The sequence below is a fragment of the Pseudoalteromonas rhizosphaerae genome, assembly GCF_028885455.1.
Lineage (GTDB): Bacteria > Pseudomonadota > Gammaproteobacteria > Enterobacterales > Alteromonadaceae > Pseudoalteromonas > Pseudoalteromonas rhizosphaerae.
Genome location: NZ_CP118496.1, coordinates 3,056,178 through 3,978,923, shown reverse-complemented (window position 1 = coordinate 3,978,923; position 922,746 = coordinate 3,056,178). Strand labels below are relative to the sequence as shown.

Sequence of the window (922,746 nt, the reverse complement as noted above, 5' to 3'; positions counted from 1 at the left end):
AGTTTCCCCTTCGTTGCCAACCGATAAAGTGGCAAACATTTTATGGTTTACTTTATATACATCAACTTCTTGGCCGAAAGGTTGGGTAACCATAACCAGAGGTTTTTTTGCTAAATACTCATGTGCAGTGTGCTGATCCATGATCCAGTCCTTGAAGTCATTTTTGGTAGTTTAACCATAGCAGCTTTTTCGTAGTTTAGTCATGAAAAATCGATTAATAGGTAAAATTTATGAGTAAATACAGGCCCTACGAGAAAAATAGCGGTATGTGATATTTTCTTATTGAAGAAAATCCAGTTCGTGGTATGTTTCTGGGGATTTATAAATTATAGGAAATACACTGATGCCAAAGGCAAGTGAAGTTAAAAAAGGTACTGCGATTGAGTTTAATGGCCGCGTTTTAGTGGTTAAAGATATTGTTCGTTCTGTACCACAAGGCCGTGCTGGTGGAAGTTTGTACCGTATGCGCTTATACGATGTAGTAACTGGTAGCAAAGTAGATGAAACATTCAAAGATAGCGACATGTTAAAACTAGCTGATTTAACTCGTCGTGAAGCAATGTTCTCGTATTTAGATGGCGAAGAATACGTATTTATGGATAACGAAGATTACACGCCATATAATCTTAATAAAGAAGCGATCAGCGAAGAAATTTTATTCGTCAACGAAGAAACCCAAGGCGTGCATGTCATTGTAATTGATGGCGCACCAGTGGGATTAGATTTACCATCAAGTGTTGAACTTGTGGTTGAAGAAACAGACCCTTCAATTAAAGGTGCTTCAGCGAGCGCTCGCTCTAAACCTGCACGATTATCAACTGGTTTGATCATTCAAGTGCCGGAGCATATTTCTACAGGTGACCGCATCCGTATTAATACCGCAGAGCATAAATTTATGGGCCGTGCTGAAAAATAAGTACGCTGCCTGTATTGATAAAAACCGACATCTTTGTCGGTTTTTTTATATCATTATAATTTATGCTCATTATTTGCCCGCAGTACTTTAAATCAGTGCATGCTTTGGTTACACTGCGCGCTCATTTTTTAAACTGAAAGAACGAGGCTGCTTTTGTATTTTCTGCTCAGCGTAGTATCTATTGTCGTTATGTATTCACAGGCAATTAAAAAAGGTATGCCAGTTAAACGCTGGTTGGTGCTAGCAGGGTTGTTAGGCCCCGTTGCATGGTGCTTGTTTAACTTACATTATCGTCGTGCACTAGTGCGCTGCGTGGGTATACAAGCGTGCACATGGCGACCATAGGCTGTCATTTATGCCTGTTGTACTAAACTAAGTGCCGCTTGGTTTTGTTGTTTCTTCAAAAATTCTGTAAATTCAGCTCGCGATAAAGGTTTTGAATAATAGTAGCCTTGCATCGTTTCGCAATTAAGCTCTTTTAAGATTGCAATTTGCTCTGCTTGCTCAACCCCTTCAGCCACCACATGTAAGTCTAAGTTATGTGCAATGGTAACTATTGAGTCAACCATATTACGGCCTCGCTCTGTTTGCATATCATCAATAAACGCTTTATCAACTTTTAGCGTATTAAGTGGAAACTGCTTTAAATATGCAAGTGATGAGTAGCCAGTGCCAAAGTCATCCATGGCTAAATGAATACCACGGGCACTGAGAGAGCGCATGATCGAAATAGCATCTTGTGGGTCGTCCATTACCGTACCTTCCGTAATTTCAAGTTCTAAAAAGTACGATGGCAAGGCGTGATTTTGTAAAATCACATCAATACGAGTAGTTAGATCCGGTAAGCTAAATTGTTTAGCAGACAAGTTTACCGCAACTCGGCCATTAAATAAGCCAGCATCCAGCCAGGCTTTAACATCACGGCATGCTTTATGAAGTACCACTTCACCAATTTCGATGATTTGCCCGGTTTCTTCTGCGATGGGAATGAACACGCCAGGACTAATAATGCCTTTTTTCGGAGTAATAAAACGCACTAAGGCTTCCATTCCAGTGAATTTACCGGTGCGGATATTCATTTTTGGTTGGTAGTAAACTTCAAAATGATCTTCTTTTAAACCAAATCGCATTAAGTTTTCAATTTGCAGGCGTTTTACTGCTTGGCGGTTCATGGTGTCGTTAAAGAATAAGTAGCTATTACCTTTCTTTTTCGCATGGTACATCGCAGTATCGGCATTTTTAAGCAGTAGTTCTGGGGTATTGCCATCTTCTGGGAATAACACAATGCCGACACTTGAAGTGATCACTAATTCGTGACCTGCCATTTTAAATGGCGTGGCAATGGCGGCTAAAAACTGTTTTGCCATTCTGGTAATGGTATGAATATCGTTAGTGCCAGACATAACTAAGGCAAATTCATCGCCACCTAAGCGGTAAAACACATCTTTTTCACGGGTGAGTTTACTCAACCGCATTGCTAGTTTTGCCAGTAAACTGTCGCCTAGTTGATGCCCTAATGAGTCATTAATTTTTTTAAAGTTATCTAAATCAAATACTAGTAATGCATGGTGGCTGTCTTGTTTTGCCAGCTTTTTAAGATCGGTAAAAAATAGATTTCGGTTAGGTAAGCCAGTTGTACGATCGCGATTTGATAAGTTATGTAGTTGTGATTCGGCTTTTTTACGCTCGGTTAAATCTGAATATACAATGACATAGTTACAAATTTGATTATGTTCATTCTTAATTTCATCGATTGAGATTTCAATCGGTAGTAGTTTTCGCTCACTGTTGCGCAGTTTAACTTCTTGTTGCCAATGGTCGGTAAGACGAACAGTATTTTTAATATCATCAATATAACTTTGCTCGTAACCTGGCAAGGTAAATGGCTTGTTTAAATAGTTATCTCGGTTCCCACCAAACTGCGATAAAAAGCTGGGATTAAGATCAACCAGGTTAAAGTTTTTATCGTAAATGGCTAATGCATCAGTGAGTGATTCAACACATTTAGCGAATAAGTTAAGGCGTGCCTCGGTTGATTTTAATTGCGTGATATCGCGTACCGTGCCAGTCATTCTTAACGGGTTTAAATTGGTGTCTTTTTCAATGATCTTGCCTCTGTCGAGTACCCAATGCCAGCGATCAAAGCTGTCTTTAATGCGATAGCTGGCTTCAAAAAAAGCGGTTTGCTCCGCAAAGTGTTGCTTTAACAGTAATTCAACTTGCGCTATATCATTAGGGTGAATAAGGGCTTTATTAGGTGGAACATCAATGATGGTATTTCTATCCATCATGTATTTATCGTTAATGCGCAGTACTTCACCAGTTTTGATATTCCAATCCCAAAGTGTGTCACCACTGCCTTCAACCGTGCTTTTTAAACGCCGTTCAGAAATACATAATTGGCGTCGTGAGCGGCGTAATTTGTAGATTGTGAATAATAAGTAAGGCAGCACTAACGTAACAAATGCACTCGGTAAATAAAGCATTAAAGTTTGCTGATCGACTAATTGCTCGCTATAGCCCAATGGGCTAAAGCAGAGTAATAATGAGGCGAATATGAATGTGTTGAATATTATTTTTATTATTATCATAGGGCACTTCTGTATTTTGCACTTGATAATCTAATTGAAGCACGGTGTTGTGTCAAAGAGAATGAGAAGAAATCAGCTTTTTTGTCGTTTTGTTTGTTTTAGGTACGCTTAGTAGCTCATATCTTGGTCTATGTTCTGCAAATGTCTCGCGAATATAAGTAACTATCTGCGCAAGACTAAGGTTTTCCAATGCTTCTAACAATTTTTGTTGCATATGAAAGTGATGATCTTGATTACCAATGGCAAGCCACAAGCGTTGTGAACGCAGCCGGAGGTTTTTATCTTTTTCGGCGATGTGGGTGGTTAAGCCATGTTTTTGTTGCTGCCATTGCTCTTCATTTAATTGCTCTAATGAAGCAAGGAATTGCTCAAGAAACGCATTATGACGCTCAAAAATCGCGGTTGCACTGTAGTTAGGTGACTGCACGTAGAAGGCGATGCCCGCACGAGTATTAAAGGGCGCATAACCTGCGCCCACTAGGTAGCCTAACTGTTGTTTGGTACGAAGTTCATTAAAGTAATCTTGATTAATAAGATGGTTTAGCGCCATCATTTTTACTTTTTCAACAACGTCATCGGTTTGTGCTTGGTAATAAATAACCATCGCATGATCGCTACAATTTAGAGTCAGTTGCGAGCGGGTTATTTTGTCTATTTCAAATAACGGACGGGTTAGATCTTCAATCGTTGCTGATTTAGCTAAGTGGTGAGCAATCTTTTTTTGAAACTCAATTGCATCACTTTCTCGCCAATTACCGTGCAAAAATGACTCTACATGCAAGGCATTAAAAAACTCGCGGCGAAAACAATTAAACTGATGAAAGCTGGTATCTTTAAGTGCCACAGCAAGCTGCTCTGGTTCTGGATTCCACGGCATTATTTTTGCACCCAGCACGCTAAATAATTCACCAACGGGTTTATTTTGATTGCTGTTACGCCAATGACGGACTAACTGTTTTTTATACTCGGCAAAACGTTTAGCGCAAATATCGACGTTAAATAACGCTTGGAGTAATTCATCAACTAATTCTAATTGGCTCGATGAGAGTCCCGCAGTGTGCAGGGTTAAACCACCTTGATGTGAGGTTAAGTGATAACTTAAACCAGCTAACTCTGCCGGGTAAAATTGTTCTGCAACACTATCCATAAATAAGTCTGCAAATAGACGAGTAAGTGCCATGTGTTTGATATCTTTAACAGCAAAGTCAGAATCCATCGCTAAATAAAAGTGCCCCTTGGCAACTCGAAAAGTGTTGTCTTGTTTAAACCAAAAATCAAAGCCAGGTTCTTTTACTAATAGTTGTGGGTGATTTTGTGGCTGCTCAACGTCATACAATGACACTTCTTTGGTTAAATAAGGGTTTGCTGTAGGTAATAGCATTTCTGGTAGTGGAGTATTAATTTCGCACAGCGCTTCCAGCCAACAGCTAGAAATACTTTCGATCCGATAGGGCGTGTGATACCACTGAGTGGTATGCTCAGGTTCAACATCAGGATGGATCAACACTAAGCGCATATTATGCGGCGTTAACCATTGCATTGCAGTTTCATGAGCCGTTTGATTAAAACCATCCATGAGATAGTCACCTTGCACATAATTGGCTTCATCGTAGTGTTGCATGTTGATGCTTAAATTACTGACCCAATCGATTAAGCGGGCTTTTTCTTGGTTATCAAAGGCGATTTGTAATAGATTTTTTTTATCTTGATATAAGCGCGGTAATTTATCGATGTTTTGATTAATTAAACAAATATATTCAAACACCATTTCAACGATGTCTTCATAGTATTCAATTCCTTCATCGGTCAGTGCCATGCTGATATTAAAATCTTTAAAGTTGCTACCGTTGATGCCACCTCCAGCAGAGAGGGCATTGATCCAACCTTGCGCTTTTAAAATAGAGTAAAGCGACCCTTGCCCTTCATACCCTAATAAATGCGCAATAAAACTAACGGTTTTATGGCGATAAAAATCATCAATATTAGGCATCGCAAAACTTACTATGAGTTTTTGCATATGCTTATGCGGTTCTATATGCAGTACTTTGCAAAGATCTTGCGCGCGATAAAGTGATGCCTCAATGACGGGTTTTGGTTGCTGCTGACCTTTAATATCATTAAATAATGTAGTTACCCATTGCACCATAGTGTCAATTTCTGCATCAGCGCAGATCACTAGGCTCATCCACTGGGCTTGATAATGGGTGTTAAAAAAATCTCGCAATTCTTTGCTTACACAGCCATTACGATCCGCTAAGGTTTGCTGATTACCCACTGAAAATTTAGCAAATGGATGAGCAGGATTAACGGTTTCTTTGTGTGCTTGATAGATGCGTCGGCCATCGTCTTTTATTTTTAATTTAAATTCTGCATCAATGGCATTACGTTCTTTTTCAGTTTCGCCAGGGTTGAGAGAAGGTGCAATAAAAAACCGGCTAAATTGGCTCAGTGCTTGTGCAAACTCTTGATTGTTAATATCGAAGAAATAACAAGTGTGCTCGGTGCCGGTCCATGCGTTGGTGTTGCCACCGGATTGGGAAACAAAATTACCAAACCCGCCGGATTCCGGAAATTGGTCTGTGCCTAAAAAAAGCATATGCTCTAAAAAGTGCGCGAGCCCTTGTCTATCAACAGGATCGTCAAAGTGACCAGCATTCACGGCCATCGATGCCGCGGCTTTAGTTGAATCTTTATCTTGCACTAACAGGACTTTTAGACCATTGTCCAGTGTGAGGGCACGGTATGTTCTGTTATCATTGCGGCTGATATTCAAATGATGCTCCTGAAACGTTAAGTTTACTCGTTGACAACAATGATAACTTCAGGGCTGCGATTAAATTGCTTGGCGATTTTTACCTGAATATCATAAGCGAAATGTGTGACGTTGTTTTAATATAGCGGACAAACAGGCAAACTGGCTACTGTTTTATATTCTTTAATCGGTTGATTTTTTATGAAAACAATCTTAATAATGCGCCACGGCGAAGCAACACCGATGCAAGCTGACGATGCAAGTAGAAATTTGACCTCGGTTGGCCAACAACAGGCCGAAAAAATGGGTTTATGGTTGCAAGCAACGCATACCCCAACGGCATTGTTAGTAAGTCCTTACATTCGTGCTCAACAAACAGCTGAAGGAGTAAAAAAGCATAATGCTTTTTTATTCGAAGAAACTTGCAGCGATATAATCCCTGAAGGCAATCCACAAATTGCCGCCGATTATCTAGAAACTCTCATCGCGATGCATCCACAATGCGATACCTGGTTGGTCGTAGCTCACATGCCAATAGTTAGTTATTTAGTTGACCAATTGAGTGCTGGGAATATGCCGATATTTAACACTGGAGCGGTTGCCGTATTGAGTTACGATGAAAGTCGCCATAAAAGCCAATATTTAAGTATTCACGCTCCCAGCAATGTCGAAATTTAACCTCATACCCAAACCACCTCAAGATACAGAATTCAGCGTTTCACAGGGGCTTAATATCAAGGCGTTACTTTGCAACAATGGCAGTCCCTTTCAAGAAGTAACAACGATGAGAGTAAGTGCCAGTGAAATGCCCAACTGAAACTCGCATCTTGAGGTGACTTGGGTATGTAACCTTGTGTTCAGAACCAAATTTGCTAAATTAGCGACACACTAATTTAGCAAAGACAATTTTATGACAATTGAACGTATTCAAACCGCAACTCGCATGAGTCGTATCGTTAAGCACAATGGTACGGTGTACTTATGTGGCCAAGTATGTGCTGACGCAGAGCAGGGCATCACCGAACAAACGCAAACCATGCTTGATAAAGTTGAGTTACTTTTAAATGAGGCGGGAAGTTCAAAAGAGCATATGCTCAGCGCCACTATTTATGTAAAAAGCATGGATTACTTTGCCGATATGAATGCGGTTTGGGATGCGTGGGTACCAGCAGGTCATGCGCCCGCACGTGCCTGCGTAGAAGCTAAAATGGCCCGCGATGCTTTGCTAGTTGAGATTTCAGTTGTTGCTGCAATCAAGTAACCCACAAGCATTTAAGGACTTAATATATCCAAATTAATGCGATGAATTTGCAGCCTTTGTATTAAAAGAGGTAAAGCTACTACCTCTTTTTTATTTTGCTTTGAGCATCATAATGAAGCAATACTAAAAAATGGTGATTTAGCTATCTTCACCAATTGGCAAGGTCCGTCAGTGCATGTATTGTAAAGACATTGCTGATACTTTTCGATTGCATAATGGGGATGAGTAATTTAACTTAAAATTTACGCTTGCTTTGGGGATTAATTCATGGGGTTGTTTCTTTTAAATAGAAAGTGCTTATTACTTATTGTTTTAACGTTTTCTTTAGTCGCTTGTAGTGATAATTATAATGAAGAGTTTATTACATCAGCTTCTACGCTGAATAAGTCCAAAGCTTTAGCTCAACAGTTAGAAAATTTAAACTTGGTAACCTTAAGTTATCTTAAAGAAGAAATTTTCATCGTTAATAATATTATAATAAATGATAAGAAGAAAACGTATGGTATAGCTCCTGAAGGCGGGTTTTATGAAAGTTACTATATACAATCTGAAAAAAATGCATACGAAAATTGGGACACCATTACGAACAATTTCATCCCTTCTACTATAGTGAAAAGAGAAGATGTACTCGAATTATTATCGGCAATGAAAGCAATCGGCATTACGGATATTTATCATAATAGAACTAATGAAATTTTCACTTTGCAATGGGGAAGTTCAGTGATGAACGGTTATCAAGGTTTAATTTTTGGAGATAAAAGTAGATTAGGTGATGAATACAAAGCTAGTCGGTTTGACGATTTTAAAGAAGTAAATAAAGATACATTTTACTTTGCTGTCAGGTGAGTATTTCCACAGTCCATTCGAACCTTTTTGTTGAGTTGAATTACACTGGCAGTGTCTAAATTACTCCTTTGAATACCTCACGCTTGTTGTCAGTAATGTACGCCCGATGTTTACCTCAACTTAATACCATTTTGATTTAATACATGATCTATTTAAGCTAGAAGAGTTTCTTTCATAAATAACTTGAAACGATTCTATCTCGTTCTTGGAGGAAGCTAAGCCTTTGTTTATAATCAGGTACATTTGAACACTAATTAAATAGTATTGGTGTGATGGCTATAAAGAATTTGCTCAATATATTCCCTGAAGCGGGGATCGCAACATAAAATATCTTTAACAGCGAGGCTATTAATGCCGGTTGCGAGTTTGCTACAATTTTATAAAATCCTGGTGCGCCGATGAAAAATTTAAACGATTGTTTTGAAATAAAGATGACGTTAACCCTTAGCGTCTAAATTCATCACTTAGTGGTCAGTTTTTTTAAATAAGCAAAAACAAGGACAGACAATGAAATCTAACCCAGTAGTACTTATAACCGGAGCAAGCCGAGGAATTGGTGCTGCAACCGCAATTTATTTTGCTCGTCACGGTTATGATGTTTGTATTAATTATAAAAGGAATCAACACAGCGCAGAAAAAATAGCAGAGCAAGCACGCGGCTTTGGTGTAAAAGCCGAAATAGTGCAAGCCGATGTGTCTGATGAAACGCAAGTGCTGACCCTGTTTACAAAAGTAGATGAGTTATTTGGCAAATTAGATGTGCTTATAAATAATGCGGGTATTTTGAAACCGCAAATGCCATTACTTGAGATGGGAGCCTCGCGTATAAATGAAGTGCTAACCACCAATGTAACAAGCGCTTTTTTATGTGCCCGAGAAGCGATTAAGCGAATGCCCAGTGGCGGCAGTATCGTTAATGTATCATCGGCAGCGGCTAAAACCGGTTCACCAAATGAATATATTGATTATGCCGCATCTAAAGGAGCAATGGACACGTTAACCATTGGTTTAGCCAAAGAAGTAGCCAAGTTAGGTATTCGTGTTAACTCAGTGCGCCCAGGGTTAATCTACACCGATATGCACCGCGATGGTGGTGAAGTAAATCGGGTGGAGCGTCTTAAAGACAAGCTGCCATTGGGCCGAGGTGGACAACCTGAGGAAGTTGCCGCTGCAATTTACTTTTTAGCCTCTGAGCAGGCATCGTTTACCACAGGTAGCTTTGTTGATGTAGCTGGCGGTTTGTAAAGGTTAAAGCAATACCGATAACCAAAAACTAAAGCTAATCACACTTAAAACCGTTGACAGTACAACTGCACCGGCTAATGTCACCTGATGTTGACCTATTTGACTGGCAATAAGGTAAGCATTTACACCAACAGGAGAAGCGCTTAATAGCACTAACACGTTCAAAATCTCTCTATCTAATTCAAATGCGTATGCACCGATTAAAAATACCCCAGCAGGAAGTAAAAAAATCTTCATTAACGAGGCGATTAATGCGGGTTGCCAGTTAGCTGCAATTTTGTAAAACGCTAAGTTGGCGCCTAATACAAATAACGCGCAGGCAATGGCGGGGGTCGCTAAAAGCTCTAAACTCTTTGCTAGATTATCAAACAAAACAATGCCGCTGACATTTAATATTAGCCCGCAGCCAATGCTCAATACAATCGGATTCAGTACCATGCTCTTAGCAAAACTTGACCATGAAAATGCGTGTTCGCTGCCCTTTGCGCCGATTAAATAGGTAAGTGCAAACAGCAATGTGCTATGAAAGGTAATGATCATAAAAGCGATGGCGATCATTTCTTTGCCAAGGGATGCGATGATGATAGGAATGCCCACCAACACCATGTTTGAGTAACTCGACGCTAAGCCAAATACACTGTGTTGTTGATAATTTTTTTGCTTAGCTAAATAAAAGCGGTCAACCAAAATACCTAAGGCAAATACGCTCAGTACAGGAATATAAAAACTCAGAAAGGCCGATAAACTAATACTTTGCTGTAAATCGATTTGCGACATATTTAAAAATAAAAATGCCGGCAGGCTAATGTAAAAAGTAAACTTACTTAGCCCTGCAATGTGTTGCTGTTCAAAAAACTTTAATTTACAACAACTAAAACCAAGCGCAACAATGAAAATCAGCGGAAAGATGATAGAGAAAATATGCACTGCACTGTTGCCTTGAAATAGGGATAACGTTAACGCTTAGCGTCTAAATTCATCACTTTGTGGTAAGTTTATTAAAATAAGTACCGCACCTTTACCACCGTATTCAAGTGGCGCTTGGTGTATTGCTATGACATCTGGATGCTGTACTAAATATTGCGGCACTTTGTGTCTGAGTATATGTCCACCAATACCATGTACTACACACGCACAGTAGTAATGCTTCTTTTTGCACTCATGGATCAGTCCTGCGAGTTCATCTTTTGCCAACTCCTTATTTAAACCATGTAAATCAAGGGTTAAATCAGGTACAAAGTCACCTCGGCGTAACTGCTTTGCTAAAAAACGATCTTGACCGTCTTGCACATAATTAACCGTTCCGTTGGTATCAATATCTGGCACATATTCATCAGAAAAGAAAAATTCTGCCTGATGTTGCTTTTTTTGCTGGGCAAACAGCTTTGCTTGTGAGATTTTAGGTTTGTTAGCAAAGCGATGCGTGTCTTGTTTAAATACACGGGCACCATTAATACTTTGACGAAACATATCGATGTCGTCAGGGCTAATATCTGCGTTTGAGAGAGGATCTTTTTTCATAGCGGCAGTCTAAACAAAAAAACGCTAGAAATCGAGTGAAAACAGAGTAAAAACTGTGTAAAAAAGCGTTACAATAGGGCAATCATGGGGCCTTAATTGCGCCTCGATTGAATTGATATTTTCTAAAGCAGCAGGTAGATAACGAATATGAGCGAATTATTAATAGAAGAAGCAACCTTAGATGAAGCTGTAGCAGAACTGTCAACGTTACACGATTGGCTACGGTGGACCACGAGTCAATTTGCCAGCAGTGGTATTTTCTTTGGTCATGGAACTGATAACGCATGGGATGAAGCAGTCAACTTGTTACTGCCCGCGTTAAGCTTACCCATTGATGCACCAAAAGAATTAATGCATGCTCGGTTAACTAGCACCGAAAAAAACCGCCTTGCGGGATTAATTGCAGAACGTATAAATGATTTCACGCCAGTACCTTATCTGACTAATATTGCATGGTTTGCTAATATGCCATTTTATGTCGATGAGCGCGTATTGATCCCACGTTCACCTTTTGCAGAGTTAATACATAATCGCTTTTCACCTTGGCTAGCTGAGCCTGAATCGGTAAATCGTATTTTAGATTTATGTACCGGTTCTGGTTGTATCGCGATTGCATTAGCACAAACTTTTGCAGAAGCGCAGGTTGATGCCGTTGATATTTCTTATGAAGCACTCGAAGTTGCTGATATCAATATCACTGATTATCAGTTAAGTGACCGTGTATTACCTATTCAATCCGACGTATTCAGCGGTGTACCAGGGCAGAAATATGACCTGATCGTGGCAAACCCTCCGTATGTAGACGCCGAAGATATGGCTGATTTACCGCGTGAGTTCCACCATGAGCCAGAGCTTGGTTTAGCATCAGGCCATGATGGTCTTGATGTAACCCGTACTATTTTGAGTGAAGCGGCCGATCATCTAACTGATAACGGTTTGTTATTTGTCGAAGTTGGTAATTCTATGGTACACATGGATGCCCTTTATCCAAATGCGCCTTTTGAATGGGTTGAGTTTGAGCAAGGTGGATTTGGCGTATTTGTGATCAGCAAAAAACAACTCGTTGCATATTTCGCAGACTGATCACCACAAAAATCAAAGCCGAGCCTTAGGCTCGGTACTTAGTAGTCATTAGGAATGAGGAAAGTTAATGGCAGGTAATAGCATCGGGCAGTTATTTAAAGTGTCCACCTTTGGCGAAAGCCACGGCGTCGCCTTAGGCGGTGTTGTGGATGGCACGCCAGCAGGCCTTGAAATCACTGAGGCAGATTTACAAATCGATTTAGATCGTCGTAAGCCAGGGCAAAGCCGTTACACTACGCAGCGCCGTGAGAGCGATCAAATTAAAATTTTAGCGGGTGTTTTTGAAGGTAAAACCACCGGCACCAGTATTGGTTTATTAATTGAAAATACCGACCAACGCTCACAAGATTATGGCAAAATTAAAGACGTATTTCGCCCAGGTCATGGTGACTACACGTACTGGCATAAATACGGCCTACGCGATTATCGCGGTGGTGGCCGTTCATCTGCTCGCGAAACCGCTATTCGTGTTGCCGCAGGCGCTATTGCTAAAAAGTATCTAAAGCAATTTCATGGTATTGAAGTACGTGCGTGTTTGAGTCAACTTGGGCCAATTAAAGCTGAAAATTACGATTGGGATGAAGTTGAAAATAATCTTTTCTTTTTCCCAGATGCAAGCAAGTTAGACGCGCTTGACGACTATATGCGCGACCTTAAAAAACAAGGTGACTCAGTCGGCGCGAAGGTAAAAGTAGTGGCTAAGAATGTACCTGTTGGTTTAGGTGAGCCGGTATTTGACCGCCTTGATGCAGAACTTGCCCACTCACTGATGAGTATTAACGCAGTAAAAGGCGTTGAAATTGGCGACGGCTTTGATGTGGTTGAGCAAAAAGGCTCTGAGCATCGTGATGAGTTAACCCCTGATGGCTTTACCTCAAATCATGCCGGTGGGGTGCTTGCAGGTATCTCTACAGGGCAAGATATAATCGCGTCAATTGCACTCAAACCGACATCAAGTATTACGATCCCCGGTAATAGTATTAACACGAGTAATGAATCGGTTGAGATGATCACCAAAGGCCGTCACGACCCATGTGTTGGCATTCGTGCAATCCCGATTGCTGAGGCGATGATGGCCATCACTTTAATGGATCATTTACTACGTCAACGCGGTCAAAACCCGCATGTTCATCATGAGCATGGGCCAATTAATGGCTCTGTTTAGAGTTTAGTTAAAAGCATTTAGAATTATTTAAAAGCGCGATGTTAATCGCGCTTTTTTGTTGTGGTTATTTTAAGATAGACATCAAAGTTTCAGGAGCGGGATCAGGCTGTGCTTTTGATCTGTCCATTGCGCCAAATGTACTGTTGAATAAGGTGTTATCGGTGATAAGTCTGTCATGGCTATCGAATTTAAAAATGCTTGGTTATTCGTCATTACGACCCATTGTGAGCCTAACTGCGTACCGCTATAGTTAAATTTGATCAGAGATTTATCGAAGCGCTTACTGTGAGCTTGGAGCACTGGCATCAAATCAATATGATTATTGGATATATGGATAATTAATAAGCCGCCTTTTGTTAGTCGCTGCCAATATAACTGAAAAGCTTCCTCAGTCAGTAAATGGGTAGGAATAACATCACTTGAAAAAGCATCAATAATTAACGCATTCATTAACGGTGCATTATTTTTTTGCTCTTCAGTTAAGGTGATTCTGCCATCGCCAATAGCCACATCAATGCGTGCAGGACTATCTGTTAAATATGAAAAATAATTCATGGCCATGTTATAAACCGCAGGGTTAAGTTCATAAAAGCGGATTTTATCGAACTTATCGCCAAACTTTGCTAAAACTCCAGCACCTAAACCAATAATACCTATATTTAAATCTTGTTGCTTTTTTAATGCTGACAATGATTTAGCGATACCAGTATGGTGATGGTAATAGCTGTTTGTGAGTTCAGTTTGTTTATTAAGCGGCTGTGAGCCATGAATCGTTGTGCCATCGATTAGGCGTCGTTCAGCAAGATCAGACGTTGTAATGTCTTTGACAGTGACATAACCGTAAAAATTTCTCTCAGACGCTAACTTGTATTGATTAAAATTAACAAAAAGATAGCTATATCCTGTGCCCCAAATAACCAGCGTAGCCAGTAAAGCTATTTTATAGCAAGAGGACGTTTTCGTCGTCTGGGTGAGTAGCGTGTATATAAATAATGAAAGCGCTACAGCTAACGCCACAATGAATTCTGTTATTTGTTCAAACAGTAGCGGTGCGACTAAGGCACTGAGTAAACTGCCGATCACTCCTCCTAAAGCGATATATAAATAAAATACAGTAAGCAGTGAGCCATCTGGCGCGAGTTTTCGAAGTTCACCATGACAGATCATACAAACAATGAATAAAATAAAGCTGTAGATCACCAGTTGAGCTAAAGCATTAAATTGGCTGCCAAGGAAAAACATCATCAGCCCTGCGAATGCGCTAAATATTAATAAGTACGTCCAATGGGCGCGATTATAGCTTTTTGCGGATGCAAACGCATAACTGAAGGTCAGCAAATATATTACCAATGGTAAAGCCCATATCAGAGGCATAGGCGGGATGTTGATGCTGATCATCTGAGTTGTCGCGATCAACATCATTGAACTGGTTGCTGACAACGCAATCCACAGCCAATTAGGTTTGACGAGCAAAGTCGTTTTTGACTTAGTAATAGCTTTATCAGCGATACTGCCATTACTAAATAGTACATAAACTAGGCACGATAACAGTATGCAGTATGCAAATAACCCCGCTGTCCAATAGCTCTTTTGCTCATCGATTGAAAATAAAACTTCAAAAATAAATGGGTAACTCAGCAAAGCAAGTAGTGAACCCAGATTCGAAAGCGAATACCATTGATAAGGTACAGTCATAGCGGTCGATTCAATATACCAGCGCTGCAATAGTACGCTGGTGGCACTTAGTAACATAAAGACTAAGCCAACCTGTAAAAACAATTTAGCAATCACTGACCACGCTGGTGTTAGTGATAAAAATAGACTGACTTCAATTGTGTTAAAAGTAATGATGCTCGATAAAGCCACTAACAATGTGTGTATAAATAATTGTCGTTTGAGCTGATAACGGCTTAACAAATGAGCATATAAATAGCCGAGTAACAGCATGCTTTGATAAAAAAATAGGCTGGTTGACCAAACCGAAGCGCCACCGCCAAACTCGGGTAGTAGCTCTTTAGATAAGATAGGTTGAATTTGAAAGAGTAGAAACGCGCTCACAAAAATAATGAATGTCGATAATATCCGTTGCATCTTTTTTATTACTTAGTAAATGGTGCCTAACCATTAACTGAACTAATTAATGCGACAATGTAATAACCCTTGAGTTTATCTTAAGAAAATCTTAATCTATGATTTGTATGAATTTATTGGAGTTGTAAGTGGGTAGGTTTCGAATCGGGAATTTTGACGTCGATGTTAGCCGTGGTAAAATTTCCTCAGCTGAAGGCGTACAAATTGTCGAACCTAAGGTTATGGATGTGCTCCAATTTTTGTACTCTCATAGGGGCAATGTGGTTAGCCAGGAAGAAATTTTTGCAGCTGTGTGGCCTAATTCAGTGTTTAGCCCAAGTAATGTGCAACGCAATATTGCACTGCTGAGGAAAGCATTAAATGAAGATTCTAAAAATCCACAATTCATCATTACCCACCCGAAACGGGGTTATTGCCTTGAGCTTAACGAACAAACACGTTCTCACTGTGTAAAGTGGCCGTTGTTGGCTTTTATCGCCGTGACAATTGTATGTTTGGTTGGTGGTTGGTTCGCATTTGCAACGCAGGTTGTTAAAACTGATTTCTCTGCGTTGGTGCCTGTAACATCAAATGAAGCCAATGAATCCTCTCAATCGCAATCTAATAACGGCAATTATTTAGCATTTGTTCGCGGTGACAATGATAATCAGCATATCTGGCTAAAAGAATTAACGACAGGTAAAGAGGTACAATTATCCCAGCACCCATCGACCTACTATAGTCTAGGCTGGAGTCCGGATAATCGCGCATTGGCTTTTATAGAAAAACAAAATGATGTTAGCCAATTAGCGTATTTTAATTTAGACATGGTAACTCTAACGAGTTTAAATTACGCCAACGTACTGGAATTTAAAGAATATTTAGTTACCAGCCAGCAATTACAATGGACTAATAACAATCAGGTTTATTTTATTGAGCGACGAAAACATAAAAATGATACGCAGCTTTCGACCGTCAATATAGAAACTAAACAAAAACAGGTAATCAAAGCCTCAATGGGTCAAGACTGGTTAAAGTTACATGCGTTGTCGCCAGATCAAACGCAACTAGCGCTTGGTTATGAAGCAGGACAAAATAACTACCGTATTGAAATACTGAATTTAACGGATAATAGCAGTAAAACAATTGCCGTTATTGAAGATGGTATTCAGGGGCTTAGTTGGCACCCAAGTGGTGAATACTTGCTGATAAGCAGCACAAATAATCTATTACTTATTGATCGTCAGGGCAACTCAACTGATATCGCCTTTAATAATTATCAAGTTATTCGAGATGCTGCATTCACGCCATCTGGTGAGGAGATATTGATGGAGCTTGTAAATATTGATGTTGATATTTTACGGGCAACAAATACCGCTCCTCAGCAGTATGAAAAGCTTGTCGATACCTCGTCGGTTGATTTTTTACCGGTGTTCTCACCTGATTCAACTAAGTTTGTCTTTGAATCCCATCGTTTTGGTTTAAAACAGCTATTTTTATATGAGCAAGGTAAACAAACGCTGATTTTTGCAAACCCTAATAATGAAGAACTGTTTGGGGTTGTTTGGTCAAAAAATGGCGAAGAAGTGATCACCGCAAGCAAAGATAAACTGTTTCGAATTGATTTAAAAAGTGGCGATTATCAAGAAATAGCCCACCATCATCATTCGTTTTATCTCAGAGAGAAGTTTTATAATGAAGATGCGATCTTGGTTTCATATCGCGCTGACGATGGCGTTACATTTCACCCAGCAAAATTAGACATGCAAACATTAAGTTTATCGCCATTCACTGGCCAAGGAGAGCGGCTGGCTTGTTATGCAATGGCTTTAGACAAACACGATCAGATTTATTTTTCAAATAACAAACAGGTATTTCGACTCGATCAAGATGGCAATTTTGCTCAAGTATGGCACGCAGATGATAGTGATATTATTGGTCTGGCGGTCGATGAGCAAACGTTGAGTATTACCTTAGAGCAAGAAGATGGTTATGAGCTTAATATGCTTGATTTACAAAGCGCTCACTCAGAAATACGCCATATCGCGAACGAGAAAGGTAATATGTTAATTAATGCTTCACACGATAATACGCAACTTTTATATCTTACTGAGCCAAAGCGAAAACGCACCTTAGTAAGGCTGCGATAGTCTTTAAAACCCAAGATTCACAAGGTAAGTGCATAATCTGCTGCTATTAGCTTTACTAACTCTCGTTTTATCGGGTTATGAGCGTGGTTTGCGTGTAATAGTACGATATCAATAACGGGCAAGGGCGGCAGAGTTGAGTCAGTAACCGTCACCAGCTCCTGAGTGTTACTTACCTCAGCCATCACACCAACGGCTAGATTGGCTTTTACTAATGCTGTGAGCGCACTGAGCGAGCCGCAGCAAGCAACAATGTTAAATGGGCGTTCAGCCTTTAGTAACCCTTCAATAGCCGCTTGATGAAATTTACAATCTCGTTGAAATATTGCAACCGGCAGGGTCATAGCGGATTGATAGTTAAATTCGGCACTTTTAACCCACACACCTTTGCTTGATTCTAAAAAATAACCTTCTTCAGAGCTGGGCGAGCGCGTCGCAATCACCATGTCTAGCAAGCCTTGATCTAGCAGTGTTTTGAGCTGGTTGGTCGGCGCGCAACTGATTTGTAAATCAAGTTGCGGTATATGTTTATGTAATAAAGCCACAACTTTAGGTAATACTGTGCCTGCATAATCGTCAGGACATGCTAAGCGCACGCGAGTTTGCCCACCACCGGTTTTAAGTTGTTTATAGGCTTCATCATGCAGTGCTAATAATTGTTTTGCGTAGCTGGCTAAGTGAACGCCACTTGACGATAGTACAAGCTGCCTGCCTTGTTTGATAAATAATGGATTACCCAGCTCTTGTTCGAGCTTTTTCATTTGCATGCTCACTGCCGATTGGGTGCGGCATACTTGTTGAGCAGCGCGAGTAAAGCTGCCCGTTTCAACAAAAGCGCAAAAAGTACGTAGGGCGTCTAAATCCATATTTAACTCATCTATCAATTTTATTTATGTATTGTATAAAAACTATTGGTAAGTAATTAATTTACTACTGCTCTATATTAGGGATATTAAACACTACTAAGGAACGCAAATGCAATTATTTATCGGTAATAAAAACTATTCGACATGGTCGCTTAGAGCATGGTATTTAATGAGTAAATTCAATGTTATTTTTACTGAGAAACAACTCGTATTAGACACCCCTGAGTTTTATGAAACGCTTAAAAACAGTTTTGCAGTACAGAAAGTACCCGCCTTAGTCGATGGCGACTTACAGGTATGGGATTCATTGGCAATTTGTGAATACATCAATGATGCTTATTTGTCTAATGCGGCATGGCCTATTGATACTGCGCAGCGAGCGACAGCCCGCAGTTTAAGCGCTGAAATGCATACCGGCTTTATGGCGCTGCGTAATGAAATGCCAATGAATATTCGTGCAACTCGCATAATTGAGTTATCTGCGGCGGCTAAAAAAGACATTAGCCGCATTGATGAAATATTCAGCCAGCAACAACGTAGTTACCCAAATGCGTGGTTGTTTGGTGAGTTTAGTATCGCAGATGCTATGTATGCGCCTGTAGTACTTAGGTTAAAAACCTACCAAATTTCACTTTCAGCTTTGGCGGAGCATTATTGTCAGCATGTTTTAAGTTGCCCTACATTACAACAGTGGATCACCGAAGCGCTAAAAGAAACTGATATTGTTGCTTGCGATGAAGCAGGGGTTGATGTTACTTAAAGTAACTTGCCAAGCGCTAAGGTTATGAGGATGTATGGAACAGATTAAGCTATCACACCAAGATACATTAAAGCGGCTAGAAAGGTTTAGTCGCTTTACCGACAGCAGTATTGGCATTCCTTTTACTCGGTTTAAGTTTGGCGTAGAGGCACTGATCGGTATTCTGCCTGGTATTGGAGATCTAGCTGGGCTAATTTTATCTAGCTATATTCTATTTGAAGCCCAGCGTCTAGGAGTTAGTAAGCGTATAAAATTACGTATCGTAATAAATATGTTGATTGATTTTTTTGGTGGCCTAATTCCGCTTGTCGGTGATATTTTTGACGCTTACTTTAAAGCAAATACCCGCAATACCCGTCTACTGAAACGCTACTTAGTAAAACAATAACGATAAAAATAAGTTAGTTTTTATCGTTATTAAAAAAGTATTCTGCAATCACTTGTTTCTGTTGGCCAAACGGGTCTGAAATGCCAATCCCAATGCCGATTATTTTACCCTGCGCTTCAGGCGGGTGGGCTTGCATTTGTTTATTTAAAATAACGAGCTTAGGGCTTTTCTCGTTAGCTAATAATGTTAAATGCGGCTGAAAGTTCTGAAATACATTGGGGCTACCATAGCGCTCAAATGCCGTTAATTTGTTGGGGTAGTTTTTAACCCAGCTAGGGATTGTGGCATTTGTGTCGCGTAATGGCTCAATCGCCATTGTTACTTCATCTGCTAGCCTTTGTAGCTTAGGCGAATACTGTAAGTTAATAAATGCCCAATTACTTTGCGTAACACTAAAACCTTGCGCTGTTATAGCAAACTCTTGATGTTGCTCGGTGATACTTTTTACAGCACGTTTAATGTCTTCTTCTGAGCCTTCAACAAAGTCAGTTAAATACAAAGTAGCGTGCACTGGCTTACCTTTTTCATAAAAACTCATGATCCCTTCTTTTTTTAATGCATCACTAGTTTGCTCAACTAAGTTAATGATTGACTTGGAAGGGATTGCAAACACATTGATGCTGACACTTTTTGCAAATGAGGGCAGGGGGATACTTATCAGCGTAATTAAAGTAACAACTAAAAGCTTCGGTCGTTTTATAAAAAGTAATTTGAACATGGGTTTATAATTTTATTCTTAAATTCGGATAGTAAGTGTAAAGAGGATAAGGGTTATTACTTGAACAGTAAATAAAAGGAGCTAGATTGCAGCGAATACATATTTTTGGCTTAGCTAAATTTGCAAAGTAAAGGCAAGACAATAACGCATGGCTGCTTAGTCGTTATCAACTTTTACATTCTTGCTAAAAGCCCGTACAATTCGCCTCGATTTTAATGTGCATTTGTTGCATTTTACCGAGGCGAATTAATCAGACTTTTATGCATCAAATAGCCGATTTAACATCTATTTTTGAACGCACTTTTTACCACAGCCATAATACACGCTTGATCAAAGGTGAGCATGAGCCTATTTATATTCCCGCTGATGTTAAAACGCCGTATCATCAAATTGTGTTTGCCCATGGTTTTTATGCCAGTGCACTGCACGAAATAGCTCATTGGCTGGTGGCGGGTGATAAACGTCGTTTACTCGAAGATTACGGTTATTGGTATTGCCCAGATGGCCGTGATAAAGCCCAGCAAGCAGAATTTGAAGCCGTTGAAGTAAAACCGCAAGCAATCGAGTGGGCGTTGAGTGTTGCTACAGGTTTTGAGTTTAATGTTTCGGTTGATAATTTAAATGGTGAGCAAACCTGTCGTTTTGATTTTCAGGCGCGAGTACACAAGCAACTTTTACAGTTACTAAAAATAGGCTTTAATCCTCGGACTACTGCACTTTTAAAAGCATTAAGCGAATTTTACAATACGCCATGGCCATTGAATGCCGGGCAGTTTGTATGGCAACATCCTCAGGAGTTAAGTAATGCAGTTTAAGTTAGGACTAATTGTAAACCCAGTTGCTGGTTTAGGTGGCAGTGTGGCGCTCAAAGGTAGTGATGGTGTTGCGGCTAAAGCTCTGGCGCTTGGCGCTGAGCCAAAAGCTAATTTACGCACTAAAGCAGCGCTTGAGGTGTTATTGCCTTATCAAGATAAAATAACAATTTATACTGTTAATCACTCAATGGGTGAAAGCACCGCTACAGATCTTGGTTTTAATACCGAAGTTGTGTATCAAAGCGAGCACCCCAGTAGTGCAGATGATACTGAGCGTGCAGCCAAGGTATTGCAACAGCTAGGTGTTGATTTAATTTTATTTGCTGGTGGCGATGGCACTGCGCGCAATATTTGTCATGCGGTTGAAGATAGCGTACCGGCACTTGGCATTCCTGCCGGCTGTAAAATTCATTCAGGGGTTTATGCAATCACGCCAAAGGCCGCAGGGCGGGTAGTCGAAATGCTGGTCAAAGGTGAACTAGTTACCTTAGGCGATGCCGATGTGATGGATATTGACGAAGATGCGTTTCGTCAAGGCACAGTTAAAGCAAAACGTTATGGTGAAATGCAAGTACCCAGTGAAGTACGTTATGTACAAGCCGTAAAAAATGGCGGTAAAGAAACCGACGAGCTGGTACTTGCTGATATCGCCGCCTATGTCGTCAGTGAAATGGATGAAGATACGTTATATGTAATGGGCAGTGGCTCAACAGTTGCAGCTATTATGCAAGAAATGGGGCTTGAAAATACCTTATTAGGTGTTGATTTAGTTGCAGACCAAAGCTTAATTGCGCAAGATCTTACAGCTGAACAATTATTAGCGATGACCCATCAGCGCGACACTAAATTAGTGATCACGCTAATTGGTGGCCAAGGCCATATTTTTGGCCGTGGCAATCAACAGTTAAGCCCGGCACTTATTCGCGCGATAGGGCTGGATAATATTATTGTGGTGGCTACCAAAACTAAATTACAGGCTTTAAACGGCCGCCCGCTCATTTGCGATACAGGCGATAGTGAGCTGGATGATGAATTAAGCGGTTATATTCGTGTAACCTGCGGATTTAACGACCATATTATGTATGCAGTAGGCCATCAAGATTGATTGGTAGAAGACCCTGCAAAATCAGGAGAAGTAGAAGTGAGTTTAGTAAATTATATTGACGCAGCCCAACAGTATTTTGATGACTTAGTGATCAAAGCCACTGATGATGAGTTATTTGCCGGTGGTTATTTACGAGGCCATTTTGATTTAGCTGTAGGCTATGCGCAAGTTGAAGAGCTTAATCTTGAAATAGATGAGCTCAATGAAACCGTTGAAAAAAGTTTAGTGAAAGCGTATCGCAATGGTGAGCTTAACGAAGAAGATAAAGCCCTAGTTGTAAGATTATGGGAAGAAGTAAAAGCACTCGCTTAAAAGACTAAATAAAAAGTTATTTAAAAAAACGGCAACAGTGCCGTTTTTTTGTGCATTGAGACTATTTAGTTCCTAAAAATGTATTTTCTGTTCACTTAAAATTTACCTCATTCCCTAGATACGCTAAAGTACCACTGACTAAATTCTAGGGAACAAGTGAAATGAATAATAACAATGATGCAACAATGCCCTCAGGCATAGTTGCGCGATTTTTAAATTTTGTTGAGCGGGTAGGAAATAAACTGCCTGATCCGGCAATCATCTTTTTGTTTGCCATGTTACTAATTTGGCTACTGTCGTGGTGGTTCTCAGGTGTTACTTTTGACGCTATCGACCCTCGTACAGGTGAAGCTATTATTATTAATAATATGCTGGCGAGTGATTCGTTAGCGACCTTTTTATCATCAATGGTAAAAACTTTTACCGGTTTTGCACCGTTAGGTGTGGTGTTAGTGGCCATGCTGGGTGTAGGAGTTGCTGAACATTCTGGCTTTATTAATACTGGCCTTAAGTTAATGTTAAAGGTGACACCTAAAAAACTTTTAACGCCGTCAATTATTTTAGTCGCCATCGTCAGCCATACAGCAACCGATGCAGGTTATGTGTTAGTCATTCCGTTAGCTGGTGTTATATTTTATGCCGCAGGGCGCCATCCACTAGCTGGTATTGCGGCGGCATTTGCGGGAGTCAGTGGTGGCTTTGGTGCTAACTTTATTCCGTCGGGGATTGATCCACTACTGCAAAGCTTTACCCAAAGTGCGGCGCAAATTATTAACCCCGCGATGTCGATTAACCCATTAAATAACTGGGCGTTTACCTCGGCGTCAAGTTTATTCATTATTTTATTAGGCTGGTACATCACCGATAAAATTATTGAACCACGTTTAAAAAATACCGAATTAGATGGTAATAAAGAAGACTTACCTGCATTTGAAGATGCCCGTAGCGACGAAAAACGCGCGTTTTTTATTGCAAGTACAGTGATGATTGCAGGTCTCGCTTTATTAGCCTATGTGTCAGCCCCTGCGGATTCTGCAATGCGAAGCGAAGATGGCTCTTTAACTAATTTTCGCTCGCCTTTAATGCAATCTATCGTACCGCTAATTTTCCTACTGTTTTGGATACCTGGTGCAGTGTATGGTTTTACCGTTGGCACCTTTAAAAGCTCTAAAGATATGATAGATGCCATGAGTAAAGCAATGGGCGGCATGGCGTATTATATTGTAATGGCGTTCTTTTGTGCCTTGTTTATTGCTGCATTTAGTAAATCAAACTTGGGAGCTCTGCTGGCAATTGAAGGCGCGCAGCTGTTAAAAGCCATGGAGTTACCAAGTGCGGTGACTGTTGTCGGTATCATCTTTTTAACTGGTTTTGTAAACTTGTTTGTTGGCTCAAGTTCAGCAAAGTGGGCGCTACTGGGCCCGGTGTTTGTGCCTATGTTAATGCAGTTAGGTATCTCGCCAGATTTAACTCAAGCGGCTTATCGCGTGGGCGATTCTAGTTCAAACATCATCACTCCTTTAATGCCGTATTTCCCATTAGTTGTGGTGTACTGCCAAAAATACGTCAAAGGCACGGGCATTGGCACGCTTATCGCGATGATGCTGCCATATTCAATCGCTTTTATGATTGGCTGGAGCTTATTTTTACTCGGTTACTGGGCACTGGGTATCCCGCTTGGATTAGACGCAAGTTACGTGTACCCAGCAGTCGCGCCTTAATAAAACACGGCTAAATATTTATGTGTAAAAACCTCGTCATTATAATGGCGAGGTTTTTTTGTGGTTAGTTTTATCCAGCCAGTTGTCAATTCGATCGTATACCCAGCTTGGTACGTACAAACCAGTAAATATATTCTTTAACTAGGTTTTTGTATGGCCAATGAACGCGCTGTTCCTACATCTCGATTTTCACGCTTTGCAAAGTTAGGCTCATTAGCAACCAGTGTCGCGAGTAATATGTTATTTGAGGGAGCCAAAAGTACTCTTTCAGGAAAGGGTTGGGATAATAAAAGCTTATTACTGCAGCCTAAAAACATAAAAAACCTAGCGACAGAACTATCACACTTACGCGGTGCGGCAATGAAATTAGGGCAGCTACTGTCAATGGATGCTGGGGATCTACTCAGTCCAGAGCTTGCTCAATTACTTGCATTACTTCGATCAGACGCTAACCCCATGCCACACAAACAACTCATTACTGTATTAAAAGAGCAGTGGGGAGATGACTGGTTATCGCGCTTTTCACATATTGAGCTTAGGCCATTTGCTGCCGCTTCTATTGGTCAAGTGCATTTGGCCTACCATGAAAACGGCGAGCAATTAGCTGTAAAAATTCAATACCCGGGGATCGCAAAAAGTGTGGTCAGTGATGTTGATAATGTTATATCGCTGCTTACACTGTCTCGTTTATTACCTAAAGATCTTGATATCAAGCCACTCGTCGCAGAGGCTAAAATACAATTATTAGCGGAAGCTGATTATCATCGTGAAGCGCAGTATTTATTACGTTATAAAAATGCATTGGCAAATAACCGACACTTTATTGTTCCTAACGCCTATAAAGAGCACAGTACTAAACAAATATTAACGATGCAGTATATTGAGGCTCAGCCTATAGAGGGAATTACCGATTTACCCAAAGCAGAGCAAAGCTTTGTGGCACAGCAACTTATTGCGTTATTTTTCAAAGAAATGTTTGAATTTAGACTGATACAAACAGATCCAAACTTTGCTAATTTTCATTATCAACCAGCCACACAAAAAATCGTTTTATTTGATTTTGGGGCAACCCGCGAGATTTCGCCTCAGTTGAGCCAAGCTTATCTAGCTTTATTTAAAGCAGGCAGTGAGAATAATCGTGATGGGGTATTAAATGCGGCCACTCAGATTGGTTATTTTAAAGATACATTGCGTGACAGTTATAAAGATAATGTCATAGAGCTATTTTTAATGGCGTGTGAGCCACTGCGTCACGATGGTGATTTTGATTTTAAAAATAGCCAACTGGCATCAAATATTAAAGATGCTGGGTTGCAACTTAGTGCACAAGCACAGCAATGGCATACACCACCAGTGGATGCATTATTTATTCACCGTAAACTTGCTGGTTTATATTTGATTGCGGCTCGCTTAGAAGCAAAAATAGATGTTAGAGCGTTATTTATGCCAATTTTATTAAAAACATGATTATTTTAGCGAATTCAAATACTCATTCATTCAATGCAATTGCTATCAACGACTCTTATAACTTCACAAAATCTTCCCCTCACGAAGATTTACTTTATTCCAAACACAAAAAAACCTTGTCACTTTCGTGGCAAGGTTTTTTTATTAAAGAGTCGTTGCTTATTTAGCTGTGAAGCTTACTGGGCGACGTTCTTTACGAGGACCGCTACGCTTATCACCGCGTGCACTGTCATCTTTGTTAAAGCTGCGTTTTTTGTCACCTGATGGACGCTCAGAGCGTTCAGCACGTGGTTCAGCAGGACCTTGATCTTGTGTTAATGTTAAGCCCATTGGACGTTTACAAATAAACACTTTTTGGAAATGATCAAGTACATCTTTAGGCATGTTTTGCGGTAATTGAACCGTACTGTGATTGTCGTGTAAACGAATATCACCAATAAACTTGCTTGAGATGTCAGCTTCGTTAGCGATAGCGCCAACAATGTTCTTAACTTGAACACCATGTTCACGACCTACTTCGATACGGTAAGTATCCATAGGGCCTGCATCACGGCTATTACGTTCACGTGGTTTAGCATCACGGTCACGTGCAGGGCGTTCGCTGCGTTCATTACGACGACCACGGTCACCACGATCATTACGCTCACGTGGGTTACGGTCATTACGTTCGCTACGCTCACGTTGTTGGATCTTAACTTCTTCAACCTTAATTGGTGATTGTTGCTGTGCTAAACACAGTAACGCACCTGCTAGGTCTTCAGGAGCAAGTTCAAGCTTTTGCGCCATATTAGCTGCTACTTCATTAAAGAAAGTAATATCTTTATTTTCAAGCGCAATAGCTAATTTAGCTTGTAACGCTTCGATACGTTTTTCTTCAACAACTTTTGCAGTTGGTAGTTCAACTTGTACAATATCTGAATTCGTATGACGAATGATATTTTTAAGTAAATAACGTTCGTTATGTTTTACGAAAAGAATCGCTTTACCAGTACGACCAGCACGACCTGTACGGCCAATACGGTGAACATAAGCTTCAGAATCTTGTGGGATATCGTAGTTGATAACAAGGCTTAAACGGTCAACATCTAGACCACGTGCTGCAACGTCTGTTGCGATAACAACGTTTAGCATGCCACTTTTTAAGCGTTCTACTGTGCGTTCACGTGCTTGCTGGTTCATGTCACCGTTAAGTGGAGCTGCAGAGAAACCTTCGCGCTCTAATAACTCAGCAAGTTGTACTGTATCGTTACGTGTACGTACGAAAACAATCGCGCCTTCATATTGTTCAGCTTCTAAAAAGCGAACAATCGCTTTATTCTTGTGTACGCTGGCATTCCAAAACACTTGCTCAACAGATGATACCGTTGAGTTACGCGCAGATATATGAACCTGTTCAGGGTTATTCATATATTTGCTGCTGATGTTTTGAATTTGCTTAGGCATGGTCGCAGAGAAAAGACATGTTTGCTTTTCGCGCGGCGTTTTTTCCATGATGTTTTCAACATCATCGATAAAGCCCATACGTAACATTTCATCGGCTTCATCAAGTACAAGAGCTTGTAAGCTGTCAAACTTGATAGTGCCACGGTTAATATGATCGATTAAGCGACCTGGAGTAGCGACAATAACTTGCGCGCCACGACGAAGTGCACTTAATTGGATACTGTAGCTCTGGCCACCATAAAGTGCCAATACTTCAATACCACGAACATGTTTAGCATATTGTTCGAATGCCTCAGCTACTTGGATCGCAAGCTCACGGGTTGGTGTGAGTACAAGGATCTGCGGCTGCTTCACAGACGGGTCAATATTATTAAGTAATGGCAGTGCAAATGCTGCGGTTTTACCTGTACCCGTTTGAGCTAGTCCCAGTACGTCCTTTCTTTCTAGCAATAACGGTATACATTGAGCTTGGATTTCAGATGGTGTCTTGTAACCCAACTCTTCAACTGCCTTCAAAATTGCAGGAGAAAGATTTAGAGATTCAAACGTGACTGGTTCTGACATTAATACGCCTCAACGAATTTAAAGAGGCGCGCATTGTATAGGATTTACGAGGCAAATGCTTGTATAAATTGAAACTAATTTGTATGTAGTTGATGTTGGTCATAATTTAATCAATTTGATTGTGGGTAAATCAAATTGATTAACAAATTTTATACAGAACTTATTGATAAAGTCCAAGATTTTCTTTAGCGTAAGCTTCAAACTCAGTGAAACCACCGATGTGTGCTTGGTCAATAAAGATTTGTGGCACGGTTGGGCAAGGCTTACCTGCTGATTGTTCTAAATCGGCTTTACTCACGCCTTCTTTAATAATATCAACATAACGGTATTTAAAATCATCACGTTCATTTGCTAGTTTTTCAGCAACATCTTTAGCACGTACACAATAAGGGCAGCCTTCACGGCCAAAAATTACAGTTAACATATCGCTCTCCTCGATTTTATTTACATTCATCTTAACTAATTGAGAAAAAATAAACAGCGTAAAAAAACGATTGATGAATTCTATTTTAATGATTGCATACACCTTTAATCAGTATTAAAGGTGTATGTGGGGTGGCTAATTAAAACTTAACACTAAAGCCAATTGAAGGGCGCATTTCAAAATCATCCTCGTTTTCTTTGATAATTAAATCATTAGTCGAGGTTACTTTCTGATAATCTAAATCAATGCTACTGGTGTTTGCTTGGCCGTAGGCGTTCATTAATTCTAAAATTAACACACCGTCTAAGCCCCAAAAGTCGGTTTGACGTTCAAAACGAAGATCAAGCCGATGATAAACATCGAAACGCTCAGAAAATGGATCACCATATTGTGGTAAAAAACGTCCTTCGAATTCGGAATTTTCTGTGACGCCAACAATCGGGGTGTAAGCTTGACCGCTGCGGGCAGTAAAGTTAAAGCCGCCTTGCCATTTTTCACTGATTTGGTAATTAAACACCATGTTGACAACTAAAGGGGTATCAGCGTAATAATCCCGAGTGATATTTTGGCGTTGGTCAGTACGTTCACTTTTGGCATAACTAACTGCAAGCCAGCCATACCATTTATCAGTTTTATTTTTGTTTATTAATAGATCAACACCGTAAGCTCGCCCAGTTACATCATTACTGTAACGAATTGCTGCATCGGAATAATTGTTTAATGCCAACGGTAAATCGTCCATGGTTTTGTAATACCCTTCAATAGACCATGTCCATTCATCGGCAAGTTCTTGTGCAAAACCTAAACTGCTGTGTTTTGAGGTTTGCGAACGTAAATTCGGGTTGCCGTGTTCAGGCAATAGAGTGTCAATATCTTGCATGCGATTATAATGCCCGTATTTAGCATTGATGCTATTGTGATCATTAATAAAATAGCTAAGCGCAAGGCGCGGCATCACAAAATCTTCATCAGTGTAATCATTGCTTTGATATTGCACGCCGACTTCGCTTTGCCATTGTTCGTTAATAACCCAAACATGGCTAACACCAACAAAGTACTTATCAAGGGCTAGCTTGTCTTTGCCCGTTATTCGCTCACCTTTGTTTAGATCGCAATCAGGATCGAGCTCGGTACAAAGATATTGAAAACTATCGTAACTGTAAGTACTGTCGTTATCAAAATAGGCGGCATCAAAAACCAGTTGCTGGGCTTTAGTAACACGCCAATTTAATCGTCCTTTATAAGTGATTTGTTTTTGTTGTTCTTCATCAAAATAGCCATCACTTAGCGTGGCACGTTTAGCGTATTCCAATCGGCCAGAATGTTCGAGCGAACCAACGCCTAAGCGTAAATGAAAGTCTTTATTAAAGTGATCCCATAAAATACTTTGGCTGGTAAATTCACGAATAAAATCAGCATCGCCTTGATACTCAGGATTTTTTAGTGAAAGTTCAGCGCGTTGATTAAAGCCTGCTGCAACCGAGTCTTTTGCGCCTGTAAATGACACTGTTAGGGCGTTTTGATTGTTTATATCCCAGATCCATTTGCCTTGGTAATCATGATCATCTGGGGGATCATTGATGGTGATACCACTGAGTTCACCATCGTCGTTTTCAAGCTCTTCACCTTTAGAGAAGAACAGTGGTAATGTACTTTTACGTGCTGATAAATAAAACGCGGTGTTCTGCGTGAGTTGCCCTTCAACAAAGACACCGGCATTAAACATTGTAAGATCAAGCGTGGTAGTAATCGGTTGATATTTAGGGTTACGCAGTGTTACGTCAAATACGGCACCGGTGGCGTTGCTGTAACTGGTGCCATAGCCGGCTGAGTAAAGTTGAAAATCTTGAATAATGTACTTGTTGAAAATAGAACTGCCGAAATCATGAAAAATATAGCCTGCAGGCATAAAATCCACTTCAAACAAATTATCATCGGGCGATGAGCCACGTACCGCCGGTTCACTCATTGAGCCGCCAGCGGCGACAACGCCTGGCAATGCAAATACTGCCCGCAATGGATCGCCCATAGCACCGGGCATAGTGATCAGTTTTTCAGTATTTTCGGTTATTTCACTGGTAATGCTACTGCGTTTATAAACGGTTTCAAGACGCTCTATTATTTCTTCATTAGCATCAACGTTGGCGTGCGTTAAAAATGGCAAACACAACGCCAGTGGCGTTAAACGGTAAAGTGATGGCAAGCAGGTGGCTAACATGATTCTTCCATGGTTATGAGTAAGTGTGACTGCGACCTATAGTAATGAGAAAATATATAAAAATACGTAGTAAACTGTACGAAAATGTAGGCAAATGTAGGGAGGTGTTACAAGCTGTTACATTTAGTTTTGAGCTCTGATAGTAATACCTAATTGGCTTGAATAGCCCATTGAGCGTGCGGTTATTCGCAGTTGTTGATCAATTACATAGTAAGTAGGAAAGGCGCTGATTTTATAATTACTCTGGGTATTTTTATCGCCTAGTAAAATGGGCATTGTGAGTTTAAGTTCACTAACAAACTGCGCAACTGCTTGTTCATTTTTATAATCAAGTGCAATGCCAATGGCGTTGATATTAGAATCAACCAATGCCGCTTCTAGGTTTGGCATACTGTAACGACAGATTGTGCACCATGGCGCAAAAAAATAAACCACGGTGGTGTTACCTTTGAGCATCGCAATATCAATACGTTGTTCGCTGTCATTGAGCACAGGTAAATTAAAATATGGAGCAGGGCTGCTATCTGAACTGAGTAAATTGCGTTGCTGATATGTAGTCACTACAAAAAACACCACAACTAACATAATTATATTGAGCAGCAAACTCGTTACTTTTTTCATATTGACCTCTAAAGCTAATTCCCCTTATTACTATTTAAAGACTTGAAAAGCAAACTTTGAGTCCTCACTTTATTGAGTAGGCAAAAAGAGATTTTGAAAAAAAATAAAACTTTTTTCAAAAATAATCTTGAAAACAATTTCGCCGTCCATATATAGTTTAATGAGGACGCCTGATGGGTCCTAACTAAACAGAAGTAATTGAAATTTATATTATTAATTAAACTTTGCTTGCGCTTGTTCAACCGAAAAGCACATGCAAAATATCGCTTAAATATGAGGATATTATTATGCGTACAGTAGATTTATCACCACTTTATCGTTCATTCATTGGCTTCGATCATTTAGCATCTTTAATGGATGCGGCCGCTCGCACTGACAAGCAGCCAAGTTTTCCTCCGTATAACATCGAAGCACTCGATAAAGACAAATATCGCATTACTATGGCTGTTGCCGGTTTTAGTGATAATGAGCTGACGATAGAGTCAGAAAATAACACCTTAAAAGTTGCTGGCATTAAAGCCAATAAAGATGACAGCGCAGAGCGCAAATTTATTCATCAAGGCATTGCTGAGCGCAATTTTGAACGCAAATTCCAGCTAGGTGACCACGTTAAAGTACTCGGCGCTGATTTAGCCAATGGGCTACTTAGTATCGACTTGCAACGCGAGATCCCTGAAGCACTTAAACCACGTAAAATTGAAATTGGCAGTGGTAACTTGCTAGAAGGTAAATAACCATCCCTTTGACAGTGTTTTTCCCCTAATTTACTTGTTATTTTTAGTAGCCGCCTCAGTTGAGGCGGCTTTTTTAGCTTTGCTCAAACATCGGTTCCGCTTAGCGCATCATTAATCGCAGATGATTAATGATGCTGTGTTCAGTTAGTATCTTTACTTTTTAATTTGGCTTGCATGTCTTTTAAGGCAGCAATTTTATCAATAGCAACTTGCAGCTGCCGTTGAGGGAGGCCTTTTTGACGGCCTTTTTCGAGCAAGCTTTCAAGGTTAGTTATTTTTTGTTGAGCAGCTATTACAAAGCGTTGCTCAAGCTGAGTTTGCTGCTGTTTATGAAAATCGAGGTAAGCTTGATGATCGGTTAAGTCGCCTTGAAACTGACTCGCACTGATTGGATTTTTTGCGATGACAGGCAAGTAACTCGGTGTAGTAATGGGCGGCAGTTGTTGACTGGCATCAGTATTTTTTAATGAGGTGTGACTATCAATCGCCGCTTCAGCAGTCATATCTGGATTAATAGCTGTCGGTGCCGACGCATTATTTATTTGTGGCGCGGGCGTTACTGGCGTTAAATCATCAGCAGCGCGGATGGGAGCTATTTCGCGTTTTCGCTCTGTTGTTAAATTTATTACTAAAAAACCTAAACAAGCGACGCCTGTAATTATGTAGATAGCTTTTTTATTCATAGTTTTACTGCATTTTGTTGTTGCCAAGCCAGCCAATTTTGCTGATAGCGTTGCTGCGCTTTTTGTATTGCGATGGCTTTTTTAGCTTGATAGCGAACAGTTTCGTCAGTAGCGCTAAAGTAGTTATACTGATGGTTATTACTAATTATGACGACCCATAGACCTTCAGGTGAGCGCATCACCGCAGATAATTCTTCTGCTTTTAGCGTATAAGCCAGTTGCACAGCCCAATTACTTTTATTTTTGCGAGTTAGTTTATTGTGATACTTAGCATAAATGTCGTTTTGCTGTGATATATATAATGCATCTGTAAAAGAGCTTGCTTGTACTGTATTTCTAAAGCGAACCGCTTGGTCTCGCTCAGTAAACGCAGCGCCGTAAGCTGTCACTTCACTAAGGTATTTAAAGCGCGCTTTATTTGCCTGATAATAATATTTTATTTCTTTATCGGATATTTGTTGTTCAAGACTGTCTAGTATTGGGCTTTGAACGTGCATCATGTCTTTAATACCTAGCCAACTTTGAATCGAAGGCCTTAAAATATCGCCTTTTGCTAGTTCTTCTAGGTGCGCGATACTGATCCCTTGCTTTAAAAGTAATGGCGTTGCTTTTAAAAGCAACGCCTCAAATTGTTGCTTTTTTATTACTTCAGTTTTGAATAAGTCACTTTCACCTTGGTGCAGTCGAAAGCGTACTTGCATAGATAAAGGGGCTATAAACTCATAAAGATTGACGGCGGTTGTAAAGAGCCCTCTGAGCTCGGTGCGCTGCATTTTATTGATTTGTTCAGCGTTGTATTGGCCATCAGCAGGGTAGCTAGGCAATACTTTGAGCAGCCACTGGGCATTATATTGTGTGAGATTACCTCCTTTAACATAGGATGTTGATAAATTGAGGTGCGTGTCAAATATGTTCATCAAATAGCGCTCAACATGGTACTGCGTGCTAAAGCCTACCGCAGATTGACGTTCAAGCAGCTCAGGCATATGTTGTTCTGCTTGATATAATAAAAATTGATTTTCAAACATATGTTTACGAACGTCTTTGCGACTAATGTTGGCATTGTGTTGTTGATAAACTTGCTGCATTAAACGCACTTCAGCATCGTTATATTGGTTAAATGATGCCATTGTTAGGCTGCTATAAAGCAGTCCTAATAATAACAAAATACAACTGCTCAGCGTTTTCATTGGCGCACGACCATGGCATGATTAAGTAGGTGCACAACCATGGCAATCGCATGTGGGATCACTTGTTTTGCCGTATTTAAGCGGTCGTAATGGTCTTGTGAATTAAGCACAATACCGCCTTGAGCATAAGAAAAAGCGCCACCTTGTGTCAGTAAAGGGCGTACGTCTTGACTGTTTATATCCAGTGCTGAAAATGTTTGCATGGCTTGTGTAATAAGGGCAGAGTCATTGAGTTGTTCCTGATCATAGTAGTCTTTTACCCAGCTTTCCCAGCTTGAATGATTGAGATCAGATGTGGTCCAAGTATGGTGTGGTTGTAGTAAGTCAGTTGTATGGAAAACAAAACCTAACACTTGTGGGTTGCCACTTTGCAAATAGCTTTGATACCAGTATTGACCTAAATTATCAATTGGCTGAAAAGGCATTTCTTCAAAGTCATCGTACATGTTGTAATTTGATTGGCTGTCAATTCGGTAATTAGCTTCAGTAATACCATAGCTGTTGTACTTTGATGAATCGGCATTAAACCAGCCTGTTTCACCGCCTTGACCGTCATCAAGGTAGTCACCTTTTAACCAGCTTGAAGCCAAGTTATCAACGGTGCCCCATACCGTCAGTTTTTGGTAATTGTAGCCACCAAAGTCGTTACCGTGTTGATCAGCCCCTTGGGTATGGTTTTGGAAATGCCAATAGCTGGTATATTTAACAATACTCTCTGCTGCTCCCCATATTGGTGCTTGAACACATGACCCCGTTACAGCACCACAAAAGAAGGTGTCTTCAAAGTCATCCACATCATAGGCTGCTTGGCCTAGTACTTCGGCTAACTGGGTTACCGTCATATTATTTTGTTGAGCGTATTGGCTTAATGCCGAAAACTGTGTGCTGCTTGGGTGCTGCTGCATGTAGTTCACTGCATCGATGACGATACGTTTATGTGTTTCTTGGCTAAATGCCTGTGCTTGGCTTGTACTGATCAGTAATAATGCCGTTAAAAACTGTTTTTTCATCGTGTTCTCATAGTGTTGTGGAGTAATTTCTAATATTAGAAAGTAGGGTGATTACACTATAATTACAAATTAATTAAACATTTAATTAACAATATTACCTAATATGATACTTCTGTTAGAGTTTTTCTATATTATTTAGGCACCATTGCGCTCGCTCTAAAATAGCGTGCTGTTGTGATGTATCTTGTTTTTGCCAATTTTTATAGACCATGCCAATACGTGGGTTACGAGCTAAGCGGGCTTCATGGGTGTGTATAAATTGCCAATATAAACTATTAAAAGGGCAAGCCGTGTCGTCACTTTTTTGTTTTACGTTATAGTGGCAGCTGGTGCAGTAATCACTCATTTTGTTTATGTAGTTACCGCTTGCGGCATACGGTTTTGTGGCGATTAGGCCGCCATCTGCAAATTGACTCATACCACGGGTGTTAGGCATTTCTACCCATTCAATGGCATCGATGTAAATGCCCAAATACCAGCTATCAACTTCATTTGGATCAATACCGGTTAATAAGCAAAAGTTTCCGGTGATCATTAAGCGTTGAATATGATGCGCGTAGGCGGTCTCTAAGCTCTGCGTGATTGCCTGTTTCATACAGTTCATTTTTGTTTTGCCACTCCAAAAATAATCTGGTAATAGACGAGCAGCCTCAAGTTCATTTTTACTCGCGTAATCAGGCATATTTTGCCAATAAATACCTCTTACATATTCTCGCCAACCTAAAATTTGCCTAATAAACCCCTCAACTTGGGCAAGCGTGATCTGTTCTTGGCGTGCCGCAAACTCAGCCAGTACTTGCTTAATAACTTGCATTGGGTGCAGCATTTTTGTGTTAAGTGCAAACGCGATACGACTATGATACAAGCTCCATTTGTATGAGCTCTGACAGGTCATCGCGTCTTGAAACTGTCCGAAACAGGGGAGTAGATGAGTGCAAAAGTAATCGAGTAATTGTTTTGCTTGAGCACGACTGGTTGGCCATAATAAAGTTGCTGAACAATGGCCAAGGGTATTTACCTGGTGTTTTCTTATGCGCTGTAAAATAGCTTCAATATTATTGGTAAATATTTTTGGTTCAGGGATAGCAGCTAAATCAGTTTTTTTTAATTTGTTACGATTGTCTTGGTCAAAGTTCCATTGCCCGCCTAGTGGAGCATTATCTTGCATCAATATGTCAAAGCGCTTGCGCATCATGCGATAAAAAAATTCCATTTTCACATGCTTATCTTTTTTAAAATGGTCGCTGATATCAGCAAAAGGTAATAAAAAATGTTCGCTGTCTGTGGCACTAACATTAAAGTCACTGCTGTTTGCAAACTCTTGCAGTTGAGTTTTTAGTCTATACTCATCAGGATACTGATATTGAATTTGTTGACACTGATATTGCTTAGCCAAGCGTGTTAGCAATGAGGTAATGCAGGCATCATCGTGGGTATCATCGAGTGTTAAGTGAAGCACATTTAATTGTGCTTGTTTGAGCGCAGTAGCAAAGTTCTCCATTGCTGCAAAAAACGCCGCTACCTTTTGTATATGATGTTTTACATAATCTGTTTCTTGTTTTAATTCAGCAATGACATAAAGGTATTGTGTTTGATTCTCTTCTTTATACCAACTGTGATTGGCATTAAGTTGGTCGCCAAAAATAAATCGCAGCGTTTTATAAATCATGAATTTTGCCTAAATGTTATTTTATACGAACTAAGTTGACGGTTAGATCGCATTTATTATTACTGATAGTCGTGGTATATAAATATAAGGAACCTGTGTAAGTTAACTATATAAACAAAGGAATGTCGGCTTATGAATCAATATCAGTATACTGTTCGCAAATTTAAAATTGTTTTACCTTGTCTCATTGCACTTTGTCATGTTAGTTCTTTGCATGCCACAGTTTATCAGTGTGAAAAAAAAGGCGTCGTGGAATTTAGTCAATTTCCATGTGGTGATGATGCGAAACTAATCTCTATAAAAGAGCAAAACCCGAGCTTATCTAGTCAATTTGTTGCTAATGAGAATATTGATACCTCGGGCGTCGATAGTTATATTCGGACTCGGCAAATTGATGCTGATATTCAACAGCATCAAGATAAAATTGATAGCTTAAGCGAGAAAATGAATCAGCAAATTGCCGCCTTAGGTGAGCAATCAGATGCGCAGTTAAATAATTTATCTGGTGCAAAAAAAGAAACTGCAATAGCAAATCAAATGACCAGTATTTCAGAGCGCTATAACGTTTTAATTGCACGTGAACAGCGGGATATTGATCGACTATTAAAAGAAAAACACGCTTTGCCTGAGTCGAAAAACACTTCTGAAATTGACCAACAATCAACCCAGAGCAAAGGCATTGATTCGTTCATTCGGGCACAAGAAATCAAACGAGATGTTGAACAGCGACAATCAAAAATAGATACTTACCAAACTCAAATGGATCGCCAAATAGCAGCCCTCGAAGCTCAGGCTAAAGAGCAACTAAATAACTTAACTGATGCGACTTTTGATAACTCCTTATCTAGAAAAATGAGTGCGTTAACATCAAGATATGCAACTTTAATCGATGTTGAACAGCACCAAATAGATCGTCTTCTACAAGAGTTAGCTAGTATAGAATAATGCATGTAGGTTATTTGCTATGAATTCACTTGCTGCTGCACGGACTTGTTAATTGCAACAATATTACTGGTATTAAATAAATAGCTTTTCACTATGCTGTTAAACATCCTGAGTGCATAACGCCACGCTTGCTCTATGTTTGGCGTAAATTCTCGGCCCAAATGAATTTTTAGCGCAGCTATAAAAGCATCACATAATAAATCAACATCCTGACAAGTGAGGCCAGATTTACTTAGGTTGTTGGCATGATAATGAATAAAAGGTAATACAGACAATAAGCGATCTAAGTGGGTAATAGTGCGTTCCAATGAGCAATACAACAAATAACTTTTTTCACTTATTTCATCACTGCTAGGCCATTGCATAGTCAGTGCATGACGTTTTAATTGCACATGAAAGGTAACAGTAAAACAGTGAAAGTTGGGTTTTATTATTGCGATACTTCGTAATAACATTTTTTGATGATGAGCAGAAATACTCATAATAAGCCCTCTCTAAATAGCCTTAAATATGCAGATTGCCATTAAAAACTTAGTATAGACGCTGTGTAGCAAAGAGTGAGTAAATCGATGGAAATTGCGCAATAGCGTGCTTTATTAATGCCAATAAGGCTAGGGCCTATATGTTGGTTTTTAAAAATCGCAGTTGGTGTTCAGTTATAGCGAATTGTTCTGACCTATAATTTTGTACTTTATAATCTAGTCATTCTTTACCAGTTTTTGGTTGCTAATTCCGCCAAGCCTCTTTATAATAGCCGCCATTGTCTAGCTCACTTAATTGGCTGCTAGGCAGGTATCAGATATTTTGATACCAGTTGGCGCGGGATGGAGCAGCCTGGTAGCTCGTCGGGCTCATAACCCGAAGGTCGTCGGTTCAAATCCGGCTCCCGCAACCAAGTTTTTGAGATAAGCCATTAATTTTATTAATTTTATTAATTTTTCTCAATTCTTGAAGCCATACTTTTGAGTAGCGATTTTAGTTACTGATTTGAAGTCGCGCATTCTATGTAATGCGCGTTTTGCGTTTAAGCCTTTGGGTTTAATTTAGATGGTGTTAGCTATCCGCAACCAAGCTTGGCCCATGGCCACACAGTTTTATGCTTTAGGTGTGACGCCCCGCTTGGTTCGGGGCGTTGTTGTATCTGCACCTCTTGATTTTAAATCAAGGTATAAGCTAAGTATTTTAGGGCTATAAGCCCTTTTTTTGTTTGTATGGAGAATTTTCGTGACAAAACTTGAGCAAGATTTATTAACCATGCTTTCACCGTCAGTTGAAATGTTAGGCTTTGAATTACATGGTCTAGAGTTTGTGCAAGCGGGTCGCCATTCTACGCTTAGGGTCTATATCGATCACGAAGCGGGGATCTCGGTTGATAATTGTGCTGATGCAAGTCGTCAAATAAGCGCAATTTTAGATGTCGAAGACCCGATTACAAATGAATATGATTTGGAAGTATCGTCTCCTGGTGTTGATCGTCTATTATTCAAACAAGATCACTACGAGAAGGCACAAGGAGAGGAAGTACGCGTGCGTACTAAGCTTCCACAAGATGGTCGCCGTAATTTTAAAGGCGATCTAATAGCAGTTAGCAGTGATATGATCACACTTTCATATGACGGTACTGAGCAGTTAATTATGCTCAGTAACATTGAACGTGCGAACATCATCGCAAAGTTTTAATCCGAGTGCGAAGGAATAGGGCAAGCGAGGCATAACCCATGGCAAAAGAGATATTATTGGTTGCTGAAGCCGTTTCCAATGAGAAAGCGGTTCCAAAAGAAAAGATTTTCGAAGCGTTAGAGTTCGCATTAGCGACTGCGACTAAGAAAAAACACACTGGTGAAATTGAAGTACGCGTTGCAATTGACCGTAAAACAGGTGACTACGACACTTACCGTCGTTGGCAGATTGCTGCAGTACTTGAAGATGGCTCACTGGAAAACCCTTACAGCGAAATCACGTTAGAAGCGGCTCAGGTTGATGACCCAGATCTTAAGATTGGTGATTTCATCGAAGAGCAAATCGAGTCAATTAAATTTGACCGTATTACTACACAAATGGCGAAACAAGTAATCGTACAAAAAGTACGTGAAGCTGAGCGCGCACTTGTTGTAGAAGCTTATAAAGATCAACAAGGCGAGTTAGTAACAGGTGTTGTGAAAAAAGCAACGCGTGACGCAATCGTATTAGATTTAGGTAACAATGCTGAAGCGGTTATTTACCGTGATGACATGTTACCACGTGAAAACTTCCGTCCTGGCGATCGCATCCGTGGTTTACTTTATGAAGTAAAACCTGATGCTCGTGGTGCACAGTTATTTGTAACACGCTCTAAGCCAGAAATGCTGATGGAATTATTCCGCATTGAGGTGCCAGAAATTGGCGAAGAGATGATTGAATTACGTGCAGCGGCACGTGATCCAGGTTCTCGTGCTAAAATCGCCGTTAAATCTAACGATAAACGTATCGATCCGATTGGTGCGTGTGTTGGTATGCGTGGCGCACGTGTACAAGCAGTGTCGACTGAACTTGGTGGCGAGCGTGTTGATATCGTACTTTACGATGACAACCCAGCCCAGTTCGTTATTAATGCAATGTCACCTGCTGAAGTTGCTTCAATTGTAATGGATGAAGACACCCATTCAATGGATATCGCTGTTGAAGCTGATAACCTAGCACAAGCAATTGGTCGTAACGGTCAAAACGTACGTCTTGCTAGCCAGTTAACTGGTTGGGAACTAAACGTAATGACAGTTGAAGAGATGCGCGCTAAGAACGAAGCTGAATCTGATAAGTTAATTAACTTATTCACTGAAAACTTAGACATCGATGAAGACTTTGCAACATTACTTATCAACGAAGGTTTCTCAACCCTTGAAGAAGTTGCCTATGTGCCTGCGTCTGAGTTTTTAGAAATTGATGGTTTAGATGAAGATACTGTTGATTTGTTACGCTCACGTGCAAAAGATGCATTAACGACTAAAGCACTTAAAACAGAAGAAAGCCTTGATGGTGCAGAGCCTGCTGAAGACTTATTAGCACTTGAAGGGTTAGAGCGTCACCTTGCGTTTGTTATGGCAAGCAAAGGGGTTGTTACGCTAGAAGATTTAGCAGAGCAAGGTATTGATGAATTAGTCGATATCACAGAGCTTTCTCCAGAGAAAGCGGGTGAGCTAATTATGGCTGCGCGCAACATTTGTTGGTTCGCAGACGAGTAATTTATTAACGGAGGTATTAGAGACTATGGCAGAAGTAAATGTTGAAAAACTAGCCGGGGATATTGGTACAACTGTTGATAAATTGCTTCAACAATTATCGCAAGCCGGTATCACTAAGCAAGCGGGTGATAATGTAACTGAAGCTGAAAAAGCAACGTTACTTGATCACTTAAGCAAGCAACACGGCGGCACAGGCTCAGATGGCCCAGCGCGTATGACATTGCAACGTAAGAGCAAAAGCACATTAAGTGTGACGGGTTCTACAGGTCAAGCAAAGTCAGTACAAGTTGAAGTACGTAAAACACGTACTTACGTGAAGAAAAGCGCGGTTGAGCAAGAGCAAGAGCAAGCACGTATAGCAGCAGAAGAAGCCGCTCGTCGTGAACTTGAGCAACAAGCTGCAAAAGAAGCAGCTGAGCTTAAAGCAAAACAAGACGCAGAGCGCAAAGCCAAAGAAGAGGCTGACCGTAAAGTGAAAGAAGAAGCTAAACGTAAAGCAGATGCTGAACGTGTAGCAAAACAGAAGCAGATGACCCCAGAACAAACCGCGAAGTCTGAAAAAGATCGCGTTGAAGCTGAGCGTCTGCAAAAAGAAGCAGAAGAGGCCGCATTGAAGAAAGCTGAAGAAGAAGCGAAACGTCAAGCAGAAGAGGCAAGAAAGCTAGCAGAAGAAAATTCAGCTCGCTGGAAGAAAGAAGAAGAAGAACGTAAGAAGCGCGAAGAAACCGCTGATCACCATCTTACGACTTCTACTTACGCACGTGAAGCAGAAGATGTTGCTGATGCGCGTGATGAGCAAGGCACACGCCGTGCGAAGAAAAAGAAAAAAGCCCCAGCGAAGGAGAAATTTGTTCCTTCGAGAGGCAAGAAAAGCAAGCTAAAAGCACCAGCTTCATTACAACATGGCTTCCAAAAGCCAACGGTTGACGTGAAAAACGAAGTGCGTATTAGCGAAACAATTACAGTTGCTGAGCTTGCATCACGCATGGCCGTTAAGGGCGCTGAAGTTGTAAAAACAATGATGAAAATGGGTGACATGGTTACCATTAACCAAGTGATCGACCAAGAAGCTGCACAGTTAGTTGCAGAAGAAATGGGCCACAAAGTTATCATTGTTAAAGAAAACGAATTAGAGCAAACAGTACTAAATGACCGTCATGAAGATGGTAAATCTGAGCCACGTGCGCCAGTAGTAACTGTAATGGGTCACGTTGACCACGGTAAAACGTCAACGCTTGATTATATTCGTTCAGCAAAAGTGGCCTCTGGCGAAGCCGGTGGTATCACACAGCATATCGGTGCTTATCATGTTGACGTAAATGGTAACATGATCACTTTCTTGGATACTCCTGGTCACGCGGCGTTTACGTCAATGCGTGCTCGTGGTGCTAAAGCAACAGATATCGTAATCCTAGTGGTTGCAGCAGATGATGGTGTAATGCCACAAACTAAAGAAGCGGTTCAGCATGCGCGTGCAGCTGGCGTTCCTTTAATTATCGCTGTTAACAAAATGGATAAAGAAGGCGTAGACCCAGATCGCGTTAAGAATGAGCTTGCTCAACTAGACGTTATTCCTGAAGAGTGGGGCGGTGATACACAGTATGTGCATATTTCTGCTAAAACTGGTTTAGGTATTGATGACCTTCTTGAAGCGGTATTAAACCAATCTGAGTTGTTAGAACTTACTGCTCCAACTGTGGGTATGGCTGCTGGTGTTGTTATTGAATCTCGTCTTGATAAAGGCCGTGGTCCAGTTGCTTCTATCCTTGTACAATCTGGTACGCTTAACCAAGGTGACATTGTATTATGTGGTCTTGAGTATGGTCGTGTTCGTGCAATGCGCGATGAAAACGGTAAAGACATCAAGTCTGCAGGTCCTTCAATCCCAGTTGAGATTTTAGGTCTATCTGGTATTCCAGCAGCGGGCGACGAAGCAACAGTAGTTAAAGACGAGCGTAAAGCCCGTGAAGTTGCACTTTACCGTCAAGGTAAATTCCGTGATGTTAAACTAGCACGTCAGCAAAAAGCGAAGCTTGAAAACATGTTTACTAACATGACTGAAGGCAATGTATCTGAAGTTAATGTGGTACTTAAAGCAGACGTTCAAGGTTCAATCGAAGCAATCTCTGATTCATTGACTAAACTGTCAACAGATGAAGTTAAAGTGAAGATTGTAGGCTCAGGCGTAGGTGGTATCACTGAAACTGACGCAACCCTTGCTGCAGCATCTAATGCAATCGTGGTTGGCTTTAACGTTCGTGCTGATGCATCGGCACGTAAAGTAATTGAGTCTGAGAACTTAGACTTACGTTACTACAGCGTTATCTATAGCTTGATTGACGAAGTGAAGCAAGCTATGTCTGGTATGTTAGCACCAGAGTTCAAGCAAGAGATCATTGGTCTAGCTGAAGTTCGTGACGTGTTCAAGTCACCTAAAATTGGCGCTATCGCTGGTTGTATGGTTACTGAAGGTGTTATTAAACGTAGCGCACCAATTCGTGTACTTCGTGATAACGTGGTTATCTACGAAGGTGAACTTGAGTCACTTCGTCGCTTTAAAGACGATGTTGCTGATGTTCGTAACGGCATGGAATGTGGTATCGGCGTTAAGAACTATAACGACGTTCGCGTTGGTGACCAAATCGAAGTATTCGAAACAGTTGAAGTACAACGTACACTTTAATTGTTCGTAAGCTAAGATAATAAATGGGGGCTCAGCCCCCATTTGTGTATCCATTATTTAAATAACTTATTTATATTTCTCAATGAGTTATAATTTTTAGAGTAGAGTCTAATGAGAGAGTTTTCTCGTACTGATCGTGTTGCTCAGCAAATTCAAAAAGAAATTGCTGTTATTTTGCAACGTGAAATTAAAGATCCACGTTTAGGTATGGTTACAGTATCTGCTGTAGAAGTATCACGTGATTTATCTTATGCAAAAATCTTTATTACTGTGTTTAACACCCAAGATGAAGATGCTGCAAAGCAAAGTGCTAAAGTATTAAATGAAGCGACCGGTTATATTCGCTCACTACTTGGCAAACGCATTCGTGCCCGTATTATGCCAGAGCTTAAGTTTGTGGTTGATAATTCACTGATGGAAGGCATGCGTATTTCAAACCTTGTTGATTCTATTATTCGTGAAGATAAAGCAAAGCATGTAGATGACGAAGTTGATAGCGTAGATGATGCAGAGCATATCGACGAAACAGACAGCGAAGAAGGCACTAATACAGATGGCAAAGCGCAGTAAAGGCCGTCCAGTTGACGGTATTTTGTTGTTAAACAAACCAATAGGCATTTCATCAAATAAAGCGCTACAGCAAGCTAAAAGTGTGTATTTTGCACAAAAAGCGGGGCACACCGGTGCCCTTGATCCTCTTGCAACGGGTATGCTGCCTATCTGTTTTGGTGAAGCGACTAAATTTACTCAGTTTTTACTCGATACTGACAAAACCTATGTAGTTCGCGCTAAATTAGGTGAACGTACGACAACATCAGATTCTGATGGTGAAATTGTCAGTACTAAAGATGTCAATGTGACGGCTGAGCAACTTAGCGAAGAAATTGCTAAGTTTTTAGGTGAATCAGATCAATACCCGTCAATGTATTCAGCGTTAAAATATGAAGGCCGACCTTTATATAAATATGCGCGTGAAGGCATTGAAGTACCTCGCAAGTGCAGAAAAATCAACGTATTTAGTTTAACACTAGATGAGTTCGATGAAGCTAATAACGAAGTGCAAATGACCGCCCATGTTTCAAAAGGTACTTATATTCGTACTATCGTCGATGACTTAGGCGAAAACCTGGGTTGTGGCGCGCATGTGATCATGTTGCATCGCAGTGCGGTAGGGCATTACCCTGCTGACAAAATGGTGTCACTTGAGCAGTTAGAAGCGTTATTAGTAAAAGCGAAACAAGAAGAGCTTACGCCTTCTACTTATCTTGATGAACTATTACTGCCAATGGACACCGCATTAGTTGGTCTACCTGTGGTTGAGCTCAGTAAAGAGCAAGGTAGTTCTTTTAGCCATGGTCAGGCGGTTGTACTTGATATTGAACTGCCAGAAGGGGCAATTAAAGTGCTCGCTGATGGTGTGTTTATTGGCACTGGTGAACGTAATCCTGATGGCCATTTAAAGTCAAAACGTGGCTTATCAAATCAGCAAGAAACAACAGCGTAAAGTTTAGCTTGTAGTTATTGCCGTAGCTGGTAGAATACGCCCGCTAATCGTTTTGGCTGAATTAGTGATCGGCTAAGACACCTTTTAAATTTTATTTTTGGAGTTACTATGTCACTAAGCAATCAAGAAAAGATCGATATCATCGCAAAATTCGCACGTGCAGAAGGCGACACTGGTTCACCTGAAGTACAAGTTGCACTTCTTACTTTTGATATCAACAAGCTTCAAGGTCACTTTGCTGATCACAAGCATGACTTCCACTCACGTCGTGGTCTGCTTCGTAAAGTAAGCACTCGCCGTAAACTGCTTGATTACCTTAAAGGTAAAGACATTGCACGTTATACTGCGTTAATCCAAGAACTTGGCCTACGTCGCTAAGAACTAGATTACATAGAAAGGAGCTTTATAGCTCCTTTTTTTGTGCCTGAAATTTCTCACTCTCTCTGTCCACAACAATTAATTCTCTTGAAATATCAAATAAAAGCCACATAGTTAGTGACAGCAAAGCACACTTTTTAGCGCGCCTATTATCACCACTTTTATCTAGGGACTAAGCTCGCAATTTTGCATTACTTTGTTATATACTATGCGCGTAGATAAAAAGGTTTATTTACGCTTATTCACATCATTGCCAATTGTAGTACTTAATTGATTTCCAACTGAATACAATTATGTACTGTAATTGGTACTTTGATGGCAACTTATTAGAACACATTTAAGGAACATTTTAAGTGCAAGCAATTATTAAAGAATTTCAACTAGGTCAACATACAGTTACCCTAGAAACCGGTGCAATCGCTCGTCAAGCAGACGGCGCAGTACTAGCAAGTATTGGCGACACATCAGTATTAGTTACTGTTGTTGGTAAGCGTGAAGCACAACCTGGCCAAGATTTTTTCCCACTAACAGTTAACTACCAAGAGCGTATGTACGCTGCAGGTCGTATCCCTGGTGGTTTCTTAAAGCGTGAAGGTCGTCCAAACGACGGTGAAACACTTATTGCACGTCTTATTGACCGTCCAATTCGTCCACTTTTCCCAAATGGTTTTGTAAACGAAGTACAAGTTATTGCTACTGTTGTTTCTGTTAACCCTGAAATTCAACCTGATATGGTTGCGATGATCGGTACTTCAGCAGCACTTGCTATCTCTGGTATCCCATTCAGTGGTCCAATTGGTGCAGCGCGCGTTGGTTACATCAACGGCGAATACGTACTTAACCCAACGCTAAAAGAGCTTGAAGAAAGCCAACTTGATTTAGTTGTTGCTGGTACTGATAACGCAGTACTTATGGTTGAATCAGAAGCTGACGTACTTGCAGAAGACGTTATGCTAGGTGCGGTTGTATATGGTCATGAGCAATCTCAAGCTATCATCAACGCAATCAACGAATTCAAAGCAGAAGCTGGCAAGCCTACATGGGATTGGGCAGCACCTGAAAAGAACGTTGCTTTAGAAGATAAAGTAGCAGCAATCGCAGCTGATAAAGTAGGCGAAGCTTACCGCATCACTGATAAAGTGGCTCGTAAAGAAGCACTTGGCGTAGCTAAAGACGAAGTTGTTGCTGTATTAACAGCTGAGCTTGCTGAAGGCGAGTCACTAGACAAGCAAGAAGTTGGCAAAGTATTTGGTTCTCTTGAGAAGAAAATCGTACGTGGGCGCATAACTGCTGGCGAAAAACGTATCGATGGTCGTGAACCAGATATGATCCGTGCACTTGACGTAATGACTGGCGTATTGCCACGTACTCACGGTTCTGCAATCTTTACGCGTGGTGAAACACAAGCACTGGTAACAGCTACACTTGGTACAGAACGTGATTCACAGTTAATAGATGATTTAACTGGCACGCACAAAAACCACTTTATGCTTAACTATAACTTCCCTCCGTTCTGCGTAGGTGAAACAGGTTTTGTAGGTTCTCCTAAGCGTCGTGAAATCGGCCACGGTAACCTAGCTAAGCGCGGTATCCAAGCTGTAATGCCTACATTGACTGAGTTCCCTTACTCAATCCGTGTTGTATCTGAGATCACTGAATCAAATGGTTCATCTTCAATGGCATCAGTATGTGGTACTTCACTTGCACTTATGAATGCGGGTGTGCCAATTAAAGCGTCTGTTGCGGGTATCGCGATGGGTCTAGTTAAAGAAGACGAAAAATTCGTAGTTCTTTCTGACATCTTAGGTGATGAAGATCACTTAGGTGACATGGACTTTAAAGTAGCTGGTACTGCTGCAGGTATCACTGCACTACAGATGGATATCAAGATTGAAGGTATCACTCAAGAAATCATGCAAATTGCGCTTAAACAAGCAAAAGCTGCACGTTTACACATCTTAGGTGTGATGGACGAAGCGATTTCTGCACCGTCTGAAGAGCTTTCAATGTTTGCTCCACGTATCTACACTATGAAGATACCACAGAAGAAAATCGCAGAAGTTATCGGTAAAGGCGGCGCAACTATTCGTCAACTTACTGAAGAAACAGGTACTACGATTGAAATCGGTGATGACGGTACAATCAAAATTGCAGCAACAGACGGTGAAAGCGCAGCAAATGCAATTAGCCGCATTGAGCAATTAACAGCTGAACTAGAAGTAGGTACTATCTACGAAGGTAAAGTTGTACGTATCGTTGATTTCGGTGCGTTTGTAAACATTCTTCCTGGTAAAGATGGCCTAGTGCATATCTCTCAGATCAGTACTGAGCGCGTAAATAACGTGACAGATCACCTATCTGAAGGTCAAGAAGTTAAAGTTAAAGTACTAGAAGTAGACCGTCAAGGTCGTGTACGTTTAAGTATCAAAGAAGCAATGGAATCAGCAGCTGCCGCAGCTGATGCACCAACTGACGCTTAATTGTTGATATTTAATCCAGATATTCTCTGGATAATATAAAAAGGGGCTGTATAGCCTCTTTTTTTATGCTTTAATGAAACCTCTTTGGATAGCACTTGTCCTATCAGTTTGCTACTTATCTTGGTATAAAGGATTTTAATGATACTTAAACACATAGCCTTGGCATCGTTTGCTATTCTGTCTTTAAGCGCCTGTCAATCTACTTCGCAAGCACAACCGACTGCGATTGTGAATGTGCCTTTCACTGCGCCTTTAGCGTCTGATTTTCGTAGTGAAATAGCGATAGCTCGTTATTCTGAATTATTAAATCGTGCTGATCTAGCGCCAGATCAACAAGCAAAATTATTTTATGACCGTGGCGTATTATTTGATAGTTTAGGTATGTCTACCTTGGCGCGGATTGATTTTAATCGTGCTGTACAATTGAAGCCCGATTTAGCCGAAGTGTATAACTTTTTAGGTATTCACCATACCTTGATGCAACAATTTGAAAAAGCCTATGAATTTTTTGATTCAGCGTTAGAACTCAATGAGCAACACGAATATGCCTACTTAAATCGTGGTATTGCTCTTTACTATGGCGATAGAGCAAATCTTGCAGCAGCTGATCTTAAAGAGTTTTTATCACGTTCGCCAAGTGATCCTTACCGGGTATTATGGCTTTATCTAGCGCAAGCAAGCGCTGATCCTGTGCAAGCTATAGCAAACTTAAAAAGCAACGCACAAGGGCTGGATGATAGTCAATGGGCGTATAGTTTAATATCACTTTATTTGGGCGATATGAGCGAGCAGAGCTTTTTAACAAGTCTTGCCGATGGTGTTAAAACTGAACAAGAATATGCGCAGCGGCTATGCGAAGCTTACTTTTACTTAGCTAAAATATATCAAGCTAAAGGGCTTGATTATCAAGCCGCAGATTTCTTTCGTTTAGCACTTGCCACCAATGTGCATGAGTTTGTGGAATATAAATATGCCCGTTTAGAGCTTGAGTTAATGGCTGGTGAAAACGACAGTTAAATTATTTATTAGCGTTGTTGTTATGCTGAGTTTGGGATATTTACCAAGCTCAGTTAATCAGCATCGCGATATTGCCTTTTGGCATGTAAAACATACCCCAGATTCTATTCTTATTAGTTATTATCGTTTTATTGACGATTTTAATGCTCAGCTTAATTCATTGACTGATGCTACCTTATACTTATTAGCTATAAATGCTGTTACAGATGCACAATTTGCTTGGGCACTGCGGTTACTAACAAATGATCAAGCACAATCGGCTTTACCTTTTTGGCGTGTTAGCGTGGCTCAGCAAAGTGTTGATAAGCGCCGCAGACTCAGTGCATTGTTACTGCAATCAGAACGTTGGGATGATTTAACATCACTGGCAGAGCAACACCTGTTGCCTGCAAGTCATGCGGCAGAACAATTAAAATTACACCATGGCGCCACACCGGCGAGTATTGACCAAAGCTTTGCCAGTCATGAGGGATTTTTATTATCCTTTTCACAGCTGCAAGCGCAACCGCAGTGTCAGTTTAATGTGTTGATGATGACAGATCATCGCCAAGGTTTAGCAAAACTTAATGCATTTAAAATTCGTTATCAACAACACCCCCAACCGAGCTCAGGCAGTTTTTGTTTTAGTAAGCCGATTTATTTAGGGGACTCCATAAACTGCCAACAACAGCCGCAACATGCCGCTAAATGTGATTGGCAGCCTTTAGCTCACAATAAAGCTTGGCCAACGGGCTTTGATTTTATAGTGATGATGACCGCAACTGGCTCAGGCAATGTGCAAGGTGGCATAATGCACTTAAACTCGGCGAGTTATTACGGTTTATTTTTACATGAGCTGATGCACTTTAACGGCTTTGAAGATGAGTATCCATTACCCGCAGCGAAGCAGGCGTGGTTATGTAATCAAAAAGGCTTGGTGGCGCCGAACCTTTTTATTGCCAATGATCTTACACCACCGGCTGGCTGGCAGCTAAGTGATAGCTGTCAAACACCAATTAAAGCATATAAACCAAGTCATAACTGGTCAATAATGCAATATCAACAAATCCCTTTGTCAGTGCATTATCAACAATTATGGTTGCAACAAATTACTGATCCGAGCTATCAACCACTACGATTTAGCGACTATTTTCAGCAATTTAAAACACCTATGAACTTTATAAACAAAATGACAAAAAAAAATATTGAGGGATAAAGTTGTAAATAATATGCTGTCAGCACTAAAATAGTACAAAATAACAGCAGGTAGAAGGGCTTACTATAGACAAAATCGTCGCTGATCAGTATAACTATATACCTATAAAGCGTTTATTGAAGCTAAAATTAAAACCATCCGAAATGACCAGTACTAAACTAAAACTAACTAGCAGTGTATTGATACTCTTATGACTTCAAAAGGTTTCTCTCTATGACTTTGCTCTGGATACCCCTGTTATCCTTAATTGGCAGTGTTATTTCTTCCTGCACCGGCAAATTGACTCGTAATCAATCTACGAGCTTAACTATGCTAGCGCCTTTATGCGCCTTAGCAATTGCGATTTATCACACGCCAGCGGTTTTAGCGGGTGAGACAATTCGCTTTACCACACAATGGATACCAGCGCTGGGTATGGAGCTGGCTTTTCGCCTAGATGGCTTAAGCTTATTGTTTATCTTTATGATCTTAGGGATCGGGTTGCTGGTTATTTTTTATACCCGTTATTACCTAAGTAATAATGACTCGATGCCAAAATTATACTGTTACTTAATGCTGTTTATGACTGCAATGCTCGGTATTGTGATGTCGAATAACGTGATTCAACTATGGCTGTTTTGGGAATTAACCAGTATTAGCTCATTTTTGTTAATCAGTTTTTGGTGGCATAAATCAGAGGCCCGCAAAGGGGCACGTATGGCATTAGCAGTCACTGGAGCCGGCGGATTAGCTCTACTAGGCGGCTTACTACTGCTTGGTGATATTGTTGGTAGCTATGATCTAGACGTTATTTTAGCTAGCAAAACATTGATCCAGTCACATGACTTATACGAAGTTGCATTAGTGTTGGTATTGCTAGGTGCATTTACTAAATCAGCTCAATTCCCATTTCATTTTTGGTTACCGCACGCAATGGCAGCCCCAACGCCAGTGAGTGCCTATTTGCATTCAGCGACTATGGTAAAAGCCGGTATCTTCCTACTTGCACGTTTTTATCCAGCGTTAGCTGGAACAGATATCTGGTTTATTTTGGTTGCCATGACCGGCTTAACAACGTTATTGGTCGGCGCCTACATCGCTTTATTTAAGCATGATTTAAAAGGGCTGCTGGCGTATTCAACCATTAGCCATTTAGGTTTGATCACTTTATTACTTGGGTTAGATACTGAACTTGCCACAGTAGCGGCAATATTTCATATTATTAACCATGCAACGTTTAAAGCGTCATTATTTATGGCCACCGGTATTATTGACCATGAAACTGGTACGCGAGATATGCGTAAGCTCAATGGTATGTGGCGATTTATGCCTTATACAGCGACACTGGCAATGGTTGCTGCAGCGGCAATGGCTGGGGTGCCGCTATTAAATGGTTTCTTGTCAAAAGAAATGTTTTTTGCAGAAACCTTACATCAACAAATACTAGGTTCTATGTCATGGCTTATTCCTGTATTAGCAACTCTAGCGGCTGCTTTTTCTGTGGCATATTCGGCACGCTTTATTCACGATGTATTCTTTAATGGCGACCCAATCAATTTACCAAAAACACCGCATGAGCCTCCTCGCTATATGCGTGTGCCAATCGAAATACTAGTTGTGTTGTGTTTACTAGTCGGTATGTTTCCAAACTTTGTGGTTGATGGTATTTTGTCAGCGGCGTCGCTAGCAGTTCTTGGGGAAGCGACACCACAGTTTAAACTGTCAATTTGGCATGGTTTTAATTTACCATTGCTTATGAGTGCGATGGCTGTCGTGGGCGGTGTATTTATATATATTCAGCGCAAGCACTTATTTAAGTTTCAAGCATCACTACCTCCATTAAATGCTAAAAAAACCTTTGAGCGGTTTGTCTATACGATCATTAAGTGGAGTCAAGAAAAAATCAGCAGCACCGAAAATGGTTCTCTGCAACGTTACATTGTTGTGATGTTGGGGGTCGTATTGTTGTGTGCTGGTTGGCCATTGTTTGAAATGAACGCTTTGGCGGGTACTGCGCCACGTACGCCGATCGATTTTCATAATGCCATTGGTGCAGGTTTAATGATCATCGGTGCCATTAGCACTGTGATTTGGCATCGCTCACGGATGGTATCGTTATTGATGATATCAATCGTAGGGTTAATGGTTTCAGTGGCATTTACTCGCTTCTCAGCGCCCGATTTAGCGCTTACACAGTTAACCGTAGAGGTAGTGACAGTCATTTTATTAATGCTGGCATTATTCTTCTTACCGCAACGCACCCCTAAAGAGTCGAGTTCATTACGTATTTTACGTGATTTAGGGATTGCCTCAGCAGTGGGGGTGGTTATTGCCAGTATTTGTTATGCATTATTAACGCGTCCGCTTGAGTCAATTTCAGATTTCTTTATCGCCAATGCAAAAACTGGCGGAGGCGGTACCAATGTCGTAAACGTTATTTTGGTTGATTTCAGGGGCTTTGATACCCTAGGGGAAATCACGGTACTGGGGATTGCAGCGTTAGGTATTTATAAAGTATTAACTAATTTACCATTGTTTATGCCAGCCAGCGACAGTGAAGGTCGCCCTTGGGCGCGAGAACGTCATCCACTGTTATTAGCCAGTATTTCACAAAGTTTATTGCCATTGGCGTTATTAGTCTCTGCGTATATCTTTTTGCGCGGTCATAACTTACCTGGTGGGGGCTTTATTGCCGGGTTAGTCACTGCAATTGCCTTTATTTTGCAGTATATGGCTCATGGTTCAATTTGGATCTCTGAGCGCTTTGATGTGAACTATCGAAAGATCATTGCCTCGGGTATCGCCATTGCAATGTTAACAGGGCTAGGAAGTTGGGCATTTGGACGACCGTTTTTAACCACTTGGTTTGAATATTTTGATGTGCCATTTATCGGCAAAGTAGAACTGGCCAGTGCCATCGTATTTGATTTAGGTGTTTACATGACCGTAGTCGGCGCGACCTTAATGATACTCGCAAGCCTAGGTAAGTTAACCGCAGATACACCTAAGAAAGAGGTAAATATTTAATGGAACTGTTATACGCATCATGCGTTGGTGTACTGGTGACTTGTGGGGTGTACTTGATCCTAAGAGCACGGACTTTTCCGGTAGTATTAGGGTTAACGATGCTGTCATACGCAGTGAACTTATTTTTATTCTCTGCGGGGCGCTTAACTATTAATAAAGCCGTCGTGCTTGGTACAGGCACTGACTATGCAGATCCGCTGCCGCAAGCGTTGGTACTGACAGCTATTGTAATTGGTTTTGCAATGACCGCCTTTGTCGTGATTTTGGCAATTCGTGGTCGTGCTGATTTAGGCAATGATCATGTAGATGGTCACTTAGGTAAAATTGAACACAAGGAGCACAAATGATCCAGCATCTAGCTTCTTGGCCAATTTTATTACCTATGCTTGCCGGCATTATTTTACTGTTACCTCCCTGTGGGAAAAGTATTCCTATTCGTCGTGTTGCCTCTGTAGTCATGGCATTATTAAACACTTTCGTCAGTGCGCTATTATTATGGCAAGTTTTCCAGTCAGGCATTATTGTGTATGCCATCGGCGGCTGGCAAGCCCCATTTGGGATCGTGCTGGTTGCTGATTTAGTGTCAGTCCTACTGGTGTTACTAACGTCATTTCTAGGTTTGGCTGTTACTGTGTACAGCTGTATGGGAGATGATGAAAAAGGGGGCTTTTTTCATCCTTTAGTACACTTTTTGGTACTGGGTGTTAACGGTGCGTTTTTAACAGGGGATTTATTCAACCTGTTTGTATTTTTTGAAGTGCTGTTAATTGCTTCCTACTCATTACTAATGCATGACGGTGATAAACACAAAACGCGATCAGCCATTCAATACGTGAGTTTAAACCTGATTGGATCGAGTGTGTTTTTGATTGCACTGGGTATTTTATATGGTGTATTAGGCACCTTGAATATTGCCGATATGGCACAAAAAGTGTCGCAGTTACAGGGCGATGACGTCTACCTTGCAAAAATTGGTGGGTTATTACTGCTGGTTGTTTTTGCGCTAAAAGGCGCATTGTTACCACTTCACTTATGGTTACCCAATACTTACGCTAGTGCAATGCCTGTGGTGGCAGCGTTATTCGCAATTATGACTAAAGTGGGTGTATACGCAATGCTGCGTGTCTATACCGTTATCTTTGGTGATGAAGCAGGGCAACTTGCACACATGGCACAACCATGGTTGTGGGGCTTGGCCGTTGCAACTATTATAGTTGGCTCCATTGGTGTTGTTGCCGCGCAAGATTTACGTAAGCTCACTGCTAATTTAGTGATTGTATCGGTGGGGACGTTAGTCGCCTTAGTCGCATTACAAAACATTAATGCCACAGCGGCGCTGTTGTATTACTTAGTGCATTCAACCTTAGTGTGCGCGGCCTTATTTTTAGTGGCCGACCTGATTGCTCATCAGCGTGGTAAAGTTGCGGATCGTTTTGCGCCAGGACGCGGCGTAGCGCAACCATACTTATTAGGCACGTGCTTTATTATTGCTGCTTTAGCTGTAGTCGGCATGCCACCACTGTCAGGGTTTATTGGTAAAGTGTGGATTTTAAAAACCACCTTAGATAGCGAAAAAGCATTGCTATTTTGGCCTGTTTACTTGCTTGCCAGCTTTGCATTATTGGTCGCATTATCTCGAGCGGGTACTACCTTGTTTTGGGAACGCAAACACCAAGACTGTGAACCGACTGAAGGAGTAAAAGCGCATCCATTGCAGATCACGGCAATAATTGCTTTATTAGTTTGTTCGCCTTTGTTAGTGATCTTTGGCGGCGCAGTAAGTGAATATATGATTGCTGCTGCTACGCAATTGCATGATATTACCGGTGGTATCAATACGGTACTTGGAGGGGGCTTATAATGCGTTTAGAATCACGTTTTCGTTGGTTACCAACACCTTTTCGCAGTGCATTATTGTTTGTCGTATGGCTGCTACTTAATAACAGCGTATCGGCAGGTCATATAGTGTTGGCTGTGATATTCGCTATTTTAATTCCTTTAGTCAGTTTTCCATTTCGCGAACCGCAACCGCTTATAATTAAGCCCGGTTTAGCGCTAAAGCAGTTAATCATCGTGATGTACGACATTATTACCGCCAATATGCAAGTCGCATTGCTTATTCTTGGGCCAGTTAAAAAACTGCGTCCCGCGTTTGTAAAAGTACCAATAGAGCTCAGCCATGCTATGCCTATAACTATTTTGGCAAGCACAGTATCGCTCACACCTGGGACCGTAAGTGCAGAGGTATATCCGATACCTGAATCTCTCGCTGAGGGTGAGCAACCAACGCAGCGTTATTTGCTTATTCATGTATTAGATTTAGATGACGAACAAGCATTGATCGACACCATTAAACAACGTTACGAAGCACCTCTTAAGGAGATATTTCAATGTTAGAAACGGTCTTTTTAATTGTTTTTGCAATGATTGGTTTATCGTTACTGCTTAACTTATGGCGTTTGGTGGTAGGCCCTTCGGTACCTGACCGCATTTTAGCGCTAGATACTATGTATATTAATACCATAGCGTTAATTATTTTATACGGTATGAGTATGGGCACAGGGTTGTATTTTGAAGCTGCACTGTTAATCGCGATGCTTGGCTTTGTAAGTACAGTAGCGGTATGTAAGTACTTGTTACGTGGCGACATCATCGAATAAAGGGTAATAACATGATCAGTGAATGGATAGTTTCTATATTATTATTAATCGGTGGTGCATTTATATTAATAGGCTCGATAGGCCTTATCAAAATGCCGGACTTTTTTATGCGCCTGCATGGTCCTACAAAAGCAACAACCCTTGGCATGGCTGGAATGCTAATCGCCGCGATGGTATTTTTTAGTAACACGCAAGATGGCGTTAGTGTCAAAGAATTATTGATCTCAATTTTCTTATTGATCACCGCACCGATCAGCGGTTACATGCTAATAAAATCAGCAATACACCATAAACTAAAAGCCAAAGACGGCACCAAAGGTTTGGATAACATCGAAGACGATTAATTTTTTGAAGATTGAAGATTGAAGATTGAAGATTGAAGATTGAAGATTAATATCAGCCCGTTAAGTTACTTTAACGGGCTTTTTATTCACGGTTTTTATTTGTACACTCAAACCTATCATCAACTGCCATCACTTATAAATGCTAAAACATAAAAAACTTATTATCGCGTGCTTGCTGATATTATTGCCGTTGCTAGATAGTTTATTTATACCAACGGCTTTTGGGCTGCAATGGCATAATGCAAAAAGCATGTATTTACTCAGTGCTTATATGATGCCGATTAAATTAATATTGGTGACTATCGGTGGCTTTTTGTTAGCAAGCCACGGTCATCCCCACCATGACGAGCCCCGAGTTTGGTATGCTAAATTATTTGATATCAGCTTTTTTATATTGGCAGGGATCCAATTTATTGTCCTAGCAATCATTAGTGCATTGTATCTAGTGGTTGGCACTCAAGCCGACGACTACCAGCAACAGGGGAATATTAGTGTGTATACCTCGGATGTTGGCGCGTTTGGCAAAGCAACGCATTATTTTTCTTATCAATGCACTGATAAAAATGGCTTTTATAGTTTAACACCGATAGCCACCCTCGATTGGTTAGGGTCGTTCACATTTAGTGAAAAAGCGAATACCTTAATCATCAAGCATGACGATCACAGTGGTAAAGGCGAACAAATTAAACCAATAGATATCAGTGGATTTGGCTGTAAATACTGAGTTGTACCCAGCAACTTGGGAAAAGTTGCTGGATGAAACGGCCTACTAGTTAGAGTTCTTATTATTTTATCTGTATCTCGACATCTTGCCCTGTTTGTAAACGTTCAGCACCACGCACAGCCACGTTATCTCCTGCATTTAAACCGTTATCTGCAATTGGCGAGACTTCGACAAGTGGCCCTTTTCCACTGCCAACGGTTACAGGAATTTTTATCGCTTGACTTTTCGCATCAATTTTAACCACATGTATGCCTTGCTTACGGATGATTAACGCATCTCGATTTACCAATAATACCGGATTTTTGCTGGTCAATGGCACGGTTACATCAACAAGTTGGCCAATTGCCCAAGCGTGTTGAGCATCTGCTTGTAAATTGGCGCGTATTTCAACTGTCTGAGAGCGTGGATCTGTAGATGGAATTACCGCAGTTATTATTGCTGCAGCTGTTTCTGGTTGCGATAAGTCACCCGCTTTAATGGGAAGTTCTATGCCTGTTCGTAAATATTTTAAGTATCTAACGGGTACATATATACGTACTTCTAAATGATGAATATCAAGTAGCGTAAGTAACTCATCAGCACGGTTTATTTCACGACCTGCGCGCTTAAAGCGCTCGCTTACAACGCCAGCAAATGGCGCACGAATAGTTGCTCTTGTTAGTTTGTCATCGATTACTTTAAGTTCGATCTTCGCAAGTGCTATGTCAGAGCGAGCCAGATCGTGCTTATTTTGCACTTCGTCTACTTGGCTTAGTGCGGCGCTGCTAGATTTTTCTAACTCTTTTAAGCGTTTTAGGTCTTGTTGATATAAACGTAAATTAATATTAGCGCGATTGAGCATTTCTTCTTGGCGTGCTTTATCTAATTCTAAAGGTAAGGTATCCATACGAACTAAAATATCATTTTTCTTAATCACGCTGCCAGGCTCGGCAACATAGATAAGACGGCCACTAATGCCTGCTGTTAAAGTAACATCGTCTTTGCCAAACAGCGTACCATTAACTTCTATTTCACTGGTTAACGGCGCTTTAGTGACCTGTGCAACAGTCACAGGAATAACGGCAAAAACAGGTGCTATAAATAAACAGTTACATAGGATGAAAGACTGCATGGCTAGTTTAATTCTATTCATGATTAGGTTCTCTATACTCATTGGCTTGTAGCTAAACTTTTTGCTGTATTGTTTACTGATTTATTATTTGACGCAGGCGGTGTGCTTCGGCCTAGCTGTAACAAACTAGGCATTAAAATGAGAGTGAACAACGCACTGATCGCCATACCACCGACTATAACGGTTGCAAGCCCTCTGTAAATTTCAGAGCCTACACCGGGCATTAGCATCAATGGCAGCATGCCAAATAAGCTCGTAAGTGTACTTAAGTAAACAGGCCTTGCCCTTAGTAATATCGCTTGTTTGACCGCCGCCTCACGACTTAAACCTGATGTCATCGCTACCTTAGTTTGATCCACTAATAATATGGCATTGTTAACTACTAACCCTAACAAAATGATAAACCCTATCATGGTGAGCAAATCAAGCGATTGAAAAGTAAATAGGTTTAAAATAAACAGCGCTAATACGCCACCAGCAATGGCTAGAGGCATAACCAGTAAAACCAACGCACTGTCTTTTGCGGATTTAAACAGTGCTGTCATTAATAAAAATAAAATAAACAACGCCAACACAAAATTCAGCGCCATTTCGGTCATCGCCGAATTCATTTTTTGTGCGTTGCCAGCCAATATTGCTCCCGCATTACTTGGCAGGCTAGCTCTGACTTTAGGCATTACCTGTTCGCTTAAAATTGTTTGCGCTTGTTGTAAGCTCATATCAGCAGGTGGAGTTACGACTATGCTCACTGTACGGCGACCATTTACCCGACGTAACTGGGTGGGTCCTACAGTACGTTCAATGTTGGCAAGCTCGCCAAGGGTTTGTATACCTGCTTTTGGGGTAACAATCGGCAGTGCTTTTAGTTCTTCTGGGGTTTGCCAAGGAATGCCGCGTAAAATGACATTCATGCGTTCATTACCATCAAAATATTCATTCACAAATAAACCACCAGTATATGCTTGTACTGCTTGCGATACATCTCGACGAGTCAGGCCTGCTTGGGTAATACGGCGATCATTAGGTGTTAGTCTAAGTTCAGGTTCAGCCATATCAAGACGAGGCTGTGGCTGGGCGGTAGCATCTGGTAGAACTTCATTGACGGCGTTTAGTGCAATTTGTGCTGCATTAACTAAGTCATCCATGTTCGGCCCGGTTAGGTCAATATTGATATCGCGGCCATCACCACCGTTTGCAACTTGGATCATTGAACCACGAAAGAAAAATACTTGCGTGTCGGGTAAATCAATAAAAATCTCTTCTTTGGCTACTTTCATTAACTCTTCGACTCGTTGTGGATCGGCTGAGTAAATAAAGCCACCTGCATTTGAGCCAAAAGCATAAAAATTAAAATCTTTAATGCTAGGTTCTTTTTCGCCATTGAAGTAGGGCATGAGTCGTTTTTTAACTCTGAGTAAGAGCTCTTCTTCCATAAATTGCACATTCCCACCTGGTGGCGTGACCAAATTGAAAAAGAAGCCATCAGTAGGCGCGCGTGGCATAAAATCGGTTTTCGGTAGCATAGTTAATGTTGCTATCACTGAGCCGCCAAGTAATACGATAATCCACATAATTTGCTTAACGCGAGTGTTCGTTAACTTCATAATAAAATTACTGAGCTTTTGCCAATAGTAATGATATGGGTCCGCTTTGATTTGCGCATCGGGCCATAGATGATTCGCTAATGGGATAAGTGTAATTGCGCATATCATTGATGTGATAACCGCTACAGAGAGTGTCAGTGCTAAATCAGAAAACAATTGCCCTTCAATACCAGCCATAAATAAAATAGGTAAAAATATTGCAACACTCGTTGTTGTTGATGCAAATAACGCCCCAGTAACTTGGGCCGCTCCTTTAAGCGCCGCTTTTTTATTATCTAGGCCTTCAGCGCGAAGTCTGGCGATATTTTCTTGTACTATAATAGCCGCATCTAACACTAAGCCAACAGCAAATGCCAGACCCGCGAGTGATATAACATTTAGACTACGGTCAAAAACATTAAGCGCTAAAAATGCCACCATCAATGAGATTGGAATAGTCGCTGCAATCACTAAAGTAGCTTTCAGGCCTCTAAAAAATAACCATAAAATTAAGCAAGACAAAATAACGCCAAGGCCTAAGTTACTTTTAACTAACGACAGTGCATTGCGTATATGCACCGAGGCATCAAAACTAAGCTCAATAGAGAGTCCATTCGCTGCCAGCGGCCCTTCATTTAGCTCTTTTATTGCTAGATTAATATCGTCAAGTAACGCAACCGTATTGGCTTTATTAGCGCGAGAAATACGGATGTAGTAGGCTGGTTTTCCATTACGTCCACTCATACCTAAGCGGTCAGAGTAAGTCCGTTCAACACTGGCTATATCGCCTAAATAAATAGGCCTATCATCTGAGTAACCAACGCGCATTTGTGCCATGCTAGATAAGTCATATTGTCCCGTAAAACGCACTGTATATTGGCGCCTACCTACATTAGCTAAGCCACCTGAAGTATCTCGTGAACTGGCAAGTACGTTACTAATTTTATCTAGGCTTATTCCTAAGGCTGCTGCTTTATGCGGATCAAACGTAATACGCAATTCTTTCGGGCGTTCACTGGCCAGATCCACCCGCGCAACACCTGGAATTTGCGCTAATCGTGGTTCGATAAACTCATCAATTTGTTTTTGAAACTGCGACATATCAAAATCTAAACTATCCGATTGATAATCTTTAGGTGTGATCAGTAAGGTTGCTGCCGCCTCACCATTATTTCCGCCAGCGAATACAACAGGGTCGAATGCGTCTAAAGGTAAAGGGGGAGCTTGATTAAGGCTGGTTAATACATCAAGCATGGCTTGTTGCATATTTTGGCCAACAGCAAAGGTTAGCGTAATAGCGCCATTGCCTCGGTTGATATTGGTATTTACTTCTAATGCGCCAGGTGTATTTTTAACTGCATTTTCAATGGGCTCAATGATAACCGATTCAATCTCTTCGGGTGCAGCTTGTCGCCAACCAGAGAAAATTGTAATTTGCGGTTGTTCAATATCAGGGGTTAATTGAATCGGCAACTTAAAAATGCTTAATATGCCAAACAACATAATTAGCACCAAGATAACAATGACACTCGCAGGGTTTTTTAGCGAACTACGTGTCAGGTTCATTGTGTGTCTTCCAATATTTGTTTTTGTGCATTGTAGTGATATGTAAAAAAAGCGCCACTATCATAAATAGAATGTATGTCAAAAAGTAACCAAGAAACCACTAAATCAGCCAAAAGAGGCAATTTTGTAATAACTTGTAACACTTTAAGTATAAATTCGGTGGCACTTTTTTAAGCGATCATTTTTAAGTTGTTTTGAGTTAGACTTACTAACAATATTTTTAATCGATAAAATGTTGTTTAAAAAGCAAGGAGCTTATCATGAAAAAGCATGAGCTGATTGACCAAGATGGACAAGCCGACTTTGGTATTTTTCCAGATGGAGTAGATGACATCAATTACTTGGATTTTGACCTGCGTAGTACTATGGGTAAATCCAGAAGTACGCTTTTTAAAAAGTTAAGCTTTAATCAATTTCAATTTATTAGTTTGAGTTGTGAGCAGTTAATTATTGGTTTAGCGATCGTTGATTTAAAAATTGCGAGTCACTGTTTTGTATATGTATACGACCCACAAACGACAGAATTCGATGAAGTCAGTTTTATCAGCTTACTGGCTTTAAATACGTGTATTGATAGCACACCAAACACCGGGCAAGCGACTTTTCGAAAAGGGCGTAACAGCGTAACTATTAATACAACCGCTAAGCCGCAAATACGCTCGGTAGAGGTAAATTTAAAGTCCGGGCTGAAAATTAGTGCCTGTATTGATGAATCGATAAATTATAACCCGCTTGCGGTGTGTGTTCGTGCCGGTTTTACAGGCTTTCATTTTACCCAAAAAACTGCCGCATTACCCTGTACTGGAACACTTCAGTGGCGTGGTAAAAAATATGTATTTGAAGAGCTTAAAATACTGGCAAGTGTTGATTGGAGCGCGGGTTTCATGCGTCGCGAAACCTTTTGGAACTGGGGGAGTTTAGCCTGCACATTAGCTGATGGCCGCCGCTTAGGTTTAAATTTAAGTGCGGGGGTTATTGAAACAGGTTTTACCGAAAACGCCTTGTGGCTCGATGGCACGCTTTATAAAATTGATATGGTCGATTTTCAATTTGAGCGCAATGGTAATGCTAAAGCAACGAGTAAATGGCGGCTGCGTTCAAACGACGGTATCATCAATTTATACTTCGAACCAGCAGGTAAACGCCAAGATAAAACTAACTTAATTATTATCGCGACTAACTTCACTCAACACTTCGGCCGTTACTATGGTGAAATAACTCTTGCAGACGAAGTTATCACACTTAACGGCGAATGGGGATTTACCGAAGACCACTATGCGAAGTGGTAAAGAGTACTTAATACCAATCGACTTAAATATTTAACCATTCTAGCGAGCTAAATAAAGCGCTAACTGCGTTATAATTTTTTCAAGTAGAACAACTGCATGTCAAAATTTATGCCTTGTTATCACTCCATTTATCTGTCGCTATAAATGGTCAGTAACTTTACACGATTGGTATAACCTGACTATCGTTTAAAAATGAACTTAACATCTATCCCAAGATCAGCTCGTTGCCGCGTCACTAAATTCAATTGATTTGTTCAACGACTATAGTGCTTAATGCACTGTGTGATAAACCAAATCGAATCTTGTATTAGGTAAACACCGACAGCACCCAACGTGAGTAAAGTCGCGGCAGCTTGCAACAGCAAATGCTGCGACACATGCTTCGCCAGCAAGCCGTTCTCCCCAGCAGTGAGCCAAGTCCCCAAAAAATCTCACTGTAACCAAATTGCTCAGGCGTGAACCCCAGCGCTGCGAAATTAAATCCACCCAGTTGGTAATAAGAAAAAAGGGAAATGTTGTAAAGTGCCACCAACAATTACCACTGACATTTTTTAACTAACTCAAACCAAGAACGAGTAAACTTTTTAGGGGGGATTTTCTTTGGTGGTACGATAGGGACTTCGAGCTTTTTAGCAAAGTAACGGTGTACAAAGGTTTTCATTTGATCGCTTTCTAATTGCTCGTAAGCTATTTGCAATTGTGCTACGTCCTTTCGGCTAACATAATTTCCTTTAAGTTTTTTAAAACGCATTTCCAGCCATAGTAATAAAGCTTGTTTAGCCTCATTGGGAAAGGCATGGGTTAAAGTGGATGTGGGTCCGTATAATCTTTCAAAGTTTATTGTTTGATCTTGGATCAAAAATACCATTAACAGATTTAATCCTGCAGAAATTTGTCCCGCTCGCTTGTCAATAATTTGATAACGGCTTAAGGCACTACGAAAATAATGTTCAGCTTCTGGGATTTTATTCTCATCAAGTGCCAAATAGCCCAAGTTACTTTCTATCATGGCGACAACATTAGGGAGGTTTAAACGCACCGTGAAATTATAGCTTTCGGCATATAGGTTACGCGCTTCGTCATTGTTATTTTGTGCCATAGCGACCAGTGCCATACTGTTGGTAAGCGTCAAGCGTTGACGATCATTTTCAGCGTATTTATAACCACATTGAAAACTTAGTTGGGCATCGTCTAAATACTCTGCATAGCGTAGCCAAATACCTAACGCACTCATAATAGACGTTATTCTCTTTTTGAAATAAGGGGCTTGCTGCTGACTAAATATCGCATCTACAGACTGATGAAGGCGGTCAAATTGGCTGGTCGGAACGGCTGCTCGGGCGTTAATAAGATGCCAACGAATAAATAACTCAGGTGAAACTTTATCGATATCGTCAAGATTTTCAAGAATAATAATAGATTGCGCTGGGTTGACCACAAGGTAGTCTTCAGCTTCGTTTAACTTATTTTCAAAAGTGCTTAGTTCAGTAGCAAAAGCTTGCTGAAAACCAAGTAACAGGAACCAACATATAACGAAAAGCCGTAACAACTTGATCTCAATTACTTAATGATGTGATTGATAATTATAGTTGCCGCAGTCATACAAATCAAAGCTAATAAACCAGAATAAGTTCTCAGCTATCAAGTATGTTGTATTTAAAGGTGATATTTATCATAAAAGAGAAAATAACACAGATAGAAAAAGCCCTAGATCTATATAGATTTAGGGCTTTCATTTATTTACTGTTAATGTCAATCAGCTTATTGTTTAGAACTTTTCAGCTCTCTATTATTCGTCTATCGATCTCAATAATGCATTAATCCCTACTTTTTCGCGGGTTTGCTGATCTACTTTTTTCACGATAATTGCAGCGTACAAGCTGTGAGTACCGTCTTTTGATGGCAGTGCGCCTGGAACAACCACTGCACCTGCTGGTACGCGGCCGTAGTGGATCTCGCCAGTTTCGCGGTCGTAAATGCGAGTACTTTGGCTGATGTAAACACCCATTGAAATAACAGCGCCTTCTTCAACGATCACGCCTTCTACAATTTCAGAGCGTGCACCAATAAAACAGTTATCTTCAATGATAGTAGGATTGGCTTGTAATGGCTCTAAAACGCCACCTATGCCAACACCTCCTGACAAGTGTACGTTCTTACCAATTTGTGCACACGAGCCTACAGTGGCCCATGTATCAACCATAGTACCATCATCAACGTAAGCACCAATGTTTACATATGATGGCATCAATACTACATTTTTACCGACAAAGCTGCCTTTACGGGCAACAGCGTTTGGTACAACGCGCATGCCACCTTGCTGAAATTGCTCCGGTGTATAGTCGCTAAATTTAAGTGGTACTTTGTCATAAAACTGGTTTACGCCGTCGTTCATTGGTTGATTGTCACGAATACGAAACGACAGTAACACGGCTTTTTTTAGCCATTGATGGACAACCCACTCACCACTGATTTTTTCAGCAACACGGGCGGCACCACTATCAAGTAGCTCAAGTACATCGATTATGGCTTGTTTTACATCACTAGGTACTGTGCTCGGGCTGATGCTATCACGGTTATCCCAGGCGTTTTCAATGGTGGTTTTTAAATCTGACATAAGATCCTCTTATTCGGTTTCTGCGTTGAGTTTTTTACGCAATGCTTGATGAATTTTTGCTTGTTCTTCGTCGGTAAGAGCTTGGTATTCGTTATTCGATACCACGAAGAAATCTTCTGCACGTTCACCTACGGTGGTGATCCGCGCGGCGTGTATATGTAATAAATGGGCTTGAAACACTTCGGCAATTTTGGTTAATAAGCCAGGAATATCTACCGCTTGAATTTCGATTAAGCTGCGGTCTTTACGCGGGTGAGGGCGCAGGATAATTTTTGGTTTAATATTAAAATCTTTAAAGCGTTGTGAGCGATTCTTTTTAAAGCGAATTTTCTTTTTCGGATCAGCAAGAGCTTGATCAAGGCCGCGTTTGATTGACTGCGCTTGAGCGCTGGCAATCGGGTCGCCACTGACTTCAAGTACTACAAAGCTAAACAGCACATAGCCGTCGCGAGTGGTGAGCACTTGAGCATGTTGAATTTGCGCTTTTTTAGAGCCGATCACACTTACTAAACGGGCAAATAAACCGCCGGAGTAGGGGCTATAAACAAAAATCTGTGTACCGCCGTGCATGGCTGTATTTGATACCGCAACACTGGGTTGGCTTAAATCAACGCAGTTTAGTAAATGTTCGGTGTGCCATGATAGTTGTTGTTCACTAAAGGCCGTAAAGTAATTTGCTTTAAAACGGCTCCAAATTAAATCAATCTGATTTTCATCATAGCCATTGTTGATTAACCGTTGTTTGGCTTGATGCTTTTTATCGCGAATTTGGTCGCGCTGATCCATAGGATTTTCAAGGCCTAACCGTAACGCCCTTTGAGTATGCAGGTAAAGCTCACGCAACAAGGTGTTTTTCCAATCATTCCACAAGTTGTCGTTAGTGGCGCGAATATCTGCGACGGTTAAGCAGTATAGGTAATCAAGTTGTCGTTCGGTTTTAACTCGAGTAGCAAAGTCTTTGATCACATCTGGGTCATTAATATCTTTACGCTGTGCAGTTACAGACATAAGTAAATGGTTACTAACTAGCCAAGCAATCAATTTGCCATCGGAAGTTGAAAAACGGTGTAATTTGGCAAAAGCAATGGCATCAACAGCACCGAGTTCTGAGTGATCGCCGCCACGGCCTTTGGCAATGTCATGGAAGATGCCCGCTAAATACAGTAGCTCGGGCTTGTCCATGCGGGTGACTATTTCACAACAAATAGGAAACTCACTGACGTTTGCTTTATCAAAATATTGATAAATGTTATTGATCAACTTATGAGTATGTTCATCCACAGTATAAGCGTGAAATAAGTCAAATTGCATCTGTCCAAAAATGTTTCGCCACTGGGGTAAATAAGCGGCAAGCATGCCGTGCTTGTGCATTAAAGTAAATGCACGGCCCATGCCGTTAGGGTGTTTAATTAGCCGTAAAAAGGCTTCACGACAGGCGGCATAATCTTGCAAATCTCCTAACAGGCGACGGCGCACTTGGCGAATGGTACGGATAGTACTTGGGTAAATATGGGTAATTTCAGGGTTATCGGCAATGTGTTCGAACAATACAAATAGTTGATCACGGCGAAAGAACACGGACGGATTTTTTACCCTAATTTGATGGCCAACACGTTCGAAATTACGATCGAGTTCAACTACTGCTTGTTCGTTACTTTCCGGTAAAATGCTTTGTTCAAAATATGATAACAACATTTGATTTAGCTCACGGACCCGGCTCATGATCCTAAATAATCGCTTCATCATCCGCTCAACTGAGGCTTTACCATCGCTACCAAAGCCAAGTAAATCAGCAGCCAGTGGTTGATGATCAAATAATAACCGGTTCTCAGAGCGTCCAGCCGCTAAATGCAGCGCAAAACGGATATTCCAGAGATTTTCTAAACACTCTAGGAGCTCTTGGTATTCTTCATGAGTGAGATAGCCGTGGCTAATAAGCTCTTGTAAGGTTTCGGCTCTAAAATGTTTTTTAGCAACCCAAATGATGGTTTGCAGATCTCGCAGGCCTCCGGGATTTTCTTTGATATTTGGTTCGAGGTTGTATGCTGTACCGTGACATTTTTTATGACGCAGTTGTTGCTCATGTACTTTTGCTAAAAAGAATTCGTCAGAGTGCCATACAGGCGTATCAAGAATATGCTCTTTGAGTTTTTCATATTCAATGTGATTACCGAACAGTAGTCGACTTTCAAGCAAGCTAGTGGCAAAAGTTACGTCGGCACGTTTTTGCTCAATCGCTTGCTCAATGGTACGCACACTGTGGCCAATTTCTAAATTAAGATCCCAGAGCATGGTCACAAATTGGCCGATCTTTTCACACACGGCATCACTAGGTTGCTCAGTAACTAGCAGTAAAAAATCGATATCTGAATAGGGGTGCAGCTCACCGCGACCGTAACCGCCAACGGCGATCAAGGCTAAATCTGGCTCATGGGCTAAATCATAAACATGAAACAGTTTAATCAGTAAGCGGTCGATAAACTCAGCCCGGGCATTAATCAAATTACCGACTGGCTGTTTTGAAAACTCGTTTTGTAACCATTTATAAAAATAATTAGAACAATCGCGATAATCGGTTAATTGCTCAGCATCGCTGAGCAATTTTTTAACTTTATTGGGTAATGCCACGTGGGCTGGCTCCTTAGCATACTAATTTCACCCTAAGTCGGGTGAGTCAGTATTTAATGTTCAATGATCCGGTCAATCGTATCATCTGATCGAAGCGTTAAAATTTCAACACCATTTTCAGTTACTAATAAGGTGTGTTCCCACTGCGCAGACAAGCTACGGTCTTTAGTAACCACAGTCCAGTCATCTTTTAGTAGTTTACACTGGCGTTTACCCGCGTTAACCATTGGCTCAATAGTCAAACACATACCTGCTTTTAGGGCTTCGCCAGTTCCAGCGCGGCCATAATGCATTATTTGTGGTTCTTCATGAAACTCTGCACCAATACCATGGCCGCAATATTCACGAACAATTGAGTAGTTAAAGCTCTCTGCATATTTTTGAATCGCTTCGCCGATATCACCTAAACGCACGCCTGGTTTAACCATTTTTATTGCTAAATAAAGGCTTTCTTGCGTTACTTCAGCAAGACGCTTGCCTTGGATGTTTGGCGTGCCAACATGAAACATTTTTGATGTGTCGCCGTGGTAGCCATCTTTGATAACCGTGATATCGATATTGACACTGTCGCCATCTTTTAATGCTTTGTCGTTAGGAATACCATGGCAAATTACATGGTTTACTGAGGTGCAAATTGATTTAGGAAAACCATGGTAATTTAGTGGGGCAGGAATTGCCTTTTGCACATCGACAATATAATTATGACAAATTGTATTTAGTTCATCAGTGGTTACACCGGGAACTACATGTGACTCTATCATTTCCAGGACATCTGCCGCTAAGCGCCCGGCTACACGCATTTTCTCTATTTCTTCAGGGGTCTTGATCACAGCACTCATGGAGGCTCCATTGTCGAGTTTTACACATTTATCGTCGCACAAATTTTGCACGCGACGTTGAATATTTGTTTTTAATATGGTATAAAGCGCGCCGTCTTTTTACAAATAAATTCTTAAATGATTTTTTGTATTTAAGGCAAACACAATTTTATTTTAACACACACACGTATCGTCACATACACTTGGGTGCATTTCAGTTTCATTTAACTGCGGTGTTGGTGCTATGGGGTATGTGGAGGCCTAACCCTAAACTAAACAGAGGAAATACAAAATGGCAAACGTTTCAATGCGCGACATGCTTCAAGCTGGTGTTCACTTCGGTCACCAAGCACGTTACTGGAATCCTAAGATGAAGCCTTTCATCTTCGGCGCACGTAACCGTGTTCATATCATCAACCTTGAGCAAACTGTTCCAATGTTCAACAACGCACTTAAGTTTTTAACTGGTGCTGCGTCAAACAAAGGTAAAGTTCTTTTCGTTGGTACTAAGCGCGCAGCAAGCGAGTCGGTTAAAGAAGCCGCTATCGCTAGTGATCAGTATTACGTAAATCACCGTTGGTTAGGTGGTATGTTGACTAACTGGAAAACAGTTCGTCAATCAATCAAGCGTCTTAAAGACCTTGAGATCCAAAGCCAAGACGGTACTTTCGAGAAGTTAACTAAGAAAGAAACGTTAATGCTTAACCGCGAAATGGAAAAGCTTGAAAAGAGCCTTGGCGGTATCAAAAACATGGGTGGTCTTCCTGACGCACTTTTCGTTATCGATGCAGACCACGAGCACATCGCTATCCGTGAAGCTAACAACCTAGGTATTCCAGTTGTTGCGATCGTTGATACTAACTCTAACCCAGACGGTGTTGATTTCATCGTACCTGGTAATGATGATGCTATCCGTGCAATCAACCTTTACACAGGCGCAGTTGCAGCAGCAATCACTGAAGGTCGTGAGAGCAATATCGTTGCTCAAGCTGAGAAAGACGACTTCGTAGAAGCTGAGTAATTAGCTGTCATCAAGTCTTCATCTAATTTTAGATGAAGACTTGCTATTCTTGTAGAGCGGGTAACCCGCTTATCTAAACCTGAATTCAGATTTGAGGATTTACTAATGGCTGTAACTACTGCCCTAGTTAAAGAATTACGCGAGCGTACCGGCGCTGGCATGATGGATTGTAAAAAAGCGTTAACTGAAACAGATGGTGACATCGAGTTAGCGATTGAAAATATGCGTAAAAGTGGCGCTGCAAAAGCTGCTAAAAAAGCAGGTAACATTGCTGCTGAAGGTACTATCATCATCAAGCAAAATGCAGGTGTTGCAGTACTAGTTGAAGTTAACTGTCAAACTGACTTCGTAGCAAAAGACGTAAGTTTCTTAGCATTTGCTAACAAAGTTGCTGATGCTGCTATTGCAGAAACGATTTCTATCGAAGACTTACAAGCTAAGTTCGAAGAAGATCGTGTTGAACTAGTTACTAAAATTGGCGAAAACATCAACGTACGTCGTTTACAGTACATTGCTGGTGAGCAACTAGTTGAGTACCGTCACGGTGAGCGTATTGGTGTTGTTGTTGCTGGTGTTGCTGATGAAGAAACACTTAAGCACGTTGCAATGCACGTTGCTGCTTCAAACCCAGAGTACCTAGCACCTGAAGATGTACCTGCTGACGTTGTTGAAAAAGAAAAGCAAGTACAAATCGAAATCGCGATGAACGAAGGCAAGCCTGCTGAAATCGCTGAGAAGATGGTTGTTGGTCGCATGAAAAAATTCACTGGTGAGGTTTCTCTTACTGGTCAAGCTTTCATCATGGAACCTAAAAAATCTGTTGGCGAAATTCTTAAAGAGAAAAACGCAACAGTTACTGGCTTCGTACGTGTAGAAGTTGGTGAAGGTATCGAGAAGAAAACTGAAGATTTTGCTGCTGAAGTTGCTGCACAGATTGCTGCTGCTAAAGGTCAATAAAATCGATTTCCTTTGACGAAAAAGTGAGTTAGATGAAATTATTCTGTTATTTGCTTTTGCGTCATCGCTGAAAATTCTTTAAAATAACCGCGCTCTTTATGTGAAAATCATAAGCGCGGTTATTTTTTATCCTTTTTTTATAAAGTTGGCCCAAATACTATGACAATCAATCGTAAACCTATTTTTAGACGCGTTCTTCTCAAATTAAGCGGTGAAGCACTGATGGGAGACGAAGGCTTCGGCATCGACCCAAAAGTATTAGACCGTATGGCGCAAGAAATCAAAGAGCTTGTAGAACTCGACGTAGAAGTGGGTTTAGTTATCGGTGGCGGTAACTTTTTACGTGGCGGCTCACTTGCTGAAGCAGGCATGAATCGCGTAGTTGGCGATCATATGGGGATGCTAGCAACTGTCATGAATGGCCTTGCAATGCGTGATGCGTTGCACCGTGCATTTGTAAATTGTCGTTTAATGTCAGCTATCCCACTTAACGGTGTGTGTGATGCATACAACTGGGCTGAGGCAATTAGCTTATTAAAAACGGGCCGTGTAGTTATTTTTGCAGCCGGTACTGGTAACCCATTCTTTACAACGGATTCGGCCGCGTGTTTACGTGGTATTGAAATTGAAGCCGATACCGTGATTAAAGCCACCAAGGTTGATGGTGTTTACAGTGATGATCCGGTAAAAAATCCAGAGGCGACACTTTACCGTCACTTGAGCTACAATGAAATCATTGAAAAAGAATTAAAAGTAATGGATCTTGCGGCATTCACTCTTGCGCGTGATCACAAGATGCCGTTGAGCGTATTTAATATGAATAAATCAGGCGCTTTAAAGCGTGTAATTATGGGCGAAGAAGAAGGCACTCTTATTTCTTCACAAGCCTCAGATGAAGTTATTAACTAGATTAGGATTGAACCGTGATAAACGATATTCAAAAAGATGCTGCAGAACGTATGCAGAAAAGTGTAACGGCACTTAGCAGTCAACTATCTAAAATCCGTACTGGCCGTGCTCATCCGGCAATATTAGATGGCATTATGGTGCCATACTACGGCGCACCAACGCCATTGAACCAAGTTGCCAATGTAACGATTGAAGATTCACGTACACTTGCGTTAAGTGTATTTGATAAATCGCTTGCACAAGCGGTAGAGAAAGCAATCATGGCATCTGACTTAGGTTTAAACCCAATGTCAGCGGGTTCTGTGATCCGTGTACCACTTCCTCCGCTAACTGAGGAACGTCGTAAAAACTTAATTAAAATCGTTCGTGGTGAAGTTGAAAGCGGCCGTGTTGCAATCCGTAATATTCGTCGTGATGCTAACGGTGACGTTAAAAACTTATTGAAAGATAAAGATATTTCTGAAGATGAAGCGCGTCAATCTGATGATGCAATTCAAAAGCTAACGGACAAATTCATTAAAGAGATGGACACTCAATTAGCGGCGAAAGAAGCCGAGTTGATGGAAATCTAAGCTAGTAAATTTATTAGTTTTGAAACGCCGTCTGGGGTATACTAGGCGGCGTTTTTTTATGGAATACTCGATATTTATGGTTCTTAACGCTGATAAAATTTCCCAGCAATGTTTACCCAAGCATGTCGCTATAATCATGGATGGCAATGGTCGTTGGGCACAAGCCAAGAATAGACCACGTGTGTACGGTCATAAAAAAGGCGTGGATGCGGTCCGTCAGTCTGTGCAGTTTTGTACTAAATTAGGAGTAGAGTCATTGACTCTATTCGCTTTTAGTAGTGAAAACTGGCATCGCCCCGAAGATGAAGTCAGTACCTTGATGGAGCTGTTTTTGTTTGTGCTGAGTAAGGAAGTTAAAAAGCTACACAAAAATAATGTTAAGTTAACCATTATTGGTGACTTATCTCGTTTTTCAGATACTTTGCGCAGCAAGGTTGATGCAGCACATGAATTAACGGCTAATAATACTGGTTTGCAACTGAATGTAGCGGCAAATTATGGTGGTCGATGGGATATAACAAATGCTGCAAAGCAATTAGGTAAGCTGATTGCTGCAGGGACGTTAAACCCTGATGATATTACAGAGCACGATTTAGCCGCCCATATGAGTATGCAAGATCAGGCTGAACCTGACTTGTTGATCCGTACTGGTGGCGATTTACGCATAAGCAACTTTTTATTGTGGCAAGCTGCTTATGCTGAACTTTACTTTACCGATACGCTTTGGCCTGACTTCAATGAAGCAGCTTTTGCTGATGCTATCGCTTGTTACGTTGCCAGAGAGCGACGGTTTGGTTGTACTGGCGAACAAATAAAACAATTACTCGCTGAAACCTAATTAAAAAGGGTAACACTTTGCTAAAACAACGAATTTTAACCTCTTTAGTGCTAGCGCCTTTGGCACTGGTGTTGGTTTTTTATACACCTCTTACATTGTTTAGTTACATTGCTGGCGCGATTGTTTTATTAGGCGCGTGGGAATGGTCGGCATTTATGGGGTTATGCGATAAAGTTAAACGTTTTTCGTTTGTGACGTTTATTGGCTTGTTACTGGTACTGCTTAATTGGCATTGGCCAATTGATGGACTGTGGGTCGACGGCCAGCTCGTAGGAGACGCAAATTATATATTCACACTGTCATTTTCGTGGTGGATTGTAGCCACCTACCTAGTGTGGCGCTACCCAGCAATGGCTAAAGCATGGAACGAAGGGGTGGTTATGCGCGCTATTGCCGGTATTCTCACCTTAGTACCGCTGTGGCTTGCGCTTAATACACTGCGCAGTGCTAACTATGAGCAATCAACGCACTTTGGTTCGATGCTTATTTTAGTGGTACTGGGGATCGTATGGAGTGCTGACATTGGTGCATACTTTACGGGTAAAAACTTTGGCAAGCATAAGTTAATGCCAAAAGTGAGCCCTAATAAAACCATTGAAGGTTTAGCTGGTGGCTTAGTTGCTGCGGTAATTTTTGTTTTAGCGTTTTGTCATTTTACCAATGTAGATATGTCTGTTTGGCCAATTTACGCGATTATGACTGTATTCATCGCGTTATTCTCAGCTATTGGCGACTTACTCGAAAGTATGTTTAAACGCGAAGCTGGTCTTAAAGATAGTGGCTCATGTTTGCCTGGCCATGGGGGTATTTTAGATCGCCTTGACAGCCTAACTGCTGCAGCCCCCATTTTTGTGTTGTGCTATGCATGGACACTTAGTTTATGAGTTGTAGACAACAACTCGTCATTCTCGGCGCAACAGGTTCCATTGGTTTAAGTACCTTAGATGTTGTTGCGCGTAATCAAGAACAGTTTGCTGTATTTGCACTTGCGGCAGGTAATAATAGTGAATTGATGGCGCAATTGTGTATTGCTCATCAACCACGCTTTGCAGTGATGGCAGATGACAGCGCTGCAGCTAAGTTAAGCCAACACTTATCGGGCAGTGGCTGCAAAACAGTGATCCGCAGTGGCATTGCCGCCATGAGTGAACTGGCCGCTCACCCAGACGTTGACGCGGTAATGTCGGCGATTGTTGGTGCAGCAGGGCTCATACCTACACTCAGTGCGGTAGAAGCAGGTAAAAAAGTATTACTGGCGAATAAAGAATCTTTAGTCATGTCAGGTCAGTTGTTTATTGATAAAGTAAAACAACATAAAGCCACTTTACTACCGATTGACAGTGAACATAATGCCATATTCCAGTGCCTGCCAAGTGCACTGCAAGGCTCTAAAACTAATGCACAGTTACATGAGCATGGGGTAAGTAAAATTTTACTTACCGGTTCTGGTGGGCCTTTTTTAACGTGTGATATTGCCTCTTTAAAAGACGTTACTGTGGCACAAGCCGTGGCGCATCCAAATTGGTCGATGGGACAAAAGATATCTGTTGATTCAGCCACTATGATGAATAAAGGCCTTGAGTTTATTGAGGCTAAATGGCTATTTAACTGCCAGGCAAACGATATTGAAGTGGTCATTCACCCGCAAAGTATTATTCATTCAATGGTGCAATACCAAGATGGCTCGGTGCTAGCGCAAATGGGGAATCCAGATATGCGTACACCGATTGCTCATGCTTTAGCATACCCACAGCGTATTGATGCTGGAGTAACACCACTGGATTTTTCACAGCTTGCTGATTTTACTTTTACGAAACCAGATTTTGCCCGCTATCCCAATTTACAATTAGCTATTGCTGCGTGTAATGCTGGACAAGGTGCTACAACGACAGTTAATGCTGCCAATGAAATTGCTGTGCAGGCATTTTTACAAGGGCAGATAGGCTTTACTGATATATACCGCATTAATGCACAAACATTAGACACAACGGTTGATGTAAACGTACACACGCTCGATGAAATTCTTGAATGTGACCGTTTAGCTCGACTTCAAGCGACGCAACTCATTGCAAAGGTAGTACGCTAATATGTTCGATTTTCTGTGGAATTTAGGTTCTTTTATTCTAGCGCTGGGAATTTTAGTAACAGTGCATGAATATGGCCATTTTTGGGTTGCCCGCAAAGCGGGTGTGAAGGTGTTAAGGTTTTCTATTGGCTTTGGTAAACCGCTAATAAAATGGCACGATAAACACGACACTGAATATGTCATTGCAGCAATTCCTTTAGGTGGCTACGTGAAAATGCTTGATGAACGTGTTGATGAGGTGTCAGCTGAACAACGTCACTTATCATTTAATGCCAAGTCAGTACAAGCGCGTATCGCGATTGTAGCGGCAGGCCCGCTGGCTAACTTTATATTTGCTATCTTTGCTTTAGCTGCGATGTACATGGTTGGGGTTCAATCGGTGAAGCCGGTGGTTGGCTCAGTAAATGAGGGTAGCCGCGCTGAGCAAGCCGGTATTATGCCTAGTCAGCAAATTATAAAAATTGGCGATAATGATATTGCTACCTGGCAAGATGCTACGTTTGCGTTAATGGCCAGCCTAGGTGATAAAAGCGTTGCAGTTACCGTGCGTGACGAGCAATTTCAAGAACAGGTTAAAATGCTTGATATTGATGGTTGGAAACTTGATCAACAAGATGTGCCACCATTAGCTTCATTAGGTATTGTACCGTTTCGTCCGCAGGCGACTTTAACCGTTGCCACAATTTCGCCAAACTCTGCTGCAGCAGACGCTAATTTACAAGCAGGCGATGAAATTATCGCAGTAAATGGTGAAAAAATAACCAGTTGGACGCAGTTAGTTAATGTTATTCAGCAATCCGCTAACAAATCATTACAATTTAGTGTAAAAAGACAAGATAGTATAGAGCTGCTAAATGTTACGCCGAAAGGACAACGTAATAGTGATGGCTTGCTACAAGGCTTTTTAGGTGTAGCGCCGGTGGTTGAAACATGGCCAGATGGTTACATTGAAACTAGACATTATGGTCCACTCGATAGTATGGTGCTGGGCGTAAGTGAAACATGGCGCTTGATCAGCCTAAGTTTTGATATGATTGGTAACTTAATTACTGGTCAAGTATCAGTGAAGAATTTAAGTGGTCCAGTTGGTATTGCTGTTGGAGCGGGAACTAGCGTAAGCTATGGCTTAGTAGCGTTTTTAGGCTTCTTAGCATTGATAAGTGTAAACTTGGGCGTATTTAATTTATTGCCCTTACCAGTGCTTGATGGTGGGCACTTAATGTATTACATAATTGAACTTTTTCGTAAAAAGCCGGTCTCTGAAAAGACACAAGAATTTGGTTTTAAAGTGGGTGCCTTGCTACTCATTTTTCTTACATGTTTCGCTTTGTTCAATGATGTATCGCGATTGTAAGCAATTGCGACAGTCTCGAATTAAAACACGATTGTAAAACACCGCTAAAGTATAATTTTAAGGTGTTGAGCGGTAATACCGTTGTAAAGGATAAAGATAATAAAATGGCTATAAAAAAACATTTGGCAGTAACAAGTTTATTAGGTGCTAGCTTTGCAGCCCTAGGCCAAAACTCCTTTATTGTTGACGATTTAAAAGTTGAAGGCTTACAGCGCGTTGCGTTGGGAGCGGCATTAACACATATTCCTATTAATGTGGGTGATAATGTTGATGACTACACAATTTCAAAAACGATTAAGTCTTTGTATAACTCAGGTCACTTCGACAACATCAAGGCACTACGTGATGGCAATAATGTTATTTTTAAAGTAACAGAGCGCCCAACAATTAGTGTTATTGAGTTTGAAGGTAATAAAGACATTAAAGACGAGCAGCTTACTCAGTCGCTTGATCAGCAAGATATTCGCCAAGGTGAACCACTGGATAAAACTGTGGTGGATAACATCGAGAAAGGCTTAATAGAGTTTTTCCACAGTATTGGTAAATACAACGCTAAAATTGATGTCAGTATCACTAAGTTACCGCGTAACCGCGTTAAGCTAAAACTTGAGTTTGATGAAGGCGATGCCGCATCTATTCGTCAGATCAACTTAGTTGGTAATGAATTATTTAGTGATGAAGACTTGTTAGCACTTGCTGAGTCACAACAAGATTTACCTTGGTGGCAGTTTATGGGCAGCGATCGCTACCAGAAACAAACCATTGAAGGCGATCTCGAGAAAATTCGTAGTTATTATTTAGACCGTGGTTACTTACGTTTTAATATTGACTCAACACAAGTATCAGTTAGTCCTGAGCGTGAATCTGTGTATGTAACAGCTAACATCACCGAAGGCGTTAAATACAAAGTGAAAGGCTTTGACTTCATTGGTGATTTACTTGGCCGTGAAGAACTGATCAAAAGCGTTATTCCACTTCGTGCCGGTGAACTTTATAATGGCTCAGTGGTTACCTCATCTGAAGAATTTATCAAAAGTTATTTAGCGCGTTTCGGTTATGCGAATGCGGAAGTTCGCACCATTCCTGAAATTGACGATGAAAACAAAGAAGTTCAGTTAACACTCTCAGTTAATCCTGGTCAGCGTGTTTATGTTCGTCGTATTATCGTTGGTGGTAACCAAAATACCGCAGATGAAGTATTACGTCGTGAAATGACCCAGCTGGAAGGCGCCTGGTTATCGAATCAGAATCTTGAGCGTTCAAAGCTACAAATTCAACGTCTTCCTTACATGGAAAGTGTTGATTTTAATGTTGTGCCAGTCCCTGGTATAGATGACCAAGTTGATGTCGATTTTACTGTTAAAGAGCAATCAGCAGGTAGCTTTAATGCAGGTCTTGCTTATGGTTCTTACTTAGGTCTGCAATTTAATATCGGTGTTACTGAGTCTAACTTCTTAGGCACGGGTAACCAGATTGGCTTTAACATCAATACCTCGCGTGGTTCAGAACGTGTTAGTTTATCGTATACCGACCCTTACTTCACTCCAGATGGTGTGTCGCAAGGCAGTAGTATTTTCTACAGTAATTACGATGCAAGTAAGTTTAGCCTCATCGATTACAAATCGAAAAGCTACGGTATTGGTACTAATATAGGCTTCCCAATTGATGCGGTAAACCGTATCAACTTTGGTGTACGTTGGATCCAAGAAGAATTATCTGAAATTGCTGAATATGAGCAAACTCGTGTACTACGTGAGACCTTCTTAGACCCGAACAACCCAGATAAAGGATTTGATTTTACTAAGTACGAACTCAGCGTTGGCTGGTCTCGTGTGACAGTAAACCGTGGCTTATTCCCAACGGCAGGTTCGCGTCAAACATTAAACTTAACAGGTACTACGCCAAACTCTGATTTAACTTACTTTAAGTTAAACTATGACTCGCGTTTTTATTGGCCGCTTTCGAATAACCATCGTTGGGTATTCTCAACCCGTGCTGCGCTTGGTTATGGTAACGGTTATGGCACAACCAATGGTTACGACCAAACATTGCCATTCCAAGAGTACTTTCGTATAACAGAAATGGAATTACGCGGTTTTGACCGTAATACTATATTGCCGCGCGCAATATCACGTACGCCACAGTTAATTCCGGGCACTTCGTTGCCAGATGGTGGCCTAACAGGTAATATCGGCGGTTCGCCAGAGTTTGATGTGTTAACACCACAAGGGCGTATTGGTGGTAATGCTAAAGCGGTTGCTGGCATGGAGTTAATTGTGCCAACTCCATTCTTGGATGAAGATAATACCAGTTCTGTACGCACCAGCTTCTTTATTGATGCTGCAAACGTATGGGATACTGAATTTAACGTTGATCGTTATAAAAATTTAGGGCCGGATGAACGCGCTAAGCTTGAGGATTATTCAGATCCGCTGCGCTTTAGGGTATCAACCGGTTTATCACTACAATGGATCTCACCTATGGGTCCTATGTTGATTAGTTTTGCGTATCCATTGCAACAAGAAGAAGATGACGATACGAAGACCATCAGCTTTAACATTAGTAATACATTCTAAAGGAGTTTTTTGTGAAAAAATCATTTAAATCATCGGCAATTGCCATTTTAGCTACACTTATGATGGGTACTTCTGCAAGTGCTTTTGCACATAAAGTAGGTATCGTAGATATGCAAGAAATCTACAAACAAATCCCACAAATGGCAAAAGTTGAGCAAACATTACAAGCTGAATTTGCTGAGCGTCGTCAAGAGCTTGAGAAGTTGCAGGGCGATATCCGCTTTGAAGCAGAAAAATTCAAGCGTGAAAGCACTACGATGAGCCAAGCGCAAAAAGATGCCTTACGTGAAAAAGTGGAAGGTATGCAAAAAAATCTTGCTGAAAAAGGTCGTCCTTTAGAGCAAGAAATTAAAGTTCGTCAAAATCAAGAATTAGCTAAAGTTCAAGGTCTTATCATCAAAGCAATCGAAGATATTGCCAAAGATGGTAAATATGATGAAGTTAAAGTTAAAGATACTACTATCTACTTTAACCCTAAAACGGTAGTTGATTTATCAAGTAAAGTTGTTGATCAAGTAAGTAAGCAATAGAACTTATTATATGCATAATTATACGCTTTCGCAGATTGCGGAACTTCTAGGCGCCGAGCTTGACGGTGACGGCGCTTGGGAAATCTCAAAAATTGCTACACTTGCAAATGCCCAATCTGGGCATATTGCATTTTTAGCGAATAAGAAATATCGCTCACAACTTAGTGATACTCAAGCGGGGGCAGTGATCTTATCTGCCGCAGATGCAGAGTATTATCAAGGTAATAAGCTCATCGTTGCTAACCCCTATGTTTGCTACGCGAAATTAGCTCAGTTACTCGATACCACGCCACGTTCAGCGTCATCAGGTATACACCCAAGTGCGGTGATCCACCCTGATGCCACGGTTGCAAGCACAGCCGCTGTTGCCGCTAATGCGGTGATTGAAGCCGGAGCGGTAATTGGTGATAACGTGCAAATAGGTGCTAATTGCTTTATTGGTGAAAACACAAAAATTGGCAATGGCACAAAACTGTGGGCAAATGTCAGTGTTTATCATGATGTAGAGATTGGCAATGATTGTTTATTTCAATCAAGTAGCGTAATCGGCAGTGATGGCTTTGGCTATGCAAACGATAAAGGACAATGGATAAAAATCCCTCAGCTTGGTCGCGTTATTATTAGTGACAAGGTTGAAATTGGTGCAGGTACTACGGTTGATCGCGGCGCAATAGACGACACGATTATTCACAGCAATGTGATTATCGATAACCAATGTCAAATTGCTCATAATGTTGAAATTGGTTCAGGCACAGCAATTGCTGGCTGTACCGTGATAGCTGGTAGTACAACTATTGGTAAAAATTGCCAGATTGCGGGGCTTGTAGGCATAAATGGTCACATAGATATCTGTGATGGTGTTATACTTACGGGTATGAGCATGGTGACTAAAGCGATTACGGAACCTGGTGTTTATTCCTCAGGGCTTCCACACTCTTCAAATAAAGAGTGGCGCAGAAACATTGCCCATTTACGTAATCTGCCAGAGATGAAAGTTCGCCTTAAAGCGCTAGAGACTCTGACTAAGTCATTAAACGTTGATCATTAATAAGGATGCTATTTTGGCAAACGAATTAAATAGCCTTGATATACAAGAAATTTTAAGCTTACTTCCGCATCGTTACCCGATGCTACTAGTTGACCGTGTGCTTGATTACACCCCTGGTGAATCATTACATGCAATTAAGAACGTAACTTTTAATGAACCGATTTTTACCGGCCATTTCCCTAACCAGCCAATTTTTCCTGGTGTATTAATTTTAGAAGCCATGGCACAGGCAACCGGTTTATTGGGTTTTAAAACTGTCGAAAATCGCAGTGAAAATGAACTATATTTATTTGCAGCGATAGATAATGCGCGCTTTAAACAACCAGTAACGCCTGGTGACACCATGCATTTACACGTTCAATTTTTAAAAGAGCGTCGTAATATTTGGAAGTTTGCAGCAGAAGCAAAAGTTGATGGCAAAATAGTATGTAGTGCCGAAATCATGTGTGCGAGAAGAGAGCTTTAATTGTGATCCATCCTACAGCGATAATCGAACCAGGTGCAAAGTTAGGTAATAATGTATCAGTTGGCCCTTACAGCTACATTGGCAACGATGTGGTTATTGGTGACAACTGCATTATCGAATCTCATGTTGTGGTCAAAGGTCCGTCAACAATAGGTTCAGGCAATCATATATTTCAATTTGCGTCTGTAGGTGAAGCCTGCCAAGACAAAAAATATAATAATGAGCCAACCACACTTATCATTGGCGATAACAATGTTATTCGTGAATGCGCGACTATCCACCGAGGTACAATTCAAGACCAAGGTGTGACTAAGATTGGCAGCAATAATTTATTTATGGCTTACACTCACGTAGCTCATGATGCAGTGATTGGCGATAACGTTATTTTTGCTAATAATGCATCTGTTGCAGGCCATGTACATATTGGTGACTGGGTTATCTTAGCGGGTAATTCAGGTATTCATCAATTCTGTAAAGTGGGGGCACATGCCTTTGTAGGTATGTACTCTGGCGTCAACAAAGATGTGCCGCCGTTTGTAACAACCATAGGTACGCCAGCAGGTCCTGTTGCAATTAATACTGAAGGCATGAAACGCCGTGGTTTTGAAAGCGATGAAGTAATGGCAACACGTCGTGCTTATAAAACATTATACCGCAAGAGCTTAGGTGTTGAAGAGGCACTTGCAGCGCTTGCTGATGATGCCGCTAAGTACCCAGCAGTACAGTTAATGGTTGATTTTGTGAAAAATTCTGAACGCGGTATTATTCGTTAATTCGTTTATGCTGTGTATAAAAGCCACCAGTTATTAAGTTAACTTGGTGGCTTTTTTGTATTCACTGTTTTGTATTTACTTTAATTCAGTTGCAGCTCAGTTGATACCTGCTACCTTTATGCATTCTAAGGGAGCGTTGAATTTTGATTAAAGCACTTTTAATTAGCTTATCACTGGCTATTTTAGCTGGCTGTAGTAGCTCGCCGACAAACTATTCTGCAACAAGCACAGGTATTCGTGAGCAGGGAAATGCTAGCTTTTATGCCGATAAATACCATGGTCGGCTGACCGCTAGTGGTGAAAAGTTTGACCAACAAGCCATGACTGCGGCGCACAAACAGCTCCCTTTTAACAGCAAAGTTAAAGTCACAAACACAGCAAATAACCGTTCAGTGGTCGTTAGAGTGAATGATCGCGGTCCTTTTATTCGCGGCCGTATCATCGATTTAACAAAGCATGCGTTTGAGCAACTCGCAGAGCCAAGCTCGGGCGTTATTAACGTAACCGTTGAAGTAATTGATTAAAAGCGTGTGATCAAGTTCACGTACTCAGGTTGCTCTGCTAATAGTTGCTGATGCGTTGCAATCGCTTTTATTTGCCCTTGATCTAACCAAATTACGTTATCCATATTGGCAAGTAAGGCAGGGTCGTGAGTTATGCTGATCACAGTACAGTGCTGCATGCTGGTTAATATCGCATCCATAACTTGATGCTTCGATTGATTGTCGAGGCCTTCGGTTGGCTCATCAAGCACTAAAATAGCTGGTGCTCTGAGTAAGGCTTGCGCTAACGCTAAACGCCGCGATTGCCCACGCGACAAACTTCTGCCACCTGTGCCTAAGCGGGTGTCTAATCCTAGTTTTAACTCGCTAAGCCAATCATCTAACTGTGCTTGTTGACAGGCTGTGCGCATTTGTTGTTTAGTTGCTGAGGGCGCCGCATAGCGTAAGTTTTCAGCAATGGTGCCATCAAAAATATGATGTTGTTGTGCGACTATGTTAATCAGTTCGCAGCGATTTTGTTGACTGATCGTGTTAATTGCTATGGTTTTGTCTGCTGAAGTTAGATTTATCTCACCATTTTGCTGTGGCCATAAACCACTGAGTAAATTAACCAGCGTACTTTTCCCACTGCCGCTTTGCCCCACAATCGCGACTTTTTGCAGTGGCTCAATAGCAAAACTTAAGTTGTTAAGCGCAAAAGTATCACTGTGGTAACAATAACTAAGATCTTTAAATTCAAGCCCTAAAGGTTGCACTGATAACGACTCCTGAACGCTTGTAGTTTCAGGGCGCAGTTTATCTTCTAAATCAAAAATACGCTTTGCAGCGCTTAGCGCTACGGGCAATTGAATAAACGCATTTGGCAGCGTTAGCACCGTTTCAAAACTAGCAAGCACAAATAAACTAAGCATTGCCAGTTCAACATTGGCCATAGCTCCGCTGTAAACTAGCGGTGCAATTATCATAATGGCACCGAGCATACTCAGTTGTACTATTAATAGTGATACGCCATTACTATGTGCTTCGGCGCTATGGCGAACAAATAGTTGCCGATTATAGCGTTCACTGGCTGCCCGACATTGCTCAATTTGTTGCTCGGTGGCTTGATAGATAGCCAGCTCTCGTAAGCCACTTAGGGTATCTGATAATTCAGCACGTAAAGTCGCCGAATAGTGAGTTTCGAGGTCGGCAGTTTGCTGAAGTTGTTTACTCAGTATGATCGGCAGGGCAACGCCTACTATTAAGAGTGCAGTAAAGCATAGTAACGCTACATTACTGTTGTAGGCTGCCATAATTGCAACCACAATTGGCACGCTGATTAGCGCAACAATCATCGGTAATAATACGTTTAAGTAAAATTTATCGAGCGCTTCAACGTCATTTTGCATGCGGTTAAATAGATCGGCGCTGCGGCTCATGGCTAAATCAACATTGCTTAGCTGGCTTAGCGTGTTAAAAACACTGACACGAATTTCACTTAATAATAAAAAGGTGGCGTTGTGGGTTACCAATCGCTCGCCGTAACGAGAGGCGGTTCTTACGATTGCCAAAAATCTAATTGTGCCGGCTGGTGTGAAGTAATTCATTTGCGTGCCAGCCAAGCCAGCTGCAGCCATGGCGGCTAAAAACCAACCAGAAATAGCCAATAAGCCAACGTTTGCCAGTACTGTTAAGGTTGCTAAAAATGCCCCTAACAGCATTGCACCTAGGTGCGGTCTACACAGTTTTAATAAACGTAAAAAATTAGTCATGCTGTTTACTCCTTGCATGCACTAAATCAAACAGCGCGCCTTGGTTATCGATGAGGGTTTTAAAGCTACCTTGCTCAATAACAGCACCATCTTTCATTACAATAACTTGTTTAGCTTGTGCAATGGTATTTAAGCGATGGGCTATCACCACAACGAGATGTTGCTGTGCATAATGATTGATAGCCGCTTGCACCTGTTGCTCAGTTTGGCTATCGAGGTGTGCGGTTGGCTCATCAAGGATCAAAATTGGCGCTTGTTTTAAAAATGCCCGAGCTAAAGCGATCCGCTGCTTTTGCCCGCCTGAGAGTCCTTCGCCTTGTTCACCAATTTGAGTGTCAAAGCCCTCTGGTAATTGATTGATAAACTCAAGTGCACCAGCTTGCTCTGCTGCAGTTTCTAGCTGCGTGAGTGTGGCATCCGGTTTGGCCAATAGTAAGTTAGCTTTGATACTGTTAAACAATAAAGTAGGTTGTTGTGGGATCCAGGCAATATGTTGCTGCCATTGCTTAATGTGTGATGCGGCTAATTGTTGTTGATTTACCATAACAGCACCGATCACCTGAGGATGAAACCCTAATAAACAATCGAGTAAGGTGCTTTTACCAGCACCACTTTGACCAACGATGGCATACAGGCCTGTGCCTGCAAATGTTAGGTTTATATTGTTAACGCCTTCATTACTTTGTGGGTAATGAAAATTTAAATTATCAATATTTAGTTGTTCGATACTTGGTAAGTTTAAGCTATTTTGAGTATTTGGTTGTATGTTCTCAAGAGCCTTAGCAGGGAGTGGCTCATTCAATATTTTTAGCATATCAGCGGCGGCACTAATCCCTTCTAATCGGGCATGGTAATGGCTGCCGAGTTGGCGCAGCGGTAAATAAAACTCCGGGGCAAGTAACAGTACAACAAAGCCGGTCGAAAAATCTAAGGTACCAAAAAACAACCGAAAACCGATTATCACCGCTACTAACGCGACACTAATGGTCGCTAAAAACTCGAGTGCGAAAGATGATAAAAATGCGATTTTTAATACGTTTAAAGTCGCATGGCGAAAGTCATCGGAAATTTTGGCAATTTGTTTTAGTTCGCGCGTAGTCGCATTAAATAACTTTAGTTGGGTTAAGCCTTGTAAGCGGTCAAAAAAGTAATTACCCAACACAGCTAGTTGTTGCCAACGTTGTTGATTCAGTTGTTCTGCTTTGTGGCCAACCAAAATCATAAAAAACGGAATTAGGGGGGCGGTGAATAAAAAAATCAACCCAGCTTTCCAATCGGTAGGAAAAATCACCATCAGGATAGCCAAAGGAATAAGCGCACTGTAAGCCACGCTCGGTAAATAATTAGCATAATAATCGTGCAGTGCTTCAACACCATTGTGTAGGGTGTTTAAAGTCGCGCCATGACCTTGTTGTTCAATATAACTTGGCCCAAGTAAGGTGAGTTTCTCGAGTAAAGCATGGCGCATTGCAGTTTTAATTTTAAGTGCGGCTTGGGCACTTATGCGCTGCGAAAATCCAAGCAATATTCCGCGCCCTAAAATCAATGCTGCTAATGGCCAAAGTAAAGGGGTAATAGTGGCTAAATTGGCGTGTTCAAACATCACTAAATGAATTGATCGTGCCACTAAATAAGCACTGGCAATCATCAATAATGCGTTAAATGTTCCTAGCGCAATACTGATTTTTAAAAGACTGCCAGCGTGATTGGAATGCGTTTTTAAAAACGCGCGTAGCGTAGTTTGCTGCGCGCGATTTGGTCGGGGGTTAGTCGTCATTTTGGCGATTAAGCCTATCGTGTAATTCTTGTTCGTCGTCAGCGATACTGTCTTTGTTCTGGCCAAATTCGTACCACATAACGTTGATCACACCTAACGTACAGGCTAATAAAACACCGAGTATCCAAGCAAAATACCACATAGATCAAATCTCCTTAGTAACTGCCATGGCTGTTATTTTCAATTTCTTCTACGGTTACTTTGCGCCACATTTTCACATAACACCATGTGGTGTAAAGTAAAATAAGTGGCACAAAAATACTTACTGCAATAAACATTACATTCAATGTTCTATGGCTAGAAACCGCATCCCATATTGTTAAACTAATATCAGGGTGATTACTTGATGGCATAATAAATGGGAATAAGGACATTCCAGCCGTCATGATCACACCGCCAAGCATTAAGCTTGTTGCTATTAATGCCAGGCCCGGTCTATTAATTTTTGAACATATCCACGCTAATGCAGCCATTAAAAAAGCGACCGCAGGGAACAGCATAGTTAAAGGCATTTGTTGATAATTGTTTAACCAAGCACCTGCAGAGGTGGTTACTGTTTTATCTAGTGGGTTTGCAAAGCCTTGCGTATCACCCATCGAGATTATTTGGTAACCATCAAGATTAGCAATCCAAATACCTGCAACAGCAAATAACACGATGAATGCTAACAGTGCATAACGACCATATTGCGCTGAGCGACGAGCAACATCACTGTCTGTACGCAGCTGTAACCACATACCGCCATGGGCAAGTAACATAGTTACGCTGATCAAGCCGGCTAATAAGGCAAATGGATTTAATAATGCAAAGAAAGATCCTTGGTAGCTGGTTCTAAGGTATTCATCAATACTAAATGGCACACCTAAAAACAGATTGCCAAAGGCCACGCCAAATACCAGAGCAGGAATGGCACTGCCAGCAAATAAGCCCCAATCCCAATTGTTACGCCAGCGTGGAGAGTCAATTTTGCTGCGATAGTCAAAACCCAAAGGTCTAAAAAATAAGGCAAACAATACCAACATCATAGCAAAGTAAAAGCCCGAAAATGCAGCCGCATAAACTATCGGCCACGCTGCAAATAAGGCACCACCTGCGGTGATAAACCATACTTGGTTACCATCCCAGTGTGGACCTACCGTATTGATCACCACACGGCGTTCACTGTCGGTTTTACCAACTAACTTGATAAGCATAGCCACGCCCATGTCCATACCATCGGTGATTGCAAAACCAATTAACAATACGCCGATGATAACCCACCAAAGTAACTTTAACGTTTCATAATCGAAAATCATGATTTTGCTCCTTGCTCGTCAGTTATTTGGTCGCCATTAGTATGGTCATCTAAATGTTCAAAGTGATATTTACCAGTGTGCAATGAACTTGGTCCTATTTTTACAAATCGCAGCATCAGCCAGCCTTCGACAATAGCAAGGCCGGTGTAGAATACGATAAAGCCGGTTAAGCTTATTAAAATATCATTGACAGTCAGTGACGAGGTCGCTAAAAAGGTCGGCAGTATTTCTGAAATTGCCCACGGCTGACGGCCATACTCGGCAACTATCCAGCCAAATTCAATTGCTATCCAAGGTAGAGGGATACTCCACACCGCAGCCCACAATAACCAACGTTTTTGTTCAATCACACGATGTGCATTGTAATAAAAAGACAATACAAATACGCCAAGCATAATCACACCACAGCCAACCATGATCCTAAATGACCAAAACATCGGGCCTACTTGAGGGAACGAATCTTTAACGGCTTGCTGAATTTGTGCTTCAGTTGCATCCACTACATTTGGTGTATAACGCTTTAACAATAAGCCGTAGCCTAAATCAGCTTTGAGGGTGTCAAACTTAGCAATATTCTCAGCTGAGTCATCACCACTGCGCAGTTTTTCAAGGTATTTATAAGCGATCATACCGTTACGAATACGCACTTCGTGTTGTTTTTCTAAATCATTCATGCCGGTAACTTGCTCATCTAACGAGCGGGTCGCTATTAAGCCTAGCGCATACGGGATTTTAACGGCAGCATGGGTCACTTGTTTATCGGAATCAGGGATCCCCACTAACGTAAACGCAGCGGGTGCTTCCTCGGTGTGCCATTCAGCTTCAATGGTTGCCAGTTTTACTTTTTGTACTTCACCGACTTCATAGCCTGATTCATCGCCAAGTAAAATAACACACAATACTGAGGCTAAACCAAAGCCGCTAGCGACTGAAAAAGAGCGTTTTGCAAAAGCGAGATCACGGCCCTTAAGGATATACCAACTACTGATCCCCAATACGAACATGGATGCGGCAACATAGCCCGCAGACACAGTATGAATAAACTTAACTTGTGCGACAGGGTTAAACACAAGCTCGGCAAAACTCGTCATTTCCATGCGCATAGTTTGATAGTTAAATTCAGCACCGACAGGGTTTTGCATCCAACCATTAGCGACTAATATCCACAGCGCAGACATATTAGTACCAATAGCCATTAAAAAGGTTGCACCTAAATGCTGGCGTTTACTGAGCCGCTCCCAGCCTAAAAAGAACATACCCACAAAGGTCGATTCTAAAAAGAATGCCATTAACCCTTCTATCGCAAGGGGAGCGCCAAATACATCGCCCACATAATGAGAGTAATAAGACCAGTTAGTACCAAATTCAAACTCCATGGTAAGGCCTGTGGCTACACCAATGGCGAAGTTAATGCCAAATAGTTTACCCCAAAACTTGGTCATATCACGGTAGATTTCTCGGCCGGTCATTACATAAACCGACTCCATGATCACTAAAATCCAGGTCATACCTAGAGTCAGTGGTACAAATAAAAAGTGAAACAGGGCGGTGACAGCAAACTGTAATCGCGATAGATCCACAAAGGTTTCATCTATCATTTTTTATAGCTCCTTGTATGTGCGGGCGAGTCACAAAACAAATAAAGTAAGCAAAAGTTAGTTAATGAAGTTTCAGTAATTATTGAAACTTTATGCATTATTCTCTTTTGGTTAATTATTGTCAATCACAACATGGATAAATATTACCCCATTATGATTAATGCGACGCTTTTTAATCAGCTTTAGTTAGTGGAACACAGAGCTTAACTATTTACCAATATATGTTTGAAAAACAGGCAAATAGTTCTGGTTGTATCAGTAAAGGTACGTTGGTGAAGGTTTCTCTAATTTATTCAGGGTGTGTCATTTAATCGCGCAGTAAAACAAGCTAGACTACTGCCTATGACCGTCTTGTTGACTTGTGAATAAAAAACAGCCATGAATAAAGATAAACAGCCACTACGTATAGCGATTGTAGTTGGAGAGCTCTCTGGTGATATTTTAGGTGAAGGCCTAATTAAAGCATTGAAACAGCGCTACCCTGATGCCATTTTTGAAGGTATTGCAGGGCCGAAAATGCAGGCGCAAGGCTGTAGTAGCTTATTTGATATGGAAGAGTTAGCTGTAATGGGCTTAGTGGAAGTGCTAGGCCGATTACCGCGGTTATTAAAAATTCGCAAGCAACTAGTCCAACACTTTATTGATAACCCGCCAGACGTTTATATAGGTATTGATGCACCTGACTTTAATTTACGGGTTGAAAAGCCGTTAAAAGATGCTGGTATTAAAACGATTCAATATGTAAGTCCATCAGTGTGGGCATGGCGAGAAAAACGTATTCACAAAATCAGCGCTGCAACCAATATGGTGCTAGCTTTATTACCGTTTGAAAAAGCATTTTACGATAAACATAATGTGCCATGTACTTTTGTTGGCCATACACTGGCTGATGATATTGCCCTTGAGCATGACGACAGCGCAGCGCGTCAACAATTGGGTTTAAGCCTTGATGATAAAGTACTGGCATTATTGCCAGGTAGTCGAGGCTCAGAAGTAGGGTTGCTTAGTGAAACTTACCTTAAAACAGCGGCCGGGCTACAAGCTAAAAATCCTGATTTAAAAATAGTGGTGCCATTAGTAAATGAGCAACGCAAAGCACAATTTAGTGCTATTTTGGCAGCTACAGCGCCACAACTAAATATTCAGTTGTTGGATGGACAATCGAACCTTGCTATGCAAGCGGCAGATGTGATTTTAATTGCATCAGGTACCGCGACCCTGGAAGGGATGCTTTATAAAAAACCTATGGTGGTTGGCTATAAAATAAAAGCCCTAAGTTATTGGATTTTTAAAAGTTTATTCACTTTTAATATTAAATACTTTTCGTTACCAAACTTATTAGCTGACGAAGAGCTAGTGCCTGAATTTATGCAGCATGATTGCAGCGTTGAAAACCTAACGAACGCCCTTGAACCAATGCTAAATAGTGATAATCGCGAATTAAAAGCGCGTTTTTTAGCCATTCACCAGCAAATACGCTTAAATGCTAGTGAGCAAGCAGCCACTGCTGTTGCGGAGATTATAGATGCAAATTGAACGACCTAACCTCAGCTTTATCGCTGGCGTTGACGAAGTCGGCCGTGGGCCATTAGTTGGCGATGTAGTGACCGCTGCGGTGATCCTCGATCCAGCTAAACCGATAGCTGGTCTTGCGGATTCAAAAAAGTTAACCGATAAAAAACGCCAAGCACTGGCAATTGAGATCAAAGAAAAAGCGCTGTGTTGGTCCATTGGCCGATGTAGCCCCACAGAAATCGACGAGTTAAATATTCTCCATGCCACTATGCTGGCAATGACTCGTGCGGTTGAAGGCTTAAGTACCACCCCTGAGTTTGTATTTGTCGATGGCAATCGCCTACCTGCGCTCAGTATGCCGGCACAAGCTGTAATAAAAGGCGACAGTCTAGTGGCAGAGATCTCAGCCGCATCCATTATTGCTAAAGTTGCCCGTGATGATGAAATGATTGAGCTTGATAAACGCTATCCAGAATATGGTTTTGCAGGTCATAAAGGCTACCCAACCAAGGCACATTTTGCTGCTCTTGAGCAGTACGGCGCCATTAGTGAACATCGTAAAAGCTTTAAACCAGTACAACGTGTACTGGCGATGCAGGAGAAGTAATGGCAGCTCCAGATTTTGTGCATTTACGGGTACATTCAGACTTTTCAATGGTCGATGGTTTAGCGAAAACTAAACCGATTGTCGCCAAAGCGCAGGAATTACAATTACCGGCATTGGCCATTACCGACCAAATGAACTTATGTGGTTTAGTGCGCTTTTACGACACCGCTCATAATGCGGGTATTAAACCAATTGTTGGTGCTGATTTTTGGTTACACAGCCCAGAGTTTCCAGAAGGGCCTTGTCGGTTAGTTATTTTAGCTAAAGATAATGTCGGTTATAAAAATCTTACCCTTTTAATCTCTAAAGCGTATCAACGTGGGCATTTATTTCATCGCCCTGTTATTGAACGAGATTGGTTAGTTGAGCACAAAGAAGGGCTTATTTTACTCTCTGGTGCCAAAGATGGCGATTTAGGTAAAGCGCTATTAAAAGGCAACCCAGCCACAGTTGAGTCGGTGGTTAGTTTTTATAAACAGCATTTTAGTGATAACTACTATATTGAGTTGATACGTACTAAGCGTACACAAGAAGAAGACTATTTACACTTAGCGGTTGAGCTTGCAACCGTTGAGCAATTGCCAGTAGTGGCTACCAACGAAGTGGTATTTTTGAAGCCTGAAAACTTCGAGGCCCACGAAATACGTGTAGCAATATTTGACGGCTATACGCTTGATGATAAACGCCGACCAAAGCGCTTCTCTGAAGAGCAGTACTTAAAAACCCCAGCACAAATGGCTGAGCTGTTTAGTGATATCCCAGAAGCGCTGCAAAACAGTGTGGAAATCGCCAAACGCTGTAATGTGACGGTGCAGCTTGGTACGTATTTCTTACCAGATTACCCAACCGGCTCATTAAAAATTGAAGACTTCTTGGTGAAAGTATCCCGAGACGGTCTTGAAGAGCGCCTACAGTTTTTATTCCCTGATGAAGCTGACCGAGCAGAAAAACGTGTTGAATACGACGAGCGTTTACAAATCGAGCTCGATGTAATTAACCAAATGGGTTTCCCTGGTTACTTCTTGATCGTAATGGAGTTCATCCAGTGGAGTAAAGATAACAATATTCCAGTTGGGCCAGGGCGTGGTTCAGGTGCGGGTTCGTTAGTGGCGTACGCGCTGAAAATTACCGATCTTGATCCGCTTGAATTTGATTTACTTTTCGAGCGCTTCTTGAACCCTGAACGTGTATCAATGCCGGATTTCGACGTCGATTTTTGTATGGATAGACGCGATGAAGTAATCGATCACGTATCGGCTCTATATGGACGAGACGCGGTATCACAGATCATTACTTTTGGTACTATGGCAGCAAAAGCGGTAATACGCGATGTTGGCCGAGTACTTGGCCACCCGTACGGATTTGTTGACCGTATATCAAAACTGATCCCAGGCGATCCCGGCATGACGTTGGCAAAAGCGTTTGATGTTGAGCCACGCCTGCAAGAAGCTTACGATGGCGATACAGAGGTAAAAGACTTAATCGATATGTGTCGCATCCTTGAAGGCTGTACACGTAACGCTGGTAAACATGCCGGCGGTGTGGTTATTTCGCCGACTACAATTACTGATTTTGCCGCCCTGTATTGTGACGATGAAGGTAAGTTTCCGGTTACTCAGTTTGATAAAAATGACGTAGAGACCGCCGGATTAGTAAAGTTTGACTTCTTAGGTCTACGAACCCTGACCATTTTGCAATGGGCAGTTGATATGACTAATGAGCGCTTAACCCGAGAGGGCAAAGAGTCAATAGATATCAACACCATTCCACTGAATGATAAAAAGAGTATAGAGCTGCTATTAAGAGCAGAAACTACCGCGGTATTCCAACTTGAATCCCGGGGTATGAAAGACTTAGTAAGGCGCTTAAAGCCCGATTGCTTTGAAGATATGATCGCCTTGGTAGCCTTGTTTCGTCCCGGGCCATTGCAGTCAGGCATGGTAGATAACTTTATCGACCGAAAACTTGGTCGCGAAGAAATTTCTTATCCAGATGCACAATATCAACACGAAAGCTTAAAGCCTATTTTGGAGCCGACTTACGGCATTATCTTGTATCAAGAACAAGTAATGCAAATTGCTCAGGTACTGGCAGGTTACACCCTAGGTGGCGCCGATATGTTACGTCGTGCAATGGGTAAGAAAAAGCCAGAAGAGATGGCAAAACAGCGTTCAACATTTGAAGATGGTGCGCGAAATAACGGCATTGACGGCGAACTGGCGATTAAGATCTTCGACTTGGTAGAGAAGTTCGCAGGCTACGGTTTCAATAAATCGCACTCCGCAGCCTATGCGTTAGTATCTTACCAAACGCTGTGGATGAAAACCCATTATCCTGCTGAATTTATGGCGGCGGTGATGTCGGCTGATATGGATAATACTGAAAAAATCGTCACCTTGGTTGATGAATGTGAGAACATGAAACTCACTTTATTACCGCCTGATGTAAATGCCGGTGCCTATAAGTTTACAGTAAACCTCAAGGGTGAAATTGTTTATGGTATTGGTGCTATCAAAGGGGTGGGTGAAGCACCTGTAGATGCAATTTTAGAAGCGCGAAGTAACGGTGGGCCATTTAAAGACCTATTCGATTTTTGTGCGCGGGTAGATTTAAAACGTATCAATAAACGCGTAACCGAAAAACTTATTTACGCCGGTGCGCTTGATCAACTCGGTCCCGAGAAAACGCAACCAGCGCGTGCTACGTTATTGGCAAGCTTAAAAGATGCGATGAAAGCGGCTGATCAGCATCATAAAGCAGAGTCGTTAGGGCAAACTGATTTATTTGGTTTATTAGCGACAGAGCCGGATGAAGTCGAGCAAGCATTTATAAAAGCCACGCCACTGACTGATAACCAATGGCTTGATGGGGAAAAAGAAACCTTAGGCTTATATTTAACCGGGCACCCAATAAATCAGTATCGTAAAGAGCTGAAATATTACACCAGTGGTAAATTAGTGGATTTACAGCCAACTAATCGTGATGTGCAATCAACCGCTGCAGGCCTTGTTATAGCTGCACGTACACTAGTAAATAAAAAGGGAAATCGTTGGGGGCTTGTAACTTTAGATGACAAGAGTGCCCGTATTGATGTACGCTTATTCCCAGAACAGTTTGAAATGTACCAAGATATGCTGCAAATCAACAATATCTTGGTAATATCTGGACAGGTCAGCTTTGATAACTTCTCCGGTGGTATTACAATGACCGCCAGAGACATATGCACCATCGCGCAAGCGCGCGAAAAACGTATTAAAGCGATTAAAATGACGCTAAATATGGTGCAAATCGAAGCCAACTTCTTCGATAAATTACAAAAAGTACTCGAACCTTATAAGTTTGGTACTTGTCCGATTAAGGTTTACTATCAGCGTCCAGATGCGTTGGCACAGTTAACCCTCGGGACAGAATGGTGTGTTACGCCTAGTGATGACTTAATTCATAAGTTATCGTTAATGGCGGCGCAAGATGTAGAACTAGAATTTAACTAATTAGGTAGTTTAGAGCATGAGCCTCAATTATCTTGATTTTGAGCTTCCAATCGCAGAGTTAGAAGCAAAAATTGAAGAGTTACAAAATATAAGCCGCGCTGGCGATTTAGACCTTGAGTTAGAAGAGGAAGTCAGTCGATTAAAAGAGAAAAGCGCTAAAATGAAAGAGGAAATATTCTCTAAATTAGGTGCTTGGCAGGTTTCTCAGTTAGCCCGTCATCCGTTGCGTCCTTATACTCGAGATTATATCGAGCGTATTTTCACGGAATTTGACGAGTTTGCTGGCGATCGTACTTTTGCGAATGATCCGGCAATTTTAGGCGGTGTTGCACGCTTTGAAGGTCAACCAGTGATGGTTATTGGCCAACAAAAAGGCCGTGACACAGCTGAAAAAATTAAACGCAACTTTGGTATGCCAAAGCCTGAAGGTTACCGTAAAGCATTACGCTTAATGGAAATGGCAGAGCGTTTTAAAATGCCAATTATGACCTTTATCGACACCCCAGGTGCATACCCTGGTGTTGGCGCTGAAGAGCGAGGCCAATCTGAAGCAATCGCACGTAACCTTAAAGTGATGGCAGCATTAAAAGTGCCAACAATTTGTACGGTTATTGGTGAAGGTGGCTCAGGTGGTGCTCTAGCCATTGGTGTAGGTGATCGCGTTAACATGTTGCAGTACAGTACTTACTCGGTGATTTCACCAGAAGGTTGTGCATCAATTTTGTGGAAGAGCGCTGATAAAGCCCCTCTTGCTGCAGAAGCGATGGGTGTAACCGCTGAGCGTGTCAAAGAGCTTGATTTGATCAACAGCTTAGTTGAAGAGCCATTAGGTGGCGCACACCGTAACTACGAAGGTATGGCGCGTAACCTGAAAAATCAACTTAAGCGCGATTTAGCTGATTTACAAGCTCTGTCACTGGATGAGATGCTTGATCAACGCTATAAACGTTTAATGTCGTTTGGCTATTGTTAAGATAAACAAAACAACCAAATTGATGAAAAAAAGCCGCTATTGCGGCTTTTTTGTTTTAGAATGCTTTGGAGCTTGGAGCACTACTAAATTTAAGTTGATGGTTACTCATGCAAACAACATCGTTATACCAACAAGTAAAAAATGCCATTACGCCTTATACCGATGAGCACAAAACCGCATTTACGGTAGCGCTCTCTGGTGGTGTGGATTCGGTGGTATTACTGCATATAATGAATGCGCTAAAAGCTGAAATACCGCAACTGCAATTAAGCGCAGTTTATGTTAATCATGGTTTAAGTCAGTATGGCGACGATTGGCAGCATTTTTGCGAAAAACTATGTGCAATAGTAAAAGTTCCTTTTTACTCGGCTCAGGTAAAAATCACCAATAAATCACGCACGAGTCTAGAAGAGCTCGCCCGCGATGCTCGGTATCAGGCACTTGATCAGCATAGCCCAAGCGGCAGTATTATTTTGCTAGGGCAGCACTTAAATGATCAACTAGAAACGTTCTTATTGAGACTAAAACGGGGCTCAGGATTACAAGGCTTAGCATCGATGCGGCAAACTCGCACCTTGAGTTCTGGGCGAGAATGTTTAAGGCCACTGCTGAACACCACACGACACAGTATTGAACAATTTGCTACCGAGTTTAAGCTTGAGCATATTACCGATGATTCAAATACGGATGAGCGCTTTGATCGCAACTTTATTCGTCAGCAAATAGTGCCTCTATTAAGTGAACGATTTACCGGCTTTGAGAAAAGCGCAGCGCGCAGTGTTAACCTTCTTCAACAGCAGCAAGATGTACTTGATGAATACACTCAGTTAGATTTAAGCCAATGCCAAAACACCCAGCAAGGGTTAAGTTGTTTACAGCTAGCAAATTTTAGCGCTGCGCGCCAAGCAAATGTTTTGCGTTGTTGGCTTGGACAATTTACGACGCTTATGCCATCACAACAACAAACTCAGCAAATACTTACACAAGGTTTAACAGCAAAAGCTGATGCGCAGCTACTTATTCAGTTAACGGATGGGCAAGTTCGCCGGCATCAAAAATTTTTATATTTTGTACGTGAAACAACCGTTCCTGACAGCCAATCACTAACTGCTCAAAACCAGTTACTTTCAGATGGTCGTACCCTAATACAATTATCAGGTATAGGAGTTAGAAAACCATTGCTTGATGAACACGTTTCTGTCCAGTTTAATTGTCCACAGGCGCGTATTAAACCGCTTAAAAAACCGGGTCACAACAGCATTAAACATTGGTTTAAAGATGCAAAAGTAGCGCCATGGTTACGTGCTAATGTGCCACTTATTTTTTATAATGAGCAATTAGTTTATGTCGTAGGGCATTTTATAAGTGCAGAACACGCCGATGAAAAAGGTATATTTTGGGAGATAAAAACATGACAACGTCACAGCCACACGTTGGTTTATCACTAGTCAATAAAGCACCGTTAGGGCTAATAGTTACAGCCGTTATAGCGGGCATTGCCACGGTAATGTTTGAGCTTGAGCTATTAACGTTAGCGTATTCGGTTTTAGGTGGTTTGGTGTGTGCAATTATTTTAATTGCGTACTGGTTAGGTAAAGGTGGACTATTTTTTATTGTTGGGGTGAGTATTCCATTATTAATGGTCATTGTTGTACCACTAACCAGCATGGCTGCTTTGTTATACCTAATTAGTGGTTTCTTTTTTGGTTTTTGCTTAGCACTATTAGGTTATAAGTTATTAGCCAAGTCAGATAATTAGTATAATTATAAAAGAAAGCCTAGTGGGGGAACTAGGCTTACCTTTAATTAATACGCTTTAGCGCAGTTACGCCCTGATGCTTTGGCCTTGTATAAACCTTTATCGGCGCGGGCAAAAATCTCATTCTCACAATCTTTGCTGTTTGCCAAAGTAAATCCAATGCTGGTGGTGACTTCATATTGTTTCATTAAACTTGACTGAGTCACTAACTGCATTACTCGCTGAGCAATCACTTTATTTGTGGTAAATTCAGGATCATCGATTAATACTGCAAACTCATCACCACCAAAACGAAATACAGAATCAGTCCCGCGAATACTACTGCATAAAACGTTGGCAAACTCTTGTAATACGTCATCGCCAATTTTATGACCGTAGCTATCATTAACTTGTTTAAAGTTATCTAAATCTAACAACATTAGACTAAATGGACGATGATGGCGGCGAAAACGCTCTAATTTCTGAGCCAAAATAGCATCAAACTGACTACGATTATTAAGTCCTGTTAAAGTGTCTTTAGTAGCTAGCTTTAGCACGCGGCTATACATTAATGCATTACGTAATGGATAAACCAATACGCTGTGTAAGCCAACTAACTTTTGCTTGATACTTCCCGAAAGCGGGTATTGGCAAAAATAGATCAGCTGCCCTAAATGTTCATTATTTATGTCTAAATTAAATGAATATGGCGGTTTACTATTATCACTATTAGGGATTTGTGCCACTCCAAGAGACGACTGAAACTGCAAGCCTGAAAAATTTATGATTTGTTTTGCATGCTCAGCATAAATCGTTAATAGCTCTTCTATATTTAACGTTGTTTGCAGTTTTTCGAGCAAACTATGAATAGCAGCAGGTTCATTATTACGGTAATGCTCTGCCGAAAACGGCAGAAACTCGCCACGTGCCGAGATGCGCTGCGTCAAAATATGGACATTTTCCATGGTTTTCTCCCCCTAGGAGTTTGTTATTACTTTTCTAAGCGATTTTTGTGCCACTATTCCAAACTGGCTGAAAAACAGATAGTTGCTATAGTTAACTCTTAAGTAGCTAAAATTTTGACGGTATGGCAACAGTATAAATAGGAGGTTTATTTGCAAAGTGTATTGGCTCAAATATTTGGCTTATTACTGGCTGCTGTGGTGCTGGTATGGTTATTTAAGCGCATTGGCTTACCGCCGATCCTCGCCTACCTTGCTACTGGCTTATTAGCGGGTAGTCATGGCATTGGCTGGATGGCGCAAAGTCATGAAATACATTTTGTAGCTGAGCTTGGTATTGTATTTTTATTATTTAGTTTAGGGCTGGAGTTTTCTGTTGGCCGCTTAATGGCAATGCGCAATATTGTATTTGGCTTGGGCACGTTGCAAGTAATTGTCACAAGTATTGTGTTTATGCTGATTTTATTGTTGATGGATTTGTCTTTGTTGAGCAGTTTCACTATTGCGACATTAATGGCGCTGTCATCAACAGCGGTGGTGGTTAAATTACTTAAAGAAACCGGCGAACTTAAACAGCGGCGAGGGCAGCTCGCTATCGGAATGTTATTATTTCAAGATATTGCGGTGGTGCCGTTACTGATTACTTTACCTTTACTGGCCCAAAGCAGTGATACTGAAGGCATTGCCTGGGCCCTGACTTTCGCTTTAACTAAAGGCGCATTTGTATGTTTGTTGTTATGGATGATAGGCAAGTGGGTATTGCCAAAAGTCTTTAGCGAAGTTGCATTAATGCGCACCGATGAATTGTTTGTTTTGACCACCTTAGTGGTTGCCTTATTTGCCGCAGGCTTAACGTATTTATTTGGCTTATCGATGGCGCTGGGCGCATTTTTAGCAGGAATGATGCTCGGCGAAAGCCAGTACCGACATCAATTAGAAGCTGATATTCGACCATTTCGCGATATTTTAATGGGCCTATTTTTTGTCACTGTCGGTATGCAGCTCGATATTTTATATGTGTTTGGCGTATGGTATTGGATAGTGGCTGCATTAGCGCTAATGCTAGTATTAAAAATTGGTGTTATTACTTTTTTAGCGCAACTGATGGGCGAGCGAAAACAAGATGCAATTGCAGCAGGCATCATGCTATGGCAAATGGGCGAGTTTGGTTTTGTATTAATTGCGCTTGCTACTAAACACCAATTATTAGCTTTAGATCACGCCTCATTTTTAATTGCTATTGCAGTCATGTCGATGGGCTTAACGCCTTATTTAATAGAATCGACGCCTTGGTTATTAAAACAACTTGGGGTATTAAAAAATCCCAACGGTGAGTGGCAGCAACAGCCTAATAGTAGCACCTTGTATCAAAACCATGTAGTGATCTGTGGGTTCTCTCGGGTTGGGCAAACTATTGCGCGGTTTTTAAAGCCAGAAGCAATAGAGTACGTTGCTGTTGAAAGTAACCCAATACTAGTTCAAGAGGCCAAAGCAGCTGGAGAGCCCGTTATTTTTGGTCATGTAAAACAAAAAGATATTTTAAAATCAGCAGGGGTCGAACGAGCTCGACTAGTGATCATTACTTTCACCGATTTTGAACATGCGCAAATCGTGATCGATGCGATAAAGCAAATAGCTCCTGACGTGAAAATACTGGTACGCATGCGCGATGATAGTCATCTCGAAGCACTCAAAGAGCTTGGCGTGACTGAGGTGGTGCCAGAAACACTGGAAGCGAGCTTAATGTTAGTGTCGCACGTGTTGTCTATGTCGGGCGTGCCGATGTCGCGTATTGTTAGGCGGGTTAGCAAAGAGCGGCGTAACCGTTACCAATTTTTACATGGTTTTTTTGCTGGAGATCAATTTGATAGTGAAGAAAACAACGCCGAGCGGCTTGAGTATTTACACGTTATGGCACTGCCAGAAAACGCCTTTGCGGTTGCTAAAAATATTAATGAATTAAATCTCGAAAAACGTAAAGTATCAGTGCGAGCATTACGACGCAAAGACCGTGAAATTGATAGTCCATCGCTGCACACTGTTTTACTCGCCGGAGATATTCTTGTACTACAAGGTAAACCTCGACGAGTAGAGCGGGTAGAGTGCTATTTACTCGATGGTACGGATTAGTGAATAGTTAACTGTTAATCGAGCTCTAAAAATTCGCGTATCTGTGGCAGTTTCTCTAAACCATCTTTATAACCAATTTCAATCAAATGCTGGGTATAGCGTTTTTCAAACAATAAGTAACTGGTTAAACTCGATTGAGAACGTTTTTTAACCCCGATCATGCGCAGTAATATTTTAATGGCTAAAGGCATATCACTGTAATAGTTTGCAGCAATGGCATTAAAGTTTTCTGATGGATTGATCACAAAACTTTGTATTTGCTTTAATTCTTGGTGTTTATCACGGCCAGGTAACAAACCTAAAGTTCGGTTAATTCGTTCAAGGCGCTCAAGATCTGACTGTAAGGTGTCGGTAAACACACTGTCGAGCAAATGGCCCGCAATCGAGGATAACCCTGGGAAGTGAGGTAGATAACCCGGCGGATGAGCTTCTTTGGGCTGATCAACACCAATAATAAATATTTTTTCAGCGCCTAAATGGACACATGGACTCAGTGGCGATAATTGGTGAATAGAGCCATCACCAAAGTAGTGGTTGTATACATTTACGCTCGGAAACACCATAGGAATTGCACTGGACGCCATTAAATGTTCAACGTTAATACGTGCCGCTTGGCCTTCGCGTTTAGCGCGCCGCCAAGGTGACTGTGTATTAGATTGAAAAAACGCCACAGAATCACCCGTGGTATAGCTTGATGCGGTGATTGACAGCGCATCTAAATAATTACGGTGTAAATTACGCTCAATGCGAGTTAAATCTAAAATTTCATTAAGTAAATTACGTAAAGGCTGATTATTCAACAAGCTCGCTGGTGGATGATTAATATGTTCAGATTGAAAACTAGTCAGCATGTTACGCATTAAATGGCCAAACACGCTGATAAAATCACTTTTATATACCATTGAGGTAGAAAAGTTTTTCCAAACAGATTCCAGTTTACGTACCGCCAAATGGGTGCATGAAGCATAGCTTGCTAGCGCAGCTGAATTGATCGCTCCGGCAGATGTACCATTAATAATAGTAAATGGCAGCGGGGCGGTACGCGGCATACTTTGCGCGAGCGCTTTAAGAACCCCAACTTGGTAAGCGGCACGTGCACCACCACCGGTCAGTAACAGAGCAACTTTAGGTTTGTTTTTATCGATTTGCTTGATTTTCATAGTTGAGTTTCGTCGTTGCAATTAAGCGGTTAAGCGTCTTTACTTTATTTATTAACTGTAAGTCTTTAAGCTAGAAGAATCAAAGGATACCTTAGCTACGTTAATAATTATTAGTGTAGGCTATGAATTAAATCCATTTAGGGTACTCTTACTGTTATCGCATTTTAATATTTATGGAGTTCGTATGTCAGATCAACCATCAGCGTCAGATGTTCAAAAACGTCCACCGAATAATAACCTTTTATTTGCAGGCATCATTTTAATTATTATCATTATTGCTGCAGCGTTTGTGTTATTAAACTCAAGTGATGAGTCACAAACAGCAACCGAAGTTGAGCAACCCGTAGCAGAGCGCCCCATGATGGAGCTAAAACCAGAGAACGATCCGGTTGTTAATGCCCCATCTGTTAATCCTGAAAAGCCTGCTGATTTAGCCGTGCCAACACCACGCCCAGTAGAGCCTGAGCCGCAAGTAGAACCACTACCTACTCTTGATGAAAGCGATCCTGTCGTTGTTGCTAAGTTAGACGAATACTTAGGTGATGCAGCTATGAGTTTGGTTATAAACGACGATGTTATTCGTCGCGGTGTGGTATTTATAGATAATCTTGCCAAAGGTAAAATTGCCCAAAAACACACTCCCGTTATTAAGTTAGAAGAAGGCTTTAGTGTAGTAGAGGGTGATATTCTTACCATTGATCCAAACAGCTATGAGCGTTATACCCCTTATGTAAAAATCTTTACTAGCATGAGTGCAGCACAAATCGTACGTTTATACGATGAGTACAAACCACTTATCAATGATGCGTATACAGAAATTGGCTATCAAGGTGATGCGTTTAATCAAACACTTACTGACGCCATAGAATTGCTGCTAGATACCCCAGAGCCAAAAGGGGATATGCCACTGTTACGTGATTCAGTAACTTATCAATATGCTTACTCAGAATGGGAACGCCTACCGGCGGCACAAAAACAACTGCTACGCATGGGCCCTGAAAACATGAAAAAAATAAAAGCTGTACTACGTAACGTAAAAAAAGAGTTAGATAATCAATAATCTTACTTAAATCGTTTAAAAAACAGTGCGATTGTATGTTTAATATGCAATCGCACTTTCTTTTTGTGTTTCCCCTTGAATAACACAGCAAAAGTAGAGATAATCCCTCCCGCGCCAACCAAGGCCCTCAATGGTAGTCTTATTGGTCCTCTCGCAACACTAGCAGGCGAACCTGGTCAGGCCCGGAAGGGAGCAGCCACAGTTTGTGACGTGTGTGCCGAGATGTGGCTGGTAAGACTGCCACCCAAACTATTTTAATTTATTTATTAACAATAGCTTGGGTCAGTAAATCTTCAAAGTTTTTTATTTACGTGTATCCCTTATACGTATCACTTTGGAGTATATACATGCATCTTTTATTATCTCGCCATGGTATTTGGTACTACAGAAAAACCTATCTATTATCATCTGGTAAACGTAAAGAAATCAGAAAAAGCCTCAGAACTAGAGATAAAAGAGAAGCTAAACAGTTAGCAATTAAAATACTGCTATTAAGCGAATGTCCTGATTCAGCCAGAAAAGTAACATCTCAATTAATAACTCAAGAACAACTCCCTTCATTAAGCGTATGTATTAGTAACTACATTGATGCTAACAAGCATTTATGGCAAGAGCGCCACCAGCATCGTATAGAGGGGGTTCTAAGTGAAATTCCCAGTTTAATATTAACGAAAGCTAATGTGTCTACATTGAAGAAAAAATGGTTAGAGGGTAAATCCATTGCAACTGTAAATAAGTGTATTGGCTATTGTTCTATGTTTTATAAATGGGTTGAAAGTGAATATGATGGCATTGAGAACCCTTTTAATGGGCTAAAGATAAAAGGGCATATTGAAAACTCACGAACAGCGTACACAAAAGATGAGTTGCATACTTTCTATACACAGGCATTAAAATTAAGAGATAGGGGTCAGGAGTCACACTTTTGGTTTCTTATGATTGGGCGATATACAGGCATGCGCGCTAATGAGGTATGCCAATTGCTAACCAAGGATATTGATCAAGGCTCAAATATATTTTTCGTCAGAGGAGATATGTTGAAAACGAAAAACTCTAAGCGTTTAATACCTGTGCATCCCACACTTATCGAGTTAGGCCTTTATGGTTTTATTAATAGCCGTGAAAACCGTTTAATGGAGCACTGGAAAGCTTCTAAGCGATCATATGCAGCAATGCCTACGAAGTGGTACTCTTCTTTTAGGAAACGTCATAACTTACCTGATTACCATTCATTAAGGCATACAGTAGGTAATGAATTGAAAAGCTCTGGAGTGCCTGTACAGTACTGTGCCGCGATATTAGGTCATGCTAATGGTAGTATTACATTTGATAGGTATGGGCATGAGGTTGCCATACAGAGGCTTCAAGAGGTGGTTAAATTCATAGGTGGTACTGAAAAAATAAAGCAGAGTGAATTATAGTTATTGTGCTACATGGTCAAAGAATAAAATCATATAGATATTTAAAGGAACTTACTGAGTGTTGATAAATAATGCTGACGAGGAATACACCAAGCTTGATAAACCTGACTTAGGTGCGGATATTGCTGTATTACGTAAAAGATATATGGAAATGAATCTATTCATTGCTGCCGGATTCAAGAGGGAAATTTTAGAAGAACGTATTAAGATTGAAAATGCAAAATTAGATACCGCAGATTTATCAAAGGATGATTATGACAAGGAGGTAAAGAAAAATGTTGAAAAATTAACTAGGCAGATAAATATAGAGTTACCTAAACGTGATATGGAACATAAATTGTGTTATTTCTCTGAAACAGCCCAAGAGTTCTTATTCCAAAGTGTTATTTCAGGAAAAACAACAACAGAAGCATATGATCTTTTGCGTGTAGATGAATCAGAAAGAAGCTATATAGAGAGCGTCATTACTAAAGAAGAGTACGACATTAATGTTGATATGTTTATTAACATAGCTAAAGGGAGGAGTCATTGGCAGAGTATGGATATCTTAAAAAGCATAGTTACACGAGTTATTAGAGAAAAAGATACTTCACAAAATCCTGCTTTATCAAGGAAAATAATTGCACTAAAAGCCTCTGGGTTTTTTGGTAAGAGTTATATTGAATTTTACTGCCAAGGCAGCATAAAAGACCTATTATCTAAACTTGCTCGAAGTGTCAAATATGTTCTTGCAGAAGATAAGCTATCAGAATTAGAGAGTTCACTAACAGCTAAAGAATCTAAGAAACGAGATAAGAAGTTAAGCATACTTGAAAGCACTAAAACATTAATTGCAGATGAAAGCAGAGATATGCTTTGCTATAAAAAAATTGCTACTGAGTTATTAAGTCATAATCCAGATCTAAAACCAAAAGCTCTCAAAGAGGCTCTACTTGGTATTAAACAATGTAATGGTAACGAAATTAAAGATACTACTATCAGGCAGTTCATCTCAAGTTTTAAGAATAAAAGCAATAGATGATTTGTTACGTTTGTAACGTTTTTTTTATTCGTGCGTATATAATATAATTAAGACTTCTTGTTGTTACTGAGGTGGCTCATCGTACGAAGTAACAACATTCAATAAGGTTCCCTGCAATGCTTTCTAAGAGTCTTATTTATCTTTCCTTGCAAGGATGTAAGGTAGTAGTTTAAGCTGCTTGTAGAGCCTTATAGGATAGTATTTGACGTGTTTCTGAGGTGTTAAGTACTTTGTATAATTAAATACAAACTCTTGGTTAGTTTTATACATTATTGCAAAGAGTTAATTACTAAGAACGCCTATTTGCCAATACTAACACATTAGACTAAATCAAATAGTTTTCTTTCTACTTTGAGCCCTCTACACATACTCATTATATCCTTAACGATATCAATATTAATTTATAAAACTCTAAATAACAGTTAGTTGCCTTTTATCATCATAGTATATTAATTAAAACTACGCTAAGTGACGAAGTCTGCTGGTGGTACCTAATAAAGCTGCCAAACTATTTTATTATGAACATCTAAACTTGTCTGGTATCAAATACGGTCAATTTTGACACCAGTTTTATCATGGCTTTAATTGGTATCTAAATATAGGGTGTTGACATTTGATACTGGTATCTGTAGTTTTGTTGGTTTTAGATACTAGTAATCAGAAGGACTGGATTTTGAGTAGATTGTTTTCATATACAAGGGTTAGTACTACAGATCAAACTACTAATAACCAAGATTTATCTATAAAGAACGCTGGGTTTAAGATTGAATCTAATCGTGCCATATCTGAAATTATTAGTGGAAGTGTTCAAGCTATGAAGCGCCCTAAGTTCGCTAAACTTATTGATCGGCTTGAACTAAATGATACTTTAGTTGTTTCTAAACTCGATCGCCTAGGTAGGGATAATATAGACGTTCAACAAACAATATCTATGCTGCAAAATATGGGGGTTAGGGTTATATCACTCGATCTACCCTCAAGCGACTTAACTACGTCTGAAGGTAAACTCATTTTACAGATGTTTGCTGTCTTCGCTGAATTTGAGCGAAATAGAATTAGAGAGCGCACAAAGGAGGGGTTAGCTAGAGCAAAAGCCAAAGGAGTTACATTAGGGCGCAAAAAGGTATCTCAAGAGCTTATAGTCAAGATTCAAGAATTGAAAGCACAATCCTTCTCGCAATCTAAAGTGGTTGAGGCTTTAAAGGGGACTGAATTTCAAACATCAATAGCAACTGTTAAGCGTAACTGGAAGTAGGAGGAAATTATTTGCTTGGGTTTTGAAAGTAAAATCAAAGCCAGTTTTCTATATTAAAAGTGCATAGGAAGCGAGGGGAAACACCACAATCCTAGCAAGAAGAGAATAGCTCGGATACTAAAGGAATTAATGCCTTTCTTAAAATCAGATGTTACTAGATTCTTCAGTGAGTTATTATGTTCCATAAGTTTTACCTCGCGATACTTTCTAAGTGGGAGTTGAACCCTAAATGATTTAATATATTGTGTTTTTAAGTCAAAAGTAGTCAGTATACTAACTACCAAAGTTACTACATAACCTAAAATATCGAACCATTCCCTCGCGCTACCTATGCACTCTTTATTTCTTATCACAAATAAAAATACCCCTAAAACTGGGTAAAGTCAATTATGTGTTTTTGCTTTAAACAAACGGCTAGTAGCGTAATGAATTTAAATTACCATTTAGAAAGCCATTTCTAAGACAAGGTTAATGCTTATCAAAAGTAAAAAAAACAATGGGGGTAGGGGGTTATTAAAGGGGGCCTGTATTTTACACTTTCAACCTTAATTTTTTGGAACTCTAATAGAGTACATGCCAGTTTTTTTTTTTGAAATAATTTAATAGAGCTTCATGTGCTTCATTTACGAGTTATAAAACAGGAATAACTTTAGGTGTTAAATTTAACAAGTTAATCTTTTGTTCATGTTCTTGTAAGCAATACATTTTGAAGTTAGTCTTATGGCGTGAATGAAGGAGAATTCCAATGTCTGTAAGTTATTCTATCCGTATTGAATTTGACAAGAAACAAGAAAAACCAGAACGAGTATTTCATGCAATGGCCCTATATGTTGAAGGCTTTAATGAATTACAAGAATCTTTTGTAAAAGGGTATGGGAATGATATTGAATTTTCGTCATGCTTAGGAGCTACCAGAGAAGGTTCATGTATAGCTGACGTTTTTCATAGAATAAAGGATATAGCAAGAGGCGTGGGTCTTGAGAGTATTTTTAATGGCATTTACTCTGGGGTTCGCTCTGAAATTGCTGTTGCTCAAAAAATTGATTCTGAAGCCGATGTAAGATCCTTTGCAAATAGCGTTTGTAAATCCATAGCTGCAAATGATCCTGAATACACTAATTTTACCTGCTTGAATGATCCTAATTTATATGATGTTGCTAATGCTCTTCATAAAATCCATAAAGCGAAACAAAATCTTTCTGAAAAAGATCTTGTTCAATATGGCAGAGGGTTAGATTTTGATTCTATTAGTGAGTCATTTTCATGCCCTCGTGATGCAGATCAAATATTTGAAGATAAAGTCGAAAACTTTCCATCTAATGAAATCTTTATTGTTAGGCGACCATCGTATGTAGAGGATTTGAAGTGGGAGTTTGAGTGTAATAGAAGAAAGAACAAAAAGCTTAGTGCAAAAATGCTCGATTCTGGATGGTTAACAAAATGGTTAAATCATGAGGAAGAAATGTGGCCCGGGGATGCATTGTACGTAAAAGTGAGAATGAAGCGAAAAACAAACGCGATGAAAAAGACAAAAGATAGATATGAAAGTGAAATCATAGAAGTAATACGTGTTATTCCTCAAAATGAAGTTGAGCAGTTTACTCTGGATTTTGAAAATGATTAGAAGCTATGATGGTGCCAAGAAAGAGGCTATATTTATAGTACTACCTCTTTTAGTGTTGTTTATTATAAAGTTGCTCAATGATGATCTTTCATCGTATATAAGATTGTCTGATTTTTCTTTAGCAACTTCAATAATGTATGGGCAGCTTTTAGCAAAAACATTAGAAGTACCTGATAAAAATAAAAAAATATCACGATTCAGTACTTATCAAGTATATATATTCGCCTTTTCTATTATCTCGATTGTTATGTATATATGCTTTCAACTTAACACAGCAATTGATACATTTTACTATTGGATTCAAATAGCTGTATTTTTCATCGGAATTATTTTTTATATTCCTTTATCCACTTTGATGGATGATTTAAAAAAAGATTAGAGACTCTATAGAGTTCGTTACTAACAAACTTAGATTTACCAAGTGAGGTTACATGACTAATAATTATGATAGAGGCGCTCATGTCGTCTGGAAATATAGTAAAGAGGGAGAGCAGTTTGCTGAAGATGCTCAAAGAGCTAAAGAGTTAGAGTGGGCTGATGAGACTGAAACCGCCTCTACAGCTTACCAAGGTGTGCCCAAGGGTTATAAACAGAGTCAGGAGCATATAGACAAGGCTACTGAAGTAAGAGCAAAAAACTTTCTCAATAGAGGCGGTGCCAGCTCAAGCGAAGAGATTGATGAAAAGCTTTTAAAAGTTGAAGAATTAACCTTACGAGGTAAAGGCATAAAAGCTGCCTGTAATGAAGTCGGGCTACACTATGACACTTATAAAAGTAGAAAAAGAAAAGAAAAAAATAGCTAAAGTTTTAAATATAATAGACATCATATGCTTTTAGCTGGCTTAGTTCATGAGGCTTTGCAATAATTCGTCAGATAGCTTTAAGCGACAAATTAGCTTTAGTAAACGTTAAATAACACTAGAAATATCTATATTAATGTGAATTGAAAGTTTTTGTATTTTAAATAAGGTTGTTTGGGCTGTGGATATAAAAATTAAGTAATAGGAACTTTTGGCTAGGGTCGTAAGGAAATAAGGATAAATCTGTATATTAAGCTCATGTATGTGTATTTTACTATATATACTCAACCAATTAATTTAAAAGGAAAATAATATGACTCAAGAGTTTGATGACTTCTTTTACGACTATTTAGACGAAATTAAAGTCGAGCCGTTTAGAGAGACGGTTGTTACAGGTACTGACTGGACAACAGAGACAATTATTCGCCAAGTTGAGAAAGGGAATATTAGCCTATCGCCTATTTTTCAAAGACGCGATGCTTGGGACCAGGAAAGAAAAAGCTTATTTATAGAATCTCTTCTGATTGGTATGCCTGTTCCACAGTTGGTCTTAGCCGAAGATCCAAATGAACGAGGCAGATATATTGTTTTGGACGGAAAGCAGCGTTTATTAAGCATATTACAATTTGCAGCTGATAATATGCGTAATGAATATCCAGAACTTAAGTTAAAAAGTTTACCTATATTGTCAGAGCTAAATAATTGTACTTATACGGATTTAATAAACAGAGGCTATAACCTTAGTAATTTTGAAAACCAATCAATTAGAACGGTAATCTTAAAAAACTGTCGTTCTGAAGACGTTTTAGCACAAGTCTTCTATAGATTGAATACTGGTAGTTTACCGCTTAGCCCTCAAGAGCTACGTTTTGCATTATCTCCAGGGGAGTTTACTAAGTATATTGATGAAGTTTCATCAAACTCTGAAGCATTAAAATTCTTCCTAGGAAGTAGTGATTTAGACTTTAGAATGCGTGATGTTGAACTCATGCTTCGTATCTTTGCGAATAATATGTTTATTGAACGATATCACGGTAATCTTAAATCTTTTCTTGATAATAGCTTCAAAGAGCTAACGCGAGAATACCCCAAAATATCCGACCAACTAGATGAAATTATTCATGATATGGAGTTGGCACATCAGCTTGTAATTAAATCTTTTGGCGATAATGCTTATAAGAAACATATTGGCGATAAGTATGAATCAAGAAAGAATCGCTCATTGTTTGAAGTTTTAATTTTTGTTCTGAGTAACAATATAGTAAGGAAAGCGATTGAAGATAAAGGTGTTGGCACACTTGAAGACATAATTATTGAATTATGCAATAGAGATATTGTTTTTTTAGAATCAATAGAAAAAACGACTAAAAGTTTGAAGGCTGTTAGTAATAGATTCAATGCTGTTATTAATAGAGTTAATGATGTCTATAACTTAAATGTACCGAATATCAATTTGAGAGGGGTAGATGGCTAATACAACTCTCTATAATAACCTACAAGCTCGTTTATCTGAGTTGCGTATTAATTTATTGCCCGAAGAGTTTGATGACTTAGGAAACTACGACAATAAAGAATTAGATATGGTAAAGGGCTACATGCTCTTAGTACATTCAGAGATAGAGTACTATTTCGAATCTATTTGTCATAAATTCGTAGATCTTCAAGTAAATGAATTTCGCACAAGTTATGAGCCAAATTTATGTACAATGGCATTACTGGCTTATTCTAAACTTGAATGGGACATTTCCTTAGAGCAAACAACGCTTCCATCAATTCAGAGTAGTAGTTTGAGTCAAACCTTAAAGACAATAATAACTAAAATGGCGAAAGAGTATAACGCTATAATCAATGGTAATCATGGCGTAAAAGAGAAAAACTTACTCAAACTAATAGCCCCTACTGGAACTCTCGATTCATTTCCAGTAGATGAACTAGCAAATTTCGATACTTTAGGCTCCGAGAGAGGGCGTCTAGCCCATATTTCCGGTCGACATATCGGGATTCAAATAGATCCGAAGACACAGTTAAGTAATCTAAATAACAACATACTACCGAGTTTAAAAGAATTTGATAAACGTTTGGTTGATATTGAAGATAAGCTATTAGAAGCTGAATGGAATGCTATAAAGCCTGGATCACTTCCTGCAATTTGATAAATTATTAACCTTGAAATTGTATTTTATCGATTGGTGCTTATGTCGCTTTAGTTCTTTATAGGTGGTACGCATTGGTGGTACAATATCTACTTAAATTGAAGATTTACTTAAACGATTCTAATGAGAGATTAGAGGGATATCTAAAGTAGAGATAATCTCTCCCGCGCCAACCAAGGCCCTCAATGGTAGTCTTATTGGTCCTCTCGCAACACTAGCAGGCGAACCTGGTCAGGCCCGGAAGGGAGCAGCCACAGTTTGTGACGTGTGTGCCGAGATGTGGCTGGTAAGACTGCCACCCAAATTCCTCATTTGGGTGTTGTTTGAAGTATAAGTTGACATATTTGTACTAAAAGATGGCATAAATTGGAAGTATAAGGTGGCATAGTCTAGTATTTAACCAAATGGTTAGGTGGTTGACTCACATGTACAGAAGAAAACTCAAACACCCCGTGTTAAAAACCTCCATAAATTTGCTAGTCAAAAAAATAAATCTACCTGTTTAGTTGAATCCTCTTGAATATCCCAACGTAACTCAAGCCTAAACTTCTCAACATTGTTAATACCTAAACCACGATGAATTAATTCAATTTCATCTAAAGGGCTTGAGCTTAAATTAACTTTTCCATTGCTGAGCATCTCTACAAATTTATGATTAGCACTAGGTTGAATATCGCTAGGCATACATACCTTAAAGCCAAATAAAAGTTATATTTAATAATCGCACTCCTGCTATCCAGCTGATAGTCGGGTTAGAGCGATAACCGGACTGTCGGGTCAACTCGTTTTTGGACATAACTGATGTAGGAGTAGCGACATATCACTTAAGCTCGGATTTATTGATTTTGTCCATATTATAACTTTGTATGTATGCTTCAATCATTGAAATAATTCTTTGATCGTAACTTTCGCGTATTAATCTTTTTAACAAGAGCTTTATGTCACTACACTCAGCCTTCGGTTGACGTTGATATACAGCCATCAACAGTGCGTTTATAACAAGGTGCTTATCCATATTTTTATCCATCGACCAACCCACAATACGCCGAGAGAATAAATCCATTACTGTTGCTACATATGAAAAACCTTCATAGGTTCTTATGTAAGTAATGTCGCTCACCCACGATTGATTCGGCGCAGGCGGGTTAAATTGACGCCCTAATAAGTTATTTGCAATTCGCGATGTCTTACCGCCTTTAATATGGCGACGCTTATACCCTATTTGCGCTTTAAGCTTATGTTGTCGCATGAGCTTAGCAACACTATTTACGCTGCATTGCTCACCGGCTTCACGTAAGTCTGCATGTATCCAAGGACTACCATAAGTGCCGCCACTGGCTACATAAAACGCTTTAATGAGCTTCAACAAGCGATTATCTTCAAGCGTTCTATCGCTTAAAGGCTTTTTAACCACGCATAAAAACCACTACGATGCAGCTTAAAAAGTCGGCACATCGATGTGATGGAAAACTCATCTTGGTGCTCATGAATGAAGCCGTACTTTACTCGGGGTTGCTGGCAAAGTACCTTGCGGCCTTTTTTAAAATATCCCGTTCCTCCGTGACACGTTTCAATTGGGCCTCTAATGTAGCGATCTTCAGTTTTTCATCGGATGATTGAACGGCTTTAGGTTTATCTGATAATTGGCTCCGCCAGTGATATAACGTTTTGGTAGAAATATCTAATCGTTCAGCGACTTCTGCAACTGAATATCCGCGCTCAGTGATTTGTTTAACAGCCGCTTCTTTAAACTCTTGGGTGTAACGTTTGCCTTTGCTCATAAAACACCTCTTATTAGAAGTTACAATGTAACTCAATGGTGTCTAGCAAACTATGGGAAGTCCACCTCGTGTAATGGTGTGTAATAGAAATCGATTTTTATTTGTGGAATAGTTTCTAAAGAACAATGACTGGAGAGCTCAAACATGCAATTTAATACAACCAAAAAAGACAATGCTTGGAAAGAATATGAAGCGTGTAGCTTTAAAGACCATATTCAGCTCTGTTCTGTCGCTTTGAAAAATGAAAACTTTACTGGTTCTGGTGTGCTTTGTATAGACAGCAAGGGTGTCCCTGGTATTTTGACTGCAAAGCATAATTTGGCGATTAACAGTGGTCTTAAAGAGTCGCCAGTAACCTGGGACTCAACCAGAGTAGAGAAGATGTGTCATGATTTTCTAACTAATCTTAATATTCTTTACGGCCCTCTAAACACTATTTCTAAAGCACCGACAGAAAAAGAATGTTTAAAGCCGGAAAGCTCAGCTATAGAGTTTCGTTCAGGTGAAGATAGTTGGGATTATGATTTGATGTTCATTACTATGAAAGACCAATCAAAGCTTAGTGAATATATCTTATGCAACCCAAAACATGCAATTAATTTTAATCCTCAAAATAAAAAGTTAAAAAGCTTTTACCAGCAGAAACACAGAGACGCTGAGGTTTTTGTCATCGGCTTTGGTGAGCAGTATGGCGTAGATGGAAAGCCTAAAGTGAACGCAGGGATATTCCAAGTAAGGACTTCCAAAATCACTTCTAACTCTGAGAGTGTCTTACGAGCGGAAAAAGATTCAGAGAATTATTACAACACTAATGTATTACTTTGCTCTGCTAGTGATCAATCAAGCACGGCTCCAGGTGACTCCGGCGGGCCTGTATTTCAAATTTTTGAAAATCAACTGTTCCTTGTTGGTATCAACTTAGGTGCCAATTTTGACGCGGAAACGCTTTTACCTGATGAGCCAATTAAGAATAACGCAAATACCTACGTTGCATTATACCAAGTCCCTTTTCTTGGTTGATAAACAATAGGTTTATGCCCGCAGTGGCTCTGACGAATATTCAAAAAATAATAACTGGCTTTGATAGAAACGAAGGACTCTTACCAAAGCCCACAACTGACATTAAACCAATATAAAAGAGGAAATTATGACTTTAGAAGCAAATATTAAAGTAGGTCTTAAGATCGACCAAGAAGTATACGACATTGATGTTGCGATCCCAGCAGGGGTTCCTACTCCGGCAGCTCCATACACGTTTTCAATTGCTGAATCAGGTGACGATGGTGCAGACCTTTTAAACGTAGTAGTTGGTGATAGCACTCACTTTTATGTAGCAGTGTCGCCTCCAAAGCAAGTTAAAGACTGGACTGAAGGCGTGGTTCAAGATCTTGAAGTTGTCGTTAATGACGGAGGTTATGACCCTGAAACTGGTAAATTTACTGACAATAAAAATCCAGATCCTAAGCCTGCTGACCAGAAGTAAAGGGTTAACTCTTTTGCCAAGGGTACGTAGCCTAAACTCGTACCCTAATGGCATTAGAGATAATAATATCTATGATTTTTAACATCTCAAGCTCATTAAAATTTGGTTATATTTTTGGGGGAAAAATTGACGCTCCAATGTTCTGTGAGCTAGACCTTAGTAAAGATTATTATCTGATTTATAGTAATTTGCAGGCTGGAAAAGACGGGCTTAACCTCTCAAAGCTTTTTGAAGATGCATTTAAAATCCCAATGCCTTTAGAGATTACGGTTGAAAAGGGGGGCTTTTTTACCTTTTCACCTCGTTCTTCATCTCAGCCGGAAAATGTTAAAATCACCGATGTTTTTCCTAACGCTCCCATCCCCAAGACGGTCAAGGAATATGCAAAACCTGTTCAGCAAACTACTTCGTTTTGGGCAAGTTTTAACTTTCGAACATCTGGGCTTTTTAAAACGCTGATTGATATTGGCTATGAAGAGAAAGGCAGCGAAGTGTCTCTTTGCGGTACATTTGCTTCTGGCGAAGTTGCTTCAGAGACTATTCAAACGACAGAATATAAGGCTTACTTCGAGCGTATTACGCTGATTCAACTATTTGAGTTCACCGACCTTACCCTAGCATATCGCTTCGACCAGTCCAGTGAGTATCGGATCCAAGGTTACATAACGCTCAAGTTATTTGGTAATGACTATAAATTTTTCGGCCATGTAAATTCAACGAATTCAGCGCTGAAAGCATGTGTTCGCTCAGCCGATCCTAATTCGAAAATTGTCCAGCCCTTTGGTGGCTTAATGAGAGGCGTTACTTTTGAAAGTTTGATGTTTGGTCTGTCGTACACCTATGAAACTGAGAAAGCGCCGGCCAAAAGCTTAATCCGTATTCAAGGTAAGATTAATTATCAAACTGATCCTAATACAAACCTTGATGACAACCTTTTTACAGGTCAGATCTTCTTGCAAGGTAGCAAGCCCATAGTTGCGGCAATGCTGATCGAAAGGGATGTGGACATTGGTGCCATTTTTAATAACAGTATAGGCGGAAGCCTATGGCCTACTAGTTTTGTCAATATTGTATTTCACAAAGGTTCGCAGCTTTATTTTTGTGATGTTGAGCACGACCCTAAATTGGTAACAGATAAAACATTTGAATGCAGTTGCGGCAACCTTGACCAAGAACCAAGCCAATCTCAGCCGATAGCAAATCCAGTTCGCTATAACAAAGGGTTTAATCTCTACGCCCACTTCGATATTACTATTTTGTTAACCATAAAACTGACAGGAGCAGTTGCAATTGGCGATGACGGAGTGTCAGCAGAAATTCAGTTGGAGGACTGGATTGATTTATGGGTATTACAATTAACAGCACCTAAGGTAGATGAGAAAACTCCTGCTGAAAAAGGTCCAATTTTCTGTTTTAACAGCAATGAAAACCTGATGGGGTTCAAAACCAGTATTCTATTTTTCCAAGCTGATTTTGGCGTCAATGTCTCAGTTCAAGCCGCTAGGGCTGACAAGTCAAATAACGATATGCGTGTAAGTGGAGAAATCGAATCAGCGCAAGCTCATTTACCTTTTTTACCTAAAGGGGCAAAGCTTAGCTTTAAATATGATAGCCAAAACGGCTTTACCTTGAATGGTTGGGAGCAGTTCAAATTCGTCAAAGATATTTTAGATTTTGCCAAAGAAGTAGAGGAGTTTTCCAACAAGACAGCTCCTAAATCATGTGGAGCTATTGTTGACTTCGTCATGGATAAGGCGACGGACACAGACTATCGAATTTTGCCTAAGTTTGTCACAGAAGGAGAGGGAGCTGATGCGAAACTCTATTTATCATTAGGTGGTACATACACACTTTATCTAGGTACAGGAACAGCGAAAGTAGAACTTTTCACGTTAGATTTCCCTGATGCTGTGAAGTTTCTTGTGCCAAAGGATCTCTCATTTGATAATTTGGGCGGCTATATTGAGACAGCCATTAAAGATGCGGGCGGCTCTTTTGCTGAAGGGATCTTAAAAAATGAAGATGCAATTGCAATTTTATTGTCTGTTTTTGCTGGCAAGCAGGCGGCAAAATACGCAGCGACATTGCTCTGTAAAAAATTGGCTGAACCTTCTCTACCTTCAGCGGCCTCAGCTGGCCAAGCAGCATTTAGTTCAGGTAGTGCAGCGGGAGGAGTTGCCTTTGGTATAGGTGTTGCTTTTGCTGTTATTGGTGGTATTACAGGTGGTAGCGGTAGTGGCGGTAGCAAAAAGCCTGGAGCGCCAGATCAGCCAACAAATCTCAAGTTAAATGCAGTAGGAGAAGAGGTAATAGCGACTTGGCAGAAGGTGAATGGCATTGACCATTATTTGTCACGAGTATTTTTCACCAACACTAAGCCTATTTTGCAAATAACACAGCCTGCTAATGCGACTTGTCAAAGCTTCAACATTGGCATGGAACGGCCTTCAGGTATTTACTACTATGCAATTAAAACAGTCAAAGCTGGTAAATCAAGTGGCGATCGAGTTGTTGGAATTTGGAAGCCTGAGGCACCTAAATTAAAGGCTCATCTAGATATAGATAGTATTCAGCAAGAACAAGTTTTGCTCTTTCTCAGTTGGGAACCACTTGAAGGTACAGCAACTTACGAGTTACGTGAAAATAATCAACCTCGAGTATTTTCTGGTGCCGATCAGTGCCAAGCTACGTCGAGCTTCACTCAGACAACTGAGGCCGGAGATTACAGTTTCAAAATAATGGCGAAAAGTGATGGTCATTATATACAAACTAACTTTTCACCAGAGCTAATCTGGCAACGTTTATCGACGCCAGATGAGGTTAAACTAACAATTACACCGAACAAAGTTAAAGTTGTGTGGCAATGGCCAAGCGCTGCAGCTCGTTTTCTTGTGCGGGCAACCTTTGAAGAGCAAGGAACAGCGCAACAGCAAACTAGCTTTAATACGGTTGAGACTCGGACAAACACTGAGTTTGATATTCCTAATGACGCTACTTTTGAAAGCGTGACTGTGTCTGTAAGAGCGGTTTCAACTCTTGTCGGTAAGCATGAGATCCCGAGCCAATGGAGCAACCCTAGTTCCACACCAATATTACCATCTCTTAGTCCTGAAGAAATTGCCAAACGAGATTTCGATGCAGGCGAAGCTGGTAAGGTTTGTGCGACAGATATCCTTTCTAGTTATCCCGACATAAAACCTGACGATATGGCCATAGCGATGGAGCAAGGTGGTTACCCTGTAGAAGATACTCGAAATGGATTGCTCGTTGCGTATCCAAATATTACGGCTAAAGCGCTTGGACAAGCTTTAGTATCGGCCTACGGGAAAGTCCAGCCAACACTAGAAGAGTTAGTCGAAACCTACTTCGAACAAGGTAAATCAGGTCAAGAGTGCGGAACTGAAGTCGCCAAGTTTTTTCCTGATGTGACGCCTAAAGAGCTTGCAGGTCAAATGAAGCAAGCAGGTTATGCAGCAGACCAGACAAGAGATGGTTTATTCGCCGCCTTCCCTAACTTAACAGCACTGCAAATTGCACAATTGCTGGCCAGTGTTTATGGGAAAAAAACATAACAGGGTACTTAACTCCTAACTAGAGCTACTGCACTGATAGCAATGTAGAGCAAAGAATTTTGAATAATTGGACAATGCGATATCGCTATAAAAAAGAGGAAGTGAAATGACAGATATTAATTTTGATGAATTAACAGGTATTTTGCCTATAAATGATAGCTTGAAAAAGTTAGCTCTGTGTAAAACACCAGCCGAGCAGCTATTAACATTAAGAGAAATATATCCAAGTGAACCATTAGTGAAAGTAGTGCAAGCACTTTACGCGATGGAGAAAATTGATGTTTTCGAAATGGCAATTTTACTTTCCAGTTTTCCTTTGCAAGTAACCGCAGGTACTCTGAAACAGGTTTATCAAAGCACATCAAATAGCACGATTGTAAGTGCACTGAAACAAGAACACGCTTATCCGACAACGTCGAGAAATGATATGTTATCAGCAACTCGTTGGCATGGGGATGACGATAACCCTGGCATGTCGCTTAGCCAGTTTGAATCAATCGCAGCAGTAACGCCAAATTATCCAGTTATTCAAGTTCTTAATTACGGTAGTGGTAATGGTGCCTACTTAACTGCAGTTCCATCTGCAGCTGAAAAAGTGTTTACTTACGAAAATGATAGAAACGCGAGTTGGAATTGGAGTTTCAAGCAGGAAGCTGCAACAGCGATCTATAAAACAGACAATATAAGTGTTGTTGCGAAATCTGACACTCAAGGTAGAGGTTTATTTAATATTGGACCTAAAAAAAACTGGTATTACGATCTGTCTTTATTTCCTGATACTCAAGAACTTCATCAGCAAATTTTAGCACTTCTAGCATATAGCTGTGGTGTTCATGCTGGCTCATTTACCGTTGCAGCGACAAACCCTTGGATGAAAACAGGTGTTGAAACTAGCGATAAAAGTGAGATTGAAATTATATATAAAACGGGTAAATGGACATGTAATCCACAAATAGACGGTGGGTTACTTTATGGCCCAGAAGGCTCAAAGGGATGCATCGCAAAAGATGGTTACGCGGCACCAGGGCAATTAGAAGGCGCACTTGTTGGACGAATAGAGGATGGTGTATTTTTCATCGGTGAGCTATTTTCTGCTAACGCACCAGCAGCTGGAGAAATAGAACTCTGTATCAACGATGATCTTAAGGGAATTTATGGGGCAGGATTAACCGATAATAAGGGAGCAGTTGAAGTAGTGATAATTCGCTCTTTTACCTGACTTAAATCTCTTCGGGTTTATTCCCCGCCGCTTGCGGCGTAGTATTGAGTAATGAGCGAATTTATACATAAAGGCCACAATGTGACAGTTTTACTTTATCACTTAGTTTTCCCTGCAAAATATAGAAGAGCAGTTCTTGATGTGGGAGTTGATAGGGCAATCACAGAAATTTGTGTTGAAATAGAAAAACGTTACGAAATCAAATTTTTAGAAATTGGGACGGATGAAGATCATATTCATTTTTTAGTTCAGTCAGTACCAACCTACAGCATTACAAAGTTGGTAACGATGATTAAAAGTTTAACGGCAAGAGAGGTTTTTAAAAAGTGCCCTCATGTTAAAAAGCAGTTATGGGGTGGAGAGTTTTGGTCAGATGGTTATTTTGCAAGTACGGTAGGAAAACATGGTGACGAATCAATGATAAGAAAGTATGTGAAAAACCAAGGAAATAATTATGACCAACTCCATTCGGATCATCAGTTAGCTATGTTCTAACCAAATACCCCGCTCACGAAGTGAGTTCTGCGTTAGCAGAAGGGCTTGCCCCGGGGATGTTTATTAATAGTTAATATTAGGCGCTTGCTGCTAGCGTACGTTACAATTAAATGGTATTAAATGATCATTAACGTTGCTAACTGCAAGGGAAAATCTATGTCATTGAGAGCTTTTAAAGAAAAACCAAGTGCAATAGTTTTCTTTTTACCGCTTTTGCTACTGCTTTTAATTTGTATATCCCATTTTGGCGCAAACTATGTACAAATGCTTTATCAGAAAAAGTTTATACAATCTCTTATTAGTAAAGCCGAAGAAATCTCCAGTGATATTAGCCAATCCATTTATCAGACAGAAACCATTAACCCTCGACGCTGTGATGAAGAAACTGTAAATAAATTACGTATCCTTTTAACTAACTACCACCACACGCATGATGTTGGTTTAGTTAAACAAAATAAAATTATATGTTCGGCAAATTGGGGCATTTTAAAAGAGCCTGTTGAACTTAATGTTGACTTTTTTAAGGGGCCTACAGGCTTTTATTTTGCGCAAGAAGTGGGGGGGATTTTTCCTATTGATGCCAAATATGATATTGCAAAACGTAATGGTGTTATTGCATTTACAATTCAAGCTCCTTTCAAATATTTTGATCAATCAAATAAGGATTTTTCGTTTAATATAACCTCTAATGATGGCTTGTACGTTTTCCATCAATTTGACTCCGAATTTCAGTTTGATAATGAATTTAACCTATTATTACAAGAAGTTAAAAGCTGTAGTACAAAATTTAACTATTGCGCTAGCGTGCTTAATAATCGCCCTGGGTTACTATTTTTTTCCACTTTGACTTTGACTGCGATACTTTTATTGCTTTGCGTTATTAGTTTTTTAATCATTTATTCTTTTATCTCATACACAGAAAGAACAAATTCGATTGAATTTCGATTACGTAATGCAATCGCAGATGAAAGTATTTATTTAGAATATCAGCCAATTTTAGAGGTCCAGAGTAAGCATATTATTGGTGTAGAATGTTTAATTAGATGGAAAGATGAGGTATATGGGCAAGTCTCACCTGAGTTATTTTTAAGTATTGCTGAGCAGTTAAATTTATATCCGTCGATGGCATTTTCATCTGTACAGCGGGCATTTAAAGAGTTGTCGCCTTTTGTTATAGAAAAAGATGACTTTAGTATTGCGATTAATGTTAACTCCTTTGAAATTCAAAGTTCGGAGTATTTACCGTTTTTAAATGAGCAATGCGAATTATATAAAATAAGCCAAAAACAAATAAAAATTGAGATCACTGAGCGTATAGGACTGCCACTAAATGAGTTGTCACACTTTGCTTTGCAGGCTAAACGTTATGGGTTTACTGTTGCTTTGGACGATTTTGGTACAGGTGTTTCAAATTTAGTTTGGTTAACTGAAATTAACTTCGATATCATAAAAATAGACCGCATTTTTACCCAATCGATTACTGATCCTTTGAAAAAAGATACGCTACTGGCAATAATGGCACTATTCACGAACCTTAATCGTATTGTTATTTTTGAAGGCGTTGAAACGCAAGAGCAGTGTGAATTTATTGAAAAGTATAATAAATACTACCAGGTTCAAGGTTGGTATTTTTATAAAGCGCTGCCTTTAGATGCATTGAAAGAATTAATAGTTTAAATAAAGCGGTATTGCGGAACCGATCATTCACCAGGCTTTACTTGAGTTAGAACACCTATGTCTGACTCAAATAATATGCTTTTTAAGTAGCGCTGGTTTTTAGCTAAAGCTGGTGCTTTAAATTTAAACTGTACCATAATAAAACCAAATATAGTATTTAAGTGTTGTAGCGCACAGAGCTGGGGAGCTTTATAAACTAGGCTTTAAATCTCGGCCTTTTACATTAACGTGAGGGGCGAGAACTCTGAGGCAACTATGCAAAATCCAACTCATGATAAAAAAGTAGATGATAAAAAGTCTGCTGAAACACTAAAAAAAGAAGCGGCAAGCAAGCGCGCAGCTTTAGAACCTGACACGAAAAAATCATACAGAAAACCCCAGCAAAAATAATAGAGTCGTTAATTATCTAACCAGTTTTCGCAAAGCATTATTTGAGCTTAATTAAGGATTGAGTGGCATTATCGACAGGTAGATTCGATAAATATACAAGGAGCTAGATAATAGATGTTCTCTACTATTTGTGGTTCTTCACTCGTTGGTGAGGGATCATATTCTTGTTGTTTAAGGCTACTGAGAGCGCTATGTCATTAATAACAGAAGACAAAAATAATGAAAGTAATGGTCTAATTAAACGGCTAGGTAAATATCAGTTGTGGCTTCCCAATGGCAAGTATAAAACCAGCTTTGTTATTTTAGCAGTGCTGTTTTGCTTTAGTGCTTTATACACCGCTTTGTTTACTGTACCCAGTGATTCGGTGGCGGTAGTATTAAGATTTGGCAAATTTAGCACTATTTTACCATCGGGTTTACACTTTAAACTGCCTCTTGGTATCGATAGAGTTCATATTGTGCCAATCAAACGCCAACTAAAACAAGAGTTTGGCTTTTCTACTCCCGGCGCAACCGATCCTAATCAAAATGTGACTATTAATAATAATATATTCTTTACTGGCAAGCGCCGTGACGTTCAGTTACGTAATCAATTGGGCGAAACGCAAATGGTGACTGGCGATTTAAATACAGCCCTTGTTGAGTGGGTGATCCAATATCGTATTGCAAATCCTAAAAATTATTTGTTTGAAGTGCGTGATCCTGCCGGTACCTTGCGCTATGTATCAGAATCGGTGATGCGAGAAGTAGTCGGCGATCGTACCGTTGATGAAGTTATTACCATTGGTCGTCAAGAGATTGAAGTTGAAGCACTGCGTAAGATGCAAGCATTAGCGAGTAAATATGTGATGGGGATCAGCATTGACCAAGTGCAGCTAAAAAATATTAATCCACCAAAAGCCGTACAAGCATCTTTTAATGAAGTAAACCAAGCGCAACAAGAAAAAGAAAAGCTGATCAACGAAGCGCGACGTGATTACAATCGCATTATTCCATTGGCTGAAGGTGAGCGTGACCAACGTATCCGTGCGGCTGATGGCTACCGACTAAAACGTGTAAATGAAGCGCAGGGTGATGCGCTGCGCTTTAACGCCTTATTTGCTCAGTTTGAAAAAGCGCCTGAGGTGACTCGAAAGCGTATTTATTTAGAAACAATGCAAAAAGTAATGCCCACAGTTAGCGAAAAAATCATCATTGATAGCAGTGCGCTAGATGTACTGCCTTTGCTTAATCTAACACCACTTAAAGGCCAGTGAGCATGAGACATTATCTATTGTTTTTTCTTGGTATTTTATTAGCATTTATTTTAGCGGCATTAAATAACGCTTTGTATACAGTTAACGAAGTAGAGCAAGTTATTATTACTCAGTTTGGCCGTCCTGTTGGCAACCCTATCACTGATGCGGGTATCAAAATTAAAATGCCATTTATTCAACAAGTAAACTCAATTGATAAACGTGTGCTGGAATGGGAAGGCACTCCTTCTGATATGCCAACTAAAGATAAGCTTTATATTTCAGTCAGTTTGTTTGCCCGTTGGCGAGTGACAGATGCATTACAATACTTTTTACGGTTAGGTGATGAACGCAGTGCACAATCAAGGCTCGATGATATTTTTGGCAGTGAAACACGTAATGCAGTTGCTAAACATGAGCTGATTGAAATTATTCGTACCTCTAAAGACCGCCAGCCTCTTCGCGATAAGCTATTGACTGAAGCCGAAAAGGCGCAAGATATCGGAAGTTTAGTACCAATACATATTGGTCGTTTGCTGGTGGAGCAAGATATATTTAATGCAGCGGCAGAAAAAGTCAAAGTGTTTGGTATTGAGTTACTCGATATTCGTTTTAAGCGTATTAATTATAATGAGAGTGTCCGCCCGAAAATTTATGAGCGAATGATCAGCGAGCGTCGGCAAATAGCTGAACGCTTTTTATCAGAAGGTAAAGGTGAAGCGGCTAGAATTTTAGGTAATCGTGAGCGAGATTTAAATAAAATTCAGTCAGAAGCATACCGCGCAGTAGAAGAGATCCGTGGTTTAGCTGATGCAAAAGCTGCGGCGATTTATGCCGACGCTTATAATCAAAATGCACAAGCGGTTGCATTTTATGCGTTTATTCGCTCATTACAAGCATATGAGTTGGTACTCAATGACAATACGACACTGGTATTATCAACCGACAGTGAGCTATTTAAGTATTTAAAAAACACCGATACACAACCAATACCAGGCAATAATTAGTCGCAGGTCACAGTGTAAATAGGAAGGTTAGTGAGATGACAGTAAACGCCAGCAAGCTGGCGTTTTGGGGGATGTTTTGTTTAATTGGTTGCCAGCTTTTTAGCTTTGGCTACTTTTGCCCAGTAACCCGCTAGTTCGTAATGTTGATATATAGCTGTTTCAAACTCGGGAGTTATTTGCAGGTTATAATCATACTCTGGCGCATCTTTTATTACTTGGCGGTTGAGATCAACGCTGATGGTATTGTCGAGCCAGCATACTTCGCTGATCCACTCTGGTGGCACGAGCACTTTATGTCCACCCCACCAATTACTGGTATCGATGATCAGATAACGCACCGCCCACGTTGTTTCTTCTACTAATAATCCAGAGACATGACCAATATCACCATCATTTGCATTAATATGATAGCCAATAACCTCTTTGCAACTGCGTAAATTTGGATCTGCTTTTTTATTATCTTCACTTTTAACATTATGGTGAGTTAGTTGTGCGCTGCGTGCACCTGCTTCTGTATGTGGGAGGTGTTGGTGGTCACGGTACAATAAATAAGGGTAAATACCGCCTCCCCAAAATCCTTCGCCTACCCAATAATAAGGGTAGCCATAATAATCGAGTAAGCTGGCCTCATTTTGCCGTGACACGGGTTTATCGTTATCGATAGTTGGGCTGTTTTTAACTTGTTCTTTACTGATCAACACAGGCAGAATTTTTTCTATCCAGTTTGGTTTTTGAACCGCAATTGGTGAGATCAAAACCTGACGGCTGGATAGCCAAGAACCTGTTTCAACAACAAAATAGCGGATCACCCATGCTAAATCATCGAATAGAAAATCTTTTTCTTTACCGATCACACCATCGGTAGCAGCGATAGCGCAATTTTCAAGATCTTTCATGCTACGTAACATAGTAGTTATCCTTTTTAATGGGGTCGACAGTATAAAGTGTTGGCGTGTTTTAGAGCTGATATTGAGGTTGCCAACTAGGCGATGATTTGAATGAACCGCTTTAGTTTTAGCTTATTTGCCGCGGTTGTCTGTGCGCTGCAGTACACAGTCAAATTAGCGAGTTAATTACATGAATGCAGTAATGACCAGTATGAATCGCTGCTTTTTATTATTGACACACAGTTGTTTTGAGTTCGATAACGAACAGAACGTTAGCCTCTTACATAATAAAGTGATGGTAGGTAGTGAAGAATACACTTTACCGCCGATGGTGATCGCTCCACTTAATACTGAGGATATCCTAATGGATAAATACTTTTCAAAAATACTATGTGTTGTTGCAATACTGATGGTTTCACAATTAACTGGTTGCTATAAATCCCCAGAAATTGCTGCGGAAAAGCCGCCAAAAAGTACGGTGGCTAACAATGTTTTAGATATCGATGTAACTACAAACGTTAAAATGGCTTTAATGAATGATCCTATTCTCAGAGCATTTAATATCGAAGTCATTACGAATAAAGGCGATGTGCGTTTAATTGGTATTGTTGATAGCCAAAGCCAAATTGACTCAGCAATGTTAATTGCCAAAGGTGCTGAAGGTACGCATGCTATTCATGATGAACTGACTGTGAAAAGGAGTTCGTTATGAAAGGATATCTAATAGTGGGGGTTATAACCGCTGTTTTTGCTGTTACAGCAGTTGCCCAAGAAGATGAACGCGAAGGCGAACACCATATGATGATGGGCAAGATGATGCATGATAAAGAAACATCGCATATGGAACCAAAAATGCGGCAAATGTTTTCGCTAATGCAACAGATCGAAAACGAAAATAATCCACAAAAGCGTGAGCAGCTAATGGAACAACATATGAACTCAATGCGTGCAAATATGCGGATGATAAACGACCTAAATGAAAGTGGTGATGATTCAGAGTCAGAAACTGAGGGCGATGAACGTATCAATAAAATGGAAGGTCAGCTGAGAATGATGCAAGTGATGATGGATCAAATGATGGAACACAGCAGCTACAGTGAAATGAAAATGTTACAAAAACATAGAGATAAGTAACTAGGGCGTGTTGACCTTTTGTGATTAATTTTGCAGCAGTGTGTTTGGTATTTAGGCAAGGCAGAGCCTATGTAGTGTGGTTGTTCCCCATAAATAGGCGATAACGCAGCATCAATGCCAAACACGCGCTGCCCTTAGGGTTCTTCCTAGGGGCGATTAACTCTTTGTTGCTCGATTTTTACTTAGCCCACTAGGTTACAAATCTCGCGCCGCCATTAAATCGCCCCTAGAGTGAACAAATTTTAATCCACAAAGGTCAGCACGCCCTAAAGCGCAGTAGAATAAATCGACTTTGAGCCACTACTTTCAGCGCTAACAGTGTTGAAAATAGCGGCCTTGAGAGATGCACTTTCAATTTTTTTAAAGCAGCCATTTATAAATATAATTATTAGGTTCTAGGGCCGGTTAACCTCTCTGGTTGAAGGTTGTTTAATTTATAAGCTATTTAATCACCATGCTAGGTTTGTAATCTGATGGGTTAAGTAAAAAATTAAGTAAAACTTCCGCACTTTATTCTGGCTATCTACTTACATTAATACTGCCTTATCTAAAAACCAAACATACGGATGTAAAAGTAACTGTGAAAGATAAACAGGCTCTAGCCCTTGAAACTAAGGTTAATGGCCTCATACCTTTTACGAGGTCAAAAATTTTAAATGAACAAAGTAACAGGTGTATTTCGAAAAACTTAGGTTAGAAATCTAATGAGTTTGTATTTAAACCGATTATTTTTATAAGGATAAAGTTATGACACAACGTGTAATTGAAATGCCAGACTTAGGCATGGGGACATTCCGCTTAGAAGGAAAAACAGCTTATGAATCTGTAAAAATGGCATTAGAAGTTGGCTTTCGCCATATTGATACCGCACAGATTTATGGCAATGAAGAGCAAGTTGGCCAAGCGATAAAAGACAGCAATATCCCTAGGGACGAGCTATTTATTACCACCAAAGTGTGGAATAACAAACTGAATAAAAGCGATTTTATCGCCAGTGTGAAAGAGTCTCTTAACAAGCTGCAACTCGATTCTGTCGATTTATTGTTGATCCATTGGCCTGCGCCATCAAACGATGAACCAATGAGCGAGTATTTAACTGAGTTATTAACGGCAAAGCAGCTTGGATTAACTAAGCATATTGGTGTATCGAACTTCACTATTGCGAATTTAAAAGAAGCCATGCAAACACTGGACTCACGTGAAATATTCACCAACCAAATAGAAGTACACCCTTATTTAACCAATACCAAGTTACGTGCTTTTTGTCAGCAGCATGACATTCATGTCACCGCCTATATGCCATTTGTGGTAGGTAAAGTGTTAAACGATCATACCATTATTGATATTGCTAAGAAGCATGATGCAAGCCCTGCACAAGTGGTTATTGCATGGGTAAACGCCAAGGGTATGACGACCATTCCGTCATCAACTAAGCGTAAAAATCTTGAAGATAACTTTAATGATAAAGCCGTAAAACTTGATGAAGAAGACATTGCGCGTATTGATGCTCTCGATTGCGGCGACCGTCAAGCAACCCCAAGTTTTGCACCGCAGTGGGATCAAGACACGTTTTAAGCGTGTTCAATATAAAGTGCAGTGAGTCTGCACTTTTTAATGCAAAGGAATAACTATGTTAACCGTTATAGCAATGCTGTCATGTAAAAACGCTGATGCAGCTACGTTACTTAGTGCACTTGATAACTTACAAAAGTTATCGCGCAAAGAAGTAGGGTGTTTACGCTACGAGCTGGCTGTGAAAAATAATGATACGCAAACCGATTACATTGTAACTGAACAATGGGCTACAAATGAGCACTTTGAAGAGCATAAGTTAGCGCCACATTTTAAAACGTTTGGTGAACAGGCTGGTGCTCTACTTACTCACAGTAATATTGATGTGTATAAAACGATTGGTTAATAATATAGGGGCAGTGTTTAAAGCCACGTATTTTATATCGAGCTTAGCATGTTAAGCACGGCTTTAATCACGCCTTAGCAGGTGACAATGAGTGAGCCTTGATAACTTACCTAATGTATTGACCTGCGTTTTTGGGTATATAAAGTTATGCCATGGTATTTTTCATCGCACACTGATTATATCCGCTTTCTTTGTGTTTATGGCATCGGTGGTCAGTTTTACTTTCATGCAATAATTTTTTAAGTTTTTTGACTGTCGATACTAAATCAAGGAGTCAGTTTATTTATTGTCCAAGATTTAATTTCGGCTTGTATTATATCTAACTCGCCTTAGCGTATTTGACTAGTAATCAAAAAAGACCCTATGGATACTGTGAGACTGTTAAATAAAAGTAACAAAGCTTAACGTTTTACACACACATCAAAAGGTCGAATATGCACACAATAAATAAAAAAGCATTATCAATTGCGGTAGCATTAGCTTGCTCATTCCCGTTACATGCCCAACAAGCTGCTACGAATAATCCAACAAATACGAATGAAAGCAACACTGCGCAAGAACAAAGTACCTCCTTAGAGATTATCTCTGTAACAGCAACCAAACGTAAAACAAAGTTAATGGAAACCCCTGTTGCTATTACAGCATTAACGGAGGCTGAGCTCAGGCAAAATGGCGTAAATAGTGTTAAAGATATAGCTAATCTAGTACCAGGGTTAGATATCTCCACAGCGACGGATCAATCAGCACCTGTTATCTCGATGCGTGGCGTACGCTCTACTAATATTACCGAGCTTGGCGACCCTGCTGTTGGCGTTCACCTTGACGGTATTTATTCGCCAAGAATGCAAGGAGCGCTAGCTCTGATGTATGACATTGAACGAGTTGAGGCATTAAGGGGGCCACAAGGCACGCTATTTGGTCGAAACTCTACAGTTGGTAGCATTAATGTTATCTCAGCAAAGCCTGAATTCACTCATTTATACGGTAATGTGAACGTTGAAGCAGGAAAATACAACAGCAAAAATATTGATGGCGTAATTAATATTCCAATTAATGACGAATTTGCAGTACGGTTTTCTGGCAAAGGATTAAAACGAGATTCTTACCTTGAGGGTTACTACGATCCTAACCAATACGACTCAAGACGATTAAGCGACGATATTCTCAATGCTCCTGTTATCTCAGAGGATTCTTATCAAGGTATTGGTCAAACAGTTACGCAGCGAGAAAACTGGTGGATAGATGGTGCAGGCACTGATCCAGAGGCGCAAAAAGTTCGCCAATTAACCCCCGCAGAAAAAGACGACTTTTATAACAACGCTGATGAATACTCTTTTAGAATTAGTACGCTTTGGGAGCCGTTAGATGGTGGCTTTTCAAATCATACCGTTTTTCAAAAGTACGTTAATAACAGCAATAACAATCTCGATTTAGTTAACTGCGATAAAATTCGCGGTAGAAGTGAAGAGCTGGGCGGCGATTGCACAAACTTTTTACCCAGTGATAATACATATCAAGCTGTTGTGAATGTGCCTGGTAAGCTTAATTTAGATATCACCTATCTTAGAAATACCCTTAACTACGATATAAATGATGAATATTCGCTTGTGTGGCTACTTGGCTATGAGGATATGGAACGCTCTTCAGCACAAGATAGCGAAGTCGGCCTCGATCCTTGGGATGGGGCAACGTACTTTTTAGATGGCACTGGTGCTGAATCTTTTTCTACAGAAGTGCAATTACAATCTGACGAATACGGCGATTTTATTTGGATTGTTGGTGCTAACTATTTCCACGAAAAAACCACGACCTTAGGTTATTACGATAACCCAATGGACGATAAAGCCTTTTGGGATCAACCTGATCGCTCTACAGACGCATTCGCTTTGTTTGGCCAAGGTACATACAATTTAACTGAAAAATTACATCTAACACTTGGTTATCGTTTTAGTGATGAAACGAAAGAAGATAAAGGAGGCAAAACATACCGCTGCTCTAATGCCGATGGTTGCGCTGTTGGTTGGTTAAATAGAACAGATCTAAATAACTTACCAGTTGATTACTACGAAGATCCTTCAATTTATGCGTCATACTTTGCAAACGATAATAAAGGAAGTTGGCAGCATCATGACTTTCGTGTTGGTTTAGACTACGACATTTCACCTGAAACGATGGTTTATACCTACCTTGCCAGTGGTTTTAAAGCTGGTGGAATTGGTGATGTATATGAAGTCGTAAATGATAGAACCGGTGACGTAACACGCTTTGAAACTAAGTTCGATCCAGAAGAAGTACTTACATGGGAGCTTGGCGCTAAATCGAGCTTTTTTGATAATTCATTAAACTTAAAAGCCGCGTTTTTCTACACAGATTACACCGACATGCAATACGCATCAGTGGGCTCAATCGGTAATGTAGAACGTTTATCTGTGGTAGAAGATGAAGATGGCTCTCCCGTTTTAGATAGCAATGGCGAGCCGGTACTTGATTTTCAAAACAAGCCTGTGATTGCTTATTACACACAAAATGTTCCTAGTTCAACAATCAAAGGTATTGAGCTTGAGTTTGATTGGAAGCCATACCCAAGCGGGCGTATCACCGGTTATGTAACCTGGACCGATGCCAAAGTGACGGACGATTGGAATACTAAGTGGGATTATGATGCTGAGTATCTTTTTGATATTTCTTATGAGGAATCAAAAAATCCTGAAAATACACTGCTATCAACCAACCTTAAAGGCAATAACCTAGCGATGACGCCTAAGTTCACGGCGAACATCAGCTACACACATACATTTGATTTAGGTGAATATGGTTTTATCCATAGTTGGCTTAATGCGAGCTGGAAAGATGAATCGTACTCAACAGTATGGAATGTTGATAAACACTTAGATGATATGGACTTTAGCGTGTCGGACGAGGCGACAAAATACATTGACGATAGCCGAGATGCATTTGCAGTCTATAACGCGTCAATTAAATATGAGCCGCAAGGACAAAGCTGGTACGCAGAAGTATTCGTTAATAATGCCTCTGATGAAACTATTCAATATTGGAATAATACTAGCAAAGGAATTCCAAAAGGCAGCTTTGGCATGCCAAGGTATTACGGTGTAAGAGCTGGTTTTTCATTCTAGATAACCTAACCACAATTAAACTTCCCACAGTCAATATACCACTGTGGGAGGTGTACAATTTAAATAAGGATCAATAATGAAAACTAAGCTTATTAGCTCGTTAGTTGCAGGTTGTGTGTTTATCTCACCTTTTACATATGCCAATTATTTTAAAGATAATTTTTCATGGGGTTACGATAATGCCATTTGGAATGCGCGAAGTGGCGACAATGGCTCGCCTTTTGGCTGTGAATTTTCCCCTGCAATGATTAACCCAAGCCAACAGGGGATCACGCTTTCATTATCACAAGGCGCATGTGCTGAGCTGCAAAGTAATAATTTCTATGGCTTTGGCAAGGTGCAAGGCAGTGTTAAGTCAGGGAATACGCAAGGCACTGTGTCTTCCATTTTTACTTACACATCGTGGTGGGATTCACCCGGCAGAGCATGGCAAGAGATAGATATTGAGCTTTTACCCTCCCTTGGGAACGTTGTTCATACCAATGTGATTTATCAGCCGCAAGGTGGCACTTATCAAAGCTGGGAAAAGGACATCGACTTAAGTCAGTTTGGGCTTGATTACAGAGAAAACTTATTAACTATTGGCTTTGATTGGTCTAGCAACTCGATTCGTTGGTACCTATACGACGCTCAAGGAAATGAGCAAACATTAAGAGTGCTCTACAAAGACAATGGCGATGGTCATTTAGCTGAAAATGAAATTCCCGCGTATGCATGGCCGATGGATAATACAAAAATAATGATTAACCAATGGAATGGTGATAACTCAACCGAAGGCTATTACTTCCCTGGTCAATACTATGGCAGCCCTTCGTGGGCGTACTATGATTTTATTGAGTACATTCCCCAATAAAATTAAGAAGTTTGTATCTATAAATAGAATTTAATCTCGAAGGTTTTTAATGTCTCAAATCAAATATTCTAAATTATTATTTTGCTTATTGCCCGTAGTTGGGGCGCTTACTTGTCAATATTCATTCAGTGCAGAGCGTGAGCAAGTCAACTGGCCTTATGTAAACACTAAACTTAAACGTGATCCCGCTGTAGAAGCGCAAATTGAACAACTACTGGCAAAGATGACCATAGAGCAAAAAGTGGCGCAAATGATTCAGCCCGAAATTGGTTATTTAAGTGTTGAACAAATGCGCAAATATGGGTTTGGTTCATACCTAAATGGCGGTAATACAGCGCCCTATGGCGACAAACGCGCTGATCAGGCCACATGGTTAAAATATGCCGATGAAATGTACCTAGCATCAATGGACTCAACGAAAGACGGTATTGCAATACCGACTATTTGGGGTACTGATGCCATGCATGGACATAGCAATGTGTATGGCGCTACGTTATTTCCGCACAATATTGGCTTAGGAGCTGCGCATGATGCCGACTTAATTAAGCGCATAGGCCAAGCAACAGCGAAAGAAGTCTCAGCCACTGGGATTGAATGGAGTTTTGCTCCTACTGTCGCTGTAGTCAGAGATGATCGCTGGGGCAGAACCTATGAAAGTTACTCAGAAGACCCTGAATTAGTTAGGCTGTATGCGGGTAGTATGGTGACAGGTATTCAAGGTGATATAGGGGCTGACTTTTTAAAAGGCAGTAACCGTATTGCAACCGCAAAACATTTTGTGGGCGATGGTGGTACAGAGCGAGGCGTTGATCGCGGAAATACGCTTATCGATGAAAAAGGATTAAGAGATATTCACAGCGCAGGTTATTTTTCGGCTATTAATGAAGGTGTGCAATCAGTGATGGCATCCTTTAATAGTTGGAATGGCAAACGTGTGCATGGCGATAAACACTTATTAACGGATGTACTTAAAAACCAACTTGGTTTTGATGGGTTTGTAGTCAGTGATTGGAATGCTCACAAGTTTGTAGAAGGCTGCGATTTAGAGCAATGTGCGCAAGCAATTAACGCCGGCGTTGATGTGATCATGGTACCAGAGCATTTTGAAGCGTTTTATCATAATACTGTTAAGCAAGTGAAAGACGGTGTAATCGCAGAATCAAGAATTAACGATGCCGTTAGGCGCTTTTTAAGAGCTAAAATCCGTTGGGGTGTGTTTACAAAGGGTAAACCATCAGCGCGACCTGAATCACAACACCCGCAGTGGTTAGGTGCTAATGAGCATCGCATTTTGGCAAGAGAAGCGGTTCGTAAGTCACTCGTTCTATTAAAAAACAACGAAAACGTGCTGCCAATCAAAGCGAGTAGCCGCATCTTAGTTGCCGGCAAAGGCGCAAATGCAATCAATATGCAAGCAGGAGGCTGGAGTGTTTCTTGGCAGGGCACAGACAATACCAATAGTGACTTTCCAAATGCAACCTCTATTTATGCGGGTTTACAGTCGCAAGTAACAAAAGCGGGTGGTGAGATCACTTTGAGCGAGTCTGGTGAGTATAAAACCAAGCCAGATGTAGCCATTGTTGTTATTGGTGAAGAACCTTATGCAGAATGGTTTGGTGACATCGAGATGCTTGAGTTTCAGCATGAAACTAAACATGCACTTGCGTTATTAAAGCAGCTTAAAGCTGATAATATTCCTGTAGTAACGGTATTTTTAAGCGGCCGCCCGTTGTGGGTTAATAAAGAGCTCAATGCATCGGATGCCTTTGTTGCTGCTTGGCTACCAGGCTCTGAAGGTGAGGGCGTTGCAGATGTACTATTAACTAATAGCCAAGGTAAAGCCCAGTTTGATTTCAGCGGTAAGTTGAGTTTTTCATGGCCTAAATATGATGACCAATTTACGTTAAACTTAAACGATGCTGACTATGATCCATTATTTGCTTATGGCTATGGCTTAACTTATCAGGACAAAATAAATGTGTCTGTTTTGAGTGAGAAAACCAGCCCTAAAAAAATGGTTAATAGTGACTCACATCCCCTGTTTGTAAGAAACTTAGCCAAAAATATGACTTGGCAACTGGCAGATACAAGCACAGAAAAGGTGTTAGCCAGCGGTGCATCAGCAACCAGTGGCGATAAACAAAGTTTACTTATGCAATCAGTCAATTTATCTTATCAAGAAGATGGCCGTGGCTTTAATTGGCGCGCACAAGCCGCTGTTAGCTTGAGTCACCTAGAGCCTAAACAGCTAGATAGTAAATTTAGTGCAGGTTACCTTGAATTAAAAATGCGCATAGATAAAGCTCCTGAACAAGGAGCAAACTTGCAAGTCATGTGTAGCGAAAATCATTGCTTAAGGAATATTGATTTTTCATCGTTTTCACAATTAATGACAAACAAAAGTTGGCATACTCTAGCAATCCCTTTGCACTGTGGTGATAGCGGACTTGCTGAGCAAAAAATAACAGACGCGCTGCGCATTACCAGTCAAAATTTAAGTTTAGCAATTGCTGATGTGGCGTTGACTATAAAACCGAGTAATGACTCATTATCATTAACGTGTGCAAAGTAATACCCTATGGCTGTTGATTAACGTTTATTAATCAACAGCCTATAACATTGGATTTAATAATGTGAATAGTAATAACCCTAGAAGTCAGTTGTTCTGGTTATTCCAAAGTTGTGGTTGGATTGTCTATGCAATGCTGACCGAATTAATGATAAAAATACCAAGCGAAGAGCCATGGACAATACATATACCGCATTTAATTATTGATGTAGCGTGTGGCTTTTTGATCACTTTAACGTTAAGACGATTTTACAACTGTTTTAGTCAGCAAGAGCTCAAAGTTAAAGTCGCGTTACGTATTATGCTGCTTCTAATTGCAACATTACTCTGGACGCAAATTAAATGGATTTCCTTGCAGTGGTTATATGGTAACTGGTGGCTTTCAATGTCATGGTTTGACTTTGGTACATGGACGTCAGCCTCGTTAACCATGCTTTCAACATGGACTGCCTTTTATTACGGGATCAAAATTTATTTAGATAATCTTGAGCAAACTCAAAAGGCCGCAGAAGCAACCCATTTAGCGAAAGAGTCACAGCTAAAAATGCTTCGATATCAGCTTAACCCGCATTTTATGTTCAATAGTATTAACGCCATTTGCACGTTAATATTGAAAAAAGAAAGCTTGCAGGCAGTAAACATGCTTGAAAAACTATGTGACTTATTGCGCCATAGTTTATATACCGACCCACTTGAAAAAGTAGCTATCAAAGAAGAAATCGCAATGTTAAGAACCTACCTAGATATTGAACAATGCCGATTTGCTGACAAGCTAGAGGTTAATATTAGCGTTGATGAACCATGCAACGATTTATTAATACCTTCTTTATTAATTCAACCATTGGTAGAAAACGCGTTAAAACATGGTATGCGAGCAGATCAAAAAATGGTGATCACAATTAATGTTGAAAAAACAAAATCCGCATTGCTCATTAAAGTTGCTGATACTGGTAAAGGCTTTGATGATAATAAAAAAACCAAAAGAGGCATCGGCTTGGCTAATTGTGAGCAACGCTTAAAATTAATATATGGTAATAGTCACCGAATTGAAAAAGGCAATGCGACTACCGGTGGTGCGTGGTTTTGTATCTCTCTTCCAATTAATGGTTTGCAATCATGATTCAATTAAAAACGTTACTCGTTGATGACGAATACAGTGCTATTGAAGGTTTGCGTATTCGCTTAGAAGCCTTTGCTGAAATTGAAGTGATTGGCAGTGCACAAAGTGTTGATGAAGCAATTAAAGTACTTAACGAATATGATGTAGATTTAGTGTTTCTAGATATAGAAATGCCAACAAAGTCAGGTTTTGAATTAATTAAACATTTTCAACCAGAGAGCTGCCCTGCGGTTATCTTTGTTACGGCATTTCATCAACATGCTGTTAAAGCTTTTGAGGTGAGGGCGCTGGATTATTTACTTAAGCCCGTTAAGTTAGCTCGCCTTGCAGAAGCCATTGAAAGAGTTATTAAAACAGAAAAGCTAAACAGAAAAACCGAACTTATTGAAGTGCACCAATCGCTGGTGATCAATGAATCGCAACCACTTGAAGTGGCGGGTAATTCTGACTATAAGTTTGAAGCTGAGAATTTAGTTATTCAAGATGCTAAAAACCCAATTCAAATTATTCCGTTTAAAGATATTTTATGGATTGATGCGGCGGGGGATTATATGTGTGTACACACACCTGCTGAAACACACGTAATGCGGGCGCGTTTAAAAGAGCTTGAAAAAAACACCTTGCCTGAAGATTTCCTGCGAATACATAAATCAACGATTGTAAATTTAAGCCATATAAAGCAACTTAACCCACTTAGAAACTCTGAATACACGGCTGTATTACAAAGTGGTAAAACACTTAAAGTCAGTCGTACCTATAGTAAAAATTTAAAGAGTTTGTTCAAATAATAAATATATTAATATTGAGAGTATTAAACTATAACTGCAACAGTTTGTATAATAGGCATTTGTTACGCTATCTCAGGTCATAATTTATAAGGATTTTAAATTTCTATGGCAAAACCTCAGCTTTTTTGGATTATTTTAATATTATTGATTACCTGTTTTATGCCTTGCGGTTTTTTCATCTGGTATGAAAGTGTGGATCCCGCATTTATCCCTAATGCTAATTACAATTTTATTTTACAATGGGTTTTACCCTCGCTGACAGTGCTGACGATTGGTTACCTTTTTAGTCAGTATAAGAATTTTGCTCAAGTGAAGGAAAGCTTAGATGAGCATTTTATTGCTGAGGGACGTTTAGTTAAGTATTTTACGCTGCTTTTTAGTCCAGTGTTTATTTACTTTTACTTTTGGACATTCATTAATATCCCAATACAGTTATGGGCAAATTATCAATTGGCTGAGTATTGGTCGCAAGAATATTTATTAGTTGAGGCAACAACATGTAGTAGTGACTATGAGCCGCACTGCGTAGAATTAAAGTTTTCCGATTTAGCAAGTGAAGAAACACATTCAATAAGATGGTATTTAGATAAAGCTGAATTATTAACGCTCAAGAATAAAAGAGTAAATCTGGTCGGTGAAAAAAGTTATTTTGGTTATATTATCAATACAATACAGTGGTGATCAAAGCTTTAAAAGGCATTATTGTGATTTGTGGTGGTTATAAAAAGGCCTAAACTACCCCTGCCATTTTGCAGGGGTAGTATAAATTGGTTAACCGCGATTATGCTCGCGAGCGTAATCAATATTGGGCCCTTTAGGGACGATTTGCGTTGGGTTGATCATGGTATGACTAAAATAATAATGTCGTTTGATATGATAAAAATCAACGGTTTCTTTAACGCCAGCAACTTGATAAAGCTCACGTAAGTATTCACTCAGTGCCGGGTAATTTTCGATAGTACGCAGATTACATTTAAAATGCCCAACATACACACTGTCAAAGCGTATTAGAGTGGTGAATAATCGCCAATCTGCTTCTGTTAGGGTGTTGCCCACCAAATAGCGCTGCTTGAGTAAAATACTTTCGACTTTGTCTAATGCACTGAATAAGTCATTAAATGCCTCTTCATAGGCTTTTTGAGTGGTCGCAAACCCAGTACGATACACGCCATTATTAATGTTGTTGTACACCAGCTCATTAATTGCATCGATTTCAGCGTGCAAGTTATTTGGGTAAAAGTCTAGTTTATTGCCAGTTAAATCATTGAAGGCGCTGTTAAACATGCGAATGATTTCAGCAGATTCATTACTGACTATTTTATTTTGCTGTTTATCCCAAAGCACAGGCACAGTTACTCTTCCGGAATAATCTGCTTTATTTTCGGTGTATATTTGATGCATAAATTGCTTATCAAAAAGTGCATCTCCAGTGCTGTGGTTGTTTTTATCAAACGTCCAACCGTTATCTAACATATCTGGGCTAACCACAGAGACATCAATATAGTCTTCAAGGCCTTTTAATTTTCTAAAAATCAAGGTGCGGTGCGCCCATGGGCAGGCTAATGAAACATATAAATGATAACGGCCTTTCTGTGCCTTAAAGCCCGCCTCACCAGTTGGGCCTGCGCTGCCATCTTTGGTTATCCAGTTACGTAATTGTGCAGACTCGCGTTTAAACTCACCATCGCTTTTATCGGTGTCGTACCATTTATCTTGCCATTTACCGTTGACTAGTAATCCCATAATTGACTCCTATATCGTGTTTTAAAAGCTACCAAATTTACCGCTTTGGTAATCACTAATTGCTTCTCGTAATTGATCTTGCGTATTCATCACAAACGGGCCCATGTGAGCAATAGGCTCATTAAGCGGATCACCGGCTAAAATAAGTACCCCAGCGCCGCTTTGCGAGCTAAATTTAATATCACTATCGGGCTCTAAAATAAGTAGGCTGCCAGCCATTACTGGACCACCTTGTTCGGTGTTGATTGAGCCAGTATGAATATAAATCATCACCTTGCTTTGTGTCAGTGGTGGATGAGCAAACTCAGTGCCTATAGGTAATGTTACATCTGCTAGCATGCCATTGGCTGCTAGTTCTTGTAGGCTTGAAACCTGAGTTTGCTGGTCAAATTGCCAACTGCCAGCCAGTGCTTTTAGTTCAACACCTTGACTATTTTTATGTTCAGGTGCAGGGTGCTCAGTAGTATCTTGATATTTCGGTGCTCTGAGCTTTTCAGTGCTTGGCATATTGAGCCAAATTTGAAAGCCATGCATTCCCTCAATCGCATCGGCAAGTGGCATTTCGCTATGGATAACGCCAAAGCCGGTACTCATCCATTGCACATCACCTGCGCGAATAGCTTTTTTATTGCCCATTTGATCTTGGTGTTCAAAGCCGCCTTTAATAATGTAGGTAAAGGTTTCGATACCACGATGCGGGTGGGCAGGAAACCCACCCATAAAGTCACTGTGATCGTCGGATTTTAATTCGTCGATCATTAAAAAAGGATCTAAATGCTTACCATCAAAGCCTGGTATCCGGCTAATATTTACGCCATCACCATCTTGGGTTGCATGGCTATTGAGTTGCTTTATTACTTTCATTGCTTTGCTCCGAATCTTGTATGCTATTATTTAAACACAATAAAATTAAACAACCATGGGTAAAAATAGCACTATTCATTCGTTTTAACAGAACGTTCTGATTTTTGTTTTTTCGTTAGGTTATCCGCTACAAAAGCCCCGCGATTGCCAGACTGATGTGCAGGTCCTACGGTGCTATCAACCATGGTTTGTTGTTCGGTGCTGGCATTAATCGCAGCGCCAAAAATAATAATATAGGCGCTGATATACAACCACATCAACATGATCACGACCCCGCCTAACGAACCATAGGTCTCATTGTATGAAGCAAACTGTGACACATAATATGAAAACCCTAATGATGCGATGATCCAAAGCCCAGTAGCCATTACTGAACCAGTTGTAACCCAACGCCACTTTGCCGCTTTTCTATGGGGTGCATAACGATATACAAAAGCTAAAGCAAAATGAAAAGTCGCTGCTAGTAATAGCCAAGTGAGTAATTTGATCACCGTATCGATACTGTTTTCTAGACCAACAATATTGAGTGCGATAGGCAATATACCAATGATTAATAATGCGATTACTGCGACCAATATAGCGCCAATAGAGAATAGAAAGCGCACTAAAAGCGCTTTGAAAAACTGCCTTTTGGTTTGCTCATGGTAGGTAATATTGCAGGCTGTGATCAGTGCTTGGCAGCCCTTACTGCTACTCCATGTGGTTAATAACAACGTGCTTATTGCACTAACACTTAACACTTTTTGTGATTGTTGGGTAACTTCAGATACCTGTTGTAGAACGATTTCTCGGCTGCTTGGTGGCAATAAAGTAATAAACTTACTAATCTGTTCACTAACATCCGCCGTAGAGGCGAAATAAGCATACAGCGAAACACAGGCTGCCAGTGCTGGAAAAATAGCGAGTAATGCGTAAAAGGCGACACCAGCGGCAACAAAGGATAAGTTATCTTGCGACATACTTTGATATACCCGCTTGCTGATATCCCACCAGCCCAGCAAGGGGATCTCGGTTGGTTTATCTGCTGTGTAGCCACGTGGTTTATGTGCCATATTTTATTCCTTGCTGATGGTTATTAGTCACTATTTATTAGAAGTTAGGGTGCAAGGTGCTTGCCAGCTTAAGTTGGCGTTTAATTTGCTTCTACAGAATTAATGGTTTCATCAATAAAGAGCGCATGAGTTACATATGGAAATAATGAATAGTATTAATAATCAAATTATTAGCGCATTAAAAATACAAACAACGAGTACCAACGCGGATCCTTTAGCGCCAGTATCTTGGCAAGGTATAAACTCACAAATTGCGCATTTTTTACAAAGTGCTTGGCAAATGTTACCCGCTCTCACTTTAGGTATAGCAGCAATAATCGTGTGCTATTTTTTAGCAAAGCCTGTGTCTTATTTATTAGTGAAACCTATTGGCTATGTAAGTGAAAGGCGGTTATTGCATGTTGTTGCTCGTCGCTTTATTAGTACTGTGATCATTTTGTTTGGAGTTTATTTATTTTTACGCTTAGCAGGCTTAAGTGAATTTGCCGTGGCGATAATGAGCGGTACTGGATTAGTCGGGCTAATCTTAGGTTTTGCATTTCGTGATATTGCAGAGAACTTTATATCGAGCATGCTATTAAGTGTGCAACGTCCTTTTCGTATTGATGATGTTATTGAAGTCGATGGCTGCTTAGGGGTAGTAAAAAAGGTCACTGCGCGGGCGACCACATTAGTTGATTTTGATGGTAATCATATTCAAATACCTAATGCGACTGTTTATAAAAATGTGATTAAAAACCTTACTGCTAATCCGAAAATGCGCGGTCACTATAAAATAGGCATAGGTTACGATAACGATATACGTAACACTCAGCAGTTAGCGCTGAGTTTAATGGATAAACAAGCTGCTGTGCTAAAAGATCCGGCCCCACAGGTGTTACTTGATGAATTAGGCTCAGCCACTATCAATCTCAGTATTTACTTTTGGGTTAATAGTGAGCAAAACAGCCCGGTTAAGGTAGCGTCGCAATTGATGCGTGAAATGGTTAATAGCTTTAACGCGCATGGTATTAGTATGCCTGATGATGCTCGTGAACGGATTATTTTAAATGCACCAAGTGAGCAAGCACAAAAGACTCCGGAACAACCCACTACGCAAGATCAAAAAGTCAAACCGATTGCGCATCTGGATGCTGGTATTGATGATGTGAGCAGTGATGCTGATGAAATTCGTGAACAAGCTGAGCGCTCTCGCGATCCTGAGCAAGGCAACAATATTATTTAACTTGCTCTTTAAATAATATACTTAGTTTAATGGCCGTGGGTTCGGCAATTTTATTTAGCAAAGACTGAGGTATCGCTCGAGGAGAAAGTTTTACTGAAGACAGTTCATGTATGGATTGGTTATGTTTTTACCATCAATCTACTGTTGCTTTGTTATTACTGTAGCTTATCTTCCTCTAGACGATTAATTACCACAAAGTGGTTCACTGTTTTTGTGGGCTGCTCGCCGATAGCGTATACTGTTGTGCTTGTAATTTTGACTTATCTATTTTGTGCTAACGGATCAGTTTAAATTTCGCCGTCTTCTTACTCCTTTCTAAAATGATATTAAATAAATGAATGATATAACAGTAGCAACTCATAACGGTAATTTTCATGCGGATGATGTGTTTAGTATCGCCGCACTTAGGCATATTCTTCCTACTTTTAAACTTATACGTACCCGTGATTTAGAATTAATCGCGCAAGCTGACATAGTGATTGATGTTGGCGGCGAATATGACCCAGCTGCTGGACGTTTTGATCATCACCAACGTGGCGGTGCCGGTGAGCGTGAAAATGGCATCCCATACTCATCATTTGGTTTAATTTGGCAAAAATATGGTTTAGAGCTGTGTCAGGGTGACCAAGATGTTGCGCATGCAGTTGATGCCGGTTTGGTATCGACCATTGATGCGATTGATTGCGGTCATGTTGAAGGTGTATCGAAAGGGATCAGTCTTAGCCAAACAATTTCAATGTTTAACCCAACATGGCAAGAGGAAAGTGACTTTGATCGTTGTTTTGATGAGGCGGTTGAATTTGCATCGCGTGTTTTAACACGTTTTATTGCAGCAGCCAGTGGCGGCATTAATGCTAAAGCAATCGTCGCTAAAGCGATTGATAACGCAGATGATGCAAGAGTGATTGTATTAGAGCAATACACGCCGTGGAAAAAAACCGTGCATGCTTTATCGCAAGAAGCGTTATACATGGTTTATCCATCGCATTCAGGCAAATGGATTTTGCAAACGGTGCCTGTTGAACCGGGTTCATTTGAAGACAGAAAGTCACTACCAAAAGCATGGGCTGGTTTATCAGATGCTGCATTTCAAGCGCAAACGGGCATTGATGACGCAATGTTTTGCCACAATGGCTTGTTTATCGCAGGCGCAGAATCATTTGCAAGTACCATGAAACTTGCTGCAATGGCGTTGCAAGACGAATAAAACGAAGTCACGGTTATTAAAAAGGGGGGAGCGCTGTACTGGCTTCCCCCCTTTTTGTATTAGTGCCTAAAGTTTTCTAGCAACGCTGGAATACCTGGCAGCATGCCCACCATGGCCATAACACTGGTCAATAATACAAACATAAACAGCGGAATGATCCAGCGACTCATATGGGTCAGCTCAGAGCTGCGCTCTTTACAGCCAATTAAGCCTAAGTTATCGAGCAGCATGGTCAGTGACCAGCCAAACGCTGGGTTTACTAACGTTGAAGCAAATACCACAATAGCTGCTGATTGCGTGGTTTTACCTTCGCGAGTCATTTCCATACCCGCCTCAAGCAGTGGGATAAATACACCCACTATTAACGCCACACACAGTACCGGTTGCCAAATGGCGAGATCCATTGGATAACCCCATATACCTGCAATTACACAAAAAAGTGCGGTTAAAATTGCACCCGCTGGAATAGGGCGCTTAGCAATCGCGGCAGGCACAATATACGTGCCCCATGATGAGGTGAAGTTAGACCCACCTAAAATAGAGCCAAAGGTTTGCCTAACTGATGCACTGAGCATAGTATCGTCAATGTTCATTTGCACTTTTTCAGTGCGTTTTGGGTAGCTGATCTTTTGGAATACTTGATGGCCTAAAAAGTCTGGCGACCACATGGCCACTGCCAGTATGGCAAAGGGCAATACGACTACAAAGCTTTCAAGAGTCGGCAAACCTAACATCCAACCGGTGTTTTCACCCCACCAATACATAGGGTTCATATTTGGTAACCCGGGGGCGGTTTTAAATTCAAACGGCGCACCTAAGGCAAAGGCCGTTAAACCACCAATAAGGCAGCTGAGCGGCACAGCTAACCAACGTTTTTTAAAATGTTCGAGTAGCGCGTACAGTAAAATAGTGGCCAAAATAACGATGAAGGCAATGTGGGTCATTTGAATTTGTTCAGCCCATGCAAACAGTTTCTTTACTTGCGATATAGTGCCTATGAATCCTAAGTAAAGTAATAATCCGCCGCACACCCCTTTACTGGTTAGTCGTGCCAACAAACTGCCGCCTTTACTGATGGCAAGCAGTAACCCTAAGGCGCCAATGAGTAGCCCGAATGCCATTGGGTGTCCGCCTGCTGCAACAACAATGGGAATTAATGGAATGAGTGGTCCGTGGGTTCCCGCTAAGTTAGCAGTGGGTAAAATAAAACCTGAAAACAAGATGATAAAAATAGCCACTATGAGTAACTCATAGCGTACGTTTTCTAACACAAAGGCGTCACTTAAACCAAGCGGTGCGGCAAAGGTGGCGGCAATAGCGCCTACCATAACAACTTTACCAATTGTCCCTGCCATCGCGGGAATTGTGTCTTCAAATTCGAAGCGGTAATCCCGAAAAGGCAAGTTAGGACGCCAGCGCTTTGGCTGCATAATTTGCAGTTCATGCTCGAGATAATCGTCTCGACTGGCAAACTCAGAGCTTGGTTTATGAAGATTTTTATAGCTATCGGAAACGGTTTGAGTATCGCTTACCTGCTCAGCTTGAGATGACGTGTCATCTTTTGGCGTGGTTGTCATGAATTCTCCTGCAACATTGTTGCTAACTCAAAATAAAAAAACAGCTTGTATAAAGCAATGAATATTGAATCGATAGAATAAAGTAGAGGTTTATCAATTACGATTAGGCAAAGGTCGAGCATGACGGATTAAAGTAGCTTGGCGCAGGTATAGCCAGCAGAGAAGAAAATATTCAAAAGTTAATTTCTATTGTTAATAATCAATACCTTATTTTCATATTTGTTGTTTATTGCTTTAAAAAAGCCAGTTATACGGCACGCATTAATGAATTACTGGGTGCTAAGTCTTTAGTCTAATGGCTAGGAGCTCACTCAAAGCTAAGCTCTGTTTTATTCTGTATAGCCGCCAGGGCGACTGTCTTGCATTAATAGATCAAGTTTTCTTTGTGCTTTTTTATAGTTATCTAAATCGATTACTTCAATCATTTCGCATTCGTCTCTTACCATTTCGGTGATAAGGCTAGGATAGTGGCGGCAATCTTCAGGGCGGTCTAAATAAATACTGCAGGTATATTTATTTGCGGCGAGGGGATTTATTTTTGGTGCTATTTCAAGAAAAGGGCATTGGCTTAGTTTTACTCCCGATTGTGGGTCGTGCCATATTTGGTTATTTTTAACGAACTCAAAGATTTCGGGGTTAAATATCTCCCATAGATCAATCTCTTCTTGCGTGGCGCTCAGATCGCCACCACCGTATTTAATACAGCATTTACCACATTGATTACATTCTTTCATGGTTCGCTAATTTGTAAGATGGACTAATTCTAGTGTATCACCGATTGTTTTTAGTGCAGCTGTGTTTTTGCAGGGGTAATTTGTCAGATGCTATTTTATTTACAACAAGGTCAATTTTGTTCAATACATGGCTTATTGCAACAACAGATAATAAACGCCACTTTAAATAACCTAAGTATACGTTATGACTTTATCAGTGATCATCTCAATGGCACTATTTGCCTTGGCGGCGTCTATATCACCCGGGCCAGTTAACCTTGTTTCGTTAAGTAGTAGTGCGCGATATGGGGCAAAAAGAGGCTTAATATTTGTGACTGGTGCTACCTTTGGTTTCATTGCATTATTTTTGTTTATTGGTTTTAGTTTGCATTATCTCATTGCGCAATTAGCCTGGATCACTGGTGTATTACAGTGGCTCGGTATCGCTTTTTTACTTTATCTCAGTTATCAATTATTTATCGATGATGGCGGCCTCACAGCTGACGCTAAGCAAAATGCCCCTACCTTTATGACAGGTGTGATCATGCAATGGCTTAACCCTAAAGCGTGGTTGGCTTCTTTATCAGGCATTGCAGCATATAGTCCAGGGGCGCAAGGATTTGAACTGGTTACTTTTGCAAGTTTATATTTACCTATTTGTTGGTTATCACTTGGCTGTTGGGTTTGGCTAGGTATACGGCTCGGGCAGCATTTTCAAAGCCCAGCTAAAATGCGAGTGATGAATAAAATTCTTGCACTATTACTGGCTGGCAGCTGCTTTTTATTATTGATTTAGTGGTTTTAATTTACAGTGATAAAGTACGGCGATATTGCTCGGGAGTTGCCGCTACGCGTTGTTTAAAGACCCGCTGAAAATGCGCTTGATCACTAAAACCTGCACTGTGAGCGATACTTGCTATTGGCTGGCCTTGTTTTAGTGCTTGCTGACCTAATTGAATACGACGATTTAACCGATAAGCGTGCGGAGTCATATTAAAATGACGTTTAAAAGCGCGCACTAAATAACTGCTGCTAAAGCCAAAAAGTTTACTGATTGTGTTAATTGATTGGTCTTCAAAACAGTGCTCATTCAGGTAGTTCGCTACTTGATATAGCTTATTTTCAGGTAATAACGTTTGCTCGTGTAATGGCTCAACGCAATCAAGGTACGTAAATAATTGTACGAAGTAACTACTTAGCAACGTGCGCTTTTGTGCTGCGGTAAACGTATTTGTCATTAGGTTTTGGCACAAGATAACAAAGTCCTGATAAAGCTGTGGTAGTAGCACTGTATCCAAGCGACTTCCTTGCCAGTTTTGTTGCTTTGTGACGCCAGACTCGAACAATAACGCTGCTAACCAATTTTTATCTATATGCATCATGTAATAAGCCCACGCTGAGTTTTGCTTTGGATTACAGGCGTGGACTTCATCAGGGTTCATTAATACTAAATTACCATGTGTTACTTGATGTAGACGATCTTCACAAATGAATTCACTTTGCCCCGCTAAAATTGCGCCAATTGACCATTGCTGGTGGGAGTGGGGAGCATAAGTGACTTTGCGGCCATCTAATACTTGGCGCAGCTCGACAAATGGTAACTCGGGGTCGCGCCAAAAAATAGGGTGTGTTGTTGGGAGCATACTATTTTCCACAATTGAAAACCTATTTCCAGTATACCCCTAGTTGTAGTGTATAAATCTACTCTCAGAGTAAATTATTCACCAAAAAATCAGTGAGTAACTGCGTCACTTAGCTGCATGCAATTGTGTGCTGAGCGGGTGTGTTTTTTTAGGTATCACTATTGGTCTGTTTGCACCCGTTAGAGCATAACGTAGATACTTAATTTTGGTATTTCCAGTACGGCGGGTTGCCATAAACTTCACTAAAGTAATCAATACATACTCGAACATTTAACGGTGGTTGTCGTGTATTAGGGTAAATTGCAGTAATGTTTTGTGGTCCTGTTTTTATTGTTGGCGCAAATTCACTTAAGAGTGAAACAAGAGCGCCTGTTTTTAAGCTTTCACCAATTAACCAATCAGGGAATAATACAATTCCCATGTCGTTCAAAGCCCCGATAAACAGCGTTTCAGCATTGTTAGATACTAAAGTCGGTATTACACTTTGCTGCTGCCATGACGAATTAATTTTGAATAACCAACGATTTTGCCCCGATGAACCGCTATAAATTAAGCCCTGATGCTGACTAAGATCAGCCGGCACTTTTGGTGTGCCATATTTTTTCAGATAAGCAGGGGATGCGGCTAAATGATAAGTTTGCAGTCCTAATGTTTTAGCATGTAACGATGAATCTGCAAGAGATCCGATACGAAAAATCACGTCAGCGGCATCAATATGCGGATCGATAAAATCATCGGTTTGAGTCAACTCTACTTGAATTTTCGGATAGCGATTTAAAAACTCACCAAGCCAAGGCGCTATGTGTTTTTGTCCGAAAAAAACCGGCGCATTAATTCTTATTAACCCTTTGGGTTGAGTTGCTCTATCTTGCAGCTCGTTACGTACTTCGTTGAGTTGCTCGGTCATTGAGCGCGCATAATCATGAAAAATTCGGCCCGCTTCGGTTGGCATTATTGCTCTTGTGTTACGGTAAAAAAGTTGCTGACCAAGGGCATCTTCAAGTTGCAAAATTACTCTAGAGACCATAGAAGGCGATACATTTTCATGTCGAGCAACAACAGAAAAGCTTTTACATTTATACACGGCGATAAAAAATTTTAACGCTCTGATATTGATCGAACTGAAATCATTCATTTGTGCAAATCCTGCAAAAGTGTTTCTTATATAATCCCATTTTTCGCGTTAAAGCTCTAGGTTATTATTTATTCCTTATTAATAGGAGATTTGCATGCAGTTTATTTTGATTTTAATTGTCGTTATGGGAGGAATGGGGCTGTCTGTAGAAGCAGGCTTATTGGGCCCTTTAGGTGGTGAGGTTGGAGAATTATGGGCCACATTTAGTGTGTTTGGTGTTGGTGCTGCTCTTACCTTTATGTTGATGCTATTTTTTAGTCCTCGGAATAGCCCATCTTTTTTCAAACAACCATCATGGACATTGTTAGGTGGCGTGTTGGGGCCTGTTTATGTCGTTATATTGACGTTCACAGCACCTGTGATAGGTATTGCTATGACGATGATCAGTATCTTGATGGGACAAATAGCGAAAAGTTTGCTGATAGATCATTATGGTTTATTTGGTAGTCAACATCGCCAGATTGACCGTAAACGGCTTATGGCACTATTTTTTATTGTCATTGCATTAATTCTGATGGCACAAGGTTAGGGGACGCTAATGACTATAATTATGATAATTCTGGCGGTGATTGGTGGTGCAACCTTGAGTATTCAGGCTGCCATTAATGGCCAATTAGGAAGTAAAGTAGGTGTTTTTCGCTGCGCATTTTTAACCTTTTCGGTGGGTGCGTTGATCACCGGGTTACTTATCTTTTATTTTGAACCTAGGCATGCGCTAACCCTGTTGGATGTGCCAAAGTGGCAATTATTAGGGGCAATGTGTGGAGTACCCTATATCGTGATAATGGTGTTTGCTGTGCAGCGAATTGGCACCGCAGTCGCAACGGTTGCGGTAATATTCGGTCAATTATTTATGAGTATGTTAATTGATAATTTTGGTTGGCTTGGTAACGATGTGATTGCTTTTTCGCCAAGTCGTATTGGCGCTGTAATATGTTTGGGTATTGCGCTGTATTTTATTCATGCAAGTGGTAAAGATACAGCAAAAACTGAGAGTTAGCCTTGAAACAATAAAAATTTGGCTGAGGTGATAACTTGTAACAGGGGGGTATCACCTGATTTGAGCTGAGATTTTTCCCCCGCCTTAGGCTTGATACGCTTTAGAATGAATCATTTTAGTCTCGAGTGTATTAGAATAGTACGCTCTCGGCCTTGTATTTTCTTTCGTTTCGCTTTGAGTTGTTGTTCTTAGCCATGCAAGATAGTTAATTTGGCTGTAATTTCTAACAAAAGGTAATGAAAGAATAATGAATACAAAACTGTATAAATCAGTATTGAACTTAGCCGGTGAGCTAATGAATGCTGCACAGCAGCAAGATCAAGTCACGTTCGATTCACTCTATGGGCAGCTAAAAGCACTGTGTATTGAGCATGAAAATACTGAGAAAGATCATCCTGTACAGTGGGAAACGCTCGCTGATTTTACCGATGAGTTTGCCGATGCGTTGTTGATCTATGAAAAAGCATTAGCTAAAGCTAACGCCATCAATGCGAAAGATTATATGTCGTCAATTGGTTATGCGATGGCAACTATGCATGTTGAACTAGGGCAAACCGAAGCTGCTATTGTAAGTTTACAAGCTGCGCAGGTTAGCGCAAATAAAATTCCTGATAAAGCGCTGAAGGCTGAAATAGCTCAGCTGCTACAACAATTACAGTAAAATTAGCTCGTTGATTATGTTTAAGAGGTCACAATAAATGGATGTTACGCTAGGCACTAGCCCTGAACTGATTGCGCAAGCGCATGCTATTCGCCACCAAGTATTTGTGATCGAACAAAGTATTCCTAAGCAGTTAGATTTAGACGGTTTCGACGAACGAGCTGTGCATGTGGTGGTAACAGATGGTGGTGCTTTAGTCGCTACTGCGCGGTTAGTGGAACGTAATCGACGGTGTGGCGTTATGGCAAGGATTGCAGTGTTAAAGCAATACCGAGGATCCGGCATTGCTAAATTGGTTATTAATGCCTTGTTATCACATGCTGGTAAAATTGGCCTTGAGATCATTGAAATTCATGCACATGCCTATTTGCAAGGCTATTACGAAAGTTATGGTTTTAAATATATTAAAGATGTTGAAATAGTTGGCGAACACCAACTTATTGAAATGCAATGCAGTTTAAAAAGTGAAGTGAGGTAACGCCGTAATGCGCGACGAATTAAGGACTAAGATCATTCAAGTTTGCGACAAAAAAATAGCGGTGAAGGGAGATAATGTTGGGCTGTCGTTTTATGCTTTTTTTGCCAACAAAAATGATGATCCAGAATTACTTATGGAAGCTGCGACATGGTGGATACAAACCCACCAATTAGATCACTTTGTTAAAGCGCGGATCATTAAAACCATGATTGAAAATAATCTGTAATAGCGTGTAGATGTTTGATTGTATATTAACCACAATAGCGGTTGAGATATTTATTTTAGTGAGGTGTAGTGCTGGTGGTTGATAGTTGGATTGCCCAAGGGTTTGGTTTACTCAGCTTTGTTTTAGCATTGGTGTGCTTTTATCAAAAGGATGATCGTCGTTTAAAAATAATGATGGTGGTGATGAATCTAAATCATGCACTGCACTTTTATTTACTCAATGCTATCACTTCATCATTGTGCTGTTTATTTTCAGCGGGGCGTACAGCCGTATCAATGCGGGTAAAATCGGTGTGGATAGCAGCCATTTTTATTATTTTAACCGTGGTTATCGGTTATCTAACAGCCCAGCAATGGACGGATTACCTTGCGATTGTTGCCGCTTGTTTGGGTTGTTTTGCACTATTTTGCTTAACGGGCATCAAAATGCGTGTTTTGCTGTTTGCAGGATCGTGTCTATGGTTGGCAAATAATATAATTGTTGGATCTATTGGCGGCGTGTTATTGGAAGCGACTGTAATTATTATTAATATATCGACTATCTACAGACTACATAAACAACGCTTTACCCGTGAGGCGCTGACTGAACATGGTTAATAATGAAGAGCTTAACAAAGCCCTTCACAGTAAATGTTAGTTATTGTCTGGTTAACTCAAACATTTGATTTTCTGCTCCTGAGGTACATGTCCATTGCAGAATATTAGCATCATCGGCAGTTTTGCTACCTGCGACGTCTAAGCACAACTCACTATTTCGGTTGATGATACGCCACTTACCAGAGCCGGCACTTTGCAAACGAAACTGCTGGTTATAGCTCCCTGTGTATGTCCAGATATTGATATTTTCACCCGCTGTAGTTGAATGCGTATAGACCTCTAACCCTTTAGAAGGAGCATTGACTGGTGAAATACGATGCCACACCCCATCGACTGTTGAAATATTAAATTTTTGGCAATCATTATTAAGCCAAGACCACTGCCTAACATTTGCCCCATCTTCACTTTGACAGTTAGCAATATCTAATGATGCACCACTGTGTTTTGGGGTAATGCGGTAAGTACCATTGACTTGTGTATTGGTTGGGTTGCCATTATTGCCGTCGGTATAACCATTGTAGATTTCAAACTCTGCAATTTGCGGTACGCCATTGGCGGAATGAATCACAAAACTTACTTTGGATAAGTTAGTGTTAGAAAAAGTGATTACATTTGGCACAGCACCACCGTTAGTAAGTGTTACACCTGTATCGTAGTTCACTAAAGACCAAGCTGTAATGCTTCCTTTACTGGCTGGGGTTTCAATTATTTTAATCGCATTTATGGTGGTGTTAAGGCTTTTAATATTGATCGTGCCCGTGGTAGCTGACGGTGACCAGTAAGTTGACATATCGCCGTCGTTCACATTGCCATAACTCGAGCCACTGGCTTTAGAACTGCCATCAACACCGGCACTGATAGCAAGATTTTCCCCTGATGGCGTTGGCTCAGGTATTGGATCTGGATCCGGTGTTGGATCAGTTGGGGTAGTCGAGCCACATTGGCCATTCGATGTTTGCAAGCCTTTGTTCGCGCCAGCCGTTGCTGCAATGATGTTGGGTATACACTGTGCATTATCAAGTTGATAGTTATAAGGAATGTTGATTGTTGTGGTTGAGGTCGGATTAGGGCCTGCTGGGTGAAGCTTGTTTTCTTGTTCAGACCAATCGATATTATCCCAAACATTGCCACTGACTTGCCAGTAACCCATATCATTTGTATAAAAAGTACCGAGTGGATCTTTGGAATTTTTAAAGTAGTTGTTTTCGGCGCGCATTTTACCGCCAATTCGTGGATTCATGCCCGATGACACGAGTCCATAGTAGTAGTTGTTGTAAGCATGCGCTGTCGCGTGTCTTAGTAAAGGCGTGCGAGAATTAATATTTTCATAGTAATTGTGATGAAAAGTAACAGGGCCGTTAGTATTGTCACTATCACTTGAGCCAACGAGACCACCGCGTCCAGAGTTGCGCAAAATACTGTAAGATAATGTCACGTATTTGGTATTACTCTTCATATCGAACAAAGCATCATATCCTGAACTTTCGCCACCACTGGCCTCAAGTGTAACGTGATCGACCCAAATATTTCTGACGTTTGACTCCATGCCAATCGCATCACCGCCGTTGGAGGTGGGGGAGCCTGATTTTTTGACGTTTCTAACGTGAACATTTTGAATAATGATATTTGAAGATGAACGAATATGGATGCCTAATTGGTCAAAAAGAGCACCGCTACCAACACCGATAATAGAAACATTACTAATTTCTTTTAGTTCAATTAGATCTGGCCCAGTATTGCAACTATCTCCAGATACTTTACTGGTGTTGCCATGATTTATGGTGCCTTCAACGTGGATGATAATTGGTGTGTCACTTGATGCTCGGTTACATAAAGCCTGGTGAATTTGGGTTCCAGTTGTTGCATAAACAACATCGCCACCAGCACCACCGGTTGTACCACCATTCGTTGCGGCAAAGCCTGACGCATTAGCAAGTGCACTGTTTCCATATATAGCAGTTGTTATGGCCAAAGCATGCAAAGAATATTTAAATAACGTACGTTTATTCATTGGTTGTTCCTAATTATTGTATGTTCAGATCAAAACAATCAAATAAATTAATTGTTAAAAATGTTAACACAATCAAGTCCTGTTTATGCTTGCACTGCAGTGCTACCGGTGGCATTATTGCGCTAAATATGACTTTCTGCAATGCTAATTACTGATTGATTAGTTTTAATTTCATTATTTAGTTTTGTTTTTATGCGTTTTAAATAAATATATTTAATTAAAATTAATAGGTTAGGCTTTGTTTTAATTATTTTAAAAAAATATAAAAATAATAACGATTTATTTTCTAGTTTTTATTATAGTGTTTTTTTGATACTTGAAATTTATTTAACATTTGTTCCTTTATTGTTTTTTGATATGACTAGATCTTAGCATGCTACGGGGCTGGTTCTAACGCAGTATATATATGTTTTATGGATGAGTTAGTTGTTTATAGGTGTTGTTGTGAAGTACTAGAGCATGTTGACCTTTCAGAATTAAAATTTGTTTAATCTAGGAGTGATTTAATCATGACAAGAGGTTTGTAACCTAGTTGGATCGATAACTGCTACCGCGTTATTCTACTGGCGGAAGTAATCTGAGCTTCGGATAATAAATCCATCTCCAGCGGCTATTTTTCAATGTTAACTGCGTTGAATTTACTTGTAATAGGCATGCTATTGACGCGTAAATTCGCCTTATTTTCCCTGAAAATTTCGGCTGGAGAGTAAAAGTAATATTAGTGCTTTAAATCAATGTGTTAGAAAACACATTAACCAAAATTTAGGTTAAGCAACAAAGAGTTAATCGCACTTAGACAGACCACGTTGGGTCGCGAGTTTTTTGAATTTATGATTATTTATAAATACTTACGGTAAAAACTACACTCTAAGAAAGTGTTACACGCTGTGGCATTTTTTATATTTTTTACCGCTACCACACGGGCATTCATCATTGCGGCTAATTTTTATATCTGCAACAGGGAAGATCTCACCATCGAGATAACGCCACTGCCCATCTTCTTTTATGAAGCTTGATTTTTCATGCAGCTGGCAAAACAAGTTTTGATAAAAATAGCTAACACAAAATTCAACACAACCAGTGTATTCTTGCTGGTCTGCACTGATCACAGCTAATTTTATAAAGCGGCAACTATTAGCAAAATCAGCAATTTCTTTGATTGGGTTTTCTGCTTGTTTTTTTTGGGCATAAGTTTGGTAAATATACTTAGCATTTTTTAAGGCATAAGCAACAAAGCGAGAGCGCATTAGTTGCTCTGGGCTTGTTGCTTGTATATTGCCTGAGTGCAATTTTTCACAGCAATCGCTATAGCTTTGTTCGCTACCACATAAGCAAAGACTGTCAGTGAGTGAAGTCATAATTAAAATACGCTTTATTAAAAAACGGCATTTTAACAGCTTATTGTGCTAATGCTATCTCTGTAGCTTGTTGGGTTTTAGTAAAACAGTATAGTTTTGCACTCGCTTGGTCTAACTTTAATGACAGGTTAGCTATTTGATTGTCTTTCACAATGTCTGTCCAGGTGATCACCGCTGCAAAGTTACCGTTATGTAGTGCTGAATTTAGTACATACTCTAAATTAACCAGATGCTTTTGCCTAATCACTAATAGTTTACTGGTATCAATAGAACATGAATCAAGTAAAGCTTTACTTGGTACGTGATCCGGTGCAATCAGTAACGTCCATGCGTTTTTATTATTGTAATGGTGTAACACCTTTAGAAGTTCAAAAGTTGCAGAGATCTCATCTTCTATCTGAATCAAATTTACTGATGCGCTTAAATTATCTTGTTGATAGCTTTTAACTGTTCTGATGGTAATTGGCTGTAACATAAGTTTCACTCACTGGTTGTTTATACAGTACTCATATACAGTAGTTTATACAGTGTTTGTGTGCAAGTGTTTTTTGCTATCTTTTTGAACGATTTTTAAATTTATTTGATACCATCAGCTTTGAAAATGTGCAGAAAATTAAATAATACTATACAAAACAATGTATTAATTATTTAAATTGAGGTGGCAATTGATTTTAACGAAAAGGGTAGATTAGTCCCTTTTCAAGGTGAGTTGGGGATCAGGTGAGCAAACTGCTGTTGGTGTATTTGTTCATACAGTGTTGCAGCATAACACTGGGCATCTTTAAAGCGGCGGGTGGCTAGATGTTTACGTAAATCAGTTAAGGCGGTTGTTGCAGGCTCATAGCCTTGGCTACTGGCTAAACTTAGCCATACTGCGCCATGAAAAACACTAGTAGGTACGCCTTGGCCTTTGATAAAAAATAATCCTAGATAAAATTGGGCTCGCTGATTACCTGACATTGCAGCTAAGCGCATCCATTTAGCAGCGAGAGGAGGTTGATCATTTTTTAAATAATACAGGGCTTTATTAACAGTGTTATCAGGAGTATCAGCTTTAACCGCACTGTGTGGGGCTTTGCTCGGTTGGGTGATAAACGATAATACGTTTTCTAACTGTTGTTCTAAATCTAAGCCAATTGGCGAGGTATCTGTCATAGTGCCACACATATTATTGTTGTCATTTACCTGCTCAGTTTAGTCTAATATCAGGTTAATTGTCCTGTTATTCTTGAAATATATGATAAAATCACGCAATTATTGTCATCTAAAATGAAACTCACTTATGCTCGACGCGTTATTTAAAATTAGCGACCACAACTCGACTGTGCGCCGCGAATGTATTGCCGGCCTCACTACCTTTATTACTATGGTTTATATTGTGTTTGTCAACCCTGCTATGTTGGCTGAAGCTGGTATGGATCAAGGTGCTGCGTTTGTGGCAACTTGTATTGCTGCGGCTATTGGCTGTTTTATCATGGGCTTTTGGGCAAATTATCCGTTAGCTTTGGCTCCTGGTATGGGGCTTAATGCCTTTTTTACTTATGGTGTTGTGTTAGGCATGGGCTATACCTGGCAAGCAGCATTAGGGGCTGTGTTTATGTCGGGCTGTATTTTCTTGTTCCTGAGTTTGTTCAAAGTCAGGGAGTGGATAATTAATGCTATTCCATTGGTGTTAAAGCAAGCCATTGCAACAGGAATTGGAGCGTTCTTAGCGTTAATTGCGCTTAAAAATGCCGGGATCATTGTGGCCAGCCCTGCAACATTAGTGCAACTGGGTGATATAACGGCTGCCGGTCCATTGTTGGCTATTTTTAGCTTTTTTGTTATTGCAGCGCTACTTTATCGTGATTTTAAAAGTGGTGTTTTGATCAGCATTTTATTAGTAACTGTGATCGCGCTAAGTCTGGGTTTGGTAGAGTATCAAGGCGTGATATCTATGCCTCCTTCAATTGCGCCTACTTTTATGCAACTTGATTTTTCAGCGGCGTTTGAGTTGTCAATGCTTAGCGTCATTTTTGCATTGTTGTTCGTTGATTTATTTGATACATCAGGCACCTTAGTTGCGGTAACTCAAAAAGCAGGTCTTGCTGATGAACAAGGTAATATGCCTCGTTTAGGACGAGCATTAAGTGCTGATAGCGCCGCAACCATTGCCGGTTCAGTATTGGGCACTTCGACCACAACCTCATATATAGAGTCAGTTGCAGGAGTATCTGTGGGTGGCAGAACCGGACTTACAGCTGTGGTTGTAGGAATGTGCTTTTTATTGATGATGTTTTTTGCACCCTTGGCGAAAATGGTGCCAGCTTATGCAACTGCGGGAGCTATTTTATATGTGTCGGTGCTAATGCTACAAAACCTCAAGTTTGTAAATTGGGATGATATGACAGATGCCATTCCAGTGAGTGTGGTATTACTGATGACGCCGCTAACATTCTCCATTGCTCATGGCATTGCACTGGGCTTTATTTCTTATACAGTCGTTAAAGTATTGTGTGGTAAACGAGAACAAGTAAGCATCAGTGTGTGGATATTGACTGCGATGTTTGTGATCAAATTTGCGTTTTTATCTTAATGAGTTACTCGGTTAATACAAAGAAAAAGTGGTTTACCACTTTTTCTTTGGTGCAAAAAGTACGTCTAAATCGTCTTGTTCTTGCTCTGCTTTTTTCTTCAGTGCTGTTGCATTAGATGCTTTAAGCTCTGTGCTTATTGCTTCTAAATAACCTTCGAGCTCTTGGCGTTTAGTGGTTATATAGTCATCGCTATAAGCGACTGCAGATACAGTAGCGTAGGCTTTTTCAAAGTATTGGCGTGCAGAACCGACCATATTCGCAGAGCGTGCGGAGATACCTCGTTTAATCTGGCTTTCAATATTAATTCGTAATTGGAGTTTTTCTAAGCGCTTGTCTTCAGCAATAAAAATTTGGCTGTCTACTTTCCCTTTGCCATGCTCTGAACGAAGTACTGCGCGTACTTTCTTAATACCTTGGATTAGTGCTATTAATTGCTTGTCGTTATCGGGTAACACTAAATTTTCTAAGTTAGTGGTGTCGATTGAGTCTCCTAAACGTTCTTTTGCTTCCTTTAAGCGATTCTTTAACTCTTTCGAATTGGGTGATAGCTGCACCATAGCGACTAAAGCATCATGAATACGCCGTTGTAGAATACGTAAAATATGTTCTGACATAGGGATGTTTGCGCTATTTAATAGAACGTCTTCTGATTCTTCAATGATTTTTTTTTGTTTGGTTAAGTCTTTGCGGCGTTCTGTTTCTTGTTTCTCTTTATGCTGTTGTACCGCACTGACCCAGAGGGCAATGACAATCAGTGCAACAATCAACATAATAATAATAGAAACGATCATGGTTTAGGTCTCAAATTTCACAAACTAATAATTTTAATCTTACATTAAATATATGCTAACAGGATAGTTTTGCGCGGCTTATGTAAAAAAGAATTCACTTTCTCATCATTTATTACTATCTGCGTATGATATTTTTTCATTTTGAGCATCAGCTTAAAAGATGGCTACCTCAAGGCGAGGGATTATGCTAGCCTAAGCAGATAACCTTATAAATACGATTCCAGACAGCCTTTTTCTATTGTTAATCAGAAAAAACTTGGCTTGACGCGATGTAGCATTTATAAATAAGCAGTATAACTACACTAAAAAATGCAGCCATGAAATTACAACAACTCAGATACATCGTCGAAGTCCAAAATCATAAACTTAATGTTTCAGCAACCGCTGAAAGTTTGTTTACCTCACAGCCAGGTATTTCTAAGCAAGTACGTATGTTGGAAGATGAGTTGGGCGTGCAGATTTTTGGGCGAAGTGGAAAACACTTAACCCATGTTACCAGCGCGGGCACTGAAATAATTAATATTTCCCGTGAGATCCTTTCTAAAGTAGAGGGTATTAAAGCGGTTGCAAATGAGCATACACTACCTGATCAAGGTAAGTTGAATATTGCCACCACACATACCCAAGCACGGTATGCACTGCCAAGTGTGATCCAAGGATTTATGAAAAAGTACCCTGCGGTGTCATTGCACATGCACCAAGGTACGCCGCAGCAAATTTCTGATGCTGCTGCTCGTGGCGATGCTGATTTTGCAATTGCCACTGAAGCACTACATTTATATTCTGATTTAGTGATGTTACCTTGCTATCACTGGAATCGCAGTATTGTGGTGGCAAAAGACCATCCACTAGCTAAAAAAGCAGAGTCGCTAACCGTTGCCGATATTGCCCAGTATCCACTTATTACTTATGTATTTGGTTTTACTGGCCGTTCAGAACTTGATAAAGCATTTAATGCGCAGGGACTTGAACCACACATTGTATTTACTGCAACTGACGCCGATGTGATTAAAACCTATGTACGCTTAGGTTTAGGTGTGGGTGTTGTAGCATCAATGGCGATTGATCAAATTGCAGATACCGATTTAGTGTGTATTGATGCCAGCCATTTATTTGAAGCCAGCACCACTAAAATTGGCTTTAGAAAAGGCAGCTTTTTACGTACGTATATGTATGACTTTATAGAGCGTTTTGCACCACATCTGACCAAAGAGCGGGTTGAGCGAGCGAGTTTACTACGTAATCAAGATGACGTAGATAAGCTGTTTGAAGATATAGAATTACCGGTTAAGTGACTTTAATCTGTTAATAAAAGCTGCTTAATAACTAGGGCCGGTATATCTTTTGAGGTTGTTCTTGCGGCACAGTATGTTTGTTTTTAAGCAAGACAGAGCAAGATCCTATGCAGTGTGGTTATTCGCCATAAATAGGCGATAACGCACATTAATGCCTAACATGCGCTGCCCGAAGGGGCCTGCCTAGGGGCAATTAACTCTTTGTTGCTCGTTTTTTACTTAGCCCACTAGGTTACAAACCTTGCGACGCGATTAAATAGGCCCTCGTTTGAACAAATATTAATCTGCAACGGTCAACAGACCCTAATAAAGTTCAGTTTCACATATCGTAAATAATAGCAGAGTTGCATGATTCGGGCGCTATTTTGTGTCGCTCTATTAATGATTTTGTGTGCAAACTCGACTTAGATTAGCTCTTGAAAAGGTTATATTGTTCCACCTAGCGCTGTTATGCAAACTTGTCGAAAATATCAAGAGCTATTCACTTAACGGCTGAACAGATAGCACGATTGGTTGCTGTAGGTGGTAGCATTTTACCCACATAGTTCTGCTGAGCATATTGGTTTTATAAAACATCGTAAAATGTGCCATACAGAATATTCAATGCTTCGTCTATGTGCATTGGTATTACTCCCTAGCCTATTAGTTCATCAAAGTGAATATATCATTATTATACTTGCGCGGCAGTATATTCGAGGTGTATTACAGTGATGTGTGCTAGTGATACTGAGGATAATCCTCCCTAAACAAAAGCAATATTACCCAATATATCTTGCCAAAGAAAAAGCCCCAAATTGGGTAATGCCAGTCAGTTAAGCTGACTGGTATTTTTATTCTTGTTAGATGGATATTTTTATGGCTTTGGTGTTACCCATTTTTTATAGCTTCTCTCTTCGCGCCGTCGTGGCAATTTAAAGTAGCCTAACTGCTCTATTAATAACGTGTTGTGCTTTGGAATATTCCCCGGTGATGTCAGTGGTATAGTTGCAAAAAACTGGGTCACTGCCATTGAACAACTCGCGATGCTTAGTTGATTTGGTAATACACTATCGAGCTTACTCGCAGCCTCTGTCATCGCTTGTCTAATAAGATTATCGGCGAGTAATATCCCCCATAACGCTTGCTCTATCATATCGGCCCGTTTGCTTCTCAAGGTATATTTACTGTTCAATCGTGTTTATTTCATTTCTCTAAAGCCCTGTTCTATTTCCCAGCGATAACAATATAATTCAACTATTTCCTCACTTGGAAAGCGCATAGGGTCAATCATAGACGTCAGAATTCGATAGGTTTTTCCTTTAATCGTTTTTGTAACTAAGCGAGCCTCAACATGAGTAGGTAAGTCAGCAAATTTATTTCTAGATAGCGGGGTAGACGTCAGCCGTATCTGTAAGTCATTAGGGCTTATTTTCTTTATCACTTCAAACCAAAGGTCTTTGCGGGCGGGTATCATCCAGGACCGTTGTTTCCCAGCTTGTTGCCAGCGATTTAGCAGTCCAAGGGAATAATAACCTTTATCAAATATTGTCAACGAGTTATCTGGTGTTGCTCAATGAGCTGTTCTGCCAATACCATTTCATTGGTGTTACCAGCAATGCAAAAATGATCCACTTCAACAATTGAAATCTGATCCAGTTAACTTAACACTGGTGCTTTTGGATAAGCACCATGATTTCAAAAGAAGAGTTCATGAAAATAAAAGTCTTAGCCATGCAAGGCATGTCTCAACGAGCCATCGCTAAACAATTGGGCATATCGCGCAACACCGTTAAAAAATACCTTCAAGGTGACTTTGACGAGCCGCATTATGCTACTCGTAAAACGGGTATTTCAAAATTAGAGGCATTTAAACCGTATTTACATTCTCGATTAGCTAAAGCCGCTCCAATACATTTATCAGCCGTTGTTTTACTCAGAGAAATTAAAGAGCAAGGCTATACCGGAGAAATATCGTTACTACGCCAGTACTTGTATCAATATCGAGGTAGCGTTGAACCCCAACCCATTATTCGCTTTGAAACAGAAGCGGGCAAACAAATGCAAGTTGATTGGGGCCAAATGCGAGGTGGGAAATCACCACTGCACGCCTTTGTCGCTGTTTTAGGCTTCAGCCGTGCATTGTTTGTCGCAATCACTGATAACATGCGCTATGAAACACTCGAAGCGTGTCATCGCCAAGCCTTTGAGTATTTCCAAGGCATTCCACAGCAAGTGTGGTATGACAATATGAAAACAGTGGTAATAGAGCGTGATGCTTACGGTGAAGGCAAACATCGCTTTAATCAATGCTTTTATCAATTTAGTAAAGAAATGGGGTTCATTCCAAAGCTCTGTAAACCCTACCGCCCACAAACAAAAGGGAAAGTAGAGCGAATGGTGCGCTATGTGCGCGATAACTTTTATCAGCCATTAGCCACTAAATTATTTGCCCTTGAACTTACTTTGGACGTTGAAACAGCCAATGTTGAAGTCATTAACTGGTTGAACACAGTGGCTAACCAGCGCATTCACGACACAATAAAAGTAAAGCCCGCAGATAGATTAAAAGAAGAGCAAGCGTACCTACAACCTTTACCCCCGCTCCAACCTGTTGCACCACCACAGCCGGCAGAAGTGGCTATACCTGTATTTGATATGTCCTTCGAGACTCACCCGTTACATCATGACTTAAACATTTACGCGCAATTCTCGGAGGCACTATGAACTTGCAACTCGCACGCTTACATGAACTAACGGAGGAGCTGCAACTCGCCGGTGTTGAAACAAATGCAACAGCGCTAGCGCAGCAAGCAGCAAAAGAGGAATGGGATTATTTACAGTTCTTAGAGCGCGTACTGCAAGGTGAGCAGGCGTACCGGCACCAACGTAAACAGGTTATGTTTACGCGTATGGCTGGATTTGCGTCATTAAAATCGCTTGAGGAGTTTGACTTTACGTTTGCCACCGGTGTGCCAAAAAAACAAGTTAACGAGCTTGCCACACTCTCGTTTATTGAACGAAAAGAAAACGTCGTTCTGCTCGGGCCATCAGGTGTAGGCAAAACACATATTGCCAGTGCGCTAGGTTACAAGGCAGTGCAAGCAGGCTTAAAAACCCGCTTTATTAGCGCGTCTGATTTAATATTGCAATTAACCACAGCGCAACGTCAAGATAAGTATAAACAAGTGATGCAGCGCTCAGTTCTGGCACCCAGGCTACTAATAATTGATGAAATAGGCTATTTACCGTTTAGTGCTCAGGAATCTAAATTATTGTTTGATGTCATTGCAAAGCGTTATGAAAAAGGAGCGGTCATACTCACCAGTAACCTCCCATTTGGACAATGGGGGAGCATTTTTGCGAATGACACAGCGTTAACATCAGCGATGTTAGATAGAATTTTACACCACTCACATATTGTTCAAATTAAGGGGGAAAGTTATAGGATCAAAGAAAAGAAACAAGCCGGATTAATGGAAAACCTTAATAAATAGTGGATCATTATTCAAATGGTGGAGTGGATCACTTTTCGGTTGTTGTTGACACATTTCTCTAAAGCCCTGTTCTATTTCCCAGCGATAACAATATAATTCAACTATTTCCTCACTTGGAAAGCGCATAGGGTCAATCATAGACGTCAGAATTCGATAGGTTTTTCCTTTAATCGTTTTTGTAACTAAGCGAGCCTCAACATGAGTAGGTAAGTCAGCAAATTTATTTCTAGATAGCGGGGTAGACGTCAGCCGTATCTGTAAGTCATTAGGGCTTATTTTCTTTATCACTTCAAACCAAAGGTCTTTGCGGGCGGGTATCATCCAGGGCCGTTGTTTCCCAGCTTGTTGCCAGCGATTTAGCAGTCCAAGGGAATAATAACCTTTATCAAATATTGTCAACGAGTTATCTGGTGTATGCTCAATGAGCTGTTCTGCCAATACCATTTCATTGGCTCGATAATCAGAGAATGCAATGTTGATGAGTTGGTGGCTGGTGACCACCATATGACAGACCATGCGTATTTTTGGAAAGATATTTTCACTGTGCCCATTGCTTTGAGCTTTAAATGTTTCGTGATTTTCAGGTGTATCTGTTGTCCGCCAAACAACGCCATCTACAGCGAGTAAATTGAGTCCTGCCCATGTTTCAAGCTTATCACTTTGGTAACTTTACTTTGCCATTGCTAAGAATAGTTGCTTAAAGGCTTCTGAGCCTAGACGTTGTCTAGCGTGCACGATTGTACTAGGTACCAATAAAGGATTTTTATCAGGTAACATGATGTCCATTTGAGTTGATATATCCCAAACCGAACGTTGCCTGAATAAGCTCATGCCAATGATTTACCATAATACAGCCTCTAAAGGTAGGCGGCGCTTTCTAAAGGTTGCTACACCGGCTTGTTGAAAAGCGTGTTTAATTAATTTCGGGAAGAGTATTTCTGCGAACTTTTCAAGTGTGTGAAACGTATTACACGCATCGATAGTGGTAGCTAATTCATGAGCAAGTTGCATAAAAAATCCTTTGACTTGTGATCATAGGATTTTGATCTCATTTTACCGATCGTCAAGCTTTTTATTGCTTAACTGAGCGGCATTACCAAAATTGGGAGCTATTTTTAGGAGATCTAAAACAAGTTATACCATCTACTCTAAACACCTTTAATCGAATCCGAGTGCTTGCAGAGGCGCTTTTTTTATATGCTACTTGCTATAAGTTGGCGTAATAATACTGGGTCTTGCATTAGTGTATTACTGGAGTGCGTCACTCTAGCCTGACAGATCATACCTTCTTTTAAGGTCATTAATAATTGTGCTAACTGTATGGTTTTTTCTAACTGACCTTTAAGTTGTTCTGTGTGTGATAGTTTATCGAACAATAACTGTAAAACTGATTCTTTGTGTGCTTTGCAAAGCATCGCGATAGGGTGCTCGCTGTGTGGAAACTCCGCTGCGGTATTAATAAAAAAACAGCCATTAAAAGGTCCAAGCTCAGAGACTTTATTGTCTATCCAAGCGGAGAGTGCGCTAAAAAGTGCATCAGCCACTTCGAAGGGGGTATTGCAGTTTTCTAATTGTTCATACAACCACTGATTAAAGCGCTGATCTCTGAGCTCTAAACACGCACAGATCAACTCATCTTTACTGACAAAATGATTATAAAGCGTTTTTTTTGCAACACCTGCTTCTTTAAGTATTTCATTAATGCCTACCGCATGGATCCCTCTTTGATAGAACGCACTGAGTGCGGTATTAATTATCTGGGTACGTTTATCCATGGTTGCTCCTAGTCAAAAAGTAAGCTTGACATAAGTAGACCGACTTGTCTATCATCTAAATGTAGACAAGTCGGTCTACCTCTGAAGGAAGTAATATTAATGAATGATGTATTTTACAAAGCCGTTATCGCGGGTATCTTTTCAGCACTGACACTTTCGGTATTAGCATATTTAGAAAGTTTAGGGAATTATGGTGTATGGCTTATGGCACCATTTGGCGCAACTGCGGTACTGGTGTTTGGTGTACCAAACAGCCCTTTAGCAAAAGCAAAAAATGTTATTGTAGGGCATTTCATCACTGCCGTGATAGGTTTGGCTTTTATTAGTTTTATAGGCGTGGATCCGATCAGTATTGCTATTGCGACTGGATTAGCTGTGACCGTAATGATGTTGACTAACACCATACATCCTGCAGCAGGGGCCAACCCTATTTTGATTATGGTCAGTGGTCAAAGTTGGGACTTTTTGATTATGCCAGTTCTTGTTGGTACCGTGTTTATTGTTATCTGTGGGTATATATCAGGGTGGTTGAATACAAAACTCAACGTTGTTGGCCATAAAAAAACCGCTTAAAAGCGGTTTTTTTATGCTATGAGTCTAAAGTTATTACACAACACCGCGAGGTAAGCGGCAATCGTGATCTTTTTTAGCTAGGTACACAATCCAAAACTCTTCGGCAGTGTAACCTTCTTCATTAGCTGTTGTTATAGTAAATGGTGGTTTTTTAACAGCTGCTTTAGCTGGCACTGCTGATTTAGTTTTAGTTTTCTTAGCAGGTGCTGTTGCTGCAGGTTGTGCAGACGTATCGCCTGAAGTTAGCTGCTCTGTTAATTCAGCAACTTCTGCAAGGCGCAAGTTTTTGCCGCCGTCGATGCTGTACCAACCAGGTTTGCTGGTGATTTCAGGTTTCTTACCATTGGCTGCTTGGTATGCTGCTTCAAAGGCATTTAATACTTCTGTTTTGTCTAGTTTGCTCATCAGAGGCCCTATACGTTGTAAACACAGATTGAGAATATTTATTTATACCTATTTTTGACTTACTTTTCAATTTTTTGCGATTTTCCTTCCATTTTAGCCCTATAAACGCCAAAATTTGCACAAAATTTAACGCTAATCTGGAATAAAAAAATGCAGCGCAGAGAATTTAACCAATTACTAAATACCATTTTAAGACCTGATTCTATTCAAGACTTTTGCCCAAATGGGCTACAAGTCGAAGGACGTGAACAGATTAAAAAAATTGTTACAGGTGTCACTGCTAGTCAAGCATTAATCGATGCTGCAATTGCACATGGCGCAGATACAATATTGGTTCATCATGGTTACTTCTGGAAAGGTGAAGCGCAACCTATTACCGGTATGAAAAAGCGTCGCATAGCTGCGTTACTTAATCATGATATCAATTTATTTGCCTATCATTTACCTCTTGATGTGCATCCAGCAATCGGTAATAACGCGCAATTAGCACAGCTACTTGATTTAGAAATACTCGATGGTTTGGAGCCTGTAGCAAATAGTGTCGCAGTCAAAGGGCGTTTAAAAATCCCAATGAGTGGTGAGCAATTTGCACAAAAAATATCAACAGTGCTCGTTCGTGAACCTTTAGTTAGCCTAGTACGTGATGAGCTAATTGAGACCATCGCTTGGTGTACTGGAGGTGGTCAAGGTTATATTGATTTGGCTGCTAGCCAGGGGATTGATGCCTATTTAACAGGCGAGGCTTCAGAGCAGACCATTCACAGTTCGCGTGAGCAAAAGATCGATTTTTTTGCCGCAGGCCATCACGCCACCGAACGCTATGGCATAAAAGCGCTCGGTGAGTTATTGGCTGAGCAACATGGCTTTGATGTAACCTTTATTGATATAGACAACCCAGTTTGAGTTGCCAGCTAATTCACTTTAAGTGAGTGAGATGTTAAAGCGCTTCTGGATCAATCCAGCGGCGCACACTTATCCACGTACTACCGATTACTTCATGCCAATAACTTGTGACTGCCTTTAATACTTCAACACTCGGAATATATTGTTTGTGATGAGGCCACGCTGAGAAATCGTAAAAATCAGTGGCGGCGGGAATAACATCAACGCCTTGGCTATTAAATAGATCTTTTGCTCGTGCCATGTGACTTGCCGAAGTTACCAGTGCAACTTTAAAATCAACTAGAGCAGGTGCTAAAAGCCGTGCTTCATCGGCGGTATCCATAGCCGTAGGATTTTGTTTAATACGCTGCGCATCAATACCTAAACTTATCGCGGTTTGTTGCATCAAACTACTGTTGGTCACTTTATTGTAACCGCCACCTGAAACAATAAGTTGAGCTTGTGGGTACACATATGCTAAGCGCATACCTTCGATTAGGCGGCTTTTAGCACAATTACCAAGTTGGCTATTGGCGTTAAGTTTTGGGTTAGGATTTATATCACAACCAAGTACCACTATTTTATCGAGTATCGGCTGTTTACTTGTATCAAAAATATACTTTAACTGTGAATTTGGAGCAATTATTTTTTGACCAATAAAAGGGGTACTAATCAGCAATAAACTGGTGATTGCGATTAAACCAATAAATACGCTGACTTTCTTGGTACGCAGTGCGATTAATAAGCAAACAAAGCACAGTAGAGCAAACAGAGGCAATGGCATCAGCATTGCACCGAGGATTTTTTTCAGTTCAAACATCACAGTAGCACACATAAAGGGGTTTTCTGTATGCTACTGGGTTAAACCTATTTTATCGACCGTTATTTAACTTACAGGTATTTAAAAAGTGGCGATACACTGGGTTATCTTTCATATTCTTTTTCATGGCTAAATACATTGGACGGGTTAATCCCAGTGCGCCTAATGGAATCGACTTAATGAGTCCTTGGCTTTCATATGGTGTTACTAACCAATCCGGTAATGCTGCAACCCCCATTCCGGCACTGACAAGCTGAAAAATGAGCAAGCCCTGATCTACGGTTTTCAAGGTGCCATCAAAACGTGCATTTTGAATAAAATGTTTGAAGATATCCTGACGCTCTCGTGGAATAGGGTACGAAATAATCGTCTCGTTTTTCAAATCAAGTGCCGTTACATAGGCTTTTTTCGCTAGTTCATGATCAGGAGCAACAATTAATTTAAGTTTAAAATCAAATAAATGTGCGTATTCAAGTTTATCTGGTTCACGAATGTCTGAAGTGAGTACTAAATCTAATTCATCACTGAGCAGATCAGGAATAGCGTCATAACTAAAGCCGCGCTCATAATCAACTTTGATATCAGGCCAAAAGTTATTGAATTCTTTAATTGTTGGTAATAACCAATGAAAACAAGCATGGCATTCAACACTAAGTCGTAATTGTGAAATTGGTTGATTAAGACTTTCTTTTAAACGGCATTTGGTTGCTTCAACACGCGGGAGTACTTCGCTGGCAAGTTCAAGTAATAGCATACCTTGTGGGGTAAAGCGCACCGGTTGAGTTTTACGTTCAAATAGTTGGCAATCAAGTTTGTTTTCTAAATCTTTGATTTGATGAGACAAAGCGGATTGAGTCAAAAATAATTCGCGCGCAGTATTTACCAAGGAACCGGTTTCTTTCAAGGTTGCGATGGTCTTTAAGTGTTTTACATCAATCATCTTTAATAATTCTCATGGTAAAGGTGAGTTTAACTCAGATTACAGCCATAATACGCCTTAAATTAAGATGCATCAACGTCTAGATGGCTATAAATCCCATTTTTTTACGTGAAATTTACAAATATACTATAGCATCATATTTGACAGCGTTGTCATTATATTTTTTGAGTTTGCAAAAAAATATTTCCATGAATTTACCTCAAGTTGAAACTGAGGAAGCATCAATTGTTTGATGTCAGGTATAGGTTTATGGTTTTAGCTATCTAAACAGCTGGAAGGGAATTTCAACATGGCACAATTACATAACTTAGGTTTTCCTCGCATAGGTAGAAAGCGTGAACTAAAATTTGCAGTAGAATCATACTGGGCTGGTAAAATCAGCCAAGCGCAGTTGCTTGAACAAGGTAAGACGATCCGCGCAGAAAATTGGGCTCTTCAAGCAGATGCTGGGATTGATTTATTACCGGTAGGTGACTTTGCTTGGTATGACCATGTGTTATCTACCTCTTTATTGATTGGCGCAGTGCCCAAGCGTCATCAAAAAGCGGATGGTAGCATTGATCTTGATACATTATTTCGTATTGGGCGTGGTCGCGCACCAAGCGGTTGTTCATGTGCAGCAAGCGAAATGACAAAGTGGTTTAATACTAATTATCATTACATAGTTCCAGAGCTAACTCATGATCAGCAGTTTCAACTAACCTGGACTGAGTTATTCGAGCAAGTTACTCAAGCACAAGCATTGGGGCACAATGCAAAAGTAGTATTGGTCGGCCCAGTCACTTATCTTTACTTAGCAAAATGTGCAGGTGAGGAGTTTGATAAACTTAGCTTACTTGAAAAACTATTAGCTGTTTATCAACACGTGTTCGCTAAATTAGCGCAGCAAGGGATTGAATGGGTACAGGTTGATGAGCCTATATTAGGTTTAGAGCTGACAGAAGATTATCAAGAGGCATTAAAAACAAGCTTTCGTGCACTTGCAGGTCAAGGCGTGAAGTTGTTACTTGCTAGTTATTTTGACTCAGTCACTGCCTACTTTGATGATATTGCAGGTTACCCTGTTGATGGCGTACATTTTGATTGTGTTGCAACAAATGTTGATGTTGCAAAACTAGATATATTATTAAGTACCGATCAAGTTTTATCATTAGGCGTAGTAAATGGCCGTAATATTTGGCGTACTGATTTAGAGGTTGTATTTAATAGCATAAAAGACATTGCGCTAAAGCGCGGTGATAATCTATGGCTTGCTCCATCTTGTTCTTTACTGCATACACCGGTTGATTTAGAGCAAGAAGAAAAGCTCGATGATGAGCTTTGTTCATGGCTTGCATTTGCAAAACAAAAAGGCCAAGAGTTGTCATTATTAAAAGCCGCGCTTGAAAGCAATGATAGCAGTGAGCTCGTTGCTTATTCAGCACCTATTAAAGCACGCTTAACCTCTACTCGCGTAAATAATACAGCTGTACAAAAGCGTGTAACTGCACTCACCGCAAAAGACGGTAAGCGTAATCATGCATTTTCTCAACGTATTGAAAAACAACATGCAGCACTTAATTTACCGCTACTGCCGACCACCACGATAGGATCATTCCCACAAACTCAAGTAATTCGTCAAGCACGCCGTGATTATAAAGCCGGTGAATTATCTGCGGATGATTATCAAAGGCAAATGAAAGCAGAAATTCGTTACGCTGTTGAAGAGCAAGAGGCGCTTGATTTAGATGTGTTAGTGCACGGCGAAGCGGAGCGTAATGACATGGTTGAATACTTTGCTGAACTATTAGAAGGCTTTGCTTTTACCCAGTTTGGTTGGGTGCAAAGCTACGGCTCGCGATGTGTGAAACCACCTGTAATTTGGGGGGATGTATCACGTGAACAAGCGATGACGGTTCAGTGGACAAAATACGCACAGTCGCTGACGAGTAAGAAAATGAAAGGCATGCTAACAGGTCCTGTAACTATTCTGTTTTGGTCATTCATTCGTGATGATTTAGACAAACCCACCATCGCTAATCAAATTGCACTTGCGTTACGTGATGAAGTGGTCGATTTACAAAATACCGGTATTGATATTATTCAAATTGATGAACCTGCATTTCGTGAAGGTATGCCGCTTAAATGTAGCCAATGGCAAGCATATTTAGAATGGGCAGCGTATGCATTTAGGGTCTCAGCAAGCGGTGTGAAAGATGAAACACAAATTCATACTCACATGTGTTACGCCGAATTTAACGGTATTATTGCCGCGATTGCAGATATGGATGCCGATGTGATCACCATTGAAACCTCACGTTCTAACATGGAACTACTTGAAGCATTTGAGAATTTTGATTATCCAAATGATATTGGTCCAGGTGTATATGATATTCACACTCCGAATGTACCGGATATTGCATGGATGAAAACGTTGATCCATAAAGCCGCACGAAAAATACCGGTTGCGCGTTTATGGGTAAACCCGGACTGTGGTTTGAAAACCCGTGGTTGGGAAGAAACGCGACAAGCTCTTGATAATATGGTTAAAGCAACCAAAGAGCTGCGTGAGGAGCTGCAGTAAAGAACATCTCCTACGATGTAAAGCCCTAACAAAACTTAGTTAGGGCTTTTTTTGTTGCTCTGATTTTAGTTCATCTTCATCGGTTGGTTTTTTAAAATCCATTTTTGCTGAGTGTTTGATCAGCAAAATATTACCGATAATGATTGCCAACACTAAGATGATGATGAGTATATGCCAAATTTGCATGGTGATCTCTAATGAGTCATTTATAAGTACTCAGTGTAGCAAAGATTTCTAGGGTTAAAAACGTCTAGAAAACGACAGCGAAATAAAATCAAGACCTGGGTTTGGTCTTTTAAACCCTGCATTTGAATAGTGTAAATAACGCACCGCAGCTTTGGTTTTTCCAAAATCAGCAATAAAGCCTAGTCGGTCTTCAAACTGGTAGTGGGTACTCACATTTTTGCCGGCGAAGTGAGTGTCATTGACTAATGAAATTCCTATGCCGGCTTCGAAATACAGAGGAATACCGCGCACTGAGCTGATCAGATGTTGAAATACCGGGGACATTGCAAGGACAACATTTGTCTGATGGCTATTATCTGCGCCGTATTCCCAAATATTAATACTTGATTCTAAGTAAATATGGGTATTTTCAATTAATGATTGTAGTGCCGGAGCATGGTATTGGTATGCCAATTTTAAGCCTTTAACATCACCTTCCCCCTGAATGTAATCAATGGCATAGCCATGAGGGGAAAGTGTATAGGGCGCACCATAAGATAGTCTGCTGAACATGGAAATAGATAATAAAATCAATACAGTTAATGTTTTAAATAACATGGTAAAGCTCTTTAGATGAAAACGTTATTTACAAAATAAGGGCGTGGGGGAGGCTAATTCAAGTGGCATAAATTCACAGACTCTGTGTGTTATTGCATGAGCTTAGCTAACAATATGAAATAAAAAGATTAAATCAATTGATGCCGTGCTGGCACTAATAAGGTGCTATTTTGAGGCTTTTTAATCTCTTATGAACAGCGTAAATTACGCTACAAGATTTACTTAGGACTTATCAACAATGATTTCACTTGGTCGTTATTTATTATTAATCGCGCTAGTTTTTAGTGCTTCCTTGTTTGCGCAAACACAACAGTCACCTAATCAGTTATTAACTCAGGTAGGCGATCAGCTGTTTAGTGAAATTGGCAAAATAAACAGCCAAGGCACAGCGAGTAAAAGTGACATGGCACACATTGTTGATCAGTATTTAATGCCTAATATAGATGTTAAATTTGTTTCCTATAAATTATTAGGTAAGCACATTAAAGGTATCGATCGCCAACAAGCGACTGCATTTATAAGTGCAGTGGAGCATTACTTAACCACTACCTATGCTAGTGCATTAATGAAATATACCGGGCAAGAAATAAAATTCGAAGAGAGTAACGATGCTGCAGAGGGTGAGTTTGCCACGGTTAAGACGCAAATTATTGCAGATAATGCGCCAACGATTGACTTACACTTTAAGCTTCGCCAAGGTAAAGATGGTAGCTGGAAAGTATATGATATTGTCGCTGAAGGTATTTCGTTACTCAGTGCAAAGCAAAAAGAAGTTATTCAACGAATTTCAGAAGTTGGCCTTGACCAAGTGACAGCTGAGCTTAACAGTAAGTAATCATTTCCAAGTAAGTCTCCAACCTAAAGCACCATGCAGTGTTAACTGCATGGTGCTTTGTTATTTTCTTTTAAAATCACACGGTTTGGCTATAGCGTGTGGTTTTGGGTATGCTAGAATAAGCGCTTACATACCCACTGGTATCACTAATTTACTGGGGTACTTAAAATTATATTAAGCGCAGTGTCAGTTTGTAGTTGTTAAACTCTTTTACTGACCTTTGTACCGAGCAAGATAGACACTGGAGTTGTGTTTTTTTAATGGAAAATGTACTTATTTGGCCTAAAGAATACCCGTTATTAGTCAAAGGACTTATTGAGCAAAACGGTGCATTTATTTTAGACGCTTTAGAAGCATGGCCGGCTTGTCGCTCGACTGAAGAAGACAATGGCGTGTGTACAACTGTGCTACCGCCTATCTATTATTTAACCTGGTTAACTCCCCTTGAGCCATTTGAAGAGTGTTTTTTCCAACATATCTGTGAATATGATGAAGCCGCTCAACAGTATATTTCGGCAGCTAAAGATTACTATTTTGATAACGAGTATAGCCCAGAGAGTTTAGTGCTATTACTTTGCCAACGCCTTGAAAAATATGCAGCTGTAGCGTCACAAACAACGATAGAAACACCCGTTACGTTATTATCTCAGTTATTCTCAAAACGCTATTTTACAATCATCGAGTATGCGCTCAATGCGGGCAGTAAAATGAGTGCTGAAGATGCTTTGGCACTGTGGAAAGAAGTTGATTTTCGTGAACGTTTTAGCACCTTTATACCTGACTCAATCGATGACGTTAATGCGTTAAGTGAATTAGCGGCGAAAAAAGTTGCTGGTGGAAAGGATTATTTCACCTTATTGACCCAAGTATCACCAGATGTTGACTCAGTGGTGCTATTAGAACAAGCACTGTTGGCGCATTTGCGTTTTGACACAGCTAAACAAACGATGGCGATGCGTTTTATAGAGCAAGGTGCAACAGGCACGTTGGCGGATGAAAATGGTAAAACGGCCTTTATGTGGGCAGTTGAAAAAGGGTTTGTTAATTTAGTACAAACCTTATTAGATAAACAAGATAAAAAACAACGTGATGCCCTTGGTAACAGTGCTTTACATTATGCGGTACTAGCAAAAAATGAACCTTTGATGGTGCTATTATTGAAGTCTGGCTATGACTTTCGTGTTCGTAACTGTGATGGCTTAAGTTGTTATCGTTTAGCAGTGAGTGTTAAAGCCAGTCAGTTAGTGAAATGCTTAGAGCGTGATTTTGGTATTAAAGAATTATCGCCGGATGGACAATTTTCGCGGATCAAAAAAGTTCACGCCTTACATGCCATCGTGACTTTATTGTTGCCGCTACAGTTGTTTTTCTTTTTTGATGATACACTTGCGATTAAAAGTGAGTTGACGCTTTGCTTGACTATATTAGCTATAGTTTGCTTCTTTTTTGCAATGAGTTTGAAGCGCTGCGCTTTATACCCGCATATTAAACACCCATGGGGGTTATTTGTACTGCGTTGTTGCTCATTGATCAGTTTAGTTGGGCAGCTAGGCTTAGCAAGTATTGTGGCATTGGCAACGTTAAGTGAAGTTGTTTAAGCTTCTTGCATGCACCGTAGACAAAAACGCGCTAATTAAGCGCGTTTTTTAGTTGTTATACCAATCGTGTTAAGTTACTGACCATTTAGCTCGCTAGAATGGTTAAATATTTAAGTCGTTTGGTATTAACTTTAGTCTTTTTTATTAAATTCATGAGCCGCTTTTTCTGTTGCTAACTCATCTTTTAGTTTTTGAATTTTTAGTCCCAGCTCTTGACCGCGGTGACGTGCATAATAAGTACAACCAATAAACATCATACTGGCGAACAGCAGCTCTAAAACGACCCATATTAGTTGTTCTTGTGCGACCCACAGTAGGGTAAAACCGTGAATAAAATAAAACATAACGATAAAGTTTGCCCACGCATACGTATAAGGTTTATCTTGAATGATGCCTTTTAGCGGCAGTAAAAGCGGCAGAATATACACAACAAAAATAAATCCATTGCTATGACCTTCTCTAGGCTCTAATAAAAACAACCAAAGTGGCATCAGCAGTAACAAGCCAATATAACCAATTATTGCAATACGTTGAAAACGGATAGTGATAGCCTTTTTCGGCGTCAGTTGTGGGTTTAAATCGCTGTGCGATGTCATTGTAATTTTCTCGTAATTTTAACTAAGCGTTGGCCAACGCTTTGGCAAATTTTAATTTCGTCTTTACTTAATTGCGCGCTATTTTGTGCACCAGCAACATGGCTTGCACCATAGGGAGTGCCACCGGTTTGTGTGGCAAGTAACTCAGGTACTTCATACGGCACACCCATTAACAGCATACCGTGGTGTAATAACGGCAGTGACAAATTAAGCAACGTTGCTTCATTGCCACCATGCATGCTACTTGATGATGAGAATACACAGGCTGGTTTATCTATTAATTGCCCTTTTAACCATAAGTCGCTGGTGGTTTCCCAAAAAGCTTTGGCTTGTGAGGCCATCATACCAAAGCGAGTAGGGGTGCCAAATGCTAACCCATCACACTGGATTAAGTCATCTTTGCTGATCACAATATCGTGAGGTTCTCTTGCTACAAAGGTTCTTAGCATTGCAGTACCGCCTTGGCATTCAATCGACTCTGCAATCTCATGTGCCATGGCTGCAACAGAGCCGTGACTTGAATGATACAACACAACAATAGTGACGCTCATTAAAGTACGCTTAGTACGTTTTCTGGTGGGCGACCCAGAGCGGCTTTATTGTCATTTACCACAATAGGGCGCTCAATTAATTTTGGATTGCTAACCATGGCTGCAATGAGTACGTTTTCATCATGCTCATTTTTAAGGTCTAGGTCTTTGTAAATATCTTCTTTAGTGCGCATTAGTTCACGAACTGAAGAAAACCCTAACTGTTTAACTAAAATGCTGATTTGCTCATGATTCAGTGGAGTTTTTAAGTATTCGATTATCTCTGGCTGAATCGATTTTTGTTCAAGTAGAGCTAATGTTTCACGCGATTTTGAACAACGTGGATTATGAAAAATAGTAACAGACATAGTAACAATCCAATTAGATAAAGTAAGGCTATTTTAGGGCAAGCAGCACCAGACTTAAAGCCTTGCGAGCTCTTTTTGCATTTGTCGGTATTGCGTTAACAATGCTTTGAGACGTTGTTGTTTAATTAGCTCTTGCGGTTCTACAAAGTTGAGTGCTTTTTGTACTTCGTCAGCGGCTTTTAAGTAGGCGCCGTATTGTGCAAGAACGTCGGCATTTGCTTCATGATAAGCGGCTAAGTTATCTTGCTTTTTATAGGCATCTGCAAGAAGTTGCATGCCTAAATTATGTTCAGGTTTTTCGAGTAAAAATGATTTTAATATTTGCACTGCAACATCGTATTGCTCAGCTTCAAGTGCTGCATTGGCAAGGTTTAAGGTAATAACTTGATTGTTAGGACGATTTTCATGCAATGCGGCTAAAAATTTTACTGCCTCGGCGGCTTTTTTTTGTGCTATCAGTAGATCAGTATGCGTATCAATGTAGAATAAATTTTTAGGATCAGACTTTAAAAGTTCGTCTAAAATAGGCGCCGCTTCATCGAGCTTTTTTTGATCCAATAAACTAATACCCAAGCCATAATTAAGCGCTGTTTTATTATAAAAACTGTTTTCACGTATGAGCTTTCTAAAGAAATTTTCAGCTGCTTCTGGTGTTTGGTGGTAGCGAGCAATCACGCGGCTTTTGGCAAGATTAAATTCTAAGCTATCCGGAAGTTGGCGTTTTTCAAATTGCTGTGCACGCAAGCGCACATCAGACACGCGGCTCTCAGGTAATGGGTGAGTAAGTAAAAAGGCCGGTGGCTTGTATTTATAACGAATTTGCGCAGCAAGTTTGGTTAAGAATTCACTGGATGCGTATGGGTCAAATCCTGCATTATTGAGTGTTTGCATACCAATTCGGTCGGCTTCTTGCTCAGCTGAACGGCTGTGAGTGAGTTGACTAAATGCGCTTTGTGTTTGACTAGCTGAGATAATCGCGATACCGGCATCTGGTGACACAACTGATGCTAAAATACCGGCAATCATACCGGCAATAGTGAGGGCGCTGTTATCTTGTTGTTGTTGCATGCGACGTGCAAGATGGCGCTGGGTAACGTGGGCAATTTCGTGACCAAGTACTGAGGCAAACTGACTTTCGTTATCGGACTGTGCAATTAAACCGGTGTGTACCCCAACATGGCCACCATAAAAAGCAAATGCGTTTATTTCCGGATTGTTGATCCAAAAAAATGAAAACGGAAAGCGAACATCATTTGCATTAGCAACCAGCTTGTGGCCGATCGTTGTTAAATACTCATCAAGCACAGGATCATTAACAACCGGTGATGATCCACGAATTTGCATCATCATTACTTTCCCGATTGCTTGCTCTTTTTCTAGAGGCAAAGCTTGCAATGCTGAAGTACCAAGATCGGGTAATGTAAAATTAGTTTGTGCCTTTAATGGCTCACTTACCAGCACACTAAAAGTTAAAAGTGTAGTGAGTAATGTAATAAAGGCTGATTTAAGCTGCATTTTATTCCTTGTTATGATCTTCACCTAGCATGAGTTTAGCAATGTCAATTTCATCACTGCATGCTCTGCTATCTCGTTCGCACAATTGATACAATTCTTTGATTGTGACCCCATCTAGCTTTACAACGTTCAATTCTCGTTGTAAAAAACTAATGATTTTATGTACTACTTTGTGCGCATGAAGAATAAGTGCTTTATCTGCTTTGTCACCACGCTCAAAGTAAAAGCCAATAAACTTATGTAATTGATTAATCCGAATCAAACTTTTCATTGACACTGGATCCCACTCGTTAAACTCTATAAAGCGGTTATCTTTTACGTATTTATCTATTGTAACGTCTTTTGCATAAGGCAGTGCCCATAATTCAAAGCCCCGGTCGGTAAATACTTGGTGCAGCGCAATTCTTGGCTTGTTTTCACAATATATCTCTCCAAGAGCGTCTTCATGACCTCCGAGTAAATCGAGGTTCCAATTGCGCCTATCAATTATTTTTTTTACGGCATTATCAAAACCATGTTCTAATATCCCCTCTGACTCGCTCACTGATGAGGCGACAAGGTGATAGAAGGGCGGAAGTTCGCCCCAGTTTATTTGTTTTTTATACCAGTTAATTTCTTTAAGAGTTGGATTACTCGGTAATTGCGCTTTATTATGCGTGCCAGACATTAACTTATCCTTACTACTAACTATGCTATAAGGATAAACTATTGCGATGCGTGTTTTAAGAAAAAGTTACATTTGTTATTAACAACGCTGACAAAGACCGTATTATTATTCATTTTTATAGGGCAGATAATTGGTTATGCTAGAGCAAGACTTGCGCGGATTCAAATGTCCGCAGCAATTTATCCAGTTTAAGTTGACTTTACGCCAAGCTTTAGCAACTGCGCAACCGATAAAGTTTACATTATTAGTGGATCAACCAACTCAAGATATGGAGCGCTTTTTGCTAAAAAATCATTATCCGTACAAATTAGATCAACAACGTGGGTTGTTAATCGTGGAGCTAAATCGTGTTTGAATATGTAAAAATTTGGTACGAAAGGAAGTTTTCAGATCCACATTCAGTAACTCTATTGTTTTTATTACTCGCTTTAATGGCGATGTTTTATTTCTTTGGTGCACTTATTGTACCTGTTTTGATTGCTTTAGTGATTGCTTATCTGCTTGATTGGCCAGTTGCGCATTTAGAGCGTTTTGGCTTACACCGCTTTACTGCCACTATTATTGTGATGTTAATTTTTTCAGGGTTGATGCTGACCTTAGTGATCGGCATGGGTCCAATACTGTGGCAGCAAGCAAGTAATTTAGTGCAAGAAAGCCCGCACATGATAGAACAGGGAAAATCTTTTCTACTGCACTTGCCTGAGCAATACCCCAGTTTGATTAATGCAGAGCAAGTACAATCAGTGGTCAGCAGCGTTGAAGCCAAAGCAATTGAGTTTGGCCAAGTACTATTGTCGGTCTCGTTGACATCATTAAAAGATGTAGTGGCGTGGTTGATCTATCTTATTTTAGTACCATTACTGGTGTTCTTTATGCTCAAAGATAAGCTGGAGTTGATCAGAAGTGCAGAAAAACTCGTTCCAAAACAAAGACGCTTAATCCTGCAGGTATGGCACGAAATGAACCAACAAATCATGAATTATATTCGTGGTAAGGTGTTTGAAATTTTGATTGTAGGCTCAGTATCGTTTATCGCGTTCACTATTTTTGATTTACGTTATGCAGCGCTATTGGGCGTATTAGTGGGTTTATCAGTATTGATCCCTTTTGTGGGTGCGGCACTTGTTACCATACCTGTTGCGGCCGTGGCATTATTTCAATTTGGTTTAGAAACCCAGTTTTGGACCATACTGATCATCTACGGCACTATTCAAGCATTAGATGGTAATGTGCTGGTGCCGTTACTATTTTCTGAAGCGGTTGATCTGAACCCGGTATTTATTATTGTTGCGGTACTGTTTTTTGGTGGCTTATGGGGTTTTTGGGGCGTGTTTTTTGCAATTCCACTAGCGTCATTGGTAAAAGCCTTACTCAATGCTTGGTCAACGAAACAAGAAGAACAACTGATTGAGCATAGCTAACACGAACTTTGGTTAATTAGCTTTATACTTAAATCACCTGAAGATTTAGGTATTTTGGGTATAGTATCAAATGGTATAGAAAACGCACCTGAGAGACTAATTGATTCTTACGCGGCCCATTAATTTTATGTAGAATGGGTTATAAGATATATCTTTTAGTAATATGGTGCGTTTTTTAATGTCTGATTTAATATTACCTACTGACTCATCGTCACAAATTTACCTTGATGCAAACGCAACAACACCAGTGCTACCTTGTATTGCAGAGGTTGTTTCGCATACTATGCAAATCTGCTTTGGTAACCCTTCTTCTTCACACATTACCGGTATTCAAGCTAAGCACTTATTAGAGCAAACACGTCAAAAAGCCCGTGATGTGATAGGTGCACAGCAGGGGGATATTTTATTCACTTCTGGGGCTACCGAAGGAATTCAAACAGCTGTCGTGTCTACGCTCATAGCAGCTAAGGATCATGCTAAACCAAATCCAGTATTACTGTATGGTGCTACTGAACATAAAGCAGTACCTAATACATTAATACATTGGAATGCCGTATTGGGTATAAACGCAACCGTGCTTGCGATCCCGGTATCGAGTGATGGCCTTTTAGATTTAGATTTTATTGCTCAACACGCTGGTGATGCACTGATGATTTGTACCATGGCGGTTAACAATGAAACCGGTGTTTATCAAGATTTAAAAGCGATTGAAAAGGTAATACGAGCACATAACACGGAAGTTGCGTGGATGGTGGATTGCGTACAAGCGCTAGGGAAAACCGCATTGGCCCTTAGTGATACAACGATTGACTACGCGCCATTTTCAGGCCATAAACTTTACGCGCCGAAAGGTATAGGCGTGTTGTATATTCGTCAAGGCAGTGCTTATACGCCATTTATTGCCGGTGGTGGTCAAGAAAGTGGCATGCGCTCCGGTACTGAAAACCTGCCAGGTATCGCAGGTCTTAACAAACTGTTTTGTTTATTGCTGGATAAAACAAACGATACGTTTAAATCAACCGATGTGTTAAACGGCTATCGTGAACAATTACATCAGGCTTTAGTAGATACCTTTGGTAATATAACCTTTAATCATACTTTTGCATTGTCAGTACCAACAACGTTAAATTTTGCTGTTGATGAACTCAGTAGTAAAGAAGTGATGGATTTGTTCGATGCGGCAGGTATTCGTATCAGTGGTGGCTCAGCCTGTAGCTCAGGCGCAAATCGTAGTTTTGTGTTAGATGCCATGGGCGTGAGTGATTGGCGTAGTGAAAATGCAATACGTTTATCATTTGGACCGGCGACAACACAGGCTGAAATAACCACTGCCTGTGCGCGTATTCGTTCACTTAAACCAATATTACAAGCTAATTGTTTGGTGGTTTCAGATTCGTCATCACCACAGCAAGAAGCGTGTGCATTAGGGTTAACACAATTTAGACATCAAGGTGCGTGTTGTTGGTTGTATGTCAGTCAAGATAAACAAGCAGTGATCATTGACCCAATTATTGAGCTTATCCCGCGGCTTGAAAAAATAGTACACACACAAAATTTAACGGTAGCAGCCATTTTAGACACACATGCCCATCAAGAGCGATGCTGTGCGACTACATTGTTGGCTCAGGCCTTAAAATTCAGTTTGCAAGACGAGCATGAATTGGGGTGGCCAGTGCAGCAAACGAGTATTGCATTACCTGAATGCACCATTGAGCGCTTAGCAACACCCGGGCACAGCCAAGATAGTGTTAGTTATTTATTGCGGTGTAACAACTCTCAACAAGTGCTATTTTGCTTTTGCGGTGATTTGCTGCTGCCTGCTGGGCTTGGTAATACTGCAATTGACGGTGGGGATGCGTTAGCTATGGCACACTCATTACGTCAACTATCAACATGCTTAGCAGAGTCGACAGTTATTTGTTCTGGTCATGACTACCAGCAATGTTTTGCTATTAATTGGCAAGTTCAACAGCAGCAAACGCCGTTATTGCATGCATTATTGAACAATGAACTAAGTGATACTGAATTTGCTAACAACAAGCAGCGCAGCGATGAAGATAATTTATGTAAATTTGCAACTTTGTGTGGTTATGCTGACAGTTTAAAATACAGTAGAGCTTACGAACTGAACGCCGTGCAAGCAAAAGATATGTTAACTGCAAGCGATGTATATTTAATTGATACCCGTGAACCATATGAACATGGGGCAAACAATATTCCTCAGTTATTTGCAGTTAGCCCCGCGCGAGTGATGAATATTCCGCTAAGTAGAATGGCAAATGCATTAGTGGACAGGCAATTGAGCCCACAGGGTAAGTATATTTTACTTTGTCGCAGTGGTAATCGTTCAAAACAAGCGGCAACTAACTTATCTCAGCTTGGCTTTACTGACGTGTATAATCTCAGCGGTGGAATGGCACTGTTATAATAACAGGGCAGAAGACTGGCAATTGACTGATAATAAATAAGGCGCTTATAGCGCCTTATTTATTATCAGTGAAGGCTGTAGCTACTGTTTAGGACCTGAACTTTCACGGATCACAATTGACGGTGTAAATGATGTGATGATGTCTTTATCTTGGTTACGAGCACCGCGAGTTTTGGTAAATAATAACCGTGCTGCATGTTGAGAGATAACATCGTTTGCTTGATGAGCGGTAGTTAACTTTGGCCATGTCTGACGGGAGAAAGGAGAATCCTCAAAGCCAGTAATAGATAACTGTTCAGGAATGGCAATACCCATTAAGCGTGACGCAAATAGAGCGCCAGCGGCCATTTCATCATTGCCACCTAATATAGCAGTAATAGCCAAGGTGTTATTCTCTGCTAACAAATGCTTTGCACCTTCAACACCCGACTCAAACGAATATTTACCATCGTAAATAAAGCGTTTATCAAATTCTTTATGATGATCTGCCAGCGCTGCTTTATAACCTTCAAGGCGTTCAGACGTCGATTTATGTTCTTTATCGCCACAGATAAAGCCAATATTTTCATGTCCATGAGTTAAAAGGTGAGTGGTGATCTCATACGCGGCTTTATAATCGTTAACATAGATACAGGTGTCTTGATCATCATCTGATGGTCGCCCAGATAACACCCTAACGTAATGAATATTTAACTCATCGAGTAAATTGGTGATGCTACTTTGCTCTGATAATGGCGGTGTAAGCACAAGCCCAGCTAAGCGAGAGCGCTTTATCATGGTGATAAATTCATCTTTCATGTTTGCATCTGTATAAGTGCATGGATGGATCACCAATTCATAGCCTTCGTCTTTACAGCGAGAAAGCACACCATTTTGCATATCAATCACATAATACGCATTAGGATTGTCATAAACTAAGCCTACCGTAAATGATGACGTACCAGCTAGGTTTCGTGCTGCAAGATTTGGCTGATAGTTCAGCTCTTTTACAGCATCCATGACTGTATCGTAAGTTTTTTTACGAACAGATGGTTCTTTATTTATTACCCGTGAAACCGTTTTCATCGAAACCCCGGCGAGCCTCGCTACATCATTTATAGTTACTTTCATAGAGTTACTTTTAGGTTATTGTTTTAGTGTTGTCATGGTCCTGATAAGAATACACCTAAGTAGACTTAACAAACGTGTTATTCATTATTTCTTCATCAAGACCAGTTAGTGTATCTAATGTTCAGTAAAATTAGCAGTAAAATAATTGAGATAATTTTTATGATACCGGTGTCAAATGAGTAAAAGTGCGTTATTATCTCGATTGTAAAATATAAAAGTAGCTTGTTGACAGCGTTGTCATTCTAACTTATCGTTAATTTTCTTTGTAAGTTAATACGCTATCAGTTCACTTTATTAATATAAAGATAGTTATAAATCAGTTTGTTGCAAGTTTAAGGGGATGTTAAAAATGAGTTGTCGTTCACAGTTAGCTAGTTGGCAAGCATTAAAAATAAGTGCAAATAAGATGAAGGAAGTTCATCTTAAAGATTTATTTGCCAATGACAGCACGCGATTCGAGCAATTTTCGACTCAGATCCCAGGTGTTTTATTTGATTATTCAAAACAATTGATTGATAACAGTGTGATGACACAGTTACTGTCTTTAGCACAAGAGTGCGATATCGCTAACTGGCGAGATAAAATGTTCAGCGGTGAAAAAATTAATATCACCGAAGATAGAGCCGTGCTTCATACTGCACTTCGTAACCGTAGTGCATCATCATTAGTTGTAGATGGCGAGAATGTAAGTTCGGTGGTTAACGCTGAATTACAAAAAATTAAGTTGTTCGTTGAAAAAGTACGTAGCGGGAAATGGTTCGGTTATACCGGTAAAGCCGTGAAAGATGTTGTGAGCATTGGTGTTGGTGGTTCAAACTTAGGCCCACAAATGGCCACGGAAGCACTAAAAAGCTATGCAGATGACTCATTAAAAGTACATTACGTTTCAAATGTTGATGGCGTACAAATTGCGTCAGTATTGAAAGACATCGATCCTGAAACAACTTTGTTTGTGATTTCGTCAAAAACCTTTACTACATCTGAAACCATGACCAATGCAAAAACCGCCGTTGCATGGTTTTTAGAGTCAGCCGATGACAAGCAAGCCATTGCTAAGCACTTTGTAGCAGTGAGCACTAATTTAGAAAAAACGGCAGCGTTTGGTATTGCTGATGAAAACGTATTCACAATGTGGGATTGGGTAGGTGGTCGCTTTTCATTATGGAGTGCGATAGGCTTACCAATTGCATTGTATTTAGGCTTTGATGCATTTGAAGCGATTCTTGAAGGCGCTTTTGAAGTTGATGAACACTTTAAAACGGCCGAATTTGCAGAAAATGTACCATTGTTAATGGCTTTGTTGAGCGTATGGAATACCAGCTTTTTAGGTTTCGACTCACAGGTTATTTTACCTTACGATCAAGCATTACACATGTTGCCAGCTTATTTGCAGCAAGGTGAAATGGAAAGTAATGGTAAGCACGTTAATTTTGCGGGTAATACCGTACCGTATACTACAGTGCCAATTATTTGGGGTATGACCGGCATTAATGGTCAACATGCTTTTTATCAGTGTTTGCACCAAGGCAATGTGATTGTACCGGCTGATTTTATTGCCTCTATTAAACCTCAGGTTAATATTGGTCAGCATCACGACATTTTATTATCGAACTTTTTTGCACAAACAGAAGCGATGATGATGGGGGTTGATGCAGAGCAAGTTCGCGCTGATTTAACCGCAAAAGGTAAATCAGAGGCTGAAATAGCCGCGCTAATTGATCATAAAATCCATCGTGGTAACCGTCCTACAACATCAATGCTGTTAGATACGGTTGATGCAAAAACGGTGGGTCGCTTAATTGCCTTATATGAGCATAAAATTTTCTGCCAAGGCATCATTTTAGAGATCTGTTCTTTCGATCAATGGGGTGTTGAACTTGGTAAAGGCTTAGCCTCAAAAATTGAAGCTGAGTTACTGGATGATAATATAAACCATCCACATGATAGTTCGACAAATGGCTTAATGAGCTATTATAAACAACGTCGAGAGCAGTAAAAAATTCGCACAGCACAATCAATTGTGCTGTGCAACCAAATACCTTTGAACGGGTAGCGCTGGAGTTCTTAGGGCCTGTATATTTGTGAGAGGATATACAGAGCCCCTAAGACTCATTTAATTACCAGTTTGAAATGAATACAGCTGAACCAATATTCAGCGATAAAACAAGCGAATTCAACAGGCTTTTTCTCGAGTACGATGCCAAAAAGCTGACATCAACTAAACAACAAGAATGTATGCCCGCACTATCAATAGTGGATAGTCGACAACGGGGCATAGCAAACGTAGAGAGTAAATTATGCTAAATCCTTTTGATATTGTAATTTTTGGGGGCGGTGGTGATCTTGCATTACGCAAATTATTACCTGCAATGTATCGCGCATATCAAGAAGGCAACCTTCCACAAGGTTCGCGTATTTTACCGACGGTTCGTGAAGAAAGTAAACGTGCGGAATACATAGAAACAGCTCATCAAGCACTAAAAGAATTTTTAGGTAAAGGTGAGTTTAATGCCAAAGATTGGAAAGCTTTTTCAGCGTGCTTGGTGCCAGTAGTCACGAATGTAACCGAAGCAGACGATGATTGGGATAAATTAAAAACAATACTAGATGAGCACGATGCAGACAAATCTCGGGTGTTCTATTTATCACTTCCACCTGCGGTATATGGTAGCTGCTGTGAAATACTGTCTAGCAAAGGTCTGATCACTGCTACATCACGTGTCGTTGTTGAAAAACCAATTGGTTATTGCGGTAATTCAGCAGAAGAGATCAATGCAAAAATTGCTGAATATTTTAGCGAAGAGCAAATCTTCCGTATTGATCATTACTTAGGTAAAGAAACGGTACAAAACTTAATGGCACTGCGTTTTTCAAATTCATTATTTGAAAATATGTGGGATGCTAAATCAATCGATAATATTCAAATCAGTTTATCTGAAACTGTTGGCCTTGAAAGCCGTGCTGGTTTTTATGATAAAGCCGGCGCTTTACGTGACATGGTGCAAAACCATTTATTACAATTGTTATGTTTAGTCGCGATGGAGTCACCAAATAAACTTAATGCAAACAGCATTCGCACCGAAAAGCTGAAAGTATTAGAATCATTGCGCCCACTTGTTGCAACGGATGTAGATGACAACATCATTCGTGGTCAATATGTACCCGGTGATTTGGATGGCAAAATTGTCCCAGGTTACTTAGAAGAGTTAAATGAAGGTTCAAGTAAAACAGAAACATTTGTTGCTATTCGTGCTCATATTGATAACTGGCGTTGGGCGGGCGTGCCATTTTACCTTCGTACAGGTAAACGTATGGCAAAACGTTGTGCCGAAATTGTCGTTGAATACAAAAAAGTATCACACAATGTTTACGGTGATAATGTTGGCAATATTGAACCAAACCGTTTGGTTATCCGCCTTCAGCCTGAAGAGACAATTCAATTAACCTTGATGTCAAAGCGTCTTGATAATTTAGAGATGCAATTAGAGCCGGTAACCATGAACATTGAGCTATCGCAAGCTTATAGCAATGGTTTCCATTCAGATGCTTACAAGCGCTTGATGTTAGATGCGGCTGCAAATAATCCATCCCTGTTTATTCACCGTGATGAAGTACGTCAAGCTTGGAAATGGATTGACCCAATTATCGAGCGCTGGCAAGAAAAAGGTAAGCCTGCTTTATACCGTGCTGGTAGCTGGGGGCCTGATGATGCTGATGAACTATTAGCTGAAAATAACCATGTTTGGTTTAACACTGGCGATAAGGCATAACAATGGCAACCATCGTAGAGAAATTTTTTGATTCAAAAGATGCATTAACCGCTGAGTTATCTACAACACTTGAACAAAGTTTAGTCAGCGGTATTGAAGCTGATGGCCGTGCCGTGCTGATGGTATCAGGTGGCTCATCACCTGCACCCGCTTATAAGCACTTATCTAATCTAGCATTAGATTGGGCAAAGATAGATGTTGCTATGGTTGATGAACGTTGGGTTGATGTAGCACATGAAAAAAGTAATGAAGCGTTTATTAAGAGCACGTTATTACAAAATCATGGCGCGGCAGCTAACTTCATTACTATGAAAAATAATGCCGAGACTGCGCAACAGGGTAGTGCAGAATGTGAAGCTGCGTACCAACAACTGAAACGTCCATTTGATGTTACTATATTAGGCATGGGACCGGATGGTCATACCGCTTCATTATTTCCACATGCGGGCGGTTTACAGCAAGGGCTTGAAACATCACAATTGGTATGTGCAATTAATGCTATTGAAAGTGAAGTAACAGGGAATATTACCGAACGTATGACGTTAACTTTAGCAGCGATTGCGCAGTCTAAAGTAGTTAAGTTACTGATCAGTGGAGAAGAAAAGCTTGCTGTATATAAAGCAGCAAAAGCCGGTGGAGATGAAAACGACATGCCACTACGTGCAGTTTTAAATCACCCAACAATAAATATTGAAGTTTATTGGGCTCCGTAACGACCCCAATCGACCCAAACTTTAAAATGCAGGCTATAAAGCCTGCATTTTTGTTTCTCTTCTAAATTTATCTGTATCGCACTTGCAAGATCTTTATTATTTTCGCTTATTTATTTTTATCGAAAACAACAGTTATACAATCGTGTTAAGTTACTGACCATTTATAGCTTCGCTAGAATGGTTAAATATTTAAGTCGATTGTTATTATATAACGCCCGGCAATTATTAAGTTTGGAGCGTAATGTGATCTATCTGTAAGTGACTTATCTTCACTAAATAACAAGCCTCACAAATAGTGTGAGTTAACTAGTTGTTTGTTGAAATGTGGCTACTTATGCCTACTTTATTAAAAACATGAGCATCTTAGTGGTTTAAAAAACTTCACTAACTACATTAAAAATTATCCATATAGAACAATTATATGAGTAATTTTCACGGTTCCTATAGCTCTCTAAAATTTTCAATGAAAAGGGTAGGCTATGGGGGAAAATAAAGGTAGACATTAATAGCGTAACTCTTTAAAATACAAAATGACAACGCTGTCATTGATATTGATAACTATTAATAAATTCCCCTTGATAAATTATTTGCCCTAATTTTTCTGCAATATTAATGTGAAAAGATGTGTTTTTGTTCATCCAGCTAAAGTTATATCTTTATCAGCAAATAAGCGAAATGTCATTTCTGTATAGTTGAAGTGGAACGTTTTTTTTACACTAAGACTTATCTAAAATCATAAAATTACCTAAAACAGTGCATTTGGTTTTCTCTTTTTGAACTTAACCATGCTATATTCCCGCCGTAAAACTGTAACAATTTATAAACTCTATTTTTTTAATCTATTAATATTCAATTGGTTAGTATTTTTATAGCTATTTTTTTGCACAAAACGGCTAAAAAGATGTAGCACAAATGTAATTTAGAGTGTATGGTTTGTTACTAGATGACAACGCTGTCATCATCACTGGGCAGAAGTGATAAATAAAACCAACAAAATGATTCAAGGGGAATCCTGTGTTAGCTAAAAATTTTAAAAAAAGCTTATTAGCAGTAAATATCGGTCTTGTAATGAGTGCCGGATTCACTGGTGCTGCATTCGCAGCTGATGAAGTAAAAGTTCAAGAAGACGTAGAAGTCATTGAGGTACGTGGTATTCGCGCTTCAGCTAAAGCTGATATTAACAATAAGCGTTTTGCAAATGCTGTTGTCGACTCCATTACTGCAGAAGATATTGGTAAATTCCCAGATAAAAACGTTGCTGAATCACTTTCACGTATTACAGGTGTTGGTGTTAGCCGTGAGTTTGGTGAAGGTGAAAAAATTACTGTTCGTGGTTCAGATCCGACTAAAAACCGTACTTTATTAAATGGTCAAAACGTAGGTACAGCAGATTGGTTTATACTTGATAACCCATCTCGTAGTTTCAACTTCACTATGCTACCTTCTTCACTTGTAAGTAGCCTTGAAGTATACAAATCACCAGAAGCCCGCTTAGATGAAGGTTCAATTGGTGGTACTGTTATTTTAAGAACTCGTAAACCACTCGATTTAGATTCTGGCACTACTCATATCACGTTACAGAGCCAGTACTCAGAATCATCAGAAGAACATGATCCATTAGTTGAAGGCTTTTATTCTTGGAAAAACGAAGACGAAAAGTTTGGTATTTTGATCTCAGGTTCAAAATCTGACCGTACAGTTCGTCGTGAAGGTTTTGAAGTACTAGGTTGGGATGCAAATTCAGCAGACGGTACTTATACTCCACGTACTATGGGCGTTCCTGTTTTCCGTCAAGATCGTGAAAGAACAACTTTCTTCAGTTCAATTCAGTTTGCACCTTCTGATGATTTTAGCGCAACATTAAACATCTTAGATTCGAAAATGGATGTTAATAACACTAACTCTAATTTCTTACTTATGAATCCTGGCGCAGGGGCTGACTTAACATACGTAGGCAGTAATGCAGTAAAAGGCACTGGTGGTACCGATGTTCGCTGGAACCACATCAACCGTATTTCAAAAACAGATACAAACTCAATTCACCTAGATGTTGACTTTGCAACTGATTCTTTCTCTATGAATGTTGAGTTAGGTACTACTGCAGCTGAAGGTGGTACTTTAAATGAAACATCATGGGAATATGGTGGACAAGGTGACTATAACTTCGATCTAACAGGCTCTACACCTACAGTAAATGCTGGGGTTGATGGTACTGATCCTTCTAAATTTAATGGTGGTTGGATTTGGGGTGGAAATAAACCAACAACTGATGATGAGTCATATGGACAAGTAGACTTTGATGTTCCTGTAGAGTTAGGTGCATTCACAGCTGTTAAATTTGGTGTGAAATATCGCGATCAAAAACGTACACAAGACAGAAATGCATATAGCTGGCATTGGGGTGTTGCAACTGATGGTACAAGCCCTAATTACATGGCCCAGATTTTGTCTTCGCAATGTGATACCTTAGCTAAATGTGATCTTGCGGTAGGTACTGATAGCGTTGGTGCCGATGTTGTTAACGGTGATATCACTCAACAATTAACCCATAACAGCGCTCAAATGATAGAACTTGGCTTAGGTCCAAATGCATCTTATGCTGTACATAAAAATTTAGGCGAGATCTTTGAGGTAGTTGAAAAGAAAACATCTTATTATGTACAAGGTGATTTTTCTGGCGATGATTACCGCGGTAATATCGGTATTCGTGTAGCGAGAACAGATCAAGACTCTTCAGGTTACTTATACTCTTCAGACTCTTTTAGTCTATTAACAGTTAAAAATCCAGGTGAAAATGCAAATTTAGCACCTGCGACACTAGAATGGGTTACTGAATCTCGCAGCTATACAGAGATTTTACCTAACTTTAACTTGTCATATGACTTAGCCGAAGACCAAATTGTCCGCCTTTCTGCTGCTAGAACAATGGCTCGTCCTAACTTCTTTGATATATCACCAATTACAGCGCCTGGTGATTTAGGTGAAACCAACCCTACAGCACAAGCCGGTAATCCTAATCTAGCTCCACAAATAGCAAATCAGTTTGATGCCGCTTGGGAGTTCTATTTTGATGATGCGTCATTATTCGCTGTAACGTTATTCTATAAAGATATTGAAAGTTATCAAACTACAGCTACATCTTCACAAGATTTTTATGATCAGCAAACTTCTAGCTGGGTTACAGCAACAGTTTCTCGTCCTGCAAATGGTGAAGGTGGTACTACAACAGGTTTAGAAGCATCACTTCAGTATGATTTAGGTAATGGTTTTGGTGTGTCTGCTAACTATACATACACAGATGCAAATAATGATGGCGAACGTGATGTAGCAAATCCTGGTTCAGGTTTAGTTATGGGCGCATCAGAAAATATGTTAAACGCTTCTGCATTTTATGAAAATGATATGTTTTCTGTTCGTGCAATGTATAACTATCGTACTAAATGGTACAAAGGACTTCATTCATCAGGTACAGAATTGTGGAATGATGACTACGGTCAGTTAGATTTTAGTACTACTTATAATGTAACTGAAAATATTTCGGTTGTATTAGAAGCTATAAACTTAACTGATGAAAAAGTTGTTGAGTTCAACACTAGTGAAGATCGTGTACTATCTATCTACCAAAATGGTCGTAGATTCGTACTAGGTGCAAACTTCCGATTCTAATTGAACAGAGTGTAAAAAAATGCCGCTGTATAGCGGCATTTTTATTTTTACTATTTCATTCTTTCTTTTAATGCACTTGCAACTGACTTTAGACTTTCATGAGAGTTTGAAAGAATACCGTGATATTCATTACTTTTATTTTTAAATTCATCTGTTTTCTCAAATACATAATGAGAAAAAATAGCTTGCCAAGCAAGTCTCTGTGATTCAGGCAAATTACGAAGTGTTAATATACTATGTAATAAACTATCTGTTGCCTCTAATCCTAAATCCGATTTTGTAGATGTCGGATCCCACCAATAATTTACTAGTATATTAACAGGATCAATGGCTTTTACATTATGCCACCAAAGTGGAGGTATATAGAGAGCTTCACCGATCTCTAAACTTGCAGTTAACACTTTCTCCTTTGTGGCTTTAAACTTTGGATACTTTTCAAAATCAGGGTTTTCAAAATCCACTAAGCTGATTGCAGGGCCAGCCACAGTTCTATCAATGGGTGCTACGTAAAGATTTTTTATTTCATTTGCGGGTAACAAATAAAAAGTTCTTTTACCACAGAGGTTTAGGGCTATATTATGTTCAGTGTCATAATGTCCAGGAACCGTAGCAGCATTGCCTAGCCAGATACGAGGAGGAACGTTAGCTAAAAATTTAGGTGCAGAGTTCTTAATACAAAAATCAGGTAAACATTCATTTATTAGTGCACTTTGCACTGCAATAGTATCTGAACCTTGATTATTAAAATTAATTATTAATTTTTTAAGTACAGAAATAAGTGGTGCATTGTGTTTTTCGAAAGTGTAGTTTTTAAATTTATTATCAGTATAACCAATTAGGCCTTTATACTTCTTGTCAATAATTAAAGTATCCACTAGTTCAGTAGATGCTTGAGTAACAAGGCTTCTAAGAAGTGCTAAAGGTGATTGTTTTGCAAGTGTAACACTTGGCCAATTAGAAAATAAATCTGTTATTATAATTGGCTCATTTAAATTGCACAAAAATTCTTGTATATTTTTTATGTTATTAATACTTAATCTATCTATTTGCATACTTTAAATTACCTCTTATACGTGCTATTTTTAAGTAAATAATAATATATTAATAGGTGTTTAATGTCAGATAAATTTGAAGTTTTTAACGTGGAAAAACACAAAGGGCAGTATGTAAAAGTTGATGCTAATTTTTCACATATAAAGGATCAGCATGTTGTTCCTATCACCCCTATTGAAATTGCAAAAGTAGCACTCAATTTTCCTGTATGCTTTATGAAATCAAGCGATGAGAACCCATTTAAAATGGTTGCTATTTTAGGGCTTGAATCGGGTCGAAATGTTTTTTACAACGATGGTCATTTCAATGCAATGTACGTGCCTCAACATGTTAAAAAACACCCATTCACGCTAGCTAAAACCCCAGAAGGTCAAGTTTTTCTTGCTGTTGAAACCGCTGCATTAAATACAGAAAAGAATGGTGAAGCACTATTTGACAATGTAGGAGAACCTTCTGACTATTTGATTTATAAGCAAGTTGAACTAAAAGAACTTGCTCGACAAGAGGAGTTATCAACACAGTTCACTAGTCGACTGGTAGAACTTGGGCTACTCACTGAATGTTCTTTTAAATTTGATTTAGGTGATGGTCAAAAAAAGCAAATTTCAGGCCTTTATTCTGTTGATAGGGATTTATTAAAATCTCTAGATGATGAGTCTTTATTATCTTTGCAAAAACAAGGGATGCTAGAGGCGATATATTCACACCTTGTTTCACTTGGTCAATTTCAACGTGTTATAGATTTATCTGCAAATACTTAATATAACGAAAAATTAAAATTAACAGTAATTTTATTTTTTATGAATAAAATATAATTGATTTAAGAAAAAGCTATACAGAGAGCAGTATTAAGGAATTTAGCTAATAGTACTCAACGTCAACTAATTAATTCATAGTTTTTTTAAAAATGGTTATTATCAGCCATATACTTTTTAGGAAGCTATAAAACAACGATAAACTTTTTATCTGTATGCAACTGTTTGAGAGGCTTATTTTACTTGGTAACATGCAAATTGACACAAAATTTTCACTTCCATTTTTGTAGCAAAACCTTTAGCCTTAGGGTACTAACAGCAAAAATATAAACTTATTAATAACGGAGCAGTAACATGGCGGAGCAACAAGTACAGCCTTTACACAATGAAAAGCATGCCAACACTAAAATTCAAAACGGCATCAATGTAGAATTTTTAAAAACTCAACACTTAGTGCCTGTCGTTGCACATGAGTTCGCGCGTGTAGCAAATGAGTTTCCAATGTCTTTCGTAAAAAATAACGAGACTGGTCAATTTCAAGCTGTAGCTATGTTTGGTTTAGAGCCTGGCGAAAACCTTTTTGTAAAAGACGGTAAGTGGACTGCAGCGTTTGCTCCTATGGCAACAACACGCTACCCACTGGGTCTAGTTAAACACCCACAAGAAGATCAATACGGTATTGTGATTGACGAAGCAAGCCCATTAGTGGGTGAAACTGAAGGAAATGCATTATTTGAAAACGGTGAAGAGACAGATTACTTAAAACGTCGTAAAGAAGCACTTGTATCATTTATTGAGTTTTCTCATGTAACTGAAGCATTCACAAAATATCTTGCTGATAAAGAGCTTTTAGTAGCGCAAACACTAACAGTTGATATTAAAGGCGAGAAAAAAGACATCAATGGTATTTACCTTATTGATGAGAAAAAGCTTAATGAGTTAAGCGACGAAGACTTTTTAGAGCTTCGTAAGCGTGGTTATTTAGCGCCTATTTTCTCTTTCTTAACGTCTACGCATCAAGTAGCACGTTTAGCTCGTTTGAAAGCGCAACAAGCGTAATTTAAACGAAATATTAAAAAGCGCCTTTGGGCGCTTTTTTTATGTCTTTTATCTGGTTAGGGTTGTAATTTAGCGCCAATTTATTCACATTGGTTATACTTATTTCCAACACAAGCTACCTGTATGAACAAGTCACTTTTTAGCGCTTTAGTTAGTGCGTGCTGTATAACGTTTAGCCCATTAGCCATAAGCGCTAGTACACCTTTGGCTATAGCTATTCACGGTGGGGCGGGCACGATTGAAAAAAGCCGTTTTACTCCAGAGCAAGAAAAAGCTTATCGCTCTAAACTCAAAGAGGCGGTAGAAACTGGCTATAAAGTACTTGAGCAAGGTGGCGAAAGCCTAGATGCAGTAACCGCTGCAATCAATGTATTAGAAAACTCGCCATACTTTAATGCCGGTCGAGGTGCGGTATATACCTATGACGGCGGCCATGAATTAGATGCGTCAATTATGGATGGTCGTGATCGTCAAGCGGGCGCTGTTGCGGGTGTTAAACATATTGAAAACCCGATTAATTTAGCGCGCTTGGTGATGGAAGAATCGGTTCATGTGATGCTCAGTGGTCAAGGTGCTGAAGAGTTTGCCAAAGAGCAGGGCGTTCCATTGGTCGAAAATAACTTATTTGATACGGATAACCGTTATAAAGCGTTATTAAAAGCAAAAGAAAAACTAGATAAAGCCAAAGCTACCAGTAAAGATTATCAAGCTGCGCATCAGGCGTTACCCGTCAATTATAAAATGGGCACTGTGGGTGCTGTTGCACTTGATAAAAATGGTAACTTGGCGGCAGGTACTTCAACGGGTGGGATGACTGCAAAGCGTTTTGGTCGCATTGGTGATGCCCCTGTAATTGGTGCAGGTACATTTGCTGAAAATGCGTCATGTGCGGTATCTGCCACTGGCCACGGCGAGTATTTCATTCGTTATAACGTCGCGGCTGATATTTGCGCACGAGTTAAATATCAAAGTAAGACTATTACACAAGCGGGTGATGAAGTGATTAATAGTGTGCTAAAGCCCATTGGTGGTACTGGAGGAGTGATCATCGTTGATGGTAAAGGTAATATCAGTTTACCGTTTAATACTAGTGGTATGTATCGGGCCAGTAAATCGAATACGCAAGCGACCTACGTGGCAATTTTTAAAGACGAATAATACGATTATGCAAATGTACTACAGCCAGAAAATTATGCTGGCTGTATGTTAGTATTGAGGCGCTTTTTTTCATAATCGCTTTTGATTATTTCAAGTGCTTTGAGCACATCATCAGCGGCAACTTCATGTTGTTCAAGCAGCATTATTAAGTCTACGGCTAATTTTACGTGTGTAGGTGCTTGGGTTAACTCTTTACTCATGTCCGCCCTTTTTTTTCGCTATTTGGCTGATTGCTACATCAATGGCAATATTTACTCGTTCCTCCATATGGATCCGTTCGACCTGTGGTAAGTAAAACTCCATATCCACATCATAACGAATGTATCGGGCAGGTAGTTGGTTTAATACAGTACAGCAAAAATCAGCCATTACGTCTTCATTATAGTGCTTTTCAAGTTGTCGTTTAATGATTTCTTCAATCATAATTTTTTCATAGTAATTGTGTATGTCGTCATGTAATCGCACTGTGTTATCTACCTTGGTAGTATTAAGCTGTTTTTAGTTTATACCAAGTGCGGGTATAAATCGACAATCGCTTGAAAAAGCAGCTTATGAACCTCAACTAACTTTTGTGTATCTCGCTGATAACCGCCACCGAGCGCGCACATTAAAGGAATTGAGTGCTGTTTGCAGGTTGCTAAAACCAGCGAATCGCGTTGATATACACCCTCTAAACTAACATCAAAATAGCCTAATTCGTCTTGGCTACAAATATCAGCTCCGGCGTTATATAAAATAATATCAGGCTGATGAAGACGGATACAAAAATCCAAGGCATTAGCGACTGTTTTTAAATATTCATTATCGCTGCAGCCAGTGTTGAGTGAGAAATCATAATCAGAATGCTGCTTTAAACGTGGAAAGTTTTGCTGACAATGAATCGAACAGCTAATCACTCCATCAAGAGAGCCACAAATTTCTGCTGTGCCATCACCTTGGTGTACATCACAATCAAAAATCAGCACCTTTGATGCTTGCTCAGTGTTAATGAGATGAGCGGCGGCAACCGCGAGGTCGTTGAAAATACAAAAACCACTGCCGTAAGCATTATAAGCATGATGATATCCGCCGCTGAGATTTACCGCCAGCTGCGTTTTTAAAGCGTATTCAGAGGCTTGAATACTTGCACCAACAGAAAATAAAGTGCGCTCTACCAGTTGATTTGACCATGGGAAACCCATTTTCTTTATTTCTTTGTCAGTTAACTGCCCGCTAATAAAGCGTTCAACATACTCATGGCTATGGCAAAGCTGGAGCTGTTCATTAGTCGCTTTATTTGGGCTAATAAAGTCAGTAAAATCAAGCTCTGCAATTTCTTGTTTTAGCAATTTATATTTAGCGATTGGAAAACGATGGCGTTCAGGCAGTTCAAGCGCAGAGTATAGTGGATGATAAAAAACAGTCATAGCTAGCGTAATTGTTGTTTTTCAACTATTTGAATTTTTTCTTCGGTGGCAGATATTGCCTTACGGCAGCGACCAAGGCGGCCATGAAGAGCAAGGATCTCTAAATTAATGGCTTTTGCTTTTACAGGACCCACATTTTGCATTCTTAGCTTACATTCTTCAACCATTAGCACTAAGCGACGCTCGAACTCATGATTTTGTTTGAGTTCGTCATATAGCTCATGGGCGGGTTGCATAATTTGTTTTACAGCTTGTTGGTAAGGTGCCGATTTATTATAGGTTTTACTACGGGGTTTGTAAGTGCTTTTGTTTTCTTTTTCCCAAATAGGGGTTGATTTAATGACGTTAAATACGGCTTGCACCTGATTACCTATACGCTCTAAAGCATAATTATGAGCATGGCGACGCTCCAGTGGTGGAAGGCTATTAACTTCATCTTCAATTTCTAACACATAATCAACTAATTTCATGCTTTTAGTAGTAAACACACCTCGGTCAAATAAACTGGGTTGTGCCTGCATATAGCGGTTTTTAGCAAATAACTTGGCTTTATCAAATTGCTCAGCATGCTGCTTTAAGGTTGCAACTTGTTGGCAAAGCTTATCAAAAGAAGCTGTTCGCATTTTATAAATAAGCCTCGTAAATTAGTTTTAACGCTAAAATTATCACCACAGTATTAAAAACAGGACGAATAAACTTACTGCCAAACCGAATTGCTGAATGAGCTCCAAGCCAGGCTCCAAACATCAAAAAGAAGCCCATTGTGATGCCGAGTAAAAAGTTAACATGACCAAGCGCTACAAAAGTGATCAGTGATATAAAATTTGACACAAAATTCATTGAACGGGCTAAACCACAGTTTAGCAGTAAACTCATTTTGTAGAGTAAACTATTTGATGCAGTCCAAAAAGTCCCGGTCCCAGGGCCTGCCAAGCCATCAAAAAAGCCTAAGCTTAAGCCTTGTAGCCATTGTTTTATTTTAGTTGTTTTGTTCAATGGTGGTAATTGATCATGTTCTACCGTACTTAAACTGCCAAATAAGCTGTAGCAGGCTACCATAATGATAACAATAGGCAGTAGTTTGTTTAAAAATTCAATACTCAGGTAGTCAACAATAAGGGTACCAAGTAAAGCACCAATGGCGGTTGCTATAATTGACGCTGCCCAAAATTGAGGATTAAATAATTGCTTACGGAAGTAAGTAACACTTGCGGTGAGTGAGCCAAAGCTAGCGGCTAATTTGTTAGTGCCAAGTGTTAAATGGGGCGGCAATCCTGCTGTTAAAAGTGCTGGCACGGTTAACATGCCACCACCACCGGCTATTGCGTCTATAAAGCCTGCGGCAAGTGCCACTGCGCAAAGAAGTGCCCAGGTTGTTGGGTCTAGTGCAAGTTCAAACATTAATAATCTATTTGTCTTTTAAAGGGTGGTAATGTGTCAAGCATGGCTTTGCCATATCGCTTGGTCACTAAACGGCGATCTAGGATTGTAATGCGCCCTTGATCGTTCTCTTTACGCAGCAGTCTACCACAGCTTTGCACTAATTTCTTAGCCGCATCAGGCACCGTGATAGATAAAAACGGATTACCCCCTTTACTTTGTACAAATTCTGCTTGTGCCTCTTCAATTGGGGAGGTGGGTACCGCGAATGGAATTTTAGTGATCACTAAGTTCTCAAGATATTTACCCGGTAAGTCGAGTCCTTCGGATAAGCTTTGTGTGCCAAATAAAATACTGCCTTTACCCGCATCTATATTCTTTGTATGTTGCTTTAACAGTGCTTCACGCGACATTTCACCTTGTACTAAAATGTCGAGGTTTTTAGCGCGCAAAGCTTTTACTACATGATCCATTTGCCAGTAAGACGCAAACAACACTAAATTAGCATGTTGCGTATTTAAGTGATCCGGCAATACTTTGGCCAGATGATCACTAAATTCTTTATCGGTCGGCTCGATGTGTGATGTTGGTATGTGCAAAGTGGCTTGATTAGGATAATCAAACGGAGAAGGTACTTTTAAGTATTTTACACCTTCTTCTTTAGTAAGACCGCTTTCGTAAGCAAAATGATCGAATGATCCAAGTGCAGTCAGGGTCGCTGAGCATAAAACCGCACCGGCACATTGTCGCCACAGTTTATCTTTTAAATAGTAGCCAACTTCAATAGGGCAATCGCTGAGTAGATGGTCGTGATGGTTTTTGTATTCTAAACGCTTTATCCAACGTGCATGTGGTGTGCCTTCACCCTTGGTGGCGTAGCTATACCAAAGTTTGTTTAGTTGCTCTAAACGATTAATGTAATGACCGCTTTCGCCTAAAATAGGATCGGCAACATAGGGTTTGATATCACCATCACTGACATCTTGTACTAAGGTATCGTGCATTTTATTTAAGCAGCGCAGAGCATCGAGGGTCGCCTCGCTGATATCTTTGGCTTTAGCGTGTAACGATTCAGGTATTTCACCATGTTCAAATCGGTATGTATCGTCTTTTGAATAGTTAAAATCGGCATTATCCAAAATATCGCGAACAACTTTTAAGTCTTTATTGGCATCATTAATACTGTCACAGAGCTTAAAATTTTGCCCAATGGCTTTTTGACCTACTAATACTTTGGCCATTTTGCCACTAAATTTAGTGAGTTTATCAAGCCAATCAATGGTGCCTTTAATCGTCGCTGCGGCAGATGAAAAGTCACGCGTAATATGAGCAAGATGATGAGCTTCATCAATAACGTAAATACTATTATCTGGCTCGGGCAGAATTTTCCCGCCACCTAAATCAAGATCAGCTAATAATAATGAATGGTTAATCACTAATACATCCATTTGCATCAAGCGTTGACGAGCAAGTTGAAAAGGGCAGGTTTGATGTGCTTTCATTTGTCTTTGACAAGCATGTTTATCGCAAGCAATTAATCCCCAAACGCGATCAGGGATAGTATCTGCCCAGCTGTCTCGATCGCCTTGCCACTTTTTATTGGTGTAAGCATCATAGAGTTGCTGCAAACATTTAGTTTCCATCGCACTCAGTGGCGAAGTAAGGGTGGGCATAAAGTCCATTTGCGTTTGATTATCACCGTTGACCGCGTTATGTAGTTTGTGAGCACATAGGTAGCGCTGGCGGCCTTTGACTAAATCAAACTTGAAATCAAGGCCTGAATATTTTTTAAAAAAGGGGAGTTCTTTACTTATTAATTGCTCTTGAAGGGCTACCGTTGCAGTAGAAATAATTAACTTCTTTTTTTGTGCAAGCGCCAGCGGTAATGCACCTAAACAATAAGCCAGCGATTTACCCGTACCAGTACCAGCTTCAATAACGCAGATCCGCTGTTTTTTGTGGTACTCGCCCGCCAGTGTTTTTGCAATTTCGGCTACTAAATAATTTTGGCTACTGCGAGGGCGATAATCACTGAGGTTATCGGCCACATGCTTGTGAATTTTTCTTATCGTTGTTTTTAATGCATCAGAAAGCATGGGTTAATAACCTAAAGTATGTATATAATCACAGTGCTGTATATTAATTGGGATCGAACATTGACACAAGCAATCTATCAAGGCTTTATACTTTCTAGGCAACAATATTCTGCTGATAAGTATAGCCGCCATAGCGGGATCACACTGTGCTATTGGCTAAGCTCTGATCACGGTCCAATAAAAGTGTTAGTGCCAAATCAACAAGCGGTATTTTTTATTTTAATAAAACAACGTGCTTTAGCTGCTCAGTTGTTATCAAAGCACAATATCAATGTCGAATTTAAAGACGTTGCGATTAAACACTTTAGTGGCGAACAATGCATCGCTTGCTATTTTTCAAGCTCACAAGCGTTATATCAAGCAAGGCAGCTTTTAGAAAACCAACCCCTAGAAAACCAGATCACAGTATATGAAGGTGATGTACGCCACAGCGATCGCTTTTTAATGGAGCGTTTTATTCGAGGTGGGGTGTGGGTGACAGGCGACGTTACTCAACAAGCTGGCTTTATCCAAATCGACAATGCCCAGCTAAAAGCAGCTGATTCGTATAAACCACGTTTTAAAACGCTGTCATTGGATATTGAGTGCAGTGGTGAAGGCGTGTTGTTTTCAGTTGGTTTAGTAGGTGAGGGGATTGATTGCGTTATTATGGTTGGCGAGCCACAACAGAGTGAACAGACTATTCATTGGTGCCATGATGAAATTGATTTGCTGACTCAATTACAACAGCTGGTACAACAAGCAGATCCTGACATTATTATTGGTTGGAACGTCATTGAATTTGATTTTAATGTACTTAATCGACGCGCGGATGCCCTTGGCGTTAAATTATTATTGGGTCGAGGTAATGGTCAATTACAGATCAGAGAAGGACATTTTACCCGTTTAACTCTGCCTGGGCGCTGTGTTATCGATGGCATAGATACGCTAAAAAATGCTACTTATCATTTTGATAGTTTCTCACTGGCTAATGTGAGCCATAAAATACTAGGCGAGAAAAAGTTAATCCAAAGCGATAACCGCTTGAGTGAAATTATTCGTCAATATAATGAAGATAAGCTCTCGCTAGCGGCGTATAATCGTCAAGATTGTGTGTTAGTTAATCGTATCTTTGCAAAGTTAAAACTCATTGAATTTGCTATTGTTCGCACGCAGTTAACAGGATTAGAGTTAGAACGAATGGGTGGCTCAGTGGCTGCTTTTACTAACTTATATTTACCGTTATTGCATCGAAGCGGTTATGTTGCACCGAATCTAGGCGATCATGGCTTATCGTTTGAAAGCCCTGGTGGTTTTGTGATGGAGTCAATTCCTGGGCTTTATAAAAATGTTATCGTGTTGGATTTTAAAAGCTTGTATCCATCGATTATGCAAACGTTTTGTATTGATCCGCTTGGGTTAATTCGCGGCTTAGAGGAGCCTGATAACGCGATTGCAGGTTTTAAAGACGCTTTTTTTTCTCGCACTGAGCATCACCTTCCTAATTTAATAAAAAAGTTAGCCTCATCAAGGCAACATGCAAAAAACACTGCTCAGCCCATGCTATCGCAAGCTATAAAAATCATCATGAACAGTTTATATGGGGTGTTAGGTTCAAAGGGGTGTCGTTTTTACGATCCACGCTTATCAAGCTCTATTACTTTGCGTGGTCATGAAATAATGCAAACTAGCAGACTGTGGATCGAAGAGCTTGGTTATACTGTTATTTATGGTGACACCGATTCAACATTTGTGAGCCTACCAGATGAACTTGATTCAGATAACTGCAAAGAAATTGGCAAGCAATTAGCGAATACTATTAATGAAAAATGGCAGCAAACAATAAAACAGCGCTTTGCGACACAAAGTTATTTAGAAATAGAATTCGAAACACTTTATAGCCCATTCTTTATGCCGACTATCCGTGGCAAAACCACCGGCTCAAAAAAACGTTATGTTGGCCAGGTACAATGCGAAGATAAAAAAGAGCTAATTTTCAAAGGCATGGAAACCGTGCGAAGTGACTGGACAGAATTAGCGCATGAATTTCAAACCAAACTGTTTGAAACTTTATTCAGCGACAGTTTTACTGTTGAAATGTTAACACCGATTATTGAAAGTTACATTACGCGTTTGTATGCTGGGGAATTTGACGACAAACTCGTATACAGAAAAAAACTCGGCCAACACTTGGCTGATTATCAAAAAAACATCCCTCCTCAAGTCCAAGCTGTCAAAAAATACCAAGCAACTCACCCTGAGTTTGTCATTAATAAAGGCCAAATTGTTGAATATGTGTACACCCATATTGGTGCAGAGCTCTATGCAAACATGCAGCAAACCCAGACAAGTCAAAAATATGACTATGCAATTTATGTAGAAAAACAACTCAAACCAATCGCACAAATGATTTTTTCGAATTTTGGTCAAAATATGAGTGAACTTAACTCAAAACAGCGAAGTTTATTTATAGAATAAAAAAGTTAAAATCCAACATGTTGTTAACTACTTTTAACTCATTATATTAAATATAAGCAGTAAAGGTACTAATTTAAAGGGTTTGTACCTGTGTTTTTGCTCGTTTTTTTCTTTTTTATTTAAAATAAAGTAAACAAATGTTGGCAACAGTGGTTTTTTTTGTTTAATATCCTGTATCGGTAACAAGATGTGTTGTTACTTGAAAATGAAGTTAAATAAAAATAACCACAAAATAGTGGTCCAGGGAGAATCAAATGTTAAATAATAAGGTTTCAAAAGCAGTTCGCTTAGCGATAGCTTTTGGTGCAGCATCAACAGCTGCTTTTTCTGCAAGCTCAATTGCTGCTGAAGCAGGTGTTGAAAAAGTGGAACGAATTCAAGTAACAGGTTCACGTATCAAACGTGTTGATATGGAAGGTCCTAGCCCTGTACAAGTTTTTGATAAAGTTACGATCGAAGCATCGGGAACAGAGACAATAGCTGATTTCTTGATTAAATCGAATATCGCTGGTCCAGGTATCGATACGGCAGATGACACTCTAGCCCAAGGTGGTGGTGAAGCAAGCTTTGCAACCAAAGGTTTAGGTGCGGACTATACAATCTTCTTAGTGAATGGTAATCGTTTACCTGGTACTCCAACAGGTGGTAGCGCTAGCCCAGATATCAACCAAATCCCTATTGCTGCAGTAGAGCGTATTGAGTATCTATCTGATGGTGCATCAGCTATATATGGTGCAGATGCTGTTGCCGGTGTTATCAACATAATAACAAAGAAAGATTTTGAAGGTTTAAATATTTCTGCGCAATACGGTCAATCTGCAGAAGGCGATGCCGGGACTACATCTTTACAGCTAGTGACAGGTATTTCTTCGGACCGCGGTAATGTAATGTTTTCAGCCGATTTCTATAAACGTGAATCCGTTAAAGCAACAGACCGCCCTCTAATCGGTACTGCTATTGCACCAAACGGTACCGATGGTCGAAGCCCTACAGGTTTTCCTGGTACGTGGATTGAAAAAGACTTTTCAAACTCTTTTCCTGTAGCTGGTTGTCCTGAAGAAAGTATCCGTCCAACAACAATAGTTGATTCTGGAACAGAGTGTTCTTATGATTTTGCGACGCTTTATGAAGCATTTCCTTACATAGAAAAATTTAACTTGTTTACTCGTGGTGAATACAACGTGTCAGATGATTTAAGTGTCTGGGCAGAAGGTCGTACTAGTAGAACTCAAACAGAAGTTAGAAATGGAGCTGCACCAGCGCCATTTACACTTGTTGGAGCTGACAACGAAGAAAACCCTTTCGGGCGTGATATGTATATGATCCGTCGAACTGTTGAAGCTGGTCCTCGTGCTAGAGATCAAGTTAACTCAACAACTGGTTTTGCTTCTGGTCTAGAATATGCGTTGACTGATGATATTTATCTAGATGCTAAGTACCAAAAGAGTTGGGCTCGTCAGTCTAGCGTTGGTGTAGGTGGTCAAATATCTAAAAAAGCGCTAACAGACGCTATTGCTTCTGGGGACATTAAGTTAACCAGTGCTAACTCATTTGAAGATTTTGAGGCTATCTCAGTTGCAACTCATCGCCAAGGTGAATTTGAAGAGCAAATTATAAACCTTGGTGTTTCGGGAATGTTACCTTTTGAACTTGGGGACGAAGCTGTAGGTTTCGCTCTTGGTGCTGAAGTACGTGAAGAACAATATTTTGATGTAACAGATATTGCACAACAATCACAGGATATAGCTGGTGGTGCTGCGTCTAATGGGCGAGGAAGTAAAGATACTGATTCGTTTTATTTAGAACTTAATGCACGTCCAATTGATATGCTTGAAATTTCTGCAGCAGTTCGTAATGACTCTATTGAAACTACTCTTTCTGACTTAGGTTCTGAGACTACTTACAAGTTAGCGATTGCATTAAGACCTACAGACTCATTATTAATTCGTACTTCATATGGTACGGGTTTTAAAGCGCCTACGTTAGGAAATTTATACCTTGACGAAAGTTTTGGTGTTATCAAAGCAATTGACACAAAAGCTTGTAATGCTGATCCAGACCAATGTTCTACACGTGAAATACGTTCACTTAGTGGTGGTAATCCAAATCTTAAACCAGAGACTTCTAAAAGCTATGGCTTGGGTTTTGCTTGGGATGTTGATTTTGTAGAAGGCTTGTCTGTAACAGCTGATTATTGGAATTTTAAAGTTTCAGATAAAATCGGTTCTTTAGGCGTACAGGAAATCTTAAATAACGAAAGTGATTATCCTGAATTAGTAAATCGAATTGGTGGAAGAATTGCTCACCCAGATGCTTATGTTAAATCAAACTTGCAAAATCTAGCGGAGCAAAGTGGTTCAGGTATCGATTATAATGTTAATTATACTTTTGATACATCACTAGGTATTGTTATTGCAGGTGTAAGAGCGTCTCAGCTTTTAAGTTCTGAAGAGCAAACATCAGCAATACAGCCTTTGTGCGAAGAAAAAGGAACTACTTCAGAAGCTGAATGGTCATCTAGCTTTTACAGCAGTATCACTAATGACAATTGGGGTGCAAATCTAAATGTACGTTATGTTGGTGAAACAGTTGACCATGAAGGTGGTCTAGCATCAGGTACTTGTGATTTTGCTAAACCTGAAACTCGTCTAGCTGTTGATAGTTATACTCAGGTTGATTTGTCTGGCCATTATTATATCACTGATTCAGTCAAATTCACTGCTGGTATAAGAAACTTATTTGACGAAGAGCCTCCTTTCTCAACTGTAGCTTCTGGTGGTTGGCCTTGGTACGATCAGTCACTTTATGACAACATGGGTCGTTTCTACTATACTAAATTTGAATTATCTTTCTAAGACTTTAGTATTGCACATCAATCGTACAAAATACGTTGATTATCATTAAACTAATAGGCCAGTAAATTATTTTACTGGCCTATTTTATTTGCTATTAACACTTAAGAGCTCTTCATTGTTTAGTTTTTAATGAACACAGATCGTGAGGCTTCCGATTTTAAACCTGCAAATATTGTTTTTTTCAATGTATTGCCGCTTCAATTTTTCGCGAGTAATGCCAATCTGAAAAATTATGTGATCTAATTAGCATACCGATACTTATCTACTTTTACTAAATTGAGTTTAAAAAAATCCAAGCAACTTTTAGCTTTATCATGTAAAGAGCCTAATGCAAGAAAGCGTATACGTCTGTTTGTTGTATTATTATTTCTAGAAGGTGAAAACAGAACGAATATCGCTAAACGCCTCAATACCGCAGGGCAAGGACATGAAAAATACTATAAGTTTGGGCTGAGCCTTTACGCCTTATCCGGCAACTATCTTTCTTAAACCCTACATCTAAACGCCAATGCAATTCATTGTCTATTTATACCAATCTGCAAAATTATGTGATCTAATTAGCGAAGCGATGCTTATCTACTTTTACTAAATTGAGCTTAGAAGAATCCAAACAACTTTTAGTTTTATCACGTAAAGAGCCTAATGCAAGAAAGCGCATACGCCTGCTTGCTGTTGCATTATTCGTTGAGGGTGATGAAAACAGAACGAATATTGCTAAGCGGCTAAATACAGCGCGCGGCAGTGTCAATAAATAGGTCTCAAACAACCTTAAAAATGGAGTTGGATACGGCAACACTGTCTATCTAATAGTGTTTAGTGGTTATGTAGAAATAGTCGCACAGGTTTCGTAAGCGTGGAATAAATTCATCTAAGTCCCCGATACGGTTAAAAGCATATGCTCTAGAGACTGGTTCAAATTGACTTAATCTTTATGCAGACTGGTATTACCAATGTTGCTATGCTGATCTCGTGAGTTCATCCGCCTTTAAAAGCGCTGAATTGATATAGTATCTATAACATAGCTCATTGCTTACTTTTTCTGTAAGAGATAACCAGCAGCACTGTCTTTGCGCCTTCACAGTGTATCGTTCCTGATAAATCACTTACGTTATAGGTAACTGCATAGCACCTAAATTCTTCTGTGTTTTTTTGATAATCGGCTTATTTACCAACTATTTTTTCTGCAATTAACTTTCTCCCCATCGCGTCAATCGTTACTAAGCAGTCTTTTATCTCGAGTAATTAAGGAATTCAGGTAGCGCTGTTATTTCATTCGACTTTTTATCAACAGAACATTGTGTAAAAACAATACCATTTTCGCATGCAAATGGACTAACCGTATAAAGTGCATCACGCCTATCTAACTGATTAAATGACCTTTTAATCGTTTCCCGTCAATATCAATTATCTTGCTCTGAGTTAATTTGGAGCAGGCTTTCATTCAAGAAGAAAAAGTATTTTGAAATTATGCCATGTCAATATGGCTAATTATATGGGCAATTGTTTCATGGCGAGGATCACCAATTGATTCGAAATATTTAATAGCTGAATATTTAGGTATGGTTCTTACAAAGGAGTAGATGATCATACTTTTAAGTAAAGGTAAAGTTCGTGATCTTGCCCTGAGCTAATGCACAATTATTTAAATAACCTGAATCTCGTTTAAGAAATTGAACTCAATGCCTGTTCCGAGATCCGATCTTTCGACCAAGAACGATTGGATAAACAAGGAACAGGCATGATTAAATTAGTTGAATTGTTTTGCGATGTCGATGATTTTTGCAAAGTATTTATCCCTCAATTGAACAAACAATTACTCGACGATGGCACCCAAAAACGTCGACGAGCAGGACGTATGACGACCAGTGAAATTATGACTATTGTCATTAGTTTCCATATGTCGCATCACCGTGACTTTAAGAATTACTACCTTGGCTATGTTTCACTTATGTACAAAAGTGAATATCCTAATTTACTCAGCTATACCCGATTCTTAGCTGTTATGCCAAGGGTTATTGTGCCGATGTGCGCCTATTTCACTTCGCTTAAAGGTAAGCCCACAGGGGGGAATTCATTGACTATACATGCATCAAGGTGTGCCATAATATTCGTATTCCAAGACACAAAACCTTTGATGGAATAGCCCAACGTGGCAAAGGGTCGATGGGGTGGTTTTATGGCTTCAAGCTGCATTTAATCGTAATCATCATGGTGAAATTGTTGCTGCGAAAGTGACAACAGGTAATGTACATGATACTCAACCAGTGCGTGAGTTAGCGAGCTGTCTGACAGATAAATTGTATGGTGACAAAGGGTATTTAAGTAAAGCTTTAGAAGCCGACTTGCTCGATAAAGGGATAAAGCTTATTACGACGGTTCGCAAAAACATGAAGGCAAAAGCGATGTCATTATGGGATAGAGCAATGCTTTCAAAGCGCTTTATAATCGAAACAATTAATGACCAACTCAAGAACATTTCCTTCATCGAACATTCAAGACATCGGAGTATGAACGGTTTTATGTTGAATTTAGTGGCTGGATTGGTGGCTTATTACTTGAAAGAAAATAAGCCACACCTTAATTTAACTAACGTAGAGCTCAATACATTAGTTATAGCTTAAACAGATCTCAGGTTAAATGACTATAGTTGATAAAGAAGCAAAAAAATCGGCCACAATATAGATTATGACCGATTACTCTTTTTCGAAAAGGAAATTACAATCTTGCAAATCCCTTTTATATTACTAAAAAATATTAACTAATGGCTGCGTAAAAGCAACCAAAACCGGGTAGGGTAAGGGTTTGTTTCTCTAAGCTGCCATTGTGATGATTCAATTCTGTATGTTGCACAATATCAGTGTGTTCAATGTTGAGGCTTGCAGGCTCTTGAGCTAGGTTAAATACGCACAACATAGTCTGGCCTGCAAAACGACGGTAAAAAGCTAACAATGGCTCAGGGGTATTAATAAATTCAATATCGCCTTCGAGTAAGATAGCTTGTTGCTTACGCCATGTCATAAAATGGCGGAACGCATTTAGAATCGAATCGCTATCGCTATCTTGTTTGCTTACAGTCTGGCGTTTGTGGTTTTCGTCAACAGGTAACCAAGGTTTCGTTGCAGAAAATCCGGCCTGTTCACCGTCATCATTGTGCCATGGCATAGGCGTACGACAGCCATCTCGGCCTTTAAAGTTTGGCCAAAAAGTTATCCCATATGGGTCTTGTAAGTCTTCAAACGCCACACTTGCTTCGCCAAGACCTAGCTCTTCACCTTGGTACATACATACACTACCGCGCAATGAAGCGAGTAGGGCGGTAAGCATTTTACACTGCTCTGAGTTTACTTCACCATTGTTACTCCAACGACTAGCAACACGTTCTACATCATGGTTACTAAAGGCCCAGCATGGCCAGCCTTCTGTCATTCGTTCTTCCAATGTTTTAACTGTTGTACGAATATACTCACTGCTATAATCATTGGTTAGTAGCTCAAAACTGTAACCCATATGCAATTTATCGCCACCGGCTGTGTATTCAGCCATAGTAGCAAGTGAATCCTCGGATGATATTTCACCCAAAGACACGGTACCAGGATATTTGTCTAACAGGGTACGAATATCTTGCATAAAGCTGATATTTTCAGGTTGGGTATTATTATAATGGTGATACTGAAAAGCATACGGATTATCTTCGCTAAAACCACGGCCTTGGCGTTTTTCTGGTGGTTTGGCTGGGTTATCACGTAGCTGTGCATCGTGATAACAAAAGTTAATTGCATCTAGGCGAAAACCATCTACCCCTTTTTTAAGCCAAAACTCAACATTATCTAATACTGCTTGACGTACATCTGGATTATGAAAATTAAGATCCGGTTGTTCAGTAAAAAAGTTGTGTAAATAATACTGGCCACGACGCGGCTCCCATTGCCAAGCAGGGCCACCAAAAATAGAAAGCCAGTTGTTTGGCTGTGTGCCATCTGGTTTTGCATCAGCCCATACATACCAATCAGATCTGGCGTTAGTTTTGTCTTCTCGGCTATCTAAAAACCATTGATGTTGGTCTGATGTGTGGCTCAATACTTGATCAATAATAATTTTAATATCACGTTGATGAGCTTGTGCAATGAGCTCGTCAAAGTCATTAAGATCGCCAAAAAGAGGGTCTACGTCACGATAATCGCTGATATCATAGCCAAAGTCTTTCATTGGTGATTTAAAAAATGGTGAGATCCAAATAGCATCAACACCCAGACTTTTAATATAGTCTATCCGGCTGATGATCCCTTTTAAATCACCAATGCCGTCACCGTTGGTATCTTGAAAACTGCGCGGATAAACCTGATAAATCACGGCGCCCTTATACCACTGCTGTTGAGCCATTTTTTTCTCCATCGTGACAACACTTCCCATTTAATTATTACTGTTTAGAAATGGTGTGTTCGTAATCTTGTTAGCAGTTCGATTGAAACGAACTACGTTATTTTTTAAAAAGCATACGTGAAGGGCTTGATACTGTAAAAAGGATGCATACGTATGCATGCTAAATAGATCGCTTTAATAAGGAAAACAGCTTCTGAAAAACCTACGAATAAAGGTATGTGAGCGGCAAATGAATGTTTACCAATTCTCGTTTTCGTATCATTAACAAAGTAGCAAATCCAACTTGGTGCATATTATATGGGTTCTGTAGCGTTATGGTGCATTGCAATTAATGGTCTTACCAATTGGCATTTTGTAAGAGGAGCGAGCAGGACTCGAATGTAAAGTGTGAATGCACTAATAATTAAGGTATTAAACTGTTAATTGCCGCACCAAAGGAGCTCGAAGCAGTGCATATTTCTTTTATAAAATAGAATGATCAATTGCCTCATCTTTATACCTATAAAAACAAGGTGTTGCCATTATTTGTGTGAATTTTTTGTTAAAGTTATTGGTTTTACACTAGTCTGAATACGTATGCATAAAGTTGTTAATAAAATAAAACGGGCGTTAATATTCATCCTGACAACAAAATAGCTAACAAATGGTTTGCTTCTATCACAAGCAACTCGCTAAAAGTTAGTAATATAAAATTGGGTAACGGGAAACACATCATGTCTATGTTCAAACCAAGTATATTAACAATTGCACTTGCAACCGCAGGCTTAACAAGCATGTCAGGTTTTGCAGCTGAGCAACAAACAACTGCGAATGAAGATTTAGAAGTCATTGAAGTGAAAGGTTTTCGTCGTAGTTTAATCCAAGCTATTGACACTAAACGTTTCAGCAGTTCAGTAGTAGAGGCAATCTCAGCAGAAGATATTGGTAAGTTACCAGATTCATCTATTGCAGAATCAATTGCTCGTCTACCAGGTCTTGCAGCGCAACGATTAGATGGCCGTGCAAGTTCAATTACTATTCGTGGTATGGGCGAAGACTTTAGTACCACAACATTTAATGGTCGTGAGCAAGTATCGATTGGTGATAACCGTGGTGTTGAATACGACTTATACCCGTCAGAAGTGATCAGCGAAGTTGTTGTATATAAAACGCCAGACGCATCTTTAACGACTCAAGGGATTGGCGGTACCGTTGATTTACGCTCTACGCGTCCTCTATCAGCCGGTGAACAATCAATTACTGCAAATGTGCGTTTTGAACAAAACGAAATGGATGCAGTTAATCCAGAAATGGATAATAAAGGTTATCGTGGTTCGTTTGGTTATGTAGATCAATTTGCTGATGATACCATTGGTGTTGCATTTGCTTATGCCCACATGGAATCACCAAATCAAGAACAACGCTGGAATGCATGGGGTTATGATCCAAGTGGTGCTGACGGCGATTTACGTTTGACTGGCGCTAAGCCTTATGCACGTTCATCAGAGCTAACAAGAGATAGCTTTTTAGGGGTGCTTGAATTTGCGCCATCAGATAAACTGCATATTACTGCCGATGCAATGTATGTTGATTTTGAAGATAAGCAAATTTTACGAGGCATAGAACTGCCATTAAATGCGGGTCGTGCAGACACAAATTATGAAACGTTAGCTACCAATGGTGGAGTTGTTACTCAAGGCCAAGTTAATAATATTAAAACCTTAGTTCGTAATGACGTAAACTTTAGGACTGCTGATTTACTCGCGCTTGGTTTTAACGTTGAATACGATATAAATGACAGTTGGCAAGTGGCTGCTGATGTGAGTTATTCAAAGGTTGAACGTGATGTCTGGGGTCTTGAGAGCTATGCAGCGACAGGACGTGGTGACAATGAAGGCCTTGGTGATAACCTACAATACAGCCTTGATAGTGGCATGGCTGGAGCAACTTTTACCCCTACTCTTGATTATTCAGATCGTGACTTATTTCAACTGGGTGCAGCACGTACTTGGGGCAATAGTATTGTTGGTGGCGATGGTCAAGATGGCTTTTTAAATAGACCACATATTGAAGATGAATTAGCATCATTAAAGTTAAGTGCAAAAACTTACATTGAAAACAGCCCGATAAGCCAAGTTGAATTTGGTGTTAACTACAGCAGCCGTGAGAAAGATAAACAAGATACTGGTGAGTACCTGCGCCTCAAGCAGTATCCTGAAATGGTGCGTATCCCAGATGAATACTACTTAGGCTCAGTATCACTTGATTTTATTGGTATGGGTGACATGATTGCGTATGATTCGTTAGCCCTATACAACAGCGGCGCGTACGATTCATTTAATCAAGCTGATACTGATACAGGCCGTTGGGCAAATATTTGGACTGTACAAGAGGATATTTTAACTGCCTATGTTAAAGCTGATTTAGATACTGAATTGTTTGGTTTACCTGCACGCGGCAACGTGGGCTTGCAAATTGTAAATACAGATCAAAGCTCTGACGGTTATGCGGTTGATTCAGATCCGGATACAGGGCTTGTCCGTGTACAATCAAATAGAGCAGGCGACAAGTATACTGAATTTTTACCAAGCTTGAACTTGAACTTATCGTTGACTGAAGATCAAATGCTACGCTTTGGTTTAGCTCGTACAATGTCGCGTTCACGTATGGATCGTATGAATGCAAGTAACAGCTACAGCTTTGATGCGGCAAAAAACAACGTTACAACACCACCGACTAATCTAGAGAATTCACCATGGAGTGCAAGTGGCGGTAACCCAAGTTTGCGTCCTGTTATTGCTAATCAAATCGACTTATCGTATGAGTATTACTTTAGTGCGGAAGGTTATTTTGCAGCTGCTTTATTTCATAAAGACATAGAAGATTGGCAGTTCAACACGCAAATAGTGGGTGATTTTGCTGATGTTGATACACCTAATGGTGAAGTGCCGATCACTAACCAAGGTCTAGTGAGCGCATGGGATAACGTAGGCGATGCAAAAGTATCAGGCCTTGAGTTAACAGCGACATTACCAGGTAATATACTCAGCGATAGCCTTGAAGGCTTTGGTACAGTTATTAGCGCTACCTTTTTAGATTCTTCGCTTGATAACCTCAATGGTGAGAAAGAAGAAATTCCAGGTCTATCAGATAAAGTTTATAACTGGACACTTTATTATGAAAACTACGGTTTTCAAGCACGTGTGAGTATGCGTTACCGCTCTGACTTCTTAGGTGAAGTAAATGGTCTATCATTAGCAAGAACAACGGTCGTTGTTGCAGAAGAGACTATCTGGGATGCCCAAATTGGTTACGATTTCTCTGAGTCTAGCATTGAAGCATTACAAGGTCTTACTGTATCGCTACAAGCACAAAACTTAACTGATGAGCCGTTTGTAACTTATCATGACGGCAATAAAGCAACGGTACGTGATTATCAAAGCTATGGGGCTAATTATTTATTAGGCTTTGCTTATAAATTTTAATTAAATATACCCAAGTCAGTATGATTCAGTTGTATTAAACGCGATTGAGACAAGATACTAGGGATCTCAATAGAGATCCCTTTTTTATTTGTGAGGAGTGATAAATGAAAGCGATAGAAAAAATTGTTATCTTAGGCGGCGGCAGTGCAGGTTGGATGACCGCTGCGATGTTAGCAAAAGTGTTTTCTAAGCAGCTATCAATCACTTTAATAGAATCACCCGATATTCCAACTGTTGGTGTAGGGGAGGCAACTATCCCTGCGATACAGACTTTCAACAATGTCTTGGGGCTTGATGAACACGTTTTTTTAAAGCGCACTCAAGGCACTTATAAACTTGGTATTCAATTTGAAAATTGGGGCCAACAAGGCGATAGTTACCAGCATGCATTTGGTGATATTGGCAGAGGGCTTGGGATCACCCCATTTCATCACTTTTGGCTCAAAAGCAACCAAAGCAAAACAACGCAAACCTTATGGGACTTCAGTGTTAATGCCATTGCGGCAAACCATAATAAATTCCACCCAAATCCACAGATTTGTAAAACGCCTTTAGCTGGGCTTACTTATGCTTATCACTTTGATGCGGGCAAATACGCAAAGTTATTACAAGAGTTTGCAATTGCGCAAGGTGTAGAATATCTCAGTGGTACGATGGAGTCTGTAAAATTAGACGATAATGGCTTGATTAAAACACTTGAACTCAGTGATGAACAAACCATAAAAGGTGATTTTTTTATTGATTGCAGCGGCTCCAGTGCACGCTTGATTGAACAGGCGTTGGGGGTTAAATACCAAAGTTATCAGCATTGGCTTTTCTGTGATCGTGCAATTGCAGTGCAAACTAAACCGCTGAAAAATACGCCGCCATTTACTCGTTCGATTGCAAAAGATGCCGGGTGGCAATGGCAAATTCCGCTGCAAAATAGAGTGGGGAATGGGCTGGTATATAGCAGCCAATTTATGAGTGCTGAACAAGCTGAACAACAGTTATTAAATAGTTTAGAAACTGAGACCATAACGGCCCCAAAACATATTAAGTTCACGCCAGGAAGACGCGAACAGCAGTGGTTTAAAAACTGTTTAAGTATTGGTTTATCTAGTGGCTTTTTAGAACCTTTGGAATCTACCAGCTTACATTTAATACAAACCAGTATAGCTCGGTTTATTAAGTTATTTCCGGCGCACCCTGATTGTGAGTTATCGGCGCATGCTTATAATTTACAAGCCAAAAATGAATTTGAAAAAATTCGTGATTTTATTATTTTGCATTACGCTGTTAATCAAAAGCAGTCTCCATTTTGGCAACAGTGTGGCGCTATGACATTACCTGACTCATTACAGCAACGTATTGCACTATTTAAACGAACAGGCACGCTTTCAATACAAGCAGATGAACTTTTTTCAGAGGTTGCTTGGCTACAAGTTTTAATTGGACAAGGGATCCGACCACAAAGTTATCACCCGCTCGCACGTGCAATTTCAGATTCTGAGCTTGATGAGTTCTTATCCAATATAGCGACTATCCAACAGCAATACGTTACTCACTTACCAACACATGAGCAATATTTACAGCGATTTTGTCGTGGTTCAGAGTTAGCAAAAGGCCAGATCTAGTATGAATATTATTATTGTTGGTGGTGGTACTGCAGGGTGGATGGCTGCTAATTTATTAAATCATTCTCTCACTAATACCCATGTCACTTTAATTGAATCACCAACAATTGCGCCTATTGGTGTTGGTGAAGGCTCGACTCCGCAGTTAAAACAATTCTTCGATACATTAAATATTAGCGAAAGTGAGTGGATGCCTCAATGCAATGCAACCTACAAACTGGGGATTGAATTTAAAAATTGGTCTACCCATCCAGGTCATGAGCAGTATTTTCACTCATTTTATGGGCAGACGGATTTACATACACAGCAGCAATTTATAAAAAGTTGTTTGTTAAAACGTCAAGGTATAGCGATTGATGCACATCCCGACAGCTATTTTTTAGCAGCCTACTTAGCTAAGCAACAGCGTGGGCCACATACTCAAGCGGACTTTCCATTTCAGCAAAGTTATGGTTATCATTTTGACTCGGGACTGCTTGGGCTATTTTTAGCTAATAGAGCAACAAGCAAAGGCGTTAAGCACCTAAAAAGCACCATCGCGCAGGTTGAGCTTGATTCCGCAGGCAATATCAAGCAGCTTGTTCTCGATGAAAACAGTGATGGACAGCAGTGTATTGCAGCTGATTTTTTTATCGATTGTAGTGGTTTTAAAGGATTGCTTATTCAGCAAGCATTAGCCGTACCTTGGCTTAGTTTTAAAGAAAATCTATTTAACGACAGTGCTATTGTACTGCCGACAATGAGTAATCAATTACAAGCCCCACAAACTACTTCAACCGCATTAAAATATGGATGGCAATGGGCTATTCCGCTTACCAATCGTATTGGCAATGGTTATGTTTACAGCCAAGACTTTTGCAGTGCTGATGAAGCAGAAACAGAACTTAGAACCAAACTCGGCTTACTCAATTGCGATGTACCTGCACGTAAGCTAACAATGAAAGTAGGACGAGTTAAGCAACATTGGTATAAAAACTGTTTAGCTGTAGGTTTATCGCAAGGCTTTATTGAACCTCTTGAAGCAACTGCTTTACATTTAGTGCAGCAAACAATCGAATCGTTTATCGCATGTTTTGAGCATAACCAACCGAGTGAAGCAAAGCGTGATTCGTTCAATACGCAAATTAATAACCGTATAGAAGGTATTCGCGATTATATTGTATGTCACTATCGCGCATCCAATCGGCGAGATACAGAGTATTGGCAAGCAAATGGTCAAAATGAAATGCTATCAGCTTCGCTAAAAAATATTTTTCAGTGCTGGTTATCGCGTAATGATTTAACCGGCGAAATTGCCCATCAAGGGATTGAAAACTACTATTCAAGTCTGTCGTGGCATACCTTATTGAGCGGTTATGGCGTCTTCCCTCCTAGCGTTGCTAAGCCAAGTTATACGCAACAACAGCAAATTAAAGAGCTTTATAATTTTAACCATCAGTGTGCAAGCCATTTTAGAGCGCTTACGCCCATCATCCCGCAGCAAAAATAATCAGGATATTAATATGAGACTATCAAAAAGCGCATTACTGTTAGTAACAGTAATGCTGAGTTTTCAGCTGCACGCAAAAATGCGCGTTGAGCCACAAAACTGGTGGGTTGGTATGCAAAATAATACCTTGCAAATTATGCTGCATGATCAAGGTATTGCTAAGCAACAATGGCAATTAGCATCTTACTCAGGGGTGAGTTTAAAAAGTGTAACTAAAACAGATAACCCAAATTACGCTTTTTTAAATATTGAAATAAATCCAATAGCAAAGCCAGGTGTTTTAGTGTTTAGCAGCAAATCAGGGGAGCGTTTTGAGTATCAATTGCATGCACGTAAAGCTAATAGCAGTAAACGTAACGGTTTTGATAGCAGTGATACCATTTACTTAATTAATCCGGATCGCTTTGCTAATGGCGATAGCAGCAACGACACAGTAAAAGGAGTGCTTGAGGCTGCAAATCCAATTGAGCGAGGTGGGCGTCACGGTGGCGACATTCAAGGTGTAATTAACGCACTGCCGTATTTGCAAAAACTGGGCGTAACCCAGCTTTGGTTAACACCACCGCTTGAAAATGATATGCCCAGCTACTCTTATCACGGTTATGCAATTACCGATTTTTACACTATCGACCCACGCATGGGCTCAAATGAGTTATATCGCGAGTTATCAGCCAAAGCGAAACAACACGGTATTGGTATAGTGATGGACCTAGTGCTTAATCACTTTGGCTCTGAGCATGAATGGATGACAGATAAACCCACATCAGATTGGATCAATTTTAATGGCGAGTTTGCAAACGGTAAACATGCTACCAGCCATGCTCGTCAAACCATTCAAGACCCACATGCAAGTGAGTTTGATAAACGCCAGTTTAGCGATGGCTGGTTTGTAGCCACAATGCCGGATCTAAACCAGCGGCAACCGTTATTAGCAAACTACCTTATCCAAAATGCTATTTGGTGGATTGAATACGCCGACTTAAGCGGTATTCGCGTTGATACCTATTCATATTCAGACAAAGCCTTTTTAGCTGACTGGACTAAAGCCATAATGACTGAGTATCCCGCTTTTAATATTGTTGGCGAAGAGTGGACCACCAATCCTGCGATTGCTTCATATTGGCAAGCAGGAAAGGTAAATAACGACGGCTATACCTCAAGCTTACCAAGCGTGATGGATTTTTCATTACAAGAGTCACTTATTCAAGCACTTAATGAAGAGGAGAGTTGGAACACTGGCTGGGTAAAAGTGTATCAATCAATCGCCAATGACTTTTTATACCCAAATCCAGACAACTTGCTCGTGTTTGCCGATAACCACGATATGAGCCGAGTTTACACTCAGCTTAAGCAAGATCTTGCTAAAACGAAAATGGCGATGACTATGTTGCTTACCACTCGTGGTATTGCACAAATGTATTATGGCACCGAAGTATTGCTTGATAATACGGGCAGTAATGATCACGGTGATATCCGTATTGATTTCCCCGGTGGTTTTAAAGGTCAGCCAAGTAATGCTTTTACAGGACAAGGGTTATCAGATGAGCAGCGTGATATGCAGCAAACCATCACCACCTTACTTAATTTTAGAAAGCAAAGCCCAGCAATAGCGCAAGGTAAACTGGTTCATTTTAGTCCTAAATCAGGTATATACAGTTACGCGCGGATAAGTGAACAGCAAACTTTGTTGGTGTTTTTAAATAAAAATACCGCAGCAAAAAACTGGTCATTAGCGTATCTGCAAGAGGTTATTGGGCAATACAAACAGGCTGTGAGTCTTTTTACTGAACAGCAAATAAATATAACAGATACAGTGACCTTAGCGCCTATGAGTGCAACGGTATTAATAATTGAATAAAGCCTGTGTGAATACGTATGCAGCCGCTGTCAGTCAGTGGCAGTTCACTTTAGTATTAAATTTATAATAAAAATGACGTTTAAATGACAACCCATTAAAACGTCAGATCTAAGTAAGAACATTATGACAACAAATAAAACCACAATTAGTACATTCAAATATGGCTCATGGGTATTAGCTAGTAGCTTGTTATTGTCGAGCTGCTCAGATGAGCCAACAACCCCCAGTACTGACAAAAAGGTAGCTGAACAAGTTAACGAGCATTCAAAGCCGGTTGTGTATCAGGTATTCACGCGCTTATTTGGTAATACGCAAACAGCCAATATTCCGTGGGGAACCAAAGAGCAAAATGGCGTAGGCACATTTAGTGACTTTAATGATACTGCTTTAAGTGGCATTAAAGAACTTGGTACCACCCATATTTGGTATACCGGCGTGTTACACCATGCTTTGGTCGGCGATTACAGCCAATATGGAATTAGCCAAGATGACCCGGATGTAGTGAAAGGCCGTGCCGGCTCGCCGTATGCAATTAAAGATTATTACGATGTAAACCCAGATTTAGCCATTAATCCAGAGCGCCGCCTCGAAGAGTTTGCTGCATTAATTGAGCGCACCCATCGACACGGTATGAAAGTGGTCATTGATATTGTGCCAAATCATGTGGCGCGTCATTATCAATCAACCGCTAAACCCGCTGGAGTTAAAGATTTTGGTGAGCAAGATGACACCAGCGTAGAGTATGCCCGCGATAATAACTTTTATTACGTTACTGGGCAGTCATTTCAAGTACCAACCATTGAAAACTACCAAGTGCTAGGCGGTAATGCCCACCCACTTGCTGATAGCTTATTTGCTGAAACGCCTGCAAAATGGACTGGTAATGGTGCCCGTGCTGCTAAGCCTGATATAAACGACTGGTACGAAACAGTTAAAGTAAATTATGGCGTAAAACCTGACGGTAGTTATGACTTTCCAACTCTGCCCGATGAGTATGCTACTAAAGATTTACGCGCGCACTTTGAGTTTTGGCAGGATAAAGAGTTGCCAAACAGCTGGTATAAGTTTCGTGATATCGCGCTATATTGGCTCGATAAAGGCGTAGATGGCTTTCGTTATGATATGGCCGAAATGGTACCTGTAGAGTTTTGGAGCTTTCTAAACTCATCAATCAAGATGCACAACCCAGAGGCATTTTTACTAGCCGAAGTATACAATCCCGCACTATATCGCCCGTATATCCAGCAAGGAAAAATGGATTACTTGTACGATAAAGTCGGCTTTTACGACACCTTAAAAGCTGTTATGCAAGGCACGCAACCGGCAGACACTATTTTTAATGCTCAGCAAAAAGTGGCTGACATAGAGCAGCATATGCTGCACTTTTTAGAAAACCATGACGAACAACGTATCGCCAGCCCTGACTTTGCAGGTAGTAGTGAAAAGGGCAAACCCGCATTAGTAGTATCAAACCTTATTAGCCGTGCGCCAACACTATTATATTTTGCTCAAGATGTGGGTGAAGATGGCTCTGAAGATGCAGGCTTTGGCAAACCAACTCGCACCAGTATTTTTGACTACATTGGCGTGCCAGCGCATCAAGCGTGGATGAACAACGGCAAGTTTGATGGTGCTTTATTAACACCGGCACAAGGTCAATTACGTGAATATTACAAAGCCGTTATGGCGTTGAGTAAACATCCAGCAGTTGTAGCTGGTGACATGCAACCACTGATGGTTACTGGCAGCGAAAAAGTTGCTGCGTTTAGCCGCAGTATCGGTAATCAACAAATTTGGGTGGTGAGTAATTTTGCTGAGCAAGTCAGTCAGATCAGTATTGATATTCCACTTAACACACTGACGCAAAATACCAGCGAAAAATTACAATTGCTTGATTTGCTAGAGGCGAATCAAAACGCCGAGCTAACTATTACAGCTGAGCAGGCACACATTAGTTTAACTTTAAATGCGCTTAGCAGTGCAGTATTAACCACTGGAGCTCATAATGAAAAATAACAAACCAGATTTAAGTTTTTGGCAAATATGGAACATGTGCTTTGGCTTTTTAGGCATTCAATTTGGCTTTGCACTGCAAAACGGTAATGTAAGCCGAATATTTCAAACCCTTGGGGCTAATGTAGATGACATTCCTATTTTGTGGGTAGCAGCACCACTCACAGGGTTAATTGTACAGCCAATTATTGGTTACTGGAGCGATAAAACCTGGGGCAAATTAGGCCGCCGTCGTCCGTTTTTTTTATACGGCGCTATTTTAACCACATTATCGTTATTTATTATGCCAAACTCACCAACACTTTGGATTGCAGCGGGCATGTTATGGATAATGGATGCATCGATTAACGTCACTATGGAACCATTTCGCGCCCTTGTAGGCGATAACCTACCAAACAAACAGCGTGCTACTGGCTATGCAATGCAAAGCTTTTTTATAGGCGTAGGCGCCGTGGTTGCTTCTGCACTCCCTTGGATGATGACGAACTGGTTTGATATTGCCAACACCGCCGCTGCAGGGCAAATTCCTGATTCAGTAAAGTACTCGTTTTACTTTGGTGCAGTTGTATTGCTGGTCGCAGTGGGCTGGACAATTATAACCACCAAAGAATATTCACCTGAAGAATTGGCCGCATTTAATCAACAAGAGCAAACTGAGGCTGAACAGGCTGTATCTGCACAAATTAACTTTAGTAAAGGCGGCAGTGTATTTACTGTTTTAGGGCTTGCCGTACTTGGTTTAGTCATGGGATTAAACCTAGAAAAAGAGCTGTACCTATTGGCAGCTGGCTTAGTGAGTTTTGGCGTAATTCAATTTATTGCAGCCGCACTACAGGCAAAAAACCACACCAGCGGTGGCTTTTACCAAGTCGTTAACGATGTATTCACCATGCCAGAGGCGATGAAACAACTTGCTTGGGTACAGTTTTTTAGCTGGTTTGCATTATTTGCCATGTGGATTTACACCACCTCAGCGGTAACCAGTTTTCATTATGGTAGCAGCGACACAAGTTCAGCGGCGTATAACAATGGTGCAGACTGGGTGGGTATATTATTTGCGGCTTACAACGGTTTTGCTGCATTGGCGGCTTTATGTATCCCGATCATCGTTAAGCGTGTTGGTTTAAAACTAGCGCATGCACTTAACCTTATTTTAGGTGCGTTAGGTTTGGCGAGCTTTATGTTTATACAAGATCCGAGCTTACTTATTTGGCCAATGATAGGTATTGGTTTTGCGTGGGCGTCTATTTTGTCTTTGCCTTACGCCATGTTAAGTACCTCAGTACCGAGTCATAAAATGGGTGTGTATATGGGAATATTTAACTTTTTTATTGTGATCCCACAATTATTAGCCGCCAGTGTACTTGGCCTGATACTTCGTCACTTTTTCCAAAATCAACCTATTTACGCATTGATGCTAGGTGCTGTGTCTTTTGTACTTGCAGCGGTTGCCGTACTGCGAGTTAAACAGTCTTAATTTAAGGGTCTAAAATGAAAAAATATAACCTAATTACCGCGACAATATTGGCCGCAGGCCTTGTCGGTTGTGGCGTGCAAAATACGCAAACCAGTACAGAAGCGCAAACATCAGTGAATGCGCCAGGCGCACCAGGCGAAGCCCCATTTTGGGCATACGCAGGTAAAACCGGGATAGGCACGTCTTTTGAGCAATACCAAAATGGCCATTACAGTGACGACGCGCCAACAGCTAAAGTGTCAAAAGTATGGTTTTCGATTGCTAAAGGGATGATCACCGAAACCATGTTTGGGCTTATTCATCAAGCGCAAATTAAAGACATGCAATTTGTTGTAGTAGGAAAAGATTTTACAGTCACCGAAGCTGATGATTTAGACGTTACTATTGACTACTTATACAAAGACGATAAAGGCCGCCCGTTATCATTAGCATACAAAGTAGTAAGCAAAGACAAACAAGGTCGCTTTAGCCTAGAAAAACATATATTTACCGATCCAGACGGGCAAAGCTTATTTGTACGCAGTATTTTTAATACCCAGCTTGACGGTGTAAAAGCTTATGTAACAGTTAACCCTTATATAAACAACAACGGCTTAGATGACTTTGCAAAAACCACCGAGCAAGGGCTGGTAGCGTGGCAGGGCGATAATTACTTGTCATTGCAAGGTGCACAGCCATTTAAACAAACAAGTGTCGGTTTTACGGGCGTGAGTGATGGTTTAAGCCAGCTTAAAACAACTCAGCAGCTTACCCGCGTTTATAAAACTACCGGTGAACAATCGGGGAATGTTAGTTTATTAGCAGAGCTAGGTGAAATTGGTAAAAACAGTCAATTCGATTTAAGCCTAAGCTTTGGCAACAACCAGCAAGCAAGTTTTAAAGAAGGCCAAGCTACGCTAGCCAAAGGTTACCAAGCTGTGCTTGATAGTTACAACGGTAAAGGCGAAGCCCTTGGTTGGCAAGACTACCTGCAAAGCCTTGCACCACTGACTAGCATGAGCGAGCAAACCGCTGATAACGGCAAATTACTTTATACCAGTGCTATGGTGTTAAAAGCCCAAGAAGACAAGACCCATGCAGGGGCGCTTATTGCGTCTTTATCTAACCCATGGGGCGAAACAGTGTCAGCTAAAACGGGCTCTACCGGTTATAAAGCCGTATGGGTGCGTGACTTTTATCAAGTTGCCATGGCATTTATGGCACTAGGCGATACCGCAACAGCCAAAACCGCATTTGAATACCTTGAAAAAGTACAAGTAAACAGCAAAACCCCGGGCAACAACGGCGACACAGGGTGGTTTTTACAAAAAACACACGTAGATGGCGAACTTGAATGGGTAGGCGTACAGCTAGACCAAACCGCTATGCCTATCATGCTAGCGTGGAAGCTTCATCAGGCAGATGTGTTAAGTGATGCTGAGCTAACTGATTGGTATACACGCATGTTAAAACCGGCCGCTGACTTTTTGGTAGGCGGTGGGCGCGCTAAAATCCTATGGAACGACATGCAAATAACCCCACCTGCGACTCAACAAGAGCGTTGGGAAGAGCAAGCAGGGTATTCACCATCAACCACCGCTGCTGTTGTTGCCGGTTTAATTACCGCTGCTGATATTGCAAAAATGGCAGGAGATGAGGTGAATGCTAAACGCTACCTTGCGACAGCAAAAAGTTACAACGCCGATATAGAAAGTATGATGTTTACCACCGCAGGTAATTTAGAATCAAACGCTTCAGACGGCGAGTATTTTATTCGCATTGGCCAAGATAAAAACGCCAACTCAAATACCAAAATTAACGCTAATAATGGCCGTGACGGGTTTAATAAAAAGCAAATACTTGATGGTGGCTTTTTAGAGTTAGTTCGCTATGGCGTACGTGATGCGCTAGCGCCCAGCATAGTTAAAACCTTACCTGAGTACGACGATGAAACGCTCATCGATAACCTACAAGTTAAATACAGCTTTGAGTTTACTGATGGCAGCGGCACATTTGCAGGCTACCGCCGTTATGGTAACGACGGATACGGTGAAGATGAAGTAACCGGCGCTAATTATGCGCAAGGCGGAAAAAATAGCCCAGGGCAACGTGGGCGAGTTTGGCCATTTTTTACTGGTGAACGTGGTCATTACGAAATTGCCGCCGCGAATGCCAATAATACGTTAGATGCAACTAAACAGCAGGCTATTAAAAATAGCTATGTAAAAGGTCTAGAGCAATTTGCTAACGAAGGCATGATGCTACCAGAACAAGTATGGGATGGCGTAGGCAACAATAAAGCAGGATACACGTTAGGCGAGGGCACTAACTCAGCCACACCACTGGCGTGGACGCATGCTGAATACGTGAAGCTAGTTCGCTCATTAAGTGACAAGCAAGTATGGGATCATTACCCAGTTGTTACTAAAGCACTAAAATAACCGCAAACTAATAACATAGCCGTAGTGAAATACGGCTATATTATTTATAACAATAACAACGAGGCTGTAATGAAAACCTTTACTTTAAGCGCGTTGGCACTGGTACTCATGCTAACAGGCTGCCAAAGCGCACCATCATTAAATACCAACACTAACAACACCGAAATATCGCAATTAAACACTGAGCAACACGTAACGCCTTGGTGGCAAAATGCGGTATTTTATCAAATCTGGCCACGTAGTTTTTACGACAGCGATGCTGATGGCCATGGCGATTTTAATGGTATGACCCAAAAACTCCCGTATCTGCAAGAGCTCGGCGTTAACGCATTGTGGTTAACCCCGATGTTTGAAGCACCATCGTATCATGGTTATGATTTTACTGAATTTTACCAAGTAGAAAACGACTACGGCAGCATGGCAGAGTTTGAAGCCTTTATAAAAGCCGCTGATGATAAAGGCATGAAAGTCATACTTGATTTAGTTATAAATCATATATCAAGTAACCATGAATGGTTTCAGCGTTCAGCAAAACAACAAGCCCCTTATGCAGATTACTTTATTTGGCGCGACGATATGCCAAAAGCCGGTAGCGGTTGGGGCCACGCATGGAGTGATAACGACAAGCCCGATGCCGTATGGCATTGGAATGAAACACGCCAGCAATATTACTACGGCGCGTTTGGTGCCAGCCAACCTGACTTAAATATACGCCACCCTGATGTTATTGCTGAAATGGAAAAAATGGCTAAGTTTTGGCTTGATAAAGGCGTTGCAGGTTTTAGGTTAGACGCTGTGCGCTTTGCCATGGAAAGCGGCGGCAATGCACAGGCCGACACAGACGAAACCATAGCTTACTGGCAGCACTTTAATCAGTATGTAAAAAGTGTGAACCCTGAGGCGTATTTAGTAGGTGAAGCCTGGGCCGATATTCCTGTGGCAGCCAAGTATTATGGTGCAGGGAAGGGGCTTGATCAGGGCTTTGATTTTGAAGTGGGCTATAAAATACTGGGTTTGTTAAAACCAGATGCCAGTGGCGAAGCGCAATTTGGCACCATGCAATCTAACCAACAAATCAACGCAGTTGATGCCAATGTGCTCAAACAAAATTTACAGCAACGTATTGACTCAGCCGCACCGCTTGATTTTTTTGCGCCGTTTTTAACCAATCACGACCAAGAACGTATCGCTTATCAACTTGCAGAGCACGACGATAAAGCAAAACTTGCCGCTGCGATGTTATTTAGCTCCCCTGGTACACCGTATATTTATTACGGCGAAGAAATTGGCTTAACACAAGGTGGCACAGGCCATGATGTTTATAAACGTGCGCCTATGCAATGGGACAACAGCAATCAAGCCGGTTTTACCAAAGCTAAAACGAGCTGGGTTGAACAAAGTGAATTATTTGGTAAAGACTTTACCAGCTGGTGGCCTGAATTTTTAGCCGAGCAGCTTAGCGCAGGCGATCGCAATGTTAAAGTACAGCAAGCAGACTCTGATTCACTTTGGCGTTTATATCAGCACTTAATTTCGCAGAAAAAACAGCGCCCAGAGCTGGGTATAAAAGGCAGTTATGCGTTAAATCAATACGATAACGGCCTAGTTGAAATAACCCGCGAGTTAAACGGCAGTAAATCTATGTTTATACTTAATTTAACCGCTAAGTCACAAAGCATCAGCGGTATAAAACGTCAGGGGTTAACGCCTAGCTGGCAACACGACCTCAATGACGAGCAACTCGCAGCTTATGGTTTGTTGTTACTGAATAACACACTGTAAATAGGTTACACATAAATTGGGGTTAACATACGTTAGCCCCAATTCGTGAAAATGGGCTAATAACTCCGTTCCCCCCTGCTGCAAAACATGCGTATATATTTGTGTAGTCCGAACATCACTGTGGCCAAGTTGAGCTTGAACTGTTCTGATATCGGCGTAGGTGCGTTGCAAATGAATGACGTAAGGTATGCGGTGTAACGTGTTTATTAATTTTCGCATCGTTAGCAGCCTGTTTTACAGCGCGTTGTAATTGCTTTTCATCAATATGATGACGTCTTAGCAGTTTACTCTCGGGATCGATACTTAATTTATGTGATGAAAACAAATACTGCCAGCCTAGCTGTTTGTTATGCTGTGGGTATTTTTACGTAATAAGTGCGGCATATAAACGCCACTATATAAAGGGTTATTAAGATCCAGTTGTAGGTAACTATCAACTAATTGTATTTGCGTTTGCAACTGTGGAACAAGCTCTATTGCCAGTGTTACAACTCGGTTTTTGCCTCCTTTTCCATCTCAAATACGAATACAGTTATAGTCAAAATCAATATCTTGCACGCGTAAACGTAGTACCTCCATTAGCCGCATTCCACTTCCATAGAGAAGCCCACAAGGTAAATAATGTTTTGCAGAGCACACTTTAAAAAAATGATTTATTTCTTGCTGTGTTAAAACTACCGGTAGTTTAGTTGCTCGTTTGCTCATAACAAAATCTAATGATAACGAGAGTGGCTTGTTAATCACCTCTTTAAATAAAAAGCTTAACGCATTTAAGGCTTGTGTTTGCGTATTGGGTGCAATATTTAGTTGGTTAACTAGATGATTTAAAAATAGCTCAACTTCATTATTTCCCATTGTTGTTGGGTGTCGCATAGAGTTAAAGCGAATAAATGCAGCTATCCAGTATAAGTAAGCTTTAATGGTACTTTTAGCGTAGCGTTTTAAATACATTTGTTCGGCAATCATAGTTAAAAAAGGCGATTTCATAGTGTGAATCTCTAAAATAAGCTACTGTATATATAGACAGCAGCCTGCTTTTTGTCCAATATTATTGATCTCTCCCCTTTTGGTGTATTTCTCCATTTAGAGAATATGAGCGAAGTTAACTAATTGTTTACAGATGTTTATTTGAGAGATAAGATAAACCCATTGTAATATAAGGACATTTGTCGTTTTGTAAAAAGACAAATGTCGTAGACAAAGTTGTTATACATCGTTCAGTAAGGAGTACTGTTATGGCGTGGATTTTAGAAAATAAAGATTGGTTATTTAGTGGTGCTGCTATTGCACTACCGCTAGCAATTATTGGTTGGATATTTTCTTCTCGTAAAAATAGGCAAGTTCAAAAAGGCGGAGATAATTCTACAAATATACAGGTTGGTGGCAGCTTTAAAATAGGTGATAGCAAGGATGATGAATAGACAAAGCCAGAAAGGTGGAGATGGCTCTACAAATTTTCAGACTGAGCAAATGGTAGTACATGTAGGTATAGATGAAAAGCGCGCCCGCGAAGTGTTCCAAGAAATGAATTTACAGTTAAAAAGAGAATATACTCAAGAGGCATTAGATATTGCAAATGCACGAGTTACTGAGTTTGAAAATAGCCTTTTACCAAAAATGGAAAATGTAGAAGGGGCGCTAGAAGCTTTTTCAGATCCAAGTTTTCAACTTTTACTTGCCGATGCACAAAAAACAGCGGCAGCTACTGAAAGACCTGCGGACTATGATCTTTTATCTGAGTTACTTATTCATAGATTTAAAAAAGGGGAAGACCGTGTTGCTCGTGCAGGGATAAGCCTTGCGGTAGATATTATTGATAAAATTTCCGATGAAGCATTGCTTGGTTTAACTGTAGCTCATTCTGTTAGTAGCTTCTTACCTGCAAGTGGGGACATCCATCTAGGACTTAATACATTAAATGATCTATTTGGAAAAATATTTTATGGAATACTACCTTCTGGGCAAGAGTGGTTGGATCATTTAGACATATTAAATACTATTAGGATTAGTTCATTTGGTAATCTAAAGAAAACCCAAGAGTATTATTCAGATGTATTATCCGGCTACATTGATGGAGGTATTGAGAAAAACTCAGAAAATCAGACTAGAGCTTTCGAAATACTTGACCTTAATCGATTGCCAAGAAACATACTAATTGAACATAGTTTAAACAAAGATTTCCTAAGAATTCCGGTTACTAATCGAGCTCAAATTCAGAACTTAGTTTTGCAGCAAGTAGCGCATCGTGATGGTGCCCAGGTTATTATTCCAGTTCAACTAACAAATGAACAGAAAAACGCTATCGATTCCATCTATGGTATTTACTCTACAGATAGCAATATAAAACAAAATAATATCAGTCTATTTATGGATGAGTGGAACAAAAGAGATAATTTAAGAGTTCTTAAAGAATGGTGGGACAATATTCCAACAGTTATTTCTATAACCTCGGTAGGGAAAGTCTTAGCACAATCAAATGCACAAAGATGTGACAAAAACTTACCTCCACTTGATTAGTGAAGAATTAGAACAATTTATAACAACACGCCCTGAGGTGGACAGCAAGCACTAAAGCTCACTTTCCACCGCAAATTTTAACAGCGGTGACCCTTTACTTTTCAATGCCGTTAAGTAAGTTGATTCATCGTAGGGCGTGTGAGTTTTCCAGCATCTAAATAGGATTCGTATCCACTTAAATGCAAGCGCTCTGATGATGGTGTTATGGGGCTTTCCTTTTGCTTCTTGTTGCCGATAATAGGCTTTGGCCCAGAATGAATAACGCACAGAGAGTCCTGCCCATTCCACAAATGTTTGCCTTAAAAATGTAGTGCACGAGTATCGCCAATGTATCCATTCCTTCTTGCCACTGCGTTCGGTAACAGGGGCAATGCCTGCGTATTTTTGTATCTCAGCAGCGCACGAATAACGGTCACGATTAGACCCCATTGCCGCTAATAATCGAGGGGCTAATTGTGGCCCCGCACCGGGTAAACTATCAATAATAACGCGATCTTTATGTTGCCTGTAAAGTGTTTTAATTTCGTCATCAAATCGTGTGATTGCGAGCATTAGCTGTTTGAGTTGAGGAACAAGGCATTCAATAAGCAATAAATTGGGCGTGATCACAGCCATATCATCAGTGAGTATTTCAGCGTCCTTTATTTCTTTTATCCGTTTTTCATTCACGAGTGGGTAACGCGAGTTGTGTTGATTAAAAAAGTCGAGCAAGGTTTGCTTTCGTGCTTTTTTAGCTTGTGCAAGAGAAGGCCAACGTAGTAAGAAATCACAAAAGATTTGTGTGTATTTTTCTTTAAACCAATCAATCACATGAGGATAATAATTTTTTAGCGTTGTGGATATTTTATTGGTTAAATCAACACGCTCTTGTACTAATTTACGACGATATTCGACAAGTTGCGCAAGACACCTAACGTCCTCTGAGTCAGGCCTAATAACCGTTAATTTATCCATATGAAGTTGTAAAATTTCAACTTGAATAATCGCATCGGTAGGAGCATCTTTCGCTCCACTGTGCGTAAATGCTGCACGGTATTTTGCGACACTGGATGGATTAATCACAAATAATACGATGTGCTTAAATTTACTGAGAGCGTATATGAGTGGGCCTTTTTTAAGCTCACACGCGACAGCAACAGGTCTGCCGTTGTAGCGGTGTTTTAACTCAAGCGCCCATGCATTAATTGACTTAGGTTCAGATGAAATGACACTTAAAAGTTGTGTGTTTGTATCGCGATTTACTTCACAAATATCGTATTTACGGTCAGCCCAACCGATCCCGATAAGGGCAGCAAAATCTGAGACGTTAAAGGCTTCCATTTTGGGCCTCCTAGAGGTAAAGTGAAAGAGTAGATAGAGATAAATAGTGTTTCTCGCAGGTCTTATAGATAGTCGGCTCAACAACAATCCCTGAGTATGCGTATTGAAACAAATAACTCCTGCTGGTCCGAAAGTTGTAATGGTCTAATAAAACTGGACAGGTTTATAGCGTAAAATGAGCTAAACCAAAAGGTATCACTATGACCAGAAAATCAAAAGTAACACTCAGTGCACAACAAAAACTTGAATATGCCAAATTAATGGTAGAAGAAGGTTATACCAATAAGCAAATTGAAGAGATGTCTGGCGCAGGAAAGTCAGCTGTATCACGTTGGAAGCAACAATATTTATCTGAACTTGATGGTAAGAGTTCGGGAAATGTACAAGCACTCACACCTGAGCAGCAACGTATTCAAGTGCTAGAGAAGCAGCTACAGCGCGCTTTAAGGGATAATGATATATTAAAAAAAGCCACCGCTTTCTTCATTCGCGACAATCAAAATTTAAAGTAATTAAAGCGTTGAAGAAAGCGACCCCAAGTTATACGGTATCTGAGTTGTGTCGTGCTTTAGAAGTCAGTACAAGTAGTTATTATTATGCGCCCGTCACGCCAAATAAGTCAGAGCAGGCACTGCTGGCGTTAATTGAATCTATCGCTGACGATTCCGGTTATACGTATGGTAGACGCAGAGTGCACGTTGAATTGAATGCGTTAAATCATACGATTGGAATATATAAAACAGCGGCACTGATGAAAAAGTTGAATATAAAAGCCATCAGGCCGAAGAAAAAACATTACTACCCTAATTCAGGTGATGAACATAAGTACGCACAGAACCTCTTAAAACGAGAGTTTAACCCTGATTCACATAACACGCATTGGGTCGGTGATATTACCTATATTAGGAATCACCAAGGGTGGAGTTACTTGGCCTGTGTGTTAGATTTATCAACGAGGGAAGTTGTAGGGTATGCCTTATCAACAAGCCCAAATGCTGAATTGGCTATAGCAGCATTGAATAATGCTATTAAGCGTCAACAGCCGGTTCTTAATCAACTGATGTTTCATTCCGATCAAGGGTGTCAGTATTCTGCGGCCTCGTTTAGAGCTCGGTTATCACAACTAACTATAACGCAAAGTATGAGTCGTCGAGGTAATTGTTGGGATAATGCAGTAATGGAGCGATTTTTTAGAAGTTTAAAAACAGAGCGACTGAATCGCCTGTCATTTATAAATCATCATTCAGTTATAAGTGAGGTGGACAATTATATTCAGTTTTACAATTACAAACGTAGGCATTCTACGCTTAATTATATGACGCCACATCAGAAATATAATGAATTAAAAAATGCCGCTTAGAATCTCTACAGAATTTGTTGACCATTACACTTCGTTCGCTGGGACGCATACACGCGGGGCGGCTTCGCCATTATGCCTCACGTGCCTGCACCCGTTATTGAAAAGTTATATTTCACGGAGTACTCAAGCATGTGGGAACAACAAATAGTTTATTCTTTCGCATGGTTTCAGCCCGAAGAATGGCAGTGTTTAAAGGAAACAGTGGAAGACCCATCTACACTTGATGACACTTATCAAAAATGGCGGCACAATACTGAAAATGCCATTGGAGAACTCAGAGCCAATGACAAGCAGGTGCAGAAAATATCTATTAAAATTAGTAAATTACTAGTTTGGTGTGAATCTAAAGGTATAAAACCTGATAGTAAAGCTAGATCAGAATATGCAGCTTTTCTGGCGCAACAAAGAAGTAACTGAAATATAACACATATGAGCCTTAACTCTGTCAATAGGCACTAGTATTCTTTTTGACCGTTTTTAAGCAAGTTGCTTACGGCAAACACATATAAGGTGCGTTACGCAGTAATCGCTTATTGCGATCTCATCGCATCCAGGTTTTTCCCATATCCTTTTGGGGTCGGTAGGGCACTACTACTAAATGGATTTAGAAGGTAGAGCGAAGCAGGATGCCAGAGCCGAGACATTCATCGGTTAACCTCATCATGGCAATATTCAAGGCGGCTGGTTTCATTATTGGTAAAAGCATGAGTAGTTGACCTTGCGCGGACAAACGAAAGTGAATGCTTTCACTTCATACTGCGATAACTGTATTGCCTTGTTCATAATCTAGAAAAGCTGCAAAACACGATGCATTAATAAAGGTAAGCTGCTACCTCTCCAAATAAGCCACTCTAACACCTTGCAAAAAACAATTAAAACATAGCTAAGTCCTCTTTATTTTACGTGAAATAGCAGTAACTGATTGAATCAAAATAGGAACTCAGCTATGGTCGGTACATCAATAAAAATAAATTTAAAACGAGTAATTCAACTGGCTCGTTAGTTGTCACTAAATACCATATCTTTGGGGTCGATTTTGGAAAGAAATGTATCACTTGATTTTTTAAAGCTGTTTATGGCTTTTATGATTGTAGGTCTCCATGCTGGTTTTCTAAGTGAGTTTAGTAAATTAGGTGCATATTTATTTAACAATGGAATTTTTAGAATCGCAGTACCAGTATTCTTTGTTATTAATGGATTTTATTTTTATTCAACATTAATTAAAAATGCTCAACGAATATGGTTTAAGAGAGTTATTATACTTTATCTTGTTTGGATGGCTTTCTACTCCTTTTTTTGGTTTTCTATACCTGATATGTCAATAGTAAGTGTTTTAAAATTGGCCCTGAAGTTTTTAATGGGATATCACCATTTATGGTATATATCAGGATTGATAGGTGCAGCATTCACTATGTTATTATTAACTAAGCTCAGTACGAAATTAATAATTATGAGTATTGGAGCCACATTTTTAGTCGGGGTTCTAATTCAATATACTGGAAACTATCATGTTTTCCCAGATACTTACTTCGATAAGGTCTTTAACATAAATTGGAGTCACCGTAACTTTTTATTCTTTGCTTTCCCTTTCTTTGGTATTGGTTTTCTACTAAATAAGTATCAAATTCATAAGGTAGTACCGAATAATGTTATTTTACTAGGAACCTTCCTCGGGCTGTTGATGTTATTTTTTGAATCTTACATAAATTATTATCAACCTCACAGGGATGGAGGTTTTGATAATTTTTTAACGTTAATATTTGTTTGTCCATTAATTTTTATTTATTTTCAACAGCAGTATATAAAGGGCAGTACTAAAAATGTTGCTTTGTATTCTTCAGCCATATACTTCATACATTCTTTTGTGTTAAGTTTGCTGAGAAAAACAACTGAATTTGAGGGCGTATCTTTAACCTTATTAGCTATTATTATTTCAGTAATTACTTCAGTATATATAATTATTTTAAACAAAAGGGTCAAATGTATTCTGTAGCAACTAATCGGGTAGCCGGAGGTCTCTAACCTCCAGCCCCACATCACCCATCATGCGCTTTTTATTAACAGGAAATTCAATGGGCGGTTCATCTCCCTTAATGAATATTGATCCAAATATCTCTCAATGATACGAAATCTTGTGAGGCTAATAGTCATTGCCTAGCGCAATATTAATTCCTTTTGTGTTTGAGCTTTCGCTTTCAAGCGCCTACTTTTGGTAATGTTGATACCACACGCTATGGCGAGTCGCTCTCTAACACCCAATTTCATTAAACTGTGTACTTTATTTCGTGCTATACCTTATAAAGAGCGTCATTGCCGTCAGTAGCACATTCTTATCCTAAGGTGGTTCCAGTGATCTAAATCCATCGTTAGCTAATTCAAATGAAGGTCAAAATAGACAGCCAATGGGGCGACGACAACTTTTTCTTGAAGGAATGGTAAACGACTTGGTTGTATTGAATCTAATTCCTTAAGGTGAAAAGCGTAATATTACAGTTAACAAAGGAATGAATAAATTAAACTTACACGGTCAAACGAAAGTGAATGCCTTCACTTTATTCTGCGGCAACTGTATTGCTAAGTTCATAATATAGAAAAGCTGCAAAACACGATGCATTAATAAAGGTAAGCTGCTACCTCTCCAAATAGCCACTTAAACACCTGTCATACCTTGCAAAACGCCAATTAAAGCAACAACAAATCCTCTTTTTATATTTTACGTAGATCGAAGTAACCGATTGAATCAAAATAGGAACTCGCCTATGGTTAAACTATCAATAAAAATAAATTAAATCTCTTCGGGTTTATTCCCCGCCGCTTGCGGCGTAGTATTGAGTAATGAGCGAATTTATACATAAAAGCCACAATGTGACAGTTTTACTTTATCACTTAGTTTTCCCTGCAAAATATAGAAGAGCAGTTCTTGATGTGGGAGTTGATAGGGCAATCACAGAAATTTGTGTTGAAATAGAAAAACGTTACGAAATCAAATTTTTAGAAATTGGGACGGATGAAGATCATATTCATTTTTTAGTTCAGTCAGTACCAACCTACAGCATTACAAAGTTGGTAACGATGATTAAAAGTTTAACGGCAAGAGAGGTTTTTAAAAAGTGCCCTCATGTTAAAAAGCAGTTATGGGGTGGAGAGTTTTGGTCAGATGGTTATTTTGCAAGTACGGTAGGAAAACATGGTGACGAATCAATGATAAGAAAGTATGTGAAAAACCAAGGAAATAATTATGACCAACTCCATTCGGATCATCAGTTAGCTATGTTCTAACCAAATACCCCGCTCACGAAGTGAGTTCTGCGTTAGCATAAGGGCTTGCCCCGGGGATGTTTATTGTCTTTATCATGATAAAAAATAGCCTTATTTGGTAAATATCATTAAAAAAGATCCATCAGCGCGATAATGGACATTAATAAACTGCTTGACATAATATGTCGAGGTGTTTACTTTTAATACATCAAACTGAAAGGGAAGTGTAAATGGAACTTTGGAATTTTTTTACGAGCTTTATCGTGCAGTCTATCGCCTTTTTTACTCAAGAAGTCGGGCTAAGCCAAGCTTTAGCTATTATTTTATTCACACTAATTGGTCGCTTAGTTTTAATGCCGATTAACTTGTTAGCGATGGCCAAAACCATTAGTAACAAAAAGGCGATAGCTGTATTAAAGCCTGAGCTTGATGAAATAAAAAATAAATATAAAGATCAACCCAGTGCAATAGCTAAATCTACAATGGCGCTCTATAAAAAGCACAACATTAAATTTATTGATAAAAAGAGTGTGTTAAATATGGCAGGTCAGGGTTTATTTGGCTTTGGTACGTTTCAAGCTCTTCAACAAATCGTGTTTAATAGTAAGTTTGCGTGGATTGCGAGCATAGCAAAACCCGATATTGCACTTTCATTGTTGGTAGGTGTGATCACTTATTTTTCTATGGCGATGATGCCAGGAACTGCTGAGCAAACCAGTACTTTATTATTTATTATTCCTGCTGTTATTTGTGTTATTACCTTAATAAACTTCCCCTCTGCTATTGGTTTATATTGGGCAACATCAAGTGGTACAAGTTTATTGCAATCTTTATTACTCAATAATTACTTTCAAAATAAAACAGCCGTTAAAACTATTTAGTTTTAACGTATGAAAATAATATTTTTTGGCTGTTTCAATAGCCTAAAAAGTAATTGGACTATTGAAAAGCTTATGAGCAGGGGTTAATAAACGACTGCCTTTACTGTTCATTTTTCAAATTAGCTGGTTCTAATAAACTAAACGTAGGTAAGCGCCATTTGAAGCGTACCGATGCCATGCGTATTAAATACCCTACAACTAGGCTTGTAATAACGCTGATGTTGTCATCAATGTTGTAGTGGTGTAGTGCTAGATATAAACAAGCTACAATCAGCGCTACGCTGGCGTAAAGCTCATGATGTAATACTAGCGGCGCTTGGCGACAAATTAAATCGCGTAATAATCCACCAAATACGCCGGTAACAATAGCAGCGACTACACAAATACCATAGTGCAAACCCATATTAAGCCCCACTTGGCAGCCAATAATACTAAATGCGGCAAGCCCAAGGGCATCTAAACGCATAAAAATGCCTTTAAATTTAACCACCCATTTTGCAAGCCAAGTTGTAATAATACCGGCAACGCAGGTGATCAATAAATATTCTGGATGTTTTACCCAAGTTAAAGGGTAATTGCCAAGTAAAATATCGCGTACGCTGCCACCACCAATTGCAGTGGCACTAGCTACTAACATAACCCCAAACCAATCCATGTTTCTGCGCCCAGCACTCAGCGCACCGGTCATGGCTTCGGCTGTAATACCAATAATATAAACAATAGTTAATAGCATAAGATATTCACTTGAATTTTTAAGAGCAAAAATAAAAGTGCGATTGTAGAGAGAAAGTAATAAAAAGACGAGTGAGAAATTACACTAAAAATGCTCAGTTTCAGATAAAAAAAACTAATGTGAAATTAACGTGTGAATTGGCTGTTAATAGCACGTTTACCTAGCGTGTAATTATAAAAAAATAAGGACAAAAGACCGTAAATAATGTAATAAAATATATGTAGTTAGCTAGAACCTCGTGCAATTAATCGTGGCGTTAGTAGGGTGCTTTGTACTTGTTCACCACGAATTAGTTTTAGTAAGTTTTCAACTAGCATTTGTCCTGCAATTGTGGTGTTTTGCTCTATGGTTGTGAGTGGCGGGTTTACATAGCTGGCAATCGAAATATTATCAAAACCTATCACGGCTACATCTTTTGGCACGTTAATATTGGCTTCTTTTAAAGCGCGTATTGCACCTATAGCAATCAGATCGCTAGCTGCGAAAAGGGCATTAAAGGTAATATTGTTGGCAATAAGCGAACGTGTGGCATGATAACCAGACTCTTCGGTCGAAATTGCATTCGCTATTTTTCGCTCGCTTAAGGTAATAGCATGTTGTTTTAACTTGTCTTTAAAGCCATTAAAACGGGCAAAAAATTCAGGGCTATGATCAGATGCATCACCAATAAACGCGCAGTCTGTGCGGTTTTGGGTAATTAAATGCGTAGCAGCAAGTTGGCCGCCGCCATAGTTATCACAGCTAATTGTTAAATCGGCACGATTATCTACCGTTGCTCCCCAGCATACAAATTTGGTGTTTTGTTCAAGCAAGGTATTAAACTTAGGCTGAAAATCAATGTAATCGCCATAACCTAATAAAATAATACCATCAGCACGGTGACTGTCTTCGTAGTCCGCTTGCCAATCTGAGCTTGCAGATTGAAACGATACCAATAAGTCATATCCTTCTTTTGCGCAAGCACGCGTTATGCTGCCCAGCATCGCTAAAAAGAACGGATTGATTTGTGATTCATCTGCTGTGGGATCTTCAAACAGTAACAAAGCCAATGTACTACTTTGTTGAGTTCGAAGGTTACTCGCATTTTTATCTACTTTGTAGTTAAGCTGTTTGGCTACCTCAAAAACACGTTTGCGGGTTTCTTCGTTAACCAATGGACTGTTGCGCAAGGCGCGCGAGACAGTGGATTGTGATACCCCTGCGTAGTGTGCAATGTCAAACGATGTAGCTTTACCTTTCATACACAACCTAACTATTTCAATTAACTAAAGTGCAAATAACTCGTGTCATTCTCGTTTATTTGCTGATTTTTACAAGCTATTTATCAGTAATTTATCAGTAATTTAAAATTTTTATTGATTCAACCCTGACACCGGTGTCATAATGCGGGTGTTTTATCATTTTGTTGTCAAAACGTATTGGCTGCCCATTTAGTTGGGCAGCATTTTTTATACTAGAGTAACTACTTTGAGGTGATAGCTCAAAGTTTATCTCATAGCGATAGCAAGACCATTGAAATTAAAATAATAAGCACGGTTATAGCTAAGTATATAAACCGCTTAGACAAAAGAGAAAACACGATGAACTCCAAGCCAAATTCAGAATTCGATCCTATCTTAGTGGCCGACATCGGCGGCACTAATGCCCGTTTTGCTTTAATTACTGCTTTTAACCTACAAGAAAAACAATTCGTTATTGAGCATAATATCATTTTTCCCAGTGCCAATTTTGGTTCATTGGAAGCGGCAATAACGCATTATTTATCTCAAGTTAGTCATATTCAACCTCGACGCGCGTGTTTAGCCGTGGCTGGACCGATAAAAGCAGGCCAAGTACATTTAACTAATTTAGGTTGGCACTTTAGTGTCGAACAAGTAAAAGCTGAGTTTAATTTAGCTCAACTGGAAGTGATCAACGATTTTGCTGCGTTTGCCTATGCAGCACCTTATTTAGATCCACAACAAAACATTGCAGTTAAAGCAGGACAAGCCGATACTGATGCAAATATTGCAGTCATGGGTCCGGGCACTGGTTTTGGTGCGGCGTGTTTAGTGCGTACTAGCCAATCACGTGCTGTTTTGAGTTGTGAAGGTGGGCATATAACGTTGGCGTCAGTGAGTGAGTTAGATACTCAGCTGATCATCGAGTTACGTAAGCTATTGCCACATGTATCGGTCGAAACTGTATTTTCAGGGCCGGGTATTGCTCATTTGTATCAAGCCATGGCAGCTGTAAAAGGTGTCGATGCTAAGAATTTAACCGCTGCACAAATTAGCGAATTAGCAAATAGTGGTGAATGTGCCATTTGCGATGCTACGTTAAATCAATTTTGTGATTGGATTGGCAGTGTCGCAGGCGATTTAGCACTGGCATTTGGTGCGTTAGGTGGTGTGTATATTGGTGGCGGTATTTTACCGCGTATGCAAGCTCGTTTACTTGCTAGTCGTTTTGTTGAGCGTTTTGGTGCTAAAGGGATCATGTCGCAGTATGTGAGCCAAATACCAGTGACGTTAGTCACACAAGATAATATTCCACTTATTGGTGCTGCTGCATGTTTGCACGTCAATGAGCAGTCATAATACATCGCTCATAGGGGTGTTATTGGGAAGGTTGGATGAAGAAAGTTACAATAAATAGTGTTGCAAGTTATGCTGGGGTCTCTAAAAAAACCGTGTCTCGGGTTTTAAATAATGAACCTAATGTTAGTGATGCAACCCGTGAAAAAGTTCTTAAGGTTTTTAAAGAGCTAGATTACACTCCTAACCCGATCGCCCGCGGTTTGGCGCAAAATCGTAGTTTTATTATTGGTTGCATTTACGATAACCCGAGTAAAAGTTATATCACCCGGGTGCAAACCGGTGCGCTTGCTGCGTGTCAAGAAAACAACTATAACTTGTTGATCCACCCATGTGATTTACGTGGTGATGCGTTGATCAGTAATATTGAGCATTTACTACAATCTTCTCGTCTTGATGGCTTGGTATTGACGCCGCCATTTTCAGATTTTAAGGTATTAGTCGATTTTCTCAAAAGTAAAAAAATTCCGTATGCACGAGTTGCATCAGCAGTGCTTGAAGACGATTCAATTTCAGTACGCAGTAATGATGAGCAGGGCGCATTTGAGATCACTGAGCACTTAATTAAGCTTGGTCATAAAGCGATCGCGTTTATTAAAGGCCACCCAGATCACAGTGCCACTGAGCAGCGTTTCAAAGGTTATCGCAGAGCACTTAGTACGCACGGCATTGAATTTAATGAACGTTTGGTTGAAGAGGGTAACTTTAGTTATCATTCTGGGGTCGATAGTGCGCGCAGCATTTTAGACTTAACCCCACGTCCAACCGCGGTATTTGCATCAAATGATTACATGGCTGCGGCGGTATTAAAATTGGCAACACAACGTCAATTTAAAGTACCCGATGATATTTCTATCGCGGGGTTTGATAATGCGCCAATCGCTCGTCATATTTGGCCTGGTCTTACTACCATAGCGCAACCGGTTGAAGAAATGACTAAACAAGCGGTTACTAAATTGATTGAGCATATTGGTGATCCGCAAGAGCAACCGTATCAGGTTACGCTTGAAGCGCGATTAATCACACGCGAGTCTACCGCACAAGTTAGATAAAGGCTTTTCACAGTTGCCCGAGTTTGAGTGACGCTTACTCGGGCATTTTTTTGCTTAACAAAGTAGTCTGCATGTTGTTGCTATATGGGTTTTATTATCCGCTCATAGGTACTTGCGATTGATATTATTTCGATTATAAAAAGATATTATAATCAATACATTAAAGTAAAAACTCCTCACATTTTCCAGCACTCCAGCAACACAATTTAGTGACCAAGCTAGATCCCCTTATGAAAAATTATTTTCGTTCATTATTTGGTCATTTAAAATATTTAAACTAAATTTATAGGATAGGGTTGACACCGGTGTCACAGTCATGCGTTAATACAGTGACACCGGTGTCAGGTTGGTTGTGAGAGACAACCTGCCAACGTATACCTTTGAACGGGTAAATCAAAGATGCTCAGTGCAAGTTCATTCGTGGAGTATGCACTTGCCACTGAGCCTTTATCCTCTAACCTTAGAGATGAGTCGAATTTTATGTTACATCCTCGTATTCAAGAAGTCACCGAACGCGTCATTGAACGCAGTAAAGCTACTCGCCAAGCCTATTTAGAACGCATCAATCATGCAAAAAAACAAACAAGAGTTCGTTCTGGTTTAGGTTGTGGCAATATCGCCCATGTTATGGCTGCGTGTAGCAGTGATGATAAAGCACGTTTAAAAGCTGATGAGCAACCAAACTTAGCGATTATCAATTCATATAACGATATGCTATCTGCGCACGTGCCATACAAAGATTATCCAGATTTAATTAAAGATATTGCTACAAAGTACGATGCCACAGCTCAAGTTGCAGGCGGCGTGCCAGCCATGTGTGATGGCGTAACTCAGGGCCGTGATGGCATGGAGTTATCACTTTTTTCTCGTGATGTAATTGCGATGTCGACAGCTATTTCATTATCACACGATGTGTTTGATGGCGTATTTTGCTTAGGCGTGTGTGACAAAATTGTCCCTGGTCTATTAATTGGTGCTTTATCATTTGGTCATCTACCGGTGTACTTTTTGCCAGCAGGCCCGATGCAGTCAGGCATTCCAAATAAAGAAAAAGCCCGTATTCGTCAAAAGTTTGCTCAAGGCTTAGTAAGCCGTGATGAGCTTTTAGAAGCGGAGAGTGCGTCTTATCACAGCGCGGGTACTTGTACGTTTTACGGTACTGCAAACAGTAACCAAATGTTGATGGAAATTATGGGCTTGCACCTTCCTGGTAGCTCGTTCATCAATCCATATACAGAATTGCGTGATGGTTTAACCGGTAATGCGGTAGAAACCATGCTTAAACAATTGATTCAAAGAAAAGATGCTAATTGCTTAGCGGATGTTGTAACTGAAAAAACCATTATTAATGGTTTAGTTGGTTTGTTAGCAACGGGTGGCTCTACGAATCATGCAATCCACTTAGTGGCAATTGCCAAAGCGGCAGGCGTTGAGCTGACATGGAAAGATATGTCGGATTTATCAGAAGTGGTGCCACTGCTAACACGTATTTATCCAAATGGTTCTGCTGATGTAAATCATTTCCAAGCAGCCGGCGGCATGGGTTTCCTTATGAGAGAACTCGTTGGTGCAGGGTTCTTGCACAATGACGTTAAAACTATTGTTGGCGAAGGTCTCGAGGCGTATACCCAAGAACCACGTTTAGATACTGACAGTAACCTGATCATGACGAGCGCAACAGGCCCAAGCAAAGTTAAATGGGTACCGTGTCCAGAGAATTCATTAGACGAAGATGTACTTCGTCCAATTGACAACCCATTCAGTAAACAAGGTGGCTTACAGTTACTAACTGGTAACTTAGGTAAAGCCGTGATCAAAGTGTCTGCGGTTGCAGTTGAACATCAAGTTGTTACAGCACCAGCAAAAGTTTTTGCTTCACAAAGTGCATTACAAGAAGCCTATACACGCGGTGAGCTAAACCAAGACTTTATTGCTGTACTGAAAGAGCAAGGTCCGAAAGCTAAAGGCATGCCAGAGCTGCATAAGCTCACGCCAGTAATGGCAACCTTGCAAGATGAAGGTTACAAAGTAGCGATCGTAACTGATGGTCGTATGTCAGGCGCATCAGGTAAAGTGCCAGCGGCAATCCACTTAGCACCAGAGGCTGTTGAAGGCGGCATTATTGCTAAGATTCAGGAAGGTGATTTAATTACTCTTGATGCACCAGCAGGTATCTTAAAAGTACATGTAAGTGATGAAGAATTAGCACAACGTGAATTACAACTTAGCGTACCTAGCTTAACGTTTGGTACGGGCCGAGAGTTGTTCACCGGATTTAGAAATATCGTAAGTAGCGCAGACATGGGCGCTAGCGCCTTTGGAATAGAATAATAATTCGCCAAACTGGGTATGAGGAACACACTATGAGCATAGAAAAAATATTATCATCGGCACCGGTAGTGCCAGTGGTGGTAATTGATAATTTAGAAGATGCAGCGCCACTAGCAAGAGCGCTATATAACGGCGGTCTAAAAGCACTTGAAATTACACTGCGTACACCGATTGCTGCAGAAGCTGTAAAGCTAATGAAAGCCGAAGTACCAGAAGCCTATGTTGGCACCGGGACTGTGGTAGATAAAGCAAGCTTTGATGCATCAGTTGCCGCAGGTGCTGATTTTATGGTGAGCCCAGGCGTAAATGATGAACTTTTAGCACTGGCAAAAGGCACTGATATTCCATTTCTACCGGGCGCCGCAACGCCAAGTGAAGTGATGAAATTAGCCAGTCACGGATTTAAGTTTTTAAAGTTTTTTCCAGCAGAAGCTGCAGGTGGAACAGCAATGCTTAAATCGATTGGTGGGCCATTACCACAAGTAACATTTTGTCCAACCGGTGGCATTAGCCTAGCAACAGCGCCAAGTTACTTAGCACTTAGCAATGTTATTTGTGTTGGTGGTACCTGGATGCTAGATAAACAACTAATTGAAAATAAAGACTGGCAAGCCATTGAAGCGCTTGCTCGCCAAGCAAGTGAAGTTAAATAATTTAAGTGGAGTTTTGAAATGATTAATGTAGCAATTAATGGCTATGGCCGTATCGGTCGCAATGTTCTACGCGCGCTTTATGAGTCTGCACAAAATAATGAAATTAAAATTGTCGCAATTAACGACTTAGCACCCGCTAATGTTAATGCACATTTAACACAATATGATTCAGTGCATGGGCAATTTTCTCATAAAGTAACGCTTGCTGATAACACCATGCTGATTGGCGACGACGTTATTACTCTTACCCAAGAACGCGATCCAGCTAACCTACCATGGAAAGCATTAAACGTTGATATCGTTTTAGAATGTACGGGTTTTTTCACTAAGCGTGAAGATGCTGCAAAACATATTACAGCGGGCGCGAAAAAAGTAATCGTTTCAGCCCCTGGTACTGATTTAGATGCAACTGTTGTTCACGGTGTAAACAGTGATGTGATCACTGCAGATAGCAACATTATTTCTAATGCTTCATGTACAACTAACTGTTTAGCACCAATTGCCAAAGCAATTAACGATACAGTCGGTATTGAGCAAGGTAGCATGACGACAATCCATGCTTACACTAATGACCAAAACTTGTCAGACGTTTATCATCCTGATCTGTATCGAGCGCGAAGTGCAACGCAGTCAATGATCCCAACTAAAACTGGTGCTGCTAAAGCGGTTGGTTTAGTGTTACCTGAGCTTGCTGGTAAACTTGATGGTATGTCAGTTCGTGTACCTACAATCAACGTATCATTGGTTGATTTTACGTTTATTACAAAGCGTGAAACAACTGCTACAGAAATCAATGAAATCATGAAAGCAGCATCTGTTGGTTCTATGAAAGATATTTTACAATACAACGAGCTACCGCTTGTTTCTATTGACTTTAACCATAACCCAGCGTCGTCAATCTTTGATTCTACGCAAACGAAAGCTGATGGCAAACTAGTTAAAGTGATGGCTTGGTATGATAACGAATGGGGGTTCTCAAACCGCATGTTAGACCAAGTTAAAGCGTTAGGTCAGTACTTGTAATAAGTACCACGTAAAAATTTAGCTTTATCCAACCAAGCCGCGACTATCGCGGCTTTTTTGTGTCTAGCGCTGGGCTGTAGATATGGTATTCTGCGAGCTGTTTTAATACCAATCGACTTAAATATTTAACCATTCTAGCGAGCTAAATAAAGCGCTAACTGCGTTATGATTTTCATGTAGAACAACTACATGTCAAAATTTACGCCTTGTTATCACTGTATTTATCTGTCGCTATAAATGGTCAGTAACTTAACACGATTGGTATAAAAGGAATTACTAATGAAAAATACTCTAAAAACTCACCTGTTCCGTACTAACCACCTACAAATAGGTGAAGGTAATATTAGCGGTTATATCGGCTGCTTTTTAGCGATGCTGTCTTGTTTAGGCGTGCTCGCCTTTCATTTTCCAGAATATTTAACCACACCGGAACTGAGAAAGAGCTACAGTGTAGAATTTTTACGTCAACTGATGTTTGGTGGGCTTATCGTGGCCGGTAGTTTGGGATTACTTAACTTTGTACGTAACAAAAATAAACGTTTAGGTGCAACTGCGTGGTTTTTTATTGTGCTGGCCATTGCGTTTGGCGGCCCTAATGTTGAGGTGAATGATTTTGCTGATAACACACCCTATATAGGCCTAGACTGGTTTATATTAGATTTATTGGGTTCAACCTTAATATTTATTCTCATTGAAAAGCTGTTACCGCACCGCAAAGAACAAAAGATATTACGCAGTGAATGGCGCGGTGATCTAAACCACTTTTTTGTTAACCATTTGATTATTGGGTTTGTGTTATTAGTGACTAATCACTTTGTGCACTATGGTTTTGGTTGGGCAGTGTCAAGCACTGTGCAGGGCTACATCAGTCAATTACCTTTTATATTGCAAGTGCTGTTAATTATTTTAGTCGCTGATTTGATGCAGTACTTTGTACACCGCGCTTATCATGAAGTGCCTTATTTATGGCGTTTTCATGGTATTCATCACAGTGCAAAAGAAATGGACTGGCTTGCAGGCTCTCGCCAGCACATTTTAGAGATTTTAGTGACGCGCAGTCTAGTACTTACGCCTATTTTCGTGCTGGGTTTTTCGCAACAAGTGATCAGCTTATATGTGATAATCGTGGGTTTTCAGGCGGTATTTAACCATGCCAATGTACGGGTGAAATTTGGTTGGTTGAAATATTTATTGGTTACGCCACAGTTTCATCATTGGCATCACTCTTCAGATAAAGCGGCCATTGACCGTAATTATGCTGCGCACTTTTCATTGTTAGATTATGTTTTTGGCACAGCCGTAAAAGGCCAACAAGAATGGCCAGAAGCTTATGGCGTAGTCGGGGACTATGTACCAACTGGGATGTTAAAACAGCAGCTGTTCCCGTTTAAAAAGCAAAAATAGTCGCGATATGGGAATCCTTTGAATTTAGTGTTTTCGATAGTAGTCATATTTTATCGAGTATTGGTATGGACAGATAATAACAAAAAAATATATTGCTAAAAAAGGTACTGGTAGTAATAATTGATAACTGAAGGAATATGTATTACTAGCGACTTTTTTGAAACTAATTAAACACAAGGATTCTATTTTGCAATTTAAATTATTATTAACGAGCTTATCTATTTTAGCTGCAAGTGGATGCGGTGGCTCTTCTGGAGACAGTCAAGACACAAAGCCACCTGCTATTTCAGAGCAAACGTTTACGCTCAAAATAACAGCCAATGGTGTTGCCGCAGGACTTGAAGTGTCATGGATGGATAACAAAGTGAAGCTTACTGCAGACAAGGCTATTGAACTGAGCGCAACGTCAAAAACATTTGTACAACCAACCTTATTAGCTATACCAGAAAGTATCACGTGCGACACACAGCTGAGCAATACAACAACGTTGAATTATAGTCTTGCTGTTAAATGTGTATCTTCTCAGGTGACTTTTGCACAAACAACCCCTTATTCATACCCTGTAACTATTCGTTATGGCGAGCAAAGTATTCAGTTAAAAGACTCTCCGGTCTCGGTTCCACCACTTACAATGATTGAGCCTGAAATTACAGCGCTTGGTGGGCCACAGATTTGCGAAGTTGATGACATCTCTAATCTTAAGTTTAAAGTAGCTTGTCGTCCTTATACTGTGGTGTATGAAAAACGTAAATTATATTTGGTGTTTAGTGAACAAGAAAAGCAATTATTGTTTGATAACCCCGACAAAGAGCTGTTAATTGAATCTGAATATTTATGGTTTGATGAGCAAGTTTGGTTTATTACTGAAGGCGCCTCTACGCAATACAAATTACACTCAGCCTCTTTTAATAACGGCCAATTAGGTAATTATAAAATCCATGATATTAACGCTTCAGGTCTAGCTATTTCAGGCGGTAAACTATTTGCGTTAACGTCTTTTCCTGATGGTGTTTATAGTTGGCAAAGTGGTAAATGGAAAGCAGTATCTAACCTAATCAACGATGGGGTTTTGCAAAGTGAATTTATTGCAAATAATCAAGACCTTTATCTAGCGCTTGAAGATAATAATGAGGTTTCATCAAAATCGTATATACAGATAATAAATGCTCAGATCCGAGGGAAAACTGTATTGAGTAAGCAGATCACTACATTTAGTCATACACCTTTTTTTGAATATGATGACATCACATTTGGTCTAGGTTTTGGTACTGATGAGCAGTTGCTTATAAATGTAATGGACGTTATACCAAGTGCGCGCGATGACGCTGTGTTTTCATTGAATAATGTACGCAGTGCTACTATTTGGCAAAATGGTAATAACCAGTTTTTATTTACAAACCAAGACAGTGGCATTGAACAGTTTAAATTTACACGAGAACAAGTAGAGACAAGTACTGCATTCGATTTAACCGCGTTAAGACAAACAACTCCTGATTGGATTGGCGGCGACTTAGATACTTTACTAGCGGGTGATTTTGTTGAGACAGCATCGATAAAATATGCCGTGCTTAAATATTTACGTAAGGCTGGTACAGAGCAGTCAGAATTGCAATTGCAATCACGGTTAAATACCACTCAACCGATCAGAGTTTATAATGAAACATGGCGCACAATTGCGAGTTATGCACGAAGTAATACTAAAAAAATAACTCCTATTGTGAGTGAACAAGGCTATTTATTGGTTTATGTAGGTGATGCGTCATCTAATCAATCTACGGGGCAACTGTGGGCCCTATCAGCGGATAAAGAGTATTTGATCAAAGCTGATGTGTCATGGGAAAGTTATTCAATGAAAGACTTTCATTTTGAGACTATTTCTGAAAAACACCTTGTGGTGTATAGCGAATTTGCCAACGAAGTCATTACAATAACGCTTGATTAACGCTATTTTATTAACCAACTGAGCTTTGGGTGAATTAGTTTGACCAAAGCTCAGTAAAATTACTGATATTATAAAAGCATACCAGACACGAAAGCCATATAAGTAGACCAAGGCTTATTTATATTCAGTTTTATTTTATAGCTATGTAGCAAAGCAAGGCGGTAAAGCACGACTCAGAGGTAGAGTCGCGCATAAAAGTTATAGTTTTTCTATTAGTGCTTTAAGAGTTGGTCGTTGGCTCATATCTGCATTCATACATTGTTGAGCAAGTTTTCTTAGCTGTGTTGCATCGCTCGTAACTTCAGAACACACGCTCAGTAAATCATCAATTAAGCAGCCAATCGCTCTGACTTCAATACGCTGCATTTGTTGGCGCTGATAGTCGGTCAGAGAGTCTAAGTTAGTTGCTGCGCCAAAGTCACCAAACAATACTGTGTATTCATCGTTTATCATGGTGTTGTGCGCATATACATCGCCATGACTTACGTTGTTGATATGTAAGTGGGCAAGGGTGCTGACCATTTGCTTAGCTATGTGTTTAATGGCGTGAGCAGTAAACTGTGTATGCTCAAAAAAGGTATCGCGGGTGCAAGTATCAAGTGACGGCGGTAAGCCGAGGTTTTGATAGTCCTTGCTGATAAGCTCCATAACCAGACCAAGTTGCTCTGGGTTATCGATATAGGCGAGAACGTTTATTAGGTTTTTATGTTCGCCCGCTTGCAAGCAACAGTTTACTTCATCAAGTGGATAGCCATCACTGGTGATCGCGCCTTTAAACAGTTTTAACGCCACATTATTGTGCTGCCACTGTGCTAAGTGAATAATCCCAGACGCACCTTCACCAATTTTTTCAACAAGTGAAAACTCGTTTAGTTGTATGGCTGCTAATTGAACTTGTTGTAAACTTTGTGCTTTATTAAAGTCATTGCCTGCAAAAGCCAGCCAACTGAGTTTTGGTAATTCAAACAGCCAGTCATTAACATCAGTTAAGTTATTCGCAGATAAACGCACGAGTTCAAGCGCTTGGCACTGCTGCATGCTGTGTGGCAAAGTCGTTAGTCGATTACCAGCAAGGGCAAGTTTACGCAGTTGCGTAAGTTCACCAAAAGAGTCTGGCAATTGTTCAATATGGTTGTCAGTTAAAATTAACCATTGTGTCGAAAGCGGCAAACTATGCTCGGCAAATTCACTGATTTTATTGCCTTTAAATGCAATCATAATAAGGGAAGGGCATTTTGCCAATACAGCAGGAACATGCTGGAACTGATTGAATGATAAAAACACCCGCTTTAATTTAGTTAAACTAGCAAATTCGTCGGGCAAATCAGATAAGTTATTATTTGATAAATCGAGTACTTCGAGGGTATCTGCAAGGGTAAAAATTTCGTCTGGGAATGTGGTTAGCTCTTCAACTAGCTGTAAACGTTTAGTGCCAGCTAATTTACCACTACGAAGCTGTTCAACGGTATTCAAAATACAAATCCATTTATTTAGGGGTTTAACAATAAGAAAATAAAAAGGCCAATCAAGTTGGCCTTAGTCATAATTTTAGTCAATAAAATTAAAATTGTGCGTTGTGATACACGTTTTGTACGTCGTCACAATCTTCAAGCATCGCTAAAAAGCGTTCCATTACTTCTACGTCTTCGCCTGCAATTGGTGCTTCAACTTGCGGCACAAAAGAGATCAAATCTTCATCAAACTCAGTAACGCCCATTTCTTCAAGTGCGGTACGGGTGTTGTTGTACTCAGTATGCGGAGCAAAAACAGTGACTTTGCCGGCTTCAACTTCTACGTCAGTAACATCAACGTCAGCCATCATTAGTGCTTCAAGCACGGCTTCGTCATCATCGCCATCAAATACAAAAATAGCCAAATGATCAAATAGGTGAGATACCGAGTTTTGTGCACCAATTTTAGCGTTTGCTTTAGTAAAACATACACGTACATCAGCAAAGGTACGTTTGTTGTTGTCAGTTAAGCAATCAACAATGATCATGCAGTTACCAGGGCCATAGCCTTCGTAACGAGTTGCTGAGTAGTCTTCACCGCCGCCGCCTTTGGCTTTATCAATTGCGCGGTCAATTACGTGTGCTGGTACTTGATCTTTTTTAGCGCGTTCAATTAAACGACGTAGCGATAGGTTGCCATCGGGATCAATACCACCATTTTTTGCGCAAATATAAATTTCTTTACCGTACTTTGAGTAAACTTTAGTTTTAGCACCCGCAGTCTTAGCCATTGAATCTTTTTTGTTTTGGTAAGCTCTTCCCATCTGCGTTTCGCCTTAAATATGTTTTTAAAAGTATAAATTTTGTAGTGCCGTATTCTATACCCAACTCGCTTGGAAATACAGAATTCAGTGGGAATTAAAGTTGCTTTGAGTGAGCAAGCAGCACAAAAAATATAACCCGCAGTTGCGGGTTATATTTTCAATCGAAATGTATCGGGTTATTACCAAATACGTACGCGTTGATCTTCTGGTAAATACAAGGCATCACCCGGTTGTACATTGAATGCTTTGTACCATGCATCGTGGTTACGTGGTGCTTGTGCTCTAAAGCGACCGGGTGCATGTGTGCCACCACGAAGCTGGTTTAACATGCTTTGCTCAGTGCGTTTTTCTTTCCATACTTGTGCCCAGGCGAGGAAGAACCGTTGATCGCCCGTAAGGCCGTCAATAATAGGCGCTTCTTTACCGTTTAGGCTGAGTTTGTAAGCGTGATAAGCCATTGCTAACCCACCCACGTCACCGATGTTTTCACCTAAGCTATTACGACCATTAACGAAGTTACCAGGGATTGGCTCGTATTGACTGTATTGTGCAGCAAGTTGGTCGGCTTTGGCATCAAATGCAGCACGATCGGCATCCGTCCACCAGTTACGTTGTACGCCGTTAGCATCTGATTTAGAGCCTTGATCGTCAAAACCATGGCCCATTTCATGACCAATCACGGCACCAATGCCACCATAGTTTACTGCCGGATCGGCATTAGGATCGAAAAATGGTGGTTGTAGAATTGCTGCAGGGAATACAATTTCGTTAAACGAACTGTTGTAGTAAGCGTTAACACGTTGTGGTGTCATGCCCCAGCGGTTACGGTCGGTTTTTTGCAATTCTTTTGCAGCGCTTTCAGCTCGGAAAAACTCGCGGGTATTTTTGATGTTGCCCATCAAATCATTGCTACTTATGCTTAAACCATCAAATGATTGCCATACATCGGGATAGCCAATTTTAGGCACAAACGCAGCGAGTTTAGCGCGGGCATTTACTTTCGTTTCTGCGCCCATCCAGTCTAGGTTGTCAATACGTTCGCCCAGAGCCGTTCGCAGGTTTTCTACCAATGCTGACATTTGTTGTTTTGATGATTCAGGGAAGTAGCGTGCTACATACACTTTACCAATGGCAAAACCTAATGAATCAGTGCTCGACATTTGGCTGATAGCGCGTTTCCAGCGTGGGCGTGGCTCTTGCTGGCCATTTAGCTCTTTTCCGTAAAATGCGAAGTTAGTATTGAATACATCTTCAGACAGTAGTTCTGCATTAGAGCTTAGTGCGTGATAGGTTAAGTAATCTTTCCATACAGTAACATCTTCTTGATTGATCAATGCAATCATTGCTTTGACCGGCTCTGGTTGCGATACATTTAACTGTGGTACTTGGTATCCTGTTTGTTCAAAATACAGATCCCAATTAAAATCAGGGTAGCTAGAGCTCAGCTCGCTGCGTTCGATTTGATTTAGGGTAAGGTCGCGGTTACGACGTTTTTCTCGTGGCCAGTGGCCTTGTGCTATTTTGGTTTCAAGGGCTAAAATTGCCTCAGCACGTTCAGTTGTATTGTCAACACCTGCAAATTTAAGCATGTCGGCGATATGGGCTACATAAGCAGTACGAGTTTTAACAAAACGTTCAGAATCTTCAAGGTAGTAAGAACGATCTGGTAAACCTAAGCCGCCAGCGCCTAATGACATTTCATATTTATTTGGGTCTAAGCGGTTAAACCACATGCCACCACCAATAGGCGAGTTAACGCCCGTTAACCACGATTGGCCAAATAATTTGGTTAGATCATCGGTTGATGAAACGTTACTAATTTCCGTTAGTAGTGGTTTAATTGGTGACACACCAAGCTTATTAAGGGTATCTGTATCCATATATGCGTTATAGAAATCGGCAACTAACTTTTCTTCAGTATTTAAATCTTTACGGGCTGCGATCTCTTCAATAATTGCCTTAACACGCTCTTCGCTACGTTCTGCCAATCCTGCAAATGCACCGTAGCGAGTTTTATCGGCAGGCATAACGTAGTTGTCATACCATGTGCCACTGGCGTACATGAAAAAGTCATCACCTGGTTTTATGGCTTCATTGCGGGCTGTTAAATCTACCCCAAAGCTACCTAATTCAGCTTTTGCTGTCTGGGTTTCGGTACTAGGCTGTTGCGCTTGTGTTGTTTTAGGCTCTGAACAGCCGGTCAGAAATGTGGCAGCAAGTGTTGCTGCAATAAGTGTTTTTTTCATTGGACTTCCCCTGAATGTAATTTAATTATTTTTATTGCACGTTTTCTAACTCAGATTGTTATTGATAACCTAAAAACAGACAAACTTTTGAGGTGAATTACTTCTCAGTTAGGTGAAACAACAAACTACGCGGCATACAGTGTGTATCCCGCGCCGAAGACGAGTCTCCATGTTTATGCTGTTTTTTGTTGAAGTTCCCACATGCGCGCATATTCACCATTGAGGGTAAGTAACTCATCATGTTTGCCTTGCTCGATCAGCTGACCCTCTTTGAGCACAATAATCGTGTCTGCATCTGTTATTGTTGATAAGCGATGGGCAATAACTAAACTGGTATGATTAGAGGCCAGTGCAGACATGGCTTTTAATATTGCTTGCTCGGAATGAGAGTCTAGCGCTGAGGTTGCTTCGTCAAAAATAATAATAGGAGAGCGTTTTAAAATGGCTCGGGCTATGGCAATGCGTTGTTTTTCACCGCCTGAAACTTTTAAACCTCGTTCACCAACGAGGGTTTGATCACCTTTATCTAAACTATCAATAAAGCTGCGTAAATGGGCCATATTAATAGCATTATCAATGTCTTGTGCTGTAGCGTCTGGACGGCCATAAGCAATGTTGTCGCGAATGCTGGTATTAAATAACACAGTATCTTGTGGCACAATGGCAATCGCTTGTCGCAAGCTGTTGAGTGTGACGCTAGTAAGTTGTTGACCATCAATATGTATTTCACCGCTGTCAATATCATAAAAGCGATACAGTAAACGGGCTAGGGTGCTTTTTCCTGCACCGCTGGCGCCCACCACCGCGACTTTACTGCCTGCTTTTATAGAAAAACTAAGCTGCTTAATGATAGGCCTTGATGGGTGGTAGCCAAAGTTAACGTTTTTAAATTCTATATCAGCGTGTTGTATATTGAGCTGTTGCGCATTGGCTTTATCTGAAATGAGTGGTTTACGGGTTAATAGTCCGAGCATATTTTCAAGGTCAGTTAAGGCGCGGCGAATTTCTCGATAGACAAAGCCTAAAAAATTGAGCGGTAAAAATAATTGGATCATATAGGCGTTGATCATTGCCAACTCACCAATAGAGAGTGTGCCTTTAACCACTTCAATACTAGCAAGCCACATTAAAGCGGTGATCGCTGCTGCTATGATCAAGGCTTGACCTGAATTAAGGGCAAGCAACGATAAGCGGTTTTTAAGCCGGGCTTGCTCCCAACTAGCTAAAAAGCCATCATATGTTTGTGCTTCATGCTTTTCATTATTAAAATATTTAACGGTTTCATAATTAAGTAAGCTGTCAATAGCACGGCTGTTACTATTATTATCGGCTTGGTTTGCTTCGCGAATAAAGCGGTTGCGCCACTGTGTTACAACAACCGTGAAGGTAATATATAAAGCCACTGCAAGCAGGGTAACTACGGCAAACCACGGCGAAAATAAAGTTGCAAAAATAATCGCAACTACGGCTATTTCAAATAAAGTTGGCACAATATTGAACATTAAAAAGCGCATTAAGAAGCTTAAGCCACTGGTGCCACGCTCTATATCACGGCTAATGCCGCCAGTTTGCCTATCAAGATGAAACGACAACTCAAGGCTGTGTAGGTGATTAAATACTTTTAGGCCAATATGGCGCATAGCATGTTCAGTTACACGACCAAACAACGCATCACGTACTTCACCAAAAAACACACTCGCAAAACGTAGTCCGCCATACAGTAACAGTAAAGCTATGGGTACGATGACTATATTTTGTAAACTTGGATCAACACTGTCGATTATTTCTTTCAGCGCCCATGGCATCAATAAAGTGGCACCCTTTGCGGCGATCAATGCCAGCGTTGCAAGTGTTACACGGCCTTTAAAAGCAACCAAGTAAGGCCACAAGGTGACAATGCTTTGCTTTAAATTCATCGCATCATGATGTTTTATTGCTTCTTGTTTACCCATTCCGCGCATATTTTCTCTAACTCTATTAAGTCTGCATTAAACTTTTTCTAGTAGCCTAGAGTATAAACTTTAACAGTTTGTATCTAGGGCTATACTACTAACAGCACATAGTACAGTTTAGGCAGCTTAAGACAATGTTTTAGAGTGGTTAATTAAACTCAGTTTTTAACATAGAAGGGAAAGCAGATGAAAACTATCGGATACGCAGCACATCAAGCTAATACGCCATTAGAGCCATTTCATTTTGAAAGACGCGATTTGCGCGATGAAGATGTTGCGATTGAAATCTTATATTGCGGGGTGTGCCATTCAGATCTTCATACCGTAAATAATGATTGGGGTGGCACCAGTTACCCAATTTTACCAGGACATGAGATTGTAGGTCGTGTCACTGAGGTTGGCAGCAAAGTGACTAAATACAAAGTTGGCGATAATGTAGCAGTTGGTTGTATGGTTGATAGCTGCCTTGAGTGTGACCAATGCCACAAAGGCGAAGAGCAATTTTGTCGCGAAGGCATGGTCGGAACTTATTCAGGAAAAGATCGTATCACTGGTGAATCAACCAAAGGTGGCTACGCCAAACACATTGTAGTGCGCGAAGAGTTTGTTTTAAACGTTCCAGAATCACTTGATCTTGCTAAGTGTGCGCCAATTTTATGCGCGGGTATTACCACGTATTCGCCGCTACGTACTTTTAATGTCGGGCCTGGTAGCCGAGTTGGCGTTATTGGCTTAGGTGGGTTAGGTCATATGGCAATTAAAATCGCTGCGGCAATGGGTGCCCATGTGACAGCTATTAGTCGATCAGATGATAAAAAACAGCAAGCGTTGGAATATGGCGCTGAAGGTTTACTGGTATCTAAAGACGAACAAGCCATGAAAGCATACGCTAATCAGTTTGATGTGATCATTAATACTATTCCAGTTAAGCATGACTTTACCCCTTATATGCCCCTATTAGATATTGATGGTACTCAAGTATTAGTCGGACAAGTGGGTGAGATGGCTGAATCAAACTCGGTGCCATTATTATTGGGGCGTCGCCGCGTGGCTGGCTCTTTGATTGGTGGTATTGCACAAACTCAAGAAATTCTTAATTTCTGTGCGCTGCATAATATTTTACCGGAAGTAGAGATGATCAATATGGCAGACATTAATCAGGCTTTTGAACGCTTAAAAGAAGGTGACTTGTCTCATCGTTATGTCATTGACATGTCCTCACTTGAAGTCGCTTAATTATCGACTGTGATTTTTGGCCGTAAGTAGTTTTACTTGCGGTTTTTTTTGTTCAATTGCAAATTAGCTATTGAAATAGGGCAATTACTCCCCATTTATAATACCAGCTTACTATTTAGATAATAAAATGATCCGTTTTCGCTTAGTCCTTACTGTATTACTGCTGTTTACTGCACTTTTTAGTGTGCAGGCTAATGCTGTGAGCAACGCTGAGGCTAATGTGAGCCAGCCTACCGCTTTTTTTCAGTCGGCGATGTTATCTGATTTGAGTGCTTTAGAGGTTAAGGTATTTGATACTGCAGTATCAGATATCACCCCTTTTACCAAGAAGGTACCAATTGCGGCGGCTGATCAACAAACAGAAGGCGCGGGGTTTGAGTCTTTACAGCCACGCTTTTCAGCGAGTAATTCATCGCTATTTCTGTATCAAAGCCAAGTTGAGCCAAGTTATGTGGCAATATTTGAGTTTTTTGTACCTAGCCTTGCGCGCCAACTTTACTTACAACCCCTTGAACCGCCAATAACATTACCTTGGTTTGTAGCCTACGAAGGTAAAAAGTCACGGATTAGTGGTTGGAAAGACGCCAACTTACAATACCGTGCAGTACTTACTTACTACAGTTAACTCTTCCTACTAATTTTTTCGATGTTTTAGTCATTCAACTAAAGCAAATAAATTACTGCGCCTATGAGGCGAGAAACCGATGCTTGCATTGGTTTAAAGGAAGCAATATGTTAAAAAATTCATCAAAAAAACCGCTGCTACAGCGTTTTAAAATAAGCTATATGGCGATGTTTTTGGCGCTGGTATTATTAGCGATCAGTGCCTTACCAAATTTATATCCAGCAAAATCGTGGCTGCATCTGAGTACAACGCAGAGCCAGCAACATTCACAGCAGTTACTAGCGAATACTCCTTCGCAAAAGTCTGTTATTGATTTTTTAAATCAACATGGGTTTCTGGTTGAGCAATCAATTCAAGTGGCGCAAAACAGCCTTTCATTAAATGTGTTACTACAAGAGCCAACCAAAAGTGCCGCAGCGCAACAAGCGTTAAAAAGTGAATTTAAGCAGTTGAATGCAAAAATAGTCACGCATCAAACAAGTCCCGATTGGTTACAAAGCTTAGGATTAGCACCTATAAAATTAGGTCTTGATCTTAATGGTGGTGTGTTATTTGTATTAGATGTTGATTTAGTGAAAGCGCAACAAGAGCAACTTGATAGTGCGTATGAACAAACTAAAACAATTATTCGTGATGAAAAAGCCAGAGGTGTTCGTGTACAAAAAAATGCCCATGGTTTTGAATTACACGCGTTGCCTGCTGCTAAAAGTGACTTAGCCGCAGTACAGGCGAATGTTTTAAAGCGTTTTGAGCGTTTAATGGCAACTGCGCATTCACAGGGTAATCTAACAACGGTTGCATTTAGTTTTAGTGAACAAGGTAGTAATGCGTTTGATAAAGAAGTAATGAGTCAAACCTTAACCACTTTAAGAGGCCGTATTGAAGAATTAGGCATTACTGAAGCAGTTACCCAGCGCCAAGGTAAACAACGTATTCGTATTGAGTTACCCGGTGTACAAGATCCAAGTGAAGCAAAACGTATTATAGGTGCAACAGCATCGCTTGATTTTTATCAGCTTAAAGAAATCGGCGGAAAAACCTTTAACCTGCAAAATGGTGGCTCGATCAATTTAGACCCAATTGCTATTTTTTCAGGACAGCACATCAATAATGCCCATGCAGGGCGCGATGAATGGGGCAAGCCGCTAGTGCAGCTTAGCCTTGACAGCCAAGGTGGCGAGGCGATGTCGGCATTTTCCAAACGTAATATCGGTAAACCAATGGCAACGGTGTATTCTGAATATTATAAAAATGTCAAAGGTGAAGTAGTTAAAAAAAGTGAAGTGATTAATGTTGCCAATATAGCTCAACATTTGAGTAGCCAATTTAGTATTACTAATATGCAAAGCCCACAAGCGGCGCAGGATTTAGCATTGCTATTACGTGCAGGTTCATTAACTGCGCCGGTGACAATCGTACAAGAACAAACCATTGGGCCAAGCTTGGGCGCAGATAACATACATAATGGGCTCGCGGCCTTAATGTTGGGAATGGGTATTACATTAGCCTTTATGGCGCTGTGGTATCGCCGTTTAGGGCTGGTGGCAAATATTGCCTTATTATTGAATTTAACAGCTTTAGTAGGATTAATGTCACTGCTGCCTGGTGTGGTGCTAACTTTACCGGGCATAGCCGGGCTGGTACTGACAATCGGTATGGCTGTTGATACTAATGTTATTATTTTTGAGCGGATCAAAGAAGAGCGCCGTAAAGGCCGAGCACCATATCAAGCGATAGAGCAGGGCTACCAACAAGCATTTGCGACAATTTTTGATGCTAATATTACCACTATGATCACGGCAATTATTTTATATGGTATTGGCTATGGGCCAATCAAAGGCTTTGCAATTACGCTGGCGTTAGGGCTAATAACTAGCGTATTTACCGGGGTGTATGTTTCTAAGGCGTTGAGTCAGACTTTGTATTTAAAATTGGCAAATAAGCGAGGAGCTCGCGCATGAGCAATTCAAATGAAAAAATGAGCACCACAACCCGCTTACGTTTATCGGGGTTGGTTTTATCTATCCTACTAGTGCTGCTCTCTGTAATAGGGGTTGCTACAAAAGGATTGAATTTCGGCCTTGATTTTACTGGTGGCTATTTAACTGAGTTTACCACTGCAGTGCCAATTAGTGAGGCTGAGCTGGCGAAAAAAATTAGTTATTATCACCATGATGACTTTACCTTAAGCGCTCAATCTAGCCAGCACTTTCAGTTAAGAGAGGCAGAGCAAGCCAGTACATCGCCTTGGTTAGCAACGCTTACGCAAGATGAGACATTGGGTGCTGAAGTGTTGTCATCTTCTTACTTAGGCTCTCAAGTTGGCGATGAATTATTTGAACAAGGCTGTTTGGCATTATTTGCGGCAATGGTTGCCGTGATGGTTTATTTAGCGCTACGCTTTGAGTGGCGTTTAGCGTTGGGATCGGTTGTGGCTTTAATGCATGACGTGGTGGTGGTAGTTGGTTTATTTGCATGGTTACAGCTTGATTTTAACTTAACCGTGTTAGCGAGTTTACTGGCAATCATTGGTTATTCATTAAATGATTCAATTATTGTCGGGGACAGGGTACGCGAGCTACTGCGCTTAGATTCCACAACACAACAAGCTAGCGTGAATACGGTGATCAATGAATCAATTAAGAGCACTTTGACCCGTACTTTAATCACCTCAGGCACTACTCTTGCAACAGTGGCGAGTGTGTGGTTATTGGCTGGTGCGCCGTTACAGGGATTTTCTATCGCACTATTTGTAGGAATTGTTGTGGGAACATTATCGTCAATTTGTATTGCTGCAACGTTACCACAGTTACTTGGTTTAAGGCATGAAAACTATCAAGTTAAGGTCGATGAGCAAAGCCAAGCGTTGATGGATATGCCGTAACTGACTTTATCAACGAAAAACAAAAATGCCGCGATATACGCGGCATTGTTATTCTTTAAGTTAATTTGTTAACTTAAATTAATTGTCACAACATCAGCTGTTTCATCATCGTTAAGTACAGGTTGTTTTGGTATGTCTGGTTTATCAAGCGCAATATCGCCGCCATCAATTACTTCACCGGTTTTTAAGTTGGTGAAATCAAATAACTCATTATCTGCTAGGTGCGAAGGCACAACATTTTGCATTGCAGTAAAAATACTCTCAATACGACCAGGGTGCTCAATATCCCACTGTGCAAGCATTGCTTTGGTATGTTTGCGTTGCAGATTTTCTTGTGAGCCACACAGATTACATGGAATAATAGGGTATGCTTGGCTGATAGCATATTGTTCAATATCTGTTTCTTTACAGTAGGCTAATGGACGAATTACCATGTGCTCGCCGTTATCGCTCATTAATTTAGCTGGCATGCTTTTCAGTTTGCCACCATAAAACATATTTAAGAATAGGGTTTCGATCATATCGTCGCGATGATGACCTAAGGCGATTTTAGTGGCCCCCATTTCATTTGCGGTACGATATAAAATACCGCGACGTAAGCGTGAGCATAGCGAACAGGTTGTTTTACCTTCAGGAATAATATCAGTCACTATACTGTAGGTGTCTTCTTCAACAATTTTGTATTCAATATTCTGAGTGTCTAAATATGCTGGCAATACATGTTCAGGAAAGCCTGGTTGCTTTTGATCAAGGTTAACAACAAACAAATCAAATTTAATAGGTGCAACACGCTGTAAATGCTGCAGCATGTCAAGTAGAGTATAACTGTCTTTTCCACCAGAGAGGCACACCATGATACGGTCGCCTTCTTCAATCATATTGAAGTCCATCACCGCTTGACCGGTTTGACGACGTAAGCGTTTTTGTAACTTAGATAAGCTATGTTGAGCTTTGGCTTGAACAGAATGCGACATTACGCCCCCTTTAGAACTATGGGTAAAATAAAGGGGCGTATTATATGCCTAAAGTTTCAATCAACAAAATTTATTTAATCTTTTGCCAGCGGGCTCACATAGCCGTCGGGTTTTAAGGCTAATACGTCACAATCAAGGCTGTCAATGACATGCTCTGCGGTGTTACCTACTAAGGCTGCACTTAATCCAGTGCGGCCAACCGTACCAATCACCACTAATTCACTATTAAGGCGCTTTGCTACATCAGGGATCACGTCCTCTGGTAAACCTTCTTCTATGACACAGTTTTGCTGGGCGATTTGATGACTAGCTGCTAACTCATGGGTCGATTCTATATGGTGTTTTTTTACCGATTCGTTATAAATACTGGGGTTAAACTCAGGGATTTCAATTGCAATGTTTACCGGTGTCGCAGGATAGGCGTTAACGATACTAAGGCTTGCGTTAGCCAGTTCACATAAAAACTGCGCATCTTGAATAATACGATGGTTTAAATCAAGGTGCTGTTGGTTTTCACTTACAGCGTTAACAGCAGCTAAAATATTACCCTGCGAAGGCCAAGCGTGCTCTTTTACCAATAATACCGGGGCTGGGCATTTACGAATTAAATGCCAATCGGTTGGAGTAAAAATTACTGACTTAAGTGTATCGTGCTGGTGAGTTCCTTTTACAACCAAATCAAACTGTTGGTCTATTACCGTATCGATGATCGCTTCATAAGTGCGATTATGCCAAACCACTTGGCTGTTAATATCGACGTCTGGGTAGTGTTGCAAAATTTCATCCAGCCATAACTGACGGTCTTTAACGACGGCATTGCGCATTGCCTCGCGCTCATCGCCAGAGAGCATGGTCGTCATCTCATAGGAAAAATCATAAATGCTCATAAAAGCGGTGATACTGGCACCGGACTTTTTGGCTAATTCGATAGAGCGAGATAAACCATGCTGAGACTCAGCGGTTGGATCAATAATGGCGAGTATTTGTTTGATGGTGTTCATAAGCTGCTCCTTTAACTACTTTATAGCTAGAGTGTAACGTATAACGTGAGTAGTTAAAGTAACAGCTAACAACTAGTTGCGCTAGATCAAGTTTATTTTGGGTGGATTGCTGCAGCTGCGGATAACCCATCACTATCTAGAATAGTGATAAACTTACCTTCCACTTTTATTAAAGCAGCTTTTTGAAAACGACTCAGTAAACGACTAATCGTTTCAACGGTTAAACCAAGGTAATTACCAATTTCACCACGGGTCATGGTAAAGCGAAACTCTTTACGAGAAAACCCGCGTTCGCCAAAGCGATTTGACAAGTTGTAGATAAAACTAGCTAAGCGCTCTTCGGCTGATTTTTTATTCAGTGACAAAAACATTTCTTGGTCGTAGTTAATTTCACTGCTCATCAGGCGCATAATCTGCTGGCGTAGTTTTGGTAATTTACCCGCTAGATCATCAAGTGTTTCAAATGGAATTTCGCATACCATTGAGGTTTCGAGCGCTTGAGAAAAGCTTTGGTGTGCCATTTTATTTATTGCATCAAAGCCGATTAAATCTCCTGCGAGGTGAAAGCCAGTAATTTGCTCGTCACCTTGCTCTGAAAGGGTGTAGGACTTAAATGAACCAGAACGAACAGCAAAAATAGCGTTCAGTGGCGCTCCTGATTCAAAAAGGAAATCCCCTTTGTGTAATGGTTTTTTACGCTCAATGATTTCATCAAGTTTATCCATTTCTTGCCCATTGAGGGTAAAAGGTAAGCACAGTTGACTTATGCTGCAGTCATTGCAGCTGATTGTGCAATTATTTTTGGCTTTGTTTTGATATAAATCCATTAGTTCAGTCCATTAAATGTTGTCACATTAATTTGTTAAGATTAATGCAGCAGCTTGTCAGTTGCAATGATAAGTAAATAAATCCCGTACCAAATAAGTACACTGCCCAGTGCTATTCGTGCCCATGGGTGATTTAATACTTTATGTAATACTTGTGCGCCCATGCCGATACTTAACATCGCGGGAAACGTACCAAGCGCGAAAAATAGCATGACTAGAGCGCCATCAAGGGCTGTGTTGCTGGTCATCGCCCAGGTTAGCGCTGAATAAACTAAACCACAGGGTAACCAACCCCATAATGCGCCATAAGCCATTGCTTTAGGTAATGAGTTGATTGGCATTATAAAACGATTTAGTTTTACCAAGTGCTGCCACACCAAGGTTTTCCCTAGCGATTCCAGCCATTGTAAGCTTGCGCCTAACCGCATGATATACAAGCCAACCAAAATCATAAACAGGCCACTTAAAAACGCTAAAATTAACGCGAACCAATGACTTTGGGTGGCAAAATGGCTGCTGATCCCAGCAACGAGCGCCCCTGCGAGCATATAACTGCCGGCACGACCGATGTTATACGCAATGGAGTACTGCAATGGTCGGGTTTTATCTGTGGCTAATTGTAAGGAGCTGGCAATACCACCACACATTGCTATGCAATGTCCGCTGCCAATAAGGCCCATGATAAAAGCGCTGACAAATAAGGGGTCAATCATTACTTTTTTTGTGCTGCTCTTTATCATCTTCAAACAAAATGCTATGACCTTGTTTGTTTAAATCTGAAAATTGTTCACCGCGAACGGCCCAAAAAAACACTCCAATCGCGATCAGTACAAATAAAATAGCAATTGGAACTAGAATATAAATTATACTCATAATTTTAATAACCTTAGTGAGTTACTGATCACAATGATGGAACTGGCAGACATCCCAATCACAGCCATCCAAGGTGCAACTAGGCCTAATGCCGCAAGCGGTAAGATTGAACCATTATAGAGCAATGAAAGCGCTAAATTTTGCTTTATTATTCGGCGTGTTTTTTTCGATACCGTCAATAAATGCTCTATAGCGGCTAAATCACTATTGAGTAATACCACATCGGCGGTGTTTTTGGAAATATCAGCGCCGGTTTCCATTGCGATAGATAAATGCGCGCTATTAAACACTGGACTGTCGTTGACACCATCTCCTACCATGGCAACAATTTCACCTTGGCTTGACCACAGCTTCACTTCGCTTTGTTTATCCTCTGGTAGACAGCCTACTTTAAAGCTATCAAGTTTGAGCTTCTTAGCAATTTGTTGCCCTGCATTTGAGGCGTCCCCAGTTAGCATGTGGCAGGTTAAGCCTTGCTGTTGTAAAGAGGTAATTAAGTTTGCAGCATTACTTTTTACTTCATCTACAAAGTAAAAATTAGCAACCGGTTGTTGATCAATGTAGAACGTTGCTTGAGCATTACTTTTTTTACTGTTGAACCAACCACTTTTACCAATTGCATAGTTATGATTGTCATCTTCACCGGTGATGCCACAGCCAGGATGAATTTTAATATTCGTTAAGTCGCGCTGTGTGGGTGTGAACTCATTAAATGCAGTCGCAATAGGGTGTTCGGAGTAACTTTCAAGTTGTGCTGCAAGAGCCAAAATCTGTTTTTTAGATAAAGAATTTGCTAATAAGTCCACAGCATCTAGGCTAAAACGCCCCTGTGTTAACGTGCCTGTTTTATCAAAAGCAACGCGCGTTAATTGTGGTAGTGTTTCTAGCACATGAGACTGCTTAATGAGTATTCCTTTGCGGGTTAAGGTAGCCACCGCGCAGGTTAAGGCGGTTGGAATTGCTAAACTTAGCGCACATGGGCAAGTTGCAACAAGGACCGCAATGGTGATCCAAAAGGCATGTTCAGGGTCAACTTGATACCAGCCGATGGCGGTAAGTGAGGCAAATACCAGCAAGCAGGCAACAAACCACTGTGCCACTTTGTCGGTGATTTCCACCAGTTTAGGACGGGTGGCAAGCGCACTGTGCTGCAATTTAATTATTTGGTTTAAAAGAGTATTTTGACCAATTTTATTGATAAGGATTTCAATTACACCATCATGATTTACGGTACCGGCAAAAACTTGATGATCAATGTACTTACTAACTGGTAAATGCTCACCTGTCATCATTGCTTCATCAACGGTGGTGCTACCAGAGCAAATAACACCATCTGCAGGAATTGTTTCTCCGGCTTTAATTAAGACTCGGTCACCGAGTTTTAATTTTTTAGCTGCAATAATATGTTCGTGGCCGTTTTCATCCAAAGTACGGGCTGTAAGTGGTAATAACTTTTGTAAGTTAGCAGTAAAATCACTGGCTTTCAGTCGAGCCCTAAACTCTAAATATTTACCTAGCAATAATAAGAAGGTGAACATACAAATTGATTCAAAATACACTTCGCCCACGGCCATCACTGTGGCGTAACTACTTGCGCCATATGCGCCAAAAATAGCCAGGGATACAGGAAGATCCATGTTTAACTGCTTGGCTTTTAAGCCATTAATTGCATTGGTTAAAAAGGGCATAGCACTGTATAAAATAACCGGTGAAGCGAGTATTAAGCTGATCCATCGAAAATACTGTTCAAAGCTTTCTTCCATGCCAGAAAACATGCCAAAGTACATGGCGAAAGCAAACATCATCACTTGCATTGTCATTAAGCCTGCTACGCCGAGCCTGCGAATGTACGATTTGGCAACTAGCTGCTTTTGACTTGCTTCAATATCGACTTGAAACGGGTAGGCCTTGTAGCCAATTTCTAATAACGATTTGATAATGTCGCTTAGTGGTGTCTGATCTTTATGCCATTGGATCATCGCACGGTTTGTTGATGTATTTACGTCAACGCGTTTGATTGCGGGTATATTTAACAGCTGCCTTTCAATCAACCATGCACAGGCGGCACAAGTGATCCCTTCAACGGTCAATAACACTTCACTGATGTCGTTGGTTTGAGAAATAAACTCGTCTTGAATATCTGGATTATCGTAACTGCTAATAAATGCTAATTGCTCTGGTACTAGCTGTTCGACTTTACCAGCGCGTACGGTTCTGAATTTATAATAATCTGTCATACCTTGAGCAACAATTGTCTCGGCAACGGTTTGACAGCCAATGCAACACATCGGTTGCGCGCTTGCGTCTATAACAACAGTCGCGCTAAAACCAGATGGTACACTTTCAAGGCAATGAAAGCAGTTATTAGACATGATAGCTTTACTACTTATATTCAGGACTTATGGTAATACTTTGCTTACTTGGCAAAGTGATGTTTTCTTTTAACTTCCAACTACCGTCTATTGGCTCAATAAATACAGTATAAGTACCATCACTATATGGATCAATAATTGCTGTAAATTCACCATTTGCATTAGGGGTTAAATGAGTACTAAAATCATGGGCCTGGATTGTACGGTGGTAAAACGATAGCTTTAAAGAATGGATATTACTGGTATCCCCTTTATTGAATTTAAAGCTTACTTTGTCTGTTTCGACGTTTAATTCCCCATGTAAATATAACGCTTTGGCTTTATCAAATTTGCTCAATTCTAAATTAATTGCTTTGCCTTTTTTATAGTAATCATCAACCACCATATCAGGGCCATTGCCGATCGCAGTTATAAAGAGGGAAATACAGCCAATGATGGCAACTAGCGGAAAAAAGATTAAAAACCACGGCCAGAAATTTTTATACCAAGGAGTAGAGGTCATAAATACACTTAATTTGTTTTGCGATAAGGGCATTTTATAGGATTTAAATTGAAAAGACTAAAAAAAAGCCTCCAGATGGAGGCTTTTTTGATCTTAATTAATCTATTGAATTAAAACATTAAAATATAAACAACCCATTAACATTTTAATTATTTATCTTGCGATAAACTATAAACGTATGCAGTTAATAGGTGGATTTTTTCTTCACCTAAAATATCTTTCCATGCAGGCATAACACCGGCACGGCCGTTATTAAGTGTTTCTTCAACAGCACGTTGAGAACCACCATACAGCCAGATGTTATCAGTTAAGTTAGGTGCACCAAACGGTAAGTTATGTGCAACTGAACCTTTACCATCAGCACCATGACACGCGGCACACATTGCAAACTTAGCTGCGCCTGCTGCTGCATCTTTCTGGTTAACGGTACGACCTGATAAGCTTAGTACATGAGCAGTCATTTCTTTAACGCCTTGCTCACCCAATGCAGCACCCCAAGGTGGCATTGCAGCAATACGACCATATAAAAGTGTTTCTTTGATTTTATCTGGCGTGCCGCCATATAACCAATCTTTATCAGTTAGGTTAGGGAAGCCTTGACCACCACGAGCATCAGAACCATGACACTGTGAACAGTTTTGAGCAAATAAACGCTGACCAATTTCCAGTGCTTTTTCATCAGTAACAAGTGTTTCAATATCTTGCTGAGCATAAGCCGCAAAAATAGGACCAAAACGCTCATCTGCAGCGCGATATTCCGCATCAAGCTTTACAAATTCGCCATTCGCTTTAGCTTCTTCAACTGCTTTTTTAGATTCAGCTAAAGAGGTTATACCCTGGTTAGAACTGCTCCACTTAGCAATACCTTCCCAGTTACCTAGGCCAGGATATGCTGCTAAGTAATAAACTGACCATACAAATGTTGCAAAGAACATGTAAGTCCACCACTTAGGTAGTGGATTATTTAGTTCTTCAATACCATCAAATTCGTGCCCGCAGCTTTCACCTTCTTTAACACCAGTGTAGTTTGTTAAATTCCACACTAGTAATCCAAAAATGATAAATAAGCATGCAAGGGTTAATACAATAACCCATATACTCCAAAAGCTAGTCATTTCTCAGACCCCTTTTCCTCGTTAGAGATTGTATCATTATGTTTTTTCTCATCTTCAAAGATGACATTAGCGGCGTCTTTAAAACGTGTTTTACTACGCTTACTATATGCCCACACAACAATGACAATAAATAGTACTAAAATTACCAGAGTTAAAATGCCTCTGTATGTTCCGTAATCCATAATTAATTACTTCAAGTGCGTGCCAAGTTGTTGCAAGTAAGCAATGAGGGCTTGCATTTCTGTTGCACCCTTACCGTCATTCATAGCATCAACTTTAGCAACGTCAGCGATTAGTTCTTCATCACTACCATATCCTAAACCAGGGTGAGCTGGATTTTGTGGATTAATAGCAAATGTATCACGGAAAATTTTAAGCTTTTTCAGAGTAAGGCTAGTATCAACGCGATCCTCTGCTAACCAAGGAAAACCTGGCATGTTTGACTCAGGAACCACAGCACGTGGATTCACTAAGTGAGCATAATGCCAGTCATCCGAGTAACGTTTGCCCACACGTGCTAGGTCTGGACCAGTTCGTTTAGAACCCCATTGAAATGGGTGATCCCAAACCGACTCACCAGCAACCGAGTAGTGACCATAACGTTCAACTTCGTCACGGAAAGGGCGGATCATTTGTGAGTGACAGTTATAACAACCTTCACGTACATAGATATCACGGCCTTCCATTTCAAGCGCGTTTAGTGGGCGTAAACCATCGACTGGCTTTGTTGTATCATCTTGGAACATCAGTGGAGTTATCTCTACTAGTGCGCCGAAGCTGATAGCAAAAACAGTCAAGATAGCCATAAGGCCGATATTTTTTTCGACTATTTCATGTTTGTTTTGTGAATTATTATTGCTCATCATCTCACTCCGTTATGCTAACTGTGCTTGCGCATCTAATTTCAACGAATCATTCTTCGCAGAAATAGTACGGTAAACGTTATAAGCCATAACCAGCATGCCTACCACGATGAACACACCGCCTAGGAAGCGCATAACATAGAATGGATGTGATGCTTGAAGTGACTGCACAAAGCTGTACATTAATGTACCGTCAGCATTTACTGCGCGCCACATTAGACCTTGCATAACCCCTGAAATCCACATTGCTACAATGTATAAAACAACACCTACAGTATGTAACCAAAAGTGTGTGTTAACCAGTTTAATACTATACATACGACCTTGAGAAAATAATGCTGGGATAAGGTGGTAAATAGCACCGATAGAAATCATCGCAACCCAACCAAGTGCACCAGAATGAACATGACCAACAGTCCAATCAGTGTAATGAGAAAGGGCATTTACAGACTTGATCGCCATCATCGGGCCTTCAAAGGTAGACATACCATAGAAAGACAATGAAACAACTAAGAAGCGTAGTACTGGATCAGTACGTAGTTTATGCCATGCGCCAGATAGCGTCATGATACCGTTGATCATACCACCCCAAGAAGGAACGAATAAGATGATTGACATAACCATACCTAAACTCTGTGTCCAATCAGGAAGTGCAGTGTAGTGTAAGTGGTGAGGGCCTGCCCAAATATAAAGTGATACTAAAGCCCAAAAGTGAACAACAGATAAACGGTAAGAATAAACTGGACGACCTGCTTGTTTTGGTACAAAGTAATACATCATACCTAAGAAACCAGCCGTTAATAAGAAACCTACAGCGTTATGACCGTACCACCACTGAACCATCGCATCTACTGCACCTGCGTAGATTGAGTATGATTTAGTTAACGATACAGGCACAGCCATACTATTTACAATGTGAAGCACTGCAACAGTAATGATAAAGCCAGCATAAAACCAGTTAGCGACATAAATGTGCGATACTTTACGCTTAGCTATGGTGCCCATAAACACAACCGCATAGGTAACCCACACTACAGCAATTAAGATATCGATTGGCCACTCAAGCTCAGCATATTCTTTTGAACTTGTTATACCTAGAGGTAGAGTGATAACCGCAAGTACGATAACTAACTGCCAACCCCAGAAGGTAAAGGCGGCTAATTTGTCTGAGAGAAGGCGCGTCTGGCAAGTACGTTGCACGACATAATATGATGTCGCGAATAGTGCACTTGTACCAAATGCGAAAATAACTGCGTTCGTGTGTAACGGACGTAGTCGAGAGTATGTTAACCATGGTGTATCAAAGTTAAGTGCTGGCCAAGCTAATTGGGCAGCAATCAGAACCCCAATACTCATGCCAACGATGCCCCAAATCACTGTCATAATAGCGAATTGGCGTACAACCTTATAGTTGTACTCAGTTTGTGATGCTACTGTTTGGCTCATTTTCTGGCTTCCGCTGCAATAAATGCGTTTAGAAATGAATTACCCACTATATAAAGTGGGGCCTACTATTATTCTTAAGTATGTTATCAAAAACCCTCAAAGCTTTGACTGCTTCAGAAAACAAACTCGAGAAACCCTTATTTTTGCGGGGAAATGATAAAATTTTTGGCCTAAAAAAGATAGGTCAATTGCATAAAATTATGACATCAATCAATTTTTCACATGCAGTTGGTTATTTTTTGATGCACTTTTGTACATTTGTGTAAGAATTTAGTTCTGTGGTTGTATTTTAACACTGCGCTGATTAGTATCAGCCTTTACTTTATCTAGGGAATATTATGCCAATTAAGCTTTTAGTTGTGTTTTTAAGCGTATTGAACCTGTTAATTGCATGTGGCCCACAATCGCTAAGTATAGAAGAGCAACGCCAAGGTGCAAGCTGTCAGCCAAATCAGTTATGCGAGTATGATAATCAGGTGAAAATTTGGTTGAGTGAGCAACAAATAACGCCAGAAACGCCTTTTGAGATAAATTTATCGTTACCAAGCTCATTGTTAGTTCACAGTGCAAAACTTGAAGGCATCACTATGTATATGGGATATATTCCGGTGTTGTTTGAGCCGCTTGACGATATTTTAGTCGCACAAAGCATGGTTGGTATTTGTTCCGAGCGCAATATGACCTGGAAATTGACACTCGAAGTTAAAAATCCACAGGGTCAACTTAAGCATGTATTTTATTACTTTGATGCGACTTATTGATATCAGTTTAATCCATATTAAATCGGAGTGTTGGTTAAGAAAGTTGCTATCCGAAGCTTAGGGCATAGAGTTGCAAATGTCCGTTATCACTTATTCTGCCTATCCAAACACGCTATTTTTGTTACCTTCATTTGCTAAGTATTAGCTGACTTAATGCATTAACAATGCACTGGACCCATTTCTTAATTGATCCTTTAACGGTTCAAAACACTTCAAAGCAATATTTACTGAAATAATACGCTGAATATTAAGTTGAGTATCTATTTGTAAATCAGGGTTTCTAGTTTAAGTCTCGCCTTGAATTTTTATATTTTCAGTTAAATTTATAGAGTGCGCATAAAACCACCTTATTTTGACATTAAGCTGCAATGAACAAAGCTAAACCCCACTATATTGCTATCAAAAAAGTTGCATAGAGCTTAAATACGCAAAATTATTGCATAACTATGGTTAGCAGTTGTTGGTCAGTTTTGCAGTTTTAATAAAATGATGTGATTAACTTGTGAAATTTTCTGATTTAGGTATTTTTATACGTTAATTACATATAATTACAAAGTCCATTAGTTTGATTTCATACATGTTTAAAATGTTTTTCTTCGCACTTAAGTGTTTGAATATAAGGTGTATTAACTAGTTAACAATGAAACATTCATTAACCAATGTACCTATTGCGGGTTTATCAATAATTGCGAAGGTAATTATTAACCGCTCATTCAGATTTCATTCAGTTAAGTCCGCCTAAGTTGCCCTCGCTGACTCGATATTCTCAAATAAAACGAGCGCTACCTGAGCAAGGTATTTCTCCAACAAGTAGGGTTTCACATGAAAAAATCTATTATCGGTTTAGCTGTAGTTACAGCTATCCCTATGTTTTCAACAATGCAAGCAGTGGCTGCGGAAGATGGCGCCCAATCAATTGAAAAAATCCAAGTTACGGGCTCTCGCATTAAGCGTTCAGATATGGAAAACGCTAGCCCAGTTACATTAATTGGCGCAGATGATATTAAAGCAATGGGTGCCACAAGCATCGATAGCGTATTACAAAAAATGACCGCCACAGGCGGTGCAATGACAAACCCTGGCGTTAACAATGGTTCTGGTGGTAATGCACGTATTGATTTACGTGGACTAGGTTCTAGTAGAACATTAGTACTTGTAAACGGCCGTCGTATGATTGCCTCAGGTACTGGCGCTGCATCAACTGTTGACCTAAACACGATCCCTGTTTCAATGATCAAATCTGTAGAAGTACTTAAAGATGGTGCATCTGCTGTATATGGTACGGATGCGGTTGCAGGTGTTGTGAATATCATCCTAAAAGATGATTTCGAAGGCCTTGATATGAACGTCAACTCGGCAATCACAGGCGAAGGCGATGCAACTGAAAGTTCATTCGATTTTACAGTTGGTTCTTCATTCGATAAAGGTAACATTGTTATCGGTATGCAGTACACTGACCGTGGTAAAGCAAAGCAATCAGATCGTGATTTCTCAAGTTGTCCTATTGCAGAAGGTGCTAACGGTCTAAATTGTAACGGTGGTTCTCCATACAGCCCAGGTGGCCATATTTGGCAAGGTGGTGTAATTGGTGATGTAAATGAAGATGGTTCAACAGTTGATGCTGATGGTAACCCTGTTACTTCAGGTCTTGCCCCAACCGATGATGGTTTAGGCGGCCTTGGTGGACTCCATCCGTATACAGATTCAGACCTTTATAACTTTGCGCCAGATAGCTACTTATACACGCCAATGGAGCGTTTGAACTTAACTGGCCTTGCAAGTTATGAAATTTCAAACGATACACGTGTATTTACGGAATTTACCTACACAAAACGTTGGTCGCAACAGCAAATGGCTGCACAGCCAGTATGGTTTGATTTCAAGTACAATGAAAATATGGGCGATTCATTACTTGGTCAAACTTATGTAGGTAAAGTTGACCGCAATGGCGATGGTCTTGCAGATCGTGATGCAGACGGTAAATATATTACTGACACATTAAACTACGCATATGGTGATGATATCTCTTATGGGCGTCGTATGTCAGACACTGGCCCTCGTTATTTCGAACAGTCAGTAGACACTGTTCGTGCGGTAATTGGTGCAGAAGGTTTTGTAGGTGATTACTCATGGGATGTGTCAGCTAACTTCGGTCGTAACGATTCTGTTGATAAGACAGCCAACCTTCACAATATGGGTGCTATCCAAGAACAAATCACTGAAGGTACATTTAACCCGCTTGATCAAGCTGCATGGACATCTGAAGATTTCCGTAAAAATGTTTACACTGAAGTAAACAATGGTGGTAGTCAGTTATTTATAGTTTCAGCATCTGTATCAGGTGAAATGTTTGAATTACCAGCAGGTTATGCTGCTTTTGCTGCGGGCGTTGAGCACCGTCAAGAGAAAGCATGGTACACACCAGATTCACTAACAGCGCAAGGCCTTGCAAATGACCCTATGGTTGAACCAACCGCTGGCGGCTTTGACGTAAATGAAGCGTATGTTGAATTTGCAATCCCATTACTTGCTGATGCACCATTTGCTCAAAACGTAGAGCTTAGCGCTGCAATCCGTGCGTTTGATTACAGCACATTTGGTTCTGACGAAACATGGAAGCTAGGTTTAACATGGAAAGCAAATGACGAACTAATGTTCCGTAGTGTAGTATCTACAGCATTCCGAGCACCAACCGTTTCTGAGCTTTATTCAGGTAATTCACCTTCTTTTGAACGTGTAACTTTCCCTGGTGCACAAGATCAAGCTGAAGTAACAGTAGGTGGTAACTCATTACTTACTCCTGAAGAAGCGGATACTTTCACAGCAGGTATCGTATACGAGCCAGAGTGGTTTGACGGCTTCAGCATGACAATTGATTATTACAAAATTGAGATTGATAATGCGATTGCATCAGTTAACGAGCAATATATTGTCGATCAATGTTTAGCAACAACTGCAAATGCTGATTCTGTATTATGTCAGTCAGCTAATATCGGCATGGATAGCACAGGTCGAATTAGTTTCAACAATCAGCTGCAAAATGTTGGTGCTGAGGAAACGTCTGGCGTAGATTTAAACTTATCATATAGCTTTGAAGCTGCAGGCCTTAACTGGAAAGCAGGTTTAGACACTACTTACCTAGACGAGTATGTTGTAACTGTTCTTGATGATACTGTTGATTACGCTGGTTTGATAACTTCAAACATTGGTGGCTATGCAGATCTTAAGTCTAACTTTACACTAAATGCAGCTGGCGATAACTGGGATGCACAGTATCAAGCTCGTTACATCTCTGGTATGGATAGTTACTCATGTATCGGTAAAGACACGTGTTTTGCGCCGTCTACACCAACTGTTATCTACCATGACATCAGTGGTTCATACATGATCAATGAAACTGTTGCATTATCTGCAGGTGTAAACAACTTATTTGATAAGCAACCTCCTTACTACACAGGTAATAATGATTCAAACACTGACCCGTACACATACGATGTACTGGGTCGTCGTTTCTTCGCTGGTGTGAATGTTAAATTCTAATTAGTAAGAATATTGGATTCTTATGAAGGCCTAGTTTACTAGGCCTTTTTTATTGAACAAATGAAAGTGTGGCAGTAAACTAGATGCATCTTTTTACTTATTAGGAGAGCTGATTGCTAAAACAGGATGAAAACTTATCCTTTATAATTGAACCTGAATTGAGCCCGCGCTCTGAACAGCGCATTGATATGTACTTTTCTATTCCGAATGAAATGGGCATCAATCCGCAAACGTTAACAGAAGAATCGTATTTTAATAACCACTTCAAATCGTATTTAGCGTATAACGCCAATAATATCCATTTACCTTTAGTGCGCAGTCGCTTTGTTAGTAAAAATAAAGGTGAACAACAAGACTATCGGCAAAACCTCAATTTGTATTGTTATCAAGTCCGCCTAGCGATTGATACTGATATCAAAGATACATTAAAGATTGAAGAAGTTGATGAGTTTTATCAGCGCGCTATTGAATTATGTGAACAAAGTCAAAGCTTACTTAAAAAGCTAAGGCGTTACACACCTGATGATGAAAAACTGATCTCGTTTTATACCAATGCAGATAACTATCTGAGTTGGCATATTGAGCAGTCGTTTTTAAAATTACTTGACGAAGGGCCACGTAGCAGTGATTACGCGAAAGAGCGTAATGATCTGATGAATTTTTGTAAAGCCGAGCAAGATTATCGACATGAGCTGCAATATAACTCGGAATCAACCCTTCAGGATGCAAACCGGATCACCAATAAGATGCGTCTTTTACAGCGTTTGATTGAGCATGGTGTGGTGTTAAATCGTAATACTCGTTACCTTAATAGTTATTTAAAACGATTGGTTAAAGGAACCGTTACAGCGATTATAATGGCGCTTGTTATGGTTGTGGTTCTGAATGCGCGGATCTCATTTACCGAAGTGACTGCAACATTAGTGATCATTTTGGGCGCTATTTACGGGATGCGAGAAATTTTTAAAGAAGACATAACACGAGTTATTTGGCGAGCTATTGTGAAAGGGCGCCCAAAATGGCGATTTCAATTTCGAAATAGTGTTACCAAAGATAAAATAGCTACACAATACATCTGGCTTGAATATACACGCTTTAAACATATTCCAGAGGATGTACGAAAAATATTTTCAAAACGACGTCAACAAAATAAACAAGCAGCGCAATGGCTGCACTTTGCCAGTGAAATACGGGTTAATGCAAAAGAGTTCTTACCTGGTTATGATAGCTTGCAACAGACCTTGCAGTTTAGTTTAGCGGCGTTTGCGCGGAACTTAAAAAAAGGCGAAGGTAAACTGTATCATCTTGATAATAATAAAATATCTAAACAAAGTGTGGAGCGGCGCTATCAACTAAATGTAGTGCTTTCATATCAAAATGACGAAGAGATAAAGTACCAGCGTTATAAAATCACTTTAAATAGAAGTAAAATTGTTAGTATTGAGCTTATTTATAGCGAAATGGAATAAATGTTGGCAAGTGCTTTGGCTGTATCATTATCAGTTATTTGTGCTAATAACGTGAAGTCAGTAGGTAGTAAGTTTGTTACTACCTACTGCAATGGTTTATTTTTCTAAACCAGTTTTACTATACAAAGATACTTTGTTTGACACTAAGGTGATTTCAATGTTTTTACTGTCATCGCCCCATGTACAATTTGTGTGCAGAGTTTTTTCAACACAATTATCAGCACTGCCTAAAATAGCTTCTACTGCAGTTTTATCCATGCCAATTTCGATTTTTTCGTAATTCTCTAAGCTTACTTTTGAGCAAGCTGCTAGGCTTAATGCTGCAGCAATAATTAAAAGCTTTTTCATTCGATCATCTTCCTTTATTTAGTGTTTGAATTTTCTAATTTGTACAATCATGCCCATTTTAGGATGGTCAAAATAATGAATGTCGCCACTTATAACGCGTTTGAATTGTGAGAACCGAGCGTGTTGGATTTCACCGTTGGCTTGTCTTTCATTCACATCAAAACTGGCATTAATAAATAAATAATGGCGCAAGTAAATATTAAAGCTACCATCTAGCTCCCATTGATCAGTAGCTTGTTCAACTACTGGGGCTATGCTCTGGTTGGTGTTGACTAAACTAATAAAGTCATTATTTGTATACTGTGGCGTTTGCGCAATCACAGGTGCGCGTAATAATTTACCGCCAAACAGTTTAATACTTTCAGAGCGAGATTGGCTCGCACCTTCAAAACGCCATCCTGTATGAAGTATAGGCTTGAGTCCTTTTCGCGCCAGCTCTTGCTGTTGTGAAATAAATTGTAGCTGTTCGGGAGCAAGTAAGTAGGTTTGCTCCATATCATCTTTAACAGGCGCTATTGGGCTAAGTGGAAGTGCTGAGTAACTGTGTAGGTAGTCAATACTGTCATCACATAAATTAGAGCGACTGGCACCAATCACAGAATCGGTTAATGACTGTGAATTAAAGCGAGTGTCGCCGTTGATACACTCCTGTTTAGCTTGTGCAGTATAAAGTGGTGTCAGTAAATCAACGCTACGCTTAGCCTTAATTGGATCTTTGTCTAAGCTAAAATCTTCTTGCAAATAAGGGGCAGGGCGCTGTTTGAATATCAGTACTTCTACTTCAAACCAACGTTCTGCAAATGCTGTGCTACTAAATACACAACACAGTAGGATAAGAGATTTTTTAAGCAACATTAATGGCTAACCTTTTTTTCGAAATCTGCAATCATTGCAGTGACCATTTTTAAGCGTTCACGGGCATTCGCCTCATTGATCGCAAAGCGCAACTTATTTGCACCATCCATTTTATACACCTTAGGTGCACTTTGTATCAAACCTATAATGAAGCTAGGGTTAACCTTAGTATGTTGACTAAACTCAAAATAGCCACCTTTTGGATTTGCTTCAATTTTTTTGATGCCTAATTCGCTGGCTTTGAGTTTTAGTTGTTGCAAACTAAATAGGTTTTTAGTTGCATCAGGCAGCAGACCGAAGCGATCAATCAGCTCAACTTGTAATTCGTCCATATCATCTAGGTTAGCGCAGCTGGCAACCCGTTTGTAAATACCTAGTCGCGCATTTACATCGTGAATATAATCTTCAGGGAGTAAAGCGGCTAATTTTAAGTCCACTTCACTTTGTTGTTGTAGCAAGTTATCAAGGGTAGGCTCTTTGCCTTCACGAAGAGATTTCACAGCTTGCTCAAGCATTTCCATATATAAGCTAAAGCCGATGGTTTGCATTTGTCCTGATTGATCATCACCAAGCAACTCACCAGCACCACGGATCTCTAAATCGTGGGTTGCGAGTGCAAAACCGGCACCTAAATCTTCCAGTGACTCGATGGCTTCAAGGCGTTTTACAGCATCTTTCGACAGCCCTTTAGGATTACCCGTTAATAAGTAAGCATAAGCTTGATGATGGCTGCGACCAACTCGACCCCGTAACTGATGTAACTGCGCTAAGCCTAGTTTATCGGCTCTATCCATAATAATTGTATTGGCTGTGGGGATATCAATTCCCGTTTCAATGATGGTAGTACATACAAGTACGTTGTATTTCTGGTGGTAAAATTCGCTCATCAGTTGTTCTAAATCACGTTCGCGCATTTGGCCATGGGCAGAAGCGACGCTTGCCTCAGGTACCCACTCACTAATTTCTTCTGCCACGCGGTCAATAGTTTCAACGTTATTATGTAAAAAGTATACTTGGCCACCGCGCTTTATTTCCCGCAATACCGCCTCTCTGATCAAATCTGCATCGCGTTGACGAACAAATGTTTTAACCGCTAAGCGTTTTGCAGGAGGGGTCGCGATGATTGAAAGATCACGCATACCACTCATGGCCATATTTAATGTACGTGGGATTGGTGTTGCAGTGAGTGTTAAAATGTCAACATCGGCACGCAGCGATTTTATCTTCTCTTTTTGACGTACCCCAAACCGGTGTTCTTCATCGACAATTAGCAGGCCAAGATCTTTAAAGATAATATCGGCTTGGATCAATTTATGAGTACCAATGACGATGTCCAAGGTACCTTTAGCCATTTTTTCTAGGGTGTCTTTTTGTTCTTTAGGTGAATTAAAGCGAGACAGCACACCGACTTCAATGGGTAAGTCGGCAAATCGATCTTTAAAGTTTTCAAAGTGTTGTTGTGCAAGCAAGGTAGTTGGTACTAAAACCGCTACTTGTTTATTATCGTTTACAGCAACAAAGGCGGCGCGCATCGCAACTTCAGTTTTGCCAAAACCTACATCACCACAGACTAACCTATCCATTGCTTGTTTACTTTGCATATCACCTAGCACAGCTTCGATAGCGTTACGCTGATCGTCAGTTTCTTCAAATGGAAACCCATCACTAAAGACGCGATAAGCAGCACCATCAAGGGCAAATGCATTACCAGCTTTAGCTTGGCGCTGAGCATAAATATCAAGTAATTCAGCTGCAACATCGCGTACTTTTTCAGCTGCGCGTTTTTTTGCTTTTTCCCACGCATCTGAACCGAGCTTATGCAGAGGTGCGCTGGCTTCTTCGCCACCTGAGTAACGGCTAAGCATATGCAGGGCTGACACTGGCACATACAACTTTGCTTCATTGGCATAGATAATGGTTACAAACTCGGTGATCAGTCCCGCCGCATCAATCGTTTGCAGACCTTGGTAGCGGCCTACACCGTGGTCCAAGTGCACAATCGGTTGGCCAACTTTAAGTTCAGCTAAGTTACGGATGAGCGCATCTTGGCTAGCTTCGTATTTATGTTTACGACGGCGACGCTGCGATACTTTAATGCCAAGTAATTCTTGTTCAGTAACTATGGATAATGCGGGCTTTGTACCAAGTACTACACTTTGTTCTAGTGGGCTGACAATTAAGCCAACATCGCTACTGCTATTTACAAATTCATCGAATGATGAAAACTCTTTAAACTTTAAGCCGCTGGGTTTAAGTATAGCCAGCAGAGATTCACGGCGACCATCGGATTCTACTGACAGTAAGATACGGCCTTTTTGTTTCTTTTGCGCTGCTACATAATTTATAAATGCTTGATAGGGTTCATGTAGTTTATGATCAATGCGTATTGCGGGTAACTCGCTGGTGACTAGATTTTTATTGCCTGCTTTTGTCGCGAGTTTTGCTTGCGATAACCGAATGCGAGCAAAGTTGCCTAAATTTTCAAACAGTTCATTAATGGGTTGATAAAGTGCAACTGGCTCAAGTAACGGGCGCAGTGGATCGACTCGACGGTTTTCATAACGCACATTAATATCATGCCAAAAATGCTCCGCAGCATCTTCTAAATCTCCCAGTTGCATCACTGTTGCAGTATCTGGCAGGTAATCAAAGATAGTGGCTAATTGCTCAAAAAACAGCGGCATATAATATTCGATACCAGCAGGCCAATTGCCTTTGGTCACTTGCATATACACGGAATCTTGCGATGAGCTGGCACCAAATTTTTCACGGTAGTTTATTCTAAATCGTTCAATATCGGCTTCGTTGGTAGGGAACTCATGAGCAGGTAGTAATTCAATTTTATCGACTTTTTCATCCGAGCGTTGGCTTTCAACATCAAATAAACGAATGGTATCAAGTTCGTCATCAAGAAAATCGAGTCTAAATGGATGCGGACTGCCCATTGGATATAAATCAACAATCGAGCCACGAATGGCGTATTCACCATGCTCCATGACTTGTTGCACATGCAAATAGCCTGCTTGCTCTAAGTTACTGCGAAGTTTGTGGGTATCGAGAATATCACCGACTTTAAAATTAATGGTTGAACCATAAATAAACGAAGCAGGGGCGGTACGTAGCATCAAGGTAGACACAGGCACAATTAATACACTTTGTTGTTCTTTTTTTAAAGTATTTAAGGTGGCTAAGCGCGATGAAATTATATCTTGATGGGGTGAGAAATGATCGTAAGGCAACGTTTCCCAATCAGGGAATATCATTACTGGATGCTCGGGTAGCAAGCACTCCAACTCTGTTTCAAGGCGCAGTGCACTGGGTGTATCAGGGGTAACAATAAGCACTAAGCCATCTTGTTGTTTAACCCCTTGTGCAATGGCAATACTTAAACCACTGCCAGTGAGTTGCCCCCATTGAATTTTATCTTTTTGAGATTTTACCCAAGGCAAGGCTGCCCATTGCGCAAACGCCATTTACTACTCCTTTAATGCGCCTCTACTGAGGCGCTAATTTATTCTTAATCGCGATATATTTTGGTTAAATCGTGGTAATGATCTATACGACGGTCGCGTAGGTACGGCCAAATGCGTCTTACATTTTCAGAACGCTTTTGATCAAGTTCAACAAGTAACAGTTGCTCATCAGTGTTGTTGGCTTCTGCTAGCAGTTCACCTTGAGGACCCGCTATAAAAGAGTTACCCCAAAATTGAATACCTTCACTTTGACCACTTGGATCACTTTCATGACCGACACGATTACAACTAATCACGGGTACGCCATTGGCAACCGCATGTGCGCGTTGCGATATTACCCACGCATCTTTTTGACGTGTTTTCTCGCCTTCGTCATCACGTGGATCCCAGCCAATTGCGGTTGGGTAAATTAATAGTTCAGCACCGGCCATTGCCATTAAACGCGCAGCCTCTGGAAACCATTGATCCCAACACACTAAGACACCAAGTTTGCCGACAGAAGTTTGAATTGGTTCAAAACCTAAATCACCCGGAGTGAAATAAAACTTTTCGTAAAAGCCTGGATCGTCAGGGATATGCATTTTACGGTATTTACCCGCAATTGTGCCGTCTTTTTCAAGCACTACCGCAGTATTGTGATAAAGCCCTGTGGCACGTTTTTCAAATAAAGAGGCAACAATAACAATGCTTAATTCTTTTGCAAGCTCAGCTAAAGTGTCGCTACTTGGGCCAGGAATAGTCTCTGCCAAATCAAATACATCAACATCTTCGGTTTGACAAAAGTACAGACTGCGATGTAATTCTTGTAACACCACCAGTTGTGCGCCTTGGCTTGCGGCATCGCGAATACCGGCAATTGATTTTGCCATGTTTTGTGCGGCATTATCACTGTTACTTTGCTGCACTAAGGCAACGGTTAAATTTGCAGGGCTGCTCATAATGATGCTCCAGCTAAAAATCCACGGGGTAATTGCATAGTAATGCAGTGTAAACTACCAAATTGATGAATAATTGGTAAGCAGTTTACGCCTATTATTTGATGCTCAGGGTAGGCCGTTTGAATTTGTGCTAAGGCTAATTCGTCATTGGCATCAGCATAAATAGGCACAAGTATAGCACCATTAATGATTAAATAATTTGCGTAGGTGGCAGGTAACCTGTCGCCATCATCATTAAATACGGCTTTTGGCCATGGTAAATCAATTAAGGTATAAGGTTTACCTGTTGTTGTTTTAAAACCTTGTAACTGCTTTTCCATGGCATCAAGAGCGCTGAAGTGTTGGTCATTTTTATCATCACACTTTACATACACTAAGGTATCATTGGGCGCAAAACGCACTAAAGTGTCGATATGACTGTCGGTATCGTCACCAGCTAAATAGCCATGATCAACCCATAAAAAGTCGGTGGCGCCAAGTTGTTCACGCAAGCACTGTTCAATGTCTTGTTGGGTTAGATCTGGATTACGATTTGGATTAAGCAAACATTCACTGGTGGTCAATAGTACACCGTGTTGATCAATCTCTACACCGCCACCTTCAAGAACCAAATCAAGCGCTTGGTATTGATTGCGCGTATCGGCAAGTTGTTTAACTAGTACCGCATTAATTTTATTATCTAATTCACTGGTAAATTTATTACCCCAGCCATTAAAGATAAAATCAACAATTTTTAGTTGGCTATTATCAGCAACTGCGGCGCAGGTTAATGGGCCATGATCACGTGCCCACGTATCGTTACAGGGAGTAACAACAAAATGCACGCGGCTCAAATCAACAGCGTTGTTGCGCAATAATTGGCTAATGTGTGTTTTTAAGGCTTCATCATGAGCGATGATCACTAATTGCTCTGCATTACAAATATGCTGACATAATTGCACGTATACAGGCTCTACAGCGGTTAAATTGTCGCACCAATCAGTGGCTTGGTGTGGCCAAGTGAGCATAACGGCGTCTTGCTCAGCCCATTCGGGTAAAAGTCTAAAGTTCATGAATTTAATAAACAAACAAAGGTGCTATTAGTTTAGCATTTCAACTATAGCCAAGCCACTTCAAAATGAGGGTTGCTAGTAGCTATATTATTCTGGTTTTGTTGGCTCTGTTGTGTCTTGGGTATCAAAGTTGTCGCTTTCATGTTGCAGCAGCTGACGCTTTTTCAGTTGTCTGGTTTGTGCATGTAAACTAGCACGTACCACAAGTTCTTGATCAGTATCGCGGATGGCTTTAAAAAGTAGGGTGTATTGGTAGTATTCATCGTCAATCTTATTAACTGCAACTACCTCGGTGTAACAATAAATAGCAGAGGCTTCATGCTGTAAAAATAATTTAGTGCGAAATGCTTGGCCAATAGAGTAGACTTTTGTATCGGTTAGTTTGACACCGCCACCGCCGTAGCTATCACAATAAATGGCGTTATCTTCGGGCTGCTCTGAGGCCAATATATGGCTCATGATCAAGTCGATTTTACGCGATTGTGCTTGTAAAAATACGGCAAGCTCTTGTGCCAAATCACCAAGGCTACGCAATGGTCTTAACGAGCTTTGCTCTAATTCACTAACCTCATTGGCCAATTTAAATAACGGTGGGATATCTGCTTCTAGTTGCGCTAAGGTAGTAGGCACTTTGCTATCGTCAACAGCAAATAAATTTACTCGATTACTTTCATCAATCTGAAAGTACTGCTCAAACTCGGTTAATTTTTCACTATTCATCATAAGGCTCCTCGACGCAATAGTTTAATAGTAGCGCCGACAGTATAAAATTGCTAGTTATCAAATTACCATAAAAAAGGGCAAACCACTGTTTGCCCTTATATTTTTGTAGCTGAGCTTAAATCATAAATTACCCTCTTGGGTGTCGACATGTTCACGCTTGTGGTGGCTTGCAATTTCATCGGATAAATCTGCTCGCGAGCGTTTTTCAGTAAGTTTGCGCTCAGTTAACCAATAAAAGAACAGTGGTACAAAGAACACGGCAAGGAAGGTTGCTGCCATCATGCCGCCCATAACGCCAGTACCAACGCTATGACGTGCACCTGCACCGGCGCCTGAGCTCAATACTAATGGCACTACACCTAAAATAAAGGCCATCGAAGTCATGATGATGGGTCTAAATCGAAGGCGGGCAGCTTCAAGTGCTGCAGCGCTTGCGCTCCAACCTTGTTGATGTTTCATCAATGCATATTCAACAATCAAAATGGCATTTTTACTGGCTAAACCAAGTAAGGTCACTAAGCCGATTTGGAAGTACACATCGTTAGTCATGCCTACTAACCAGATTGATACCAATGCGCCAAAGGTTCCAAATGGCAATGCTAGCATCACCGAGAGTGGCAATGACCAACGCTCATACAGTGCTGCAAGGATTAAGAAAACCATGATCACCGCAAGGCCTAAAGCAATTCCTGTGGTACCTGAGCTGCGTTTTTCTTGATACGCAGAGCCGGTCCAGTCGTAGGTCATATCCGGTGGTAATACTGCTTTTGCAATACGTTCAACTTCAGCAATTGCTTGGCCAGAGCTGTAACCGGGTGCAGCATTACCGAGCAGTTTTACCGCAGGCAAGTTATTATAACGATTTAGATTTTCTGGTCCGCGGCTATATTCAATATTAGTAAACGCAGACATAGGGACCATAGTACCTTGACTGTTTTTTACATAAATTCGTCCAATGTCATCAGGCTTCATTCTAAATTCAGCTTCTGCTGACATAAGTACTTGCCAAGCTCGGCCAAACTTATTGAAGTCGTTCACATAATATGTACCCAGTGTGCCGGCAAGGGCTGTAAAGGCATCGTCAATTTCAATGCCCATTGCGCGGGCTTGTTCACGATCTACATCAACTTTAAGTTGCGGTGCATTTGGTCGCCACAACGTTTGTAGGCCACTTAAAATAGGGCTTTTTTGTGCTTCAGCCATCATTAAACCCATGGCTTGTTGCAGTTTTTCTGGGCCACCTGCGCCTTTGTTTTGAATATAAAATTCAAATCCGCCAGTGCTCCCTAAACCAAAAATAGCAGGGGGGTTAAACGCTAAAACAAGTGCTTCGTTGATATGCGCAGTTTTCATAAACAGCTCATTAACCAAACTTTTAGTATCAATCTCTCGTTCATCCCAATGTTTTTGGGTGACGAATAAGGTGGCTGCACTGTTTTTATAACCGCCGCCAATAAAATCAAAGCCTGTAAATGCCACCACATTTTCATTGGCAGGATTAGATTGTACGGCGCTAATAACTTCAGCCACTACTTTTTCTGTACGCTCAAGGGATGAGCCATCAGGTAAGAAAATAGCTGAAATATAGTAGCCTTGGTCCTCATCAGGCACTAATGAACCTGGAGTGCTTTTCCAAAGGCCAATGGTAATTGACACCATACCAATCATCAGCAATAAACCTAATGCGCCACGGCGCACCATAAAACCAACAGCACCCACATACTTACTGGTTATTTTAGTAAATACACGGTTGAACCATAAAAAGAAGCTTGCGGTTTGTTTATGCTCTTGTTTTAAAATAAGCACACATAAAGCAGGGGTCATTGTTAGTGCAACTATGCCAGATAAGCTCACAGCAATTGAAATGGTGATCGCAAACTGACGGAATAGTTCGCCAGTTAAGCCACCTAGAAATGCAATTGGCACAAACACTGAGCAAAGTACTAGAACAATAGCAACAACAGGTCCTGATACTTCTTTCATTGCTTTTATTGCGGCTTCATGGGCGCTCACATGCTCTTCGTGCATGATACGCTCTACGTTTTCAAGTACCACTATGGCGTCATCCACTACGATACCAATAGACAGTACCATACCAAATAAAGTCAATGAGTTAATAGAATAACCAAGTATATACATGCCAGCAAACGTACCAAGTAATGACACCGGTACGGCAAGAGTTGGGATCAGTGTGGCGCGCCAATTTTGTAAAAATAAGAACACCACTAAGAAAACCAGCACCATTGCTTCAAGTAGTGTTTTCACTACTTCGCGGATCGAGACTTCAACAAAACGGGTGGTATCGTACGAATTTAAGTGAGCAAGTCCAGTGGGAAATTGCTGAGTTAACTCTGCTAATACGCCATTAACTTCTGCTGCTACATCAAGTGCATTGGCACCAGGTTGTAGGAAAATACCTAATAGTACTGCTTCTTTGCCGTTGATAGTGCCTCTGAAGTTATAATCTTTTGCACCAAGTTCAACACGGGCAATGTCTTTTAAACGTAAGCTACTGCCATCAAGGTTTGAACGAATAATGATTTCTTCAAATTGTTCAGGCTCTGATAAACGCCCTTGAGCGGTAACACTGTAAACCAGCTCTTGCGCTGATTGTGAAGTGGGGGTTGCACCAATCGAACCTGCTGCATATTGAGAGTTTTGGCTGCGAACTGCCCCTGCGACTTCTTCAACAGTAACACCGAGCTGACTCATTACATCAGGCCGCAGCCAAATACGCATGGCGTAATCTTTCGCGCCAAAAATTTGTACGCTCGTTGTACCAGGAACACGTTTAATACGGTCTAAAATATTCAGGGTGACATAGTTTGAAGTCCATAGACTATCACGAGTGCCGTCCGGTGAATAAAACGCATGAACTTGCAAAAAACTCGATGAACCTTTTTGCACCACTACGCCTTGGCGCCGTGTTTCTTCAGGTAAACGAGCTTCAACTTGCTTTACACGGTTATTGACGTTAACTGCTGCTTGGTCAATATCGGTGCCAATTTCAAACGTTATTTCAATGGTTGTCGCACCAGAGCTTGTCGAGGTTGAAGACATATACATCATGCCTTCAACACCGGTAATCGCATTTTCAATCGGCGCGGCTACGGTTTGTTCGAGTACTTCAGCCGACGCACCCGGATAGGCTGCTGTCACTTGCACAACGGGTGGGGCAATTTCAGGGTATTGTGCGATCGGCAAGCTGCGCATGGCAGCCAGGCCCGCCAGCACAATAACAATTGAGATCACAAACGCAAAAATAGGTCTGTCGATAAAATAACGAGAAAACATAAAACTCCCTGCGCCTATTCTGCGCTTACGTTGTTTGTTGCATTGTTAACGGCCACTGGCATGCCCGGGAAGAAAATCTTTGCCATACCATCGATGATCACTTCATCGCCTTGCTGTATGCCTGATTTAATCAACCAAAAGTTTTTATCACCTTGATTATCTGGCTTTTGGATCCACTCACCTACTTCAACGGGAGCTGGGCGCGCAATCGTGCCGCCTTGTTCATTTTTAGCGACTACATAAATAAATTTACCAGTGCCATTATCAAGTACCGCACGTTGCGGTATTACAAATGCATTTTTGCGTACCGCACCACTTAACATCACTCGCACAAATTGACCTGGGCGAAGTTCAAAATCAGTGTTGGGGATAATTGCTTGTAGTTCGCTGGTGCCGGTATTTGGATTAATACGTACATCAGAGAAGTTAACTTTGCCACTTTTATTGGAGAGTGAACCGTCTTGTAATTTTATGCTCGTGTGCCACTGACCTTTTTCTGGCAGCGTTAAAGAGCCATTTGCAACATCTTGACGCATTTGTAATTGTTCACGCTCAGAAATACCAAATCGTAAACGAATAGGATCAAACTGGGTAATTTGCGTTAATAATAGATCGGGACCTGATACAAAAGTACCTACCGACACAAATTCACGGCCCACCACCCCAGCGACAGGTGCTTTTACTTGCGCATATTCTAAATTCAGTTGGGCTTCTTTTAATGCAACTTTCGCGGCCTCTAACGTCGTGTTAGCAATATCTTGGGTGGAGCTGGCGTTATCGTAATCTCGTTGTGAGACTGATTTCTCAGCACGTAGTTTGGCTAATCGTTTCACTTCACGTTCGGCTTGCACTAAAGATGCTTTTGCACCATTAAGAGCTGCTTGCGCGCTTTCAACCGCCAATTGATAGGGGGCTAAATCCACAGTGAAAAGTGACTGACCTTGCTTAACTGTCTGGCCTTCATCAAAGTTACGAGATTCTAGGATCCCCGTTACTCTGGCACGTACTTGAACTTCTTTAGAACCTGATAAGGTTGCCGGTAGTTCAATAGTGAATGGGGCATCTTCATAGGTTGCTATGGTTGTTGCCACAGCTGCTGGATGCATTGCTGCTTGCTCAGTTTTAGGTGCTTCACTACAACCTTGTAGAAACAACGAAGCCGAAGTAAATAAGAATAAAGATAATTTTGATGGTGCGAAAGACAGACGCATGGTTACTCCACAGTTCCAATTGTTAAGTATGAATAATTTATAATGTTTTATAAGCTAAAAGCATGGCTTACGTGGTGCTTAATCCGTATAGCTTAGTTAAATACGAGTGTATACCCTAAATTTTTACAGGTACAGGCTCGTGTTTATTTTTCAGTATTTTTTAAAGCTCAAAGTAGTTTGATACCTTAGAATTTAGATATTCTGTAAAGCTGTTTATAAAGTAATGAAGTCATTACTTTGTATGACAATAGCTTAATTATGAAGTGCTGTAAGTGCTTTGTTAGCGAAACAGCTTTAATAACCACAAAATTAACAAATTGCCTTGTAATTGGCGCTAAAACTCGTACCCTAGGCGTAATAATAATAGCAAGGGTAAAGTTAATAATGACGCGTAAGCCGACATTATCTACAACATTTATTGATCTGTCTTCACAGTTGCGACGTTTTGTTTCGCGCATTGTACAACCAGATGACGTGGAAGATATAGTACAAGAAACCTTTGTTAAGAGCTATCAAGCTGATTTAAAACAAGATATTAAATATACACGCAGTTATATGCTAAAGACTGCTAAGCATTTGGCGCTTAACCACATTGCTAAATGGGATAATCAGCATTGCGATTCATTAGATACCTCTGATGATTATCAGCAGTCGTTGAGATCTATGCAGCTTGAGGATGAAGTGACCTCAAAAGAGCGCTTTTTATTGTTTTGCCGTGCTACTGAGCAACTAAGCCAGCCAGTGCGAAAATGTTTTATTTTAAAGAAAGTATATGGCATGAGCCAAAAAGAAATCGCAGCGCAAATGAAGTTAAGTGAAAGTACGGTTGAAAAACATATTGCCAAAGGTTTGTTACAATCTATGCGCTACATGCAGCAACATGAGCAGTTAGGTGAGCACAGCAGTGCCACTATTGAACCTGCCAGGAGGGTGGGAAAATGAGTAATATCCATCAATTTTCGTCTAAAGATGCTATTCAAGCAGATGCCAGTCGTTGGATAAGTGCTATGGATAGGGGCTTATCAAAGCAAGAACGTATGCAATTTCAGCACTGGGTGCAACAAAATAAAGCCCATCAAGATGCGGTATTTGAGTTAGCCCAGTTATGGGATGAACTGAGCGTATTAAATGAGTTGAGTAGCTTATTTCCCAATAAAAACAGCATCAATAAGCCTGCCCGCAGAGAAATTAATTTTTCGATTGCGGCAAGTGTATTTGCCGCATTGCTAGTTGCCAGCTTTATATTTGTTGGTATTGAGCAGTGGCCAACTACACCACAAGAACAAGCCAAGTACAGTAAAATTTACCGTACTAAAGTCGGTGAACAAGCAACGTTTGTGCTACCAGATAGTACGATTGTGCAATTAAATACCAATAGCTTATTAGAAGTTGCGTATACAAAAAACCGCCGACAACTGATTTTAAGTCGAGGCGAAGGACGTTTTAATGTTGCTAAGGATGCCGCACGTCCATTTACGGTGATGGCAGGCGATAAGTCATTTACCGCACTGGGGACTGTTTTTAATGTGCAACGTAATGCAGCATCGGATCTTGAGCTGGTTGTTACTGAGGGTAAAGTGATGATCACGGATCCTTCGGTTGCTGTAAATGCTGATGATTTTGTACAATTACAAAGCGCTAGTAATGATACAGACAGTGTGAAAAAAATTAATGCTAGTATTGTTATATCTGGCGAAAAAGCATTAATTAAAGAAAGTATTACCAAGCCAATCAAACGGTTAACACAAGATGATGTACAACGGGATCTGGCATGGCAACAAGGTATGCTAATTTTTAATGGCGAGTCGTTAAGCGAAGCACTGCAAGAAGTGAGTCGCTATACCGCAACGCGTTTTGAACTTGCTGATCCTGCATTAGCTTCTTTAAAAGTGGCTGGGGTGTTTAAAGCCGGTGATATTATCGGTTTACTTGATAGCCTGCGCATCAATTTAGCCATTGAGCATGAACGTTTAGGTGAACATATCGTAAGCCTAAAACACGGTGATCACAGCTAAGCTTTATGCTTGCTCTTTGATTTAAAGTGTCAGAAGTTACAATGGTAAATATAAAAAGTAAAAAAATAATTAATAAAAAAATAGGATTGCATAGCGGATTATTCTTTCTCAACTGTTTGTATAAGTTGCGCAGTAACCAAACGTATCCAATTTGTGGGTTAATTGTATTAGCACCTTTAGTATTTAGCCTAAAAGTTCAGGCTGAGGCTGCAAATCCACAGATGGTACAATTTGATATAAAAGCGCAGCGAGCAGATCAAGCATTGATAGAGTTTGCAAAACAAACAGAACAAACCGTGGTTTTTTCGTTTGATTTAGCAAAACAATACCAAGCTCAATCAGTGTATGGTTATTACACTCAGTTAGAAGCGCTTAGTACAATGCTGAAAAATACTGAACTCGATGCGGTTGTTGATCAAAATGGTTTACTGAGTATAAAACTCAAACAAATCAATAGGAATGATAACAACATGAGAAAGCTTTCAGGGGTCAGTGCTGCTGTAATACCACTTTTAATGGCAACCAATAGCCAAGTTGCTAATGCACAAGAACAAGCCGCTCAAGAAAATATTGAAAAAATCGCCATCGTTGGTAGCCGTGTAGCAGGGCGTTCGGTCGAAGACTTACCCGTACCTGTTGATATTTTAAGTGCTGAAGCGCTAGAAAATACCGGACAAACAGAAGTCGGCCGTATGTTACAAGCTATCGCACCGTCTTTTAACTTTTCAAGTTCATCGATCAGTGACGGTACTGATGCACTACGACCTGCTACTTTACGTGGCTTAGGGCCAGATCAAACATTAGTACTTATCAATGGTAAACGTCGTCACCAGGCCAGCATTATCCATATTAATACATCTGTAGGTCGTGGTACCGCAGGTACAGATATGAATGCGATCCCAGCTGCTGCAATTAAACGTATCGAAGTATTACGTGATGGTGCGGCTGCGCAATATGGTTCAGATGCGATTGCGGGTGTTATCAACATCGTATTAAAAGATGCTGATGAAGGCGGTAAAGCCGCGGTTAATTATGGCCAGTATTCTGAAGGTGATGGCGAAACCGTTACGGTTGATTTTAATAAAGGCTTTGCCTTAGGCGATGATGGTTATTTAAATACCACTATCAACTACCGCGACCGTGCACCTACAAATCGTGCCGGTTTACATGGCTCTTGCCAGTTTTATGGTTGCACAGAGCTTGATGATGGCACGCTGTTAGCGGGCGATCCTCGTGAGCTGACTGCACCACGTGATACGTTTAGAATTGGCGATGCAGACTCGCAACAATTTGCTTTAACTGTGAATTCTGGATATGAACTAGCAGGTGGCGAGTTATATGGTTTTATTACTTACTCAACTCGTGATAATGAATCAGCGGCGTTCTTCCGTCATAATGCCAATGCTGATGGCAACCCAGTTTTACAAGATGGTGATGCGGTGATCCCGATGGGCTTTTTGCCAATGATCAACACCACCATTGATGATATCTCGTATAACTTTGGCTTTAAAAAAGAGTTTGATAATAGCTCTAGTCTTGACCTGTCATACACCTATGGTGAAAACAGCATCGATTATACCACTAGTGACACTATCAATGGTTCATACGCTAATTTGTTACGTTATGATCAAGGTTTAAGTGCTGATGATATTCGTGCCACTATTCCTCGCCAAGCGTATGCGTATGGCATGGAGTTATCACTGCAAACAATCAATCTTGATTTTACACAAGACTATGATAATTTTTCACTGGCAATGGGTGCCGAGCTTCGCACCGATGAATATCGTATTTTAGAAGGCAGTGAATACGCTTACCGTGATTATGATACTAATAATGGTGTTAATATTTACGATGGTATGAGCGGTGGTATTGGCAGCGAAAATGCAGCAGGTGGTACACAAGGTTTTGGTGGTTCATCGCCGGAATCTTCTGTGGATGAATCACGTGATGTGATTTCGTTTTACCTTGATGCTGAAACTTACATTATTGATGATGTAATTATCTCTGGCGCACTGCGTTACGATAACTACAAAGGCTTTGGTGATACGGTTAACTTTAAGTTAGCGGGTAACTGGTCGGTGACTGATGACGTTTCACTGCGCGGTGCGGTGAGTACTGGTTTTAGAGCACCATCAATGCAGCAATTGTATTTCAATAATATCAGTACCCAGTTTGTAGTTGGTCCTAATGGCGATCTAATTGCAGAAGAAGTTGGTACTTTTAGAAACGACAGCACGCTTGCACAGAGTATTGGTATTCCAAAACTTAAAGAAGAAAAGTCACAAAACATGAGCTTAGGTATTGTGTATAACGTGACGGATAATATTAATGTTACCGTTGATTATTATTCAATTGATATTGACGACCGTATTGTGATCAGTAACCGTTTAGGTAAAGGGTTGTCATCAACGCTAGATGCTGCATTGGTTAGTTCTGGCGCAGGTGCAGGGCAGTTTTTCTTAAATGGTGCAGATACCGAAACGCAAGGTGTGGATTTTGTTGCGACATGGAACACGGAAGGCTTAGGCGGTACTCTAGATTTTACATTAGCGGCTAACTTTACTGAAACCGATGTGGTTGATTTATTTACTCCTGCGGGCAGTGGTTTGGAAACTATCCCTGTCGAAGATGTATTTTCTTCGCAAGAAACCTCAATCATCGAAGAATGGCAACCACAAGACAGAGTAAACTTAAGTGCATTATATCGCCTTGAAGATTGGACGGTAAACTTATCGCTAAATCGTTATGGCGAATACACGGTTGAAGATGGCGGTCGCCAGACTTACGGCGCTGAAATTCTTACCGATGTAAAAGTAAACTATTTTGTCACAGATAACTTGTCACTAAATATTGGTGCAAACAATTTATTTGACGTTTACCCTGATAAAAATACCATAGGTAATTCTCGCTCAGGCACAATTGTTGATGCTTCTGGTAATACTATTATCAGTTCAACCGGTGTATTTGAGTACTCACGCCGTTCAGCACCATTTGGTTTTAACGGTGCTTACTACTATGTAGGTGCTGAATACCGATTCTAAAATAACTTCTCCTACGTTATTTAGTTTTGAAGGGCCGTCTGGCCCTTTTTTTGCTTTTAGTGTGATGTGAGTGCGATGGGGTAGTTATCATACTCTTTGATATTATTCATTACTGTCATTAAAGTTTGATGCGTACTGTTCTCGTCAGCGGCTATTTGTACTGTGGCGATATTATACTTCGCAGCAAACATCGCAAGGTTAGTGGCAACTTGGTTTAAGTCAATTAATCGCCCCGCAAAATACACCGCATTGCTTTGGTCAATACTAAAATGAGCACTTTTAGTTTGTTTATCAATACTGGGTTTATCTACAGGCCGTTGCAGCTCTATTGCCACAGGTTTTACAAATGAAGTTGTAACAATAAAAAATATTAAAAGTATAAATACAATATCAAGCATCGGCGTCATATCAACGTCAGCGTTTTGTGGGTTTACATGTTGTTTATTTCTCATAATGGAACCTTGTTATTTTTGATAAAATGCTGCGGCGCCACAGCGGGATAGTAGGTACCTATTAATAAGCCTAGACGATTAAAATCATGCTGTGGTTAAATAAATATGCTGTTTTTATTAATTATTTGCATTATTTTGTTATAAAAATCATTTAACTATAATTATGAGCATAAAAAAGCCCAGCGCGTGGCTGGGCTTTCATTTAAGCATTGTGGTTAATGCTTCTGCATACGGCTCATCTCCGTATGACAGCTTTGCATGGTCAGTAATACTTTAGCGAGGGCGGCTTCACAATCGTGCGGTTGTGGTTTTTTCATGGCAGCTTTAATTTCTTCAAGTGTTTTATCTTCCACTTCTTCAAGCTCTTTGACATAAATTTGGTCGTTGTTGGCACTAAATTTTGTGATCAGTGCGGTATATGCTCGGCGAGCTTCAACAGCAAAAGACGAACCATCTTCTCGTTCACCTTGCTGATTAATAGCGTAAGGCTGTAGGTTTTCAACGCTGACTTTACGTGCGTCTATCATACGCTGAAATAGCGCACCAATGGCTGGATCTTGTACTTTTTCCTGCGCCTTTTCATAAAAGTCGATGCCGCTGTTCATTACTTGGATAATGTCAGTGATATGATTTACTTCGTTTCCTTGCTGGGCATTCATAATATTGACCTCTTTAAGTTAAATGAATATTAAAGTTCAAGTAACTTAAAGCAATTGCCATTCCATTTTTAAATTATTTTAACATCATGATAATTAATACTTTTAAATTTATGTTTGCTTACTTGAAAATACCAGTAAGCAAATTTTACAGGGCTTTTGTAAGAGCGTTACTTTAATTCATCTGCAACTTCGGCTACTTTTTGGCGTAACCAAATATGACTGGCATCCCTGTGAAGTAATGGGCTCCAAATCATATCTAACTCAAATGGTGGTATAGGGAAGGGAGGCTCCAGAATTTGCAAACCGGGATCATCTAAATAAATATTAGCGGCTTTTGAAGGGAGTGTCGCAATCAGGTTCTTCTCTTTCGCTAGATGTATTGCAACGTGGTAATTACGGGTGAATGTGGCAATATTTCGGTGTTTACCAAAGTGGGCGAGCGCTTCATCAACCCAGCCAAGTTTTTGTACGTCTTTAGGATCCATACCAACCCCGACACCAAAACCTGTTTTACTTACCCAAATATGACGAGCTTTTAAATAACTATCGAGGCTAAAATTTTCAATGATCGGGTTGTCAGCTTTTACTAAACAACAAAAGCTATCTTTCCAAATACGTTTGTGATGAAACGACTGCGGTAGGTTTTCGAAACGATTTATTGCCATATCAACTTTACCGTTTTCTACATCATGAAAAGTAACATCACTTGGAGTGAGAATATCGAGTGTGGTATCCGGCGCTTCATCGTGTAATTTACTCAGTAGCTTAGGTGCTAAGGTGCTGGCAGCATAGTCACTGGCCATAATCCTAAATACCCGTTTGCTTTGGCTGGCTTCAAATTCACGGTTTGGTGCAAGCGTTTCTTCTAATGTCATTAAGATGCCACGGATCACCGGCTGCAATTCAATAGCTCGTTCAGTGGGCACCATACCATCACTGGTGCGTACTAAGATCGGATCGTTAAACAGGTTACGTAAACGTTTTAAACCATTACTCATGGCCGGCTGTGTAATGCTAAGCTGGTTTGCGGCGCGAGTAACATTACATTCGCGTAATAAGGTGTCGAGATAAACGAGTAAGTTTAAATCTATTTTACTGATATTCATTGTGTGTCCTTTCGTCTACCATTGATGGATAAAACGCTGCGCTGCTGGATAAGGGTAGATATGGCTAACGACCCCTGCTTTTATATTTCGTTGCGCTTGCTGCCAAAATGCGACGTCTAATAGTTCTGGATGTGTTTGGCTGAAAACTGCTTTGTATTGCGGGTTTGGCATTACAAAAGTGCATAACTGCTCTGGAAATACATCTTGTGGTGCCACAGAGTAACTTTGCTCATTGGTTAAGTAGTCATCATAACTTTTTGCTTTAGGCAATGCCCTAAAGTTCATGTCTGTTAAATATTGCACTTCATCATAATCATAAAAAATAATGCGTTTGTGTTTACTGACACCAAAGTTTTTAAGTAACATATCGCCTGGGAAAATATTAACGGCGATCATTTCCTTGAGTGCTTGGCCATATTCTGCAATGGCAATAGCGGCATCTTCAGTATTAGCTTTTTCTAAATATAAATTCAGTGGCGTCATGCGTCGCTCAATATACATATGTTTGATGATCAGTAAGTCGCCTTCGATGATCATTGATGAACCAATAGTTTGTTTAAGCTGTGCAAGCAATGTAGCGTTAAAACGCGCAACAGGGAATACGACGTTAGAATACTCTATGGTATCTGCCATACGACCAACCCGATCATGGCTCTTAACTAATTGGTAGCGTTTGAGAACGGTATCGCGGCCAAATGGTTTACTTTCACCAAATTTGTCTTTAATTATTTTAAATACATAATCAAATGAAGGTAGGGTAAATACCATCATCACCATGCCCGGTGTGCCAGGGGCAATCACAAAATCATCACTGGAGCGTTGTAAATGGGTTAAAAACTCGCGATAGAACTCGGTTTTACCTTGTTTATGAAAGCCAATGGCATTGTAAAGCTCTGCTAAGGTTTTGTTGGGCATTAGTTGGTTTAAAAACCGAACTAATGCGGAAGGAGCGTGGGTTTCAACCATAAAATAAGCGCGAGCAAAGCCAAAAATAACCCGCATTTGCGATGAGTTAGTCAGTAAAGCATCAAGATACAGACCTTGCTCTTGATGATGTAACACCGCAATAATAAATGGCTGCACACCACTTTGTGATACCACACGGCCGACAATATAGGCTGCTTTGTTGCGATAAAACGGCGTTTGTAATATGTCAAAGCGCATTTGCCATGCACGGTGATGGGTGTCGGGTGCTTGTTTATAAAATGCTTTTACTAAAAGTCGTATATCGCGCTCTAAATTAACAAAATCTGCTTTAAAATCAAATTGATTAATTATTTTACGGATAGTGGGCTTTAAGCCGTCTACAACAGGAAAGTAGCTGCGGTATTCTGCTTCTACAGGAAGCGCAGGAGCATCTGCCAAGGTGGCTTTTACAAAAATAAAATCATTATTAAAATAACGTCGATGAAATAAGCGGCAAAATACAGAGTTATAAAATGTTTCGGCTAATTCTGCTTGTGGATGAAACGTTAAAAAGTGCTGGTAGATTTGTTTTGTTTGCAGCCAGAGTGATTCATCCAGTTGATTAGCTAATTGCTGATTTTGTAGTTGTTGGGTGGTTTCGTTAACCCGATCATCGTAATAAGTGATCCGCAAGCGACTAATGTCGTGCATTTTTGTCCAGTTTTTATTTGCAAATGCCAGAGGTGCTTGTGCGGTGATCTGCTGAAATAATTTATAATGCTTTTTAAAGCCATTTAAAATTAGCTCGGCAATGTTTTGTGGTTGCATGAACGGGTACTCCAAAATGACCTGTAGAGTATATGCTCTACACATGTTAAGAGTATGCTATATATTGGTAAAACCCAATAGTTTATTCATAACGTTTCAGTTTTTTTTCGAGTGCGGAGAGCTGTTTGTTGGTCGTTTTGGTGTTTTTGGCAAACGTTTTATTGATCACTTTTAGCTGCTTTTTTATCTCTTTACTAAGCTTTTTTTTATCATCATCACTCATTAAACGATTTAGCCGTTGCAGTTGCTCGTATTCAGCGCGGTCACGGTCACGACTCAAAATGGCGAGTTTATATTTAACGCTGCGTATCTCAGCGTTGAGATTACGAATAATTTGTTCACGCTCAAGGGAATTAAGCGCTTTGACATGATTTACAGTAGCCGGAGTGACGTTCGGCGACACTGCTATTTTATGTTGCGTTGCCTGCCCGCCACAGGGAAATTGGCTAAATGTAGTGCCTCTGTCGGTTACGCACTTGTAATATTGATCTGCGGAGACAGCTGGATCAGCAACAAATAGTAAACTAATAAAAATAACGAAAAGAGTACACAGTTTCATTACGCTAGCCTTCCCTAGTTAGGGCATAATCATATATGAAAACTATAACCTAACTTGGGTAAATTGCCAGTAGCAGTTATTCGGTAAAGGTTTTTAGCTTTTTAATGCTTTGTGCTAAAAACGGAATATCTAAACCTTGCTCTATTGAAAAGCCTTGTGCAGCAGAGATATTTTTATAATTACCATCAGAATCAATTAATGTAATACGGTCTTTCTTATAGGCAATAAATACGCCTTGCGAATAATTAACGCCCATATCGCCTTTTTTGTTATACAAATTAACGCCTAGCATGCTTTGCTTTGCGATATCAGCACAATTTAAATATTGGCCAACGCTTGTGGCAATTAAATCGCTTGGTTGGATCAAGCCTTCAGTACGGGTTACTTTTCTATCAGTGCTGTATAAAGATGAAGCACTCACAATACCGTGATCAACATCGGCTAAACTAAATGCAAATACTTGATTGACTCCCTCACGAAGCGCAGTGTTTTCATCGGCGTTAATGATACGAATTGCTGCATCACCCGCTGTTGTACTATTGATATAGTTAAAATCATCAAAGCCACTGACACTAATACTACGGCGATTACTTTGCCACACCGGCAATGTTTGCTCTGTCATTAAGGCTGGCTTGTAGTATGCAGGTAAACCGTAAATCAAGCTAAATAGCACATCTTGATGATGAACGGGTTGTAAAAGCTGCTCGGTTTTATTTAAAGTTTTGTGCTGTTTAGCAAAATTAGTTAACGCAGGCGCAGAGCTAAACACTAAAATATCGACTGTCGCAGCAGTAAATTCTTCACAGCGAGCAATTGGTGTTGGAGCCGTGTAATCTACATTTTGTGTATTAACCTTTACGTTATGCGCTTGCTCGTAACTTTCAATATCAAGTAAATCATTTTTTGCCAATAAACTTTTTGCTGTCGTTGGGTAGGACAAGGGTAAGACATTATCTTGCTTAGTAATATCAAACTTCAAATTTGCATCAGCCCAAATATGAATACTGTGACTCATCGCAAAACACACTAATAATAATGAGCTGGCGTAACGAGCAAATTTATATTGTTTTAAGCGGGCTAAATGGTGCCATGTATAGTTACTTGCTAATAATTGAAATGCAAAAATAAGCATCACAATTCCGCCAGCGAGCAGGGTTGTCAGCGCTGGAGAGCTGGTTAAACGATGCCATAATAAGGTAATAATCTCAGGTAACGCAGAGCTACTTAAATGGTAGCCTAAATTAAAATACACATAGGCATCAAGCGTCAGTAGTGATGCACCACAGGTGGCAAGTATTGCTGCCATACCGCGGATATGACGTGGGTAAGGAAATATTAAACTTAGCGGAAATATCGTCAGCACAAAGGCAATAAAGGTAATAAAACTAGTGTGGCTAAGCCATGTCACTAGCATATAAAGCATACCCATAAAGCTGGTGGGAGGAGAGTCAGCAAATAAGTAACTTAAACTTATAAGCAACACTAAGCCGATATTGGCAAAAGTAAATAAATGCCCCCAACTTAATAATTGACTCGCTTTAGACGAAAACTGATTGTGCTGCGATAAATTCATAAAGTCTATTTAACCGATTGCGCAAGTGCTTTGGCAAAATTGTCTGCAACCGCTTGTCTTTTCCCTGTTGGTACATGCTCTTTTAAGATATGCGTGATAGAATTTCCTAAACACATAAGACTTAAATCAACCGGCGCATTGTGCTTAGTTAACACATCAATGAGCTGATCGACGATTTGTTCTACTTCATCATTAGAATATTTTGATAAGATTGGCATCAGTTGGTTCAATAAAAGAGTTATATTCTCACATTTTAACACCAGAGGCGTGAAAAACAAAGATGGCAATAGATGTTAAAAAGTTAGTCGTTCATTATGTAGACAAAAAAGACGACGATACGCAAATTCATTTGCGCAATGACGAAATGGCAGTGAATGATAAAGTCGCTGTATTCATCGAGCAACTTCATCACGCATACAACGGCAAACCAGGTAAAGGGTACTGTGCTTTTAGTGGTGATAAAAACTCTGTAGTTGCATCAGCCATGCAAAGTTACCGTAATAGCGAGCTTGGCTTTTGGCACATGACAGAGCAAGCTTCAGCTGTACTTAAAGAGGAACTTGATAAGTACGCGTTTAACGAAACTGGCTATTTAGTATTTTGTCATTATCAATACGTAGCAACCGATTATATGCTGATTGCAATGATCAACATCAAAGAGCATTACTCTATTACCTCTGAGCTTGATTTAGCCTCGTCACGCCATTTAGATATTTCCCGCATGCAACTAGCTGCACGCATCGATTTAACTGCGTGGGACACCCAAGCAGAAGACAATCGTTATATCTCATTTATTAAAGGCCGAGCAGGGCGCAAAGTCGCCGACTTCTTCTTAGACTTTTTAGGTTGCGAAGAAGGCATCGATCCAAAACAGCAAAGCCAAGTAATGCTCAATGCAGTTGAAGATTATTTATCAGAGCAACAATTTGATAAATCTGAAAAAGACGATCTGCGTAAACAAGTATTTGATTACTGTAATGACTGCGTTACTACTGGTGAAGATGCTAACGTCAGCGAGTTATCAGCAACGCTCACCAAAGGTGACGACAACCCATTTGAAAGCTTTTGCAAAGAGCAAAGCTATGATCTAGAAGAGTCATTCCCGGTCGATAAAAAAACCGTTACCAGTATGGTTAAATTCTCTGGCCTTGGCGGCGGCGTGAGCATCAGCTTTGAACGCAAACATCTAGGCGAACGGGTAATGTACAACGAAGCTACGGATACGTTAGTCATTAAAGGCATACCGCCGAACCTTAAAGATCAATTGCAACGGTTTATGGAAAGTGAAGACTAGAGCTTTAAGCCATAAGCGGTAAGTTTTAAGCAGATTTGAATTAGTTGAAAGCGTGGTGTTTACACCGCGCTTTCTTGTTTTTGCTGTGTGCCGAAGCATAGTTACAGTCGATACTAAATTAATTAAGTTGTCTGAAAAAACCACGGCGAATAAGATTATTACTCTAGCTTTTAATACAAAAAATAATTGAACCAAAATAGTAACTTGGCTATGGTTTATTAATAAAAGTGAATTATAAAATGAGTTTATCTACAGGTTTAGTCGTTAAGGAGGAAAAGTGAAATTTGGATTAATGTTTTGCTGTTTTTTGTCACGGCAAGTGTGTTTGCCAAGCCTAATTTTATTAAGGTTAATGGCTATGATATTGAGTACGAAATCGCGGGGAGTGGCAAGCATACTGTATTTTTAGAGGCTGGTGGCTCTGCGGGGTTATTTGATTGGGAGCCGGTTTTTGAAAAGCTTGCAAAGGAAGCCCGCATCATTCGTTATTTAAAAATTGGTAACGGCGGTTCTACGCAATTGAGAAAAAACTACAGCTCGGAAGAGTATGCAAACGAAGCTCTCATGTTACTTGAAGCGTTACACGTTGAAAAACCAATCGTCTATATTGCTCATTCATATGGTGCTTATATCGCAAGACGATTCGCTGCAACTTACCCTGAGTGGGTTTCAGCCCTCATGCTGATTGAGCCTGCTTCGGAGCATGATGTTGATATCATGCGCCAAATTGATCTTGCAAAAGCTGAGAAAGAAATAGCACAAGTGAAATTAGGCGATATGGCTAATGGTATGTCCAACCAGTATCTGGACTTTTGGGGGAAAAGACCATTGCCAGATTATCCACAGCTCCCAGATATATATTCCAGTAACCGTTATTGCATCCGTGAAAAAGTATAAAAATCCGCCATTACTCTTTTTTACCGATGAAGGCCGAAAAATGTGGGGCGGAATTGCATTCCGCTTAGGCTTAGTCTTTTCCACAAGGCAAAGCTGTATTAACAGATAAGAGCTATCATTACCCTCAAAATGATGAACCAGATAGGGGGGGGCAATAAGTAATCGAACTGTTAGGCAGAATTAAAGACTAATAAGTGCAGGGAATTGATTTACATGATTTGCCGCTGCAGTAAGCGATGAGACGTTATAGTTAGCTATGTGCTTACAAATAATTTAACCAAAATAGTAACTAGGCTGTGTTTGGTTTACAAATGAAAATAAATCAAATCGAGTCATTTTTTAGACTTGTAGATAAGCCGACATAGCTGTGATGATTTAAGGACTGATATGAGTAATAAAAAGGAAGGTAAATCAGCAAATAAAACCTTAGGTGTATATATGGCAATAGGGTGTGGAGTTGGCTCTGCTATCGGTGTGGTTATTGGTGTAATATTTAACATATTACATTTTAGTTTAGCTATTGGCATTGCTGTTGGCGCTGGCATTGGTCTTTCAGTTGGCACCGCAATATAAGAAAAGAAAAAATAACAAACATCCCTAATAATATGAGCCTTCGACTTGCCATCGTTTTAGATAATCAATTAGTTACTGTATAATTTAACGAGTCTAGGTGTTTATGAGCAAAGCTAAATTGTTTTTACACTTTTCATATTTCTTGCTCATGATTTTTGTGCACAAAAGCACTTGGCCAAAATCAAAGTTCAAGTATTTGAATGCTAACGTTGGGTGTTGAATTTAAATATGAAAATTATACTGCTTCCTGGCCTTGACGGGACTGGCCGCCTGTTTGCTAAATTGACAAAAAACTTGCCTGAAAATATAAATACTGAAGTGATCTCATATGAATCACTTGAAGGCGTAACTTATGCTAAACAAGCGGCAGAAATAGCAAAGCGTTTTAAAGATACTGATATTTATATTGTCGCGGAGTCTTATTCTGGGCAGGTGGCTTATGAGCTTTATAAGCTACTTGGCTGTCGTGTGAAAGGCATCGTATTTTTGGCCAGCTTTATCTCAGCGCCTTCTTTGTAATCTAAGTTGGCAGGCTTTTTACCCGTTAGCTTACTGTCAGCAAATTATTTAAGTAACAAGCTACTTTATCTGTTTGGTTTTAGTTTAACGGGTGGCCAAACGTTGGTTTATCCCGTATTTGCTTCGCTGCAAACAGCGAATAAACGTAAACTCAAATTAAGATTAGGCAACATAGCTGGCCTTTCAAAACAACAGTGCGAGTTAGATTGCCCAGTGACTTATATTCGCCCTAGTAGAGATTTACTGGTAAGCGCGAGTGCGGTGAAGTACTTAGCGTCAATGTGTTCCAGCTTCAGCCAAGTTGAGATTGAAGGCGGACATTTTATAGCGCAATCAAACCCTGTAGCATGTGCTAAGGTTATTTGTGATACATTCAACGTAGCATCGGCGTTGATAAAATTGAACTTAAAGGAAGATTATAATGGACAGTACATCTCATAAAACAAAAGGCCATTGTCGTTGTGGACAGGTAAAGTTTGAAGTTAGCGCAAAGCCAATGATCACCATGGCTTGTCATTGCACTGGTTGTCAGAAAATGACGTCTAGCGCATTTAGCTTAAGCTCATTATTCCAACGAGCTGCCTTTTCTATTACATCTGGAACGCCTGTTATTGGCGGGCTGCATGACAGCAGTACGCAGCACTTTTTTTGTGGACACTGTATGAGCTGGTTATTTACCCACCTAGAAGGTTTGGATGATTTTGTAAATGTTCGCTCAACAATGCTAGATGATTCTCGCACCTACAAGCCATTCATTGAAACTTACACGGATGAAAAACTTGAGTGGGCGAGCACGGGGGCAGAGCACAGTTTTTGTAAGTTTCCACCGCAGGAAAAGTTTCCTGAATTGCTTCATGAGTATGCGCAAAAACAAGGATAAATACAGCGTTATCTTTCATGCGCTTTTTATAAATAACAAGTGCAATGTGCTGTTTGTTTTCCATCACTATTTATCTAATATCTCTGCTTTAGCTAGAGCCTAGTAAATCGTTCTTTTTAACCTTATAACTGCTATTAAAAAAGCCGCGTTAATTTTCATTAACGCGGCTTTTTAGTGTGCTTTTAAGCTAAACCAAAAGTGTTAGTCAACACTCATGGTTTTAGTCATTGCAGCATTCGCGCGACCAGCTGGTTTGATAGAACCTGCACGTAAGCCGCTATCTGGAATAGCGTCACGTTTGTCGTGTGCCATCGCTTTTGGCGTATGGGCGACTTCGCTATCTGCAACGGCAGTAGGTTGTGCCATTGGCGCACTTGCTTTACCTGAAGTGATCACTGTTTTAGTGTGCGCTACAGGTTTTGCAGTAGGCTTAGTCTCTGCCATTGGTGCTTCCTCAACAACTACTTCTGAAGCAGGTTCCGCAGCAACTGGCGCTTGTTCAACCACTTCTTCAGTTGGTTCAGCAGCAACATGCGCTTGTTCAACCACTTCTTCAGTTGGTTCAGCAGCAACATGCGCTTGTTCAACCACTTCTTCAGTTGGTTCAGCAGCAACAGGCGCTTGTTCAACCACTTCTTCAGTAGGTTCAGCAGCAGGTGCTTGTTCAACCACTTCTTCAGTAGGTTCAGCAGCAACTGGTGCTTGTTCAGCCACTTCTTCAGTTGCTTCAGCAGCAACAGGTGCTTGTTCAACCACTTCTTCAGTAGGTTCAGCAGCAACTGGCGCTTGTTCAACCACTTCTTCAGTTGCTTCAGCAGCAACTGGCGCTTGTTCAACCACTTCTGGAGTCGGTTCTGCAGCAACTGGCGCTTGTTCAACCACTTCTTCAGTTGCTTCAGCAGCAACAGGTGGTTGTTCAACCACTTCTGGAGTCGGTTCAGCAGCAACAGGTGGTTGTTCAACCACTTCTGGAGTCGGTTCAGCAGCAACTGGCGCTTGTTCAACCACTTCTTCAGTTGCTTCAGCAGCAACAGGCGCTTCTTCAATTACTTCTGGAGTAGGTTCTACAGCAACAGGTGCTTGTTCAACCGCTTCTGGAGTAGGTTCAGCAGCAACAGGTGCTTGTTCAACCGCTTCCGGAGCTGATTCAGCAACGGCAGGTTTTTCTTCAACTTGCTTATTTTGCTTGGCTTTTAACTCAGCTTCATATTCAGCAGCGGCTTGATCTGCAACTGGAATAAATGCTGGTGGTTGTGTACCTTGCGTTGGCGTAGCTTCTTCACCCTCAGGACGACGACGGCGTTGCCCAGCAGCACGTAAATGACGTGGAGAACGGCGTGAACGCGTACGCGTTTGGCCTTGCTCTTCATCAGTCGATGTTACTGTCTCTTGCTCGTTTGGTGCCGTCTGTTCAGCTTTTTTCTCAGGCGCTTCAACAGCCGTTGTTTCAACAGCAGTAGCCTCAACAGGTACTTTAACTTCTTCAGTTTGAGTTACAACTGGCTTAGTTGGCTTGTCATCAACAACAGGCGTAGCTTGTTGCTCTGCGTCATTGTTGGTTGTAGCCGGTTGTGCATTTTCATCTTGTAGGCGAACTTTTTTACGTAAGTTACGGCGCTGACGACGAACCTTAGGTTTTTGCTCCGTTGCTTCAACAACGACATCTTGGTTTGGTGCAACGTCTTTTACGTCAGCTTTTGCTTCGGTTTTTTCTGCTACTACTTTGCTGTCATCGTTACGGTTATCGTTACGCTTACGTGAGTTAGGATTGCGACGACGTTTGTTACGGTTATCGTTTCTTTCCTGTTGCTCGTTGTTTTGCGTGTTTTCAACTGCTGGCGTTTCTTCAGCTACGCTCTCTGTACGCTCGCTTTGCGGTTTAGTGCGTGAATTATTGTTACGACGGCGTTGGTTATTACGACGACGTGTATCACCGTCATTGTTACGACGTGGATTATTACGAGATTCACTCGCTGTTTTTTGCTGCTGTTGCTCTTTACTTTCTGTTTGCTCAGCAGGCGTTGCAAATAAAGCCTTAAACCAATTGCTGATGGTAGTAAATAAACTTACCTGTGGCTGGGCTGCAACACTTTGTGGTGCCGCTGCTGGGGTTGCTTGAGCCTGAGCCTGAGCTTGTGGTGCTGGTGTTGATGGCATAACTACGCCTTTTAACACCGGCTCTTCACGTACCGCAACCGTTGGTGTTTTTGATGTTTCATACACTTCTTGTTCAGGTAATGTGATTTGCTCGTAGCTTGCTGCTTCAATTGTTTCATCTTTACGCAAACGCATTACTTCATAATGTGGTGTATCCATATGTTGATTTGGAATGATCACCACATCACAGTTATGACGTTTTTCGATGCGATGCACGCTACGGCGTTGCTCATTTAACAGATATGAGGCAACCGCTACAGGTACTTGGGCATTAACTTGTGAGGTATTGTCTTTAATCGCTTCTTCTTCGATTAAACGTAGGATTGACAATGCAATCGACTCGTTTGAACGAATAGTACCTTGACCACTACAACGTGGGCATGGGCCTTGGCTCGCTTCACCTAATGAAGGGCGTAGGCGCTGACGCGACATTTCAAGTAAGCCAAAACGCGAAATTTTACCAATTTGTACACGGGCACGATCTGGACGAACAGCATCTTTTAAGCGATTTTCTACTTCACGTTGATGGCGCGGTGGTGTCATATCAATGAAGTCGATAACGATTAAGCCACCTAAGTCGCGTAAACGTAATTGGCGAGCAATTTCGTCTGCAGCTTCTAAGTTGGTATTAAGCGCAGTTTCTTCGATATCGCCGCCTTTAGTGGCTTTAGATGAGTTGATATCGATAGAAGTAAGTGCTTCAGTTGGGTCAATAACAATTGAACCACCAGAAGGTAAGCGTACTTCACGTTGAAACGCAGACTCAATTTGGCTTTCGATTTGATAATGAGTAAAAAGAGGCACTTCACCTTGATAAAGTTTTACACGGCTCATGAAGTCAGGGCGAAAACGCTCAATGTGCGCTTTAGCCTCTTCAAATACACGGGCTTTATCAATTAGGATCTCACCGATGTCACGGCGTAAATAATCGCGAATCGCACGGAAAATCACGTTGCTTTCTTGATGAATTAAGAACGGTGCTTTACCGCCATCAGAGGCTTGCTGAATCGCATCCCAATGAACAAGCAGCGCTTTTAAATCGTAGTTTAGTTCTTCAAACGATTTACCAACACCGGCAGTACGCACGATTAAACCCATGCCTTTAGGCAGTTCTAAACGACTTAAAGCTTCTTTAAGTTCAGTGCGTTCATCACCTTCGATGCGACGAGAAATACCGCCAGCACGAGGATTATTAGGCATTAAGACTAAGTAGCTACCTGCAACACTAATAAAAGTGGTGAGGGCTGCGCCTTTTTGGCCGCGTTCTTCTTTGTCTACTTGGACAATAACTTCTTGACCTTCTTTGATCACGTCACGAATATTCGGACGACCATGGAAAGTATAACCTTGTGGGAAGTAAGTACGGGCTATTTCTTTTAAAGGAAGGAATCCGTGACGATCAGCGCCGTAATCAACAAAGGCGGCTTCTAATGACGGTTCTATACGAGTGATTTTGCCTTTATAAATATTGGCTTTTTTTTGTTCGTGACCCGGGCTTTCGATATCTAAATCATACAGGCGCTGGCCATCAACCAGTGCTACGCGCATTTCTTCTTGCTGCGTCGCATTGATTAGCATACGTTTCATATTGTTACTCTACTGTGTTATGTCTCTGACATGACGAAACTTTTCGCCTGTTCAGTTGCTCCCATCGCTTCTTTTTGTACAATCTCACGACTGGGTCTGTGGGGGAGCTTGGTACTGTATCCGTACTCTAAGTATCTTTATGGTGCTGGCTGACAATAACGTGTTGTCACGTTATTAAATTCTATTATGGTGCCAAAACTATCGGCTGTTTTTTTACAGTGACGTATTCGAGTTCTGTCCAGAGTCGACCATTAATTAAATTAACTTGTACGGTTACAACACATCTGCTGAACGGCGTATTGTACGCCGTCACGATCAGACAAATTATCTGTTCAAATTGCTTTTTTCATCAACATTAAATAACACTTCATGCTCAAACTTAACTGGCGATATATTACACGCATCGGAGTTAATTGAAGGCACGTGTAAACTGGGTATGTATAAAAGCTTTGGAAAACTTATCTCGGATCTGTATGATCAATTACCCAGAATGTGCATCACGAATGTTTTAATGTGTTAAAAAGCACCGTTGTTATTTGCAAATATATATTTGCGCCGGTGATTATCCCATTATTATAACTGTGTTAGCAACTAAAATTATTTTACTTAAATCAGTGATTAGGCAATGTCAGAAAAAACCGGCTTACAAGTATCTTTCGTCACGATTACCGAAGACCATTTAGGTCAACGGATTGATAACTTTCTTATTACTCATTTAAAAGGGGTGCCTAAAAGCGCTGTGTATCGAATTCTTCGCAAAGGGGAAGTGCGGGTTAATAAAAAACGCATCAAACCTGTGTATAAATTACAACTCGATGACATCGTTCGTATTCCACCAATACAAATAGCTGAACGTGAAGAGTTTGTGCCTAAAAATCTTGATGTAGTGACCAAACTTGAAGAGGCTATTTTATTTGAAGATAAATACCTTATCGTCATTAACAAACCATCAGGCATGGCTGTGCATGGCGGCAGTGGGCTCAGTTATGGTTTAATTGAAGCATTGCGCGTATTGCGCCCAGATGAGCGCAGTTTAGAGCTTGTACATCGTTTAGACCGTGATACATCAGGCTGTTTGTTAATCTCGAAACGTCGTTCAGTGTTGACCAGCTTGCATGAACAGTTACGTGAAAAAACCATGGAAAAGAATTACTGGGCATTGGTTGATGGGCAATGGGATTCTAAAACTAAAAATGTCACCGAAGGGCTGCGTAAAAACACCCTACAATCAGGTGAACGAGTAGTACGTGTGGATAACGTTGAAGGTAAACCTTCACATACTCGTTTTAAAGTACTGGAGCGCTTTGCTGAATGTTCGTTAGTGCAGGCATCACCAGTAACAGGTCGTACTCACCAAATTCGTGTGCATACACAATGTAAAGGTCATGCAATTGCTTGTGATGATAAATATGGCAACCAAGCATTTGATGCGGCGATGCGTAAAGTGGGATTAGGGCGATTATTTTTACATGCGCACGATTTGAGTTTTTATCATCCAAAAAATGAAACTACTATGCGAGTAGAAGCGCCGCTTGATAAAGCGCTGGCTAATTGTATTAAAACGTTACGTGCCGCAAAACCGTGAAACCCTATAAATTAGTTATATTTGATTGGGATGGCACGGTGATGGATTCAGTGGCTAAAATAGTTAACTGTATGCATCAATCCGCGAGAGTCTGTGGTGTAGTTTGCCCCAGTGACGAGGCGGTTAAAAATATCATTGGTTTATCACTTGAGCAGGCCGTGACGGTGTTATTTCCTCAGCAGAGCCATTTACACGCTGATTTAATCGCCGGTTATAAGCATCAGTATAAACATCTTGATAATACGCCTACGCCTTTATTTGCTGATGTAGAACAGACTTTAGCGGCATTAAAAAACCGTGGCGTATTGTTAGCTGTTGCTACTGGCAAAAGCCGAGTCGGCCTTGAACGCTTGCTGGATGAAACACAGTTACGGGATTACTTTGTAGCGACCCGCACCAGTGATGATGCATTGTCAAAACCAGCTCCTGATATGTTGTTGCAACTGCTCGATGAACTCAATATTAGCCATGATGATGCGCTGATGATTGGCGACACCAAAATAGATATGGCGATGGCAAAAGCGGCCAATATTGACCGTTTAGGTGTAACTATGGGGGTGCATAACGCCCAGCAGCTAAACGAGTTTACACCGATTGCGACAGTTGATTCGTATCAGCAACTAGCTGCGCGTTTAGTTTAAGTCGTAGTGAATAAATAGTTAGTCTTGATTACTTAACACATCCAGATCAAACTCAGTCAATAATTGGCTGAGTTTGATAAGTGGTAAACCAATCAAGCTATTAGGGTCATCACCGCTAAGCTTTTCAAATAAACAAATACCTAAGCCTTCGCTTTTAAAGCTGCCTGCACAATTGTAGGGTTGCTCTGCGTCACAGTAAGCAGATATTTGTGCTTGTGTCAGTGTTCTAAATGTAACATTAAAGGGTTCAACTAGGGTTTTTGTTTTATTGCTTTGAATATCATAAACACATAAGCCCGTTAGAAATGTGACTGTATTACCGCTAAATAAACTCAGTTGTTTAATGGCATTTTCTTTGTTGTGTGGTTTACCTAAGATTTGTTGCTCAAATACGGCAACTTGATCAGAGCCAATTACTAAGCCTTGTTTAAAAAGGGCAGTGGCTGCGCGTGCTTTGAGTTCACTTAAGCGTTTTACAAGTTCAACAGGGGCTTCATTGGGTAGTGCTGATTCGTCAATATCAGGTGAAAAACTGTCGAACGGCAGATTAAATTTTTGCAATAAAGACTGACGAAAGGGTGAACTTGAGGCTAAAATAAGCGGGTGCTGCATGGATTGTTTTCCTAATGAAAATCAGATTGAGTTAGGATAAATCAGATCCGTTGGCAAAACAAAGAAATGAATCGCGAAAAACCAGCTAAAATTGGTTTTTTACTTTGACTAACCAAGTAACTATCTATATGATGCAGCCCCTATGCAAAAGGTGAAAATTCCCATCACTCTTCATCCAGGCAAGGCAGCGCAACACCGTTTAAAGTATGACGGCATTGTACCGCTTGAAAAACTTACCCGTTTACGGGAAGTTGTGCAGGAAGAAGTAGGTGAAATAGCGGTAAAAATTCATTGCAAAAACGATGATCAAGGTTTCGCTGTGATTAGAGGCAATTTGTCCACACATGTTACTGTCACTTGTCAACGTTGTAATGGTGATTTAGGGTTGGATTTGGTTCAAGACTTTGTTTATTCACCAGTCGGTGAGGATACAGAGTTAGAGATTTTTCCAGAAGACTACGATGAAGTAGCGCTTGATGAAAATGGTGAAGTTAACGTTTTTGATTTAATCGAAGACGAACTAATTTTAGCCGTGCCATTAGTTGCTACCCACAACGAAGCTTCATGCAGTTATTCAGCAAAGCCTGCCAGCTTTGGTGTTTTAAAAGCGGAAGATGATAAACCAAATCCATTTGATATTTTGAAACAACTTAAGAAAGATTCTTAGGAGAAGACTATGGCTGTACAAAAAAGCAAAAAGTCTCGTGCAAGACGCGGCATGCGCCGTTCACACGATGCGATCAGTGGTCCAACTTTAACTGTAGACCAAACATCTGGTGAGACTCATCGTCGTCACCATGTGACTGCAGATGGTTACTACAAAGGCGTTCAAGTAATTTCTAAATAAGAGATTGCTTTTATGCTGACCAATCTAACAATTGCGTTAGATATGATGGGGGGCGATTATGGCCCCCGTTCATCTATCCCCGCAGCCGTTAACGCGGTAAATGCAAATGCCAACCTAAGATTGATCTTATGTGGCAACGAACAAGTAATATCTAAAGAACTCGAGTCTCTCGATTCTCTATCTCATCCTCGTTTAATAATTCGTCATTGTAGTCAAGTAGTCACCAATAGTTGTGAACCGTCTTCTGCTGTGCGATCTAAAAAAGATTCCTCAATGCGCGTTGCTCTTGATTTAGTTAAATCAGGTGAGGCACAAGCGTGCGTTAGTGCCGGAAATACCGGTGCATTATTATTTATGGCTCACTATGTGCTGAAAATGTTGCCAGGCGTAAAACGTCCTGCATTGATCTCTGCTGTGCCAACTGAGCGAAAAAATCCGGTTTACTTACTTGATTTAGGTGCGAACGTGCATTGTGATGCACAAACCTTATATCAATTTGGCATTATGGGTTCGGTTGTCGCAGGGCAAGCACTGGGCTGTGATAGTCCAAAAGTGAGTTTATTAAATATTGGCTCCGAAGACATTAAGGGCCATGAAGATATCAAACAAGCTGCACAACTGATGCAACAATGTAGCTACCTTAATTATACTGGTTACAGCGAAGGTAGTGATATTTTTACTGGTAAATCAGATGTGATCGTCTGTGAAGGTTTTGTGGGCAATGTGGCTTTGAAAACCTGTGAAGGGATTGCCAAGCTGATTATGTTTAAGCTTACCAAAGCACTGCAAAAGCACTTTTTCTATAAATGTTTAGCATTTATGTTACAGCCAGTAATAAAAAAACTCTATAAACGGGTGAACCCCGACCAGTATAACGGCGCTTCTCTGGTAGGATTGCGCGGTATTGTCGTAAAAAGCCATGGAAATGCCTCAGCTAAAGCATTTCATGCTGCTATCGACGAAGCTGCTAGAGAGGTGGAACGTCAACTTCCTGAAAAAATTGCAGCTATCTTCGAGCAAACACATTCAACTAAAAAAGTCGCAACTGACGATTAATTACTATCTCAGGTGCGTACTTAAAAATTTATTTATTTGTTTAATTAAAAGAGCAAAGTATGGCACAAAAAATTGCACTTGTTTTTCCGGGTCAAGGCTCACAATCTGTGGGTATGTTAAGTGAACTATTAGAGCAATCTGATATTGTTAAAGCGACGTTCGCGCAAGCATCAGCGGCACTTGGTTATGATTTGGCTGCATTAGTACTTAATGGTCCAGAACAAGAATTAAATCAAACCCATCGTACGCAACCGGCATTATTAACAGCATCGGTGGCAATTTACCGCCAATGGCTTGCTGCAAATCCAGATGCAGACGTAACGATGGCAGGTCACAGTTTAGGTGAATACTCAGCGCTGGTATGTGCTGATGTGTTGAGCTTAGGCGAAGCTGTAAAATTGGTTGAAAACCGTGGTTTATATATGCAAGAAGCTGTGCCAGCAGGCGTGGGTTCAATGGCTGCGATCATTGGTTTAGGTGATGACGAAATTAAAGCCGCGTGCTTGGCATCAGCACAAGGTGAAGTGGTTGCACCAGTAAACTATAACTCACCGGGTCAAGTTGTGATTGCAGGTCATAAAGCCGCAGTAGACAGAGCATCAGAAGCGTGTAAAGAAGCCGGTGCAAAACGTGCATTGCCTTTATCGGTAAGCGTACCTTCACATTGTGAACTAATGAAACCAGCGGCAGAAAAATTAGCAAAAGATTTAGCTGCTTTAACATTTAATACACCTAAGTGTGATGTAATTAATAATGTTGATGTAACAGCTGCAAGTTCAGCGGACGCTATTAAAGATGCATTAGTGCGTCAACTATACAGTCCAGTACGATGGACAGAAACAGTACAAGCATTGGTAGCGCAGGGCATTACCCAAAGCTACGAGTTTGGCCCTGGGAAGGTGTTAACGGGTCTTGCTAAACGCATTGATAAAGCAATGGTATGTGGTTCGGTGAATAGCCAAACTGCCATTGACGAAGCAAAATAAGAGTAGGAAAAAATGGCAAATTTATTTTCGTTAGAGGGCAAAGTTGTCCTAATCACAGGCGCTAGTCGTGGTATTGGTAAAGCAATCGCCACTACATTAGTAGCACAAGGTGCTAAAGTTGCTGGTACTGCAACCAGCGAGTCCGGTGCTGCAAATATCAGCGAATACTTAGGCGAGAATGGTAAAGGTTATGCGTTAAACGTAACTGATCCTGCGTCGATCGAGGCGACACTTGCTGCGATAAAAGCAGATTTAGGCGATATCGACGTATTAGTAAATAATGCCGGTATTACTCGCGATAACTTACTTATGCGTATGAAAGATGCAGAGTGGGACGATATCATTGATACTAACTTGAGCTCAGTTTTTCGTTTATCTAAAGCAGTGTTACGCCCGATGATGAAAAAGAAAAACGGTCGAATTATCAATATAGGTTCAGTTGTTGGTACAATGGGTAATGCAGGGCAAGCTAACTACGCAGCAGCTAAAGCGGGTGTAATTGGTTTTTCTAAGTCGTTAGCGCGTGAAGTTGCTTCTCGTGGTATTACAGTCAACGTAGTTGCTCCTGGTTTTATTCAAACAGATATGACCGACAGCTTAACTGACGAGCAAAAAGCAGCTACGCTTGCTAATGTTCCTGCTGGGCGTTTAGGCCAACCGGATGAAATTGCCGCCGCAGTATGTTACTTAGCATCTGATGCAGCAGCGTATGTTTCAGGCGAAACTTTGCACGTAAATGGTGCGATGTACATGGTGTAAGGAACTTTGTTCCTATTTTGTTTTGAGGCGGCTTGTCGAAAAATGTTGAATTTTTTGTTAACTTGCTTTAAACATACTTGAATTCGTGCTGAAAATAAGCGATAAAAGACACAAATAACCGTCAAGAGGTTTGACCAGATAAAAAATTATCAGCAAATCCTTGAATCACAGAATTATGCGCCGTAAACTACGCCGCAATCTGAAAATAACGCATTGGCGTTTTTAATAAAGGAAAGAAGAATGAGCGACATCCAAGAACGCGTAAAGAAAATCATCATTGAGCAACTAGGTGTTAAAGAAGAAGAAGTAAAGCATGAAGCTTCTTTCGTTGATGACTTAGGCGCAGATTCACTTGATACTGTTGAATTAGTAATGGCTCTTGAAGAAGAGTTCGATACTGAGATCCCAGATGAAGAAGCTGAAAAGATCACTACAGTACAAGCTGCAATCGATTACGTAACGGCTCACGCTGAGTAATCAATCGCATATTAAGGGCAGCGTTCGCTGCCCTTAATCTATCTATACCCTGTATTTCCACGCATTTGGGTATTAATACCCACCAGAAAAATAATAATTCCCTTATTGGAGGCAAACCGTGGCTAAACGTCGAGTCGTCGTAACTGGCTTAGGAATGTTGACGCCGCTAGGTAATGATGTTGAATCAACCTGGCAAGGCTTGTTAAATGGCAAAAGTGGTATCCAAACTATCACTCATTTTGATACATCTAGTTTTGGCACCAAGTTCGCTGGTTTGCTGAATGATTTTGATGCGTCAGCCTATATGCCGGCAAAAGATGCTAAAAAAATGGATTTGTTCATCCAGTATGGCATTGCAGCAGGTGTACAAGCACTACAAGATTCTGGCCTTGAGATCACAGAGCAAAACGCAGCCCGCGTTGGTGTTGCTGTGGGTTCAGGCATTGGTGGTTTAACACTTATTGAAGAAAACCACATAAAGTTATTAAACAGTGGCCCACGTAAGCTTTCTCCTTTTTACGTGCCGTCGACCATTATCAATATGATCTCTGGTCATTTATCGATTATGCACGGTCTACGTGGTCCAAATATCTCTATCGTGACAGCCTGTACAACAGGTTTACACAACATTGGTCACGCTGCGCGCATGATTGCTTATGGTGATGCTGATGCGATGGTTGCCGGTGGTGCAGAGAAAGCCTCAACGCCAATTGGTATGGGTGGTTTTAACGCTGCACGTGCGTTATCAACCCGAAACGACGATCCGCAAGCTGCATCACGTCCATGGGACAAAGACCGTGATGGCTTTGTACTTGCTGATGGTGCAGGTGTTATCGTACTTGAAGAATACGAGCATGCGAAAGCCCGAGGTGCAAAAATCTACTCTGAGTTGGTTGGTTTTGGTATGAGCGGCGACGCTTATCACATGACGTCGCCACCAGAAGATGGTGCCGGTGCAGCCTTGGCAATGGAAAATGCTTTAAACGATGCGCAAATCAATGCAGATCAAGTGGGTTATATTAATGCTCACGGTACATCGACTAACGCTGGCGATAAAGCAGAAACCTCTGCGGTTAAGTCAATTTTTGGTAATGCAGCCAAAGATGTGATGGTGAGTTCATCAAAATCTATGATGGGTCATTTACTCGGTGCAGCAGGCTCTGTTGAATCAATTATCACTATTTTGTCGTTACAAGATCAAAAAGTAACACCAACAATTAATCTTGATAACCCTGATGAAGGCTGTGATCTGGACTACGTTCCACACACGGCTCGTGATGCGAAACTTGATTACGCATTATGTAACTCATTTGGTTTTGGTGGTACTAATGGCTCGTTGGTATTTAAAAAGGTATAATCTTTTTTAACAACGAGACAAAATAAGAGCCCAGTTGTTACTGGGCTTTTTTATATGCAAAATATGCCAAAACAAAAAACTCACATAGCGCAAACAATAAAATTAGTCACGCCACAGCAAGGCGTTAGCATAAGTAGCAATGATCGCGGCTTTAATTATGGCGATGGCTTTTTTACAACTGCAAAAATAGTTGATGCTCAAGTAGAGCATTGGCCACTTCACAGTGCACGATTAGTTGAATGCGCGCAGCGACTTAGTTTTGGTGAGCTGGATTTATCGGCACTGCAGCAAGCAATCGCTAAGTATATTAAGACGGTTTCGCTGGGCGTTTTAAAAATAGTGGTTACACGTGGTGAAGGAGGGCGTGGTTATGGCCTTCCGGAACAAAGCAATTTATTGATTGTACTGTCGCTATTACCGTTTCCTTCACACTACGCTCAATTAGCACAACAAGGTATTAAACTCGCTATTAGTCCTGTGCAACTTGCATCGCAACCATTGCTTGCTGGTTTGAAAACGTTAAATCGTTTAGAGCAAGTAATGATCAAACGCGCCATGCAAGGGCAAGATTGTGATGATGTACTGGTGTGTGATTATCACAATAATGTGATTGAAACCTCTGCGGCAAATATTTTTGCTATTAAAAATGGTCGAGTTTTTAGTCCAAGTTTGCAAAACTGTGGTATTCAAGGGGTTTATCTGCAATCACTGTGTGATAAGTTAACCATTGAATTTACTGATATTAAGCTAGAACAATTGCTGCAAATGGAGGCAGTATTTAGTTGTAATAGCTTAATGGGAATTGTGCCTGTTACAGCGATTGATGGTATGCAGTTTGAGTTAGCAAATAGTTTAGTATTATTGCATGGTTTATTTACCAAGGAGTCTGCGTGTTAAGAGTGATTATATCGATTGTGTTGCTAGCATTATTGGTAACTGGAGTTGGTTATCAACAGTTGCAAGCAACTATTAACAGTAGTTTAAAAGCGCCAGCGAATACGTTGTTTGAAGTTAAAAAAGGCACGGGGTTTAATCAACTCTGCCAACAGTGGCAAGCAAAAAAATGGTTAGATGGGTGCTTACGTTATCAGATACTCGCGAAACTCGATCCGACACTGACGGATTTAAAAGCTGGTTTATATCAACTTAATAACGCCACGGTGCTTGATAACATTCGGCAAATCAATCAAGGTAAACAAGTAAGCTTTAGTTTTACAATTATTGAAGGTCAGTCACTTCGTGACGTGTTAGCGGCAATAAGTAAAGCCAAGTATCTTCGTCAAGATTTAAGTCTTGGTGAGCTATCTCAGCAAATAGTCGGCTCTGAGCAGCATTTAGAAGGGTGGTTATTTCCTGATACCTATTATTATCATGCTAATGATACGACAAGCTCAGTGCTCAAACGAGCGCATAAAATAATGCAAAATGTACTTGATGAGGCTTGGCAAAACAGGGCTGCTGATTTACCGTTTAAAACGGCCTATGAAGCATTGATTATGGCCTCAATTATTGAAAAAGAAACAGGCCTTGCCAGCGAACGGCCATTAATAGCCTCTGTATTTACTAATCGACTAAATACAAAAATGCGCTTGCAAACTGATCCAACAGTGATTTATGGCATTGGTGCTGACTTTGATGGTGATATAAAACGTAAAGATTTAACTAATCATACTCCGTATAATACATATAAAATTAATGGCTTACCGCCTACGCCGATTGCTATGCCGTCAAAAGCGGCAATACTTGCAGCAGTCAATCCACCTGAGTCTGAGTACCTTTATTTTGTTGCCAAAGGCGATGGTAGCCATCAATTTTCTAAAACCTTAAAAGAACATAACAAAGCAGTACAAGATTACTTACGTTATCAAAAACAGTTAAGCAAATCAGAGTAAAGAATATAAAACGAGAAAGCCGATTAATGCTTTTTCAAACTAAAAAGAGAGATCATGACAGCAGCAAAATTTATTGTGATTGAAGGCTTAGAAGGGGCCGGTAAATCGACAGCTATAGCAATTTGCCAACAGTTTTTAGAGCAGCACAAAGTTGATTTTATTAATGTACGCGAGCCCGGCGGCACACCCATCGCTGAAGCACTGCGCACTATTGTAAAAGATAACCATGTCGAACAGATTGCCAGCGAAACAGAATTACTGCTGATGTATGCAGCCCGTTCGCAACTGCTACATAATGTTATTCGTCCAGCACTTGCTAAAGGACAATGGGTATTAGGCGATCGTCACGATCTATCATCGCAGGCTTACCAAGGCGGCGGACGTGAAATTGCCGCTACTACGTTAGATTCTCTCGCCAATATTGTATTAAAAGGTTTAAAACCAGATCTCACCATTTATTTGGACATTGAACCTGCGGTGGGCCTTGCCCGTGCGAAAGGACGCGGTGAGCTGGATCGCATAGAACAACAAGCATTGAGTTTTTTTGAACGTACCCGCGCACGCTATTTAGAACTCGCAAATAGTGATGACACTATTAAAACAGTTAATGCAGGTCAAAGTATGCAATTAGTACATCAAGATATTATTACCGTGCTTGAACAATTTATGAAAAGTAACAATTAACATGATTTATCCTTGGCTTAGCAATGTTGAGCAGCAATTAGCAGCCAGTTTTAATGCTGGGCGTTTTCACCATGGACAATTATTTAATGGTCAACAAGGTGTTGGTAAGCGCGCCTTAGTGGAGCAGCTGGCTAATGCATTATTGTGCTTGTCTGCAACTAACTTAGTCCCTTGTGGGCATTGTAAGAGCTGCCATTTAAATCAAGCGGTTACTCATCCTGACAAATATGTAGTGCAAGCTGATGGACAAAGCATTGGTGTGGATGATATTCGCAGTGTCAGCGATTTCATGCATCAATCAGCGGCGCAAAATGCCAATAAAGTGGTGGTGATCAATGATTGCCATAAAATGACCACAGCGGCGGCCAATGCCTTACTTAAAACGTTAGAAGAGCCCAGCCCGCAGCGATTTTTGTTACTAACAACGAGTGCGACAACGCAATTACCGGCCACTATTTTAAGTCGCTGCGCGCTTACACAAGTAAAAGTGAATGACGCCAATGTTGCTATGAATTGGATTTCCCAACTGCACGTTCCTGCATATCCATGGTTAAAAATGTTTACCCAGCAGCCATTATTGATTGCCCGTTGGCAACAAGATGAGCAGCTGGAAGTAATCGATGAATTGTATAAGTTTGCAACTGAGCTAAAACAAGGCCATAATTTCAGTGCGTTAGTTGATATTATCAGTAAAGATACAGAGCGTGTTCGCGTCTTTTGTTTATTTTTAAGCGAACAATTAAAACAACAACTCATTGCTGGAATGGATTTTGATTCATATCAGAGTGCGCAAAATGCATTGGCCGAATTTGTGCAAAACAGTACACAGATATTAGGATTGAACTTGCCGTTGGCAGTGTCTCGTTTAGCGTATCGTTTACGTAAAAGCTATAAGTAGGATTATTGTGCAAGAATTATTAGTCGATTTAGATGATCTAGATGAATTATACCGCTGCTATATGCCGTATTTAAAAAATGGTGGACTATTTGTGCGCACTAATATGCGTTATGAGATGGGTCATTCATTGGCATTAAAAGTGACATTACCGGATGCGCTTGAAGATGATGTAATAACCGGAAAAGTTACATGGATCACGCCACAAGGCGCGCAAAGTTCTAATCCACCGGGCATTGGTATTAGTTTTATCGATGATAAAACTAACCTAAATGTGAAGATCGAAAAACTACTAGGGACTATGTTAAACTCTGGTAATCCAACTTATACCATGTAGTAAGCAGTAACATGATTGTAGATTCTCATTGCCATTTAGACCGACTCGATTTTGATAAACTCGATTTAAACTTAGACCAAGTACTTGATAGTGCACGGGCTAAACAAGTTGAACACTTTTTATGTGTGAGTGTCACACTTGATCAATTCCCTAGTATGCTAGAAAAAATTCAAGGCTATAGTGATGTCTCTGCCTCGTGTGGTGTTCACCCGCTTGATCAAAAAGACGCACTTGATAAACAACGCTTAATTGATTTAGCAAGCCACGATAAAGTAGTAGCAATTGGCGAAACAGGGCTTGATTACTATTATTCGAAAGACACCCATGCCGTGCAACAAGCAAGTTTTGTGGGTCATATTGAAGTGGCGAACGAGTTACAAAAACCACTTATAATTCATACTCGCGATGCGCGCGACGACACCATAAACTTAATGCGTGAACATAACGCACAAAAGTGTGGTGGTGTATTGCATTGCTTTACTGAAGATTGGGATATGGCTAAAAAAGCCATCGACTTAGGCTTTTATATTTCTATCTCTGGCATTGTGACCTTTAAAAATGCCGTAGAGCTTAAAGATGTTGTTAAACAAATCCCTCTTGATAGATTATTAATCGAAACAGACTCGCCTTATCTAGCGCCAGTACCGTATCGTGGGAAAACTAATCAGCCCGCTTATGTGCAAGATGTTGCTTATTACATTGCTGATTTAAAAGGTATTAGCTACAAAGAGCTTGCCAACGCGACTACGGAAAACTTCTACTCATTGTTCAACTTAGTGAACAAAGGTTAATTAGCATATGAGCACAGCATCACTTCCTCTATTAATAATGGGGCCGATGGTGCGCCGAGCTGATGCTGCAGAGGTTTGCATACAGTTTGCAACGTCTGTAGCATCACAATTTAGTATTGAATTTGATGATATAGACGTTTTTAGTGAGCAACAGAGCATTGCTTTAGGTACTCATCTTTACTTGCACTTTGTGATCGTAAAACCGATTGCCGCAACATTGCCTGTTAATCAGCTGATCAGCTACCGCCTATTAAACAGCAACTCAGACGTTGATTTAAGTGATTTTTGTTATCAAGGAAAAGCCACCCCTGAATTTGTGATCCCGCAAAAACTTGAGCAGATTTTACATGGCTCATGCCGTAATCCACATCATCCTGCAAAAGATAGCTTAGTGGCTGCGAATGATTTTCAACAGCAAAATCGCAGTGTAAATCAAACCGGGGCGGATGTTTTACTGCTCTCTGGTGATCAAGTGTATGCCGATGATGTTGCTGGTGCGATGTTATTAGCAATTGAACGACTGATCAGCGTATTAGGAATATACCAAGAGCAACCACTGGCAATTGATTTACCTGCACAGTTAAGTGAACAACTGTATCAGCGCCACTTATATTTACCGACGGTCCCTTGGCAAAAACGTAATAAAATAGGGGTTGGCTATTGGCTAAAAAAAGATGAGCCACATTTTTCAAGCTTAAAAGCTGCAAATCACTTGATCTTTTTTGAAGAGTTTATAGCCCTTTATTTACTCAATTTTAGCCCGTTACTGTGGGACTTAATTGACTTTGATAGTATTAGCTATCAAGCAAGCACACCCAAATGCCAGCAAGTTTTTGATAATGAAAAAGCAGCTTTAACGGATTTTAAAAATGGCTTAGTACACGTTCAGGTGCTACTAGCAAATATTTCAACGTTAATGATGTTTGACGATCATGATGTTACCGATGATTGGAACTTGACGGCTGGTTGGGAGCAGGTTATTTACCAACATCCAGTTAGCCGCCGTATTGTTAATAATGGCTTGATCAGTTATTGGCTGATGCAAGGCTTTGGCAATGATGCAGGTCATAAAACAGCCGCTTTACTTGATGCGTTTAAGACGAGTTTTTCTGAGCAAAAACAATGGCAATTTAAAGCGTTTGATAAAACCATTCTCGAGTTTAATCATTGGCATTATGAGCTGAATACTGTGCCTAAAGTGGTCGTGCTGGATACCCGCACTCATCGTTGGCGTAATGAGCAAAACTTTAATGAGCCCTCTGGTCTACTTGATTGGGAGCGTCTCACTGAGCTCGAAGACAGTTTAGTGACTCATGAACAAGTGATCATTGTCTCACCCGCACCGGTGTTTGGCGTTAAATCAATTGAAGCTATTCAGTCATTGTTTAATATTTGCGGACAGCCATTATTAGTTGATGTTGAAAACTGGATGGCCCACGAAGGCTCAGCTAAAAAGTTACTGGATACCTTTCGCCGTGACGATACCCCTAAAGAAACACTTATTTTATCGGGTGATGTACATTACTCATTCTGTTTTTCCGTACAGAAACGCTTTGGTAAGCACCCCAATAGAATTTGGCAACTTACTGCCAGTGGTATTAAAAATGAGTTTCCGCGTAAATTAATTTACGTGCTGGATAAGTTAGACTCGATTTTATACGCGCCGAAAAGCCCGTTAAACTTTTTTACAAAGCGTTGGCAGATGGAAGTCGATAAACATCAAACCATCGGGGAGGGGCAAAAATACTTGGTGAGTGATTCAGCGATTAGTTTGATTGAATTACAACAAGGAAAGCTGGCGCGTTATCAGTTACTCCATCCCGATAATCGCACCACAGAGTTTGATTTAAGCAATGATTAATTTAATGGTTTGCGCTGTTGTCTTACATAGTCGCTAACGTTACTTACTGTATCTAACCAATAACCGTTAGCAGGATCTTTCAGATAAACAAGCAATTGCTCGAGTACTTTTGCGTCAGTGGTATATTGATCTCCGTTACCAATTTCATGGCCCGCTAAAATCAACCAAGCATTATTTTCCCGTAATTGATCCAGCATGGTAATGATTTCATCAAAACTCATTCCGTCGATCCTAAGTCCTGTTAGCTGTGCAAAATCAGTAAAATTAGGATTATTAGCTGACTCATCTAACCAAGTTCGGCCGCTGTCAAAATGTTTAGCGATTAAAGGCACGTAGCTCTTAGTATCAATGCCCCGGCCAACAAATGTATTGCCGCACGGATAAGCAAAGGCGCGAGGGGTCACTCCTAAATGATCTTTTAGGTATTGCTGCGCTGATAAAATATCATTTTCAAGCCACTTGAGTGTAGTGTGTTCAAGTGATAAGTCTTGTGCTCTTAACCATTCAAAATTCCCTGTACATACGTGGCTGCTGGTATGATTTGCAATTTCATGGCCCGATTTTACCGCGTCTTGCCACTGAGTTAGGCGCTGCTTGACGTTAAAAGGGGAAACATAAAAAGTTGCTTTGACTTGGTGCCTGTTCAAAATCGCAGTGCCAACATCGACTTGGCTGTGACGAGCATCATCAAACGTGATACTCACAGCATTTTGCGCTTTATGCGGGTAATTAAAACCAAGGTATTTTTGCGACTCAGGATTGGCAATAGCAGAGAATGACAGTACTGAAATAGTCATGATCAATGAAGATATTTTTAACATGGTAGTCCTTACACTTTCTTTGGGCGTGTTGACCTTTTATGATTAATTTTGCAGCAGTATGTTTGGTATTTAGGCAAGGCAGAGCCTATGTAGTGTGGTTGTTCCCCATAAATAGGCGATAACGCAGTATAAATTCCAAACATGCGCTGCCCAAAGGGTTCTTCCTAGGGGCGATTAACTCTTTGTTACTTACATGGATGTCATAGGTAAGATCTTAAGAAATTGAGTTGAAGCTCAATTCATGATCAAATGGTTGTTACCACACAAACCACAGAATCAAGAAAAGAGCTTCAAATGAATGCTAACATTTTTATTAATAAGTTAAAAAGTATCCTAAGTGAAAAAAAACTGAACCGACTTGGTAAACAAGTAGCATTTACTAAAAGAGAAAGAAATATTACGGCATTTCATATGGTTGTTAGTCTTGTTGCTGCGCTTGGGGATAAAAAAACGATCTATTTATCCGAAATATTAAGAGTTTATAATCAGCTAACAGGGCAGTCTATTAAGTATAAGCCTTTTCATAACCAGTTAGTTAAACCTGAACTAGCTGAACTAATGCGAGAGGTAACAAATAGAGTTTTTAATTGTTGGATAAATGATGCGCTTAAGTACACGAAAAAAGATTTGTTCAAGTTTGAGAATATTTTAATTCAGGACGGTAGCTCTATTATGCTTCATCGTTCTTTAAAAGATGTTTTTCCTGGGCGATTTTCAAATACGTGTCCAGCAGCTATTGAATTGCATGCTACTTTAAATTTAACGCAAGGTTGCTTTGAAAAAGCAGGTATAACACCAGACAGTTACTCTGAACGTGAAGAACTTCCAAAATTTAAAGAGTTGAAAGGACAGTTGTTACTTGCTGATAGAGGATATTATTCAGGTAGCTATATTCATGAATTAGATAAAGCAGGAGGATTTTACGTATTAAGAGCGAAGGGATTAAAAGCAGTCAGAGTACATAATGCTTTTAAGCAAAATGGACAGGAATTAACAGGAAGTCATTCCCCAAAGTTATGTGAGTTGCTCCCCGAATTACCTAAAAATGATCTTATTGATATGAATGTTAGCATAAAAAACAAGCTAACAAGAGTCGTTGGGTATTGGTCAAAAAAAGAAAAACAATATACATTTTTAGTCACTAATTTATCTATTGATGAATTTACAGCGACTGAAATAGGCAAATTATATAGGTTACGCTGGCAGGTTGAATTACTTTTTAAGGAGTGTAAGTCTTATAATAATTTACGCGGCTTTCAAACATCAAACGCAACCTTACAAGAGGCGCTAATTTATGTAAGTTTAATAGTAACCACGCTTAAAAGGTTTTTAACTGGCTGTATTGAAAAGATATTCAAAACTGAAATGTCTACAATGACAGTAGCAAAAACAACGGGGGGTTGGTGGATTGGCATATTAACAGCGATTATTAGGAAGCATAGGAAAGGATTGTTAAATGCAGTTAATGGAGCATTTGACTTTCTGAGGAAAAATGCAGCTAGGGCGCACCCCAAACGCGATCGAAAAACAGGAGTATTTCAGTATGGGGTAGAGCCAAATTTTTAAGGCTGTACTTAATATTTTTCTTAAGTACCTACCTATGACATGGATGTAAGTAAGGGGCGTGAGCAGGACGCGGAAGCTTTGCTCGGTTTTTACTTAGCCCACTAGGTTACAAACCTCGCGCCGCGATTAAATCGCCCCTAGATTGAACAAATTTCCATCCACAAAGGTCAACACGCCTAGTCTATATATAGAAACAAGTTATATGTAATAAAGCAATGATTACCTAAGTGACTGAATAAATTTCAAGACGATAGCTTATTTATAGACAAAAAAACGCCCAGAACGAATCCGCATTGTTCTGGGCTTAGGGGATGGCTCTAATGAGCCTGCGCTAACTTTAAAAACACCTTCTAAGTTCATTAAGGGAGAAGTAGAAAGTAATATTAAGTGTAGTTAACATATGTAAAAAACCCCAATAAATGATGATTTTTTATACTGCTTATAAAACAACTGTTTGTCTTAAAACGAAGCGCAAAGCTTAAATTTTATACATTGGTTGTTGCCAACTTATCCACACCTTATTATTATCACCAGCTGATCAGTTGAGTGTTTTGTACTAAATCTCGAGGTAAGGAGTTTTTAATTTTATTTTTTTGCCACTTTCCAAGCCCTATCGGACAGCCACAAAGGGTTAAAACCACTTCGCCAAGTGCGTTGCTAGGTTCGCTTAAACGAATATCTTTACCTTGAAAGTAGTCATTGGCCTGCTCGTTACTTAGCGCAATTACATTAGCCTTACATTGGCCACCAAATACGGTGGCAAATTCGTGGTTAAGACGCACCCCATTTTTGTGGATCATGCCGAGGTGGATACCAAGTCGCGCGTATTTTATTTTGTTTTCAATGGCGGCAAACTGTTCAGGGAATAGCCACAGTTCTTTATCGCGCTGCATTAGTGAGCCGCTGAGTGATGTCAGGTCAAATTGTTTTTTTAGCTCAGTGTAAAATGCTTGGCTGGATTTTTTGTCAAACGGCTGAAAAGGGAATGCACCTTTTTTTACTTTTTGATTTGGATTATCGCAGCTAGCAAGCTTTTTAAACTTAGCAATAAAAAAGCCTTCGCTGTCGAATGTTTGCGGCCAGACATGCAAATAGCCTTCGCTGGTTGTGGCTCGCTCTGCACCTGCAAACAAATGATCTAATGGTTGTATTTCAAGATGCTCTGCAAACTCAGTGAGAAGATATTCGCACACTTGCTGATTTTCGAGCGGGGTTAAAGTACAGGTTGAATAGACTAATGTACCGCCTGGTTTTAATGCATAGAAAGCGCTTTTTATTAAGTTTTTTTGCACTTTGGCAATATCAATGTTTGACTCAATCGACCAATTCTTTAAGGCATCAGCATCTTTTCGAACCGTACCTTCGCCAGAGCATGGGGCATCGAGTAAAATACTGTCAAAGCATTCATACATATAATCGCCAAAAATAGCCCCATCAAAATGCGACAATGCACAATTGCCAACTCCCATACGCTTTAAGGTTGCGCTGAGTACTTTTAAACGAGATGACGACAATTCATTGGCAACCAATACCCCGTGATTATTCATTAATGCTGCTAATTGTGAAGTTTTAGAGCCAGGAGCGGATGCCATGTCGAGCACATGAGTTGCATCAGTTAATGCGTCTTTGAGTGCTATTGGTGGCAGCATCGAACTGGCTTCTTGTACATACATAGCGCCACTTAAATGTAGATCCGTGTTACCCAGCGCCAGAGCTTGCTCTTCATGTTCACTGCGCTCTAACCAAAAACCTTCGCTACACCATGGGATTGGGCTTAATGTCCAGCCTCTATCAAGGGCATACTGCTGAAAATCCTCAACCGACATTTTAAGCGTATTGACACGTACAGATTTACGAAGCGGTCTGCGACAGGCATTGAGAAAGTCATCCAATGTTAGGTGTGCTGGTAAATAGGTCTTTACGTCATCTATAAAATGCTGGGGAATATAGGTATTGGCGTCCAAGGCAGTGCTCACAGAGAATTTTAAAGTTGTATTCTAGCATTATTAGTGGCTCAGAGCAGTGCCTTAAATAACCTTTTAAAGTATGCAAACCTGTCGACACTTGGTGCATAAATGTGTGTTTTAAGTGTTTTTAAACATTATTTATTATACTTATGTCGACAATAGCCGTTTTTAAACGCAGTTTTTACTGATTTAGGGTTGACACATTTACAGCTAAAGACCATAGTGTATCCGTAAATTGTCGACAATCTTAGAAGGTGAACAATGACGCAAGATGCTTTTAGTGAAACACCTATTACTACCGCCTCAGATCAGGTATTTGTGGATATGCGTCGAGAAATTGTCGAAGGCAGTATTGTTCAAGGTAGCAAGATATCCGAGCCAGAACTGGCAAAGCGTTATGGTGTAAGCCGTGCAACGCTTCGTGAAGCGCTTAACCGCCTTGAAAGTTGTTATTTAGTTGAGCGTAAAGCGAATGTGGGTTGTCGTGTTGTGGCACTTACAGCTGAACGTTTAATAGAAGTATATCAAGTTCGCAGTGCGCTTGAAGGTTTAGCGTGTCGTTTAGCTGCCGACAATATGGCACCCGATGAAGTACAAAGTTTAAAGCAATTACTTAATCAGCATCTGAAAACACAACGTGTAAAAGAGGGTGAGTCTTACTATCAAGAAGCCGGCGATCTGGATTTTCATTATCGCATTATTAAAGGCAGTAAAAACGACCACCTTATTCACTTATTGAGTAACGGACTTTATCAGTTAATTCGTATGTATCGTGTGCAAATGGGCATGGTTGGGCCTCGCGTATCAAAAGCGTTTGATGAGCACTTAGCCATTATTAATGCGATTGAAAACCATGATGGGGAATTAGCTGAGTTATTGATGAAGCGCCATATCAGTGCATCGCAAGCCAATATACAAACGAAGTTTAATTTACATGCCGCGCAAAATGAGCGCGCGGAGCAGTAAAAACGTCATATTAAACCATTAAAAAATATAAGTTGTCATAAAGCAACCCCGTTCAAAGTTAGGAGAATGTAATGTCAGCAGGATTAAAATTTAAACAGGCGATTGCCAATAATCATCCATTACAAGTCGTCGGCACAATCAACGCTTACACGGCGATGATGGCTGAAAAAATGGGTCATCAAGCAATTTACCTTTCAGGTGCAGGTGTCGCGAATGCTTCATTTGGTATGCCTGATTTGGGGATGACCAGTCTTGATAATGTTTTGGAAGATATTCGCCGCATCACAGGTGCCAGCGATTTACCATTACTTGTTGATGCCGATACTGGTTGGGGTGGAGCATTTAATATTGCTCGCACAGTCAAAGAGATGACCAAAGCCGGCGCGGCGGGGTTTCATATTGAAGACCAAGTAGCGCAAAAGCGGTGCGGCCATCGCCCGAATAAAGAAATTGTCTCGCAAAGCGAGATGGTTGACCGTATTAAAGCAGCTGTTGATGCTAAAACTGACAGTGACTTTTACATTATGGCGCGTACTGATGCGTTTCAAAAAGAAGGCTTAAATGCCGCGATTGAACGTGCAGCAGCCTGTGTTGAAGCCGGCGCCGATGCGATTTTTGCAGAAGCCGTACACGATCTTGCCGACTATCAAGCCTTTACCAAAGCGATTAATGTGCCTATTTTGGCTAACATTACTGAGTTTGGCCAAACGCCAATTTATACTAAAGAGCAACTAAGTGATGTAGGCGTAGAAATGGTGCTTTACCCACTCAGCGCGTTCAGAGCAATGAATAAAGCGGCACTTAACGTCTATTCAGCAATTTTAAATGAAGGCTCTCAACAGAGCCAAATTGAAAATATGCAAACACGTGCTGAGCTTTATGACTTTTTAGATTATCACTCGTATGAAAATACACTCGATAACCTTTTTTCAGCAAAATCTGATAAATAATAATAAATTCAACAGGAGACACATCATGGTAGATAAAGCATTAGGCGGCGCAGGACTTCGCGGACAAGTAGCAGGCCAAACAGCACTTTGTACAGTAGGGCAAACCGGTTCAGGCTTAACGTATTGTGGTTACGACATTGCAGAGCTTGCTGAAAAAGCGCAGTTTGAAGAAGTATCTTTCCTACTTTCGCGCGGTGAATTACCGACCTCTGCAGAGCTTAGCGAATACAAAGCTAAACTAAAAAGTTTACGTGGTTTACCACCGGCACTGAAAACTGTACTTGAAAACATTCCAAAAGACGCGCACCCAATGGATGTCATGCGTACAGGTTGCTCTATGCTAGGTAACCTTGAAATGGAGCATGACTTTAGTCAGGCTAATGATGCCATTGACCGTATGGTTGCGGTATTTCCAAGCATTATTTGTTACTGGTATCGTTTTACTCACGACGGTGTGCGTATTGAAACACAAACTGATGATGACTCAGTTGGCGCGCATTTTTTAACGCTACTACATGATAAAGCGCCATCAGAGTTATTTGCTCAAGTGATGAATGTATCGCTGATTTTATATGCAGAGCATGAATTTAATGCCTCAACCTTTACTGGTCGCGTTTGTGCATCGACATTATCTGACATTCACTCTTGTGTAACAGGTGCCATTGGCACGTTACGTGGCCCATTACATGGCGGCGCGAATGAAGCGGCAATGGATATGATTGAAGGCTTTAAAGATGCAGACCATGCAGAGCAAGAAATCATGGGCATGCTGGAGCGTAAAGATAAAATTATGGGCTTTGGTCACGCAATCTATCGCGAATCAGATCCACGTAATGTGATCATTAAAAAGTGGTCTGAAAAACTCGCTGCAGAGCTAGGCGACGAGGTACTTTATCCAGTATCAGTGCGCTGTGAAGAAATTATGTGGCGTGAGAAGAAGTTATTTTGTAACGCAGACTTTTTCCATGCATCGGCGTATCACTTTATGGGCATTCCAACTAAGTTATTCACCCCTATTTTTGTTATGAGCCGTGTAACAGGCTGGACCGCACACGTAAAAGAGCAACGCGCTAATAACCGTATTATTCGCCCAAGTGCAGATTACACTGGGCCAGAAGCGCGTAGTTATACGCCAATCGAATCACGTTAAGACTATTAAAGGTGGGCGAAAATACGCTCACCTTTTATTTTTGCACATTGCCACTAGCGCATAGTTTTTAAGGCCTCTTTTTTCATACATCCCTTAAACACGCTATACGTGTGCGACCACCGTCACCAAATTAGCGAGTCTTGTAATGACTATCATAAACAATACTAAATACAGAAAACCCTTACCTAACTCTAATGTCGATTATTTTGACACCCAAGCTGCAATTGATGAAATTAAGGCTGGTGCGTACGCAGCCTTACCCTATACATCACGTGTTTTAGCAGAGAATTTAGTACGCCGCTGTGAGCCGCAAATGCTAACCGCAGCACTGTCGCAGCTTATCGAACGCAAACAAGATTTAGATTTCCCTTGGTATCCCGCGCGCGTAGTCTGTCACGATATTTTGGGACAAACAGCGCTGGTTGATTTAGCTGGCTTGCGTGATGCCATTGCAGCCAAAGGCGGCGATCCAGCTAAAGTTAACCCAGTAGTACCAACACAGCTGATTGTTGATCACTCATTAGCCGTTGAATACGCAGGGTTTGATCCTGATGCTTTTGAAAAAAACCGCGCTATTGAAGATAGACGTAACGATGACCGTTTCCACTTTATTAATTGGACTAAAACTGCGTTTAAAAATATTGATGTGATCCCACCTGGTAACGGCATTATGCATCAAATCAACCTTGAGAAAATGTCGCCGGTGATCCAAAGCCGCGATGGGATTGCTTTTCCTGATACCTTAGTCGGTACTGATAGCCACACACCGCATGTTGATGCGTTAGGTGTCATTGCAGTAGGTGTTGGCGGCCTTGAAGCCGAAAGCGTGATGCTTGGCCGCGCCTCTTATATGCGTTTGCCTGATATTATTGGTGTTGAACTCAGTGGCAAACGTCAACCGGGTATTACAGCAACGGATATCGTGCTTGCGATCACTGAGTTTTTACGTGGCCAGCGTGTCGTATCAAGCTATTTAGAGTTTTATGGTGAAGGCGCAGATGCATTGACATTAGGCGATCGCGCTACTATCTCAAATATGACACCAGAATTTGGTGCCACCGCAGCGATGTTTTATATCGACCAGATGACCATTGATTACTTACGCCTAACAGGACGTGAAGAAGAGCAAATTGCCTTAGTTGAAAATTACGCAAAAACTACCGGTCTGTGGAGCGACAGCCTAAAAACAGCGCAGTACGATCGGGTATTAAAATTTGATCTATCAAGCGTTGGCCGCAATATTGCTGGACCGTCAAATCCGCATCGCCGTGTTTCAACCAGTGATTTGGCAGCGCAGGGGATCTCTGGGGTTGTTGAAAATGAAGACGGTTTAATGCCGGACGGTGCCTGTATTATTGCTGCTATCACTAGTTGTACGAATACCAGTAATCCACGTAACGTCATAGCAGCTGGTCTTATTGCGCGTAATGCAAATGCGAAGGGCTTAACTCGCAAGCCATGGGTTAAAACCTCATTAGCACCGGGTTCAAAAACAGCGCAATCGTATCTTGAAGATGCAAAATTACTGTCAGAATTAGAGCAACTTGGTTTTGGTATTGTTGGCTTTGCGTGCACTACGTGCAACGGTATGAGTGGTGCGCTTGATCCCGTTATTCAACAAGAAGTGATTGATCGCGACCTATACGCCACGGCTGTGCTCTCTGGTAATCGTAATTTTGATGGCCGTATTCACCCATACGCTAAGCAAGCATTTTTAGCGTCTCCGCCATTAGTAGTTGCCTATGCTATTGCAGGAACTATTCGTTTTGATATTGAAAAAGACGTACTCGGACAAGACCAGCAGGGCAATGACGTAACCTTAAAAGATATTTGGCCATCAGATGAAGAGATTGACGCAGTGATTAAACAAAGCGTAAAACCTGAGCAGTATAAGAAGGTTTACGAGCCGATGTTTAATTTAACCGTTGATTACGGTGAAGATAACGACCCACTTTACGATTGGCGCCCACAAAGTACTTATATTCGCCGCCCGCCATATTGGGAAGGCGCACTCGCTGGTGAGCGTACCATGAAAGGTATGCGCGCATTAGCGGTACTTGGCGATAACATCACAACTGATCATTTATCACCGTCAAATGCAATTATGGCCAGTAGTGCAGCAGGTGAGTACTTAACGCATATGGGTGTGCCAGAAGAAGACTTTAACTCGTACGCAACGCACCGCGGCGACCATTTAACTGCGCAACGTGCAACCTTTGCTAATCCTAAATTACTTAATGAAATGGTGATTGAAAATGGCGAAGTGAAACAAGGCTCATATGCCCGTATTGAGCCTGAGGGCACAGTTACTCGGATGTGGGAAGCAATCGAAACCTATATGCAGCGCAAACAACCATTAATTATTGTTGCAGGAGCTGACTATGGCCAAGGTTCTTCTCGTGATTGGGCAGCCAAAGGCGTGCGTTTAGCAGGCGTTGAAGTTATTGCTGCAGAAGGTTTTGAGCGTATACACCGTACTAACTTAATTGGTATGGGTGTATTACCGCTGGAATTTAAAGCGGGCACCACCCGTAAAACGCTTAAGCTAGATGGTAGTGAAAGTTACGATGTAACTGGTGAATTAACACCAGGTGCGAGCGTTAATTTAACGATTACCCGCACTGATGGTGAAGTATTAAATGTGCCAACAAAGTGCCGTATTGATACTCAAGAAGAACTATCCATTTATGCTGCAGGTGGCGTATTACAACGCTTTGCTCAAGACTTTTTAGAAGCCACGCAAAGTGTATAAGGAAAACAGTCATGACATTTAAACCACAAATTAAAGTACCTGCCACCTACATGCGCGGTGGCACTAGTAAAGGGGTATTCTTTAATCTCAGCGATTTACCAGAGGCTGCACAAGTGGCAGGGTCTGGGCGAGATAATTTATTGCTGCGAGTGATTGGTAGCCCAGATCCATATGGCAAACAAACCGATGGTATGGGGGGGGCTACTTCTAGTACCAGTAAAACCGTTATTTTAAGTAAAAGTGAGCAAGCTGATCACGATGTTGATTACTTATTTGGCCAAGTTGCTATTGATAAAGCGTTTGTTGATTGGAGCGGGAACTGCGGCAATTTAACCTCTGCAGTTGGCGCATTTGCAATTAGTAATGGTCTTGTTGATGCTAGCCGTATTCCAGAAAACGGTATGGCTATAGTGCGAGTTTGGCAAGCTAATATTAAAAAAAGCATTTTAGTGCATGTGCCAATGACCAACGGTGAAGTACAAGAAACGGGTGACTTTGAACTCGACGGGGTGACATTTCCCGCCGCTGAGGTGAAATTAGAGTTCATTGATCCAGCGGATGGCGATGGTGCGCTATTTCCAACAGGCAATGTGGTAGATGAACTAGCAGTCCCTGAGTTTGGTGTACTTAGAGCCACTATGATCAACGCGGGTATCCCTACTATTTTTGTTAATGCAGCAGATATCGGCTATACCGGCACTGAACTTCAAGATGATATAAATAATGACGAACAAGCATTAGCTAAGCTTGAGTCTATTAGAGCGCATGGGGCAGTTAAAATGGGCTTGATCGCTCATATTAGTGAGGCGGCAGCGCGTCAACATACACCAAAAGTGGCATTTATTAATAAACCGATGACATATCTAGCTTCAAGCGGTAAAGAAATTCACAGTGATAATATCAACCTACTGGTACGTGCCATGTCGATGGGGAAACTTCATCATGCCATGATGGGTACTGCCGCTGTTGCAATCGGCACCGCAGCTGCGATAGCAGGATCGCTCGTTAATCTTGCAGCTGGTGGCGGTCAGTTGAGCGAAGTTAACTTTGGTCATCCGTCAGGTACATTAACTGTAGGCGCGCAAGCGATACTTCAAAACGGTAAGTGGCAGGTTACCAAGGCCAGTATGAGTCGCAGTGCTCGTGTGCTAATGGAAGGCGTTGTCCGAGTACCTGAGGTCAATTAATTAGTGAAATAAAACTAAAAGTGGCAGTCAGGCCACTTTTACATCCATATTTATGTGAAAAAATGTAAACAGCATTGCGTCAAATTGTATTCTTTGGTTGATATTTCCCCTAAAGTTAGTCCCTCAATGAGTTTCAAAAAAAAACAGTGTTTTTTTAATTCTTTGTTTTTAAATGTTTTTTATTTTATTTCTTTTAACTTGTGTTAAAAATGGCAGTGCTAGTTAGATGCATATTTACAGGTGTAATTAAAATTACATTTTTTTATAAATTGTCATATATTGGTGGTAAGTTGATAACATGTAATAATAAAGTGGTTAATTACGTTAATTTGATACGGTTTTATACATAATTTTAACTTAAATGACTGTTGATATTAATATAGGCTACGATTTCAGTAATGCTATTTGCTAACAAGCACCCTAGGAGATTTTCATGGCGAAAAGAATAATTAAATTTACCCCAATTGCAGCCTCGGTTGCATTGACTCTCGGCCTGACCGGTTGTGGCTCAGAAAATGATAATAACTATAACAAGCCTGAACCAGTTACAGTATACAAAGGCGAAGTCAGCACTAATTTTAATACCCAAGTATCGGGGAAAGCCGTAAAAGGCGCGTTAAAAAATGCCAAAGTGACAGTATCTACTGTTGATGATGCGGGGGAATCTGTCCCAGTAGCTTATCGTTTAGAGGCTGCATCTGATGCAAGCTATACTGCAGAATCGACAACTTCACAAGCAGACGCTGATGCCAAAGCATTGGCATTGGTTGCGGCAGCTAATCCAACAGAGACAATGACGTCAACCAGTGGTGCCTATAATATTTATCTAGAAGACGGCTTTTCGGGTCCGCTTTATATTACGGTGAGTACGTCGAAAGAAGATGACAGCATGGTCAAGTGTGATTCATTTACCGGTTGTGGCAGCTATGATGAAACCCCAGCAGCATCTGAAGTCGCTGGGATGATCAATAATGGCGATGCCGCGATTGATTTTGGCGAATGGTACAAAGATGATCTTGAATTACAAGTTGTTAAGTTTATTAAAGCTTCACCAGCACCTGCAAGTGCTCGTGGTATTAATTTCGCGGAGGGTGATGGTACTGGTGTGCAGCAGTACTTTGCTAATGTGACTTTATATACGAGTATCGCAGCAAAAATGTTGTTAGACGGTGCTAAAGATGGTTCAGCAGTCTCAGATGAAGCAGTTGCAGCGGCAAGTTTAAAAACATTAATTCAAGTATTAGGGCCTGATACAGCAATTAAAGCCGCTTCTTTACTTGGTGATATTTCTCTTGGTGGTGCGGTTGATTTCAGTGATATTGGCGAAGGTGATTCACTGGATGCAGGTACTTTGGCATTAGTTCAAACTGCCGTTTCATTGCAGTCTGTCGCGGGGGCGGGTGCCAATGGCTCATTAAAAGACCTGATTGCAAGTCTATCTGCAGCTGTTAAAGAAGGCAAAGTAAGCAACAGTGACAATGAAATTGTCCAGAAGATTGCAGCTGAGTTACAAAAAGCAGTTGAGAATACCAGCCTTATTTTTGCCGCAGTAGTTACAGGTGAAGGTATTGATGAAGCATTTGCTAAAGTTGCTGAAAACTTAGGTATTACCGATCCTGATGAAATTGCAAAACTCAAAAATAAAGCCACCAAAGCTGTTGAAGATGTGCAAGCAAAAGCAAAAGATAAAGGGCTTGATAAAGATTTAAAAGAAACCGCAAAAGAAGTTAAAAAAGCATTAGAGAAAATTGGCTGTGAAGATAACTGTGATGCTGGTGATGATCTAACAGCTAAAGTAGCGGCTGAGTTAGAATTACAAGTTACTGCAACAACTGCTGCATTAGCTACGTCTACCGACTCAATCGCTGTTGGTACTGCTGAATTGACAAAAGTGAAAACGTTGGGTGATGCTGGTTTAGAAACAACCGAGCAGGTTTTGGCTTACAGTGCTGATGTGTTTACGTTATCAGGGAGCAAGGCGGAATATAGCCAGTTACAAGTAGAGCTTTCTGCTGCACTTGCTTCAACACAAGGGATTGCAACAACCGCCGCAAGTTTAGGTGAGCAATATCAACAATTAGTTGATAAAGCAAACTCGTTAAGTAGCGCTGTTGCAACCCAACTCGCAGCGGTTTCAACTTTAATTACGGGGATTGATGCTGAGGTGGTTCGCTCTAATGAGGCTGTGACTGCATTAGGCATCGATATCGACGTTGCAAAAAGCAATGTGACTATCGCAAGCAATAACCTAGATGCTGCTGATTCTGCGGCAATGATTGCGCAAAGTGATTTAGCAACAGCTATGATTGCAGTTGCCGCTGCAGCGATTGATAACAAAGCTAATGCAGAACTTGCTTTGTCATCCGCTCAAGCTGCAATTACCGTGGCTACAGCGACTAGTGCAAAAGCAGCCGAACTCGCTAATGCGGCAGTACAAGCTGAGGTTGCTGCTGCTGCATTAATGGATATTGCCGCTGAAGCGAGTGATAAAGAGATTGCTACAAATTTATCTGCAGAAGCTAAACTCAGTGCTACATTAGCCACAAGCGTTAGCAACGAAGCAGATACTGCTTTGAGCAGTGCAACCTCACTTGAATCTGATGCCCAAGCAGCAATTGCAACATTTACAGTATTAGTTGATGTTAAAGCAGGCACTGAGAGTATTCGAAATGCAACTTTGGTAACGAAAACAGGCGGTCGGGCATTATTTGATACTGCCGAAGTTATTTATGATGTGCTAACAGAAGCTTGGGACTTAGGAGATGAAGCCACTGGTGTTGTTTCTACACGATATCCTAATTGGACGTATAGCTTTGATAAAGATGCATTAGAGCTAAATCTTGTTAATAGTGAAAATGGCGATAAGATCAACGTTAATGGTTCTATCAATAATAAAGCAATTGTATTTGCGTTTGGCGGTATGATTGAAACAGTTGATGGTGCAAAAGTTAGTATTGAAACACTTGATGATATGGGTGAGGCTTTACAGAATTGTATCGACGCTAACAATGGGACTATTCCTAAAGATCTATCAGATTCTTGTTTAGTAATTAACTTTGAAGAGGAAGTTTCAAGCGATACGGCTGTTGATGGAAATGTGTTATCAGTAGATGGCTGGAGTCGTGTTGAAATAGTTGACGGTGATTCAGGATTTATTGGTATATTAAGCATATCTGGCGCAGATGTAACAGAGCTTGGCATGATCAGCGCAACAGGTGTTACAGGTGATATTGATTTCACTGCGATGTTATCTGTTGATTGGGCAAATGAAAATGATAATTATGCCGTTGATATCGAGTTACATAATAGTATTGGCTATACACTATCTTTGATGGCAGAAGAGGGTGAGGACTTTATGGGTAGCGTAAATGCTAACTTCGCAGGTGCGATGATGAAGTTTGGTACAGTAACAGAGATCACAAATGGTATTTCTGTAGAGTATATTGATGGTGAAGTTATCGATTACACTGATATTAGTTTTTTAGATTCATCGAAGTAACGTAAAAATAAGAGGGAGAGTCGTTCTCCCTCTTAAATAATAACAAGTGAAATAAGTATGAAAAAAAAAATTCTCACGTTAGGATTTTCCGCTTTTTTAATTACCCCTATTAGTTACGCTGCAGAGCAGTTTCAAGTCTTTACCACATTCGATTCAGAAGTGTATACAGAAGCACAACCTGTCACTGCCTTTATTGACGACTTTGATGCTCCACTTACATCAGGTGATAGCGCATTTACTTATAATGTGTTTGAGTTTGGCGTTGGTTATGGAAATTTTAAAGTCGGTTATCAAAGTCGTTTTGATTATGTTTTAAGTTTTGATCCGGATACTGCTGTTTACTTTCATACCGAAAAAAATGATCTTCCTTTTGAAGATAGAAATTATGTTTATTACCTAGACGGTAAGCAATCAACCACCAATGGATTGTTTGTTTCATATGATTTCAAATTTTTAGATTCTGACGCATTAACAATAACGCCTAAATTAACGGTTTTTGCTAGTACGCATTTTCAAGATATAAATGTAGAAGGTACAGTTTATAGTGATGAGATCCAAGGCGCATTAACAGTTGACTCTTATTTTTCGAAAGATATTTTATTTAAGCGATTTACTCCTGATGAGAACCCATCCGGCTTAGGGTACAGCGTTGATTTAGCAGTTAATTGGAAAATAAATCAAGACTTAACCATAGGCCTTCTCGCACAAGACTTACTGTATGAAACCGAGTATAAAAAAAGTGGTTTTGCAAATGGTTATACAACAGAGCTCCCGTTTACTGAAAACGATGATGGCGATATTGTTACTGAGCCTACAATACGCTTAGCAACGTCAGAGTATGGTAATGAAGTTACACATAAATTTGATATGCCGGTGCGCGTTAAGGTTTATGCGGATTATCGTATTAATGATTTGTTTTCTTCAGAGCTGATGGTTAAACAATTTGATCAAGATACGTTTTCTCAATTAAAAGCACGCATGCACTTTTGGGATCATTGGGCAGTTATTGGTGGTTATGAAATAAAAAGTGAAGCGTTTTTGCTGGGTATTGAGAACGATTATTTTGGTTTTAATATACAGACCGATAATCTCGATATTGATAAAGCGTATTATGCCAATGTAAATTGGTACCTGAAGTTAGCGTTTTAAGGACTTGTGATGTTTAAAAAACTTATATCAGTTAGTTTACTTATGTCATTAGTTGGTTGTGGTGACTCATCAGATAATGGCACAACAAACACTTTGCCTGTCATGCTGACGTCCTCCTCGGTAAGCTTTTATATTGCGCCTTGGCAATCCACTGCGGGTACGTTAACACTCATTAATGATAACACGGGCTCTATAGAAAATATTGACGTTGCAAATATTAATGATGTGACTTTACCAACCACAACTTTAAATTTTCATCATGTTGAATTTACCTCAAATGCAACGACGTTAACATGTCCAAGTTTTGCAGGTTGTGGTCGCACAGTGAGAAACAACCCGAATGATCAGAATTCTAATCGTCGCATTGATTATCAAGAAGTGATGGATATGACATTAAGTTACCGTGCTGATTTTTTTGCAGCCCCGGGCGAAAATAAGGTCTATTTATCGCCGATCAGCTCAGTGATTAGCGACAATAACTTAGACATAAGCATAACCACACAAAGCTTGAGTGCGACACCTTTTTATCACCTCACTCATAGTCAGTTGAATGACAGCCTTGAAGCTGAGTTGCTTACTAATGCACTGACTTTTGGTGTGATCTTAAAAAGAGCTGCGGATATCGAGGCGAGTTTAAATACAGCCAATAATACGGTGGTAGAACAACAGGCCCAGTTAGCAAGTTTGCCACTTTATCGTACTTTTGCAGATCGCTATGTGTCAGAGAATTTACTTAATGAAGATGGTAATCAATTATTGCAATCCGTCGTTGGAGAGGTCAAACAAAAGCTAGTTATGATTGGGAATGCTAGCAATATTTCGCCACTAGAACGAGATGAAGAGCAATTACACTCTCGTGAGTTACTCGAAGATGTGCGTAATATAATAGGTGTGGCACGCTTACAAGAGCAAACGTACAGTGATGAGCTCAAACAAAAGCTAACTGAATTTGAAACAATATTAGGCGAAGACTCGCAACAAACTATTATCGTTTTAGCGAATGTGCTTTATGACGTGCTCTATAACTTTTCGCCATTAAATAATACCGACGCAGGAGTTTATAATTTACAGGGACTGACAATAAACTACCAACAATCCCCTTATTCTTGGGCTATTAGTGGCCAGTATGATGAGCATGACGTACAGCTAGATTTAAATATTCCACAATGGCAAGTAAGTGGACTGCTGGGTAATAAAGTATCCGGTATTATTAGTGCGAAAGTGATAGGCAAAGATGCTCAACTAAACGCCGATGTGAGTGATTTAGTGTTGTCATTTGATGGAACTGACGATCCATTTTCAAATGATCAAAGTGAAACAACCGGGCAGCTGAATATAGAGACAAAGGTTTCATTAGAAAGTGCCAATAGCGGCGTCTTAACCGGTGATATAAAGCTAAACGCTGATCGCTTCGTTACTCCTTTTGAAGAGCTTGTGACAGTGGTATCTGGCTTTGACTTTAAAGGTCAGCTTGTTAGTGAAAATCAAACGACACAGTTTAACCTACAAGCAATAGAAGCAACGCCATTTATAAATGAAGCTACACAGAATCTTGCATTTGCTGTGCAATTGATAACGCCATTAAATGGCGCACCGGATTTTCAGTTTGCTTATGTTGGTCGTTTGAATCGTTTAGCTGATATTAGCAATGCAGAGATTGCCTTACGGCTAAAGGATAGAGCACTTGAAATTAACTTACGTACTGTTGGCAATAATATTAATGCCGTGATCCACGGTGCTCAAGGTCGCTGGTTAGATGTTAAGCAAAAAGGTCGAAACTACAGTGGTGGATTATATTTTGGCGATACACAAATCGCAGATGTAACAGCGGTAAGAGGGGTTCCTGGTATATTATTTCCTGATGGGACATTTGAGTCGTTGTTTTAATAATATATAGGCGCTTATTTGCTAACATTTAAGCGCCTTATTTTTAGCTGCTACATTGTTTTTTTTCTTCAATATAGCTTGAAAGTGCTCCTTGCTCTTTCATTTTTTTTATCTCGTTATTGAGATCGGCTAAAATTTCCTGCCAATATGGGTTTGCTTTACTTACTGTGTAATAGAGGGGTTTGTAACCTAGAGGTGGGGACAATACCATTAGAGCAGTTTTCATTTGTTGTTTTTCTTTTTCGGAGGCAGCAGACTTTTCAATGCTGGCAATCAAAACGTCAAAATCAGCTACAATTAGGTCTACCCGTAGGCTCATAAGTAAATGAATTTGCTGAAACTCATTATTGGCAACAATGGTATTAATTTGTTTTGAGTCAATTAGTTTATCGAGTTCTGGGGTGTTTTTATATGCTCGGACAACAGCAATAATTTGATCTTTTATAGACTCTACACTGCCGTCATAGTTTGAGTGGCTGCCATTTAGTGCTACTAGTGACAAGTTTCGAATAGCCGAGGATAAAGCCATTAAATCATTGCGCGTTTTATTTGGCTTATTCTCTGACATAACATTATTATCAATAAAATACTCAGGAAATAAAATATCTGCATGACCTAATTCGGCCGCTCTTAGTGCTCGGGCCCATGGGAGAAACTCTATATGCACTCCATAACCTTTTTGTAGTAGTAGTTTAACGGTTAGTTGAAATAGCCAACCGTTGTTACAAAGTGATTCATCAATATAAGGGGGCCAATTTAAAGTGACTAGTTTTAAAAGTTTCTTTGCTTCAATATTGTAAGCATAGCCATATTCATATCGTACTGCTGGAGCAACGATTGTTTGATCACCGACTTGGTAAGAAACAGGGGTCATAGTCGCTTTCGCGAATCCACTAAACAACAATAGAAAGACTAAGTACTTTTTCATTTATTTGATAAGTTTTTGTAATTATTCTTAAAGTTTAGTCGCATATATGTATTTAACAACTTAAAAAGACGATAACTAAAATGTATTTACAATGTTTATCGTTGCAGCCGTTTGAGAAGGAACGGGTAAATGATGGCATGTTTTTTTATGTGTTTTTATTGGCAAGGTAAGGAGTGACAGCAGCTGTCAGCGCCTACACAAAAGTTACTTGGCTTGCTTAAAAATACGTTAGATGCAAGAATAAAGACGATAATTTATTCATTCTACATAAGGAACAATGTTTTGCGTTTAACGCCGCCCTAAGTTATTCCTCCTCTAAATCACCGCTGCGTGATACCTATATACCAAACATTGGTAGGCGCTTATGTGCCGTTTTAATAAATAAAAAAACATTAATGAAAATGCGGTTGTCATCGTTTAGTAAAAGCATTGTCGGTGTTTTATTGACTGCTGTATGGGCGTTAATGTTAACTACATGACAAGGTTTTTTATGTTAGAAAAAATAAAACGAGATTGGCTTTTTAACATCCGAGGGGACTTACTAGCAGGTACTGTGGTGGCGCTTGCGCTAATACCAGAAGCGATTGCTTTTTCTATTATAGCGGGCGTGGATCCTAAAGTCGGTTTGTATGCTTCATTTTGTATTGCCGTGGTTATTTCGATAGTGGGTGGACGACCAGGGATGATTTCTGCCGCTACTGGCGCTATGGCTTTACTGATGGTTACCTTAGTTAAAGAGCATGGTTTAGAATACCTTTTGGCGGCGACATTACTCACCGGTGTGATACAAATTATTGCAGGCTATTTAAAACTGGGGAGTTTAATGCGCTTTGTGTCTCGCTCCGTGGTTACAGGCTTTGTAAATGCGTTGGCAATTCTTATTTTTATGGCACAGCTGCCGGAGCTGACGAATGTAACATGGCATGTATATGCGATGACGGCTGCGGGTCTTGGGATCATTTATTTATTCCCTTACTTACCGGTGATAGGCAGAACAATTCCATCACCACTAGTGTGTATCGTGGTTTTAACTTTGGTTGCAATGTTGGTAGGACTTGAGATTCGAACTGTTGGCGATATGGGCCAGTTACCAGATACCTTACCAATATTTTTATGGCCTGATGTGCCTTTTAACCTCGACACACTGCTAATAATTCTTCCTTATTCATTTGGCCTTGCTGTCGTTGGTTTATTGGAGTCGATGATGACAGCGACAATTGTTGACGACTTAACCGATACCGCTAGTGATAAAAATCGTGAATGTAAAGGTCAAGGGATCGCGAACATAGGTTCAGGTTTAATGGGAGGAATGGCCGGCTGCGCGATGATTGGCCAGTCGATCATTAATGTAAAATCAGGGGGACGTGGCCGCTTATCAAGTTTTACCGCGGGTACTTTTCTGCTACTTATGGTGGTGTTTTTAGATGAATGGCTAAAGCAAATTCCAATGGCGGCACTGGTTGCCGTGATGATAATGGTGTCGATTGGCACCTTTTCTTGGAATTCACTGCGAGATTTAAAGAAAAACCCATTATCAAGTAGCATCGTAATGGTTGCTACGGTCGTTGTTGTTGTCGCAACGCATAATTTGGCCATGGGAGTATTGGTCGGTGTGCTATTGGCGACACTATTCTTCGCCAATAAAATTGGTCGTTTTATGGTTGTAAAGCCAGCGCAATCATCGGCTGATGAACGAGTATACCAGGTTGTTGGACAGGTGTTTTTTGCATCCTCAGAGCAGTTTATTGAGTCGTTTGACTTTAAAGAGGTCGTTGCTAAAGTAGTGATTGACTTAACCCATTCGCATTTTTGGGATATTACGGCAGTGTCGTCGCTTGATAAAGTTGTGATTAAATTTAGACGCGAAGGTGCAGAGGTCGAGATTATTGGTATGAGCGACGCGACAGCAACGATTGTTGACAAATTTGGCGTTCACAATGACCCTGAAGAAGTTGAAAAACTCATGGCAGGCCATTAAGGAGAACACAATGAATAAAATTATTACTTGTATAGATGGCTCAGTTTACACAGATGATGTGTGTAAGGCGGGGATTTGGGCGGCCAAGAAACTTAATAAATCGATGCTATTTTTGCATGCCATAGAAAAACAAAACGCAGCTGTGATTGACGACTTAAGTGGCATAATTGGTTTTGGTGCAACTACAGCATTATTATCAGAGATGGCGACACTGGATGAGCAACGCAGTAAATTAGCATTGCAAATAGGCAAAGAAATGTTAGAGCACGCGATTGTATTTGCTAGCCAACAAGGGTGTAAATCAATTGAAAGTAAGCAGCGCCATAGCGGTATTGTTGAGGCAATTTGCGACCTTGAAGATGCAGCGCGACTGATTGTTATTGGCCGAAGCGGTAAAACTCACGAACAGAATTTTAAAGCTATTGGGTCGCATATTGAGCAGGTTATTCGCCATGTTCATACACCTATTTTAATTGCCAATCGTCACTTTAGTGAGCCGAACAACTTTATGCTTGCTTATGATGGACGAGAAACAGCAGATAAAATGGTTAAACAGATTATTGCTGGTGGCTTGTTGCATCATTTAACGTGTCATTTGGTGACTGTAGAAAATGGCAAACATGATTTGTTGGAAAAATTTAAACGCACCGATGCGTTGCTTATTGAAAGTGGTTTTGAAGTCAAATCAAGTATTTTAGAAGGTAATATTTTTAGTTCTTTAATGGCATATAAAGCTAAAAATGAAATAGAAATGCTGGTGATGGGGGCCTTTTCGCATTCAAAAATAGCACATGCTTTTTTGGGCAGTAATACCCTAAAAATGATAGAAAACACCCAACTGCCGCTGGTGATTTTGCGTTAATTTTAGGTGAGTCAAAACGCAGTTTAATTATGCTTACACTGCGGTTTGGCTTTACTGATTAAACGATTGCTTTGTCCCAATATGGCGGCGTACCATAGTATCCGTTAATAAAATCAATAAAACACCTGATTTTATGTGGTAGTAATTTTCGGTGGGCATAAACAACATATAAACCAACAGTTCCCGTTGCAAATTGAGGTAAAACTTCGATCAACTTGCCACTATTAATGGCTTCACTGGCGATAAATGTAGGCTGTAATGCTATCCCTGCACCGGCGATAGCACAATCAACTAATACATCCCCATTATTACTTTGAAACTCGCTACTACGTTGCGTGTTTTTTACCCTTAACCACTGATATATTTCGTCTTTAGTATCCATTTCTGTGTAGCTATAATGCAAGTATCGGTGGTTTTTTAGGTCTTCAGGTTTTTCAGGAGTACCATGTTTTTCAAGGTAGTCAGGTGAGGCACATAAAATTAATCTAATGGGCGCGACCTGCTTGGCAATCAAAGACGAACTTTTGAGTCGACCAATACGCAGTGCTACATCATAACCTTCATCAACAATGTCAACTTTGCGGTCGTTCAGTTGCAAATCAACATTAACAAAAGGGTAATGTGATTGGAACTCAGTCACTAATTTACCCATGTGTTTTAACGCGAATGACACTGGAGCACTTATTCTCAGAGTTCCGGTTGGGTGCTGCTGTAAGCCCCCTAATTGTGAATCCATTTCATCAATACTTAACAATATCTGTTGCGCATGCTGAAAATAATGTGTGCCAGCTTCAGTGGGGCTTACTTTACGGGTAGTGCGATTTAGTAACCGTACAGCAAGGCGTTCTTCTAGTTTAGAAACGTACTTACTAACCAATTGTGGTGAAAGTTGTAAGGTTGTTGCCGCATTGCTAAAACTACCTTCGATCACCACAGATACAAAGGCTCGCATTGCATCAATTCTATCCATAATTTTTCTCATATTTAAATTGATTAACAACATTTTGTTGTTAATCATTCTTTATTTGTCATCTTACTCCGCCATGACATTGATAGTAAAGTGTACTTATCCCAACAGGGTCTAATTAAAACGTAAATAAATACTTTGCTAAAGAGGAACAAATAATGAAACTAATAAACACGATACTAAAATCAGATGCAGGACTTGCCGCTTTAATACTTCGCGCGCCAATTGGTTTGATTTTAGCTGCACATGGATCACAAAAATTGTTTGCTTGGTTTGGTGGTTATGGTCTGGAAGGAACAGGTCAATGGATGGCGAGTATCGGTATTACTCCAGGTTATTTAATGGCATTACTCGCAGGCAGTGCTGAATTTTTTGGCGGTTTAGCATTATTACTTGGGTTATTGACTCGTCCTGCTGCACTTATTTCAGCATTTACCATGCTAGTGGCTATTTTTTCAGTACATATAGACAATGGCTTGTTTATGGCAAATAACGGCTACGAATATGCACTGACACTGTTTGTAGTACTGATTGCGCTAACATTACAAGGTGGTGGTCGTTTTAGTATTGATAACTTTATAGCGAATAAATTAACGTCTAGGCAGTTACAGTCCAAGCATGTTTAATCACTATTATGAAATGACGTGGATTACGGATAAATCCGCGTCTTAGCTTTGCGTTAGTTTAACTATCAAGGTTTACTTGCTCATGTTAAGTGAGCTTGTTTGGAGTAACTATGAATAATGTAGACATTGCATTTATCTCTCATGGTGGCGGCCCAATGCCACTGTTAAATGAACCAAACCATACACAATTGGTTGCTTATTTAAAATCACTTGCAAGCACGCTAAAAAAACCAAGTGCCATTTTATTGATTAGCGCTCATTGGGAGGAGTCAGTAGCTACTATTACTGCCAATGCTGCACCGGGAATGATTTACGATTATTATGGTTTTCCGCCAGCTGCCTATCAAGTGCAATACTCAAGTCAGGGAGAGCCCAAGTTAGCTGAAAAAGTACAACAAGTGTTACAACATGCTGGTATTGAAGCGAAGTTAGATCATCATCGCGGTTACGATCATGGTTTGTATGTGCCTTTAACATTAATGTACCCAGCAGCCGATATACCCGCGATTCAACTATCACTAGTGAATAACTTAGATGCTGCACAGCACTTAGCAATCGGTAAAGCGTTGCAATCTTTGGATTATGAAAACTTATTAGTTATTGGCTCTGGTTTTTCGTTTCATAACATGCAGGCATTTTTCGCGCAGGATAATCAGCAGAGCCAAATCAATAACCACGAATTTGAACAGTGGCTACGATCGACCTTAAGTGATAACACCGTGCCTGAACCAAAGCGTAATTTAATGATGCAAAACTGGCATAAAGCGCCTCATGCACGTTATTGTCATCCGCGAGAAGAGCATCTATTACCACTGCATGTATGCTATGGCTTAGCTGGCAGAGCAAGTGATGAATATGAAAATGTTACTATTTTCAATAAGCAATCAAGCGCATTTGTATGGCGAAGGAAAGAGCTGGGTATTTAATATTTGAATCATTGATCTTCTGTGTAGAGTCAAATCGTGGCGGGCATTTTTTAATTTATTTATTCAGAATTGATACGACTGAGTGGATCCGAACCACTGACCTTTGGACCGGGTGAGCAAGAGTAGGTAGTGCTTTTTCTTGATATAATTTCTATTTATGAATTGGTACGACTGAGTGTATTCGAACCGCTGACCTTTGGACCGGGTGATCAAGAGTGGGTAGTGCTCTAACCAGCTGAGTTTTAGTTTACTTAAGATTTATAAAGCAGGTTAGGATGATTTTTTTACTTGAATTGGTACGACTGAGTGGATTCGAACCACCGACCTGTGGATCGGGTGATCAAGAGTAGGTAGTGCTCTAACCAGCTGAGTTGTAGTTTACTTAAGATTTATAAAGTAGGTTAGGCTGATTTTTGTTTTTACTTGAATTGGTACGACTGAGTGGATTCGAACCGCTGACCTGTGGACCGGGTGATCAAGAGTGGGTAGTGGGCTAATCAACTGAGCTAGGGTTTACGAATTGAGGATGTTAGTGATTAAGATTGGTACGACTGAGTGGATCCGAACCGCTGACCTTTGGACCGGGTGATCAAGAGTAGGTAGTGGGCTAATCAACTGAGCTAGGGTTTACGAATTGAGGATATTAGTGATTAAGATTGGTACGACTGAGTGGATTCGAACCACTGACCTGTGGACCGGGTGATCAAGAGTGGGTAGTGCTCTAACCAGCTGAGTTGTAGTTTACTTAAGATTTATAAAGTAGGTTAGGCTGATTTTTGTTTTTACTTGAATTGGTACGACTGAGTGGATTCGAACCACCGACCCCTACCATGTCAAGGTAGTGCTCTAACCAACTGAGCTACAGTCGTACAATATATTTTATATAGGACTTTTCCTTAAATTTGGTACGACCGAGTGGATTCGAACCACCGACCCCTACCATGTCAAGGTAGTGCTCTAACCAACTGAGCTACGGTCGTATCATAAATTTAAGTTGTGCTAATTGCTTAACAACGGTCGCTAATATATAGCGTGCGCTGAAGTGAATCAAGCGAGAAACGCTTTTTTTAGTTCGTTTGCCGTTTTTTTATTCATATTGGGCTGATTTCACACGTTTTATAAAATTTTTGCCACCAAATAACGTGTGTTTTGGTGGAGTCTTTAAATGCTGTGAGTATATTACTTGGCTGCGCTGGGCTTAGTAATGCCGTTAGTTGCGGTTGTGTTGGGCTGGAGTCTTGCCATAATGCTCGATACAACGGCATTAGGCGCTCTAAAGCACCTGATAGTTGAGCCTGATAGGGTTGTAACTGCTGCAAGTAATATTTCTTGAATACGTTGCTGAGGATCTGTGCTTTGCGTTTATTTTTTAGCGGGTTGCATAGTGTGCTTAGCTCAATATTCGCTAAAAAGTTACTAGTACTATTATTTAGCTGTGTTTGTTGGCGTACTGCGCTTATTAAAGCTTGATTGAAGTTAAACTGGCGCAATTGCGCCAGTAGCGGATAGAGCGCTTGAGAGTCTATTTGTGCATATTGCTGCTGTATTATTTGCTGTTTTAAATTCACTAGGCTTTGCAGCGCAAGTTCGGTTTCTACAAGGCCGGCTAAGTTTGTATCAAGTGTATAGCCGGTTAGCTGCCATGTGCGTTTTAGTTCTGGGTCTTTATAAAGTAGCTGCTTGAACTGATCTAATAACTGTTGTTTTTTATTATGTAATTCGTTACTTATGGCTTGATAACTTTTTGAATCAGGTTCTAGACTATCTAAGCACTGTGGTGCAAATTGAATAAATTGAATCTGGTATATTAACTGGCTAGCAGGAGAGGCGAGTTTTCCTAGTTGACTATTATGTTCAGCAATAAGGGTATTGAGTTTACAGTGTGAAAGTTGTGCCAGTTGCAATATGCTCAACTGTTGTGCATTTTTTGGTTTATTGTTGCTAACAACTGATAGCGCAACATTGGTAAGTTTTGCTGTATCAGGAGTTGGCTTATCTAACGCATTCGCGAGGCGCTGCTGATATTCTAAATACACATCAGCGGGTTTATCTGTGCATGCACAAAGTAGCAGTAAACAGCACAGTAAACTACAAAGGTAACCAAACCGTGACTTTTGGTTACCTTGTTGGTGCGATTTTTTAAGCGCTTTTAAGTGGTTCATGTTTGAATCTATTCGCGACAGTGAGCATTAATAACACTGCGGCTACACTTAAGCCGACGATGATACCTACCCAAAAACCATGCGGGCCCATTGCTGGCACTATTAAATCGGTGCGTGCTAAAACAAAACCCAGTGAAAAACCAATCAACCAGTAAGATATAAAGGTTATATACGAAATCGGTGCTGTGTGTTTTAAACCCCTTAATATACCGTTGGCAGCTACTTGTAAGGAATCAGGTAGCTGATAAATACACGCTAGAATCATGATTGACGTTGCTAAGGCAATAACACGTGCATCATCTGTATAAAGTTGACTGATCACGTTTCGGCCAAAGAAGGTGATGGCAGCAAGTAGAATGGCAATGATCATGGCTAGAATATAGCTTGTTGAAATAGCTTTTTTAAGCTGCTCAAAATGATGTTGGCCGTATAAATTGCCAATCCGAATACTGATCGCAATAGATAAACTCAGTGGCATCATAAACAGCAAGGTTGTGACACTTGCAGCAATCTGATGGCCGGCTACCGCAACCGCACCTAAGTGCGCAATAAATAAAGGAATACAGGCAAATAAAGTGACTTCAAAAAATGTAGCAAGTGAGATTGGTATGCCCACCTTAGTAATTGCCCACATGGTTGGTAATTGCGGTGCTTGAAAGTTTGCTAATAATGTTTTGGCATCTACTTTTTTACTTAATTGGCAATAAATAACTTGTGCGATGGCCATAGCAGTAAATACTAATGCTGTGGCAATCCCACAGCCTGCACCACCGAGTGCGGGCATACCAAACATACCGTGAATAAACACATAGTTGGCTGGGATATTGATGGCTAAACCAATTAAGCTGATATAAAAAGCCGGCTTTGTCATCCCCATGCCTTCGGTAATATTACGATAAACACTGAACACTAAAAATCCAATAATGCCCCATTTTACAAAATGAATATAGTCATAGGCCATATTGGCGATAGCAGGGCTGGTATCGAGTTTGAGAATAATAATATCGGCAAAATAGGCAATAGATAAACCGATAACACTCAATACACCAGCTAGGTACAAGCCTTGTTGAAAGTAATGGCTGATGCCGGTTTTATCGTTAGCGCCGGAAAATTGCGCAATTATGCCAGTCAGGGCTAATAATATGCCTTGCAGAGCCAACATGGCGGGGTTCCATACGCCGGTTGCAATTGACAATGCTGCTAAATCGGTAGGACTCACTTGTCCTGCCATGATGGTGTCGACCACTGACATTAAAACTAAGGTTACTTGTGCTAAAAAAACGGGGATTGCCAGAGAAACTAACCGTTTGGCTTCCCAACTACAAAAAGTCATATCACTTACTACGTAAACTGAAGAGGCAGATAGTGTAATCGATAAAGCACAGAATCAAAAATTATAGCGATGAGTCAATGTTATTGGTTACAGTAATAATAACGTGGATCGGGTAAACTAAAGCGTGAAATAATATGAATAGTATCTACTTTAGGTAATAAAAGGTGAATTGATTTATGTTTACAGGAATTGTGCAAACACAAGCGACGGTGATTTCAACTAACCAGCAGCAAGGTGTGATGCGTTTAGTGCTCGCTGTAGCAAAGCAATATGTTACAAAACTTGAGTTAGGCGCCAGCGTTGCCATTAATGGTTGCTGTTTAACGGTTGTTAAAGTAGATAATATCTCTGATCAACCGCTTGCTCAGGTTCACTATGATGTAATTGACGAAACATTACAGTTAACTAATTTAGGAAAGCTTATTGCTGGCAGTACCGTTAACTATGAGCGCTCTATGACTTTTGGTACTGAGTTAGGTGGGCATATTGTATCTGGTCACATTCACTGCACCGCCCAGATTGAAAATATTATTCACACACAAGATAATTGTAAAATACAGTTATGCTTACCAAGTCAATGGCAAAAGTATGTGATGTATAAAGGTTTTGTATCAGTCAATGGCGCTAGTCTCACGGTAGGTGAAACCGATGAGCAGGGCTTTTGGCTGCATTTGATCCCAGAGACGTTAGCTATTACCAATATTGGTAAGGCTGCAATTGGTGATGCGCTAAATATCGAGGTTGATCAACAAACTTATACCATCATCAATACGGTCGAAAATTACTTACGACAGCAGGCTTCGTAGTCAAATATAAATGCTAGGCTAAAATATTTGTTCGTCATCGCTATCAATATGTAACTCTACCTTACTATTTGCATAGTCAATATGCATATTAAAATGGATAGGGTTACAGCATGCTGCGCAATCTTCGAAGTAATCTTGATCGCCATCACTAGCATCAAGGGTAATATGAATATGATGGCCACAATGTGGGCAGCAGATCCGTTGTGAGAGTTGGTTTTTCATAAATGATTCAACCTTACAAAGCAGAGCAATAAAAGGTAATTATTTATCGCTGCTGATAAATGGTTATGCACCCCACAATTGAACGCTAGCGCCTGTCATTGCTGGGGTTGTTCAACATTAGGCGATATCTAAATATAGTCTGCTTTATTCATTTATGACATCTATTTGACAATAAAAACGACCTTATTTCAGTAGTAGTTCTATTTGTTGTTTAGCTTCAGTAAGATAGTGGCCGGCAAAGATATTTGCATGATTTAAAATAGGGTAAAGCTGGTAAATTAACTTACGTTGCTCATAGCCCTGTGTTAGTGGGTAATGCTTGTTATAGGCGATGTAAAAAGCGTCAGGTAAAGGAGCAAACAGCTCGCTCATGGCAATATCAACTTCCCGATCACCATAATAGCAACTCGGATCAAATACACTCGGTACTGATTGAATAAATCCCATGTTGCCACGCCAAAAATCGCCATGCAACAATGATGGCTTTACGGTATGACCATGTAGCATGTCTTTTATCAGTGCGACAAAGTAATCTTTGTCGACGAGATCAATGCCTTTTTCATGCAGTAATTGGAGCTGCCAGCCAATGCGCTCTTCGGCAAAAAATATATTCCATTTTTTATGCCAGCGATTGGGCTGAGTTGTTGGGCCAATAAAGTTATCCTGATCAAAACCAAACATGGCTTGGCGATGTTTCAGATGCAGGCTTGCAAGGTGGCCACCCATAATATGCCAGTTGGTATGAGGTTGTTGGTCAAGTTCAAGCCATTCTAAAACGATAAATGAAAACTCAATATTAGCACCTGTAGTGATACAATCTGGCACCATAAATAAGCTCTCTTTAGTGAGCAGTTGTAAATTGTGGGCTTCGTTTTCAAATCGCTCTAAGTCACTACGATGAGCTACTTTAACAAAATACTGGTGTGTACCATCACTGAGTTGAAATAGTTTATCGTTATTTGGGCTTTGCAGTTGGCGTTTTATAGTGTGTTTAAAGTCAAAATGCATTGCTTGGCTGATCTGTTCGTTAACCGTATTCCACATAGCATTGTTCACCTTTTATACAGATAGTTAAACTATGGCAAAAAGTAGTTAAATAAACAAACTCTTGAGAGTAAAATTAATGTTTTATAAGCGCGCGCTAAGCTTTATGCAACAAACAAGTGGAGAGAATGATGAATAAAAGCCTTATTACCAATGTAATTGCCGGGATTTTAGTGGTGACGGGTTTTCTATTTGACCAAGCAATTGTACTGTCAATCGGCTTATTTGCACTCTCAGGCGCAGTGACTAATTTACTCGCAGTGCATATGTTATTTGAAAAAGTACCTTTGTTATATGGTTCGGGCGTGATCCAGCTGAAGTTTGCAGGTTTTAAAGTGGCGATTAAAAATCTTATTTTAACCGAGTTCTTTTCAGAGCAAAAAATATCTCAATTGTTAGGCAACAAAAATATCAATGTCGACCTACAGCCAGTGATCAATGAAGTCGATTTAAATCCTGCTTTTGATAACTTACTTGACGTTATTGAGCACTCCCAATTTGGTAGCATGTTAGCGATGTTTGGTGGTAGTGCCGCGGTTGAGCCGATGCGCGAAGCATTTATTGACAAAATGCGTGGTTCATTACTTAATATGAGCGAAACCGATGAGTTTAAAAGCTTGGTGAATGAAAAATTAACGCAATCAGGACTCGCAAGTGATTCGTTGTTTAACACGGTTTCTGGCTTAGTTGATGAGCGTTTAGACGAGCTGACACCAAAAATGGTCAAAGATATTATACAAACCATGATCCGTGAGCATTTAGGCTGGTTAGTTGTATGGGGCGGGGTATTCGGTGGTTTGTTTGGCCTGATTGCTGCAATCATATAAATTAGTTTTTAAGCAGGCCAACGACTCGCCTGCTTAAATTTGATATTGCTTAGCCATACTACTTAGAACCGGCAACAACCATAATTGTTTGTTGGTCTAGTTTTGCTAAATCTTGAATTGAGGTACCCGTTGTCGTTTCAAGGTTTAGATATTTTGCCGTTTTATTAAAACCGTAAGTTCCCGCAAATTTTGCGATACTCATGTCGTTACAACGCAGTTTATCGGTTGTGGTTGTTTTGCTAATACGTAAGTCTCTCATCGTTGCATAAAGTTGCGAAGGCCTATTGGAGCTCACCGCCATGCATATTTGGGTACTTGGACTATTATCAGCTGCAACAAATTGTGCAGCCTCAGTATTTGTTGCAGTAAGTGCTGCAGAGCTTAAAAGTAATGTTGTACAAATCGTTGTTGATAAAGTATTCATCATCATTCTCCAGTGGTTTGGGTATGTCTGCTTGTTGATGAGTTAATTATCAGCTTTATTTTTAAATAAAGCTGTAAATGAAAATCGACAAGATGTAACACTGTGTGTGGATGTGTTTTATAATAATTAACCATCTGATAATAAATGATTTAATGTATGTATTTTGACATATTTCAAACAAATTATTTTTCACTTTTTTTATTGTTTTTGGTTGTTTTTCAATCTGCTTTCATAGGTTTTACATTCTATTTACTTTAGAGTCATTGTACTTTGTTGTGCAGCATTACTGACATATTTTTCAACCCTGTTATGATCGTCTTGATTATCAAAATACCTGTCTATTAGGAGACTCTGTGAGTAAAACATTGGCGAGTTATTATCAGCAAGCATACGCCTGTGAACAACATAATTTTAACCGTTGCTTTTATTGTGGCTGTGAAGCGACTGAGCGCGATCATTGCCCGCCATTGCATATGCTACAAAGCATTATTGATTTAGGTGAAGAAGCTGAGTTTATTAGTATTCCAGCGTGCTATGAATGCTATGCAATATTGCACAACGAGCGCTTAATGACGATTGATGAACGCTTTACTAAGTTAAAAAACAAACTCGGTGCCAAATATGCTAAACCACTGCGGGTTTATAATATGTGGCATGAGAATGAACTTAGCGATATGAGTGATGAGTTTGCACATAGCATTAAAGCGGGTATGGCGTTAGGAAAAGAAGCCGCAGAGCGCTTGGCGTTTAGTGGTTTTAGTTATGCAACCGAAGAAGCCAAGGTCACAGTGCGAGAAAAAACGGCTGAGTTTGATGTTGAAGGCGCCATTTTTACTGATTTTAAAGAAGCTTTAAATTATTGTATTAGCGAATTAAAAGTACAAAAAAGTGATTTTTATAAAATTTTAGTAGAAGACTACCAAGGTGATTTTAATAAAGCCTTGAGTCAGTATCGTCATCGTCACGATAAAGTGACTGCCGCTAAAGATGGCGATTGCCTAATTAAGGATTTTTCAAAATTGCATAAACAAAATTCAGACTTCGTAACTCGAACTGTTAAGCTCTTTATTAGTAAAGATCCAAGTTTGACAACAGAAGCTGCACTTGAGCAACTGTATAACAATTATATTAAGAAATAACATTCATCTTATATAAATGCAGCTCTAGCTGATTTTTTAGCTTTATGTTGTGTGTTTATATAAAGTAACAAAAAAACAACAACAGAGACTAATATGATGCAAAAATTTGCTCCTTCATTGTTGGTTGTTGCACTTGGTGTGGCGATTGCCGGCTGCCAAGACAACGGCCCACAAGACGACAAAGTAACAATCAATAAAAATCCATATCCAAGTACCTATAAGGTACTTAAATCAACCACGACGCTTATCACCAATGCAACAGTACTAACAGGTACAGGTGAGCGTTTAGAAGAAGCCGATGTATTACTTGTTGACGGAAAAGTGCAACAAGTCGGTAAAGATCTAACTGCACAAGCTGATTTGACTATTGATGCACAAGGTAAATGGGTTACACCTGGGCTCATTGATGTACATTCACATTTAGGAGCATACCCAAGCCCTTCTGTTGAATCTCATCAGGACGGCAATGAAATGACCAGCCCAAATACTGCCGAAGTGTGGGTTGAGCATTCAATTTGGCCGCAAGACCCTGGCTTTAACCGCGCGCGTGAAGGCGGTATTACCGCATTACAAATTTTACCCGGCTCAGCTAATTTATTTGGTGGTCGTGGGGTTACTTTAAAAAATGTTCCATCGCACACGATGCAGGGTATGAAGTTCCCTGACGCACCGTATGGTTTAAAAATGGCCTGTGGTGAAAACCCTAAGCGTGTTTACGGGCGTAAAGGGGTTTTACCATCAACACGAATGGGCAATATGGCTGGCTATCGCACTGCTTGGATTGGCGCCGCTGAATATAAACGCGCGTGGGATAAATACGATGCTGATTATGCAGCAGGTAAAAATCCAGAGGTGCCGCATCGTGATATTAAATACGATACATTGCGTGGTGTATTAGAAGGCGAAGTAATGATCCACAATCATTGTTACAAAGCAGAAGAAATGGCAATGATGATTGACCTTTCAAAAGAGTTTGGTTATCACGCGGGTACTTTCCATCACGGTATTGAAGCATACAAAATTGCTGATTTACTTGCAGATAACGGCTCATGTGCTGCGCTTTGGCCTGATTGGTGGGGCTTTAAAATGGAAGCTTACGACATGGTACAAGAGAACGTAGCGATTGTTGATGCGGTTAAAAATTCTTGTGCTGTTGTTCATTCAGATTCTGACACCACAATCCAGCGCTTAAACCAAGAAGCCGGTAAAGTAATGTACCGCGCTAACGATAATGGGTTTAATATTTCAGAACAGCACGCAATTAAATGGATCACTTCGAATGCTGCAAAATCGCTAGGTATAGCTGATAAAACCGGTTCACTCGAAGCTGGCAAACAGGCTGATGTGGTAATTTGGAATCAAAGTCCGTTTAGTGTTTATGCTAAAGCTGAGCAAGTATTTGTTGATGGTGCGAAAGTGTATGATCGCTACGATGATACATTCCAAGCACAAAGCGATTTTATGTTAGGTCAAAAATAAGGAGTAACTAGGATGACAAAATTAACACATTCATTTTCACTCTCGCTAGTTGCTGCTGGTTTGTTAGCAAGTACTGCGGTGAACGCCCAATCAGTCGCGATCATCAACGCCACTGTTCATACCTCAACTGAGCAAGGTATTTTACAAGGCGCTAGCATCATCATGGATGAAGGCAAAATTATTGCTATTAATCCTGCAACAGTCGAAGCTGATACGATTATTGATGCCAAAGGGCAAATTGTTACAGCTGGCTTTATTGGCAGCATGAATCAGTTAGGTCTAGTTGAAGTGGGCGCTGTTGCTGGCTCTCGCGATGCTGGCGATGATAAAGCGGGGATCGATTTTGATCCAAGCCTAGCATTTAATGCTCACTCAAGCTTGATCCCGTATGCACGTAAAGGTGGCATCACCCGTGATGTGATCACCCCACATGGCGGAGAAAGTATTTTTGCAGGCCTTGCCAGCGTAGTTGATTTAAGCGGTGAGTTTGACAGTGTTAAGCAAACGCAAGTCGCGCTGGTAGTTAATTTAGGTGAGAAAAGCAAAGGCTCGCGCGCAATGTCGCTGAAAAACTTGATTGATAAGTTAGCAGCACATCAACAAAAAGCCAGCAAAAAAGATAAAAAAGACGATGCTGTACCAAGCACTGAAGATAAAGTGCTCGATAAAGTATTAGCGGGTGAAATGCCACTATTAGTAACGGCTTCTCGCGCCGCAGATATTATTGAGCTAATCAAAGTAAAACAACAGTTTTCACTTAATTTAGTGATTGCAGGCGCACAAGATGCCGTGGTTGTAAAAGAGCAATTAGCGCAAGCAAATGTTCCAGTCATTGTAAGTTCTATGGAGAGCTTGCCAGGCAGTTTTGATTCGCTACATGCGAGTTTAGATAATGCAGGCAAACTCGAAAAAGCAGGCGTAAAGGTGTTGTTGTCGATCGCAGGCGATGCCAGTCACAATGTTTATCAATTGCGTTTTGACGCGGGTAATGCGGTTTCTTATGGCATGACACAAGCGGGTGCATTAAAAGCGATAACAGCGAATGTTGCTGATGTATTTGGAATTAATGCCGGTAGTGTGGCGGTAGGTAAAGCTGCTGACTTAGTGATGTGGAACGATGACCCATTTGATTTTACTAGTCACGTAACTAAAATGTTTATTAACGGCGAAGAAGTTTCAACTGAAGCACGCCAAGATAAACTCCGTAAGCGTTATACTACTGACTCAGATATGCCTCGCGCATATACTAAGTAACTACGTTCAGCTTAGTAACTTGAACAATTTAAAGGCTGCATTTGCGGCCTTTTTGCTTTTTGTATCAGTGAAAAATAAAACATTATTTAAAAGCCACAAAAAAGGCGCTCACTTTAACAGTGAGCGCCTTTTAAATTTAAATCGATACTTATACTAGTTTAGCTAAGATATCGTTAAATGTTGTGCTAGGGCGCATTGCTTTAAATGCTGCATCATCATTTGGTTGGAAATAACCACCGATGTTTACAGCTGGGCCTTGTGCATCGTTAAGTTCGTTAACGATTTGTTCTTTGTTGGTTTCTAAATCACTGGCGATTTGTGTGAACTGTGCTTTAAGTTCACTGTCATCGTTTTGCTTGGCAAGCTCTTGCGCCCAGAATAAAGATAGGAAGAAGTGAGAACCACGGTTATCAATTTCTTTCACTTTACGAGACGGTGATTTGTTTTCAGCAAGGAAAGTACCTGTTGCTTTATCAAGGGTATCAGCAAGCACTTGTGCTTTGTTGTTACCAGTATTGACAGCTAGGTGCTCAAGTGATGCCGCAAGTGCTAAAAACTCACCTAACGAATCCCAACGTAAGTGGTTTTCTTTTTCGAATTGTTGAACGTGCTTCGGTGCTGAACCACCCGCGCCAGTTTCAAATAAACCGCCGCCATTCATAAGTGGTACGATTGAAAGCATTTTTGCACTCGTACCAAGCTCAAGAATTGGGAATAAATCAGTTAGGTAATCACGTAATACGTTACCTGTTACTGAAATAGTATCTAGGCCATCTTTAATGCGTGCAAGAGAGAATAAGGTTGCTTCAAGTGGTGCAAGTATTTGAATATCAAGGCCAGATGTATCGTGGTCTGGCAAGTATGCGTTAACTTTTTTGATTAACTGTGCATCGTGTGCACGGTTTTCGTCAAGCCAGAAAATAGCAGGGTTACCGGTAGCGCGTGCACGGTTTACAGCTAATTTTACCCAATCTTGAATTGGTGCATCTTTAACTTGGCACATGCGCCATACATCGCCTTGCTCAACAGTGTGTTGTAGCAATACGTTGTCAGCACTATCAACAACACGGATCACACCATTTGCTGGTGCTTCAAAGGTTTTGTCGTGTGAACCATATTCTTCAGCTTTTTGTGCCATTAGGCCAACGTTAGGAACGCTACCCATAGTGGTTGGATCAAATGCACCGTGTTCTTTACAGAAATCAATTGTTGCTTGATAAACACCAGAGTAACAACGATCAGGAATGACAAAGCTAGTATCTTGTAATTTACCTTCACTGTTCCACATTTGACCGCTTGAACGAATTGCAGCAGGCATAGACGCATCGATAATCACATCACTTGGTACGTGTAAGTTAGTGATACCACGATCAGAATCAACCATGGCAATTGCAGGGCGTGTAGCGTATACAGCGTCAATATCAGCTTCGATTTCAGCGCGTTTAGCATCGTCTAATGTTTGGATTTTAGCGTAAACATCACCAAGACCATTATTAACATCAACACCTAGCTCAGCAAATAAAGCGCCGTGCTTAGCAAAAACGTCTTTATAGAATACTTTTACCGCATGACCAAAGATGATTGGATCAGATACTTTCATCATGGTTGCTTTCATATGTAATGAAAACAGAATGCCTTTTTCTTTTGCAGCATCGATTTCAGCCGCTAAGAAAGCTTGTAGTTTCGTAATACTGATTGAAGATGCGTCAATCACTTCACCAGCAAGTAATGGCGTGCTTGCTTTAAGAACAGATACGTCGCCATTTTCAGCAACGTGCTCAATACGTACATCAGTAGCAGTATCAAGCGTTACTGATTGCTCAGAGCCAAAGAAATCGCCTTCGCTCATGCTCGCAACATTTGAAGCAGAATCTTTGCTCCATGCACCCATTGAATGTGGGTTGTTACGTGCATATTCTTTTACAGAGCCAGGAGCACGACGATCAGAGTTACCTTCACGTAATACTGGGTTTACAGCACTACCTTTGATTTTGTCGTAAGTTGCTTGAATTGTTTTTTCTTCATCTGTTTTAGGTTCAGCAGGGTAGTCTGGCAGTGCGTAACCTTTTGCTTGTAATTCTTTGATAACAGCACGTAATTGTGGAACTGATGCACTGATATTTGGTAATTTAATGATGTTTGCTTCAGGTTTTTTAGCCAGCTCGCCTAATTCAGCAAGCGCATCACCAATACGTTGTTCTTCAGTTAAATACTCAGAGAAGTTAGCAATAACACGACCCGCTAAAGAGATGTCACGTGTTTCAACTTCAACGCCTGCGGCATTAGTGTATGCTTGGATGATCGGCAGCAAAGAGTATGTTGCTAGTGCCGGAGCTTCGTCTGTTTTAGTGTAGATAATTTTTGATGTCATCATCATTCCTAGATAGTAGGCGTAAGAGCCATATTCAACAATGCAAAGAAATATCATCGCCATCATGCGTGCACGACGTGACAATGATCAGTCAGTTAGGTGTTAATACTGTTGATTAAATAATCACACCTGACGAACTGTATTTAATTTTATGTTATTTATAAACTAAGTAAATTAGCCATTAGCCTAATTATTAGTGTTTAAAGGGCCTTTTGAGGCTGCTTTTAAGCACCTAAGAGTGTAACAAGCTTGGCAACAAAGGGCTAATAACAAATATAACATGGGGGTATTAAAAAAGAATTTCAAGAGGAAGGACAGTTTTTGTTCATTCTGTACGTTTAATTTCTAATAGATTAAAAATGCCAGCTTTGAATCTGAATGTACAATTTAGTTGGGATTAAATAAATTTAGAGGAATTAAGCGAGGATCTTTACAGGTCGCTCGCTTTAGTCGAACGTCTAAACAACTACACTAACTCTTCGTTAGGCGCTATATTAGTCGCATGCATGCCTTTAGGGCCTTGCTGCAATTCGAATGTTACATCTTGACCAGCTTTAAGTGTTTTATAACCGTCCATTACAATCGTTGAGTAATGGGCGAATATATCATTCTCGCAGCCGTCTTCTACGATGAAACCAAAACCTTTGGCATTATTGAACCATTTGACTTTACCACAAGCCATACTTCTACATCCTTCTATAAGTTGACTAATTTAGTTATTCTAAACCGTATAGTTTGATAGACTGACTAAGGTTTAATCAATCTACAATTGACTGTAGTTTATTTCGCCGATCAGTCAAGTGTTTTAAACTATTTTTTTAACATTTAATTTATTTTTTATTCAAGTTTGCTTGAGTTCCAAAGACAAGACTATATTTAATTATGAGTGGCATGAAAGATTCAGGTGTTTTAGATACGGTTCGCGATAGTGAGAAGCAAAAACTGCAACCACCGCGAAAATACAAAGTCATTTTAAATAATGATGATTACACGCCAATGGACTTTGTGATAGAAGTACTAACGACGTTTTTTAATATGGATAGCGATAGAGCAACAGATGTGATGCTGCAAGTTCATCAAAATGGTCGCGCAATTTGCGGTGTTTATACCGCAGATGTAGCGTATACCAAAGTTGAACAAGTTAACCGTTATGCACGAGATAACGAGCATCCACTGCTATGTAGTTGTGAGCAGGAATAATACCAAGGTAGGGTGATCAAAATACCCATCACAACGGTATAAAAATATTATCTCAGTAAGGGGTTGCTAATGCTAAACAAAGATTTAGAACTAACTTTAAACGCGGCGTTTCGCGAAGCGCGTACACGTCGCCATGAATTTATGACTGTAGAGCACCTATTACTTGCCCTACTTGATAATCCATCGGCTGGAGAAGCGCTACACGCCTGCGGGATTGATATGGCAGCATTAAAAGCTGAGCTATCAGAGTTTATTAATGAGACCACTCCAGTCATTCCTGATTTAGAAGAAGAACGTGAAACTCAACCAACACTTGGTTTTCAGCGGGTATTGCAACGCGCAGTATTTCATGTGCAATCATCGGGTAAAAACGAAGTAACAGGCGTCAATGTGCTGGTTGCCATTTTTTCAGAACAAGAAAGCCAAGCGGTTTACTTGCTGAAAAAAGCTGATATCTCGCGACTAGATATTGTGAACTTTATATCTCATGGTATCTCTAAAGCAGACGATGACATGGGCGGTGAAGATGCTGATGACATCCATGAAGAAGTACAAGCCGTTCAAGGCGAAGAGCCAAGTAAATTAGAAAACTTCACGTCTAATTTGAATGTACTCGCCCGTGAAGGGAATATCGACCCATTGGTGGGCCGTGATAGTGAAGTAGAACGCACGGTGCAAGTACTGTGTCGTCGTAAAAAGAATAATCCGTTATTAGTTGGCGAAGCTGGGGTAGGTAAAACCGCTATTGCTGAAGGTCTAGCGTATCGCATAGTGCATGAGCAAGTACCCGAAGTGATTGCCGATGCTGTGGTGTACTCGTTAGATATGGGGGCATTACTTGCAGGTACTAAATACCGCGGTGATTTTGAAAAGCGCTTTAAAGCATTACTAAAAGAGCTTCAGGCGAAACCTGGCGCTATTTTGTTTATTGATGAGATCCATACCATAATTGGTGCCGGCGCAGCCTCTGGTGGCGTTATGGACGCATCTAACCTGCTTAAACCACTGCTTTCGAGCGGTAAGTTACGTTGTATGGGCTCAACTACCTATAACGAGTATAAAAATATCTTTGAAAAAGACCGTGCGTTAGTGCGCCGTTTTCAGAAAATTGATGTACTTGAACCAAGTGTCGCTGATACCACTAAAATACTTAATGGTTTAAAAGAACGTTACGAAGAGCATCATGGCATTCGCTATACGCAAAAAGCGTTAAAAGCGGCGGCAGAGCTCAGTGCTAAGTACATTAATGAGCGTCACTTACCTGATAAAGCCATTGATGTTATTGATGAAGCGGGTGCTAGCCAACGATTACAACCGATCTCTAAACGCAAAAAAACCATTGGTGTGGCAGATATCGAATTGATCGTGGCAAAAATGGCGCGTATTCCGCAGCAAAGTGTGTCATCAAGCGATAAAGAGACTCTTAAAAATCTTGATCGTAACTTGAAGATGTTGGTATTTGGCCAAGATCAATCAATCGATGCACTAACCTCGGCCATTCGCTTATCACGTTCAGGCTTATCAAATGAAGATAAACCAGTCGGTTCGTTCTTGTTTGCAGGACCAACGGGTGTAGGTAAAACGGAGGTAACTAAACAGCTTGCAAAATGTATGGGTGTTGAGTTTATCCGTTTTGATATGTCTGAGTATGTTGAGCGCCACGCGGTAAGCCGTTTAATTGGTGCGCCTCCAGGCTACGTTGGTTTTGAACAAGGTGGTTTGTTAACTGAGGCTGTGATTAAAAATCCACATTCGGTTGTATTACTGGATGAGATTGAGAAAGCTCACTCAGATATTTACAATATCTTACTGCAAGTGATGGATCATGGCACGCTGACAGATAATAACGGCCGTAAAGCTGACTTTAGAAACGTTGTGGTGGTGATGACTACCAATGCGGGCGTACAAGAAACAGTACGTAAATCAATAGGCTTTACTGATCAAGATCATTCTCATGATGCGATGAGCGAAATCAATAAAGTATTTTCGCCAGAATTTAGAAACCGCCTAGATAACATTATTTGGTTTAACCACCTTGATCGTGATGTAACTTTACTGGTTGTTGATAAATTTATTGTTGAGCTACAAGCGCAGCTGGATAAAAAGTCAGTTAATCTTGAGCTTACTAATAAAGCGCGGGAATGGTTGGCAGATAAAGGCTACGATAAAGCTATGGGCGCACGTCCAATGGGCCGCGTGATCCAAGAGCAACTGAAAAAGCCGCTGGCAAACGAGATCTTATTTGGGCAACTTATCGACGGTGGCACAGTGAAAGTGTCTATCAAAGATAAAAAATTGCGTTTTGATTATGAAACGAATTTAACACCTGCATAATTGCAGCGTTAAATAGAAAACAAAAAGCCCAGCAATTGCTGGGCTTTTTGTTTATTAAATGTAATTGTTAGTTTAGCTATCAATTACATTTAATAAACGCTTCAAGCTAATGTAGAAAGTAACTAAGTTACTCAGACAACTTAGCTAAAAACTTGATATTTCGTTAACGCACTAACTTAGCGAGCACGGAATACGATGCGACCTTTTGATAAATCGTATGGGGTCATTTCTACGGTAACTTTATCGCCGGTTAAAATGCGGATATAGTTTTTACGCATTTTACCTGAAATGTGAGCCACAACTACGTGACCATTTTCAAGCTCAACTCGGAACATTGTATTTGGTAAAGTATCAAGGACCGTCCCTTGCATTTCGATTACGTCTTCTTTCGCCATGTTTAGCGTAACACCTCTTTAATAGTTAAACGATGCAGATTCTGCCGAAAATACACCAATAAGTAAAGCCGCAGTAGGCATTTTTGTAAATTAAATAGCCAGCCACTGGTCTGCAACCCTATTTTGGGCAGGTAAAAATTGGGTTTTGTAACGCATTTTTGCACATTCATCAATTTGATAACCTAAATAGACAAATTCTTTATCGTATTGTTTGGCGAATTTGAGCTGCTCTAAAATCATAATTGTGCCCACACTGAAGTGCTCATAATCAGGATCAAAAAAAGTGTAAATAGCAGAAACAGCGTTGTGCATACAATCAGTTACCGCCACTGCAACCAGTTTCTCTTGGTCCCATAATTCAATAAAAGTAATTGGTAACCAGTGACAAAATATAAAGCTGTTGAACTGACTTTGTTCTGGTGGGTACATAGAACCGTCTTGGTGACGCTCGGTAATGTATTTACTGTATAACGGAAAGTATTCAGGGCGTTGTTGGTCTGAATATTTCACACTAAAGGCATTTTTTGCTTTATTAAGTTTACGTTTTTGTGATTTTGTCGGTAAAAATGCCTTAGCTAATACACGCACAGACTTACATGCGCTGCAAACAGGGCAGTGTGGTCGGTAAATTTGGTCACCACTACGGCGAAAACCGAGGGCCAGTAATTGCTCAAATTTGCCCGGGGTATAACAACTTGGATCCAAAATGACTAATAATTGCTCTTGGCGATCGGCTAGGTAGCTACAATCAAATTGTTGGCTTAAACCTAAACGAGCAGGTAAGTGTTCAGTCATAAATAGCGATAAGCTCCTGAGGTTGCCACATTGTTGTTGGAATAATAAACTCTTCTGCTTGTTTTAGTTTAGTTAAAAATTCTGAGCGCGGTAGCACTTTTTCACCTAAAGTGACTAAATAAGGATTCTCAAGCTGACAGTCAATAAAATGCGCATGGTGACGTTTCAACCAATTGACCAATGCCCACATGGCTAATTTTGAACAATTAGCTTGATGATGAAACATTGATTCGCCGCAAAATACGCCATGCTGCATAATACCGTACAAGCCACCAACAAGTTTGTCGTCTGACCAGATTTCTAAACTATGCGCTAAGCCTGCTTTATGTGCATCTTTATAAGCGTTGAGCATTTTTTTTGTGATCCAGGTGCCATCTGTTTCTAAGCGTTGTTGGCGACAGGCTTCAATCACCTGAGTAAATTCGGTATTAATAGTCACTTTAACCGGATTTTTTTTCAGATGCTTGCGTAAGCTTCGGCTAATATGAAATTCATCGAGCTCAACAATACCCCGCTCACTAGGCGACCACCACATAATTGGCTCGTGCTCACTAAACCACGGAAAAATACCTTGGCTGTAGGCATTTTTTAATCGCGCTACCGATAAGCATCCACCAATGGCAAGTAAACCATCGGGATCATCTAATGCATGGTTGGGATCAGGAAAAGCAAAGTGGCTTTGAGCGAGTTGATAGAGTTGTTTAGTCATAACACCGATTGAATAACTGCATGGTCAAGGTAAAGTGTAACCTGTTGCTTTAAAATCACAAACCACAAATTATTGTGTTGTCCATAGGGTTGAGCAGGGCTTACATTCCTGTTAAGTAAATTTTAGACATAAAAAAAGCGCGTTAAAAAACGCGCTTAATTAAATGGTAAACTAATCGAATTAGCTAACCACTTTTACAGGTACTGCTTGTCCAGCGTTAAACTTAGTTGTCATTGCTTCTTCAACAGGTGTAAACGAGGTAAGGTCAATGCCTTCAACCGCAGACTTATACTCTTCGATAGTCGGGAAACGACCAAGTACAGTAGAAAGTACTACAACCGGCGTAGAACCTAGTAGTGACTCACCTTTTTTCTCCGATGTATCGGCTACTACACGGCCTTGGAACAGACGAGTTGATGTTGCGATAACAGTGTCACCAGGTTCTGCTTTTTCTTGGTTACCCATACATAAGTTACAACCAGGGCGTTCTAGGTATAGGATATTTTCATACTTAGTACGTGCCGCTGTTTTTGGTTTTTCATCGTCAAATTCAAAACCAGCGTATTTAGCAAGAATATCCCAGTCGCCTTCCGCTTTAAGCTCATCAACAATGTTGTATGTTGGTGGCGCAACAACTAATGGTGCTTTGAATGAGATAGAACCGTTTTTCTTCTCAAGGTTACGTAGCATGTGAGCAATAATTTTCATATCGCCTTTGTGAACCATACATGAACCAACGAAACCTAAATCAACAGGTTTGTCGTTGTAAAAAGAAACAGGGCGGATCACATCGTGAGTATAACGCTTAGAAACATCATCGTTGTTCACGTCTGGATCGGCAATCATTGGCTCAACGATTTGGTCCAAATCAACCACAACTTCTGCGTGGTATTTAGCGTTGTCGTCTGGAGAAAGTGCTGGCTCTTCACCAGATTGAATACCTGCAATACGTTTGTCAGCTAAGTCGATTAGACCTTGTAGCGTTTGCGCTTCGTTATCCATACCTTTGTTGATCATGATTTGGATACGTGATTTAGCAAGTTCAATTGACTTAATTAGCGTTTCATCATTTGAAATACAGATTGACGCTTTCGCTTTCATTTCTGCAGTCCAGTCAGTGAAAGTAAACGCTTGGTCAGCCATTAGGGTACCAATATGTACTTCAATGATACGACCTTGGAATACGTTTTCGCCACCAAATTGCTTAAGCATTTGCGCTTGCGTTGCATGTACAACGTCGCGGAAATCCATGTGCTTAGCCATTTTGCCTTTAAACGTCACTTTAACTGAATCAGGAATCGGCATCGCTGATTCACCGGTTGCAAGTGCAACAGCAACAGTACCTGAATCGGCACCAAAGGCAACGCCTTTAGACATACGAGTATGCGAGTCACCACCGATGATGATAGCGCGATCATCAATTGTAATGTCGTTCAATACTTTGTGAATAACGTCAGTCATTGCATGGTAAACGCCTTTCGGGTCACGTGCAGTGATCAAACCAAACTTATTCATAAACGCCATTAGTTTAGGAATGTTAGCTTGTGCTTTGCTATCCCATACTGATGCAGTGTGACAACCAGACTGATAAGCACCATCAACAAGTGGTGAAATCGTTGAAGCCGCCATCGCTTCTAATTCTTGTGCTGTCATTGGACCGGTTGTATCTTGCGAACCAACGATGTTCACTTTAACGCGAACGTTTGAGCCTGCATGAAGTGGTGTATCAGATAGAACACCTACCGCATTACGGTTAAAGATTTTTTCAACCGCTGTTAAGCCTTGGCCTTCATGTGAAATTTCTTTTGAAGGTGCATACACAAGTGGAGTTTCAATGCCGAGTGTTTCAGCAGCAAACGTTTGTAGTTTTTTACCGAATACAACAGCGTAAGAACCACCGGCTCTCATGAATTCAACTTTTTGCGGTGTGAATGCTGACGAAATATCAACAAGTTCTTTATCACCGTTATAAAGCTTTTTCTCTTTAGTATTGATTGTTAACACAGTACCGGTAGCAACAGAGTACGCTTCTTCAAGCACTGCATCACCATTGTCATCAGTCACTGTATTGCCGTTTGCGTCTACTTTTTTAACCCAATTTTTAAGGTCAAGACCAATACCGCCAGTTACATCAACCGTCGTTAAGAAGATTGGCGCAATACCATTAGTACCTGCAACAACAGGGGCAATGTTGATGAAAGGAACGTATGGGCTTGCTTGTTTACCTGCCCAAAGTGCTACGTTATTCACACCAGACATACGTGATGAGCCTACGCCCATCGTGCCTTTTTCAGCAATAAGCATTACTTTAGCGTTAGGGTGTTTCTTTTGAAGCGCAACAATTTCTTGTTGTGCTTCTTCAGTGATCATGCATTTACCGTGTAATTCACGGTCAGCACGTGAATGGGCTTGGTTACCTGGAGACAGTAAATCAGTTGAGATGTCGCCTTCACCGGCAATATAGGTTACTACATCGATTTTTTCTTCGATGTCAGGTAATTTTGTGAAGAATTCAGCTTGTGCGAAACTCTCTAGTAACTCTTTAGCAATAGCATTGCCTGCTTCGTATGCCGCTTTTATGCGCGCCATATCTGCATCGTATAAGAATACTTGAGTCTTAAGTACTTCAGCCGCTTGTGCTGCGATTGTTGCGTCATCAGCAAATACTAAATCAATTAGCATTTCAATTGACGGGCCGCCTTTCATGTGTGAAAGCAGTTCAAATGCGAATTCTGGAGTGATCTCTGCAACTTGCTCTTCACCCAAAATAATTTCTTTTAGAAACTGTGCTTTAACGCCCGCAGCACTGGTTGTTCCTGGTAATGTATTAAAGATAAAGAAATGCAGTGAATCTTTACGGTGCTCGTTATTAGTATCTTTAATTTGATTAATGATTTCTGATACTAGTTCAGCGCTATCGATTGGTTGTGGGTTTAATCCAAGCTCCGTTTTACGGGTTTGGATTTCTTCCATATATTTTGTATACAAACTCATAGAAAACTCTCGGTATTTTACTTGATATGAAGTTAAGCATTTTAACTGATTTTACAGTCTCTAGTAATGCTTAAATGAATAAAGCTTTTCTGCCTAACTATAATTATAGCTAGTTTTACTTACTATACTTTGACGATATTCATTGCTCGGACTTAGATCCTATCGCACCTAAGCCATTAATTGTATAAATACGATTGATTTTCAGTATAATTTTTGTGAATGTTTATGCGGCTGCAATGAGTACTTTTCGGTGTTGGATGAGCCTTTATAATTTTTGGCCAAAAAAAAGGGCTGAAAATTCAGCCCTTACTATATGTTGTGTAAACTTATAGGTTATCTAAGAAACGCTCAGCATCAAGTGCTGCCATACAGCCAGTACCAGCAGAAGTGATTGCTTGACGGTAGATATGATCAGACACATCACCTGCAGCAAAAACACCTGGTACACTTGTTTGTGTTGCATTGCCGTTTAGGCCTGACTCAACCACTAAGTAGCCGTCTTTCATTTCAAGTTGGTCAACAAACATATCAGTATTTGGTTTATGACCAATTGCAATAAATACGCCCGCTAAATCAATTTCTTCAGTGGCTTCTGAGTTTGCATCCTTGATACGAACACCGGTAACACCCATTTGGTCGCCCAGTACTTCATCAAGCGTACGGTTATAATGCATGACTACGTTACCGTTTGCTGCTTTTTCAGCGAGGCGATCGGCTAAGATTTTTTCACTGCGGAAGCTATCACGACGGTGAATTACATGTACTTCATCAGCAATGTTCGATAAATAAAGCGCTTCTTCAACCGCAGTATTACCACCACCAACAACCGCAACTTTTTGACCTTTATAGAAAAAACCATCACAGGTTGCACAGGCAGACACACCACGGCCTTGGAAGTTAGTTTCAGACTCTAGGCCCAAGTACTTAGCAGATGCACCCGTTGCAATGATCAGCGCATCACACGTGTAAGTACCTTGGTCGCCAGTTAGCGTGAAAGGGCGCTTAGTTACATCAACAGTGTGAATGTGATCAAAGACAATTTCAGTTTCAAAACGCTCGGCATGCTCTTTCATACGATCCATTAATGCAGGACCTGTTAAACCGTGAGCATCGCCCGGCCAGTTTTCAACTTCAGTCGTTGTTGTAAGTTGACCGCCTTGTTGCATACCGGTGATCAATACCGGGTTTAAATTTGCGCGTGCTGCGTAAACTGCTGCAGTGTAACCCGCAGGTCCAGATCCTAAAATTAGCAACTTACAATGTTTTACTTCACTCATGTTTTTATATCCTAAACGTTTAATAGCGTATTAATGCGCTCGATTTTAAGAGAAACAAGAGGGAAGTAAATAAAAGCGGCGATTATTTTTTTTTCTAAATCACAAAGCTGTCAAATATTGTGTACTAGAATCATGATAAGTGTACGATTTGTATGATATCTGAGCTATTAATTCAGTATTAACTCCGCATGCGACGTTAATTCATGACCAAGCTGTGTTTTTTTGATATGTTTTAACTAATTTTGATTTGTGACCCTGATTAAGGGTGACCTAAGTGAATAGGCAATTATGTTATTTTGGCAGGAAAAACCCGCGTACGGGTTGACTTCAAAAGACGTTAACGTCTTAACCAATGCACAAGAATATCGCACGCATTTACTAGCACTGATTGCGCAGGCAAAAACACGTATTTATATTACGACACTTTATCTGCAAGATGATGAAGCAGGGCGTGAAGTGTTAGCAGCGTTACATCAGGCTTCATTAGCAAACCCCGCATTAGATGTAAAAGTGTTGGTTGACTTTCATCGTGCCCAACGCGGTTTAATTGGTGCGGCAAAGTCAGATGGTAACGCCAGTTTATATTGTGAATATCAAGAAAAATATCAATCAAATGTACAAATTTTTGGCGTACCAGTAAAAGCAAAAGAACTTTTTGGGGTGCTGCATTTAAAAGGTTTTGTAATTGATGATACGCTGCTTTACAGCGGTGCGAGTTTAAATAATGTGTATTTGCAGTATCAAGAGCGCTACCGGTTAGATCGCTATTTTTTAGTCGAGCAGGCCTCACTATGTGATTCTGTGATTGACTTTATTGAACATGAATTGTTGAGTTCTGAAGCCGTTCCACGTATTGATGTGCGGCCTTTAACAAAGTTTAATGATATTAAAATCGCACAAAAACAATTGATGCGTTCATTAAAGCAAGCTAACTACGCTCACAGTGTGGAGCAAAATGAGCAAGCACTTGGCGTGCGACTATTTTTAGGACTGGGACGACGTAATAACGAGCTTAATCGTGTGATCAAATCCTTATTTGATGCCACCGAGCAAGAGTTAGTGCTGTATACCCCATACTTTAATTTTCCTGCACCGTTAATGCGTTCCTTGCGCCGCTTACTAAAACAGGGCAAGCAAGTAACAATCGTAGTAGGCGATAAAACGGCGAATGATTTTTACCTGCCACCAAGTGAACCATTTAGTAAAATAGGTGCTTTGCCATACTTGTATGAAACGATTTTGCATAAATTTTTAAAATCGCAAAAGCGCCATATTATTAACGGTAATTTAAATGTGTATTTGTGGCAGCATGAAAGTAACTCATTTCATTTGAAAGGTATTTGTGCTGATCGTAAATATCATTTATTGAGTGGTCATAATTTAAATCCTCGTGCCTGGGGATTAGATATCGAAAATGGCATTTTATTAGAAGATCCTGAGCAAAGTCTCATGCCAGCAATCGACAATGAAAGAGCCGAGATATTACAACACTGTCGTCGTTTAAACGGTGCCGAAGATTTAGAAACCATGGACGATTACCCGCCAGCGGTTAAAAAACTGCTGGGGCAAGCTAAGCGTGTCAAAGTTGATTTTATTATTAAGCGTTTTATTTAACGCAAAGTTAGAGACTAAAATGTAAGTACTATAAAAGCAGCGGTTACGCTGCTTTTTGTTGATTTAGCCTCGGAGCTGTTGCCCAACTCCGCTACAATATTTTTGCAAAACTGATGATGGTTATTTTAATATTCAAAGGAACTAACAATGCTTATTAAATCCGCCGAGCAAAAAGATTACGCCTCTTTAATTGAGATCTGGGAAGCTTGCGTTTCTCATACCCATGACTTTTTAACCCAACAACACATAGATGAACTGAAACCATTGATTTTGGCACATTATTTTGATGCTGTTAGTCTTTTTTGTTGTAAAGACAACAGTGGAAAAATAATTGGGTTTATTGGCGTTGCTGGCGGCAATATTGAAATGCTGTTTGTTGAGCCGACTTTCTTTGCGAAGGGGGTTGGCACGTTCTTAATTAATTACGCGATTGATAATTTAGCGGCAACTCATGTTGATGTTAACGAGCAAAACCCTAAAGCCCATGGTTTTTATTTAAGTAGAGGGTTTGAGCAAATAGGGCGCTCTGAATTAGATGGTCAAGGAAAGCCGTTTCCGCTGCTACATATGCGTTTAGCAAAAGTAGTTGAGGCTGACTAAATGGAACTGGTGATTTCAGATTCAATAACTTTAAAGCCATTAGATATTAGTCACGCAGTTGAACTTTACCAAGTTATCGCCGATAGTCGGGAAAATCTGAGTCAATTTTTACCTTGGGTGGATTACGTAATAGATGTTAATTCAACTAAACGTTATATATATGAACGACTACACAGCGGTAAAGCAGGTTCTCAGTGGTTTGCGGTATATATAGAGGATCGCTTAAGCGGTGTATTTGGTATTAAACACATTGATCCTGACAGTAAGGGTGCTGAATGCGGTTATTGGTTAGCTGATTTTGCACGCGGGCAAAGAGCCATGAATCAAGTGCTTACTAAAATAGTGCCTTATATAAAAAATAATAGTCATGCAAAAGTGATTGAGTTTTGTTGTTTAGAGGAAAACTTAGCGAGTATAAAGGTTGTGCAACGCGCAGGCGCACAATTTAAATATTATCAAAAAGAGACATCAATCTTCCTTGCTAATCAGCAACAGCAGCGTTTAGGTGTTTATGAAATAAAGCTAACGTGATCTGTGTTCATGGTAAGTAAAAAAAGCGCAATACAATTAATATCGCGCTTTATTATTATCGCTAACTATTAAAACGTCCACTCAACATGAAATTGCGGTACCGACTCAGTGGTATCGGTCCCTAGCTTGTTGTGCCAATATTGCCACTCAAGGCCAAGTAGTAAGGTGTTTTCTTTCATGCTGATGGCATTACCCAAGTCCCAAGTAATGATAGGCTGCGCTAAGATCCACGCCTTAACATCTTCACCAAATTCATTTTCGCGCTCAGCAATATATTCAACATGGCCAGTTATATTAAATTTTTGTGAACCAATCGAAAACGGGTAACCCCATGCAACATCTAGCATCCAGCTGTTAGTTTCAATAGGCGCGCCGCCACGCGCAACACCCTCGTTATCATCTATATAGCCCGTAACTAGGGTTGATAAAAAACTAAATCCTGGCGCTTGCCAATTTACTTTAACACCGGGTAAATACTTCAATACCTTAGCATCACCTGCGGCGTTAAAGCCCGCTGTTAATCCAACGTCAGCAATAGCGCCAAACGAAAAGTCATTACCGGTTATTTTAGAAAGGCTAAAAGTTGAATACCATTCGCCATAAAAGTCACGGTCTTGATAGCCATCATCAACATTATCATTAATGTAATCTATGAAGAAAAAGTTATCACCATAGTCATAGCCAGAGGCGTGTTGCAGTGAAGCGATTGATGTACCTGCTTCTTGTTCAGTAAATGGGTTTTTAAAATCGCCGTAGTTTAAATGTAGTTGCGTTGTGCTCCAATTTGCAGCAAAGCTAGATGTACTAACTGCACAAAGGGCGAATAAAGATAATGTTGATTTTATATTCATAACTATATGTTTAATGGGGAGTAAAGTGCAAAGTATAGCAGATACGCCCAAACGTGAGCGCATCTGCTTAAGTATTTATGCCTTATTTCGGCGTAGGCAAATTACAGCTATAGCAGTAAATGCCAATATAAAGCAGTAGTAAGATGAGGTTGATACTTGCCACGGGCTAATTTTAAATGTTGCGCCAAGTAGTAACGCTTGTGCACCATAAGGGAGAGATCCTTGCGTAACACAGGCGAAAATATCCAGTAAGCTTGCTGAACGCTTACCGCTGATCTCACCATCATCGGCAAGTTTTTTGGCGATAGGACCGGCAACAATAATCGACACGGTATTATTCGCTATACACACGTTACTGGTCATAACTAACGCGGCAATACCAAGTTGATCTGCCACTTTTCTGTGCCATTTTGCAATGACTTTAGTAATGGCTTGAATCTTTTGCGCGATATAATCAAGGCCACCGTTAATGCGAATAAACTCTGATAAGCCACCAATAAACATCGAGAGCAAGAATATTTCTTGCATATCAGTAAAGCCCTTATAAATGTCTTTTACAAAGCTGGCACCTTCATAACTGCCAGTGAAGCCCATCAGTGCCGCAAATATAATACCGCTGAACAGCACCACAAATACATTAAAGCCCATCACCGCTAGTACTAAAATAAATGCATAAGGTAGTACTAATAGAATATCGTAATCTTTGGTTTCTACTGCTTGAGCCGCAGGAGTTAAAAAGAATAATAAACCAATAGTGAGGATAGCTGCTGGCAATGCGATTTTTAAATTCTCACGGAATTTATCTTTCATCTCACAGCCTTGGGTACGCGTTGCAGCAATGGTGGTATCAGAAATAATTGATAAGTTATCGCCAAACATCGCACCTGACACAATCGTACCGGCCATTAATGCTGGATCAATACCGGTTTTAATAGAGACCGCATACGCAATCGGGCCAATCGCCCCGATAGTGCCCATTGAAGTACCCATGGCCGTAGAAACTACCGCTGCAATTAAAAATAAGCCCGGTAAAAGTAATGCTGGTGGAATAAGTGATAAACCGGCGTTAACAACCGCATCCACGCCGCCTGTTGCACCTGCGACGGCAGAAAATGCCCCAGCAAGTAAATAAATTAAGCACATGGTAATGATGTTGTTGTGACCGGCACCTTTTATAAAGGTTTCTACACTGTGGTTAATGGTGTTTTTATTTAACATAAACGCCAGCATAATCGCCGGTAAAATAGCAACAGGGGCAGGGAGCTGATAAAAAGCGTAATCGACCCCTTGTGATTGCAGGTATAAACCCGCGCCTAAAAATAAGGCCACAAAGGTTAATAGGGGGAGCAAAGATAGTTTTGCTGTTGTTTTATTAAATGATGGCTGCATCATATTCCTCGTTAGATAACTTCTTGCACAACTAACACAGCCAAAACATCCCTCTTTTAGCTGAATTTAGTTGTCATACCTACCACAATGATAAGTACCTCAACAGCGCCCGCAAGCCAAAGACCAAATCGGCGCAAAGAAAGAAGTTTAAATGTATAGATGGCTAAAGTCTATGGGTATCTGTTATTATTATTTTTTAAAAGGCTTACCTGACTATTACACGAGTTTTAGATAAAATCTAGCCAACTCAAAAAATGCATAGGTTATTAATATGAATCGAATAGGCGTATTTGGCGCAAACGGAAGAATGGGCTTGGCATTAATTGAAGCCGCTCACAAAAATAATCATACCGAGCTTAGTGCAGCCTATGTACGCAGCAGTTCTCCCTTATTAAATATTGCCGTTAATCAATTAAATAGCGCAGCACCTGCGACAATTAATTTTAGTGATGAACGCAACGTTGACAATACCGACGTACTGATTGATTTTACGCTCCCAGCGGGTATGCGTGAGCATTTAAAAACAGCTGTTGCACAAAATATCCCGATGGTGATTGGCACCACCGGTTTAAATGACGACGATATGCTGGCGTTACAAACGGCTGCCAAGCAGATTCCAATTGTGTTTGCGCGAAATTACAGCGTAGGCGTAAATTTACTGTTGAATTTAGTGCAAACCGCCGCCACTAAATTTGGTGATGATTTAGATATCGAAATTTTTGAAGCGCATCATCGCCATAAAATAGATGCGCCATCAGGCACTGCACTTGCCATTGGTGAGGCAATTGCCGATGCAAAAGGGTGGGTGCATGATGAGGTTGCGATATTTGATCGCAGCCGAGTAGAAACAGAAAAATCGCAAAATGAAATTGGTTATTCGGTGCTCCGAGGCGGAGATATAGTTGGTGAACATACCGCATATTTCGCAACTTCTGGCGAAAGGCTTGAATTAACTCATAAAGCAAGTTCTCGAATGACCTTTGCATTAGGCGCAGTAAGAGCTGCGGGCTGGTTGAAAAATAAGCCTGCAGGACTTTATGACATGCAAGATGTCCTCGACTTGAAGTAGTTTAGTTACTTTTTTGGGTGTTTGGTGGCTTTTTTGGCTTATAGGGCTTATTTTTACTGATTATTGAAATAGGGTTAGACCTAAAAGGCAAATTACTATAAAATAGCGCTAATTTGCCAAAAATTCATAATTGCGTGTTTCCAATCGCTATAAACGGGTAGTAAAGCAAATGACTTTACTCCCGTTTTTTACTGTTAGGAGGTTAACTTGACTAAATCCGCTCTGTTAGTTCTAGAAGACGGCACAGTGTTTCGCGGTACTGCAATCGGCGCTGACGGCATGTCTGTCGGTGAAGTAGTATTCAATACATCAATGACTGGTTATCAGGAAATTCTGACTGACCCTTCATACGCGGAACAAATCGTAACTTTGACGTACCCACACATAGGTAATACGGGTACTAACAGCGAAGACGAAGAAGCGAGTCACATTTGGGCTAAAGGCCTAGTGATCCGTGATTTGCCACTGCTAGCAAGTAATTTCCGTAACGAGCAATCGTTAGATGATTACTTAAAAGAACGTAATATCTTAGGTATTGCAGACATCGACACCCGTAAGCTTACCCGTATTTTGCGCGATAAAGGCGCTCAAAACGGTTGTATTATTGCAGGTGACGAATTAGATGAAAACCAAGCGCTCGCAGCTGCGCAAGCCTTCCCAGGCTTAAAAGGTATGGATTTAGCGAAAGTAGTATCAACCAAGGAAAATTTCGAGTGGCGTGAATCAAGCTGGACATTAGGCGCAGGGTTCAAAACTCTAAACGCAGCCGATGAAAAGTTTCACGTTGTTGCTTATGATTTCGGTGTGAAGCGTAATATTCTACGTATGCTTGTAGACCGTGGTTGTAAATTAACCGTTGTACCTGCACAAACCTCGGCAGCTGACGTGTTAGCACTTAACCCAGATGGTATCTTCTTATCGAATGGCCCGGGCGATCCAGAACCGTGTACTTACGCCATTGAAGCAATTAAAGCCTTTTTAGAAACTGAAATTCCTATTTTTGGTATCTGTTTAGGTCACCAATTGTTAGCACTTGCCTCGGGTGCAAAAACAGTGAAAATGAAGTTTGGTCATCACGGTGGTAACCACCCAGTGAAAGATTTAGACCGTAACGTAGTAATGATCACTGCGCAAAACCATGGTTTTGCTGCCGATGAAACAACGTTACCAGATAACCTTCGTGCTACGCATAAATCGTTATTTGACGGAACGTTGCAAGGTATTCACCGCACCGACAAACCTGCTTTTAGCTTCCAAGGTCACCCTGAAGCAAGCCCAGGTCCACACGATGCAGCCCCATTATTTGACCACTTCATCGATTTGATGCAAGCGCGTAACAACTAATTAAACCGGAGTAACAATGCCAAAACGTACCGACATAAAAAGCATTCTTATCCTAGGCGCAGGCCCGATTGTAATCGGCCAAGCCTGTGAATTTGACTACTCTGGTGCTCAAGCGTGTAAAGCACTTAGAGAAGAAGGCTATCGAGTTATTTTAGTTAACTCAAACCCTGCAACAATTATGACCGATCCTGATATGGCTGATGCGACCTACATCGAGCCAATTCATTGGGAAGTGGTAGAAAAAATTATTGAAAAAGAAAAGCCAGATGCAGTGCTACCTACAATGGGTGGTCAAACCGCATTAAACTGTGCGCTAGAACTAGACAAGCACGGTGTATTGGCAAAGCATGGTGTTGAGCTAATTGGCGCAACAGCTGATGCAATCGATAAAGCAGAAAACCGCGAACGTTTCGACATCGCAATGAGAAATATCGGTTTAGAATGCCCGCGTGCTGAAATTGCTCATTCAATGGATGAAGCAAAAGACATCATCACACGCATTGGTTTACCGTGTATTATTCGACCTTCTTTCACTATGGGCGGCACCGGCGGCGGTGTGGCGTATAACTTAGAAGAGTTTGAAGAAATTTGTGAACGCGGTTTAGACCTTTCTCCAACCAGCGAGCTATTGATTGATGAATCATTGATCGGTTGGAAAGAGTACGAAATGGAAGTTGTGCGTGACAAAAACGACAACTGCATTATCGTTTGTGCAATTGAAAACTTTGACCCAATGGGTGTTCATACTGGCGATTCAATCACCGTTGCTCCTGCGCAAACATTAACTGACAAAGAATACCAACTAATGCGTAATGCCTCTATGGCAGTACTGCGTGAAATTGGTGTTGAAACAGGTGGCTCAAACGTACAGTTTGGTGTTAATCCTGATGACGGCCGTATGGTTATTATCGAGATGAACCCACGTGTATCACGTTCATCAGCACTTGCTTCAAAAGCAACCGGTTTCCCGATTGCTAAAATCGCTGCTAAGCTAGCGGTAGGCTACACACTTGATGAGCTACAAAATGACATCACCGGTGGTAAAACACCTGCGTCGTTCGAGCCATCAATTGACTATGTAGTCACAAAAATTCCTCGCTTTAACTTTGAAAAATTTGCTGGTGCAAACGACCGTTTAACCACGCAAATGAAATCTGTAGGCGAAGTAATGGCGATTGGTCGTAACCAACAAGAGTCGTTACAAAAAGCATTACGTGGTCTGGAAGTTGGCGCAACGGGTTTCAACCCAATCGTGGCACTTGACGACCCGAAAGCGAAAGAAAAAATCATCCGTGAATTACGTGAGCCAGGCGCTGAGCGTATTTGGTACATTGCTGATGCAATGCGTCACGGCATGAGTGTTGAAGAAGTGTTTCAGTTAACGAAAGTTGACCGTTGGTACTTAGTACAGATTGAAGACATCTTAAAAGACGAAGCTAAAATTGCCGAAGTGGGCATGGCTGGCTTAAGCGCTGATTTCCTTCGTAAGTTAAAACGTAAAGGTTTTGCTGACCCTCGTATCGCTGAAATTGCCGGTGTGTCTGAAGCTGAAATTCGTAAAAAGCGTCATTTATTAAACATCGTGCCAGTATACAAGCGCGTTGATACGTGCGCTGCAGAGTTTAGCTCTGATACTGCATACATGTACTCAACGTACGATGAAGAGTGTGAAGCTACCCCATCTGATCGTGATAAAATCATGGTTATTGGTGGCGGTCCAAACCGTATCGGCCAAGGTATTGAATTTGATTACTGTTGTGTTCACGCAGCCCTTGCACTACGTGAAGACGGCTACGAAACTATCATGGTTAACTGTAACCCTGAAACGGTTTCTACCGACTACGATACGTCAGACCGTTTATACTTTGAACCAATTACCCTTGAAGACGTACTTGAAATCGTACGTGTAGAAAAGCCTGTTGGTGTAATAGTGCAATACGGTGGTCAAACACCACTTAAACTTGCCCGTGAACTTGAAGCTAACGGCGTGCCAGTAATTGGTACTTCACCAGATGCGATTGACCGTGCAGAAGACCGTGAGCGTTTCCAACAACTTGTTGAGCGTTTAAACCTGCTTCAGCCTGAAAATGCAACGGTAACATCAACTGAAGAAGCGATTTTAAAATCAGCTGAAATCGGTTTTCCACTGGTTGTGCGTCCTTCGTATGTACTAGGTGGTCGCGCAATGGAAATCGTGTATGACGAGCAAGACTTACGTCGTTACATGACCGAAGCCGTATCTGCATCAAATGAAGCACCAGTACTACTTGACCGTTTCTTAGATAATGCGATTGAAGTTGACGTTGACGCAATTTGCGACGGCGAGCAAGTGATCATCGGCGGCATCATGGAACACATTGAACAAGCGGGTGTTCACTCAGGTGACTCAGCCTGTTCATTACCAGCCCATTCGTTATCACAAGAAGTGCAAGACGTAATGCGCAAGCAAGTAACTGACATGGCACTGGAGCTTGGCGTGGTTGGTTTGATGAACACACAGTTTGCTGTTAAAGATGGCAAAGTGTACCTAATCGAAGTAAACCCACGTGCAGCGCGTACGGTACCGTTCGTATCAAAAGCGACCGGTGTGGCACTTGCAAAAGTAGCGGCACGTTGTATGGCGGGTCAATCTTTAGCAAGCCAAGGCATTACTAAAGAAGTGATACCACCTTACTACAGCGTAAAAGAAGTGGTATTGCCATTTGCTAAGTTCCAAGGTGTGGATCCTATCCGTGGCCCTGAAATGCGCTCTACTGGTGAAGTAATGGGTGTCGGTGATACATTCGCCGAAGCCTTTGCAAAAGCACAATTAGGTGCAAGCAACACTTTACCACGCGGTGGCCGCGCGTTACTATCTGTGCGTAATAGCGATAAGCCACGTATTGTTGAACTAGCTAAAACCATGACAGACCTAGGTTTTGAACTAGATGCAACAGGTGGCACAGCCGCTGCACTTGAAGATGCTGGTATTGCAGTACGTCGTGTAAACAAAGTATTTGAAGGTCGCCCGCACATTCTTGATAGAATCAAAAATGGCGAGTATAGCTATATCGTTAATACTACCGAAGGTCGCCAAGCGATCGAAGATTCGAAGGTGTTACGTCGTGGTGCATTGCAACACAAAACTAACTATACAACGACCTTGAATGCGGCATTTGCTAACTGTACTGCTAACCAAGCAGACGACCGCAGCAAAGTGACGTCAGTTCAAGAACTACACCTGCGATTGAACTAAGGAAATGTGCCAAGGCCGTTTATCGGCCTTGGGATTAAGTGAGAAAAGTATGCAAACAATTCCGATGACAGTTCGTGGCGCAGATTTAATGCGCAAAGAACTTAACGAATTAAAAACAGTTACCCGTCCAAAAATTGTATCTGATATTGCAGTTGCACGTGAACATGGTGACTTAAAAGAAAACGCTGAATATCACGCAGCGCGTGAGCAACAGGGTTTTTGCGAAGGCCGTATTCAAGAAATTGAAGCTAAGCTTTCAAATGTACAAATCATTGATGTGACTAAACTACCAAATACGGGTAAAGTTATTTTTGGTACCACAGTAACTATCGTTAATGTTGAGACTGATGCTGAAGTTAAATACCAAATTGTTGGTGATGATGAAGCAAGTATTAAAGATAACCGTATTTCGGTTAATTCACCGATTGCCCGTGGTTTAATTGGTAAACAAGCAGATGATGCTGTGATCATTAAAACCCCGAAAGGCGACGTGGAATACGAAATCATTGAGGTTGAGTACATTTAATTACTTTACTCATTTTCACGTTTTTAAAAACCGATGCTTGCATCGGTTTTTTTATGCCATAAACAATCTCGACATTTCTTAATAAATTGGGTACGTTAAGCTAACATATTGATAATTTGCAGATGTTGATGACAGCTATTACTTTTCCTGGCGCATTAAAAAACGGCGATAAAATTGCCATTTGCGCATTTTCATCCGGTGTTGAGAGCATCTTTCACCCACGCCTGGAACGCGTACTTTCTGGCTTAACACGCCGTGGCTACCAAGTAGTCGAAGGTAAATGCTTAAGACAACAAAGTAGCCCAGCAAAACAACGCGCTGATGAGCTAATGGCATTCTTACTTGATGACAGCATTGCCGCAATTATGCCGCCGTGGGGTGGTGAGCTTGCCATGGAAATACTTCAGTATATTGATTTTAATGCGGTTAAGTCTGCCAAGCCAAAGTGGTTAGTAGGTTTTTCAGATGTGAGCACGTTTGCTTGTATGCTTACAGTGCGATGTGGTTGGGTAACACTTCATGCTGCAAATCTAATGCAATTACATCCCAACGAGAAAGACAATTACTGCTTGCAAGTTTTTGATGTTCTGGCGCTTGAGAAAAATGGCTATTTCGAACAGATGCCTGCCAAGTATTATCAGAATAAAGTGATTGATTACGCAAAAGAGCCAGATGCTTTATTTGATTATACTCAGCCGAGTCAATGGCGCTGCCTAAACTATCAAGACTCAAGGCAAGTAGAGCTGACGGGGCGGTTATTTGGTGGCTGTCTAGACTCACTTAACGTGTTACTGGCTTCTCCATATCTTGATCTGCATAACTTTAAGCAAACATATGCGCCAGAAGGTTTACTACTTTATTTAGAAAATGCAGAGCTTTCACCTACAGCAGTGGCCCGTACTTTAATGGCGTTGCGGTTAAATGGTGTGTTTGCTGATATTAACGGTATTATTCTGGGGCGTAGTGCTTTGCTTAGCTCTACAGAGCAAGACATTGATTATTACCAAGCCCTTGAGCTTGCGTTAGGTAATTGTTTATTCCCAGTTATCATCGACGCTGATATCGGACATGTTGCACCCAATTTATGTTTAGTGAATGGCGCGTTTTGCAGTCTTAAAGCCACTATAGATAAAGGCTTAGTCTACAATGCGAGCCTAGTGACCACTTTGCAATAGAACTTCGTACCTAATTGGTGATAAAGATGCATATTAAGGCAATGGCGTTAATATGCATTTTTCGCGATACGTAATTATTTTGAATCAGATAACCTTTCGACTAACTCAACACGTCGATTCAGCTCTCGACCTAATTCGTTTTTGTTAGTGGCTGCGGGAGAATAGGGGCCAACACCTTGAGGTATTAATCTTGTTTTAGCGATACCATAGTCAGCAATTAAAGCTTTAACTACCGCATCAGCCCGACGTTTAGAAAGGTCTAAATTATATTCAGCAGAGCCTTTATCATCTGTGTGACCAACAACATACAAACTCAATGCCTTATTTTTTTCTAAAACTTGCGCAATGACATCCAATGATTGTTTAGATTCAGGCTTTATGACCGCTTTATCGTAGTCAAATAACACCCCATAGATTGAGGCTTTACCTTTTTGCTTAAGTTGCTCTAACACTTTATCGCTATTTGTCTCTATTAACCCAGTTAATAATGGCTCGCTCTGCATCACTACAAGCTGAATACGAGAATCGCCTTCATAGTTACCTATAAAAAAAGCTACATAGGTAGTTTGGCCCTCAACAGTACTTTTCATAACTTGGTATCGAGGTTGGCGCCAGTAATTATAAGCTTGTTTTACAGCGAGCTTATCCCCTAACTTTTGTAAATCCTCACGGATTAACCTATCTCTGGTGTTACCACTGCATGCATCCTTTTGACAAGAGAATACCGTTTCAAACCCTTCTTTTACTAAAGCACTTAGATAATTATGATAAATTTTTAGCGTTGACACCCTGTTTACGACATAAGTAATTTGGGTTAAGTCTCCGGTAACGTCTAGCATTGGGAGTGTCTTTGTTTTTGTATCAACAATACCAACAGGAATGCTGAATTCTTCATAATCAACCTGTTTGTAATCTTCAATATAACTACTAGGGTAGCGACTTATTAATGGATGATCTGCTGAGCCCCCTTTATCTTTACGCGGTGCCTTGGTTATCTGTTTACTATTGTGTTTGGTAAATGCGTCAAAATTGGCAGTGACAAGTCCTGATTCAATGTCTTTTATATCCACTGTGGTTAATAATACTCGCGTCGTATTTTTATACTGACCAACAAATAACGAAATAGCAGCATCGAGGGACTCATCCCCTTTTGTGGCGAAAATATAGTGAGGTTGTTGGAATTGATTACTAGGGTTAAAGTAGCTAGACTTTTCAGCTAATAATTTTCTTTGTTCACGTTTATCTCCTGAATAACAATCACTTAAAGAACATGTATAAACCACTTTAAAACCAGCATCACTTAACGCACTTTCATAATTTTTTGTTACCTTTAACGAAGCAACATTTTTTATCGTATAAGCGTAATGGCCTGTATCACCAATGAATTTTTTATACTCAAATTGTTGAGACTTTTCAGCTGTAGCAACAAACTTTGTAACAAGGCGAGTTTCTTCACCCGCTAAAATAACGGAGTTCTCCAGCTTGGCACTTGGATAGGGGGAAAGCAAAGGCTCTGCGTGTAGGTTAAATACACATATTAGGGGGGCGATACAAAATATAAGTACCTTGGTTATTTTGTTATTCATTGAATTTCCTTTTATTAATGAAGGTAAACATTGTATTTAAAAAATAAGTTGGCCTAATTAAACTTTATAAAAAAGAATAAATCGCAATTTTTTAACGCTTACAAATTTTGCTGGCGTTGATAGTAACTTTACAGGCTTGAGTGTCAATTGATTGCCAATGCTGGATATCGGATGGCGCAGTACAACCGGCATCTTCAATAAGTAAAATGTCATCCTCACAAAGTAATAAAACGGCATTTTTATCTTGAATGAAAACTTTTAACTGATAGCCCTCAAAAGGATCGAGTTTGTTTTGTTCATTGTTGATAGCTGCCATTAGCAAGGCTTGTGGATCAGTATAGGTTTGAGAGCTGAACTTTAATGTGCCATCAACCGCGGCGGAAATATCTTTTAATTGCGATGCAAGATTTGCCATCTTTTCTGGATCATGTGCATTAGCTAGGCTAGAGCAGCCCACAGATAAAACAATTACTAAGATTAGAGTTAAGTATTTCATTTTAAATATTCCACGCGGTTAAGTTGCCATTTTCGTCTTTACCGTTGTCTAAATTCCAATTACAAATTTGCCAGCACTCTCCATCATTAAAAATAGCATTAGCAATAATCGATATAAAATACTGTATATTTTTAACCGCTAAATTAAAAATGTCGTCGTAGTGCATTGGGCCATTTGGAGTATTAAGCTGCTCAATGTAAGTGTAATTAATCTCATCTTGGCGAGGGTAGAGTAGCCCATTGTTTGCCGCAACATGCCTTGCCCATGGAAAAAGCCGATATCCTTCTTCAGCATGATCAACAACCAGTTGAAAGCCTGAATGCCACGCATCAAAGTCAGGAGCTGCTGATTGTGCGTAATCTGGGTGGATATGCGATAAAACATGCTGCCATAGTTGTTTAATATTTTCATCAAGGCAATTATTCTGGTTGGTACACGAGCCGATATTCAGCTGAACGCGATCCGCATGACCAATTTCACCCAGATTTAACCTTGGCCAAATATAAGCGTCTTGATTCATTTCACAAGTGCGGTGATCAGTTTGGTTTTGCTCATACGGGCCCACTTTAAGCTCGACCACCGGATGAATGGTGATATCAGCTGCAACATGCGACATATAACCACACAGCCAAGCAAAGCATTTTTCTTGCGCTGATCCCTCTAGATTTTTGCAATACTTTACTGCTTCTTTAATTACATCACCGGTATTGTGATAATGCATTAAATCAGCCCATTTATTTTGCTCTGAATTACCCACAGCTAAATAAGGGTAGTCAGGCGATACACAGCCTAACTCAAGGTATTTTTGATTTTGACTTAATATCAGCTTTGCTTTGGTAGGAATATTCATTCCAATCAGGGCGTTATTCTCAGTAGCTATGTTAGCCGCAGTGATGTGTGCAAAGGCACCAGGCATGAGTAAATCCTTCTACTTAGTGGTTTTTGTTAATATATTTGCTTTTCATACATAAAAAGTCAGCATAACTTAAAATAGAAAAATATTATTTAAGATACAACTCTACGGCTAATTTAGTTTTTCACCTAGTGATTGAGTAACATACTCTACAAAATGAGTCACTAAGGCTGACTCAGCGCGTCGCTGGGTATAAAGGGCGTAAAAACGTGCGCCCTTTGGGCGAAAGGCTGGTAATACTTCACGAACTGTTCCTTGTTCTAATTTGCTGGCGACTAGATAGCGAGGTAGCTGTGCTATTCCAACTCCCTGTAACATCGCAGCGTGGATTGCTTTTTTGTCACTAAAAGCCAATTCGCCGGCAACATTCACTATCAACTCTTTGCCATCATTTAATAAGATCCATTGCTCATAGCGTGAATATCCGTTACATCGAGTGATTAGACTATGCGCTTGTAAGTCCTCTGGATGACTGAGTGGTGGATTCTGTAACAGGTATGCGTCAGTTGCACACAATACCATTTCATCTTTTGCAATGAAGCGAGCGAGATAGGGTTCGTTGTTTAGCTCAGTGCTGCGAAATACCACATGGATATTGTCTCTATGTAGGTCAGATTTATGGTTGCTGAAGTCAGTTATTAAACGTACCTGAGGGTGTTCGGCGCGAAATTTAAGCAGTATAGGCGTGAGCATTATTTCACCCCACAAGGTAGGGGCTGAGATGCGAAGCTCGCCACTGAGTGCGTTGCGTCGATTGTGTAAACCATCAATTAACTGCTCATGCAATGTGATCATTTGTTCTGCTTGGCTAAAGGTCAGCTCACCTGCATCTGTGAGGTGAAGTTTTCGAGTGGTGCGGTTGAGTAATACGGTTCCTAAAGTGTGTTCTAAATATTTAATGTCTTTAGAGGCTTTACTTGGCGTTATGCCAAGATGCTCGGCCGCCAAGACGAACGAGTCGAATCGAACTATAGCGACCAACAGGCGCATAAGATAAAGAGTATCTGTTTTGTGATTATTCATTGTTATGTCCTGTTGGGCATTAATGTATTTCCTGGTGCTCTGATTATATCCTGTTTGGCATTGGTTACAATGTACTAAATATCATTTCATAACAGGTTAAAGACATGCAAAAAGATATAAATAATGCGTTTGAATTTCTTCAAGCAGGAGTGCAGCTTAAAAATCGTGCAGTACTTGCGCCTCTTACTCATAACATGAGTGCTGACAATGGCGATCCAAGTCAAGCTGAACTTGATTGGCTTGCAAATTGTATTCGTGGCGGGTTTGGTTTAATTATTGCCGCGGCAACTCAAGTGTTGCCTGGTGGTCGTTGCTGGTCAGGACAACCCGCACTTATGACGCTTTCGCAGCAGAATGCCTTTTCGCGTTTAGCTAAAATAGCGGATGAAAATGAAGCGCAGGTATTGGTACAGCTTCATCATGGTGGAGTAAGGGCTTTACCTGATTTGAATGAAGGTGCTCCTTCAGGGCCTAGCGCTGAGCAACCAGGCGACCGTTATGCTCTGGGGGTAACGGAACTGAAAGATAATGATATTCATGAGCTCATCGAGGCATTTGTTCGATCATCGCAACGAGCTTATGACGCAGGCTTACATGGTGTTGAATTGCACGCAGCACATAATTTTTTACTATGTAACTTCCTCAATCCCCAAGTTAATCGACGCACTGATCAGTGGGGAGGCAGTATACAAAATAGAGCTCGGTTTTTGATCGAAATAGTGCGAGGGATTCGTGCACGTATGCCACGTAAGTTCCTGATAGGCGTACGTCTATCGCCAGAAAGTTATGCCAATGTGGTTGGGATCGAACTAGAAAATCAGTTAGCTGTCACCCGTTTACTGGCAGCTGAGGAAATTGATTATGTGCATTATTCAATGGGCAATACTTTTAAATCAGTTAACGGCAAGGTTGGCACTGACTTGTTGACTGAGTTAAGTAAAGCTAATCCAGCCAATATTCCTATGATGGTAGCAGGAAAAATTCAAGATGAAAAAGACGCTAAGTTGGCATTGGCTGGTGGCGCAGATTTAGTGGCTATTGGTACTGCCGCATTAGGTAATCCAGACTGGGTAAAGCGAGTCAATGAGGGCGCTTCACTAATTTATCCGCCATTTAGCGAGTCATGGATAGCCGAGCAGGGGTTCAGTTTTGAGGCACTGAAGTACCTAAGGTCTATGACCGGTGTGCTTGAGCGAGTAAAAGAAGCATGATGTCTGATTGGGCGTTGTTGTTGATATTTATTCCGACCTTTTTCCTGATTTCAGTGTCACCAGGTTTGTCTATGATGCTTGCCCTGAGTTACGGTGCCAGCTTGGGCGTAAAAAGGGCAGTTTGGGTCATTTTTGGTGAGGTTTTTGGGGTATCACTTATTGCTCTAACAGCCCTACTGGGTTATACCAAAGTGCTGGTTGAATTTCCCGCAGCTATGCAATTGTTCAAATATGTTGGTGCTTTTTATCTTATATGGATGGGTATTAATGTTTGGCTGGATGCAAAAGTTAATGCAGCTACAGTGCAAGTTGACAGTGATAACATTGATTTAATGTTGCGCGGCTTCTTAGTTTCGATTTCAAACCCTAAGTCCTGGTTATTTCTAATGACATTGCTGCCACCTTTTATGAACTCAGCTTTGCCATCGGGTCTACAAACGTTACTTTTTACAGGCTTGATCGCACTAATTGAATGCTTAAATTTACTCATCTATGCTTATGGAGGCCAAAAAATTAACAGATTGCTACTAGCTCGAGGGCAAGGTCAATTATTAGGCAGGATTTCGGCGTTGATGATGATTAGTATTGCAATCTTTTGGCTTATTAGTAGTTATTGATAATTTTAAACTATGAGATTTAATCATCGTAAATGAGCAACTCATTTAATCCTACACCTAGAGCCTTGTGTTATCAATTGACGTTATAAGTTTTACGATTAAGAGTTATGCTACACATTAGTGTGTTAGGGAAAAGATAGGGATGTTGTTACATATTAAAGTGATTTATCTAATAACTACACATATGAGCGAGCTGAATTAGCTGTAAGCAGTGAAGCTACTTATAATTTATTTAAATTATAAGTGTTTAATACTTAAATAAATTAAATGGTCGGTATGGAGAGATTCGAACTCTCGACCCCTGCCACCCCATAAAAATTACCTGTGCTTTATCGTGTACAAAAGTGGCTAAAAGTGTTCTACAGTGAAGTGTTTAAAGTAATTGTAACTTATTGCTATTGAAAGGATTAAGCTTTTAAATTATACCTAGTGAACAAACGTGAAGTTTAGTGAGCTCAAATCAGCTCGTGCGATAACTGTGCGACAAAAGTTTTGACTTAACTCTAGGTGTGCGAAAAATGGCGTCAATCAAAGTAAAATTAACTGAATCTATACTCAAAAATATCCCTTTGGAAATTACCAAAATCAATGACACTGAGATTTCCGGTTTTTATTTAAATATTGGTAAGCCAAATAAAGAAGGAAAACGCTCACAGGTATATTATCTGTATTACCGCCTAGGAGGCCGAGGTTCGAAAGAAAGAAGGTTAGCCTTAGGCAACTCATCGGTAATAACAGTGAGTGAAGCCAGGCAGCTTGCTAAGCAGTATATTGGTGATGTGTCGCGCGGTATTGATGTTTTTTTACAAAAAAAGAAAGCAGCGCTGATTGAAAAGCAAGAAAGCACCTCGCCTACAATCGCTGTGCTTGCAAATGAGTTTATTGAAAGAGACATTAAAGCCAACCGAAAAGGTGTAGACCCAGTAATTAGAATGTTCGAAAAAGACATTCTGCCATTTATTGGCAATTATAAACTTAAAGAAATAACCCGGCGTGAAATTTTTAAAAAAGTGCTTGATCCAATAACTGATAGAGACTCTAAAACGCAGGCTAATAAAACGCTATCCATCCTTAAGCAAATGTTTAATTTTGGTGTTGAGCGAGATTTAATACAAGGTAACCCAATAAGCACAGTTAAAAAGAAGAGCGTGGGTGGCCTTGAAAAGTCGCGAACTAGAGCGCTAGAGTTTGACGAAGTCATTCAAGTTTTTGAGCGTCTGCCAAAGCTAGGAATAAGCCAGCAAGTTATTTACGCATTGAAGTGTATTACTTTAACAGGTTGTCGGCCAATAGAGGTCACAGGCGCACAGTGGCAAGAGTTTGATTTTGAAAAAATGATATGGACAATACCCGCCGACCGCGTAAAGCAAAATAAAAATGGCGAAAGAACTCATAAAGTACCTATTACTCAAAATATGGTTATTTTGCTTGATGAGTTACGCGCAGCATTTGGCTATCTCAACTCTAAGTATGTATTCCCGAGTACAACAACTAATAAATCAGGCCCAGGCGAACAGCCAATTGATAGGCATTCACTATCACGCTCTATAAGTCGTAAACTAGAGCAATTGGGAGTGCCAAAGTTTGTACCTCATGATTTAAGAAGAACAGTCGCTACTCGCTTAGGTGATACTGATATTGGAACTGATCCAATAGTGATTGAAAAAATACTAAATCATCAATTGCAAGGAGTGCAGGGTGTTTATAATATGCAGGCGTATATGGACAAGCGCCGCAAAGCTTTGGAAGTGTGGGGGGGGAAATTATTTCGTAGGGATATTAAGGCGTTATAATTTTACTTATCTAATATAAGTAAAACTTAGCTCAAATCTAAGGTGACAAAAAATGTTAGATGTCAGATTATGTTTGAGCTAGTTTAATTTACGGTCTTTATTCTATTTTTTCACAACCATCTATATCTCTAGGTCTCATACTTTTTAGCAAATAAGAGCATGACTCATCTTTAGGAATTGCTATATGATTAGACTTACACTTATTATCGAGTAACTCTGTTTCTTTAATTAATCTAACTTTCCAATTTGGCATAGTAATAGGTGGAATAAATTTATCAGCTATACCTATTAAATCATCATCGAGTAATTTAAGTATAAGGTTTTTAATATAAACTTTATATTCTCCCTTATTTCCATATATATAAAACTCTAATGCTCTAAGACTACTATCAAGCAAACACCTTTTGTCTGCACTCACAACATTCCAAAATGACCACCAATAGTTATAGTAACTAAATGAACCATTATCATCAGAAATAGTTAATAATGCTCTTCTGAGATCATTCGAAATATGGGCATCACTATCGAAGTAAGTCGAAATTGTTTTTGATATTTTTTCAAACTCGGCTCTTTGAAAGTTTTCTGCTGTATCATAGTTAGTACAATACAGAGCAAAACTAATTTTTCCTTGCAATAAGTTTGTATCTTCAGTATCGAATATTACCTTTTTATTCTCGATATCAAAAACAATTAACTCGGATTTTAATTGCTCTTCTTTAACTTGTTCTTTAGCAAAAGATGACTTGATATTGCTAGTAGATAAATACTTATAAATATCATTACAACCAGATGACAACTCATGTATTAAGTTAATTACACCATCTAACGTTTGTGGGCTTCGAATAATTGTCGGTCGAGTTCCAACTTTGACAACATCACCTCTTAATATAATATTTCTTATTACACGCATCCACTCGGTGAACTTTTCTTTATTAAACTCATCTACATTCAATAAATATTCCGTTTGTGCATAAAACAATGTCTTCTGAGTGTATGAAGCGTTTTGCCCCTCATATACGATAGCTGAAAATATAGTATCTTCAGGCCGATGTTGAAAAAGAGGGAAGTCCAATTTAAGTTCAAGTCCAGAGCTATAAACCTCAGAATACTTGTCTAAAGCACTACATAAATAATTAAAATCTTCTTTGTCAAAAAATGAAGGTTTAACTGAATTAGGCTCATCTTGCAAATTTGAGATCAATAACATTCGATTTTCAGATTTCTTAATGGCCTTTCTACACATGACTATGGTTGATATGAACCTTATAAAAGCGTTATCAATATTGTTTTTGGCACTATTACTCCAGAATAAATCTGTCCAAACCGTATCTATTTTCATCGCAAAAGTTTGTAGGAAATCTTTATTCTCATCCCACTTTTCATCATAAATTAACTTTTGAAAAGATGCTTTAAAGTTTTCGAATGGTGATAATAACTTTCCACGTGCATTCATCTTAATATACAAATCATCAGTTAAACCTATGCCTTCAAGGTCAATATGATAGAAAGCAATCAAGCGATTACTCCCTGTCAACTTGTCCCAAAGATGTTCAACTTCATAAAAAAGTTTATGAATATTATCAATAGTTCTTAACATTGCGTCTATAGTTGGATCTTTCTTCCAAGAAAGGAAGAACCAAGATGAGTCTATAGCCTCTTCACTTAAGATGCTATTTTTATCTATTGAAATAGATTTAGACACTAATTGATTGCAAAAATCTCTAGAGCTTATTCTTGTTTCGTAAGTAAATTTCCTAAATATATCAATATTTTTATCTATTAACAGGTTCTCTTTTGCGGCAGCGTACCAGTGTAATAAAAATAAAGTTGTTAGTCTTTGTTGACCATCTAAAGGATGTGAAACATTCTCATCAAGATTTCCATAAATAAAATCAAGTTTTATAGGTTGATTTTCGTCTAAACTTTCAAATAAAGCACCTAAGAAATTCTCTCTAATTTCTTTTTTATCTGCTCGCCCTTGTGCATAGTCTCTTTGAATAATTGGAATTTCGATTTTATGTAAATTCAAAAGCTCCCAAAAGCTTAATACTTCACCTTGATGTTTAATTTCGGTCATCTACAACTCCTTTTTAATATAATTACTAAGAACAACTTCTAAATCTTCATAGTAATTCTCTCTGTCTTCTTGAGTCCAAAATGAAATCTTAGGAGGGTATGCACTGAAGTATTTCAAAAAAACATTTTTAGTACAAATAGGGATAAAAGTACCTTTTTTCTCTCTATCAATAATTGTTTTTCTTTTAAGAGGAAAAACTGCATTTTTATAACCCCGGTTCGTTTCAGAGTCGAGTAGTGTTAAGTTTGATATATCATTAATATCACTATCTTTTAAATAAAAGTTAAAATGTGCAACTATGGTTGTGAACAACTCTTCAAATTCTTCATCATTATTACAATCAAAATTATCAGCTATTTTTTTTAGATCTTTGCCTTCAGTTGTTGTTATGTCAATAAATACCTTAGCGTCATTCAGCCACTCTTCTTTCTTAGAAGGTATTGCATCAGTAATAGATGTTATATGCTCTATATCCCACTTTTCTCCTTTGAAAATATCAAATGGAAAATATGAATTATCATTTTTATTATTTAGCATTGTTAATACGTTATAGAGTAATAATACGGACTTTAGTTTTTTATCACCATATTGAAGCTCTTCTAAATATACTTTATCAAGATCTTGTTTTATTTCGATATCAAGTAGAGAACGAAACTCTCGCTTAGTCAGTAAAGCAGATTTTTCATATAATTCTTTTATTGTAATAACATCGACTGCAATCAAGTACCCTATTTTGTGGTATAGCTCTCTCTCTTCAAACCACTCTTGAAACCTTTGGAAATACCTCTTAATTTCTAGCCAGTTGCCTTCAATTGTTTCTTGGTTTTTATTAAGAAATTTTTTATTAAAAAATCTAAAAGTAGAATAGTTATCAGATGAGTCTTTCTCACTATTCATTAGGTCAAAAATAAATTCAATTCGATTAGTTGCTACATTTGTACCATTTAAAAAATACCAGAATCTATTATTTTGTAATGAATGTTCAATATTGTCCCACTCTGTTGATATCTCTAGCTGCTTAAGCCTTATCTTATCGGATTTATTTTTATCGAAATTTGAGCTATTTAAAAATAGAGCTTTAATTAGTTCAGAGTTTGTTAGAGGTATTTTCCCTATGTTTATTCTTGTAAATACAGAAATGGAATCATCTTCATTTCCTTCATACCATATAACTTTTGAATCAAATTCAAACTTTGATTCGAAGTCATTAATATTGAAATTTGGTTGAGAAAACCACTTACAAATTGTACGGTATGCTTCAGATATATAATAGAAATCAACATTGCTATTATCATTATCATTTTGTTGTAAATTTACTAGAAAGGAAGATGAATTTTCTCTTGTTTCGTAGTTTAAATTAAATAGTTTTTTAGGATCACGAAATCGACTACTTAAAAACTTAAGTATTAAATAGATTGTTGTCAGCCGTTGCTGACCATCAATGACTTCAAATTGCCCATCATTCTTTTTTTTAACAACAATAGGCTGTAAGCAATACCATGTTTTATTATCTGTATCGTCAACAAATCTAGGCTTAAACTCTGAAATATCATCTAACAGATCTTGAACTTCTTTTGGAGTCCATCTATATCCTCTTTGATATGATGGTATATAAAAACTTTCATCCTTGATCTCATTTATTGTCTTAAGCGTCAGTAGGTTGCTCATGTAACATTCCTTGATTAGTGGCTTTTAACTTTATCATTTTTATTATCTCTTGCACAAATCAAAGGATCAAATTTTGACTTTATACATCATTATTAAAAAATGCCCATTTGTGGCACAAAACTCTTAGTCAGCTGAGAGTTGATAGTTGCACAAATTACTTTTCGCTATTTGAAAGATAGCATTAAGTCCAAACATCAACAAACAAGAATGAATTGTGAAAGGGTGTTTTTTCTTAATTTCTTGTATTCATAGGAGCCAATTATTGATAGTAAAACAATGCTTCAAGCAGTATTTGAATACATTGAAGTTGATTACAATAAAGTTAGAAGACATAGTGCTAATGTATATCTCAGCCCAGAAGCACTTGGACTAAATAACCTTGCTTAGTGCTGTGTCCAGTTTTAGTGCTAGGGATCACTTCCGCTAATGGTAATAAACGAGTATTTATTTATCTTAAATAAACCTCAGTGATTTCTGGCCTAAAATGCCCCATTTCTTGTGACACGGTCTCTAATGCTATTTGATATGGGAATTGATTAAGTATCAGCTCTAATAGTCTTTCTTGTGCGTAACTGTGTCTTAGGCCGTGAGCGCCATTGGAAAATGAAAGAGTACGGTTTGATGCTTTATTAAATGAGTCAGACCACTTTTTACCACCTCCAATATCGTAGCGCTGTAAGTAGTTTATTTTTCTATCAACAACAGTGACAGCTTGTTTAAATTTACGAAGTTCTAATTTAGCTGATAAATCGTGGGGTATTAGTACTTCGCGTGTTAAGCCTCCTTTGCCTGTCACGGTATATAGCACACCGTTTCTACCAGACCATTTTGAATCAAAAGCTGGTCGTTTATCTGCTTTACGTTCTTCAACTTTGGCTATGGTCAATAATTCATGTGCACGAAGCCCAGCAAAGAGTGCTATTTGTGTTGATAATGAATATTTAGAAGTTTGGTGTTTACTTATTATTTGAGCTTGCTTTGTAGTGTAGGCGCGTGATTTAAGAATTTGCTGATTAATTGATTTAATAACAGGGAGTGTTTGCTTATCTTTAAGTTTGCCGTTAAGCCTCATCATTGCTTGTATAGCTTGGCGTTCCATATCAAGTGATTTTTGACCCACTATTTCTTTTCGGTAATCTAAATAATTGAGTGCTTGCTCGCTGGTCATTGCCTGAATACCGTTTATGCCAATATCTTTAGCCCAAGAGGCAACGGTGTTAAGTGATTGCTCGTAGTTTCTGGCTGTGCCAAGAGACTTTATAAGCTTACTTTTTGTAAGCCCCTTTATGACATTGTGTGCTTGAGTTTTAGGTTTCGCAAATTTAGCCATGTTTTTTAATCCATCTTTGAATTGTTGACCAATGAGCATTGATACCTTTACGCTTTAGCCAGCGCTGAAGCTCGACAATGTTAGACCCTTGCTTGTAAATTTCTATTAGCTCGAATTTATGTCTATCAAGCTTAGATGTTTTTTTACGGCTTCCTGCGATTAGCTTGCTTTCATATTTAAGTTTTTGGACTTCGGCTTGTGCATCGAATTTCATGGTATGACTCCAGTCGTATTAAGGTTGTAAGATTGACTGGCAATAAAGCTCAGCGGCACTTAAGCCTATTCGCCCCTGTTTTTCGCACATGCGAAAGGCTCGGACTGATCTCGCCTGATTATTAACCTCATTTCTACGTGTTGTCAGCAGCTGGAGTGCGCCGTTTTTGGTTGGTTACTACCTCTAAAAGATAGTTTTTATCTCGTTACTACGTGTTGAAGGCAGCAGAATAGCGCCTGTTTTTTTCTGGCTCGTTAGAGCTTCAGTAGCAATAAGATTATCACTTTAGAAATATTTTTCAATCTGCAAATAAAACCTGCGTATAAGAGTGCGAGTGTGTTGTCCCCCGCTATGTGTAAGCCGATTTTCGGCTTCGACATAGCGGGGGACAGGGGCGAAGCCCCAATGTTTAAAGAGAGGCTATTGCTCATGATGCCTCTATTAAAATTGGTTTTATTAAAGCTCTACATTATATTGTAGGTATAAAGCTAAAGTTATCATTTACATATAGCTATTTTACAATGCCTGAATTAGGTTCTCGTTATTAATGTTTTAAAATTGTTTAGCTGTTAGATAAACGATACTTTAATAATTTTTTATTGGTTTAATAATTTACGGAGCGTTTAGTGTTTAATAAAACTAAGTCAATATTAGAGTGTACGGAATCTAGCTTATTAGGTTTTTCTACTAGAAAAAGCTACTTATCACTATTTAAAAGGTTGTTTCTTTATCCTCTAGTATATTTGCAAGTAGGATTCGTAGACTTTGTTCGTCCGCTAAAAATATGGTCGTTATTTAGTTTTGCCATAGCTCTAGCTTTATCTTTTTTAGTCAATAACTCTATTCTCGACTCTAATAGCTACATTGCTACCTTAAATATATTTGTTTGGTTTTTCTTACTGTTGATTAGCTTTTCTACCCCTAGTTCATATGCTTTTAATGGCGTTACAGAACTCACAGTTAAAAACACGGTTATTATCTTATCGGAACATGAAATTAATAGTGTTGATAGTTTAGAGTTGTTGGAGGACAACGTTGATAAAATTGAAGAGCGAATAGATGAAAGAGTAAAGTTTTACAAATGGCTAATTGGGTCTGCTTGGGCTGGATATATTTTGTTCATAAACTTTCAATTTAGGTTAATTAGCATATCTGATATGAAACCAGATAAAAATTTTCTTAATACCCTTTTTGAAACATCGCTGTATTTATCATTGTTCTCACTTTTTGCTCTGACGTTGATGGTGAGCTACAAGAGGGCATCAAAAATACTAATTTCAAATTTGAGATATGCGTGCGTACAAAAGAAGTCATTACTGCAAAAAGTTGACATTGATTTGACTTAAGAAGATATTTTCCTTTCGAATAATTGCCTATTTCAAGGGCATTTCCTCGTAAGCTAATATAAGACCTGCAAGCTCATTCTCTTCACAGTAAAAAAATGCTGTTGGCACTTCTAATACTTTAGCTAGTGCCCGCACTGTTTGAAAGTCGGGTGAGTGCACGCCTTTTTCGTACTGATTCATTCTAGGCGACGCTGCAAACTGATCCATACCCGCCAATATTCCTAGTTTTTTTTGCGAAAGTCCTTTTGCTAGTCTTGCCTCTTTTAGCCGTTTTGGAAACGGTGAACCATCATTCGTTTTCATTATATTTAATTCTTAACTTGAAAACTAAGAGTTTCTTAGCTTTAATGTGTTCACGATACTAAGGAATACTTAGATAGAGCCGGGTGAAGTAAATGTTGTGGAAAGCAGTTAAGTTTATAGGAGCCGTGACGGTTGATATTTTGCTGGATGTTGATGATAAGTCTGAGCAAGACAAGTTCATTGATGAATACAATGATGGAACTGGAAATGTCGATCATTGCGGTGATAGCTACACAGAGCAAGAAGCGCGAGACGCTCATAGCCGTGGTGAGTTCTACAAATAGCTTTGACAGTTGCTTTGTTAAGTGCAATTGTTAGGTGGGTTTTTACACAAAATACAGGCTACGCAGTTGAAAAGCTGCGTAGTTTTTTATGATTAATTTTAACGTTTATGCATTTTTACCCGCGATTGATTTTTTATATATCAGGTTGCAAGGCCAAGATAATAGCCGTGATAAGTTATTATCAATTAGAGATAACTTAAGTAATCTTAATGAAGCACAAGTACTTAGTGAGTTACTTACCTTAGACTTCATGTTTTACGATTATAGTAACGAGCAATCAGAGGTTTGGGATATACAACTAGAGTCTTTTTCATCGTTTTATAATCGATCAGAAAAAGTGAAAAAGTTTGATAATTACTACCCTGAAAGCCATGTTCAATCAGTGTTTAAGTGGATGCTTATGCTTTGTGATGATTGTAGCGATAGTTTAAAAATCCAGCGCTCGGTAATTCATTAGCTTGAGCCTTAGAGCAATTTTATTCCTCAAGTTCACTTGATTTATCATTATATCTCATTTAAATTCATTTTAAGCATACCTATTATGCTTACTTATAATGCAAAGAGATAAAAGATTTACCACAGAACATAGTAAAGTTAATAAAAAAACAGGCGCCCAATGTTCGGGGCTGCTTTCAATACGTAGAAAAGAGGTTACTAGGGTACGCATATATTAATTATATGTACTAGCAAGTCCACGGCTCACAGAGCAATGTGGCATCTCTTTGCTCTAATTTACGTATTGGAGAGCGAACATGCAGTCATCAGAAATCTTATCAGTAAAAGAGCTATCAGAGCTTTTACATCTATCTATAGGCACAATTAATAATCGTCTGAGCGCCCAGCGAAAGGCTATTGAGTCTGGAAAAGATGCCAACCTTTATCAAGTTCAACGGTTAGCACCACCTTCTATTAAATTGGGTCGAGTTCGCCTATTTAAACGCGAAACAGTTGATCAATGGCTTGCTCGTTTTGAAGGAGTGAAGGTGTAAGGAAGGCGAAAGGGGCTGCTTGACCGGCGACACCCCAAACGCACTTTACATCTTCATATTATATGCTTGCCATTAAAATAAGGCCACAATTCGAGTGGCCAGAATATACTATTGCCTATCCGAGTCAGTTTTATTCTCTAATTGAATTCAAGACACCTAAATATGTTCGAGGGTTACTAAGTAAATGTCATAAGTCTAAAAAATTTATTCATTTACTTGGTAACAGTAAATCAAAAAGCTTAACCGATTTTCGAGCTTTTAGACGGGACACTAGTAAGTTTGTTCGAGGAGTATTGTACAGTACAAGTGAATCAGTAGACTGCTATTACACTCCAAACGAATTTTTTAGTTGGCCTAGGGAGAGCAACCTAGCTCTATTGTCAGCGAATTGGATTGAAATTGATCTTAATCATAAATGTGATCCATTTGATGTTAGAAGGACAGAGGCTAAAATTGTTCCTGAAGTATTCAATAGGTTAAAACTGAGTAAGCTACCGCCGCCAACAGGCTATGTCCTTTCTGGCTCAGGTGGAATACATCTTTATTGGATTTACAACCCTGTAGATGCAGTCGCAATTAACAAGTTGATATGGCAACAAATTGCTAAAAGTCTAATTGAGAGTTTTGGAACGTCAGATAGTTTTTGGCATATAGATCTTATGGCTACAAAAAGAATTAGCGGCTTTTTGCGCGTCCCAGGGTCTGTTCACAGTAGAACAGGATTGCATGCCAGGTATTTTGGCTCTGGTACTAAATATACATTTGATGAACTGTTGATGTGTTTAGATCTATGTCATTTACGGAAGAATATAGAGAAATCACAGCTAGAATTCAAAACAAGTTTAGCTTCAAGCCCCAGAAATAAGATAGCAAAGCAACCAGGTCACCAACGCTACGGTCATAGCATTAAAGAATGGTGGCTAAAATGTATTAACAGTATTCAAAACCATTTTTATAAGCAGGGAGGGGTGCCAAAGGGTAAGCGAGATAAAACAGCGTTTATCCTGTTTGTTGCGTTTCAACACCTAAATAAAAACACCGCATTTGAAAAGCTAACAAAAATAAATGATGAGCTAATTGGTTTATCATTAGAAGAGCTTGTTAGTTTAACTAGAACAGCAAAAACAACACACTACAAATACAGAAAAGAGACTCTAGCTGATTACCTGAAAGACTTGTTCGGCTATTGCCCTGAATATTTAAATATTAGGTCAAAAGTGAAGTTATCAAGCGATGAAATTAAGGAGAGGCAGAAAAAAGCAGCTACAGACACTGCGGTTAAAAAGCGAAGTAATTCGCAGCAGCTTGTTAAAAAAGCAGTTAAAAAAATAACCAAAGAAACGGGCAACAAACCAACTCAACAGGCTGTTGCACTTTTTACTAATCTTAGTTTAAGAACAGTTAAAAGATATTGGATAAAATAATGTGAAAGGCACTTAGATTGAAATTAAACAGCAAAATATGAAACTGAGACATAAAGTTTAGATCTTTCTGCTAGTTTCCTCGACCGCTTTATGCGGTCATTCGAAATGAAAGTGGCCAAATGCAAGACGCGACCCCATTTCTTCGTACGAATAATGATCTATCGCCAGTAGAATATGATCAAAGTTCCTTAAGAAAAGTGTCCTGATTTAGTTGCGCAGAACGTATAAGGGTAGTTTAATAATTAAAGAGCGGAGTGACCAGTCAGAGATTAAAATCAATATTGATGACCTGTAGCTAATTTTTTCACTTCGATAGAAAAAATCTTTATACATTGATTTTATTATGAATTAACAATATACTTCAATTGGTTTATGGGCAGATTTTGGATCGCGTTTCGCGATCAGTGAAAAAAATGTCCGTTAAGATTGCCTTTATGATGACTATACGTATTTTATGGTCATTACTATTGTTAAGTGCGTAAGAGTGCCCATAAACCACTATTTAAAAAGGAGTTCAAAATAGAATTAATGACAAAATTAGAAGCTTTGAAAAATATTTCTACCAAAAAAGAGTTCGCAGCTCTGCTAGGTATTAAGGCTTCATTTCTGACGTATACCTTATATATTATTAAACCCCACACTCAATATACTCAATTTAAGATTCCCAAAAAAAATGGTGGGGAACGTATAATTAATGCGCCAAATGGAAAGTTGAAAACGTTACAGTCAAAGCTTTCACATTTGTTGCTTGATTGCATAGATGAAATTAATAAGGCGAAATTTCCTGATGCGGAAATTAATAAATCTAGTAAAGATCATGTCAAATACTCACCTACACTAAAAGTAAAAATATCAGGTGCAAAAATAAAACAACCATCTTTATCTCACGGTTTTGTTAGGCATCGTTCAATTATCACCAATGCTATGATGCATTTAGGGCAAAAAAATGTATTAAACATTGATCTTGAAAATTTTTTTGATGGTTTTAACTTTGGTCGCGTTAGAGGGTTCTTTATAAAAAACAGAAACTTTAATTTGGATCCTGCTGTAGCAACGGTTATTGCCCAAATTGCTTGTCATGATAATAAATTACCTCAAGGAAGTCCTTGCTCTCCTGTTATTACAAACTTAATTACGCATAGCTTAGATATCCGTTTGGCTTCATTGGCTAAAAAATATAAATGCACTTATACGAGGTATGCTGACGATATTACATTCTCCACTAGAAAGTCAGCTTTTCCTACAGAGTTAATGAAAGAAGAGACCGATGATTATATAGCTGGAAAACAATTAACGTGGGAAGTTGAACATGCTGGATTTTCTATAAACGAAAATAAAACACGTATTCAATATAAAGATTCAAGGCAAGATGTAACAGGTCTTGTTGTTAATAAAAAGCCAAATGTAAAAAAAGAATATTGGCGTACGGTTCGAGCACAATGTAATAGCCTTTTTAAAAGCGGAAAATTTACAAAAACCATTGATGGTAAAGTAGTGGATGGCAATACAAACGAGTTGGAAGGTCAACTTAATTTCATAGATCAAATTGATAGTTATAATCGTCTACGTCAAACATTACCTTTAAACCATGTTTATGGGATAGCCAAACATGGACATAACACCAGTAGATTAATAAATGGTCGAGAAAGAACGTTTAGCCGTTTTTTATATTATCGGTTATTTTACGGCAATGAAAAACCTACCATTATCTGTGAAGGTAAAACAGATAATGTTTATTTAAAGTCAGCAATTAATAGTTTAGTTGAAGGTTATCCTAGATTAGCCAACAACAAATTAGTATCAAAAAACAATAAGATTGAATATCAGTTGCTTATAAGAATTTTGAAATATACTAAACGTACTCGATTTTTATTGGAGTTATTTGGTGGAACATCGTACTTAAATTATTTTATTTCTAAGTTTGATAGCCAGTATAGATATTACGAAGCACCTAAGCCACAACATCCCGTTATTATCCTTTTAGATAATGATTCAGGTTTTGATTGCATTGAAAAGTCGCTAAAAAAAATAGAGACAGCTATTGCTTTACCTTTATCACTAAAAAAACAAGATATTAGAAATGCTGAATTTATTCATGTTTTTCATAATTTATACATCGTCTTAACACCTATTGACGCTCAACCAATATCGATGATTGAAGACTTATTTGATGAAAAAACAAGAAAAATAAAAGTATCTGATAAGATATTTAATCCTGAAAAAGATTTTGATAAAAATAAAGAATATAGCAAAGAGGTTTTTGCTAAAAAAGTAGTGGCAGCACAAAAAGCAACAATAAGCTTTGATGGGTTTAAGCCCTTGCTAGATCGGATTGTAAAAGCAATAGAACATTATGATACCGTTAAGTAATTTTAGTATGAAACTTTATTTCTAGAACCACAACTACAACTAAAGGGGTCAAATCTTGACTCCAGACATCATAATTATTATCCGTCCGCTCCACGCCCTGAGACATTCATCAAGTTATTTATGTTTTTAATAATGGCGAATCACGCTCTTCGAAAGAAATATAGCCAACAGTTTATGTGCGTGCCCTGAGTATTCGTTAGCGAGCCGTGGGCTACTTACTGGCTCGAAAGAAAAGCGGTAATCATTAAATGATTTTCGCTCATTATTGGCAGCCAGTAAGCACATACCCTAAACCACTTTAAAGTATAGTTCTTAGGCGTGAATGACTATATATCGCTCAAAGCTGTCTATCTTCTTTAATTTCTGATTCACAGGTGTTCGGTGTTTTTCAAGTTAGTTGTCGCCTTAAATTTCAAGCCTTTTGTTCGATTAAGCATAAATCAAAATTCTTTAATTCTAGGCGCTGTTTTTGTTGCCAATAGTTTAGCCAGTAGGCAACTAGTAAACTAGCAATAGAAAGCACAAGCATGAATATAGCTTTAGTGATGTTACCGCTTGTTGAATCATAAAATTAATATAGGCACTGCAATAAAGGGGAGAGAACCTGCCATAGCGCGGTATAAGCCTACTAGGTTAAAATCAATTAGGCATGAAAGTGTTATGTAATCTGTATTTTAATGTTCTACTAGAATCTGATAAAGACAAACTGTATTTAGAAATAGCCCAAACAACACTATGCAAAAGAGTTAGTAAACTAAAATAGTATATTAGATGGTCTGGTGGCGTAATCCCTTCGAAAAAGCTAATCAGGCCTTCTACGCCTGAAAAGAGTAATACTAAAAGGCAGGGAATTGAGCCAAATACAATTGCACAAATAATTTCGTTAAAGAGTAGGTTTGTAGTGGTTTTTCTTCTTTGGATGGTTTGCATAATTGTTTTCTATTGTACTTTGAGCTTTAAAATACAATTTGAAAAACATAGAGACAAGTTAAAAGTAAAAAGAAGAGTAAAAACTTGTTCAGTAGGGGGCCATTAGCTGTCTTCCTATATATCCCCCCCTTTTATACCTTAAAAGTATAAAATAATTTAAGGCAAGTATGGTGCGATAAATGTGCGATATATATTTAAAAAAACTAATTTAATTGTGCGATAAAGAAGAGAGTTTAATTTATAACAAGTTGAAATAAAGAGGAATTAATTGGTCGGTATGGAGAGATTCGAACTCTCGACCCCTGCCACCCCATGACAGTGCGCTACCAAGCTGCGCTACATACCGACGTTGCAAGCAATAGTACGTATATTTTTTCAAAAATCAATAAGCTTTTGTTTGTTTGAACATTTATTGCACGTACTGAGTGAAATAAATCATTTTATGAGGATGTTTAGTTATTTATCCAGTCATTGATCGATTTATACATCACATCTCGTAGTATAGGTTGAGCAGTTTTGTTAGGGTGTATGTTGTCGTTTTGCATCAGGCTATTATCAGCAGCGACATTCAAGATAAAAAATGGCATTAAATGGCTGTTTGTGGCACCAGCAACCTCAGCAAAACTAGCGGTAAATAATCCGGTATAACGTGGCCCATAGTTAGGCGGGATGTGTACTTCCATAATCGCTACTTTGGCATCAGCTTGTTTGCTCTTGCTCACTAAACTGGCTAGGTTTTCTTTTAGGCGTTTAATTGGAAAGCCACGCAGGCCGTCGTTACCACCAAGCTCTATAAGTACATGGCTCGGTTGAAACTCATTAAGTAGGGCGTCTAAACGACGCAGTGCGCCACCGGTGGTTTCGCCACTGATACTGGCATTGATAAGTTGGATTGGTGCTTGCTCGTTGTCGTACTTATCTTGTAACAGTTTAACCCAGCCTTGCTCTTGTTTTAAGCCGTAGGCGGCGCTTAAACTATCACCTAAAATTAAAATTGTGTTGTCAGCTGCCGCACTAAGTGGTTTGATTACTAATAGTAAAACGAAAATAAAACGTAGGATTGAATACATCATATGTCAGCGCTATCTCAATTAAATATCATTCAGGTTAAAGGTCTTTCTAAAACGGTTAATACCCTTGAAGGGGATTTGCCCATCCTCAGTGACATCACCTTTAATGTCAAGTCTGGAGACTCAGTTGCTGTAGTTGGTACCTCAGGTTCAGGTAAATCAACTTTATTAAGTTTGCTCGCAGGGCTTGACCAATCGACTCAGGGATCAATTTATTTAGATGGTGAGCCGCTGCATGAACTTGATGAAGAAGCGCGTGCGGCATTAAGAGCTGCAAAAGTCGGTTTTGTATTTCAATCATTTATGTTGGTACAGAGTTTAACAGCACTTGAGAATGTGATGTTACCGGCAGAGCTTGCTGGTGAAAAAAATGCCAAGCAACAAGCACTCGATCTTCTGGAAAAAGTAGGTTTAAGTCATCGTATTGAGCATTATCCGTCGCAATTGTCTGGTGGTGAGCAGCAGCGTGTAGCGATTGCTCGCGCATTTATTGGCACACCAAAGATTTTATTCGCCGATGAGCCATCAGCAAATCTTGATAGCAAAAATGGTAAGTTAATTGAGTCACTGTTATTCGAGCTTAATCAGCTTCATGGCACGACGTTGATTTTAGTCACACATGATGAGGCGTTAGCAGCAAAGTGTCAGCATGTGTTACAAATTGAAGCGGGTCAATTAGTTAAAAATACCAATGAGGCTGTGGCGAATGTGGGTTAAATTAGCATTAAAATTATTTAGCCGTGAATTTCGCCGTGGTGAACTCACGGTGATTTGTGCGGCCATAGCGTTGGCGGTATTGACGGTTTTAACGCTTTCTATGGTGACTGATCGCATAGGGCAAAGCATCGCGCAAAAAAGCAGTGCCTTTATTGCCGCTGATCGCGTGCTGGCAAGCAACCATGAATTACCGGGTGAATATTTAACAACAGCAAGCGAATACAACTTACAAACCGCACAGCTCACTTACTTTGATACTATGTTGTTTGCTAATGACGAAATGCAATTAAGCTCAGTAAAGGCGGTGTCGGAGCATTATCCACTTAAGGGCGAACTAAAAGTTAAAAGCAGTTTAACCGGTGATGTTGAAGTGGCCACGCAAGGGCCAACTGTTGGTAATGTGTGGTTTAGTGAATCGGTATTTTATGCACTAAATGTAAAAGTAGGTGATACGGTTGAGCTAGGCGCTGCGCAATTTAATATTGAAAAAGTATTGGTGGAAGAGCCAGATGCGCCATTTAATATTTTTTCAAGTAGTCGTCGTGTGTTGTTAAATAACCAAGATGTAGACAAAACTGAAGTGATCCAGCCGGGCAGCCGTGTTTTTTACCGCCAGTTGTATGCAGGGGATGAGAGTAACCTTACTGACTTTTATAGCTGGCTAAAACCACAAATGAAAGAAAACCAGCAATGGTATGGTGTTAAAGACAGACAGTCGCCGATTGCAAATAGCTTAAACCGCGCTGAAAGCTTTTTATTATTAGCGGGGTTATTGGGCATTATTTTAGCGGCGGTGGCTATTGCCGTGTCTGCAAAGCGTTATTGCGAACGCCAATATGACCCAGTTGCGATGATGAAAACCTTAGGTGGTAGCCGATCGACAATTCGCAAAATTTACTTACTGCATTTATCACTGGTGTGTGCTTTGTCGGTCATACTTGGCTTAGCCATTGGCTATGGTTTACAAGAGATAGCCACTAGTTATTTAGCTAAATCAATGAACAATACTCTTCCTGCAGCGGGTATAAAACCGTGGTTTGTGGCGATTAGTACTGGCGTTATCTGTGCCGTGATGTTTTCAATCAAGCCGTTATTAGATTTATTTGATATTCCACCGCTTAGGGTATTACGCCGTAACTTAGGCGATAAGCTATTAGTAAGTAAAGTGCATTTAGCTATGTCGGGCTTAACAGTCTTTTTATTAATGTGGTTGTTTAGTAATAACCTTAAAATTACCGCTATTTTGTTTATCTCTACTTTAGTTTTGATTGCGATACTGTTTTTATTATCGCGGTTAATTTTTGGCAGCGGACGTAAACTAGGATTGCGCCCGGGGAATAGTTGGTCATTAGCGATTGCTTCGTTGCAAAAACGTGCCAATGCTAATGCGGTACAGTTGATCAGTTTTTCGTTGGCAATAAAGCTATTGTTATTTTTAGTGGTGCTGAAAAACGATATGATCGCAGATTGGCAATCGCAACTTCCAAGCGACGCGCCGAATGCTTTTTTAGTAAATATAACCGAAACTGAATTGCCAGACGTAACAAGCTTTTTAGAGCAAAAAAATATTCAAGTATCTGAGTTCTATCCGACTATTCGTGGTCGCGTAAACGCTGTTAATGGTGAATTAGTTGCTCGCGAAGTCTCATTGCAAGACAACGAGAAGAAAGACGAAGAAGCACGCGCAGGTATTGGCCGTGAACTAAATCTTACATGGTTAGAGCAAGTCCCTGTGCAAAATGAGATCATAGACGGGCAGTGGTTTGCCGACAATGCCACCGCTGAAGCATCGATCGAAGAATCTATGCTAGAGCGTTTAGATGTGAAACTGGGTGATACGCTAACATTTTTGATTGGCGCCCAGTCATTTGATGCCAAAATCACCAGTGTTCGTAAAGTTAATTGGGCTACTTTAAAGCCTAATTTCTTTATTATATTAAGTCCTGATGTACTGGCTGATTTTCCTGCGACGTATATTTCATCGGTGCGTATCGAAGCCGATCAAAAACGCGACTTTAGTGAGCTACTACGTGCCTACCCGACAATCAACGCCATCGACGTTGACAGCTTTGTCAAACAAATACGCTCTACTATTTCGCAAGTATCGCTGGCAATTGGATTTGTACTGGCGATAGTGGTGATGTGTGGTGGCTTGGTTTTAATTTCGCAAGTGCAAGCAAGCCTTGGTGAACGGATGCAGGAAATTGTCATATTGCGTACCTTAGGCGCCAAAGGGCGGCTAATAAAAAATGCCACTTTATATGAGTTTTTATTGCTGGGCAGCGCTGCTGGTTTTGTCGCTGCGTTGGTCAGTGATGTGGCTTTATTAATAGTGCAACGTGAGATGTTTGACTTAGCAGGTAAGCTGCACCCGCATATTTGGCTTATTGGACCATTAGTGGGTGGTGTGTTTGTGGCATCACTGGGCTACTTTATGATAGCTAGAACCATGCGTAAAAATACTCAAGGGTTACTACGCTCTTTAGCCTAAAAGGTTAGCAATTAAACAAGCCCGTTTTTACGGGCTTTTTTATGCCAATAATGCACTGGTAATTTATACAGTGCTCTGGCATTATTAGCGTACTTAACTATTTACACTGATTGGGCAAGTATTGGCTATTATTTTAGGGATTGATCCTGGCTCACGATTAACCGGTTATGGGGTGATTGCCCATCAAGGTGCTAAATTTACTTATTTAGGCAGCGGTTGTATAAAACTGGCCGATCACGAGTTTCCTATTCGATTAAAAATGATTTATCAGGGGATCAGTCAACTAATCGAACAATTCTCTCCCGATCATTTTGCCATTGAAAAAGTATTTATGGCGCATAATCCTGATTCAGCTCTTAAATTAGGCCAAGCCAGAGGAGCTGCAATTGTTGGTGCGGCAATGGCTGAGTTACCGGTGTTTGAATACTCGGCGCGGCAAATTAAACAAGCGGTGGTAGGGCACGGTGGTGCCGATAAATCGCAAGTGCAGCATATGGTTAAAAATATTTTAAAATTGCCAGGCACACCGCAAGCGGATGCAGCCGATGCATTAGCCATTGCGATATGCCATGCTCATTCCGATCAAAATTTAATAAAACTAGCGGGCAGTGCCAGTAAAACCGTTAGAGGACGATTAAGGAAATAACATGATAGGTCGCTTAAATGGCATCTTAGTAGAAAAACAACCGCCAGAAATTTTGCTTGAAGTAAGCGGTGTTGGTTACGAAGTTAACATGCCGATGACGTGTTTTTATGATTTACCAAACATTGGCGAAAATGCCATTGTGTATACTCATTTTGTAGTAAGAGAAGACGCCCAGTTATTATTTGGCTTTAATAATAAAATTGAGCGAGCATTATTTAGAGAGCTATTAAAAGCCAATGGCGTTGGGCCAAAGCTCGGATTAGCAATACTTTCAGGGATGTCGGCTAAGCAATTTGTTAGCTGTGTGAATAACGAAGATGCCACCAGTTTAGTGAAACTGCCAGGTGTAGGTAAAAAAACCGCAGAGCGCCTGGTACTTGAAATGAAAGACCGATTAAAAGATTGGGGTAATGACTTATTCACGCCATTTAGTGATAATGCAGTTATAGAGCCCGCATCTGACGCACTTATTGCTAATAATGCGGCAGATGATGCAACCTCTGCGTTAGTGTCATTAGGTTATAAATTGGCGCAAGCACAAAAAACAGTAAAATCAGTGGCCAAGCCTGGTATGTCTACAGAGGTTCTGATCAAAGAATCTCTAAAATCAATGTTGTGAGTAAACCATGATTGAAGCGGATCGTTTAATAGATGCGACTGAACAAAGTAATGAAGATGTAGTCGATCGCGCGATTAGACCAAAACTATTAGCCGATTATACTGGTCAGCCCCATGTTAAACAGCAAATGGAAATATTTATAGAAGCTGCACGTAGTCGGGGTGAAGCGCTTGATCATTTATTAATATTTGGTCCGCCGGGTTTGGGGAAAACCACACTAGCAAACATTGTTGCCAATGAGCTAAATGTCAGTATTAAAACAACCTCGGGCCCAGTGCTTGAAAAAGCCGGTGATTTAGCCGCACTACTGACCAATTTAGAAGAAGGCGATGTACTTTTTATTGATGAAATACATAGGCTAAGCCCGCAAGTTGAAGAAATACTCTATCCTGCAATGGAAGATTATCAACTCGATTTAATGATTGGTGAAGGGCCTGCAGCTCGTTCCATTAAGCTCGATTTACCCGCTTTTACCTTAATTGGCGCAACCACTCGCGCAGGCTCGTTAACTTCACCACTTAGAGACCGTTTTGGTATTGTGCAGCGTTTAGAGTTTTATTCGGTGGCAGATTTATCGACTATAGTGGGGCGTTCTGCTCATTATTTAAATTTAGCCATGTGTGATGAAGGTGCCATTGAAATTGCTAAACGCTCTCGTGGTACGCCACGTATCGCTAATCGATTATTACGCCGGGTACGAGATTACACGCAAGTTAAATCAGACGGTACTGTAAATGCCGAAGTGGCAGAGCTGGCACTTAATATGATTGATGTCGATAAAAGCGGCTTTGATTATATGGACCGTAAATATTTACTCGCGATCATTGAAAAGTTTATGGGGGGTCCGGTAGGGTTAGACAACTTAGCCGCCGCTATCGGTGAAGAAAAAGAAACCATTGAAGATGTGATCGAGCCTTACCTCATCCAGCAAGGATTTATCCAACGTACGCCAAGAGGGCGTATTGTGTCTGATAACGCCTATCATCACTTTGGCTTATTACCCAAACAAGAATAAAGTACATTTATTGTAGCTGTATGCGTGCGTATGGCTGCAAACCCACCTCACAAATCTTCTATACTGTTCTTTTAGCCACTATTCAAATGTCTATTTTGCTGTGTTTAAGTTAATCGCGTGATTAGCATATTACTTAAAGTTTAGATTATTTAGTTATTTGGGCTAATACAATTCACATGCTGTTAAGTTTGTAAACGATATTGTATGCGCCATAGCGATGTAGTGCTGTGCGTGATTTGCAGGCAAAAAAAAGCCCGCATAAAATGCGGGCAAACAACAAGTTGAAGGAAGTAATCTAAGTAACATTGCTTAAATTCATCAAGTTTTATCAAGAAGACTTTAAGCATAGCAATACGAAAAATCAGAATCATATTGCAAAGAACTGGGCTGAATGAAATATTCATTGCTGCGCTAGCTCGGTATGGGAGAATAATACGCAATAGTTGGTTTTTGTTCAAACTAGAAAAATTTAATTTTCAGATAAAAAAAACTAATAGCAAGATTTTTATGAATGCTTTATTTTTGTTCATAAAGTTCACGGTAATATATTAATTTGTTGAATTTGTGATGTTTTATTTGTTTGAGTGTTTTTTTTATAGATTAGTTAAACTGTTGCATTGACCATGCTTACAGTCAATTATGCTTGTTTATTCATTAAGAGTGAATAAACGGGGTGTTTTACACAGTTTTTGTTTATAAATAAGCACCGCAGCATGTATTTACCTTAACAGCCCAGTCTTAAATAGTTGCGTTAAGATTGACTAATAAGGTTATAAAAATGATGTCAGCCTGCTCTTCAACGTTTTTTGTTGCTAATTCACAGCAATAGCGTTGTCAGTACTGAGCTGAATCGATACACTAGTTGCAACTTTTGGCCATTTTTTCGGTCATATACCTAGCGTATAATGAAATGTTATTTATACAAGAAATCTTATTAGGAGTTTAATGTGGGTTCAGGGCTTAATTTTTTAGATTTAATTCTAGAAGCAAGTTTTCTTGTGCAATTAGTTATGCTGGCATTAGTAGGTATGTCAGTGATGTCATGGGCAATTATTTTTCAGCGCAAAAAAGCAATTTCAGATGCATTATCCAATACTAAGCGATTTGAGCAAAAATTTTGGTCAGGCATTGATTTAAGTAAACTCTACAATGAGATCTCATCGCGTAGCGGTAGCTCAACCGGCGTTGAAGCATTATTTATAGCAGGCTTTAAAGAGTTTGCTCGCCATAAGAAAAACTCTTTTCAAAGTGCTAGCATTGTAATGGAAGGGACGCATCGTTCAATGCGAGTTGCGTTATCTCGTGAAATCGAAAAATTAGAATCAAGTTTATCGTTTTTAGCAACTGTGGGGTCTATCAGTCCTTACATTGGTTTGTTTGGGACTGTGTGGGGCATTATGAATGCCTTTATCGCGTTAGGCGAAGTTAAGCAAGCAACCTTGCAAATGGTTGCCCCAGGTATAGCTGAAGCGCTTATTGCAACAGCTATGGGGTTATTCGCAGCTATTCCTGCGGTTATTGCATACAACCGTTTTGCTAATAGAGTTGAAAAGCTAGAATCTAACTACATTAACTTTATGGAAGAGTTTGCAAATATTTTACACCGTCAAGCAGCTACCCAAATAGAGGCAAAAGCGAATGTATCAGCGTAAGAAGCGTCGTCCTGTTGCAGAGATAAACGTAGTCCCTTACATTGATGTAATGCTGGTGCTACTGATTATTTTTATGGCTACTGCGCCTTTGATCACTCATGGTGTTAAAGTTGATTTGCCAAAAATGGAAGAATCAGATTTAGTCGATACTAAAGATACGCCACCGATCATTGCTTCAATTGATGCACAAGGTAAGTACTATGTCAGTATTGGTACTGATCCAGAAGAACCGATGGAAGCATTAGATGTTGCCGCTGTTATTAAGTTGCAACTGATGAAAAACCCAGAAACTCCAGTGATGATCAAAGGCTCAGGTAAAGTATCGTATCAAGAAGTATTATTATTGATGGATTTCTTAAAAAATGCCGGTGTACCTTCAGTTGGATTAATGACTGAGTCGTTTGAAGGGAATAAAAACTAATATGGGTGCTTCAGTATTAAAATCAGTGTTATTGCACCTCGCTATAATAGGCGTTCTGGTAGGAACCGCGAGTTTTCATACTTCACCGCCTAAAGTAATGGAAGTCACCTTGAACAAGGCTATGCCTGATGCTGAAAATGCTGTTTCAGCAGTGACTGTTGACCAGAAAATGGTTGAACAAAAAATTGCTGAGTTGAAACGCAAAGAAGATGATAAAAAACGTGCTGAAGATAAACGCATTCGTGATTTAGAGCGCCGAGCATCTGATGCACGTAAACAACGTGAAGCTGAAGATCGTCGAATTAAGAAGCTAGAGCAAGAGCGCCGAGCAAAAGAGAAAGAAACGGCACAAGCGCAAGCACAGGCTAAAAAAGCGCGTGAAATAGAGCAAAAAGAACGTGAAAAAGCGCAGCAGGCTGAAAAGCAAAAAGAAGCGTCTGAGTTAGCTGCAAAAGCGGCAGCTGAGAAACGTAAACAGGCAGAAGAGGCATTAAAAAAAGCCGAAGACGACCGCAAACGTGAAGAGTTAGCCGCTAAAAAACGCGCAGAAGCTGCTGAAGAGGCGCGTCAAAAAGCATTACAAGAGCAAATGCTGCAAGAGCAGTTAGCCACAGAGCAAGCCGCGCGAAATAAATTGCGTCAGCAACAGGTCGGCACTGAGGTTGATAAATACAAAGCATTAATTATGGCGCGTATTCAGCAAAATTTATTAATTGATGAAAAAATGAAAAACCAACAATGCCGTGTGAATATTCGCTTAGGTTTTAATGGTCTGGTCACACAAGTGAAATCTTTAGGTGGTGATAAGTTAGTATGCGAAGCGGCGCTAAGGGCGGTTCGTATGGCTGAAACACTGCCGGTATCTAAAGATCAAGACGTGTTTGAGCAATTAAAAAATATTAACTTAACGATCAAGCCACAATTTTAAAGGAATTATATGTTCAATCAGTTGAAAACAGTTTGTTTAATTTTAGTTCTTGGCTTTACCAGTGTTGCAAATGCTGCGCTTGAAATAGTCATAACAGAAGGAGTTGATAGTGCACGCCCTATAGCCATCATCCCTTTTAAATATAAAGGTGTTGGGCCAATTCCACAAAAGCTCAGTGATGTTATTGCTGCCGATTTGATGCGCAGTGGTAAATTTAAACCAATTAGTGTTGACGAAATGCCACAGCTGCCAAGCAAAAATGCAGATATAGATTATGGTGCGTGGGTAAATAAGGGTGTTGAAGCAATTTTAGTTGGTGAAGTTGAACAGCAAACAGATGGCCGTTATTTGGTACGTTATGAGCTAGTTGATGTTATCCGCGGCCAAATCACCGGCGGTGAAACGCAAATGATGAGCAATGGTAAATTAGTTAAAAATCAAGATCATGTTCAAGAAGCACGCGAAAGTGTGATAAGCGAATCTGGGTTTAGACGCTACGCTCATCGTATTAGTGATGTTATTTATGAAAAACTTACCGGTGAGCGCGGTGCCTTTTTAACAAAAATTGCTTACGTCATTGTGCGTGATGACGAACCAAAACCTTATCAGCTTGTTGTTGCTGATTACGATGGGTTTAATGAACAAGTTTTATTACGCTCTCAAGAGCCGTTAATGTCTCCAGCATGGTCACCTGATGGTACTAAATTAGCTTATGTGACGTTTGAAAATCGTCAAAGCCAAATCTATATGCAAGATTTATACACTGGTAAGCGTGAAATCATTACCAGCCATCAAGGTATCAATGGTGCGCCACAGTTTTCACCTGACGGTAAAAAACTATTATTAGTACTGTCAAAAGACAGAAACGGTGCCACAGAAGTGTATATGTTAGATTTAGCTACACGTAAAGAAACACGCCTTACTCGCCACCGTAGTATAGATACTGAACCGTCTTGGCATCCGAATGGTCAAGATATCGTGTTTACCTCGGAAAGGGGTGGTAATGCTCAGATTTATAAGTTAAATTTACAAACAGGTAGGTCACAACGAATGACCTTTGATGGTGATATGAATCTAGCAGGTTCTATTACCCCTGATGGCAAAGAATTAGTGATGGTTAACCGTACTAACGGGCAGTACCATCTTGCTAAGAAAGAGCTGGCTACTGGAGCGTTTCAAGTATTAACTCGAACGCGTCTAGATGAATCACCGAGTATCGCACCTAATGGCTCGATGATTATTTATAGCACGCTACATAATAATAAGCAGGTACTAGCGCTGGTATCAATGGACGGTCGTTTTAAAGCACGTTTACCTGTGCTAAATGGACAAGTAAAGGCACCCGCGTGGTCGCCTTATTTACAGTAATATTTGCTGGTTTACTCAATATAGGAATCTACTCAATGCAACTTAATAAAATACTTAAAGGCCTGCTAATTGCTGTGCCTGTTATGACTCTAGCAGCTTGTAGCTCATCTTCAGATATCGACGAAGGTGCAGCAAATCAATCAAATCAAGCGACAGTTGAGCAAACAGCTAATAATGACACTGTTGAAGTGGCAACATTAACACCTGATCAAAAAGCACAAGAAGAACTCACTCAAAAATACGAAGCATTACGTGAAAAGCAAGTAATTTACTTTGATTTTGATAAAGCGACGATTCAAGGTCAGTACGGTGAATTACTTCGAGCTCATGCTGAGTTTTTAGTAAAGAATCCATCAGTTAAAGTACTAATTGAAGGTCATGCAGATGAGCGTGGTACACCTGAGTACAATATCGCATTGGGTGAGCATCGTGGTCAAGCAGTTGAAAAATACCTTCAAAGTTTAGGTGTTTCTGCAAGCCAAATGTCAGTAGTGAGCTACGGTGAAGAAAAGCCGATGGTTAAATCACGCACTGAATCTGCTTTCGCTAAAAACCGCCGTGCGGTACTAGTTTACTAAATTAGAGACATTATGAAGCCGAAAATTATTTTGGCAGCCATGATATTGAGCGGGAGCACCCAAGTTTGGGCTGCTCCCGCTCCTGTTTCAGAAGCTGCGAGTTCACAATCGAGTATAGAAAAACGCCTTGCTGCCCTTGAAAGTATGATGCAGTCGAGAAATTTATTACAAGTTGAGTTACAGCAACAGCTAAATATGCTGCAAGATGAAGTGAGTCAAGTTCGCGGGATCACCGAAGAACAGACCTATAAGCTTGAGAAAGTACTGCAACGCCAACGTGAGCTGTATCAAGAAATTGAAAATCGCGTGAGCCAAGCTTACTCGCAACCCAGTACAGAGCAATATGCAGAGCCTGTTGCATCGCAAGCTATTAGTTCGGATCTGTCTGAGAATGAGGCTTACGAGCGTGCAGTGGCATTAATTATGAAGGACAAGCGCTACGATCAGGCAATTCCAGAGTTTCAAACGTTTTTAACAACGTATCCAAATTCTGTTTATGCGTCCAACGCTCATTATTGGTTAGGGCAATTGCTGACAATTAAAAATGATGCAGTAAAAGCATCGGAACATTTTAAAGTTGTTGTAAATGAATTTCCAAATTCAAATAAGCGTCCAGATGCAATGTTAAAGCTTGGAACTTTATTGCAAGAGCAAGGTTTAGCCGATCAAGCATCAAAAACCTTTCAGGATCTGCTTAACCAATACCCAAGTACAACTGCTGCAAAATTGGCCACTGATCGCCTTTCAAAAATGTAGAATCAGCTTGATTAGACTGCTTTTTGTCATAAGCGGTCTAAAATTGGTCAGCTAGACATAAAAACTTAAAAAAAGAGACATTTTCTGTTGCACTCATTTTTTAAATAAGTATTATAAGCGCCCGCAGCAAACGAATGGTTCAACCACTCAAATTGCGGCAAAAAGAGCGGGTCATTAGCTCAGTTGGTAGAGCAGTGGACTTTTAATCCATTGGTCGATGGTTCAAGTCCATCATGACCCACCATTCATTAGTAAGTTATAGAATGGTCTTTTATCGGCGGATTTACGTATTAGTGTTTGGTTGCATTTAGTTGCAACAGCAGAGCGGGTCATTAGCTCAGTTGGTAGAGCAGTGGACTTTTAATCCATTGGTCGATGGTTCAAGTCCATCATGACCCACCATTCTTTATTCTTAGAATAGTAGAGTGGTTATAATCGGCGGATTTACGCAGCGTGCTTAGGCACATCAGAGCGGGTCATTAGCTCAGTTGGTAGAGCAGTGGACTTTTAATCCATTGGTCGATGGTTCAAGTCCATCATGACCCACCATTCTTTATTCTTAGAATAGTAGAGTGGTTATAATCGGCGGATTTACGCAGCGTGATTAGGCACATCAGAGCGGGTCATTAGCTCAGTTGGTAGAGCAGTGGACTTTTAATCCATTGGTCGATGGTTCAAGTCCATCATGACCCACCATTCTTTATTCGTAGAATAGTAGAGTGGTTATAATCGGCGGATGTACGCAACGTGCTTAGGCACATTAGAGCGGGTCATTAGCTCAGTTGGTAGAGCAGTGGACTTTTAATCCATTGGTCGATGGTTCAAGTCCATCATGACCCACCATTCTTTATTCGTAGAATAGTAGAGTGGTTATAATCGGCGGATGTACGCAGCGTGCTTAGGCACATCAGAGCGGGTCATTAGCTCAGTTGGTAGAGCAGTGGACTTTTAATCCATTGGTCGATGGTTCAAGTCCATCATGACCCACCATTCTTTATTCTTAGAATAGTAGAGTGGTTATAATCGGCGGATTTACGCAGCGTGCTTAGGCATATCAGAGCGGGTCATTAGCTCAGTTGGTAGAGCAGTGGACTTTTAATCCATTGGTCGATGGTTCAAGTCCATCATGACCCACCATTCTTTATTCGTAGAATAGTAGAGTGGTTATAATCGGCGGATCTACGCAGCGTGCTTAGGCACATCAGAGCGGGTCATTAGCTCAGTTGGTAGAGCAGTGGACTTTTAATCCATTGGTCGATGGTTCAAGTCCATCATGACCCACCATTCTTTATTCGTAGAATAGTAGAGTGGTTATAATCGGCGGATCTACGCAGCGTGCTTAGGCACATCAGAGCGGGTCATTAGCTCAGTTGGTAGAGCAGTGGACTTTTAATCCATTGGTCGATGGTTCAAGTCCATCATGACCCACCATTCTGGTTTATTCAATTTCAGTTTATCTGACCCCTATTTAGTAAATTCACATCACTTTACATCAAAAGCAAAAACACTTACAAAAATCATTGTCAAGCTAAATACAAATGCGTTAATCAAATTGCTATTATATCAATCGTGTTAAGTTACTGACCATTTATAGCGACAGATAAATACAGTGATAACAAGGCTTAAATTTTGACATGTAGTTGTTCTCGGCAATTGCTCCTGCATTGCTCTACCTCCTGCATCCATGCAGTCGTACATAAAAAATAACTAACGCAGTTAACGCTTTATTTAGCCTGCTAGAATGATTAAATATTTAAGTAGATTGGTATTTATGACCACTACTGTTATTTAGTTTTATATTCTCGTATAATCCGCCCCATAAATGCACTGTAGATTAAGTGGTCGAGAAATGAGTTTAGCTCAAACTATTATGCCTGAAGGTTATATCTTTCCTCCTAAACCAGCTCCATTGAATAATGATGAGCAGGCGCAATACAAAGCACGTATCAAGCAATTATTGATTGATAAAAATGCCGTATTGGTTGCCCATTATTATACTGATCCTGAAATTCAAGCGCTTGCTGAAGAAACTGGCGGTTGTGTTGCTGATTCGCTAGAAATGGCTCGCTTTGGTGCCAAGCACGATGCTGACATGATTATCGTTGCCGGCGTACGTTTTATGGGTGAAACAGCAAAAATACTGACACCGAATAAAACCGTGGTTATGCCAACACTAGAAGCAACTTGTTCGCTTGATATTGGTTGCCCAATTGATGAGTTCTCAGCGTTTTGTGATCAGCACCCTGATCGTAAAGTGGTTGTATACGCAAATACATCAACTGCCGTTAAAGCTCGCGCTGATTGGATTGTTACCTCATCGTGTGCCCTTGAGATTGTTGAGCACCTAGATGAAATGGGTGAAAAAATCATTTGGGGCCCAGACAAACATTTAGGTGCCTATATTCAAAAGAATACTGGCGCTGATATGATCATGTGGAATGGCGCATGTATCGTGCATGACGAATTTAAAACCAAAGCGTTAAAAGACATGAAAGCGCTTTACCCTGACGCTGGCGTTTTGGTTCATCCAGAATCACCAGCAGAAATTGTAGCGTTAGCTGATGCAGTAGGTTCAACCAGTCAATTGATCAAAGCGGCACAAACTATGAGCAATCAAAAGTTTATTGTAGCTACAGATCGCGGCATTTTTTATAAAATGCAGCAGTTATGCCCTGATAAAGAATTTGTTGCCGCACCAACGGCTGGCGAAGGCGCAACCTGTAAGAGTTGTGCGCACTGCCCGTGGATGGCAATGAACGGCCTCAAAGCGATTGAGGAAGCGTTATTAGATGCAACTGGCAAAGAAGTGTTTGTAGATATGGACCTTCGTGAAGGCGCACTCAAGTCGCTTAATCGTATGCTCGATTTCTCAGCGTCACTCCAACGCTAAACTAGGTTATAAAGATAAGGCCGCTGGTATTGCTATCAGCGGCCTTTTTTGTTTGTTTACTAGGCAGTTAACAGGCAAAAGGGAAAAACACCTTGCACCGCCGCGCGCTATTTCATACTATTACGCCGCGTTATACATTAACGCCTGCGGTGAGGTGGCTGAGTGGCTGAAGGCGCACGCCTGGAAAGTGTGTTTAGGTTAATCCCTAACGAGGGTTCGAATCCCTCCCTCACCGCCATTATTCAATATTAGGACGCCTCATGGCGTCCTTTTTTGTGCCTATAAAAAAGTGAAGTAAATAACTCAAATTCTAACTATTTTTTACTTTTTATTAGGTATTGGTGTTTAGTTGCTTGCAATAATAAATATAAAATGAGCAGCGCTAAAGTTGTAGTTAAACTTAAAACGACCGTTATTTAGTTATTTTGTTTGCTAGGTTAGTTAATAAATCAACGGCTTTAAAGCTCGCCGCTTCCATTTGCGATATATGATCAATCATTTTATCCGAATGGCCATCTGCAAAGGCTTGCAATGCTTGTATGCCATGGTTGTGAATCTCGGCGTGCGGGGCTTCTAAGTTTTTAAACTCAATATGGGAGGCGTATTTAGCTGCACCATCACCTTTATAGTACCATTTACCTAAACGACACATTGTGTGATCGGCAAATTCATCTGTGGTTTTATCAGATAAACCAAGTAGTACCTTATAAACTTCCAGTTTCCAAACGATATGATCCATTTTTACCGTCTGAATAAATGCGTTTTCAGTTGAGTCGGTAATAACTGAATACATGTTTTGTGAGAACGTAACAATTTTATTAGCGGTATCTTCGATAGCCGCTGAACTTTCACTGATCTCATTACTTTGTTTCCCGACGTCGGTAATGTTGCCAACAACGTGGTCCATTTGTTGGTTTACTTGTTCAATTAAGCCTGAAATTTCATTCGATGCATCAGCTGAGCGTTGTGCTAATGTGCGAACTTCATCTGCAACTACGGCAAAGCCTCTACCTTGTTCTCCAGCTCTGGCGGCCTCAATAGCCGCATTAAGGGCTAGTAAGTTAGTTTGGTCAGAGATGCCTTTGATAATGTTTACAAAGTCATTAATCCCTGCTGTGACTGTTTGTAATTGCTTTACAGATTCAGAGGCTGTTTTAGTGTCTCTGGATATCACAGAAGTTGATTGCAAAGTGGCGGATAGCATTACAATAATGTTATCAAGCAATTGCTGTGATGATTGAAAGCCATCTCTGTGCATTACAAGTTCACTTGAATTTGCTGCTAGGCTCTCCCTGATTTGCTCTATTAAAATTGAAGACTGTAGCCACAAGCGGTTTAATTCGTCTTGTTGTTTGGCAGTTTTATCAGTTTGATTTATTTGCGCTACTAACTGACTTTTAGCATTCTTAACTTGTTCCAGTTCATCATGCAGTGCTTCATTTTGGTTACGAATATCTACAATTTCATTTTTTAGTTTTGCAATTTCTTTTTTATACTTAGAATTAAATATCACGTATTTGTCCAACTGTTTCTGTAAATGTGCCCAGAGTAAATCTCAGCGTTGTGCTAGCACACTTAATCTAATAGGTTATTAGGTTAGTTTAGCAAACTATGTCGTAATTTTTTTGAGCAAGCGCAATAAAACACTGTGCCATTGCTATTTTTAGGTCAACAGAGCAGCCTTAATGCGAGGAAATAACATCGCTTTATTAGTAAACTATATGCTTAGTGAGCAATTATATTCAATTACATGATAATGAAGATAGTTGCGCGCAAGAACATTTGTTAGTTTAACTGAGACAGACGACTTTATTCCGCCCTGTTTCTTTAGCTTTATAAAGACCAAGGTCGGCTTGTTTAACCATGTCTTTATATTCACCTTGTTGATTATATTCACAGACACCTAAAGAAACAGTGACCTGAAGTAGCTTATCTTGGTAAGTCAATTCAATGTTACTTACGGCCAAGCGTAACTTTTCTGCAAGATGCGATGCTTGCTCTTTATTGGTTTCAGGTAAAAACACCAGAAATTCTTCGCCTCCCCAGCGAGCAACTTTATCCATACTTCTAATTGAATCTTGCAATGCGCTAGCCACTTTTTGCAATACAATGTCACCATAGTCATGTCCATAGGTGTCGTTGAGTACTTTAAAATGATCTATATCCAGCAAAATAATACTAAAAGTTTTTTTATTGCGATTAACCCGGCTCATTTCTAATTCAAAGATATCGTGCAATGCGCGGCGATTAAATAGTCCCGTGAGTTGATCGCGCAACGCAAGCTCTTTAACTTGCAGGTAGGCAGAGTGTTTTAGTCTATAGGCAATATAAATAAATAGGATAATTAAAAGACTGAATGCAACGATCCCATAGAGTCGTAGAATTGCATTTTCATTGCTTGTTTGCGCTAGTTTAGCTTCGATTAATGACTTTTCTTTAGAGGCAATATCATAGGCTGCTTGTGATTGATCAAATTTTTCTTTTGCAGCTAATGAGGTACTTTCATCATCTAATTCTTTGTATTCAATCATAAGTTCTAATGCGCGTTGGTAATTTCCTAATGATTGATAATTTTCGATCATTGGCGGATAGTTTTCTAAACGTTTGATGAGTTGACTCTCGCTTGAAAATATAGCGAGGGCTTGCTCAAAATAGTCGGCAGCAAGTTTATAATTACCTAAACTTTGATTGCTTTGTGCCAGATTACTTAAAACAGTAGGCTTATGTATTAAATCATTGTTTTTATTTACAATATCTAACGCTTTTAAATAATAATCAATGGCTTTTTGGTGCTCATTTAGCTCAGCATAAATAGTGCCTTTATTAATAATTATAGGAACTCGGTCAAATATATTATGGAAGTGGGCTACTTTTTCGGCTTGATTAATGGCAATTAATGCCTCTTGGTATTGGGCTTTATCAACGTACATTGCAGCTAAGTTTGCATACAGCTCAGTGAGCAGTATGTCATTTTCAGGGTATGCTGCTATTGCCTGTTGAGTGTATTCAATCGCTTTGTCGTAGTTTTTCATATAATAATTGGTAAACCCTAAACCAATTAATATCTTCGGTGAAGCATATCCTTGAATGTTTATTTGTAAATCGTGAGCATGTAAGATTTTATCGAGTCCATCTACCATTTTTCCTTGTCTAACAGAGTTAATTCCATACAAATAGTAAGTCATACTCGTAGCAAGCTGTGTGTCATCAGCAAAAGACACTGCTTTTGATAAATAAGAATCGGCTTCGGCAAACTTACCTAAGCGATATTTCATTAATCCGAGGTTGTCATAAAGTGCGTATTTAGTTTCTATATCGACTTCGCTATCGAGTAATTTTGAGACATCGTCTTTGAGCAAGTCGAATTCATGCCAGTTCTTGTCTTCATTCATAAATGCAAGCCAAACAACCATTAACTCAGCTTGTTGTGTGGTTGATTGTGCCGAGGAATATGTTGTCCTTAGTTGTTGATAAGCTTGTGCGGATTCACCATCGCTTTTGAGCTGTTTTATTTCACTAAGTGTGGATTCTAGTGAGTCAATTTGCTCTGTGGCATAGCCACTATTAATAAACGTTAGCAGTAGTAATATTAAAATACCTTGTCGTACCATTATAAAGTCCAAAGAGTAAGGGGCGTGTTGAAGTCAACTAATGCCAAAGTTTTTGCAGTGGGAGCTGTGTTTATTTCACTGATCAGTGTGAATAAGCATAAATTAATTATCGCTAAAAGCGACATTATTGCCGTTATATTTTAATTTTTATAGGTATTAATTTTGTATCTTTGTCTTAAAGCGTTGCGCGTAAAAAATTTAAAGTTTGCGTGGATAAGTCGCAGAACAACACGTCTGCGACTCAATTATAGCGAAGTGTAATTAGTAACGTTTTTTAGGTGCTTTTAGTTGTGAATCAAATTCATCAGGAAATAAAATTGTGCCGTCGTCTTCTTCAGTTGGAAAAACGGCGATAAGTAAGTCATCTTGTTCAAGACCGGGTGTCCATCGGGTTGTCCAATCTTTCAATGGAATTGCTTTAGCTGTGCAATTTTCCCACTCACCGGTAGCCCATGCCTCGGCATAAATACGTTCAGGCCATACCGGTACACAATCATCATCTTCGTTGGCGAGCATAACACAGCCATCGTCGTCATTTAATATCCACACTTGTTTGAACTCTTGGACGGTCTCAAACATAAAAGCCAATCTTTTTTTGGCTCCTAAATTTAAGATTGTCTCGAATTTTTCAGATGCGGTTGCAGTTGCATTACTCATTAATAGACTCTCTCTAGAATGGCTTAGGTATAGTATATTGACTAATATGACAAAATGTCGATTAGTTAAAAATTAATTACACATTGCGTGGTATAAATCGTCGGCGAGTTGGCTTAGATCTTGTTCGCAGCGGTTAGTCAGTGCATAGGTTCGCAAGCCGTAAAGGCCCATTGCTAAAAAACGAGCTAGATGCTCAGCTGTGCGTGTGTTTGGGATTTCACCTTCTTTTATCGCGCGCTCAAATTGTTCGGCGAGGGCGTTTTCGTAGGCATTTAAATTTGTCATCAGTACGTGGCTGATCTGTGAATCTTGTCCTTCAACTTCACTAATACTTTTAGTCAGTAAACATACTTTCATCGCATCACCACTGATACACTCGTTGACTATTGAGTCTAAGTATTGGCGTAGGCTTGGTAAAACGGGTTTATGTTGACAAAAAAGTGCCGTAAATTGCTGATTTCGATCAGCCTGATATTGCTCAATAGCCGCTAAAAAAATACCTTTTTTATTGCCAAACGCAGCATATAAAGATCCCGGATGAAGCGCTGTAACTTGCGTTAATTTTTGCATACTCGTTTTAGCATAACCGTGTTGCATAAAAGCCAGCATCGCTTGGCGAAGTACAAATTCACGGTCAAATTCGGCTATTCTCATAGGGCGCTCTGTTGCATTCTATTTGACTTATAAGGTGTAAATGGGGTTAGTTTACTTAATCTTGAACAAATATTCAAAAATAGACTTGAATGTTTTATTGTTCGCCCTTATCTTGAATGTACACTCAAGATAAGGATTGATAAGAATGACCACTGATCTACTGCAACCGTTTAAGCTTAATGACACGATTGAATTACAAAACCGTATACTTATGGCACCGCTAACGCGTTGTATGGCTGACGATAACTTAGTGCCAACCCAAGCGATGGTTGATTACTACGCACGCCGTGCTGAAGCCGGTTTAATAATTAGTGAAGCCACGATTATTCGCCCTGATGCGCAAGGTTACCCGAATACGCCAGGTTTATTTACCAGCGCACAAATTCAAGGCTGGAAAAAAGTAACCGATGCTGTGCATGAGCAGGGCGGTAAAATGTTTGCACAACTTTGGCATGTTGGTCGGGTTGCACATCCACACTTTTTTGATGGCGACGTTTTAGCCCCATCTGCGATTGGTGTTGAAGGCTCTGTACCACGTATGCGTGAGCTTACTTATATTACCCCAAAAGCAGCAACCACTGCCGATATTAAGTCATTAATTGCAGATTATGCAAAGGCTGCAGAGAATGCGCTTGAAGCTGGGTTTGATGGCGTTGAGATCCATGGTGCGAATGGTTACTTAATCGATCAGTTTTTACATTATGCAGCCAATGAGCGTGATGATGAATACGGGCAAACTCCAGAGAATATGTCGCGTTTTGCACTTGAAGTTGTTGATGCGGTAATTAATGTCATCGGCGCAGATAAAACTGGGCTACGTTTATCTCCTGGTGCTTACTTTAATATGAGCGAAGATAGCCGCGATAAAGCGGTATTTGATTACCTCTTAAATGAGTTGAATAGCCGAGCACTCGCTTACTTACATGGCGGTATTTTTGACGATAGCATGCGCTTTGCAAGCCTTGCAGATAAAACGACGTCAGAATATTTACGTGCGGCTTATTCAGGTACTTTAGTGGGTGTTGGTAGCTATGATTTTGACACGGCTAAAGCTGCGATTAACGCCAATAAGTTTGATTTAATTGCTATTGGTCGCCCGTTTATTGCAAACCCAGATTACATCAGTAAAATCAAAAATGCTGAAGAAGTGGTTCCGTATAGTGATGAAATGCTGGCTGAACTAATTTAAACGTAGTTTGTTTTAGTCACTAAACCACCTACTTCTGTAGGTGGTTGCATTAACGTCGGAAACTACTTGTCTCTGGCGTTTATAACACGTCAATAGATGTTGATTGCAAACTTGTTTTAGGTATTTATTTGCGATTAGCAATATTGCTTTTTAATCGTTACTAATGCTGTGAAAAATACTCTTTCGTATTGATTTAACTCCCTCTCTATTTCCTACAAATATTACCGCGATAGACTGTTATTTAAATTATAATCTTTATTATGTTAATTGGTTAAGCTGCATTGTTGCCATAAATAATCAATATTTTTGTCACTGTTACGTCAATTTTTTCGAGCTTTTTTGTCATATATTCCCTCCATACTTTGCCCGTATACAAAACAATAATTGCAAATGGGACAACAATGCGTACTTTTACTAAAAGATCGACTTTAAGCTTAGCAATCGCTTTAGCGTTTTCAACTAATAGCTTTGCAAATACCAACGAAATAGAAGAAGTCACGGTAGTGGCAAAACCAACGAGCTATGCAAATAGTGTGATTGAGCAATCAATGATTGAACAGCAGAGTTCGGTATCAAGTGTATTATCGGTGATGGATAACCTACCGGGAATTAGTATTAACGAAGGTGATGCATTTGGTGGTGATGATTGGTCTACCACTATTACGATGCGCGGCTTTAGTATCGATGGTAACCAACAGCAGTTAGGTATGACGGTTGATGGTATTCCAAACGGCGGCTCTAATTATGGCGGTGGTGCAAAAGCTAATCGCTACCTAGACAGCGAAAACTTAGCCACGGTTGAAGTGGGCCAAGGTACCTCAGATATCGCCTCAGCATCACTTGAAGCGCTCGGTGGTACGTTTAATTTTGTAAGTAAAGATCCTAGCCTTGAGCGAGGAACTACATTTGCTTACACCAATGGTGACCATGATGCGACTCGTTATTATTTTAAGCATGAAACTGGCACTCTCTTTGATAACACGCAAGCTTATGTGAGTTATTCACAAACCAATACTAGCCGCTGGATAGGTGATGGCAGTAATGGCGGTAAAGATAATCAACATGCTGAGGCTAAATTTGTATCTAACTTTAATGCGCTGACTGTAACAGGGCGTTTATCGTATGATGATGTAAGTGAGACCAACTATAACAGTGTGAGCTTGCAGCAATTTGCGCAAACACCAAATTGGGATCAACTAACTTGGAATTGGACTGGCGTGCCACACTTTGACCAAATGTTTGCAGAAGGTTGGGGTACATTGCGTGAAAATGCGTTAGGTTACGTAAAGTTTGAATACGCAATCTCACCTTCGTCATTATTAACAATCAGCCCTTATTACCATAAAAACTCAGGGCGTGGTGATTGGATCCCACCTTATTTAACATCACCTGTCGATAAAGACGGTAATCCAACAACCGAAGGCGGCACAAATGCTGGCTCATATGGTTTTGCAGATAGCCAAGGTAAGCCATTAGCGCCTAATGCAAATTGTACGGATACACTCAGTTGGCCATGGGATTCAGGCACAGGGTTGAATCCGGCGTGTTACCCTGATTCGGCAATACCGGTAATGTCATATCGCCATACACACTATGACAAGGACCGTTTAGGTTTGACCGCCGATTATAAATTAACCTTAGGGATGCACGATATTGAAGCAGGTATTTGGCTTGAGCAAACTGATCGTGACGAATCTCGTGATTGGCATAAAGTTATTGACGCTCGCGTGTATCATCACTTTGATAGCACCCCATACTGGACGCAATATAAAAATACTTTTGAAACAGATACCTTTAAGTGGTACGTACAAGATTCTATCAGCCTAGGCGATTTTACAGTTAATCTTGGCGCTAAACAGTATTTAGTTGAATTACAAAAATACGATCATTTTGCAGATCTACGCTCTGATAAAATAAACAGTGATTCAGATGTGTTATTTAGTGCAGGTGCTTTGTACCAGCTAACTAGCAGCACTGAGTTATTTGTCAGTTTCAGTGAAAATTTCTCAGCAATTAAAGATGGTGTGCTGGAGCGTGATAGTTCTACACTCACAGAAATTGAACCAGAAACAGCTGAAAATATCGACTTTGGTGTACGTTATAAAGCAGACCGCTTGAGCCTAACTGCGACCGCTTATTCTATTGCCTTTGATAACCGTATCACCTTTATCGCACCTGGCAGTGATACCGGCGGGATTGATTATACGATAGGTACAAATGGCTCTTACATCAATGTAGGTGGTATTGACTCGCAAGGTATTGAACTATCAGCAAGTTATATGCTTACAAATGAATGGAATATTTATACTTCATATACTAATAACAGCTCTGAATACGCATCGCACGATCCAAGTGCCTACGATGCCGATGGTGTTATCCTCAAAGATGAAGACGGAAAAGCGCTACCGCCAAGCTTTAAAAAAGGCGATGACGTAATCGATTCACCAAGCGATATGTTTGTGCTTTCGACCGATTATTACAGTGGCGACTTCCGCTTTGGTATATCCGCTAAATATACCGGTGAACGCTTAGGTGCATTTTTAGATGAGCAAACTCGTACACGTAATAAAGTTGATGGTTATACCGTGCTTGATATCAATGCCGGTTATGCTGCAGACGTCAATGCCGGCCCATTTAAATCAATCGATATTGCTTTTGCTGTCACTAACGTAACAGATAAACAGTATTTAGCGGGTGGTACAGGTAATGGCAGCACTTATTTTATTGGTGCACCACGAACTGCAGCACTTACATTTACTGCTAATTTTTAAGCCCTAATTATAAAAATAATAACCAAAACCCATCCTTGTTGATGGGTTTTTATTGATAGGAATACTATGAAAATAATAGCTAAACTGGCCGTAATAGGCTGTACATTAATGGTAAGTCATATTGTCAAAGCCAGTGATAATGTCGTGCTTGTGACGCTTGATGGAGTGCGCTGGCAAGAGGTATTTAACGGCGCCGATCAAAAATTGTTAGCAAATCCCGATTTTGTTAAACAGCCAGAGCAATTGAAACAACAGTTTTGGCGCGATGACAAACACGCCCGACAAGCTCAGTTAATGCCATTTATTAGCAATACGATTGCTCAACACGGTGTGTTAATTGGCGATAGAGAGAATGGTTCAACAATGTCGGTGAGTAACCCGTGGTATTTTTCATACCCAGGCTACAGTGAGATCTTAACTGGCAGTGTTGATGAGGCAATTAACAGTAATGATAAAACGCCAAATCCAAATAAAACTATTTTAGAGCGATTAGAGCAACGCGCTGACTATAAAAATAAAACCGCCTTATTTGGCAGTTGGGATGTATTTCCGTTTATTGTTAATACCAAACGCAGCGACGTATATGTAAATGCGGGTTTTATGCCAATTGAGGCAGACTTATTTGCCGATGCGCCACTATTAAATGCTTTACAACAGGAGATCCCAAGTCCTTGGCATAATGTGCGTTTAGACAGTTTTACATATCGTTTTGCCAAAGCTTATATGCTGGCAAAAAAGCCTAAGTTATTAGTGATCAGCTTAGGTGAAACCGATGATTTTGCCCATGATGGTCATTACGATCACTATTTGCAGTCGGCTAAACAAAGTGACGCTTTTATCAAAGACTTATGGCAAACCATTCAGACTACACCTGGCTATAAAAATAACACATCGCTTATTATCACCACGGATCATGGCCGTGGCAGTAACGCTAATGATTGGCAGCATCATAGTTCAAAACAAGCAATGGCAAAATCGGAGCAAGGTCGTAAAGCTTTTCCTGAGGGAATTATTGGCTCTGAGCATATTTGGTTAGCTGCAATTGGCCCAGATATTAAACCGCAAGGTTTATTAAAAACAACAACAGAGCTCAAACAAGCACAAGTTGCGGCAACGATTTTAACCGTACTTGGCGAAAACCCTAAGCAGCTTAATCCAGCTATGGCGGATGCAATTGATGAGATTTTAAAATGAAGCATTTAATTAAAGCGGCCGCATTGGTAAGCATTGTTGCGAGTTTTTCAGTATTAAGTACACCGCAAAAACTAACGCCGCAAAAAATACTGTTTGGCTCATGTGGGCATCAAGATAAAGATATTCCGATTTTTGACGCAATCAATAAAGAGCAGGCAGATTTGTTTATCTTTTTGGGTGATAACATCTACGGCGACACCAACGATATGCGCGTACTTGCCGATAAATATCAGCGCTTAGGCGCTAAGCCCGGCTTTAAAACGTTAAAAGCACAGACTCCCCTTATTGCCATGTGGGATGATCATGATTTTGGCCAAAATGATGCAGGTAAAGAGTACCCACATAAAGAACAGTCTCGGAAAATTATGCTCGACTTTTGGCAAGAGCCAACGGGTTCAGTGCGTCGCACACGTGCCGATGGGATTTATACCTCGTATATGTATGGTGAAGATGAGCACACGATACAAGTGATCATGCCTGATCTGCGTTGGAACCGCGATGCACTTAACCACGTTAGTGAAACACAATACAAGACTGAGCGTAAAGCGAATAATCAAGGGCCTTATAGCCCAAGTGAAGTAAAAGGCGCATCGATGTTAGGTGAGGCGCAGTGGCAATGGCTTGAACAAGAGCTTAAAAAGCCTGCTGCAATTAAACTGATTGCTTCGAGCTTACAGTTACTGCCTGACTTTACCGGCTGGGAGTCATGGGCTAATTTTCCGGAGGATAGAAACCGTTTATTTGCGTTAATTAAAAAACACAAAGTAAACGGCGTGGTAATTATCAGTGGTGACACACACTGGGGAGAGATATCAAGGTATGAACAGAACCTTGATTATCCACTGATTGAAATGACTAGCTCAGGCCTTACTGAAAAATGGAAAAACGTCAGTCCTAATAAACACCGCGTGGGGAAGTTCACACATGATGTTAATTACGGTGATTTAAGCATTGATTGGCAACAAACAGATCCAGCTATTTCACTCCAGCTAAAAGGCATTGATGGCGATATGATCATGCAAAGCCAATTTAGCTTATCAAGTATTAGCCCATATAAATAATGACTCCTTCAGAAAATAAAACGCACAGTAGCTATACTGTGCGTATAAAAAGTGAGTTAATTATTGTGCTAACTCGCTGATTTATTAATGCCAATTAGCGACAATGGCTACCCCTATAATTGAAAATATCTTACACTGTTTTTATCTCAAGCAAGAACAGTGTCGCAATGCTCAATATTATTCAATCTAACCGTATGGAAGCCCTGCAAGCGCAGTTTCATCAGCTTTTAAAAGTAAACCCATTAAGCAGCCCGTTTGATAAAGAAGTGGTGTTGGTGCAATCTCCGGGTATGTCGCAGTGGCTGAAAATTGGTTTAAGTGAAAGTTTGGGGGTGGCAGCACAGGTAGATTTTCCACTGCCATCGAGTTTCATTTGGCAGTTATACCAGCAGCTATTACCGAATGTACCCAAAGAGTCGGCGTTTAATAAACCTAATCTTGCTTGGAAATTATTTGCTATTTTACCAAACTGCATTGATGAACCGTTATATTTACCCCTTAAAACCTACTTAGCAGGTGACACAGACGGTCAAAAAACCTTTGCTTTATGTGAAAAAATAGCCGATGTATATGACCAATATTTAATGTACCGTCCGCACTGGATAGCCACATGGGATAGCGGCACTGATAAATTAGATGATGTAGATATTAGTATCGCGCCGTGGCAGCCTGATCTGTGGCGAAAAATAGTAGCGCATAGTCAAGTGCTTGGGCAAAGTCAGTTTCATCGCGCCAATATGCAAGGGCAGTTATTAGCCGCGCTTGATAAAATGGACAGTAGCTTATTACCAAAGCGGATCAGTTTATTTGGTATTTCAGCCATTGCCAGTTCGCAACTTGATGTGTTTGATGCATTGAGTAAAAAAACCGAGGTATTTTTATTCTTTTTTAATCCCAGCGAACATTATTGGGGGGATTTAATTGATGAAAAAACGGCAGCTAAAATAACGGCTAAATACGCCAAAATGCCATTGCTGGAAGCGCAGCAAAAAAAGCAAAGTGAGCCAGAGCAAGACTACTATTTTATTGGTAATCCGTTGTTATCATCGTGGGGTAAATTAGGCCGTGATTACTTTGAACAACTGGTACAGCGTGACGCAAGCTGGATTGATGGCTTTATTGATGTGTTTGACGACAGTTTACTTGGTCAAATTCAAAGCGAAATTTACCAGTTAGCGTTTAAAGGTGAATCCCTTACTGACAATAAAGAATGGTTTATAAACGATGAAGGTAAGCTTGCAATAAGCGCTACCGATACCAGCATTGCTCTAAGTGATTGCCATACTCCACTTAGAGAAGTTGAGCGTTTGCACGATTACTTACTTAATTTATTTAATCAAAACCCCGCACTCACCCCAAAAGATATTATAGTAATGATGCCGGATGTTGGCACTTATAGCCCTTACATCGAAGCGGTATTTGGTGGTGCGCAGGGTAACCGTTTTATTCCCTATGCGTTAGCCGATCTAGCCATTGAGCAAGAAAAACCGGTACTGAGTTCGTTTGCAAGCTTAGCTGATCTGCCGTTTTCGCGCTTTGGTGTGTCAGATATCCTTGATTTACTGCAAGTGACGCAAATAGCTGAAAAGTTTAGTGTTGAAGCGCACGAATATGAGCAAATTCAATATTGGCTTGAGCGTGTTGGCGTCAAGTGGGGAATAAACGCCGAGCATAAGCATAGCTTTGATTTACCTGCGATAGAATTAAATACCTGGCAACATGGCTTAAACCGCTTATTGTTAGGTATCGCCCAACGTGATGAACAATGCCCGTTTAATGGCATATATAGCGCTGATGAAGTGGAAGGGATGGCACTTGATACACTCAATAAATTAGTGCATTTTATTGATGTATTGCAACACTTTAAACACAGGCTCACCCCAGACGACACGCTAACTAATAAAACCCTTATCCTGAGTGAACTATTAACGGCTATTTACGAGAGCGAAAGCGACGATAGCTGGGATTTACTGGTACTGCAAAAGGTGCTCGAAGAGCTGCAAAAGCACCATGATAATGGCGATTACACGCAAGTAGTGTCGCAGCGTATTGTGAGTTATTTAATTAAACAAGGCATTCAAGAAAAAGGTGTAGGGCAACGCTTTTTAGTCGGCCAAGTGAACTTTTGTACGCTAATGCCAATGCGTGCTGTGCCATTTAAAGTGGTGTGTATGTTAGGGCTTAACGATGCTGATTACCCACGAACTGTGCAGCCGATTGGTTTTGATTTAGTGCCTTATTCGAAAAAGCAAAAAGGTGACCGATCGCGCAAATTAGATGACCGTTACTTATTTTTAGAAGCGCTGCTCAGCGCCCGTGATAACTTATACATGAGCTATATTGGCCGTTCATGTTTTGATAATCAACCGCGTATGCCATCAACCTTAGTGAGTGAATTACTAGAATACATTGGCCGCAGTTTCAAATTTGCTGAGCCAAGTGAGCAAACCTTGCCTGAGTGTTTGATCAATAAACAGCATTTACAGCCTTTTAATAGCCTAAATTATCAGGCAGATACCACTAATACGCTGCAATCCAATCACAGTTATAATCCAATTTGGTTACCCGCTCAGGCGATAATCCCAGAGCCACTGACAGCGCTTGAGGTCAGCGCACCTGAACATCTTGAGCTGGATATGTTTATCCGCAGCGTATGCAATGCACAAGAGAGTTTTTATCAGCAAAGTTTAGGGTTGCGTTTAGCACAATTTAACGAAGTAGCTAAAGATGAAGAGCCATTTAGTTTAGACGCACTGCACCGTTATTTTTATCTCGACGAAATACTCGAAGCGGCTATTTTTGAGCAGCCCCTTAGTCGTGAGCAAATACTGCAACGAGGCGAGTTACCGCAGGCGCATGTTGGAGATTTGATCTTTGAGAAAATGCAGCACCGGGTTGATGCACTGGCAGGGCAAGTTAAAGAGCACATCAAGGGCGGCAAAAATGAACCGATTGAAGTTGCGCTAACACTTCACAGTGATAACAACAGTACTGAGCTTGAAGGCTGGTTGAATCATCTTTATCAGCACAAACAAGTGTTTTATCGTAGTGCCAGTATCAAGGCAAAAGATCTCATCAAGGGCTTTATATATCACCTTGTTGCGCAGTGCGTGGATCAACATGTAGAAACTGTATTACTTGGGCTTGATAAACAAATCACTTTTGCAGCTTTGGATAAAGCAGATGCCCAAGCACTGTTGCAAGATTGGTTTACTTTATATAACGCGCTACTTAAAGAACCAGTGGCGTTTTTTCCTGTGAGTGGCTATGAGTACGTAAAAAGTGGTGGCGATATTGGCAAAGCAATGAGCAAATTTAGCCCACAATATATTGGCCGAGGCGAGGGCGAGAACCCCTATATTCGCTTAACAACGCAATCGTTGAATGAGTGCCAAGAGGAATTTATACGCTGGAGCGATATGCTACTTGCGCCGTTATTTGCACATGCAAAGGAGAGTGACCATGCAAGCGCTTAATCCACTTACGATGCCTCTTATTGGGCAAAGTCTCATTGAAGCCAGTGCAGGCACCGGTAAAACTTATACTATTACAGGTTTATATTTACGTTATTTACTCGGCATGCAAATCGCGCAACAACACTCATCGCCCGTAAATACTCCGTTGAGTGTTGAACAAATATTGGTCGTTACGTTTACCGATGCCGCCACCCAAGAAATTAAAGACCGTGTGCGCACTCGTATTATAGCAGCACGTGATGCACTGCTTGGCCAAGCAACAGAGGATGAGCTGATCAATGCTGTGATCGCCACAATCGATGATAAACACCGTGCATTTGATTTGCTCGATGCCGCCGCTAAATCGATGGATGAAGCAGCAATATTCACCATTCATGGTTTTTGCCAACGAATGTTAAAACAGCATGCGTTTGAGTCTGGTGTGGCGTTTAATTTGGAGTTTATTTTAGATCAACGAGAGATCTTGCTTGAAACCATTAAAGATTTTTGGCGAGTGTTTGTATATCCACTCAATAAAGAAAAAACTGATGCAATTTTAGAGGTATTTGCTGCCCCTGAAGCGTTATTTAGTAAAGTGGCGAACATACTTAATAAAGGCAATGCGCTGGTTACTCCGCAAATAAAACTAGATGATGTGTGGCAAGCACGCGAGCTATATCTTGGTAAAGTCGCGAGCTTTAAAAAAGCCTGCCTTGATAGCGAATTTATTGCAGCTGTAAAAAGCTCTGGCTTAAGTGGTGCCAAAACACCTGCACGTAAAGGCAGCCTTGCAGCGCTTGAGGCATTTTGTAAAGGTGATGAGCTATTTTTTGAGTTTGGTACAAACAAGTACTCTTATGAAATATGGAGTACTGAAAACCTCAGTGACGAAGCTAATTATAAAAAAAATCAGCCTTTGTTTAGTCATGTAATGCTTAGCCAGTTTGATGAAATGGCGAAGCTTGTTAACACCGTTAATCAAGGCTTGGCAATCGCTATTGTGCAACATGCGGCAAGTTGGGTTAAACAAGCCATTGTAAAACGCAAGCAAGAGCAAAGCGTTATAACTCCTGATGATTTATTAACTAATTTGCACAGTGCACTCAATACAGAGCAAGGCGCAGCACTGGCAGAAAAAATAGCGCAGTTGTTCCCGGTAGCGATGATTGATGAGTTTCAAGATACTGATCCCATTCAGTACGGTATTTTTAGTAAAATTTATAGCCAAGAAAACACCACGCTTGCCATGATAGGCGACCCTAAACAAGCTATTTACGGTTTTAGGGGCGCGGATATTTTTACGTACATTGGTGCTAAACACGAAGTGGCAAAGGAGCAGCAATTTACCCTTGGTACTAACTTTCGTTCCAGTAGCGATGTGGTTGCAAGCGTTAATGCACTGTTTAGTAAACACGATAACAGCTTTATTTATAACGATGCGATCCCGTTTAATCGCGTGGCGGCACAAGGTAAAAAAGCCGATAAATCGTTTTTAATTGATGGCCAACCTGCCACCGCCTTTGAGTTTTGTGTGTTTGCAGATAGCGCCGCAGATGAAAAAAATAAACCAACTAATAAAGGCATTGGCCAGCAACATTTAGCTAGCTATTTTGCCAATAAAATAGTGATCTTACTTGAGCAAGCACGTGCGTGTATTGCGAATAAGCCAGTCACGGCGGCAGATATTTGTATTTTGGTGCGTGATCGGGTTGAAGCGCAAATTATGAAAAAAGCCCTCAGTGATGCCAAAATTGCGAGCGTGTACTTATCCCGTGAGAGTGTATTTAGCCAAGAGCTGAGCCATCATTTACTTAATTTTTTATCGGCTTTACATGGCCAATACAACGAATCACTGTTGCGAGGCGTGTTAGCTGGGCCACTATTTTGCTTAAGTTATAATGACATTTATGCCTTGGCTGATGATGAAGCACAGTGGCAAGAGCATCTTAACTTTTTTGCTTACTTGAGCTCTATTTGGTACAAACAAGGTGCTATGGCTATGCTTGAGCACTTACTCAGTCACAATCAATTAAGCGCGAAATGGCAAGGGCTGGGTTACAACGTTGAGCGTTGGCTGACCGATTTTCGTCATTTAGGCGAGATCCTACAGCAAAAACAAATCGAGCTAGAGGGTACTTTACGGTTATTGCGTTGGTTTGCGCAGCAAGTAAGTCAACAAGATGGTGAAACCGTGCAAGTACGCCTTGAGAGTGATGCCAATTTGGTAAAAATAGTCACTATGCATGCTTCAAAAGGGCTTGAATACCCGCTGGTATTTATGCCATTTGCCAGCGGGTATCGTGAAACGAAAGATGCGTTGTATCATCAAGATGGCCAGCTGATTTACGATCTTAGTAAAAATGACGATGCGTTACAAAAAGCGGAGCAAGAACGCCTAGCTGAAGATTTACGGTTATTGTATGTTGCACTCACTCGCGCCGTTCATTACTGCGCAATTGGTATGTATAACCTAGGCCAAGGACAAAGTAGTCGGTTGGCAATTCAAAGTAGCTCCTTAGGGCATGTATTATTTGCAGGACTTGATATCACCAGTAGTTTAGTGTGGCGCACGCATTTACAAGAGTTTTGTGCAGACAAACCAGCCATGAGCTATCAACAGTTTACTAGCGAAGAGTTGTTTCAGCAGGGTGCATTATCACTGCAATCAAGCCAAACACAAAGTCACAGTGTGAGTGTTAATAAGGTTAAAGTTAAAATTGAACGTGATTGGCGCACCACCAGTTTTAGTGCGCTGAGTTTTAAAAGTCATAGCGAGCATTTAGAACCTGGGCGCAGCGACGAAGATCATCAAAAAGATGAGTTTGCCACGCAACAAGACGATATTCGCTCACCTTATAGCTTTCCCAAGGGGGCAAAACCGGGTAGTTGTTTACACGAGATTTTTGAACAACTGGATTTCACCAGCCCAGAGCAGCACCCCACAAACCATGAGCAAAACCTAAGCGTGGTAGTTGAGCGTAGCTTGAACAAATACCATATTAGTGACCAATGGCAAGAGACAACTGAGCAATGGGTGCTAGCCGCGTTAAACTGCCCATTGAATGAAAACGGTTTAAGTTTAAGTAAATTAACGCCACGGGATTGTTTGGTTGAAATGGAGTTTAATCTGCCAATTACCAGTTTAACGGCAAAAGGCTTGAATGAAACATTGATTAAGCACTTTGGTTTTAATCAAAGTAGGCTCGATTTTTATGATGTAAAAGGCTTATTAAAAGGGTTTGTCGATTTAATATTTTGTCATAACGAGCAGTATTTTATTTTGGATTATAAGTCTAACTTTTTAGGCAACCAGCCAACTGATTATGAGCAAGAGCATTTAGAGCAAGCTATGAGTAGCCACCAGTACCATTTACAGTATCTAATTTACACCGTGGCATTGCATCGGTTATTAAAACAACGGATCAACAATTACAGCATTGAGCAGCATTTAGGTGGCGTATATTACACCTTTTTACGTGGTATGGCAGATGGAAAAGGTGTGTACTTTAAAAAGTTGACCGCCGAGCAAGTTATTATTTTAGATGGGCTTTTTAGTCAAGGCAGTGTTGCCCAAAGCATAGATGAGGCAACCGAAAATAGCCAAGGAGCAATGCTATGAGCGTGTTAGATACCAATACAGCCATTGCAACAGCAGCGACGAACGACGTACAAATAGTGCCATTATTTGATTACCTACTTAGCGAAAACCGGCTACGAATGGTTGATATAAAACTGGCAGAATTACTGTGTAGCAGCGAGCAAACTCAACAACCAAACGACGTTTATTCACTGCTTTTATTACTCTGTTTATCGCAGCAAAGTCAGCACAGCTGTTTAGATTTAGCGCAGGTAGATTGGCGTAATCCGTTTAATTTACGCCAAAGTGATTTTACCAAACTAGCGGGCATAATTCCTGACACACTCAGCCCGTTTAGCGACACATTTACCACCGCAGAGGCAATTAATTGCTTGCAAAACCATCCTAGTGTCGGGGAGACTAAACCGTTACAGTTACTTGAACAACGACTTTATTTTGCACGTCTAAGCGGTTATGAGCAAACACTGGCATCACGATTGTTGTTAATGAGTGAGCGTAAGCTCGATATTGATAGCGATAAGTTAACTCAGTTACTTTGTGACTATTTCCCCGAACAAGATGCACCAGAGCAAGGGCTCGATTGGCAAAAGGTCGCCTGTGCGATGGCAGCAACCAAAGGCTTTAGCGTTATTACCGGTGGCCCAGGAACAGGTAAAACCACGACCGTGACTAAGCTACTAGCAATTTTACAATCGCTTTATCAAAATGCCCCACTGAGTATTAAGTTGGTGGCACCGACAGGCAAAGCCGCTGCGCGATTAAGTGAATCAATCCTTGGGGCAAAACAACAGTTAAAAGATAAAATAAGCGCTGCTATTACGCCGCTGATCCCAGAAAGCGCGCAAACGATTCACCGGTTACTGGGGGTAAAACCGTTTACTAATAAGTTTAGGCATAACCGCAGTAATCCATTGCATTTAGATGTATTGATCATTGATGAAGCGTCGATGGTTGATTTATCGCTGATGGCTAAACTAATTGAGGCCTTACCAGAGTATGCGCGACTTATATTACTCGGTGACAAAGACCAGCTTGCCTCGGTTGATACCGGCAGTGTAATGAGCGATTTATGCCAAGGTTTAGTGCTTGGTCAAACGCCAAGTTATTCAGAGGCGCGTTGCGCTGAACTAAACAGCTTATGCTTTAATAACCAGCGCAAATTAGTCGCAGGTAATAGTCAATTCAAACTGGCCGACTGTATCGCGTTTTTACAGCACAGTTACCGTTTCACAGCCGACAGCGGCATAGGTCAATTAGCATTAGCGGTTAATACCAATAACAGCTGCAAGCTCAATTATGTAGAGCAAGAGCTGAGCCGCGGCCAATTTAAAGACGTTATTTTAGACTATGACATTGTAAGTAAACCGATTGATAAACTAGTACAAAGCGCCGCCAGTAAATACGCTCAGTATCTTAATTTAATTAAACAACACGCTAGCGTACAAGACATACATAAAGCTTTTGCCAGTTACCAGTTGTTAGCCGCAGTTCGCGAAGGGGATTATGGCGTTCATAGTTTAAATAAACGCATTGAAACGCAATTAAGCCAGCAAGGATTGATTAATGTAAACTCAAATCAGCGGCATTATTTGGGCATGCCGATTATGATTGCGCAAAACGATTATCAGCTAAAACTATTTAATGGAGATATTGGGATTTTAATGTACGACGACAGTGCCCAGCTCAAAGCCATATTTATTGACGAGCAGGGCAATCAACGGGCATTTTCACCAGCCAGACTACCAGCCCATGACACTGTTTATGTAATGACTATTCATAAATCACAAGGCTCCGAGTTTGCCTATACGGCTATGGTACTGCCACCACAAAACCAAGCAACTGCCGGCACCAACCGCCAGTTAGTCTACACCGGCATTACCCGCGCTAAAAACACTTTCGAGCTGGTGGCTGATAAAAAAGTGTTGTTAATGGCAATGAATAAATCAGTCAGCAGGGCATCAGGATTGTATGAGAGGTTGGTGGAGTTGTAAGCTGTAAACGGTAAGTTTTAAGTTTAGCTCGTAGTTAATTTATATTTGTGAACTCGCTTTAGCTGTGATTGGTTTATGGATGTAGGACGTGCTTTAGCGCGTAAAAATGCGATATTAATTCTAGATTTAATTGTAATTACTCAATTAATATACTATCTGTAATTTTAGTAACCACTTTTACTATGAGGGATGATCTTGAGTGTAAAAGACATATTAAATGATCCTCAATAATAATAACGATGTAAAACAGATTATTGAACGCCCTCGCTGACAAACTCTCTTGATCTCATTGCTCAGTGGCTGATGACAATATTAGCAATATATGGAAATTCTTTATTATGTATATATTTGAGACAACAATAGGTGGGATTCATACTATTTTCGCTTTAGCAGCATTGTTTTCAGGTGGTTATGTTATTTTTAAAACCAAAGGTACAAAACTACATAAAAATGTAGGTTATATTTATGTGATATCAATGATACTTATGAATATAACTGCACTATTTACTCATGTTTTGTTCAAATTTGGTCCTTTTCATATGCTTGCAATATTTTCTTTGTTAACAGTTCTTTTTGGTATTTTTGCTCCTTTGTTACTTAGGAAGCATGACAACTGGTTGCAATGGCATTATTCTGGGATGTCATGGTCATATGTTGGTTTATGGGCTGCGTTTATTGCAGAAATTGTCGTTCGTCTTCCATTTGAAGGTATCGCTGAATCATTTTGGCTGCTAGTTATTGGTGGTTCATTATTAGTTACTTGTATTGGGGGGTATTATATTAAAAAGCATAATATAAAATTAGTAAAAAGTATTACCAACACATCAGAGCATTAATTATCTTTTTCGGTAGTGTGTTTTTTGACCGCCCATGCAATGTTGGCCATTTATAAATCAACTCACCAATACTTGCTCTGATGTCTGCCATGATGATAAATAATTTGTTATCTGCGTTTTTAAATGAAGTGAAGCCGTATTTTTCATAGAAATTTTCAGCACCGTCTTTTGCATCAATAATGATGATAGGAAAGCTGCAAATAGCATTTATGATGTCTGAAAATCCCACAATAAAATTGAACCAAAATAGGAGCTAAGCTAATGTTGAGTCATCATCACAAAAAGCTAAAAACGAGTTAACCTACAGACTCGTCAGGTACCACGGATGAAGTTCAATAAAAATTTAACTATATTACATCTCGACGTAAGTGCTGGATTAGCTGTTGGTCTGCTATTGTTTCTGCTGCAGGATTGGGTGGTTAGTCTATATAGATTACCTAATATAATCATTATTTTTCTAGCAACAGCGAATGTTTGTTATGGTATTTATGCTCTCACAATTGCGCTTTCAAACGTTAAAAGCGCTGTGTTTATCTCTATCCTAGCAATTGTAAACACTGTTTGGGTGTTTGTATGTATCGCGGTTGTTTTATATTACACCAAAACAGCAAGTTATATTGGTTTATTGTTCATAGGCTTAGAAGGTATATTTGTAAGCTTTCTTGCATATTATGAATGGAAATATAGGTATGTTTTATCGAAGGCATGAACGGTCTATCAACCCACGAGGATAGAAAAGTTATCGCTGTATGCGATTTATATCATTATTTATGTGATCGGTTTATTAAAAAGTAAAACATGGCTAAAGCAACAATAGTAAGCTGTAAATTAACATAAACTATTTAACAAAGAACTATGCACGCTAAGGAGTATTCATGTCGCATCAAGCTAAGCGGATCTATTTTTGCGGTAAAATGGGCGCAGGCAAATCCACTGAATCTAAAAAGTCTCAGTGGAGCGTAATACGGTGCTTATTTCTGAGAATGAATGGTTATCTACGCTTTATCCGAACCAAATCAATTCTTTTGATGACTATATTAAATTTGCTGCTCAATTAAGGCCCTTAATAAAAAGTCATGTTCAAAATATATTAAAAACTGGTACTAATGTAGTTATGGGTTTCCCCGCTAATACGAAGAAACAACGGGAATGGTTTAATTGTTTATGCGAAGAAGTAAACTCAGAAACAGAGCTCATTTACTTAAAAATAAGCAATGAATTGTGCCTGAAACAGCTGGCGAAAAGAAGAATTGAACAACCTTCAAGGGCAGCTTTTGATAATGAGGAAGTGTTTTACCATGTTACCCAGTATTTTGAAGAACCAGTTGAGAACGAAGTTACCACTCTTAATGTTGCTGTAAAAAATGTAGAGCAAGTAAAAGGTAACACAGGAAATTGAACACCCTATAAGGCAATTAATAAAACCGACTACTCTGACAGTAATTGTCTTAAGGTTCTGTTATTTGGCTCTCGCAACAGTCCTAAAAAATGATTACTCTCAATCAGGAATCAAACCACTAAACCATTGAATCAAAATAGTAACTCGGTTATGGTTGATGTATTAAAAGATAAATAAAACGAGTCACTCTTAAGGCTCGTTATAGAGGGAGTTGGTACATGTGGATATTGAAGTTGCTTTGGTAAACGCGTTTACAGTAAATGGCAAAGGTGGCAATCCTGCTGGCGTTGTTTTTAATGCTGACAGGCTCACAGATGCTCAAAAATTAAAAATTGCTCAAGTTGTCGGGTATTCAGAAACGGCTTTTGTTGCTAGTGATAATGAAGCTGATTTTGAGGTGTCTTTTTTTACGACAACAGCAGAAGTTGATTTTTGTGGCCATGCTACGTTAGCTACTTTTTCTACTATGTTCCAAGAAGGTGTGCTTACTGCGGGCACTTATGTTCAGCGCACCAAGGCTGGCATGTTATCAGTGAGTATTGAACCAAATGGTAAGGTTGTCATGGAGCAGCAATTACCTGAAAAAATAGCTGGTTTTTCATATCTAGAAATTGCCCATATGATAGGTATTGAAAGTAATATACTTGAAAGCACAAACTTACCTATTGAAGCTATCTCAACAGGACTAGCCGATGTCATTATTGCTGTTCCTCATGGCTATTTAGATGCAATAGAGCCAAACGATGAACGCATCGCTGATTTTTGCAAACAGCATAACCTTGTTGGCTTTCATGTTTTTGAGCTTTGTGATGTGCAAAGTAAACATACAGCCAGCTGTCGTAATTTTGCTCCTTTGTTTGGTATTTCTGAAGAGTCAGCAACAGGAAGCTCTTGTGGGGCTTTAGCATGTTACCTTACCGAGCACCTTACTGAGTTAGGAAGTGAATATGTTTTTGAACAAGGTAGGGCTATGAATTGCCATTCAATAATCACAGCATCTGTTGAGTCTAACAATTCAATAATAAACAGCGTAAAGGTGGGTGGTTTTGCAAATAGTATAGGCTCAGTAATAGTCGCCGTATAACAGCTACTCTCTTAAGCCTAGTAATTGACAATAGCGTACAATTGACTGTTTTTATTCTATGTTGAAGAAGCTTGTTTTAGCGAAGGTTAGATTACTCTAAAGGACTCAGTGTGAAATGAATACTATATTTTTGCCCATGTTCGCACACGTGATTTTGTGTGTTGTGCTATATGGTTTGCTCACTATTGCCAGAGCCCCAAGTGTATGGGGGCTTGGTAAAAGAGCGGATGGCTCTAATCCATTTCAATCTATACAGCCAAAACTCAGCGCTAATTTGAGCAACCAATTCGAGTGGCCGGTATTTTTTCATCTGGTTTGTGTGCTTTTAATTTCTACTGATTCAACAATTAGTTCAGCTTATTATTTGCTGGCTTGGGTCTTTATCGCTGGGCGAGTGTTGCACAGTGGTGTTCAAATATTCACTTCAAACATCAGGCTGCGAGGAAGTATTTTTACAATTAACTTCATCGCAGTACTCGCAATGTGGGTGATGTATAGCATTGAAAAAATGAGCAGTTAACAAGGTGGAAAGACTCGCAAACGTATCAAAAAATCAAACTAAAAAGCTTGTAACCACTTAGGCCAAAAATAAGCACTAACACCGGTAAAGTAAGTAAGTTTACCAGCATTGAGTTGGTGTATTTGCCCATTACTGTTTTTTGGTTAACCAGCCACACTAGGTAGGTGGTTACAATAGGCAGTAATAAGCCATTAGCGGCTTGGGCAAAAATTATCACGGCAACAGAGTCTAAACCCAGAGACGCCACCGCCGCACCAAATAATAAAATAATAATCGCGACACTTTTAAAGCGAGTGTTATCCATTTTATTTGACCAACCTAACATGCCACATACTGCATACGCACCGGCAAGGGGGGCTGTAATTGCGCTGGTTAAACCTGCTGCAAATAAGCCAATAGCAAAAAAGTAATGGGCAGCATCGCCAAGTAATGGCTCAAGTTGTACCGCCATGTTGGCAGCGCTAATTTGCCCTGCATCTGTGCCATAAAATGCCACTGACGCGGTTGATAAAATAGCCAGGGTGATCACGCCACCTAAGGCGATAGATACGCCAGTGTCTACATTAGTTTGCTTAATGACTTTTTGCTTATCACTTTTGCTGTCGTGCCTTGCAGCTAAAACACCTGAGTGTAAAAATAAGTTATACGGCACTATGGTGGTGCCCACTAATGCCAATACCGTGGTAATTGAACCCTCAGGCATACTAGGAATAAACCCTGCTAACACATCACTCAACGAGGGAGCAGCCATAACTAACGTAGAGATAAACACTAGGCTCATTAAAATCACTAATAAAATAAGCGCGTTTTCAACGACTTTGTGTTTACCGCTGTAAAGTAACACCGCACTTAAAAATGCAATGAGTGGCGTCCAAAGCTGGGCATTAACATGAGGGAATATTTCAATTAATCCCATACTGGCACCGCTAAGGTTGCCAGCTTCATAGGCGGCACTGCCTACTCCAATGGCGCTGATCACTAAAAATATAGCGAGAGATTTAAATAGGGGCGTTTCAATGTGGGCTCTTAGCGCTTGCGCTAAATCTTGCCCGGTGGCTACGCCAAGGCGCGCCGCCATAGATTGTAATAATATGGTGGCAATTACTGAAAACAGTAATGTCCATATCAGTGCAAAACCAAAGTTTGCACCTGCCACGCTGGCAGTCGTAATAGTCCCTGGTCCAATGAAGGCAGCGGTGACGAGTAGTCCTGGTCCTAATCGCATAATTGACCTTAATAGTACTTTTGCATATTGCTATTTAAAGTTACATCTAACGTTTTATAACGCGATGCCTGTATTATTGCTGCCACTTATATGAAGTGCCTTGCAGCGATAGCCGCCCCTCGGCAAACCCTTTTTTGATGATAATCATATGTTAAAAAAGGTCGCGTAGCATACCAACTTATATATAAATTTAAAGGGGGTCTGGCGCGTTTGCACAAAATTAATACAATCAATAAATAACAGTAATAACCGCTTACCTCAGTTTAGGGCTTATTTAACGACTTAGAGAATGACTGAATAACCTTAAATTGTTCACAGGTTTGTGCCAATAACTATAGGCTCTATAAACGCTTTGCACGCAATGTATTCAAGCAAAGGGTTTGAATGCCCTAAATATCACCCCATTCATGCCATCACGGCTTTAATGGCCTCTAAGCCTTTTCGCAAAGTGCTGGCATCGGTTGCATAATTAATGCGAATGCACTGGTGTTTGTGTGCCCAAGCATCATCAATACCAATAAAAAAATTATGCCCGGGAATAATATAAACATCCTGCTCTTTGAGCTTTTGGTAAAGTTGTTCGCTGGTTATTTTTGCCTCTTTAAACCACAGCCACATAAAAAATGCGCCTTCTACTTTGTGTAAGTAAACGGGGAGGTGGGCAAATATTTCATCAAACAAGTTCATTGCTGTTTGTGCTTTTTCTCGATAAAAAGGCAGCACTGAATTTTTACACAGCGGGAGGAGTTCATCTTCATTAATTAGGCGTGTTACTAAACTTGGGCCAAAACTGTTTGGCGATAAAACCATACTGCCATTTACACGGCCAATGGCTTTAATTATGTCATTGTTAGCCACTACAATACCGGTTCGCAAACCCGGTAGGCCAAGCTTTGAAAGCGACATGCATAAAATAATGTTTGAGTTCCAGGTTAAGTTTGCATCGGTATAAATACACCCAGGGAATGGGTCGCCGTAGGCGTTATCAATGATCAGTGGGATATTATATTGCTTAGCTAATAAATCGAGATGATGTACTTCTTCATCAGTAATGACATTGCCTGTAGGGTTAGTAGGGCGAGACACACACAGTGCGCTAATGCTGCTGTCGCTTGCTAATACTTGCTCAACAGCTTTAAAGTCAATGATATATTTAAATTGGTTTGAGCCACTTTCAGTATTTAAAATTTCGATATCGGGCTTTATTGCTACAAACATATCGTCAGTTAAGCCCTGATCTGCATAGCCTACATATTCAGGAGCCAGCGGAAATAAAACCTTTTTATGGCTACCATCAGGCATACTGCCAGCTAACAGATTAAATAACACAAAAAAATTGGCTTGGCTGCCATTACCAAGCGCTATATTATTTGCGGTTAAATCCCATGAGTATTCACCTTTTAGTTGCTTAGCCAGAGCTGCACGAAATGCATCATTACCCGCAGGGCCATCGTAAAGTCCAAATACGTTGGAAAGTGTATTATTAGCAACAAGCTTTTGTAACTCATTGATAAAAATATCATTAACCTCAGGCACTAAGGCCGGATTACCACCACCGAGCATAACAATATTTGGATTGTTACTGTTTTTAGCATCACCTAAATCTTCCATTAACTGAGTAATACCATTAGGTTGAGTAAATTTAGTGCCGAAGTTTGAGTAATCCATAATGACCGTGTGCCTTAAAAAATGATAAGTTAGTGTAAATTAACGCTATGAATTTGATATTGAAAAATTTTCACCGCTTAGATTAATATAGCGATAACCCGCTATAATCGTTTTTCATATTTTAAGTAGGGCAGCCTTATCAGCAACCTTGAATCACACACTAAAACACCTTTAAACACCACTGCAGACGATTCGGTTATTACTAATACGAGCCTTAAAATTGCCACTTTTAATTTGTTTAATTACCTTGAGCCGCCTAATGCCTATTATGAATTTGAACGCATATACACCGCAGAGCAGTGGGCTAAAAAGCAGCGTTGGCTTATTAATTACTTAACCGAGCATCAGCCTGATGTGATTGGTTTTCAAGAAGTATTTAGTATTGAGTCGCTTAAAGAATTAGTTCAAGAGCAAGGCTATGCGTACTTTGCCGTGGTAGATGAGCCTCAGGTAATCGACGACTTTATTTACAAACGCCCTGTAGTAGCGCTTGCTGCTAAATACCCCATCGTTGAAGTGGTAAGTGTTGAGCATGACCATGAGCTTGCTAAAACCCTTGGTTTAACTGATGATTTTACATTTAGCCGAAAGGTGCTTAGAGCTACAATAACCTTACCGCATATCGGCAACACGGATTGTTATGTGGTGCATTTTAAGTCTAAGCGCTCAATGATAGAGCTCGATGAGCAAAACAAAGAACTCACACCCGAAAAAAATATTATCGAGCTGTTAAAAGCCGATATAGCAGGGAGTTGGGGCTCAACTATTCAGCGCGGCAGTGAGGCTACATTACTGATGATAGACATCATTGCGCGCCGTGAATCTACACAAAACCCAATGGTTTTAATGGGCGATTTTAATAACGACTTAGCTGATGGCGTTCTAAGCCACTTACTAACAAATACACTGCGTTTTGCCCCTGCGTTTGACAGTAAAACTTACCTTGCAAAATATTGCCTTAACGACGCATGGCAGTTATTTGCAAAGTCGCAATTAAATTCGGCTAATCAAAATAATGAAAATACAGTGGATTTAAAGCGAAAGCCTACCCATTATTTTGGCGCGAGCAGCTCAGTGCTTGACTACATTTTGTTATCTTGCGAGTTTGACTCAAGTTACGACGACAGCTTTTTTGAGGTGAGCCAGTACCATACTTACGATCGTCATTTAATTAACCCTGAATTTGAGCGTGATGATTTAAGCACCGATCATGGCGTGGTATTGATTAGCTTAGCATTAAGGTCGTAACGGGTTTTGTTACTATAAATTGTAAGCGGATCTGCCGCTGACATAATTAATATTAAGGCGCTCAGTAGGTGCCTTGATGTTCTCCCTTTCTTTTATCCTGTTGTTTTAAAAAATCACTAATAATTAGTGCATTAACTCTAATTTATATTGATCTACATCATCTTTATTAACGGTGATAGTGGTAGATTAGTGATGCTGGATTTTTAAGTTCGTTTAAATCGCTTATTACAACTACCCTTGTTGTACTTACAAAGCAGGGTTGCTTTCATATAACAATTAGCGTGCTGTATCCTAAAAATTTTTACCTTATTACTACCCCACTTACATTACTTTTTACATACATGGAGTTTTAGCACATGACAATTAAATCAACGTTCAAATCTTTGAGTAAACTCGCTGTTTTGGTCATTGTGGGCGGGGCTGGCTGGTATGCTTGGCAAACCTTGCAACCTACATCATTTGCTGAACAACTCCCTGACAGTGTTGCCTATGGAAATGGGCGAATTGAAGCGACCGAGTACGATATTGCTACAAAATTACCGGGCCGCTTAGTTGACGTTATGGTGCAAGAAGGCGATATGGTCAAAGCGGGTCAAACGTTAGCGGTTATTGACACTGATGATTTAAACGCACAGTTACGTGAAGCTGAGGCGGGGCTTCGTGTTGCCAATGAGTCTCGTAAATACGCATTAGCGATTGTAGAGCAGCATAAAAGTGAGCTTAATTTTGCACAAACTGAATTGCGCCGCTCTGCAAAATTATTAGAAAAAGGCCATATTTCAAAAGAAGTGGTTGATCAACAACGAACCACCTCTGCTATTGCGCAAGCAGCTTTAACCGCGGCAAACGTAAAAGTTGTGCAGTCGGATGCTGAAATAGAAGCAGCGCAGGCACGTATTGAGCGATTACAAAGCAACATAGCCGACAGCACGCTCACAGCACCAATCAATGGACGCATATTGTATCGATTAGCTGAGCCTGGCGAAGTGCTTGGCAGTGGTGGCAAGGTTTTATCGTTATTGGATTTAACCGATGTTTATATGAGTATATATTTACCAACAGCGCAAGCGGGCAAGGTAACAATAGGCTCACAAGCGCGCATTGTTATTGATGCTGTTGCCGAGTATACATTGCCGGCTAAAGTGACGTTTGTGTCTGCACAGGCGCAATTTACCCCTAAATCGGTAGAAACCCGAAACGAGCGCGATAAACTGATGTTTAGAGTTAAGGTAAAGCTCGACTCGCAGTTATTAAAAGATCATATCAAACAAGTAAAAACAGGGGTGCCAGGGCTTGCTTATGTGTTGTTAGCACCTGAAAAAAATTGGCCTACGTCGTTACAGGTACGAGTACCTGAATAATGGATAACGCTAATAATAACACTGATAAAAACGCGCAACAGCCACCTCTTGAAAGTGTAGTTACGCTTACTAAGGTGAGTCATCGCTATGCTAATAATCGCGTGCTGGACAACATTAGCATTTCATTACCTGCCGGGAAAATGGTTGGGTTTATAGGCCCTGATGGCGTAGGAAAATCAAGCTTATTGGCACTTATAGCGGGGGCAAGGGCGATTCAAGAGGGGGAGGTTGAGGTATTAAACGGCAATATGCGTAGTAGTAGTTTTCGTAATTCGGTGTCGCCACGCATTGCTTACATGCCTCAAGGGCTTGGCAAAAATGTGTACCCAACACTTTCTGTGTTTGAAAATATAGATTTTTTTGGTCGCCTTTTTTCTCAAAATAAAGCAGAGCGCAAACAACGAATTAATAACCTTTTAAAAAGTACAGGCTTAGAGGCATTTGCCGATCGCCCCGCAGAAAAGCTCTCTGGCGGGATGAAACAAAAACTCGGTTTGTGCTGCGCACTGATCCATGACCCTCAATTATTGATTTTAGATGAGCCAACAACCGGAGTTGATCCGCTATCGCGTCGTCAATTTTGGCAATTAATAAACAGTATTCGCGCTGAAAATACACAGATGAGCGTACTGGTTGCGACCGCCTACATGGAAGAAGCCGATGATTTTGATTGGCTAGTCGCTATGGACGATGGAAAAGTAATCGGTACGGGCAGCCCACAAAACCTAAAAATGCAAACTAATAAAGAATCGCTTGATGAAGCGTTTATAGCATTACTTCCTGAAGAAAAACGTCATGATCATCAGCGGTTAGTTGTGCCACCTCGTAAACAAGACATAAAAACAACCCAGTTCGCTATAGAAGCAAATGGATTATGTAAAACATTTGGTGATTTTACCGCTGTTAACAACGTGAGTTTAAGTATTGAACAAGGTGAAATTTTTGGCTTTTTAGGTTCAAATGGCTGTGGAAAAACTACCACAATGAAAATGCTTACCGGGTTACAACCGGCAACCAGTGGCGAAGCAAAATTGTTTGGTGAAAAGGTCGATGCCAATAACATCGAAAGCCGCAAACGCGTTGGTTTTATGTCACAAGCATTTTCGCTTTATAACGAGCTTACAGTGAAGCAAAACTTGGTATTGCATGCTCGTTTATTTCACTTACCCGCAGAGAAAATAGAGCCGCGCGTTAAAGATTTAATTACTCGGTTTAACCTTAAAAAATACAGTGACGATTTTCCTACCGATTTGCCCCTAGGTATTCGCCAGCGTTTATCGCTTGCTGTTGCGGTAGTACATAGCCCTGAAATGCTCATACTTGATGAGCCCACATCGGGTGTAGACCCCGTTGCAAGGGATGACTTTTGGCAGTTACTCATTGAGCTTTCGCGCGAACAAGGCGTGACTATTTTTATTTCGACTCACTTTATGGATGAAGCAGCACGTTGCGATAGAATTTCGTTAATGCATGCAGGTAAAATACTTGCCAGCGATACGCCAGCTGCACTGTGCCAAGCGCGTAATACCGACACACTAGAAGCTGCCTTTATTGCATATTTAGAAGAAGCAGTAAATGCAGCCGGAGCAAGCTCGGCGATACAAGCATCGATAACTGATAAACCCAAAGCTTTGGCTACAGCGCCCGCTACTCGTAAGAATAACACTAACCCCGCATTTAGTTTGTTGCGGTTATTTGGTTATGCGCATCGCGAAACGCTAGAGTTATGGCGCGATCCTATTCGCCTAACGTTTGCTTTGCTGGGCTCGATAATTTTGCTGTTTATTTTAGGTTACGGCATTACATTTGATGTTGAAGATTTAAGCTTTGCGGTACTAGATCAAGACCAATCGCCCGAGAGCCGCAACTACATTCAAAATATGGCAGGTTCACGTTACTTTATTCAAAAAGCAGATATTAAAAGCCCGCAAGAACTTAATAAACGAATGCGCAGTGGTGAGTTAAGCGTGGCCGTTGAAATTCCACCTAACTTTGGTCAGCAATTTAAACGCGGCCGTAAACCTGAAATTTTAGTGTGGATTGATGGTTCTATGCCGTTTAGGGCAGAAACGATTAATGGTTATATGAGCGGCGTGTATTACAGCTATTTAACCAACTTATCTTTGCGCACTTATGCACAAGTACCAAACTTAGTGCCAGCTAATATTGAATCTCGCTATCGTTATAACCAAGATTTTAAAAGCATTGAGGCCATGGTGCCGGCGGTTATTCCACTGCTATTGGTATTTATTCCTGCGATATTGATGGCGCTTGGCGTAGTGCGGGAAAAAGAGTTGGGTTCAATCATAAACTTATATGTAACACCGGTTAACCGGCTGGAATTTATTATTGGCAAACAGCTGCCTTACATTTTAGTGAGTATGATCAGTTTTTTTGGCTTAGTCGCACTTGCTATTACCGTGTTTGGTGTGGCGCTAAAAGGCAGCTTTTGGGCGCTTAGTTTGGCTGCATTATTATACGTTACAGCGACTACCGGAGTTGGGCTGTTAATTTCGGCTTTTACAAAAACACAAATTTCAGCATTGGCAGCCACTACGGTGGTGGTGTTGATGATTGCCGTTAACTTTTGTGGGCTAATTGACCCTGTTTCTTCCTTAGAAGGGTTTGGCGCTATTATTGGCAAACTGTTTCCGACCACCTACTTTTTAGAGGCGTGTCGGGGGGTCTTTAATAAAGCGCTTAATTTTTCTGATTTATCAGCCCAGCTACTGCCTTTATTCGCTTTTATACCCGTGCTGACTCTGGCCAGTGTATTTTTACTTCCAAAGCAGGACAAATAGCCATGCAACGTCGCGGAAACATTGTTAATTTAGGTATTAAAGAGTTGCGTAGTTTATGGCGTGATAAGGTTTTGCTGCTATTTGTTTTTTTTGCTTTTACTGGGTTGATTTATGTGGTGGCTTCAGCCACGTCGATAGAGTTAAATAATGCGCCGATTGCTGTTGTTGATCACGACCAATCGCAATTATCCAAGCGTATTATTAATGCCTTTTATGAGCCGTACTTTAAAACGCCAGACAGTATTTCATTAAGCGATGTTGACTCAGCTATGGATAATGGCCGTTATACTTTTGTGCTTAATATCCCGCCTTATTTTGAGCGTGATGTACTTGCAGCTAAGCAACCTACAATTCAAGTAAATATAGATGCTACGCGTATGTCGCAAGCATTTATTGGTGATAACTATATTCAAACCATTATTAACGGCGAAGTAAATGAGTTTGTGCAAGGTTATCGAACCGTTTATTCACTGCCAATAAAGCAATCGGCGCACATTATGTTTAATCCAAACATGACAAGTGTATGGTTTGGTAGCGTGATGGAATTGATGAACGTGATCACAATGATTTCGATTATTTTAACTGGCGCCGCGGTGATCCGTGAACGCGAACACGGCACATTAGAGCATTTATTAGTGATGCCGTTAAGCCCCTTTGAAATAGTGATGGCGAAAATTTGGGCCAATGGGTTAGTGATTTTATTACTGACTACGTTTTCATTATTTATTGTGATCGAAGGTTTGTTACAAGTGCCTATTCATGGCTCGGCAGGCTTATTTTTATTTGGCGTTGCTATTCATTTATTTGCGACCACATCGCTGGGTATATTGTTAGGAACGCAGGCGCGCACCATGCCGCAACTCGGGTTACTGATGATCTTAATTTTATTACCATTACAAATGCTGTCTGGCGGTGTTACGCCGCGTGAAAGTATGCCTGAGGTGGTGCAAAATATTATGTTATTGGCGCCAACAACGCATTTTGTAAAATTTGCTCAAGCTATTTTATACCGAGGAGCAGGGGGGGATGTAGTTTGGCCTTACTTTTTAGCATTAACTGTTATTGGCAGTGTGTTTTTTACTGTTGCATTAATGCGCTTTCGTAAATCAGTGGCGCAAGGTTAGGGTATTAAAATATAACGCGTGTTTTCAAAAAAGTGGCTGTTTAAGATAAAGCCACCCGTTAACGTTAAAGCGCTAATGGGTGGCTATTGAAGTATGGGGGAGTGATACCATCCGCAATAATAATTAAGCGAATGGGGGATGACTTAGTTTAGTCTTGGGTTAATTTCTAAAGGAGACAGTGTAATGGTCGCATTACTGCTTGCTCCTTTATATTCTTGATAGTCTTTGTTTTCAAACAGCGTGTAAAAAACATCAACATAATCGTCATTATTAGTAAACCATTCATCCGGCATTGCTTTTAGTAGTTCATTGGTCAGCTTAGGGATAATGGCATAACCCTGCGCTTGTAAATCAGGAATGCTCGCCATCACTTGCTCTGATATTTCTAATAATTTTATTGCTAAAGTTTTATAGTTGGTGTTGTCATCTTGTTCCATTAAGAGTAAATCAACCGCCTGCCAACGATAACGCTGCCAATGAATGAGCACCTGATTAGGGCTGTAATCGGTTTGATCATGATCTAAATACGGTAAATCAACGACATCTAATATTGGTTCATCTCGGGTCGGGTCGATACCCGTTACAATGGCATAAATTTCAGCACCACCTGAGATCCAAGGTTCTTTGTCATCTTCTAAGCGTATTTTTTTCAATACACTGGTTTGCAGGGGTTGTTCATTACTTAACTGGTTTTGTGGACTAACCATGGTTTTACTGAATTTGTTAGCAGATAAAATTCCTCTCATTACTGCAATACCCGCATCTTGTACTTTTTGTTGATCTAATTCGACAATAAATACAGGTTGGGTCGGCATTTGATCAACACTAAGATAATGAATGTCACCATACTGATCGAAGGCTTCAATCTCGCTCCATTGCGTATCGTCACCAGCAGGTGAAAATGCAAATAAAGGGCGTTCGCCTTGCTGCCAAGCGCTAAGCATTGTGTCACTTGCCAAACGCACTTGTAACAAACTACCGGTGTTTTGTGGTAAACCTTTAAGTTGTTGTAACGCGCTGTTTGCTAAACGAGTATTTTGTTGTGTGTGCATGCCTAAAGACGGTAGCTGATCCGCATTCAAAACCAGTTTATATTGGCTTAGTGTTTGTTTAAGATCAGCGTTTAATACACTGTAATTAAGCGCTATTTGTTTTGCGAAATTGCGTTTAATGGTGGTTACGTCTTTGTATTGCGCCAACTTAGACAAGTTTTCACCTTTTTCGATTTCATATTGAGCTGAAAAAGCGGGCGCTGATACACAGTTCAACAGAGCTAAGGTTGCCAAGCATTTGGTTATTTTATTCATCATATTTATTTTACCGTTCCGTTATCAGTAACGCTATAAAACAATACTTAGAATAAATAATCAAACAAAATTTATAAAGTAAGTAATTAGTATTGTTTTTGTGGTTGCGCTTAGGCTGCAAAAAATACCAAGCCGCTGTTATAGAGTAAGTTTTATATAAAGAATGAATCTATTACAAAAAATCATTTTACTAAAAAGTAATTTATATATATATATCAGTGGCTTATATGTGGCTTGATAGTTGCTATAACTACTACTCTAATACCAACACAAAGGATTAAGCAATGACCGATATAGCACATTCAGCGTTTATAGCATTTTATTTATATTTAATTATGGTGTTAGTACAGTGGGCAGTGGCGACGTTTAGTAAAGCCAAACAGCCTGGCGCTGTGCCAGGAAAAATTGATAAAGACCTATCTCATGAGAGTTTTATATTTAGAGCGCATCGCACCTTTCATAACACATTAGAAAACAGCGCGTTATTTATAGGAACGGTTTTATTTGCCTTTGTGATTAATTACCACAGTTCGGTTTTTGCAATCTGTATTTGGGTTTACGTCATTGCACGTTTAATTCATATGGTACTGTATTACGCAATTGCCACAGAGAAAAACCCCAGCCCGCGTAGCTACTTCTTTTTGATTGGCGTAATTGCGAATCTAGTTATGCTGGTGATGCTAGGGCTAAGATTAGCCAACTAATAAAACCTGATAAAGCGAAAAGCGTTATTTGCTTTTCGCTTTTACATTTAGTTATCTACTACAGGTTTTTTGTGCGGGTAACCCAAAAGCAAATTAACGACCCAATAGTCACGAGTACAACACCTTGTAAAAAATAGTCAGCTAAAGCAACGGATAAGTTAATAGAGGCAAACACAGTGGAGAAAATAGGGGTAAAATAAGACAAGGTGCCTAAAAGTATCATATTTCCACCTATAAATGGCTGACTTCACAAAGCAAATCCTGACCCAATAACAAGAGTATCGAGACTGGAAATACGATGATCTACTTATGGAGCTTGAATTTAAGGCAAACGATATACTCTTGCTTATTTCAGCTTAAATAACTATGAATTTTATGGTGTAACCTGGTACGAAAAATGGACATTGGGATGTAAGATTCAGTTTAATACGTCATCATCGATGAAAAAGGTACGTACAAAAGTTCGGCGTTTTAATCGGAACTTCACATAGCAAACTATTGTTTTCTAACCGACCTTTTTCTAAATATATTTGGTTGCCATCCCCAGTGTAGGGAACCGAGCCGTAAAAATACGGTAATAAAGAGTGCGCCTAAAATACACCAAACATAAGGTACTTCTAATAGAAACAGTGTGGCATAAGTTAAGCCACCAGATAGGCACGCGGTGGAGTAGAGCTCTTCGCGCATGACAAGGGGGACTTCACGGCATATTACATCGCGCATTAGACCACCAAAGATGCCCGTGGTCATGCCCATAGTAATAGCCACAATCATCGTAGTGCCTTCGATTAAGGACTTTTCAATGCCAACAATATTAAAAATTGCCATGCCCAAAGCATCGACCAGCAACATGTAATAGTTTGATACGTGAGGTAAATGACGAATAAATATTACGGCGATAAATATGGCGCTGTATGTTGCGTATAAATAATCCGGTTCGGCTATCCAAAATACTGGGTGGTTTAATAATACGTCGCGCAGTGTGCCGCCGCCGAGCGCTGTCACTGACGCGACAACCACAACACCAAAACCTCCTATGTTTTTTTCATGGCCCATTAGAGTACCTGAGATGGCAAAAAACGCTACCCCGATCAAATTTAACAAATGAAAATAGTCAGATGCCATTGTGGTCTCCATACCATTACCAAAAAAGTAGCCTATTAGAATAGCGTACTGATGATTTATTTAGCCTGAACATAGGTATTGTGCATGATTAAGTTTTAAAACAGTGCTTGCAGCGCTCTTATATTCTCAGTACAAGAATGCAAATAAGCGCTGATACAGCTAAATTCGGCACTATAAATTGACTTAAAGCGCAAATAAATTGAACGCATTAAATGGTTGTTCGTCCATAAATCATTGCTATTAGCTGTTGTTATAGTTATAACAGATGTTGATTGTTTCAGAAATTTCTGAAATTAAAGGGAGGTTGCCGAGTGTTTTGCACTCAAATTACTAGGACAATACCAATCTAATGCGCGTGCTTTGCGCCTCTCTAATTGGAGAAGTAAGTGAATAAACATGTTTTTGCTGCTGCCCTCAGCTCTGTTATGGGCTTTATGCTTCCAGCGTTTGCTGATGTTCCAAATCCGACTGATACCCCATATTCCGGCACTATAAAAATAGCGGTTGATGCCACAGATCTAGCTCATCGTATTTTTAAAATAAACGAAACTATCCCTGTTAATGCTGGTGAAATGACTTTGCTTTATCCGCAATGGATACCTGGACATCACTCACCAGTTGGACCAATAAGTCAGTTGGCTGGATTGAAAATGTCAGCAAAAGGTAAAGTGATCGAATGGCAACGAGATCCTGGCAACGTATATGCTTTTAATCTTAAAGTTCCTAAAGGTGTACGTGAGTTGCATGTTGAATATCAATTCTTGTCACCACAAAGTTCAGAGCAAGGGCGCGTTATGATGACGCCAGAAATGCTCAATTTACAATGGGATACAGTAGCGCTTTACCCTGCTGGGCACTATAGCCGTAAAATTAAATTTCAACCGAGTGTAACGTTACCAAAAGGGTGGCAGTTTGCTACTGCACTTGAAAAGTCTTCGCAAAAAGGCAATACAGTTACCTTTGAGGGAATTGATTTTGAAAACCTTGTAGACTCGCCAATGTTTGCCGGTAGCCACTATAAGCGTGTTGACCTAAACCCAAATGCAGATACTCCGGTGTTCTTAAATGTCTTTGCCGATAAAGAAAAAGATCTTGAGATCAGTGCAGAAGGGTTAACAGCACACCGTGAGCTTATTCAACAAATGTATGCGCTTTATGGTGCACATCACTTTGATCATTATGACTTTTTACTTGCCCTGACAGATAAGTTAGGCGGTATCGGCATGGAACATCATCGCTCAAGTGAAAATAGCGCGAAAGAAAATTATTTTACTGACTGGGATAAGTCATGGGTCGGTCGCGATTTATTAGCACACGAATTTAATCATTCATGGAATGGTAAATATCGTCGCCCTGACGCATTATGGACACCGACCTATAACCAAGTTAAAGAAGCTAATGGTTTATGGGTATATGAAGGGCAAACACAGTTTTGGGGGCAAGTCATTGCGGCTCGTTCAGGACTTTGGAGCCAAGAAAATGCGATGGATATGCTAGCTCGTTTAGGTGCAACCTACGACCAAGGCCGACCTGGCATGGCATGGCGTAATATTTTAGATACAACCAACGATCCAACTATCGCTCAGCGTTCATCTTTGCCTTATCGTAGTTATCAAATGAGCGAAGACTATTACTCTGGTGGAGAATTAATTTGGTTTGCGGTTGATGCAAAATTACGTGAATTGAGTAACAACAGTCATTCATTAGATGATTTTGCCCACAACTTTTTTGGCGTAAACCCGGGTGATTGGAATGTGTTGACCTACAAATTTGATGATGTGATTAACACGCTTAATGGTATTGAAAAGTATCAATGGGATGACTTTATTAATTCGCGTTTAAAAGGCCATGTTAACTTATCTAAATCACTGGAAGACCAAGGTTGGAAATTGACCTATAACGATAAAGCCTCTGAGGGCATTAAAGCAATTGAAAGCCGCTATAAATCAACTGATTTACTTTATTCTCTGGGCTTCTCGGTAAATAAAGAAGGCAAAATGCGTGACGTATTATGGGATAGCCCTGCATTTAATGCGGGTCTTGCGCCAAGTATGCAAATTGTTGCCGTTAATAATACTCAATTTAGTGCTGATGCACTCAAAGATGCAGTGACGGATGCTAAAGGCTCAAAAGCGCCAATTAAGCTCTTGGTGAAAAACTTTGATCAGTACAGTGAAATCCAGATCGATTATCATGATGGCCTTAAATATCCTCACCTTGAACGTATTGAAGGTAAGCCTGACTATTTATCACAGCTACTAACCGCACGATAAAATAAATCCGCGTAGGTTTATCAATACTTTTAAATATACCCACAGAGTGTGGGTATATTTATTTTATGCTAACCGATTATGATTTAGCATGTACGTTGGAGTTCTGGTTATTTTTTCATCGCAAAGTAATCCACAACTAACTGCGTCATCGCATTCACGCCTAATTGCAGTGCTTGCTCGTCAGCGAAAAACTGTGGTGAGTGATTACTTGCTGCCGTTTTTGCATCTTGACCTTGTGGGGTAACACCTAAAAAGAAAAACAATTCAGGAGTTTCTAAAGCGTAATAGCTGAAATCTTCAGCGCCGGTGATCAAATCAGTGGTAATGATATTCTCAGCCCCAGCAACTTTAGTTAGTGTTGGCGTCATTTTTTGCGTGAGTTTTACATCGTTTACGGTGACAGGGTAGCCGTGGTCGATATGTACATCAGCTTTAGCACCACCGGATTCAGCGACCATTTCAGCTGTTTTCACTAAACGCTTTTTGATATCAGCGCGCATTGCTTGGTCAAAGGTGCGAATAGTGCCAATTAACTCGACACTATCCGGAATGATATTGGAACGTACGCCGCCATTAATAGCACCAAACGAAATAACTGACGGCGCTTTAGTAACATCAACTTGGCGAGATGAAATTGTTTGTGTGGCCATAATTATTTGTGATGATGCCACAATCGGATCAACACCATTCCATGGTCGTGAACCATGAGTTTGGCGGCCTTGTACATTAATTGTAAATGAATCTTCACTGGCCATAAGCGGGCCTTCACGGAAGCCAATTTGGCCTGTGTTTAATGAACTGGTTACATGTAAACCAAACACGGCGTCAGGTTTTTCTTTAAATAAGCCTTCTTTTAGCATGAGTTCAGCACCGCCTTCTTCACCTTCTGGGGCACCTTCTTCACCTTCTGGGGCACCTTCTTCAGCTGGTTGAAAGACAAATAATACATCACCCGCTAAGTCATCTTGAATTTTAGCCAACGATTCAGCTACAGCCATTAGAATAGCGACATGGTTATCATGGCCGCAGGCGTGCATAACACCGACTTCATTACCACGGTAGGTTGAGGTCTGAGTTGAAGCAAACGGTAAATCAACTTGCTCAGTGACAGGCAGGGCGTCCATATCGGCACGCAGCGCCACTAAAGGGCCTTTTTTACCACCTTTGAGTTTAGCAACTACACCCGTATGGGCTATCCCAGTTTGTACTTCGAGCCCCAGTGCTTTTAAATGTTTAGTAATGTATTTAGCCGTTTCAAATTCGCGGTTACTAAGCTCTGGGTATTGGTGAAGATGGCGTCGCCAAGTGATCACTTTTTCACTTACACTGTGGTTAGCTTTTTTTAGATTCTTGTTGAGCTGTTGATCAGGAGCTGCTGCAAAACTTGGTGCAGATAACGTACTTAGCAATAAGCCGCTGTAAATAACTTTGTGTAACATAATGATCCCTTTTATTATTTGATTATTAAAACTAATGTAGAGTAAACCGATATGAATGAACAGGACCGTGCGATAGTTAACCAAGGAAATTGGTTTAGTAGCCGCTCTAAAGAATTTCAACACCAGCTATTGTTACATGCAAAAGTAATTAAACTCGATGCGGGTGAAGCATTATTTTTAAGAGGAGATGAAAATGCGGGTTTATACGCTGTTGTTAATGGAGTTATGCGAGTCAGTGGAGTAAATGGAGAAGGTAAAGAAGCGGTACTGAGTTTTATAGATCCCGCTATTTGGTTTGGTGAAGTTGCTTTATTTGATGGTGGTTTGCGTACCCACGATGTTTATGCACAAACACCCGCTCGATTGCTACATGTACCGCATCGGGCACTGATACAATTATTGGCAATCATGCCTGTTTACTGGCATGATTTTGGTGTTTTACTTTCACAAAAAATGCGGCTGCTGTTCACTTCATTAGAAGATCATGCTTTATTAACTGCACAGCAGAAAGTCTGTAAAAGGCTGGTTATGATGGCAACCATGTCGCTGCCCAGTAATACCGCTACTATTATGTTATCGCAGCAACAACTCGCAGATATGACCTATTTAACTCGTCAAACTATTAATCAAATCTTGCAGTTATTAAGTGAAAAAAAGCTTATTTCCCTTCATTACCAGCGTATAGAAATTCTTGATAAACAACAGCTGGCTTTACTTGTACATTAGCTGCGTTATTATTTTTACCTGATATAAGTACATTGGCCTTAAATTTGCTTTATAAAATAAAACTATCAATGGATTTGAAGCAATGAGCTCACTAATATTTAATAATCAGTACCGTACAGAACCTTATAACCCTCCTGTGCAAGCGAAAAGCATAAGCCATTCTAAAGCGGCAACCGAATTGCCAGAAACGGCAATAAATAGCCAAGCTAATACTGTTAGCAGCCCTAAAAACCCTTCATATGGAAAAGACTTTTTAGAAAAAGCAAATGAAGCGCTTATTTATCAACGATTAGGTGTTGATAAAGATAAAATAGCTGAACTTAAGGCCGCGATTGAAAAGCTGACAGAAAAAATACAAGAGCAGGGAGGGGGGAATGACGAATTAGCAAAACAAATGGAATCGTTACAAAAAATGCTTGGACAAGAATATCAAAAAGGCCGTGAGTTACAATCTAAAACTCCAGATCACGATAAAGGTAAAATCATAAGCGCATTTGTATAAGTGGATTTTAAAAATGTCGGGTAGAAGACATTGTTACGTTGTGTTAACTGCTAAAGTAAATAATAAGATAATTATATAAAGTAAAGAAAATGAAAACACTGCAACAACAACTGGGCAATTATGGCTTATATCACCGTTCAAAACGCAATGTACTCACACACTTTTTTGGTATTCCACTCATTGTATACGCTGTATTGTGTTTATTAGCGCGTATTTATTTACCGGTTGCTGATCATGTTATCAATGGCGCTCATGTTTTTGTGTTAGCTACTGTGATTTATTATTTACTGCTTAATGTCTCACTAGGTTTGATAATGGCTGTTATTTTAGTAGTAATGAGTATAGCGGCTGCGCCAATTGCATCACTTAGTTTTACTAGCTGGTTAGCTGTTAGTATAGGTGTTTTTATTTTTGGCTGGGTTTTACAGTTTATTGGGCATTATTTTGAAGGTAAAAAACCAGCTTTTGTTGATGACTTAATCGGGCTTATCATTGGGCCATTATTTGTGCTTGTTGAGGCGCTTTTTTTACTCGGACTATATAAACAACTCGAGCAACAGATCACAGACATTGCGGGTCCTACAAAGCCTTAATAATAATCATAGGTAGAGCATGAACTTTAATAATAAAACGGTGTGGATCACCGGGGCATCATCAGGTATTGGTAAAGAGTTAGCGATACAGTTAGCACACTTAGGCGCTAATATTATTTTATCAGCCAGAAGTGCAGATAAACTAAATCAACTTTGTAGCGAGTTACCGGCTGGACAACACAAAGTAATACCTCTTGATTTATCACAACCTGAGCGGGTACTTGAGTATGTTGCAAATAGTATGGCTACGATTGGTAACGTTGATATTTTAATTAATAATGGTGGCGTGTCGCAGCGTAGTTTGTTTTTAGAAAATGACTTTATTGTGTATCGTCAACTTATGGAAGTTAACTATTTTGGTTTGATTGCGCTAACTAAAGCGGTATTACCGAGTATGGTTAAAAATGGCGGCGGCTGTGTAGTATCAATCAGTAGTGTCGCAGGTAAAGTTGGCTCTAAATTCAGAACCGGTTACTCAGGCTCTAAATATGCAGTCGTTGGTTTTATGGATTGTTTGCGAGCTGAAGTGGCCGATAAAAACATTCATTGTTTGACTATCTGCCCAGGCTCTATAAAAACGGCTATTGCTCATAATTCACTTAATGAACATGGTATTGCGCAAAATAAGGCTGAACACTCTATTGAAAATGGTATGGATGTAACGGCTGCTGTGAAGCAAATGGTCAGTGCAATAGCTAAACGTAAAGATGAAGTGGTGGTTGGCGAGGGGATCAGTGGCTGGGCTCCGACTATAAAACGTTTCTTTCCTAGTTTTTTTAATCGTATGACAGCGAAAAAGAATTATCGTTAAACAAACGATGAATAATACCGTGCTGGTATGCATTAACAGCGGCTTTATAGTTTATAAATTAGCTATAAATTGATTTTTTTGCAGTATTAGTAAACAGTTGTGCGTAGAACGATGGGTTAGAATGTAGAAAAAACAGGCGATCGCTTATGATCTCGCTGGAATTGGTCTTTTATACTTGCACCGATAATTATATGCACTTAAAGTAGCTAAAATGATGTAAACGAGTGATGAATACTGTGGAACAAAAACAACTTAAAGAATTAACACCAGAAGAACAAGAACAAGCAAAGCAGCAAAGTATTGCATGGCAACGTGAGTGTTTTCAAAATGCACAAAAGCATTTAGCAGAGAAGGGCGTAATGCCAAAAACTTTGCTAGAAAAAGAAAGCCGCTTTATCGCTCCGTTATGTGCCCTATGGAAGTTTAAAGGCCAAGACGGTAAAAGTTATTGGGTTATCACCGGTCGCTTACCAACTGATCATGCGTTAGCATCAGTTGCCGAAAATGCGCGTGATGCGCTGCGATATTTTTCTCTGCAATGGCAGTTAAAAGCAGATCAAATTATGCAAACCGGTGGACACGATAAAACTAAAGTTGATTTTGCAAACCTACTAATTAATCGTGCGCATGGTATTTATGAAATGTACGAAAAAGAAGAGCTGTGGGCAAACGAAGTTAATTAACCTGAAAGCTTATTTATAATTTTAACTTAAAGATTTTAATATAAAGAACAGCTTTAAAAATTAAAAAAGCGAACGTGTTATGTGGAGTTACACATTAATATGTTCGCTTTTTTAATGCCCATTGCGTTAAATTGGTGGTTTTTAACTCGCTAGGATGGCCATTTTTAATAAATTTTTATCAATGCACCAGTGTAAATGGTTTCGTATTGAATTTATTAATGGGGCATTGCATACGAAGCCGTGGAATACCTGCTTCCATAAACACACAACCTTGTTGTTCAAAGCCATTACGTTTAAATCGTTCTACCTCATTTAAAATACAATTAATGCTGACGCAATCACAACCCTGCTGTTGTGCAAGCTCAACAATATAATTCAGCAATGAACGATAGACGGAGCGATTACGGTGCTCTGGCAGCACCGCAATACGGCTAATAAGGCCATCGCTACATAATCGGCCTGTTGCAACTGGGCCTTGGCTGTCATCTGTTACCAGTATATGATGAGCATATCTATCAAGATTATCAAACTCGATATGTTTGGGAATATGTAGTTCACATACAAATACCCGCTCTCTGATCTGTTGTAGTAACTCCTTGCCTATATCCCATTCTACCTTGTTGATATGATAGCCCATACAAACACACTCCTAGCAAAACCAAATCCCCTCATTAATTAGTGTAGTAAAGGTTTGTATAAAAACTAAACTATTTTTTGAACTATTTAGTTGCTCTGCTGTCACCATAGTATGGTCAGTGAGTAATTTAACCGCAGTTAAGTCACTAACAGGGAGTGGGTAGTTTTCACCATTTACGCTGAGAAGTATTTCATTTTCAAAAACTTGATACAATGCACGGGTGCCACCGAGGCGCTCAAAAATCACATCATCATCATTCAATAGCTCAGCTATTTGTTCACTATTAAATAAATCTTCTGGCGGCATTAAATCCATTTCATGCTTAGGTTGACTAAGTGTATTACCTAACCAAGATTTAAGTAATGCGTCGTCATTTAGGGCCGCTTGCATTAATAGTTTAATGTTTTCGACTTCGCAAGCTTGGATCTCACCTTTAGAATCGCGCAGTGTTATTGCAGGGTCTTGATAACGGCTATTTCCCGCTTCTTTATCAATAATGTGATCAGCAAAGTTTGATAATAAATCGCGTTGATTTGGTGCACGAAATCCGATCGAGTAGTTTAATGCGTTTTCTACAGCATAACCTTCATGTGGGCAGCCCGGCGGGATGTATAAAATATCGCCAGGTTCTAGGATGCAATCAATCACGGCTGGAAATTGTTCAACTTGTAATAAACTTTTATTTTGTGCAAATTGTTTTAGTTTATTATCTGGCATACCGACACGCCAATGACGCTTGCCTTCACCTTGAATAATAAATACGTCGTATTGATCTAAATGCGGACCGACTCCACCCCCAGGCGTTGAAAAGCTGATCATTAGGTCATCAATACGCCAATTAGGAATAAACCGAAATGGTTCCAGCAGCTGCGCAGCATTAGGATGCCAATGATCGACTGCTTGTACGAGTAGGGTAGAATGTTGCTCGGTTAGTAATTCAAAATCTTCAAATGGGCCATGATGCGCTTGCCAGTCATTATCATGATTAGTGATAATACGCGATTCAATGCTCTCTTCCATGGCAAGACCGGCAAGCTCATTAGCATCAAGCGGGTCGGCAAAGTCTGTAAACCCTTGTTTGATCAAGAGCGGTTTTTTTTGCCAATACTGTGTTAGAAAGTCTTGCTCGGATAAGTCGTTAATCGTTAATTGATACATGCTGCGCCCATTAAAATGAAAAAAGCGAAAGGCAAGAGCCTTTCGCTTTATAGTGTATATAAAATAAGTTGTCGCAGAAAGCTTAAACTAGGTTGTCGATAAACTCTACAGCACGACCAATATAGTTAGCCGGTGTTAGTTTTTTCATTTCTACTTTTGCTTCTTCCGGTAACTCTAAACCATCGATGAAGTCAGCCATGATCTCTTGATTTACACGTTTACCACGGGTTAAATCTTTTAGCTTTTCGTATGGTTTTTCGATGCCGTATTTACGCATTACCGTCTGAATTGGCTCTGCTAGCAGTTCCCAGTTCTGATCCAACTCGTCAAGTAATCGTTGCTCGTTTACTTCTAACTTGCTTACACCTTTTAGGGTTGACTGGTATGCAATTAGCGCATAACCCATACCAACACCTAAGTTACGCAGTACTGTTGAGTCAGTAAGGTCACGTTGCCAGCGAGATACCGGCAGCTTTTGCGCTAGATGAGCGAAAATAGCATTTGCTAGGCCTAAGTTACCTTCTGAGTTTTCAAAATCAATCGGGTTAACTTTATGTGGCATAGTTGATGAACCAATTTCACCCGCAATGGTTTTTTGTTTAAAGTGATTTAGCGCTATATAGCCCCATGCATCACGGTCAAAATCTAATAAGATAGTGTTAAAGCGAGCAATCGCATCAAATAACTCGGCAATGTAGTCATGCGGTTCAATTTGCGTTGTAAATGGGTTGAATGTTAACCCTAGGCTAGTTACAAATTGCTCAGCATGATTGTGCCAATCGTAATCAGGGTAGGCACTGAGGTGAGCATTGTAGTTACCTACAGCACCGTTGATTTTACCTAGCATTTCAACTTGTGCAATTTGGTCACGTTGACGCTTTAAACGCATATATACGTTGGCAAATTCTTTGCCCATAGTTGAAGGTGTTGCAGGTTGACCGTGAGTACGTGTCATCATTGGTACTGCTTTGTACTCAATGGCTTTTTCTTTAATTGCATTAAGTAGTTGATCACAGTAAGGAAGTAATACTTCGTTACGTGCTTCAGTGAGCATTAAACCGTGAGACAGGTTATTGATGTCTTCTGATGTACATGCAAAGTGAATAAATTCATTAATTGCATGTAACTCGGCGTTGTCAGCTACTTTTTCTTTTAATAAGTATTCAACGGCTTTAACATCGTGGTTTGTAGTACGCTCGATATCTTTTACACGTTGCGCATCGGCTTCGCTGAAGTTATCAACAATCGCGTTAAGTAAAGCATTGGCTTCGTCGCTAAATGCCGGTACTTCTTTGATCGCATCAGCTGCTGCAAGGGCTTGTAACCAACGAACTTCGACTGTTACACGGTATTTTATCAAGCCAAATTCGCTGAAAATACTGCGTAGTTCAGTGGTTTTGCTGCCGTAGCGACCATCCACCGGAGAGATAGCTGTTAACGCTGAAAGCTCCATAATAACTCCTAAATTTTAGTTTTGAACGATAATTAAATATGGTTTTTAGCAATGGCGATAATTCTTCTTTTCGCAAAGAAAAAGTGACGGCGTTTACCGCCCATTTGTCGCCATAATACTGCACTGCGAATACCTGCTAATAATAATGCACGTATTTTGTGTTGTACTAATTGCTGTTTTAGTAAGTCAGGCTTGCCATAAACCTGAATTCGGTGCCCTAGGGGGCTAAGCACCTTTGAATAAATATCGGCAAGAGCCGTAATAACAGTGTCATCAGTAATAGCAAAGTGATCAAGACGTCGCTTGATATCATCAATGCTTTTACCAAGCTCTGCTAAGCTACTTGCTTTTGCGCTCAGTGCACGCTCAAGTTGCATTAAACCGCCAACGTATTTGACGATTTCAACATCTTTCTTTTCACCTGCACTGAGTTGATCAAGTAAGATTTTATAACCATCTCTTAGATTCTCAGTGCCTTGATACACATCACTGGGTGAATCAGGGGAGGTTTGTACAATACTGGTTAATAGTTTTTCTAATTCGTAATCGTTGCTACTGCCGTACTGCGCTATTTTTTGAACTTGTTTAGCAACTTGGCACATGGCTGCTAATGCCATGACTTGGTGTTCATTCATTATTTGATCACCGAATCAATAATACCGCCACCTAAACATATTTCGTTGGCATAAAATACCGCAGATTGTCCTGGGGTTACTGCTTTTTGTGGTTCATCAAATAATACTCGGGCAAAACCATCATCGCCAACGAGCAGCGTACAGTTTAGGTCTTCTTGACGATAGCGAGTTTTTACTGTGCAGCGGGTGGTACCTTTTGGCCCAACACGATCAACCCAGTGTAATTGGTTGGCATTTAGTCCATTGCTGTAAAGACGCGGATGGTCTTTACCTTGACCAACAATCAATACGTTGCGTTCTAAGTCTTTATCTACTACATACCATGGTTCGCCAGAGCCTTCTTTCATGCCACCAATTAGCAAACCTTTACGTTGACCGAGAGTGTGATACATCAAGCCTTCGTGTTCACCAACGTTGTTACCGTCTGTGTCTTCAATAACACCCGGTTGTGCAGGTAAGAATTTTTGTAGGAAGTCTTTAAACTTACGCTCACCGATAAAGCAAATACCGGTACTGTCTTTTTTATCGTGGGTAATTAAGTCTTGTTCTTCAGCAATGCGGCGCACTTCAGGTTTGGCAATATCACCAACTGGGAACAGCGTTTGTGCAATATGTTCATGACTTAATGTGTATAAAAAGTAGCTTTGATCTTTGTTATCATCAAGACCACGACACATAACGTATTTATCATCGCGTAATTCACGGCGTACATAATGGCCCGTGGCTATAAAGTCAGCGCCAAGCGCCGTTGCTGCAAATTCTAAAAAAGCTTTGAATTTGATTTCTTTATTACACATGATGTCAGGATTTGGCGTACGGCCTGCTTTATATTCAGCAAGAAAGTACTCAAATACGTTATCCCAATATTCTGCGGCAAAATTAACTGTGTGTAGTTCAATCCCCAGCTTGTCACAGACTGCTTGCGCGTCTTTTAAATCGTCGGCAGCAGCGCAATATTCATCATTATCATCTTCTTCCCAGTTTTTCATAAACAGGCCTTCAACTTGATAGCCTTGTTGTTTTAATAAATAAGCTGATACAGAAGAATCAACACCGCCGGACATGCCAACGATGACTTTAATGTGACTATTTTCGCTCATGGATAATTTCGCTTATACAGGTTGCTGTCATTTAAACTACTAGCGCATACGCGTATTATAGAGCTAAAAGGAGACACTCTGACAAATTACGCAGGCTATGAAAGGCCGCGATTATAGCAGTATACCCAAACCACCTCAAGATGCAGAATTCAGCGTTTCACAGGTGCTTAATATCAAGGCGTTACTTTGCAACAATGGCAGTCCCTTTTAATAAGTAACAACGCTGAGAGTAAGTGCCTGTGAAACGCCCAACGGGTTGGTTTAAAAGCGATTTATACTGCGTTATTGATTTTAACAATAGAACCACTATTACTTGCAATCAATGCCTTTACTAAATCGCTTTTAATTCCAACTGAAACTCGCATCTTGAGGTGGTTTGGGTATATAGACAGCCAAGCCACCCAAGATATGAGTTTTGTAGGGAACAGTTTCGTAGCCAAATTGGCAGGGAAGGTGTGGTTTTTAAGTTGTATTAAAAACGATGAAGTTTTTTGTAATGACACTTAACTAGGGCGTTATGGCTAGGTAAAAATTATTCTACACCAATAAACCCACCGGTTTGGTGTGTCCACAACGCGGCATAAATACCATTTTGTGCCAGCAGTTCTTCATGGCTACCTTGCTCTACAATGCCGCCCTCATCAAGTACGATGAGCCGGTCCATTTGTGCAATAGTGGATAGTCGATGCGCGATGGCAATGACGGTTTTACCGGTCATTAAATCATCAAGACTAGCTTGAATAGCCGCTTCAACTTCAGAATCGAGCGCGCTGGTGGCTTCATCTAAAATTAATATCGGGGCGTTTTTCAGCAGCACCCGAGCAATGGCGATACGTTGGCGTTGACCTCCAGAGAGTTTTACGCCGCGCTCACCCACTTGGGCTGCAAAACCTTTGTTGCCTTTGCTATCTTCAAGGTCATCAATAAACTCTAGCGCTTTGGCTTGTTTAGCCGCTTTCATCATTTCTTCATCGCTGGCATCTGGGCGGCCATAAAGGATATTTTCTTTGACTGTCCGATGCAGTAAAGAAGTATCTTGGGTAACCATCGCAATGTACTTACGCAGGCTTTCTTGACTCACTTTTGAGATATCTTGGCCGTCGATGTTGATACTACCGCTATCAATATCGTAAAAACGTAGCAACAAATTAACGAGTGTTGACTTACCAGCGCCAGAGCGACCAACAAGACCTATTTTCTCTCCGGCTTTGATATTGAGATTTAAGCCATTGATAACAGCGCCGCGATTCGTTTCGTTTGCGGCTTTACCGTAGTTAAAATGCACATTATTAAAGTCAATTGCACCTGTGGTTACACTTAATGTGCTGGCATCAGGCAGATCATCGACTTCAATTGGGTTTGATAACGTTTTCATACCATCAGCGACAGTGCCGATGTTTTCAAACAAGCCACTAATTTCCCACATGATCCACTGTGCCATGCCATTTAAACGCAGTGCTAAGCTTACCGCAATTGCAATTGCGCCGGCACTAATGGCGCTCAGAGTCCATAAATACAAAGATAATGCCGCAACACTAAATACTAAAAAGTAGTTAAGCGTTTGAATGGCAAAATTTAAACTGGTAACTAAGCGCATTTGCTTATACACAGGTTGTAAAAAAACATCCATGCTGTCTTTTGCGTACTGCTCTTCACGTTGGGTATATGAGAACAATTTAATAGTCGAAATATTAGTGTAACTGTCAACTATTCGGCCGGTCATCTCAGAGCGAGCGTCTGCTTGCGAGCTAGCCACTTTTTTGAGCTTAGGTACATAGTACATTTGGATCAAAATATACAGAGCTAACCATACAAGCAAAGGAAGCATTAAGCGCCAATCGGCTTCGGCTACTAAAAACACCATAGCGCCAAAATAAACCACGATATACATTAATACATCAAGTAGTTTCATCACGGTTTCACGCACCGCGAGGGATGTTTGCATTACTTTGGTGGCGATGCGCCCTGCAAATTCATTTTGGTAAAAGCTCACACTTTGGCGAAGCAAATAGCGATGTGCTAACCAACGAATTGACATCGGGTAATTACCTAACAAGGCTTGGTGCAATATCGCAGAATGAAAAAACACCACGATAGGTAGGACAACAAGTAGCACTATCGCCATTTTTATGAGTTCAGATTTTTGCTCAACAAATAATGTTTCAGGGGTGTAGATACTTAGCCAATCAACAAGCTGGCCCATATAGCTAAACAGTGATACTTCTAAAATCGCGAGCAATGCTGCGCTTAGCGACATAAAAAATAGCGAGACTTCCATACCTTTAGTGTAGTGACGACAAAATGCAAATAGCGTCGCAGGAGGCTGGGTTGGCTTTTGTTCGGGAAACGGCTTGATCATCCGCTCAAATAATCGATACATTTTAATATCTTGAATAGCAAAAATGGCGTTAACTATATCACTGAAAAGCGACAAAAACAGGTTTGCATAATGATCTTTTTGCTTGTTTGTCGGTTATTACAAAACAACAGTGACTACCATTTTATTTTGCCAATCAGCATATCTTTAAACATCACCCAGTCTGCCCATAAGCTATAAAACGGGTATTTGAACGTAGCAGGGCGGTTTTTCTCAAAGAAGAAATGACCAACCCAGGCAAAACCATAACCAATAATGGGTAGCAACCACAACAGCATAAATTGTTGGCTATACAGCACATACAAAACGATAATAAGCACCAAAGAGCTACCAAAAAAATGTAACCGTTTGCAGGTAATATTTTTATGTTCTTGTAAGTAGTATGGGTAAAACTTTTTAAAGCTAGTAAATTCTGGTGTACTTTTCATATCACATATCTTGTTAATGCTATTGACTGGTTTTAAATATTTAGTTTTACATTTCTTTACAGATATTAGGCGCTTTGATCTCATACTACTAGACATACTTACGACAAATTTATACCGTTATGAGTCTAACAAATAATTAAAAGATCATAATCATGTTAAAAAAAGCCATTACTTGCGCGGTGTTAGTTGCGCTTTGGGGTTGTTCTGAATCGACATCAATATCAACAAACAATCAAAATAATGCAGCAGCACCGATAACTGCTAACCAATCTATCACTTACCCAGAAACAAAAAAAGGGACTGTGGTTGATCAGTACTTTGACGAGAAAGTGGCTGATCCATACCGTTGGTTAGAAGATGATATGAGCAGTGATACAGCTAAGTGGGTTAAAACACAAAATGAACTGACTTTTTCATATCTTGAAAATATCCCGTACCGGGATAAATTAAAAGCCAGCCTTGAAAAGCTAATGAATTACGAAAAAGTAACGGCTCCATTTACTGAAGGTGAATACACCTACTTTTATAAAAATGATGGCCTACAGAACCAATATGTACTTTATCGTAGTAAAGGCAAGGGCGAAGCAGAGGTTTTCCTCGATCCAAATAAGTTTAGCGAAGATGGTACAACTTCAATGTCTGGTCTGACTTTCTCTGAAGATGGTTCGCTAGCAGCTTATCAGATCTCTGAAGGTGGCAGTGATTGGCGTAAAGTCATTATTATTGATACGCAAAGTAAAGAGCAAATTGAAAGTGCATTAATCGATATAAAGTTCAGTGGTATTGCTTGGGTTGGCAACGATGGTTTTTATTACTCAAGCTACGATAAACCTAAAGGCAGTGAACTCTCGGCAAAAACTGATCAACACAAAGTGTATTACCATAAATTAGGAACTGCACAAACAACCGATGAACTTATATATGGTGGCTCTGAGGAACAAAAACATCGCTATATTGGTGCCTCGGTAACGCGTGATAATCGCTACTTATTGATTTCTGCTAGTGTTTCAACATCTGGTAATAAACTGTTTATTAAAGATTTAACCAAGCCAGACAGCAAACTTGTCACAGTGCTTGATAATACAGATTCAGACACTTACGTTTTAGATAACGACGGCAGTAAGTTATTTTTAGTAACAAACTTAAATGCGCCGAATAAGAAAGTAGTGACGGTAGACGCCGCAAACCCAACTGTTGAGTATTGGCAAGATTTGATCCCAGAAACAGATAATGTATTGAGTATGTCTAAAGGGGGGGATTTCTTTTTTGCAAAATACATGGTTGATGCCATTTCTAAAGTGCAACAATATGACAAAGCTGGCAAGTTAGTTCGTGAAATTAGTTTACCCGGTGTGGGTACCGCTCGTGGTTTCAGTGGTAAAAAAGAAAGTAGTACGCTTTATTATTCATTCGCTAATTACACAACGCCGGGCAATACCTATGCGTTTGATGTAAATACTGGTAACTCAGACGTTTATCGTAAATCTGGGGCGCAGTTTGATTCTGCGGCATATACTTCTGAACAAGTATTTTATAGTTCAAAAGATGGCACTAAAGTACCGATGATCATCTCCTATAGAAAAGATTTAAAACGTGATGGTACTAACCCAACTATTCTATATGGTTATGGCGGTTTTAATGCCAGCATGACGCCAAGCTTTAGTTCAACCATTGCTGCGTGGCTTGAGCAAGGGGGTGTCTACGCCGTGGCTAATATTCGTGGTGGCGGTGAATACGGTAAACAGTGGCATGATGCGGGTACACAACTTAAAAAGCAAAATGTATTTGATGATTTTATAGCTGCTGCTGAGTATTTAAACGCAGAGAAATACACATCAAGTGATTACCTAGCCGTTCGCGGTGGTTCAAATGGCGGTTTATTAGTTGGCGCGGTCATGACTCAGCGCCCTGAGTTATTTAAAGTCGCACTACCTGCAGTAGGCGTACTTGATATGTTACGGTATCACACTTTTACCGCCGGAGCTGGCTGGGCATATGACTATGGTACGAGTGAGCAAAGTAAAGAAATGTTTGATTACTTAAAAGGCTACTCGCCAGTTCATAATGTAAAAGCTGGGGTTAAATACCCAGCGACCTTGATCACCACAGGCGATCACGATGACCGTGTGGTGCCAGCTCACTCTTATAAGTTTGCAGCGGAGCTACAAGCCAAAGGTGCAGGGAACAATCCATACCTTATCCGTATTGAAACTAATGCGGGTCATGGTGCAGGTACACCAACCAGTAAAATTATTGATCAATATGCAGATATTTACGGTTTCACCCTTTATAACATGGGTATCAAATCACTGTAATTGAATAATATAAATAAAACACCGAAGCGATTGTTTCGGTGTTTTTAAGGTTGCGCAGTGGAACTTTGCAACGCAAGAGTATTAATTAGCTATTACTTGAAAAAAGGCGTTGGTGTGTTTTAAACGCATATTCGTCAGTCATACCACTTAAATAATCACAAATTACTCTGTGTGTATTACCATTTTGTTGTTGTGCTAGGCGAAACACATTTGCTGTGGTTTCAGGTAAAAGTCGTAATGGTTCGCAGGCAAATGCTTCAAATAATTCAATAATTAATTTTTGTCCTTTAAACTCAATTTGCTGCATATGTGAAGCACGAATGAGTCGTTGATAAATAAATGACTTTAACGTCTCAAGTAAATGCTGATAACTGTGCGGTAATTCAACGGTGTAATTTAAAATTGGATTTTCAAACTCAAGTTCTGTGTGCACAATGGATGATTGAGTAATAAATAAGTTTACTAATTCCCCAATCACATCTTTACGTTGTGCTTCGCTACCTAAAAATAGCCGCTCGGTTAAGTTACTGTCGCTAAGCCACTCACATTGCACAAGCTCAAGTGCGGGTAAGGCATGATTTTGCCACTCTTTTAGGGTGATTTGCTCTGTTGCAATTGCGTCTTCAAGGTCATGTACGGCATAAGCGATATCGTCGGCAAGTTCCATAATGGCCGCATCAAGGGATTTAAAACTGGTTTTAGATCTAAACTCATCGACGGCCTTAAAATCGCCTAAGCGTTGTTTATCAGCGTCAGATAAAGGCGCTACAATCCAGTCAAAGGTCGCTTTATCATCCTTGTATAAACCTTTTGCTGGGCGCCAGTCGTCAGCTTTTATAAATGCACGTTGCGGATCATGATGTGGGATGGTGTGCCACAAGTCATCAATAAAAGCCGGGTATTTTATAAAGCCAAGCAAAGTACGGCGCGTTAAGTTCATACCATGACCATCACTATATGGTTCAAGTCTTGAAACAATGCGCAGTGTTTGTGCATTGCCTTCAAAACCACCATGTTCACGCATCATGTAGTTAAGGGCAATTTCACCGCCATGACCATAAGGAGGATGGCCTATATCATGGGCCAAACAAAGCGTCTCAAGCAAACTAGGGTCGGGAAAATGTGTGAAGTCAGGGTGTTGTTTCTCTAAATGACGAAGTAAACCACTGCCAATTTGCGATACCTCTAAAGAATGGGTTAATCGTGTACGATGAAAATCATTTAGGCCAATCCCCATTATCTGAGTTTTAGCTTGTAAACGTCTAAATGCAGCTGCATGGATTATCCGGGAGCGGTCTACTTGCCACGCTGAGCGATTGTCATTAGGGCGAAACTTGTTTTGATTTATTATGCGGCTTTGCCAGTCTAATTTCATTAATGGGTATCCGGTAACTTCTTTAGCGTTTTTATGCGCTTAATTGTAGCCGATTTTTATAGATTATAAATCCTTCAAATGGGTATATTCGCCTTTATTGGAGTGCTTAGGTATAATGAATGGTCAGATGCGTGTGGATATACCATGCATAAACATTAGTTTTTTTGAGAGAATACATGCTTAAGTATCTATTTCGTTTAATCGTTAGCCTATTTTTTATTTGGGCATTGAGTTACCCATTTATAGAAAGGACGAATTCAACTATTGAGGGCGAAACAGCCTTAATCAAGCCACCAGTCAAAAAGAAAGAAAAGCCATTACATAACGTTAAGCTTCCTGATTTTAACGGCTTTAGTGATGTAAAAGAAAAAAAACATGCTTTTTTTAACTTTATTCGGCCGCATGTTGAGGCTGAAAATAAAAAAATCCTGCAGCAACGGGCAACGCTGGAGATTGCATTGATGATGGTGCAATACGATGAGCCATTAAGTCGCACGCAAACTAAGCAAGTTAAAACGATTTTAAACAGCTATAAATTACCAGAAACGATTGATAGTTTGTCTTTGCGTCAGGCATTACGTCGAGTTGATATTATTCCTAAAGAGCTAGCGCTGATGCAAGCGGCAAACGAATCAGCATGGGGAACGTCTCGATTTGCTCGAATAGGATTAAACTTTTTTGGTCAGTGGTGTTATAGCAAAGGCTGCGGTATGGTGCCTAATCGTCGTAATACTGGTGCAGACCATGAAGTGGCGGCATTTAAATCTGTGCGAGCAGCCGTGACTTCTTATTTTAAAAATATTAATACCCATGCAGCTTATAAAGAGTTACGTAGTATCCGCGCCGATTTGCGTTTACAAGAAAAGCCAATTTCAGCGACTAAGCTAAGTTACGGATTAATCTCCTATTCCGAGCGTGGTGAAGCGTATATCGAAGAATTAAATCAAATGATCAACCAAAATAGAGCTTACTTTGATGAATAACCCAGTACGTAGTATCAGTCATATTATGGCATTAGCCGTTGTACTAATAGCAACGTTTACTGTGCAAGCAAAAGAGTTTGTGGTTTCCTATGATGGCTTTTATGATCGTTTAAAAGTCGTCAATAAAGGTGATTTTCAATTTGCTCAGGTCAATTTTTACATCACCGACATTGCCAGTAATGACGAATGTTTAATTAAAACTGGGCGCATTATTACTGAGCGAGAGGAATTTTCGCTTAATTATACTGAGCATGCTCAGCTTTTACTTCCTTTTGATAAACAACTTGATACAAATAAAGCTGTGGTGGTTATCGAGCCTCAAAATGAAAACCATGATTGCCAGTTAAAACTGCAAATTGAGGCGCGTGAGTTTAATAATAGTAATTTAAATAAACACCAGTTGTATCAGCTTAATGATGAGTTTGATGAATTATTATCGGATCTGTCGGGATTTTTTGTTAGCAAACTGATGAGCTTTTTATTGCCTGAACAACAAGGTGTGGTGCTGACTTTTGCAGAGCCAGTGACGATTGCCGATCCTGCTTTTGATTGCCAAGGAGCAATTTGTCATGTCAGTGTTACTGAGCAGTGGGAAGATGATAAAACAGCATTTACTGTGCCGGCGCCATTACTAAAAGTAACGCCATGGATTGCTAAGTAGTAAAAAACAGTTGAGTAAGCGCTGTTAACAGCAGCGCTTGATTTATGTTATTACTAATCAAGAGTAATCAAGAGTAATTAAAAAATATCCTTCCATATTTACTAATCAATGCCTATGAATAACCTTGTTTTTAGTCAATTGAGTTACACGCAGCCCAAAGCACGTTAAAATACAGTCATTATAGATTTAAAATAATTCCTTAGATATGAATAAAACCCATGTGATTGAATGCCTGCGTTTTGCTTTAGAGGCGCAACTTAGTACCGCGCAGGCTGCTGCAAAGACAGCCCATGACACCGCCACTCATGAAGAAAATATTGCTGAAAATAAATACGATACATTAGGCCTAGAAGCTGCCTATTTAGCGCAAGGGCAAGCACAGCGTGTGAATGACTGCCATTTGAGTATTATCGAGTTTGAAAAGGCATTTAAAATCGCTGTATCAAGTAAAGTTGCCATTGGTTCGCTGGTCTGTATCTGCGATGAAGACGAAAATCTAAAATGGTATTTTTTAGGGCCACTTTCTGGTGGTTTAAGCATTAAAATAAAAGACACTACAGTGTATGTTCTCACACCACTGTCACCATTAGGTCAATTACTGATGGATAAGCAACAAGGTGATGAGTTTAGTTTTACAATAGCGAATAAATCCACGTTATTAGAAATTATTTCAATAAGTTAGTGATGCTGAAAGGAGCTTTAACCAGCTTTTTTTGATCTTACTGTGGTTGATTAAATTTACTTATCTTAACGCTAAAAATTACTCGTTGGAAAGGTAGCGAAAAACCCTTTATAAATCACCTGTAGATTAAGCAGTAGCTGAATCTAAAGCACCCATCCTGTTAAGTACAAGTGTTGCACAACGATGACTTAGCAGTATGGGTGTTTCTATTTATATTCACTCTTACATTTGTATTTTGACTTATTTTAGGAAAAGTCGTGTTTAAAACCTTGATTGTGGTTGATAACAACGAGCAGGCACTTGCTCACTCATTCGAAAACGTAATTACCTTCAATACCTACTTACGAGATTATCCAAAGCATAATGAGCCAAAAACGCGCATTATTAATCTATGCGACTCAAGCCAATACTTGAGTAAAGGCTATTATTGCTCATTACTTGCTGAGGCACGTAAACATCAAGTATTGCCAAGCGTAAAAACGATTAATGCGCTACGTAATGGCCAAACTTTGATGCTTAATGTTGGCCATCTCGATGATGCCTTATACTTTGGGCATGCAGTAAATGAACTACAAAACAAAGCAGCAAAAGCGGTATTTAAACAATATCCAGCGCCTATTTTATTTGTAGATGAAGCCGGGCTGTTACAGCAAGGTTCATTGGCGTCGCTTAATACTCAGCAGCATCAAGACTTTGTTGCTAAATTAACTGAGTTTACGCAAACACAGTGGCGTATAAGCAGTTCGCAAAAACGTTACCGCTGGGATATGGCTATTTTAGTTGATCACAATGAAAAAGTGCCACCAAGCGATAAAGATGCAATAGCCCGTTTTATTAAAGCGGCAGCTAAACATGGTATCTATGCTCAAGCGCTCAGTTTTGAAGAAATAGACAATATCGCTCAGTTTGATGCGCTATTTATTCGCCAAACAACTGCAATTGACCACCCAACTTACCGTCTGGCAAGTAAGGCGCAGAGCCTAGGATTAGTGGTGATTGATGATGCTGAGTCTATTTTACGCTGTTGTAATAAAGTGTATTTACATGATGCGTTTAATTATCAAAAAGTACCGAGCTTAAAAACCTTGGTAGTAGCTGATCAAAGTGATGAAACCATCAGTCAGCTTGAAGAGGCATTTACTTACCCATTAGTGCTTAAAATGCCTGAAGGGTCGTTTTCAAAAGGTGTCTACAAAGTAACTGATCGCAATGAGCTGGCAGCAAAATTGGCTGAGTTATTTGAATTTAGCGCTTTAGTTCTAGCCCAAGAATATATGTACACAGAATACGATTGGCGAGTAGGAGTTTTAAATGGTCGTGCTATCTATGCATGCCGTTATTTAATGGCGCGTAATCATTGGCAAATTTATAATCATGATGCAAAACGGTTTTTCTCTGGTGGTTTTGAAACACTGCCTACTTTTGAGTTGCCAAAAGCAGTTTTAGATGCGGCATTAAAAGCATGTAAAACTGTGGGCAAAGGGCTCTATGGTGTGGATGTTAAAGAACATCAAGGCCGTGCATATGTGCTTGAAGTAAACGATAACCCAAGTATTGACCATAAAGTAGAAGATGGTTACTTAGGTGATGAACTTTATATGATCATTATGGAAGAATTTAAACAACGCCTCGAAGCACGAGGTCGAAGTTAATGACCGAGCATAGTGTGGCAGTGCGAGCTGCCACAGAGGCTGATTTAAAAGCACTACTTGTAATAGAGCAACAAAGCTTTAGCCAAGACAGACTCAGTGCGCGCAGTTTAAAACGATGGATCACGGCTAAACACGGTATTTTGTTGGTTGCTGAATCAGCTAACCAATTACTTGGTTATGGCTTGGTGTGGTGTCATAAAGGCACTCGTTTAGCTCGCTTATATTCGTTAGCAGTAACACCGCAAGCTCAGGGTAAAGGGCTTGCTCAACAGCTTTTAAAGTCGCTGGAGCGAGCTACCGCGGAACGTGGCCGCTTATTTATGCGCCTTGAAGTGGCGGTAAATAATAAAGCTGCAATCGCACTTTATGAAAAGCTTGGCTATCGGGTATTTGGGCAATACAGTGACTATTATGATGATCATAGTGATGCCTTGCGGATGCAAAAAAACATTCGTAAAACCAATGAGCTTGAGTTTTCGCGTGAAACGCCTTGGTATCAGCAAACAACCGAATTTACTTGCGGGCCAGCGGCATTATTAATGGCAATGTCATCAATAAAAAAAGCGATTATTTCACAAGTGAATGAGCTTGATATTTGGCGTGAAGCAACCACTATTTTTATGACCTCTGGTCATGGTGGTTGTCATCCATTAGGACTTGCTTTAGCTGCCAATAAACGCGGTTTTACAGCCGATGTGATTATTAATACACGTGATACATTGTTTGTTGATGGCGTAAGAAGTGATAAGAAGAAAGCAATTTTACACACGGTTCATAATCAATTTGTGGTTGAGGCAATTAATCACAAACTAGATGTGAAGTATCAAGACTTAACCCTTGAGCACATAGAGCGCTGGTTAGCAGCCAAAATGGCCGTGGTGCTATTGATCAGTACGTATCGCTTTGATGGTAAAAAGTCACCGCATTGGGTGTGTGTAACGCATTTAGATGAGCATTGTCTATATGTCCATGACCCTTTTTGTGAAAGCGATAAACAGCTGGCGATTGATTGTCAACACGTACCCATCGCTAAGAGTGACTTTTTAAAAATGGCCAGTTTCGGTAGTTCTCGTTTGAGTACGGCACTGGCTATACACATGCAGTAATTTTAGGATTTTGAGTGACTTTTTTTGAATTAGTAGATATCGCCCCCTATTCGTGGTCGGCAATAGGCAGTGCCGCATTTTGTGGCGCTTTAATAGGAATGGAGCGCCAACTACGCGGTAAACCTGTAGGGATCCGCACTTCGGTGCTGATCATTCTGGGCACTTATTTGTTTTTAGCCACGGCTTTTATGCTACACGGTGATGTGATTGACCATTCACGGGTGGTAGGCCAAATTATAACCGGTATTGGTTTTTTAGGCGCTGGAGTGATGCTTGCTAAAGATGGTGCCGTGGTGGGAGTTACCTCGGCCGCGACAATCTGGGTGTTGGCATCAATAGGTGTGGTGATCGCCACTAATAATTTATTGGCAGCGATAAAACTGTCTATTTTAGTGGTGGGTATTTTATACGGTGTCGATGTGCTTGAAGCGAAATTTAAAAGCTTGAGCAAAGGCGTGCATCGTCATGTGAAAATTTACTCAAAACGCTATTACAGAGGCAACAAAAAAGAACCAGAACGCCACGATTAAGTGGCGTTTCTTGCATTATTAATACTATCAATTATGATTTCTATGACGGCCTTCGCATCATCAATCATGGGAACATGGCCTAATCCTTTTAGGACTTGAAAGCGGGCATCTGGCAGCAGTTGTTGTGCCAATTTTGCCGTTGAATGAATAGGAAAAAGCCTATCTTTCTCTGGCCAAGCAAGTGTTACAGGGCAGGGTAAAGGATGGGTATAATCTAACCTTTGTGTTGTGTTTAATAGGTGCTCTTTAGCTTCACACCCTAATATATCGCCAACCATGCATAAAAACTCAGTTACACTCAGCCTATCACCGTGTTCTGCAATGTCTCGTAAAGCTAGTTTTCTAACTGAAGCTGAGTGGGCTAGAAATGGAATAATGGCTTGTGTCAGCTTTGCAATCATTGCAATGCGCTTTAATTTACTAAGCGCATAACGTTGCTCATTGCGTTTATTATCCCAACATCCAGCCGGTGAAAGAGCACACACACTTTGCGCTCGGCCTCTTTTTGCAAGCTCGATTGCCACCCAACCGCCCATAGAGTTCCCAACAATATGTGGCTTATCAAGTTGATGTTGATCTAATTGGCGCTCGATATCGTCAATAACATCACGGATCTCTATTTTACCTGTAAGCGGTGCAGTACCACGATGCCCTAATGCGGTAAATGCGTACACAGTGTAACTTTGGCTGAGTGTCGGGATAACATTTTTCCATGCCTTACAACTAGACGTTACACCGTGCAGTAATACTAATGCTTCGCCGCTACCTTGTTGGATCATAGTGGTGTTGCTCCTGAATGCTTTATTTATTTATGTAATTAATTACCAAACAATTTACGCCTGACTACTTTTCTGTACTCACTCGGGGTTTGTGATAAGACTTTTTTAAATACTCGAGTTAAATGCCCTTGATCGTTATAGCCTACCTCTAGTGCCACTTCTTGAATCGATAAGTTTGATGACGCTAATAACTCCTTTGCCGTTTGCACGCGAAGTTGTTGCCAGTATTCAATCGGGCTTTGATTGGTCGCAACTCTAAATCGGCGCGTGAACGAACGATAACTCAAACCAAATAATTGTGCTATCTCGGTTAGGCTTTGCTCGGCAGCTAAATTGTTTTTTAACCAAAATTGAATTTGCGCAATCAGTTCGTCAGGGTGTCTATCTACGGCTCCCTCAAGGTAGCGCTGATCTTCATAAGGCTTTCGTATTTCATGTGAAAAGTTACGCTCAACATGCTGAGCAGCTGCCTGTCCATAATATTGACTAATAATATGCACGATCACATCCGCTAATGCATTCAAACTTGCCACGCTATACAAACGTTCTGATTGGGTGATGAAAAAGTCAGGTTTGAGTAATACCTGTGGATAATCACGTTTAAATTGCTCTGCGTAATGCCAGTGGGTTGTCGCTGGGTGACCATTTAATAACTTAGCTTCAGCGACTAAGCAATTGCCAGTACCCACGCCAATGATTGAGCTACCCGTTTGCCAGCTACTGGCAAGCCACTGAACTAACCCAGAGTTTGCTCTGACAACAGGGCGAGGATTGCGCCAAATACCGGGCACAATAATCAAGTCACTGTAAGGTGCTGTGCTGTAAGTGTGATCCGGTAATATTGCTAAGCCGCTGCGATTTTTGATAGGTTCGCTGTCCTCAGCGATTAAATTAATCGTTAATGGCCGAAAAGTTCCGCTGTTTATATGCCCCTTGGCGTACGCCTCACCGGCTCTGAGCATTTCAATTGGCAAGGTGACACTGGTGATCAATAAGTGCTGGTATACCAAAATACTTATTTGCAAAGGGCTAAGTACCAAGTTGTTGTCCATTTAATTGCTCCGACCAGTTTGATTTGGCCTCATAGGCTCATTATTTGGCTATTTAAGCACAATGTTGATAATTAAATCCATCTAAACTGCAAGCTTCTCCTATAACACGTTTTCTCAAGGTAAATTATGACAGCATTACCCGTTATTATCGGCATGGGTGGAATTAACGCCGCAGGCCGTACTTCTTTTCATCAAGGTTATCGTCGTATCGTGTTAAATAACTTAGATACTCAAGCCCGCCAAGAAACATTTTTAGGCCTCGCCACGTTAATGAATTTAGTGAGTCTTGTGAATGGGCAACTGCAAGATTTACAAGGCAATACTGTTGAGCAAAGCGACATAGAAGCACGCTTTGGTGAGCAAATTATTGCCGGTACGTTAATTCGTAAAATTGAAAAAGAGCATTTTGATGTCGATGCAACACCGTGGCAGCAAAAAATGACGTTAACCGCGTCAGATGAAAGCGCCATTGTGTTTGAGACACGTCGTAAAGATTTACCTTCGCCGGTCCCTACAAGTTGGCAAGTAGAAGAGCTTGAAAATAAAAAAGTAAAAGTAACCATTGCGGCTCAGTTTGATATTAAACATGATTCTACTCGCGATAATCCGATTAAATCGGCTGGGCAACTACCAACAGGGTTTGATCCGTCTATTATGTACAACAGTCGCTACCAGCCACGTGGTTTACAAGCCACTATTTTTGCTGCTACTGACGCGATTAAATCAACCGGACTTGATTGGCAACACATTATGAATAGTGTTGAGCCTGATAAAATTGGCACTTATTCAGCGTCGGTTATTGGTCAAATGGATGACAAGGGCTTAGGTGGTTTAGTAAAAGCGCGCCAGCAAGGTGATCGCGTCAGCACCAAGCAGTTAGCGCTTGGCTTAAATACAATGTCGACCGATTTTATTAATGCCTATGTGACGGGCAATGTAGGCACTACGTTTTCAACTTCAGGCGCGTGTGCAACATTTTTATATAACTTGCGCGCTGCAGTAAACGATATACAAGCAGGGCGTACACGTGTTGCTATTGTGGCAAGTGTTGAATGCGCAATTACTCCTGAAGTTGTTGAAGGCTTTGGTAATATGAGTGCGCTGGCGAATATTGAAGGTTTACGCCGCTTGGATAACTTAAGCAATGATGATGAGCCTGATTATCGTAAAAGTAGCCGCCCATTTGGCGAAAATTGTGGCTTTACTTTAGGTGAAGGCGCACAAGTAGCGATTCTAATGGATGATGCGTTAGCACTGGAGTTGGGTGCAGACATTCTAGGCTGCGTGCCTGATGTATTTGTAAATGCTGATGGTGTTAAAAAATCAATTACATCACCGGGACCGGGTAATTATATAACCATGGCGAAGTCAGCGGCATTAGCCACGAGCTTATTAGGTAAAGAAGCATTACAACAACGTAGCTTTATTTTAGCGCATGGTTCAAGCACACCGCAAAACCGCGTAACAGAGTCATTAATTTATCATAAGGTGGCACAAACGTTTGCCATTGATAATTGGAAAGTAGCAGCACCAAAAGCGTATGTAGGGCACACAATTGCGCCAGCTAGTGGCGACCAATTAGCGATGGCGCTGGGTGTATTTGCACATAATATTATGCCGGGTATTACCACCATAGATAAAGTGGCCGACGATGTGCATAACCAGTATTTAGATATTCGTACTGAGCATTATCAATGCGAAGACATGGATATTGCTTTTATTAATTCAAAAGGCTTTGGCGGAAATAATGCCACAGCCACTGTTTTGTCACCCATGGTGACCATGAAAATGTTAGCAAAACGCCATGGTAGTGCGGTGATGGATGCATATGCATTGAGCAATCAAACCGTTACAGCTGCTCAGACTAATTATCAGCAACAAGCTGACTTAGGACAATATGAGCTAATCTATCGCTTTGGTGATGGCATGATTGATGAAGATGAAATTGTCATTTCTGATACCGACATGCATATTCCCGGTTTTGATAAAGCCATTGCATTTAGTAAAACGAATCCTTATCAAGATATGTTTTAAGCACATTATTCTTGAGTGGCAAGGCGCTTTTATAGCGCCTTTTTTAATGCGTGAAAATTAGCCCTATAAAGTTTTTAAATTGTCATTGGCTGCATTTTTTTGTTGAATCACCGCAGTTTACGCGATCTGTCATTTATCCTTGTTATAATTTCAAGCTATTAAAGAGGCCAACGTTTGAGAGTCCTATGATCGCCAGTTTATTATTGTTAAGTGCCAGTGTTACATTAGATAGCCATTTACCGCCATTGTTGCCATGGCAAGGTCAAAGTTTGGCACTGATACAACAAAAAGGCCCATTAACCACTGATTTCGAACTAAGCGAAGGGCTAAAGTCACCAAATTATCAGCAAACTATGGCCTTTGTAGATCGTCTTGTTGCAGCAAACCCTACCCAATTCCAAGTGCAAACTATTGCACATAGTGCCAGTGGCCGTGCGATCAACATGATGGTAGCAAGCGAAGATGGCGCATTTACACCTTCGCAGTTAATGCAAAACGCCAAGCCGACTATTTTTATTCAAGCGGGAATTCATGCCGGCGAAATTGACGGTAAAGATGCGATGTTTATGTTGCTACGCGATATTGCAACCGGTAAACGTCGAGATATTTTAAGCCAAGTGAACATCTTATTTATTCCTATTTTAAATGTTGATGGCCATGAGCGTAGTAGTCAGTTTAATCGCATAAACCAGCGTGGGCCAGTTGAAATGGGATTTAGAACCAATGCTAATAATTTAAATTTAAATCGTGATTTCACCAAACTAGATACGCCGGAAGTACGTGGTGTATTAAAGGTGATCAAGCAGTTTAACCCAGATTTATATATCGATGTGCATGTGACTGACGGTGCAGATTATCAATACGATGTAACTTACGGGTACAACCCCGTATTTGCCAGTGAATCGCCAAGTGTGTCAGATGCGCTCAATAATTATTTTAAACCTATCATCGACACAAAATTACAAGAGCAAGGCCATATACCTGGGCCGCTGGTATTTGTAATGGATAAGCGCGAGTTTAAAAAAGGCTTAGCGGGCTGGGTTGCCACGCCTCGTTATTCGAATGGTTGGGGGGATTTAAGATCGTTACCCACAATTCTTGTCGAAAATCATTCATTAAAACCGTATAAACAACGTGTACTTGGCACCTATGTATTTTTAGATGGGGCTATTTCAGCATTGGCGCAACATCATCATCAATTAACCGAAGCGGTTGAAAAAGAACGAGCTTTTGTGCCAAGCCAGCTTATTGTTGAACGCGGTTATGCAAAAGAGCCAAACACTATCGCATTTGCAGGGATCAAATATTCGCGCAGTAAAAGCGCCTTGAGTGGCCAGATGGAAGTAAAGTATTTAGGCGAAAAACAGCACTATGATGCGTTGCCTATTTACTGGCAGAAGGACGCAAAAACCGTGATCACCGTACCAAGTACATTTTATATTCCACCTGCGTATCCAGACATTGTCGAAAAACTCAAATTACATGGTATTACAGTAGAAAACGTGAGCAGTGATGAGCTGGTAACTAATTTAAAAGTCGCGGTAGTAACAAAGCATGAATTTGATAAAGCACCGTTTGAAGGGCGCTTTCGAGTAAACGCAGATTTTGATTTTGTCGATATACCAGAAAAGTCTCTGATCGGTTGGTCTAAAGTTGAAACTGCTCAACCTTTCGGTGAGTTAGTTGCCCATCTTTTACACCCCAAAGCACCGGATTCATTTTTTGCGTGGGGTGAGTTTAATACGATTTTTCAACGTACTGAGTACATGGAAAACTATGCATTAGCGCCGTATGCTCGCCATATGCTCAAAGATAAACCGGCACTTGCACTTGAGTTTGATAAAAAAATTCGTGAGGATGCCGCTTTTGCTAAAGATGCACAAGCACGATTAAACTGGCTCTATGAGCATACGCCATTTTATGATCAAGCTTATTTAAAGTATCCTGTGCTGATGACATTTGACACTAAACCGCAAATAAAGAATTAACATATGGAAATAATTACCGTACCGGTGACCGCTTTTGCACAAAATTGCCGAGTGGTTATTTGTAAACAAACACGCCACGCAGCGGTTATCGACCCAGGTGGCGACGCTGATAAAATCATTACTGAGCTTGCCAAGCATCAGTTAAGCTTGCAGTGTATTTTACTCACCCATGGCCATCTTGATCATGTCGGTGCGGCAAAAGTACTTGCTGAGCATTTTTCTGTTGATATTGTCGGGCCACAAAAAGACGAATTGTTTTGGTTTGATGCATTACCTATGCAAGCGCAAATGTTTGGCTTTGCACCAATTGCGCCTTTTCATCCTCAGCATTGGTTAAGTCATGGTGATACGTTTACATTGGGTCAATTGCGATTTGACATTCGTCATTGTCCGGGCCACACGCCTGGGCATATTGTATTTTATGAAGCAACACATCAGTTAGTGATAGTGGGTGATGTTATTTTTAAAGGCTCAGTAGGGCGTACAGACTTCCCTAAAGGGGATGCCCAGCAGTTACTTGACTCGATTAAAAATCAAATTTTGACACTGCCTGATGAAACGCGAATTCTATCTGGGCATGGACCTGACACTAAAGTGCTGACTGAGCGCATATCGAATCCATTTATAAGTGGTAAATTTGGTTAGTTGCGCATAATAAATGCATAAAAGTACAAGACTCAACCTATAAACCAATGTATAATTTAACCAATTTAGTAAAATAAATAAGAAATAAAATGTCTCTAAATCATGTTGACCGCCAAATTTTGGCACTGTTACAGCAAGATGCAAGTCTTTCGACCGCTGATATTGCTGATAAAGTCGGTTTATCTCAATCACCTTGTTGGCGTCGTATTGCTAAGCTTGAGCAAGATGGTTACATCAAAGGCAAAGTTGCCTTATTGGATGAGAAAAAGCTCGGCTTTGATATGCTAGTGTACGCTCATGTTCGTTTATCAAATCATGGCCGTACAAATTTAGCTGAGTTTGAACGACTTATCCTAAGTTATGATGAAGTAACAGAATGTTACAGTATGGCTGGCACTATGGACTTTATGTTGCGGATCATTTCTAAAGGCATTGAAGGCTATGAACAGTTTGTTCGTGATAATTTATTGAATCTTGAATTTGTTCAAGAAGTTCACTCAAATGTCACTATGACTTGTGTCAAACGCAGTACATCGCTGCCACTTTAATCGTATCTAATCATGCTAGCGCTATAAAGGCGTTAGCATGTTCCTCTTACTGCAATTGTTAACCTTAGCTTAATTTGTTAGAATTCAGCGCTTTTTTGATACCACACCCCGAAGAGGAATTCAATGTTTAACTTATTAAGCAAGGCGCCGAGCTCTGCTAAAAACGATATCTTATCAGGTATAACGGTTGCCCTAGCGCTCGTTCCTGAAGCTGTTGCATTTGCGTTTGTTGCAAATGTAGAGCCTTTAGTTGGTTTATATGCAGCATTTATTGTTGGCTTGATCACCGCTATTTTTGGCGGCCGCCCAGGTATGATCTCCGGTGCAACCGGTGCACTTGCCGTTGTTATGGTAAGTTTAGTGCTAGATCATGGGGTTGAGTATCTCTTCGCGACTGTATTGCTGATGGGGATACTGCAAATACTAGCAGGGGTGTTTAAGCTCGGTAAGTTTATTCGTATGGTTCCGCATCCGGTGATGCTTGGGTTTGTAAATGGTTTAGCGATTGTCATCTTCTTAGCGCAACTAGGTCAATTTAAGGTGTCCGATGGTCAAGGTGGCATGCAGTGGATGACAGGCACGCCGATGATGATCATGCTAGGATTAGTCGCTTTAACGATGGCTATTATTCACTTTTTGCCAAAGTTGACTACAGCTGTGCCATCAACATTAGTCGCTATTGTTACTGTAACCGCCATTGTTATCGGATTTGATTTAGAAGCGCGTACAGTACTTGATTTCTTAAAAGATATGACTGGTGACAGTGCGGCAACTATTGCTGGTGGTTTACCACAATTTCACATTCCAATGGTGCCATTTACCTTTGAAACACTGAAAATTATTTTACCTTATGCACTTATTTTAGCGGCAATTGGTTTAATTGAATCACTATTAACCCTTAGCCTGATTGATGAAATCACAGAAACCCGTGGTCACAGCAATAAAGAATGCATTGGTCAAGGCGCTGCAAATGTTACCTGTGGTTTCTTTGGTGCGATGGGGGGCTGCGCGATGATTGGTCAATCAATGATCAACATTAACTCAGGTGGTCGTTCGCGTTTATCTGGTATTACAGCAGCATTAATGCTCCTAGCATTCATTATTTTTGCCGCCAGTTTGATTGAAATGGTGCCGCTGGCAGCATTGGTTGGCGTGATGTTTATGGTGGTATTAGGCACCTTTGAATGGGCGAGTTTCAAAATGATGAAACGCGTCCCAAAATCAGATGCTTTTGTCATTGTATTAGTATCGGGTGTAACGGTGATAACTGACTTAGCAATTGCAGTATGTGTGGGTGTGATTGTGTCAGCCTTAGTATTTGCATGGCAACATGCTAAACATATTTTTACTACAAACTACATTGATGAAGAAGGTTCTAAAGTCTACGAACTACACGGCCCATTATTTTTTGGCTCAGTGAAAAAGTTCGCGGAGTTGTTTGATGTTAAAAATGACCCTAAAGACGTTATCATCGAATTTAAATACAGCCGAGTGGCAGATCACAGTGCCATTGAAGCAATTGATACTTTAGCTGATAAATACACCAAGGCAGGTAAGCAGTTGCATTTACGCCACTTGAGCCCAGACTGTATACAGTTATTACATAAAGCGCGCGACTTAGTAGAAGTTAATGTAATAGAAGATCCAACTTATAAAGTTGCTTCAGACAAGCTTGCTTAAACGAGACGTTTGATAAAAAAGCGAAGGCACTGCCTTCGCTTTTTTATTGCTATCGAACAAATCATTGGCTGAAACCGTAGATGACATTAAAATTTATTTAAGTCACATAAAAACCAGTGCTCGGTGAGTCAATTATTGAGACTAAGCTCGACTAGTGCAGCTAGTGCCTGTATAATTCGCGGCCTCTTTATACCGTCTTATTGCCTGTATTAACTTTTCCTTATTCAGCGAACAGTGTACTTGTCAGTATTTGCTTAGGAAATTCATTTTGATCTCTACCGCTAATATCACCATGCAGTTTGGTGCCGAACCCTTGTTCGAAAATATCTCCGCTAAATTTAGTAACGGTAATCGTTATGGCTTAATTGGCGCCAATGGATGCGGTAAGTCAACCTTCATGAAAATCCTCAATGGCTCATTAGTGCCAACATCAGGTAACGTATCAATTGGCCCAGGACTGAAAGTCGGTAACTTAAGCCAAGATCAGTTTGCATTTGAGCAATACTCAGTGGTTGATACTGTGATCATGGGTGACGTTGCATTATGGAAAATAAAGCAAGAACGTGAACGTATTTATTCACTGCCAGAAATGAGTGAAGAAGATGGTATGAAAGTCGCTGAGCTTGAAAGCGTTTTTGCTGAAATGGATGGTTACAGTGCAGAAAGCCGCGCGGGTGATATTTTATTAAAAGCGGGTATTGAAGAAGAATTTCATTTTGGTCTAATGTCACAAGTAGCCCCAGGCTGGAAGCTGCGCGTCTTACTTGCGCAAGCCTTGTTTGCTAACCCTGATATTTTATTACTGGATGAGCCAACCAATAACTTGGATATTCATACCATTAGCTGGTTAGAGCACGAACTTAACCAGCGTAAATGTACCATGATCATTATTTCTCATGACCGCTATTTTCTTAATGCGGTATGTACTCATATGGCTGATATTGATTACGGTGAGCTGCGTATTTACCCAGGTAACTACGAAAAATACATTGAAGCATCAACACTTATTCGTGATCAATTACTTGCTGGTAATGCTAAAAAGCAATCTGAAATTGAAGAGTTACAAGATTTCGTTAACCGCTTTGGTGCTAATGCGTCAAAAGCAAAACAAGCGAGTTCACGTGCTAAACGCATGGATAAAATCAGCTTAGATGAAGTGAAGTCGTCAAGCCGAATGGCGCCGTCATTGTATTTTGATGAAGGTAAAAAGATGCACCGCCAAGCATTGATCTTAGAAGACTTTGGCCATGGTTTTGACGGTGAAGTATTGTTTGAAGGCGGCGAGCTGATTTTAGAAGCGGGTTCAAAACTTGCGATTATTGGTGAAAACGGTGTTGGTAAATCAACCTTTATTCGCTGTTTAGTGGGTGAACTTGAAGCTAATCACGGTGTTGTAAAATGGTCAGAAAATGCATCGATTGGCTATTGTCCGCAAGATAGTAGTAAAGACTTTGATAACGATTTAACCTTGTTTGATTGGATGTCACAGTGGCGTACAGCCAAGCATAACGATTTAATGGTGCGTGGCATGTTAGGTCGGTTATTGTTTACTGCGGATGATGCGAATAAAAAAGCTAAAAACTGCTCAGGTGGTGAGAAAAATCGCCTATTGTTTGGCAAATTAATGATGCAAGACGTAAATGTTTTGGTGATGGACGAACCGACAAACCACATGGATATGGAAGCCATTGAAGCGCTTAATAATGCATTAAAAGGCTTTGAAGGTACGCTGATTTTTGTCAGCCATGACCGTGAGTTTGTTTCATCATTGGCAACTCGTATTATTGATATTCGTGACAAAGAAGTGGTTAATTTCCACGGCACCTTTAACGAATTTATGGCAAGCCAACAAGAGCAAGCGAAGCTTTTGGCTGCAAAGTAAAGTTTATTGATCTCAGTTTTATTAAATGCATGATCATGCAAGCGAGTTCAAGAGCTCTGTAAATCAATATAATTGGTATTAAGTATCAGAAAACCGGCTGCGGCCGGTTTTTTTGTGTCTAAATTATGTAAAATTAAAAAGTTGCTTTGGTGTAGCTTTAAAGCGTCGTAACGTTAGCGCTGATAAAACCGATTTAATTAGTATAATTTTTAAGGTATCTATGTGGTAATTAAAGCTCGTATTCCTAAATTAGTGTCGAATCTTGAAAAACTAGCGCTCACCTTGTGTGTGCTATTTGTTAGCGGGGCTCTATTATTTCCTGATATGCTCACCGCGCATATTCAACCACTGATCATTAATGCATTATCAGTGTTGGGTGGACCATTTTTTCTGTTAGTTAATTTTTTATTGATAAGCGTTATTGTGCTGGCTATTAGCCCTCTCGGACAACGTAAAATAGGTGGAGAGCATACATCTGTCGAGTTTTCAACTTTTGGTTGGTTGTCAATGTTATTTGCTGCAGGAGTGGGATCGGGTTTAATTTTTTGGGGCGTAGCTGAGCCAGCCATGCACGTATTGCAACCGCCATTAAAGCAAAGTCTTTACCCTGATAGACAAGGTGCTGCATTGGCTATTACGTTAGTAAACTGGGGCGCTCATGCATGGGCACTCTACGCAGTATTTGGCTTAGTCTTAGGTGGTTTGAGCCATAACAGTGGCAAAGCGGGAGATATAAGTGCTCCGGTGTTGAGTGTAACAACTTCATTTTTAAGTCGCGAAGGGCAGCTAAAGTGTAAATACGTGATCCAGTTAGTGGCCATTTTAGCTATTTTTTTTGGTGTAGTTGGCACGATTGCAAATTCAACATTATTACTACGAAAAGGGATTGAGCTTGAGCTTGGCATTAACTCGCCTTGGTTAGTTGGTTTGATTATTATTATGTTATTAGCGCTGTTGTTTAGCTTATCTGCGCGCTTAGGATTAAAAAAGGGTATTCAAACACTCAGTCAATTTAATGTTTTTTTAGCATTTGGAGTACTTATTTGGCTCATCATGATGGTACCACTACAACCGATTATAGATGTGGCGATCAGTGGCGTTAAATTTTATAGCCACTTATTAGTGACAGGGACATGGCAATTATCAAGTCAACTAAATGATCCTGCTTGGGCTAATAGTTGGACGTATAATTATTATTTTTGGTGGTTAGCGTGGGGACCTTTTGTTGGGGTTTTTTTAGCTAAAATAAGTCAAGGTCGGCCAGTTTGGCAATACATTGTTGGCGTAGTAATTGTGCCAACTTTCGTCACTTTAATTTGGTTTAGTGTTTTTTCGGGATCTGCTATTGCTTGGGATAGCGGCCATAGTAGTGGCATTATGGCCGCTATTAAAACTGATTATACACAAGGCTTATTTGTATTTTTTAAGCAGTTAGGTTGGCAAGGAGGTGTGCTTATTTGGTCGAGCTTATTATTATTACTGATTTTTGTTGCTACTTCGGCAGATTCTGCAATTTTAGTGATCCGTAATTTAGCGGGGACAAAAAGCAGTCATCGATTTAGTTTGTATGTGTGGTCTTTTACTTTAGCTCTAAGTAGCTGGGTATTGTTATTACAAAATAATGAATTACTTAACCGTAGTATTGCAATTATTGGTGCAGTGCCTTTTTTGTTTATTTTTATTTTGCAGCTTATAGGATTTGTAAAAGAGTTTATGAAGGAGTTACAAGAGTAGTTAAACCTATTACTGTTGCTATGATCGAGCTAGTTTAAACTTTTAATTACTTTATTGTCATTCACTTACAGTGTTTTATACTTGTTCGTTTATAGTGGGTATTCCAGATACAACCACTAAGCAATACTAATTCTATTAAAAACTGGCTCATTCGAGGTAGTTAAATAATAACTCACGCATTTAAGCAATGGGATATAAAGGATTAAATTTATGTTCAAGCACTTTATTAGCGTTTTACTTGTCAGCCAATTACTAAGCGCGTGCACTGTAGCGGGTGTATTAGTTGATGGAGTTATTTATTCAAAAGCGGATACAAATTATGATGCTGATTTAGCGCAGGCCCCCGCACATGTATCGCCTCAAGATAATACTTACTTTAGTCATGAACAGACTTTGTCATTTGCGGACTTAGGCATCGAAGTAGATCGTTTTTTAGTGGGGTTAGTGCAAGAAAGCTCAGAGCCTACTCTGGTATGCAAAAGAATAACTAAATCAATACAACAATGTGAGGAAGTAACGACTGACAACCTCACAGTAGAGGATACAATTAACGCTGAAGATACACTTGATGAAATGATAAGTGTTCGTCGATAAAGCTGCTGATAAAAAAGTAACTATGATCGTAGCCTGCGTGCATATTCAACGTTAGCGGGTAATTAACTTGCTTTGCTACTGCAGTTAGGTTGTCTGGTTTTAGTTGCTCGACTAAAAAATTATCGGCATCACCTTGGTCAATACGCATTGGTAAAAATTCGTTACTGTGTGCCTTTTTCATTAGTTCACAGCTATCGTAATTGGCCCATTGTGATTGATCATCTCCTAAGTACTGACTAAACGCTTTTTGCCCCCAAGGACAGTCAATAGGGTTAGTGATTGGGCTAAAAGCAGAAACACTGGTGTAACTTTTTGGATTGCGCAATGCAATCATCAACGCACCGTGCCCCCCCATAGAATGCCCGCTAATCGCTTTTTTATCAGTCACGGGAAAGTGCTGTTCAATTAGCGAAGGCAATTCATTTACCACATAATCATACATATTATAGTGCGTGTTATAGGGGGCTTGGGTGGCGTTTAAATAAAACCCTGCGCCTTGGCCAAAATCATAACTGTCTTGGTCTGGCACAGTGTCGCCACGAGGACTGGTATCAGGTGCAACGATAGCAATACCAAGCGCTGCCGCTTTTTTAAATGCACCTGCTTTTTGCATAAAATTTTCATCCGTACAGGTTAAGCCTGATAACCAATACAGCACCGGTACTTTATTAGTTTGGCTGGCACCGGGTGGCAAGAAAATAGCAAACCGCATTGGGCAATGGGTGCTTGTAGATGTATGGCTGTATTGCTTGTGCCAGCCACCGCTAACTTTTGTGGCGCTTAAATTATCTAACATGGATTCCTCGCTAAAATACCACATAGCTTACACCCTATGTGGTATCTGTATTTTTAATATTAGTAGTGGATCACAGTACGAATACTTTTGCCTTCATGCATTAAATCAAACGCGTCGTTTATGTCTTCAAGACCCATGGTATGAGTGATAAAGTCATTTAATGCAAATTCGCCAGCCATGTAACGTTCAACAATCTCAGGTAGTTGTGAACGACCTTTAACCCCACCAAATGCGCTACCACGCCAGACGCGGCCAGTGACTAGCTGGAATGGGCGAGTTGAAATTTCTTGTCCTGCACCAGCAACACCAATGATCACCGATTCCCCCCAACCTTTATGACAACATTCAAGGGCTGAGCGCATGACATCAACATTACCTATACACTCAAATGAGAAATCAACGCCACCATCGGTCATCTCGACAATAACTTCTTGAATAGGCTTATCGAAATCTTTTGGATTGATCAAGTCTGTGGCACCTAATTTAGTGGCTAAATCAAACTTAGATGTGTTGATATCAATACCGATAATACGCGAGGCACCAGCCATTTTCGCGCCGATAATTGCTGATAAACCAATACCACCTAAACCAAAGATAGCAACGGTATCGCCTGCTTGAACTTTTGCAGTGTTTGTGACCGCGCCCATACCAGTTGTAACACCACAGCCCAGTAAGCAAATTTCTTCAAGTGATGCTGCTTTGTTTACTTTAGCCAGTGAGATCTCTGGCAGTACCGTATATTCAGAAAAGGTTGATGTGCCCATGTAGTGATAAATTGGTTGGCCATCTTTGAAAAAGCGAGTCGTGCCGTCTGGCATTAAGCCTTTACCTTGCGTTTCACGTACAGCGGAACACAAGTTTGTTTTGCCTGAAGTACACATTTTACATACACCGCATTCTGCAGTATATAAAGGAATAACATGATCGCCCACAGCAACACTGGTTACGCCTTCGCCGATAGCATAAACAACACCAGCGCCTTCATGCCCTAAAATGGCTGGGAAAATCCCTTCAGGATCGGCACCTGATAATGTAAATGCATCGGTGTGACATACGCCAGTAGCAGTAATTTTTACCATTACTTCGCCTTTTTTAGGCATCATTACATCCACTTCTTCTACAGATAGTGGTTGATTTGGACCCCAAGCAATTGCGGCTTTTGATTTTATAAATTCAGACATAGTAATTCTCTTGCTGGTTAAATACGAAGATGACTTGAAAACAATAACGCTATTTTATTTGTTTCTCAAACAATGTTAATCTTCATTTTAATAAAACACTTTTACAGTATGGTAATAATGAGTCGTTGGTTAGGCATAGACGAATTTATCGCAGTCGGTGAAGAAGGCAGCTTTACCCGCGCTGCAACCACATTAGGGGTATCCGTTGCACACATAAGCCGCCATGTAACGCAATTAGAGCAGCGCTTAAATACCCAATTATTAACGCGTACTACCCGTAAAGTTGTACTGACTAAAGAAGGCGAAGTCTTTTTACATCAAACAAAACATTTACAGCATGCAATGGACGACGCCACCGCGTTATTAGCACAACAGCAAAATGCTCCTAAAGGTAAAATTAAACTTACAGCTCCGGTTATGTATGGCGAAAGCTTCGTGATGCCAGCAGTGCATACTTTTATGCAACTGCACCCTGATGTAGAAGTGGTGATGGCGCTGAGCAATGAACAAGAAAATTTACTTGAGGGCGGCTTTGACTTAGCTATTCGCCTTGGTCATTTAAAAGACTCTAGCTTAAAAGCACGACGCTTAAGTGCACGTCATTTTGTAATTTGCTGCTCAAAAGCCTATTTAGCCCGTTTTGGCGAACCTCACACATTAGCTGAATTACAGCACCATCAATGCTTAGTCGGCAACAGCAGTTATTGGCGGGTGTGTGAGCAAGGGCGTGATAAACATATTAAAATTGCGGGGCGGTTACAGTGTAATAGTGGCTGGGCGTTAGCTGATGCAGCTAAAAAGGGTCTTGGCATCATACAAGTGCCAAACTACTACATTGAGAGTGATTTAGCCACGGGTGATTTAGTGCCTATTTTAACCAATAATCAGCCAAAACCAGAAGGTGTATGGGGAGTGTATCCTCCGCGACAATTTGTTGCGACCAATGTCAGAGCATTACTCGATCACCTTATTAAATCTCTAAACTAAAAGTTTAAATAAAGCGGCTTAATTTTGATACAGCAGTTGATTTGTCATGAATTTTTACACTTTTGCGCATACCCAATGGCGCTTTATTTATGCTAGTATGAGCGCTGAATTGGCATTAAATGTGACCATAAATAATTATGTTTCAACCTGTTAGCCTGTTTATCGGGCTGAGATACAGTCGCTCCTCGAAAGGGAACGCATTTATCTCTTTTATTTCGTTTTTCTCCATTGCCGGTATCGCCATTGGTTTAATGGCATTATTTACTGTCAGCTCAGTGATGAATGGTTTTGAAAATAACCTTAAAACCAATATGTTGGGCCTCATTCCTCATGTTGAAATTGCGTCTGATGGACAAACTCAAGCACAAATGATCCAGCTGCAAGATACCATTGTTGCGTCCAAATTTGTGAAAAGAGCGAGTTTGTATCGCCATGGTGAAGCCATTTTACAAACCAATCGCGATTTACATGGCGTGCTATTGCAAGGTTTGTACGACGATAACGCATCGCTTTATAAAATCAGCGATAAAGTTATTCAAGGTAATTGGCAAACAGTCATGACATCGCGCTATCACATTGCGGTTAGTCGTTATTTAACACGTAAACTGGGAATTGGTTTAGGTGATAAAGTGCGCGTGATCATGCCTAATGCGTCAACCTATACACCTTTAGGTCGCGTACCAAGCCAACGTTTGTTCACCGTTGCTGCCATTTATGAAACAGGTTCTGAAATTGATATGGGACTTGCTTTTACTAGCGGCGAATCGCTACAACGGGTATTAAAGTTGCCACAAACTAGTGCTCCTAATTTGAGTATTTCACTGAACGATCCTTTTCAACTAGATGCCTTTAGCGCTTCAGCTAGTGCAATTTTAAGTCAACATACAGTCACCGATTGGCGCCAGTCACAAGGTACTTTGTTTGCAGCAGTCGCAATGGAAAAACGCATTATGTCGATGCTGCTGGCGCTGATTGTATTAGTTGCGGTATTTAATATTGTCTCTGCGTTGACCATGATGGTGAGCGAAAAACAAAGTGAAGTGGCTATTTTACAAACGCTTGGCTTAACGCCGGCTCAAGTGCAGCAAGTATTTATGATCCAAGGTTTGTACAATGGTTTGATTGGCACCAGTATCGGTGCAGCCCTTGGCTTATTACTCAGTGCTTATATCAACGAAGTGCTGGCAGGCATAGGTTTAAACTTGTTAACAGGGATTGCCTTACCAGTAAAATTTGACGTAATGAGCTTATCGCTGATTGCCGTAGGCAGTATTACCATGAGCTTTTTAGCCACTTTATATCCGGCGCGTAAAGCTGCCAATGTTAGCCCAGCAGAGGTATTGCGCTATGAATGATTTAGTTATCCAATGTGAACAGTTAAGTAAAGTGTATCAAGATGGTGAAAATCACGTTGAGGTTTTAAAAGGGGTTGATTTAACCTTACAACAAGGTGAGATGCTGGCTATCGTTGGCAGCTCTGGTTCTGGTAAAAGTACTTTACTGCACATTTTGGGGACTTTGGATTCACAAAGTGCCGGTGTGGCAAAAATTAAAGGTCAACAAGTTGCTAAGCTATCACGTGCTGAGCAAGCAAAATTTCGTAATGAGCATTTAGGGTTTATTTATCAGTTCCATCATTTATTAATGGAGTTTAACGCGTTAGAAAATGTTGCGATGCCGCTTTTGATCAAAGGTCTCAGCGCTAAAAAAGCCAATGCTAAAGCCCTCGTAATGCTCGATAAAGTAGGGCTATCGCACCGTAGTAGCCATAAACCATCAATGCTCTCTGGTGGAGAGCGTCAACGGGTGGCAATTGCGCGGGCATTGGTGAGCGAACCTGATTTAGTATTGGCCGATGAGCCAACAGGTAACTTAGACAAACAAAATGCGATTAAAATTTACGATTTGATCAAAGAGCTTAATAGCAGTTTGAATACCAGTTTTGTAGTGGTGACGCACGACTTAGAATTAGCCGATAAGCTGGGTAAAATTGCTTACCTTGATGATGGGAAATTGGCAATTAAAGAGGCCAGCCATGTTGCTTAGTGCCTATTTAAGTAAACGTTTTAGAGCAAGCTCCGGCAGCAGCGATGAAAAAAATGGCTTTGTTAGTTTTATTGCCAAAGCGTCAACCATTGGTATTTTACTCGGCGTTGCAGTGTTAATTGTTGCTTTGTCGGTGATCAATGGCTTTGAACAACAACTAGTACATCGCTTATTAAGCGTTGTGCCACAAGTTGAATATGTTGCGCCTAATCGTCCAATTGATAACTGGCCGGATAAAGTTCAAAAGCTCTCAGAGCAACGTGGCGTAACCGGTGCAGCACCTTTTATTAGTGTCAATGGCATGGCGCAATACAAAAGTGAACTAAAAGCGGTTGAAGTGCGAGGGGTTGATCCTGCTCTAGAAAGTGACGTATCGGCGGTTAATCAGTTTACCCATGGCAAGTTGGTCAGCCAAATAAGCGAAGACGAAATTATTTTAGGCCAACAAATTGTTAAACAATTAGGTGTTAAGCAAGGGGAGTTAATTACCCTATTGATCCCGCAAGTTAACGAGATAAGTACTGAGATTTTAGCACCCAAAAGGGTCACTTTAACCCTTGCGGGTATTATTGAAATGGGTGGCCCTATTGATAGTTCTGCTGCCTTCATCCATCTCAGTAAGGCGCAATCAGTACTTGGTTATGAACCACTGCAAGTAACAGGGCTTCGCTTAGCAGTAACCGATGTTTTTCAAGCGCACCAAATTGCGCTACGGGTTGGCCAAACAATTGATGATTATGTTTATATCTCTAGCTGGTTTAGAACCCAAGGTAGCTTATACCAAGATATACAAATGGTCAGAACCATTGTTTATATTGTGGTGTTTTTAATCATTGCGGTGGCAAGTTTTAATATTGTTTCGTCATTAGTGATGGAAGTACGTGAAAAACAGGCCAACATAGCGATATTAAAAACCATGGGCGCTAAAGACATTACGATATTAGCGACCTTTATTTTACAAGGACTTAGCCAAGCATTTATTGGCGTGGTACTGGGCTCATTTATAGGTGTGATACTGGCGCTGAACATCAGTGAGCTTTTTACCCTACTGAGTCAGTTGTTAGGCTCAAACCCGCTGGAAGGGGTGTATTTTATTGAGTTTTTACCCAGTAAGCTGGTATGGCAAGATATTGTGATCACTGTTATTGTAACTTTTGTGTTGGCAGTGTTAGCCACTATTTACCCTGCATGGCAGGCAACAAGAGTGGATCCAGCCAAGGTATTAGGCAACTAAGGGAAATTTATGTTTAGTTATCAAGTAGTAATTGATTATTGGTTTGATGAACTTGGTCCATCTGGTTGGTATAAAAAATCTGATGCTACAGATATTAAGATACGAGATACATTTAGTGATCTGTTGATAGCTATTACAAAAGGCGAGTATGCGTCTTGGCGAGTGACTGCCTTAGGTGCATTAGCTGAAGTGATTGTGCTTGATCAGTTTTCTCGTAATATTTACCGGGATACCCCTCACGCGTTTAGTCAAGATCCGCAAGCGTTAACATTGGCACAGTTGGCAATCGAAAAAGGCTTTGATCAATTATTACCTGTTGAGCAGCGGGGGTTTTTTTATATGCCGTTTATGCACAGCGAATCGAGCTTTATACACCAACAGGCGATGGTATTATTTAAAGGTTTGAGTAATGAAGATTATGAACTTGCCCATAAAAATATTATCGATCAGTTTGGTCGCTACCCACACCGAAATGCTATTTTAGGGCGTCAGTCCAGCGCCGAGGAAGTTGCGTTTTTAGCTCAACCAGGCTCGCATTTTTAATCAAGCTTAGGTATATGAAATAATTGTTTAATTTCAGCAGCTAAATCAGGCGAGCTAAAATTGTTGTGCTGTTTTATCTGTTCAATATTAATAGCATCAAGGCGTTGCTCACTGGCGATCAGCACAATATTTTTATATTGGTTAAATTCAATCACCACAATATGACTGAATAGACTTCGAAGTGTCGTTAGTAGAGCGATTAATTGTTGTTTATTTTTTGCAGTAAAGTTGATGCAGATCTTACCGTATGTGCTAAGTCGAGCATGACAGTCGCACAAAAATGCCTGCTTTTGTAAAAACGCTGGCTGCGATTTACCACTAAAAACATCAATTAAAATCACATCAAATTTGCGGCTACTTTGAGCAATAAATTGTTCAGCACATTGCGCTACAATATGATTGTTGTCATTGAGGAAAAAATACTGCTTAGCTGCTTTAATTACATTCGGATTAATTTCGACAGTCGTTAATTCAAATCCGGCTTTATTAGTCACTGCTCGTTCAAAACAACCGCTGCCTAAACCTAAATTTAATATCTGTGAGTAGGGTTCGCTACAAAGCAAGAATAGCAGCATAGCTTGATTTACCGGATTACATACTTGCTGCGGTTGTGATTTTTCCATTACACCTTGTAAAGTTAGCTTATCCCCGAGTGTAAGCCAACGATAATCAGCATTTTCAAAAATCTTTAGCGTGTCTTGCTTACTTTGGATTGTTGCTACTAGGTATGCATCGGTAGTAAATGGCGTTAAATCAATCATGCCGTTCCTTCATAATGGGGATGTTGAGCAAAACAAAAAATCAATAGGGTGACCTTGTTAACTCTGCTAAACTGTATGGCTACTCATAAGCCAGCAATACCTGCTTGGTTGTCTTATCTTACTCTGGAATTTACTTTGACTAATAATGATATTTTACGCCGCCTTCGCTATACCTTTAATTTAGCTGATACTACCATGATTGAAATTTTTGCTGCAGCAGATCATGACGTGACTCAACAACAAGTGATTGGTTGGCTAACCAGAGAAGGGGAAGAGGGTTACGTAGATCCAAGTGATACTGAGTTTGCCATTTTTTTAAATGGTTTTATTAATACAAAGCGCGGTAAGCGCGACGGTGAGCAACCAGCGCCAGAAAGTAAATTAAATAATAATATTATTTTAATGAAATTACGTATCGCATTAAATATGAAAACGGAAGACGTGATCGATGTCCTTGCCTTAACTGATTTTAGTTTGAGTAAGCATGAGTTAAGTGCATTTTCTCGTAAAGCCGATAACAAGCATTATCGTGTATGTAATGACCAAATATTACGTAACTTTTTAACTGGTTTACAGCTACAACTTCGTCCAGAGGCAAGCGGCGAATAATTTACGTGTTCATATCCGTATTTATATCGTACGGATATGATTTTTAACCCCACTTTAAGCATCGGTGTTTTAAGCTGCTCTCTGCGTTAGTATTTAAATCTTTATTTATTCACATCTCATAAATTTATATTCTTTTTTAATGAGCGTTAATTGTTGCTCTTGCGTATCAACTCAAAAATAATTCACGTTATCGAACGTTAAATATATAGGTTTATCATGTTACAGTGTTAAAAATATTACAATTTTTAAGGCTCTTAACTAGATGACCCATAAACTTGATCACGTCTATTTTAACATCTGAGACAAGCATAACTTTTAACACGGAAGAATAATTATGAATTATATCCATGATACCATTGCACATTTAAAACAAACTAGCCCAGCACAATGCGAATTTTATCAAGCCGTTGAAGAAGTGCTTGAATCACTTGAACCTATTCTTGAAAACTCAGCCGACTATCAAAAAAATGCGATTATTCAACGTCTAGTTGAACCTGAACGTCAAATTATGTTTAGAGTCCCTTGGGTTGATGATGACGGTAATATTCATGTCAATAAAGGCTATCGAATTGAATTTAACTCAAGCTTAGGTCCATACAAAGGTGGTTTACGTTTCCATCCAAGTGTAAATGCCAGCATCATAAAATTTTTAGGGTTTGAGCAAATTTTTAAAAATGCGTTAACTGGCTTACCGATTGGTGGTGGTAAAGGCGGCGCAAACTTTGATCCTAAGGGTCGCTCTGACAGCGAAATAATGCGTTTTTGCCAATCATTTATCAACGAGCTGTATCGTCATATCGGCCCAACCACCGATGTGCCTGCGGGTGATATTGGCGTTGGGGCACGCGAAATAGGCTATATGTTTGGTCAATATAAACGGTTGACCGGACGTTACGACGGTGCGTTTACCGGCAAAAGTTTATTGTGGGGTGGATCATTGGCTCGAAAAGAAGCGACAGGATATGGCGCTGTTTATTTTGCCAATTACATGTTGCAAGACAATGATGACTCACTTAAAGGTAAGCGCTGTTCAGTTTCTGGTGCCGGGAACGTGGCAATTTACGCGATGGAAAAACTTTATCAATTAGAGGCAACACCTATCACTTGCAGTGATTCAAGCGGTACGCTGTATCATGAATCAGGTATTGATGTTGCACTTGTTAAAAAGCTTAAAGAAGGTGCGCGTGAAAGTTTAGCTGTCTATTTAGAAACCCACAGCGATGCGAAGTATATTGCTTGTGCAGATTACCCAAGTGATGGACATGCGGTATGGCGTTTTGTTGCTGATGCTGCTTTTCCCTGTGCGACGCAAAATGAGTTAACTGAAGCTGATGCGCGAACGTTAATAAGCAATGGCTGTATATTAGTTTGTGAAGGCGCAAATATGCCAAGTACTAAAGAAGCGGTCGATGTGTTGCTTGCTGCTAAAATAGCCTATGGCCCTGGCAAAGCAGCTAATGCGGGTGGTGTTGCGACGAGCCAATTAGAAATGGCGCAAAATGCCAGTATGCAAATGTGGACATTCGAAGAGGTCGATACTAAGCTGCAACAAATAATGAAAAATATCTTTGATACTGCAAGTAATACAGCCGCTGAATTTGATCAACCTGGTAATTTAGTGTTAGGTGCTAATATTGCTGCTTTTCGTCGTGTAGCAGATGCTATGATTGAGCAAGGTGTTGTTTAACATACGATAGTTTTACTATGCATAAGCCCACTATATTGGTGGGTTTTTTATTGACGTATATTTGTTCATACCGCGATTATTATCCCGTTTATCTAACCAATCAGTGATTGAACGAGTTAAACAGGTGTTGGTCTCAAAATTATTTGCAGCAGGTAACTGCTCACGTATTGTATATTTATCAAATAATAAAGAGCATCAACACTATGTCTGATCATAAAACCTATCAGCTATCGACCCTCAAGCCCGCTATTTTAATAACTACATTGTTTATTTCAACAAGCACCTTGGCCGCTGAGCTAAATTATCAAGATCAAACCAAGCTTCATGATATTGCCACTGATGTTTCAGCAACACGTATTGGCAGTGATATTCAAACACTTGTTGATTTTGGCACTCGTCATACGTTATCAGAAACGAAATCAAACACCCGAGGAATTGGTGCAGCTCGGCGTTGGATCAAGGCTGAGTTTGAGAAAATTTCTCAGCAATGCGGTGGCTGTTTAGAAGTAATAGAAGTTAAAGATACCATTTCTGGCGAAAAGCGTATTCCAAATCCTGTTGAAGTGGTGAATATTATTGCTATTCAACGCGGTACTGATCAGCCAAACCGGATGGTGATGATGTCGGGCGATATTGATTCACGGGTCAGCGATGTAATGGATTTTACCAGCGACGCACCAGGGGCGAATGATAATGCATCGGGTGTTGCTGGGGTGATTGAATCAGCTCGCGTGTTATCTAAATATAAATTTAATGGCTCAATTGTTTATGCCGCGCTTTCAGGCGAAGAGCAAGGACTTTTTGGTGGTAAAATTTTAGCCGACTATGCACAAAAGCAAGGCTGGCAAGTACACGGTGTACTCAATAATGACATGATTGGTAATATTACTGGTATTAATGGCGTTACTGATAACACGACTGCACGTATTTTCTCTGAAGGTACGCGGGTTATCGAAACCAAAGAGCAAGCGCATAAACGCCGTTTTACCGGTGGCGAGGTCGATTCAGCTAGTCGTAATTTAGCCCGTTATATCGATACCATTGCCGATCGCTATATTCCCAATCTTGACACATTGTTAGTTTATCGACTCGATCGCTTTGGTCGAGGAGGGCATCATCGCCCGTTTAACGACATGGGTTATGCTGCTGTAAGGGTAATGGAAACGAACGAAAATTATAACCATCAACATCAAGACTTACGCACTGAGGATGGTATTGTTTATGGTGATACCATTGATGGCGTTGATTTTGATTATACCGCAAAATTAACAGCGCTTAATGCGGTAAGTTTAGCGTCAATGGCATGGGCACCGGCACCACCTAATAACGTTGAAATATCAGGTGCTGTGCAACCTAGTACGACCTTAAAATGGCAAAAAAATAATGATAAAACGACCACGGGGTACAGACTCTATTGGCGTTATACCAGTGAACCACAATGGCAGTTTAGCCGCTATGTGGGTGATGTAAGTGAAGCGACTCTTAAAAATGTAGTCATTGATAATTATTATTTTGGGGTTGCTGCGGTTAATAAAGACGGTATTGAATCACCGGTGGTTTTCCCTGGCGATGTAGGTGCGTTTGAGCAAACACTAAAGTAATGTGTAGCGTCTGATATTCAAGTGTAATTACAGTTGCGCTTGAATATCAGGCAAGACAATTTAGTCGCGGACTTCGCAATTGAACAGCAATAGTTGTATTTTATGTTGACCTTAGTTTATGAATGTACGCTTTTCATACAATAATTTCAGTGAATACTTGAAGTTAATAGCTTTTTCGTATTATGGTGGAGTTAAATGTGAATTAGTTGACAGTGTATGAACCTATTTTTGCTGATTGCAGGCAGCTTAAGTGCTTTAGCCGCACTCGCTCACCTTGGTTGTATTGTTTTTGGTGCGCCGTGGTATCGCTTTTTCGGTGCTGGTGAGCACATGGCAATGCTCGCAGAGCAGGGTAAGTTGACGCCTTCGCTGATCACTTTCTTCATCGCTTTTGTATTAAGCGTTTGGTCGTTATATGCTTTTTCAGCCGCGGGTTTGTTCAAACAGCTACCTTTCATACGCTTTGTGTTAGTTGTGGTAACTGCGATTTATTTATTTCGCGGTATTGCAGGATTATATTTAATGACTAATCCGCTAGGACGCAGTGAGATGTTTTGGCTTTGGAGCTCGATCATTTGTTTACTGATTGGCGGCTTTCATTTTATAGGATTAAAACAACAATGGCTGGTTTTATCAGTTAAATATTAGCAAGGAAGGAAGCAATGTCTTTATTTGTATCGACGGATTTTAACCCCCCAGAAGCGCTGCAAACAACTGCGTTTTATTTTACTCCATTAAATGAGCAGGTAGTCGAGCTTGATTTTACTGCTGTAATGTCAAGTGTGCCGCAGCTAAAAGGTTTATTCGCCCCCAAGCCTGATTGGCCAAAAGCCGATATGACCCTTGAAGAGAATCGTCAAAGCTTAGCTCAACATGCCGCAGAGTTTAACGAAAAAAAAGCATTTGCTTATGCGATATTAAACCCTAAAAAAACACGCTGCCTAGGCTCAGTGTATATCGATCCTGGGGTAAACAATGAATTCGATAGTGAGATTACTTTTTGGCTACGTAATGATAGTCAGGAATTAAATAATACCTTACGGTTATGCATCTTACATTGGCTCGCTGAGCATTGGCCATTTGAACGAGTACGATTAATTTCAACTAAGTATCAGGCAAGCTTTAGTTTGTAATACCAAAAGTTTATAACGCAATACAGGTCATACTCATTAGCGGATGTGTTGTGTTAGCTGGCTGATAACATACTGCGGTTTGTTATCTGTGTCAGTGCTGTTAATCCGGATAGAGCATTTGCCGAAATTACATTATCAAAGCTGTTGTTATGTGTTCTCAGCTGTTGTATTTAAATCAGGCATAAGGTTAAGTCTGTTATGGATCGCGTGATGAACAAACGAAAGCTTAGTGCGTACCGCCTGTGTTAAAACAAATGGATAAGCATCAGCTAAGCCCATGCTGCGATTTAACGAATTTAAAATAATCGAAAATTCCATCCAGCTATCCAACATTACTGAGATTGATGTTTGGCTATTAAAGTAATACGAGTTTTGCGGTAGCCTTAACTCATCAGTGTCCTCAACTTCAAATTCATTACCGAGTGTAGAACCGGTAATAGAGAAATTTTTTGCTGTCTCTAAAGTATCAATAATATGCATGTAGTGCGCCCAAGTTTCTGCCCAGTCTTCAAAAGGGTGCATGGTGGCGTATTCACTAATATAGTTTTCATGCCAATTAGCAGGAGCGCCATTTTTATAATGGGCATCAATCGCTTGTTGGTAATCTAAAGAATCATCGCCAAAATATTGTTTACATAAAGCATGTTTTTGCGGTGAATTTGCAATTAACTGGTCAAAATAATAATGCCCTAACTCATGACGAAAATGACCAAGCAAAGTGCGATAGCGCTCACCCATAGCATGCTTTGTTTGTGAGCGAGCGACATCATCAGCTTCAGCCAAATTAATTGTAATATGGCCGCAGTTATGGCCAGTAAAAACATTTTCTAGACCTGCTAATTTAGTCACGAAATGGTCATTAACACTGCGGTCGGTTATAAAATCAAAACTAAGGCCACCTTCGGCATCTTGGCTGAGGTTATTTAATGGTAAAGAAAGCGCTTTAAGTGTATACAATGCTCGGCGTTTTGCTGTTTCCATTTTGGTCCAAAGTGGAATGTGTTGATTAATACTTAGATCTGGGATTGTTTCATTAAACCGACATGCGAAACACAGCACTTCTTCTGTGTCTGGCGCTGGTACAAAACTGTCGATATCAACCATGCCATTGCATGCCTTATAGTGTGCATTGTTATCACATTTTTGATAGGGCACATCAGGGGCTGACGCTTTGTAATATAAGCCCGTTGTGTCATTAAATTCGTAGGGTTCTACAAGGTTAAAATTGTCATCAATACCAACAGTTTTGCCACAGGCAAGGCAGTGACTACTTTCAAAAAACAATATTTGATTATCTTTGCAGTTACATTTAAACGTTTTCATATTTTTTACCGTATCCGTTGATAAATACAATGACAAATTATTCAGTGAACAGACTTACATTAGATATATTGCTAACAAATTATAAAGTTAGCAAATTATAAAATTACTAAGCCTGAGATTACTTGCCGTTAAATCCGTTGCAATAAATCTGATTTTTTCTCATTAAACTCAGCATCAGTGAGTGCGCCTAAATCACGTAATTGTGCTAATTTTTCAATAATGTCGAGGGTTTCATTCACTGAGTATTGCGAAGCATTAATAGCTGTCGACTCGCTACTCATCATTTTATCATTTGAGCCTGTCTCAGGGGGGGATTGCTGTTGTTTTGCAAAGTCTGTTGATTGGGCAAAGTTGGTATTGTGACTTGAATGTGTCTGAGTGAAGCTATCATCAGCAATCACTGGCAAACTATTTACGCTAATGTTTCCCCACTGGCTACTAAAGGTAAGCGATATATCGTTGCCTTGTTGCTGGCTTACTCCCCCGATCTGGTGATCGAGCGTATCATAGAGTGTGACCTGACCATTTTTTTCAATGGCTAAGCGATTAGGAAAAACAGCATAACGGGTGTTGTTTTGTGAACCGGTACTCGATGGATTACCTAAATTAACTGGCCACCACTGGTTGCTACCTAAAGTACCGGCAGGAATGACGGGGAAAACTTGGTTGTTTGCTAAAATAGTGGCAAGTTCGTTACATAAGTTATCAACGGTGTTTTTCAAGCCATTATTGAACATGTCTCCTACCATTGTCATTCCACCGCGCATCCATTGACCTGAGCCGCCAAGCTCTGGGCAATTAAACTGCGCCATTGAACCGCCGCCATTATTTACTGCAACTAACATATGTACTACTGCCTCATAACTTAAACCATAGCGGGCAGATATTCCTTTAACCAAGTTGTCACCAATGTTTGTTAATGTTTGCATAAATAGAGTCCTTAATATGAAGATAGGCGGGATATGTATTACGTCATGATCTAACTGTGAACAATCTACCTTAAGCATTGATGCTAATAATAAATTAGCAAAATAAAATGCCAACATTGCTTGTTTAAAGACACTAAGCTTGCTAGTTTGGCTTTCAGGGCGATTAAAAATCAAACTACTATAACACTGTTAAGAAGCTTAATCGTGGTTTTATTGTGAACTATTTTTTAAGTTCGTTTTAGCGAAGCATTTAACTGGTGTTGTGATTAATTGGGACTTTTTTCTATTTAATCGCTAGAAAAAACAGGCATGCTTTATTGGTGAATTACATAAAATAATAAGCGCTGTGTGATTTTTAATACTTAGCTTTGTGCTAATTTGGTGCGAATGTCGCACCAAATAATTCTTCACAGCGCTCGCTCTTTGATTCTAAACAGTCAATAGTGACCAATATATAGGCTAACAGCCTAATTTTATTATGTAATCTATATGGAATGTATATTGCTTAAATAGCAGGCAGGTAGTAGTAAGTTATACTTAAATGGCTATACAAAAAATTAAAGAGGGATTAATCGATGACAATTACTGTTGGTATAGCGCACCATACTCAATACAAGTACGACCGCCCAGTAAATATGGGGCCGCATATTTTCCGCTTACGTCCAGCACCTCATAGCCGAACTAAAATTAAAAGCTATTCATTAAAAATAGTGCCGGAAGATCATTACATCAATTGGCAGCAAGACCCTTTTGGTAATTATCAGGCAAGAGTGGTATTTAATAGCCCCACAACTGAGTTTAGTTTTACTGTTGATTTAGTGGCTGAAATGACGGTAATTAATCCGTTTGATTTCTTTTTAGAAGAATATGCTGAAGAGTTTCCATTTGAATACGATAAAGTCGCAAAGGCTGAGCTTAATCCCTATTTAAAAAAACGTAAGGCGAGTCCTAAGTTTTTAGAATTGATTGATTCGTTACGTCCGGAAAAACCAATCAGAAGTGTTGATTTTTTAGTTGCGGTCAATCAGTCAATTTATAATCTTGTTGGCTACGGCATTCGTTTAGAGCCTGGAGTTCAAACGGCGAACGAAACCATCACAAAAAAAACCGGTTCATGTCGAGATTCTGCGTGGTTGTTAGTACAACTGTTTCGTCATTTAGGTTTGGCTGCTCGTTTTGTATCTGGTTATTTAATCCAACTTACATCAGATCAAAAATCACTTGATGGCCCAAGTGGTCCTGATGAAGATTTTACTGATTTACACGCATGGACTGAAGTATATATTCCAGGCGCAGGTTGGATCGGGCTTGATCCTACCTCCGGCTTATTTGCTGGCGAAGGCCATATTCCGCTTGCGTGCACACCTGAACCTAGCTCAGCAGCACCTGTCTCTGGTGGCATAGATAAGTGCGAATCAGAATTTAGTTTTTATAACAAAGTAACGCGCGTACATGAAGACCCTCGCGTTACAAAGCCATATTCAGAAACACAATGGGCTGCAATAAACCGTTTGGGTCAGCAAGTTGATGATGTATATGTTAAGGAAGGTGTTCATTTAACAATGGGCGGTGAGCCGACGTTTATTTCTATTGATGATATGGAACATCCCCAATGGAACACAGAAGCCGACGGTAAAGAAAAACGAGTGTTAGCACAAAGCTTATTTATTGCGATGAACAAAGCATATACCAAAGGTGGCTTTACACATTATGGGCAAGGTAAATGGTATCCGGGAGAGTCACTGCCTCGCTGGCAATATGCATGTTATTGGCGAAAAGACGGTGAAGCTTTGTGGCAAGATGCCAGTTTATTAGCTGATCCGAATAAAGATTATAAATTAGACCACACAGATACCAAGCGTTTTACAGAACAGCTATGTGCAGAAATAGGCCTTGAAACCAAGGCTATCACTACAGCCTATGAAGATATTTTATATCATTTATGGCAAGAGGCATCGTTACCCAAAGAGGTGGGGCCTAAACAGCCTGAACTTCTTAGTGCAATGAGCCGTAAAGGCTTTTTAGCTAAAATGGAACAAGGTATTGAAAAGCCTGTTGGTTATGCATTGCCGCTGCAGTTTAATCAAGCGAAACATTGCTGGCAGTCATGCAAATGGGAATTTAAACGCGAATACTGTTTTTTATTACCAGGTGAATCACCCCTTGGTTATAGATTACCGCTTGATAGCCTTGAGTGGACAAGCAACATTATTGAGCGAGATCCGTTTGATATTCCAGATAACTTTACAAAAGCTAAAAAACTGCAAAAAGGCTTTATTGGTCAACAGATGATCAAAACCGCAATGGCATTGGAAGTAAGAGAAGGGCGGTTGTACATCTTTATGCCCCCAACGAGCCATTTTGAACATTATATGTCACTATTAAATGCGATTGAAAGCACCGCAAAAGCCCTGCAAATCCCGGTTGTTATTGAAGGCTATAGCCCGCCTAAAGATAGTCGTGTAGAAAAATACGCCGTGACACCTGATCCAGGTGTCATTGAAGTGAACATCCACCCATCTTCGTCATGGCAGCAATTGGTAGATAGAACAACGACACTTTACGATCTAGCCAAACAAGCACGTTTAGGAACAGATAAGTTTATGGCGGACGGTCGTCATACCGGCACCGGGGGTGGTAATCATGTCACTTTAGGTGGTGAAACGCCGCAGCAAAGCCCGTTCTTACGACGCCCAGATATTTTAAGAAGTTTTATTACTTATTGGCAGCACCATCCTGGATTATCTTATTTATTTTCAGGTTTATTTATCGGCCCTACAAGCCAAGCACCTCGTGTGGATGAAGCACGTGATGAGTTGCTCTATGAGCTTGAAATCGCATTTTCACATATGCCTGAAGGGGAAGTGCCTGAGCCATGGCTCGTTGATCGTTTGTTACGCAACTTACTTGTTGATTTAACAGGTAATACACACAGGGCGGAGTTTTGTATTGATAAGCTATATTCACCCGATTCAGCAACAGGACGACTAGGTATTGTCGAGTTTAGGGGGTTTGAAATGCCACCTCACTCACAAATGAGTTTAGTGCAAATGTTGTTATTACGGACTTTATTAGCTTGGTTTTGGAAAAAGCCTTATCACAAACCGTTGATCCGTTGGGGCACCGAATTACATGATAAATTTTTATTACCTCAGTATGTTGAAAATGATTTAGCTGAGGTTGTTAGAGATCTGCAGCAAGCTGGTTTTGCATTCCAAGTAAGTTGGCTAAACCCATTTTTTGAGTTTAGGTTCCCTGTTTGCGGCACCCGAGAACTCGATGATGTGACGTTAGAGCTTAGAACCGCGATTGAACCGTGGCATGTACTGGGTGAAGAAGCCAGTGCATCTGGTACTGCTCGGTATGTTGATTCGTCATTAGAACGCGTGCAAATCAAAGTAATTGGCACAATGAGTGACCGCTATATCGTTACATGTAATGGCCGACGCGTGCCGCTTAAAATTGTTAAAGGCAAAGCGAAAGATGAAATGGTTGCCGGGATCCGTTACCGTGCATGGCAGCCACCAACAGCGCTGCATCCTACAATTGGTGTACATGCACCGTTAGTATTTGATCTGATCGATACCTGGGAAGGCCGCTCAATGGGTGGTTTTGTCTACCATGTTAGTCATGCTGGTGGGCGAAATCCAGAAACATTACCCGTTAATGCATTTGAAGCTGAAGGGCGAAGGGTTGCACGATTTTGGGAGCATGGTCACACACCATCATTATTAGCATCTGATCAGCCTAGTTGGAGCCCATCGGCTGCGACACGAAGCTTTGAATCAGCACAATCGGTGAGTGAATTTGTTGTTCCCGATGAAGAAAATACTAATTCAGATTACCCTAATACGCTCGATTTAAGGAGACAACCTAAGTTCAAATAAATGATATTTTTGGGTTGTTAATTGTATGACTCCACTTTGACATTACGCAAAGTAGAGTCATTATTTAACAGACGCTTTTGTTAATACAATTACCAACAAATTGAACTAGAATGATAGTTTACTTTTTATAGCGGAGCGCTTTTAGCTTGTACATTAATAATAATACGATGCCAGAGCTGCCTAATTGGTTGTCTTTATACCTTGATAAACGCCACGGTCATGATGAATTGGCGGATCACAGTGGCTTAAACCCTGAGCATTGGGATACTTTATTTAATCGTTTAGCAAGTTTAACCGCTGAAGATGTAAGTAGTCGTGCCATTGAAATTACGCAACTTTTGCAAAATGGCAATATTAAAAGTGAGAGTAATCAACAGTGGCACTTCGATCCACTGCCTTTTATGTTTTCTCGAGCAGATTGGAATACGTTAGAGCAAGGCATAAAACAGCGAACTTTATTACTTAATAAGATCCAACAAGATGTTTATTCTGAGCAAAAGCTACTTTTGAGTGGGCAAATATCACCGCAGCAGCTGTACCAAGATAGTCATTACTTACGTGAAGGATTTAGCTTACCAAGTGATGAGCTAAAACTGTTTTTTACAGCGGTTGATGTGTATCGCGCACCATCGGGTGAATTTAAAGTCTTAGCTGATCATTGCCAATGTCCGTTAGGTCTAGGGCTATTGCTTAAAAACCGCATTATAGCTAGGCGCGTTATGGCTGAAGAGTTTGCTGAATGCAACGTGCAACAAATTAAAGAGTTTTTAAATTTGTTTCAAGAAGGCATTAACGAGTTTATTCATTATATGGATGATCCTCGTATTGTTATTTTAACTCAAGGGATCGATGATCCAAATTATAACGAGCATGCGTTTCTATCTACTTACTTTGGCTATACTTTAGTGCAAAGCGCTGATTTAACAGTGCGTAATGGCGAAGTGTGTTTAAAGTCATTACAAGGATTGGGGAAAATCAATGTGATTTTACGTTGGATCCCAGATCAAAGTATCGATTCACTTGAACAAACACAATACTCGTTACATGGTATTCCAGGCTTATTACAAGCTGTACGTGAGGGCTCAGTAAAAGTATTAAATCCTTTTGGTAGCGGGGTCCTCTCATCACCGGCAATACAATGTAATTTAGCCCAGCTATCAGAGCAACTTTTACAACAACCATTATTACTAGATTGCCCTAAGTACCACAGCATTGAAGATGTTAAATCATCGGATTGGTCACAGTTAGTGTTTGGTAGTTATAAAGATCCTAAACTAACACTTGATGGCCATTTAGACGCGGATAAAATTGAACAACTTATAACTAAGCAACCTAGCGATTATTATTTTCAAGATAAACCCGCATTTAGTAGCGCACCATTTTGGGATGACGGTAAGTTAATTGCAAAACCTGTGGTATTTAGGTGTTATGTATTAACCACAGAAAATGGCATCGAAGTGCTGCCATCGGCACTGTGTTTCTCTTATCAAAATAGTGCTAAAGCTAAGGGCGCTGGTTGGCTCAAAGATACTTGGATAAATACCAGTAAAGATATTGATTTAACTGAGCAAAGTGTACCAACACCAATTAAAAAAAGAATGGATGTAAGCTTACTTGAAGGGGTTATATCAAGTCGTACTGCAGAACATTTATTTTGGCTCGGTCGTTATTTAGAGCGCTGTGAAAATACCATAAGAATATTACGTATCTTTATTGATCGTTACACTGAGTTGGCTATTTATCCAGATTTAATACGCCGCAGTACTGTTGCTCGTTTGTTGGCTGCTATCAGCGCTCAGCATATTGTTTACCCTTATGTAGAGCAAGCCATCAAGCTTGAATAATTTGATAGCGCAGTGTCTAAGCAAACAGCGTTTGCTTTACTCGCTGATGAGCTACGCGCGGGTAGCATAATAAATACGTTAAATTATTTAGCGAATGCATCAGTACAGATCCAAGAATTATTGTCTCATGATAGTCGTCGTATTATTGATGAAATCAATGAGCAAGTTAAAGTGCTAAAGCATATCAATATCAACATTTCATCACGTGCGATGCAAAGTATTTTAGATAAAGTGATTGGTTTGATCATGGCCTTTAATGGCTCGTTAGTGGATTGTATGCCAAACAGCAATGGCTGGTTTTTACTTGAGATGGGTCGCAGGATTGAGCGCAGCTTACAAATCACCTCATTAACAGGGGCTTTATTAACGCAAGAACTCGAGCAAGCTGAAGAGCTTGGTTTACTCGAAGCGGTTTTGAGTAGTCAAGTTAGCTTAGTGACCCATAAACGTCGCTATAGAATGTATCAAAGTATAGGTACTGGGCTTGAGCTGTTATTACTGGATGCAGAATACCCTCGCTCATTACTTTTTCAGTTAGAGCAAATAAACCAGTTATGCAAGCATTTACCGACTAAACGCAGACAGGGAGTGATAGCAGCACATGAAAAAGCAATTTTACTTTCTAAAACGAGTTGCTATGTCACAGAAAAAGACTATCTGCAAAGGACGGACGCTGGAGTTCGTAAACAGTTAATCGAGTTTAACCATAATATTCGCCTGAACTTAAATACCTTTTGTGATGTATTATTATTGCAGTATTTTTCTCATACACAAACGGCGAATAAATTGAATTGGACTAATATTGAGCAAGCTCAATCGTGAAATATAAAATAAAGCATTCCACAACTTACAGTTATGCCGATTTTGTTAGCTTGTGTCAAAACCAAGCACGGTTAACACCAAAAACAAATCGTGCTCAGATATGCCACAGTAGTCGCATAGATATTGAGCCGCCGGCAAATTATCTACAAGAATTTACGGATTATTTTGATAATAAAGTGACCGCGTTTGAAATAGCCACTCAGCATAAAAAACTGAAAGTGACTATGACCAGTGAAGTGGAACTTTTATTAAGTGCAAATATTAACCTCGTCGACACTGATATGCCTTGGCAAGAGGCTCGCGATATCGTCGCAAAGGCAAATACATATCAGCTGTTAAAAACATCGGAGTTTATTTTGCCATCTCAATATACTCCTTTTGTACAGGGTATAAAGGAATACGCTTTAACGTCGTTTTTAGCTGATATTAGCTTGATTTGTGGCTGTAAAGATCTCATGGCACGGATTTTTCATGAGTTTCAGTATGATCCCGGTTTTACTACGATTAGTACGCCTTTGAGTGTTGTTTTTGCACAAAAAAGGGGCGTTTGCCAAGATTTTGCACATTTTGCGATAGCGTGCTTACGCAGTATTGGTTTAGCAGCACGTTATGTTAGCGGGTATATAGAAACAATGCCTCCCGAGGGGGAAGAAAAGTTAGCAGGTGCAGATGCGACCCATGCATGGTTTTCTGTGTTTGTGCCAAGGTTTGGTTGGGTAGACTTTGATCCAACAAATAATGTTATGCCTAATGAGCAGCATATAACACTTGCTGTTGGCCGTGATTTTTCTGATGTCACTCCTTTGAAAGGCGTGGTTTTTGGTGGCGGTACACAATTGCTTGATGTAGCGGTTGATATGATTCGATTGGAGTGATTAAAACAACTCAATATTAATAATGGATAAGGCGGAAGGATGTATGAAAATTGACTGGAAAGCATATCAAACAAATGGCTTTTTTGATGAATTAATAGACGCACAAGGAAATATTCGAACGCACGGTAAACAGTTAGCACAGTTTTTTTCTAGCTTATCAAAAGAAGAATTAGTTAAAGCCAGAGCTGTTGCAGATCTTGCCATAAAAGAAATGGGCATTACGTTTACAGTTTATAATGAAGGCAATATGATCGATAGAGCGTGGCCGTTTGACATTATTCCGCGCACTATTGGTAAAAAAGAATGGCAAACTATTGAGGTAGGTTTAAAACAGCGTGTTGAAGCGTTGAATCTGTTTATAAATGATTTATACCATGATCAAAAAATAATAAAAGACGGTATTTTTCCAAAAGGCTTACTCGAAAAATCAGTTAACTTTCGCTCTCAATGTGTTGGAATTACTCCGCCAAATAATATATGGGCGCATATCTGCGGCTCCGATTTAGTGCGCGATGGAAATGGCACTATGTTTGTACTCGAAGATAACTTACGCGTGCCGTCTGGGGTGTCTTATATGCTTGAGAACCGCTCTGTGATGAAACGTGTTTTCCCTGAGTTATTCGAACAAGTGTCGATTTTACCAGTTGATGATTATCCTTCACAACTGTTTGATATGTTGGCAGCAATGTCACCTCGTCCAGACGATAAGCCTGAAGTAGTGGTATTAACACCCGGTGTATTTAACTCCGCCTATTTTGAACATTGTTACCTTGCTCAAGAGATGGGCTGTGAATTAGTAGAGGGGCGTGATTTAGTAGTCGAAAAAGACGACTGTGTCTATATGCGCACAATTACAGGCTTGCAACGCGTTGATGTAATTTATCGACGCATCGACGATTTATTCTTAGATCCCGAAGCTTTTTTACCTGAATCACAATTAGGTGTACCCGGTTTAATGCGAGCATGGTCGAAAGGTAATGTGGCGTTAGTCAATGCACCCGGTGCAGGGGTTGCGGATGATAAGGTGGTTTATGCCTATGTACCTGACATCATAAAATATTACTTGGATGAAGAACCCAAGATAGAAAATGTGCCAACCTATAAGTGTTTAGATCCTAAAGAATGTGATTATGTTATTAAAAATATCGATAAACTAGTTGTCAAACCTGCAAACGAGTCGGGTGGCTATGGTTTATTGATTGGTCCTAAATCGACTAAAAAAGAGCAACAAGCAACCATTGCACAAATAAAAGCCGATCCACGGAATTGGGTAGCGCAACCAACTCTTGATTTGTCTACGGTTCCCACCCTTGACGGGACAGAGCCTGATGGACGTCACGTTGACTTGAGACCGTTTATATTATCGTCAGGTAAAGACACACAGATCACTACTGGTGGCCTTACTCGTGTTGCGATGGTGAAAGGTTCATTAGTGGTAAATTCATCTCAAGGCGGTGGTAGTAAAGATACCTGGATTGTTGACGAAGAGGCTAAATAATATGTTATCAAGAGTAGGTGAAACTTTATATTGGGTAGCTCGTTACGTTGAACGTGCAGAAAATGTTGCACGGTTAATTAATGTCAACAACATGCTGATGTTGGATTTACCTAAAGGCGTATGTACAGGCTGGGAGCCATTAATAGATATTATTGGCGCACGTCAGGCGTATGAAGATAAACACGCTGATTACACAGAGCAAAAAGCGCTGCGTTATTTACTTGTAGGTAGTGATAATGGCTCGTCTATTTTAAATTCTATTATCTATGCTAGAGAGAGCGCTCGAACAATTCGAGACGTAATGCCTCGCGATGTATGGGAAGAAATTAACTCCCTTTATTACTATGTAAAAGATAATCAAAAAGAAGGGCTTGCTAAGCGTGGCCGATTTGCTTATCTAAAGAAAATCATCGAATCAGCCCATCAAATATTTGGTGCTTTAGATGCGACTATTAACCATGATCATGGTTTTACGTTTATCCGCTTTGGGTCGTTGATAGAACGTGCTGATATGACGTCACGGATATTAGACATTCGTTCAGAGACGTTGATCACCAGCGATGAAGCAAAACCTTATGAAAATATTCAGTGGATCAGCCTATTGCGCTCGCTTAGTGCTTATCAAATGTATCGACAAGAGATGAGCGTACGGGTGCAACGTGCTGATGTATTAGAATTCGTGATGCACAGTGAAGTATTTCCACGGTCAATTTTGTTTTGCTTAATAGAGCTGAAAACGCTGATTTCACCTTTGCCAAACTCTACAGAGATTATAAATTTAATAGATGCAGTGGTAAAACAATTGAAAGCTGAAGATGTAAGAGCGCTTAAAAATGGCCACTTACACAATTATATGGATCAAATCCAAATTGAATTAGCGGGCATTCATAATGCATTAGCGCAAACGTATTTTTTAAAACCGCCAGAATAGGCCTGTTAAGCTATTAATCTCATAATACGCCCAATGTTAAAATTACATTGGGCGTTTTAACTAACGTAAGCTTTTGCTAATTATGAAAACGCGTTGTCTTTTAATTGTGCTTGCATTTGTTCGCGCATTTTAAACTTTTGTAGTTTTCCGGTAACCGTCATAGGGTAACTTTCAACAAATTGAATGTGTTTTGGTATTTTAAAATAAGCTAATTTATCTTTTAAGAAGCTGCGAATTTCTTGCTCTGTTAACACGGCATCATCTTTAGGCTGCACCCAAGCACATACTTCTTCGCCGTACTTGTCGTCACTGATGCCAAAAATAGCAGCATCTTGCACGCCAGGGTAAGTGTAAAGTACTTCTTCAATTTCGCGCGGGTAGATATTTTCGCCACCACGAATGATCATATCTTTAATTCTGCCCACTATTGCAACAAAACCTTCCGCATCCATTACACCTAAATCACCAGAGTGTAGCCAGCCTTCTTTATCGATAGTTGCGGCGGTTTTTTCTTCATCATTCCAATAGCAACGCATAATACCCGCACCACGGCTGCATACTTCGCCAGCAAGCCCTATTTTTTGTATATTACCTACTTCGTCAATAATTTTTACTTCTGTATGCGCCAGCGCGCGGCCGACGGTAGTAACTTGTTTTTCAATGGATGAGTCAATCTCCGTGGCATTATTAATGGGACTACATTCCGTTTGGCCGTAACCGATAACAACTTCATTCATATGCATCAGCGATTGTACTTTACGCATTACTTGCTCAGGACACGTCGAGCCTGCCATGATGCCCGTACGTAAACTGGATAAGTCAAAACGAGCAAAATCTTTTAGTTCCAGTTCAGCAATAAACATCGTAGGTACGCCATGCAGTGCAGTACAGCGTTCTTTTTCAACCACCTCAAGCGTGATTGTTGGATCAAAAGAATCTCCTGGAAATACTGCCGTAGCTCCTTTACTTATACATACTAAATTACCTAATACCATTCCAAAACAGTGATATAACGGCACTGGAATACACAGCTTATCATCTGCAGTTAAGCGCATTGCATTAGCCATAAGAGAACCATTATTTAAAATGTTTTTATGGGAGAGCGTAGCGCCTTTAGGATTGCCTGTTGTGCCGGAGGTAAACTGAATGTTGATATCTTGATCTGGTTGCAAAGTTGCACCAATGGCGTTGAGCTCAACGCGGTGGGCGGCCGTTGGCATTGTCATAACTTGACTAAAACTAAACATGCCTGCGGCAGGCTCATCACCAATGCGAATAATATTTTTTAAATAGGGGAGGTTTTTTGCCTGCAGTTGCCCAGCTTTTGCAGCGGCAAGTTCGGGCAGTAATTCATTAAGCATGCCTAGGTAATTACTGGCTTTGAAACTTGAAGCGGTTATAAGAGTTGAACACTCGACTGAATTTAGTGCAAATTGTAGTTCGTTTGGACGATACGCTGGGTTAATACAGACCATGATTGCGCCAATTTTGGCGGTCGCAAATTGGGTTAAGCACCACTCAAGGTTGTTTGGTGACCAGATACCAACACGATCACCTGGTTTTACACCTAAAGCCAGTAACCCCATTGCCAGCTGGTTGATCTGCTGCTGATATTCTTTATAGCTTAAACGAATGTTTTGATGATGCAGCACTATCGCAGGGTGGTCTGGATTATTGTCGACAATGTAGTCGAAGTAATCACCTATGGTTTTATTGATCAATGCTGGGCTTTGTGCTCCTTTATAGTAGCTATGCTCTAAGCCAGCTGTATCTTCGACTGTTTTATTCGCATCGGTTGCAGTTGTATTATTGTTACTTATTTGCATGTACGGTCTCCGTGTCAATGTTGTGAGAGTCTACTCAGTTAGAAAAACACAGATTGTCGACAAATGAAAGCGCTATACGACCAATGTAGTAATAAAAATGATAAATATTAGGCAATAAAAAACGCTAGCTGTAGCTACAAAAAAACATTGCAGTACACACTAGCGTAGTATCTGATTATAAATTTAACTCTAATTGAAAATTAAAGCTCTTCGCTGCGGTAGGTTTTTTTCATTAAATGTACATATGCATTTACAAACGCATTTTCTTGGTACTTTTTAAGCCCCGTTTCAGCGAAATCAATAGGAATAGGATTACGTTTTAATTGTTCTTTGATCTCGGTTGTACTGAATAAATAAACACTCAGCTCAGGGATCAATTGAATTGCAGTTTCCATTTTGAAACCGTTCGCACTACCGGCAAATTTACCTTTAGGCGCACGTTGACGAATAGCAACTGAGTCAATTTGATAGTCCTGCATAAGTTTCGCAAAATCAAATTGGAATTTACGCATTACTTCAGTGTCATTACCATTACCTAAGGTAAAGCGAGTTTGGCGAATATCTCGTATATCAAATACATCGTTATCTTTTGTTAAAATACACAGTAGTACGTCACTACCGGTAATTTCTACACCGCATGTTCTCATTGTCATTCTCTAAATAACTAATTTGGGCAGCATTATATCAATTAAACGCCTTAAAAACAGTGCATTTTAAAAACCGATTTCAATCCCAATGCCACTGTGGTCGCTTACGCAGATATCTTCATCAATTTGGTTTGGATTTAAGTGTTTATCAAAGCTTAGATAGTGCAACGATTTTATCCGCGATAATGCACAATCAGTATTAAAGTGTCCTGAGGTCAAAATATAATCAAGCACATTGCCACGACCTTGATAGTAATGTGTTGCTGGTTTTACTTTACCATTTGCCGATTCACTGCTTAATTCAAACGAATCAGTTAATCCTACAATGGGTTGTTCAAGCTCTAAACAGGGCTCGCAACGAGTAGGGTGAAATCCTTGGGTCATGAATGACAGCGCAGGGCTGTCAATATTGTCGTTAAAATCCCCCATTACTAATGTTGCACAGTTTTTTTCACGCTGGGTTTTTAGCGCATCATAATAAACAATCGAAGCTTCCAGTGAGCGTGATATTTGCGATTGCATCATGCCAACGGTTTGTTGTAATAGATTTAATAAGGGATCGTCTTGATTATGAATGTTTAAAATATGCGCCATTGAATGCACCCGTTGTGATTTAAAGTGCACCACATAGCAGGTTAAATCACCAAATTCAGGTACATCAAAACTGCATTTAATAGGTGTGCGATTAAATTTAAATTCATTTTGATTATTTAAGTACTCAAGTAGTTCTGGGCAAGGGGTGAGTTCGTGGCATGCTTGAAAAGGGATTTTCGCGGCAATCGCCACCACAGGGTTAAATAATACCTGTGGATAGAGATGATCACTGCGTGGACTGGCAACAGTAGCAAAATAGTCATAGCCTTGCTCTTTACACAAAATGGCCAATTCTTTAGGGCTAAACACCTCTTGGAAAGCAACAACCGTTGCTTGACTTTGCTGTAGAAAGTCAGTGATAAATTGCTGTTTTTGCCGCCATTGCGTTGCGTTGTAACGTTCATGTAATTGATAAAAAGAATAAGGTGGCGCCGTAAAATTAAGTAAATTTAAAGTGGCAAAACGGATACGATTAGACGTCGTCATTAGGTTATCCAACAGCTGAAATTAAATTAAGTATGAAATGCGAGGGTTATTTGTCAATTTGTCTGGCTAAATACTTGTATTTAGTGGCTCCAAACGCGACAATAACCGCTTGTGTTTGCTAAGACTCAACAAATACATTAACCAAATACGGTTAAAATTAACAATGCTTATTCGTAAAAGCGTTGTCGAGTTATTCATTTTAATTTAATAAATACATGTGATGCATTGTAGGCGTCACCACTGTAGTAAGGACTTATAATGCCAGTTATTACTCTTCCTGACGGCAGTCAGCGTAGTTTTGAAAACCCTGTAAGTACACTTGATGTAGCCAATGATATCGGCCCAGGCTTAGCAAAAGCCACTATCGCTGGTCGTGTTAATGGCACTCGTGTTGATGCCTGTGATTTAATTTCTGACGATTCTCGTCTTGAAATCATCACCGCAAAAGATGATGACGGCTTAGAAATAATTCGTCACTCATGTGCTCACTTGATAGGTCATGCAGTTAAGCAACTGTTTCCTGATGCAAAAATGGCAATTGGTCCAACGATTGATAATGGTTTTTACTATGATATCGATATGGAACATTCATTAAGTCAAGATGACTTAGAAGCTATTGAAAAGCGCATGTTGCAACTTGCTAAAACAAACTACGACGTGGTTAAGAAAACCGTAAGCTGGCAAGAAGCCCGTGATGCATTTGCAGCGCGCGGCGAAATGTACAAAATTCAAATCCTTGACGAAAACATCGCTAAAGATGACCGTCCAGGATTATATCACCACGAAGAATACATCGATATGTGTCGTGGTCCACACGTACCGAACATGCGTTTTTGCCAACATTTCAAAATAATGAAAGTAGCCGGTGCCTACTGGCGTGGCGATTCAGATAATAAAATGTTGCAGCGTATTTATGGCACTGCATGGGGCGATAAAAAGCAACTTAAAGCCTACTTACAACGTTTAGAAGAAGCCGAAAAACGTGATCACCGTCGTATTGGTAAAGCACTTGATTTATGGCATTGGCAAGAAGAAGCGCCAGGCATGGTGTTTTGGCACAACGATGGGTGGAGCATTTACCGTGAACTTGAAGAGTTTGTGCGTGAAAAGTTACGCGAGTACCAGTACGAAGAAGTAAAAGGTCCAATGATGATGGATCGTTCTTTATGGGAAAAATCAGGTCACTGGGAAAAGTATTCAGAAGCAATGTTTACCACTGAATCTGAAAAGCGTGAATACGCAATCAAACCAATGAACTGCCCAGGTCACGTACAGATCTTTAATCAAGGTTTAAAATCGTACCGTGATCTTCCACTGCGTATGGCTGAATTTGGTTGTTGTCATCGCAACGAGCCGTCAGGCGCACTTCATGGTCTAATGCGCGTACGTGGCTTTACTCAGGATGATGCCCATATCTTCTGTACTGAAGAGCAAATCATGGACGAAGTATCAGCGTGTATCCAAATGGTTTACGATACGTACGAAACATTCGGCTTTGAAAAAATTGTGGTGAAGCTGTCAACACGCCCTGAACAGCGTATTGGCGAAGATCATATGTGGGACAAAGCAGAGCTTGCATTAGCTGATGCACTGAAAGCAAATAACATCGAATTTGATTATTTACCGGGTGAAGGTGCTTTCTATGGTCCAAAAATTGAATTTACTTTGTACGATTGCTTAGACAGAGCGTGGCAGTGTGGTACAGTGCAACTAGATTTTGCATTACCAGGGCGTTTAGGGGCAACTTATGTTGCTGAAAACAACGAACGTCGTACACCTGTTATGATACACCGTGCAATATTGGGCTCTATCGAGCGCTTTATCGGTATTCTTACAGAAGAGTACGCGGGTTTATTCCCGACTTGGCTTGCACCAAAGCAAGTAGTGATTATGAATATCACTGATAAACAAGCTGCTTATGTGCAGGAAATTGTACAAAAATTAAATAAACTTGGAATTAGAGCCGCTGCTGACTTGAGAAATGAGAAGATTGGCTTTAAAATCCGTGAACACACATTAAAACGTATCCCATATTTACTTGTTGTTGGTGATAAAGAAGTTGAACAACAAGAAGTAGCTGTACGTACCCGCACAGGTGAAGACTTGGGCAAATTTAATGTTGATGAATTTGTCGCTAAAATTAGCGAAGAAATTAAAAATCGACTATAAAAACTCTGCGTGTAGGGCATACATTTAATTGCTAACTACACGCTTATTATTTGATATTCTTGGAGGAACGTACTATTAGAGGCGGCAAGAAAGGGCAACAAACAGCCCAAAAAAATCGTATTAACGAAGAAATTACAGCTCAAGAAGTTCGCTTAATTGACATTGAAGGCGAGCAAGCTGGAATTCAGTCATTAAAAGACGCGCAAACTATGGCTGATGCCGCTGGTGTTGATCTAGTAGAGATTAGCCCAAATGCTGAGCCGCCTGTTTGTAGAATCATGGACTACGGTAAGTTCATCTTTGAAAAAAGCAAAGAACTAAAAGAGCAGAAGAAGAAGCAAAAGCAAATCCAGATAAAAGAAATCAAATTCCGTCCTGGCACGGATGAAGGTGATTATCAGGTTAAGCTTCGCAACTTACGTAAGTTCTTAGAAGGTGGCGATAAAGCTAAGATTACCATCCGCTTCCGTGGTCGTGAAATGGCCCACCAAGAAATTGGTATAGAATTATTAAACCGTATCAAAGGCGATTTGGAAGAGCTTGCAGTTGTTGAGTCTTTCCCTAATCGTGTTGAAGGTCGCCAAATGGTTATGATGATGGCGCCTGTTGCTAAAAAGCAATAAACAAGCTAAGATACGCAGCGAATTTAGCTCAGGTCACCAAGTAATATGCAAATATTCACCTGTGCTAACCGGTAATAAAGTAAAACTGCAGCATTTGTGTTGGGTTTTCACCGGAATATGGCAGTAAGTTAGGCCTAAAAGTGGAGCTATAGCAATATATCTCACGCCTGCTTACTAATTTTAAAGCAATACATTTGGAGTTATTGCAATGGCTTATAAGCTAAAAAGTCACAGAGGCGCGGCTAAGCGTTTCAAAAAGACTGCTTCTGGCGGTTTCAAGCGTAAACAAGCGCATCTTCGTCACATTCTGACTAAGAAAACTTCTAAGCGTAAGTTACACCTACGTCCTAAGATGATGGTTCATAAGAACGACCATGGTCTAGTTTCACGTATGTTACCATTCGCTTAATAGGGGTTTTTAGAAATGGCAAGAGTTAAACGCGGCGTTGTCGCACGTGCACGTCACAAAAAAGTTTTAAAACAAGCAAAAGGTTACTACGGAGCACGTTCACGTGTTTACCGCGTAGCTTTCCAGGCTGTTACTAAAGCGGGTCAATACGCTTACCGTGACCGTCGTGCGAAGAAACGTACTTTCCGTCAATTATGGATTGCACGTATCAATGCTGCTTCACGTCAAAATGGTCTGTCTTACAGCCGTTTTATCAATGGTCTTAAAAAGACATCTGTAGAAATCGATCGTAAGATCCTTGCAGATATCGCTGTTTATGACCAAGTTGCATTCGCAGCGCTTGTTGCAAAAGCTAAAGAAGGCCTAGCGGCAGCTTAAGCTTTTAAAATAAGTATTAAAAAGGAGCCTATGGCTCCTTTTTTTGTGGCTAAAATAAAGTTTTCACCAACAGTTATTTGCGGTAAGGCTCGTGAAAAGCGAGATAGTCGGTAGTGATCCCAACTGCGCTAACGCTATATAATAATTACAAATAAATGAGGTAATTAACTATTTTGAATTGGCAATCCTTAGTTGATAACCGCCAACGCTTTTTCTGGGTATTACAGATTGCGGGTTGGATCGGTTATGCACTTGTTAACTACATTGGCTCAAAAGTCTTTGAGATGCGCGATATTTATGTATTTGTGATCGTACTCAATGCTTACGCCGGGTGTTTAATGACTGTGCCATTGCGCTATATGTATCGCAAAGCCTGGAATGCATCTCCTTGGGTTTTAATGTTAGTAGTGTTCGGCGCTTCGTACATTACAGGCACTTTATGGGCGGTAATACAAAAATTTAATTTATGGGAGATTTATCGCCATGGTTATCGTCCTACAGAATGGTTTTACTATCTGCAACAAGGCTTAGATTCGGTTTATATTATTCTTTGTTGGAGTGGTTTGTACTTTGGCATTAAATATTATCAACTACTGCAAAGTGAGCGCCAAAAAGCCCTTAAAGCAACAACGATGGCGCATGAAGCACAACTGAAAATGCTACGTTATCAATTAAATCCTCATTTTTTGTTTAATACTCTTAATGCTATATCTACGTTGATTTTGGTTAAAGAGAATAAAGATGCTAATTTAATGGTGTCAAAGTTGAGCGACTTTTTACGTTATACACTCAATACCGATCCGATAAAAAAAGTCCCACTTGAACAAGAGTTGCATGCACTGATGCTTTATCTTGAAATAGAGCGAGTACGCTTTGATGAACGGTTGCAAGTGAATGTGCAAATCAGTGATGAAGCAAAAAATGCATTAGTGCCGAGTTTAATATTGCAACCGATCATCGAAAATGCGATTAAATATGCAATAGCTCATCTTAGCGAAGGGGGAGTAATTGATATTAAAGCACAAGTTTTTGCTAATGAACTATTATTGGAAGTAGGCGATAATGGCCCCGGTACTGAATTACTTAATGGCCAATTAGTTAATTCACAAGGGGTAGGGGTGGCAAATACGAAAGACCGCCTGAAAACTTTGTATGAAAATAACTATTCGTTTGTGTTATCACATAATACGCCAAGTGGATTGAAAGTGAATCTGCGCGTTCCGTTTGAGAAGGCTGTGAAGAAATGAGCAAGATTAAGACCCTGATTGTCGATGATGAACCATTAGCCCGTAGAGGGTTAGCGGTAAGATTAGAGGAGTTTGATGATATCGAAGTCATTAAGTTATGTAACTCTGGTCAAGAGGCTATCGATGCATGCCAAGCAGGGAAAATAGATTTAGTTTTTTTAGATATTCAAATGCCTGGAATGAATGGGTTTGAGGTTGCCAGAGCACTCAGTGAAAGTGTCAGAGCGTTACCTGCTATTGTATTCGTAACCGCATTTGATCAGTTCGCAGTCAAAGCATTTGAGATCCATGCTTTAGATTACATCCTTAAACCAGTCGACGACAACAGACTAAAACAGGCGGTAGAAAAAGTGCATACCTACTTGAAGACGCAACAAGACAACGCCCATAAAAAGAAATTGGCGAGTTTTGTAGCTGGAATTACTGGTAATAATTGTGAAGAGATTTTGAAAAAACTGGCAACTGGCGATACATTAACAGATCGCCGTTACCCAGAATCTTTAGCGGTGAAAGAGCAGGGTGAAATAATCCGTGTACCTGTAGCGACAATTCAATGGGTTGATGCCGCTGGTGACTATATGTGTTTACATTGCCAAGATGGTCAAACGCATATTTTACGAAAAACTATGAAAGAACTAGAACAGGAACTTGATCCTCAGCTATTTGTACGTGTACACCGCAGTGCGATTGTAAATACTAAACAAATTAGCAAGCTTGTAACTCAGGTAAGTGGTGAGTATTTATTAGTGCTTGAGAACGGCCAAGAATTAAAAGTAAGCCGTAGTTATCGCGATAAAGTAAAAGCTGCGTTAGCAAGTTAACTTAGAAACGGGCTCAATAGCTGTTATATAACGAAGTAAATTAAACCATGTGTTTTAAATAAAAAAACGCGAGCCTTGGCTCGCGTTTTTTTATAACTGCGTTAATTAAGCAACAGTAACAATTTTCATAGTATTGGTTGCACCAATCGTTTCCATAGCATCACCATGAGTGATGATCACAGTATCGCCAGATTGTAATGAACCCGCATTCACAAGTGTGTTAAGGGCATCTTTTACCATGTTATCTTTTTCACATTGTGTTGAGTCAAAGAATACCGGGTAAACACCACGATATAATGCTGTTTGACCAAGCGTACTGGCATGACGAGACAATGAATAAATAGGTAAGCCAGAGCTGATACGTGACATCAATTTTGCTGTGCTACCTGATTCAGTTAAAGTAATAATCGCTTTTACTGAATCTAAATGGTTTGCCGCATACATAGCTGACAATGCAATTGATTCTGCATTAGAAGAGAAACGACTATCTAAGCGATGTTTAGAAACGTGAGTTTCTTTTTGTGATTCTGCCCCTAAACAAACGCGCGCCATGGTTGCCACGGTTTCTTCTGGGTAATCGCCTGCCGCTGTTTCAGCTGAAAGCATTACCGCATCAGTGCCATCTAGGACTGCGTTGGCAACATCCATAACTTCTGCACGGGTAGGCATTGGGTTATCGATCATTGATTCCATCATTTGTGTTGCTGTGATCACGGTACGGTTAAGTGAGCGAGCACGACGGATAATGAGTTTTTGTTTACCCATTAAGGCAGCATCACCAATTTCAACACCTAAGTCACCACGAGCAACCATCACCGCATCTGAAGCAAGGATAATATCATCAACTGCTTCTACCGTTTCAACGGCTTCAGCACGCTCAATTTTAGCTAAAAGCTGTGCTTTAGAGCCTGCAGCTTCAGCTAGTGAACGCACATAACGCATATCGTCGCCACTGCGTGGGAATGATACTGCGATATAATCAACATCAATTTCTGCTGCAGTTAATAAATCTTCTTTATCTTTATCAGTGAAGGCTGGAGCAGTTAAACCACCACCTAAGCGGTTGATGCCTTTATTGTTAGATAACACGCCACCAACAGTTACTGTGGTATGCACTAAATGACCTTCAACATTTACTACTGTTAATTGAATTAAACCATCGTTTAAAAGTAGTAAGTCACCAGGGGCAACATCTTGTGGTAATTCTTTATAATCAATACCTACGGCGTTGATATCGCCTAGGCCTTTTTCCATTTTTGCATCAAGAATAAATTTTGCACCAACAGGTAGCGTTACTTTGCCATCTTTAAATGTCGATACACGAATTTTTGGGCCTTGTAGATCGGCTAAAATAGCAATGTGCTTGCCTAGTTTTTTGGCAATGTCACGCACTGCTTGGGCACGGTCTTTGTGATCTTGTGCAATGCCGTGTGAGAAATTCAAACGCACTACGTTTGCACCAGCACGGATTATTTTTTCTAAGTTGTTATCTCGATCGGTTGCAGGTCCAAGGGTCGCGACTATTTTTGTGCGTCTAAGCATCAAATTCTCCTGTAGGCTTACGATGTTGTAAGCAGGTTGACGGTTTTTCGTTATTTATAGGTGTTAGTTTAACTGACACGCATAATACAGTTTTTACTGACAGCAAATAGCGCGTTGACATCAAGGTAACGTGTAAAGCTGTCATTATTTTATACAAAAAAATTATGACCACATTATGACACCGGTGTCAGGTCTCGTCAATGCTCGACTCAGAAATCCATATCAGGAAAATTTATCGCCCCGAGGCAACGGTTGTTTGATATAATCACTGTATCTTGCGTGTTTGTCTTGCGCAAAGCGTTGTATCTGTTGTCTAGGCTCGCAATTTTAAGTGGCTTGGGTATATAATGCGCGCGGTATTATTTCATTTACTAACCAATAGTTGTTACCGAGGAGGACACTAAATGCAAGTTGCATTAGTAGGGTTAGGCGTTATGGGTAAAAATCTTGCTCTCAACTTGATTGAACAAGGGATGACGCTAGTAGCTTATGATAAAAACCCAGACGCGGGCGAAGAGCTATTAAGCTGTGCTAAATTACAAGGCATGGCAGATCGTCTGCACATTGTGTCTGATTTAGGTGATATGGTAAAACGGTTAACGCCGCCTCGCTCAATTTTGTTATTAGTGCCAGCGGGTGAGTTAGTCGATAAAGTTTGCAGCGATTTAGTTGATGCAGGCGTTGATTGTGACGATATTATCGTCGATTGTGGCAATAGTAATTATAAAGACGGTATTACTCGTAAACTAAAATATCAAAATAAATTTGAATTTGCCACTATGGGGATTTCTGGCGGTGCTGAAGGCGCGCGTCATGGTCCTGCGATGATGGCAAGTGGTTCAGAAGGCGGCTGGGAACGCGTTGAGTCATGGTTTGAAAAAGTAGCAGCAAGCTACAAAGGTGAATCGTGTTTTGCCCGTGTTGGTCAATCAGCCAGTGGTCACTTTGTAAAAATGGTGCACAATGGAATTGAATATGCATTGATGCAACTAATCGCAGAAATGTATCAATTATTACGCTTAGGCACTAACCGCACTCCACATGAAGTTGCAGAGATTTTTAATCAATGGTCTGAAGGCACACTCAATAGCTATTTATTATCTATCTCAAGTCATATTTTATCGTTAGAAACCGATGCGGGTGAAGCGTTAGTTGATTTGATTGATAATAAAGTTGGCGCGAAAGGCACGGGTTTGTGGACGGCACAAAATGCATTAGAACTGGGTATCGCCGTTCCTTCATTGGTTGCTGCTGTGCAAGCGCGTCACTTAACCAATACTGGTGACACACATGCAGCGAAAGAAATGACGTATGCCGCTAAATCAACTTCACAGGTTGAATTAGATTTAGATGAACTTAAAGATGCCTTCTTGTTTGCAAGTTTACTGGCTTATCGTCAAGGCCTTGCGCTGATCAAAGGTGCATCACGTGCACATCAATGGAAAGTCGATTTATCTAAAACACTGCAAACATGGCGTGCTGGTTGTATTATCCGTGCTGATTACTTAGATAACATCGCTGAAGGTGTTGAGTTTATCGACACTTTAGAAAAAGAGTCATTAGCGCTGCGTAAAATAACAGGTCAAGCAATGATGACTGGATTAGCATTTCCGGTACTTAGCTCAACGCAAACGTATTTTGCGACGTTGACGACACCAAGCAATGGTCATCTAGTGCAAGCACAGCGAGATTATTTTGGTGAGCATGGCATTAAAATTCATAGTGGTGAGGTATGTCATTTAACTGATTTAGTAGAGATTGACGCGAAAGTACGTTAATTAGGCCAATAAGTTAAAATGAAAGGCACGCTAATTAGCGTGCCTTTTTAGTTTAAAAAATAGTTTTTATTATAAAGCGCTCAGCTTATCTACTTAACTCACCACGTAAGTTGTCTTGCATTAAATGGCGAATAGTTTCAATTTCAAGCTTTTGGCTAAATAAGTAGTGTAATTTAGTTAAGCATGCCTCTAAGGTCATATCGTAACCGCTGATCACACCAATGTTAAGTAATGCGTTACCAGTTGCATAGCCGCCCATATTTACATGCCCTTTTAAACACTGGGTTAAATTGACGATAACCATACCGCGCTTACTTGCGCTGGAGAGGATCTCTAAAAAGTCTGGATCTTGTGGTGCATTGCCCACACCAAAGCTCAATAATACGAGGGCTTTGATATTGTCGTTTACCAGACTTTTAACTACAGCATGACTGATCCCTGGATACAAGTATAAAACACCAATAGGTTGCGGCGTGATGTTGGTGACTTGTAGCTCATTTTCAACATACGGGCTCAACTGGCCTTTTAATAATTGAATATTAATACCTGAGAGAGCCAGTGGGTCTAAGTTAGGGGATGCAAAGGCATCAAAGCCATCGGCATGTGCTTTAGTTGCACGATTGCCGCGAAATAATTGATTATTGAAAAATAGACTAACCTCAGCAATCGGATAATTAGCCGCTAAATACATCGCATTAAGTAAATTTACTTGGCCATCAGAGCGCAATTGCGACAGTGGAATTTGCGAGCCTGTCACTATCACTGGCTTTGTTAAGTTTTCAAACATAAAGGACAAAGCAGATGCGGTATACGCCATGGTATCTGTACCATGAAGCACGACAAAGCCATCATAATCTTGGTATTTACTTTTAATATCATCAGCAATTAGTTGCCAATGAGCAGGGGACATGTCTGATGAGTCAATCAGCGGGCAATACTCGTGAATATCGAATAAGGGCATTTCATCACGATTAAATTCGGCATTGTTTTCTACGGTTTGTGTTAAAAAACCTTCAGCGGGAATATAGCCTCGACTCGATTTTTTCATCCCAATCGTACCGCCAGTATATGCGATATAAATACGTTTACGTTTCATAAAAAAAGCCCAGTAAAAAAACTGGGCTTAGTATAACGGTTAGTTGCTGCGATTACAGCCTATACACTATTTATTGCGAAATATTACACACTAAGCAGCGGGCATAAATGCCTTGCGGATCGTTGTAATCTTTTAGACCTTCAACCTCAGTTGTTAATTGCTTAACTAAACCATTGATAGATGCTTGGTTTGAGAGTGCGTTTTGTAGCGTACTTTGTGAGCCAATTAGCGATTTAATCGATGCATTTCCAAAAATATCCTGCATTAATTTCTCTTCCGCCGATAGACTCTGCTTAATGGTTTTAACTTCATAAAAATCAAGCCTAGCCAGTTCAGCTGCCGCTTTGATAGCGTCTTGCTTATTGCCTAATTTGTCAACTAAGCCAAGCTCTTGCGCTTGGCTTGCAATCCAAACACGGCCTTGTGCAATAGAGTCAACTTGCTCAGGGGTCATATTTCGTGCTTCACCAACAACCTCTAAGAAGCGTTGATAAGCATCTTCTACACTTAGTTGAATAACCTGTGCCATTTTTTCATTAAGCGGGCGAGCGATTGATAGACCAGCCATTTCAGTTGTGGCAACGCCATCGGAATAAACACCTAACTTAGCCATGGTGTTTTCAAAGGTCATAAAGTTACCAAATACACCAATTGAGCCGGTAATTGTGCTCGGCGCTGCCCAAATTTCGTTGGCAGCAGAGGCAATCCAGTAGCCGCCAGAAGCTGCTACTGAGCTCATTGAAGCAACAACTGGTTTACCAGCTGCTTTAAGAGCAAGCACTTCAGCACGAATAACTTCAGAGGCAAACATACTGCCACCGCCTGAATCAATTCGCAGTACAACCGCTTTTACTTTATCATCTAAGCGTGCTTTACGTAGTAAAGCCGCTGTAGAGTCACCACCAATTTCACCGGCTTTACGTTCGCCGTCAGAGATAGTACCGCGTGCAACCACAACGGCGACTTTTTCTGTCATTGGGTTATCAAACTCAATCGGCGATTTAACTAATGAGAGATATTCTTTAAACGATACTTGGTTAAAGGTTTTGCCTGTTTCTTCAGTGCCTACTAAGGTAATTAATTGTTGACGCACTTGTTGATTGGTTTTTAAAGAATCAACCCATTGATGTTCAAGGGCATATTTACCTGAATCGCCATTAACTGCTTGCATTTTTGCCAGAAAAACGTCCATTGTTTCATCAAAGTTTGCTTCATCAAATGGGCGCACAGCGGCAACGTCTTGTTTGTATTCTTTCCACAATGCACCTAGCCATACATTATTAGCTTCTTTTGCTGCATCTGACATATCGTTACGAATAAACGGTTCAACAGCCGATTTAAATGTACCAACACGGAAAATATGCTGAGTGATACCGAGTTTTTCAAGCGCATCTTTAAAATATAACGGGTACATGCCAAAGCCTTGGATCTCTACACCACCATAAGGGTGCATAGATATTTCATCAGCGTGCGCAGCAATATAATATTGTGCTTGTGAGTAATAATAACCAGAGGCAATTACTTTTTTGCCGCTCGCTTTAAACCGCTCTAACGCTAGAGTGATTTGTTTTAATTTATTTAAATGCGCGCTAGGCATTTTTTGTAAGTCCAGCAAGATCACACTAATGCGTTTATCTTCAGTGGCTTGATCAATTACATTGATAATATCATCAAGTAAAATTTCAGCGGGCTCATCGTTGCTCTGTGTTGCGTCATTGATGGCAGATTCAATTGGATCAACGTAAACTTTTTCCTCTACGATTGGACCATTGAGGTTTAACCTGAGCACAGATGTGTCAGCAACATTAATTTCATTGTCATCACTTGTGATTGAAACAATGAAAAGAATGACAAGTAACACAAATAAAAAATTGAGGACTAAACGACGAGAAAAGTTAATTCCTGCCCACAGTCCTTTAAATAGCTTTGCAATCAAAATAAATCCTTAGTCTGGTACAACTTATATCTGTCACCATCTTAGCTCAGAATAAAAATTAATTTAACTGTTAAATCGTAACTAAGTATTTATGAGCGAGGTTTTAACCGTGAGAATGTGAACATATTAACTAATTTATCGCTTTTGTTGCTTATTGCTTGCCAATCGAGCAAAATTGGCTAATGTATAGAGGTTAGACCAGTTCATTGGGGCAGAGGATGTTAGAACAACAATTACAATTGAAACACACACAGCTACGTAACCGTTTGGTAATGGGCTCAATGCACACGGGGCTTGAAGAGGGATGGCATAACCGAAAACGACTGCGTGCTTTTTATGAAGCGCGCGCAAAAGGTGGTACTGCGATGCTCATTACGGGGGGCTACAGTCCTAATTTGCGTGGCAAATTAACCCCAATCTCATCGTCTTTTAATAGCTATTATGATGTGTTTAAGCACCGTGCATACACTGATGTTGTCCATCAACACGGCGGTAAGATTTGCTTACAATTATTACATGCTGGACGTTATGCGTATCATCCATTTAATCAAGCACCAAGTGCAATTAAAGCACCTATTAACCCATATCAACCCAAAGCAATGTCGCTCAGTGCAATAAAAAAAACCATCAAAGACTTTGCTCATTCCGCCTATTTAGCACAAAAGGCAGGCTACGATGGCGTTGAAGTGATGGGCTCAGAAGGTTATTTGATTAATGAGTTTATGGCACCGCATACCAATAAACGCTCAGATGAATACGGTGGAAGTTTAGAAAACCGTATGCGTTTAGCGTTAGAGATAGTCAAAGCTGTACGTGCCAAAGTAAATAAAGAATTTTTAATTATCTTTCGATTATCGGTGATGGATTTAATTCCGAATGGGTCAACACCTGAAGAGGTTACGATCCAGGCCAAAGCATTAGAGCAGGCTGGAGTTGATATTTTAAATACTGGTATAGGCTGGCATGAAGCACGAGTACCTACCATTGCGAGTATGGTGCCAGCAGGTGCATTTAAAGAAGCTTCAAAACGTTTAAAAGAAGTGGTATCGGTTCCTGTCATTGCTGTAAATCGTATTAATACTCCTGAGATTGCCAATGAAATTTTAACTGCAGGGGATGCCGATCTGATTTCGATGGCACGACCACTATTAGCCGATCCAGAATTTTTTAATAAATACCAAGCACAACAAAGTAAACACATTAATATTTGTATCGGCTGTAATCAGGGCTGTTTAGATCATGTATTTAAAGGTAAACGAGCAACATGCTTAGTGAATCCTCAAGCGGGGTTTGAGCTAGATTATCCTCTTGAGCTGACCAACAAGGCTAAAAATGTGTTGGTTGTAGGTGCTGGGCCTGCGGGCTTATCTGCCAGTTGTTACTTAGCGCAAAAAGGCCATACGGTAACGCTGATTGATAAAAATACAGATATGGGCGGCCAATTTAATTTAGCGATGCGAATTCCTGGTAAAGAAGATTTCAATCATACCCTGCGTTATTTTATTAATGAACTTGAACGTCTAAAGGTCACGGTAACACTCAATACTCCTTTTACCGATAAAATGCTTGAGCAATACGATGACGTGGTGTTTGCAACGGGGGTGCGCCCGCGTGAGGCAAACTTTACCTGCGCGGATAATAAACGTGTTTTTTCATACGATGAAGTTATTCGTGGTGAAGTTGAATTAGGGCAATCGATTGCAATTTTAGGTGCCGGCGGCATTGGCTTTGATATGGTTGCTTTTTTAAGTGAACATAAAGATCAAAGTATTGCTGATTTTAAATCGCAGTGGGGAATTGAGTGTCAGCCAAGTCCAGATAAAGATAATCGTCAATTGTTTATGCTAAAACGCAGCGCCGGGCGTTTTGGCAGTGAGCTTGGTAAAACAACGGGCTGGATACATCGTCAAGTTGCAAAGCAACATGGTGTAAAACAGATCGCTGATTGTCAGTATCATCATTTTGATCAGCAAGGTCTAAAAATTACTGTGGCAGGAGAGGAGCAGGTGCTACCTGTTGATACAGTGATCGCTTGTATCGGGCAAGTCTCTAATAACGAATTAATGTCGGGGTTAATCGATAATCCTAAAGTACATGTAATTGGCGGGGCCAAATTAGCATCAGCAATTGATGCAAAACGAGCTATTTATGAAGCGCTTCAGGTCGCGCGTAAAATTTAACTGAAATAAACTTTTAATCGTAGCGGTCTTTGTTTAATACATTTCAAAAGACTAGACTGCTACGATGAATACATTGATCACACTATATAAAACTTCCCTACAAAAAATAGCCATTTTTGATGGTATCCCTGCTTTACTATTTAGACTGATACTGGCGCCAGTTATGATCATCGCAGGTTATAACAAGCTAAATATCAGTGGTAATGGTAATGGTTTTTTTGAATTCTTTTTAGCTTCTCCAGATGTTGTTGCTTGGTTTGGTAACCCAGATTGGGGTTTAGGCTTACCTTTTCCAGATTTACTGGCTTTTTTAGCTGGCTGGAGTGAATTTCTCGGTGGCTGGCTGCTCTTAGTTGGTTTATTAACCCGTCTGGTTAGCATACCGCTGATGTTTACTATGGTCGTTGCCGCAACCTCTGTACATTGGCACAATGGCTGGTTTGCGATTGCGCCGACAGATCCAGATACCAGTGCTGCACAAGTACTTGATTGGTTGGCGATCCCCGGTGCAAAAGAAAGTTTAGATAATTCCCGTGAAGTAAAAGAACGTATTGAGAAAATTCGAGGGCTTGTACAAGAACATGGTTTCCCAGATTACCTTTATGAAAAGGGTAAACCGTCGATTTTGAATAATGGTATTGAGTTTTCAGCAATTTATTTTGCGATGTTATTGAGTTTATTTTTTACCGGCGGTGGGCGTTTTGTTAGCCTTGATCACTGGTTACGGAAAAGATTCGAATAATCTAAATCTCTACCTGTCAGTTTGCGACGCCCGTCGCAAACTTTCTAACTTTCTAACTTTCTAACTTTCAAACTTTCTCAGCAATCCCTATCAATGCTATGCTAGTTTCTTTTTTAATTAGAGAATCGTTATGGACGCTATTGAGCTTTTATTGACTCGTCAGTCAGATCCTCGACTGATTGCACCTGCCCCAAACAACAGTCAACTTGATATTATTAAACAAGCAGCGCTTCGTGTGCCTGATCATGGTTGCCTTGCGCCTTGGCAATTTATTGTTGTTGCAGAAGATGCGCGAGAACGACTCGGCGAAATTTATTATCAAAGTGCAGTTGCAGAACAACAAGATGAAAAAGTCATTAATCGTGCCAAAGAGTTACCGCTGCGTGCACCGATGATAATCATTGCCATTGCCAAATATCAAGCGCACCCAAAAGTACCGCGTATAGAACAAGTACAAAGTGCTGGTTGTGCTGTGTTAGCTATGCAACAAGCAGCTTTTGCGCAGGGACTGGGTGGTGTCTGGCGTACTGGTTACTTTGCGCAAAGTGAGGCGGTAAAAGCGGCGTTAAAGCTTGATAATGAAGATGAGATTGTCGGTTACCTGTATTTAGGCACTCCAGAAGTGGACTGTAAAAAGGCTGTTCGTCATAGCCCAGAACACTTTTTCACAAACTTATAGTTGCCAAAAAGTAATTAATTGGAACTTTGTCGTGTTATTTCAGTCAGAGTGCATTAAGGCTACCTTTGTTATTATCTTTAGGTAGCTTGGCTGTCTGAAGCGCTTGGATGCAATAACCCTCAATACAATGGTTTGTTATTTTTCTGCAGTTTGTTAATGTATGGAGTGTCTTAATTAGAATAACAACAAGAAGACGAGGATAATGGGAAATTTATTTTTACGTGAAAAAGAAAAATGGTTAACGTGGTCCTTATGGGGTTTTGTTGGTGCGGCTATCACTCTTTACACAGCATTTAGTACACAGACTCCTCATTTAATAGCGATCTCATCAACTGCTATTGTGGTTATCTTAGCGTGGTGGATGCAACGCACAAGACGATTTGATTTTGGTAGAGCGTTTAAAGTGTGTTGTTACGTGTTGTTTGTGAGTATTTTACCCGCTTTTGTATTGGTGCTTGTACCAAGTGATGATCTAAACCGTTTTGATTTAATCTTTCAGAGCTTAAGTTTTGTAACTTTTAGCTTATTAGTCTGCTTACTGTGTTCGTGGGTCGCGAAACGTCCAAAACAGTATTATTGATGTATTTTTAAGCGCTTTGAGTAATTGTAACGATTAATTTGAACTTTTTTACTTTTAGGGCTTTACAACAAGGCGGCTAACCCCTATTATCCGCGCCGTACGGAGAGATGGCAGAGTGGTCGAATGCACCGGTCTTGAAAACCGGCAGGGGTTTATAGCCCCTCTAGGGTTCAAATCCCTATCTCTCCACCATATTTAAAAAGCCGCCTTATGGGCGGCTTTTTGCTATCTGGAGTTTAAGATGTCACAGCAAAATCAATTAAACACCACACAACGGGTGCTAAAACACGTACTGTTATGGTCGGTGTTTGGCTACTGTTATCACAGTGCTATTAACTTACTCGTTAAAATGGCGATGGATGCACAACCAGAGCATGTATTGCTCACAGCTATGCTTTACTGCCTAGGCTTTAATCTATTAGCTGGGCATTTAATTACTAAATATGATAAATACTGGCCAGAAATTGCGGCAATATTTATTGGTTGTATCGGTTTATTAGTCGTGCCGGTGCTATTAGTTGGTACGCAGGCATTACTGAGTCGTCCATTACTTGCTGGTATTTTAATCAGCTTGCCAATCTTGACTTTTGCTGTGCGCTTAATAAAGCGAAAACTCACTAAAAACTAGCTCTAAAGAAGCCCAAAAGGGCTTTTTTTTATGATAGCATAGGCGCGTCTTTTAACTGATACCAGCGTTATTAAGCTTGGTATAAACAAAACGTGAAACATATTATGTCAGATAATTTTACTACAGATGCTGAAAAAGCAAGTTACGGTATTGGCCTACAGATGGGTGAGCAACTTAAAGCTAACCCTTTCGAAGGTTTAAACTTAAATTCAGTATTTGCAGGCATGAAAGATGCGTATGTGGGCGGCGATTTCCAAGTTGAGATCCCTGAGATCCAAGCTGCATTCGAAAAAATCAACACTGAAATCCAAGCACGTCGTGAAGAAGAAGCGAAAGTACTTGCAGCTGAAGGCATTGCATTCTTAGAAGAAAATGCAAAACGTGCTGAAATCACAGTGACTGAGTCTGGTCTTCAATATGAAGTACTAGCAACAGGTGAAGGCAACAAGCCAACTGCTGAGTCAACAGTGCGTGTTGATTATCACGGTACACTTATCAACGGTACTGTATTTGACAGCTCTTATGAGCGTGGTCAACCTGCTGAGTTTCCAGTTGGTGGCGTGATCAAAGGCTGGACTGAAGCATTACAAATGATGCCTGAAGGCACCAAATGGCGTATCTATGTTCCTCATGAGCTTGCTTATGGAGAACGTGGTGCCGGTGCTGCAATTGCACCATTCTCAACACTGGTATTTGACGTTGAGCTACACGAAATTCTTTAATTAGAAATTGAGTAATAAAAAGCCGCGCTAATAACTATTAGCGCGGCTTTTTTATGGTTATTTACTGAGATCAGAAATAACCACGTAGACCAATTCTAAAGTTACGCCCAGGAAGTGGCGCTTCATCTTTAATAAATGAACTATGTACAAAACCCAGTTCATCCGTAATATTATCAACGTTGATATAAAACTGTGTATCTACCGGACCGACACTTAATTGATAATTTGCTTGCGCATCAAACAGTGTATAGCCATCAGTTGCGGTTTCATAAGCCGTAATATCACGTTGTTCAAAGTAGTGTGTGCCAGTTAAGCTGAACTGCCAATCACTGATATTATACTGAAATTCTGAACCTAACTTATTTGCCGGAATACGCGGTAAATACCCTTCATCATCAGCAAGTTTTGCAGTGGTTGAGTCACCAAATACTTTTACCATCGCATTTGAATTTAATTGATAATGTGCATCAAATTCAATGCCGTATAATTTCGCATTTTTACTGACAAATTGATAAACAGCCATACCATCATCGTGGCCAGGCTCTGCAGCTTCAAGGCCGTGCTCTTCATCAAACATTAACCCCGTGTTTTGCTGATAGTAAAAATTGGCAATGTCGTTATAGAAAAAGTTAACCGTATAACCAAAATCGCCACTAAAGCGTCTAAAGCCAAAATCAATATTGGTTGATGTTTCTTGTTTGATATTTTCAGGTTCGAAGTGAATTTCACCGTCTTCTATCGCGTAGCCTAAACCAAGCTCATAGGTGCCAGTTGCAATATGGACACCATTTGATAATAGCTCGGCTGATAACGGTGCGCGTTCAGAGTGTGACACGCTCAGCGCAATACTTTGTCCGGGTGTATATTGCCAAATAGCGCCTGCTGAAGCGCTCAGATTAGTAAAGCTTTTACTGTAAGGCGTTATTTCATTGGCGTGTTCATCAGTATGATCATCTTCATGGTCATGCGCAGCAGCACCGACATTACTATCAATATTATAATCTTCAATACGCGCACCTAATTCTAATGTCACGTTGCCAAACTGTTTTTCTTCGAGGATAAATAATGCATGAGTAGTCGTTTTGCTAGCGGGTGTGAAGGCTTCTTCACCATCGGCATCATAATCAGATTCACTAAAATGATAACCAGCCATACCATGCCAATTACCTAACTTATGCTCGATATTTAAACGTGCTTCAGTGGTTTCATTACTAAAGATAGTACCGATCGCGCCATCTTCAATTTCAGCATGGCGATAATCAGTATAACCTAGACGTAAATTAATAGTTTCAATCCAGTTGTTGTGTAATGCATAGCTCATCAAACCTTGCCAGCGATCTTGTTCTACACGCGCATAAACGGCTTCTTCTTCGCCTTCATCATGGTCGTGTTCGTGTTCGTGATCATGGCTATGTGCTGGAATACCGTAGTCGGTTTCAATACGGCCATAAGAAACACCTAGCGTTAAATGCTCACCTACATAGCTGGTACCAAAGTTAACGGTTTGGCTATCAATAAAGGTATTTTTTACCGAGGTGGCTGTTTCATGCTCTTCTTCGTCATGACCCTCATGATCTTCGTGCTCTTCTTCAGGTAAGTTAAAACGCGGAGTTTGGTAGTCATCACCAGTGCGTTTGGTACCGTCAAAATGGAAGTTAAAGTTGTTATGGCCCGTCTCAAGCTTGGCAGCATAGGTGTTGGCATTTGAAACTGTGTCATGGCTGTATTCAACAGCCCCAGTTAACTGCTCGATATTATCAGTTGGAATGCGGTTATCTACTACGTTAACTACGCCACCAATCGCGCCTGAGCCATAAAGTAGCGTAGCTGGGCCACGCAAAACTTCAATCTGTTCTGCAGCTAGGCTGTCATTCGATGTTGCGTGATCTGGGCCAATACGTGACGCATCGCTGCTGTCTAAGCCATTTTGGGTGATTTTAACGCGAGGGCCATCTAGGCCACGGATTATAGGGCTAGATGAAACAGGGCCAAAATAGCTGGCATTAACACCCGGAAGCCCTTTGAGCGTTTCGCCTAACGTGGGTTTTGCTTTATTGCGCAGTTCATCACCACTGAGTACACTCACTGGTGAAATCATCTCTAAGCTATTTTTATGCAGGGCAGAGGCATACACAACGACAGATTCAACTGACGTAGGTACAAGCGTGATATTTAGAGCAGAACTGGTTTCAGTTACTTGAACTCTAGCATCAACAAAATTATTTTTACTAATATGTAATTGGCTATTAGCATCAATATTAATACTAAATCGGCCATTCTCGTCAGTTTTAATTGACTGTGCTTTACCGTGTACGTGCACATCGGCATAGCTGAGTGGTTGCTTGTTATTGTCAAAAACTTGCCCAGTTACCAGCGCAGCATGAGCAGAAAAAGAGCTTAAAGCAGTGATAATTGCAGTTGATATTAAGGAATGTCGGATCATGGTTACTACGTTGTTGCTATTATGTTGTGATATAATATAACACCATCATTTGTGCTGATCAATAATGTTATACCATAACTTTTAAAATAAACGTGCTTATATCAGATTGGGCTATACTCAATAGGAGTAACGGCGAGACTGGTGAATATTATGTCTGATAAAACACGTATTTTTAAAGCACGATTTAGCATAGCTGATCTGCGTCATCAGCGTAATCACAAAGAAATTTTTACCACAGCGTTGACTAAAAATGAAACACTGGAGCATTTTGTTTTAAAGCTATTAGGCTATTGTATTTTATCTTATGACAGCCATGCAGTGCTTAATAAACTTGCTGATAAACTACAGCCAGATGTAGGAATTCAAGCGTTGGATGAACATTATAAAACCTGGTTAAGTGTTGATAAACCTGACCTTGATGAATTAGTTAAGATCGCTAAGCAAGTGGATGAATTATTAATTTTAACAACGGGCAATAGTGAATGGTTAACGCAATCTCAGTCACGGTTAAAGTTATTTGATAATAGCCATATTATTGAGATTGACCAGCAGTTTATTGATGATATTCAGGTGGATTTAACCCGCAGTTTAAATTGGGATGTAACCATAGATGAAAGTAGTTTAATGATCAGTGATAAAATACATTGCTATGAAACAAAGCAGTTTGACTGGCATTAACAAATTACTTCAAATTGAGAGTGATATTGCCATCGGGTTTACAGCAGCACAGCAGTACTTCTCCATCACGTACAAAGGCGAGTGGTTCTTCGTTATAGGTGACTTGCCCTGCTACTAGGGTTGCTCTACAGGCACCACAATATCCTTCTCTACACTGAAAAGGAATTTCATATTGCTGTTGTTCTAGGCAGTCTAAAAGGGAATGACAGCCAGTGTCAAAATCTACACACTGGCTATTATCTGCAAAGTGGATCTTTGCAGTTTTGTTGCTGGTCATTAGAGATCGAAGTCACCGAAATCAGAGGCATTAACTTGAGAGTCAATTTGGCCTACAAGGTATGAGCTGATCTCCGCTTCTTGTGGAGCAACTTGTACATTGTCTGACACTAACCATGAATTGATCCATGGGATAGGGTTACTGCTGGTTTTAAACTGTGTTGGTAAACCAACTGCAGTCATACGAGCATTAGTAATGTACTCAACGTATTGGCATAAAATATCTTTGTTTAAGCCAATCATTGAACCATCTTTAAACAGGTATTCAGCCCATTCTTTTTCTTGTTCAGCAGCATCAACAAACATCTTGATCGCTTCATCACGACACTGGGCTGCTACGATAGCCATTTCAGGATCGTCTTTACCATCTTGCATAATATTCAAAATATGCTGAGTACCAGAAAGATGAAGCGCTTCATCACGGGCGATCAGCTTAATAATTTTAGCGTTACCTTCCATTAATTCTCGCTCTGCAAACGCAAATGAACAGGCAAAACTGACATAAAAACGGATCGCTTCTAAGATATTCACTGACATCATTGCAAGGTATAAAAGCTTTTTAAGTTCAAATAAACTGATATGAACTGTTTCGCCATTAAGTTCATGTTTACCTTCACCGTATAAGTTATACACAGCCACTTTATTAATTAATTCATCGTAATATTTAGTTACGGCATCAGCACGTTCACTGATCTTTTCGTTACTAACGATATCATCAAAAATAAGCTCAGGGGCTTGGGTAACGTTACGAATAATATGTGTATATGAACGGCTATGGATTGTTTCACTAAATGCCCATGTTTCAATCCAGGTCTCAAGTTCTGGGATCGACACAATTGGCAGTAACGCAACATTAGGCGAGCGACCTTGCACACTATCAAGTAAGGTTTGATATTTTAAGTTACTTAAAAATATATGTTTTTCGTGATCAGGTAAGGCCTGAAAATCTAACCGATCTTTACTTACATCGACTTCTTCAGGACGCCAAAAAAACGATAGTTGTTTTTCAATTAGCTTTTCGAAAATAGGGTACTTCTGTTGATCATAACGCGATACGTTAACGGTTTGGCCGAAAAACATCGGTTCTTGTAGTTGGTTATTATGGTTTCGGCTAAAAGTAGTATAAGACATAAGATCACTCAAAAAACGAACAGGGAAAAGCGGGCGTATAGCCCGCTTCCAATTTATATTTATTACCGATTAGATTTTACACGCACCGCCTGCACAATCATCATCTTCCACTTCTGGTGTATCTTCTTGCATATCAGATGCACCATCACGGGTGTTATGGTAGTAAAGGGTTTTAACGCCAAGTTTGTAAGCACCCAGTAAATCTTGTAATAAGACCTTCATTGGTACTTTACCACCTTCAAACTTATTTGGATCGTAGTTAGTATTGGCAGAAATTGTTTGATCAACAAACTTTTGCATAATACCCACTAATTCTAAATAACCTTTATTTGATGGGATATCCCACAATAATTCATAATTATTTTTAAGGCGTTCATACTCAGGTACAACTTGTTTTAAAATACCATCTTTACTGGCTTTAACACTGATATGACCACGTGGTGGTTCAATACCATTAGTTGCATTTGAAATTTGCGACGATGTCTCAGATGGCATCAACGCAGATAACGTTGAGTTACGCATACCATGCTCTTTGATATTGGCACGTAATGTATCCCAATCTAAATGCAATGGTTCATCACAAATTTTATCCAAATCACGTTTGTACGTATCGGTTGGCATAATACCTTGCGAATACGTTGTTTCGTTAAATTTAGGACATGCACCACGTTCTTTAGCCAGTTCATTTGAGGCTTTCATCAGGTAATACTGAATTGCTTCAAATGTTTTGTGAGTCAGTGCATTGGCACTGCCATCAGAATAACGTTTGCCATTTTTAGCAAGGTAATATGCGTAGTTGATTACGCCTATTCCGAGTGTACGACGGCCCATAGTTGCATTATGTGCTGCTGGCACCGGGTAGTCTTGGAAATCCAGTAAGTTATCAAGTGCACGTACCGCAAGTTCTGCAAGCTCTTCAAGTTCATCCAGTGACTCAATCGCACCTAAGTTAAAGGCCGACAGCGTACACAGTGCAATTTCACCTTCTTCATCATTAACATTGTTAAGTGGTTTAGTTGGCAATGCAATTTCTAAACATAAGTTAGATTGGCGAATTGGTGCCACTTTAGCAATGAACGGGCTGTGTGTATTACAGTGGTCAACGTTTTGTAAATAGATGCGGCCAGTGCTAGCACGCTCTTGTGCAAACATTGAAAACAGCTCAATAGCTTTAATACGTTTTTTACGAATTGACTCGTCTTGTTCATATTGTACGTAAAGACGATCAAATTCATCTTGATCTTCAAAAAATGCATCATATAAACCAGGCACATCAGACGGGCTGAATAATGTGATGTAATCATCTTTGATCAAACGTGAGTACATTAGTTTATTAAACTGTACACCGTAATCTAAGTGACGAACGCGGTTATCATCAACACCACGGTTGTTTTTAAGCACTAATAAGTTTTCAACTTCTAGATGCCAAAGTGGATAGAACAGGGTTGCTGCGCCACCACGGACACCACCTTGCGAACAACTTTTAACAGCCGTTTGAAAGTGCTTATAAAACGGGATACAACCGGTGTGGTATGCTTCACCATTGCGAATAGGGCTACCTAGTGCGCGAATACGACCAGCATTAATACCAATACCTGCACGTTGCGATACGTATTTTACAATCGCTGATGAGGTTGCATTAATTGAATCTAGGCTGTCACCGCATTCAATCAGTACACATGAACTGAATTGACGCGTAGGGGTACGAACTCCCGCCATAATAGGCGTAGGTAATGAAATTTTGAACAATGACACCGCATCGTAAAAACGCTTTATGTAGTCTAAACGCGTTTCTTTTGGGTAATCAGAGAACAAGCTGGCTGCAACTAAAATATATAAAAACTGTGCGCTTTCATAAATTTCACCCGTAACACGGTTTTGTACTAAATATTTACCTTCAAGCTGTTTAACAGCAGCATAGCTGAAGTTTAAATCACGTCCATGATCAAGGTATTCATCCAGTTGATCAATTTCTTGCTCTGTGTAGTCAGCTAGTAAGTGTGCATCGTAACGCTTATCTTCAACTAACTTAACGATATGATCATACAAGCGCGGTGGCTCAAATTGACCATAGGCTTTTTTACGCAAATGGAATACAGCTAAGCGGGCTGATAAATATTGATAATCAGGCGACTCTTTAGAGATCTGATCAGCGGCCGCTTTGATGATGGTTTCATGGATGTCTTCAGTACGAATACCATCATAAAACTGGATGTGCGATTTCAGCTCAACTTGTGAGACAGACACATTATTTAGACCTTCGGCGGCCCAAGCAATAACGCGATGGATCTTATCTAAATCAAGTGACTCTTTACGGCCGTCACGTTTGCTTACAGATAGCTGTTGGTTCATAGTTTTGCCTGTATTCCTTGGGATATAATATTTTTTAGTGACACATTTTTCTTAAAATAAATTTTTTATTGCAATAAAATTGTATTAGCGCGAATTTAATTGAATAACATTTAGCCACAACATCTGGTGTTCATCAAATTCTAGATCACAAGATAGTGTGGTATGCGATCATTTGCAAGGGGCATAAACGCCCCTAATTGTGGATAACGTTGGGATAACACGCTTGTGTTAGTAGCCATTAACCTTTGACCATCTGATTAAAATGAAATTTATAAAAATCAACTGATGATCGATTAAATTTACGCATTTTAAAAATAAATTTTGGCTGCTTTTTTTATCAACAAACAATGTGCAAAAAGTAACACGATCACAATATGTAGTGGTTAAAATTTAACATGGCACTATATATGGTTAAATGCATCAATAGGTGATTGCCAATTAAAATCGGCTTGCCAACTCAATGCTTCAGCTTCACTAGGGATGTAGCCCCACAACGCAGCAGCGCTGTGCATGTTTGCAGCCTTGGCTGCAATTATGTCACGCTGCGCATCACCTATATACAAACAACGACTCGGATCAACATCTAACAGTTGGGCTGTATGCAGTAAAGGTAAAGGAGATGGTTTAGCGATATCGAGGGTGTCACCACTGACAATGGCCTGTGCATCTTTGAGTTCAGCAATTGCAGCAACTAATGGAATAGTCAAAAACTCAGGTTTATTAGTCATGATCCCCCATTTGATCTGTTGTTGATCAAGCGCGATTAATAATTGTGCAATTCCAGTAAAGCATTGACTATGGGTGGCAATATTATCTGCGTAGGCCGTTAATAGCTGCTGGCGTAAGTCAGCTTGATTTGGGTGATCGTGCCATTGCTGACCAAATCCAGCTGCAAGCAGCGCCATTGCACCGTTAGAAGCTGCAGGACGATATATATCAGCGGTTACTAATGGTTGGTTATGATCAGCGAGTACGTAATTAAGCGCAGCCCCTAAATCATCTGCGGTATCGAGTAATGTACCGTCTAAATCAAAAATAAAGGCGTCGTAATCAATTGAGGGGGTTGCTGTGTTAAAACCAGCCATTACGCTAGTTTCTCAAAATGCAGAATATAATTAACGCTTACATCGGTATTTAAGCTGTACTGCTTTGATAAAGGGTTATAACTTAATCCCGCACTAGCACGTACTTTGAGGCCCGCTTGTTCTGCCCATGCAATGAGTTGTGCTGGTTTGATAAACTTTTTGTGATCATGGGTTCCATCAGGCACCATCTTCAATAATTTTTCCGCCCCGATAATTGCGTACAAATATGCTTTTGGGGTTTTGTTTAATGTAGAGAAAAATACATCGGCACCAGGTTTCGCTAATTCTGCTACTGCATGAATGATAGATGCAGGGTCTGGCACATGCTCTAACATTTCCATACAAGTAATAGTATCAAAGCGGGCAGGGTGTTCGCTGGCATACTGTTCGGCAGGTATTTTTATATAGTCAACGTTTACACCGGTTTCTAAACTGTGCAGTTTCGCAACGGTTAACGGCTCTTGACCCATATCAATACCAGTCACATGTGCGCCCATTCGCGCCATACTTTCACTCAATATACCGCCACCACAGCCGACATCGAGTGTTTCTTTGTCGAATAAGCCTTTGGCCTTGTCGGCAATAAAATCTAATCTTAATGGATTAATTTCATGAAGGGGTTTAAATTCGCCTTCACGATCCCACCAACGCTCAGCGATGGCTTCAAACTTTGCAATTTCTGCACTATCTACATTCTGATGTTCGGTCATAAAAAACTTCCTCGTCAATCTCAGGCCATTATATAGGGGTAAATTAATAAATCGCAAAGATTTAGCGCCTGTAAATCTAAATTAATTGTGGTAGCATGACTTGGTAATAATAACTAAATCCCCGCAAGCGCCCATATGTGGCACTTTCGTGGGTCAATACTGAAGGAATGTGATATCAAATGACTGATTTCGCCAATGAAATTCTGCCAGTCAATATTGAAGACGAGTTAAAAAACTCCTATTTAGATTACGCAATGAGCGTAATTGTAGGACGAGCACTACCAGACGTACGTGATGGTTTAAAACCTGTTCACCGCCGCGTTTTGTTTGCTATGAACGAGCTTAATAATGATTGGAATAAGCCTTACAAAAAATCAGCCCGTGTGGTTGGTGATGTAATTGGTAAATACCATCCCCATGGCGACAGTGCGGTGTATGACACAATCGTACGTATGGCCCAGCCATTCTCTTTACGTTATATGTTAGTTGACGGCCAAGGTAACTTTGGTTCAGTTGATGGTGACTCAGCAGCAGCAATGCGTTATACCGAAGTCCGTATGGCGAAAATGTCTCATGAGCTTTTGGCTGATCTTGAAAAAGAGACTGTTGATTTTGTACCTAACTATGATGGTACAGAGCAAATTCCTGACGTATTACCGACCAAAGTTCCTAACTTATTAGTGAACGGTTCATCGGGTATTGCGGTAGGTATGGCGACGAACATTCCTCCTCATAACTTAACTGAAGTTGTGAATGGCTGTTTAGCACTTATTCAAAACCCTGAATTAACCATTCATGAACTAATGGATTATATTCCGGGCCCAGATTTTCCAACTGCGGCAATTATCAACGGTAAAAAAGGCATTGAACAAGCCTATTTAACTGGCCGTGGCAAAGTGTACATGCGTGCACGTGCGGAAATTGAAGTTGACGAAAAAACCCATCGTGAAACGATCATCGTTCACGAGATCCCTTATCAAGTAAATAAAGCCCGCTTAATCGAAAAGATTGCTGAGCTTGTTAAAGATAAGAAGATTGAAGGCATTAGTGCATTACGTGATGAATCAGATAAAGACGGTATGCGTATCGTTATCGAGATCAAACGTGGTGACGTAGGCGAAGTGATCTTAAACAACCTTTATGCACAAACTCAGTTACAAACTGTGTTTGGTATGAACATGGTTGCGTTGATCAATAACCAGCCTAAGTGTTTCAACTTAAAAGAAATGCTTGAAGAATTCATCATTCACCGCCGTGAAGTAGTGACCCGTCGTACGGTATTTGACCTACGTAAAGCCCGCGATCGTGCACACATGCTTGAAGGCTTAGCAATTGCACTTGCTAACATTGACCCAATTATCGAGCTTATTCGTAACTCACCAACGCCAGCTGAAGCTAAAGTAGCACTTGCTAGCCGTCCGTGGGAATTAGGTAATGTGAAAGCCATGCTTGAAAAAGCCGGTGAAGCAAATGTTGCCCGTCCAGATTGGTTAGCGGATGACTTAGGCATTCGTGATGGTCAGTATTATATTTCTGAGCAACAAGCCCAAGCAATTCTAGATTTACGCTTACACAAGCTTACTGGTCTTGAACATGAAAAGATTCTAAGCGAATACCAAACGTTATTAGATTTAATTGCCGAGCTTTTATATATTCTTGCTAATCCTGAGCGTTTAATGGAAGTTATTCGCGATGAGTTAGTTGAAATTAAAGAGCAATACGGCGACGAACGTCGTACTGAAATTAATGCCGCGGCTCATGATATTAGTCTTGAAGACTTGATCACTGAAGAAGACGTGGTCGTAACCCTATCTCACGAAGGGTATGTGAAGTATCAGCCATTGTCTGATTACGAAGCACAGCGCCGTGGTGGTAAAGGTAAATCAGCAACCAAGATGAAAGATGAAGATTTCATTGAACGTCTGCTAGTTGCTAATACTCATGACACGATTCTTTGTTTCTCAACGGCGGGTCGCTTATATTGGCTTAAAGTGTATCAATTACCACTTGCCAGTCGTGCAGCCCGTGGTAAGCCAATTGTAAACTTATTGCCGCTTGAAGCAGACGAACGTATTACGGCTATCTTGCCAGTACGTGAGTATGAAGAAAATAAATACATCTTTATGGCAACTGCATTCGGTACCGTGAAGAAAACACCATTGACTGCGTATAGCCGTCAACGTGCTAGCGGTATTATTGCCGTTAACTTAAACGACGGTGATAGCTTGATTGGTGTCGATATCACTGATGGTAGCAACGAAATCATGTTGTTTACTGATGCTGGTAAAGTTGTTCGCTTTAAAGAAGCAGAAGAATCACCTGTTTTAGATGAAAATGGCAACCCAGTACTTGATGAAAACGGAAATCCGGAAATCAAGTTCAAGGGTGTTCGTCAGATGGGCCGAACTGCAACAGGTGTTCGTGGTATTAAGATGCCTGAAGGGCAACGTGTTGTATCATTAATTGTACCTAAGACGAATGGTGCTATCTTAACCGTGACAGAAAACGGCTACGGTAAGCGTACATTGCTCAGTGACTACCCTGCTAAGAGTCGTGCGACTCAAGGTGTGGTATCAATCAAAGTAAGTGAGCGTAACGGTGCTGTAGTTGGTGCTGTACAAGTTGACGATAACGATGAAATCATGATTATCTCTAATCGAGGTACTCTGGTGCGAACTCGCGTTAATGAAGTTTCTACCGTTGGGCGAAATACCCAAGGTGTTATTTTGATAAGAACTATTGACGAAGAGCAAGTAGTTGGTTTACAACGTATCGAAGAGATCGAAATCGATGAGCTTAACGCTATTATCGAAGGTGAAAGCGTTGAACTAGTCGACACTGTTAATGATGACGCTGGGGATAATCCTCCAGAGGCATAACATTAATCATTAAAGCGGCTTCGGCCGCTTTTTTTTACTATAAAAATCAAAAAATTAATTGTTAAAATTAGCAATTAAAAACAATTGTTAAATTACTGGAATGAGGAAAGGTAATGAGTATATATAATTTTTGTGCTGGGCCTGCAATGTTACCGCCAGCTGTGATGGAAAAAGCACAAAAAGAATTTCTTGATTGGCAAGATTTAGGTGTATCGGTGATGGAGATCAGTCACCGTAGTAAAGAATTTTTAGCATTAACGGCACAATGTGAAGCAAGCTTACGCCGGTTAATGAATATCAGCGATGAATTTGAAGTGCTGTTTATGCATGGCGGTGGTCGAGGCCAATTTGCTGCAGTGCCACTGAACCTGCACCAAGCAGGTAAAGACGCCGTATATTGTGAAAATGGTGTGTGGTCTAAAGGTGCGGTTGACGAAGCGGTTAAATTTACTACCGTCACTGAGCTTGATGTCCGTAATGACACAAATGAGCAATTTTCTATCAAACCAGTTAGTGAGTGGCAATTTCCAGCCGATCCTTCATACATCCACTATTGCCCAAATGAAACCATTGATGGCATTGAAGTGTTTGATGTACCAAGTCACCCAACAGCGCCGATCGTTGCAGACATGTCATCAACTATTTTATCGCGTGAATTTGATGTTGATCAGTTTGATTTAATTTACGCTGGTGCACAAAAGAATATTGGTCCATCAGGCCTTGCCATTGTGATCATTCGTAAAACGTTGCTTGAACGTGAAGGGGTTGCAAAGCCAGGTATATTTGATTACGCACTCGAAGTAAAACAAGGCAGCATGTATAACACGCCACCTACGTTTGCTTGGTATTTAGCGGCAGAAGTATTTGACTGGCTTGAGCAAAACGGTGGTGTTAAAGCCATGGAACAGCAAAATATAGCAAAAGCCGAACTGCTATATGGCTTTATTGATGAATCACCGTTTTATAGTAATAAGGTTGCTAAGCATTGTCGTTCACGTATGAATGTGCCTTTTTGGCTCAATGATGAAAGCTTAAATGCACAGTTTTTAGCCCAAGCAAAAGAAGCTGGCTTACTTGCACTTGAAGGTCACCGTATTGTTGGCGGTATGCGTGCGAGTATTTACAACGCCATGCCACTTGCCGGTGTACAAGCGTTAGTTGACTTTATGGCGAAATTTGCCAAGGAGCACAGTTAATGGAGCAGTTACGGTTAGAGCCAATCAATCTAGTAAATGGCAGTGTTACCTTACCTGGCTCAAAAAGTTTATCAAATCGTATTTTATTGTTAGCGGCACTTGCGCAAGGTACAACGGTTGTAGAAAATTTATTAGACAGTGATGATATTCGTCATATGCTTGGTGCATTAAAATTATTGGGCGTTGATGTCAGTCTTAATGATGATAAAACTGTAGCCACTGTAAAAGGTGTTGGCGGGCAGTTTTTAACTCCAGCTGAGCCATTGTTTTTAGGTAATGCAGGCACCGCGTATCGTCCACTGACTGCGGTATTAGCAGCGGTGAAGGGGAACTATGAACTAATTGGCGAGCCACGTATGGAGGAACGTCCAATTGGTCACCTAGTTGATGCATTACAAGCGCTCGGTGGGGATGTTAGTTATTTAAAAAATAAAGACTATCCGCCACTTAAAATTGTTGGTGGGCAAATTAATGGCGGCAACGTTGCAATTGATGGCAGTATTTCGAGCCAATTTCTTACAGCATTATTAATGGCTGCGCCGTTATTTAATGGCGATACGTGCATTACAATTAAGGGTACGCTGGTATCTAAACCGTATATTGATATTACTTTAGATGTAATGGCTCGCTTTGGCATATCGGTATCTCACGATAACTATAAAACCTTTACTGTAAAAGGTGCGCAGCAATACCAAGCTGTTGAGCGTATTATGGTTGAAGGGGATGCATCAAGTGCATCTTACTTTGTCGCTGCGGCGGCAATTGCCGGTGGTGAAATCGAGATCAAAGGTGTAGGTGCCAAATCTGTGCAAGGCGATATTGGCTTTGCAAAAGTGATGGAGCAGGTCGGTGCTAAAATAGATTGGTATGACGAGCGCTTAGTGGTACGTAAAGGTGAATTAAAAGGTGTTGATATCGATGCCAATGCTATTCCTGATGCGGCGATGACCCTTGCAACAGTGGCGTTATTTGCAGATGGACCAACCGCTATTCGTAATATTTATAACTGGCGCGTAAAAGAAACTGATCGCTTACATGCAATGGCGACGGAGCTGCGTAAAGTCGGCGCTGAGGTAGTTGAAGGTGAAGATTTCATCGAAATAACACCGCCAAAACACTTTAACGATGTGGCGATTGATACCTATGACGACCACCGTATTGCGATGTGTTTTGCCATGGTAGCGGTAGGCGGCAAGCCAATAACTATCAATGATCCTAAGTGTACATACAAGACATTTCCAACATTTTTCAATGTACTAGCATCAGTTAGTCAATAAATGACTAAAGTTGAAATATAAAAAGTTACATACAAAAAGCGGATATATTTAATTAAGTAACGTATAATGTCGCAGTTTTATTTTGGTGTGCATTGCAGGAGGTTTAAATGCAGGCGTTATTAATGCCCGTGATCACCGTTGATGGCCCAAGTGGTTCAGGTAAAGGAACTGTTTGTCGCTTGTTAGCCGATAAATTAGGGTGGGATGTACTGGATAGTGGCGCGATTTATCGCGTATTAGCACTAGCAGCACTTCATCACCAAATTGCACTAGACAACGAAGAGGCATTGGTGCCTTTAGCTGCTAACTTAGATGTGCAGTTTTTAGTTGATAGTCAAACTAACGCTGGAAAGGTTATTCTGGAAGGTGAAGATGTATCAACAACAATTCGAAATGAAGAAGTAGGAGCTGCCGCTTCAAAAGTAGCAGCTTTACCGCGCGTAAGAGAAGCATTATTACGGCGCCAACGTGCATTTCGAACTGAAAATGGGCTAATAGCCGATGGCCGCGATATGGGCACTGTGGTGTTCCAAGATGCTCCATTAAAAATTTATTTAACCGCTAGTGCAGAAGAACGCGCGCGCCGACGTTTTGTTGAGTTGAATGAACGCGGTCTTGATGTTACACTAAGTGGTCTATTAGAAGATATTCAAGCACGTGATGACCGCGATATGAATCGTGCTGTTGCGCCGCTTGTACCAGCTGACGATGCTATTGAACTCGATACTAGCGAGCTTAATGCACAGCAAGTGTTTGATAAAGTTATGACTTTATTAGATGCAGCGATCGTCGAAGGTAAACTTCCAAAGCGACGATAAACTATTTATGCGCCAGCAGGATGCCAGTGCTATTTTAACAACCCCATGCAGCATGGTTGCTTATTGGTAATAATATATGAGACGTATATTCGTATGTCAGAAAATTTTGCGCAGTTATTTGAAGAAAGCTTAAAGGGTTTTGAAGCAGAGCAAGGCTCTATCGTTAAAGGTACAGTTATCTCTATCGAGAACAACATTGTACTTGTAGATGCTGGTCTTAAATCAGAAAGTGCTATCCCTGCAGAGCAGTTCAAAAATGCTGCTGGTGAACTAGAAGTTGCTGTTGGCGACGAAGTAGATGTTGCACTAGATGCAATTGAAGACGGTTTCGGTGAAACTATCCTTTCTCGTGAGAAAGCGAAGCGTCACGAAGCGTGGATCCGTCTTGAGAAAGCATGTGAAGAGCAAGAGACTGTTACTGGTGTTATCAACGGTAAAGTTAAAGGCGGTTTCACTGTTGAAGTTGATTCAATCCGTGCTTTCCTACCTGGTTCACTTGTTGATGTTCGTCCAGTACGTGACACAACTCACCTTGAAGGCAAAGAGCTTGAATTTAAAGTAATCAAGCTTGATCAAAAACGTAACAACGTTGTTGTTTCACGTCGTGCAGTTATCGAATCTGAAAACTCACAAGAACGTGAAGAGCTTCTTGCTAACCTTGTTGAAGGTCAAGAAGTTAAAGGTATCGTTAAGAACCTTACTGACTACGGTGCGTTCGTTGACCTTGGTGGTGTTGATGGTCTACTACACATTACCGATATGGCGTGGAAGCGTGTTAAGCACCCTTCAGAAATCGTTAATGTTGGCGACGAAATCGCAGTTAAAGTTCTTAAATTCGACAAAGATAAAACTCGTGTATCTTTAGGCCTTAAACAGCTTGGTGAAGATCCATGGGCAGCTATCGCTGGTCGTTACCCAGAAGGTTCTAAACTTTCTGGTCGTGTAACTAACCTTACAGATTACGGTTGCTTCGTAGAAATCGAAGAAGGCGTTGAAGGTCTAGTACACGTTTCTGAAATGGATTGGACTAACAAGAACATCCATCCTTCTAAAGTTGTTAGCTTAGGCGACACTGTTGAAGTTATGGTTCTTGAAATCGACGAAGAACGTCGTCGTATTTCACTTGGTCTTAAGCAATGTATTGCTAATCCTTGGCAAGAATTTGCTCGTCTACAAAACAAAGGCGATCAAGTTACTGGTAAGATCAAATCAATCACTGACTTCGGTATCTTTATCGGTCTTGACGGTGGTATTGACGGTCTTGTACACCTTTCAGACATTTCTTGGAATACACCTGGCGAAGACGCTGTACGTGAATTCAAGAAAGGCGACGAAATCACTGCTATCGTATTGCAAGTTGACCCAGAGCGTGAACGTATCTCTCTAGGTGTTAAGCAAATCGAAGCTGACCCATTCAATAACTACCTTGATGCAAACAAAAAAGGTGCTATTGTTAAAGGTAAAGTGACAGAAGTTGATGCGAAAGGCGCAACTGTTGAACTTATCGAAGGCGTTGAAGGTTACATCCGTGTAGCTGATATCGCTCAAGAGCGCGTTGAAGATGCAACTACTGTTGTTTCTGTAGGCGACGAAATTGAAGTGAAATATGTTGGTGTTGATCGTAAGAACCGCACTTTAAGCCTTTCAGTTAAAGCTCTTTTCGAAGCAGAAGAGAAAGAAGTACTAGAAAAGCTTAAGAAAGAAGAGCCAGTGTTCGAAAACGCAATGGCAGCTGCATTCGCAAATGCACAAAAAGACTAATTAATCAGTCTTAATTGGAAGGGCAGTGTTGCCCTTCCTTTATCTCTTTTTAAGGAAACGTTATGACTAAGTCAGAATTGATAGAACAATTAGCCGAGCAACACGCGCATGTACCTGTGAAAGATGTTGAGAATGCTGTTAAAGAAATTCTTGAACAAATGGCCGGCTCATTATCAAGCTCAGATCGTATTGAAATCCGTGGCTTTGGTAGTTTCTCATTACACTTTCGTTCACCTCGTACAGGTCGTAATCCAAAGACTGGCGACACGGTTGAGTTAGAAGGTAAGCACGTACCACATTTTAAACCAGGCAAAGAGTTACGAGATCGCGTAAACGCGAGCATTGCCTAGTTACTTAGTTGGAGTAGTTACTTGTTTAGGGTATTAAAAATTATCCTGGTAGCAATATGCTTAATTTTTGCATTTGTACTTGGTTCGCAAAATCCACAGTTAGTGCAAATAAATTATATTATTGCCAGCAATACTTTACCCCTCGCAATGATAATAAGTATCTGCTTTGCTTTAGGTGTCGCAATTGGTTGTTTTATTAGCTTTAAATTGTTTTCGCAATTAAAGTGGCAAAACTATCGTTTGAAAAAAAAATTAGCGCCTGAAAAAGATAATAATAAGCTTGTTGCTAATAAAGACACCTAACTATGATTGAGCTTTTGTTTTTACTTTTACCTGTTGCGGCTGGTTATGGCTGGATCATGGGTAAAAATAGCGCTAAAAACCAAGCTCATCAACTTAATCGTCAGATCACATCTGAATACAGTAAAGGCTTAAAGTTTTTACTCGACAGAGAGGAAGATCAAGGCCTTGAGCACTTAATCAACTTGCTTGAAGTCGCCGCTGACTCTGTTGAACATTATTCTACATTAGCAACGATGTTTCGCCGCCGAGGTGAATTAGATCGTGCAATAAAAATCCACGAATTACTGCTCAAACACCCAAGCCTTAATGAACAACAAGCTGCTGCTAGTCGCCTTGAACTTGCTGAAGATTATATTATGGCGGGTTTGCTTGATGGCGCCGAAGAACATTTAGTGTGGTTAGTAAAAGCCAACCACAGTGATGCATTAGAGCCGATACTTAATTTATATTCGCAAACACGCGAATGGGAAAAGGGTATCAATATGTTTGAAGCACACAGTGATTTATTTTCAAAGCCGCAACATTTCAAAGCCATTGCTAACTTTTATTGTGAAGCTGCGTTGCTTAGCAATGATCCGCAAATTATGCGCAAAGCCATTAGCCTAAATCATAAAGCGATCCGCCCATTATATGAATTAGGTAAATCAGCATTTGCAAAAGAAGATTACGTAAAAGCAATTTATTATTGGCGTGAGCTGATCTGTAGTTTCACTTTTTTTGCACCCTTGTTTATAGATGATTTAGCTCACAGTTATGAGCAATTAAACTTAACCCACCAATTTCATGAATTATTACAGCAGCTACTTGATAAGGGTGGGGTGCTAATAAAAATAAAACATTGCCAAGCATTACTTGAGCAAGGGCATACCGAACAAGCAATTAAATTTTTAACTGATAGTTTAAAACGTCAGCCGACAATTCGTGGCTTTAGTTTTTTATTACAGCTATTAGCAAAACAAAATAATGATATTAAAGATGTACTAGACCAAATAGATAAACTGGTCACATCTTATATTGCGACCAAGCCAGATTTTCAGTGCCAACACTGTGGCTTTACCAGTCATACAATTTATTGGGTTTGTCCTTCGTGCAAACATTGGGAAACCATAGTACCGAGCCGTGGTTTAGACGGTTTTTAGTTTTCTATAAAAATATTCACTTACTTCTACAATCAGTTTTAGGAAAGTTATGTCTCTCGAACATTCAAAAAAAGTTCTTATCGCCCTCGATTACAATGATCAGCAAACCGCTTTAAACTTTGTAAAGCAATTATCGCCTGATACATGTCGTTTAAAAGTAGGCAAAGAAATGTTTACCTATTTTGGACCTGCTTTTGTAAAAGAATTAATTGACCTAGGCTTTGACGTATTCTTAGATTTAAAGTTTCATGATATTCCAAATACGGTTGCCAAAGCGGTTACCGCAGCTGCCAAAATGGGTGTTTGGATGGTTAATGTTCACGCCAGTGGCGGTGTTGAAATGATGACTAAAGCCAAACAAGCGCTTGAGCAATTTGGTGATAAAGCGCCATTATTAATTGCCGTTACCGTTTTAACCAGTATGGATGAAAACGAACTAAAGCGTTTAGGTGTTGAAAAAACGCCTGCAGAGCAAGTTATCTATTTAGCAAAACTTGCTAAAGAGTCAGGCCTTGACGGGGTAGTGTGCTCAGCGCAAGAAGCGAAAAAATTAAAAGCAGAGCTAGGTGAAAATTTTAAACTAGTGACCCCAGGCATTCGCCCAGCAGGCAGTGATGCAGGAGATCAAAAACGTATCATGACACCAAAGCAAGCAATTGAAGATGGCAGCGATTATTTAGTTGTTGGTCGCCCAATTACGCAAGCCGCAGACCCAGTCGCGGTTCTTAAAGAAATTAATGACTCGATAAAATAAACAAGCGTTATTTTAATTAGTACTATTACTAATACTAGAAAAAAGAGCAAAGTATTTACTTTGCTCTTTTTGTTTCTGGGTATACAAACTTAATAACTTGGCGATGAATAGTCCGCAATGTGACAATTGCGGATTGTTAGGAATTATAATGTTTGACCCCATTGGGGCTTTCTTATGTATAAGGGGGAGGTCAGAGACCTCCTGCTACCAGATAATGCGCGCTTTTTCCTACATCCAAATAGCTTGATTAACGGTACTTCTAACTCGTTTGAAAGTTTGAGGGCCTATTTGTGGGTACCCTAGTAACACATCATCAGGAGTATTAACTAAATCTTCCAGAGTTTTAATACCGTTTTGATCAAGTAAGCCAACCATGTAATCGGTTAACCCATATGGGTAAGCATTTGATTTTTTGAGAATATGTATTTCTTTATTCAAGATATCTAATTCATGTTCCGGCAAAGGCTCTGGTAGCTCTAACTTATACAACTCACTACCACGATGGAATTCTACTGCATCGTCCTTAAAAGATAGCCACTTATCTTGCATTACTGTATTTATCCGGCCATGTTCTAGGTACTCAGTGATATTACATAAATTAAGAACATAGCGGGTTCCACGCCCTCTAGACTTCATTGCTCTCGAAACTTCTTTTCTGGCAATAAAGCCTACATATTCGAGTATTTCCAAGGGTTTATTTAATCTTTGCCCTATCTCCCTTAAGACTAAAACTGAGCGCTCACTTTTTTCACCTGCTTTTTCGAAGAAGATCTCAGCTATTTCTTGGGCTGGTGTAACCATCGGCTCATATACACCCAGCTTAGGTTCAATTTCTTCAAGTAGTGGCCAGAAGTAATTACTTGCAAGTTGTTTAAATGACTCTGATATATGGGTTATCGTAACCGATGAAGATCCGTTTATTGAAGTTATCAATTGATTACAGCTGTATATAAAAGATCTCATATTACCAAGCACTGCAACCCCCATGAGTTTGCATACATCTGATTTAGTTAAGTTTTTAGTGAATTTTGAATCATCTAGAGAGGTTGAAAACCTTCTGTTTAATACTTCTACAAACAGTTCTGCATAATCGGAGGCTGTCTCTGAACGGTTAACATCAATCACTGTTGCATCATTATATACATCAAATCTAGTACCAAATTTGGTTACTCCAGGGTATATTGATGCCTTACAAGAAATAGTGTTATTCGACAGTGTTCTAAAAATATCGAAAAAGTCAGATAAGCTTGTTTCCCGTCCAATATGTGCAGCATCATCAAAAAGAAGGACAATTCTTTTTGACAACTTTGATGAAACCTGGATTAAAATTTGTTGCAACTCCGAAACTGTATAAGCAACCTCATAAATTTCAATTTCTGGTAACTGTTTTTGAATCTCCCCTATGACTAACTTACAAAATAATTCGATATATTTTGAACCTGATGTTCGCAACAAATCTAAATGTCGTAAGCTAACATAGATACCTACAGCGGTACCTTCTGCACTTCTAGGATAAAGGCCAATTGATGCTTCAATCATTAAAGCACTTTTACCACAACCACGAGCACCTTTTAACAATACAGGGCCGTGTGCTCGTAGCTTCGAAATGCATTTTTTGTCTTGCGACGTAAAATAGTGATATTCAGAAAACTCACTAGAGTCAAAATCTTCAGCCGCGAGAACTAGAGAATTATCTTCGTAAACTTCATATTCCATAATTAACTTAACTCCAATTCTTTTGATTTTTTATAGTCATTAAAACTCTGCTCAAGGTTAGCCTTTTTATAAGTATGTGGAACTTGTGAAATTAGTAGGCTGATTGATGAGACTATATATAGTGTTTCGTTTAAAATTGATATGACAGTATCTCGGTCTAAAATTGATTCCGGAGGCACGAGTAACTCGTGGTGAATTCCTTTTGATAGAGATGAGTACGCAGTGTTTATTTTAGACTTAATAGATTCAATGGCACTAGCTGCGGTGGTACTACTGAACCGAGTATACCAATCTCCCATCGAACTTTCAGAGCCTTCATCAATAACCAACTCTGCACTATGGATTAGCACAAGTTGAACTTGATATGCCCCAAAAATGGCACGAGTGGGATTTTTTAGTGATTTATCATCCCATAAATTATTTACGGCATTATCTACAATATCTCCTTGCCACCGTATTGATGAAGAATGAGGCTTGCCTAAATCATAGTCAGCTTGCTCTTGTTTGCCTTTCATTAATAAAATTTTGAAAGGATCGATTCTAGCAATCAATGCAGTCATACTTAGCTCTAGTATAGCTCTACCTAAATATGGCCCATATAAACCTAACTTTTCATCTGAAAGACCTTGAACCTCTATTAATTCGCAAGTTACTTTTTTTAGGGATGCCTCAAGGTGCAATAATATTTTATCAAGTTCTTCATTCGAATCAAAGTTAGTGCCACAAACTAGCCTGACAAAACTATCTATATTTTCCACTTATTTTTAACCTCGCCAAAATTAATTGATATCTGTTATGAATATAAATTAAGCCTCTGTTTACATTCTATTCAAAAAGAAATCAATAAACCAATTTTTTATTAAAATCAGATAGATAATATATCGAGACAGCGTATAACATTTTAGTATTTATGCGACACGTAGTTAGTGTTACATCATCGATTGTTTGACTGAGGTGCTACCTACTCGGTGTATCAGAGATGGTTGCTATTTATGCTATGGACTTTACCTATGTAGAAAGGCTTTTTATGGCCTAAGCGATATCTAGACAATTACATTGGCGTGTCTATCGCATCTAAGCTATTCCTGCGTTACTCAGTTTTCACTATGTGTCTATTAAACCTAATGTTTAGCTGTTAAGCAATGATCTTTTTCTCACGCACAGTCGCAACTAGCCTGAGCAGTTAAGCAGGTTAACTTTTTGATTTAATTCAGCAAGCAAGGTTACTAACTCGTTCGCGCTACTTTATTTGTCACCACACTTAAATAATTCATCACACCAGTAAATGGCAAGACGCCTATTAACAGTTAGAGCTATGGATAAATCAAAGGTAACGTTATGCGTAACCGTTTTTAACTGGCAGGTAATCTCTCATATTTGCCATTGAAGCTTATAAAAATAAAAAAGAGTAAAGTTTCACTTTACTCTTTTCTTTATCATTTTATATTGACCGCTGACCGCTGACCGCTGACCGCTGACCGCTGACCGCTGACCGCTGACCGCTGACCGCTGAGCTGACCGCTGAGCTGACCGCTTACTTAAGCCTAATAGACTTGGCTTCAATATCAATTAGGCCTTGCTTAAACAAACCGCCAATGGCTTTTTTATAATTTGCTTTACTGGTTGAGAAAACTTTTTTAATTGTCTCAGGATCCGATTTATCACCTAAAGCAATAACACCGCCTTCGGATTTTAATCTATCCATTATTTTCTCACCCAAGTCACTTACTTTTGCCATACCTGGTTTTTCAAGAATAACGTCAATTTTTCCGTCTTCACGTACTTTTTGAATAAATCCAGTTAAGCGTTGGCCAACAAACATGTTTTTAAACACCATGTTGTAAAATATAACGCCGTAATGTGCTTCTTCTATTAATACTTTATAGCCAATATCGGTTTTGCCAGCGACAATTAATTGTACTTCTTGCAGCGGCGCGTACTCAGGCTCCGTTTTATTGATAAAACGATTAAAGTTATTTGATGCACAAATACGGCCACTGGCGTTATCTAAATACAAACGTACTAAATAAGAATAGCCTTCTTGCATTCTTGGCTTTTGTTCGTTGAACGGTGCCAGTACATCTTTATCAAGCCCCCAATCTAAAAAAGCGCCAATGCTGTTGATTTCTTTAACACGAAGTAGGGCGTATTCACCTACTTGAGCTAACGGCTTTTTAGTTGTTGCAGTGGCGAGATTAGCATTATCTAAAAAGATAAAGACGCTGACACTGTCGCCAGCTTCTAGCTCATGTTTAATTTCACTGCTTGGTAAAAAAACTTCACCCAGATCATGACCATCAAGGTACGCGCCTTCGTTACTTACTTCGTTAACGAATAGGGTTTGGGTGGTTCCAAGGTAACTCATAATTATTCCTGTTCTGGCTTTTTACGACGGCGCATTGGTGCATCACCATCAATATTAAGAGGGGCTTTGATTGGCGCTTGTGGCTTTTTAGGTTTTGCTTTGCGTTTAGTCACAGCTTTTACTTTAGGCTTTACATTTTCTTGTGCTTTAGCCCATGTTGCATCAGGTTTTGGTTCGCGTAAACCTTTAAACTTACCTTTTAACCCTGCAACGGTATGAAACTCAAGTTCATCATTTAAGAATGATTTAATTGCTTTATAGCTTAACCAATCTTTAGGACCGACCAGTGAAATAGCGGTGCCTTTAAAGCCAGCTCGACCAGTACGACCAATACGATGCACATACTCTTCGGCGTGTTTAGGTAAATCAAAATTGATTACATGAGTTACGCTCAGTAAATCAAGACCACGAGAGGCAACATCGGTGGTTATTAAAATTTTAAAGTTTTCACGGCTAAAGCCGTCCATGATATCTAAACGTTTATTTTGTGCTAAATCACCTGCTAATGCTTGGGCTTTAAAACCTTTAGCATTAAGTGATTCGCTTAAACGGCTGGTATCTGTACGAGTCGCTGTAAATATAATGCATTGCCCGACCTCGTCTTGCTTTAAAAAATGCTCAAGCAGCGCTTCTTTATGATCAAGGTGATCTGCTAAATATAAGCTTTGTTTAATATCTGAATGTTGTTCGTTAGCCGCACTAAGGGTAATTTGTTTTGGCTTTTTCAGTAAATTACGTGATAACGCATCGACTTGTGCATGATCCAGTGTCGCTGAAAACAATAATGTTTGGCGCAGGCGATGATCAGCTTGCTCGTTGATCATCTTTAACTGTGCAGTAAAACCTAAATCTAAAATACGGTCAGCTTCATCAAAAATAAGTAACTCAAGGCCACTTAGTTGTAATGAGCGCTGAGTTAAGTGATCGGCTAAACGACCCGGTGTAGCAATAACAAATTGCGGGTCGTTACGCAGTGCTTTAATTTGATCATTAAAGTTCTCACCGCCTAATATTTTCACCGCTTTAATATTAGTACCTGCAATTAGCAGGCGAAGTTGGGTAAATACTTGGGTCGCCAGTTCACGAGTAGGCGCCACGATAAGCACACGAGGATCACGTTTACTGAGCGCCTTTTGTTTCATAACCCGTTGAACAGCAGGTAATAAAAATGCCAAGGTTTTGCCCGACCCAGTTTTAGACTGGGCGAAAATGTCATGGCCTGCCAGTGCGGTGGGCACTGCATGGGCCTGAATATCAGTGGGCTGGGTGATCCCTTGATGCGCTAATTGTGTTTCAAGGCGAGTATCAATCCCAAGATCAGTAAAATGCAAAGTGTGTTTCTCCAAAATGAGCAATTTGTTTGGGTATAAATAATTTCGCTATTATAGCGCAGTCCCGAGTGCGGCTAACAGTAAAAAGCCAATTATCACTGCTTTTTTTGCATTTAATTAGAAAAAGCGTAAAATACGCGCCCTCAATATGTATTATGCGCCGGATTTACGATTCGGTTACCGCCAATAACGGCTAAAGCAAAATAGGAATCACCATGACTGCTGTCCATAAAGACAATGTAACCAGCGAGCACTTTGTTGTATGTGCACTTTATAAGTTTGTTTCTTTACCTGAATACGAAGCCCTACGCCAACCATTGTTAGATGTGATGGAAGCCAATGAAGTACGTGGTACTTTATTAATTGCCGCAGAAGGTATCAACGGCACAGTTTCTGCCAAGCGTGAAGGCATTGACAACCTTTTAAGCTGGTTAGACAGCCAACCAAACCTTGATAACATTGTTAGCAAAGAATCATTTGATGATGAATGCCCGTTTTACCGTACTAAGGTAAAACTAAAAAAAGAAATCGTCACAATGGGTGTTGAAGGGATTGATCCGCTGAAAGTGGTTGGCAGTTATGTAAAACCACAAGATTGGAATGCATTGATCTCAGATCCTGAGGTTATTTTAGTTGATACCCGTAACGATTATGAAATCGAAATTGGTACTTTTCAAAACGCAGTAGACCCAAATACTAAAACATTCCGCGAGTTTCCGCAGTGGGCGAAAGAAAACCTCGATCCGAGCAAACATAAAAAAGTAGCTATGTTTTGTACTGGTGGTATTCGCTGTGAAAAATCAACTGCTTACATGAAAGAGCAAGGTTTTGAAGATGTGTACCATCTTGAAGGCGGCATTTTAAAATACCTAGAAGAAGTACCAAAAGAAGAAACCATGTGGGAAGGTGAGTGCTTTGTATTTGATAATCGCGTAGCAGTCGATCACGACTTGCAAAAAGGCTCATACGATCAATGTCATGCGTGTCGTATGCCAATTACTGAAGACGAAAAACTCAAACCAGAGTACATGGAAGGTGTCTCGTGTCATCATTGTATTGATGATGTCACCGATGAACAACGTGAACGATTTGCTGAGCGTCAAAAGCAAATTGAATTAGCGCAAGCTCGTGGCGAAGGCCATATTGGCAACGAAGCACAAGCCGTTTTACAAAAGCGTAAAGAAGCTAAAAAAGCGCAAAAAGACGCACAGCGTAAAAAGTAATTTAGTAGAGCTATTACTACCGTTTTATAAAGCCTCAGCATTGTCTGGGGCTTTTTTGATGGTAATCAAGATTGAATAAATTTTAATCATTAGGTTTTTATTGCACAATAACAGCCCCCTAATTCACAAGCTAAGATATTATGTTTCGAATCATCTTGACCTTTGCTGCTCTCATCTAATTTTTGTGCTGCAAGTACAGCACAAGAGCTTTTTCAACAATAAACTGCGCTTGAGTTACATGGAGGATGTTGCGCTTTATAAGAGTAATAATAACCAAGCTATTAAAGATAAAGAGCGCGAGCTATTTATTATTAACAATGCAAGTTTGTCAGCAGAAAAACAAGGCTTAAACAAAGAAAGTGTCATCGCGTTTTTTCGTGCCCAAATATCTGCAGCTAAAGCTATACAATACAGATACCGCGCCGACTTGCTTAGTAAGCCAACAGATAAAGAGCCTAGAAATTTAGATACAGTTATCGGGCCTGCGCTGATAAAATTTCATCACTGTTGCCAAAAGCGGCATTGACCTAGCTTTTAGAGTTTTTCAGCAACAGTGGGGGATATATAAGTAATTGGATACGTTTAAGATCTAAACGATATATGAGCAACACAGAATTTCTGAATAGTTATAAACTTTAGTTCGCTGTTTACTAGGTTTTAAACTTGCTATATTAAGTCCACAACTAATATCGATCATTGCGGACTTACACTGTAAACTAATTTTTAATATGGATTACTATCTAACCCTTTAAATTTAAAAGGTTTTGATTTAATAAAATAAGAACTGGATTCCCCAGCATAAGTCTGGTTTTTATCTAATGCCAACTTCATGACATCTGCATTTTTTTCAAAGTTCACTTTATTAAAGTCTACCCAAACAACATTTGGAGTAAGCGCATTTTCAAAGTAGTAAATTAAATTCCCCTGATCAGCAACAACTCTCCAGCGAGTATTAGATAAGTGAGGTTGCCCCTCGATTGCAATTCCATAAGGAACTGAAACATTACGGACTACGCTAAACACACTTGCGGCTGCGATTTTAGGGTCACTAGTCTGTGGTAATACGCTCAAGTAATAAGATGCTCGAACAAAACGATCGGCGGCTTTACCAGTACCTGGGAGAAAGTCTTGACCAGAGACCGTATCCCAATAGCTCTTTATAGCAAGTTGTTGTTCATATACAGGGTCATTAGTCATCACTTTATATGAACGATCATGATGTATTTTTAATTTGCCAGCTATGTACTCAAAAATAGCACTATCTCCGCTTGCATCAGATAATGATAAGTGAACTGTCGTGAACTTATCGGTGTCAGGAATAAAGTCTGATACAACTGCAAACTTTTCTTGTTCGAAAAACTTTACCGCCTCATCAACAGTTGCGAAATTATCAAGCGCGTACTGTGCCCAAGCTGCAATAGTAAGACCTGGACGCTCACCATCATAATCAAATTTGGGATATTCAGATGCTACCAACCATAATAGGTTTGCAACTAGTCCTTTTTCATTCATTCCGTCAGGTGCTGCAATATCCCATGAGCTAGCGACTACGCTTCCATACTTTGAACGCCATCTAATTGAGTTAGGCCCAACCTCACCATTACGCTCAATCCCCTTGGGGAAAATCCATAAATTTGCAGGGATATTAATAGAAAAATCCATACTTCTACCGGTCAACACCGTGTTATCTGGGCCATGATAAACAAGGCGAGTACACGCATTAACTTTTGCGTTTAGTAGCATAGTAGAAATCAGAAAAATTTTAGTAGTCGTTGCAATAAATTTTTTCATATCTAGGACCCTTTTTTAAATTATGTCTCAGTCTGCACAAAGTACCGCAAATGTTATGCAAATAAACCTTTCTTGCACCTAGGCTGTACCTGGAATAAGACATCAGATCACAAAAGATAAAACCACATCATTTGATGACCAATACAAACTTTAAATTTTAGCTCATTTTTTCTATGTTATTAGTGAGATTAGAATTTATTTATATTTTTAAAAGGAAAAAGTAAACACGCATTCTAAAGTATGTATTTTCCATATTATTAATTTTTAATTAGTCCAAAATACAAAATGGTTGATACATGGCAATTGCAAGGAAACGTCAAATAAATTGTGTGGATACGGTTATTACCATTGCGTATCCCGTGGCGTGCGTCGTGCATTTTTATGTGGTGAGTATCTTTTTTAGGTAAATAATTGTGATAGGTGTCATCTTAAGTTCTAAATAAGCGTGTTAACACGGTGATGTTTTTATTAAATCACCATGTATACATGCTAACTTTAGATTAATGTTTTTAAATGCGCTTCGGCGGCATTGGTGAGCTGTTCAGGTGTCATGTCTTTAGCGTTATCTACAGCAATAGTGCATTGCTCTAGTGTGTACACATCTTTTTTATACATAAAAATCAGCGGCTCACAACCGTCCTCTTTAGCTTTTGCTGATGTCCAATAAACGGCTGAAAATTCAACATTGCCATGTTCGTAAGACTCAACGCTAACTTCTCCGCTGTGATCGAATTGTAGTTGTTTAGAAAGCTGTTCACTGATGTTAATAAGGTTGACCAAAAATACGGCTTCTTGGTGTGTAATACCATGTATATCGGTAAATTTTTGCTTAAACATAATTGTCCTTTTAAATATAAACTAGCAGAGTGGACCCTAATAAAAACTATTGTTGCATACTATACCTGTTTGCCCACTTACTCAAAAGTACTTAGCAATAAACTAGATATTTTTGACCACTTTCAGGGTTTATTAACCCGTAAATTCAACAATTTTTAGTTCTAAAAGCTCAAACTACCATTATGAGTAAATTTAAGACAATACCTTATTCTGACCAATTAGGCTGTTTATGTATAGGGTATTTATAGCTAGTTAGCCTCTTAGCATTAAATACACTGCCCTAGTTACTTTCCCCTATAAAGGTATTTCAACGTATTGTTTTGACAGTTAATCGAACTAGACTTTTTATTGATCAAAACACTGTTACACTGCGTACCATAATGGAAATAATAATTAATTAGGTGATCTTTTTGAAATTACGAGTTCTTTTAGTCAGTGTTTTTATTACTTGTTCAGCGGTAATGCCATCGGCATTTGCTGCTAACGTAATTGTTGAACCTGTTGCGATGGAACGTGCAAAAGAGCAAGTTCAAGCGGTTGGTAATGCCGAAGCGATTCGCTCTGTTATCCTCTATCCTGCAGTGGGGGATAAAGTCACGGCTGTGCATTTTAAACCCGGTGATCAGGTAACCGCAGGAGCTATTTTATTAGAGCTCGATTCGCGCAGACAAAAAGCGGCGCTTAATGAAGCGAAAATAAAACTTGCAGATAGTGAACGAATACAAACACGTTTACAGCAAAGTCATGCTAAAGGCGCGGTGCCAAAAAGCGATCTAGATGATGCAAAAACCGTGTATGAGTTAGCTATGGTTGCGGTGACTAAAGCCGAAACCGAATTAGAAGATCGCCAAGTACGAGCACCTTTTAGTGGCACCATGGGGTTAACGGATGTCGAAGTTGGCGATCGAATTACCACTCAAACAGCCATCGCCAGTATTGATGATACTCGTTCGTTATACATTAATTTTAATGCACCAGAGTCAGCTATTACAATGCTTAGAACTAGCGGTAATGTGACTGTGATGCCGTGGCAAGGAAGCGATGCGATAAATGCGCAAGTCGCTTATCTTGACTCACGCATTGATCCACAAACACGTACGCTGCGTGTCAAAGCAAAACTGGATAATGCACAAGCACAATTTTTACCGGGTATGAGTTTTAGAGTACATATTGAGGTATTAGGGCAGAGTTTAGCTGCAGTGCCTGAAGCTGCGCTTTTATGGGGGGCAACTGGCCCCTATGTATGGAAAAGTGTTGAGCAAAAGGCAACTCGCGTTGATGTTAAAATTCAGCAACGTTTAGCGGGTCGTTTGCTCGTATCTGGGCCTTTAAACGAAGGCGATATTTTGGTAGTTGAAGGCGTACAACGTTTACGCCCAGCGCAAGAGCTTAATTATATCAAGCCGCTTGCAGCAGCGCAGGAGTAGGTATGAAACAACAACCTATGATGCAAGATCTCCCTTCAATGGCCATTCGCCGCCCAGTGCTTATTGTAGTACTTAATTTACTGATCATTATTGCGGGTATTGCGGCCATTGCCGGGGTTGAAGTTCGTGAACTGCCTGATGTTGATACGCCAAGGATCACGGTGTCGGCTTCATTTCCTGGTGGCTCCCCAGAGACTGTTGATACCGAAGTAACCAGTAAACTTGAAGGGGCGGTAGCCCGCGTAAGTGGTGTAAAAACTATTCGCGCACAAAGTGAAGAAGGTAACGCACGGATTGTTGTTGAGTTTCGTGCTGGTGTTGACCTTGATGATGCTGCGAATGAAACCCGTGAGTCGGTAGCACGTGTACAACGTGAGTTGCCTGAAGAAGTTGAGCGCGTTTCTATTATCAAGGCTGATAATGATGCTGAGGCGGTTGTATCGCTAACCGTATCAAGCGATACCATAGCCCTTGAAGCGTTGACTGAACTGGTTGAGGTTGATTTAGCACCGCAGTTTTTAACCATTCCAGGTGTGGCCGATGTACGTTTAAATGGTGACCGAAAACGTGTTTTACGGGTGCGTCTTGATCCACTCAAATTAACCAGTTTTAATTTAACCGTTCCTGATGTAGCCCAAGTACTGCGCCAAGCGCCATTTGATGTACCGGCAGGTAGTTTGAAATCGACGGATCAACAAATTATAGTGCGCGCAGATGCAACCTCAGTTACCGCTGAGCAAGTGGCCGATATTATTATTCGTGATGGTACGCGTATTGGTGATATTGCGGCGGTGTATTTTGGTCCTGCGGATCCTCGCTCTATGGTGCGCTTAAACGGCCAGCCAGTGATTGGCATGGAAGTTATACGTCAAGCACAGTCAAATACCATTGAAATATCTGACGAAGTATTAAGTTTATTAGCAAAAATGCAAACGCGTTTTCCGGAGCTGAAATTTACTTTAACTTCCGATGATGCACAATTTATCAGGAGCTCAGTTGATGAGGTGATTTACTCACTGGTGTTAACTGTGCTGCTGGTGATCATTACATTATGGGTATTTATCGGCTCTTGGCGCGCGACTTTAGTGCCTGCATTTGCAATTCCTGTTGCCTTGATTGGTTCATTAGCGTTGATATGGGCACTGGGTTTTTCAATCAATATACTTACTTTGCTGGCATTAGTGTTAGCAACGGGGTTGATTGTTGATGATGCGATTGTGGTCAGCGAAAACATTCAACGTCAACGCGGTTTAGGCCTTGGCCGCCGTGCTGCTGCGGTAATTGGCACGCGAGAAGTGTTTTTTGCTGTTGTCGCAACGACAGCGGTGTTAGCGGCGGTATTTGTTCCTATCGCTTTTTTACCCTCAACCGCAGGGCGATTATTTAGGGAGTTTGGTGGGGTACTTGCGGGAGCGGTGATCATTTCAAGCTTTGTAGCGCTTTCATTAGTGCCAGCGCTCACCTCAAAGCTAAAACTCAAACAAGGTGGTAAACACCCATTTGCTAAAATAGGTCATTGGCTTGCTAATATTTATACTAAAACCATTCATTGGGTGCTTGATCATGCGTGGCTTACGTTTATAGCTAGTATATTAGTCGCTGCGGGTTCGGGTGCTTTGTATCTCAATTTAGATAATGAATTACTGCCTTCAGAAGATCGCGGAAAAATACGTATCTTTGCTCGGGGCCCTGACGGTGTTGGTTTGAATTTTATGGACCGTCAAGCAATGCAAATGGAAGATATTTTGCTGCCGTATGTGCAAAGCGGCGAAATTGAATCTATTTATACTGTTGTAGGGCAGTGGGATCCAAATATTGTGTTTATTACCGTGCCTTTAAAACACTGGGATGAGCGTCATTTTTCACAGCAAGAGATCATTAATAAAATTCGAGGTCCGCTGGGTAATATTCCTGGGGCGGCAGGTTATCCGTCTGGGTCAAATAGTTTAAATTTACGCGGTCAAGGTGGTGGTATTGAGCTGGCACTATTAGGGCAAGATTACCTGCAGATTTATAAGGCCGCACAAGATTTTGCTGCACAGGTTGAGCAGACTATCCCGTCGATTGACAACGTGCGTATTTCATATCAGCCATCACAGCCGCAATTGCGCGTTAATATTGATAGACGCCGTGCAGAGGAATTAGGGGTGTCACTGAGTGATATATCAATCACCTTACGTGCTGCGATAAATGGCGATGATATTGCAGATTTAAATATTGGTGACCAATCGGTACCGATTATTCTGCAAGCACAAAATCAAACCATTAAAGATCCCAGTGATCTCGCTAATTTATATATCAGTGCAAATAGCGGTCAGTTAGTACCACTGAGTAGCGTTGCAACCATAACAGAAGAAGGTGTTGCCGCCGAGCTTGAACGCCACGCACAGCGTCGTGCTATCGAGCTTGATATGGAACTGCCGGCGGACATGAGTATTGCACAGCTGGTATCGCAATTACGTGATATTTCAGAGCAAACGCTACCAAGTGGCATTAGCTTGGCATTTAAAGGTGAAGCTTTAACCTTTGAAGAAACTTCTAATGAAGTATTTATCACTTACATACTGGCATTTTTAATCGTATTTTTAGTATTAGCTGCACAGTTTGAAAATGTTAATAGCGCCGTGGTGGTGATGGTAACGGTACCGTTTGGTATTACATCAGCAATTTTAGCACTGTATTTAACTGGTACTTCGTTAAATATTTACTCGCAAATAGGTTTGGTGATGTTAATTGGTTTAATCGCGAAAAACGCGATTTTGTTAGTTGAATTTGCTGACCAATTGCGCGACCAAGGTTTAACTGTTCGTAAAGCTGTAGAGCAAGCAGCATTAGTACGTTTAAGACCAATTACTATGACCTTGATATCAACCTTACTAGGTGCACTGCCGCTGATATTATCAACCGGGGCGGGAGCTGAGGCTCGCAATGCCATTGGCTGGGTCGTGTTTGGTGGCTTGTCTTTAGCGGTGCTATTTACGTTGTACTTAACACCGGTAATTTACTTGGGCTTAGCACGCTTTACTACCCCTCGTGGTGATGAAAGTAAGCAACTTGCGCAGGAGCTTGATAAGGTAGAGTAAATCACAATTAAAATAGCCTAATTAACTATTTATCTTTGAAAAATAAGTTAATTAGGCTCACACTTGGGAAAGCTATCCCCAACAGGTTTTTTTATGCAAGCCGAACAAGTAGAAATCGCGCAGTTTTTAGCACAACACCCGCCTTTTGACAGCCTACCGAGTAAAGCAATCAATGAGCTCGCGCAACAGGTTGAAGTCGCCTACTTTAGAGCGCACACCGATATTTTATTATTTGGTCAAGATATAGCCGATCTTTATGTGATCAGAAGCGGCTCTGTTGAAATGTATCGACGTAATGGGGAACTGGATAATCGTTTAACCACTGCCGGTATATTTGGGCAGATGGGTTTACTGATGAATCGCAAGGTTCGCTTTCCAGCTAAAGCACTTGAAGATACGCTAGTGTATTGCATTAATGTTGAACTATTTAACCGCTATTGCGACGAATTTGATTCATTTGCTGACTATTTTGAAACGGATGGTAATGTTCGTTTACATCAGGCAATTGTTGAACAAGCCGATGGTAATGATTTAACCACAGCAAAAGTAAAATCGCTGATCCACCGTGATGTGGTAACAGTTAATACTGATTCAACGGTGCAACAAGTTGCCCAGCTTATGACTGATGAATCGGTGTCATCGGTTTTAGTTACTGATAGTACCAAACCTATTAACGACGACCCAGAGGAAGATGATGGTCAAGTTGTTGGTATTATCACAGACAAAGATTTACGTACCAAAGTCATTGCTCATGGGCTGGCATTTGACACACCCGCGCATACAATAATGTCTACAAACTTGGTTTTATTAGATGCCAATGCCTATGTTTTCGAAGCTGTACTTGCGATGCTACGTGATAACTTACATCACTTACCGGTGGTGCAAAAACGCCGTCCAATTGGGGTTATTTCTCTTTCTGATATTTTACGCTATGAATCACAAAGCAGCTTGCTATTGGTACGTGGAATACTTGCGCAGCAATCGATTGAAGATTTAACCCACTATGCACGCCAGCTGCCGAATGTGTTTGTACGCATGGTAAATGAAGATGCAAACTCGCATATGATTGGCACGGCAATGGCTGTGATTGGCCGCACTTTTAAACAAAGGTTACTGGTATTAGCCGAAGAAAAGTATGGGCCGCCGCCGGTTGCATACTGTTTTATCGCATTAGGTTCAATGGCGCGGGATGAGCAACTCATTGTTACTGATCAAGATAACGCGCTCATTCTAGATGATGATTATGATGATGAACTTCATGATACGTATTTTCAAAATATTGCCGATTTTGTTTGTGATGGTTTAGCTCAATGCGGTTATACCTATTGTGATGGCGAAATAATGGCGTCATTTAAAAAATGGCGAAAAACACGTGCACAATGGTTTGAGCAATTTGCTCAGTGGATAGAGCTGCCTAAACCGCAAGCCTTACTAAATAGCTCCATATTTTTTGATTTAGACGGGGTGTGGGGTAAAACCAAATGGGCCGATGAGCTTAAAATATTTATTGCCAAACAAAGTAAAGTTAATCGCGTATTTTTAGCTAATATGGCTGCAAATGCCCGCAACAGAACCCCACCATTGGGGTTTTTTAAAGGCTTTGTTATGGAGCACAACGGTCAGCATAAACGTTCTATGAATTTAAAGCGCAGAGGCACAGCGCCGCTTTCAGATGTTATTCGGGTTCACGCATTGGCGGTTGGATCACGTAAGCAAAACTCGTTCGAACGCTTAGAAGATATTATTGAAGCCAAGCTTCTACCACAAGGCAAAGCACAAGATTTGCGAGATGCGCTGGAATATATTGCCATGATGCGGATCCGTCACCAAGCGTGGCAAATTGAACAAGGGGAAGAACCCGACAACGATTTAGACCCTCATTTATTATCGCCTTTTGAGCAGCGTAACTTAAAAGAAGCTTTTGCAATTTTAGAAAAAGCACAAAGCTATTTGAAATTTAGTTACTCAGCAAACTCTGGGGTAAAGTAATTTATGGCTTTCAGAAAGCAAGCAATGATTGACTGGGCAACACGCTATAAAAATTTATTAAGCGGCGCTCAAAATGACACTATCAAACGTTTTTATGGAGCTGCTTTTAGCGATAAATTCGCAGCAATTAAAGATGTGCCATTTGTTGCAATGGACTTTGAAACAACCGGTTTAGATAGCACTAGTGATGATATTGTCAGCGTTGGTTTAATTCCTTTTAATTTACAGCGTATATATTGCAAAGATAGTCGCCATTGGGTGGTGCGCCCTAGGCGTAATTTCAACGAGGGATCCATTGTAATACATGGCATAACGCATTCAGAAATTGATGATGCACCGGATTTTAATCATATTATTGAGCCATTATTGCAAGCACTCAGTGGTAAAGTCGTTGTTGTACACTATGGCGCGATTGAGCGGCACTTCTTAAATACTGCACTGTTACTTAGGCTTAACGAGGGGATAAACTTTGCTTTGGTTGATACCATGGAAATTGAACGAAAAGCCTTAAAAGCCAGGCAGGGTTTGCTAGGTTGGTTATTTAATTCTAAGTTAGGATCGCTTAGATTAGGTGATTGTCGCCAGCGCTATTCATTACCTGTGTATAAAAACCATAACGCTTTAACTGACGCTTTAGCAACGGCTGAACTGTTACAAGCACAATTGAGTCACCATTACCGAGAAGATACACCGATCTCGCAGTTATGGAGTTAAAAGTTTCTTAACCTGAACTTTGGCTAATAAGCTTAAATAAAAAAACGCCGCAAATTTGCGGCGTTTGTGGTTTTAAATAGCGTTTATTTAGCCGGTAACGGCTCAGTTCTCAGACCTAAAATAAGGCTTAAACACATAAACAGCAAGACGATTGTAAATGGTAAGCCGGTAGAGACCGCACCTGCTTGCAGTGCTTCGATTGCTTGTGTACCACCAATCCACAGTAGCGCGGCTGCGATAGCACCTTCAATAGATGCCCAAAATATGCGTTGTGGTACTGGCGCATCAATTTTCCCGCCAGCAGTGATAGAGTCTATTACTAATGACCCTGAATCAGATGAAGTGATAAAAAACACTAAAACTAATAGCACAGCAATTACAGACAAAATATTAGACATAGGTAATTCATCTAGCATTTGAAACATAGCCATAGGGACATCGGTTAAACCATTTAGGCCAAGTGCGCCAACACCATTGACTACTTGATCAATTGCGATACCGCCGTAAATTGACATCCATAATACTGTAACCAATGTTGGAATAAGTAATACCGCAATCAAAAATTCACGGATAGTACGACCGCGTGATACGCGAGCGATAAACATGCCTACAAACGGTGACCACGAAATCCACCAAGCCCAGTAAAATACAGTCCAGCCATGCATCCATGTTTCGTCTTCACGGCCATGTGGATTACTTAATGGAATGATATTTTCTACATAACCCATAAAGGTGGTAGGAATATTACCCATCGCAACAGCAAAGCCAACTAAGCAAACAAATACCAAAAGGGCAAAAGCAATTAGCATGTTGATATTACTAAGGAGTTTTACACCGCCATCGATACCACGCACAACAGAAATAATAGCCAGTAGGGTAACGCCAACAATAACGAGTATTTGTGAGCCAATGCCACCTTCGAGACCAAACACGTGGTTTATCCCCGCAGACGCTTGCTGAGCGCCTAACCCCAATGATGTTGCCAAGCCAAATAAAGTTGCCAGTACTGCTAAAATATCAATGATATGACCAGGCCAGCCCCATGCTTTATCGCCCAATATAGGGTAAAAAATTGACCGGATAGACAGTGGTAAACCTTTGTTATATGTAAAGAATGATAGTGATAAGCCAACTACAGCATAAATAGCCCAAGGGTGCAGGCCCCAATGGAACATAGTTGCCCCCATTGCCAGTTTTGCAGCTTCTGGGGTGTTGGCTGTTACATTCAGTGGTGTTTCATACCAACCAGTAAAATATGCAACCGGTTCAGCTACCCCCCAAAACATTAAGCCAATACCCATGCCTGCGGCGAATAACATAGCGAGCCATGAAACACGAGTATATGAAGGCTTAGCATCACTGCCTCCTAAACGGATCTTTCCGTAAGGAGAAACAATCAGTGCTAAACAAAAAATAACGAAGAAGTTTGCAGCCCACATAAACAAGGCATCAAAATTATTAATTATATCGAGTTTCACACCATCAAGTGCTGCTTTTGCAGTTTGTGGATCGGTAGCGAGAATGGCGATTAAAAAGATGACAATCAGGCCCGCGCTGATGCCAAAAACAGGGTTGTGTATATCAAATCCCCATTTTTGCACGTTATCCTGACCTACGGTGTAATCCGTATTGTCGATACTATATTTGTCATGATTTTCGCTCATGCAATACCTCTTTTGTTGTCCTAACAAGCTGCTTGTTACCAGCAACATACCTAATTGAATTAGTCTAAGTAACCTGAGCTTTGGATAATAAATCACTACGTTAGTAAATTTTTAAAGCAAAGTTCAGGTTAGGTAATAATTGATACTTAAATTTATTTGAAGACTAACTAATTTAAAAGATGATCATACAGCTACTAGTGTATGAGTTAAATACCAAATGTAAATGATTTTGTAGTTAAATAGCGGCTTATATGGCCATTGCAACCATTTTTATGTTTTTATATAAAAGTACATAATTCGCAAAAGGTCAAAAATTAGTTTGATTGTTAAAGTAATCGCGGCTGTTTTTTGTGGTTAATTGAACTATTATTTTTGTAGTTGTAAAAGGCAGTTGCACGAGATTGACGTTTTATAGTCGCAGTAATGAAAGCGTAATATGAATATGATTTAACATTAGGTGAGCTATATCATTGATCAGTAGCGATAAGGAATTTAGTCATTACTATGAGTAACCATGGCAAAGAGAACACTAAAAACACGGCTGATGAGCATCAGTTAGTCCATCATTACCAGCGTGTTCGACACCAAAGCGTGACGTTAATAAACTCGTTATCAGCAGAAGACTGCCAATTACAAGCTATGGCAGATGTAAGCCCTAGTAAATGGCACCTTGCGCACACAACGTGGTTCTTTGAAACTTTTTTACTAATTGCACATAGCTCTCACTACACAGTATTTAATCCTAACTTTAAAACTTTATTTAACTCATATTATAACGGTATAGGTGAACAATTTAAGCGTGCCTGCAGAGGGAGTTTATCGCGGCCTAGTTTAGATGACGTGATTACCTATAGAGAAAATGTTGACCGGGCGGTGATTGAATTACTGAGTGCACCGTGTAGCGAGTCAATAAAGCAAGTTATTGAATTAGGACTTAACCATGAACAACAGCACCAAGAACTAATGCTGATGGACATTCAATATAACTTTTCAGTTAATCCGTTGTTTCCTGCTTATTGTGACACTAACAACAACCGTATAGAAAATCCTGTTACGCAAGCCAGTCCTCTTAGCTTTGTGGCATTCTCAAAGCATACTGCACATATTGGTGCAACTGAGCAAACGTTCAGCTACGACAATGAACGGCCAACTCATCAAGTGCTTATTCAGCCATTTAAATTTGCTAACCGGCTAACTACCAATGCTGAGTATTTAGCGTTTATACAAGATGGTGGTTACCAAAACCCAGAGCATTGGCTCAGTGACGGTTGGGCGCAGATAAATAATGCTCGGCAAACTGCGCCACTCTATTGGCATAAAGTAAATAATGAGTGGTTTGAATTTACATTAGCTGGATTACAGCCTTTGGCGCTAAATGAGCCGCTAAGCCATGTTACCTTTTACGAAGCAAACGCTTTTGCACATTACTCACAAGCACGCCTCCCAACCGAATTTGAATGGGAAAGCGTTGCTAACAGTAATGCGGCGCAAACTATCACCCAGCTGACCGACAACTGTTGGCAGTGGACAAACAGTGCCTATTTACCGTACCCAGGCTTTAAGCCAATAGCAGGCGTGGCAGGGGAATACAATGGTAAATTTATGGCGAACCAAATGGTACTGCGCGGTGGCTGTAAACTTACCCCACAAAATCATTTAAGACTAACTTATCGCAATTTCTATTATCCACACCAAGCGTGGATGCGCAGTGGTATTAGACTCGCTAAGGATTGAGCATGAGCCAAGTAACAACATTAATGACAACCGATATTGATAACCGCTTTTTAACCGATGTTATTGCGGGACTGTCACAGCAACAAAAGAATCTACCCTGTAAATATTTTTATGATGATAATGGGGCCGCTTTGTTTGAGCAGATCACTGAGCTTGATGAGTACTACGTGACACGCACAGAGCTGAGCATTTTAACCAAGCACAGCCAAGCAATTGCCAAGTTGCTTCCTGATAACTTATCAATTATAGAGCCGGGCTGTGGCTCGGGTAAAAAAATTGCTTATTTGTTAGCGCACTTAGTGAATGTGAAAAGTTTTGTGCCATTTGAGATCTCTAATGAAATGCTTAATTACTCACTGGCTCATTTATCTCCATTATTTCCTGAGTTAGCTATTTCGCCGTTGTTGGGGGATTTTACTCATAGCCAAATGGTAAAGCAGTTAAGCCGTGAAACACAATTGGATAGCCAAACGAACCTCGTGTATTTTCCAGGCTCAACAATAGGCAATTTTTCACCACTAAAAGCCATTGAGATCATGAAAAATTTCCATCGGTTATGTGGTATTAACGGTTATGTACTGATTGGCATTGATTTGCTCAAAGACCGTCAAGTATTACTTGATGCTTATGACGATAAACAAGGCGTCACCGCGGCATTTAATAAAAATTTGCTCCAGCGTATTAACGCTGAGTTAAATGCTGATTTCGATCTTAGCCAGTTTAATCACCAATCACGGTTTAATGAAAAACTAAGCCGTATTGAAATGCATTTGATCAGTAACTGTGATCAAACAGTCACCGTCAATGGCGAATCATTTAGCTTTTCTCAAGGTGAGAGTATCCATACAGAAAACTCCCATAAATACGCACTACAGGCATTTACTGAACTTAGCGCCCAAGCTGGATTACGTTTAGAGCAAACGTGGCAAGACGAGCAGGGTTATTTTGCATTGTGTTTATTAAGGCCAATTTAAACAATGCACAGTCCATCATTTATTATTTAACTGTACTTAGCTAAAAATGCTGCGCAAATTGATTTTTTAATAGTATAAATACTACATTAAACCTACGGCTGCTGGTGTAGCCATTATAAAACCTTATTACGAAGAGGTTAGTGTGGACAGTTCTACTAAATTAAAAACGATTGCAGCACATTTATTTGCACAACGCACAAGTGCAGCGCCACAATCAGATTTACCGCCACAATTAGCATTAACAAGCACTGAAGATAGTTTAGCTGTTCAACAATTGATGATTGCATTAAACAAGGGCCAAGTATTTGGTTGGAAATGCCTATTACCACTTGATAACGGTGCGATTATTTTGGCTCCAATATTAAAGCCGCCGCAATCATTTGCACAAATCTGCAGATTATATACTGAACAAAACAAGGCACGGATAGAGCCTGAAATTGCTTTTGTGTTTGCGCAAAATATGCCAAAGCAGGCCAGCTATAGCGAAGCTGAAATTGACCACGCGGTGAGTGACACGCATATGGCACTTGAGCTGATCCAAAACCGTTTCTCTACAGCGTATCAAGCAAATCACTTTGCAAAGTTAGCGGATGGTTTAAGTAACCAAGGGGTGTTACTTGGTCCTAAAATTAATAAGCAAGTAGCTTATGATGCGGCACATATTACTATCGCGATAACACAAAATAATCGCTGTCATAGCTATCTTGGCAAGCATCCATGTGGTCTGGCACAAACACCAATCTATTGGGCAGTAAATTATCTGGCTAAGTGTGGGATCACGCTCGCTGCTGGCCAAATTCTCATAACAGGCTCATATTGTGGTGTTATTGAGTTAGACACTGATGTTGATACTGAAATTGACTATGCAGGGCTTGGAAAATACACCGTCAAATTTAGTGGCTTAACTGATAATGACATAACTGTTTTTTAAACGGTAATTAATGGTTGCTCCGGCAACAGAATCTTGGAAAAGCTGGCCATGTGTTTGTTCAGTGTATTGTTTGATTATCGGGGCAATAATGCTGATGGCTGAACCTGTAGCGCTATCTTCATCCACGCCATAATAAGGAGCAAAATATCGAAAATGCCACTGTGTGGTTTGATTAGCTGTTTGGCGTTGTTGCATTACAATCACTGCATTTGGGTAGTATTGTAATTGTGCTGTATTTATCGCGAGTGTTTTTAAAGGCTGATCACTGTTAATCATCACAGTACTGTAGCCGTTAATTTCTGCTGTTTTATAGCTCTGCACTATTGAGGCAGGAATGGCTTGTTGTAGCAGAACCTCTGTTTGTACCTCGGTGCTATCAATGGTTGCTAATTGTAGTTGCAGTGCGCGTTGATGTATTCTGGTTTTAAATACTTCTCCTGTATTTGTATAAAAGGTGTTTGGGCTAAACCCTTGCCATTTTTGTAAAAACAGTGCAGCGGCGAGTGTCCCATGACCACAGCGGCTGATCTCATGGCTGTGATTAAACCAACGAATAGGGCATCGATTTTTTTTGATATTGGCTTGATTTAAAAATACGGTGGCGGGCTGAGCGGTGTTTTTTGCAATGCGCTGCATTAGTCGAGTTGTTAACCCTGTTTTATAAATAACAATTAACGCAGACGAACCTTTACAGCGTCTCGCTGTATCGTTAAAAACTTGCTCAATAGCAAAAGACTGCACAAAGCGTGGGGCTTTGTGCAGTCTGTGAGTTAATGCCAGATTTAATAAGCGACTAGGCTTATTATTTCTTTTGTGCATAGGCGTCGTTATGAATACCTGCGGCACGACCTGATGGATCGGCATTATTTTGAAATGATGCATCCCATAATAACGCTTCAGGCGTTGAACAGGCTACAGACTTACCGTGTGGTACACATTTAGCTGCTGCATCACCTGGGAAGTGAGATTCAAAAATAGTACGGTAGTAATACGCTTCTTTTGAATCAGGTGTATTAATAGGGTATTTAAATTTTGCGTTTTCAAGCACTTGATCGGTTACTTGCTCGTTTACAAATTCTTTTAATGTATCAATCCAGCTATAGCCTACACCATCCGAAAACTGCTCTTTTTGACGCCATAACACTTCATCAGGTAAGTATCCGTCAAAGCCTTCACGTAAAATATGCTTTTCAATTTTGCCATCTTTACACATTTTAGCTTCAGGGTTGATACGCATAGCAACATCAACAAACTCTTTATCAAGGAAGGGAACGCGGGCTTCTACACCCCATGCCGCCATTGATTTATTTGCGCGTAAGCAATCAAACATGTGCAGTTTAGATACTTTACGGTTTAATTCTTCATGAAACTCTTGTGCATTTGGTGCTTTATGAAAGTACAAGTAACCACCAAATAGCTCATCAGCGCCTTCACCAGAGAGCACCATTTTAATACCCATCGCTTTGATTTGGCGAGCCATTAAGTACATCGGAGTAGAAGCACGGATCGTAGTTACATCGTAGGTTTCAATGTGATAAATAACTTCACGCAGGGCATCAATCCCTTCTTGAATCGTAAATATAATCGGGTGATGAACAGTTCCTATCATATCAGCTACTTTTTGTGCAGCCGCTAGATCTGGGGAGCCCTCAAGGCCAACCGAGAAAGAGTGCAGTTTAGGCCACCATGCATCGCTTTCATCATTATCTTCAATACGTTTTGCTGCAAAACGTTGGGTAATAGCTGAAATAACGGATGAATCTAAACCGCCTGACAACAACACGCCATAAGGTACGTCACACATTAGCTGACGTTTAACGGCGGCTTCAAGTGCATCTTTGACGTCTTCGGCTTTTGCGCTGTTATCTTTAACTGCATCGAAGCTTTGCCAATCACGGGCATAATATGGGCGCAATTGACCATCTTTACTCCATAAAAAATGTCCAGGAGGAAATTCTTCAATATGCTTACAGATTGGTGAAAGTGCTTTTAGCTCTGAGGCAACATAAAAGTTACCGTGCTCATCGTGGCCAGTATAAAGTGGAATAATACCAATATGATCACGGCCAATTAAATAAGCGTCTTGTTCTTCGTCATATAAACAAAAAGCAAAAATACCGTTCAGATCATCTAAAAATTCAGGCCCTTTCTGTTTGTATAACGCTAAGATAACTTCACAATCTGATTGAGTTTGAAAAGTGAAATCGGTTTTAAGGTTAGCTGCAAGTTCTTTGTGATTATAAATTTCGCCATTAACCGCTAGAATATGAGTTTTTTCAGGATTGTATAAAGGCTGCGCACCGCTTGATACACCAACAATGGCTAAACGTTCATGCACTAAAATCGCTTTCTCTGATGAATATACACCAGACCAATCAGGCCCGCGGTGACGTAATAATTTTGACATTTCAATTGCTTGCGTACGCAATGGAGCGGGATCAGACTTTATATCTAATACACCAAAAATTGAACACATAGTAACTCCTCATTCCTATCATGTGTGTTAGTTAGGTCATAATACCTAACCATTCACGTTTGTTTTAACAGAAATAATTAACTAAGTCACATAGCTTTTACAATATTTTCAGAATAATTTATGCACCAGCATGGCCGCTGATGCACCAAATTGGTCAGTGGGTGGTGCCAGCCGCGACTTTTACATCTTGTTTTGCAACAATAGCTTCGTTGATCATTACTTTTAACGCGCTTAACACGGTTTCTTCGCTCATACTCGGTGCGCCATTATGGTGCACAGCTTGGCTTGGTAAATAAGGGATATGCACAAAGCCCCCTTTGATGTGTGGTTCATGCTCATTGATATGATGTAATAGACCATACATAACGTGATTACACACATATGTACCCGCTGTATTAGAAATGGCGGCTGGGATCTCACTTTGTTGCAGTGCTAATAACATGCGTTTGATAGGTAATTGTGCAAAATAAGCGGCAGGAGCATTTTTGACGACGGGGTGATCAATGGGTTGCTTTCCTGCGTTGTCTTTAATTCGGGCATCATCAATATTAATCGCGATACGCTCTATGCTTATTTCACTGCGGCCACCGGCTTGGCCGATACATAATACTAGAACCGGATGATGCTGCTCTATGGCTTTATAAAGCACCTCTAATGAGGTATTAAACTCACACGGTAGCTCAAGGGCTATTACTCGGTGCTTAGCGATTAAATGTTCGTCGAGTTTGCTTACCGCTTGCCACGACGGATTGAGCGATTCGCCGCCAAATGGTGCAAACCCAGTTATCAATACGCAGGGCATGCTTGATGTCAGTTTAGTCATTAAAAATCACCATATACATTAAAATAATATTGACCGTTAATAAGGCCAGCGCAGTAGGTATTTGCACCTTTATAACATGGTATTTGTCTTTTAGGTCGAGTAATGCCGCTGGAATGATATTAAAGTTTGCTGCCATTGGCGTCATTAACGTTCCACAGTAACCACTGTACATCCCAATTGCTACCAGTGGTGCGGCGCTGGCGCCATGACCTTCGATTAAAAAAGGCATAGCAATACCCGCAGTCATTACCGGAAATGCAGCAAACGCATTTCCCATCACCATGGTAAATAACGCCATGCCAACACAATACAGCACCACCAGCATAAAACGATTCTCTGGCGCTATAAATAAAGTAACCAACTCTTTAATTGAGTCTCCTGTTTGCGCCACAATAAACACGCCACCAAGCATTGCTAGCATTTGTGGCAGTATTGCTGCCCAACCGATAGAATCTAGCAGCCGACGGGATTCAGTGACAGCTTCAATCGGATTTCCCCCAGTAATTTTCCAGCCAATAAGTAGCGCAGATACACACGCTATAGTGAGCGATGCGAGAGTTAAATGACGTTGATCAAGTAAGTAATAATCACCAATTGCGATACCATCAAAAGAAACAGTCAGTAATACCGTGATCACGGGTATCATTAATGCGGGAACAAATAATTTATTGCCTAGGCGAGAGGCCGATTGTGTTTGTTGCTGCTCAGTGAGTGGTTGATAACTGCCCATGCTTACTAGGTTTAAACCCGCTAACAGGGCAATTAATACTACGCTCACACCAACCCATAAATAAGTGTTGGCTTTGCCGAACAAGGCAATAGATACATCACCAAATAAAAAACTGCTACCAAATAACAACCAAAATAATGCTGTGGTGAGCCTTTTTGGATGGTTTTTGTCTTGCAGCGTTCGAACAACTAAAAACATCACAACGAGACCGATTAATAAATAAATGTTCTCAATGGTGATAATTGTAGCGTTTGAGTTAGTTACATCGGTTGTTAGTACTTTACTCATCACACTTCCTGCTGTTTGTAGTGAGCAACAGCCAGAGCTATTTTTGCTTCTAAACGAGATAATCTAAATAAATGAATAATGAGTGCGGCAATGGCGGTCGGAATAGCCCATAAACCAATATGCAGCGGTTCAATACCGGCAATGCCGTTTTCCTTTAAGAAGGCATCCATCAATAGTACAGCACCAAAAGCAATGAAAATGTCTTCTCCAAAGAACATCGCAATATTATCAACGGCAGCTGCATGGGCGCTGATCATGTCTTTTATGGGTTTTGGCAGCTCACCGTGTTTATTGGTCGCGGCACCTAATGCCATGGGGGCTAATAATGGACGAACAGTTTGTGCTTGACCGCCAAGGCTTAATAACCCAAGGGCTGCTGAGCATTCTCGAACGATAAAATACAGGGCTAATATACGTGCGCTGGTGGCACTTTGAATTTGTGCAATCCAGTTTTTCGCATGCTGTTGTAAACCATAGCGCTCTAGCAGTGCGATAACGGGTAAAATAAGAATAAAGCTGGCCAGTTGACGAGAGTTCATAAACTTCTCGCCAAAGGTTTGCAAAAGGGTGAGGATATCTAAATTTACCGCCCAACCAGTTGCAAGGCCAGCAACGGTTACTACAATCAGTGGGTTAAAGCGCAAGGCAAATCCTAGCACAACCACTGGAATGCCAATTAATGGCCAATAATTAAGATCAAACATCATAGTTCCTACACTGTGCTGTGTTTATTATTATTTATTAAGCTGAGCTTTTATTTAGTGATTGGTTATCTGATGCTCAAGTTTTTTAGTGCAATAGTCAATTGTTGTAGGTGAGCGTCAAGTTTTCGCTGCGCAGTATTTGCAGCTGCTAGGTTGACGAATTCAAATCGCACAAAGTCACCAGGTTTAAGTTGTGCAAATTGGTGTTGATCGGCACTTATTATAGTACCAAGTAGCGGGTATCCTCCGGTTGTTTGGCCATCATTTAGCAATACGATAGGCTCACCACTGGGTGTTAGTTGGATAGAGCCCGGGCTAACAGCTAAAGAAGGCAATGAATGTGTATGCATTAATTGATTATGCTCAGTACTGAGCCTTACTCCCATACGATTACTTTGCGGACTGACTTGCCATTTAGTCTGGGCAAAAAAATCACTAAATTGTTGTGATAGTAATTGTTGATGTGGGCCTGAATGGACGCGGATCACACTGCGCTTAGCGGGGGCAATCGCACCACGTTGCGGCCAATTGCCATCAAATGGCGTGATTGGGACTTGATCATTGGCTTGTAAAGGCGCGCCCGTTAGGCCACCAAAACCTGCTGCAATATCGGTGGCTGTTGAATTCATCACTGCATGACAATCAATGCCGCCTTTAATTGCGAGGTAGCTGCGAAAACCTTGCCGAGCGGTGGCAAATGTCAGTGTTTGTCCTTGCTCTACTGGGTAACTCCAGCCGGGATAAATACTTACTCCATCAAGCTTTGCTTGCATATCAGCGCCATGCAGCGCAATAACAGTGGCACATTGAAACTGTAATTGCGCTAAGCCTAAAGTGATCTCAATAACACTTTGATTGTCATCATTGCCGACTAAACGATTGGCAATGATCATTGCATAAGGGTCAAGCGCACCAGATTGGGCAATTCCTAAATGACGATAGCCATGACGACCGAGATCTTGAATCGTCATTTGCATTCCGGGCTTTATTACGGTGATCATAATACCGACTCCTTAGTAATAAATTGCAGTGTATCGCCCGGTTGTATTGCGCATGGTGGAGTATTTTCACTGTCAAATAATGCAAAATCACTGTGGCCGATAATATGCCAACCACCGGGCGAATCAGCTGGGTAAATCGCGGTTTGATTAGCGCCAATGGCAACCGAACCTTTGGGCACTCGAGTTCGCGGCTGTGCTCTGCGCGGAGTATGTAATTGACTATTCAGACCGTGCAAATATGCAAAGCCTGGCTGAAAGCCTAAAAACAATACTTGATAATGCCCTTGGCTATGTATATCAATTACTTGTTGTGGCGATAAATTGTGATACTCAGCTACATAGTCTAGATCTGGGCCATAGTCACCACCGTATTGGGTAATAATTTTATGATGCTTACCCTGATAGTCGTGCGGATTTATATTTGCCCACCAAAGTGCTAACTGAGCTTGCCAGTGAGCAAGCGAAGTAGGGTCTATTAAATAAACTGTCAGCGAGTTCATTGCGGGTACTACATCTATAAAGGCGTCGCTGGTGTTGCATTGTTGCACTAGTGCCCAGATTTTTTTTTGAATGCTCAGACTGTCATCGTTTAGGGCAGTGGCATCAAGCAATATGCTGTTATTACTGAGGACACTAATAGTTGGAGAGATAGTTTGTTGATCCATAGCCAAATGTATTTATTATTCTTGAATACCTCAAACTAGCATATAACGTATGAAATGTTTATAGCGATGCGACTAGTTAACAACCTTGCAATATTAACATTACCCAGTGTAGCGCAAACACATTAGTTTGGTTATGGAATGTTCTGGACTAATACACGTAAACTAGATATGTGAGTCAGACTATAAAAAACTGTGGCATATCACTCACTGTTGCTTAGAGTAGGTGTTTGATAATGCCACAGTTGTTATAACAACTAATGATGTTAGTAGAATGCATTAAGTTATAATAGCTTACTGCTAATTACTTAACAGCCACTCACTGAGCAAGCGCACACCATAACCTGTGCCGCCTGGTGAAATTTCATCTTTTCCTTTAGTTGCTAGTGCATTACCTGCAATATCTATGTGTACCCAACGAGTTTCACCAGCAAAATGTTGCAAAAAGCTGGCGGCCGTTGTTGCTCCGGGGCCACTTGAGCCTAGGTTTTTAAGATCGGCAATGTCTGAACTTAAGGTTTCTTTATATCCCAGCGGTAAGCGCCATAGGTTTTCATTTACTTGTATTCCAGCTAAAGTGAGTTGCGTAACAAGCGTATCGTCATCAGAAAACACCGCCGCATAATCGTTACCTACGGCTTTGATTTTAGAGCCGGTAAGGGTGGCAACGTCTATCATGATCTCCGGCTTGAAATATTCACGTGCATACCACATTGCATCACTTAATACTAAGCGTCCTTCTGCATCAGTATTAACAATCTCAACGCTTAAACCTTCTGCGGTGCGAACCACATCACCAGGGGCAACAGCGTATTGCGACACCATATTGGCAGCCATACCCATAACGGCAACAATGTTTTTGTCAGCTTTTGCAAGCGCCATTGCTTTGATAGTCCCAAGTACAGCGGCGGCGCCAGCCATATCAGATTTCATTCGCGCAATTGATGCGCCTGTTTTGATACTATAACCACCAGAGTCAAAGGTGATCCCTTTACCAACCAGAGCAATAGGGGTCGCGTTTGAGCCTTTGTAATGTGCAACGACTAAGCGAGCGCCTTGTTCGCTGCCACGCCCGACAGCTTCAAGTGCCCCCATACCTAGTTCTATTAATTGCTTAGGCTCTAAAATAGTGATTTCTACACCTAGAGACTCAAGCTCTTTTGCCGCACTAGCAAAGTCAACAGGAGTCATTTCGCTGGCCACTTCTGAGGTTAAGTCACGTGCTAAAAACACTCCTGCTTGAATGCTTTCAAGTTCAGAATAGTTACGTTTTGTTTGCTTGGAATTACTAACGTCAAAATGATAACTGACAGTGTGAGTGTTCGGATTTTGTTTATATTTTTCAAAACGATGGTCGCGTAAATTTGCACCGTGTGCAAAGTGAGCACTAAGTACACTGTTATTGTTTACGCCTTCAACGTCATCGAATGCAACCGCAGCAGTTGTTGTTTTACTGCTCATTAATCGCGCATGAATATTACCACCTAGTTTGGTCATTAACGCTCTATCAAGCTTATCTTGCTTACCGGTACCAACAATTAGCACGCGTTTATAGTCACTATTATAAGGTGCAATTAATTCAACAGTACTGGCGTATTTGCCACTAAAACTTTCATTTTCAATAGCGTGCTGTAATTGAGCATTGAACTTTTTATTGATTGAGTTAAATGCGGTATTGCTCCCATCCTCACTGTAAAACAACACTAATGCTTGTGCATTACTATCAAGCTTGGAAGAAAAATTAAACTCTGCAGCATGGCTTTGCGTACTAAGTGCAAGGGCAATTGATAATGCAGAAAAAGCAATAAGGTTTTTCATGTTTGTACCTTTATTAAATAAACACGTTTTACCTCATTTATTCGCATAGGTTAAGTCGGATTCGGTAAAGCCGCAATAATGAGCGATAAAATAACCCACATTCCTGAAATAATATGTTCTGCTTCAAGGTCTACTAAAATGAAGCAACAAATAGAAAGAGGTAGAGTATGTTGGCAGCAAAGAATTGGCTTAAATTAACCACTTTAACAATTTTGTTCAGTGCGGCAAGTTATGGTGTTTCCCTTAACAATGAAAAAGATAATGATATTCAAGCAACAATGCATTTAGAAACCATGGTACTTGGTTCTGGTTGCTTTTGGGGGGCAGAAAAACGTTATGAAGCGCTTCCTGGTGTAATTGATGCAAAGTCAGGCTATGCAGATGGTAAGGGTTTTAAAGCAACTTATCGTAATATTACCCAATCATCGCGCAAGTTCGATGAAAATAATTACGCTGAAGTTGTTCAGGTTACTTACAATAGCAATATAATCAGTGCTGCAACGTTATTAAAAAGTTACTTTGAAAGTCATGATCCAACGCAAAAAAATCGCCAAGGAAATGATATTGGCACGCAGTACCGTTCAATTATTTTAACTACTACTGAGCAACAAGTTGCACTGGCTGAAGAATTAAAACAGCAGTATCAAGATAAACTAACCCAAGCTGGTTATGGCTCTATAAAAACCATTATAAAACCATTAACGGTATTTTTTCCGGCTGAGGAATATCACCAAGACTACTTAGTTAAAAATCCTAATGGCTATTGCCCTGATCATTCAACAGGCGTTGTTTTTGAAAAACGCAGTGATGATAAAGTTGATAATACGGCTTTACTCGCAGGAAAGCAGATAGTGATCATTGATTCACGAGATTACTGCCCTTATTGTGAAAAACTCAAAAAAGATGTGTTAAATGATTATCAAGGAACCATTGCCGTCACTTATCGTAAAGCCGATCAACTTGATGGTTTAACGATTAAATCAGCGACGTGGGCCACCCCAACAATCTTATTTTTAGAAGATGGTAAAGAGGTTTATGGTCGCCAAGGTTATGTGTCTAGCGAAGAGTTTTATAAAGCACTTGGCGCATTTAAATTAGGGGATAGTGAAGCATATACAGTGGCATTCAAGGCCCGTACAGATAGTCCGTTTTGTAAACAGTACGATATTTTTAAAAATACCCCGGATGGTATTTTTATAGACAAACTCAGTGGTGTACCACTGTTTGATACTCGGGATCGGTTCAAATCGGGCACCGGGTGGCTGTCATTTACTCACCCTATCAAAGACAGTGTGACCATGCATGAAGACAATAGTTACGGTATGCAACGTATTGAAATTAAATCTAAATCTACGGGTATTCATTTAGGGCATTTGTTCCCAGGTGAAGGCCCAAAAGGTGAAGATCGTTATTGTATCAATGCAACTGTGTTAGATTTTGTCGCTCGCAAAGACACCTAACAGATTAGAATAATGGCTGAGGAAATTGCAGAGTAAGGCTTCAAAATAAACTATTTTTACGATAAACCCATTGAGCTGGGTTTATCGTATTTAATGAGTTGTATATCAAATTATAAGAGTACAATTAATGTCGGATCATCACTGTTATTGGCTTTATTTTAAGTGTTTAAATGTGTCTAGCAGCCATTTTATAAATAGCTCAAGCTGTGCATTTGCCTCGCCAGGGTAGTGCTGTACTAAATAGTATTTATCCTTGGTTACTAATGGTTCATCAGTAAAGTTGCACAACCAGCCTTCGTCAAACCATGTTTGACTAATAGGCAAAGGAATTAGCGCTATACCCATACCTTGTTGCGCTGCACGGGCAACACCAAACATACTATCTACTTGTATAATTTGCTTGGGTGAAAAGTCATCAAGGCCTGCATGTTCAGCCCATTGATGCCAAGCCCAAGGACGCGCTTTGTGCAAAATTAATGGCACTTGTTGTAATGCTTCAAGTGGCTTTTTGTGCCACTGTTGCCAATTTTCTTTATTACAAGCCGGTGTGTATTGTAATGAAAACAGCTCGTGGACAACGCCTTCAATTGGCTTCGAAGACGACAGCACAATAGATAAATCACTTTGTTTAGTTAACTCTTTACGCGTTTTCATGGTGTTTAGTTGTAAATTGGTTTTAGGGTGCTCAACAGTCCACTCGCTCAGTTTCGGCATTAATAACTCACTGGCAAAAAACTCTGGCAAAGTAATGCTGATGGTTATATTTTCTTGCAGCTGACTAAATTCGTTAATGGTTTTTTCGAGTGCTTTTATAAGTGGTGATACCGAGTCATAAAAGTTTTTCCCCGCAGCTGTGAGTCTAATTGAGCGTGTTTGGCGCTCAAACAACTCAATCCCTAACTGTTCTTCTAGTTGCTTTATTTGATGACTAACAGCAGATGGAGTCAAATAAAGCTGATTGGCGGCTTCTTTAAAGCTTAGCGTTCTTGCCGCAAAACAAAATGAACGCAATCCTCTGATAGGTGTTTGCATGATAATACTATTTAATTAACTCATACCGTTAGTTAAGCAATTATTAACCCAATTTGCAAAGTACGCACAAGATTTGTATGGGTTATCGTGAATTAGTGCATTTATGCTTAAAAAGCACACTTTAAAAGTTTATTTAATCTACAAAGCTGAGTTTGACAGCTAAATAGTTAGTTATTTTACTTTTTATGCATTACAGATAGCGGGTGGTTTTCACAATTATGGGGCACAAACAGTTTTTTTGCCATAACATAGTGCAACCTAGCAATAGGGTAAAAAAAATCCCTCTTGCGAGGGATTTTGGGTAACTCAGCGCCATTGGCACTGGGAATGAGGTCGGTACAGGGTGAACCTGAGCGTTAAATTAAAAAACCATCTCAGGGATTTCACCATCAACAAGTAATTTACCTGCTGTTTTACTAATAATTTCATCAACTGACACGCCCGGTGCGCGTTCTAAAAGATGAAATGCGCCGTCTTTGACTTCTAACACGGCTAAATCTGTCACTATTTTCTTTACACAGTTAACACCAGTTAAAGGTAAAGAGCAACTTTCTAGTAGTTTCGAGTCACCATGTTTACTTGCATGGGTCATAGTAACGATAATATTTTTTGCACCAGCGACAAGGTCCATCGCGCCGCCCATGCCTTTGATCAACTTTTTAGGGATCATCCACGATGCGATACTACCGTTTTGGTCAACTTCAAATGCACCTAGAACAGTTAAGTCTACATGACCTCCACGGATCATTGCAAAACTATCTGCACTATTAAATATGGCTGCGCCTTTAGCTGCTGTCACGGTTTCTTTACCCGCGTTTATCATATCTGCATCAAGCTCTGCTTTAGTAGGGTATTGCCCCATGCCTAGTAAGCCATTTTCAGACTGTAACATCACTTCAATGTTATCAGGTACGTAGTTTGCCACTAACGTAGGAATACCGATACCGAGGTTAACGTAATAACCGTCTTGTAGTTCTTGTGCAACGCGCATTGCGACTTGTTCACGTGATAATGCCATAATTATTGCTCCTTAATCGCGAGTGGTTACACGTTCAATGCGTTTTTCAAAGTTACCTTTGATCACGCGATTAACAAAAATACCAGGGGTGTGAATTTGGCTTGGTTCTAATTCACCCGGTTCAACAATTTCTTCTACTTCGGCAACGGTAATTTTACCTGCTGTTGCGGCCATTGGATTAAAGTTCATGGCAGTATGGCGAAACACTAAATTACCATAACGGTCCGCTTTCCATGCTTTTACAATGGCAAACTCACCAGTGATTGATTCTTCTAAGATATAAGGGCGTCCGTTAAATTCTTTTACATCTTTACCTTCTGCCACAGGCGTACCGTAACCTGTCGCTGTATAAAAAGCAGGAATGCCAGCACCACCGGCACGCATTTTTTCAGCCAGCGTACCTTGCGGAGTAAGCTCGACATCAATCTCGCCGCTCAACAATTGCTGTTCGAATAGGGCATTTTCACCCACGTAGGAGGCAATAATTTTTTTAATTTGCTTGTCGTGCAATAAAATACCTAAACCAAAATCATCTACACCGCAGTTATTCGATACCACAGTAAGTTCTTTGGTTTGTTTACGTTTGATTTCGCTGATCAATCCCTCAGGGATACCGCATAAACCAAAACCACCAGCGATAATGGTATCGCCATCTTTTAAGCCTTCCATTGCAGCTTCATAACTTGAAACCACTTTATCGAAACCGGCCATGGGCCCACTCCTTATTTGTAATTATATGACTACTAATTTAAGGCTAAATATAGACTATTGATCAGTAGTTTGATTTTTAAGTGCCAAGGATACCTTGCTCACAGGTTGTTTATTTAATGCCGTGCAAATTGCCCAACCAGCTTTAGCCAGTCTTTCTAAATCAATTCCATGCTCTATGCCAAGTCCTTGTAGTAAGTAAACTACATCTTCAGTGGCAACATTTCCTGACGCACCCTTTGCATAAGGGCAGCCACCAAGGCCTGCAACTGCACTGTCAACCGTTGCTATACCTCGCTTTAAGGCAGTGTAAATATTTGTGAGCGCTTGACCATAAGTGTCGTGAAAATGAACAGCTAACAATGACTTATCAATTTCAGCTAGTAGTACGTCCAACAGCTCATCGACCTTTTTTGCGGTACCTACGCCAATAGTGTCACCTAGGCTTACTTCGTAACAACCAAGGTCTAATAACTTTTGACATACTTGTAGTACGCGCTGCGGATCGATATCGCCTTCGTATGGGCAGCCAAGCACACAACTAACATAACCACGAACACGAATATTATGTGATTTAGCAAAGGCCATTACATCAGTAAAGCGGGCTATGCTTTGGTCAATTGAGCAGTTAATATTCTTCTGACAAAAGGCTTCACTGGCAGCAGTAAAAATAGCAAATTCTTTAATACCCACAGCATGGGCTGCTTCTGCACCTTTTAAGTTAGGCGTAAGTGCCGTTAAATTAGTCGTAGGTAAATCAAGCGCACTGATCACATCGCTGGAATCGGCCATTTGTGGCACCCATTTCGGTGATACAAATGCGCCTGCTTCAATGTCTTTAATACCTGCATCAGCAAGGGCGTTAATTAAGGTTACCTTATCTTGAGTAGTTACTGCACGCTCGTTTTGTAAGCCATCACGGGCACCCACTTCAACAATGCGAACATGACTTGGTAGTGTACTATTCATCTGCTGCGCTCTCATCGCTGACAATTGCTAATAGGGCACCATGACTCACCAGAGCACCTTCTGCAAAACAATAGCTTTGCAATACACCATCATGGGGGGCGGTGAGCGTATATTCCATTTTCATTGCTTCGATGATCACCACAGCATCACCTTTTGTGATGGTGCTGCCAACGTCAATAAGGTGTTTTACAACGGTACCATTAAGTGGTGCTGCAAGCGGTAGGGCATCGCTTTCGTGATCACTGATATAGTGTTTATCAAAAATATCAAAGGTAGTTTGCAATGCTTTGTACATTACTGTGATGGTATTGTCTGCAGTAACCACATGGGCGATATTTTTATTGCCATTGATAAATACACTACACAGGTTATTGTCGATACTGCCAGAGGTTGTATAGTCAACCTCATCGATGCGGACTGTGTACCCCGCTTGATGAGCTGCGGCAGTGATCGCATTATCAACGAATGGCACCTTAATTGTTGCTTCTGCATTGAGTTTAAAACCAGCTAGACTGTCCCATGCGTTCTGAGTTCCTTGACGATTAAGCCCAGTTAAATAGCTAAATGCAGCTATAATGCGGCTGCTAACAGCGTGTTGTTGATCAACTTTAAGCAACGCATCGCCTTGCTCTTCAATAAAGTGAGTATCAGGAGCGCCTTGCTTAAAGGTTGCATGGTTAGCAAGGGTGTGTAAAAAACTCACATTACAACTAAAGCCCGCTAAATGGAATTGTTCAAGGGCTGTGCTTAATCGTGCTAAAGCTTGCTCGCGCGAGTCATCATGAACGATCAATTTAGCGATCATAGGATCGTAAAATGGACTGATCTCATCCCCTTGCATGATCCCAGTATCAATGCGTACATACTCAGATTGAACTGGTATATACAAGCCATTGATGGTACCAGAGCAAGGAATAAAGTCATTGCTTGGATCTTCGGCGTAAATACGCGCTTCAAAGCTGTGGCCCTGTAATTGGATATCACTTTGTTGCATGGGTAATGGGTTACCTGCGGCGACGTTAATTTGCCAATTAACTAAATCGACACCAGTCACCATTTCAGTAACAGGGTGCTCAACTTGCAGCCGGGTGTTCATTTCCATAAAGAAGAATTCATCGCCACACAGTAAAAACTCAACCGTGCCTGCACCTCGGTAATTGATCGCAAGTGCACAGCGTACTGCGGCTTCGCCCATTTCTTTGCGTAGTTCGTCAGATAAACCAGGCGCGGGGGCTTCTTCAATCACCTTTTGATGGCGGCGTTGTAATGAACAATCACGATCACCTAAGTACACACAGTTACCGTGATTATCAGCAAACACTTGCACTTCAACATGGCGTGGTTTATTAACATAGCGCTCAAGTAGTACTAAGTCGTTACCAAAACCGGCGATTGCCTCACGCTGTGCACCTTGTAGAGCACTGATAAAGTCTTTTGCATGTTCAACCACGCGCATGCCTTTACCACCGCCACCAAAGGCTGCTTTGATAAGCACTGGGTAACCAATTTTTTCAGCTTCAGCTTGTAAAAACGCAGGATCTTGTTTGTCACCATAATAACCAGGTACTAATGGTACATTCGCGGCTGCCATTATTTCTTTGGCGCGGGTTTTTGAGCCCATTGCTTCGATACTGCTCGCTGGTGGGCCTATAAACGCAATATTATTGGCTTCACAGGCCTTTGCAAATTCACTGTTCTCAGATAAAAAGCCGTAACCAGGGTGAATGCAATCAGCACCTGCATCCAGTGCTACTTGGATAATTTTATCAGCTACCAAATAGGAGTCTTTACTCGGCGCTGCGCCAATATGGTAGGCTTCATCGGCGAGTTTTACATGTTGTGAATTTTTATCTGCATCAGAGTAAACCGCCACAGTGGTTAAGCCCATTTGCTTTGCGGTACGCATAACCCGACAGGCAATTTCGCCGCGATTAGCAATAAGAATTTTTTGTAATGATTGTGTGCTCATGGTGATCCCTATTTTTGCCAATTTGGTGGGCGTTTTTCAAAAAAGGCAGATAACCCTTCTTGACCTTCTTCAGATACGCGAATTTTGGCGATACGCTCTGCGGTTAAATTTATGATTTGTTCATTAATATCATGGCCAGCTACATCGTTGATCAATTGTTTTGCTGCGCGAACCGCGACAGGGCCGTTGTTGATCAGTGTTTCGAGTAGTTGATCAAGCGCGCATTCAAGTTTACCGGTTACTTGATGAATTAAGCCTAATTGCTTGGCTGTGTGGGCATCAAAAATCTCAGCGGTTAAAAAATAACGACGTGCAGCGCGCTCGCCAATGGCTCTGATCACATACGGGCTGATTACAGCTGGAATGAGGCCAAGTTTTACTTCGCTTAAACAAAACTGTGCATTGTCTTGGCATATGGCTATGTCACAACAGGCAATTAAGCCCAGTGCGCCGCCAAATGCCGCGCCTTGCACAGCACATACCGTTGGCAGTGGGCTGCTGGCTAATACATGCATTAATTTGGCAAGTTGTTTTGAATCCGCAAGATTCTCACTGAAGTCATTGTTTGCCATGGACTTCATCCAATTAAGATCAGCCCCTGCAGAGAAATGCTCTCCCTCAGTTTTTAAAACAAGGGCGCGTACATTTAAGCTATTAGCATGCTCTATACATTGAATAAGTTCTTGGATCACTTGCTCGTTAAAGGCATTGCGCTTTTCAGGGCGACTTAAAACGAGTACAGCCACATTTGATTTAGTTATTTGTAGTGTTACTGACATACTCACGTCCTTACATTCTAAATACGCCGAATTGCGAATCACGTTTTGGTGCATTGGCTGCAGCACTGAGAGCTAAACCTAGCACACTTCGGGTATCTGCTGGATCGATGATACCGTCATCCCACAAACGGGCGCTGGCATAGTATGGATGACCTTGTTGCTCGTATTGCTCGATAATCGGCTGTTTAAACTCGCTTATTTGCTCATCAGTCATGCTTTGGCCTTTACGGGCTAAACCATCTTGTTTAACTTGCGCCATAACGCCTGCTGCTTGTTCGCCGCCCATCACAGAAATACGCGCATTAGGCCACATCCACATCATAGTCGGTTCAAACGCACGACCACACATGCCATAGTTACCTGCGCCATAAGAGCCGCCAATTAATACGGTAAATTTTGGAACATCAGCACACGAAACAGCCATCACCATTTTAGCGCCGTGTTTAGCAATGCCTTCGGCTTCGTATTTTTTACCTACCATAAAGCCGGTAATATTTTGTAAAAACACCAGTGGAATATTTCGTTGTGCGCACAGCTGTATAAAGTGCGCGCCTTTTTGAGCTGACTCACTAAACAAAATGCCATTGTTAGCAACAATCCCAACCGGATGACCATAGATTTTCGCAAACCCAGTCACTAAGGTATCGCCAAAGTAACGTTTAAACTCATCAAACGAAGAGTCATCCACGGTACGTGCAATCACTTCGCGAACATCAAATGGCTTTTTAAGATCGGTGCCAACAATGCCGTATAATTCGTTAATATCATAACGCGGTGCTTTTACTTGCTCTAATATTGGCGAAGTAGGGCGTTGATAATTAATTCGTTCAATACATTGGCGAGCAATTGATAACGCATGAGCGTCATTTTCAGCGTAATGATCGGCAACCCCTGATGTTTTACAGTGGACATCAGCGCCGCCAAGTTCTTCTGCGGTTACCTCTTCACCTGTAGCCGCTTTTACCAGCGGTGGGCCGGCTAAAAATATTGTGCCTTGCTCTTTTACAATGATGCTTTCGTCGGCCATTGCAGGCACGTACGCGCCACCTGCGGTACATAAACCCATAACGACTGCAATTTGTGGAATGCCTTTGCCCGACATACGCGCTTGATTATAAAAAATACGACCAAAGTGCAGTTTGTCAGGAAATACATCATCTTGCTCAGGTAGGTTGGCACCACCTGAATCAACCAAATATATACACGGTAGGTGACACCGCTCGGCAATATCTTGTGCGCGTAAATGTTTTTTAACGGTTAGTGGAAAATAGGTGCCGCCCTTAACTGTCGCATCATTGGCGATGATCATACATTCAACGCCTTTAACACGGCCAATACCAGCAACTACACCGGCACAAGGAATCGCTTGCTCATAAACACCAAAGGCTGCAAATTGTGAAATCTCTAAAAATGGTGAACCTTCGTCAAGTAAGGTACTAATGCGTTCACGCACGAACATTTTACCACGGCTTTCATGGCGTTCTATTAACGCTACGCCACCACCTTGGCTGATCTCGCTTACTTTATCGCGTAAATCATCAACCAGTGCCGCCATATTTTTATGATTTTGCAAAAACTGCGGGTCGTGAGGGTTGACGCTTGATTTTAAAATAGTCATAGCGCTTATCCTTAACGGCTTTCAGTAAATAATTCGCGACCAATTAGCATGCGACGAATTTCCGAGGTACCGGCACCAATTTCATAAAGCTTAGCGTCACGCAATAGGCGGCCAGTGGCGTATTCGTTGATATAACCGTTACCACCGAGAATTTGAATAGCATCAAGTGCCATTTTAGTTGCCAGCTCTGCCGCATATAAAATTGCGCCTGCGGCATCTTTACGGGTCGTTTCACCGCGATCACATGAACGCGCAACAGTGTATACATAAGAGCGAGCTGCATTCATTTGTGTATACATGTCGGCTACTTTGCCTTGTATCAGCTGAAATTGACCAATCGGTGTATCAAACTGCTTACGTTCATGAATATAAGGTACAACAATATCCATACAGGCTTGCATGATACCCAGCGGGCCTGCCGCTAGCACAACACGTTCATAATCAAGGCCACTCATTAGTACCTTAACGCCTTCGTTTAAATTGCCAAGGATGTTCTCTTCTGGTACTTCACAGTTTTCGAACACTAATTCACAGGTATTTGAGCCGCGCATCCCGAGTTTGTCGAGTTTTTGGGCGGTAGAAAAACCAGGGAAATTACTCTCAACAATAAATGCGGTGATGCCTTTAGCGCCAGCGGTTAAATCAGTTTTAGCATAGATCACTAAAGTATGCGCATCTGGACCATTGGTGATCCACATTTTATTACCGTTTAAAATGTACTTATCGCCTTTTTTCTCGGCTTTAAGTTTCATTGATACTACGTCAGAGCCTGCGTTAGGCTCACTCATGGCAAGGGCACCAATGTGCTCACCACTAATTAATTTAGGTAAGTATTTTTCTTTTTGTGCTTGCGTGCCATTGCGATTAATTTGATTAACACACAGGTTAGAATGAGCACCGTAACTTAGGCCGATAGAGGCACTCGCTCGGCTAATTTCTTCCATTGCGATTACGTGCTCTAGATAACCTAAACCCGCACCACCGAGCTCTTCGGGTACGGTCATACCTAATACACCCATTTCGCCAAGTTGTGGCCAAAGCTGATTAGGAAACGCATTATCAAGATCGGTTTTTTCAGCTAAAGGGGCAATTTCTTGGCTAGCAAAACTGTTTACATGATCGCGGATCATATCTGCGGTTTCGCCAAGGCCAAAGTTCATTTCTTTATATAGTGAAATAGTGCTCATGATTCATTCCTGTGTGAGAGACTGTTAATGAATAGTCATTTAATCGTTATTGTTTAAAACTAGTTATTCATCTAATTGATTTAAGGTGTCGCGACAACGACGCTCTGCGGTTACTAATTCCATCAAGACAACTTTAATGTCATCCATTTGTTGGCTTAGATCAGCTTTTTTATCTGAAATTAAGTCAAGCATAGTCACTAACTGTTTAGCGCTGGATTTATCGGCATCATAAAGTTCAAACAAACGGCCTGTTTCAGCTAAGGTAAAACCTAACCGCTTGCCACGTAAAATAAGTTTTAAACGCACTTTATCGCGTTTTGAATAAATACGGGTTTGGCCATTACGCTCAGGTGAAATTAAGCCCTGATCTTCGTAAAAGCGAATTGAGCGGGTGGTTATATCAAACTCTTTAGCCAGTTCACTGATACTAAAGGTTTGTTCATTGCTTGCCGGTTCGGCGGCTGAACTTGCAAAGTTTGCTTGATTATCTTGATTCATAGTGTTTTTACCTCATTCGAATAACTCCAATATAAGTGAAGTTTACGTAAAGGTAAAGTGGATTGTAGAACTTATACTTTAGACTAATAACCTAAAGCCATAAATAGCAGGTGTAACCTGTATTAATGCAGCTTGCAGGGGCGCTGTTTGTATTAGGCTACAGCAAAATAAAGATATGTTTACACTTTTGTTGGGCGCAAAAACCTTGATTTTAGATTTACGTTGGCGTAAACGTAAATATTATGTATGCTCATAAGCAGATTATAAATACAGTGTTTGGCTAATCTCTGCATATGAATATAGCCAATTATAAAATGGAGCCTTTTTTATGACTACCGAAGCCGTTGTTATTGTAGCAGCAAAACGCACCCCAATGGGTGGTTTTATGGGAGCCCTTAGTGATGCAGCCGCCACTGAGTTAGGTGCAACAGCCATTGCCAGTGCGCTTGCTGACACCGGATTAAGCGATACAGCTATTGATGAAGTGATCATGGGCTGTGTATTACCGGCAGGTTTAGGTCAAGCGCCAGCACGTCAAGCAATGTTAAAAGCAGGTCTTGCGCGCAGTACTGGCGCTACGACCATCAACAAAGTATGTGGTTCAGGTTTAAAGGCCGCCATGCTTGCACATGATTTAATTAAAGCCGGTTCAATTAACAGCGCGGTTGCAGGTGGCATGGAAAGCATGACCAACTCGCCATACTTTATTCCTAAAGCGCGTGGCGGTATGCGTATGGGCCATGGCGAAATTAAAGATCACATGATGAGTGATGGCCTAGAAGACGCATACGATAATAAAGCGATGGGCTGTTTTGCTCAAGATACGGCTGATGAATACGGTATTGGCCGCGAGCAAATGGATGAATTTGCACTTAATTCACTGACCAAAGCCAATGCCGCGATTGCAAATGGCGATTTTATAAATGAAATTGCGCCGCACACTATTAGCTCTCGTAAGGGCGATGTAACCATCAGCATTGACGAGCAACCAGGTAATGCACGCCCAGAAAAAATTCCCGGTCTGCGTGCTGCGTTTAAAAAAGACGGCACCATCACTGCGGCTAATTCATCGTCAATTTCAGACGGTGGCGCAGCCCTTATTTTAATGAGTGAATCGCACGCCAAAGCACAAGGGCTTACGCCACTGTGTCGTATTGTTGCGCACAGTACCCATTCTCAAAAACCAAGTGAGTTTACTCTTGCTCCTGTTGGCGCAATGAATACTTTGCTTGCAAAAGCAGGCTGGACAACTGACGACGTTGACTTATGGGAAATTAACGAAGCATTCGCCATGGTAACAATGTTGGCGATTAATGAATTAAAACTTGATGCCAGCAAAGTGAATGTTAATGGTGGTGCTTGTGCACTTGGCCACCCAATTGGTGCTAGCGGCGCACGTATTTTAGTGACACTTATCCATGCTCTTAAAAATCGTGGCCTGAAAAAAGGCGTAGCGTCTTTATGTATTGGCGGTGGCGAGGCGGTCGCACTGGCGGTTGAAGCACTATAAATTAGTTAAATTTAAACTCTTACAGCCGTAGGCTCTTTTAACAATAACTACTGCGGCTTAATTTATTACCCTCTGGGGAGGAGTGCGTTATGCACCAAGTACCATTACTGATCAACGGCGAATTTGTTCAATCAACATCAGATCAACTGATTGACGTTATTAATCCAGCAAACCAAGAAGTGTTAGCACAAGTACCGTGTGCTACCGACGCTGAAATGGATGCGGCTATCGCATCAGCCAAAGACACTTTTAAAAGCTGGAAAGATGTGCCAATTACTGAACGTGCGCGCATTATGATGAAGTATGCAGCACTTTTAAAAGAGCACCACGATGAACTAGCCACCATTATTTGCCATGAATTAGGCAAAACCTTTGAAGATGCCAAAGGCGATGTTTGGCGTGGTATTGAAGTGGTTGAGCAAGCAGCTAATGCGCCATCTTTAATGATGGGCGAAACCATGGAAAACGTGGCCCGTAAAATCGATACTTACTCATACATGCAACCACTGGGTGTGTGCGCGGGTATTACGCCGTTTAACTTCCCAGCGATGATCCCACTATGGATGTTCCCACTGGCGATTGTCTGTGGTAACACCTTTATTTTAAAACCTTCTGAGCAAGATCCGCTGACGCCAATGCGACTCGCTGAACTGTTCATTGAAGCCGGCGCACCAGCAGGTGTATTACAAGTTGTTCATGGCACTAAAGTACAAGTTGACCGCTTATTAGAAGATCCCGCAGTACGTGCAATTTCGTTTGTTGGCTCGTGTGGCGTAGGTGAATACATTTACTCTAAAGGCACTGCTAATTTAAAACGTGTACAAGCCTGTGTCGGTGCTAAAAACCACATGGTGATAATGCCTGATGCAAGTCGCTCACATGTAGTTAATAACCTTGTTGGTGCCTCTGTTGGTGCTGCGGGTCAGCGTTGTATGGGTATTTCAGTGGCGGTGTTTGTTGGCCAAGCGAAAGACTGGGTTGAAGACATCAAAGCCGGTTTTGCCAATGTGCGCCCGGGTGTGTGGGATGACAAAGATGCAGCCTATGGTCCGCAAACATCGACCGCAGCCAAAGCGCGTATTTTGTCACTGATTGCACAAGGTAAAGAGCAAGGTGCAACGTGTTTAATTGATGGCTCTGATTTTACTGTTGAAGGCTATGAAAAAGGTAACTGGGTAGGACCTACCTTATTTACTGACGTCACCACTGAGATGGATTTATACAAAGAAGAAATTTTTGGCCCAGTACTGGCGTGTATGTTTGTTGATTCGCTTGATGAAGCAATCGCGCTTATAAATGATTCTCCATTTGGTAATGGCACGTCGTTATTCACTTCAAGTGGTGCGGTTGCGCGTAAGTTCCAACATGAGATTGAAGTCGGTCAAGTGGGTATTAACGTACCAATTCCTGTGCCACTGCCATTCTTTTCGTTCACCGGTTGGAAAGGTTCATTCTATGGCGATACGCATACGTACGGTAAGCAAGGTATTCGTTTTTATACTGAGACCAAAACAATTACTTCACGTTGGTTTGAAGACGAGATTGCCTCTGGTCCAAACATGAGCATTAATCTTAAATAACTAATTTAACTTACTCCACATAATAAAAAAGAGGGGCACGAAGGCTATTTCACACACAATATTGCCTTCGTTGCTCTTCACGAATATCTAATTTGACAACGCAATTATAAACAAGAGGTCTCCAATGGACTTTAATTTAACAGAAGATCAGCAAGCATTTGCTCAAACAGCTCGTCAATTCGCAGAATCAGCACTGGCTCCTTATGCAGCAAAATGGGACCGCGAACATATTTTTCCAAAAGATACCATTAAAGCTGCAGGTGAACTGGGTTTCTGTGGTTTGTATACGCCAGAGGAAGCAGGCGGTTTAGGCCTGTCGCGCTTAGATTCAAGTATTATTTTTGAACAGTTGGCGATGGGTTGTACAGCTACAACCGCAATGTTGACCATTCACAATATGGCGACCTGGATGATTGCAAGTTTTGGTACTGAGCAAACAAAAGCTCAATATTGTGATCAACTTGTTATGGGTGAGCTACTAGCTTCTTATTGTTTAACAGAGCCTGGTTCAGGCTCCGATGCAGCCTCATTGAAAACAAAAGCGGTTCGTGATGGCGATGATTACGTGATCAATGGCTCAAAAATGTTTATCTCAGGCGCAGGCGAGACCGAAGTGTTAGTAGTTATGGCGCGTACTGGCGGTGAAGGTGCGGCGGGTATTTCTGCGTTTGTAGTACCGGCTGATGCCAAAGGCGTTGAATACGGTAAAGCAGAAGAAAAAATGGGCTGGAATGCGCAGCCAACACGACTAATTAGTTTTGAAGATGTACGCATACCTGCTCATAATTTATTAGGTCAAGAAGGTGAAGGCTTTAAGTTTGCAATGCAAGGCCTTGATGGCGGGCGTATTAATATTGCAACTTGTTCAATTGGCACTGCCCAAGCGGCACTTGAAACAGCCCGTGAATACTTAAAAGAACGCACACAATTTGGTAAACCGTTGGCTGCTTTTCAAGCGCTGCAATTTAAAATTGCCGATATGAATACCGAGCTTGTTGCGGCGCGTCAAATGGTGCGTTTAGCGGCTTTTAAACTTGATAATAATGACAGCGAAAAAACCACTTATTGCGCCATGGCAAAGCGTTTTGCCACTGATGTAGGTTTTACTGTGTGTAATGACGCACTACAAATTCATGGTGGTTATGGTTATATCAAAGAATATCCACTGGAGCGCCACGTTCGTGATGTGCGCGTTCATCAAATTCTTGAAGGTACTAACGAGATCATGCGGGTGATTATTGCACGTCGTATTTTAGCTGAATCAGCAGCCGATATTTTATAAGGAGCGCGAAATGTCAAACCCAAGTATTGAGTTAACCATTGAAGGTCACGTAGCGATTTTAACCATGTCTAATCCGCCAGCGAATACCTGGACTAAAGACACGTTAATTGCCTTAAAAAATATGGTAAATGAGCTCAATGACAATAAAAATGTTTACTCCTTAGTGATCACCGGTGAAGGTGAAAAGTTCTTCAGTGCTGGTGCTGATTTAAATGTATTTGCTGGTGGCGATAAAGGCGTAGCAGCGACTATGTCGCAAGTATTTGGTGACGCATTTGAAGCATTAACTGCATTTCGAGGTGTATCCATTGCCGCGATCAATGGCTATGCCATGGGTGGTGGTCTAGAAGTAGCGTTAGCATGTGATATTCGCATTGCAGAAGAGCAAGCACAAATGGCACTACCAGAAGCCAAAGTAGGTTTACTACCGTGTGCGGGTGGCACGCAAAACCTAGCATGGTTAGTTGGTGAAGGCTGGGCTAAACGTATGATCTTATGTGGTGAGCGTCTAAAAGCAGATAAAGCCCTACAAATCGGCTTAGTTGAAGAAGTGGTACCACAAGGCGAAAGTCTTGCTGTGGCACTTAAATTAGCTACTCAAGTGGCAGATCAAAGTCCTGTTGCTGTTAGTGCCTGTAAAACCCTGATCCAAAAGGGCCGCACTCAGCCAATGGCGCATGTATTACCGCTTGAACGTGAGTTATTTGTTGGTTTGTTTGATACACAAGATCAACAAGAAGGGGTGAATGCCTTCCTAGAAAAACGCAAAGCAAATTGGGTGAATGGCTAATGATTGAGTTAACGCAATTAAATTCACCAGATGCGCCCGTGGTGTTTGAAACTGCGAGCGCTGCAAACGGCTCACTCATTGGTTTTGCCACGCTCAACTCCCCTAAATCGTTAAATGCACTTAATTTTGAGATGATCAAATTATTAGCGCCGCAACTTAACGCATGGGCGGCTGACAGTAATGTTGCGATGGTGATACTTAAAGGGGCAGGGGATAAAGCATTTTGTGCCGGTGGTGATGTAGTCAGCCTGCATAATGCTATGAACAGTGGTGAACCGGCAAATCTAATAGAAGATTACTTTGCTCACGAGTATCGCCTTGACCACCTCATTCATTGTTATGATAAACCGATCCTTGTTTGGGGTAATGGTATTGTGATGGGCGGCGGTTTAGGCTTAATGGCGGGTGCAAGTCATCGTGTGGTAACTGAGAACTCACGTATAGCTATGCCTGAGCTAACAATTGGTTTATATCCAGATGTAGGCGGCAGTTATTTTCTACATAAAATGCCTGAACATGTCGGCTTATTTTTGGGGTTAACTGCAGCGTCTATTAATTGTGACGATGCAATGTATGTGGCATTAGCTGATCACTACCTCAAGGCGGATAAATACGACACTCTGATTGAGCAATTGTGCAGCATTAAGTGGGGTAAAACGGCTTCATTGAATCACGAGAAGCTAACCAGTTTACTTACCGAACTTGATAATGTTTCTGGGCGTATGCCAAAAGGCAATGTAAAGGCGCATTTAGCCACCATTCAAAAATTGGGTGAATTTACTGATCTACGCGATAAAGTAAATTATATCTTAAATCTAGAAACTGACGATACGTGGCTTACCCGAGCGCAAAAAGCATTAAAGCATGGTTGCCCGCTCAGTTGCGCCTTAGTTGAGCGTCAACTTGCTAGTTCAAAAGGTAAAAGTTTAGGCGAATGTTTTCAAATGGAACTGGGTATGTCGGTTCGCTGTGGTGAAGTCGGCGAGTTTCAAGAAGGTATTCGTGCGTTACTGATTGATAAAGACGGCGCGCCTAATTGGCAGTTTAAAACGCTTGAACAGATCCCAGATGAATTAGTCGAGAGTTTTTTTGTTCAACGTTGGGATCACGACTCACATCCACTAAAACAACTTACACAAGGATAATGTTATGTCACTTTCTATTGGTTTTATTGGTTTAGGTAACATGGGTGGCCCAATGGCTGCCAACTTAGTTAAAGCGGGTCATCAGGTTAAGGTGTTTGATTTAAACCGAACGGTCGTAAATCTACTTGCTGAAAATGGCGCGATCGCCGCGGATGATGCTAAACATTGTGCAACGGATGTGGATGTATTGATCAGCATGCTACCGGCCAGTAAGCACGTTAAGTCACTTTATTTAGGTGATACCGGACTTGTAAATATTTTAGCAAAGTCAACGTTAGTAATTGATTGTTCAACGATTGATGCAGCATCAGCACGCGACGTAGGCGCTGAGCTTAGTGAGCATGGTATCGACTTTGTTGACGCGCCGGTATCCGGTGGTGTTGCCGGTGCAACGGCAGGTACACTGACCTTTATCGTCGGTGGTGGCGATGAGCAATTTGCTAAGGCCCAGCCGGTGCTTGCTGATATGGGTAAAAATATCTTTCATGCAGGTGATATTGGCGCAGGACAAGTCGCAAAAATTTGTAATAACATGCTATTGAGTATTCTTATGGCGGGAACCAGTGAAGCAATTCAAATGGGTATAAATAATGGCCTTGACGCAAAAGTGCTGAGCGACATTATGACCGCCAGCTCTGGTCGTAACTGGACCCTTGAGCTTTACAATCCTTGCCCAGGTGTGATGGACACAGCCCCTGCTAGTAATGATTATAAACCAGGCTTTATGGTTGACTTAATGGCTAAAGACCTAGGTCTTGCGATGGAAGCCGCGCAGCAAAGTAATTCAGTAACCCCGATGGGGTCAATGGCTAAAAACCTTTATACCATGTTGCAACACCAAGGTGCGGGCAGCGAAGACTTTAGCGCCATATTTAAATTATTCTCGAAGGAGTAACAGGTGGAAATTAAAAATAATACCGTGGTGATCACCGGTGGCGCGCAAGGCTTAGGATTTGCAATGGCGCATAAACTTGCGTCGCTTGGTGCTAATATTGCGTTAATTGATATGCAACAAGCGCTGTTAGATGATGCAGTTGCTGAGCTTAGCCAACATGGTGTAACTGTAAAAGCCTATGTTGCCAATGTGACTGATGAAGATGCGGTGGTAAATACATTTAATACCATCAATACAGATTTTGGTCATATTGGTGTATTGATAAATAATGCCGGTATTTTACGCGATGGTATGTTTATCAAAGCTAAAGAAGGCAAAGTGGTTGCTAAAATGGCGCTTGATCAATTTAAGTCAGTGATTGATGTAAACTTAACCGGCGTGTTTTTAGCGGGGCGTGAAGCTGCGTGTCATATGATTGAATCGGGTAAAGGTGGCGTGATAGTTAATATGTCGAGTGTTGCTCGTGCAGGTAACATTGGTCAAACTAACTACGCTGCGTCGAAAGCGGGTGTGGTAGCGATGACTACAGGTTGGGCAAAAGAGCTTGGCCGTTTTGGTATTCGTGTAGGTGCCATTGCACCAGGCGTTATTCGTACTAATATGACTGATGCTATGAAACCAGAAGCCAAGCAGCGTATGCTAGCAGTAACACCCGTGGGGCGCTTTGGTGAAGCGGATGAAATTGCGCACACAGCGCAGTATATAATCGAAAACGACTTCTTCACCGGTCGCGTGGTTGAGATTGACGGCGGTATTCGTTTGTAAGTAAACCTTTTTTAAGTGTAATAAAACGGCAAGCCTCGGCTTGCCGTTTTTGTTTTATAACTTAATTGGTTAATAAAGTAGCATTTTAAATGGTGCTGTATGTATATACAGTGCTTTTTGTTTGTCAGTAATAGCTTAACTATTTGAGCTGTAATTCATCTAGCGCTTCCTATTTTAGTTGTCATAGTTGCGATGAACTTCTACTATTAATTATCTATTTGTTCTTATAATGATAAGCACCTTCAGGGATCAAACATACATGATTGAGATAAACGAACAGATACTGAAAGATATAAATAGAAATTTTATTATTCCTCCTAAACCTGAAATATTAACTGAGTTACAAAATTTAATAGCAACTGGCGATGCGCCTATTGCTGATGCCGCTAAGGTAGTGGTAAAAGATTTAGCAATTTCATCAGCAATACTAAAAATAATAAATTCTCCTGCTTATGGCTTATCTCGTACTGTGGCTGATATAAAACAAGCTGTGATGTTTCTTGGTTGGGACGGAGTCAATGCGCTTGTACAGGGCTTGAAATTAAAAGAAATGTTTGCAACCGATAACAGCTGTATTAGTTTAGAAAGATTTTGGGATACTTCAACCGAGATTGCTAATGTAAACATGATGATAGGTCAGCGTATTAAAAAACAAATAGCCATAGAGCCCTTGTATACGCTTGGGCTTTTTCATGATTGCGGTGTGCCTCCTATGGCAATAAAATATGATAATTATTTAACCGCTTTGCACTGCGCTAATCAAACAGACAAAGAAACTATTATTGAGATTGAAGAGCGTTTATATAAAACAAACCATGCAGTTGTTGGCTATTATTTTGCTAATAGTTGGCATTTACCAAAAGAGATATGTCAGTTAATCCTCAACCACCACAATGCAGCTATTCTTGCTGAGGTGACAGATACAGATGAACAAATCTGCTTTGCTATTTTGAAAATGTCTGAAAACTTAGTGACTATGGTCAGACGAGGCTCGCCTATACCACAGTGGGGTATTATAGAATCAAAAGTCTTAGATGTACTGCATTTGAATGATGATGAGTATTGTGACTTACAAGAGGACGTTATTGATTTTTTAAACAGTTGCTCATAAATAATTAATTAAGGTTCTTAGCTTTCGCCTCAGCTATCGTTTAGTGCCAATGTTAGTCCAGTTTTTAGCACTATATTTCTACTTGCTTGGGCACCTTACTGAGCAGCCTAATAACCTTGAGCCGCTGTTACCTTGGAACATTGAGTAAACTAGGTGTTGTTAGCCATATGCTTACCGTTGAAGCTCGAAAACAAAAGGAATTAACATTGCGCTAGGCAATCACTTAGATTCACAAGGTTTAGTGTCATTGAGAGATATTTGCATCAATATTCATCACGGGAGATGACACACCCATCATGCACTTCCTGTTAATAAAAAGTGCATGATGGGTGGTGTGGGGGCTGGAGGTTAGAGACCTCCGGCTACCCGATTAGGTTTCGTTTACGCTTTTCATTGCTTTAAATAATAACACTGTAATGGTCTAATGAAACTGGAGAGGTTTATAGCGTAAAATGAGCTAAACCAAAAAGGTATCACTATGACCAGAAAATCAAAAGTAACACTCAGTGCACAACAAAAACTTGAATATGCCAAATTAATGGTAGAAGAAGGTTATACCAATAAGCAAATTGAAGAGATGTCTGGCGCAGGAAAGTCAGCAGTATCACGTTGGAAGCAACAATATCTATCTGAGCTAGATGGTAAGAGCCCGGGAAATGTACAAGCACTAACACCTGAGCAGCAACGTATTCAATTGCTAGAGAAGCAGCTACAGCGCGCTTTAAGGGATAATGATATATTAAAAAAAGCCACCGCTTTCTTCATTCGCGACAATCAAAATTTAAAGTAATTAAAGCGTTGAAGAAAGCGACCCCAAGCTATACGGTATCTGAGTTGTGTCGTGCTTTAGAAGTCAGTACAAGTAGTTATTACTATGCGCCAGTCACGCCAAATAAGTCAGAGCAGGCACTGCTGGCGTTAATTGAATCTATCGCTGACGATTCCGGTTATACGTATGGTAGACGCAGAGTGCACGTTGAATTGAATGCGTTAAATCATACGATTGGAATATATAAAACAGCGGCACTGATGAAAAAGTTGAATATAAAAGCCATCAGGCCGAAGAAAAAACATTACTACCCTAATTCAGGTGATGAACATAAGTACGCACAGAACCTCTTAAAACGAGAGTTTAACCCTGATTCACATAACACGCATTGGGTCGGTGATATTACCTATATTAGGAATCACCAAGGGTGGAGTTACTTGGCCTGTGTGTTAGATTTATCAACGAGGGAAGTTGTAGGGTATGCCTTATCAACAAGCCCAAATGCTGAATTGGCTATAGCAGCATTGAATAATGCTATTAAGCGTCAACAGCCGGTTTTTAATCAACTGATGTTTCATTCCGATCAAGGGTGTCAGTATTCTGCGGCCTCGTTTAGAGCTCGGTTATCACAACTAACTATAACACAAAGTATGAGTCGTCGAGGTAATTGTTGGGATAATGCAGTAATGGAGCGATTTTTTAGAAGTTTAAAAACAGAGCGACTGAATCGCCTGTCATTTATAAATCATCATTCAGTTATAAGTGAGGTGGACAGTTATATTCAGTTTTACAATTACAAACGTAGGCATTCTACGCTTAATTATATGACGCCACATCAGAAATATAATGAATTAAAAAATGCCGCTTAGAATCTCTACAGAATTTGTTGACCATTACACACTATTCTGGTATATCCATTTTGAATCAATTTTACCAACCTTGGATTAGAAACATAACGCTTACAATAACGGGAAAAACCGAGCGCTTTGCAACGAAGTTGCAGCGAGGCTTTTTCCCAATGAGCGAAGCGAATGATGTTTATTGTTTTGTTAGTGTTCATTGTCAGATTCAACCGTTTCAAACTCAATGCCACCGACACGCTTTGCAATAAAATTGTACCCGAAACACATGAGTCTATTCATTATGTAAAACATAAAACCGTATAGTAATGGTGCTAATGCAAAAATTAAAAACGGAAAATTAGGAATGCTTTCTCCAGTGCTTGTTTTCATTTCTGGAGCGACGAAAAAACCAATGACTCCCATTATGGAAAAAGGAATTGTGAATAGTGCGAACGCTAAAGCAATAACTTTACTAGTTTGGTGCGATGAGAAAGATTTTATCTGGACTTTCATTTTTCCTCCATGAACACTAACGCTTTAAACAGCGGAGAGTCCGAGCGTATAGGCCGTTGTTTGGCCTGCGAGGGATTTTCCGATGGTTTAACTTGTGTACGCCCGACATGGGCATTGACTTATGAGGTGAAAGTCCTCTGTAGGAAGATCACCGTTTAAATAACATACTGTTATTAAACGATAACTACTAGCGAATGGCAAGGGCTAAATCGCGAGAGATAGTCTGGAGGAAGCCGCTAGCAAATCTGCGAGCTGATGAACAAAAACATCATATGAGGCGTAGGCTGAAGACGAGCTAGCACAAGATAGCGAAGTCATGTGATCTAACGGCCACCGTAAATGATGCAGTTGTGCAGAGAAAGTCGATGCACCTTATTCGGGGAGATCTGATAAACACGCATCCGCGCTAACGCTTGGAGATTACCAGTTAGGGACTGGTTGATCAACCCTTGGCGCTTTGGTTGCTGCGACCTACAGCGAGCGAAATAGCAGTAAACAAGCGTTAGTTTAGACGCGCTTTATCGAGTAATCGCTAGAGTGATTTATCAGAAGTCAGCAGACGGCATAGTAGCCAAACGCCCATCGTAATGGAGGGGACACGGTGAAGGCCTGAACATCTTAACCAGAGGAGATACTACAAATGAACTTGAATTCACATAGATCACCGTGTTGCGATAGTGATGAACAGCGTTCTACTGTGAATAATACCTCGAATGAATATAGCCAAACAGATCATGACCTGATGGCAAGGGTACTAAGCAACCACAATATTGGTGCAGCATGGCAACATGTTAAGCGCAATAAAGGGGCTGCGGGTATTGATAATATGAGTATTGAAGAGTTTAATCACTTCGCTAAGTTACATTGGCTGGGTATTAAACAACAATTACTTAACGGCACTTATCAACCCTTGCCAGTCAAACGCGTGATGATACCCAAACCCGATGGCGGTGAGCGAATGCTTGGGATCCCTTCTGTTATCGACAGAGTGATCCAACAAGCCATTGCTCAAGTGATCAGCCCTTACTTTGAGACTCAATTTTCACCACATAGTTATGGTTATCGTCCTCATAAAAGAGCCAGTCAAGCAGTGAACCATGTTCAATTTTGTGTTAAACAAGGTTATAAAACAGCGGTTGATATCGACTTGTCTAAGTTCTTTGATGAAGTAAACCATGACATGCTGATGAATCGTGTTGGTCGTAAAATCAAAGACAAAGCACTCATGCGCCTACTCGGTAAATACCTACGAGCGGGAGTAGCAGAGTGCGAAACAGGTCTGTGGTTTGAGTCAACCAAAGGAGTCCCTCAAGGTGGGCCATTATCCCCTTTACTTTCCAATATTTTACTCGATGAATTAGATAAGAAGCTAGCCTACAAACACCTTAAGTTTGCCCGTTACGCTGATGACATAATCATTTTAGTAAAAACCAAAAGCGAAGGACTAATAATCCAACGGGAAATTACTGCGTTCATCACTAAGCGATTAAAACTCAAAGTGAATGAATCGAAAAGTCGGGTCGGTCCAGTATCAGGCTCGAAATTTCTCGGGTTTACCTTCCGCTACGGTCAAGTGCAGATCCACGAACAGGCGCTAAAGAAATTTAAAGCAAATGTCAGGGAGCTCACTAACCGCAACTGGGGGATCTCAATGACCCTACAAATTCATAAACTCACACAGTATTTGCGCGGCTGGGGACACTACTACCTAATAGCCAACGCTTATCAGCTAACGGTGGATTTAGATCACTGGATCCGCCGTAGGATAAGAATGTGCTACTGGCGGCAATGGCGTAAACCTCGCACCAAAGTACGCAGTTTAATGAAATTGGGTGTTAGCGAACGACTCGCCATTGCATGTGGTATCACCAGTAAAGGTCCTTGTAGAAGCTCAAAAACAAAAGGAATTAACATTGCGATAGGCAATGACTATCTAGCGTCACAAGGTTTAGCGTCATTAAGAGATATTTGGATCAATATTCACTACGGGAGATGAACCGCCCATTGCGGACCCGCATGATGGGTGGTGTGGGGGCTGGAGGTTAGAGACCTCCGGCTACCCGATTATATGTCCCATGCGACATCAGTAACGCCCTCAATGTTTTTTGCGATGTTTTCGATAACTTGTCTTGCTTTCAATTCAGGTGACTTATTGACTTTACCAAAAAACTTCTTAAAAAAGGAGATGCGTTGTTCTGGCCAAATCTGCCATAAAGGAGTTTCCAATTCCTCGTCATTTTTACCGAGGTACACATCAACCATCACTCCGTCGATGTTCATAGCAATACTAAACATATAATCACTGTCGATAGGAGATTCTGGATTAAAATTCAACTTTTTAAGTTCAGAAAACACATACTCAGCAAGAGATTTATTAGATTTAAACATCGCTGATTTGAAATACAGGTTATCACTCACCTCGGTTCCTCCTTGGACATATAACAGCTTATTGAACACCATTTTGGTGGTTTATAAAACCTCAAAACGGTATCTATTACATACTTTGATAATTCCACCAATAATTACTTTTGTAAACAAGTAATTAAAATAGCTGAAATTCAAAGCTTGTTATTTTGCACCAAAACGGCGGTTAATAATGTTATTGGACAAAATTATGAGCCTACTCATCAAAACAAGAATAAGTTTAACTTTTAGCTATGACCGCTTATCGTTCAAACTTGCCTTACAAATTTAAAAACTCTTAGCACTACATTCGCAATATCCCGCATAAATGTAGAGCACTTTCCATGTTGTATTAATGGCAAAAAAATATAGTACTCACTCAGAGTTTTTGGATTTAACAATTTCATGCTTCAGCCTGTTAGTAGCTCAACACAGGGATTCCAAGATCTATCAGAAAAAACCAAATAGGCAACATTAATACCACCTCCGTAGCCCTTGTTAAATATGACTCTCTATTCCAGCCTTGTAAGAGACCATTCCCAATTTGGAACAGAAAGAACATAATCTTGAGATGAAAAACTCAAACATCTATGCAGGTTCTCTTTATCCTCTATAAATCATCAGCCATGCAGTCTGGCTTTACTACCGTTTCACACTGAGCTTTGGGGTATCGAAGAATGACTTGATCTCGAAGTATTATTGTAAGTTACGAAACTATTCGTCAATGGTACAGAAAGTATGACCCAGAAGCGTAAAGATAAAAAAGCGGCAATGCGTTTCTTTAAAAAATTGCTCAAGGGGGCTGAAAGGAGCACCAGTTAAAGTTGTTATGGATAAACTACGCAGTTACACCGCAGCTCAAATAAATTTAATACCAAATGTTAAACACTCTGCCGTGCAATATGAAAATAACCGATGTCAGTTATCACATCAGCCTACTCGACAACATGAACGGCAGATACGTAAGTTTAAATCACAGGGGCAAGCCTAGCATTTTTTAAGTTGTCATGAAGTGGTAAATAATCTCTTTGACTTGGTTGTCATTTACTCAAAGCTAGCCAGTATAGATTTTTTCGTTAACGATCCTTTGCAAAGTAGGATAGGGTTAGTTGCGTCCAAAATTTAAGTTAAGGAGTATTCGGTCGAATTTAATTAGCTCCCGCTGATAAGTTGACAATACTCTGTCGGCCTTTACATGGGGATTCATGGATACAGCTTGTAAGTAAATTAATGATCTGTGCTGAAGAAATGCAAAGCTCCTTTTCTTGGCTCTCGGTCATAAAATAAAAGTCAGCTTCAAATATTTTGCTAAGCAATGTACCTCCAAGGCAAGTGACTTGATTTTATGATCCAATACATGCTTTTAAACGTATGAATATTTTGAATTTTTAAATAGTGGTATGTTATGTGGTTTAGTTCAAATAAGACAGAAATAATGGCAGAGCAAGTAGTTATCACTCATAAAGACGCTGCAGTCATTGTTGATCGAGAGCAGAGGGTTATTGCCAGCAATCAGGCTTACGGTTTTTTAAGCCAAAAATATAACAAACCAGATGATCATCAAGCCCTTACTTTCTTGTTGAAGCATCACGACAAAAGTAGTGATTACATCAAAGGCGATAAAGGGTTGCACTTTAAGTTGCAAACAACACCTCTTACGATTAAGCACCTTGAGTCTTGTGTGCTCTATGTTTTTGAACCAGTCACTGAGCAGATTTTGGCTGAGCTAAATTGGCAAAAATTAATCGGTTTAGGCCAAGATTCGTATGCGGTTTTTGGTATGAATAACAAGCTTGTTACAGCTAACTTTGATTCAATAAATAGTGATTCTCTGTATTTAGACCAGAAAGACCCCCAACTACTAGAAGTTCTTAATAGGGCTTCTAACAGCGAGGATTGCTTACTTTGTCTATCTGAAAAGCAAGACGCTTATGTCCATGTTCATCATCACCTTCTTAATTCAGAAAACGAAAAATTAAGTGCTTTTGTTCTATCTAAACGATCTGATAATACCAATAACGAACAGCTCAAATTGCTTTCTCAGGTGGTCAGTAATACAAGTACAAGTGTATTGATCACGGATAAAAATGGTTTTGTCGAATATGTCAATCCAGGCTTTGAAACTTTATCAGGATATACCTTGGAAGAAGTGAAAGGGAAGAAGCCAAGTGTTTTTTTGCAAAGGGAGCAGACGGACAAAGAAACCATTAAGCGAATTTCAAAAAACTTAAAAGCACGACAGCCTTTTTACGAAGAAATATTGAATTTTGATAAGAGTGGCGTGCCTTACTGGATCGTTTTGTCGGTGAATCCTATTTTTAACAAATATGGTGAACACACTGGCTTTGTTGGTGTTAGCTCTGATGTGCGTGAAATTAAACGACAAGTATTGGAGCAAATTAATCAAAGAGATGCCATCAGTAGTCATTCAGCGGTGTTGGAATTTAACCAAAATGGCCAGTTCATTTCGGCGAATGATTATACGAAAAAGCAGCTGCATATTGAGAATGACGCTCAAATACAATCGGTGATTGGTAATTTAAAAGACTACCTAGATAAACCACGTATTCAGAAATTTGAAAAAGGTGAAGCCACAGAAGTAATGATAAAACTGAATCATAATGGCGCGGAGGTGGTATTAGATTGTGTCATTTCGTCAATAACGGATTTAAATGGTGATATTTCTAAGTACGTTGTTTTTGGCAGCAATGTGTCATCTCGAAATAAACTTGTTAGTGAAACTCATCATTCTATGTCGTCGGTTCTTGGCAAGATCCAGACAACCGTTACAACCATAAATGCCGTAGCTGATCAAACGAATTTATTGGCTTTAAATGCTGCGATCGAAGCTGCGAGGGCTGGTGAAGCGGGAAGGGGTTTTGCAGTGGTGGCTGATGAAGTCCGTAATTTAGCCAAAACTTCAAACGAAGCCGCAGCTCAGATAGGGTTATTAATCAATGAGACACAATCTCATGTTGATCAACTATCGACATTTTTGCAGGAATAAACTGAAATTCTAAGGGGTTACTCGAAGGCTATTAACGTTTTAATAGATAAGCGGTTAATGAGCGCGGTTATTCTCTTGCTGAAGCGAAGGCCCTTGTCAAAGCTAAAAAACAAAAGGAATTAACATTACGCTAGGCAACAACTACTTAGCTTTACAAGGTTTAGTGTCATTGAGAGATATTTGGATCAATATTTATTAAGAGAGATGAAACGCCCATTGCACTTCTTGTTAATAAATAGTGAGTGAAGGGTGGTGTGGGGCTGGAGCTGGAGGTTAGAGACCTCCGGTTACCCGATTATATACAATTGCTTCAAGATCTTAACTAAAAATGAGTTATAGAGGAGGTGGAAACCAAACATTCTTAATTTTTCCATCACGAACTTCGTATATAGCAAAAACAAGCCTATCCTCTTCTTTTTCACCTAACCCTGTTAATCTTTCATAGTCGATTACGATTGGTCCATTGACCATCCTTTGCTCAAGTATTACTTTGTATTCTTCTGGAACACTTTTCAAAAATTGATAAGTTTTTACTAAATCTTCTTTACCAGCTAGATCTAGACCATTCTTTCTGAGATCTTTCACCTGTATATCAGATGAATAGCAACTAGCAAAAAGATCAACATCATGTACGTTATAGGCATCTAACTCTGCCTGCACAACAGTTGCAGGATCCTTGCTTTCGGTACATGATAATACATCACTGGTATACAAAGTCATAATTGCGATAATTGATACGACAATACATTTCATAGTTATCCTTAATTTTAGTGATGAGGTTTAATGCTTGGGCAGATCATAAAAGTTTTCCACAGCCAAGTAGGTAATTTAATTGCGGCATATAACGCTTTGAATATGGGGATTTTAGGAGCGTTTTGGCCGAAGGCCAGCGAGTAAAATTCCCAGTGAGTTTACGAACGACATTATTCACTTGTTAGATTCACTTAACTTGCGTTTCCTCAATCTTCTTATTATCTATTTCTCCAGTTTCCTTGTTTTCTATCCAAACAGCTGAATATTCAGAGTTAAGAACACCTTTGACTATATATTCTTCGTGAGGCTCAGGAGTAAAAGTAATGTCACCACGCACAATTAAATTATCACTAAATAAAGACTGAATCGGAGCCGCATGAGCTGTTGCACCAACAATAGTAAAAGTAGCTTCAATTGCAGGAACGGCAGTTTCTATTAACTGAGAAGTGAAACTGAATCCTTGCCCTTGCGTTGCTCCTCTTGATGCCCCCATAGAATTTACAATTAGTTTTTGATTTACTTTTTCAAGATAAAATATTTGGACGGTGCTTCCATCAACTCTGTTTTCAGAACTAGCTACCAACGCTGATGGCCCTTCATATCCTTCTGGATATGGAGAATGCAATGATACGCAACCATTCAAAAAGATTAAAAATACTAAAACTAATTTCTTCATGAAAATTCCTTGTAGTCCCGCGTGAATCTAACGCTTATTGAACACCATTTTGGTGGTTTATAACACCCCAAAACGGTATCTATTACATACCTTGATAATTCCACCAATAATTACTTTTGTAAACAAGTAATTAAAATAGTGAAATTCAAAGCTTGTTATTTTGCCCCAAAACGGCAGTTAATAATTGGCTGATGGCTGATGGCTGATGGCTGATGGCTGATGGCTGATGGCTGATGGCTTATCGCTGACGGCTTACTGCTTCTTTTTAACTACTTTTAAAACCAATTCTAAAACCGCCCCAGTGTTTGCCATTTACATAAATGGGTACTGATAGGTCATGTAAAATTTCACCGGTATCTCGTTTGTAGGTCTGTAGTAAAAAGCTCTCAGTGTGGCTGCCACAGCGGCTGCCGGTGGCATCGTTGAAAATACGTTTAGTGCGGTTATTCACTAAATCTTGTTGGTAATTGCCAGTTAGTGGCTGGCTGTAGCGCTTATTGTGGGTAGGGAAGTAGCCTTTTTTGTCTACGGCACCAGCAAAAAGAATTTTGTCATTTTCAAGAATCGGCTCTTGAATTGGCGGTAAAATTTTATCGGTTAAAGTATCGTATGGTGTTGTATATTTTGTGGGGTTAGTATTTTTAATTGCTTGATATTCTTGTGAGAACAACTGCTTTTCAGTTAATTGCTTCGTTTCTAGCAACTCAGTAAATTTTACCGCGATTGCATTGCTTGCCGTTGTTGCTACATTGAGTATAGGCTTGAAAAAGGCATTGTGTTCAACTTTACTGAGCTCTCTAAAGATGGTTTCAGATCCTATCGATAACATAGCTGCTTGTGATGAAATTGAGTTACCTTTGGTTGCTATTTCAGCTAGCAAATGGCTGATACTTGATACAGAGGTATTTATTTGTGTGGTTGCTTGTTGAAAAGCAGATACTGCTTGCTGCATGTTTTCTAAGGTTGATGATGAGTCTGTAATATCATGATTTATTGTTACAAATGCTTGGGTAACATTTTCGAGTTCGGTTTTCACTTCATCACTTTGTAAAGAAACCTGTTTCATATCATCATTTGTTTGCACGCTATTAGTATTTATCTCAGTTAGCATCTGTGCAATTTGTTTAGTGGCTTGATTGGTTTTATTGGCAAGATTACGTACTTCATCTGCAACTACAGCAAAGCCTCTGCCTTGTTCACCCGCTCGTGCAGCTTCTATGGCGGCATTTAATGCCAGTAAATTAGTTTGCTCAGCAATGGTTTGAATAACTTGGGTAATGCTTTGAATATCAGTTGCACTTTTTAATAATAAATCTAACTTACTTGCGACGTTAGTAATTGAGTTAGACAACGAATCAATTTGTTGTGTGGCTATTTGCAAGCGTTGCTCTGCTGATGTTGATGCCTGAGATGTTTGCAACATTGCTGCATTTACGATGGTGATACTATTAGTGAGTTCACTACTGTTATGGGATAACGCCTGTGTTGCAGCGCTAACCGATTCGCTTTCACTGTAACAACCATCAATTTCTTTAGTTAGGCTATCTACATAGAATCCGACTTCTGCTGCACCAATTGCATTTTGAGAGGTTGCCACTGTGATGTTTTGAGCAACATTGCTGAGTTGGGGCTGTTTATTAATGTCTGACGCAGGGTTTGGTTTTTTGTCAGTTAACTTGGCTGTAAAAGCGAATAGAGCAGTAAAAATTGCAATGATTAGCGCCGCGACTATCGATAGTTGCTCGAAGTAATATAGAAAACCAATACTGACAGCGAAGAGTGTATAGCATAGCGATTTTAAATTCATTCCATTGACCTTTGTTGAGTTGTAATTTTCAGTCTTAAATATAAAGCACAGAAAATCAATTAATAAAAGGTCTAATAGGGAAGTCGACTGATTGACTTAGCAAACAAAAAAGCCAACCCTAAGGTTGGCTTTTGCAGTAATCTATTGCAGTAATGAGCATCAACTCATTTTAGTAAGTTGCACTGCCTTTTGTACGTGGGAAGGCAATAACGTCACGTACATTGCCCATACCAGTTACATAGGCAACTAAACGTTCGAAACCTAAGCCAAAACCAGAGTGTGGTACTGAACCGTATTTACGTAGGTCGCGATACCAGCTGTAGTCTTCTTTGTTTAAGCCCATTTCTTCTAAACGTGCATCAAGTACATCAAGACGTTCTTCACGCTGTGAACCACCAATGATCTCGCCAATACCTGGTGCTACAACGTCCATTGCAGCAACGGTTTTGCCGTCTTCATTTTGGCGCATGTAGAATGCTTTAATATCACGTGGGTAGTTTTTAATAACCACTGGTGCTTTAAAGTGCTCTTCTGCTAAGTAACGCTCGTGCTCAGATTGTAAGTCAACACCCCATTCAACGGCGTATTCAAATTTCTTACCACAGCTTTTAAGAATTTCTACTGCATCAGTGTAATCAACTTGTGCAAAATCTTTCTCAACAAATTCTTCTAGGCGCGTGATAGCTGTTTTCTCTACACGTTGAGCAAAAAATTCCATATCATCACGACGTTCTTCAAGCACCGCTTTGAACACATACTTAAGCATGTTTTCAGCAAGTTTGGCGATATCTTCTAAATCAGCAAACGCAACTTCTGGCTCGACCATCCAAAACTCTGCCAAGTGGCGAGAAGTATTTGAATTCTCTGCACGGAAAGTCGGGCCAAAAGTATAAATTTTTGACATCGCTGAGGCGTAAGTCTCACCATTTAACTGACCTGATACAGTAAGGAATGCTTCTTTACCGAAGAAGTCTTCGCTGTAATCAACATCGCCTTTATCTGTACGTGGCAAGTTTTGCATATCAAGCGTTGATACGCGGAACATTTCGCCTGCACCTTCACAGTCACTTGCGGTGATGATAGGGGTGCTGATCCAGTAATAACCTTGCTCATGGTAGAAACGGTGAATAGCTTGCGCTAAACAGTTACGTACACGTGTTACCGCACCAATCATATTGGTACGTGGGCGAAGGTGAGCGTGCTCACGTAAATACTCAATGCTGTGGCGTTTTGCCGACATTGGGTATGAGTCTGGGTTTTCTACCCAACCAAGTACCTGTACGCTATTTGCTTGAATTTCGAAAGATTGACCTTGGCCTGCTGATTGTACTAAAACACCAGTAACTGACACAGAGCAACCGGCTGTTAGGCTAGTAACTTCATCATAATTATTTAGTGAATTAGGTACTACCGCTTGAATAGGATCAAAACACGAACCGTCATGAACGGCTAAAAATGAAATTCCTGCTTTTGAATCGCGGCGTGTACGGATCCAGCCTTTAATTGTTACTTGGCTGTCTACCGCAACCTTGCCTTTTAATAGCTCTGAAATCGCTAAGTGGCTCATCTTCACTCCAATGATATAAGTTGCCTACATTAATATGTGCGCTATTGCACTTGAACGGTGTATCTTACCTTTGAATGTAAAATAAAAAAACATTCAAAAGTAACTCTTTGCTTATTCTTTTGCATTTTTGTGGTTTTTTGTCGTTTAAAACCTAGAACTTTAATTTTTTGTGATAAGAAACAACTTAGATCAAAATTTAAAGGCGATTTTCACTGCGATAAAAACGGGTTTTGTGGCATTATATGCAATTACGATATTTAAACTAACTTGCTAAACATATAGGTATTATGAAACAAGTCTTTATTTTACGTGGTTTACCAGGGTGTGGTAAGTCTTATTATGCGCAAAACCTAGCCGATGAAATGGTAGCGGGCGATCAAAGCCAATACTTAATCTGTTCGACCGATGATTATTTTTATAATGAGCAAGGGGAGTATCAGTTTGATAAGTTCAAACTGTCGCAATACCACAATTTAAATTTAGCTCGTTTTATAAATGCGTTAGCGCAAGAAATCCCACTTATTATTGTTGATAATACTAACATCAAGAAATGGGAATTTATTGCTTATAGCCAAGCCGCTGTTGCACTAGGCTACCAAGTTAAAGAAGTGATTGTGGGTGAAGTAAAAGACAAATCAATGCAACACCTGTACGCCAAACGTAATAGCCATAACATTCCACTGAAAATGATCAGCAAAATGGCTTATATGTTTGAGTGGTAATAGTTACCCAAATTACGATTAGATTGGGTAATTATTTAGGGTCTTGATGATATGCTAATAATGTTTTCCGGCAATTGCTGCGTAAATAGCGTCAGCTAATGTGGAGATATCGCCTGAACAACTAATATACGGTGGCATTAAATAGATAAGCTTACCAAAAGGGCGGATCCATACATTTTTACTAACAAAGAAAGCTTGTATCTTTGCTACATCGATAACAGTATCGAGTTCAACCACACCAATTGCTCCTAACGTTCTTACATCAACAACATGCTCAAGATCATTACAACGGTGTAATGCTTGCAGCGCATCGTTTAGGTGGGCTATTTGTGCTTGCCAGTCTTGTTCAAGTAATAAATCAATACTCGCACAAGCCACAGCGCAGGCCAATGGATTGCCCATAAATGTTGGGCCATGCATTAACACCCCAGCTTCACCTTCGCTGATACCAATGGCAATTTTATCTGTGGTTAATGTTGCAGATAACGTCATCATGCCACCTGTGAGTGCTTTACCTATGCATAAAATATCTGGCTCAATATCAGCATGTTCTACGGCAAATAGCTTACCTGTGCGGCCAAACCCTGTGGCTATTTCATCACAAATTAATAATACACCGTAACGATCGCATAGTTCACGCACGGTTCTTAAATACTCTGGATGATAGAAGTTCATTCCCCCTGCATTTTGTACAATTGGCTCGATGATAAAAGCTGCAACATGCTGATGATGTTCTTCGAAATACTGTGCGAGGTGGTGTGCTTCTTGTTTATCGAATTGTTGTCCAAACTGAGTCTTTGGTGCAGGCACAAATACATGCTCTGGTAAAAAGCCTTGGTATAAAGAGTGCATTGAATTAATAGGATCACATACGCTCATCGCAGCGAAGGTATCGCCATGATAGCCTTTATAAGGCGTCATCAGTTTTTGTTTGCTGGTTACTCCTTGACTAAGCCAATATTGCAAAGCCATTTTTATCGCCACTTCAACACTTACCGAGCCGCTGTCGGCTAAAAATACTTTTTGCAACTTACTCGGGGTTATTGCAACCAGCTTTTTACAGAGCTCTACTGCTGGCTGGTGGGTTATGCCACCAAACATTACATGGCTCATTTTATATACTTGCTCAATCACTGCATTTTTCAATACCGGATGACCATAACCATGAATAGCACTCCACCAAGAGGCCATACCATCTATTAGCACTTCGCCGGTGGCAAGGAAAATTCGATTATCGCGAGTGTGGCTAACAGGGTATACAGGCAACGGCTGGATCATTGATGTGTATGGATGCCAAATATGTTGACGATCAAAATCAAGGTCAATCGATTGTTTTTTATTCATTCGTAAACTCAATTCTATTTAGGTTCGTTGACAATGGTACGGCAATACGTATTCTAAGCCAATAACACCAAGAGCAAAAAATAAAAGAGAGTATTATGGAGCTTGCAACTGTTCGACACGATTGGACCCACAGTGAGGTGAAAGCCTTATTTGAAATGCCATTTAACGATTTATTGTTTAAAGCCGCCTCTGTGCATCGCGCTAATTTTAATCCAAACGAAGTACAAATTTCTACGTTGTTATCAATCAAAACCGGTGCCTGCCCAGAAGACTGTAAATATTGCCCGCAATCGGGTCATTACAAAACTGATTTAGAACGCGAACGCCTAATAGAAGTAGAAAAAGTGGTAGAGCAAGCGCGGTTAGCAAAACAAAAAGGCGCCACACGTTTCTGTATGGGGGCTGCATGGTCAGATCCAAAAGACAGAGACATGCCATACATTTCGCAAATGGTAAAAGAAGTAAAAGCCCTTGGCCTTGAAACCTGTATGACTTTAGGCATGTTAAATAACGAAAAAGCCCATGAACTGCGCAGTGCAGGGCTTGATTACTATAACCACAACCTCGACACCTCACCTGAGTACTATGAGCAAATTATATCAACTCGCACCTTTCAAGACCGTCTTGATACTATAGGTAATGTGCGAGACGCTGGTATGAAAGTCTGCTCGGGCGGTATTGTGGGTATGGGGGAGCAAGCAAGCGATCGTTATGGCTTATTAATGCAGTTAGCTAATTTACCCCAGCAGCCCGAAAGCGTGCCAATTAATATGCTAGTAAAGGTAAAAGGGACACCGCTTGAAAATGTTGATGACTTAGATCAGTTTGAGTTTATTCGTACCATTGCCACAGCACGTATTATGATGCCACACAGTTATGTACGTTTATCAGCAGGACGTAATGCGATGAATGAGCAAATGCAATCAATGTGCTTTTTTGCAGGCGCAAACTCTATATTTTATGGCGATAAACTATTAACAACAGAAAATCCAGAAGCCGATGCCGACATGCAATTAATTAAAAAGCTTGGGATGAACCCAGAAACACGCCACGATTATTCAGATGAAGCCGTTGCTGCGTCTTTGTCATCGCAAGTGGCAGATAAAGCAACCTCTGAGATGTTTTACGAAGCGTAAAGCGCTCAGTACTATGATAATAGTTTAAAGTATCACGTTGCAGGTTAAAGCATTTATGTCATTTGAATTTATAAACACCCATTTAGATGAACGCAAAGCGCAGCAGCTCTTGCGTAAACGCTATGTAGTGCAAAGCGCAACGGCGCGCACTATTACGGTTAATGATAAAACCTACCTTAACTTTGCGAGTAACGATTACTTAGGGTTTGGCGATTCGCCGGTTGAGTTAACCAGTGCGCCATTGCTAGGTAGCCACAGTTCAGCATTGGTGACAGGTTATCAACAACCACAGCAAGCGCTTGAGCAAGCTTTATGTAGTGCTTTGGGTTATGAGGCTGGCATGTTGTTTAATTCGGGCTTTAGCGCAAATAGCAGTGTTATTAAAGCCTTGTTTCAAGATAAAGCGACAGCGCAACACAGTGCGATTTTTCAAGATAAACTCAATCATGCCAGTTTAATTGATGGCGCATTACACGCTAACGCCGCGTTAGTACGCTTTAACCATAACGATATAAACCATTTACGCTCACGGCTAGAAAAATCAAAAGCGCGCAATAAGCTCATCGTGTCTGAAGGTGTGTTCTCAATGGATGGTGATACCGCGCCAATTAAAGCGCTATTTACCTTAGCAAAGCAGCATAACGCCTGGTTAATGATAGACGACGCCCATGGTTTTGGTGTTTTAGGAAAATCGGGGCTTGGCAGTTGTGAAGCCTTAATTGCAGCCGACACCTTGCCCGATATTTTAGTGATCACCTTTGGTAAAGCGGTTGCGAGTAGTGGGGCGTGCGTATTAGGTTCGCAGCATTTTATAGATTACATGCTGCAGTTTAATCGTGATTATACCTACTCAACCGCTATGTCACCGTTTATTGCCGCTCATACTTTGGCACGTATTAAAAGCATAAGAGACGCCAACGACAGGCGAGCCAAATTAAATGCTAATATTGCGCTATTTAAACGCCTAGCTAAAGAGCAGCACATTGCGTTAATGGAATCAAACACCGCGATTCAACCGATTGTTTTAGGCTGCGCTGAGCAAACGTTAAAAGCCAGTGAGCAACTAAAGCAGCAGGGCATTTGGCTAACGGCTATTCGCCCGCCAACTGTTTTACACAATACCTCGCGTTTGCGTATTACCTTAAGTGCAGCCCACACCCATGACGATATAAAACAACTCGTTGGTAGTTTACAAAAGGTCATTTCATGATAAGCCCGCAGGCAATTAAAACTAAGCCACTTAGCCCCACTACAGTGTATTTAGCTACTCAGGCTTTAAAAAAAACCACAGCACATAACTTTTCAAAAGCAGCAAACAGTTACAGCCTGCATGCTAATGTGCAAAAACAAGCGGCGAATGATTTATTTAAACTCATTAGTGCAAACCCTAAAAAGCTCTGTGTTGACCTAGGCGCAGGGCCGCTTGTTAATACTCAGGCTTTAAGGGCATTATTTGGCCAAGTTGTTGCCATAGATTTAAGTTTTAACATGCTAAAAAGCAGTGCCTTAAACACCCCTAAACTGTGCGCCGATATGGATAACTTACCGCTGCAAGCTAATAGTATTGATGTGCTATTTAGTAATTTTGCGCTGCAGTGGTCTGCTAATTTTGAAACCTTAATGCACTCGCTTTACCAAGCATTAAAACCAGGCGGGCAAGCTTACATTAGTACGGTTGTTGCAGGGTCATTAAACGAGATAAAAACCGCCTTTGCAGCGCTTGATTCACATAATCATATTAATCAGTTTGCAAGCCATAATAATATAAACCAATCGGTCGAAAAGGCAGGGTTTAAGATCAATACCTCAAAAAAAGTCATTTATACCGATCAACACAGCAGTGCATTAGCGGCTATAAAATCGATTAAAGCCATTGGTGCCACCACACAAAATCATGCAACAAGTCGTCGTGGTTTATTAACTAAATCAGCACTAAAAAAAGTCTGTGATGCCTATCCGCTTGTAAACAATAAAGCCCATGTATCTTACCATGTAGTATTGTTATCATTAGAAAAAGCCCAGTAAAAATAATAAGGCCATGCCATGAACCAGTTTTTTATTACCGGTACCGATACCGACGCCGGTAAAACTCATGTAACCAGTTTGCTGTTAAAGTTACTCGCACAACATAAAAAGCGCGCAATAGGTTTTAAGCCGATTGCCTCTGGGTGTGAAATGGCGTTTGAGCAGCTCGTAAACTCCGATGCGCTAATGCTAATGGAAAGTGCCACAGTCAGCGCTAAATACGACATAATTAACCCATTTGCATTTGCGCCGCCAATAGCTCCCCACATAGCTGCAGAGCAAGCGGGTATAAACATAACAGTAGAAAAGCTGAGCATGGCTTATCAACATGTTAAGCAACAAGGCGCAGATTACCTGTTAACAGAAGGCGCGGGGGGTTGGGCTTTACCTATTAATAATAACGAGTATTTATACGACTGGGTAAAAGCAGAGCAACTGCCAGTAATATTAGTGGTCGGGATGAAACTAGGCTGTATAAATCATGCATTACTCACGGCAGCACATATGCAAAGTATGGGTGTTAATTGCATTGGCTGGATTGCTAACCAAGTTGATGCCACTATGGATGAATACCAAGCAAACCTAGATTCACTGAAAACACGTTTACCATTTCCACTGCTTGCCATTAGCCCATACACAGAGCAAAGCCCTAAATTACAAATTTATAAAACCCTGCTTGAAAAATTATCAATAAATCCATAAATAACCCTTGTGTTGTGACATAGTTTGTCACAGAATAGCGCTGACGTTATGACATAGTGTGTCATAACGCAGTGATTGCTCAAAGCCGATCAAACATAGTAAATCGCTCAGCAATAAATGTTATTTTTGGAGAACTCGTATGAAACGTGTATTTTTGTTTTTATTAACTAACCTCGCGGTTATGTTGGTATTAGGTGTGGTGCTTTCAATCATAATGAGTGCGCTGGGCTTAAGCCATCGTAGCCTTGGCGGAATTTTACTAATTGCGACTGTATTTGGTTTTGGTGGATCGTTTATTTCGTTATTTATGTCGAAATGGATCGCAAAAAAATCAACCGGTGCGCAAGTGATCACCCAACCTCGTACCGAAACCGAACAATGGCTGGTAAACACTGTGGCTGCTCAAGCTAAAAAAGCCGGCATTAACATGCCAGAAGTGGCGATTTACGACAGCCCAGAAATGAACGCCTTTGCAACCGGCCCAAGTAAAAATAATTCGTTGGTGGCGGTAAGTACGGGTTTATTACATAACATGAGCCAAGATCAAGCAGAAGCCGTACTGGCGCACGAAGTATCGCATGTTGCTAATGGCGACATGGTAACGCTAACGCTTATTCAAGGTGTGGTTAATACTTTTGTTATTTTTGCCGCGAAAGTGCTGGCTGGCATTGTAGATAACTTTATCAATAGCGATGAAGAAGAGGGCGGCAGCAGCTGGACTTACTTCTTATTCGATATGTTATTCCAAGTATTATTTGGTGTATTGGCAAGCATAGTGGTTGCCCATTACAGCCGAAAACGTGAATTTGCAGCCGATAACGGCGCAGCTCAGTTGGTAGGCGCAGATAAAATGCGTTCAGCCCTTGAGCGATTAAAGCAAAACCACCCATCGCAATTAGAAGGCTCAATGATGGCCTTTGGTATTGCCAGTGGTAAAGGCATGGCTGAGTTGTTTTCATCTCACCCACCGCTTGACGCACGTATAGACGCACTACGTCGTTAAAAAAATTCAAGTTTTTCACAGTACTTGTAAACAAAAAGCCTGCATTTGCAGGCTTTTTTATATCTAATCTTTTTTATTGCGATTGAATAATCTCAGTAATGCCCTCCGGCGAGAGTATTTCAATCCAGTAACCGTCTGGGTCTTTAATAAAGGCAAGGCCTTTCATTGAGCCGCCATCTGGCTGTTTTACAAACTCCACATCGTACTTAGCAAAGCGCTCGCACGCTGCATATACATCAGGCACACTAATACCAATATGGCCAAACCCTTTTGGTTCTTCATTACCACTATGATAACCGCTAAAGCTGTCGTCGTTTTCAGTGCCCCAGTTATGGGTAAGCTCAATGAGTGCAGGGCGGCGAAACACCCACTGGGTTTTTTCTTTATCATCACCCTTTGGCATGTCTTGTTCGTAGCCTAAAAAGTACAAAGTAAACTCCATACCAGGAAAGTCATACTTTCCTAATAGTTTCATGCCCAATACGTTTTCATAAAATGCCAGCGACGGTTTTGGATCTTTAATACGCAACATAGTTTGCTGCATCACATAGCCTTCAGTGGCCTGTGCAATTTGCTCTGGAGATTCATTATAGCTAGACATGAGATAATCCTTAATAAAATGACTGAAAAAACCTTAATGGATTTAAAAAGGCAGGGTGTGCGCTCATCATAATCAACAGCAGCAAAAAATAAAACCACCTAGCTAAATTACCAACCAGTGAGTTGAGTGTTTTATAAGCGAAAAATGGCATATTTATCGATACTGTTTATTTATACAGTGTTTGGTGTTTTGTCCAATAACATTATTAAAAGTCGTTTTGGTGTATTTTAGCAAGGGGTGTTTTACCACCTACGTAATTACTTGTTTACATTGAAGCTGTTTAGTGGAATTATTAAGCAATGTAATATACGCCGTTTTGGGGTGTTATAAACCCCCAAAGTGGTGTTCAATAAGCTGTTAGTGTTCATGGAGGAAAAATGAAAGTCCAGATAAAATCTTTCTCATCGCACCAAACTAGTAAAGTTATTGCTTTAGCGTTCGCACTATTCACAATTCCTTTTTCCATAATGGGAGTCATTGGTTTTTTCGTCGCTCCAGAAATGAAAACAAGCACTGGAGAAAGCATTCCTAATTTTCCGTTTTTAATTTTTGCATTAGCACCATTACTATACGGTTTTATGTTTTACATAATGAATAGACTCATGTGTTTCGGGTACAATTTTATTGCAAAGCGTGTCGGTGGCATTGAGTTTGAAACGGTTGAATCTGACAATGAACACTAACAAAACAATAAACATCATTCGCTTCGCTCATTGGGAAAAAGCCTCGCTGCAACTTCGTTGCAAAGCGCTCGGTTTTTCCCGTTATTGTAAGCGTTAGAGTTATCCATGAACAAAGGTGAGTAATGGACGATAAGAAAAAACAATTATTAGCAAAGAATGGAAGCCATTGTTCAATGTGTGGTAAGGCATTGGATCCAAAGCACTTGGAGCTTACACATATTAAGCCAATGAGTGGGGGCGGTTCTCATGACTTCAAAAATCTTTCGTTGTTATGTGCCAACTGTCATAAAGAGTTACATACGAGTGAAAACAATAGGCTAGCAGGTGCGGGTATTGGTGGAGCTATTTTAGGCGCATCACTAGCTGGTCCAGCTGGTGCCATCATAGGTGGGCTAGTTGGGTTGTTTATGGGCGACTCGGCAAATAAAAGCAAGAAGGAGAATATCGATGGATAAAGTCATCTTTATACCTTCTGCAATTTTAGGGCTTATATTTGTAGCAATTTATGCATATAACTGCCATTCATCTAAAACCAAATTCAATCACCAAGTTATGGTTAACTCCATCCTCCAAGCTAGCGGTATAGTGTGTGGGGGATTGCTAATTTTGAGTACATTTTTTATCGAGTTAAAACAGTATCTAACAAACATAGATTTATACATATTAATTTCTGGGTTAGCTGTTTTGGTTGTATCAGTTCAGTCGGCATACAACGATTTAACCTTCAGAAAAGCTGAGAATAACTCTAACAAGTCAAGTAAGGCGGACGCTGAAAATCGCGCCGCTTCTTGAGGCGTTAAATGGCAAGTATGAATATCCAATCGATTAAAGCAGTATTGAGATCATGGATTGATGAAGGATTCATCGAAGGAGAGCTATCGGTGGAGCCTGAATGGTATGTTCTGTGGCGGCCTGAAGAAATTGAAGAATTCAATCGTGATTACCAGCTTTCGCAATATGCACCTGGGTTTCTAACGTTTGGTGGTAATGGCGGTGGTGAATTGTTGGTCGTCAACGAAATAGGCGAGGTTTTCTACATGCCAACAATCGGCATGGCCCCAGACGCTGCAATTAAAATTGCTAGCAGCCTTCAAGAATTCAAGGGGTACATGGAAAAATGAAGTTCCATCAGCCATTTAACAAGGGGCGCAAGCCGACCGGTACTACGCTGCGCTCCGCACCGGCGGCTTAGCCCAGGCGTTGAGGCTGTAGAATTACTCTTTTTTAAGAAACCATGGTTTCAAATCCTGTCCTCGCGGAATGGATGTTGCGTCCCTTCTAAAGGGGGCTGAAATTAAAGTTTCAGAGGCTTCTCATAGCTCACACTTCGGTTTAGTGTCTTATACAGATCATTGGTATTTTGTTGGTTCCGCCGACATTGGCGGTAAAATGGTGAGTTTTTATTACTACTTAGGGTTAACTACTGATGGAAAACCTCCTGTGAACTATAAGAATAATTTGTTGTGGCACTAGCAAAAGCTCATAACAAGGCCAGCCAGCATCGCTCCCTACGGTCGCTGGACCTCGTTTCACTCGGCCGCTGCTGGCGGCGTTATATGTATTTTTGAGGTTGTACTATATGTCGTCGATTATAAGTAAAAAACTTCAAGAAGCATTAAAAGCTCAATTCAAAGCTTTTGGATTTAAAAAGAAAGGGGCTTCTTGGGCTTGTGCTGAGGGTGAATTAGCAAAGTGGTTCAACATCCAATGTTCTCGGAACAGCGGTTGTGTTTACTTTAATGTTGGTATCTATTTTCAAGCAACAAAAGAAGTAGACTACCCAAAAGAACTAGATTGCCATTTACGCTTTCGATTTGAGCAGCTGTTAAGTTCTGATGAAGAAATTAGAGATTTTTATAGGCTGTCTGATTTTGAGTCAGGCCTAAATACAGAAGCTAAAATTACAAGATTAACAAATCTTATAGCCTCTAAACTTATTCCATTTTTTAATCAGTATAATAGCGTTACTGATATTTTAAATTCTGACAAAATTAGGCCTCATATGTACTGGAATAACGGTAAAGAGATAGCAATTAAGCTTTGTGCTTAATACATATAACTACAAGGGCTTTAAATTTGACTCCAAAAGCGCTCATATTTTTTGCGGAGCAAAAACCAAAGCCAGCTTTTTACGCAATTTAAGCGGGCGTTGAGGCTGTAGAATTACTCTTTTTAGGAACTGGTTCTACACATTTCACTTGATTGTTTTTTAACCTTGAATCGAGTTGGTTACTGTGATCTAATAGATATTATTCACCCACGGTAAATTGTTATGGCTCTTTCATTAGGTAAGGAGTCAAGCCTGACTTATCTTGCCAAAATCAATTCATTCCGATCAATTTTGCTGAATAAATTGACCTTACGCGGTCAAACGAAAGTGAATGCCCAATGGCAACTGTATTGCTTAGTTCATAATATAGAAAAGCTGCAAAACACTATGCATTAATAAAGGTAAGCTGCTACCTCTCCAAATAAGCCACTTAAACACCTGTCATACCTTCCAAAACGCCCATTAAAGCAACAGTAAATCCTCTTTTTATATTTTACGTAAAATCGAAGTAACCGATTGAATCAAAATAGGAACTCAGCTATGGTTAATGCATCAATAAAAATAAATTAAAAACGAGTAATTCTACAGCCTCGTTAGGTTCCAATCAACTATACGGAGAATTAATGAAGAGAGTATCTGAGGCAGACCTAAGGACTTCTTTCGTTGAGCCTATGCTTAAAAATTCAGGCTGGGAACTTGATGACATTATACGCGAGCCTGTCTTTCATAGTGATGGCCAGATTTATAGGCCAGATTATGTTTTAGCCATTGACTCCATTCCAGTTGCGATTCTAGAAGTTAAGTCAAGCGCTAACGGCTTGGAAAATGTAAAAGATCAAGTAGAAAAATATCGCTCAAAAATTAATACGCAATATAGTTTTGCCGTTATAGAAAATAAGCTATATCAGGTAAATACCAAAAAGGATTCGCTTGAAGAAATTGAGACATTTCCAAATAAGCAGACTTTGAGTTCTAACCTGAACAACCTAATTCCTGAAAGTAAGCTTCCAAAAATTAAAAATCTCCACCAGATGCAAGCAATATCATCAGTGTTTAAGTCTATAAACGAAGGTTCAAAACGAATATCTGTAGCTATGTCTACTGGAAGTGGTAAACACCTCACTCAAATGAAAATTATCTCAAAGATATTGGCAGATAAATCAAATGACATAATTTTAGTCATATTTGATAGAAGTGTTTTGAAAAATCAATTTTCTAAAAGTTGCGAAAAAATTGGACTTTCCACGGAAGATTTAGATGTAATAAAGTCTGCCGCTCCCTCTGGTAGATTATTATTGGCAAGTGCTAATGACTCCAATTTAAATAATAAAAATGTTAATCCTAGATATGTCTTTTTTGAAGAAATGCACAGGGAAAATGGTAGTCGAGAAATTTTTGAACGATTCTCAAATAGTACATTAATATATTTTTCAAGCACTCCTAATACTGAAATAGATAAGTTCTTTGGTAAGCCGGTTTATAGATACTCTTTAACAAACGTGATTCAAGAAGAGGTGCTTACTCCCCCAAATGGTTTCGAAACAGTAAAATTAGGTGAGATTGCAGAGTTAAGAGTAGGTAGGTATACGAAAAACTCGGGAGATACTTCTAAGCAAGATAAAAGTGCTCGAGTATTAAAAATTTCTGATTTATCCAATCCTTTTAATTTGAGTAATATTCATAAGGTTGATGTATCAGAAAGTGAAAAAGGGCTAGTAAAAGTATTTGCTGGAGACATACTTCTTTCTCGCATGTTCCATAGCCAGCCTACATTGGTGATTATCGATGATTGTGACAAAGAGTATATTTTATTGCCACAATCAATAGTGCTTATAAGAGTTACAGATACTTCGATATCACCGCTAGATGTTTACAACTTTTTGAATTCCGACATAGGAAAAAGGGCTCTTGCCCTTTATACAAATTTTGGTTCCACAATACAAAAGAGTTTTTCTGTAAAGCAATTACAAGAAATTGGTATTTTTATACCTACCGGAGAAGCAAGTGACGATGTTGGCCTTCAATTAAGCGCAGCAAGAAAAACAATTCAAGAGATTAAGGAAAATATCCTTCCTTTATTGGAAGATGTTGAGCGTAGCTATTCTTCTCCTGATGGAGTTGAAGAGTCTCAGCTTGAAGTCGCAGGAAGACGTTTAGAAAAGCTGGCTTCAATTTTAGTCCCTAAGTCTTTAGAAGACAGGGTACTGTCATCATTCCCTATGCCAATTGCAATTCCATATCAGCGATTTGTTAATGCAAGGTTTAACATATATGAGCAAGTAATGCGCCTGACTGATATTTATGAGTCAGTATGCTTTTTTACGTACAATATTTTACTAGCAGATGCATGTCGTAGATTAGACGTATCCAAATATTATGTAGAAAACAGGAAGTCTAGAGCTGCTTATAATGACTTCTCTATGGCAGACCGATTATCCTTTATAGAATCAATTCAGGATAGTGCCAAAAAACATGATAAATCTGAACTATTCATACCGGAGCTAATTGAAGGCTTTAGTGTGCCGGATGCTATAAAGTTAAAAAATGACCTGCGAAACCAAGCTGCGCACACAGCAACAGCATCAGAACACCAACAAAAAAGAGTGCTGGAACGCTTTCTTCCTATAGTAGAGGGGATGCTAGAAAAGCTATCTTTTTTAGAAAAATACCAAATGGTTAGAATTTCTTCGTTTTATTATAACAATAGTGATTTAATTAGAAGGATGGAGGTTTATGCTGGTGTTGTTCCACTGATAGATGAACAAGTATTAGCTGAAGGTATTGAATTAACTCCTGCAGATAGAAATCACATTGTGCTGATTGATCAGGAGGATAATATATTGGATCTTCATCCGATATATCAATTGGTATCAAGTGATAGTACTAAGTTCGAGCCTCATATTAGTTACCTAAAACAAAGGATGGGGGGGAATAAAAATAGGTTAGAAGGTGAAAGCATACCTGGTGCATTCAATTTGGACTTAGAAGGCTTTAATGACTTTGAACAAATTCGTACTAACTTGCAAAGTAGAACCTAACAAGATAATTGGACTCCCAACCTCTACACTGAAGTAGAAATTATTTTCGGAGTTCAAGTATGAATAAGTTAAGAATAGGTGTCGATTTAGCTCATAAATTAATACAAGTTTGTAGTTCTACAAATAATAAAGTGCACTCAAATAATGAGATGACACTGCAACAATTTAGTGAGTACTTGGCGTCGCTTAGTCCTTCAACGATTATTTTTGAAGCCTGTGCGAGTGCCAATTATTGGCATCAATTTGCAACTTCACTTGGTCATAATTCCTTATTAATATCTGCACGATTAGTCATGTCTGTTCGTCAAAGTCAAAAAACAGATAAAAATGATGCTTTGGCTGTTTTACAAGCATCGTTGTTACCAGATGTTCACTTTATTACTGCAAAATCAATTAATGAACAGCAAGCGCAATCAATGCTTAAATTGAGAGAGCACAGTGTTAAACAAAAAGTAGCGCTTAAAAATCAACTCTCTGGTTTACTACGTGAATTTAATATAAGCAGTGGTCGCTCAATATGTCAGTTTGTCGGTACTATTCAAGATGCATTAGAAAATGCCGAAAATGGGTTTTGTGATGCATTTGTCAACAACAACCGAAGAACCAAATGGGGTCAAATCTTGACTTCAGACATCAAACTCATGTGGCAACCTTATAAGCTGCTTTTAAAATGCTGGTAGCTTATAAGCTAATTAATCTCTAAGTTAAATTTAAAATAAAAGGATTTTTTATGAAAGGTATTAAACGTATTTGGTTTTGGTTTACGCTAGTTGTGTGCCCATTTTTAATTATTTTAGGTGTAGCTACCTTTGCACAGTTATTAGGGCAGTACATGTATTCTCAGCAATTTAGTTTTTCTTCGCTATCTAGCTTTGAAATAGCGTTAATGTGTGGCGGGATTTGTGCGTTTTCTGTATTTTTAAGCACATTAAAAGAAGCAAAAATACGCTTTTTTGCAAAATGAGTTAGTTAATATGGAAAAGTGAGGTTGTTGGTGGGCTCGCCAAGGTTTGTTTGGTTTTAAGCCTCTTTTAAAACGGGTGTAAAATTAACAGTTATTAAATGGACGATTGAAGGATGAACAAAGGATTATTAAAATCGTGGAATGACGATAAAGGCTTTGGCTTTATTAAATCAACTACACTGCAACATGATACCTTTATACACATATCGTCACTCAAACATATGAGCCGCAAACCTAAAGTGGGTGATATTATCTATTTTGAGGTTGCAACTGAGTCTAACGGTAAAACCAAAGCTGTAAATTGCCGTATTGAGGGCGTATTAGCACAACCACAAATAAAGGCTTCAACAAAGCCGATTAAAATAAGCAAAACGTCACGTAAAAACTCACCGTTAATGAAATTTATAACGCTTGCCATTATTTTTAGTATTGGTTTTAGTGTGTATAAAACCGGTTTTTTAAATACCAAGCAAACACCAGTAGTGACTAATGCTAACTTAGAGTCATTTATGCCCGCTAGTTCAAACTCACCTACTAAAACACCACCAACATTTCGTTGTGATGGCCGCCAACATTGTAGCCAAATGACCTCCTATGCAGAGGCGTTATTTTTTATTCAACATTGCCCCAATACCAAAATGGACGGTGATAGAGATGGCGAGCCCTGTGAACGGCAGTTTGGGAATAGGTAGTTTTTATATTGGGGTTATTGATAAACCAAAAATTTGGTTGAAACCTGTTAGGTGGAATACGATTTTTGATAATACAGCTATAAATAGCTGGTGGAATAAAGGCACGATAAGGAGCTTTAAGTTAAGCTATATTGAATTAACTGTTAAACACCATGGAGGATGTTATGTTTAAAATAATAATTGGTTGTGCTGTTATATTTTCGTTTGTTTGCATGTTACTCGCCGCCGCACCTTTTACGCCTGCGATATCAGGATCATTTATTATGCTGTTGTTTGCAGGAGCTATTGGTTACAAGGGCTACCTGCAATCAAGTTTGATATTGTTGTTAATTAATACGCTGGCGGTTATTGGTAGCCCAGCTACTGACATAGACAACACCGATGCATTACTGTTTTTACCGATATTATTTTCAATATCATTTGGCGGTGTTTTATTAGGCTTAAGAAAGTTAACTTTAAAACACGTTTTGTAGACGAATGGCTTGCTGAGGTTTGAAGTAAAGCGTTTGTTATTAACCTATAAGGTGTAGCAGCGCTTTGCTCCCTTTGTGAAAAAAGCCTTTAAAGAGCTATTTGCACAAAGAAAAATGAAAGAGGAGCAAACGAGAAGAAAAATAGCCTTTCACATTGTTTGTTTCCTCTAACAGCAAAGCGTCCCTTAGTTCTCCTTGTGAATAAAGCTCTTATGTTTAAACCTAATGTGGTATCAAATAGTTGTTACAAACTTAGAATCAAAGCGCTTCAAAAATGGCTGCAATGCCTTGCCCACCGCCAATACACATTGTTACTAGCCCATATTTGCCATTAATTCGTTTAAGTTCATACAAGCATTTAGTTGATAAAATTGCGCCTGTTGCGCCAACAGGGTGGCCTAAGGCAATAGCACCGCCATTCGGGTTTACCTTATGCGCTGGGAAATTTAACTCGTTGGCAACGCACAGAGCTTGTACTGCAAAGGCTTCGTTAGACTCAATTACATCCATATCATCAATGGTTAAGCCTGTTTTTTCAAATACGTGTTTTACCGCAGGAATTGGGCCGGTGCCCATTAACGAGGGATCAACGCCCGCTCTGGCATAACCTATTAATCGACCAAGAGGTTTTAAGCCTTGCTCATTCGCTTTTTGCTCAGACATGAGTACCAACATGGCTGCGCCATCGTTTATACCTGATGAGTTTGCTGCGGTAACGGTTCCATCTTTTTTAAAGTAGGGCTTTAAGGTAGCGAGCTTCTCGGTTGTGGTATCGGCTCGCACGTGTTCGTCAGTATCAAAAATATGGCTGCCACTTTTTGATTTGATTTCAATAGGGAGTATTTGCTGTTTAAAATGGCCTGCAGCAATCGCTTTTGCTGCTTTGTGATGACTTTGAGCTGCGTAAGCGTCTTGCTGGTCGCGGCTAATAGTGTATTTATCTGCAATGTTTTCAGCGGTTATTCCCATTGGGTTATTATCCCATGGGTCTTGTAATGTGGAGGTGAGTTCATCTTGCATGATGCTATTGCCCATTTTTTGCCCCCAGCGATTACTTTCGAGGGTATAAGCTGAGTTACTCATGCTTTCAGCTCCGCCAGCAAGGGCTGCGTCTACATCACCTAATTGTATTTGTTGTACTGCTTGTATAATGGCTTCAAGACCAGAGCCACATAATCGGTTGAGAGTTACTGCGTGACTACTAATAGGTAACCCCGCATCTAGCCCAATGACTCTTGAAAGGTATGCGTCTTTAGGGCCGTTATGAATTACTTTACCGACTACAGTGGAGCCAACTTGGTTGGGTGATAGCTTGGCTCTGGCTAGTGCTTCTTTCGCACATAGAGTGCCTAGCTCGGCGGGCGTGAAATGTTTAAGGCTGCCACCAAAGCTGCCGATAGCGGTACGAACTGCGCTTAATATAACTACGCTATTGTTATTAAGTTTTGTCATTATTTTCTCTTCTTATTTTTAAACTTTATTCGCTTTGTTATAAATGAAGCTACTTAAGAACCAAAGGGATCTAAATTTTAGGTAATTCATCAAAACACAATTAAGCAATAAACAAAAGTAACAGCCGTATCCTGTTTGTTAATAAAGCCTATCAATTTATTTGAACATATAGATAAGTAATATGGCTTTTTCTAGATTTTAAAATAATTTATTTAGTTGGGCTCTCATTTTAACGATAACCCAATGTTTAATTTATAAATAATAAATAAGTAAGACACTCACCTTAATTTTTGCATTTTACAAAGCTAAATACTAAGTTTTAATTAGTGTGAAAAATAATCACGGTGCCGCTACAAAGTATTATCACTGTATTTCACGTTGTGTTCGCCGAGCATTTTTATGTGGTGAAGACTGCTTTACAGGAAAGTCTTATGAACATCGCAGAGGGGGGAAAGGCAAGTTACTTGCTTTAGTCGCAAAGACATTTTGTATTTATATATGTGCTAACGCCGTAATGAATAACCAGCAAAATGTAGCAACGTTAACAACAGCGAAAAACTACTGGCCAGTACTTATACCCAGCTAAAACGTCAAATATTGCCCCAAGGCAAGGGTTTGCATGTCAGTAATTTTGGATTTGTAGAATAAAAGCTTCCCAAGATAATTGTAAATGTAATTTTGAATGAGTTTTAGGCGGTAAATTGATTTGATCTGAACTTATTTGATGCTATTTTTAGGTGATTTTAAAATAGGGGTGTCATTTTTACTTGTTACACCGCTTCGCGGCATCAAAATTGTCGTAAAACTCAGCGTTAGTTCTCAAGGATGAAAATTTTGAAAATAATTGTAGTTTGCATTTTACTCGTATTGTTCGTGTTCTATTGGATTCGTCCACTGGCTAACCCTGACATTACAGAATATTATCCTCCAATCATATATTCTGATGAGACCTATTTTTCAATTACGATCCCTGTGGAAATTGATTTAAAGGATGATAAGCGATCATTCACAGAGTTGTTTAATGCCTACGGTTTTAGCGGCAATGGCCCATCTATAGAGCAAGTTGTGAGAGCAAATACACATTTTGCATCTGTTCAATTTGATAGCGAAGGTGATGCATTTGTTATGTATACGTCAAATGAAGAGCAGTATTTGTCGGTTTTAAATGAACTACGCTGTATGGAAGAAATTGCCTGTTTAAAAAAGTGGGTTAAAACCGCGCGATGGGTGTTGATTAAAGAGTGAGAGTAAATCGGATAGCCGGGGGTCTCTAACATCAAGCCCCAGACCGCTCATCATGCGCTTTTTATTAACAGCAAGTTCAATGGGCGGCTCATCTCCCCTCATGAATATTGATCCAAATATCTCTCAATGACACTAAACCTTGTGACGCTAAATAGTCATTGCCTAGCGCAATGTTAATGCCTATTTTTTTGAGCTTTGACAAGAGCTTTCGCTTTCAAGCGCCTACTTTTGGTATTGGTGATACCACACTGTATGGATATGGCGAGTCGATCACTAACCTTCAACTTGATTAAACTGCGTATCTAATTAGTGCGTACTATTTTTATAAAAACACCACTGTCGCCTGTAACACATTATTACTATACGGGGGATCCTGTGTTCTAAACCCACGGTTAGTCGATAAGCGTTGGAAGACTGCAAGTAAGTTACATCGACAGAATGAAGCTCAAAAAGACAGCTCAATAGGGCGATGACAGCTTTTTATTTAAGGGATGGTAAAAGGTTAGGCTTTATTGAGCCTGTTTGCTTGTAAGTAAACTGTGCAATATTACAGTTAAAAATGCATGAATAAATTGACCTTACACGGAAAAACGAAAGTAATGCTTTCATTGCATTATGCGGCAACTTTATTGTCTTGTTCATAATATAGAAAAGCTACTTGCTTAAAACGTCAACCAAACAAAAAGCTGCGCATTGCAATAATGCACTTTTTAGTGTGTTTGTTATTTAGGTTTTTTATCATGAGTTGTTTATTTGCATGATAAATTGAGAGCATGTTAGGGGACACAGTAAAATTACCAGATAAAAATCATGTTTAGTCTGAGATTATTAAAAGTGGGTGTCTATTTTATTGTTATGGTGGGTATTGCTAGTGGTTAATACTAGTCGTGTTAAGTTACTGACCATTTATAGCGACAGATAAATACAGTGATAACAAGGCAGGAATTTTGACATGTAGTTGTTCTCGGCAATTGCTCCTGCATTGCTCTACCTCCTGCATCCATGCAGTCGTACATAAAAAATCACTAACGCAGTCAGCACTTTATTTAGCCCGCTAGAATGGTTAAATATTTAAGTCGATTGGTATAAGGTATGGCTGAGTTATTGTCTTCACCCCCACCACTTTATGGTCGAATTAACGCGTTACGTTAATTTTCAATTTAGACGTTAAAAAGCCAGCGATGCTGGCTTTTTTTGTGGGGTAAATTTGATAATGATAAACAGGAAAGTTATGAATTACCTGAACCTTGGGTAAGGGATTTATTATCCTAAGTTCAGATTAATTACAGCCTTTTTGAATTGGTTGTGTTGTGACATTTACGACGAAGTCATTGTAGTCTCTGTCGTTTTGATCTTCCCAATATTGCTTAGTACCACTGGCTTTATAGGCTGTTTTAAGATTGTTTGCATTACCGTTCACGGAAAGTACGTAAACGATTGAATCACTGGCTTTAACGTCGTAATAACCTGATGCTCCATGCTCATCTAACAATTTAATATATTGATTATTAACCTTAATACCCCAATCATTATTATAACCAGAATTTTCAGAGATAAAAGAGTAACTGATCCGTGTGTAATTCTCGGCAATACACTGAGCATCATCATTTAAGATAGACGCTGGTAGAGAACTTGAACCAGTTACATTAAGCTGAGCAATGGCATTGACGGTAAAGGTTTTAGTTTCACTATAGTCATCGTTATCAATTGTTGGGATTGTAAATGAAGCAGTTGTTTCACCTGCCGCAATAGTAATGACTTGATCAGAGAAACTGTAGTCGCTACTTGTTGCTGTTCCTGCTGTAGTCGATACATAAATATCACTATCTTGTTCATAACTATTGCTTAGCTCTAGTTTATAAGATAATGCGCTACCTTCGTCTACTGAATCAACAATCGGTACAATAGTAAAGCTTGGAATATCTGACACGGTGCAAACTGGTGCATCGTAGCATACAACTGATTCGTTAAAATTAGTTGCTAAATCATTTAAACGTACTGGAAAATCTGCAACATGGCAGGTATTACCAGTGTTTTTATTTACTTTGTACAACTCAGATTTATTAGAATGGCCTAGATCAGTTAAAATAGTTCGGCTTAATACAATATCACCTTGCTGGTTAAGTGCAGCGCCTGTGACAGTCGTTAAGTTGTGATCAGATAATTTTGTTGCCGTAAGTTCCTGCACATTCACAGTATATAAACTTGTACTGGTGACTAAGATTAATTCACCATTTTTAAATACCATGTCACCACGCCAGATACCTTGGTCATTTTCAAGGCCTGTAATATTTCCAAGTAAAGTTGTTTCGCTAGTTTCAGGATCGATCGCGTATAGCTTATCTTTATATGATCCAAGTAAGCGATTATTTTGTTGGTCATACACTAAACGATACATGTTACTTGTTCTGCCAACTTCAACATGTTCGTTTGTATCTAAATCAACATAGGCCAATTTGATGTACTTAAACTTACTGCCACTAATAGGTAGAGATTTGAGCTCTGTTGAATTAAAACCTAAGTGCTCAACATCTACTTGATATTCAATAGGGCGAGGTGCTGAGATGTAATACAAGCGATTTGTTTCCGGAATATGAGCAAGCGCTGAAGAGCTGTATTTAGCTCTAGAATGTGCTTGAGTTTGTTGTGTATATTCGTCTAGTTTAAATATAATACCGGTGTCACCGCGTCCAGCATTAATACCATAAAGTTGACCGTTACATTGGTTTGCATGCGCAACTTGCAAAGATGAAAGGATAGCAACAGACAGGGTTGTAATTTTTAGTGTTGTTTTCATTTAGAGTAGGCCTTTTAACGAGGATCCATTGTTACAGCTATAGTTAGTCTGAGGTAATTACAATTTGGTTTATAGCTGCCTATCCTTGTTCCCAAAATTGTATTGCTTAATTCCTATAAGCCGAGCGCATCCGTTATTAACCTCAAAGTATTGTACAATTATCCTAATGGTTGATTACAAAAGCAACATATCTTAACGAACGGTTGGCATTTATACACGAAATGCTGGCTAAATTGAGGTGTTTTATAATACTAAAGGCTTTATTTTGTATCTTTAACGGGGAATTTTAAGTTGTGGCTATTTTTGTTCACGAGCAAGCTGGTTAGGTAATAACTGTTCAATGATTTCACGTGCAGGTAACGTATAACGCACACCATCAAACATAACAGATGTAAATTCATTAATGCTAGTAATACCTGTAAGGGTCCAACCTTCACCGCGCTTTGGGCAATACACTGTGGTTGTAGGTTGTATTACTTTAAATTCGTCATTCATAATTAGCTCAGTTATTAACTTGTATGGCGGGTATCTTAAGGGAATAATAGCGGGCTTTAAAGCCGTAATTTAATTTTATTTATGAACAATGAGTTTGCACTAAGTCGAATCACATTAAAGCCAATTAAGCATAGGGACTGTAGTGCGTTGTGGGCTATTTTGTCTGAGCCGTTAGTTGCTCAGTTTAATGACTATGCAGTGCCACTTACGCGTGATGACGTAAAACAACTGATCCAAGATGATATTACTGGCATGTATGAAGGAAATACGCTGCGCTTTGGAATCTACTTACTAAATACGTCGACCTTGATTGGCTGCATTGGTTTATATGATATTGAAGAAGATACTGCTTGGTTAGGTTTTGAGTTGTCACCAAATCATTGGGGGAATGGGTATATGTCTGAAGCATTAGCATTCATGCTAACAAATATAAAAGCCGTTGTTAAGCTGTTAGGCAATGAGTTGAACATTACTAATTTAAAGGCTAAAGTGGCGGTAGAAAACACCCAAAGCCAGCAATTACTTCGCCGTTTTAAATTCACTCATGTAGCGAGTGAACAATGGGCGTATCAACTGTAAATCATACTTTGTTACATAACGGTAGTTTAATTAAAAATACAGAAAGGGTATTGTTTTTAAAACAATCTTTACCTGAAAGCTATGCTGCTATTAAAAAAACTTAATCGCACTGCAATCATAATTCTATTGAGTATAGCCGCCTTCATTGCATGCACTATTTGGTCATTTATAAATACAACGCGCATTACACGTCAAATTTTAAAGACATCACAATTTATTCGCAGGTATTGGATGAAAATAGGAAAGTGTTTATTCGTTTACCTAGCAATTTTGAGCCAAATAAACGCTACTCCTTGATCATTAGAACCGACGGTAACTTTAATCTTACGCAGTGGGATTCAGTGATGGCTGAGCTACCAGCGCAGCAGGATACAATTTTGGTATCGATCCCCAATCAATTTTGGACCTTTACTAGAAATCGTGATTTAGTCCCACCGTATGCACGCCAAGATGTGAATACCCAAGCAAGACCACCAAGTGAAAATTCACCGGAACTGTTCGGTAAAGCAGATCAATTTTTGGCTTTTATTGAAGGTGAGTTATTACCGTATTTAGAATCACATTATAAGCTAGATAATAATCGTGTTTTGTCGGGTTATTCAGCAGGAGGGAGTTTTGTTTTATACACTATGAGCACAAAACCTTGGTTGTTTAACGGTTATTTTGCATTTAGTCCGGCTGCTTGGTACGACGACATGACAGTTGTAAAAGAGTTTACTCGATTCTTATCGCAACGAAGCCTCAATACAGACGATAACATACCGCTGTCGCTCTATATAACAGTAGGAAGCGCCGAGCATCCTTTAATGTTAAGTGCCTTTGCTGGTCTTAATAATAGCCTTAACATATATGCTAATGATATTATTTGGAATAGCAGAATTAATGAAGGTTTAGAGCACTAATAAACTAATATGCTTAACTAAAGAATAAGACAGTAATAAACCACAAAAGAACACATCATACTATATTTGTTAATTAAGATAACTCTGCATAAAAAGTTATTTTCAACTAAAAGCTATCAAGAAGAATCATGAGCTTGATAAATCAAAGTTAGTAATTCGATTAAACGTATCACAAGAGTTATGCTTATTTGGCTATGGAGGGATCTTCATTGATACAACGACAACGTCTTAAATCAAAAAGTATCAGTAAACAGTCGGTAATTGCAGCGAATTAGTAGGGGTTCAGAAGGTGAGTTTTATTTACACACTAACGACGTTTAATTTATCAATAGATAAGTTACAGAGTTTGCACTTAACCATAGAAAATCGCTATTACTTTAAGTTAAAAGCTTAAATTTAATGCCCAAAGTGAAACACACCATGAAATAAGTTGTCGCTAAAGAATAGATATTTTGCTGGTGAGTTGGCGTAGCATTTTTTCAGGTTCTGGCGCAGGTTCATTTAACCCTGAAATAATGGTCATAAAATAACAATCTAACATCACACTTGCTTTTATATCGTCAAACTCTTGCTGTTCATCGAACAGCCGTTTTTTAAACTCACTCATTTGCTGTTCAAAAAAATCGGCTTGCCAAATCATATCGCTTATCAATATTTTACTAAATTCAATGTTATTACAATAAAATTCAAATAACGGTAGGGCATAGTGACGTAACTTAAGCCTTGCTGCATGTTGGCGATCAGTTAAACTAGCCTGATGAATGATCGTATCTATTTGTTGCTGCATTCCTGCTTTTAGTAAGTCGATTTTATTTTCGAAATGACTAAACACAGTACCAACGGCCACATTAGCCGCTTTTGCGATTTCTCGTGTAGATGTATGAGCATAACCTTGCTCTAAGAATAACAGCCAAGCCGAGGTAAGAATTTTATTATAGGTTTGCGTTTTTTTATTCATTGTATATCAATTGATTATATTAAACTTGTGATAGTACAGATGAAGTCACTTGAAAAAAATGACTGCGCTCAATTACATTTGTGAGCACGCTCATTTAAGCAGGGAACTTATATGAACTTTATCAGACAAGTTATTGGTTACGGACTATTTATCCCATTTATTATTTTTTATTCTTACATGCTAGGACCATTACTTAAAGCAATTTTATTACCGGGGGGAATTTTAATGTTATGGATAATTTTAGGACCTAAGGAAGGTTATTTGGCTTTGACAAAAGCGTTTGCAACTAAAGGTAAAGCAAAAAAAGTGTGATCGCAGCGGGTGGTTAATATTAGCAAAACAGGCTGATTAAATAATCAGCCTGTAAGTGTTCTAGTTATAATGTGTAATGAAAACCAAATGCAATGCCATCATCTTCTGATAGACCCATTTGATATTCTTGCTCTTTATCGGCACTTGAAAAATCACTAAAGTCTTTACGTGCTTCAATATAAAAAATCGTATCTTCGTCGAATAGATAGTGAAAGCCAAGTACTGTAAATTGACGTTTAAAGTTGTCATTAGGATCGGCGTTAAAATTTGGCTGGATCACGTAATCTGTTCCAGCATCATAGAGGTTATATGCAATGAAGGTACGAATGTCATTATCAAATTTATAAGATAATAATGACTCTACCCCAATCGCGTCTTTGATCAGACGGCCTAAGTTATCGGTATCATGATTTTCATTTTTGTTGATATTTGCGGCAAAATAAAGGCCATCATTGTTGAAATTACCCCAAGTAACACCTGCGCCATAAATAAAATCATTAACAGACTGAATACGTCCTGCTGCGTAATTTACGGTTAGTTCACCGCGGTTAAACCCGGCAGTAAGTTTTAAGTCGTCGCTTAGAACGCCAGGAAAGCTGGTGATTGAATATGGGGTGAAAGTCCTCTCTGGGTAAGGGCTAACCACTCGCCCAGTCCTTTAGCTATGCGCAGCAGCGGGTAACCTCTGATGTGAAGTGTTAGCGGAGGTACTCGCAGGCTAGCTATTGAGCCACGTAATAAATATTAAAGGCGGTGATGCTGTTAAGCGAAGCAGAAACCAATAATAAATTATGGCGTAATATGGTGAGTCATTTTTTATGCCTTTCGGGGTCGTAGAACCTATGCATGCGAGGAAATTCATCATACGGAACCTGGGAGATCCAAAACTATCGCCCGCTCTGAGCCAGTGGGTCGTTTCAATCAAAGCCGTTGGGTTTAGGTTGATTTGAGTTTTAGGAAGTCGGACGAGACCATAGTATCGAGGAAGTAAATGAACAAAGCAGGTAACAATGTCGCGGAATTTATGGAGAAAAGGGTCTCGACCAAGGGGAACAACCAACAACACGCCCGTATCCAGACTCAGAGCTGGGATAATACGACGTCACGTTTGCTGGTTGTGCGAAATGCAGCAAGAAAAGATAAGAAGCAACAGTTTACTAATCTTTACCATCATATAGACGAAAACCTGCTTCGGGAGAGTTTTCTCAAACTTAAGCGTCGCTCGGCTGCTGGATATGACGGAGTAACGTGGTTTGATTACGCGTCATCTCTAGATAGCAATATTCAAACGTTACACCGAAAACTACATCAAGGAAGTTATAAACCTAAGCCGGCAAGGCAAGTGTTTATTCCAAAAGAAGATGGAAGTGAGCGAGGGCTGAGCATTATATGTTTGGAAGATAAAATCGTTCAGCAAGCAATGGTGCAGGTGCTAAACCAAATATATGAAACTGACTTTCTTGGTTTCTCATATGGTTTTAGACCCGAACGAGGGCAGCATGATGCGCTAGATGCTCTGCATATGGCGATTATGAAAAGAAAGGTAAACTGGGTGTTAGATTTGGACATCAGCAAGTTCTTCGATACCGTAGAGCATGACTGGCTCATCAAGTTCATCGAACACCGAATAGGGGATAAGCGTATTATCCGCCTTATCAGGCAATGGATTAAAGTTGGTACTGTCGATAGTCATGGGCATCGTCAGCAGTCAACAATCGGAACACCACAAGGAGCAGTTATCTCGCCACTTTTGGCAAATATTTACCTGCACTATAGTTTCGATCTCTGGCTTAATAAGCAACGGAAATATGCGCGAGGCAATGTCACGATCATCAGATATGCTGACGATGCAGTGTTGGGTTTTCAAAAGCACCAAGATGCTATTGATTGCCAGCGGGCGCTAACTCAGCGACTTTTGTGTTTTGGTTTGAAAGTCCACCCAAACAAAACTAAGCTGATACGATTTGGCCGTTTTGCACCTGAGCAATATCGCGAAAATCCATCACGAGGTAAACCGGGAACTTTTGATTTTCTGGGTTTTACGCACTATATCGGCAAGAAGTTATCCGGTGAAGTTATCGTAAAACGCAAGACAAAACGCAACAGACAGATCACCCAACTAAAACGGATAAAACAGGCACTTCGAAAACGACTCCATGATAAGCCCTGGGAAACGGGTCGCTGGCTACGGCGAGTGCTCCAAGGGCATATTAACTATTATGGTGTGCCTTACAATGCCCATAAAATCGGTCAATTTGTTGAGGAAGTGAAGAAGTTATGGTTGAAAAGCTTAAGACGACGTAGTCAGCGGCACCGTATGACTTGGGAGCGATTTAAATACTATGTGAGATATTGGCTACCAAAACCTAGGATTGTACATCCTTATCCGGAACAACGCTTTTACGCCAAATACCCGAGGTAGGAGCCGGATGCGTTAGCAGCGCACGTCCGGATCTGTGCGGGGGGTGGTCAGTAATGACCATTCCTACCGCGACCAGAATAGGTAACGGCTGCCCCATAGGTTGAATTAAATTCTACTTGTTGAGCAAGATCACTGCCACTTTCCCACAATGTCTGGCAAGCAGCTTCTGAAATGGCTTCAATATCGCAGGTATAAAAATCATTATTTTTAAATTGCACTTGAGTTGCAATACTAAAATCACCAAACGTATTACGATACTGCAATAACTTATCACCGCGCCCGGTGCCATTAATTGCACCATCGTCTTTGTTGTAGGTGTAAACACCGGCTGCATTACCATCCCAAACTAGGCTATAGTTAGTACTATAAACTACGTCGTACCAAGCCCCCCATTGTTTACCTATTGTCACTTGGCCATATTTTTCATGCGCTATACCTATATAACCAAGTCGGTTATATAAAAATTCATCTTGAATAGATTCAAAGCGGTTGTTATAGATGATATCGCTACTGCCAACAGGGTTTACACCCCATTCTAATAAGGCTAAAGCTGACCACTGATCTTTTAGTTTGCGGCTAAAATCAAAGCTAATCCGTGATGCACCATTAACTATTTCAGTTTGCCCTTGTGTGTGGATTATTCTGGCGTCAATAAAACCACCGATGGTTAAATTGTTTTTTCCGTCATCATAAACTTCAACAGCGTTTACGCTCGGTGCCATCAAAGCGCTTGCGATAATGACCCCAATTAATTTTCTATTCATTTGATATTGCCTTGTGTGCTATCTATCATTGTCCTTTGGTCGCGCAGACTAACAAAGCTAAATTAATGGCTAAAGTGAAAAAATATCATTAAAAAATGATAGAGGAAATTTGAATTGTTAATTTCTGTACCTTTTTTGTCCGGCGACAAAATGCGAGCACAATAAATTGATCCAAATTAGCTTATTTTAATGCGTTGCAGCTATAGCTCACAAAGCTAATAATTCATGGAAAAATAGGCCTATTTGGTTTACACTCCAGCCAATTTTATTTCTTTGATTTTCCCCGTTGGAGGGTAGCGCTATCATCAGTACAGCTAACATCACCATGCAATTTGGTGCTAAACCGTTATTTGAGAATATTTCAGCTAAATTTGGCGAAGGTAACCGTTATGGTTTAATTGGCGCAAATGGCTGTGGTAAATCAACATTTATGAAAATCTTAAGTGGGGAATTGGAACCGTCAGCTGGTAATGTAAGTACTGATCCAAATGAACGTGTTGCTAAACTAAACCAAGACCAGTTCGCTTACGAAGAATATTCAGTTATTGATACTGTGATAATGGGCCACAAAGAGCTGTGGGCGATTAAACAAGAGCGTGATCGTATCTATAGCTTGCCTGAAATGAGTGAAGAGGATGGCATGAAGGTTGCCGATCTTGAAACTGAGTTTGCTGAAATGGATGGCTATTCTGCAGAATCTAAAGCCGGCGAGCTACTAATGGGCGTAGGTATTGCAACTGATCAGCATTACGGTCCGATGTCAGAGATTGCTCCTGGTTTTAAACTGCGAGTGCTTCTTGCGCAAGTGTTATTTTCAGATCCAGATATCATGCTACTCGATGAGCCAACTAATAACTTGGATATTTATACTATCAAGTGGCTCGAAGATGTACTGAATCAACGTGATTGCACAATGATCATCATTTCCCATGACCGTCATTTCTTAAACTCTGTATGTACGCATATGGCTGATATTGACTATGGTGAATTGCGTATTTACCCAGGTAACTATGACGAATATATGTTTGCAGCAACGCAAGCTCGTGAACGCTTATTAAGTGAAAATGCCAAGAAGAAAAATCAAATTGCTGAGCTACAACAGTTTGTTTCACGCTTTTCAGCTAATGCATCTAAAGCAAAACAAGCAACATCTCGTGCCAAGCGAATTGACAAGATTCAATTAGATGAAGTTAAAGCATCGTCACGTCAAACACCGTTCATTCGTTTTGAGCAAGAAAAACAGTTATTCCGTAATGCCCTTGAATTAACAAACTTAGGCCAAGGTTTTGACGATATGCTATTCACTGGCCTTGAAGGCTTAGTTGAAGTAGGCGAGCGTATCGCTATCATTGGTGAAAATGGGGTTGGTAAAACAACACTGTTAAATACTTTAGCAGGTCGTTTGGCACCGAAGCAAGGCGAGTTTAAATGGTCTGAAAACCACAATATCGGTTATTATGCGCAAGATCATGCTGATGAATTTGCCACCGATATGAACTTATTTCAGTGGATGGAGCAATGGCAGCAAGAAGGCGATGATGAACAAGTTGTTCGCAGTTTCTTAGGCCGAATGTTGTTCTCACAAAATGATATTAAAAAGTCTGTAAAAGTAATATCTGGTGGTGAGCAAGGCCGCATGCTATTTGGTAAGATTATGATGCATAAACCAAATATCCTATTAATGGATGAGCCAACGAACCACATGGATATGGAGTCAATAGAAGCATTAAACCTTGCGCTAGAAGCATATGAAGGTACGTTAATGTTTGTATCTCACGACCGTCAATTTGTATCCTCAGTTGCAACCCGTATTTGGGAAATCAAAGACGGCAAAATAATTGATTTCAGAGGTACTTACTCTGAATATTTAGCCAGTAAAGAAGACTAAAGCTCAATTTACATACTGATCAAAAAGCCATGCTAGTCATGGCTTTTTTGTTACTCGATATTCGCAATTTAACAATTAATACGTGTATAATGACCGCCTTTAATGCGGACATAAGTCCGCTATAGGTATTAAAACCATTACTGAGGAGTATTTATGACTGTTGGCATTATTATGGGTTCCAAGTCAGATTGGCCAACTATGGAACATGCGGCGATCATGCTAGATAAATTTGGCATCGCTTACGAAACTAAAGTTGTATCGGCTCATCGTACTCCTCAACTACTCGCTGATTACGCAAGTTCAGCAGCAGAACGTGGTATTAAAGTAATTATTGCCGGTGCCGGTGGTGCAGCGCATTTACCAGGTATGGCCGCTGCTTTCACATCGTTACCAGTATTAGGTGTGCCGGTTAAGTCTAAAACGTTAAATGGCATTGATTCATTGCTGTCGATTTGCCAAATGCCAAAAGGTGTTGCGGTAGGTACATTAGCAATTGGTGAAGCTGGTGCTGCAAATGCAGGATTATTAGCTGCACAGATTTTAGGTTGTCAGCAACCGGAGATATTTGCCAAAGTTGAAGCGTTCCGTAAAGAACAAACCGAAACTATTTTAGCTAACCCAAATCCAGCAGAGTAATATGACTATTTTAATTTTAGGAGCCGGCCAATTAGCACGTATGATGTGTTTAGCTGGTGCGCCATTGAATTTAAATGTGGTTGCGTATGATGTTGGTAGTAAAAAAATTGTTCACCCATTAACTGGGCAAATCTATACTACAACGTTAGAGCAAGCCATTGTAGACGCTCATGCGATCACCGCTGAGTTTGAGCATATTCCTGATGATGTGCTAACGCTATGCTGTGCAAGCAAGAAGTTTTATCCGGGTAAAGCCGCGATTAAAACGGGTGGCGATCGCGCCCTAGAAAAAGCATTACTAAGTAAAACCGCAGTTAAGTGCGCACCATATCAGTTGATCACTGAAAAAGCCCATTTAGAACAAGCCGTTGCTAGCTTGGGTAAGCCATTAGTTATCAAAACCTGTCAAGCCGGTTACGATGGGAAAGGCCAGTGGCGTTTAAAATCAGATGATCAAATTGAGCAGATATGGTCACAAATGGCTGATTTTATTGCCTCCGGTACTGAATCCGCGCCACACACTATTATTGCCGAACAAATGATCCCATTTGATCGTGAAGTATCAATCATTGGTGTTCGCGATAAAAGTGGTAATACCGCTATTTACCCACTTACTGAAAACCAGCATACCAATGGTGTTTTAACCTTATCTATCGCCGGTAAAGAAAAATCTGTGATTCAACAACAAGCTGAAGATGCATTTAATAAATTGGCTAATGAGCTTGATTACGTTGGTGTATTGGCGATTGAGTTTTTCGATGTGGCAGGGCAGTTATTGGTCAATGAAATTGCTCCTCGGGTTCATAATTCTGGTCATTGGACCCAACAAGGCGCGCATTGCAGTCAATTTGAAAATCATATGCGTGCAGTCTCTGGGCTGCCATTAGGTAGCACACAATTGCAGCGTGTTACGGCAATGGTGAATGTGCTCGGACAAGCCGCGATTCCTCAGCAAGTACTAAGCATTGCTGAGGTTACGAGTCATTGGTATGGTAAAACAGCAAAGCCTGGTCGTAAAATGGGCCATATTAATGTATCTGCTGCGAACCTTCATGAGTTAGGTGAACGCTTAGCACAATTGTCGGAGTATCTTCCGGAGGAAGATTATCCCGGCGTATTAGCGGCCAGCACCGCGTTGATTTTAAATTAACTAAAAAAGCCGAGTTTATCTCGGCTTTTTACTTGAGGAATGGTTTTATGATTAGCGCTAAATACAGAACCGTGGTATTCGCTTTTTTCATGGCATTATTTATGTCTGGTTTTATGTCATTGGTAATTTCAATTTTTAATGTTGGTTTAATTGATAACATAGTTTCTATTTGGCTAGCGGCGTGGGCTTTTGCATTTTGTGTCGCATTTCCTACCGTAATTCTTGTAGCGCCAGTTGTGCATAAGCTCACTACAAAGATTGTGCGCTCGTAACGAAGGGATTATTTTGTCTGTGTCTGATCGGATTAAAAAGCCTCTATACTTGCTTTTTTTTGGCCTGTGTATCACCCCTTGGATTGGTGGTGGTAGTGCCCTAATTTGTGGCGCGATGTTTGCTATTTTGCTCGGTAATCCATTTGCAGAGCTATCCCAAAAGGCGAGTAAATGGATGCTCAAAGCCGCGGTGGTTGGCTTAGGTTTTGCTGTTGATTTTAATCAGGTGATTGAAGTTGGTCGCAGTTCGCTGGTACTGACCATAGTCAGTATTACAGCGATCATTGGTCTTGGTGAAATTTTAACGCAAGTCTTTAAATTAAATCGTAACACAGGTGTATTAATATCATTCGGTACGGCCATTTGTGGAGGCAGTGCGATTGCAGCGATGGCGCCTGTAATTAAAGCTAAAGATCACGAAGTAGCGGTTGCACTTGGTGTAGTGTTTTTATTAAACGGTGTCGGTTTGCTACTATTTCCAACCATTGGTCATTACTTTAGTTTAAGCCAACACCAATTTGGTTTATGGGCAGCGTTAGCTATTCATGATACAAGCAGTGTAGTAGGGGCCTCAGCAGCTTATGGAGCTGTGGCACTAAGTATTGCTACAACAGTTAAGCTCACACGTGCGATGTGGATCATTCCCTACACTACGATTGCAGGTGTCTTTTGGCGCTCAGAAGAAAAGGCCAGCATTCCTTTATTTATTGTTGGTTTTTTAGCTGCTGCATTGATCAATACGTATTTGCCTCAATTTACGGATCTCTGGCAGTTGATCAACACCGTAGCAAAACAACTATTGGTAATGACTTTATTCTTAATTGGCAGTGGCTTATCACTGGCTGTATTAAAACAAGCAGGACTAAAGCCCTTTATAATGGCAATTATTTTATGGATAGTCGTAAGTAGTGTCATTTTGTTATTAATTTTAGATGGATATATCGTATGAAGAAGCAGTTTTCTATCGCCACATTAGCGTGCCTATTAATCAGTGGTTTTTCTAACTCAGCATTGGCCGCATCATCTTTACGTGTAGCCACGTTTAATGTGAGCATGGATGCAACAAATTATGCTGAAAATGATAAGGACGTTGATCCTAATGGCCTGGTAAATGCGTTACAAACAAATCATCCACAAATCAAAAATATTGCCGAGATCATTCAACGTATTCGCCCTGACATTTTATTATTAAATGAATTTGATTATGTCAGCAAAGCGCAAGGCATTGATTATTTTAAAACGCACTACCTTGCTAAAAGCCAAAATAAACAGCCCGCTATAGATTATCCGTACAGCTATGTTGGCCCAGTAAACACAGGTTTGAAAACGCCATTTGATCTAGATAATGACGGCCAAGCAACTGGTATTAAAGGGGATGCATTTGGTTTTGGCTTTTTTGAAGGCCATTATGGTATGGCCGTCTTATCTCGCTACCCAATTGATTTTGATAAAATTCGTACCTTACAAACCTTTAAATACAAAGATATGCCAAATGCTAAAATGCCAATTGATCCAACTACAGGTGAAAATTGGTATAACAACGAAGAGTGGCAAGCTTTGAGGCTCAGCTCAAAATCGTTTTGGGATATTCCGGTTACTGTAAAAGGTAAAACGCTGCACGTTATTGCATCGCACCCAACGCCTCCTGTATTTGATGGTGCTGAAGATAGAAACGGCTTACGTAATCATGATGAAGTACGTTTGATTAAAGATTATATCGCCAGCGCAGATTACCTCTATGACGATCATGGTGTCAAAGGCGGGTTAGCTGAAAAATCACGATTTGTTATAGTCGGAGATTTAAATGCGGCTCCTGAAGGAGATAAAAAACGCCCAGATACAACGGATCAACTTTTAAAAAACTCATTAATAAATAGTCAATTTACACCAATTAGTAAGGGCGCTAAAACCACTTACAGTGAAAAATATGCTGCGGCTTACACAGCTTACTGGCAAGCTCGTGCAGATTATGTTTTGCCTTCAACTTATGGCATTGAAGTCCATGACGGTGGGGTATTTTGGCCAACTAAAAGTAGCGAGTTATACCGGTTAATTAAAGATCGTAATGCATCGTCAGATCATCGCATGGTGTGGTTAGATATTTCTATAAAGTAACTTGGTTATTAAACAGCAAAGTTTGGCTGTTTGTCTGAAATAATTGCTATTACATAGGCGCTTCTGCTTAAATTGGGGGAATTACAATAACCTTACAGAAGCCCTATGATTTTTAAATCTTCTACTCAAAAAACCTTAATTGCACTTGCCGTAGCATCCAGCGTTATGTTGTCCGGTTGTCAATCAACCGCATCTACCCCTAAAGAGCAACCACAATCAACTGTTGCCAGCGTTGTTGTAACGCCTGCTGATACAGGCAGCAGCGCGATCACACTTGAGCAAGCAATGGCTCATCCTGATTGGTTAGGCCGCCAAGCAGAGCGTGCGTTTTGGGCTGCTGATTCAAAAACAGTTGTCTATGCGCAAAAACAACAAGGTAATGAGCTTCGAGACTTATTTACACAAGCTGTTGATAGCCAAGCGGCAAGCCAAGTAGCGTTAAATAAGTTGCATACATTAGGGGCTGGTGATGCTGTTTATTCAGTGGATCGTACACAGCAAGCCTATGTATTTGAAGGTAATATATTTGTAAAGAACATCAATACAGGTGCAATTACACAAATTACTCACGACAGTGCTAAACAATCTAAACCACAATTTTTAACTGATGGTAATTTAGCTTATCGTCAAGGAAACACTTTTTATAAAGTAGATTTGGCAACGGGACTGCAAGCTGAGCTTGTAAATCTTCATTTGAGCGATGCACCAAAAGGAGTTACAGAGCCTGAAACTTACATCGCTAAAGAACAGCATAAACTGATTGATTACATTGCGCTGACTCATAAAAATAAAAAAGATAAACAAGCGCGCAAAGAGCAACTCAATCAGCAAAATAGTTCAATTGCCGATGCTCAGTTTTACTTAGGTAAAGGCAATGAGTTAGCCGATGTGCAGTTATCACCAAATGGTAAAGCATTAATTGCTGTTGTCACTGAGGCCAAACCTTGGCGAGATGAAGCCGACATCATGCCAAACTATATTGCTGATGATGCACGGGTAAAAGCTGAAAAAGTACGTCGTCGTGTTGCTGATGAAAAACCACAAACCTCGCAAGTTATCTACATAGATTTAACTGAGCAAACGCAAACAGCACTCGCATTTGATACCTTACCTGGTTTTGATGAAGATGTATTAGCGGCAGTTAAAAAAGAAAACTATGCCCGTGACGGCAAAACATATGAATCTAAAAAAGAACTTCGTGCTATCAACCTAATGATGGATTGGGGATGGGATCAAAGTGCTATCGTCTGGAACAAAGCCGGCACGCAAGTCGCGATTATGCTTGAAGCATGGGATAACAAAGACCGTTGGTTAGCTACTGTTGATGCTGAAAATTCCAAACTTGTTTCACAACACCGTTTACACGATGATGCATGGGTTAACTATGCTTATAACGATTTTGGCTGGTTAAATAATTCAGATACCTTGTATTATTTATCTGAAGAAACTGGCTATAGCCACCTATATAAAAAACCACTCAATGGTAAAGCAACACAACTTACCAAAGGTCAGTTTGTCGTATCGAACCTCACACTAACAGATGACGACAGTGCAATTTATTACAAAGCCAATGTTGAGCATCCTGGTCTATATGAAATCTACCGCGTTGATCCACAAACGGCAAAATCAGAGCAAGTAACCAACTTAGACGGTATGACCGACTATAAATTAAGCCCTGATCAAAGCAAATTTTTGTTAACACATTCCAAAATCATGGCTCCACCAGAGTTATATGTTGCTGATGCAAAAGCGAATACAACTGCAACGCAGCTAACTCATACAGTATCGAGTGAATTTTTAGCAAAACAATTAATTGCGCCTAAAATTGTTACGGTACCGTCAAGTCATACTGAACAACCGGTATACGCTAAAGTATATTACCCAGCAGACTATGTAGAAGGTGAGAGCGGCAAAAACCGCAAAGCGATCATTTTTAACCATGGTGCAGGTTATCTACAAAACTCACACATGGGTTGGTCAGGTTACTTCCGCGAATTTATGTTTCATTCATTACTAGCCTCTGAAGGTTATGTAGTGATGGACATGGATTATCGTGCATCAAAAGGTTATGGACGTGATTGGCGTACGGCGATTTACCGTCAAATGGGTACCCCAGAAATTGAAGATTTAGCCGATGGTGTTAAATGGATGGCTGAAAATGCCAATGTTGATACCGGTGCTGTGGGTACATATGGCGGCTCTTATGGTGGCTTTATGGCCTTTATGGCGTTATTTACTCAGCCTGATTTATTTCAAGCCGGGGCTGCGCTTCGTCCAGTTACCGATTGGGCACACTATAATGGTCCATACACATCAAACATTTTAAATCACCCAGATGTTGATCCAATTGCGTATGAAAAAAGTTCGCCTATATATTATGCGCAGGGACTTAAAAACCGCTTATTGATCAACGCCCCTATGGTTGATAATAATGTGTTTTTCCAAGACTCAGTACGCTTAGTACAGCGTTTAATTGAGCTTGAAAAAGAAAACTTTGAAACGGCTATATTTCCAGTCGAACCACATGGTTTTGTACAGCCTTCTAGTTGGTTAGATGAATACCGTCGTATTCATAAACTATTTAAAGAAAGTTTATAAGCACTAAATTTTTAGACAACGCCAAGCTTATGCTTGGCGTTTTTTTATATAATTTATCAGCAATGGCGTTGCGAGTACTATTCCGCCAATTGCACCTATTAAGTGAGCATCAACAGCAACCCGAGAGGCAATTAATTTACTCACTTCAGCACTGGGGCCATGAAATTGTTCATAAGCAATTTTAAGCCAAATACCGATAAACAATAAACCGCCGCTTTTCATGCCAACTTCAATATCTTTGATTGCCCCCCACACAATTACACCATGCAGTAGTGCACTCAATCCGGTGTAAATGTGAATGTCAGGACAAAAAAAGTAAACACCAATACCGCACCAAGCAGCCAAAAATAAGGTGTGCAATGCATATTGCGTCGGTTTTGTATGCTCAGCATGTAACGCCCATATCAGTACGATACCGGCACAATTTAATGCTAAGTGCGCCCAGTTAGCATGCACATATTGGCTCGTGATCAAACGCCATACTTGGCCTTGGTCAATGAGCTGGCGATTAAACTCTAAAACATCATTTAAATTAAACGCTGCAAATAGGGCGCTTAATGCCATTAAACACAGCGGGGGTAAAATATATCGGGGTTGAAGTGGTAAATTGACCATTTTATTCTTATTTTTACAGCAAAATTTTGCATATTGTGCCCGTTTAACTTTAAGATGCCAAACATCTCAATGCAATTAAGGTCTTTTTATGTTTTTACCTTTTAAAACCAGCGTCGTCTTTAGTTTAACTCTTCTCACTTTACCTGTTTTAGCCACTCAAACACCACGAGAAGTACGCGAGCCAGAAGCCGCTACAGGCCATCAACTTAAGCAACATGTAACTGGTCAGCAGTATATGGTTGCTGCGGCAAACCCCTATGCTGCTAAAGCAGGACAAACCATACTCGCTAAGGGCGGCAGTGCAGTCGATGCTGCCATTGCAACGCAATTAGTCTTGACCTTGGTCGAGCCGCAATCATCAGGAATTGGTGGTGGGACTTTTATGCTGCATTTTGACAAAGGTCATAATAAGCTAACCAGCTTTGATGGCCGCGAAACAGCGCCAAGTAATGCTGACGAAACATTGTTTTTAGATGAAAAAGGTAACGCGGCACCTTGGATTGAAGCAGTGGTTGGCGGCCGTTCAGTGGGTGTACCTGGTTTATTGCATGCCTTTGCTAAAGCGCATCAACAATATGGCAAACTTGCATGGGCGGAACTGTTTAAACCGGCCATAGAACTTGCTGAACAAGGATTTGTAGTATCACCGCGTTTACATGCTTTGTTAGCCAAACAAATAAACCCTGGGGTGACAACACTTCCAGTGATCCGTGATTATTTTTTTCCAGATGGTAAACCGCTTGCTGTTGGCACTGTTAAAACGAACCAACCACTTGCTGAAGTTTACAAAAAAATCGCCAGTAAAGGCATTGATGCTTTTTATAAAGGCGATAACGCTAAGCAAATGGTTGCTGCGGTCACTCATTCTATTGTGGCACCAGGTACTTTAGCATTAACCGATTTAGCTAATTATCAAAGTAAACAACGTGACGCAGTTTGCACCCCGTACCACAGTTATAAAGTATGTTCCATGGCACCACCGAGCAGTGGCGGAGTCGCGGTGTTACAAATTCTCGCTTTGCTTGAAGATAAGAACATGGGTCAATTTAAAGCTAATTCTGCACAAGCCCTGCATTATTTTAGCCAAGCATCGCGACTCGCTTTTGCGGATCGTAATGTGTATATGGGCGACCCCGATTTTGCAGATATTCCTACTAATGAGCTACTCGATAAACGCTATATCGAGCAACGGACAAAATTAATAAGTGAGCGAGACGAAAAAGCCTATGCAGGGCAACCTCGTCCATTACTGAGTTACGCACAAGATGATGCGTATGAATTGCCATCTACTACTCATGTATCTATTGTTGACAGTGAAGGGAACGCGGTATCAATGACCAGCTCAATAGAAATGGCGTTTGGTTCAACGGTTATGGTGAACGGTTATATATTAAACAACCAATTAACCGACTTTGCCTTGTCGCCGCGCAAAAACGGCAAATTATTAGCCAACCGCGTTGAAGCAGGTAAACGCCCGCGCAGCTCAATGTCACCGGTGATGGTGTTTAATAACCATGGCAGTTTACGCTTAGTGGTCGGCTCACCTGGCGGTAGCCGAATTATCGACTATGTCGCGCAAGTAGTTATTGGCGTATTAGATTGGCAACTAACTGCTCAACAAGCCATTGACTTACCAAGAATTACTAATCGTAATAATTATACAAGTGTTGAAAAAGGCACCGCTATAGAGGCGATTATTCCTGATTTACAAAAACGTGGTCATACAGTAAAAGTCGTCGATTTAAACTCTGGCTTGCATGCGGTTGAAGTCGTCAATGGCACTTTATTTGGTGCCGCAGATCCTCGCCGCGAAGGGATCGCTTTAAGTGAGCAAAGTATTGTTCTTAAAGAGCACGAAATGCCAGTGAATAAGCCTTAATTGACATCGTGATTTAATGTACAATCTACTTTTACGTGTGTGTTAAGCGCACACGTCTTATTTTCTCCTAATGGTCTGACAAGATTGAATATCATTGCTTTTTAATATTCAACAGTAATAATGACAGATCGTAACTTAAAGACTTCGTTAAGCTTGGACTTATGACTACAAATACTGACCCAAATTATCTTTATATTCATCACTCAGGCCCAGGTCTGATCGAAACGCCACTCTTAAATAAAGGCAGTGCATTTACTCAAAAAGAGCGTGAAAGTTTCAACCTTGCGGGATTACTGCCTCCTCGCTATGAAACGATTGAAGAGCAGGTTGAACGTTGTTATCAACAATATTCAAGTTTTAAAGACAACCTAAATAAACACATTTATTTACGCGCCATCCAAGATAACAACGAAACACTTTACTACCGTTTAGTGCGTGACCATCTTGAAGAAATGTTGCCTATTATTTACACCCCAACCGTGGGTGATGCCTGTGAAAAATTCTCAGATATTTATCGCAGCGCGCGCGGTTTATTTATCTCTTATGAAGACCGTTATCAAATCGATGATATTTTACGTAATGCGACCAAAGGCAAAGTAAAGGTTATCGTTGTTACTGATGGTGAACGTATTCTTGGTTTAGGCGACCAAGGTATTGGTGGCATGGGCATTCCAATTGGTAAGCTATCACTTTATACCGCCTGTGGTGGCATAAGCCCAGCCTATACGCTACCGGTTATGCTTGATGTAGGAACGAATAACGAAAAGTTATTAAACGATCCTATGTATATGGGCGCTCGCCATAAACGTATTGCACAAGATGAATACGATGAATTTTTAGATCTATTTATTAAAGCCGTTAAGCGTCGTTGGCCAAATGTATTATTACAATTTGAAGACTTTGCACAACCTAATGCAATGCCTTTATTAAAACGCTACCGTGATGAAATTTGTAGTTTTAATGATGATATTCAAGGCACAGCGGCGGTTACAGTTGGTTCGTTACTTGCTGCATGTCGTGTGAAGAATGCACAATTATCAGAACAAAAGGTAGTGTTCGTAGGTGCAGGCTCCGCAGGCTGTGGTATTGCCGAGCAAATCATTACACAAATGGTGTCGGAAGGTATTTCTGACGAGCAAGCCCGCAGCCAAGTTTTCATGGTTGATCGTTTTGGTTTGTTAACACAAGGCATGGAAGGGCTGCGCGACTTCCAGCAAGCACTTGCCCAACCTACAGATAAATTAGCTGATTGGACATACAGCGGTGAATACGCGTCATTGCTAGATGTGATGCACTGCACAGCTCCTGATATTCTCATTGGTGTATCAGGGCAACCAGGTTTATTTACTGAGCAAGTTATTCGCGCCATGCATAATGGATGCGAACAGCCCGTTATTTTCCCGTTAAGTAATCCATCTAAGCAAGTTGAAGCACTGCCGGAAGATGTGATCAATTGGACACAAGGCAAAGCGATTGTTGCAACTGGCAGTCCTTTTGCACCGGTTGTTTATGACGGTGAAACATTTGTAATTCCACAGTGTAATAACAGCTATATTTTCCCTGGTATTGGTTTAGGTGTCATTGCGGCGAAGGCCACCCGTATTACTGATGCAATGCTCATGGTGTCGAGTGAAATATTGGCAGAATCATCACCTCGAGCTAATACCGGTAAAGGGAGTTTATTACCTGCACTAACAGAAATTGAAACACTGAGTAAACGCATTGCTTTTGGTGTGGCTAAAAAAGCCATCGAAGAGGGGGCTGCACTTGAGATCAGCGATGATATGTTATGGGCGGCAATTGACAGAAATTACTGGTTACCAAAATACCGTAATTACAAACGTTGTAGTATCTAAGTGATCACTGCTGATTAACTAGTAAATTATCTAGAAACAGGCTTCGGCCTGTTTTTTTATGCTTGTTCATTTTAAATTAACCGCGTACGGTATCTAATAACGTTATTAAAACTATTAAGGATATGTATGCGTTATTTACCATTGTTAGCCGCGACTCTAAGTTTCAATGTATTTGCAGCCAGTACACCAGATGCCCCACACATTTACATTCAAGGCCAAGCGCAAATCTCCACTATTGCCGATAATGTAAAGTTAGGCGTTGCAATTGTTGAAGTTGATAAGGACTTGATGAGCGCTAAACAAAAAGCTGATCAAACTATGGCTAAAGCGATTAAATTAGCAAAGCAGCAGGGGATTGATGAAAAAAGTATTTATGGTTCACAAATCTCAATTAACCGAGAAAATCAATACAACCGTGAAACAGGTAAACAAGACTTTATTGGTTACCGAGTTAGTCGCACACTTTCACTCACACTGACGGATGTAACAAAATATCCATTACTGTTGCAAAGTTTAGTAAACGCAGGCATTAATGAAATAAATCAAACTGAGTTCACATCGAGTCGTTACGAGTCATTGCAAAAGAAAGTGCAAAAAATGGCAATTGCAGATGCAAAATCAGCGGCAAAAGAATTTGCAGCTGAATACGACGTAGAACTCAAAGGTTTGTATAGTGCTTCAAATGCCCCTATGAACGTATCAGCTCAACCTTATATGCGTGCTGAAAAAACCATGTTGTCAGACAGTAATTCAGGCAATTTCGTGCCTGATGCCTATCATGCTGGCGAAATCACAATTTCAGCAGACAGTTATGCAATTTATCTAATTAAAAATTAACACTCAACTCATTGGTGGCGAAATTTCGCCACCAATTTATCTCCCATTTCAGGGGAGATTCTCGCGATAGCATTAAGCATATTAATTATTTGGTCGCGATCATACTGATTACTAATATTCTCATTTACATCATCGATAATAGCATCTAAATAAGTAAATAGACTCTGCGCTGCTTTACTGTTCTGGTGGGTTCTGAACAAAATGTTTTTGAACGCTTCGAGTACATTATTCATCACATAACCATCACTTTTTGCATAGTTGCGGATTGGCGTGAAGTTATCATGCAATAATTCATCAAATGATGTTTCATGGAAATATAACAGTGGCTGTTTATCATCACTATGTTTTAAAGAGTAATTAACGTTATAAATGCTTAATCGATCAATGAGTAAAATACTGAGCATATCGATCGCCTTTACCGCAGTACCTGGATCGTTAATACCCGGGCTCATCGCTTTCACTGCAATCTCTGAGATCTGTGTCATTCCAAACCGATAATTGTCACTTACATATTCTTCGATATAAAAAATAAAGCAATTAAGTAAATCTTCAAGGAGTTGCTCGTTATCAGATAAATCATGATTACATTTTAAAAACGGATAGCCTTCAACAGTAAAAAAACCCTGCTTAACTACAACATAAATTTTTATATCATGTTGTTGGCAAAGGGCACATAGTTTATCGCTATTCACGCCTTTAAAGTAACCTTCTGTTTTACTTGAAATACTAGACCAATCGTCAAAGTCAGGAAATACATCGATAGGGTTATCTTTTTGCATGCTAATAATCGATTTCAATTCACTTTTAGTATTCTTATATAAGTCGTTTAATACGTTATCGACTTGAATAGCCCTTGAAATTGAATGGATGAAAAATACAAAAAAGCCTAACGATATCAGGCCAAAAACAAGTGAAAAAAGTATGCCCAATGAAGGAATTCCTATTTCACCATTATCCATAGTACGGATGTTGATCAGCATAACGATTGAAAAAATAATACTGCCGAGATAAAACCCCAAAACAAGTTGATGTGATTTACGCGTTATAAGCCCCGGTAATACTCTAGGTGATAGACTTGCGCTGGCACTATTAAGTACCACCATAACCATAGAAAAACTAAAAACAGTTAGCGAAATAATGCTGCCGGTTAATGTACTTAGAATCGTTCGTGCATTTTCTTCGCTATCGACTAATAATACCTCAAGCAGTGACTTAAGCTCCATAACAAAAGAGGTGTACTCTGTTGTGGTAACAAGTACTGCAAACAATAAAAATATCACCGATAATAACGATGGATAGAAACCAATACTACTGACTAATTCTCGGTAATTATCGGCAAATTTTCGCGGAGTAAACATATATGAACCCTAAGATGACTTAGTTGTTGCACCAACAACAGCTAGTTTATGCAGTAAGCTTAACAACAAACTTTGTTGCAGGTCTAATAATTAATAGTAACGGTGCCAATAGGAACGAATTTTTTATCCGCTACAGGTTTAAAATCTATAATATATGCGCTTCTAATCGTGGGCAGCAAGATGTTGAATTTTACGGTTCGCACTGAGTTTTTTGACTACAATATTAGCTTATTACTTGATATGCGACGAAATCGTATAAATAACAGACGTTATTAAGAGGGCGCTGTATAAGGTCTTTCTATTAATCTCAGTAGCAAGACCATACAAAGGTTAAAATAAGTGATGTTGTTTTCTGAGGTTGATTATCATTTGTTATTTAAATAACAATAGTTGTATAGTAATACGAATTATTAGGGGACTTGGCAATACACAAGTTCTTATAAACTCTTAGATAAAAATTAGGTTTATTGTGATCATATCTTTCTACGCAGCCATATTAGCTTTTATGTATATTTATTTAAGTATAAATGTTGTAAAAGTGCGAAAAGCAAATCAAATATCATTAGGTACTAACGATAACCAACAACTACTAAGAGCAACGCGAGCTCATGGTAATTTTATTGAATACGTACCTTTCGCGCTGATCCTTATCTTTTTAGCAGAGTACCAAGGTTTAAGCAGTCATTATTGCCATCTTTTAGGTACTTTATTAGTATTTGGTCGCGTATGCCACTGCATTGCGATTAATGATAATACCTTAAAGCTTAGAGTTATAGGCATGCTATCAACCTTTGCAACCCTCGCGTTAAGTGCAATTGCGTTACTGCTCGGTCGTTTTTTCTAAATGTTTTGTACATGGCTTGCACTTTCTACATCATTGATAGTAAATCCTGTTAGTGCAGCTGTTGATCATAATGATACGCGTCATACACTGAATGTTATTTATCCTAAGCCAGAGCGTGAATACGAACTAGATAATTGGTATCCGCTAGAGTTACTCAAACTTGCACTAAAATATAGTGGTCAAGCGCATACCTTACAATCATCGATAAAAATGGTACAAAGCCGTTCTTTAAAAGAGCTAGAACACGGTGAACTGGTTAATGTAGTATGGTCAATGACAAGTATAGAAAGAGAGCAATTGTTTAAGCCTATTAGAATTCCAATTTATAAAGGTTTATATGGTTGGCGTTTACTACTAACTACTGAAGACAAACTTTCATTATTTACAGCCGTAAAAATGCCATCTGAACTTAAAAAGCTTTATTTTATTCAAGGACATGACTGGCCAGACACGGTAATTCTAAGCGATAACGGTTTTCAAGTTTCAACATCAACAAGTTATGACTCCTTATTTAATATGCTTGTTAAAGGACGTGGGGATGCATTTCCCCGCTCAATTTTAGAAGTTGATTGGGAATTAAGGCAGCTTGATGCAAACGATCACATTACTACTGTACCGAATGTCGTATTTTATTATCCAGCAGCGATCTACTTTTTTGTTAACTCGCAGCGCGATGATTTACATAATGCAATTCAAACTGGTCTAGAAAAAGCACATCAAAATGGTGAGTTTGATAAATTATTTAATCGCCACTTCGCTGAAATTATTGCAAGCGCAAAATTACAAGAAAAAATGATTATAAAATTAGAAAATACACATCTTCCTCACTTAACTCCTATTAACAACAGTGCATTATGGTTTACTCCAGAAAAAGCATTCAGTTCCATAAGTCATTATGAATCCAATAACTAAAATCTTTATAATTGGCCTACCTCGTACGGGCACAACCAGTGTATGCCATGCATTTTTACAACTTGGTTTTAGTTGTGCCCATACAGCCTATAACAAGCAATGTTTTAACCAAGCGCAAGTGATTGCTGACACACCAATTTTTAATGATTACGAATATTTAGATTCACTTTATCCAGGTGCTAAATTTATCTATTTAGAGCGGGAAGCAGAAAAGTGGCTGCCTTCAATTCGCCAATTATTACTGAGAATGCACACCAACTTAATGCGAGAGGATGGGGGTTTTAACCCACATATTAAGCGTTGTTATCTGCATACCTTTGGCAGTTTTTCTATAGATGAATTACACAGTGATGCCTATTTGCAACAATGCTATGAGCAACACAAAAGTGCTGCACATAACTATTTTGCTAAGCGAGCAGCTGACTTTTTATCAATAGATATAGCCCATCCAAACAGTTTTAATCAGCTTTGTGATTTTTTGCAATTACAAACTGAACTGACAAAGTTTGAAAAAATGAATATTGGCGGCAAGGTAACAGCTTGGAATGCAATAAAACATCCACTAAAAGTTGCATCAACAGCAAATGGTAAAATCGATAAATATCTATACCCAACATCTTGATAAGAAGTAACTACTCAAGGTGATTAAAAATTATTGCTGTAACAAGATTTTGTAGTTCAATTGCGTTAAAATCTCGCCATTAGTTTTTAGGTAAAATATTTATGTTCGAATTAAAATACCACACTCCATTTGCATGGACCGAAGCTGTGATGGCAGACTTTGACACCTTTTTACAAGATCATGCCGCTGCAGAAAAAAAAGCGTCCGGTATGGCTATGTCGATGTTGTCGCATTATCCAGATCGCCGCAAGCTTGTAAAAGCAATGACCGATTTAGCACTGGAAGAAATGATCCACTTTAAACAAGTATTAAAGCTATTGCTTGATCGTGATGTTAACTTAGGTAACGACCAAAAAGATCCGTACGTAAAAAAAATTCGCGCGATTTTTAGAAATGGCCGCGACGAGTTTTTAATGGATAGATTATTAGTCGGTGCCGTAATTGAGGCGAGGGGACACGAGCGTTTCTCTTTAGTTGCACAAGCATTACCAATCGGCAAAGAAAAAGATTTTTATGTGGCAATAGCTAAATCGGAAGAAAAACATAAGAACTTATTTGTCGAGCTGGCTTATGAATATTTTGATAAAAATGAGGTCGATGCACGATTAGAAGAAATTCTTATCGCTGAAGCTGAAATATGTAAAAACATTCCATTTACTGCGGCGCTGCATTAATCAGATCAGCGCTTGATAGTGCACGTTGAAGTGTATAACCGCTGAGCAGCAACAGCTGCCATATGTTCAGCCATTAATTTGGCTGATATTTGCTTGTATGTAACTCACTTTTTTGAATTTTTTTTGGTTGTAAGATCACTGGAAATTGGGCTACTACCTTAGTCCCTTTGCTGCTAGAGCTTCGCTTAATAGGCAGTTTATATTCTTTTGCAATACTATTCATCACGTAATAACCTAGGCCAAAATTTATAGAGCGGGTAAACATTGATAGGCCTTTACCGTTATCTAGTACCTGCAATATTAACTTGTTACCGATCTTATTTAAGTGAACTGTTATTTTAGTTGCACTTGCATGTTTAAATATATTCTCAACAGCATGGTATAACACCGCATAAATATCACACTGTAATTGTTTAGTAAGAACTTCATTACCAAGCGTGATATTGAATTCCGACTCAATACCATCCCTTGATAAACATTTAATATGTAGCATATCAATCGCTGTAGCCAAGTCGTTCTGCCCAAGGCTTGCATGGCTATTAGCAATAGGGCTTAAAATTTCATGTGCTTTTTTAAGTTTATCAAGGCCTTTACATACCATTATTTGATCTCCGCCACATAAATCTATGCCGTTTGCTAAGTTTATAGCAGCAACACTTAGCCCTTCACGCTGTAATTGCTTTTGATGTGACTTAAAAACACGGTGAAAACTCTGCAACCAAAAGAATACAAAGCTAGCAACACCTAAAAATAAGCTAATTAGTATTAAAGCATAAAACCACAAAGCACTATTTGAGCTATACCAAGGCCCACTTACAAAAAAATTGAAAGACTGTGGCTTACTCCACATACCTCCATTAACTTTGCTTCTATATTCTAATGTGTAATTATCAGGGTTTAGCTTATTTAATTGTATTAATGGGGTAGGGATATCATGCCATTCACTCATATTTAAGCGGTATTGATAATTAATGTGATCGCTAAGCGTGTAGCTATAATTAGTCAAAGCTATATCAAGCCAGCCAGAGTTATTCACTTTTAACGTTTCTGGATTTAAGTACGTTTTAGTGTTTGTTCTTATATAACTAATACGACTATTTGGTATAGTTTCTTGCTTTTTTCTTTCAACTCTTATTACGCCTTGGTTGCTAACCGCAACAATTTTATCACTAATACTTAATATTCCATTTGGTGTAAAAGAATGATCTCCTGTACCTTCTAAAAGATTAGTGTAAGCATCATCCATACTAAACTTGTGAATACCATGGTTAGTAGATAAATAGAGCTCTTGGCTCAATGAATGTAGCTCATTAATATATAGCGGGCTTACAATAGATTCCCACTGACCGTTAATTTTTCTAAATAAACCGCTGCCGTAAGTTGCAGCATAAAGTGTATTACCTAACAATTGAATATCTGCGATAGGTGCATATTTTTCAAGTTCAATCGAGGCATCACCCCGTTGATTAAAAGATATCAACCCCTTTTCATTAGCAATATAGAGTATACCTCCAAGGTTTTTAGTTGCCCAAGCAGTCTTATGCGATAGAAATTTATTGATATACCCTGAATCGAGTTGCGAAAGGGCTAAATCAAATATTTGAACTCCCTCATCATTTGTGGATAAGTAAATCTGTTTATTAATAACTGCTAAGTTAATTACATAACCTTTAAAGAACTGAGTAACAAGCTGTGTAGTCAAGTTAATAGCATATGCACCTAAATTAGTAGTAACGAACAGCGTGTCACCTTCTTGCTGTAATGCAGTGACAGAAAAACCAAGTTTTGAGATTTGCTGATTCAAATTGTTAAGAGCAGAATAGTGACCGTCAGAGTAAATATAAAGCCCGTTATCAGAGCCTATCCAGGTTTTACCATTTACTGTTGCGATCACATTGTAAATCGAAGCAATTGAAAGACGATCGAGTCTGACCTTAGATGAAACGACCTCAAAGCTATTAACATCTAATGCCCATAAATTTTGTTCATCATCAACAAACAAGTCTTTATATGCTTGAGGATGGGAGTTTATGCCTTTTTGTAACACTGATAGTTGTGTTATTTCAGCTTGGTTTATAGAGCCACGGTCTACATAATACAAAAAATATGGAGGTGAAAAGCGCAGATGTCTTGCACTTGTAATGTCGTCATTAACAATTTTTATGTCATTCAAGTATGAATATGATGTCATATGATCATTTAAAAAATAAATCACTCCGTAAGGTGTAGCAACTAGCTCTCCGTCACTAACATGTGTGTCATCAATTAATCGTACACTCCTATTATTAATCACGTAGACACCGTCATTTGCCATAATGTACCCATGGTTGGCTGAGGCAGATACATCAAACATCTTATCTTTTTTACCAAGCGGCTCAGTAACTTCAAATGTTTCTAGATCAAGTAACGTTAATTGCTCTCTAGCTAACATAAATAAATATGTATTATTTACTGCCAGCTTTCTAGCTGCGATATCACTAAGTTTAACGGCTTCAAGCGTATTTAGATTAAATTGCCACACCTCTTTATCTTTATAGGCTATATACAAATAACCTGGTGATTGAAAGATAACATCACTTGTCCAACGCTTAGGTAAAATAGAGATACTCGAAAGGTTTAGGTAATGACTACCATCGAAACGATAGACACCATCATGTGAAGAAAAATAAATATTCTTGTTATTATCTTGGGTAGCGGCATTCAAATGCTGCATGTTAAATGCAAAACAATAAGTGCTACTCAACATAAAGAAGATTAAAAATAGTAACTTGTTCATAATGGTGTCCATTTTATTATTATTACCAATCAAATTGGCTTACACATTTCCTAGTGACCATTATTGTGCCGATGTTGGCCTGTGATCTCTAGAACCACAATATGGCTTTACAATTGGTAACTCTACGTTTAAATCATCAGAATGTTCAGATGTTAATGATTCCGCTTGATAATTCAACGTTTTTTTAACCCCTTTTGATATAGTACTTTTATACCAATTTTCATGAGCATTTTCAGGAGGAGTTACAACTAGAAATGTAGGCTTTCGAGGGTCAGATTCATTTACTTTAGTGTTCCAACTATGCAAAACCTGATCACCTGCTGCGTTGCCGTACATACTTGCAAATGCAGTAGCAAGTAAATGCGCACCTGCATCACTGGTTATAATCATCGCCGTTTTAGAAAAGTCACTACCACAATCAAAGCTCATATCAACATTAAGCAATGAATTATCTGGTAGTAAAATATCTGCACTCATATATTGAATAACTGCACGATCTGCTTGAGGAGCAAGAGCTGCAACATTACAAATCGTTAATGTTGCACACAGTAAAGTTGCAATTTTAAATGTATTTTTAAGCATATTAATATCCTTTTTTACGCCATAGACAACGATCCATCTGCAACAGTATCAACAAATACCTCACTCATGACAGTCAAAAGCTTTTGAGTCAGTATTGTTGTTAACTTTTGCACATCAGAAGTTCACGTCTTGTAGGCAAATTTTTATAAAGTAATTTCTCTAAAACTTTTTCAACTAAAGTGTTAGCTACTAATCACTAATATTAGTTGGAGAAGTTCTGAGCTAGTTTTATTAACTTCATCTATTTCAACTGCCAAAATGCATAAATAAAGTTCCAGTGAATATTTTTTAAGGTAGATACTAACAATTGTCCACAACACGGAGTGTTCTTATGTATGTGAATACAATAGCTACATGTAGTAAACCTTTATCATTATTTACTGCTAACTTTTCTTTTTACTTTTTCTAAAATACCGAAGTCAACATCATCGATATTATCGATAATGTTATTTAGCAAAAAATTTTGCATAGAATTAATTTAGCATGACTTCTGAAAAAATGATATTTGAAGAAATAAAGACCCTTATTAGTCACTCTATGTAAATAACTATCACGAATATTGAATACGGCATTAGTTTGGAGCTATATCACTCATGATGAGCATAAAGACTTTTAAATGAAATTTTCAGACAAACTCGCATCTGCAGGTTATTCTATTGGTATTTAGTTAATGCAGAAACAATCCAATAGTGGCCGGGAGTAGAGCTATAGTCGTTTCTGGTGTATGAGAAAAAGTCATTGCGATGATTGATCTTGACCGGATCAACAATTAACCAGAGAGACATCGCAATGACTGAAAATGATAATGTTATTTCCATTGAAAAACCAGACAATCCGTTAGAGCAGTTGCTTAAAAGCGGGGCTCAGCAGTTGTTAGCTCAAGCGATTGAGGCTGAGCTGGCTGTTTTATTGGCTCAATACCAGCATGAGACCGTCGAGGGACTTCAGCGGATCGTCAAAAATGGTCACCAGCCTGAGCGTACGATCCAAACAGGCCTCGGTGATATTGAAGTAAAAATACCTAAAGTCAGGGATCGAAAAAAGGAAGGTATTAAATTCAATAGTGCCTTGATCCCGCCTTATCTAAAACGGACAAAAAATATCGAAGAGCTGCTCCCATGGCTCTATTTACGAGGGATTTCGACGGGTGATATGCAGCCCGCTTTAGTGTCTCTTTTAGGCGAGCAAGCCAAAGGGTTGTCCGCCAATAGTGTCTCTCGGTTGAAATCCACCTGGGAAACGGAGTATCAGCAGTGGTCTAAGCGTTCCTTGTAATGGTCTAATGAAACTGGAGAGGTTTATAGCGTAAAATGAGCTAAACCGAAAAGGTATCAATATGACCAGAAAATCAAAAGTCACACTCAGTGCACAGCAGAAACTTGAATATGCCAAATTAATGGTAGAAGAAGGCTATACCAATAAGCAAATTGAAGAAATGTCTGGCGCAGGAAAGTCAGCAGTATCACGTTGGAAGCAACAATATCTATCTGAGCTAGATGGTAAGAGCCCGGGAAATGTACAAGCACTAACACCTGAGCAGCAACGTATTCAATTGCTAGAGAAGCAGCTACAGCGCGCTTTAAGGGATAATGATATATTAAAAAAAGCCACCGCTTTCTTCATTCGCGACAATCAAAATTTAAAGTAATTAAAGCGTTGAAGAAAGCGACCCCAAGCTATACGGTATCTGAGTTGTGTCGTGCTTTAGAAGTCAGTACAAGTAGTTATTACTATGCGCCAGTCACGCCAAATAAGTCAGAGCAGGCACTGCTGGCGTTAATTGAATCTATCGCTGACGATTCCGGTTATACGTATGGTAGACGCAGAGTGCACGTTGAATTGAATGCGTTAAATCATACGATTGGAATATATAAAACAGCGGCACTGATGAAAAAGTTGAATATAAAAGCCATCAGGCCGAAGAAAAAACATTACTACCCTAATTCAGGTGATGAACATAAGTACGCACAGAACCTCTTAAAACGAGAGTTTAACCCTGATTCACATAACACGCATTGGGTCGGTGATATTACCTATATTAGGAATCACCAAGGGTGGAGTTACTTGGCCTGTGTGTTAGATTTATCAACGAGGGAAGTTGTAGGGTATGCCTTATCAACAAGCCCAAATGCTGAATTGGCTATAGCAGCATTGAATAATGCTATTAAGCGTCAACAGCCGGTTTTTAATCAACTGATGTTTCATTCCGATCAAGGGTGTCAGTATTCTGCGGCCTCGTTTAGAGCTCGGTTATCACAACTAACTATAACACAAAGTATGAGTCGTCGAGGTAATTGTTGGGATAATGCAGTAATGGAGCGATTTTTTAGAAGTTTAAAAACAGAGCGACTGAATCGCCTGTCATTTATAAATCATCATTCAGTTATAAGTGAGGTGGACAGTTATATTCAGTTTTACAATTACAAACGTAGGCATTCTACGCTTAATTATATGACGCCACATCAGAAATATAATGAATTAAAAAATGCCGCTTAGAATCTCTACAGAATTTGTTGACCATTACACCTTGGCTAAACGTCGATATGTGTATATCTGGGCCGATGGGATTTACAGCAAAATTCGAATGGATGATAAGCTGTGCTTACTGGTGATTATGGGCGTGATGAAACTGGCAGAAAGGAGCTATTGGCGGTGGTTGACGGGGTTCGTGAGTCTGAGCAGAGCCGGACTGAAGTGTTAAATCAGCTGCGCTCACAGGGTCTAACAATACCACCAAAATTGGCCATAGGGGATGGTGCGCTGGGGTTTTGGAATGCCCTCACCAAAGTATGGCCAACAACCCAACATCAACGTTGCTGGGTGCATAAAATCGCGAATGTGCTAAACAAAGTGCCGAAATCAATGCAACCTAAAATCAAAGCGAATTTACAAGATATCTGGATGGCAGAGAGTCGAGCTTCTGCTTATAAAGCGTATGATTTATTTGTTAAAAATTACTCAGTCAAATACCCAAAAGCGACGGATTGCTTGATGAAGGATAAAGATGAAATGCTGGCATTTTATGATTATCCTGCTGAGCATTGGATGCACATAAGAACGAATAATCCGATAGAGTCTACCTTTGCGACGGTAAGGCTGAGAACGCATAAAGTGAAGAGTTGTGGCAGCCGGACAACCACCTTAATGATGGTTTTTAAACTCGCGCAGTCGGCAGAGAAAAAATGGTACCGCTTGCGAGGATTTAAGCTACTGGCTGAAGTAATTACAGGGGTAAAATTTAAAGACGGCGAAAGAATAACTCAAGATCAAACAGAGCATCAAGATGAGCTCATACACCAGATTTGACAATAACTCGCCGGAGTAGGGGGTTACCGTTAATATGATTTTATTACTTTTAAAAATGATATTAACTGGCTTAAACTCAAAAATTTTATTCTTTATTGTGCATTGTAACGGTTTGTTTAATAAGCTCAGATGTTAATTGTAGAGTTGTAGATTCAGATATTGATTTATTTGCAGATAGTTGGCAAATATAAAATAATCCCATGTTCAAAAAAGCAGTTCGTTCAGTAGTTGTTGTTAAAATATTTGCAGTTTGCTTAATTGAACCAGATAACTCAGCCAGCGCAAGCGCTTTTTCAGAACTAGTGCCTTGACTAGTTGAGACACTTGCGGCAGTTTTGGACAAATTCAAAATAGCTTCTGAAATAGTTGCTTCACCTTTGCTATCGGTTGTTTTAATAGCTAATGCAGTTTGCATGCAAGCTCTAATTGTTCCATCTGGATCGTTTAAGATAACTTGCAGCACTGGTATCTGGCTTCCAAACAAAGAGCGTACCAACAGTTTGTTCATTTTTATGGCAATAGATATATAGGATTTTTTAAAGTATGTACTGCAACCACAAAGTATAGATGTAACAGCAATAATAGAAATAAGTTTCATATCGTACTCCTTTACATTAGTAACTAATATAAACATGGTTTACAAATATAATTATGTAAAGTTAAAAATGATTAGTAAGTAAATATGGTTGAAATTTCAGTAACAGCAGCAAAGTTAGCAGCACTCAAGTTGAAAAGTTCTTAACTGGCCACTGGCAATTGAGCAAATACACGAACTAATGAACGCTGTTCAAAAACCAAATACGTTTGCTTATATAGGCAACCAAGTAAAAATATCGTACCAAGATTTTATGATCACGGCAGAGCTAGGCCAGGGTTAAATACCATCATAGCTGCCGGTAAAGTTTAAACATCGGCAGCTCATTATAGTTGGGTGTAAATGAGCAGTGCTCAAAGTCAGCTAATATAAAACAGCTTTTAAAGTGCGTTTAGAATCAAAGTTAAACAACCAGCCATTAATAGTTAGTTATGTGTGAGTTAGGTGTTTGAAATTGGTGTAACTGATTTAACCTAAATTTGCATGCAAGTAGGGAAAATAGCGTTTATTAATCACGGTAATTAGGTTGTTACTTATAAAATCCACTATATTTAACATAATATAAATTATAGGCTATCAATTAATAACCTTAACTGGGGTGTGTTTATATGGGTGCTAAGTCCAATACTAGATGGAGTATATAGTTAACATGTGTATTTTATATAAAATATGAAGTTAAACTATTGATTAGTATGTTTTTAATTGAAAGTCAACGATGTACATACTGTGTATACACTTTTAGCTTATTATAAGAATTTCAAATAAATAGTCCGATACTAGACGGTATCGGACTATTTAATAAAATGATTTAATATATAAGAACGTTTTCTGAATAAATGTATTACTCAATGGATTGTTTAATAAAATCTTTAGAAGAAGCAAGCTTGCGATAAATCACCACTTTACGGTGGTTGTAGCCTAAGAGCTTTGCCAAATCACCACACTGTTCATTAATTTTTTCTTCAATATTTAAATCATCATTTTTAAAAATTCTTATGGTTGAGCTAAGTGTATTAATAATTTCACTGCTGCTTCCTCTAAATCTATCAAGAAGATCAAGTTTTTCGTAATGACTTACAATCAAATTAAATAAGTTATCTGGTATATCATTGGGTTGCTTAAGAGAGAACGTTGGCATCCAATTTAAATCAAAGGTAACTTCTAGGTACTGAGATTTTGGTAAATCGTCTAAAAAAAGATTTAGAAAAAGTCTGTTTCCGGCATCATCAGTAAAAGAGGCTGACTTCTTTCTATTACAATACGTACAACATGGAAATAGGTTTTTGGGGTGGACAGATAACTCGGAATATGAAGCTTGTCCAAGTATATGATCCATTGAGTCAACTTCGTTTATAGTGCAATTTTGGCATGTGTTAAGAATGTGCTTTTTATAGTGAGGATGTTTTGTTAAAGTATTCTTTAAAGTCTGGATCTTTTTATTCCTATAATCATATAAAGACTGTAAATATGCCCTTACTACTTCAGTGTTTTCTTTTTCTGTAATAGTTTCTAGTGAATTAACCTGAAAAGCTTTATCGTATTCTTCATAATGCAAAGCTTGGCTATGTTTAACAGCTTCTAGCTTCTCTTTAATATCTGGTTTTTTTTCTGTATTCCTTTTTGATTTAACAATATCTCTATAAAAAGAATAAGAATCTTCATCACTACATTTAATTTTTAACATATGAATTCACCAAGCTCTGAAGATATAAACGAACATTTAAACTTAACGGTAAGCTATCTTCTTTCATTATTTCAATTACCCTATCGTAAGTTCGATATTTTCTGACTAATTTTTTTATTGTTGCCTCATAACTCTTTGGAATCGCCCTATTCCCAAATACCTCTTCAGTTATTATTGATAAATTCTCTCCAAATGATTCAACACCAATATTGTTCACTGAAAGAAGGTTTTCTGATCTCGATAAGACTAAAACGTCTCTAGCGAACATTTCTTGAATAATTATTGGTGAATGAGTTGCAATTACACAATATGATTCGAATTCTTCTATAAGGTCTGCAATTCCGTTCATAAGCTGACTAATAGCATTTGGGTGAAGATGCGTTTCTGGTTCGTCAAATAGCAATAAGCTGTCTAATCTAATATTTGCAACTATTTCAGATACGACAAATAAAACAATAGACTGACCTGAGCTTAAAGACTCTCTTGCTTTCGTAAAACCCATTAGATCAAAATATAATTTTTCATTATCCTCTAGATCAATTTTAATAAACAAATCAATGAGTTCTTCGTCAAGAAAGTTAGAGATAATTTTTTTCCACTTATCCAGCCTACCTAATTTAGTTATCCTTTTCCAAGTATGATGAAACTTTTGAAGCTGCCCTTGCCTACTTCTCAAGTCACCTTTTTCATCTCTTGAACCACAATAAATATAGTTAAAGTTAGACGTTTTTTTAGGCAGCTCAAAATTATCAAATGGACTATACGAAACAGCGATGATTTTACTATAAACTGGCTTCTGAGGCCTTAATCGAGAACTTTTTTCTTGAGCTATTTCCAATGGTAATGTTGTCAGTAGTTGGGTTTTACCCACTCCATTCCTACCTATCAAAGTGATCATACGTTTTGGTATAATGTTATCTGTTGAGAATAAAAATGGAATATCTACACTTGTTTTTGAATACTTAGGCAGGAAATCGTATGTAAATGAATAAAGGTTATCCATATCTGCGCCATCAACCATAGGCTTCGCGACTCTATGCAACCTTTCGACATCATCTTCTCTAATTAAAGATAACTTGAAAATATCTTTGTTTTCGAACTCTTCAGAAACCTCTGTAAAAAATGCAGCGTCCTTTAATGCATAAAGTACAGACAATATATTTTTACCGAAAGCTTTTGATAAATTATCATAGTATTCTTTTTCTTGGCCTAGTGAAACATACCCTTCTTCCAAGTAGTAGAATTGCTCAGGAATTACTTTTGAGGTCTCATTGTTCTTGCTTGTTGCTATTTTTAGACTACCTAGTCTTACTTTTATTCCATTATCAAAAAAAACTAAACTAAAAGACGTGAGAAATCTAAAGTTATCATCCCAATTATCAGCTACAAGTAAAAAATACTTTTTCGGCTTCTCAGTATCAACTTCTAAACGACTTATATATCGATGTAAATTCAAATGAGGGTAAGGTTTTACATAAAATGGGATGTTATTTTTGGGGACATCAGTTGGTCTGTCCAAGGTTTGTAGTTTAGTTACTTCTAAAATAGGATAATCACCAACATAGCTTATCGTTGCTAGAGTTAAACTATCTAATTCTAATAAACCAGAAATTTTCTCGATAAAATAGTAAGACTGAGAGCTATTTTCCTGATATTTAGGGTGTAAAAAAACTTCGACGAATTTGATAAATTTGACTTCGTCTTTGAGAATCTGTAAGCGATTTTTAAATAACTCATATAAATCCCAATCATCATTATTTATTGTATGCTGAATTATATCCCCTTCAGCATTACTAAACCTTTCGTCTTCAGAAGGCATTTCTTTTAAGTTCCATATTTCATTTAAAAATGGAACAATCCCTTCATCCCTGTTGTTTGCAAAATCAAATGAGCCATTTGTTGATATAATTAAATCTAAAATTTTCTCTCTAGTTGATTCTCTCATTATTTATTCCTTTATAAATATGCTTTTCAATGTTCTAGTCAACTCCAGCCGAACACTTCTATTGAAGAATTTTCATACTCTACTGGTGTATACAAACCAACAATACGAGAATAGAAATCCATGACAATAGTGCTTGATGATGCACAACTTTTCCATATTTCCAGATGCTATCAACATCAGGAAGACTTTATACAGTATCTAAATCTCGTTGATTACCAACATTTGTAACCCTAGAGATTAGTTTTGACTAATCTAGATCAACTTTATACTTTCTCCTTGGCGGTAATAGCTCTTCAAACTCACAATTTAACGCATTTACCAGCTTGTAAAGGGTTTCGAGCTTAATATTCACACTCCCTCTTTCCATCTTTCCATAATTACCGCGCTCTATACCTACATATGCAGCAAACCCTTCTTGCGAATAGCCGGCTTCTTTACGTTTTTCTCGTAGTTTTTCACCAAAATTTTTAACTAAATCACTCACCTGATTTTCCTCAAGGCAAAATGATTAGATTTTCATGTTGAGGGCTTAACTACCACGCCCTATAATACCCATTATTATAATAAGTTTATTAGGATTTACTTTGAAATTTGACCCTCTCGTAGCTCAAATTATTGTTGCACCAAATTTTGATAGTTTTTCAACAAGTGATGTACGCTCCGCTTACTTGGCATTAAAAAGTGATTCTTCTTTAGTACCTACAGCAGTTAGGCGAAGTATATATTCCGAATTGATAAAGCTTGTTAAAAAAGGCTGGCTAAAAAAAATGGTGTCAAATAAAAAAGGATTTACACGATTCAATAAAACAGAGAGCTTTAACGTTGAGATAATTACTCAGCTAGCTAGTGTAATACCTATTGCAACTACAGAAAAGGCAGATGATAAACACGCGCTGTTACTTAGTAAGCTAAATCATTACAAAGCTGAGTTATTATTGAATATGGGTGAATCTGAGGCATATAAAGAGCTTTATTTGGAGTCACCCGAACTGGTAGATGAACTTCAGCCACAATACAACAAAGCGAGAGACAACAATACAAGAATACTTGGCAAGATTAGAGCAATTGAAGGCTTGCTGAAGCAGAGCGAAGCATTAGAAAAAATATGAAACTAAGACTATGGCAAACCGAGTGTATTAATTTAGCGCTTGCACAATACCAGAACGGCAATAGCCACTTTTTAGCCCTGGCAACTCCTGGGGCGGGGAAAACTTTGATGGCTTCGGAATTAGCTAACCAGTTATTAAAAAATAATATGATCGATTTAATTATTTGTTTCTCCCCGTCGTCTATTGTTTCTCAAGACTTTAAGGAAAGCTTACAGCTAAAGACTAATGAACGATTTGATGGGCTTATTGGCGCTAAAGGTAGAGCTTTAACCTATCAAAGTTTACAGTATTTAGATGTTCAATTTTGGCAGCTATTTGAACGATATCGTGTTTTTGTAATATTTGATGAAATTCATCATTGTGCCGGCTCTAATATTGATAATGCAAATGCATGGGGAGAGCAGATAATTCTTAACATTCAAAATAAAGCACAATGCACATTATCTTTGACAGGCACCCCTTGGCATTCTGACGCTGCCCCTATTGTTCTTTCATTATATCGACAGCCTGACAACAAAATAGCGTGTGACTACGTTTACGGGCTTTCAGAGGCTATTGTGGATAATGTTTGTCGGGTTCCACAAATAGTAGCTGTTGATAATAGTCGTATTACGGTTGTACTTGACGCTGAAACCAAAACATTTAACTGCTTTAAATCATTATTAAATTACTCCGGTGTTTCTTATCAAGAAATCATTGAAAATGAAGCGCTAATAAAATACATGATTTCTTCAGCTCAAAAAAAACTGACATCTATTAGATTGAAAAACCCCGATGCAGCAGGATTAATTGTTGCATCGTCTGTTGAGCATGCTCATCAAATTTCTACATTAATGCGAACTTACTTTGACGAAGATAGTATTATTGTGACCTATAGAGAAAATGAACCTACAAGTATTATTCAGCAGTTTAAGTGCGCACAAACTAAGTGGATTATTTCTGTTGGTATGATTAGCGAAGGTACAAACATCCCTCGTTTGCAGGTTTGCTGCCACCTTACAAACATTAAAACAGAAATGCATTTTAGACAAATATTGGGCCGCATACTTAGGGTAACAAACTCTAAAAATCAAGAAGCTATCATGTACATGCCCGCCGAACCTAAGCTGTTAGAGTACGCGAATAGAGTTAATCAAGATATTCCATTCGAAGCTGATGTAGTCAATTTTGAAAAGATGAAAGCTACTACTGAAAAGCCTACTCAAGATAAAGATTTAAGTGAAATGATTTTTAATAAGAAAAATAAAATACCTTCCAAAGCTGAGTTTGATTTTGGTAGCTTTGCCGATATTTTTGAACGACCTGTTGATAGCAATTGGCTTGAAACAACAGATGAACACTTCTTGACGGATGCATATGAGCGAATAATCAATATTTCGGGTCGCTTTCAGCAAGAGGCGATTGCTTTGGGGTTAAGTGAATTGATGTAATTACCTAGAATTTAAAGCATCAAGTAGTGCTCTACAGGTATGAAGTGTGTGATATTACAGATATGTTTATGTCAGCTTTCGTATAAAAAGCTGACTTATGAACGATTGTTTTTACTTTTCCTATTTAGTCTGCTTATAGCTCATGCCCGAATTCTTTTGTAGAGAGCTAAGCTTAAAACTCCATAAACACCGGAGTACAACTAATGCACCAGTTAACTATATATCAGCCTAAAGAGCCTTGGGATAAAAATAAGCTTTTAGGACAAAAGTCACCTCTAAAATTACAGCAAATATGGGCTATCCGAATACGACTGGAACTTTTTCATAAAATAAGGGATCTAGCACTATTTAACCTAGCCATAGATAGCAAACTAAGAGGATGTGAATTAGTTTCACTAAAAGTTAATGACATCGCACATGGTAAAACAATCCAATCATGGGCAATAGTCGTTCAAAAAAAGGCTGGTATGCCTGTTCAATTTGAAATTACTGGAAATACAAGGAAATCAATTGCGGCGCTCATAGAGCAATTTACTCTCAATTCTTATGATTACTTGTTTAAGTCACGAACTCATTCCTCTGAACACCTTTCAACCCGTCAATATGGACGTATAGTTTACTCTTGGATCACCTCAATTGGGTTAGACAAGACTCAATATGGCACTCATTCAATGAGACGTACCAAACCATCACTAATTTACAAAAAAACTAAAATTTAAAAGCCTGTCAGCTTCTACTTGGCCATAGAAAACTAGAGAGCACTGTCAGGTACTTGGGAATAGAAGTTGATGATGCGTTAGAAGTATCAGAACAGATCGATGCTTAAATTTGAACCTAAGCCAGACTCGAAGTTAGAGTCTGGCACGTGCCATGAGCGGGTGCTATGATGCGAAGTGTTTTAACTTGAAATACTCTTGTCTGCCAATTACCTCATGAATTACTAAATCTAGTAATTAATTGAGTTGCAGCTTACCGGTACTAATAAACTTTGTTATTATGCTTAAAAAGAACAATTTAAGTACCCTGATGCCTCAGATACCATACTGGTTGACTATTAATTCAAAGCTACAAGATGATCATTCGGGTTCGGATTGTCTTTCATTTTTCAATACTAATAGCGTAAGTGATGGCGAATCTCCATTGAATGAACATGGGAAAGTATTTGTCGATATGCTTTATTCAACAGGTTTTCCTCCCCACGATAAAATTTGGTTATTTCCGAAAGCTCCTCTAGATAATAAACATTCGCATCAAGTAGGCCAATTGTTCGTTTTGCTCATGAGAATTAAGAGTGATAATGCACTATGTGGTCACGGTACTATTACGACCGATGATTGTGGAGCTTACGTTAACTGGCAGCCCCCAAGCCCTGATTTACACGAGAACACTTATACGATACGACAGCTTTTGCTAGGAGATGCTGATGCCACTTTCCTATTAGCAAAAGATATTGCTGAGCGCTCTCTATTCCATAAGTATTTTCACCAACTGAGTTACTTGAAAGAACTGAGGTGTACAGACCCATTTCTTGGATATTTAGGTCTTTGGTCATTTATTGAAATTGAGTGGGCAGATGACCCAAAGAAAACAGCTATGAATCAATCTCTAAAGTCTCTGTTAGAAGACGTTTTTCACGATAGAAGAGACTTAAAAAAAGCATTTAATAAAAGGCTCCAAGATATATCTACTAAAGTTGGTCGGACTATGGATGAATATTCGATTCGTAATCTTTTAGCACATGGAAAATATCATAAAGTATCAAAAGATTGGGATAAGGAAAGCAACGAAGAGTTTCATGCCGTTCACGATGAGCTTTATAAAATTATGTTTGAAGGCCTTGAAGCGAAGATTAGAAATTGTGTCTAAAATATTTATTACACTCATAGCGGTTAAATTAGCAATGAAAGACATACCAATCAATGACTGTTTTCGCACAGTCTAACTCCAGCTCTGCCGCTTCTTTGCTGACAGCACGATAGACTGGCTTTAAGTCAGCCATAAATTCTTTCTGGTGTTTTGATGTTACATACTTGATTGAATTACTAATTTGATGAATAACACATTCCTGCACTTCTGTATTCGGGTATATACTGGCAATCGCCTCAGGAAAGCCTTTGAGGCCATCGACACAGGCAATAAGAATGTCTTTAACACCTCGGTTATGCAGGTCAGTAGTATGGAAAGCCAATAATTAGCCCCTTCTGATTCGGATAGGTGCAGCCCCAGTAGCTCTTTCTTGCCTTCAACATTCAGGCCTAAGATGGTCTAAATCGAATTCTTTGCTCATGTGTCATTCCTCTTTGTTGTATTCTAATGAAATGACACAGAATTCTAAACACTACCGTTAAGACTTATTTACTTTTAAGTATGCTTATTAATTCATCTCGAACATATATTCCTGACTCAATAGAAAGGCAATTAACAAACCTATCAACTTCATCCGATTTATTTTGTTAGACGCTTACCATCTATTGAACAATAACTATCTATAGTAGCTAACATATACCAAGCAAATTCTGTTGGTACTGATTCCTACATGCTTATATCTTTGCTAGGATCTGGATTACTTACAATTCCAGCGTATTTAACAACGTCTCCACCATCATTTAGAGACTGCTTTTCTTCTTAAGCTTCTTGTAGCAGCCATAATAAAATATGACGAGATGCTGCGTGACAATGAACGGCATTTAGTGAGCTTTTGAGTTCAATTTTCCGATATTAACCTTAAAGCATTACCTGTGACTTCTTTTAATAACTCCTTTGTTAAAATGGAATCGGCAAAAGTTAAGTACTCAATAATATTAACATTAATTGCCTGATAATCTGATTCTAATTCCGAACTTTTTACTCCATCAAGCAATGCAACGATACCAACGTGAAAAGCTCCTATTTTTACGGTCATTGTATATGGAATAGTTATCTCTAAATTATCAGAGCCACTATCGACTGACTTGAATCTAATTTCAGTTACTTTGTTTTCGATGAAAGCAACTAAAGCGCTAAGTGCAACTCGCTGATTATAAAGTTCATCAAAAGTAGTAAGTGTTTTTCCATCAATATGATATCTATTTCTTATGACTGAAATTGAGTCCACAACCATTAAAGAATCTTCGAAAAACCTATTTAGTTTTGTAGATAAATTTAACACTCTATTTTCGTTTTTAAACTTTACCTCAAGCTTAAATTCTTTACCTAAGCTCTCCGAAGCAAATAGCTTTAGTAACTTTATAATCTCATCTAATTCAATTTCCTTATCCAACAGGAAGTGCAATTTGCTATCCATCTTCCCATTTTCAAATAACTCTCCAATTTCAATACTGAATAACTTAGTTTTAAAGCATAAAGTGTTTTTTTCTTTACCTAGCTTCGGAATTTTTACAAACTCACTTTCGAATGTAATGGGTGGAGAGTACTGGGAAGCCCTAAAAGATAGCTGACACTCATCGATTAATGCCGGAAATACTTCTATCTTTGCAATGTCTGAGCTTTTAATCTCAACAGCCCCTTTCGGCAAATTAAACCGATTGTCTTTTAATATTGAGTTCGTAACATCTACACTAGTCGACCTACCGACCACAGCATCTATGAAGTGTTGCTCCATATCTTCAGGTTTAGCTTTAAAATGTAAAATATTGGACTTCCCAGCTTTCACTAGACAGTTTTTAACTCAGAATAATACGCTTCCTCAAACTTAGCAGGTGAAACACCGCCTGTGTGTGAATGGCGTTTTTTTGGATTGTAGAACATTTCTATAAAATTGAATATCTCAGCTTTCGCATCTTCCCTTGTCGAATATATCTTGCGCTTAACTATTCGCTTTTTAATCGTAGCAAAAAAGCTTTCAGCAACCGCATTATCATGACAGTTCCCAGCACGGCTCATCGAAGGCACAAGATTATGCTCTTTCATAAATGCGAGATAGTCAGCGCTACCATATTGACTACCTTGATCACTATGCACCATTACCTCAGCCTTCGGTTGACGTTGGTATACAGCCATCAACAGTGCGTTTATAACAAGCTGCTTATCCATATTTTTACCCATCGACCAACCCACAATACGCCTAGAGAATAAATCCATTACCGTTGCCACATATAAAAAACCTTCATAGGTTCTTATGTAGGTTATGTCGCTCACCCACGATTGATTCGGCGCTGGTGGGTTAAATTGACGCGCTAATAAGTTATCTGCAATCCGCGATGTCTTACCACCTTTAATATGGCGACGCTTATACCCTATTTGCGCTTTAAGCCTATGTTGTCGCATGATCTTAGCTACACGATTTACGCTGCATTGCTCACCGGCTTCACGCAAGTCTGCATGTATCCAAGGGCTACCATACGTACCGCCACTGGCTACATAAAACGCTTTAATGAGCTTCAACAAGCGATTATCTTCAAGCGTTCGATTGCTTATGGGCTTTTTTAACCACGCATAAAAACCACTACGATGCAGTTTAAAAAGACGGCACATCGTAGTGATAGAAAACTCATCTTGGTGATCACGAATGAAGCCGTACTTTACTCGAGGTTGCTGGCAAAGTACCTTGCGGCCTTTTTTAAAATGTCCCGTTCCTCCGTGACACGTTTTAATTCAGCTTCTAATTTAGCAATCTTAAGCTTTTCATCGGATGATTGAACGGATTTAGGTCTATCTGATAACTGGCTCCGCCAGTGATATAACGTTTTGGTAGAAATATCTAATCGTTCAGCGACTTCTGCAACTGAATATCCGCGCTCAGTAATTTGTTTAACAGCCGCTTCTTTAAACTCTTGGGTATAACGTTTGCCTTTACTCATAAAACACCTCTTATTAGAAGTTACAATGTAACTCATTAGGTGTCTAGCAAACTATGGGAAGTCCATATAACCGCCATTCTCATACCCCACATTTTTCGTAATGCTATCCTTTTCCTTTTGATAAGCGACGATTCCGTCAGGCACATAGCTTGCTATTGTATCCCGTAAGACTACCCCTGAGTTGCTAGGAACTTTGTCATTGTCTGTATAGCTGACCCATAGCTTAATTTTGTGAAGTTCTTTAGGTTCAGCTGATAGGTGCTCCTCGCGAACCCGTTTTAAGATCTTTTTGATTAGCTCTTGACCTAGATGGACAAGGTAAGCACCGAGTAATTCAGGATCTTCTTTATTGATGTATTCGAAGAACAGAATAAAAGCAGGTGAAGTGTCATCAACTAGATGCTTCAATGCGGAAAGCTTTATGCTTACGCCTTTCTTATCTTCTTGAAATGAAGTCTTTACTTGAACTTTGCATTCGATTGGTTTTTCCTGCTTATCCTTTGGAAGATGTGTTTTCTCATAAGGAAGGCGAACAATATGATCCCAACCTGTACAGTCTTCTTCTAGGGAACGGTTTACGTTCAAGCGAGCACTTGTGCACCATTTAGAAAACTCGAGTTCCCCCAAGTTCCCAATATTTAAAGCTCCATCCTCGAAATTTGACATTTTTTATCCTTGACTACAGTTATTAATGCTAGGCTCAAATGCTTCTAGCAAGCTCTCTATTTGTCAAATAGCTTCAGCTTTTAGTAATTTCGCCTAACAGACATGTTCAGAAATTCATTTTTAAGTTGAATATAATCATCCATTAGAAATGAACCCTGCTTCCAATACTTTTGAGAAGTTTGCATTGATAGAACCGCTTTTGAGCTTAATTCATCAATGACGGTATTTAAACGATCAGTACCAAACGACATCTGCTCTATATTGTGTTTTTTCTTGTACGCTTCGATATGTTGTTTAATCATAAATTTAGCAGTATGTGGGTCAGTTTCTTCAACAGTACAAAAATCAAAAAAATTGTCTAAGCTTGTCCCTGCTGCTCGACAAGCAGCCAATATACTTTCTAATTCTGCAACCCCGCAAAAGTGCACATTATCCAAAGATAATTTACCTTTAACGGCTTTATCAATTCTAACTCGATATTCGTCACCAAGATATGACGCAAGCTTAACCCCATTTCCCAAATAAAAATCTTGGTGAGTAATAACTACAGCATACCTTTTTTCAAAGGGTGCTATTTTTATTTCACTGACATTAACCAACTTATCGATACACTCTGCAGCCTGAGTGATCCCTTTTAAAATAGTATCTCGTAGCTTATCTTTAATAAGTACTTCGTTGTCTGTTAGGAGTAGCTCCTGTTTCGGCTCAACACCTTTAGCATCAAAGAATATACTAACTTCTCGGCTTGTATGAAGGAAGTCAACAACTTTACCTTGAATATTATGTTTCTTATAAATATCTTTAAGTGCTTTTTCAGTATGTACCTTATAAGCAAAATCTTTGAAAAGTGATCCAATATACTGTTCGAAAGAAATTGAAAACTTTTGTCTAAACTTCTCTGGAGCAGCCTTTTTAAGTGTTCTTAGTACAAATTCACTAACACCTATCAAAGCAATGTAACTATTGGGGGTACATAGACCCTCAGGTAAAAAAATTATAGGTTTTAGTAGCAACTTTGGTTCTGCAAAATATTCTTCTCGGCTCACATGTTCGACATTAGTATGTGACCTCGCATTCAACATAATACTTTGTAGTGAATTGAGGTCACTACCAATCAAAAGCAAAGCCTTTTTCACAAACTCATAGCTAAAGCCTGGCAATAACAATGGAATAAGGCTGCTGTAAGAATAGTAAGGCTTATCATTATCTTTAAATATAAAACCAAGAAAAAATGCAAAAACAAAAAAGTCATTCAGTTCAATGTCTGTATGCTTTTTAAACTCATTTTTAAAGTATGTACTGGAGCTTTTTTCACACATTATTGTATATAGTCGTGCCAAAAAGTAGATGTTTTCACTTTGGTCAGCTTGAAACCTTAACTGCTGAAGAAGCCCTATACGCATAGTCAACCATACATTTTTAGATTTGCTCAGATCCAATGCATCTGAGCTTACCATCCATAACTTATCTAGTAACTTTTGAACATCTCCAGGCGTAGCCTCTTTAGTTGACTTGTTATTATCTAATTCAAGTGTCCATTCAAGCATTAAACAAACTATCCAATGCCTCATAAACGCAGTAGGCTGGTTTCTATCTCGACTGTGCAGCCTCAGTAGAAGATTCTTTACAATAGATATCTTCGAGTATCGCTTAATCCGATTTCGTATCTGAAATACTTTTTTATCAAATGACAAGATACTCCTCCATAATTAAATTTCATTCAAAATACTTTTACTAACGCTCTCACATTTATTTAACCTTTAAGAAATAGCTTCGATACAGCGTTTAAGTCACTTTGTAATGGTTGATATATTTCCCCAGCCCCAAACAAACTGTCTCGGGTTTTTAGTAAAAAATTATCAGAGTGACAAACAATTCCAACAGTTATATTTTATTTTCTGTACTTACCAAGTTTTTGAAGTCGAGATATTTTCCGCCTGTTAGCCACATGAGCTACATGAGTGCTAAACTCAGAGCATCTATGGATGATTGTTGTCTTACCTTCAATTTCAATTTGAAGAATTTCGGCATCTGCACCACAAATTTCTCCTTCAGGATGTGTCAGGATGAAATTACACTTGGTAATAAGAGGGCTTTCGTGCCTTCTAAGATGTGTTTTTATTTTACCTATGCTGTAACTAATAACATATTGTATAGCCATAGTGGAGGCAGCAACTACATATGGGTCACTAAATATTTCTCCACTTAAACACGCTGAACGCACATCTTTATTAACACCAGTTTTTTTAATTTGAGTTATTCTTTTTGAAGCAACTTTATTCTTATGATGTATTTTCATAGCCTTACCATGATCTGATTTCCAATTTGCCGTGGAAGTGATATCGTGGTTAAGAACCAACGAGTGTCACAATCTTGACTTCAGACATCAAAACTTTTGACTGACTGCTTGTCGCTCTTTGCCGAATTAGGGCTCAGAGCCATGGAGCAGTCATTCATGATTAACTCGTTTCTGCCCCATTCCGAGCTAACGTAAATGCTCTAAAGGTTTGCTTCGAGATTAACGGACGGTCATTGACTAAAACTTCAAAGTTAAAAATGTTATGTTTGAACTCAGAAGAACCATACAGGACTAACCTGTTAACATTCCCAATGCATTTAATCTAGAGAATTTTTGAGTTTCTATTAATAATGGATCAACTGAGCTAATTCGAGCTAAAATTGCGTTTAAATCACCCAATATAATTCCAGGTTCATCCTCGATAATTTGATTTAAAAACTTCAATACAGTTTCAGGATATTCCTCAGGTAAATTTGTTTCATTTAACTTTCTCAATAAATAATTAAAATCACTAATGTTACTTAAACTATGCTGCAGTATAGAATAACTTTCTACAAAATATTTTTGAGTGTTTAAACATAGAATTGCAAGTTGATTTATTGTTAATTCATTAAAATTTTGATTTTTAGGCCAAACTTTTAATAAAAAGGGTTTAATTCTATTTTCCCAGTATTCATCAAATTTATCTCCAGAACTCGTTAATGCATCGTTTAAAGCAACAGTAACATGTGAAAATGCATTTCCGGAGAGTTGTGAGAAGGCAACGGCGACTTCTTTGACTCCATATTCATCATATTTCTGGAGAGCAACATAGGTTAAAAATTTAGCATACTGTTGTGATTGTTCACCTAAATCATCTAAATGAGATGCTGTTTCTAATAAATTTGCTTTTATTTTAGTTAAAAACTCTTTGTGCAATCTTGGTGACCATAAGTAGCAAAACCATGCTACCTGAGAAAAACTACAATCGCTCCAATTAAACCAGTTTAAAATATGCTCTTCAGCCCACTCAGGTGAAACACTATAAAGAGACAAAACATTAGTAGATATAATTGCTTTAGATAAAATATATATTTCATTATCTTGATTACACAGATGGTTGAGCCTTTCCTCATAATCTGAACTTATACCATAACCATCTTTTGGTTTTTCTCTATACCATTGTTTAAATAAAAGTTCAGTCAAGATTCCAACGGGGTGATTTATTGCAGCCATTAGCGGATCTCTATTAATATCAATCTCTTTTTCAAATGGTAAAGTTATTAATAGATCATAAAAGGTAAAAAATTTACTTTTTGTAATTACCTTACAATCGAAATTTTTATCAAGCCAAAACGCAAGAGACCTTGATATGTCGACTAACTTTTCTTTCTCTAAACTTAGAAGATAATTACATGACGAGTCCCAAGCAATATAAGAAAGCCGCCTATTTTCAGACCAAATGTTTATTGCCTCATTCCATCGTTTTGGTAGCCATGAATTACATTGAATAAGTGCCTCTATAACAAATTTTGGTTCTTTTCTACATCGAATGGACCAATCATCTTCATTTCGAAACCCTTCCTCAGGGTTATCCTCCAGCCATTTTATTAAACTATTAAGCTCTGAAGGAGTATTATTTTCCAGTCCTTTATGAAAACCTGTACTCATCCAAAAAGGGAACTCTTGTTCCTCTTTAATTTCCCCCCCCCATATTGGATGCTTTTGAAGCATTTTTTCATATGCCCTATCACCCTCAATACCAACATTTAGTCTAGAATTTTTTAATTTGGATAATCTAAGCCAAATAGCACGATCTTTAATATCCTTAAACTCTTGCTCTGTAAGTTCTTTCCTAAACCAAGATTTAGATGGCCCTTTTAAAATATTACAAACTAGTCGATTCTTATCAACATCACTTAAATTTAAAAAAAGTTTTGGTAATAAACTTAATATCTCTCGTTGTGTCGCGGTATTCCATAACCAACGTGAGTCATCTATTTCCAGTAGCTCATTTACATCCACTGAAAAATTTTGGGGTAACTCTGCTAAAGCAAATAATGCCAACCTTTTGAAGATTGGAAATGGTAACGCCCACCAATCCATAATAGCGTTCATAGCGGCATTGGAATTGGTTGTTTTCATTGCAAGCCATGAGTCTCTAACTAACTCAATTAATACAGTCCAATCATTATGATGTTTATTTTGTGGATGTTTCGCGATCGAAGGCTGGTGAATGTATGAATAATCATAATACTCATTTACTTCCCCCAGTAAACTCTTCAACTCCATTATTTCTAATAGAATTAAATTAAACTCAATAAATAGATTACCAATATCATGGCTCCATTTATCAACTTTATTTAGTTCTTTCAACGCGGAATATGGGTGAGAACTAGTGAGAACAACCTCACTCCTAAAAATACGTTTTATCCCACTCACAGAGCTAGCTAAACTCAGAGGCTCACTAAAACGGATTCTTGGAGAAAGTAATGTCTTTAGCTCATGTTTGAGGGGTAATGATAAATAGTTTACCTTATATTTATCTACCCATGAGTGAAGACTAAAACGATGGCTAGAATTAGTGCAATAGCCCGATAGTATTAACTCCCATATAGTTAGCATTTCTTCACCTAAATTAGCGCATAAAATGTCACCACTATTTTTCCTGTGCGCTCTTAGCTCATTATTAATTTTCCAGTGTAAATCGCTATGTAGCCTTCCTCCTTGTTTACATATAAAGAGAACAAGTTCTGGTTTATCTAAGTGCTTAACTAACCAGATGCCAAGAAAGTTCATTACTTTATCCCACTGTACCTCATCATGAGAAAAACTTGCTAATGACATATTTGGTGAAAAAGCGCTTTTTGGAGGCCTACTGAAAAGTCTAAACTCAAAATTTTCTTTAAAGCTTGTGTCTACTATACCAAAACGTGGTAGATCACTTTTATCAAGCTTAATTTCATTAAGTACATTCAACCATTCAATAGGTGGAGGGGGGGTTAATTGAGCAAATGTTTTTGCAGGAATACCAGTTGGATCACTTAAAGCCCAAGCAAGTCTGTATGCATATCCATTATCTAAATCCGCTTCAGATGGCTTTGTAAAAGCAGTCGTTACTACTATTTGTTGCTTTCCAACCAGTCCGTCTCTATAGGTTTCAGACCATTTTTCTAACGTTTTATGTAAATAATAATGATGTCGGTGGTTTTTGTACAAAATAGGTGTGACATTTTTAGCTAACCAGTTTTGCTTTTCGTGCTCATATTCTTTTTCTTCATTTTTACCTGTTTTATAATTACCAAACGCGAACATCTCAGGAGGTGATTCACCTAGTAAACGGTCCGCTGCTAAAGCATCCATCATATATCTAAGTACAGGATCATTAAGGCTGTATCCTACAAAGCACACTACATAAGTTCTGAACAGCTCACTAACAAACCGTGAAGCCCATCTCTCATTCAAGTATGCCAATCCGAAGTCACCACTTGAAATAACTAAATTATCAAGGTCAAAATCGCTGATGTTCTCAGGTATTAATCCATGTAAATAAACCAAACCACTCCACCTACTTTTTGGGACTGGAAGTAATGGAGCTTGAAATATAGGAAAGTCTATTTTTTCACTTAAGCTAACGTCTTGAAAAATTCTATCAAAGTTGGTAGTTATTAAACGAACTCGTTTATCTTTTGTTGTTGCGAGCTGAAGTAAAGCTTTGTGAGTAGTAGTAGCATTTGCATCAGAGTAATCAGGTTTTAATTGATTAACCAACTCTTTTCTAACAGCGTTTCTCCATTCACTACTTGGTCTAGTCGCTTCTAGTAATGATACAGCAGTGTCAAATTGTCCTAGCTTTAATGTTTGCTCTTGTATTGGGGAAGGAACAACACCTAGATTCTCATATAGGCTTCTAACAAGCCCACCAAACCCTGGGAGTTTAGCTGGAAAAGATATCCCAGCACCGCAAAAGAAAACAACCTTACCTTCTTCATGTGCTTGTAATAGCTTTTCAGGAATATTTGGTCCATTATTCACAAACTGCATTACAAAAATCCTTTTAGTAAAATTACCTCCATATAAAATCAATAGAGGGGGTATCTGAAGGTGAAAATAACATACCTCCCCTTAAAAAAATAATTTTTCGCACATAAGGCTTTACATAAGTACAACAAGTCAAAGCCGTAAACCTTCCCCTTGGGCATCACAAATGTAACGACAGTATATTGCATATAGCCATTTACGGCTTTAACTCATAAATGTCCAAAAACGAGTTGACCCGACAGTCCGGTTATCGCTCATACCCGAATTCTTATGTAGCGAGCTAAGCTTAAAACTCCATAAACACCGGAGTACAACTAATGCACCAGTTAACTATATATCAGCCTAAAGAGCCTTGGAATAAAAATAAGCTTGTAGGACAAAAGTTACCTCTAAAATTACAGCAAATATGGGCTATCCGAATACGACTAGAGCTTTTTCATAAAATAAGAGATCTAGCACTATTTAACCTAGCCATAGATAGCAAACTAAGAGGGTGTGATTTAGTTTCACTAAAAGTTAATGACATCGCACATGGTAAAACAATCCAATCAAGGGCAATAGTCGTTCAAAAAAAGACTGGTATGCCTGTTCAATTTGAAATTACTGGAAATACAAGGAAATCAATTGTGGCGCTCATAGAGCAATTTACTCTCAATTCTTATGATTACTTGTTTAAGTCACGAATTCATTCCTCTGAACACCTTTCAACCCGTCAATATGGACGTATAGTTGATTCTTGGGTCACCTCAATTGGGTTAGATAAGACTCAATATGGCACTCATTCTATGAGACGTAGCAAACCATCACTAATTTACAAAAAAACTAAAGTGTTTGTGTCCCAGCGAGTCTGTGAGCGGCTATAGTGGTTTGTTAGCAACCAACCTAACGTTTTGTTAGCAACCAACCTAACGTTTTGTAACATTGTATTTTGCAAAATGTACCCATTCACCATTTTCTTGGGCCGCCTCCAGCAAAAATGACCATGTTTCTGATGTTGAGTCATAAGTGAAAGTATCGCGAAACGAACCATTTTTATAGGGAATAGTAAATTGAATAGAGTCACTTGTAATGCTGCCAGTGCCATGCGGAATTGAATACAAAGCACCAAAGCTATCTAACCAATGTGCAATGATAGTTTTACTCTTTGTATCGTAACCGATTATGACTTTAGCTTCATATTCTGAAGGGACTTGAATGTCATTCATGTGGATTTCAGTAAACGCACCTTGGAGAGTAGGTTTTGCATACATCGTATATGTAACCGGTTTACCCATAACATCGCCAGACATTTTCCACTCACCGTCCAGTGACTGAATGATTTCTGGTCTTTCAAGAATCTCAGGATGCTCTTCAGCTTGAAGATTTCCGACGAACAAAATTGAAACTAAACTAAAACCAGTTAAAAACTTCATGTGACCCTTCCTTTGGTTGCTAACATTTTAGTGCGCTCATCGCGCATATTTCTGCCGACGCTACGCTCATTTTTCTACATTATATAGTTTTAACAAATAACCTAAGGTATTACTATTATTAAGTTTTCTAAAACTTTAAAGAAAAGACAAATAGAACAATATGCGCGTGACGCTCATTTTCATGAATATATGCGCAAAGAGCAGTTTAACCAATCTATTAACGACGATATTTAGCCAATCCCAATGACCGGTTATCGCTCGAGGCGGCCTTCGCCAAAGTGCCAAAAAAAGTCATTCAGGTATAACTCGTTTCTGCCCCATTACGCGTTAACGTAAATACTCTAATGGCAGCTGTGGGGCGAACAACGGACCTTGCTGTTAACCTCAAGGAAGCAAATCTATTCCAAACTGCTTCAGCAATAAAGAAAACAGCCAAAAGCAAATTACAGTTATTAATGAGCTGATGAGTAACGATAGCCAAAAACTGTAGCGCTGCATCAGCATGGGGAAAAGTAAAAACATGGGCAATGTGGGAAGTACATACCAAAAGGTGTACCAAGCGTGATTGGCTATTTTCTCTGACGGCTGCTTTTCAACATATAACCAAATCATGGCTAAAATTGTGACTGTCGGTAAGGCCACTATTAGTGCGCCTAGTTTATCATTTCGTTTTGCTAGCTCTGATGCCGCGACAATGACCGTAGCGGTGATCAAATACTTAGTTATTAGCCAACCCATATAATGTCCTTAAATGAAAAAACCGATTGCCTATCGGTTTTTGTTGTGACAATATAGCCAACGAATTAAATAGAGTAAAGTGTTATGCAGTTAGGTGAACTAGAAAAGTTAGTGCTTCAACATTTCTGGAATGTGAAAGAAGCGGATGCAAAGCAAGTACATAAAGTACTGGGGTTAGCTCGTGGTAATTCGTTAAATACTATCCAAAGTACGCTTGATAGGTTATTTAAAAAAGAATTACTTAAACGCACTAAACAAGGCCATGCGTATTGTTATTCAGCCAGAGTAGATCGTGAAGGCTTAATTGCTCAACTTATTTCAAATGTAACCAGTGACTTTGTTGATGATGGTGAAAATAGCTTAATTGCTGCGTTCAGTTCTGCTTCGGCACAGCTTAATGACGAACAACTCGATACATTAGAAAAAATGATCGAGAAACAACGCCAGCTTAGAAAGGAGCGGGCTTAATTATGTTAGTTGGAGATATGGCAATCGTTCTAAATTTGCTCAGTGTTTCAGTGCTTGCATTTGTGATAGGTATTGCAACTGTTGCTGTCGTATCTCGTTTTGTGTTGTTCAGACTCGAACAAGTCAGTTTTAATAGTCAAAAGTTTATATTGTGGTCACTAGTGAGTGCACCTTGGTGGATAGCCTTTTCTTGTATTAGTTACTTTATGCCTTACTCGTTAGGGTTTGATAAAGTTTTTAACATAAGCTGGTTCGAAGATTTTGCCCATTGGCACCATATCGATATTTTTAGCTTTTCAAGTTGGCACGCGTTAACCTTACTTTTAGCACTAATCTATTTAGCTTGGCGCGTAACTAAGACTACCTTTGCTAGAACCAAACAGTCCATCGCATTATCGAGTTTACTAAGCTTTACTGATGCACAAGATGCTAGGACGACTAATGGCAATCAATATTTATTGATGCCTGTTAAAGTGCCTGTTGCCTTTACTACAGGTTTTATATCTCCCAAGATATATGTATCAACCGGACTACAAACCCAAGTTAGCGATGAACAACTTAATATCATCGTTAATCATGAACTGGCTCATGTAACGGCAAGAGACCCGTTATTTAAAGTGCTTTTCACGGCACTTGCCAGCTTCTATCCGTCACGTATAAAACAAACCCTAATCGAGCAATATGTCTTAATGACGGAAAAGATGGCCGACAATGAGGTCACAAAAGAATACGACCACCTTGATATCGCACAGACATTAATTGATGTCGCTAGACTTCAAAAAGCACTTCCTACGGATTGCGATCAGGCGTCTGTTAGCTACTTCGGACATGATTACACGAGTCTTCGTGTTGAAGGTTTATTAAATCCAATTAATAAACCGTCACTTACTACTTTCATCATTACTCTAGCATTATTGGCAACTATGCCAGTACTAGCGGCATCCACTGTCGATAGTTTTCATCACTTTATCGAAACTTTTTTCATCCATTAATTAAGGATATGGAATGAGATTTAATCTTTATAAAAGCAACAGAAAAAAACCGACCGGCAATCGGTTTTTGGCTGTTGGTCTATTTTTAACAACGGGGGCTGGTTTAGTAACATCAACTCCCTTTTTGGCTAATGCGCAAATCCAGCAGCAATCACAGTCATCACATCAGGTTATAAATTTAAGCAAGGCTGTGACCATGACTCTACAAAGTCATCCTGAATTAAAAGCCTTGATAGCTCAAGAAGCCTTGTGGCAAGGTAATATCGAGCAAGCTGGAATTGGAGAGCGTCCTCAAATAGGTTTAATGATTGAAGATGCGTTAGGGACTGGTGAGCATAGTGCATTAAAAAGTATGCAATCAACGCTCACCTACTCTTGGTTGCTTCAACAAGATCAAATTGATGGCAGAGTTAATGCGGCAAAAAGCCAAGCAAGTGCAGTAATAGTCGAGCAAAAAATAAAAGCCCTCGATTTATCTGCGATTGTTGCTAAGCAGTTTGTTGAAATCTTGATAAAACAAGAGCGCCTGAAACTCAATCAATTAGCGGTATCTCAGGCACAGGAAGTGGTTGACGCTATTGCCAAAAGAGTAAAAGCAGGCAAAAGTTCTAATGTCGAAATGCGCTTGGCTCAAGCTGAGTTGGTTCGAAGAAATCTCGCTGTCGAAGATTTAGAGCACGAATTAAAAGCCAGCCATTATCAACTGTCATCCTTATGGGGTAAGCCTCAGGCAGAGCTTAAGTTAACGGGGAATTTAGTGCTTAAGCCGGAAATTCCATCTGTAGAAAGCCAGCTAAACAAGCTTAAGCAAATCCCGCAAATACAGCAGTTTGCTGATGAACAACGTATCGCCCAGTCTCAAATGGAACTCGCACGTATTGAAGCCAAACCTCAGTGGCAATTCACTGCTGGACTAAGACGATATGAAACGACCGATGATTTTGGTTTAGTGGCGGGTGTCTCTATTCCTTGGGGAAGTGAAAATAGAAATGCAGGAACAATAGCTGCCTTACTCGCAAAACAAGATGTTCTGGCAAGTCAGCAACAAGCGTTAATGCAGAAACTTGATGCACAGCTTTATGTGCTATTGCAAGAAATGGCGCATTCCCACCATGTCATTGAAACGATTCAAGCTGAAATTATTCCTGTACTAGAAACCGCATTGACTGAAGCAAGTCAGGCATTTGATATCGGCAAACTTAGCTACAACCAGTGGAGTGATATCCGTAGAGAGCTACTCAGCGCCCAAAATCAGTTACTTGATTCTTATCAATCTTTGCACTTACAACATATTGAAATTCAACGCCTAACTGGCGTGTCCGTTAGTGATAGCGAGTAGAACCGTGAGCAAACTTATGAAAAATAAAAATATCCTGTCGTCATTGAGTTTGGCGATACTTATCTCATTAACAGGCGTCGTCGCACCTAATGCTATTGCGGCATCATCACCTGCGGCTGAGCAAGCTGAACCAGAGAAAGGTCCACACCGTGGGCGCATGTTACGAGAAGGTGATTTTGCAATTGAACTCTCTATTTTTGAAACAGGCGTGCCGCCAGAATTTCGTGTTTGGGCAACAAATGAAGGGCAACCTATTGACCCAGCGAAAGTTAGTTTAAACGTAAAGTTAATCCGTCTAGGCGATGGCACTGATGATATTAACTTCAATGCCCAAGGTGACTTTCTTCGCGGTGATATGGTGATTTATGAGCCTCACTCTTTTGTCGTTGCCATTGAAGCAACTTATCAGGGTAAAAAGTATAATTGGCGATATGACAACTTCGAGGGTCGCACCACAATTGAACAGGCAGTTGCCGATGCAATGGAAATCAACACTGAAATTGCAGGCCCTGCGACAATTCATCAAACCATTCCTGCTTATGGAAAATTAAGTTTACCTGTGGGCGCTAAGCGAAACATTGCAGCGCGTTTTGATGGTGAAATCACCAAATTACACGTCAATTTCGGTGAAATCGTTAAAAAAGGGCAAACGCTATTCACAGTAGAAAGTAATGAAAGTCTTAAGCCCTACGTTATTAAAGCGCCCATTAATGGTGTTATTACCCAGTTATTCGCAAACGCGGGTGAGCAAACCAATGGTAAAACCTTACTCACCATTACCAATTTTAATCGCCATATTGCCAAATTAGCGGTTTATCCTTCGGATTATTCCAAGGTTAAACTGGAAACGCCAGTTACGTTAAACATTGAAGGTCATAAGAACCCCCTTGTAGGTGAGGTGTCATTTATTGAGCCAAGCGTGAGAGATGATCAAGCAAGAATGGTTTGGGTTGAATTAGCAGATGCTGAACTTGCAGAAGGAAACTTCGTTAAAGCAAATATTGAAGTAGCAACAATCGATGTGCCGCTTGCTGTTAAGCGTGTTGGTTTGCAAAGTTTTAGAGATTTCACCGTTGTCTATGCCAAAGTCGGTAAACAATACGAAGTCCGTATGCTTGAGCTTGGAAGAGCCGGAGGTGAATGGATTGAAGTTCTAGGTGGATTAAAAGCAGGTACAGAATACGTGACTGATAATAGCTACATCTTAAAAGCCGACATTGAAAAGTCTGGCGCATCACATGATCATTAGGAGCGTATAAATGTTGGAATCAATTTTACGCTTTTCAATAAAGCGCAAATTCCTTGTGATGGTGATGGTACTTGCTGTTTCAGGGCTTGGTATCTGGAACTTTACCAAACTACCCATTGATGCTGTACCAGATATCACCAATGTTCAAGTAATGATCAATACTGAGGCGGCTGGTTTTACACCTTTGGAAGTTGAGCAAAGAGTAACCTTTCCGTTAGAAACTGCGTTATCAGGTTTACCGGGCTTAACCTATACGCGTTCGGTTTCTCGCTACGGTTTATCGCAAGTGGTAGCGATATTTAGCGATGATACGGATATCTATTTTGCCCGTCAGCTAGTCAATGAACGTTTGTCTGCGGCACGAGCTGAGTTGCCTCAAAGCTTAGAGCCTCAACTTGGGCCAATAGCTACAGGTCTTGGTGAAATCTTTATGTTCACGGTTGATGCTGAGCCTGATGCAACACATGCTGATGGCACGCCTATTACACCAATGGATTTACGAACCGTACATGACTGGACCATAAGACCACAGTTAATGCGTGTACCCGGTGTTGTAGAGGTGAACCCTATAGGCGGATTTGAACGGGAGGTTTTAGTCGCCTTTAAACCTGAAAAGCTACTTGCTTTTGGACTATCACAAGCCGATGTGGTTAATGCCATCGCACAAAACAATCAAAATCAAGGCGCAGGCTTTATAGAGCAAAATGGCGCACAGTGGTTATTAAGGCTGCCCGGTCAGGTTACTGATATGACTGCCATTGGTAATATTCCGCTTAAGTCGCTTGATGGTTCATCAATTTATATAAAAGACGTAGCCGATATTGAAAACGGTAAAGGGCTAAGAACTGGTGCTGCTACACAAAATGGTCGTGAAGTGGTGATGAGTACGGTGTTCATGCTTATTGGCGAAAACAGCCGCACCGTTGCCCATGCCGTGGGAGAAAAGCTCAAAGAAATTAACGCCACTTTACCAGAAGGGATTGTCGCAACCGCTGTTTATGACCGCACTAAATTAGTTGATAAAACCTTAAAAACCGTACAGCTCAACCTAATTGAAGGGGCCATTTTGGTTATTGTTGTGCTCTTTGTACTACTAGGCAATTTCAGGGCTGCATTTTTAACCGCATTAGTGATCCCATTTGCCATGTTGATGACAGTAACAGGTATGGTGCATACAAGGGTGAGTGCAAACTTGATGAGTTTGGGGGCGTTAGATTTTGGTTTGTTAGTCGATGGTGCCATTATTATCGTAGAAAATTGTCTCCGCAGGCTAAGTCAGGCTGGAAATAACCCGTTATCGCTAAAAGAACGCTTAGAGTTAGTGTTCGAAGCAACAAGAGAAGTGATACGTCCCGCATTATTTGGTGTATTTATTATCACCGTAGTTTATCTGCCTATCTTCGCTCTTGAAGGCGTAGAAGGTAAGATGTTCCATCCAATGGCGATCACTGTAGTTATTGCATTACTGAGTGCTATGTTGCTTTCGGTAACCTTCGTACCAGCAATGGTTGCCTTACTATTTAAAAAGCCAGTAAAAGAAAAGCACAGTCCACTTATTCGTGGCGCTGCGGTCCTTTATAAACCTGCTTTGAAATGGGTATTGAAAGCACGTTGGTTAGTGATAATTGCGGCATCACTTTTAGTTATATTTTCTGGCTATCAAGCGACTAAGTTAGGTAGTGAATTTGCGCCTAATCTGGATGAAGGTGATATTGCCATGCACGCCTTACGTATTCCCGGTACGTCACTATCTCAGGCTGTAGCACTTCAGGAATCGTTAGAAGATAAAATTAAGCAAATGCCAGAAGTTGAACGTGTCTTTGCTAAGATAGGCACGGCAGATGTGGCAACCGATGCGGTTCCACCAAGTGTTGCAGATAACTTTATTATCTTAAAGCCTCGTGAATTATGGCCTAATCCAGACAAAACTAAAGCACAAATCGTAGAAGAATTGGCCGCACTTGTTGAGCCGATTCCGGGCAACCGCTATGAGTTCTTACAGCCCATTCAAATGCGTTTTAATGAGCTATTAGCTGGGGTTAGAGCCGAGCTTGCCATTAAAGTATTTGGTGATGATTTTGAAACTTTAACCGCATTAGGTGATGAGATAGAAGGTGCTATTTCGCAAGTTGATAACATTGCAGACATTCAAGTCGAGCAAACAACGGGATTACCACTGCTTAACTTAGTACCAAAGCGTGAAAAATTGATGCAGTTTGGTATTAGTATTAGCCAAGTGCAATCTCAAGTGGCAACTGCGATGGGTGGTACTGTCGCAGGTAAGTTTTATCAAGGCGATGTGCGCTCTGATATTGTAGTACGCCTAGCAGAATCAAAACGAAATAATATTGATGAACTTCCTTATTTACCGATTATGTTGGCTGACGGTCATTCAGTGCCACTGCAAGAACTTGTTGAAATTGAGCTTGTATCTGGTGCTAACCAAATTAACCGCGAAAATGGTAAGCGTAGGGTTGTGGTTACTGCCAATGTTCGCGGAAGAGATTTAGGAAGTTTTGTTGCGGATATCCAAACTGCAATTAATGAAAGTGTTGAAATTCCGGCTGGTTACTGGGTGGAATATGGCGGCACCTACCAAAAACTGCAATCCGCTTCTGAGCGACTGAGTATTGTTGTACCAGTCACCTTAATTATGATTGTCGGATTGTTGATACTAGCGCTTAGCTCATTTAAAGATGCAATGATCATCTTCACAGGTGTTCCATTAGCATTAACAGGTGGTATAGCTGCTCTATTGTTACGTGATATTCCGTTCTCAATTTCGGCAGCCGTTGGTTTTATTGCCTTATCGGGCATAGCAATTCTAAATGGACTGGTTATGGTGTCGTTCATTAGAGAGTTACGTAAAAATGGATTGGCACTTGATAAAGCAATATTTGACGGTGCACTTACTCGACTTCGCCCTGTATTAACAACCGCCTTGGTCGCATCATTAGGTTTTATTCCGATGGCTTTAAATACAGGGATTGGCTCAGAGGTTCAGCGACCTCTCGCAACAGTAGTCATTGGTGGCATTATTTCGTCAACGATTTTGACTCTGTTTGTCATTCCTGCCTTATACAGAATTTTACACAAAGAAAAGGAGTCTATTTTGACTGATGTTGAAGTATTGGAGTCTCAAGATGCCAAATAATATGATTAAAGCGTTAACCTATTTGGCAGTTGCGTTGCTGGCACTTGTTAGCATTGAAGCCTTTGCTCACGGTGTTGATGATAAAACCAGAGCGTTTTTGGAACAGAATACAGGTGTTCAGTTTATTCCATTCCTATACATAGGCGCTAAACATATGATAACGGGATATGACCACTTATTGTTTTTAGTGGGTGTTATCTTCTTTTTATATCGTAGCCGTGACGTACTGTTGTACGTCACCATGTTTACTATTGGACATAGTACAACTCTGTTATTTGGTGTGTTAAGTGACATACAGGTCAACGCTTATTTAATTGATGCCATTATCGGTTTTTCCGTAATTTACAAGGGCTTCGATAATCTAGGTGGCTTTAAGCGTTGTTTTAATTGGCAGCCTAATACCCAATGGGCGGTGCTGATTTTTGGTCTATTTCATGGCTTTGGTTTAGCTACCAAATTACAAGAATTTAGCCTAGCTGATGAAGGTCTTATTACCAACCTGATTGCCTTTAACTTAGGTGTTGAACTTGGTCAATTTGCTGCGCTCGCACTTATTTTGATCATGATAAATGCATGGAGAAAACTGCCGTCATTTCAACGTTTTTCGACAGTCACGAATACTGCACTAATGAGTGCTGGTGTGATGTTGATGGGCTTACAACTTACTGGTTACTTTACTATTTAATCGATTTTTAACTTATAGAAATACAGAAATAAAAGAGAATTTTATGCAACATACAGTTAGTACCAAAACACTCGTTAAAGCGAGTATTTCAGCAGTCGTTGTCGCGGCTATTGCACTGGTTACCTTTATCTTACCAGCAGAGTACAACATCGATCCGACAGGTATTGGCAACAAGTTAGGTTTAACAGCACTTGCACAAGCGGCTGAAATGGAAACAACGTCATTAGAGACAACTAAAGGCACGGATGAGTTTCAAACAATAGAAGTGACAGTCCCTGCGGGACGCGGCATCGAATATAAATTTTATATGAAGCAGCATGAAAAAATGACTTATGAATGGTTAACCGATGGTGCTCCATTGTACTTCGATTTACATGGTGAGCCTGAAGGTGACACAACGGGATATTTTGAAAGCTATGCTATTGCTACAACTAATGAAATGAAAGGCAGTTATACCACCCCATTTGCAGGCTCTCATGGTTGGTACTGGAAAAACAAATCAGATAAACCAGTGTCAGTACAGCTACTGGTTAAAGGGCAATACGAAGTTATTGGCCTTAAACAATAACGAATTTAACTTTACGAATTTCATACCAAATGGAGACTAAAATGAACAAACTAATATCAATCGTTGCGCTTTGTGGTGCCTTGCTAACTAGTAATGTACAGGCACATGGAGATCATGGTGTCATCAGCGGTCAGAAAGCTGTTATCATCGCTGCAACACATATTCAAAAAATGACGTTTAAAGACGCTGGTTTTGAAGTCGGTAAGTTAGATGAGTCATGGAAAAATATTGATAAGTCGCAACTTTCGATTGCTAGCGTTGAAGACAATTTCTATGTAGTTAGTGCATCTAATGCTAGCAACGAAGATAAGCTTTACTTCCAAATTGCAAAAAACGGTCAAGTTATATCGGTTAAAGATAAAAACGACTTTTAACAAAATAAGAAGGCACCTTTTGATAGAAGCAAGAGGTGCCTTTGTTTTGTACCAAGTCCGCTTTTGGCATAGAACCACTGGTCGGCTTTAACTCATTTCTGTCCAAAAATGCGCTAGAGTGGCCGTCTGCTTCGCTCTTTGCCGAAGTTCAGCTAAGTTCCATAAGCAGCGCCCAAATAAGGGGAAAAATAGTTTGTGAAAATAAGCGACGAAGAAACAAAAACCAACTGCTTTTTGTTCTGTTAATTGCTTGTATGGTTTATTTTGTGCGTTCAAGAATTTCTTTTAGATTTTCTAAAGAAAGCATCGGTTTAGCTCGATGTAATATTCGATGACAATTTGAACAGACCACTGCTAAATCAGACAACTCTGTCTTAATTACACCATCACACTTATGCAAAGGTATCAAATGATGAATTTCACAAAATTCTTTACCTGCTTCACCATAAACATCAAAGAAATCAAAATCACAAGCCTCACATTTCAAAAATCCATTTTCAGCTAGGACTATATTTCGCTTTTTCTTAATAACACTTGAATCACGTTCACGGGCTATATGAGCTCTTAAACGAGGATTCCCTTCAACTCCAAAAGCTTCTTCGTCTATATCTGGAGTTTCATCAACCTCTGTAATCCCGTTAATTAAATTTTTTACTTTTGTTACATGAACTAAACTATCAGGGGAATCTGCGTACCAAACATTACTTTGACCAACGCCTCCTTTTACTGCCCTAGGAATCAATAATGTACGCTTTTCTATAGGTAATAAAACTGTATTTTCCCATAATGCTTTTACACGATATGTATCAACACCATTAAGACTCTGCTCTTTTGATGGCTGTAGTAATTTTTGTTTGTCTCTGTAAACAGTCGCATCTTTATACCAACCGATCACAGCAGTCCCACCAGTTTCAGGGCCAGCTAACCAAACAACGGTTACTCCTTCAATGTATGACGATTTTTTATCCGCTCCAAGCCTTTCAATTTTTATTTGACCTGTTGGTTGTACGTAACCAAATACGGTTCCATCAACATTGGAAAAATTGCAAACCTCATGGCCAATCTCTGTTTTGTTATAAGCCCCGCCTCGCTGAATATTGTCACCATCGATGCCTTCATATCGCTGCATCCAACCTATATTACAAAACAGAATTGTCATATTTACCCTTAAACCTAACACCCGCATAATCAGCGGAACGTGTTGGACGCTTTTTTGCGTCATTTTCTTTCTAAGCAAAAAATCGGACGATGTGTGATGTCAGATCTAATACGCTTGTTAAGTTACTAGTACTCTACTTTTTGCAAACGACGCTGAGCAGTGTCTTTGTAGAAACTATCAGTATCACCCGCTTTTGTGATAATGGTATTCAACCACAAACGAGTATTTCCCCAGTCTTTTTGACTCCAATAAGCTTGTGCAATTTGATAGCGGAAAGCTTGTAACGTAGAAGCTTTTGGAAATTGCGTTTCAAGTTCCTTAAAAGCTTTTAGAACCTGAGGCATGTATGTAGCAAAATCTTTTTCAACACCAAATTTAGAACCATATTATTTTGCCCCAAAACGGCGTTTAATAATGTTAACGACCAAAATTGTGCTCCTACTCAAGAAGTAGGAATAAATTTAACTTTTTCAATGACCGGTTATCGCTCACAGCCGAACTTCGCAATTGTGAAGCTGACTGTTGTACTAACTCGTTTCTGCCCCAAAGTAAGTTAGCGGGCACCGTCTAGCAAACTATGGGAAGTCCACTTAGCTTAACTTTACCAGTGTTCGATTATCGCTCTATGCTGAACGGTCGTTAGTAACGTCCTGTTATATTTTTACTTTATGCGCCGTACTTTGGCTGATGTTCCCGCGACATGCATCACATTACCACTACCTGGGTTATAAATGAGAACTTCAGGTCGATGAGCATATTTATACTTATATTTATAGTGAGATTGTTGCCAGATCTGTCCATTTTGTAACTGATAAGATGTATCACCTTCCCAACCTTTGAAATCTCCATTTATTCTACTTTTAATGACACCGTCTATTTGACGAATCGAGACAATTTCGTTTTGACCATCAACCTGAAGATAAAGCCTGCCATTACGCCGAAGAATATGCACCTGAGGACAATAAGAATAGTAATACCAGTACCTATATTCATCTTGAACCCAGCATGTCCCATCCATTAATTGAAATAAAACCTCATCATCAAAACCTTCAAACTCCCCATCAACTTGAGAAGAATGTACAATCTCATACCCTTGCATGATATCTCCTTAAAAATAGTACCCCTCTAGAATTGCGAGTATTTAATTTATTTGTTATTGCTGCATTAACCTTAGCCGAGTTCCTATTTTGATTCAATCGGTGACTGGGTTTTACATAAAATACGATACCAACTTTTCAAACTTACTAAATTAGATATAGTAAGTTTGAAAATCTAAGAGAAATTTAACCTAACCCTCTTTATATAGTAGTTTACTTAGAGCAGTAGTGAAACCACGGGGAAATATCTCAATATTATTTTCTATAGTTTTAACTTGACCAGCTTTTGTTGAAACCCAGTCATTGTTATACATACACTCTTCAGATATAGCATAATTAAGTGCGTTAATTTCTGATTCTGTTAATTCTTTTATTTCATTAGCTTGTGATGAATCAACCTCTGTAGAAGGACTAAATGTACGCCTATCTATAACAATGTTTGCATGTTGTTTAAGTAAGTTAACTTCTTTTCTATATCGATTCCTTTCAGCAATGATTTGGCCAAATAAAGCTCTAACCGCTGGGTCTGTAATGCGTTGAAGTAGAATATTATCAGCTGGTAAAGCGTGTTTATATGTGTTTTCGGGGTTAGGTATTGGAACTTTACCTTTGCTTTTCTGAGCCCAAGCTTCAATAAGAGAGCGATAATGCCTATTTCTTGTAGCCCTCAATGCTTCATAAGCTGGGCCACCATTTTCTTTAGAATAACGACCAATCTGAGTTATTGAAAAGTTATTATTTCCTGTAGCCGAATATAAGCTTAATATCTCGTTAAGTTTCTGTAGGTTCTTTTGAGTTCTAGGTTCTTTACCATCTTTTAAGTCAGCTAAAATGATTTCAATATTTATATTCATTAGCTATCCAAGCTCGATGGTAATACTAGCTTGTTCAAATTTATTACATTATCAGTAATCACCGATATACCAGCCGATAAAAGTTTATTATTAACAAGGTATTCTTCAGCATCTATATGGCTTGCCACTTTTCGATAGCCTTCTAGTTTATCCTTAGGGTCAGCAATCATTGCCATTTTTCTCATCATCGCATTTGCTGCTATTAATTGTTGATTTTCATCCATTTCCATAAAAACCGGTTCAAAGCCACTTTTCATAAGTACGCGGCTTAATTCCATTGAACGTTTTTGAATAGCAGGTGTTTTTCTTAGCTCATCTCTGAGATCAGGGTAAAACTCTGCATCTTCACATAATAGTGATAAATGTAATAATTCAGATTTTGTTTCAATAAACCTAAGGGCTTTAGTAACGTCTCTTTCTTCACCAACGGCAATTAATTTATCCTGTTTATCACCTTCAAGTCGTGTTTCTTCAATGCGAATAATTTTATTAATAAGCTCAAAACAAGCCATCCAGTCTTTTGTGTATTCATCAGCTTCTACTTTTTGCTTTTCGTATCGACGTTGAAGGACTTGAAGTGAATTATGCTTAATAAATGGTTTACCTTGCTCCTCAGCAAAAAAAATCTCATCTTTCAGATGATCTAATTCACCCTCAATTTCAATGAATAATTTAGCTGCTTGGTGAGCTTTATAACTGAGTTGATTAAATTGCGCATTAAGGGCTGGTAAGTAACGAGCTTCAGAAATAAACCATCTACACCTTATACAATTTTCAGGCCCATGAGGTACAGCTGAATAAACGCGATTTTGGGCATAAATCGCATCAGTTAGCTCTTCCCCCCCATTCCAACAACCGCCTAAAGAACCAGATTCATTGGATTTGACAGTATTACCGCCAACTAAACATAAACCTGTAGCTCTTTCCTCCCATCCTATTGGTGCACGGTTTACTAATGCAGCCTCGATACTATCGCCTTTATGGTATGACATTTTCAATTGTATTTGTTCAAACGAAGCATCTTTTAAAAAACTCTTCACGCTTTGTATAGAGCTTTCTTCCAACTCTAATTCAGCCTCATCCATTTTTTGAGCAAAAACAGAGGGCGTAATTTTATTATAATATATCGTCATCAGTAATCTGCTATGCCCTGCGAGCATTTTAGAAATGACAGCAATAGGAAGCTGTGTATCCATAGTATATGCTGTAATCAGAGATACACGAAGACTATGGAGAGGAAAGTAGGTGTAGGTCATGGTAGTTAAAAGGGTCCCAGGAGGACATTCATAGACTAACTTCAATTTTTCGCCATTATCTAGAGTATCTCCATTTTGCTCTAGATTATCTTCTAGTTTTAGTAATAGTTGATACCAAAGACGGTTTATAGCTTTTGGATATGTAGGTTTAAATTTATCGTCTCCCGATGCTGAAGCGTCTCTGAAGAGGAAAGAAATATCCCCCATACTTCTTAATTGAGCTTCAGATTTTTTTTGATCAGATGTATGTTTATTTTTTAAAGTAGTACAATCTGTAGGGTTTAGAATTGGGTTATATTTTTCCTGCCAATTGCGCAATTTTTCTAACCAATATAAGACTTCTTCATTTTGCCAAGGAATAGTGTAGCCCCGTTCGAGTTCTTCTTTATTATTATCAGCTGACTTGTTTGTATTTATGTATAGAGCTGTTGAATAGGAGGCTGAAATTGAATCGTAGACTCGGCGAAAAACACCTTTGCTAAATGGGCGTTTTTCATTGCCGAGACTAAAGCCATGCTTTTCATTAAGTTTCCATTGCTGATTTTCATATCTCCAAGTGTCTGCTTCCCCACTATCAAGCATATTAATTTGATAGGTACGTAATGGTAAATGAAGTTTTACAAACAGTATCATATGTCTAACTGGAGACCAGATCTGGAAGATTTCCTTTTTCTTCTTTATCTGGCTTCGCCAGACACAATCGGGATCTGACTTGTCTATAAATTCTTCATCTACTTCGTACCAATCACTTTTTTGTATATTATGAGACCAAGTCCAATCACTAAAATTTCGGTAGTGAAAAAGTGGCTTTAACTTTTCATTTAAGGCTAGATTTTTCTCAATATTTTTTAGTTCTTGTTTGCTCGGAAGTGGGCAGATAATCTGGCGCAAATCTTGAATATAACGGTACGGTAGAGGGTTTCGAACAGTTTCGGTAATAGAACGGGCTAACTTTATTTTTTTTATAGGGTTAACAACAGTTGGGATCAGAATACCATTATCATTTCTTTCAGATAGATGAGATTTTATAACAAAATCAATAAAGTCGCATGGCACATTAACAGACTTTTGGATTGCTGCTGGTTGATTGACTTTTAGCCTGATGATTTTCTCAAACTCTTCGGAGGAACATTTATGACCATTAAAGCCACTAAAAAAAAGCTTTATATCAACAGCATATGGTACCTTTTGATAAAGATAAGTTTCAAAGAAACGCGTCAGAGCCACTTGCTTTGGACCAACACCAGTTTGCTGTGTTTCCATCCACTCTGAAGCTAATTTTTGCCAGTTCTCCCATTCAGGACCAAACGTAGTTAACATCCAACTGAAGGTCGTATCAGACGCACGGCTATCTCTTTTTTTTACATCTATTTTATTATTCATTTTAAACTTCTAAATTTAGGCTTTTTACCAGTGAAGTAGCCTTGAGGATCGATATCATCAAACCCAGATTGAACGAAATCAACCCAGTCAATAGGTTTAACAACCGATTCCGTATGCGATAACTGGTTAGTAGCTTCTTGGAGTTCATTCGATATGTCTATATGGCTTTTACCAGTATAAGGAACCTGAGATTCTAAGGATTTATGGTGCAGGCACCTTCGGATTAATAGTGGACTAAGTCCAGAACGTTCAAGGCGCCTTCCATAATTATGTCTGTGCCCATGAGGACAAATCCCTTCAGATTTATTTGGTTTTAGCCCTATTCTTTTTAATCCGACAGAGTAATTATAGTTAAAGGCATTAATAGTATAGGGAGAACCTAAACTTGTGTGATGAAAAGATATAAAGGCATATGGATGATAAGAATCTATATTAGCGCGAAACTTTTGATAGTTTCTCCAAAGAGACATAAAAATTTTACCGTAATCGGAAGGGAACCATTGGACTTTTATATAATTATCTTTATGGTCTACTACTCTACTTTTCCATCCTAGAAAATTAGTACCACTCATCTTAATACGTGGAATTCTTGCATAATTTTCTTTTAGATATGCTTCTCTTGTCTGCGTTCCAGACCTGCTCTTCCAGTTATATGGAGCTTTACCATCAATTTCATTATATATTTTCACAATGGCTATATCAGGGTTGTGAGAGTCTTCGAAAACGTCGGTTACCCATAGAGCCATTGCTTCACTTAACCGTAGACCACCTCCATGAATTAACAATAAAACTAATTTATCCCTTAATATTACTCGCGGGTCAGTGGCTCCCCCTAAGCCATGCTTAAAAAATGCTTCCCAGTATTTATCAGGAAATGCAATTGAATCACCATCTATATGGGTTAATGTTGAGCGTCCTTTGATAAATCTGGCTTTACGAATGGTTTTATTAATTGATTTATCTTCTATGTGGCCAAGATAGTCACTCTGATTCTTACGAAACCATGAAGCATAATTTAAACGGTACTCATGAGGAGTAGTATCACGTAAGGGATTCATTGGAGCGTTACCTAACCTCTTAGCCTGCCAATCAGTAAATGCAGTTAATCGATTTATATGTTTATTAACATTAATAGTCGATGAAGGTAACCAATATAAGCCTGATGGATCTAAACCATCTTCCCCTATGGTTCCAGAATATAAGCGTTTAGCAAAAGTTTGAAAAAGAATAGTCGGGTTATGAAATAAGTCCTTATTTGCTTCCATATAATCAAGTAATAGAGATACAACTCTAATAATACTAATCATTGAAGAGTTACTGACTCCGTTAACTTCCTTAAGGAGCAAGTAATCAGTAACAGAAGCTATTTCACCTTCAGCTGTTATTAAAATGGGTATTTGACTTTTTACCCCAGTGTTATCTTCTATTAAAGTGGCTCTAACTTTGACACATGTCAATCTATACTCTCACATACACTATATACATGGTTATTACTATATAACTAGTGTTAAGAAAGTCAAATATATCGATAAATTAGCAACTTAAATACACAATATACACCAAAACAATCACTATATATTATAGATGGTATCGGACTTAGTGATTATTTATTTCAATAATACAGTTTAATTCGAGTATCTTTCTTGAGCTTCATTATCGCTTAGCATAGTATTAAAAATACAATTTAAGCTGTATCACAAGAAGTAAACAATATGGAATTTGTGCGCCCGTTAGAACCAATCCTAATAATTGATGATGTTCAAGATATACGTGACTACTTAAATCAGATCTTAACTGAGTTAGGTTTTGAAGATATTCTTGAAAGCAGAGATTTTGAATCGGCTAAAACGTTGATTGATGAAAAATCCCCGAATGTTATCTTTCTCGATATTGAACTGCCCGATACCGATGGTACAGAAATTCTTGAATACTTAAATGACAATTACCCACATACACATGTTGTCATGTGCTCTGGCCATAACAGCCTCGAAAATGTTCAAAATACTTGGGAACTGGGTGCTAAAGGATTTATTGCAAAACCATTTAATGCTAAAAAAGTTGATACTGTCATGAAACGTCTCGAACTTATTTAATGTAATTTATCAACCTACAAGGTTACTATGCAACAGACCGTACAAGCGATCATTGATGATTTATCTCAGGTTATTTTTGGCAAACAGCAACAAATAAAACTCGCGTTAACCTGCTTATTTAGCCAAGGTCATTTATTAATTGAAGATTTGCCAGGTATGGGTAAAACCACTTTATCGCATGCACTTGCTGCGGTATTAGGTTTATCATATCAACGAGTGCAATTTACCAGTGATTTATTACCCTCAGACATACTGGGCTCAAGTATTTTTAATGCCAATGAGCATAAATTTACTTTTCATAAAGGGCCTATTTTCAGTCAAGTTGTTTTAGCGGACGAAATAAATCGCGCAGGTCCAAAAACACAAAGCGCTTTATTAGAGGCAATGGAAGAAAACCAAGTTACTATGGATGGTGATAAACATGCCCTACCAACACCATTTTTTGTTATAGCAACTCAAAACCCTTTATATCAATCAGGTACTTATCCTTTACCTGAATCTCAATTAGACCGTTTTTTTATGCGTATTAGTTTGGGTTTTCCACCTAAAGAAGCTGAACGTAAACTAATTTTAGGCCAACATAATCGTGATTATGCACACTTACCTGTACGTATTGATACACAACAATTAATTGAAATACAAAATAAAGTAAGTGCTGTTATGTTAAGTGAACTGGTTGTTGATTATATTTTGGCGCTTGTATCTGCTACCCGAAATAACAGCCAATTTGCTAATGCGTTATCTCCACGGGCCAGTATTGCAGTTGGCAAAGCCGCTAAAGCATGGGCGTTTATTGATGGTCGTGACTTTGTTACCCCTGATGATGTACAAACTATTTTTGCTAGTGTTGCCGAACATCGTTTAGGTCTGCAGCATGATGTTAGCTCACAACAGATCAAACAATTAATAAATACTGTTGATGTGCCACTTTAAGGTATGAACAATAAAACAGGAAAGCGCCCTACTTTTTGGTTTCAGTTTAAAGCTAAGGTTTTCAAGCTATTACTAAGAAATAAACATAATACCGAACATCTTACCTTAACGCATAACACAATATATGTTTTGCCATCAAAATTGGGCGTGAGCTTTTTAGTGGTTACTATGCTTAATTTTATATTAGGCATTAATTATCAGAATAATCTGATTTTAGCGATGGCTTATTTAATGCTCGTAGTAATGATATTTTCGCTACTTATGGGTTATAGCAATCTTAAAGGATTAAAAATTGATTATAAAAATCATATAGCTAGCTATGCTCCCTGCTCTGCATTATTAGAGCTGCAACTAAAAACCGAAAAAAACTGTCAATCATTGCAGTTTATTTATGAAAATAAAACCCTCACAACCGTTGATGAAATAACCAGTCAACAGCAAATAGTTAATTTAGATTTAGGATTAAAAGAACGTGGTGAATACCCCTTGCGCCGATTAAAAATAATCAGCAAGTACCCGTTTGGATTAGTATCAGTATGGAGCTATATGCAATTAGCACATACGGTATTTGTCTACCCGCAACAACTCAAACCATTGCATGAAGCTAGTTTGCAAAATAACCACAACACTGATGATGGCCTGCATAAAAACAGCCATGGTAGTGATGAATTTGATGGTTTAAATATTCATCAACCTGGTATGAATATGAAACGAATATCATGGAAACATTACGCAAAAACTCAGCAATTAATGGTAAAAGAGTTTGTAAATTATTCAGCCCAAAGTGTTGTTTTTGATTTTAATCAGTTACAAGGAAATACCGAATCCCGCCTACAACAATTAAGCTATTTAGTAACTCAGGCTTACTCACAAGGCATTAGTTATGGCCTGCAATTAGAAGCAGGACTATACGCGATCAGTGATACCAAAGAACATTGTAAACAGTGTTTAGAAGCACTAAGCCGTTTTGCAAAGGATGAAAATGAAAGTCACTGATAATTTAACCGCGATCAATTTGTCGTTATCTATTGTTTATATTTTAGTGCTGAGTTTTATTTTTACTGAGTTACCTCCTCTATTTAATACATTATTAGCTAGTTTGTGTATTTGGAATCTAGCCGTTACCTTATTGAAAAGAAATAAACCCAATGCCATATTAGCAAATACTTTGGCCGGTTTGAGTCTATTGATCTTGTTTTATGATGTAGGTTTTAGCGATACGGTGACTTTATTTGTTGCGATGCTGATCCTCTCTAGCTTATTTAAATTACTGCAAGCCAATACAAAAAAGCATTATCAAACTATCATTTTGTTAAGTTTTTTTAGTCTCTCAACAGTATATCTATTTTCTCAGAGCTTATTTGCTACGCTAGTAATTAGCATGCTATATATTTTAAATTTTGCGCTTTTAGCGCTGATTGAATCTAAACATAGTTTAAAAATTGCAGCTAAAGACAGCTGCAAACTTTTGTTGCTAGCACTACCTTTAGCGATATTTTTATTATTATTGTTACCGAAACTTCCCGCATTTTGGCAATTACCGGGGCCAAAACTCGCTAAAACCGGTTTGTCAGAAAGTGTTGATCCATTTGATATAGCCAAACTGTCTAATTCAGATGAGTTAGTATTTCGAGCTAAATTTGATCAGCAAAAGCCATCTTCCCCCTATTACTGGCGAGCGATTATACATGATGAGTTTGATGGTAAACGCTGGTTAATATCGGACATTTTAAAAAGCCAGCAAGTAATTGACCAAATCACCTCAGCTGAACGTGGTGAACCATTATATAGTTATCAAATTTTTGCAGAGCCTGGCGCTAAGCCTTGGCTTTATGGTTTACAGTTTGCCGACTCGGCCCATCAAGATGTAAAAACAACCAGCAATGGATTACTACTGCGGAAACGTTTTTTAGCTAATAGTATCAGCTATACAGCCCAGAGTTATGCTTTTAGCTTTGCTGAACTCTCTCGCTCTGCACACTATCAAAACGTGCAGCTTAGTTTAGCTAAAGAGACTAATTTACAGTCGCAGTCTTTAGCTAAACGTCTGTATGAACAACATAATAACGATGATCAGGCTTTTTATTCAGCACTGTATGACTACTTTGCCAATAATAACTTTAGCTATACCTTAACGCCGGACCAAATTACCGGTAACAACACCCTTGACCAGTTTTTATTTGCTAATAAACGTGGTTTTTGTGGCCATTATGCCAGCACAGCTGCATTTATGTTTAGAAGTGTTGGTATTCCTGCCCGCGTTGTTTCGGGGTACTTAGGTGGTGAGTATAATCAACAAAATAGTTATATGAGCGTCTATCAATATGATGCCCATGCATGGGTTGAAGTATTTATAAAAAATAAAGGTTGGCAAATTTTTGATGCAACTGCGGTTGTTTCACCTGAACGATTAAACGGATCTTTATCACAGCACTTGCAGCTGAATAGCGAATTTACAAGCAACTTGAGTTTTGGCTTATTACGATTGAGTAATATTGCTGGTATTAACTGGTTAAGGCTTAAGCTTGAAAATCTTGATTACCAATGGACAAATTGGGTGTTAGGTTTTGACCAGCAAAAGCAATCTTCCCTGCTAAAAGAATTATTCGGTAATAAACAGCTTTGGCAAATTTCACTGATCGTGATAGCAACCGTATGTTTAGCCTTTATTTGTTACTTTGTGTATTTGTCTTGGCCTAAAAAGCCAGAATCGCCAGCGCATTCACTCGCAAAAGACTACCTTACTGTTGTGCGTTGGTGTAATAAGCAAGGTATTTCTGCACCATCAAATCAAACGCCGCTGCAATTTTTAGCATATGCAGCTCAACAGCTGCCTAACAAGCGGACATATATCATGCAATTTGCGCAATTATACTCCGATGTGCGTTATCGCCAGCTAATATTTAGCGCTTATCGTAAAAAACACAGTAAAAATCTGGTAAAATTAATTAAAACAACAACTAAGAGAACTCTATGAATGCAGTCGTAATTGGCGTTATTTTAATGCTTGGCCTTACTTTAGCCCGCGTTAATGTAATTGTTGCTATGACTTTAAGTGCTTTAGTCGCCGGTTTAACCGCCGGACTTAGCTTAAACGATACCCTAAACGCATTTAACGCAGGCCTCTCTGGCGGAGCTGAGATCGCTCTAAGCTATGCAATGCTAGGCGCATTCGCTGTTGCGATTTCAAAATCAGGCTTAACGCGCATTTTAGCTGCAAAACTACTAGCTAAAGTAAATAACAATAGTAGTAATAGCGAAACAAATTTAAGCTATTTTATTTTACTGATAATTTTAGTGTGTGCAATTTCATCGCAGAACCTAGTCCCAGTTCATATAGCTTTTATACCAATTTTGATCCCCCCGCTACTGGTTATATTTAATAAACTAAGGTTAGACCGACGTGCTATTGCCTGTATTTTAACGTTTGGTCTAGCAACCTCATATATGGTTTTACCCTATGGCTTTGGTGGAATTTATTTATACTCGATTTTACATAAAAACTTAGTGGAAAATGGCTTAGATATCATTAATACCCAAGTACCTATGGCGATGATCATTCCTGCCTGTGGCATGTTAGTTGGGTTAATTGTAGCGGTGTTTATCAGTTATAGAAAACGTCGGGATTATCAGCATGATGAACATCAAGAGCACGCAACTAATGTGGTTGTAGAACAACCTAAAAAAGTATTGTTAGTCGGTATTACAGCGGTATTAGCCTCTTTAGCAGCACAAAATGTCAGTGGTTCAATGATTTTAGGTGGCTTAGTTGGGGTGATGATTTTTAGTTTGTTTGGCGTAGTTAAGTGGGAGCAAAATAGCGACGTATTTAGTAAAGGCGTAGCAATGATGGCAATGATTGGATTTATAATGATCTCAGCTCAAGGGTTTGCCTCTGTAATGAAAGCGACAGGCGATGTGACTAGCTTAGTACAAAGCGCCGCTTTGATTATTGATGGCAACAAACCTTTGGCAGCTGCACTAATTTTATTAGTTGGTTTAATGATCACCATGGGGATTGGCAGCTCATTTTCCACAGTGCCAATAATAGCAACCTTGTTTGTGCCACTGTGCTTAGAGCTTAACTTTTCAATGATGGCAACCGCAGCTTTAGTGGGAACCGCAGGTGCTTTAGGCGATGCTGGCTCCCCTGCTTCCGATTCAACCTTAGGACCAACTTCCGGCTTAAACGCTGACGGTCAGCATGATCATATCTGGGATTCAGTTGTGCCTACTTTTATCCACTTTAATATTCCATTGCTAATATTTGGCTGGATAGCCGCTATGGTGCTTTAATACCTTGAATGTGAGTAACCAAGTAGAGAATAGATTAAGCCCCATACTTGGTTACTAAATTATTGTTTTAACGCAGATGCTAAAGATATATAACAGTGCAAATAGTATGATGTGTTCTTTTTATAAAGCAAAGAAAGCACCATAAAAATGCTTTCTTAACTTAACAACTCGGTTTAAAAACCATAAATCATCTTATCGCATACAACAGGCGTAGGTCTGTGATTGTCATCGACCGCAACGAATGTAAAACTCCCAGTAATTGCCGAGTGTTTATCATCCCTGTGCATTGTTTCTAAGAATATTTCAACGTCTACTCTTAAACTTGTATTGCCTACATGCACAACTTTTGAGATCAATTCAGCGAAGGTTCCAGCTGGAATAGCTTCTTTAAAATCAACTCTATCTGATGAAATAGTTACCAATGGTTTACGGCAAAAGCGCGTTGCAGCAATAAATGCAACTTCGTCCATCCATGCCAATGCATCACCACCAAACAAGGTATTGTGGTGATTAGTACGCCCAGGAAATACTGTTTTTGTGACCGAAGTCGTTGAGTCTTTAATACGCTGAGCAATTATTTCTTCACGGTTTACTTGAGTTGTCATGTTCTCTACTTTTGGTTTGCTAATTTATCTAACATCATAAGTGCAGGATCAAGGCGTTCGCCTTTCCAATTAAAACGCCAATCCAGATGAGGGCCAGTTACACGGCCAGTCGCACCAATTTCAGCTATTTTATCACCGCGTTTAATGGTATCCCCTACTTTTACATCAAGCTTACTTAAGTGTATGTAGGTAGACGTGACACTGTGGCCATGATCTAAAATTAAAGTTCCGCCAGAGTAATAAAGGTCGTTATCAGCAAAAACAACGGTACCACTGACAGGCGCATAAACAGGGCTGCCTGTTTTGTTGGCTATATCTAAACCAAAATGTGGCCGACGAGGCTCACCATTAAAATAGCGTTGGCTACCATACACACCCGAAATACGCCCTTGTGCAGGTTTGTAAACTGGATCTAAAAAATACCTAAGCTCAGAGTCAACTTTTCGGGCATTTCTTACTGCCACAGCTTCGCGGCTGATACGTTCACTTACCGCTTTTGGCGGTGACACATACTTACTTGCCACTCCAGTAATTTTATCAATTTTATAATCACGTTTAGTGATCTCAATCGCTTGCTGATGTTTAACACCGTCTGCATCAACCCAGGCTAATTGATGGGTTAATTCAGCATCACGGCCAAAGCCAAATACAAACTCACCTTGTGCGGTGGTTTTTAATGCTTGGCCATTAAAAATAACTGACTTAACCCCATCAATTTGACCAGTCACTAACCCGCCTTGGGTTAAGTGACCTTTTAGCTCAACTGCATCAGCAAAAAAGCTCACAGTAGCAAATAACGAAACGGCTAATAATTTACGCATAACAAATGGACCCTTTGGCCACACCTTCGTATGCTGTGACTTTTACGTCATTGTCAGGATGCTGCGCTTTAACTTGCTCAGCAAGGTAACCTGCAATACATTCAACCGTAGTATCAATGGGTAAAATATCACACCGTTCTTTACTTATTGCCATTTCAAAATAGCCTTGTGCGGCGGTATAGGCAAAACAGAGGTCATGTTCTTTGGCGCTGATGTGCTGTAGCTGCGGCGCTTGAATTTGATCTTCTGCTGTCGCTAAATAAATATCTTGCCATTTATCAGCCCATTGCTTTTGTAAGCGTGGCATTGCCATGCCATCAAGGGCAATACCAATTTGCGAACGGTGACCATGAATAATACGCTGGCAATTACCGTCGTGCTTTTTAAGGCCATGACTATAGTGATAATAAAAACTCTTACTATGCTCTGGCTTTAACTCAATTTCGATTTTATCGATATTGCTTGGTAACTGCGGCATGATTGTAGCAATTAGAAATTCAATAACTGACTGCTCATTAATAACATCAGCATCAATTAAACAAAACGCTTGGTTTGGCGCGCTCATTGCTAAGTGGTGATCATCACCAAAGGTACAATCAAGTGTTGTGTAGTCACCATGGTTTTCAACTTGGCCGTTAATTTGGTTGCCAATGGCCAGCTTGTGATCAATACATTGGTCTATAATGCCTTTGATTTGCTTTTTAACTAAGCCAAAATCAAGCACCATAGACTCTTCATTTAACTTGCCATGCAAGGTTAAATCAACAATCCAGCTCTCGCCAACTGCGCCTCGTTTATTACACAAGTAAGAAAAATCAATTACGGTAAGTGCGTTAACAAAAAGGATCATAAACTTCCTTTATACTGGTTAAAAAATCACGGTAATTATAATGATTTTTGCTAGTAATTGCGCGATTTAATCGTGTAATTAGCATGTTCTTCACCTAAGCGGTGGTATTTCATGCAAATAAATTATTTTTTTAACTGCTCCGAGTTGTTTAGCGTACAAGTGTACGCTAAAGTACGTGGCAATTTCTAAGCGATGAAAAGTGTTATGGAACCTAAAAATAGTTATACAAAAGAAGATTTGATCCTATGTGGTCAAGGTGAAATGTTTGGTGAAGGCAATTGTCGTCTACCAAGTGACAACATGTTAATGATGGATCGTATCATCTCAATCACTGATGACGGTGGAGAGCATGGTAAAGGTGAAATCGTTGCTGAGCTTGATATTAACCCTGATCTTTGGTTTTTTGCTTGTCACTTTAAAGGTGATCCAGTCATGCCAGGTTGTCTTGGTTTAGATGCAATGTGGCAACTGGTTGGCTTTTTCCTTGGTTGGTCTGGTGGTCCTGGTCTTGGCCGTGCGCTAGGTGTAGGTGAAGTTAAATTTACTGGGCAAATTTTACCAACAGCAAAAAAAGTTACCTACCGTTTGACCATGAAGCGCGTTATTAAACGTAAATTATTCATGGGGATGGCTGATGGTACTGTTGAAGTAGATGGCCGCGTTATCTACGAAGCAAAAGATTTAAAAGTTGGTTTATTCCAAGATACTAGCGCGTTTTAATTTTTTATTAAAACCCAGCTACAAAAACGCCGCTGTTTCATAAACAGCGGCGTTTTTGCTTTAATTCAATACTTAAAAATTAGGTTTTATACATATTGCGATTTTCTATCGCTTCGCGCCAACCGCCTAACCACTCTGATTTTGGGTCTACTTGTTGATAAGGGCATAGGTCTTTTGAACGGCCCGCGAGGCCTGCTTTAAAGCCTTGAGAATGAGCTCTTTCTAACCGATCTCTTTTCTGTCTCTTCATAGGTAAATCCTCACCTTTTATATTTATATATTTGTAGTGTTCGTGACATCTACATTTAATGAATAGTTAATAAAACTGTTAAATTCAAATCACAAAAGCAATTAAATAAATTGACTTTAACTAAGCTGCTGATGCAAAAATGAATTAACATATAAAAAAGTAAAGTGGTCGTACCATCTTCTGTGCGACCCATATATGTACAAAAAATTACGACTATCTAATCACTAACACGCAGTTTCCTGCTCTAATTGTGACTGCGGTTTATGGATGAAGTTCCTATAAAAAATGTAATTATGACAAATTTATTTCAACTCATTAATAGTAAAGAAGTTTAATTCTTGAACTCATTTCAGACCACTTTACTGCGGCTTATTCGCACTTAATTAGCCCACATTTCACGTACACTTTTTTAAATTGTTTAATAATTAATCCTTGCATATATAAATACGATCGGTCTAATATGTGTTTATGCTAAAAAACAGTCAAAATCCACCACGACGTGGTCGCCCACCAAAAGTTGCCCGCAGTAATGCCGACACCAAAGCATTACTTATTGCTACGGGGGTAGAAACACTTACCGAGTTTGGCTTCAGTGCCACAGGACTTGATACTATTTTAAAAAAAGTAGGTGTTCCAAAAGGTTCTTTTTACCACTACTTTAATAATAAAGATGCCTACGGGTTAGCTGTTATAGACGCTTACAACGATTACTTTGTTGCTAAACTTATTCGCTATCTAGGGGCAAGCGATATCCCTCCTTTAGAGCGACTAATCAATTTCACCCAAAGTGCAGCAAGGGGTATGCAAAAGTACAATTTTAGTCGCGGTTGTCTAGTCGGTAATTTAAATCAGGAACTAAACCACCTCAGCGATGACTTTAAAAATAAACTATTAACCAGCTACGAGATTTGGCAACAACATGTGCAAGTTTGCCTGGCACAAGCTCAGCAGGAGCGTGTTATTGCAGCCAACGTGAATACCACACAAATGAGTGAATTTTTTTGGATTGGCTGGGAAGGTGCTGTAATGCGTGCCAAGCTAACTAAAAATACTCAGCCACTTATTTTATATACTGAAATGTTTTTACGTGCATTGCTTAGGTAACGGCTTAAGTAATTGCTCTTTTTGCATAACAATTAAAAGACGATCGGTCTAAATGGAGTCCAGATGAACAATCAATTTAAAGCCATTGTTATAAATAATACTGACGATAAGTATACCGCGTCAGTACAAACACTAAATAATAGCGAATTACCCAATCTCCCTGTCAAATTAGATGTGCTTTACAGCACCCTAAATTATAAAGATGGTTTAGCTATCACAGGAAAAGGCCCCGTGGTGCGCTCATTTCCTATGGTGCCGGGTATTGATTTAGTGGGTAAAGTAACAGCCAGTGATTCTAGCGAGTTCGCTATTGATCAGTTGGTATTATTAAATGGCTTTGGTGTTGGCGAAAAATACTGGGGGGGTCTGGCTCAACAAGCCGCTGTTAATGGCGATTGGTTGATCCCACTCCCAACGTCGTTAACACCTAAACAGGCCATGCAAATTGGTACTGCCGGTTACACCGCGATGCTCAGTATTATTGCGCTTGAAAAGCAAGGCATCACTCCCGACTCTGGTGATATTTTAGTTACGGGTGCAAACGGTGGTGTGGGTAGCTTTGCCGTCTATTTACTTAATCTACTAGGTTTTACCGTAGTTGCAGCAACAGGTCGTGTAGATCAAAGCGAACATTTAAAACAACTTGGTGCCTCTGAAGTGATCGACCGAAATGAGCTATCAAATCCAGGTAAGCCATTAGCAAAAGAACGTTTTGCTGCAGCCATTGATTCAGTTGGCAGTCACACCCTTGCTAATATTTGTGCTTCTTTAAAGTATGGCGGTGTAGTTACTGCTTGCGGTTTAGCACAAGGCATGGATTTTCCTGCATCCGTTGCGCCGTTTATTTTGCGTGGTATTTCATTAATCGGCATAGACAGTGTAATGCGTCCAAAGGTCGACCGCATCCAAGCATGGCAACGTCTAGGTGAGCTTGTTGAGCAGAGCTACTTAGATAAAATATCGACTGAAATTAATTTAGAGCAGGTTATTAACGCGGCTGATGAGCTGATGGCCGGAAATATCCGAGGCCGTGTAGTAGTAAATTGCCAACAGTAAAAATAAGTTCTACCAATCGTGTTAAGTTACTAAGTATTTATAGCGACATAGAAATGCAGTAATAACAAGACAGGAATTTTGACATGTCGTTGTTCTACTTGAAAAATTACTGACGTAGTTAGCGCTTCATTTAGCCCGCTAGAATGGTTAAATATTTAACTCAATTGGTATTATTAAAGCTTCTTGTAAAAGAAGCTTTAATTTCTTCGTCATTACACGCCTAAAGCAGCAAGCTTTTCGTTTAATTCGTCTTTTGAAATTAAACTCATTTCATACTGTTTTTTAACTTTACGAATAGTGTCAAAATTATCAAGTTTTAATCGTGCTTTAGCTAATTTCTGTTCTTTTTCTGCTACAGAGATCACATCAAGTTTAACGGCTTTTTCAAGCTTCTCTTTTTCTTGATCGTATTCTTTTTGAAAAATTGCTTTTTCTTGAATGATGATTTGATCTTTTAGCTTTTTCTCAATTTCAATAGCTTCATCTTCAAGCTCAATTTTTTTCTCAAGTAACGGTTCAACACGGTTTAATGCTTCTTGCAAAGCACTTTCGATATTTTGTCCTTGGTTTTCTAGTAAATTTTCTACGTATTTTTTACCAATATCTTGATAACCAATATTTAGCTGCCCTTCTATTGAAGTGATCTCAGAGCGGATCGCCGATAACTTTGAGTTCTCTTTCATTGAGGTGCTCATATCAGAGCTTAGTTTAGACGTTGATTCGCTGATATTTGAACCAATAGTGGTAGCTTGTGTTTTAATTTTATTAAAAAGACCCATGTATATTATTCCTTAAATCTATCATCCAATGTTGTGGCGTCATGCCAATACTTATTAAAGCACACTAATATTACCGATAAACTAAACAAATGTAAATTACACAAGCAAACTGACTTGATATTCTTGTATCAAATTATCGTGATAAAAATTATAATTCTGAGATTAGATTTTAGAAAAAGAGTGTAAAACATGAGTAATGAAGATTTATTCGGCAATAACCCGCTACAAGGCGTTAAACTTGAGCAAGTTGTATCAGAGTTAGTTGATCAATATGGGTGGGAGCTTTTACATGCTTATCTACTGCTAAATTGTTTTAAAAACAACCCTGACATCAAATCTGCAGTTAAATTTTTGCGTAAAACCCAGTGGGCACAAGATAAAGTTGAAAACTTTTATCTTTATAGATTAAAAAATCTACCTAAACCCGATGATGTTCAATATGAACTACCACCACGTGACCGCGTTATTCCTGAAGATCATAAACCGGGTGAACCATGTGAGTTAAGTTTTAGTGACGCAAAACGTATTCAAGCGAAAAAAGAAGCCAAAGATCGTGCACGGACGCGTAAACAACGCTCTAATGCGAGTAATCCTTGGGGTAATTAGAGCTAGGTGCTAACAAATGTTTTAATAATTAAGCTGGCAGTGTGCCAGCTTTTTTGTACTTAATCTTTGTAAATTAACTATTCAACACTAGTAAAGTTAGAGAGTTTAGATCTTTTGGCTAGTTAGCATGGTTACATCGCTACCAGTTTTTATCGAAATTAGATGGTCCATTCTGTTCTGTATATTTTTTCGGACTACAAAATCCATTTCATCATCATAGAGACGTTTTAATTCAACGTCATTACATGATGAGATTAAGTCTTTAATCAAACGATATTGGTGTATTAAGTCAAGAAAAACACCTGTTTCTGTATTTTGAGAAATAGCTATCTCTAGCTCCCTTACTTTGATTATTTTATCAATAGCTACAACATCTTTTTCATCTTTCAATTTTATATCATCTAAGTCAAATAGAGTGCAACTCAGCAACTCTAAATAAGTAAACTCATGCATTTTGTTTTTAATATAAATATCAGCAAGGTACGATACCCAATCTTGCCAATCAATGCTATTAACATACGAGTTTTTATTAAGGTACTCGTCTTTTAACCATTCAATCTCAACAAGTCTATTTTCATTAACCCAAATATAAAGTTCAATAAAAGAGTCACAATCGTAAGTGCTATTTAATATATTATCAAACCTTTGAAGTTTACCTCTGAAGATTTGATATAAAAAAGGTCTATCTATCGTAAGATTCTGAGTACTAATCAAATCTAATTGTTTATCTAAAATCTTTCTTGTTTCTTTTAACTCTAATTTACTTGTTTTCCAAGTTAGAAAAATTAGAATGGAAGTGATTGCTAATAATGGCGGAGTTAAAATACCGTTAAAGTAACTTGCGGTATCAACCCAATTATTAATGGGTGTTTCTAAATTAAAGCTAAACCTAATAAAAAAGAAAAACACAACAACAGCGAATATTCCTAACAGTATTGTGACATACCAAAAAACAGGGTTGTTTTTAGTCCTTTTACTCATCTACATTCCTTCGCTTAAAAACCCTTTTTACACGAATCTCAAGTAGTTAACAACTAAGCAGCGAGACGTACTGCACCAATAAATGAGCAGTACTTTGAATATTCGCCACTTTAGGCCTAGTAACAAGCTGTCAAATCCCCATCCTGTGAGTTAACTCTTCGCTTCGATTACAGAACTGTTACTGTTGCCCGCACTTCCCATCAATACATAATCATTTTTACTGCGGTTGCTAGCAATAATGCTGCGAAGATTTTTTTGATCAAGGACACTGGTAAATAATGGGTGGATTTTGCTCCTAATGCCGCGGTAAACCAAGATGTGCAAATAATACCGAATAATGCAGGCAGATAAACAAACCCAGCGAATCCATCCTCTAGAGCATACAATTCACTACCAGAGCTGATGTAACCAATTGAGCCAAATAACGCGATAACAATGCCACATGCAGAGGCGCAGCCAATGGCTTTTTTCATATTTACCGAGAAAAACGTTAATAAAGGCACTAGCAACGCCCCGCCGCCTATCCCTATCATCGCTGACACACCGCCGGTGATTGTCGTTAAAACTGTTAATAAGCCTTTATTTGGCATTGCGCGCTCTTGTGCTGTATTTCCCTTACTGCTTAAAAACATTTTAATGGCAATCAGTACTACTGTCACCGCAAATACAATTCGCACTATTTTTTCAGGCAGTAGTGCCGCTAAAAATCCGCTTATCAGCGCGCCAAGTGCTACACCCGTCATTACCCACGGCGCTTGCTCCCAAGGTACATTGCCATTTTTATGGTGAGCTATTGCAGAAGAGGTGGATGTAAAAAGTATGGATGCAAGAGACGTGGCAATGGCTGCAATAACAACTTGCTCTGCTGGTAATATTTCAAAATGCAGTAAAATACTACTCAATACAGGCACAATTACCAATCCGCCGCCAATGCCTAGTAAACCCGCTAAAAACCCCACGCCACTGCCTAATAATGCACAGTACACAACTAACACCAGTAATTCATTCATTCCGTTCGTCTCTTTATTATTGAGGGCAATCATCCTAGATGAATGCAGTTATTAAGGCTGCAAGTGAGCTTTCATAAATTTACTGCTTAGCAAGTCATTAGCTATGCAATACAACAACATGTTCTTAACTCACTATACAATCGCGAGTATATCAATATAACTAACAGCACTTTATATTTTTGCCTGCGTTAAGCCCTGAATAATCCTCATGTTTTAGATGAAAAAAATACAACGCAAACATCCAGATGGCTAGACAGCCAAGATTAAAAGGTTAAATTTTTATATTTTAAGCCAAAATTGCGCACTATTTATAATCAGGTACAGGTAACTTTAGTAACCATGAATGTGGTTCATGTTTTAGGTGAAATTAAACCGTTTTTATTCATGTACCGATCCACGTATAAATAGCTCAACTCTTAGAGGCAACACAGTTTTACAGCGGTTTTAATTAAGCCATCAGGCACAAACACAAAAACTGTGAACATCACTTACTGAGAGATCAGTAACGTTAATTCGCTCAAGAGCACAGCATAAACGCAGGTTTTAAATCAGATAATTGGATACAGATCACCATGACTAAAGATTTCACATTTACTATTAAGAGTATTTGTCTCGATGAAAATTATCATCCAGCAGCTAATACACGTATCACTACCAATTTTGCAAACTTGGCCAGAGGCAGTTATCGCCAAGCAAACTTACGCAACGCCTTAAAAATGATCGATAACCGTTTTAATGCCTTGGCGCAGTGGGATAACCCAAAAGCGGATCGTTATTCTGTAGAGCTTGAAATCATTTCTGTTGATATGGATATTGCTGGCAGTGGTAATAGCTTTCCATCGATTGAAATATTGAAAACAAATATTGTTGATCATCACACTAACAAACGCATTGAAGGCATTGTAGGAAATAATTTTTCCTCCTATGTGCGCGACTATGATTTTAGCGTATTACTGCAAGAACATAATAAAGATCAGCCTAAATTTAGTATCCCTGATAACTTTGGCGAGCTGCATGGCAAACTATTTAAATATTTTATTAGTTCTGACAGCTACAAAAAGCACTTTAAAAAGCCGCCAGTAATATGCCTAAGTGTTTCGGATAACAAGACCTATCATCGTACTGAAAATCAGCACCCTGCATTAGGTGTTGAATATCAGCCAAATGAACCGTCTTTGACTGAGCAATATTTCAAAAAAATGGGCTTGCAGGTGCGTTATTTTATGCCGCCAAATAGTGTAGCGCCCTTAGCCTTTTATTTTGTTGGTGATTTGCTAAATGATTACACTCATCTTGAGCTTATTAGCACTATTAGCACTATGGAGACATTTCAAAAAATCTACCGACCAGAAATCTATAATGCCAATGCGACTGCGGGGAAATCATATCAACCAAATTTGAAGAACCTAGATCATTCACTCACGCAAATTGTTTATGACCGTGAAGAGCGCAGTAAATTGGCGAATGAACAGGGGAAATTTGCTGAGCAGCACTTCATCAAGCCATATCAAACAGTGCTTGAGCAATGGTCTGCTAATTACGCGTAATAGCGAGTTCAATCGTTAGATTCAATCGCAACTTAAAAAGTTAACCCAAATAAATGGCATTATTTATTATGAAAACATCTCTTAGCAAAACAATATTACCGACTTCAACTGCAGGCAGCTTACCTAAACCTTCATGGCTTGCAGAGCCGGAGACTCTTTGGTCACCTTGGAAACTTCAAGGTGATGAATTAATTGACGGCAAACACGATGCGTTACGGCTCTCTCTACAAGAGCAACAATGCGCAGGTATTGATATTGTCAGTGATGGCGAACAAACACGCCAACACTTTGTTACCACATTTATTGAGCACCTTAACGGTGTAGATTTTGAAAACCGTAAAACGGTGAGAATTCGTGACCGCTATGATGCCAGTGTACCTACTGTGGTAGGTCCTGTTAGTCGTATAAAACCGGTTTTTGTTGATGATGCTAAGTTTTTACGCAGCCAAACCAAACAACCGATCAAATGGGCGCTACCAGGTCCTATGACTATGATAGATACACTTTATGATGACCATTATAAAAGCCGCGAACAGCTCGCTTGGGAATTTGCCAAAATTCTTAATCAAGAAGCCAAAGAACTAGAAGCTGCGGGGGTTGATATCATTCAATTTGATGAGCCTGCATTTAACGTGTTTTTTGATGAGGTAAATGATTGGGGAATTGCGTGTTTAGAAAAAGCCATTGAAGGCCTTAAATGCGAAACGGCCGTACATATTTGTTATGGTTATGGTATCAAAGCCAATACAGATTGGAAAAAAACGTTAGGCTCAGAATGGCGACAATACGAAGAAGCATTTCCAAAACTGCAGCAATCTAATATTGATATTATCTCATTAGAATGTCACAACTCTCATGTACCAATGGAACTACTTGAACTTATTCGCGGTAAAAAAGTAATGGTAGGCGCCATTGACGTTGCCACCAATACCATAGAAACACCTGAAGAAGTGGCAAATACGCTACGTAAAGCACTGCAGTTTGTCGATGCTGACAAGCTCTACCCGTGTACTAACTGTGGTATGGCTCCGCTACCTCGCGCAGTTGCAAGAGGTAAGCTCAATGCGTTAACCGCAGGCGCAGAGATTATTAGAAATGAGCTGGCTCAAAGTAATTAAAATCTAATTTATTTCATGAGGTGGAGTAACCACCTCGTCCTAATTTATTTTCAACAATTACACTTACTACAAATACAATAAGCCTATATACATAAAGTATTTAATACCCGCGCTTTTGCCAAAATTCGATTTCTGACATTGACTCTTGTTCAAACACTGAAAATGTTTTATCGGCAATCAGTTTGCCGTTTAGCTCTATGGTCATACGCCAGTCACCTATTTTATTGCTGATGAGTTGCCACAAGGTATCGCCTAGGTAAAAGTGCCAGTCATTGTCTTTAACGTATTCAAAGCCGTCAAATGGTGGCATTACCTCACCATCAGCATCCGGTATGTCAGGATGATAAATACAATAATGAAGCTTTTCGCCTTTGGCTTTTTTAATATTAATGATAAAACCAAACTCCACATCGAGTTGTGCGGGTACTTTTGTGGTAAATGCTTGAATTTGCGGTAAGGCTTTTGATGATGAGTCCCACTTTGTATAAATACCAAAGCTTTGCATAGTGATTACGGGCTTAGTTTTTGCCATTATTTATCCTTTTTTTGATGCATTAGTTTAACGTATTTATACGGCAAAATTAAGCGCCAAAACGTTTAGGATCTTTAGGATAGAAAAAATCAGGCTGGCGATCACACAAGGCAAACTCACGGGTGTTTTTGTAAGGTAGTTTCATAAAGCCAGCGACACCGACATCAGTAATACTCACCGCATATTGCATCAACTTATTAAGCAAGCGCTTAAACTGTGCTTCTTTAGTGCCATCTAACAAACGATAGTAATGATGTATTTTCATTCTATCTGGTAAAGCTTCAAAAATAATGCAGCCGGTATGATGTATTTGGTTTAACTCAAATACGCATTTGATCACTTTTTTAGGTAGCTGCAGTTGCTCGTCCGGATCTTTACCGTCTTCAAAATACGAATGTGGTCTGGTGACTTCTGAGCTTTTTAAATTCATTACCTCATAGTCAAGCTCTGGAAGTTGTTCAAACTTAAATGCACCTGTGCCATCACGCTCCAGTTGAATGGTCTTTCTGGCATCAAATAAACAACACTTAAATAAGCCTTTTTGATGAATGCCTTGTGCCAACATCACGGTATTATTAACCGCTTGGGTAAAAGCATGGCCTAGACTTTCGTCATGCATGATCAGTGATGATTCAACGAACAGTGATTCTTCTTTCCAATGAAAGCTTAAGCCCCCTACTACTGGGTATTTTGCTAATCGGCTGATAGAGGCTAAAAATGCTTTTTCAGTATCGCCGGTATCAAACAGGAATTCTTTATAATACCGGTCCAATTGAGCGTCATTTACATCAAGCAGTTGTTGGTTATGGTCGGCTTGGCGTAAAAATTGTTTACGTGAGCTATAAACCACAGTATCAGGTAGTTCGTCATCGTTACCAAACCAAAATGGAATATTGGCTCGCACATCTTCAGCTAAATTGAGCTCTGGTAAATATGCTTTTGCCATAGCAGGCATATTACGCATAAAGTAATCACCCGCCCCGTCTCTTGTAATTTTATTTTTAGAGAGCATACCGTCAATCACTTTTGCAAGCTCCATAGGGAGTCCTAGTGAACTGGCTGGGATCACTTGCGCGCCAAATCGGCATGATTGTGCAGAAGCCAGTGCGTATAAGGTCGACGCCACGCCTTGCTCATCAAAACGCGGCGATGATTTAGCACCTGACATTTGCTCATCACCAATAAAATACACATCCCCCATCCGCGCATTGGTGGTACTTAAATCGCCAGACATTAAATCCATAAAGTTACTGGTGATTGGCTCGCCATTACTGTCTATTTGGGCATACACTGAGCTGCCCCAGTCCACCAGCGATAAGCCTTGGGTATGTTCATCCCACACTAGATTAGAGGGCTTGATATCGCCATGCACAATCGGTTGTGGCGTTATGCCATTTTGCTGAGTGCGTAGGTCTATTAATACATTACGTAGTTTTAGCGCTAAACTGGTGATTGCTGCGGCGCTAAAGCGGCCTTTTTTAAGTGATACTTTTTCTAAGTCTTCGCCTAACGCGCGAGCCATCATTAAAATGCCCTGCTTTTTTATCCGTTCAAAAGCATAAAACTTAGGCACTAATGGGTTATCAACTTGCGAGAGCATATACGCTTCGTCCTCAAGTCGATCACGTACACTTTGCGCCAAGGTGATACGTGAAAATTTAAACACCCAAGGAAGTTTACGCTCATCTAAACCCGCAAATACAAATCCAAAAGCACCCGAGCCAATCATTTCAACCTGGCTGTAGCCTAAATTAGTGAGTTGCTTAATACAGATATTAAGCCATTGGCGGTGTTTTTTGGCGTCATGGTGCGAAAGCAAATAGACCGACTGCTCTTCATTGATATAAAAATTGCGGATTGCTTTGGTTTTCACTGCGAGGTCTCAACGTATTCTAAAAAAAGTAAGGGATAAGGGTGACGCTAGCTTATTGATTATTAATTTTTTAGTTCTAAATTTCTAGTCATTTAGCCTCAGCTTAGCGTGTCCTGACATTTTGCGCAAAAAAAGTGTAAAAAGGCAATGTGTGTTAAAAAATAATGCCCCCAACTCACTAAACGACAGGTGATACTCCTTATTCATGGTAATTGCTTAGTTAGATAATACAGACTTTATGATTGGTAAAATAAAAGAAAAAAAGCCGCGTGATCAGCGAACTGATCACAACAGCTTTTAACAACCAGAATCGTTATAAATTAGAGTGCTTGTTCAAGCTCTGGTAGCACATCAAATAAATCTGCTACTAAACCATAATCCGCCACTTGGAAGATTGGCGCATCGGGATCTTTATTGATAGCCACAATTACTTTAGAGTCTTTCATACCCGCTAAGTGCTGAATTGCGCCACTAATACCTACAGCAATATATAAGTTAGGCGCAACGATCTTACCGGTTTGACCCACTTGCATATCGTTTGGCACAAAGCCTGCGTCAACCGCAGCACGAGACGCACCAATTGCCGCGCCTAGTTTATCGGCAATACCATTAAGTAATGAAAAGTTCTCGCCATTTTGCATACCGCGTCCACCTGATATAACCACTTGCGCAGCAGTTAACTCTGGGCGCTCAGATTCGGTTTGCTCAACACTTACAAATGCGCTTAATTCACTGCTAAACACAGAATCAACAACACGACTCTCAGCGGGAGCTTGCTCACCTTGCAGATCAAAGCTACTTGCACGAACGGTGAGCACTTTTTTGCTATCCAGTGATTTTACAGTTGCGATGGCATTACCTGCATAGATTGGGCGTTTAAATGTATTAGCGTCAACCACATCAATGATTTCTGAAATTTGTGCAACATCAAGTAATGCGGCAACACGTGGCATAAAGTTTTTGCCCGTTGTAGTGGCACTAGCAACAAGATGCGAATAATCTGGCGCAAGCGATAATACTAAATCTGCGATATTTTCAGCTAACTGATGCGCATACTCGCTATGATCAGCCACCAGCACAGTGTTTACACCTGAAATACTGGCCACTATTTCACTCATTGGTGCTACGTTTTCACCAGCAATTAGTACATCAACAGCAAAACCAAGCTTTAATGCTGCGTTTATGGTTTTAGAAGTTTCAGGCTTTAAACTGCCATTGTCATGATCTGCTATAACTAATGTTTTCATTTAAATCACCTTCGCTTGTGTTTTTAATAAATCAACTAACTGGGCTACATCATCAACAATGATACCGCCACTGCGTTTTGCCGGTTCATGTACCGCAACAAGTTCGATACGCGGGGTTAAGTCTACACCTAAGCTATCAGCTGCAATTACCTCAAGTGGTTTACGTTTGGCTTTCATAATATTTGGCAATGATGCATAACGGGGTTCATTCAAACGTAAGTCTGTTGTGACTACGGCCGGTAACTTTAATGCCACGGTTTGTAAACCGCCATCAACTTCACGCGTCACATTAACAGTGCCATTTACTATATCGACCTTTGATGCAAACGTACCTTGCCCGCGCCCGGTAAGAGCCGCCAGCATTTGACCTGTTTGATTGTTATCTGAATCAATCGACTGTTTACCTAAAATCACCAGTTCAGGGGCTTCTTGCTCCACGATTTTAGCAAGCAGCTTTGCAACGTGCAGTGATTCTAATTTTTCGTCAGTCTCAATATGAATCGCTTTATCGGCGCCCAGTGCCAGTGCTGTACGTAATTGTTCTTGAGATGCTTTAGCACCAATGGTTACAGCAATCACTTCAGTGGCAGTGCCCGCCTCTTTTAAGCGGATAGCTTCTTCAATGGCAATCTCGCAAAATGGGTTAAGTGCCATTTTCACATTAGTTAGATCAACGTCGCTATTATCTGCTTTAACGCGTGCTTTTACGTTGTAGTCGATAACTCTTTTTATTGGAACGAGAACTTTCATAGGAACTCCATAATTATTTAAACCTACAAGCTAACGTGTACGTCAACCTATTTATTTTATGAAATCAGACTACTTCCTGTTGACGTAAACGTCAACCTAAAATAACCTTAAACTATTCATCGCCTGTAACGTTTCATTTGCAAGTATGAAATTGCCCTTGTAAAGGCACAGGTCCGTCACATAAAAGAGGTTAATATGGTCGAACGCGAAACCATGGAATTTGATGTCGTTATTGTCGGCGCAGGCCCTGCAGGCTTAGCTACCGCCATACGATTAGCGCAACAAGCACAAGAAAAACAACAAGAGTGCATGATCTGCGTGGTTGAAAAAGGCTCTGAAGTGGGCGCCCATATTTTATCGGGCGCAGTATTTGAAACCACCGCTTTGGACGAGTTACTGCCCAATTGGCAAGAACTTGGCGCACCAGTGACCACTAAAGTAACCAGTGATGAAATATATTGGTTTAATAATGACAGCAAAGCCACCGCTATCCCTCACTTTGCCGCACCTAAAACATTTCATAATACTGATAACTATATTGTCTCTATGGGTAATGTATGCCGCTGGCTTGCAGAGCAAGCAGAAAACCTAGGGGTTGAGATTTTCCCAGGGTTTAGCGCGCACTCACTGATTATTGAAGATGACACAGTAAAAGGCATTATTACCGGCGATATGGGCCTTGATAGCAATGGCAATGAAAAAGATGGCTTTATGCCTGGCATGGAACTTCGTGCTAAATACACTGTATTTGCTGAAGGTTGTCGTGGTCACTTAGGTAAACAGCTGATCAATCAGTTTGCACTTGATCAAGATGCCTCACCGCAACATTATGGTTTAGGCTTTAAAGAAATTTGGCAAATCGATCCTGCTAAACACAAGCAAGGCACGGTAGTTCATGGCACCGGTTGGCCCTTAAGTGCAGATACTAACGGTGGTGCGTTTATGTACCACAGTGATAATAATCAAGTTGTAGTCGGCTTAATTGTTGATTTAAATTACTCAAACCCGCATTTAAGCCCGTTTGATGAATTTCAGCGCATGAAACACCACCCAATCTTTAAAGATGTATTAGCCGGTGGCGAACGTATTGCTTATGGCGCTCGTGCGATTGCAAAAGGTGGCTTGCACTCATTACCAAAAATGCACTTCCCGGGTGGTTTGTTGGTCGGCTGTGACGCGGGCACTTTGAATTTTGCCAAAATCAAAGGCAACCACACAGCGATGAAGTCAGGTATGATTGCCGCTGAGGTGATCTTTAGCGCGCTTACAAACGAGCAACAGCATACTGACTTAGTTGACTACAGCGAAGCATTTAAACAAAGCTGGGCTTATAAAGAGCTATACCAATCACGTAACTTTGGCCCTGTGATGCATAAGCTAGGAAAATTTATTGGTGGTGCGTATAACACCCTTGATCAAAATATTTTTGCAGGGGCATTACCTTTTACTTTTAAAGATAATATCCCAGATCACGCAACGCTAGTTGATAAAAATCAGGCCAGTGTCATTGATTACCCGAAGCCTGATGGTCAACTCAGCTTTGATAAATTATCTTCGGTGTTTTTATCAAATACCAATCATGAAGAATCTCAGCCGTGTCATTTAAAACTAAAAAATAGCGCTATTCCTATCGATGTTAACTTAGTTAAATTTGACGAGCCTGCTCAGCGCTATTGCCCGGCGGGTGTGTATGAGATACAGCAAATTGCCGGCAAAGACGAGTTTGTGATCAATGCACAAAACTGCGTGCATTGTAAAACCTGCGATATTAAAGATCCGAGCCAAAACATCACCTGGGTAACACCTGAAGGAGCCGGTGGTCCCAACTACCCAAATATGTAATCTAAATACAATTAAAGCGCTTGATACAGCGTTAAAATAATATTTTACATATAAATTATAAACCTATCCTAAATTGCAGGGGCTTCGGCCCCTTTTTTGCGCTATGCTAATAAGAATTATATATGAGTGAGATATTTTTATGCCGTCGTCTAATGTTGTATTCCGTTTTTTAGCAGAGCCCACCGATGTGAATTTTGGCGGGAAGGTTCATGGCGGTGTCGTCATGAAGTGGATTGACCAAGCAGGTTATGCCTGCGCTGCTGGTTGGAGTGGTCATTACTGTGTCACTGTATCTGTCGCTGGGGTTAAATTTCGTCGCCCTATTCTAGTTGGTCAAATTGTTGAAGTTGAAGCTAAAATTGCCCACACTGGTAAAACCAGTATGCAAATCTTTATACAAGTTCGTTGTGGCGATCCGAAAACGCGTAATTTAGTTGAGACTAACCACTGTGTAATTAGCTTTGTTGCCATGGACGAAACAGGTTACCCCGTAGCAGTGCCAGAATACATCGCAGTGAGTAATGAAGACAAAAAATTAGAAAACTACGCAATTAAGATGAAAGAGATTGCCATAGAAACTGAAACTTTATTGCATAAATCAGAACCCTGATCACCTAAACTATCTATCTGTAAAAGCTACATCCTAGTCAGAAATCTTTTCTCCAGCCAAACTGAACGAGCGTTTAAATAGCGCTCATTGGTATACTTTATATGCTATAAAAGACTATAACTGGCTGTTTTTAAGCCAAATTAATCATGGCACGCACAATGCAATATTAAAATTAACCGGTAATTTAAAGGTTATATTTTTATTTTGTAAAGGAGCTATTAAATGATTAAATCAATTTCACTTTCTGCTATCTCATTAGCATTGTTAGGTTTTAATACTGCAGCTAGCGCAGAGACAACAAACATGGATTACCCTCGCGTATATACAGGTATTGGTTACGGCCAATACTCATTCCAATTTGAAGATTCTGAAAACGACATCGATTTTGACGACGACTCACAGATGCTCAAAGGCTATGTTGGTTCACAATTTAATAAGTATTTGAGTTTAGAACTGGCCTATCAAAACTTTGATGAAGTAAGTGATATAGATAGTTACGCTGAGGTAGATGGTATCTCCCTTGCTGCACGATTAGCAGCACCAATAACAGAAAGCTTTTCTGTCTACGCTAAAGGTGGTTGGTTAGAATGGGACGCCGAGGTCACCAGTGATATTCCAGCCCTTGGTGAAATATCAGCCGATCAAAGTGGTGGCGATATATTCTACGGTGCAGGTATTGAATATGCATTTACCAGTAATATGCAAATACGCTTTGAGTACGAGCGTTACGAATTAGAAGACGATATTGACCCAGATATGGACGTGGCATCAGTATCTGTACAATATATGTTTTAAGGAATGCTTAACCTGTTCTGAGGTTATTTAGCAGTAAAAGGCAGCTTCGAGCTGCCTTTTTTGTTGTTAGCGGTTAGAATATCGTATCTTTAACAGTAATTGAGTTTCATGAGCGATTTTCAACTAACGGCTATTGGCCATATTCAATCTCCTTATAAACAAAAGTTCGCCATTCCTCGCCAACCGCGTTTAGTTCCACAAGCAAAAGCTAAGTTGGTATTTGCTGCTGATTTTAACCGTGAAGAATTTGTTCGTGGTTTAGATGAATTTAGCCATATTTGGTTATTGTTTCGCTTTCATGAAACTGCTGATAAAGGCTACTCAGCCATGGTTAGACCACCGCGTTTAGGCGGTAATGAGCGCAAAGGCGTATTTGCCACACGCGCGACCTTTAGACCCAATGCCATAGGCATGAGTGCCGTCAAGCTTGAAGGCATAGAGTATAAAAATGGCCAGCTGTGTTTATTATTGGCAGGCATAGATTTACTTGATGGCACCCCGATTTTAGACATCAAACCATATTTACCTTATTCAGATGCCATGGTTGATGCCACTGCAGGCTTTGCTGACACGCGCCCAGAAACGCAAATGACCGTTGAGTTTAGCCCGCAAGTGCAGGCGTTTATTGAACAGCAAACCAACTTCCCAGAGTTGCATGACTTTATTAGTAATGTACTTAAGCAAGATCCTCGCCCTGCCTATAAAAAGCAAAAAGAGGGTGAACAAAGTTATGGAATGACCTTGTATGATTTTAATATCCGTTGGCAAGTCAACGACGAGCATAACTATGTCACTAGCATAGAAAAAAGTTAGAAAAACACACTTAGCGCTTTAGTGTAAAAGCAACCGCTGCTAAACTGAGTGCCCAATTGAAATAATAATTTTATAACTATCGGAATAAACATGCGTACCAGTCAATATATACTCGCAACACTTAAAGAAACGCCATCAGATGCTGAAATTGTATCGCATCAATTAATGTTAAGAGCGGGCATGATCCGTCGCGTCGCGTCGGGCCTATATACTTGGTTACCCTCTGGATTACGCGTGTTACGAAAAGTCGAAAACATTGTGCGTGAAGAAATGGACAAATCAGGTGCAATCGAAATGTTGATGCCTATTATTCAACCTGCGGATCTATGGGAAGAGTCTGGCCGTTGGGAGCAGTTTGGCCCAGAACTTATGCGTTTTACTGACCGTCACAATCGTACTTTCGCGTTAGGACCAACCCATGAAGAAGTGATCACCGACTTTGTTCGTAAAGAAGTAAGTTCGTATAAACAATTACCGCTTACTTTGTATCAAGTACAAACAAAAGTGCGCGACGAACGTCGTCCTCGTTTTGGGGTTATGCGCGCGCGTGAATTTACTATGAAAGATGCCTATTCATTTCATTTAAGTGAAGAATGTTTAGATGCAACTTATCAAGTAATGCACAAAGCATACTGTAATATATTCGATCGCTTAGGCCTTGATTACCGTCCTGTTATTGCTGATACCGGCTCTATCGGTGGTAGTGTATCTCATGAATTTCATGTGTTAGCTGAATCAGGTGAAGATGCTATCGCCTTTAGTGATAAAAGTGACTATGCAGCAAACATCGAAAAAGCAGAAGCATTAGCGCCAAGTGAAGCGCGCCCTGCTGCCGCAAAAGAATTAAAAGCATTCCCTACGCCTGATGCGAAAACTATCGACGAGCTAAAGAAACACTATGGTGTTAAACCTCATCGCAGTGTTAAAACACTGATTGTTTACGGCGCGCCAAATGAAGATGGTCAACGTGGTTTAGTTGCATTAGTAATACGTGGCGATCATGAGCTTAACGAACTTAAAGCTGAAAAACATCCATTAGTAGATTCTCCACTGGAAATGGCAAACGAGGCTGACATAATTGCAGCCATTGGTGCTAAACCGGGTTCATTAGGCCCTGTTGGCTTAACCATGCCAATTTTAGTAGACCGTACAGCCAACGTAATGGCTGATTTTGTAGCTGGTGCTAACAAAGATGACGAGCATTACAGCGGTATTAACTGGGATCGCGATGTAACTGAGTATGAAGTTGCTGATCTACGTAATATTGTCGAAGGTGATCCTAGTCCATGTGGTAATGGTACTTTACATATTAAACGCGGTATTGAAGTTGGCCATATCTTCCAGCTTGGTACTAAGTACTCAGAAGCGATGAAAGCGGGAGTATTAAACGAAAGCGGTAAAAACCAAATAATGACTATGGGTTGTTATGGTATTGGTGTATCGCGTATTGTCGCAGCGGCTATTGAACAAAATAATGATCAATACGGCATTATTTGGCCACAGCCAATCGCCCCATTCGATTTAGCCATTGTGCCAATGAATATGCATAAATCGCATCGTATACCGGATATCGCTAATAACCTTTACGACGGTTTAAAAGCCGCAGGCTTAGACGTGTTATTTGATGACCGTAAAGAGCGCCCAGGTGTGATGTTTAACGACATGGAATTACTCGGTGTACCTTTCACGTTGGTAATTGGTGAGCGTAATCTTGATGAAAACAAGGTTGAGTTGAAAAATCGCCGTACTGGTGAAAAATTAATGATAGATATTGATACCGCTGTTGAAGCAATCAAAGCGGCCATGAACGCTTAATCATCAGCACCTTCTGAAAAAAAAAACCGCGTAATGCGGTTTTTTTGTTTTTGCACGATCATTAATTGTCATAGATGTTTCGTCAAACAGTCTTATAAACGTCATTCAAGTTGCTTAACTTTGTTGTTATTACACCGTGAGTAACCTCCTATGCACGACATCGAAAAAAGTGATAAAAAGTACTACCCAGCTGTTTGGATCTCCGATGTACATTTAGGCTATAAAGATTGTCGAGCAGATTACCTACTCGACTTTTTAAATAGTATTGAGTGCGATACCCTTTATCTAGTGGGTGACATCGTCGATTTATGGTCTATGAAGCGAAATTTTTATTGGCACCCTAGTCACTATCAAGTATTAGCATGTATTCAAGCCAAAGCAGTTCAAGGTACTCGAGTGATTTATATTCCCGGCAATCACGATGAAACATTCCGACACTACGTCAATAACAGCCTATTTGGTATTGAAGTCCACCAGCAGTTTATTCACACAACCAAAGCCAACAAACGATTTCTTCTGGTTCACGGTGATGATTTTGACTCAGCAACTAGGTATAACAAACTGATCAGTATTGCCGGTGATACAGGTTATGACTTTTTACTGTTTTTAAATCGCTGGACTAATCGTATTCGACGCCTATATGGTGGTAACTATTGGTCACTTGCTGCTTGGATAAAAGCCCGCGTTCATAAAGCGCGTGAAGCAATAGAGGCATTTGAAAATGCTGCTATTCATGAGGCTAAAAAGCAAGGCGTAGACGGTATTATTTGCGGTCATATTCATCACCCACAACTCAAAGTCGTTGATGGCATTGTTTACTGTAATGATGGCGATTGGATAGAAAGTTGTACCGCAGTAGTAGAGCAAGAAAATGGTCGTATCGAATTGCTACACTGGTCTGACACTCAAACAGTGATTAATTCTGCTGATATTACCAAACTTAATCAAAATCTTGGTGGACCAAAGGCTAAACCTGAAAAATCAGTAGCTTAAAATTTAGACTGTGTGGTTTATTTTAACCACATAGCTAATTTATCTTTCAAAACTTTTGGCTTTATGGGTTTGGTAATATAATCATTCATACCTGCTGTAATACAACGCTCTCTGTCACCTGCCATAGCGCTGGCTGTCATAGCGATAATAGGCACTTTTGCATAGTCAGCACCAGCTTTGCTGCTGCGAATTGCAGAGGTTGTGTCATAGCCATTGAGGCTTGGCATTTGGCAATCCATTAAAAGCAGATCAAATAAAGGTGTGTGCTCTGTATTTAATATTTCTAGCGCATCTAGGCCATCGCTGGCACATACAATAGTGACACCGGTATTTTTTAATATTGCTTTGGCAACTTCAAGGTTGATCATATTATCATCAACCAATAATACCTTAAAGTTTGATAAATCGTATTCAACATATTCTGTTTGCTCACTACCTTGGCTAGCAACCAAAAAACTATTATTAACACCAAACAAACTTGCTAACTTATAGCTAAATTGATCTTGAGTAAGCGGCTTATTTAGCACATGGCAATTTTCAGGTACCTGCTCTTTGGCTTTTTTACTAAGCAGTAAATCACGCAAGATTAATACATATTTTTTATTCTGCTTATTACATAAATTAATCAGTGTTTGTAAGTATGGGTGATCATTATCAACAACCAGTAAATCAACTTTTAACTCTTGATATTGTGCTTGGTAGTCAAATCGTTGAATATTATTGGCCGCTACTTGGCAATTTTTAATCAATAAATTAGTGACATTGTTATATACACTGTCGCTATCTATCAGCACGCCAACCTGAATATCTTTTGCCAACTCAACGGCTGTATTGAGCTTTTTCTCAGCTGCAATATGTAATTGCACTTGCGCTGTAAAACAGCTTCCCTTGCCCTTTTCACTGGTTACACTAATATCACCGCCCATCAATTGTGCCAGCTTACGACAAATTGATAAACCAAGCCCTGTGCCTCCAAAGTGGCGAGTGGTACTGGTGTCCTCTTGAGTAAAGGCCTCAAACAGCTTATCGATATTTTTTTCAGCAATGCCGATGCCTGAGTCTTCAATAACAAAGCTCATTAATAACTTTTCTTCAGTAAGATACTGACACCCAACAGTCAAACTGACTTCACCTTGATGAGTAAATTTGAATGCATTATTAAGTAAGTTTATTAATATTTGTTTTAATCGGTGGCTATCTCCGACTAACATACGGTCAATAACTTTATCAGTATACAAAAACACTTCTAAGCCTTTACGCTGTGCTTGCAGTGCCATTGAGGTGATCATATCACTGCATACAGTAATCACATCAAAACTGTGATTATCAATATCAAGTTTACCAGCTTCGATTTTTGAAAAATCCAAGATGTCATTAATCAATGTCATTAATGAGTTAGCGCTGCTATTGGCCAGATCTAAATATTGCTGTTGCTGCTGCGTTAGCGTGTCTTCTTTGAGCATTTCCAGCATCCCTAATACACCATTCATAGGCGTACGTATTTCATGGGAAATATTAGCAATAAAATCACTTTTTGTTTTACTGGCTGCCAAAGCTTGTTCAATCGCACTTTCAAGTTCAGTTGTGCGTTGTTGCACTTTTTGCTCTAACGTACTATTGAGTTTTTCAAGCTCAACTTGGGTCTGTTTAAGTGAATTAATGTTTCGTAAAATCGCTGCTACTTGGTAGCGCTGGGTAAAGATATCAAACACGCTAGTAAGTGTAATTGAGTAAAAGTGTTGTTGATCTTGCGGGTCAATAAATACGCCTTCAAATGATGGTTTTGATCCCTGTGCTATTGTTTCATCAATACATGACTTGTCACTTTCAGTAAGCGAAAATAATTGCGTAAACTGGGTGTGATCAATAATGATATCAAAGCACTGTAATGCTGTTTTATTAGCATTACTGATAAGGCCATCCTCTTGTACTGTTAAAATTGCATCGAGAGAATTTTCAATAATCTTGTTATTACGCTCCTTCAAGGTGTGAAGCTCTAATTTGCGGTTTATATACCTTTGGTATAACCACACTAATAACCACAAAGCAGTGAAAAGTGAAATAATTACCAACACAAAATGATCACGGCGCTTAGCAACGTCTGTTAACAAAATATCGGTATTAATTGATACCGCAAGTTCAAGGGGCAACATGCTAATGTTATTTTCTAAACTAATACGTTGTTTTAAATAATAATGACTTGGTAAATCATGAAAAGGTAAAGTCGCTTGGCTGCTCATATCTTGGCTTTGACTAAATACACTTGACCAAGTAATGTCTTGACCAAACTCAAAACCAAATCGTAGTTTAGGATCTGGGTGAAATAAAAACTGCTGCTGATCATTTAACAGATAAACATCAACCCCAGCAGATGAACTAAAAGTAACACTATTAAATAACTCGTCAGCAAAATAATTTGTTACTAATACAGCAAATACTGCTCCTTGTTTATTAAATACCGGCTTCGCAACTCGGTAGGTGCTCACGTAGGGTATCTGAATTTGACCATGCTCTCGATTATAGTTAATCGGTGATATATAGACAGATTCACTATCTAACCTGCTGGCATTAAGCATGTAATCCCGTTGCCCTTTTTGTTGTAATAAGTCTCCCTCGAGGCGCACCACAACATCATTGATCCTATCAACACGGACAATTTCTTGACCATTATCAGCAAGGGTAATATATCTGGCTTGTAATAGCTGCTGGTCAGTGCGCATAAAGCCACTAAATATTTCAGCTAAGCGCGTTTGCCATATTGCGATGGGCGTATTTAATAGTGGATCAATAAGGTTATTTGCAGCGGCTCGACTAATACCACTGATAGGCGGCGTGACATTTAAAAAGTTGATTGACGAGACACTGTCTTTTAAATGCCCTTTTAATATTTGTGCTTTTGTATCAAGCTCTTGCTGTAGTGTGGTTTGGGCAATCTGGTAAACATCTTTGCGTGCTTTTTGCTCATAAATATATAAAGCAGGAGTTGCGAAGATGAAAAAAAACAGCAAAGCTAATAAAGAAAGTTTATTACTGCGAAATAAATTAGAAAATGTCAGAGGGTAGCGCATCAAAATTGCCAGTTTGCTTTCAAAACAAACTACATTATAGAGCAATTAAAAAGTTATCTCTGCGCTTTTTATCGATTCTTAGTTTTTCTAAGGAAACTATAGTAATAAAAAATGACGAGCTAGCCCGTCATTTTTATTATTTAACTGAGAGTATTGTAACAACCACGCCCAGCCTACTTCTTTATAATTTGTTACCTAAATAAGACTTCTTCTTTATTAAACCATTTAACACAAAATGCTAATAGTGCACCGGCAACAACGACGGTCGCTAAAAAGATTAGTCCAAGTAACGTGTAATCAATCGTACCTTTGATAATTTCTTTAATCGCTAAAGCCACATTAGTAACCGGTATAAATGCGGTTTTAGCTGTTAGCTCAACATTCGGTAGTAATGCAACAATGATAGGAAATATCACCCCCATACTCAGTGGTGTCATGTAATTTTGTGCTTCTTTAAAGCTACGCGCATAAATCGATATTGCTAATGCAAGAGAAGAAAAAATCGCGGCGACGGGTAATAAAATAATAAAAATGAGTGCCAAATCTAATACGCGTAATGAACTAAATGCTGTTTTTATCACATCCAAATCAATGAAAGAAATCGCGATACTGATCCAAACGCCCATACTCAACACGGTTATCGTTGTGGTGGCGATTGACGCTGCAAGTAAAGTAATAAATTTACCTAATACAAGTTGCGTACGGGTGATTGGTGTCAGTAGTAACGTTTCTAATGTGCCGCGTTCTTTCTCACCTGCACCTAAATCAATTGCTGGATATGTTGCTCCCATCAATACTAATGGGATCAGTAAGTAAGGGATAAAGCCGCCTATTTTCTCACCTAAATTTTCTCGTTTATCAGCAGTATCAACTTTTACAACTTTGATTGGATCAATAATCGCACTTTGTTGCTCAACTGAAACACCGTAGCTTAATAGTTTTTCAGCTCTTAGCTTATTACCAAATTCTTCAGCAAGCTCTGTTACTCTGTCGAATAAAAAGTTAATCGCTTTGGCATCGTTATAAACCACTTGCCACTGGCTTTGTTTTGCGTCATCAAGGTTTTGTTTGGCATCTGCGGGTAAGAAAATACCCATATCAATGGTGCCGGCTTTAACGGCCTCTGTAAGCTCTGCAACTGTATTAAAGGTGTGTTCACCTTTGTATAATTGAAAACTTTTATGGTAAAAAACTTTATCTGTGAATGATTGCGCATATTCGCCATTGATAATGGCATAGGTATGAACTTTTTGTTCGGCTTCAAGTGTTGCTTGAGAACTAATAAATGCCATCACCGCAAATAATAATGGAAAGATAGCAACTGGTAATGCGACAATAAAAATGAGTGTTTTTTTATCTCGTAATAGCTCCTTTAATTCCTTTTTAAATACTTCAAACATTATTTTTCTCCGTCAAAATATTCATAAACGCTTGATTTAGTTCGTCGCTTTTACCCACTTTTTTAAATTCGTCAAGACTGCCGTCAAAACAACTGATACCTTCGTTGATCACCGCAACGCGGTCACACAGTAGCGCTACTTCATCTAAATGATGGGTTGAAAATATAACAGGAGTCCCTTGTGCTTTAAGCCGTTTGATAAACTCGATCACCGTTTGAGTGGTCATAATGTCTAATCCCGTGGTCGGCTCATCAAGTACCACGACTGCCGGATGGTGCACAACTGCGCGGGCTATATTGGCTTTTTGCTTCATACCCGTTGATAAATTATCAGCACGTTTATCAATAAAGCTATGCATATCGAGTAAATCAAATAACTCTTCACACCGTGATCTAATCGCGTCTTTACTCATACCGTGTAGTTTTGCAAAATATTCGATATTTTCTTTTACCGTTAAACGGCCATATAAACCGGTACTGCCAGATAGAAAACCAATAGACTTACGACCAAATAGTGGTTTTTTTATGATGTCTTCACCAGCAATAATTATTTGCCCTTCATCGGGTTTTAACGCTGTCGAGATCATTCTTAGCGTGGTGGTTTTTCCTGCACCATTAGGGCCGAGTAAGCCCAGCACTTCGCCTTTATTACAATGAAAGCTGACATCTCGCACCGAATGAAAATAATCTTTATCTTCACGGGGATCTATTTTATCGACTTTGTTTTTTTTATGGTCTTTAGTTAGCTTAAATTTCTTTTTAAGCCCCGTAACTTCTATCATGTTCGTGTCCTTCGTTTTGGTCTAAAGTAATCTGTATTACTATAAAACTCGGGGTTATTATTATCATACCAGCCTGGTACGCCTAGCAGTGGTAATGGTGAGAGCTGGCTATTGTCCCTTAAACAGTTATCGACGCTAATCATCTCATAAAGGGTTTGATCAATATACTGATACTGCTGGGCTAAATCTTTACAAAATATGTCACTCGGTACTTTTACAAATAATGCTTTACCTGTCAGACCAATATACGGCTTTGTTAGCATTTCATAATTAGCGTGGCCGAACATAAATGGCGCAATGGTTTTCCCCCACAACGCTCTTTGCTCAATAAATGCCTGCTGCCATTGATGATTTTTAAGTAACGCAGGCCAAACATCATCACTTACAGCAAGTACAACCCCACATTCATCAAACAAGGTTAAGGCATTGCGGTGTTTTGAGCGTACTTTAGTGCCATGAAGTGTGATCTCTTCAACATGGCGTTGATTGATTAATGCTTTAGTTTTAGGAAATAAACACCAGATAAGTCCACCAAATAAGTCATGCCAATTTTGTTGTCGCGTTGGTACTTTACCGGTATCAAAAATGATTTGCTCATAATAGCGCTCTTCCTCACTAAAGCAGGCGTCATCAACAAAGCGAATTGTTTGCTGATTTGCATTTTTAGCATCTAAAAATGATGAAAACCACGCACATTGCGGCCAGTCGGATAAACCGTTTAAAGAAAACAGTGTATTTAAATGGCTAAATGCACCATTTTCTAAACTGGCGCTATGCCATTGTTCGTAAGGGGTAAAACGCTTCATGAGTATCTTTAGCTTTACAATTATTATGGTTGGAGTTTACCGCAAAAACTGGTTCTCTTTAATAGAAGTTCTTATACTGAGCTCACTTAAAACAAAAAAAGAGCGACTATGAAACGTTATTTTTCTCTGACACTCCTTGCAACTGCGGTACTTGCAGGATGTGCAACAACAAGTCTCACCTCTGATGATGTTAGCAAAGGGTATAATTCAATCAATGCCCAACAACTCGCAGAGCATGTCAAAGTGCTTGCCTCCGATGAATTTGGAGGCCGCGCTCCATCTTCAAAAGGTGAAGAACTCACACTAGCTTACCTTACTGATGAATTTAAAAAACTAGGTTATCAACCAGGTAATGGCGACAGCTTTTTACAAGAAGTTCCGTTGGTGTCTCTTGAAGCAGATCCAAACATGGTGTTAACTATCGGCGGCAAAGATTACCAGTATAAAAAAGACATGGTAATGGGCAGCAGTCGCATTAGCGAACGCCAAAGTATTAAAGACTCCGAACTGGTATTTGTTGGTTATGGTGTTAATGCCCCAGAATATAATTGGAATGATTACGCAGGTTTAGATGTTAAGGGTAAAACTGTGGTGATATTAGTCAACGACCCTGGTTTTGCCACTAAAGATCCTGCTTTGTTTACCGGTGATGCCATGACTTACTATGGCCGTTGGACTTACAAATACGAAGAAGCCAGCCGTCAAGGTGCTGCTGGGGCTATCATCGTTCATGAAACTGCACCGGCCTCTTACCCTTGGTCTGTGGTTGAAAACTCATGGAGCGGCGAGCAGTTTGGTTTTCAAAAAGAAAACAATAATATGGACAGAGTCGCTGTTGAAGGTTGGGTAACCACAGAGGTTGCTAACGAGCTTTTCACTAAAGCAGGTTTAGATTTTGCCAGTGCGAAAGCCAATGCAGCAAAAGGCGCTTATCATGTTGATATGGGCGATTTAACAGCGTCTGTTGCGGTTAAAAACACCATCAAAAAATCAATTTCATATAACTTCATTGCGACTTTACCCGGTAGTGAAAAACCAGATGAGCATATTATATACTCAGCACACTGGGATCACTTAGGTACTGATAAAAACCGTAAAGGCGACCAAATCTACAATGGAGCACATGATAACGCGACAGGCACTGCAGGCTTAATTGAAGTAGCTGAAGCGTTTGCAAGCTTACCAAAGCACCCTAGCCGCTCAATGACTTTTTTGGCAGTGACAGCTGAAGAGCAAGGTTTATTAGGATCTAAGTATTATGCTGCACACCCAGTGATAGCAGCAAATAAGACAGTCGCTAATATTAATATGGATAGCTTGAACTTGTTAGGCAAAGTAAAAGATATCAGCGTGGTTGGTATTGGTAAATCAGAAATGGACTCGCTATTAGCACAGGCAGCTAATGCACAAGGACGCACTGTCTCGGGCGATCCTAAACCATCTTCAGGCGGGTACTATCGCTCTGATCATTTTGCTTTCGCCAACATGGGTATTCCAGCGATGTATGCGGGTGGTGGCAGTGAAGCACTTGACGAAGATACGGCTAATTATCGTAAACGCATGAGCTTAGTGCTACGTGGTTGTTACCATCAACCATGTGACAGGTACCGTGACGAATGGGATCTATCGGGAGCTGTACAAGACTTACAACTGTTTTATCAAGTAGGTTTTGACATTTCTGAGCAACCACAATGGCCAAAATGGAATGCGAACTCAGAATTCCAAAGAAAATAACGCAAATGATATTGATTTTCATTTGATTTAAATCTAAAGTGCAACTTAGATAGTTTTTAGGTTGCACTTATGTTTTCACTTTCACTGCCCAAAATTAGTTTTCCAACGTCCACACATTTTATTATCAGTAATAAACGCCTATTGTTACCGCTATTTTTGTTGTGTTGTTTAGCTTATGCTCCTTTGCGAGCAATGACATTGACGGCAATGAGTGATGCGTTTTTTCAAGTTAGTATATTTGTTGCCGCCACTTTATTTATCTATTACTACGCCATCGATCGGTTGCCTCACTTAGAGCTTGGCTATTTAAGTCAAAAATCACCCTTGTTAGAAATTAGTTTTGCTTCATTACTCGGTGCTTTACCTGGCTGCGGAGGCGCCATCATAGTAGTGACACAATTTACCAAAGGACAAGCGAGCTTTGGCTCTATCGTTGCTGTATTAACAGCGACCATGGGGGATGCTGCATTTTTACTATTAGCAACGAAGCCGCTTGAAGGCTTACTTATTATGATTATTGGCCTGAGCGTTGGTATTATCAGCGGCTCCTTAGTCAATGCATTTCATAAGCAAGATTATCTTCGCCCAGCAAAAAATGATTATGCTGATGAGTGCTTAAATCAGCCTAGTAAGGCAATTATTGTCAGCAAATCAATTTGGCAAATTATTATGATGCCCAGTCTTATTGTGGCAATAATGATTGCTTTCAATACTGACTTTTCAGCCTTTGACGCTCTACTTGCTGAGTCAATTACCTTATTTGGCGCTATTATGGCGCTATTGGCTGTTACCATTTGGGCGCTGTCGTCTAAAGGTCAAAGCTATCAACAAGTAACTTCAGAAGAAGAAACTATAACGCCCCCTTCAAAGCTATATAAAGTTTTGCAAGACACCCACTTTGTCACCGCATGGGTAGTTGCCTCATTTATGCTATTTGAGCTATTAGTAACATTTGCCGGTGTGGATTTAAAAGCCTGGTTTACCCACTATGCATACTTAGCGCCTTTGATTGCCGTTTTGATTGGTTTTTTACCTGGCTGTGGACCACAAATAGTGGTAACTACATTGTATATTCAAGGCATCATTCCCTTTAGTGCATTAGCTGCGAATGCAATATCAAATGACGGCGATGCCCTTTTCCCTGCAATCGCAATGGCACCACGTGCCGCATTTGTGGCAACAATATATTCGGCAATTCCCGCTTTACTCGTTGGTTATGGCTTATATTTCTTTGGGTTGTAAGTCACTGACATAAAAAAGCTCAGCGACTGCTGAGCTTTTCATTATACCAATCGTGTTAAGTTACTGACCATTTATAGCGACAGATAAATACAGTGATAACAAGGCATAAATTTTGACATGTAGTTGTTCTACTTGAAAAAATTATAACGCAGTTAGCGCTTTATTTAGCTCGCTAGAATGGTTAAATATTTAAGTCAATTGGTATTATTCATTATTTAATTAAACAGTAGCTGATTCTAGAGCAACTTCTTTTGGATTTGGGCCATGATCGTTCTCCCCTTCTTGCGAATTTTGTGCATAGAAAACAATTAAAACAATCCAGCCGATTACTGGTACTAACCAAAGTAACTGCCACCAACCTGAACGATTCGTATCATGAAGACGACGAGCACCAGCACTTAGACCTGGGATCAATAGCGCGAGGCTATAGATAGTGCCAATAAACATTGTACCTAATAAGCCATCAACTGCATTACATACAATTGAGAAAATCGTATTAAATAATACGAACATCCAGTAAGCTTTACGACGGCTACGACCTGAAAAATCCGCGTAGCTGCGCAACGCATTCATATAATGTTCCATTGTATTTCCTTAGTGTTATTTTTTATATTCCCTAATAGGGCCTTTATTACTTTTCAGTAACCCTTGTATATTAATTAAAAACAACTATTTGTAAAAGAAAAACCAGCATTAAGCTGGTTTTAAAATAGGTAATATTTTAAAAGTAATTAAAAAGTCTTAACTCATTGCCATCATCATTTTGGCTGGGTTTTCTAAATACGATTTCCACAAGTTATTGAATCGCGCTATCGTAGCGCCATCAATCACTCGGTGATCGCCTGACCAACTAACTTGCATAATTGCAGCAGACACCACTTGCCCTTTGGCATCAAAACGCGGTAGATGTTGTAATTTACCCAATGCCACAATCGCCACTTCTGGCTTGTTGATAATTGGCGTCGCAACTGTGCCGCCAATCGCGCCAATATTAGAAATGCTAATTGTGCCGCCTTTGAGATCGTCAGGGCTAACACGTCCTTCACGGGCAGCATCCGTCAATCGCGTTACTTCATTGGCTACATCAACAATACTCTTTGTTTGACATTGTTTGATATTTGGCACTAACAAACCAATTTTAGAGTCAACTGCCATACCGATATTGTGATCATCAAAATAGCTAAGCTCAGTGCATTCATCATTTATTTTCGAGTTTAATACCGGAAATTCTTTCATCGCCAGCGATAAGGCCTTGATGAAAAATGGCATCATTGTCAATTTAACGCCTTGTTGCTTATATTGCTCTTTCAAATCACTGCGCAGAGCAATCAAAGTTGTTAAATCAATCTCATCACAAAATGTAAAATGTGGGATCGTCGTTACCGAAGCAACCATTTGTTTAGCCATTGCTGCTTTGATGCCTTTAATTGGCTCAATGCGCATTCTACCAGTCTCGCTAGTTGTGGTTTTCGTAACTTCAGACTTCGTTTGCAGTGGTGATGTATCAATACTATTTGGCACTTCCCCTTTCACAAACTGTTCAATGTCCTCTTTATAAATACGGCCATTCTTACCACTGCCTGGGACTGTGGTTAGATCAACATCAAGTTCACGTGCTTTGCGTCTTACTGCCGGTGATGCGACCGCCTTTTTATTAATTACAGCAGCTGCTGTCACCGACTTTTCAACTACTGCTGGTTTTTGCTCTACCGCTTTGGTTTGTGCTTTCACTAATGCATCATTGATATCGACAACGTTCGCTTGAGTGCCTGCAATCGACATTTGAAAAAGAGGGCTGTGTACTTGCGCAATATCCCCTTTAGCATAATAAAGTTTTACCACTGTGCCAGTATACTTAGCGGGAATTTGTACGAGTGCTTTGTCTGTCATTACATCACAAACGGCTTGATCTTCTTCAATCAAATCACCTTCACTGACTAACCACTCAACAATTTCACACTCAACAATTCCTTCACCAATGTCGGGAAGGATAAAATCCTCAACGACTTCAGAGTGAGTATTTGTTTGCGTGTGCTCTATTGCGCTGGTTGTTTCTTCTTGAGTATGTTCGGCTGTAGTCTCACCAGCTACATCCATTGCAAACAGCGGGGCATGCACTAAAGCAATATCCCCTTTAGCATAATAGAGCTTACTGATCACACCATCATGAACCGCAGGAATTTGCACCAGTGCTTTGTCTGTCATTACATCACAAATCGGTTGATCTTCAGCTACGGTGTCGCCTTCGGCTACTAACCATTCAACAACTTCACATTCAACGATGCCTTCACCGATATCCGGTAAAATAAAATCTTTTGCCATGATGACTCCTAAAATTCGACCGATTGCTTGATTGCTGCGAGCACTTTCAACGCATCAGGTACATATTCTTTTTCAAGCGCTAATGGATACGGAGTATCTAAGCCGCAAACACGTAAGATAGGTGATTCTAAATGCAAAAAACATTCTTGTTGGATTGTCGCCGCAATTTCTGCACCAAAACCATTAGTGATTGGTGCTTCATGGCTAACAATAAGTCGCCCTGTTTTTGTCACTGAGTTAACAATCGTTTCCATATCCCATGGTAAAATACTGCGTAGATCAATCACTTCACAACTAATACCCTGCTCACTTGCACGTTTTGCAGCATCTTCGATGATTTCCATCTGTGCGCCCCAAGCAAGTAGTGTTACATCCGTACCTTCACTAACTATTTCAGCTTTACCAAGTTCAATGCTGTAATCTTGTTCAGGAACTTCACCCGTCGATGCACGATATAAACGTTTAGGCTCAAAGAAAATAACTGGATTATCATCTTTAATTGCAGCACGTAATAAGCCCTTTGCTTGGTAAGGGTTGCGAGGGACAACAATCTTAAGTCCCGGGGTATGTGCAAAATAAGCTTCAGGTGATTGCGAATGATATAAACCACCGGCAATACCACCACCGTAAGGAGTACGGATAGTCAGGTTGCCAACATTAAACTCGTTACCGCTACGATAACGAAATTTAGCAGACTCATTTACTATTTGGTCAAAGGCTGGAAAGATATAATCGGCAAATTGAATTTCAGCAAGTGCTGGTGCGCCAAACGCTGCTAAGCCATTAGCAAAACCCATGATCCCTTGTTCGGTTAATGGTGTATTAAATACACGGTGCTGACCATATTTCTCTTGTAGTCCAGACGTTGCGCGAAATACGCCGCCAAAATAGCCAACATCTTCACCAAAAATACACGCTTGCGGATGTTCAGCCATAGTTATATCAAGGGCTGAATTAATCGCATGTAACATATTCATTTTAGCCATTACTTAATTCTCCCTGCAGTCACTGGGTAAGCATCGGGGTGTTGCTTGATATGCGTTTTCAATTGCTCGTACTGACGTTGCAAAGAGGGGATCGGTGTATCATATACATCCGACACCAACTCTTCTAAGGCCGGTTTTGCAATCACTTCAGCGCGTTTTAATGCGGCTAGGATATCTTCACGAATTTGCTCTTTGGCTTTATTGTCTTCTTCTTCATTAAGCCAGTTTTGCTTAATTAACCATTTGCGAAAACGTTCGATTGGACAAGATTGATAATTTGCTTCTTCGTCTTTTGAACGATAGCCACTAGGATCATCTGATGTAGAATGCGCGCCAAGGCGATATGCAATCGATTCAATTAAAATCGGCTCACCTGTTTTAGTGGCAAGTTCACGGGCTTTTTTAGTTGCGGCATAAACAGCAAGTGCATCAGCACCATCAACACGAATCGTTTTAATACCGTAACCTACGCCACGAGAAGCGATGCCGTCGCCCTTAAATTGCTCATCCGCAGGAGTTGAAATCGCATAGCCGTTATTGCGAGCAAAAAATATAACCGGTGACTTATGCACTGCGGCCATATTTAAACCAGCATGGAAGTCTCCTTCTGAAGCAGCCCCTTCGCCAAAGTAACAGATAGTTATGTTATCTATCGTTGAGCTTAGTTCACCTGATTTTGCATCTATGTGTTTAATTTTCTGCCCGTACGCGTAACCTGTTGCTTGCGGTATTTGAGTACCTAGCGGCGATGAGATAGTCATGTAATTAAGTGCACTTGAACCGTAGTGAATTGGCATTTGGCGACCTTTACCTAAATCCAACTCATTTGAAAACATTTGATTCATAAACTGATCAAGTGTGAAGCCACGATAATGAAGTGCAGCCTGCTCACGGTATTGCGCCATGATCATATCGTCTTGATCAAGTGCCGCAGCAGACGCTGTCACTGCCGCCTCTTCGCCTAAACATTGCATGTAAAAGCTTACCCGGCCTTGGCGTTGAGCAGCTTGCATACGCTCATCAAGTGCACGAATAAAACGCATTGTTTCATATAACCGCAGCGCAGTACTTTCATCAATATCGGGGGCTGTTGCACCGTCGTGGATATCGCCATCCTCGTTTAAAATACTCAAGGTCGGAATATTTAAGGCATGACCGTCAATAAATGAGAGATCATGACTAATATTCAGCGATACGTTATTTGGATTGCTCATAACCTACCTTCTTTTGTTGTCGTAAACAGTACAAGTCAGTTGTTATTATTGGCTGTGCTCTGCAGGATAAACTTTGCAGAAACTGTACTGTATTTAAATTAAAGCTGCTAACACTTTACGTTAACGTAAAGTGTTATTCAACTAATCATAGACGAAACAAAGTTAATTGGCGACAGTGGCATTGGAAAGTTAACTATACAAAAGAATAAAGTATATACAATCATATAGTTAACGATTTGAGCTGACCTGCAAAGCAACAAATTAAATAATATTATCAGTCAGTTGTAATGGTATTACCGTTAATAATGCACGTTGTCCAAGGGCAACATCGGCATTAGGAAATATAATTGCTTCGCCTTCAACATCTGCGTAATAACAGGTCTGACCATCCGTTGCGAGTAAATCACCTTTGCTAAACCCGGTAAAATTCTCGGCATCATCCGAAAAAGGAAACGAAAAATCGTGTTCAGTGCGATTGATTGATCGGTGCACAGCAAATAACTCAAAGTCACTTGCATCAAATTCTTTATATATCACTTCTTTTTGGCTAATTAATGCGATTAGGGTCGCTTTGGTTTTCGCAAAACGACTCATATCATTTTCACCAAACGGTTTTACTTGACCAAGTTCAACGGTAAATGAATCTGCACCATGAACAAAAGAAGAATAGTAACTAAAAGTGGTGGCTGGTGATTTCATCATTAGCACCGTATTTACTCCACAGCTTAATAAAAACTGTAGTTGCGACTTTTTCCACGGTTTACCATGTAAAAAGGGATATACAGCAAATTTATCATTTTTTGAACCACGAATAGCAGTATGCAAATCGTAATGACAGCGCTCTCGCTGCTGACCGCCGCGTTGATAAAAGTCACTAACATATTGTTCAAGCTTGGCCGCTCGTGTGCGCTCATTATTCATCTTTACACCTTCGACAGTGTGATGACCATTAAATAAACGGTTTAGATTTTCTTCTACAAAACGCTTATCAATATTAATTGATTGCGGGTTACCAAAAATAAACAGTACTCGCTGTGCTAGTTGTAAATCGCCTAAGATAATACGCTTAATTAATTCATCGCAAATTTCAATAGGTGCTGTTTCATTACCATGGATCGCACTTGAAAGTACCACATCGATTGTAGTTGCGCATTTTGGTTGAAACTCTATAACGCCAGTGTCATGAATAGTTACAGTGGTACCATTACTTAAAGTAAAAGCACTCGGTGCTAAGTGCCATTCATTATTACGGCTGAGAGTTAAAAAATCGCCTTGCTGTTGTAATTCGTTTAAATACTCTGAGTTGGCTGTCATAATCCAAATGCCTTCATATTATTATGCAAATGAGAAACAAAAACGGCTGAATAAATCAGCCGTTATAAAATTGTCTAAGCGTTATTAACTAATCACTGAATCAACCAACTTCTTGGCTTCTTTTTCTAATAGCGCTAAATGTTCTTCACCTTTGAATGATTCAAGGTAAATTTTATAAATGTCTTCAGTCCCTGATGGACGCGCTGCAAACCAGCCGTTTTCAGTAACTACTTTTAAACCACCAATAGCGGCATTATTACCAGGCGCATGAGTTAGCTTTTGTAAAATAGGCTCGCCCGCAAGTGTATCTGCCGTAACATCTTTCGCACTTAGCCCTTTAAGTCGCTCTTTTTGGGCAGAACTTGCAGGTGCATCTATACGTTTGTATATAGGCGCACCAAATTCGAGCTCAAGCTCTTTATAAAGTGCTGATGGAGTTTTTCCTGTTACAGCTAAAATTTCCGCGGCTAATAAACCCATGATGAAACCGTCTTTGTCGGTATTCCATACTGTACCGTCAAAACGAAGGAATGATGCCCCGGCACTTTCTTCACCGCCAAACGCGAGTGTTCCAGTACTTAGCCCTTCGACAAACCATTTAAAACCAACAGGTACTTCTTGCACTTGACGATTATTACGGGCAACTACTCGGTCAATCATCGCACTTGAAACAAGTGTCTTGCCAATTTCAACGTCTTTGGACCAATCACGATGATTTAATAAGTAATCAATGGCAACCGCTAAAAAGTGATTAGGATTTATTAAGCCGTCAGGAGTTACAATACCATGGCGATCATAGTCTGGATCATTGCCAATGCTTATATCAAAATCATCTTTAAGGGCGATTAAGTTTGCCATCGCATAAGGTGATGAGCAATCCATACGAATTTTGCCATCTTTATCAAGTGGCATAAATGCAAAGCGCGGATCGACACTTTCATTGACGATTGTTAAATCTAAAGCAAATTTTTCGGCGATAATAGGCCAAAAGTTGATCCCTGAACCACCGAGCGGATCAATACCCACTTTAATATTTGCATTTGCAATCGCTTTTACATCAACAACATTAATCAAATCTTCAATATAAGGAGTCATTAAATCTTGGTATTTAATAAAACCTGAACGGGCAGCTTTTGCAAATGGGAATAGCTCAACCTCAACTAAATCTTCTAGTAGTAGTTGATTTGCTCTGTCTTCTATCCACTTAGTAACGTCAGTATCTGCCGGCCCGCCATTAGGTGGGTTATATTTAAAACCGCCGTCTTCTGGAGGATTATGTGAAGGTGTAACAACAATACCGTCAGCTAATTCATGAGGATGTAATTTGTTATGACACACGACCGCGTGGCTAATCACCGGTGTAGGTGTAAAATCGTCGTTTTCTTGCGTGATCACTTGTACTTCGTTAGCAACAAGCACTTCAATCGCTGAATTGTAAGCCGCCTCACTTAACGCGTGCGTATCCTTACCTAAGAATAGCGGTCCAAAAATATTATTTTGTTTTCGGTAATCACAAATTGCTTGAGTAATGGCGAGAATGTGAGATTCATTGAATTTCACATCATATGAACAACCTCGGTGCCCTGAAGTACCAAAAGCAACACAATGTTCAGGGTTTTGCTCTAGATCGGGTTCATTTAAATAATAAGCAGACACTAATTTTGGTACATTTACTAAATCTGATTGTGTTGCAGGTTTCCCTGCACCGGAATGAATCGCCATTACATTTCCTTTATAAGTAGTCTCGAATTTTTTCAGCTTGTTCAGCACTATAGCCTAAGCCAAGTGCCACTTCGTGTAGCATCATTTTCTTACGGGTAGTATTTGAGTTGGTCATTACCCAGTATTCACTGTCGGTAATGTTTTTTGGATTCATACTGCTGCCACTGTTTACTAACGCTTCTTTGCTGGTTGCGAAGTAAACGCGATCACGCCCTTGCACATCCAATACCGCTGAAAAATCAGTTTTATGAGTTCTATGTAAAGCAGATAAAATAAACAAAAAGCGCCCTACTACGCCTTTTTGCATGGCCAACTCTTCTTTATTGAGTATATTAAAAACACTGGCATGCGCTTGTGTCAATGGTGTGACAGCGGCTGACTTTTTATTCTCGGTCGATGAGGTGTGTTCAGTTGTTTGAGTCGTCTTTGCAACCTCATGCGTGACGGGCTGTTCTGGTTTTTCTTGCGCGGCTAAATCATTTTCGCCGTGAATATTTAATAAACGACGTAAAATAGTTGAGGCGCTTTCGCCTATACTTTGAGTGTTACTTGCAATGTATTGATATAACTCGTCGTCTATGTCAATTTTTTTCATGTTATTCCTGTCGTTACGGGTCACATTTTTTTCATCCATGCTGATTATACCCAAACCTGATTTAATTCTCTATGTTTTGCAATTTGTTATTTCACTAGGCAAACTAGGCACACTTTTATGAGATTGTTTTTGGAAACTGTGATGCTGTTAAATTACAAACAAACTGGCCAAGGGCCGCATGTAATTTTGATCCATGGATTGTTTGGTTCACTGGAAAATTTAAATGTTATAGCCAATGCATTGGCAGAAAATTTTACAGTAACGAATCTTGATTTACGTAACCATGGCCGTTCACCACACAGTGATATTATGGATTACCCGGCAATGGCTGACGACGTACTCGCCTTAATGGACCATTTAAGTATTGATAAAGCCCATTTAGTCGGTCATTCTATGGGCGGGAAAGTTGCTATGCAAATAGCACATATTAATCCAAGCTCAGTAAATAAGCTCGTAGTATTAGATATCGCTCCTGTTGCATATCAAAGTCGTCATGATGATATCATTGCGGCATTAAAGCTGGTAAAAAGCCATGCTATTAATGACCGCAAAGAAGCGGATAAATTAATGACGCAGCTAATACCTGAATTAGGTGTTCGCCAGTTTTTGCTAAAAAGCTATGCGAAAAACGAACTTGGTGAACTGCAGTGGCGCTTTAATTTGACTACCCTAAGTGAAAAATATCGCAATATTTTAGCAAATATTAAAGCAAATGATTCTTGTTTATGCGATACTTTATTTATCAAAGGGAACGATTCTGATTATATATTGCCTGAATATCGTGAAGCTATTATGGCTCAATTTAGCAACGCAAAAGCAAAAATTATTCATGGCGCAGGTCATTGGTTGCATGCCCAAAAACCAATGGCGGTTAATAAGTCTATCAATGATTTTTTAATGGCTTAATAAAGCAAAATTTAATCACGTATTTTTGACTTAGCGCACTAAATTATTACAATTTTATATGCTATAGTACGCGCCGTTTAATTTAAAGGTTATACGTTGATGGTCAGTCAGTTAATTAACGAATTTGATACCCTTGGGTTGTACTTTGGCTTAGCCGGTGTGTTCTTTTTTATCGGTATGGCTATCCAAGACGTACTAAAAAAAGGTAATGTGCCTAAATTTGGCCGTTATGTAGTATGGCTTGTGCTATTTTTAGGGTGTTCTGGTTTTATCGCTAAAGGACTTATTCAAGTTTTTTGGCAAGGTGCGGGTGTGGGTTAACCATGGCTAAGTCTGAAACAGATAGAACAACGCTCGATTTATTTGAATACGAAAAACGCCCCGGCAGACCAAAAACGAATCCCCTACCAAGGGAGGTTCAGTTAAAGGTAAATAAACGTAATCAAATAAAAAGAGATAAAGCACGTGGTTTAAAGCGTGTCGAATTTAAAGTTTCATCGCAGTTATATCAAGCGTTAAGCGATATGGCCGATGCACAAAATATTAGCCGCAGTGCGCTGATTGAAACTATTTTACAAGAAAGATTGGCTATTGATAGATAAAAGGTTTTAAATCCATGGCAAGTGTAGGTATTTTTTTCGGAAGTGACACAGGTAACACAGAACACGTAGCTAAAATGATCCAAAAAGAATTGGGTAAAAAGTTAGTGGCTGTGCATGATATTGCTAAAAGTTCAAAAGAACAGATCGCAGAATTTGATTTAATCTTATTTGGCATTCCTACTTGGTATTATGGTGAAGCACAATGTGATTGGGATGACTTTTTCCCTGAATTAGAAGAAGTTGATTTTGAAGGCAAGCTTGTGGCTATTTTTGGCTGTGGCGATCAAGAAGACTACGCTGAATACTTCCTTGATGCGATGGGTATGATCAATGACATCGTTACTGAGCGTGGCGCTATTGTTGTGGGTCATTGGCCAACACAAGGGTATGATTTTGAAGCCTCGAAAGGCATGGCTGATGACAACCATTTTGTTGGTTTAGGCATTGATGAAGACCGTCAACCAGAGCTTACTGAACAACGTGTAAAAGCATGGTCAGCACAAGTTTATGAAGAAATGTGTTTAAGTGAACTTGCTGATTAAATGCACTTTATTGCTAGTAATCGTATAAAATAGTGACGTTCGTTTTCCTATTACACATTTTATAAGTATTTCTAGCAATTGATCTTTGCACTTAATGACTAGGCACGTTATTCTTATCGTTGCTAATGTGTCGTGTACATCTTTGTAAGGTGTCTAGTATAACCAAATATAATTGAGACAGATTTAATGACTGATCATAACTTGGAATTAAAAAAAGCCGGCTTAAAAGTAACTTTGCCGCGTATTAAAATTTTAGAGATTTTACAATCTCCAGATAACCAACACATCAGCGCTGAAGATGTTTACAAAATTCTTTTGGACCTAGGTGAAGAAATTGGCCTTGCTACTGTGTACCGCGTACTTAACCAATTTGATGATGCGGGTATTGTTAGCCGTCACCATTTTGAAGGCGGTAAGTCTGTATTTGAACTCTCTGGTAGCACACACCATGATCACCTAGTATGTTTAAAATGTGGTAAAGTTGTTGAATTTGAAGATGAAATGATTGAACGTCGTCAACTTGAAATTTCAGAAGAAAATGGTATTAAATTAACCAACCACTCTCTTTATTTGTATGGCGAGTGTACTGACACTGCAGCATGTAAAGCATTTGCTGATAGTCAATAATTTATTAGCTGAATAAAAAAAACCTGCAAATTGCAGGTTTTTTTATGTCTGTTACTTTTATCCCCTCGCCTTTGAGCGAAGGGATAAAAAACTACTGCTGTGTTTTAGTCCAAGAATCACGTAAACCAACTGTTTGGTTAAATACAATGTTCTCTGACTTAGTATCACGGCTGAAGTACCCTGTACGTTCAAATTGAAAACCTTGTGCAGGCTCTGCATTAGCAAGTGATGGCTCAAGTTTTGCGTTTGCTAAAACCACTAATGAATCAGGATTTAAAGTTGTTGCAAAGTCTTCAGCTGCTGCAGGATTTGGTACGCTGAATAACCGATCATATAAACGAACTTCTGCGGTGATTGACTCACTGGCTGACACCCAGTGGATAACGCCCTTCACTTTACGTCCATCAGTTGGATTTTTGCCCAGCGTTTGTGGATCATAGCTACAAAAAATCGTGGTTATTTCGCCATTTTCGTCTTTTTCAACACGCTCTGCTTTAATAACATAAGCACCACGTAATCGAACTTCTTTATCAAGTACTAAGCGCTTGAATTTGTTATTTGCTTCTTCTTTGAAGTCTTCACGTTCAATATAAATTTCACGGGTGAACGGAACATCACGACGACCCATACTTTCATCATTTGGATGATTTGCAATTGATAAGGTTTCAACGGTATCAACAGCATAGTTTTCAATGATGATTTTAACCGGATCGAGAACGGCCATGGCACGTGGAGCATGTTCGTTTAAGTCTTCACGGATACAGGCTTCAAGCATGCCCATTTCAACCATGTTTTCTTGTTTGGTTACGCCAATACGTAAGCAAAATTCACGAATTGATGCTGGTGTATAACCACGACGGCGAAGACCTGCAATGGTAGGCATACGCGGATCATCCCACCCTTCAACATACTCATTGACCACTAAATCATTTAGCTTACGCTTTGACATTATAGTGTATTCAAGGTTTAACCTTGAAAACTCAATTTGTTGTGGATGACATTCAAGACTGATGTTATCTAACACCCAATCATATAAACGGCGGTTATCTTGAAATTCAAGTGTACACAATGAATGGGTAATGCCCTCTAGCGCATCTGAGATACAGTGCGTAAAGTCATACATTGGGTAAATACACCATTTATCACCGGTTTGATGATGATGAGCAAAACGCACACGATAAATAATAGGATCACGCAGCACCATAAATGAGCTGGCCATATCGATTTTTGCGCGTAATACACACTCGCCTTCTTTAAATTCACCAGCACGCATTTTTTCAAATAGTGCTAAGTTTTCTGAAGGACTAGTATCACGGGTTGGACTATTTTTACCAGGCTCTTTTAACGTGCCGCGATATTCACGCGCTTGATCAGCTGTTAAAAAGCACACATAGGCTAAGCCTTTATTAATAAGCTCTACAGCATAGTCATACAAAGTATCAAAATAATTTGACGAATACTTTATTTCACCATCCCAGTTAAAACCTAACCACTGAACATCTTCTTTGATTGAATTAACGTAGTTAATATCTTCTTTTTCAGGGTTAGTATCATCAAAACGTAAATTACATTGACCACTGTAGTCTTGCGCAATACCAAAATTTAAACAAATTGATTTAGCATGACCAATATGTAAAAAACCATTTGGCTCTGGTGGAAAACGAGTATGTGTAGACGCATGTTTACCTGATGCTAAATCTTCATCAATACGGGTTCTTATAAAGTTACTTGGGCGATTCTCAATTTCCGCCATAGGAATACAATCCTCACAATAGTGCATGGTGACAAAACTACTGCATTATACCCAAACCACCCCAAGATGCGAGTTTCAGTTGGAATTAAAAGCGATTTAGGCAAGGCATTGATTGCAAATAATAGTGGTTCTATTGGTAAAATCAATAACGCAGTATAAATCGCTTTTAAACCAACCCGTTGGGCGTTTCGCAGGCACTTACTCTCATCGTTGTTACTTCTTAAAAGGGACTACCATTGTTACAAAGTAACGCCTTGATATTAAGCCCCTGTGAAACGCTGAATTCTGCATATTGAGGTGGTTTGGGTATATTATAAAAACAAACCTTAACATACAGTAATAGATGCGGGTTTATTACATATTGTGTGCTTAGCGGAAAATACTAGCTAAAGAACCACGCCTGGGTTGTTATTTAATCTCTTAATGACGATAAATTGTTCTAGCGCAATAAAACAGTCATTCAACCAAGCTACAGTGACGTCATTAAAGTAATTCTTTTAAGGAGAAAATAATGGCTTCACTTTCACAGCATCGCGTTTATATCCCAACTACTGCACGCGCAAACCAATATATCTTAGCGGAGTTCGTACCCAGTGCCGATTTATACGCACGTTTTAGTAATATACAGCAATGTTATGAACGTTTAGCACGACAGCTATTCTCTTCATGTGATGAATACGAGCTACACAATGTACATTTGATAGCAAACGATAAGCTCCCCGTTGTTAGGTTTCATGAAGAGTCGTATTGTTTACAAACAGAAAAACAAATTTTATTCTTTTATAACCCGCGTTACCATGAAGCGCATAAATGCATTTACGACAGCAGCAAACCCAGTAAAAAAATTCGCTTACTCTTCCTTGCTACTGGTGAAGACTTGCGTGCGAATGCTGCCATATTCCATACTCGGGTTAAAAAAGTACTCGAATACCTACAAAGCACATTATTGATCGATGAAGCAGCAATAAAAGTGCGTGATCATCAACATTTAACCTATGACTTGTTCGCCAAAGCGAAAGGATGTAAAGAAAGCTACGGTTATAAACTCAGAGGACTCTACCCTCGCTACCAAAGCCGCCATTGTACACTCCCTGCAGAACATAATGAGATGACCTATACGACATTTGCGATCCCAATAACACGTACTATTAAAACTCAGTTTCATCATTTACTTAATAAGCCAACATTCACAGAGTTTTACCAGCACTTTTATGACGCATTTATTAAGCAATGCGCCGCCAAAAATTTACATTTAGCGGCGATGATAGCAAATGGTACGATGCCAATAATTAGAAACAGTAAGACTGATAACAACGATGGCAATCATGAATTGCAAAAGCTAAGTTTTTCAACCGACGATCAAAAAACGCAATATAGTCATTATTGGCATGATGAAAAACTAGTAGATTCACTGCATTTTGTTATTGTTGCCAGTGAAAAAGACGAACAAGGAATTGGCCACGGTCGGTTTATGAATCAAGTTGAAAGTGTGATCCGTACACTCATCGAACCATTATCTATTAATATAGAGCGCCAAGATATCACTGTGCGATTTTTTCAACATATCAATCATTATCTATAATAGCGAGCTTGTCGATAATGAACCCCTTAAGCTAAGTTCAGGTTAACTACAGACCTTATCCCTGCCAGTATTTTTAGCATGGTAAAGGTTTGTGTCAGCAACTTTTAATAACGTATTAAGGGCGAGTCCTGGCTGCATTTGTGCTACACCAGCACTGCTTGTTAAAGTGATTTTTTTATCGGTCAAGCTTAACGATTTTAAACAAATGCATAAGTTACCGATAAAATCATGCCCTTGTGCAAGTGTTAAGTTTGGCATTACCACAATAAACTCTTCACCACCAAAGCGAGCAAATTGATACTCAGTATCAGCTAACTGCTCTGTAAGTAACGCGCTAAAAGCAATTAGGGCTTGATAACCGATATCATGACCATATTGATCATTTACTTGTTTAAAATGATCAATATCTAAAATTGAAACTGAAAAGTTTTGTTGCTTCCCGATAAGTTGCGCTGCAATAAAATCGAGAATATAGCGACGGTTATGAGCTCCAGTGAGTGGATCTGTATTTGCTCTGCGTTGGCTTCGTAAATATGCTTTGCGTTGATTTAATGCGAAAATTGTAATGCTTAATATCGCTAATATACCAATAACAGAATAGGCTGCTTGTAACTGTCCTTCTTTAGCTAACTTATCTAAAGTAATTTGTTGGTATTTTAATTTCTCTTCAGCCAACTGCAATTTGATATCTTGTTGAGTAGATTCAAATCGTGAGCGTGCTTCTTGCTCGAGTTTCTGCTGCGTTGTTTCTTTTGCTTGCTCTGTAAGCTTAATCAATAACTTCAGTGCATTAGTAGCCTCTGCAAAACGACCTAATTGTTCTAGGCTTTGCGCCTTTAAGCTGAGTGTATTCCGGCTGTAACGGTTATTAAGCGGCCTATCGTAATCAGTCAACAATAACTCTGATGCTTGAATATATTCAAGTGCTTGCTCTGGTTGCTGTAATGCTAAGAAAGTTTTAGCAAATCCATTATTTAATGCAATTATATGCGCTGGATTTACAATCACTTTATTGACATAACTTTTAGCCAAGTATAGTAGTTGCAACGCTTGCGAATATTTTTTTTGCTTCAGAGCAACATTTGCTTTACCAGCTGGCGCTAAAAAAAGATAGCGCGGTGCTTTTACCATTGCTGATAACATTATCATTTCTTCATAACAAGCCGCCGCTGAATCAAGTTTTTCGGCGCGCTCATATGTCATGCATAAGATATAGATAACAGGCAAACCATTGACAACATTGCCGTTTTTACTGGCGAGATCGCGTGCTAAAACTGCATATTGCTCACCTTTCTCAAATAGTGACATGGTCGAATAATATGCAGCTAAACTATCATAAACATAAAGCATGGTAGTTGATGACATATTCGCAGTTTTGGCTTCAATGTAGGCATTTTCGATAATTTCTATTGCTTTAGGGTATTCCTCTTGCCAGAGCAACAGAGCCCCTTCAATTGACTCAGCTTGTACCAACATCTCTAAATCGTTTGCTTGAATAAAGGCATTTTGTGCTAAGCGGATTTGTTTAATACTTTCAGGTAACAGCCCTTCTTCTAAAGAAAAAACACTCCGATACATTAACCAATAACCTTGGATCCAATCATCGTCTTTAGGCAGTTGTTGTTGGGCAAGTTCAAAGTAACTTTGTGAACGTGCGATATCACCTTTAAATAAATACAGCCGCGCTAACAAAGTATTATTATAAGCGTGTTCAGTGGTAGAAATACGCTGAGCTGCTTGTGTAATAACTAATTCTTCGATCAACTGATTTGGTTCAGCTAATGCGCGTTGTTCGGTTACTAAAAATGCGGTACGAAATGAAGTAGATGAAAAATAAATTGAAAGAGCAACAAAAGCATACAAGGTAGACTGTAAAATAAATTATTCGCATTACTGCTAGATCTTCCAATGATAAAAAGCAATCGCACATTATAACGGCAGTTTTGATTATTACCAGTAGAGTTTATTGAAACAAGCTATTGATTTTTATTATTAAATAAACAGCTAGAGATTCGGAAATTTATCATTATCTAGACATAATACTTTATAAATAATGGCAAAAAAAAGGCTCACTAAGTGAGCCTTTTTTCAAAACATAGCAGGTTATTACCAGCCAGTTTTTTCTTTAAGTGCTTTACCGATATCAGCAAGTGAACGTACAGTTTTTACGCCCGCAGCTTCTAATGCAGCAAATTTCTCATCAGCAGTACCTTTACCGCCAGCGATGATTGCGCCAGCATGACCCATACGCTTACCTTCTGGTGCAGTAACACCAGCAATGTAAGAAACAACAGGCTTAGTAACGTTAGCTTTGATGTACTCTGCAGCTTCTTCTTCTGCAGTACCACCGATTTCACCGATCATTACGATCGCTTCAGTTTGTGGATCTTTTTCGAACATTTCTAAAACGTCGATAAAGTTAGTACCAGGAATTGGGTCGCCACCAATACCAACACAGGTAGACTGACCGAAACCTGCATCTGTAGTTTGTTTAACAGCTTCGTACGTTAAAGTACCAGAGCGAGAAACAATACCTACTTTACCAGGTTTGTGGATGTGACCAGGCATGATACCAATCTTAGTCTCACCAGGAGTGATAACACCTGGACAGTTAGGACCGATCATACGAGTACCTGTTTGATCTAGTTTAACTTTAACGTCAACCATATCAAGTGTAGGGATACCTTCAGTGATACAAACGATTAGCTCGATGCCCGCATCGATTGCTTCTAAGATAGCATCTTTACAAAAAGGTGCTGGTACATAGATAACTGATGCAGTTGCACCTGTTGCTTCTACAGCATCACGTACAGTGTTAAATACTGGAAGACCAAGGTGCGTTTGACCGCCTTTACCTGGGCTTACACCACCAACCATTTGTGTACCGTACTCAAGCGCTTGCTCTGAGTGGAAAGTACCTTGGCCACCGGTGAAACCTTGACAGATAACTTTTGTATCTTTATTGATTAATACAGACATTATTTGCCCTCCGCAGCAGCAACAACTTTTTCAGCCGCGTCTGTTAGTGATTCAGCAGCAATGATATCTAGACCAGAATTCTTAAGAACTTCACGACCTAGCTCAGCGTTAGTACCTTCTAAACGTACAACTACAGGTACGTTTACGCCAACTTCTTTAACTGCGCCAATGATGCCTTCAGCGATCATGTCACAACGAACGATACCACCAAAGATGTTAACTAAAACAGCTTTAACGTTGTCATCTGAAAGAATGATTTTGAATGCTTCAGATACACGTTCTTTAGTCGCGCCGCCGCCAACATCTAGGAAGTTTGCAGGCTTACCACCGTGTAGGTTTACGATGTCCATAGTACCCATTGCTAGGCCTGCACCGTTAACCATACAACCAACGTTACCGTCTAATGCAACGTAGTTAAGTTCAAAACTTGCTGCATGTGCTTCACGTGCATCTTCTTGTGATGGATCGTGGAAATCACGCATTTTAGGTTGACGGTAAAGTGCATTACCATCGATACCGATTTTGCCGTCAAGACAGTGAAGGTTACCTTCATCAGTGATAACAAGCGGGTTGATTTCAAGTAGTGCGAAATCGAAATCAGTAAACATTTTACCAAGACCCATGAAGATCTGTACGAACTGTTTCATTTGTACTGGGTTAAGACCCAATTTAAAACCTAGTTCACGTGCTTGGTAAGCTTGAGGACCTACTAATGGGTCGATCTCTGCTTTGTGGATAAGCTCTGGTGTTTCTTCAGCAACAGTTTCAATTTCAACACCGCCTTCAGTAGACGCCATGAAAACAACTTTGCGAGATGCACGGTCAACAACTGCACCTAAGTACAATTCGTTGGCGATATCAGTACAGCTTTCTACTAAAATTTTAGCAACTGGCTGACCATTCTCGTCTGTTTGGTAAGTAACTAGGTTTTTACCTAACCAGTTAGCTGCAAACGCTTTAACTTCGTCGATAGTTTTAACTAGCTTTACACCGCCAGCTTTACCACGTCCACCTGCGTGAACCTGAGTTTTAACAACCCACATATCACCGCCGATTTTCTCAGCAGCTGCTGCAGCTTCTTCAGGTGTATCGCAAGCGAAACCTTGAGAAACTGGTAAACCATATTCGGCAAAAAGTTGTTTTGCCTGATACTCATGCAAATTCATGATGCTTTATCCAATTTTTTATACTAAAAGAGCTGACTATTTTTATAAATAGACAGCTATCCCAAATTGCGCACCTAGTATAGATCCCAAGGCTTAACATGAAAACCCCAGTACGACCAAAGGCGCAAAAAAAAAGCTGTGAATATGACTCACAGCTTATATTTTATACTACTGAATTAAACATCCAGTAATAAACGAGTTGGATCTTCAAGTAACTCTTTAATTGTTACTAAGAAGCCAACAGATTCTTTACCATCTATTTGGCGATGATCATAAGATAATGCCAAATACATCATAGGAAGAATTTCAACTTTACCATTCACAGCCATTGGACGATCTTGGATTTTATGCATACCCAAAATTGAAGACTGCGGTAAGTTGATAATAGGTGTTGATAGTAACGAACCGAACACACCACCGTTAGTGATAGTGAAGTTACCACCAGTCATGTCGTCAAGTGTTAACTTACCATCACGACCTTTAAGTGCTAATTCACGAATACCTTTTTCGATTTCAGCAACAGATAGCTTATCGCAATCTTTTAGTACTGGAGTCACTAGGCCACGTGGCGTAGAAACTGCAATGCTGATATCAAAATAGTTGTGGTATACGATATCATCGCCATCAATTGATGCATTTACGTCAGGGAAACGTTTTAGTGCTTCAGTAACTGCTTTTACGTAAAAAGACATGAAACCTAAACGGATACCGTGACGTTTCTCGAACACTTCTTGATACTGCTTACGAAGATCCATGATTGGTTTCATGTTAACTTCGTTAAATGTCGTTAACATTGCAGTAGAGTTTTTCGCTTCAAGAAGACGATTAGCAATGGTTTTACGTAAACGTGTCATAGGAACGCGTTTTTGTGTACGGTCACCCATTGGTGCCGCTGGCGCTGCTTCAGCTTTCGCCGCAGGAGCTGGTGACTTCAAGAATTGATCAACATCTTCTTTTGTCACACGACCATTTTTACCAGAGCCTTTAATTTTAGAAGCATCTAGGCCTTTTTCTGCGATTAAACGACGCACTGACGGTGTTAACACGTCTGAACTATCGCTAGAATCAGCAGCCGGAGCTTGTTCTTTTGCTGCAGGGGCTGCAGCTGGTGCGCCACCGGCTTTAACTTTACCGATAACTTGGTCACCCAGTACTGTATCGCCTTCTGCGTGAATAATTTCACCCATTACGCCATCTTCTTGAGCAACAACTTCAAGAACAACTTTATCAGTTTCGATATCAACTAGGTTTTGATCGCGTGTTACTGCGTCACCTGGTTGCACATGCCAAGTAGCTACTGTCGCGTCTGCGACTGATTCTGGAAGTACAGGTACTTTAATGTCCACTTCTTTACCTTCTGATGCTGGTGCTGATTGCGCCGCTGGCGCGTTTTCTTGTTTGTCTGAAGCTGGTGCAGCTTCGCTCTTTGCGTCTTCAGTTGGCGTAGCTGCATCAGCCTCACCAATGATACCGATCACTTGGTCGCCAAGTACGGTTGCACCTTCTTCTTGTGAAATTTCAGTGATCACACCGTCATGTGGTGCAACAACTTCTAAAACAACTTTGTCTGTTTCGATATCTACTAAGTTCTGATCACGGCTTACTTTGTCGCCAACACTTACATGCCATGTAGCAACGGAAGCATCAGCAACCGACTCAGGAAGAACAGGAACTTTAATTTCTGTGCTCATTGCTTATCCTTTATTTTCAATAGTAAGCGCGTCTGCGACAAGCGCTTGTTGTTCTTTAGTATGCACTGACATATAACCACACGCTGGAGAAGCAGAGGCTTTACGACCTGCATATTTAAGCTTCGCACCTTGTGGGATTGCATCTACAAAGTGGTGTTGTGAACAATACCAAGCACCTTGGTTTTGCGGCTCTTCTTGACACCAAACAAAGTCTTTCACATGTTGATAACGCGCCATAATGGCTTCCATTTCATCATGTGGGAATGGGTATAACTGTTCAACACGCACAATAGCAACATTCTCTTGCTCAAGCTTACGACGCTCTTGTAATAGCTCGTAGTAAACCTTACCACTACAAAATACTACGCGTTCTACTTTCTTAGCATCAATATCATCGATTTCATCGATCATATTATGGAATACACCTTCTGCAAGCTCTTCAAGCGACGACGTTGCAAGTGGATGACGTAACAATGATTTAGGTGTCATAACAATCAGTGGGCGACGCAGTGGTCTTACTGATTGACGACGTAACATTGCATATACTTGTGCCGGTGTTGAAGGCACACATACTTGCATGTTGTGATCAGCACATAGCTGTAAGAAACGCTCTAAACGTGCTGAACTGTGTTCAGGACCTTGCCCTTCATAACCATGTGGCAATAAAATGGTCAGTCCACATAAGCGGCCCCATTTTTGCTCACCTGAACTTAAGAATTGGTCAAATACAACTTGTGCGCCGTTAGCAAAATCACCAAACTGTGCTTCCCACAGTACTAGTGATGTTGGCTCTGCTGTCGCATAACCATATTCAAACGCCACAACCGCTTCTTCTGAAAGCACTGAGTCAAATACTTGGAAAGTACCTTGATCTTCACTTAAGTGCTGTAAAGGCGTGTAAGTGGCCCCATCAGTTTGACTATGTACAACTGCATGGCGGTGGAAGAAAGTACCACGACCTGAATCTTGGCCTGTTAAACGAATATCAGTACCTTCAGTTGCGATCGTTGCATAAGCAAGTGTTTCTGCCATACCCCAATCAAGTGGTTTCTCACCGTTAGCCATTAATTTGCGATCATCGTAAATCTTTTTAACGCGAGACTGAGCTTTATATTGCTCAGGGTAACTTGCTATTTTGTTACCTAGTTCTTTTAATTTTTCAACTGGAACGCTGGCATCGTAATCAACACTCCATTCATGGCCAACATACTTAGCCCAATCAGATGAGTGTGATGTTTCTGGTTGAATTTCTTCAACAACACAATTGCCTTCGTCTAAACCATTACGGTAGTCATCAGCCAGTGCTTTAATTTCATCTTCAGTAAACGAGCCTTCAGCCATTAACTGATCTGCGTAGATCAAACGTGGCACTGGGTGTTTTTTGATTTTTTGGTACATGATCGGTTGAGTCGCATTCGGCTCATCCGCTTCATTATGGCCGTGACGACGATAACAAACTAAATCAATAACCACATCACGTTTAAATTGATTTCTGAAATCAAGTGCGATTTGCGTAACAAATGCAACCGCTTCAGGGTCATCTGAATTAACGTGGAAAATAGGCGATTGCACCATTTTTGCGATGTCTGTACAGTAATCTGTTGAACGTACATCGTATTGTTTGCTTGTAGTAAAACCAACTTGGTTGTTCACTACAATGCGAATACTACCACCACAACTAAACGCATTTGTTTGCGATAAGTTAAAGGTTTCTTGAACAACACCTTGGCCTGCCACTGCCGAGTCACCATGAATGGTAATAGGTAGTGCTTTAATACCTGAACTGTCACCCAAACGGTCTAAACGTGCACGAACCGAGCCCATAACTACTGGGTTTACGATTTCAAGATGCGATGGGTTAAAGGCAAGAGCCATATGAACTTTGCCACCTTTAGTAGCAAAATCCGAAGAGTAACCCATGTGGTATTTAACATCACCTGAGCTTAATGTTTCTTTATGCTTGCCAGCAAACTCATCAAATAGTTCTGATGGGTTTTTACCAAGTACATTGACAAGAACATTTAAGCGACCACGGTGAGCCATACCAATAACCGCTTCTTGTTGGCCACTTTCGCCAGCACGGTGAATAAGCTCTTTAAGCATTGGTACTAATGCATCACCACCTTCAAGTGAGAAACGTTTAGCACCGGGGAACTTAGCCCCTAAATATTTTTCAAGACCATCCGCTGCGGTTAATCCTTTAAGGATACGCAACTTTTCATCTTTACTGAATGTTGGACGTGATTGCACTGACTCTAAACGTTGCTGTAACCAACGCTTTTCTTCAGTTGATGTGATGTGCATATACTCAGCGCCAACAGAACCACAGTATGTGGTCATTAGAGCTTGATATAACTCACCTAAAGGCATGGTATCGCGGCCTACGGCAAACGATCCCACGTTAAATTCACGGTCAAAATCAGCTTTAGATAATTCATGATATTCAAGCTCTAAGTCTCGAACACGTTCACGTTGCCAAATGCCCAATGGATCTAGGTTGGCATTTTGATGACCACGGAAACGGAAAGCATTTATAAGCTGGAGAACTTTGACTTGTTTAGGGTCACTGCTTCCACCTTCTGCTACCACTACTTCTCTATGCTTGTTTTTCGCAAGCGCCGCAAACTGTGCACGAACTTCTGAATGCTTAACTTCAACATCCACACCATCAACTTTTGGTAATTGTTCGAACACTTCTCGCCATTCTTCTGGCACAGAAGTCGCATTGTCTAAATACGCTTCATAAAGCTCTTCTATATAAGCAACGTTGCCGCCGTTTAAATGTGAAGATTCTAGCCATGCCTTCATCACACCTTCGTGCATTTATAAGCCCTTTTCTTTAGCGCAGAAATTAATTGTAATAACAAGATGGCCAATTCACATTAGCCATCTTACATTTATCAAGATTATTAAACCGAACGGCTTATTAACATTGATTTGATTTGTCCGATTGCCTTAGTTGGATTAAGACCCTTAGGACAAACGCTAACACAGTTCATGATACTGTGACAACGGAACACGCTGAATGCATCGTCTAAATCAGCTAAACGCTCTTCAGTTGCCGTATCGCGGCTATCAGCCAAGAAACGGTAAGCATGAAGAAGACCAGCTGGACCTATGAACTTGTCTGGATTCCACCAAAACGAAGGACACGATGTTGAACAACATGCACATAGAATACACTCATACAAGCCATCTAACTTATCACGTTCTTCGATTGATTGAAGACGTTCACCCGCCGCTGGCGTGTCATTAATTAAGTATGGTTTAACTTTTTCGTATTGAGTGTAGAACTGACTCATGTCAATAACAAGGTCACGTACCACAGGTAAACCTGGTAATGGACGTATTACAATTTTACCTTTGCCATTTTTTTGTAGCGTAGATAAAGGAGTAATACATGCTAAACCATTTTTACCATTCATGTTAACACCGTCAGAACCACATACACCTTCACGGCATGAGCGACGGAATGATAACGTTGGATCTTGCTCTTTTAATAATAAAAGTGCATCCAAAACCATCATGTCGTGGCCTTCTTCCGTTTGCAAAGTATATTCTTGCATACGTGGGGCGTTATCAACATCTGGATTATAACGATAAACAGAAAATTGTACTTGTGCCATCGTCTCGCTCCTAGTAGGTACGTGCTTTAGGTGGAAATGCTTCGCGCAGTTTAGGCGCATAGTTAACATCACGTTTGCTCATTTCATCCGTTACCGGATTGAAAACAGAGTGACATAGCCAGTTTTCGTCATCACGATCTGGGAAGTCAAAGCGAGAGTGTGCACCACGGCTTTCTGTACGGAAGTTTGCAGCGACTGCAGTTGAGTACGCTGTTTCCATCATGTTATCTAGCTCTAGACATTCGATACGTGCAGTGTTGAAGTCTAATGATTTATCATCAAGACGCGCATGCTGCAGACGTTCACGAATTTCTTTAAGTTCTTTAAGACCTGCTGCCATTGACTCACCTTCACGGAATACCGAGAAGTTAAGTTGCATACATTGCTGTAGATCTTTCTTGATTTGGACTGGATCTTCGCCTTGACCAATTGTTGAGTTTTCCCAACGATTAAAGCGAGCAAGTGACGCTTCTAAATCTGACTCAGAGGCATCTTTAGATACTTCAACATCATTTAGGTATGTACCTAAGAAGTTACCAGCTGCACGACCAAATACCACTAAATCAAGCAATGAGTTACCACCTAAGCGGTTTGCACCGTGTACAGATACACAGGCAATCTCACCAACTGCAAATAAGCCTTCAACTACTTTCTCATTGCCTTGGGCATCGATTTGTAGTACTTGCCCATTTACATTGGTTGGTACGCCACCCATCATATAATGGCAAGTAGGAATTACTGGAATTGGCTCTTTAGCAGGGTCAACGTGAGCAAATGTTTTAGCAAGATCACATACACCAGGAAGACGTAGATTAAGCGTTTCTTCACCTAAGTGATCAAGCTTAAGCTTAATGTGTGGACCCCAAGGACCATCACAACCACGACCTTCACGGATTTCTGTCATCATTGAACGAGCAACAACATCGCGTGACGCTAAATCTTTTGCATTCGGTGCATAACGTTCCATGAAACGCTCGCCATCTTTATTTAAAAGATAACCACCTTCACCACGACAACCTTCTGTTACTAGCGTACCCGCACCAGCAATACCGGTTGGGTGAAATTGCCACATTTCCATGTCTTGCATAGAAATGCCGGCACGAGTTGCCATACCAACACCGTCACCAGTATTGATGTGTGCATTAGTCGTTGATGCGAAGATACGACCTGCGCCACCCGTTGCTAGTACAACAGCTTTAGATTTAAAGTAAACAACTTCGCCGGTTTCGATATCGATTGCAGTACAACCAACAACATTACCATCATCGTTTTTAACTAAATCTAATGCATACCATTCAGAAAATACATTGGTTTTGTTTTTAACGTTTTGCTGGTAAAGAAGGTGTAATAACGCATGACCAGTACGGTCAGCTGCAGCCGCAGTCCGTGCAGCTTGCTCACCACCAAAATTCTTCGATTGACCACCGAAAGGACGTTGGTAAACACGGCCATTTTCAAAACGAGAAAATGGTAGACCCATGTTTTCTAATTCAGTAATTGCTTCTGGGCCTGTTTTACACATATATTCGATAGCGTCTTGGTCACCGATGAAATCGGAACCTTTAACAGTATCGTACATGTGCCATTCCCAGTTATCTTCATGTGAGTTACCCAAAGCAACCGTAATACCACCTTGTGCAGACACAGTGTGAGAACGGGTTGGGAATACTTTAGAGATAAGCGCACAGGTTTTACCTGATTCAGTGATTGCAAGTGCTGCGCGCATACCCGCACCACCTGCGCCAATCACAACGGCATCAAATTCACGAACAGAATATTTCACTTAAACACCCCATAAAACGATTAGACCAATAGCTACGTATGCAACGGCCATAAGGTTTAATACAAACCCTAAAACAGCGCGTAATGTTGCATTTTTCACGTAATCAGTCAGTACTTGCCAAAGGCCAATACGGGTATGAACCATAATGCAAACGAGGGTAATTAACGTAAACCCTTTCATTGCGAGGTTTGAAAACAGGCCTTGCCATGCTTCAAAAGTAACTTCTGGTGTACATAAGAAGTAGCCGATAATAAAAATCGCATACGCGGTAATTACTAGTGCCGTGGTACGTAATGAGACATAATCTTGTACACCATCACGCTTTAGAGTTGCTTGATTTAAAACCATATCCACACCCCTGCTAGAACAGAAGCCACAACGCCAAGTGCCATAGCAATTTTAGCGCTGAGGTTACCTGATTCAAGTTCTTCCCAATGTCCCATATCCATAATGATATGACGAATACCGCCGATAAGGTGGTATGCCAATACGGAAATGGTGCCCCAAGCTATAAATTTGGCAATGAATCCGCTAAACAGACCCTTGACGAATTCAAAACCTTCAGCAGAAGAAAGAGACTCAGACCAAGCCCAAATGACAAACGTTAAAGCAAAAAATAACGCAACACCGGTGACGCGGTGAAAAATTGATGCTTTAGCCGTTGCCGGCATTGATATAGTTGTTAGATCTAGATTTACAGGTCTTTGCTTTTTCACAGTTACTTGCCCATCTTGCCCACTAGGAGCTCATCTACTTGTTTTTCTTAACCCACCAGAAAACGATTTTTCTGATGGAACTATCTAAGTAAAGCTTTTTGTTACGACTAAAATTCACATTTTTGCAAAGATTAGCTGTAAAAATAACGTTTACCTACAGACAATACGGTATAAAACCTTCGATAGTATATATAGCCAAAGGTCTTTTTACAATTCTTGTTTAGTTAGAGCTATTTGCGAATTAGCCAATGGTATAATATTTAATCCCGTCAGAATATTTATTATACATTTGTGCATAATGTTTATAAAAATTGACTTTAACCCCCTCTTTCACGTTAAAATGAAAAGGATGTGCTTAAACAGATTCAGAACATAACAATCAGAGTTGTTATCTTAATAGGAGATAAATAGATGGCGGATAAGAAAGCCACAGTCCATATTGATGGTCTAGATCCAATCGAACTTCCAATTTACCAAGGTACTGCTGGTCAGGATGTAATCGATGTACGTACGTTAGGTGCTCACGGTCATTTCACATATGATCCAGGTTTCATGTCGACTGGTTCTTGCGAATCTTCAATTACATATATCGACGGTGGCAAAGGGATATTACTTCACCGTGGTTACCCAATTGAACAACTAGCCGAAGACTCAGATTATGTTGAGTTGTGTTATTTACTGTTAAACGGTGAATTACCAACTAAAGAGCAATATACTGATTTTGCATCACAAATCACACATAGCACGATGCTTGATGAGAAAATTGCAAACTTCTTCCAAGGCTTCCGTTTTGATGCCCATCCAATGGCTATGCTATGTGGTGTAGTTGGTGCATTATCATCTTTTTATCATGAAGATCTTGATATTACTGATGCAACACAACGTAAAACAAGTGCTGTAAAATTAATTGCTAAGCTTCCAACTATCGCAGCGATGGCTTATAAATACAACGTAGGTCAACCATTCGTTTACCCACGCAATGATTTAAGCTATGCAGAAAACTTCTTACATATGATGTTCTCTGTACCAGCTGAAGAATATAAAGTTAATCCAGTGACTGCTAAAGCAATGGATAAAATCTTTATGCTTCACGCTGATCACGAGCAAAATGCATCAACGTCTACAGTACGCTTAGCTGGTTCTTCTGGTGCTAACCCATATGCATGTATTGCCGCAGGTATCGCATCACTTTGGGGCCCTGCACATGGCGGTGCTAACGAAGCATGTTTAAACATGTTAGAAGAAATTGGCTCTGTTGATCGCATCGACGAATACGTTGCTAAAGCAAAAGATAAGTCGGACCCATTCCGTCTTATGGGCTTTGGACACCGTGTTTACAAAAACTTCGATCCGCGTGCAACTGTAATGCGTCAAACCTGTCACGAAGTACTTGCTGAGCTTAATATTCAAGATCCGTTGCTGGATATTGCAATGAAACTTGAGCAAATTGCATTAGAAGACCCATACTTTGTTGAGAAGAAACTTTACCCTAATGTAGACTTCTACTCAGGTATTATCTTAAAAGCAATTGGTATCCCAACAAGCATGTTCACTGTGATCTTCGCAATGGCACGTACTGTTGGTTGGATCACACACTGGGACGAGATGTTATCTCAACCTGGTCATAAGATCAGCCGTCCACGTCAGCTATATACTGGTCACACACACCGTGATTACGTAGCAACAGACAAGCGTTAATTTTATAGTTGATGCTAAAAAGGGCCGCATTTGCGGCCTTTTTTGTATCTAGTCCTTGAGAAATATCACAAAGCCATTACAATTCCGGTTCAGTTTTTAATTCGGCTTTGGTGTGCTTGATGTTGAAAAGTTATGTTTAATATAGAAAAAATTCGCGCAGACTTTCCTGCCCTAAAACAACTCATCAACGGGCAACCGCTGGTCTATCTTGATTCGGCTGCAACCACCCAAAAACCACTGTCAGTTATCAGCGCGACTGAGCATTTTTACGCACGTAATAATGCTAACGTTCATCGTGGCCGCCATACCTTAAGCGAACAAGCAACCCACGCCTATGAACAAGCAAGACAGACCGTTGCCAATTATTTTAATATCGACGCAAATGAGTTAGTTTGGACCAAAGGAGCTACTGAGGCAATAAACTTAGTTGCGAATGGTTTAACTGAGCAGCTTGATAATGATTCAACCATCATCATTTCAGCCTTAGAGCATCACGCTAATATTGTGCCATGGCAACAGTTAGCAAAGCGCACGGGAGCAAAGCTGCTGGCACTTCCGTTACAAAAAAATGGCAGCTTTGATGTTCAAGCATGTGTTGAATTCATCAGTCAGCATAAGCCATCTGTACTTGCTATCACTCACGCGTCTAATGCGCTTGGTAATATCACAGATCTTGACCCAATATTACATGCCGCAAAACGCCATGACGCAATTACCTTAGTGGATGGTGCGCAAGCTGCGCTGCATTTACAGCCAAATTTACCTCAACTTGGTTGTGATTTTTATGTTTTTTCGGCTCATAAAATGCTCGGGCCGACCGGATTAGGAGGATTATATGGTCGTTATGATCGATTAAATAGTTTAGCCGTGTATCAAACTGGTGGCGAAATGATTGAAACTGTTACATTAGCAAAAACAATATTTCGTCAGGCGCCAGCAAAGTTTGAAGCAGGTACACCAAACATTGCTGCAGTGATCGCTTTTGCAGCTGCAATCGATTATCTAACCAGTTTAAATAAGACTAATGTATATACTCATGAACAAGTAATTTTTAATTATGCGGCAGAAAAACTGCAAGCCATCGCAGGAATTACCGTTTATAGCAACATTGAGAACAATATTGGTACCCTTTGTTTCAATTATAAAGACGAACACCCTTTCGATATAGCAACACTTTTAGATGGTTATGGTATAGCAGTTCGCAGCGGTCATCATTGTGCTCAGCCATTAATGCAACATTTAGGTATTAATGGCAGTGTTCGAGCCAGCTTTGCATTTTATAATAACCATAGCGATGTTGATTTATTTATCGCTGCTTTGCAAAATTGCTTAGAGTTATTAGACTAATTATGGATAAGACATGATTAAAACGTTTAAAGAAATTGCTTCATCGCTTGAGAGCTCGCCATCATGGCAACAAAAATACCGTGAAATAATGCTACTAGGTAAACAATTACCAGCTATGCCGGCTGTTTTAAAAACCAGCGATGCCCTTGTACCTGGCTGTGAGAGTAAAGTTTGGCTGTATTTGGATTTTGATCTTGAAGAAAATTGCTTGGTTATTATTGGTGACTCAGATACCCGTATAGTAAAAGGGTTATTAGCGATTATTCTGTCGCTTTATAATGGTTTAACCCCTGAACAAGCTATTAACACTGACGCATTTGCACAGTTTAATCATTTAGGGCTTATCCAGCACCTTAGTCCTTCCAGAGGCAACGGTATTAAAGCCATGGTTGAGCGTATTCAAACCATGGCAGAACAGAAAAACTAATTTTTCACGGTACGTGCGCAGCGATCTAAATATTTACGTATTGATTTTGCTGCGACAAAAAAACCAAAACTTCCGGTTACCATAGTCGCTGAACCAAAACCGTTGTTACAATCCATATTCATGGAGCCATCAGCCCCCTGTTTAGCATGACAAACGCTGCCATCAGTACTTGGATATACCAATTGCTCAGTTGAATAAACACAATCGATGTTGAATTTTCGCTTTGGATTACTACTAAAGTTGTACTGTTTGCGCAAAATATATCGGACTTTTGCCAGTAATGGATCATGGGTGGTCTTTGCTACATCACCAAAAGTGATTTGACTCGGATCAGTTTGACCGCCAGCACCACCGGTGGTGATCACCGGTATTTTGTTACGTTTACAATGCGCTATTAATGCCGCTTTTTCTTTTACTGCATCAATGCAATCTATGACATAGTCAAAACCACTTATATGCTCACGAATATTATCTAAAGTAATAAAATCATCGACAACACTGACCTCACACAGTGGATTGATCAATTCACAGCGGGCCTTCATTGCGACAACCTTTGCTTCACCCACCGTGCCTGTTAATGCATGTATTTGCCGATTCACGTTGGTTGCACAAATATCATCAAGATCAATTAAGGTTATTTTACCAACTCCAGTACGTGCTAGAGCCTCTGCCGCCCACGAGCCCACGCCACCAATACCAATAACACAAAAGTGGGCTTGTTGTAGCCATTCAAATTCAGTGTTGCCATATAATCTTTTGATACCACCAAAACGGATATCGGTTACTTTTTCACTCATTTACCAATCCAGTTGCCATGGTGTCTGCCAAGGCTGAAAATTTTCATGTTCAATTAATGTTGTAAACTCATCATCGTAATGCGGTAACAAACTAAATTGCTGTAGTTTACCTTGCCACACAAAACTTAGTGCAAAAGCATGTAAATAGGTGCGCTCAGCAGCAGTACCACCGTATATTACATCACCTAAAATCGGCGCAGAAAGGCTTTTTAGCGCGACCCGTAATTGGTGCGTTTTACCCGAGTAAGGCTTTAAGATAAATGCCCTTCTATTGGCTTTAAAATTAATAGAATAAAAGCGAGTTATAGCTGGGTTTTCTTTACTTGTTAGTAGCTTATAGGTACTACGGCGTGATTTAGCCATATCCCCTTTGATCCAACCTTGCTTTTTCTTCGGTTTGCAATCACTTATCGCCAAATAAAACTTATTAACTTGATGAGCAGTAAATAAAACTGTCAGCTTTGCAGCCGCTTCACTACTGCGTGCTAAAATTATTAGCCCCGATGTCACTTTATCAAGGCGGTGCACAGCATATAACTTTTCTGCGAGTTGTTGCTCAGCGAGTACTACAAAACCTGGGCCTTCTTCACTATGGAAATTAAGCCCGGCAGGTTTTTCTATAATATAAAAATCAAGGTGCTTTGCTATAACCTTGAGTAATGTGAACGTGTTCACCACTTAATGACTTTGCAGTATAGCAATTACACGCGCTAAATCATCAGGCGTATCAACCCCTGCTTGCGGTGTTATTTTTGCCTGTTCTATTTTTATTTTATAGCCATGATATAAAACACGTAATTGCTCAAGAGATTCAAGTTGCTCTAATGGGGATGGCGTCAGTGAGATGTATTGTTTAATAAAACCAGCGCGGTATGCATAAATACCCACATGACGTTGAAAATCTTGTGTGTCTAATCCGTTATTCTCACCAGTGTACATATGACTACGATCATAGGGAATGCTGGCACGAGAAAAGTACAGTGCATTTTTATTTACATCGCTGACGACTTTAACTGCATTGGGATTAAAGATCTCATCGACATTCTCAATGGCGGCACTCAAGGTCGCCATTGGCGCACTTGAATTAGCAAGTAAAGCTGCAACTTGCGAGACATTTTCAGCGGCTAATAAAGGCTCATCACCTTGCACATTCACTACAATAATATCGTTATTAAGTGATAATAAATCAACAACTTCAGCTAGCCGTTCAGTGCCTGACTGATGATCATCTCGAGTCATTAAGACATTATTAGTAAAGCCTTTGACAACATCAAAAACCTGTTGATGATCGGTGGCTATTACGACCTTACTAGCCCCTGACGCCATCGCCTTTTCATAAACATGTTGAATCATAGGTTTGCCACAAATATCAGCAAGGGGTTTACCTGGTAGACGACTCGATGCAAAGCGCGCTGGAATAACGACTACGAATTCCACTTTTCAATCTCTTCTAAGCTCAATTCACGCGCTTCATTTTCTAGTAATACAGGAATATCATCTCGAATAGGGTAAGCAAGTTTTGCAGCTGTGCTGATCAATTCACTGTTTTCTTTGTCTAAACGTAATTTGCCTTTACACACTGGGCAAGCAATTATTTCAAGTAATTTTGTATCAAAGGCCATCTAGGATCCCTTTTTCTCTCAGTAATAAGTTAAGTTTAGATACCACCGCAGGGGATGGCTCTGCGTCAACAGGTAAAAAATACCACGTTGGTTTTGCAAATGAGTGACATTTTACCGCATCTTTCTCCGTCATAAACACTATTTCATCATTAAATTTTATGAAATCTTGTGCTGTATAACCATAATGATCTCGAAAATGATGACAACTTAGCAATGTAATGCCTTGTTGACGTAAGCTATTTTCAAAACGTTGTGGATTACCAATGGCGCTCACTGCGTGACCTCTCAAAAGCGGGACTTTAGTGGCTATATTAGTGGCAACATTTACTAAATCAGCACTTCTTAGCTGATAATTAAACATGGCATTCCCCCCATTTTCAATAACCAAATCAACTGATTTTAAACGTTTTTGTGTTTCTCTCAGTGGCCCCGCAGGCATTAACAAGCCATTGCCAAAACGTCGTTGACTATCAACAATACAGCACTCTATTGTTCTGGCCATTTTATAATGTTGCATACCATCATCGGAAATAATCACATCAAGCTGATGTTGCGCAATTAATTGCTTTACATTAGCTTGTCGATCTGGGCCTACAACTACAGGGCAGTCAAGCCTGCGTTGAATAAGTACCGGCTCATCACCTGCCTGAGTCGTATCAGTATGCTCAGTCACAGTGAGTGGATAGCTATCACTGTTGCCGCCATAGCCTCGACTAATAATGCCAACCCTTAAGCCACGCTGCTGTAGGTAATCCGCAAGCCAGATCACAAAGGGAGTTTTCCCGTTACCACCGACGCTAATATTACCTACCACGATAACTGGCACAGGGCTTTGGTATGCCTTCAATAAACCTAGCGCATACGCTAATTTACGCAGATTACTTATAAACCAAAATAATCCACTCAGTGGTAAAAGTAATACGGTAAGAAAGCTTATACCTCGATACCAGCTTTGTTCTAATTTACTCACCCGTGCTCACCAAATTGCATCTTGCAAAGCGCTGCATACGTGCCATCATTAGCCAGTAAGCTGATGTGATCACCACTTTCTATCACTTGACCATTATCAATAACATAGATGTGGTCGCTTTGTTCTATTGTTGATAATCGGTGAGCAATCACAATAGAGGTTTTATTTTTCATTAATGCTTCTAAAGCGTGCTGGATCAGTTTTTCAGACTCTGTATCTAATGCAGAAGTTGCTTCATCTAAAATCAAAATTGGTGCATCTTTTAAGATTGCTCTTGCAATCGCTATACGCTGGCGTTGCCCGCCAGATAACATAACGCCATTTTCACCGACCATGGTATTTAGACCGTCGGGTAAATCTTTCACAAACTCCCACACATGTGCTTGTTTTGCCACATTCAAGACCTCGTCATCACTAAGTGGACGTGCAATACCATAACTGATGTTATTGGCAATGGTGTCATTAAACAACACTACTTGCTGTGATACTAGAGCAAATTGGCGACGTAAATCTGTTAACTTATAATCCGCCAGTGGCACGCCATCGAGTAAAATCTCGCTTGGCGGTTGTAAGTCATAATAACGTGGTAATAAGTTTGAAATAGTTGATTTACCAGAACCTGAACGCCCAACTAACGCAATACTCTCGCCCGCTTTTATAGTGAGCGATAAGTTTTTTAATACAGCTTCTGCTTTCGTTGGGTAATTAAAGGTGACATTTTTAACTTCAATCATACCTTTTACTTTATCTACACTAATTGTACCAACGTCTTTTTCGGCCTCTTGGTCAAGCACTAAAAAAATGCTTTGCGCTGCGGATATGCCACGCTGTAAATCGCTATTTACATTAGCTAATTGCTTTAAAGGGCGTAATAACATCATCATCGATGAAATAAGCACCACAAAATCCCCAGAGCTCACTGTATCAATCATTGATGGCATAGAAACCACCCAGAGAATAACTGCCATTGCACTTGCAGCCAAAATTTGAATCACAGACACACTAAGTGCTTTAGTGGCATCCATTTTGATACGCTGCTGACGATTATGATTATTAATTTTTGCAAATTGGGTTATTTCTTGCTGTTGACCGCCAAAGCCATGAATCACTTTATGGCCACTGAGCATTTGCTCTGAGCTACGGGTAACTTGCCCCATTGCCGATTGAATATTTTTAGAGATAAGACGAAAACGTTTTGATACAACGGAAACAATAACTGCCACCAGGGGGATTATGATCAAAAAGATTAATGACAGCTTCCAACTTGTATAAAACATAACAGCCAGTAAAAACACCACAAATGCGCCTTCTCTGACTACTATAAGCATTGCTTTGGTGATCGCTTGCTGCACTTGCTCGGTATCGAACGTTATTTTTGAAATTAAATCCCCAGTTGAATTTTGATCATGAAAGGCAACGGGTAAATGTAAAATATGCTCAAATAATTGCTGACGTAACGAGCGGACAACTTGTGAACCCACATAACTTAAACAATAAGACGAGATATAGTTAAAAATACCCCGGCCAAACACTAACGCGATGACAACAAATGGTGCGTATTTTAATACTTCAGCGTTGCGTTGATTTAAGCCCTGATCTATAAATGGCTTCATTAGTTGGATAAATAAAGCATCCATAGCTGAGTAGCCAATCATGCCAATCACAGCAAAAATGGCAACGCTTTTATAATCCCCCACATACGTCAATAAACGCTTATAAATTTGTGATGTAGTTTGGTCCATAGTACTCTCTTATTCATAATCTGTGGCTATTGTAGCCTCCAGTTGCACAAAACTAAACTCAATCTTTTAGAAACCAATAACTTTCATCTTCACGAGCTAGGTTTACTGTGTAGTGATGTTGATAAAACTCAATTTTAACCTGCCCTTTTTCAGCTGTTGTATATTGTAAAGCGTGCTGCTTAGCATAACGTGCTAAAACTTCTGTACGTGGAAATTGCCACTGCCCTTTATATGCCGTTGAATGAATAACAACCTCAGGAGCAACCGCATGAATAAATGCATCACTTGATGAGGTATTACTACCATGGTGAGGACTCAATAATACCGTACTTTTAAGCACACCTTGCTGCTGGATTAGTTGTGCTTCTCTTTTTGTTGAAATATCACCAGGAAGCAAAACACTGAACCTGCCATCACTGATATGCACTACACAAGAGTTATCATTGTCAGTTATTAAATGCTGTGCCGGCTCGCTCACGGTAATGATTAAGTCATAAAAACTATATTCGCCCGCTCTGCAAACTTGCTCTGGGCCAGTTGGTTGTAGCAATTTAAAAGTATGCTGGTAACCATGCTCTAACCAATGGGTAAGCCCTCCGGCATGGTCTTTATCCATGTGGCTAATAAGCGAAACTTCAACATCAATACCGTTTCTTTTTAAATAGGGTATTAAGGTGCTATTGACCCGCGTAAATGTATTAAAATAAATTGGGCCAAGATCATAAATAAAACCTTTGTCTTGATTACTGACTAACACCATGGTGCCATGACCCACATCGAATACATTAAGCTGCCAGCGCGGTTTGGTCAGTAAATAGTGATCGAGTACAACCAGTAGTAATGGTATGCATGCCAACAAACGCCAGGGCAAAAAACACACAATTATTGCTGCAATATAGCTACTAACAAGCAATTGCTGGCTAAAATTTGTGGTATCAAACCAACGAAAATTCTGTGGGATCAACAATAAGAGCTGATAAATATGCTGTAATAATGAATCAAACACACTAATCAACCCGCTAATATCAATAAATACACTGATTGCGGAAAATAATACTAAGCAAGGCATGATAATAAAACCAAGTAATGGGATAGCCACTAAATTAACAACTAAGCCAATTACGCTGACCCCATTGAAATAATAAAGCGATAGCGGTAATAAACCAATAAACAAAGCAAACTGTAGGGTAATGAGTGTTTTTATGATGGCTAAAAAGCCGGAGCTGGTTATGGTTATGACACTAAAAACCCAAAAGATAATTGCTACCGCAGTGAATGAAAAATAAAGTCCTGGATTAAGTAAACTAAATGGGTCGATGAGCAATACACATACTAATGCAAACAAGATAAATCGCCAGCGCAGTGCCTGTTTAGCAAAGTAATAAATAACTAAATAACATCCTAACATGATCAAAGCGCGAGTTGCCGATACGATAAAACCACTTAAGTACACATAACTAAAAGCAAGCACAAATCCACCTAAACTATAAATAAGCGACAAATTGATCTGCTGTACTGTTGGTTTAACCACAAAAATAAAAAAACTTATTAAGTAGCGGGTTATAAAAAAACCGATACTAAACATCAAGCCAATATGTAATCCAGAAATGGCTAATAAATGGCTAATACCAAATTGTTGTAATTCTTGCTTTTGTGAAAAACTCATAGCACTGCGGTCGCCAGTCAGTAGCGGATAATACAGCCAATTTAGCGAGTTATGTTGGTAGGTGTGTTTGATAAAATTACGGTATTTTTCAATTAGGTCAGCTTCATAGTTATTAGAGATTTCGATAATACTACCAACTTGCTTGCCTTTAAAAAATAGTCGCTCACTAAATGCGTAACGCTCTTTATCAAACACATCATAATTTTTTTGGCTGCGATATTTTTCTAATTCAAGCCACGTTTTAACATGATCACCCACCTTAAGTAACTGGTCGTTATTAAAAGTCAGCAATGCAAAAGGAGGCTTAATATTTGATAGAGGTTGATTATCTATCTTATTGAGCTGAACTTTTAAATAATAGTGATCACGCTGAGAAATAACCTCAACAATCGTAATATTACTTAGATATGGTTTATTTTCATCCAAAGCCAAGCTGGAAATTGCGTAGAAGCTGGTAAAATGTACCCATACACACAAAATTCCACAAATAAAACCTAACAATACACTGTAAAACGGCTTAAAATAGAGACTCGCAATTAACAGAGATAACGCGAAAACTGTAAATACAAGGGTCTGATAATAAAAAACGGTTATAATACAACCAACGACAAACCCAACGCTTAACCAAACAGATGTAAATGGTTGCTTTAAATGGCTAAAAAAACGATCCAACGGTTTTTACCCGATCACAATAAAGTTAAACATCATAAATATTTAAAAATTTTTGGTCGTTTACTCCACGATGCCAATCTATGGCATTTAAATCGTCGTTCAGCTCGTGGGGCATTTTCCGTCGGTTTATTCTTTGCTTTCATTCCGGTTCCTTTTCAGATGGTGCTTGCTGCTGCATTGGCAATTCCGTTACGAGTAAATCTTCCTATTTCTGTCGCAGTAGTTTGGATCACTAATCCGCTAACCATGCCACCTATCTTTTATTGTTCGTATTTAATTGGCACATTAGTGTTAGGACAGCCGGAACAACATTTTGCATTTCAACCAAGTTGGCAATGGTTTATGGAAAGCTTAACAACTATTGGCCCTGCTTTTTTAGTTGGCTCTTTGATCAGTGCTTGTATCGCATCAGTAATAGGCTACTTCGGTGTTGATTTACTATGGCGTCGTTCAGTGCGTAAAGCATGGTTAAATCGTCATAAAAAATAACTGTTTCTAATTTAAAGTATAGACAAAAAAAACCCTGCTTAGCAAAGCAGGGTTTTTTTTCAATACTAAGTGACCGTTAATGCTGGATCACCCAGTAATAATTTCAAAAACTAACGAAATATACGACGTATACCAACTAGAGGAAGTAATAATAACGTATACCAAGGGAAACTAGACGATTGACGCTCATATGTGTCAGTTTCAGGATCAGAGCAGCTATCAATAGTCCCATTAATAGGAGATAACTTCACTGGCACAGCAATACTTTCGTATTCTATCTCACCATTAATATCACGAACAATACCACCTAATGAATCAGTTTTTTCTACTGTTTTAGTAGCAACACCAAAAATTTCATTTTTATTGTTAATCACTTTCGCTTCTGCAACGACATAACCATAACGAGTTTCACCGTCTGCTTCATAGCAAGGCAGTAAATCATTTATGTTTGTAATCGCATCTTCACCAATCTTGTACAGGAAACCTTCTCGGCGACGCGCACCAACATTAAATACGTCAGTTTCACCTTCACCAACAATATAACCATTATCATTAATATCATTGGCAACTGAAGTAGAACTATTAAAGAAATCTTTTGGGAATACAGTACTGCTGCTGGCAATATCATGATAGAAAAACTTAAGACGATCAGCGCCTTCAATTCTTTTTATACCATAGCCAACAATAATGTTATTTTCATTAATGGCTACTGACTTACCACCAGTCCAATCATCTTCTTGATTGAGGATTTCAACAACGTTACCGTCTTTGTAATAAACAGGTAATGCTCTGATTGTTGACGATCTATCATTATCACGAATGTCAGAGTAACCAGCAACAATGCCATTACTATTAACAGCGAGTGCATTACTTATAAATGCAAACCCGTCATCCTCTTCTGGCGTAAGGCCTAAACCAAGCGGTTCAGTTTTAGTAATATTTAAGTTTGTATCAAGTGTCCACTTAATAGCACGGCTATCAAACAGTCGTGATGATGTACTTCTATGCAAATTTTCAATACAAACACTGACAGGTTCATCTTCACCATCACAGTTATCATCAATATTTTCTTGTCTATCAACTGGGATCCCCGTTGATACTTGCCCGACAACAATATATCCTGTGTTGGTTTTAACTATACCGTTGGCTGAACTTAAGCCGCCATGTTCAGCATATTCTGGCACTAATGGCACATTTAAACCGGATGGTGATATAACAACGCCACGGGAGATAAAATCACGCACAAATTGTGTTTCTTCTTCAGTTTCACCATCAGGAAGAAAACTGGTTTTTTCATAAGGCGCACTGCCCCAACCTACCGTAATACCGTCTTCTGCTACTGCATTATAGTTATTGCTAACTGATCGTGTTAGGCCATCATAATCAACTGATGCAACATCAAAAAGAACTTGTTCTTGCGCTATACCGTCCAAAATATTGTAACCGATGATATTAGCCAATTTTTGATATTCTGGGTTGTTAGCTTGTGCTGATAAAAATGAAAGCATAAAACTATGTGCGTCTGGGTTAGTCGCCGCTGCATTATTGTTTTCAATATCATCTAAGGTAAAGGTAATTTCTTTATCAATTAACTCAAAGTAGTTTTCTTGGTTGCTATATGCATTTTTAATTAAGTTATCTGTAAAATCGATGTAACTCACATCTATGGGTAAGTTATATAAGCCGTTAGACTGCCCGATAATATAGCCGCTTTCGCTGACATCTTTTACGTAATTATGCTTGGCTTCGTCTAAAGAACTCAGCTCTGTCAACTGATATGTTGCACTGATTGCTGATGTACTCATCGTAGCTAGAATACTAGCCGCGAGTAATTTATATTTCATTTTAGTCCTTACTACTGATTCTTTAAATCTTCAAGTTCTTCCCAGCGCTCCAGAGCGGCTTCAAGGTCAGACTCAAGTTGTGCTAAATGGTTCAATTCTTTGGTTGTCGCACTGGCATCTTGTTTAAAGAAATCAGCGTCATTAACCACAACTTGCTGCGCTTCTAATGCTTGTTCAAGTTGTTCCAGCTTACTGGGTAATTGTTCTAATTCAAGTTTTAATTTGTAAGAGAGTTTATTACTTTTGTTATCTGCTTTAGCCACAGGAGCTGGTGCAACGACTGCTTCTTTTTTAGCAGGTGTAGTTAGCTGTTTTTTTTGTTCCTGTGATAAATAATTAGCATAGGCTTCATAATCACTGTAACCACCGACAATATCTGTAATTACCCCATTACCTTCAAATGCCCAAACACTGGTACAGGTATTATCAATAAACTCACGGTCATGGCTTACAATTAACACGGTTCCCTGATACTGATTAATAATATCCTCTAACAGCTCGAGGGTTTCTATATCTAAATCATTGGTCGGCTCATCAAGCACAAGAATATTTGATGGTTTTAAAAATAGTTTAGCTAATAATAAGCGATTTTTTTCACCGCCAGAGAGTGCTTTAACCGGTGTACGAGCACGCGCAGGCGGGAATAAAAAGTCTTGTAAATAACCGAGTACATGACGTGAGCGTCCGCCCATCATTACTTCTTGCTTACCTTCGGCAACGTTATCTTGTACGGTGGCTTCTTCATCAAGCTTTTGGCGGTATTGATCAAAGTAAGCAAACTCTAAGTTCACCCCTTGCTTTACAATCCCTGCATCAGCTTCAATATCACCAAATAGCAGTTTTAATAAAGTCGTCTTACCAATACCATTAGGGCCAACTAAGCCAATACGATCGCCACGCATAACTAATGTAGAGAAGTCATTGGCAATTACTTTGTCTTTATTAAATGCATGATTTAGATGTTTAGCTTCAAATACTAATTTTCCTGAACGGTCTGCCGTTTCAATATTGAAGTCAGTTTTACCCACTTGATCAACACGCTGTTTGCGTTCATTACGTAGCTGTTTAAGCTCGCGGACACGGCCTTCATTACGCGTTCGACGTGCTTTTACACCTTGGCGGATCCACGTTTCTTCTTCTGCTAAGCGTTTGTCAAATAATGCGTTTTGCGTTTCTTCTACTTTTAAATCATGGGCTTTTTGCTCTAAATAAGTAGCATAATCGCCAGGGTATGAAATCAGCTTACCGCGATCTAAGTCTAAGATCCGCGTCGCCACTGCACGAATAAACGCACGGTCGTGAGAAATAAAGACAATACCGCCTTTAAACTCTTTTAAGAATTGTTCAAGCCACATTACACTTTCCATATCTAAATGGTTAGTAGGCTCATCAAGTAATAATAAATCCGGCTCACTGACAAGTGCCCGTGCAAGGGCAACTTTGCGTAACCAGCCACCAGAAAGTGATTCAAGTTTGGCTTCTGGTGCTAATTCTAACTGTGTTAATACAAGTTGAATTCTACTATCAAAACGCCAACCATCTGCAGCTTCGAGTTGATTTGATAAACGTTCAAGTTTATTAAGTAGTTTATCTGTGCAGTCAGTTTGTAACTCAGTGCTGACGTGATGAAAATCAATTAATAAATTTGCAATCTCAGGCATACCTTGAGCAACATAATCAAACACCGAGCCACTAGCTCCTTTTGGTGGATCTTGCTCTAGACGAGATATTTTAATACTACCTAACTGATTTATTTCACCATCATCTAAAATAACTTGGCCATCAAGGACTTTTAGTAACGTTGATTTACCCGCACCATTACGACCAACTACACACACACGCTCACCAGTTTCGATGACGGCATCAGCGTTGTCTAACAGTGGATGCGTACCATACGCGAGTTGAGCTTTAGAAATTCTAATTAAATCCATACTATCTGTTTACTCTTATTCTGTTTGCGTAAAAAACTGACGCACATCTTGCGCAGTGAAAGGCCAAAATAATTGCGGGCCTTGATCGCTTTTTAAAACGGGTATACTGGTCTGATATTCTGTAATTAATTCTTCATCACTCATAATATCAACAAGCTGTAACAGATCATCACCCAACAACGGCGTGATCAAGCCCTGCGCTTGCTCACATAAATGACAGCCATCGGTATGATACAAAATCCACTTAGCCATGGGTTATCAACCAGCTATTATGTATTTTTTTATTGCGTTTAAAGTCAGGAGAAATCGTCTGCTCTGAAATATTAACAGCTTTTAAGCCTAAGCCAATCAAGCCCACTTCATCCATGGTGAAGCCACGCATATTATTCGAGAAAATCAACGTGCCAGATGGACTGAGAATTTTTTTAACCCATGTCAGTAATTTAATATGATCATTTTGTACATCAAAAGCATCTTTCATGCGTTTTGAATTTGAAAACGTTGGCGGATCTAAAAAGATCAAATCGTATTGGCTTGTGGCATGCTCAAGCCACTTCAAACAATCAGCCTGTTCAAAACGATAACGGGTATTACTGATATTGTTCAGGTCAAAGTTATCTTGGCCCCATTTCAAATAGGTTTTCGATAGATCAACCGTGGTTATCGCTTTAGCGCCACCCAGAGCTGCATGTACAGAGGCTGTCCCTGTGTAGGCAAATAAATTCAAGAAGCGTTTATCTTTGGCATTTTCTTGGATATAACGACGAGCAAGACGGTGGTCTAAAAACAAGCCAGTATCTAAGTAATCAAATAAATTGACTTTAAACTTCGCGCCAAACTCCTCAACTACTTGAGTACGATTTTGCTTAGCCATTGGTGTGTATTGCTCTTCACCTTTTTGCTTTTTACGTACTTTTACAGCAATATTTCCAGGTGCGATATTGAGCTGCTGTGAGGTTAACGAAATCACGTCTTGTAAACGTTTGTGCGCTGTTACATCGTCAATTTCTTTCGGCGCAGCGTACTCAAATATTACCGCTGAATCACCATAAATATCAACGGCTACATTGTATTCAGGAATGTCAGCATCGTAGACACGATAGGCCTGCACATCATTTTGTTTGAGCCAATTTTTCAAGCCTTGCTTATTCTTTTTAACCCGATTAGCAAACGACATCGAACCTTCAAAGTTCAATGCAGGCTTATCTTCAGTTGTTTGGCTGACTTGTTTGTCATCAAGTTGATATAAATTAAGTACCACATCAAGTGGACCATTTTTAAATTTATAACGCTTGAGTTTCACCAGCTTTAATAATTTAAATAAACTCTCATCCATGCCTAGTAGGGCAAGTTTCCAGTTATTAAAATGTTTTTTAAAGCCTGTACCTAAAGCACTGTGTAAACTTACCAACTCAGCCATCGAACCAATACGTTCACCATACGGTAAATTTGAAATAACCACACCTGGTAATTTTGCCACTGAGGTAAGCTTAGTTGCATCGCTTTGTTTAAACTTGATCACATCACCTAGATCAGCTCTACGAGCATTATCTACTGCTTTGCTTAGTACATTAGCGTCATTGTCATGACCAATAAGCCATAATTTAGGATCTGTAATTTGTGCTGTAAGCTGCTCTTTTAACTCTTTGTATTTAGCAATACGGAAACTTGGTAAGCGCTCAAATGCAAATCCCTCACGGAATAAACCCGGCGCTTCATTACGCGCCATGCCAGCAGCTTCAATCAAAATAGTGCCTGCACCACAGCAGGGATCAAATAGCGGCTGTTGAACATTGTCAAGCCAACCACTGCGTTTGATCAGTGCTGCCGCTAAATGCTCTTTAATAGGTGCCTTACCTTGACCTTCTCGATAACCACGTTCAGATAAACGCGGTCCTGAATAATCGATATACATGGCCACACCTTGACGCGATAAACGCGCAACAACGCGTACATTGGCATCTTGTTTATCAACGTTTGGCCGCTGTTCAAATAAATCATTAAAATAATCAACAATCGCATCTTTGATCACTAAACCTGAGAACTGGGTATTTTTAAGTGAGTCGTTGGTACCATTAAAGTCGACTGCAAAAGTTTGCGTTGGACCAAACCATTCCTGCCAAGGCTGTGAGCGAGCAAAATTGTAAAGGCTTTCTTTATTATTTACGCCCTCTTTCTCTTCGATCAACATCAGCACTCGTGTCGCGAAGCGGCTCATTAAACAGACCTTTTGTGCTAATGTAGTGTCGGCGTCAAAACGCACAGAACCGACTGTTTGTTTGGTCACCGTAGCGCCAATGTCAGTAAGTTCATCAACCAATAAATTTTCGATTCCGATAGAAGTAAGTGCGATAAAATGCAAAGTAATAACCCTTAATAGCTAATTGCGCGGGATTATAACATAGGTTGGGAGACAAACACGCGATAAACAAAGGAACTATAAAAAATATGCTAGGCTGTTTTACTGTTTTGTGCGTGGTTATAAATTGGATGGACACGATTGTTAAGTATACGAATAGCTTCAAATTGATTAAGGCTTAAGTTTTCATCAAGCTTAAAATGCTCAGATAGACAAATGCATAAAGAGGCTTCTTTACAGTGGTCAACAATCAAAAACTCACCACTTTGTTCGCTAGTTTGCAATTTTATAACTGCTTCTATACTGGGCTCATTGCCTTTGTAGGGTTCGAAAAACCAACTTTTTGCCAGCATTGGCTTTAAATAAAATTTAGCTGCTGTCGCATTTAGCGCAATTTGACATAGCTGCGCGCCATTCCATAGATTGAATCCATCAAGATATTGGTAAACCTGCTGATAAAAGGCGGCATCTTCTAAACTAAAGTTAGGTTGGGTTAAAATAGCATCGGTGAGTTGACGTAGTTTATAAGGCGTGCACAGCTGCATATCTTGATCTAAATCGATCAATAAACGATTTCTTACTGGACAAGCAATCCATTTCCACTGCTTTGATGCTTGTAACATGCGTTCCCTACGCCCTTACTAATTAATCTTATGAATATTGTAGTATAGCGGCTTTTGACCAATTAATATATATTTCTTTAGAACATTTATTGAACGATCAAAAGCTTAAATAACGGATCCTTATAAGCCTTGCAGGATCGTTTTTACCAATTGCGGTCCTTTATATATAAATCCAGTGTATACCTGTACAAGATCTGCACCTGCTGATAATTTTTCTTTCGCACTGGCAGCATCATCAATTCCGCCCACTCCAATGATCGGCAACTTACCTGCGGTTAAACGTTTTAATTCTTGCACTACATGAGTGGATCGCTCACGTACTGGCTGACCTGACAGGCCTCCGGCTTCATCAGCATATTGTTGTCCATGCACCGCAGCGCGCTCTAAGGTAGTATTCGTCGCTATTACACCATCGATGTTGTTATTTAATAATGATTCACTAACTTGAGCTATTTGCACAGCATCAAGGTCTGGAGCAATTTTTACTAGCATTGGCACTTGTTTATTATGTTTGGCGATCAAATCAAGCTGCTCATTTTTAAGGCTTTGCAATAGATCATCCAGTGCAGCACCATATTGCAGATCACGAAGTCCAGGCGTATTTGGTGATGAGATATTGACAGTAATATATGAGGCATGTTCAAAAACTTTACGCATACAGTGGATGTAATCGTCTTTACCTTGTTCATTTGGGGTATCTTTATTCTTACCAATATTGATACCTAGAATGCCGTCGTATTTAGCAGCCTTAACGTTATTAATTAGGTTATCAACACCTTTATTATTAAAGCCCATACGATTGATAATTGCATTTGACTCTGGCAGACGGAAAATACGCGGCTTGTCATTACCGACTTGTGGACGAGGTGTCACAGTACCTACCTCAATAAAGCCAAAACCCATCTTTGCAAACGCATCAATACATTCTGCATTTTTATCAAGGCCAGCTGCTAATCCTACTGGGTTTTTAAACTGTAAACCTAAAAATTCGACTGGACGATCTGCCACTGATTGCGACCATGCAGCACTGAATGGGGTATTGTTAAAACGGCGTAAGTTATGAAGTGCAAATTCATGGGCCCATTCCGCATCACGGGTGAACATAAAACGGCGAGCAAGATCGTAAAACATAAATAATCCTCTTAATAAAAAAATACCCCAGACTAGGCTGGGGTATTGTATAACAATTTTAACGATTAACTCATTATTTTCATATGAGAAAATAACCAGTCAGTGTCAATTGCTTATTTTGCAGATGTATCACAGTTATGACTAAGTAGCATAAGTTCACGTAATGCAACTGAGAACTTAGCAAAATCATGACTTTGTGAAGTCTTAAATTCAGCTAACATTTGCTTCCAGCGTTGTAGTAACAAATCTTGGCTGTCCATCCACTGATCAATTTGACCGTCAACATCTTTGTTATCACCAGCAAAGTTATTTAAAACAACTTCAGATAGTGTACGTTGTTGCCAATCAAGCTCTTCACGGTATGAAGCGCGGGCCAATGCTTGCCAATGATTCGCCACCGGCTGATGAGTAATTTGGTCAAGGAACCAATGCAGTCCCATCCGTGCACCTAGTTTGAAGTAGGTATTAGATACCATATCAATACTACGCCCTGAATTTGCAGCAACTTCTGCTAAGTCCATTACTGAGAACAAACTAGAGAGCGATACAATACGTGTTGCAAGCTCAGCTGGCACTGCACTTTCAATAAGCTTGTCTGCGGCAGCAGATAAACGTTCACTTTCTTTTTCAACCATGTAGTTAGTTAAGTTTGCACTTAAATCAGCGAAGGTCGGTGCAAAGAAGGCAATTGTTTGCTCAATATTTTGCGCTTTATTGCGATGACGTAAGAACCAACGTGTTGCTCGGCGTACTGTACGACGTAACTGATACAACATTTCAGTTTGCACTGCGGCTGGGATCTTGTTATCAAGATCAACAATTGCAGACCAAGTATCACGCATTTGGAATACTTCACTGGCAACAGAGTAACATAACGCTATTTCAGCTTCGTTTGCGCCAGTTTCTTCATGCATACGTACCATGAAGTTCAGACCCATATCGTTAACGATATTATTAGCTAATTTAGTAGCAATAATCTCTTTACGCAGTGGGTGATTATCCATCGCAGTATTGAACTTTTCACGTAGTGGTAAAGGGAAAGACTTCACTAATAGCTGACGATAATATGGATTTTCTGTGATGTCGTCAGTCACGAGTGACTCTTTAAGTACCATTTTAGCGTACGACACAAGCACAGATAACTCTGGGCGAGTTAAATCTTTACCCGCTGCAGCGCGTTCTGCCAACTCTTCATCGCTTGGAATAAATTCAATTGCACGATTTAACTTGCCATCTTTTTCAAGGGCATGAATAAAGCGTACTTTTTCTTTAAGCGTTGATGAGCCTTTTGATTGCGTAATTGACAGTGTATGCGTTTGGCGATAACAATCTTTCAGTACCAGTTGTGCAACTTCATCGGTCATTGAATACAGTAGTTCATCACGTTGTTTACGCGTTAAATCACCGGCTGTAACTAAACCATTAAGTAAAATTTTGATATTTACTTCGTTATCAGAACACGCAACACCACCTACGTTATCGATGAAGTCAGTATTAACGCGACCGCCTTTAGCAGCAAATTCAATTCGTCCTAATTGGGTTGCACCTAAGTTGCCACCCTCACCGAGTACTTTTGCACCAAGCTCACTACCATTGATACGTAGGGCGTCATTTGCACGGTCGCCTACATCTGCATCGCTTTCTTTACTGCTCTTAATGTAAGTACCAATACCGCCATTCCATAATAGATCGAATTCCATCATTAAGAATGCTTTGATCAACTCGTTTGGTGTCATGCTGGCTTTTTTAGTGCCCAACATTTTTTTCATTTCTGGCGTTAAAGTGATTGATTTAGCCGCACGTGAGAACACCCCGCCGCCCGCTGAAATCAAGTCTTTGTTGTAGTCTTCCCACGATGAACGAGGTAAGTTAAATAGGCGCTCGCGCTCTGGGTAAGACGTTGCTGAATCTGGGTTTGGATCAACAAAGATATGCATGTGGTTAAATGCCACTTGTAAACGGATATGCTTGGATAACAACATACCATTACCAAATACATCCCCAGCCATATCACCAATTGCAACTACCGTAAAATCAGTTGTTTGTGTATCAATGTCCATTTCGCGGAAATGGCGTTTAACCGATTCCCATGCGCCTTTGGCCGTAATACCCATTTTCTTATGGTCATAACCTACTGAACCACCTGATGCGAATGCATCACCTAGCCAGAAGTTATATTCATTGGCAATGCCATTGGCAATATCAGAGAAAGTAGCTGTACCTTTATCAGCTGCTACAACCAAATATGCATCATCTTCATCATGACGAGTTACATCAACCGGCGGCACAATTTCACCTTGGATAATGTTATCTGTGATATCTAATAAACCACGAATGAAGATTTTGTAACACTCTTGGCCTTCTTTGAAGAATGCGTCACGATCCGTAGGCAGTTGTTTACAAACAAAGCCGCCTTTTGAGCCTACAGGTACAATAACTGTATTCTTTACTTGTTGTGCTTTAACTAGACCAAGTACTTCCGTACGGAAATCCTCACGACGATCTGACCAACGCAAGCCACCACGCGCAACTTTACCACCACGTAAATGCACACCTTCTACACGTGGAGAATAAACAAATATTTCAAATGCCGGTAATGGCAATGGCATATCTGGAATTAAGCTTGGATTTACTTTGAACGACACATAAGACTTAAACTGACCTATGTCATCTTTTTGGAAGTAGTTAGTACGCAGCGTAGCAATGATCATATCGACGTATAAACGAATAATACGGTCATCATCTAAGTTAGCAACGTTTTCAAGTTCTACATAAATTTGCGCAATTAGCTTATCAAGCGTTTTAACACTAGCAGGGCTTTTAACAGAGAACTTTTTAGCAAATAAATTAACAATTTGCGAACCAATGTGCGGGTAATTAGCTAATGTGCTCTCGATGTAGGTTTGCGAGAAAGTAACCCCAACTTGGCGCATGTATTTTGCATAAGCGCGTAAAATTGAGGCTTCGCGACCAGTTAAGCCACCCATTAACACTAAACGGTTAAAGCCGTCATTTTCTAAACGGTTACTCCACACACTAGTAAGTGCGGCACGAAAACGTGCTGATACTTTATCGAAATCTGCAATGCCTTTGCTATCAAGTAGCATTGAGAAATCCATGATCCAGTTGATACGGCCATCGCTGGTTTTAACCGAATAAGGCGTTTCACCAATGACGCGCAAGCCAAAGTTTTCAAGCATTGGCATAACGTCTGATAAATGGATTGGCTCATCTTTGTGGAATAAGCTCAAACGTACAATGTTGCTGTTCGCTTCTTCTTGCGGACGGTAAAACAACATTTCAAGCTTGTTATCGTCATTCAATAGTTCAAGCTTTTCAATATCAACAACAGCGGCACTTGGCAGTACTTCATCTTTGTAAGAACGAGCAAACGCATTACAATATTTGCGGTTTAATTCGTTACCACGTGCTTCACCAGCAGACTCTAACAGTGCTGATTGTAATTTATCTTCCCAAGTACGAGCGGCTTCTACTAAATTATTTTCGATGTCTTTCACGTTATATTCTATATTGTTGTCAGTCACACGCACGGTATAATGAGTACGCGCCAGTGTAGACTCAGAGAAGAAGGTAGTAAATTCGACTTTATCGTCTGAATTAAATGCATTGCCTAAAATATCTTGTGTTTCACGACGCAGTGCTGTGTTATAACGCTCACGCGGAACATAGACCATGCAAGAGAAAAAACGACCATAGGCATCTTTACGCACAAATAAGCGACACATATCGCGCTCTTGTACTTGTAAAACACCCATTGCAACTTCAAGTAACTCGCTTTCACGGGCCTGAACAAGTTCATCACGCGGATAGGTTTCAAGAATATTTAATACCGCTTTATAAGCATGAGTGCCTTTGGCAAAATCACACATTTCCATGATGCGATTTATTTTACTTTTTAAAACTGGCACATCAGCGGCGCTGTTGTTATAAAAACTTGATGAAAACAACCCGATGAAACGGTCTTCGCCAATCACATTCCCCTCATCATCAAAACGTTTAATCCCTACATAATCTATGTATGCTGGGCGATGTACGCGTGATAACGAATTGGTTTTTGTAAGGATCAACAGGTTATTGCTACGTGCTTCTTGACGGGCAACTTCTGGTAATTCAGATAACAGGCGAGAATGCTCTTCGGTTGAATTCTTCATCAAACCTAAGCTGCCCTCGATTTTACCTTTGAGCTGGTAATCGCCTTGTACTGGCGACAAATCGTATTGGCGATAGCCCATTAATGTAAAATTATCTTTTACTAACCAATCTAAGAATTCAACAGTCTCTGCAACTTCACTTGCATTGTTGTTATGGTTACGTTTTGGTAATTCTTTACTGACCGCAATTAACTTTTTGCGGATCGGTTGCCAATCTTCTACCGCAGTAGACACATCGTTCAACACTGACTCAAGCTCTTTTTTGAACGAGTCAATCACTGAAGAATCTGTTTGGCGATCAATTTCGATAAAAAACACTGTTTTTGTAGAGCTAGACTCTTGTTCGGCTTTTAAATTTGATAAAGCCGAAATTTTAGCGTTTTTATCGCGTTGAATCTTAAGTGGGCTGTGTAATAGCAAGTGAGATGCGATATTTTCGCGGGTCATCGCCATACGAACAGAATCAACTAAAAATGGCATATCTTTAGCGATAATTTCGACGATTGTGTGTGATGACTGCCAGCCATCTTTTGCTACTTCAGGATTGAAAACGCGGATCACCGCATCATCAGAGGTATTTTTTTCTAGCGAGTTCCATAGGCTAAGTGCAGCGCCATATAAGTCACTATCATTGCGATGTGCCAAATCTTCTTTAGACATATTGCTGTACAAGGATTTGGCGAATTTCTCAACGAGTAACACATTATCAGCGTGAACTTTTTTCTGGATCAGCTTACAGACATTATCTAAGATAACCGAGGCTTGCCCTTCATTTCGTGTCATTACATGTTCCTTAAATCTATACCACCTACTTAGATGGAAAATTTGTACAGCAATTTATTGTGTGGAGTCAGGCAAATTCTAACCCTTTTAAAATTAATAAACAGCCCTTTCGATGAAAACATTTTAAGCATTTCAGCTATTTGGTCATCTATTCACAAATTATAGATATAAATGGCCTTTACAGGCCATTTAGGAGCAAAATTATTCACATTATTTTTTCTGGTCAGTCCAGATCAAACTACCAATTGCTGGTAAAAGTAATACTGCGCCAAGCATATTGACTAAAAACATGAAGGTTAACAATATTCCCATGTCCACTTGGAACTTAAGATCAGAGAAAATCCAGGTGCTCACACCAATAGCTAACGTGATACCGGTAAATAACACCGCACTACCACGCTCAACGAGTGCATTACGATACGCCACTGGTAAGGCAACACCTTGCTTTAATTGCCCCATCATCGATGACAAAATATAAATCCCATAATCCACCCCAATACCTACACCTAGTGCAATCACTGGCAACGTTGAAACCGTCAGACCGATTTCAAGTTGTACCATTAAAGCTTGCGCAAGAGTCGATACAATATACAAGGGTAACACTACCGCTATGGTCGCTTTTACACTCTTAAAGCTAATCAAGCATAAAATAATAACTGCACCATAAACGTATAACATCATAGGTAATTGTGCAGCAGAAACTGATTCATTCGTCGCAGCCATGACGCCGACAGGCCCTGAGGCCAGCTTAAACTGCAGCATATCGGTTTGTTCTTCAATGGCAAATTGTTTAACACTGGCAATGATATGTTCAATGGTCTGCGCTTTATGATCATCTAAAAAGATAATCACAGGCATAACTGAACAATCACCATTGAGTAAACCGGTACTGGTTTCGACTCGTGAGGTAGATTGCACCAAACTTGCCGTATTACGAGGCAAACTTTGCCATTTTAAATTACCTTCGTTATACCCGGCATTAACCGACTGCGCTACTGAGCTTAGGGATACTGCTGATTGAACACCTGCTAAGTTTTCAACTTTATATTGAAAACGACTAATGCGCTCCATTACGTCGTGCTCAGTACATGCTGCAGGGTAAGCTTCGACAATCACTTTTAGAATATCGGATGAAATCGTATATTTGTCCGATATTAAAAAGGTATCTTGGTTATAACGGGCATCTTGATGCAATGACGGTGCACCTGCATGTAAATCGCCGATATGCATTTTCCCTGCTTGCCAATAACCTACAGCAAACAATACTAAGGTGCAGCCAATAATGATTTTCGCGCATTTTGGATCCGTGGCTTTGACTAACAGATCACGAATTGAATCAAGTAAGTTTGGTTTTTCGCTGTTGCCTGATTGAATATGAACTGTGTTTTCAAAGCGCATATACGATGCCCATACTGGCAATAAAATCAAATTAGTAAAAATAATAACAGCCACACCTAAACTTGCTGTGATAGCCAGTTCACGAATTATACCTATATCTATGGTTAGTAACGTCAAAAAGCCGACCGTGTCTGACAGCAATGCAATACCACCGGGTATTAACAGCGATCTAAAACTAGCCTGACAGCAAAGACGCGTATTACTGCTTCCTTCGGCGACTTTTTTACCTATTGCATTGATCATCTGTACGCCATGACTTACGCCGATTGCGAACACTAAGAATGGTACTAGAATCGACATTGGATCTAGACCAAAGCCTAAGCTCGACAATATCCCTAACTGCCAAACCACGGCAATAATTGAACAGGCTATAGGTAAAATAGTGAGCTTGATGCTGCCGCAAAATAACCACACCATGATGAAAGTAAACGCGATAGCAATAGCAAAAAATAACACAACCCCTTTCGCACCTTCGGCAATATCACCGGCCATTTTGGCAAAACCAATAATGTGGATACTTACTTTATCAGTGCTCAATGGCTCTCGAATTTCGCTTTCTAGCTTTTGTGCAAACGCTAACGTATCTAATTTTTCTTGCGTTTGCGGATCAGTTTCCATCAACTGCGCGGTTACCATCGCACACGAATAATCAGAGGCAATCATCCTGCCTACGACTTTCGCTTTTTCGATATTCTCTTTAACAACCGCTAAACCTCGTTGATCAGCAGTAAAATTGGCGGGAATAATTGGCCCACCCGCAAAACCGTCTTCAACAACTTCAACAAAACGTGCACTGGGTGAAAAAATTGAATTCACTAACGGACGATTCACCCCAGGAATAAAATATAACTGATCATGAACGGCTTTTAATTGGGTGAAAAACTCAGGATTAAAAATATCACCGCTATCATCACACACTGAGATCAAAATACTATTTGCGCCACCAAATTGCTTTTCATGCTTTAAATACACTTTCATATAATCATGATTAAGCGGAATATTTTTATTAAATGAAGCATCAAGTTGGATTTGTGTGGCTTTAAAACCTAAAAAACATGTTATTAAAATAAAACTTATCACCATCATTAATCGATGACGAAAAACTGCTTTCTCTAAAAAATTGACGATTGTGTGCATTATGGAGCCATCCCCTTCACTTTAATGCCATTTTCTGATGCCATAACCAATTGATTTTCAAAAATAACGGCATCAAGAATTGCTTTACCATCCGCTAACTGCTCAATAGTAAGTTGATTATTTTTATAGTGGAAAATCACACCGCTGTTGGCAAGTAACAACCATTGATTATCACCGCTAGCGATAATACTATTGATTGTGGCGGTTTTATTATTACTTATTGGTTGCCATTGCTCACCTACCTGACGGCTAAAAATATTGCCTCTTAAACCCGCAACTATTTCTTGCCCTTGTTCATCGCTGGCATAAGCAAAAAAGGAACCCCGGTAGATTTCTTCATCGCGTTGCCATGTTTTTCCGTTGTCTGTACTGTGCGCTAACAAACCCATTTCGCCCACTAACATAAGTTTATCTTTTGTTGTGACAATACGATTAAAGTGCGGCAATATTGATGCAGTTTCGGCTTCATAGCCTTGTGGATCTGATTCTTTTAAATCATTTAAGTAATCTCTATCATCTGCAAATAATAAAGAATCCAGAAAACGCTTTTGCCAATGTTTGCCACCATCACTGGTTTCATAAAACATACCATAGGCACCCACAGCAAAGCCGTGAAGTTCACTGGTAAATAAAATATCTAAGCAAGGTTTATCTAATTGCGTGTTCACCTGTTGCAACTGCCAGTTTGCACCACCATCATTGGTATGAATAATAGTCGCATCATGCCCGCAAGCCCAACCAAGTTCACTGCCACTGAAGGCAACCGCCGTTAATAACACTTGCGTTGGAACGCTCGCTTGTTGCCAATTTTTTGCATTACTGCTTGTAATTATAGTGCCATGTTTTCCGACAGCGACCAGTTGCTTTCCTGTGTATTCAATATCAGTCAACAGGGTTTTATCTGCTTTAGTTGCGACAATTGCAGCAAGTGGTTCAGCTGCAATAGAAAGAGTTGAAAGGCTCGCCACAGCGGCAAGACCTGCATAAAGCATGTACTTCATAAATTAAAATCGCCTTGAAAAGAATGTGTTTGTCGGTATATAACGTGCAGTCGGGGGACTCGGTTAGTGTCATGACCCAGTGCGTGTCAGAGTGACAAACGCGATTTGAAATAATAAAAAAGCACCTAGATAATTCCAGGTGCTTAGAGTGTATTAACGACCTTCGCGGCGCAGTGCACTTGAGGTAAATTCATTATCATTAAACGATTGTGAGAAATCATACATTTTCTCTTGGTTATCTAAACCAATCGCTAGGTAACGGCGTGAATTCAAATCGTAGTAAACGTCTAACGTACTCCAGTTAGTGAGCGCATCGTAATAGTTAATTGTATGAGCCATCGCTACACGGTACATTTGGTCACGGTTATCATAGATATCCGTCACTTGAACTTGCCAGCTATCTTCATCAATATAAAATACGCGCTTCTTATAAATATGACGAGTGTCGCCTTTCAGATCTGCTTCTACAACCCAAACACGGTGTTTTTCATAACGCACATGTTCCGGGTTGATGTGACCGGCCATCAGAATATCGTCATACTGTAACTTATCACTGTGTAGCTTATAACTATTGTATGGTACATAAAGCTCTTGCTTACCTTTGAGCGTCCATGTATAGCGGTTTGGCGAACCGTTAAACATATCGAAATCATCGGTTGTACGCAAGCTATCAGCTGCTGTTCCTGGTGCATCATAAGCAACATTAGGCGCGCGACGAACACGACGCTGGCCAGAATTGTAAGTCCACGCTTGTCGTGGAGTTAAAATTTGGTCCATGGTTTCATGAACTAATAGCGCCGTGCCAGCTAAACGCGCAGGTTCGGTGACTTTTTGTTTAAATTTAAACAAAATATTAGATTCTTGTAACTCTGCAGGTGTTGCTTTTGGATCTGAGTACTTAACTAACAGTTGCTCATCAAAGCCAACCATATTATACGAACCTGAGGCTGTTGGAGCCGCTTGACCGCCAAAACGCTCAATTGACAGACCACGGTAGCGTAATAAATGGTTCCAAATTGCCTCTAAGCCAGTTTTTGGAATAGGAAAAGGAATGCCAATAGCAGTATTTTTTATCCCATTACCTTCTTCAATCAACTCTGCAGTTGGTGCGTATTGTTTTGTTGCATCATAGACAAACTGTGGGTTTGAAGCACTGCGATGAGTAGTATAGATGTTCATTTTAAACGTATCTGGATACGCTTCAAAAAGAGCTACTTGACCAGGACTTAAATTTGCTTTGTATTTATCAACATTTGATTTATCAATGGTGAAAAGTACTTTGTCGTCAGCATACGGATCTGGATGATGCATTCCCGGCGTATAACCTGCCGGTGCTTTAGTAATACCACCTGTCCATGCCGGAATTGAGCCATCAGCATTACCCGCTTTTTCAGCACCTAATGGGGTTAGATCTGCACCTAAGCGCGCAACTTCTTCGCTCGTCATTTTTGCAACGACCGCTGTTGTAGAAAATAAACTACATAGCGTTAGTGCAATGAGGGTAGGTTTTTTTATCATCATGATACCCTTAAATTGAATATTTAATATTAAAAGAAACAAAATCACGGTCTGAGAAAGTATTGGTATCTCCACCACCCCAGAAAGAGTTGTAGCTAAAGTCAAATGACCATGCATTTTGATAATTAAAGTTGGCTGTCACTCCAAGTGACTTGCGATCTTCAATAAACAAGAACATCGGGTCTGGTGTGTTACCATTTACATCATGTGAGAAAACAAAGCGAGGTGAAAAATTAACTCCTTTAAAGAAGTTGTAATAATCGCCTTTAGCAATTAAGCGATATCCCCATGATGATGCTGTCGCAAACTCTTTTTGTTCGGGGCCATTAGACAAAGCCATATGAAGTGTTGAGTAATCATCTGCATTAGGGCCGGTCATAATACCGCTTCGACCAGTGCCTGAAACATTTAAACGCATTTCATCGTATTCAGGCATATTATTTATGCGCACGCCGCCAATTTCACCCACTACAGCCCAGCTATCTGCACCCAGTGATGGGCCAAATAAATGTGTTGCTGTAAACTGCAATTGGCTAGTATTACGCTCAATATAACCTTTTGCTAATTCCCCAGGGCCTACAACACTAACTGCGTTACCCTGACTCATTTGTGAAATACCGGCAAACTCAGGACGAAGTCCCGCTAACGCTAATTGCTCAGGCATAGCAGCATAAAGCAATTCTACGTCATCGATTTGTAGTGGTTCGTCTTCACGGAAGGTGAACTCACCAGCAAACGCCGTTTCACCTATTGATGTATTAAAGCTTAACCCATACAATTTAATATCTTCTGGATACTCATTGGTTGCTTTAGCAAATGCTTTTAAATCAGAGACATTGTCAGAGGTAATTTTAGTCGTTGCTAACATGGCTAAATCTTGGGCCAGTGACGCTTGTGTAAAGTTAGATACGCGACCTGAAATAAGAGGACGGCGGCTATGGTAGTTTACATGGTAAAGTGCAACTTCAGTGTCATAAAAATCTGGTAAAAACATACCTAAACGTAAACCATATTGACCACCATCATCAGGCTCAGTTTTACCATCATCCCCTTTGCCTTTAAGAGCGACTTTAGTAGGGTATGCCAGATAAGTTTGTGCCAATAATGCTTGCCCTGCGGGACTTGCAGGGTCGATCCCTTTAGCGGCAGCAGCTTGACCAAAGGTAGTCATCAAATTATTTAAGCTATCAGTTAAAAACGCTAAATCGATATCTGGGTTGGAGGTAAAACCAAGCTGTACATTTTGCTGATAACCATTTTCAGCAGCAAAGTCATTGGTTGAAAAATACGTTCCAGCTGCAGGTAAACGTGTTTCATGCCATTGGTATTGGTAAAAGCCTTCCAAAGTCACATTTTCAGTGATCCCTAAAGATGCCCATAACATACCAACTGGAATAAAAGCTTCTTTAAGCTCTGCACCCGGCGCTTTTAACCGATCAATATCGACCGGATTTACGTTAATACCGTGAGAAATTAATGTACTTTCTCCCCAGTTTATAACTTGTTGTCCTAGACGAATAGAAAGCGGGTTATTGCCGTCATTTAAATCAAAGTTAGCCCATACGTAAGCATCTAATAGACGAATATCTGCGCAGCTTTGTTTCTTTGTGTCTTTATCATCACAAGGATCAACTCCTTGCCCTGAAGTTGGATTAACATAGGCACGATCGCCATCCATCAATTCAAAATCATAAAAATACATAAATCGAGTAAATAGACCATAGTTATCTTTGTTGATAGATAAATCATGCGTCCCTTTCAACAGCTTTGAAAAAGATTCACCGCTATCAAAGTTCAAATCACCAGCGTCGCCGTTATTAGAGTAAGAGCCAGGTTGGGCCCAGACATCTTGCGCTGAATAAATTGGATTTAATACAGAGTTATAACCTGTCCAATCAAAAGACGGGTTATTACTTTTACCTATTAAGTTAAAGTTTCGGTCTTCAACACGGATACTTTGTCCATAAGAAAAAGCAGAGTCGAAGGTTATATCAAACCCTCCAGCCTCAAACGTTGCAGCCTGTGTGTGTGCTGCTGATAACCCTAAAGTAGCGGCTGCGATGCCTAGTACTAGTTTATTTTTAACAAAAAGCGATCTTCTTATCATTGTGTGTTCCCCCTGTCGCGGGTAATTTTGTGATCAAGTTATTGTTTTTAGTGTAGTCGTAACGATAGAAGCGAAATAAAGAAATTACAAATAGAACGCGTTCAATCGGTCATAATTTTTCTGTTTAGTTGACGTTAACCTAATGGTAAGACGTCCTACCAGATAATTTATACACGTAAATTAACAATAGGACAAATCGAATTAACAAAAAAACAATATTATAAGTGATTATTTTAAAATATTGTTTTAGGCAACACGCTCCAAACGTAAAAATTTATACTCTGGAGTAAGCAAAAGTCGAAAGCGCCCTCTTACCCCTAAAGAGGAAATAAAAGGACGCAAATGGCTGGCGGCAAAACGTACTTTTTTGCCACCATCTTCAATTACTTGAACTGATGTATACTTACCTTCGTAGTAATCCATGCACTGCTTGTAGGTTAAGTTCAGTAAAAAATAATATTCGATCATAATTTATTGTAGTGCTTTATCAACTTTTTCAAACAAGTCATCACTTAAATTATCAAGCAAAGCTAGGCGTTGCAGCTGAGCTTTGATTGCAACTGAACGTACCTCATCATATCTGCGCCATGACATAAATGGCGTTAACATACGTGATGCATTTTGGGGGTTGATTGCATTAAGCTTAACTAGTAAGTCACCTAGCAATTGATAACCTGTACCATCTTCACGGTGAAACTGTGCGGTATTAAAATGACTAAAACTGCCCACTAGTGCCCTGACACGGTTTGGGTTTGAAAAATCAAAACAAGGGTGATCATATAACTTTTTGATATTACTAATGGCATCATCGCCACCTTGCATTGCTTGCAATGCAAACCACTTATCCATCACTAACACATCATGGCGCCACTGACTGTCAAATTGGTTTAACAACTCTTTTGCTAATGGATTATCAGCTTTTACCACTGCACTGAGCGCGGCGAGTACACTGGTCATATTGTGTGAATTAGCAGTACTAACAAGAAGTTGATTGATATCAAGCTCATTAATTTTTGCCAAATAATGCAAGCACATACCTTTTAATGCACGTATAGCGACAGCTGTTGCACTTACAGAGCCGTCATCAATTAAACTTTGATAACAGTCTAAGAACTCACTACGCAGTTGCTGAGCAATTTGTAACTCAAACTGATTTGTCACCGCAACCAATTGATCCACAGGGATCACATTAAACTCAGCTGCGAGGGTATCAAAACTAGGCAGCTTTAATAATTCAGCAATTAAAGCTAAATCTCCCTCCTGATCAACTAATAAACTACGTAATGCAGTAATAATTGCTGGATCCAATTGATTATTTTCAGGTGTTATAATGGCCCCTTTAACCGCCCCAATGAACAATTGTTGTTGAGCATCCCAACGCGAAAAGTCACTGCGCGCAAAGCGCATAATGTGTAATAATTCAGTGGCTGTATTTTGTTGCTCAACAATACACGGCGCAGAGAAATCCTCTAGTAGCACCGCTACAGGCTTCGCGGTTAAACCATCAAAGCTAAACGTTTGCTGCGCTGTTGTAACATCTAAGACATGATCAAGTGGCTGTCCTTCAAACTGTAAAGAGACAGACTCGCCCTGTTGATTAAGTAGCTCGATAGCAAATGGGATATGTAATGGCGCATTTTCTGGCTGATTAAGCGGTGCCAGCTGCTCTATATGCAGTGAAAAAGTACCACTGAGCTTATCATACTCTTGTTTTACGATTAGCCGTGGTGTGCCAGCTTGGCTATACCAACGTTTAAACTGAGTTAAATCGATACCTGAGGCATCACTCATAGCCGCAACAAAATCATCACAGGTAACGGCTTGCCCATCATGACGCTGAAAATAAAGTGCCATGCCCTGCTGGAACTTTTCTTCTCCCAATAACGTGTGCATCATACGGATAACTTCAGCGCCTTTGTCGTACACAGTTACTGTATAGAAGTTATTCATCTCAATCACTTGTTCAGGACGGATCGGATGTGCCATAGGACCGGCATCTTCACTGAATTGATGAGTACGCATTACTTTAACCGCATCAATACGATTCAGTGCCCGCGAGCCTAAATCACTGCTAAACTCTTGATCACGAAAAACTGTTAAGCCTTCTTTTAACGACAGTTGAAACCAATCACGACAAGTCACTCGGTTTCCTGTCCAATTATGAAAATACTCATGACCAACGATTGACTCTATAGTGTGATAATCTTTATCAGTGGCGGTTTCTTGATTAGCCAACACACATTTAGAGTTGAAAATATTCAGACCTTTATTTTCCATCGCGCCCATATTGAAAAAATCCACAGCAACGATCATGTAAATATCTAAATCATACTCAAGATTAAAACGCTGCTCATCCCACTGCATTGATTTTTTAAGTGATGCCATCGCATGAGGGGTTTTCGGTAAATTCCCTTTATCAACAAACAAGGCTAAATCTATTGTACGACCACTTTGCGTAACAAAGGTATCTTTAAGTACATCAAAGTCCCCTGCAACAAGTGCGAACAAGTAACTTGGCTTTTTGAATGGGTCTTGCCATTTTGCAAAGTGACGGCCATTGTCTAATTTACCTTCCGCTAATTTATTACCATTTGATAATAAATGAGTAAACTGCTCGTCAGCAATAATCGTCACGTCAAAGCTTGCAAGTACGTCTGGGCGGTCAAGATAATAGGTTATTTTTCTAAAACCTTGCGCTTCACATTGTGTACAATACGCCCCGCCAGATAGATATAAACCTTCTAAGGATGTGTTAGTTTTTGGTGCTATTTCATTAACGATTGTAAGCTGACATTGCGCTGGTAAATTATGGATCACAAGCTGCTCATCAAGTAGGTCATAATCTGTATATGCGTTGTTATCTACAGTAATTGAGATCAGTGTCAAATCAATGCCATCAAGCACTAAATCTGCCACACCAGCTATTTTTTTCGTGATCGTCATTACACTCGTAACACGGGTGTTTAACGGCAATAAATCGAAGGTCAAATCAATGTGATCAATTAAAAATGGTGGAGCTTGGTAATCTTTAAGATACTGTGCTTGAGGTTTTTTTAATGCAGTCATGTGAAACTCCAAAGTGGCTCCTCTTAGCAGAGGAGCGTATAATTTATGGCTATTGTTTTGGCTTAATACGTAAAATTTTAATGCCTAGGTAAGCATAAATAACAGCTAGTAATGGATTTATAAGATTAAAAAATGCATATAGCGCATAATCAAATGGGTTGATCAGTAATACACTTTGCATATATGCACCACAGGTATTCCAAGGGATCAGGGGACTGGTGATCGTCCCGCCATCTTCTAATGTTCTTGATAAATTAACAGGTTTCAAACCACGCTTTGCATATTCTTCTTTAAACATCCGACCAGGGACCACAATAGCGATATACTGATCTGCAGCAATTACATTGGTACCAATACAGGTCGCAATAGTAGCAGTAATTAAAGAGCCAGTGCTTTTCGCAATTTTAAGAATACTTTTTACAAAAATATCTAATAAACCTGTTTTTTCCATAATGGCGCCAAACATCAATGCCGTCATAATCAGCCACGTTGTGGTTAACATGCCAGACATTCCACCACCACTGAGTAATGAATCCATTTTTTCATCGCCTGTGAGGATACTAAAGCCATCAAAAAATGTACTCCAAACCAATTTAAAATAACCGACAATTTGCCCCTGAGAGCCATCAATTTGTGTTGCAATTAGGTCTGATTGAAAAATCATTGCCCATACTGCACCAAGTACCGCACCGATTGAAATTGCCGGAAATGCAGGCATTTTTTTAATTGCTAACACCAGTAAAACAATCAGTGGCACCAGCATCTCTAAACCTATATTAAAGTTTTGTTGTAGAATAGCGGTTATTTCATCAATACGCCCAGCCTCACTTGACGCTGTGGCATTAAAGCCCATAAAAATAAAGATGATTAATGCAATCACAAAACTTGGTACAGTCGTCCATAGCATATGATGGATATGCTCGAATAAATCAGCTCCCACAACCGCAGGAGCTAAATTTGTTGTTTCAGACAGTGGACTGAGTTTATCGCCAAAGTAAGCCCCAGATATTACGGCACCGGCCGTTACTGTTTGCTCTAATCCAAGGCCTGTAGCAACACCGAGTAGCGCTACACCTATTGTCGCCGCCGTGGTCCAAGAGCTACCAATACTCATTGCTACAATGCCACAAATTAAACAGCTTGCTGCGTAAAACCAACTAGGATTAATTACCTGTAAACCATAATAAATAAGCGTAGGTACAGTGCCTGACAGCAGCCAAGTGCCGATCAGCGCGCCAACCATTAACAAAATTAATATAGCGCCCAAAGATAGAGTGATCCCCTCTATCATCGCTTGTTCAAGTTTTTTCCAAGTATAGCCATTTTTAAGGCCAATAAGTGCAGCTGTAAATGTAGCAAACAGTAGCGCAATTTGATTCGGCCCTGATGACGAACTATCGCCAAATAAATAGACCGCAGCACCTAATAAACAAATCAGTACAGAAATTGGGATCAAGGCATCGAAAAAGCTGGCCTGTAGGATGGGTTTTTCTTTTTGTGAATTCAAAATTGAGACTCCTACGCGCATTTTTATGCGCGTTTAATTATTATTTTTTAGCACAGACGCGACGCTTAGCCTAACTAAGTTACTTACTTTTGTCAGCGTTTAATCAGTAATTATAGCAATATCAAGAGTTTTAGGCAGCAAAAAAGGCGCCAAAGCGCCTTTTTTATTAACCTGTAAAACGAGTTATTTCTTAGCTACACGACCAAACTTAATATAATCTTGGGTAATTAATGCAGCTTCTTCTAAGAATGGATCTAAGTCGTCTAAGACATCAGGCGCATCATCCAAGCTCTCAATCGGTTTTTCACCTAAACGAGTAAGCCTTTCATTAGTACGAGCTAATGCACGCGCTTCACCATCGTCTTTTTCTTTAATACGCTGCGCTTCTACAAGAGAAATAGTTTTCCGGTCTTTCTCTTCTTTATAACGCGTAATATCTTGAAAAACATAGTTAAACTCTGGTTCTGATTTAATGCGTTCAGCATGCGCTTTGCTTAAGTAAGCAATGGCTGGGTGTAAGTCATCAACCGAGTTATATTTGGCGCGAACGATACTGTCCCACGGTAATGCATTATCCTCTTGGCTTTCGCCCCATTCCGCTGGATCAATTGCTGATGGGAATGAAATATCTGGGATCACACCTTTATGCTGTGTGCTACCACCATTGATACGATAGAACTTTGCAATCGTATATTGCACACTGCCAAGTGGATTATCGTATAAATCGTAAGCACGGCCTAAGCCCTTATGCTGCTGCACAGTGCCTTTACCAAACGTTTGCTCACCAATTATCACTGCTCGACCATAGTCTTGCATCGCTGCGGCAAAAATCTCAGAGGCAGATGCGCTGTAACGATCAACAAGCACCGTAAGGGGGCCATCGTAAAACGTAACACCATCACGGTCTTTTTGCTCTTCAATGCGATTATTTAGAGTATGAATTTGCACTACTGGACCTTGGTCAAAAAACAAACCAGATAGTTGTGTTGCTTCATATAATGAGCCACCACCATTTTGGCGTAGGTCAATTATAATGCCATCTACTTTGGCTTCTTTTAATTTCGCCAATTCTACTTTAACGTCTTTAGACAAGTTGTTGTAGAAACCAGGGATCTCAATAACACCTATTTTGCTAGTTAAATCAGAATATTTTGCTTTAAATACTTCTGATTTTGCAGCTCTATCTTCGAGGCGAATTTTATCGCGAATAATTTCAACTACTTTAGGCGCGCCATGATCATCAGCACCTTTTAAGTATTGTAACCGCACCTTAGTGCCTTTTGGTCCTTTGATTAAATCAACTACGTCATCTAAACGCCAGCCAATGACATCAACAAATTCTTCTTTGTCTTGAGCAACGCCGATAATACGGTCGTCAGCTTTAATTTGCTCCGATTTATCAGCAGGTCCACCTGGAACCAAGCTGCGAATAACCGTGTAGTCTTCGTCGTAGCTTAGTACTGCACCAATACCTTCTAGTTCAAGATCCATGTCCATTTTGAACTGTTCAGCTCTGCGTGGCGATAAATAGGAGGTATGTGCTTCAATACTTCGCGCAAAAGAGTTCATTACGATCTGAAATACATCTTCACTATTGGTTTGCACTAAACGTTTTTGTGCATTGTGATAACGCTTAGTTAATAATTCTTTTATACCAGGCCAATCTTTGCCGGTCATTTTTAATCGTAGTGCATCATATTTTACACGTTCACGCCAAAGCTCATCTAACTCAGCTTGCGTTTTTGCCCAATCAGCATCTTCACGATCAAAGTAATATTCATCTGCCTTATCAAAGGTCATTGGTGTTTCAAGTAACTTTAAAGAATACTCATAACGCTCAAAACGACGCTGCATGCTTAGGTTGAAAATATCAAAGGTAAAATCAAGTTTACCGGTCGTTAATGCATTATCAAATTGGTTGCGGTATTGCTCAAATGAGGCAATATCCGCAGCCAAAAAGACGCTTTTATTAAAATCAAGGGATTCGATATAACGGTCAAACACTTTACTTGAAAGTGCGTCATCAAAACGAATTGGTTTATAATGTGCACGAGTAAATAAGTTTGTCACCCGTTTGCTAGCCGTACTATGCTGACTTTCTTGCGTAAGTACTGGCAAGTCTTTTGCTGTAACTACATCATTAACATCAGCAATATCTGATGCAAATAATAAACCTGAATACAGGGCGGCAACTAACGGAATGAGCTTAAACTTCTGACTCATACACAACTCCTTAATTTATATACAGCTTAAATAATGTACAGGCTGTCTGCTTTAGTTTTAACTTGCATGCCAGTTACCAACTCTACATGAACGTCTTCTTTGTTCACTTCAGTGATTACTGCATTAACAAGGGCTTGGCCAAGTTTAACTTTAACTTTGTTATTAACCTTGACCTCACTTGCTGGTAAAGGTTCAATTTTACCTGAACGTTTAACCGGCGCAGCTTTTGCTGGTGTGGTATTAACTTTAGCGTTTTTATCGCCTGGTTTAGCGAATTGGCCTGGTTTCTTTTTGTAAGATTTTGTGTCTGAATCATTACGTGGACGTTGTGACTTTTTACGTTTAGCCATTTTCGCACGACTTTCTTCAAGTGCTTTTTGAGCATGATCAATGTGCTCTTGTTCCACTTTAGCATCTTGATTTCCATCAAGATCAATACGAAATTCAGACTTAGTCACGGCTTCTAAATAACGCCAGTTAGACGTATATTTTCTCAGTGCTTGACGTACTTGCGTCTTACTTACTTTTTCAGAACCTTCAATTCGCTCAGCGATATCTTTAAAGATACCTACTTTCAGCGGCTTGATGCCGTCTTTTTGTTTAAAACATTGCGGAAATTCTTGATATAAAAATTCCAACACTTCATTAATATCTTTTAGCTTGTTTGTGGTTTCCATTTTAGAACCTATTTTTCACATCTTTTCATCAAGGGACGAATCGACGTAGTGTGTTACCCAGTCGACCAACTCTTCAAAGTCGGCTTCAATTACAGCCATATCGCCTCGAAGGTGTTCCCAAATACCGTTAATTATTTCATCAATTAATTCACATTCAGTGTCATCAGGAAGACGATCCCATGCAATATGAATTAAATCGTTGAGCGTTTCCGCTACATGCTCTTCATCCCCTTCCCAATCACCTACATCAGTGATGGCAAACAGATAATCCTGTACATTTACTAAGTCTTTCATGCAATAGTTGCCTCAAAACATGCGACGAGTGCTTCTAAACCTTGCTTATCATCAACATCAAACCTAGCAATACTTGGGCTGTCGATATCTAAAACAGCAAATACTTCACCATTTTTATGAATAGGTATTACTATTTCAGAATTAGACGCTGCATCACAGGCAATATGACCTGCGAATGCATGTACATCTTCAACTAGTTGAGTTTGTGCAGTTGCAGCGGCAGTTCCACAGACACCCTTTCCGACAGGAATTCGGATACATGCAGGATTACCTTGAAACGGACCAAGCACTAATTCAGTTGGTGAATCCATCAAATAAAAACCAGCCCAATTTACATCATCGAGTGACGTAAATAACAGCGCGCTAATATTCGCCATATTGGCAATAATGTTAGGTTCACCAGTAATTAGCGATTCAGTTTGTTTAACTAATGACTGGTAAAATTCTTGCTTTTGCATACCAAACTACTTCTTATCAAACATACAGTAGCTAAAGGTACTCTTTGTCGCCAATAATTGAAACCTTTTCAGGGCAAAAAAAAGCAATTTGCCCTAATTTTCAGCAAGCTTGGTTAATAATTCTGCTATTGAGGAGGTTGTTGTTTTATCGCACCTAACCTTAATCCATATAAAAACAGTCCCGCCGCTAAAGCTGACATCGCGGTATTAATTAAAAAGACCATACCACCTGTTGCACTGAGTAAGTAACTAAAAATTGCACCACCGAGTAAACCTAATGTCAGTACTCCCGAATAATTAACTTTCGCGTACTTGTACATCAATAAATATCCGGGTACTACAAAAGCAGCCATGGTTAAACCGACAATATGCGCGTTAGCTATCGCACTCATAAGTAACTGAAAAAAGGTAGTCAGCGGATCGGTATTGAGCGTTAATGCATAATAAACTCCTAACACACTGCCAATGATCACAGGTGAAAGTAATGATAACCCAACACTTTTTGCAAGCCGATGTTTCATAATGCGTCCTTAAAATCATACCTGAATAAATACTAAGGATGCATGATGTTTTACAACATCGAAATAGAGACTATGGTCGTAATTTACGATGATAAATCATACAGCAATCATGATAGGGTAATTTTGATGCCCGTTTAACCTAAGCAAGATCCAGTTTTAAACCGTTATAGAGTTTAGCGTTATTCACTTTACAGAAAAGTATAATTTAGCCTCTGTATATACAGAGGCTATAAATTTACAGTTGATTGATTTTTCTCGATAAATCAATGCTACTATGGTCACTCTTTCTTCAAGTTCAATGACTCTTGCAACTAGAATCTCTAATTTCTTTTGCATCGCTAAGGCAGTATCGGTTCTCTTTGCTTGTTCTAAGAAAAACAACTCTCTTTTAACTAATGTTTTCTAAAAAAAGTAATGTTTAATTATTAGCAGTAATACAAAAGGTGAACTAAAAACTATCATGACCAAAACAATTCAAGCATCATTGTCTCCATTAAATATTTTGAGTGGGTGTTCTAATAAACCTAGACGAACTATGTGGCTGATTTTGAAATAGTGACGAGAGTGTTACTTCACGCTTTTTCCCACGTCGGATATGTAGTGTAGGTTAACGTAAACGATACTCAGAATAATGGCTTTGCTTTGAATAGATTTTCTTTTAAATCGCCAGCTGCGCCACCAGACATATTAAATATAACGTAAGCCGCATTCGCAATATAACCAAGTAAACCATGTATCTGCTATTGTTGAGATGGTAACAACCATTTACGCTGAAATGGCATCATGTCATTGAAAAATATGACCCAAGCAGAATATTATAGCACTAATTAGTGCTGCTGGGATGACCCCAAAGATAAAAACGAAACAACATACCAAACAAAGCAGCTCTAAAGACTAGCTCTTCAAAAAAGCCTGCATATATGAATCTGTTACAACCTCTGATATAGAAAGATTTAGCTCATTACTTAAAAAAACGTAGCCTATTAACATAGGTATACAACTTACTACTGCAGCTGATAAATAGTGTTTGAAGTCTTCTATATTACTACCTCACGCGTCATACCAACGAATGTGTATAGATTCAATGGAGCATTAATAAAGGTAAGCAAACACCTAACTCAAAGGTAATGTTGTTATTCACCATTACGACCATAATGAGTTTGCATACTTTGCTCATGCTCTAGACTGAAAGGCACTGAGGGATCAAAAGTGGGTGCATCTTTTACTTGCTGCTGCGTCATATCAACATAGATTTTAGAAGTGGGCCAACTCACCTCTTTAATCCATTTTGGGGCAATCAAAACCAGATGACCCAACCACCAATTACTGGTGTTAATAATCAAATAACGAATTTCCCAGGTGTCGGTATCTATCAACATACCATGTAAGTGACCTAGATCACCGTCTATGACATCAAGTTTATAACCCGTTACTGCATTACTACTGCGTAGATGATGATCATTATCTTGAGATAATGCAGCATCAACATCTGCGAAATTATCTGGTGCATCTAAGTTATCAGGCTTTGGTACGACACTATAATAACCAGGTGACATCATATTAGGACTTGAATAACCACCCCATATATCAGTGTTATCCCAATAATGTGAGTAACCATAATATCGCATGTATTCTAGCTCATACTGCCTAGTACTTCGTCACACAAATTTTGACTAGTTGAGAGCACCGTAAGCTCTCTCTAGTTTTTCACGTGCTGAATCAACATTAAACATCCAATTTATACTGGCGCCTTCTTTATTTCGGCGCCATTCCCACGCCGTGAGCTCTGTCTTTAACTCTTCCATACTTGCTATGCGCCGATCTAAGCATTGCTTATTCATATTGCCAATTTCTATCTCGACCATATTCAACCAACTCGCATGTTTAGGTGTGTAATGGAACTCTATTTTATTTAAAATACGTCGTGCTTCTTGCGGTGAAAATGCTTTATATAACGCACCTTCCGTATGAGTCGATAAGTTATCTAGCACGACACGAATTTTATTCGCATGTGGGTAGTGTTCATCGACTAAGTCCTTCATACAGTGTGCAAAATCAACTTTCGTTTTCCTCTGTGTTGCTTTAACGTGTCGCCAACCCCGATGACGGTCAAAGAATACAAATAAGTTAGCCACGCCAACCCGTTTATATTCATAATCTAGGCGTTTTACCTGTCCCTTTTTCATCGGTTGTACTGGCCGTGTATCATCAACAAGTTGCTTCATCGCCTCATCAAAATTAATAATGGGATTGAGCTCATCCGCTGGCTCAGCATATAATTCAAGTACATGCTCCATTCTTGCAATATACTCAGCGTCCATTGTTGCCACACACCACATCTTTTTTTGCCATGGCTTTAACGCATTTTCTTTAAGGCGTCTACGAACCGTTTCATATGAAATACTGTCTAAATCCGTTAATGTTATTAATCGCTCGCCAAGTAACGCTAATGTCCATCGGCAGTGTCCTGTTGGCGGCTCAGAACAGGCTGTGGCTATTAAAGTTACTTCATCTTTCGCGGAGGTTTTTCTCATAGCACCACTTCGTGCACCTTCATTTAAAGCGGCTTCTAAACCGTCTTCGACAAACTGACGTTTGACTCGAAATACAGTTGAAGAGCTCACTTGAACCGCTTCACATATTTGATCTGTTGTATATCGACAACGGTCCGCTTTTAATAAAATGGCGGCTCGTTTGTACTTTCGAACATTGACCATGCCTTTTTTGCAGTAGTTAACTAATTCGCATTTTTCTTCTGCTGATAATTCAACAATATACTTTCGGTTCATAACAATATTAAATGAGTAAATATGAGTTAAAGGATCGTCAATTAGGATAAAAGTTCATTATGAATAAAGAAGAGTTGCCGTCGTTCACTGTGAAACAAGGGCAGTATTTGGCATTTATTTATTACTACACAAAAGTGAATGGTGTTGCACCTGCTGAAAATGATTTTGAGCGTTATTTTGGAACTGCATCATCAAGTGTTCATGCAATGATTTTAACGCTTAAAAAGAAAGGGTTCATCACTTCAACTGCTGGAAAAAGCCGAACGATAAAGCTATTGATAGGAATAAATCAGTTGCCTGAATTTAAGTAAGGCAACTGATCAGAACTTCTGTGAACGAGTACTAGAAACTGGTTTTTCGCTATCCATGTCAGGGCAGTTTTTAACTTGTTTTCTTGAAATTGTAACAGTGAGCGTCTGTGGTTTCTGATTCAACTCTTTGATTGATATAGGTGAAAGCAATATTTTTTTACTTAATAGCCAAGATCCAGTTTCGACCACCAGATATCGGATCACCCAATGTTTATCATCAAAGTAAAAATCTTTGGTAAGCCCAATATCTCCATCCGATGCATGAATAGCTAAATTTTTTAAATTATTCAGAGTATGTAACATGGCGTATTTGCTCCAGATTAAAAATGATAAACAATAAATCATTGTTTCGCTGATAGGGTTTTCATCTAAAAGCTTGCAACAAATTTCTCATTAAATCTGTTCGCTTTCGCACAGAACTGGCATTAATAAAAGCCTAGTCAAGATTTATCTATAAATTTTAAGGTGAACTGAAATGGCTAAAATAAAAAATTAGAGTTAGCAGCCCATCGCAACGATATCATCGAAGACGTGAATAATTTAATTAAGAAGTATCGCGCTATTTTTGACTGGGATGTACCCGATATATATGAAAGATTAGAAACAATTTAATTTTGAATGAAGCTCATCAATGGCTTGATAATATTAACAATGAATAAATTTCAACGGTCTATCAAGCTAGCAAAAAAAGTTCGCTCTGGAATGAGTTACCATATTACGCTCAAAAATAGATCATAATAAATATCAGATTCGCGACGTATTGGCTGTTAGTTTACCATTTTTTATGTCAGAACAGGACGTCATTGGCCAGGCCAAAGAAAGATGTGCATCAACACTCCCACGATCAAACTTAGATTCTGACTCACAGTTAAAAGAAAAAGCATTGGGTGCACCACCAGATAATAATAAAACAGTCATTATTGCTTTGAACAAGAATGATGATCTGATATCGCAGGTCAGAGAAGAGTCACAGCGCCCCGATGAATGATATTACCAAAGCCTTGCAAGTAGCGAACAACTCCACCGATAACAATTAACTTATCAGATAAAATCGACCAATAGTTTAGCGTGTGATTTGATCCGTTAATTTATTTAAAGGTTTATGCGGATTTATATGAAGTGCATGTTATTTGGCGCATTATGAAAATACATTGTCTTAGTCAATCTTTATGGAGAACTTCAGAAACAAAAAGGCCGTTGATTATCAACGGCCTTTTTGTTTTATATGGTGGAGAGATAGGGATTTGAACCCTAGAGGGGCTATAAACCCCTGCCGGTTTTCAAGACCGGTGCATTCGACCACTCTGCCATCTCTCCGAAACATTTATAAATCACGAATAAGAGTGTACTCGCAATTATTTTAATTAGGTGGTGGAGAGATAGGGATTTGAACCCTAGAGGGGCTATAAACCCCTGCCGGTTTTCAAGACCGGTGCATTCGACCACTCTGCCATCTCTCCGCACGGCCTGCATAATAGAGAAGGCAGTGCTCTTTGTGAAGCTTTTTTTTCAAAAAAGTGTTCAAGTGCTTAAAAAATCATTGATTTGTTTATTCTTAACTCACCTCTGAGTAAAAATCACACTAAATTGAACTTTTCTTTTTAATTATCGGTCTATTGAACTACAAAGGTTTGCCCAAATATAGAAGTCTTGGTAATCTAACTTCAGTTTAATTATCGGAACTTACAATAGGTTTCTAAAGGAGCTCTAAAATGGCATTTAATCATTCGTACAATACCGCTAGACCGGTTATGTCGACCATTGAAACAAACAAGGTACTTAAAAACACCTATTTCTTATTGGCCATGACATTAGCATTTAGTGCTGTGACGGCTGGTATCTCAATGGCATTACAACTACCTTATTTTATGGGGTTAGTTTTTACTCTTATTTCATTTGGCCTTTTATTTGTTGTAAATAAAAAAGCCGAAAGCGCGTCAGGCGTTGCATGGGTATTCGCTTTTACGGGTTTAATGGGTGCGGGACTTGGTCCGTTACTTAACCATTATGCAGCGATGCCAAATGGCCCAATGCTTATCATGCAAGCGTTAGGCTCAACTGCACTGATTTTCTTTGGTTTGTCTGCGTATGCACTAAATACTAAAAAAGACTTCTCTTTTATGGGCGGTTTTTTAACGGTAGGCCTTATTGTTGTGATTGTGGCCAGCATTGTTAATATCTTCATCGGCAGCTCGCTAATGTTTATGGTATTAAATGCAGCGGTTGTATTGATCATGTCTGGCTTAATCTTGTTTGATACAAGCCGCATCATCAACGGTGGCGAAACAAACTATATTCGCGCTACAGTCTCTTTATATTTAAGTGTATATAACTTGTTTACTTCATTGCTTGCACTGCTTGGCGCAAATAATGACTAATTAAATAGTTCTGTTAAAATAGCCCCTCTTTAGGGGCTTTTTTATTGGAATAGTTTTGGCACGATTTGTACTTTCTCTGCACAGCGCACCATCGGATCATGATACCACGCAACGTTTGGTTAAATTTGCACAAGCATGTTTAACACAAGGGCATAACATTGATGCCATTTTTTTGTATCAAAACGGTGTTTTTCATGCCAGCGAGCAACTAGATTTAGCAGCTGATGAATTAGCGATTAATGCTTTATGGCAACAATTACATGAGCAAGGGATTCATCTTATGTTGTGTGTTACTGCTGCCGAAAAGCGTGGCCTTGATATAAATAATACCGGTGTTTTTGCAGTCGCAGGGTTAGCTGAGTTTGCAATGCTTGCCAGTGATGCGGATAAATGGGTGCAATTTAAATGATCAATGTATTAGTTTTAAGCCACCATAGTCCTTTCGATGATTTACATATTCGTGATGCATTAGATATGACATTAATATTCGCTGCTGTTGAGCAAAATATTAGTTGGTTATTTAGCGGCCCTGCGGTACTAGCCCTAAAAAAACATCAACAACCTGAGCATATAGGTTTAAAGAACTACTTTAAGACCATCAGAACGCTAGAAATTTACGATGTTGAAAACATTTATGTATGTGAAAAGTCTCTGCTCGAGTATGGCCTTGATAAACATAACTTGTTAGTAGAAGTAAAAGCGCTTAATTATCAGCAGCAAACTCAACTTATTGCCCAGCAACAACACATAGTGAACTTATGAGCACTTTACACATATTTTCCAAGCCACTTGGCTATTACAAGACGGATCAATTAGTTAACCTGATCCAGTCAACAGACAAAGTATTATTATTAAGTGACGCATGCTTTGCTATTGCCCAATTTAGACAGCTTGCAACGCACTTATTAATACTTGCTGATGACGCCAAGGTACGAGATATCACAATCAATCAGCCCGATCACTCGCTTAGTTATGACGACTTTGTCGCACTAACATTAGCAACATCTCACTCTATTACGTGGTAATACATGCTTGAATTTAATAATCAAATTATCGACACGGATAAACAAGGTTACTTACTTGATCACTCGTTATGGAGTGAACAATTAGCCTGCGTTATTGCCGAGCAAGAAAACATTGAATTAACCTCCCAACACTGGGAAGTGATTCATTTTGTGCGTAATTTCTATTTGGAGTACAACACCAGCCCAGCAATAAGAATGTTAGTTAAAGCAATGGCAAAAGCACTGGGTGAAGATAAAGGCAATAGTATTTATCTGTATACTCTTTTTCCTAAAGGCCCAGCTAAGCAAGCAACTAAAATTGCTGGCTTACCAAAACCCGCACGGTGCATCTAGCAATGACAACAGCTAAACCAAATAATACAGCAAAACGCCGAAATAGCGGCCGTAGCTATAATCGCGGTGCAATTACAACCAAAAAAGTGAATAACTCAATAAAGCGCGAGATAAAACCAGCCATTGCCGCCAGTGAGCGAAAAATTGTCTTATTTAATAAACCATTTGATGTGCTGTGCCAGTTTACTGATGAAGCAAACAGACAAACCTTAGCTGACTTTATTACCATTAAAGATGTATATGCTGCAGGACGATTAGATAGAGACAGTGAGGGCCTGCTATTACTCACTAATTGTGGGAAATTACAAAACACTTTAACAGCGCCAAACAAAAAAACTAGTAAAACTTACTGGGCACAAGTTGAAGGTGAACCAACTGATGCAGCAATTAAACAACTGTGCCAAGGCGTCGAGCTCAAAGACGGATTAACATTACCAGCCGTTGTTAAACGCATAGATGAGCCAACTTTATGGCCACGTAATCCTCCCGTTAGAGAGCGAAAAAACATTCCAACCAGTTGGCTCAGTATTACCCTTACCGAAGGACGTAATCGCCAAGTAAGAAGGATGACAGCACATATTGGCCACCCTACTTTACGTTTAATCCGCTATCGTATTGGTGACTATACGTTAAAAGGAATTGATAATGGCCATTTTAAAATAATCGCAGATGAACTATAGCTGTGCTTGAGCGCAGCTATTTCAAATATGCCTAGCAGCGCTCAGCTGATTTTTTGTATCTATCTTCACTAACAACGATACAATTACGCCCTTGCCTTTTTGCTTGGTACAAAGCTTTATCTGCCGCATCAGCAAAATAGATATAATCGCCAGTTTGGGGATTATGCAAAGTTTTAATGCCCATGCTTAGTGTTATATAGCCAACATCTGTATATTCATGCTTAATAGCTAATAGATTAACGGCTTGCTGGATTTGTAATGCACTATGTAAAGCCTTTCAATATCAGTATCATTTTCTAACGCAAAGCTAAGAGCTTGTTGCCACGTTTGTCGCACCCACAAGATAATGTGGATCTGGGTAAGCATTAAGCCACCAATCATTAAGTGTTGGAACATCGTCAACAGTGTAACCGAACACATCGACAAAGCGTTGGTTTATAAGGATTATTCCTTAGTGAGCATACATACATTACACAACGGTATTGGCACTTGCATAAATAAATTAACGTACTCACTCAAATCATGCTGACGGGTTAGTGGTTTATTATCTTGCGCTGAATAATCACTATTTTGCACGATAACAGCATTATTTTGACTCGTTTTTACACGCATCGATAGCGCGAAATGCCATTCTTGCCACCAGGTTGCTAACTGTGAAACGAGAAAATACTCAGACTCACTTGAAGTTTTCAAATTCACGGCAACACTTTTAAGTAGGCAATCTACTTTTCTATATTCAATTACTCCCAATTGTTGATAATTTAAAAGAATATTTTCAAAAAGCCTATACGCATCAACTCTTAAAATACTGCGCGTGTCATCAACCATCGCTGTTAATTGTAATTTAGAATTACCAGCATATTGTGCAATGAAGTTAATTATTGATTGTTGATAGAAAATATAGTCCATATATATTGCCCATTAATTACGTGTGCATAAAAACATGCACTTGGAAGTACACCAGAATAGTTTAAAGGAATGTAAGCAGATGGAAATATTCGGCGTGAGAAAATTCGTAAAGAGCAGTTGATTAATGTAAACAATATAAAAGTGAAATCGCAATTTTAAAATCCCCTTAATAACTTTATCAGGTCCAGTAATTTACGTTATTTTAGCAATAAAACTTAGCCACTGTTCATAGGTTGGATCTTAAGAAACTTGAAGTTGAACTCTGTTAATGATCAAATAGTTACGCCAATAAAAACATGACCAAAAACAGAGTTCACATGCAGATTAACCAAGTTTCAAATCAATTAAAAGCCCTTATCTCAGAAAAACACCTCATTGAGCTTGCAAAAACCTCCGGATTTCAAGTTCGACACCGTTGCCTGTCGATCGTTTCTCTGCTCAAAGCTGTGTTCAAAAGCTTATCTTGCCTGCAAGACGCTAACTTGTCAGATATCCATCAGAACCTGCGAACGCAGGCCAATTGCACGATAAGTTATAAACCCTTTCATAATCAAATTCGAAAACCAGCCTTGACTGAGCTAGTCCGTGAACTCGTTATTCAAGCGATGTCTAAATTGACTGTAAACACGCTGGATAAAACCTTTTTTACCCAGCGAGGAATACAGCGAGTGTTATTGCAAGATGGCTCTTCATTTGCTCTACATTATGAATTAGCGCAGGTTTTTGCTGGTCGCTTTACTGCGATAAGTCCTGCCGCAATTGAGTTACATCTTACTTATGACCTATTTAACGAACAGCCTTGTGAAATAGATATCCGTCCTGATGTTGAAACCGAGCGAGCCTTTTTACCGGGTAGTCACACACTTGAAGATACGTTATTACTTGCTGATGCAGGGTATTTTGACTTAGATTACTTTGAACAAGTATCTCAAGATGGCGGCTACTTTTTGGTCAGAGCGAATAAAAACATCAACCCAACCGTCACATCTGCTTATTGCGCGGGCGTAGAGCTTAAAGAAAAGCATATTAAACTCAAAACCTTGCTCAAAAAGCGTGCTAGTCAGCCACTTGAGTTAACAGTACGCTGGAAGAAAAATGGACCCGAGTACAGGCTTATTTATCTACCCGATGAAAAGCGCCCTGTTTTCCTTGTTACTAATTTAAAAGAAACACAGTTTAACTTTGATGAGTTACTCGATATATACGCGACTCGTTGGCAAATCGAGTTACTTTTCAAAGAGCTAAAGTCATGGAATAACCTTAAGGGATTCATCACAAGAGACCCACACATTGCAGAATCGCTGGTTTGGCTGAGCATACTGCAAACACTTATCAAGCGTTTTATCTGCCATAGTGCAGCGACGATATTTAAGTGTGCGATCTCGACATTTAGAGCGAGCAAGTGCAGTTATCTTTGGTTGGATGATGTTTTGGATTGCATAGAGCAAACACGGTGCAGCCACAAGATACACCGTGTACTAAAGCTACTAGCGGTAAATTGTAAGCGTCAATCCATTGAAAAAGAAAGTGACATTTGCCGTTTTAAAATAGGAAGTCACGCGATCAATGTTCCTTAAGAACTAAGGTATGAGCCACTGTTTATTAAACAAACAAAAAACTATCATGTAAGAATAAATAAGGGTAAATTTATCATCTGATAGTGTATAAAAGTGCTAACTCTTATATATTTTAACAATCCAAAAAGACGACTTTGTGGCGCACAATATGCTTATTTTGTTAAATAACTCAAGTATGTTACTACACTGCCGTTATACATTATTGTATGAATAAACTCTCGACTTAAAAATACGGTATTAACTATATTATCGCGCGCATGGGATTAGATGCTAAATGGATATGACCAATGAAGAACTAAATTTTATATCAGATCTTTTCCAAGTGACGGTTCCTTCAAAATTGAGGGACAATCATACACTGACATTACAAAGCTCTATCCCTGCCAATATTGCTGAATTACTAAATAATACAAAATTAACACTACTGGCTGAAGTTGGCGATTATCAATTATGGTTTCCACTTGAAATAAGAATTGCTAAAACAGGCGTTGTGACCCCTGTATTAAGCGCACCAGAGGTCATCGACACACAAGGAATAAAGCGCTGTTGGCGTGGCGGGAACCTCAATATTCAGAGCCAAGACTTTGAAGTTGAATCAATCTCAAGTACTGGACTTTTTCTAAAATCAACGACTCAAAAAGCTCCTTTAGCGATTGAGCAACAGATAAAATTAACCCTTCCAAACAAAAAAAATATTACTATCGACATCAAACCGGTACGTTTTAGTAAGCGAGGCATGGCTGCCAAGATCACTCATATTCATCAAGGGAAAGAACATCTAAGGGCTTATTTATTTGAAGCCCATAAGCGCCAAAATGCCAATTTATATGAGTCCACAAACAGCTTATAAATATAATTCACAGTTGTGTATTAGTCGCAGCTAGTTGCAGTGAGGTTAGTACAGCGATAAGCTAAACCTTTATTGTAATAAATGAAGGTTCTATGAGCGAAAATAACTATCCAATAGGTACTCAAGGCACGCCTTGGAATGATAAAGATAAACAGTGCTGGTTTAACCTACAAACGATTAAACGTAGTTATCAATCTGAAGTTGTAACTTTAATCAACGAACTGGATAATGATTTCGAGGTTGAGCAATATGGTGCGCTCAGTTTTGATCCTACTCGCTACCCTCTTTTTATTATTAAATCAAAACAGTGGGCATCGAATAAACCGAGCATACTGATCACCGGTGGCGTACATGGCTATGAAACAAGCGGTGTTCATGGCGCATTACATTTTATGAAAACCCTAGGTATGAAATATGCTAAAGAGTTTAACTTACTGGTTGCTCCTTGTATTAGCCCGTGGGGATATGAAACCATTAATCGCTGGAACCCAGCAGCCATAGATCCAAACCGTTCGTTTTATTCACCAAGCCCAGCACCAGAGTCAGCAGCACTAATAAATTATATTAAAGCACAAAATATACCTTTATTAGCGCATATTGATCTGCATGAAACAACTGACACTGACAACAGTGAGTTTCGCCCTGCACTTGCGGCTCGTGATGGCAAGCTGAACACTAATTGGAATATTCCTGATGGTTTTTATCTTGTCGCTGATAGCTATAAACCTGAACCGCAATTCCAAAAAGCGATTATTGACACTGTTGCTAATGTGACTCAAATTGCCCCCAGTGATGAAAACAATCAACTCATTGGAGTGCCATTAGAACAACATGGTGTGATCAATTATGCTGCACGAGAACTCGGTTTATGCATGGGCTTTACAGATGCACAGTATGTCACGACGACAGAAGTGTACCCAGATAGTCCGACGGCAACAGATGAGCTATGTATTACAGCACAGGTGGCTGCAATTAAAGGTGCATTAGATCACCTGCTTACAAAATAATTATGACTAGGGTCTATTGGTAATTATATTTAGGCCCTATTCTGACATTTTTAATCTGGTTATATATTAATCACTGATTAATTAATGCAAATTTATAAAAAATTAAAAAATACCTAGACTCCGCGTTTTAATTGTATAAAATTCGCGCTCTTAAATTTTCTTACAAGGAAGCACGTTGAAATTTAGCAATAAACATGGACAGGTTAGTTTACACCGCGAGCAAAATATAATCATTGCTAATTTTTGCGGGAATCTTAATGCAAGTTTAGTAACCTCATTTAGCAATGGCTTATTTGAGCAGGTTAGTCAGCTTGCCAATAAACCATGGGGATATATCAGTGATTCTCAAAATTTGTTGGCTGCAACTCCTCAGGCAGAGCAACAACTTACAGTGTTGGCCTCTGCCATGGTTCGTAATGGATGTATTGCTAGCGCTTATATTTTTGATTCAGCTATCGTAATCAATCAAATGCAACGCATTATTCAAAATGCAGGCCTTAGCGTGGATGTTCGCCATCGTCTGTTTAAATGTTTAGTGCAAGCTAAAACCTTTGTTCACCAAACAATGAACGATAAAGCAGCTCAATTTCACTCTGCATAACTTAGTTACGATAAAAAACACTACTTATTGATGCCTTAATACCGCGGTCTTCTTCGGCTGTGATCACAAAATCAAGTTCATTGAGCTTACTTGGTAAATCATAGCCATCGGCAACCACAGTGACCGGGATGCGCTTCATTTGACCAGGCTCGACAGCTGTAAGTTGAGGACTCTGTAACTTAGCCACATCAAGACCGGTAATCGCTACTCGGTAATGCACTAACTGCTGTGTTTTATTAATTATTGTCAAGGTGTAAGGGTTTTCAACTAAGCCCTCATAATTTACTCGATATAATGCATTACGATCACGCAGGACTGACACTTCGATTGGCGTGCGTTGAACTAACCACGCTAACATACTGACCATTAATAAAACCGTGAGTGCGCCATAACCAACCAGTTTCAACCGGTATGGATTAGTTTGCTCGCCAGCCATCTGCTTTTCGCTTGCGTACTTGATCAAGCCTTTTTGATAGCCAAACTTATCCATTGTGTCATCGCATGCATCGATACATAAACCACAGTTAATACATTCATATTGTAAGCCGTTACGAATATCAATCCCTGCAGGGCACACTTCCACACATAAATTGCAATCTACGCAATCACCTAAATCTAACGCTTTAGGATCGGCCTTACGTTTACGTGGACCACGACTTTCCCCACGCGCACTATCGTAAGTGACAAGTAATGTATCTTTATCAAACATTACAGCCTGAAACCGTGAGTATGGACAAGCAATGGTGCACATTTTTTCTCTTAAGAAACCGGCATTTCCATAAGTACAAAAGGCAAACAAAAATACCCAAAAACTAGTGATGCCCGACCATTGCAGAGTAAACATATCCCCATACAAGCTTTTAGCCGGAATAAAGTAAGCCATAAATGACGTTGCTGTAAACAATGATATGATTAACCAAGCGCTGTGCTTGATTGTTTTTTTCTGCCATTTTGATAACGTCCACGCGGATTTATCTAACTTTATACGTTGATTACGTGTTCCCTCTATACGTTGCTCCACCCATGAAAACATCAGCATCCAAATTGTTTGTGGGCATGTATATCCACACCATACCCGGCCAAGCCAATTGGTAACAAAAAACAACGCAAAAGCGCTTAACATAAATAACAACGCCAAGATCATAAAATCTTGGGGCAGTAAGGTCAGCCCAAAAATAGCAAACTTTTGACTCGCAACATCTAGCAATACCGCTTGCTGGCCTTTGTATGGGATCCAAGGAATAAGAATGAATGTAAGCATGAGTAACCAACCAAGGTTACGGCGAATACGCTGGAAAAATCCTTTTTGCTCACGGATATAAATAGGCCCTTCATGCTTATAGGGCTTGATGATCATATCTTCTTCTTTAATATCAAATTTCATAATAACTACTTACTGTGACGGTTAGGCCTGTAAGTTTGCAAGTTTCAGACCAAACTGAAATTAAATTAAGCAACTGAATATTAATGAATTTTCATTTAATAAATTCGCTAAAATCGCGATATTTAGCGAGTATCGTGATATTTAACGATTTTTACGGATCATCAACTTGCGCATTTTTGATCGTAACGTACTCTCCGGCATGCCTAATTTAACTGCCGCGCCTTGACTGCCAGAAATTTGCCAATTTGATAGCTCTAATACTGCGATGATATGCTGTCTCTGCGCTTCGTCAAGGCTCAGATCCGTGTTTAGGTTAGCGCTAGCATTGGCATCAAGTGGTTGCGATAACTGTAATACAGACTGCTTTGATAAAATAGCCTCTCGCTCTAGTACATTCTGTAATTCACGAATATTACCCGGCCAATCATACGCTTGTAGCTGTGTTATGGCTTTTTCACTGAGTCCTTTGAGCTGTTTACCAAGACGTTTATTTAATTGCGCAATCAAATTACTACACAAGTATGGAATATCTTCTTTACGCGCTTTCAGTGGTGGAACTGTGATTGGAAATACATTTAGTCGATAATATAAATCTATTCTAAAGCATCCTGACTGCACCATTGCCCATAAGTCACGATTAGTCGCAGCAATTACACGAATATTAACTTTACGTGTTTGGCTACTGCCAACACGTTCAAATTCATGCTCTTGCAATACCCGTAACAACTTACTTTGCGCTTCAAGAGCAAGCTCTCCAATTTCGTCTAAAAAAATGGTGCCATTATTAGCCAACTCAAAACGTCCTTTACGATGCTCCTTAGCCCCCGTAAAAGCCCCCTTTTCATGACCAAATAACTCAGATTCAAGTAAGCTTGGCGTAAATGCGGCGCAATTGACCTTAATAAAGGATTGCCCACTGCGCCCACTTAAGCGATGTAAGTTACGAGCGACTAATTCTTTTCCTGTGCCGTTTTCACCTAAAATCAATACCGTGCTATCGGTCGGGCTAACAAGTTTTATTTGCTCAAGCATGGTTTGAAATACGTGGCTTTTGCCTACCAAACCAGACTCTTGCCAATCTTCATTAAGTTCTGCTATCAAATAGCTATTTTGCTCTTTTAATTGCTCACTTAAGTGATTCACTTGTGCTAAAGCATCACGCAGTGCGTGCTCTGTCTGGTGTTGTTTTGATACATCGCGAAATATCGCGACAGCGCCGATCAACTGATTATTTTTATAAACGGGTGTAGATGTATATTCTACCGCAAAACAGCTGCCGTCTTTACGCCAAAATACCTCATCTTTAACATGGCGATGCTTGCCGTCAAACATAGTACAATAAATCTGGCATTCATCTGCTGGATATGGCCGCCCGTCAGCATGACTATGATGATGGTACTGATGAATTTTTTTACCCAGCAACTCATCTGCATGCCATCCCGTCATGCGTTCAGCAGCGGGATTTACAAATACCGCATTACCACTTAAATCAAAGCCATATATTCCCTCACCAACGGCGTTGAGTAATAAAGTTGGATCGTCTAAAAACTGTTTTATCATTGCTTACACCAAACTCGCGAAATATCGCGTTCATTATGCCTATAATGGCGAAAATTTGCACCCTAAGTAACTAACTCATACCGCTCATTAAAGCGAAACTATCCGTCGTTTTGCTTCATCATGAACCGCATCTAAAGTAACTGTAAGACTACAGTATTCATTGTTAAGCAATTGAAAAATAAAATTAATAAATACCTGGCTATCATCAAGGAAAAGTTAATCAGCTTGTGATTTTACTATATTAGCTTTGCAAATATGTATTAACTGCAGTGTCTGCACACTTCTTATTTAATTATTGCATAATCTTTGCTTACAATTTCATCACTGGTAGTAGTTACATTCTTGGTTGTAACCGATTAAACTCAAAAAAAACAATATTGTAGGGTCACATGTCGTTAATTATTAACAACCTTGAAAAACACTATAAAACGGTTACTGCGGTGAATAAGCTGTCATTTGATGTGCAACCAGGAGAGATTTTTGCTTTACTTGGCCCCAATGGTGCGGGGAAATCATCATTAGTAAAAATGATCGTTGGTTTTTCTTCTCCAGATAGTGGCTCTATTCAACTCAATGATGCAGGACAAGCGTATTCATCGATTCCGGCACACTTACTGGGCTATCTACCAGAAGACCGAGGTCTCTATCCAGAAAAAACAATAAAACAAAACCTACAATTTTTTGCAGCATTACACGGCGTAAAAGATAGCGAATTTACGCAGCGCTGTGACTATTGGTTAGCGAAGTTTAATTTAACTTCGCGCTTGAATGACCCCTTAAAATCACTTTCTAAAGGGAACCAACAAAAAATCCAATTGATCACTGCAATTTTACATAAGCCCAAATGGGTGATTTTAGATGAGCCATTTTCTGGCTTAGATCCTATTAACCAGGAATTAGTTGTTGAATTTTTAGCGCAATTAAAACAGCAAGGCATGACCGTTATTTTAAGTGCACATCAAATGGCGATGGTAGAAAAACTTGCCGATCGGGTATTACTGTTAAATCAAGGTGAAAGTGTTTTATACGGCAAACTCAGTAATATACTTCAAAGCGCGCAAAATAATAGTATTCAAGTCGTATTCAACGATCCAATTAATCAAACTTACTTTGAGCAACTATGTGAACATTATTGTGTTGAGCAAATAAAAGCACAGCAACTAACTATCACCCTAAAGCAACACCAATCACTTAACCAGTTACTTCCTCAGTTAATCAGCATCGGGGAAATATGTGAACTCAAAAATAAAGCTCAGTCACTGCATGCAATTTATTTACACGCAGTAGCTGAGCATAACGCTAAACTGGATCAAGGAACGACGCTATGAATAAATCATCGCTTACACAGCAACAGCTCTGGATTGTTGCAAAATGGGAGTTCTTGCATTTTTTTAAACTAAAACAAGAAATTATTTCGAAGTTGATCATGCTCGCTATTGCTGGAGTTATTTATTTTTTTGCCACTGCAAACAGTCAACTTGAACAAAATTACCATTTAGCAAGCAACCTCGAGTTTAGCGTCAAAACAGAGCCTACATCGACACAATTTAAGTTTACCAAACATGATGATTTAACCGCCATCATTGCAAATTTAGCTGAAGATACTGACTATGATGGCGTACTTAAGTTTGACCAAGCGACTCACTCATATACGTTAATAACGGCTGTAAAATCGGCATGGCAAACAACATTGCAATCGCTTCTTATAGCGCAATTGCAACAAGCTCAATTTGATAGCTTAGGCTTAAGCGAGCAACAACGACTAGGATTGACGAAAAATATTTCAATTGAACATAAGGTACTTGACGAGCTTTTGAAAAATCAAGCTGATCGTAGTCAAACATACACAGCATTTGGGGTACTGATATTATTATTTGTTGCGATGTTTGGGATCTTTGGCCAACTCTTTGTCAGTATTACCGGTGAAAAGCAAAACCGCGTAACGGAGCAATTGCTAGCCACCATGACACCACAAACATGGATAGATGGTAAGCTACTTGGGCAAATATTGCTTGCAGTAAAAACCATGATTGGCACCTTGCTATCGATTGTTTTATCGATGCTATTTTTTACCGTTATCATTAAACAACAAGCCCTCAATTTAGACTTTATTAATTGGTCATTACTGCCTTGGTTGTTGGCCTATGCGATTGTAGGTCTTGGCATCTGCGCTGCATTTATGGCTGCGATCGCAGCGGGTATTGATGATCCTAATCACAGTAGTAAAAGTGCCTTAATGATGATGCCATTGGCACCTATCGTGATTGCATTTTTTGTTATCGATGCACCAAACAGTGTTTTAACAATCGTGCTTAGTTACTTGCCGATCACGGCATTTGCGGTTATGCCGGTGCGTATGTCATTAGTTGAAATACCAATTTGGCAAGCACTCTTATCCCTGCTTCTCAGTATTGGCTGTTTTTATTACTTACGTATATTTGCCGCTCGTATTTTTAAAATGGGTATGAATATGTACGCAAAAGAACCGAGTTTAAAGGCTATGTGGTTGAGTATCTTTAAATAACAAAACATATAGGCAGATAGCGTTGCGTTATCTGCTATTTAATGATTCTGAGTTTTGCTATTTATAAAATCAGTTAGAGCAAATAACACACCTGATATCACAAAAGTAACATGAATTATTACTTTCCACATCAATTCATCACTTGAGTGACTTGGAGAGCTTATAAACACCTTTAACAGTTCGACTGCGGAGATGGCAACAATTGCGCTGATCAATTTCATTTTAAGACCAGAAAAGCCTACTTTACCCATCCATGCAGGGCGATCTTCATGATTACCAATATTTAATTTAGAAACAAAATTTTCATAGCCACTGAAAATAATTATTAATAATAATCCTGCCAGTAATGCGGTATCAACCAAGGTCAAAATACCCACCAGTAGTTGCTCATTAGTAGCGCTAAATGTATTTATCGCCATTTGATACAGGTATTTAAAAAACTTCAAAAGTAACAGTACAATTGCAACGAGTAAGCCTATAAAAAAGGGAGCTAGTAGCCAGCGGGCTCGAAAAATAAAGCTTTCAACAAACTGTTCTAGTTTAGATGCAACACGAGGTGTGGTGTCAGGTAGTTGGCTTTGAGACATAATTATTCCTAAATTGATAGCTGTCGTAAGATAGCATTGATTAACATAAGTTTCTCATTATTTTACCGTCTCTTATTACATTATATTTGTCTTTACGATAAAAATATTTCGTTATCTTTTATTGTCATTTCGTTTAAGAATCACTTACCAACAGCATGTTGCTTGATTGGATCACTGTTGTTTTTGAATATAAAACAGCAGTCACTACATTTTTTAGGAATACACGAATGAAAAAAGCATTGCTAGCGCTTATCGTAGCGCCATTATTTGCAGTTTATGCAACTTTTGCTGTTGCTGACGATGCTGTTGACGCTTCCGCCGAAACAATTAAAGAATACACTGAGATGTGTTTAAACTGGGCTAAAGACGACGACATCAGCAATGAAGAGCTTAAACCATACGTACTAAAGTGCGTAAATGATGAACTTGAATCAGAAGGCTATAAAAAAGTCACTGACGTAAAAATCTAACGTCAAAAATGCCTCTAAAGGCATAATTTTTGATATAAAAAAACCGGAATTGACACAAGGGTGTGCATTCCGGTTTTTTTGTTTTCAGAGCTTAGTATTCTACTCAGCGTCCTTTTTTGTTTTTGCAGCGGCTTTTTTAGGTGCGGCTTTCTTGACTGTTGCCTTTTTAGCGGCTGGTTTTTTCTTAGGTGCGGCTTTCTTCTTTGCCTCTTCAACCCACTTTCCTGCATTGAAATGTGCAGTCCAGCCTGTTGCTTTACCGTCAACCTCAGTCATTACATATTGTTCTTTATTCTTACGGCTATAACGAACAATTGCTAAGTTACCATCAGGATCTTTTACTGGTGCATCAGCTAGATAATAAAACTTAGGTGAAATACGATCTCTAAAACGCTGTAACTCTTCCACTTTAGGGGCACGAGTTTCACGTGATTTAGGGAAGGTATTCGCTGCTAAGAAAATACCTGCAGCGCCGTCACGTAGCACAAAGTATGCATCCGATTTTTCACACTCTAATTCTGGTAACTGAACAGGGTCTTCTTTTGGTGGCGCTGCTTCGCCGTTACGCAGTAATTTACGGGTGTTTTTACACTCATCATTACTACAGCCAAAGTATTTACCAAAGCGCCCTGATTTAAGCTGCATATCTGATGAGCATTTATCACATTCAATGATAGGGCCATCATAGCCTTTAATTTTAAACGTGCCCTGCTCAACGACATAGCCCTTACAAGCAGGGTTATTACCACAAACATGTAATTTACGAGTTTCATCTATTAGGTATGAATCCATTGCCGTTTCACAAATTGGGCAACGCTTCATTTGCATCAATGTTTCGGTTTCGACATCTTCAACGTCAGCGGCAACCGCTTCATCACCTGACACTAAGTTCATAGTGGTAGTACAACGTTCTTTTGGCGGTAAATTATAACCTGTACAGCCTAAGAAAACGCCAGTAGAGGCTGTTCGAATACCCATTTTTCTGCCGCATGTTGGACAGTCAATATCAGTTTCGACCATTTCATTTTTACGCATCCCACCTTCATCTTCTTCACCACTGGCTAAAGTCAGTTGTGTAGAAAAATCAGCGTAAAACTTGTCAAGTACCTGTGTCCAGACACGCTCACCTTCAGCGATGTCATCTAACCGGCCTTCCATTTTTGCAGTAAAGTCAAAGTTCATCAGATCAGTAAAGTTCTCAACTAAACGATCGGTGACAATTTCACCCATTTTTTCTGCAAAGAAACGACGGCTTTCAACACGGACATATCCACGATCTTGTATCGTTGAAATAATCGATGCATAGGTAGATGGACGACCAATACCACGCTTTTCAAGTTCTTTTACTAAACTCGCTTCACTAAAGCGTGCTGGCGGCTTAGTAAAATGCTGTTTTGGATCAAGTTCAACAAGGCTTAATATCTCGCCTTCTTTAATAGCTGGTAGTGATTGATCTTCTTCGTTCTTTTTTCGAACTGCTGGTTGTACTTTAGTCCAACCATCAAAACGTAACACCCGTCCTTTGGCTCTTAATTGGAAATCGGCGGCAGTAACAGTTAATGTTGTTAAGTCATATTCAGCAGGGACCATTTGACACGCAACAAATTGACGCCAAATTAACTCATAAAGCTTTTTAGCATCCGGGTCTACGCCTTCTAGGTGACCAGATAACACAGTAACACTTGAAGGACGGATCGCCTCATGCGCCTCTTGTGCATTGCCTTTTGAACTATAACTAATAGCTTCTTTTGGTAAATACTTATCACCAAACTGCTGCGAAACATACTCGCGACACATTGCAACTGCATCTTTCGACAAGTTGGTTGAGTCAGTTCGCATATAGGTGATATAACCTGCTTCATACAAACGTTGCGCTAACATCATGGTCTTTTTAACGCCATAGCCTAAACGCGTACTCGCAGCTTGTTGCATTGTTGAAGTAATTAGTGGCGCACTAGGACGACTTTTACTTGGCTTTTCCTCAACACTAACAACTTTATATTCAGCTTGCTCTAAAGATGCAGTAGCTGCCATAGCTTGCGCTTCATTGACTGGCTTAAAGGCTTTATCACCTTGCTTGAACACCTCTAAACGAAGTGCCGACTCTGTATTTTTCACATCGGCATGAATATCCCAGAACTCTTCAGGAATAAACGCTTTAATTTCACGCTCGCGCTCAACTAACAAACGTACTGCGACAGACTGTACTCGTCCAGCGGATAAACCACGGGCAACTTTTTGCCACAATAATGGCGATACCATAAAGCCTACAACACGATCTAAAAAGCGACGAGTCTGCTGGGCATAGACCATGTCGGTATTTAGCTCACCAGGGGCCTCAAAGGCGGCCTGAATGGCATTTTTAGTTATCTCATTGAATACGACACGCTTATACTTTTCTGGCTCTCCACCGATAATTTCTTGTAGGTGCCAAGCAATCGCTTCTCCTTCCCTATCCAAATCCGTTGCGAGATAGATTTGGTCGGCGTTTTCAGCGAGCTTTTGTAATTCTTGAACAACTTTTTCTTTACCTGGTAATACTTCGTAATGTGGCTCCCAGCCTTTATCTGGATCAATCCCCATTCGAGCTACTAAATTTGTATAATCACGCTGTTTTTTGTACGCGGCCTTTTCTTCTGGTGCCATTTTACGTACTTCTGCAGGTGTTTTTACAGCAGCCGTTTTGGTTTTGCCTGAACCGGAGGTAGGAAGATCTCGTACATGCCCAATAGAGGACTTGACGATAAAATCGTTTCCTAAATATTTATTAATTGTTTTAGCCTTAGCAGGAGACTCTACAATTACTAGCGATTTGCCCATAGTTGCCTATTTCTAACCAAGTATTTTAAATGTGTTTTGCCCATTTACGGGCGCGAATATTTATAGGTATATCTACAAACACCAATTGTTACAAGCTTTTAATACAAACTTTTCTGCTTTTAATGAATAATTAAACAATTATTGTCGTTAATTTAGACAAAACGGTGTTTTAAGGTATTTGCAGTGGAATATATAGAATAGCAACAAAAATGCCAACCTTATGGTTGGCATTTATTTTATTTAAATGTTTGAAACTAGCTAACCATCATCACTAATTTGTAATTGTGCAGTGGTATTGTTCTCTTTAGGCGAAGTAAATGAAAGCTTTAAAAATCCAATAGATTTTTTATTCGGCTCCGCTTCACGACTTATAGAAAGGCCAATTAATGCAGCATTTGTTGCTGAAGAATTGCCAATCACAAATCCGTCTGTACCACTGTAATCTCCGTTTTCTGTACTTATCTCAACATTTGTTTCCGCAGCTAACGGGTTATTGTAAATATCAGAGTAATAAAAATTAAAAGATAACGAAGCTAACTGAACACCCGAATCATAGCTTGCAATATTGAGCTCTGTGATATCACACATTTGATCGTTAACACTCTCCTCAAGACCAAGAATCACCTCAGATGTAGTCCCAACATCATATTGATTAGTGATGTTTTCACAGCTATCAATACTATTGGCTACTCCCAGAGCATTTATTGAAAGATTTCCAGTGGGATTACCAGCGTCATCTAACTCAATTTCAGCTAACGCCGCAGCAAACTTATTACGTAATGATTCTTTGTCAATTACAAAACGGTAATAAACTGTACTGCCGGACATAATAACTTCAAATGAACGGCGTACATCAATAAGCTCTTTATTACACATGTTAGCAGCCTGTGCTGCTTCGGTGCATAATAACCCATTATATTTGCCATCTAGTAATGTATGCATACCGTTAGAGTCTATATCACCTATTGGCTCCTCAAAATGGGCTCCGTTCGTTGCAAACTCACTACATGGATCAGTATCTGAGCCATCTGTACAGCTTTGTGCATCTTTAGTTAATGAAGCTGTCACTGGGTCATAAATTGCCGATAAACCGTCGTAAGTTCCGCTCTCATTATGATCAACGAACGCTTCATTTAAGTCATAGCCTGAATAGTATTCATTGCTATCGAATAGGCCATTACCATTAATATCAATAAAAGACTCTTGCCCTTTAGCTGTAACTAAAACTGTAGCACGTGCCCCAAGCGGTACACCTAATTCATTCGTGTTAGCATTCAAAATCCCATCAATACAAGGCGCAGGGTTATTCTTATATAAATCGCAGTTACGTGTTTCTTCAACCAATCCTGCAAAATTTGCATTTGCATTTAACTGAGTAAGTGTGACGGCATTACTTTGTACAAATGTAGGATTAGTAACGCCAACTATATCCTCCAAATATTTTGCTTTAACACGTAGCAGCTTTTTAGGGTTGTAATCAGATAATTTATTTCCCCATTTATTTTCAGTAAATGGTCTAGGGTTCTGGCTTCGCCATTGCACTGTACATGCACCATCAACAGAGAGACACTCTAGTTGTGGATTGCCCTCTTCACCATCTAAAGTACCAATAGCGCCCCCCTCTGTTGTTAAATACACTGAGGTACCATCTGGAACCGGGTTATTAAAATGGTCTGCAATGAGCACTGTTATATCAAACGTTTCATTATCGTATTGCAAAGTCTCTGTAGCATAGTTAGTAATCGAAGCGGTAAAACTATTATTATCAGGAAGCCCTGTACTAATAGAGAGTAAATCAGACACGGTGATAATTTGCTGATCCAATGACACCAACGACAAGTTACCTGTTGGACAGCTTACTCCTTGGTCACGGTCTGCCTCTGCTTTTTGGCATTGCGTATATACATCTTGCCAGCAAGTTACATTATCATTTTGATCGGCTGGTATTTGCTCATCAGGAATAAAACATGCTTGCACTCGCACTGCCATCGGCACAAAACCTGAATTCACTTGAACTCGGGCCAAGCCAGCAGCATCAGTGTCAACACTATGATGCGATAAACTGATCCCACCATTAGTAGAAGTAAGACGGAAATCTAAGCGTTTACTCGTAACATCTTGGCCAATTTTGTCGATTAATTTAAATGTTAGTTCACTATTTTCTTTACGACCAACACCACCAGTACCCTTTAACGCAATTACGTTTTGAGTCGCTGAAATAAATTCAATCGACGCCACATCAGCTTCAGAAACAGGAATATTAACTGACGCTATTTCGGGCGTGCCCCCTGTTAATACTGTTGCAATAACAGTATCACCTTGTGCACTTTTACAGCCATTTGTTCTATATGTTGACGTAGCAATACCACCAATACTGATCACTTTTTCATCAACAATTGATTTACCACTCTCAACACAACTTGATGTAAACTGAACATCAAAAGGCGTTACGATTAAATCATCATTAGTATCTCTAATTTCAACAGTTATAACGGTTGTTGCACCTGCAGCTAGTGGCTGATATTGACCCTCAATTGGATTACCTAAGCTATCTAATAAATTAGGCAAGCCATTATCTATTGATACTTTTAATTCTGCCGTACTAATTGAAAATGCTTTATTTAAGTTTGTATCTTTTGCTGTAGCAGTTAGAGTACCGGCTCCACTACTTGCTCCTGGTTGTAGTTTTAATAGCGCAAATCCAAAGTTATCAGTTAAGGCTTTTCCTGAATCAGGAAGTAATTGACCTAAATCTGTAGATAACTCAGCAATAATCCCTGAAATACCATCACCACTACTGGTGTCTACAACCTTAATGAGTACGTCAATAAGTGAATCGGATGAAAATGTATTGGTCACTGTACAACCACTAGAAGGGTCTAGCGGATTTAATGCGACAGTATTGCGATTTGTATCCCAATTAGCATTACACCCTTGGAGAAGTTTAATATCTAATTCTGCTTGAGCACTTTCAACCGGAGCATCGTCACCATTTGAAACAAAGCCAGCTGTTTTTGTTATTATCTCGTTACTTTCAGATTCATAGCTTGCAACAACTTGACCAGCTCCTTTGAAGTTGCCACTGCTTAGTGTTACTACGGCTACACCATTCTGATCAGTTAATGCAGTACCTAACTCTGGGGTGATTTTACCCGTGAATTTAGATGTAAAACTAATTAATTGAGAAGCAAGTGGCACACCATCATCTCTTAATGTAGCAGAAACAACACCTTTATTATCTTTACTAACCGGATTTAGCTCTGTAAATACTGCTCCATTTTGATCTAAGATATTTAGCTCTAGAGTTATAGTACCCGAGACCCCTGTATCACTACCCTGGCCACCCGTAGTCTGAAAATCAAAAGTTCCAGAATAAGACTCCCCACCGACATTATAAGTGGCAGTCACTTTACCTGCTCCCGCATCTTTACCTGCAGTAAGTTCGATTGTCGCAATACCATCATTTTGAGTTAATGCTGAGCCTGTTGTGGGCTGTAATAGGCCAATCCCATCTGTCAGCGTGAACAAAATACGCTTGCCAGCGACTATTTCGCCATTTTGCTTTAAAGTTGCTCTTAAGTCTAAAGGCGCTTGACTTGTTACACTATTTGAAATTGCTCCGGTATCTTGGCTATAGCCTTGAAGAGTAACTGTATAAGTGTCTTGGGCTGTACTGTCTTGATCACCTTTCGACGTAAAAGTAAAAGGCTCTGTGGTGTTAAACGTTTCACCATTAATTGTGACCGACGCATTAACGGTACCGGCTCCAGCTGTATTACCCACGGAAAGGTATATTTTAGCGCTACCATCAGTTCCAGTCTTGACAGTGCCTGATTCAGGATCAAGCACACCATATCCGCCATCAGTAGTAAAAGTGACAATTACATTAGGTGCTGCTACACCATCTTTCAATAACTTAGCCACGAGCACTAAACGTTGTTCAGAAGAAACGTCGTTAGCAGCTTCACCAGTGGTTTCTGACAAACCATTAATACTTAGTGTATATGAAGGAGAATCAGTGCCCCCTCCATCAAGGCCTCCACCGTCCTTTTCAAGTGTTCCACCGCCACCACACGCAGTGATAAAAAAACTTAACAGTATGACACTGAGCCATCGCATTAAAGGCATTGCCCTCTCCCTAGCTTTGTTATTAATTATTTAAATAATACATTTACTCAATATTAACCTATAACACGCTTGGAAATCACAACTTTTATTTGTTTTTTGTTGTTTTTTTGATCCATATTTTTTTTTCATATTTATCGATTTTTTCTGTATAAAAATCTGCATGCTGGTAGGCTATGGCAAATTTATAAAAAATAGATTGTTAATATGTCAAAAATCCGTTCAATGAGTTTAACCACCCGTATCATGATAGGTATGTTTCTGGGGGTTGCTGTAGGCTTCATATTCCAAGCAATATTAGCTGGCGAAGACGATTATCTAATCCCACTTGGATTATTCTCTTTGCCAATTAAAGGCTTTTTTGTTGATGGTTTATTTCATATTGGTGGACAAATTTTTATCGCCAGTTTGAAAATGTTAGTTGTACCACTGGTATTTGTTTCACTTGTTTGTGGTACATGTAGCTTAAGTGATCCGAAAAAATTAGGCCGTTTAGGCGGTAAATCAATCGCTCTTTATCTTATTACTACCGCAATTGCAATTACGGTTGCGATTACCTTGGCATTATTAGTTAATCCAGGGGAAGGGATTAACTTACCTTCTGAAGCGACGTATAGCGCAAAAGAAGCACCAACTCTTGCACAAGTAATCATTGGTATGTTCCCAACCAATCCAATTGATGCCATGGCCAGTGGAAACATGTTACAAGTTATTGTATTTGCATTACTATTTGGTATTGCCATGGCACTTGGCGGCAGTGCAGGTAAACGAGTAGCGGTTGTTTTTGAAGATTTAAATACCGTGATTTTAAAATTAGTTACCCTATTAATGAACGTAGCTCCTTATGGGGTATTCTGTTTAATGGCAAAGCTCTTCACTACTATCGAGTTGAACTTGATAGTCAGCTTAGCTAAATATTTTGGTGTTGTTGTGGCTGCATTATTTTTCCATGCATTTATTAATTACAGTTTATTACTGAAATTTTTAACTGGATTAAACCCTGTTATCTTTTTGAAAAAAATGAAGCACGCCTGTTTATTTGCATTTAGCACTTCAAGTTCAAGTGCAACAATGCCTATTACACTTGAAACAGCCACTAAAAAATTAGGGGCAAAAAATTCAGTTGCGTCATTTACAATTCCACTCGGTGCCACTATTAACATGGACGGTACAGCAATCATGCAAGGTGTGGCTACGGTATTTATTGCACAAGTCTTCAGTGTTGATCTAACAATTTCAGATTACTTAATGGTAGTTTTAACCGCCACTTTAGCGTCTGTAGGCACCGCTGGTGTTCCTGGCGTAGGATTAATCATGCTTGCCATGGTCCTGAATCAAGTTGGTTTACCTGTTGAGGGCATTGCCATAATTATTGGCGTTGATAGGTTACTTGATATGACCCGCACAGCGGTCAATGTAACGGGCGATTGCATGGTGACATGTGTAGTGGCTAAATCTGAAGGTGAACTAGATGAGACAGTATTTAACGACCCTAATGCAGCAAAAGACTTAGAGGATTATCACAAATCAACTGACTAAAGTTGTGCGTGTAAAAATGAAAATAACCCGCAAATTTGCGGGTTTTTTATCATTTAATAACGGAAACCTTTATGGGTTTAGCCCTTTTAAACGAGACAATAATGATATACCGGTTTTGTTAACAGTGTTACTCAACCCGATAGCAAGCTTATCGCTTAAGCTCTTTTTAACTTTATATTTAATTTTATATATTTGTCGCTCATCTTGATACTTAAGTAATGTGTCATCACTGGTTTCTATGGTATCGACTAGACCTTTTTCAAGCGCTTGAGTCGCAAACCAGTGCTCACCTGTTGCCACTAAGTTAATATCTAAACTTGGCCGTTGACTGCTAACAAACTGTTTGAATAAGTCATGAGTTTGCTCTATTTCTTCTTTAAACTTCTCCCGTGCTTTATCTGTATTTTCACCAAATAAAGTTAGGGTACGTTTAAACTCACCCGCAGTGATTTGTTCAAAATCAACATCGTTTTTCTTCAGAATTTTATTAAAATTTGGAATTTGTGCTATCACACCAATAGAGCCAACGATAGCAAACGGTGCGGCAACAATTTCATCAGCGACACAGGCCATCATGTAACCACCACTGGCAGCAACTTTATCAATCGCAACCGTAAGGTGAATACCTCTATTTTTAATGCGTTGTAGCTGGGAAGCAGCAAGTCCATAGCCATGAACCACCCCTCCACCACTTTCTAGCCTAACCAACACTTTGTCTTGCTTAGGATCGGCAATTGCAACAATTGCGGTAATTTCTTCACGTAAGCTATCGACTTCATGAGCATCCATACTACCATTAAAATCAAGTACATATAATCGTGGTTTCGACTGTTCATCAGTGGTTTTTTTAGCATCATTCTTTTGTGCTTTATGGTGTGCTTTTAATGCTTTTTTAGATAAGGTGCTTTCAATAAAATCATTTTTCAAATCATCTAACTGCTCAGAAATATCATCAATCTCAATCTCACCTTTTTTACTTTTAGGCTTTATCGCTGCAGCGACACTAATTAATATTACCGCAGCGGCGGCAATCACAAATGTCGCCGTTTTAGCTAGAAACAGCCCGTACTCATATAGAAATTCCAATCGTATTCTCCAAACAAAAATTTGACCTAATTTACCATTCAAACAAAAAAAAGCCACTTTTCAGTGGCTTTTCATTTATTTTAATACTCTAAAAAGTTAATCAGTGACAATCTCGGTATTTTGAATAGATAACGCACGACCTCGAGTTACTAAGTAAGTTGCAATCTGTAATTGCATTTCACTTGTCGCGGCAGCGCTTCCTTCAGCCGTCGCGCCTGCGGCTGCATTCGGTTCAGGTGTAAGTACTGAGCTGTGATGCCCTTTGGTAAATTTAACTAAATAACTCATACCATCGTCAGTAGGCGCTTGCGACTGGGTTACTGTCGTTAAACCCATTAAGTTAGCAAGTGGCAGTGAGCCTGCAATTGGATTGTTTACAGTCATTGGTGGAATCACTTGGTCTGGTTTATTTCCGTTAACTTCTCCATCTCCAACTACCACATTCATATAAACAGGTGTGCCAAGCGCTTTTATAGCAGATGCATAGTTTGTAGGATCCCCGCTATCAAGTGCCGTCTGTGCTGCAAATGAGAACTGACTCATTACACCTTGAATGTTAGCTAGCTTAGTCATTTCACCAGCTGCATTTAGCGAAGTGTAATATTCTCCATACCCACATGAAATACTCTCGCTCGTAGAAACTGCTTCACCACAATTTGATACAGCAGAGCTCTCTCTATAAGCTTGGAACTCAGCAGATTCAGATGTCCCAGCTGATAGCAATACTGAGCCTTGAACAAATGGGCCAAAACTCGCCGATTCTAGTAAGAAGCTGGCTATCCCACCACCACCGCTAGCAAGTGCGACGCTATTGACTTTGAACAGACCATCAACTTGGCTATCTAAAGGTGTATTTGCTTGAGTAACAAAAGCGGGAGCAACTACTGAGCCTAATGAATGTCCAATAAACACTACATCAGAAGTGTTAAGTGATGTATCGTTTGTAAAGTTTAGACCAAGACGTAAAGCAAGTAAATCAGCTGCAGACTGTCTTAAATTGTCACGCGCGACTAATAATGATTGCAAGTTCATATACGCCAGGACAGAGCCTGTTGATGCATTAAAATCATCATTACCATCGTCATCCACGTCAATACCACGTTCACCATGCACTGGATGGTCTATTGAGGCCGTTGCAAAGCCTTGAATCGCTAAACTAGCCGTTAATGCCAACATATCTTCTTTTTTAGAAGTAATACCATGTTGCATTATCACCACCGGCCAACCACCAGCTGGCATTTCAAGTGCCGACATACCAAGACTTTGTGTTCTGATAGCGTTTATTACAGGCAAAATAGGTTTAGTTATCTGAACAGGTACTTCTTGCTGACTTTGCACTTTAGGGATCGGATTGTATTTCGTTAAGTGACGAGTAATATCAATTTTCGGGTAATCATGTAATCTCCCCTCACTTAAACCTTGGCAGAGCGGCTCATATGGACCAACATCAAACATTGTAGGATCAATTTCATCTTCTTTTCCTGCTTCGCGCAGCGCTTTATCAGCTGCTTGCTGATTAAGTACGGCAACAGGGCTTGAACACATGCCTTGCCAATATGTATCGGCCAAATTTGCAATTTCTTTCCCCTCAGGTTGAGATAAATACATAGGCAGTGTCACACTACCTTTTTGATATTGAACACCTGCAAATGCTGGCGAAAGTCCAGTAACACCTTGTGAAGCAAAGACTTGCTCAACCGTTAGCATTGGTTGCTCTGGGATTTGAACCATTGGTGTTGGCAAGGCTGGGTTTTGCAAACTCGCTGCTAGTAACTTTTTAATCGTACCAAGTACCGGACCAACAGACTGAATCGTCATCGCACCACTAAAAATAATATCATCTTTACTAATAGTGCCACCTGAGGTGACCACATTTTCATAACTGTTTACCACGCCTTGGAGCGCTAACTGGCTCTCGGTTATCAGTGGGGTCTCTTCACTCACCAAACCATAAGTTGATGAAGGCTCGATAGAACGCCCTAATGAGTCTTTAAGCTCAGTCGTCAGCACATTAATATATGAGCTGCCAGCTTTAAACGGTTTTAATGGAATAATAGCAACCGCATTGCCACTTGCTTTAGTGATGAAATCAACGCCAAAGGTTAATTCACCTAATAATTTACATCCGGCTCCAGCGGGCACAGCTGCGCAATCTGCATCTGTTAAACTAGCGCCCATAACAACTTCAAAAATACGCACAGACCCCGGCGCACCAGCCGAACTTTCATCAAGGCTAACATTCGCAGGAAAGGAAAGATCTACTTTATAAGGAACTTGGCTAGACCAGCCATCCAGTGCACCTAATGCAAAGCTAGGATTTGCGTATTCTGCACGTGTAATTGACACCCCATTGTCATCAAGTTCTTTAGGAATGTTTAGAGTGCCATCTTTTGTACCACTCATTAATAAGTCATTTGGTACTGAAATAACCCCATTTGCGGGATCAAACTTCACTGTAGCTGATGGAATAACTGGTGGTGTATCATTTTTAACATCTTCTAACGTTTCACCGCCGCCGCAACCAGCTAGAGCAGCTGTAATTGCAAGTGAGAGTAGCATTTTTTTCATATTGTTTGCTCCGCACGTAATCTTTTTTTTATGTGTGTTGATAAATAAGTGTAGCTAATTTTGTTACTAATTCTTTTAAGTTTTCGCGTAATATTTAGTTAAAATAATGTAATTAGGTTATTAATAAGACATTAGACCAGTTAAAGTTAACGTAAAGTTTCAAATTTCGCCACCTTATTTTGCAATAAATTCGATAACTTGGTGTTTTGCTATGTTAAAATCAATCAAATTGATTTTTTGGACCTTTATTATGCAAACCTATAAAGCGGCTGATAATGCCCTACAAGACAAAGTGATCTTAGTAACTGGTGCAGGTGACGGCATTGGCCGAGTGGCTGCAATAACTTATGCCAAACATGGCGCAACGGTTATATTATTGGGTAAAACCACCAGCAAACTGGAAGCGGTATACGATGAAATCATTGCCGTTGGCGGGCCAAAACCTGCGATTGTACCGATGGATTTAAAAGGTGCAAGTAAACAAAACTTTCGTGATTTAGGCGCTACCATTGAACAGCAATTTGGTAAACTAGATGGCTTGCTCAATAATGCAGGAATAATTGGCTCACTGGGTCCACTTGAGCATTTTTGTTCATCAACGTTTGATAACATCATGAAAGTGAATGTTACCGCTCAAGCGATGATCACAAAATATATGTTTCCAGTTTTACGTAAATCTCCAAGTGCTTCAATTATTTTCACCTCTTCTGGGGTTGGTCGCCAAGGTCGTGAGTTTTGGGGCGCGTATGCCATTTCAAAATTTGCAGTTGAAGGAATGATGCAAACATGGGCATGTGAAGTTGGTAAAACGAATATCCGGATAAATTGTATTAATCCCGGCGCCACCCACACAGCTATGCGTGCCAGTGTCTATCCAGGCGAAGATCGCGATAAACTAGCCTGCCCTGAAGACTTAATGCCAACTTATTTATACTTAATGAGTGATGATTCAAAAGACGTCAATGGTCAATCATTAGACGCGCAAACAAAGAAATAATACCAGTCGTGTTAAGTTACTGAGCATTTATAGCGACAGATAAATACAGTGATAACAAGGCCGGAATTTTGACATGTATTGTTAAATTACTAACGCAATTAGCACTTTATTTAGCCCGCTAGAATGGTTAAATATTTAAGTCAATTGGTATAAACCAAGTACTAAACATAAAAAAGCCGCTAATTAGCGGCTTTTTTAATGCAAGGCAGATATTAACGGCGTTTAGTTTGTTTAACGCGATTATTATGTTTTTTGACTGCTTTACGAATTTGATTAATTTTAGCGCGCTTATCTTTGCGTTTTTCAGGCATAACAGATAATTTTGTTTGCGTTTCACGGCCAAGCTTAACTGTTTTACGTAAGTAATTTACAGTCTCTAAATCTAGCTCAGCCCAACCACCTTGTGGTAGACGTTTATCGAGCTCTAATTTACCATAACGAATACGAATAAGGCGAGAAACCTCAACGTCTTGAGACTGCCATAAACGACGAACTTCACGGTTACGCCCTTCAGTCAGCGTTACATTATACCAGCGGTTAATACCTTCGCCGCCCAGTGGTTTAATAGTAAGAAATTTTGCCATACCATCTTCAAGCTCAACCCCTTTGGTTAAATTTTTGATAGTTTCTGCTGTTACTTCACCAAATACACGTGCTGAATATTCACGCTCTACTTCGTAACTTGGGTGCATTAAGCGGTTAGCAAGCTCACCATCATTGGTGAACAACATTAAACCTGCTGTATTTATATCTAAACGACCAACAGCAATCCAACGTTCACCATCAACGCGCGGCAGGCGGTCAAATACCGTTCTACGTCCTTCAGGATCTTTACGTGTACATAACTCACCTTCAGGTTTGTTATACATAACAACGCGACAGATACGTTCAGCTTTTTCTTCAATTTTTACCGTATGGCCATCAACACGGATCTGGTCGGTTTCTTCAACACGATCACCCAGCTTTGCTACTTTACCATTAACACTGACACGATTTGCATCAATGTATTTTTCCATCTCACGTCGCGAACCTACGCCCGCTCTTGCTAAGACTTTTTGTAACTTTTCACCTTGTATACTCATTCGGATAGTTCTCTCACAGAAGGATCACTCAATAACTGGTCAATTTTACTTTGCTGCTGTTTTGGCAGTGGCGGTAAGTTATCTAAACCTGTTAACGAAAAATAATCTAAAAATTGTTTGGTTGTGGCATATAAAGCGGGCCTACCTGGCACCTCTTTATGACCAACAACATGTATCCACTCACGCTCGAGCAGACTTTTAATAATAGTTGAGCCTACGGTCACTCCACGTACTTGCTCTATCTCGCCCCGAGTTATCGGCTGACGATAAGCAATAAGCGAAAGAGTTTCTAATAGTGCACGGGAATATTTAGGCGCCCGTTCTTGCCAAAGGTTATTTAACCAAGGGGCTAAGCTGGCACACGCCTGAAATCTAAATCCACTACCGACTTCAACTAAGCGAATACCACGGGTTTGATAATGAATTTGGATCTGTTCAATCGCGAGGTTAATACGTGTCATAGACACACTTAACTCAGTTAATACGGTGTCTTTTAAATGCCGTTTACTGACTGGTTTTCCCGCAACAAAAATCGCCGCTTCAATGATCTCAACAAGCTGCTCATCACTGATTCGTTTCGTAGCCATTTTCGTAGCAGATTTTGTCACCATAGGCACCAAGACGTTGCGGTATATTCAGCGCGCTATTATGCCAGATCAATGCAAAGGTTGGAAAAGTTATTCTATAAAAATGTAAAATAGCAGCGATTAAAGCGCTGCTATTTTAGATAAACGAGCTAGTGCGTTACATTTTTAATCAAATTGTCGCACCTTGATATCGTTTCACAAACTCAGTAACCACTTCACCATTACAGATCAATGAGTTTAAGTTTGCTATTTTTTCTTTCACTGGAGCCAAACCTTGCTTCAAGGCAGTAATACATAGCTGTGTTTCTGCCTGTGAGTTTTTAGCAAACACTTCAATTACTTTTTCTTGGCGAACTTTATCATCCACTTTTTTTGCAATATCACGAATATCATCACCATTACACAAAATACTTTTTGAATAACGTGATAAATACACCCCGTGCTGGGCTGCAACTTTGCGTGCTGCAGTAAATCCTTCGTTAGCACTGATTGAGCATAATTTAGATTCAATTTTATGATCAGCATTATAATAATGTGCTGCACTGGCAGTCTCAGAGAAAGCAGTCGCTGCGACGAATAATGCTAATAATTGTAGTTTCATGATTTACCTTTAAGTGGAGTTATATTGTGAGCAATTTTTGCGCATTATATAGACCGAAGTTTACAAATCAACCGAATTATCTATTTAATTTTTTATTTAAAAAAGCGTTAACAATGTTTAATCAAAATTCATACTTTGTTCAACAATTGAGCGGCTTATTATTATAAATAAGCGCATGTACCATACGCTAATTGATGGTAGAATTTGCCATAATCTGCAAAAGATAACTCTAATTAAAGGTCAAGCCATGAAAGTAATTTCATTTAACATTAACGGGCTGAGAGCTCGTCTGCACCAATTACAAGCAATCATAGATAAACATCAGCCTGATATAATCGGCTTACAAGAAATAAAAGTACATGATGAAGCTTTCCCACTCGAAGATGTTCAAAATATGGGTTACCACGTTTATTTTCATGGTCAAAAAGCACATTATGGCGTAGCTATGTTATGCAAAACTGAACCTAAGTCTGTGGTTAAAGGATTCGCAACAGATACTGATGAATCACAAAAGCGCATGATCAGCGTCACTGTTAGCCAAGAAAATGGCCGTGATCTAACCGTAATGAATGGCTATTTTCCACAAGGCGATAACATTACTCATGAAACAAAATTTCCGTATAAGCGACAGTTCTACCGTGATCTAATGACTCACTTACAAAGCCACCACAGTAACGACGAGGATGTCATTGTCATGGGCGACATCAATATTTCTCCTACTGATCTTGATATTGGCATTGGTGAGGTTAATCGCAAGCGTTGGTTAAAAACTGGCAAATGTTCATTCCAGCCTGAAGAACGTCAATGGCTTGCAACCTTGCTAGATTGGGGCTTTACAGACACCTTCCGTGAACTTCACCCAGACACAAGCGAACAGTACTCTTGGTTTGATTATCGCTCTCGAGGCTTTGATGATAATCGTGGTCTACGCATTGACGTTATCCTAGCGACTCCAACTTTGGCTGCTCGTTGTATTGAAGCGGGAATTGACTATGAATTACGTGGTATTGAAAAGCCATCAGATCATGCGCCAATATGGTCAACCTTTAGTTAACGCTAATGGATAAGCTAACGACAATCCCGATAATAAGCATTGAACTTCAGGCAATTGCTTGGCTTGTTATCGGCTGTATTTTTTGGTCGAGTGTCAATAAGTCACACTACCAACATTTAATAACCACGCCAGCCCGTCAAACAGGCCTATTTGTCTGTGCGTTAGCATTTGCCTTATTGTGGCGAATTAAAGCCGGCATATTACCCGGTCTTGAACTGCATATTTTAGGTGTAACTGCCATAACGCTTATTTTAGGCTGGCGCTTTGCATTATTGAGCGCCACCCTAGCAAGTCTGCTATTAACGGCTTTCAATCAAATAAGCATTGCGCAATTACCTATCCACTTATTGTTAACCGCTTACTTACCCATTTTAGTCAGTTATGGGGTATTTATACTGTGTTATAACCTATTACCACGGCATTTTTTCATTTACATTTTTGTATGTACTTTTATTTGCGCCGCTTTCATCGCCTGCTTTAAGATTATCACCATTAGCTTATTTTATTATTTAACCGGCAATTACAATTGGTTTGAATTAAGTGAAAACTATCTCTATTTATGTGTCATTATTTGCTTTCCTGAAGCGATGTTAAACGGCATGGCCATTACCCTATTGATCACCTATCGCCCACATTGGGTAAAAACATTTTATGATAAGGATTACCTAGATCCATGAGTCTCGATTACCAATGCCCGCTCTGCCAACAATCGCTTGAGTTACATGCCAAAGTGCTAAAATGTATTAACAACCATAGCTTTGATACTGCAAAAGAAGGCTATGTGAATTTATTACCTGTGCAACAAAAGAACTCTAAGCAACCTGGCGATAATCTTGACATGGTACAAGCAAGGCGTGCTTTTTTAACCACTGGGCACTACCAGTTTTTACAACATGCCGTTGCACAGCGAGTTGCTCTGCAAGCACCACAACAGGTAATTGATTTAGGGTGCGGGGAAGGTTTTTATACTCATGCGATTGCCAATGCATGTACTGCACACGTTTATGGCGTCGATATATCAAAATCAGCAGTTAAATATGCTGCAAAGCGATACAGTAATTGTAATTTTAGCGTTGCATCAATCAGCCAAGCTCCATTTAATGATGGCTCAGCAGATGTATTAGTGAGTATTTTTGCCCCATTATTTGATGCTGAATTGGCTCGATTAGCAAAACCAGACGCTACATTGGTAGTTGCAAGCCCTGGCCCTTGGCATTTAAAAGAACTCAAGCACTATATTTACCGAGACGTCAATGCGCATACACCGATTGCTGCGCCTGTAGGGTTTGAGCTTATAGAGCAAACATTATTAGAACAACAGATAAGCTTGCCATTTAAAGATGTGAAGAACTTGATCACTATGACTCCCTTTGCTTGGAAGTTTCGTCCTGAACATTGGCAACAACTAGAACAACAAGGTGAGCAAGTCGTCACCCTGTCATTTTATGTTAGTCAATTTAAACGTGTTACAGATTCTCTCGGGTAAACGCGCGGTCCATTTTATCAAACATATCATTGAGTAAATGGGCCAACTCTGCATAACGTGGTTTATCTTTAGGGACATGCCCTTGGTAGCCATTGGCTACCATTTTCGTATGGAGCTCTTTATACCAATGCTCCATCGCAGGCTCAAGTACAGTATCTGCACGCTTGCCTAACCACAACAATCCCTGTAGCGGTAGAGATAAAAAAAACAACGCGATAGCGACTGCTTGAGGTAAAAAACTGCTGCCTAAATAATTAATTTGCATAAATAAAGTGAGCATTGCCAAAATCGGCATTACTGTAATTGCCAGCTCGGTGGCTTTGATCACTCTAAACTCCGTAAACAGAGGCGCTAATTCTTTACGCATAGGCCATTTTTTTGCATATTCACGACCAGTTTGGACTTGTGACATCACACTTTTTTGCATCATGACTCCTAGGTGTCGCTGGTATATTTATTAATGTTACCGCAATGAGTGTATCATATTCACGGTAACATTCCTGTGTAAAATCCCTTCCACCTTTTTCGTCCAAAACGTGTTTTTGATCATGGTTTAAACTTACCTTAAAACAATTAATGAGTTAAAATAAGCGCACGTTAAGTCAACTAGACTTTAGTATAGTCATTACAGATATCCATAGCAATTTATCGACCAATGACTCTTTTACTTTAATCACTATGCTCGAGTACTTGGTTATATAACAACTAAGCTTAATGCGCAATTGTCAAAAAATGGGATCCTGTTATGTCTTCGCAATCATCACCTCATCATGTTCTTGTACTGAACTGTGGAAGTTCGAGTTTAAAATTCGCTATTTTAGATGCCACCACATCTGAAGAAATCATTTCAGGTCTTGCTGAACGCCTAGGCTCATCGTCGCCATCTGTGAAATACAAATACCTTGGCAAAAAACAACTGATTGAACTTGCGCCTAATCAAGCTCACAGTGCAGCAATCGATACCTTAGTTAGCCTTATTAACGAACACCATTTAGCTGAAAACCTTATTGCAGTAGGTCATCGCGTGGTTCACGGCGGCGAGCACTTTACTAAATCGGTACTGATTGACGACGATGTAATTAAAGGAATCACTCAAGCCGCTACACTTGCGCCATTACATGGGCACGCTAATTTATTAGGCATTGCTGCTGCGCAAGCATCATTCAAGGGACTACCGCAAGTAGCAGTGTTTGATACCGCGTTTCATCAAACCATGGGCAATGTTGCCTATTTATATGCCCTCCCTTATAAACTTTATACTGATTATGGTGTTAGACGTTACGGCTTTCATGGTACCAGCCATTATTATGTTGCAGGTCAAACAGCAGTCCTTTTAAACCAGCCTATTGAGCAAAGTAATTTTATCAGCGCTCACTTAGGTAATGGCTGCTCTGTGTGTGCAATTAAAAATGGCAAAAGTGTTGATACCAGCATGGGCTTAACTCCACTAGAAGGCTTAATGATGGGCACCCGCAGCGGAGATATTGATCCGGGTTTATTTAACTTTTTAACCACCCAACTTAACTACGATGCACAACAAATTGATGACTTATTAAACCAACAAAGTGGCTTACTGGGTATCAGTGAACTTTCTAATGACTGTCGTACAATAGAAGAAGCTGCTGTTGCAGGAAATGAAAAAGCCATTTTAGCATTGGAGATGTTTTGTTATCGTTTAGCAAAACAAATAGCCGCATTTATGGTGCCATTGCAACGCCTTGATGCGTTAATTTTTACCGGTGGTATTGGTGAAAACTCCGATATTATTCGTGATAAAGTAATAACACAACTGAGCTATCTTGGCCTTGATTGCGACAGTACAGCCAACCTTGCAGCCCGATTTGGCACACAAGGGGTTATCAACAGTAATAATGCAAAAACAAAAGCAGTAGTAATGCCAACAAATGAAGAGTGGGTCATTGCTCTTGATGCCGCCTCAATTGCACAGGAGTTATAATTATGGCACGTCGAATTATGCTAGTACCTATCTCTACTGGGGTTGGTTTAACATCGGTCTCAGTCGGGTTAGTGCGTGCGTTAGAACAAAAAGCGGTCAAAGTTAATTTTTTCAAGCCCATAGCCCAGCCTCGCTCAGGTGAAACGGGCCCTGAAAAATCAACACAAATTGTCACCCAAGGCTCACCTATTACACCACCTACTCCTTTTGCACTAAATTATGCAGAGCAAATGATCGGGGATGGAAAAGGTGATGATTTACTTGAAGAAATTGTTGAGCGCTTTGAAAATGCCATAGGCAACGATGTAGTCGCAATTATCGAAGGTATGGTCCCTACTCGCCGCCAACCTTATGCAGGTAGAGTAAACCGCGAAATAGCACAAACTCTCGGCGCTGACATTGTGTTTGTGCTCACTCCTGGTAATGACAGTAACGATCAAATTGAAGACCGCCTAGAAATTGCAGCCGGGTATTATGGCAGTGTTGACCATGCCCGCGTATTAGGCTGTATTTTTAATAAAGTAAATGCACCACTGGATGATGAAGGCAGAGCACGCGCCGATCTCGTGGAAGCACATAAACCCGACGAGCTTGACAATGAGCTCAATCGCTTAGCATCTTTACCTATTTTCAGAAAACATCCGTTTATGTTACTTGGCTCGATCCCATGGGATTTTGAGCTGGTTGCTCCGCGCGTTAAAGATTTATGTGCGTATTTAAAAGCTGACGTGATCAACGAAGGTGATATGGCTCATCGTCGTCTACGCCGCGTAACATTTTGTGCCAGAACAGTGTCAAATATCTTAAATCATTTTACCCCAGGCGCACTGCTGGTGACCCCAGGCGATCGTTCAGATGTGTTAGTTGCGGCCTGTTTATCAGCCATGAATGGCACTAAATTAGGAGCTATCTTATTAACTGGTGGTTTTAAACCTGAGCCACGGATCATGACCTTGTGCGAACAAGCGATGGCCACTGGCCTGCCAATCCTCAGTACAGATGCTGACACCTGGCGTACTTCATTGCTACTGCATAACTTTAATATGGAAGTACCGTGCGATGACGTACAACGAATTGATAAAGTAAAGCATCATAATGCCAGCCATATTGATTCTGACTGGTTAGATACGCTTGCTAAAAGTGTCGGCAAAACTCGTAAAATGTCACCTCCAGCATTTCGTTATTTACTCACGGATAAAGCCCGCCAAGCGGCAAAAACTATAGTGTTACCTGAAGGCAATGAGCCTCGAACAATAAAAGCCGCCGCTATTTGCGGTCAACGTGGTATTGCGAAGACCATTCTATTGGGCGATCGAGAAGAAATTGAACGTATCGCTATACAACAAGGTGTTGAGCTAAACGAAAATGTAACCATTATCGAACCTCATGATGTGATCAACGACTATGTTGCGCCTATGGTTGATATTCGTAGAAACAAAGGCCTGACTGAAGTGGTTGCCCTTGAACAGCTCCAAGACAACGTTGTGCTTGGCACTATGATGTTAGAGCGTGGTCAAGTCGATGGTCTTGTCTCGGGTGCAGTAAATACAACCGCCAACACCATTCGTCCGCCGCTGCAATTAATAAAAACAGCACCAGGGTCATCATTAGTCTCGTCGGTGTTTTTTATGTTGCTACCTGATCAAGTACTGGTATACGGGGATTGTGCCATTAATCCTGATCCAACCGCTGAGCAATTAGCCGATATTGCCATTCAATCTGCAGACTCAGCCGCCGCATTTGGTATTGAGCCACGAGTAGCGATGATAAGCTACAGCACCGGCACGTCAGGCACTGGGGCTGATGTAGAAAAAGTCCGTCTGACAACAAAGTTAGCGCAACAAAAACGCCCTGATCTGATCATCGATGGTCCTTTACAATATGATGCGGCGATTATGGAAAATGTCGCACTTAAAAAAGCACCAAATAGCCCAGTGGCTGGTAAAGCGACGGTGTTTATATTTCCAGACTTAAATACCGGTAATACCACTTATAAAGCGGTGCAACGAAGTGCTGATTTGATAAGTATCGGCCCAATGTTGCAAGGTATGCGCAAACCCGTCAATGACTTAAGCCGCGGTGCTTTGGTTGATGATATTGTCTATACAATTGCGCTTACTGCTATCCAAGCGGCACAAGCCGAAAATATTTAACACCATGGGTAAAGTGATTGCATGATGATCACTTTACCCTGTGCATTTCTTTAGCTAATAAAAATTATGAATAAAATAAATAGCTTAGCGTTGTTATACCTCCCTATTCCCAACCTTATCCACAGAAATTGTGGACAACATTGCTCTTTTATTTAAGTAAGATAATCTATACTATTGATCAGTATACACAGATGGGAAGTCTCACAATTAAAAAAGGGGTAGCAATGTCTAAGCAAACGTTACAACTGCATAGTACGGCCTTTACCATTCATAGCCTTGATGTTGATAGCGAGATCCCCGCTGCTTTATTCAAACAATCAATGTTTATTATCGCCAAAACCAACGATGAGTTATCTATTGTTTGCCCTAGCCAGTTCGCCATTGAAAGCCTTGATGCTGAGCACGATTGGCGCGCGTTAGAAGTGATCGGTCCACTTGGTTTTTCATTAACCGGAATAATGGCAAATATTTCTGGAGTTTTAGCCACAGCAAATATCTCTATTTTTGCTATTTCAACCTACGACACCGATTACGTTTTAGTAAAACAACAGCGTATTAAAGATGCCATCAGCGCGTTAAAAAAAGATGGCTATCAGTTTCTCAATGAGCCCAAATTAACATAATGAAATACACGGATATTAGTTATTTACCACAACGTCAGTTAGCGGCTAACAGTATTGCAATTTGTAGCCCTTTTAGTGGTAAAGTTGCCCCATTAAGCGAGCACCCAGAACCCTTCTTTAGCTACGGCACACTTGGCCCAGGGATAATGGTTGCCCTGAGCAATCATAAAATATTAGCGCCCTTTGATGGTACATTAATGCAAGTAAAAAATGCCGGTACTGAATTTATTTTACAAGCCAACAATGGCTTAAAAGTGCTTCTAAATTTATATTTAGACCAACAGCAACACATTAAACACACTCATATAGCCCAACTCAACGGCAGTAAAATAACCAAAGGGCAACGGCTCGCTTATTTTGATCTTAGAGATCTCAATAGCCCCTTACTTGCCAGCCTTATTTTACTTAACGGGCATCAACTTAAACCAATACATTATTCTTTATCTCAGGTTACAGCTGGGGTAGATACTCTTTTAACACTAACTAAGAAGTAATTAATATGACGACTCTTTACGGCATTAGTAACTGCGACACTATAAAAAAAGCCAAAAAATATTTAACCGATAACAACATTGACTTTAATTTTCATGATTACCGTAAAGACGGCATAAGCCTTGATATGATCACTGAGTTTGCAACGCACATCGACTGGCAAGATCTGGTCAATAAACGTGGCACAACCTATCGCCAATTATCAGATGAGCAAAAACAGAACCTTGATAAACACACTGCCTTGGCAATTTTGGTAGCACAACCAGCAATGATCAAGCGCCCAGTGCTTATTCGCAACAACAGCTATCATTTAGGTTTTAAACCAGCGCAATATGATGAGATTTTTGCATCATGAATCATCCCGTCATCGAACTTGCACAAGCCTTAATACAGCGTCGCTCAGTCACCCCTGAAGATGCAGATTGCCAAACTATAATGAATGAGCGATTGGCACAGCTTGGTTTTAATATTGAATCACTGTTTTTTACTGACACCCAAAATACATGGGCACGTAAAGGCGACAGCTCACCGCACTTTTGCTTTGCAGGTCACACTGATGTAGTACCAACAGGACCAGAAAAGAACTGGCAGCACCCGCCTTTCTCTGGCTTTCTAGCCGATGGCATGTTGCATGGCCGTGGTGCGGCTGATATGAAAGGCTCTTTAGCTGCCATGGTGGTAGCAACCGAGCGATTTGTAACTAAACACCCCGATCATAAAGGCTCAATTTCTTTTTTAATTACCTCTGATGAAGAAGGCCCTTTTATCAACGGCACCACGCGAGTAATCGATACGCTGGAGGCCCGAGGTGAAAAAATAGATATGTGTTTGGTTGGCGAGCCTTCATCGCGTGATGTACTGGGTGATGTCGTTAAAAATGGCCGCCGAGGCTCACTGACTGGCTTTTTAACTGTTAAAGGCATACAAGGTCATGTGGCTTATCCGCAACTTGCTCTAAACCCTATTCATATTGCAGCGCCAATGCTTGCCCAGTTGAGTCAAACGGTATGGGACAACGGCAATGAATTTTTCCCTGCTACTAGTTTTCAGATTTCAAATATTAATGGCGGTACGGGAGCTGGCAATGTGATCCCAGGCGAGCTTGAAGTGCAATTTAATTTTCGCTTTAGTACCGAAGTAACTCATCAGCAACTCCAGCAACGAGTTAACGACATTCTGGCTGAATATGATTTTGCATACGAGCTGAGTTGGATTGTTAACGGTCAGCCATTTATCACCGAAGGCGGCCCGCTTATTGATGCGACGGTTGCAGCCATCAAATCAATAACTGGCTTAAATACCGCACTTGAAACCACTGGCGGTACTTCAGATGGACGTTTTATAGCACAAACCGGCGCAAAGGTTATTGAACTTGGCCCACGTAACGACACCATTCATAAAGTGAATGAGTGCGTTAATTGTGATGATCTCATTGCACTTGCTGATATTTACGAGCAAATTCTAGAGCAACTTTTAACATGATCCCTGCTAAGCTCACATCGCAGCAGTTGGCTGAGTGTGCCTGTGGTAAAGACGAGCTACTGCTTGTTGATTATCAAGATCATAAACTGCATAAAGACATTATTGATGACTTTATGCAGTTGCAAAATGCAGCTCGCGATGCAGGCTTTGCACTGACTATTGCATCAAGCTTTCGTAACTTTGAACGTCAAGCATTGATTTGGAATGCTAAATTTAATGGTCATCGACCTGTGCTCAATAAGCAGCAACAGCCCGTTGATTTAGCCTCCATGACAGACATTGAAAAATGCCATGCCATTATGCTTTATTCAGCCCTACCGGGAAGCAGTCGCCATCACTTTGGTACTGATCTTGATATTTTTGACCAAGCCAGTGTTTCTGATGACTATCAGCTGCAGTTAGAGCCGCACGAATACCAAGACAATGGCCCTTTTGCAGCGCTGACCAAGTGGCTTGATAGTCATTTAGAAAAGTATGGCTTTTATCGCCCTTATCAACATGATTTAGGCGGCGTTGCGCCTGAACCTTGGCATATTAGCCACATAGTGCAATCTGACATTTTACTACAACATCAGAGTTTAACCGTATTAGCTGATACTATAAATAACAGTCAGCTTGCCGGCAAAGCTGCTATTTTGGCGAATTTGCCGCAACTGTATCAGCGTTACGTGCTGAATGTCAGCCCTGCGGTTGTTTAGCCAGTAAAAAAACCAGCACAGCGCCAAGAATAACGGCGCTGGCAATAACAAACTGAATGCTTAGTTCTTCCGCTAAAAATAACATCCCTGCCAGTGCAGCTATCACTGGCACACACAGCTGAACCACTGCGGCTTGACTGCTTTTTAATAAGGGTACGGCAACATACCAAACACTATAGCCAATACCCGACGCAAGAGCACCAGATGCACATGCAAGCGCGATCCCCTGCCAACTGATCCCCGTTAAATAACCAAAACCCACGATCAACAATATCGGTAATGCAAATAAACTACGCACAAAATTAAACGTTGTGGTTTTCAGTGGGGATAGACACACTTTTCCGCGAATACTGTATATCCCCCACGCAATACCGCTAATCGTCATTAATAATGCTGGGCTCATTGACGGCATCGTTGCCGATGGCAGCATTAAATACACAAAACCAATGACAGCGATAATAAATGCACACCACTGTACAGTCGTGAGTCGCTCCTTGTTGAAAATCCCCCAGCCAATCATAGTCAATTGAACAGCAGAAAATAAAATCAACGCGCCAGTTCCAGTGTCCAATTCTACATAGGCAATTGAAAAACATAACGCATAAACCAGTAAGCTAACACTGCTGCGCCAACTACCACGTTCATGCTCTGCATTATTAAGATTGTTATCTTCCCTAGCTACAGACTCTGTTGGTGTTGCTTGTATAAGGAAAATAAATCCTAAACACAATGCGCCACTGAATAGCCGCAAAGCTGTAAAATTCCATGGATCAATGTAATTTTGTGCTAATGCCATACGACATAAAAGAGAATTAGCTGCAAATGCCACTAGGGCGAGTACCGTAAACAGTGTTGCTTTCAAAGTGATCCTTAGTTTTAATCTTGCTAAGCATTAAACCCTATGAGGTGAGTTATTCTATCGTTTAGTAGTCGGCAACCACTCGATCCATTAATTAATCAACATAATAAGAAAATCAGCTACCTGTTTGCCTGAAGTACCTATTTATACAGGATTGCCATAATAGCGCAAAGCTTACCTTTTGTTTTGATCATTCGAATGTATCGTGCAACAACTCAGTGACCAATGATCGCGTAACTATTTCTTATAAACACGGTGATTGCTACGCTTTTTTACATTGTTTAACATCTTCTCTGGATTAGATTATGCTAATCTGTATTAACGCTTATAAAAGGAGTGCCATGTGCAACGCAGTGTTATTTTTGGCTTTTGTGTCATGCTAAGTGGATGCAGCACCATTGGGTTTAGTGATCTGTTTTCAGATTACGCTACCCAAATGACGCCTGTACGCCAAGCTATTAAGACCAACAATATCGGCCAAGCCCAACAGCTTTTGCCGACTAATGGGCAGTCACATAGTAACTACTTGCTCAATCAATTAGAGCAGGCCCGTTTAAGCAATTTAAATAATCAAAATGAGGCTGCAAAACCACAGTACGAAGCGGTATATCAGCAAATGGAAATAAAACGCCAAGCAGCAAAAATACAAGTAAGCGCAGGGCTTGAACAAAGTAACGCCCTTTTTACCAATGATTCAGTCATTAGCTATACGCCAGCGGCTTATGAAATGAGTATGCTGCACAGTTACCAAGCACTTAATTATATATATCAACATAATATTGAGGGCGCATTAGTCGAAGTTCGCCGTGCAAATAAAGTACAAACAGATGCGTTAACGGCTAATCAAGACGACATAGATGCTAGCGTAAAAGCAGCACAAAAACATTACCCAAGTATGGATGAGGTGATCAAAAACGTAAAAAATGGCTATCAAAATGCGTTTACATTTTATCTGTCAGGTTTGCTCTATCAAAGTAATAAGCAATACGATGATGCCTATATTGATTATAAAAAGGCATTAGAGATCAACCCTGAAAACACCTATTTGCAGCAGGTTGTACTGCAATTAGCAAAACAGCAAGGATTTGATCAAGATTTTGCCGAGTATAAAAAACGCTTAGCTGAATTGCCAAAACAAGTCGCCAACAGCGGTGACGTTGTGGTCTTGATCGAACAAGGTTTAGTGCCAGAAAAAGATGAATTTGTGTTGCGCCTGCCGATTAATACATCCGGTGGTGATGCTCGTTTTTATAGCTTAGCGATGCCCGTTTATAAAGATAGAGCCTATATACCAACGGTTAATGCCATTAGTATCGGAACACAGACTTTACCTTTGAGTCCATTGGTAAGAATAGAAGCGTTAGCGGCTAAAACACTTGAAGAACAAACACCTGCAAGAGTATCGAGGCAAATACTAAGGTTAGTCGCTAAAGAAAAAGTACGGGCAGAGCTGGCTAGAAGTGGCGGCGATGTGGGTAATATACTCGCTAATCTATACAACCTAGCCTCTGAGCAAGCAGATACCCGCAGTTGGTTAACTTTACCTAATCAAATAAGTGTTGCGCGCACCCAGTTAACAGCAGGAGACCATGTTTTAAAACTTGCCAATCAGAAAGACATAAACTTTACGGTTAGTAAGCAAGGGTTAACCTTGATTTATCTAACCTCTATTAACAACTATTTTAATTCCCATGTAGTGCAACTTTAGGAGCTATCATGAAATATTTAGTGCCATTATTAACGGTCTGTCTACTTGCTGCCTGTACCAGTAGACCGACTACATCAGGTATAAGTGTTGAACAAGCTTCAGCGCAATACCAACAACAGCTAAAAGTCGATAATCCTGCACTAGGTAAAAAGCTGGCCATTAGTGATGTAAAGACTCGCCAAACGAATCAATTAACTGATGTTGTTGTCACACTTTCGAGTCAGTATAAAAAATCACAATATTTACAGTATCAATTTACCTGGTATGACGGCGATGGTTTTGTGATCAAAGGCAATCATTCTCCTTGGCAATCATTGACTTTATTTGGTTTTGCTAACGTGCAACTGCCTGGCCTTGCACCTACATCTGATGCGGTTACATTTTCATTAGCGGTACGCGAAGTATCGACACAAGCACAAGAATTTAAAGATTAAAGGACACCATTATGAATACAGTAAACACAACTAAAAAACCAACGCTTAAAACACTCTCGGGTTTTGCGTTGTTAGGTTTGAGTGCGCTTGCCCTCAGTGGCTGTGCCAATAAAGCCGTAGTCAGCTACGGAGACGCACAAGCTGTAGAAACAACTGATATTAACTTCGGTTCAACTGACTTACAAAAAGTCGCTAGCCAAATGACGGATTCACTGTTGGCATCACCTGTGGTCGGCACATTAACAGCTAATACTCGACCAATCGTATTTGTTGAACGTATAAAAAACAAAACCAGTGAACACATTGATACTGAATCAATTACCGATTCAATTTCAACACAATTATTGCGCAGTGGTAAATTTCGTTTTGTTGATATGGGCCGCGTAGAAGCCGCTCGAGAACAATTGAACTTTCAAAATGATGATGCCCTAGTAGACCCAACTAAAGCGATTGCATTTGGCCAACAAGTTGGCGCGCAGTATATGCTTTATGGCAACCTGTCGAGCATCGTAAAATCGAATGCCGATAAAGCCGACGTATACTATAAATTCACAATGCGCTTAATGGATTTAAAAAGTGGCTTAGTAGAATGGGCGGACGAAACAGAAATTCGTAAAACCCGCGAAAAATCAACCTTTGGCTGGTAATTCAGCTGAGGAGGTAAATGATGAATAAACTCATACTTGGGCTGTGTACAGCCCTGCTCATCAGTAATCCAAGCTTTGCCGCATACGAACGCAATAAAGCCGTTCCTGTCCAGCAAGTACTATTTGGCAGTGTTCAATCTGTACGTAATATTACCGAGCAAGAACTTGTTCAAGACAAAAATAGTGGCTGGAAAACCTTTGGCGGTGCATTACTTGGTGGCGTTATTGGTAACCAATTTGGCGGCGGCAGTGGTCGCACCGCAGCAACTATTTTAGGCTCGGTCATCGGTGGCAGTGTGGCGAACAACAGGCAACAAAGCAGCCATTATAATCAATACCACTTAGTCGAGTTAATGATCAAAGTTGAAAATGGTGAACAATTTATGGTGGTACAAGACAAAGACAATCAAATGATATTTAGAACTGGCGACAGCGTGCGCTTAGTATATTTATCAGATAATACAGTCCGCGTTGATAAAGCCTATTAAGCTATTACATTAAACTAAAAAGCGAGCAGTATTAATGCTCGCTTTTTAGTATTTATAACTTTATTACTACGTTAGCTTTGTCTGTAATCGCTGAAAAAGCGTTGCATCTTACTCATAGCAGTCGTTAAATCATCTTTGTTAGGTAAAAATACCAATCTGAAATGATCTGGATTTGGCCAGTTAAATGCTCTTCCGTGAACCAGTAAGATCTTTTCTGCTTTGAGTAAATCTAAAATCATTTTTTCATCATTTTTGATATTAAAACGCTCAGTATCTACTTTGGCAAATGCGTACAATGCTCCTTTTGGTTTTGCACACGAAATACCTTCTATCGCATTTAAACCACGCCATGCAATATCACGTTGTTCGTATAAACGCCCACCGGGATTTATTAAATCATCAATCGACTGTACGCCACCTAATGCTTGCTGGATCGCATATTGTGCCGGCACATTGGCACATAAACGCATAGAGGCTAAGATATCTAAACCTTTACGTAAATCATCCATCAATGCAGTACGGCCACTTAATACCATCCACCCCATACGCAAACCCGCTGCGCGATAGGTTTTTGCTAAGCCATTAAAAGTAATGATCGGCACATCATCACACAGTGCACCAATGGAGCTGTGCGTGATCCCATCGTATAAAATCTTCTCGTAGATTTCATCACTCAATAACAGTAATTTATGTTCACGTGCAATATCAATTAACTGCTGTAAAAGTGCGTCGTCGTATACTGCACCCGTCGGATTATTAGGGTTGATCAGCACTAATGCTTTAGTTTTTGACGTGATTTTACTTCGAATATCAGCAATATCAGGGAACCAATCTTGCTCTTCATCACATAGGTAATGGACTGGATTACCACCCGCAAGTTTGACTGAAGCGGTCCACAATGGATAATCAGGTGCTGGGATCAACACCTCATCATCATTATTCAGCAAAGCTTGGGTCGTCATTTGAATTAATTCACTGACCCCATTACCAATATAAATATTATCGACGTCTAGATTATATAAACCACGTTGTTGGTAGTGCTGATAAATAGCCACACGGGCTGAGTAGAGGCCTTTGGAGTCACAGTAGCCTTGGGCTGAATACAAGTTACGAATAATATCGCGGTGCATATCTTCAGGCATATCAAACCCAAATGCCGCAGGATTACCAATATTCAATTTTAAAACTTTTTGGCCTTCATCTTCCATTTTGCGAGCCTGAACTAACACCGGCCCACGAATGTCATAACAAACGCCTTGTAATTTATGACTCTTTTTAATTTCTGACATTTTTACCTCTACTAGTGGAACAGCTAGATTAACCTAGTAAAGGGGCTAAATACCAGTGGATTTAATACTTCAAAACTGAAATAAATTCACGTCTGGGTATAGCTAACTAACGGCTTTGTAACCAATCAGTTAACTTAGCTGCTGAACCGGCAACTTGGTTGTCAAGCTGCTGAGCTGCCGCAAGCGCCTGAGAAACATCATTATTATTTAAGCTTTGTTCAATTTCTCTGGCTACCTGAGATAGACTGCTGGCACCAAACTGCGCGGCATTTGATTTTAAACTATGAGCATGGCGACTTGCGACTTGGATATCACTATGTATTGTAGCCAATACTTCAGAGCCTAATCGTTCAAATTCAGCACAACAAAAAGTCAGCGTATCGCTAAATTGCTCGCCTAATAACGATTCCATACTTTCCAATGCGCTTTCATCAATGACTATTGTATTCATTATTCATCCTTTTGTATTTAGCAACACTAAACCAGTAACTTATACTATTTTTATACTTTATCGTTCTATAGAAAAAAAACCAACTAATTGTCTCATTAAGCGTATAATTAGCGGGTTTTTCAACTTATTGCTATTAAACAAGATTATTTTATGTCCCGTTCATTGTGTGTTAATTGTAAATTTAGTCTACAAACGTGCCTTTGTGAAGATTTGTCGGTACTGGAAAATAAACTCAAAGTTATAATTTTGCAGCATCCTAGCGAAGTAAAAATCACTAAAAACACCGCCCGTTTACTCACACTGTGCCTAACGCAATACGACATCATGGTAGGAGAAACGCAGGCTGATTTTGCACAACTAAGCACACTACCCGTTGCCACAACAGCCTTACTCTACCCTGATGATAATGCCATCCTACTGGATGATGAAAGTACCGCAGCACAACAATTTAAAAGCCGGTTAAGTCATCTAATTGTAATCGATGGCACCTGGAAAAAAGCATTTAAGATCATGCAACTTACCCCAGCCCTTGCGGCTTTTAAAAAGGTCAGCTTTACGACGATCCCACAAAATCGATATCGTATTCGCAAAGCTCCCCGTGCAGATAGCCTCTCCACATTAGAAGCGGTTGCACATAGTTTAGCCTTGATTGAGCATATTAACCCTGAACCTCTGTACCACGCACTGGAAGCACTCAACAGCAAACAAACCCAGTTTATGCCTGAGCATGTTAAAGCGCGTTATCAAGCCAAATGAGTGCCAATAATCGCTTAAAGCGCGGGTTTTACCGCCAGGGACCGGATTATCGATTTGATGACCAAGTTGACTTTAGTGATATCCGCGATACATTTGGTTTTCGTACTATGGTGGTGGGTAAATGGGTCACCAAAGAAGAACGCTTTATTAGTGCTAATTTAATTTACGACGCACTAGCCGATTTAGCGCAAATACTGCAAGTGCCGCCAAAGACCATTGGTCTGAGGGGGAAACTCAATTTTGCTTTTGGCCATGGCGGTCAACAACACGTCCAAGCACATTATAATAGCCGTACTCGAACTCTTGCGCTGGCAAAAAATGCAGGTGGTGGCGCGCTGGCGCATGAATGGTTTCATGCGTTTGATCATCACATAACTAAGCACATATTTCCCCAGCATTCGCCACAGCATTTTGCCTCTAAACTTTGGCTGGAGCACACGATTGAGCAAAGTCACCCACTAAACTTAGCATTAAATAAGTTTTACCAAGGAGTATTTCTAGAACCAACCGGTCAACACGCTAATCAATATGTTTTAGACTGTATAGAATTTGATAAACAACAGCAGCAGTTTTATATGAGTATGCCTGAAGAGCTAGCTGCGCGTAGTTTTGAAGCATGTATTGCTTGTAATGAGCAGATCGTTAATCACTTTTTAGTCTCTGGGCTCAATAACTCAGCACTTATTTATCCTAAACACGATAGCTTGAAAATTTGTAATCACGCACTTAATAATTATTTTTCCCAATTAGGTCAACGACTTTTTCAAGATCATTAACAAATACAGTGGTGGTTTCAAGATTTTCTTCAAGCCACTGCATGTAATCGTCAAACGGTAATGGTCGTGAAAAAAAGTATCCCTGACCAACTTCACAGCCATAGCTTTGTAATTTAGCCATACTTTGGCTATCTTCTATCCCTTCGGCCACTACGTATGAACCCAGTGATTTGGCAATATCACAGGTAGCACGACAAATTGTTTGATCATTTTTAGAGTATTCAATATTCATTACAAATTGCTTATCTATTTTTATTTCATCAAAGCCCATTTTGCTCAAATACGCGAGTGATGAATACCCCGTGCCAAAGTCATCAATTGCTATTTTAACGCCAATTAAACGGTAATCATTCAGGGCATTTTTTATATCAACCCCCTCAAAGAGTGTTGCCGATTCCGTTAGTTCTAACATTACATTAGCCGGGTTGAGTTGATGCTCATTCAACAACGTTATAAATAACACTGGTAAATCTTTACGCAGCAAATCTTTAGCCGAAATATTGATAGATACAATATGCTCAGGCAATAATACAATCATTTTCTTTTGATATTGCAGTGCTTGCGTAATAACCCATTCGGTTAAATCTGAAATTATCCCTGATGATTCAGCAATAGGGATAAATAAATCAGGGGGAACATTACCCAATTGTGGATGCTCCCAACGTAATAAAGCTTCCGCGCCGTGCACTTTACCGGTGTTTAGATATATCTGCGGTTGAAAAAATAAACTAAGCTGATCGTATTCAATGGCTTCTTTTAGAGCTGATGCAATCGCAATGCGCCGTTGCGATAACGTCACATTCTCTATATTAAACATATGCCAGCGTTCACCATGAAGGGGTTTAACCGCCAGTGCTTGCAGCCCTCGCTGGACTAGTTGTAATGATGTACTGGCATGTAGAGGATAATTTGCTACACCGATTTCAACTTTATCAATTAAGTGAATACGTTTATGAGTGAGACCCTCAGCAAAGACACTATTAATCACACATACAAACTGTTCTATTTGGCTTAACTCTAGCTTGCCGATTATCACGACCCCATAAGTACTGTCATCTAACCTGGCAATACAACGACTATGCTGATGGTTAGCTTCAACACACAATACATTCATTGAGGCTAATTGCTGCGCTAATTTGCCCATGGTTAATTTTATCTGCTCATTTACATGTTCATAGCCAAAATTTGCTCGAGCATTAATCAGTACAGCAGGCCTAAATAACAATAAAGAATGTTCGATTGCTAATTTCACCTCGCTATCAAGGCGCTTAATTAGTAACTGTTTATTGGGTAGTTTTGTATCGTCGTCATGAGTAAGACTGTAACTATATTGCTTAACACACTTACGCTCATGAATAAGTAACGCCATCACAGCAGCAATCACATTTACCACCAGTAACACATCGTTAAATTGCTGTATCTGTGCACCTGCCACCAGCGTTGCTTGCCAACATAACGTTTGTAAAATCACTGCAAACCAGGCAAGTACAAACTTAAATTGCACCACTTTTTTGGTATTACTTAGCCAATAAAAAAATAAATAACTCAGCATCACTAACATAAAACCTAAACATAGAATTACCACGGTTAGATGTACTGATTGCTTCATAAAACAGCTTAAGATGGCTGCAAAACAAAATAAACTTATATAAACTGTTAACTTATCTTGTCGAGCATTTAAAAGGTTCTGCGACTGTAAATAATGGATAAAGTAAAAATTAATCACCCCCAATGCCAGCACTTGAAATGAAAACTGTAGCTTTGTATACCATAAAGACGCAAATTCAATATTAAAGTAATTCAATACCCCTTTTGCTATTAAGAACTCGCTTAACACACATACAAGGTATGCAAGTAGGTAAAGTGATTTTGCTTGATAGGATAAACCGTATACAGTGCCAACAACGGCAATACACAACAGCAATAATCCTGTTATCAAAAAGAAATTTCGCAGTTTAGTGTTGGTCAACTTAGCAAAATGCGTACCTGTAGAAAGCCCAACACTGAGCCATTCATCTTCACTATGACGAACATAGACTGCAGCCCAGCGAGTATCTTCTTCTGTAGGCAAAATTGCATGTGGCAGTACCTTATTAACGTAACGGTATGCATCATTATTTACTTCAGCTAACGGGTTGAAATTCTCATCAAGAGTATAAAAATCAAGCTGTGCTAAATGGGAGTTATCTGCATAAATTACCTCAATCTTTGATTGCGACTGTTTATCCAAATCAATAATAAACCAATAGCCTTGCTCTGCCTTGATACGAACATGTGATAAATCTGTTTTTGAGTCTGTAGCGACAACTTGTTCTAGTAAAGGTTTGGTAGTTTGAAAAGGCGTATTTGCTGGCACTATCCAGCCACTGGAAATCACTTCATCAGCCAGCAAAGGCGTTGTAGCAGTGATGCTAAACAATATTAACAAAATCTTTATACAATATGTTCGCGCTAATATGCTTGCCTGATCCACTGTCACTCCATGTGCATTATATAAATAGTACATTATAAAACTATAATTAAAGTATGGAGGTATTAAGTGAAATTGCCAGTAAATAACCTAAACTTGGGAATAATATGTCAGTAAAATGCTTAAGCAGAGTGTATGGTAATTAAATCGAGTGATTATATTCTTAAGTAATAAAAGGCCTATCAAATGATAAGCCTTTATTTTAAAGCTATATTTTAATTAGTTACTATCATCACTAATACGACTTGCAACTGCGCTGGTTTGATCTTTATATTTAGCATCTTTACGCGTGTTGTACGGATTTTCAGCAGGGCCTGACATGGTCTCAAAGCTCATAGCGCCGATTTTCATCATTGGTCGTAATGCCAACGGCAATTTACCGGAGTTATAAAACTCTAACACGATATTACCAGACCAACCGGGATCAATCCGATGGGCCGTTACATGCACCATTAAACCTAGACGTGCCAAAGAAGAACGGCCGTCAAGCCAGCCAACGATATCTGCCGGCAACGTGACTTTTTCATAGGTCATCGCAAGGGCTAATTCACCTGGGTGTAAAAAGAATGCATCGCCCTCTTTTAACACGATTTCATCGCTCATTATTGATTCCATTGCTTTATTAAGCTGATCTTTTGGACCACTTAAATCAACATAAGCTGCTGTATGATCTTGAAATACACGAAACTTATTACCTAAACGTAAATCTGCCGTTACCCCAGAAATCATTTCATCGGTCGGACTTGGCTCAATAATAATACGCTGTTGGGCAATATATTCTTTAATATGGGTATCTGATAATCTCATTAATTAATCATCCGTAATCACAATTTCGACTGAATTATGATGGGGTTGTTGATAGTAAAGCATACTGGCAATCAGCCGCGCAGCATCAGCATATGTTTCACTCACCGCAGCCTGGTTATCCATCGCAATTAATTTGCCTTGCTCTGAGTATTCGCGAATATCAATCGCCAAAGGAATTTGCGACAACACAGGCACACCATGACGCTGAGCTAATTTTATTGCGCCATCCTTGCCAAACACATGATTTGGTTTGCCGCAATGTGAGCATAAAAAATGACTCATATTTTCAATCAAGCCCAATACTGGCACATTCACTTTATTAAACATGGCAATGCCTTTTTGCGCATCAGCAAGTGCTAAATCTTGCGGAGTCGTCACAATCACCGTGCCACTGGCAGGTACTTTCTGACTCATAGTAAGTTGAATATCCCCAGTTCCTGGTGGCATATCTACAATCAGGTAATCAAGTTCACCCCATGCAGTTTCATTTAACAGTTGCGTTAATGCGCCCGACGCCATCGGTCCACGCCAAACTGTGGCATCATCACTAGGCACTAAAAAGCCAATTGATTGTGCTTTGATGCCATTAGCGTCAAATGGTAGCAATTGCTTGTCATTTTTAGCCGTGGGTGTTGCTCCTTCAAGGCCTAGCAACATTGGAATAGACGGGCCATAAATATCCGCATCTAAAACTCCCACTTTTGCGCCTTCAGCTTTGAGTGCACCCGCTAAATTTACCGCGGTGGTTGATTTACCTACACCACCTTTACCTGATGCAATCAACACAATATGTTTTATCGCTTTGAACTTACATGCTTCAGTCAGCTCAATGCTTGCGTTAATTGTCACTGCTTGATTAAGTTGTTGGCTTACAAACGCAGCTACCTTTGGCATTTCAGATAACGCAGCAAATGGCAGCGTTAAGTGAAGCAATATTGATTTATCACTTTTTGATTCAATGCTTTTAATGAATTTTTCATCAATGCCGACAGCAAAAGCGGCACTGCGATACCCTGCTAAGGCAGTAATAATCGGTTGTTTTTGCACCGATTTAGAGGAGAATAGTTTCGACAATCCAAACATAACAATAAAATAGTGTTTCTTTGATGAAAATTGCCTCGGAATTATGTAACATTCAGGGCATTAACACCAGTCAATTAATGAAAATCGGCCAACCACGAAGGTGTTTCCTTTAGGTTTGCTGATAATATTATGATTTTCATCCGTTCCTTAACAGGAACCGTCAATTCGGAATGATTATGGCACAGCGAAAGATCCTCATTACCAGTGCATTACCTTATGCCAACGGCCCAACACATTTAGGCCATTTATTGGAATATATTCAGACTGATATCTGGTCACGTTTTCAAAAACTACAAGGCCACGAAGCTTATTATGTTTGCGCCGACGATGCCCATGGCACGCCAATTATGCTCAATGCACAAAAGCAAGGGATCACGCCGGAAGAAATGGTAAAAAATGTCAGCATTGAACGTCAACGTGACTTTGCAGACTTCAATATTAAATTTGATAACTACCACAGCACCCACAGCCAAGAAAACAAAGAGTTCAGCGAGCTTATTTATAATCGCTTAAACGATGCCGGTCATATCAAAAAGCATACTATTTCACAGTTATTTGATCCTGAAAAAGGCATTTTCTTACCCGATCGCTTTGTAACTGGTACGTGCCCAACTTGTAAGTCTGAAGACCAAAATGGCGACAGCTGTGACGCATGTGGCGCAACATATAGCCCAACAGAGCTTATCAACCCGCGCTCTGTGATGTCAGGTGCTGAGCCAGTACTTAAAGACTCTGAGCATTACTTTTTTGACCTGCCAGCATTTGAAGGCATGTTAAAAGAGTGGCTTCACTCCGGCACTATTCAGCAAGAAATGGCCAACAAACTAGACGAATGGTTTGCCGATGGCCTGCAACAATGGGATATCAGCCGCGATGCGCCCTACTTTGGCTTTGAAATCCCTGGTGCGCCTGGTAAATATTTTTATGTCTGGCTTGATGCGCCAATTGGTTACATGGCCAGCTTTAAAAACTTATGCGACAAACAAGGCATCGACTTTGATGCATTTTGGCAAGAAGGTTCTGACGCTGAGCTTTACCACTTTATCGGTAAAGATATTATCTACTTCCACAGCTTATTTTGGCCAGCAATGCTTGAAGGCGCAAAATTCAGAAAGCCAACCAATGTATTCGCGCATGGTTTTGTAACGGTTAATGGCGCTAAAATGTCTAAATCGAAAGGCACGTTTATTAAAGCGCGTACATATTTAGAAAACCTCGACCCTGAGTTTTTACGTTATTACTACGCTGCTAAACTTAACAGCGGCATCACCGATCTTGACTTAAACTTAGAGGACTTTGCACTACGTGTAAATTCAGACTTAGTTGGTAAAGTGGTTAACATTGCCAGCCGTTGCGCCGGTTTTATTACTAAAAAGTTTGACGGTAAATTAAGTGACACTGTCATGGAGCCGCAATTATTAGCTGAATTCCAAGCAGCTACCGATACCGTTGCACAGCACTATGAAAACCGTGATTATAGCCGTGCTATTCGTGAAATAATGGCGCTTGCTGATAAAGCAAACCAATTTATTGATACCGCAGCACCATGGGTATTGATCAAAGACGAGACGAAACAAGAACAAGCTCACCAAGTGTGTTCGCTTGGGCTTAACTTATTCCGCGTGTTAATGACTTACTTAAAACCGGTATTACCGGGTATGGCGGCAAACGTAGAAGACTTCTTAAATGATGATCTATCTTGGCAAGGCGCGCAAACTGCGCTTGTTAGCCACCCTATCAATAAATTTAAACCGTTAATGCAACGTGTAGAAATGGATAAAGTAAATAAAATGGTCGAAGAATCAAAAGAAAGCTTACTCGCTGCAAAAGACAAAATCGATCCAAACAGCCCTTTGGCAAAAGAGCCTATTGCAGCTGAAATCGAATTTGACGATTTTGCCAAAGTAGATTTACGTGTAGCTAAAATAGCCAAAGCAGAGCACGTTGAAGGCGCTGATAAACTACTTAAACTAACGCTCGACTTAGGCGGCGAAACACGCCAAGTATTTGCAGGTATTAAATCAGCCTACGCCCCTGAAGACATTGAAGGCAAACTTACGGTTATGGTTGCCAACCTGAAGCCACGCAAGATGCGCTTTGGCATGTCAGAAGGCATGGTACTGGCAGCAGGCCCTGGTGGAAAAGAAATCTATATTTTGAACCCAGACGACGGCTCAGAGCCAGGTATGCGTGTAATGTAATTCGACTTTAACTAGTTAACACTAAAAAGCCGTTGTTTTAAACAACGGCTTTTTTAATTGCCAGAACAAATTGTTTTTCCAGCCAATTTTGCAACACATTCAGCGTCAGAAAAAACGAAAGGACGCAATAACAATCTATTTGGTTCTATTTCCTGCTGCATACTTTACCTAATTGTAGTTCTTAAGCTAGACATTACAAAATTTAGCATGAGTGCCTATGTAATTAAAATTACTTGCCTTTTATTATTTTAAAAATAAGCTGACCTCCAAGCCTGCGCTCAAAACATAAATGAGTTTATTATTTGCGGGTAACCATTTCCATGGCTATTATCAAATAATGCAGCATAAGGATAATTAAATTTAGGAGTGCATGTGAAAATATTGTCCATCGACGATAACCCTCAAAATAGAAATATCATGGAAATGGTGCTATCTAAGCAATATGACATTACTTCATCTGATGGGAGTGAACCTATCTTAGCTTTGATGGAAGAGCATCAGCCACAGGTAGTACTGATGGATATCTTACTTAGTAATGACTTCACGGGTTACGATTTAGTTAAAGAGATAAAGGAATGCGGTGCGTACGACGAGTGTGAAATTATATTTATCTCAGCCTTAACATCGAGTGAAGACAAACTCGCCGCTTATGGATATGGAGGCGATGACTATATTGCTAAGCCAGTCGATTTCAAAGTACTTTGTGAAAAATTAAAACGTGTTGAGCTGCGTATTACAGAGCGTAACAACTTAAAAGAAATGTTCGAAGTAGCTTCATCTACCGCTTTCACATCTATGCAACAGGCAAGTGAACTTGGAGATTTAGTAAAATTTTTTACCGACAATCTTGAAGTAACAGATCTGAATACCTTATTTAGCAACATCCAACGCTATTTTACCAATGTAGGCGCGAGCTGTTGTGTAGAGTTTCGAGTAGCAAAGCAATATCACCAATTTCCACAACACACTATTACTGACTTAGAAAAAGAAATTCTTGAGTTAGGCCGAGGAGCTAAGCGAATAGTGCCATTTAGTTCCAATTTATTATTTAACTCGCCTACCTGCTCAATGATAGTAAAAGGGATCAATGCAAGAGATGAAGACTTACTTGGCCGTCTTCGCGATAACTTTGCTATCTTACTTACTATTGTAGAAAGTAGAATAGACTTTATTGAAGAACAATTAGAAAAAAGCAGTATACGGCAACTCGCATTAAATAGCCTTAAAAGTCAACTTGCTGAAGATTTTGGCACGATAAAAAAGTTATGTTTAGATCAAGATAAACAAATAAGAATACTCGTTAATGATTTATCTCAAGCGGTGCAATCAAAAATGATTATCTTAGGATTGGATGAAGAACAAGAATCGGAGCTGATGGGGTTAGTAGATGAGACAAAAGAAGTTGTAGAAGAAACATTGGTACTATCTTTCACTCTAGAAGATAAACTTCAAGCTATAACAAAACGCCTTAAAGCTGTTGAATAAGTGAAAAATTAGCACATAACATCTCCTATAGGGGAGTATTCAAAAATCTGTGGTGGCTGTATTAGAGGAAGTAAGGGCTTACCCTAATTAGTACATCGTGCTTTGTCGTTTTTCTATATTATGAACCAGGCAATACAGTTGCCACATGATGAAGCGAACGCATTCACTTTCGTTTGACCGCATAAGGTCAATTTATTCATCCCTTTGTTAACTGTAAGATTGCGCTTTTTACTTAAAAGAATGCTGGCTCAATACAGCCTGACCTTTGACATTCCTTCAATAAAATAACGTCACTGAGAGATATTTGGATAAATATTCATTACGGGAGGTGAATCGCGCATTGTACTTCCTGTTAATAAAAAGCGCATGATGGGTGGTGTGGAGGCTGAAGTTAGCGACCTGCGGCTACCCAGTTAACTTAACGTTTGGGTGACCATAGCCAAATCATATAATTGGTAAAAGAAAAAATTATAAGTGGTATACCGAAAAACATTAGACCAAAATAAGGCCCTGTTAGTGCTGATATTAAGTAGTAACCTACACCTTTAAAAGGCTCACCTGAAATTAACTCAAATATACTTCTTAAAAAGCTCGATAAATACAGAGCTAGAAAGCCCATGCCCAAACCTAAAAGCTGTACTTGGTACTTTTTGGTTTGTCTGTGAGTTATTGGAGCAAAGTAATAGCCAACTATAAACCCTGAAAGTGCGCAAAAGCTACCGACGAGATCTGTGCCCAGCCAAATGAATAGTGGCCAACTGGCAAAAGATAAGATGACTGCATATTTCAGCCTTTCAGAAACTCTCAATATGGGCACCATGTTTAGTTAAGTTAACACCCGCATAAATTGCGGAAAATGCTTGGCTATAATTAGCGAAGAATGAGAGCCAGCCAAGCGTTTGAAGTCATTTCTGATGCGTTTATTATACCTTCTTTATCGGTAATTCACTTATTTTATAGACTCGAAAAGGTCCCATACAAAAAGTGATTAAGCCATCATTTTTCTTCGGAGCTCGGTAATTCACAGTAATATAAGCCTCATTTATCGTATCAGTCTTAATTGTAAAGGTTGATACTTTATAATCAGCTAGCTCATGATTGCTTTCAAAAGCATATGGTTCAGAAATAATTGTAGGAACATACAAGGTTACCCTATCAATTTCACCTAGAGAGATTACAGCTCTTACAGCCTCAGCAACACCATAATTAACAGGGTAATAAACCGTTATTTCTGATAAATCAGCGAAATTATCTTGAGTTATAAACGCCGCTACTTTCTTTATTTCGCTTTTTTTATCACAAGAAAAAGTTGATATTGAAGTAAATAAAAATAACAAAACTAAAAGTTTCACTGAGCTTCCTTGAAGGTATAACAATTTTATCTACGACATTTATCTTTTTACAAACAGAAAAATATCCATATATTACAATGCATTTATCTTAGCTATCAAACAGATACCTGTAAACAACTAGTTAACTTTACCTCATTTTTTACAAATGCAGCAATATACAAAAATGCTAGAGAACAGTAATATCTGACAAAATCATAAACACTATTTTTATATACAGTTTATTGTTAGGTGAGAGTCAACAACGCTAAATTTAATCGCTAAGCTATTTTAAGTTTTAGCGCTGTTATTTTTTGCACTACTATTCTTTATCAGTGCTATCCTTTACCAGACTATAATAGCGCTTACTATTACTGTAATTCTTTTAGAAGCCTGTTTTTACGTGGTAAATAATAGTCATCGTAATCCAGTGAAACTATCACCCGCTTTGCCCTTCCGAGCAATTCAGCTCTTGGTACTAAGCCTATTACTCGTGAATCAGCACTGTTATCACGGTTATCCCCCATTGCTAAATACATATCTGTAGGGATGATAAGTGGATCAAAATTTTGCATATAAGAGCGCTGCTTAGCGAGTTTTACGGTATGTTTTATGCCATGCAAATTCTCTATTTCCACTCGGTTTATGGCGGTTTCAGCTACAGTTTCGTAATCAAGCTTTTCACCATTAATAACAAGTTGATTATTAACTAAAGCAACAGTGTCGCCCGGTACACCTATCACTCTTTTTATTAGGCGATTTTGTGCCGCAACAGAATCAAATACAATAATATCGCCGGCCTCTGGCTCGGCTAGTTTAACCAGCGAAATTTTAGTAAAAGGCACTCGTAGGTCATACGCCATTTTATCTGTCAATATACGGTCGCCCTCAACAATGGTTGGCTGCATTGAACCTGTGGGTACTTCGTACCAGTCAGCCACTGCACTTCTAAAAACACACATCAGCGAGATAAATACGATTAATGAGCGGTTATTTTTCCATATTTTATAAAGGTATTTCACAGTTTTGTTCCATAAGTTAGTATGTTATTTAATAGACAAAGCAGATATTTATCAGTTCAATCAACTTTGTAACAAGGCGTGTATTACTTCTATTAATTAAGGCTAATAAACTAATACCAGTCGTTTTTCGTAGTGATTTTTTAGTTCTTTTGATGGATACTATTTGGAAACAAATAATAATAACTACGTATATATGGAAATTACACAAGACAGACCAGCGCAAGCTAGCAAAGCTAAGTTTTGCTTAGACTTACTGCCTGGTAAATTAATCGACATTCAGTTCACCAACCCATTAAGTGTCAGATTTAAACTCTCTTTAGTTGGCTATGAAGCTGGTAAGTATTTAATTTTAAAGTACCCTGTCCAAGCAAAAAAAAGCCAATATGCTGATGTGTTAAAAGAAGGCAATGGCGCAATTGTACGCTATATAGTCGAAGGTGAACGTGGGGAGTGCGTCGCTTTTTCGACCACTATATTAGCTATTTCTTTTCGACCAGAAAAGTTACTTTACCTTGCTTACCCTAAGAATATTGAGAGTCGGCAACTGCGTGAAGTCAGCCGTTTACAAACCCATATACCAGCAAAGATTAGCATTAATAAATCGCATACTTATGACAGTGAAAATCTATTGCAAGGTTTGATCATCGATATTTCACCGACTGGTTGTCGCTTTACTGTGCATGTTAATTCAGGGTTTTTAGCGCTTAAGAAACGCCCCGTGTTTGTGCATGTTCTATCGCCTATCGACAACAGTGCCGTGGTGATCAGTGCGCATGTGCGCAACAATCAAATGCAGGGAGATCGTTTAAGTGTGGGCATCGAGTTTGCCGCACATGAACAACAAAAAATGCAAAACTTATTGGCCGCTTACACGATAGACATTGCTTAATAATTGCATGTTTAACAAATGAGAGTAACTAAATGTACTCTCATTGATAACTCGTTATTGGTTTTTAAACTGCTGCTTAGCTTTTTCAAGCTCACCTTCACCAATACCAAGTGAATCAGCGGCTTCTTTTATTAAATGAGGCTGGGTCATTACCAAGCCCATTAGTGCTTGTAACTTCTCTGGTGGAATACCGAGTTGCTGCACAAGTGCCATTGCCATCATTGGGTTTTGAGTAAATGCTTGAAAAAGTTCGTGTACTTTTTCATCGCTAACATTGTGCTCTTTTAATGTTGCTATAATTGGGTTCATGTTTTTGCCTTAAATCGCTTTATAGTTGCCCATAGTTATATGGGCAAATATTGGTTTTTAAACTACTGAACTAATAATACAACTTTTCCGGCATTTTCGTTTCGTTCAAGAATGGCGTGTGCCTCACCAGCGTCTTGCCAAGGCAACGTTTTATAAATATTTAAATCAAACTGTTGATTTGCTATTTCGTCATAAAATTTTGCTACAAACTCATCGCGTAGTTGGCGTTTAAACGCTTGACTGCGATTGCGCAGTGTTGAGCCATGAAATGAAATCCGCTTTTGTAACAAGAGTGCAAAATCTACTTCTGCGAAGCGACCATCTAAAAATGCCAGCATAATTATTTGGCAATCCATGGCGGCGATTGCTGCATTTTTACTTAAATAGCGCCCAGATACCGGATCAACAATCACGTTCGCCGTTAAACCATGGTTTTGCATGTAAACAACAAAATCGTCGGTTTTGTAGTTGATTACATGATCAGCACCAAGCGCTTTGGCGTGTTCGCACTTTTCATCGCTACCTGCGGTAATAACAACCGTTGCCCCAATACGTTTAGCCATTTGAATAGCAGCCCCACCTACGCCACTTGCGCCAGCATGGATCAGTGCTGTTTGCCCTGCTTGTAACTTACCAAGTTGAAATAACGCACCAAACGCGGTTAAATATACTTCGCTGATCGCTGCACCTTGCGCCATAGTTAAATCACTTGGTAAAGCCATTAATTGTGCTGCATCGACCGCCACATATTCGCTATATGCACCGCCTGCACACAAAGTAAATACCGCTTTATTAAGCCAACTTTGATCAACCTCGGTGCCAAGCTCAATCACTGTGCCTGCGCATTCAAGCCCTAAAATGGGGCTGTCGCCCTGTGGCGCTGGATACTTACCTTGACGTTGCATACAATCAGCGCGGTTCACGCCGATAGCAGCAACTTTAATTAACACTTCATTAGTTTTTAATTGCGGTTTAGCGGTGTCGCTTAATGTTAAATGCTGATCTTGATGAGAAATAAATTGCATTGCAGCTCCTGAATTGATGAGTTAATCGATTTTGCGCCACACTTCGGCCTCGACTAACTTACCATTTTCTGTCAAAGAATGATGCCACAAATCTCCTTCAATTTTGTAATCAAAAGCCATGGTTTTGCCAAGCAACGATTCAATATTACCGTAAGCAAAAGTCTCTACAAATTGTTGGTTTTTTAAGGTGTACTGCCCGCCACCTGCATAATGAAACTGGCCATTTTTTTGGGTGATGTAATTAAAATGAGTGGCGGTTATTAGTTTAACTGAGGTCAGCTCTGGTGCTTTGGCAGTCACATAACCTTGTTCAACTGCATATTTCCCTTCCACAAACTCCCAACTGCCTAATAGCGGGTTAGCTATAACCAGCGGTGAGGTGATAAATAAACTTGCTAATAATAAAGATTTCATGGTTTTCCTTGGTTTTTATTTTATGTAAGCTTACCTTTTTACACACCAAAAATTAATCAGACTTATGGGTAATAACCCCCGGCTGAAATCGCCAACTTTGTTTGTATGGATACACATCAGCCAATTGCCCAGCATTGATATCAGCTTGGCACTGCAGCCAAAAATCAGGACTAAATAAGTCTTGATGTTGCTGGCAAAAATGACTAAATGCTTGCTGATCAGCACTAAAAAACACTTTAAACTGACTCGGGAATACATCATTTTCGGCAACATCAAAATAGCTTTCGCTGCTTAGTTCATCAAAACTATTTTCACTGCTCGGTAAGTCTCTAAAGTTACAATCAGTTAATGGGCAAATTTCATCATAATCATAAAATACCACGCGCCCCCAACGGGTCACACCAAAGTTTTTCATCAACATATCACCGGGGAAAATATTAGCCCCGGCTAACTCTTTAATCGCCTTGCCGTAATCAAGCATTACATTATTCAGTTGTTTATCGTCACATTGATTGATGTATAAATTAAGTGGTGTCATTTTGCGCTCAACGTATACATGCTTAAGCACTAAGGCTTTATTTGCAATAGCCATACTTGAGCCGATACTCGCTCGCATATGGGTAAGCAATTCATCGCTAAAACGATTTAAATCAAATGCTAAATAGCGAAATTCATGGGTGTCGACTAAACGGCCGACTCTATCCGCTTGTTTTACAAAGTCGTATTTTGCCATCACCTGTGCTTTGGTTGATGTTTTAGGCGCGCTAAATTTATCTTTTATTACCTTATAAACATAATCTGAGCCAGCAGTGGTAAATACTAGCATCACCATGCCTGGCGTGCCGGGGGCAATAATGTACTTATCATCTATGGGACTATTGTTGGTGGTGTCGACCTTATAGCGATAAAACTCTGTTTTGGCATGTTTAATAAAGCCAATGGCATTGAATAATTCAAATCGTTGCTTATGTGGCATTAGCACTGATAAGTAATCTACATAGCGCGCGGGTTGGTCGGTATCAACCATAAAGTAGGTGCGAGCAAAGCCGAATAATAAACTCAGTTGATCTGCGCCCATCATCACCGCATCAAGCTTTAAACCGCTTTGGGTATGTAAAATAGCGACAGCAAAGGGCATGTTATCGCCATTTTTAGCAATACAACGACCTATTAAGTAGCAGGCTTTATTTCTAAAAAACAGTGAATTAGCGTATTCAATATAGCCATCGTTTAAATTCATCAGCTCATACACTTGACGACATTGCTGCTGCGCACCTAACGCCAAAGTACGCTGCAAAATATCAACATCATGAGCTAAATCTGTAAATCCAACCCGAAAAGCTTGTCGATAAATAAGTTGCTCCACCGCCTGGCTAAAGCCATTTTGCAATGAAATACGACTTACTAAATTATCAAATGGCCGAGATTTAGCGCGGTATTTGGCTTTTAAAACAAATAAATGCACGGTGCGAATTTTTTTATCATCCCAAATCGAGCCAAAAGTTGAATTAAAAAATGTATGCGCAATCGGTTGGTTTTCATGATCTTGCACCATTTGGCCATAAATATGCTTTGCCTGCTGCCACAGTCGCGGATCGTTGAGCTCTTTAAATGCAATGACTCGCACCGCTTCACTAACATTTTTAACTTGCCTTTCATATACTTGTAAACGCTCACGCATTGCCGATTGTACACTTTGCCATTGCCGTTGCTCAAAACGACTTTGTGCACCTAAGGTAATATTTAAAAACTCAGCAAACATCGCTTCAAAGCCTGCGAATACGGCACGCGCTAATTTGGTCGCAATGACTTGCTCAATTGCGTTGCTAGTTTGAGTCGATAACGTATTTGCTGTTTTTAGCTCTAGCATATTTCTATCACTTATGATGACTATGTCTATTTAGTGGTTTACACACCTTAGCAAGCACGCTTTAATTTAGATAATTAATACAGCGAATGAATAAGATTGATCAAATGAATATAAGAAATGTCGATCTCAACTTGCTTGTGTACTTAAATGTACTGATAGATGAGCGAAATGTCTCGAAAGCGGCAAATAAATTAGCATTAACCCAACCTGCAATGAGTAATGCACTAAAACGTTTACGTGATTTATTTGACGATCCGCTCCTAGTACGTGCCGCAGGCTCTATGACTCCTACTGCAAAAGCGCTGAGTTTAAAACCTGAAATAGAAGCGCTGTTAAAAATGGCTGAGGCAATAACCCAACCCAGTGATATGTTTGATCCAACCACTGGCGAACTCACCTTTAGAATTATGGCGAATGATTATTTAGAATCAACGCTAGTCGCGCCTTTTATTACCCAGCAACTCAATAAACATCCAGGACTTAATTTTGATGTGCTTAGCCCCAGCGATGTTAGCCTGCAAGATATGGAAAAGGGCAGCATTGACTTAGCCATCAATCGCTTCAACGGCCTACCACGGTCTTTTCATCAGGCCAGTGTCTGGCGCGATAACTATTGCTGTTTAATGCATCCAGCTAACCCATACTTAAAACAGCCTGATCTAGAGCAATACTTAGCGTCAGAGCATATTTGGGTAAATCGTGCAGGCTGGGGGGCTGAAGCTGCCGTCACGAATAAATCAGGTAGCCAAAAGCTGGGATGGGTAGACGAAGCTCTTTGGCAGCTTGAACAAACCCGTCATATTCGGGTGTTTACTCGTCATTACATGGTGGCAAGTTTGCTATGCCAATCGCCACAACTGATCGCCACACTACCAAGACGACAAGCAATGCTGCTAACTAAACATACCGAGTTAGTGATTAGCCCTGTGCCGTTTCAAATTGTCCCAATTGAAGTAAAAATGCTATGGAGCCCATTACTGCATCATGCCAGCCCACACCAATGGTTACGCCGCGAACTGCAAGCGTTCGCTAATACGATTGCTGATCGCTAGAAAGCTCTAATTAAAATGGAGCTCCCTCGTTATTATTGATTAAATCAATATCAGTTATTGAAAACAACAATTTCATAAATAGTGTGCTTAGGGCTACAGTGAAGTCATACCAAATGAGTTAACCACTAACACTGAGAGACAACATTATGATGCAAACTACAGCAAGCTTCACCCAACAAGACGGATTATTTATCGACGGCCATTTACATGCGTTCATCGAACAAAAACTTTGTAAGCAAACCACCCTTGAGTGTAATGATGTTTACCAAGCATTGGCGACTCTGGTTGATGAATTTGGCTGTCAATGTCGTAAAAACAAACATTTTGACAATGACAGTTTAGATGTACAAACGTTATTGCATGCGTATCAAGTTGAGCATAATCACCCGCATTGTCATGTTGATGCACAAACAACAACTGCGGTATTAGATGAATATTGCTGTCAGGTGCCAGCTATTATTGTTGTTGCTTTAATGGATACATTAAGCGGTACACCAAGCGATGAACACAATGCAAAAGCAATTTATCAACGTGCTGCAACACTGACTAATCGCCCTTGCATGTATCGTGCAAAGCTCTACAACGCCAATGCAGCGTAGTTCATGAAACTTTTAAACGCTCGATTATCCTTTGTGTAAAATCACTGCAACTGAGGATGGTCGAGTTTTGCTGCTCTGCCTGTAAATCAAAGGTCACTTCACCGGCTATAAATGTCTGTTGCAAAGCCAGCTCTATACTGTTGGCCGCTTCGTGCCAATTCATAAACCGTAGCATCATCACCGCACTTAAAATACTACTGGTAGGATTTGCACTATTTTGTCCAGCAATACGCTCAAACGTACCATGAGTTGGTTCAAAAAAAGCCACTTCATTATTTAAATTTGCTGCGGGCATAATACCAATACCACCCACTTGTGCAGTCAACATATCTGCTAGATAATCGCCATTTTGGTTGGTTGTTACCACTACATCAAATTGCTCAGGATTCATTAACGCTTGCTGGAGCATGTTATCTGCAATCACTTCTTTAATAACTAACGGTGCCAAGCCCTCACGCGGTATTTCTAGCCAACGGCCATTACTGTGTGGTATTGCTGAGAACTCAGTTTGCGCCACGGCAAACCCCCAACGCTTAAACGCACCATCAGTAAATTTAAGTACATTGCCTTTATGCACTACCGTTACCGAGTCACTATTTTGTTCAAGCGCATACGCTATTGCATAGCGCACTAGCCGCTCTGACCCTTCTTTAGAAATATTTTTAATGCCAATACCACATTGTTGATCAAAGCGCAGACGGGTTACGCCCATTTCTTGGCATAAAAAATCCAGCATTTTTTCGGCTTCGACACTGCCAGCTTGCCATTCAATTCCAGAGTACACATCTTCAGAGCTATCGCGGATCACAACAATATTGGTATTTTCAGGTTTTTTTAACGGTGACGGTAATGCGCAATAGCCTTTAATCGGCCGCATATTTACAAACAAATCCATTTCATGACGAAGAGCAACATTGAGTGAACGAAAACCTCCGCCAATCGGCGTGGTTAAAGGCCCTTTAATCGCTATTTTAAATTGCCGAACCGCATGAATCGTCTCTTGCGGAAACCAATCCCCATCATATAGCTGCGCAGCTTTTTCACCGTTAAAGACTTCCATCCAGTGAATTTTTCGCACTCCTTGATAACATAACTGCACAGCATGGTTCACAATGTCGCGCATACAAGGGGAGATATCCTGCCCTACTCCATCACCATCAATGTAAGCAATGATCGGCTGCGCCGGAATATGCCACACGCCTTTATTATCAATGCTAATTTGTTCACCCTGAGGTGGGATTTCAATGTGTTGATAACCCATAACCTGCCATATTTTTATTATAAAATATCATATAAACATTAAACCATGGTTGGCAGTGAGTGTCGTGGTTTTAGCATCTATACTTATCATTCAACAATAAAATAGTGAACGGATTTTATGCTTTACTCGGTCTTCTGTGAGCAATTAAAAACCATTAAGTACCAGATATGAAACTGTTTAATCGAATTTTATTCGTTACTTGTTTAGCGAGTACATCTGTTTTCGCAGCCCAGCTTGATCCTCAAGGATTAACCGAGCTGTCAAAAAGCAAGCAGCAGATAATACTGCAATGGCTGAATTTTAGTCTTGAGCAAACTCAGGCAACTTTAGGCCCACTGCCATACTCTAATTTACCCATTTATTTACACCCTCGGTATATTGCATTTGAACCCGTGCCTTGGGGAAGTGTGCGCCGTGGTGATCCAGATGGCATAGAGTTACATTTTGATCGCTTTGCCAGTTTTACACAATTACGTGATGACTGGACCCTCTACCATGAAATGGCACACCTTTACTTACCGTTACTACCCTATTCGGGCTTCTGGTTAAGTGAAGGATTTGCAACCTATATGCAAAATATAATAATGCGTGATAGTAAAGTGATCACTAGGAAGCAATTTATACATCGACTATCTGCAGGGCTTGAACGCGGACGTCAGCAAACGCGAACAAAGCAACAGCCATTAAGTGAACTTGCCGACGATATGTGGCAACAAGGTGCACAACAAAGAGTTTATTGGAGTGGTAGCGCATTTTTTATTGAAGCAGAGCTGGCTTTACAGCAACAAGGACAAAGCTTGACACAATTAATAAAACGCTATAACGAGTGTTGTTATAGCTCAAAAACAACAGCAAAAAAACTGATCACAACATTTGATCAGCTTTCACGCAGCGCCATTTTTTCAACCTTATATGCCCGTTATACACAGCGTACTGATTTTCCGGACATTACCCGTGAGCAGCTTATTTTACTGAGGTGAGTGACATAAAATATCATCAATTTCATCAAACACTTGATAAACTAAATGGCTATCTAACATCACGCTATCGGCTTTAAGGGCTTTGTCTAACTTGATTGCATGTTGGTACAATGTTTCGCACTCAAACATTCCAGCAGTTCCTTTTAGCATATGAACACTTTGTGCAAACCCTGTCATATCGCCATCTGTATATTGCTTGGTTATTGTTTCTCGCTGCTTTTTAAGCCCTTTTATGTACACCTGTTTAAGCACCTCAAATTCATGCTCTGGCAATTTTACATCTTCAAGCATTTCGATATCTAAATAACTAGCAATTTTATGACTAAATTCACTGCGGTCAATTGGTTTGCCTATATGATCAATAAACCCTTGTTTTAGATAGCGATCAACTTCATGCTTCATAGTATTTGCTGTAAGGGCAACAATGGGGGTCGTTAATCCTGTTGCCTGCATAATATGAATCGCTTGTTCGCCATCCATTACTGGCATTTGAATATCTAATAAAATCAAATCAAATTGATGATCTAGGGTCGCTTGCACTGCATCTTTGCCATTTTCTACCGCAGTAACCGTTAACCCCATTCGCTCTAAAATACGTTTGATCAATTCACGGTTTTCAGGATGATCTTCCGCTACCAGCACTTCACCCACGAGATTTCGCTGATCTTGACTTGGCAGCTCTTTTTCTTTGCTTATAGAGATCTCATCAAAACTATTGATCCAACGTACTCGTTCAGGCATATATAGCGCGATATTGAGGCTAAACTCACTGCCACTGCCAACATGGGAATGAACGGTGATATTACCATCTAACTTTTCGGCTAAACTTTTTGAAATATTTAAACCGAGTCCTGTACCGCCATATTTACGTGAGATCGATGAGTCAGCCTGATAAAACGGCGTGAACAAGTCTTGTTGCTCAGCCTCTGTCATCCCGATGCCGGTGTCTTTAACTTTAATGACAAGCTGCTCTTTAGTGCAACTCACCACTAATTGAATATGCCCTACCGTGGTAAATTTTAATGCATTAGCTGTTAAGTTTAACAATATTTGTCGTAATCGGGTTGGATCAGAAATAATCCAATCAGGCAGTGGGAATTGGTAATCAACTTTAAATTTAAGACCTTTATCACGAATTTGTTTGCCTAATAGCGATTCTATATGCGCAATGGTTGCAAATAAGTCAGTCTCGACTAAATCAATTTCAAGGCGATTGGCCTCTATTTTTGACATATCAAGTATGTCGTTTATGAGTCCTAAAACATGGCGGCTGTTTTGTAAAATAACCCGAATACCATGATTTCGTTCGTGAGGCTTAATATCGCCTAAAATAATACCATCTGCGTAGCCTATAATAGAGGTCATTGGCGTACGTATTTCATGACTCATATTTGCTAAAAAACGGCTCTTAGCTTCACTGGCATCAGTGAGTTCTGACGCCAATTGTTGTAACTCCTGCGTACGCAATTGCACTTTTTGCTCGAGGTTTTTAGTAAGCTCAACATTCTCATCATGTAAGATACTAAATTTATTTGCCACTGCAAACGCGAGTAACATCGCATCTAAGGCGGTGCCAATCAAACCTAATAAGTACAGATCGATTGCAATCGGCGTCAGTACACCTAAATTAGTTAAATTTCCCACCATATTAGGAATTGCCATCGCTAGGTAAGCAAAGACAAAGTATCGCGCGGGTTTAAAACCACTCATCCAACTGCGAACCCCTATGTACATGCCTAAGCATAAGGTGCACCCCGTTACTATGGTTGCCCAAATAAACCCAAAACCTGGCCACATAGCAGCGAAAGGCAAACCTGCGGTTGCCACCACAGCTAATATAATTGATGCTTTGGCTAATTGTGGAAAACTGTCTTTTAGCTTAAGCAAATTATTGAAAAATAAAATGTTAGTTAATGGTATTAAAACAAACCCTAGCCAATGAAAATGGGCATTATAAAAACCAAATAGTTGATCTGGAATATGGAAAAACTGGCTCCAGGCAAATACCCAGCATGCTGTAAATAAGGCGTAATAAAGGTGAGTTACATCCCGTGCGCCAAAATATATTAATAAGTTATACAAACCCAGCGCAATGCCTACCCCAAAGCACAACATCATCACCATATTTTCGATGGTGATCTGGGTAAAGAAGTCTGCATAGGGTTTTAATACCAGTTTAGGAGGAGTGTAAAAGTAGTCACTTTCATACTTGGTGATCAAAAAGTAACGCTTGCCTGGTGTAAGTGCTATTTTATTGCCGTAATGAAAAGCAAATTCGTTTTTTTCAATCCCCCCTGTTATGTAACGCGCGGCCTCAGATGTGGGATCGGCCATATCATATACACGTGTTTCAATACGCGATACTAAGGTGTTGTAAGGGAACAACACTAATTCAGCTAGCTGAGTCTGATTTTCAAGTTCGACAACTAACCAATAACTTCCGCCATAATATGTGGTACTTGTTTGTGGTTTTTTATTGTCAAGCCACGTCGCAATCTGAGTGCTGTTATCAGGAAACCCTTCATAACTTGCCGCTAATAAGGTACCAACTTGAAACAAATTTATATCTTGTTGTTGCTCTGTATAAACAAACACACCCGCTGACTGTGTTGCTCGCACTTCGCAGACATATATTGTTAGCAAGCCTAAAAAGACTACATAGCAAAAACCTTGTATTGCTTTTAACAGCATACAATACGCCTCAGTTTAATGACAAAAAGATTAGAACTGATAACTGATATCCAAACCATAGCGGCGACCTTCCCCTTTAAAATCTTCCAACATGCCAAGGAAAGAGCTCAAATCAAACTTCAAATTACTGTACTCACTGGCAAATAAATTTTTCCCCCACAGTACAAAACCTAGGTTATCTAATTGATAACGAATATTACCATTGACTAAACTGTAACCATCTTGCATAGCATACGGATTTTGGTTTTGATCAAAATAATAGTCTGATTGATAATCCACTAGTAATTGTGTTGTTAAGGGATTACCAGCAAGCTCTAAACGATATTCTACGCCTGCACTAACATTCCACTTTGATGTAAATGGCAGCCGATTATGAGTCAAACTGTTACCCAAAGGATCAACAAATTCTTCAAATTCCGCATGGGGAATGTAACCCATCGCAAAACGCATTGAAAGTGCTTTAGTCGCTTGATAATCGAGTTCAGCTTCAAGGCCATAGATCACTGAATCACCAACGTTCTCTAATAATTGCACGGGTGGCTTTTGTGGTGAGTCTGATGGTTGGTTCATAAACACTTGCTGATCATTATAATCATAATAAAAAGCAGCCCAATTAAACCGCACACCTTGCTCAGGCCACCATGATTTAGTACCAATTTCATGCGCATTGAGACGCTCTTTGCCATAGTCAGCTAATTCGGCTTGCTCTGGGGAAGATAAAAACCCGCCATTATAACCACCACTTTTAATCCCATTTGCAAAACGGTAATAGCCATGGGTTGTATCGTTAATAAGGTAGTTCACAGCAAACTGGCCAGAAAAACCATTATCAGATTGCTCGCCTTGCACATGATAAAATGGCACTAAAACCCCTGCTAAATCACTCGGATCAACTACCATATTTAATTGTGCCACTGAGTCATAATCAAGTGACTCATAGGAATAACGTAGTCCAACACTTAGCAACCAATCTGAATTAAGTTGATAGTCTAACTGGCTGAAAGCGGCAATATTTTGCGTGTCAATTTGGTTATCATAGAAGAAGGTTGCGGTTAAGTCGGTGGCTAATATACCGCGATAATCTCTTAAAATATCGTTAATATTATCTTGTTTGATTGATTCATCTGCGTAATATAAACCACTGGTTAAAGTATGTTTGTTCCATTGCGTTTGCAAGCGTAACTCTTGGCTAAATAAGTGAGTATCTAAACCTAGATTTCCTTCGCATAATCGCGCTGGTGAGCCATCACAATTAAATGCATGATCGCGCTCTAATTGGTTATAACTACTAATCGAAATAATTTCGTTAAACTCATTTAATTGCCAATTAATATGTGCACTAAACCCTTTACCATCCGTTTTATGCGGAGAATCGTTATTAACTTTAACCGTGTAAAAGTCATCACTGGCATCATTGAAGCCAAAGTTATCATAGCAATTTGTCGAACCAGCTTCGCTAGGACTACATAACTGACCTGTTAATGGATCCGCCACTACACCGATATTACCGACAGGCTGCACAATACCCTGCCAATCTTCGAGGTGCGCTTGTAACAATACCTGTACAGTATCAAACTCACTTAATAGTGATAGCCGTGCATTGGTTTGTTGCATTCCAGCGGTAGGTGATTGTGCAAAAGTATTGGTGGTTGAATAGTCATAGTCTTGATGATTTAAAGCGACACGAAACGCGCTGTTATCACTTAATTGATTGTTATACATAGCATCAATACTAAACGCGTTATTATTTGCTATACCCGCTGTTAAATACCCCGACTCGTTAAATTCAGGGCGTTTAGTGCGAATTAAAATTGCTCCGCCAGTTGAATTGCGGCCAAATAAAGTCCCCTGCGGACCACGCAAAATATCCACTTGCTCAATATCAAAGAAGTTAACGATCTGATTACTTGCAGATCCTACGGCAATGTCGTCTACATAAATAGCCACAGGCGAGGTGTTCGCCGTATTGTAGTCAACTAAACCAACCCCCCGGATATTTACCGCCGGTGGCGTACCTTCAGCCGCATTTTGGCTGATTTTTAAATTAGGCGCGAATACCGATAACTCTGTTGAATCTTTATAATGTTGATTTTTAAGGCTATCACCTTTGACCTGACTAATGGCAATACTAACATCTTCAATTGCCTGCGCGCGTTTTTGGGCGAACACCTCAATGACTTCGAGGCTTTGGCTAGAGCCACTCGAATCGTCATTTTTTGCCTGTGCAGCCACAGCAAAAACGAGGCTCGACGAGCACAGCAGCAATATATGATTTGAAAAAGGATAACGTTGGCTTTTCATTAGATGGTGAACCTTAATACCGACAATGTAAAGATATTGTAATTATTTACGATTATAGACTAATTTATTGATTAAAGTCGCCAAGTTATCCATTAATTAGCTAGTTTTACTGCGCTTCAAAGGCATTTTCACCACTGATCTGCTGCGGATACCCACACAGTGCTCGTGCTGTTTGCATTCCAGCCATAACCGAAGCTTCAACACAACCTGCATTAACACCTGTTTTGATCCAATCGCCGGTAATAAATAAATTACTAAATTGCGTGCCATCAGTTGCTAAACGATATTGACTGGAACCTGAAACCGACAGCACATAACGCTCACTTGGATCAACATTCACTCGCCAGTACTGTTGATCTAAGCGCGCTGATTCTGGCACGTCATGCTGTGTATATAAAATGGACCAATCAAAGTCATTATCGTTATAAGCTAACGGCCATAATGGCTGCATATTAGTTGTTAATAGTTGTGTTAAGTTAGTTTTTACTTGTGCTTTTGCCCGTGCAGGGAAACCATGATCACTCTGTGGTGGATACTCTTGACAAGGAAATGCACTACAAAAATAGGCAATATTCTGCGGACTATTGCTTGCAGGCCACTGCTCTTTATCAATTAAGTTTTGCATTGCAGCCCAAGTATCAAACGGTTCGCTAAAACCACTCAAAATAGGCCCTTCTTCACTTGGCGGCATATACTGCCAACCTAACTGTTGATCTGTTTTATTTAACCAAATCTGACTGGCTTGTGTAGCTACCGAAAGAACATTTTTAGCCTGAGCAGCAAAGTTGTCGTCTATTGCTAATAATTGTGGGCAAACATGCTCTAATGAAGCAACTGAGACCCCAAGGATCAGCCGGTCAAAATCATCTTTAAACTGCAGTGTTTTAGTTGGTAGTTGTGCGCCAAAATGTGCTTGGTAACAGCTGGGCCAATCACTCCAAAATGATTCTAAATTAATATTATTCTGCTTTAGTAACAGGGCCTGCTCGTGGTTTATCTGCTGATAAAGAGGCTCACTTGGCCAGCAAGCTAAGTTTTTCACATCAATTAATGGCTGATACTCTGATGAGTTATTTAAACTCACTTGCTGTTGTAATAACACAGAAGCAACACAGTTTTGGCCACTTTCATCAATCCCAGGTGTAAGTTGCTGTAGTTGATGGAAGAATTCAAAGTTAACGCCTCTTTGTTTTAATAGTTCATACAATGGCGCAAAAATAACATCGCCCATTCCCGCCTGCATTTTCCACATTACCCCACCGCGATAACACAATGCGATTCTAAGCATGGCAAGTGCAGCAACTCCAGCTTCTACATTTGGTTTTTTAAAATCACCTTGTGGGTAGGCAAACACTAAATCATAAAAACCACGCACGGGCGCAGAATCGACACTGTATTGTTTATTCGCACCATTTTTTAATAACCATTGACGAAAATCATACTTGTTAATGACCCCAAAACCATCGCGATAAACTTTATCTTTAATCAATCCAACCAGCATCGCTATCGCTAAATCGGCACAAATATAAATACGCCTCAACTCTGCATTGTCATCCAGTAACTCGGTTAACTCTTGGTTAATCCAGCGTTTTAGTTTTCTGACAATATACCAAATCACTAAACTATCTTTCTTCTCAGAAATTTGTGGCTGCAGTGTGTTGTTACTTTGCACAAAGCTATTTAATTTATCGACAAGTAAGCTAGGTGTTGAAGTGATTTCTTGATTGAGATTTTGTATATCGTTGGTAAAGGTTTGCCATGCATCACTGCCATCAGAAACCAAGGTCTGAATTTGTTGATGAAAATGGCGTAGTAGGTATCTATCTCGTGGTTTTTTTGTCGTTAATTGTGTGCTCTTAGCTTGGACTCTGGCGGCCAGTTCAAATTGTGGTATCCATTTTTTTAGCCATGCAAGGGTCATTTTTACAAAGTCCCACACGGTAATATCTAAACTCCCATTCGCAGGATTGCCAGGTAAAACAGGAAAGTCTATAGGCCACGTTTGCCACTGTTCATCAATGTGCTCCTCAAGGGCAATAAAACTATGCGGTTTAAGTGCTTGTTGCCAGGTACTCAGTGCACTCGTTGGCGGACGCTGTAGCTTGTCGTATACAGTTTCAATGGTTTTAAAACTATTAACATAGGCACCAAACCAGACATGTAAACCATGCTCTTCTATGCGCTGCCCCATAACAGCATTACGGCCACTGGCTCCTTTTCCTCCTAAACGCCAACCTTGTTGGTACACTGTAATATGTCTTTTTTGCTGCCAATTAGGTTGTTCAGTCAGGTATAAAGCAGCCGTCATTGCGGCAACACCACCGCCTATAATAACTATTTTTTCTTGCTCCATAATGGATCCTTACTTAGGGAGTATTTGTGTAGCTTGAAGTTGGTCAAAATCCATCTTGATATAAAACGGCAAATACACAGCTTGCGCTCCTAGCTGTAAACCAAACATTTGCGCTAAAGGAAAACTATCTAGTTGCTGTAAATGTAGCTGATAAGCACCACTGAGTAGCTTAAATTGATGGATTTTCTTTATTTCTGAAGGAGAGTGCATAACTGCTTGAAAAACAGCCTTATCGCCTTGCCCGTCAGGAAATTGCTTAAATAGTATTTGATCCATCTGTGGATTCACAAAACCCTGTAACAGCTGCTTTAATAGCGAAAAATCAATACCAAGATGATCCCCATCAAACAAATTGGCGACATGCTCGCCAAAGTCCTCTAATACAGATAATAAGCCATCGCTTTGCGTCTTGACGTTTTTGGTGACTGAAAATAAATGCTGTGATTGTAATTTTGACGTTGGCGAAAAATGCTTAAAACAATCCAGTGAAACTGAAAAGTCGGTTATATCACTTACCGAACTGGGCATCTGGTAATCACATAAATATTTATTGTAACCCCATGTTTCTCTGCCGTTTATTAATGCATAAACATTATTTACGCAAATAAACGCCGGATACCAATAAAGATGAGTAATATCTTCATCATTGCCTTGCTTTTCAACCTTTGCAACTGGTAACCAAATAATAATATCAGTCTCTTGCATCCAACCGTGCTCACTAAAAGGCGGCGTTAATGAGGCAATTTTTTCTATGTCGGTAAAGGTTAATAATGCATATTCGCCTATGCCTTTAAAATATAACTCATCCGTTGCAACAATATTAAGCGTTGTATCGATATACTGTTGAACTTTATCCTGATCTATTTTTGCAAAAAAACCATACATATTTGCATTAGTCATTCGACATGGTGGCTTTGCAACAGGGTTTGATAAAAAGTGACTATAAGGAGGTAGTTGTACGGTCATGATTTATAATTATTTTATTGGATAAAAAAATAAGTATAGCCAAGATTTTTTACAAGGTAGTAATTTCAGTTAATTATTTTCAGTGAGCAAGTATTGGTTATATTGTTGATAACCAAAGCTATCGAAGCCTTTTGACAAGGGATTCATAAACCCATGACCGTAGTCTGCACGCTGGCATTGCACTTTGATTTGCTGCTCTAAACAAGCGAGCACAGGAAGAATATCAAAGTGCACTTCTTGCTTCGCAAAAATAAACTCGCAAGCCACGCTGGCAGACAAATCTAAATAATGACGAACTTGATTTGGATAAAATGCCACTAATCTTTTTATCTGTGAATTTTTCACAGTTGCTTGGCTTCGCCACGCAGCGGCTCCACCAGCACTAAAACCGATTACCGTAGTTGGTTTAGTTACTCTACTAAGAATGGTATTAAGCTTGTTGAAATAGTTATCGTGACCACACTCAGTGATAAATAAATCATACTGTAATTGCTCATCAATCACTGGCTGCAATTGCCCATCGTACGGATCGACAATTATGCTTTTAGCGTTAAATTGCCGTGCAAAGTGACTCAAATGAGCGGTTTTACCAAAAATATCACTAACGATAATGTATTCCATAGCCAAATCTTATTATTTACAGTTAAATTACCGCACAACAGTTAAAATACCGCTAAACGCCTTTTTCAGATTAGCTAATTAAAATACAGCAGTTAAAATACAATGGCTAGAATAAAGTTAAAATAATGCTTGCGTAAATAAAATTACTGGGGTAAATTGTCCTCTTGGTCCTAAAAAAGCCTCGCGGTTAACCTCTTTACCCTGATCCAGTAATCCCCGCAAAACGTATATTATAGAGCTAAGTTATTGTACGGCGAGAACCCCAATTCAGACTACGGCATATTTTTAAATAGTCGCATAAATGTCATAAAGATCGTCAACACTGTAATGAAGCTAAACACAACACGGTCTATCTAATTGTGCTTTGAAAGCTAATAAAGAAATTAGCGCACATTAAAGATAACAAGAAAAAAGTGAGTTTTATTATGTCTTATAGTTACAACGGATCTATGATCCAAATCGCACATCCAGTGCAATCAATTTCAGTAAATAAACAACGTGTTATTTTTTCTGATACACAAGGTTTAAAAAATACCTTATTTACAAAAGCAAGTGACGCACGTCAATTTGTTAAATGGTTAAAAGCCAATTAATCGATACTGATTTGCTTCCTCGCAATTTAAATGACGCCAGCTAATGCTGGCGTTTTGCTTTTTTTAAGCTAACTATTCAACAGCTGCTACACTTAGTATATTAATAATTTATCTGTGGTTGAATTAATGCATTATGCCTTTCGTTATGCTTTTTTATCATTGTTAATTAGCACTCCTTTGCATGCTAAAACAATTGATTGGATAGTCACTGACTTTGCCCCTTATTATATTTTTAACGATCAATACGCAGGAACAGGCCGCGATGAAGGTGTTATCGCCTTATTAGAACAACAGCTTCCTAGCTATACATTCAACCGTACTATTTTTCCATCAAGTCGCACAATACAGGAGCTGTCTAACCCAAATCATACTTACTGCATGCTCTCGCTATACCAAAGCCCGCACCGCAAACAACACATCAGCTTTAGTGAACAGACTTCGACAGTTGGCTTATCGCCTTCTATTGCTATTCACCAAGAGCTTGTGCAACATCTCAAGTTTGAAACAAGTACACCTGTATCATTGAAAACCCTACTCAATCAATACCAACTTGCACTGGGGATTTCTATGAGCCGATCATACGGTAATGCTATTGATGCAGTAATTAATAATAGTGCCGACGCATCCATAATTATTCGACCTGGTCGCGATACCCTTGCCAGTTTGACTTACATGTTAAAGAAAAAGCGCATTGATATTTTATTGGGCTACCCAAGCGAGCATTACTATTTAGCAAAATCGATGGGGTTTGAAGATCAGTTAATGCAATTGCCTCTGACTGAAGCTCCCGATCTGAGTTATGGCTATATTGGCTGTACTAATACCGAGCAAGGTATCGCACAAGTTGAAGTGCTTAATGCAGCACTGAAAGAAATAAAACAACAACCAGCCTACCATGAAGTGTTATTACGTTGGTTACCAGATAATTTAAAACCGTTACTAGAGCAACGTTTACAAGCAAACAAAAACGCCCCAACTGAGTGAGGCGTTTATCAATATTAGCATATTTATTTAACCTGAATTCAGGTTAGGTTTTACTTACGCACACCTTCAATATATAAACCAATATCAACATGTGTAGATGCAGGACCTAGGTTGTAATCAATACCAAAATCAGCAAGCTTTAAACTGGTTTCACCTTCAAAGCCAACTCGGTAACCACCCCATGGATCTTTACCTTCACCAATTTTATCGATTTCAAAGGTAATCGTTTTTGTTACACCATGAAGGGTAAACTCACCTGTTACATCAGCTTCATCACCCTCTTCATCAAACTTAATTGACGTACTTTTGAAGGTCGCTGTTGGAAACTTATCAACATTTAAAAACTCTTTACCACGTAAATGCTTATCACGTTCAGCATGGTTCGAATCGATACTTTTAGTATCAATATTAACCATGATCTGTGATGCATCTGGGTTAGCTGCATCGTAGCTAAAGCCGCCGTCAAAAGTATTAAAACGACCGTGTAACCAGCTATAACCTAGATGCTTAATTTTAAAATTTACAAATGCATGGGCACCTTGAGTGTCAATAACATAATCTGCAGCGTGTGCAGTATTAGCACCAAACAATGTTGCTGCTACTGCAGCTGAAAGTAATATTTTTTTCATTTATTAATCATCCTTTTGTGGTTTTATCATTCTAACTAAGGTTTTATCTTTATCGATAAAGTGATGTTTTAACGCCCCAAGAGCATGTAAAACCACTAATCCTATGAGGCTACATGCCACATAGTAGTGAACTTTACCTGCAATATCTGCTTGATTAGCTACTGAAAAATCAATTGCGGGAATACTAAATAAGGTAAACACCTCAATTGCACGACCATCCGCAGTAGAAATCAAATAGCCTGAAATCACAATGACGCTAAGCAGTAGATATAAAAATATATGTACTGTATGCGCTACATTATTTAACGCTTTACTGCTGCCCGCTACTGGCTCAGGCTGCGTGCCCAATGCACGCCAAGCAAATCTAAAAATTAATAAAGCAACTAAGGTGATCCCTACGCTTTTATGTAAATCCAAAGAACCTTTATACCAACTATCGTAATAAGTAAGTTCAACCATGTACAAGCCAAGGCCAAATAAGCCAATCACCATTACCGCCATTAACCAATGTAATAAAATGGCAACCACACCGTACGAAGATTTTGTATTTTTAAGCATGTGTTATTAATTCCATTATCGAATGACATCAGAATAGCGCGTACCTAGATAGAAGAAAATAGCTAATAACAAACAAGTTATGTGCGTATATGCACAATTAAGATTAAATTTAGCAAGTTAGCAAGTTAGCAAGTTAGCAAGTTAGCAAGTTAGCAAGTTAGCAAGTTAATCAATGATAAACATCATCACCCTAATAATTGTTTAATTATTTTCAATCAAACCGATATAAATTTGTGTTGTAGGATCGACTTGCAAGCAAGTGATAAGGTTTTCTTTGATGAGCTCTAGCATAGCAATAAAGCTAACCACTACACCACTGCGGCCTTCGTCAAAAGTGAATAAGTCAGTGAAAGGAAGTTGCGTGCCGGCTGTCGATAACTTTTGCAAAATTAAACTCATTCTTTCGCGAGTTGATAAAGCTTCAGCGGTTATTTGATGATGCTCAAAAGTTTTAGCTCGCGCCATCACATCACTGAGCGCAAATAGTAAATCTTTTAAATCAACATCCGGTAACAATTGAGCATGCTCGCTCTGCTCAGGCACTAATGCGTGGGCAATAAAAATATCACGGCCAACACGTGGAATATCATCAAGGTTCTGCGCAGCTAGCTTAAATTGTTCATACTCTTGTAAACGACGAATTAATTCAGCCCGTGGATCTTCTTCTTCCTCAAGCTCTTCATGTTTTGGCAGTAATAGTCGTGATTTTATTTGTGCAAGTAATGCCGCCATCACCAAATATTCACCAGCAAGCTCCAATTGAAACTCGGTCATCATTTCAACATAACGGACGTATTGTTCAGTAATGCTAAAAATCGACAATTCCAGAATATCTAACTTATGTTTTTTTATTAAATATAGTAATAAATCAAGTGGCCCTTCAAAGGTTTCTAAAATTACTTCTAGAGCGTCTGGCGGAATATACAAATCTTCCGGGGTATTCATTACTTCTTTGCCATGCAAAAAAGCCAGCGGCAACTTTTGTTGCGCCGGCTCTCGTATTTGAGCTACATCATCAGTATGTAGTTCGTTCATGGTTTATCGGCGTAGTTATTCAAATGGAGCTGTATCGCCACAGCCTACACGCAGCACCTCAACTGTATCTTCTGACAGGTCGATTACTGTGGTTGCTTGCTCAGCTAAATAGCCGCCATGAATAATTAAATCAACTTGATTACCTATGCGATCACGTATCTCGTCCGGATCAGACTCAGTAAACTGCTCACCGGGTAAAATTAATGAACACGACATCAATGGCTCACCTAACTCGGCTAGCAATGCGCAGGTAATTGGATGTTCTATTACACGAATACCAATGGTTTTTTTCTTGTCGTTTAACAAACGTTTTGGTACTTCTTTAGTGCCTTTAAAGATAAACGTATAAGGCCCGGGTGTATTGTTTTTAATTAATCTAAATAGTTGGTTATCTACTCGTGCATAAGTAGAAAGCTCAGATAGGTCACGACATACTAAGGTAAAGTTATGGTGTTTTTCAATACCACGGATGCGCTCAATACGCTCTTTTGCTTGTTTGTTACCTAAATTACAGCCTATTGCATAGCCTGAATCGGTTGGATATACCACCACTCCACCTTGTTTGATAATGTCGACCGCTTGATTAATTAAGCGTGGTTGTGGATTATCTGGATGAATATGAAAAAAATCACTCATTTAGTTCTCCTGTTTGCCCTTCCCAAGTTTGCCAAACGCCTTGGCAATCTTTTGGCAAATATAAGTTTTTTCCTAATTCTAGCCAACTAGTAGGAAAATGAAAATCAGATCCTTGCGAACACAGTAAATCGTATTCACGGCTCAATTCGCCTAAAAACTGTCGCTCAGTCGGTGCTTGTTGTGGTTGTGCAACTTCCATTGCATCGCCACCGGCATCTTTAAACTGACTCAATAATTTGCGCAGCCATTTATTTGACATTTGATAACGCCCAGGGTGGGCAATCACAGCAACGCCACCTGCGGCATGAATGGCGGCAATGGCGGTTTGCATATCACACCAATCGCTTGGTACATAACCCGTTTTAGCGCGGCCAAGGTATTTTTTAAACACCCCAGGAATTGTGGTTGCAACGCCACGAGCAATAAGTGCTCTTGCATAATGTGCACGGGTAATTTGTGCATCTGCGGCAAGCTCTTGCGCTTGTTGATAAATGCCATCAAAGCCATTTTTCTCTAAACGACGACCGATCTCGACAGCTCTATCAGCACGTTTTTGCTGTTGGATAGTCAATAAGCTGGTCAATGTTGACTCGTCAATATCTACGTTTAATGCCACGATGTGGATCTCAAAACTTTCCCACTTAGTGGAAATTTCAACCCCTGATATCAAGGTTAATGGTAGAGATTCGCTTTCTATATATGCTTGTGCAGGTTTAACCGCAGCAGTGGTGTCGTGATCAGTGATCGCAAACACATCTATATTTTTTTCAACTGCACGCAATAATAATTGCTCAACAGTTAATTGCCCGTCAGAATGTGTGGTATGACTGTGTAAATCGTATTTTATCAAAAGAGAAGACTGCTCATATTAAATGTGCGAAAGTTGTTATTAAGTATAACAAAATTTTTTAATAAATTGTTTTAAATAAATACTTGACACTAACGCAGTTGATACGGTTTACTGTAGTCACTTGAGACACAAATAGAATTACAACAATGATAAATTCAATCCAAAACACTATCTGGTGGTGGCACTCGTAAATTATCGGGTGACGAATTGTCGTGTCTAACACATTCTAAACCCGCTTATTGCGGGTTTTTTTATATTTAAATTTTAGGGTAACAAACATGAATAACGTAGCAACTTTTACACATCATTGGTGGTGGCGCCTGGTATAGCGGGACGGTAATGGTCTATCTGAAACATAGGTATCGTTATTCAAACCCCGCATAGCTTAGCTTGCGGGGTTTTATTTTTTTGAGGGAATGAGGTTTGATTTTTAGTCATATAACAACAACGCCAGGTGAAGTTACTAGCATCACCGAAGTGCGAGAATATATACATAGCCCATTGGCACTATATGGATTGCTTGATAAAGATAATTCATTACTGTTAGAGTCAGCAGAAATTGATTCTAAAGACAGTGTCAAAAGTTTAATTTTGGTAGATTGTGCACTAAAAATAATCTGCACAGGTAAAACAGTCACAGTAACGGCGCAATCTAATAATGGTCAGCAATTACTGCCTTATTTACAAACTAAATTAGAAAACTGCCATACTCAATTAAACAAGCAAACTCTCAGCATCGAATATCAAGGTATCGATCATAATATTGATGAAGCCTCAAAGCTGATTGCCGATAATGCTTTTAGTGCCTTGCGCTGTTGTATAAATAGTATCAGCAGCACCACAAACAATCCATTTTCGTTATTTTTAGGCGGTGTGTTTGCTTACGACATGGTAGCCAACTTTGAACAACTGAGTGATGTACCAGATGGAGAAAATAGCTGTCCTGATTACGTATTTTATTTAGCTGAAACCTTAGTGGTAATTGATCACCAAGCTAAAACCACTGAGCTGATTGGTAACGTTTTTAATGGCCCTGATGTGCATGCAAACTGTTTTGAAGTGGGTAAAAAGCTCGAACGTTTAAATACCTTATGCGACCAAGCCGATAGCTATAGTGCGCAGCAAAGTGCTGGCAGCAGTGACGTCAGTGTTGATATTAGTGACGAGCTCTATTGCCAACAGGTCAATAGTTTGAAAAAACACATTGTCGATGGCGATATTTTTCAAGTTGTGCCATCGCGTACCTTCTCGTTAGCTTGCGCCAACCCACTACATGCCTACAGCCAACTAAAAAAACAAAATCCAAGCCCGTACATGTTTTATATGCGCGACAGTGAATTTGCGTTATTTGGTGCCTCTCCTGAGTCAGCTTTAAAGTTTTGTGCTACATCACAACAAGTTGAAGTATATCCAATTGCAGGAACTCGCCCACGAGGAAAGTTTGCTAATGGCCAAATTAATCCAGATTTAGACAGTCGTATTGAACTGGAACTGCGCAACGACCAAAAAGAGCGTGCTGAGCATTTAATGTTGGTTGATTTAGCACGAAATGACGTAGCTCGTATCAGTGTCCCGGGAACTCGCCACGCAAAAGAGCTATTAAAGGTCGACCGTTATTCGCAAGTAATGCATTTAGTGTCACGCGTTGTTGGCACATTAAAACCTCAGCTGGATGCCCTACACGCTTACCAAGCCTGTATGAACATGGGCACTTTAGTTGGTGCGCCTAAAGTCAGCGCGGCAGAGTTGGTAAGGCAAACTGAAGGTAAGCGCCGTGGTAGTTACGGTGGTGCGGTAGGTTATTTAACCGGTGACGGCGCCATGGACAGTTGCATTGTTATTCGCTCGGCCTTTGTTAAAAATAATACCGCGTATGTACAAGCCGGTGCCGGAGTTGTGTTTGACTCAGACCCTCAATCTGAAGCCAATGAGACTCGTGCTAAAGCACAAGCGGTTATTACAGCCATTCAATCGACGTACCAAGGACACTAAAATGAGTCAAAACATCAACAACTTAACGGACTTAAAAATCTACTTTTTAGATAATTTTGATTCATTTAGTTATAACTTAGTCGATGAACTTTCTATGTTAGGCAGCGATTTAGTGGTATATCGTAACAACATAGACGCGCAGGTGATTTATGACAAAATGTGTGCGGAAACTAAACCAGTGATTTTAGTACTGTCGCCGGGCCCAGGCACCCCCACTGCGGCGGGCTGTTTAATGGCATTGATTGAACTATGCAAAGGCCGTTTTCCAATGTTGGGGATTTGCCTTGGTCAACAAGCACTAACACAAAGTTATGGCGGTATTATTGGCCATGCTGGAGAAACCGTACATGGTAAATCATCAATCATTGAGCTTGGTGAGCACCCAGTATTTGCAGGTATGGGTGAACGTATGCCTGTGGCACGTTATCATTCACTGATGGCCACGAAAGTACCCGACAGTGTTGCAGTGATAGCCCACTATGAGTCAATACCGATGGCAATTTATCATCGTGACGATAAAGCCCTTGGCTATCAATTTCATCCTGAGTCTATTTTGACGCCCAATGGCGCCGCGCTACTTCAACAAAGTATGCAATTTTTAGCCAGTGCACAGCAGTAGAGGATAGTATGTCAGTAAACCAACAATCAGCCAGTGAGGCGAGCATTGGATCAATGATTGATGTGTTATTAACGCAAACATCATTAAGCTTTAGTCAAAGCCAACAGTTATTTGATGCCATTATGCAAGGCAAAGTAAATGACATCGAACTGGCAGCCATCTTAGTGGCACTGAAAATAAAAGGTGAAGTAAGCGACGAAATCGCAGGAGCAGCCGCATCGATGCGTGCTAATGCGATACCTTTTATTACTCACTTAACAAACCTTGTCGATAGTTGTGGTACTGGCGGCGATGGCTCAAACACTATTAATATTAGCACCACCGCCGCCATCGTTGCTGCAGCTTGCGGTATAAATATGGTCAAACACGGTAATCGCAGTGTTTCGAGTAACTCCGGCTCCGCTGATTTACTCAAAGCATTGGGCATCAATATAGACATGAACCCAGCACACGCGGCGCAGTGTTTAGAGCAAACCGGCTTTACGTTTTTGTTTGCTCCGCATTATCACAGCGGCGTACGCCATGCTATGGGTGTGCGAACGACCTTAAAAACCCGTACTATTTTTAATATTTTAGGGCCATTGGCAAATCCAGCAGCACCGGATGTGCAATTATTGGGGGTATATGATGAAAGTTTATGCTTAGCGATAGCACACACCTTAAAAACGTTAGGTACACCGCGCGCAATGGTCGTTCATGGCTCGGGCACCGATGAAATAGCCTTGCACGGTGAAACGACCGTAGCAGAGCTTAACAACGGAAAAATCAGCCAGTACACACTTACCCCTGCTGATTTTGGTCTTGCAAACTATTCACTTGAACAACTTGCCGGTGAAGGACCAGAATATAACGCCAAGGCTAGCATGGCTATTTTAGCTGGTAACGGCACCGACGCGCACAATGCGGCCATTATTGTTAACGTTGCTGCGTTGCTTTATTTAACCAATAAAGCCGACGATTTTAAAAGTGCCGCGATGCAAGTTAAAGAGGTTTTACAAAGCGGCCGTGCATTGAATACCTTAAATGCCATTGTCATAAGCAGTAATAAAGAATACGCAAACTCCGAGGTAAGTAATGGCTAATGTATTAGACAAAATAGTTGCAGATAAAAAAATAGAGCTCATTGAACGCAAATCCAAGCGCCCTCTTGAGAGCTTTAAGCATCAAGCAATACCCACAAATCGTGATTTTTATAAAGCCCTTGCAGCGCCTGGCACTCAGTTTATTTTGGAATGCAAAAAGGCCTCGCCGTCAAAAGGCCTTATTCGAGAGCCGTTTGATTTAGCCGAGATCACCCGTGTTTATAAAAACTACGCTAGCTGCATCAGTGTGTTAACCGATGAAAAATATTTTCAGGGTAGTTTTGATTATCTCGAATTTGTGCGCAGTCAAGTAGAGCAACCATTGATCTGTAAAGATTTCTTTATTGATGAATACCAAATTTATTTGGCCCGTATTTATGGCGGCGATGCTATTTTATTAATGTTGTCAGTACTCGATGATACGCAATATCAATCGCTTGAAAAAGTTGCAAAAAGCCTAAACATGGCAATCCTCACCGAAGTGAGTAACGAAGCTGAAGTACATCGAGCTCTGGCACTCAATGCGCAAATTATTGGTATTAATAACCGTGATTTACGTGATTTGAGCACAAACTTAGCTACCACTGAGGCACTAAGAAAGCTTATTCCTGATAACAAAGTGGTTATTTCAGAATCAGGTATTTACACACACCAAGATGTAAAACGCTTGGCCCCGTTGTGTAATGGCTTTTTAATCGGTAGTTCACTGATGGCTGAGCGTGATTTAGAGCGCGCTTGTCGAAGCGTAATTTTAGGTGAAAACAAAGTTTGTGGCTTAACCCGTAGCCAAGATGCCATTGCCGCTTATGAAAGTGGTGCCGTTTATGGGGGGCTAATTTTTGCACCTAAATCCCCTCGTTTTGTTGATTTAGATTGTGCAAAACAAGTTATGCAAAGTGCCCCTCTTGCCTATGTAGGCGTATTTGTAAACGCAACAATCGCAGACGTTGTCAATCATGCTCAGAGCTTAAAGCTTGCAGCAGTGCAATTACATGGCCAAGAAGATGCAGTCTATATAAACGAACTGCGTCCTTTGCTACCAAGTAATTGCCAGATTTGGAAGGCGCAAGCTGTGAAGGATAGCTTGCCAACACCTGTCAATGGCGTTGATCGCCACTTATACGATACTCACAGCGATACGCAAGCCGGCGGTACCGGTAAGACCTTTGATTGGTCAATACTCAAAGAGACTAAGCAGCCATTTATGCTTGCTGGTGGCTTAAACCCAGAAAATATTCAAGGTGCATTATATCAAGGTGCGCATGGACTCGACCTAAATTCAGGGGTTGAGCAAAGCGCCGGTAAAAAATGCCCAAACAAATTAAATGATGCATTTATCAGCATCCGTAAATATTGAGGTTAATATGAATAATCCAGCTTATTTCGGCGAATTTGGCGGCATGTTTGTCCCAGAATTGCTAGTACCAGCACTTAAACAACTCGAAAACGAATTTAATAAATCGCAAACAGATCCGGCTTTTCAAGCTGAACTGGAAAAGTTACTTAATGAATATGCTGGCCGTCCTACGCCGCTGACATTAACACGTAACTTAATTAAAAACCCAAAAGTAAAATTATACTTAAAGCGTGAAGACTTACTGCACGGTGGCGCGCACAAAACGAATCAGGTGTTAGGCCAAGCACTATTAACTCAACGCATGGGTAAAAAACAAGTTATTGCTGAAACAGGCGCAGGCCAACACGGCGTTGCAACGGCGCTTGCGTGTGCATTACTTGGTTTAAAATGCCGTATTTATATGGGCGCTAAAGACGTGGCACGCCAACAACCAAACGTATTTAGAATGAAACTAATGGGCGCTGAAGTGATCCCGGTTACTGCAGGCTCTGGCACATTAAAAGATGCCGTAAACGAAGCGCTTCGTGATTGGTCAGCAAATTATAAAGAAGCGCATTACTTACTTGGTACTGCTGCAGGTCCTCACCCATTCCCTACCATCGTTCGTGAGTTCCAAAAAGTGATTGGTGAAGAAGCAAAACAACAAGTATTAAAAGCTGAAGGTCGCCTACCTGATGCGGTGCTTGCTTGTGTAGGCGGTGGCTCTAACGCCATTGGTATGTTTACAGATTTTATTGACGAGCCAAGTGTAAAACTCATTGGCGTAGAGCCCGCTGGCAAAGGGCTTGATACCCACGAGCACGGTGCAACAATCTGTAAAGGAACTAAAGGTATTTTGCACGGTACTTATACCTATATAATGCAAAATGATGATGGCCAGATTGAGGAATCATATTCTGTCTCAGCGGGTCTTGATTACCCAGCTGTTGGCCCACAACATGCGTTTTTACATGAAACTGGCCGTGCGCAATATGTGGGTATTACAGATACCGAAGCATTAGAAGCATTCCAATTACTGGCTAAAAACGAAGGGATTATTCCTGCGCTCGAATCAAGTCATGCACTAGCTTACGCACTGAAGTATGCAGAGCAGCAAACTGAAGAGTCAATTTTAGTAGTGAATTTAAGTGGTCGCGGCGACAAAGACTTATCACACGTTATGGATGTACTTTCTAAAGGGGATCAGTTATGAGCCAGACAGCAATCCAAAAAACAGACCGCTACGGTAAAATGTTCGCCCGTTTAAGCGAGCTAAATCAAGGTGCATTTGTGCCGTTTGTTACAATTGGCGATCCAAATAAAGAACTGAGCGTTGAAATAATCAAAAGCTTAATTGATGGCGGCGCTGATGGCTTAGAGCTGGGTATTCCATTTTCAGACCCAATAGCAGATGGCCCAGTTATTCAAGCTGCCAATATTCGGGCCCTTAAAGTAAATATAAATACCCAAGATTGCTTTGATATCATCAAGCAAGTACGCCAGTACAATGCTGATATCCCAATTGGTTTATTGTTGTATTCGAACTTAGTTTTTAAACGCGGTTTAGAGGCTTTTTACCAAGATGCCAAAGCAGTCGGCGTTGACTCAATTCTAGTTGCAGATGTGCCGCTTCATGAATCTAAAATGTTTCGCAAAGCGGCAATGAGTAATGGCATTGACCCCATTTTTATAGCCACGCCTAACGCACCTGATGACACTTTACGCGAATGTGCCTCTTATGGCCGTGGTTATACTTATTTGCTATCCCGTGCGGGTGTAACAGGCACAGAAACTAAAGCACAAATGCCGGCGACATCAATTGTCACTAAACTAAAAGAATACCACAGCGCCCCTGCGTTATTAGGTTTTGGGATTTCAACCCCTGATGATGTAAAAGCAGCACTTAATGCCGGTGCAGCAGGTGCTATATCTGGCTCGGCGGTAGTGAAAATTATTGAAGCGAATCTCGATACCCCTCAAGCTATGCTCAGTGGTTTACAAGAGTTCGTAGCGAGCATGAAAGCTGCAACTGCGCTGTAAGTTCATACTTCGAAAATAAGAAAAGGGCCTGTTGCGGCCCTTTTCTGGTAATCAAACGCGTTAAAGACTCTCTTTCAACGCTTTTGCTGCTTTAAATACAGGCTTGTTAGCGCCTTCAATGTCTATTGCCTCTCCCGTTTGTGGATTGCGTCCTGTACGTGCGGGATAATAACTTAACGCAAACGTGCCAAAGCCATTTACTTGCACTTGATCACCTTCTGATAATGATTTAGTGATGGCTGCAAGCATGCTTGATAACGCCGCTTGAGAATCTTTTTTAGTTAATTCACTGTGTGCAGACATTGCACTAATCAGTTGTGCTTTATTCATAAAATGCTCCTAAAAATACCGCTTACTCAGTCACTGTTCAGCAGATTTTGGTAATGATTGAATACAAAGGCACGCAGGCTAAGGGTTAGTAACTACTAAGTCAACCTTGTAAACAACACAATAAGTTGATACAACCTCTGCAACTATTCTTTGGTTTTATTTTTTGGGCATTCTATGCATGCAATAATTGAGTTTATTCCGCTAATTTTATTTTTTGCGGTATTCAAGTTAGTTGATATTTACTGGGCAACGGCATTATTAATGGGCACCACTTTTCTGCAGGTCGCTTATTCTTATTTTAAAATAGGCAAAGTGCCTACACGCCAATGGTTGTTTTTTGCCATTGCAGTGATTTTAGGCACTCTTACGCTGGTGTTTCATGATGAACAATTTGTGAAGTGGAAAGCCACTATCATCTACGCTGTGCTCTCATTAAGCTTATTGATCAGTCGCTACTTTCTTGGTAAAAATTTAGTTAAACAAGCACTCAGTGCCATTTTAAATAATGCATCAGACTCTGAGCAAGAAATTACCGTACCTGAGTCGCTTTGGGATAAACTCAACATATTGTGGATAGCGATCACAGCGGGAATATCAGCGTTAAATATCTATATCGCTTATAACTTTTCTCTCGATTTTTGGGTTAACTTTAAAGTGTTTGGCTTAATGGGGATCACATTTGTCAGTCTTTTTGCCACTATCATCATGTTGTATAAATATTTACCCGATGAAGATGAGCCCAAAGTAGACAATAAAAAGCGCTCTTAATGTCATAAATATGTCGTCTTAGCTTGTTAGCCTAGTATACAAAATCACGCTGAGACGACCTTGAACGCCAATCAATACCGCTGGTTTGAATTTACATTTATATTTGTATGCCTTCCTTTGCTGGGTTTTTACCTTCGTGCCTACCTTGCTAATTGGCTGATCCCCGCGTTAATCGTGTTAATGAGTGTCTGCGGTATGTTGCTGCTAGGCGATCCCCACTTTAAACGCTTTAGACTTACCAGCCTTGGTCAATTTTCCGCAGTGAAACGCCGACTGTTTAGTTTCTTTTTTATCGGCGCACTGTTTTCAGGGGTTTTTTACGGGATCATTAATCAAGGTAATTGGTTTATGCTGCCTCGAAACTCATTTAATGACTGGTTAATGTTACTCGCGTTCTATCCATTATTGTCAGTCATGCCGCAAGAGTTGATATTTCGAACCTATTTTTTTCATCGTTATAAACGCATCATGCCAAAAAAAACGGTGCGCATAATTGTTAGCGCCACAGTATTTGCTTTAGCGCATATTGTTTATGCTAATTGGGTAGCAGTACTACTGGCATTTATAGGCGGGTTATTATTTGCATTTACCTATGCTCAAAGCCGCTCCACGTTTGTCTGCGTTATCGAACACAGCTTATGGGGACTGTGGATGTTTACATTAGGAATAGGTCAGTACTTAGATTCGGCAACAATCTCTTAACTGAAAAAGCCGTGCTAATGATACTTAACACGGCTTAATTATGGGAAGCTCAATTAGTTGTATTAATTAAAAACCGAAAATGCTCATAGCAAAAAACTTAGTCGCTACGGTATTAATAAATATAACTACTAAAATTACCGGAATAAAGGTTGATAGCGAAAAGTTAACGTATTTTTCAGTAAAGCTACCTGCATAGCCTGGACAACCTTGGCTAAGCTCTTCACTTAAACGTACTTTTTTCCAGCGATACATCACGAATAAACACACCATTAAACCATTCAATGGCAAGATAGTGTCGTAAAATACATCATACACAATATCAAATAAGCTTTTAGACGCTCCGCCATAGTTAGTAAATGAAGTTAACCCTTCAACCATACCAAACGACATAGTACATAACACTGTCAGTACACCGATGCTACCAGTTAATATCAGTAACGCCATTTTACGACTTATGCCTTTACGGTCACTTAGCGTAGCTGTTGGCACCTCAACGATGGATACCAACGAGGTAATTGCAGCAAAAAATACCAGCAAGAAAAACACAAACGCAACAATTGATGCACCAACATAGCCAATATCAGTTTGTAGCGCGAGTAAAATCTTTGGTAAAAACTCAAAAATCATCGACACAGATGAGTCAGACAATTTAGTAGGATCAGTATCTGGGTTAAAACTAAAGATAGCTGGTAGCACCATAAGACCGGCAATAAACGCCACCAGTGAATCAGTCAGTGCAACCATTTTAGCACTGCCAACAATGTCATCCTTTTTCGAGATATATGAAGCGTAAGTCATCAATATACCCATACCCAACGACAATGAGAAAAACGCTTGCGCTAATGCACCGTTCAAGACACTGGCATTCATCTTAGAAAAATCAGGGATAATATAGTACTTAACGCCAGCCATAGCATTGTCTAGCGTCAATACATACGCCACTAATGCGATTAGCAATACGAACAATGCTGGCATTAAAAACTTAGCTGCTTTTTCAATCCCTTGCTTAACACCACCGACTAAAATCAAATTAACAATTAATGCCACAGCAGCCATATACGCAAACACGCTGGAACTATTAATAAACACCCCAAAGCTTTTTGGATCAGCCAACACATCTAAGTTACCAACCGCAACTTGGCTTAAATAACCAAAAATCCATACCGTGATAACCATATAAAACACAGCAATCATAAACGGGGTTAATACTGCTAAAAAGCCAGCAAAACTCCACTTAGTATCATTACCAGATAATAACTTGTAAGAGCCTAATGGATCTTTTTGTGCTTGGCGTCCCATTGCCATCTCTGCCATCATTACTGGCAAACAAATAAACACAACAAACAGCGCGTAAACGAGCAAAAAAGCACCACCACCATTTTTTGTTGCTGAGACTGGAAAACCAACCAAATTACCAATACCGACCGCAGAGCCAGCAGCTGCTAATATAAATCCAAGGCGGGAGCTAAAATGCTCACGAGTATCGCTCATTTAAAAACCTTATTATTATTTTGTACCATTCAAGCGACTCTACCAGTGTTGTGCTGGGCTTTTCAAGCAGATTCCGCTTAAAAATATAATGATACTGTAAACCTTAGAGGTTGTTGTTCTTTTAAGATTAAAATTTGTTCAAGCTAACAGTGATTAAATCGCAGCATCAATTTGCAGCCTCGAAAGTTAACTAAAAACTGCGTAAAGCTTTCGCGCTTTAATAGCGCTCTAAACTAATCGTAATTTATTCGCCTATTAATTTTGCTGTGCTAATATCAGCATAATTTCAATAATATTCAAATCCAGAGAACACACCATGTTGTATATGATTTACTCAACTGATGTTGAAAATAGCTTAGAATTAAGAAAAGCCGCCCGCCCTGCTCATTTAGCACGCTTACAAGAATTAGACGAGCAAGGCCGATTACTGACAGCAGGTCCATTACCTGCCATTGATAGCGCCGAGCCAGCTGACGCTGGTTTTACTGGTTCTTTAGTGATTGCAGAATTTAGCTCATTAGAAGCCGCTCGCGAATGGGCTGCAGCAGATCCTTACGTCAACGGCGGCGTATATGAAAACTCACAAGTTAAACCGTTTAAAAAAGTTTTTCCTGGCTAAGTAAAACCAACAATCAAACAGAATTATACTATTTAAATGAACCAGATTTTAATGCGATGGGTATAAGACTTTGAGTCAAATCACCACAATTCAGTGTTTGTTCACCGGATGTTAATTAAACTCTGCTGCATTGAATCATCAGATTTAGTGATTTTTCACTTGAATTATAGCTACTTGGTTCATTAAACTATTCAGGTCTGGTTTAGGAGTTTTTCATCATGCGTACTGTGTTAGCTCTCAGCGTCGCCATCACTGTGCTATTTTCGAGTGTTTTTTCGACTAGTAGCCAAGCTGCATCTCAAGTCAATAAAGCTGAGATAAATAAAAAACAAGCTGTTGAGCTTGCTAAAAAAGTCGAAGATGGTAAAACTCTTAAAATTACCGTACTTAACGATATTTATACTGTAAGAATATTAAAATCGGACGGCCATGTCGTCGACGTTCATGTCAATAAAAAGACCGGCGAAGTGAAGAAGGATTAAGAAATGCGAATTTTAGTAATTGAAGATGATTTACACTTAGCAGACAATCTGCGTAATGCATTAGAAAAAGAACGTTATAGTGTCGATCTCTGTCATGATGGCGAAGCTGGTTTATTTCACATCACAGAATATCCTCTTGATATGGCGGTAGTTGATTTAGGCTTACCAAAAATTGACGGTATTGAACTGATCAATAAAGCCCGCGCACAAGGGATTACAATTCCAATTCTGATTTTAACAGCACGTGACCGTTGGCAAGATAAAGTTGAAGGACTTGATGCTGGTGCTGATGACTATTTAACTAAACCATTTCATGTTGAAGAGTTAATAGCGCGGTGTAACGCGTTGATCCGTCGTAGCGCAGGCAAAGCAAATCCTGAAATGACTGCTGGGCCTATTAAAATTCACACCCGCTCACAACAAGTGTGGGTTGATGACCGAGAGCTAAGTCTCACCGCATACGAATACAAAGTGCTTGAGTATTTAATGGTTAATCCACAAAAAGTGATTTCCAAATCTGAGCTAACAGAGCACATATACGATCAGGACTTTGATTTAGATTCAAATGTAATCGAAGTATTCGTACTGCGCTTACGTAAAAAGCTTGACCCTGATGGTACTTTAAACCCAGTAGAAACACTACGCGGACGCGGTTACAGGCTTAAAAGTCAGTGGTAGCATCGCAAATACCGTTAAAAGTAAGGCAAGGATTTATCCTTGTCTTTGTTTTATTAGTCGCTTTACCCATTTTATTCTTCTCTATTGGTAAGGCATACTATGCTTCGTTAGTCGAAGCCACCGAAAAAACCCTCGAAGCCCATTTATATTCTTTAATTTCAGAAGTCGATTTTACTGAGCGCGGCATTATCATGCCCAGCACTATTTTAGCTCCTGAATTGAATCGTTTAAATTCTGATACTTATGCGATGATCTATCGTGAAGAACAGCCTGTATGGCACTCTGAGTCGGCGGTAAATGTTAACTTTGTGCCTGACGAACTAGAAACCAAAGCAGGCGCTGCCGACTTTCGTCGTGTGGAATATAAAAATACCGTGTATTGGCAACTTAGCCTAACCGTTATTTTAAATAACATTGACCAGTCAGAGCATGCTCGCTTTATTTTATTAAAACGCAACGATGCTCTACTGCGGTTAATGGATGGTTTTAAGCAAACCCTTGTAAACTGGATGTACGTCATGGGTGTAGCCATTGCAGCATTAATGGCTGTGGGCTTTGTGTGGAGCGCGCGGCCGTTGCAACGACTGGATAAAGAAATAAAAGCCATTGAGTCAGGTGATATTCAAGAAATTAAAGGACTTTATCCTGTTGAGCTGCAAACTATAAAAGCCGATTTAAATTTACTACTCGAAACTCAGCAACGCCAAAAAGAGCGCTATCGTGCGTCTTTAAGCGACTTAGCTCACGCACTTAAAACGCCACTGGCAGTATTAAAATCGAGCCCGCTTGCCAACGATGCCGATGCCCAAGAGCAGCTTGACCGTATAAATGTGATGATCGAACACCAATTAAAACGCGCTGCAACGGGTGCAGCTGATACATGGAAAAAACAAACAGCCATTAAGCCGGTGCTAGATTCAATCCTCAATGCAATGAGTAAAGTTTACCGCGATAAAGATATTATTTTTACCCATGCGGTTAAAGACAAAGATTACTTTTTAGGTGACAAAACTGATTTACTCGAACTACTCGGTAACTTAATTGATAACGCCTGTAAAGCTTGTCGCTCACAAGTCGATATCCAAGTCATTCAAAAACGCAACCTCACTATCGCTATTAGTGATGATGGACCCGGTGTGCCGGTTGATAAACGCGAATCCCTGCTTACTCGTGGTACCCGCTTGGACACCTACGAAAGCGGACACGGTGTCGGTATGGCGATTGTGTCAGATTTAGTAAAGTCGTATCACGGTAACCTGACTATTTTAGATGCTGATACCTTAGGCGGCGCGAAATTTATTTTAGAGTTTAATTATAATGATAAAAAATAACTGGTTAATAGCTGTATCTGGGCTGCTTTTAGCACTGAGTACAACAACGTTTGCAGCAGAAGAGCAATGTACAGTCGTTGAGCAAGCAACACCTGATGAAGCTAAAAAATATATTCAATGTTTAGATAAACAGATAGAGACCTTAACCCGTATTCAACAAACCTGGATAAATAAAATCACTTTAGATTTAAATAAAATCCAAGAAGATACCGGTAACTCTCAGTTGCTACCAATTTTTAAACGTAGCATTATCAATTACCAAAAATACCTGGAAGACAGCTGTAAATGGCGTTATTTACACAAAGTACCCAACGCCACCCAGGCTGCAATTGTATATAAGCGCTGTGAATTGCGTATATTAGAGCAGCACATTACTGTATTAAAACAACCTATCTGACCACCACGGTGGTTATTTAGAAGGTGACTCGATTTCTTCACCATTACCTAACAGAGTCGCTAACCAGCGCCCTTCGTCGCTGGCTTCTAAGGCTATTTTAACAATCATCGTCAATGGCACCGATAACAACATACCTACCGTGCCAATCAGCCAACCCCAAAAGATGAGTGATAAAAATACCACTAAGGTCGACAGTCCTAAACCTTTACCCATGTACTTTGGTTCAACTATATTACCCATCACGGTATTAATAGTTAAATACCCTACTGCTACAATCCCTGCGACCAATGGTCCTTGCGTGATCAAAGCTAATAAAACTGCTGGGATAGCAGCAATAATAGAGCCAATATTAGGAATGTAATTAAACATAAATGCCATTACCCCCCATAACACGAAGTAGTCAACATTTAAGATCCACAGTAGTAGCCCAGCTAATATGCCTGTACCAACGCTTACCACTGTTTTGATCGCTAAATAAGAGTTAATAGAATTTAAAAAACGGTCTATTTGCTGCATTTTCATATCAGGATCGTCTAATGCCATATGAATTTTATGACTAAGCATAGGCCCTTCAAAAAGCATAAATACCACAGTTAAAATAATTAAGAACAAATTTGCCATCACGCCACCTAAGCCAGTCAGCATACCGGTGGCAACATCAATCATTTTTCCCGGGTCGAACATTGATATAACTTGCTCTTTATTGAGCAAAATATTGTACTTGGCAGCAACATCAACCAGCCAAATAAACTCATCCTGTAACTTACTTTTATATTCAGGTAAATGCTGTGAAAAGTCAGTCAATGATTGCCCGACTAAGCTGGCAAGGCTAACCCCTAAGCCAACCACCATCAACATCACTAGCATGATCGCGATGCCTTTAGGTATTTTGTAACGACCAAAAAAACTTAATAAAGGACTACAAATAATGGCAATAAATGCTGCAAGTACAAACGGAATGACAATAACACTTGCCGCTTTAATACCAGCTAAAGCAATCACCAACGCTGCAAAGATAACTAAACTTTTGTTTACCCCAGTTAAACTAGCCAAACTACAATCCTTTAAAATATAAACTGCAGCTAGTGTATGTGAAAAGTCTGTAAAATGAAATATTTGCAAAGTGATCAAAGCAGCCTACTCTACGTATAACGATTACATAATTACTAAAAGAGTTTTATTGCTATGCATATCTTAATAACCGGCGCAACAGGCCTGATCGGTCGTCATTTGTGCCCTGAGCTAAACAAAGAACATCAATTGACAGTGCTCACCCGCAATCCTGCAAATGCGACAAAACTGTTAGGTGAGAACATTAATGCGACTGACTCCCTTGAAGAGGTTGATTTTAACAATCTCGATTGCGTTATCAATTTAGCCGGTGAACCCATAGTAAATAAACGCTGGAGTGAAAAACAAAAACAAATACTGCGAGACAGCCGTATTACGATCACTCAACAAATTAGCGCTGCAATTAACCAATGCGATACACCGCCGCATACTTTTATATCAGGCAGTGCGGTCGGATTTTACGGTCGCCAATCAACCACCGTAATTGACGAAAGCTTTGTTGATGTGACCCCTGAATTTAGTCATCAGCTATGCCATGATTGGGAACAAGCCGCCCTGCAAGCAGAATCAATCAATACTCGAGTATGTTTATTACGTACAGGTATCGTTTTAGCTAACAATGGTGGTGCATTAGCCAAAATGTTACCGCCATTTAAATTAGCACTAGGTGGTCCTATTGCTGATGGCCAGCAAGGCATGTCATGGATACATATCGAGGATATGATTAATTTAATTATACACATTATCAATAACGTGCAACTCCGTGGCGCAATTAATATGACCGCCCCAACACCTGTATCAAATAGCGAATTTAGTCAAAGCTTAGGTAAAGTATTAAATCGACCAGCAAAAATAACTATGCCTGCATGGGTTCTAAAATTAGTAATGGGTGAAATGGCAGATTTGCTGCTTTACGGACAATATGTACAACCAACTAAAGCTCTTGAAAGCAGCTATTGCTTTCGTTATAAAAAATTAGACAGTGCACTTACAAACCTATTACAATAAATGTAGTAATTTAATACTGCCTTGCCATTTTAATACTAACACATAATAATTATAAAAACAGTTGCTGAAGCAGCACGATTAAACAAGGCAGATTCATAATGCTACATTTACCCACTGTGATTAGCATCTCGTTACTTTTGAATGTCCTGATCGGCGGCTTTTTTTTTACCGTTTATAAGTATAAAAAACAACCCTGCTATTTATACTTAGGCGGGTCGTGTATGATATTTGTGGTCTCGCAAATCTTAGCATGTCTACGGATAGTACTTGATAGCCCTTTTATTACGCACTATCTGGCAGATATGTGCATCATAATCAGTCCTATACTCGCTCTTATTGGTTTGCAGAAAGTAACTAATCTAACTAGAAATACTAATCGGCACTTTTTAACCTTAGTGATTGCCAGTGCAATTGTGTTACTACCAATCTATGCGATTACAGCAGGCCAATTGGTGACAAGTCTCGTTATTGCAACACTCTTTATTTACGGTGCATACTTAGTTTATAAGATGAAATGCGTAGCACCAATGCGACAAAAAATCTTGTCCGGCTGTTTTATTAGCCACTCTCTCATCATGTATATACAAGTATTTATGTTAGCAGCTCCTTTGGTTAGTAATTCTGCAACTGATTATAGTCTTTGGCTACAAGCAATTTTAGTAAGCCATATAATACTAGCCACTGCTACAGCATTGGTATTGCCGTTTTTATTATTTGTAAATATTGAAGAAAACCTTCAGCGTCTAGTTAATCACGATGTATTAACAGGTCTGTTAAATCGACGTGGTTTTTTTATGCAAGGTGAAAAACTTCTCAAACAAGGTGTTGCATATCAGCAATCATTTTCGGTAGTTATGATCGATATTGATTACTTCAAAAGTGTTAATGATAAATATGGTCACAGCACAGGTGATACCGCTATAAAATGGATAGCGCAACATATCATGGCACAATTAAATGATAACGATATTGCTGCGCGAATTGGTGGTGAAGAGTTTGCTTTATTACTCCCTGATCAATCTCTTAATCAAGCTCAGGTAACTGCTCAAAAACTCTGTGATGCAATTAGAGGGCATAGCTTACGTTTTAAAGGAAACACTATTAATTTATCAGTAAGTGTTGGAATTAGCAGTAGTTATGATGCCAATGCTTCAATTAAAACACTGTTAGACCAAGCCGATAAACGCTTATATATTGCTAAAGCAAAAGGCCGGGATCAAGTGGTTATTAGTGATCAACAAACCGACCATGTTGCCAACGGTGTTATGTAACCGAACTGAATTGTAATTTTTTAAACACTGAATCCACTGAGTATAACCACTAATTAAACTTAGCCTGGTGTCTTTGTCATATACAAACAATTAGCAAGTGGTATTGGCTCTGGGTAATCAGCAAGTACAAAGCCAAGTTTCTTATACGCTTTAATCGCACTTTTGTTATGAGCTAATACAAATAAAGAACATGTTTGCGTAGCTAAAGTTAATTGACCTAGTTCACTGAGCTGGGTAATTAGTGTTGCTACAATGCCACCGCCACGATACTCAGGGTTAACCACTAACCTACCTAGATGACAACAGCCAATACGTAAATAAAACTGACCAAAAGCCATTAGCGTATTATCATCAGCAAGCAATACAGATGAGTTTATTTCATCAAGTTTTAAACCCTTTTTGAAAGAATTAAAATCGTACGGGTATCTAAAATTAGGCCCAGCCCATGCATGAACTTCTTCTTCATTTAAAAACCATGACATGATTTCTTTTATGTGGGTATTTCTGACGTGAGTTAACAACATAACGACTCTTACACAATCGCGGGAAGTACGATATATTCCATTTTAATTGATAATAAACAATACGTTATAAATATACAAAACGCAATTAGATAATAACAATAAGGTACTTTTTACTTACGCTAATTGCTACTCCATCATTCACTTAGCCTCCCGTTTAAGTTCAGTTGTTTTCATATTTATGGCCATAAAAACCATGCGAACACCCATTTACCTAATAAAGTTACAAAAATAAAATAAAAATAATTGACTGATAATTATATATAAAACAATAAACACCACATCCAATTAAACAAATTTAATACATTTTAGCTGCAATAAATTAAACACAGTAGTTGACGCAACATAAAAATTACACTAGCCTTTCTGGAAGCGCTTCCACAGAAATTAATACAAGCCACTATGGAAGCGCTTCCACACACAGTGATACCGCCGCATTTTTGTGGTGAGTAAATAATAATGATAACAGTACGAGGGAAGTCTAATGTCCAAGCATATTTTAATGAAAACAAAGTTAGCCACCAGCTTATCTTTGATTTTAGGTGCCGCAACCACTATGTCTACGTTTGCCGCCGAGGTTGAACAACAAAGTGAATTAGAAGTGATTCAAGTCACCGGTTTTAAAGGCAGTATCAAAGAATCAACTCAGCTTAAGCGTTACTCATCTGGGGTTGTTGATGCCATTTCTGCAGAAGACATTGGTAAATTTCCAGACACTAATTTAGCTGAATCGCTGCAACGCATTACCGGTGTTTCAATTGACCGCAGCAATGGTGAAGGTTCTAAAGTGACAGTGCGTGGTTTTGGTCCAGATTATAATATGGTGACATTAAACGGACGTACAATGCCTGCGGCCTCTCTTCCTGCTGGTGGTGGTGCTCCAAACTCTCGAGCTTATGATTTTGCTAATCTTGCCTCAGAAAGTGTGAAATCAGTGGAAGTATATAAAACAGGTAAAGCAAGCATCGCATCTGGTGGCATTGGTGCAACCATTAATATCAATACCGCTCGTCCACTTGATAACCCTGGCCTAGTTGCCAATATTGGTGTTAAAGCACAGCACGATACAACTAACCGTGTCGGCGATGACGTTACTCCAGAAATTTCAGGGATCTTTAGCTGGACAGATGAAGATGCTAAATTTGGTGCTTCACTCACAGCAAGTATGCAACAGCGTGATAGTTCAGCAACCGGGGCATTTGTTGGCGAATGGCGCACCACAGAATATGATGGCACCATCCCTCAAGCAGCAGATGACATTGTATTAGAAAATGCTCCTGCGATGGGCCAGTATTATTCAATGCCATCAGACTTGCGCTACACCATTGCAGATCGTGAGCGAACTCGTACTAATGCTCAATTAACATTGCAATACAGCCCAATTGACTCGTTTACCGCAACACTTGATTATACTTACTCACAGCAAGAGTTATTTGAAGCACGTGCAGAGCAATCAATTTGGATGGACAACTATAAAACCCATTTAACATTTGATGACAATGCTGTTAAAACACCTATTTATTACCGTGAAGAACGCCGCGACTTATCCACTCGCGACTTAGGCTTAGCATTACAAGAGCAAAATCAAGTAAACGAAAATAATTCAATCGGTTTAAACCTTCAATACTACTTTAGTGATCAACTGAACTTTACGTTTGATGCCCACAGCTCAAAAGCCACCAGCAAACCCGATGCGCCTTATGGTAGTTGGATAAATGCAGGCTTAGGTGCCAATGTCGTGGCCGCACAACAAGTTGACTTTAGCCGTGACTTACCCTCTATGGTAATAGATTTCGATGACTGTAGTCGCACAAATCTAAACTGCTCAGGTGCGCTTGATCAAGCTGATGTAGGTAGCTCAATTTTAGATGCAAACTTTGCAAGTCAAGAATCAACCGTTGATGAATTTCGACTACACGGTAGTTATCTCATAGACAACGGCAGTATCGACTTTGGTATTGAGTCACGCTCAATGGAAAGTCACTCTTTACAATCGCTAACACGTAATACAATGGGTAACTGGGGCATTGAAAACCCTGGTGAACTACCCGATGGCTATTTAGATCCAACTAATTTTTTAGCCGAATTTGATGATTACGATACCAGTGGTTCGTTTGATCAAGGCTTTACCGGTAGTGCTTCACAGATTGGTTACTGGGCGGCAGATCAATACGGGTTCAATTTTGCGGCTGATGGCGCGTTTGCAACAAATCGCACTATTGAAGAAGATATTCAAGCGGCATTTGTACAATATAATTACAGTAACGAAATCAATGGTATGGTATTTAACCTTGTGATTGGTGCGCGCTATGAAACAACCGATATTACCTCAACTGCTAATATTGATTTACCTGATGCAGTTGCATGGGAAGGTAACAACGACTTTAATGTGCGTTACGGCACCAATAAAGATGACTATTCCTTGAGCTCAAGCTATAACCATTTTTTACCTAGCTTAGATTTTAACATTAACGTTATTGAGGATGTGACTCTTCGCGCCTCTTACAGTACCACTATTGCCCGCCCTACTTACGACAATTTAAGTTCTGCGGCAACGGTAGGTGTACCTACCGGCCCTTCGATCATTCCAGGCACCACTAATGCACCAGCAGCAACTGGTAACCCTAGCCTTGTCCCACTTGAATCGAATAATTTTGATGTATCTGCTGAGTGGTACTTCACTGATCTAAGTTATGTGTCGATTGGTTACTTTAATAAAAAAGTAGATAATTTTATTGGTCTATCACCAATGACTCAAAACTACTACGGCTTACGCGATGCATCTGCGGGTCCAAGAGCACAAGCAGCCAAAGCAGAGCTTGAGGCACAAGGTCTTGCGTTTACTGATTCAAATTTATTCCAAATGGTCGCTGCAATGGAAAATGGTGTAGCATTTGACTCGATGAGCTATGAAGAATTTGAAGCCGCTTACGACGTTCTACCAAACAGTGATGACCCACTGATGGACTTTACGGCACAAGTACCAACCAACAGTAAAGATGCCAAAATTGATGGTTATGAATTTGCCGTACAACACTTCTTTGGCGACACGGGTTTTGGCTTACAAGCTAACTACACCATAGTAAATGGTGATATTGATTATAATGTAGCCGCTGATCCAACCGTCACACAATTTGCCCTTGTTGGCTTAAGCGACACAGCTAACTTTATAGCCATGTACGAAAACGATAAGTTTCAGGCGCGTATCGCCTATAACTGGCGTGATAAATTCTTAAACAGTGCTGCCCGTTACGTTAACGAGCCGGGCTTTACAGAAGAGTATTACCAAATTGATTTTAATATTGCTTACAACTACAGTGAACAAATGTCGTTCTTTGTCGAAGGGCTTAACATTACTGAACAAAATATGCGCCAACATGGCCGGTATGAAGCACAGTTATGGAATTTAGAACAAAATGGTGCACGCTATAATATTGGTATGCGTTATAACTTCTAAGCAAGGGTTATTGACTCATTAACGCCATGAGTATTAAGCCGCTAGTTGTTAGCGGCTTTTTGCGTTGCAGGTTAATAGCAATTTTATTAAAACAACAGAGCACACAATGAATAATAAAATACAACACATTGTGGTATTAGGTGGTGGCGCAGCAGGTTGGCTAAGTGCAGGGCTATTAGCCGCTGAACACCCTAAAAAAAAGATTACCTTAATAGAGTCTGCAAACATTGCTATTTCAGGTGTAGGCGAAGGCACTTGGCCGTCTATGCGCAATACGCTCAAGCGAATTGGTATCGAAGAAATAGATTTTATACGTCACTGCGATGCTTCATTTAAGCAAGGTTCAAAATTCATAAACTGGCGTAACATAAATATAGGCGAAAACTACTATCATCCGTTTATGACTCCCGAAGGCTATTTAGAAACCGATTTACACGCTTACTGGCAACATCATGCAAGCACTCAAAAATATGCCGACGCCGTTAATATGCAAAGTTTTGTTTGCCAAGCAGCACTTGCACCTAAGCAGTTACACACACCAGAATACGCGGCGGTCACTAATTACGGCTATCATCTTGATGCCGGTAAGTTTGCCACATTTTTAAAACACCACTGCGTAAAAAAACTCAATGTGCATCATATTATTGATGACGTCATCGAAGTAAAAAATAGTCATGACGATTATATTCATTCACTCACCACCATAAAGCACGGTGACATAGACGGCGACTTATTCATTGATTGTACCGGTGCTAGGGCGCGTTTGATTGGTGAGCACTATGGCGCAACGCTTATCACACAAGAGCATATTCTTTTTAATAATAGCGCTATCGCTGCACATCTCCCTTATAACGATAATCAACAAGAGATCGCCTCAGCCACTTTATCAACGGCGCAACCACATGGTTGGATCTGGGATATTGGTCTACCGAGTCGTCGTGGTATTGGTTATACCTATAGCGATAAATACTGTGATGAACAAACCGCTGTGAACACCTTAAAAAGCTATGCCGCGCTATCTGTTGGTGAACAAGTCGCCGAGCAAATACAGACTCGCAAGCTGAGTTTTATTCCTGGTTACCGCACTCAGTTTTGGGTAAAAAACTGTGTTGCTGTTGGTATGTCGCAAGGTTTTATAGAGCCACTTGAAGCATCAGCACTGGCGATGGTGGAGCTTTCAATCAGCATGTTAAGTGAACAAATGCCGCAAAACCGTACTCATATGGACTTGCTGGCTAAACGATTTAATGAGCGCTTTAGTTATCGCTGGCAGCGAGTAATCGACTTTTTAAAGTTACATTACATATTAAGTGAACGTGATGATAGTCAATACTGGCGTGATATAAAAAAACCATCGAGCATTCCTACTCGTTTGAATGAATTGCTGGCACTTTGGCAATATCAACCACCAAGCAGGTTTGATTTAATTGAAAACGAAGAGGTATTCCCCTCTGCCAGCTATCAATATGTATTGTATGGAATGGGCTTTCACACGCAAAATATAACAGCTGAAAATGCCTTTAATAACTCTAAAGCTGGGCAGTATTTTTATCAGCAAAACCGTGAAAAAATTGCCAAATACTTACAAGGGTTACCAACAAATCGCGCATTATTAAATCAACTTTTAAACAATAAGGCTTAACCTGACAATGACACACAACAAACCTATAAAAAATGTGGTGATCGCTGGCGGTGGTACAGCTGGTTGGATGGCTGCGGCTGCGTTGAGTAAACTCGTTGGTAAAAATATCAATGTCACCCTTATCGAATCCGACGACATTGCTACGGTTGGTGTTGGTGAAGCTACTATTCCACCGATCCGCACTTTTCATAAATTACTTGGCATAAATGAGCAAGCATTTATGAAAGCTACCCAAGCAAGCTTTAAATTAGGGATCAGTTTTGAAAACTGGGGCGAAAAAAACACCGATTATATTCACTCATTTGGCATGACGGGCAAAGAATGCTGGGCAGGTGAATTTCATCATTTTTGGCTACACAGCTTAACATTAGGACTTGAATCCGAGTTTGGTGATTACTGTTATGAACTGCAAGCAGCTAAACAAGGTAAGTGTGCTTTTAATCAGCAAAATCCAATTAATTATGCATTTCATATGGATGCGAGTCGTTATGCATTATTCCTACGTGAATTTTCAGAACAACTAGGGGTTAAACGTCTAGAGGGAAAAATAATCCACGTTAATAAATGCGCCACTTCGGGCTTCATAAACAGCCTAACTCTTGCAGATGAAAGTATCATAAATGGTGATTTTTTTATTGATTGTACCGGCTTTAATGGACTACTTATTGAACAGGCTTTGCATACCGGCTATGAAGATTGGTCACACTTACTGCCGTGCGATAGCGCAATTGCAGTACAAACTAGAGCCATTAGCGATGATATAGTGCCTTATACCCGCTCAATAGCACATGATGTAGGCTGGCAGTGGCAAATTCCTCTGCAACAGCGCGTAGGTAATGGTCTAGTGTATTGTAGCCGTTATTTAAACGATACTGATGCAAAGCAGCTTTTACTCAGTAATATTCAAGGTGAAACTCTCACTGAACCCAGAGTAATTAAATTTAAAACTGGCCGCCGCCGCAAAGGCTGGAATAAAAACTGCCTTGCTTTGGGGCTTGCCAGTGGCTTTGTTGAACCACTTGAATCTACCAGTATTCATTTAATTATGTCGGGCATTATTCGCTTTATCCGGCTATTTCCATTTGATGGTATTACCGAACAAGCAATCCACGAATACAACAAACAGCTAAAAAGTGAGATTGAAAATATTCGTGATTTTATTGTCTTGCATTATAAAATCACTGATCGCACTGATAGCGAATTTTGGCGTCATTGTAAAAATATGGAAGTGCCTGATACCCTTGTTCATAAAATTAGTTTATTCAAAGAAACTGGGCGGGTATTTTTAGATGACGGCGATATTTTTAGAGTCGACTCATGGGTGCAAGTAATGTTGGGTCAAGGTATCAAACCCAAACAATACCATTTAATTGCAAGCCTGATGAGTGATGATGAGTTAAGCCACTTTCTGCTCAGTATCAAACAGCAAATTACTCAACGCGTGGCACAATTGCCAACACATAAAGCGTTCTTACAACAATATTGTTCTGCGGAGTAATCTGAGTGAGCATAAAAAGCCCTTTAATCACTTAAAGGGCTTTGCACAACAAAACAAAATCAAAGACTAAGTTAACTATCTGGGCAGATAATTGTTGCCTGTTTTGCTCCCTCTGGCACAAAGTTGATATTCGCCACAGAAACCGAACCGTTACCCGTGCTCTGTAATGAAAATGGGCTAATCACTCTTGAAAAATCAACGCCTTGCTCAGTAAAGCAGGTTAAGTCTATGCTGAGTGTTTGCCATCTATTTAATGTAGCCTTTTTGAGTTCTGCGCTGATATCAACACGTCCACCACAACCATGCTCGCAACTCATAGCAACAAATAATGGAGCAGCAAATTCGCTATTTATCTTGTAATCAAAACTCAGCGCTGAGTTTGCTTCGATATAAGCCACTTTATCTTCAGTGAAGTTACTATTGATTTCGACTGAAGTAAGGCCTATACCTGTAAATACAAATGCCATTGCATCTTCTTGAATATTTTTATCTTCAGTACGATAACTAATACCTGCTAATTCAACGCTATTGCTAGCTACTTGAACTTGCTGCTGTGCTGACTTTAAAAACAATCGCCATGGATCAGTCAGCACGCCATTAAAAATAGCCATATTAGGCAAACTAGCTATATCAACACCTGAGTCTTCATTTAAATTATCTGCCAGGGTATTTTTATCTGTATAGGTTAAACCAAAGCCATAAGGAAATAGTGGCGAATAGTCTACATCATCTCTATTTACTGCGGTTTGCAGTGGTGATTTTGGCCATGAAAACGACAATTTACCAGTAAAGTCATGCTGAATATCACCTCCTGCGTCAGTTAATAATACATCGGCCACACCTTGTCCTTCTGTACCCGGTAGCCATGCGGCGACAAACGCATCAGAGGCATTTAACTCAGCGTTAACCCACATTGGTCGACCTGAAATGAATACCGATACGACCGGCACGCCTTTTGATTTAAGCTGTTTTAATAACGCTAACGACTTTTTATTATTACGCTCAAACTCAAGATTATCCCTGTCACCGTGGCCTTCTGCATAAGGTTCTTCTCCAAACACCACAATCGCCACATCAGGTTTTTGTGTAAAGTGTCCATCAGGACTTAAAATGGCCTCTCCACCTGCGGCCGTGATCTGCGCTTTTAAACCCGCAAAGATTGACGTAGCACCAGGGAAATCGGTATTTTCGTTATTGGTGCCTTGCCAAGTAATACTCCAGCCCCCCGCTTGCTTAGCAATATTATCTGCGCCATCTCCGGCAATTAATACTCGTGAATTAGCCGCTATCGGCAAAGTATTGTTGTTGTTTTTTAATAACACCAGTGATCCATGCACAGCTTGTCGCGCAATATCGCGGTGCGCTTGCGCGCCAATTAACTGCGTTTTACCTGAGAACTGACGTTTTGCAGGGCTCGGTTTATCAAATAAACCCGCTCTTAGTTTGACTCTTAAAATACGCGCAACAGCATCGTCAATTCGGCTCATGGCAATTTCACCGGCTTTTACTTGCGCTATCGTATTTTCATAAAGTGGTTTCCACGCCCCCGTAGGAACCATAAAAATATCAAGCCCCGCGTTTACAGCCTGTGGGCAGCTTTCGTTACTACAACCTACAACTTGTCCGTGGCCATTCCAATCACCAACAACAAAGCCATCAAAGCCCATTTTCGTTTTCAGTACATCGGTAAGCAGGTATTTATTGCCATGATTTTTCTTACCATGCCAGCTATTAAACGACGCCATAACAGATTGACTACCAGCCGACAAACCACCAATGTAGCCTTGAGCATGAGTATCAAACAAGGCTTGCTCTGAATCGATATTGTTACCTTGATCGTCACCATCGACGGTACCGCCATCACCTAAAAAGTGTTTAACTGTGCTAATCACCCGCTTATGACTTAAAAAATCACCATCTGCATGGCCTTGCAAGCCGTTAACAATGGCAACTGAGTACCGGCGGACAATCTCTGGATCTTCAGAATACCCTTCATAAGTTCGACCCCAGCGGTCATCACGTACAACAGCAACAGTCGGCGCAAATACCCAATCAATACCAGTAACCATCACTTCGATTGCCGTCGCAGCGGCTATTTTTTCTATTAAAGCGGGATTATTTGCTGCGCCTAAGCCAATGTTATGTGGAAATAACGTTGCACCAATCACGTTATTATGACCATGTACAGCATCGGTGCCCCACATGGTAGGAATATCGATGCCATCAAGAGAATCGTCAACCGATGCTTGATACATCTGTTCAGCAAGTGCAATCCAATCTTGTGGTGTGGCATGTTTATTCGCGTTCGGAAATGAGCCTCCGCCATTTAAATACGAGCCAAAACCATATTTACGCATATCATCAGTCGTTATATCGCGGATCTCAGGTTGAATCATCTGCGCAACTTTTTGCTCTAATGCCATCGTCTGCAAGTACTGAGCAATCTTAGACTCAATTTGCGGATCAGCTCGAACCACATTATTCAGCTTTGGCCAAATAGCTAGCAATTGTTGCTGCTGCGTTTGTTCAACAGCTCTATTATTTTGAGACGTATCTTTATTTTCGCTTGCTGAACAACCAGCCAGAGTAACTAATCCAGCTAACAAACTTAGTGTAGGTAACTTAGCTGTGTGTAAGTGTGTTTTCATTTTTATATACCTATCTATTATCAACTCATTGCTGCTTAAAAGACTCTAAGTACCTGCTGTATTACAAAAGCGAGACCAAGCGGTTTATTCATCTAAGCAACGGTAGAACTATTTTTTGTCATCATTGAAATTAAAATTTAACTGTTGACCTGTTAAGAAATAGTCACTAACCTAAATATGGAAGCGCTTCCTCAAAGTCATTAAATACCATCTATTGGCATTAATCAAATTAAATATGGAAGCGCTTTCAGATATATTAGCTTTAAAAGCTAAAAATAACAGCATCACGGACTATAAAAAGAAAGCAGAGGTTTTCTATTAATGAAACAATTATCTTTACCTAAACACTCGCCGCTACTGAGCAAAGATTTCACTTTTGGCGTAGCAACTGCTTCATTTCAAATTGAAGGTGGTGCAGCAGATCGTCTGCCATGTATTTGGGACACCTTTTGTGCTCAAGATGATAAAATTGCCGATAACTCAAATGGTCTAATCGCCTGTGAACACTACACTCGTTGGCCTCAAGATATTGAGTTAATAGATTCTCTGGGCGTTGATGCCTATCGTTTATCAATTTCTTGGCCGCGCGTAATGCATCAAGATGGTAGTTTAAATCCATTAGGTGTGAAATTTTATACTGATCTTCTAGATGAACTTAAACGCCGCAACATCAAGGTATTTGTCACTTTATATCACTGGGATCTACCGCAGTATTTAGAAGATCAAGGCGGCTGGTTAAATCGTAATACCGCCTATGAATTTGCTCACTACACAGATCTTATTAGCAAAGCGTTTGGTGATCGTGTTTATTCATATTCAACCTTAAATGAACCTTTTTGCAGCTCTTATTTAGGGTATGAAATTGGTGTGCATGCCCCAGGTATTGTCGGTCGGGAATTTGGCCGAAAAGCTGCCCATCACTTATTACTAGGTCATGGTTTAGCGATGCAAATGCTGGCTAAAAATAGCCCACAGACACTTAATGGTATCGTACTCAACTTTACTCCCTGTTACCCGGTAACACAAAGTGACGCAGATCTTAAAGCCACAGCCTTTGCTGATGATTATATTAACCATTGGTATATGCGCCCTGTAATGACTGGCAAATACCCAGATATTATTGAGCAACTTCCAGCAGAGCAGCGTCCAGATATTCACCCCGGTGATATGGAAATTATTGCGCAGCCATTAGATTACCTTGGCGTTAATTTTTATACGCGTTTACATTACCAAGCAAGCGCTGATGATTTTTATGACGAGCGCCCACATCAAGGCCTATTAACTGATATTGGTTGGGAAATTTACCCGCAAGCACTTACTGAATTATTAGTATCGTTAAATGAGAAATATACCCTACCACCGATTTATATTACTGAAAATGGCGCAGCAATGGCCGACAAGATGATAGATGGTAAAGTTAACGATTCAGATCGCATAGCTTACTATCAGCAACACTTAAACGCATTGCATAACGCAACTGAACAAGGTGTGGTGATCCATGGCTACTTTGCATGGAGCCTAATGGATAACTTTGAATGGGCTGAAGGCTATTCAAAGCGATTTGGTATCGTTTATGTTGATTATCAAACTCAACAACGTACTGTAAAAGCCAGTGGCCTTGCGTATAGTAGTTTAATTACTAGCCGGTAAACTTAGCTAGTGCTCCTTTAAAAACAACAATAAGAAACACACAGTGAACAAAATTCCTTTATACGAAAAAATCGGTTATGCGATGGGTGATGCCGGAGCCAACTTAGTTTGGCGAGGTGCACTTGCCTACCTAGCAGTATTTTACACTGACACATTTGGCATATCGGCTGCGGCCGCAGCTATGTTATTTTTGGTGGTTAGGTTATCCGATGGTGTAACCGATATCATTATGGGAATGATTGCAGACAGAACCACCACTCGGTTTGGTAAATTCAGACCGTGGATTTTATGGTCTGCTCCTTTTTTAGGACTGTTCATGGTGTTGTGTTTCACCACACCTGATTTCAATGACACCAACAAGTTAATTTACGCCTACGTTACCTACATAGGCTTAACGTTAGCTTATACGGTGAGTAACGTGCCTTACTCTGCATTAATGGGAGTAATGAGTCCAGACGATACCGAGCGCACGAAACTATCGAGTTTTCGCTTTGCCGGAGCCTTTGCAGGCGGTTTATTAGTGATGGGCTTTTTACCTGAACTGGTTGCTTATTTTGGCGATGGCGATAACGCCAAAGGTTATCAGTTAACCATGTACTTATTTGCAGCATTACTAATTGTTTTGATGGTGATCACTTTTGTTAGCACCAAAGAGCGGGTAATACCCCACAAAACAACCAGTGGTAATTTAAAATCAGAGCTCAAAGATTTAACTAAAAACTTACCCTTTATTATTCTGCCATTATTGGCAACTACCTTGTTCTTTTATTATCGCGAAATCTACAGTGGGCTATTTTTTGCATTTATCATGACTATGATGACTGTTGTGATAAAAAAATTACTCAACAAAGATCATCAAAATCTCACCGGAACTCAACGTGATATGGTTGATTTGCTCACCAACAAGCCTTGGTTAATTTTATTAGGCATGGGCTTTTTGACCATGATGTTCAACGGTATAAAGTATGGTGTAATTGCTTATTACTTTAAATATCAGGTTGGCAGCGAACTGATGGCAGGCCAATACTTCGTTGCGTTATTAGTGGTGTCTATCCTCGGCGCTCTTGCCACTGGTAAACTTGCCGAACTAATAGGCAAACGTAATTTATTTATCATCTCTTTAATATTAAGTGGCTTATTAACCACAGCATTTTATTGGGTGCCTGCTGACAACATTGTTGCCATATTTACTTTTGGTTGTGCAGCTGAATTTTTTGCTGCCATGATGCCGACCCTGTTTTTTAGCATGTTAGGGGATGCTGCCGATTATTCTGAGTGGAAAAACAAACGCCGCGCCACGGGCTTAATTTATTCCGCAGGGACGTTTGTGCAAAAAACTGGCGGCGGTTTCGCAGGGGCATTAGTATTAGTGGTATTGGCAGGCTATGGCTATAACGGCATGAACGAAGCAACCATTACGCAATCATTACCTGGCATGCAACTATTAATGAGTTGGATCCCCGCAGCATTTGCTTTTTTAGGTGCCGCCTTGATGCTTATCTATCCGTTGACACCCGCAATGACGCAGAAAATCACGGAAGACTTGGCTTTTAGACGCAGTAATGTGTAAATTATATTTCATTATCAATACGTTTTTATAAAGTGCGAATAATAACGCTAGGAAATTAATGGCTACAATTTATCAAGTATCAGAACTTGCAGGTGTCTCTCTCTCTACGGTATCAAGGGTTCTGAACGACAATGATTATGTAAGTAAAAAAACCAAGAAAAAAGTGCTCGAAGCAATGCAGCAACTTGGCTATCAACCCAGTTCTATTGCCCGTTCTTTAGCATCGAGTCGTACCAGTAGTGTTGGTGTTTTAGTCTCTGAACTAGACGGCCCATTCTTTGGCCAAATGATGTCGGCGATAGAGCAGCAACTTCGTGCCGCAGGTAAGCATGTTATTATTACCGCAGGGCACAGTGACGAAGACAAAGAGAAAAATGGCTTTGAATTTTTAATCAGTCGTAACTGTGATGCCATAATTGCCCATGTGGAAATAGTATCGGACGAATATCTAATTGAACTTAGTAAGGGAAAAATCCCCATTTATTTAATGAGCCGTTATGTTGAGGAAATTAAAGACAACTGTATTAGTCTTGATAACGTTCTGGGCGGTTATCTTGCCACTAAAACGATGATCAATAAAGGTCACAAAAATATTGCTTATATTGCGGGTCCACAATTTAAAGTTGATGCGTCAGACCGACTCGTAGGACATAAAAAAGCGCTTGCTGAATACAATATAGCCTTTGATGAAAGCCTTTTTTACATTGGCGACTTTAAAGAAACCGGCGGCAATGATGGCTTAAAACATTTTATTGAAAATAAAGCGCAATTTAGCGCAATTGTCTGTGCCAATGATGAAATGGCCTCAGGTGCGATGAAGTTCGCCAGAGAACACGGTTTTAATTTACCGAAAGATCTCGCCATTATGGGCTACGATAACGTGATTTTCACCAATTACCTTTACCCAACTCTAACAACCATAGATAACCCAGTCCCAGAGATGGGCAGAATGGCGGCTAACCTTGTACTTAAAGACATTTACAAACGCCCTGGCATTACAATTAATCGTGTATTCCAGCCGACTCTCG

778 protein-coding genes, 17 tRNA genes, 2 other RNA genes and 24 pseudogenes (2 of these 821 running past the window's edge) are annotated in these 922,746 nt (G+C 40.0%); 477 read left to right on the top strand and 344 right to left on the bottom strand.

The features are described from left to right. A protein-coding gene (locus tag PVK79_RS17115; protein WP_145240364.1) for an MmcQ/YjbR family DNA-binding protein crosses the window boundary here: on the bottom strand, positions 1-141 show its 5' end (the start). 246 nt of this gene lie to the left of the window's left edge; 141 of the gene's 387 nt are visible here — the first part of the coding sequence; its start codon is at positions 139-141; its stop codon lies off the left edge, out of view. 202 nt (positions 142-343) lie between these two features. Here PVK79_RS17115 and efpL point away from each other — a divergent pair, with 202 nt between their 5' ends. Then, positions 344-916: an elongation factor P-like protein EfpL gene (efpL, locus tag PVK79_RS17110; RefSeq protein ID WP_145240366.1), complete on the top strand. Its 573-nt coding sequence runs from the start codon at positions 344-346 to the stop codon at positions 914-916. A gap of 353 nt (positions 917-1,269) precedes the next feature. On the opposite strand, the gene PVK79_RS17105 is transcribed toward efpL, so the two are convergent. Together PVK79_RS17105 and PVK79_RS17100 are read right to left on the bottom strand one after the other, a co-directional pair. Further along, the gene (locus PVK79_RS17105; RefSeq protein ID WP_257326390.1) at positions 1,270-3,402 is read right to left on the bottom strand and encodes a putative bifunctional diguanylate cyclase/phosphodiesterase; all 2,133 of its coding nucleotides are present in this window, start codon (positions 3,400-3,402) and stop codon (positions 1,270-1,272) included. 157 nt (positions 3,403-3,559) lie between these two features. Next, positions 3,560-6,280, bottom strand: a complete 2,721-nt coding sequence (locus PVK79_RS17100; protein ID WP_182731359.1) for an insulinase family protein — start codon at positions 6,278-6,280, stop codon at positions 3,560-3,562. A gap of 180 nt (positions 6,281-6,460) precedes the next feature. Here PVK79_RS17100 and sixA point away from each other — a divergent pair, with 180 nt between their 5' ends. The 4 genes from sixA (at position 6,461) to PVK79_RS17080 (ending at position 9,611) form a co-directional block, all read left to right on the top strand. Further along, a complete protein-coding gene (gene sixA / locus PVK79_RS17095; protein ID WP_182731360.1) occupies positions 6,461-6,937 on the top strand; it encodes a phosphohistidine phosphatase SixA in 477 nt (158 codons plus the stop codon). A 232-nt stretch (positions 6,938-7,169) separates the two neighbouring features. After that, complete coding sequence (locus tag PVK79_RS17090; protein WP_149983028.1) at positions 7,170-7,520, top strand: RidA family protein; 351 nt, start codon at positions 7,170-7,172, stop codon at positions 7,518-7,520. Between the two features lie 267 nt (positions 7,521-7,787). After that, positions 7,788-8,366 (top strand): hypothetical protein, encoded by a 579-nt coding sequence (locus PVK79_RS17085; protein WP_145240375.1) that lies wholly within the window; start codon positions 7,788-7,790, stop codon positions 8,364-8,366. A gap of 507 nt (positions 8,367-8,873) precedes the next feature. Further along, positions 8,874-9,611, top strand: a complete 738-nt coding sequence (locus PVK79_RS17080; RefSeq protein ID WP_182731362.1) for an SDR family oxidoreductase — start codon at positions 8,874-8,876, stop codon at positions 9,609-9,611. Between the two features lie 3 nt (positions 9,612-9,614). Here PVK79_RS17080 and PVK79_RS17075 read toward each other — a convergent pair whose 3' ends face one another. Beyond that, positions 9,615-10,538: an AEC family transporter gene (locus PVK79_RS17075; protein WP_145240379.1), complete on the bottom strand. Its 924-nt coding sequence runs from the start codon at positions 10,536-10,538 to the stop codon at positions 9,615-9,617. A 36-nt stretch (positions 10,539-10,574) separates the two neighbouring features. Next, positions 10,575-11,132 carry an endonuclease SmrB gene (gene smrB / locus PVK79_RS17070; protein ID WP_145240381.1) on the bottom strand — a complete coding sequence of 186 codons (558 nt, stop codon included), beginning with the start codon at positions 11,130-11,132 and terminating at the stop codon, positions 10,575-10,577. Positions 11,133-11,279: 147 nt separating this feature from the next. Here smrB and prmB point away from each other — a divergent pair, with 147 nt between their 5' ends. Further along, positions 11,280-12,215 (top strand): 50S ribosomal protein L3 N(5)-glutamine methyltransferase, encoded by a 936-nt coding sequence (gene prmB / locus PVK79_RS17065; protein ID WP_145240383.1) that lies wholly within the window; start codon positions 11,280-11,282, stop codon positions 12,213-12,215. Between the two features lie 67 nt (positions 12,216-12,282). Further along, positions 12,283-13,380, top strand: a complete 1,098-nt coding sequence (aroC, locus tag PVK79_RS17060; RefSeq protein WP_145240385.1) for a chorismate synthase — start codon at positions 12,283-12,285, stop codon at positions 13,378-13,380. An 81-nt stretch (positions 13,381-13,461) separates the two neighbouring features. Here aroC and PVK79_RS17055 read toward each other — a convergent pair whose 3' ends face one another. Beyond that, complete coding sequence (locus tag PVK79_RS17055) at positions 13,462-15,471, bottom strand: fused MFS/spermidine synthase (protein WP_257326230.1); 2,010 nt, start codon at positions 15,469-15,471, stop codon at positions 13,462-13,464. 128 nt (positions 15,472-15,599) lie between these two features. Here PVK79_RS17055 and PVK79_RS17050 point away from each other — a divergent pair, with 128 nt between their 5' ends. Continuing rightward, complete coding sequence (locus PVK79_RS17050; protein ID WP_257326229.1) at positions 15,600-17,600, top strand: winged helix-turn-helix domain-containing protein; 2,001 nt, start codon at positions 15,600-15,602, stop codon at positions 17,598-17,600. 17 nt (positions 17,601-17,617) lie between these two features. On the opposite strand, the gene PVK79_RS17045 is transcribed toward PVK79_RS17050, so the two are convergent. Then, positions 17,618-18,463, bottom strand: coding sequence for a LysR family transcriptional regulator (locus tag PVK79_RS17045; RefSeq protein WP_182731367.1), 846 nt, complete (start codon positions 18,461-18,463; stop codon positions 17,618-17,620). 109 nt (positions 18,464-18,572) lie between these two features. Between PVK79_RS17045 and PVK79_RS17040 the strand changes: the two genes are divergently transcribed. Beyond that, positions 18,573-19,223 carry a glutathione S-transferase family protein gene (locus PVK79_RS17040; protein WP_257326228.1) on the top strand — a complete coding sequence of 217 codons (651 nt, stop codon included), beginning with the start codon at positions 18,573-18,575 and terminating at the stop codon, positions 19,221-19,223. A gap of 34 nt (positions 19,224-19,257) precedes the next feature. Next, positions 19,258-19,611 carry a DUF4112 domain-containing protein gene (locus PVK79_RS17035; RefSeq protein ID WP_145240395.1) on the top strand — a complete coding sequence of 118 codons (354 nt, stop codon included), beginning with the start codon at positions 19,258-19,260 and terminating at the stop codon, positions 19,609-19,611. Positions 19,612-19,624: 13 nt separating this feature from the next. On the opposite strand, the gene PVK79_RS17030 is transcribed toward PVK79_RS17035, so the two are convergent. Then, positions 19,625-20,329 (bottom strand): DUF1045 domain-containing protein, encoded by a 705-nt coding sequence (locus PVK79_RS17030; protein WP_182731369.1) that lies wholly within the window; start codon positions 20,327-20,329, stop codon positions 19,625-19,627. A gap of 260 nt (positions 20,330-20,589) precedes the next feature. Here PVK79_RS17030 and PVK79_RS17025 point away from each other — a divergent pair, with 260 nt between their 5' ends. From PVK79_RS17025 to PVK79_RS17005, 5 genes are all read left to right on the top strand, one after another. Beyond that, positions 20,590-21,144 carry an elongation factor P hydroxylase gene (locus tag PVK79_RS17025; protein ID WP_182760382.1) on the top strand — a complete coding sequence of 185 codons (555 nt, stop codon included), beginning with the start codon at positions 20,590-20,592 and terminating at the stop codon, positions 21,142-21,144. Further along, on the top strand, positions 21,134-22,249 hold the full coding sequence (locus tag PVK79_RS17020; protein WP_149983017.1) for an ATP-NAD kinase family protein: 1,116 nt from the start codon (positions 21,134-21,136) through the stop codon (positions 22,247-22,249). Before PVK79_RS17025 ends, PVK79_RS17020 begins: the two co-directional genes overlap by 11 nt. A 36-nt stretch (positions 22,250-22,285) precedes the next feature. Beyond that, a complete protein-coding gene (locus PVK79_RS17015; protein ID WP_145240403.1) occupies positions 22,286-22,561 on the top strand; it encodes a YfcL family protein in 276 nt (91 codons plus the stop codon). 161 nt (positions 22,562-22,722) lie between these two features. Then, complete coding sequence (locus tag PVK79_RS17010; RefSeq protein WP_257326227.1) at positions 22,723-24,282, top strand: AbgT family transporter; 1,560 nt, start codon at positions 22,723-22,725, stop codon at positions 24,280-24,282. A gap of 153 nt (positions 24,283-24,435) precedes the next feature. Next, positions 24,436-25,749, top strand: a complete 1,314-nt coding sequence (locus PVK79_RS17005; protein ID WP_257326226.1) for an ABC1 kinase family protein — start codon at positions 24,436-24,438, stop codon at positions 25,747-25,749. Positions 25,750-25,908: 159 nt separating this feature from the next. On the opposite strand, the gene PVK79_RS17000 is transcribed toward PVK79_RS17005, so the two are convergent. The 4 genes from PVK79_RS17000 to PVK79_RS16985 all read right to left on the bottom strand — a co-directional run bounded on the left by PVK79_RS17000 (position 25,909) and on the right by PVK79_RS16985 (position 31,019). Next, complete coding sequence (locus PVK79_RS17000; RefSeq protein ID WP_145240410.1) at positions 25,909-27,756, bottom strand: DEAD/DEAH box helicase; 1,848 nt, start codon at positions 27,754-27,756, stop codon at positions 25,909-25,911. 160 nt (positions 27,757-27,916) lie between these two features. Continuing rightward, complete coding sequence (locus PVK79_RS16995) at positions 27,917-28,180, bottom strand: GrxA family glutaredoxin (protein ID WP_149983014.1); 264 nt, start codon at positions 28,178-28,180, stop codon at positions 27,917-27,919. 139 nt (positions 28,181-28,319) lie between these two features. Continuing rightward, positions 28,320-30,398 carry a TonB-dependent receptor plug domain-containing protein gene (locus PVK79_RS16990; protein ID WP_145240414.1) on the bottom strand — a complete coding sequence of 693 codons (2,079 nt, stop codon included), beginning with the start codon at positions 30,396-30,398 and terminating at the stop codon, positions 28,320-28,322. Between the two features lie 123 nt (positions 30,399-30,521). Next, positions 30,522-31,019, bottom strand: a complete 498-nt coding sequence (locus tag PVK79_RS16985; protein ID WP_145240416.1) for a TlpA family protein disulfide reductase — start codon at positions 31,017-31,019, stop codon at positions 30,522-30,524. 287 nt (positions 31,020-31,306) lie between these two features. On the opposite strand from PVK79_RS16985, the gene PVK79_RS16980 reads away from it, so the two are divergent. Next, positions 31,307-31,753, top strand: a complete 447-nt coding sequence (locus PVK79_RS16980) for an Hsp20 family protein (protein WP_145240418.1) — start codon at positions 31,307-31,309, stop codon at positions 31,751-31,753. Positions 31,754-31,893: 140 nt separating this feature from the next. Here the strand turns inward: PVK79_RS16980 and PVK79_RS16975 are convergent, their stop codons facing one another. The 4 genes from PVK79_RS16975 to PVK79_RS16960 all read right to left on the bottom strand — a co-directional run bounded on the left by PVK79_RS16975 (position 31,894) and on the right by PVK79_RS16960 (position 36,305). After that, positions 31,894-32,436: a hypothetical protein gene (locus tag PVK79_RS16975; protein ID WP_145240420.1), complete on the bottom strand. Its 543-nt coding sequence runs from the start codon at positions 32,434-32,436 to the stop codon at positions 31,894-31,896. Next, entirely contained in the window at positions 32,433-33,566 is a 1,134-nt protein-coding gene (locus PVK79_RS16970; protein WP_257326225.1) for a peptidylprolyl isomerase, read from the bottom strand. Before PVK79_RS16970 ends, PVK79_RS16975 begins: the two co-directional genes overlap by 4 nt. 56 nt (positions 33,567-33,622) lie before the next feature. After that, entirely contained in the window at positions 33,623-34,636 is a 1,014-nt protein-coding gene (locus PVK79_RS16965) for a phospholipase (protein ID WP_145240424.1), read from the bottom strand. Between the two features lie 115 nt (positions 34,637-34,751). Next, a complete protein-coding gene (locus PVK79_RS16960) occupies positions 34,752-36,305 on the bottom strand; it encodes a cryptochrome/photolyase family protein (RefSeq protein ID WP_257326224.1) in 1,554 nt (517 codons plus the stop codon). A gap of 132 nt (positions 36,306-36,437) precedes the next feature. Here PVK79_RS16960 and PVK79_RS16955 point away from each other — a divergent pair, with 132 nt between their 5' ends. Continuing rightward, on the top strand, positions 36,438-37,250 hold the full coding sequence (locus PVK79_RS16955; RefSeq protein WP_182760376.1) for a hypothetical protein: 813 nt from the start codon (positions 36,438-36,440) through the stop codon (positions 37,248-37,250). Positions 37,251-37,267: 17 nt separating this feature from the next. On the opposite strand, the gene PVK79_RS16950 is transcribed toward PVK79_RS16955, so the two are convergent. Beyond that, a complete protein-coding gene (locus PVK79_RS16950; RefSeq protein WP_257326223.1) occupies positions 37,268-37,732 on the bottom strand; it encodes a globin family protein in 465 nt (154 codons plus the stop codon). Between the two features lie 336 nt (positions 37,733-38,068). Between PVK79_RS16950 and PVK79_RS16945 the strand changes: the two genes are divergently transcribed. From PVK79_RS16945 to PVK79_RS16865, 17 genes are all read left to right on the top strand, one after another. Beyond that, positions 38,069-38,145: transfer RNA gene (locus PVK79_RS16945), tRNA-Met, on the top strand. Between the two features lie 329 nt (positions 38,146-38,474). After that, complete coding sequence (gene rimP / locus PVK79_RS16940) at positions 38,475-38,930, top strand: ribosome maturation factor RimP (RefSeq protein WP_145240432.1); 456 nt, start codon at positions 38,475-38,477, stop codon at positions 38,928-38,930. Between the two features lie 38 nt (positions 38,931-38,968). Beyond that, positions 38,969-40,468 carry a transcription termination factor NusA gene (gene nusA / locus PVK79_RS16935; RefSeq protein ID WP_145240434.1) on the top strand — a complete coding sequence of 500 codons (1,500 nt, stop codon included), beginning with the start codon at positions 38,969-38,971 and terminating at the stop codon, positions 40,466-40,468. Positions 40,469-40,493: 25 nt separating this feature from the next. Further along, positions 40,494-43,151, top strand: a complete 2,658-nt coding sequence (gene infB / locus PVK79_RS16930) for a translation initiation factor IF-2 (protein WP_149983006.1) — start codon at positions 40,494-40,496, stop codon at positions 43,149-43,151. A 111-nt stretch (positions 43,152-43,262) separates the two neighbouring features. Next, positions 43,263-43,721, top strand: a complete 459-nt coding sequence (gene rbfA / locus PVK79_RS16925) for a 30S ribosome-binding factor RbfA (protein ID WP_145240438.1) — start codon at positions 43,263-43,265, stop codon at positions 43,719-43,721. Continuing rightward, complete coding sequence (truB, locus tag PVK79_RS16920) at positions 43,705-44,655, top strand: tRNA pseudouridine(55) synthase TruB (RefSeq protein WP_145240440.1); 951 nt, start codon at positions 43,705-43,707, stop codon at positions 44,653-44,655. The genes rbfA and truB overlap by 17 nt, the downstream gene beginning before the upstream one ends. 108 nt (positions 44,656-44,763) lie before the next feature. Continuing rightward, complete coding sequence (gene rpsO, locus PVK79_RS16915) at positions 44,764-45,033, top strand: 30S ribosomal protein S15 (protein ID WP_016707659.1); 270 nt, start codon at positions 44,764-44,766, stop codon at positions 45,031-45,033. 353 nt (positions 45,034-45,386) lie between these two features. After that, positions 45,387-47,513, top strand: a complete 2,127-nt coding sequence (gene pnp / locus PVK79_RS16910) for a polyribonucleotide nucleotidyltransferase (protein WP_145240442.1) — start codon at positions 45,387-45,389, stop codon at positions 47,511-47,513. 138 nt (positions 47,514-47,651) lie between these two features. Beyond that, on the top strand, positions 47,652-48,530 hold the full coding sequence (gene nlpI, locus PVK79_RS16905) for a lipoprotein NlpI (protein ID WP_257326222.1): 879 nt from the start codon (positions 47,652-47,654) through the stop codon (positions 48,528-48,530). Beyond that, complete coding sequence (locus tag PVK79_RS16900; protein ID WP_257326221.1) at positions 48,514-49,725, top strand: hypothetical protein; 1,212 nt, start codon at positions 48,514-48,516, stop codon at positions 49,723-49,725. The genes nlpI and PVK79_RS16900 overlap by 17 nt, the downstream gene beginning before the upstream one ends. 213 nt (positions 49,726-49,938) lie before the next feature. Further along, entirely contained in the window at positions 49,939-52,731 is a 2,793-nt protein-coding gene (locus tag PVK79_RS16895; RefSeq protein WP_145240448.1) for a monovalent cation/H+ antiporter subunit A, read from the top strand. Continuing rightward, entirely contained in the window at positions 52,731-53,078 is a 348-nt protein-coding gene (locus tag PVK79_RS16890; RefSeq protein WP_145240450.1) for a Na+/H+ antiporter subunit C, read from the top strand. The genes PVK79_RS16895 and PVK79_RS16890 overlap by 1 nt, the downstream gene beginning before the upstream one ends. Further along, positions 53,075-54,592: a monovalent cation/H+ antiporter subunit D gene (locus PVK79_RS16885; protein ID WP_145240452.1), complete on the top strand. Its 1,518-nt coding sequence runs from the start codon at positions 53,075-53,077 to the stop codon at positions 54,590-54,592. Before PVK79_RS16890 ends, PVK79_RS16885 begins: the two co-directional genes overlap by 4 nt. Continuing rightward, entirely contained in the window at positions 54,592-55,128 is a 537-nt protein-coding gene (locus PVK79_RS16880) for a Na+/H+ antiporter subunit E (protein ID WP_145240454.1), read from the top strand. The genes PVK79_RS16885 and PVK79_RS16880 overlap by 1 nt, the downstream gene beginning before the upstream one ends. Next, on the top strand, positions 55,122-55,391 hold the full coding sequence (locus PVK79_RS16875) for a K+/H+ antiporter subunit F (RefSeq protein WP_016707651.1): 270 nt from the start codon (positions 55,122-55,124) through the stop codon (positions 55,389-55,391). The genes PVK79_RS16880 and PVK79_RS16875 overlap by 7 nt, the downstream gene beginning before the upstream one ends. 11 nt (positions 55,392-55,402) lie before the next feature. Then, positions 55,403-55,735, top strand: a complete 333-nt coding sequence (locus tag PVK79_RS16870) for a Na+/H+ antiporter subunit G (RefSeq protein ID WP_145240456.1) — start codon at positions 55,403-55,405, stop codon at positions 55,733-55,735. Between the two features lie 139 nt (positions 55,736-55,874). Then, positions 55,875-56,459 carry a hypothetical protein gene (locus tag PVK79_RS16865; RefSeq protein ID WP_257326220.1) on the top strand — a complete coding sequence of 195 codons (585 nt, stop codon included), beginning with the start codon at positions 55,875-55,877 and terminating at the stop codon, positions 56,457-56,459. Positions 56,460-56,520: 61 nt separating this feature from the next. Here PVK79_RS16865 and PVK79_RS16860 read toward each other — a convergent pair whose 3' ends face one another. Together PVK79_RS16860 and PVK79_RS16855 are read right to left on the bottom strand one after the other, a co-directional pair. Continuing rightward, positions 56,521-57,591, bottom strand: a complete 1,071-nt coding sequence (locus PVK79_RS16860) for an efflux RND transporter periplasmic adaptor subunit (protein WP_257326219.1) — start codon at positions 57,589-57,591, stop codon at positions 56,521-56,523. A 17-nt stretch (positions 57,592-57,608) separates the two neighbouring features. Then, positions 57,609-60,719: an efflux RND transporter permease subunit gene (locus PVK79_RS16855; protein ID WP_257326218.1), complete on the bottom strand. Its 3,111-nt coding sequence runs from the start codon at positions 60,717-60,719 to the stop codon at positions 57,609-57,611. A gap of 260 nt (positions 60,720-60,979) precedes the next feature. Between PVK79_RS16855 and PVK79_RS16850 the strand changes: the two genes are divergently transcribed. Further along, a complete protein-coding gene (locus PVK79_RS16850; RefSeq protein ID WP_257326217.1) occupies positions 60,980-62,008 on the top strand; it encodes a DUF2804 domain-containing protein in 1,029 nt (342 codons plus the stop codon). 535 nt (positions 62,009-62,543) lie between these two features. Here PVK79_RS16850 and PVK79_RS16845 read toward each other — a convergent pair. The 4 genes from PVK79_RS16845 to map form a co-directional block, all read right to left on the bottom strand. After that, positions 62,544-63,557 (bottom strand): tetratricopeptide repeat protein, encoded by a 1,014-nt coding sequence (locus PVK79_RS16845; protein WP_257326216.1) that lies wholly within the window; start codon positions 63,555-63,557, stop codon positions 62,544-62,546. Between the two features lie 240 nt (positions 63,558-63,797). Beyond that, positions 63,798-64,625, bottom strand: a complete 828-nt coding sequence (gene dapD / locus PVK79_RS16840) for a 2,3,4,5-tetrahydropyridine-2,6-dicarboxylate N-succinyltransferase (protein WP_145240464.1) — start codon at positions 64,623-64,625, stop codon at positions 63,798-63,800. 9 nt (positions 64,626-64,634) lie between these two features. Then, positions 64,635-67,253: a [protein-PII] uridylyltransferase gene (glnD, locus tag PVK79_RS16835; RefSeq protein WP_145240466.1), complete on the bottom strand. Its 2,619-nt coding sequence runs from the start codon at positions 67,251-67,253 to the stop codon at positions 64,635-64,637. A gap of 53 nt (positions 67,254-67,306) precedes the next feature. Next, complete coding sequence (map, locus tag PVK79_RS16830; RefSeq protein ID WP_145240468.1) at positions 67,307-68,092, bottom strand: type I methionyl aminopeptidase; 786 nt, start codon at positions 68,090-68,092, stop codon at positions 67,307-67,309. Between the two features lie 271 nt (positions 68,093-68,363). Here map and rpsB point away from each other — a divergent pair, with 271 nt between their 5' ends. The 14 genes from rpsB to PVK79_RS16760 all read left to right on the top strand — a co-directional run bounded on the left by rpsB (position 68,364) and on the right by PVK79_RS16760 (position 81,725). Beyond that, a complete protein-coding gene (rpsB, locus tag PVK79_RS16825; protein ID WP_145240470.1) occupies positions 68,364-69,092 on the top strand; it encodes a 30S ribosomal protein S2 in 729 nt (242 codons plus the stop codon). A 105-nt stretch (positions 69,093-69,197) separates the two neighbouring features. Continuing rightward, on the top strand, positions 69,198-70,049 hold the full coding sequence (gene tsf, locus PVK79_RS16820; RefSeq protein WP_145240472.1) for a translation elongation factor Ts: 852 nt from the start codon (positions 69,198-69,200) through the stop codon (positions 70,047-70,049). Between the two features lie 159 nt (positions 70,050-70,208). Then, the gene (gene pyrH, locus PVK79_RS16815; RefSeq protein ID WP_145240474.1) at positions 70,209-70,958 is read left to right on the top strand and encodes a UMP kinase; all 750 of its coding nucleotides are present in this window, start codon (positions 70,209-70,211) and stop codon (positions 70,956-70,958) included. 50 nt (positions 70,959-71,008) lie between these two features. After that, the gene (frr, locus tag PVK79_RS16810; protein ID WP_215909106.1) at positions 71,009-71,530 is read left to right on the top strand and encodes a ribosome recycling factor; all 522 of its coding nucleotides are present in this window, start codon (positions 71,009-71,011) and stop codon (positions 71,528-71,530) included. Positions 71,531-71,588: 58 nt separating this feature from the next. Further along, a complete protein-coding gene (uppS, locus tag PVK79_RS16805) occupies positions 71,589-72,368 on the top strand; it encodes an undecaprenyl pyrophosphate synthase (protein WP_145240478.1) in 780 nt (259 codons plus the stop codon). A gap of 17 nt (positions 72,369-72,385) precedes the next feature. Beyond that, on the top strand, positions 72,386-73,252 hold the full coding sequence (locus PVK79_RS16800) for a phosphatidate cytidylyltransferase (protein WP_145240480.1): 867 nt from the start codon (positions 72,386-72,388) through the stop codon (positions 73,250-73,252). Next, on the top strand, positions 73,249-74,454 hold the full coding sequence (gene ispC / locus PVK79_RS16795; RefSeq protein ID WP_145240482.1) for a 1-deoxy-D-xylulose-5-phosphate reductoisomerase: 1,206 nt from the start codon (positions 73,249-73,251) through the stop codon (positions 74,452-74,454). The genes PVK79_RS16800 and ispC overlap by 4 nt, the downstream gene beginning before the upstream one ends. Position 74,455: 1 nt before the next feature. Then, a complete protein-coding gene (gene rseP / locus PVK79_RS16790) occupies positions 74,456-75,808 on the top strand; it encodes a sigma E protease regulator RseP (RefSeq protein ID WP_257326215.1) in 1,353 nt (450 codons plus the stop codon). Between the two features lie 104 nt (positions 75,809-75,912). After that, positions 75,913-78,384 (top strand): outer membrane protein assembly factor BamA, encoded by a 2,472-nt coding sequence (gene bamA / locus PVK79_RS16785; RefSeq protein ID WP_257326214.1) that lies wholly within the window; start codon positions 75,913-75,915, stop codon positions 78,382-78,384. Between the two features lie 11 nt (positions 78,385-78,395). After that, on the top strand, positions 78,396-78,914 hold the full coding sequence (locus PVK79_RS16780) for an OmpH/Skp family outer membrane protein (RefSeq protein WP_145240487.1): 519 nt from the start codon (positions 78,396-78,398) through the stop codon (positions 78,912-78,914). 10 nt (positions 78,915-78,924) lie between these two features. Then, positions 78,925-79,962, top strand: coding sequence for a UDP-3-O-(3-hydroxymyristoyl)glucosamine N-acyltransferase (gene lpxD / locus PVK79_RS16775; protein WP_182731382.1), 1,038 nt, complete (start codon positions 78,925-78,927; stop codon positions 79,960-79,962). A gap of 13 nt (positions 79,963-79,975) precedes the next feature. Then, positions 79,976-80,428, top strand: a complete 453-nt coding sequence (gene fabZ / locus PVK79_RS16770; RefSeq protein WP_145240491.1) for a 3-hydroxyacyl-ACP dehydratase FabZ — start codon at positions 79,976-79,978, stop codon at positions 80,426-80,428. A 2-nt stretch (positions 80,429-80,430) separates the two neighbouring features. Further along, positions 80,431-81,201 carry an acyl-ACP--UDP-N-acetylglucosamine O-acyltransferase gene (gene lpxA / locus PVK79_RS16765; protein WP_182731383.1) on the top strand — a complete coding sequence of 257 codons (771 nt, stop codon included), beginning with the start codon at positions 80,431-80,433 and terminating at the stop codon, positions 81,199-81,201. A 140-nt stretch (positions 81,202-81,341) separates the two neighbouring features. After that, positions 81,342-81,725 carry a septal ring lytic transglycosylase RlpA family protein gene (locus tag PVK79_RS16760; protein ID WP_179959229.1) on the top strand — a complete coding sequence of 128 codons (384 nt, stop codon included), beginning with the start codon at positions 81,342-81,344 and terminating at the stop codon, positions 81,723-81,725. Here PVK79_RS16760 and cydC read toward each other — a convergent pair. Genes cydC through PVK79_RS16735 form a run of 5 tightly spaced genes read right to left on the bottom strand, consistent with a single transcriptional unit; the run spans position 81,722 to position 88,125 of the window. Further along, entirely contained in the window at positions 81,722-83,455 is a 1,734-nt protein-coding gene (gene cydC / locus PVK79_RS16755) for a thiol reductant ABC exporter subunit CydC (protein WP_257326213.1), read from the bottom strand. The two genes, PVK79_RS16760 and cydC, sit on opposite strands and share 4 nt — an antisense overlap. Next, on the bottom strand, positions 83,448-85,232 hold the full coding sequence (cydD, locus tag PVK79_RS16750) for a thiol reductant ABC exporter subunit CydD (protein ID WP_257326212.1): 1,785 nt from the start codon (positions 85,230-85,232) through the stop codon (positions 83,448-83,450). The genes cydC and cydD overlap by 8 nt, the downstream gene beginning before the upstream one ends. After that, the gene (cydX, locus tag PVK79_RS16745) at positions 85,222-85,374 is read right to left on the bottom strand and encodes a cytochrome bd-I oxidase subunit CydX (RefSeq protein WP_064667585.1); all 153 of its coding nucleotides are present in this window, start codon (positions 85,372-85,374) and stop codon (positions 85,222-85,224) included. The genes cydD and cydX overlap by 11 nt, the downstream gene beginning before the upstream one ends. Positions 85,375-85,387: 13 nt before the next feature. After that, positions 85,388-86,527, bottom strand: coding sequence for a cytochrome d ubiquinol oxidase subunit II (gene cydB, locus PVK79_RS16740; RefSeq protein WP_338052546.1), 1,140 nt, complete (start codon positions 86,525-86,527; stop codon positions 85,388-85,390). Continuing rightward, a complete protein-coding gene (locus PVK79_RS16735; protein WP_257326211.1) occupies positions 86,524-88,125 on the bottom strand; it encodes a cytochrome ubiquinol oxidase subunit I in 1,602 nt (533 codons plus the stop codon). Before PVK79_RS16735 ends, cydB begins: the two co-directional genes overlap by 4 nt. Positions 88,126-88,503: 378 nt before the next feature. Here PVK79_RS16735 and lpxB point away from each other — a divergent pair, with 378 nt between their 5' ends. The 6 genes from lpxB to PVK79_RS16705 all read left to right on the top strand — a co-directional run bounded on the left by lpxB (position 88,504) and on the right by PVK79_RS16705 (position 96,470). Beyond that, positions 88,504-89,661: a lipid-A-disaccharide synthase gene (lpxB, locus tag PVK79_RS16730; protein WP_145240502.1), complete on the top strand. Its 1,158-nt coding sequence runs from the start codon at positions 88,504-88,506 to the stop codon at positions 89,659-89,661. After that, entirely contained in the window at positions 89,651-90,247 is a 597-nt protein-coding gene (gene rnhB, locus PVK79_RS16725) for a ribonuclease HII (RefSeq protein ID WP_145240504.1), read from the top strand. The genes lpxB and rnhB overlap by 11 nt, the downstream gene beginning before the upstream one ends. Further along, entirely contained in the window at positions 90,247-93,738 is a 3,492-nt protein-coding gene (gene dnaE / locus PVK79_RS16720; protein ID WP_145240506.1) for a DNA polymerase III subunit alpha, read from the top strand. Before rnhB ends, dnaE begins: the two co-directional genes overlap by 1 nt. Before the next feature lie 16 nt (positions 93,739-93,754). Continuing rightward, positions 93,755-94,711, top strand: a complete 957-nt coding sequence (gene accA / locus PVK79_RS16715) for an acetyl-CoA carboxylase carboxyl transferase subunit alpha (protein ID WP_145240508.1) — start codon at positions 93,755-93,757, stop codon at positions 94,709-94,711. A gap of 107 nt (positions 94,712-94,818) precedes the next feature. Beyond that, the gene (gene tilS, locus PVK79_RS16710; protein ID WP_257326210.1) at positions 94,819-96,126 is read left to right on the top strand and encodes a tRNA lysidine(34) synthetase TilS; all 1,308 of its coding nucleotides are present in this window, start codon (positions 94,819-94,821) and stop codon (positions 96,124-96,126) included. Continuing rightward, positions 96,123-96,470 carry a hypothetical protein gene (locus PVK79_RS16705; protein WP_182734969.1) on the top strand — a complete coding sequence of 116 codons (348 nt, stop codon included), beginning with the start codon at positions 96,123-96,125 and terminating at the stop codon, positions 96,468-96,470. The genes tilS and PVK79_RS16705 overlap by 4 nt, the downstream gene beginning before the upstream one ends. A gap of 47 nt (positions 96,471-96,517) precedes the next feature. On the opposite strand, the gene PVK79_RS16700 is transcribed toward PVK79_RS16705, so the two are convergent. Continuing rightward, positions 96,518-97,414 carry a GGDEF domain-containing protein gene (locus PVK79_RS16700; RefSeq protein WP_145240514.1) on the bottom strand — a complete coding sequence of 299 codons (897 nt, stop codon included), beginning with the start codon at positions 97,412-97,414 and terminating at the stop codon, positions 96,518-96,520. Positions 97,415-97,564: 150 nt separating this feature from the next. Here PVK79_RS16700 and PVK79_RS16695 point away from each other — a divergent pair, with 150 nt between their 5' ends. Further along, a complete protein-coding gene (locus PVK79_RS16695; protein ID WP_145240516.1) occupies positions 97,565-99,541 on the top strand; it encodes a monovalent cation:proton antiporter family protein in 1,977 nt (658 codons plus the stop codon). Positions 99,542-99,555: 14 nt separating this feature from the next. On the opposite strand, the gene PVK79_RS16690 is transcribed toward PVK79_RS16695, so the two are convergent. Next, the gene (locus tag PVK79_RS16690; RefSeq protein WP_145240518.1) at positions 99,556-100,701 is read right to left on the bottom strand and encodes a patatin-like phospholipase family protein; all 1,146 of its coding nucleotides are present in this window, start codon (positions 100,699-100,701) and stop codon (positions 99,556-99,558) included. 184 nt (positions 100,702-100,885) lie between these two features. On the opposite strand from PVK79_RS16690, the gene PVK79_RS16685 reads away from it, so the two are divergent. The 11 genes from PVK79_RS16685 (at position 100,886) to ffs (PVK79_RS16635) (ending at position 110,327) form a co-directional block, all read left to right on the top strand. Then, a complete protein-coding gene (locus PVK79_RS16685) occupies positions 100,886-101,761 on the top strand; it encodes a DUF3014 domain-containing protein (RefSeq protein WP_145240520.1) in 876 nt (291 codons plus the stop codon). A 140-nt stretch (positions 101,762-101,901) separates the two neighbouring features. After that, positions 101,902-101,998, top strand: an RNA gene (gene ffs / locus PVK79_RS16680) — signal recognition particle sRNA small type. A 110-nt stretch (positions 101,999-102,108) separates the two neighbouring features. Next, on the top strand, positions 102,109-103,182 hold the full coding sequence (locus PVK79_RS16675; protein ID WP_274803919.1) for a tyrosine-type recombinase/integrase: 1,074 nt from the start codon (positions 102,109-102,111) through the stop codon (positions 103,180-103,182). A 58-nt stretch (positions 103,183-103,240) separates the two neighbouring features. Then, the gene (locus tag PVK79_RS16670; RefSeq protein WP_274803918.1) at positions 103,241-104,203 is read left to right on the top strand and encodes a hypothetical protein; all 963 of its coding nucleotides are present in this window, start codon (positions 103,241-103,243) and stop codon (positions 104,201-104,203) included. 673 nt (positions 104,204-104,876) lie between these two features. Beyond that, complete coding sequence (locus tag PVK79_RS16665) at positions 104,877-105,458, top strand: recombinase family protein (RefSeq protein ID WP_274803917.1); 582 nt, start codon at positions 104,877-104,879, stop codon at positions 105,456-105,458. 745 nt (positions 105,459-106,203) lie between these two features. After that, complete coding sequence (locus PVK79_RS16660; protein WP_274803916.1) at positions 106,204-107,082, top strand: hypothetical protein; 879 nt, start codon at positions 106,204-106,206, stop codon at positions 107,080-107,082. Then, entirely contained in the window at positions 107,075-107,461 is a 387-nt protein-coding gene (locus tag PVK79_RS16655) for a hypothetical protein (RefSeq protein WP_138685901.1), read from the top strand. Before PVK79_RS16660 ends, PVK79_RS16655 begins: the two co-directional genes overlap by 8 nt. Positions 107,462-107,513: 52 nt before the next feature. Then, a complete protein-coding gene (locus PVK79_RS16650) occupies positions 107,514-107,885 on the top strand; it encodes a hypothetical protein (RefSeq protein WP_274803915.1) in 372 nt (123 codons plus the stop codon). Positions 107,886-108,195: 310 nt separating this feature from the next. Next, positions 108,196-109,356, top strand: a complete 1,161-nt coding sequence (locus PVK79_RS16645) for a DUF262 domain-containing protein (RefSeq protein WP_274803914.1) — start codon at positions 108,196-108,198, stop codon at positions 109,354-109,356. Continuing rightward, entirely contained in the window at positions 109,349-110,035 is a 687-nt protein-coding gene (locus tag PVK79_RS16640) for a hypothetical protein (protein ID WP_274803913.1), read from the top strand. The genes PVK79_RS16645 and PVK79_RS16640 overlap by 8 nt, the downstream gene beginning before the upstream one ends. A 195-nt stretch (positions 110,036-110,230) precedes the next feature. Further along, positions 110,231-110,327, top strand: an RNA gene (ffs, locus tag PVK79_RS16635) — signal recognition particle sRNA small type. A gap of 188 nt (positions 110,328-110,515) precedes the next feature. Here ffs (PVK79_RS16635) and PVK79_RS16630 read toward each other — a convergent pair. The 4 genes and pseudogenes from PVK79_RS16630 to PVK79_RS16620 form a co-directional block, all read right to left on the bottom strand. Next, positions 110,516-110,719, bottom strand: coding sequence for a hypothetical protein (locus PVK79_RS16630; RefSeq protein WP_182778715.1), 204 nt, complete (start codon positions 110,717-110,719; stop codon positions 110,516-110,518). 274 nt (positions 110,720-110,993) lie between these two features. Further along, positions 110,994-111,200, bottom strand: a pseudogene (locus PVK79_RS23595) (DDE-type integrase/transposase/recombinase); the annotation flags it as partial. Between the two features lie 102 nt (positions 111,201-111,302). Beyond that, a pseudogene (locus PVK79_RS23590) lies at positions 111,303-111,449 on the bottom strand (helix-turn-helix domain-containing protein); the annotation flags it as partial. An 88-nt stretch (positions 111,450-111,537) separates the two neighbouring features. Continuing rightward, positions 111,538-111,816, bottom strand: coding sequence for a transposase (locus PVK79_RS16620; RefSeq protein WP_257326208.1), 279 nt, complete (start codon positions 111,814-111,816; stop codon positions 111,538-111,540). Between the two features lie 144 nt (positions 111,817-111,960). Between PVK79_RS16620 and PVK79_RS16615 the strand changes: the two genes are divergently transcribed. The 9 genes from PVK79_RS16615 to hflC all read left to right on the top strand — a co-directional run bounded on the left by PVK79_RS16615 (position 111,961) and on the right by hflC (position 122,894). Further along, a complete protein-coding gene (locus tag PVK79_RS16615; protein WP_257326207.1) occupies positions 111,961-112,836 on the top strand; it encodes a S1 family peptidase in 876 nt (291 codons plus the stop codon). A 127-nt stretch (positions 112,837-112,963) separates the two neighbouring features. Further along, complete coding sequence (locus PVK79_RS16610; RefSeq protein WP_257326206.1) at positions 112,964-113,299, top strand: hypothetical protein; 336 nt, start codon at positions 112,964-112,966, stop codon at positions 113,297-113,299. A 71-nt stretch (positions 113,300-113,370) separates the two neighbouring features. Further along, a complete protein-coding gene (locus tag PVK79_RS16605) occupies positions 113,371-116,871 on the top strand; it encodes a phage tail protein (RefSeq protein ID WP_257326205.1) in 3,501 nt (1,166 codons plus the stop codon). 106 nt (positions 116,872-116,977) lie between these two features. Next, positions 116,978-118,090, top strand: coding sequence for a hypothetical protein (locus PVK79_RS16600; protein ID WP_257326204.1), 1,113 nt, complete (start codon positions 116,978-116,980; stop codon positions 118,088-118,090). A 51-nt stretch (positions 118,091-118,141) separates the two neighbouring features. After that, positions 118,142-118,585, top strand: coding sequence for an IS200/IS605 family transposase (gene tnpA, locus PVK79_RS16595; RefSeq protein WP_257326203.1), 444 nt, complete (start codon positions 118,142-118,144; stop codon positions 118,583-118,585). 120 nt (positions 118,586-118,705) lie between these two features. Further along, complete coding sequence (locus tag PVK79_RS16590; RefSeq protein WP_257326202.1) at positions 118,706-120,262, top strand: EAL domain-containing protein; 1,557 nt, start codon at positions 118,706-118,708, stop codon at positions 120,260-120,262. Between the two features lie 255 nt (positions 120,263-120,517). Continuing rightward, entirely contained in the window at positions 120,518-120,652 is a 135-nt protein-coding gene (locus PVK79_RS16585; RefSeq protein WP_257326201.1) for a hypothetical protein, read from the top strand. A 191-nt stretch (positions 120,653-120,843) separates the two neighbouring features. Next, a complete protein-coding gene (gene hflK, locus PVK79_RS16580) occupies positions 120,844-121,908 on the top strand; it encodes an FtsH protease activity modulator HflK (protein ID WP_182732215.1) in 1,065 nt (354 codons plus the stop codon). A 2-nt stretch (positions 121,909-121,910) separates the two neighbouring features. Then, entirely contained in the window at positions 121,911-122,894 is a 984-nt protein-coding gene (hflC, locus tag PVK79_RS16575; RefSeq protein ID WP_182732214.1) for a protease modulator HflC, read from the top strand. Between the two features lie 80 nt (positions 122,895-122,974). Here hflC and PVK79_RS16570 read toward each other — a convergent pair whose 3' ends face one another. Beyond that, complete coding sequence (locus tag PVK79_RS16570; RefSeq protein WP_145242835.1) at positions 122,975-123,802, bottom strand: PRC-barrel domain-containing protein; 828 nt, start codon at positions 123,800-123,802, stop codon at positions 122,975-122,977. Positions 123,803-123,971: 169 nt separating this feature from the next. Between PVK79_RS16570 and PVK79_RS16565 the strand changes: the two genes are divergently transcribed. From PVK79_RS16565 to PVK79_RS16520, 10 genes are all read left to right on the top strand, one after another. Beyond that, positions 123,972-124,493 (top strand): BON domain-containing protein, encoded by a 522-nt coding sequence (locus tag PVK79_RS16565; protein WP_218939791.1) that lies wholly within the window; start codon positions 123,972-123,974, stop codon positions 124,491-124,493. Continuing rightward, a complete protein-coding gene (locus PVK79_RS16560) occupies positions 124,490-124,915 on the top strand; it encodes a hypothetical protein (protein ID WP_145242837.1) in 426 nt (141 codons plus the stop codon). Before PVK79_RS16565 ends, PVK79_RS16560 begins: the two co-directional genes overlap by 4 nt. A 747-nt stretch (positions 124,916-125,662) precedes the next feature. After that, positions 125,663-126,490, top strand: a complete 828-nt coding sequence (gene dkgB / locus PVK79_RS16555; protein ID WP_145241103.1) for a 2,5-didehydrogluconate reductase DkgB — start codon at positions 125,663-125,665, stop codon at positions 126,488-126,490. A 55-nt stretch (positions 126,491-126,545) separates the two neighbouring features. After that, positions 126,546-126,833 (top strand): putative quinol monooxygenase, encoded by a 288-nt coding sequence (locus PVK79_RS16550; RefSeq protein ID WP_149982864.1) that lies wholly within the window; start codon positions 126,546-126,548, stop codon positions 126,831-126,833. A gap of 434 nt (positions 126,834-127,267) precedes the next feature. Continuing rightward, positions 127,268-129,970: a TonB-dependent receptor gene (locus tag PVK79_RS16545; RefSeq protein WP_257326200.1), complete on the top strand. Its 2,703-nt coding sequence runs from the start codon at positions 127,268-127,270 to the stop codon at positions 129,968-129,970. A gap of 76 nt (positions 129,971-130,046) precedes the next feature. Beyond that, positions 130,047-130,823 (top strand): family 16 glycosylhydrolase, encoded by a 777-nt coding sequence (locus tag PVK79_RS16540; RefSeq protein WP_182734952.1) that lies wholly within the window; start codon positions 130,047-130,049, stop codon positions 130,821-130,823. Between the two features lie 49 nt (positions 130,824-130,872). Continuing rightward, positions 130,873-133,395 (top strand): glycoside hydrolase family 3 protein, encoded by a 2,523-nt coding sequence (locus tag PVK79_RS16535; protein WP_257326199.1) that lies wholly within the window; start codon positions 130,873-130,875, stop codon positions 133,393-133,395. 61 nt (positions 133,396-133,456) lie between these two features. After that, positions 133,457-134,512: a sensor histidine kinase gene (locus tag PVK79_RS16530; RefSeq protein ID WP_246175609.1), complete on the top strand. Its 1,056-nt coding sequence runs from the start codon at positions 133,457-133,459 to the stop codon at positions 134,510-134,512. Next, complete coding sequence (locus PVK79_RS16525) at positions 134,509-135,300, top strand: LytR/AlgR family response regulator transcription factor (protein ID WP_145241093.1); 792 nt, start codon at positions 134,509-134,511, stop codon at positions 135,298-135,300. The genes PVK79_RS16530 and PVK79_RS16525 overlap by 4 nt, the downstream gene beginning before the upstream one ends. Before the next feature lie 105 nt (positions 135,301-135,405). Continuing rightward, the gene (locus tag PVK79_RS16520; RefSeq protein ID WP_182718958.1) at positions 135,406-135,981 is read left to right on the top strand and encodes a hypothetical protein; all 576 of its coding nucleotides are present in this window, start codon (positions 135,406-135,408) and stop codon (positions 135,979-135,981) included. A 90-nt stretch (positions 135,982-136,071) separates the two neighbouring features. Here the strand turns inward: PVK79_RS16520 and PVK79_RS16515 are convergent, their stop codons facing one another. The 3 genes from PVK79_RS16515 to PVK79_RS16505 form a co-directional block, all read right to left on the bottom strand. Continuing rightward, entirely contained in the window at positions 136,072-137,043 is a 972-nt protein-coding gene (locus tag PVK79_RS16515) for a glutathione S-transferase family protein (RefSeq protein WP_257326198.1), read from the bottom strand. Between the two features lie 21 nt (positions 137,044-137,064). Beyond that, positions 137,065-137,907, bottom strand: coding sequence for a pirin family protein (locus tag PVK79_RS16510; protein ID WP_257326197.1), 843 nt, complete (start codon positions 137,905-137,907; stop codon positions 137,065-137,067). Between the two features lie 71 nt (positions 137,908-137,978). Continuing rightward, positions 137,979-138,959, bottom strand: a complete 981-nt coding sequence (locus PVK79_RS16505) for a YihY/virulence factor BrkB family protein (RefSeq protein ID WP_145241085.1) — start codon at positions 138,957-138,959, stop codon at positions 137,979-137,981. Positions 138,960-139,113: 154 nt separating this feature from the next. Here PVK79_RS16505 and PVK79_RS16500 point away from each other — a divergent pair, with 154 nt between their 5' ends. After that, positions 139,114-140,184 (top strand): mechanosensitive ion channel family protein, encoded by a 1,071-nt coding sequence (locus PVK79_RS16500; protein WP_404936106.1) that lies wholly within the window; start codon positions 139,114-139,116, stop codon positions 140,182-140,184. Between the two features lie 334 nt (positions 140,185-140,518). Further along, on the top strand, positions 140,519-141,391 hold the full coding sequence (locus tag PVK79_RS16495; RefSeq protein WP_145241081.1) for an MYG1 family protein: 873 nt from the start codon (positions 140,519-140,521) through the stop codon (positions 141,389-141,391). 59 nt (positions 141,392-141,450) lie between these two features. On the opposite strand, the gene PVK79_RS16490 is transcribed toward PVK79_RS16495, so the two are convergent. Beyond that, positions 141,451-142,968 carry a DUF3360 family protein gene (locus tag PVK79_RS16490; protein WP_145241079.1) on the bottom strand — a complete coding sequence of 506 codons (1,518 nt, stop codon included), beginning with the start codon at positions 142,966-142,968 and terminating at the stop codon, positions 141,451-141,453. Between the two features lie 329 nt (positions 142,969-143,297). Then, a complete protein-coding gene (locus PVK79_RS16485) occupies positions 143,298-143,702 on the bottom strand; it encodes a YkgJ family cysteine cluster protein (RefSeq protein ID WP_145241077.1) in 405 nt (134 codons plus the stop codon). Between the two features lie 184 nt (positions 143,703-143,886). Between PVK79_RS16485 and PVK79_RS16480 the strand changes: the two genes are divergently transcribed. Continuing rightward, a complete protein-coding gene (locus tag PVK79_RS16480; RefSeq protein ID WP_182732204.1) occupies positions 143,887-144,477 on the top strand; it encodes a LysE family translocator in 591 nt (196 codons plus the stop codon). Positions 144,478-144,487: 10 nt separating this feature from the next. Here the strand turns inward: PVK79_RS16480 and PVK79_RS16475 are convergent, their stop codons facing one another. Beyond that, the gene (locus tag PVK79_RS16475; protein WP_149982853.1) at positions 144,488-145,324 is read right to left on the bottom strand and encodes an AraC family transcriptional regulator; all 837 of its coding nucleotides are present in this window, start codon (positions 145,322-145,324) and stop codon (positions 144,488-144,490) included. A 199-nt stretch (positions 145,325-145,523) separates the two neighbouring features. Next, positions 145,524-146,459 (bottom strand): LysR family transcriptional regulator, encoded by a 936-nt coding sequence (locus PVK79_RS16470; RefSeq protein WP_149982852.1) that lies wholly within the window; start codon positions 146,457-146,459, stop codon positions 145,524-145,526. 94 nt (positions 146,460-146,553) lie between these two features. Between PVK79_RS16470 and PVK79_RS16465 the strand changes: the two genes are divergently transcribed. The 6 genes from PVK79_RS16465 (at position 146,554) to PVK79_RS16440 (ending at position 149,420) form a co-directional block, all read left to right on the top strand. Next, positions 146,554-146,988 carry a DMT family transporter gene (locus PVK79_RS16465; RefSeq protein WP_145241069.1) on the top strand — a complete coding sequence of 145 codons (435 nt, stop codon included), beginning with the start codon at positions 146,554-146,556 and terminating at the stop codon, positions 146,986-146,988. A 9-nt stretch (positions 146,989-146,997) separates the two neighbouring features. Further along, positions 146,998-147,459 (top strand): DMT family transporter, encoded by a 462-nt coding sequence (locus PVK79_RS16460; RefSeq protein WP_145241067.1) that lies wholly within the window; start codon positions 146,998-147,000, stop codon positions 147,457-147,459. A 244-nt stretch (positions 147,460-147,703) separates the two neighbouring features. Then, positions 147,704-148,120, top strand: coding sequence for a tetratricopeptide repeat protein (locus PVK79_RS16455; protein WP_182734977.1), 417 nt, complete (start codon positions 147,704-147,706; stop codon positions 148,118-148,120). A 37-nt stretch (positions 148,121-148,157) separates the two neighbouring features. After that, entirely contained in the window at positions 148,158-148,598 is a 441-nt protein-coding gene (locus PVK79_RS16450; RefSeq protein ID WP_182734947.1) for a GNAT family N-acetyltransferase, read from the top strand. Between the two features lie 7 nt (positions 148,599-148,605). After that, positions 148,606-148,824, top strand: a complete 219-nt coding sequence (locus PVK79_RS16445) for a DUF6500 family protein (RefSeq protein ID WP_257326196.1) — start codon at positions 148,606-148,608, stop codon at positions 148,822-148,824. A 74-nt stretch (positions 148,825-148,898) separates the two neighbouring features. Then, positions 148,899-149,420, top strand: a complete 522-nt coding sequence (locus tag PVK79_RS16440) for a YgjV family protein (protein WP_182734946.1) — start codon at positions 148,899-148,901, stop codon at positions 149,418-149,420. A 40-nt stretch (positions 149,421-149,460) separates the two neighbouring features. On the opposite strand, the gene PVK79_RS16435 is transcribed toward PVK79_RS16440, so the two are convergent. From PVK79_RS16435 to PVK79_RS16420, 4 genes are all read right to left on the bottom strand, one after another. Further along, the gene (locus PVK79_RS16435) at positions 149,461-151,431 is read right to left on the bottom strand and encodes a pectate lyase family protein (protein WP_257326195.1); all 1,971 of its coding nucleotides are present in this window, start codon (positions 151,429-151,431) and stop codon (positions 149,461-149,463) included. An 878-nt stretch (positions 151,432-152,309) separates the two neighbouring features. Next, the gene (locus PVK79_RS16430; RefSeq protein ID WP_257326194.1) at positions 152,310-152,789 is read right to left on the bottom strand and encodes a YchJ family protein; all 480 of its coding nucleotides are present in this window, start codon (positions 152,787-152,789) and stop codon (positions 152,310-152,312) included. 40 nt (positions 152,790-152,829) lie between these two features. Next, positions 152,830-153,264, bottom strand: coding sequence for a SulA-like leucine-rich domain-containing protein (locus PVK79_RS16425; RefSeq protein WP_145241055.1), 435 nt, complete (start codon positions 153,262-153,264; stop codon positions 152,830-152,832). 224 nt (positions 153,265-153,488) lie between these two features. Continuing rightward, the gene (locus PVK79_RS16420) at positions 153,489-153,944 is read right to left on the bottom strand and encodes an SEL1-like repeat protein (protein WP_145241053.1); all 456 of its coding nucleotides are present in this window, start codon (positions 153,942-153,944) and stop codon (positions 153,489-153,491) included. 127 nt (positions 153,945-154,071) lie between these two features. Between PVK79_RS16420 and PVK79_RS16415 the strand changes: the two genes are divergently transcribed. Beyond that, a complete protein-coding gene (locus PVK79_RS16415; RefSeq protein ID WP_145241051.1) occupies positions 154,072-155,364 on the top strand; it encodes an NCS2 family permease in 1,293 nt (430 codons plus the stop codon). Positions 155,365-155,397: 33 nt separating this feature from the next. Here PVK79_RS16415 and PVK79_RS16410 read toward each other — a convergent pair whose 3' ends face one another. Next, entirely contained in the window at positions 155,398-156,156 is a 759-nt protein-coding gene (locus PVK79_RS16410) for a hypothetical protein (protein WP_145241049.1), read from the bottom strand. Between the two features lie 317 nt (positions 156,157-156,473). Here PVK79_RS16410 and cysB point away from each other — a divergent pair, with 317 nt between their 5' ends. Continuing rightward, positions 156,474-157,451 carry an HTH-type transcriptional regulator CysB gene (gene cysB, locus PVK79_RS16405; protein ID WP_145241047.1) on the top strand — a complete coding sequence of 326 codons (978 nt, stop codon included), beginning with the start codon at positions 156,474-156,476 and terminating at the stop codon, positions 157,449-157,451. A gap of 853 nt (positions 157,452-158,304) precedes the next feature. Here cysB and PVK79_RS16400 read toward each other — a convergent pair. Both PVK79_RS16400 and PVK79_RS16395 read right to left on the bottom strand, forming a co-directional pair. Beyond that, positions 158,305-158,583: a hypothetical protein gene (locus PVK79_RS16400; RefSeq protein ID WP_257326193.1), complete on the bottom strand. Its 279-nt coding sequence runs from the start codon at positions 158,581-158,583 to the stop codon at positions 158,305-158,307. Positions 158,584-158,628: 45 nt separating this feature from the next. Continuing rightward, positions 158,629-158,982: a transposase gene (locus tag PVK79_RS16395; RefSeq protein ID WP_257326192.1), complete on the bottom strand. Its 354-nt coding sequence runs from the start codon at positions 158,980-158,982 to the stop codon at positions 158,629-158,631. A gap of 137 nt (positions 158,983-159,119) precedes the next feature. Here PVK79_RS16395 and istA point away from each other — a divergent pair, with 137 nt between their 5' ends. Together istA and istB are read left to right on the top strand one after the other, a co-directional pair. Next, positions 159,120-160,154 carry an IS21 family transposase gene (gene istA / locus PVK79_RS16390; RefSeq protein ID WP_182762801.1) on the top strand — a complete coding sequence of 345 codons (1,035 nt, stop codon included), beginning with the start codon at positions 159,120-159,122 and terminating at the stop codon, positions 160,152-160,154. After that, positions 160,151-160,924, top strand: coding sequence for an IS21-like element helper ATPase IstB (istB, locus tag PVK79_RS16385; protein WP_182762799.1), 774 nt, complete (start codon positions 160,151-160,153; stop codon positions 160,922-160,924). Before istA ends, istB begins: the two co-directional genes overlap by 4 nt. Here the strand turns inward: istB and PVK79_RS16380 are convergent. The 3 genes and pseudogenes from PVK79_RS16380 to PVK79_RS16370 form a co-directional block, all read right to left on the bottom strand. Beyond that, positions 160,901-161,530 (bottom strand): annotated as a pseudogene (locus PVK79_RS16380) (IS4 family transposase); the annotation flags it as partial. The gene istB and the pseudogene PVK79_RS16380 sit on opposite strands and share 24 nt — an antisense overlap. 63 nt (positions 161,531-161,593) lie before the next feature. Next, positions 161,594-161,935, bottom strand: a pseudogene (locus PVK79_RS16375) (transposase domain-containing protein). A 182-nt stretch (positions 161,936-162,117) separates the two neighbouring features. After that, entirely contained in the window at positions 162,118-162,699 is a 582-nt protein-coding gene (locus tag PVK79_RS16370; protein ID WP_182734937.1) for a TetR/AcrR family transcriptional regulator, read from the bottom strand. Positions 162,700-162,798: 99 nt separating this feature from the next. Between PVK79_RS16370 and PVK79_RS16365 the strand changes: the two genes are divergently transcribed. Beyond that, the gene (locus PVK79_RS16365; protein ID WP_182718429.1) at positions 162,799-163,272 is read left to right on the top strand and encodes an HPP family protein; all 474 of its coding nucleotides are present in this window, start codon (positions 162,799-162,801) and stop codon (positions 163,270-163,272) included. 33 nt (positions 163,273-163,305) lie between these two features. Here PVK79_RS16365 and PVK79_RS16360 read toward each other — a convergent pair whose 3' ends face one another. Next, positions 163,306-163,677, bottom strand: a complete 372-nt coding sequence (locus PVK79_RS16360; RefSeq protein WP_145241020.1) for a hypothetical protein — start codon at positions 163,675-163,677, stop codon at positions 163,306-163,308. 150 nt (positions 163,678-163,827) lie between these two features. Here PVK79_RS16360 and PVK79_RS16355 point away from each other — a divergent pair, with 150 nt between their 5' ends. After that, complete coding sequence (locus tag PVK79_RS16355; protein ID WP_182760151.1) at positions 163,828-164,580, top strand: Nif3-like dinuclear metal center hexameric protein; 753 nt, start codon at positions 163,828-163,830, stop codon at positions 164,578-164,580. Between the two features lie 34 nt (positions 164,581-164,614). Here PVK79_RS16355 and PVK79_RS16350 read toward each other — a convergent pair whose 3' ends face one another. Both PVK79_RS16350 and PVK79_RS16345 read right to left on the bottom strand, forming a co-directional pair. After that, positions 164,615-165,379 carry an ElyC/SanA/YdcF family protein gene (locus tag PVK79_RS16350; protein ID WP_149982829.1) on the bottom strand — a complete coding sequence of 255 codons (765 nt, stop codon included), beginning with the start codon at positions 165,377-165,379 and terminating at the stop codon, positions 164,615-164,617. A gap of 52 nt (positions 165,380-165,431) precedes the next feature. Next, entirely contained in the window at positions 165,432-166,319 is an 888-nt protein-coding gene (locus PVK79_RS16345) for a LysR family transcriptional regulator (protein WP_145241014.1), read from the bottom strand. 289 nt (positions 166,320-166,608) lie between these two features. Here PVK79_RS16345 and metE point away from each other — a divergent pair, with 289 nt between their 5' ends. Then, positions 166,609-168,882 carry a 5-methyltetrahydropteroyltriglutamate--homocysteine S-methyltransferase gene (gene metE, locus PVK79_RS16340; protein WP_257326191.1) on the top strand — a complete coding sequence of 758 codons (2,274 nt, stop codon included), beginning with the start codon at positions 166,609-166,611 and terminating at the stop codon, positions 168,880-168,882. 39 nt (positions 168,883-168,921) lie between these two features. Here metE and PVK79_RS16335 read toward each other — a convergent pair whose 3' ends face one another. Then, positions 168,922-169,068, bottom strand: a complete 147-nt coding sequence (locus tag PVK79_RS16335; RefSeq protein WP_145241011.1) for a DUF2897 family protein — start codon at positions 169,066-169,068, stop codon at positions 168,922-168,924. Positions 169,069-169,122: 54 nt separating this feature from the next. Further along, positions 169,123-169,665, bottom strand: coding sequence for an acyloxyacyl hydrolase (locus tag PVK79_RS16330; protein ID WP_145241009.1), 543 nt, complete (start codon positions 169,663-169,665; stop codon positions 169,123-169,125). A 238-nt stretch (positions 169,666-169,903) separates the two neighbouring features. Between PVK79_RS16330 and PVK79_RS16325 the strand changes: the two genes are divergently transcribed. Continuing rightward, complete coding sequence (locus tag PVK79_RS16325) at positions 169,904-170,500, top strand: MlaC/ttg2D family ABC transporter substrate-binding protein (protein WP_145241007.1); 597 nt, start codon at positions 169,904-169,906, stop codon at positions 170,498-170,500. A 260-nt stretch (positions 170,501-170,760) separates the two neighbouring features. Next, complete coding sequence (locus PVK79_RS16320) at positions 170,761-172,098, top strand: ankyrin repeat domain-containing protein (RefSeq protein ID WP_145241005.1); 1,338 nt, start codon at positions 170,761-170,763, stop codon at positions 172,096-172,098. A gap of 131 nt (positions 172,099-172,229) precedes the next feature. On the opposite strand, the gene PVK79_RS16315 is transcribed toward PVK79_RS16320, so the two are convergent. From PVK79_RS16315 to PVK79_RS16295, 5 genes are read right to left on the bottom strand one after another with little or no spacing between them, the layout of a single operon-like run. Continuing rightward, complete coding sequence (locus PVK79_RS16315) at positions 172,230-172,694, bottom strand: DUF2069 domain-containing protein (protein ID WP_145241003.1); 465 nt, start codon at positions 172,692-172,694, stop codon at positions 172,230-172,232. After that, complete coding sequence (gene wrbA / locus PVK79_RS16310; protein WP_182734934.1) at positions 172,691-173,245, bottom strand: NAD(P)H:quinone oxidoreductase; 555 nt, start codon at positions 173,243-173,245, stop codon at positions 172,691-172,693. Before wrbA ends, PVK79_RS16315 begins: the two co-directional genes overlap by 4 nt. Further along, entirely contained in the window at positions 173,245-173,592 is a 348-nt protein-coding gene (arsC, locus tag PVK79_RS16305; protein WP_145240999.1) for an arsenate reductase (glutaredoxin), read from the bottom strand. The genes wrbA and arsC overlap by 1 nt, the downstream gene beginning before the upstream one ends. A gap of 54 nt (positions 173,593-173,646) precedes the next feature. Further along, positions 173,647-175,107 carry a beta-barrel assembly-enhancing protease gene (bepA, locus tag PVK79_RS16300; RefSeq protein ID WP_145240997.1) on the bottom strand — a complete coding sequence of 487 codons (1,461 nt, stop codon included), beginning with the start codon at positions 175,105-175,107 and terminating at the stop codon, positions 173,647-173,649. A 1-nt stretch (position 175,108) separates the two neighbouring features. Beyond that, positions 175,109-175,774: a hypothetical protein gene (locus PVK79_RS16295; protein WP_145240995.1), complete on the bottom strand. Its 666-nt coding sequence runs from the start codon at positions 175,772-175,774 to the stop codon at positions 175,109-175,111. A 136-nt stretch (positions 175,775-175,910) separates the two neighbouring features. Here PVK79_RS16295 and PVK79_RS16290 point away from each other — a divergent pair, with 136 nt between their 5' ends. The 3 genes from PVK79_RS16290 (at position 175,911) to PVK79_RS16280 (ending at position 179,623) form a co-directional block, all read left to right on the top strand. Beyond that, positions 175,911-176,129, top strand: a complete 219-nt coding sequence (locus tag PVK79_RS16290) for a hypothetical protein (RefSeq protein ID WP_145240993.1) — start codon at positions 175,911-175,913, stop codon at positions 176,127-176,129. Then, entirely contained in the window at positions 176,122-177,195 is a 1,074-nt protein-coding gene (locus PVK79_RS16285) for an AI-2E family transporter (RefSeq protein ID WP_257326190.1), read from the top strand. Before PVK79_RS16290 ends, PVK79_RS16285 begins: the two co-directional genes overlap by 8 nt. 178 nt (positions 177,196-177,373) lie before the next feature. Beyond that, a complete protein-coding gene (locus tag PVK79_RS16280) occupies positions 177,374-179,623 on the top strand; it encodes an aminotransferase class V-fold PLP-dependent enzyme (protein ID WP_257326189.1) in 2,250 nt (749 codons plus the stop codon). An 81-nt stretch (positions 179,624-179,704) separates the two neighbouring features. Here PVK79_RS16280 and PVK79_RS16275 read toward each other — a convergent pair whose 3' ends face one another. Continuing rightward, the gene (locus tag PVK79_RS16275; protein ID WP_145240987.1) at positions 179,705-180,733 is read right to left on the bottom strand and encodes a LacI family DNA-binding transcriptional regulator; all 1,029 of its coding nucleotides are present in this window, start codon (positions 180,731-180,733) and stop codon (positions 179,705-179,707) included. Between the two features lie 349 nt (positions 180,734-181,082). On the opposite strand from PVK79_RS16275, the gene pgi reads away from it, so the two are divergent. The 4 genes from pgi to PVK79_RS16255 all read left to right on the top strand — a co-directional run bounded on the left by pgi (position 181,083) and on the right by PVK79_RS16255 (position 188,882). Continuing rightward, positions 181,083-182,729, top strand: a complete 1,647-nt coding sequence (gene pgi, locus PVK79_RS16270; protein WP_257326188.1) for a glucose-6-phosphate isomerase — start codon at positions 181,083-181,085, stop codon at positions 182,727-182,729. 301 nt (positions 182,730-183,030) lie between these two features. Further along, positions 183,031-184,503 carry a glucose-6-phosphate dehydrogenase gene (gene zwf, locus PVK79_RS16265; RefSeq protein ID WP_145240983.1) on the top strand — a complete coding sequence of 491 codons (1,473 nt, stop codon included), beginning with the start codon at positions 183,031-183,033 and terminating at the stop codon, positions 184,501-184,503. A gap of 2 nt (positions 184,504-184,505) precedes the next feature. Next, a complete protein-coding gene (pgl, locus tag PVK79_RS16260) occupies positions 184,506-185,216 on the top strand; it encodes a 6-phosphogluconolactonase (RefSeq protein ID WP_145240981.1) in 711 nt (236 codons plus the stop codon). Between the two features lie 1,014 nt (positions 185,217-186,230). Further along, the gene (locus PVK79_RS16255; RefSeq protein ID WP_145240979.1) at positions 186,231-188,882 is read left to right on the top strand and encodes a TonB-dependent receptor; all 2,652 of its coding nucleotides are present in this window, start codon (positions 186,231-186,233) and stop codon (positions 188,880-188,882) included. Positions 188,883-188,932: 50 nt separating this feature from the next. On the opposite strand, the gene PVK79_RS16250 is transcribed toward PVK79_RS16255, so the two are convergent. Then, on the bottom strand, positions 188,933-189,934 hold the full coding sequence (locus tag PVK79_RS16250) for a cupin-like domain-containing protein (RefSeq protein WP_145240977.1): 1,002 nt from the start codon (positions 189,932-189,934) through the stop codon (positions 188,933-188,935). A 63-nt stretch (positions 189,935-189,997) separates the two neighbouring features. Between PVK79_RS16250 and PVK79_RS16245 the strand changes: the two genes are divergently transcribed. The 3 genes from PVK79_RS16245 to PVK79_RS16235 all read left to right on the top strand — a co-directional run bounded on the left by PVK79_RS16245 (position 189,998) and on the right by PVK79_RS16235 (position 192,907). Further along, a complete protein-coding gene (locus tag PVK79_RS16245; protein ID WP_182732320.1) occupies positions 189,998-190,696 on the top strand; it encodes a SapC family protein in 699 nt (232 codons plus the stop codon). Between the two features lie 348 nt (positions 190,697-191,044). Then, positions 191,045-191,749, top strand: coding sequence for a SapC family protein (locus PVK79_RS16240; RefSeq protein WP_145240973.1), 705 nt, complete (start codon positions 191,045-191,047; stop codon positions 191,747-191,749). 123 nt (positions 191,750-191,872) lie between these two features. Continuing rightward, a complete protein-coding gene (locus PVK79_RS16235; protein ID WP_145240971.1) occupies positions 191,873-192,907 on the top strand; it encodes an isoaspartyl peptidase/L-asparaginase family protein in 1,035 nt (344 codons plus the stop codon). A 32-nt stretch (positions 192,908-192,939) separates the two neighbouring features. Here PVK79_RS16235 and PVK79_RS16230 read toward each other — a convergent pair whose 3' ends face one another. The 6 genes from PVK79_RS16230 to dinG are packed head-to-tail and all read right to left on the bottom strand — an operon-like array spanning position 192,940 to position 197,789. Further along, the gene (locus PVK79_RS16230; protein WP_145240969.1) at positions 192,940-193,107 is read right to left on the bottom strand and encodes a DUF2496 domain-containing protein; all 168 of its coding nucleotides are present in this window, start codon (positions 193,105-193,107) and stop codon (positions 192,940-192,942) included. Then, on the bottom strand, positions 193,100-193,372 hold the full coding sequence (locus tag PVK79_RS16225) for a late competence development ComFB family protein (protein ID WP_145240967.1): 273 nt from the start codon (positions 193,370-193,372) through the stop codon (positions 193,100-193,102). The genes PVK79_RS16230 and PVK79_RS16225 overlap by 8 nt, the downstream gene beginning before the upstream one ends. Before the next feature lie 38 nt (positions 193,373-193,410). Then, on the bottom strand, positions 193,411-194,313 hold the full coding sequence (locus PVK79_RS16220) for a histone deacetylase family protein (RefSeq protein WP_257326187.1): 903 nt from the start codon (positions 194,311-194,313) through the stop codon (positions 193,411-193,413). Positions 194,314-194,315: 2 nt separating this feature from the next. Beyond that, positions 194,316-194,936 (bottom strand): primosomal replication protein, encoded by a 621-nt coding sequence (locus PVK79_RS16215; protein WP_182718407.1) that lies wholly within the window; start codon positions 194,934-194,936, stop codon positions 194,316-194,318. Position 194,937: 1 nt separating this feature from the next. Continuing rightward, positions 194,938-195,714: a sulfite exporter TauE/SafE family protein gene (locus PVK79_RS16210; protein WP_257326186.1), complete on the bottom strand. Its 777-nt coding sequence runs from the start codon at positions 195,712-195,714 to the stop codon at positions 194,938-194,940. Beyond that, on the bottom strand, positions 195,714-197,789 hold the full coding sequence (gene dinG / locus PVK79_RS16205; protein WP_257326185.1) for an ATP-dependent DNA helicase DinG: 2,076 nt from the start codon (positions 197,787-197,789) through the stop codon (positions 195,714-195,716). The genes PVK79_RS16210 and dinG overlap by 1 nt, the downstream gene beginning before the upstream one ends. Before the next feature lie 60 nt (positions 197,790-197,849). Here dinG and PVK79_RS16200 point away from each other — a divergent pair, with 60 nt between their 5' ends. The 3 genes and pseudogenes from PVK79_RS16200 to PVK79_RS16190 all read left to right on the top strand — a co-directional run bounded on the left by PVK79_RS16200 (position 197,850) and on the right by PVK79_RS16190 (position 205,722). After that, the gene (locus tag PVK79_RS16200; protein ID WP_274803912.1) at positions 197,850-200,246 is read left to right on the top strand and encodes a DNA polymerase II; all 2,397 of its coding nucleotides are present in this window, start codon (positions 197,850-197,852) and stop codon (positions 200,244-200,246) included. Positions 200,247-200,500: 254 nt separating this feature from the next. After that, positions 200,501-203,101: a TonB-dependent receptor domain-containing protein gene (locus PVK79_RS16195; RefSeq protein WP_257326183.1), complete on the top strand. Its 2,601-nt coding sequence runs from the start codon at positions 200,501-200,503 to the stop codon at positions 203,099-203,101. 1,738 nt (positions 203,102-204,839) lie between these two features. Further along, positions 204,840-205,722 (top strand): annotated as a pseudogene (locus PVK79_RS16190) (IS982 family transposase). Between the two features lie 133 nt (positions 205,723-205,855). Here PVK79_RS16190 and PVK79_RS16185 read toward each other — a convergent pair. Next, positions 205,856-207,481, bottom strand: coding sequence for an alpha-glucosidase family protein (locus tag PVK79_RS16185; RefSeq protein ID WP_257326182.1), 1,626 nt, complete (start codon positions 207,479-207,481; stop codon positions 205,856-205,858). Positions 207,482-208,194: 713 nt separating this feature from the next. Between PVK79_RS16185 and PVK79_RS16180 the strand changes: the two genes are divergently transcribed. From PVK79_RS16180 to PVK79_RS16145, 8 genes are all read left to right on the top strand, one after another. After that, positions 208,195-210,945, top strand: a complete 2,751-nt coding sequence (locus PVK79_RS16180; protein WP_145233430.1) for a TonB-dependent receptor — start codon at positions 208,195-208,197, stop codon at positions 210,943-210,945. A gap of 104 nt (positions 210,946-211,049) precedes the next feature. Further along, positions 211,050-212,561: a tryptophan halogenase family protein gene (locus PVK79_RS16175; protein ID WP_257326181.1), complete on the top strand. Its 1,512-nt coding sequence runs from the start codon at positions 211,050-211,052 to the stop codon at positions 212,559-212,561. A gap of 1 nt (position 212,562) precedes the next feature. Continuing rightward, positions 212,563-214,050 carry a tryptophan halogenase family protein gene (locus tag PVK79_RS16170; protein WP_257326180.1) on the top strand — a complete coding sequence of 496 codons (1,488 nt, stop codon included), beginning with the start codon at positions 212,563-212,565 and terminating at the stop codon, positions 214,048-214,050. A gap of 52 nt (positions 214,051-214,102) precedes the next feature. Next, on the top strand, positions 214,103-215,908 hold the full coding sequence (locus PVK79_RS16165; protein WP_182732462.1) for a glycoside hydrolase family 13 protein: 1,806 nt from the start codon (positions 214,103-214,105) through the stop codon (positions 215,906-215,908). A 123-nt stretch (positions 215,909-216,031) separates the two neighbouring features. Beyond that, positions 216,032-217,924 carry an alpha-amylase family protein gene (locus tag PVK79_RS16160; protein WP_145233436.1) on the top strand — a complete coding sequence of 631 codons (1,893 nt, stop codon included), beginning with the start codon at positions 216,032-216,034 and terminating at the stop codon, positions 217,922-217,924. Continuing rightward, positions 217,914-219,398: an MFS transporter gene (locus tag PVK79_RS16155; protein ID WP_182732456.1), complete on the top strand. Its 1,485-nt coding sequence runs from the start codon at positions 217,914-217,916 to the stop codon at positions 219,396-219,398. Before PVK79_RS16160 ends, PVK79_RS16155 begins: the two co-directional genes overlap by 11 nt. 14 nt (positions 219,399-219,412) lie before the next feature. Further along, positions 219,413-221,818 carry a glycoside hydrolase family 15 protein gene (locus PVK79_RS16150; protein ID WP_257326179.1) on the top strand — a complete coding sequence of 802 codons (2,406 nt, stop codon included), beginning with the start codon at positions 219,413-219,415 and terminating at the stop codon, positions 221,816-221,818. A 69-nt stretch (positions 221,819-221,887) separates the two neighbouring features. Continuing rightward, on the top strand, positions 221,888-223,600 hold the full coding sequence (locus PVK79_RS16145) for an alpha-amylase family glycosyl hydrolase (protein WP_257326178.1): 1,713 nt from the start codon (positions 221,888-221,890) through the stop codon (positions 223,598-223,600). Here PVK79_RS16145 and PVK79_RS16140 read toward each other — a convergent pair. Both PVK79_RS16140 and PVK79_RS16135 read right to left on the bottom strand, forming a co-directional pair. Next, positions 223,580-223,925: pseudogene (locus PVK79_RS16140) on the bottom strand (tyrosine-type recombinase/integrase). The gene PVK79_RS16145 and the pseudogene PVK79_RS16140 sit on opposite strands and share 21 nt — an antisense overlap. A gap of 191 nt (positions 223,926-224,116) precedes the next feature. Continuing rightward, positions 224,117-224,587, bottom strand: a complete 471-nt coding sequence (locus PVK79_RS16135; protein WP_257326177.1) for a phage integrase N-terminal SAM-like domain-containing protein — start codon at positions 224,585-224,587, stop codon at positions 224,117-224,119. Between the two features lie 248 nt (positions 224,588-224,835). On the opposite strand from PVK79_RS16135, the gene PVK79_RS16130 reads away from it, so the two are divergent. Next, a complete protein-coding gene (locus tag PVK79_RS16130; protein ID WP_257326176.1) occupies positions 224,836-225,021 on the top strand; it encodes a hypothetical protein in 186 nt (61 codons plus the stop codon). After that, positions 225,011-226,117, top strand: coding sequence for an LPO_1073/Vpar_1526 family protein (locus PVK79_RS16125; RefSeq protein WP_257326175.1), 1,107 nt, complete (start codon positions 225,011-225,013; stop codon positions 226,115-226,117). The genes PVK79_RS16130 and PVK79_RS16125 overlap by 11 nt, the downstream gene beginning before the upstream one ends. A 51-nt stretch (positions 226,118-226,168) precedes the next feature. Here PVK79_RS16125 and PVK79_RS16120 read toward each other — a convergent pair whose 3' ends face one another. After that, entirely contained in the window at positions 226,169-227,437 is a 1,269-nt protein-coding gene (locus tag PVK79_RS16120; protein WP_257326174.1) for an IS110 family RNA-guided transposase, read from the bottom strand. A 200-nt stretch (positions 227,438-227,637) separates the two neighbouring features. Here PVK79_RS16120 and PVK79_RS16115 point away from each other — a divergent pair. From PVK79_RS16115 to PVK79_RS16095, 6 genes and pseudogenes are all read left to right on the top strand, one after another. Continuing rightward, a protein-coding gene (locus PVK79_RS16115) for an IS3 family transposase (RefSeq protein WP_257326173.1) occupies positions 227,638-228,797 on the top strand; the annotation gives its coding sequence in 2 pieces (ribosomal slippage) (positions 227,638-227,911 and positions 227,911-228,797; 1,161 coding nt in all). Positions 228,798-228,926: 129 nt separating this feature from the next. Further along, the gene (locus tag PVK79_RS16110; RefSeq protein WP_257326172.1) at positions 228,927-229,214 is read left to right on the top strand and encodes a hypothetical protein; all 288 of its coding nucleotides are present in this window, start codon (positions 228,927-228,929) and stop codon (positions 229,212-229,214) included. Between the two features lie 619 nt (positions 229,215-229,833). Then, positions 229,834-230,790 carry an acyltransferase gene (locus tag PVK79_RS16105; protein WP_257326171.1) on the top strand — a complete coding sequence of 319 codons (957 nt, stop codon included), beginning with the start codon at positions 229,834-229,836 and terminating at the stop codon, positions 230,788-230,790. Positions 230,791-231,280: 490 nt separating this feature from the next. Further along, positions 231,281-231,375: pseudogene (locus tag PVK79_RS23585) on the top strand (transposase); the annotation flags it as partial. Positions 231,376-231,632: 257 nt separating this feature from the next. Further along, positions 231,633-232,076 (top strand): IS200/IS605 family transposase, encoded by a 444-nt coding sequence (gene tnpA / locus PVK79_RS16100; protein ID WP_182700879.1) that lies wholly within the window; start codon positions 231,633-231,635, stop codon positions 232,074-232,076. 209 nt (positions 232,077-232,285) lie between these two features. Beyond that, positions 232,286-232,936, top strand: a complete 651-nt coding sequence (locus PVK79_RS16095; RefSeq protein WP_257326170.1) for a YidC/Oxa1 family membrane protein insertase — start codon at positions 232,286-232,288, stop codon at positions 232,934-232,936. 100 nt (positions 232,937-233,036) lie between these two features. Here PVK79_RS16095 and PVK79_RS16090 read toward each other — a convergent pair whose 3' ends face one another. Further along, the gene (locus tag PVK79_RS16090; protein WP_145233460.1) at positions 233,037-233,669 is read right to left on the bottom strand and encodes a trimeric intracellular cation channel family protein; all 633 of its coding nucleotides are present in this window, start codon (positions 233,667-233,669) and stop codon (positions 233,037-233,039) included. Between the two features lie 224 nt (positions 233,670-233,893). Then, positions 233,894-234,910, bottom strand: coding sequence for a LacI family DNA-binding transcriptional regulator (locus PVK79_RS16085; RefSeq protein WP_257326169.1), 1,017 nt, complete (start codon positions 234,908-234,910; stop codon positions 233,894-233,896). A 339-nt stretch (positions 234,911-235,249) separates the two neighbouring features. Between PVK79_RS16085 and glk the strand changes: the two genes are divergently transcribed. The 7 genes from glk (at position 235,250) to PVK79_RS16050 (ending at position 244,650) form a co-directional block, all read left to right on the top strand. Further along, entirely contained in the window at positions 235,250-236,248 is a 999-nt protein-coding gene (glk, locus tag PVK79_RS16080) for a glucokinase (RefSeq protein WP_145233464.1), read from the top strand. A 35-nt stretch (positions 236,249-236,283) separates the two neighbouring features. Beyond that, the gene (locus PVK79_RS16075; protein WP_145233466.1) at positions 236,284-237,297 is read left to right on the top strand and encodes a LacI family DNA-binding transcriptional regulator; all 1,014 of its coding nucleotides are present in this window, start codon (positions 236,284-236,286) and stop codon (positions 237,295-237,297) included. 480 nt (positions 237,298-237,777) lie between these two features. Next, positions 237,778-239,628 (top strand): phosphogluconate dehydratase, encoded by a 1,851-nt coding sequence (gene edd, locus PVK79_RS16070; protein WP_257326168.1) that lies wholly within the window; start codon positions 237,778-237,780, stop codon positions 239,626-239,628. Positions 239,629-239,660: 32 nt separating this feature from the next. Further along, positions 239,661-240,281 (top strand): bifunctional 4-hydroxy-2-oxoglutarate aldolase/2-dehydro-3-deoxy-phosphogluconate aldolase, encoded by a 621-nt coding sequence (gene eda, locus PVK79_RS16065; protein WP_145233470.1) that lies wholly within the window; start codon positions 239,661-239,663, stop codon positions 240,279-240,281. A gap of 18 nt (positions 240,282-240,299) precedes the next feature. Then, a complete protein-coding gene (gene gap / locus PVK79_RS16060; protein WP_145233472.1) occupies positions 240,300-241,304 on the top strand; it encodes a type I glyceraldehyde-3-phosphate dehydrogenase in 1,005 nt (334 codons plus the stop codon). Positions 241,305-241,583: 279 nt separating this feature from the next. After that, a complete protein-coding gene (locus PVK79_RS16055) occupies positions 241,584-242,708 on the top strand; it encodes a sterol desaturase family protein (protein WP_257326167.1) in 1,125 nt (374 codons plus the stop codon). A gap of 187 nt (positions 242,709-242,895) precedes the next feature. Continuing rightward, positions 242,896-244,650, top strand: a complete 1,755-nt coding sequence (locus PVK79_RS16050; RefSeq protein ID WP_257326166.1) for a hypothetical protein — start codon at positions 242,896-242,898, stop codon at positions 244,648-244,650. A gap of 198 nt (positions 244,651-244,848) precedes the next feature. Here PVK79_RS16050 and PVK79_RS16045 read toward each other — a convergent pair whose 3' ends face one another. The 4 genes from PVK79_RS16045 to PVK79_RS16030 form a co-directional block, all read right to left on the bottom strand. Further along, on the bottom strand, positions 244,849-246,123 hold the full coding sequence (locus PVK79_RS16045; RefSeq protein WP_257326165.1) for a leucine-rich repeat-containing protein kinase family protein: 1,275 nt from the start codon (positions 246,121-246,123) through the stop codon (positions 244,849-244,851). Positions 246,124-246,211: 88 nt separating this feature from the next. Continuing rightward, on the bottom strand, positions 246,212-246,925 hold the full coding sequence (locus PVK79_RS16040) for a YebC/PmpR family DNA-binding transcriptional regulator (RefSeq protein ID WP_145233481.1): 714 nt from the start codon (positions 246,923-246,925) through the stop codon (positions 246,212-246,214). A 179-nt stretch (positions 246,926-247,104) separates the two neighbouring features. Next, positions 247,105-249,171 carry a M13 family metallopeptidase gene (locus PVK79_RS16035; RefSeq protein WP_257326164.1) on the bottom strand — a complete coding sequence of 689 codons (2,067 nt, stop codon included), beginning with the start codon at positions 249,169-249,171 and terminating at the stop codon, positions 247,105-247,107. A 173-nt stretch (positions 249,172-249,344) separates the two neighbouring features. Continuing rightward, entirely contained in the window at positions 249,345-251,087 is a 1,743-nt protein-coding gene (locus PVK79_RS16030) for an ABCB family ABC transporter ATP-binding protein/permease (RefSeq protein ID WP_425607895.1), read from the bottom strand. A gap of 222 nt (positions 251,088-251,309) precedes the next feature. On the opposite strand from PVK79_RS16030, the gene PVK79_RS16025 reads away from it, so the two are divergent. The 4 genes from PVK79_RS16025 to secF all read left to right on the top strand — a co-directional run bounded on the left by PVK79_RS16025 (position 251,310) and on the right by secF (position 255,868). Next, entirely contained in the window at positions 251,310-252,359 is a 1,050-nt protein-coding gene (locus PVK79_RS16025; protein WP_145233486.1) for an NAD(P)-dependent alcohol dehydrogenase, read from the top strand. A gap of 127 nt (positions 252,360-252,486) precedes the next feature. Then, positions 252,487-252,984, top strand: a complete 498-nt coding sequence (locus PVK79_RS16020) for a hypothetical protein (protein WP_257326162.1) — start codon at positions 252,487-252,489, stop codon at positions 252,982-252,984. Positions 252,985-253,091: 107 nt separating this feature from the next. Next, positions 253,092-254,945 (top strand): protein translocase subunit SecD, encoded by a 1,854-nt coding sequence (secD, locus tag PVK79_RS16015; protein ID WP_257326161.1) that lies wholly within the window; start codon positions 253,092-253,094, stop codon positions 254,943-254,945. Then, positions 254,942-255,868 carry a protein translocase subunit SecF gene (gene secF / locus PVK79_RS16010; protein WP_145233492.1) on the top strand — a complete coding sequence of 309 codons (927 nt, stop codon included), beginning with the start codon at positions 254,942-254,944 and terminating at the stop codon, positions 255,866-255,868. Before secD ends, secF begins: the two co-directional genes overlap by 4 nt. A 68-nt stretch (positions 255,869-255,936) precedes the next feature. Here the strand turns inward: secF and ttcA are convergent, their stop codons facing one another. The 11 genes from ttcA to ccoN all read right to left on the bottom strand — a co-directional run bounded on the left by ttcA (position 255,937) and on the right by ccoN (position 265,841). Then, positions 255,937-256,842 (bottom strand): tRNA 2-thiocytidine(32) synthetase TtcA, encoded by a 906-nt coding sequence (gene ttcA / locus PVK79_RS16005; protein ID WP_145233494.1) that lies wholly within the window; start codon positions 256,840-256,842, stop codon positions 255,937-255,939. Positions 256,843-256,916: 74 nt separating this feature from the next. Then, positions 256,917-257,843, bottom strand: a complete 927-nt coding sequence (gene uspE, locus PVK79_RS16000) for a universal stress protein UspE (protein WP_182731414.1) — start codon at positions 257,841-257,843, stop codon at positions 256,917-256,919. Between the two features lie 92 nt (positions 257,844-257,935). Then, the gene (locus tag PVK79_RS15995) at positions 257,936-258,670 is read right to left on the bottom strand and encodes an FNR family transcription factor (RefSeq protein WP_145233499.1); all 735 of its coding nucleotides are present in this window, start codon (positions 258,668-258,670) and stop codon (positions 257,936-257,938) included. 41 nt (positions 258,671-258,711) lie between these two features. Continuing rightward, positions 258,712-259,383, bottom strand: coding sequence for a sulfite exporter TauE/SafE family protein (locus tag PVK79_RS15990; protein WP_182731415.1), 672 nt, complete (start codon positions 259,381-259,383; stop codon positions 258,712-258,714). After that, positions 259,376-259,543 (bottom strand): cbb3-type cytochrome oxidase assembly protein CcoS, encoded by a 168-nt coding sequence (gene ccoS / locus PVK79_RS15985; protein WP_145233504.1) that lies wholly within the window; start codon positions 259,541-259,543, stop codon positions 259,376-259,378. Before ccoS ends, PVK79_RS15990 begins: the two co-directional genes overlap by 8 nt. Continuing rightward, on the bottom strand, positions 259,540-261,915 hold the full coding sequence (locus PVK79_RS15980; RefSeq protein WP_257326160.1) for a heavy metal translocating P-type ATPase: 2,376 nt from the start codon (positions 261,913-261,915) through the stop codon (positions 259,540-259,542). The genes ccoS and PVK79_RS15980 overlap by 4 nt, the downstream gene beginning before the upstream one ends. Positions 261,916-261,925: 10 nt before the next feature. Then, positions 261,926-262,417 (bottom strand): FixH family protein, encoded by a 492-nt coding sequence (locus tag PVK79_RS15975; RefSeq protein ID WP_145233509.1) that lies wholly within the window; start codon positions 262,415-262,417, stop codon positions 261,926-261,928. 149 nt (positions 262,418-262,566) lie between these two features. Then, positions 262,567-263,532 (bottom strand): cytochrome-c oxidase, cbb3-type subunit III, encoded by a 966-nt coding sequence (gene ccoP, locus PVK79_RS15970; protein ID WP_145233511.1) that lies wholly within the window; start codon positions 263,530-263,532, stop codon positions 262,567-262,569. Continuing rightward, positions 263,529-263,714 (bottom strand): cbb3-type cytochrome oxidase subunit 3, encoded by a 186-nt coding sequence (locus PVK79_RS15965; RefSeq protein WP_064667100.1) that lies wholly within the window; start codon positions 263,712-263,714, stop codon positions 263,529-263,531. Before PVK79_RS15965 ends, ccoP begins: the two co-directional genes overlap by 4 nt. 6 nt (positions 263,715-263,720) lie before the next feature. After that, the gene (ccoO, locus tag PVK79_RS15960; protein ID WP_145234075.1) at positions 263,721-264,395 is read right to left on the bottom strand and encodes a cytochrome-c oxidase, cbb3-type subunit II; all 675 of its coding nucleotides are present in this window, start codon (positions 264,393-264,395) and stop codon (positions 263,721-263,723) included. 12 nt (positions 264,396-264,407) lie between these two features. Then, entirely contained in the window at positions 264,408-265,841 is a 1,434-nt protein-coding gene (gene ccoN, locus PVK79_RS15955) for a cytochrome-c oxidase, cbb3-type subunit I (protein ID WP_145233514.1), read from the bottom strand. 338 nt (positions 265,842-266,179) lie between these two features. Here ccoN and PVK79_RS15950 point away from each other — a divergent pair, with 338 nt between their 5' ends. From PVK79_RS15950 to PVK79_RS15940, 3 genes are all read left to right on the top strand, one after another. Beyond that, a complete protein-coding gene (locus tag PVK79_RS15950) occupies positions 266,180-266,602 on the top strand; it encodes a hypothetical protein (protein WP_145233516.1) in 423 nt (140 codons plus the stop codon). An 822-nt stretch (positions 266,603-267,424) separates the two neighbouring features. Then, the gene (locus PVK79_RS15945; protein ID WP_257326159.1) at positions 267,425-270,142 is read left to right on the top strand and encodes a TonB-dependent receptor plug domain-containing protein; all 2,718 of its coding nucleotides are present in this window, start codon (positions 267,425-267,427) and stop codon (positions 270,140-270,142) included. Between the two features lie 113 nt (positions 270,143-270,255). Continuing rightward, complete coding sequence (locus tag PVK79_RS15940) at positions 270,256-271,611, top strand: hypothetical protein (RefSeq protein WP_182735217.1); 1,356 nt, start codon at positions 270,256-270,258, stop codon at positions 271,609-271,611. Between the two features lie 96 nt (positions 271,612-271,707). Here the strand turns inward: PVK79_RS15940 and PVK79_RS15935 are convergent, their stop codons facing one another. From PVK79_RS15935 to PVK79_RS15900, 8 genes are all read right to left on the bottom strand, one after another. Then, positions 271,708-271,959, bottom strand: a complete 252-nt coding sequence (locus PVK79_RS15935; protein WP_149982381.1) for a DUF3862 domain-containing protein — start codon at positions 271,957-271,959, stop codon at positions 271,708-271,710. Between the two features lie 18 nt (positions 271,960-271,977). Beyond that, positions 271,978-272,814 carry a peptidoglycan binding protein CsiV gene (locus PVK79_RS15930; RefSeq protein WP_257326158.1) on the bottom strand — a complete coding sequence of 279 codons (837 nt, stop codon included), beginning with the start codon at positions 272,812-272,814 and terminating at the stop codon, positions 271,978-271,980. Then, positions 272,814-276,287 (bottom strand): transcription-repair coupling factor, encoded by a 3,474-nt coding sequence (gene mfd, locus PVK79_RS15925; RefSeq protein WP_257326157.1) that lies wholly within the window; start codon positions 276,285-276,287, stop codon positions 272,814-272,816. Before mfd ends, PVK79_RS15930 begins: the two co-directional genes overlap by 1 nt. A gap of 44 nt (positions 276,288-276,331) precedes the next feature. Next, complete coding sequence (locus PVK79_RS15920) at positions 276,332-277,225, bottom strand: carbon-nitrogen hydrolase (RefSeq protein WP_145233544.1); 894 nt, start codon at positions 277,223-277,225, stop codon at positions 276,332-276,334. Next, on the bottom strand, positions 277,222-278,277 hold the full coding sequence (locus tag PVK79_RS15915) for an agmatine deiminase family protein (protein ID WP_182760027.1): 1,056 nt from the start codon (positions 278,275-278,277) through the stop codon (positions 277,222-277,224). The genes PVK79_RS15920 and PVK79_RS15915 overlap by 4 nt, the downstream gene beginning before the upstream one ends. An 87-nt stretch (positions 278,278-278,364) precedes the next feature. Further along, entirely contained in the window at positions 278,365-278,997 is a 633-nt protein-coding gene (locus PVK79_RS15910) for a PilZ domain-containing protein (RefSeq protein WP_145234077.1), read from the bottom strand. Positions 278,998-279,120: 123 nt separating this feature from the next. Next, a complete protein-coding gene (locus PVK79_RS15905; protein ID WP_257326156.1) occupies positions 279,121-282,294 on the bottom strand; it encodes an efflux RND transporter permease subunit in 3,174 nt (1,057 codons plus the stop codon). Between the two features lie 14 nt (positions 282,295-282,308). Beyond that, complete coding sequence (locus tag PVK79_RS15900; RefSeq protein ID WP_257326155.1) at positions 282,309-283,505, bottom strand: efflux RND transporter periplasmic adaptor subunit; 1,197 nt, start codon at positions 283,503-283,505, stop codon at positions 282,309-282,311. Positions 283,506-283,889: 384 nt separating this feature from the next. On the opposite strand from PVK79_RS15900, the gene PVK79_RS15895 reads away from it, so the two are divergent. Genes PVK79_RS15895 through PVK79_RS15885 form a run of 3 tightly spaced genes read left to right on the top strand, consistent with a single transcriptional unit; the run spans position 283,890 to position 288,561 of the window. Continuing rightward, the gene (locus PVK79_RS15895) at positions 283,890-284,447 is read left to right on the top strand and encodes an RNA polymerase sigma factor (RefSeq protein WP_145233553.1); all 558 of its coding nucleotides are present in this window, start codon (positions 283,890-283,892) and stop codon (positions 284,445-284,447) included. Beyond that, positions 284,444-285,520: a FecR family protein gene (locus PVK79_RS15890; RefSeq protein WP_145233555.1), complete on the top strand. Its 1,077-nt coding sequence runs from the start codon at positions 284,444-284,446 to the stop codon at positions 285,518-285,520. The genes PVK79_RS15895 and PVK79_RS15890 overlap by 4 nt, the downstream gene beginning before the upstream one ends. Before the next feature lie 41 nt (positions 285,521-285,561). Next, complete coding sequence (locus tag PVK79_RS15885) at positions 285,562-288,561, top strand: TonB-dependent receptor plug domain-containing protein (protein ID WP_425607866.1); 3,000 nt, start codon at positions 285,562-285,564, stop codon at positions 288,559-288,561. A 56-nt stretch (positions 288,562-288,617) separates the two neighbouring features. Here the strand turns inward: PVK79_RS15885 and PVK79_RS15880 are convergent, their stop codons facing one another. The 7 genes from PVK79_RS15880 to PVK79_RS15850 form a co-directional block, all read right to left on the bottom strand. Then, positions 288,618-289,013 carry an ExbD/TolR family protein gene (locus PVK79_RS15880; RefSeq protein ID WP_145233557.1) on the bottom strand — a complete coding sequence of 132 codons (396 nt, stop codon included), beginning with the start codon at positions 289,011-289,013 and terminating at the stop codon, positions 288,618-288,620. 215 nt (positions 289,014-289,228) lie between these two features. Next, the gene (locus PVK79_RS15875) at positions 289,229-289,672 is read right to left on the bottom strand and encodes a ferritin-like domain-containing protein (protein ID WP_145233559.1); all 444 of its coding nucleotides are present in this window, start codon (positions 289,670-289,672) and stop codon (positions 289,229-289,231) included. A 167-nt stretch (positions 289,673-289,839) separates the two neighbouring features. After that, entirely contained in the window at positions 289,840-290,778 is a 939-nt protein-coding gene (locus tag PVK79_RS15870) for a LysR family transcriptional regulator (protein WP_145233562.1), read from the bottom strand. A gap of 15 nt (positions 290,779-290,793) precedes the next feature. After that, positions 290,794-292,512 carry a bifunctional isocitrate dehydrogenase kinase/phosphatase gene (aceK, locus tag PVK79_RS15865; RefSeq protein ID WP_257326154.1) on the bottom strand — a complete coding sequence of 573 codons (1,719 nt, stop codon included), beginning with the start codon at positions 292,510-292,512 and terminating at the stop codon, positions 290,794-290,796. Positions 292,513-292,594: 82 nt separating this feature from the next. Next, on the bottom strand, positions 292,595-293,071 hold the full coding sequence (locus PVK79_RS15860) for a DUF4124 domain-containing protein (RefSeq protein WP_257326153.1): 477 nt from the start codon (positions 293,069-293,071) through the stop codon (positions 292,595-292,597). 76 nt (positions 293,072-293,147) lie between these two features. Beyond that, complete coding sequence (locus tag PVK79_RS15855) at positions 293,148-294,644, bottom strand: DUF3413 domain-containing protein (protein WP_257326152.1); 1,497 nt, start codon at positions 294,642-294,644, stop codon at positions 293,148-293,150. A 5-nt stretch (positions 294,645-294,649) separates the two neighbouring features. Next, positions 294,650-294,862 carry a YejL family protein gene (locus tag PVK79_RS15850; protein ID WP_016707302.1) on the bottom strand — a complete coding sequence of 71 codons (213 nt, stop codon included), beginning with the start codon at positions 294,860-294,862 and terminating at the stop codon, positions 294,650-294,652. 62 nt (positions 294,863-294,924) lie between these two features. Here PVK79_RS15850 and yejK point away from each other — a divergent pair, with 62 nt between their 5' ends. From yejK to PVK79_RS15820, 6 genes and pseudogenes are all read left to right on the top strand, one after another. Continuing rightward, positions 294,925-295,938 (top strand): nucleoid-associated protein YejK, encoded by a 1,014-nt coding sequence (yejK, locus tag PVK79_RS15845; RefSeq protein ID WP_149982371.1) that lies wholly within the window; start codon positions 294,925-294,927, stop codon positions 295,936-295,938. A 288-nt stretch (positions 295,939-296,226) separates the two neighbouring features. Then, positions 296,227-296,993: pseudogene (locus PVK79_RS15840) on the top strand (alpha/beta fold hydrolase). A 229-nt stretch (positions 296,994-297,222) separates the two neighbouring features. Next, positions 297,223-297,408 (top strand): hypothetical protein, encoded by a 186-nt coding sequence (locus PVK79_RS15835; RefSeq protein WP_257326151.1) that lies wholly within the window; start codon positions 297,223-297,225, stop codon positions 297,406-297,408. Between the two features lie 228 nt (positions 297,409-297,636). Further along, positions 297,637-297,927, top strand: a complete 291-nt coding sequence (locus tag PVK79_RS15830; protein WP_257326150.1) for an alpha/beta fold hydrolase — start codon at positions 297,637-297,639, stop codon at positions 297,925-297,927. 6 nt (positions 297,928-297,933) lie between these two features. Next, positions 297,934-298,368 (top strand): alpha/beta fold hydrolase, encoded by a 435-nt coding sequence (locus PVK79_RS15825; RefSeq protein WP_257326149.1) that lies wholly within the window; start codon positions 297,934-297,936, stop codon positions 298,366-298,368. After that, the gene (locus PVK79_RS15820; RefSeq protein ID WP_257326148.1) at positions 298,349-298,807 is read left to right on the top strand and encodes a GFA family protein; all 459 of its coding nucleotides are present in this window, start codon (positions 298,349-298,351) and stop codon (positions 298,805-298,807) included. The genes PVK79_RS15825 and PVK79_RS15820 overlap by 20 nt, the downstream gene beginning before the upstream one ends. Positions 298,808-299,008: 201 nt before the next feature. Here the strand turns inward: PVK79_RS15820 and rne are convergent, their stop codons facing one another. Beyond that, positions 299,009-302,551 carry a ribonuclease E gene (rne, locus tag PVK79_RS15815; RefSeq protein ID WP_257326147.1) on the bottom strand — a complete coding sequence of 1,181 codons (3,543 nt, stop codon included), beginning with the start codon at positions 302,549-302,551 and terminating at the stop codon, positions 299,009-299,011. A gap of 625 nt (positions 302,552-303,176) precedes the next feature. On the opposite strand from rne, the gene rluC reads away from it, so the two are divergent. Together rluC and PVK79_RS15805 are read left to right on the top strand one after the other, a co-directional pair. Then, positions 303,177-304,136, top strand: a complete 960-nt coding sequence (gene rluC / locus PVK79_RS15810; RefSeq protein ID WP_145233581.1) for a 23S rRNA pseudouridine(955/2504/2580) synthase RluC — start codon at positions 303,177-303,179, stop codon at positions 304,134-304,136. Positions 304,137-304,177: 41 nt separating this feature from the next. After that, positions 304,178-304,777, top strand: a complete 600-nt coding sequence (locus PVK79_RS15805; RefSeq protein ID WP_220491251.1) for an HAD-IA family hydrolase — start codon at positions 304,178-304,180, stop codon at positions 304,775-304,777. An 18-nt stretch (positions 304,778-304,795) separates the two neighbouring features. On the opposite strand, the gene PVK79_RS15800 is transcribed toward PVK79_RS15805, so the two are convergent. Then, entirely contained in the window at positions 304,796-305,389 is a 594-nt protein-coding gene (locus PVK79_RS15800) for a Maf family protein (RefSeq protein ID WP_145233583.1), read from the bottom strand. A 142-nt stretch (positions 305,390-305,531) separates the two neighbouring features. Here PVK79_RS15800 and yceD point away from each other — a divergent pair, with 142 nt between their 5' ends. The 14 genes from yceD to PVK79_RS15730 all read left to right on the top strand — a co-directional run bounded on the left by yceD (position 305,532) and on the right by PVK79_RS15730 (position 317,331). After that, positions 305,532-306,056 (top strand): 23S rRNA accumulation protein YceD, encoded by a 525-nt coding sequence (gene yceD, locus PVK79_RS15795; RefSeq protein WP_145233584.1) that lies wholly within the window; start codon positions 305,532-305,534, stop codon positions 306,054-306,056. Positions 306,057-306,065: 9 nt separating this feature from the next. Continuing rightward, complete coding sequence (rpmF, locus tag PVK79_RS15790; RefSeq protein WP_002962381.1) at positions 306,066-306,236, top strand: 50S ribosomal protein L32; 171 nt, start codon at positions 306,066-306,068, stop codon at positions 306,234-306,236. Positions 306,237-306,248: 12 nt separating this feature from the next. Beyond that, the gene (gene plsX / locus PVK79_RS15785) at positions 306,249-307,292 is read left to right on the top strand and encodes a phosphate acyltransferase PlsX (protein WP_145233585.1); all 1,044 of its coding nucleotides are present in this window, start codon (positions 306,249-306,251) and stop codon (positions 307,290-307,292) included. A 59-nt stretch (positions 307,293-307,351) separates the two neighbouring features. Then, positions 307,352-308,278, top strand: a complete 927-nt coding sequence (fabD, locus tag PVK79_RS15780) for an ACP S-malonyltransferase (RefSeq protein ID WP_145233586.1) — start codon at positions 307,352-307,354, stop codon at positions 308,276-308,278. 12 nt (positions 308,279-308,290) lie between these two features. After that, positions 308,291-309,037, top strand: coding sequence for a 3-oxoacyl-ACP reductase FabG (gene fabG / locus PVK79_RS15775; RefSeq protein WP_145233587.1), 747 nt, complete (start codon positions 308,291-308,293; stop codon positions 309,035-309,037). A 240-nt stretch (positions 309,038-309,277) separates the two neighbouring features. Beyond that, positions 309,278-309,514, top strand: a complete 237-nt coding sequence (gene acpP, locus PVK79_RS15770) for an acyl carrier protein (RefSeq protein ID WP_016707440.1) — start codon at positions 309,278-309,280, stop codon at positions 309,512-309,514. Positions 309,515-309,632: 118 nt separating this feature from the next. After that, the gene (fabF, locus tag PVK79_RS15765) at positions 309,633-310,871 is read left to right on the top strand and encodes a beta-ketoacyl-ACP synthase II (RefSeq protein WP_149982366.1); all 1,239 of its coding nucleotides are present in this window, start codon (positions 309,633-309,635) and stop codon (positions 310,869-310,871) included. A 63-nt stretch (positions 310,872-310,934) separates the two neighbouring features. Next, positions 310,935-311,768, top strand: coding sequence for an aminodeoxychorismate lyase (gene pabC / locus PVK79_RS15760; RefSeq protein ID WP_257326146.1), 834 nt, complete (start codon positions 310,935-310,937; stop codon positions 311,766-311,768). Then, positions 311,762-312,763, top strand: coding sequence for an endolytic transglycosylase MltG (gene mltG / locus PVK79_RS15755; protein ID WP_257326145.1), 1,002 nt, complete (start codon positions 311,762-311,764; stop codon positions 312,761-312,763). The genes pabC and mltG overlap by 7 nt, the downstream gene beginning before the upstream one ends. A 54-nt stretch (positions 312,764-312,817) precedes the next feature. After that, a complete protein-coding gene (tmk, locus tag PVK79_RS15750; protein WP_149982364.1) occupies positions 312,818-313,447 on the top strand; it encodes a dTMP kinase in 630 nt (209 codons plus the stop codon). Position 313,448: 1 nt separating this feature from the next. Continuing rightward, a complete protein-coding gene (holB, locus tag PVK79_RS15745) occupies positions 313,449-314,345 on the top strand; it encodes a DNA polymerase III subunit delta' (RefSeq protein WP_149982363.1) in 897 nt (298 codons plus the stop codon). Between the two features lie 7 nt (positions 314,346-314,352). Further along, positions 314,353-314,679, top strand: a complete 327-nt coding sequence (locus tag PVK79_RS15740; protein WP_145233592.1) for a PilZ domain-containing protein — start codon at positions 314,353-314,355, stop codon at positions 314,677-314,679. Between the two features lie 11 nt (positions 314,680-314,690). Then, the gene (locus PVK79_RS15735) at positions 314,691-315,470 is read left to right on the top strand and encodes a TatD family hydrolase (RefSeq protein WP_182739752.1); all 780 of its coding nucleotides are present in this window, start codon (positions 314,691-314,693) and stop codon (positions 315,468-315,470) included. 7 nt (positions 315,471-315,477) lie between these two features. After that, positions 315,478-317,331, top strand: a complete 1,854-nt coding sequence (locus tag PVK79_RS15730; RefSeq protein WP_257326144.1) for a metallophosphoesterase family protein — start codon at positions 315,478-315,480, stop codon at positions 317,329-317,331. Here the strand turns inward: PVK79_RS15730 and PVK79_RS15725 are convergent. Continuing rightward, positions 317,328-318,152 carry a polysaccharide deacetylase family protein gene (locus PVK79_RS15725; RefSeq protein ID WP_257326143.1) on the bottom strand — a complete coding sequence of 275 codons (825 nt, stop codon included), beginning with the start codon at positions 318,150-318,152 and terminating at the stop codon, positions 317,328-317,330. The two genes, PVK79_RS15730 and PVK79_RS15725, sit on opposite strands and share 4 nt — an antisense overlap. A 294-nt stretch (positions 318,153-318,446) precedes the next feature. Between PVK79_RS15725 and PVK79_RS15720 the strand changes: the two genes are divergently transcribed. Then, positions 318,447-319,718 carry an IS4 family transposase gene (locus PVK79_RS15720; protein ID WP_182732681.1) on the top strand — a complete coding sequence of 424 codons (1,272 nt, stop codon included), beginning with the start codon at positions 318,447-318,449 and terminating at the stop codon, positions 319,716-319,718. Between the two features lie 527 nt (positions 319,719-320,245). On the opposite strand, the gene rsmF is transcribed toward PVK79_RS15720, so the two are convergent. Further along, positions 320,246-321,682, bottom strand: coding sequence for a 16S rRNA (cytosine(1407)-C(5))-methyltransferase RsmF (gene rsmF, locus PVK79_RS15715; RefSeq protein WP_145234083.1), 1,437 nt, complete (start codon positions 321,680-321,682; stop codon positions 320,246-320,248). Positions 321,683-321,946: 264 nt separating this feature from the next. On the opposite strand from rsmF, the gene PVK79_RS15710 reads away from it, so the two are divergent. From PVK79_RS15710 to PVK79_RS15675, 8 genes are all read left to right on the top strand, one after another. Beyond that, a complete protein-coding gene (locus PVK79_RS15710; RefSeq protein ID WP_145233596.1) occupies positions 321,947-322,651 on the top strand; it encodes a GntR family transcriptional regulator in 705 nt (234 codons plus the stop codon). 71 nt (positions 322,652-322,722) lie between these two features. Continuing rightward, positions 322,723-323,601, top strand: a complete 879-nt coding sequence (gene prpB, locus PVK79_RS15705; protein WP_145233598.1) for a methylisocitrate lyase — start codon at positions 322,723-322,725, stop codon at positions 323,599-323,601. Between the two features lie 25 nt (positions 323,602-323,626). Continuing rightward, positions 323,627-324,751, top strand: a complete 1,125-nt coding sequence (gene prpC / locus PVK79_RS15700; RefSeq protein ID WP_145233600.1) for a bifunctional 2-methylcitrate synthase/citrate synthase — start codon at positions 323,627-323,629, stop codon at positions 324,749-324,751. A 145-nt stretch (positions 324,752-324,896) separates the two neighbouring features. Then, a complete protein-coding gene (acnD, locus tag PVK79_RS15695) occupies positions 324,897-327,503 on the top strand; it encodes a Fe/S-dependent 2-methylisocitrate dehydratase AcnD (protein WP_257326142.1) in 2,607 nt (868 codons plus the stop codon). Positions 327,504-327,514: 11 nt separating this feature from the next. Next, positions 327,515-328,690 (top strand): 2-methylaconitate cis-trans isomerase PrpF, encoded by a 1,176-nt coding sequence (gene prpF, locus PVK79_RS15690; protein WP_145233606.1) that lies wholly within the window; start codon positions 327,515-327,517, stop codon positions 328,688-328,690. Between the two features lie 433 nt (positions 328,691-329,123). Beyond that, entirely contained in the window at positions 329,124-332,189 is a 3,066-nt protein-coding gene (locus PVK79_RS15685; RefSeq protein WP_257326141.1) for a hypothetical protein, read from the top strand. A 57-nt stretch (positions 332,190-332,246) separates the two neighbouring features. Then, positions 332,247-333,338 carry a hypothetical protein gene (locus tag PVK79_RS15680; RefSeq protein ID WP_257326140.1) on the top strand — a complete coding sequence of 364 codons (1,092 nt, stop codon included), beginning with the start codon at positions 332,247-332,249 and terminating at the stop codon, positions 333,336-333,338. Positions 333,339-333,347: 9 nt separating this feature from the next. Then, complete coding sequence (locus PVK79_RS15675; protein WP_145233610.1) at positions 333,348-335,225, top strand: hypothetical protein; 1,878 nt, start codon at positions 333,348-333,350, stop codon at positions 335,223-335,225. A gap of 43 nt (positions 335,226-335,268) precedes the next feature. Here the strand turns inward: PVK79_RS15675 and PVK79_RS15670 are convergent, their stop codons facing one another. Then, positions 335,269-336,099, bottom strand: a complete 831-nt coding sequence (locus tag PVK79_RS15670) for a substrate-binding periplasmic protein (protein ID WP_257326139.1) — start codon at positions 336,097-336,099, stop codon at positions 335,269-335,271. 544 nt (positions 336,100-336,643) lie between these two features. Here PVK79_RS15670 and PVK79_RS15665 point away from each other — a divergent pair. Together PVK79_RS15665 and PVK79_RS15660 are read left to right on the top strand one after the other, a co-directional pair. Continuing rightward, positions 336,644-338,131 carry a SulP family inorganic anion transporter gene (locus tag PVK79_RS15665; protein ID WP_257326138.1) on the top strand — a complete coding sequence of 496 codons (1,488 nt, stop codon included), beginning with the start codon at positions 336,644-336,646 and terminating at the stop codon, positions 338,129-338,131. 10 nt (positions 338,132-338,141) lie between these two features. Continuing rightward, positions 338,142-338,993, top strand: a complete 852-nt coding sequence (locus PVK79_RS15660) for a universal stress protein (RefSeq protein ID WP_257326137.1) — start codon at positions 338,142-338,144, stop codon at positions 338,991-338,993. Positions 338,994-339,051: 58 nt separating this feature from the next. On the opposite strand, the gene PVK79_RS15655 is transcribed toward PVK79_RS15660, so the two are convergent. Then, a complete protein-coding gene (locus PVK79_RS15655; protein ID WP_257326136.1) occupies positions 339,052-339,963 on the bottom strand; it encodes a LysR family transcriptional regulator in 912 nt (303 codons plus the stop codon). 155 nt (positions 339,964-340,118) lie between these two features. On the opposite strand from PVK79_RS15655, the gene PVK79_RS15650 reads away from it, so the two are divergent. Together PVK79_RS15650 and PVK79_RS15645 are read left to right on the top strand one after the other, a co-directional pair. Next, positions 340,119-340,586, top strand: a complete 468-nt coding sequence (locus PVK79_RS15650; protein WP_145233063.1) for a DoxX family protein — start codon at positions 340,119-340,121, stop codon at positions 340,584-340,586. Between the two features lie 110 nt (positions 340,587-340,696). Beyond that, the gene (locus PVK79_RS15645) at positions 340,697-341,512 is read left to right on the top strand and encodes a DODA-type extradiol aromatic ring-opening family dioxygenase (protein WP_257326135.1); all 816 of its coding nucleotides are present in this window, start codon (positions 340,697-340,699) and stop codon (positions 341,510-341,512) included. A 792-nt stretch (positions 341,513-342,304) separates the two neighbouring features. Here PVK79_RS15645 and PVK79_RS15640 read toward each other — a convergent pair. The 4 genes from PVK79_RS15640 to PVK79_RS15625 form a co-directional block, all read right to left on the bottom strand. Continuing rightward, a tRNA-Val gene (locus PVK79_RS15640) sits at positions 342,305-342,381 on the bottom strand. Between the two features lie 34 nt (positions 342,382-342,415). After that, a tRNA-Val gene (locus tag PVK79_RS15635) sits at positions 342,416-342,492 on the bottom strand. A 111-nt stretch (positions 342,493-342,603) separates the two neighbouring features. Then, the gene (locus PVK79_RS15630; RefSeq protein ID WP_257326134.1) at positions 342,604-343,674 is read right to left on the bottom strand and encodes a DUF3080 domain-containing protein; all 1,071 of its coding nucleotides are present in this window, start codon (positions 343,672-343,674) and stop codon (positions 342,604-342,606) included. Then, on the bottom strand, positions 343,652-345,007 hold the full coding sequence (locus tag PVK79_RS15625; protein ID WP_182731282.1) for an MATE family efflux transporter: 1,356 nt from the start codon (positions 345,005-345,007) through the stop codon (positions 343,652-343,654). The genes PVK79_RS15630 and PVK79_RS15625 overlap by 23 nt, the downstream gene beginning before the upstream one ends. A gap of 176 nt (positions 345,008-345,183) precedes the next feature. Here PVK79_RS15625 and PVK79_RS15620 point away from each other — a divergent pair, with 176 nt between their 5' ends. Continuing rightward, complete coding sequence (locus PVK79_RS15620; protein ID WP_145233066.1) at positions 345,184-345,813, top strand: riboflavin synthase subunit alpha; 630 nt, start codon at positions 345,184-345,186, stop codon at positions 345,811-345,813. Between the two features lie 18 nt (positions 345,814-345,831). On the opposite strand, the gene PVK79_RS15615 is transcribed toward PVK79_RS15620, so the two are convergent. Continuing rightward, positions 345,832-346,035 (bottom strand): CPXCG motif-containing cysteine-rich protein, encoded by a 204-nt coding sequence (locus PVK79_RS15615; protein ID WP_145233067.1) that lies wholly within the window; start codon positions 346,033-346,035, stop codon positions 345,832-345,834. 183 nt (positions 346,036-346,218) lie between these two features. Beyond that, on the bottom strand, positions 346,219-347,079 hold the full coding sequence (locus PVK79_RS15610) for a fructosamine kinase family protein (protein WP_182717354.1): 861 nt from the start codon (positions 347,077-347,079) through the stop codon (positions 346,219-346,221). 131 nt (positions 347,080-347,210) lie between these two features. On the opposite strand from PVK79_RS15610, the gene PVK79_RS15605 reads away from it, so the two are divergent. Further along, the gene (locus tag PVK79_RS15605) at positions 347,211-347,906 is read left to right on the top strand and encodes a DUF445 domain-containing protein (RefSeq protein ID WP_182734304.1); all 696 of its coding nucleotides are present in this window, start codon (positions 347,211-347,213) and stop codon (positions 347,904-347,906) included. Between the two features lie 58 nt (positions 347,907-347,964). On the opposite strand, the gene PVK79_RS15600 is transcribed toward PVK79_RS15605, so the two are convergent. Next, a complete protein-coding gene (locus tag PVK79_RS15600; RefSeq protein ID WP_145233070.1) occupies positions 347,965-348,330 on the bottom strand; it encodes a DUF3718 domain-containing protein in 366 nt (121 codons plus the stop codon). Between the two features lie 353 nt (positions 348,331-348,683). On the opposite strand from PVK79_RS15600, the gene PVK79_RS15595 reads away from it, so the two are divergent. The 3 genes from PVK79_RS15595 (at position 348,684) to PVK79_RS15585 (ending at position 352,202) form a co-directional block, all read left to right on the top strand. Further along, a complete protein-coding gene (locus PVK79_RS15595; protein WP_257326133.1) occupies positions 348,684-349,469 on the top strand; it encodes a hypothetical protein in 786 nt (261 codons plus the stop codon). A 96-nt stretch (positions 349,470-349,565) separates the two neighbouring features. After that, a complete protein-coding gene (locus tag PVK79_RS15590) occupies positions 349,566-350,948 on the top strand; it encodes an amidohydrolase (RefSeq protein ID WP_145233390.1) in 1,383 nt (460 codons plus the stop codon). A 12-nt stretch (positions 350,949-350,960) separates the two neighbouring features. After that, positions 350,961-352,202 carry an amidohydrolase family protein gene (locus PVK79_RS15585; RefSeq protein ID WP_145233072.1) on the top strand — a complete coding sequence of 414 codons (1,242 nt, stop codon included), beginning with the start codon at positions 350,961-350,963 and terminating at the stop codon, positions 352,200-352,202. Between the two features lie 148 nt (positions 352,203-352,350). Here PVK79_RS15585 and PVK79_RS15580 read toward each other — a convergent pair whose 3' ends face one another. After that, positions 352,351-354,573: an NADP-dependent isocitrate dehydrogenase gene (locus PVK79_RS15580; RefSeq protein WP_257326380.1), complete on the bottom strand. Its 2,223-nt coding sequence runs from the start codon at positions 354,571-354,573 to the stop codon at positions 352,351-352,353. A gap of 466 nt (positions 354,574-355,039) precedes the next feature. Continuing rightward, a complete protein-coding gene (gene cspD / locus PVK79_RS15575; RefSeq protein ID WP_054204685.1) occupies positions 355,040-355,255 on the bottom strand; it encodes a cold shock domain-containing protein CspD in 216 nt (71 codons plus the stop codon). A gap of 209 nt (positions 355,256-355,464) precedes the next feature. Between cspD and clpS the strand changes: the two genes are divergently transcribed. Together clpS and clpA are read left to right on the top strand one after the other, a co-directional pair. Next, entirely contained in the window at positions 355,465-355,773 is a 309-nt protein-coding gene (gene clpS / locus PVK79_RS15570) for an ATP-dependent Clp protease adapter ClpS (RefSeq protein ID WP_179959204.1), read from the top strand. A gap of 69 nt (positions 355,774-355,842) precedes the next feature. Continuing rightward, positions 355,843-358,107, top strand: coding sequence for an ATP-dependent Clp protease ATP-binding subunit ClpA (gene clpA, locus PVK79_RS15565; protein ID WP_145233074.1), 2,265 nt, complete (start codon positions 355,843-355,845; stop codon positions 358,105-358,107). A gap of 176 nt (positions 358,108-358,283) precedes the next feature. Here clpA and infA read toward each other — a convergent pair whose 3' ends face one another. The 5 genes from infA to trxB all read right to left on the bottom strand — a co-directional run bounded on the left by infA (position 358,284) and on the right by trxB (position 364,277). After that, positions 358,284-358,502 (bottom strand): translation initiation factor IF-1, encoded by a 219-nt coding sequence (gene infA, locus PVK79_RS15560; protein WP_002962494.1) that lies wholly within the window; start codon positions 358,500-358,502, stop codon positions 358,284-358,286. 90 nt (positions 358,503-358,592) lie between these two features. Beyond that, the gene (locus PVK79_RS15555) at positions 358,593-359,297 is read right to left on the bottom strand and encodes an arginyltransferase (protein WP_145233075.1); all 705 of its coding nucleotides are present in this window, start codon (positions 359,295-359,297) and stop codon (positions 358,593-358,595) included. Beyond that, the gene (aat, locus tag PVK79_RS15550; protein ID WP_257326132.1) at positions 359,290-360,006 is read right to left on the bottom strand and encodes a leucyl/phenylalanyl-tRNA--protein transferase; all 717 of its coding nucleotides are present in this window, start codon (positions 360,004-360,006) and stop codon (positions 359,290-359,292) included. The genes PVK79_RS15555 and aat overlap by 8 nt, the downstream gene beginning before the upstream one ends. Before the next feature lie 180 nt (positions 360,007-360,186). Further along, positions 360,187-363,000, bottom strand: coding sequence for a bifunctional aconitate hydratase 2/2-methylisocitrate dehydratase (locus tag PVK79_RS15545; protein WP_138562380.1), 2,814 nt, complete (start codon positions 362,998-363,000; stop codon positions 360,187-360,189). 326 nt (positions 363,001-363,326) lie between these two features. Further along, the gene (gene trxB, locus PVK79_RS15540; RefSeq protein WP_257326131.1) at positions 363,327-364,277 is read right to left on the bottom strand and encodes a thioredoxin-disulfide reductase; all 951 of its coding nucleotides are present in this window, start codon (positions 364,275-364,277) and stop codon (positions 363,327-363,329) included. Between the two features lie 288 nt (positions 364,278-364,565). Here trxB and pssA point away from each other — a divergent pair, with 288 nt between their 5' ends. The 3 genes from pssA to PVK79_RS15525 all read left to right on the top strand — a co-directional run bounded on the left by pssA (position 364,566) and on the right by PVK79_RS15525 (position 367,022). Continuing rightward, positions 364,566-365,891, top strand: a complete 1,326-nt coding sequence (gene pssA, locus PVK79_RS15535) for a CDP-diacylglycerol--serine O-phosphatidyltransferase (protein ID WP_149982341.1) — start codon at positions 364,566-364,568, stop codon at positions 365,889-365,891. A gap of 147 nt (positions 365,892-366,038) precedes the next feature. After that, positions 366,039-366,491 (top strand): GNAT family N-acetyltransferase, encoded by a 453-nt coding sequence (locus tag PVK79_RS15530; RefSeq protein WP_149982340.1) that lies wholly within the window; start codon positions 366,039-366,041, stop codon positions 366,489-366,491. Then, positions 366,492-367,022, top strand: coding sequence for a GNAT family N-acetyltransferase (locus PVK79_RS15525; RefSeq protein ID WP_182734301.1), 531 nt, complete (start codon positions 366,492-366,494; stop codon positions 367,020-367,022). Positions 367,023-367,090: 68 nt separating this feature from the next. Here PVK79_RS15525 and PVK79_RS15520 read toward each other — a convergent pair whose 3' ends face one another. Both PVK79_RS15520 and PVK79_RS15515 read right to left on the bottom strand, forming a co-directional pair. Further along, positions 367,091-367,873: a nucleoside-binding protein gene (locus PVK79_RS15520; RefSeq protein WP_274803911.1), complete on the bottom strand. Its 783-nt coding sequence runs from the start codon at positions 367,871-367,873 to the stop codon at positions 367,091-367,093. A 75-nt stretch (positions 367,874-367,948) separates the two neighbouring features. Continuing rightward, positions 367,949-369,262, bottom strand: a complete 1,314-nt coding sequence (locus PVK79_RS15515; RefSeq protein ID WP_145233394.1) for a Na+/H+ antiporter NhaC family protein — start codon at positions 369,260-369,262, stop codon at positions 367,949-367,951. 271 nt (positions 369,263-369,533) lie between these two features. Between PVK79_RS15515 and dapB the strand changes: the two genes are divergently transcribed. The 5 genes from dapB (at position 369,534) to PVK79_RS15490 (ending at position 376,611) form a co-directional block, all read left to right on the top strand. Beyond that, a complete protein-coding gene (gene dapB / locus PVK79_RS15510; protein WP_182734300.1) occupies positions 369,534-370,331 on the top strand; it encodes a 4-hydroxy-tetrahydrodipicolinate reductase in 798 nt (265 codons plus the stop codon). 207 nt (positions 370,332-370,538) lie between these two features. Then, on the top strand, positions 370,539-371,675 hold the full coding sequence (gene carA, locus PVK79_RS15505) for a glutamine-hydrolyzing carbamoyl-phosphate synthase small subunit (RefSeq protein WP_145233083.1): 1,137 nt from the start codon (positions 370,539-370,541) through the stop codon (positions 371,673-371,675). Between the two features lie 16 nt (positions 371,676-371,691). Beyond that, on the top strand, positions 371,692-374,910 hold the full coding sequence (gene carB / locus PVK79_RS15500; protein ID WP_257326130.1) for a carbamoyl-phosphate synthase large subunit: 3,219 nt from the start codon (positions 371,692-371,694) through the stop codon (positions 374,908-374,910). Positions 374,911-374,959: 49 nt separating this feature from the next. Further along, complete coding sequence (gene greA / locus PVK79_RS15495; protein WP_145233085.1) at positions 374,960-375,436, top strand: transcription elongation factor GreA; 477 nt, start codon at positions 374,960-374,962, stop codon at positions 375,434-375,436. A 128-nt stretch (positions 375,437-375,564) separates the two neighbouring features. Then, a complete protein-coding gene (locus PVK79_RS15490; RefSeq protein WP_257326129.1) occupies positions 375,565-376,611 on the top strand; it encodes a S66 family peptidase in 1,047 nt (348 codons plus the stop codon). A gap of 74 nt (positions 376,612-376,685) precedes the next feature. On the opposite strand, the gene PVK79_RS15485 is transcribed toward PVK79_RS15490, so the two are convergent. The 4 genes from PVK79_RS15485 to PVK79_RS15470 form a co-directional block, all read right to left on the bottom strand. Continuing rightward, positions 376,686-378,197: an OmpA family protein gene (locus tag PVK79_RS15485; protein WP_257326128.1), complete on the bottom strand. Its 1,512-nt coding sequence runs from the start codon at positions 378,195-378,197 to the stop codon at positions 376,686-376,688. A 91-nt stretch (positions 378,198-378,288) separates the two neighbouring features. Next, entirely contained in the window at positions 378,289-378,693 is a 405-nt protein-coding gene (locus tag PVK79_RS15480) for a hypothetical protein (RefSeq protein ID WP_257326127.1), read from the bottom strand. A gap of 1 nt (position 378,694) precedes the next feature. Then, entirely contained in the window at positions 378,695-379,609 is a 915-nt protein-coding gene (locus PVK79_RS15475) for a zinc dependent phospholipase C family protein (protein WP_257326126.1), read from the bottom strand. Between the two features lie 108 nt (positions 379,610-379,717). Continuing rightward, positions 379,718-380,629 carry a LysR family transcriptional regulator gene (locus tag PVK79_RS15470; RefSeq protein ID WP_182759361.1) on the bottom strand — a complete coding sequence of 304 codons (912 nt, stop codon included), beginning with the start codon at positions 380,627-380,629 and terminating at the stop codon, positions 379,718-379,720. A 104-nt stretch (positions 380,630-380,733) separates the two neighbouring features. Here PVK79_RS15470 and PVK79_RS15465 point away from each other — a divergent pair, with 104 nt between their 5' ends. From PVK79_RS15465 to PVK79_RS15455, 3 genes are all read left to right on the top strand, one after another. Next, positions 380,734-381,840 (top strand): NADH:flavin oxidoreductase, encoded by a 1,107-nt coding sequence (locus tag PVK79_RS15465; RefSeq protein WP_182777756.1) that lies wholly within the window; start codon positions 380,734-380,736, stop codon positions 381,838-381,840. Continuing rightward, complete coding sequence (locus PVK79_RS15460) at positions 381,837-382,457, top strand: LysE family translocator (RefSeq protein ID WP_257326125.1); 621 nt, start codon at positions 381,837-381,839, stop codon at positions 382,455-382,457. The genes PVK79_RS15465 and PVK79_RS15460 overlap by 4 nt, the downstream gene beginning before the upstream one ends. 518 nt (positions 382,458-382,975) lie before the next feature. Beyond that, positions 382,976-384,250, top strand: coding sequence for a tyrosine-type recombinase/integrase (locus PVK79_RS15455; protein WP_257326124.1), 1,275 nt, complete (start codon positions 382,976-382,978; stop codon positions 384,248-384,250). Between the two features lie 97 nt (positions 384,251-384,347). On the opposite strand, the gene PVK79_RS15450 is transcribed toward PVK79_RS15455, so the two are convergent. Further along, positions 384,348-386,327, bottom strand: a complete 1,980-nt coding sequence (locus tag PVK79_RS15450; protein WP_257326123.1) for a DUF262 domain-containing protein — start codon at positions 386,325-386,327, stop codon at positions 384,348-384,350. Further along, positions 386,328-387,995: a DUF262 domain-containing protein gene (locus PVK79_RS15445; protein ID WP_257326122.1), complete on the bottom strand. Its 1,668-nt coding sequence runs from the start codon at positions 387,993-387,995 to the stop codon at positions 386,328-386,330. It abuts the gene before it with no gap. 252 nt (positions 387,996-388,247) lie between these two features. Between PVK79_RS15445 and PVK79_RS15440 the strand changes: the two are divergent. After that, positions 388,248-388,382, top strand: a pseudogene (locus PVK79_RS15440) (IS3 family transposase); the annotation flags it as partial. A gap of 61 nt (positions 388,383-388,443) precedes the next feature. On the opposite strand, the gene PVK79_RS15435 reads toward PVK79_RS15440, so the two are convergent. Together PVK79_RS15435 and PVK79_RS15430 are read right to left on the bottom strand one after the other, a co-directional pair. Beyond that, complete coding sequence (locus PVK79_RS15435; RefSeq protein WP_257326121.1) at positions 388,444-389,325, bottom strand: site-specific integrase; 882 nt, start codon at positions 389,323-389,325, stop codon at positions 388,444-388,446. Next, positions 389,318-389,539, bottom strand: a complete 222-nt coding sequence (locus PVK79_RS15430; RefSeq protein WP_257326120.1) for a hypothetical protein — start codon at positions 389,537-389,539, stop codon at positions 389,318-389,320. The genes PVK79_RS15435 and PVK79_RS15430 overlap by 8 nt, the downstream gene beginning before the upstream one ends. A gap of 626 nt (positions 389,540-390,165) precedes the next feature. On the opposite strand from PVK79_RS15430, the gene PVK79_RS15425 reads away from it, so the two are divergent. Beyond that, positions 390,166-390,885, top strand: coding sequence for a hypothetical protein (locus tag PVK79_RS15425; protein WP_193154511.1), 720 nt, complete (start codon positions 390,166-390,168; stop codon positions 390,883-390,885). Positions 390,886-390,912: 27 nt separating this feature from the next. On the opposite strand, the gene PVK79_RS15420 is transcribed toward PVK79_RS15425, so the two are convergent. Continuing rightward, positions 390,913-391,188, bottom strand: a complete 276-nt coding sequence (locus PVK79_RS15420; RefSeq protein ID WP_257326119.1) for a helix-turn-helix domain-containing protein — start codon at positions 391,186-391,188, stop codon at positions 390,913-390,915. A gap of 92 nt (positions 391,189-391,280) precedes the next feature. On the opposite strand from PVK79_RS15420, the gene PVK79_RS15415 reads away from it, so the two are divergent. From PVK79_RS15415 to PVK79_RS15395, 5 genes are all read left to right on the top strand, one after another. Continuing rightward, positions 391,281-391,472 (top strand): hypothetical protein, encoded by a 192-nt coding sequence (locus PVK79_RS15415; protein ID WP_096793371.1) that lies wholly within the window; start codon positions 391,281-391,283, stop codon positions 391,470-391,472. 88 nt (positions 391,473-391,560) lie between these two features. Beyond that, positions 391,561-391,929, top strand: a complete 369-nt coding sequence (locus tag PVK79_RS15410; protein WP_257326118.1) for a hypothetical protein — start codon at positions 391,561-391,563, stop codon at positions 391,927-391,929. 295 nt (positions 391,930-392,224) lie between these two features. After that, positions 392,225-392,461, top strand: a complete 237-nt coding sequence (locus tag PVK79_RS15405; protein ID WP_182675726.1) for a MerR family transcriptional regulator — start codon at positions 392,225-392,227, stop codon at positions 392,459-392,461. A 377-nt stretch (positions 392,462-392,838) separates the two neighbouring features. Beyond that, positions 392,839-393,885 (top strand): bifunctional DNA primase/polymerase, encoded by a 1,047-nt coding sequence (locus tag PVK79_RS15400; RefSeq protein ID WP_257326117.1) that lies wholly within the window; start codon positions 392,839-392,841, stop codon positions 393,883-393,885. A 528-nt stretch (positions 393,886-394,413) separates the two neighbouring features. Next, a complete protein-coding gene (locus PVK79_RS15395; protein ID WP_257326116.1) occupies positions 394,414-396,255 on the top strand; it encodes a retron Ec67 family RNA-directed DNA polymerase/endonuclease in 1,842 nt (613 codons plus the stop codon). 1,199 nt (positions 396,256-397,454) lie between these two features. Here the strand turns inward: PVK79_RS15395 and PVK79_RS15390 are convergent. Together PVK79_RS15390 and PVK79_RS15385 are read right to left on the bottom strand one after the other, a co-directional pair. Further along, positions 397,455-397,531 (bottom strand) — tRNA-Pro (locus PVK79_RS15390). Between the two features lie 106 nt (positions 397,532-397,637). Further along, on the bottom strand, positions 397,638-398,258 hold the full coding sequence (locus PVK79_RS15385) for an arylesterase (protein WP_145233087.1): 621 nt from the start codon (positions 398,256-398,258) through the stop codon (positions 397,638-397,640). Between PVK79_RS15385 and PVK79_RS15380 the strand changes: the two genes are divergently transcribed. From PVK79_RS15380 to PVK79_RS15275, 22 genes are all read left to right on the top strand, one after another. Beyond that, entirely contained in the window at positions 398,259-398,972 is a 714-nt protein-coding gene (locus PVK79_RS15380; RefSeq protein ID WP_145233088.1) for an ABC transporter ATP-binding protein, read from the top strand. Then, complete coding sequence (locus PVK79_RS15375; protein WP_257326115.1) at positions 398,962-401,463, top strand: ABC transporter permease; 2,502 nt, start codon at positions 398,962-398,964, stop codon at positions 401,461-401,463. Before PVK79_RS15380 ends, PVK79_RS15375 begins: the two co-directional genes overlap by 11 nt. A 121-nt stretch (positions 401,464-401,584) precedes the next feature. Continuing rightward, positions 401,585-402,109, top strand: a complete 525-nt coding sequence (gene ruvC, locus PVK79_RS15370; protein WP_145233090.1) for a crossover junction endodeoxyribonuclease RuvC — start codon at positions 401,585-401,587, stop codon at positions 402,107-402,109. Position 402,110: 1 nt separating this feature from the next. Further along, positions 402,111-402,728 (top strand): Holliday junction branch migration protein RuvA, encoded by a 618-nt coding sequence (gene ruvA, locus PVK79_RS15365; RefSeq protein ID WP_257326114.1) that lies wholly within the window; start codon positions 402,111-402,113, stop codon positions 402,726-402,728. Positions 402,729-402,735: 7 nt separating this feature from the next. Then, positions 402,736-403,743 (top strand): Holliday junction branch migration DNA helicase RuvB, encoded by a 1,008-nt coding sequence (ruvB, locus tag PVK79_RS15360; RefSeq protein ID WP_145233092.1) that lies wholly within the window; start codon positions 402,736-402,738, stop codon positions 403,741-403,743. 947 nt (positions 403,744-404,690) lie between these two features. Next, positions 404,691-405,395 carry a protein TolQ gene (tolQ, locus tag PVK79_RS15355; RefSeq protein ID WP_145233093.1) on the top strand — a complete coding sequence of 235 codons (705 nt, stop codon included), beginning with the start codon at positions 404,691-404,693 and terminating at the stop codon, positions 405,393-405,395. Beyond that, entirely contained in the window at positions 405,382-405,816 is a 435-nt protein-coding gene (tolR, locus tag PVK79_RS15350; protein WP_145233094.1) for a protein TolR, read from the top strand. Before tolQ ends, tolR begins: the two co-directional genes overlap by 14 nt. Position 405,817: 1 nt before the next feature. Further along, a complete protein-coding gene (tolA, locus tag PVK79_RS15345; RefSeq protein ID WP_145233095.1) occupies positions 405,818-406,744 on the top strand; it encodes a cell envelope integrity protein TolA in 927 nt (308 codons plus the stop codon). Between the two features lie 9 nt (positions 406,745-406,753). Beyond that, a complete protein-coding gene (gene tolB / locus PVK79_RS15340; protein ID WP_145233096.1) occupies positions 406,754-408,112 on the top strand; it encodes a Tol-Pal system beta propeller repeat protein TolB in 1,359 nt (452 codons plus the stop codon). A 35-nt stretch (positions 408,113-408,147) separates the two neighbouring features. Further along, positions 408,148-408,690, top strand: a complete 543-nt coding sequence (gene pal, locus PVK79_RS15335) for a peptidoglycan-associated lipoprotein Pal (protein WP_145233097.1) — start codon at positions 408,148-408,150, stop codon at positions 408,688-408,690. Positions 408,691-408,702: 12 nt separating this feature from the next. After that, positions 408,703-409,446, top strand: coding sequence for a tol-pal system protein YbgF (gene ybgF, locus PVK79_RS15330; RefSeq protein WP_182730648.1), 744 nt, complete (start codon positions 408,703-408,705; stop codon positions 409,444-409,446). A gap of 168 nt (positions 409,447-409,614) precedes the next feature. After that, positions 409,615-409,690, top strand: a tRNA-Lys gene (locus PVK79_RS15325). 82 nt (positions 409,691-409,772) lie between these two features. Continuing rightward, positions 409,773-409,848 (top strand) — tRNA-Lys (locus PVK79_RS15320). A gap of 71 nt (positions 409,849-409,919) precedes the next feature. Next, positions 409,920-409,995 (top strand) — tRNA-Lys (locus PVK79_RS15315). Between the two features lie 71 nt (positions 409,996-410,066). Beyond that, positions 410,067-410,142, top strand: a tRNA-Lys gene (locus PVK79_RS15310). A gap of 71 nt (positions 410,143-410,213) precedes the next feature. Next, a tRNA-Lys gene (locus PVK79_RS15305) sits at positions 410,214-410,289 on the top strand. Between the two features lie 71 nt (positions 410,290-410,360). Next, positions 410,361-410,436 (top strand) — tRNA-Lys (locus tag PVK79_RS15300). Positions 410,437-410,507: 71 nt separating this feature from the next. Further along, positions 410,508-410,583 (top strand) — tRNA-Lys (locus PVK79_RS15295). A gap of 71 nt (positions 410,584-410,654) precedes the next feature. Next, positions 410,655-410,730, top strand: a tRNA-Lys gene (locus PVK79_RS15290). A gap of 71 nt (positions 410,731-410,801) precedes the next feature. After that, positions 410,802-410,877: transfer RNA gene (locus tag PVK79_RS15285), tRNA-Lys, on the top strand. 418 nt (positions 410,878-411,295) lie between these two features. Beyond that, complete coding sequence (gene nadA / locus PVK79_RS15280) at positions 411,296-412,336, top strand: quinolinate synthase NadA (protein WP_182730647.1); 1,041 nt, start codon at positions 411,296-411,298, stop codon at positions 412,334-412,336. Positions 412,337-412,484: 148 nt separating this feature from the next. Further along, a tRNA-Ser gene (locus tag PVK79_RS15275) sits at positions 412,485-412,574 on the top strand. A 174-nt stretch (positions 412,575-412,748) separates the two neighbouring features. Here the strand turns inward: PVK79_RS15275 and PVK79_RS15270 are convergent. From PVK79_RS15270 to PVK79_RS15255, 4 genes are all read right to left on the bottom strand, one after another. Beyond that, the gene (locus PVK79_RS15270; protein ID WP_274803910.1) at positions 412,749-413,849 is read right to left on the bottom strand and encodes a methyl-accepting chemotaxis protein; all 1,101 of its coding nucleotides are present in this window, start codon (positions 413,847-413,849) and stop codon (positions 412,749-412,751) included. A gap of 277 nt (positions 413,850-414,126) precedes the next feature. Continuing rightward, positions 414,127-415,947, bottom strand: coding sequence for a tetratricopeptide repeat-containing diguanylate cyclase (locus PVK79_RS15265; protein ID WP_182759356.1), 1,821 nt, complete (start codon positions 415,945-415,947; stop codon positions 414,127-414,129). Positions 415,948-416,208: 261 nt separating this feature from the next. Then, a complete protein-coding gene (locus tag PVK79_RS15260; protein ID WP_145233101.1) occupies positions 416,209-416,604 on the bottom strand; it encodes a DUF2750 domain-containing protein in 396 nt (131 codons plus the stop codon). A 72-nt stretch (positions 416,605-416,676) separates the two neighbouring features. Then, positions 416,677-417,258, bottom strand: coding sequence for a TetR/AcrR family transcriptional regulator (locus PVK79_RS15255; protein ID WP_145233102.1), 582 nt, complete (start codon positions 417,256-417,258; stop codon positions 416,677-416,679). 145 nt (positions 417,259-417,403) lie between these two features. Between PVK79_RS15255 and PVK79_RS15250 the strand changes: the two genes are divergently transcribed. The 8 genes from PVK79_RS15250 (at position 417,404) to PVK79_RS15215 (ending at position 433,353) form a co-directional block, all read left to right on the top strand. Further along, a complete protein-coding gene (locus PVK79_RS15250) occupies positions 417,404-418,447 on the top strand; it encodes an alkene reductase (RefSeq protein WP_149982560.1) in 1,044 nt (347 codons plus the stop codon). Positions 418,448-418,848: 401 nt separating this feature from the next. Beyond that, entirely contained in the window at positions 418,849-421,218 is a 2,370-nt protein-coding gene (locus PVK79_RS15245) for a TonB-dependent receptor domain-containing protein (protein ID WP_257326113.1), read from the top strand. Positions 421,219-421,284: 66 nt separating this feature from the next. Next, positions 421,285-422,412, top strand: a complete 1,128-nt coding sequence (locus tag PVK79_RS15240; protein WP_257326112.1) for an LTA synthase family protein — start codon at positions 421,285-421,287, stop codon at positions 422,410-422,412. After that, positions 422,409-423,473 (top strand): alkaline phosphatase D family protein, encoded by a 1,065-nt coding sequence (locus PVK79_RS15235; RefSeq protein ID WP_257326111.1) that lies wholly within the window; start codon positions 422,409-422,411, stop codon positions 423,471-423,473. The genes PVK79_RS15240 and PVK79_RS15235 overlap by 4 nt, the downstream gene beginning before the upstream one ends. 167 nt (positions 423,474-423,640) lie before the next feature. Next, positions 423,641-426,949, top strand: a complete 3,309-nt coding sequence (recC, locus tag PVK79_RS15230) for an exodeoxyribonuclease V subunit gamma (RefSeq protein WP_257326110.1) — start codon at positions 423,641-423,643, stop codon at positions 426,947-426,949. Then, the gene (gene recB, locus PVK79_RS15225; protein WP_257326109.1) at positions 426,936-430,547 is read left to right on the top strand and encodes an exodeoxyribonuclease V subunit beta; all 3,612 of its coding nucleotides are present in this window, start codon (positions 426,936-426,938) and stop codon (positions 430,545-430,547) included. The genes recC and recB overlap by 14 nt, the downstream gene beginning before the upstream one ends. Then, the gene (gene recD / locus PVK79_RS15220) at positions 430,544-432,517 is read left to right on the top strand and encodes an exodeoxyribonuclease V subunit alpha (RefSeq protein WP_257326108.1); all 1,974 of its coding nucleotides are present in this window, start codon (positions 430,544-430,546) and stop codon (positions 432,515-432,517) included. The genes recB and recD overlap by 4 nt, the downstream gene beginning before the upstream one ends. 338 nt (positions 432,518-432,855) lie before the next feature. Then, on the top strand, positions 432,856-433,353 hold the full coding sequence (locus PVK79_RS15215) for a DUF2306 domain-containing protein (RefSeq protein ID WP_257326107.1): 498 nt from the start codon (positions 432,856-432,858) through the stop codon (positions 433,351-433,353). A gap of 64 nt (positions 433,354-433,417) precedes the next feature. On the opposite strand, the pseudogene PVK79_RS15210 reads toward PVK79_RS15215, so the two are convergent. Then, positions 433,418-433,549: pseudogene (locus PVK79_RS15210) on the bottom strand (GNAT family N-acetyltransferase); the annotation flags it as partial. A 129-nt stretch (positions 433,550-433,678) separates the two neighbouring features. Between PVK79_RS15210 and PVK79_RS15205 the strand changes: the two are divergent. The 4 genes from PVK79_RS15205 (at position 433,679) to PVK79_RS15190 (ending at position 436,356) form a co-directional block, all read left to right on the top strand. Then, positions 433,679-434,062, top strand: coding sequence for a hypothetical protein (locus PVK79_RS15205; RefSeq protein ID WP_257326106.1), 384 nt, complete (start codon positions 433,679-433,681; stop codon positions 434,060-434,062). Between the two features lie 243 nt (positions 434,063-434,305). Then, on the top strand, positions 434,306-434,752 hold the full coding sequence (locus PVK79_RS15200; RefSeq protein WP_257326105.1) for a P-loop nucleotide/nucleoside kinase family protein: 447 nt from the start codon (positions 434,306-434,308) through the stop codon (positions 434,750-434,752). A 220-nt stretch (positions 434,753-434,972) separates the two neighbouring features. Continuing rightward, positions 434,973-435,836, top strand: coding sequence for a PhzF family phenazine biosynthesis protein (locus PVK79_RS15195; protein ID WP_257326104.1), 864 nt, complete (start codon positions 434,973-434,975; stop codon positions 435,834-435,836). 115 nt (positions 435,837-435,951) lie between these two features. After that, the gene (locus tag PVK79_RS15190; protein ID WP_182734280.1) at positions 435,952-436,356 is read left to right on the top strand and encodes an MAPEG family protein; all 405 of its coding nucleotides are present in this window, start codon (positions 435,952-435,954) and stop codon (positions 436,354-436,356) included. A gap of 25 nt (positions 436,357-436,381) precedes the next feature. On the opposite strand, the gene PVK79_RS15185 is transcribed toward PVK79_RS15190, so the two are convergent. Both PVK79_RS15185 and PVK79_RS15180 read right to left on the bottom strand, forming a co-directional pair. Further along, complete coding sequence (locus tag PVK79_RS15185; protein ID WP_257326103.1) at positions 436,382-437,581, bottom strand: Nramp family divalent metal transporter; 1,200 nt, start codon at positions 437,579-437,581, stop codon at positions 436,382-436,384. 405 nt (positions 437,582-437,986) lie between these two features. Next, the gene (locus tag PVK79_RS15180) at positions 437,987-439,249 is read right to left on the bottom strand and encodes a valine--pyruvate transaminase (RefSeq protein ID WP_257326102.1); all 1,263 of its coding nucleotides are present in this window, start codon (positions 439,247-439,249) and stop codon (positions 437,987-437,989) included. Positions 439,250-439,483: 234 nt separating this feature from the next. Here PVK79_RS15180 and PVK79_RS15175 point away from each other — a divergent pair, with 234 nt between their 5' ends. The 4 genes from PVK79_RS15175 to PVK79_RS15160 all read left to right on the top strand — a co-directional run bounded on the left by PVK79_RS15175 (position 439,484) and on the right by PVK79_RS15160 (position 445,783). After that, positions 439,484-440,497 carry an endonuclease/exonuclease/phosphatase family protein gene (locus tag PVK79_RS15175; protein WP_257326101.1) on the top strand — a complete coding sequence of 338 codons (1,014 nt, stop codon included), beginning with the start codon at positions 439,484-439,486 and terminating at the stop codon, positions 440,495-440,497. Positions 440,498-440,853: 356 nt separating this feature from the next. Then, on the top strand, positions 440,854-441,858 hold the full coding sequence (locus tag PVK79_RS15170) for an HlyD family secretion protein (RefSeq protein WP_149982547.1): 1,005 nt from the start codon (positions 440,854-440,856) through the stop codon (positions 441,856-441,858). Further along, positions 441,858-444,659, top strand: a complete 2,802-nt coding sequence (gene rbbA, locus PVK79_RS15165) for a ribosome-associated ATPase/putative transporter RbbA (protein ID WP_182777650.1) — start codon at positions 441,858-441,860, stop codon at positions 444,657-444,659. The genes PVK79_RS15170 and rbbA overlap by 1 nt, the downstream gene beginning before the upstream one ends. A 2-nt stretch (positions 444,660-444,661) precedes the next feature. Continuing rightward, a complete protein-coding gene (locus PVK79_RS15160; protein WP_257326100.1) occupies positions 444,662-445,783 on the top strand; it encodes an ABC transporter permease in 1,122 nt (373 codons plus the stop codon). A gap of 143 nt (positions 445,784-445,926) precedes the next feature. Here PVK79_RS15160 and PVK79_RS15155 read toward each other — a convergent pair whose 3' ends face one another. Continuing rightward, on the bottom strand, positions 445,927-447,093 hold the full coding sequence (locus tag PVK79_RS15155) for a DUF3103 family protein (RefSeq protein WP_257326099.1): 1,167 nt from the start codon (positions 447,091-447,093) through the stop codon (positions 445,927-445,929). Between the two features lie 281 nt (positions 447,094-447,374). On the opposite strand from PVK79_RS15155, the gene PVK79_RS15150 reads away from it, so the two are divergent. Next, positions 447,375-447,794 carry an MAPEG family protein gene (locus PVK79_RS15150; protein ID WP_145233119.1) on the top strand — a complete coding sequence of 140 codons (420 nt, stop codon included), beginning with the start codon at positions 447,375-447,377 and terminating at the stop codon, positions 447,792-447,794. A 58-nt stretch (positions 447,795-447,852) separates the two neighbouring features. Here PVK79_RS15150 and PVK79_RS15145 read toward each other — a convergent pair. After that, positions 447,853-448,071 (bottom strand): annotated as a pseudogene (locus PVK79_RS15145) (EamA family transporter); the annotation flags it as partial. Between PVK79_RS15145 and PVK79_RS15140 the strand changes: the two are divergent. Continuing rightward, positions 448,068-448,285: pseudogene (locus tag PVK79_RS15140) on the top strand (ClbS/DfsB family four-helix bundle protein); the annotation flags it as partial. The pseudogenes PVK79_RS15145 and PVK79_RS15140 sit on opposite strands and share 4 nt — an antisense overlap. A gap of 4 nt (positions 448,286-448,289) precedes the next feature. Here PVK79_RS15140 and PVK79_RS15135 read toward each other — a convergent pair. Next, the gene (locus PVK79_RS15135; protein WP_149982542.1) at positions 448,290-448,919 is read right to left on the bottom strand and encodes a trimeric intracellular cation channel family protein; all 630 of its coding nucleotides are present in this window, start codon (positions 448,917-448,919) and stop codon (positions 448,290-448,292) included. Between the two features lie 386 nt (positions 448,920-449,305). Here PVK79_RS15135 and PVK79_RS15130 point away from each other — a divergent pair, with 386 nt between their 5' ends. Next, entirely contained in the window at positions 449,306-451,192 is a 1,887-nt protein-coding gene (locus PVK79_RS15130; RefSeq protein ID WP_182757608.1) for a M61 family metallopeptidase, read from the top strand. A 107-nt stretch (positions 451,193-451,299) separates the two neighbouring features. On the opposite strand, the gene PVK79_RS15125 is transcribed toward PVK79_RS15130, so the two are convergent. After that, entirely contained in the window at positions 451,300-452,631 is a 1,332-nt protein-coding gene (locus PVK79_RS15125; protein ID WP_257326098.1) for an amidohydrolase, read from the bottom strand. Between the two features lie 51 nt (positions 452,632-452,682). Between PVK79_RS15125 and PVK79_RS15120 the strand changes: the two genes are divergently transcribed. The 5 genes from PVK79_RS15120 (at position 452,683) to PVK79_RS15100 (ending at position 455,946) form a co-directional block, all read left to right on the top strand. After that, entirely contained in the window at positions 452,683-453,357 is a 675-nt protein-coding gene (locus PVK79_RS15120; protein WP_182777639.1) for a Crp/Fnr family transcriptional regulator, read from the top strand. Between the two features lie 82 nt (positions 453,358-453,439). Further along, positions 453,440-453,859, top strand: coding sequence for a hypothetical protein (locus PVK79_RS15115; protein WP_182730631.1), 420 nt, complete (start codon positions 453,440-453,442; stop codon positions 453,857-453,859). Between the two features lie 89 nt (positions 453,860-453,948). Continuing rightward, positions 453,949-454,452, top strand: coding sequence for an Mpo1 family 2-hydroxy fatty acid dioxygenase (locus PVK79_RS15110; RefSeq protein ID WP_145233124.1), 504 nt, complete (start codon positions 453,949-453,951; stop codon positions 454,450-454,452). Positions 454,453-454,471: 19 nt separating this feature from the next. Continuing rightward, on the top strand, positions 454,472-455,263 hold the full coding sequence (locus PVK79_RS15105) for an SDR family oxidoreductase (RefSeq protein WP_145233125.1): 792 nt from the start codon (positions 454,472-454,474) through the stop codon (positions 455,261-455,263). Positions 455,264-455,490: 227 nt separating this feature from the next. Next, on the top strand, positions 455,491-455,946 hold the full coding sequence (locus PVK79_RS15100; RefSeq protein ID WP_220493027.1) for a DUF4826 family protein: 456 nt from the start codon (positions 455,491-455,493) through the stop codon (positions 455,944-455,946). A gap of 178 nt (positions 455,947-456,124) precedes the next feature. On the opposite strand, the gene PVK79_RS15095 is transcribed toward PVK79_RS15100, so the two are convergent. From PVK79_RS15095 to PVK79_RS15065, 7 genes are all read right to left on the bottom strand, one after another. Further along, on the bottom strand, positions 456,125-456,583 hold the full coding sequence (locus PVK79_RS15095; RefSeq protein WP_182759338.1) for a GNAT family N-acetyltransferase: 459 nt from the start codon (positions 456,581-456,583) through the stop codon (positions 456,125-456,127). A 12-nt stretch (positions 456,584-456,595) separates the two neighbouring features. Beyond that, positions 456,596-457,741 (bottom strand): ribosomal protein uL16 3-hydroxylase, encoded by a 1,146-nt coding sequence (locus tag PVK79_RS15090; protein WP_182730630.1) that lies wholly within the window; start codon positions 457,739-457,741, stop codon positions 456,596-456,598. 82 nt (positions 457,742-457,823) lie between these two features. Beyond that, positions 457,824-459,194: an adenylosuccinate lyase gene (purB, locus tag PVK79_RS15085; RefSeq protein ID WP_145233128.1), complete on the bottom strand. Its 1,371-nt coding sequence runs from the start codon at positions 459,192-459,194 to the stop codon at positions 457,824-457,826. Between the two features lie 32 nt (positions 459,195-459,226). Continuing rightward, complete coding sequence (gene hflD / locus PVK79_RS15080; protein ID WP_149982535.1) at positions 459,227-459,829, bottom strand: high frequency lysogenization protein HflD; 603 nt, start codon at positions 459,827-459,829, stop codon at positions 459,227-459,229. Next, positions 459,829-460,929, bottom strand: coding sequence for a tRNA 2-thiouridine(34) synthase MnmA (gene mnmA, locus PVK79_RS15075; RefSeq protein ID WP_145233130.1), 1,101 nt, complete (start codon positions 460,927-460,929; stop codon positions 459,829-459,831). Before mnmA ends, hflD begins: the two co-directional genes overlap by 1 nt. Before the next feature lie 532 nt (positions 460,930-461,461). After that, positions 461,462-463,309, bottom strand: a complete 1,848-nt coding sequence (locus tag PVK79_RS15070) for an ABC transporter ATP-binding protein (RefSeq protein ID WP_182734261.1) — start codon at positions 463,307-463,309, stop codon at positions 461,462-461,464. A gap of 113 nt (positions 463,310-463,422) precedes the next feature. Then, complete coding sequence (locus PVK79_RS15065; RefSeq protein WP_149982533.1) at positions 463,423-463,734, bottom strand: Mpo1-like protein; 312 nt, start codon at positions 463,732-463,734, stop codon at positions 463,423-463,425. 152 nt (positions 463,735-463,886) lie between these two features. Here PVK79_RS15065 and PVK79_RS15060 point away from each other — a divergent pair, with 152 nt between their 5' ends. After that, positions 463,887-466,049 (top strand): prolyl oligopeptidase family serine peptidase, encoded by a 2,163-nt coding sequence (locus tag PVK79_RS15060; RefSeq protein ID WP_182819204.1) that lies wholly within the window; start codon positions 463,887-463,889, stop codon positions 466,047-466,049. An 85-nt stretch (positions 466,050-466,134) separates the two neighbouring features. Here the strand turns inward: PVK79_RS15060 and PVK79_RS15055 are convergent, their stop codons facing one another. Next, positions 466,135-467,424, bottom strand: coding sequence for an anti-phage deoxyguanosine triphosphatase (locus tag PVK79_RS15055; RefSeq protein WP_145233134.1), 1,290 nt, complete (start codon positions 467,422-467,424; stop codon positions 466,135-466,137). A gap of 176 nt (positions 467,425-467,600) precedes the next feature. Between PVK79_RS15055 and PVK79_RS15050 the strand changes: the two genes are divergently transcribed. The 6 genes from PVK79_RS15050 to PVK79_RS15025 all read left to right on the top strand — a co-directional run bounded on the left by PVK79_RS15050 (position 467,601) and on the right by PVK79_RS15025 (position 473,038). Continuing rightward, positions 467,601-468,407 (top strand): glucosaminidase domain-containing protein, encoded by an 807-nt coding sequence (locus tag PVK79_RS15050; protein ID WP_182730627.1) that lies wholly within the window; start codon positions 467,601-467,603, stop codon positions 468,405-468,407. Beyond that, positions 468,400-469,068, top strand: a complete 669-nt coding sequence (locus PVK79_RS15045) for a DUF2987 domain-containing protein (protein ID WP_257326097.1) — start codon at positions 468,400-468,402, stop codon at positions 469,066-469,068. Before PVK79_RS15050 ends, PVK79_RS15045 begins: the two co-directional genes overlap by 8 nt. 205 nt (positions 469,069-469,273) lie before the next feature. Further along, positions 469,274-469,750, top strand: a complete 477-nt coding sequence (locus tag PVK79_RS15040; RefSeq protein ID WP_145233137.1) for a GreA/GreB family elongation factor — start codon at positions 469,274-469,276, stop codon at positions 469,748-469,750. 257 nt (positions 469,751-470,007) lie between these two features. Further along, positions 470,008-471,402: a RimK family protein gene (locus PVK79_RS15035; RefSeq protein WP_145233138.1), complete on the top strand. Its 1,395-nt coding sequence runs from the start codon at positions 470,008-470,010 to the stop codon at positions 471,400-471,402. Continuing rightward, positions 471,402-472,508, top strand: a complete 1,107-nt coding sequence (locus PVK79_RS15030) for a GNAT family N-acetyltransferase/peptidase C39 family protein (protein WP_257326096.1) — start codon at positions 471,402-471,404, stop codon at positions 472,506-472,508. The genes PVK79_RS15035 and PVK79_RS15030 overlap by 1 nt, the downstream gene beginning before the upstream one ends. A gap of 14 nt (positions 472,509-472,522) precedes the next feature. Beyond that, positions 472,523-473,038, top strand: a complete 516-nt coding sequence (locus tag PVK79_RS15025) for an MgtC/SapB family protein (RefSeq protein WP_257326095.1) — start codon at positions 472,523-472,525, stop codon at positions 473,036-473,038. Here PVK79_RS15025 and PVK79_RS15020 read toward each other — a convergent pair. Together PVK79_RS15020 and PVK79_RS15015 are read right to left on the bottom strand one after the other, a co-directional pair. Further along, positions 473,035-473,817, bottom strand: a complete 783-nt coding sequence (locus PVK79_RS15020) for an alpha/beta fold hydrolase (protein WP_257326094.1) — start codon at positions 473,815-473,817, stop codon at positions 473,035-473,037. The genes PVK79_RS15025 and PVK79_RS15020 overlap by 4 nt on opposite strands. Before the next feature lie 38 nt (positions 473,818-473,855). Then, positions 473,856-474,869 (bottom strand): GlxA family transcriptional regulator, encoded by a 1,014-nt coding sequence (locus tag PVK79_RS15015; protein WP_257326093.1) that lies wholly within the window; start codon positions 474,867-474,869, stop codon positions 473,856-473,858. Positions 474,870-474,995: 126 nt separating this feature from the next. Between PVK79_RS15015 and PVK79_RS15010 the strand changes: the two genes are divergently transcribed. The 8 genes from PVK79_RS15010 (at position 474,996) to PVK79_RS14975 (ending at position 485,974) form a co-directional block, all read left to right on the top strand. Beyond that, positions 474,996-476,903, top strand: coding sequence for a beta-ketoacyl synthase (locus tag PVK79_RS15010; RefSeq protein WP_257326092.1), 1,908 nt, complete (start codon positions 474,996-474,998; stop codon positions 476,901-476,903). A 185-nt stretch (positions 476,904-477,088) separates the two neighbouring features. Continuing rightward, the gene (locus PVK79_RS15005; protein WP_257326091.1) at positions 477,089-478,891 is read left to right on the top strand and encodes a M14 family metallopeptidase; all 1,803 of its coding nucleotides are present in this window, start codon (positions 477,089-477,091) and stop codon (positions 478,889-478,891) included. Between the two features lie 3 nt (positions 478,892-478,894). Continuing rightward, positions 478,895-479,536 (top strand): MBL fold metallo-hydrolase, encoded by a 642-nt coding sequence (locus PVK79_RS15000; RefSeq protein WP_145233146.1) that lies wholly within the window; start codon positions 478,895-478,897, stop codon positions 479,534-479,536. Between the two features lie 89 nt (positions 479,537-479,625). Next, positions 479,626-480,084, top strand: coding sequence for an Lrp/AsnC family transcriptional regulator (locus PVK79_RS14995; RefSeq protein ID WP_016707271.1), 459 nt, complete (start codon positions 479,626-479,628; stop codon positions 480,082-480,084). Positions 480,085-480,207: 123 nt separating this feature from the next. Further along, the gene (locus tag PVK79_RS14990; protein WP_145233147.1) at positions 480,208-481,764 is read left to right on the top strand and encodes a SulP family inorganic anion transporter; all 1,557 of its coding nucleotides are present in this window, start codon (positions 480,208-480,210) and stop codon (positions 481,762-481,764) included. 268 nt (positions 481,765-482,032) lie between these two features. Beyond that, positions 482,033-483,646, top strand: coding sequence for an ABC-F family ATPase (locus PVK79_RS14985; RefSeq protein ID WP_145233148.1), 1,614 nt, complete (start codon positions 482,033-482,035; stop codon positions 483,644-483,646). Positions 483,647-483,868: 222 nt separating this feature from the next. Continuing rightward, a complete protein-coding gene (locus tag PVK79_RS14980) occupies positions 483,869-485,380 on the top strand; it encodes a BCCT family transporter (protein ID WP_274803909.1) in 1,512 nt (503 codons plus the stop codon). Positions 485,381-485,590: 210 nt separating this feature from the next. Next, positions 485,591-485,974, top strand: coding sequence for a hypothetical protein (locus tag PVK79_RS14975; RefSeq protein ID WP_182759329.1), 384 nt, complete (start codon positions 485,591-485,593; stop codon positions 485,972-485,974). Here the strand turns inward: PVK79_RS14975 and fghA are convergent. Continuing rightward, positions 485,928-486,770, bottom strand: a complete 843-nt coding sequence (gene fghA / locus PVK79_RS14970) for an S-formylglutathione hydrolase (protein ID WP_182730618.1) — start codon at positions 486,768-486,770, stop codon at positions 485,928-485,930. The two genes, PVK79_RS14975 and fghA, sit on opposite strands and share 47 nt — an antisense overlap. A gap of 59 nt (positions 486,771-486,829) precedes the next feature. Continuing rightward, positions 486,830-487,951, bottom strand: a complete 1,122-nt coding sequence (locus PVK79_RS14965; RefSeq protein WP_145233151.1) for an S-(hydroxymethyl)glutathione dehydrogenase/class III alcohol dehydrogenase — start codon at positions 487,949-487,951, stop codon at positions 486,830-486,832. A 117-nt stretch (positions 487,952-488,068) separates the two neighbouring features. Between PVK79_RS14965 and PVK79_RS14960 the strand changes: the two genes are divergently transcribed. The 5 genes from PVK79_RS14960 (at position 488,069) to PVK79_RS14940 (ending at position 492,761) form a co-directional block, all read left to right on the top strand. Beyond that, a complete protein-coding gene (locus PVK79_RS14960) occupies positions 488,069-488,938 on the top strand; it encodes a LysR family transcriptional regulator (RefSeq protein ID WP_179959209.1) in 870 nt (289 codons plus the stop codon). A 137-nt stretch (positions 488,939-489,075) separates the two neighbouring features. Beyond that, positions 489,076-490,293, top strand: coding sequence for a lipoprotein-releasing ABC transporter permease subunit (locus PVK79_RS14955; RefSeq protein ID WP_145233153.1), 1,218 nt, complete (start codon positions 489,076-489,078; stop codon positions 490,291-490,293). Beyond that, on the top strand, positions 490,286-490,984 hold the full coding sequence (gene lolD, locus PVK79_RS14950; protein WP_145233154.1) for a lipoprotein-releasing ABC transporter ATP-binding protein LolD: 699 nt from the start codon (positions 490,286-490,288) through the stop codon (positions 490,982-490,984). Before PVK79_RS14955 ends, lolD begins: the two co-directional genes overlap by 8 nt. Beyond that, a complete protein-coding gene (locus PVK79_RS14945; RefSeq protein ID WP_257326089.1) occupies positions 490,974-492,218 on the top strand; it encodes a lipoprotein-releasing ABC transporter permease subunit in 1,245 nt (414 codons plus the stop codon). Before lolD ends, PVK79_RS14945 begins: the two co-directional genes overlap by 11 nt. Positions 492,219-492,227: 9 nt before the next feature. Then, complete coding sequence (locus PVK79_RS14940) at positions 492,228-492,761, top strand: DUF924 family protein (RefSeq protein WP_182759328.1); 534 nt, start codon at positions 492,228-492,230, stop codon at positions 492,759-492,761. Here PVK79_RS14940 and PVK79_RS14935 read toward each other — a convergent pair. Continuing rightward, positions 492,758-493,522, bottom strand: a complete 765-nt coding sequence (locus PVK79_RS14935) for a spermidine synthase (protein WP_182777622.1) — start codon at positions 493,520-493,522, stop codon at positions 492,758-492,760. The genes PVK79_RS14940 and PVK79_RS14935 overlap by 4 nt on opposite strands. A 135-nt stretch (positions 493,523-493,657) precedes the next feature. Here PVK79_RS14935 and PVK79_RS14930 point away from each other — a divergent pair, with 135 nt between their 5' ends. The 5 genes from PVK79_RS14930 (at position 493,658) to PVK79_RS14910 (ending at position 498,552) form a co-directional block, all read left to right on the top strand. Continuing rightward, positions 493,658-494,131 (top strand): YehS family protein, encoded by a 474-nt coding sequence (locus tag PVK79_RS14930; protein WP_145233406.1) that lies wholly within the window; start codon positions 493,658-493,660, stop codon positions 494,129-494,131. 334 nt (positions 494,132-494,465) lie between these two features. Then, positions 494,466-495,818, top strand: a complete 1,353-nt coding sequence (gdhA, locus tag PVK79_RS14925) for an NADP-specific glutamate dehydrogenase (protein WP_257326088.1) — start codon at positions 494,466-494,468, stop codon at positions 495,816-495,818. A gap of 203 nt (positions 495,819-496,021) precedes the next feature. Then, positions 496,022-497,419, top strand: coding sequence for a M28 family peptidase (locus tag PVK79_RS14920; protein ID WP_182734237.1), 1,398 nt, complete (start codon positions 496,022-496,024; stop codon positions 497,417-497,419). Between the two features lie 216 nt (positions 497,420-497,635). Further along, a complete protein-coding gene (locus tag PVK79_RS14915) occupies positions 497,636-498,067 on the top strand; it encodes a hypothetical protein (RefSeq protein WP_182717430.1) in 432 nt (143 codons plus the stop codon). 14 nt (positions 498,068-498,081) lie between these two features. Then, positions 498,082-498,552 (top strand): hypothetical protein, encoded by a 471-nt coding sequence (locus tag PVK79_RS14910; RefSeq protein ID WP_182830722.1) that lies wholly within the window; start codon positions 498,082-498,084, stop codon positions 498,550-498,552. 147 nt (positions 498,553-498,699) lie between these two features. Here the strand turns inward: PVK79_RS14910 and PVK79_RS14905 are convergent, their stop codons facing one another. Then, entirely contained in the window at positions 498,700-499,875 is a 1,176-nt protein-coding gene (locus PVK79_RS14905) for a zinc-binding metallopeptidase family protein (protein WP_257326087.1), read from the bottom strand. Positions 499,876-500,003: 128 nt separating this feature from the next. Beyond that, positions 500,004-500,804 (bottom strand): SHOCT domain-containing protein, encoded by an 801-nt coding sequence (locus tag PVK79_RS14900; protein ID WP_149982508.1) that lies wholly within the window; start codon positions 500,802-500,804, stop codon positions 500,004-500,006. A gap of 575 nt (positions 500,805-501,379) precedes the next feature. Between PVK79_RS14900 and PVK79_RS14895 the strand changes: the two genes are divergently transcribed. From PVK79_RS14895 to PVK79_RS14875, 5 genes and pseudogenes are all read left to right on the top strand, one after another. Further along, positions 501,380-504,691 (top strand): transglutaminase family protein, encoded by a 3,312-nt coding sequence (locus PVK79_RS14895; RefSeq protein WP_145233164.1) that lies wholly within the window; start codon positions 501,380-501,382, stop codon positions 504,689-504,691. 167 nt (positions 504,692-504,858) lie between these two features. Beyond that, a pseudogene (locus PVK79_RS14890) lies at positions 504,859-507,357 on the top strand (circularly permuted type 2 ATP-grasp protein). Beyond that, positions 507,354-508,232 (top strand): transglutaminase family protein, encoded by an 879-nt coding sequence (locus PVK79_RS14885; protein ID WP_257326086.1) that lies wholly within the window; start codon positions 507,354-507,356, stop codon positions 508,230-508,232. Before PVK79_RS14890 ends, PVK79_RS14885 begins: the two are co-directional and overlap by 4 nt. Before the next feature lie 43 nt (positions 508,233-508,275). Continuing rightward, positions 508,276-509,730 carry a circularly permuted type 2 ATP-grasp protein gene (locus PVK79_RS14880; RefSeq protein ID WP_145233167.1) on the top strand — a complete coding sequence of 485 codons (1,455 nt, stop codon included), beginning with the start codon at positions 508,276-508,278 and terminating at the stop codon, positions 509,728-509,730. Position 509,731: 1 nt separating this feature from the next. Beyond that, complete coding sequence (locus tag PVK79_RS14875) at positions 509,732-510,661, top strand: alpha-E domain-containing protein (protein ID WP_145233168.1); 930 nt, start codon at positions 509,732-509,734, stop codon at positions 510,659-510,661. 80 nt (positions 510,662-510,741) lie between these two features. Here the strand turns inward: PVK79_RS14875 and PVK79_RS14870 are convergent, their stop codons facing one another. The 3 genes from PVK79_RS14870 to PVK79_RS14860 form a co-directional block, all read right to left on the bottom strand. Further along, complete coding sequence (locus PVK79_RS14870) at positions 510,742-512,487, bottom strand: AMP-binding protein (RefSeq protein WP_257326085.1); 1,746 nt, start codon at positions 512,485-512,487, stop codon at positions 510,742-510,744. Positions 512,488-512,687: 200 nt separating this feature from the next. Continuing rightward, complete coding sequence (locus PVK79_RS14865) at positions 512,688-513,134, bottom strand: DUF3010 family protein (RefSeq protein ID WP_145233170.1); 447 nt, start codon at positions 513,132-513,134, stop codon at positions 512,688-512,690. A 66-nt stretch (positions 513,135-513,200) separates the two neighbouring features. After that, the gene (locus tag PVK79_RS14860; protein ID WP_182734231.1) at positions 513,201-514,214 is read right to left on the bottom strand and encodes an endonuclease/exonuclease/phosphatase family protein; all 1,014 of its coding nucleotides are present in this window, start codon (positions 514,212-514,214) and stop codon (positions 513,201-513,203) included. A gap of 258 nt (positions 514,215-514,472) precedes the next feature. Between PVK79_RS14860 and thrS the strand changes: the two genes are divergently transcribed. From thrS to PVK79_RS14830, 6 genes are all read left to right on the top strand, one after another. Next, on the top strand, positions 514,473-516,383 hold the full coding sequence (gene thrS, locus PVK79_RS14855; protein WP_145233174.1) for a threonine--tRNA ligase: 1,911 nt from the start codon (positions 514,473-514,475) through the stop codon (positions 516,381-516,383). A gap of 59 nt (positions 516,384-516,442) precedes the next feature. Further along, positions 516,443-517,006, top strand: a complete 564-nt coding sequence (infC, locus tag PVK79_RS14850) for a translation initiation factor IF-3 (RefSeq protein WP_145233176.1) — start codon at positions 516,443-516,445, stop codon at positions 517,004-517,006. Between the two features lie 208 nt (positions 517,007-517,214). Continuing rightward, positions 517,215-517,415 carry a 50S ribosomal protein L35 gene (gene rpmI, locus PVK79_RS14845; protein WP_004587840.1) on the top strand — a complete coding sequence of 67 codons (201 nt, stop codon included), beginning with the start codon at positions 517,215-517,217 and terminating at the stop codon, positions 517,413-517,415. A 15-nt stretch (positions 517,416-517,430) separates the two neighbouring features. Then, a complete protein-coding gene (gene rplT, locus PVK79_RS14840; RefSeq protein WP_008110477.1) occupies positions 517,431-517,793 on the top strand; it encodes a 50S ribosomal protein L20 in 363 nt (120 codons plus the stop codon). 173 nt (positions 517,794-517,966) lie between these two features. Continuing rightward, complete coding sequence (locus tag PVK79_RS14835) at positions 517,967-519,040, top strand: sensor histidine kinase (RefSeq protein WP_145233178.1); 1,074 nt, start codon at positions 517,967-517,969, stop codon at positions 519,038-519,040. Beyond that, positions 519,037-519,861 (top strand): LytR/AlgR family response regulator transcription factor, encoded by an 825-nt coding sequence (locus PVK79_RS14830; protein WP_145233180.1) that lies wholly within the window; start codon positions 519,037-519,039, stop codon positions 519,859-519,861. The genes PVK79_RS14835 and PVK79_RS14830 overlap by 4 nt, the downstream gene beginning before the upstream one ends. Positions 519,862-519,966: 105 nt before the next feature. On the opposite strand, the gene pyk is transcribed toward PVK79_RS14830, so the two are convergent. Continuing rightward, on the bottom strand, positions 519,967-521,403 hold the full coding sequence (gene pyk / locus PVK79_RS14825) for a pyruvate kinase (RefSeq protein WP_182730606.1): 1,437 nt from the start codon (positions 521,401-521,403) through the stop codon (positions 519,967-519,969). A gap of 404 nt (positions 521,404-521,807) precedes the next feature. On the opposite strand from pyk, the gene gndA reads away from it, so the two are divergent. After that, a complete protein-coding gene (gene gndA, locus PVK79_RS14820; protein WP_257326084.1) occupies positions 521,808-523,181 on the top strand; it encodes an NADP-dependent phosphogluconate dehydrogenase in 1,374 nt (457 codons plus the stop codon). Positions 523,182-523,266: 85 nt separating this feature from the next. Here the strand turns inward: gndA and ansA are convergent, their stop codons facing one another. Together ansA and sppA are read right to left on the bottom strand one after the other, a co-directional pair. Then, positions 523,267-524,277: an asparaginase gene (gene ansA / locus PVK79_RS14815; protein ID WP_149982498.1), complete on the bottom strand. Its 1,011-nt coding sequence runs from the start codon at positions 524,275-524,277 to the stop codon at positions 523,267-523,269. 70 nt (positions 524,278-524,347) lie between these two features. Then, positions 524,348-526,213 (bottom strand): signal peptide peptidase SppA, encoded by a 1,866-nt coding sequence (gene sppA, locus PVK79_RS14810; RefSeq protein WP_257326083.1) that lies wholly within the window; start codon positions 526,211-526,213, stop codon positions 524,348-524,350. Positions 526,214-526,431: 218 nt separating this feature from the next. Here sppA and PVK79_RS14805 point away from each other — a divergent pair, with 218 nt between their 5' ends. The 7 genes from PVK79_RS14805 (at position 526,432) to bamJ (ending at position 531,744) form a co-directional block, all read left to right on the top strand. Beyond that, complete coding sequence (locus tag PVK79_RS14805) at positions 526,432-528,393, top strand: oxidoreductase (RefSeq protein ID WP_145233192.1); 1,962 nt, start codon at positions 526,432-526,434, stop codon at positions 528,391-528,393. Positions 528,394-528,457: 64 nt separating this feature from the next. Beyond that, on the top strand, positions 528,458-529,135 hold the full coding sequence (locus tag PVK79_RS14800) for an HvfX family Cu-binding RiPP maturation protein (protein ID WP_149982495.1): 678 nt from the start codon (positions 528,458-528,460) through the stop codon (positions 529,133-529,135). 130 nt (positions 529,136-529,265) lie between these two features. Then, positions 529,266-529,814 (top strand): NAD(P)H nitroreductase, encoded by a 549-nt coding sequence (locus tag PVK79_RS14795; protein WP_145233196.1) that lies wholly within the window; start codon positions 529,266-529,268, stop codon positions 529,812-529,814. A gap of 202 nt (positions 529,815-530,016) precedes the next feature. Beyond that, positions 530,017-530,394 carry a hypothetical protein gene (locus PVK79_RS14790; RefSeq protein ID WP_145233198.1) on the top strand — a complete coding sequence of 126 codons (378 nt, stop codon included), beginning with the start codon at positions 530,017-530,019 and terminating at the stop codon, positions 530,392-530,394. A 101-nt stretch (positions 530,395-530,495) separates the two neighbouring features. Beyond that, positions 530,496-530,586 (top strand) — tRNA-Ser (locus tag PVK79_RS14785). Positions 530,587-530,635: 49 nt separating this feature from the next. Beyond that, the gene (locus PVK79_RS14780) at positions 530,636-531,022 is read left to right on the top strand and encodes a hypothetical protein (protein WP_179959208.1); all 387 of its coding nucleotides are present in this window, start codon (positions 530,636-530,638) and stop codon (positions 531,020-531,022) included. Positions 531,023-531,126: 104 nt separating this feature from the next. Continuing rightward, positions 531,127-531,744: a BamJ family beta-barrel-assembly machinery protein gene (gene bamJ / locus PVK79_RS14775; protein ID WP_182717447.1), complete on the top strand. Its 618-nt coding sequence runs from the start codon at positions 531,127-531,129 to the stop codon at positions 531,742-531,744. Between the two features lie 70 nt (positions 531,745-531,814). Here bamJ and PVK79_RS14770 read toward each other — a convergent pair whose 3' ends face one another. After that, complete coding sequence (locus PVK79_RS14770; RefSeq protein WP_257326082.1) at positions 531,815-534,187, bottom strand: TonB-dependent receptor; 2,373 nt, start codon at positions 534,185-534,187, stop codon at positions 531,815-531,817. A 150-nt stretch (positions 534,188-534,337) separates the two neighbouring features. Here PVK79_RS14770 and PVK79_RS14765 point away from each other — a divergent pair, with 150 nt between their 5' ends. After that, a complete protein-coding gene (locus PVK79_RS14765) occupies positions 534,338-534,865 on the top strand; it encodes a YaeQ family protein (protein ID WP_182717449.1) in 528 nt (175 codons plus the stop codon). A 4-nt stretch (positions 534,866-534,869) separates the two neighbouring features. On the opposite strand, the gene yfaE is transcribed toward PVK79_RS14765, so the two are convergent. The 5 genes from yfaE to ubiG all read right to left on the bottom strand — a co-directional run bounded on the left by yfaE (position 534,870) and on the right by ubiG (position 540,419). Further along, on the bottom strand, positions 534,870-535,142 hold the full coding sequence (gene yfaE / locus PVK79_RS14760) for a class I ribonucleotide reductase maintenance protein YfaE (RefSeq protein WP_145233207.1): 273 nt from the start codon (positions 535,140-535,142) through the stop codon (positions 534,870-534,872). Then, positions 535,142-536,272, bottom strand: a complete 1,131-nt coding sequence (gene nrdB / locus PVK79_RS14755) for a class Ia ribonucleoside-diphosphate reductase subunit beta (protein ID WP_145233209.1) — start codon at positions 536,270-536,272, stop codon at positions 535,142-535,144. Before nrdB ends, yfaE begins: the two co-directional genes overlap by 1 nt. 69 nt (positions 536,273-536,341) lie before the next feature. Beyond that, the gene (gene nrdA, locus PVK79_RS14750) at positions 536,342-538,624 is read right to left on the bottom strand and encodes a class 1a ribonucleoside-diphosphate reductase subunit alpha (RefSeq protein ID WP_145233211.1); all 2,283 of its coding nucleotides are present in this window, start codon (positions 538,622-538,624) and stop codon (positions 536,342-536,344) included. Positions 538,625-539,025: 401 nt separating this feature from the next. After that, positions 539,026-539,709 (bottom strand): HAD family hydrolase, encoded by a 684-nt coding sequence (locus PVK79_RS14745; RefSeq protein ID WP_257326081.1) that lies wholly within the window; start codon positions 539,707-539,709, stop codon positions 539,026-539,028. Further along, the gene (ubiG, locus tag PVK79_RS14740) at positions 539,709-540,419 is read right to left on the bottom strand and encodes a bifunctional 2-polyprenyl-6-hydroxyphenol methylase/3-demethylubiquinol 3-O-methyltransferase UbiG (protein ID WP_145233215.1); all 711 of its coding nucleotides are present in this window, start codon (positions 540,417-540,419) and stop codon (positions 539,709-539,711) included. The genes PVK79_RS14745 and ubiG overlap by 1 nt, the downstream gene beginning before the upstream one ends. Before the next feature lie 179 nt (positions 540,420-540,598). On the opposite strand from ubiG, the gene gyrA reads away from it, so the two are divergent. The 9 genes from gyrA (at position 540,599) to pyrF (ending at position 550,896) form a co-directional block, all read left to right on the top strand. Next, the gene (gyrA, locus tag PVK79_RS14735; protein ID WP_182734225.1) at positions 540,599-543,298 is read left to right on the top strand and encodes a DNA topoisomerase (ATP-hydrolyzing) subunit A; all 2,700 of its coding nucleotides are present in this window, start codon (positions 540,599-540,601) and stop codon (positions 543,296-543,298) included. Between the two features lie 113 nt (positions 543,299-543,411). Next, entirely contained in the window at positions 543,412-544,494 is a 1,083-nt protein-coding gene (gene serC, locus PVK79_RS14730) for a 3-phosphoserine/phosphohydroxythreonine transaminase (RefSeq protein ID WP_182730601.1), read from the top strand. Next, positions 544,494-545,771 carry a 3-phosphoshikimate 1-carboxyvinyltransferase gene (gene aroA / locus PVK79_RS14725; protein ID WP_257326080.1) on the top strand — a complete coding sequence of 426 codons (1,278 nt, stop codon included), beginning with the start codon at positions 544,494-544,496 and terminating at the stop codon, positions 545,769-545,771. The genes serC and aroA overlap by 1 nt, the downstream gene beginning before the upstream one ends. Before the next feature lie 107 nt (positions 545,772-545,878). Then, a complete protein-coding gene (cmk, locus tag PVK79_RS14720) occupies positions 545,879-546,589 on the top strand; it encodes a (d)CMP kinase (RefSeq protein WP_149982486.1) in 711 nt (236 codons plus the stop codon). 93 nt (positions 546,590-546,682) lie between these two features. Next, positions 546,683-548,350: a 30S ribosomal protein S1 gene (rpsA, locus tag PVK79_RS14715; RefSeq protein ID WP_029216020.1), complete on the top strand. Its 1,668-nt coding sequence runs from the start codon at positions 546,683-546,685 to the stop codon at positions 548,348-548,350. 62 nt (positions 548,351-548,412) lie between these two features. Next, positions 548,413-548,700: an integration host factor subunit beta gene (gene ihfB, locus PVK79_RS14710; RefSeq protein WP_016707218.1), complete on the top strand. Its 288-nt coding sequence runs from the start codon at positions 548,413-548,415 to the stop codon at positions 548,698-548,700. Positions 548,701-548,721: 21 nt separating this feature from the next. Further along, the gene (locus PVK79_RS14705; protein ID WP_016707217.1) at positions 548,722-549,003 is read left to right on the top strand and encodes a lipopolysaccharide assembly protein LapA domain-containing protein; all 282 of its coding nucleotides are present in this window, start codon (positions 548,722-548,724) and stop codon (positions 549,001-549,003) included. 2 nt (positions 549,004-549,005) lie between these two features. Beyond that, complete coding sequence (gene lapB / locus PVK79_RS14700; RefSeq protein ID WP_145233226.1) at positions 549,006-550,142, top strand: lipopolysaccharide assembly protein LapB; 1,137 nt, start codon at positions 549,006-549,008, stop codon at positions 550,140-550,142. Between the two features lie 49 nt (positions 550,143-550,191). Further along, complete coding sequence (pyrF, locus tag PVK79_RS14695) at positions 550,192-550,896, top strand: orotidine-5'-phosphate decarboxylase (RefSeq protein WP_257326079.1); 705 nt, start codon at positions 550,192-550,194, stop codon at positions 550,894-550,896. A gap of 228 nt (positions 550,897-551,124) precedes the next feature. Here the strand turns inward: pyrF and PVK79_RS14690 are convergent, their stop codons facing one another. The 4 genes from PVK79_RS14690 to PVK79_RS14675 all read right to left on the bottom strand — a co-directional run bounded on the left by PVK79_RS14690 (position 551,125) and on the right by PVK79_RS14675 (position 556,308). Next, positions 551,125-552,612, bottom strand: coding sequence for an ATP-binding protein (locus tag PVK79_RS14690; RefSeq protein WP_257326078.1), 1,488 nt, complete (start codon positions 552,610-552,612; stop codon positions 551,125-551,127). Positions 552,613-552,614: 2 nt separating this feature from the next. Continuing rightward, the gene (locus PVK79_RS14685; protein ID WP_257326077.1) at positions 552,615-553,370 is read right to left on the bottom strand and encodes a hypothetical protein; all 756 of its coding nucleotides are present in this window, start codon (positions 553,368-553,370) and stop codon (positions 552,615-552,617) included. Between the two features lie 776 nt (positions 553,371-554,146). After that, on the bottom strand, positions 554,147-554,977 hold the full coding sequence (locus PVK79_RS14680) for a CvfB family protein (protein ID WP_257326076.1): 831 nt from the start codon (positions 554,975-554,977) through the stop codon (positions 554,147-554,149). A gap of 2 nt (positions 554,978-554,979) precedes the next feature. Beyond that, complete coding sequence (locus tag PVK79_RS14675; RefSeq protein ID WP_145233234.1) at positions 554,980-556,308, bottom strand: DEAD/DEAH box helicase; 1,329 nt, start codon at positions 556,306-556,308, stop codon at positions 554,980-554,982. Positions 556,309-556,523: 215 nt separating this feature from the next. Between PVK79_RS14675 and trhO the strand changes: the two genes are divergently transcribed. Together trhO and aroQ are read left to right on the top strand one after the other, a co-directional pair. After that, entirely contained in the window at positions 556,524-557,531 is a 1,008-nt protein-coding gene (gene trhO, locus PVK79_RS14670; protein ID WP_145233236.1) for an oxygen-dependent tRNA uridine(34) hydroxylase TrhO, read from the top strand. Between the two features lie 100 nt (positions 557,532-557,631). Beyond that, positions 557,632-558,057, top strand: a complete 426-nt coding sequence (gene aroQ / locus PVK79_RS14665; RefSeq protein WP_257326075.1) for a gamma subclass chorismate mutase AroQ — start codon at positions 557,632-557,634, stop codon at positions 558,055-558,057. Positions 558,058-558,254: 197 nt separating this feature from the next. Here the strand turns inward: aroQ and PVK79_RS14660 are convergent, their stop codons facing one another. Further along, positions 558,255-559,322 (bottom strand): linear amide C-N hydrolase, encoded by a 1,068-nt coding sequence (locus tag PVK79_RS14660; RefSeq protein ID WP_182735629.1) that lies wholly within the window; start codon positions 559,320-559,322, stop codon positions 558,255-558,257. 296 nt (positions 559,323-559,618) lie between these two features. Here PVK79_RS14660 and PVK79_RS23475 point away from each other — a divergent pair. Next, positions 559,619-559,722: pseudogene (locus tag PVK79_RS23475) on the top strand (transposase); the annotation flags it as partial. 95 nt (positions 559,723-559,817) lie between these two features. On the opposite strand, the gene PVK79_RS14655 reads toward PVK79_RS23475, so the two are convergent. Then, positions 559,818-560,159, bottom strand: a complete 342-nt coding sequence (locus tag PVK79_RS14655; protein WP_149982479.1) for a hypothetical protein — start codon at positions 560,157-560,159, stop codon at positions 559,818-559,820. A gap of 410 nt (positions 560,160-560,569) precedes the next feature. Here PVK79_RS14655 and PVK79_RS14650 point away from each other — a divergent pair, with 410 nt between their 5' ends. The 4 genes from PVK79_RS14650 (at position 560,570) to PVK79_RS14635 (ending at position 567,372) form a co-directional block, all read left to right on the top strand. Beyond that, positions 560,570-561,586, top strand: a complete 1,017-nt coding sequence (locus PVK79_RS14650; RefSeq protein WP_182730593.1) for an efflux RND transporter periplasmic adaptor subunit — start codon at positions 560,570-560,572, stop codon at positions 561,584-561,586. 2 nt (positions 561,587-561,588) lie between these two features. Beyond that, on the top strand, positions 561,589-564,669 hold the full coding sequence (locus PVK79_RS14645; RefSeq protein ID WP_257326074.1) for an efflux RND transporter permease subunit: 3,081 nt from the start codon (positions 561,589-561,591) through the stop codon (positions 564,667-564,669). A 93-nt stretch (positions 564,670-564,762) separates the two neighbouring features. Continuing rightward, a complete protein-coding gene (locus PVK79_RS14640; protein WP_145233241.1) occupies positions 564,763-566,658 on the top strand; it encodes a DUF294 nucleotidyltransferase-like domain-containing protein in 1,896 nt (631 codons plus the stop codon). Between the two features lie 3 nt (positions 566,659-566,661). Further along, positions 566,662-567,372 carry a 3'-5' exonuclease gene (locus PVK79_RS14635; RefSeq protein WP_182735627.1) on the top strand — a complete coding sequence of 237 codons (711 nt, stop codon included), beginning with the start codon at positions 566,662-566,664 and terminating at the stop codon, positions 567,370-567,372. An 83-nt stretch (positions 567,373-567,455) separates the two neighbouring features. Here the strand turns inward: PVK79_RS14635 and PVK79_RS14630 are convergent, their stop codons facing one another. Next, on the bottom strand, positions 567,456-569,036 hold the full coding sequence (locus PVK79_RS14630) for a BCCT family transporter (RefSeq protein ID WP_145233245.1): 1,581 nt from the start codon (positions 569,034-569,036) through the stop codon (positions 567,456-567,458). A gap of 504 nt (positions 569,037-569,540) precedes the next feature. Here PVK79_RS14630 and egtB point away from each other — a divergent pair. The 3 genes from egtB (at position 569,541) to PVK79_RS14615 (ending at position 572,675) form a co-directional block, all read left to right on the top strand. Further along, positions 569,541-570,770: an ergothioneine biosynthesis protein EgtB gene (gene egtB, locus PVK79_RS14625; RefSeq protein WP_257326073.1), complete on the top strand. Its 1,230-nt coding sequence runs from the start codon at positions 569,541-569,543 to the stop codon at positions 570,768-570,770. 2 nt (positions 570,771-570,772) lie between these two features. Next, positions 570,773-571,744, top strand: a complete 972-nt coding sequence (gene egtD, locus PVK79_RS14620; protein ID WP_182779070.1) for an L-histidine N(alpha)-methyltransferase — start codon at positions 570,773-570,775, stop codon at positions 571,742-571,744. A gap of 142 nt (positions 571,745-571,886) precedes the next feature. Further along, positions 571,887-572,675, top strand: a complete 789-nt coding sequence (locus PVK79_RS14615) for a 2-keto-4-pentenoate hydratase (protein ID WP_257326072.1) — start codon at positions 571,887-571,889, stop codon at positions 572,673-572,675. Here the strand turns inward: PVK79_RS14615 and PVK79_RS14610 are convergent. The 8 genes from PVK79_RS14610 to PVK79_RS14575 all read right to left on the bottom strand — a co-directional run bounded on the left by PVK79_RS14610 (position 572,646) and on the right by PVK79_RS14575 (position 581,177). Continuing rightward, on the bottom strand, positions 572,646-573,494 hold the full coding sequence (locus tag PVK79_RS14610) for a PhzF family phenazine biosynthesis protein (RefSeq protein ID WP_257326071.1): 849 nt from the start codon (positions 573,492-573,494) through the stop codon (positions 572,646-572,648). The genes PVK79_RS14615 and PVK79_RS14610 overlap by 30 nt on opposite strands. Next, positions 573,478-575,151: an asparagine synthase B gene (gene asnB / locus PVK79_RS14605; protein WP_257326070.1), complete on the bottom strand. Its 1,674-nt coding sequence runs from the start codon at positions 575,149-575,151 to the stop codon at positions 573,478-573,480. Before asnB ends, PVK79_RS14610 begins: the two co-directional genes overlap by 17 nt. A 154-nt stretch (positions 575,152-575,305) precedes the next feature. Further along, on the bottom strand, positions 575,306-575,974 hold the full coding sequence (gene pcp / locus PVK79_RS14600) for a pyroglutamyl-peptidase I (protein ID WP_149982472.1): 669 nt from the start codon (positions 575,972-575,974) through the stop codon (positions 575,306-575,308). Further along, positions 575,967-576,992 (bottom strand): DUF979 domain-containing protein, encoded by a 1,026-nt coding sequence (locus PVK79_RS14595; RefSeq protein ID WP_145233259.1) that lies wholly within the window; start codon positions 576,990-576,992, stop codon positions 575,967-575,969. Before PVK79_RS14595 ends, pcp begins: the two co-directional genes overlap by 8 nt. Beyond that, the gene (locus PVK79_RS14590) at positions 576,992-577,696 is read right to left on the bottom strand and encodes a DUF969 domain-containing protein (RefSeq protein WP_145233413.1); all 705 of its coding nucleotides are present in this window, start codon (positions 577,694-577,696) and stop codon (positions 576,992-576,994) included. The genes PVK79_RS14595 and PVK79_RS14590 overlap by 1 nt, the downstream gene beginning before the upstream one ends. A 65-nt stretch (positions 577,697-577,761) precedes the next feature. Beyond that, positions 577,762-578,697, bottom strand: a complete 936-nt coding sequence (locus PVK79_RS14585) for a 5-oxoprolinase subunit C family protein (RefSeq protein ID WP_182757630.1) — start codon at positions 578,695-578,697, stop codon at positions 577,762-577,764. After that, the gene (gene pxpB, locus PVK79_RS14580; protein ID WP_145233263.1) at positions 578,694-579,362 is read right to left on the bottom strand and encodes a 5-oxoprolinase subunit PxpB; all 669 of its coding nucleotides are present in this window, start codon (positions 579,360-579,362) and stop codon (positions 578,694-578,696) included. Before pxpB ends, PVK79_RS14585 begins: the two co-directional genes overlap by 4 nt. 297 nt (positions 579,363-579,659) lie before the next feature. Continuing rightward, on the bottom strand, positions 579,660-581,177 hold the full coding sequence (locus PVK79_RS14575; protein ID WP_257326069.1) for a leucyl aminopeptidase: 1,518 nt from the start codon (positions 581,175-581,177) through the stop codon (positions 579,660-579,662). A 167-nt stretch (positions 581,178-581,344) separates the two neighbouring features. On the opposite strand from PVK79_RS14575, the gene msrA reads away from it, so the two are divergent. After that, complete coding sequence (gene msrA / locus PVK79_RS14570; RefSeq protein ID WP_425607865.1) at positions 581,345-582,637, top strand: peptide-methionine (S)-S-oxide reductase MsrA; 1,293 nt, start codon at positions 581,345-581,347, stop codon at positions 582,635-582,637. 153 nt (positions 582,638-582,790) lie between these two features. Here msrA and PVK79_RS14565 read toward each other — a convergent pair whose 3' ends face one another. The 9 genes from PVK79_RS14565 to PVK79_RS14525 form a co-directional block, all read right to left on the bottom strand. Then, positions 582,791-583,669 carry a LysR family transcriptional regulator gene (locus PVK79_RS14565; RefSeq protein WP_145233266.1) on the bottom strand — a complete coding sequence of 293 codons (879 nt, stop codon included), beginning with the start codon at positions 583,667-583,669 and terminating at the stop codon, positions 582,791-582,793. A 361-nt stretch (positions 583,670-584,030) separates the two neighbouring features. Next, positions 584,031-584,687 carry a 3-oxoacid CoA-transferase subunit B gene (locus PVK79_RS14560; RefSeq protein WP_145233269.1) on the bottom strand — a complete coding sequence of 219 codons (657 nt, stop codon included), beginning with the start codon at positions 584,685-584,687 and terminating at the stop codon, positions 584,031-584,033. A 12-nt stretch (positions 584,688-584,699) separates the two neighbouring features. Continuing rightward, positions 584,700-585,398 (bottom strand): CoA transferase subunit A, encoded by a 699-nt coding sequence (locus PVK79_RS14555; protein ID WP_145233270.1) that lies wholly within the window; start codon positions 585,396-585,398, stop codon positions 584,700-584,702. 54 nt (positions 585,399-585,452) lie between these two features. Beyond that, positions 585,453-586,364: a hydroxymethylglutaryl-CoA lyase gene (locus tag PVK79_RS14550; protein ID WP_182759305.1), complete on the bottom strand. Its 912-nt coding sequence runs from the start codon at positions 586,362-586,364 to the stop codon at positions 585,453-585,455. Continuing rightward, the gene (locus tag PVK79_RS14545) at positions 586,357-588,333 is read right to left on the bottom strand and encodes an acetyl-CoA carboxylase biotin carboxylase subunit (protein ID WP_257326068.1); all 1,977 of its coding nucleotides are present in this window, start codon (positions 588,331-588,333) and stop codon (positions 586,357-586,359) included. Before PVK79_RS14545 ends, PVK79_RS14550 begins: the two co-directional genes overlap by 8 nt. 8 nt (positions 588,334-588,341) lie before the next feature. Then, the gene (locus PVK79_RS14540; protein ID WP_145233273.1) at positions 588,342-589,112 is read right to left on the bottom strand and encodes an enoyl-CoA hydratase/isomerase family protein; all 771 of its coding nucleotides are present in this window, start codon (positions 589,110-589,112) and stop codon (positions 588,342-588,344) included. Between the two features lie 10 nt (positions 589,113-589,122). After that, positions 589,123-590,730: a carboxyl transferase domain-containing protein gene (locus PVK79_RS14535; RefSeq protein ID WP_149982463.1), complete on the bottom strand. Its 1,608-nt coding sequence runs from the start codon at positions 590,728-590,730 to the stop codon at positions 589,123-589,125. A gap of 11 nt (positions 590,731-590,741) precedes the next feature. Continuing rightward, entirely contained in the window at positions 590,742-591,917 is a 1,176-nt protein-coding gene (locus PVK79_RS14530) for an isovaleryl-CoA dehydrogenase (protein WP_182730585.1), read from the bottom strand. A gap of 63 nt (positions 591,918-591,980) precedes the next feature. Further along, positions 591,981-592,415, bottom strand: coding sequence for a MerR family transcriptional regulator (locus PVK79_RS14525; RefSeq protein ID WP_257326067.1), 435 nt, complete (start codon positions 592,413-592,415; stop codon positions 591,981-591,983). 328 nt (positions 592,416-592,743) lie between these two features. Here PVK79_RS14525 and PVK79_RS14520 point away from each other — a divergent pair, with 328 nt between their 5' ends. The 9 genes from PVK79_RS14520 to PVK79_RS14480 all read left to right on the top strand — a co-directional run bounded on the left by PVK79_RS14520 (position 592,744) and on the right by PVK79_RS14480 (position 603,131). Beyond that, positions 592,744-593,925, top strand: coding sequence for a thiolase family protein (locus tag PVK79_RS14520; RefSeq protein WP_257326066.1), 1,182 nt, complete (start codon positions 592,744-592,746; stop codon positions 593,923-593,925). Positions 593,926-594,014: 89 nt separating this feature from the next. Continuing rightward, positions 594,015-595,505, top strand: a complete 1,491-nt coding sequence (locus tag PVK79_RS14515; protein ID WP_182779058.1) for a CoA-acylating methylmalonate-semialdehyde dehydrogenase — start codon at positions 594,015-594,017, stop codon at positions 595,503-595,505. A gap of 124 nt (positions 595,506-595,629) precedes the next feature. After that, positions 595,630-596,787: an acyl-CoA dehydrogenase family protein gene (locus tag PVK79_RS14510; protein ID WP_145233281.1), complete on the top strand. Its 1,158-nt coding sequence runs from the start codon at positions 595,630-595,632 to the stop codon at positions 596,785-596,787. Positions 596,788-596,797: 10 nt separating this feature from the next. Then, positions 596,798-597,577, top strand: coding sequence for an enoyl-CoA hydratase (locus PVK79_RS14505; RefSeq protein ID WP_145233284.1), 780 nt, complete (start codon positions 596,798-596,800; stop codon positions 597,575-597,577). After that, positions 597,577-598,722 carry an enoyl-CoA hydratase/isomerase family protein gene (locus tag PVK79_RS14500; protein WP_257326065.1) on the top strand — a complete coding sequence of 382 codons (1,146 nt, stop codon included), beginning with the start codon at positions 597,577-597,579 and terminating at the stop codon, positions 598,720-598,722. The genes PVK79_RS14505 and PVK79_RS14500 overlap by 1 nt, the downstream gene beginning before the upstream one ends. Positions 598,723-598,726: 4 nt before the next feature. Further along, the gene (mmsB, locus tag PVK79_RS14495; protein ID WP_182779054.1) at positions 598,727-599,617 is read left to right on the top strand and encodes a 3-hydroxyisobutyrate dehydrogenase; all 891 of its coding nucleotides are present in this window, start codon (positions 598,727-598,729) and stop codon (positions 599,615-599,617) included. A gap of 3 nt (positions 599,618-599,620) precedes the next feature. Beyond that, on the top strand, positions 599,621-600,382 hold the full coding sequence (locus PVK79_RS14490) for an SDR family oxidoreductase (RefSeq protein ID WP_145233291.1): 762 nt from the start codon (positions 599,621-599,623) through the stop codon (positions 600,380-600,382). 259 nt (positions 600,383-600,641) lie between these two features. Beyond that, positions 600,642-601,493, top strand: coding sequence for an HDOD domain-containing protein (locus PVK79_RS14485; protein ID WP_257326064.1), 852 nt, complete (start codon positions 600,642-600,644; stop codon positions 601,491-601,493). A 478-nt stretch (positions 601,494-601,971) separates the two neighbouring features. After that, positions 601,972-603,131, top strand: a protein-coding gene (locus tag PVK79_RS14480; RefSeq protein ID WP_257324972.1) for an IS3 family transposase whose coding sequence is annotated in 2 segments (ribosomal slippage) — positions 601,972-602,245 and positions 602,245-603,131 — 1,161 coding nt in all. Because the reading frame shifts where the segments join, the coding sequence is not laid out codon by codon here. 180 nt (positions 603,132-603,311) lie between these two features. Here PVK79_RS14480 and PVK79_RS14475 read toward each other — a convergent pair. After that, positions 603,312-603,617: a hypothetical protein gene (locus PVK79_RS14475; protein ID WP_182735900.1), complete on the bottom strand. Its 306-nt coding sequence runs from the start codon at positions 603,615-603,617 to the stop codon at positions 603,312-603,314. Between the two features lie 640 nt (positions 603,618-604,257). Between PVK79_RS14475 and ltrA (PVK79_RS14470) the strand changes: the two genes are divergently transcribed. Then, positions 604,258-605,613 (top strand): group II intron reverse transcriptase/maturase, encoded by a 1,356-nt coding sequence (ltrA, locus tag PVK79_RS14470; protein WP_257324051.1) that lies wholly within the window; start codon positions 604,258-604,260, stop codon positions 605,611-605,613. A 68-nt stretch (positions 605,614-605,681) separates the two neighbouring features. Here the strand turns inward: ltrA (PVK79_RS14470) and PVK79_RS14465 are convergent, their stop codons facing one another. Then, on the bottom strand, positions 605,682-606,035 hold the full coding sequence (locus tag PVK79_RS14465; protein WP_182735875.1) for a hypothetical protein: 354 nt from the start codon (positions 606,033-606,035) through the stop codon (positions 605,682-605,684). Between the two features lie 601 nt (positions 606,036-606,636). On the opposite strand from PVK79_RS14465, the pseudogene PVK79_RS23580 reads away from it, so the two are divergent. Together PVK79_RS23580 and PVK79_RS14455 are read left to right on the top strand one after the other, a co-directional pair. Next, a pseudogene (locus PVK79_RS23580) lies at positions 606,637-607,100 on the top strand (DDE-type integrase/transposase/recombinase). Positions 607,101-607,455: 355 nt separating this feature from the next. Then, positions 607,456-609,027, top strand: a complete 1,572-nt coding sequence (locus PVK79_RS14455; RefSeq protein ID WP_257326063.1) for a methyl-accepting chemotaxis protein — start codon at positions 607,456-607,458, stop codon at positions 609,025-609,027. A gap of 333 nt (positions 609,028-609,360) precedes the next feature. On the opposite strand, the gene PVK79_RS14450 is transcribed toward PVK79_RS14455, so the two are convergent. The 4 genes from PVK79_RS14450 to asnS all read right to left on the bottom strand — a co-directional run bounded on the left by PVK79_RS14450 (position 609,361) and on the right by asnS (position 613,830). After that, the gene (locus PVK79_RS14450; protein ID WP_257326062.1) at positions 609,361-609,780 is read right to left on the bottom strand and encodes a nuclear transport factor 2 family protein; all 420 of its coding nucleotides are present in this window, start codon (positions 609,778-609,780) and stop codon (positions 609,361-609,363) included. Positions 609,781-609,967: 187 nt separating this feature from the next. Then, complete coding sequence (locus PVK79_RS14445; RefSeq protein WP_257326061.1) at positions 609,968-610,456, bottom strand: hypothetical protein; 489 nt, start codon at positions 610,454-610,456, stop codon at positions 609,968-609,970. Between the two features lie 265 nt (positions 610,457-610,721). After that, positions 610,722-612,263 (bottom strand): methyl-accepting chemotaxis protein, encoded by a 1,542-nt coding sequence (locus PVK79_RS14440; RefSeq protein WP_257326060.1) that lies wholly within the window; start codon positions 612,261-612,263, stop codon positions 610,722-610,724. A gap of 169 nt (positions 612,264-612,432) precedes the next feature. Next, on the bottom strand, positions 612,433-613,830 hold the full coding sequence (gene asnS / locus PVK79_RS14435; RefSeq protein WP_182718872.1) for an asparagine--tRNA ligase: 1,398 nt from the start codon (positions 613,828-613,830) through the stop codon (positions 612,433-612,435). Positions 613,831-614,117: 287 nt separating this feature from the next. On the opposite strand from asnS, the gene PVK79_RS14430 reads away from it, so the two are divergent. Next, positions 614,118-614,552: an AAA family ATPase gene (locus tag PVK79_RS14430; RefSeq protein ID WP_145233300.1), complete on the top strand. Its 435-nt coding sequence runs from the start codon at positions 614,118-614,120 to the stop codon at positions 614,550-614,552. Between the two features lie 54 nt (positions 614,553-614,606). On the opposite strand, the gene bioA is transcribed toward PVK79_RS14430, so the two are convergent. Then, the gene (gene bioA / locus PVK79_RS14425; RefSeq protein WP_257326059.1) at positions 614,607-615,896 is read right to left on the bottom strand and encodes an adenosylmethionine--8-amino-7-oxononanoate transaminase; all 1,290 of its coding nucleotides are present in this window, start codon (positions 615,894-615,896) and stop codon (positions 614,607-614,609) included. Positions 615,897-615,991: 95 nt separating this feature from the next. On the opposite strand from bioA, the gene bioB reads away from it, so the two are divergent. From bioB to htpX, 5 genes are all read left to right on the top strand, one after another. Then, the gene (bioB, locus tag PVK79_RS14420) at positions 615,992-617,032 is read left to right on the top strand and encodes a biotin synthase BioB (protein ID WP_257326058.1); all 1,041 of its coding nucleotides are present in this window, start codon (positions 615,992-615,994) and stop codon (positions 617,030-617,032) included. Positions 617,033-617,087: 55 nt separating this feature from the next. Further along, on the top strand, positions 617,088-618,242 hold the full coding sequence (locus tag PVK79_RS14415; protein ID WP_182759294.1) for an aminotransferase class I/II-fold pyridoxal phosphate-dependent enzyme: 1,155 nt from the start codon (positions 617,088-617,090) through the stop codon (positions 618,240-618,242). After that, positions 618,239-619,057 carry a methyltransferase domain-containing protein gene (locus PVK79_RS14410; RefSeq protein WP_145233308.1) on the top strand — a complete coding sequence of 273 codons (819 nt, stop codon included), beginning with the start codon at positions 618,239-618,241 and terminating at the stop codon, positions 619,055-619,057. The genes PVK79_RS14415 and PVK79_RS14410 overlap by 4 nt, the downstream gene beginning before the upstream one ends. Positions 619,058-619,075: 18 nt before the next feature. Then, positions 619,076-619,759, top strand: coding sequence for a dethiobiotin synthase (gene bioD / locus PVK79_RS14405; protein WP_257326057.1), 684 nt, complete (start codon positions 619,076-619,078; stop codon positions 619,757-619,759). A 139-nt stretch (positions 619,760-619,898) separates the two neighbouring features. Then, positions 619,899-620,762 (top strand): protease HtpX, encoded by an 864-nt coding sequence (gene htpX / locus PVK79_RS14400; RefSeq protein WP_064666216.1) that lies wholly within the window; start codon positions 619,899-619,901, stop codon positions 620,760-620,762. 73 nt (positions 620,763-620,835) lie between these two features. On the opposite strand, the gene gloA is transcribed toward htpX, so the two are convergent. Then, positions 620,836-621,363 carry a lactoylglutathione lyase gene (gene gloA / locus PVK79_RS14395; RefSeq protein ID WP_145233310.1) on the bottom strand — a complete coding sequence of 176 codons (528 nt, stop codon included), beginning with the start codon at positions 621,361-621,363 and terminating at the stop codon, positions 620,836-620,838. 377 nt (positions 621,364-621,740) lie between these two features. On the opposite strand from gloA, the gene PVK79_RS14390 reads away from it, so the two are divergent. From PVK79_RS14390 to PVK79_RS14345, 11 genes and pseudogenes are all read left to right on the top strand, one after another. Further along, the gene (locus tag PVK79_RS14390) at positions 621,741-622,046 is read left to right on the top strand and encodes a hypothetical protein (RefSeq protein ID WP_182735900.1); all 306 of its coding nucleotides are present in this window, start codon (positions 621,741-621,743) and stop codon (positions 622,044-622,046) included. A 122-nt stretch (positions 622,047-622,168) separates the two neighbouring features. Continuing rightward, positions 622,169-622,501, top strand: a complete 333-nt coding sequence (locus tag PVK79_RS14385) for an HNH endonuclease signature motif containing protein (protein WP_257326054.1) — start codon at positions 622,169-622,171, stop codon at positions 622,499-622,501. Beyond that, positions 622,494-622,838 carry a threonyl-tRNA synthetase gene (locus PVK79_RS14380; RefSeq protein WP_257326053.1) on the top strand — a complete coding sequence of 115 codons (345 nt, stop codon included), beginning with the start codon at positions 622,494-622,496 and terminating at the stop codon, positions 622,836-622,838. Before PVK79_RS14385 ends, PVK79_RS14380 begins: the two co-directional genes overlap by 8 nt. Positions 622,839-622,846: 8 nt before the next feature. Then, on the top strand, positions 622,847-623,167 hold the full coding sequence (locus tag PVK79_RS14375) for an SMI1/KNR4 family protein (protein ID WP_257326052.1): 321 nt from the start codon (positions 622,847-622,849) through the stop codon (positions 623,165-623,167). 458 nt (positions 623,168-623,625) lie between these two features. Beyond that, a complete protein-coding gene (locus PVK79_RS14370) occupies positions 623,626-624,096 on the top strand; it encodes a DUF4304 domain-containing protein (RefSeq protein WP_182732087.1) in 471 nt (156 codons plus the stop codon). Between the two features lie 294 nt (positions 624,097-624,390). Continuing rightward, positions 624,391-624,492, top strand: a pseudogene (locus tag PVK79_RS23575) (transposase); the annotation flags it as partial. Between the two features lie 227 nt (positions 624,493-624,719). Next, positions 624,720-627,134: a DEAD/DEAH box helicase family protein gene (locus PVK79_RS14365; protein ID WP_257326050.1), complete on the top strand. Its 2,415-nt coding sequence runs from the start codon at positions 624,720-624,722 to the stop codon at positions 627,132-627,134. Between the two features lie 59 nt (positions 627,135-627,193). Beyond that, a complete protein-coding gene (locus PVK79_RS14360; RefSeq protein WP_257326048.1) occupies positions 627,194-627,814 on the top strand; it encodes an IS110 family transposase in 621 nt (206 codons plus the stop codon). Positions 627,815-627,864: 50 nt separating this feature from the next. Then, complete coding sequence (locus PVK79_RS14355) at positions 627,865-628,098, top strand: hypothetical protein (RefSeq protein WP_257326047.1); 234 nt, start codon at positions 627,865-627,867, stop codon at positions 628,096-628,098. 113 nt (positions 628,099-628,211) lie between these two features. Beyond that, the gene (locus PVK79_RS14350; RefSeq protein WP_257326045.1) at positions 628,212-628,790 is read left to right on the top strand and encodes a cold shock domain-containing protein; all 579 of its coding nucleotides are present in this window, start codon (positions 628,212-628,214) and stop codon (positions 628,788-628,790) included. A 164-nt stretch (positions 628,791-628,954) separates the two neighbouring features. Further along, positions 628,955-629,263, top strand: a complete 309-nt coding sequence (locus PVK79_RS14345) for a DUF6419 family natural product biosynthesis protein (RefSeq protein ID WP_182779178.1) — start codon at positions 628,955-628,957, stop codon at positions 629,261-629,263. A 258-nt stretch (positions 629,264-629,521) separates the two neighbouring features. Here the strand turns inward: PVK79_RS14345 and bktB are convergent, their stop codons facing one another. Then, positions 629,522-630,715, bottom strand: coding sequence for a beta-ketothiolase BktB (gene bktB, locus PVK79_RS14340; protein WP_182759283.1), 1,194 nt, complete (start codon positions 630,713-630,715; stop codon positions 629,522-629,524). Positions 630,716-631,037: 322 nt separating this feature from the next. Between bktB and PVK79_RS14335 the strand changes: the two are divergent. Then, positions 631,038-631,250, top strand: a pseudogene (locus PVK79_RS14335) (hypothetical protein); the annotation flags it as partial. 299 nt (positions 631,251-631,549) lie between these two features. Continuing rightward, the gene (locus PVK79_RS14330; RefSeq protein WP_145233331.1) at positions 631,550-631,960 is read left to right on the top strand and encodes a hypothetical protein; all 411 of its coding nucleotides are present in this window, start codon (positions 631,550-631,552) and stop codon (positions 631,958-631,960) included. Between the two features lie 1,279 nt (positions 631,961-633,239). Here the strand turns inward: PVK79_RS14330 and PVK79_RS14325 are convergent. Beyond that, positions 633,240-634,757 (bottom strand): Calx-beta domain-containing protein, encoded by a 1,518-nt coding sequence (locus PVK79_RS14325; protein ID WP_257326041.1) that lies wholly within the window; start codon positions 634,755-634,757, stop codon positions 633,240-633,242. 297 nt (positions 634,758-635,054) lie between these two features. Next, positions 635,055-635,252 (bottom strand): hypothetical protein, encoded by a 198-nt coding sequence (locus PVK79_RS14320; protein WP_145233335.1) that lies wholly within the window; start codon positions 635,250-635,252, stop codon positions 635,055-635,057. Between the two features lie 81 nt (positions 635,253-635,333). On the opposite strand from PVK79_RS14320, the gene PVK79_RS14315 reads away from it, so the two are divergent. Continuing rightward, positions 635,334-635,831, top strand: coding sequence for a GNAT family N-acetyltransferase (locus PVK79_RS14315; RefSeq protein ID WP_257326039.1), 498 nt, complete (start codon positions 635,334-635,336; stop codon positions 635,829-635,831). Between the two features lie 149 nt (positions 635,832-635,980). Further along, positions 635,981-636,733, top strand: coding sequence for an alpha/beta hydrolase (locus tag PVK79_RS14310; RefSeq protein ID WP_257326037.1), 753 nt, complete (start codon positions 635,981-635,983; stop codon positions 636,731-636,733). 436 nt (positions 636,734-637,169) lie between these two features. Here PVK79_RS14310 and PVK79_RS14305 read toward each other — a convergent pair whose 3' ends face one another. Further along, positions 637,170-637,691, bottom strand: a complete 522-nt coding sequence (locus PVK79_RS14305; RefSeq protein ID WP_257326036.1) for a TetR/AcrR family transcriptional regulator — start codon at positions 637,689-637,691, stop codon at positions 637,170-637,172. A gap of 111 nt (positions 637,692-637,802) precedes the next feature. Here PVK79_RS14305 and PVK79_RS14300 point away from each other — a divergent pair, with 111 nt between their 5' ends. Then, entirely contained in the window at positions 637,803-638,003 is a 201-nt protein-coding gene (locus PVK79_RS14300; protein WP_257326035.1) for a hypothetical protein, read from the top strand. A gap of 64 nt (positions 638,004-638,067) precedes the next feature. Here the strand turns inward: PVK79_RS14300 and PVK79_RS14295 are convergent. Next, positions 638,068-638,586, bottom strand: a pseudogene (locus PVK79_RS14295) (porin); the annotation flags it as partial. Between the two features lie 408 nt (positions 638,587-638,994). Here PVK79_RS14295 and ltrA (PVK79_RS14290) point away from each other — a divergent pair. Continuing rightward, positions 638,995-640,425, top strand: coding sequence for a group II intron reverse transcriptase/maturase (gene ltrA, locus PVK79_RS14290; RefSeq protein WP_231613543.1), 1,431 nt, complete (start codon positions 638,995-638,997; stop codon positions 640,423-640,425). A 77-nt stretch (positions 640,426-640,502) separates the two neighbouring features. Here the strand turns inward: ltrA (PVK79_RS14290) and PVK79_RS14285 are convergent. Further along, positions 640,503-641,189 (bottom strand): annotated as a pseudogene (locus PVK79_RS14285) (porin); the annotation flags it as partial. A gap of 301 nt (positions 641,190-641,490) precedes the next feature. Between PVK79_RS14285 and PVK79_RS14280 the strand changes: the two are divergent. The 7 genes from PVK79_RS14280 to PVK79_RS14250 all read left to right on the top strand — a co-directional run bounded on the left by PVK79_RS14280 (position 641,491) and on the right by PVK79_RS14250 (position 649,848). Then, positions 641,491-643,077, top strand: coding sequence for an ABC-F family ATPase (locus tag PVK79_RS14280; RefSeq protein WP_257326376.1), 1,587 nt, complete (start codon positions 641,491-641,493; stop codon positions 643,075-643,077). A 153-nt stretch (positions 643,078-643,230) separates the two neighbouring features. After that, complete coding sequence (purE, locus tag PVK79_RS14275) at positions 643,231-643,713, top strand: 5-(carboxyamino)imidazole ribonucleotide mutase (RefSeq protein ID WP_145233343.1); 483 nt, start codon at positions 643,231-643,233, stop codon at positions 643,711-643,713. Position 643,714: 1 nt separating this feature from the next. Beyond that, positions 643,715-644,863 (top strand): 5-(carboxyamino)imidazole ribonucleotide synthase, encoded by a 1,149-nt coding sequence (locus PVK79_RS14270; RefSeq protein WP_182735528.1) that lies wholly within the window; start codon positions 643,715-643,717, stop codon positions 644,861-644,863. 47 nt (positions 644,864-644,910) lie between these two features. Further along, positions 644,911-645,135 (top strand): DUF2798 domain-containing protein, encoded by a 225-nt coding sequence (locus PVK79_RS14265; protein WP_145233348.1) that lies wholly within the window; start codon positions 644,911-644,913, stop codon positions 645,133-645,135. A gap of 13 nt (positions 645,136-645,148) precedes the next feature. After that, positions 645,149-646,084 (top strand): YeiH family protein, encoded by a 936-nt coding sequence (locus tag PVK79_RS14260; protein WP_182718854.1) that lies wholly within the window; start codon positions 645,149-645,151, stop codon positions 646,082-646,084. Next, complete coding sequence (locus PVK79_RS14255; protein WP_257326027.1) at positions 646,081-647,250, top strand: endonuclease/exonuclease/phosphatase family protein; 1,170 nt, start codon at positions 646,081-646,083, stop codon at positions 647,248-647,250. The genes PVK79_RS14260 and PVK79_RS14255 overlap by 4 nt, the downstream gene beginning before the upstream one ends. A gap of 105 nt (positions 647,251-647,355) precedes the next feature. Next, the gene (locus PVK79_RS14250; protein WP_257326026.1) at positions 647,356-649,848 is read left to right on the top strand and encodes a S9 family peptidase; all 2,493 of its coding nucleotides are present in this window, start codon (positions 647,356-647,358) and stop codon (positions 649,846-649,848) included. 27 nt (positions 649,849-649,875) lie between these two features. Here PVK79_RS14250 and rrtA read toward each other — a convergent pair whose 3' ends face one another. Next, on the bottom strand, positions 649,876-650,463 hold the full coding sequence (gene rrtA / locus PVK79_RS14245; protein WP_149981163.1) for a rhombosortase: 588 nt from the start codon (positions 650,461-650,463) through the stop codon (positions 649,876-649,878). Between the two features lie 88 nt (positions 650,464-650,551). Here rrtA and ggt point away from each other — a divergent pair, with 88 nt between their 5' ends. The 3 genes from ggt to PVK79_RS14230 all read left to right on the top strand — a co-directional run bounded on the left by ggt (position 650,552) and on the right by PVK79_RS14230 (position 655,035). After that, a complete protein-coding gene (ggt, locus tag PVK79_RS14240; protein WP_257326023.1) occupies positions 650,552-652,342 on the top strand; it encodes a gamma-glutamyltransferase in 1,791 nt (596 codons plus the stop codon). Positions 652,343-652,503: 161 nt separating this feature from the next. Further along, positions 652,504-654,198 (top strand): NAD-dependent malic enzyme, encoded by a 1,695-nt coding sequence (locus PVK79_RS14235; protein WP_182759278.1) that lies wholly within the window; start codon positions 652,504-652,506, stop codon positions 654,196-654,198. A gap of 126 nt (positions 654,199-654,324) precedes the next feature. After that, the gene (locus tag PVK79_RS14230) at positions 654,325-655,035 is read left to right on the top strand and encodes an SIMPL domain-containing protein (protein ID WP_182740524.1); all 711 of its coding nucleotides are present in this window, start codon (positions 654,325-654,327) and stop codon (positions 655,033-655,035) included. Between the two features lie 8 nt (positions 655,036-655,043). Here PVK79_RS14230 and PVK79_RS14225 read toward each other — a convergent pair whose 3' ends face one another. Beyond that, the gene (locus PVK79_RS14225; RefSeq protein ID WP_257326019.1) at positions 655,044-656,393 is read right to left on the bottom strand and encodes a DUF2254 domain-containing protein; all 1,350 of its coding nucleotides are present in this window, start codon (positions 656,391-656,393) and stop codon (positions 655,044-655,046) included. Positions 656,394-656,862: 469 nt separating this feature from the next. Here PVK79_RS14225 and PVK79_RS14220 point away from each other — a divergent pair, with 469 nt between their 5' ends. The 4 genes from PVK79_RS14220 (at position 656,863) to PVK79_RS14205 (ending at position 659,445) form a co-directional block, all read left to right on the top strand. Next, positions 656,863-657,237 carry an MAPEG family protein gene (locus PVK79_RS14220; protein WP_257326018.1) on the top strand — a complete coding sequence of 125 codons (375 nt, stop codon included), beginning with the start codon at positions 656,863-656,865 and terminating at the stop codon, positions 657,235-657,237. Further along, a complete protein-coding gene (locus PVK79_RS14215; protein ID WP_257326017.1) occupies positions 657,238-658,149 on the top strand; it encodes a type 2 periplasmic-binding domain-containing protein in 912 nt (303 codons plus the stop codon). Then, entirely contained in the window at positions 658,142-658,771 is a 630-nt protein-coding gene (locus tag PVK79_RS14210; RefSeq protein WP_257326375.1) for a sulfotransferase, read from the top strand. Before PVK79_RS14215 ends, PVK79_RS14210 begins: the two co-directional genes overlap by 8 nt. A 101-nt stretch (positions 658,772-658,872) precedes the next feature. Next, a complete protein-coding gene (locus PVK79_RS14205) occupies positions 658,873-659,445 on the top strand; it encodes a MiaE family protein (RefSeq protein ID WP_257326016.1) in 573 nt (190 codons plus the stop codon). Positions 659,446-659,518: 73 nt separating this feature from the next. Here PVK79_RS14205 and PVK79_RS14200 read toward each other — a convergent pair whose 3' ends face one another. Beyond that, positions 659,519-662,254, bottom strand: a complete 2,736-nt coding sequence (locus PVK79_RS14200; protein ID WP_274803908.1) for an ATP-binding protein — start codon at positions 662,252-662,254, stop codon at positions 659,519-659,521. 27 nt (positions 662,255-662,281) lie between these two features. Continuing rightward, complete coding sequence (locus tag PVK79_RS14195) at positions 662,282-662,803, bottom strand: hypothetical protein (protein ID WP_257326013.1); 522 nt, start codon at positions 662,801-662,803, stop codon at positions 662,282-662,284. 789 nt (positions 662,804-663,592) lie between these two features. Between PVK79_RS14195 and PVK79_RS14190 the strand changes: the two are divergent. The 3 genes and pseudogenes from PVK79_RS14190 to PVK79_RS14180 all read left to right on the top strand — a co-directional run. Further along, a pseudogene (locus PVK79_RS14190) lies at positions 663,593-664,075 on the top strand (transposase); the annotation flags it as partial. A gap of 64 nt (positions 664,076-664,139) precedes the next feature. Continuing rightward, positions 664,140-665,299, top strand: a protein-coding gene (locus tag PVK79_RS14185) for an IS3 family transposase (protein ID WP_257324972.1) whose coding sequence is annotated in 2 segments (ribosomal slippage) — positions 664,140-664,413 and positions 664,413-665,299 — 1,161 coding nt in all. Because the reading frame shifts where the segments join, the coding sequence is not laid out codon by codon here. Between the two features lie 31 nt (positions 665,300-665,330). After that, a pseudogene (locus tag PVK79_RS14180) lies at positions 665,331-666,109 on the top strand (IS256 family transposase); the annotation flags it as partial. Positions 666,110-666,194: 85 nt separating this feature from the next. Here the strand turns inward: PVK79_RS14180 and PVK79_RS14175 are convergent. The 4 genes from PVK79_RS14175 to PVK79_RS14160 form a co-directional block, all read right to left on the bottom strand. Continuing rightward, on the bottom strand, positions 666,195-666,707 hold the full coding sequence (locus tag PVK79_RS14175) for a hypothetical protein (protein ID WP_257326011.1): 513 nt from the start codon (positions 666,705-666,707) through the stop codon (positions 666,195-666,197). 838 nt (positions 666,708-667,545) lie between these two features. Continuing rightward, positions 667,546-668,388: a hypothetical protein gene (locus PVK79_RS14170; protein WP_257326009.1), complete on the bottom strand. Its 843-nt coding sequence runs from the start codon at positions 668,386-668,388 to the stop codon at positions 667,546-667,548. After that, on the bottom strand, positions 668,375-670,333 hold the full coding sequence (locus tag PVK79_RS14165) for an AbiJ-related protein (RefSeq protein WP_257326008.1): 1,959 nt from the start codon (positions 670,331-670,333) through the stop codon (positions 668,375-668,377). Before PVK79_RS14165 ends, PVK79_RS14170 begins: the two co-directional genes overlap by 14 nt. Positions 670,334-670,580: 247 nt before the next feature. Next, positions 670,581-670,817 (bottom strand): helix-turn-helix domain-containing protein, encoded by a 237-nt coding sequence (locus tag PVK79_RS14160; RefSeq protein WP_257326007.1) that lies wholly within the window; start codon positions 670,815-670,817, stop codon positions 670,581-670,583. A gap of 100 nt (positions 670,818-670,917) precedes the next feature. Here PVK79_RS14160 and PVK79_RS14155 point away from each other — a divergent pair, with 100 nt between their 5' ends. From PVK79_RS14155 to PVK79_RS14140, 4 genes and pseudogenes are all read left to right on the top strand, one after another. Continuing rightward, positions 670,918-671,442 (top strand): hypothetical protein, encoded by a 525-nt coding sequence (locus PVK79_RS14155; RefSeq protein ID WP_257326005.1) that lies wholly within the window; start codon positions 670,918-670,920, stop codon positions 671,440-671,442. Next, entirely contained in the window at positions 671,439-672,872 is a 1,434-nt protein-coding gene (locus tag PVK79_RS14150; protein ID WP_274803907.1) for a DEAD/DEAH box helicase, read from the top strand. Before PVK79_RS14155 ends, PVK79_RS14150 begins: the two co-directional genes overlap by 4 nt. A gap of 203 nt (positions 672,873-673,075) precedes the next feature. Then, positions 673,076-673,698, top strand: a pseudogene (locus tag PVK79_RS14145) (tyrosine-type recombinase/integrase). 200 nt (positions 673,699-673,898) lie between these two features. After that, positions 673,899-674,738, top strand: coding sequence for a hypothetical protein (locus tag PVK79_RS14140; protein ID WP_257326000.1), 840 nt, complete (start codon positions 673,899-673,901; stop codon positions 674,736-674,738). A 70-nt stretch (positions 674,739-674,808) separates the two neighbouring features. On the opposite strand, the pseudogene PVK79_RS14135 reads toward PVK79_RS14140, so the two are convergent. The 7 genes and pseudogenes from PVK79_RS14135 to dsr1 all read right to left on the bottom strand — a co-directional run. After that, positions 674,809-675,137, bottom strand: a pseudogene (locus PVK79_RS14135) (transposase); the annotation flags it as partial. A 439-nt stretch (positions 675,138-675,576) separates the two neighbouring features. Then, complete coding sequence (locus PVK79_RS14130; RefSeq protein WP_257325999.1) at positions 675,577-676,524, bottom strand: hypothetical protein; 948 nt, start codon at positions 676,522-676,524, stop codon at positions 675,577-675,579. Beyond that, positions 676,524-677,671 (bottom strand): IS3 family transposase gene (locus PVK79_RS14125; RefSeq protein ID WP_257325998.1). Its coding sequence is split into 2 segments (ribosomal slippage): positions 676,524-677,434 and positions 677,434-677,671, totalling 1,149 coding nucleotides; the frame shifts between segments, so codons are not numbered across the junction. Before PVK79_RS14125 ends, PVK79_RS14130 begins: the two co-directional genes overlap by 1 nt. Positions 677,672-677,722: 51 nt before the next feature. Next, positions 677,723-678,337 (bottom strand): hypothetical protein, encoded by a 615-nt coding sequence (locus PVK79_RS14120; RefSeq protein WP_257325996.1) that lies wholly within the window; start codon positions 678,335-678,337, stop codon positions 677,723-677,725. Positions 678,338-678,417: 80 nt separating this feature from the next. Beyond that, on the bottom strand, positions 678,418-680,031 hold the full coding sequence (gene gapS1 / locus PVK79_RS14115; protein WP_425607864.1) for a GapS1 family protein: 1,614 nt from the start codon (positions 680,029-680,031) through the stop codon (positions 678,418-678,420). Positions 680,032-680,228: 197 nt separating this feature from the next. Next, positions 680,229-680,636, bottom strand: coding sequence for a hypothetical protein (locus PVK79_RS14110; RefSeq protein WP_257325994.1), 408 nt, complete (start codon positions 680,634-680,636; stop codon positions 680,229-680,231). A gap of 291 nt (positions 680,637-680,927) precedes the next feature. Next, positions 680,928-684,659 (bottom strand): anti-phage defense-associated sirtuin Dsr1, encoded by a 3,732-nt coding sequence (dsr1, locus tag PVK79_RS14105; RefSeq protein WP_274803906.1) that lies wholly within the window; start codon positions 684,657-684,659, stop codon positions 680,928-680,930. Positions 684,660-684,973: 314 nt separating this feature from the next. On the opposite strand from dsr1, the gene PVK79_RS14100 reads away from it, so the two are divergent. After that, positions 684,974-685,519, top strand: a complete 546-nt coding sequence (locus PVK79_RS14100) for a tyrosine-type recombinase/integrase (RefSeq protein ID WP_257325981.1) — start codon at positions 684,974-684,976, stop codon at positions 685,517-685,519. 42 nt (positions 685,520-685,561) lie between these two features. Here PVK79_RS14100 and PVK79_RS14095 read toward each other — a convergent pair whose 3' ends face one another. Further along, positions 685,562-686,068, bottom strand: a complete 507-nt coding sequence (locus tag PVK79_RS14095) for a DUF1579 family protein (RefSeq protein ID WP_257325979.1) — start codon at positions 686,066-686,068, stop codon at positions 685,562-685,564. A 384-nt stretch (positions 686,069-686,452) separates the two neighbouring features. Further along, positions 686,453-686,806 (bottom strand): DUF3147 family protein, encoded by a 354-nt coding sequence (locus PVK79_RS14090; RefSeq protein ID WP_028834937.1) that lies wholly within the window; start codon positions 686,804-686,806, stop codon positions 686,453-686,455. Positions 686,807-686,890: 84 nt separating this feature from the next. On the opposite strand from PVK79_RS14090, the gene PVK79_RS14085 reads away from it, so the two are divergent. The 8 genes from PVK79_RS14085 to PVK79_RS14050 are packed head-to-tail and all read left to right on the top strand — an operon-like array spanning position 686,891 to position 695,635. Then, the gene (locus PVK79_RS14085) at positions 686,891-687,274 is read left to right on the top strand and encodes a BlaI/MecI/CopY family transcriptional regulator (protein ID WP_028834938.1); all 384 of its coding nucleotides are present in this window, start codon (positions 686,891-686,893) and stop codon (positions 687,272-687,274) included. Positions 687,275-687,276: 2 nt separating this feature from the next. Continuing rightward, a complete protein-coding gene (locus PVK79_RS14080; protein WP_028834939.1) occupies positions 687,277-688,266 on the top strand; it encodes a M56 family metallopeptidase in 990 nt (329 codons plus the stop codon). Between the two features lie 13 nt (positions 688,267-688,279). Further along, the gene (locus PVK79_RS14075) at positions 688,280-689,605 is read left to right on the top strand and encodes a TolC family protein (protein ID WP_257325988.1); all 1,326 of its coding nucleotides are present in this window, start codon (positions 688,280-688,282) and stop codon (positions 689,603-689,605) included. A 16-nt stretch (positions 689,606-689,621) separates the two neighbouring features. Then, positions 689,622-690,854 (top strand): efflux RND transporter periplasmic adaptor subunit, encoded by a 1,233-nt coding sequence (locus tag PVK79_RS14070; protein ID WP_257325986.1) that lies wholly within the window; start codon positions 689,622-689,624, stop codon positions 690,852-690,854. Positions 690,855-690,864: 10 nt separating this feature from the next. Then, positions 690,865-694,008, top strand: coding sequence for an efflux RND transporter permease subunit (locus PVK79_RS14065; protein WP_028834942.1), 3,144 nt, complete (start codon positions 690,865-690,867; stop codon positions 694,006-694,008). Further along, positions 693,998-694,693, top strand: a complete 696-nt coding sequence (locus tag PVK79_RS14060; RefSeq protein ID WP_028834943.1) for a HupE/UreJ family protein — start codon at positions 693,998-694,000, stop codon at positions 694,691-694,693. The genes PVK79_RS14065 and PVK79_RS14060 overlap by 11 nt, the downstream gene beginning before the upstream one ends. A gap of 43 nt (positions 694,694-694,736) precedes the next feature. Further along, on the top strand, positions 694,737-695,261 hold the full coding sequence (locus tag PVK79_RS14055; protein WP_128583187.1) for a hypothetical protein: 525 nt from the start codon (positions 694,737-694,739) through the stop codon (positions 695,259-695,261). 41 nt (positions 695,262-695,302) lie between these two features. Beyond that, positions 695,303-695,635 (top strand): DUF6488 family protein, encoded by a 333-nt coding sequence (locus PVK79_RS14050; protein ID WP_028834945.1) that lies wholly within the window; start codon positions 695,303-695,305, stop codon positions 695,633-695,635. A 259-nt stretch (positions 695,636-695,894) separates the two neighbouring features. Here PVK79_RS14050 and PVK79_RS14045 read toward each other — a convergent pair whose 3' ends face one another. From PVK79_RS14045 to gmtY, 6 genes are all read right to left on the bottom strand, one after another. Then, positions 695,895-696,857, bottom strand: a complete 963-nt coding sequence (locus PVK79_RS14045) for an HNH endonuclease (protein ID WP_257325992.1) — start codon at positions 696,855-696,857, stop codon at positions 695,895-695,897. A gap of 62 nt (positions 696,858-696,919) precedes the next feature. Continuing rightward, complete coding sequence (locus PVK79_RS14040) at positions 696,920-697,138, bottom strand: hypothetical protein (RefSeq protein ID WP_257325991.1); 219 nt, start codon at positions 697,136-697,138, stop codon at positions 696,920-696,922. A gap of 317 nt (positions 697,139-697,455) precedes the next feature. After that, positions 697,456-697,893 carry a hypothetical protein gene (locus tag PVK79_RS14035; RefSeq protein ID WP_257325977.1) on the bottom strand — a complete coding sequence of 146 codons (438 nt, stop codon included), beginning with the start codon at positions 697,891-697,893 and terminating at the stop codon, positions 697,456-697,458. A gap of 189 nt (positions 697,894-698,082) precedes the next feature. Beyond that, the gene (gene gmtX / locus PVK79_RS14030; protein ID WP_257325975.1) at positions 698,083-698,745 is read right to left on the bottom strand and encodes a gamma-mobile-trio protein GmtX; all 663 of its coding nucleotides are present in this window, start codon (positions 698,743-698,745) and stop codon (positions 698,083-698,085) included. Next, a complete protein-coding gene (gene gmtZ / locus PVK79_RS14025; RefSeq protein ID WP_257325974.1) occupies positions 698,745-701,384 on the bottom strand; it encodes a gamma-mobile-trio integrase GmtZ in 2,640 nt (879 codons plus the stop codon). The genes gmtX and gmtZ overlap by 1 nt, the downstream gene beginning before the upstream one ends. Then, entirely contained in the window at positions 701,381-702,841 is a 1,461-nt protein-coding gene (gene gmtY, locus PVK79_RS14020; RefSeq protein ID WP_257325972.1) for a gamma-mobile-trio recombinase GmtY, read from the bottom strand. The genes gmtZ and gmtY overlap by 4 nt, the downstream gene beginning before the upstream one ends. Before the next feature lie 255 nt (positions 702,842-703,096). Here gmtY and PVK79_RS14015 point away from each other — a divergent pair, with 255 nt between their 5' ends. The 5 genes from PVK79_RS14015 (at position 703,097) to PVK79_RS13995 (ending at position 708,706) form a co-directional block, all read left to right on the top strand. After that, positions 703,097-703,477 carry a response regulator gene (locus PVK79_RS14015; protein ID WP_145233960.1) on the top strand — a complete coding sequence of 127 codons (381 nt, stop codon included), beginning with the start codon at positions 703,097-703,099 and terminating at the stop codon, positions 703,475-703,477. Positions 703,478-703,504: 27 nt separating this feature from the next. Further along, positions 703,505-704,410: an AAA family ATPase gene (locus PVK79_RS14010; protein ID WP_257325970.1), complete on the top strand. Its 906-nt coding sequence runs from the start codon at positions 703,505-703,507 to the stop codon at positions 704,408-704,410. Positions 704,411-704,578: 168 nt separating this feature from the next. Then, positions 704,579-705,406, top strand: coding sequence for a DUF58 domain-containing protein (locus tag PVK79_RS14005; protein ID WP_257325969.1), 828 nt, complete (start codon positions 704,579-704,581; stop codon positions 705,404-705,406). Beyond that, positions 705,393-707,387 (top strand): transglutaminase TgpA family protein, encoded by a 1,995-nt coding sequence (locus PVK79_RS14000; protein WP_257325968.1) that lies wholly within the window; start codon positions 705,393-705,395, stop codon positions 707,385-707,387. Before PVK79_RS14005 ends, PVK79_RS14000 begins: the two co-directional genes overlap by 14 nt. Then, a complete protein-coding gene (locus PVK79_RS13995) occupies positions 707,384-708,706 on the top strand; it encodes a Na+/H+ antiporter family protein (protein WP_182740520.1) in 1,323 nt (440 codons plus the stop codon). The genes PVK79_RS14000 and PVK79_RS13995 overlap by 4 nt, the downstream gene beginning before the upstream one ends. A gap of 173 nt (positions 708,707-708,879) precedes the next feature. Here PVK79_RS13995 and PVK79_RS13990 read toward each other — a convergent pair whose 3' ends face one another. The 3 genes from PVK79_RS13990 to PVK79_RS13980 are packed head-to-tail and all read right to left on the bottom strand — an operon-like array spanning position 708,880 to position 710,982. Further along, positions 708,880-709,311 carry an acyl-CoA thioesterase gene (locus PVK79_RS13990; RefSeq protein ID WP_064666260.1) on the bottom strand — a complete coding sequence of 144 codons (432 nt, stop codon included), beginning with the start codon at positions 709,309-709,311 and terminating at the stop codon, positions 708,880-708,882. Positions 709,312-709,316: 5 nt separating this feature from the next. Next, a complete protein-coding gene (locus PVK79_RS13985) occupies positions 709,317-710,132 on the bottom strand; it encodes a M23 family metallopeptidase (RefSeq protein ID WP_182759275.1) in 816 nt (271 codons plus the stop codon). Next, positions 710,125-710,982: a 6-carboxytetrahydropterin synthase gene (locus PVK79_RS13980; protein ID WP_182718840.1), complete on the bottom strand. Its 858-nt coding sequence runs from the start codon at positions 710,980-710,982 to the stop codon at positions 710,125-710,127. Before PVK79_RS13980 ends, PVK79_RS13985 begins: the two co-directional genes overlap by 8 nt. 204 nt (positions 710,983-711,186) lie before the next feature. Between PVK79_RS13980 and fabA the strand changes: the two genes are divergently transcribed. Continuing rightward, the gene (gene fabA / locus PVK79_RS13975) at positions 711,187-711,702 is read left to right on the top strand and encodes a bifunctional 3-hydroxydecanoyl-ACP dehydratase/trans-2-decenoyl-ACP isomerase (protein WP_145233946.1); all 516 of its coding nucleotides are present in this window, start codon (positions 711,187-711,189) and stop codon (positions 711,700-711,702) included. Positions 711,703-711,781: 79 nt separating this feature from the next. On the opposite strand, the gene rmf is transcribed toward fabA, so the two are convergent. Continuing rightward, positions 711,782-711,952, bottom strand: a complete 171-nt coding sequence (gene rmf / locus PVK79_RS13970; protein ID WP_016707188.1) for a ribosome modulation factor — start codon at positions 711,950-711,952, stop codon at positions 711,782-711,784. A 468-nt stretch (positions 711,953-712,420) separates the two neighbouring features. Between rmf and acuR the strand changes: the two genes are divergently transcribed. Together acuR and acuI are read left to right on the top strand one after the other, a co-directional pair. Further along, complete coding sequence (gene acuR, locus PVK79_RS13965) at positions 712,421-713,056, top strand: acrylate utilization transcriptional regulator AcuR (protein WP_257325963.1); 636 nt, start codon at positions 712,421-712,423, stop codon at positions 713,054-713,056. Between the two features lie 63 nt (positions 713,057-713,119). After that, complete coding sequence (gene acuI, locus PVK79_RS13960) at positions 713,120-714,112, top strand: acrylyl-CoA reductase (NADPH) (RefSeq protein WP_182718836.1); 993 nt, start codon at positions 713,120-713,122, stop codon at positions 714,110-714,112. A gap of 212 nt (positions 714,113-714,324) precedes the next feature. Here the strand turns inward: acuI and PVK79_RS13955 are convergent, their stop codons facing one another. After that, positions 714,325-714,891, bottom strand: coding sequence for a hypothetical protein (locus tag PVK79_RS13955; RefSeq protein ID WP_149981103.1), 567 nt, complete (start codon positions 714,889-714,891; stop codon positions 714,325-714,327). 189 nt (positions 714,892-715,080) lie between these two features. On the opposite strand from PVK79_RS13955, the gene PVK79_RS13950 reads away from it, so the two are divergent. Beyond that, entirely contained in the window at positions 715,081-715,497 is a 417-nt protein-coding gene (locus tag PVK79_RS13950) for a VF530 family protein (RefSeq protein WP_145233938.1), read from the top strand. A gap of 105 nt (positions 715,498-715,602) precedes the next feature. Here PVK79_RS13950 and PVK79_RS13945 read toward each other — a convergent pair whose 3' ends face one another. Together PVK79_RS13945 and PVK79_RS13940 are read right to left on the bottom strand one after the other, a co-directional pair. Continuing rightward, positions 715,603-716,478 (bottom strand): hypothetical protein, encoded by an 876-nt coding sequence (locus PVK79_RS13945; protein WP_257325960.1) that lies wholly within the window; start codon positions 716,476-716,478, stop codon positions 715,603-715,605. A gap of 200 nt (positions 716,479-716,678) precedes the next feature. Next, positions 716,679-717,488, bottom strand: a complete 810-nt coding sequence (locus PVK79_RS13940) for a sulfite exporter TauE/SafE family protein (protein WP_257325958.1) — start codon at positions 717,486-717,488, stop codon at positions 716,679-716,681. Positions 717,489-718,060: 572 nt separating this feature from the next. Between PVK79_RS13940 and PVK79_RS13935 the strand changes: the two genes are divergently transcribed. Both PVK79_RS13935 and PVK79_RS13930 read left to right on the top strand, forming a co-directional pair. Beyond that, positions 718,061-719,035 carry a DUF1852 domain-containing protein gene (locus tag PVK79_RS13935; protein WP_182717840.1) on the top strand — a complete coding sequence of 325 codons (975 nt, stop codon included), beginning with the start codon at positions 718,061-718,063 and terminating at the stop codon, positions 719,033-719,035. Between the two features lie 68 nt (positions 719,036-719,103). Beyond that, entirely contained in the window at positions 719,104-720,153 is a 1,050-nt protein-coding gene (locus PVK79_RS13930) for a methionine synthase (protein WP_257325957.1), read from the top strand. A 100-nt stretch (positions 720,154-720,253) separates the two neighbouring features. Here PVK79_RS13930 and PVK79_RS13925 read toward each other — a convergent pair whose 3' ends face one another. The 4 genes from PVK79_RS13925 to PVK79_RS13910 form a co-directional block, all read right to left on the bottom strand. Continuing rightward, positions 720,254-720,685, bottom strand: coding sequence for a DUF3859 domain-containing protein (locus PVK79_RS13925; RefSeq protein ID WP_257325956.1), 432 nt, complete (start codon positions 720,683-720,685; stop codon positions 720,254-720,256). A gap of 49 nt (positions 720,686-720,734) precedes the next feature. Next, entirely contained in the window at positions 720,735-722,558 is a 1,824-nt protein-coding gene (locus PVK79_RS13920) for a protein kinase domain-containing protein (RefSeq protein WP_149981098.1), read from the bottom strand. A 320-nt stretch (positions 722,559-722,878) separates the two neighbouring features. Next, the gene (locus tag PVK79_RS13915) at positions 722,879-723,805 is read right to left on the bottom strand and encodes an electron transfer flavoprotein subunit alpha/FixB family protein (RefSeq protein ID WP_257325955.1); all 927 of its coding nucleotides are present in this window, start codon (positions 723,803-723,805) and stop codon (positions 722,879-722,881) included. Beyond that, positions 723,806-724,555, bottom strand: a complete 750-nt coding sequence (locus tag PVK79_RS13910) for an electron transfer flavoprotein subunit beta/FixA family protein (RefSeq protein ID WP_257325953.1) — start codon at positions 724,553-724,555, stop codon at positions 723,806-723,808. Between the two features lie 195 nt (positions 724,556-724,750). Here PVK79_RS13910 and PVK79_RS13905 point away from each other — a divergent pair, with 195 nt between their 5' ends. The 6 genes from PVK79_RS13905 to PVK79_RS13880 all read left to right on the top strand — a co-directional run bounded on the left by PVK79_RS13905 (position 724,751) and on the right by PVK79_RS13880 (position 731,423). Next, on the top strand, positions 724,751-726,397 hold the full coding sequence (locus PVK79_RS13905; RefSeq protein ID WP_257325952.1) for an electron transfer flavoprotein-ubiquinone oxidoreductase: 1,647 nt from the start codon (positions 724,751-724,753) through the stop codon (positions 726,395-726,397). A 139-nt stretch (positions 726,398-726,536) separates the two neighbouring features. Then, positions 726,537-727,007 (top strand): acyl-CoA thioesterase, encoded by a 471-nt coding sequence (locus PVK79_RS13900; RefSeq protein ID WP_145233918.1) that lies wholly within the window; start codon positions 726,537-726,539, stop codon positions 727,005-727,007. Between the two features lie 222 nt (positions 727,008-727,229). Beyond that, positions 727,230-727,802 (top strand): outer membrane beta-barrel protein, encoded by a 573-nt coding sequence (locus tag PVK79_RS13895; protein ID WP_145233916.1) that lies wholly within the window; start codon positions 727,230-727,232, stop codon positions 727,800-727,802. Positions 727,803-727,910: 108 nt separating this feature from the next. Next, a complete protein-coding gene (gene tsaA, locus PVK79_RS13890; RefSeq protein ID WP_145233914.1) occupies positions 727,911-728,615 on the top strand; it encodes a tRNA (N6-threonylcarbamoyladenosine(37)-N6)-methyltransferase TrmO in 705 nt (234 codons plus the stop codon). A 90-nt stretch (positions 728,616-728,705) separates the two neighbouring features. Next, entirely contained in the window at positions 728,706-730,430 is a 1,725-nt protein-coding gene (locus PVK79_RS13885; RefSeq protein WP_257325949.1) for a proline--tRNA ligase, read from the top strand. Between the two features lie 150 nt (positions 730,431-730,580). Continuing rightward, complete coding sequence (locus tag PVK79_RS13880) at positions 730,581-731,423, top strand: UDP-2,3-diacylglucosamine diphosphatase (RefSeq protein WP_182734736.1); 843 nt, start codon at positions 730,581-730,583, stop codon at positions 731,421-731,423. Positions 731,424-731,440: 17 nt separating this feature from the next. Here the strand turns inward: PVK79_RS13880 and PVK79_RS13875 are convergent, their stop codons facing one another. The 4 genes from PVK79_RS13875 to PVK79_RS13860 all read right to left on the bottom strand — a co-directional run bounded on the left by PVK79_RS13875 (position 731,441) and on the right by PVK79_RS13860 (position 737,478). Beyond that, a complete protein-coding gene (locus PVK79_RS13875; protein WP_257325948.1) occupies positions 731,441-734,491 on the bottom strand; it encodes an ATP-binding protein in 3,051 nt (1,016 codons plus the stop codon). A 191-nt stretch (positions 734,492-734,682) separates the two neighbouring features. Beyond that, on the bottom strand, positions 734,683-735,891 hold the full coding sequence (locus PVK79_RS13870; protein WP_182730935.1) for an ABC transporter permease subunit: 1,209 nt from the start codon (positions 735,889-735,891) through the stop codon (positions 734,683-734,685). Continuing rightward, entirely contained in the window at positions 735,884-736,672 is a 789-nt protein-coding gene (locus tag PVK79_RS13865) for an ATP-binding cassette domain-containing protein (protein WP_182734741.1), read from the bottom strand. The genes PVK79_RS13870 and PVK79_RS13865 overlap by 8 nt, the downstream gene beginning before the upstream one ends. Further along, a complete protein-coding gene (locus PVK79_RS13860) occupies positions 736,669-737,478 on the bottom strand; it encodes a DUF3025 domain-containing protein (protein ID WP_257325947.1) in 810 nt (269 codons plus the stop codon). Before PVK79_RS13860 ends, PVK79_RS13865 begins: the two co-directional genes overlap by 4 nt. Positions 737,479-737,586: 108 nt before the next feature. Between PVK79_RS13860 and PVK79_RS13855 the strand changes: the two genes are divergently transcribed. Further along, entirely contained in the window at positions 737,587-739,212 is a 1,626-nt protein-coding gene (locus tag PVK79_RS13855; protein ID WP_257325945.1) for a M28 family metallopeptidase, read from the top strand. Between the two features lie 69 nt (positions 739,213-739,281). Beyond that, positions 739,282-740,454 carry a putative manganese transporter gene (locus tag PVK79_RS13850; protein WP_257325942.1) on the top strand — a complete coding sequence of 391 codons (1,173 nt, stop codon included), beginning with the start codon at positions 739,282-739,284 and terminating at the stop codon, positions 740,452-740,454. Between the two features lie 219 nt (positions 740,455-740,673). On the opposite strand, the gene PVK79_RS13845 is transcribed toward PVK79_RS13850, so the two are convergent. The 7 genes from PVK79_RS13845 to seqA form a co-directional block, all read right to left on the bottom strand. Then, on the bottom strand, positions 740,674-741,039 hold the full coding sequence (locus PVK79_RS13845; RefSeq protein ID WP_257325940.1) for a DUF805 domain-containing protein: 366 nt from the start codon (positions 741,037-741,039) through the stop codon (positions 740,674-740,676). Positions 741,040-741,195: 156 nt separating this feature from the next. After that, positions 741,196-742,776 (bottom strand): dihydrolipoyllysine-residue acetyltransferase, encoded by a 1,581-nt coding sequence (locus PVK79_RS13840; protein WP_257325938.1) that lies wholly within the window; start codon positions 742,774-742,776, stop codon positions 741,196-741,198. An 8-nt stretch (positions 742,777-742,784) separates the two neighbouring features. Continuing rightward, positions 742,785-743,762, bottom strand: a complete 978-nt coding sequence (locus PVK79_RS13835; RefSeq protein WP_145233893.1) for an alpha-ketoacid dehydrogenase subunit beta — start codon at positions 743,760-743,762, stop codon at positions 742,785-742,787. After that, entirely contained in the window at positions 743,762-744,976 is a 1,215-nt protein-coding gene (locus PVK79_RS13830; protein ID WP_145233891.1) for a thiamine pyrophosphate-dependent dehydrogenase E1 component subunit alpha, read from the bottom strand. The genes PVK79_RS13835 and PVK79_RS13830 overlap by 1 nt, the downstream gene beginning before the upstream one ends. Before the next feature lie 261 nt (positions 744,977-745,237). Then, entirely contained in the window at positions 745,238-746,290 is a 1,053-nt protein-coding gene (gene astE / locus PVK79_RS13825; protein WP_145233889.1) for a succinylglutamate desuccinylase, read from the bottom strand. An 84-nt stretch (positions 746,291-746,374) separates the two neighbouring features. Then, complete coding sequence (gene pgm / locus PVK79_RS13820; protein WP_257325936.1) at positions 746,375-748,012, bottom strand: phosphoglucomutase (alpha-D-glucose-1,6-bisphosphate-dependent); 1,638 nt, start codon at positions 748,010-748,012, stop codon at positions 746,375-746,377. Between the two features lie 10 nt (positions 748,013-748,022). Beyond that, positions 748,023-748,607: a replication initiation negative regulator SeqA gene (gene seqA, locus PVK79_RS13815; RefSeq protein ID WP_182717858.1), complete on the bottom strand. Its 585-nt coding sequence runs from the start codon at positions 748,605-748,607 to the stop codon at positions 748,023-748,025. A 141-nt stretch (positions 748,608-748,748) separates the two neighbouring features. Between seqA and PVK79_RS13810 the strand changes: the two genes are divergently transcribed. The 5 genes from PVK79_RS13810 (at position 748,749) to fur (ending at position 751,284) form a co-directional block, all read left to right on the top strand. Next, positions 748,749-749,513, top strand: coding sequence for an alpha/beta fold hydrolase (locus PVK79_RS13810; protein WP_145234106.1), 765 nt, complete (start codon positions 748,749-748,751; stop codon positions 749,511-749,513). Between the two features lie 99 nt (positions 749,514-749,612). Continuing rightward, positions 749,613-749,834: a DUF2788 domain-containing protein gene (locus PVK79_RS13805; RefSeq protein WP_054204660.1), complete on the top strand. Its 222-nt coding sequence runs from the start codon at positions 749,613-749,615 to the stop codon at positions 749,832-749,834. 2 nt (positions 749,835-749,836) lie between these two features. Then, positions 749,837-750,115, top strand: coding sequence for a LexA regulated protein (gene ybfE, locus PVK79_RS13800; protein WP_016709654.1), 279 nt, complete (start codon positions 749,837-749,839; stop codon positions 750,113-750,115). 14 nt (positions 750,116-750,129) lie between these two features. After that, a complete protein-coding gene (gene fldA, locus PVK79_RS13795) occupies positions 750,130-750,657 on the top strand; it encodes a flavodoxin FldA (RefSeq protein ID WP_145233882.1) in 528 nt (175 codons plus the stop codon). 186 nt (positions 750,658-750,843) lie between these two features. Further along, positions 750,844-751,284: a ferric iron uptake transcriptional regulator gene (gene fur / locus PVK79_RS13790; RefSeq protein WP_145233880.1), complete on the top strand. Its 441-nt coding sequence runs from the start codon at positions 750,844-750,846 to the stop codon at positions 751,282-751,284. Positions 751,285-751,375: 91 nt separating this feature from the next. On the opposite strand, the gene glnS is transcribed toward fur, so the two are convergent. Next, positions 751,376-753,037, bottom strand: coding sequence for a glutamine--tRNA ligase (gene glnS / locus PVK79_RS13785; RefSeq protein WP_145233878.1), 1,662 nt, complete (start codon positions 753,035-753,037; stop codon positions 751,376-751,378). Positions 753,038-753,548: 511 nt separating this feature from the next. On the opposite strand from glnS, the gene PVK79_RS13780 reads away from it, so the two are divergent. Beyond that, positions 753,549-754,619, top strand: coding sequence for a DUF3083 family protein (locus PVK79_RS13780; protein WP_145233874.1), 1,071 nt, complete (start codon positions 753,549-753,551; stop codon positions 754,617-754,619). 42 nt (positions 754,620-754,661) lie between these two features. On the opposite strand, the gene PVK79_RS13775 is transcribed toward PVK79_RS13780, so the two are convergent. From PVK79_RS13775 to sdhC, 9 genes are all read right to left on the bottom strand, one after another. Then, positions 754,662-756,482, bottom strand: coding sequence for a GGDEF domain-containing protein (locus PVK79_RS13775; protein WP_257325932.1), 1,821 nt, complete (start codon positions 756,480-756,482; stop codon positions 754,662-754,664). 243 nt (positions 756,483-756,725) lie between these two features. Next, a complete protein-coding gene (gene sucD / locus PVK79_RS13770; protein ID WP_145233870.1) occupies positions 756,726-757,598 on the bottom strand; it encodes a succinate--CoA ligase subunit alpha in 873 nt (290 codons plus the stop codon). Then, a complete protein-coding gene (sucC, locus tag PVK79_RS13765; protein WP_145233868.1) occupies positions 757,598-758,764 on the bottom strand; it encodes an ADP-forming succinate--CoA ligase subunit beta in 1,167 nt (388 codons plus the stop codon). The genes sucD and sucC overlap by 1 nt, the downstream gene beginning before the upstream one ends. A 176-nt stretch (positions 758,765-758,940) precedes the next feature. Beyond that, a complete protein-coding gene (gene odhB, locus PVK79_RS13760; protein ID WP_145233866.1) occupies positions 758,941-760,455 on the bottom strand; it encodes a 2-oxoglutarate dehydrogenase complex dihydrolipoyllysine-residue succinyltransferase in 1,515 nt (504 codons plus the stop codon). 3 nt (positions 760,456-760,458) lie between these two features. Beyond that, positions 760,459-763,278: a 2-oxoglutarate dehydrogenase E1 component gene (sucA, locus tag PVK79_RS13755; protein WP_145233864.1), complete on the bottom strand. Its 2,820-nt coding sequence runs from the start codon at positions 763,276-763,278 to the stop codon at positions 760,459-760,461. 86 nt (positions 763,279-763,364) lie between these two features. Next, the gene (locus PVK79_RS13750) at positions 763,365-764,081 is read right to left on the bottom strand and encodes a succinate dehydrogenase iron-sulfur subunit (protein WP_016709644.1); all 717 of its coding nucleotides are present in this window, start codon (positions 764,079-764,081) and stop codon (positions 763,365-763,367) included. Positions 764,082-764,091: 10 nt separating this feature from the next. Further along, positions 764,092-765,864 (bottom strand): succinate dehydrogenase flavoprotein subunit, encoded by a 1,773-nt coding sequence (gene sdhA / locus PVK79_RS13745; protein WP_182734755.1) that lies wholly within the window; start codon positions 765,862-765,864, stop codon positions 764,092-764,094. After that, complete coding sequence (gene sdhD / locus PVK79_RS13740; RefSeq protein ID WP_145233859.1) at positions 765,865-766,212, bottom strand: succinate dehydrogenase, hydrophobic membrane anchor protein; 348 nt, start codon at positions 766,210-766,212, stop codon at positions 765,865-765,867. Further along, positions 766,203-766,580, bottom strand: a complete 378-nt coding sequence (sdhC, locus tag PVK79_RS13735; RefSeq protein WP_145233857.1) for a succinate dehydrogenase, cytochrome b556 subunit — start codon at positions 766,578-766,580, stop codon at positions 766,203-766,205. The genes sdhD and sdhC overlap by 10 nt, the downstream gene beginning before the upstream one ends. A 411-nt stretch (positions 766,581-766,991) precedes the next feature. Here sdhC and PVK79_RS13730 point away from each other — a divergent pair, with 411 nt between their 5' ends. The 3 genes from PVK79_RS13730 to PVK79_RS13720 all read left to right on the top strand — a co-directional run bounded on the left by PVK79_RS13730 (position 766,992) and on the right by PVK79_RS13720 (position 770,052). Next, positions 766,992-768,278 (top strand): citrate synthase, encoded by a 1,287-nt coding sequence (locus PVK79_RS13730; RefSeq protein WP_145233855.1) that lies wholly within the window; start codon positions 766,992-766,994, stop codon positions 768,276-768,278. 132 nt (positions 768,279-768,410) lie between these two features. Continuing rightward, complete coding sequence (locus PVK79_RS13725; RefSeq protein WP_145233853.1) at positions 768,411-769,625, top strand: aminotransferase class V-fold PLP-dependent enzyme; 1,215 nt, start codon at positions 768,411-768,413, stop codon at positions 769,623-769,625. 13 nt (positions 769,626-769,638) lie between these two features. Then, positions 769,639-770,052: a SufE family protein gene (locus tag PVK79_RS13720; RefSeq protein ID WP_145233851.1), complete on the top strand. Its 414-nt coding sequence runs from the start codon at positions 769,639-769,641 to the stop codon at positions 770,050-770,052. Here PVK79_RS13720 and tcdA read toward each other — a convergent pair. The 7 genes from tcdA to PVK79_RS13685 are packed head-to-tail and all read right to left on the bottom strand — an operon-like array spanning position 770,049 to position 777,275. Next, entirely contained in the window at positions 770,049-770,849 is an 801-nt protein-coding gene (tcdA, locus tag PVK79_RS13715; protein ID WP_182730946.1) for a tRNA cyclic N6-threonylcarbamoyladenosine(37) synthase TcdA, read from the bottom strand. The two genes, PVK79_RS13720 and tcdA, sit on opposite strands and share 4 nt — an antisense overlap. Next, positions 770,850-771,524: a TIGR01621 family pseudouridine synthase gene (locus PVK79_RS13710; RefSeq protein WP_257325926.1), complete on the bottom strand. Its 675-nt coding sequence runs from the start codon at positions 771,522-771,524 to the stop codon at positions 770,850-770,852. A 3-nt stretch (positions 771,525-771,527) separates the two neighbouring features. Beyond that, a complete protein-coding gene (gene kdsB / locus PVK79_RS13705; RefSeq protein ID WP_145233845.1) occupies positions 771,528-772,286 on the bottom strand; it encodes a 3-deoxy-manno-octulosonate cytidylyltransferase in 759 nt (252 codons plus the stop codon). Next, positions 772,274-772,471, bottom strand: coding sequence for a Trm112 family protein (locus PVK79_RS13700; protein WP_145233843.1), 198 nt, complete (start codon positions 772,469-772,471; stop codon positions 772,274-772,276). Before PVK79_RS13700 ends, kdsB begins: the two co-directional genes overlap by 13 nt. After that, positions 772,461-773,441 (bottom strand): tetraacyldisaccharide 4'-kinase, encoded by a 981-nt coding sequence (lpxK, locus tag PVK79_RS13695; RefSeq protein ID WP_182730948.1) that lies wholly within the window; start codon positions 773,439-773,441, stop codon positions 772,461-772,463. The genes PVK79_RS13700 and lpxK overlap by 11 nt, the downstream gene beginning before the upstream one ends. Then, on the bottom strand, positions 773,438-775,183 hold the full coding sequence (msbA, locus tag PVK79_RS13690; RefSeq protein ID WP_257325924.1) for a lipid A export permease/ATP-binding protein MsbA: 1,746 nt from the start codon (positions 775,181-775,183) through the stop codon (positions 773,438-773,440). Before msbA ends, lpxK begins: the two co-directional genes overlap by 4 nt. A 58-nt stretch (positions 775,184-775,241) precedes the next feature. Beyond that, a complete protein-coding gene (locus PVK79_RS13685; protein ID WP_310736411.1) occupies positions 775,242-777,275 on the bottom strand; it encodes a DNA internalization-related competence protein ComEC/Rec2 in 2,034 nt (677 codons plus the stop codon). Positions 777,276-777,500: 225 nt separating this feature from the next. On the opposite strand from PVK79_RS13685, the gene PVK79_RS13680 reads away from it, so the two are divergent. Further along, positions 777,501-778,010, top strand: coding sequence for a DUF2062 domain-containing protein (locus PVK79_RS13680; RefSeq protein ID WP_145233835.1), 510 nt, complete (start codon positions 777,501-777,503; stop codon positions 778,008-778,010). Positions 778,011-778,120: 110 nt separating this feature from the next. Here PVK79_RS13680 and PVK79_RS13675 read toward each other — a convergent pair whose 3' ends face one another. From PVK79_RS13675 to PVK79_RS13575, 21 genes are all read right to left on the bottom strand, one after another. Further along, positions 778,121-779,854 (bottom strand): DUF3466 family protein, encoded by a 1,734-nt coding sequence (locus PVK79_RS13675; protein WP_257325921.1) that lies wholly within the window; start codon positions 779,852-779,854, stop codon positions 778,121-778,123. Between the two features lie 11 nt (positions 779,855-779,865). Further along, positions 779,866-781,785: an ATP-binding cassette ATPase Uup gene (uup, locus tag PVK79_RS13670; protein ID WP_145233830.1), complete on the bottom strand. Its 1,920-nt coding sequence runs from the start codon at positions 781,783-781,785 to the stop codon at positions 779,866-779,868. A gap of 15 nt (positions 781,786-781,800) precedes the next feature. Continuing rightward, positions 781,801-782,037 (bottom strand): glutaredoxin family protein, encoded by a 237-nt coding sequence (locus PVK79_RS13665; protein ID WP_182730950.1) that lies wholly within the window; start codon positions 782,035-782,037, stop codon positions 781,801-781,803. After that, entirely contained in the window at positions 782,030-784,147 is a 2,118-nt protein-coding gene (gene rlmKL, locus PVK79_RS13660) for a bifunctional 23S rRNA (guanine(2069)-N(7))-methyltransferase RlmK/23S rRNA (guanine(2445)-N(2))-methyltransferase RlmL (RefSeq protein ID WP_145233826.1), read from the bottom strand. The genes PVK79_RS13665 and rlmKL overlap by 8 nt, the downstream gene beginning before the upstream one ends. Positions 784,148-784,236: 89 nt before the next feature. Next, the gene (locus PVK79_RS13655) at positions 784,237-784,767 is read right to left on the bottom strand and encodes a cell division protein ZapC (RefSeq protein WP_257325918.1); all 531 of its coding nucleotides are present in this window, start codon (positions 784,765-784,767) and stop codon (positions 784,237-784,239) included. Positions 784,768-784,887: 120 nt separating this feature from the next. After that, positions 784,888-785,898, bottom strand: coding sequence for a quinone-dependent dihydroorotate dehydrogenase (pyrD, locus tag PVK79_RS13650; RefSeq protein WP_145233821.1), 1,011 nt, complete (start codon positions 785,896-785,898; stop codon positions 784,888-784,890). A gap of 113 nt (positions 785,899-786,011) precedes the next feature. Next, positions 786,012-790,853, bottom strand: coding sequence for an NAD-glutamate dehydrogenase (locus PVK79_RS13645; protein WP_182734765.1), 4,842 nt, complete (start codon positions 790,851-790,853; stop codon positions 786,012-786,014). Positions 790,854-791,063: 210 nt separating this feature from the next. Then, a complete protein-coding gene (locus tag PVK79_RS13640) occupies positions 791,064-793,388 on the bottom strand; it encodes an efflux RND transporter permease subunit (protein WP_145233817.1) in 2,325 nt (774 codons plus the stop codon). Beyond that, on the bottom strand, positions 793,388-794,389 hold the full coding sequence (locus PVK79_RS13635) for a YCF48-related protein (protein ID WP_145233815.1): 1,002 nt from the start codon (positions 794,387-794,389) through the stop codon (positions 793,388-793,390). The genes PVK79_RS13640 and PVK79_RS13635 overlap by 1 nt, the downstream gene beginning before the upstream one ends. A gap of 153 nt (positions 794,390-794,542) precedes the next feature. Beyond that, entirely contained in the window at positions 794,543-795,907 is a 1,365-nt protein-coding gene (locus tag PVK79_RS13630) for a DUF1329 domain-containing protein (protein ID WP_145234104.1), read from the bottom strand. A gap of 10 nt (positions 795,908-795,917) precedes the next feature. Further along, complete coding sequence (locus PVK79_RS13625) at positions 795,918-798,014, bottom strand: DUF1302 domain-containing protein (RefSeq protein WP_145233813.1); 2,097 nt, start codon at positions 798,012-798,014, stop codon at positions 795,918-795,920. Between the two features lie 246 nt (positions 798,015-798,260). Beyond that, positions 798,261-798,482, bottom strand: a complete 222-nt coding sequence (locus PVK79_RS13620; RefSeq protein ID WP_145233811.1) for a DUF2835 family protein — start codon at positions 798,480-798,482, stop codon at positions 798,261-798,263. Between the two features lie 3 nt (positions 798,483-798,485). After that, positions 798,486-801,080: an aminopeptidase N gene (gene pepN, locus PVK79_RS13615; RefSeq protein ID WP_257325914.1), complete on the bottom strand. Its 2,595-nt coding sequence runs from the start codon at positions 801,078-801,080 to the stop codon at positions 798,486-798,488. Between the two features lie 49 nt (positions 801,081-801,129). After that, a complete protein-coding gene (gene nhaC / locus PVK79_RS13610) occupies positions 801,130-802,608 on the bottom strand; it encodes a Na+/H+ antiporter NhaC (RefSeq protein ID WP_145233807.1) in 1,479 nt (492 codons plus the stop codon). A 162-nt stretch (positions 802,609-802,770) separates the two neighbouring features. Continuing rightward, on the bottom strand, positions 802,771-804,810 hold the full coding sequence (gene prc / locus PVK79_RS13605) for a carboxy terminal-processing peptidase (RefSeq protein ID WP_149981053.1): 2,040 nt from the start codon (positions 804,808-804,810) through the stop codon (positions 802,771-802,773). Between the two features lie 26 nt (positions 804,811-804,836). Beyond that, positions 804,837-805,487, bottom strand: a complete 651-nt coding sequence (gene proQ, locus PVK79_RS13600; RefSeq protein WP_257325912.1) for an RNA chaperone ProQ — start codon at positions 805,485-805,487, stop codon at positions 804,837-804,839. 15 nt (positions 805,488-805,502) lie between these two features. Continuing rightward, positions 805,503-805,781 (bottom strand): hypothetical protein, encoded by a 279-nt coding sequence (locus PVK79_RS13595; RefSeq protein ID WP_064666123.1) that lies wholly within the window; start codon positions 805,779-805,781, stop codon positions 805,503-805,505. Beyond that, complete coding sequence (locus PVK79_RS13590) at positions 805,778-806,239, bottom strand: GAF domain-containing protein (RefSeq protein WP_145233801.1); 462 nt, start codon at positions 806,237-806,239, stop codon at positions 805,778-805,780. Before PVK79_RS13590 ends, PVK79_RS13595 begins: the two co-directional genes overlap by 4 nt. A gap of 125 nt (positions 806,240-806,364) precedes the next feature. Further along, positions 806,365-806,760 (bottom strand): hypothetical protein, encoded by a 396-nt coding sequence (locus PVK79_RS13585; RefSeq protein ID WP_145233799.1) that lies wholly within the window; start codon positions 806,758-806,760, stop codon positions 806,365-806,367. Positions 806,761-807,893: 1,133 nt separating this feature from the next. Beyond that, a complete protein-coding gene (locus PVK79_RS13580; RefSeq protein ID WP_257325910.1) occupies positions 807,894-808,388 on the bottom strand; it encodes a PRC-barrel domain-containing protein in 495 nt (164 codons plus the stop codon). Between the two features lie 45 nt (positions 808,389-808,433). After that, a complete protein-coding gene (locus tag PVK79_RS13575) occupies positions 808,434-809,549 on the bottom strand; it encodes an IS630 family transposase (protein WP_257324033.1) in 1,116 nt (371 codons plus the stop codon). Positions 809,550-809,608: 59 nt separating this feature from the next. On the opposite strand from PVK79_RS13575, the gene PVK79_RS13570 reads away from it, so the two are divergent. Beyond that, positions 809,609-809,860 (top strand): LexA family protein, encoded by a 252-nt coding sequence (locus tag PVK79_RS13570; protein WP_149983453.1) that lies wholly within the window; start codon positions 809,609-809,611, stop codon positions 809,858-809,860. 9 nt (positions 809,861-809,869) lie between these two features. Here the strand turns inward: PVK79_RS13570 and PVK79_RS13565 are convergent, their stop codons facing one another. After that, positions 809,870-810,163, bottom strand: coding sequence for a PRC-barrel domain-containing protein (locus PVK79_RS13565; RefSeq protein ID WP_257325908.1), 294 nt, complete (start codon positions 810,161-810,163; stop codon positions 809,870-809,872). Between the two features lie 481 nt (positions 810,164-810,644). Here PVK79_RS13565 and PVK79_RS13560 point away from each other — a divergent pair, with 481 nt between their 5' ends. After that, positions 810,645-810,848, top strand: a complete 204-nt coding sequence (locus PVK79_RS13560) for a hypothetical protein (protein ID WP_257325906.1) — start codon at positions 810,645-810,647, stop codon at positions 810,846-810,848. A gap of 238 nt (positions 810,849-811,086) precedes the next feature. On the opposite strand, the gene PVK79_RS13555 is transcribed toward PVK79_RS13560, so the two are convergent. Next, positions 811,087-811,177: transfer RNA gene (locus PVK79_RS13555), tRNA-Ser, on the bottom strand. Positions 811,178-811,229: 52 nt separating this feature from the next. Further along, a tRNA-Ser gene (locus PVK79_RS13550) sits at positions 811,230-811,320 on the bottom strand. Positions 811,321-811,572: 252 nt separating this feature from the next. Between PVK79_RS13550 and PVK79_RS13545 the strand changes: the two genes are divergently transcribed. Genes PVK79_RS13545 through PVK79_RS13520 form a run of 6 tightly spaced genes read left to right on the top strand, consistent with a single transcriptional unit; the run spans position 811,573 to position 814,276 of the window. Continuing rightward, entirely contained in the window at positions 811,573-812,238 is a 666-nt protein-coding gene (locus tag PVK79_RS13545; protein ID WP_145233793.1) for a Bax inhibitor-1/YccA family protein, read from the top strand. Positions 812,239-812,293: 55 nt separating this feature from the next. Beyond that, positions 812,294-812,647, top strand: a complete 354-nt coding sequence (tusD, locus tag PVK79_RS13540; protein ID WP_149981050.1) for a sulfurtransferase complex subunit TusD — start codon at positions 812,294-812,296, stop codon at positions 812,645-812,647. Next, positions 812,644-813,000 carry a sulfurtransferase complex subunit TusC gene (tusC, locus tag PVK79_RS13535; protein WP_145233789.1) on the top strand — a complete coding sequence of 119 codons (357 nt, stop codon included), beginning with the start codon at positions 812,644-812,646 and terminating at the stop codon, positions 812,998-813,000. Before tusD ends, tusC begins: the two co-directional genes overlap by 4 nt. Further along, positions 812,997-813,263, top strand: coding sequence for a DsrH/TusB family sulfur relay protein (locus tag PVK79_RS13530; protein WP_257325904.1), 267 nt, complete (start codon positions 812,997-812,999; stop codon positions 813,261-813,263). Before tusC ends, PVK79_RS13530 begins: the two co-directional genes overlap by 4 nt. 3 nt (positions 813,264-813,266) lie before the next feature. Further along, positions 813,267-813,596 (top strand): TusE/DsrC/DsvC family sulfur relay protein, encoded by a 330-nt coding sequence (locus PVK79_RS13525; RefSeq protein WP_145233784.1) that lies wholly within the window; start codon positions 813,267-813,269, stop codon positions 813,594-813,596. Positions 813,597-813,598: 2 nt separating this feature from the next. Then, positions 813,599-814,276 carry a pseudouridine synthase gene (locus tag PVK79_RS13520; protein WP_182759815.1) on the top strand — a complete coding sequence of 226 codons (678 nt, stop codon included), beginning with the start codon at positions 813,599-813,601 and terminating at the stop codon, positions 814,274-814,276. A gap of 31 nt (positions 814,277-814,307) precedes the next feature. Here the strand turns inward: PVK79_RS13520 and PVK79_RS23570 are convergent, their stop codons facing one another. After that, positions 814,308-814,502 carry a diguanylate cyclase domain-containing protein gene (locus PVK79_RS23570; protein ID WP_425607894.1) on the bottom strand — a complete coding sequence of 65 codons (195 nt, stop codon included), beginning with the start codon at positions 814,500-814,502 and terminating at the stop codon, positions 814,308-814,310. 218 nt (positions 814,503-814,720) lie between these two features. Continuing rightward, positions 814,721-815,185: a hypothetical protein gene (locus tag PVK79_RS13515; RefSeq protein ID WP_257325901.1), complete on the bottom strand. Its 465-nt coding sequence runs from the start codon at positions 815,183-815,185 to the stop codon at positions 814,721-814,723. Positions 815,186-815,502: 317 nt separating this feature from the next. Here PVK79_RS13515 and PVK79_RS13510 point away from each other — a divergent pair, with 317 nt between their 5' ends. The 4 genes from PVK79_RS13510 to PVK79_RS13495 all read left to right on the top strand — a co-directional run bounded on the left by PVK79_RS13510 (position 815,503) and on the right by PVK79_RS13495 (position 819,220). Further along, complete coding sequence (locus tag PVK79_RS13510; protein ID WP_257324454.1) at positions 815,503-816,762, top strand: IS4 family transposase; 1,260 nt, start codon at positions 815,503-815,505, stop codon at positions 816,760-816,762. A 274-nt stretch (positions 816,763-817,036) separates the two neighbouring features. Next, positions 817,037-817,612 (top strand): hypothetical protein, encoded by a 576-nt coding sequence (locus tag PVK79_RS13505; RefSeq protein WP_182759813.1) that lies wholly within the window; start codon positions 817,037-817,039, stop codon positions 817,610-817,612. Positions 817,613-817,704: 92 nt separating this feature from the next. Continuing rightward, on the top strand, positions 817,705-818,619 hold the full coding sequence (locus tag PVK79_RS13500) for a M14 family metallopeptidase (protein WP_257325899.1): 915 nt from the start codon (positions 817,705-817,707) through the stop codon (positions 818,617-818,619). A 175-nt stretch (positions 818,620-818,794) separates the two neighbouring features. Next, positions 818,795-819,220: a hypothetical protein gene (locus PVK79_RS13495; protein WP_257325898.1), complete on the top strand. Its 426-nt coding sequence runs from the start codon at positions 818,795-818,797 to the stop codon at positions 819,218-819,220. A gap of 1 nt (position 819,221) precedes the next feature. Here the strand turns inward: PVK79_RS13495 and ccoG are convergent, their stop codons facing one another. Both ccoG and PVK79_RS13485 read right to left on the bottom strand, forming a co-directional pair. Continuing rightward, a complete protein-coding gene (gene ccoG, locus PVK79_RS13490; RefSeq protein ID WP_257325897.1) occupies positions 819,222-820,604 on the bottom strand; it encodes a cytochrome c oxidase accessory protein CcoG in 1,383 nt (460 codons plus the stop codon). 141 nt (positions 820,605-820,745) lie between these two features. After that, the gene (locus PVK79_RS13485; protein WP_149981042.1) at positions 820,746-822,164 is read right to left on the bottom strand and encodes a sigma-54 interaction domain-containing protein; all 1,419 of its coding nucleotides are present in this window, start codon (positions 822,162-822,164) and stop codon (positions 820,746-820,748) included. 389 nt (positions 822,165-822,553) lie between these two features. On the opposite strand from PVK79_RS13485, the gene PVK79_RS13480 reads away from it, so the two are divergent. Beyond that, complete coding sequence (locus PVK79_RS13480; protein ID WP_257325895.1) at positions 822,554-823,492, top strand: ABC transporter ATP-binding protein; 939 nt, start codon at positions 822,554-822,556, stop codon at positions 823,490-823,492. After that, positions 823,489-824,688: an ABC transporter permease gene (locus PVK79_RS13475; RefSeq protein ID WP_257325894.1), complete on the top strand. Its 1,200-nt coding sequence runs from the start codon at positions 823,489-823,491 to the stop codon at positions 824,686-824,688. Before PVK79_RS13480 ends, PVK79_RS13475 begins: the two co-directional genes overlap by 4 nt. 38 nt (positions 824,689-824,726) lie before the next feature. On the opposite strand, the gene PVK79_RS13470 is transcribed toward PVK79_RS13475, so the two are convergent. After that, on the bottom strand, positions 824,727-825,275 hold the full coding sequence (locus PVK79_RS13470) for a TIGR00645 family protein (protein WP_257325892.1): 549 nt from the start codon (positions 825,273-825,275) through the stop codon (positions 824,727-824,729). A 227-nt stretch (positions 825,276-825,502) separates the two neighbouring features. Here PVK79_RS13470 and PVK79_RS13465 point away from each other — a divergent pair, with 227 nt between their 5' ends. Further along, complete coding sequence (locus PVK79_RS13465) at positions 825,503-825,745, top strand: hypothetical protein (RefSeq protein WP_257325891.1); 243 nt, start codon at positions 825,503-825,505, stop codon at positions 825,743-825,745. 99 nt (positions 825,746-825,844) lie between these two features. Here PVK79_RS13465 and topA read toward each other — a convergent pair whose 3' ends face one another. Both topA and PVK79_RS13455 read right to left on the bottom strand, forming a co-directional pair. After that, positions 825,845-828,565, bottom strand: coding sequence for a type I DNA topoisomerase (topA, locus tag PVK79_RS13460; protein ID WP_145233762.1), 2,721 nt, complete (start codon positions 828,563-828,565; stop codon positions 825,845-825,847). Positions 828,566-828,823: 258 nt separating this feature from the next. Beyond that, positions 828,824-832,693 (bottom strand): Ig-like domain-containing protein, encoded by a 3,870-nt coding sequence (locus tag PVK79_RS13455; protein ID WP_257325889.1) that lies wholly within the window; start codon positions 832,691-832,693, stop codon positions 828,824-828,826. 204 nt (positions 832,694-832,897) lie between these two features. On the opposite strand from PVK79_RS13455, the gene PVK79_RS13450 reads away from it, so the two are divergent. Then, complete coding sequence (locus PVK79_RS13450) at positions 832,898-834,229, top strand: dicarboxylate/amino acid:cation symporter (protein WP_257325888.1); 1,332 nt, start codon at positions 832,898-832,900, stop codon at positions 834,227-834,229. A 69-nt stretch (positions 834,230-834,298) separates the two neighbouring features. Here the strand turns inward: PVK79_RS13450 and sohB are convergent, their stop codons facing one another. Together sohB and PVK79_RS13440 are read right to left on the bottom strand one after the other, a co-directional pair. Continuing rightward, positions 834,299-835,315, bottom strand: a complete 1,017-nt coding sequence (gene sohB / locus PVK79_RS13445; protein ID WP_182759807.1) for a protease SohB — start codon at positions 835,313-835,315, stop codon at positions 834,299-834,301. 96 nt (positions 835,316-835,411) lie between these two features. After that, positions 835,412-837,883, bottom strand: coding sequence for a VolA/Pla-1 family phospholipase (locus tag PVK79_RS13440; protein ID WP_257325885.1), 2,472 nt, complete (start codon positions 837,881-837,883; stop codon positions 835,412-835,414). A 250-nt stretch (positions 837,884-838,133) separates the two neighbouring features. Between PVK79_RS13440 and PVK79_RS13435 the strand changes: the two genes are divergently transcribed. After that, positions 838,134-838,880 carry a YciK family oxidoreductase gene (locus PVK79_RS13435; RefSeq protein ID WP_182734863.1) on the top strand — a complete coding sequence of 249 codons (747 nt, stop codon included), beginning with the start codon at positions 838,134-838,136 and terminating at the stop codon, positions 838,878-838,880. 212 nt (positions 838,881-839,092) lie between these two features. On the opposite strand, the gene rluB is transcribed toward PVK79_RS13435, so the two are convergent. The 3 genes from rluB to PVK79_RS13420 form a co-directional block, all read right to left on the bottom strand. Next, entirely contained in the window at positions 839,093-839,962 is an 870-nt protein-coding gene (gene rluB / locus PVK79_RS13430; protein ID WP_145233749.1) for a 23S rRNA pseudouridine(2605) synthase RluB, read from the bottom strand. Beyond that, positions 839,959-840,549 (bottom strand): SMC-Scp complex subunit ScpB, encoded by a 591-nt coding sequence (gene scpB, locus PVK79_RS13425; protein ID WP_149981032.1) that lies wholly within the window; start codon positions 840,547-840,549, stop codon positions 839,959-839,961. Before scpB ends, rluB begins: the two co-directional genes overlap by 4 nt. A gap of 169 nt (positions 840,550-840,718) precedes the next feature. Further along, entirely contained in the window at positions 840,719-841,150 is a 432-nt protein-coding gene (locus PVK79_RS13420) for an exonuclease III (RefSeq protein ID WP_145233745.1), read from the bottom strand. Positions 841,151-841,397: 247 nt separating this feature from the next. Between PVK79_RS13420 and xthA the strand changes: the two genes are divergently transcribed. Genes xthA through rlmA form a run of 3 tightly spaced genes read left to right on the top strand, consistent with a single transcriptional unit; the run spans position 841,398 to position 843,690 of the window. After that, positions 841,398-842,204 (top strand): exodeoxyribonuclease III, encoded by an 807-nt coding sequence (gene xthA / locus PVK79_RS13415; RefSeq protein ID WP_182734793.1) that lies wholly within the window; start codon positions 841,398-841,400, stop codon positions 842,202-842,204. Between the two features lie 29 nt (positions 842,205-842,233). Beyond that, a complete protein-coding gene (locus tag PVK79_RS13410; RefSeq protein WP_182730992.1) occupies positions 842,234-842,881 on the top strand; it encodes an energy-coupling factor ABC transporter permease in 648 nt (215 codons plus the stop codon). Next, positions 842,878-843,690 (top strand): 23S rRNA (guanine(745)-N(1))-methyltransferase, encoded by an 813-nt coding sequence (gene rlmA, locus PVK79_RS13405; RefSeq protein ID WP_145233741.1) that lies wholly within the window; start codon positions 842,878-842,880, stop codon positions 843,688-843,690. Before PVK79_RS13410 ends, rlmA begins: the two co-directional genes overlap by 4 nt. Here the strand turns inward: rlmA and yfbV are convergent. Next, positions 843,671-844,117, bottom strand: a complete 447-nt coding sequence (gene yfbV / locus PVK79_RS13400) for a terminus macrodomain insulation protein YfbV (RefSeq protein ID WP_145234096.1) — start codon at positions 844,115-844,117, stop codon at positions 843,671-843,673. The genes rlmA and yfbV overlap by 20 nt on opposite strands. Positions 844,118-844,435: 318 nt before the next feature. On the opposite strand from yfbV, the gene PVK79_RS13395 reads away from it, so the two are divergent. The 7 genes from PVK79_RS13395 to PVK79_RS13365 all read left to right on the top strand — a co-directional run bounded on the left by PVK79_RS13395 (position 844,436) and on the right by PVK79_RS13365 (position 851,095). Further along, the gene (locus PVK79_RS13395) at positions 844,436-845,647 is read left to right on the top strand and encodes an acetate kinase (protein WP_257325883.1); all 1,212 of its coding nucleotides are present in this window, start codon (positions 844,436-844,438) and stop codon (positions 845,645-845,647) included. 2 nt (positions 845,648-845,649) lie between these two features. Next, the gene (pta, locus tag PVK79_RS13390; protein WP_257325881.1) at positions 845,650-847,800 is read left to right on the top strand and encodes a phosphate acetyltransferase; all 2,151 of its coding nucleotides are present in this window, start codon (positions 845,650-845,652) and stop codon (positions 847,798-847,800) included. A 224-nt stretch (positions 847,801-848,024) separates the two neighbouring features. After that, positions 848,025-848,423, top strand: a complete 399-nt coding sequence (locus PVK79_RS13385) for an ACT domain-containing protein (protein ID WP_182730970.1) — start codon at positions 848,025-848,027, stop codon at positions 848,421-848,423. Then, positions 848,423-848,917, top strand: a complete 495-nt coding sequence (locus PVK79_RS13380) for a PTS sugar transporter subunit IIA (RefSeq protein ID WP_145233732.1) — start codon at positions 848,423-848,425, stop codon at positions 848,915-848,917. The genes PVK79_RS13385 and PVK79_RS13380 overlap by 1 nt, the downstream gene beginning before the upstream one ends. A 5-nt stretch (positions 848,918-848,922) precedes the next feature. Beyond that, on the top strand, positions 848,923-849,270 hold the full coding sequence (locus tag PVK79_RS13375) for an ArsC family reductase (protein ID WP_182757706.1): 348 nt from the start codon (positions 848,923-848,925) through the stop codon (positions 849,268-849,270). Continuing rightward, the gene (gene dapE, locus PVK79_RS13370) at positions 849,267-850,397 is read left to right on the top strand and encodes a succinyl-diaminopimelate desuccinylase (protein ID WP_145233727.1); all 1,131 of its coding nucleotides are present in this window, start codon (positions 849,267-849,269) and stop codon (positions 850,395-850,397) included. Before PVK79_RS13375 ends, dapE begins: the two co-directional genes overlap by 4 nt. Beyond that, positions 850,394-851,095, top strand: coding sequence for a M15 family metallopeptidase (locus tag PVK79_RS13365; RefSeq protein ID WP_145233724.1), 702 nt, complete (start codon positions 850,394-850,396; stop codon positions 851,093-851,095). The genes dapE and PVK79_RS13365 overlap by 4 nt, the downstream gene beginning before the upstream one ends. Here the strand turns inward: PVK79_RS13365 and PVK79_RS13360 are convergent. Next, entirely contained in the window at positions 851,076-851,957 is an 882-nt protein-coding gene (locus tag PVK79_RS13360) for a DMT family transporter (RefSeq protein ID WP_145233722.1), read from the bottom strand. The two genes, PVK79_RS13365 and PVK79_RS13360, sit on opposite strands and share 20 nt — an antisense overlap. Positions 851,958-852,297: 340 nt before the next feature. Between PVK79_RS13360 and PVK79_RS13355 the strand changes: the two genes are divergently transcribed. From PVK79_RS13355 to PVK79_RS13340, 4 genes are read left to right on the top strand one after another with little or no spacing between them, the layout of a single operon-like run. Further along, the gene (locus PVK79_RS13355; RefSeq protein ID WP_257325878.1) at positions 852,298-853,662 is read left to right on the top strand and encodes a COG3014 family protein; all 1,365 of its coding nucleotides are present in this window, start codon (positions 852,298-852,300) and stop codon (positions 853,660-853,662) included. A gap of 8 nt (positions 853,663-853,670) precedes the next feature. Next, positions 853,671-854,096 carry a YcfL family putative periplasmic lipoprotein gene (locus tag PVK79_RS13350; RefSeq protein ID WP_145233718.1) on the top strand — a complete coding sequence of 142 codons (426 nt, stop codon included), beginning with the start codon at positions 853,671-853,673 and terminating at the stop codon, positions 854,094-854,096. 11 nt (positions 854,097-854,107) lie between these two features. Further along, positions 854,108-854,743 (top strand): penicillin-binding protein activator LpoB, encoded by a 636-nt coding sequence (gene lpoB / locus PVK79_RS13345; RefSeq protein WP_145233716.1) that lies wholly within the window; start codon positions 854,108-854,110, stop codon positions 854,741-854,743. 20 nt (positions 854,744-854,763) lie between these two features. Then, positions 854,764-855,231, top strand: a complete 468-nt coding sequence (locus PVK79_RS13340) for an outer membrane lipoprotein (protein ID WP_149981188.1) — start codon at positions 854,764-854,766, stop codon at positions 855,229-855,231. A 71-nt stretch (positions 855,232-855,302) separates the two neighbouring features. Here the strand turns inward: PVK79_RS13340 and PVK79_RS13335 are convergent, their stop codons facing one another. Together PVK79_RS13335 and PVK79_RS13330 are read right to left on the bottom strand one after the other, a co-directional pair. Then, on the bottom strand, positions 855,303-856,520 hold the full coding sequence (locus PVK79_RS13335) for a pyridoxal phosphate-dependent aminotransferase (protein ID WP_145233714.1): 1,218 nt from the start codon (positions 856,518-856,520) through the stop codon (positions 855,303-855,305). Between the two features lie 106 nt (positions 856,521-856,626). Next, positions 856,627-856,971, bottom strand: coding sequence for an Hpt domain-containing protein (locus PVK79_RS13330; RefSeq protein WP_145233710.1), 345 nt, complete (start codon positions 856,969-856,971; stop codon positions 856,627-856,629). 150 nt (positions 856,972-857,121) lie between these two features. On the opposite strand from PVK79_RS13330, the gene PVK79_RS13325 reads away from it, so the two are divergent. Together PVK79_RS13325 and PVK79_RS13320 are read left to right on the top strand one after the other, a co-directional pair. Further along, a complete protein-coding gene (locus PVK79_RS13325; protein ID WP_145233708.1) occupies positions 857,122-857,727 on the top strand; it encodes a tRNA-uridine aminocarboxypropyltransferase in 606 nt (201 codons plus the stop codon). Then, positions 857,724-858,503: a CLCA_X family protein gene (locus PVK79_RS13320; RefSeq protein WP_182759799.1), complete on the top strand. Its 780-nt coding sequence runs from the start codon at positions 857,724-857,726 to the stop codon at positions 858,501-858,503. The genes PVK79_RS13325 and PVK79_RS13320 overlap by 4 nt, the downstream gene beginning before the upstream one ends. Here the strand turns inward: PVK79_RS13320 and PVK79_RS13315 are convergent. The 3 genes from PVK79_RS13315 to apbC all read right to left on the bottom strand — a co-directional run bounded on the left by PVK79_RS13315 (position 858,454) and on the right by apbC (position 862,863). Continuing rightward, entirely contained in the window at positions 858,454-860,922 is a 2,469-nt protein-coding gene (locus tag PVK79_RS13315) for a putative bifunctional diguanylate cyclase/phosphodiesterase (RefSeq protein WP_257325871.1), read from the bottom strand. The two genes, PVK79_RS13320 and PVK79_RS13315, sit on opposite strands and share 50 nt — an antisense overlap. Positions 860,923-861,192: 270 nt before the next feature. Beyond that, positions 861,193-861,780: a dCTP deaminase gene (gene dcd, locus PVK79_RS13310; RefSeq protein WP_145233702.1), complete on the bottom strand. Its 588-nt coding sequence runs from the start codon at positions 861,778-861,780 to the stop codon at positions 861,193-861,195. A gap of 3 nt (positions 861,781-861,783) precedes the next feature. Next, positions 861,784-862,863, bottom strand: coding sequence for an iron-sulfur cluster carrier protein ApbC (gene apbC, locus PVK79_RS13305; RefSeq protein ID WP_257325869.1), 1,080 nt, complete (start codon positions 862,861-862,863; stop codon positions 861,784-861,786). Positions 862,864-863,039: 176 nt separating this feature from the next. Between apbC and metG the strand changes: the two genes are divergently transcribed. Further along, positions 863,040-865,064, top strand: coding sequence for a methionine--tRNA ligase (metG, locus tag PVK79_RS13300; protein WP_182759796.1), 2,025 nt, complete (start codon positions 863,040-863,042; stop codon positions 865,062-865,064). Between the two features lie 372 nt (positions 865,065-865,436). Then, entirely contained in the window at positions 865,437-866,549 is a 1,113-nt protein-coding gene (locus tag PVK79_RS13295; protein WP_257325867.1) for a response regulator, read from the top strand. 87 nt (positions 866,550-866,636) lie between these two features. Here the strand turns inward: PVK79_RS13295 and PVK79_RS23565 are convergent. The 4 genes and pseudogenes from PVK79_RS23565 to lepB all read right to left on the bottom strand — a co-directional run. Next, positions 866,637-866,817: pseudogene (locus PVK79_RS23565) on the bottom strand (hypothetical protein); the annotation flags it as partial. A gap of 150 nt (positions 866,818-866,967) precedes the next feature. Next, positions 866,968-867,357, bottom strand: a complete 390-nt coding sequence (locus PVK79_RS13290) for a hypothetical protein (RefSeq protein WP_257325866.1) — start codon at positions 867,355-867,357, stop codon at positions 866,968-866,970. A 115-nt stretch (positions 867,358-867,472) separates the two neighbouring features. Further along, positions 867,473-867,901: a hypothetical protein gene (locus PVK79_RS13285; protein WP_145233693.1), complete on the bottom strand. Its 429-nt coding sequence runs from the start codon at positions 867,899-867,901 to the stop codon at positions 867,473-867,475. A gap of 347 nt (positions 867,902-868,248) precedes the next feature. After that, positions 868,249-868,899, bottom strand: a complete 651-nt coding sequence (gene lepB / locus PVK79_RS13280) for a signal peptidase I (protein WP_145233690.1) — start codon at positions 868,897-868,899, stop codon at positions 868,249-868,251. 163 nt (positions 868,900-869,062) lie between these two features. Here lepB and PVK79_RS13275 point away from each other — a divergent pair, with 163 nt between their 5' ends. Further along, entirely contained in the window at positions 869,063-869,788 is a 726-nt protein-coding gene (locus PVK79_RS13275) for a flagellar brake protein (protein ID WP_257325865.1), read from the top strand. Positions 869,789-869,842: 54 nt separating this feature from the next. Here the strand turns inward: PVK79_RS13275 and PVK79_RS13270 are convergent, their stop codons facing one another. The 4 genes from PVK79_RS13270 to aceK (PVK79_RS13255) form a co-directional block, all read right to left on the bottom strand. After that, complete coding sequence (locus PVK79_RS13270; RefSeq protein WP_145233688.1) at positions 869,843-870,097, bottom strand: DUF2999 family protein; 255 nt, start codon at positions 870,095-870,097, stop codon at positions 869,843-869,845. Positions 870,098-870,159: 62 nt separating this feature from the next. Further along, the gene (locus tag PVK79_RS13265; RefSeq protein ID WP_182734818.1) at positions 870,160-871,122 is read right to left on the bottom strand and encodes a zinc-binding dehydrogenase; all 963 of its coding nucleotides are present in this window, start codon (positions 871,120-871,122) and stop codon (positions 870,160-870,162) included. 21 nt (positions 871,123-871,143) lie between these two features. After that, a complete protein-coding gene (locus PVK79_RS13260; RefSeq protein ID WP_182734820.1) occupies positions 871,144-871,536 on the bottom strand; it encodes a hypothetical protein in 393 nt (130 codons plus the stop codon). A gap of 52 nt (positions 871,537-871,588) precedes the next feature. Next, positions 871,589-873,406 (bottom strand): bifunctional isocitrate dehydrogenase kinase/phosphatase, encoded by a 1,818-nt coding sequence (aceK, locus tag PVK79_RS13255; protein WP_257325864.1) that lies wholly within the window; start codon positions 873,404-873,406, stop codon positions 871,589-871,591. Positions 873,407-873,510: 104 nt separating this feature from the next. Here aceK (PVK79_RS13255) and PVK79_RS13250 point away from each other — a divergent pair, with 104 nt between their 5' ends. Beyond that, on the top strand, positions 873,511-874,458 hold the full coding sequence (locus PVK79_RS13250) for a LysR family transcriptional regulator (RefSeq protein ID WP_145233680.1): 948 nt from the start codon (positions 873,511-873,513) through the stop codon (positions 874,456-874,458). A 149-nt stretch (positions 874,459-874,607) separates the two neighbouring features. Next, positions 874,608-875,057, top strand: a complete 450-nt coding sequence (locus PVK79_RS13245; RefSeq protein ID WP_182734869.1) for a hypothetical protein — start codon at positions 874,608-874,610, stop codon at positions 875,055-875,057. 1 nt (position 875,058) lies between these two features. Here PVK79_RS13245 and icd read toward each other — a convergent pair whose 3' ends face one another. Beyond that, on the bottom strand, positions 875,059-876,318 hold the full coding sequence (gene icd, locus PVK79_RS13240) for an NADP-dependent isocitrate dehydrogenase (protein ID WP_182734824.1): 1,260 nt from the start codon (positions 876,316-876,318) through the stop codon (positions 875,059-875,061). Between the two features lie 167 nt (positions 876,319-876,485). Here icd and PVK79_RS13235 point away from each other — a divergent pair, with 167 nt between their 5' ends. Next, entirely contained in the window at positions 876,486-877,298 is an 813-nt protein-coding gene (locus PVK79_RS13235; RefSeq protein ID WP_182734826.1) for a M61 family metallopeptidase, read from the top strand. Here the strand turns inward: PVK79_RS13235 and PVK79_RS13230 are convergent. The 5 genes from PVK79_RS13230 to PVK79_RS13210 form a co-directional block, all read right to left on the bottom strand. Further along, complete coding sequence (locus tag PVK79_RS13230) at positions 877,287-879,989, bottom strand: 7TM diverse intracellular signaling domain-containing protein (protein WP_182734828.1); 2,703 nt, start codon at positions 879,987-879,989, stop codon at positions 877,287-877,289. The two genes, PVK79_RS13235 and PVK79_RS13230, sit on opposite strands and share 12 nt — an antisense overlap. Positions 879,990-880,019: 30 nt before the next feature. Beyond that, on the bottom strand, positions 880,020-882,290 hold the full coding sequence (locus PVK79_RS13225; RefSeq protein WP_145233672.1) for a TonB-dependent receptor: 2,271 nt from the start codon (positions 882,288-882,290) through the stop codon (positions 880,020-880,022). Positions 882,291-882,396: 106 nt separating this feature from the next. After that, positions 882,397-884,643: an NAD(P)-binding protein gene (locus PVK79_RS13220; protein WP_274803898.1), complete on the bottom strand. Its 2,247-nt coding sequence runs from the start codon at positions 884,641-884,643 to the stop codon at positions 882,397-882,399. A 9-nt stretch (positions 884,644-884,652) separates the two neighbouring features. Then, positions 884,653-885,609, bottom strand: coding sequence for an acetoacetate decarboxylase family protein (locus tag PVK79_RS13215; protein WP_182757687.1), 957 nt, complete (start codon positions 885,607-885,609; stop codon positions 884,653-884,655). Between the two features lie 69 nt (positions 885,610-885,678). Further along, entirely contained in the window at positions 885,679-886,230 is a 552-nt protein-coding gene (locus tag PVK79_RS13210; protein ID WP_257325862.1) for a dienelactone hydrolase family protein, read from the bottom strand. A gap of 449 nt (positions 886,231-886,679) precedes the next feature. Between PVK79_RS13210 and PVK79_RS13205 the strand changes: the two genes are divergently transcribed. Then, positions 886,680-886,823: a hypothetical protein gene (locus PVK79_RS13205; RefSeq protein ID WP_182717921.1), complete on the top strand. Its 144-nt coding sequence runs from the start codon at positions 886,680-886,682 to the stop codon at positions 886,821-886,823. 126 nt (positions 886,824-886,949) lie between these two features. Continuing rightward, complete coding sequence (locus PVK79_RS13200; protein ID WP_257325860.1) at positions 886,950-887,807, top strand: TIGR02285 family protein; 858 nt, start codon at positions 886,950-886,952, stop codon at positions 887,805-887,807. 50 nt (positions 887,808-887,857) lie between these two features. Here PVK79_RS13200 and PVK79_RS13195 read toward each other — a convergent pair whose 3' ends face one another. From PVK79_RS13195 to rnm, 5 genes are all read right to left on the bottom strand, one after another. After that, positions 887,858-888,436 (bottom strand): YceI family protein, encoded by a 579-nt coding sequence (locus PVK79_RS13195; protein WP_145233661.1) that lies wholly within the window; start codon positions 888,434-888,436, stop codon positions 887,858-887,860. A gap of 3 nt (positions 888,437-888,439) precedes the next feature. After that, positions 888,440-888,994 carry a cytochrome b gene (locus PVK79_RS13190; RefSeq protein WP_149981004.1) on the bottom strand — a complete coding sequence of 185 codons (555 nt, stop codon included), beginning with the start codon at positions 888,992-888,994 and terminating at the stop codon, positions 888,440-888,442. Between the two features lie 201 nt (positions 888,995-889,195). Next, on the bottom strand, positions 889,196-890,029 hold the full coding sequence (locus PVK79_RS13185) for a segregation and condensation protein A (protein WP_182731448.1): 834 nt from the start codon (positions 890,027-890,029) through the stop codon (positions 889,196-889,198). 15 nt (positions 890,030-890,044) lie between these two features. Beyond that, positions 890,045-890,665: an L-threonylcarbamoyladenylate synthase gene (locus tag PVK79_RS13180; RefSeq protein ID WP_145233655.1), complete on the bottom strand. Its 621-nt coding sequence runs from the start codon at positions 890,663-890,665 to the stop codon at positions 890,045-890,047. Then, complete coding sequence (gene rnm / locus PVK79_RS13175) at positions 890,658-891,515, bottom strand: RNase RNM (protein WP_145233653.1); 858 nt, start codon at positions 891,513-891,515, stop codon at positions 890,658-890,660. The genes PVK79_RS13180 and rnm overlap by 8 nt, the downstream gene beginning before the upstream one ends. Before the next feature lie 423 nt (positions 891,516-891,938). On the opposite strand from rnm, the gene PVK79_RS13170 reads away from it, so the two are divergent. The 6 genes from PVK79_RS13170 to trpA are packed head-to-tail and all read left to right on the top strand — an operon-like array spanning position 891,939 to position 898,584. Next, positions 891,939-893,507 (top strand): anthranilate synthase component 1, encoded by a 1,569-nt coding sequence (locus PVK79_RS13170; RefSeq protein WP_182734838.1) that lies wholly within the window; start codon positions 891,939-891,941, stop codon positions 893,505-893,507. A gap of 1 nt (position 893,508) precedes the next feature. Beyond that, complete coding sequence (locus PVK79_RS13165) at positions 893,509-894,126, top strand: aminodeoxychorismate/anthranilate synthase component II (protein ID WP_182734840.1); 618 nt, start codon at positions 893,509-893,511, stop codon at positions 894,124-894,126. A gap of 53 nt (positions 894,127-894,179) precedes the next feature. Beyond that, entirely contained in the window at positions 894,180-895,208 is a 1,029-nt protein-coding gene (trpD, locus tag PVK79_RS13160) for an anthranilate phosphoribosyltransferase (RefSeq protein WP_257326372.1), read from the top strand. Continuing rightward, positions 895,201-896,565, top strand: a complete 1,365-nt coding sequence (gene trpCF / locus PVK79_RS13155; protein WP_182760467.1) for a bifunctional indole-3-glycerol-phosphate synthase TrpC/phosphoribosylanthranilate isomerase TrpF — start codon at positions 895,201-895,203, stop codon at positions 896,563-896,565. Before trpD ends, trpCF begins: the two co-directional genes overlap by 8 nt. 7 nt (positions 896,566-896,572) lie before the next feature. Then, complete coding sequence (trpB, locus tag PVK79_RS13150; protein WP_145233645.1) at positions 896,573-897,757, top strand: tryptophan synthase subunit beta; 1,185 nt, start codon at positions 896,573-896,575, stop codon at positions 897,755-897,757. After that, a complete protein-coding gene (gene trpA, locus PVK79_RS13145) occupies positions 897,754-898,584 on the top strand; it encodes a tryptophan synthase subunit alpha (RefSeq protein WP_182731444.1) in 831 nt (276 codons plus the stop codon). Before trpB ends, trpA begins: the two co-directional genes overlap by 4 nt. A gap of 60 nt (positions 898,585-898,644) precedes the next feature. Here the strand turns inward: trpA and PVK79_RS13140 are convergent, their stop codons facing one another. Further along, positions 898,645-898,914 carry an HU family DNA-binding protein gene (locus tag PVK79_RS13140; RefSeq protein WP_145233641.1) on the bottom strand — a complete coding sequence of 90 codons (270 nt, stop codon included), beginning with the start codon at positions 898,912-898,914 and terminating at the stop codon, positions 898,645-898,647. Between the two features lie 174 nt (positions 898,915-899,088). On the opposite strand from PVK79_RS13140, the gene PVK79_RS13135 reads away from it, so the two are divergent. Both PVK79_RS13135 and PVK79_RS13130 read left to right on the top strand, forming a co-directional pair. After that, on the top strand, positions 899,089-899,682 hold the full coding sequence (locus PVK79_RS13135) for an inner membrane-spanning protein YciB (protein ID WP_145233638.1): 594 nt from the start codon (positions 899,089-899,091) through the stop codon (positions 899,680-899,682). A gap of 60 nt (positions 899,683-899,742) precedes the next feature. Then, positions 899,743-900,384: a CPBP family intramembrane glutamic endopeptidase gene (locus PVK79_RS13130; protein ID WP_145233636.1), complete on the top strand. Its 642-nt coding sequence runs from the start codon at positions 899,743-899,745 to the stop codon at positions 900,382-900,384. Between the two features lie 66 nt (positions 900,385-900,450). On the opposite strand, the gene PVK79_RS13125 is transcribed toward PVK79_RS13130, so the two are convergent. After that, positions 900,451-901,875, bottom strand: a complete 1,425-nt coding sequence (locus tag PVK79_RS13125) for a sodium-dependent transporter (RefSeq protein ID WP_145233634.1) — start codon at positions 901,873-901,875, stop codon at positions 900,451-900,453. A gap of 316 nt (positions 901,876-902,191) precedes the next feature. Between PVK79_RS13125 and PVK79_RS13120 the strand changes: the two genes are divergently transcribed. From PVK79_RS13120 to PVK79_RS13100, 5 genes are all read left to right on the top strand, one after another. Beyond that, positions 902,192-902,494 carry a YciI family protein gene (locus PVK79_RS13120; RefSeq protein WP_145233632.1) on the top strand — a complete coding sequence of 101 codons (303 nt, stop codon included), beginning with the start codon at positions 902,192-902,194 and terminating at the stop codon, positions 902,492-902,494. A 218-nt stretch (positions 902,495-902,712) separates the two neighbouring features. Then, positions 902,713-902,976, top strand: a complete 264-nt coding sequence (locus tag PVK79_RS13115) for a PepSY domain-containing protein (protein WP_145233630.1) — start codon at positions 902,713-902,715, stop codon at positions 902,974-902,976. Between the two features lie 3 nt (positions 902,977-902,979). Next, entirely contained in the window at positions 902,980-903,654 is a 675-nt protein-coding gene (locus PVK79_RS13110) for a response regulator transcription factor (RefSeq protein WP_016709350.1), read from the top strand. Beyond that, a complete protein-coding gene (locus PVK79_RS13105) occupies positions 903,648-904,985 on the top strand; it encodes an ATP-binding protein (RefSeq protein ID WP_182777518.1) in 1,338 nt (445 codons plus the stop codon). Before PVK79_RS13110 ends, PVK79_RS13105 begins: the two co-directional genes overlap by 7 nt. Continuing rightward, positions 904,972-905,382 (top strand): hypothetical protein, encoded by a 411-nt coding sequence (locus PVK79_RS13100; protein WP_145233626.1) that lies wholly within the window; start codon positions 904,972-904,974, stop codon positions 905,380-905,382. Before PVK79_RS13105 ends, PVK79_RS13100 begins: the two co-directional genes overlap by 14 nt. Before the next feature lie 12 nt (positions 905,383-905,394). Here the strand turns inward: PVK79_RS13100 and PVK79_RS13095 are convergent, their stop codons facing one another. Beyond that, complete coding sequence (locus tag PVK79_RS13095; protein WP_182731442.1) at positions 905,395-906,435, bottom strand: AI-2E family transporter; 1,041 nt, start codon at positions 906,433-906,435, stop codon at positions 905,395-905,397. A gap of 132 nt (positions 906,436-906,567) precedes the next feature. Between PVK79_RS13095 and PVK79_RS13090 the strand changes: the two genes are divergently transcribed. Both PVK79_RS13090 and PVK79_RS13085 read left to right on the top strand, forming a co-directional pair. Continuing rightward, a complete protein-coding gene (locus PVK79_RS13090) occupies positions 906,568-907,461 on the top strand; it encodes a TIGR01777 family oxidoreductase (protein ID WP_257325844.1) in 894 nt (297 codons plus the stop codon). Positions 907,462-907,682: 221 nt separating this feature from the next. Then, positions 907,683-908,732: a GGDEF domain-containing protein gene (locus tag PVK79_RS13085; RefSeq protein ID WP_257325843.1), complete on the top strand. Its 1,050-nt coding sequence runs from the start codon at positions 907,683-907,685 to the stop codon at positions 908,730-908,732. A 59-nt stretch (positions 908,733-908,791) separates the two neighbouring features. Here PVK79_RS13085 and PVK79_RS13080 read toward each other — a convergent pair whose 3' ends face one another. Further along, positions 908,792-909,256, bottom strand: a complete 465-nt coding sequence (locus tag PVK79_RS13080) for a GNAT family N-acetyltransferase (protein ID WP_257325841.1) — start codon at positions 909,254-909,256, stop codon at positions 908,792-908,794. 481 nt (positions 909,257-909,737) lie between these two features. Here PVK79_RS13080 and PVK79_RS13075 point away from each other — a divergent pair, with 481 nt between their 5' ends. The 3 genes from PVK79_RS13075 to PVK79_RS13065 all read left to right on the top strand — a co-directional run bounded on the left by PVK79_RS13075 (position 909,738) and on the right by PVK79_RS13065 (position 915,850). Beyond that, complete coding sequence (locus PVK79_RS13075; RefSeq protein ID WP_149980989.1) at positions 909,738-912,710, top strand: TonB-dependent receptor; 2,973 nt, start codon at positions 909,738-909,740, stop codon at positions 912,708-912,710. Positions 912,711-912,816: 106 nt separating this feature from the next. Further along, the gene (locus PVK79_RS13070) at positions 912,817-914,352 is read left to right on the top strand and encodes a tryptophan halogenase family protein (RefSeq protein WP_257325839.1); all 1,536 of its coding nucleotides are present in this window, start codon (positions 912,817-912,819) and stop codon (positions 914,350-914,352) included. Positions 914,353-914,359: 7 nt separating this feature from the next. After that, positions 914,360-915,850: a tryptophan halogenase family protein gene (locus tag PVK79_RS13065; RefSeq protein WP_257325837.1), complete on the top strand. Its 1,491-nt coding sequence runs from the start codon at positions 914,360-914,362 to the stop codon at positions 915,848-915,850. A 71-nt stretch (positions 915,851-915,921) separates the two neighbouring features. Here the strand turns inward: PVK79_RS13065 and PVK79_RS13060 are convergent, their stop codons facing one another. Beyond that, positions 915,922-918,498, bottom strand: a complete 2,577-nt coding sequence (locus PVK79_RS13060) for a glycoside hydrolase family 3 protein (protein ID WP_257325835.1) — start codon at positions 918,496-918,498, stop codon at positions 915,922-915,924. 321 nt (positions 918,499-918,819) lie between these two features. On the opposite strand from PVK79_RS13060, the gene PVK79_RS13055 reads away from it, so the two are divergent. The 3 genes in view from PVK79_RS13055 to PVK79_RS13045 are tightly spaced (at most 58 nt apart) and all read left to right on the top strand, a layout consistent with a single transcriptional unit that may run on beyond the window. Then, positions 918,820-920,148, top strand: coding sequence for a GH1 family beta-glucosidase (locus PVK79_RS13055; RefSeq protein WP_182734311.1), 1,329 nt, complete (start codon positions 918,820-918,822; stop codon positions 920,146-920,148). A 43-nt stretch (positions 920,149-920,191) separates the two neighbouring features. Then, positions 920,192-921,718: an MFS transporter gene (locus PVK79_RS13050; RefSeq protein ID WP_145233054.1), complete on the top strand. Its 1,527-nt coding sequence runs from the start codon at positions 920,192-920,194 to the stop codon at positions 921,716-921,718. Between the two features lie 58 nt (positions 921,719-921,776). Beyond that, positions 921,777-922,746 carry the 5' portion of a LacI family DNA-binding transcriptional regulator gene (locus tag PVK79_RS13045; RefSeq protein ID WP_145233053.1) on the top strand. It continues 32 nt past the right edge of the window, so 970 of the gene's 1,002 nt are visible here — the first part of the coding sequence; it begins with the start codon at positions 921,777-921,779; the stop codon falls past the right edge of the window.

Bases quoted from the DNA above. Each gene is read 5' to 3' on its own strand.
- ubiG (WP_145233215.1), bottom strand. From the start codon at position 540,419: ATGACCGAACATCAGAATGTAGATAGTGCAGAAATTGCAAAGTTTGAA.
- pyrD (WP_145233821.1), bottom strand. From the start codon at position 785,898: ATGTTTTACGATCTTGCTCGCCGTTTTATGTTCACCCGTGATGCGGAA.
- PVK79_RS15465 (WP_182777756.1), top strand. From the start codon at position 380,734: ATGCAAAAAGATATAAATAATGCGTTTGAATTTCTTCAAGCAGGAGTG.
- PVK79_RS13440 (WP_257325885.1), bottom strand. From the start codon at position 837,883: ATGAAAAAAATGCTACTCTCACTTGCAATTACAGCTGCTCTAGCTGGT.
- PVK79_RS15125 (WP_257326098.1), bottom strand. From the start codon at position 452,631: ATGTTACACAAAGTTATTTACAGCGGCTTATTGCTAAGTACGTTATCT.
- PVK79_RS14085 (WP_028834938.1), top strand. From the start codon at position 686,891: ATGCAGTTAGGTGAACTAGAAAAGTTAGTGCTTCAACATTTCTGGAAT.
- PVK79_RS16055 (WP_257326167.1), top strand. From the start codon at position 241,584: ATGAAAAATACTCTAAAAACTCACCTGTTCCGTACTAACCACCTACAA.
- PVK79_RS14485 (WP_257326064.1), top strand. From the start codon at position 600,642: ATGATTGAGATAAACGAACAGATACTGAAAGATATAAATAGAAATTTT.
- PVK79_RS15415 (WP_096793371.1), top strand. From the start codon at position 391,281: ATGTTGTGGAAAGCAGTTAAGTTTATAGGAGCCGTGACGGTTGATATT.
- PVK79_RS16360 (WP_145241020.1), bottom strand. From the start codon at position 163,677: ATGAGCAAACTAGACAAAACAGAAGTATTAAATGCCTTTGAAGCAGCA.
- PVK79_RS14520 (WP_257326066.1), top strand. From the start codon at position 592,744: ATGACTACCGAAGCCGTTGTTATTGTAGCAGCAAAACGCACCCCAATG.
- fabA (WP_145233946.1), top strand. From the start codon at position 711,187: ATGGAACCTAAAAATAGTTATACAAAAGAAGATTTGATCCTATGTGGT.
- frr (WP_215909106.1), top strand. From the start codon at position 71,009: ATGCAGAAAAGTGTAACGGCACTTAGCAGTCAACTATCTAAAATCCGT.
- PVK79_RS16345 (WP_145241014.1), bottom strand. From the start codon at position 166,319: ATGATTGATGTAAAACACTTAAAGACCATCGCAACCTTGAAAGAAACC.
- PVK79_RS16955 (WP_182760376.1), top strand. From the start codon at position 36,438: ATGAATCAATATCAGTATACTGTTCGCAAATTTAAAATTGTTTTACCT.
- PVK79_RS16135 (WP_257326177.1), bottom strand. From the start codon at position 224,587: ATGAAATCGCCTTTTTTAACTATGATTGCCGAACAAATGTATTTAAAA.
- egtB (WP_257326073.1), top strand. From the start codon at position 569,541: ATGAGTAACCATGGCAAAGAGAACACTAAAAACACGGCTGATGAGCAT.
- dkgB (WP_145241103.1), top strand. From the start codon at position 125,663: ATGACACAACGTGTAATTGAAATGCCAGACTTAGGCATGGGGACATTC.
- PVK79_RS16235 (WP_145240971.1), top strand. From the start codon at position 191,873: ATGAACAAGTCACTTTTTAGCGCTTTAGTTAGTGCGTGCTGTATAACG.
- PVK79_RS13585 (WP_145233799.1), bottom strand. From the start codon at position 806,760: ATGAAACATCGGCTTGCAAAAAGTGTTGGGTTATCATTACTTTCACCT.
- PVK79_RS13200 (WP_257325860.1), top strand. From the start codon at position 886,950: ATGCATTATGCCTTTCGTTATGCTTTTTTATCATTGTTAATTAGCACT.
- PVK79_RS16185 (WP_257326182.1), bottom strand. From the start codon at position 207,481: ATGGCTCAACAGCAGTGGTATAAGGGCGCCGTGATTTATCAGGTTTAT.
- ccoO (WP_145234075.1), bottom strand. From the start codon at position 264,395: ATGAGCAATAATAATTCACAAAACAAACATGAAATAGTCGAAAAAAAT.
- cydC (WP_257326213.1), bottom strand. From the start codon at position 83,455: ATGACTAATTTTTTACGTTTATTAAAACTGTGTAGACCGCACCTAGGT.
- PVK79_RS14555 (WP_145233270.1), bottom strand. From the start codon at position 585,398: ATGGCCGGTTTCGATAAAGTGGTTTCAAGTTATGAAGCTGCAATGGAA.
- prpB (WP_145233598.1), top strand. From the start codon at position 322,723: ATGTCAGCAGGATTAAAATTTAAACAGGCGATTGCCAATAATCATCCA.
- PVK79_RS16570 (WP_145242835.1), bottom strand. From the start codon at position 123,802: ATGTTACGTAGCATGAAAGATCTTGAAAATTGCGCTATCGCTGCTACC.
- PVK79_RS13225 (WP_145233672.1), bottom strand. From the start codon at position 882,290: ATGAAAAGCCAACGTTATCCTTTTTCAAATCATATATTGCTGCTGTGC.
- PVK79_RS14175 (WP_257326011.1), bottom strand. From the start codon at position 666,707: ATGAAACTTATTTCTATTATTGCTGTTACATCTATACTTTGTGGTTGC.
- PVK79_RS14790 (WP_145233198.1), top strand. From the start codon at position 530,017: ATGGGAAATTTATTTTTACGTGAAAAAGAAAAATGGTTAACGTGGTCC.
- PVK79_RS14660 (WP_182735629.1), bottom strand. From the start codon at position 559,322: ATGAAAAAATTTATTGCAACGACTACTAAAATTTTTCTGATTTCTACT.
- PVK79_RS13330 (WP_145233710.1), bottom strand. From the start codon at position 856,971: ATGAATACAATAGTCATTGATGAAAGCGCATTGGAAAGTATGGAATCG.
- asnS (WP_182718872.1), bottom strand. From the start codon at position 613,830: ATGAGCCACTTAGCGATTTCAGAGCTATTAAAAGGCAAGGTTGCGGTA.
- mmsB (WP_182779054.1), top strand. From the start codon at position 598,727: ATGTCACTTTCTATTGGTTTTATTGGTTTAGGTAACATGGGTGGCCCA.
- PVK79_RS13835 (WP_145233893.1), bottom strand. From the start codon at position 743,762: ATGGCTAAAATGAATATGTTACATGCGATTAATTCAGCCCTTGATATA.
- tcdA (WP_182730946.1), bottom strand. From the start codon at position 770,849: ATGAGTGAAAAAGTAACCGATATCCGTTTTGGTGGTATCAAAAGATTA.
- PVK79_RS15235 (WP_257326111.1), top strand. From the start codon at position 422,409: ATGAAGCATTTAATTAAAGCGGCCGCATTGGTAAGCATTGTTGCGAGT.
- recD (WP_257326108.1), top strand. From the start codon at position 430,544: ATGAGCGTGTTAGATACCAATACAGCCATTGCAACAGCAGCGACGAAC.
- PVK79_RS15240 (WP_257326112.1), top strand. From the start codon at position 421,285: ATGAAAATAATAGCTAAACTGGCCGTAATAGGCTGTACATTAATGGTA.
- PVK79_RS13910 (WP_257325953.1), bottom strand. From the start codon at position 724,555: ATGAAAGTTCTCGTTCCAATAAAAAGAGTTATCGACTACAACGTAAAA.
- PVK79_RS14635 (WP_182735627.1), top strand. From the start codon at position 566,662: ATGGCTTTCAGAAAGCAAGCAATGATTGACTGGGCAACACGCTATAAA.
- PVK79_RS16885 (WP_145240452.1), top strand. From the start codon at position 53,075: ATGATCCAGCATCTAGCTTCTTGGCCAATTTTATTACCTATGCTTGCC.
- rrtA (WP_149981163.1), bottom strand. From the start codon at position 650,463: ATGGTCAATTTACCACTTCAACCCCGATATATTTTACCCCCGCTGTGT.
- PVK79_RS13380 (WP_145233732.1), top strand. From the start codon at position 848,423: ATGAAATACACGGATATTAGTTATTTACCACAACGTCAGTTAGCGGCT.
- PVK79_RS17040 (WP_257326228.1), top strand. From the start codon at position 18,573: ATGCAATTATTTATCGGTAATAAAAACTATTCGACATGGTCGCTTAGA.
- PVK79_RS15520 (WP_274803911.1), bottom strand. From the start codon at position 367,873: ATGAATATAAAATCAACATTATCTTTATTCGCCCTTTGTGCAGTTAGT.
- nusA (WP_145240434.1), top strand. From the start codon at position 38,969: ATGGCAAAAGAGATATTATTGGTTGCTGAAGCCGTTTCCAATGAGAAA.
- PVK79_RS15135 (WP_149982542.1), bottom strand. From the start codon at position 448,919: ATGGCATCTGACTATTTTCATTTGTTAAATTTGATCGGGGTAGCGTTT.
- sucA (WP_145233864.1), bottom strand. From the start codon at position 763,278: ATGCACGAAGGTGTGATGAAGGCATGGCTAGAATCTTCACATTTAAAC.
- PVK79_RS15060 (WP_182819204.1), top strand. From the start codon at position 463,887: ATGTTAAAAAAAGCCATTACTTGCGCGGTGTTAGTTGCGCTTTGGGGT.
- PVK79_RS16020 (WP_257326162.1), top strand. From the start codon at position 252,487: ATGATCCGTTTTCGCTTAGTCCTTACTGTATTACTGCTGTTTACTGCA.
- rpsB (WP_145240470.1), top strand. From the start codon at position 68,364: ATGGCAAACGTTTCAATGCGCGACATGCTTCAAGCTGGTGTTCACTTC.
- PVK79_RS16505 (WP_145241085.1), bottom strand. From the start codon at position 138,959: ATGGCACATAAACCACGTGGCTACACAGCAGATAAACCAACCGAGATC.
- ybgF (WP_182730648.1), top strand. From the start codon at position 408,703: ATGAAGCCGAAAATTATTTTGGCAGCCATGATATTGAGCGGGAGCACC.
- pyrF (WP_257326079.1), top strand. From the start codon at position 550,192: ATGTCTCTCGAACATTCAAAAAAAGTTCTTATCGCCCTCGATTACAAT.
- dapB (WP_182734300.1), top strand. From the start codon at position 369,534: ATGAATCGAATAGGCGTATTTGGCGCAAACGGAAGAATGGGCTTGGCA.
- proQ (WP_257325912.1), bottom strand. From the start codon at position 805,487: ATGGAAACCACAAACAAGCTAAAAGATATTAATGAAGTGTTGGAATTT.
- rpmI (WP_004587840.1), top strand. From the start codon at position 517,215: ATGGCTTATAAGCTAAAAAGTCACAGAGGCGCGGCTAAGCGTTTCAAA.
- PVK79_RS14095 (WP_257325979.1), bottom strand. From the start codon at position 686,068: ATGAAGTTTTTAACTGGTTTTAGTTTAGTTTCAATTTTGTTCGTCGGA.
- PVK79_RS15460 (WP_257326125.1), top strand. From the start codon at position 381,837: ATGATGTCTGATTGGGCGTTGTTGTTGATATTTATTCCGACCTTTTTC.
- PVK79_RS15020 (WP_257326094.1), bottom strand. From the start codon at position 473,817: ATGATCCAACAAGGTAGCGGCGAAGCATTAGTATTACTGCACGGTGTA.
- egtD (WP_182779070.1), top strand. From the start codon at position 570,773: ATGAGCCAAGTAACAACATTAATGACAACCGATATTGATAACCGCTTT.
- PVK79_RS13810 (WP_145234106.1), top strand. From the start codon at position 748,749: ATGCTGTTAAATTACAAACAAACTGGCCAAGGGCCGCATGTAATTTTG.
- ltrA (WP_231613543.1), top strand. From the start codon at position 638,995: ATGAACAAAGCAGGTAACAATGTCGCGGAATTTATGGAGAAAAGGGTC.
- bioA (WP_257326059.1), bottom strand. From the start codon at position 615,896: ATGAATAAAAAACAATCGATTGACCTTGATTTTGATCGTCAACATATT.
- PVK79_RS16510 (WP_257326197.1), bottom strand. From the start codon at position 137,907: ATGAAAGTAATAAAGCAACTCAATAGCCATGCAACCCAAGATGGTGAT.
- PVK79_RS14040 (WP_257325991.1), bottom strand. From the start codon at position 697,138: ATGCCTCAGGTTCTAAAAGCTTTTAAGGAACTTGAAACGCAATTTCCA.
- dapD (WP_145240464.1), bottom strand. From the start codon at position 64,625: ATGTCAGATTTAAAAACCACCATTGAAAACGCCTGGGATAACCGTGAT.
- PVK79_RS15585 (WP_145233072.1), top strand. From the start codon at position 350,961: ATGACAAAATTAACACATTCATTTTCACTCTCGCTAGTTGCTGCTGGT.
- PVK79_RS15190 (WP_182734280.1), top strand. From the start codon at position 435,952: ATGAATACTATATTTTTGCCCATGTTCGCACACGTGATTTTGTGTGTT.
- purB (WP_145233128.1), bottom strand. From the start codon at position 459,194: ATGGAGCTTTCAGCGTTAACAGCTATCTCTCCGGTGGATGGTCGCTAC.
- PVK79_RS16655 (WP_138685901.1), top strand. From the start codon at position 107,075: ATGATTAGAAGCTATGATGGTGCCAAGAAAGAGGCTATATTTATAGTA.
- PVK79_RS16435 (WP_257326195.1), bottom strand. From the start codon at position 151,431: ATGAATAAACGTACGTTATTTAAATATTCTTTGCATGCTTTGGCCATA.
- fghA (WP_182730618.1), bottom strand. From the start codon at position 486,770: ATGTTAGATAATTTAAGCGCCACAAAAGTTAGCGGTGGCTGGCACAAG.
- PVK79_RS16120 (WP_257326174.1), bottom strand. From the start codon at position 227,437: ATGGAAGCCTTTAACGTCTCAGATTTTGCTGCCCTTATCGGGATCGGT.
- trpB (WP_145233645.1), top strand. From the start codon at position 896,573: ATGAATAATCCAGCTTATTTCGGCGAATTTGGCGGCATGTTTGTCCCA.
- PVK79_RS13545 (WP_145233793.1), top strand. From the start codon at position 811,573: ATGGCATTTAATCATTCGTACAATACCGCTAGACCGGTTATGTCGACC.
- PVK79_RS14315 (WP_257326039.1), top strand. From the start codon at position 635,334: ATGAACAATGAGTTTGCACTAAGTCGAATCACATTAAAGCCAATTAAG.
- clpA (WP_145233074.1), top strand. From the start codon at position 355,843: ATGCTAAACAAAGATTTAGAACTAACTTTAAACGCGGCGTTTCGCGAA.
- PVK79_RS15835 (WP_257326151.1), top strand. From the start codon at position 297,223: ATGAGTAATAAAAAGGAAGGTAAATCAGCAAATAAAACCTTAGGTGTA.
- PVK79_RS16675 (WP_274803919.1), top strand. From the start codon at position 102,109: ATGCATCTTTTATTATCTCGCCATGGTATTTGGTACTACAGAAAAACC.
- PVK79_RS16335 (WP_145241011.1), bottom strand. From the start codon at position 169,068: ATGCAAATTTGGCATATACTCATCATCATCTTAGTGTTGGCAATCATT.
- PVK79_RS15055 (WP_145233134.1), bottom strand. From the start codon at position 467,424: ATGAAATTAGACTGGCAAAGCCGCATAATAAATCAAAACAAGTTTCGC.
- nadA (WP_182730647.1), top strand. From the start codon at position 411,296: ATGAGTTTAGCTCAAACTATTATGCCTGAAGGTTATATCTTTCCTCCT.
- trxB (WP_257326131.1), bottom strand. From the start codon at position 364,277: ATGAGTGAAGTAAAACATTGTAAGTTGCTAATTTTAGGATCTGGACCT.
- PVK79_RS13945 (WP_257325960.1), bottom strand. From the start codon at position 716,478: ATGAGTAAAAGGACTAAAAACAACCCTGTTTTTTGGTATGTCACAATA.
- PVK79_RS13055 (WP_182734311.1), top strand. From the start codon at position 918,820: ATGAAACAATTATCTTTACCTAAACACTCGCCGCTACTGAGCAAAGAT.
- PVK79_RS13515 (WP_257325901.1), bottom strand. From the start codon at position 815,185: ATGGACTATATTTTCTATCAACAATCAATAATTAACTTCATTGCACAA.
- PVK79_RS14120 (WP_257325996.1), bottom strand. From the start codon at position 678,337: ATGTCAAATTTCGAGGATGGAGCTTTAAATATTGGGAACTTGGGGGAA.
- PVK79_RS14225 (WP_257326019.1), bottom strand. From the start codon at position 656,393: ATGTTTACTCCGCGAAAATTTGCCGATAATTACCGAGAATTAGTCAGT.
- dnaE (WP_145240506.1), top strand. From the start codon at position 90,247: ATGGCAGCTCCAGATTTTGTGCATTTACGGGTACATTCAGACTTTTCA.
- PVK79_RS13135 (WP_145233638.1), top strand. From the start codon at position 899,089: ATGCATGCAATAATTGAGTTTATTCCGCTAATTTTATTTTTTGCGGTA.
- msrA (WP_425607865.1), top strand. From the start codon at position 581,345: ATGTTGGCAGCAAAGAATTGGCTTAAATTAACCACTTTAACAATTTTG.
- PVK79_RS15855 (WP_257326152.1), bottom strand. From the start codon at position 294,644: ATGAATTTATCGCAGCACAATCAGTTTTCGTCTAAAGCGAGTCAATTA.
- uppS (WP_145240478.1), top strand. From the start codon at position 71,589: ATGGAATACTCGATATTTATGGTTCTTAACGCTGATAAAATTTCCCAG.
- PVK79_RS15040 (WP_145233137.1), top strand. From the start codon at position 469,274: ATGAATAAAACCCATGTGATTGAATGCCTGCGTTTTGCTTTAGAGGCG.
- PVK79_RS14440 (WP_257326060.1), bottom strand. From the start codon at position 612,263: ATGAATTTAAAATCGCTATGCTATACACTCTTCGCTGTCAGTATTGGT.
- PVK79_RS17030 (WP_182731369.1), bottom strand. From the start codon at position 20,329: ATGTTCAAATTACTTTTTATAAAACGACCGAAGCTTTTAGTTGTTACT.
- PVK79_RS14050 (WP_028834945.1), top strand. From the start codon at position 695,303: ATGAACAAACTAATATCAATCGTTGCGCTTTGTGGTGCCTTGCTAACT.
- rpmF (WP_002962381.1), top strand. From the start codon at position 306,066: ATGGCTGTACAAAAAAGCAAAAAGTCTCGTGCAAGACGCGGCATGCGC.
- edd (WP_257326168.1), top strand. From the start codon at position 237,778: ATGTTACATCCTCGTATTCAAGAAGTCACCGAACGCGTCATTGAACGC.
- ruvB (WP_145233092.1), top strand. From the start codon at position 402,736: ATGATTGAAGCGGATCGTTTAATAGATGCGACTGAACAAAGTAATGAA.
- PVK79_RS15245 (WP_257326113.1), top strand. From the start codon at position 418,849: ATGCGTACTTTTACTAAAAGATCGACTTTAAGCTTAGCAATCGCTTTA.
- cydD (WP_257326212.1), bottom strand. From the start codon at position 85,232: ATGACGACTAACCCCCGACCAAATCGCGCGCAGCAAACTACGCTACGC.
- PVK79_RS15605 (WP_182734304.1), top strand. From the start codon at position 347,211: ATGAATAAAAGCCTTATTACCAATGTAATTGCCGGGATTTTAGTGGTG.
- PVK79_RS14540 (WP_145233273.1), bottom strand. From the start codon at position 589,112: ATGTCAGTAACACTACAAATAACTAAATCAAATGTGGCTGTACTCGTT.
- PVK79_RS15850 (WP_016707302.1), bottom strand. From the start codon at position 294,862: ATGCCAATCTTATCAAAATATTCTAATGATGAAGTAGAACAAATCGTC.
- PVK79_RS13905 (WP_257325952.1), top strand. From the start codon at position 724,751: ATGGTCGAACGCGAAACCATGGAATTTGATGTCGTTATTGTCGGCGCA.
- xthA (WP_182734793.1), top strand. From the start codon at position 841,398: ATGAAAGTAATTTCATTTAACATTAACGGGCTGAGAGCTCGTCTGCAC.
- secD (WP_257326161.1), top strand. From the start codon at position 253,092: ATGTTAAAAAATTCATCAAAAAAACCGCTGCTACAGCGTTTTAAAATA.
- lpxD (WP_182731382.1), top strand. From the start codon at position 78,925: ATGCATAATTATACGCTTTCGCAGATTGCGGAACTTCTAGGCGCCGAG.
- PVK79_RS16365 (WP_182718429.1), top strand. From the start codon at position 162,799: ATGAATGATGTATTTTACAAAGCCGTTATCGCGGGTATCTTTTCAGCA.
- cspD (WP_054204685.1), bottom strand. From the start codon at position 355,255: ATGGCTTGTGGTAAAGTCAAATGGTTCAATAATGCCAAAGGTTTTGGT.
- dapE (WP_145233727.1), top strand. From the start codon at position 849,267: ATGAATCATCCCGTCATCGAACTTGCACAAGCCTTAATACAGCGTCGC.
- PVK79_RS14035 (WP_257325977.1), bottom strand. From the start codon at position 697,893: ATGCAAGGGTATGAGATTGTACATTCTTCTCAAGTTGATGGGGAGTTT.
- PVK79_RS14455 (WP_257326063.1), top strand. From the start codon at position 607,456: ATGGCAGAGCAAGTAGTTATCACTCATAAAGACGCTGCAGTCATTGTT.
- PVK79_RS14655 (WP_149982479.1), bottom strand. From the start codon at position 560,159: ATGTTTAAGCAAAAATTTACCGATATACATGGTATTACACACCAAGAA.
- PVK79_RS13565 (WP_257325908.1), bottom strand. From the start codon at position 810,163: ATGTTACATACTCTGAATAATTTAAAAAATTTAGCTATTCATGCATCG.
- tsf (WP_145240472.1), top strand. From the start codon at position 69,198: ATGGCTGTAACTACTGCCCTAGTTAAAGAATTACGCGAGCGTACCGGC.
- PVK79_RS13165 (WP_182734840.1), top strand. From the start codon at position 893,509: ATGAGTCAAAACATCAACAACTTAACGGACTTAAAAATCTACTTTTTA.
- infB (WP_149983006.1), top strand. From the start codon at position 40,494: ATGGCAGAAGTAAATGTTGAAAAACTAGCCGGGGATATTGGTACAACT.
- PVK79_RS15545 (WP_138562380.1), bottom strand. From the start codon at position 363,000: ATGAGTTTGTATACAAAATATATGGAAGAAATCCAAACCCGTAAAACG.
- PVK79_RS15980 (WP_257326160.1), bottom strand. From the start codon at position 261,915: ATGTCTAATAACTGCTTTCATTGCCTTGAAAGTGTACCATCTGGTTTT.
- PVK79_RS16215 (WP_182718407.1), bottom strand. From the start codon at position 194,936: ATGCGAACAGCTTCTTTTGATAAGCTTTGCCAACAAGTTGCAACCTTA.
- PVK79_RS15205 (WP_257326106.1), top strand. From the start codon at position 433,679: ATGAAGTTCAATAAAAATTTAACTATATTACATCTCGACGTAAGTGCT.
- PVK79_RS15115 (WP_182730631.1), top strand. From the start codon at position 453,440: ATGAGCTCACTAATATTTAATAATCAGTACCGTACAGAACCTTATAAC.
- PVK79_RS16170 (WP_257326180.1), top strand. From the start codon at position 212,563: ATGAATATTATTATTGTTGGTGGTGGTACTGCAGGGTGGATGGCTGCT.
- rne (WP_257326147.1), bottom strand. From the start codon at position 302,551: ATGAAACGTATGCTAATCAATGCGACGCAGCAAGAAGAAATGCGCGTA.
- PVK79_RS16600 (WP_257326204.1), top strand. From the start codon at position 116,978: ATGACAGATATTAATTTTGATGAATTAACAGGTATTTTGCCTATAAAT.
- aceK (WP_257325864.1), bottom strand. From the start codon at position 873,406: ATGCTAGAGCTAAAAACAGCAAATACGTTATCGACTCAAACTAGCAAC.
- rluC (WP_145233581.1), top strand. From the start codon at position 303,177: ATGTCAGAAAAAACCGGCTTACAAGTATCTTTCGTCACGATTACCGAA.
- PVK79_RS16985 (WP_145240416.1), bottom strand. From the start codon at position 31,019: ATGAAAAAAGTAACGAGTTTGCTGCTCAATATAATTATGTTAGTTGTG.
- PVK79_RS13845 (WP_257325940.1), bottom strand. From the start codon at position 741,039: ATGGAACATTATATGAATGCGTTGCGCAGCTACGCGGATTTTTCAGGT.
- acnD (WP_257326142.1), top strand. From the start codon at position 324,897: ATGACTATCATAAACAATACTAAATACAGAAAACCCTTACCTAACTCT.
- cydB (WP_338052546.1), bottom strand. From the start codon at position 86,527: ATGATTTTCGATTATGAAACGTTAAAGTTACTTTGGTGGGTTATCATC.
- PVK79_RS14895 (WP_145233164.1), top strand. From the start codon at position 501,380: ATGACAATTACTGTTGGTATAGCGCACCATACTCAATACAAGTACGAC.
- accA (WP_145240508.1), top strand. From the start codon at position 93,755: ATGAGCCTCAATTATCTTGATTTTGAGCTTCCAATCGCAGAGTTAGAA.
- PVK79_RS13065 (WP_257325837.1), top strand. From the start codon at position 914,360: ATGACACACAACAAACCTATAAAAAATGTGGTGATCGCTGGCGGTGGT.
- PVK79_RS13510 (WP_257324454.1), top strand. From the start codon at position 815,503: ATGCAGATTAACCAAGTTTCAAATCAATTAAAAGCCCTTATCTCAGAA.
- rpsA (WP_029216020.1), top strand. From the start codon at position 546,683: ATGTCAGAAAATTTTGCGCAGTTATTTGAAGAAAGCTTAAAGGGTTTT.
- PVK79_RS15730 (WP_257326144.1), top strand. From the start codon at position 315,478: ATGAGCACAGCATCACTTCCTCTATTAATAATGGGGCCGATGGTGCGC.
- PVK79_RS13325 (WP_145233708.1), top strand. From the start codon at position 857,122: ATGTCCCGTTCATTGTGTGTTAATTGTAAATTTAGTCTACAAACGTGC.
- PVK79_RS16145 (WP_257326178.1), top strand. From the start codon at position 221,888: ATGAAAACCTTTACTTTAAGCGCGTTGGCACTGGTACTCATGCTAACA.
- PVK79_RS16415 (WP_145241051.1), top strand. From the start codon at position 154,072: ATGCTCGACGCGTTATTTAAAATTAGCGACCACAACTCGACTGTGCGC.
- bamJ (WP_182717447.1), top strand. From the start codon at position 531,127: ATGTCAGATAATTTTACTACAGATGCTGAAAAAGCAAGTTACGGTATT.
- PVK79_RS16705 (WP_182734969.1), top strand. From the start codon at position 96,123: ATGACAACGTCACAGCCACACGTTGGTTTATCACTAGTCAATAAAGCA.
- PVK79_RS15470 (WP_182759361.1), bottom strand. From the start codon at position 380,629: ATGAATAATCACAAAACAGATACTCTTTATCTTATGCGCCTGTTGGTC.
- PVK79_RS13340 (WP_149981188.1), top strand. From the start codon at position 854,764: ATGAATAAACTCATACTTGGGCTGTGTACAGCCCTGCTCATCAGTAAT.
- PVK79_RS14575 (WP_257326069.1), bottom strand. From the start codon at position 581,177: ATGAAAAACCTTATTGCTTTTTCTGCATTATCAATTGCCCTTGCACTT.
- PVK79_RS14690 (WP_257326078.1), bottom strand. From the start codon at position 552,612: ATGGAATATGAAGTTTACGAAGATAATTCTCTAGTTCTCGCGGCTGAA.
- pcp (WP_149982472.1), bottom strand. From the start codon at position 575,974: ATGACTAAACTGACATCAAGCATGCCCTGCGTATTGATAACTGGGTTT.
- PVK79_RS14310 (WP_257326037.1), top strand. From the start codon at position 635,981: ATGCACTATTTGGTCATTTATAAATACAACGCGCATTACACGTCAAAT.
- PVK79_RS13365 (WP_145233724.1), top strand. From the start codon at position 850,394: ATGATCCCTGCTAAGCTCACATCGCAGCAGTTGGCTGAGTGTGCCTGT.
- PVK79_RS16965 (WP_145240424.1), bottom strand. From the start codon at position 34,636: ATGAAAAAACAGTTTTTAACGGCATTATTACTGATCAGTACAAGCCAA.
- PVK79_RS15665 (WP_257326138.1), top strand. From the start codon at position 336,644: ATGTTAGAAAAAATAAAACGAGATTGGCTTTTTAACATCCGAGGGGAC.
- PVK79_RS16960 (WP_257326224.1), bottom strand. From the start codon at position 36,305: ATGATTTATAAAACGCTGCGATTTATTTTTGGCGACCAACTTAATGCC.
- PVK79_RS14060 (WP_028834943.1), top strand. From the start codon at position 693,998: ATGCCAAATAATATGATTAAAGCGTTAACCTATTTGGCAGTTGCGTTG.
- fur (WP_145233880.1), top strand. From the start codon at position 750,844: ATGACTGATCATAACTTGGAATTAAAAAAAGCCGGCTTAAAAGTAACT.
- PVK79_RS14830 (WP_145233180.1), top strand. From the start codon at position 519,037: ATGAGCAAGATTAAGACCCTGATTGTCGATGATGAACCATTAGCCCGT.
- PVK79_RS13075 (WP_149980989.1), top strand. From the start codon at position 909,738: ATGTCCAAGCATATTTTAATGAAAACAAAGTTAGCCACCAGCTTATCT.
- PVK79_RS13730 (WP_145233855.1), top strand. From the start codon at position 766,992: ATGGCGGATAAGAAAGCCACAGTCCATATTGATGGTCTAGATCCAATC.
- PVK79_RS14515 (WP_182779058.1), top strand. From the start codon at position 594,015: ATGCACCAAGTACCATTACTGATCAACGGCGAATTTGTTCAATCAACA.
- PVK79_RS16165 (WP_182732462.1), top strand. From the start codon at position 214,103: ATGCTGAGTTTTCAGCTGCACGCAAAAATGCGCGTTGAGCCACAAAAC.
- PVK79_RS15185 (WP_257326103.1), bottom strand. From the start codon at position 437,581: ATGCGATTAGGACCAGGACTACTCGTCACCGCTGCCTTCATTGGACCA.
- yceD (WP_145233584.1), top strand. From the start codon at position 305,532: ATGCAAAAGGTGAAAATTCCCATCACTCTTCATCCAGGCAAGGCAGCG.
- htpX (WP_064666216.1), top strand. From the start codon at position 619,899: ATGAAACGTGTATTTTTGTTTTTATTAACTAACCTCGCGGTTATGTTG.
- PVK79_RS16155 (WP_182732456.1), top strand. From the start codon at position 217,914: ATGAAAAATAACAAACCAGATTTAAGTTTTTGGCAAATATGGAACATG.
- PVK79_RS14960 (WP_179959209.1), top strand. From the start codon at position 488,069: ATGAGTCGTTGGTTAGGCATAGACGAATTTATCGCAGTCGGTGAAGAA.
- PVK79_RS16040 (WP_145233481.1), bottom strand. From the start codon at position 246,925: ATGGGAAGAGCTTACCAAAACAAAAAAGATTCAATGGCTAAGACTGCG.
- PVK79_RS16475 (WP_149982853.1), bottom strand. From the start codon at position 145,324: ATGCTCCCAACAACACACCCTATTTTTTGGCGCGACCCCGAGTTACCA.
- PVK79_RS14090 (WP_028834937.1), bottom strand. From the start codon at position 686,806: ATGGGTTGGCTAATAACTAAGTATTTGATCACCGCTACGGTCATTGTC.
- eda (WP_145233470.1), top strand. From the start codon at position 239,661: ATGAGCATAGAAAAAATATTATCATCGGCACCGGTAGTGCCAGTGGTG.
- PVK79_RS15915 (WP_182760027.1), bottom strand. From the start codon at position 278,277: ATGAACTTTAGACTTTTACCCGAATGGGCTGAGCAAGACGCCGTTATG.
- tnpA (WP_257326203.1), top strand. From the start codon at position 118,142: ATGAGCGAATTTATACATAAAGGCCACAATGTGACAGTTTTACTTTAT.
- topA (WP_145233762.1), bottom strand. From the start codon at position 828,565: ATGGGCAAATCGCTAGTAATTGTAGAGTCTCCTGCTAAGGCTAAAACA.
- PVK79_RS15580 (WP_257326380.1), bottom strand. From the start codon at position 354,573: ATGACATCAAAAATTATCTACACTAAAACAGACGAAGCTCCGGCACTA.
- PVK79_RS14945 (WP_257326089.1), top strand. From the start codon at position 490,974: ATGTTGCTTAGTGCCTATTTAAGTAAACGTTTTAGAGCAAGCTCCGGC.
- PVK79_RS14565 (WP_145233266.1), bottom strand. From the start codon at position 583,669: ATGCAAACACCTATCAGAGGATTGCGTTCATTTTGTTTTGCGGCAAGA.
- PVK79_RS16520 (WP_182718958.1), top strand. From the start codon at position 135,406: ATGGCAAAACCTCAGCTTTTTTGGATTATTTTAATATTATTGATTACC.
- PVK79_RS16700 (WP_145240514.1), bottom strand. From the start codon at position 97,414: ATGGAAAATGTCCATATTTTGACGCAGCGCATCTCGGCACGTGGCGAG.
- cydX (WP_064667585.1), bottom strand. From the start codon at position 85,374: ATGTGGTATTTTGCTTGGATACTCGGTGTTTTATTAGCCTGTACGTTA.
- fabG (WP_145233587.1), top strand. From the start codon at position 308,291: ATGGCAAATTTATTTTCGTTAGAGGGCAAAGTTGTCCTAATCACAGGC.
- PVK79_RS14320 (WP_145233335.1), bottom strand. From the start codon at position 635,252: ATGAATGACGAATTTAAAGTAATACAACCTACAACCACAGTGTATTGC.
- PVK79_RS14375 (WP_257326052.1), top strand. From the start codon at position 622,847: ATGGCAAGTATGAATATCCAATCGATTAAAGCAGTATTGAGATCATGG.
- PVK79_RS16495 (WP_145241081.1), top strand. From the start codon at position 140,519: ATGAATGATATAACAGTAGCAACTCATAACGGTAATTTTCATGCGGAT.
- lolD (WP_145233154.1), top strand. From the start codon at position 490,286: ATGAATGATTTAGTTATCCAATGTGAACAGTTAAGTAAAGTGTATCAA.
- PVK79_RS13780 (WP_145233874.1), top strand. From the start codon at position 753,549: ATGGCTTCACTTTCACAGCATCGCGTTTATATCCCAACTACTGCACGC.
- PVK79_RS14165 (WP_257326008.1), bottom strand. From the start codon at position 670,333: ATGAGAGAATCAACTAGAGAGAAAATTTTAGATTTAATTATATCAACA.
- ccoS (WP_145233504.1), bottom strand. From the start codon at position 259,543: ATGAGTATAATTTATATTCTAGTTCCAATTGCTATTTTATTTGTACTG.
- purE (WP_145233343.1), top strand. From the start codon at position 643,231: ATGACTGTTGGCATTATTATGGGTTCCAAGTCAGATTGGCCAACTATG.
- PVK79_RS15965 (WP_064667100.1), bottom strand. From the start codon at position 263,714: ATGGATTACGGAACATACAGAGGCATTTTAACTCTGGTAATTTTAGTA.
- yfbV (WP_145234096.1), bottom strand. From the start codon at position 844,117: ATGCAAAAAAGTGTGATGTCACAAGTCCAAACTGGTCGTGAATATGCA.
- PVK79_RS14900 (WP_149982508.1), bottom strand. From the start codon at position 500,804: ATGCAAACATTAACAAACATTGGTGACAACTTGGTTAAAGGAATATCT.
- PVK79_RS14370 (WP_182732087.1), top strand. From the start codon at position 623,626: ATGTCGTCGATTATAAGTAAAAAACTTCAAGAAGCATTAAAAGCTCAA.
- PVK79_RS15180 (WP_257326102.1), bottom strand. From the start codon at position 439,249: ATGGATTACTCAAACTTCGGCACTAAATTTACTCAACCTAATGGTATT.
- PVK79_RS13505 (WP_182759813.1), top strand. From the start codon at position 817,037: ATGGATATGACCAATGAAGAACTAAATTTTATATCAGATCTTTTCCAA.
- PVK79_RS14610 (WP_257326071.1), bottom strand. From the start codon at position 573,494: ATGCACAAAAGAAATAATAAGCCTAGTCGCTTATTAAATCTGGCATTA.
- PVK79_RS17105 (WP_257326390.1), bottom strand. From the start codon at position 3,402: ATGCTTTATTTACCGAGTGCATTTGTTACGTTAGTGCTGCCTTACTTA.
- PVK79_RS15670 (WP_257326139.1), bottom strand. From the start codon at position 336,099: ATGACCCCTGTTTCTTACCAAGTCGGTGATCAAACAATCGTTGCTCCA.
- PVK79_RS17035 (WP_145240395.1), top strand. From the start codon at position 19,258: ATGGAACAGATTAAGCTATCACACCAAGATACATTAAAGCGGCTAGAA.
- aat (WP_257326132.1), bottom strand. From the start codon at position 360,006: ATGACTAAACAACTCTATCAACTCGCTCAAAGCCACTTTGCTTTTCCT.
- pepN (WP_257325914.1), bottom strand. From the start codon at position 801,080: ATGACTGCATTAAAAAAACCTCAAGCACAGTATCTTAAAGATTACCAA.
- PVK79_RS15525 (WP_182734301.1), top strand. From the start codon at position 366,492: ATGGAACTGGTGATTTCAGATTCAATAACTTTAAAGCCATTAGATATT.
- PVK79_RS15645 (WP_257326135.1), top strand. From the start codon at position 340,697: ATGAATAATGTAGACATTGCATTTATCTCTCATGGTGGCGGCCCAATG.
- PVK79_RS13210 (WP_257325862.1), bottom strand. From the start codon at position 886,230: ATGGAATACATTATCGTTAGTGATATTTTTGGTAAAACCGCTCATTTG.
- ccoG (WP_257325897.1), bottom strand. From the start codon at position 820,604: ATGAAATTTGATATTAAAGAAGAAGATATGATCATCAAGCCCTATAAG.
- PVK79_RS16535 (WP_257326199.1), top strand. From the start codon at position 130,873: ATGTCTCAAATCAAATATTCTAAATTATTATTTTGCTTATTGCCCGTA.
- PVK79_RS13900 (WP_145233918.1), top strand. From the start codon at position 726,537: ATGCCGTCGTCTAATGTTGTATTCCGTTTTTTAGCAGAGCCCACCGAT.
- PVK79_RS15450 (WP_257326123.1), bottom strand. From the start codon at position 386,327: ATGACCGAAATTAAACATCAAGGTGAAGTATTAAGCTTTTGGGAGCTT.
- PVK79_RS14355 (WP_257326047.1), top strand. From the start codon at position 627,865: ATGAAAGGTATTAAACGTATTTGGTTTTGGTTTACGCTAGTTGTGTGC.
- PVK79_RS16565 (WP_218939791.1), top strand. From the start codon at position 123,972: ATGAATGCAGTAATGACCAGTATGAATCGCTGCTTTTTATTATTGACA.
- PVK79_RS15860 (WP_257326153.1), bottom strand. From the start codon at position 293,071: ATGAAACTGTGTACTCTTTTCGTTATTTTTATTAGTTTACTATTTGTT.
- PVK79_RS16330 (WP_145241009.1), bottom strand. From the start codon at position 169,665: ATGTTATTTAAAACATTAACTGTATTGATTTTATTATCTATTTCCATG.
- PVK79_RS13640 (WP_145233817.1), bottom strand. From the start codon at position 793,388: ATGCACACAATCGTCAATTTTTTAGAGAAAGCAGTTTTTCGTCATCGA.
- PVK79_RS16540 (WP_182734952.1), top strand. From the start codon at position 130,047: ATGAAAACTAAGCTTATTAGCTCGTTAGTTGCAGGTTGTGTGTTTATC.
- PVK79_RS15630 (WP_257326134.1), bottom strand. From the start codon at position 343,674: ATGAACCACTTAAAAGCGCTTAAAAAATCGCACCAACAAGGTAACCAA.
- PVK79_RS16480 (WP_182732204.1), top strand. From the start codon at position 143,887: ATGACTTTATCAGTGATCATCTCAATGGCACTATTTGCCTTGGCGGCG.
- PVK79_RS13840 (WP_257325938.1), bottom strand. From the start codon at position 742,776: ATGGCAAAAGATTTTATTTTACCGGATATCGGTGAAGGCATCGTTGAA.
- PVK79_RS16890 (WP_145240450.1), top strand. From the start codon at position 52,731: ATGGAACTGTTATACGCATCATGCGTTGGTGTACTGGTGACTTGTGGG.
- map (WP_145240468.1), bottom strand. From the start codon at position 68,092: ATGAGTGCTGTGATCAAGACCCCTGAAGAAATAGAGAAAATGCGTGTA.
- ihfB (WP_016707218.1), top strand. From the start codon at position 548,413: ATGACTAAGTCAGAATTGATAGAACAATTAGCCGAGCAACACGCGCAT.
- PVK79_RS17000 (WP_145240410.1), bottom strand. From the start codon at position 27,756: ATGTCAGAACCAGTCACGTTTGAATCTCTAAATCTTTCTCCTGCAATT.
- PVK79_RS15215 (WP_257326107.1), top strand. From the start codon at position 432,856: ATGTATATATTTGAGACAACAATAGGTGGGATTCATACTATTTTCGCT.
- sdhD (WP_145233859.1), bottom strand. From the start codon at position 766,212: ATGGTTTTAAATCAAGCAACTCTAAAGCGTGATGGTGTACAAGATTAT.
- PVK79_RS13375 (WP_182757706.1), top strand. From the start codon at position 848,923: ATGACGACTCTTTACGGCATTAGTAACTGCGACACTATAAAAAAAGCC.
- PVK79_RS15065 (WP_149982533.1), bottom strand. From the start codon at position 463,734: ATGAAAAGTACACCAGAATTTACTAGCTTTAAAAAGTTTTACCCATAC.
- hflC (WP_182732214.1), top strand. From the start codon at position 121,911: ATGAGACATTATCTATTGTTTTTTCTTGGTATTTTATTAGCATTTATT.
- PVK79_RS15885 (WP_425607866.1), top strand. From the start codon at position 285,562: ATGGTAAATATAAAAAGTAAAAAAATAATTAATAAAAAAATAGGATTG.
- PVK79_RS14075 (WP_257325988.1), top strand. From the start codon at position 688,280: ATGAGATTTAATCTTTATAAAAGCAACAGAAAAAAACCGACCGGCAAT.
- truB (WP_145240440.1), top strand. From the start codon at position 43,705: ATGGCAAAGCGCAGTAAAGGCCGTCCAGTTGACGGTATTTTGTTGTTA.
- tolR (WP_145233094.1), top strand. From the start codon at position 405,382: ATGTATCAGCGTAAGAAGCGTCGTCCTGTTGCAGAGATAAACGTAGTC.
- tsaA (WP_145233914.1), top strand. From the start codon at position 727,911: ATGAGCGATTTTCAACTAACGGCTATTGGCCATATTCAATCTCCTTAT.
- ansA (WP_149982498.1), bottom strand. From the start codon at position 524,277: ATGAAACGTAAACGTATTTATATCGCATATACTGGCGGTACGATTGGG.
- rbfA (WP_145240438.1), top strand. From the start codon at position 43,263: ATGAGAGAGTTTTCTCGTACTGATCGTGTTGCTCAGCAAATTCAAAAA.
- wrbA (WP_182734934.1), bottom strand. From the start codon at position 173,245: ATGAGCGTCACTATTGTTGTGTTGTATCATTCAAGTCACGGCTCTGTT.
- PVK79_RS13125 (WP_145233634.1), bottom strand. From the start codon at position 901,875: ATGAGCGATACTCGTGAGCATTTTAGCTCCCGCCTTGGATTTATATTA.
- PVK79_RS15395 (WP_257326116.1), top strand. From the start codon at position 394,414: ATGACAAAATTAGAAGCTTTGAAAAATATTTCTACCAAAAAAGAGTTC.
- PVK79_RS14235 (WP_182759278.1), top strand. From the start codon at position 652,504: ATGACTACAAATACTGACCCAAATTATCTTTATATTCATCACTCAGGC.
- PVK79_RS16865 (WP_257326220.1), top strand. From the start codon at position 55,875: ATGCTAAAACATAAAAAACTTATTATCGCGTGCTTGCTGATATTATTG.
- PVK79_RS16860 (WP_257326219.1), bottom strand. From the start codon at position 57,591: ATGAATAGAATTAAACTAGCCATGCAGTCTTTCATCCTATGTAACTGT.
- PVK79_RS13100 (WP_145233626.1), top strand. From the start codon at position 904,972: ATGATAAAAAATAACTGGTTAATAGCTGTATCTGGGCTGCTTTTAGCA.
- seqA (WP_182717858.1), bottom strand. From the start codon at position 748,607: ATGAAAAAAATTGACATAGACGACGAGTTATATCAATACATTGCAAGT.
- PVK79_RS14055 (WP_128583187.1), top strand. From the start codon at position 694,737: ATGCAACATACAGTTAGTACCAAAACACTCGTTAAAGCGAGTATTTCA.
- PVK79_RS13860 (WP_257325947.1), bottom strand. From the start codon at position 737,478: ATGAAGCGTTTTACCCCTTACGAACAATGGCATAGCGCCAGTTTAGAA.
- acpP (WP_016707440.1), top strand. From the start codon at position 309,278: ATGAGCGACATCCAAGAACGCGTAAAGAAAATCATCATTGAGCAACTA.
- tusC (WP_145233789.1), top strand. From the start codon at position 812,644: ATGATCAATGTATTAGTTTTAAGCCACCATAGTCCTTTCGATGATTTA.
- PVK79_RS15830 (WP_257326150.1), top strand. From the start codon at position 297,637: ATGAAAATTATACTGCTTCCTGGCCTTGACGGGACTGGCCGCCTGTTT.
- PVK79_RS15920 (WP_145233544.1), bottom strand. From the start codon at position 277,225: ATGAGCAGCCCTGCAAATTTAACCGTTGCCTTAGTGCAGCAAAGTAAC.
- ybfE (WP_016709654.1), top strand. From the start codon at position 749,837: ATGGCTAAGTCTGAAACAGATAGAACAACGCTCGATTTATTTGAATAC.
- PVK79_RS15900 (WP_257326155.1), bottom strand. From the start codon at position 283,505: ATGCGTCTGTCTTTCGCACCATCAAAATTATCTTTATTCTTATTTACT.
- PVK79_RS16325 (WP_145241007.1), top strand. From the start codon at position 169,904: ATGATTTCACTTGGTCGTTATTTATTATTAATCGCGCTAGTTTTTAGT.
- PVK79_RS14365 (WP_257326050.1), top strand. From the start codon at position 624,720: ATGAAGAGAGTATCTGAGGCAGACCTAAGGACTTCTTTCGTTGAGCCT.
- PVK79_RS14230 (WP_182740524.1), top strand. From the start codon at position 654,325: ATGCGTTATTTACCATTGTTAGCCGCGACTCTAAGTTTCAATGTATTT.
- PVK79_RS15530 (WP_149982340.1), top strand. From the start codon at position 366,039: ATGCTTATTAAATCCGCCGAGCAAAAAGATTACGCCTCTTTAATTGAG.
- PVK79_RS14410 (WP_145233308.1), top strand. From the start codon at position 618,239: ATGATAAGCCCGCAGGCAATTAAAACTAAGCCACTTAGCCCCACTACA.
- PVK79_RS13205 (WP_182717921.1), top strand. From the start codon at position 886,680: ATGATCCAAATCGCACATCCAGTGCAATCAATTTCAGTAAATAAACAA.
- PVK79_RS14865 (WP_145233170.1), bottom strand. From the start codon at position 513,134: ATGAGAACATGCGGTGTAGAAATTACCGGTAGTGACGTACTACTGTGT.
- PVK79_RS13070 (WP_257325839.1), top strand. From the start codon at position 912,817: ATGAATAATAAAATACAACACATTGTGGTATTAGGTGGTGGCGCAGCA.
- PVK79_RS13520 (WP_182759815.1), top strand. From the start codon at position 813,599: ATGACAACAGCTAAACCAAATAATACAGCAAAACGCCGAAATAGCGGC.
- metG (WP_182759796.1), top strand. From the start codon at position 863,040: ATGGCACAGCGAAAGATCCTCATTACCAGTGCATTACCTTATGCCAAC.
- PVK79_RS16035 (WP_257326164.1), bottom strand. From the start codon at position 249,171: ATGAAAAAAACACTTATTGCAGCAACACTTGCTGCCACATTTCTGACC.
- PVK79_RS13480 (WP_257325895.1), top strand. From the start codon at position 822,554: ATGTCGTTAATTATTAACAACCTTGAAAAACACTATAAAACGGTTACT.
- PVK79_RS15735 (WP_182739752.1), top strand. From the start codon at position 314,691: ATGATTGTAGATTCTCATTGCCATTTAGACCGACTCGATTTTGATAAA.
- PVK79_RS14935 (WP_182777622.1), bottom strand. From the start codon at position 493,522: ATGATTGATTTAACGCCATTTACTACCGATGCATACCTAGTAGCAACA.
- rseP (WP_257326215.1), top strand. From the start codon at position 74,456: ATGTTCGATTTTCTGTGGAATTTAGGTTCTTTTATTCTAGCGCTGGGA.
- PVK79_RS15800 (WP_145233583.1), bottom strand. From the start codon at position 305,389: ATGCAGCACCCGCTTATTTTAGCCTCAAGTTCACCCTTTCGTCAGTCT.
- PVK79_RS16125 (WP_257326175.1), top strand. From the start codon at position 225,011: ATGATGAATAGACAAAGCCAGAAAGGTGGAGATGGCTCTACAAATTTT.
- PVK79_RS16195 (WP_257326183.1), top strand. From the start codon at position 200,501: ATGTTAAATAATAAGGTTTCAAAAGCAGTTCGCTTAGCGATAGCTTTT.
- PVK79_RS15590 (WP_145233390.1), top strand. From the start codon at position 349,566: ATGCAAAAATTTGCTCCTTCATTGTTGGTTGTTGCACTTGGTGTGGCG.
- PVK79_RS17055 (WP_257326230.1), bottom strand. From the start codon at position 15,471: ATGCAACGGATATTATCGACATTCATTATTTTTGTGAGCGCGTTTCTA.
- PVK79_RS15890 (WP_145233555.1), top strand. From the start codon at position 284,444: ATGAGTAATATCCATCAATTTTCGTCTAAAGATGCTATTCAAGCAGAT.
- ruvA (WP_257326114.1), top strand. From the start codon at position 402,111: ATGATAGGTCGCTTAAATGGCATCTTAGTAGAAAAACAACCGCCAGAA.
- PVK79_RS15990 (WP_182731415.1), bottom strand. From the start codon at position 259,383: ATGATTGACCCCTTATTTGTCAGCGCTTTTATCATGGGCCTTATTGGC.
- PVK79_RS15680 (WP_257326140.1), top strand. From the start codon at position 332,247: ATGAAAAAAAAAATTCTCACGTTAGGATTTTCCGCTTTTTTAATTACC.
- PVK79_RS13320 (WP_182759799.1), top strand. From the start codon at position 857,724: ATGAGTGCCAATAATCGCTTAAAGCGCGGGTTTTACCGCCAGGGACCG.
- PVK79_RS13420 (WP_145233745.1), bottom strand. From the start codon at position 841,150: ATGAAACTACAATTATTAGCATTATTCGTCGCAGCGACTGCTTTCTCT.
- PVK79_RS16075 (WP_145233466.1), top strand. From the start codon at position 236,284: ATGAAGAAAGTTACAATAAATAGTGTTGCAAGTTATGCTGGGGTCTCT.
- PVK79_RS16175 (WP_257326181.1), top strand. From the start codon at position 211,050: ATGAAAGCGATAGAAAAAATTGTTATCTTAGGCGGCGGCAGTGCAGGT.
- carB (WP_257326130.1), top strand. From the start codon at position 371,692: ATGCCAAAACGTACCGACATAAAAAGCATTCTTATCCTAGGCGCAGGC.
- PVK79_RS14305 (WP_257326036.1), bottom strand. From the start codon at position 637,691: ATGAATAAAAAAACGCAAACCTATAATAAAATTCTTACCTCGGCTTGG.
- PVK79_RS16975 (WP_145240420.1), bottom strand. From the start codon at position 32,436: ATGAATAAAAAAGCTATCTACATAATTACAGGCGTCGCTTGTTTAGGT.
- sixA (WP_182731360.1), top strand. From the start codon at position 6,461: ATGAAAACAATCTTAATAATGCGCCACGGCGAAGCAACACCGATGCAA.
- PVK79_RS14905 (WP_257326087.1), bottom strand. From the start codon at position 499,875: ATGAAAACGTTTAAATGTAACTGCAAAGATAATCAAATATTGTTTTTT.
- PVK79_RS14800 (WP_149982495.1), top strand. From the start codon at position 528,458: ATGAATACATTGATCACACTATATAAAACTTCCCTACAAAAAATAGCC.
- pgm (WP_257325936.1), bottom strand. From the start codon at position 748,012: ATGGCGATTCATTCCGGTGCAGGGAAACCTGCAACACAATCAGATTTA.
- PVK79_RS14390 (WP_182735900.1), top strand. From the start codon at position 621,741: ATGAAAGTCCAGATAAAATCTTTCTCATCGCACCAAACTAGTAAAGTT.
- PVK79_RS14415 (WP_182759294.1), top strand. From the start codon at position 617,088: ATGTCATTTGAATTTATAAACACCCATTTAGATGAACGCAAAGCGCAG.
- PVK79_RS16250 (WP_145240977.1), bottom strand. From the start codon at position 189,934: ATGCAAATAGATAGATTAAGTATTAATAACATAAAAAATATACAAGAA.
- tnpA (WP_182700879.1), top strand. From the start codon at position 231,633: ATGAGCGAATTTATACATAAAAGCCACAATGTGACAGTTTTACTTTAT.
- PVK79_RS16180 (WP_145233430.1), top strand. From the start codon at position 208,195: ATGTCTATGTTCAAACCAAGTATATTAACAATTGCACTTGCAACCGCA.
- PVK79_RS13110 (WP_016709350.1), top strand. From the start codon at position 902,980: ATGCGAATTTTAGTAATTGAAGATGATTTACACTTAGCAGACAATCTG.
- PVK79_RS14920 (WP_182734237.1), top strand. From the start codon at position 496,022: ATGTCTGATCATAAAACCTATCAGCTATCGACCCTCAAGCCCGCTATT.
- acuI (WP_182718836.1), top strand. From the start codon at position 713,120: ATGAACAATCAATTTAAAGCCATTGTTATAAATAATACTGACGATAAG.
- PVK79_RS14045 (WP_257325992.1), bottom strand. From the start codon at position 696,857: ATGACGCAAAAAAGCGTCCAACACGTTCCGCTGATTATGCGGGTGTTA.
- PVK79_RS13805 (WP_054204660.1), top strand. From the start codon at position 749,613: ATGGTCAGTCAGTTAATTAACGAATTTGATACCCTTGGGTTGTACTTT.
- PVK79_RS16350 (WP_149982829.1), bottom strand. From the start codon at position 165,379: ATGTTTGAACTGAAAAAAATCCTCGGTGCAATGCTGATGCCATTGCCT.
- ltrA (WP_257324051.1), top strand. From the start codon at position 604,258: ATGAACTTGAATTCACATAGATCACCGTGTTGCGATAGTGATGAACAG.
- PVK79_RS13995 (WP_182740520.1), top strand. From the start codon at position 707,384: ATGAATGCAGTCGTAATTGGCGTTATTTTAATGCTTGGCCTTACTTTA.
- ttcA (WP_145233494.1), bottom strand. From the start codon at position 256,842: ATGTCGCATTCTGTTCAAGCCAAAGCTCAACATAGCTTATCTAAGTTA.
- PVK79_RS13870 (WP_182730935.1), bottom strand. From the start codon at position 735,891: ATGTTTGAAGTATTTAAAAAGGAATTAAAGGAGCTATTACGAGATAAA.
- PVK79_RS16545 (WP_257326200.1), top strand. From the start codon at position 127,268: ATGCACACAATAAATAAAAAAGCATTATCAATTGCGGTAGCATTAGCT.
- PVK79_RS16420 (WP_145241053.1), bottom strand. From the start codon at position 153,944: ATGACAGATACCTCGCCAATTGGCTTAGATTTAGAACAACAGTTAGAA.
- pal (WP_145233097.1), top strand. From the start codon at position 408,148: ATGCAACTTAATAAAATACTTAAAGGCCTGCTAATTGCTGTGCCTGTT.
- PVK79_RS14445 (WP_257326061.1), bottom strand. From the start codon at position 610,456: ATGAAGAAATTAGTTTTAGTATTTTTAATCTTTTTGAATGGTTGCGTA.
- rluB (WP_145233749.1), bottom strand. From the start codon at position 839,962: ATGAGTATACAAGGTGAAAAGTTACAAAAAGTCTTAGCAAGAGCGGGC.
- PVK79_RS15650 (WP_145233063.1), top strand. From the start codon at position 340,119: ATGAAACTAATAAACACGATACTAAAATCAGATGCAGGACTTGCCGCT.
- PVK79_RS15685 (WP_257326141.1), top strand. From the start codon at position 329,124: ATGGCGAAAAGAATAATTAAATTTACCCCAATTGCAGCCTCGGTTGCA.
- PVK79_RS15720 (WP_182732681.1), top strand. From the start codon at position 318,447: ATGAATGCTAACATTTTTATTAATAAGTTAAAAAGTATCCTAAGTGAA.
- gndA (WP_257326084.1), top strand. From the start codon at position 521,808: ATGCAAGTTGCATTAGTAGGGTTAGGCGTTATGGGTAAAAATCTTGCT.
- PVK79_RS13925 (WP_257325956.1), bottom strand. From the start codon at position 720,685: ATGGCAAAAACTAAGCCCGTAATCACTATGCAAAGCTTTGGTATTTAT.
- PVK79_RS16610 (WP_257326206.1), top strand. From the start codon at position 112,964: ATGACTTTAGAAGCAAATATTAAAGTAGGTCTTAAGATCGACCAAGAA.
- PVK79_RS16425 (WP_145241055.1), bottom strand. From the start codon at position 153,264: ATGTTACAGCCAATTACCATCAGAACAGTTAAAAGCTATCAACAAGAT.
- PVK79_RS15000 (WP_145233146.1), top strand. From the start codon at position 478,895: ATGGAAATAATTACCGTACCGGTGACCGCTTTTGCACAAAATTGCCGA.
- PVK79_RS16650 (WP_274803915.1), top strand. From the start codon at position 107,514: ATGACTAATAATTATGATAGAGGCGCTCATGTCGTCTGGAAATATAGT.
- PVK79_RS14000 (WP_257325968.1), top strand. From the start codon at position 705,393: ATGAAAGTCACTGATAATTTAACCGCGATCAATTTGTCGTTATCTATT.
- PVK79_RS14550 (WP_182759305.1), bottom strand. From the start codon at position 586,364: ATGAATAGTACACTACCAAGTCATGTTCGCATTGTTGAAGTGGGTGCC.
- PVK79_RS13215 (WP_182757687.1), bottom strand. From the start codon at position 885,609: ATGACCGTACAACTACCTCCTTATAGTCACTTTTTATCAAACCCTGTT.
- PVK79_RS13265 (WP_182734818.1), bottom strand. From the start codon at position 871,122: ATGCAATTTATTTCTCATCAAGATCAGCATTTAACATTAAGCGACACC.
- PVK79_RS16110 (WP_257326172.1), top strand. From the start codon at position 228,927: ATGTGGGAACAACAAATAGTTTATTCTTTCGCATGGTTTCAGCCCGAA.
- rmf (WP_016707188.1), bottom strand. From the start codon at position 711,952: ATGAAGAGACAGAAAAGAGATCGGTTAGAAAGAGCTCATTCTCAAGGC.
- PVK79_RS15090 (WP_182730630.1), bottom strand. From the start codon at position 457,741: ATGTATCAATTAACGATTAACGACTTATCCGAGCAAGACTTTCTAACA.
- trpA (WP_182731444.1), top strand. From the start codon at position 897,754: ATGAGCCAGACAGCAATCCAAAAAACAGACCGCTACGGTAAAATGTTC.
- thrS (WP_145233174.1), top strand. From the start codon at position 514,473: ATGCCAGTTATTACTCTTCCTGACGGCAGTCAGCGTAGTTTTGAAAAC.
- msbA (WP_257325924.1), bottom strand. From the start codon at position 775,183: ATGGACCAAACTACATCACAAATTTATAAGCGTTTATTGACGTATGTG.
- PVK79_RS16240 (WP_145240973.1), top strand. From the start codon at position 191,045: ATGGCGGAGCAACAAGTACAGCCTTTACACAATGAAAAGCATGCCAAC.
- clpS (WP_179959204.1), top strand. From the start codon at position 355,465: ATGAAAGATTCAGGTGTTTTAGATACGGTTCGCGATAGTGAGAAGCAA.
- mfd (WP_257326157.1), bottom strand. From the start codon at position 276,287: ATGGCGTTTGCGCAATGGGCAGCCTTGCCTTGGGTAAAATCTCAAAAA.
- PVK79_RS13985 (WP_182759275.1), bottom strand. From the start codon at position 710,132: ATGCGTAAATTATTAGCCGTTTCGTTATTTGCTACTGTGAGCTTTTTT.
- pabC (WP_257326146.1), top strand. From the start codon at position 310,935: ATGCCAAAACAAAAAACTCACATAGCGCAAACAATAAAATTAGTCACG.
- PVK79_RS15380 (WP_145233088.1), top strand. From the start codon at position 398,259: ATGTCAGCGCTATCTCAATTAAATATCATTCAGGTTAAAGGTCTTTCT.
- PVK79_RS16490 (WP_145241079.1), bottom strand. From the start codon at position 142,968: ATGACAACCACGCCAAAAGATGACACGTCATCTCAAGCTGAGCAGGTA.
- trpCF (WP_182760467.1), top strand. From the start codon at position 895,201: ATGGCTAATGTATTAGACAAAATAGTTGCAGATAAAAAAATAGAGCTC.
- PVK79_RS16465 (WP_145241069.1), top strand. From the start codon at position 146,554: ATGCAGTTTATTTTGATTTTAATTGTCGTTATGGGAGGAATGGGGCTG.
- PVK79_RS15945 (WP_257326159.1), top strand. From the start codon at position 267,425: ATGAAAAAATCTATTATCGGTTTAGCTGTAGTTACAGCTATCCCTATG.
- PVK79_RS16095 (WP_257326170.1), top strand. From the start codon at position 232,286: ATGGAACTTTGGAATTTTTTTACGAGCTTTATCGTGCAGTCTATCGCC.
- PVK79_RS14005 (WP_257325969.1), top strand. From the start codon at position 704,579: ATGCTTAATTTTATATTAGGCATTAATTATCAGAATAATCTGATTTTA.
- PVK79_RS14545 (WP_257326068.1), bottom strand. From the start codon at position 588,333: ATGAGCACACAATCATTACAAAAAATTCTTATTGCTAATCGCGGCGAA.
- yejK (WP_149982371.1), top strand. From the start codon at position 294,925: ATGGCAATAGATGTTAAAAAGTTAGTCGTTCATTATGTAGACAAAAAA.
- PVK79_RS16315 (WP_145241003.1), bottom strand. From the start codon at position 172,694: ATGACATCGCACAGCGATTTAAACCCACAACTGACGCCGAAAAAGGCT.
- PVK79_RS14880 (WP_145233167.1), top strand. From the start codon at position 508,276: ATGAAAATTGACTGGAAAGCATATCAAACAAATGGCTTTTTTGATGAA.
- PVK79_RS16430 (WP_257326194.1), bottom strand. From the start codon at position 152,789: ATGACTTCACTCACTGACAGTCTTTGCTTATGTGGTAGCGAACAAAGC.
- PVK79_RS13350 (WP_145233718.1), top strand. From the start codon at position 853,671: ATGAAATATTTAGTGCCATTATTAACGGTCTGTCTACTTGCTGCCTGT.
- PVK79_RS16895 (WP_145240448.1), top strand. From the start codon at position 49,939: ATGACTTTGCTCTGGATACCCCTGTTATCCTTAATTGGCAGTGTTATT.
- arsC (WP_145240999.1), bottom strand. From the start codon at position 173,592: ATGTCTGTTACTATTTTTCATAATCCACGTTGTTCAAAATCGCGTGAA.
- PVK79_RS14765 (WP_182717449.1), top strand. From the start codon at position 534,338: ATGTCTGATAAAACACGTATTTTTAAAGCACGATTTAGCATAGCTGAT.
- efpL (WP_145240366.1), top strand. From the start codon at position 344: ATGCCAAAGGCAAGTGAAGTTAAAAAAGGTACTGCGATTGAGTTTAAT.
- smrB (WP_145240381.1), bottom strand. From the start codon at position 11,132: ATGAAAAAAGATCCTCTCTCAAACGCAGATATTAGCCCTGACGACATC.
- bepA (WP_145240997.1), bottom strand. From the start codon at position 175,107: ATGCAGCTTAAATCAGCCTTTATTACATTACTCACTACACTTTTAACT.
- rpsO (WP_016707659.1), top strand. From the start codon at position 44,764: ATGTCACTAAGCAATCAAGAAAAGATCGATATCATCGCAAAATTCGCA.
- PVK79_RS16525 (WP_145241093.1), top strand. From the start codon at position 134,509: ATGATTCAATTAAAAACGTTACTCGTTGATGACGAATACAGTGCTATT.
- PVK79_RS15710 (WP_145233596.1), top strand. From the start codon at position 321,947: ATGACGCAAGATGCTTTTAGTGAAACACCTATTACTACCGCCTCAGAT.
- PVK79_RS14360 (WP_257326048.1), top strand. From the start codon at position 627,194: ATGAATAAGTTAAGAATAGGTGTCGATTTAGCTCATAAATTAATACAA.
- PVK79_RS13385 (WP_182730970.1), top strand. From the start codon at position 848,025: ATGTCTAAGCAAACGTTACAACTGCATAGTACGGCCTTTACCATTCAT.
- PVK79_RS13220 (WP_274803898.1), bottom strand. From the start codon at position 884,643: ATGGAGCAAGAAAAAATAGTTATTATAGGCGGTGGTGTTGCCGCAATG.
- tolB (WP_145233096.1), top strand. From the start codon at position 406,754: ATGTTCAATCAGTTGAAAACAGTTTGTTTAATTTTAGTTCTTGGCTTT.
- PVK79_RS13935 (WP_182717840.1), top strand. From the start codon at position 718,061: ATGACTAAAGATTTCACATTTACTATTAAGAGTATTTGTCTCGATGAA.
- PVK79_RS16950 (WP_257326223.1), bottom strand. From the start codon at position 37,732: ATGAGTATTTCTGCTCATCATCAAAAAATGTTATTACGAAGTATCGCA.
- astE (WP_145233889.1), bottom strand. From the start codon at position 746,290: ATGACAGCCAACTCAGAGTATTTAAACGAATTACAACAGCAAGGCGAT.
- PVK79_RS16560 (WP_145242837.1), top strand. From the start codon at position 124,490: ATGAAAGGATATCTAATAGTGGGGGTTATAACCGCTGTTTTTGCTGTT.
- PVK79_RS14795 (WP_145233196.1), top strand. From the start codon at position 529,266: ATGGACGCTATTGAGCTTTTATTGACTCGTCAGTCAGATCCTCGACTG.
- tolA (WP_145233095.1), top strand. From the start codon at position 405,818: ATGGGTGCTTCAGTATTAAAATCAGTGTTATTGCACCTCGCTATAATA.
- hflK (WP_182732215.1), top strand. From the start codon at position 120,844: ATGTCATTAATAACAGAAGACAAAAATAATGAAAGTAATGGTCTAATT.
- PVK79_RS16855 (WP_257326218.1), bottom strand. From the start codon at position 60,719: ATGAACCTGACACGTAGTTCGCTAAAAAACCCTGCGAGTGTCATTGTT.
- PVK79_RS16370 (WP_182734937.1), bottom strand. From the start codon at position 162,699: ATGGATAAACGTACCCAGATAATTAATACCGCACTCAGTGCGTTCTAT.
- PVK79_RS16290 (WP_145240993.1), top strand. From the start codon at position 175,911: ATGCTAGAGCAAGACTTGCGCGGATTCAAATGTCCGCAGCAATTTATC.
- rbbA (WP_182777650.1), top strand. From the start codon at position 441,858: ATGGATAACGCTAATAATAACACTGATAAAAACGCGCAACAGCCACCT.
- PVK79_RS16620 (WP_257326208.1), bottom strand. From the start codon at position 111,816: ATGAGCAAAGGCAAACGTTACACCCAAGAGTTTAAAGAAGCGGCTGTT.
- fabD (WP_145233586.1), top strand. From the start codon at position 307,352: ATGGCACAAAAAATTGCACTTGTTTTTCCGGGTCAAGGCTCACAATCT.
- PVK79_RS15620 (WP_145233066.1), top strand. From the start codon at position 345,184: ATGTTTACAGGAATTGTGCAAACACAAGCGACGGTGATTTCAACTAAC.
- aroA (WP_257326080.1), top strand. From the start codon at position 544,494: ATGGAGCAGTTACGGTTAGAGCCAATCAATCTAGTAAATGGCAGTGTT.
- PVK79_RS16280 (WP_257326189.1), top strand. From the start codon at position 177,374: ATGTCTGATTTAATATTACCTACTGACTCATCGTCACAAATTTACCTT.
- PVK79_RS14595 (WP_145233259.1), bottom strand. From the start codon at position 576,992: ATGAGTAAAGTACTAACAACCGATGTAACTAACTCAAACGCTACAATT.
- PVK79_RS14630 (WP_145233245.1), bottom strand. From the start codon at position 569,036: ATGAGCGAAAATCATGACAAATATAGTATCGACAATACGGATTACACC.
- PVK79_RS15610 (WP_182717354.1), bottom strand. From the start codon at position 347,079: ATGTGGAATACGGTTAACGAACAGATCAGCCAAGCAATGCATTTTGAC.
- PVK79_RS14505 (WP_145233284.1), top strand. From the start codon at position 596,798: ATGTCAAACCCAAGTATTGAGTTAACCATTGAAGGTCACGTAGCGATT.
- PVK79_RS14345 (WP_182779178.1), top strand. From the start codon at position 628,955: ATGTTTAAAATAATAATTGGTTGTGCTGTTATATTTTCGTTTGTTTGC.
- PVK79_RS13850 (WP_257325942.1), top strand. From the start codon at position 739,282: ATGTTTTCACTTTCACTGCCCAAAATTAGTTTTCCAACGTCCACACAT.
- PVK79_RS15870 (WP_145233562.1), bottom strand. From the start codon at position 290,778: ATGAATATCAGTAAAATAGATTTAAACTTACTCGTTTATCTCGACACC.
- bioB (WP_257326058.1), top strand. From the start codon at position 615,992: ATGGAGCTTGCAACTGTTCGACACGATTGGACCCACAGTGAGGTGAAA.
- PVK79_RS14140 (WP_257326000.1), top strand. From the start codon at position 673,899: ATGCCTCAGATACCATACTGGTTGACTATTAATTCAAAGCTACAAGAT.
- PVK79_RS14205 (WP_257326016.1), top strand. From the start codon at position 658,873: ATGTTCGAATTAAAATACCACACTCCATTTGCATGGACCGAAGCTGTG.
- PVK79_RS13180 (WP_145233655.1), bottom strand. From the start codon at position 890,665: ATGAGTGATTTTTTTCATATTCATCCAGATAATCCACAACCACGCTTA.
- PVK79_RS15045 (WP_257326097.1), top strand. From the start codon at position 468,400: ATGAATAACCCAGTACGTAGTATCAGTCATATTATGGCATTAGCCGTT.
- PVK79_RS15625 (WP_182731282.1), bottom strand. From the start codon at position 345,007: ATGACTTTTTGTAGTTGGGAAGCCAAACGGTTAGTTTCTCTGGCAATC.
- PVK79_RS15515 (WP_145233394.1), bottom strand. From the start codon at position 369,262: ATGCAGCCATCATTTAATAAAACAACAGCAAAACTATCTTTGCTCCCC.
- PVK79_RS14560 (WP_145233269.1), bottom strand. From the start codon at position 584,687: ATGGCATTATCACGTGAACAAGTCGCAATGCGCGTTGCACAAGAACTA.
- PVK79_RS16850 (WP_257326217.1), top strand. From the start codon at position 60,980: ATGAAAAAGCATGAGCTGATTGACCAAGATGGACAAGCCGACTTTGGT.
- PVK79_RS14065 (WP_028834942.1), top strand. From the start codon at position 690,865: ATGTTGGAATCAATTTTACGCTTTTCAATAAAGCGCAAATTCCTTGTG.
- PVK79_RS13500 (WP_257325899.1), top strand. From the start codon at position 817,705: ATGAGCGAAAATAACTATCCAATAGGTACTCAAGGCACGCCTTGGAAT.
- PVK79_RS14745 (WP_257326081.1), bottom strand. From the start codon at position 539,709: ATGGCTGGTTTTAACACAGCAACCCCCTCAATTGATTACGACGCCTTT.
- PVK79_RS13595 (WP_064666123.1), bottom strand. From the start codon at position 805,781: ATGAAAGACTTAGTAAATGTACAGGATTATCTGTTTGCCATCACTGAT.
- PVK79_RS14450 (WP_257326062.1), bottom strand. From the start codon at position 609,780: ATGAAATGTATTGTCGTATCAATTATCGCAATTATGACTTTGTATACC.
- PVK79_RS15405 (WP_182675726.1), top strand. From the start codon at position 392,225: ATGCAGTCATCAGAAATCTTATCAGTAAAAGAGCTATCAGAGCTTTTA.
- PVK79_RS13525 (WP_145233784.1), top strand. From the start codon at position 813,267: ATGCTTGAATTTAATAATCAAATTATCGACACGGATAAACAAGGTTAC.
- PVK79_RS13630 (WP_145234104.1), bottom strand. From the start codon at position 795,907: ATGATAAAAAAACCTACCCTCATTGCACTAACGCTATGTAGTTTATTT.
- PVK79_RS13655 (WP_257325918.1), bottom strand. From the start codon at position 784,767: ATGTTACAAGCATCAAAGCAGTGGAAATGGATTGCTTGTCCAGTAAGA.
- PVK79_RS15410 (WP_257326118.1), top strand. From the start codon at position 391,561: ATGATTAATTTTAACGTTTATGCATTTTTACCCGCGATTGATTTTTTA.
- PVK79_RS16275 (WP_145240987.1), bottom strand. From the start codon at position 180,733: ATGAAAGTAACTATAAATGATGTAGCGAGGCTCGCCGGGGTTTCGATG.
- PVK79_RS13720 (WP_145233851.1), top strand. From the start codon at position 769,639: ATGATTAAAACGTTTAAAGAAATTGCTTCATCGCTTGAGAGCTCGCCA.
- lpoB (WP_145233716.1), top strand. From the start codon at position 854,108: ATGAATACAGTAAACACAACTAAAAAACCAACGCTTAAAACACTCTCG.
- PVK79_RS15265 (WP_182759356.1), bottom strand. From the start codon at position 415,947: ATGGTACGACAAGGTATTTTAATATTACTACTGCTAACGTTTATTAAT.
- rlmA (WP_145233741.1), top strand. From the start codon at position 842,878: ATGAGTCTCGATTACCAATGCCCGCTCTGCCAACAATCGCTTGAGTTA.
- PVK79_RS13680 (WP_145233835.1), top strand. From the start codon at position 777,501: ATGGCTAAAAAAACGATCCAACGGTTTTTACCCGATCACAATAAAGTT.
- recC (WP_257326110.1), top strand. From the start codon at position 423,641: ATGCTCAATATTATTCAATCTAACCGTATGGAAGCCCTGCAAGCGCAG.
- rplT (WP_008110477.1), top strand. From the start codon at position 517,431: ATGGCAAGAGTTAAACGCGGCGTTGTCGCACGTGCACGTCACAAAAAA.
- PVK79_RS14535 (WP_149982463.1), bottom strand. From the start codon at position 590,730: ATGACTATTTTAAAATCAAGCGTCAACCCTCACGACCCGCAGTTTTTG.
- PVK79_RS14530 (WP_182730585.1), bottom strand. From the start codon at position 591,917: ATGAGCACTATTTCACTATATAAAGAAATGAACTTTGGCCTTGGCGAA.
- yfaE (WP_145233207.1), bottom strand. From the start codon at position 535,142: ATGACCAGCAACAAAACTGCAAAGATCCACTTTGCAGATAATAGCCAG.
- gmtX (WP_257325975.1), bottom strand. From the start codon at position 698,745: ATGAATATAAATATTGAAATCATTTTAGCTGACTTAAAAGATGGTAAA.
- dsr1 (WP_274803906.1), bottom strand. From the start codon at position 684,659: ATGCAGTTTGTGAATAATGGACCAAATATTCCTGAAAAGCTATTACAA.
- PVK79_RS14250 (WP_257326026.1), top strand. From the start codon at position 647,356: ATGATTTTTAAATCTTCTACTCAAAAAACCTTAATTGCACTTGCCGTA.
- PVK79_RS16445 (WP_257326196.1), top strand. From the start codon at position 148,606: ATGCGCGACGAATTAAGGACTAAGATCATTCAAGTTTGCGACAAAAAA.
- PVK79_RS13195 (WP_145233661.1), bottom strand. From the start codon at position 888,436: ATGAAAAAAATATTACTTTCAGCTGCAGTAGCAGCAACATTGTTTGGT.
- PVK79_RS15110 (WP_145233124.1), top strand. From the start codon at position 453,949: ATGAAAACACTGCAACAACAACTGGGCAATTATGGCTTATATCACCGT.
- PVK79_RS13875 (WP_257325948.1), bottom strand. From the start codon at position 734,491: ATGCGCTACCCTCTGACATTTTCTAATTTATTTCGCAGTAATAAACTT.
- PVK79_RS17045 (WP_182731367.1), bottom strand. From the start codon at position 18,463: ATGGATTTAGACGCCCTACGTACTTTTTGCGCTTTTGTTGAAACGGGC.
- PVK79_RS13855 (WP_257325945.1), top strand. From the start codon at position 737,587: ATGAAACGTTATTTTTCTCTGACACTCCTTGCAACTGCGGTACTTGCA.
- PVK79_RS15475 (WP_257326126.1), bottom strand. From the start codon at position 379,609: ATGCCTGGTGCCTTTGCACACATCACTGCGGCTAACATAGCTACTGAG.
- PVK79_RS15260 (WP_145233101.1), bottom strand. From the start codon at position 416,604: ATGAGTAATGCAACTGCAACCGCATCTGAAAAATTCGAGACAATCTTA.
- holB (WP_149982363.1), top strand. From the start codon at position 313,449: ATGATTTATCCTTGGCTTAGCAATGTTGAGCAGCAATTAGCAGCCAGT.
- pyk (WP_182730606.1), bottom strand. From the start codon at position 521,403: ATGCTTAGACGCACAAAAATAGTCGCGACCCTTGGACCTGCAACCGAT.
- PVK79_RS15430 (WP_257326120.1), bottom strand. From the start codon at position 389,539: ATGAAATTCGATGCACAAGCCGAAGTCCAAAAACTTAAATATGAAAGC.
- PVK79_RS15485 (WP_257326128.1), bottom strand. From the start codon at position 378,197: ATGAATAACAAAATAACCAAGGTACTTATATTTTGTATCGCCCCCCTA.
- PVK79_RS14325 (WP_257326041.1), bottom strand. From the start codon at position 634,757: ATGAAAACAACACTAAAAATTACAACCCTGTCTGTTGCTATCCTTTCA.
- PVK79_RS15675 (WP_145233610.1), top strand. From the start codon at position 333,348: ATGTTTAAAAAACTTATATCAGTTAGTTTACTTATGTCATTAGTTGGT.
- PVK79_RS17010 (WP_257326227.1), top strand. From the start codon at position 22,723: ATGAATAATAACAATGATGCAACAATGCCCTCAGGCATAGTTGCGCGA.
- PVK79_RS13245 (WP_182734869.1), top strand. From the start codon at position 874,608: ATGCAAACTACAGCAAGCTTCACCCAACAAGACGGATTATTTATCGAC.
- PVK79_RS15950 (WP_145233516.1), top strand. From the start codon at position 266,180: ATGCCAATTAAGCTTTTAGTTGTGTTTTTAAGCGTATTGAACCTGTTA.
- PVK79_RS13880 (WP_182734736.1), top strand. From the start codon at position 730,581: ATGCACGACATCGAAAAAAGTGATAAAAAGTACTACCCAGCTGTTTGG.
- PVK79_RS14380 (WP_257326053.1), top strand. From the start codon at position 622,494: ATGGATAAAGTCATCTTTATACCTTCTGCAATTTTAGGGCTTATATTT.
- prpC (WP_145233600.1), top strand. From the start codon at position 323,627: ATGGTAGATAAAGCATTAGGCGGCGCAGGACTTCGCGGACAAGTAGCA.
- tilS (WP_257326210.1), top strand. From the start codon at position 94,819: ATGCAAACAACATCGTTATACCAACAAGTAAAAAATGCCATTACGCCT.
- PVK79_RS13230 (WP_182734828.1), bottom strand. From the start codon at position 879,989: ATGCTGTTAAAAGCAATACAAGGTTTTTGCTATGTAGTCTTTTTAGGC.
- PVK79_RS13140 (WP_145233641.1), bottom strand. From the start codon at position 898,914: ATGAATAAAGCACAACTGATTAGTGCAATGTCTGCACACAGTGAATTA.
- PVK79_RS13570 (WP_149983453.1), top strand. From the start codon at position 809,609: ATGAATAAAGAAGAGTTGCCGTCGTTCACTGTGAAACAAGGGCAGTAT.
- PVK79_RS15095 (WP_182759338.1), bottom strand. From the start codon at position 456,583: ATGGGCTATCATATCAACAAGGTAGAATGGGATATAGGCAAGGAGTTA.
- cysB (WP_145241047.1), top strand. From the start codon at position 156,474: ATGAAATTACAACAACTCAGATACATCGTCGAAGTCCAAAATCATAAA.
- PVK79_RS14300 (WP_257326035.1), top strand. From the start codon at position 637,803: ATGAACTTTATCAGACAAGTTATTGGTTACGGACTATTTATCCCATTT.
- PVK79_RS13435 (WP_182734863.1), top strand. From the start codon at position 838,134: ATGCAAACCTATAAAGCGGCTGATAATGCCCTACAAGACAAAGTGATC.
- PVK79_RS13335 (WP_145233714.1), bottom strand. From the start codon at position 856,520: ATGTCAGAAATTAAAAAGAGTCATAAATTACAAGGCGTTTGTTATGAC.
- PVK79_RS14500 (WP_257326065.1), top strand. From the start codon at position 597,577: ATGATTGAGTTAACGCAATTAAATTCACCAGATGCGCCCGTGGTGTTT.
- PVK79_RS16645 (WP_274803914.1), top strand. From the start codon at position 108,196: ATGACTCAAGAGTTTGATGACTTCTTTTACGACTATTTAGACGAAATT.
- PVK79_RS15930 (WP_257326158.1), bottom strand. From the start codon at position 272,814: ATGTTGCTTAAAAAATCTCTTATCCTACTGTGTTGTGTATTTAGTAGC.
- PVK79_RS15105 (WP_145233125.1), top strand. From the start codon at position 454,472: ATGAACTTTAATAATAAAACGGTGTGGATCACCGGGGCATCATCAGGT.
- PVK79_RS14680 (WP_257326076.1), bottom strand. From the start codon at position 554,977: ATGAGTTACCTTGGAACCACCCAAACCCTATTCGTTAACGAAGTAAGT.
- PVK79_RS16615 (WP_257326207.1), top strand. From the start codon at position 111,961: ATGCAATTTAATACAACCAAAAAAGACAATGCTTGGAAAGAATATGAA.
- PVK79_RS15435 (WP_257326121.1), bottom strand. From the start codon at position 389,325: ATGGCTAAATTTGCGAAACCTAAAACTCAAGCACACAATGTCATAAAG.
- PVK79_RS16875 (WP_016707651.1), top strand. From the start codon at position 55,122: ATGTTAGAAACGGTCTTTTTAATTGTTTTTGCAATGATTGGTTTATCG.
- PVK79_RS16605 (WP_257326205.1), top strand. From the start codon at position 113,371: ATGATTTTTAACATCTCAAGCTCATTAAAATTTGGTTATATTTTTGGG.
- PVK79_RS15600 (WP_145233070.1), bottom strand. From the start codon at position 348,330: ATGAATACTTTATCAACAACGATTTGTACAACATTACTTTTAAGCTCT.
- PVK79_RS13915 (WP_257325955.1), bottom strand. From the start codon at position 723,805: ATGAAAACATTAGTTATAGCAGATCATGACAATGGCAGTTTAAAGCCT.
- PVK79_RS13395 (WP_257325883.1), top strand. From the start codon at position 844,436: ATGTCTTCGCAATCATCACCTCATCATGTTCTTGTACTGAACTGTGGA.
- serC (WP_182730601.1), top strand. From the start codon at position 543,412: ATGAGTATATATAATTTTTGTGCTGGGCCTGCAATGTTACCGCCAGCT.
- PVK79_RS16400 (WP_257326193.1), bottom strand. From the start codon at position 158,583: ATGATAGAGCAAGCGTTATGGGGGATATTACTCGCCGATAATCTTATT.
- recB (WP_257326109.1), top strand. From the start codon at position 426,936: ATGCAAGCGCTTAATCCACTTACGATGCCTCTTATTGGGCAAAGTCTC.
- pta (WP_257325881.1), top strand. From the start codon at position 845,650: ATGGCACGTCGAATTATGCTAGTACCTATCTCTACTGGGGTTGGTTTA.
- PVK79_RS16320 (WP_145241005.1), top strand. From the start codon at position 170,761: ATGGAAAATGTACTTATTTGGCCTAAAGAATACCCGTTATTAGTCAAA.
- PVK79_RS15150 (WP_145233119.1), top strand. From the start codon at position 447,375: ATGACCGATATAGCACATTCAGCGTTTATAGCATTTTATTTATATTTA.
- nrdA (WP_145233211.1), bottom strand. From the start codon at position 538,624: ATGAACCAACAGCTATCTGTAAGCAAACGTGACGGCCGTAAAGAGTCA.
- PVK79_RS17080 (WP_182731362.1), top strand. From the start codon at position 8,874: ATGAAATCTAACCCAGTAGTACTTATAACCGGAGCAAGCCGAGGAATT.
- lapB (WP_145233226.1), top strand. From the start codon at position 549,006: ATGATTGAGCTTTTGTTTTTACTTTTACCTGTTGCGGCTGGTTATGGC.
- PVK79_RS15445 (WP_257326122.1), bottom strand. From the start codon at position 387,995: ATGAGCAACCTACTGACGCTTAAGACAATAAATGAGATCAAGGATGAA.
- PVK79_RS15725 (WP_257326143.1), bottom strand. From the start codon at position 318,152: ATGTTAAAAATATCTTCATTGATCATGACTATTTCAGTACTGTCATTC.
- PVK79_RS16295 (WP_145240995.1), bottom strand. From the start codon at position 175,774: ATGTCTGGCACGCATAATAAAGCGCAATTACCGAGTAATCCAACTCTT.
- PVK79_RS13530 (WP_257325904.1), top strand. From the start codon at position 812,997: ATGAGCACTTTACACATATTTTCCAAGCCACTTGGCTATTACAAGACG.
- PVK79_RS16450 (WP_182734947.1), top strand. From the start codon at position 148,158: ATGGATGTTACGCTAGGCACTAGCCCTGAACTGATTGCGCAAGCGCAT.
- pgi (WP_257326188.1), top strand. From the start codon at position 181,083: ATGAGTTGTCGTTCACAGTTAGCTAGTTGGCAAGCATTAAAAATAAGT.
- PVK79_RS15385 (WP_145233087.1), bottom strand. From the start codon at position 398,258: ATGATGTATTCAATCCTACGTTTTATTTTCGTTTTACTATTAGTAATC.
- PVK79_RS15805 (WP_220491251.1), top strand. From the start codon at position 304,178: ATGGATTCAGTGGCTAAAATAGTTAACTGTATGCATCAATCCGCGAGA.
- PVK79_RS16640 (WP_274803913.1), top strand. From the start codon at position 109,349: ATGGCTAATACAACTCTCTATAATAACCTACAAGCTCGTTTATCTGAG.
- PVK79_RS15975 (WP_145233509.1), bottom strand. From the start codon at position 262,417: ATGACCTCTACTCCTTGGTATAAAAATTTCTGGCCGTGGTTTTTAATC.
- PVK79_RS15420 (WP_257326119.1), bottom strand. From the start codon at position 391,188: ATGAAAACGAATGATGGTTCACCGTTTCCAAAACGGCTAAAAGAGGCA.
- PVK79_RS14805 (WP_145233192.1), top strand. From the start codon at position 526,432: ATGTTAGAACAACAATTACAATTGAAACACACACAGCTACGTAACCGT.
- PVK79_RS13185 (WP_182731448.1), bottom strand. From the start codon at position 890,029: ATGAACGAACTACATACTGATGATGTAGCTCAAATACGAGAGCCGGCG.
- sucD (WP_145233870.1), bottom strand. From the start codon at position 757,598: ATGTCTGTATTAATCAATAAAGATACAAAAGTTATCTGTCAAGGTTTC.
- PVK79_RS13990 (WP_064666260.1), bottom strand. From the start codon at position 709,311: ATGACAACTCAAGTAAACCGTGAAGAAATAATTGCTCAGCGTATTAAA.
- PVK79_RS16630 (WP_182778715.1), bottom strand. From the start codon at position 110,719: ATGCCTAGCGATATTCAACCTAGTGCTAATCATAAATTTGTAGAGATG.
- PVK79_RS15170 (WP_149982547.1), top strand. From the start codon at position 440,854: ATGACAATTAAATCAACGTTCAAATCTTTGAGTAAACTCGCTGTTTTG.
- PVK79_RS14940 (WP_182759328.1), top strand. From the start codon at position 492,228: ATGTTTAGTTATCAAGTAGTAATTGATTATTGGTTTGATGAACTTGGT.
- PVK79_RS15905 (WP_257326156.1), bottom strand. From the start codon at position 282,294: ATGTTTTCTCGTTATTTTATCGACAGACCTATTTTTGCGTTTGTGATC.
- dcd (WP_145233702.1), bottom strand. From the start codon at position 861,780: ATGAGATTATCAGATACCCATATTAAAGAATATATTGCCCAACAGCGT.
- PVK79_RS13895 (WP_145233916.1), top strand. From the start codon at position 727,230: ATGATTAAATCAATTTCACTTTCTGCTATCTCATTAGCATTGTTAGGT.
- PVK79_RS14590 (WP_145233413.1), bottom strand. From the start codon at position 577,696: ATGTTTGATCTTAATTATTGGCCATTAATTGGCATTCCAGTGGTTGTG.
- PVK79_RS13750 (WP_016709644.1), bottom strand. From the start codon at position 764,081: ATGGCACAAGTACAATTTTCTGTTTATCGTTATAATCCAGATGTTGAT.
- PVK79_RS14990 (WP_145233147.1), top strand. From the start codon at position 480,208: ATGTTTAACTTATTAAGCAAGGCGCCGAGCTCTGCTAAAAACGATATC.
- PVK79_RS15070 (WP_182734261.1), bottom strand. From the start codon at position 463,309: ATGTATCGATTATTTGAGCGGATGATCAAGCCGTTTCCCGAACAAAAG.
- PVK79_RS16160 (WP_145233436.1), top strand. From the start codon at position 216,032: ATGACAACAAATAAAACCACAATTAGTACATTCAAATATGGCTCATGG.
- PVK79_RS14270 (WP_182735528.1), top strand. From the start codon at position 643,715: ATGACTATTTTAATTTTAGGAGCCGGCCAATTAGCACGTATGATGTGT.
- PVK79_RS16995 (WP_149983014.1), bottom strand. From the start codon at position 28,180: ATGTTAACTGTAATTTTTGGCCGTGAAGGCTGCCCTTATTGTGTACGT.
- lpxB (WP_145240502.1), top strand. From the start codon at position 88,504: ATGAATAAAGATAAACAGCCACTACGTATAGCGATTGTAGTTGGAGAG.
- PVK79_RS15155 (WP_257326099.1), bottom strand. From the start codon at position 447,093: ATGATGAATAAAATAACCAAATGCTTGGCAACCTTAGCTCTGTTGAAC.
- PVK79_RS14870 (WP_257326085.1), bottom strand. From the start codon at position 512,487: ATGCAAATAAGTAACAATAATACAACTGCAACCGATGCGAATAAAACA.
- PVK79_RS13575 (WP_257324033.1), bottom strand. From the start codon at position 809,549: ATGAACCGAAAGTATATTGTTGAATTATCAGCAGAAGAAAAATGCGAA.
- PVK79_RS14010 (WP_257325970.1), top strand. From the start codon at position 703,505: ATGCAACAGACCGTACAAGCGATCATTGATGATTTATCTCAGGTTATT.
- trhO (WP_145233236.1), top strand. From the start codon at position 556,524: ATGACTGCTGTCCATAAAGACAATGTAACCAGCGAGCACTTTGTTGTA.
- PVK79_RS16025 (WP_145233486.1), top strand. From the start codon at position 251,310: ATGAAAACTATCGGATACGCAGCACATCAAGCTAATACGCCATTAGAG.
- PVK79_RS15880 (WP_145233557.1), bottom strand. From the start codon at position 289,013: ATGAGAAATAAACAACATGTAAACCCACAAAACGCTGACGTTGATATG.
- PVK79_RS13260 (WP_182734820.1), bottom strand. From the start codon at position 871,536: ATGAAATCTTTATTATTAGCAAGTTTATTTATCACCTCACCGCTGGTT.
- PVK79_RS16090 (WP_145233460.1), bottom strand. From the start codon at position 233,669: ATGCTATTAACTATTGTTTATATTATTGGTATTACAGCCGAAGCCATG.
- PVK79_RS15455 (WP_257326124.1), top strand. From the start codon at position 382,976: ATGGCGTCAATCAAAGTAAAATTAACTGAATCTATACTCAAAAATATC.
- greA (WP_145233085.1), top strand. From the start codon at position 374,960: ATGCAAACAATTCCGATGACAGTTCGTGGCGCAGATTTAATGCGCAAA.
- PVK79_RS16585 (WP_257326201.1), top strand. From the start codon at position 120,518: ATGCAAAATCCAACTCATGATAAAAAAGTAGATGATAAAAAGTCTGCT.
- PVK79_RS14915 (WP_182717430.1), top strand. From the start codon at position 497,636: ATGAACCTATTTTTGCTGATTGCAGGCAGCTTAAGTGCTTTAGCCGCA.
- icd (WP_182734824.1), bottom strand. From the start codon at position 876,318: ATGGGTTATCAACACATTGAAATCCCACCTCAGGGTGAACAAATTAGC.
- PVK79_RS14525 (WP_257326067.1), bottom strand. From the start codon at position 592,415: ATGAATCAAGATAATCAAGCAAACTTTGCAAGTTCAGCCGCCGAACCG.
- PVK79_RS13250 (WP_145233680.1), top strand. From the start codon at position 873,511: ATGAATATAAGAAATGTCGATCTCAACTTGCTTGTGTACTTAAATGTA.
- PVK79_RS14860 (WP_182734231.1), bottom strand. From the start codon at position 514,214: ATGACGACGTCTAATCGTATCCGTTTTGCCACTTTAAATTTACTTAAT.
- PVK79_RS14110 (WP_257325994.1), bottom strand. From the start codon at position 680,636: ATGAAAATACATCATAAGAATAAAGTTGCTTCAAAAAGAATAACTCAA.
- PVK79_RS15910 (WP_145234077.1), bottom strand. From the start codon at position 278,997: ATGAATAGTGAAAAATTAACCGAGTTTGAGCAGTACTTTCAGATTGAT.
- pgl (WP_145240981.1), top strand. From the start codon at position 184,506: ATGGCAACCATCGTAGAGAAATTTTTTGATTCAAAAGATGCATTAACC.
- PVK79_RS14645 (WP_257326074.1), top strand. From the start codon at position 561,589: ATGAAACAACAACCTATGATGCAAGATCTCCCTTCAATGGCCATTCGC.
- ccoP (WP_145233511.1), bottom strand. From the start codon at position 263,532: ATGACTAGCTTTTGGAGTATATGGGTTATTGTATTAACCCTTGCATGC.
- PVK79_RS14385 (WP_257326054.1), top strand. From the start codon at position 622,169: ATGGACGATAAGAAAAAACAATTATTAGCAAAGAATGGAAGCCATTGT.
- PVK79_RS16880 (WP_145240454.1), top strand. From the start codon at position 54,592: ATGCGTTTAGAATCACGTTTTCGTTGGTTACCAACACCTTTTCGCAGT.
- gloA (WP_145233310.1), bottom strand. From the start codon at position 621,363: ATGTCTAGCTATAATGAATCTCCAGAGCAAATTGCACAGGCCACTGAA.
- PVK79_RS14350 (WP_257326045.1), top strand. From the start codon at position 628,212: ATGAACAAAGGATTATTAAAATCGTGGAATGACGATAAAGGCTTTGGC.
- PVK79_RS14585 (WP_182757630.1), bottom strand. From the start codon at position 578,697: ATGATCACCGTAATAAAGCCCGGAATGCAAATGACGATTCAAGATCTC.
- PVK79_RS13450 (WP_257325888.1), top strand. From the start codon at position 832,898: ATGTCAAAAATCCGTTCAATGAGTTTAACCACCCGTATCATGATAGGT.
- PVK79_RS15995 (WP_145233499.1), bottom strand. From the start codon at position 258,670: ATGGATTTATATCAAAACAAAGCCAAAAATAATTGCACAATCAGCTGC.
- infA (WP_002962494.1), bottom strand. From the start codon at position 358,502: ATGGCGAAAGAAGACGTAATCGAAATGCAAGGGACGGTCCTTGATACT.
- sucC (WP_145233868.1), bottom strand. From the start codon at position 758,764: ATGAATTTGCATGAGTATCAGGCAAAACAACTTTTTGCCGAATATGGT.
- aceK (WP_257326154.1), bottom strand. From the start codon at position 292,512: ATGCAACCACAAAACATTGCCGAGCTAATTTTAAATGGCTTTAAAAAG.
- rnhB (WP_145240504.1), top strand. From the start codon at position 89,651: ATGCAAATTGAACGACCTAACCTCAGCTTTATCGCTGGCGTTGACGAA.
- odhB (WP_145233866.1), bottom strand. From the start codon at position 760,455: ATGAGCACAGAAATTAAAGTTCCTGTTCTTCCTGAGTCGGTTGCTGAT.
- uup (WP_145233830.1), bottom strand. From the start codon at position 781,785: ATGGATTTAATTAGAATTTCTAAAGCTCAACTCGCGTATGGTACGCAT.
- PVK79_RS13675 (WP_257325921.1), bottom strand. From the start codon at position 779,854: ATGAAATATAAATTACTCGCGGCTAGTATTCTAGCTACGATGAGTACA.
- PVK79_RS14100 (WP_257325981.1), top strand. From the start codon at position 684,974: ATGCACCAGTTAACTATATATCAGCCTAAAGAGCCTTGGAATAAAAAT.
- PVK79_RS13470 (WP_257325892.1), bottom strand. From the start codon at position 825,275: ATGTCTCAAAGCCAACTACCTGACACCACACCTCGTGTTGCATCTAAA.
- PVK79_RS13115 (WP_145233630.1), top strand. From the start codon at position 902,713: ATGCGTACTGTGTTAGCTCTCAGCGTCGCCATCACTGTGCTATTTTCG.
- PVK79_RS16460 (WP_145241067.1), top strand. From the start codon at position 146,998: ATGACTATAATTATGATAATTCTGGCGGTGATTGGTGGTGCAACCTTG.
- PVK79_RS15030 (WP_257326096.1), top strand. From the start codon at position 471,402: ATGACCGAGCATAGTGTGGCAGTGCGAGCTGCCACAGAGGCTGATTTA.
- bktB (WP_182759283.1), bottom strand. From the start codon at position 630,715: ATGACAAAACTTAATAACAATAGCGTAGTTATATTAAGCGCAGTTCGT.
- PVK79_RS13485 (WP_149981042.1), bottom strand. From the start codon at position 822,164: ATGATAAAACAGTTTTTAGACGATCCAACTTTATTACTCAACGCCGTT.
- PVK79_RS13625 (WP_145233813.1), bottom strand. From the start codon at position 798,014: ATGATAAGAAGATCGCTTTTTGTTAAAAATAAACTAGTACTAGGCATC.
- PVK79_RS16410 (WP_145241049.1), bottom strand. From the start codon at position 156,156: ATGATCGTTTCTATTATTATTATGTTGATTGTTGCACTGATTGTCATT.
- PVK79_RS13190 (WP_149981004.1), bottom strand. From the start codon at position 888,994: ATGCTTAAAAATACAAAATCTTCGTACGGTGTGGTTGCCATTTTATTA.
- glk (WP_145233464.1), top strand. From the start codon at position 235,250: ATGAACTCCAAGCCAAATTCAGAATTCGATCCTATCTTAGTGGCCGAC.
- PVK79_RS13940 (WP_257325958.1), bottom strand. From the start codon at position 717,488: ATGAATGAATTACTGGTGTTAGTTGTGTACTGTGCATTATTAGGCAGT.
- gmtZ (WP_257325974.1), bottom strand. From the start codon at position 701,384: ATGAATAATAAAATAGATGTAAAAAAAAGAGATAGCCGTGCGTCTGAT.
- PVK79_RS14965 (WP_145233151.1), bottom strand. From the start codon at position 487,951: ATGTCTGAATTTATAAAATCAAAAGCCGCAATTGCTTGGGGTCCAAAT.
- PVK79_RS14080 (WP_028834939.1), top strand. From the start codon at position 687,277: ATGTTAGTTGGAGATATGGCAATCGTTCTAAATTTGCTCAGTGTTTCA.
- PVK79_RS15935 (WP_149982381.1), bottom strand. From the start codon at position 271,959: ATGAAAAAGCTTTTAATTATTGCTGCAGCATTAAGCCTAGCAGCTTGC.
- PVK79_RS15015 (WP_257326093.1), bottom strand. From the start codon at position 474,869: ATGGACAACAACTTGGTACTTAGCCCTTTGCAAATAAGTATTTTGGTA.
- PVK79_RS16355 (WP_182760151.1), top strand. From the start codon at position 163,828: ATGCAGCGCAGAGAATTTAACCAATTACTAAATACCATTTTAAGACCT.
- PVK79_RS15050 (WP_182730627.1), top strand. From the start codon at position 467,601: ATGCTTAAGTATCTATTTCGTTTAATCGTTAGCCTATTTTTTATTTGG.
- PVK79_RS16685 (WP_145240520.1), top strand. From the start codon at position 100,886: ATGTCAGATCAACCATCAGCGTCAGATGTTCAAAAACGTCCACCGAAT.
- PVK79_RS17005 (WP_257326226.1), top strand. From the start codon at position 24,436: ATGGCCAATGAACGCGCTGTTCCTACATCTCGATTTTCACGCTTTGCA.
- PVK79_RS14910 (WP_182830722.1), top strand. From the start codon at position 498,082: ATGTCTTTATTTGTATCGACGGATTTTAACCCCCCAGAAGCGCTGCAA.
- nrdB (WP_145233209.1), bottom strand. From the start codon at position 536,272: ATGTCTTATACTACTTTTAGCCGAAACCATAATAACCAACTACAAGAA.
- PVK79_RS13090 (WP_257325844.1), top strand. From the start codon at position 906,568: ATGCATATCTTAATAACCGGCGCAACAGGCCTGATCGGTCGTCATTTG.
- prmB (WP_145240383.1), top strand. From the start codon at position 11,280: ATGAGCGAATTATTAATAGAAGAAGCAACCTTAGATGAAGCTGTAGCA.
- PVK79_RS14215 (WP_257326017.1), top strand. From the start codon at position 657,238: ATGTTTTGTACATGGCTTGCACTTTCTACATCATTGATAGTAAATCCT.
- PVK79_RS16230 (WP_145240969.1), bottom strand. From the start codon at position 193,107: ATGAGTAAAGAGTTAACCCAAGCACCTACACACGTAAAATTAGCCGTA.
- PVK79_RS13270 (WP_145233688.1), bottom strand. From the start codon at position 870,097: ATGAACCCAATTATAGCAACATTAAAAGAGCACAATGTTAGCGATGAA.
- PVK79_RS13635 (WP_145233815.1), bottom strand. From the start codon at position 794,389: ATGAAGTACATGCTTTATGCAGGTCTTGCCGCTGTGGCGAGCCTTTCA.
- PVK79_RS13235 (WP_182734826.1), top strand. From the start codon at position 876,486: ATGAAACTGTTTAATCGAATTTTATTCGTTACTTGTTTAGCGAGTACA.
- PVK79_RS16150 (WP_257326179.1), top strand. From the start codon at position 219,413: ATGAAAAAATATAACCTAATTACCGCGACAATATTGGCCGCAGGCCTT.
- PVK79_RS14015 (WP_145233960.1), top strand. From the start codon at position 703,097: ATGGAATTTGTGCGCCCGTTAGAACCAATCCTAATAATTGATGATGTT.
- PVK79_RS13080 (WP_257325841.1), bottom strand. From the start codon at position 909,256: ATGTTGTTAACTCACGTCAGAAATACCCACATAAAAGAAATCATGTCA.
- PVK79_RS15555 (WP_145233075.1), bottom strand. From the start codon at position 359,297: ATGACTGAACACTTACCTGCTCGTTTAGGTTTAAGCCAACAATTTGAT.
- PVK79_RS14265 (WP_145233348.1), top strand. From the start codon at position 644,911: ATGATTAGCGCTAAATACAGAACCGTGGTATTCGCTTTTTTCATGGCA.
- PVK79_RS15255 (WP_145233102.1), bottom strand. From the start codon at position 417,258: ATGAGAATAGCCGAATTTGACCGTGAATTTGTACTTCGCCAAGCGATG.
- PVK79_RS13475 (WP_257325894.1), top strand. From the start codon at position 823,489: ATGAATAAATCATCGCTTACACAGCAACAGCTCTGGATTGTTGCAAAA.
- metE (WP_257326191.1), top strand. From the start codon at position 166,609: ATGGCACAATTACATAACTTAGGTTTTCCTCGCATAGGTAGAAAGCGT.
- istA (WP_182762801.1), top strand. From the start codon at position 159,120: ATGATTTCAAAAGAAGAGTTCATGAAAATAAAAGTCTTAGCCATGCAA.
- PVK79_RS13455 (WP_257325889.1), bottom strand. From the start codon at position 832,693: ATGCCTTTAATGCGATGGCTCAGTGTCATACTGTTAAGTTTTTTTATC.
- secF (WP_145233492.1), top strand. From the start codon at position 254,942: ATGAGCAATTCAAATGAAAAAATGAGCACCACAACCCGCTTACGTTTA.
- PVK79_RS14070 (WP_257325986.1), top strand. From the start codon at position 689,622: ATGAAAAATAAAAATATCCTGTCGTCATTGAGTTTGGCGATACTTATC.
- prc (WP_149981053.1), bottom strand. From the start codon at position 804,810: ATGAGTCAGAAGTTTAAGCTCATTCCGTTAGTTGCCGCCCTGTATTCA.
- PVK79_RS15480 (WP_257326127.1), bottom strand. From the start codon at position 378,693: ATGAAATACTTAACTCTAATCTTAGTAATTGTTTTATCTGTGGGCTGC.
- uspE (WP_182731414.1), bottom strand. From the start codon at position 257,843: ATGAACACCATCAAACAAATACTCGCCATTATTGATCCAACCGCTGAG.
- PVK79_RS16550 (WP_149982864.1), top strand. From the start codon at position 126,546: ATGTTAACCGTTATAGCAATGCTGTCATGTAAAAACGCTGATGCAGCT.
- PVK79_RS14640 (WP_145233241.1), top strand. From the start codon at position 564,763: ATGCAAGCCGAACAAGTAGAAATCGCGCAGTTTTTAGCACAACACCCG.
- ccoN (WP_145233514.1), bottom strand. From the start codon at position 265,841: ATGAGCCAAACAGTAGCATCACAAACTGAGTACAACTATAAGGTTGTA.
- PVK79_RS15875 (WP_145233559.1), bottom strand. From the start codon at position 289,672: ATGAATGCCCAGCAAGGAAACGAAGTAAATCATATCACTGACATTATC.
- bioD (WP_257326057.1), top strand. From the start codon at position 619,076: ATGAACCAGTTTTTTATTACCGGTACCGATACCGACGCCGGTAAAACT.
- PVK79_RS16990 (WP_145240414.1), bottom strand. From the start codon at position 30,398: ATGTTAGCCACCTGCTTGCCATCACTTTACCGTTTAACGCCACTGGCG.
- PVK79_RS14170 (WP_257326009.1), bottom strand. From the start codon at position 668,388: ATGTTAAAAATTAAATGTAGTGATGAAGATTCTTATTCTTTTTATAGA.
- apbC (WP_257325869.1), bottom strand. From the start codon at position 862,863: ATGTTTGGATTGTCGAAACTATTCTCCTCTAAATCGGTGCAAAAACAA.
- prpF (WP_145233606.1), top strand. From the start codon at position 327,515: ATGACATTTAAACCACAAATTAAAGTACCTGCCACCTACATGCGCGGT.
- PVK79_RS16485 (WP_145241077.1), bottom strand. From the start codon at position 143,702: ATGAAAGAATGTAATCAATGTGGTAAATGCTGTATTAAATACGGTGGT.
- PVK79_RS16220 (WP_257326187.1), bottom strand. From the start codon at position 194,313: ATGACTGTTTTTTATCATCCACTATACTCTGCGCTTGAACTGCCTGAA.
- PVK79_RS16660 (WP_274803916.1), top strand. From the start codon at position 106,204: ATGTCTGTAAGTTATTCTATCCGTATTGAATTTGACAAGAAACAAGAA.
- PVK79_RS14510 (WP_145233281.1), top strand. From the start codon at position 595,630: ATGGACTTTAATTTAACAGAAGATCAGCAAGCATTTGCTCAAACAGCT.
- PVK79_RS15100 (WP_220493027.1), top strand. From the start codon at position 455,491: ATGAATACTGTGGAACAAAAACAACTTAAAGAATTAACACCAGAAGAA.
- gap (WP_145233472.1), top strand. From the start codon at position 240,300: ATGATTAATGTAGCAATTAATGGCTATGGCCGTATCGGTCGCAATGTT.
- PVK79_RS15375 (WP_257326115.1), top strand. From the start codon at position 398,962: ATGTGGGTTAAATTAGCATTAAAATTATTTAGCCGTGAATTTCGCCGT.
- PVK79_RS17085 (WP_145240375.1), top strand. From the start codon at position 7,788: ATGGGGTTGTTTCTTTTAAATAGAAAGTGCTTATTACTTATTGTTTTA.
- pssA (WP_149982341.1), top strand. From the start codon at position 364,566: ATGTTATTTTGGCAGGAAAAACCCGCGTACGGGTTGACTTCAAAAGAC.
- bamA (WP_257326214.1), top strand. From the start codon at position 75,913: ATGGCTATAAAAAAACATTTGGCAGTAACAAGTTTATTAGGTGCTAGC.
- PVK79_RS15005 (WP_257326091.1), top strand. From the start codon at position 477,089: ATGATCGCCAGTTTATTATTGTTAAGTGCCAGTGTTACATTAGATAGC.
- mnmA (WP_145233130.1), bottom strand. From the start codon at position 460,929: ATGAGCGAAAATAGTCACATTAAAGTCATCGTTGGCATGTCCGGCGGT.
- PVK79_RS13885 (WP_257325949.1), top strand. From the start codon at position 728,706: ATGCGTACCAGTCAATATATACTCGCAACACTTAAAGAAACGCCATCA.
- pxpB (WP_145233263.1), bottom strand. From the start codon at position 579,362: ATGGATCAACAAACTATCTCTCCAACTATTAGTGTCCTCAGTAATAAC.
- PVK79_RS14770 (WP_257326082.1), bottom strand. From the start codon at position 534,187: ATGATCCGACATTCCTTAATATCAACTGCAATTATCACTGCTTTAAGC.
- PVK79_RS16590 (WP_257326202.1), top strand. From the start codon at position 118,706: ATGATCATTAACGTTGCTAACTGCAAGGGAAAATCTATGTCATTGAGA.
- PVK79_RS13085 (WP_257325843.1), top strand. From the start codon at position 907,683: ATGATATTTGTGGTCTCGCAAATCTTAGCATGTCTACGGATAGTACTT.
- PVK79_RS16980 (WP_145240418.1), top strand. From the start codon at position 31,307: ATGCGTACAGTAGATTTATCACCACTTTATCGTTCATTCATTGGCTTC.
- PVK79_RS16245 (WP_182732320.1), top strand. From the start codon at position 189,998: ATGTCAGATAAATTTGAAGTTTTTAACGTGGAAAAACACAAAGGGCAG.
- PVK79_RS15490 (WP_257326129.1), top strand. From the start codon at position 375,565: ATGACAGCTATTACTTTTCCTGGCGCATTAAAAAACGGCGATAAAATT.
- PVK79_RS13580 (WP_257325910.1), bottom strand. From the start codon at position 808,388: ATGCGATATTATGGTTACTCACATTATTGGGATAACACTGATATATGG.
- PVK79_RS13120 (WP_145233632.1), top strand. From the start codon at position 902,192: ATGTTGTATATGATTTACTCAACTGATGTTGAAAATAGCTTAGAATTA.
- acuR (WP_257325963.1), top strand. From the start codon at position 712,421: ATGCTAAAAAACAGTCAAAATCCACCACGACGTGGTCGCCCACCAAAA.
- PVK79_RS16130 (WP_257326176.1), top strand. From the start codon at position 224,836: ATGGCGTGGATTTTAGAAAATAAAGATTGGTTATTTAGTGGTGCTGCT.
- PVK79_RS15250 (WP_149982560.1), top strand. From the start codon at position 417,404: ATGACCACTGATCTACTGCAACCGTTTAAGCTTAATGACACGATTGAA.
- PVK79_RS14475 (WP_182735900.1), bottom strand. From the start codon at position 603,617: ATGAAAGTCCAGATAAAATCTTTCTCATCGCACCAAACTAGTAAAGTT.
- PVK79_RS16085 (WP_257326169.1), bottom strand. From the start codon at position 234,910: ATGAAAGGTAAAGCTACATCGTTTGACATTGCACACTACGCAGGGGTA.
- PVK79_RS16735 (WP_257326211.1), bottom strand. From the start codon at position 88,125: ATGATAGATGAAACCTTTGTGGATCTATCGCGATTACAGTTTGCTGTC.
- PVK79_RS15895 (WP_145233553.1), top strand. From the start codon at position 283,890: ATGACGCGTAAGCCGACATTATCTACAACATTTATTGATCTGTCTTCA.
- hflD (WP_149982535.1), bottom strand. From the start codon at position 459,829: ATGAATGAACACCAAGTCATGGCATTAGCAGCCATGTGCCAAGTTGCT.
- aroC (WP_145240385.1), top strand. From the start codon at position 12,283: ATGGCAGGTAATAGCATCGGGCAGTTATTTAAAGTGTCCACCTTTGGC.
- istB (WP_182762799.1), top strand. From the start codon at position 160,151: ATGAACTTGCAACTCGCACGCTTACATGAACTAACGGAGGAGCTGCAA.
- ggt (WP_257326023.1), top strand. From the start codon at position 650,552: ATGTTTTTACCTTTTAAAACCAGCGTCGTCTTTAGTTTAACTCTTCTC.
- PVK79_RS13665 (WP_182730950.1), bottom strand. From the start codon at position 782,037: ATGGCTAAGTGGATTTTGTATCATACCGATGGCTGTCATTTATGTGAG.
- PVK79_RS15120 (WP_182777639.1), top strand. From the start codon at position 452,683: ATGAATGAACAGGACCGTGCGATAGTTAACCAAGGAAATTGGTTTAGT.
- PVK79_RS16030 (WP_425607895.1), bottom strand. From the start codon at position 251,087: ATGAATTTAAAGCAAAGCATTGTCACCTTGTGGCCTTACTTGGTTGCT.
- gyrA (WP_182734225.1), top strand. From the start codon at position 540,599: ATGACTGATTTCGCCAATGAAATTCTGCCAGTCAATATTGAAGACGAG.
- PVK79_RS15820 (WP_257326148.1), top strand. From the start codon at position 298,349: ATGGACAGTACATCTCATAAAACAAAAGGCCATTGTCGTTGTGGACAG.
- PVK79_RS15660 (WP_257326137.1), top strand. From the start codon at position 338,142: ATGAATAAAATTATTACTTGTATAGATGGCTCAGTTTACACAGATGAT.
- PVK79_RS13725 (WP_145233853.1), top strand. From the start codon at position 768,411: ATGTTTAATATAGAAAAAATTCGCGCAGACTTTCCTGCCCTAAAACAA.
- PVK79_RS13950 (WP_145233938.1), top strand. From the start codon at position 715,081: ATGAGTAATGAAGATTTATTCGGCAATAACCCGCTACAAGGCGTTAAA.
- PVK79_RS15615 (WP_145233067.1), bottom strand. From the start codon at position 346,035: ATGAAAAACCAACTCTCACAACGGATCTGCTGCCCACATTGTGGCCAT.
- PVK79_RS13955 (WP_149981103.1), bottom strand. From the start codon at position 714,891: ATGGGTCTTTTTAATAAAATTAAAACACAAGCTACCACTATTGGTTCA.
- PVK79_RS15160 (WP_257326100.1), top strand. From the start codon at position 444,662: ATGCAACGTCGCGGAAACATTGTTAATTTAGGTATTAAAGAGTTGCGT.
- PVK79_RS13465 (WP_257325891.1), top strand. From the start codon at position 825,503: ATGAAAAAAGCATTGCTAGCGCTTATCGTAGCGCCATTATTTGCAGTT.
- PVK79_RS14955 (WP_145233153.1), top strand. From the start codon at position 489,076: ATGTTTCAACCTGTTAGCCTGTTTATCGGGCTGAGATACAGTCGCTCC.
- PVK79_RS13980 (WP_182718840.1), bottom strand. From the start codon at position 710,982: ATGATCCTTTTTGTTAACGCACTTACCGTAATTGATTTTTCTTACTTG.
- PVK79_RS14430 (WP_145233300.1), top strand. From the start codon at position 614,118: ATGAAACAAGTCTTTATTTTACGTGGTTTACCAGGGTGTGGTAAGTCT.
- gdhA (WP_257326088.1), top strand. From the start codon at position 494,466: ATGAATTATATCCATGATACCATTGCACATTTAAAACAAACTAGCCCA.
- PVK79_RS13700 (WP_145233843.1), bottom strand. From the start codon at position 772,471: ATGGCCTTTGATACAAAATTACTTGAAATAATTGCTTGCCCAGTGTGT.
- PVK79_RS15010 (WP_257326092.1), top strand. From the start codon at position 474,996: ATGACAGCATTACCCGTTATTATCGGCATGGGTGGAATTAACGCCGCA.
- PVK79_RS13645 (WP_182734765.1), bottom strand. From the start codon at position 790,853: ATGACACGAAATGAAGGGCAAGCCTCGGTTATCTTAGATAATGTCTGT.
- pyrH (WP_145240474.1), top strand. From the start codon at position 70,209: ATGACAATCAATCGTAAACCTATTTTTAGACGCGTTCTTCTCAAATTA.
- cmk (WP_149982486.1), top strand. From the start codon at position 545,879: ATGCAGGCGTTATTAATGCCCGTGATCACCGTTGATGGCCCAAGTGGT.
- PVK79_RS16210 (WP_257326186.1), bottom strand. From the start codon at position 195,714: ATGTTTGAACTTGCACTAGACCCAACAACCTGGGCACTTCTTTGCGCA.
- scpB (WP_149981032.1), bottom strand. From the start codon at position 840,549: ATGGCTACGAAACGAATCAGTGATGAGCAGCTTGTTGAGATCATTGAA.
- nhaC (WP_145233807.1), bottom strand. From the start codon at position 802,608: ATGCGCGTAGGAGTCTCAATTTTGAATTCACAAAAAGAAAAACCCATC.
- PVK79_RS17025 (WP_182760382.1), top strand. From the start codon at position 20,590: ATGCATCAAATAGCCGATTTAACATCTATTTTTGAACGCACTTTTTAC.
- PVK79_RS13560 (WP_257325906.1), top strand. From the start codon at position 810,645: ATGTCAGAACAGGACGTCATTGGCCAGGCCAAAGAAAGATGTGCATCA.
- PVK79_RS16690 (WP_145240518.1), bottom strand. From the start codon at position 100,701: ATGAAAATCAAGCAAATCGATAAAAACAAACCTAAAGTTGCTCTGTTA.
- PVK79_RS14875 (WP_145233168.1), top strand. From the start codon at position 509,732: ATGTTATCAAGAGTAGGTGAAACTTTATATTGGGTAGCTCGTTACGTT.
- PVK79_RS16970 (WP_257326225.1), bottom strand. From the start codon at position 33,566: ATGGCATCATTTAACCAATATAACGATGCTGAAGTGCGTTTAATGCAG.
- PVK79_RS14150 (WP_274803907.1), top strand. From the start codon at position 671,439: ATGAAACTAAGACTATGGCAAACCGAGTGTATTAATTTAGCGCTTGCA.
- PVK79_RS13830 (WP_145233891.1), bottom strand. From the start codon at position 744,976: ATGAGCAATCCAAATAACGTATCGCTGAATATTAGTCATGATCTCTCA.
- trpD (WP_257326372.1), top strand. From the start codon at position 894,180: ATGATTGATGTGTTATTAACGCAAACATCATTAAGCTTTAGTCAAAGC.
- PVK79_RS13620 (WP_145233811.1), bottom strand. From the start codon at position 798,482: ATGATCGAATATTATTTTTTACTGAACTTAACCTACAAGCAGTGCATG.
- PVK79_RS16870 (WP_145240456.1), top strand. From the start codon at position 55,403: ATGATCAGTGAATGGATAGTTTCTATATTATTATTAATCGGTGGTGCA.
- nlpI (WP_257326222.1), top strand. From the start codon at position 47,652: ATGATACTTAAACACATAGCCTTGGCATCGTTTGCTATTCTGTCTTTA.
- PVK79_RS13930 (WP_257325957.1), top strand. From the start codon at position 719,104: ATGAAAACATCTCTTAGCAAAACAATATTACCGACTTCAACTGCAGGC.
- zwf (WP_145240983.1), top strand. From the start codon at position 183,031: ATGCTAAATCCTTTTGATATTGTAATTTTTGGGGGCGGTGGTGATCTT.
- PVK79_RS13590 (WP_145233801.1), bottom strand. From the start codon at position 806,239: ATGCAAAAGCAAGAATTTTACCAGTCATTAGTTAAACAAACTGAATCG.
- PVK79_RS13865 (WP_182734741.1), bottom strand. From the start codon at position 736,672: ATGATAGAAGTTACGGGGCTTAAAAAGAAATTTAAGCTAACTAAAGAC.
- PVK79_RS17090 (WP_149983028.1), top strand. From the start codon at position 7,170: ATGACAATTGAACGTATTCAAACCGCAACTCGCATGAGTCGTATCGTT.
- PVK79_RS14255 (WP_257326027.1), top strand. From the start codon at position 646,081: ATGAAGAAGCAGTTTTCTATCGCCACATTAGCGTGCCTATTAATCAGT.
- PVK79_RS14995 (WP_016707271.1), top strand. From the start codon at position 479,626: ATGTCTCTAAATCATGTTGACCGCCAAATTTTGGCACTGTTACAGCAA.
- glnS (WP_145233878.1), bottom strand. From the start codon at position 753,037: ATGGCGGAAATTGAGAATCGCCCAAGTAACTTTATAAGAACCCGTATT.
- PVK79_RS16470 (WP_149982852.1), bottom strand. From the start codon at position 146,459: ATGAATGATTTCAGTTCGATCAATATCAGAGCGTTAAAATTTTTTATC.
- PVK79_RS14975 (WP_182759329.1), top strand. From the start codon at position 485,591: ATGTTCAAGCACTTTATTAGCGTTTTACTTGTCAGCCAATTACTAAGC.
- dinG (WP_257326185.1), bottom strand. From the start codon at position 197,789: ATGCTTTCTGATGCATTAAAAACAACGATAAGAAAAATTCACAAGCAT.
- PVK79_RS14780 (WP_179959208.1), top strand. From the start codon at position 530,636: ATGTCACAGCAAAATCAATTAAACACCACACAACGGGTGCTAAAACAC.
- plsX (WP_145233585.1), top strand. From the start codon at position 306,249: ATGCTGACCAATCTAACAATTGCGTTAGATATGATGGGGGGCGATTAT.
- asnB (WP_257326070.1), bottom strand. From the start codon at position 575,151: ATGTGTTCAATTTTTGGTGTATTAGATATAAAGTCTGATCCCGCTCCA.
- tmk (WP_149982364.1), top strand. From the start codon at position 312,818: ATGACAGCAGCAAAATTTATTGTGATTGAAGGCTTAGAAGGGGCCGGT.
- PVK79_RS17020 (WP_149983017.1), top strand. From the start codon at position 21,134: ATGCAGTTTAAGTTAGGACTAATTGTAAACCCAGTTGCTGGTTTAGGT.
- PVK79_RS15655 (WP_257326136.1), bottom strand. From the start codon at position 339,963: ATGGATAGAATTGATGCAATGCGAGCCTTTGTATCTGTGGTGATCGAA.
- ispC (WP_145240482.1), top strand. From the start codon at position 73,249: ATGAGTTGTAGACAACAACTCGTCATTCTCGGCGCAACAGGTTCCATT.
- PVK79_RS16515 (WP_257326198.1), bottom strand. From the start codon at position 137,043: ATGGGATTACTAGTCAACGGTAAATGGCAAGATAAATGGTACGACACC.
- PVK79_RS13060 (WP_257325835.1), bottom strand. From the start codon at position 918,498: ATGAAAACACACTTACACACAGCTAAGTTACCTACACTAAGTTTGTTA.
- fldA (WP_145233882.1), top strand. From the start codon at position 750,130: ATGGCAAGTGTAGGTATTTTTTTCGGAAGTGACACAGGTAACACAGAA.
- PVK79_RS14195 (WP_257326013.1), bottom strand. From the start codon at position 662,803: ATGCTTAAAAATACATTTAAAATTGCAACTTTACTGTGTGCAACATTA.